This window comes from Flavobacterium sp. 25HG05S-40, from assembly GCF_052654735.1.
Genome location: NZ_CP199750.1, coordinates 1,441,789 through 2,364,534 on the forward strand (window position 1 = coordinate 1,441,789; position 922,746 = coordinate 2,364,534).

The 922,746-nt window shown below is 36.0% G+C and carries 813 protein-coding genes, 8 tRNA genes, 3 rRNA genes, 1 other RNA gene and 5 pseudogenes (2 of these 830 cut by a window edge); 421 read left to right on the top strand and 409 right to left on the bottom strand.

Annotated elements, in window-relative coordinates; genetic code table 11:
* On the top strand, window positions 1-288 hold the 3' portion of the coding sequence (locus tag ACULEU_RS06115) for a hypothetical protein (RefSeq protein ID WP_445454561.1). Its footprint begins 120 nt before the window's first position; the window shows 288 of its 408 coding nt (coding positions 121-408); its start codon lies beyond the left edge, outside the window; the stop codon is at window positions 286-288.
* The gene (locus tag ACULEU_RS06120; RefSeq protein ID WP_445454562.1) at window positions 260-676 is read left to right on the top strand and encodes a hypothetical protein; all 417 of its coding nucleotides are present in this window, start codon (window positions 260-262) and stop codon (window positions 674-676) included. The genes ACULEU_RS06115 and ACULEU_RS06120 overlap by 29 nt, the downstream gene beginning before the upstream one ends.
* A gap of 31 nt (window positions 677-707) precedes the next feature.
* Here the strand turns inward: ACULEU_RS06120 and ACULEU_RS06125 are convergent, their stop codons facing one another.
* From ACULEU_RS06125 to ACULEU_RS06145, 5 genes are all read right to left on the bottom strand, one after another.
* Window positions 708-2,948, bottom strand: a complete 2,241-nt coding sequence (locus tag ACULEU_RS06125) for a DUF349 domain-containing protein (RefSeq protein WP_445454563.1) — start codon at window positions 2,946-2,948, stop codon at window positions 708-710.
* 181 nt (window positions 2,949-3,129) lie between these two features.
* Window positions 3,130-4,245, bottom strand: coding sequence for an endonuclease (locus tag ACULEU_RS06130; protein WP_445454564.1), 1,116 nt, complete (start codon window positions 4,243-4,245; stop codon window positions 3,130-3,132).
* Window positions 4,246-4,253: 8 nt separating this feature from the next.
* Window positions 4,254-5,474 (bottom strand): RsmB/NOP family class I SAM-dependent RNA methyltransferase, encoded by a 1,221-nt coding sequence (locus ACULEU_RS06135; protein WP_445454565.1) that lies wholly within the window; start codon window positions 5,472-5,474, stop codon window positions 4,254-4,256.
* 69 nt (window positions 5,475-5,543) lie between these two features.
* Entirely contained in the window at window positions 5,544-7,511 is a 1,968-nt protein-coding gene (locus ACULEU_RS06140; RefSeq protein WP_445454566.1) for a KUP/HAK/KT family potassium transporter, read from the bottom strand.
* A gap of 145 nt (window positions 7,512-7,656) precedes the next feature.
* A complete protein-coding gene (locus tag ACULEU_RS06145) occupies window positions 7,657-8,886 on the bottom strand; it encodes a hypothetical protein (protein WP_445454567.1) in 1,230 nt (409 codons plus the stop codon).
* Window positions 8,887-9,023: 137 nt separating this feature from the next.
* Here ACULEU_RS06145 and ACULEU_RS06150 point away from each other — a divergent pair, with 137 nt between their 5' ends.
* The gene (locus tag ACULEU_RS06150; RefSeq protein WP_445454568.1) at window positions 9,024-10,079 is read left to right on the top strand and encodes an oxidoreductase; all 1,056 of its coding nucleotides are present in this window, start codon (window positions 9,024-9,026) and stop codon (window positions 10,077-10,079) included.
* A 23-nt stretch (window positions 10,080-10,102) separates the two neighbouring features.
* Here ACULEU_RS06150 and ACULEU_RS06155 read toward each other — a convergent pair whose 3' ends face one another.
* The 4 genes from ACULEU_RS06155 to ACULEU_RS06170 are packed head-to-tail and all read right to left on the bottom strand — an operon-like array spanning window position 10,103 to window position 12,718.
* The gene (locus ACULEU_RS06155; RefSeq protein ID WP_445454569.1) at window positions 10,103-10,561 is read right to left on the bottom strand and encodes a sensor of ECF-type sigma factor; all 459 of its coding nucleotides are present in this window, start codon (window positions 10,559-10,561) and stop codon (window positions 10,103-10,105) included.
* Between the two features lie 4 nt (window positions 10,562-10,565).
* Window positions 10,566-10,979: a hypothetical protein gene (locus tag ACULEU_RS06160; RefSeq protein WP_445454570.1), complete on the bottom strand. Its 414-nt coding sequence runs from the start codon at window positions 10,977-10,979 to the stop codon at window positions 10,566-10,568.
* A gap of 31 nt (window positions 10,980-11,010) precedes the next feature.
* Entirely contained in the window at window positions 11,011-11,553 is a 543-nt protein-coding gene (locus tag ACULEU_RS06165) for an RNA polymerase sigma factor (RefSeq protein WP_445454571.1), read from the bottom strand.
* Window positions 11,554-11,611: 58 nt separating this feature from the next.
* Entirely contained in the window at window positions 11,612-12,718 is a 1,107-nt protein-coding gene (locus ACULEU_RS06170) for an SRPBCC family protein (protein WP_445454572.1), read from the bottom strand.
* Window positions 12,719-12,801: 83 nt separating this feature from the next.
* Here ACULEU_RS06170 and ACULEU_RS06175 point away from each other — a divergent pair, with 83 nt between their 5' ends.
* On the top strand, window positions 12,802-14,409 hold the full coding sequence (locus ACULEU_RS06175) for a class I SAM-dependent methyltransferase (RefSeq protein WP_445454573.1): 1,608 nt from the start codon (window positions 12,802-12,804) through the stop codon (window positions 14,407-14,409).
* Between the two features lie 3 nt (window positions 14,410-14,412).
* Here the strand turns inward: ACULEU_RS06175 and ACULEU_RS06180 are convergent, their stop codons facing one another.
* Window positions 14,413-14,598: a hypothetical protein gene (locus tag ACULEU_RS06180; RefSeq protein WP_445454574.1), complete on the bottom strand. Its 186-nt coding sequence runs from the start codon at window positions 14,596-14,598 to the stop codon at window positions 14,413-14,415.
* Between the two features lie 77 nt (window positions 14,599-14,675).
* On the opposite strand from ACULEU_RS06180, the gene ACULEU_RS06185 reads away from it, so the two are divergent.
* Complete coding sequence (locus tag ACULEU_RS06185) at window positions 14,676-15,059, top strand: hypothetical protein (RefSeq protein WP_445454575.1); 384 nt, start codon at window positions 14,676-14,678, stop codon at window positions 15,057-15,059.
* Between the two features lie 89 nt (window positions 15,060-15,148).
* Here the strand turns inward: ACULEU_RS06185 and ACULEU_RS06190 are convergent, their stop codons facing one another.
* Entirely contained in the window at window positions 15,149-16,213 is a 1,065-nt protein-coding gene (locus ACULEU_RS06190) for a branched-chain amino acid aminotransferase (protein ID WP_445454576.1), read from the bottom strand.
* A 284-nt stretch (window positions 16,214-16,497) separates the two neighbouring features.
* Here ACULEU_RS06190 and ACULEU_RS06195 point away from each other — a divergent pair, with 284 nt between their 5' ends.
* The 6 genes from ACULEU_RS06195 (at window position 16,498) to ACULEU_RS06220 (ending at window position 19,144) form a co-directional block, all read left to right on the top strand.
* Entirely contained in the window at window positions 16,498-16,989 is a 492-nt protein-coding gene (locus ACULEU_RS06195) for a DUF4920 domain-containing protein (protein ID WP_445454577.1), read from the top strand.
* 31 nt (window positions 16,990-17,020) lie between these two features.
* Window positions 17,021-17,491 (top strand): hypothetical protein, encoded by a 471-nt coding sequence (locus tag ACULEU_RS06200; protein ID WP_445454578.1) that lies wholly within the window; start codon window positions 17,021-17,023, stop codon window positions 17,489-17,491.
* Window position 17,492: 1 nt separating this feature from the next.
* The gene (mnmD, locus tag ACULEU_RS06205; protein WP_445454834.1) at window positions 17,493-18,155 is read left to right on the top strand and encodes a tRNA (5-methylaminomethyl-2-thiouridine)(34)-methyltransferase MnmD; all 663 of its coding nucleotides are present in this window, start codon (window positions 17,493-17,495) and stop codon (window positions 18,153-18,155) included.
* Between the two features lie 123 nt (window positions 18,156-18,278).
* On the top strand, window positions 18,279-18,476 hold the full coding sequence (locus tag ACULEU_RS06210; protein ID WP_445454579.1) for a hypothetical protein: 198 nt from the start codon (window positions 18,279-18,281) through the stop codon (window positions 18,474-18,476).
* Window positions 18,477-18,585: 109 nt separating this feature from the next.
* The gene (locus ACULEU_RS06215) at window positions 18,586-18,801 is read left to right on the top strand and encodes a hypothetical protein (protein ID WP_445454580.1); all 216 of its coding nucleotides are present in this window, start codon (window positions 18,586-18,588) and stop codon (window positions 18,799-18,801) included.
* 148 nt (window positions 18,802-18,949) lie between these two features.
* The gene (locus tag ACULEU_RS06220; RefSeq protein WP_445454581.1) at window positions 18,950-19,144 is read left to right on the top strand and encodes a hypothetical protein; all 195 of its coding nucleotides are present in this window, start codon (window positions 18,950-18,952) and stop codon (window positions 19,142-19,144) included.
* Window positions 19,145-19,177: 33 nt separating this feature from the next.
* On the opposite strand, the gene ACULEU_RS06225 is transcribed toward ACULEU_RS06220, so the two are convergent.
* Window positions 19,178-20,122, bottom strand: a complete 945-nt coding sequence (locus ACULEU_RS06225) for a LysR substrate-binding domain-containing protein (RefSeq protein ID WP_445454582.1) — start codon at window positions 20,120-20,122, stop codon at window positions 19,178-19,180.
* Between the two features lie 115 nt (window positions 20,123-20,237).
* On the opposite strand from ACULEU_RS06225, the gene ACULEU_RS06230 reads away from it, so the two are divergent.
* The 4 genes from ACULEU_RS06230 (at window position 20,238) to can (ending at window position 23,651) form a co-directional block, all read left to right on the top strand.
* Complete coding sequence (locus ACULEU_RS06230) at window positions 20,238-20,522, top strand: hypothetical protein (protein ID WP_445454583.1); 285 nt, start codon at window positions 20,238-20,240, stop codon at window positions 20,520-20,522.
* A 73-nt stretch (window positions 20,523-20,595) separates the two neighbouring features.
* Window positions 20,596-22,239, top strand: a complete 1,644-nt coding sequence (locus ACULEU_RS06235) for a SulP family inorganic anion transporter (protein ID WP_445454584.1) — start codon at window positions 20,596-20,598, stop codon at window positions 22,237-22,239.
* Between the two features lie 2 nt (window positions 22,240-22,241).
* Window positions 22,242-22,925 (top strand): carbonic anhydrase family protein, encoded by a 684-nt coding sequence (locus ACULEU_RS06240; RefSeq protein ID WP_445454585.1) that lies wholly within the window; start codon window positions 22,242-22,244, stop codon window positions 22,923-22,925.
* 84 nt (window positions 22,926-23,009) lie between these two features.
* The gene (gene can / locus ACULEU_RS06245) at window positions 23,010-23,651 is read left to right on the top strand and encodes a carbonate dehydratase (protein ID WP_445454586.1); all 642 of its coding nucleotides are present in this window, start codon (window positions 23,010-23,012) and stop codon (window positions 23,649-23,651) included.
* A 41-nt stretch (window positions 23,652-23,692) separates the two neighbouring features.
* On the opposite strand, the gene ACULEU_RS06250 is transcribed toward can, so the two are convergent.
* The 8 genes from ACULEU_RS06250 to ACULEU_RS06285 form a co-directional block, all read right to left on the bottom strand.
* Window positions 23,693-24,901, bottom strand: coding sequence for an LETM1-related biofilm-associated protein (locus ACULEU_RS06250; protein ID WP_445454587.1), 1,209 nt, complete (start codon window positions 24,899-24,901; stop codon window positions 23,693-23,695).
* A 56-nt stretch (window positions 24,902-24,957) separates the two neighbouring features.
* Entirely contained in the window at window positions 24,958-25,533 is a 576-nt protein-coding gene (locus ACULEU_RS06255; RefSeq protein WP_445454588.1) for a YdeI/OmpD-associated family protein, read from the bottom strand.
* Between the two features lie 6 nt (window positions 25,534-25,539).
* Entirely contained in the window at window positions 25,540-26,121 is a 582-nt protein-coding gene (locus ACULEU_RS06260) for a superoxide dismutase family protein (RefSeq protein WP_445454589.1), read from the bottom strand.
* A gap of 68 nt (window positions 26,122-26,189) precedes the next feature.
* The gene (locus tag ACULEU_RS06265; protein WP_445454590.1) at window positions 26,190-26,714 is read right to left on the bottom strand and encodes a hypothetical protein; all 525 of its coding nucleotides are present in this window, start codon (window positions 26,712-26,714) and stop codon (window positions 26,190-26,192) included.
* A gap of 97 nt (window positions 26,715-26,811) precedes the next feature.
* Complete coding sequence (locus ACULEU_RS06270) at window positions 26,812-27,342, bottom strand: DUF4199 domain-containing protein (protein ID WP_445454591.1); 531 nt, start codon at window positions 27,340-27,342, stop codon at window positions 26,812-26,814.
* Between the two features lie 81 nt (window positions 27,343-27,423).
* A complete protein-coding gene (locus ACULEU_RS06275) occupies window positions 27,424-27,906 on the bottom strand; it encodes a response regulator transcription factor (protein ID WP_445454592.1) in 483 nt (160 codons plus the stop codon).
* A 208-nt stretch (window positions 27,907-28,114) separates the two neighbouring features.
* A complete protein-coding gene (gene clpB / locus ACULEU_RS06280; RefSeq protein ID WP_445454593.1) occupies window positions 28,115-30,718 on the bottom strand; it encodes an ATP-dependent chaperone ClpB in 2,604 nt (867 codons plus the stop codon).
* Between the two features lie 231 nt (window positions 30,719-30,949).
* Window positions 30,950-31,657, bottom strand: coding sequence for a hypothetical protein (locus ACULEU_RS06285; protein WP_445454594.1), 708 nt, complete (start codon window positions 31,655-31,657; stop codon window positions 30,950-30,952).
* Window positions 31,658-31,757: 100 nt separating this feature from the next.
* Here ACULEU_RS06285 and ACULEU_RS06290 point away from each other — a divergent pair, with 100 nt between their 5' ends.
* Window positions 31,758-33,011, top strand: a complete 1,254-nt coding sequence (locus tag ACULEU_RS06290) for a TPR end-of-group domain-containing protein (RefSeq protein WP_445454595.1) — start codon at window positions 31,758-31,760, stop codon at window positions 33,009-33,011.
* Here the strand turns inward: ACULEU_RS06290 and ACULEU_RS06295 are convergent.
* The 5 genes from ACULEU_RS06295 to ACULEU_RS06315 form a co-directional block, all read right to left on the bottom strand.
* Window positions 33,008-33,478, bottom strand: a complete 471-nt coding sequence (locus ACULEU_RS06295) for a nuclear transport factor 2 family protein (protein WP_445454596.1) — start codon at window positions 33,476-33,478, stop codon at window positions 33,008-33,010. The genes ACULEU_RS06290 and ACULEU_RS06295 overlap by 4 nt on opposite strands.
* Window positions 33,479-33,492: 14 nt before the next feature.
* Entirely contained in the window at window positions 33,493-33,954 is a 462-nt protein-coding gene (locus ACULEU_RS06300; RefSeq protein WP_445454597.1) for a hypothetical protein, read from the bottom strand.
* Window positions 33,955-33,966: 12 nt separating this feature from the next.
* The gene (locus ACULEU_RS06305) at window positions 33,967-34,419 is read right to left on the bottom strand and encodes an META domain-containing protein (protein WP_445454598.1); all 453 of its coding nucleotides are present in this window, start codon (window positions 34,417-34,419) and stop codon (window positions 33,967-33,969) included.
* Window positions 34,420-34,421: 2 nt separating this feature from the next.
* Entirely contained in the window at window positions 34,422-35,378 is a 957-nt protein-coding gene (locus ACULEU_RS06310; protein WP_445454599.1) for a YitT family protein, read from the bottom strand.
* Window positions 35,379-35,599: 221 nt separating this feature from the next.
* Window positions 35,600-36,076, bottom strand: coding sequence for a hypothetical protein (locus ACULEU_RS06315; RefSeq protein ID WP_445454600.1), 477 nt, complete (start codon window positions 36,074-36,076; stop codon window positions 35,600-35,602).
* 175 nt (window positions 36,077-36,251) lie between these two features.
* Between ACULEU_RS06315 and yaaA the strand changes: the two genes are divergently transcribed.
* Window positions 36,252-37,010: a peroxide stress protein YaaA gene (gene yaaA / locus ACULEU_RS06320; RefSeq protein ID WP_445454601.1), complete on the top strand. Its 759-nt coding sequence runs from the start codon at window positions 36,252-36,254 to the stop codon at window positions 37,008-37,010.
* Window positions 37,011-37,119: 109 nt separating this feature from the next.
* Here the strand turns inward: yaaA and ACULEU_RS06325 are convergent, their stop codons facing one another.
* The 5 genes from ACULEU_RS06325 to ACULEU_RS06345 all read right to left on the bottom strand — a co-directional run bounded on the left by ACULEU_RS06325 (window position 37,120) and on the right by ACULEU_RS06345 (window position 40,257).
* On the bottom strand, window positions 37,120-37,470 hold the full coding sequence (locus ACULEU_RS06325; RefSeq protein WP_445454602.1) for a hypothetical protein: 351 nt from the start codon (window positions 37,468-37,470) through the stop codon (window positions 37,120-37,122).
* A 421-nt stretch (window positions 37,471-37,891) separates the two neighbouring features.
* Window positions 37,892-38,461, bottom strand: a complete 570-nt coding sequence (locus ACULEU_RS06330) for an anthranilate synthase component II (protein WP_445454603.1) — start codon at window positions 38,459-38,461, stop codon at window positions 37,892-37,894.
* 107 nt (window positions 38,462-38,568) lie between these two features.
* Window positions 38,569-39,135: a YceI family protein gene (locus ACULEU_RS06335; protein ID WP_445454604.1), complete on the bottom strand. Its 567-nt coding sequence runs from the start codon at window positions 39,133-39,135 to the stop codon at window positions 38,569-38,571.
* A gap of 22 nt (window positions 39,136-39,157) precedes the next feature.
* Window positions 39,158-39,790, bottom strand: coding sequence for an NAD(P)H-dependent oxidoreductase (locus tag ACULEU_RS06340; RefSeq protein ID WP_445454605.1), 633 nt, complete (start codon window positions 39,788-39,790; stop codon window positions 39,158-39,160).
* A gap of 8 nt (window positions 39,791-39,798) precedes the next feature.
* Window positions 39,799-40,257 carry a MarR family winged helix-turn-helix transcriptional regulator gene (locus ACULEU_RS06345; protein ID WP_445454606.1) on the bottom strand — a complete coding sequence of 153 codons (459 nt, stop codon included), beginning with the start codon at window positions 40,255-40,257 and terminating at the stop codon, window positions 39,799-39,801.
* Between the two features lie 167 nt (window positions 40,258-40,424).
* Between ACULEU_RS06345 and ACULEU_RS06350 the strand changes: the two genes are divergently transcribed.
* Genes ACULEU_RS06350 through ACULEU_RS06360 form a run of 3 tightly spaced genes read left to right on the top strand, consistent with a single transcriptional unit; the run spans window position 40,425 to window position 42,723 of the window.
* Window positions 40,425-40,745, top strand: a complete 321-nt coding sequence (locus ACULEU_RS06350; RefSeq protein WP_445454607.1) for a rhodanese-like domain-containing protein — start codon at window positions 40,425-40,427, stop codon at window positions 40,743-40,745.
* A 10-nt stretch (window positions 40,746-40,755) separates the two neighbouring features.
* Complete coding sequence (locus ACULEU_RS06355; RefSeq protein ID WP_445454608.1) at window positions 40,756-42,060, top strand: NAD(P)/FAD-dependent oxidoreductase; 1,305 nt, start codon at window positions 40,756-40,758, stop codon at window positions 42,058-42,060.
* Between the two features lie 3 nt (window positions 42,061-42,063).
* On the top strand, window positions 42,064-42,723 hold the full coding sequence (locus ACULEU_RS06360) for a M15 family metallopeptidase (protein ID WP_445454609.1): 660 nt from the start codon (window positions 42,064-42,066) through the stop codon (window positions 42,721-42,723).
* Here the strand turns inward: ACULEU_RS06360 and ACULEU_RS06365 are convergent.
* The 6 genes from ACULEU_RS06365 to tsaD are packed head-to-tail and all read right to left on the bottom strand — an operon-like array spanning window position 42,716 to window position 48,041.
* Window positions 42,716-43,288 carry a hypothetical protein gene (locus ACULEU_RS06365; protein WP_445454610.1) on the bottom strand — a complete coding sequence of 191 codons (573 nt, stop codon included), beginning with the start codon at window positions 43,286-43,288 and terminating at the stop codon, window positions 42,716-42,718. The genes ACULEU_RS06360 and ACULEU_RS06365 overlap by 8 nt on opposite strands.
* A 2-nt stretch (window positions 43,289-43,290) precedes the next feature.
* Complete coding sequence (locus tag ACULEU_RS06370) at window positions 43,291-44,469, bottom strand: THUMP-like domain-containing protein (protein ID WP_445454611.1); 1,179 nt, start codon at window positions 44,467-44,469, stop codon at window positions 43,291-43,293.
* Window positions 44,470-44,479: 10 nt separating this feature from the next.
* Complete coding sequence (locus tag ACULEU_RS06375; protein WP_445454612.1) at window positions 44,480-45,118, bottom strand: DUF4159 domain-containing protein; 639 nt, start codon at window positions 45,116-45,118, stop codon at window positions 44,480-44,482.
* The gene (locus ACULEU_RS06380; protein ID WP_445454613.1) at window positions 45,115-46,308 is read right to left on the bottom strand and encodes a thioredoxin family protein; all 1,194 of its coding nucleotides are present in this window, start codon (window positions 46,306-46,308) and stop codon (window positions 45,115-45,117) included. Before ACULEU_RS06380 ends, ACULEU_RS06375 begins: the two co-directional genes overlap by 4 nt.
* Window positions 46,305-47,012, bottom strand: coding sequence for a 16S rRNA (uracil(1498)-N(3))-methyltransferase (locus ACULEU_RS06385; protein ID WP_445454614.1), 708 nt, complete (start codon window positions 47,010-47,012; stop codon window positions 46,305-46,307). The genes ACULEU_RS06380 and ACULEU_RS06385 overlap by 4 nt, the downstream gene beginning before the upstream one ends.
* A 6-nt stretch (window positions 47,013-47,018) precedes the next feature.
* Window positions 47,019-48,041, bottom strand: a complete 1,023-nt coding sequence (gene tsaD, locus ACULEU_RS06390) for a tRNA (adenosine(37)-N6)-threonylcarbamoyltransferase complex transferase subunit TsaD (protein WP_445454615.1) — start codon at window positions 48,039-48,041, stop codon at window positions 47,019-47,021.
* A gap of 184 nt (window positions 48,042-48,225) precedes the next feature.
* Between tsaD and ACULEU_RS06395 the strand changes: the two genes are divergently transcribed.
* The 5 genes from ACULEU_RS06395 (at window position 48,226) to ACULEU_RS06415 (ending at window position 56,553) form a co-directional block, all read left to right on the top strand.
* Window positions 48,226-52,665 carry a translocation/assembly module TamB domain-containing protein gene (locus tag ACULEU_RS06395; protein ID WP_445454616.1) on the top strand — a complete coding sequence of 1,480 codons (4,440 nt, stop codon included), beginning with the start codon at window positions 48,226-48,228 and terminating at the stop codon, window positions 52,663-52,665.
* 144 nt (window positions 52,666-52,809) lie between these two features.
* Window positions 52,810-53,796 carry a 6-phosphofructokinase gene (gene pfkA, locus ACULEU_RS06400; protein ID WP_445454617.1) on the top strand — a complete coding sequence of 329 codons (987 nt, stop codon included), beginning with the start codon at window positions 52,810-52,812 and terminating at the stop codon, window positions 53,794-53,796.
* A 65-nt stretch (window positions 53,797-53,861) separates the two neighbouring features.
* Window positions 53,862-54,869 (top strand): type I glyceraldehyde-3-phosphate dehydrogenase, encoded by a 1,008-nt coding sequence (gene gap / locus ACULEU_RS06405; protein WP_445454618.1) that lies wholly within the window; start codon window positions 53,862-53,864, stop codon window positions 54,867-54,869.
* A gap of 203 nt (window positions 54,870-55,072) precedes the next feature.
* Entirely contained in the window at window positions 55,073-55,924 is an 852-nt protein-coding gene (locus tag ACULEU_RS06410) for a BadF/BadG/BcrA/BcrD ATPase family protein (RefSeq protein ID WP_445454619.1), read from the top strand.
* Between the two features lie 254 nt (window positions 55,925-56,178).
* Complete coding sequence (locus tag ACULEU_RS06415) at window positions 56,179-56,553, top strand: methylglyoxal synthase (protein ID WP_445454620.1); 375 nt, start codon at window positions 56,179-56,181, stop codon at window positions 56,551-56,553.
* Window positions 56,554-56,563: 10 nt separating this feature from the next.
* On the opposite strand, the gene ACULEU_RS06420 is transcribed toward ACULEU_RS06415, so the two are convergent.
* The 10 genes from ACULEU_RS06420 to ACULEU_RS06465 all read right to left on the bottom strand — a co-directional run bounded on the left by ACULEU_RS06420 (window position 56,564) and on the right by ACULEU_RS06465 (window position 71,585).
* Entirely contained in the window at window positions 56,564-57,697 is a 1,134-nt protein-coding gene (locus ACULEU_RS06420; RefSeq protein ID WP_445454621.1) for a tetratricopeptide repeat protein, read from the bottom strand.
* Between the two features lie 184 nt (window positions 57,698-57,881).
* Complete coding sequence (locus tag ACULEU_RS06425; protein WP_445454622.1) at window positions 57,882-58,547, bottom strand: ankyrin repeat domain-containing protein; 666 nt, start codon at window positions 58,545-58,547, stop codon at window positions 57,882-57,884.
* Window positions 58,548-58,586: 39 nt separating this feature from the next.
* Window positions 58,587-59,213, bottom strand: coding sequence for an RDD family protein (locus ACULEU_RS06430; protein ID WP_445454623.1), 627 nt, complete (start codon window positions 59,211-59,213; stop codon window positions 58,587-58,589).
* Between the two features lie 92 nt (window positions 59,214-59,305).
* A complete protein-coding gene (locus ACULEU_RS06435; RefSeq protein ID WP_445454624.1) occupies window positions 59,306-60,523 on the bottom strand; it encodes an MFS transporter in 1,218 nt (405 codons plus the stop codon).
* Between the two features lie 48 nt (window positions 60,524-60,571).
* Window positions 60,572-60,994, bottom strand: coding sequence for a hypothetical protein (locus ACULEU_RS06440; protein ID WP_445454625.1), 423 nt, complete (start codon window positions 60,992-60,994; stop codon window positions 60,572-60,574).
* A 126-nt stretch (window positions 60,995-61,120) separates the two neighbouring features.
* Window positions 61,121-64,120: a type I restriction endonuclease subunit R gene (locus tag ACULEU_RS06445; RefSeq protein ID WP_445454626.1), complete on the bottom strand. Its 3,000-nt coding sequence runs from the start codon at window positions 64,118-64,120 to the stop codon at window positions 61,121-61,123.
* A gap of 936 nt (window positions 64,121-65,056) precedes the next feature.
* On the bottom strand, window positions 65,057-65,416 hold the full coding sequence (locus ACULEU_RS06450) for a GIY-YIG nuclease family protein (protein WP_445454627.1): 360 nt from the start codon (window positions 65,414-65,416) through the stop codon (window positions 65,057-65,059).
* A gap of 241 nt (window positions 65,417-65,657) precedes the next feature.
* Entirely contained in the window at window positions 65,658-66,884 is a 1,227-nt protein-coding gene (locus tag ACULEU_RS06455; protein ID WP_445454628.1) for a restriction endonuclease subunit S, read from the bottom strand.
* Window positions 66,885-69,986 carry a metallophosphoesterase gene (locus tag ACULEU_RS06460; RefSeq protein ID WP_445454629.1) on the bottom strand — a complete coding sequence of 1,034 codons (3,102 nt, stop codon included), beginning with the start codon at window positions 69,984-69,986 and terminating at the stop codon, window positions 66,885-66,887.
* 6 nt (window positions 69,987-69,992) lie between these two features.
* Complete coding sequence (locus ACULEU_RS06465; RefSeq protein ID WP_445454630.1) at window positions 69,993-71,585, bottom strand: N-6 DNA methylase; 1,593 nt, start codon at window positions 71,583-71,585, stop codon at window positions 69,993-69,995.
* 414 nt (window positions 71,586-71,999) lie between these two features.
* Between ACULEU_RS06465 and ACULEU_RS06470 the strand changes: the two genes are divergently transcribed.
* Both ACULEU_RS06470 and ACULEU_RS06475 read left to right on the top strand, forming a co-directional pair.
* Entirely contained in the window at window positions 72,000-72,284 is a 285-nt protein-coding gene (locus ACULEU_RS06470; RefSeq protein WP_445454631.1) for a helix-turn-helix domain-containing protein, read from the top strand.
* Window positions 72,285-72,735: 451 nt separating this feature from the next.
* Window positions 72,736-73,290 carry a DUF6266 family protein gene (locus ACULEU_RS06475; protein WP_445454835.1) on the top strand — a complete coding sequence of 185 codons (555 nt, stop codon included), beginning with the start codon at window positions 72,736-72,738 and terminating at the stop codon, window positions 73,288-73,290.
* Window positions 73,291-73,375: 85 nt separating this feature from the next.
* Here the strand turns inward: ACULEU_RS06475 and ACULEU_RS06480 are convergent, their stop codons facing one another.
* The 3 genes from ACULEU_RS06480 to ACULEU_RS06490 form a co-directional block, all read right to left on the bottom strand.
* Complete coding sequence (locus ACULEU_RS06480; protein ID WP_445454632.1) at window positions 73,376-73,516, bottom strand: hypothetical protein; 141 nt, start codon at window positions 73,514-73,516, stop codon at window positions 73,376-73,378.
* 78 nt (window positions 73,517-73,594) lie between these two features.
* Entirely contained in the window at window positions 73,595-75,316 is a 1,722-nt protein-coding gene (locus ACULEU_RS06485; RefSeq protein ID WP_445454633.1) for a hypothetical protein, read from the bottom strand.
* A gap of 66 nt (window positions 75,317-75,382) precedes the next feature.
* Complete coding sequence (locus tag ACULEU_RS06490) at window positions 75,383-76,498, bottom strand: hypothetical protein (protein WP_445454634.1); 1,116 nt, start codon at window positions 76,496-76,498, stop codon at window positions 75,383-75,385.
* 295 nt (window positions 76,499-76,793) lie between these two features.
* On the opposite strand from ACULEU_RS06490, the gene ACULEU_RS06495 reads away from it, so the two are divergent.
* The 5 genes from ACULEU_RS06495 (at window position 76,794) to ACULEU_RS06515 (ending at window position 80,343) form a co-directional block, all read left to right on the top strand.
* Complete coding sequence (locus ACULEU_RS06495; RefSeq protein WP_445454635.1) at window positions 76,794-77,675, top strand: hypothetical protein; 882 nt, start codon at window positions 76,794-76,796, stop codon at window positions 77,673-77,675.
* Window positions 77,676-77,708: 33 nt separating this feature from the next.
* Entirely contained in the window at window positions 77,709-78,266 is a 558-nt protein-coding gene (locus tag ACULEU_RS06500) for a hypothetical protein (RefSeq protein ID WP_445454636.1), read from the top strand.
* Window positions 78,267-78,271: 5 nt separating this feature from the next.
* Window positions 78,272-78,925, top strand: a complete 654-nt coding sequence (locus tag ACULEU_RS06505; RefSeq protein WP_445454637.1) for a hypothetical protein — start codon at window positions 78,272-78,274, stop codon at window positions 78,923-78,925.
* A gap of 148 nt (window positions 78,926-79,073) precedes the next feature.
* Window positions 79,074-79,682 carry a sensor histidine kinase gene (locus ACULEU_RS06510; RefSeq protein WP_445454638.1) on the top strand — a complete coding sequence of 203 codons (609 nt, stop codon included), beginning with the start codon at window positions 79,074-79,076 and terminating at the stop codon, window positions 79,680-79,682.
* Window positions 79,683-79,686: 4 nt separating this feature from the next.
* Window positions 79,687-80,343 (top strand): response regulator, encoded by a 657-nt coding sequence (locus ACULEU_RS06515; RefSeq protein WP_445454639.1) that lies wholly within the window; start codon window positions 79,687-79,689, stop codon window positions 80,341-80,343.
* Between the two features lie 91 nt (window positions 80,344-80,434).
* Here ACULEU_RS06515 and ACULEU_RS06520 read toward each other — a convergent pair whose 3' ends face one another.
* The 10 genes from ACULEU_RS06520 to ACULEU_RS06565 all read right to left on the bottom strand — a co-directional run bounded on the left by ACULEU_RS06520 (window position 80,435) and on the right by ACULEU_RS06565 (window position 91,468).
* Window positions 80,435-81,514 (bottom strand): NAD(P)H-dependent flavin oxidoreductase, encoded by a 1,080-nt coding sequence (locus tag ACULEU_RS06520; RefSeq protein WP_445454640.1) that lies wholly within the window; start codon window positions 81,512-81,514, stop codon window positions 80,435-80,437.
* Window positions 81,515-81,626: 112 nt separating this feature from the next.
* Entirely contained in the window at window positions 81,627-82,157 is a 531-nt protein-coding gene (locus tag ACULEU_RS06525) for a YceI family protein (protein WP_445454641.1), read from the bottom strand.
* A 98-nt stretch (window positions 82,158-82,255) separates the two neighbouring features.
* Window positions 82,256-82,828, bottom strand: coding sequence for a Crp/Fnr family transcriptional regulator (locus ACULEU_RS06530; protein ID WP_445454642.1), 573 nt, complete (start codon window positions 82,826-82,828; stop codon window positions 82,256-82,258).
* Window positions 82,829-83,028: 200 nt separating this feature from the next.
* Entirely contained in the window at window positions 83,029-83,526 is a 498-nt protein-coding gene (locus ACULEU_RS06535; protein WP_445454643.1) for a hypothetical protein, read from the bottom strand.
* Between the two features lie 104 nt (window positions 83,527-83,630).
* Complete coding sequence (locus ACULEU_RS06540; protein ID WP_445454644.1) at window positions 83,631-86,009, bottom strand: TonB-dependent receptor; 2,379 nt, start codon at window positions 86,007-86,009, stop codon at window positions 83,631-83,633.
* Between the two features lie 66 nt (window positions 86,010-86,075).
* The gene (locus tag ACULEU_RS06545) at window positions 86,076-86,840 is read right to left on the bottom strand and encodes a hypothetical protein (RefSeq protein ID WP_445454645.1); all 765 of its coding nucleotides are present in this window, start codon (window positions 86,838-86,840) and stop codon (window positions 86,076-86,078) included.
* Between the two features lie 60 nt (window positions 86,841-86,900).
* Window positions 86,901-87,464, bottom strand: a complete 564-nt coding sequence (locus ACULEU_RS06550) for a Crp/Fnr family transcriptional regulator (protein ID WP_445454646.1) — start codon at window positions 87,462-87,464, stop codon at window positions 86,901-86,903.
* A gap of 71 nt (window positions 87,465-87,535) precedes the next feature.
* Window positions 87,536-88,312, bottom strand: coding sequence for a T9SS type A sorting domain-containing protein (locus ACULEU_RS06555; RefSeq protein WP_445454647.1), 777 nt, complete (start codon window positions 88,310-88,312; stop codon window positions 87,536-87,538).
* A 2-nt stretch (window positions 88,313-88,314) separates the two neighbouring features.
* The gene (locus ACULEU_RS06560; protein WP_445454648.1) at window positions 88,315-88,698 is read right to left on the bottom strand and encodes a RidA family protein; all 384 of its coding nucleotides are present in this window, start codon (window positions 88,696-88,698) and stop codon (window positions 88,315-88,317) included.
* A gap of 103 nt (window positions 88,699-88,801) precedes the next feature.
* Entirely contained in the window at window positions 88,802-91,468 is a 2,667-nt protein-coding gene (locus ACULEU_RS06565) for a putative LPS assembly protein LptD (protein WP_445454649.1), read from the bottom strand.
* A gap of 133 nt (window positions 91,469-91,601) precedes the next feature.
* On the opposite strand from ACULEU_RS06565, the gene ACULEU_RS06570 reads away from it, so the two are divergent.
* The 18 genes from ACULEU_RS06570 to ACULEU_RS06655 all read left to right on the top strand — a co-directional run bounded on the left by ACULEU_RS06570 (window position 91,602) and on the right by ACULEU_RS06655 (window position 106,547).
* The gene (locus tag ACULEU_RS06570) at window positions 91,602-92,750 is read left to right on the top strand and encodes an N-acetylmuramoyl-L-alanine amidase family protein (protein WP_445454650.1); all 1,149 of its coding nucleotides are present in this window, start codon (window positions 91,602-91,604) and stop codon (window positions 92,748-92,750) included.
* 28 nt (window positions 92,751-92,778) lie between these two features.
* On the top strand, window positions 92,779-93,936 hold the full coding sequence (locus ACULEU_RS06575) for an N-acetylmuramoyl-L-alanine amidase family protein (RefSeq protein ID WP_445454651.1): 1,158 nt from the start codon (window positions 92,779-92,781) through the stop codon (window positions 93,934-93,936).
* Window positions 93,937-93,987: 51 nt separating this feature from the next.
* Window positions 93,988-94,950 carry an MlaD family protein gene (locus ACULEU_RS06580; protein WP_445454652.1) on the top strand — a complete coding sequence of 321 codons (963 nt, stop codon included), beginning with the start codon at window positions 93,988-93,990 and terminating at the stop codon, window positions 94,948-94,950.
* A gap of 12 nt (window positions 94,951-94,962) precedes the next feature.
* Entirely contained in the window at window positions 94,963-96,267 is a 1,305-nt protein-coding gene (locus tag ACULEU_RS06585) for a 4Fe-4S dicluster domain-containing protein (protein WP_445454653.1), read from the top strand.
* Between the two features lie 77 nt (window positions 96,268-96,344).
* Window positions 96,345-96,791 (top strand): LNS2 domain-containing protein, encoded by a 447-nt coding sequence (locus ACULEU_RS06590; protein WP_445454654.1) that lies wholly within the window; start codon window positions 96,345-96,347, stop codon window positions 96,789-96,791.
* A gap of 70 nt (window positions 96,792-96,861) precedes the next feature.
* A complete protein-coding gene (locus ACULEU_RS06595) occupies window positions 96,862-97,653 on the top strand; it encodes a (Fe-S)-binding protein (protein WP_445454655.1) in 792 nt (263 codons plus the stop codon).
* 13 nt (window positions 97,654-97,666) lie between these two features.
* Window positions 97,667-98,425 (top strand): phosphatase PAP2 family protein, encoded by a 759-nt coding sequence (locus ACULEU_RS06600; RefSeq protein ID WP_445454656.1) that lies wholly within the window; start codon window positions 97,667-97,669, stop codon window positions 98,423-98,425.
* A 7-nt stretch (window positions 98,426-98,432) separates the two neighbouring features.
* Window positions 98,433-98,915 (top strand): ABC transporter ATPase, encoded by a 483-nt coding sequence (locus ACULEU_RS06605; RefSeq protein WP_445454657.1) that lies wholly within the window; start codon window positions 98,433-98,435, stop codon window positions 98,913-98,915.
* A gap of 12 nt (window positions 98,916-98,927) precedes the next feature.
* On the top strand, window positions 98,928-101,930 hold the full coding sequence (locus tag ACULEU_RS06610) for a glycoside hydrolase family 3 N-terminal domain-containing protein (RefSeq protein ID WP_445454658.1): 3,003 nt from the start codon (window positions 98,928-98,930) through the stop codon (window positions 101,928-101,930).
* A 373-nt stretch (window positions 101,931-102,303) separates the two neighbouring features.
* Window positions 102,304-102,552 (top strand): hypothetical protein, encoded by a 249-nt coding sequence (locus ACULEU_RS06615; protein ID WP_445454659.1) that lies wholly within the window; start codon window positions 102,304-102,306, stop codon window positions 102,550-102,552.
* Window positions 102,545-102,700 (top strand): lmo0937 family membrane protein, encoded by a 156-nt coding sequence (locus tag ACULEU_RS06620; protein ID WP_445454660.1) that lies wholly within the window; start codon window positions 102,545-102,547, stop codon window positions 102,698-102,700. Before ACULEU_RS06615 ends, ACULEU_RS06620 begins: the two co-directional genes overlap by 8 nt.
* Before the next feature lie 53 nt (window positions 102,701-102,753).
* Entirely contained in the window at window positions 102,754-103,392 is a 639-nt protein-coding gene (locus tag ACULEU_RS06625) for a porin family protein (RefSeq protein WP_445454661.1), read from the top strand.
* Window positions 103,393-103,425: 33 nt separating this feature from the next.
* Window positions 103,426-103,752, top strand: coding sequence for a YtxH domain-containing protein (locus ACULEU_RS06630; RefSeq protein WP_445454662.1), 327 nt, complete (start codon window positions 103,426-103,428; stop codon window positions 103,750-103,752).
* Between the two features lie 47 nt (window positions 103,753-103,799).
* Window positions 103,800-104,162, top strand: coding sequence for a phage holin family protein (locus tag ACULEU_RS06635; protein WP_445454663.1), 363 nt, complete (start codon window positions 103,800-103,802; stop codon window positions 104,160-104,162).
* 2 nt (window positions 104,163-104,164) lie between these two features.
* Window positions 104,165-104,500 carry a hypothetical protein gene (locus ACULEU_RS06640; protein ID WP_445454664.1) on the top strand — a complete coding sequence of 112 codons (336 nt, stop codon included), beginning with the start codon at window positions 104,165-104,167 and terminating at the stop codon, window positions 104,498-104,500.
* 182 nt (window positions 104,501-104,682) lie between these two features.
* Window positions 104,683-104,919 carry a hypothetical protein gene (locus tag ACULEU_RS06645; protein ID WP_445454665.1) on the top strand — a complete coding sequence of 79 codons (237 nt, stop codon included), beginning with the start codon at window positions 104,683-104,685 and terminating at the stop codon, window positions 104,917-104,919.
* 72 nt (window positions 104,920-104,991) lie between these two features.
* Window positions 104,992-106,125, top strand: coding sequence for an N-acetyl-alpha-D-glucosaminyl L-malate synthase BshA (bshA, locus tag ACULEU_RS06650; RefSeq protein ID WP_445454666.1), 1,134 nt, complete (start codon window positions 104,992-104,994; stop codon window positions 106,123-106,125).
* Complete coding sequence (locus ACULEU_RS06655; RefSeq protein ID WP_445454667.1) at window positions 106,122-106,547, top strand: protease complex subunit PrcB family protein; 426 nt, start codon at window positions 106,122-106,124, stop codon at window positions 106,545-106,547. The genes bshA and ACULEU_RS06655 overlap by 4 nt, the downstream gene beginning before the upstream one ends.
* Before the next feature lie 50 nt (window positions 106,548-106,597).
* Here the strand turns inward: ACULEU_RS06655 and ACULEU_RS06660 are convergent, their stop codons facing one another.
* Both ACULEU_RS06660 and ACULEU_RS06665 read right to left on the bottom strand, forming a co-directional pair.
* Window positions 106,598-107,104 carry a hypothetical protein gene (locus ACULEU_RS06660; protein WP_445454668.1) on the bottom strand — a complete coding sequence of 169 codons (507 nt, stop codon included), beginning with the start codon at window positions 107,102-107,104 and terminating at the stop codon, window positions 106,598-106,600.
* A 109-nt stretch (window positions 107,105-107,213) separates the two neighbouring features.
* Window positions 107,214-108,044, bottom strand: coding sequence for a UDP-2,3-diacylglucosamine diphosphatase (locus ACULEU_RS06665; RefSeq protein WP_445454669.1), 831 nt, complete (start codon window positions 108,042-108,044; stop codon window positions 107,214-107,216).
* Window positions 108,045-108,240: 196 nt separating this feature from the next.
* Between ACULEU_RS06665 and aroC the strand changes: the two genes are divergently transcribed.
* Both aroC and ACULEU_RS06675 read left to right on the top strand, forming a co-directional pair.
* Window positions 108,241-109,311, top strand: coding sequence for a chorismate synthase (gene aroC / locus ACULEU_RS06670; protein ID WP_445454670.1), 1,071 nt, complete (start codon window positions 108,241-108,243; stop codon window positions 109,309-109,311).
* 135 nt (window positions 109,312-109,446) lie between these two features.
* Window positions 109,447-110,700 (top strand): dicarboxylate/amino acid:cation symporter, encoded by a 1,254-nt coding sequence (locus tag ACULEU_RS06675; protein WP_445454671.1) that lies wholly within the window; start codon window positions 109,447-109,449, stop codon window positions 110,698-110,700.
* 27 nt (window positions 110,701-110,727) lie between these two features.
* On the opposite strand, the gene ACULEU_RS06680 is transcribed toward ACULEU_RS06675, so the two are convergent.
* The 3 genes from ACULEU_RS06680 to ACULEU_RS06690 form a co-directional block, all read right to left on the bottom strand.
* Window positions 110,728-110,862 (bottom strand): hypothetical protein, encoded by a 135-nt coding sequence (locus tag ACULEU_RS06680; protein ID WP_445454672.1) that lies wholly within the window; start codon window positions 110,860-110,862, stop codon window positions 110,728-110,730.
* Window positions 110,863-110,927: 65 nt separating this feature from the next.
* Complete coding sequence (locus ACULEU_RS06685; protein ID WP_445454673.1) at window positions 110,928-111,347, bottom strand: thiol-disulfide oxidoreductase DCC family protein; 420 nt, start codon at window positions 111,345-111,347, stop codon at window positions 110,928-110,930.
* Window positions 111,348-111,366: 19 nt separating this feature from the next.
* Window positions 111,367-113,535 carry an endonuclease MutS2 gene (locus tag ACULEU_RS06690; protein ID WP_445454674.1) on the bottom strand — a complete coding sequence of 723 codons (2,169 nt, stop codon included), beginning with the start codon at window positions 113,533-113,535 and terminating at the stop codon, window positions 111,367-111,369.
* Between the two features lie 84 nt (window positions 113,536-113,619).
* Between ACULEU_RS06690 and ACULEU_RS06695 the strand changes: the two genes are divergently transcribed.
* A complete protein-coding gene (locus ACULEU_RS06695; protein WP_445454675.1) occupies window positions 113,620-114,285 on the top strand; it encodes a uracil-DNA glycosylase in 666 nt (221 codons plus the stop codon).
* Window positions 114,286-114,288: 3 nt separating this feature from the next.
* Here ACULEU_RS06695 and ACULEU_RS06700 read toward each other — a convergent pair whose 3' ends face one another.
* From ACULEU_RS06700 to ACULEU_RS06815, 24 genes are all read right to left on the bottom strand, one after another.
* Window positions 114,289-114,867: a hypothetical protein gene (locus tag ACULEU_RS06700; protein WP_445454676.1), complete on the bottom strand. Its 579-nt coding sequence runs from the start codon at window positions 114,865-114,867 to the stop codon at window positions 114,289-114,291.
* 11 nt (window positions 114,868-114,878) lie between these two features.
* Complete coding sequence (locus ACULEU_RS06705) at window positions 114,879-115,457, bottom strand: DUF3575 domain-containing protein (protein ID WP_445454677.1); 579 nt, start codon at window positions 115,455-115,457, stop codon at window positions 114,879-114,881.
* A gap of 65 nt (window positions 115,458-115,522) precedes the next feature.
* Window positions 115,523-116,455, bottom strand: coding sequence for a transglutaminase (locus ACULEU_RS06710; protein ID WP_445454678.1), 933 nt, complete (start codon window positions 116,453-116,455; stop codon window positions 115,523-115,525).
* 17 nt (window positions 116,456-116,472) lie between these two features.
* A complete protein-coding gene (locus ACULEU_RS06715; protein ID WP_445454679.1) occupies window positions 116,473-117,324 on the bottom strand; it encodes a substrate-binding domain-containing protein in 852 nt (283 codons plus the stop codon).
* A gap of 108 nt (window positions 117,325-117,432) precedes the next feature.
* Window positions 117,433-117,966, bottom strand: a complete 534-nt coding sequence (locus tag ACULEU_RS06720; protein WP_445454680.1) for a GNAT family N-acetyltransferase — start codon at window positions 117,964-117,966, stop codon at window positions 117,433-117,435.
* A complete protein-coding gene (locus ACULEU_RS06725) occupies window positions 117,963-118,403 on the bottom strand; it encodes a DinB family protein (RefSeq protein WP_445454681.1) in 441 nt (146 codons plus the stop codon). Before ACULEU_RS06725 ends, ACULEU_RS06720 begins: the two co-directional genes overlap by 4 nt.
* An 87-nt stretch (window positions 118,404-118,490) precedes the next feature.
* A complete protein-coding gene (locus ACULEU_RS06730; RefSeq protein WP_445454682.1) occupies window positions 118,491-119,357 on the bottom strand; it encodes a nucleoside phosphorylase in 867 nt (288 codons plus the stop codon).
* A 69-nt stretch (window positions 119,358-119,426) separates the two neighbouring features.
* On the bottom strand, window positions 119,427-119,759 hold the full coding sequence (locus ACULEU_RS06735) for a translation initiation factor (protein WP_445454683.1): 333 nt from the start codon (window positions 119,757-119,759) through the stop codon (window positions 119,427-119,429).
* An 82-nt stretch (window positions 119,760-119,841) separates the two neighbouring features.
* Entirely contained in the window at window positions 119,842-120,795 is a 954-nt protein-coding gene (locus tag ACULEU_RS06740; RefSeq protein ID WP_445454684.1) for an isopenicillin N synthase family dioxygenase, read from the bottom strand.
* Window positions 120,796-120,848: 53 nt separating this feature from the next.
* Entirely contained in the window at window positions 120,849-121,295 is a 447-nt protein-coding gene (locus tag ACULEU_RS06745; RefSeq protein ID WP_445454685.1) for a response regulator, read from the bottom strand.
* 88 nt (window positions 121,296-121,383) lie between these two features.
* The gene (locus ACULEU_RS06750; protein ID WP_445454686.1) at window positions 121,384-121,956 is read right to left on the bottom strand and encodes a helix-turn-helix domain-containing protein; all 573 of its coding nucleotides are present in this window, start codon (window positions 121,954-121,956) and stop codon (window positions 121,384-121,386) included.
* Window positions 121,957-122,101: 145 nt separating this feature from the next.
* Window positions 122,102-122,725 (bottom strand): peptidylprolyl isomerase, encoded by a 624-nt coding sequence (locus ACULEU_RS06755; RefSeq protein ID WP_445454687.1) that lies wholly within the window; start codon window positions 122,723-122,725, stop codon window positions 122,102-122,104.
* A 117-nt stretch (window positions 122,726-122,842) separates the two neighbouring features.
* A complete protein-coding gene (locus tag ACULEU_RS06760) occupies window positions 122,843-123,862 on the bottom strand; it encodes a ligand-binding sensor domain-containing protein (RefSeq protein ID WP_445454688.1) in 1,020 nt (339 codons plus the stop codon).
* Window positions 123,863-123,980: 118 nt separating this feature from the next.
* Window positions 123,981-124,679 (bottom strand): hypothetical protein, encoded by a 699-nt coding sequence (locus ACULEU_RS06765; RefSeq protein ID WP_445454689.1) that lies wholly within the window; start codon window positions 124,677-124,679, stop codon window positions 123,981-123,983.
* Window positions 124,680-124,996: 317 nt separating this feature from the next.
* Window positions 124,997-126,301 carry a hypothetical protein gene (locus tag ACULEU_RS06770; protein WP_445454690.1) on the bottom strand — a complete coding sequence of 435 codons (1,305 nt, stop codon included), beginning with the start codon at window positions 126,299-126,301 and terminating at the stop codon, window positions 124,997-124,999.
* Between the two features lie 298 nt (window positions 126,302-126,599).
* Complete coding sequence (locus ACULEU_RS06775; protein WP_445454691.1) at window positions 126,600-127,001, bottom strand: hypothetical protein; 402 nt, start codon at window positions 126,999-127,001, stop codon at window positions 126,600-126,602.
* Window positions 127,002-127,066: 65 nt separating this feature from the next.
* The gene (locus ACULEU_RS06780; protein WP_445454692.1) at window positions 127,067-127,558 is read right to left on the bottom strand and encodes a hypothetical protein; all 492 of its coding nucleotides are present in this window, start codon (window positions 127,556-127,558) and stop codon (window positions 127,067-127,069) included.
* A gap of 379 nt (window positions 127,559-127,937) precedes the next feature.
* The gene (locus tag ACULEU_RS06785; protein ID WP_445454693.1) at window positions 127,938-128,303 is read right to left on the bottom strand and encodes a hypothetical protein; all 366 of its coding nucleotides are present in this window, start codon (window positions 128,301-128,303) and stop codon (window positions 127,938-127,940) included.
* Window positions 128,304-128,433: 130 nt separating this feature from the next.
* Entirely contained in the window at window positions 128,434-128,886 is a 453-nt protein-coding gene (locus tag ACULEU_RS06790) for a hypothetical protein (RefSeq protein WP_445454694.1), read from the bottom strand.
* A 177-nt stretch (window positions 128,887-129,063) separates the two neighbouring features.
* Window positions 129,064-129,891 carry a hypothetical protein gene (locus tag ACULEU_RS06795; protein ID WP_445454695.1) on the bottom strand — a complete coding sequence of 276 codons (828 nt, stop codon included), beginning with the start codon at window positions 129,889-129,891 and terminating at the stop codon, window positions 129,064-129,066.
* A 174-nt stretch (window positions 129,892-130,065) separates the two neighbouring features.
* Window positions 130,066-130,809 carry a hypothetical protein gene (locus ACULEU_RS06800; protein ID WP_445454696.1) on the bottom strand — a complete coding sequence of 248 codons (744 nt, stop codon included), beginning with the start codon at window positions 130,807-130,809 and terminating at the stop codon, window positions 130,066-130,068.
* A gap of 14 nt (window positions 130,810-130,823) precedes the next feature.
* The gene (locus ACULEU_RS06805; protein WP_445454697.1) at window positions 130,824-131,444 is read right to left on the bottom strand and encodes a hypothetical protein; all 621 of its coding nucleotides are present in this window, start codon (window positions 131,442-131,444) and stop codon (window positions 130,824-130,826) included.
* Between the two features lie 2 nt (window positions 131,445-131,446).
* On the bottom strand, window positions 131,447-132,184 hold the full coding sequence (locus ACULEU_RS06810; protein WP_445454698.1) for an adenylate/guanylate cyclase domain-containing protein: 738 nt from the start codon (window positions 132,182-132,184) through the stop codon (window positions 131,447-131,449).
* Between the two features lie 181 nt (window positions 132,185-132,365).
* The gene (locus ACULEU_RS06815) at window positions 132,366-133,100 is read right to left on the bottom strand and encodes a hypothetical protein (protein WP_445454699.1); all 735 of its coding nucleotides are present in this window, start codon (window positions 133,098-133,100) and stop codon (window positions 132,366-132,368) included.
* Between the two features lie 815 nt (window positions 133,101-133,915).
* Between ACULEU_RS06815 and ACULEU_RS06820 the strand changes: the two genes are divergently transcribed.
* Window positions 133,916-135,892 carry an alpha-ketoacid dehydrogenase subunit alpha/beta gene (locus tag ACULEU_RS06820; RefSeq protein WP_445454700.1) on the top strand — a complete coding sequence of 659 codons (1,977 nt, stop codon included), beginning with the start codon at window positions 133,916-133,918 and terminating at the stop codon, window positions 135,890-135,892.
* Window positions 135,893-135,997: 105 nt separating this feature from the next.
* Here the strand turns inward: ACULEU_RS06820 and ACULEU_RS06825 are convergent, their stop codons facing one another.
* A complete protein-coding gene (locus ACULEU_RS06825) occupies window positions 135,998-137,026 on the bottom strand; it encodes a hypothetical protein (RefSeq protein WP_445454701.1) in 1,029 nt (342 codons plus the stop codon).
* Window positions 137,027-137,343: 317 nt separating this feature from the next.
* A complete protein-coding gene (locus tag ACULEU_RS06830; RefSeq protein ID WP_445454702.1) occupies window positions 137,344-137,721 on the bottom strand; it encodes a ribosomal maturation YjgA family protein in 378 nt (125 codons plus the stop codon).
* Between the two features lie 145 nt (window positions 137,722-137,866).
* Here ACULEU_RS06830 and ccsA point away from each other — a divergent pair, with 145 nt between their 5' ends.
* Window positions 137,867-141,013, top strand: coding sequence for a cytochrome c biogenesis protein CcsA (ccsA, locus tag ACULEU_RS06835; RefSeq protein ID WP_445454703.1), 3,147 nt, complete (start codon window positions 137,867-137,869; stop codon window positions 141,011-141,013).
* A 227-nt stretch (window positions 141,014-141,240) separates the two neighbouring features.
* Here ccsA and ACULEU_RS06840 read toward each other — a convergent pair whose 3' ends face one another.
* Together ACULEU_RS06840 and ACULEU_RS06845 are read right to left on the bottom strand one after the other, a co-directional pair.
* The gene (locus ACULEU_RS06840) at window positions 141,241-142,029 is read right to left on the bottom strand and encodes an anti-sigma factor (protein ID WP_445454704.1); all 789 of its coding nucleotides are present in this window, start codon (window positions 142,027-142,029) and stop codon (window positions 141,241-141,243) included.
* Complete coding sequence (locus ACULEU_RS06845) at window positions 142,029-142,559, bottom strand: RNA polymerase sigma factor (protein ID WP_445454705.1); 531 nt, start codon at window positions 142,557-142,559, stop codon at window positions 142,029-142,031. Before ACULEU_RS06845 ends, ACULEU_RS06840 begins: the two co-directional genes overlap by 1 nt.
* Before the next feature lie 394 nt (window positions 142,560-142,953).
* Here ACULEU_RS06845 and ACULEU_RS06850 point away from each other — a divergent pair, with 394 nt between their 5' ends.
* On the top strand, window positions 142,954-143,550 hold the full coding sequence (locus ACULEU_RS06850) for a glutathione peroxidase (protein ID WP_445454706.1): 597 nt from the start codon (window positions 142,954-142,956) through the stop codon (window positions 143,548-143,550).
* Between the two features lie 22 nt (window positions 143,551-143,572).
* Window positions 143,573-143,806, top strand: coding sequence for a hypothetical protein (locus tag ACULEU_RS06855; protein ID WP_445454707.1), 234 nt, complete (start codon window positions 143,573-143,575; stop codon window positions 143,804-143,806).
* Window positions 143,807-143,858: 52 nt separating this feature from the next.
* On the opposite strand, the gene ACULEU_RS06860 is transcribed toward ACULEU_RS06855, so the two are convergent.
* The 3 genes from ACULEU_RS06860 to rlmD all read right to left on the bottom strand — a co-directional run bounded on the left by ACULEU_RS06860 (window position 143,859) and on the right by rlmD (window position 146,617).
* Entirely contained in the window at window positions 143,859-144,608 is a 750-nt protein-coding gene (locus ACULEU_RS06860) for a DUF6048 family protein (RefSeq protein ID WP_445454708.1), read from the bottom strand.
* A complete protein-coding gene (locus ACULEU_RS06865) occupies window positions 144,580-145,110 on the bottom strand; it encodes a DUF6452 family protein (RefSeq protein WP_445454709.1) in 531 nt (176 codons plus the stop codon). The genes ACULEU_RS06860 and ACULEU_RS06865 overlap by 29 nt, the downstream gene beginning before the upstream one ends.
* Window positions 145,111-145,201: 91 nt before the next feature.
* Complete coding sequence (rlmD, locus tag ACULEU_RS06870) at window positions 145,202-146,617, bottom strand: 23S rRNA (uracil(1939)-C(5))-methyltransferase RlmD (protein WP_445454710.1); 1,416 nt, start codon at window positions 146,615-146,617, stop codon at window positions 145,202-145,204.
* 242 nt (window positions 146,618-146,859) lie between these two features.
* Between rlmD and ACULEU_RS06875 the strand changes: the two genes are divergently transcribed.
* The 8 genes from ACULEU_RS06875 to ACULEU_RS06910 all read left to right on the top strand — a co-directional run bounded on the left by ACULEU_RS06875 (window position 146,860) and on the right by ACULEU_RS06910 (window position 151,907).
* Window positions 146,860-147,411 (top strand): DUF1697 domain-containing protein, encoded by a 552-nt coding sequence (locus ACULEU_RS06875; RefSeq protein ID WP_445454711.1) that lies wholly within the window; start codon window positions 146,860-146,862, stop codon window positions 147,409-147,411.
* 91 nt (window positions 147,412-147,502) lie between these two features.
* On the top strand, window positions 147,503-147,805 hold the full coding sequence (locus tag ACULEU_RS06880) for a GIY-YIG nuclease family protein (RefSeq protein ID WP_445454712.1): 303 nt from the start codon (window positions 147,503-147,505) through the stop codon (window positions 147,803-147,805).
* 187 nt (window positions 147,806-147,992) lie between these two features.
* Window positions 147,993-148,403, top strand: a complete 411-nt coding sequence (locus ACULEU_RS06885) for an OsmC family protein (protein WP_445454713.1) — start codon at window positions 147,993-147,995, stop codon at window positions 148,401-148,403.
* Window positions 148,404-148,497: 94 nt separating this feature from the next.
* Window positions 148,498-149,205: a DUF1003 domain-containing protein gene (locus tag ACULEU_RS06890; RefSeq protein ID WP_445454714.1), complete on the top strand. Its 708-nt coding sequence runs from the start codon at window positions 148,498-148,500 to the stop codon at window positions 149,203-149,205.
* A gap of 121 nt (window positions 149,206-149,326) precedes the next feature.
* Complete coding sequence (rocD, locus tag ACULEU_RS06895) at window positions 149,327-150,607, top strand: ornithine--oxo-acid transaminase (protein WP_445454715.1); 1,281 nt, start codon at window positions 149,327-149,329, stop codon at window positions 150,605-150,607.
* A gap of 38 nt (window positions 150,608-150,645) precedes the next feature.
* Window positions 150,646-151,110 carry a hypothetical protein gene (locus ACULEU_RS06900; protein ID WP_445454716.1) on the top strand — a complete coding sequence of 155 codons (465 nt, stop codon included), beginning with the start codon at window positions 150,646-150,648 and terminating at the stop codon, window positions 151,108-151,110.
* A gap of 76 nt (window positions 151,111-151,186) precedes the next feature.
* Complete coding sequence (locus ACULEU_RS06905; protein ID WP_445454717.1) at window positions 151,187-151,378, top strand: hypothetical protein; 192 nt, start codon at window positions 151,187-151,189, stop codon at window positions 151,376-151,378.
* A complete protein-coding gene (locus tag ACULEU_RS06910) occupies window positions 151,368-151,907 on the top strand; it encodes a Smr/MutS family protein (protein ID WP_445454718.1) in 540 nt (179 codons plus the stop codon). The genes ACULEU_RS06905 and ACULEU_RS06910 overlap by 11 nt, the downstream gene beginning before the upstream one ends.
* A 79-nt stretch (window positions 151,908-151,986) precedes the next feature.
* Here the strand turns inward: ACULEU_RS06910 and ACULEU_RS06915 are convergent, their stop codons facing one another.
* Window positions 151,987-153,051: a DUF3810 domain-containing protein gene (locus ACULEU_RS06915; RefSeq protein WP_445454719.1), complete on the bottom strand. Its 1,065-nt coding sequence runs from the start codon at window positions 153,049-153,051 to the stop codon at window positions 151,987-151,989.
* Between the two features lie 189 nt (window positions 153,052-153,240).
* Here ACULEU_RS06915 and ACULEU_RS06920 point away from each other — a divergent pair, with 189 nt between their 5' ends.
* The 3 genes from ACULEU_RS06920 (at window position 153,241) to ACULEU_RS06930 (ending at window position 158,210) form a co-directional block, all read left to right on the top strand.
* The gene (locus tag ACULEU_RS06920) at window positions 153,241-154,704 is read left to right on the top strand and encodes an aminoacyl-histidine dipeptidase (protein ID WP_445454720.1); all 1,464 of its coding nucleotides are present in this window, start codon (window positions 153,241-153,243) and stop codon (window positions 154,702-154,704) included.
* Window positions 154,705-154,984: 280 nt separating this feature from the next.
* Window positions 154,985-155,902 carry a hypothetical protein gene (locus ACULEU_RS06925; RefSeq protein ID WP_445454721.1) on the top strand — a complete coding sequence of 306 codons (918 nt, stop codon included), beginning with the start codon at window positions 154,985-154,987 and terminating at the stop codon, window positions 155,900-155,902.
* Window positions 155,862-158,210 carry a hypothetical protein gene (locus tag ACULEU_RS06930; RefSeq protein ID WP_445454722.1) on the top strand — a complete coding sequence of 783 codons (2,349 nt, stop codon included), beginning with the start codon at window positions 155,862-155,864 and terminating at the stop codon, window positions 158,208-158,210. Before ACULEU_RS06925 ends, ACULEU_RS06930 begins: the two co-directional genes overlap by 41 nt.
* Before the next feature lie 34 nt (window positions 158,211-158,244).
* Here ACULEU_RS06930 and ACULEU_RS06935 read toward each other — a convergent pair whose 3' ends face one another.
* From ACULEU_RS06935 to ACULEU_RS06960, 6 genes are all read right to left on the bottom strand, one after another.
* On the bottom strand, window positions 158,245-158,793 hold the full coding sequence (locus ACULEU_RS06935; protein ID WP_445454723.1) for a PepSY-associated TM helix domain-containing protein: 549 nt from the start codon (window positions 158,791-158,793) through the stop codon (window positions 158,245-158,247).
* Window positions 158,794-158,804: 11 nt separating this feature from the next.
* The gene (locus tag ACULEU_RS06940; protein ID WP_445454724.1) at window positions 158,805-161,039 is read right to left on the bottom strand and encodes a TonB-dependent siderophore receptor; all 2,235 of its coding nucleotides are present in this window, start codon (window positions 161,037-161,039) and stop codon (window positions 158,805-158,807) included.
* A 147-nt stretch (window positions 161,040-161,186) separates the two neighbouring features.
* Entirely contained in the window at window positions 161,187-162,317 is a 1,131-nt protein-coding gene (locus ACULEU_RS06945) for a PepSY-associated TM helix domain-containing protein (RefSeq protein ID WP_445454725.1), read from the bottom strand.
* Between the two features lie 75 nt (window positions 162,318-162,392).
* Window positions 162,393-164,510: a TonB-dependent siderophore receptor gene (locus ACULEU_RS06950; protein ID WP_445454726.1), complete on the bottom strand. Its 2,118-nt coding sequence runs from the start codon at window positions 164,508-164,510 to the stop codon at window positions 162,393-162,395.
* Between the two features lie 175 nt (window positions 164,511-164,685).
* Window positions 164,686-165,162 carry a DUF6265 family protein gene (locus tag ACULEU_RS06955; RefSeq protein ID WP_445454727.1) on the bottom strand — a complete coding sequence of 159 codons (477 nt, stop codon included), beginning with the start codon at window positions 165,160-165,162 and terminating at the stop codon, window positions 164,686-164,688.
* A gap of 3 nt (window positions 165,163-165,165) precedes the next feature.
* On the bottom strand, window positions 165,166-165,633 hold the full coding sequence (locus ACULEU_RS06960) for a DUF6265 family protein (RefSeq protein WP_445454728.1): 468 nt from the start codon (window positions 165,631-165,633) through the stop codon (window positions 165,166-165,168).
* 105 nt (window positions 165,634-165,738) lie between these two features.
* Here ACULEU_RS06960 and prfA point away from each other — a divergent pair, with 105 nt between their 5' ends.
* Window positions 165,739-166,812 (top strand): peptide chain release factor 1, encoded by a 1,074-nt coding sequence (prfA, locus tag ACULEU_RS06965; RefSeq protein ID WP_445454729.1) that lies wholly within the window; start codon window positions 165,739-165,741, stop codon window positions 166,810-166,812.
* Window positions 166,813-166,869: 57 nt separating this feature from the next.
* Here prfA and ACULEU_RS06970 read toward each other — a convergent pair whose 3' ends face one another.
* From ACULEU_RS06970 to ACULEU_RS06990, 5 genes are all read right to left on the bottom strand, one after another.
* Window positions 166,870-167,439 carry a hypothetical protein gene (locus ACULEU_RS06970; RefSeq protein ID WP_445454730.1) on the bottom strand — a complete coding sequence of 190 codons (570 nt, stop codon included), beginning with the start codon at window positions 167,437-167,439 and terminating at the stop codon, window positions 166,870-166,872.
* A 40-nt stretch (window positions 167,440-167,479) separates the two neighbouring features.
* A complete protein-coding gene (locus tag ACULEU_RS06975; protein WP_445454731.1) occupies window positions 167,480-167,632 on the bottom strand; it encodes a lmo0937 family membrane protein in 153 nt (50 codons plus the stop codon).
* Window positions 167,633-167,787: 155 nt separating this feature from the next.
* Window positions 167,788-169,482, bottom strand: coding sequence for a sensor histidine kinase (locus ACULEU_RS06980; protein ID WP_445454732.1), 1,695 nt, complete (start codon window positions 169,480-169,482; stop codon window positions 167,788-167,790).
* A gap of 116 nt (window positions 169,483-169,598) precedes the next feature.
* Window positions 169,599-170,045, bottom strand: a complete 447-nt coding sequence (locus ACULEU_RS06985; RefSeq protein WP_445454733.1) for a response regulator — start codon at window positions 170,043-170,045, stop codon at window positions 169,599-169,601.
* 5 nt (window positions 170,046-170,050) lie between these two features.
* Window positions 170,051-170,608: a helix-turn-helix domain-containing protein gene (locus tag ACULEU_RS06990; RefSeq protein WP_445454734.1), complete on the bottom strand. Its 558-nt coding sequence runs from the start codon at window positions 170,606-170,608 to the stop codon at window positions 170,051-170,053.
* A 247-nt stretch (window positions 170,609-170,855) separates the two neighbouring features.
* Here ACULEU_RS06990 and pyrF point away from each other — a divergent pair, with 247 nt between their 5' ends.
* Window positions 170,856-171,677 carry an orotidine-5'-phosphate decarboxylase gene (gene pyrF, locus ACULEU_RS06995; RefSeq protein ID WP_445454735.1) on the top strand — a complete coding sequence of 274 codons (822 nt, stop codon included), beginning with the start codon at window positions 170,856-170,858 and terminating at the stop codon, window positions 171,675-171,677.
* Complete coding sequence (locus ACULEU_RS07000) at window positions 171,674-172,456, top strand: alpha/beta fold hydrolase (protein ID WP_445454736.1); 783 nt, start codon at window positions 171,674-171,676, stop codon at window positions 172,454-172,456. Before pyrF ends, ACULEU_RS07000 begins: the two co-directional genes overlap by 4 nt.
* 12 nt (window positions 172,457-172,468) lie before the next feature.
* On the opposite strand, the gene ACULEU_RS07005 is transcribed toward ACULEU_RS07000, so the two are convergent.
* Window positions 172,469-174,472: a T9SS type A sorting domain-containing protein gene (locus ACULEU_RS07005; RefSeq protein WP_445454737.1), complete on the bottom strand. Its 2,004-nt coding sequence runs from the start codon at window positions 174,470-174,472 to the stop codon at window positions 172,469-172,471.
* Between the two features lie 69 nt (window positions 174,473-174,541).
* Here ACULEU_RS07005 and ACULEU_RS07010 point away from each other — a divergent pair, with 69 nt between their 5' ends.
* Complete coding sequence (locus ACULEU_RS07010) at window positions 174,542-175,342, top strand: ABC transporter substrate-binding protein (protein ID WP_445454738.1); 801 nt, start codon at window positions 174,542-174,544, stop codon at window positions 175,340-175,342.
* Window positions 175,343-175,494: 152 nt separating this feature from the next.
* Here the strand turns inward: ACULEU_RS07010 and ACULEU_RS07015 are convergent, their stop codons facing one another.
* Genes ACULEU_RS07015 through ACULEU_RS07040 form a run of 6 tightly spaced genes read right to left on the bottom strand, consistent with a single transcriptional unit; the run spans window position 175,495 to window position 184,456 of the window.
* Window positions 175,495-177,393: a beta-L-arabinofuranosidase domain-containing protein gene (locus ACULEU_RS07015; protein WP_445454739.1), complete on the bottom strand. Its 1,899-nt coding sequence runs from the start codon at window positions 177,391-177,393 to the stop codon at window positions 175,495-175,497.
* A 6-nt stretch (window positions 177,394-177,399) separates the two neighbouring features.
* Window positions 177,400-179,238 (bottom strand): glycoside hydrolase family 13 protein, encoded by a 1,839-nt coding sequence (locus tag ACULEU_RS07020; RefSeq protein WP_445454740.1) that lies wholly within the window; start codon window positions 179,236-179,238, stop codon window positions 177,400-177,402.
* Window positions 179,239-179,264: 26 nt separating this feature from the next.
* Complete coding sequence (locus ACULEU_RS07025) at window positions 179,265-181,400, bottom strand: GH92 family glycosyl hydrolase (protein ID WP_445454741.1); 2,136 nt, start codon at window positions 181,398-181,400, stop codon at window positions 179,265-179,267.
* A gap of 25 nt (window positions 181,401-181,425) precedes the next feature.
* Window positions 181,426-182,790 carry a sugar porter family MFS transporter gene (locus ACULEU_RS07030; RefSeq protein WP_445454742.1) on the bottom strand — a complete coding sequence of 455 codons (1,365 nt, stop codon included), beginning with the start codon at window positions 182,788-182,790 and terminating at the stop codon, window positions 181,426-181,428.
* The gene (locus ACULEU_RS07035) at window positions 182,783-183,625 is read right to left on the bottom strand and encodes a sugar phosphate isomerase/epimerase (protein ID WP_445454743.1); all 843 of its coding nucleotides are present in this window, start codon (window positions 183,623-183,625) and stop codon (window positions 182,783-182,785) included. Before ACULEU_RS07035 ends, ACULEU_RS07030 begins: the two co-directional genes overlap by 8 nt.
* 3 nt (window positions 183,626-183,628) lie before the next feature.
* Window positions 183,629-184,456: a phytanoyl-CoA dioxygenase family protein gene (locus ACULEU_RS07040; RefSeq protein ID WP_445454744.1), complete on the bottom strand. Its 828-nt coding sequence runs from the start codon at window positions 184,454-184,456 to the stop codon at window positions 183,629-183,631.
* Between the two features lie 172 nt (window positions 184,457-184,628).
* On the opposite strand from ACULEU_RS07040, the gene ACULEU_RS07045 reads away from it, so the two are divergent.
* Window positions 184,629-185,465: an AraC family transcriptional regulator gene (locus ACULEU_RS07045; protein ID WP_445454745.1), complete on the top strand. Its 837-nt coding sequence runs from the start codon at window positions 184,629-184,631 to the stop codon at window positions 185,463-185,465.
* An 11-nt stretch (window positions 185,466-185,476) separates the two neighbouring features.
* Here the strand turns inward: ACULEU_RS07045 and ACULEU_RS07050 are convergent, their stop codons facing one another.
* Complete coding sequence (locus ACULEU_RS07050) at window positions 185,477-186,199, bottom strand: DUF4197 domain-containing protein (RefSeq protein ID WP_445454746.1); 723 nt, start codon at window positions 186,197-186,199, stop codon at window positions 185,477-185,479.
* Window positions 186,200-186,384: 185 nt separating this feature from the next.
* Between ACULEU_RS07050 and ACULEU_RS07055 the strand changes: the two genes are divergently transcribed.
* A complete protein-coding gene (locus ACULEU_RS07055; protein ID WP_445454836.1) occupies window positions 186,385-189,810 on the top strand; it encodes a methylmalonyl-CoA mutase family protein in 3,426 nt (1,141 codons plus the stop codon).
* A gap of 1,117 nt (window positions 189,811-190,927) precedes the next feature.
* Window positions 190,928-192,502 carry a PKD domain-containing protein gene (locus tag ACULEU_RS07060; RefSeq protein WP_445454747.1) on the top strand — a complete coding sequence of 525 codons (1,575 nt, stop codon included), beginning with the start codon at window positions 190,928-190,930 and terminating at the stop codon, window positions 192,500-192,502.
* Between the two features lie 144 nt (window positions 192,503-192,646).
* Here ACULEU_RS07060 and ACULEU_RS07065 read toward each other — a convergent pair whose 3' ends face one another.
* Together ACULEU_RS07065 and ACULEU_RS07070 are read right to left on the bottom strand one after the other, a co-directional pair.
* Window positions 192,647-194,509, bottom strand: coding sequence for a mucoidy inhibitor MuiA family protein (locus ACULEU_RS07065; RefSeq protein WP_445454748.1), 1,863 nt, complete (start codon window positions 194,507-194,509; stop codon window positions 192,647-192,649).
* A 700-nt stretch (window positions 194,510-195,209) separates the two neighbouring features.
* A complete protein-coding gene (locus tag ACULEU_RS07070; RefSeq protein ID WP_445454749.1) occupies window positions 195,210-195,356 on the bottom strand; it encodes a hypothetical protein in 147 nt (48 codons plus the stop codon).
* 152 nt (window positions 195,357-195,508) lie between these two features.
* On the opposite strand from ACULEU_RS07070, the gene ACULEU_RS07075 reads away from it, so the two are divergent.
* The gene (locus tag ACULEU_RS07075) at window positions 195,509-196,024 is read left to right on the top strand and encodes a hypothetical protein (protein ID WP_445454750.1); all 516 of its coding nucleotides are present in this window, start codon (window positions 195,509-195,511) and stop codon (window positions 196,022-196,024) included.
* Window positions 196,025-196,093: 69 nt separating this feature from the next.
* Here the strand turns inward: ACULEU_RS07075 and ACULEU_RS07080 are convergent, their stop codons facing one another.
* The 3 genes from ACULEU_RS07080 to ACULEU_RS07090 all read right to left on the bottom strand — a co-directional run bounded on the left by ACULEU_RS07080 (window position 196,094) and on the right by ACULEU_RS07090 (window position 200,372).
* The gene (locus tag ACULEU_RS07080) at window positions 196,094-197,353 is read right to left on the bottom strand and encodes an aminotransferase class I/II-fold pyridoxal phosphate-dependent enzyme (RefSeq protein ID WP_445454751.1); all 1,260 of its coding nucleotides are present in this window, start codon (window positions 197,351-197,353) and stop codon (window positions 196,094-196,096) included.
* Between the two features lie 92 nt (window positions 197,354-197,445).
* Window positions 197,446-197,925, bottom strand: coding sequence for a hypothetical protein (locus ACULEU_RS07085; RefSeq protein WP_445454752.1), 480 nt, complete (start codon window positions 197,923-197,925; stop codon window positions 197,446-197,448).
* 65 nt (window positions 197,926-197,990) lie between these two features.
* The gene (locus ACULEU_RS07090; protein ID WP_445454753.1) at window positions 197,991-200,372 is read right to left on the bottom strand and encodes a 7TM diverse intracellular signaling domain-containing protein; all 2,382 of its coding nucleotides are present in this window, start codon (window positions 200,370-200,372) and stop codon (window positions 197,991-197,993) included.
* Between the two features lie 143 nt (window positions 200,373-200,515).
* On the opposite strand from ACULEU_RS07090, the gene ACULEU_RS07095 reads away from it, so the two are divergent.
* The 5 genes from ACULEU_RS07095 (at window position 200,516) to ACULEU_RS07115 (ending at window position 205,694) form a co-directional block, all read left to right on the top strand.
* On the top strand, window positions 200,516-201,085 hold the full coding sequence (locus ACULEU_RS07095; RefSeq protein WP_445454754.1) for a non-canonical purine NTP diphosphatase: 570 nt from the start codon (window positions 200,516-200,518) through the stop codon (window positions 201,083-201,085).
* Between the two features lie 173 nt (window positions 201,086-201,258).
* Window positions 201,259-203,205: a DEAD/DEAH box helicase gene (locus ACULEU_RS07100; protein WP_445454755.1), complete on the top strand. Its 1,947-nt coding sequence runs from the start codon at window positions 201,259-201,261 to the stop codon at window positions 203,203-203,205.
* Between the two features lie 221 nt (window positions 203,206-203,426).
* Window positions 203,427-204,215 carry a carboxypeptidase-like regulatory domain-containing protein gene (locus ACULEU_RS07105; protein ID WP_445454756.1) on the top strand — a complete coding sequence of 263 codons (789 nt, stop codon included), beginning with the start codon at window positions 203,427-203,429 and terminating at the stop codon, window positions 204,213-204,215.
* Window positions 204,193-204,816: a DUF2306 domain-containing protein gene (locus ACULEU_RS07110; protein WP_445454757.1), complete on the top strand. Its 624-nt coding sequence runs from the start codon at window positions 204,193-204,195 to the stop codon at window positions 204,814-204,816. Before ACULEU_RS07105 ends, ACULEU_RS07110 begins: the two co-directional genes overlap by 23 nt.
* Window positions 204,813-205,694 carry a YARHG domain-containing protein gene (locus ACULEU_RS07115; protein ID WP_445454758.1) on the top strand — a complete coding sequence of 294 codons (882 nt, stop codon included), beginning with the start codon at window positions 204,813-204,815 and terminating at the stop codon, window positions 205,692-205,694. The genes ACULEU_RS07110 and ACULEU_RS07115 overlap by 4 nt, the downstream gene beginning before the upstream one ends.
* Window positions 205,695-205,725: 31 nt before the next feature.
* Here ACULEU_RS07115 and ACULEU_RS07120 read toward each other — a convergent pair whose 3' ends face one another.
* From ACULEU_RS07120 to ACULEU_RS07130, 3 genes are read right to left on the bottom strand one after another with little or no spacing between them, the layout of a single operon-like run.
* Entirely contained in the window at window positions 205,726-206,388 is a 663-nt protein-coding gene (locus ACULEU_RS07120) for a TrmH family RNA methyltransferase (protein WP_445454759.1), read from the bottom strand.
* Between the two features lie 16 nt (window positions 206,389-206,404).
* Window positions 206,405-207,817 (bottom strand): T9SS type A sorting domain-containing protein, encoded by a 1,413-nt coding sequence (locus ACULEU_RS07125; RefSeq protein ID WP_445454760.1) that lies wholly within the window; start codon window positions 207,815-207,817, stop codon window positions 206,405-206,407.
* Between the two features lie 41 nt (window positions 207,818-207,858).
* The gene (locus tag ACULEU_RS07130; protein ID WP_445454761.1) at window positions 207,859-209,136 is read right to left on the bottom strand and encodes a hypothetical protein; all 1,278 of its coding nucleotides are present in this window, start codon (window positions 209,134-209,136) and stop codon (window positions 207,859-207,861) included.
* A gap of 125 nt (window positions 209,137-209,261) precedes the next feature.
* Here ACULEU_RS07130 and ACULEU_RS07135 point away from each other — a divergent pair, with 125 nt between their 5' ends.
* From ACULEU_RS07135 to ACULEU_RS07155, 5 genes are all read left to right on the top strand, one after another.
* Window positions 209,262-209,972: an SIR2 family NAD-dependent protein deacylase gene (locus ACULEU_RS07135; protein ID WP_445454762.1), complete on the top strand. Its 711-nt coding sequence runs from the start codon at window positions 209,262-209,264 to the stop codon at window positions 209,970-209,972.
* A gap of 108 nt (window positions 209,973-210,080) precedes the next feature.
* Window positions 210,081-211,424 (top strand): adenylosuccinate lyase, encoded by a 1,344-nt coding sequence (gene purB, locus ACULEU_RS07140; RefSeq protein ID WP_445454763.1) that lies wholly within the window; start codon window positions 210,081-210,083, stop codon window positions 211,422-211,424.
* Between the two features lie 10 nt (window positions 211,425-211,434).
* On the top strand, window positions 211,435-213,042 hold the full coding sequence (locus tag ACULEU_RS07145) for a tetratricopeptide repeat protein (RefSeq protein WP_445454764.1): 1,608 nt from the start codon (window positions 211,435-211,437) through the stop codon (window positions 213,040-213,042).
* A 118-nt stretch (window positions 213,043-213,160) separates the two neighbouring features.
* Complete coding sequence (locus ACULEU_RS07150) at window positions 213,161-214,624, top strand: T9SS type A sorting domain-containing protein (protein ID WP_445454765.1); 1,464 nt, start codon at window positions 213,161-213,163, stop codon at window positions 214,622-214,624.
* A gap of 24 nt (window positions 214,625-214,648) precedes the next feature.
* On the top strand, window positions 214,649-215,401 hold the full coding sequence (locus tag ACULEU_RS07155; RefSeq protein ID WP_445454766.1) for a T9SS type A sorting domain-containing protein: 753 nt from the start codon (window positions 214,649-214,651) through the stop codon (window positions 215,399-215,401).
* Window positions 215,402-215,482: 81 nt separating this feature from the next.
* Here the strand turns inward: ACULEU_RS07155 and ACULEU_RS07160 are convergent, their stop codons facing one another.
* From ACULEU_RS07160 to ACULEU_RS07205, 10 genes are all read right to left on the bottom strand, one after another.
* Entirely contained in the window at window positions 215,483-216,802 is a 1,320-nt protein-coding gene (locus ACULEU_RS07160) for an ammonium transporter (protein WP_445454767.1), read from the bottom strand.
* Window positions 216,803-217,132: 330 nt separating this feature from the next.
* Window positions 217,133-217,930 carry a DUF3667 domain-containing protein gene (locus ACULEU_RS07165; RefSeq protein ID WP_445454768.1) on the bottom strand — a complete coding sequence of 266 codons (798 nt, stop codon included), beginning with the start codon at window positions 217,928-217,930 and terminating at the stop codon, window positions 217,133-217,135.
* Window positions 217,931-218,142: 212 nt separating this feature from the next.
* Window positions 218,143-218,895, bottom strand: coding sequence for a class I SAM-dependent methyltransferase (locus ACULEU_RS07170; protein WP_445454769.1), 753 nt, complete (start codon window positions 218,893-218,895; stop codon window positions 218,143-218,145).
* A gap of 453 nt (window positions 218,896-219,348) precedes the next feature.
* Window positions 219,349-220,479, bottom strand: a complete 1,131-nt coding sequence (locus ACULEU_RS07175; RefSeq protein WP_445454770.1) for a ligand-binding sensor domain-containing protein — start codon at window positions 220,477-220,479, stop codon at window positions 219,349-219,351.
* Between the two features lie 180 nt (window positions 220,480-220,659).
* Window positions 220,660-222,231, bottom strand: coding sequence for a T9SS type A sorting domain-containing protein (locus ACULEU_RS07180; RefSeq protein WP_445454771.1), 1,572 nt, complete (start codon window positions 222,229-222,231; stop codon window positions 220,660-220,662).
* Between the two features lie 168 nt (window positions 222,232-222,399).
* Entirely contained in the window at window positions 222,400-222,810 is a 411-nt protein-coding gene (locus ACULEU_RS07185) for a hypothetical protein (protein ID WP_445454772.1), read from the bottom strand.
* Between the two features lie 692 nt (window positions 222,811-223,502).
* A complete protein-coding gene (locus ACULEU_RS07190) occupies window positions 223,503-224,102 on the bottom strand; it encodes a hypothetical protein (RefSeq protein ID WP_445454773.1) in 600 nt (199 codons plus the stop codon).
* 181 nt (window positions 224,103-224,283) lie between these two features.
* A complete protein-coding gene (locus tag ACULEU_RS07195) occupies window positions 224,284-224,679 on the bottom strand; it encodes a VOC family protein (protein ID WP_445454774.1) in 396 nt (131 codons plus the stop codon).
* Between the two features lie 40 nt (window positions 224,680-224,719).
* Window positions 224,720-225,463 carry a DUF6597 domain-containing transcriptional factor gene (locus ACULEU_RS07200; RefSeq protein ID WP_445454775.1) on the bottom strand — a complete coding sequence of 248 codons (744 nt, stop codon included), beginning with the start codon at window positions 225,461-225,463 and terminating at the stop codon, window positions 224,720-224,722.
* A 170-nt stretch (window positions 225,464-225,633) separates the two neighbouring features.
* Window positions 225,634-226,041, bottom strand: a complete 408-nt coding sequence (locus tag ACULEU_RS07205) for a hypothetical protein (RefSeq protein ID WP_445454776.1) — start codon at window positions 226,039-226,041, stop codon at window positions 225,634-225,636.
* A gap of 240 nt (window positions 226,042-226,281) precedes the next feature.
* Between ACULEU_RS07205 and menD the strand changes: the two genes are divergently transcribed.
* The 12 genes from menD (at window position 226,282) to ACULEU_RS07265 (ending at window position 240,986) form a co-directional block, all read left to right on the top strand.
* On the top strand, window positions 226,282-227,943 hold the full coding sequence (menD, locus tag ACULEU_RS07210) for a 2-succinyl-5-enolpyruvyl-6-hydroxy-3-cyclohexene-1-carboxylic-acid synthase (RefSeq protein ID WP_445454777.1): 1,662 nt from the start codon (window positions 226,282-226,284) through the stop codon (window positions 227,941-227,943).
* Between the two features lie 29 nt (window positions 227,944-227,972).
* Complete coding sequence (locus ACULEU_RS07215) at window positions 227,973-229,205, top strand: HD domain-containing protein (protein ID WP_445454778.1); 1,233 nt, start codon at window positions 227,973-227,975, stop codon at window positions 229,203-229,205.
* Between the two features lie 121 nt (window positions 229,206-229,326).
* Entirely contained in the window at window positions 229,327-230,340 is a 1,014-nt protein-coding gene (gene lpxD / locus ACULEU_RS07220; protein ID WP_445454779.1) for a UDP-3-O-(3-hydroxymyristoyl)glucosamine N-acyltransferase, read from the top strand.
* Window positions 230,341-230,408: 68 nt separating this feature from the next.
* On the top strand, window positions 230,409-231,797 hold the full coding sequence (locus tag ACULEU_RS07225; RefSeq protein ID WP_445454780.1) for a bifunctional UDP-3-O-[3-hydroxymyristoyl] N-acetylglucosamine deacetylase/3-hydroxyacyl-ACP dehydratase: 1,389 nt from the start codon (window positions 230,409-230,411) through the stop codon (window positions 231,795-231,797).
* A 99-nt stretch (window positions 231,798-231,896) separates the two neighbouring features.
* Window positions 231,897-232,682 carry an acyl-ACP--UDP-N-acetylglucosamine O-acyltransferase gene (lpxA, locus tag ACULEU_RS07230; protein WP_445454781.1) on the top strand — a complete coding sequence of 262 codons (786 nt, stop codon included), beginning with the start codon at window positions 231,897-231,899 and terminating at the stop codon, window positions 232,680-232,682.
* 61 nt (window positions 232,683-232,743) lie between these two features.
* Window positions 232,744-233,310: an elongation factor P gene (gene efp / locus ACULEU_RS07235; RefSeq protein ID WP_445454782.1), complete on the top strand. Its 567-nt coding sequence runs from the start codon at window positions 232,744-232,746 to the stop codon at window positions 233,308-233,310.
* Window positions 233,311-233,397: 87 nt separating this feature from the next.
* Complete coding sequence (locus tag ACULEU_RS07240) at window positions 233,398-234,327, top strand: UDP-3-O-(3-hydroxymyristoyl)glucosamine N-acyltransferase (RefSeq protein ID WP_445454783.1); 930 nt, start codon at window positions 233,398-233,400, stop codon at window positions 234,325-234,327.
* A 2-nt stretch (window positions 234,328-234,329) separates the two neighbouring features.
* Complete coding sequence (locus tag ACULEU_RS07245; protein ID WP_445454784.1) at window positions 234,330-234,689, top strand: nuclear transport factor 2 family protein; 360 nt, start codon at window positions 234,330-234,332, stop codon at window positions 234,687-234,689.
* Between the two features lie 56 nt (window positions 234,690-234,745).
* Window positions 234,746-236,839 carry a YCF48-related protein gene (locus ACULEU_RS07250; protein WP_445454785.1) on the top strand — a complete coding sequence of 698 codons (2,094 nt, stop codon included), beginning with the start codon at window positions 234,746-234,748 and terminating at the stop codon, window positions 236,837-236,839.
* 138 nt (window positions 236,840-236,977) lie between these two features.
* The gene (gene sucD, locus ACULEU_RS07255) at window positions 236,978-237,850 is read left to right on the top strand and encodes a succinate--CoA ligase subunit alpha (RefSeq protein ID WP_445454786.1); all 873 of its coding nucleotides are present in this window, start codon (window positions 236,978-236,980) and stop codon (window positions 237,848-237,850) included.
* A gap of 92 nt (window positions 237,851-237,942) precedes the next feature.
* Window positions 237,943-240,330, top strand: coding sequence for a DUF7619 domain-containing protein (locus ACULEU_RS07260; RefSeq protein WP_445454787.1), 2,388 nt, complete (start codon window positions 237,943-237,945; stop codon window positions 240,328-240,330).
* Window positions 240,331-240,446: 116 nt separating this feature from the next.
* The gene (locus ACULEU_RS07265; protein WP_445454788.1) at window positions 240,447-240,986 is read left to right on the top strand and encodes a helix-turn-helix domain-containing protein; all 540 of its coding nucleotides are present in this window, start codon (window positions 240,447-240,449) and stop codon (window positions 240,984-240,986) included.
* A 55-nt stretch (window positions 240,987-241,041) separates the two neighbouring features.
* On the opposite strand, the gene ACULEU_RS07270 is transcribed toward ACULEU_RS07265, so the two are convergent.
* Window positions 241,042-241,407: a T9SS type A sorting domain-containing protein gene (locus ACULEU_RS07270; RefSeq protein WP_445454789.1), complete on the bottom strand. Its 366-nt coding sequence runs from the start codon at window positions 241,405-241,407 to the stop codon at window positions 241,042-241,044.
* Between the two features lie 127 nt (window positions 241,408-241,534).
* On the opposite strand from ACULEU_RS07270, the gene fabG reads away from it, so the two are divergent.
* From fabG to ACULEU_RS07335, 13 genes are all read left to right on the top strand, one after another.
* Complete coding sequence (gene fabG / locus ACULEU_RS07275) at window positions 241,535-242,281, top strand: 3-oxoacyl-[acyl-carrier-protein] reductase (RefSeq protein WP_333600891.1); 747 nt, start codon at window positions 241,535-241,537, stop codon at window positions 242,279-242,281.
* Between the two features lie 20 nt (window positions 242,282-242,301).
* Window positions 242,302-242,757 carry a hypothetical protein gene (locus tag ACULEU_RS07280; RefSeq protein WP_445454790.1) on the top strand — a complete coding sequence of 152 codons (456 nt, stop codon included), beginning with the start codon at window positions 242,302-242,304 and terminating at the stop codon, window positions 242,755-242,757.
* A gap of 31 nt (window positions 242,758-242,788) precedes the next feature.
* Window positions 242,789-244,816: a hypothetical protein gene (locus ACULEU_RS07285; protein ID WP_445454791.1), complete on the top strand. Its 2,028-nt coding sequence runs from the start codon at window positions 242,789-242,791 to the stop codon at window positions 244,814-244,816.
* Window positions 244,817-244,898: 82 nt separating this feature from the next.
* Entirely contained in the window at window positions 244,899-246,083 is a 1,185-nt protein-coding gene (locus tag ACULEU_RS07290) for a hypothetical protein (protein WP_445454792.1), read from the top strand.
* 4 nt (window positions 246,084-246,087) lie between these two features.
* Window positions 246,088-247,581: a hypothetical protein gene (locus ACULEU_RS07295; protein WP_445454793.1), complete on the top strand. Its 1,494-nt coding sequence runs from the start codon at window positions 246,088-246,090 to the stop codon at window positions 247,579-247,581.
* A gap of 407 nt (window positions 247,582-247,988) precedes the next feature.
* Complete coding sequence (locus ACULEU_RS07300) at window positions 247,989-252,716, top strand: T9SS type A sorting domain-containing protein (RefSeq protein WP_445454794.1); 4,728 nt, start codon at window positions 247,989-247,991, stop codon at window positions 252,714-252,716.
* A 151-nt stretch (window positions 252,717-252,867) separates the two neighbouring features.
* The gene (locus ACULEU_RS07305; RefSeq protein WP_445454795.1) at window positions 252,868-253,533 is read left to right on the top strand and encodes a response regulator transcription factor; all 666 of its coding nucleotides are present in this window, start codon (window positions 252,868-252,870) and stop codon (window positions 253,531-253,533) included.
* A 6-nt stretch (window positions 253,534-253,539) separates the two neighbouring features.
* Window positions 253,540-254,922: a sensor histidine kinase gene (locus ACULEU_RS07310; RefSeq protein WP_445454796.1), complete on the top strand. Its 1,383-nt coding sequence runs from the start codon at window positions 253,540-253,542 to the stop codon at window positions 254,920-254,922.
* Between the two features lie 76 nt (window positions 254,923-254,998).
* Window positions 254,999-255,487, top strand: coding sequence for a hypothetical protein (locus tag ACULEU_RS07315; protein ID WP_445454797.1), 489 nt, complete (start codon window positions 254,999-255,001; stop codon window positions 255,485-255,487).
* Between the two features lie 206 nt (window positions 255,488-255,693).
* Window positions 255,694-256,836: an alpha/beta hydrolase gene (locus tag ACULEU_RS07320; RefSeq protein WP_445454798.1), complete on the top strand. Its 1,143-nt coding sequence runs from the start codon at window positions 255,694-255,696 to the stop codon at window positions 256,834-256,836.
* Between the two features lie 2 nt (window positions 256,837-256,838).
* On the top strand, window positions 256,839-258,260 hold the full coding sequence (locus ACULEU_RS07325; protein ID WP_445454799.1) for a leucyl aminopeptidase family protein: 1,422 nt from the start codon (window positions 256,839-256,841) through the stop codon (window positions 258,258-258,260).
* Between the two features lies 1 nt (window position 258,261).
* The gene (locus tag ACULEU_RS07330) at window positions 258,262-259,482 is read left to right on the top strand and encodes an ATP-grasp domain-containing protein (protein WP_445454800.1); all 1,221 of its coding nucleotides are present in this window, start codon (window positions 258,262-258,264) and stop codon (window positions 259,480-259,482) included.
* 4 nt (window positions 259,483-259,486) lie between these two features.
* Window positions 259,487-260,032: a hypothetical protein gene (locus ACULEU_RS07335; RefSeq protein ID WP_445454801.1), complete on the top strand. Its 546-nt coding sequence runs from the start codon at window positions 259,487-259,489 to the stop codon at window positions 260,030-260,032.
* A gap of 1 nt (window position 260,033) precedes the next feature.
* Here the strand turns inward: ACULEU_RS07335 and ACULEU_RS07340 are convergent, their stop codons facing one another.
* The 9 genes from ACULEU_RS07340 to ACULEU_RS07380 form a co-directional block, all read right to left on the bottom strand.
* Complete coding sequence (locus tag ACULEU_RS07340) at window positions 260,034-261,224, bottom strand: hypothetical protein (RefSeq protein WP_445454802.1); 1,191 nt, start codon at window positions 261,222-261,224, stop codon at window positions 260,034-260,036.
* A gap of 54 nt (window positions 261,225-261,278) precedes the next feature.
* Window positions 261,279-262,106 (bottom strand): type 1 glutamine amidotransferase, encoded by an 828-nt coding sequence (locus ACULEU_RS07345; RefSeq protein WP_445454803.1) that lies wholly within the window; start codon window positions 262,104-262,106, stop codon window positions 261,279-261,281.
* A 90-nt stretch (window positions 262,107-262,196) separates the two neighbouring features.
* Window positions 262,197-263,309 carry a carboxylate-amine ligase gene (locus tag ACULEU_RS07350; protein WP_445454804.1) on the bottom strand — a complete coding sequence of 371 codons (1,113 nt, stop codon included), beginning with the start codon at window positions 263,307-263,309 and terminating at the stop codon, window positions 262,197-262,199.
* Window positions 263,310-263,353: 44 nt separating this feature from the next.
* Window positions 263,354-264,298, bottom strand: coding sequence for an ATP-grasp domain-containing protein (locus tag ACULEU_RS07355; RefSeq protein WP_445454805.1), 945 nt, complete (start codon window positions 264,296-264,298; stop codon window positions 263,354-263,356).
* 31 nt (window positions 264,299-264,329) lie between these two features.
* Window positions 264,330-265,043: an esterase family protein gene (locus ACULEU_RS07360; protein ID WP_445454806.1), complete on the bottom strand. Its 714-nt coding sequence runs from the start codon at window positions 265,041-265,043 to the stop codon at window positions 264,330-264,332.
* Between the two features lie 169 nt (window positions 265,044-265,212).
* Window positions 265,213-265,605, bottom strand: a complete 393-nt coding sequence (locus ACULEU_RS07365; protein ID WP_445454807.1) for a glyoxalase — start codon at window positions 265,603-265,605, stop codon at window positions 265,213-265,215.
* Window positions 265,606-265,683: 78 nt separating this feature from the next.
* Window positions 265,684-267,033: an OmpA family protein gene (locus ACULEU_RS07370; RefSeq protein ID WP_445454808.1), complete on the bottom strand. Its 1,350-nt coding sequence runs from the start codon at window positions 267,031-267,033 to the stop codon at window positions 265,684-265,686.
* Window positions 267,034-267,138: 105 nt separating this feature from the next.
* Window positions 267,139-268,398: a mechanosensitive ion channel family protein gene (locus tag ACULEU_RS07375; protein ID WP_445454809.1), complete on the bottom strand. Its 1,260-nt coding sequence runs from the start codon at window positions 268,396-268,398 to the stop codon at window positions 267,139-267,141.
* A complete protein-coding gene (locus ACULEU_RS07380; protein WP_445454810.1) occupies window positions 268,391-268,675 on the bottom strand; it encodes a DUF3817 domain-containing protein in 285 nt (94 codons plus the stop codon). Before ACULEU_RS07380 ends, ACULEU_RS07375 begins: the two co-directional genes overlap by 8 nt.
* A gap of 83 nt (window positions 268,676-268,758) precedes the next feature.
* Here ACULEU_RS07380 and ACULEU_RS07385 point away from each other — a divergent pair, with 83 nt between their 5' ends.
* From ACULEU_RS07385 to ACULEU_RS07400, 4 genes are all read left to right on the top strand, one after another.
* The gene (locus ACULEU_RS07385) at window positions 268,759-269,283 is read left to right on the top strand and encodes a DUF6155 family protein (protein WP_445454811.1); all 525 of its coding nucleotides are present in this window, start codon (window positions 268,759-268,761) and stop codon (window positions 269,281-269,283) included.
* A gap of 66 nt (window positions 269,284-269,349) precedes the next feature.
* The gene (locus ACULEU_RS07390; protein ID WP_445454812.1) at window positions 269,350-270,876 is read left to right on the top strand and encodes a DEAD/DEAH box helicase; all 1,527 of its coding nucleotides are present in this window, start codon (window positions 269,350-269,352) and stop codon (window positions 270,874-270,876) included.
* Between the two features lie 232 nt (window positions 270,877-271,108).
* On the top strand, window positions 271,109-273,025 hold the full coding sequence (locus ACULEU_RS07395; protein ID WP_445454813.1) for a DUF294 nucleotidyltransferase-like domain-containing protein: 1,917 nt from the start codon (window positions 271,109-271,111) through the stop codon (window positions 273,023-273,025).
* A gap of 1 nt (window position 273,026) precedes the next feature.
* On the top strand, window positions 273,027-273,620 hold the full coding sequence (locus tag ACULEU_RS07400; protein WP_445454814.1) for a 3'-5' exonuclease: 594 nt from the start codon (window positions 273,027-273,029) through the stop codon (window positions 273,618-273,620).
* 94 nt (window positions 273,621-273,714) lie between these two features.
* Here ACULEU_RS07400 and ACULEU_RS07405 read toward each other — a convergent pair whose 3' ends face one another.
* The gene (locus ACULEU_RS07405) at window positions 273,715-274,215 is read right to left on the bottom strand and encodes a CAP domain-containing protein (RefSeq protein WP_445452160.1); all 501 of its coding nucleotides are present in this window, start codon (window positions 274,213-274,215) and stop codon (window positions 273,715-273,717) included.
* 263 nt (window positions 274,216-274,478) lie between these two features.
* On the opposite strand from ACULEU_RS07405, the gene ACULEU_RS07410 reads away from it, so the two are divergent.
* A complete protein-coding gene (locus tag ACULEU_RS07410) occupies window positions 274,479-275,333 on the top strand; it encodes an aldose 1-epimerase family protein (RefSeq protein WP_445454815.1) in 855 nt (284 codons plus the stop codon).
* 15 nt (window positions 275,334-275,348) lie between these two features.
* Complete coding sequence (locus tag ACULEU_RS07415; RefSeq protein WP_445454816.1) at window positions 275,349-275,909, top strand: GNAT family N-acetyltransferase; 561 nt, start codon at window positions 275,349-275,351, stop codon at window positions 275,907-275,909.
* Here ACULEU_RS07415 and ACULEU_RS07420 read toward each other — a convergent pair whose 3' ends face one another.
* The 3 genes from ACULEU_RS07420 to ACULEU_RS07430 form a co-directional block, all read right to left on the bottom strand.
* Complete coding sequence (locus ACULEU_RS07420; protein WP_445454817.1) at window positions 275,910-276,137, bottom strand: VF530 family protein; 228 nt, start codon at window positions 276,135-276,137, stop codon at window positions 275,910-275,912.
* Window positions 276,138-276,213: 76 nt separating this feature from the next.
* The gene (locus ACULEU_RS07425) at window positions 276,214-277,719 is read right to left on the bottom strand and encodes a S8 family peptidase (RefSeq protein ID WP_445454818.1); all 1,506 of its coding nucleotides are present in this window, start codon (window positions 277,717-277,719) and stop codon (window positions 276,214-276,216) included.
* Window positions 277,720-277,851: 132 nt separating this feature from the next.
* Window positions 277,852-278,493 (bottom strand): outer membrane beta-barrel protein, encoded by a 642-nt coding sequence (locus ACULEU_RS07430; RefSeq protein WP_445454819.1) that lies wholly within the window; start codon window positions 278,491-278,493, stop codon window positions 277,852-277,854.
* 140 nt (window positions 278,494-278,633) lie between these two features.
* Here ACULEU_RS07430 and smpB point away from each other — a divergent pair, with 140 nt between their 5' ends.
* Window positions 278,634-279,089, top strand: coding sequence for an SsrA-binding protein SmpB (smpB, locus tag ACULEU_RS07435; protein WP_445454820.1), 456 nt, complete (start codon window positions 278,634-278,636; stop codon window positions 279,087-279,089).
* Between the two features lie 28 nt (window positions 279,090-279,117).
* Here the strand turns inward: smpB and ACULEU_RS07440 are convergent, their stop codons facing one another.
* Window positions 279,118-282,864 (bottom strand): transglutaminase domain-containing protein, encoded by a 3,747-nt coding sequence (locus ACULEU_RS07440; RefSeq protein ID WP_445454821.1) that lies wholly within the window; start codon window positions 282,862-282,864, stop codon window positions 279,118-279,120.
* An 18-nt stretch (window positions 282,865-282,882) separates the two neighbouring features.
* On the bottom strand, window positions 282,883-283,524 hold the full coding sequence (locus ACULEU_RS07445) for a protein-L-isoaspartate(D-aspartate) O-methyltransferase (RefSeq protein ID WP_445454822.1): 642 nt from the start codon (window positions 283,522-283,524) through the stop codon (window positions 282,883-282,885).
* A 129-nt stretch (window positions 283,525-283,653) separates the two neighbouring features.
* Between ACULEU_RS07445 and ACULEU_RS07450 the strand changes: the two genes are divergently transcribed.
* The 7 genes from ACULEU_RS07450 to ACULEU_RS07480 all read left to right on the top strand — a co-directional run bounded on the left by ACULEU_RS07450 (window position 283,654) and on the right by ACULEU_RS07480 (window position 290,679).
* On the top strand, window positions 283,654-284,628 hold the full coding sequence (locus ACULEU_RS07450) for a Gfo/Idh/MocA family protein (RefSeq protein ID WP_445454823.1): 975 nt from the start codon (window positions 283,654-283,656) through the stop codon (window positions 284,626-284,628).
* A gap of 9 nt (window positions 284,629-284,637) precedes the next feature.
* Window positions 284,638-285,525, top strand: a complete 888-nt coding sequence (locus ACULEU_RS07455) for a 3-hydroxyacyl-CoA dehydrogenase family protein (protein ID WP_445454824.1) — start codon at window positions 284,638-284,640, stop codon at window positions 285,523-285,525.
* A gap of 70 nt (window positions 285,526-285,595) precedes the next feature.
* Window positions 285,596-286,813 carry a DUF1015 domain-containing protein gene (locus ACULEU_RS07460; RefSeq protein ID WP_445454825.1) on the top strand — a complete coding sequence of 406 codons (1,218 nt, stop codon included), beginning with the start codon at window positions 285,596-285,598 and terminating at the stop codon, window positions 286,811-286,813.
* A 15-nt stretch (window positions 286,814-286,828) separates the two neighbouring features.
* Window positions 286,829-287,479, top strand: a complete 651-nt coding sequence (locus tag ACULEU_RS07465) for a YggS family pyridoxal phosphate-dependent enzyme (RefSeq protein ID WP_445451975.1) — start codon at window positions 286,829-286,831, stop codon at window positions 287,477-287,479.
* A gap of 77 nt (window positions 287,480-287,556) precedes the next feature.
* Window positions 287,557-288,918 (top strand): exonuclease domain-containing protein, encoded by a 1,362-nt coding sequence (locus ACULEU_RS07470; RefSeq protein WP_445451976.1) that lies wholly within the window; start codon window positions 287,557-287,559, stop codon window positions 288,916-288,918.
* A gap of 72 nt (window positions 288,919-288,990) precedes the next feature.
* Window positions 288,991-289,923, top strand: coding sequence for a tRNA (adenosine(37)-N6)-dimethylallyltransferase MiaA (miaA, locus tag ACULEU_RS07475; protein WP_445451977.1), 933 nt, complete (start codon window positions 288,991-288,993; stop codon window positions 289,921-289,923).
* A gap of 15 nt (window positions 289,924-289,938) precedes the next feature.
* Window positions 289,939-290,679 (top strand): acyl-[acyl-carrier-protein] thioesterase, encoded by a 741-nt coding sequence (locus tag ACULEU_RS07480; protein WP_445451978.1) that lies wholly within the window; start codon window positions 289,939-289,941, stop codon window positions 290,677-290,679.
* A gap of 106 nt (window positions 290,680-290,785) precedes the next feature.
* On the opposite strand, the gene ACULEU_RS07485 is transcribed toward ACULEU_RS07480, so the two are convergent.
* The 13 genes from ACULEU_RS07485 to ACULEU_RS07545 all read right to left on the bottom strand — a co-directional run bounded on the left by ACULEU_RS07485 (window position 290,786) and on the right by ACULEU_RS07545 (window position 305,110).
* Window positions 290,786-291,487: a response regulator transcription factor gene (locus tag ACULEU_RS07485; RefSeq protein WP_445451979.1), complete on the bottom strand. Its 702-nt coding sequence runs from the start codon at window positions 291,485-291,487 to the stop codon at window positions 290,786-290,788.
* 19 nt (window positions 291,488-291,506) lie between these two features.
* The gene (locus ACULEU_RS07490; protein ID WP_445451980.1) at window positions 291,507-293,087 is read right to left on the bottom strand and encodes a sensor histidine kinase; all 1,581 of its coding nucleotides are present in this window, start codon (window positions 293,085-293,087) and stop codon (window positions 291,507-291,509) included.
* Window positions 293,088-293,157: 70 nt separating this feature from the next.
* Window positions 293,158-293,742: a dephospho-CoA kinase gene (coaE, locus tag ACULEU_RS07495; RefSeq protein WP_445451981.1), complete on the bottom strand. Its 585-nt coding sequence runs from the start codon at window positions 293,740-293,742 to the stop codon at window positions 293,158-293,160.
* Window positions 293,739-294,743 (bottom strand): glycosyltransferase, encoded by a 1,005-nt coding sequence (locus tag ACULEU_RS07500; protein WP_445451982.1) that lies wholly within the window; start codon window positions 294,741-294,743, stop codon window positions 293,739-293,741. The genes coaE and ACULEU_RS07500 overlap by 4 nt, the downstream gene beginning before the upstream one ends.
* 86 nt (window positions 294,744-294,829) lie before the next feature.
* Window positions 294,830-297,238: a GEVED domain-containing protein gene (locus tag ACULEU_RS07505; protein WP_445451983.1), complete on the bottom strand. Its 2,409-nt coding sequence runs from the start codon at window positions 297,236-297,238 to the stop codon at window positions 294,830-294,832.
* A gap of 107 nt (window positions 297,239-297,345) precedes the next feature.
* Window positions 297,346-298,539, bottom strand: a complete 1,194-nt coding sequence (fabV, locus tag ACULEU_RS07510; RefSeq protein ID WP_445451984.1) for an enoyl-ACP reductase FabV — start codon at window positions 298,537-298,539, stop codon at window positions 297,346-297,348.
* Window positions 298,540-298,593: 54 nt separating this feature from the next.
* On the bottom strand, window positions 298,594-300,246 hold the full coding sequence (gene recN / locus ACULEU_RS07515; protein ID WP_445451985.1) for a DNA repair protein RecN: 1,653 nt from the start codon (window positions 300,244-300,246) through the stop codon (window positions 298,594-298,596).
* Between the two features lie 41 nt (window positions 300,247-300,287).
* A complete protein-coding gene (porD, locus tag ACULEU_RS07520) occupies window positions 300,288-301,175 on the bottom strand; it encodes a type IX secretion system protein PorD (protein WP_445451986.1) in 888 nt (295 codons plus the stop codon).
* Between the two features lie 65 nt (window positions 301,176-301,240).
* Window positions 301,241-302,467 carry a bifunctional phosphopantothenoylcysteine decarboxylase/phosphopantothenate--cysteine ligase CoaBC gene (gene coaBC, locus ACULEU_RS07525; RefSeq protein WP_445451987.1) on the bottom strand — a complete coding sequence of 409 codons (1,227 nt, stop codon included), beginning with the start codon at window positions 302,465-302,467 and terminating at the stop codon, window positions 301,241-301,243.
* A gap of 6 nt (window positions 302,468-302,473) precedes the next feature.
* On the bottom strand, window positions 302,474-302,794 hold the full coding sequence (locus ACULEU_RS07530; protein WP_121313610.1) for a DNA-directed RNA polymerase subunit omega: 321 nt from the start codon (window positions 302,792-302,794) through the stop codon (window positions 302,474-302,476).
* Between the two features lie 7 nt (window positions 302,795-302,801).
* Window positions 302,802-303,596 (bottom strand): outer membrane protein assembly factor BamD, encoded by a 795-nt coding sequence (locus ACULEU_RS07535; RefSeq protein ID WP_445451988.1) that lies wholly within the window; start codon window positions 303,594-303,596, stop codon window positions 302,802-302,804.
* A gap of 109 nt (window positions 303,597-303,705) precedes the next feature.
* Window positions 303,706-304,590: a 4-hydroxy-tetrahydrodipicolinate synthase gene (gene dapA / locus ACULEU_RS07540; RefSeq protein ID WP_445451989.1), complete on the bottom strand. Its 885-nt coding sequence runs from the start codon at window positions 304,588-304,590 to the stop codon at window positions 303,706-303,708.
* 1 nt (window position 304,591) lies between these two features.
* Window positions 304,592-305,110 carry a DUF6913 domain-containing protein gene (locus ACULEU_RS07545; protein ID WP_445451990.1) on the bottom strand — a complete coding sequence of 173 codons (519 nt, stop codon included), beginning with the start codon at window positions 305,108-305,110 and terminating at the stop codon, window positions 304,592-304,594.
* Between the two features lie 48 nt (window positions 305,111-305,158).
* Between ACULEU_RS07545 and ACULEU_RS07550 the strand changes: the two genes are divergently transcribed.
* Entirely contained in the window at window positions 305,159-305,935 is a 777-nt protein-coding gene (locus ACULEU_RS07550; protein ID WP_445451991.1) for a 5'-nucleotidase C-terminal domain-containing protein, read from the top strand.
* 16 nt (window positions 305,936-305,951) lie between these two features.
* A complete protein-coding gene (locus tag ACULEU_RS07555) occupies window positions 305,952-306,866 on the top strand; it encodes a bifunctional metallophosphatase/5'-nucleotidase (protein ID WP_445451992.1) in 915 nt (304 codons plus the stop codon).
* Here ACULEU_RS07555 and ACULEU_RS07560 read toward each other — a convergent pair.
* The 7 genes from ACULEU_RS07560 to rpsF all read right to left on the bottom strand — a co-directional run bounded on the left by ACULEU_RS07560 (window position 306,843) and on the right by rpsF (window position 312,218).
* The gene (locus ACULEU_RS07560) at window positions 306,843-307,439 is read right to left on the bottom strand and encodes a lysoplasmalogenase family protein (RefSeq protein WP_445451993.1); all 597 of its coding nucleotides are present in this window, start codon (window positions 307,437-307,439) and stop codon (window positions 306,843-306,845) included. The genes ACULEU_RS07555 and ACULEU_RS07560 overlap by 24 nt on opposite strands.
* Before the next feature lie 96 nt (window positions 307,440-307,535).
* Window positions 307,536-308,264: a lysoplasmalogenase family protein gene (locus ACULEU_RS07565; RefSeq protein WP_445451994.1), complete on the bottom strand. Its 729-nt coding sequence runs from the start codon at window positions 308,262-308,264 to the stop codon at window positions 307,536-307,538.
* Between the two features lie 100 nt (window positions 308,265-308,364).
* Window positions 308,365-310,362, bottom strand: a complete 1,998-nt coding sequence (ligA, locus tag ACULEU_RS07570; protein WP_445451995.1) for an NAD-dependent DNA ligase LigA — start codon at window positions 310,360-310,362, stop codon at window positions 308,365-308,367.
* A gap of 72 nt (window positions 310,363-310,434) precedes the next feature.
* The gene (locus ACULEU_RS07575; protein ID WP_445451996.1) at window positions 310,435-310,908 is read right to left on the bottom strand and encodes a DUF6495 family protein; all 474 of its coding nucleotides are present in this window, start codon (window positions 310,906-310,908) and stop codon (window positions 310,435-310,437) included.
* Between the two features lie 160 nt (window positions 310,909-311,068).
* A complete protein-coding gene (rplI, locus tag ACULEU_RS07580; protein ID WP_445451997.1) occupies window positions 311,069-311,509 on the bottom strand; it encodes a 50S ribosomal protein L9 in 441 nt (146 codons plus the stop codon).
* A gap of 65 nt (window positions 311,510-311,574) precedes the next feature.
* The gene (gene rpsR, locus ACULEU_RS07585; protein WP_136152299.1) at window positions 311,575-311,871 is read right to left on the bottom strand and encodes a 30S ribosomal protein S18; all 297 of its coding nucleotides are present in this window, start codon (window positions 311,869-311,871) and stop codon (window positions 311,575-311,577) included.
* 2 nt (window positions 311,872-311,873) lie between these two features.
* Entirely contained in the window at window positions 311,874-312,218 is a 345-nt protein-coding gene (gene rpsF / locus ACULEU_RS07590) for a 30S ribosomal protein S6 (RefSeq protein WP_136152298.1), read from the bottom strand.
* 187 nt (window positions 312,219-312,405) lie between these two features.
* Between rpsF and ACULEU_RS07595 the strand changes: the two genes are divergently transcribed.
* Window positions 312,406-313,101, top strand: a complete 696-nt coding sequence (locus ACULEU_RS07595) for a LytR/AlgR family response regulator transcription factor (RefSeq protein WP_445454837.1) — start codon at window positions 312,406-312,408, stop codon at window positions 313,099-313,101.
* Between the two features lie 9 nt (window positions 313,102-313,110).
* Here ACULEU_RS07595 and priA read toward each other — a convergent pair whose 3' ends face one another.
* The 4 genes from priA to nadC are packed head-to-tail and all read right to left on the bottom strand — an operon-like array spanning window position 313,111 to window position 317,794.
* On the bottom strand, window positions 313,111-315,558 hold the full coding sequence (priA, locus tag ACULEU_RS07600; protein ID WP_445451998.1) for a replication restart helicase PriA: 2,448 nt from the start codon (window positions 315,556-315,558) through the stop codon (window positions 313,111-313,113).
* A gap of 11 nt (window positions 315,559-315,569) precedes the next feature.
* Window positions 315,570-315,992, bottom strand: a complete 423-nt coding sequence (locus ACULEU_RS07605; protein ID WP_445451999.1) for a DUF2147 domain-containing protein — start codon at window positions 315,990-315,992, stop codon at window positions 315,570-315,572.
* Complete coding sequence (locus ACULEU_RS07610) at window positions 315,989-316,936, bottom strand: YihY/virulence factor BrkB family protein (protein WP_445452000.1); 948 nt, start codon at window positions 316,934-316,936, stop codon at window positions 315,989-315,991. The genes ACULEU_RS07605 and ACULEU_RS07610 overlap by 4 nt, the downstream gene beginning before the upstream one ends.
* Window positions 316,937-317,794 (bottom strand): carboxylating nicotinate-nucleotide diphosphorylase, encoded by an 858-nt coding sequence (gene nadC, locus ACULEU_RS07615; RefSeq protein ID WP_445452001.1) that lies wholly within the window; start codon window positions 317,792-317,794, stop codon window positions 316,937-316,939.
* Between the two features lie 187 nt (window positions 317,795-317,981).
* Here nadC and ACULEU_RS07620 point away from each other — a divergent pair, with 187 nt between their 5' ends.
* A complete protein-coding gene (locus ACULEU_RS07620; protein ID WP_445452002.1) occupies window positions 317,982-319,019 on the top strand; it encodes a quinone-dependent dihydroorotate dehydrogenase in 1,038 nt (345 codons plus the stop codon).
* Window positions 319,020-319,219: 200 nt separating this feature from the next.
* The gene (locus ACULEU_RS07625; RefSeq protein WP_445452003.1) at window positions 319,220-320,086 is read left to right on the top strand and encodes a hydroxymethylglutaryl-CoA lyase; all 867 of its coding nucleotides are present in this window, start codon (window positions 319,220-319,222) and stop codon (window positions 320,084-320,086) included.
* A gap of 140 nt (window positions 320,087-320,226) precedes the next feature.
* Here the strand turns inward: ACULEU_RS07625 and ACULEU_RS07630 are convergent, their stop codons facing one another.
* Window positions 320,227-322,719, bottom strand: coding sequence for a cation-translocating P-type ATPase (locus ACULEU_RS07630; protein WP_445452004.1), 2,493 nt, complete (start codon window positions 322,717-322,719; stop codon window positions 320,227-320,229).
* 113 nt (window positions 322,720-322,832) lie between these two features.
* Here ACULEU_RS07630 and guaB point away from each other — a divergent pair, with 113 nt between their 5' ends.
* The 6 genes from guaB (at window position 322,833) to ACULEU_RS07660 (ending at window position 329,189) form a co-directional block, all read left to right on the top strand.
* Window positions 322,833-324,305: an IMP dehydrogenase gene (guaB, locus tag ACULEU_RS07635; RefSeq protein ID WP_445452005.1), complete on the top strand. Its 1,473-nt coding sequence runs from the start codon at window positions 322,833-322,835 to the stop codon at window positions 324,303-324,305.
* A gap of 44 nt (window positions 324,306-324,349) precedes the next feature.
* Complete coding sequence (locus ACULEU_RS07640; RefSeq protein ID WP_445452006.1) at window positions 324,350-325,750, top strand: RCC1 domain-containing protein; 1,401 nt, start codon at window positions 324,350-324,352, stop codon at window positions 325,748-325,750.
* Between the two features lie 473 nt (window positions 325,751-326,223).
* On the top strand, window positions 326,224-327,324 hold the full coding sequence (gene hisC / locus ACULEU_RS07645; protein ID WP_445452007.1) for a histidinol-phosphate transaminase: 1,101 nt from the start codon (window positions 326,224-326,226) through the stop codon (window positions 327,322-327,324).
* 82 nt (window positions 327,325-327,406) lie between these two features.
* On the top strand, window positions 327,407-328,327 hold the full coding sequence (locus tag ACULEU_RS07650) for a VOC family protein (RefSeq protein ID WP_445452008.1): 921 nt from the start codon (window positions 327,407-327,409) through the stop codon (window positions 328,325-328,327).
* Between the two features lie 147 nt (window positions 328,328-328,474).
* On the top strand, window positions 328,475-328,666 hold the full coding sequence (locus ACULEU_RS07655; protein WP_445452009.1) for a hypothetical protein: 192 nt from the start codon (window positions 328,475-328,477) through the stop codon (window positions 328,664-328,666).
* A 25-nt stretch (window positions 328,667-328,691) separates the two neighbouring features.
* Complete coding sequence (locus ACULEU_RS07660; protein WP_445452010.1) at window positions 328,692-329,189, top strand: GNAT family N-acetyltransferase; 498 nt, start codon at window positions 328,692-328,694, stop codon at window positions 329,187-329,189.
* Window position 329,190: 1 nt separating this feature from the next.
* Here the strand turns inward: ACULEU_RS07660 and ACULEU_RS07665 are convergent, their stop codons facing one another.
* Entirely contained in the window at window positions 329,191-329,565 is a 375-nt protein-coding gene (locus tag ACULEU_RS07665; RefSeq protein WP_445452011.1) for a hypothetical protein, read from the bottom strand.
* Window positions 329,566-329,799: 234 nt separating this feature from the next.
* Between ACULEU_RS07665 and ACULEU_RS07670 the strand changes: the two genes are divergently transcribed.
* Window positions 329,800-331,311, top strand: coding sequence for a redoxin domain-containing protein (locus ACULEU_RS07670; protein WP_445452012.1), 1,512 nt, complete (start codon window positions 329,800-329,802; stop codon window positions 331,309-331,311).
* Window positions 331,312-331,326: 15 nt separating this feature from the next.
* On the opposite strand, the gene ACULEU_RS07675 is transcribed toward ACULEU_RS07670, so the two are convergent.
* The gene (locus ACULEU_RS07675) at window positions 331,327-332,499 is read right to left on the bottom strand and encodes a THUMP domain-containing class I SAM-dependent RNA methyltransferase (RefSeq protein WP_445452013.1); all 1,173 of its coding nucleotides are present in this window, start codon (window positions 332,497-332,499) and stop codon (window positions 331,327-331,329) included.
* 161 nt (window positions 332,500-332,660) lie between these two features.
* Here ACULEU_RS07675 and ACULEU_RS07680 point away from each other — a divergent pair, with 161 nt between their 5' ends.
* The 9 genes from ACULEU_RS07680 (at window position 332,661) to ACULEU_RS07720 (ending at window position 337,980) form a co-directional block, all read left to right on the top strand.
* Window positions 332,661-333,437: a class I SAM-dependent methyltransferase gene (locus ACULEU_RS07680; RefSeq protein WP_445452014.1), complete on the top strand. Its 777-nt coding sequence runs from the start codon at window positions 332,661-332,663 to the stop codon at window positions 333,435-333,437.
* Between the two features lie 31 nt (window positions 333,438-333,468).
* Window positions 333,469-334,137, top strand: coding sequence for a ZIP family metal transporter (locus ACULEU_RS07685; RefSeq protein WP_445452015.1), 669 nt, complete (start codon window positions 333,469-333,471; stop codon window positions 334,135-334,137).
* Between the two features lie 49 nt (window positions 334,138-334,186).
* Window positions 334,187-334,567 (top strand): PH domain-containing protein, encoded by a 381-nt coding sequence (locus ACULEU_RS07690; RefSeq protein ID WP_445452016.1) that lies wholly within the window; start codon window positions 334,187-334,189, stop codon window positions 334,565-334,567.
* 4 nt (window positions 334,568-334,571) lie between these two features.
* A complete protein-coding gene (murQ, locus tag ACULEU_RS07695) occupies window positions 334,572-335,408 on the top strand; it encodes an N-acetylmuramic acid 6-phosphate etherase (protein WP_445452017.1) in 837 nt (278 codons plus the stop codon).
* A 10-nt stretch (window positions 335,409-335,418) separates the two neighbouring features.
* Window positions 335,419-335,904 carry a hypothetical protein gene (locus tag ACULEU_RS07700; RefSeq protein ID WP_445452018.1) on the top strand — a complete coding sequence of 162 codons (486 nt, stop codon included), beginning with the start codon at window positions 335,419-335,421 and terminating at the stop codon, window positions 335,902-335,904.
* A gap of 1 nt (window position 335,905) precedes the next feature.
* On the top strand, window positions 335,906-336,136 hold the full coding sequence (locus tag ACULEU_RS07705; protein ID WP_445452019.1) for a DUF6095 family protein: 231 nt from the start codon (window positions 335,906-335,908) through the stop codon (window positions 336,134-336,136).
* Entirely contained in the window at window positions 336,123-336,695 is a 573-nt protein-coding gene (locus tag ACULEU_RS07710) for a DUF1572 family protein (RefSeq protein WP_445452020.1), read from the top strand. The genes ACULEU_RS07705 and ACULEU_RS07710 overlap by 14 nt, the downstream gene beginning before the upstream one ends.
* Window positions 336,696-336,800: 105 nt before the next feature.
* A complete protein-coding gene (locus tag ACULEU_RS07715; protein WP_445452021.1) occupies window positions 336,801-337,172 on the top strand; it encodes a DNA topoisomerase IV in 372 nt (123 codons plus the stop codon).
* 34 nt (window positions 337,173-337,206) lie between these two features.
* Entirely contained in the window at window positions 337,207-337,980 is a 774-nt protein-coding gene (locus ACULEU_RS07720; protein ID WP_445452022.1) for a TerC family protein, read from the top strand.
* Window positions 337,981-338,131: 151 nt separating this feature from the next.
* Here the strand turns inward: ACULEU_RS07720 and ACULEU_RS07725 are convergent, their stop codons facing one another.
* The 7 genes from ACULEU_RS07725 to ACULEU_RS07755 all read right to left on the bottom strand — a co-directional run bounded on the left by ACULEU_RS07725 (window position 338,132) and on the right by ACULEU_RS07755 (window position 348,947).
* On the bottom strand, window positions 338,132-340,852 hold the full coding sequence (locus ACULEU_RS07725; RefSeq protein WP_445452023.1) for a DNA gyrase/topoisomerase IV subunit A: 2,721 nt from the start codon (window positions 340,850-340,852) through the stop codon (window positions 338,132-338,134).
* An 80-nt stretch (window positions 340,853-340,932) separates the two neighbouring features.
* Window positions 340,933-342,789, bottom strand: a complete 1,857-nt coding sequence (locus ACULEU_RS07730; RefSeq protein WP_445452024.1) for a DNA topoisomerase IV subunit B — start codon at window positions 342,787-342,789, stop codon at window positions 340,933-340,935.
* A 196-nt stretch (window positions 342,790-342,985) separates the two neighbouring features.
* Window positions 342,986-343,669, bottom strand: a complete 684-nt coding sequence (locus ACULEU_RS07735; protein ID WP_445452025.1) for a TIGR02117 family protein — start codon at window positions 343,667-343,669, stop codon at window positions 342,986-342,988.
* A gap of 170 nt (window positions 343,670-343,839) precedes the next feature.
* Window positions 343,840-345,354, bottom strand: a complete 1,515-nt coding sequence (locus ACULEU_RS07740) for an ATP-binding protein (protein WP_445452026.1) — start codon at window positions 345,352-345,354, stop codon at window positions 343,840-343,842.
* A gap of 2 nt (window positions 345,355-345,356) precedes the next feature.
* Window positions 345,357-346,499, bottom strand: coding sequence for an FIST signal transduction protein (locus ACULEU_RS07745; RefSeq protein ID WP_445452027.1), 1,143 nt, complete (start codon window positions 346,497-346,499; stop codon window positions 345,357-345,359).
* Between the two features lie 114 nt (window positions 346,500-346,613).
* Entirely contained in the window at window positions 346,614-347,708 is a 1,095-nt protein-coding gene (gene ychF / locus ACULEU_RS07750; RefSeq protein WP_445452028.1) for a redox-regulated ATPase YchF, read from the bottom strand.
* Window positions 347,709-347,783: 75 nt separating this feature from the next.
* Window positions 347,784-348,947: a hypothetical protein gene (locus ACULEU_RS07755; RefSeq protein ID WP_445452029.1), complete on the bottom strand. Its 1,164-nt coding sequence runs from the start codon at window positions 348,945-348,947 to the stop codon at window positions 347,784-347,786.
* Between the two features lie 156 nt (window positions 348,948-349,103).
* On the opposite strand from ACULEU_RS07755, the gene ACULEU_RS07760 reads away from it, so the two are divergent.
* A complete protein-coding gene (locus ACULEU_RS07760; protein ID WP_445452030.1) occupies window positions 349,104-351,548 on the top strand; it encodes a TonB-dependent receptor plug domain-containing protein in 2,445 nt (814 codons plus the stop codon).
* 145 nt (window positions 351,549-351,693) lie between these two features.
* Window positions 351,694-352,221, top strand: a complete 528-nt coding sequence (locus ACULEU_RS07765; protein ID WP_445452031.1) for a hypothetical protein — start codon at window positions 351,694-351,696, stop codon at window positions 352,219-352,221.
* A 47-nt stretch (window positions 352,222-352,268) separates the two neighbouring features.
* Here ACULEU_RS07765 and ACULEU_RS07770 read toward each other — a convergent pair whose 3' ends face one another.
* The gene (locus ACULEU_RS07770) at window positions 352,269-352,619 is read right to left on the bottom strand and encodes a 4Fe-4S dicluster domain-containing protein (RefSeq protein WP_445452032.1); all 351 of its coding nucleotides are present in this window, start codon (window positions 352,617-352,619) and stop codon (window positions 352,269-352,271) included.
* A 160-nt stretch (window positions 352,620-352,779) separates the two neighbouring features.
* Here ACULEU_RS07770 and ACULEU_RS07775 point away from each other — a divergent pair, with 160 nt between their 5' ends.
* The 6 genes from ACULEU_RS07775 to ACULEU_RS07800 all read left to right on the top strand — a co-directional run bounded on the left by ACULEU_RS07775 (window position 352,780) and on the right by ACULEU_RS07800 (window position 357,653).
* Window positions 352,780-353,838, top strand: coding sequence for an acyl-CoA reductase (locus ACULEU_RS07775; RefSeq protein ID WP_445452033.1), 1,059 nt, complete (start codon window positions 352,780-352,782; stop codon window positions 353,836-353,838).
* 126 nt (window positions 353,839-353,964) lie between these two features.
* The gene (gene serC, locus ACULEU_RS07780; protein WP_445452034.1) at window positions 353,965-355,056 is read left to right on the top strand and encodes a 3-phosphoserine/phosphohydroxythreonine transaminase; all 1,092 of its coding nucleotides are present in this window, start codon (window positions 353,965-353,967) and stop codon (window positions 355,054-355,056) included.
* A 118-nt stretch (window positions 355,057-355,174) separates the two neighbouring features.
* On the top strand, window positions 355,175-356,137 hold the full coding sequence (locus ACULEU_RS07785; protein ID WP_445452035.1) for a D-2-hydroxyacid dehydrogenase: 963 nt from the start codon (window positions 355,175-355,177) through the stop codon (window positions 356,135-356,137).
* 60 nt (window positions 356,138-356,197) lie between these two features.
* The gene (locus ACULEU_RS07790; RefSeq protein ID WP_445452036.1) at window positions 356,198-356,764 is read left to right on the top strand and encodes a hypothetical protein; all 567 of its coding nucleotides are present in this window, start codon (window positions 356,198-356,200) and stop codon (window positions 356,762-356,764) included.
* Window positions 356,765-356,870: 106 nt separating this feature from the next.
* On the top strand, window positions 356,871-357,305 hold the full coding sequence (locus ACULEU_RS07795) for a DUF6146 family protein (protein WP_445452037.1): 435 nt from the start codon (window positions 356,871-356,873) through the stop codon (window positions 357,303-357,305).
* Between the two features lie 27 nt (window positions 357,306-357,332).
* A complete protein-coding gene (locus ACULEU_RS07800) occupies window positions 357,333-357,653 on the top strand; it encodes a DUF6787 family protein (protein ID WP_445452038.1) in 321 nt (106 codons plus the stop codon).
* A gap of 48 nt (window positions 357,654-357,701) precedes the next feature.
* Here ACULEU_RS07800 and folE read toward each other — a convergent pair whose 3' ends face one another.
* Window positions 357,702-358,373: a GTP cyclohydrolase I FolE gene (gene folE, locus ACULEU_RS07805; RefSeq protein WP_445452039.1), complete on the bottom strand. Its 672-nt coding sequence runs from the start codon at window positions 358,371-358,373 to the stop codon at window positions 357,702-357,704.
* A 145-nt stretch (window positions 358,374-358,518) separates the two neighbouring features.
* On the opposite strand from folE, the gene ACULEU_RS07810 reads away from it, so the two are divergent.
* From ACULEU_RS07810 to ACULEU_RS07820, 3 genes are read left to right on the top strand one after another with little or no spacing between them, the layout of a single operon-like run.
* The gene (locus ACULEU_RS07810) at window positions 358,519-359,178 is read left to right on the top strand and encodes an ABC transporter ATP-binding protein (protein WP_445452040.1); all 660 of its coding nucleotides are present in this window, start codon (window positions 358,519-358,521) and stop codon (window positions 359,176-359,178) included.
* A 4-nt stretch (window positions 359,179-359,182) separates the two neighbouring features.
* Entirely contained in the window at window positions 359,183-360,877 is a 1,695-nt protein-coding gene (locus tag ACULEU_RS07815; protein WP_445452041.1) for an LIC_10190 family membrane protein, read from the top strand.
* Window positions 360,870-361,634 (top strand): TIGR02757 family protein, encoded by a 765-nt coding sequence (locus tag ACULEU_RS07820; protein ID WP_445452042.1) that lies wholly within the window; start codon window positions 360,870-360,872, stop codon window positions 361,632-361,634. The genes ACULEU_RS07815 and ACULEU_RS07820 overlap by 8 nt, the downstream gene beginning before the upstream one ends.
* A gap of 56 nt (window positions 361,635-361,690) precedes the next feature.
* On the opposite strand, the gene ACULEU_RS07825 is transcribed toward ACULEU_RS07820, so the two are convergent.
* From ACULEU_RS07825 to ACULEU_RS07840, 4 genes are all read right to left on the bottom strand, one after another.
* Window positions 361,691-362,644: a transporter gene (locus ACULEU_RS07825; protein ID WP_445452043.1), complete on the bottom strand. Its 954-nt coding sequence runs from the start codon at window positions 362,642-362,644 to the stop codon at window positions 361,691-361,693.
* Between the two features lie 5 nt (window positions 362,645-362,649).
* Window positions 362,650-363,687 (bottom strand): cytochrome-c peroxidase, encoded by a 1,038-nt coding sequence (locus ACULEU_RS07830; RefSeq protein ID WP_445452044.1) that lies wholly within the window; start codon window positions 363,685-363,687, stop codon window positions 362,650-362,652.
* Between the two features lie 55 nt (window positions 363,688-363,742).
* Complete coding sequence (locus tag ACULEU_RS07835) at window positions 363,743-364,543, bottom strand: MbnP family protein (protein ID WP_445452045.1); 801 nt, start codon at window positions 364,541-364,543, stop codon at window positions 363,743-363,745.
* A 128-nt stretch (window positions 364,544-364,671) separates the two neighbouring features.
* The gene (locus ACULEU_RS07840; RefSeq protein WP_445452046.1) at window positions 364,672-364,995 is read right to left on the bottom strand and encodes a hypothetical protein; all 324 of its coding nucleotides are present in this window, start codon (window positions 364,993-364,995) and stop codon (window positions 364,672-364,674) included.
* A gap of 182 nt (window positions 364,996-365,177) precedes the next feature.
* Here ACULEU_RS07840 and ACULEU_RS07845 point away from each other — a divergent pair, with 182 nt between their 5' ends.
* Both ACULEU_RS07845 and ACULEU_RS07850 read left to right on the top strand, forming a co-directional pair.
* Entirely contained in the window at window positions 365,178-365,558 is a 381-nt protein-coding gene (locus ACULEU_RS07845) for an iron chaperone (RefSeq protein ID WP_445452047.1), read from the top strand.
* A gap of 25 nt (window positions 365,559-365,583) precedes the next feature.
* Window positions 365,584-367,638: a M3 family metallopeptidase gene (locus ACULEU_RS07850; protein WP_445452048.1), complete on the top strand. Its 2,055-nt coding sequence runs from the start codon at window positions 365,584-365,586 to the stop codon at window positions 367,636-367,638.
* A gap of 103 nt (window positions 367,639-367,741) precedes the next feature.
* Here the strand turns inward: ACULEU_RS07850 and ACULEU_RS07855 are convergent, their stop codons facing one another.
* The gene (locus ACULEU_RS07855; RefSeq protein WP_445452049.1) at window positions 367,742-368,200 is read right to left on the bottom strand and encodes a response regulator; all 459 of its coding nucleotides are present in this window, start codon (window positions 368,198-368,200) and stop codon (window positions 367,742-367,744) included.
* Between the two features lie 383 nt (window positions 368,201-368,583).
* Between ACULEU_RS07855 and ACULEU_RS07860 the strand changes: the two genes are divergently transcribed.
* From ACULEU_RS07860 to ACULEU_RS07880, 5 genes are all read left to right on the top strand, one after another.
* Window positions 368,584-369,927: a DEAD/DEAH box helicase gene (locus ACULEU_RS07860; protein WP_445452050.1), complete on the top strand. Its 1,344-nt coding sequence runs from the start codon at window positions 368,584-368,586 to the stop codon at window positions 369,925-369,927.
* Between the two features lie 90 nt (window positions 369,928-370,017).
* Window positions 370,018-371,946, top strand: coding sequence for a vWA domain-containing protein (locus ACULEU_RS07865; protein WP_445452051.1), 1,929 nt, complete (start codon window positions 370,018-370,020; stop codon window positions 371,944-371,946).
* Window positions 371,943-373,199, top strand: coding sequence for a dihydroorotase (locus ACULEU_RS07870; protein WP_445452052.1), 1,257 nt, complete (start codon window positions 371,943-371,945; stop codon window positions 373,197-373,199). Before ACULEU_RS07865 ends, ACULEU_RS07870 begins: the two co-directional genes overlap by 4 nt.
* Window positions 373,192-373,518, top strand: coding sequence for a hypothetical protein (locus tag ACULEU_RS07875; protein WP_445452053.1), 327 nt, complete (start codon window positions 373,192-373,194; stop codon window positions 373,516-373,518). The genes ACULEU_RS07870 and ACULEU_RS07875 overlap by 8 nt, the downstream gene beginning before the upstream one ends.
* A 2-nt stretch (window positions 373,519-373,520) precedes the next feature.
* Window positions 373,521-374,159 (top strand): alpha/beta hydrolase, encoded by a 639-nt coding sequence (locus tag ACULEU_RS07880; RefSeq protein ID WP_445452054.1) that lies wholly within the window; start codon window positions 373,521-373,523, stop codon window positions 374,157-374,159.
* Window positions 374,160-374,191: 32 nt separating this feature from the next.
* Here the strand turns inward: ACULEU_RS07880 and ACULEU_RS07885 are convergent, their stop codons facing one another.
* From ACULEU_RS07885 to ACULEU_RS07895, 3 genes are read right to left on the bottom strand one after another with little or no spacing between them, the layout of a single operon-like run.
* Window positions 374,192-374,680 (bottom strand): hypothetical protein, encoded by a 489-nt coding sequence (locus tag ACULEU_RS07885; RefSeq protein ID WP_445452055.1) that lies wholly within the window; start codon window positions 374,678-374,680, stop codon window positions 374,192-374,194.
* Window positions 374,681-374,694: 14 nt separating this feature from the next.
* On the bottom strand, window positions 374,695-375,198 hold the full coding sequence (locus ACULEU_RS07890) for a hypothetical protein (protein WP_445452056.1): 504 nt from the start codon (window positions 375,196-375,198) through the stop codon (window positions 374,695-374,697).
* 3 nt (window positions 375,199-375,201) lie between these two features.
* Window positions 375,202-375,969 carry an MBL fold metallo-hydrolase gene (locus ACULEU_RS07895; RefSeq protein ID WP_445452057.1) on the bottom strand — a complete coding sequence of 256 codons (768 nt, stop codon included), beginning with the start codon at window positions 375,967-375,969 and terminating at the stop codon, window positions 375,202-375,204.
* Between the two features lie 127 nt (window positions 375,970-376,096).
* Between ACULEU_RS07895 and ACULEU_RS07900 the strand changes: the two genes are divergently transcribed.
* The 3 genes from ACULEU_RS07900 to ACULEU_RS07910 all read left to right on the top strand — a co-directional run bounded on the left by ACULEU_RS07900 (window position 376,097) and on the right by ACULEU_RS07910 (window position 378,601).
* Window positions 376,097-377,563: a TonB-dependent receptor gene (locus ACULEU_RS07900; protein ID WP_445452058.1), complete on the top strand. Its 1,467-nt coding sequence runs from the start codon at window positions 376,097-376,099 to the stop codon at window positions 377,561-377,563.
* Between the two features lie 206 nt (window positions 377,564-377,769).
* Complete coding sequence (locus ACULEU_RS07905; RefSeq protein WP_445452059.1) at window positions 377,770-378,228, top strand: ferritin-like domain-containing protein; 459 nt, start codon at window positions 377,770-377,772, stop codon at window positions 378,226-378,228.
* Between the two features lie 34 nt (window positions 378,229-378,262).
* Window positions 378,263-378,601, top strand: coding sequence for a SpoIIAA family protein (locus tag ACULEU_RS07910; RefSeq protein ID WP_445452060.1), 339 nt, complete (start codon window positions 378,263-378,265; stop codon window positions 378,599-378,601).
* A 75-nt stretch (window positions 378,602-378,676) separates the two neighbouring features.
* On the opposite strand, the gene bcp is transcribed toward ACULEU_RS07910, so the two are convergent.
* Window positions 378,677-379,129, bottom strand: a complete 453-nt coding sequence (gene bcp / locus ACULEU_RS07915) for a thioredoxin-dependent thiol peroxidase (protein WP_445452061.1) — start codon at window positions 379,127-379,129, stop codon at window positions 378,677-378,679.
* Between the two features lie 35 nt (window positions 379,130-379,164).
* On the opposite strand from bcp, the gene ACULEU_RS07920 reads away from it, so the two are divergent.
* Window positions 379,165-379,830 carry an endonuclease III domain-containing protein gene (locus ACULEU_RS07920; protein ID WP_445452062.1) on the top strand — a complete coding sequence of 222 codons (666 nt, stop codon included), beginning with the start codon at window positions 379,165-379,167 and terminating at the stop codon, window positions 379,828-379,830.
* Window positions 379,831-379,846: 16 nt separating this feature from the next.
* Here the strand turns inward: ACULEU_RS07920 and ACULEU_RS07925 are convergent, their stop codons facing one another.
* The 14 genes from ACULEU_RS07925 to ACULEU_RS07990 form a co-directional block, all read right to left on the bottom strand.
* Window positions 379,847-379,990, bottom strand: coding sequence for a hypothetical protein (locus ACULEU_RS07925; RefSeq protein WP_445452063.1), 144 nt, complete (start codon window positions 379,988-379,990; stop codon window positions 379,847-379,849).
* A 59-nt stretch (window positions 379,991-380,049) separates the two neighbouring features.
* Entirely contained in the window at window positions 380,050-380,637 is a 588-nt protein-coding gene (locus tag ACULEU_RS07930; RefSeq protein ID WP_445452064.1) for an RNA polymerase sigma factor, read from the bottom strand.
* Window positions 380,638-380,835: 198 nt separating this feature from the next.
* On the bottom strand, window positions 380,836-382,536 hold the full coding sequence (locus ACULEU_RS07935; protein ID WP_445452065.1) for a family 16 glycosylhydrolase: 1,701 nt from the start codon (window positions 382,534-382,536) through the stop codon (window positions 380,836-380,838).
* A gap of 81 nt (window positions 382,537-382,617) precedes the next feature.
* Window positions 382,618-383,529 carry a glycoside hydrolase family 17 protein gene (locus ACULEU_RS07940; protein ID WP_445452066.1) on the bottom strand — a complete coding sequence of 304 codons (912 nt, stop codon included), beginning with the start codon at window positions 383,527-383,529 and terminating at the stop codon, window positions 382,618-382,620.
* The gene (locus ACULEU_RS07945) at window positions 383,519-385,888 is read right to left on the bottom strand and encodes an MFS transporter (protein ID WP_445452067.1); all 2,370 of its coding nucleotides are present in this window, start codon (window positions 385,886-385,888) and stop codon (window positions 383,519-383,521) included. The genes ACULEU_RS07940 and ACULEU_RS07945 overlap by 11 nt, the downstream gene beginning before the upstream one ends.
* 23 nt (window positions 385,889-385,911) lie before the next feature.
* Window positions 385,912-387,369 (bottom strand): glycoside hydrolase family 30 protein, encoded by a 1,458-nt coding sequence (locus ACULEU_RS07950; protein WP_445452068.1) that lies wholly within the window; start codon window positions 387,367-387,369, stop codon window positions 385,912-385,914.
* Window positions 387,370-387,431: 62 nt separating this feature from the next.
* A complete protein-coding gene (locus ACULEU_RS07955) occupies window positions 387,432-388,631 on the bottom strand; it encodes a glycosyl hydrolase family 17 (protein WP_445452069.1) in 1,200 nt (399 codons plus the stop codon).
* A 50-nt stretch (window positions 388,632-388,681) separates the two neighbouring features.
* On the bottom strand, window positions 388,682-392,140 hold the full coding sequence (locus ACULEU_RS07960; RefSeq protein ID WP_445452070.1) for a hypothetical protein: 3,459 nt from the start codon (window positions 392,138-392,140) through the stop codon (window positions 388,682-388,684).
* A 46-nt stretch (window positions 392,141-392,186) separates the two neighbouring features.
* Window positions 392,187-392,957, bottom strand: a complete 771-nt coding sequence (locus tag ACULEU_RS07965; protein ID WP_445452071.1) for a PKD domain-containing protein — start codon at window positions 392,955-392,957, stop codon at window positions 392,187-392,189.
* 18 nt (window positions 392,958-392,975) lie between these two features.
* The gene (locus ACULEU_RS07970) at window positions 392,976-393,782 is read right to left on the bottom strand and encodes a glycoside hydrolase family 16 protein (protein ID WP_445452072.1); all 807 of its coding nucleotides are present in this window, start codon (window positions 393,780-393,782) and stop codon (window positions 392,976-392,978) included.
* A gap of 26 nt (window positions 393,783-393,808) precedes the next feature.
* Window positions 393,809-395,239 (bottom strand): Ig-like domain-containing protein, encoded by a 1,431-nt coding sequence (locus ACULEU_RS07975; RefSeq protein WP_445452073.1) that lies wholly within the window; start codon window positions 395,237-395,239, stop codon window positions 393,809-393,811.
* A gap of 55 nt (window positions 395,240-395,294) precedes the next feature.
* Complete coding sequence (locus ACULEU_RS07980) at window positions 395,295-398,459, bottom strand: glycosidase (RefSeq protein WP_445452074.1); 3,165 nt, start codon at window positions 398,457-398,459, stop codon at window positions 395,295-395,297.
* A gap of 348 nt (window positions 398,460-398,807) precedes the next feature.
* Entirely contained in the window at window positions 398,808-401,639 is a 2,832-nt protein-coding gene (locus tag ACULEU_RS07985; RefSeq protein WP_445452075.1) for a triple tyrosine motif-containing protein, read from the bottom strand.
* Between the two features lie 130 nt (window positions 401,640-401,769).
* A complete protein-coding gene (locus ACULEU_RS07990; protein WP_445452076.1) occupies window positions 401,770-403,167 on the bottom strand; it encodes a T9SS type A sorting domain-containing protein in 1,398 nt (465 codons plus the stop codon).
* Window positions 403,168-403,594: 427 nt separating this feature from the next.
* Here ACULEU_RS07990 and uvrA point away from each other — a divergent pair, with 427 nt between their 5' ends.
* A complete protein-coding gene (gene uvrA, locus ACULEU_RS07995; RefSeq protein ID WP_445452077.1) occupies window positions 403,595-406,384 on the top strand; it encodes an excinuclease ABC subunit UvrA in 2,790 nt (929 codons plus the stop codon).
* Between the two features lie 47 nt (window positions 406,385-406,431).
* On the opposite strand, the gene ACULEU_RS08000 is transcribed toward uvrA, so the two are convergent.
* The gene (locus ACULEU_RS08000) at window positions 406,432-407,619 is read right to left on the bottom strand and encodes a M28 family peptidase (RefSeq protein WP_445452078.1); all 1,188 of its coding nucleotides are present in this window, start codon (window positions 407,617-407,619) and stop codon (window positions 406,432-406,434) included.
* Between the two features lie 283 nt (window positions 407,620-407,902).
* Between ACULEU_RS08000 and ACULEU_RS08005 the strand changes: the two genes are divergently transcribed.
* The gene (locus ACULEU_RS08005; RefSeq protein WP_445452079.1) at window positions 407,903-408,508 is read left to right on the top strand and encodes a hypothetical protein; all 606 of its coding nucleotides are present in this window, start codon (window positions 407,903-407,905) and stop codon (window positions 408,506-408,508) included.
* A gap of 101 nt (window positions 408,509-408,609) precedes the next feature.
* Here the strand turns inward: ACULEU_RS08005 and ACULEU_RS08010 are convergent, their stop codons facing one another.
* The 3 genes from ACULEU_RS08010 to ACULEU_RS08020 form a co-directional block, all read right to left on the bottom strand.
* A complete protein-coding gene (locus ACULEU_RS08010) occupies window positions 408,610-410,262 on the bottom strand; it encodes an MFS transporter (RefSeq protein WP_445452080.1) in 1,653 nt (550 codons plus the stop codon).
* Window positions 410,263-410,282: 20 nt separating this feature from the next.
* Complete coding sequence (locus ACULEU_RS08015) at window positions 410,283-412,385, bottom strand: glycoside hydrolase family 97 protein (protein ID WP_445452081.1); 2,103 nt, start codon at window positions 412,383-412,385, stop codon at window positions 410,283-410,285.
* Window positions 412,386-412,524: 139 nt separating this feature from the next.
* Complete coding sequence (locus ACULEU_RS08020) at window positions 412,525-413,742, bottom strand: NAD(P)-dependent oxidoreductase (protein ID WP_445452082.1); 1,218 nt, start codon at window positions 413,740-413,742, stop codon at window positions 412,525-412,527.
* A gap of 217 nt (window positions 413,743-413,959) precedes the next feature.
* Between ACULEU_RS08020 and ACULEU_RS08025 the strand changes: the two genes are divergently transcribed.
* From ACULEU_RS08025 to ACULEU_RS08095, 15 genes are all read left to right on the top strand, one after another.
* A complete protein-coding gene (locus ACULEU_RS08025; RefSeq protein WP_445452083.1) occupies window positions 413,960-415,162 on the top strand; it encodes a serine hydrolase domain-containing protein in 1,203 nt (400 codons plus the stop codon).
* 67 nt (window positions 415,163-415,229) lie between these two features.
* Window positions 415,230-415,526 (top strand): hypothetical protein, encoded by a 297-nt coding sequence (locus ACULEU_RS08030; RefSeq protein WP_445452084.1) that lies wholly within the window; start codon window positions 415,230-415,232, stop codon window positions 415,524-415,526.
* A 68-nt stretch (window positions 415,527-415,594) separates the two neighbouring features.
* Entirely contained in the window at window positions 415,595-416,356 is a 762-nt protein-coding gene (locus tag ACULEU_RS08035) for a Rossmann-like and DUF2520 domain-containing protein (protein ID WP_445452085.1), read from the top strand.
* Window positions 416,340-416,867 carry a KdsC family phosphatase gene (locus ACULEU_RS08040; protein ID WP_445452086.1) on the top strand — a complete coding sequence of 176 codons (528 nt, stop codon included), beginning with the start codon at window positions 416,340-416,342 and terminating at the stop codon, window positions 416,865-416,867. Before ACULEU_RS08035 ends, ACULEU_RS08040 begins: the two co-directional genes overlap by 17 nt.
* A gap of 24 nt (window positions 416,868-416,891) precedes the next feature.
* Window positions 416,892-417,824: a geranylgeranylglycerol-phosphate geranylgeranyltransferase gene (locus tag ACULEU_RS08045; RefSeq protein ID WP_445452087.1), complete on the top strand. Its 933-nt coding sequence runs from the start codon at window positions 416,892-416,894 to the stop codon at window positions 417,822-417,824.
* Window positions 417,811-418,395: a Maf-like protein gene (locus tag ACULEU_RS08050; protein ID WP_445452088.1), complete on the top strand. Its 585-nt coding sequence runs from the start codon at window positions 417,811-417,813 to the stop codon at window positions 418,393-418,395. The genes ACULEU_RS08045 and ACULEU_RS08050 overlap by 14 nt, the downstream gene beginning before the upstream one ends.
* A gap of 30 nt (window positions 418,396-418,425) precedes the next feature.
* Complete coding sequence (locus ACULEU_RS08055) at window positions 418,426-419,685, top strand: AI-2E family transporter (RefSeq protein ID WP_445452089.1); 1,260 nt, start codon at window positions 418,426-418,428, stop codon at window positions 419,683-419,685.
* A gap of 32 nt (window positions 419,686-419,717) precedes the next feature.
* A complete protein-coding gene (locus ACULEU_RS08060; RefSeq protein WP_445452090.1) occupies window positions 419,718-420,248 on the top strand; it encodes a mechanosensitive ion channel domain-containing protein in 531 nt (176 codons plus the stop codon).
* A gap of 102 nt (window positions 420,249-420,350) precedes the next feature.
* On the top strand, window positions 420,351-421,184 hold the full coding sequence (locus ACULEU_RS08065) for an MlaE family ABC transporter permease (RefSeq protein ID WP_445452091.1): 834 nt from the start codon (window positions 420,351-420,353) through the stop codon (window positions 421,182-421,184).
* A complete protein-coding gene (locus ACULEU_RS08070; protein ID WP_445452092.1) occupies window positions 421,181-421,927 on the top strand; it encodes an ABC transporter ATP-binding protein in 747 nt (248 codons plus the stop codon). The genes ACULEU_RS08065 and ACULEU_RS08070 overlap by 4 nt, the downstream gene beginning before the upstream one ends.
* A 10-nt stretch (window positions 421,928-421,937) precedes the next feature.
* A complete protein-coding gene (locus tag ACULEU_RS08075) occupies window positions 421,938-422,681 on the top strand; it encodes an MlaD family protein (RefSeq protein ID WP_445452093.1) in 744 nt (247 codons plus the stop codon).
* A 135-nt stretch (window positions 422,682-422,816) separates the two neighbouring features.
* Complete coding sequence (locus ACULEU_RS08080) at window positions 422,817-423,236, top strand: hypothetical protein (protein WP_445452094.1); 420 nt, start codon at window positions 422,817-422,819, stop codon at window positions 423,234-423,236.
* Window positions 423,237-423,490: 254 nt separating this feature from the next.
* Window positions 423,491-423,865 (top strand): hypothetical protein, encoded by a 375-nt coding sequence (locus tag ACULEU_RS08085; protein ID WP_445452095.1) that lies wholly within the window; start codon window positions 423,491-423,493, stop codon window positions 423,863-423,865.
* A 174-nt stretch (window positions 423,866-424,039) separates the two neighbouring features.
* Entirely contained in the window at window positions 424,040-426,529 is a 2,490-nt protein-coding gene (locus ACULEU_RS08090; RefSeq protein ID WP_445452096.1) for a PIG-L family deacetylase, read from the top strand.
* Between the two features lie 112 nt (window positions 426,530-426,641).
* Complete coding sequence (locus ACULEU_RS08095; protein ID WP_445452097.1) at window positions 426,642-428,363, top strand: sodium:solute symporter; 1,722 nt, start codon at window positions 426,642-426,644, stop codon at window positions 428,361-428,363.
* Window positions 428,364-428,420: 57 nt separating this feature from the next.
* Here ACULEU_RS08095 and ACULEU_RS08100 read toward each other — a convergent pair whose 3' ends face one another.
* Window positions 428,421-429,269 (bottom strand): DUF2911 domain-containing protein, encoded by an 849-nt coding sequence (locus ACULEU_RS08100; protein WP_445452098.1) that lies wholly within the window; start codon window positions 429,267-429,269, stop codon window positions 428,421-428,423.
* 141 nt (window positions 429,270-429,410) lie between these two features.
* Here ACULEU_RS08100 and ACULEU_RS08105 point away from each other — a divergent pair, with 141 nt between their 5' ends.
* From ACULEU_RS08105 to ACULEU_RS08115, 3 genes are read left to right on the top strand one after another with little or no spacing between them, the layout of a single operon-like run.
* The gene (locus ACULEU_RS08105) at window positions 429,411-429,881 is read left to right on the top strand and encodes an SRPBCC family protein (RefSeq protein WP_445452099.1); all 471 of its coding nucleotides are present in this window, start codon (window positions 429,411-429,413) and stop codon (window positions 429,879-429,881) included.
* Between the two features lie 3 nt (window positions 429,882-429,884).
* A complete protein-coding gene (locus tag ACULEU_RS08110) occupies window positions 429,885-430,583 on the top strand; it encodes an SDR family NAD(P)-dependent oxidoreductase (protein WP_445452100.1) in 699 nt (232 codons plus the stop codon).
* Window positions 430,584-430,613: 30 nt separating this feature from the next.
* On the top strand, window positions 430,614-431,900 hold the full coding sequence (locus ACULEU_RS08115; protein WP_445452101.1) for a cryptochrome/photolyase family protein: 1,287 nt from the start codon (window positions 430,614-430,616) through the stop codon (window positions 431,898-431,900).
* 216 nt (window positions 431,901-432,116) lie between these two features.
* Here ACULEU_RS08115 and ACULEU_RS08120 read toward each other — a convergent pair whose 3' ends face one another.
* Entirely contained in the window at window positions 432,117-432,773 is a 657-nt protein-coding gene (locus ACULEU_RS08120) for an HAD family hydrolase (protein ID WP_445452102.1), read from the bottom strand.
* 135 nt (window positions 432,774-432,908) lie between these two features.
* On the bottom strand, window positions 432,909-433,628 hold the full coding sequence (locus ACULEU_RS08125; RefSeq protein WP_445452103.1) for a tRNA threonylcarbamoyladenosine dehydratase: 720 nt from the start codon (window positions 433,626-433,628) through the stop codon (window positions 432,909-432,911).
* Window positions 433,629-433,811: 183 nt separating this feature from the next.
* Here ACULEU_RS08125 and ACULEU_RS08130 point away from each other — a divergent pair, with 183 nt between their 5' ends.
* Together ACULEU_RS08130 and ACULEU_RS08135 are read left to right on the top strand one after the other, a co-directional pair.
* Window positions 433,812-434,354: a hypothetical protein gene (locus ACULEU_RS08130; protein ID WP_445452104.1), complete on the top strand. Its 543-nt coding sequence runs from the start codon at window positions 433,812-433,814 to the stop codon at window positions 434,352-434,354.
* A gap of 328 nt (window positions 434,355-434,682) precedes the next feature.
* Entirely contained in the window at window positions 434,683-434,991 is a 309-nt protein-coding gene (locus tag ACULEU_RS08135) for a hypothetical protein (protein ID WP_445452105.1), read from the top strand.
* 349 nt (window positions 434,992-435,340) lie between these two features.
* Here the strand turns inward: ACULEU_RS08135 and ACULEU_RS08140 are convergent, their stop codons facing one another.
* From ACULEU_RS08140 to ACULEU_RS08185, 10 genes are all read right to left on the bottom strand, one after another.
* Window positions 435,341-437,845 carry a T9SS type A sorting domain-containing protein gene (locus tag ACULEU_RS08140; RefSeq protein ID WP_445452106.1) on the bottom strand — a complete coding sequence of 835 codons (2,505 nt, stop codon included), beginning with the start codon at window positions 437,843-437,845 and terminating at the stop codon, window positions 435,341-435,343.
* 686 nt (window positions 437,846-438,531) lie between these two features.
* Window positions 438,532-439,032, bottom strand: a complete 501-nt coding sequence (locus ACULEU_RS08145; RefSeq protein WP_445452107.1) for a hypothetical protein — start codon at window positions 439,030-439,032, stop codon at window positions 438,532-438,534.
* Between the two features lie 154 nt (window positions 439,033-439,186).
* On the bottom strand, window positions 439,187-439,975 hold the full coding sequence (locus ACULEU_RS08150) for a PhzF family phenazine biosynthesis protein (protein WP_445452108.1): 789 nt from the start codon (window positions 439,973-439,975) through the stop codon (window positions 439,187-439,189).
* Between the two features lie 77 nt (window positions 439,976-440,052).
* Complete coding sequence (locus tag ACULEU_RS08155) at window positions 440,053-440,661, bottom strand: short chain dehydrogenase (protein ID WP_445452109.1); 609 nt, start codon at window positions 440,659-440,661, stop codon at window positions 440,053-440,055.
* Window positions 440,662-440,736: 75 nt separating this feature from the next.
* Window positions 440,737-441,312, bottom strand: coding sequence for a Crp/Fnr family transcriptional regulator (locus ACULEU_RS08160; protein WP_445452110.1), 576 nt, complete (start codon window positions 441,310-441,312; stop codon window positions 440,737-440,739).
* 172 nt (window positions 441,313-441,484) lie between these two features.
* Complete coding sequence (locus ACULEU_RS08165; protein WP_445452111.1) at window positions 441,485-442,252, bottom strand: MBL fold metallo-hydrolase; 768 nt, start codon at window positions 442,250-442,252, stop codon at window positions 441,485-441,487.
* Between the two features lie 73 nt (window positions 442,253-442,325).
* Window positions 442,326-442,898, bottom strand: coding sequence for a Crp/Fnr family transcriptional regulator (locus ACULEU_RS08170; RefSeq protein WP_445452112.1), 573 nt, complete (start codon window positions 442,896-442,898; stop codon window positions 442,326-442,328).
* Window positions 442,899-443,075: 177 nt separating this feature from the next.
* Window positions 443,076-443,507, bottom strand: coding sequence for a hypothetical protein (locus tag ACULEU_RS08175; protein WP_445452113.1), 432 nt, complete (start codon window positions 443,505-443,507; stop codon window positions 443,076-443,078).
* A gap of 278 nt (window positions 443,508-443,785) precedes the next feature.
* Window positions 443,786-444,433 (bottom strand): TatD family hydrolase, encoded by a 648-nt coding sequence (locus ACULEU_RS08180; protein WP_445452114.1) that lies wholly within the window; start codon window positions 444,431-444,433, stop codon window positions 443,786-443,788.
* Window positions 444,433-445,032 (bottom strand): DUF1684 domain-containing protein, encoded by a 600-nt coding sequence (locus tag ACULEU_RS08185; RefSeq protein ID WP_445452115.1) that lies wholly within the window; start codon window positions 445,030-445,032, stop codon window positions 444,433-444,435. The genes ACULEU_RS08180 and ACULEU_RS08185 overlap by 1 nt, the downstream gene beginning before the upstream one ends.
* Window positions 445,033-445,333: 301 nt before the next feature.
* On the opposite strand from ACULEU_RS08185, the gene ACULEU_RS08190 reads away from it, so the two are divergent.
* The 7 genes from ACULEU_RS08190 (at window position 445,334) to ACULEU_RS08220 (ending at window position 452,511) form a co-directional block, all read left to right on the top strand.
* Window positions 445,334-446,581 (top strand): MDR family MFS transporter, encoded by a 1,248-nt coding sequence (locus tag ACULEU_RS08190; RefSeq protein ID WP_445452116.1) that lies wholly within the window; start codon window positions 445,334-445,336, stop codon window positions 446,579-446,581.
* Between the two features lie 114 nt (window positions 446,582-446,695).
* A complete protein-coding gene (locus tag ACULEU_RS08195; protein ID WP_445452117.1) occupies window positions 446,696-447,055 on the top strand; it encodes a BlaI/MecI/CopY family transcriptional regulator in 360 nt (119 codons plus the stop codon).
* A 6-nt stretch (window positions 447,056-447,061) separates the two neighbouring features.
* Window positions 447,062-448,834 (top strand): M56 family metallopeptidase, encoded by a 1,773-nt coding sequence (locus ACULEU_RS08200; RefSeq protein ID WP_445452118.1) that lies wholly within the window; start codon window positions 447,062-447,064, stop codon window positions 448,832-448,834.
* A gap of 12 nt (window positions 448,835-448,846) precedes the next feature.
* Complete coding sequence (locus tag ACULEU_RS08205) at window positions 448,847-450,739, top strand: M56 family metallopeptidase (RefSeq protein WP_445452119.1); 1,893 nt, start codon at window positions 448,847-448,849, stop codon at window positions 450,737-450,739.
* 95 nt (window positions 450,740-450,834) lie between these two features.
* Window positions 450,835-451,719 (top strand): coiled-coil domain-containing protein, encoded by an 885-nt coding sequence (locus ACULEU_RS08210; RefSeq protein ID WP_445452120.1) that lies wholly within the window; start codon window positions 450,835-450,837, stop codon window positions 451,717-451,719.
* 60 nt (window positions 451,720-451,779) lie between these two features.
* Window positions 451,780-451,935 (top strand): SsrA-binding protein, encoded by a 156-nt coding sequence (locus ACULEU_RS08215; RefSeq protein WP_445452121.1) that lies wholly within the window; start codon window positions 451,780-451,782, stop codon window positions 451,933-451,935.
* 81 nt (window positions 451,936-452,016) lie between these two features.
* Window positions 452,017-452,511, top strand: coding sequence for a hypothetical protein (locus ACULEU_RS08220; protein WP_445452122.1), 495 nt, complete (start codon window positions 452,017-452,019; stop codon window positions 452,509-452,511).
* A 489-nt stretch (window positions 452,512-453,000) separates the two neighbouring features.
* Here ACULEU_RS08220 and ACULEU_RS08225 read toward each other — a convergent pair.
* The 3 genes from ACULEU_RS08225 to ACULEU_RS08235 all read right to left on the bottom strand — a co-directional run bounded on the left by ACULEU_RS08225 (window position 453,001) and on the right by ACULEU_RS08235 (window position 456,333).
* Window positions 453,001-453,074: transfer RNA gene (locus ACULEU_RS08225), tRNA-Arg, on the bottom strand.
* 87 nt (window positions 453,075-453,161) lie between these two features.
* Window positions 453,162-454,577 (bottom strand): MATE family efflux transporter, encoded by a 1,416-nt coding sequence (locus ACULEU_RS08230; RefSeq protein ID WP_445452123.1) that lies wholly within the window; start codon window positions 454,575-454,577, stop codon window positions 453,162-453,164.
* Between the two features lie 463 nt (window positions 454,578-455,040).
* Entirely contained in the window at window positions 455,041-456,333 is a 1,293-nt protein-coding gene (locus ACULEU_RS08235) for an MFS transporter (protein WP_445452124.1), read from the bottom strand.
* Between the two features lie 137 nt (window positions 456,334-456,470).
* On the opposite strand from ACULEU_RS08235, the gene ACULEU_RS08240 reads away from it, so the two are divergent.
* Window positions 456,471-457,043 (top strand): pentapeptide repeat-containing protein, encoded by a 573-nt coding sequence (locus ACULEU_RS08240; RefSeq protein ID WP_445452125.1) that lies wholly within the window; start codon window positions 456,471-456,473, stop codon window positions 457,041-457,043.
* A 23-nt stretch (window positions 457,044-457,066) separates the two neighbouring features.
* Here the strand turns inward: ACULEU_RS08240 and ACULEU_RS08245 are convergent, their stop codons facing one another.
* The 9 genes from ACULEU_RS08245 to glyA form a co-directional block, all read right to left on the bottom strand.
* Entirely contained in the window at window positions 457,067-458,527 is a 1,461-nt protein-coding gene (locus ACULEU_RS08245; protein WP_445452126.1) for a magnesium chelatase, read from the bottom strand.
* A gap of 178 nt (window positions 458,528-458,705) precedes the next feature.
* On the bottom strand, window positions 458,706-459,824 hold the full coding sequence (locus tag ACULEU_RS08250) for a vWA domain-containing protein (protein WP_445452127.1): 1,119 nt from the start codon (window positions 459,822-459,824) through the stop codon (window positions 458,706-458,708).
* 152 nt (window positions 459,825-459,976) lie between these two features.
* Window positions 459,977-461,017, bottom strand: a complete 1,041-nt coding sequence (locus ACULEU_RS08255; RefSeq protein ID WP_445452128.1) for a GMP reductase — start codon at window positions 461,015-461,017, stop codon at window positions 459,977-459,979.
* 258 nt (window positions 461,018-461,275) lie between these two features.
* On the bottom strand, window positions 461,276-461,869 hold the full coding sequence (locus ACULEU_RS08260; protein ID WP_445452129.1) for a tRNA-(ms[2]io[6]A)-hydroxylase: 594 nt from the start codon (window positions 461,867-461,869) through the stop codon (window positions 461,276-461,278).
* A 46-nt stretch (window positions 461,870-461,915) separates the two neighbouring features.
* Entirely contained in the window at window positions 461,916-464,366 is a 2,451-nt protein-coding gene (locus tag ACULEU_RS08265; RefSeq protein ID WP_445452130.1) for an outer membrane beta-barrel protein, read from the bottom strand.
* A gap of 115 nt (window positions 464,367-464,481) precedes the next feature.
* Window positions 464,482-465,159, bottom strand: a complete 678-nt coding sequence (locus tag ACULEU_RS08270; RefSeq protein WP_445452131.1) for an ABC transporter ATP-binding protein — start codon at window positions 465,157-465,159, stop codon at window positions 464,482-464,484.
* A gap of 1 nt (window position 465,160) precedes the next feature.
* Complete coding sequence (locus tag ACULEU_RS08275) at window positions 465,161-466,417, bottom strand: ABC transporter permease (RefSeq protein ID WP_445452132.1); 1,257 nt, start codon at window positions 466,415-466,417, stop codon at window positions 465,161-465,163.
* Window positions 466,417-467,505 (bottom strand): efflux RND transporter periplasmic adaptor subunit, encoded by a 1,089-nt coding sequence (locus ACULEU_RS08280; protein WP_445452133.1) that lies wholly within the window; start codon window positions 467,503-467,505, stop codon window positions 466,417-466,419. The genes ACULEU_RS08275 and ACULEU_RS08280 overlap by 1 nt, the downstream gene beginning before the upstream one ends.
* A 132-nt stretch (window positions 467,506-467,637) precedes the next feature.
* Window positions 467,638-468,912, bottom strand: coding sequence for a serine hydroxymethyltransferase (gene glyA, locus ACULEU_RS08285; RefSeq protein ID WP_445452134.1), 1,275 nt, complete (start codon window positions 468,910-468,912; stop codon window positions 467,638-467,640).
* A gap of 110 nt (window positions 468,913-469,022) precedes the next feature.
* Between glyA and fahA the strand changes: the two genes are divergently transcribed.
* From fahA to ACULEU_RS08310, 5 genes are all read left to right on the top strand, one after another.
* Entirely contained in the window at window positions 469,023-470,306 is a 1,284-nt protein-coding gene (gene fahA / locus ACULEU_RS08290; protein WP_445452135.1) for a fumarylacetoacetase, read from the top strand.
* 57 nt (window positions 470,307-470,363) lie between these two features.
* A complete protein-coding gene (gene gcvT, locus ACULEU_RS08295; RefSeq protein WP_445452136.1) occupies window positions 470,364-471,446 on the top strand; it encodes a glycine cleavage system aminomethyltransferase GcvT in 1,083 nt (360 codons plus the stop codon).
* A gap of 2 nt (window positions 471,447-471,448) precedes the next feature.
* Window positions 471,449-473,470: a S41 family peptidase gene (locus tag ACULEU_RS08300; RefSeq protein ID WP_445452137.1), complete on the top strand. Its 2,022-nt coding sequence runs from the start codon at window positions 471,449-471,451 to the stop codon at window positions 473,468-473,470.
* Window positions 473,471-473,473: 3 nt separating this feature from the next.
* Window positions 473,474-474,505, top strand: a complete 1,032-nt coding sequence (locus tag ACULEU_RS08305) for an LIC11966 family surface protein (protein ID WP_445452138.1) — start codon at window positions 473,474-473,476, stop codon at window positions 474,503-474,505.
* A gap of 69 nt (window positions 474,506-474,574) precedes the next feature.
* On the top strand, window positions 474,575-475,288 hold the full coding sequence (locus ACULEU_RS08310) for a YebC/PmpR family DNA-binding transcriptional regulator (protein ID WP_445452139.1): 714 nt from the start codon (window positions 474,575-474,577) through the stop codon (window positions 475,286-475,288).
* A gap of 9 nt (window positions 475,289-475,297) precedes the next feature.
* Here the strand turns inward: ACULEU_RS08310 and ACULEU_RS08315 are convergent, their stop codons facing one another.
* The gene (locus tag ACULEU_RS08315; protein WP_445454884.1) at window positions 475,298-475,522 is read right to left on the bottom strand and encodes a hypothetical protein; all 225 of its coding nucleotides are present in this window, start codon (window positions 475,520-475,522) and stop codon (window positions 475,298-475,300) included.
* On the opposite strand from ACULEU_RS08315, the pseudogene ACULEU_RS08320 reads away from it, so the two are divergent.
* Both ACULEU_RS08320 and ACULEU_RS08325 read left to right on the top strand, forming a co-directional pair.
* Window positions 475,523-475,606, top strand: a pseudogene (locus tag ACULEU_RS08320) (DUF3667 domain-containing protein); the annotation flags it as partial.
* A gap of 18 nt (window positions 475,607-475,624) precedes the next feature.
* Window positions 475,625-476,134 carry a hypothetical protein gene (locus ACULEU_RS08325; protein ID WP_445454885.1) on the top strand — a complete coding sequence of 170 codons (510 nt, stop codon included), beginning with the start codon at window positions 475,625-475,627 and terminating at the stop codon, window positions 476,132-476,134.
* A gap of 93 nt (window positions 476,135-476,227) precedes the next feature.
* On the opposite strand, the gene ACULEU_RS08330 is transcribed toward ACULEU_RS08325, so the two are convergent.
* Complete coding sequence (locus ACULEU_RS08330) at window positions 476,228-477,268, bottom strand: PLP-dependent cysteine synthase family protein (RefSeq protein WP_445452140.1); 1,041 nt, start codon at window positions 477,266-477,268, stop codon at window positions 476,228-476,230.
* Window positions 477,269-477,349: 81 nt separating this feature from the next.
* Window positions 477,350-479,410, bottom strand: coding sequence for a S9 family peptidase (locus tag ACULEU_RS08335; RefSeq protein WP_445452141.1), 2,061 nt, complete (start codon window positions 479,408-479,410; stop codon window positions 477,350-477,352).
* Window positions 479,411-479,541: 131 nt separating this feature from the next.
* Here ACULEU_RS08335 and ACULEU_RS08340 point away from each other — a divergent pair, with 131 nt between their 5' ends.
* Together ACULEU_RS08340 and ACULEU_RS08345 are read left to right on the top strand one after the other, a co-directional pair.
* Window positions 479,542-479,865 carry a YbaB/EbfC family nucleoid-associated protein gene (locus ACULEU_RS08340; protein WP_445452142.1) on the top strand — a complete coding sequence of 108 codons (324 nt, stop codon included), beginning with the start codon at window positions 479,542-479,544 and terminating at the stop codon, window positions 479,863-479,865.
* Between the two features lie 12 nt (window positions 479,866-479,877).
* Window positions 479,878-480,831, top strand: a complete 954-nt coding sequence (locus ACULEU_RS08345) for a hypothetical protein (RefSeq protein ID WP_445452143.1) — start codon at window positions 479,878-479,880, stop codon at window positions 480,829-480,831.
* A gap of 6 nt (window positions 480,832-480,837) precedes the next feature.
* Here the strand turns inward: ACULEU_RS08345 and ACULEU_RS08350 are convergent, their stop codons facing one another.
* On the bottom strand, window positions 480,838-481,863 hold the full coding sequence (locus ACULEU_RS08350) for a threonine aldolase family protein (RefSeq protein WP_445452144.1): 1,026 nt from the start codon (window positions 481,861-481,863) through the stop codon (window positions 480,838-480,840).
* A gap of 122 nt (window positions 481,864-481,985) precedes the next feature.
* Here ACULEU_RS08350 and prfB point away from each other — a divergent pair.
* A protein-coding gene (gene prfB / locus ACULEU_RS08355) for a peptide chain release factor 2 (protein ID WP_445452145.1) occupies window positions 481,986-483,081 on the top strand; the annotation gives its coding sequence in 2 pieces (ribosomal slippage) (window positions 481,986-482,048 and window positions 482,050-483,081; 1,095 coding nt in all).
* A gap of 212 nt (window positions 483,082-483,293) precedes the next feature.
* Entirely contained in the window at window positions 483,294-484,289 is a 996-nt protein-coding gene (gene lpxD / locus ACULEU_RS08360; protein WP_445452146.1) for a UDP-3-O-(3-hydroxymyristoyl)glucosamine N-acyltransferase, read from the top strand.
* Window positions 484,290-484,524: 235 nt separating this feature from the next.
* On the opposite strand, the gene ACULEU_RS08365 is transcribed toward lpxD (ACULEU_RS08360), so the two are convergent.
* From ACULEU_RS08365 to ACULEU_RS08385, 5 genes are all read right to left on the bottom strand, one after another.
* Window positions 484,525-485,307, bottom strand: a complete 783-nt coding sequence (locus tag ACULEU_RS08365) for a dienelactone hydrolase family protein (protein WP_445452147.1) — start codon at window positions 485,305-485,307, stop codon at window positions 484,525-484,527.
* A 66-nt stretch (window positions 485,308-485,373) separates the two neighbouring features.
* On the bottom strand, window positions 485,374-486,597 hold the full coding sequence (locus ACULEU_RS08370) for a porin (protein WP_445452148.1): 1,224 nt from the start codon (window positions 486,595-486,597) through the stop codon (window positions 485,374-485,376).
* Window positions 486,598-486,699: 102 nt separating this feature from the next.
* Window positions 486,700-487,245: a hypothetical protein gene (locus ACULEU_RS08375; RefSeq protein ID WP_445452149.1), complete on the bottom strand. Its 546-nt coding sequence runs from the start codon at window positions 487,243-487,245 to the stop codon at window positions 486,700-486,702.
* Window positions 487,246-487,499: 254 nt separating this feature from the next.
* The gene (locus ACULEU_RS08380) at window positions 487,500-488,825 is read right to left on the bottom strand and encodes an anion permease (protein WP_445452150.1); all 1,326 of its coding nucleotides are present in this window, start codon (window positions 488,823-488,825) and stop codon (window positions 487,500-487,502) included.
* Window positions 488,826-488,901: 76 nt separating this feature from the next.
* Window positions 488,902-489,543, bottom strand: a complete 642-nt coding sequence (locus ACULEU_RS08385) for a DUF47 domain-containing protein (RefSeq protein WP_445452151.1) — start codon at window positions 489,541-489,543, stop codon at window positions 488,902-488,904.
* Window positions 489,544-490,243: 700 nt separating this feature from the next.
* On the opposite strand from ACULEU_RS08385, the gene ACULEU_RS08390 reads away from it, so the two are divergent.
* On the top strand, window positions 490,244-491,872 hold the full coding sequence (locus ACULEU_RS08390; protein WP_445452152.1) for an acyl-CoA carboxylase subunit beta: 1,629 nt from the start codon (window positions 490,244-490,246) through the stop codon (window positions 491,870-491,872).
* Window positions 491,873-492,052: 180 nt separating this feature from the next.
* Complete coding sequence (locus tag ACULEU_RS08395) at window positions 492,053-493,672, top strand: M1 family metallopeptidase (protein ID WP_445452153.1); 1,620 nt, start codon at window positions 492,053-492,055, stop codon at window positions 493,670-493,672.
* Between the two features lie 213 nt (window positions 493,673-493,885).
* Here the strand turns inward: ACULEU_RS08395 and ACULEU_RS08400 are convergent, their stop codons facing one another.
* Together ACULEU_RS08400 and ACULEU_RS08405 are read right to left on the bottom strand one after the other, a co-directional pair.
* Window positions 493,886-494,926, bottom strand: coding sequence for an AMP-binding protein (locus ACULEU_RS08400; RefSeq protein ID WP_445452154.1), 1,041 nt, complete (start codon window positions 494,924-494,926; stop codon window positions 493,886-493,888).
* A complete protein-coding gene (locus ACULEU_RS08405; RefSeq protein WP_445452155.1) occupies window positions 494,919-495,875 on the bottom strand; it encodes a lysostaphin resistance A-like protein in 957 nt (318 codons plus the stop codon). The genes ACULEU_RS08400 and ACULEU_RS08405 overlap by 8 nt, the downstream gene beginning before the upstream one ends.
* Before the next feature lie 67 nt (window positions 495,876-495,942).
* Here ACULEU_RS08405 and ACULEU_RS08410 point away from each other — a divergent pair, with 67 nt between their 5' ends.
* Window positions 495,943-496,287 (top strand): ArsC/Spx/MgsR family protein, encoded by a 345-nt coding sequence (locus ACULEU_RS08410; RefSeq protein WP_445452156.1) that lies wholly within the window; start codon window positions 495,943-495,945, stop codon window positions 496,285-496,287.
* A 78-nt stretch (window positions 496,288-496,365) separates the two neighbouring features.
* Window positions 496,366-498,816 (top strand): TonB-dependent receptor domain-containing protein, encoded by a 2,451-nt coding sequence (locus tag ACULEU_RS08415; protein ID WP_445452157.1) that lies wholly within the window; start codon window positions 496,366-496,368, stop codon window positions 498,814-498,816.
* A 56-nt stretch (window positions 498,817-498,872) separates the two neighbouring features.
* On the opposite strand, the gene ACULEU_RS08420 is transcribed toward ACULEU_RS08415, so the two are convergent.
* Window positions 498,873-499,046 (bottom strand): hypothetical protein, encoded by a 174-nt coding sequence (locus ACULEU_RS08420; protein ID WP_445452158.1) that lies wholly within the window; start codon window positions 499,044-499,046, stop codon window positions 498,873-498,875.
* A gap of 221 nt (window positions 499,047-499,267) precedes the next feature.
* On the opposite strand from ACULEU_RS08420, the gene fumC reads away from it, so the two are divergent.
* Window positions 499,268-500,665 carry a class II fumarate hydratase gene (gene fumC / locus ACULEU_RS08425; RefSeq protein ID WP_445452159.1) on the top strand — a complete coding sequence of 466 codons (1,398 nt, stop codon included), beginning with the start codon at window positions 499,268-499,270 and terminating at the stop codon, window positions 500,663-500,665.
* A gap of 120 nt (window positions 500,666-500,785) precedes the next feature.
* Here the strand turns inward: fumC and ACULEU_RS08430 are convergent, their stop codons facing one another.
* The 4 genes from ACULEU_RS08430 to ACULEU_RS08445 form a co-directional block, all read right to left on the bottom strand.
* Window positions 500,786-501,286, bottom strand: a complete 501-nt coding sequence (locus ACULEU_RS08430) for a CAP domain-containing protein (RefSeq protein ID WP_445452160.1) — start codon at window positions 501,284-501,286, stop codon at window positions 500,786-500,788.
* A 271-nt stretch (window positions 501,287-501,557) separates the two neighbouring features.
* Window positions 501,558-502,202, bottom strand: coding sequence for a pyridoxamine 5'-phosphate oxidase (gene pdxH / locus ACULEU_RS08435; RefSeq protein WP_445452161.1), 645 nt, complete (start codon window positions 502,200-502,202; stop codon window positions 501,558-501,560).
* 38 nt (window positions 502,203-502,240) lie between these two features.
* On the bottom strand, window positions 502,241-503,149 hold the full coding sequence (locus ACULEU_RS08440; RefSeq protein ID WP_445452162.1) for a ribonuclease Z: 909 nt from the start codon (window positions 503,147-503,149) through the stop codon (window positions 502,241-502,243).
* Between the two features lie 14 nt (window positions 503,150-503,163).
* Complete coding sequence (locus ACULEU_RS08445) at window positions 503,164-503,496, bottom strand: ribonuclease Z (protein ID WP_445452163.1); 333 nt, start codon at window positions 503,494-503,496, stop codon at window positions 503,164-503,166.
* Between the two features lie 295 nt (window positions 503,497-503,791).
* Between ACULEU_RS08445 and ACULEU_RS08450 the strand changes: the two genes are divergently transcribed.
* Window positions 503,792-504,148, top strand: coding sequence for a hypothetical protein (locus tag ACULEU_RS08450; protein ID WP_445452164.1), 357 nt, complete (start codon window positions 503,792-503,794; stop codon window positions 504,146-504,148).
* 89 nt (window positions 504,149-504,237) lie between these two features.
* Here ACULEU_RS08450 and ACULEU_RS08455 read toward each other — a convergent pair whose 3' ends face one another.
* Both ACULEU_RS08455 and gyrA read right to left on the bottom strand, forming a co-directional pair.
* The gene (locus ACULEU_RS08455) at window positions 504,238-505,548 is read right to left on the bottom strand and encodes a tetratricopeptide repeat protein (protein ID WP_445452165.1); all 1,311 of its coding nucleotides are present in this window, start codon (window positions 505,546-505,548) and stop codon (window positions 504,238-504,240) included.
* A gap of 71 nt (window positions 505,549-505,619) precedes the next feature.
* Complete coding sequence (gyrA, locus tag ACULEU_RS08460; protein WP_445452166.1) at window positions 505,620-508,238, bottom strand: DNA gyrase subunit A; 2,619 nt, start codon at window positions 508,236-508,238, stop codon at window positions 505,620-505,622.
* Between the two features lie 262 nt (window positions 508,239-508,500).
* On the opposite strand from gyrA, the gene ACULEU_RS08465 reads away from it, so the two are divergent.
* The 7 genes from ACULEU_RS08465 (at window position 508,501) to ACULEU_RS08495 (ending at window position 516,022) form a co-directional block, all read left to right on the top strand.
* The gene (locus ACULEU_RS08465) at window positions 508,501-511,044 is read left to right on the top strand and encodes an ATP-dependent Clp protease ATP-binding subunit (protein WP_445452167.1); all 2,544 of its coding nucleotides are present in this window, start codon (window positions 508,501-508,503) and stop codon (window positions 511,042-511,044) included.
* Between the two features lie 85 nt (window positions 511,045-511,129).
* A complete protein-coding gene (gene rimK, locus ACULEU_RS08470) occupies window positions 511,130-512,500 on the top strand; it encodes a 30S ribosomal protein S6--L-glutamate ligase (protein ID WP_445452168.1) in 1,371 nt (456 codons plus the stop codon).
* Between the two features lie 55 nt (window positions 512,501-512,555).
* On the top strand, window positions 512,556-513,470 hold the full coding sequence (locus tag ACULEU_RS08475) for an ABC transporter permease (RefSeq protein ID WP_445452169.1): 915 nt from the start codon (window positions 512,556-512,558) through the stop codon (window positions 513,468-513,470).
* Window positions 513,470-514,150: an ABC transporter ATP-binding protein gene (locus ACULEU_RS08480; RefSeq protein ID WP_445452170.1), complete on the top strand. Its 681-nt coding sequence runs from the start codon at window positions 513,470-513,472 to the stop codon at window positions 514,148-514,150. The genes ACULEU_RS08475 and ACULEU_RS08480 overlap by 1 nt, the downstream gene beginning before the upstream one ends.
* Window positions 514,151-514,470: 320 nt before the next feature.
* Window positions 514,471-515,055, top strand: a complete 585-nt coding sequence (locus ACULEU_RS08485) for a TMEM175 family protein (RefSeq protein ID WP_445452171.1) — start codon at window positions 514,471-514,473, stop codon at window positions 515,053-515,055.
* A 24-nt stretch (window positions 515,056-515,079) separates the two neighbouring features.
* Complete coding sequence (locus ACULEU_RS08490) at window positions 515,080-515,448, top strand: DUF1304 domain-containing protein (RefSeq protein WP_445452172.1); 369 nt, start codon at window positions 515,080-515,082, stop codon at window positions 515,446-515,448.
* A gap of 211 nt (window positions 515,449-515,659) precedes the next feature.
* Complete coding sequence (locus ACULEU_RS08495; protein WP_445452173.1) at window positions 515,660-516,022, top strand: cupin domain-containing protein; 363 nt, start codon at window positions 515,660-515,662, stop codon at window positions 516,020-516,022.
* 21 nt (window positions 516,023-516,043) lie between these two features.
* On the opposite strand, the gene hutH is transcribed toward ACULEU_RS08495, so the two are convergent.
* Window positions 516,044-517,546, bottom strand: a complete 1,503-nt coding sequence (gene hutH / locus ACULEU_RS08500; RefSeq protein ID WP_445452174.1) for a histidine ammonia-lyase — start codon at window positions 517,544-517,546, stop codon at window positions 516,044-516,046.
* 396 nt (window positions 517,547-517,942) lie between these two features.
* Here hutH and thrA point away from each other — a divergent pair, with 396 nt between their 5' ends.
* The 4 genes from thrA to ACULEU_RS08520 all read left to right on the top strand — a co-directional run bounded on the left by thrA (window position 517,943) and on the right by ACULEU_RS08520 (window position 523,980).
* Entirely contained in the window at window positions 517,943-520,390 is a 2,448-nt protein-coding gene (thrA, locus tag ACULEU_RS08505; protein WP_445452175.1) for a bifunctional aspartate kinase/homoserine dehydrogenase I, read from the top strand.
* 108 nt (window positions 520,391-520,498) lie between these two features.
* Window positions 520,499-521,419: a homoserine kinase gene (locus ACULEU_RS08510; protein WP_445452176.1), complete on the top strand. Its 921-nt coding sequence runs from the start codon at window positions 520,499-520,501 to the stop codon at window positions 521,417-521,419.
* A gap of 14 nt (window positions 521,420-521,433) precedes the next feature.
* Window positions 521,434-522,720, top strand: coding sequence for a threonine synthase (thrC, locus tag ACULEU_RS08515; protein ID WP_445452177.1), 1,287 nt, complete (start codon window positions 521,434-521,436; stop codon window positions 522,718-522,720).
* 72 nt (window positions 522,721-522,792) lie between these two features.
* Window positions 522,793-523,980, top strand: a complete 1,188-nt coding sequence (locus ACULEU_RS08520; protein WP_445452178.1) for a hypothetical protein — start codon at window positions 522,793-522,795, stop codon at window positions 523,978-523,980.
* A 32-nt stretch (window positions 523,981-524,012) separates the two neighbouring features.
* Here the strand turns inward: ACULEU_RS08520 and ytxJ are convergent, their stop codons facing one another.
* On the bottom strand, window positions 524,013-524,396 hold the full coding sequence (ytxJ, locus tag ACULEU_RS08525; protein WP_445452179.1) for a bacillithiol system redox-active protein YtxJ: 384 nt from the start codon (window positions 524,394-524,396) through the stop codon (window positions 524,013-524,015).
* A gap of 96 nt (window positions 524,397-524,492) precedes the next feature.
* On the bottom strand, window positions 524,493-525,260 hold the full coding sequence (locus ACULEU_RS08530; protein WP_445452180.1) for a hypothetical protein: 768 nt from the start codon (window positions 525,258-525,260) through the stop codon (window positions 524,493-524,495).
* 149 nt (window positions 525,261-525,409) lie between these two features.
* Here ACULEU_RS08530 and ACULEU_RS08535 point away from each other — a divergent pair, with 149 nt between their 5' ends.
* From ACULEU_RS08535 to tamL, 3 genes are all read left to right on the top strand, one after another.
* Entirely contained in the window at window positions 525,410-526,837 is a 1,428-nt protein-coding gene (locus tag ACULEU_RS08535) for an L-serine ammonia-lyase (RefSeq protein WP_445452181.1), read from the top strand.
* A gap of 95 nt (window positions 526,838-526,932) precedes the next feature.
* Window positions 526,933-531,909: a translocation/assembly module TamB domain-containing protein gene (locus tag ACULEU_RS08540; RefSeq protein WP_445452182.1), complete on the top strand. Its 4,977-nt coding sequence runs from the start codon at window positions 526,933-526,935 to the stop codon at window positions 531,907-531,909.
* Window positions 531,902-534,178: a translocation and assembly module lipoprotein TamL gene (tamL, locus tag ACULEU_RS08545; protein WP_445452183.1), complete on the top strand. Its 2,277-nt coding sequence runs from the start codon at window positions 531,902-531,904 to the stop codon at window positions 534,176-534,178. Before ACULEU_RS08540 ends, tamL begins: the two co-directional genes overlap by 8 nt.
* A gap of 38 nt (window positions 534,179-534,216) precedes the next feature.
* Here tamL and ACULEU_RS08550 read toward each other — a convergent pair whose 3' ends face one another.
* From ACULEU_RS08550 to ACULEU_RS08585, 8 genes are all read right to left on the bottom strand, one after another.
* A complete protein-coding gene (locus ACULEU_RS08550; protein ID WP_445452184.1) occupies window positions 534,217-535,269 on the bottom strand; it encodes an outer membrane beta-barrel protein in 1,053 nt (350 codons plus the stop codon).
* A 290-nt stretch (window positions 535,270-535,559) separates the two neighbouring features.
* Window positions 535,560-536,852 (bottom strand): ABC transporter permease, encoded by a 1,293-nt coding sequence (locus tag ACULEU_RS08555; protein WP_445452185.1) that lies wholly within the window; start codon window positions 536,850-536,852, stop codon window positions 535,560-535,562.
* 77 nt (window positions 536,853-536,929) lie between these two features.
* Window positions 536,930-537,850 carry an ABC transporter ATP-binding protein gene (locus ACULEU_RS08560; RefSeq protein WP_445452186.1) on the bottom strand — a complete coding sequence of 307 codons (921 nt, stop codon included), beginning with the start codon at window positions 537,848-537,850 and terminating at the stop codon, window positions 536,930-536,932.
* A gap of 119 nt (window positions 537,851-537,969) precedes the next feature.
* Window positions 537,970-540,693, bottom strand: a complete 2,724-nt coding sequence (locus ACULEU_RS08565; protein ID WP_445452187.1) for a T9SS type A sorting domain-containing protein — start codon at window positions 540,691-540,693, stop codon at window positions 537,970-537,972.
* A gap of 194 nt (window positions 540,694-540,887) precedes the next feature.
* The gene (gene dnaJ / locus ACULEU_RS08570; RefSeq protein ID WP_445452188.1) at window positions 540,888-542,012 is read right to left on the bottom strand and encodes a molecular chaperone DnaJ; all 1,125 of its coding nucleotides are present in this window, start codon (window positions 542,010-542,012) and stop codon (window positions 540,888-540,890) included.
* Between the two features lie 61 nt (window positions 542,013-542,073).
* Window positions 542,074-542,637, bottom strand: a complete 564-nt coding sequence (locus tag ACULEU_RS08575) for a nucleotide exchange factor GrpE (protein ID WP_445452189.1) — start codon at window positions 542,635-542,637, stop codon at window positions 542,074-542,076.
* 305 nt (window positions 542,638-542,942) lie between these two features.
* Window positions 542,943-543,848, bottom strand: a complete 906-nt coding sequence (locus tag ACULEU_RS08580; RefSeq protein WP_445452190.1) for a TIGR01777 family oxidoreductase — start codon at window positions 543,846-543,848, stop codon at window positions 542,943-542,945.
* A 75-nt stretch (window positions 543,849-543,923) separates the two neighbouring features.
* Window positions 543,924-544,379, bottom strand: a complete 456-nt coding sequence (locus ACULEU_RS08585; RefSeq protein ID WP_445452191.1) for a DUF4442 domain-containing protein — start codon at window positions 544,377-544,379, stop codon at window positions 543,924-543,926.
* A gap of 193 nt (window positions 544,380-544,572) precedes the next feature.
* Between ACULEU_RS08585 and ACULEU_RS08590 the strand changes: the two genes are divergently transcribed.
* The 6 genes from ACULEU_RS08590 to ACULEU_RS08615 all read left to right on the top strand — a co-directional run bounded on the left by ACULEU_RS08590 (window position 544,573) and on the right by ACULEU_RS08615 (window position 549,309).
* On the top strand, window positions 544,573-545,025 hold the full coding sequence (locus ACULEU_RS08590; protein ID WP_445452192.1) for a DUF4870 domain-containing protein: 453 nt from the start codon (window positions 544,573-544,575) through the stop codon (window positions 545,023-545,025).
* Window positions 545,026-545,075: 50 nt separating this feature from the next.
* Window positions 545,076-545,441, top strand: a complete 366-nt coding sequence (locus ACULEU_RS08595; RefSeq protein ID WP_445452193.1) for a hypothetical protein — start codon at window positions 545,076-545,078, stop codon at window positions 545,439-545,441.
* A 109-nt stretch (window positions 545,442-545,550) separates the two neighbouring features.
* Window positions 545,551-545,892, top strand: coding sequence for a PadR family transcriptional regulator (locus ACULEU_RS08600; RefSeq protein ID WP_445452194.1), 342 nt, complete (start codon window positions 545,551-545,553; stop codon window positions 545,890-545,892).
* Window positions 545,889-547,658, top strand: coding sequence for a PspC domain-containing protein (locus ACULEU_RS08605; RefSeq protein WP_445452195.1), 1,770 nt, complete (start codon window positions 545,889-545,891; stop codon window positions 547,656-547,658). Before ACULEU_RS08600 ends, ACULEU_RS08605 begins: the two co-directional genes overlap by 4 nt.
* A gap of 2 nt (window positions 547,659-547,660) precedes the next feature.
* Entirely contained in the window at window positions 547,661-548,401 is a 741-nt protein-coding gene (locus ACULEU_RS08610) for a head GIN domain-containing protein (protein ID WP_445452196.1), read from the top strand.
* A gap of 71 nt (window positions 548,402-548,472) precedes the next feature.
* Window positions 548,473-549,309, top strand: a complete 837-nt coding sequence (locus tag ACULEU_RS08615) for a GIN domain-containing protein (protein ID WP_445452197.1) — start codon at window positions 548,473-548,475, stop codon at window positions 549,307-549,309.
* A 56-nt stretch (window positions 549,310-549,365) separates the two neighbouring features.
* On the opposite strand, the gene trxB is transcribed toward ACULEU_RS08615, so the two are convergent.
* Window positions 549,366-550,313 carry a thioredoxin-disulfide reductase gene (gene trxB, locus ACULEU_RS08620; RefSeq protein ID WP_445452198.1) on the bottom strand — a complete coding sequence of 316 codons (948 nt, stop codon included), beginning with the start codon at window positions 550,311-550,313 and terminating at the stop codon, window positions 549,366-549,368.
* Window positions 550,314-550,465: 152 nt separating this feature from the next.
* Here trxB and ACULEU_RS08625 point away from each other — a divergent pair.
* The 11 genes from ACULEU_RS08625 (at window position 550,466) to ACULEU_RS08675 (ending at window position 560,654) form a co-directional block, all read left to right on the top strand.
* Window positions 550,466-550,540, top strand: a tRNA-Pro gene (locus ACULEU_RS08625).
* A gap of 322 nt (window positions 550,541-550,862) precedes the next feature.
* Window positions 550,863-551,471, top strand: a complete 609-nt coding sequence (udk, locus tag ACULEU_RS08630; RefSeq protein ID WP_445452199.1) for a uridine kinase — start codon at window positions 550,863-550,865, stop codon at window positions 551,469-551,471.
* 9 nt (window positions 551,472-551,480) lie between these two features.
* Window positions 551,481-551,834: an FtsB family cell division protein gene (locus ACULEU_RS08635; protein WP_445452200.1), complete on the top strand. Its 354-nt coding sequence runs from the start codon at window positions 551,481-551,483 to the stop codon at window positions 551,832-551,834.
* A gap of 9 nt (window positions 551,835-551,843) precedes the next feature.
* The gene (locus tag ACULEU_RS08640; protein WP_445452201.1) at window positions 551,844-553,205 is read left to right on the top strand and encodes a methylmalonyl-CoA mutase subunit beta; all 1,362 of its coding nucleotides are present in this window, start codon (window positions 551,844-551,846) and stop codon (window positions 553,203-553,205) included.
* Window positions 553,206-553,208: 3 nt separating this feature from the next.
* The gene (scpA, locus tag ACULEU_RS08645; RefSeq protein ID WP_445452202.1) at window positions 553,209-555,443 is read left to right on the top strand and encodes a methylmalonyl-CoA mutase; all 2,235 of its coding nucleotides are present in this window, start codon (window positions 553,209-553,211) and stop codon (window positions 555,441-555,443) included.
* 263 nt (window positions 555,444-555,706) lie between these two features.
* Window positions 555,707-556,039, top strand: coding sequence for a type II toxin-antitoxin system HigB family toxin (locus tag ACULEU_RS08650; RefSeq protein ID WP_445452203.1), 333 nt, complete (start codon window positions 555,707-555,709; stop codon window positions 556,037-556,039).
* A complete protein-coding gene (locus ACULEU_RS08655; RefSeq protein WP_445452204.1) occupies window positions 556,039-556,395 on the top strand; it encodes a helix-turn-helix domain-containing protein in 357 nt (118 codons plus the stop codon). The genes ACULEU_RS08650 and ACULEU_RS08655 overlap by 1 nt, the downstream gene beginning before the upstream one ends.
* 243 nt (window positions 556,396-556,638) lie before the next feature.
* Entirely contained in the window at window positions 556,639-556,860 is a 222-nt protein-coding gene (locus tag ACULEU_RS08660; RefSeq protein ID WP_445452205.1) for a helix-turn-helix domain-containing protein, read from the top strand.
* Window positions 556,857-558,089 (top strand): DNA (cytosine-5-)-methyltransferase, encoded by a 1,233-nt coding sequence (gene dcm, locus ACULEU_RS08665; RefSeq protein WP_445452206.1) that lies wholly within the window; start codon window positions 556,857-556,859, stop codon window positions 558,087-558,089. The genes ACULEU_RS08660 and dcm overlap by 4 nt, the downstream gene beginning before the upstream one ends.
* A complete protein-coding gene (locus tag ACULEU_RS08670; RefSeq protein WP_445452207.1) occupies window positions 558,082-559,506 on the top strand; it encodes a MutH/Sau3AI family endonuclease in 1,425 nt (474 codons plus the stop codon). The genes dcm and ACULEU_RS08670 overlap by 8 nt, the downstream gene beginning before the upstream one ends.
* 533 nt (window positions 559,507-560,039) lie before the next feature.
* A complete protein-coding gene (locus ACULEU_RS08675) occupies window positions 560,040-560,654 on the top strand; it encodes a hypothetical protein (RefSeq protein WP_445452208.1) in 615 nt (204 codons plus the stop codon).
* Window positions 560,655-560,892: 238 nt separating this feature from the next.
* Here the strand turns inward: ACULEU_RS08675 and ACULEU_RS08680 are convergent, their stop codons facing one another.
* Window positions 560,893-561,483: a 2OG-Fe(II) oxygenase gene (locus ACULEU_RS08680; RefSeq protein ID WP_445452209.1), complete on the bottom strand. Its 591-nt coding sequence runs from the start codon at window positions 561,481-561,483 to the stop codon at window positions 560,893-560,895.
* A gap of 180 nt (window positions 561,484-561,663) precedes the next feature.
* Between ACULEU_RS08680 and ACULEU_RS08685 the strand changes: the two are divergent.
* The 14 genes and pseudogenes from ACULEU_RS08685 to ACULEU_RS08750 all read left to right on the top strand — a co-directional run bounded on the left by ACULEU_RS08685 (window position 561,664) and on the right by ACULEU_RS08750 (window position 578,546).
* A pseudogene (locus ACULEU_RS08685) lies at window positions 561,664-563,247 on the top strand (ATP-binding protein).
* Complete coding sequence (locus tag ACULEU_RS08690; RefSeq protein WP_445452210.1) at window positions 563,241-563,645, top strand: response regulator; 405 nt, start codon at window positions 563,241-563,243, stop codon at window positions 563,643-563,645. The pseudogene ACULEU_RS08685 and the gene ACULEU_RS08690 overlap by 7 nt, the downstream one beginning before the upstream one ends.
* Window positions 563,646-563,965: 320 nt before the next feature.
* Complete coding sequence (locus ACULEU_RS08695) at window positions 563,966-564,460, top strand: YybH family protein (RefSeq protein WP_445452211.1); 495 nt, start codon at window positions 563,966-563,968, stop codon at window positions 564,458-564,460.
* Window positions 564,461-564,796: 336 nt separating this feature from the next.
* Window positions 564,797-568,111 (top strand): T9SS type B sorting domain-containing protein, encoded by a 3,315-nt coding sequence (locus tag ACULEU_RS08700; protein WP_445452212.1) that lies wholly within the window; start codon window positions 564,797-564,799, stop codon window positions 568,109-568,111.
* Between the two features lie 73 nt (window positions 568,112-568,184).
* Window positions 568,185-569,309 (top strand): methionine aminotransferase, encoded by a 1,125-nt coding sequence (locus tag ACULEU_RS08705; RefSeq protein WP_445452213.1) that lies wholly within the window; start codon window positions 568,185-568,187, stop codon window positions 569,307-569,309.
* A 71-nt stretch (window positions 569,310-569,380) separates the two neighbouring features.
* Window positions 569,381-570,991: a tetratricopeptide repeat protein gene (locus ACULEU_RS08710; RefSeq protein ID WP_445452214.1), complete on the top strand. Its 1,611-nt coding sequence runs from the start codon at window positions 569,381-569,383 to the stop codon at window positions 570,989-570,991.
* 141 nt (window positions 570,992-571,132) lie between these two features.
* A complete protein-coding gene (locus ACULEU_RS08715) occupies window positions 571,133-572,062 on the top strand; it encodes a T9SS type A sorting domain-containing protein (RefSeq protein WP_445452215.1) in 930 nt (309 codons plus the stop codon).
* Window positions 572,063-572,239: 177 nt separating this feature from the next.
* Window positions 572,240-573,121 carry an SDR family oxidoreductase gene (locus ACULEU_RS08720; protein ID WP_445452216.1) on the top strand — a complete coding sequence of 294 codons (882 nt, stop codon included), beginning with the start codon at window positions 572,240-572,242 and terminating at the stop codon, window positions 573,119-573,121.
* Window positions 573,122-573,280: 159 nt separating this feature from the next.
* Window positions 573,281-574,048 carry a ParA family protein gene (locus ACULEU_RS08725; protein WP_445452217.1) on the top strand — a complete coding sequence of 256 codons (768 nt, stop codon included), beginning with the start codon at window positions 573,281-573,283 and terminating at the stop codon, window positions 574,046-574,048.
* A gap of 3 nt (window positions 574,049-574,051) precedes the next feature.
* Window positions 574,052-574,954 carry a ParB/RepB/Spo0J family partition protein gene (locus ACULEU_RS08730; protein ID WP_445452218.1) on the top strand — a complete coding sequence of 301 codons (903 nt, stop codon included), beginning with the start codon at window positions 574,052-574,054 and terminating at the stop codon, window positions 574,952-574,954.
* Window positions 574,954-575,511 (top strand): DUF5683 domain-containing protein, encoded by a 558-nt coding sequence (locus tag ACULEU_RS08735; protein ID WP_445452219.1) that lies wholly within the window; start codon window positions 574,954-574,956, stop codon window positions 575,509-575,511. The genes ACULEU_RS08730 and ACULEU_RS08735 overlap by 1 nt, the downstream gene beginning before the upstream one ends.
* Before the next feature lies 1 nt (window position 575,512).
* Window positions 575,513-576,217: a 4-hydroxy-tetrahydrodipicolinate reductase gene (dapB, locus tag ACULEU_RS08740; protein ID WP_445452220.1), complete on the top strand. Its 705-nt coding sequence runs from the start codon at window positions 575,513-575,515 to the stop codon at window positions 576,215-576,217.
* A 66-nt stretch (window positions 576,218-576,283) separates the two neighbouring features.
* Entirely contained in the window at window positions 576,284-577,837 is a 1,554-nt protein-coding gene (lepB, locus tag ACULEU_RS08745; RefSeq protein WP_445452221.1) for a signal peptidase I, read from the top strand.
* Window positions 577,838-577,931: 94 nt separating this feature from the next.
* Window positions 577,932-578,546, top strand: a complete 615-nt coding sequence (locus ACULEU_RS08750; RefSeq protein WP_445452222.1) for a WbqC family protein — start codon at window positions 577,932-577,934, stop codon at window positions 578,544-578,546.
* Here ACULEU_RS08750 and ACULEU_RS08755 read toward each other — a convergent pair whose 3' ends face one another.
* The 6 genes from ACULEU_RS08755 to ACULEU_RS08780 form a co-directional block, all read right to left on the bottom strand.
* Window positions 578,547-579,596, bottom strand: coding sequence for an endonuclease/exonuclease/phosphatase family protein (locus ACULEU_RS08755; protein ID WP_445452223.1), 1,050 nt, complete (start codon window positions 579,594-579,596; stop codon window positions 578,547-578,549).
* Window positions 579,597-579,648: 52 nt separating this feature from the next.
* Window positions 579,649-580,500, bottom strand: coding sequence for a rhomboid family intramembrane serine protease (locus tag ACULEU_RS08760; RefSeq protein WP_445452224.1), 852 nt, complete (start codon window positions 580,498-580,500; stop codon window positions 579,649-579,651).
* A 2-nt stretch (window positions 580,501-580,502) separates the two neighbouring features.
* On the bottom strand, window positions 580,503-581,315 hold the full coding sequence (locus tag ACULEU_RS08765; RefSeq protein ID WP_445452225.1) for a rhomboid family intramembrane serine protease: 813 nt from the start codon (window positions 581,313-581,315) through the stop codon (window positions 580,503-580,505).
* Window positions 581,312-583,162, bottom strand: coding sequence for a DNA mismatch repair endonuclease MutL (gene mutL, locus ACULEU_RS08770; RefSeq protein WP_445452226.1), 1,851 nt, complete (start codon window positions 583,160-583,162; stop codon window positions 581,312-581,314). The genes ACULEU_RS08765 and mutL overlap by 4 nt, the downstream gene beginning before the upstream one ends.
* Window positions 583,163-583,320: 158 nt before the next feature.
* Window positions 583,321-583,815, bottom strand: coding sequence for a 6,7-dimethyl-8-ribityllumazine synthase (ribH, locus tag ACULEU_RS08775; protein ID WP_445452227.1), 495 nt, complete (start codon window positions 583,813-583,815; stop codon window positions 583,321-583,323).
* Window positions 583,816-583,889: 74 nt separating this feature from the next.
* Window positions 583,890-584,690, bottom strand: a complete 801-nt coding sequence (locus ACULEU_RS08780; RefSeq protein WP_445452228.1) for a tetratricopeptide repeat protein — start codon at window positions 584,688-584,690, stop codon at window positions 583,890-583,892.
* Window positions 584,691-584,869: 179 nt separating this feature from the next.
* Here ACULEU_RS08780 and recF point away from each other — a divergent pair, with 179 nt between their 5' ends.
* The 12 genes from recF to ACULEU_RS08840 all read left to right on the top strand — a co-directional run bounded on the left by recF (window position 584,870) and on the right by ACULEU_RS08840 (window position 596,592).
* On the top strand, window positions 584,870-585,949 hold the full coding sequence (gene recF, locus ACULEU_RS08785; RefSeq protein ID WP_445452229.1) for a DNA replication/repair protein RecF: 1,080 nt from the start codon (window positions 584,870-584,872) through the stop codon (window positions 585,947-585,949).
* A 39-nt stretch (window positions 585,950-585,988) separates the two neighbouring features.
* On the top strand, window positions 585,989-586,684 hold the full coding sequence (locus ACULEU_RS08790) for a thioredoxin domain-containing protein (RefSeq protein WP_445452230.1): 696 nt from the start codon (window positions 585,989-585,991) through the stop codon (window positions 586,682-586,684).
* 1 nt (window position 586,685) lies between these two features.
* Window positions 586,686-587,360, top strand: a complete 675-nt coding sequence (locus ACULEU_RS08795) for a DUF2461 domain-containing protein (RefSeq protein ID WP_445452231.1) — start codon at window positions 586,686-586,688, stop codon at window positions 587,358-587,360.
* Window positions 587,361-587,366: 6 nt separating this feature from the next.
* Window positions 587,367-588,434: a glycosyltransferase gene (locus ACULEU_RS08800; RefSeq protein ID WP_445452232.1), complete on the top strand. Its 1,068-nt coding sequence runs from the start codon at window positions 587,367-587,369 to the stop codon at window positions 588,432-588,434.
* 6 nt (window positions 588,435-588,440) lie between these two features.
* Window positions 588,441-590,288 carry an asparagine synthase (glutamine-hydrolyzing) gene (gene asnB, locus ACULEU_RS08805; protein WP_445452233.1) on the top strand — a complete coding sequence of 616 codons (1,848 nt, stop codon included), beginning with the start codon at window positions 588,441-588,443 and terminating at the stop codon, window positions 590,286-590,288.
* A gap of 44 nt (window positions 590,289-590,332) precedes the next feature.
* Window positions 590,333-591,346, top strand: coding sequence for a UDP-N-acetylmuramate dehydrogenase (gene murB / locus ACULEU_RS08810; RefSeq protein WP_445452234.1), 1,014 nt, complete (start codon window positions 590,333-590,335; stop codon window positions 591,344-591,346).
* Complete coding sequence (locus ACULEU_RS08815) at window positions 591,347-591,856, top strand: GNAT family N-acetyltransferase (RefSeq protein WP_445452235.1); 510 nt, start codon at window positions 591,347-591,349, stop codon at window positions 591,854-591,856.
* A 28-nt stretch (window positions 591,857-591,884) separates the two neighbouring features.
* On the top strand, window positions 591,885-592,502 hold the full coding sequence (locus ACULEU_RS08820) for an FMN-binding negative transcriptional regulator (RefSeq protein ID WP_445452236.1): 618 nt from the start codon (window positions 591,885-591,887) through the stop codon (window positions 592,500-592,502).
* A 68-nt stretch (window positions 592,503-592,570) separates the two neighbouring features.
* The gene (locus tag ACULEU_RS08825; RefSeq protein WP_445452237.1) at window positions 592,571-593,677 is read left to right on the top strand and encodes a glycosyltransferase; all 1,107 of its coding nucleotides are present in this window, start codon (window positions 592,571-592,573) and stop codon (window positions 593,675-593,677) included.
* The gene (locus tag ACULEU_RS08830) at window positions 593,668-594,219 is read left to right on the top strand and encodes an RNA polymerase sigma factor (protein WP_445452238.1); all 552 of its coding nucleotides are present in this window, start codon (window positions 593,668-593,670) and stop codon (window positions 594,217-594,219) included. The genes ACULEU_RS08825 and ACULEU_RS08830 overlap by 10 nt, the downstream gene beginning before the upstream one ends.
* Window positions 594,220-594,389: 170 nt before the next feature.
* Entirely contained in the window at window positions 594,390-595,214 is an 825-nt protein-coding gene (locus tag ACULEU_RS08835) for an energy transducer TonB (protein ID WP_445452239.1), read from the top strand.
* Window positions 595,215-595,371: 157 nt separating this feature from the next.
* Window positions 595,372-596,592 carry a serine hydrolase domain-containing protein gene (locus ACULEU_RS08840; protein WP_445452240.1) on the top strand — a complete coding sequence of 407 codons (1,221 nt, stop codon included), beginning with the start codon at window positions 595,372-595,374 and terminating at the stop codon, window positions 596,590-596,592.
* 1 nt (window position 596,593) lies between these two features.
* Here the strand turns inward: ACULEU_RS08840 and ACULEU_RS08845 are convergent, their stop codons facing one another.
* The gene (locus ACULEU_RS08845; protein WP_445452241.1) at window positions 596,594-597,424 is read right to left on the bottom strand and encodes a CvfB family protein; all 831 of its coding nucleotides are present in this window, start codon (window positions 597,422-597,424) and stop codon (window positions 596,594-596,596) included.
* 263 nt (window positions 597,425-597,687) lie between these two features.
* On the opposite strand from ACULEU_RS08845, the gene ACULEU_RS08850 reads away from it, so the two are divergent.
* Both ACULEU_RS08850 and ACULEU_RS08855 read left to right on the top strand, forming a co-directional pair.
* Window positions 597,688-598,182 carry an RNA polymerase sigma factor gene (locus tag ACULEU_RS08850; protein WP_445452242.1) on the top strand — a complete coding sequence of 165 codons (495 nt, stop codon included), beginning with the start codon at window positions 597,688-597,690 and terminating at the stop codon, window positions 598,180-598,182.
* Window positions 598,183-598,187: 5 nt separating this feature from the next.
* Entirely contained in the window at window positions 598,188-598,838 is a 651-nt protein-coding gene (locus ACULEU_RS08855; RefSeq protein WP_445452243.1) for a hypothetical protein, read from the top strand.
* 37 nt (window positions 598,839-598,875) lie between these two features.
* Here the strand turns inward: ACULEU_RS08855 and ACULEU_RS08860 are convergent, their stop codons facing one another.
* Both ACULEU_RS08860 and ACULEU_RS08865 read right to left on the bottom strand, forming a co-directional pair.
* A complete protein-coding gene (locus ACULEU_RS08860; RefSeq protein ID WP_445452244.1) occupies window positions 598,876-599,706 on the bottom strand; it encodes a lysophospholipid acyltransferase family protein in 831 nt (276 codons plus the stop codon).
* A gap of 57 nt (window positions 599,707-599,763) precedes the next feature.
* Entirely contained in the window at window positions 599,764-600,402 is a 639-nt protein-coding gene (locus tag ACULEU_RS08865) for an NUDIX hydrolase (RefSeq protein ID WP_445452245.1), read from the bottom strand.
* A gap of 65 nt (window positions 600,403-600,467) precedes the next feature.
* On the opposite strand from ACULEU_RS08865, the gene ACULEU_RS08870 reads away from it, so the two are divergent.
* Window positions 600,468-600,911: a DUF4268 domain-containing protein gene (locus ACULEU_RS08870; protein WP_445452246.1), complete on the top strand. Its 444-nt coding sequence runs from the start codon at window positions 600,468-600,470 to the stop codon at window positions 600,909-600,911.
* Here the strand turns inward: ACULEU_RS08870 and ACULEU_RS08875 are convergent.
* Window positions 600,908-601,204 (bottom strand): DUF721 domain-containing protein, encoded by a 297-nt coding sequence (locus tag ACULEU_RS08875; protein ID WP_445452247.1) that lies wholly within the window; start codon window positions 601,202-601,204, stop codon window positions 600,908-600,910. The genes ACULEU_RS08870 and ACULEU_RS08875 overlap by 4 nt on opposite strands.
* Window positions 601,205-601,222: 18 nt before the next feature.
* A complete protein-coding gene (locus tag ACULEU_RS08880; protein ID WP_445452248.1) occupies window positions 601,223-601,639 on the bottom strand; it encodes a hypothetical protein in 417 nt (138 codons plus the stop codon).
* A 124-nt stretch (window positions 601,640-601,763) separates the two neighbouring features.
* Between ACULEU_RS08880 and ACULEU_RS08885 the strand changes: the two genes are divergently transcribed.
* Window positions 601,764-602,843, top strand: a complete 1,080-nt coding sequence (locus ACULEU_RS08885) for a serine hydrolase domain-containing protein (RefSeq protein ID WP_445452249.1) — start codon at window positions 601,764-601,766, stop codon at window positions 602,841-602,843.
* Between the two features lie 3 nt (window positions 602,844-602,846).
* On the opposite strand, the gene ACULEU_RS08890 is transcribed toward ACULEU_RS08885, so the two are convergent.
* The 12 genes from ACULEU_RS08890 to ACULEU_RS08945 form a co-directional block, all read right to left on the bottom strand.
* Window positions 602,847-603,029: a hypothetical protein gene (locus tag ACULEU_RS08890; protein ID WP_445452250.1), complete on the bottom strand. Its 183-nt coding sequence runs from the start codon at window positions 603,027-603,029 to the stop codon at window positions 602,847-602,849.
* 8 nt (window positions 603,030-603,037) lie between these two features.
* Window positions 603,038-603,991, bottom strand: coding sequence for a signal recognition particle-docking protein FtsY (ftsY, locus tag ACULEU_RS08895; protein ID WP_445452251.1), 954 nt, complete (start codon window positions 603,989-603,991; stop codon window positions 603,038-603,040).
* Window positions 603,992-604,131: 140 nt separating this feature from the next.
* Window positions 604,132-604,284 (bottom strand): DUF4295 domain-containing protein, encoded by a 153-nt coding sequence (locus ACULEU_RS08900; RefSeq protein ID WP_236464348.1) that lies wholly within the window; start codon window positions 604,282-604,284, stop codon window positions 604,132-604,134.
* A gap of 67 nt (window positions 604,285-604,351) precedes the next feature.
* A complete protein-coding gene (gene rpmG, locus ACULEU_RS08905) occupies window positions 604,352-604,534 on the bottom strand; it encodes a 50S ribosomal protein L33 (protein ID WP_035126304.1) in 183 nt (60 codons plus the stop codon).
* A 29-nt stretch (window positions 604,535-604,563) separates the two neighbouring features.
* Window positions 604,564-604,800, bottom strand: coding sequence for a 50S ribosomal protein L28 (gene rpmB, locus ACULEU_RS08910; RefSeq protein ID WP_169524749.1), 237 nt, complete (start codon window positions 604,798-604,800; stop codon window positions 604,564-604,566).
* Between the two features lie 73 nt (window positions 604,801-604,873).
* Window positions 604,874-606,127, bottom strand: a complete 1,254-nt coding sequence (locus tag ACULEU_RS08915; protein ID WP_445452252.1) for a CinA family nicotinamide mononucleotide deamidase-related protein — start codon at window positions 606,125-606,127, stop codon at window positions 604,874-604,876.
* Window positions 606,124-606,834, bottom strand: a complete 711-nt coding sequence (locus ACULEU_RS08920; protein WP_445452253.1) for a hypothetical protein — start codon at window positions 606,832-606,834, stop codon at window positions 606,124-606,126. The genes ACULEU_RS08915 and ACULEU_RS08920 overlap by 4 nt, the downstream gene beginning before the upstream one ends.
* Before the next feature lie 48 nt (window positions 606,835-606,882).
* A complete protein-coding gene (locus ACULEU_RS08925) occupies window positions 606,883-607,227 on the bottom strand; it encodes an Hpt domain-containing protein (protein ID WP_445452254.1) in 345 nt (114 codons plus the stop codon).
* A complete protein-coding gene (locus ACULEU_RS08930) occupies window positions 607,227-607,838 on the bottom strand; it encodes a fumarylacetoacetate hydrolase family protein (RefSeq protein WP_445452255.1) in 612 nt (203 codons plus the stop codon). The genes ACULEU_RS08925 and ACULEU_RS08930 overlap by 1 nt, the downstream gene beginning before the upstream one ends.
* Before the next feature lie 68 nt (window positions 607,839-607,906).
* Window positions 607,907-608,677, bottom strand: coding sequence for an exonuclease domain-containing protein (locus ACULEU_RS08935; protein WP_445452256.1), 771 nt, complete (start codon window positions 608,675-608,677; stop codon window positions 607,907-607,909).
* A 119-nt stretch (window positions 608,678-608,796) separates the two neighbouring features.
* Window positions 608,797-610,092, bottom strand: coding sequence for a dihydrolipoamide acetyltransferase family protein (locus ACULEU_RS08940; protein ID WP_445452257.1), 1,296 nt, complete (start codon window positions 610,090-610,092; stop codon window positions 608,797-608,799).
* Between the two features lie 116 nt (window positions 610,093-610,208).
* Window positions 610,209-611,369: a glycosyltransferase family 2 protein gene (locus ACULEU_RS08945; RefSeq protein ID WP_445452258.1), complete on the bottom strand. Its 1,161-nt coding sequence runs from the start codon at window positions 611,367-611,369 to the stop codon at window positions 610,209-610,211.
* Between the two features lie 126 nt (window positions 611,370-611,495).
* Between ACULEU_RS08945 and ACULEU_RS08950 the strand changes: the two genes are divergently transcribed.
* Together ACULEU_RS08950 and ACULEU_RS08955 are read left to right on the top strand one after the other, a co-directional pair.
* On the top strand, window positions 611,496-613,358 hold the full coding sequence (locus ACULEU_RS08950) for an ABC-F family ATP-binding cassette domain-containing protein (protein ID WP_445452259.1): 1,863 nt from the start codon (window positions 611,496-611,498) through the stop codon (window positions 613,356-613,358).
* A gap of 85 nt (window positions 613,359-613,443) precedes the next feature.
* Window positions 613,444-614,223 (top strand): O-methyltransferase, encoded by a 780-nt coding sequence (locus tag ACULEU_RS08955; RefSeq protein WP_445452260.1) that lies wholly within the window; start codon window positions 613,444-613,446, stop codon window positions 614,221-614,223.
* Between the two features lie 66 nt (window positions 614,224-614,289).
* On the opposite strand, the gene ACULEU_RS08960 is transcribed toward ACULEU_RS08955, so the two are convergent.
* Window positions 614,290-614,958 (bottom strand): hypothetical protein, encoded by a 669-nt coding sequence (locus ACULEU_RS08960; RefSeq protein ID WP_445452261.1) that lies wholly within the window; start codon window positions 614,956-614,958, stop codon window positions 614,290-614,292.
* Window positions 614,959-615,359: 401 nt separating this feature from the next.
* Here ACULEU_RS08960 and ACULEU_RS08965 point away from each other — a divergent pair, with 401 nt between their 5' ends.
* The 5 genes from ACULEU_RS08965 to ACULEU_RS08985 all read left to right on the top strand — a co-directional run bounded on the left by ACULEU_RS08965 (window position 615,360) and on the right by ACULEU_RS08985 (window position 621,388).
* Entirely contained in the window at window positions 615,360-616,058 is a 699-nt protein-coding gene (locus tag ACULEU_RS08965; RefSeq protein WP_445452262.1) for an ABC transporter ATP-binding protein, read from the top strand.
* A gap of 231 nt (window positions 616,059-616,289) precedes the next feature.
* Entirely contained in the window at window positions 616,290-616,859 is a 570-nt protein-coding gene (locus ACULEU_RS08970; protein ID WP_445452263.1) for a cob(I)yrinic acid a,c-diamide adenosyltransferase, read from the top strand.
* Between the two features lie 188 nt (window positions 616,860-617,047).
* Window positions 617,048-617,269: a DUF2795 domain-containing protein gene (locus ACULEU_RS08975; protein WP_002986941.1), complete on the top strand. Its 222-nt coding sequence runs from the start codon at window positions 617,048-617,050 to the stop codon at window positions 617,267-617,269.
* A 114-nt stretch (window positions 617,270-617,383) separates the two neighbouring features.
* The gene (secA, locus tag ACULEU_RS08980; RefSeq protein ID WP_445452264.1) at window positions 617,384-620,731 is read left to right on the top strand and encodes a preprotein translocase subunit SecA; all 3,348 of its coding nucleotides are present in this window, start codon (window positions 617,384-617,386) and stop codon (window positions 620,729-620,731) included.
* Window positions 620,732-620,812: 81 nt separating this feature from the next.
* Window positions 620,813-621,388 (top strand): hypothetical protein, encoded by a 576-nt coding sequence (locus ACULEU_RS08985; RefSeq protein WP_445452265.1) that lies wholly within the window; start codon window positions 620,813-620,815, stop codon window positions 621,386-621,388.
* Window positions 621,389-621,617: 229 nt separating this feature from the next.
* Here the strand turns inward: ACULEU_RS08985 and ACULEU_RS08990 are convergent, their stop codons facing one another.
* The 3 genes from ACULEU_RS08990 to ACULEU_RS09000 form a co-directional block, all read right to left on the bottom strand.
* Window positions 621,618-622,091, bottom strand: a complete 474-nt coding sequence (locus ACULEU_RS08990; RefSeq protein ID WP_445452266.1) for a porin family protein — start codon at window positions 622,089-622,091, stop codon at window positions 621,618-621,620.
* 77 nt (window positions 622,092-622,168) lie between these two features.
* A complete protein-coding gene (locus ACULEU_RS08995; protein ID WP_445452267.1) occupies window positions 622,169-623,572 on the bottom strand; it encodes an FAD-binding oxidoreductase in 1,404 nt (467 codons plus the stop codon).
* A 157-nt stretch (window positions 623,573-623,729) separates the two neighbouring features.
* Window positions 623,730-624,935, bottom strand: a complete 1,206-nt coding sequence (locus ACULEU_RS09000; RefSeq protein ID WP_445452268.1) for an MFS transporter — start codon at window positions 624,933-624,935, stop codon at window positions 623,730-623,732.
* 128 nt (window positions 624,936-625,063) lie between these two features.
* Between ACULEU_RS09000 and meaB the strand changes: the two genes are divergently transcribed.
* A complete protein-coding gene (gene meaB, locus ACULEU_RS09005) occupies window positions 625,064-626,149 on the top strand; it encodes a methylmalonyl Co-A mutase-associated GTPase MeaB (RefSeq protein ID WP_445452269.1) in 1,086 nt (361 codons plus the stop codon).
* Here meaB and ACULEU_RS09010 read toward each other — a convergent pair.
* The 6 genes from ACULEU_RS09010 to ACULEU_RS09035 form a co-directional block, all read right to left on the bottom strand.
* Window positions 626,142-626,369, bottom strand: a complete 228-nt coding sequence (locus ACULEU_RS09010; protein ID WP_445452270.1) for a hypothetical protein — start codon at window positions 626,367-626,369, stop codon at window positions 626,142-626,144. The genes meaB and ACULEU_RS09010 overlap by 8 nt on opposite strands.
* Window positions 626,370-626,409: 40 nt before the next feature.
* Complete coding sequence (locus tag ACULEU_RS09015) at window positions 626,410-629,043, bottom strand: hypothetical protein (RefSeq protein WP_445452271.1); 2,634 nt, start codon at window positions 629,041-629,043, stop codon at window positions 626,410-626,412.
* Complete coding sequence (locus ACULEU_RS09020) at window positions 629,043-629,837, bottom strand: GLPGLI family protein (RefSeq protein ID WP_445452272.1); 795 nt, start codon at window positions 629,835-629,837, stop codon at window positions 629,043-629,045. The genes ACULEU_RS09015 and ACULEU_RS09020 overlap by 1 nt, the downstream gene beginning before the upstream one ends.
* Before the next feature lie 51 nt (window positions 629,838-629,888).
* On the bottom strand, window positions 629,889-630,176 hold the full coding sequence (locus tag ACULEU_RS09025; protein ID WP_445452273.1) for a hypothetical protein: 288 nt from the start codon (window positions 630,174-630,176) through the stop codon (window positions 629,889-629,891).
* Between the two features lie 69 nt (window positions 630,177-630,245).
* Window positions 630,246-630,503, bottom strand: coding sequence for a hypothetical protein (locus tag ACULEU_RS09030; RefSeq protein ID WP_445452274.1), 258 nt, complete (start codon window positions 630,501-630,503; stop codon window positions 630,246-630,248).
* A gap of 447 nt (window positions 630,504-630,950) precedes the next feature.
* Window positions 630,951-631,178 carry a hypothetical protein gene (locus ACULEU_RS09035; protein ID WP_445452275.1) on the bottom strand — a complete coding sequence of 76 codons (228 nt, stop codon included), beginning with the start codon at window positions 631,176-631,178 and terminating at the stop codon, window positions 630,951-630,953.
* Between the two features lie 702 nt (window positions 631,179-631,880).
* Here ACULEU_RS09035 and ACULEU_RS09040 point away from each other — a divergent pair.
* The 4 genes from ACULEU_RS09040 (at window position 631,881) to ACULEU_RS09055 (ending at window position 634,545) form a co-directional block, all read left to right on the top strand.
* Entirely contained in the window at window positions 631,881-632,363 is a 483-nt protein-coding gene (locus ACULEU_RS09040; RefSeq protein ID WP_445452276.1) for a hypothetical protein, read from the top strand.
* Window positions 632,364-632,829: 466 nt separating this feature from the next.
* Window positions 632,830-633,084, top strand: coding sequence for a hypothetical protein (locus ACULEU_RS09045; RefSeq protein WP_445452277.1), 255 nt, complete (start codon window positions 632,830-632,832; stop codon window positions 633,082-633,084).
* Window positions 633,060-633,839, top strand: coding sequence for a sensor histidine kinase (locus ACULEU_RS09050; RefSeq protein ID WP_445452278.1), 780 nt, complete (start codon window positions 633,060-633,062; stop codon window positions 633,837-633,839). The genes ACULEU_RS09045 and ACULEU_RS09050 overlap by 25 nt, the downstream gene beginning before the upstream one ends.
* Window positions 633,840-633,897: 58 nt before the next feature.
* Entirely contained in the window at window positions 633,898-634,545 is a 648-nt protein-coding gene (locus ACULEU_RS09055; RefSeq protein WP_445452279.1) for a response regulator, read from the top strand.
* A 3-nt stretch (window positions 634,546-634,548) separates the two neighbouring features.
* Here the strand turns inward: ACULEU_RS09055 and ACULEU_RS09060 are convergent, their stop codons facing one another.
* Together ACULEU_RS09060 and ACULEU_RS09065 are read right to left on the bottom strand one after the other, a co-directional pair.
* Window positions 634,549-634,776, bottom strand: a complete 228-nt coding sequence (locus ACULEU_RS09060; protein WP_445452280.1) for a hypothetical protein — start codon at window positions 634,774-634,776, stop codon at window positions 634,549-634,551.
* Window positions 634,777-634,795: 19 nt separating this feature from the next.
* Window positions 634,796-636,169 (bottom strand): MATE family efflux transporter, encoded by a 1,374-nt coding sequence (locus ACULEU_RS09065; protein WP_445452281.1) that lies wholly within the window; start codon window positions 636,167-636,169, stop codon window positions 634,796-634,798.
* Between the two features lie 105 nt (window positions 636,170-636,274).
* On the opposite strand from ACULEU_RS09065, the gene ACULEU_RS09070 reads away from it, so the two are divergent.
* The gene (locus tag ACULEU_RS09070) at window positions 636,275-637,309 is read left to right on the top strand and encodes a T9SS type A sorting domain-containing protein (RefSeq protein WP_445452282.1); all 1,035 of its coding nucleotides are present in this window, start codon (window positions 636,275-636,277) and stop codon (window positions 637,307-637,309) included.
* 136 nt (window positions 637,310-637,445) lie between these two features.
* On the opposite strand, the gene ACULEU_RS09075 is transcribed toward ACULEU_RS09070, so the two are convergent.
* Window positions 637,446-638,321 (bottom strand): PPK2 family polyphosphate kinase, encoded by an 876-nt coding sequence (locus tag ACULEU_RS09075; protein WP_445452283.1) that lies wholly within the window; start codon window positions 638,319-638,321, stop codon window positions 637,446-637,448.
* 127 nt (window positions 638,322-638,448) lie between these two features.
* Between ACULEU_RS09075 and ACULEU_RS09080 the strand changes: the two genes are divergently transcribed.
* The 4 genes from ACULEU_RS09080 to ACULEU_RS09095 all read left to right on the top strand — a co-directional run bounded on the left by ACULEU_RS09080 (window position 638,449) and on the right by ACULEU_RS09095 (window position 642,778).
* Window positions 638,449-639,279 (top strand): DUF6929 family protein, encoded by an 831-nt coding sequence (locus ACULEU_RS09080; protein WP_445452284.1) that lies wholly within the window; start codon window positions 638,449-638,451, stop codon window positions 639,277-639,279.
* Between the two features lie 129 nt (window positions 639,280-639,408).
* Window positions 639,409-639,909, top strand: coding sequence for an RNA polymerase sigma factor (locus tag ACULEU_RS09085; RefSeq protein ID WP_445454838.1), 501 nt, complete (start codon window positions 639,409-639,411; stop codon window positions 639,907-639,909).
* Between the two features lie 2 nt (window positions 639,910-639,911).
* Complete coding sequence (locus ACULEU_RS09090) at window positions 639,912-640,823, top strand: hypothetical protein (RefSeq protein WP_445452285.1); 912 nt, start codon at window positions 639,912-639,914, stop codon at window positions 640,821-640,823.
* A 29-nt stretch (window positions 640,824-640,852) separates the two neighbouring features.
* Window positions 640,853-642,778, top strand: a complete 1,926-nt coding sequence (locus tag ACULEU_RS09095; RefSeq protein ID WP_445452286.1) for a YfbK domain-containing protein — start codon at window positions 640,853-640,855, stop codon at window positions 642,776-642,778.
* Window positions 642,779-642,870: 92 nt separating this feature from the next.
* Here the strand turns inward: ACULEU_RS09095 and ACULEU_RS09100 are convergent, their stop codons facing one another.
* Window positions 642,871-644,505, bottom strand: a complete 1,635-nt coding sequence (locus tag ACULEU_RS09100; protein WP_445452287.1) for an ABC-F family ATP-binding cassette domain-containing protein — start codon at window positions 644,503-644,505, stop codon at window positions 642,871-642,873.
* Window positions 644,506-644,728: 223 nt separating this feature from the next.
* Here ACULEU_RS09100 and ACULEU_RS09105 point away from each other — a divergent pair, with 223 nt between their 5' ends.
* Entirely contained in the window at window positions 644,729-645,952 is a 1,224-nt protein-coding gene (locus tag ACULEU_RS09105; RefSeq protein WP_445452288.1) for an MFS transporter, read from the top strand.
* Here the strand turns inward: ACULEU_RS09105 and ACULEU_RS09110 are convergent.
* The 4 genes from ACULEU_RS09110 to ACULEU_RS09125 form a co-directional block, all read right to left on the bottom strand.
* Window positions 645,949-646,254: a hypothetical protein gene (locus ACULEU_RS09110; protein ID WP_445452289.1), complete on the bottom strand. Its 306-nt coding sequence runs from the start codon at window positions 646,252-646,254 to the stop codon at window positions 645,949-645,951. The genes ACULEU_RS09105 and ACULEU_RS09110 overlap by 4 nt on opposite strands.
* Window positions 646,251-646,469 carry a putative signal transducing protein gene (locus ACULEU_RS09115; RefSeq protein WP_445452290.1) on the bottom strand — a complete coding sequence of 73 codons (219 nt, stop codon included), beginning with the start codon at window positions 646,467-646,469 and terminating at the stop codon, window positions 646,251-646,253. Before ACULEU_RS09115 ends, ACULEU_RS09110 begins: the two co-directional genes overlap by 4 nt.
* A gap of 105 nt (window positions 646,470-646,574) precedes the next feature.
* Window positions 646,575-647,192: a DEAD/DEAH box helicase gene (locus ACULEU_RS09120; protein WP_445452291.1), complete on the bottom strand. Its 618-nt coding sequence runs from the start codon at window positions 647,190-647,192 to the stop codon at window positions 646,575-646,577.
* A gap of 82 nt (window positions 647,193-647,274) precedes the next feature.
* Window positions 647,275-648,438, bottom strand: a complete 1,164-nt coding sequence (locus tag ACULEU_RS09125) for a sigma-54-dependent transcriptional regulator (RefSeq protein WP_445452292.1) — start codon at window positions 648,436-648,438, stop codon at window positions 647,275-647,277.
* A 280-nt stretch (window positions 648,439-648,718) separates the two neighbouring features.
* Here ACULEU_RS09125 and panB point away from each other — a divergent pair, with 280 nt between their 5' ends.
* From panB to ACULEU_RS09165, 8 genes are all read left to right on the top strand, one after another.
* Window positions 648,719-649,537 carry a 3-methyl-2-oxobutanoate hydroxymethyltransferase gene (gene panB / locus ACULEU_RS09130; protein ID WP_445452293.1) on the top strand — a complete coding sequence of 273 codons (819 nt, stop codon included), beginning with the start codon at window positions 648,719-648,721 and terminating at the stop codon, window positions 649,535-649,537.
* 49 nt (window positions 649,538-649,586) lie between these two features.
* Window positions 649,587-649,940, top strand: coding sequence for a four helix bundle protein (locus ACULEU_RS09135; RefSeq protein WP_445452294.1), 354 nt, complete (start codon window positions 649,587-649,589; stop codon window positions 649,938-649,940).
* Between the two features lie 9 nt (window positions 649,941-649,949).
* A complete protein-coding gene (locus tag ACULEU_RS09140; protein ID WP_445452295.1) occupies window positions 649,950-650,642 on the top strand; it encodes an RluA family pseudouridine synthase in 693 nt (230 codons plus the stop codon).
* 55 nt (window positions 650,643-650,697) lie between these two features.
* On the top strand, window positions 650,698-652,029 hold the full coding sequence (locus tag ACULEU_RS09145) for a hypothetical protein (RefSeq protein ID WP_445452296.1): 1,332 nt from the start codon (window positions 650,698-650,700) through the stop codon (window positions 652,027-652,029).
* A 61-nt stretch (window positions 652,030-652,090) separates the two neighbouring features.
* Entirely contained in the window at window positions 652,091-653,422 is a 1,332-nt protein-coding gene (locus ACULEU_RS09150) for an aldehyde dehydrogenase (protein WP_445452297.1), read from the top strand.
* A 43-nt stretch (window positions 653,423-653,465) separates the two neighbouring features.
* Entirely contained in the window at window positions 653,466-657,422 is a 3,957-nt protein-coding gene (locus ACULEU_RS09155) for a PAS domain S-box protein (protein WP_445452298.1), read from the top strand.
* Between the two features lie 12 nt (window positions 657,423-657,434).
* Window positions 657,435-658,292: a KPN_02809 family neutral zinc metallopeptidase gene (ypfJ, locus tag ACULEU_RS09160; protein ID WP_445452299.1), complete on the top strand. Its 858-nt coding sequence runs from the start codon at window positions 657,435-657,437 to the stop codon at window positions 658,290-658,292.
* 156 nt (window positions 658,293-658,448) lie between these two features.
* Complete coding sequence (locus ACULEU_RS09165) at window positions 658,449-659,804, top strand: hydroxymethylglutaryl-CoA synthase family protein (protein WP_445452300.1); 1,356 nt, start codon at window positions 658,449-658,451, stop codon at window positions 659,802-659,804.
* A gap of 22 nt (window positions 659,805-659,826) precedes the next feature.
* Here ACULEU_RS09165 and ACULEU_RS09170 read toward each other — a convergent pair whose 3' ends face one another.
* Window positions 659,827-661,362 (bottom strand): YifB family Mg chelatase-like AAA ATPase, encoded by a 1,536-nt coding sequence (locus ACULEU_RS09170; protein WP_445452301.1) that lies wholly within the window; start codon window positions 661,360-661,362, stop codon window positions 659,827-659,829.
* Window positions 661,363-661,526: 164 nt separating this feature from the next.
* Between ACULEU_RS09170 and ACULEU_RS09175 the strand changes: the two genes are divergently transcribed.
* Both ACULEU_RS09175 and ACULEU_RS09180 read left to right on the top strand, forming a co-directional pair.
* A complete protein-coding gene (locus ACULEU_RS09175) occupies window positions 661,527-662,006 on the top strand; it encodes a hypothetical protein (RefSeq protein ID WP_445452302.1) in 480 nt (159 codons plus the stop codon).
* A 19-nt stretch (window positions 662,007-662,025) separates the two neighbouring features.
* Window positions 662,026-662,196: a helix-turn-helix transcriptional regulator gene (locus ACULEU_RS09180; protein WP_445452303.1), complete on the top strand. Its 171-nt coding sequence runs from the start codon at window positions 662,026-662,028 to the stop codon at window positions 662,194-662,196.
* Window positions 662,197-662,200: 4 nt separating this feature from the next.
* Here ACULEU_RS09180 and ACULEU_RS09185 read toward each other — a convergent pair whose 3' ends face one another.
* Window positions 662,201-663,103 carry a patatin-like phospholipase family protein gene (locus tag ACULEU_RS09185; protein WP_445452304.1) on the bottom strand — a complete coding sequence of 301 codons (903 nt, stop codon included), beginning with the start codon at window positions 663,101-663,103 and terminating at the stop codon, window positions 662,201-662,203.
* A complete protein-coding gene (locus ACULEU_RS09190) occupies window positions 663,100-665,208 on the bottom strand; it encodes a M1 family metallopeptidase (protein WP_445452305.1) in 2,109 nt (702 codons plus the stop codon). Before ACULEU_RS09190 ends, ACULEU_RS09185 begins: the two co-directional genes overlap by 4 nt.
* Before the next feature lie 204 nt (window positions 665,209-665,412).
* On the opposite strand from ACULEU_RS09190, the gene recG reads away from it, so the two are divergent.
* From recG to ACULEU_RS09240, 10 genes are all read left to right on the top strand, one after another.
* Window positions 665,413-667,551, top strand: a complete 2,139-nt coding sequence (gene recG, locus ACULEU_RS09195) for an ATP-dependent DNA helicase RecG (protein ID WP_445452306.1) — start codon at window positions 665,413-665,415, stop codon at window positions 667,549-667,551.
* Window positions 667,552-667,762: 211 nt separating this feature from the next.
* A complete protein-coding gene (locus tag ACULEU_RS09200; protein ID WP_445452307.1) occupies window positions 667,763-668,821 on the top strand; it encodes an efflux RND transporter periplasmic adaptor subunit in 1,059 nt (352 codons plus the stop codon).
* Window positions 668,822-668,910: 89 nt separating this feature from the next.
* Window positions 668,911-671,997, top strand: a complete 3,087-nt coding sequence (locus tag ACULEU_RS09205; RefSeq protein ID WP_445452308.1) for an efflux RND transporter permease subunit — start codon at window positions 668,911-668,913, stop codon at window positions 671,995-671,997.
* A gap of 1 nt (window position 671,998) precedes the next feature.
* A complete protein-coding gene (locus ACULEU_RS09210) occupies window positions 671,999-673,303 on the top strand; it encodes a TolC family protein (RefSeq protein ID WP_445452309.1) in 1,305 nt (434 codons plus the stop codon).
* A 723-nt stretch (window positions 673,304-674,026) separates the two neighbouring features.
* On the top strand, window positions 674,027-674,467 hold the full coding sequence (locus ACULEU_RS09215) for a hypothetical protein (RefSeq protein ID WP_445452310.1): 441 nt from the start codon (window positions 674,027-674,029) through the stop codon (window positions 674,465-674,467).
* Window positions 674,468-674,522: 55 nt separating this feature from the next.
* The gene (locus tag ACULEU_RS09220; RefSeq protein WP_445452311.1) at window positions 674,523-675,146 is read left to right on the top strand and encodes a T9SS type A sorting domain-containing protein; all 624 of its coding nucleotides are present in this window, start codon (window positions 674,523-674,525) and stop codon (window positions 675,144-675,146) included.
* Window positions 675,147-675,373: 227 nt separating this feature from the next.
* Window positions 675,374-675,838 carry a hypothetical protein gene (locus ACULEU_RS09225; RefSeq protein WP_445452312.1) on the top strand — a complete coding sequence of 155 codons (465 nt, stop codon included), beginning with the start codon at window positions 675,374-675,376 and terminating at the stop codon, window positions 675,836-675,838.
* A 142-nt stretch (window positions 675,839-675,980) separates the two neighbouring features.
* Entirely contained in the window at window positions 675,981-676,844 is an 864-nt protein-coding gene (locus ACULEU_RS09230) for a bestrophin family protein (RefSeq protein ID WP_445452313.1), read from the top strand.
* 244 nt (window positions 676,845-677,088) lie between these two features.
* The gene (gene pheT, locus ACULEU_RS09235) at window positions 677,089-679,512 is read left to right on the top strand and encodes a phenylalanine--tRNA ligase subunit beta (RefSeq protein WP_445452314.1); all 2,424 of its coding nucleotides are present in this window, start codon (window positions 677,089-677,091) and stop codon (window positions 679,510-679,512) included.
* 102 nt (window positions 679,513-679,614) lie between these two features.
* Window positions 679,615-682,938, top strand: a complete 3,324-nt coding sequence (locus tag ACULEU_RS09240) for an Ig-like domain-containing protein (RefSeq protein ID WP_445452315.1) — start codon at window positions 679,615-679,617, stop codon at window positions 682,936-682,938.
* A gap of 305 nt (window positions 682,939-683,243) precedes the next feature.
* Here ACULEU_RS09240 and ACULEU_RS09245 read toward each other — a convergent pair whose 3' ends face one another.
* Complete coding sequence (locus ACULEU_RS09245) at window positions 683,244-683,810, bottom strand: fasciclin domain-containing protein (RefSeq protein WP_445452316.1); 567 nt, start codon at window positions 683,808-683,810, stop codon at window positions 683,244-683,246.
* A gap of 199 nt (window positions 683,811-684,009) precedes the next feature.
* Here ACULEU_RS09245 and ACULEU_RS09250 point away from each other — a divergent pair, with 199 nt between their 5' ends.
* On the top strand, window positions 684,010-684,726 hold the full coding sequence (locus tag ACULEU_RS09250) for a hypothetical protein (RefSeq protein WP_445452317.1): 717 nt from the start codon (window positions 684,010-684,012) through the stop codon (window positions 684,724-684,726).
* Between the two features lie 34 nt (window positions 684,727-684,760).
* Here the strand turns inward: ACULEU_RS09250 and ACULEU_RS09255 are convergent, their stop codons facing one another.
* Both ACULEU_RS09255 and rpsA read right to left on the bottom strand, forming a co-directional pair.
* Window positions 684,761-686,845 (bottom strand): DUF7619 domain-containing protein, encoded by a 2,085-nt coding sequence (locus tag ACULEU_RS09255; RefSeq protein ID WP_445452318.1) that lies wholly within the window; start codon window positions 686,843-686,845, stop codon window positions 684,761-684,763.
* A 124-nt stretch (window positions 686,846-686,969) separates the two neighbouring features.
* Window positions 686,970-688,745, bottom strand: a complete 1,776-nt coding sequence (gene rpsA / locus ACULEU_RS09260) for a 30S ribosomal protein S1 (protein WP_445452319.1) — start codon at window positions 688,743-688,745, stop codon at window positions 686,970-686,972.
* Between the two features lie 318 nt (window positions 688,746-689,063).
* On the opposite strand from rpsA, the gene ACULEU_RS09265 reads away from it, so the two are divergent.
* Window positions 689,064-690,278: a cation:dicarboxylate symporter family transporter gene (locus ACULEU_RS09265; protein WP_445452320.1), complete on the top strand. Its 1,215-nt coding sequence runs from the start codon at window positions 689,064-689,066 to the stop codon at window positions 690,276-690,278.
* 16 nt (window positions 690,279-690,294) lie between these two features.
* On the opposite strand, the gene ACULEU_RS09270 is transcribed toward ACULEU_RS09265, so the two are convergent.
* From ACULEU_RS09270 to ACULEU_RS09325, 12 genes are all read right to left on the bottom strand, one after another.
* On the bottom strand, window positions 690,295-692,991 hold the full coding sequence (locus ACULEU_RS09270; RefSeq protein WP_445452321.1) for a T9SS type A sorting domain-containing protein: 2,697 nt from the start codon (window positions 692,989-692,991) through the stop codon (window positions 690,295-690,297).
* 81 nt (window positions 692,992-693,072) lie between these two features.
* Window positions 693,073-694,326 carry a nucleoside permease gene (locus tag ACULEU_RS09275; RefSeq protein WP_445452322.1) on the bottom strand — a complete coding sequence of 418 codons (1,254 nt, stop codon included), beginning with the start codon at window positions 694,324-694,326 and terminating at the stop codon, window positions 693,073-693,075.
* A gap of 65 nt (window positions 694,327-694,391) precedes the next feature.
* The gene (gene cmk / locus ACULEU_RS09280; RefSeq protein WP_445452323.1) at window positions 694,392-695,084 is read right to left on the bottom strand and encodes a (d)CMP kinase; all 693 of its coding nucleotides are present in this window, start codon (window positions 695,082-695,084) and stop codon (window positions 694,392-694,394) included.
* A 13-nt stretch (window positions 695,085-695,097) separates the two neighbouring features.
* The gene (gene porQ, locus ACULEU_RS09285; protein ID WP_445452324.1) at window positions 695,098-696,129 is read right to left on the bottom strand and encodes a type IX secretion system protein PorQ; all 1,032 of its coding nucleotides are present in this window, start codon (window positions 696,127-696,129) and stop codon (window positions 695,098-695,100) included.
* A gap of 132 nt (window positions 696,130-696,261) precedes the next feature.
* Entirely contained in the window at window positions 696,262-698,712 is a 2,451-nt protein-coding gene (lon, locus tag ACULEU_RS09290; RefSeq protein ID WP_445452325.1) for an endopeptidase La, read from the bottom strand.
* Between the two features lie 227 nt (window positions 698,713-698,939).
* On the bottom strand, window positions 698,940-700,115 hold the full coding sequence (locus ACULEU_RS09295) for a fibronectin type III domain-containing protein (RefSeq protein WP_445452326.1): 1,176 nt from the start codon (window positions 700,113-700,115) through the stop codon (window positions 698,940-698,942).
* Window positions 700,116-700,159: 44 nt separating this feature from the next.
* Window positions 700,160-701,458, bottom strand: coding sequence for an MFS transporter (locus tag ACULEU_RS09300; protein ID WP_445452327.1), 1,299 nt, complete (start codon window positions 701,456-701,458; stop codon window positions 700,160-700,162).
* A 70-nt stretch (window positions 701,459-701,528) separates the two neighbouring features.
* Window positions 701,529-702,350 carry a M48 family metallopeptidase gene (locus ACULEU_RS09305; protein ID WP_445454839.1) on the bottom strand — a complete coding sequence of 274 codons (822 nt, stop codon included), beginning with the start codon at window positions 702,348-702,350 and terminating at the stop codon, window positions 701,529-701,531.
* A gap of 82 nt (window positions 702,351-702,432) precedes the next feature.
* Window positions 702,433-704,832 (bottom strand): glycoside hydrolase family 31 protein, encoded by a 2,400-nt coding sequence (locus tag ACULEU_RS09310; protein WP_445452328.1) that lies wholly within the window; start codon window positions 704,830-704,832, stop codon window positions 702,433-702,435.
* 163 nt (window positions 704,833-704,995) lie between these two features.
* Window positions 704,996-706,900, bottom strand: a complete 1,905-nt coding sequence (gene glgB / locus ACULEU_RS09315; protein ID WP_445452329.1) for a 1,4-alpha-glucan branching protein GlgB — start codon at window positions 706,898-706,900, stop codon at window positions 704,996-704,998.
* Between the two features lie 217 nt (window positions 706,901-707,117).
* Window positions 707,118-708,740: a maltokinase N-terminal cap-like domain-containing protein gene (locus tag ACULEU_RS09320; RefSeq protein WP_445452330.1), complete on the bottom strand. Its 1,623-nt coding sequence runs from the start codon at window positions 708,738-708,740 to the stop codon at window positions 707,118-707,120.
* Window positions 708,741-708,788: 48 nt separating this feature from the next.
* Window positions 708,789-710,729, bottom strand: a complete 1,941-nt coding sequence (locus ACULEU_RS09325; RefSeq protein WP_445452331.1) for an alpha-1,4-glucan--maltose-1-phosphate maltosyltransferase — start codon at window positions 710,727-710,729, stop codon at window positions 708,789-708,791.
* Window positions 710,730-710,805: 76 nt separating this feature from the next.
* Here ACULEU_RS09325 and ACULEU_RS09330 point away from each other — a divergent pair, with 76 nt between their 5' ends.
* Window positions 710,806-711,669, top strand: a complete 864-nt coding sequence (locus ACULEU_RS09330) for an alpha/beta hydrolase (protein ID WP_445452332.1) — start codon at window positions 710,806-710,808, stop codon at window positions 711,667-711,669.
* A gap of 6 nt (window positions 711,670-711,675) precedes the next feature.
* Window positions 711,676-712,320 carry an endonuclease III domain-containing protein gene (locus tag ACULEU_RS09335; protein ID WP_445452333.1) on the top strand — a complete coding sequence of 215 codons (645 nt, stop codon included), beginning with the start codon at window positions 711,676-711,678 and terminating at the stop codon, window positions 712,318-712,320.
* Window positions 712,321-712,645: 325 nt separating this feature from the next.
* Here ACULEU_RS09335 and rrf read toward each other — a convergent pair.
* The 5 genes from rrf to ACULEU_RS09360 form a co-directional block, all read right to left on the bottom strand.
* Window positions 712,646-712,755 (bottom strand): 5S ribosomal RNA (rrf, locus tag ACULEU_RS09340).
* Window positions 712,756-712,928: 173 nt separating this feature from the next.
* Window positions 712,929-715,811: ribosomal RNA gene (locus ACULEU_RS09345) — 23S ribosomal RNA — on the bottom strand.
* Between the two features lie 163 nt (window positions 715,812-715,974).
* Window positions 715,975-716,048: transfer RNA gene (locus tag ACULEU_RS09350), tRNA-Ala, on the bottom strand.
* Window positions 716,049-716,138: 90 nt separating this feature from the next.
* Window positions 716,139-716,212: transfer RNA gene (locus ACULEU_RS09355), tRNA-Ile, on the bottom strand.
* An 89-nt stretch (window positions 716,213-716,301) separates the two neighbouring features.
* Window positions 716,302-717,813: ribosomal RNA gene (locus ACULEU_RS09360) — 16S ribosomal RNA — on the bottom strand.
* The 16S, 23S and 5S rRNA genes sit together here with 2 tRNA genes alongside, the layout of an rRNA operon.
* Before the next feature lie 733 nt (window positions 717,814-718,546).
* On the opposite strand from ACULEU_RS09360, the gene thrS reads away from it, so the two are divergent.
* From thrS to rplT, 4 genes are all read left to right on the top strand, one after another.
* On the top strand, window positions 718,547-720,493 hold the full coding sequence (gene thrS / locus ACULEU_RS09365) for a threonine--tRNA ligase (RefSeq protein WP_445452334.1): 1,947 nt from the start codon (window positions 718,547-718,549) through the stop codon (window positions 720,491-720,493).
* Window positions 720,494-720,661: 168 nt separating this feature from the next.
* Entirely contained in the window at window positions 720,662-721,162 is a 501-nt protein-coding gene (infC, locus tag ACULEU_RS09370; protein WP_445454840.1) for a translation initiation factor IF-3, read from the top strand.
* Window positions 721,163-721,279: 117 nt separating this feature from the next.
* Window positions 721,280-721,477, top strand: a complete 198-nt coding sequence (gene rpmI, locus ACULEU_RS09375) for a 50S ribosomal protein L35 (RefSeq protein ID WP_136151968.1) — start codon at window positions 721,280-721,282, stop codon at window positions 721,475-721,477.
* Between the two features lie 181 nt (window positions 721,478-721,658).
* Complete coding sequence (gene rplT, locus ACULEU_RS09380; RefSeq protein ID WP_035633036.1) at window positions 721,659-722,003, top strand: 50S ribosomal protein L20; 345 nt, start codon at window positions 721,659-721,661, stop codon at window positions 722,001-722,003.
* Window positions 722,004-723,571: 1,568 nt separating this feature from the next.
* Here the strand turns inward: rplT and ACULEU_RS09385 are convergent.
* The 3 genes from ACULEU_RS09385 to ACULEU_RS09395 all read right to left on the bottom strand — a co-directional run bounded on the left by ACULEU_RS09385 (window position 723,572) and on the right by ACULEU_RS09395 (window position 723,980).
* Window positions 723,572-723,645: transfer RNA gene (locus ACULEU_RS09385), tRNA-Arg, on the bottom strand.
* A gap of 160 nt (window positions 723,646-723,805) precedes the next feature.
* Window positions 723,806-723,880, bottom strand: a tRNA-Pro gene (locus tag ACULEU_RS09390).
* Window positions 723,881-723,893: 13 nt separating this feature from the next.
* Window positions 723,894-723,980, bottom strand: a tRNA-Ser gene (locus ACULEU_RS09395).
* A 290-nt stretch (window positions 723,981-724,270) separates the two neighbouring features.
* On the opposite strand from ACULEU_RS09395, the gene ACULEU_RS09400 reads away from it, so the two are divergent.
* The 3 genes from ACULEU_RS09400 to ACULEU_RS09410 all read left to right on the top strand — a co-directional run bounded on the left by ACULEU_RS09400 (window position 724,271) and on the right by ACULEU_RS09410 (window position 727,747).
* A complete protein-coding gene (locus ACULEU_RS09400; RefSeq protein ID WP_445452335.1) occupies window positions 724,271-725,449 on the top strand; it encodes an acetyl-CoA C-acyltransferase in 1,179 nt (392 codons plus the stop codon).
* Between the two features lie 84 nt (window positions 725,450-725,533).
* Window positions 725,534-726,295: a C40 family peptidase gene (locus ACULEU_RS09405; RefSeq protein ID WP_445452336.1), complete on the top strand. Its 762-nt coding sequence runs from the start codon at window positions 725,534-725,536 to the stop codon at window positions 726,293-726,295.
* A gap of 63 nt (window positions 726,296-726,358) precedes the next feature.
* The gene (locus tag ACULEU_RS09410) at window positions 726,359-727,747 is read left to right on the top strand and encodes an alpha-amylase family glycosyl hydrolase (protein ID WP_445452337.1); all 1,389 of its coding nucleotides are present in this window, start codon (window positions 726,359-726,361) and stop codon (window positions 727,745-727,747) included.
* A 23-nt stretch (window positions 727,748-727,770) separates the two neighbouring features.
* Here the strand turns inward: ACULEU_RS09410 and ACULEU_RS09415 are convergent, their stop codons facing one another.
* Window positions 727,771-728,892 (bottom strand): cysteine desulfurase family protein, encoded by a 1,122-nt coding sequence (locus ACULEU_RS09415; protein WP_445452338.1) that lies wholly within the window; start codon window positions 728,890-728,892, stop codon window positions 727,771-727,773.
* A gap of 96 nt (window positions 728,893-728,988) precedes the next feature.
* On the opposite strand from ACULEU_RS09415, the gene ACULEU_RS09420 reads away from it, so the two are divergent.
* The 5 genes from ACULEU_RS09420 to ACULEU_RS09440 all read left to right on the top strand — a co-directional run bounded on the left by ACULEU_RS09420 (window position 728,989) and on the right by ACULEU_RS09440 (window position 734,074).
* Entirely contained in the window at window positions 728,989-729,951 is a 963-nt protein-coding gene (locus tag ACULEU_RS09420; protein WP_445452339.1) for a hypothetical protein, read from the top strand.
* A gap of 11 nt (window positions 729,952-729,962) precedes the next feature.
* Complete coding sequence (gene bshC, locus ACULEU_RS09425) at window positions 729,963-731,555, top strand: bacillithiol biosynthesis cysteine-adding enzyme BshC (RefSeq protein WP_445452340.1); 1,593 nt, start codon at window positions 729,963-729,965, stop codon at window positions 731,553-731,555.
* A 100-nt stretch (window positions 731,556-731,655) separates the two neighbouring features.
* Window positions 731,656-732,828: a T9SS type A sorting domain-containing protein gene (locus ACULEU_RS09430; protein ID WP_445452341.1), complete on the top strand. Its 1,173-nt coding sequence runs from the start codon at window positions 731,656-731,658 to the stop codon at window positions 732,826-732,828.
* 68 nt (window positions 732,829-732,896) lie between these two features.
* Window positions 732,897-733,316 (top strand): nucleoside-diphosphate kinase, encoded by a 420-nt coding sequence (locus ACULEU_RS09435; protein WP_445452342.1) that lies wholly within the window; start codon window positions 732,897-732,899, stop codon window positions 733,314-733,316.
* A gap of 128 nt (window positions 733,317-733,444) precedes the next feature.
* Entirely contained in the window at window positions 733,445-734,074 is a 630-nt protein-coding gene (locus tag ACULEU_RS09440) for a hypothetical protein (protein ID WP_445452343.1), read from the top strand.
* Window positions 734,075-734,132: 58 nt separating this feature from the next.
* Here the strand turns inward: ACULEU_RS09440 and ACULEU_RS09445 are convergent, their stop codons facing one another.
* Window positions 734,133-734,783: a hypothetical protein gene (locus ACULEU_RS09445; protein ID WP_445452344.1), complete on the bottom strand. Its 651-nt coding sequence runs from the start codon at window positions 734,781-734,783 to the stop codon at window positions 734,133-734,135.
* 263 nt (window positions 734,784-735,046) lie between these two features.
* Between ACULEU_RS09445 and ACULEU_RS09450 the strand changes: the two genes are divergently transcribed.
* The gene (locus ACULEU_RS09450) at window positions 735,047-735,220 is read left to right on the top strand and encodes a hypothetical protein (protein ID WP_445452345.1); all 174 of its coding nucleotides are present in this window, start codon (window positions 735,047-735,049) and stop codon (window positions 735,218-735,220) included.
* A gap of 57 nt (window positions 735,221-735,277) precedes the next feature.
* Here ACULEU_RS09450 and ACULEU_RS09455 read toward each other — a convergent pair whose 3' ends face one another.
* The gene (locus ACULEU_RS09455; RefSeq protein WP_445452346.1) at window positions 735,278-737,905 is read right to left on the bottom strand and encodes a valine--tRNA ligase; all 2,628 of its coding nucleotides are present in this window, start codon (window positions 737,903-737,905) and stop codon (window positions 735,278-735,280) included.
* A 330-nt stretch (window positions 737,906-738,235) separates the two neighbouring features.
* Between ACULEU_RS09455 and ACULEU_RS09460 the strand changes: the two genes are divergently transcribed.
* Window positions 738,236-738,670: a DUF1573 domain-containing protein gene (locus tag ACULEU_RS09460; RefSeq protein ID WP_445452347.1), complete on the top strand. Its 435-nt coding sequence runs from the start codon at window positions 738,236-738,238 to the stop codon at window positions 738,668-738,670.
* A gap of 58 nt (window positions 738,671-738,728) precedes the next feature.
* On the opposite strand, the gene ACULEU_RS09465 is transcribed toward ACULEU_RS09460, so the two are convergent.
* The gene (locus ACULEU_RS09465; RefSeq protein ID WP_445452348.1) at window positions 738,729-740,057 is read right to left on the bottom strand and encodes an aspartyl protease family protein; all 1,329 of its coding nucleotides are present in this window, start codon (window positions 740,055-740,057) and stop codon (window positions 738,729-738,731) included.
* 154 nt (window positions 740,058-740,211) lie between these two features.
* Here ACULEU_RS09465 and ACULEU_RS09470 point away from each other — a divergent pair, with 154 nt between their 5' ends.
* Complete coding sequence (locus tag ACULEU_RS09470) at window positions 740,212-741,408, top strand: pyridoxal phosphate-dependent aminotransferase (RefSeq protein ID WP_445452349.1); 1,197 nt, start codon at window positions 740,212-740,214, stop codon at window positions 741,406-741,408.
* Window positions 741,409-741,485: 77 nt separating this feature from the next.
* On the opposite strand, the gene ACULEU_RS09475 is transcribed toward ACULEU_RS09470, so the two are convergent.
* The 12 genes from ACULEU_RS09475 to ACULEU_RS09530 all read right to left on the bottom strand — a co-directional run bounded on the left by ACULEU_RS09475 (window position 741,486) and on the right by ACULEU_RS09530 (window position 758,976).
* Entirely contained in the window at window positions 741,486-741,629 is a 144-nt protein-coding gene (locus ACULEU_RS09475; RefSeq protein WP_445452350.1) for a hypothetical protein, read from the bottom strand.
* Window positions 741,630-741,676: 47 nt separating this feature from the next.
* Window positions 741,677-749,578, bottom strand: a complete 7,902-nt coding sequence (locus tag ACULEU_RS09480; RefSeq protein WP_445452351.1) for a T9SS type B sorting domain-containing protein — start codon at window positions 749,576-749,578, stop codon at window positions 741,677-741,679.
* Window positions 749,579-749,715: 137 nt separating this feature from the next.
* The gene (locus ACULEU_RS09485; RefSeq protein ID WP_445452352.1) at window positions 749,716-750,888 is read right to left on the bottom strand and encodes a proline dehydrogenase family protein; all 1,173 of its coding nucleotides are present in this window, start codon (window positions 750,886-750,888) and stop codon (window positions 749,716-749,718) included.
* 60 nt (window positions 750,889-750,948) lie between these two features.
* Window positions 750,949-752,376, bottom strand: coding sequence for an SDR family oxidoreductase (locus tag ACULEU_RS09490; protein WP_445454841.1), 1,428 nt, complete (start codon window positions 752,374-752,376; stop codon window positions 750,949-750,951).
* Window positions 752,377-752,395: 19 nt separating this feature from the next.
* Complete coding sequence (locus ACULEU_RS09495) at window positions 752,396-753,688, bottom strand: DASH family cryptochrome (RefSeq protein WP_445452353.1); 1,293 nt, start codon at window positions 753,686-753,688, stop codon at window positions 752,396-752,398.
* Between the two features lie 16 nt (window positions 753,689-753,704).
* Window positions 753,705-755,246, bottom strand: coding sequence for a cryptochrome/photolyase family protein (locus ACULEU_RS09500; protein WP_445452354.1), 1,542 nt, complete (start codon window positions 755,244-755,246; stop codon window positions 753,705-753,707).
* Window positions 755,236-755,382 (bottom strand): DUF2256 domain-containing protein, encoded by a 147-nt coding sequence (locus ACULEU_RS09505; protein WP_445452355.1) that lies wholly within the window; start codon window positions 755,380-755,382, stop codon window positions 755,236-755,238. The genes ACULEU_RS09500 and ACULEU_RS09505 overlap by 11 nt, the downstream gene beginning before the upstream one ends.
* The gene (locus ACULEU_RS09510; RefSeq protein ID WP_445452356.1) at window positions 755,369-756,103 is read right to left on the bottom strand and encodes a YqjF family protein; all 735 of its coding nucleotides are present in this window, start codon (window positions 756,101-756,103) and stop codon (window positions 755,369-755,371) included. Before ACULEU_RS09510 ends, ACULEU_RS09505 begins: the two co-directional genes overlap by 14 nt.
* Window positions 756,103-757,593, bottom strand: coding sequence for a deoxyribodipyrimidine photo-lyase/cryptochrome family protein (locus ACULEU_RS09515; RefSeq protein WP_445452357.1), 1,491 nt, complete (start codon window positions 757,591-757,593; stop codon window positions 756,103-756,105). Before ACULEU_RS09515 ends, ACULEU_RS09510 begins: the two co-directional genes overlap by 1 nt.
* The gene (locus ACULEU_RS09520) at window positions 757,586-758,239 is read right to left on the bottom strand and encodes a flavin reductase family protein (RefSeq protein WP_445452358.1); all 654 of its coding nucleotides are present in this window, start codon (window positions 758,237-758,239) and stop codon (window positions 757,586-757,588) included. Before ACULEU_RS09520 ends, ACULEU_RS09515 begins: the two co-directional genes overlap by 8 nt.
* Before the next feature lie 12 nt (window positions 758,240-758,251).
* Window positions 758,252-758,677, bottom strand: coding sequence for a DUF2452 domain-containing protein (locus ACULEU_RS09525; RefSeq protein ID WP_445452359.1), 426 nt, complete (start codon window positions 758,675-758,677; stop codon window positions 758,252-758,254).
* Entirely contained in the window at window positions 758,674-758,976 is a 303-nt protein-coding gene (locus ACULEU_RS09530) for a TIGR03643 family protein (protein ID WP_445452360.1), read from the bottom strand. The genes ACULEU_RS09525 and ACULEU_RS09530 overlap by 4 nt, the downstream gene beginning before the upstream one ends.
* Before the next feature lie 136 nt (window positions 758,977-759,112).
* Here ACULEU_RS09530 and aroB point away from each other — a divergent pair, with 136 nt between their 5' ends.
* From aroB to ACULEU_RS09555, 5 genes are all read left to right on the top strand, one after another.
* Window positions 759,113-760,180, top strand: coding sequence for a 3-dehydroquinate synthase (aroB, locus tag ACULEU_RS09535; protein WP_445454842.1), 1,068 nt, complete (start codon window positions 759,113-759,115; stop codon window positions 760,178-760,180).
* A 57-nt stretch (window positions 760,181-760,237) separates the two neighbouring features.
* Window positions 760,238-760,417 carry a hypothetical protein gene (locus ACULEU_RS09540; protein WP_445452361.1) on the top strand — a complete coding sequence of 60 codons (180 nt, stop codon included), beginning with the start codon at window positions 760,238-760,240 and terminating at the stop codon, window positions 760,415-760,417.
* Between the two features lie 56 nt (window positions 760,418-760,473).
* Window positions 760,474-761,877, top strand: coding sequence for an arginine decarboxylase (locus tag ACULEU_RS09545; protein WP_445452362.1), 1,404 nt, complete (start codon window positions 760,474-760,476; stop codon window positions 761,875-761,877).
* Window positions 761,878-761,994: 117 nt separating this feature from the next.
* A complete protein-coding gene (locus tag ACULEU_RS09550; protein WP_445452363.1) occupies window positions 761,995-762,969 on the top strand; it encodes a deoxyhypusine synthase family protein in 975 nt (324 codons plus the stop codon).
* A gap of 10 nt (window positions 762,970-762,979) precedes the next feature.
* Entirely contained in the window at window positions 762,980-763,402 is a 423-nt protein-coding gene (locus ACULEU_RS09555) for a DNA primase (protein ID WP_445452364.1), read from the top strand.
* Between the two features lie 209 nt (window positions 763,403-763,611).
* On the opposite strand, the gene ACULEU_RS09560 is transcribed toward ACULEU_RS09555, so the two are convergent.
* The 5 genes from ACULEU_RS09560 to ACULEU_RS09580 form a co-directional block, all read right to left on the bottom strand.
* Window positions 763,612-764,130 (bottom strand): DinB family protein, encoded by a 519-nt coding sequence (locus ACULEU_RS09560; RefSeq protein ID WP_445452365.1) that lies wholly within the window; start codon window positions 764,128-764,130, stop codon window positions 763,612-763,614.
* A gap of 49 nt (window positions 764,131-764,179) precedes the next feature.
* The gene (locus tag ACULEU_RS09565; protein WP_445452366.1) at window positions 764,180-766,765 is read right to left on the bottom strand and encodes a phosphoenolpyruvate carboxylase; all 2,586 of its coding nucleotides are present in this window, start codon (window positions 766,763-766,765) and stop codon (window positions 764,180-764,182) included.
* 79 nt (window positions 766,766-766,844) lie between these two features.
* Window positions 766,845-767,327 (bottom strand): Lrp/AsnC family transcriptional regulator, encoded by a 483-nt coding sequence (locus tag ACULEU_RS09570; RefSeq protein WP_236465510.1) that lies wholly within the window; start codon window positions 767,325-767,327, stop codon window positions 766,845-766,847.
* Window positions 767,328-767,379: 52 nt separating this feature from the next.
* On the bottom strand, window positions 767,380-768,516 hold the full coding sequence (locus tag ACULEU_RS09575) for a M14 family metallopeptidase (RefSeq protein ID WP_445452367.1): 1,137 nt from the start codon (window positions 768,514-768,516) through the stop codon (window positions 767,380-767,382).
* Window positions 768,517-768,526: 10 nt separating this feature from the next.
* Window positions 768,527-769,078 carry a 1-acyl-sn-glycerol-3-phosphate acyltransferase gene (locus ACULEU_RS09580; RefSeq protein WP_445452368.1) on the bottom strand — a complete coding sequence of 184 codons (552 nt, stop codon included), beginning with the start codon at window positions 769,076-769,078 and terminating at the stop codon, window positions 768,527-768,529.
* A 60-nt stretch (window positions 769,079-769,138) separates the two neighbouring features.
* Between ACULEU_RS09580 and ACULEU_RS09585 the strand changes: the two genes are divergently transcribed.
* On the top strand, window positions 769,139-769,801 hold the full coding sequence (locus ACULEU_RS09585; RefSeq protein WP_445452369.1) for a spermidine synthase: 663 nt from the start codon (window positions 769,139-769,141) through the stop codon (window positions 769,799-769,801).
* Window positions 769,801-770,502, top strand: a complete 702-nt coding sequence (locus ACULEU_RS09590) for a potassium channel family protein (RefSeq protein WP_445452370.1) — start codon at window positions 769,801-769,803, stop codon at window positions 770,500-770,502. Before ACULEU_RS09585 ends, ACULEU_RS09590 begins: the two co-directional genes overlap by 1 nt.
* Window position 770,503: 1 nt before the next feature.
* On the opposite strand, the gene kdsB is transcribed toward ACULEU_RS09590, so the two are convergent.
* The 3 genes from kdsB to ACULEU_RS09605 all read right to left on the bottom strand — a co-directional run bounded on the left by kdsB (window position 770,504) and on the right by ACULEU_RS09605 (window position 773,312).
* Window positions 770,504-771,235 (bottom strand): 3-deoxy-manno-octulosonate cytidylyltransferase, encoded by a 732-nt coding sequence (gene kdsB / locus ACULEU_RS09595; RefSeq protein ID WP_445452371.1) that lies wholly within the window; start codon window positions 771,233-771,235, stop codon window positions 770,504-770,506.
* Window positions 771,236-771,352: 117 nt separating this feature from the next.
* Entirely contained in the window at window positions 771,353-771,841 is a 489-nt protein-coding gene (locus ACULEU_RS09600; protein WP_445452372.1) for a hypothetical protein, read from the bottom strand.
* Window positions 771,842-771,887: 46 nt separating this feature from the next.
* Window positions 771,888-773,312: an ATP-dependent DNA helicase gene (locus tag ACULEU_RS09605; protein WP_445452373.1), complete on the bottom strand. Its 1,425-nt coding sequence runs from the start codon at window positions 773,310-773,312 to the stop codon at window positions 771,888-771,890.
* A 143-nt stretch (window positions 773,313-773,455) separates the two neighbouring features.
* On the opposite strand from ACULEU_RS09605, the gene ACULEU_RS09610 reads away from it, so the two are divergent.
* On the top strand, window positions 773,456-774,268 hold the full coding sequence (locus ACULEU_RS09610) for a DUF3822 family protein (RefSeq protein WP_445452374.1): 813 nt from the start codon (window positions 773,456-773,458) through the stop codon (window positions 774,266-774,268).
* Window positions 774,265-774,822, top strand: a complete 558-nt coding sequence (locus ACULEU_RS09615) for an RsmD family RNA methyltransferase (RefSeq protein WP_445452375.1) — start codon at window positions 774,265-774,267, stop codon at window positions 774,820-774,822. Before ACULEU_RS09610 ends, ACULEU_RS09615 begins: the two co-directional genes overlap by 4 nt.
* On the opposite strand, the gene ACULEU_RS09620 is transcribed toward ACULEU_RS09615, so the two are convergent.
* Window positions 774,823-776,937 carry an outer membrane beta-barrel protein gene (locus tag ACULEU_RS09620; RefSeq protein ID WP_445452376.1) on the bottom strand — a complete coding sequence of 705 codons (2,115 nt, stop codon included), beginning with the start codon at window positions 776,935-776,937 and terminating at the stop codon, window positions 774,823-774,825.
* A 123-nt stretch (window positions 776,938-777,060) separates the two neighbouring features.
* On the opposite strand from ACULEU_RS09620, the gene ACULEU_RS09625 reads away from it, so the two are divergent.
* Entirely contained in the window at window positions 777,061-778,419 is a 1,359-nt protein-coding gene (locus ACULEU_RS09625; RefSeq protein ID WP_445452377.1) for a sensor histidine kinase, read from the top strand.
* A 5-nt stretch (window positions 778,420-778,424) separates the two neighbouring features.
* Window positions 778,425-779,120, top strand: a complete 696-nt coding sequence (locus ACULEU_RS09630) for a response regulator transcription factor (RefSeq protein ID WP_445452378.1) — start codon at window positions 778,425-778,427, stop codon at window positions 779,118-779,120.
* 47 nt (window positions 779,121-779,167) lie between these two features.
* On the opposite strand, the gene ACULEU_RS09635 is transcribed toward ACULEU_RS09630, so the two are convergent.
* Window positions 779,168-780,100 (bottom strand): T9SS type A sorting domain-containing protein, encoded by a 933-nt coding sequence (locus ACULEU_RS09635; protein ID WP_445452379.1) that lies wholly within the window; start codon window positions 780,098-780,100, stop codon window positions 779,168-779,170.
* A 47-nt stretch (window positions 780,101-780,147) separates the two neighbouring features.
* Window positions 780,148-780,467, bottom strand: an RNA gene (rnpB, locus tag ACULEU_RS09640) — RNase P RNA component class A.
* A gap of 90 nt (window positions 780,468-780,557) precedes the next feature.
* On the opposite strand from rnpB, the gene ACULEU_RS09645 reads away from it, so the two are divergent.
* The 3 genes from ACULEU_RS09645 to ACULEU_RS09655 all read left to right on the top strand — a co-directional run bounded on the left by ACULEU_RS09645 (window position 780,558) and on the right by ACULEU_RS09655 (window position 783,100).
* The gene (locus tag ACULEU_RS09645; protein ID WP_445452380.1) at window positions 780,558-780,992 is read left to right on the top strand and encodes a hypothetical protein; all 435 of its coding nucleotides are present in this window, start codon (window positions 780,558-780,560) and stop codon (window positions 780,990-780,992) included.
* Window positions 780,993-781,301: 309 nt separating this feature from the next.
* Complete coding sequence (dnaX, locus tag ACULEU_RS09650) at window positions 781,302-782,384, top strand: DNA polymerase III subunit gamma/tau (RefSeq protein WP_445452381.1); 1,083 nt, start codon at window positions 781,302-781,304, stop codon at window positions 782,382-782,384.
* 299 nt (window positions 782,385-782,683) lie between these two features.
* Window positions 782,684-783,100 carry a DNA polymerase III subunit gamma/tau gene (locus ACULEU_RS09655; RefSeq protein WP_445452382.1) on the top strand — a complete coding sequence of 139 codons (417 nt, stop codon included), beginning with the start codon at window positions 782,684-782,686 and terminating at the stop codon, window positions 783,098-783,100.
* Here the strand turns inward: ACULEU_RS09655 and ACULEU_RS09660 are convergent, their stop codons facing one another.
* Genes ACULEU_RS09660 through ACULEU_RS09675 form a run of 4 tightly spaced genes read right to left on the bottom strand, consistent with a single transcriptional unit; the run spans window position 783,101 to window position 786,822 of the window.
* On the bottom strand, window positions 783,101-783,289 hold the full coding sequence (locus ACULEU_RS09660) for a hypothetical protein (RefSeq protein WP_445452383.1): 189 nt from the start codon (window positions 783,287-783,289) through the stop codon (window positions 783,101-783,103).
* Between the two features lie 2 nt (window positions 783,290-783,291).
* Complete coding sequence (locus ACULEU_RS09665; protein ID WP_445452384.1) at window positions 783,292-784,182, bottom strand: Ppx/GppA phosphatase family protein; 891 nt, start codon at window positions 784,180-784,182, stop codon at window positions 783,292-783,294.
* 32 nt (window positions 784,183-784,214) lie between these two features.
* Window positions 784,215-786,335, bottom strand: a complete 2,121-nt coding sequence (gene ppk1, locus ACULEU_RS09670) for a polyphosphate kinase 1 (RefSeq protein ID WP_445452385.1) — start codon at window positions 786,333-786,335, stop codon at window positions 784,215-784,217.
* A 1-nt stretch (window position 786,336) separates the two neighbouring features.
* Window positions 786,337-786,822, bottom strand: a complete 486-nt coding sequence (locus ACULEU_RS09675) for a SixA phosphatase family protein (RefSeq protein WP_445452386.1) — start codon at window positions 786,820-786,822, stop codon at window positions 786,337-786,339.
* Between the two features lie 632 nt (window positions 786,823-787,454).
* Between ACULEU_RS09675 and ACULEU_RS09680 the strand changes: the two genes are divergently transcribed.
* The 5 genes from ACULEU_RS09680 to nhaA all read left to right on the top strand — a co-directional run bounded on the left by ACULEU_RS09680 (window position 787,455) and on the right by nhaA (window position 805,313).
* A complete protein-coding gene (locus ACULEU_RS09680; RefSeq protein ID WP_445452387.1) occupies window positions 787,455-788,057 on the top strand; it encodes a hypothetical protein in 603 nt (200 codons plus the stop codon).
* Between the two features lie 21 nt (window positions 788,058-788,078).
* Window positions 788,079-801,173 carry an HYR-like domain-containing protein gene (locus tag ACULEU_RS09685; protein WP_445452388.1) on the top strand — a complete coding sequence of 4,365 codons (13,095 nt, stop codon included), beginning with the start codon at window positions 788,079-788,081 and terminating at the stop codon, window positions 801,171-801,173.
* Between the two features lie 54 nt (window positions 801,174-801,227).
* Window positions 801,228-802,139, top strand: coding sequence for a PorP/SprF family type IX secretion system membrane protein (locus ACULEU_RS09690; protein ID WP_445452389.1), 912 nt, complete (start codon window positions 801,228-801,230; stop codon window positions 802,137-802,139).
* A gap of 13 nt (window positions 802,140-802,152) precedes the next feature.
* A complete protein-coding gene (locus ACULEU_RS09695; RefSeq protein WP_445452390.1) occupies window positions 802,153-804,099 on the top strand; it encodes an OmpA family protein in 1,947 nt (648 codons plus the stop codon).
* Between the two features lie 71 nt (window positions 804,100-804,170).
* Entirely contained in the window at window positions 804,171-805,313 is a 1,143-nt protein-coding gene (nhaA, locus tag ACULEU_RS09700; RefSeq protein WP_445452391.1) for a Na+/H+ antiporter NhaA, read from the top strand.
* 8 nt (window positions 805,314-805,321) lie between these two features.
* Here the strand turns inward: nhaA and corA are convergent, their stop codons facing one another.
* Complete coding sequence (gene corA, locus ACULEU_RS09705; protein ID WP_445452392.1) at window positions 805,322-806,392, bottom strand: magnesium/cobalt transporter CorA; 1,071 nt, start codon at window positions 806,390-806,392, stop codon at window positions 805,322-805,324.
* Window positions 806,393-806,461: 69 nt separating this feature from the next.
* Here corA and hutI point away from each other — a divergent pair, with 69 nt between their 5' ends.
* Entirely contained in the window at window positions 806,462-807,700 is a 1,239-nt protein-coding gene (gene hutI, locus ACULEU_RS09710) for an imidazolonepropionase (RefSeq protein WP_445452393.1), read from the top strand.
* A gap of 66 nt (window positions 807,701-807,766) precedes the next feature.
* On the opposite strand, the gene ACULEU_RS09715 is transcribed toward hutI, so the two are convergent.
* A complete protein-coding gene (locus ACULEU_RS09715) occupies window positions 807,767-808,651 on the bottom strand; it encodes a hypothetical protein (protein WP_445452394.1) in 885 nt (294 codons plus the stop codon).
* A 93-nt stretch (window positions 808,652-808,744) separates the two neighbouring features.
* Between ACULEU_RS09715 and ACULEU_RS09720 the strand changes: the two genes are divergently transcribed.
* Together ACULEU_RS09720 and ACULEU_RS09725 are read left to right on the top strand one after the other, a co-directional pair.
* A complete protein-coding gene (locus tag ACULEU_RS09720) occupies window positions 808,745-809,782 on the top strand; it encodes a formimidoylglutamase (RefSeq protein WP_445452395.1) in 1,038 nt (345 codons plus the stop codon).
* A 142-nt stretch (window positions 809,783-809,924) separates the two neighbouring features.
* Window positions 809,925-811,175, top strand: a complete 1,251-nt coding sequence (locus ACULEU_RS09725; RefSeq protein ID WP_445452396.1) for a DEAD/DEAH box helicase — start codon at window positions 809,925-809,927, stop codon at window positions 811,173-811,175.
* Here the strand turns inward: ACULEU_RS09725 and ACULEU_RS09730 are convergent.
* The 4 genes from ACULEU_RS09730 to ACULEU_RS09745 all read right to left on the bottom strand — a co-directional run bounded on the left by ACULEU_RS09730 (window position 811,172) and on the right by ACULEU_RS09745 (window position 816,816).
* Complete coding sequence (locus ACULEU_RS09730) at window positions 811,172-813,376, bottom strand: response regulator (protein ID WP_445452397.1); 2,205 nt, start codon at window positions 813,374-813,376, stop codon at window positions 811,172-811,174. The two genes, ACULEU_RS09725 and ACULEU_RS09730, sit on opposite strands and share 4 nt — an antisense overlap.
* A gap of 78 nt (window positions 813,377-813,454) precedes the next feature.
* Entirely contained in the window at window positions 813,455-815,149 is a 1,695-nt protein-coding gene (gene ettA, locus ACULEU_RS09735) for an energy-dependent translational throttle protein EttA (RefSeq protein ID WP_445452398.1), read from the bottom strand.
* Window positions 815,150-815,249: 100 nt separating this feature from the next.
* Window positions 815,250-815,432: a CAL67264 family membrane protein gene (locus tag ACULEU_RS09740; protein ID WP_445452399.1), complete on the bottom strand. Its 183-nt coding sequence runs from the start codon at window positions 815,430-815,432 to the stop codon at window positions 815,250-815,252.
* Between the two features lie 103 nt (window positions 815,433-815,535).
* Complete coding sequence (locus ACULEU_RS09745) at window positions 815,536-816,816, bottom strand: amidohydrolase family protein (protein ID WP_445452400.1); 1,281 nt, start codon at window positions 816,814-816,816, stop codon at window positions 815,536-815,538.
* A gap of 77 nt (window positions 816,817-816,893) precedes the next feature.
* On the opposite strand from ACULEU_RS09745, the gene ACULEU_RS09750 reads away from it, so the two are divergent.
* A complete protein-coding gene (locus tag ACULEU_RS09750; protein ID WP_445452401.1) occupies window positions 816,894-817,256 on the top strand; it encodes a bleomycin resistance protein in 363 nt (120 codons plus the stop codon).
* A 22-nt stretch (window positions 817,257-817,278) separates the two neighbouring features.
* Here ACULEU_RS09750 and ACULEU_RS09755 read toward each other — a convergent pair whose 3' ends face one another.
* From ACULEU_RS09755 to holA, 8 genes are all read right to left on the bottom strand, one after another.
* Window positions 817,279-817,809 carry a 4'-phosphopantetheinyl transferase family protein gene (locus tag ACULEU_RS09755; RefSeq protein ID WP_445452402.1) on the bottom strand — a complete coding sequence of 177 codons (531 nt, stop codon included), beginning with the start codon at window positions 817,807-817,809 and terminating at the stop codon, window positions 817,279-817,281.
* Window positions 817,806-818,060 carry an acyl carrier protein gene (locus ACULEU_RS09760; RefSeq protein ID WP_445452403.1) on the bottom strand — a complete coding sequence of 85 codons (255 nt, stop codon included), beginning with the start codon at window positions 818,058-818,060 and terminating at the stop codon, window positions 817,806-817,808. The genes ACULEU_RS09755 and ACULEU_RS09760 overlap by 4 nt, the downstream gene beginning before the upstream one ends.
* Before the next feature lie 2 nt (window positions 818,061-818,062).
* Window positions 818,063-819,334: a beta-ketoacyl-[acyl-carrier-protein] synthase family protein gene (locus tag ACULEU_RS09765; RefSeq protein ID WP_445452404.1), complete on the bottom strand. Its 1,272-nt coding sequence runs from the start codon at window positions 819,332-819,334 to the stop codon at window positions 818,063-818,065.
* 1 nt (window position 819,335) lies between these two features.
* Window positions 819,336-819,761: a 3-hydroxyacyl-ACP dehydratase FabZ family protein gene (locus tag ACULEU_RS09770; protein ID WP_445452405.1), complete on the bottom strand. Its 426-nt coding sequence runs from the start codon at window positions 819,759-819,761 to the stop codon at window positions 819,336-819,338.
* A gap of 1 nt (window position 819,762) precedes the next feature.
* Window positions 819,763-820,815 carry a type III polyketide synthase gene (locus ACULEU_RS09775; RefSeq protein ID WP_445452406.1) on the bottom strand — a complete coding sequence of 351 codons (1,053 nt, stop codon included), beginning with the start codon at window positions 820,813-820,815 and terminating at the stop codon, window positions 819,763-819,765.
* Between the two features lie 7 nt (window positions 820,816-820,822).
* Window positions 820,823-821,548 carry a methyltransferase domain-containing protein gene (locus ACULEU_RS09780; protein WP_445452407.1) on the bottom strand — a complete coding sequence of 242 codons (726 nt, stop codon included), beginning with the start codon at window positions 821,546-821,548 and terminating at the stop codon, window positions 820,823-820,825.
* Window positions 821,549-822,679 (bottom strand): NAD(P)/FAD-dependent oxidoreductase, encoded by a 1,131-nt coding sequence (locus tag ACULEU_RS09785; RefSeq protein ID WP_445452408.1) that lies wholly within the window; start codon window positions 822,677-822,679, stop codon window positions 821,549-821,551.
* Between the two features lie 75 nt (window positions 822,680-822,754).
* Complete coding sequence (holA, locus tag ACULEU_RS09790; RefSeq protein ID WP_445452409.1) at window positions 822,755-823,759, bottom strand: DNA polymerase III subunit delta; 1,005 nt, start codon at window positions 823,757-823,759, stop codon at window positions 822,755-822,757.
* A 50-nt stretch (window positions 823,760-823,809) separates the two neighbouring features.
* Between holA and ACULEU_RS09795 the strand changes: the two genes are divergently transcribed.
* From ACULEU_RS09795 to ACULEU_RS09805, 3 genes are all read left to right on the top strand, one after another.
* Window positions 823,810-824,256, top strand: a complete 447-nt coding sequence (locus ACULEU_RS09795) for a type I restriction enzyme HsdR N-terminal domain-containing protein (RefSeq protein ID WP_445452410.1) — start codon at window positions 823,810-823,812, stop codon at window positions 824,254-824,256.
* A gap of 8 nt (window positions 824,257-824,264) precedes the next feature.
* Entirely contained in the window at window positions 824,265-825,260 is a 996-nt protein-coding gene (locus ACULEU_RS09800; RefSeq protein WP_445452411.1) for a glycosyltransferase family 2 protein, read from the top strand.
* An 83-nt stretch (window positions 825,261-825,343) separates the two neighbouring features.
* A complete protein-coding gene (locus tag ACULEU_RS09805; protein ID WP_445452412.1) occupies window positions 825,344-826,180 on the top strand; it encodes an OmpA/MotB family protein in 837 nt (278 codons plus the stop codon).
* 126 nt (window positions 826,181-826,306) lie between these two features.
* On the opposite strand, the gene ACULEU_RS09810 is transcribed toward ACULEU_RS09805, so the two are convergent.
* Together ACULEU_RS09810 and ACULEU_RS09815 are read right to left on the bottom strand one after the other, a co-directional pair.
* On the bottom strand, window positions 826,307-826,927 hold the full coding sequence (locus ACULEU_RS09810) for an L-threonylcarbamoyladenylate synthase (RefSeq protein ID WP_445452413.1): 621 nt from the start codon (window positions 826,925-826,927) through the stop codon (window positions 826,307-826,309).
* A gap of 75 nt (window positions 826,928-827,002) precedes the next feature.
* On the bottom strand, window positions 827,003-829,330 hold the full coding sequence (locus ACULEU_RS09815; RefSeq protein WP_445454843.1) for an ATP-dependent helicase: 2,328 nt from the start codon (window positions 829,328-829,330) through the stop codon (window positions 827,003-827,005).
* 104 nt (window positions 829,331-829,434) lie between these two features.
* Here ACULEU_RS09815 and ACULEU_RS09820 point away from each other — a divergent pair, with 104 nt between their 5' ends.
* A complete protein-coding gene (locus ACULEU_RS09820; protein ID WP_445452414.1) occupies window positions 829,435-829,959 on the top strand; it encodes a DUF7935 family protein in 525 nt (174 codons plus the stop codon).
* Between the two features lie 45 nt (window positions 829,960-830,004).
* Here the strand turns inward: ACULEU_RS09820 and ACULEU_RS09825 are convergent, their stop codons facing one another.
* The 4 genes from ACULEU_RS09825 to ACULEU_RS09840 all read right to left on the bottom strand — a co-directional run bounded on the left by ACULEU_RS09825 (window position 830,005) and on the right by ACULEU_RS09840 (window position 836,508).
* Complete coding sequence (locus tag ACULEU_RS09825; protein ID WP_445452415.1) at window positions 830,005-831,774, bottom strand: hypothetical protein; 1,770 nt, start codon at window positions 831,772-831,774, stop codon at window positions 830,005-830,007.
* 132 nt (window positions 831,775-831,906) lie between these two features.
* Entirely contained in the window at window positions 831,907-833,895 is a 1,989-nt protein-coding gene (locus ACULEU_RS09830) for a cytochrome c biogenesis protein CcdA (protein WP_445452416.1), read from the bottom strand.
* On the bottom strand, window positions 833,892-835,202 hold the full coding sequence (tilS, locus tag ACULEU_RS09835; RefSeq protein WP_445452417.1) for a tRNA lysidine(34) synthetase TilS: 1,311 nt from the start codon (window positions 835,200-835,202) through the stop codon (window positions 833,892-833,894). Before tilS ends, ACULEU_RS09830 begins: the two co-directional genes overlap by 4 nt.
* A gap of 22 nt (window positions 835,203-835,224) precedes the next feature.
* Window positions 835,225-836,508: an anthranilate synthase component I family protein gene (locus ACULEU_RS09840; RefSeq protein WP_445452418.1), complete on the bottom strand. Its 1,284-nt coding sequence runs from the start codon at window positions 836,506-836,508 to the stop codon at window positions 835,225-835,227.
* A 205-nt stretch (window positions 836,509-836,713) separates the two neighbouring features.
* Between ACULEU_RS09840 and ACULEU_RS09845 the strand changes: the two genes are divergently transcribed.
* Both ACULEU_RS09845 and ACULEU_RS09850 read left to right on the top strand, forming a co-directional pair.
* The gene (locus tag ACULEU_RS09845) at window positions 836,714-837,613 is read left to right on the top strand and encodes a DUF4349 domain-containing protein (protein ID WP_445452419.1); all 900 of its coding nucleotides are present in this window, start codon (window positions 836,714-836,716) and stop codon (window positions 837,611-837,613) included.
* Window positions 837,614-837,711: 98 nt separating this feature from the next.
* Window positions 837,712-838,086 carry a DoxX family protein gene (locus ACULEU_RS09850; protein ID WP_445452420.1) on the top strand — a complete coding sequence of 125 codons (375 nt, stop codon included), beginning with the start codon at window positions 837,712-837,714 and terminating at the stop codon, window positions 838,084-838,086.
* Window positions 838,087-838,131: 45 nt separating this feature from the next.
* On the opposite strand, the gene katG is transcribed toward ACULEU_RS09850, so the two are convergent.
* On the bottom strand, window positions 838,132-840,336 hold the full coding sequence (gene katG / locus ACULEU_RS09855) for a catalase/peroxidase HPI (RefSeq protein ID WP_445452421.1): 2,205 nt from the start codon (window positions 840,334-840,336) through the stop codon (window positions 838,132-838,134).
* A gap of 193 nt (window positions 840,337-840,529) precedes the next feature.
* Here katG and ACULEU_RS09860 point away from each other — a divergent pair, with 193 nt between their 5' ends.
* Window positions 840,530-842,206 carry an amino acid permease gene (locus tag ACULEU_RS09860; protein WP_445454844.1) on the top strand — a complete coding sequence of 559 codons (1,677 nt, stop codon included), beginning with the start codon at window positions 840,530-840,532 and terminating at the stop codon, window positions 842,204-842,206.
* 34 nt (window positions 842,207-842,240) lie between these two features.
* On the opposite strand, the gene ACULEU_RS09865 is transcribed toward ACULEU_RS09860, so the two are convergent.
* Window positions 842,241-843,584, bottom strand: a complete 1,344-nt coding sequence (locus ACULEU_RS09865) for a T9SS type A sorting domain-containing protein (RefSeq protein ID WP_445452422.1) — start codon at window positions 843,582-843,584, stop codon at window positions 842,241-842,243.
* A gap of 115 nt (window positions 843,585-843,699) precedes the next feature.
* Window positions 843,700-844,920 (bottom strand): aminotransferase class I/II-fold pyridoxal phosphate-dependent enzyme, encoded by a 1,221-nt coding sequence (locus ACULEU_RS09870; protein WP_445452423.1) that lies wholly within the window; start codon window positions 844,918-844,920, stop codon window positions 843,700-843,702.
* 151 nt (window positions 844,921-845,071) lie between these two features.
* Here ACULEU_RS09870 and ACULEU_RS09875 point away from each other — a divergent pair, with 151 nt between their 5' ends.
* Both ACULEU_RS09875 and lpdA read left to right on the top strand, forming a co-directional pair.
* On the top strand, window positions 845,072-845,524 hold the full coding sequence (locus tag ACULEU_RS09875; protein ID WP_445452424.1) for an Lrp/AsnC family transcriptional regulator: 453 nt from the start codon (window positions 845,072-845,074) through the stop codon (window positions 845,522-845,524).
* 102 nt (window positions 845,525-845,626) lie between these two features.
* Complete coding sequence (gene lpdA / locus ACULEU_RS09880) at window positions 845,627-847,030, top strand: dihydrolipoyl dehydrogenase (RefSeq protein ID WP_445452425.1); 1,404 nt, start codon at window positions 845,627-845,629, stop codon at window positions 847,028-847,030.
* 45 nt (window positions 847,031-847,075) lie between these two features.
* Here the strand turns inward: lpdA and ACULEU_RS09885 are convergent, their stop codons facing one another.
* The 3 genes from ACULEU_RS09885 to ACULEU_RS09895 form a co-directional block, all read right to left on the bottom strand.
* Complete coding sequence (locus ACULEU_RS09885; RefSeq protein ID WP_445452426.1) at window positions 847,076-847,495, bottom strand: arsenate reductase ArsC; 420 nt, start codon at window positions 847,493-847,495, stop codon at window positions 847,076-847,078.
* Window positions 847,496-847,618: 123 nt separating this feature from the next.
* Window positions 847,619-848,095 carry a DUF6428 family protein gene (locus tag ACULEU_RS09890; RefSeq protein ID WP_445452427.1) on the bottom strand — a complete coding sequence of 159 codons (477 nt, stop codon included), beginning with the start codon at window positions 848,093-848,095 and terminating at the stop codon, window positions 847,619-847,621.
* Between the two features lie 161 nt (window positions 848,096-848,256).
* Entirely contained in the window at window positions 848,257-848,580 is a 324-nt protein-coding gene (locus tag ACULEU_RS09895) for an ArsR/SmtB family transcription factor (RefSeq protein WP_445452428.1), read from the bottom strand.
* 146 nt (window positions 848,581-848,726) lie between these two features.
* Between ACULEU_RS09895 and tpx the strand changes: the two genes are divergently transcribed.
* The 40 genes and pseudogenes from tpx (at window position 848,727) to ACULEU_RS10095 (ending at window position 886,571) form a co-directional block, all read left to right on the top strand.
* Window positions 848,727-849,224: a thiol peroxidase gene (tpx, locus tag ACULEU_RS09900; RefSeq protein ID WP_445452429.1), complete on the top strand. Its 498-nt coding sequence runs from the start codon at window positions 848,727-848,729 to the stop codon at window positions 849,222-849,224.
* 10 nt (window positions 849,225-849,234) lie between these two features.
* The gene (locus ACULEU_RS09905) at window positions 849,235-849,609 is read left to right on the top strand and encodes a diacylglycerol kinase (RefSeq protein WP_445452430.1); all 375 of its coding nucleotides are present in this window, start codon (window positions 849,235-849,237) and stop codon (window positions 849,607-849,609) included.
* A 127-nt stretch (window positions 849,610-849,736) separates the two neighbouring features.
* Complete coding sequence (locus ACULEU_RS09910; RefSeq protein WP_445454845.1) at window positions 849,737-852,109, top strand: DNA translocase FtsK; 2,373 nt, start codon at window positions 849,737-849,739, stop codon at window positions 852,107-852,109.
* Between the two features lies 1 nt (window position 852,110).
* Entirely contained in the window at window positions 852,111-852,752 is a 642-nt protein-coding gene (locus tag ACULEU_RS09915) for a LolA family protein (RefSeq protein WP_445452431.1), read from the top strand.
* 6 nt (window positions 852,753-852,758) lie between these two features.
* Window positions 852,759-854,168 (top strand): annotated as a pseudogene (locus ACULEU_RS09920) (LptF/LptG family permease); the annotation flags it as partial.
* A gap of 477 nt (window positions 854,169-854,645) precedes the next feature.
* Window positions 854,646-855,770 (top strand): 3,4-dihydroxy-2-butanone-4-phosphate synthase, encoded by a 1,125-nt coding sequence (gene ribB / locus ACULEU_RS09925; protein WP_445452432.1) that lies wholly within the window; start codon window positions 854,646-854,648, stop codon window positions 855,768-855,770.
* 172 nt (window positions 855,771-855,942) lie between these two features.
* Window positions 855,943-856,027 (top strand) — tRNA-Ser (locus ACULEU_RS09930).
* A gap of 273 nt (window positions 856,028-856,300) precedes the next feature.
* Window positions 856,301-857,548, top strand: coding sequence for a site-specific integrase (locus ACULEU_RS09935; protein WP_445452433.1), 1,248 nt, complete (start codon window positions 856,301-856,303; stop codon window positions 857,546-857,548).
* Between the two features lie 141 nt (window positions 857,549-857,689).
* Window positions 857,690-858,796, top strand: coding sequence for a helix-turn-helix domain-containing protein (locus ACULEU_RS09940; protein WP_445452434.1), 1,107 nt, complete (start codon window positions 857,690-857,692; stop codon window positions 858,794-858,796).
* Between the two features lie 107 nt (window positions 858,797-858,903).
* Window positions 858,904-861,096, top strand: coding sequence for a DUF5916 domain-containing protein (locus ACULEU_RS09945; protein ID WP_445452435.1), 2,193 nt, complete (start codon window positions 858,904-858,906; stop codon window positions 861,094-861,096).
* A 78-nt stretch (window positions 861,097-861,174) separates the two neighbouring features.
* Complete coding sequence (locus ACULEU_RS09950; RefSeq protein ID WP_445452436.1) at window positions 861,175-861,555, top strand: GlcG/HbpS family heme-binding protein; 381 nt, start codon at window positions 861,175-861,177, stop codon at window positions 861,553-861,555.
* Window positions 861,556-861,783: 228 nt separating this feature from the next.
* Entirely contained in the window at window positions 861,784-862,746 is a 963-nt protein-coding gene (locus ACULEU_RS09955) for an aminotransferase class I/II-fold pyridoxal phosphate-dependent enzyme (protein WP_445452437.1), read from the top strand.
* 19 nt (window positions 862,747-862,765) lie between these two features.
* The gene (locus ACULEU_RS09960; protein WP_445452438.1) at window positions 862,766-863,347 is read left to right on the top strand and encodes a Crp/Fnr family transcriptional regulator; all 582 of its coding nucleotides are present in this window, start codon (window positions 862,766-862,768) and stop codon (window positions 863,345-863,347) included.
* A 69-nt stretch (window positions 863,348-863,416) separates the two neighbouring features.
* Window positions 863,417-863,968, top strand: a complete 552-nt coding sequence (locus ACULEU_RS09965) for a flavodoxin family protein (RefSeq protein WP_445452439.1) — start codon at window positions 863,417-863,419, stop codon at window positions 863,966-863,968.
* Between the two features lie 12 nt (window positions 863,969-863,980).
* On the top strand, window positions 863,981-864,436 hold the full coding sequence (locus tag ACULEU_RS09970; protein ID WP_445452440.1) for a DoxX family protein: 456 nt from the start codon (window positions 863,981-863,983) through the stop codon (window positions 864,434-864,436).
* A 214-nt stretch (window positions 864,437-864,650) separates the two neighbouring features.
* Complete coding sequence (locus ACULEU_RS09975; RefSeq protein WP_445452441.1) at window positions 864,651-865,133, top strand: acyl-CoA thioesterase; 483 nt, start codon at window positions 864,651-864,653, stop codon at window positions 865,131-865,133.
* Window positions 865,134-865,183: 50 nt separating this feature from the next.
* Window positions 865,184-865,864, top strand: coding sequence for an aspartate/glutamate racemase family protein (locus ACULEU_RS09980; protein ID WP_445452442.1), 681 nt, complete (start codon window positions 865,184-865,186; stop codon window positions 865,862-865,864).
* A gap of 66 nt (window positions 865,865-865,930) precedes the next feature.
* Window positions 865,931-866,332 (top strand): hypothetical protein, encoded by a 402-nt coding sequence (locus ACULEU_RS09985; protein ID WP_445452443.1) that lies wholly within the window; start codon window positions 865,931-865,933, stop codon window positions 866,330-866,332.
* A 213-nt stretch (window positions 866,333-866,545) separates the two neighbouring features.
* Window positions 866,546-867,730: a S41 family peptidase gene (locus ACULEU_RS09990; protein WP_445452444.1), complete on the top strand. Its 1,185-nt coding sequence runs from the start codon at window positions 866,546-866,548 to the stop codon at window positions 867,728-867,730.
* Between the two features lie 63 nt (window positions 867,731-867,793).
* The gene (locus ACULEU_RS09995; RefSeq protein ID WP_445452445.1) at window positions 867,794-868,681 is read left to right on the top strand and encodes an alpha/beta fold hydrolase; all 888 of its coding nucleotides are present in this window, start codon (window positions 867,794-867,796) and stop codon (window positions 868,679-868,681) included.
* Window positions 868,681-869,040 (top strand): SnoaL-like domain-containing protein, encoded by a 360-nt coding sequence (locus ACULEU_RS10000; protein WP_445452446.1) that lies wholly within the window; start codon window positions 868,681-868,683, stop codon window positions 869,038-869,040. Before ACULEU_RS09995 ends, ACULEU_RS10000 begins: the two co-directional genes overlap by 1 nt.
* 20 nt (window positions 869,041-869,060) lie before the next feature.
* A complete protein-coding gene (locus ACULEU_RS10005) occupies window positions 869,061-869,432 on the top strand; it encodes a nuclear transport factor 2 family protein (RefSeq protein WP_445452447.1) in 372 nt (123 codons plus the stop codon).
* 55 nt (window positions 869,433-869,487) lie between these two features.
* Window positions 869,488-870,945 (top strand): T9SS type A sorting domain-containing protein, encoded by a 1,458-nt coding sequence (locus ACULEU_RS10010; RefSeq protein ID WP_445452448.1) that lies wholly within the window; start codon window positions 869,488-869,490, stop codon window positions 870,943-870,945.
* The gene (locus ACULEU_RS10015; protein ID WP_445452449.1) at window positions 870,938-871,717 is read left to right on the top strand and encodes an MBL fold metallo-hydrolase; all 780 of its coding nucleotides are present in this window, start codon (window positions 870,938-870,940) and stop codon (window positions 871,715-871,717) included. Before ACULEU_RS10010 ends, ACULEU_RS10015 begins: the two co-directional genes overlap by 8 nt.
* A gap of 299 nt (window positions 871,718-872,016) precedes the next feature.
* Window positions 872,017-872,427 (top strand): DUF6157 family protein, encoded by a 411-nt coding sequence (locus ACULEU_RS10020; protein ID WP_445452450.1) that lies wholly within the window; start codon window positions 872,017-872,019, stop codon window positions 872,425-872,427.
* 462 nt (window positions 872,428-872,889) lie between these two features.
* On the top strand, window positions 872,890-872,967 hold the full coding sequence (locus tag ACULEU_RS10025) for a hypothetical protein (RefSeq protein ID WP_445454846.1): 78 nt from the start codon (window positions 872,890-872,892) through the stop codon (window positions 872,965-872,967).
* 314 nt (window positions 872,968-873,281) lie between these two features.
* A complete protein-coding gene (locus ACULEU_RS10030) occupies window positions 873,282-873,851 on the top strand; it encodes a Crp/Fnr family transcriptional regulator (RefSeq protein ID WP_445452451.1) in 570 nt (189 codons plus the stop codon).
* Window positions 873,852-873,968: 117 nt separating this feature from the next.
* Window positions 873,969-874,487 (top strand): hypothetical protein, encoded by a 519-nt coding sequence (locus ACULEU_RS10035; protein ID WP_445452452.1) that lies wholly within the window; start codon window positions 873,969-873,971, stop codon window positions 874,485-874,487.
* Between the two features lie 406 nt (window positions 874,488-874,893).
* A pseudogene (locus ACULEU_RS10040) lies at window positions 874,894-875,275 on the top strand (transposase); the annotation flags it as partial.
* A 92-nt stretch (window positions 875,276-875,367) separates the two neighbouring features.
* A complete protein-coding gene (locus ACULEU_RS10045; protein ID WP_445452453.1) occupies window positions 875,368-876,216 on the top strand; it encodes an RteC domain-containing protein in 849 nt (282 codons plus the stop codon).
* Window positions 876,217-876,329: 113 nt separating this feature from the next.
* Complete coding sequence (locus ACULEU_RS10050; protein ID WP_445452454.1) at window positions 876,330-876,617, top strand: helix-turn-helix domain-containing protein; 288 nt, start codon at window positions 876,330-876,332, stop codon at window positions 876,615-876,617.
* 78 nt (window positions 876,618-876,695) lie between these two features.
* The gene (locus tag ACULEU_RS10055) at window positions 876,696-877,520 is read left to right on the top strand and encodes a transcriptional regulator (protein WP_445452455.1); all 825 of its coding nucleotides are present in this window, start codon (window positions 876,696-876,698) and stop codon (window positions 877,518-877,520) included.
* A gap of 98 nt (window positions 877,521-877,618) precedes the next feature.
* Window positions 877,619-878,230 (top strand): AAA family ATPase, encoded by a 612-nt coding sequence (locus ACULEU_RS10060; protein WP_445452456.1) that lies wholly within the window; start codon window positions 877,619-877,621, stop codon window positions 878,228-878,230.
* Between the two features lie 54 nt (window positions 878,231-878,284).
* On the top strand, window positions 878,285-878,914 hold the full coding sequence (locus tag ACULEU_RS10065; protein ID WP_445452457.1) for a hypothetical protein: 630 nt from the start codon (window positions 878,285-878,287) through the stop codon (window positions 878,912-878,914).
* 171 nt (window positions 878,915-879,085) lie between these two features.
* Window positions 879,086-879,817: a DUF6577 family protein gene (locus ACULEU_RS10070; protein ID WP_445452458.1), complete on the top strand. Its 732-nt coding sequence runs from the start codon at window positions 879,086-879,088 to the stop codon at window positions 879,815-879,817.
* Complete coding sequence (locus tag ACULEU_RS10075; protein WP_445452459.1) at window positions 879,810-880,856, top strand: nucleotidyl transferase AbiEii/AbiGii toxin family protein; 1,047 nt, start codon at window positions 879,810-879,812, stop codon at window positions 880,854-880,856. Before ACULEU_RS10070 ends, ACULEU_RS10075 begins: the two co-directional genes overlap by 8 nt.
* 3 nt (window positions 880,857-880,859) lie before the next feature.
* Complete coding sequence (locus tag ACULEU_RS10080; RefSeq protein WP_445452460.1) at window positions 880,860-882,395, top strand: HsdM family class I SAM-dependent methyltransferase; 1,536 nt, start codon at window positions 880,860-880,862, stop codon at window positions 882,393-882,395.
* Window positions 882,395-883,846, top strand: coding sequence for a restriction endonuclease subunit S (locus tag ACULEU_RS10085; RefSeq protein WP_445452461.1), 1,452 nt, complete (start codon window positions 882,395-882,397; stop codon window positions 883,844-883,846). Before ACULEU_RS10080 ends, ACULEU_RS10085 begins: the two co-directional genes overlap by 1 nt.
* Window positions 883,843-885,561: a restriction system-associated AAA family ATPase gene (locus tag ACULEU_RS10090; RefSeq protein ID WP_445452462.1), complete on the top strand. Its 1,719-nt coding sequence runs from the start codon at window positions 883,843-883,845 to the stop codon at window positions 885,559-885,561. Before ACULEU_RS10085 ends, ACULEU_RS10090 begins: the two co-directional genes overlap by 4 nt.
* A complete protein-coding gene (locus tag ACULEU_RS10095; RefSeq protein ID WP_445452463.1) occupies window positions 885,561-886,571 on the top strand; it encodes a hypothetical protein in 1,011 nt (336 codons plus the stop codon). The genes ACULEU_RS10090 and ACULEU_RS10095 overlap by 1 nt, the downstream gene beginning before the upstream one ends.
* Before the next feature lie 409 nt (window positions 886,572-886,980).
* Here the strand turns inward: ACULEU_RS10095 and ACULEU_RS10100 are convergent, their stop codons facing one another.
* Complete coding sequence (locus tag ACULEU_RS10100) at window positions 886,981-887,157, bottom strand: hypothetical protein (RefSeq protein WP_445452464.1); 177 nt, start codon at window positions 887,155-887,157, stop codon at window positions 886,981-886,983.
* A gap of 738 nt (window positions 887,158-887,895) precedes the next feature.
* Here ACULEU_RS10100 and ACULEU_RS10105 point away from each other — a divergent pair.
* Window positions 887,896-888,351, top strand: coding sequence for a DUF6943 family protein (locus tag ACULEU_RS10105; RefSeq protein WP_445452465.1), 456 nt, complete (start codon window positions 887,896-887,898; stop codon window positions 888,349-888,351).
* Window positions 888,352-888,420: 69 nt separating this feature from the next.
* On the opposite strand, the gene ACULEU_RS10110 is transcribed toward ACULEU_RS10105, so the two are convergent.
* From ACULEU_RS10110 to ACULEU_RS10130, 5 genes are read right to left on the bottom strand one after another with little or no spacing between them, the layout of a single operon-like run.
* Window positions 888,421-888,597 (bottom strand): hypothetical protein, encoded by a 177-nt coding sequence (locus tag ACULEU_RS10110; protein WP_445452466.1) that lies wholly within the window; start codon window positions 888,595-888,597, stop codon window positions 888,421-888,423.
* The gene (locus tag ACULEU_RS10115; protein ID WP_445452467.1) at window positions 888,584-888,796 is read right to left on the bottom strand and encodes a hypothetical protein; all 213 of its coding nucleotides are present in this window, start codon (window positions 888,794-888,796) and stop codon (window positions 888,584-888,586) included. The genes ACULEU_RS10110 and ACULEU_RS10115 overlap by 14 nt, the downstream gene beginning before the upstream one ends.
* 27 nt (window positions 888,797-888,823) lie before the next feature.
* Window positions 888,824-889,468, bottom strand: coding sequence for a hypothetical protein (locus ACULEU_RS10120; RefSeq protein ID WP_445452468.1), 645 nt, complete (start codon window positions 889,466-889,468; stop codon window positions 888,824-888,826).
* A 4-nt stretch (window positions 889,469-889,472) separates the two neighbouring features.
* The gene (locus ACULEU_RS10125; RefSeq protein WP_445452469.1) at window positions 889,473-889,868 is read right to left on the bottom strand and encodes a DUF5675 family protein; all 396 of its coding nucleotides are present in this window, start codon (window positions 889,866-889,868) and stop codon (window positions 889,473-889,475) included.
* Window positions 889,868-890,626 (bottom strand): hypothetical protein, encoded by a 759-nt coding sequence (locus tag ACULEU_RS10130; protein ID WP_445452470.1) that lies wholly within the window; start codon window positions 890,624-890,626, stop codon window positions 889,868-889,870. The genes ACULEU_RS10125 and ACULEU_RS10130 overlap by 1 nt, the downstream gene beginning before the upstream one ends.
* Before the next feature lie 1,028 nt (window positions 890,627-891,654).
* Here ACULEU_RS10130 and ACULEU_RS10135 point away from each other — a divergent pair.
* The 12 genes and pseudogenes from ACULEU_RS10135 (at window position 891,655) to ACULEU_RS10190 (ending at window position 904,400) form a co-directional block, all read left to right on the top strand.
* Window positions 891,655-892,509 (top strand): hypothetical protein, encoded by an 855-nt coding sequence (locus ACULEU_RS10135; protein WP_445452471.1) that lies wholly within the window; start codon window positions 891,655-891,657, stop codon window positions 892,507-892,509.
* 59 nt (window positions 892,510-892,568) lie between these two features.
* On the top strand, window positions 892,569-892,865 hold the full coding sequence (locus ACULEU_RS10140; protein ID WP_445452472.1) for a helix-turn-helix domain-containing protein: 297 nt from the start codon (window positions 892,569-892,571) through the stop codon (window positions 892,863-892,865).
* A gap of 11 nt (window positions 892,866-892,876) precedes the next feature.
* A complete protein-coding gene (locus tag ACULEU_RS10145) occupies window positions 892,877-893,200 on the top strand; it encodes a hypothetical protein (protein WP_445452473.1) in 324 nt (107 codons plus the stop codon).
* A complete protein-coding gene (locus ACULEU_RS10150) occupies window positions 893,197-894,387 on the top strand; it encodes a primase-helicase family protein (protein ID WP_445452474.1) in 1,191 nt (396 codons plus the stop codon). The genes ACULEU_RS10145 and ACULEU_RS10150 overlap by 4 nt, the downstream gene beginning before the upstream one ends.
* A gap of 636 nt (window positions 894,388-895,023) precedes the next feature.
* The gene (locus ACULEU_RS10155) at window positions 895,024-895,350 is read left to right on the top strand and encodes a DUF6660 family protein (RefSeq protein WP_445452475.1); all 327 of its coding nucleotides are present in this window, start codon (window positions 895,024-895,026) and stop codon (window positions 895,348-895,350) included.
* Window positions 895,351-895,447: 97 nt separating this feature from the next.
* Entirely contained in the window at window positions 895,448-899,767 is a 4,320-nt protein-coding gene (locus ACULEU_RS10160; protein WP_445452476.1) for a CusA/CzcA family heavy metal efflux RND transporter, read from the top strand.
* Between the two features lie 11 nt (window positions 899,768-899,778).
* Window positions 899,779-901,029 carry an efflux RND transporter periplasmic adaptor subunit gene (locus ACULEU_RS10165; protein ID WP_445452477.1) on the top strand — a complete coding sequence of 417 codons (1,251 nt, stop codon included), beginning with the start codon at window positions 899,779-899,781 and terminating at the stop codon, window positions 901,027-901,029.
* Between the two features lie 49 nt (window positions 901,030-901,078).
* Window positions 901,079-901,324: pseudogene (locus ACULEU_RS10170) on the top strand (MerC family mercury resistance protein); the annotation flags it as partial.
* 96 nt (window positions 901,325-901,420) lie between these two features.
* Complete coding sequence (locus ACULEU_RS10175) at window positions 901,421-901,642, top strand: GDCCVxC domain-containing (seleno)protein (RefSeq protein WP_445454847.1); 222 nt, start codon at window positions 901,421-901,423, stop codon at window positions 901,640-901,642.
* Window positions 901,643-901,671: 29 nt separating this feature from the next.
* Window positions 901,672-902,028: a hypothetical protein gene (locus tag ACULEU_RS10180; RefSeq protein WP_445452478.1), complete on the top strand. Its 357-nt coding sequence runs from the start codon at window positions 901,672-901,674 to the stop codon at window positions 902,026-902,028.
* A gap of 2 nt (window positions 902,029-902,030) precedes the next feature.
* Complete coding sequence (locus ACULEU_RS10185) at window positions 902,031-902,396, top strand: DUF3703 domain-containing protein (protein WP_445452479.1); 366 nt, start codon at window positions 902,031-902,033, stop codon at window positions 902,394-902,396.
* A gap of 12 nt (window positions 902,397-902,408) precedes the next feature.
* Complete coding sequence (locus ACULEU_RS10190) at window positions 902,409-904,400, top strand: heavy metal translocating P-type ATPase (RefSeq protein ID WP_445452480.1); 1,992 nt, start codon at window positions 902,409-902,411, stop codon at window positions 904,398-904,400.
* A gap of 162 nt (window positions 904,401-904,562) precedes the next feature.
* Here the strand turns inward: ACULEU_RS10190 and ACULEU_RS10195 are convergent, their stop codons facing one another.
* From ACULEU_RS10195 to ACULEU_RS10230, 8 genes are all read right to left on the bottom strand, one after another.
* Window positions 904,563-905,483 carry a hypothetical protein gene (locus ACULEU_RS10195; RefSeq protein WP_445452481.1) on the bottom strand — a complete coding sequence of 307 codons (921 nt, stop codon included), beginning with the start codon at window positions 905,481-905,483 and terminating at the stop codon, window positions 904,563-904,565.
* A gap of 310 nt (window positions 905,484-905,793) precedes the next feature.
* Window positions 905,794-908,322, bottom strand: coding sequence for a multicopper oxidase domain-containing protein (locus ACULEU_RS10200; protein WP_445452482.1), 2,529 nt, complete (start codon window positions 908,320-908,322; stop codon window positions 905,794-905,796).
* Window positions 908,323-908,327: 5 nt separating this feature from the next.
* Entirely contained in the window at window positions 908,328-910,865 is a 2,538-nt protein-coding gene (locus ACULEU_RS10205; RefSeq protein WP_445452483.1) for a heavy metal translocating P-type ATPase, read from the bottom strand.
* A gap of 77 nt (window positions 910,866-910,942) precedes the next feature.
* Entirely contained in the window at window positions 910,943-911,503 is a 561-nt protein-coding gene (locus ACULEU_RS10210; protein ID WP_445452484.1) for a helix-turn-helix domain-containing protein, read from the bottom strand.
* A gap of 88 nt (window positions 911,504-911,591) precedes the next feature.
* Window positions 911,592-911,882, bottom strand: coding sequence for a heavy metal-binding domain-containing protein (locus ACULEU_RS10215; RefSeq protein ID WP_445452485.1), 291 nt, complete (start codon window positions 911,880-911,882; stop codon window positions 911,592-911,594).
* Between the two features lie 109 nt (window positions 911,883-911,991).
* A complete protein-coding gene (locus tag ACULEU_RS10220) occupies window positions 911,992-912,837 on the bottom strand; it encodes a DUF3347 domain-containing protein (protein ID WP_445452486.1) in 846 nt (281 codons plus the stop codon).
* A gap of 153 nt (window positions 912,838-912,990) precedes the next feature.
* Entirely contained in the window at window positions 912,991-913,359 is a 369-nt protein-coding gene (locus ACULEU_RS10225; protein WP_445452487.1) for a hypothetical protein, read from the bottom strand.
* 261 nt (window positions 913,360-913,620) lie between these two features.
* Window positions 913,621-914,937, bottom strand: coding sequence for a phage integrase SAM-like domain-containing protein (locus ACULEU_RS10230; RefSeq protein WP_445452488.1), 1,317 nt, complete (start codon window positions 914,935-914,937; stop codon window positions 913,621-913,623).
* A gap of 858 nt (window positions 914,938-915,795) precedes the next feature.
* Between ACULEU_RS10230 and ACULEU_RS10235 the strand changes: the two genes are divergently transcribed.
* From ACULEU_RS10235 to ACULEU_RS10245, 3 genes are read left to right on the top strand one after another with little or no spacing between them, the layout of a single operon-like run.
* Window positions 915,796-915,939, top strand: a complete 144-nt coding sequence (locus ACULEU_RS10235; protein WP_445452489.1) for a hypothetical protein — start codon at window positions 915,796-915,798, stop codon at window positions 915,937-915,939.
* A gap of 6 nt (window positions 915,940-915,945) precedes the next feature.
* Window positions 915,946-917,169: a glycoside hydrolase family 26 protein gene (locus ACULEU_RS10240; protein ID WP_445452490.1), complete on the top strand. Its 1,224-nt coding sequence runs from the start codon at window positions 915,946-915,948 to the stop codon at window positions 917,167-917,169.
* A gap of 7 nt (window positions 917,170-917,176) precedes the next feature.
* Window positions 917,177-918,454 carry a glycoside hydrolase 5 family protein gene (locus tag ACULEU_RS10245; protein WP_445452491.1) on the top strand — a complete coding sequence of 426 codons (1,278 nt, stop codon included), beginning with the start codon at window positions 917,177-917,179 and terminating at the stop codon, window positions 918,452-918,454.
* A gap of 9 nt (window positions 918,455-918,463) precedes the next feature.
* Here ACULEU_RS10245 and ACULEU_RS10250 read toward each other — a convergent pair whose 3' ends face one another.
* The 3 genes from ACULEU_RS10250 to ACULEU_RS10260 form a co-directional block, all read right to left on the bottom strand.
* Window positions 918,464-919,420: an aldo/keto reductase gene (locus ACULEU_RS10250; protein WP_445452492.1), complete on the bottom strand. Its 957-nt coding sequence runs from the start codon at window positions 919,418-919,420 to the stop codon at window positions 918,464-918,466.
* Window positions 919,421-919,490: 70 nt separating this feature from the next.
* Window positions 919,491-921,773 carry a beta-glucosidase BglX gene (gene bglX / locus ACULEU_RS10255; RefSeq protein WP_445452493.1) on the bottom strand — a complete coding sequence of 761 codons (2,283 nt, stop codon included), beginning with the start codon at window positions 921,771-921,773 and terminating at the stop codon, window positions 919,491-919,493.
* A gap of 3 nt (window positions 921,774-921,776) precedes the next feature.
* Window positions 921,777-922,746, bottom strand: the 3' portion of a protein-coding gene (locus ACULEU_RS10260) for a sialate O-acetylesterase (RefSeq protein WP_445452494.1). The gene runs 404 nt beyond the window's last position; the window shows 970 of its 1,374 coding nt (coding positions 405-1,374); the start codon falls outside the window, past its right edge; its stop codon occupies window positions 921,777-921,779.

Sequence of the window (922,746 nt, forward strand, 5' to 3'; positions counted from 1 at the left end):
GCCGGTTGTTATACTGTTAATGTTAGGGTTTATAGTAGTGATGGATTTGCAACTTATTTAGTTTCAAGTACAAATGTAAAAGTTGGAGAATGTGGAAGAATGGTAGCAACAAATTTAAATTCTGAATGTAAAGATGAGGAATACAAAGGAGACTTTTTCTTATACACTAAAGATAAATATCCACAATGTGCGTTAGATTTATTTAAGAAAGACGAAGTCTTGTATGCAAAATATATAATAGAGAAAAATAGAGTTATAGATGATTATAAAGAGAAAAACACTAAATAGTTCCTTTTTGTTGCTACTGTTTTTCATAACTACTTCTAATGCTCAGTCTGATATTGACAAACTTTTAAAAGGAGGTGAGTTACTACTTAGTGGTTTAACCGTTTTTAAAGTTGCAAAATCTGATTCAAAACCTGAAAGTAAAACTATTGAAAGTGTTTGTGTAAAAAACAAACTAGTTGATAAAATAACTTTTAAAATTTCAGGGACGGACGAAAATGGTGATCAGGTAAAGAAAGAACTTGTAATACAAAAAGACGGTAAAGAATGTCTTTTCCTTATACCAAAAGGCATATACACCTATGAAATTCTTCTTATCAATAAAGATATTTATAAGAAAGGTGAATATAAATTTGAAGATGAAATTATTATCACAATAAAAGATGAGTAATAAAAAACCCCGAATTATCGGGGTTTTTCTTTTAATCTTCTGTTTTGATATTTCTAAGTTGTTTTAGCTTTTCTTTCCAAGTGGCTAATTCTTCTTTCGCTTTCTCAATGTTTTTCATTACTTCTTTTACCATTGGATTATCAGCTTTTGCTCGACCAAAAAACTGAATGTTATTTTCCAATTGGAAAATACTGCTTTGCACTTCATCAATCTTACGCATGATGAATACTTTTTCATTGTCTAGTTTTCGAGTATCCGTATTGGCAAGATGATCCAAACGATTGGCATAACGTGCAATTTCGTTGTCTTTTTTACTGGCACTTAACTTTTCAAATAAAGAATCTAAAATTTTATTAAATTTTCCTTCAACATGACGACGGGCAAAAGGCACTTTACCAAATCCTTTCCAAGTTTCAATATGTGCTTTTATAGCATCTAAGTCGGTTTTATGATCGCCAACCAATTCAAAGCTTTTGATGGTTTCTAAATACGCTTTTTTGTTGTCGAATGCCAGTACTTCCTCTTCGTTAACTTCTGATTTTTGTTCTTTCAGTTTTTCGAAATATTCATTACAAGCCGCTCTAAATTCGGCCCAAAGTTTATCTGAAAATTTTCTTGGTACATGCCCAATAGTTTTCCATTCTTCCTGAATTTGTTTGAAAATAGGCGTTGTTGCTGCAAAATCGGTACTTTCCTTTAATTCGTTGGCTTTAGCAACCAAAGCTTGTTTTTTGGAAAGGTTGTCGTTTTGGTCTTTCTTAATGTCTTTATAAAAAGAGTTTTTAAGTACATTAAAACTTCTTACCGCATTTTTGAAATCTCCCCAAGTTTGGTCCGTTACTTCTGAGGGTACTTTTCCGGCCGCGAAGAATTGGTTGCGTAACGCTTCCACTTTTTCAATCTGTGCTAACCAAGACGCGTGAGAATTGACCTTTTCTTGAGCCAATACTTCAATCTGAGCAATAATTTCTTTCTTTTTCTCTAAGTTAGCCACTTCCACTTCGCGAAGTTTCTCAAATTGAGCTTCCCGTTTATCGTGCATTTGTTTGGTCAGCTCACTAAACTTATTCCAAATTTCTTCCCTGCTTTCTCTGGAAACCGGACCAATATCTTCTTTCCAGATTCGATGTAAATCTTGTAGTTCACGGAATGCTTTGTTGATGTCCTCTTCTTTTACCAATTCTTCAACACGCTCAATGATCTTAAGTTTTTGAACTAAATTGTGTTTGAAGTCTAAGTCGCGAATTTCTCTATCCAAATGGAGTATATCATAGAAATTCTCTAAATGAAAATGATAGTTATTCCAAACGTGATTGTATTTGTCTTTCGGAATTGGGCCAGCCACTTTCCAACGATCGCGGATATCATTAAATTTCTTTAAAGTAACCGGAATGCTTTCCTGACTGTGTATTAAATTTTTCAATTCTTCTACAATAGCCAATCTGTTTTCGAGATTTGATTTTAAGCTGTTTTGTAGACTTTGAAAGTGATTATTTTTTTTGTCTCTATAGTGAGAGTATAATTGGTCAAATTTTGTTTTTAAAGGGAAGTGATAGTGAAAATCTTCTGTAGTATCCGGATTTTCAGCATGGAATTCCTCTTTCTTTTCATCAATAAAATGATAATATTTAGATAAGAATGCTTTCTTAAGCTCTTCCACATGGTCTTTAACCGACATCATTTTTTCTACCGCAACCAATACAGCTAATTCATCTATCAATTGTTCCATGGATAGCGCATCATAATCCAGCATTGGAATGTCATGACGGTCTTTTAGGGTTTCGTCTTCACTCTCTTCAGCATTTACTTCTTCGATAGCGTTGATTACCGATTGATTATCTGTTTGAAAAACCGGAGTGTCATTGGCAACTTCTTCGTCAGTAAGTTCAATTACATTTTCAGTTGCTTCTGCAACTACTTCTTCTGCAGGAGTTTCTTCAACGATAACTTCTTCCTCTGCATGAGCTTCTTCTACAAGAGTTTCATCAGCAATAACTGCTTCCTCGGCAACAGTTTCTTCGACTAGTTCTTCTTTTTCAGCGGCTAATTCGATTTCGTCTTCCGTAAGTTCTTCGGTTAAAACGCCCGCTTTTGCTGCTGTTGGCTCTTCAGAAGTTTCTTCTACTGATGGCGATTCTATTTCTTCAACAGCTACATTTTCCTCTTGATTTACAACAGGAATCTCTTGATTTTCAGTGATGGTCACTTCTTGTGATGCATCCGCTACGTTTCCATCTGCATCTTGCAGGTTATCATTCTTTTCTTCTAACATTTGTAAAATGTTTTAAGGGTTACACAATTTGAGGGCGAAAGATAGTAAAGAAGCTCTAAAATTCAAAGTAAATCAATGCATTCATTGCTATTTCTGAACTATTTAGAATACTTATTCGATTAAAAACAAAAAAACGCTGTTGAATCTCAACAGCGTTTAGTAGTGTATAAGAGTATCTTTCTTAGTTTATTAAAACTTTTTTGGTAACTGAATTCCCTGAAGTTGTTAATTTTAAGAAATAAAATCCTTTCGGTAAATTAGTTATTGAAAAGGTATTGTTTTCGAAAGTTGGTTTTTTGATTTGTTGTAAAACCTGACCATTGATGGTGATAATGTCAATTTCATCAAGAACAACATCAGTAGTAATGTTGACTACATCATTGGACGGATTTGGATATACGGCAACCGCATTTAATTGATTGTAAACCGAAGTACTTAATAAACTTCCCCAGATTCTCATTGCAAATTCAGGACGGTCAATAAACGGATTTCTGTTATTCTGACGTGCATAAACAGCATCATTTCGGTTGATTTCTCTTGTGCTAACGGGATCATTGTTATGCCATGTCAACAGAACATTTATCGCTTGATTGGTAAAAACCTGATTGCTTGTATTGTTGAACATTGCATAATTCCATCCGGCAACCAGATCTTCATAACGGGTGGCAAAATAGAGTAACATTCGGGCAATATCACCTTTGAATTCATCAATAGGTTCAAATACAGTCCCTGTGTAACCAGCAGAGTAACCTACATTAAGATTAGAACCTTTTTTAGAACCATTAGAATAAATTCCAGATGGTGTATTCACTCTACTGAAAGGAAAATCACCACGTTCTCCATTTACATGTTTATCTGATGGTACAACGAAGTGCGCATCGGAATACATTGGTGTTCCTGATGCACCCCCAAAAACTGATTGTGGCACTAAATGTTCTCTATTGTATCGTTCACATTCGTTATTACCGAGTGTTCCGTCGTCCTGATTAACTCCGTAGGTAAACTCACATTCATCACCAGTTGGATTTTCAGTGTACATATCGAGCATCGTTCCATTATTTTCATAATAAAAATCTTTGTCAGATGTTAAGTATGTTGTGTACAAACCTCCGTATCCTCTGTCATTATGACCATTGATGATATTGAAAAGTTGCGTTTTTAATGTATATCCTGTTCCAGTTGCGGTGTTGTAATAACCGGGAGGAATTGACATGGTAGCATTAGTATCACCCGATTTTGTCTGGGCTATACTTAGTAGAGAAAAACTTAGTAGTAATGAGGTTAAGATTCTTTTCATTTGTATTTTTATATATCTTTTTTTCTTTCTAACAGCGCCATATAAAATCCGTCAAAACCAGTTTCTTGGGCCAGGATTTTGGTTTCCTTAACAAAGGTAAAAGTTTTTCCGGTCTCCGTTGTTAAAAAACGCTTAATTTGTTCCTGATTCTCAGAGGGTAAGATAGAGCAGGTTGCATACACTAATTTTCCTCCCGGTTTTACAATCTTCGAATAATTTTCTAAAACTTCAGCCTGAACTTTTTTGATATTATCGATGAATTCGGGTTGCAGTTTCCATTTGGCATCCGGATTTCTCTTTAGAACTCCTAGTCCACTACAGGGAGCGTCAATCAAGACTCTGTCTGCTTTTTCGTGTAATTTTTTGATAACTTTGGTACTATCAATTATTCGGTATTCTATATTGAAAGCCCCATTTCTTTTGGCTCTTAATTTTAATTGCTTTAGTTTACTCTCATATAAGTCCATCGCAATAAGCTGTCCCTTATTTTCCATTAACGATGCCATATGTAAGGTTTTACCTCCGGCACCGGCACAAGTATCCACTACGCGCATTCCAGGTTGTACATCTAAGAAAGCGGCTACCAATTGAGATGAGGCATCTTGTACCTCAAACATACCTTCTTTGAAAGCATCTGTTAAAAATACATTGGCTCTTTCTTTCAAAACTAAGGCATCGGGTTGGTCCTTTAAAAATTCCGTTTCGATGTTTAGATCCATTAAAAGGGCGTGAAGCTGTTCTTTAGTAGTTTTTAGCGTATTGACCCGAAGGATTACTTTGGCAGGTTGGTTTTGGGCAGCTATTTCTTTATTCCAAAGATCTTCTCCCAATTCACGAACACCTAGTTCATCCATCCAATCCGGAATAGATTCGCGCATTTTCCTGATTTTAGAAAGTTCGTCAAATCTTCCTTTAATTTTTCGAGCCGGAGTTCCTTCCAGTTGTCTCCAATCCGGAATAGTGTAACCGCGTAATACAGCCCAAACGGAAAACATACGCCATAAATCGTCTCTGTCAAAAGGTTCTTTTACTTCGGCAATTTCGGCATAGAGGCGTTTCCAACGAACAATCTCATAGATAGTTTCGGCCACAAATTTCCTGTCGGAACTTCCCCAACGTTTGTCTTTTTTCAAGGCACGAGCCACGACTTTGTCGGCATATTCGCCTTCGTTAAAGATGGCATTTAGGGAGTCAATGGTGGTGTAAACTAAATTTCGATGTAATCGCATGGTGTAAAAAAATCAGCGGGCAAAGATATTGCTTTTTTATTAACCGTACTGTTAAAAGGTCAGAAACATTTAGCGTATACGAACCATTTCGAATTTTTCCGGAGCATGAAGTACCATTGGAAATTGTTCAACTTTCACCGAGCTACTATCCAAACCAAATCCTTTTTCTTCAGATAAACTCAGTTTTTTGAGTAAAAAGTATCCGTTCATTACAATTTTTTCGAAGAATGTTAAATCGCTGTCATTGGATAAGAATTTCTCAGAAAGTACGAACTTGAAGTCACCAATAATATTGTTTTTATTCAGCGACTCATAGCGACTGGTCACATCAACTTCGCCATTTTGTACCATATCCCGAATTACTTCTTTGAACATCAGATTGATTTTGGTTGGCTCTCTAAAGCCTAAATTGAAATCAACACGATACAAATCATCTTTTATAATTTCGGAAACACGGTATTCTCTTCGGTAAGGTTCGTTTAAGATGTTCACATGAACAAACCAATACATATCTGCGCGTTTCGGTCTTTTCTGAAGAATGGAATACATAACTTTTTCTTCAATTTCATCAGTGCGAGTTGAGTTGGTCATGTAAATTAAATGGGTAGCATATTTCGGAATAGATAAATCGACACTTAATTCGGCAAGTACTTTTTTATAATTATCAATCTTAACAATTTTGGTGTAAGCTTTGCTGATTTTTTTCGCCAAATACCAAACTGTCATTATACCAATCAAGAAACAAGCAATGAATAAAGTTACATAACCTCCATCAAAGAATTTTAAAATATTGGCACCTAAAAAGCAAAATTCTATGGTTAAATAGAGAATAATTAAAGGGGCAATAAAGTACCATTTTACTCTTTTCATTATCAAATAATAATTCAATAGAATAGTGGTCATAATCATGCACAATACAATTGCTAAACCGTAGGCATGTTCCATTTCACCGGAGTCTTCAAATTTTAAAACGATACCAACACATCCTAAAAACAACAACCAGTTTAAGGAAGGGATATATAATTGACCTTTGACATCGGTAGGATAATTAATTTTAACTTTAGGCCAAAAATTCAAACGCATGGCTTCATTAATTAATGTAAATGAACCACTGATTAAGGCTTGAGAAGCAATTACAGCAGCTAAGGTTGCAATTACAATTCCAATAGGTTGAAACCAACTGGCCATAATGAGATAGAATGGATTTGGGTTTGAGCTACCTAATTCCGTTAAAGTTTTTCCTTGATGCGCTAACAGATATGCACCTTGTCCAAAATAATTTAAGATTAATGTTGATTTTACAAAAATCCAACTAATTCGAATATTTCTTCTGCCGCAATGTCCCATGTCGGAGTATAAAGCCTCTGCACCAGTGGTACATAAAAAGACAGCACCCAAAATAAAAAATCCTTGTTCGCTTACATCTGAGGTTAATAAATGGTAGGCATAGTATGGATTTATCGCATTAAAAACCTCAAGGTTGGTCATCATTTGTATAACCCCTAATACTCCTAACATTGAAAACCAAATTAACATCATTGGAGCAAAAAATTTGCCTACCAATTTTGTTCCGAATTGTTGAATTGTAAAAAGAATAAACAAGATACCGATTACAATTGGTTTAATAGGAATGTCCGGTTTGAAAATTTTTAAACCTTCTACAGCGGACGAGACGGAAATTGGCGGAGTGATTATTCCGTCAGCTAATAATGCACTTCCTCCGATGATAGCAGGTACAATAAGCCATTGGATTTTAGTACGTTTTACCAGTGCATATAAAGCAAAAATACCACCTTCGCCATGATTATCAGCGCTTAAGGTTATGATAACATATTTTAAGGTTGTTTGTAACGTCAGTGTCCAAAAGATACAAGACAGTCCTCCTAAAATTAAATCTTTACTGATAACGCTATCTCCAATGATAGCTTTCATTACATACAAAGGAGAAGTTCCTATATCTCCATAAATAATTCCTAATGTAATAAGCAGTCCTGCAGTACTAAGTGTACTATGAAGTTTATGATTATGGGTACTCATAATAATATGTTAAAAAACGGTTACAAATGTACTATATTTTTAACTCAATTACTTTTTTAAGGATTTTATTTTGGGTTGGCTCATAAAAAAAGCACCACATTTCTGCAGTGCCTTTTCTCAACAATTTAAACTATAACTATTCAACTCAACTTCTTCTGTTTCCGTTTCCTCTCGAACTTCCTTCACTTCTTTGGGAATTCCCTCTTTGCTGAGAATAATCTCTATGCGAGGAGTTTCTTTGAGATTCATTTCTTTGTACATTTCGTGGAGCTTCTGCTCTAGGACTTTGATTTGTTCTTGTATTACCCTGAGTGGCTACACTTTGTGGTGATTCTGAACTACGAGTATTTCTGACGCTTTTCGGTGACTCGTTGTTTGTTGTGCTTGGGGTGTTTCGGGGAGCATCATAGTTTCTCGTATTAGCATTGCCTCTAGGAGATGAACCCTCGTGAACGCTTACACTTCTTGGAGATTCAGATCCTCTTATTCCCTGACTTCTCGGAGTGGCACCGTTTTTAATTTCATTAGAACCATTTACTACTCTCGTAGGTCTTGGTGAGTTTGCTTCAACCGAATTGTTTCTGGTATTGTTAGCCGCAACAGCATTTCTTGTATTTGAAATTTCTGGCTTTCTGGTGTTAACCAATTCGCGACGGTTCGAGTAGCCATTATTTCTTTGTGAGAAAGAACGACTTGGATATTGTCTCTCATAGGCATTTCCTCTTCTTCCGTTGTAATAGTTGTTATAAGCCACACCACATCTTCTGTAATTTACATAATTATAATGGTGATTGTGATTAATATAAATTCCTATACGATTGTGATAGGTATAAATTGGGAATGGAGACCAAGCTACATAAAAACTTGGATAATAACCCCAATACCAAGAAGAATAATAGGGACGATAATTTCTAACCCAAAACGAGTTGTAAATTACTGGAGTATAGGAATAAACTGGCTCATAGATGTAATTGTTACCATACATATAAACATCACCAACGACCTGAACCTGAATATTATTGTTTCTGTCTCTTTCTACTTCAACAGTCGCTATATCCTGAAAGTTATCACGACCTAAAACCGATTGAATAATGATTAGGTGCGCATTACCTTCAACACTTTCTATGACACGTAAATAATCTACTTGGTTATCACCATTCAAATCCAAATTTGAAATCTGGGCTCTTGGATCATTCAGTCTTATTTCAAAATCTTCCAAATTATCAGAATCTCCAAAAATGGAGGCCACGGCACGTAAATCTAAATTATCACTGATATCGGAGTTATTTGCAGTAACTGTAGTTCTGTCTTGTGCAAAAGCTGTTGAAATACTCAACAAAGACAGTAGGGTCAGGGTTACAATTTTAGTTTTCATAATATATATGTTTTAGTAATTGGATATTCTTTTTATCACCTAACCAATTACTGTGCCACAACTTTTTTTTCAACTTTTTTAATACAATCTTAACTTATTTAAAATGTGTACATTTGTTTATAAATCAAGTACTCCGAATGAAAAAATCACTTTTAGGTTTCATAATATTCGTCCTTTGTGTTGGGTGTAAGTCGCGATCTTCTTCTTCTGATAATACTAGCTTTAAATCAGTTGCTATTGATACGATCTTGAATGATAAAATCAGTATCAGGGCATTGCTTATTGATAACGATAAAATTTGGTATGCTGCTGATAAAAGTAGGTTTGGATATTATGATACAAAGACACTCACGCATCTGCAAAAAACGATACCAAACACAGAAGAAAAATTGGAATTCAGAGCGATTGCCCAAAATTCAAAGTCGGTTTTTATAGCCAATATTGGCAATCCTGCACATATTTTTAAAATAAATAAATCAGATGTTAAGCTCCAGAAAGTTTATTCTGAAAACAACGAGAAAGCTTTTTACGATAGTATGAATGTCTGGAATGATAAAGATGGTATTGCAATTGGTGACCCAACCGAAAATTGTCTCTCCCTTCTAATTACAAAAGACTCCGGTAAAAGTTGGAAGAAAATCCCCTGTGATATGCTACCAAAAGTAGTTGATGGAGAAGCGGCTTTTGCGGCAAGTAATACCAATATTTGTATTAAGGGTAATCACACTTGGATAGTATCTGGAGGTAAAAAAGCAAGGGTTTTTTATGCTCCGGATAAAGGGCAAACATGGGAAGTTTTTGAAACACCGATAGTTCAGGGAAAATCAATGACTGGAATATTCACGGCTGATTTTTACAATGATAAAATTGGAGTAATTGCAGGCGGTAATTATGAAATCCCCAACCAAAACCACAAAAATAAGGCAATGACTTTTGACGGAGGAAAAACATGGAAGCTCATTGCAGATAACTCGGGGTTTGGCTACGCATCCTGCATACAGTTTGTTCCAAAATCAAAAGGTAAACAATTAGTCGCTGTAGGTCTATCAGGATTATTTTATTCGGCGGATCGTGGAAATTCTTGGAAACAACTTCTTACTGATACAACCCTTTACACTATTAGATTTCTAGATGAAAACACTGCATTTGCAGCTGGAAAGGACAAGATTATCCGAATTGAGTTTAAAAAATAAAGAGAGCAAAGGCTCTCTTTATTTTATTTATTTTTTTTGTTTCGATATTGTTGCAGTAATTTTCGATTGAAATTTTCTTCGGCTTTTTTGAGCTTCAGAATTTTTAGTGGCGAAATTACTCCTTTTAAACTTGCGACAAATTTCTTTTTTGCCTGATGCAATTCGTCTTCACTGTTTTCTATGTTAGTCAAAATAGTAGCCGCTTCTTTATCGGATAAATTATCAAAGGATTCTTGATCCATTCGGTCCAAATAGCCTTTTAATTTTTCTTTACGTATGTCCTGTTGCTTTTGTTCATAGGCATTATACAATGGCCAAAATTTGGCAGCTTCTTCTGATGTCAATGACAATTCACTTGTAATAAAAGCAACTTTGAGCGATTTGAGCTGTTCTTTCTTTTTGCGGATAAAGGGTCCGTCTTGCGCAATAGCATTTACAGAAATAAGAACTATGAGTAGCTTAAATATATTTTTGATGTTCATAATATTAATCGATTAAATAGTCTTCTAAATTGGTGTTTGATTGTAATGCGTCTTCAATAGCAGCATCATCTATGTTGAGTTCCAGTTTTATTTTATCCAAATCTTCCTGTTCTAATAAATCAATGATTTGTTCTTGTGATATCGTTGAATTATAGGCAATGTAATTTTCTAAAGTAGCAGCGTCAATTTCCTGCGACTGTAATCGGTAAAAATTATACACTGGAATGGAAAGCGTTAGGGTAACAACCGCCGCAGCCGCAAAATACCAATTTCTTCGGGAACGAAAAATGGAGATGACTTTGGGTTCTTCTTGTGATATTTGTGCTAAAACTTTTTCGGGAAAAGAATCAAAATAGTCACTCGGAGTCGTAAATCCTGAGCTTATTTTGGCTTCATTATCTAGTTTAAAATCTTTCATGTTTCTTTTGACAAAAATAAGGTTAAATGGTTTAATTCGTTTTCATATAATCTTCAATTTTCTTGACGGCATGATGGTAAGAAGCTTTCAAAGCACCCACTGAAGTCCCTAAAATCTCCGACATATCTTCGTATTTAATTTCTTCGTAATACTTCATTTTAAAAACCAATTGCTGTTTTTCAGGCAATAGTGCAATGGCTTTTTGTAGTTTTAGCTGAATTTCATTACCGTCAAAATAGGTGTCAGCTTTCAGATTGTCTACAATTTTGCTTTGCAACGCTTCACTGGTAGTACTATTTCTTTTCGCTTTTTGGTTGATAAAAGTTATAGCTTCATTTGTTGCAATGCGATACATCCATGAAAATAATTTACTGTCTCCTTTAAAATCTTTTAGATGCCTGAAAACCTTGATAAAGGTATTTTGTAATACATCATCCGTATCATCATGATTTAAAACAATATGTCGGATATGATTGTACAACGGACGCTGATAGTCACGCAAGAGTTTTTGAAACGCAATATTTTGCGTTTTCGGATGTAATAATTCCTGAATGAAATCCTTTTCTTCCTGCAAAGTAAAAATTTAACTGTTAGAATAAAGATAACGGAAAAGGTTTAATCAACAGGATAAATTAGGGTGTTTCTATCGGTGTTGCGCTTGTTGGTGTAACTTCAGCTGCAGTGCTAGTAGGTGCTACCGCGGTTTTTGGTAATGAAATTGCTTTCGGAAAAACGGGAATGTAAATTTCGGTTACCCATTTTGAAGGTTGCTTAACATCGTCTATAGTTTTGACGTATACTTCGGTATAACTTCCTGCTAAGTTTTGTTTTAAACCGTTGTCTGTAATATATTTTTGTGCTTTTGCCCACGCTTCCTTACTATGAGAATAATCTCCCGTTAACGTAGTTTTCAAACAGGTAAATGGCATAATTTCTCCCGAAGCAACATCGCTTCCGGAGGTAATTGCAATTAATTGACCTACCGGAATGCAGACAGAAATAGTAGCAAAATTATTAGCGACATCATATTTGTCATAACTAACAAACGGTTTGCCGACCATGGCAATTTTATTCTTTTTAAAAAAATGAAGCATCCGCCCCATAATTATTTTAGTGTTTTTAGGCACACTTTTGATAGGGCAGGAGACAGTTTGTTTTAAGCAAAAACCTGATGGTCGCTGTACAATTCCATTTATCTTGATGGCGTAGGTTTTCATTTCATAATGTAAGGTTTTGTCAAGGTTGCGCAGACTTTTTTCATAAACGTCACCCAAAATAGAACTAATTCCACCTTTGAAAAAAGTAGTTACCTTGGTCATAAGAGTCATTTTTCCTTTGCTATGTACTGTGACTTTCGTGCCTCCAAGGGTATCTTTAAAGCTCCAGGAAAGAGTTGCGGTGGTTCCATTAAAGCTGCCTTTTTGGGCTATGCTGTCATTCTCTTTAACAAAAACTGTTTTTATTTCGCCTTCCTCGGAACCATTATTCCATATTGATTTCGCTCCGTAACCGATTGTTTTTGCGGCGTAACTAAATTTTAAATCGGTATCTTTTTGCATCCAGGAACCAAAGGTTTCCCAGTTTTTATAATCATTAACATAATCGAAAACCGTACTTCGAGGTGTTTTTATGATACTACTTTTACTTACTTCAAAAGTTCCTTTTTGTGTTGCCACATATACCGTGATTCCAACAAATGCCAATAAAATGAGTAAGAAGATGTATTTTAAAATTCTCATGCGCGCCATTTTTAAGTGAAACAAAGTTATGAATTTAATGGTAGCAATTTTGATTATATTTGTTAGTATTCAAATTTAAATCGATGAGAACAAAAAGTGAACTTCGCGGCATTTTATTCAGACATTTGGACGGAATTGTTACAGTTCCGGTTGCCTACTCCTTGTATAAAAAAGGCATATTAGAATATATTATGCAACAGCAAAAGGCAAGTTTGGTAGCGCTTACCACAAAGTTCAATGCCAACGAAGGTTATCTAAATGTAGCGCTACGCGTTTTGGCATCACAAGGTTGGCTAACTCAAACCAGTAACAATCTAAGTGATGAGATTTATTTTTCGGTAACAGATCAAAGTGAAGTGGCTTTTTCGCTAGTGCCGCTATACAAAGAGGCTTTCGAATTGCTTCAATTTACAGCGCATTTTCATCCCAGAAAGTTTGAAGTGGAACCCTTCGAAATGTTGAATATTTTATTTTCAAAATACAAATCCAATTTCGGCATCCAGTTTTCTGATGATAAAACAGTGCGTGCTGTTCAGCAACAGGTTTTATTTCATATCGAAGGCGTTTTGGCCGGACCAACTATTGTTATGCTGGGCATGACCGGAATGTTTCACAAATATTTTATGGAAACCTCTTTCCGACCGGAGGAGTTTCACAAGAAACCGGAATGTTTTAAAGAAATCCTCGATTTTTTAACGCATCTGGATTGGTTTACTAAAAAGAATGATCACTATCAATTTACAGAAACCGGTTTGTTTTATGCCAAAAGAGCAGCGGCATACGGAGTTACAGTGTCGTATATTCCGACGCTGCGAAAAATGGATGAACTTCTTTTTGGCAACGCTTCAGTACTTCGGAATGTAGGCGAACACGAAGAGGAACAACACGTAGACCGCGAAATGAACGTATGGGGAAGTGGTGGCGCTCATGCGGAATATTTTAAAATTGTCGACCAAATTATCATCGAATTGTTCAGCCGACCTATTGCAGAACAACCTATTGGTATTTTGGATATGGGTTGTGGGAACGGAGCCTTTTTGGAACATATTTTTGACGTAATTGAACGTCAGACATCGCGAGGTAAAATGCTCGATGAACATCCTTTATTTTTAGTTGGTGTCGATTATAACGAAGCTGCACTAAAAGTTACCCGAGCTAATTTGATTAAAGCCGATATTTGGGCCAAGGTAATATGGGGCGATATTGGAAGACCAAAATTACTGGCAGAAACCCTTCAGGAAGATTATAGTATCGATTTAAAAGAACTGCTTAACGTTCGAACTTTTCTAGACCATAACCGTATTTGGGAAACACCGACCATAAAGACGCCAAATCGCATAAGTGCTTCTACTGGCGCTTTTGCTCACAGAGGAAAAAGAATATCAAACAACGAAGTAGAAGATAATTTATTGGAGCATCTTAAAAAATGGTCGCCCTTTGTTGAGAAATTTGGCTTGCTGCTCATAGAACTTCACACCATAGCACCCGAATTGACAGCGGCAAACATTGGAAGAACAGCAGCAACAGCTTATGATGCCACTCATGGTTTTTCAGATCAATATATTGTGGAGATTGAGGTGTTGCACAAAATTGCAGCTGAAGTAGGTTTGTTCTCAGACGATAGGGTATTTACAAAGTTTCCAAATGCTGATACCGCCACCGTAAGTGTGAATCTTTTTAAAGGCAAGTAATTACTACTTCCTTACAATCTTAATGACAAATAACAGCACTACAAAAATCAAAAAACCTATCAGAATTTTATAGCTTCCTTTATATACTCTTTGGTGAAGCACTTTATCTTTAGCATAAGCAAAATAGGCAGCAATAACAAAAGCAATAAAAAAAAGTGCTGCAAAGACCCATTGACCAGTTGTGAACATTTATTTCAAATTTTCAACAAATTTACTCAAATGTATCCTAAAGTTGTAATTTGCAGTAACAATAAATTTTACTAAAAATGCAAAAACAACTCAACGCTGTAAAAGAATTTCACACGGCTTTTGGACTTGGTGTGAGTCATGAAATGAAGGCCTGTTTGGGCGAACAAAAAAATACGTTGCGCTTTAATCTGATGAAAGAGGAAAACGAAGAATATCTTGAAGCGGTTCAAAATAATGACTTAGTGGAAATTGCTGATGCGCTGGGTGATATGCTTTATATTTTATGCGGTACGATTCTGGAACATGGATTACAGCACAAAATTGAAGCCGTATTTGATGAAATTCAGCGAAGCAATATGAGCAAACTTGACGAAAATGGGCTCCCTATTTACCGAGAAGACGGCAAAGTCATGAAAGGACCCAATTATTTCAAGCCAAGTTTTGAAGAGATATTAAGGTAATAAGGATGCTGTCATCAAAAATACTTAAACAAAAAAACTCCAGTTTTCGCTGGAGTTTTTAAATACTATTCTGATACTAATTTAGTCGATTAAATCTTTACGGTCCAGCCGAAAGTATCTTCTGCCAGTTTATATTGGATTTTGGTAAGTGTATCTTTTAACTGCAATGCAAATGAGTTCTCTATTTTAGGCAATTCGAAATAATGCTCTTGGTATTGAAACCCTACAATCGGGCTGACAACAGCTGCTGTTCCTGCACCAAAAATTTCCTTTAAACTGCCATCTTTAGCACCTTGTACCAACTCTTCAACCAAAACAGTGCGTTCTTCCACATGGATGCCTTCGCGTTTGGCCAATTCGATTAAACTTTTTCTGGTAACACCATCCAATATTCTTTCACTTGTAGGCGCGGTACACAAAGTATCATTGATTCTGAAAAATACATTCATCGTTCCGGCTTCTTCCAGTTTGGTGTGCGTTGCGTCATCAGTCCAAATTATTTGTTGAAACCCTTTTTCCTGAGCTAATTTCTGTGGATAAAATTGTGATGAATAATTTCCGGCAGCTTTAGCAGCACCAATACCGCCATTGGCAGCTCTGCTGTAATGTTCCGCAATAATCACTTTTACTTCACCTGAATAATAAGATCGGGCAGGAGAAAGGATAATCATAAAACGGTATTGTGTTGACGGTTGTGCAATAACACCCGAACCAATGGCAATCATGAATGGTCTAATGTATAACGTGTTACCAAGTCCTTTTTTAACCCAGTCACGATCCAAATCGACTATAGTTTTGAGACCACCAATAAAAATATCTTCAGTGATTTCAGGCATAGCCATTCTTACAGCTGATTTGTTAAATCGATCGAGATTCTGATCTGGTCGGAACAACCAAATTGCATCATTTTCATCGCGATAGGCTTTCATGCCTTCAAAAATAGCCTGCCCGTAGTGAAACACTTTTGCAGAAGGATCTATCATGAAGGGTTCGTAAGGTTTTACAATTGGTTTTTGCCAAGCACCTTCTTTGAAATCACAAACCAACATGTGGTCTGTAAAAACATTTCCAAAGGCTAAATTTTCAAAATCGACTTCACTAATTTTAGAAGTTTTAGCTCTAACTATATCGATTTCGGAAGTGGTTTTTAACATAATGTGTGTATTAGGTGTGATACAGAAAATAATTTAAGTGATTGACAATTAACTATTTATGTTTTGTTTTCTGATATTTTGAGTTGTGATGTTAGTTTTTTGTAAAACTAAATAAAAAAATAGTAGTATTTCGCTTCGGTTTAAGAAATTGAAAACTTTTTTAGAATCAGTATTTTTTACTTGGATTTATTGCCAGTATTCTTAATAATTACTTAATTTAATCATTTATTTATTTCTAAGTTTTGCCAAACTAACTATATTCGCAACTCATTAAAATCACACTTATGAAAAAAATTACTACTATTCTGGTACTGTTGTTATTTATTGGAACATCACTAATGGCGCAGACAAAAGCAAAGGCTTTTAACGCAAATGACTACGCATCTTTTGGAGAGAAATTCAAGGTAAGCCGAGTATATAATAAAGCTGAAATGATGAAGAAGTATAAAAAACTTAAAAAAGGCGATACTTTGGTGGTTCAGTTTGAATCTACTATCAAGACAGTTTGCAAAAAGAAAGGCTGTTGGATGAAAATGGAGCTGAAAGGAGACGACAATTCTTTTGTCAAATTTAAAGATTATGGATTCTTTGTGCCATTAAATGCTGATAATACTGATGCTATCGTGTACGGAAAAGCTTTTGTTGATGTTGAGTCTGTTGAAGATTTAAGACATTATGCTAAAGATGCCGGAAAATCTGCTGAAGAAATAGCAAAAATTACAAAGCCTGAAACAACGTATGCGTTCTTGGCTGATGGTGTCTACATCAAAAAATAAGAAATCTATTCTCTGAAATAACTTCAGCTTAATGAAAAAAAATAACACATCGGTTATTGTATTGGCTTTACTTTTTATTACCAGTTCGCTTCTGTTCGTTTCCTGTCAAAAAAAGGAAGAGAAAAAAAAAGAGGAAAATTGCACTACTGAAAAAGGAAAGAAATTGGAGATGTATCAAATGTCAGAAATGGCGGCTTTGATGGAACAGATGTATGTTGACAACCAACGTTTGAAAGAACGTATCAAAAAAGGGGAAGCCATTGGAGAATTTCCAGAGCATTTTTTGAAAATACATTCTGCCCAATTCACCGATGAAAGCGACAATGATTCTTTTTTTAAGGAAATGGCTAGTGAGTATATTGCAGCACAAAAATTGATTTATAGTGATCCCAAAAATGCGGTCAAACACTTTAATGACGGCGTAGATGCCTGTTTGAGTTGTCACCAACAAAAATGTGGTGGACCCATTCCAAGAATTAAGAAATTATACATTAAAGAATAATTTGAAACGCGAAATTATTCAAACCAATGATGGTTCTACAACCATTCATTTACCGGAATGGAATGAAAGTTATCATTCAAAACACGGTGCTATTCAGGAAGCATATCACGTATTTATAAAGAATGGGTTTTCACTTTTCGAAGGAAAGCCCATTAGTATTTTGGAGATTGGTTTTGGAACTGGATTAAACTGTTTCATCACTTTTTTAGAATCACTAAAAGTAAATAAGCGCATTGATTATGTTGGAGTAGAAGCGTACCCTGTTTCTATTGATGAAGCTATGCAAATGAATTATCCAAAGGAAATTGACGAGATGCGAAGTGAATTTTATAGAACAATGCACGAGTCACCTTGGGAAGTAAAACAACAGGTTTCAGAACACTTTACCTTAACCAAACGTATCCAGTTTTTTCAGGATATTAATGATGATAACGCTTTTGATTTAATTTATTTTGATGCCTTTGGTTTTAGAGTGCAACCCGAACTTTGGTCTGAGGAAATTTTCATAAAAATGTATAAAGCTTTGAAGCCAAATGGTGTTTTGGTCACTTATGCGTGTAGAACTTCGATAAAAAATGCCATGCTATCCGCAGGGTTTTCTGTAAAAAAAATGCCTGGTGCACCTGGTAAAAGAGAAATGTTGCGCGCCATGAAAGCTGTTTAAAAAAATTAACTTTTTGTGTAGTTATTTTTAACTAATCAATTACGAATCGGAGTTCAAATATTTTTAACTTTGATAAAACAAAAATGTTCTTATTTATTCTTAACCAACCTTAAATTACGCATTATGTCTAAATCGATGTTAGACTACACCAAGTCAGTATTGAAAAGAGTGAGTTTTGATGTGAGTTTATTTTGCAAAGAGCTTGAAAAAGCTTGCAAAGTTTTATTGCCATACGAAATAGAAGAATTAGCATCATGGCTTTCTAAATTTATTGAAGAAAAGCCGGAACTGCAGCACAGTTTACTACTTATTAAAAATTAATAAAACTAAAAGGAACTTAAATGGTTCCTTTTTTTTTGTCTTACAAATTAGGGAAACTTTAAAGTTAGTTGTTACGTATATATTAACGTACAATCTAAAACTTTATTTTATGGGACAAATGCTTTATGATTACACAAAATCGTCTATTGTTAAGGTATGTAAGACTAAAGAGCTTTTTGTAAAAGAAGTGGTCAAAGCATCCAAAGTATTAACACCTTACGAAAGAGATAATCTTATTAATTGGTTGTTTTTTTACACAGCTGATAAACCAGAAATGCAAAAATGGTTGTATGAAGTGTTGGACAAGAAAATATTAGTAAGTTAAATCTTTAAAAAAACAGTAAAAGATGTATTTTATCGATTAAAAAAGTGTTTTAACGATTATTTTTATTAAAAAAGTTTGGTGGCTATAGTTTTTTAGTATACTTTTACTAAACGTTCTTACAATAAGATAACCCCAAATCTTAATTACTATGCCTAGAATGATTTACGATTACACTAAGTCTGTACTCGAAAGAGTGAGCTTCGATCCAATTCTTTTTGCAAAAGAATTAAAAAAGGCCGTTAGAAACCTTTTGCCTTATGAAGTCGAACAATTAAAAAAATGGTTGCAATTCTTTACGAGTGAGCATCCCGAATTAAAACAATGTTTATCTGTAGTTAGTTAGCAGAAAGGAATAAGGAGTTTTGTGCAAGACTCCTTATTTTTTTGGTTGCAATGGACTAATAATCTGAACATTTTGAAAAACTATAGCGCCTTTAACAACTCCAGCAATTGTAGCACGTAAAGCATCAATAATATGGATTTTTAATTCATTTTTAGGAAATATAAGACTTACTTCACGAGCTGGCTTTGGCTCCTTAAAATGACGAAGTTTTAATTGGTCCTTTTCTTTTAAATCTAATGTATGTAAAAAAGGGAGTAAAGTTGTTCCCAAACCCTCATCAGCTAATTTAATCAGCGTTTCAAAGCTACCACTCTCAATTTGAAAATGACTTTTTTCATTAGCTGCAACATTTTTGCATAAATTTAAAATACCGTCTCTGAAACAATGCCCGTCTTGAAGCAACAAAATTTCATCTAAATTCAAATCACTTACTTCTATTTCCTTTTTTTGAAAATTCCCATGCCCTTCTGGAATGTAAGCCACAAATGGCTCAAAATATAAAACAACTTCTTTAATTTTTTCCTCTTGTAAAGGTGTTGCAGCAATGGCCGCATCTAAATGTCCATTATTAAGTCGGGTTATAATTTCATCAGTATTCAACTCTTCAATAATCAGTTTAACCTTTGGGTATTTTTTAATGAAATTATTTAGAAACATCGGCAGCAATGTCGGCATAATCGTTGGAATAATCCCTAATCGAAATTCGCCGCCAATAAAGCCTTTTTGTTGATCCACAATATCCTGAATCCTATCGGCTTCGTTGACAATATTTTTGGATTGATTCACAATTTTCTGTCCAATTTCAGTGAGTTGAATAGGTTTTTTGGTTCTGTCAAATATTTGAATTCCCAATTCTTCTTCAATCTTTTGAATTTGCATGCTTAATGTTGGTTGGGTTACAAAACATTTTTCGGCTGCAAGAGTGAAATTCTTATGTTCAGCAACTGCGAGTACGTATTTTAGCTGAGTAATAGTCATTTATAATAAATTTTGATGCAAAAATACGAAAACTATAAATTTAACTTATAGAAATTATGTGTTAAAAAAAGTATAATGCCTTTTTTAACATCTTGTGATTGGCTACATTTGTTAAATGAAATTTTGTACAAGTCTATTATTAATTCTATTCGTAGCTTTTCTCTCAACGCCTACCGTAGTTACGTTGATTCAGAAAAATGTAGACACGTCTTTTTTTTACAGTTTTGCTGAAGAAGAAATTCATAAAGAACTGAAAGAGGTGAAAGCTGAAGTTAAACAAAACTTTGACTACCCTTTTTTAGAACTTAAAATCATAAAAGCTACTATTATTTCAGAGAATTTATCTCGTCACGATAACGTTTCCTCAGAAATATTTTCACCTCCACCGGAACTAATTTAATACATTTTCGTCTCTTTTAGAATGTTTGCAATACTTGCGGACATTAAACTTTTGTATTAAATTTTTTCAGAATATGACAAAAAAAATCAATCTTTTTGCTAACCTAAAGTCCGATTTTGCTTCAGGTTTAGTGGTTTTCTTAGTAGCACTTCCTTTATGTTTAGGGATTGCTTTGGCTTCCGGAGCGCCATTATTTGCCGGAATTATCTCTGGAGTTGTGGGAGGACTCGTAGTCGGTTATTTAAGTCAATCACATATTAGTGTTTCCGGTCCGGCTGCTGGTTTGACCGCGATCGTTTTGACCGCTATTACCGATGTAGGAAGTTTTAATGCGTTCTTATTAGCTGGATTGATTGCTGGAGCTATTCAATTGATTTTGGGCTTCGTAAAAGCAGGAAGTATATCTAATTATTTTCCAACTAATGTAATTGAAGGAATGTTAGCTGGAATAGGAGTAATTATTTTCTTGAAACAGATTCCACACGCTTTTGGATATGACCCAGATCATGAGGGAGATTTTAGTTTTTTTCAGCCTGATGGTGAAAACACATTTTCTGAAATTTTTGAAATGCTAAATCATGTACAGCCCGGTGCTGTTATCGTTACCCTTGTATCCCTTGCCATTCTGATTGCTTGGACTAAAGTTAAATTTCTAAAAGAATTAAAATTGGTTCCAGCGGCACTTATAGCTGTTATAGTGGGAATTCTTTTAAACGAATTATTTATTCAATCCGGAAGTTTTCTCGCTATCGGAAGTGAGCATTTGGTAGGATTGCCAGTGCCTAAATCGTTCGCAGAATTAACTAACATTTTTGTGGCTCCTGATTTTACTGCTGTTACTAATTCTAAAGTTTGGATTGCAGGCGCTACAATTGCTATAGTAGCCTCTATTGAAACACTTCTTTGTATTGAAGCAGCAGACAGAATGGATATACAAAAAAGATACACCAATACAAATGTTGAGCTTAAAGCACAAGGGGTGGGAAACATCATCAGTTCATTATTAGGTGGTTTGCCAATGACCTCTGTTGTAGTAAGGACCTCGGCTAATAATAATGCCGGAGCTAAATCGAAGATGTCAGCTATTATCCATGGAGTATTGTTATTAGTCAGTGTTTTGGCAATACCAACAATCTTGAATAAAATCCCATTAGCCACTTTAGCAGCCATATTGTTGTTAATTGGTTATAAATTGGCTAATCCTAAGATTTTGTTCCATTTTTGGGAAAAAGGAAAATATCAATTTATTCCCTTTGTTGCTACCCTAGTAGGTGTGGTATTCACAGATTTGCTCAAAGGTGTAGCTCTAGGAATCATCATCAGTATCATTTTTGTTTTAAAAGGTAATTTGAAACGTGCCTACAATTTCAGAAAAGAAGAATATGAGGATGGTGATGTAATCCATATCGATTTGGCTCAGGAAGTTTCCTTTTTGAATAAAGCTGCCATTAAGTCGACTTTAAGTGAAATTCCAGAAAATTCAAAAGTTGTTATCAACGCACAAGATACAGTATATATTGCCCATGATATCCTCGATTTAATTCGAGAATTTAAATCCACTAGAGCTATCGACGAAAATATTAAAGTAAAATTAAAAGGCTTCAAAAAAGCTTATGAGCTTGAAAATAGCGACGGATTTAAAAATACAGTTACTGTAGAACAAAAATACGACGCTATGAAACGTAAAATGGTAGAGGTAAATAATAATAAAGAATAAAAATGAAAACATTAAATAAAGAATTACAGGCTTCTATAACACCAAGAAAGGCCTTAGAAATATTAAAAGCAGGTAACAATCGTTTTGTGAGTAACCTGCAGGCTCATAGAGATTTATTAGAGCAAGTAAATGATACTCGTGATGGGCAATGGCCTTTTGCCACTGTTTTGAGTTGCATCGATAGCCGTACTTCGGCTGAGCTTATTTTTGATCAGGGTTTAGGCGATATCTTTTCGGTGCGTATAGCCGGGAACATTGTCAATACTGACATATTGGGGAGTATGGAGTTTGCTTGCAAGGTGGCCGGTTCCAAACTGATTGTAGTATTAGGCCACTCCAAATGTGGTGCCGTTAAAGGGGCTTGTGATCATGTTGAAATGGGTAATCTTACGGAACTATTATCTAAAATACAACCTGCAGTTTATCAAGAGAAAGAAACAAAGGATAACCGTACGGCTTCCAATTCGGTATTCGTAGAAAACGTTGCAGAAATCAATGTAAAACGTAATGTTAAAAACATCATCGAACGCAGTTTTATTCTGGAACAAATGATAGAAAATGGTGAAATCGGTATTGTTGGAGCTATGCATAATATAGAAACAGGTGAAGTAATATTTTATGAAGATAGTCAATACATTAAAGATGACATAAATCCAGGTTTCTCAGTAGAAGAACTGAGACATTAATTATCTTGACCAACCCCAACAAACATCAGTAGCAATCCTTGTTGCTGGTGTTTTTTATTTGCTATATTTGATTAAATTTTACACATGGAAGATTTTTATAAAAAAATACTGGATAACAACAAAAAATGGGTCGAGACGCAGCTTGCCCTTGATGCCGATTATTTTAAAGACCTTTCTAAAGGACAAAATCCACCGCTTTTGTGGATAGGATGTTCCGATAGTCGTGTACCAGCAAATGAAATTATCGGCGCCAAACCAGGGGAAGTCTTTGTACATAGAAATATCGCCAACATGGTTATTCACAGCGACATGAATATGTTGAGCGTTTTGGATTATGCTGTAAATGTTTTAAAAGTAAAACACATTATTGTTTGTGGACATTATGGATGTGGTGGCGTTAAAGCAGCCATGAATAATCAGTCTATTGGATTGATTGACAATTGGATTAGGCACATAAAAGATATTTACCGATTGCACGATGCTTACTTAAACAGTATTACTAACGAAGATGAACGATTCAATAAGTTTGTAGAAATTAACGTGCAGGAACAAGTTTTTGACTTAGCTAAAACATCTATCGTGCAAAATGCATGGAAAATAGGGCAGGAATTGACGCTACATGGTTGGGCTTATGGATTGAATTCGGGCTATGTGACCGATTTGGGCGTAAACATGACTTCTAATGACAATTTGGATGATGTGTATCGACTAAAATTCACTAATTAATTCAGAGTACAATCTTTTATTAATTTTTCTTATTCTTTCCTCTACTTATTTGGATTCTGATCTCGTTCTTCATTCTCGTTAAAAGATGAGGGTAACATTTGTGGAATAAATTTTATCAATAATGGCAGTAACAAACTTCCTCCTGGCAATAAAAAGATAGTCAGTGATGGTATTGTTTTACAGATGTCGAGCAGTTGTGACTTGATTTTTTTCTTTTCATCCTTATCCAATTCCTTGTGAGTAGATTTTGCCAAAAGCTGCATCAATTCTTTGCTTTGTGATACTTCTTTTACCAATCTTTTTTTGTTTCGGGTTATCAACACCTGAACGCTCTCAGTAGTATGGTCGTAAAAATTCTTTACCGGATTGGAATTGTTGAAATAGGGAATTTCATTTTTATGGGTTACAATGAAGTTGTTTATAAAATGAATGCTATTGATGATAAATGTCTCTGATACTGCTAATTTTTCTCCTAATTTAAAAAGAAAGTAGCGTTCTTCATTTTCTACTTTGGCATCACTCCACAAACTGATTCCAGCCAAATCAATTACATAAAATTTTTCTAAATCATTACTCAAATAACTCAAATCCAAATCCTCAATTGTTTTAATTCCTTTATCTGAGATTTTAGTGTAGCGAACAGACGATTCAAAAAGCTTTTGAAGTAAATCATCATGAATGGAAACACCGGTTTTGGACTTCAGTGAAAGCGAAACAATACTGATGACAAGATCTTCTATTCTGTTAAAATATTTCTCAGGAAGTGACCCATTTTCCAAGTACTTTTTAAACGCTAAGACATCTACAAAGAGTAGGGCATTTGTGATTACATGAGAAAAACTTTTGCTAAATAAATCTTCATTAGTTTGTACTCTGTCATGAATTATTTTCTCCAGTTTACTCGATTCCGAACTGCTTGGAAGCATCTTCTGTAAAGGATTAAATCCTTTTGGAGTTAATAAATTGTAGAACGCAACGGCTTCTGTAATGAAATGGTTTTCTTCCTTTTGCGTAAGACAATACATTTGATACAGTGTATGCAGCATTCCTATTTTAGAAATTTCTTCCGGAAGTTGTCCTGTTATCGAAATGGGTTTGTGAGTATCAAAGCCGATGATATGTCCGAAGATGAATCCTGTTGCCCGGGTTCTCAGATAGAATTCTTCTTCAGAAAGCACTGTTAACTTTTCAGAAGTTTTCTGTTCATCAAAAAACTTGTCTATCCAACCTGGAGCTGAAGGGTTTATCATTTGGGATTCATTTGCGCTACAAAACTAAATCTTTTTTGCGTGTGAAAAAATCAATTTTAAAATGTCCCTCTCGATTTGATGTTTTGTTCACAAAGAGATACGATTTCGGTAATGCGGGATTTTCGGGTTTCTTCTCTTTTGGCCTGATTGAGCCAATACAGATAGTTTTTTCGGTAAGACGGACTAAAGCCATTATAATTGTCTAAAGCGATTTTGTTTTGGGAGAAAGCAATTTCTAAATCTTGGGGCATTTGCAAACTTTCAACAGCATCCAATGATTCCCAAGAACCATTTTGCTTGGCAATTTCAATTTTCCTCAATCCACTTTCGTGCATCAGATTATCGGCAATCAATTGTTCAATATAGGTTTTGTTGAGTTTGCTCCACACACTTTTATCTTTTCGTGGTGTAAACATTTGGCGTCTGCGTTCGTCGTCAAGTTTTTTTACGGTCGAATCAATCCAGCCATAACATATCGCAACCTGAACAGCGTGTTCCCAACGCATACTTTCTTTATCACTACTTACTTTGTAAAAAACCAAATGAACTCCTTTTGACGAGTGATGATTGTCGTGTAACCATTCCCGCCATTCCTGAGCATTTTTGAAGTATAAAAGTTCTTTTTCTTCCAAAAGATTTTATTGAATTATCGCTGAGCAGGCAACTCTTGCTCCAGCATTACCCGTTGGTTGCGTAACAAAATCGTCTGGTTTATCATGAACGATTAATCCTTTTCCTAAGATATCTTTAGTAGCATCACCACAGCCAATACACCATTCGTCAGTGTTGAAAAGGATGTTGGCATTTCCGTCAATATCGGTTGTGAAATTACCAATATCCCCTTTATGATGTTCAGCATCGCCCCATTTTCCGTGTTTTTTGAAGGTTGGATTCCAATGTCCGCCAGCTGAAGCAGCATCTGCAGCAGAACAATCCGCTTTTTCGTGTATGTGAATAGCGTGAACTCCGGGTGTTAAACCCGTTAGCTTGGCTTCTAAGTATACAATTCCTTTTTTTTCTGTAAAATCCGCAGTACCTTCTACTTTGCTGCCGCTTTTGGCTTCGAGATTTATTTTAACCTTTTTGGCATCTGAAGTTGCATTGGAATTGGAACTTTTACAACTGAATATCAGTACTCCAAGAATAAAAATCCCCAGATAAATTCTATTATTGCCGCTAAAAAAAGTTAGAAGTCGAGATTGAAGCGTAGGTGTTTTCATGACGTATTTTTTTATTTTTATAAAATTAGTCAATTTAAAAGCCGAAATGTCTTAAATAAAGTTAAAGTTTATTTCGTTTTTTCGCCTACAAAGTAATCGGTTTGCGATTTGAACAGCACATTGAACGTGGTTAAACTACCGTAAATACGTGTAATGTATTGTTGTAATTCTACTTTTTCGATTTCTTCCAGATTGCTGGCGTTGATTTTTTGTTCCATTACTCTTAAACGATCGCGAAGCATTACAACCTTGTGAAAGAACACATCAATAGGTACATCTTTGTGCGCCAAACCTGCTTGTCCTGGTTCCAATTTCATGTTACCACCTTTCCATTTGTCGCCAATGGCAACAGGTTCGCCCAAACCGTTCCATTTTTTGAGGATGGATAACAAACTTTTTTCTACATCAAAAAAACTCACAGTATCCACTTCGTTTTCTGCGGCTTCGATTACTTCAAATTCACTGTCAATAGCGATGGTTTCTAATCCGCCATCAATAAAAGTTACCCAATAATCTTTAGAAGATACATTTGTTACAACCCCTTTGCCGTACTCAGCGTGGTTGATTCTCGAGCCAATTCCCAATAATTTCATAGTTGCATATATTTAAGCTACTAAAATAGGAATTTGTCTGAATAAAAAAAAGCCCAAACCTTTATATGAATTGAGCTTTTAATAAGTATTCTTTTTCTTAGTTGGTGGCGATTGCTTTTCTTTTTAAAATCGCCGCACTGATAAACGGCACTAGTACTCCGATAGGAATTAGTATTTCAGCATAAGTAAAGACAATTACCCAAACCGGGTTTTTATACATTTCTCTCATCATAATAATTTCGTCTGTTTTGGCTTTAATTTCTGCCGCAGTCAGGGTAGCGTTGTTGAGTTTTTTGATAGCAGAGGCACTGTATTTTTCCATGAAATCAGGATACAAGAAGTAATATTCCAGAAGCCATACTCCAACATAAATGGTGGAGGCAATCAGTGAAATCAGAGCGCCAATTTTTAAGGCTTTTCCAAAGGTTATAATGCCTTGATTTTGCTTGTCGCGGTAATTTTTGACTCCTAAGAACACGAAGGAAAAGGCAACCAACATTCCGGTATACCCTAAAATCATGCTGCCCTCGTAGTCTGGGTTTTTGTTTAAGGAGTAAATGCCATAGGCCATAAATGCGGTAACTATGACTCCGGCGATTAGACCGTAGGTAATTACAATTTTTTTCATATTGATTTGTTTTAGATTAGACAGCAAATATTGGTATAGCTTAGTAAAAACAAGTCATCCTTTTGGGTGATTTTTGATAAATCATCCTAAAGTAGGAGGAAGCAGGCGTAACTTTTTGGCAGTTTCTATGGCCTGTGTCCGTCGCTTGACTTCGAGTTTTTCAAATAATTTGGCGCTGTGGGTTTTGACGGTATTTAGGGAAACAAATAATCTTTCGGCTATTTCATTATTGCTGAGTCCTTCGGCCATTAAGGTCAACACTTCCAGTTCGCGTTTGCTTATTTTACGAAAATCCAATTCGGCTTCGTTGAGCACAAAATCATCATTGGCAACAATTCGGATTTCTTTTTCGACAATGATGGTTTTTTCTTTGGGCTTGGTAATTTTATTGGCCAGCCAGATGCCAAAGAGCAGAAATAACACTGCTATCAGTCCGACATAGATTTCAAACTGATGCTCCAGAATCAAAAAACGAAATTCCAACCATCGCAATAACAGCATTAGTACGGCCATCATTAGGGCGTATCCGAGAAGTTCTTTATGACGTTTTAGTTTTTGAAGCATGTATCAAAAATAGAAAATTGAAACAAGAAACAAGAGGCAAGAAGCAAGAAAAAACACGCCATTTCTAGCCCCGATAGTAGCGAGCTACCGTGTAGCGCGGATAGCGGGAGGATTTGTCCTGATTTCATCGGATGCTGTGCTCCTAAAAAATAAAACCCCGACAGTTTGGAACCATCGGGGAATTACCAATCTAAATACCAAAAACTATTTATGAAACTAACTCACTTTGGTTTCTGAAAACCAATTGGCCGTCGAAACTATCCAAGAGAATGATGCTGTCGGTGGTAATTTTTCCAGCTAAAATTTCTTTTGAAAGCTGGTTTAACACTTCTCTTTGAATGACTCTTTTCACCGGTCGGGCGCCGAATTGTGGATCGTAACCTTTCTGCGCTAAATAATCAATGGCTTCGGGAGTTGCATCTAGCGTGATGTTTTGTTTGGCCAGCATTTTGACAACGCTTTTTAGTTGGAGATCAACAATTTCTTTTATGTTTTCGCTGGTTAAAGGTGTAAACATTACGATTTCGTCAATACGGTTGATGAACTCCGGTCGGACCGTTTGCTTCAGCAAGCCTAAGACTTCTATTTTGGCGGCTTCTGTTGCTGCTTCGATGCCATCTTTCAGATTTTCGAATTTCTCTTGTATGATGGCACTTCCCATATTGGACGTCATAATGATTATCGTGTTTTTGAAATCGGCTAAACGACCTTTGTTATCAGTCAATCGGCCTTCATCGAGAACCTGCAATAGGATATTGAAGGTGTCGGGATGTGCTTTTTCAATTTCGTCTAACAAAATCACAGAATACGGTTTTCTGCGCACGGCTTCGGTCAATTGTCCACCTTCATCGTAACCGACGTATCCCGGAGGTGCTCCAACCAAACGGCTTACGCTATGACGTTCCTGATATTCACTCATATCAATTCGGGTCATGGCGTTTTCATCGTCGAATAAATATTCGGCTAAAGCTTTGGCCAATTCGGTTTTACCGACTCCGGTAGTTCCTAAGAATAGGAAGGTTCCAATTGGTTTTTTCATATCCTGTAAACCGGCGCGACTTCTGCGGACAGCATCGCTGATAGCTTCTATGGCTTCTTCCTGACCTACTACACGGTGGTGTAATTCATCTTCAAGTTTCAGTAGTTTTTCGCGTTCACCCTGAAGCATTTTCATTACTGGAACTCCGGTCCATTTAGCAACTACTTCGGCAATGTCTTCTCGGGTTACTTCTTCTTTGATTAAGGAAGTTCCGTCTTGTTTGTCCAATAAATCCTTTTGGAATTGATCTAATCGTTCCTGAGCTTCTTTGATTTTACCGTAACGGATTTCGGCTACTTTTCCGTAATCGCCATCGCGTTCTGCGCGTTCTGCTTCGTATTTGAAATCTTCTATTTCTTGTTTTACGGTTTGAATGTTATCGACAACGTCTTTCTCCGATTTCCATTTGGTAAAGATTTCGTTGCGTTCTTCTTTCAGATTGGCCAAATCCATGCGCAATACTTTCATCTTGCTTTCATCATTCTCGCGTTTGATGGCTTCCAATTCGATTTCGAGCTGCATGATTCTTCGGTCCAAAACGTCTAGTTCTTCGGGTTTGGAATTGATTTCCATTCGGAGTTTAGAAGCCGCTTCGTCAATTAAGTCGATGGCTTTGTCCGGAAGAAATCGATTCGTAATATAGCGTTGAGAAAGTTCAACGGCCGCAATAATAGCGTCGTCTTTGATTTGCACTTTATGATGCGTTTCGTATTTTTCTTTGATACCTCGAAGGATAGAAATCGCGCTTTCGGTATCCGGTTCATCGATGATAATCTTTTGAAAACGACGCTCTAAGGCTTTGTCTTTTTCGAAGTATTTTTGATATTCGTCTAATGTAGTTGCCCCAATGGCGCGCAGTTCCCCTCGAGCTAAAGCAGGTTTTAAAATATTCGCTGCATCCATGGCACCTTCGCCACCACCGGCACCGACAAGGGTGTGGATTTCATCAATGAACAATACAATATCTCCTTCGGAAGATGTTACTTCTTTGACAACGGCTTTCAAACGTTCTTCAAATTCCCCTTTGTATTTGGCTCCGGCAATCAGCGAACCCATATCCAACGAATAAATCACTTTATCTTTTAGGTTTTCGGGAACATCTCCGTCTACGATTCGGTGTGCTAGACCTTCTGCAATGGCAGTTTTACCTACGCCGGGTTCCCCAACTAGCATCGGATTGTTTTTGGTACGACGCGTTAAAATTTGGAGTACACGTCGAATCTCTTCATCGCGCCCGATTACTGGATCCAGTTTTCCCTGACGGGCTAATTCGTTGAGATTTTTGGCGTATTTATTTAGAGAGTTATAGGTTTCTTCGGCTGAGGCAGAAGTTACCCGTTCGCCTTTTCGGATTTCCTCCATAGCTGCTAATAACCCTTTTTCGGTTACGCCTTGATCTTTTAGGATTTGTGCAACTTTACTTTTGGATTTGAAAATGGCCAACAATAAATGTTCAATAGAAACATATTCATCGTTCATTTTCTTAGCGATGATGCTGGCTTCGTTGAGCATGGTATTCGCATCTCGAGAAAACATCACATCACTTCCCGAAACTTTTGGAAAGCTTTGAATAGTGCTGTCAAGTATCTTTTTAAATAAGTCGACATTCACATTGAGTTTTTTCAAAATGAAAGGCGTCACGTTTTCGTCAACTTCGAGTATTCCTTTTAAAATATGCTCGTTTTCTATTTGTTGCTGACCAAAACTTTGTGCAATGAGCTGCGCTTGTTGGAGAGCCTCTTGCGATTTAATGGTTAATTGATTTATATTCATGTTTGTTGTTTGTTTTATTTGTTAGTTATCCTTTTGAAGATATTTACTAATCGTCAATATGTATTCCAATCTAGCATTGCAGACAAAATGTCTTTTATTATCACATTTTTATCTAAAATAAACGACAAAATGACTTGAAATAAGACATTTAGAAAGTATTAGACATAAAAAAAGCAGCCAATGCTGCTTTAGGAGTTCCTTATCGTTCATATCCCATTTATTTTAAAATTTTCAAGGTTGTTCCTGAAACACCTTTAGCAATACTAAAGCAAGATTGGGTTCTATTTGGTTTATTTTTCCGGTATTAAAACTAACACCAACACCATTATATCCAGGAGCGTAACTAGCATTATTCAGTCCTAAACCTGAAAAACTTAGATACGAACTGAAGCCATATTCTTTTCGTTTAAGCCAAACCGTCATCCCTGTAAAACCACCTTTGGTGATTTTAATTTCATCATTTTCACCGATGGAAATAACTTTAAATTTTCCGCTACTGATTTCGAGTTTTTGGCCGTTTACTTTATAGCCTTGTATTTTATTTTCAGTCAAGTCATCGTTACCAAATATGAAGATTTTATCTTTGGGCATATTTTCAAAATTGGCATCAAGAAGACTGTCTTCACAGAAAAAAGTGGATAAAATTAATTCTCCGTTTTCAGCATCTGTTTTAGTAAAACTTTCAAATTTAAAGCCATTAGCGCCCCAACTCTGCGCTTTGTTTTTGATGTAGTAATACAAATTTGAGGTGTTCTTGAGGCTTCCGCGCAATTTTATCTTAGCTACAAGTGTAGCCGAAGTACTATTGGTACTGTCAGCCAAATAGATGAATTGTTGGTATTTGGCTTTTTGAAGCGTATCTCCCTTTTCTAGAATCTCGATAGTTTGTGCATAAAAACTCTGAGATATAAAAAGAAGCAGTAGTACGATTTGTTTCATTGAATTTGAGTAATTTTAGTAAAAATAATAAATATTTTTCCAGATGTGTAATTATCTAGTGAATAAGTAGTCCTATTTACATTTATCAAAAATTAACTTTATGAAAGTTTGCCAACTGCTACTCCTATTTTTTTTAGGAATTAGTACATCGTATGCTCAAACGCAACGAGAACTATATGATATGAGCATTAAAGCCTATGAAAGCAAGGATTTTAAAAGTTTTCTAAAGCTTACGACAACGCTAGACAGTCTTCGGCCTTTTCATCCAACGTATACTTATAATCTGGCTTCTGCCAATGCCTTAAATCAAAATTGGGAGGAAGCTTTAGTGGCCTTAAGAACTTTGGTTCTAATGAATAATGCTACCGATTTTGAAAACGACGCTGATTTTGCTACCCTCAAGCAGGATGAAGGATTTCGATCTTTATTGACTTTAAAATCGGCTCAAAGCAAGGTTGTAGCCACTTCGAAACCCTTGGTTACACTATCTGAAAAAGATCTGCATCCTGAAGGTTTGGTCTATTTACCTATTTCAAAAATCTGGCTAGCCTCTAGTGTTAGAAAACGAAAAATAGTTGCTTTTGATAACAAAACCGGTCAATGTACCGATTGGCTGAAAGATAATAACATGTTATCCATAATGACACTAAAAACGGATGTTAAAGAACAATTTCTCTGGGTAGCTACAGCTGCCTTTCCGGAGATGGAAGGATATGATAAAGCCTTAAATGGAAAATCTGAAATACTCAAAATAGATACTAAAACCAAACGAATTGTAAAGCGGTTTACCGTTGCGGGTACACATGTTTTTGGTGATTTACTTGTCGCTAAGAACGGAACGGTTTACATTTCAGATAGCGCTAAACCCATTATTTATAGAATAGAAAAGGATGTTATTACAGAATTTGTTTCGTTTGAAAAGGACGGTTATAATCTTCAGGGTTTAGCCTTCAATGATACGCAAAGCAAACTCTTTGTTGCCGATTATTTGAAAGGAATAACAGTTATTGATCTTCTAACAAAATCCAAAACGACACTTGCTTTTCCTGAAGAAACTTCTCCAAAAGGGATTGATGGACTAGTATTTTATAACAACACTTTGATAATGATTCAGAATGGCGTTAAACCGATACGCATTCTTCAGTTTCAGTTGAATGAATGGCAAACCGAAATAGTTGGCTTTAAAGTTTTGGACAATAACCGACTGGAATTTAATGAACCTGCATTGGCTACAGTAGTAGGAGAGCAGCTTTACTTTTTCGCCAATTCGCCATGGAATGCTTATGATGAAAAAGGGAACTTAGATTTGAATAAGGTAAGTAATCCTATGCTCTTTACTTGTAAGTTGCATTAATGGTCATAGCTGATAACCCTCGAGATTTTCCACTGACCTTCTTTCTTTTTCCAAATCATTAAGAATTTAAAAGTTCCGATTTCTTCCAATCCGTTTTCAATATGATGAAACTGATGAACACCTATTTCAATGGCGCCATAATCTTTTACAGGATGTACTTCAAGACTTCCTTTAACTAAACTACGAGTAAGTGTATACTCTTTTTGAAACATGATTTCAAAGTTTTTGAACACGGTTTCATACGATAATAGTCCGCCATTATCCTGAAACCATTCTAAGTCTTCTGTAAATAATGCTTTAAAAACCGGCATATTTCTGTTGTTAAATGCATCAAAAACTAGCTTGTCCATTTGCTCAATTTCAGTAAATAATTCGGCTGTGGTTGGTGCTGCTTTTTTTTCCTGAGCCAGACTTGCCATTGTGAAAAATAAGAGTAGGTAATTGAGTATTGATTTGTTTTTGATCATAATTAGTCTTTTAATTATTTAGGACAATCCGTACTTTTTAAAGGCATTGTTTCCTCAAACTTTAACTTGGTTACATCTTTAAATCGGGTTCCGTCTTCATTCATTTCTCCATAACCTTCAATGAGTTGGTTGTCTTTGAATTGAAAAGCTATTTGACGTTTGCTTTCTGTTCCTTCAGATTGAAAAGTATACTCCGCAATCAGAATATTGTTTTTAATTTGACCCACAAAGCGGCCGTTGTTAGTGTCTTTTTCAGCCAATGCATAATATAATGTTCCGCTCACTGTAGTTGGATTATCATATAACATTTGTAATTTGATAGTGGTTCCATCGGAATTAAATATGTAGCATTCTCTTTTAGGAGCGGGCGGTGGTACTGCATTTTTAGTATCTGGCACCATGGTTTTTGGGGTTTCTTTTTTGCAACCGGTCAATAGAATTATAAAAGCTAGCGAAAGTAAGATTTGAGATTTCATGATTATGAGAAGTTATTGAACCTTATTACTTTTTTTAAAACGCATCATCGGAATAGCGTCGGTTAGCAACAGTAGTTTTCCCTCGTTATCAAAGGAAAATTTAGTCACTTTGCCCAGTATTTTCATAAACGTTTCCTCTCCACCACCTTCACAAAAGCGCATGGTTTTCATAGCGTCGCCAAATGTAATAGAAGCATCTTTTATAGTATATTTTCCACTGTAAACATTACAACTGTTATTACCACCAAACTGATTATCAGCAGCGGTAAATGTGATGGTAGGCTTTTGCTCTGGATATAGTCCGTTGAAACCTATTCGTGGGCCAGAAATGTATTCTAGTTCCCATGTGATGTCGTATAGTGAAGGATTGGCGGTATTGGTTTTTGCTTCATTCATTTTGTTACTGCAACATCCTGATGTGAGAATGGAGACTAGAATTATCGATAAAAAAATACATTTTTTCATAATTAGTGTTTTAAGGGTCTTTTTTTAATCATGCCGCCTTTGGTGTCTTTGACACTGTTCATAACTACAAAAGCTGTGGGTTCAATTTTTTCTATTTCAGTGTTCAGTTTATTAAGTTCTAATCGGGTAATTACCGTGTAAATAATGTCAGTTTCTTTGGTTTCTCCGCGTTTGCCATAACCGCTTTTACCGCTGTAAACAGTTACGCCTCTTCCCATTTTTTCTATAATCATTTCACGCATTTTTTCGCTACGCGATGAAATTATGGTGACACCAATATACTCATCAATCCCTTCTACTATAAAATCTAAGGTCTTAGAAGCAGCTAAATAGGTTATCATCGAATACAGCGCTACTTCAATTCCGAGGAAATAAGCTGCAGCCGAAAAAATCATGACATTGATCATAATAATAATATCACCAATAGTAGTTCCAAATTTTCGACTTAGATAAATCGCCAAAACTTCTGTCCCGTCAATGACGGCGCCACCACGAACCGAGAGTCCAATTCCGGCACCCAAAAAGAAACCGCCAAAAACTGCAACCAAAAGATTATCACTGGTAATATCAGGCACCGTTACCGTCGCCAAACAGATTGCCAAACCTGTTATAGCTAAACTGGTTTTAATAGCAAATGCTCTTCCCATAATGTGATATCCTAAAATTACAAAGGGTGCATTGACACTAACAATTAAAACCGAGAGTGGAATTTTGGTTAAAGCAGAAACTAATAACGAAATTCCAGTAGCACCACCATCAATAAAATGGTTGGTTAGCAGAAAGCCTTTAAACCCAAAAGTTGCGGATAAAATACCCAGAGTTATCAGAATAAAATCTTTGATATGCCGTCGGGTCATTATCATAAATTCGACGTAACCTTTGGCCAAAGCGTAGTCGGTGTAATGCTTTCTTTCAGGTAATGTAGTTCTTATGATGAGTCGTTTCCAAATTGAGTTCATAGTTTTTGCTTCATTTTGTTTTGTATGCTTTCCTTATTTAAATCAATCTACTTAAAGCGTGATAGGATTCTATTAAGTCTTTAAATTTAACTTAAAGCGGTTGGTCATAAATATAGCACAATCGGCATCGCTTACCAAATTTTAAGCCAATAAAGTATTTTCTAAAAAGAGTTTTAAAACACGGAAGATTTAGTGATAGTTATCAACTCAACTATAAAATATTATAGGGGTTTAGGGGTAATTTCTTTCGTGGCAATGGCAGATACTTTATTATCTGTATTCACGGTCACACTTAGTTCTCTTTTGAATAATTTTTTCTCGTAATCGATTGCATAACGAAAAATGAGTTCGTCGGTTTTTTTGTTCTGAGTGATGTCGATAAGTCGGATGCCTAAGAATCTTCCGTTGCGTTGGTTTATTTTTTTACAAATGGTTGAAATCTTCTCATTTGTAGCATTTTGTCTCACTTTATCTGTAGCTTCACTAGTGCTAAACGCTTTGAATCGAGAAGTGTTGCAAGACTCCAATAACCGTTTGCCAAGATCATAGGCTCTGTCTTTTTTTATAGCTTCAACATCTTCGGGCTTTACCAAATTACTTGATTTTTCCGCCGTTTTTTCTTTTGAAGAAGTATTGTTTTTTTTGCTTTTACACGAAAGTAACATGCTTAAGCATAAAAGGAAGATTATTTTTCGCATAGTAGTTGTGTTTAATTAGAAAATAGGTATTGCAATTTACGGTTTTAGACATTTTTATACTATAACATTAACATTTCAGAAAGTATTTCATCCTTAAATAACCATCAAAACTATTCGATGGAGCGTATTTAATTTCCCACTTGAATTCGTATTTTTGAAAATCAAATATACCATCATGAAAATCGTTATATCTCCAGCTAAATCATTGAATTTTGAAAGGGAATTGCCAACAGCTATCTTTTCAGAACCGCTATTTTTAAAACAAGCCGCTACAATTCAGCGAACTTTAAAAAAGAAAAAGCCCAAAACATTAGCAGAACTTATGGATATTTCCGAAAAGTTGGCCGAATTAAACTGGCAACGCAATCAGGATTGGCAAACGCCATTTACCCAAGAAAATGCAAGGCAGGCAATTTTCACCTTCGATGGTGATGTTTATATAGGCCTAGATGCTTTTACGTTACCTGGTGATAAATTAGGCGACTTACAAGATAAACTTCGAATTTTATCCGGATTGTATGGTTTATTGAAACCTTTAGATTTAATGCAAGCGTACCGTTTAGAAATGGGAACATCCTTGCCCGTTGGAAAAAATAAAAATTTGTATGAGTTTTGGAAAAGTACTATTACCAAAGCTTTGAACAGCGAATTAGAAAAAGGCGAATTGTTTATTAATCTGGCGAGCAATGAATATTTCAGCGCTGTGGATGCAAAAGCTTTAAAAGTTCCTGTTATAACTCCAGAGTTCAAGGATTATAAAGACGGAAAATTGAAAATGATTAGTTTTTTTGCCAAAAAGGCTAGAGGCATGATGGTGCGTTATATTTTGGATACCAATGCTGAAACCATTGAGGATTTAAAAGGATTTAATTACGAAGGCTATGGTTTTGATGCTAATTTAAGTAAAGGTACTACTTTGGTTTTTACCCGTTAGGAATTTGAATTTCTTTGAATTCAATCATGTATTCTAGAATAATATAAAACCTAAATAGCTATAATATCAAATATATTAATAATAAAAAGCTCCCATTGGGAGCTTTTTATTATTTCAAGTATATGTATTCTTCGTATTCCATTCGGGTTTCACTAGTTAGCTTTCGTTGGTCTCTTGCTAATTCGCGCATGGCTTCAACACCTTTTTTTGCACAGCGCTTTACTCTGTTTAGTCTTGACGAAAAATCAATTAGTTTTTTGGCGTCTTCCGGACTTAACTTTGCCTTTAAGTCATCCACCAATGAGGAAAATTCATTAACAACTTCTTGATTCTCATCATAATCCGTTTTTAAATCATCAAGTAAATCCTCAATTTCTTTTGTGATTTCTTTGCAGTGGTCTTCGCTTTTTTTGTGCAAGTCAGCAATGATTTTATTTCGTTTATTACCAAAAAGTCCCATAGCTTTTGATTTTAGTTTGATGATTGAACAGCTCTTAATCAAATTTAGTAAAATGTTTCTTTAAAAAAGCTAATTGTTAATAACTTGTAAATTAGTTCGTTAAATATTTTTGAAGTCACTATATTTTTCTTGATAAAGTAATAGAAGTTATTGGCAGGATAGGGTATTCAATAGTAAAAGAAACTATTTACATATTTTTAGGAAGATCAAGCCTTAAAAACAGTTCATTAAAATTTAAGATATTTAAAATGTACTCGAACTATTCTTTATGTTGAGTAACATAAAAATTTATGGTTTAAGTACGTTCTAAAATTGGCAAATAATCATTAAAATTTTATAAAAAGACGTAATAGATAAATTCTATGACTAAAGTCTAAAGTATTTTATTTCAATAATTTAAATTAATCAGTTTAAAGTAGAATTAGTTATAAATCCAATTTTTTAGAATGATCTTTCCATGAGGTGTGAGAATGCTTTCTGGATGAAACTGAATCCCTTTTACATCGTAAATTTGGTGCTTAATGGACATGATATAGCCGTTTTCATTTTTAGAAGTGACTAGTACTTCTGCGGAAAGCGATTTTTGATCAATAATCCAAGAATGATACAAACCTACTTCAAAAGTAGTGGGAATATCTTTGAATAAAGCATCGGTATTTTTTGTCAAATAAACTTTAGATGATATTCCGTGTAGTGGTGATTTTAAATTAGTGATATTAGAACTGAATACTTCTGCTATTGCTTGATGACCTAAGCAGATTCCTAAAATGCTTTTTGTGGAAGCATACGTAGAAATTACTTTTTTTAATAGTCCGGCTTCATCGGGAATTCCGGGACCAGGAGAAAGTAGTATTTTGTCAAAAGATTGTAAATCCTCTAGTTCAAATTCGTCATTACGATACACCGTTACATCGCAATCTAATGCTTCCAGATAATGCACCAAATTGAATGTAAAACTGTCGTAGTTATCAATGACTACTATTTTTTTCATGGTAAGTTGATTTGTATAAAGCAAAGATGAGCTTATTTTTTGACACAAAAAAGCCTCGGAAACTGCTTTCCGAGGCTTCTATTTTTTATAGCAATGATTCCCTTATATTAGAATACCAAGTTTACTGATAATTCAAAATCGTCGTAAATAGCTTTGTCTCCGATACTGTCAAAGAAACTTTTCGAGTTGTATTTGATTCCGTATTTAGTTCTGTCGATATTGAATTTAGTTGAAGCCGTATCTCCTTTTACAGCTAAATCAAAAGTAACAGGATTAGTGATTCCTTTGATAGTCAAATCGGCAGTAACTGTATATACTCCGTTTGGTTTGGTAGCGATTTTTTTGAATACTAAAGTTGCAGTAGGGTTTTTTTCAGTTCCGAAAAAATCTTCAGATTTTAAGTGACCATCTAATTTCGTTTTCCAATCACCTGATATATCTGTTGCTGTTAATGAGGTCATGTCTACTGTGAAATTTCCACCGGCAACTTTGTCACCTTTAAAAATAAGGTTGCCTTCTTTAAAATTAACCGTTCCGCTGTGTTCTCCTGTCACTTTTTTTCCAACCCAATTAATAGTGCTTTTTTTAGCATCAATTTTTTTAGTTTGGGCAGTAGCTACTGTTGTTCCGAATGCTACTAATAATGCAATGGCGATAGTTTTTAAATTTTTCATTGTTTTAATTTTTAGTTATGGATTATAAATTTATAAAAAGTTCTTCTTTTGATTTACGTACTTTAGCATAGTTTTGAGTAGCATCTTCATCGTGACGATATCCTATTGTTGCTAATAGAGAAGCATTAAGTCCCATTTTTTCAAGCCCAAGAATTTCATTTACTAAAGCGGGATCAAAACCTTCCATCGGAGTTACGTCAATCTTTAATTCGGCAGCGGCATTAAGCAAATTAGTAAGTGCAATATACGTTTGCTTTGAGGTCCATGTGTTTCTGTTTTCTTCAGATAAGGTTGTGATTTTAGACTTCATAAAATCGGCATAGCCTTTTAAATCTTCAGCAGACAAACCTCTTGTTGTAACTACATTATTGATGTAAGCGTCAATCTGTTCTTCGCCAAAATTGGTAATATTGGCAAAAACCACAAGTTGTGAAGCATCAACAATTTGAGATTGTCCCCAAGCTGCAGGCTGAATTTTAGCTCTTAATTCGGGATTGTCTACAAAAATTACTTTGTAAGGCTGTAACCCATAGGATGAAACACTTAATTGGATAGCTTCTTTTAGTGTCTCTAAATCTTCGTTAGATACCTTCTTATTGGTATCAAACTTTTTTGTGGCATAACGCCAATTGGCATTTTTAATAAAATTACTCATAGCTTTTTTTAATTGATTGTTCTGTATTTTTCTAGTAAAGTATTCAATTGTTCTAATTCATCCGAAGTCAAATTGTTGGCAAAAAAGTGTTCTTGCTGTGTAATGATGGGATCTAATTCGGTTAAAATATCCAAACCTTTTTGTGTAATCAGGACTTCTATTTTTCTACGGTTATCCGGACAAACTTCTCGAGTTACATACTCCTTAAGCAACAATTTATCAATGAGTCGGGTAGTGTTACTGTTTTTCGAAAGCATTCTTTCCTGAATCACACATAGGTTAGCCGGATTGCCTTTTTGACCTCGTAGAATCCTTAAAACATTATATTGTTCTCTCGAGATATCATAGGGTTTTAAAATCTCATGAAATTTATCCCCAATCACATTTTGTGTATACATGAAATTTAGAATAACTCTCTTCGCGGTATCTAATGCAACGGTTGATTTTATTATTTCTTCTATTTTCATAATTACAAGTACAATATTTGTAGATACAAATGTATTGCTATTTTTTATTTGTATATACAACTGTCTGTTATTTTTTTGTTAAAATTTTAAATAGAGGAAAGTTTAGGTTTTTGGTAACGACATTTCCATTTCCAATAAAGTATCTTTGTTACACAAAAATTATCAAAATGGATTTATCACAAAACGACTGGAAATCAAAATTAGAGAATGACCCTAATGCCATAATCTTAGATGTGCGAACTGAAGAAGAGTGGAATGATGGTATAATACCTAATGCTGTTTTAAATGACATTTATAAAGGTCAGGGTTTTATTTACAGATTAGAAGAATTAGACAAAACTAAAAACTATTATGTGTATTGCAAGGCTGGTGGTAGAAGTGCTCAAGCCTGCGCTATTATGAATCAAATGGGCTTTGAAACAACCTATAATCTGGAAGGCGGTTTTTCTAATTGGAAAGGCGATGTGGCCTTTCGAGATGAAAATTAAATAACGGCAAATGAATATTCCAGCTACAACTAACCCGAGGATTGTAATTATTGGTGGCGGTTTCGCGGGAATCGCCTTAGCTAAAAAACTAAGAAATCAGAAATTACAAGTAGTTTTATTAGACAAGCACAATTATCATACGTTTCAGCCTTTATTGTATCAGGTGGCAACAGGTGGTTTGGAAGCTGGTTCGATAGCATACCCAATCCGAAAGGTAATTCAGCACTATAAAGATTTTTATTTCAGATTGACTTCTGTAAAAGAAATTGATACTGAAAACCAAAAGATCATATCGGAAATAGGCGATTTACATTATGATTATTTGGTGATTGCAACAGGTTCTAAAACCAATTATTTTGGCAACAAGGAAATCGAACGCAATGCTATGTCGATGAAAACCATTCCACAGTCCCTAAACATCAGAAGTTTAATCTTAGAAAACTTTGAACAGGCCGTAATCCTAAAAGATGAAGCTGAAAAAAATGCTTTGATGAATTTTGTTTTAGTCGGTGCCGGACCAACAGGAGTAGAGCTTGCAGGAGCATTAGCCGAAATGAAAAAAGCCATTTTGCAAAAAGATTATCCCGATTTGAATATCGATAAAATGCAAATCAATCTTATTCAAGGCGATGACAGGGTTTTGAGTGCCATGAGTGAAAAGTCCTCTAAAGCTGCAGAAGAGTTTTTACTGAAATTAGGGGTCAAAATTTGGAAAAACTTGCGCGTAACCAACTATGACGGAAGAACCATCACCACTAATACGGAGGTGACTTTTGAATCGGCAACCGTAATTTGGACAGCCGGAGTTCAAGGCGCTAAAGTAGCCGGATTGAAAGCAGAATCTTTAGTCGCTAGAGTAGAGCGTATTCGGGTAAACGAATTCAATCTGGTTAAAGGATATGACACTATTTTTGCTATCGGAGACATTGCCTCCATGGAAAGTGAAAAATATCCTCAAGGACATCCCATGATGGCGCAACCAGCCATGCAACAAGGAGAACTTTTAGGAGAAAATATCGTCAGATTGCTCCATAAAAAAGAGATGAAACCATTCGAATACAACGATAAAGGCTCTATGGCAACCATAGGAAGAAACCTTGCTGTAGTTGATTTACCGCATTATCATTTTAACGGCGTTTTTGCTTGGTTTGTGTGGATGTTTGTGCATTTGTTTTCATTGATTGGTTTCAAAAATAAAGCTGTGGTTTTCCTAAACTGGCTGTATAATTATATTTGGTTTGACCGTGAAGGCCGTTTAATCATTCGTCCCTACAAAAAGAAAAGTTTCACTACTTTTACCAGTGATGAGATTTAATTTATGAAAAAAATAGTTCTCCTATTCGGTGTTCTTTTGCTCATTTCTTGCAAATCAAACTATCTAAGTGCTGCGAAATCTATCGAGATACTTGACATTACAAAGGAAGCTGACAGCAATGCTTTTGTCAATATCAGCAACTACAGCAACGATTTTGTGTTTGATATGAAATATGCCACGGCTGATAATTTCTTAAAAGAGAAAGTATATCCTTGTGATGAATGTTTCCTAAGAGTAAAGACTGTTAAAGCATTATTGGAAGCCAATAAAACATTTCTAGAAAAAGGATTCCGTATAAAATTATACGATTGCTACAGACCACGAAGCATTCAGAAAAAAATGTGGAAAATTGTTCCCGATGCCAATTACGTTGCTAATCCTAAAAAAGGCTCTATTCACAATCGAGGTGGTGCCGTTGATATTTCATTGGTCGATGCCAATGGGAAAGAGTTGGATATGGGCACTGCATTTGATTTCTTTGGCAAAGAGGCGAGTCACAATTACACGAATCTTTCCGAAGAAATTATTGCGAATCGTAAGTTTTTAAAGGAAATCATGCTACAGCATCATTTTAAATCATTCGACTCCGAATGGTGGCATTACAATCTGAACGGAAGCAATAAAGACGCGGTGTCTGATCAAAAATGGCGTTGTCCTAATTAGTATCTACGCACTTCAGGTAATACATAAAATAGTTTTCAGGTTCGTAAATCTTTTTATCCAATTCAGATACAAACCCGGATTTAAAAGGATAGTCAATAGTTTCTCCGCTGTATTTTATTCTCATAAACGTGACTGGAGACTTTTTGAGTTCTTCAAAATTTTCTCTCGAAAACACAAAGCCACCACTAATAATCCTTGAGTATTGGTCTCTTTCATTGCGCAGCAGGTTCCCACAGGTATCACCGCCCAAATAAAGTAACGTTACTATTTTTCCGTTATTCAATTGCAAATAAATTCTAGAGCTTGCGTCAAAACAATTGGCTTTTATAAAATCAGGACTTGATTGAAGGATTTGAGCTTCTAAACCTACCACATTATTAGTGTTTGTAAGAGAAAAAAAGACGTGAGTCGCGTTATCAGCAAAACTTCTTTCAAAAATCATGTACTGTTTGGTCGACTTATACGTTCCAATAGTATCAGTAACATCGGCATCAATTTCGCAGGGTTTTTGAGCAAAAATGCTAAGCGAGGTACATAATATCAATAAAGAAAGAATCTTTTTCATGCTTATTTTAATTTGGCGCAAAGTAAAACTATTTTATGATTATTAGCATCAGTTGTGAAAAAACTATACCTATTTCCACCATCTTTTATGTTCCATTTTTTTCGAATATGCTCAACAGTTTCAGGGAAATTGCGTGTAGTAACATTTGCTTGTTGTTTTTCCAAATAAGATTTCATGTTGGGTTTGTTGTATTCTAAACAATGCACAATCTCAAAAACGCGTCCAGGAAAATCAATCAAAGCATCTGAAGTATACAGATGGGAATGTTGGTGTAACTTTTTTACTGCGAAAGATTTTGGGATAGCTTCAAAACCACCCGATTTCATTATGGCTGCATTAGGTTCGTATAGATACTTCTTAGGTAAACTATAATCAGTCATCAAATCAGCACCATGTTCAAATGTAAATACTTCAGTAGTCTCTTTAATAAGATTCGCGCAAACGATTTGAATTTTTTCCGAATAGTCTTTTTCGATAATCCAAAGTAACTCCTTTACTTCATTTTCTAAAGCTACAATATGAATGGCTTTAACATTTTTTAGTTCTGATAAACCAGCAGTAATGTCAAGTATTGGCGCCGTTTTTAGTAGGATGTTTGAAGAAAAAGTAAAATAAAAATCGAGCAAATGCGGTACGTTGGGCAAACAATCCTTAAGCATAAAAACTTTGCCTTTAGCTTCATTTCGCCGAGAAGGATCGATGTAAATCCAATCGGGTTTTGAATTGATTTTTTGCACTATTTCCGTGCTGTCGCCAGCAATACATTCTATGTTTTTAACTTGTAATTGTACTACATTATGCGCTACAATTTTCGATAAGTCGGTATCGATTTCACAATGAATAACTTGGTTTGTTTTTTGGGCAAAATAATAATCGTCTACACCAAATCCTCCCGTTACATCAATGAGGGTTTCACCTGAAATCAAATTGGATTTGTACTGCGCAGTTTTTTCAGAGGAAGTTTGTTCTACAGAAACTTTACTGGGATAAATAATGTTTTCAGTGGTGAACCACGTTGGGAGTTTGGTTTTCGCTTTTTGTTTGGCGGCAATTTGATTGAGAATACTAGGCCAATTCGTATTGGGAAACCTGTTTTTCTGTAAGGCCAATTGGGTAATATCCGTAGTAATATTAGCAGTTATAAATTCCTGAATTTCCGCAGACAACAGCGAGGTATCCATATCAATAATTTTAATTATTGAAGATGTAATTCAAGATATTGGCACCCATTTTCAATGCTTTTTCACGTACTTCCTTTGGATCGTTGTGTACTTCAGCATCTTCCCAGCCATCGCCTAAATCACATTCAAAGGTATAAAGCAACACCAATCGATTGTCTATAAAAATTCCGAAAGCTTGTGGACGTTTATTATCATGCTCATGAATCTTAGGCAAACCACTTGCAAATACATTCGGTTTTTGAAAAATTGGGTGATTAGCCGGAACTTCAATCAAATCATTATTTGGAAAAATACGTTTGATTTCTCGCCGAATGTATTGATCCATTCCGTAATTGTCATCTGCATGCAAAAATCCACCAGACAGTAAATAATTTCTCAAATTGACAATATCAGCATCACTAAAAACCACATTACCATGTCCGGTCATGTGCACAAAAGGGTAAGCGAAAATATCAGGACTTCCCGGCTCTACAGTGGCAGGTTTGCTTTTGATGTTGGTATTGATTGTTTGGTTGGAATACTTAATCAAATTGGGCAAAGACGTTGGGTTGGCATACCAATCACCGCCACCATTGTATTTTAACAGTGCAATTTCCTGGGAATAGGAATAGCAGGAAAGTATCAGGAACAGGACAATATATTTTTTCATGGATTGTATTTCTTAATTTCAACCAAAACGGTATTCAATTCAGCGGGATTAAAACCTAAATTATCAGCAAAAGTTTTCCCCTTTTGCGCAAAGGTTAGCGCTTGTTTGTAGTCTTTCAATTTCAACAATAACTTAGAAGTCAGTACATATCTATCTATTGATTCGCCTAACGAAAGTAAATGAGTACTCCATTCAAAGGCTTTCAGCAATCCTTTTTTATCGGTCACACTTTCATAATAAGTATTGCAGATATCATAGAGCACCACAGGGTCTTTCCAAGAGAACTTTTCTACATTTTCAGAAGTTGATTTTTGGTACTGTTTCCAATTGGATGTCTGAGGGATGATTTGAAGGTCAAAACGATAGAGTAGTGAATCTACTTTTCTCATCCGGAAGGTTTCAGCCACAAGGCGTTTTTTAGCATAATTGATAGTATCGACCTTATCTAGTAATGGTTTCAAAGTTTCCGTTATGGTGTAAACAATTTTCTTGTCTACTCTTGATGGCGAAGCTACTTTGGCAAAAGCGTCTTTGTTTTGAACGAGGAATCGGAATTCGTCGGTATCAAAATTGTTAATTCCGTTAGAAAAAATCTTCCAATTGATTTCCGTAATTTTATCTTCAGGTTTTACGGTACTCAAGAACTTTTGTGCAATCGCAGTCGCATCAAACCCCGCTTTTCTTACATTTACAATGTATTTCAAACATTTATCTGCATTCGATACGTCGCTTAAAAAAGCTGCTCTGATATTGGGCAACTGATTTTCGGGCTGCAATACATCTTTTCCTTCCGATAAAAACTTCTCTTTTTTAAATTCGCCTGCTGTACAATATAACAGACTTTCATTGACATCAAAAAAAGCAAAAGTAGGAAAACTGTTGATTCTGAATTTTTGCTGAAATTTGGCTCTAAGTTCTTTACCATAAGTCGATTCAGCATCTACCGCCATACAAACAAAGTTGTTATTGTAAAATTCGGCAACAGTGGTATCTGTAAAAATGTCTTTTTTCATCACATTGCAATGCGGACACCAAGAGGCATAAAACATAATAACCAACGGTTTATTTAAAGTTCTGGACATAGCCAAAGCATCGTCATACTTCCTGTCTACAAAAAGTGTTTGTTGCTGACTATAAACGGAAGCAGCATTAAGTAGTACTATTATAATTACAATAACTTTTTTAATCATAATTCATTACTATAAACCACACTGTGACACGCTACAAGCGCAGCGGTTTCAGTGCGTAAACGTGTAGAACCCAAAGATACAGGAATAAAGTTATTGTCGATAGCCAGTTGGATTTCTTTAACAGAAAAATCGCCTTCCGGACCAATTAAAATGGTGACATCTTCCGTAGTTTTCAATTCGTTTTTTAATGATTTTTTGGACGTTTCTTCACAATGAGCGATAAATAGTTGTCCAGATTTTTGTGTTTTAATAAAATCTTTAAAGGCAATCGATTCGTTTAATTTAGGTAAATAATAATGCAATGACTGCTTCATCGCACTTTCCAAAATTTTTTGAAAACGGTCTGTTTTGATTATTTTTCTTTCGGAATGTTCGCAGATGATTGGCGTGATTTCTTGTATGCCAATTTCGGTGGCTTTTTCTAAAAACCATTCGTAACGTTCATTCATTTTGGTAGGCGCAACCGCTAAATGTAAATGAAATTTTGATACCTCCTGTTGTTCATAAGACACAATTTTTACCGTGCATTTATTGTCAGAAGCAATTGTAATTTCGGTTACAAATAAAAAGCCTAAACCATTTGTAACGTGAAGTATGTCGCCTTCTTTTTTACGTAATACTTTAACAATGTGTTTGCTTTCTTCTTTGTCAAAAGCAAAAGAAGTTTGGTCTTTATTTAGGGTGGGATTATAAAATAGTTGCATCGTTTTTTAGAATTCTATTCGGGCTTTAGAAACCACTTTCGCGTCCGAAAATTTATCGTGTAAATACTTTTGATAACCCACAATTCCAATCATGGCAGCATTGTCTGTAGTGTACTCAAATTTTGGAATAAACGTTTTCCAGCCGTACTTGCTTTCAGCTTCTTTTAGGGTTTGCCTGATTCCGGAGTTTGCCGAAACTCCGCCACCAATCGCAATTTGAGTTATTCCTGTTTGGGCTACAGCCAGCTTCAACTTATCCATTAAAATTTCAATAATGGTATCTTGCACTGACGCACAAATATCTTCTTTGTTTTCGGTTATAAAGTTTGGATTCTCCAAAACATTTTTCTGAATAAAATACAGAATTTGGGTTTTCAATCCGGAGAAACTAAAGTCCAAACCATCAACTTTAGGCTTGGTAAACGGAAACCTTTTCGGATTACCGTCTTTTGCAAATTGGTCTATCAAAGGACCCCCAGGATAGGGGAAACCTAATATTTTGGCCGTTTTATCAAACGCTTCACCAACGGCATCATCGGTCGTTTCACCAATGATTTCCATGTGGAAAAAGTCATGTACTTTGACAATTTGGGTATGTCCACCAGAAATGGTCAATGCCAAGAAAGGAAATTCAGGTTTGTCAAAGCCTTCTTCATCGATGTAATGCGCCAAAATATGAGCGTGCATGTGGTTTACAGCTACTAACGGAATATGCAACGCCATGGCTAACGATTTGGCAAAAGAGGCTCCCACTAAAAGAGAACCCATTAATCCCGGACCTTGAGTAAAAGCAATGGCTGAGAGCTGGTTTTTGGTGACATTTGCTTTTTTTAAAGCGACATCAATTACCGGAACAATATTCTGCTGGTGTGCTCTTGAAGCCAATTCGGGTACAACACCGCCATATTCCTCGTGAATACTTTGTCGGGCTACAACATTGGAAAGTACTTTGTCATTTCTTAAAACCGCAGCAGCAGTATCATCACATGAACTTTCAATAGCCAATATAAAAACTTCTTCTGTATGCATAAAAGGCGCAATTTTTGAATTATATTTGACAGTCGATCTGAGAAAATCAAATGTAAAGATTTTTACAAAGGTAATTTTCTTTCCCAAGTCAGAATAATAATTGGAGCAAATTAAAACAAATAAGGGTTTTAAAAAATTTAGAAAAATACTTTTTCGCACTATTATTGCGCTGATTCTCCTATTGTTGTTGATCAGTATTGCACTGTCTTTACCAGTGGTGCAAACCAAAATTGCGCATTATGCTACCGACAAACTCAACAAGGAATACGGCACCAACATCAATATTGACGAAGTTGCCGTAACTTTTTTTGGTGGCGTTAAACTCAAAAAAGTCCTGATTTTAGACCATCATAACGACACGCTGATTTTTTCTGAAAGGATTAAAACTAGTGTGCTTGATTTTAAAAAGTTGGTGGACGGACAATTATTTTTTGGCGATTTGCGTCTAGATAGTTTTTATCTTCAAATTATCCATTATAAAGGCGAAAAAGAAACCAATCTGGATAAGTTTGTGGCAGCATTTGATGATGGAAAAAAAGCCAGTGGAAAGTTTTTAATGACTTCCAAAAATATTTACCTCACCAAAAGTCGTTTTGCAATGTTGGATTATAACAGAGCGAATCCAAAAGATGTTGATTTTACTAAACTAGAGGCGCATCTGAAAGATTTTAAAATCCATGGTCCGGATGTTACCACTCAGATTGACAGAATGGCTTTCCATGACCATCGTGGTGTGCAAGTAGAGAATTTGAAGGCTGGATTTGCCTACACCAAAAAGAGCATCACGCTTGATAAATTACACGTTTCTACAAAAGAATCGTATTTAAATGGTCGTGTAGTATTAAGTTATAACAGAGATAACAAAGACTTTAGCGATTTTAATAACCGTGTCAAGTTTGACGTAGCCATCGATAGCTCCACTTTGGCAACCAATGATATCCGTTATTTTTATAGTGAATTGGATAAAAATCAGCGCTTTTCCCTAAAATCAAAAGTCAAAGGAACACTGAATAATTTCTATGCTACGAATCTTGATTTAAGAGATTATAAGTTCTCAACCATCAAAGGCGATGTTAATTTCAAAAACCTTTTTCCGAGAAGTCCGGGTAAATTTTATATGAAAGGAAACTTTAGGCGGATTTCCTCTAATTATGCCGATTTAACCAAGCTATTACCCAATATTTTAGGAAAAAAACTTCCGACATCTTTACAAAAACTGGGGCAATTTAATTTTGTTGGAGATGTAGAATTGACGCAGCAATATATCAACGCCGATTTTATGATGAATACGGCACTGGGAATCATCGAGTCGGATTTACACATGTCTCATATTGATAATATCGACAATGCCAAATACCATGGAAATATCATTTTGGATGCTTTTGATATTGGTGCTATGCTCAATGATAAAAGTATCGGAAAAGTGAGTATGAATTTGGATGTAGACGGAAAAGGATTTACACAAAAGTACCTCAATACTTCTTTTGTTGGGGATGTTTTTCAGTTGAAATACAACGGTTATAATTATACCAAAATTATCGTAGACGGAAGTTTCAAACAGCCCATTTTTAAAGGAAAATTTTATATAAATGATCCTAATCTTTTTATGGATTTTAACGGTATTTTGGATTTGTCTAAAAAAGAAAATGTGTATGACTTTCATTCCAAAATTGATTACGCGAATTTGGTGAAGCTGAATTTTATAAAAGATTCTATTTCTGTGTTCAAAGGTGATATTAGGGTACTAGCTACTGGAAATTCTTTTGATAATCTGAAAGGAGATTTGGTACTAAGCAATGCGTCGTATCAAAATAAAAAAGACCTGTATTTCTTGGACTATCTCACGGCTTCCTCGGTTTTTGACGCCAATGGTGAAAGAGCCATTACGATAAGCTCTCCAGACGCGATTGAAGGTTCTGTTATTGGTAAATACAAGTTCAATCAATTGCAAAAAATGGTAGAAAACTCATTGGGAACTTTTTATGCCAATTATAAGCCTAATAAAGTTTTACCGAATCAATATCTGAAATTTGATTTTGATTTGAACAGTAAGATTATTGAGATTTTTAACCCCGATATTTCATTAGCCAAAAGCACGAAACTGAAAGGAAACATCAGCTCTGACAGTAAGAATTTCAAACTTGATTTCATATCGCCTCAAGTCATTGCATATGAAAATACGTTTGATAATATTTTGATTCAGGTGGACAATAGAAATCCACTATACAACGCCTATGTTCAATTAGATTCGATAAAAACGAAGCATTATAAAGTGCGTGATTTTAGTATGATTAATACGTTTTCAAACGATACGCTACAGTTCAGAACCGAATTCAAAGGCGGTAAAAACGGCAATGATTTTTACAATCTGAATTTTTATCACACCATTAATAATGACAACAAAAATGTAGTTGGTTTTAACAAATCGGAATTGCAGTTCAAGGATTATTTGTGGTTTTTGAATGAAAATGAAAGTACAGACAACAATAAGATTGTGTTTGATAAAAAGTTGAGCAATTTCTCTTTTCAGGATTTAATCGTTTCGCATGGTAACGAGCGTATCAATTTTGTGGGTTTATGGAATGGCCAGAAAAATAAGGATTTACAGTTGACTTTTGAGAATGTCAATCTGAATAAGGTCACACCCGATGTGGAGAAATTTAAATTTGATGGAAATCTGAACGGGAAAATCAATTTCAAACAAAACAACACTATTTTTCAGCCTACGTCAACGCTTCGGATTGATAGTCTTAAAGTCAATGATATTGCCTTGGGCAAGTTGAATTTAGATATAGAAGGCGATGAAAGTCTGACCAAATTTTATTTGAATTCCAATCTGGAAAACGAAAATGTAGAAGCCTTTAGTGCCAAAGGAGATATCCAAATTGTAGATAATCAAACGTTATTGGACATCGATTTGAATTTTGATAAATTTAATCTTGGCGTTTTAGGCAAAATTGGTGGCGATGTTATAACAAACATCAGAGGATTTGCCTCTGGTAATGCAAGAATTGATGGCAATTTTAATGAACTCGATTATAACGGAAGACTTTTTATCAATAATGCTGGATTGACAATTCCGTATTTGGGTTGTGATTATGTTTTTGATGCGAATTCGATTGTAGATGTTACCGAAAGTAAATTTATCATCCGAGAGACTGATATTACCGATACTAAGTTCAAAACCAAAGGAAGTCTGAGTGGTTTCATCAAGCACAAACAATTTGGCGATTGGCAATTGGATTTAGCCATCAATTCGAACAGATTGTTGGCCTTAAATACAGTTGATCAGGAAGATGCAGCCTATTATGGAACGGCGTTTATGGATGGTTCAGCCACAATAAAAGGACCTACAGAAAATCTAATGATTAAAGTGGATGCCGAATCCGCCAAAGGAACCGACATCAAAATTCCGATTAATGATGCTGAAGCTGTTGAGGACAGCAAATACATTCATTTTGTTACTCCAGAAGAAAAAGCCAAACGCTTAAAAGATAATATCATCCAACCCAAAAACACGAACGGATTAGAGTTAGCGTTTAACTTTGAAATTACTGAAATAGCCAACATAGAAGTGATTTTAAATAGGGAAAGCGGTCACGGAATGAAAGGTAAAGGAAACGGTACACTTTTATTCCGAATCAATACTTTAGGGAAGTTTGAAATGTTTGGCGATTTTTCGGTGGTTTCCGGGTCGTATAATTTCAAATATGGCGGTCTAATCGGTAAAGATTTTAAAGTTAAAAAAGGAGGCTTTATCAACTGGTCCGGTGATCCAATGGCGGCTACACTTAATTTAGAAGCCATATATACCACTACTGCAAATCCGGCAGTGCTGATTGATAATCCATCGTTTAACAAAAAAGTAGATGTCGAGGTAGTCATTGGAGTCAAAGGTAGTCTGACCAATCCAGAACCCGATTTCAACATCAATTTCCCAACCATTGGAAGTTCTTTAAAATCGGAATTACAATACAAATTAGATGATAAAGATACCCGTCAAACGCAAGCTTTATACTTGCTTTCTACAGGGAGTTTCTTGAGTCAGGAAGGGGTAAATCAAAGTCAGTTATCCAATAATTTGTTCGAAAAGGCCAGTAGTTTATTTAGTGACATCTTTTCGGGAGATAATGATAAAATTTCTATTGCACCCGAATATGTGGTGGCAGATAGAACGCCCGGACAACAAACCGATGGGCGTTTTGGAGTAACCGTATCCTCTAAAATAAACGATAGAATTACCGTGAATGGTAAAGTAGGTGTTCCAATTGGAGGCATTACCGAAACAGCTATCGTTGGCGATTTAGAAGTACAGTATCGCGTAAATCCTGATGGAACGCTGAATTTGAGAGTGTTTAACAAAGAAAACGATATTACCTTTATCGGTCAAGGAATTGGCTATACACAAGGAATCGGAATGTCATATGAAGTTGATTTTGATACATTAAAGGAATTGGTCAATAAGATTTTTAAAAATGCCAAAATAGAAAAAGTACCTACAAACAGTCAACTACACGATGATTCTCTTCCTGAAAACCTCCGTTTCAAAGGAAATAAAGACAAAAAGGAAGATAAAAAAGAGGTGCCATCGCAAAATAAAGAAGCGGTTCCAACCGATGAATAGATAGGATTTCATCTCTTAAAATTTAATAACCCAAAAACTTATCAACGAAAACGATTGAATTTGACCTGTTATTATTAATATAGTAATAAAGTGGGTTAAACAATGGTTGTTGTTTGCTAATTTTACATTTTAATACTTAAAAAAATGTCAAAAACGATAAAAAAAATAGGTGTTTTAACTTCTGGAGGTGATTCTCCCGGAATGAATGCAGCCATTCGTTCTGTAGTGAGAACTTGTGCCTATCACAATATTGAATGTATTGGTATTTATAGAGGCTATCAAGGAATGATTGAAGGCGATTTTAAAGAAATGGGACCTCGTAGCGTTAATAATATCGTTAATAAAGGTGGAACAATATTAAAATCGGCTCGTTCTAAAGATTTTATGACTACTGAAGGTCGAAAAAAAGCCCATCAAAATTTAGTGAACGCTAGCATTGACGCCTTAGTGGTGATTGGTGGAGACGGAACGTTCACCGGAGCTGAAGTTTTTAATAACGAGTTTGGCTACCCAGTAATGGGAATTCCGGGTACGATTGATAACGATATTTTTGGTACCAGCCACACCTTAGGGTTTGACACGGCATTGAACACTGTTGTTGATTGTATTGATAAAATCAGAGACACAGCCAGTTCGCACAACCGACTTTTCTTAGTCGAAGTAATGGGAAGAGATGCCGGACATATCGCTTTAAATGCTGGAATCGGTGCTGGTGCCGAAGAGATTCTTATTCCGGAACAAGATTTAGGATTAGAACGATTACTAGAATCACTTCGCAAAAGTAAAGCTTCCGGAAAATCATCCAGTATCGTAGTCATTGCCGAAGGTGATAAAATAGGGAAGAGCGTATTTGAACTTAAGGATTATATCGAAGAGCATTTACCCGAATATGATATCCGCGTTTCTGTATTAGGTCACATGCAACGAGGAGGAGCACCATCATGCTACGACAGAGTTTTGGCTTCGCGTCTTGGTGTTAAAGCTGTAGAATCAATATTAGAAGGCAAATCCAATTATATGGTGGGAATTTTAAATGATACTGTCGCCTTGACTCCCTTAGAAAATGCCATCAAAGGACATTCAGAAATAGATCAGGAATTATTGAGAGTTTCTGATATCATGTCAACGTAATCAATTACAAATTACAAATCACGAATTAAAAATTAATCGGCATCAAGCCTAAAGCAAATAAAAAAATGTCAAAAGTAAAATTAGGAATAAACGGTTTCGGAAGAATTGGAAGAATAGTATTTAGAGAAACTTTTAACAGAGATAATGTAGAAGTAGTCGCTATCAATGATTTATTAGATGTAGATCATTTGGCTTACTTACTAAAATATGATTCAGTACACGGTCGTTTTAACGGAAAAGTAGAAGTAAAAGACGGAAAACTTTATGTAAACGATAAATTTATCCGTGTTACTGCAGAAAGAGATCCAAAATTAATCAAATGGGATGACAAAGATGTGGATGTAGATGTAGTAGCAGAATGTACCGGAATCTTCACTACAATTGATACCGCTAAAGCCCATATTGATGGTGGAGCAAAAAAAGTAATTATTTCTGCGCCTTCAGCTGATGCACCAATGTTTGTTATGGGAGTAAATCACCTAGAAGCAAAAGCTACTGATACCGTAGTTTCTAATGCTTCTTGTACCACGAATGCCTTGGCTCCATTAGCTAAAGTAATCCATGATAATTTCGGAATCGTAGAAGGATTGATGACAACCGTGCACGCTTCAACATCAACTCAAATGGTTGCTGACGGTCCGTCTAAAAAAGACTGGAGAGGTGGTCGTGCTGCAAGCGTAAACATCATTCCATCTTCTACAGGGGCTGCAAAAGCCGTTGGAAAAGTGATTCCAGCATTAAACGGAAAATTAACCGGAATGTCTTTCCGTGTGCCAACAATAGACGTTTCTGTAGTGGATTTAACTGTAAAAGTAGCCAAAGAAACTTCGTATGAAGAAATCATGGCCGTATTGAAAAAAGCTTCGGAAAATGAATTGAAAGGAATTCTAGGATACACAGAAGACGATGTGGTTTCTCAGGATTTTATTTCTGATTCCAGAACTTCAATTGTAGATGCTAAAGCCGGAATTGGCCTGAACTCAACCTTCTTCAAATTAGTGTCATGGTATGATAATGAATATGGTTATTCTAGCAAACTAATTGATTTATCAGTGCATATCGCTGGATTATAATTTAGAAATAGATGATAGATAATAGACGGATAGATAATAGAATAATATTCTATATCTTCGTTTTTATTTATCATCTTTTTTTATATAAAAACAAATAACTAACTAAACCAATACAGGGAAGGATCAGGAAGTATTAGTTGTAGGCAATTAGCAGTCTATCATCTATCAGTCTATCATCTATTCTCTGAAATTAATTCTAAACTATGAAATTACTAGTTGATAGTGGATCTACTAAAGCCGATTGGATTGCCATTGATGATAACGGAAAAGTACTTTTCACTACACAAACGTTGGGTTTAAATCCCGAAGTTTTAGAAAAGGATGAAATTATCAATCGCTTAGAAGATAAATTTGATATTTCACACAACAAAGACAAAGCAAGCCATCTTTTCTTTTATGGTGCCGGTTGTGGCACGGACCGAATGAAAAATTTCCTAGCCGAGGTGTTTCAAAAATATTTTGTTAATGCTGTAATCTCGGTTCATGAAGATACGTATGCTGCGGTATACGCTACAACCCCAAAAAATGAAGAAGCTATAGTTTGTATCCTCGGAACAGGTTCCAACTGCAGCTATTTTGACGGAAAGGTGTTGCATCAAAAAGTACAGTCATTAGGCTATATAGCTATGGATGATTGTTCGGGTAACCGTTTTGGCAGACATTTGCTTAGAGGGTATTCCTTTAACAAAATGCCTAAAGAATTAGCACAAGAATTTGAAGAAGAGTACAATATTGACCCTGATTATATCAAACACAATTTATACAAAGAACCCAATCCGAATGCTTATTTGGCCACTTTTGCCAAGTTTTTGATTAAGCATAAGGATACCGAATTCTGCAAAAAATACATTTATGCCGAAATGGAAGAATTTGTAGATAATTATATCAAGCAATTTGATAACTACAAAGATATTCCAGTGCATTTTGTGGGCTCCATCGCGTTTTATCTTAAAGACGAATTAACAGAAGTGTTGAGCAAACACGGAATAACAATAGGCAATGTATTGCGAAGACCCATTGATGGTTTAATTGCATACCATGTTTTGAATAAATAGTTGCGTCACTTCGAGTGTCCGCTTTGGCGGGTGTTCGAGAAACTTTATAAAGGTCTACTCACAGTAGGCCTTTTTTCTTTGTGTACTTTGCGAAAAACTTTGCGACCTTTGCGGTTAAATAATCACGCATTATCGAAATAGCCATTATCGCACATGTTTGAGATTAAGAAGAGGACTACTTATAACAGTAGGCTTTTTTCTTTGTGTACTTTGCGAAAAACTTTGAGACCTTTGCGGTTAAATAATCACACATTATGGAAATAGCTATTATTGCTCATGACGGTAAAAAAGCCGATATGGTTCAGTTTATCAATAAAAACAAATCCTTGCTGGCCAAAGAAAACATCAAATTGATTGCTACAGGAACCACCGGCAGTAAAGTAGAAGCCGTCGGTATTAAAGTTAGAAAAATGCTGTCTGGCCCTATGGGGGGCGATGCCCAAATTGCAGCTCGTGTTGCAGAAGGAAAAACCAAAATGGTATTGTTTTTTAAAGACCCTAATTCCAGTCACGCCCACGAACCCGACATCAGTATGTTAATCCGAATCTGTGATGTGCATAATGTTCCACTGGCCACCAACGAGGCTACAGCGCAATTGTTATTGTTGGGTTTGGATGAAATGAAGTAATTTTGTGAAGCTACTTCCCATTAGGACTCGACGTAGCATTATGCTGTAGTTTTCCATCGAGTATGAGGGCAACCGCCTTTTTTAAGTCTTCTAGTGGGATAACATCCGTTTTCCAGCCATATGGATACGTAAAATGCAAATCTGTTTGTTGCTCGCAAAGTACATGTTTATTGCCGCCAGAGGTTTGTATGGTCTTTTCCACCGTGAATACACGTTCTATTTTATCTCCGGCTTTGTCTAAAAGATGTACCTTATACGTCAGATCCAAAACCTTCTTGGGGTTTTCTAAAGATTTAAATACATTCAGTTTTTGTTTGTTCCATTCATATTCATCGATGGAGATCAGTTTCGATTTCCATTCTGCTTCTACGAGTTCCTTGTTGGCATAGGCTGTTTGCAGCTGCTTAAAAACCTCATCGGCTTTGGCGTAGTCCTTGGCTGCATTATACGCTTTAATCAGTTTCGGATACCATTTGTAATCTTTTGGCTTTAGGGCTATCGCCGCTGCATACGCTAGTGCCGATTTTTTATAATTTTGGGTAAACGTATATTCCAGTTGACCAATACTGTGCAAGGTTGTGATATAATAACTATTGTGTTGTGGAACTTTTTCTACGGCTATATAATAGCTTTTTAAGGCTTTTTCTAAATCCTGTTTTCCGTGGTAAATATAAGCCACCCAAAAAAACGGTTCTCCATAGGTATTAGGATATCGAGTCGCTTCTTCAAAATAGTCAAGCGCTTTATCTTCCAGACCCTTTGATCGGTAGATTAAGCCCTTTTGGTTCATGTATTCTTGATTGTTGGGTTCCTTTTTTAAGGCAAGATCAATTTCTTTTATGGCCTCATCATATTTTTGAAGATAGGTAAGTGATACCCCTTTAAAAAAATGAGTCGGCCCATTATCATGTCCTTTGGCAATGGCTTTATCATAAAACTCGACGGCCTTTTCGTCTTTTTCCAGTTGAAAGAACGCATAGCCAACCCTGTACAACTCTTCGCCATTCAGTGTGCTGTCGTTTTCTCCCAGTTTGCTAAGTGCTTCATAATCTTTGTTATTGTATAACTCAGCAAAAGTGGTTTGCGCAGTACTGACCACGGTATAGAGCAAGGCATTGAAAATCAATAGCGTTACTTTTCTCATAATAGCTTTTTAAGATAGGCTATAGTATTGTTGAGGTTAAGCAATTACCGGGGCAGATGAATTGTTGTGTAAATATATATTTTTTTTGGATAAATGGGTACCTGTTCTTCAAAGTTTGGTCCCGATAGTTGTCCCGATAGCAGAGGGAGCGGGGTTACTTGAAATTGCGTTACCAGCTTTAGCTTTACTCTTGTAGCAGTTCTCTTATCTCGGCTTTATGTAGGTCACTTACTTTTCGGATGTCGCAATATTTATTGAAGTACTCTAAAGCTGTAAATCCTCTGGCATCTCTCGGGTTTTTATCCGCGCCATACTGCATCAGCAACTTTATTTTTTCGACTTTAGAGCCATAGCCAGCCATTATTAATGGGGTCATTCCGTTACTGTTGGCCTGATTTATAGCGGCGCCGTTATGGAGTAAACTTTCCACTATTTCGATCGAACCTGAACTTACTGCATACGAAAGAACGGTCTGTCCTGCCCATCTTAAAGCATTGGGATTGGCACCGTAGCGCAGTAATAGTAAAACTATTGAAGCATTTTCACCAGCGGCAGCCGTAAACAAACTTTCATTTAAACTTTTGATTTTCTTGGTTTCCAGCAAAGCTAGTATTGCTTTTTCGTTGTTAACGAGAATGGCAACATCCAATGCAGTTAAGCCAAGTGTGTTCGGAGCAACATAGTTGACATCGGCATTTTGTTCTAGTAACTTCAGGAACTTTTTGGTTTTCCCCTTATAAATAGAAAGCATTAGAGGTGACCAATGCTCCCGATGTTCGTCCCATCTGTCTTTATGGGCAAAAGCTAATAAGGAACTGATAAGGAATGTGCATAACAATAACTTTCGCATATTGTGTTCTGATTAGATACTGGTTTCCATTATAAGTAGTTATTCCTGAGGTGCTTCCTCCTTAGTCTTATATTCTTCAATCTTCGCCAAACATTTGGTGTAAACTACCACTGTACCGGCAACCCAATCGCTTATACTTCTGCTTCGACTGTTTTTCCATACAAGAAGCAGATTGGACAGCGAGTAGCTGTAGATGACTGTTAGCTGTATCCATGAAGGAAAGGTACCAACGGATTGTAAATATTTAGATTGCTCTATCCATGACAAACTGTTAAACGTTGTTGCATCTGCCGATGCCATAGCAAAACATTGCACTACAAAGGCAAACAATCCCATGAAGAGCATGGGTAGGTGTTTTAAAAAAGCATCGCGATAGGATAGTGCTGACCCATCCAATTTTAAAATTGTTAGTCCCATAACCCGTTTTCCCGGAGTAGCACCATAACGCATGGGTAGATAGAGGTAGTAGCCCAAGATAATCAGTTGTGTGATCACAAACGTATAATAGAAGTTATACAAATCCATACTATTAAAATACATCATTACAATTGTTGCCGGAGCCAGAAATACACCATCTAAAAGTCCGGCAGCGATGCGTTCGCCCAGATTTCCGTAGAGGCTGTAATTGGGATTGTCGATGTAAAGAGGGATTTTGTTGGTGGTCATGGTTTATGGTTTATGCTTCCCGCGTAGGCGGGAATCTGTTCTTAATTAACTGTGTTTTGTCAAGCAAGCTCTCTAGACCTGCGCAATCGGGCTCAAGTTACTATTTTTTGGTTACTATTTTTTTTCACCATCCAAATTACTAAGGCAATGCTACCCATCAAAGCAATCAATGCAGCACCTACTTTTACAGAAGTCATTTCTGAAGTGAGGGTATCTGAAAAAAAATAAGGCATAACCGTTTTGAATAGGGTCATGGGGATAAAGGTCAAACTCATGACCAAAGCCAGGAACTGGGGTGCTGTTCTTTGCGTGATTAAACCGTAAATAACAGGGGCCATTACTAACTCGGCCATACTTAAAAGAAGTAGCACTATCGCCATGATTCCGATACTCCCTTGCGATACCGGAAGTGCAATGAACAAGGCAGTAACCAAACCAAGTGCGGCTAGGAACAGTCCAATAGCTAATTTCAGACTTCGGTTCACGTAATAAAAAGAATAGACTACCGCCACCATAATCCCTAAAATGATACTCAAACCAGACGAAAGCGTTTGCCAAAACACTGGAGTGTAGTTCGAATTAACATCGGCTATTTTCATCTGAAGGTAATAGAGGTTATCATAGGATTGGTCATATAAATACCAAAAAAATCCCACTCCGAGTATGGTTGTTACAATGACAAGGGCACTGTAGGCGTTATTATATTTCGAGGCAGGTTGTACCGTATTGGAAGTGCTATCGTTAGCAAAAAAAGCCAGTAACGTAGCGCCCAGCATGAGTACACCACTGATTACAAATCCTGTAGTAAAGTTTTGAAAACCAAACAGCGAAATGACCAAAATACCTAATGCGGCTCCGGCATTAATAAGTACATAAAGTAGGGAAAAGCCTCCATCGGTAAGCTCGGGTTTGTCATAAAATTGTTTGCCGAAACGCGCCAGTAGGTTAGGAGTGTAGAGTCCGCTGCCAAGTAGGATAAGACCAATACCACTAAAAAAAAGCGCTTTACTCGGAATACACAACACAAAAAAGCCCAAGGTCATCAGAATCGCTCCTGCTAAAAGTGCTTTTCTGTTGCCGAGTACAAAATCGCCAAAAATAGCACCAATGACACCGGCAGCTATGAAGCTTGGAATAAACCAACCATACATTTGCAGGGTATCCGATTCTGAAATGGCAAAAGCACCATTAATCATATACAGTACGATGATACTCCTCATGCCATAATAAGCCCCTCGTTCCAACGCTCTGGAGGCGGCATACATAAAAATGGTTTTGTTGTATTTGGGCGGGCTTGTTGTTTTGCTCATATTGTGGTTTGTCTTTATTCTAAGATTCTGAAGACTTTGTGGAGTGGGTTAGTTATTTGGATAGCATGGATTTATTTTACGATATTTACAGCATACATTTTCCAGCCAGTATTCTTTTTTATCCTTGTTTTTTTCAAAAAGGTGCGCGTTTAATATCGTAATTTCCCATTTCCACATCTGACGATCACGAATTTCGATATCGTATTCTTTATCGTCGAACCAACTATCACTTGGTACTTGAGGACAAATTTCGGCAACATAAAGTTTCTCGCCAAATCTCTTAATATCTTCGGAGTTTGTTAGCGTAATTTCTATAACAACAGCAATTTTAGTTGGATATTGATCACCGCAATCTCTTTTAAAAGTGTCGTTTTTTTCTAGTTTCCCTTTAATTATATAACAATTCAGATTGTCTTGAGCCTCTGATTGGAGACAAAACAAGATACTAAATAGTAAAAGAGTGTTTCTCATAGTTGCTGTTAAATAGCATATAGTTTTTACTTTCCTATTTATGCTATAGCTAATATACAAATTAGATTACAAAAAATTTGGTAAATAGTATTAATCCCAAAGTATGAGGACTTTGCGGAGCGGGGGTTAAGCCCTCCACTCACTAAACTGTCCTTCTGCCTGCTCCATAATCTCAGCCAAAATATCATTTAGCTCTTCTATTTTTACTTTACCTCGGAGTTCTTTTTTGACCGCTAGGCGAATTGCTGCTTTGGCATCTTCCTTATTCATCCAATCTATTTGCAGATTGCTTTTTACCGCTTTTACTACGTTATGAACTACCTCTTGAATCAATCCGGTTTGGTTGATGATTTCTTTTTTAGAAGCTAGAATGTCATAAAAGGCTAACTCTTCATCACTCAATCCCAATTCCTTAGTTCTGTGGTCTTCTTCTTGTAATTGTTTGGCCCGTTCTATCAGTTCAGCTATGGTAGTATAGGAATCAATGGCGTTCTTGTGATAGTTCTCTAATACTTTTTCTAATTCCTCTTTAAGTGAAGTATACTTTTTAATGTTTTTGTGCAGTCGTAACTTTACCTCATCAAGTAAGATGGCTTTTAATAACGCTATTTTAATGTCAATGCTATCTTTTTCTTGTTTGGCTCCCAAAAGAAATTCTTCATTCAGTATAGATATGTCAGCACGCTCTAATCCTGCCATGGCAAAAACATCTACTATGTCGTCTGACTCTATGCTACGGCTGATTAAATCTTTTATTTGCTCTTTCTGATTGCCTTTGGTTCCTTTTACCGTTTTTGCATTTCTAATAGCTTTTGACAGATGTTGCATAAACAAAACATCTACTGCAAACTCTTGTATTTCAGGTTGCGATTTTACGATTGACAGTAAACCTGTAAGTTTCTTTTCCTCTAGCATAAACAGATTGGATTCCTCATCATATTTTATAATACTGTTCAAGGCTTTCCTAACCAACAGTACTTTATCCCCATCACGTAAACCTTTCCAATTAGCATAGTCTATTGCTTCGGGTAGTAATGATTTACAAATTGCTATTTGATTGTAAAACATTTCTAAAGCCTGTCGGATATCAATGGTAGGTTTGCCTTTACCACCACCTCCTGTATATTTATTGGTTGCCGATTTTAATAAGTCGCCTATACCGATATAATCTACAATAACGCCCGATGGTTTGTCTTTAAATACTCTGTTGGTTCTGGTAATAGCCTGCATTAAACTATGTCCTTTCATGATCTTGTCGATGTACATCGTATGTACACATGGAGCGTCAAAACCAGTCAACCACATATCGCGGACAATTACTATTTCTAAAGGGTCTTTCGGATTTTTAAAACGTTTTTTTAATGCTTCTGCAGCATCCTGCGTTCTGAAGTGTTCGTTCCATGCTACTGGGTCTTTTGAGATGTTTCCGGTCATTACTACGGCTACTTCAGGGCAGCCTTCAATAGCTTTGAGGGCATCATACATTTTTACGCAATTGCGTCGGCTCATACAAACTACCATAGCTTTACCGGGTAGGGTAGCCGTTCGGTTTTTAAAATGGTTTAGGATATCCTTAGCAATCTTGGTTACCCGTTCTTCTGAACCAGCGGCATCTTCTATAGCGGCCCACTTAAGGTTGCTGTCGTCTTCTACATCAGCGGTAATGGCATCTACTTCGGCATCGAGGTTTTCATTCCACAAATGCAGCTTGGCTAACCTGGGTTCGTAGTATATAGGCACCGTAGCTTTATCGTCTACCGCTTGTTTGATATCGTAAATGTGTATGGTTTCTCCAAATACTTCTTGTGTGTCGGCATCTTTGCTGTCAACAGGCGTTCCTGTAAATCCTATAAACGAAGCATTAGGCAAGGCCATACGTAAATTAGATGCAAAACCACTTAATAATCCATATTGGGTTCTGTGGGCTTCATCAGCCATCACAATAATGTTATCTCGTTCGGATAGAATAGGATGTTCGGTTTCGCCCAGTTGGTTGTCATTGCCCATTTTTAATCGGAACTTTTCGATGGTAGTGAAGATTACACCACCGCTTCCGGCAGATAATAAGCGTCGTAAATCATCTGTTGAGTCTGCATGTTGTACATCACCAACTAAGTCTTTGGCCAACACAAAGTTTTCATACAACTGAAAATCCAAATCACTTCTATCCACTTGCACCACTATTGTTGGATTTTTCAACTCGGGTAAGCTTCTTAGTATTCCGGCATAGATGGCCATCGAGATACTTTTACCGCTTCCCTGAGTGTGCCAAATCACCCCAATACGTCCGTCTCCAAAAGGCTTGATGGCTCTCTTGGCAGCTTCTACAGCAAAGTTCACTCCAAAGAACTGATGGTATTTGGCGCCTTTTTTTGTCAAGGTGCCGTTGTGGTCTTCAAAGAAGACAAAGTTTTTGATATAATTGAGTAGTCGATCTTTTGGAAACAAACCGTGAATCAGCGTGTGCATTTGAAAATCATCCTCAATGATGGTTGTACCGTCTATGCTTTTCCATGCCGCATACCATTCGGTGTTGGCGTTGAACATCCCATGTTGGGCTTCGTTGCCATCGCTTATGATAGATAGGGCATTGAATTCAAACAAGAGTGGAATGTCTTTGGTGTAATGCTGTATTTGATTGAAGGCTTCGGCAATAGTAGTGTTTTCATCAAACCAATTCTTGAGTTCAAACAAGACTAACGGAATCCCATTGATGTATATGATAATATCAGGGCGGCGTTTGTTTTTGCCTACAATACTAAACTGATTCACCACCCAAAACGTATTGTTCAAAGGATTTTGAAAGTCAATCGGGTAGAGGTGTACCGCTTTTTCATTACCCTCAGCATCTTTATATTCATAGTCTAACCCTTTGGTCAGTTTTAAATGAAAAGCACGGTTGCGATACGCTAAGTCGGCACCGGCATTATTACAGAAGTCTGCCACGGCCAAGTGTTGAATTTCTTCAGGCAAATGAGGGTATTGTTTTTGAATAAACGACAACAGTTGCCCTTTTAGAATAACGGCACTGGCATTCTCGGGCAAGTCAGGACCTTTGATATGGGTATATCCCAAGTCAGTGAGCCAGTCGATCGTAGCTTGTTCTATGAGTGCTTCTGTGGTCATCTTTTTGCTTTTATGTTTATCATTCCGTCTTGTTGTAAAACTATAGAGGAATCTTATCTTCTTTGTGTTTGCGTTATGTGATTTCTCCTTCGTCGAAATGACAAATTACACGATTCGTTTTGTCATGCTAACGAAGGACGCATCTCATTATTTTAGTTATTTTTTCCTATTGGCGTTATGTGATTTCTCCTTCGTCGAAATGACAAATTACACGATTCGTTTTGTCATGCTGACGCAGGAAGCATCCCATTATTTTAGTTATTTTCTCCTATTGACATTATGTGATTTCTCCTTCGTCGAAATGACAAATTACACGATTCGTTTTGTCATGCTGACGCAGGAAGCATCTCATTATTTTAGTTATTTTTTTCTATTGGCGTTATGTGATTTCTCCTTCGTCGAAATGACAAATTACACGATTCGTTTTGTCATGCTGACGCAGGAAGCATCTCATTATTTTAGTTATTTTTTTCTATTGGCGTTATGTGATTTCTCCTTCGTCGAAATGACAAATTACACGATTCGTTTTGTCATGCTGACGCAGGAAGCATCTCATTATTTTAGTTATTTTCTCCTATTGACATTATGTGATTTCTCCTTCGTCGAAATGACAAATTACACGATTCGTTTTGTCATGCTGACGCAGGAAGCATCTCATTATTTTAGTTATTTTCTCCTATTGACATTATGTGATTTCTCCTTCGTCGAAATGACAAATTACACGATTCGTTTTGTCATGCTGACGCAGGAAGCATCTCATTATTTTAGTTATTTTTTCCTATTGGCGTTATGTGATTTCTCCTTCGTCGAAATGACAAATTACACGATTCGTTTTGTCATGCTGACGCAGGAAGCATCCCATTATTTTAGTTATTTTTTTCTATTGGCGTTATGTGATTTCTCCTTCGTCGAAATGACAAAACTGGTCTCTAATTGTCATTCCGACGAAGGAGGAATCGCATCATCCTTAACAAAATGCCTATTCAAAAATTCAAAATTTTCATTAAATGCTCTAATCAAATCTAGCTTTTTTTCTCTACGCCAACCTTTGATTTCTTTTTCTCTGGCAATTGCTTGTTGTACCCAAGAGAATTTTTCATAAAAAACTAAAAACTCAAGATTATATTTAGAGGCAAAAGTCTTTATTCCGTTTTTGATATTATTGCGATGTTCAATTAATCTTCTATTTAGATCATTTGTCATACCCACATAATAAGTCGAACGGTATCTATTGGTAATGATATAGACATAGTAGGTATGATAACCTTCGGTATGTTCTATCATTGTATTGTTCATAGTATTATTTTTTATTCGCTTTTGTCATGCTGACGAAGGAAGCATCTCATTACTTTTGTCATTATTTACAGTAGCCCCTTTTGTCATGCTGACGTAGGAAGCATCTCATTACCTTTGTCATCGTTTACAGTAGCCCCTTTTGTCATGCTGACGAAGAAAGCATCTCATTGCCTTTGCCATCGTTGGAAGTATCAACGTTATGTGATTCCTCCTGCGTCGGAATGACAATATACACTCAGTGTTACTCCCTAAACTCCTTTAACCTCACCTCACCGCTAATTAACTTGGGTAATAACGAATTGCGGAGTTGCGTTAAGGATTTAATTTCTCTCAGATTATTGGTTTGCTGTTCTTCCCAATTTCCTACAATAGATTGAAATTCATTTTGCTTTTCAATCGTAGGTAATGCAAATTGAATATGCCCAACTGCATCAAATGTTATTTGCGGAAAAGTACCTGACCGTGATTCCGCAATATTTTGAAATTCAGCTATTGTCTCATCTCTGGTTAATATGCGATACAATAATTTATTGTTTATAAAGTTATTATTTCTAATGACCATAAACTTTGTAGAAACTACATATTCTTGAGAATCAAAATCAACATAAGCAAATCTTTTATTAGCTGGTCTTATCTCACTGAACAAAATATCTTCCGGATAAATAGCTTTTTTTGCCTGACCAGGCAATTCATCGACATCCATATAATTGTTATGCATAAAGGAACCTTTTAAAACATCACCTGTATTCACAAATACGACTTTTTCTTTTCCTTTAAACTTATAACTCTCAGCACGCTTGTAAGCAACTTCATCCAATCGTTTAACCTCCCAATCTTTAGGAATCAACCCTAATTCACTTTCTACAAACTCACCATCTTTAAACGGACCAAAATCTACAAACCAGTGTTTGTATAGTGTCATAGCCATTTCCTCTAAGGTTTTGTTGATAGCTAGGTTGTTTTCGATTTTGTCGTCTATGGCTGATAGGATGGAGGCTATGGATTGTTGTTCGGGAAGTGGTGGTAAAAAATAATCTAAATGAGAGATAGCATCGAATGTTATTTGTGGAAATGTGCCAGATCTGCCTTCTGCAATACTTTGTAATTCTTCTAATCTTTCATTAGATGTAAGTAATTGTAAAAAAAAAATATTGTCAACAAGTTCATCGTTTGATTTAATCACCATGAATTTTGTTGATACAACATAATTTGAGGCATCAAAATCTACCAAAGCAAATCTTTTATTTTGCGGTCTAATTTCACTAAAAAGGATGTCACCATTTAATATTGCCTTTTTTGCTTGTCCAGGAAGTTCATTCGAATTACGAATTTCACTATGCAAAAACTTACCTGTTGATACATCACTAGTATTAATAAATATTACTTTTTTGTGCTTTCCAAAATCAAATCTTCTTGAAATGTTTTTAGAAATATCTCCAAGTTTATATGGTTTCCAGTTGTTTGGCATTTATTTTCTAGGATTGTTTATCTTACTTGCATTTGATATTTTTTGTTCAATATGCCCAATCTTTTTCTTGTCACTATCTATTTTTAGCTCTTGGCTTCTTATACTTTTTTTAATTTTATCTTCTAATGCTTCATTGCCATTAACTTTTAAAGCTAAGTAGATATATAATTTTATCAAAGAAGTCTGTTTTAAAACTCCCATATTCAAGATTTCAATTACTTCATCAATATATTTATGATTTTGTTTTAAGTTTAAATCTATCAATGAAAAATATAGGATTAAAAGTTTAAATTGATTTTCTTTTGAATTTTCTTTGAGTTCTTTGATTTTGTCTATTAAAATAGTTTCCAAGTTATTTTGAACTAATGAATCATAGAAGAAAGTCTGAACAACAATTGGAACAAATTGAGTCAGTAGTTTCATTAAATCTTCTTCAGTGGTTTTGTCATTAATATAATCAAGCTTATTTTCCTCAATTTCCTCCATCAATTTAAAACCTAATGTACAAGATGAATTTAAAATAAATTCAAATATCTCATCCTCTAGCTTAATGTCTTTAAATTTTGAGTTTCTAAATACACGAGAAAGTATAAAAAGAGCTTTTTCAAGGTTTTCAGAATTAGACTCAATTTTTTCATAATACTTTTTTTGTTGGACCTCAGCTAATTTTTTGTTATCTAAACCAGTAATTTCCTCAAAAATGACATCTTGATTTTCTAAAGATATAGGCTTTATACTATCTTTTAAAAGTTCTGGTAACCTTAAATCTATTTTTAATTTGTCTTGAATAATTAGTTTTAGGTGAAAATCAATCTTTTCAAAATCATAGAGACAATTTATTGGACTAAATATTTCTTTTGTTTTTTTGTAAATCTTATTAGCAAACTCGATGTCTCTACTGTTGAAGCCTGCACAAATCTCAAATTCATTACCAAAGGATAGATAGAAATGGCCATCTTCAATTATTTCATCTCTAAATTCAATATTATCCTTCATATAAAAAGCAAGGAAATACTCAAAAACGCCATTGAGTCTGAACGTATAACTATCATCATCAATTTTTCTCAACACACCTTTTTCAATGATAATTTCAACTATACTTTGCACTTCAATTACAAATTTTCTATTCCTTTTTTTGTAATCAGAAGTGAAGTTGATTAAGTCAACATATGTTATTATGTAATTACTTGAATTGTATTCAACTACTAAATGGTGAGCTAACTCTCCAAGGTAGTTTTTAAAGTCTTCAAAATCAATTTTATATATTGACTCTTTGGATACGAAACTTTCTTTATCTAATAAATTATCTATGTATAGCTCAATGAGTTGAAAGTTATTTCTAAAGGTAGCATCAGCATTTTTTTCAAAAATCCAAATAAAAAGTGAAACTGTCCAATAATTATTTGGAATATTAAGTTGTGTGAATACTTTCTGTATTTTTTCAAGTAAAATTTCTCGGCTTTCTTCCGATAAACTTGGCCATTTATTAGTAAGTGTTCTGATTTGAGTACGACCAATATCCCAAATAAATTTATTGTTAAAGAATGTTCCATTAATTGTTTTATTTGAAAATCCATTTAATAATGTTTCTTCAGCGGTGGCAATAATTGAAGCGTTTTTGAACTTGGTTATGTAATCATTAAGAGGAGATAAAATAAGTTTTTCATTCTCATTAAAATTGTCAAGTAGAATTTTAATATGGTAACTTTGACTGAGTTTCTCAGCATCAGTAGTACTTAATTCATAAAAGCTCCTAATAGTTTTAATTATATCGATTTGGTTTTCAGATTTTATTAATTCTTTGCAGTTTATGTAAATAGGTAATATATTGTTTATACTAAATTCATTTAGTGTATCTAAAAGTATTTTATATAAAATGGCTGTTTTACCACTTTTGTCTTTTCCAAAAAGAATTTGATTATCTCTTGAGTTAATTAGCTCGTTTAAAAGTATTTTTTTTGACTGTGATTTTTTACTACCTATATGTGTCATTGAATTATTGTCAATAACCGGGTCTGTAAATAAATCTAAAAAATTACTTTTTTCTTTTTTATCAGAATATGAAAGAAATAAATCATTTGCTTTTTCTAATTCAATATTAAATCTTTTTCGAATAGTTTCTCTAAATCTATTTTCAATTTGTTTTTTTTCACTAATTGGGATTTGTCCATATAGTGGTGTCGAAGAATAAAACACTTCTTCATCTTGTTGATATAGTTTGTTTTCAATTTTTACATTGTAACTTTCTAAATCAATTTCTATTATGGAATATCCTATTTTAGATTTGCCATCTAGGGATAAAGTGGCAGGCGATGTACAACTATACATTCCAATCTCGGGTACAACGTGAATAGTATCTCTTTTTTTATGAGTATGTCCCGAGAACATAAGATGATAATCCTTAAAAATAATATCTTCTAATGTTTGTTGATTCCAATATTTAAAATCAGATAAAGGATGATGTAATAGTAAAATATTTAATGCATTGTCCTTCTTTATTATTTCAAATGCCGTTTTCAAGTAATGAACGGGATATAACAAATTTCCAGAATCGGTATTTGAATCAATAGCTCTCCACGCTGAATTAATTGTGGTTATGTTGATTGGTAAATCTTTCTTCTTTCTTTTATGAACAGTAAATAAAGGATCTAAAATATCTTGATCATTTTTATAAAATGCTTTTTGAAATTTCAAATAATTGTTAAAATTTGCTAAACTCGCTTTTAAAGAACGTCCATCTTGCTTAAGAACATAACCATCTAATTCTTTATCGCTCTTTATTTTATTAATAGAATCCTTGATATCATCTAGTTCTTGTCCTCTATTGACATCATGATTGCCCGGGCAAATAAATACATCATCTTTTTTAATATTCAAAGAGGCTAAAACTTCTTGTATTAAAACTTTATCAGCATCTTCAAAGTCTTTAAAATCTTTTCCACTATTTACCAAATCTCCAGTAAAAAAAAGAAAATCTATATTATTCTTTTCTTGTTCAAGTGACTTAAGCATTGCGTCAATTAATCTATTCTGATTTGGAATAGCTTTTTTTTCATTTGAAAAATGAAAATCAGTTAAGTGTAATATTCTAATTTTTTTCATAGGGGTCTATATTTTCTCAAAATTCTCCAATATCTTTTGTTGCAACTCATTCCCTTTAGCAAACTGAGACTGCAATTGGTTTTTTAAGGCTTCCATTTTATCTTCAAAGGCAATACCGTCATCGGCTACTTCCTCAGTGCCTACATAAATACCGGGAGTTAGTTTGTAATCTTGTTTTTGTACTTCGGCTAAAGACGCATTATAGCTATAGCCGTCAGTGTTTTCATAGTTGCCTTCAATGTTGCGCCAGGCGTGGTAGGTTGCCGCTACTTTGTCAATATCAGCATCGGTAAATACGCGGAGCTTTCTGCTTTCCATAGTCCCCATTTTACTGGTGTCAATAAACAGGATTTCGTCGGTGCGTTTGCGGTGCTGTCCGTCCTTACCATCACGGTTACGGCTTAATATAAAGATACAAGCAGGTATGCCGGTAGTTAGAAACAATTTATCGGGTAGACGTACAATACAATCAATCATATTGTTGTTTACCATAAACTCACGTACATTCTTTTCGCCTTTGTTATTAGAGGTCATCGCTCCGTTAGCCATTACCACAGAGGCGGTTCCTTTGTCGCTCAAATGACTCCAAAAGGTCTGCATCCACATATAATTGGCACTACCATCGGTAGTAAATTCTTCTTTAGGGCCAAAGAGTCTTGGGTCATTTTCAGGCAAGTCTTCGGGGTGCCATTGGCTTACGTTAAAGGGCGGGTTAACTATGATAAAGTCGGCTTTCAAATCGGGGAACTTATCTTGTAACAAGGAATCGCCCAATCGTACATCAAAAGATAAGTCCCGTAGGGCTAAGTTCATTTTGCACAAACGCAAGGTACCATCATAACGCTCTTGTCCGTATATAGCAATGTTCTTTTTATCGCCGCCATGACTTTCTAAAAACTTCAGTGATTGTACAAACATACCGCCAGATCCACAAGCCGCATCAAAGATTTTGCCTTCATAGGGTTCAATCATTTCTACCATCAAACGTACAATACTACCGGGTGTAAAGAACTGTCCGGCACCGCTACCTTCCGCAAGGGCAAACTTACCGATGTAGTATTCATAAACACGCCCAAGGATGTCGCTTTCAGGGTTTTCTTTTTGGGAGAGTTTTGGGTTGGAAAGTAAGTTTATCAATCCGCCAACCTGTCGCGCTGTGAGCTGACTTTTTACAAAAATACGCGGCAATATTCCTTTTAAATCCGGTCGGTATTTGGCTAGTGTAGCATCTAAAGTATCAAAGGCATCATCTACAATAACCTTAATATTATCCTGTTCGGCATTGGCTTTTAAATAGTCCCAAGTCGCTTCCTTCGGAATGATGTAGACATTTTTAGATAAATACTCATCAGTGTCTTCAATAACATACTTAATCTCATCTTGGTCGTCTGTGTAATAAGAAGACGTTTTATCTTTAACTAGTTTTAGTAATTCTTCTTTGCGCATTTCGTAACGCTCTGACATGTGCTTGAGGAAAATCATTGGCAATACAAAGTCTTTGTATTGATTCTCAGCTACAGCACCCCGCAATTCGTTAGCCGCTTTCCAGAGTTCTTGTTCAAAATTAATGTCGGCTTTGACAGTATTAGTTTTAGCCATAAGGGTAAGATAAAATTATAGGTTAGTGTAATCCTCCAAACTTACCAAAATTCCCCCAATCCACCACCGTAAAAACACGGTATTTTCTGGTGAAAAACACGGTATCTTGAGGTGGTTTTTCCCATTTTGGGTTTTTGTGGAGTACTTTTTAGGAAGTGTTTGTAGTAGCTTGGTAAGATTCCTAAAAAGATGTAGTTCATCGAATAAGATAGGTAGTTCATCGATTTGCGATACTTTTTACCTACAAATTACGTTTTTAAATAAGCCTTAGTGTTTAAAGGGTGTGTTAGTTGTAACTGCTTGTTATTTAAGTTTTTATTAAGAATTTGGTAAGGCAGTTGGTATAATTTACGGCATGGCTTTTGGGCTCCTAAGGATGAGTAATTCAAAAGAAGTTTAACCAATTTGACACGTATGAGTAGTAAAGAATTTGTTATTTTACTAGAAATCATGAATGAATTGAAGCTCCTTATAGAATCGAAAGACGGAACCCCAACATCGGACGAAATATTCTTAAACAGTGACCAAATGGAGCGCTTGCTTAAATGCAGCCCTTCTACCTTGTACCGCTTGCGGAAAAAAGGTGTCGTGCCCTTTACGGTTATTGGAGGACGGTATTATTATCCGAAAAACTATTTTAACCGAGAAGTCATCAACAGTATTACTAAAAATGATCCTTCTCAAGAATTTGACGATTAACGCTAATGCACCCAAATTAATAAAGGCAGTACCAAACGGTGCTGCTTTTTTTTGTGCTTATTTTTTGGCATCATCGAGGTACGTTCACTTGTTTTCTCAAAGGGGTTTTCTCCCACCTTTGTTCGGGTGTTGTTCGCAAAAAGGGGTGTTTTTGCGAACAACACCCGAACAACACCCGAACAAAGGTGCAACAACACGTCAAAATCCGTCACCCTAAGTCATCGGCAGTCAAAAGCCATCAAAGGGCATCAAAACCCATCAATAGCGGTCAACTATTTGTCTGACTAACAAGCTGTTTATAGCTTTGTCTCGGTTAGTTAACGAAAAAGGCTGACCGTAGTATTAATCAAAAAAAATAGAAAAAATGGGAACGTACAACAAGGGCATTTTAGGCCCGTTTTCAGGAAAAGTAGGCACCGTAGTAGGTGCGAATTGGAGAGGTAAAGACGTTATGCGCTCTTTACCGAAAAAGACAGACAGGACTCCAACCGAGATCCAACTGCTGCAACGTGAGAAGTTTACTTTTGTAACTAATTTTTTAACGCCCTTAGCGCCGGTCATCGGAAAGCTGTTTGGGCAGAGTAGTGGGGAGCTCACGCGACGCAACCAAGCCATGTCGTATCACATGAAGGAAGCGGTGGCGTACAATGCACCCAACTTTGAAATGCTCTACAACAAAGTGCAAATTAGTAAAGGTGATTTGATTGGGTTGCAAAATCCTACGGTCGAATCGACTGCTGCCAATACCATTGCGTTTAGTTGGGAGGACAACTCGGGGGAAGGCGAAGCCCTGGCTGCCGATATCTTGGTGGTAGTATTGTATGCGCCATCAACGGAGCAGTATTTCTACTCGTTGAACGCCGCCGATCGTTCTGAAAGCACTGTTACCATCACAATTCCGACTTCATTTTCGGGTGTTGAGGTGCAAAGCTGGATTACGGTGACCCGCGCCGATGCTAAAAAGTATGCGACTAGTGTGTATTTGGGCGCTACGGTGGTGAGTTAAAAGGGGGTAAGATTAAAAAGTAATGTTGCTCAAAAAGGAAGCCGAGTCGTGAGACTCGGCTTTTGTGGTTATTTGTGTTATAGGACTAGTCATTTAGGCACATCAACACCCATTGACCATCCACTAACACATACTTGCACACTACTTTACGGACAACACCGTTAGTATTTGATGTAAGATGCAATTCATCCATTTTAAGGTCGTGTCCATCTTCTGCTAGAAGCATATTGCTAATATTTACAATTTTTGATAATGTTTTGGTTACTTTTTTGGGAACATATTTATTTGCCATGATATATAAATTTTATTGGTTACTTGTTGTTGTAGCTGTCTGAGTTGCTATAGGTGCTGATGGTTTTGTTTTTCCGATACCTGATAGGATGTCGGCAAAGCCATTTAAATACTGTTTAACATTCAAATCGAATGATAGGCCTATAAATGGCGTTCCATATAATTTCCTTGACTCCACATTATTACTGTCTTTTCTCAGGTCGAATAGCCATTGGGTACCTCCTGTAATCCTGATTACATTACTAAGGCGGAGTCCCACACCCGTTAGGAGCGAACTTTTTTCAAAGAAATTGGCACGTTCATTTTCTTTCTGCATATTAACAAGCGACCAACCTACCATGATAGAACAATATTGCTTCCAGTTCTTTTTATAGCTTTTGAATGGTAGGTCTTTATCTACTGCCATTAAATTGATATGAAATCCTAGGTAAGGAACAATTCCATACTCTAGATCTTTCCCTTTATTGCTGAACGCAGAGGTAACGACGCCAAAATCAGGTGTCAGTAATACTTTATTTCGAGTTTCAAAATTCAGATATGAGTTGCCCGAAGCCATAGAAGCTAAGTTGAAGTTAAATCCCGCATAAATATCGTTAGTAATTCGGGCCTCGATAGCTTTACGTAATCTGAGTAAATTTTTTAATTCTGTTTTTGCTGCTTGAAGGTGTCCAATCCAGCCCATCAGATTCGTTATTGATGCAGCAGTAGCTGCACTTACTGTTGACACTCCTTGCATCATATTTAATACTCTTTTTATGTTGTTCAGGAGATTTATTGAGGACTCTATATTTGCAATACGTTTATTAAGATCTGTTTGTACTGTACTGTTTATATTAACCGGATTACAATAAATACAGTCTAAAGAGATGGCACCATTTAAAACACTTTGTACATTGGGTTGAAGCACTGTACTGTTTATGTCACTCGCAATAGAATTGTTTATACCATCCTTACCTATGAGATACGTCACCGCATCCTTATTTATTGTTGCATCAACCGAGATTTGTTTAAGTGCTAAGTTGTCAAAAATAGGTGGAGCCGCAACCATTAAAGCAGAGTTTGCTAAAATAGTAGCATCATAAGTAGTTTTTGCTCCGTTATAGGCATTATATTCAGCTAAAATGTTGGTATTAAAACTTGCATCAAAAGCTGCTGGACTGAGGACATAAGCTGCACGGGTAAAATATCCAAAAACTAAATTTCCAAATATTTTTCTCATACTTGCTTCAAATTCATCTAGTGATTGAAGCGCTGTTGTTAGTAGTGCAGGATTTGGCGCACCTGGTCCATGCTGACTTAAATAATAATTATCGAAAAAGCCTAAAACTGCTGTCCCTAATTTTTTCTGCACGATGATTACATAATATGAAGCAGAAGGTTCAAGCTTAAAATCATCATCAAAATTTAGGAATAAGTAATTTTTCTTGGCAACTTTTTTTACATAGTAATAATTTTGAGGTATTACAGGAGGTGTATAAACACCTCCACCACTATTAATATAATGCTCAATTGACCGTGATAAATTGTAATGATTGTGTTTTTTTACAAAGTAAATGCTATTAACATCTTCAGCATCTATGGCTAATTTGATGGTGAATGCCTTGTTGTAAGGCATCACTTTTGAAGCAGACATAGATATTGAATCTATTTCGATAACATCAGTTTGAGAATACGATTTTATCCCTAGTAAAAGGAACATTATAAATATGCCTTTTTTAATGTTCTTTAATTCCATAATCAATATTTTGAAGTTTTGCCTACTCTTAACAGTTTTCGGCGTCCCTGTTATTGGTTTTAATTTTTATTTACCACTCATTATTTTTAGTTGGTTTTTAATTTCTGTAGAGAGTTTCCAACTATATCGTTCAAGTAATGTAGATGCTACAGAGGCCCACTTTGGAGATGTTTTATCTTTTAAAGATTCTTTATTACTTTTTAGTAATTGATTAATTTCAAATACAGAGTGGTATTGAGGATATACTCTTTCACATTGATTAAATTTATCAATGGTTTGCTCTACATCTTTGCTAAAAAGAAATTCAAAAGCTTCGGTAACTAATTTGTTAGCAGCATCAACTTTACTCAGAGAAGTAGCCGGATTATTTTCAAACTGTAGCTTAACTTTATTATCGATTTCTTTGCTATCAGTAAAAATTGCAATAGCAGAATCAGTCTTAATGGAAGGGTTGGTTTCTAAAGTTAAGCCTGCATTTTTATCTATTGTATTTTCTTTTTCTTCTTTTACCGCCATCACCTGAGGATATAAAACGGTTTCCGGGTCGTATATTTTTGATTTTATGGTAGCCAAAGCTTGCATGGCACTTTGTATAGTACTCTGATTTATTTCTGAAGGAAGAGGAAGTAAAGTCGTAACCTCTTTTGATTTTATACCAATTACCTCTATCATCAATGTCCCGTTTAATTTTCCTGCTTTAGCAGCAATCCCGATAGAAGAGATATCACCTATATTAATACCGGACTCAAAAGTGGTTATTTGTGATATCAATCGTAAACCAACACCAACGCGTTTGTATCCTAAAAATTTACCATCCTTATCCACTTGACCTAATGTTGCGAATTTCATATAATCCATAGTTATCTTATAACTAGAACCTTTTGCCGATAAAGTAACTGGGATATAACTGATTTTTCCATCAAAGTCGATTTGTCCAATGGAAACTAATACGGTTTCATTATTCAGAAAACTAAGTACTTCTTGAGGACTTAAAAGTTTAATTTCTTTTTCAACAAATTCGTCCTTAACTACGATATTAACTTTTGCATTATACTCTGTTGCATCAGTGGGTTCAAACCCTCTGAAGTTTTCATAAGTTTGCCCATTTTTGATTATAGATTTCTGTGAATCACAACTCATGACTATAGTGCTTACTAAAATTAAGAAGTGGATTTTTTTCATAATGTTTGTTTTATAATACTACCTACTCTTAACAGTTTTCGGCTTCCCTGTATTGCTATTTCAAAACTAATTAAGCTTTCATTTGTACTACTTCCGTAAACACCCCAAAAGGGGAGGGTATTTTACCTAATGCGTTGATTTATTAACAATTGCAAGGGTGTAAGAAAAAAAGTGTTATTTTAGTCATGCTGAAAGTAAATAGGGGTAAACCCCTAATGATATAGGTATTTACCCCAATCTGCATGCTTAGGTTATAATGATCTTTGGACATTACTAACCCTTAAAATTTAAGATCATGAACAAAAAAAAGTGGATAATTGCAATTTTGTTACTTTCCGTTATTATTGGTGGCGTTTACTACAATAAATATTTAAAGGATAAAATATTAATTGAAAAACAAGAACAGTATTTTGCCTCTTTAAATAATAAAAGCAACAAAGATGGATTTAGGAGAGATGATTGTGAAAAGGTTCTAATCATCAATAAAACTAACATCCCTGATTATACAACTTGGGGCACTACAGATTTTAATAATTATAGTATTGTAAACTATAACTGCAACTTTGATGCAAGTAGCTGTACAGCAGATGTAGTTCAATTTGACACCGAGAAGTACTTTGATAATCACAAAAGTGATATTACAAAAGAAAATTTTTCAAAATGGTTGCAAGATAATGGTACAAAAGGGTACATCTGCTTTAAACCCTCTTATCAAAATATTGAGAAGGCACATAGGGCAGATTTATTACTAAGTGGTATTCTTAGCAGTGTAGATGCTGATAAAACAAAAACATTTCAAGAAATACTTGATATTATTAATGAAGATGATTCTACTGCCTATGATAATGACCAATATGATAATTATATACACTTTTACTTCAATTTTTGGGGAACTTTAAAAATGGAGTTAAGCCCTACTTTTAGTTCAGACGGAGGCTACTTTTCGATTCAACTGCTTAAGAGTATAATTTATAGAAGAAATAATAATACCAATTCCAATGATGATATAACTCCGGCTACCGAATTTGAATTTAGAAATGTTCCTTTGGGGTACAGCCAAAAAAGAGTTGTTTTTTCTATAAAAACAGGAAACGGTGACGAAGCTGATTTTTATGATTACTCTCAGATACCACCCGGTACTTCAGATGTTAATATGTATGCATTTTCACCACTATAGCTGATCTTTTACCACTTTTAACTTATATAAATTATGAAAGAACTGAACGAAAAACACGTATGTGAGAAATGTTTAGCATTTTTTAAAGAGTATCCTTATAACGCTTCTATTGCCGCACAAATAAATTGGTTGCGCTCTGCAGTGCCGGATGATATCGACCCAAGTCTTTATGAATGTATCTTAGGCTTACGTAAAATAGAAAACGAAGTGACATATAATCAAATCGTTAGAGATTATTGGCAGGATAATGAGCCTGTTTATACTGAAATAAAGCTGCAAAAAATTAGAGATGAATATTTTGACCTTGCAAAAAACTATGTATATTATATATCGTTTCCTTTTACAGAAGAAGTTATTGAGTACAAATTGGTGAGCACATTTACGACTTCACCTCCTTGCTATTCTATTCCTTTTTTTGAGGCACTCGCCGAGAAATATAAAAAGACGGCTCTTTTGAAATTAAGTCTTGGAAAGGTTGAGGGTAAGGTAACGGTTGTTTTTGCGATTGTTGGAAGTGATGACAGTTTTTATGATTACTCGCAAATACCGCCTCATGGTATAATCGATACTCCAAAACAACTACCCTTTTAAATAGTATGATTGATTTTATTGTAACTAATATAAACTTAACTCAGGTGCTAGTGCTAGTTACTTTAGTTTATTTTTTGTTTTATATAGATACTAAAATTACGAATCATATCCGACTTTTAATAGTGCTTTTAGTGTGCTTAAGTACCGAAATCACAGCCTTATTTTTAATTCATAATGATAGTTATGAGGCTGTTGGTTTTTTATATTCAATAAGCATACTATTTCATCATGCTATTTGGCTTATTATTTTAACGAATTCCGAAATGGGAAAGAACTTTATAAAGTTTGTAGTACCTGCTTATATTTTATTTGGACTACTAAACTTATGCTTATTTGAGGGAATTCATAGTTTTAATTATTACACTTTTGTAATGGGAGCGTTGCTCTATGTGGCCATTTTTATTGGCTTAAGTTTTAAAAATCTTAAGGAAGAAAATTTACATTTTTTTCAATTGAATGACTACATTCTTTTGTTTGCTCCAGTGATGTTTTTTTTAGGTTTAAGTTTTAACTTCTGCTTCAGATCGCATGAACTGAGTGCTACTATTATCTTTAAAGATGTTAAACTTTATACGTTTTTAAATTACTTTGTCAATATTATTTATTACGGGGCAGTCGTTACATATATTCAAAAAAGTAAAAGAATTAGAAATGAGTAAAGAAATTGCTTTTGGTATAATCATAGGATTATTATTTGTCACCCTTATTGTTTTGTTTTGCATATTGATAGTCAAACTCTACATAAAAAAAATCAAGGAGCATAACGCTAAGCAACTTGCTTTTCAAAAAACACTGAACCAGACCGTCATGGAAACCTATGAACAAGCGGCTTCCAATATTTCTGGCGATTTGCACGATGATGTTGGGCAGCAGCTTACTGTTATCAACCTACAGTTGGAACACCTAAAATATGATTCTCCTGATTTGGAGATAGCCTTGAATCCGGTATCGGAATCGCTCAGTACCTTATCGCAGTCTATTCGCAGTATCAGTCACTCGCTTAACAATCAGTTGGTGGTGCAACAAGATTTGCTCAAAGGCATTGCCGCCGAAGTGGAGCGCCTTAAACAAAGAACCGGCATCTCAGTAAGCTTTGCTTTCGAGCCCAAAGCACGAAAGGAATTTACCACTAACGAGAAAATCATTATCTATCGCATCTTTCAGGAGTGTATTAATAACAGTTTCAAACACGCTAAGGCCAGCAGTATAAAGGTCGCTATAACCGTTACGCCCCGATTTGAAATGACCATCACGGATAACGGAGTGGGTTTTGATACCTTAAAAAATACTAAAAAAGCGTCACTCGGACTGCTCAGCATGAACAGTAGGGCCGCGGCGATAGGGTATACGTTAACGATAGCTTCAACACCCAATAAAGGAACCACCATAACCCTCTCTGAGGATATAACCAACTGATTTTATGGAAAACACTACACTCTGCATTATTGACGACCACGCTATTGTGCGTCACGGCTTAAAAGAATTATTGCACAAAATGGGTAACTATAAAGTCCTGCACGAGTTTGATAATGGTGATGATTTTTTGGCTGCATTGCCGCTAAATCCGGAGCCGCAACTCTACATTCTCGATTATTCGATGCCCAATAAAAATGGTATTGAAGTGTTGCAGGCCTTGGAAGAGCACCATGAAGAACTTCGGGTATTGCTGCTTACCCAACATTTTGATGAAGAGATCATCAATGCGGCCTACCATCACGGTGCAAGAGGTTTTCTGCATAAAAACTGTACGGCTCACGATCTTAAGTTTGCCATCGATAACATCATCAAAATTGGATACAATAACGTTTCCGAAATCTTAAAGCGCATCCGAAACTATGATAACAATGGGGAGAAAAAAGCAAACGATATTGTTTTGTCCCGACGCGAATTGGATTTCCTGACCTTGGTGTGTGATGAACGGGAATTAACCTATGAGCAGATGGCTGATAGTATGAATCTCTCCATAAAATCCATTGAGACCTACAGAGCCACTTTGTTTGAACGGTATAACATTAAATCGAAGGTAGGACTAGTTTTGTTTTCGTATAAATACCAACTGACAGCGCCTTTTATATAGCGGAAGTAGCTTCCAATTTTCAATGCTTTTATATTGATTCCTTTCTTGAATTCTCAGTTTAGGCATAAAAGAATGGCTAACGTTTGCTCTATCATAAAGCTTGCTTTCGATTCATTTCGTATACCAATGTTTCTATTAATATTTTAGCGTCTTTATGTTTTAATAATGTAGCTGATTGTCCTGCCCAATAGGATTTAAATTCAGGATTTGAGTTTTCGGTCGCTGGATATGCTTTTAGTAAGCCCATAAAATTACTTTGCAAAGGATAGGGCGCCAGCAAGGCTTCGTGATTCTTTAATTCTTCGGTAAGTCTGTTTCTGATGCCTCTTGATAGCCTTCCAGTAAATATTTTTGTAAGTGTTGTGTATTTTGCATCCGATGTAAACAATTTGTCTTTATGATCTTGTGAGGCGTTTGATTGAGTTGTTGCTAGAAAAGCGGTTCCCATTTGTACTGCGTCAGCACCCAAAGCCAATGCTGCTTTTATTCCTCTTGCATCTGCAATTCCTCCAGCCGCTATTATCGGAATTTTCACATTGTCTGCAACTTGCGGAATAAGTGAAAATGTCCCCGTCAAAGAATCTTCCGCCGACTTCAAAAAGGACACCCTATGGCCACCTGCTTCAAAACCTGTTGCCACTATGGCATCAACTCCTGCATTCTCCAAATCGATTGCTTCATCTATTGTAGTTGCCGTACCTACTGTTTTTATGCCAAGTCTTCTACAATTTTCTAAAATGTCTGACGACGGTATGCCATAAACAAAACTAAATACCGCTGGTTTAGATTCATAAATAGCTTCAATTTGTTCTTCAAATTTAGCACCCAGATTAGTTGGTCTTTCTGGTATTGGCAACCCTAATTCATTAAAGTACGGTTTAAATAATTCTGTGAGTTTTTTATAATTTTCTTCGCCAAAAGCTGCTAAATGAGCATCTCTGTCGTTAATCCATAAGTTAATATTAAAATGCTTGTTGGTAAATTTTCTTATTTCGTTACAGGTTTCAATAATTTCTTTTGAAGAAAAGGGTTGACCTCCAAACGAACCTAATCCACCAGCGTTTGACACAGTGCTTGTAAGTTTTACGGAGGATAGGCCACCACCAAATGGACCTTGAACTATTGGGTACTCTATTCCTAACAGTTTGGTAAATTTTGTTTTATTCCACATGTTTTTGTACTATTAAATCTTGATTGTTGGATAAAAGATAAAAGCGAAGTGCTTGAAACAACTTCTAAAATACTTGCTTTTTTAGGCACTTCGCCTTCTCTATACTATTAGTTTAGGGTTGTGCCTGTCCTACAAGTTTGAATTGTAACACAAAATCATCGTAAATTAACCTGTCTCCCAGGTTGTCAATAAATTTTCCAGAACCGTAACGAATATTGTATAATGTTCTATCAATTACTACTTCACCAAGGGAATGCAAAGTATCTGTAAATATTTCTACTCCGGCTATAAAACTGATAGGGTGTGAAATGTCTTTGATAGCGAGATTTCCATCTATTTTGAATTTATTGTTTTCAATTTTACTTGAACCAGTGATCGTTAGTGTAGCGGTTTTAAATTTATCAACCGAGAAAAAATCATCGTTTTTTAAATGTGCTAAAAAATCATCGTGAGTCTTTTTGTCTTCAATGTCGGTAATCACAATTGAAGTCATATCTATTTGGACTTCTCCACCTACAATTGTGTTGTCTGTAATTTCAATAAAGCCATTAGCGATATTGATGCTTCCCGTATGTAACCCTAAAACTTTTTTACCAGTCCAGTTTACAGTACTACTTGCTTGTTGAATTTGAAATTTTGCCATTTTATTTTATTTGTTTTAAAATTTATGGCACAAATGTCTATCACATTTAAAGAAAGCGAAAGGACCTACATCACAACTTTTTGGTGATGTACATCACATTATTTTGAAGACGAGTTAAGTCTGCTAAGTGTTTCCCTTGTAACCCCTAAATAAGAAGCAATAAGTTGTTTGGGAACTTTTTGGAAAAGCTGAGGATATAATTGTAATAATTGGTCGTATTTTTCTTTGGCGTTATTACTCAATAAAGAAAGTATTCGTTGTTGAAGAGCAACATTACGTTTATTGGTTTTCTTTCTAAAGAAGTGTTCTATTTTATGAATTTCTGCGCAAAGTTTTTCCCTATGCTGAAATGATAAGCAAAGTAATTCGCTGTCTTCAATGCAGTCAATATTTATGGTTGCTTTTGATTGATTGTAGTAGGCCTCATAGTCAGTAATCCACCAGTCTTGCATTCCAAACTGCAAAATGTGTTCTTTACCATTTTTGTCTGTGAAGTATGATTTTAAACAGCCATTCAAGAGGAAAAAGTCGTTGGGCACATTTTCGCCTTCTTGTAAAACAAATTGATGTTTTTTGAATTTTTTACTTATGAAGTGTGACAAAACATATTCAAATTCTGCGTCAGTAAGTGGTGTTATTCTCTCTATTTGTTGTCGTAAAATATCGCTCATTACTCTGATATTTGTTTATTGATGTCTTGCTATTTAGGGTAGTCTTTTACAATGATCGCCAACGTTTTGCGCATAGGTATCATTGCAACGAAAGCGGAAACTAGTATCCTCCGCTAAGATAGAGTTTATTCGTGAAAATGGAATGGATGCTACAGATAACTAGCAGCATTCGCTTATACGTTGTTAGCAATTGTTCCTCTTTAAAATTTAAAGTTTTGTTTTGGAGTATAAATAACTTTAAGATTAGCATTTAATTCCGGGATGTCTTCTTGCATGCTCTCTACGGAATCATACGCATTAAAAAACACCCAATTTTTCCCTTTATCATAGGACATTGCAATGACAGTGTACGAGTTCGTGTTCTCTGTTTTCTCGACATCAGTACTAGTAATTTCCGTAAAAGTAAATTGGTACGCTTGGTTGTCAAGATATATTTTTCCTATTGTACTGATACTTCCTTTTGTGATTCTTGGGGTTGAAGCATTGTTCTGGAACACCTTTTCTTTTCCGGCTTGTTTTAAAATTACAGGATGCACATATTTTAGATACTCATTTACATTTTTTTCTTTGTGTGCTTGTATACAGGCACTGTAATTTTTAAACGCTTTTACCTTCAAACTAATGGTGTCAGCGCTTTGACCAAAGCTAAAATTGGTAAAGAAAAACAAAATCAATAGGAGCTGAGTAGTTTGTTTCATAATCGTTTTTTTTCAATGACTGCTAACATAATGCGAGTGATAGCGTGCCGACTATTTTTAAGTATAGTGGTAAAGATACAGCATTATGCTTTTAGTATTTTCTATTAAAATTGAAATTTATAGCCAAAATCTGGAAACAAACCAATTTGGTCAATTCGATTCACTTGATTTGTTAAACGATTATAACGGCTTACGAAAATATTTTTATTGTTAGTTACATTCTGAATTTCGCAATAAAAAATGTGAGATTGTTTACGCTTTTTACTGTTAAATTTAATTCCGGTTCTCAAGTCTAATCTAAAATACGCATCATATTGTTGGCTATAAGCATTTGCTTCATCATTAATTTGATAACCTGCGTTTTGTGATGCCATTAAATCAATTGGCGAATAAAATCGTCCACCGGAAGTTGTTATTTTTCCATCTAATGATAAAACAGTACGTTTTGATTTCCCAATTGTAAATTCTTTTCCGCCTAAGGCATTGATAACATATTTGTTGTTGAAAGGCGAGTTCCTCTCAATTCCGTCGCTTCCTTTGTATTTACTTTCAAAGAACGATGTGGTCAAAAGCGCATGGTATCCTTTGCTAAAGAATTTTTCTATGGTTAATTCTAGTCCAATATTATTTCCTTTTCCGTTGCTTACCAAGGATGTTTTATCCGTTGAATATCCAAAATCGGAACCTTCTGTTAAAGTTGAATAGCTACTAGCAAAATCTTCAACACCGGCATTCCTAATACTTTGATAATATATTTCGGCTTTTCCTCGCCATTTGTCTGCCAATTTCACATCATAGCCCAAAACATAATGTTGACTTTGAACCAATTTTAAGTTTTTATTGGTTTGAACTAAGTTTCCTCCAATAATTTCGTTTTGAAATAAAATAGGGGCAGGAACATTTTGATGATGCAAACCATATCCTAAGTTAACGGAATTATTGTTGTTCACCTTATACGTTACAGATGTTCTTTGTTCTATAACAAATTGATTGTTTACAGAAAACGACTGTCCGTGAAGTCCGCCATTAAAAGTAAATTTTTCAGACAATCTGATTTGGACTTGTGCATAAGGTTGTAATATAGTATAATCGCCTTTGGTTTTATAGATGGTATTCAAGTCTTCAAATCCATCGCCGTTAGCGTCAGTTTGTTTAAACCGATCTAACAAATTAAAATTGATATCAAAAAACTCAAACAACACACCTCCTCTAAAAGTAACGTTTTTATTTATTTTGGAGTTAAATAAGGAACTTATTGTAATTCGATTTTCAGTATTATCACTTTCTGTATAACGAATCTTGTTTTCGGTTGGAGTTCCAATATCAAACAATCGATCTTCTTCGTAACTATTTAAAGAATTAGAAGTGCCAATCGTTGTTTTTAAAAATGAATTGTTTCCTGTCGAAATCTTATGTGTAAGTCCAATAGCATAAAAATCAGAGTTTAATTTTTGATTGGCATCTTTTGCCGAAAATAAGTCATCATCGGAAGCATCTTTTCCAAGAAATTCAATATTAGAAAATCCGGCAATCCCGAAAAGGGTACAATTGCCTAATTTACTTTTTCCAAAATCAAGATTAAACGAAACGTCGTTATAATTTGGTATTGCTGCTCCAGTTCCAGATCCGCCAAGATAACCTGCAATGCCGTAACGACCCGCAACTAAAAACGAACCTTGATTTTTCCCCATAGGTCCTTCTGCCATAAACTCGACTCCCGGATAAGCGCCAACTCCAGCTGTAAATTCATAATCATCTTTATTTCCTTTTCTAAAACTCAAATCAAACACACCGCTAATGGCATTTCCATATTCGGCAGGAAAAGCAGAAGTTAAAAAATCGGAATTGGCTAACATATTAGGGTTTAAAGCGGAAACGGGACTTCCTGTTGTTCCTAACGTTGAAAAATGATTGGGACTTGGTACCGGAATTCCTTCAATGCGCCACAACATTCCTGATGGTGAATTTCCTCGAACTACAATATCGTTTCTACTATCGTTTGCAGCAGAGACTCCAGCAAAATTTGCAACTAATCGTGCCACATCGCTTCTGCCTCCAGCATATCTATTGACTTCTTCTACACTAAATTGTCGAGTAGAAACTGCTGCCATTTTATTGATAGCTTTTATTTTGCCATTATCAGATGTAATCACTACTTCTTGGAGTGTAGTGAAAGTTTCGGTTAATGCTATGGATAGAAAAACATCCTTACCTGTTGTAACATCAATATTTGGAACCGAACTGTTTTCATAACCCGCAAAATTAATGTCGATTATTTGTCTTCCGATTGGCACATTTTGTAATGTGAAATTTCCGTTTACATCTGTTATCGCTGCGTTGTTTTCAACATTTACAAGTACAACAGAAACGCCTTGCAATGGTTTTTCAGATAATTTGTCGGTTATTTTGCCTTTTATAATTCCGTTTTGGGAGAAAACGTTTAATCCGATTAATAAACAGAAGGCTAACAATACATTTTTCATAGTAATTAGTTTTAAAGTATAAAACAAAATTACAATGCGCATACATCATAAAACGATAACATTTGTTTACATTTTCAGCAATGGCTTTGCTTGCAATGCTTGGATCAACGTAAAAGCTGCAAGTCCAAAATATAATACTCCTAGGAGTAAAGTAAGTTTTGTGTTTTTTAGCAAATAATACGAAACAAGAGGAATGACTTGTAGGGCGTGCATTCCTATAAAATGGGCGATTCGCAAATCGCCATAAGTAAAACTCCAGTTTAATAGTGCCCAACCTTTGCTTCCGTCGTCGCTTCCGATAGTATGCGCCATTTTAGAACCCATTATAAAACCTTCAAATGAAAAAATCACGAAAATTATCAACCCTAATCGAATGCTCCACAAGTAATAATTGGGCAATTCAGAAACAGTTGTGCCAAAAAACAAAACAGCAATATACACTGTTGCCAAAGTTGCAATTGTTGCCATTATTGCCATCATTGAAAACAAAAAAGATTTTGTTGGGGTGGAAACATTGTAATGTGAAAGTTCACCTTTTGAAGCTTGTACTGCAATGTAGAAAATTTCAAAACCCAATGTAATGATGATAATCCAATTAAAAATGGTTGGGTTAAAAGTTGGTAAATAGCCCAAAAACCAAGCCATTGTCCACGAATATAAAAAGGTAGATAATGCAAATTTGAATGGTTTTATGTAAGCATTAATTCCAAGAACTTCGGTTGAGGTTGTTCTTGAAAGCAAAAAAAATAGCACGGTAACGGCGAGACAAATCAATCCGAAATAGAATAAAGTTTCGTTTCTGTCTTTTAAGGTTTGAATAAAGTACATCATTTGAATTAAGAATTGAAATCAAATTTAGAAAAGATAGTTTTTCAAAACGATAACAAATGTTTATGTTTTTTTTAATCGACTTAAATGTATTGATGTAATTCCTAAATAGGAAGCAATCATATGTTGTGGAACACGATTGTGAATGTTTGGAAACACCTCTGAAATATTATCGTAACGTTGTTTTGGTGTTCTAAAATAGTTGTTTTTTATGCGATTATCTTGGTAAATAAAATAATATTCAGCAATTAATCTACCCATTTTTTGACCTTCTTTCAAATTGGCGTAACCCCAATCAATAGTAGATTTTGGCATAATTACGACTTCGGTTTCTTCTAGTGCTTCTAATGTATAAATGGACTTTGTTTCTTGAATAAAACTGGAGTAATCGGCAATAAATTGATTTTCTAATGCAAAATGAATAGAATGTTCAGTGCCACTATTGTCAAGAATTTTAACTCTTATTATTCCTTTGTTAATAAAAAATATTTCAGTTGCAATTTCGTTTGGTTTACTTAAAACCTCTTTTTTCTTAAAAGTTTTCGTTTTACAGTCACGCAAGAAATTTTCCATTTCATTTTCGGAAATGGTTATGAGTTGTTTTATGGCTTCTTGTAATTGTTCCATTAGTCCGAATTAGAGTGCAACAACGCGCTGAATAGTGTTAAGTATCGTTACCCTTAAAAACTAAAGATAGCTTAACGCGAAATTACAATTTTTCGAATAGTACTGTTATTTTCAGAATGGAATTGTAGAAAATAGATACCGTTCGCCATCGCATCTAGTGCGATGGTATTGGCAAAGAATGGAAGCGCTCCCAAGTCTTTTCCGGAGATATCAAAGAGGGTAATTTTGGTGATTTCAACATCGGATGCAAACGTTAAGCTGCCTTGAGTAACCGGATTGGGATATATTGAAAGAGTAAGCGTATTGACCTCGGCTACTGCCAATAAATTTTGCGTGTCTTTAAGATTAATGATACCGTCCTGATCATCGTCATCATCCATTAAATTGGTATTCCGATTGGTATCTTCATCCACATTTAGAATGCCGTCTCCATCCATATCCAAATTATAAGAAACAGGAACTAGTTTCAAAACAGAACTCTCATAAACTGGCCAATAACAAGGTGGTTGCGGGTCAAAAGTTGGTCCTGATCCCGAATAAACATGAGCAATTACGTAATAGGCTTCTAAATCGCTGGTATTGGTGTACTGTAAAGGTAAAACGGTTCCAGTTGTATCCTGAAAAATAAAATCATATCCGGACGAACTCACTCCGTAGATAATTTCCTGCTTAGGCCTGTCTACATTAGCGATATAATAGGCTATATCAAAGGTTGCATAGCCATCATTATCAATATCTAAGGCATATACATCGTTTAATCCGGGAGGAGGAGGAACACCACCACCACATTGAGCCGTAGCAAAGTTTATATATAGTAAGGAGCACGCAAGGAGTAGTTTTGTTTTCATAATTACGACTTTATGGCTACCATCGATATTTCGACATTCACGCCTTTTGGCAATCCGGCTACTTGAACCGTTTCTCTTGCCGGAGCAGTCTTTTCATCAAAATACTTCGAATAAACCGCATTGATTCGGGCAAAATCGCCCATATTCATGATAAAGATAGTTGTTTTTACCACATCATCAAAACTCATGTCGGCTGCTTCCAAAACCGCTTTCATATTTTCCATTACTTGTTGGGTCTCGGTTTCAATATCGTCCAAAACCAATTCCATCGTCGAAGGATGCAATGCAATTTGCCCCGAAGTATATAAAGTATTTCCCATTAAAACCGCTTGACTGTATGGTCCAATCGGCGCCGGAGCGTTATCGGTATAAATTATTTTTTTCATAAAACTAATTTTTAAATCTAAAATCCCAACTCACAACTCACAATTCACAATTTACAATTCACAATTTACAATTCACAATTCACAATTTACAATTCACAAATCCCTATCGTATCGCTCTATCCGGCTGATTTCGTCTGTCGTATTTGATATCACTCAATACGCCCGCTTTTATTCCGATAAAGAAACCCCAATAGGCATTGTCTCCGAAGGGCACCCAGTTAAAGTCCATACGCCAACTCAACAAATCTCTTTCGAATCGGAATTGGGTAAAGGTAACGCCTTTACTGACAAAATCATAGCCGGTTGAAACTCCGATTTTCCATTTGGGCGTCAAGTCGGTATTCATCGAAACCATCAACGAATTTCCGGTAACTTTTTGTTCTCTATTGTTATTAGAATAGGTGAGGGAATAGGCGAGGTTCATGTCCCAAGGGAGTTTGTATTTGAAAAACTCCGAGATAATATTTTCAGTGCCATCGTCGGCATCAAACTGACTGTCCCTTCTATCACTCAAGTCGGTATTGGTCCCAAATAAATCATCTTCACGACCACCATTGCGTTCTCCCTGCTTGTTTTTCTTTTCTTTGCCTTCACCATCTTTACTGGAAAACGAATAGTTCAAGGTCATGTTGGCGCTTGTCATTCGGAATAAACTACCGCCATTGTCTATATTCCAAGTATTGATTCTTTGTCCCGAATTGTTGATGGCATAAGGATCTAACGTTGCTGCAAAATTGACATTCATTTTTTGCTTGAACAATTGCGTTCCGCCACTGAAACGAACAGGCGACCATTTTAAGGAATCCGCAGTAATGTCGTAGTTGGTAGAAAAATTCAAATTGTTCAACAGCATGATTTTTTTGGGTTCTGTTTTAGTCGAATCCTTATCGGTTACTTTGGCTTCGAAAGTGTTGCTCAGGTTAAAACCGATGCTATTCGACATGTTTTTTCCGGGAGCGCCAAAAATTCCACCATCAAAACGCGTATACTCTTTAATCATGGTACCACTACCATCAGAATCATACGTATCATAATACTTATCGAAGCTTGGTGTATAGCTATAAGAAATATTCGGACGCATCACATGGCGGATGGCTTGTATTCGTTTCTTTTCACCAAAGTTAAAGGTTCCGTAAATCGTAGTTCCTAATCCGGCAGAAAACGAATAGGTTCTAAAGGCATCAAAACCCGAAATAGCTCTGTCAATCACTTTATTCTGTGTAGCATCAAATTCCTTACGGATGGTTTTTAAATACCATACTTCGTTATAATTCAATGAGGTAGTAGCACTAAAGTACTTGAAAACTTTAAAGTTAGTACTTAACGGAATGCTATGTTGCACACCGACCTTAGCATCGCTAAACATTTGCGGTTTGAAGAAAAGAGAATCTTTAGTGGTTATTCTGTTTTCACCTTTGACATTGTACTGAAGGTTGATGTTTTTGAAAAATCCTTTTTTTATACCATCTTTCGGAGCAAAAGGGAATATTCGGTCCACACTTAATTGCAGTGTAGGCAAAGTCATATTGATTTCTTCGGTATTGGTATTTTGTGAATGGGTTGCTGCCAAGGTTAAATTGACTTGAGGCACCGAATTAAACGTTTTAGAGTACGAAATAGAAGAACTTAACGAATTGTTTAATCGGGACCCGACATTCACTTGATTGATGGAATTCACATAGTACTTGCTACTTCCCAGATTGACCGAGGCTGAAAAACGGGAGTTCGGATTGGACTTAGCGTCTTTAGTATGCGTCCACTGAATATTATAGATATTGGTTCGAGAATAATCAGGATACCCACGTTCGCTGTTGATTAGGTTTTCAAAACGGACATTAAAATTCCCTTGAAACTTGTATTTTTTGGCATACGAAGACTCAAATCGAATACCATAACTTCCATTCGTATAGTAATCGCCCAGTACGGCCAGATCATAATTATCACTTAGCGCGAAATAATAACCACCATTTTGCAATGAAAAACCTCGATTATTACTATCGTTGTAGGACGGAATAATCAAACCCGAACGACTTTTTTCGCTCATTGGGAAAAAGGCAAAAGGAAGGGCGATAGGCGTAGGGACATCAGCAATGACCATGTTTGTAATCCCCACAACCACTTTTTTACCGGGAACAAACTTTACTTTGTTGGTTTGAAAATAATATTCGGGATTGTCGATGTCTTTTGCGGTGGTAAATCGGGCACCTTTCATAAAGTACACCGAATCGTTTTCTCTTTTAGTCTTTGCAGCTATTACATTAAATTCACCTTGATTAGTCCTTGAATTCCAGACCAATGCCTTTTTTGTTTTAAAGTTAAACCGAATCGAATCAGGTTCTACCACATTGCTCCCCTGTTTAAAAACAGGTCTTTGGGTCAGTACTCCGGCCGAATCTTTTATTCTTCCAGCATAAACCTCACTTTTTTCATAATCAATAACAATGATACCCGATTTTAGTTCAATATCCTGATAATAAACTTCGGCTTTATTGTAAAGTGTAATTAGTTTTTTCTTTTGGTCGAATTTTTCATAATCGACAGCCTTTCTTTTAATTTTACTTTCTATTATTCCTTTTTTTGGTTTTAGACTGTCTTTTCGGGTCGAGTCGATAACCTTAGTGAGGTCAGTTACCACTGTTTTAGAGCTATCTACCTGATTTTTAGGCGCGAAATTTTTATCTTTTGGTGGGATCTCTTGCGAGTACGTTTTGGTGTTTCCTAATGTTAGGAAAATTGTTAAAAAAACGATATAAAATAAGTTTCTTTGCAAAGGTTTAGTACTATTTTTGTAGAAGTGTGGCTTGGTTTTTGACGTGGCAAACTTAAACAATATTTTCGGTCAAAAATAACGAAATATTGGTTTTATAACCTTTCGCATTTAATTAAAATTAACTTTTGAGTCGATGAGATTTACAAAAAATATAAAATCCTGTTTTTTAATACTTTCTCTTTGCACTGTTTTGAATGTTTTCGGACAATCAGACACGAATAAGTTTATCTTAGTATTGGATGCTGGTCATGGAGGAAAAGATCCTGGGAATTCCTATCACGGTTTTGTGGAAAAAGAAATTGCATTAAAAACTACCTTAAAGGTTGGGAAGTTCCTAGAATCGGAAAAGGACTTTGAAATATCCTATACCCGAAAAACAGATGAATTCATAGAATTGGTCAATCGCCCTAAAGTAGCCAACAAAATTAATGCGCATTTGTTTGTATCCATTCATTGTAATTCGGTTGCCAATCAAGTGCCATCAGGCACAGAGACTTTTGTCATGGGACTTTCAAGAACCAACATGAACATGGAAGTGGCTAAAAACGAGAACTCGGTAATCTTATTAGAAGACAATTACAAGAAAACCTATAAAGGATTTGACCCTAGTAAACCAGAGATTCTAATTGGGCGTAAAATCATTCAAGAAGACAATTTATACAGTAGTATTAACTTGGCTACAACTATCCAGGATAACTTTACCAATAAATTAAACCGAAAAACACGTGGGGTAAAGCAACAACCACTTTGGGTGTTAGATGCTGCTACGATGCCTGGCGTCTTAATTGAGTTGGGATTCTTATCTAATAAAGAAGAAGGAGAATATTTAAATTCTGATGAAGGTCAGACTGAGATGGCACGACAGATAGCGAATTCGATTATCCATTACAAAAAAATGTATTTTAATGAGCCGCTAAATCAGGAGGATGTCAAAATTGTAGAAAAAAAGTACAAACCAGAACCTCAAGAGCACATCGACTCTACGATTACCAAAACCAACGAAGCTTTAAATTCGAGCAGTTCGATGGCTGACGAATCGGGTCAAGAGTTTTATAAAATTCAACTCTTTGCCAGTTCTAAAAAGAAAGACTTACATTCGGCTGACTTTAAAGGTTTGAATACGATATCGTTTACCTTTGAAAATAATTTATACCGTTACTATTACGGAAAATCATACGATGTAACTATAGCTAAACGATTGTATAATGAAGCCAAAAGCCACGGTTTTAAAGATGCCTTTATAGTGCAGTTTGCCAACGGGAAAGCATCAGCTTTAAAATAATTAAGAAATTTTGAAAATAACAAAACCTATGAAACGAGTAACTTTAATAGTTGCAGCTATTTTAGTATTTATTTCAAATACAGCCTATTCACAAAAGTTTAAAGTAACCCTAGATGCCGGTCATGGAGGTCATGATTATGGCGCAGTTTATAATGGACATATCGAAAAAAACATTGCGCTTGCCGTTACTTTAAAAGTCGGTAGAATTCTGGAGAGAAGTTCTGGAATCGAAGTGATTTACACTCGAAAGAATGATGTTTTCATTGATTTGATTGAGCGTGCTAACATTGCCAATAGGGCAGACGCCAGTATCTTTGTTTCCATTCACTGTAATGCTAATAAAAATACGGTAGCCGATGGAAGTGAAACCTATGTAATGGGTATGTCTAAAAATGCCTCGAATTTAGAAGCTGCCAAACGAGAGAATGAAGTCATTGCTTTAGAAAAAGATTATAAGCAAAAATACGAAGGCTATGACCCAAAATCGCCGGAAACCATGATTGGTATTACGATGATGGGCGAAGAATATCTCAATAACAGTATTGCTTTAGCTGGAAAAGTACAAGAGCAGTTTTTAGACGCCGGTAGAAAAAGTCGCGGCGTAAAACAAGCACCCTACATGGTCTTGCATAAAGCCTACATGCCTAGAATTTTAATAGAAATGGGCTTTATCTCGAATCCGACAGAAGGCGCACGTTTGGATTCGGAAGCAGGACAAAATCAAATGGCGGAAGCTATTGCCAATGCCATTATAGCTTACAAAAAAGAATATTTTGGGACCAATGATAACGATAGCGCTGTGAAGCCTTCACAAAAAGTTGCGCCTATCAAAACTGCTGATTCTTCTGCGAAAAAGCCTGTTATCAAAACACTGGAAATTAAAAAGCCAGAGGTTAAACCAGAAGTTAAGCCTGAAGTGGTTGGTACTGGAGTAGCTACTTTTAAAGTACAACTTTCGGCTAGCGGAACCAAATTAGACCCAATTCCAAGTAATTTCAAAGGATTAGCCAATATTTCTGTTTCGAGTGAAGGTTCTCTATATAAATACATGTATGGCGAAACATCAAGTTATGACGAAGCCAAAAGATTATTAGCGGAGGCCAAAGCCAAAGGATATACATCAGCATTTGTAATCGCCTTTAAAAATGGCAAAAAAGTTTCGGTGCAGGAAGCATTAAAACAATAATAATAAGGAGTTCTAAGAATTTATTTTAACTTTGCCAAAAACGATCTACCATTGAAAATCACTAGAGAAATCAAGACCGCAATATTAGTTATAGCCTCTATTTTATTATTTATTTGGGGCTATAGTTTCCTTAAGGGAAGAGACTTACTATCTAATTACAAAACATTTTATGTTCAGTACGATAATGTAGAAGGATTAATGAGCTCTGCACCGGTAACGATTAACGGACTAACGGTTGGTAAAGTGAGTGGTATCAAATTCTTAAACAATACCGGGAAAATTCAAGTGGAACTTCAAATAAAATCCGACTTTCCTTTTTCAAAATCAAGTGTAGCATCAATCTACGAACCTGGGTTAATTGGTGGTAAACAGATTATGATTGTGCCCAATTTTCAAGATACAACTGTTGCCGAATCAGGGATTACATTGTTAGGCGATGTAAAGCCGGGATTGACTTCTCTTGTGGCTGACCGATTAACACCATTGCAGGAAAAAGTCGAAAAAATGGTAGTTTCTGCCGATGATTTATTAAAAAATGTTAATTCTATTTTAGATGCTAAAACAAAAGCAGACTTAAAAAGTAGCCTCGCCAATCTTGATGCTACGTTGGCCGAATTTAAAGTGGCTTCAAAAAGCGTCAACGAAATGTTAGCGGATAATAAAGGTAAATTCAGTTCCACCATGACGAATGTCGATAAAGCGTCAGCCAACTTTGCTAAAATATCGGATTCCTTGTCGAAAGCGAATATCGGTAAGACGGTTAAAAGTCTAGAAAAAACATTGGCTAGCGTGGATAAAATCATGGCAGACGTTCAAGCCGGGAAAGGAACTTTGGGTAAATTGGCCAAAGACGAAGCCATGTATACTAATTTCTCTAAATCATCCAAGGAATTGGAATTACTACTGCAGGATTTTCGTCTAAATCCGACGCGATATGTGAACGTTTCCCTCTTCGGGAAAAAGAACAAACCCTATAAAGCGCCGGTAGCAACAGATACTATTACTAAAAAGTAAAGCCTACATGTTATGATGTATATTGACAACCTACTTTTTGCCATTATTCTTATTGCGGGAATTGGTTTTTTTGCTAAAAATGTAATCAAACTAAAACGCAACATCAATTTAGGCCAAGATGTGAATCGAACGGATAATCCTTCGGCGCGATGGAGAAATATGGCCATGATTGCCTTAGGACAATCCAAAATGGTTAAACGCCCTGTTGCCGGATTTTTGCACATTATTGTTTATGCCGGTTTTATCATTATCAATTTAGAAGTGCTGGAGATTATTATTGACGGACTTTTCGGAACGCACAGAATATTTTCCTTTCTAGGCGGATTCTATGGTTTTCTCATAGGTTCGTTTGAAGTATTGGCAGTATTGGTTTTGATTTCGGTTATCATTTTTTGGATCAGAAGAAACGTAATCAAACTGAAACGCTTTGCTAGCTCTGATTTAAAAGGTGCTCCAAAGAAAGATGCGGATATCATTTTGTATTTCGAAGTTGTTTTAATGTCCTTGTTTTTGATAATGAATGCTACTGATTTGCAATTTCAGGCTATGAATTCCGGTAACATCATTTCTCAATATTTAAACCCTTTGTTCGCTTCTTTAGATATTGTTCAGGTGGAAATGATCGAAAGAGCCGCTTGGTGGTTCCACATTATAGGTATTCTGATTTTCCTGAACTACTTATACTATTCTAAACATTTACATATTCTTTTAGCGTTCCCAAACACCTATTTTGCCGACTTGAATCCGAAAGGACAATTTGACAATTTGGAAAGTGTAACCAAAGAAGTAAAATTAATGATGGATCCTAATGCTGATCCGTTTGCTGCGCCACCTGCAGATGCCAATGCGGTTCCGCAAAAATTTGGAGCTTCGGATGTACAAGATTTAAATTGGGTGCAATTGCTAAACGCCTATACCTGTACCGAATGTGGTCGATGTACTTCGGCTTGCCCGGCAAATCAAACTGGAAAAAAACTTTCGCCACGTAAAATCATGATGGACACGCGTGACCGAATGGAAGAAGTAGGAAGAAATATCGATACTAATAAAGGAATTTTTATCCCAGATAATAAATCGTTATTGAACGATTATATCACAACCGAAGAGCTTTGGGCTTGTACTTCTTGTAACGCTTGTGTAGAAGAATGTCCGGTGAATATTAGTCCGCTATCCATCATCATGGATATGAGAAGGTATTTGGTTATGGAACAAAGTGCAGCACCGCAATCTTTAAACGCGATGATGACCAATATAGAGAACAACGGGGCACCATGGCAGTACAACCAACAAGATCGATTAAACTGGAAAAACGAATAATATAAATAAATACAAATTACCATAAATGTGAGGCTTGGGAATTTGTCTAATGAATGTGAAATAATAAAAATTAAAACATGAAAGCGGAAGACATTGAAAAAAACCTGCAAACGATTACCGAAAACGGACAACATTTAAGTCCGATTTTACCGGAAGGCATTAAAAATTATTTAATAGACATCGACGGAACTATTTGTGATGATATTCCAAATGAAGAACCAGAGCGTATGTTGACAGCCGAATTGTATCCGGATGCTTTGGTAACCTTAAACAAATGGTACGATGAAGGTCACATTATATTTTTCTTTACGTCAAGAACAGAAGCGCATAGAGAATATACGGAGATTTGGTTGAAAAAACACGGATTTAAGTATCACGGAATCGTATTCGGGAAACCTCGTGGCGGTAATTACCATTGGATAGACAATCACTTAGTGAAAGCGACTCGCTACCGAGGAAAATTCACGGATTTAGTAGATAAAGAAGTAACCATTCAGGTGTTCGATGACGAACATCATGAGTAATATACAACATTAGATTTTAGATATTAAATTTTAAATATTTAATATCTGATATCATAAATTTAAAATTTATATGTCAGAAGTGTTAAACGTGCCAACAATGGCAGAAATGATGGCTCAAGGCAAGCAACCGGAAGTTTTATTTTGGGTGGGTTGTGCCGGTAGTTTTGATGATAGGGCAAAGAAAATCACCAAAGCCTTTGTACGTATTCTTAACAAAGCAAATGTTGAATTTGCAGTCTTAGGTACGGAAGAGAGTTGTACCGGTGATCCTGCAAAACGTGCCGGAAACGAGTTTTTGTTTCAGATGCAAGCCATGATGAACATCGAGGTTTTAAATGCTTATGAAGCTAAAAAGATTGTCACTGCTTGTCCACATTGCTTTAACACGCTTAAAAACGAATATCCGGAATTAGGCGGAAAATATGAAGTCGTACATCATACAGAATTCCTTAAATCCTTATTGGATGCGGGTCGATTAACCATTGAAGGCGGACAGTTTAAGGGAAAACGTATTACATTTCACGACCCATGCTACTTGGGAAGAGCCAACAATATCTATGAAGCACCAAGAGATTTGATTCAGAAATTGGATGCCGAATTGGTTGAAATGAAGCGTTCCCGAGCCAATGGCTTGTGCTGTGGTGCTGGTGGAGCTCAAATGTTTAAAGATGCAGAACCAGGTACTAAAGAAGTCAACATTGAAAGAACAGAAGATGCTTTAGAAACTCAGCCGGAAATCATTGCAGCGGGTTGTCCATTCTGTAACACGATGATGACTGATGGAGTCAAAGCCAAAGAAAAAGAAAGCGACGTCAAAGTAATGGATATTGCCGAATTGATTGCGAATGCTCAAGATTTATAGACCTTCAAAGAATATGAATAAACTAGTTTTATGCTTATTTTTTTTGTCAGTTTCCTTACATGCTCAACAATCTGAAGATAAGAACATAGATACGCTATTTGTCAATAAGAAGCTGCAGTTTAATCATAAACAACTAATTATTCCAACAGTTTTTATTGGCTATGGATTAATTAGTTTGGAAAGTGGTCAGCTTAAAAGTTTTAATTCAGATTTAAGTCAGGAAGTTTCTGAGCATATTGATGAAAAGCTCTCTATTGATGATTTTTCCCAATACGTACCAATGGCATCCCTTTACGGATTGTCTGCTTTAGGTGTTAAGGGGAAAAACAATATGAAAGATAAAACCATTATTTTAGCTACTTCCTATTTGTTGATGGGTTTAACGGTTAATGCTTTTAAACAAACAGCATCTGTAAAAAGACCGGACGAAACGAGTTTAAATTCGTTTCCTTCAGGTCACACAGCAACCGCTTTTATGGGTGCTGAAATACTGTATCAGGAATATAAGGAAGCATCAGTATGGTATGGAATTGCGGGCTATATCATAGCAGCTGGAACTGGTACTTTCCGAATGTATAATAACCGCCATTGGCTTTCTGATGTTGTAGCTGGTGCTGGAATAGGTATTATAAGTGCAAAAGCAGGATATTGGTTGTATCCTATAACCAGTAAATGGTTTACCAAAAAGAAGTCAACAACAAATACTAAAACCGCTTTCGTTCCGTTTTATGATGGTAAGAACACAGGTTTTGGCTTGATAAAAATATTTTAAATAGATTATGTATATACCATTTGAAAATTTACCCGAAGAGTCTAAAGTTTGGATTTACCAATCCAATCGAAAATTCTCGGATGAAGAAATGACCGAGATTGAAACCGACCTTAAACAGTTTATAGAAAATTGGTCTGCTCATGGAACGGGTTTAGAAGCTTCGTATCTATTAAAATACAATCGCTTTATTGTTCTGGCTGTCAATCAGCAAGTACAACAGGCTACAGGTTGTTCCATCGATTCTTCAGTAGCTTTTATTCAAAATTTAGAACATAAATACGCTGTAGATTTATTGGATAAAATGAATGTAACCTTTAAAAACGGTGAACACGTTGCCCACAAATCACTCATCGATTTCAAGCGTATGGCTAAAGAAAAAGCCGTTACCGAAAACACTATCGTTTTTAATAATCTGGTAAATACAATCGAAGAATTTAACGAAAATTGGGAAGTTCCCGCTGGTGAAAGTTGGCATAGTCGTTTCTTTTAAGGTCTAAATTTTATGAAAAGATTTTGTTGCAACATAGGGTTGTTTACTGCCATGCTGCTTTTGTTTTCGAATTGTTCGTCTACAAAAGTTAGTAAAAGTATTCCTGTTGAAGCACCAAAAGTGGAAGCAATACCAGTCGATGAAATAGCTTATATTCCACATACCAAAAAGAATTTTTTCCCAGAAACAGAGGCTGAAACTCGTTGGGTGGATAGTATCTATAATCAAATGTCTTTTGACGAAAAAGTAGGGCAGCTGTTTATGGTTGCTGCTTATTCGAATAAAGATGCTGCTCATACAACTGACATTGAAAAATTAATTACCGAAAACAAAATTGGCGGATTAATTTTCTTTCAGGGCGGACCAATGCGTCAAGCTCGATTGACTAATAAATACCAATCACTTGCCAAAGTGCCTTTGTTTATCGGAATTGATGCCGAATGGGGCTTGAGTATGCGCATCGATTCGACATTTCGCTATCCTTTTAATATGACATTGGGAGCGATCAAGGATTTAAAATTGGTAGAAAAAGTTGGGACAGCCATGGCTAAGGAAAGCAAAAGAATGGGAATTCATTTTAATTTTGCTCCCGTTTTAGACATCAATACCAATCCCAAAAATCCAATCATTGGGTATCGTTCTTTTGGTGAAAATAAAGTCAATGTCACGGAACACGCCGCTGCGTTGATGAATGGTGTGCAAAGCCATGGTGTTTTCTCAACTGGCAAGCACTTTCCCGGTCACGGAGATACAGCAACCGATTCCCACAGTACACTTCCGGTGGTCAATGCCTCGTTGGAACATTTGGAAAAAGTCGAATTGTACCCTTATAAGAGAATGTTTGATGATGGTTTGGTATCAGTCATGGTAGCCCATTTGAATGTTCCAAGTCTTGAGCCTAGACCAGGTTATCCTACTTCGGTTTCTCCAGCAGTTGTTACGGATTTATTGAAAAAGGAATTGGGTTTTGACGGATTGATTTTTACCGATGCCTTGAATATGAAAGGGGCAAGCAATTTCAGAAAACCGGGCGATATCGATTTGGAAGCTTTTATGGCAGGAAATGATATTTTACTTTTTGCCGAAAATGTACCGCTGGCTTTTGAGAAGATCTGTGTTGCCTATCAAGACAGTATATTTTCTGAAACACGGTTGGCCGAATCTGTCAAGAAGATTCTACGCTATAAATTCAAAGCCGGATTACATTCTTATAAGCCTATCGAGCCTATTAATTTGTATAAAGACCTCAATCCCGATAGCAATACTGACTTACAATATCAGTTGTATGAGAATGCCGTAACTGTCGTTAAAAATGATGGTAGCATCTTGCCTATAAAAAATCTAGACCAAAAAATAGCGTATGTAAAATTAGGAGAGGACACCAACAGCACTTTCGTAAACACACTCAAAAAATACACTGAAATTACCGAGGTTTCGGAAACAAACATCGATACGTTGATGACCAAGTTGACCGACTTTGAAACGGTAATTATTGGCTACCACAAATCGGATAAATCGTGGTGGAAGTCGCCCGAACTTACGGTTCCTGAAATACAATTAATAGATTCGATAGCCAAAAGCAAAAAAGTCATTCTCGATTGTTTTGCCAAACCTTATTCTTTGTCTAGAATATTGAATTTTGACGAACTGGAAGGCGTAATAGTCTCGTATCAAAACGGCGATATCGCTCAGGAAGTTTCGGCAGAGTTGATTTTTGGTGCTGTTGATGCCAAGGGTTTGCTTCCGGTTTCTATCAACAGTACCTATAAAGCTGGAGACGGAATTACCACGCAAAAGCTCAATCGTTTAGGTTTTTCTACTCCGGAAAACGTAGGCATGAGTTCCGAAAAATTGAAGCAAATTGAAACGTATGCTCAAAAAACCATTGATGGTAAAATGGCGCCCGGAATGCAAGTGCTTGTGGCTCGAAAAGGAAAAGTCATTTATCAAAAATCTTTCGGAAAGCAAACCTATGAAGGCAATGTAAAAGTCAAGAATTCGGACCTATACGATGTAGCTTCATTAACTAAAATAGTAGCTACTTTGCCAAATGTGATGCAGGTTTATGACCAAAAGAAAGTTGGTTTAGAAACTGCTTTAGACGAAATGCTACCTATTTTTAAAGGTTCCAATAAACAGCATATTACCTTCAAAGAATTGTTATCGCATTATGGTAGAATGCAGGCCTGGATCCCTTTTTATAAGGCCACATTAGATTCGGCAAAAATTCCTTTAGATACCTACTACAAGAAAGTTTACACCGAAGGTTTTACAAAGCGTGTTTCTGATAGTTTGTACTTACGCGATGATTATCACGATACCATCATGAAACAGATTATCAAAAGTCCGCTTATTGATAAAAAAGAATACCGTTACAGCGATTTCACCTTTATCATCCTAAAACAGTATCTGGAGAAAGTTATGGGAAGACCTTTAGACGAGTTGGCTACCGATAATTTCTATAAAACCTTAGGAATGAATTCGACTACTTATAATCCCTTGACAAAGTTTGATAAGAGTAGAATAGTACCCACAGAAATCGATACCTATTTCCGACATGAAACGATCCAGGGTTACGTTCATGATATGGAAGCGGCCATGGAAGGCGGCGTTGGCGGACATGCCGGAATCTTCTCTAATGCCATTGATATTGCCAAAATGATGCAGATGTACCTTCAAAAAGGCAATTATGGTGACATCCAATATTTTTCTGAGGCGACTTTCAACGATTTCAATACAAGCTGGTTTTCAAGCGAAGGAAATCGACGCGGACTCGGATTTGATAAGCCACAATTAACAGCATCTGGACCAACCTGTGGTTGTGTTTCTATGTCGAGTTTTGGTCATACAGGTTTTACAGGCACCATTGCCTGGGCCGATCCTGAAGCCGAAATTGTATATGTTTTACTTTCCAATAGAACGTATCCCGATTCTAATTTACCCAACAAACTGTCGCAACAGAACATACGTGAAGACATTCAACGTGTGATTCAAGAAGCAATTATTGTAAAATAATATTGTGTTGTATCCCTAGCTTTTTTCTGTCAGGTTACATTCCTCATCCTTTTTTGTAGCCGATTTTATTTTTTCATTATCCTATTTACTTCAACCATCTCTTGCGTAGTTTGTCATTTTGATGGACTCCAATAGCTCTTTTATTATTATCTAGTGCGTCACAGTCTTTGTTGATGGCGAAGTGCTGAACGTCATTAATTTTCACGGATTAGCAGTAAATGATGTTTAGCAGACTTATCCTAAATCCTAAAATCTACTCCTTATTTATTTAAAAAATAAAAACATGGGATATCTGTAAACAATCGAATTAATCATGTAATACACTTTTCACCAGATTGAGCCAATTTTGTAGTACAATCAAAACAACATAATTATGAAACCAGTCAACGAAAAAGACGCTTTTAAAATTCCGAGTGATTGGGAGGTTAAAGCCAAGTTATTGCGAAGGAGATTTCCGCAGCTTACTTCATCAGACGTAACTATTGACCAAGACGATGGCCACAGTATGCTTAGAAGACTAGAAAAAAAACTAGATAAAACAAGATCAGAAGTAATCGAAATTATCAAAAACACATTACCAAATAAATTCATTAACAACTTAAAAATACAGTATCATGAGTAATCTACTTTACACAATTGCAGTAATCTTAGTCATTTTATGGGCTCTAGGATTTTTTGCTTACGGAATGGGAAATTTAATCCACATCTTATTGGTTATTGCCATCATTGCTATCCTTTTCAGAATTATTAAAGGAAGAGGGCCGATCTAAAATCGAAAACCAAGTACCCTAATTCGAAAAAATAAACACTTAACAAAACAAAAATGAAAAAGACACTTTTTACAGTTTTTGCCGCTCTTGCTATAGTTGGCGCAAACGCACAGGAAACCACAACAACAGACTCTAGAAGCAAACTTGCCATTGGTGGTAAACTTGGATTTAACTATTCTAATGTTTATGATAGTGAAGGTGAAGATTTTGTTGCCGATGCTAAATTAGGTATTGTAGCCGGAGGATTTGTAACGATTCCGTTAGGTAAACTATTTGCCATTCAGCCCGAAATTTTATATTCTCAAAAAGGATTTAAAGGTTCAGGAACTTTATTGGGCAATTCGTATGAATACAAACGTACCACCGACTATTTAGATGTACCAATTTTTCTTGCGATTAGACCTATTGAGAATTTATCCATCATGGCTGGACCTCAGTTTTCTTATTTACTAAGCGAAAAAAACGAGTTTTCAGGGATTATCAATCAATCACAGGAAGAAGCGTTTGAAAACGACAATATCAGAAAAAACACTTTGTGTTTAATTGGTGGAGTAGATTTCAGTATTGACAAATTGGTAATAGGAGCAAGAGCTGGTTGGGATTTGAAAACCAACAATGGCGACGGTACATCCGATACACCGCGTTACAAAAACTATTGGTATCAATTAACTGTAGGTTACAAATTTTTATAAAAAAAACAAACGTATAATTTAAAATTAAATACAATGAGAAGTTCAAACGACGCATTAAAAGTAGTAGGTGCTCTAGTAATTGGAGCAGCTGCGGGAGCAGCATTAGGAATATTATTTGCACCCAAAAAAGGTTCAGAAACAAGACAAGATATTGCCGACAATGCCAAGAAAATGACCAAAAATCTTAAGAATAAGTTTCAAGGGCAGGTTGATGATTTAAAAGATCAGGTGGCCAAAGCTGAAAAATTTCTTGAAGAAAATATGTCAGATATGAAGGACACAGCGGAAGACAAATGGGCTAATGCGAAAAATAACATTGACCATAAATTGGACAACGTTAAAGACGCTGTAAAATCATAAAAAGCCAAAAATTAAAAACAATAGTATAACCCTTTATCGTTCTAACTATGCAACTCAATGAAAAATTAGAAGCACTCGCAGATAGCCTAAAAGAGTATGCAGATACTAACTATGAGCTTATCAAATTAGAAGTTATTGATCATTCCTCAACGATTATTTCAGGAATCATCACCACATTTATAATTACAGTCATATTAGTGCTGTTTGCTTTTTTCGGAGGCATGTATCTGGCTTATTATTTATCGGATGTATTAGATATAAACTTTATAGGGTTTGCTATTGTTGCTGGTTTTTACCTGATTTTAGCCATCGTTATTTATGCCAACAAGAAGCGTTTTATCGAAAAACCTGTTTGTGACAGTTTCGTCGGAAAAAGAATGTCTGCCAAACCACAACAAACCGCTAAATAGTCATGGAAACTTCAAACAAAACCTGTCATTCTAATTTACTTTGTAGAATCGAAGAATTAAAGATTTTAAAATTGGAACAAGAGCAAAAAATCAAGTACCAATATTCAGATTTGAAAGATTCTCTAAGTTTCGGAAGCCTTATAAAAGAATCCATTTCTCATATAACCGAAAGTAAAGAGACGCAAAGAGATTTATTGAAAATAGCCACTACTACAGGAACCAATTATCTTATTGAAAAAGTTTTAGGAAGCAATAGCAGTATCAAAAGATACTTAGGCTCATTATTGGCTGAAAAAGTTTCCAGTTCTTTTATTGGAAAATTAATAGCAAAGATTTAGTTCTTCTAAGCACTTTTTAGAATGATTTTTAAAAGGCACTCTCTTTAGAGTGCTTTTTTTGTTCAGTTTTTTATTGATTTTTAAATTCAAAGTATAAATAATATTTGTAAACTTTTGCTAAAATTCTATAAGTATCCTCATTTCAAGTAGGTGTAACTTTATAAAAAAGAAATTAGAGCACTATGATTCTCCAACTCAAACCTTCAATATTAGTCGAAACACCATTAGGAACCGGCCAAGCCATTTTTATAATCGATTACGGAATGCATCAAAATACGTGCTGGGTTGTGGCGTTGCAAAGTGATGGCGTTATTAAGCATTTTGATTGTAATGATGTGATTCTTTCCACCAATTATACTTACGGAATGAATCTCAGAAAAAACAACTTTAATCAGCAGGAGCCATCATCCGATAAATAGCTTGAGATTTAACGTATTTTTTAAAAGAGCGCAAGCCAATTTTTTATAAATTCGTAGCACTAAAATCAACAAATGAAAATAGCCATTGTTTGCTATCCAACTTTTGGAGGCAGTGGAGTAGTAGCTACAGAGTTAGGATTGGAATTGGCACGACGTGGTCACGAAATTCATTTTATAACCTATCGTCAACCAGTGCGATTGGCGCTTTTGAATGCGAACGTACATTACCACGAAGTAAATGTTCCTGAATATCCATTGTTTCATTATCAACCCTATGAATTGGCTTTGTCCAGTAAGTTGGTGGATATGGTTAAATTACACAAAATAGAATTGCTTCACGTACATTACGCTATTCCGCATGCTTATGCCGGATACATGGCCAAACAAATGCTAAAAGGGGAAGGCATTGATATTCCCATGGTGACAACGCTTCATGGTACAGATATTACTTTAGTTGGAAATCATCCAGTTTACAAACCTGCGGTTACCTTTAGCATCAATAAATCGGACGTTGTAACATCCGTTTCTCAAAATCTGAAAGACGAAACCAACAAATTATTCAAGATTAAAAAGACTATCCATGTCATTCCAAACTTTATTGAGCTGGATAAAATACGTAACGAAAAATTAATTTCCTGCCAACGCTCTATCATGGCTAAAAAGGAAGAACGTATTATAACGCATATTAGTAATTTCAGAAAGGTAAAACGTATTCCGGATATTATTAAGATATTTTATAAAATTCAGCAACAAATTCCGGCCAAACTGATGATGGTTGGTGACGGACCAGAAAAAGCAAAGGCAGAAGAATTGTGCGAACAACTTGGCATTCAGGATAAAGTAATCTTCTTTGGGAATAGTAACGAGATAGATCAAATCTTGTCGTATTCTGATTTGTTTTTACTACCCTCTGAAACAGAAAGTTTTGGTTTGGCTGCTCTTGAAGCGATGGCCTGGAGTGTTCCGGTAATTTCTAGTAATTCAGGTGGTTTGCCAGAAGTTAATTTTGACGGAGTTTCAGGTTATTTGAGTAACGTAGGCGATATCGATAGTATGGCTGAAAATGCCCTAAAAATTCTTTCTGATGATGCTACTTTAGGGCAGTTTAAAGAAAAAGCGCTAAGTGTTGCGCAGCAATTTGATATCAAAAACATACTTCCGTTGTATGAAGCCTTATATGAACAAGCTTTACAAGATTCCAAATGAGAAAATATCTTTCAATATTCGTAATTTTAGCATTGTATTCGTGTTCGTCTACCAAGAATGCTGTGGACAAACCTTTATTTGAAGTACTTGTAGTAAACCATGATGGTGGTGCCAATATCAAATTTTATGAAATTTTGAGTGAACCCAAAGAAATCCAAATGCTTTTAGGAGATGAAACTTTGGGAAAGTTGATTAAGTCTAAAGACATCGCGGAAAGTAGCTTTCTTGTTCTTAATACCGGACCAACAAAGGAAAGTTATAACCGAATGAAAGTTGAAAAAGTAGTTGAAACAGCCACTCAAATTGAAGTATATCTCAAAGACACGCAAAAGAATGTAGAACCTACGATGATTGATGATAACACCAAATACCCCTATACTGTTGTAAAAGTTAATTCTAAGAAAACGATTGTGATCAAATAAAAAAATCCCGTCTGTTAAGACGGGATTTTTTTATTATACTTGGAGTATGATTACCACTTGTAACGAATACCTAACGCGATGTCCGGACCAAAGTTGTCTTCTCTAAATCGGTTATCACCAGAGTTATTCAAATAAAACTCAGGTCTGAAATCTAAAGACAGTTGAATTGGAGCTTCAGAAAAGTTGTACTCAATCCCGATATCTCCGGCAGCCAATAAGAAAAAGCCTCCGTCATTATCCGGATTACCTGGACCATTATAACTCCAGCTTCCTAAACCAGCTCCAACTCCAGCATACCAGTTGAAACCGCCTTCAATGTTCCAAACCCATTGGTATAAACCTACCAATTTAACAGCATCTATATCTTTGCTATTTCTCCATCCTAAATCAAGCTCTAAACGGTTGTTTTTAGACAAACCTCTTTGATAAGAAACCTCTCCTCCAAAACCATCGTTGTCTCCTAAACGTAGACCTAATGCGTTTTTTGATATATCCTGAGCTTGTGCGCTAAATGCTAATCCGATTAGCATAAAAGCTGATAAAATGATTTTTTTCATTGTTTGTGTTTTAATTAGTTTTGACAAAGGTCTCAAAAACGATGCCAAGAGCCTTTATATAATTTTACAAACTTATTACACAATTTCTGGTTAAACTAACCAGTTGCTATCATTTTTCTTCAGAAAATATTATAGAAGCTATAAGTTGCTGACTGAAATAATCTTCCATTTCAAATAAATCTTCTTCTTCGCGCTCCGTGTGATCTTCATACTTATATAACTTCCATCTTCTATTATTGTACTCTAAAGCAGTCAGATTTTCAACCCAATCACCCGAGTTTAAATAGAGTGTACTTCCGTTTTTGTTTTCTTTGCGAAGAATCTTAGGTTCGTGTATGTGCCCACAAATCACATAATCATATTCTTTCTCAATAGCTAAATCGGTTGCAGTCGTTTCAAAATCAGATATAAATTTCACTGCTGATTTGACACTCGCTTTGATTCTCTTAGAAAAGGAATAGGGTTCTTTCCCCATTTTTTTCAGACACCAATTCACAAATCGATTAATAAGTATCAAATAATCATATCCTAATCCGCCTAATTTGGCTATCCATTTCGAATGCTGTACTGAAGCATCAAAAACATCTCCATGAAATATCCAGGCTTTTTTATAGTCGAGGTCTAAAACAAGTTTGTCTACAACAGAAAAATTTCCAATGCTAGTATCGCTGAACTTTCGCAGCATTTCATCATGATTGCCTGTTACATAATACACTTTTGTCCCTTTAGTAGCCATGTCAATAATGCGCTTGATGACTTTTAAATGAGCTTTGGGGAAATAGGATTTTCGAAATTGCCAAATATCGATGATGTCACCGTTTAACACTAAAATTTTAGGCTTGATTGAGGACAAATAGTAACAAAGTTCGTGAGCGTGTGAGCCAAAAGTACCCAGATGGACATCTGAAATAACAACTACATCTAATTTTCTTTTTTTCAAAATGAATGAATTTAGAGTTTAACAAATTAAATAATCACACGTTAATTGAAGTAAAAGCGAATGTTATCAAATTCCTATTATAAAATTGGTTGTTGGAATTTTTCGACTTTTGACTTTTGACTTTGCGACTTAAAACTCTATATTTGTTTACGCGAGGCTAATAAGGCCGAAGGTTACCAAATAAAAACACTACTAAATGGCCGGAAATAGCTACGGAACTCTTTTTAAACTCACCACATTTGGTGAATCGCATGGCGAAGCTTTAGGAGGCATTATTGATGGTTGTCCTGCCGGAATCACACTTAATTTTCAGGCCATTCAAAGCGAAATGCAACGCAGAAAGCCAGGCCAGTCTTCCATAGTTACCCAACGAAAAGAAGAAGATGAAGTACAGTTCTTATCGGGTATTTTCGAAGGAAAAACCACTGGAACACCGATAGGCTTTATCATCCCAAATACCAATCAAAAGTCAGATGATTATTCGCATATCAAAGACAGTTATCGTCCAAGTCACGCTGATTATGTCTATGAAAAAAAGTACGGCATCCGAGATTATCGCGGTGGCGGAAGAAGCTCCGCTCGAGAAACCGCTTGCCGAGTTGTAGCCGGTGCTGTTGCAAAACAAGTGCTGTCCAACATCAAAATCAATGCGTTTGTTTCTTCTGTCGGTGAAATTTTTATAGACAAGCCTTATCAGGATTTGGATTTTTCGTTAACAGAATCAAATGCTGTGCGTTGTCCGGATAAAGCTACAGCCGAAAAAATGGAGCACTACATCAAGGAAATTAGGAAAGAAGGCGATACTGTGGGCGGAACCATAACTTGTGTTTTGCAAAATGTTCCCCTAGGTTTAGGTGAACCTGTTTTTGACAAACTGCACGCTGAATTAGGCAAGGCCATGCTGTCTATTAATGCCGTGAAAGGCTTTGAATTCGGTAGCGGATTTTGTGGCGCCAAAATGAAAGGTAGCGAGCACAACGATTTATACAACGAAGACGGAACTACCAAAACCAATCTTTCGGGCGGTATTCAAGGCGGTATTTCAAACGGAATGGATATTTACTTTCGAGTGGCTTTCAAACCTGTGGCGACGTTAATTCAACAACAAGAAGTGCTTACAACTGACCATACTTTGGTAGAACAACAAGGAAAAGGCAGGCATGATCCCTGTGTGGTACCAAGAGCCGTTCCTATTGTCGAAGCCATGGCCGCGCTGGTGTTAGCCGATTTTTATCTATTAAACAAAACATATAATTCGAATAATTAGGAGCTATTTCCCGCTATCCGCTACAATCTGTCATTGCCAGAAACGAAGTAATCTCATCACGATTGTCTATAGCAATGTCAGGATTTACACTACTATCGGGGCTAGAAATTTCCATGAATCAAGAAACACTATTTTATGACTACTACAACAACTCCAAAAAAATCCTTTTTATCCAATCTCACAGTACAGATTCTGATTGCTATGCTGCTAGGAGCAATGCTCGGCATCTTTGTACATAACAATTATGACGGTACAGCGGCTAAAGAGTTTAGCGGTTACATCAAAATGTTAGCGACAATTTTTATCCGTTTGGTGCAAATGATTATCTCGCCATTAGTATTTACAACTTTAGTGGTTGGTATTGCTAAGTTGGGCGATATTAAAGCGGTTGGAAGAATAGGAGGTAAGGCTTTGGGATGGTTTTTTACCGCTTCCTTTATTTCTCTTTTAATCGGAATGTTTTGGGTGAATACTTTGCAACCTGGCGTTGGATTAAATTTAGGCAATGTCGATGTTTCAACTGCCAGCGAAGTTGTGGATAAAACTACTGGTTTTTCGGCACAAAATTTTGTAGAGCATATCATCCCTAAAAGTATCGTTGAAGCCATGGCAACCAATGAAATTTTGCAGATTGTCATTTTCTCCATCTTCTTCGGATTAGCCGCAGCTTCTATAGGAAATCATGCCAAACCTGTGGTGAATGCTTTAGACAAAACATCGCATATCGTTTTAAAGATGGTTAACTATGTAATGAAATTTGCTCCAATAGGTGTTTTCGGAGCTATAGCCGGAGTTTTTGCTATTCGAGATTTGAACGAATTACTGTTCACCTATGCGAAATTTTTCGGCTCCTTTTTAGTCGGAATTTCATCGCTTTGGGTGGTTTTGCTGCTAGTAGGCTATATTTTCCTAAAAAGCAGAATGATGACGCTTTTAAAACATATTGTAAGTCCACTGATTATTGCCTTTGGAACCACAAGTTCTGAAGCAGTATTCCCGAAGCTTACCGAAGAATTAGAACGTTTTGGCGTAAAAGATAGAATCGTTTCTTTTATGTTGCCCTTAGGATATTCCTTCAATCTTGATGGTAGTATGATGTACATGACTTTTGCCAGTATTTTTATAGCACAAGCTTACGGTATTCCGCTTGATTTTGGTACACAAATGACCATGCTTTTAGTTTTGATGCTTACCAGTAAAGGAATTGCCGGTGTTCCAAGAGCTAGTTTAGTGGTTGTAGCGGCAACTTGTGGTATGTTTGATATTCCGGTGGAAGGCATCGCTTTAATTCTGCCCATAGACCACTTCTGTGATATGTTTAGAAGTGCTACCAATGTGTTAGGTAATGCTTTAGCCACATCAGTAGTTGGTAAATGGGAAAAAGAGTAAATGCAAAAAACAAAAAAGACTAGTTTACTAGTCTTTTTTGTTTTTACTGTTGATCATAATTAAGATAAAGCCCACCAATCCGGCAATGACTAAAGAAAATACACCAATCATAATAAAGGCACCGTTGTCCCAAGAATACAGTGGAAGCGCTAGTTGTGTCATAATATAAAGAATTTGTTACTCAAAGGTAGCTCTAGTAACAACGGAAAGATATGATATTTATCAGTTTATAAAAATTTGGATTGTAGTTCCCGTGTCGGAATCATACAACTCTCTTTTTTGCCATACCATTGATAACGGTTTCGCGCTACGAAATCATACATCCAATTCAATAAGCCATCCGGAAATATAGAAAACAGCCTCAAACCAGGGTACAATCCTCCTAAATGGTTAACAATTTTAAGGACTGCCTGTGCTTTATGATAATAGGCTATTTTAGGTTCGTACAAGATAATACTATCGATTTTTGAGGCATCGATTCCAAGATAATTCACAATACTAACGCCAAGTTCTGACTGTAGCGATACAAATCGGAACACATCTTTTTTGTCGTGCTTGATGATAAACTGAATAGAGCGCTCACAAAGATTGCAAACGCCGTCAAATAGAATTATCTTTTTGTCATTCGGTAAATCGGATAGTTCCATGTGTTCTATAGTTCAGATTTTATTTGGATTGTACGTATTCTAATTGGTCTAAACTTACCTTTGAAGTGAATACGCCATAGTTCACAACCGCTTTATTCTTTTCAATTTTATCAATGGTTCCAATCGCTTTTCCGTCGGTCATACGAACACGATCTCCAACTTTTAAGATTACTTTGGGTTTTGCTGCTTCCGTTTTTTGAGCCTTAATTTTTTTCTCCTTTTTGGCTACTCGAATTTCGTCTACTTTGACTTTTACTTCCTCAATGACGATTTTTTGGATGATTTCTTTTTCCTTTTTCTCTTTGACCGTAGCCTTTTTACGTTTGGAATTTTCAATTTCAACCATTTTTAAAAACTCACCAATCAAAACCTTTTTGTCTTTATTATTAAAGTATTTTTCTGCGATGTCATCTACCTTTTGCCCAACATAAATAAGACGCTGATTGGCATCGTACAACTCTTGATAACGCTCTAGTTTTTCCTGAATTTTTGAATTTATGGTTTCCATCTTTTTGCCTTCTTCGCGAGCTTTGATTTCTTCTTCTTTCAGATTTAAAGAAGTTTTCTCAAGTTTAGAACGTTCTTTCTGCAGCGTAGCAATGGTTTTGTCAAATCTAACTTTTCCGCCTTCTATTTTCTTTTTAGCGCGATTGATGAGTCCAAACGGAATCCCATTTTTCTGTGCGACTTCAAATGTAAACGAACTTCCGGCTTGACCTAAAATCAATTTATACATCGGCTCTAATGATTTTTCATCAAAAAGCATGTTCGCATTTGACGCAAACGGCAATTCATTGGCCAACATTTTCAAATTAGAATAATGTGTCGTGATAATTCCGAAAGCTTCCCGATGATAAAACTCTTCTAAAAAAACTTCTGCCAAAGCACCACCCAACTCAGGGTCAGAACCCGTTCCGAATTCATCTATTAAAAACAGCGTTTTAGCATTGCACTTTTTCAAAAAGTAGTTCATGTTTTTTAATCGGTAACTGTAGGTACTTAGGTGATTTTCAATAGATTGATTGTCACCAATGTCTGTCAGGATTCGATCAAACAAAAAGGTTGTACTGCGTTCGTGAACCGGAATTAGAATAGCACATTGCAACATCAATTGAAGCAATCCAACAGTTTTTAACGAGATGGTTTTTCCTCCGGCATTCGGTCCCGAAATCACTATAATCCGGTTGTCATTTTTAAGCTCGATGGTTTGAGGATAGGTTTTCTCTTTCTTTTCCAGATTACTCAAAAACAAAATAGGATGGAAGGCGTCTCTGAAATACAAAGTTTTATCTTCTGTAATATTTGGCAGAATGGCATTGATTCTGTGAGCATATTTGGCTTTAGCCGCCACAACATCTATATCGCTGAGAAAGTCTTGGTATTGTTTTAATAAGTCCAAGTAGGGTCGAACATCATTTGATAATTTCTTAAGGATTCGCGTAATTTCCTCTCGCTCTTCATATTCCAAATTACTCAATTCTCTGGAATACCGCAGCGTTGCTTCGGGCTCAACATAGGCTATGCTTCCTGTTTTGGAACTACCCAAAATAGAGCCTTTCACTTTCCTGCGATACATCGCCAAAACGGCTAAAACGCGACGGTTTTCTACAAAGCTTTCTTTGATTTCATCTAAATAGCCCAGCGAATGGTACTGACTCATAGCCTGTCCAAAACTTTGATTGACTTTACCACGAACAACGCTCATATCTCTGCGAATGTTAATCAAATCGGGTGAAGCGTTATCTTTGATTTCTCCGTATTTATCTACGATTTCGTCAATTTTCTGAATGATGTATTTCGTGTATTCTACCTGAGATGCTTTCTCGTTCAGTTTGGGATAATAATCATGAAATTTTTTAAAAAACAGTAATAATACATTCACCGTTTCCGAAAGTGTTGCTATTTTTCTAAAACTGCCCACTTCCAAAAAGCTATCTTCTATGGCAAGGAACTTCAAATCATGGGTCAGATTATCAAATCCGTGATTAGGAATAGCATTGTTGTTCGTAAAGGACGATAGATATTCAGAGGTTTGCACTAAAGCATTCATCAGTGTTTCTTTATCTGAAAAGGGCACAATTTCGAGTGCTTTCTGTTTCCCGATTTCAGTATTGCATCGGTCTGAAATGGTTTGTAAAACGGTGGTAAATTCTAAATCCTGTAATGTTTTTTGGGTAATCGATATCATTAAATCAGTGTCTAAGCCTCAAAGTTACAAAGGATGCGCTCCATATTGCAATAGAAAATGGTATTTTTGGTAAAATTTTAAGAGATGTTTATTAATATACATTCTTCCTGGCAAAATGTACTTTCGGACGAGTTTGATAAGCCTTATTTTGAGCAATTAGTTTCTTTCGTTAAAGGCGAATTTGTCACTAAAAAGTGCTATCCCAAAGAAAGTGAAATCTTTGCTGCTTTTGACCATTGTCCCTACGATAAAGTAAAAGTGGTTATTATCGGTCAGGATCCGTATCACGGATTTGGGCAAGCCAATGGTTTGTGTTTTTCAGTCAATGATGACATGCCTTTTCCTCCTTCATTATCCAATATATTTAAGGAAATTCAAACCGATGTAGCACAACCATTTCCGTTAACGGGAAATCTGGCACGCTGGGCAGATCAAGGTGTTTTATTGCTCAACGCTACTTTAACCGTTAGAGAAAGCGAAGCCGGAAGCCATCAAAATAAAGGATGGGAAACGTTTACCGATGCTGTAATTCAGAAAATATCAGACGAAAAAGAAAATGTAGTGTTCTTACTTTGGGGTGGTTTTGCCAAAAAGAAAGGCGCCAAAATTGACCGCAACAAGCACTATGTTCTAGAGACGGGACATCCTTCACCGCTGAGCGCTAATCGCGGATTATGGTTTGGAAACCAACATTTCACTAAAACGAACAATTACTTAAAGAGTCTCGGAAAAGAACCTATTGTATGGTAATTTTTAGTTAACCGTAAAATTGTAATAACCATCGGCGTTGAGTCCGGTTACAAGTGAATTGATGTTCATAATCAATCGTTTTTTCGGACTTAAGGAACGCAATTCAACACTGTTTTTCGAATCACTGTTATAACCATAACTCAAACGATACGTTCCGGGTAATAGTAACGGAAAGCCAACCTCATATTCATAGGTTTCGTCCGTCGGATTGTATTCGCAGATGCCATAGACATAAGAGCCGTTTTGAGCGTTTCCTTTTACGACATCCAATTGACTGTCACTAACACTCACTACTTCCCATTCTGTCGCGTTTACTTGTCTTTCAATAACATAAGAGAACGCAAATTCGGTGGCACCTGTAGTTTGAAAAATATCGATGAGTGCACCATCATTTAAAATTTTCCAGAAGTCGGCCTTAAGAACTAACTTTTCCCCAACAGTGTATGTTGAAGAGTGAGGTTCCATGGTCACTAAATTGGGAACATCAATATAAACATTGTTGTAGAATCCATCGTCATCAGTGTCGCAATTCGTCATTAAAAAGCCAACAGCCATCAGAACTATATAGTGTATTTTTTTCATCTTTATGTATATTAAAATCGATATCCTAAATTTAAGCCCACTCTTGATATCACATCCGGACTTTTTTCAGTGTTGGTAAGATTTTTACCAAATCCGACGATAAATTCTAAAGCAATACTTTCTTTGAAATACATTTTGTAGCCCAAGCTTCCGCCCAAGCCAAAATCAGTATATTTTGATTTTTTGGTGGTGTAATAATCAGGCAAAGCCATACCAGATACTCGAATAATCTCTTTATAATCACCGCCATTGTAGGAGCCAAAAACTTCTGCAAAATAGTATCGCGACTTACTTTTAGACAAAGCATAGCGTACATAAGGATTGAATTCAAATTTCGGAACGTTATTACGGTATCCGTTGTCAAAATCGTCGTTTAATTTTTGACTGTTCGAAAAGTTTACATTAAATCCGGTTGACCAGTCTTTTCCAAAAAAGCGTTCGTAACTTAAACTCGCTTTAGTATAGACAATCGCAGACAAGACGTCTACACGAAATTCATTCTTTTTATCGTCTAGCGCACTTTTTGTTTCAGTCTCTTGCGCTTGTGATGCCATTGAAATCAGGAGAAACAGGCAAACTATTTTTTTCATTGCAGGTCATTTTAGTAGAAACGAAGATAGTAAATAATTATAAACAAGTGCACAGTAATTCGCGGTTAATCCAAAGTTAAAGCGCCCAGAATTTCCTCATTCATAAATGGTCCACCCGGATATTTGGCAGTGTAATCTAAGTTAAGCCAAATATTCCCGCGCTCATCGATGTGATAATTGATGGGTTTGTGCTTACTCTCTAAAGGAAATAAGTCTTTTTTGATGGCGTAATTGATGTGCTCTAAATCTTTTTTGGTTCCGATTAATAACTCGGGATAAATATGTCCTTTCGTATGTATTAACCGAACAGTTCCGCCAACCGATTTGATACAAGCCGCCATGAATACCGAATGATCGTCACAATCACCGGAAAGATATTCCAAAGATTCGGTTGCTTTAGCAATATAATCGTGTCCTTTGGGATCCCGAACGTATTTCCAGCGTGTATTGATTTCTTTAAAAACGGCAAATGAGTGTACGATGGTAAAATAGTCATAATAGCCTTTCACGTCTTTAAAGTGTTTGTTAATGGCCATCAACGAAAAGTTTCTAATTTTCGGATTTTGATATTCTACGGCATCAAGAATTTTTGATTTATTCGGAAAAGGCAACAGTTTTCCAATGACAATGTCCTGTGGATACGGATTTTCATCCATCGTGTACATCATCGAACGGTAATCTTCAAAGACACTTTGAAAGGTATATTTCCCAGATAAGGTTCCGATAAGAAGTAAAATTAAATAGAGGATAACCGAAATCAACGTTATTCTTCTCATCGCACGGAGAATAAGCTGTATTAAGATTAAAATAAGAAGAAACAATAAAATTCTATCAACAGAATGCGCCCAATCTAGTGTAATCAGGTTATGATGGGCAATGATAAATATCGGAATAGTAATCAAAATATTCAGAATAAAGATGATAATCATGTCCCACGGACTCTTTATCCTGAATTTTTCTCTAAGTTGTTGATAAGTAAGATTTCCGAATTTTATCATGTTGCCACTGGCAAAAGCTAAACGGCTTTCACTATTGCAGCAAAAGTACCCTTTTTATCGATTATTTTGAGGTCAAACAATTGATTTTGGATATTGTTTAACACTTTTTCTTCTAAAGGTTTTTGAGACCATTTGGTTAGTTGGAGCCATTGTTGAATATCTTCCAATTTTTGATGGTATTTGGAAGCCAAAGTTCTGTCAATGCTGGGAATGCTCTTGAATTCAGCGGTGGTCGCGTTGATAGTTTCTAAAATAAGCGCAACAGATTGTTGGTTGTTTTTCAGAAATTCATTGCGCACTGCAATTACAAAACAAGGCCAAGGAGATGGACAATCAGCAACACGACGAAAAATACCTTTGTCGACCAAAGGTTGCGTCATAAAACGCTCCCACATAAAGTAATCGGCTGTTCCATTGGTTAAAGCTTCAACAGCGCCATCAAGTGTGTTGACAATTTCAAATTGTAGTTCTTCGGTAGCCCAATTTTGATTTTGAGCATTCACATACGCCATCAAATGCGAACCCGAACCATAACGGGAAATAGCGGCTTTGGTATTTTCTAAATCGGATAAGGCTTGGTAGTCGGATTTCGCGGCTACGTGAATTCCCCATATAAGCGGACTTTCCACATATACCTGTACAATAGCACAATCATTTCCCGCTACGATATCTTTCACAATACCTTCGCTTAAAATTACTGCCATATCCGTTTCACCATCGCGAAGCATTTGACACATTTTCCCAGTGCCTTCTGGAATGTCCGTCCATTGTAAATCAATACCCATTTTTTCAAACTCGCCATTGTCAATACACAGTTGCCACGGTAAGTTGAAATGCTCGGGAACACCAGCTATTTTGATTGTTTTCATTTAGATTGTTTGATTGTATGATACTTTATTGTCTTTCCCGCGAAGGCGGGAATCTATTTATTTTAGCTGTGGATTCCCGCCTTCGCGGGAAAGACAAAGAGCGTTTATTTAATCATTAGGGTTTTCCATCAGCCACCATTTCCATAGTACGCCGTCTTTATCTAGATACTCTTCCATAAAGTTCATGCCGACTTTCTGCAGGATATGATTGGAAGCTCCGTTTTCGGAATGGGTGTACGCGTTCATTTTGTCGATGTTCATTTGGTTAAAACCATAGTCCAACCAAACAACAGAAGCTTCGGTGGCATAACCTTTTCCCCAGAATTTTTCGTTCAAACGATAGCCGTAATCATAGAAATTGATATTCCCATTTTCTACATGGTCATCGATGTATTTGATTCCGGTCCAACCGATGAATTCACCGGTTTCTTTTAGAATGGTTGCAAATCGGCCAATAGAATTTCTTTCGTATTGACTTCGGACGTTTTCAATGGTTTTGATGGTTTCTTCGACCTTTTGCGTTGGTTGTTGCCAAAGGTACTTATGTACTTCTGGATTGCTGTCCATGGCAAACATGGCTTCGGCATCAGAAAGTTCTAACGGACGAAGTAGAAGTCGGTCGGTTTCAAGAATTAAATTCATTTCTCGGTTATTTTATTGAGATGATGGTAAAAATGCTCAAAATAATCTTCTATTACAAATTTCAAATCGGTTACGGTTTTGTTAGGCAGAACGATTTGATAATGCAGTATTCCTTCGGTTTGATTGCTGACAACATAGAGGATATGTTTGTTCAGCGCTGTTAGTAAATTTAGTAAATCAGAAACTTCCTTATCTTGATAATTGTTTGCTTTTACCAATTTATTTTGATCATAAGGTCTTATTATATAAGGCTTTTCAACATACTGTATTTCAGTAAACCGTTGTAAATTATTAACGGCAGAATCAATTAAGTGGCCTAAAATTTCCTTTTTGGACCACGAAGTTTCGGATGGTTTTGTTTCGAGATCAGTTATAGCCAACAATGAATTTTCAAGTCCGGCTAATACTATTTCAAACGCATTGATTTTTTGTTTCATAGTAGATAGTGGTTTTAAAAGCATCTTTTTTAGCCCCGATGGGAGCGAGCTACCCTGTAGCGCGGACAGCGGGAAATAGCTCCTAAATTATTCAGCAAATTTTCCTAAAGTATACTGTATCAGTGCATCAACGGCTTTGTAAGGGTCGTCACTAAAAGTTCCAGTAGCGCGGTTGGCAATGATGGCGTTTAGCGACAAGCAATTGTGTCCTAATAGTTTTCCTAAGCCATAAATAGCAGACGTTTCCATTTCAAGATTGGCCATTCGGACATCATTGAATTTGAAGTTGTCCATTTTGCTGTTCAATTCGGGATCCTGAATTTCTAGACGCAAAACTCTTCCTTGTGGACCATAAAAACCACCGGCAGTTCCGGTAATTCCTTTGTGAATTTGGTTGCTGTCGAATTTGATTTTCATCGTTTCAGAGCACGCAATAATGTAGGGAGTTCCTTTTTTTAAGTCCCAATTGGTGTGCTTGATAAAAGCTTCTTCCATGTCTTTTTCAGAGATGGCATCAATCAAATAGGAGCGGAGCATGTTGTCTAATCCTAGTCCGAATTCGCCCATTACAAAGCTGTCCACCGGAATATCTTCCTGTAAGGAGCCTGAAGTTCCGATACGAACAATGTTTAAGGAAGTCAACGTTTCCTTAGGTTTACGGGTTTCTAAATCGATATTGACCAAAGCATCCAACTCGTTCATGGTGATGTCGATGTTATCCGGACCAATTCCGGTAGACATTACCGTGATTCGTTTCCCTTTATAAATTCCGGTCTGTGTTTTGAATTCGCGTTTTTGAGTCGAAAATTCGATGCTATCAAAGAACTGCGTGATTTTCTCCACGCGGTTTTGGTCGCCTACAAAAATGATGTCGTGTGCAATATGTTCCGGTTTCAGGTTTAAGTGATACACACTTCCGTCTGGGTTTAGTATTAATTCTGATGATTTTATCATGGTTGGTTATTTGTGTATTTGGTTATTCGGTTATTTGTTTTTATCTGAAGACTGCGACTGCGACTAGAATCATCCTCCAACACGCTTCACTTTAAACCCTTTGTCTTTTAGCAGGTTCATAATTTTATCGCGGTAATCGCCTTGAATGATAATGGCGCTGTCTTTAAAAGTGCCGCCAACACTGAGTTTGGTTTTGAGTTCTTTGGCTAGTATTTTAAAATCCTCATCGCTGCCTTCGTAGCCTTCGATGATGGTGGTCGCTTTGCCTTTGCGCTTTTCGTATTTGCAAATCATCGGCTCTTTTTGGATGAAAAGCGTATGCTCTTGTGCTTCAACGGCTTCAGGTTCTTTAGAAGGTTGATGGTCTGGGAAAAGTTTCTTTAATTGTTCGTGTAAATCCATAGTGTTCTAAAAATACAAAAAGTAAAAATCCAAACCTCAATGTATATTGAGATTTGGAAATTACTATTTCAAAGATAGAGCTTTATTTTTTGATTAAGCCTAATTCGACCAATCTTTCATGCAGGAATTCGCCAGCGGTCGTATCTTCATACAGTTTTGGATGTTCCGCATCGATGCATTCTGGTAAACAATTTAAAGACATGTCACTAACAGGATGCATAAAAAACGGAATAGAATAACGGGAAGAACCCCATAATTCTCTGGCCGGATTCACCACTTGATGAATGGTCGATTTCAATTTGTTGTTGGTATGTCTCGATAACATATCGCCCACATTAATCATCAATTCGTCAGGTTCAGCCATAGCATCTACCCATTCTCCGTTGTGATTCATCACCTGAAGACCTTTGCCCTGAGCGCCCATCAAAAGCGTAATCAAATTGATATCACCATGAGCAGCGGCACGTACCGCGCCGTCTTTAGGTTCATCAGTAATAGGAGGATAGTGGATAGGGCGTAAAATACTGTTGCCGTCTTTTACAAATTTATCGAAGTAGAACTCATCTAACCCGATATGAATTGCCAAAGCTCGCAACACATAGACTCCTGTTTTTTCAATCATTTGAAAGGCTTCTTTACCAATGGTGTTAAACTGAGGTACTTCTGTCACTTCCACATTGTCTGGATATTTTCCGGCATACGCAGAGCCTTCACTAACGTATTGTCCAAAATGCCAAAACTCTTTCAAATCTCCAGCAGATCGGCCTTTGGCTGATTCTTTTCCGAAAGAAACATAGCCTCTTTGTCCGCCAATTCCTGGGATTTCATACTTTTCTTTGGATTCGAGTGGCAAGTTAAAGAAGTTACGTACTTCTTTATACAGACTTTCGACCAAATTGTCATCTAAAAAATGACCTTTCAATGCTACGAAGCCAATATCCTCGTAGGCTTTTCCGATTTCATTTACAAACTTTTGTTTACGTGCCGGATCGTCCGACAGGAAATCACGTAAGTCAACACTTGGGATTTGTTGCATACTGTTACGGTTTTTGGGAAGTTTCCCTTAATTAAGGCTACAAAGATAATAGTTTAATGGCTTTTGTACAGAAAATTATTCCTGTTAACTTGAGTATTTTCCCAGTTCATTTGGATAAAGGTGGAAATCATCTTCATTAAATCATGGAATTCGTAGGGTTTGATCACATAAAAATTAGCGCCCAATTCTTTGCTTTTATCAATGTTATCCTGATTAGAACTGGTAGAATACATGATGACCGGAACCGACGTAAGGGCAGGTTCTTTTCTGATTTCTTCCAAAATTTCGAAACCGGATTTAAGCGGCATGTTGATATCTAGAAAAACGACTCCTGGAGTTTCTTTGTTGTTTTTGATATTTTCTATCAGGCTTTCTCCATTTTTGTGGATATGAAGATGAATCTCATTTTCGGAGACATTAGAAATATTTTCAACTGCTTCATTAAAAAACATCAAATCGTCTTCATCATCATCAGCATAGAATATGTCAAATTTTTTCATTCAAACTTTTATTAAGAATTGTTTGATGCAAAAATAGAAGGAATGCTACTGTGACGACTTGTAATTTTATAAGCGAAATTTATAAATTTTACTGATTTTGTCGCGTCAACTTTTGAATAGCAAGTCTTCTTTTCTCCTTCAAACTTTTAAAATGAGTCGGATTAAAGCCTGTAATCTTCTTAAACTGTGTAGAAAATGCTGAAAGACTGTTAAAATGGAGTTTCATGGCGATCTCGCTAAAATTGAAATCTTCAAACAAAATCATTTCCTTGGCTTTCTCCACTTTTAAAAGATTAATGTAATGCACAATCGTGCACATTTCTATTTCTGAAAAGATGTTGGAGAGATAATTATAGTCTTTATTTAATTTTTTAGCCAAGTAATCCGAGATGTTGACTTTGATATTTTTTTCAGAAAGCACGTATTCCTGACAATACATTTTAATCCTTTCAATCAAAACGCCACCTTTATTCTCTACTATTTCAAGTCCAACCTGATTGATGATGGCATCCAGTTTTTCTTTTTTGGACTCACTTAATTCTTCCTGAATTTCAGCCACGCCAAGTTCCACTTTTACCGGATGAAGATGCAATTTTTCCAATGCTTCTTTAACAACAACCTTACAACTTTCACAAGCCATGTTTCGAATGAATATTTTCATAGTACTAAAAATTAAGGTTTGTTTTCATGCAACAATATTAAATATTTTATACTGAATACATACTGCTATAGTCGTAATTGTTTATTGCCTTTCCAAAGTATTTTATCAGATGCGATGTCATTGCTATTAGGAATCTTTATTGTTGTTACTCTTTCAATATATAGGCTTTCTTAATCGAGTCTAGTTTTGGGAAAAGTTTGATGTATTGTGCTCTGTTGGCGCTTAACGAATCATACACGTCCAACGTCTTATTCCCATAACCTGAATACAACTTTTCTACAACATCCATGCCTTGAGTCACATAACCTAATACGGGATACCCTTTGATGCCTTGTGCCGTTACGGTATCCAACCTCGCATTGTCTTTCAGATTAATAAACAGGTCATTGCCTCGGGTTTCCTTGCCGGCTCGGGCAAAACTTACATACCCTTTGAGATTACTTTTCAGCACCGGTTCATCGGCTACTTTAAATTGGTCCCATTTCTTGGTGACGGTAGTGTCTATGTTTCCGAACTGTACCACAAAATTAGGCACCACTCTATAAAAATACTGGTTATCATAAAGGTGATGGGTTAGTAGTTGGTGCAGACGGTCTGCTGCTTGTGGCGACCAGGCCCGGGTGACTTCCATATCAAAATTTCCTTGCGAGGTTTCAAAACGGGCTTTAAAGGTTGGCGGTGCCGTTTGCTTTGTCCATTCGGGATTGAAAGTGGCTTTGCTACAGCAAATAACAGAAAGGGCTAGAATACAAAGGAGTACGTATTTCATGGGTTTGTTAGGTTAAAATTGATTTATGGATTGGATTAATAAAAACTAAGCTGGCTATGCCGACTGTTAAAAGTACTACTTATTGCGGTCCGACGATTTATTGGCTGTCCTAGTTTACTACTCCGAAAAATTGGTAAACGTTTTTCCATCGTATTTGTATAACCCTATGTTTCTGGTGCTAATCCAAATGTTCTTGTTACTATCTTCAAAAATAAAACTAACAGCGGTGTTATTGATACCGTCTTTCTTTGTGAATTCTGTAAATGATTTAGTATCAAACCTCCAAAAACCACCGGTTGTTATATCACTAATGTTTAGATAGTCAGAAGCATACCAGATTGTACCTTTACTGTCCTCTAAACAATACGTCAGTAAAACATTTTTTAACTCCGGCGGTGCCACAAAAGGAGTGAAGTCTTTTCCATCAAAGGTAAAAATCCCAAAACGTCTTGTAGTAAATAACAATTTTCCGTTTCTGCTTTCTGCTATGTTGCGAATCCAGTCTTCATTGTTAAGGTTCACTTTAGTTAGCGTTTTACCATCGTATAAACTGAGTCCTTCAAACGCCATCGGACCAGAGCCAAACCATATATTTCCCTTTTTATCTTCAAATATACATTGTGTGTTTTTAAGAGTAATGCCAGTATCATTTATAATGGTACCATAGCCTAAAAAGGGAGCAATATTCATTCTGTCGTAACAAAAAACACCATCAGCTGTTCCAAACCAGAGCATTTCATTTTTGTCCTGCATAATACAGTAAACCTGACTAGTGGGAGCATTGCTAATTGGAATTTCCTTCATGGTTTTTCCATCAAAGCAGCACAATCCATTTTTTGTGCCCACCCAAATGTTATTATACCGATCTTCAAGTAGTGCACTAACCAAATTGCTGCATAACCCATTCTGAACAGAGAATTGCGTAAATACTTTTCCATCGTAACGATATATACCTTCACCGCTGGTACCAAACCAAAGCGTTCCTTCATGATCTTCTAAAGCACAGGAAACGACTTCATATTCATTCGAACCTTGTGTCTTCAACAGTTTGGGGTTACTGACCTGAGCCTTACCAGAAAGAAACGTCAGCAATCCCAGTACTATAATTATTGTTTTGGTTTGGATGATAGTTTTCATATAGTGCAGGTTTGCTATGAGTTACGGCTGAAGCTTCCAGCAGTTTGATCTTTAAATTGCGTTCTAAAGATAATCAAAATGGCAACTAGCCCCAAGCTAAACCGCTGTTGACAAATCGTTATTGATTTGATGTTACCCAAAGGTTATATTCAGTAATCAATTCTACGATTTGTTTTTCTTTTGCCTTTGGTCTTGAAGTATATAAATGATCTAGTTTACTACGTATCTCTTGGTTTCCGTGTAGGTATTGTTTTAATAGTTCGTATACTTCTGTATTTAATGTTAAACCATAACTAAAATCAAATAATTTAAAATTAGATTCCTTAATCACGGGTTCTAATTTGGAATCGTATAGTGCGATATAATACGTACGGTTTTCACTAGGTGCAATATAACCTTCCCGACCCGCTTTCCCGCTAGCACCTATGTGTTCAACTTCACAAAATAGTTTTACTTTACCTTGGGTTAATCTTTGAATAAATTTAAACTTTTTATCATTTTCATATTGCTCTAAATAGAAGCTTTCATTTCTTTTATAATCATACCGTTCTGGTGCTTTACGTTCTTTTTTTTCGATAGGTACGCGTTCATAATACTCGTCTTTTTGGGCTATATAGTAGCTAATGATGTCGTCAACTTTGTATTTTTTCTTATTATCGCCAATCTTAGTTTTTACTTCGAGGTCGGTTACAGTTATTTTGTCCACAGCAATCGTATCGTGCGCTGTTGTGACTATATAATCAGTGGTTTGCGCATTACAATAGGAGCAAAGCCATAATACTGATAACGTTAATTTGTATATTATATTTTGTTTCATACTGTTTGATGATGTGTCGTGACTGAACTTCTGTAGCGTAGTTTTAAAATGAAGCCCTAAAGATATACAAAAACTACATCAACTACCTTTCAGCCCCAAATCCCTGTAAGTCATCATCTATCATCTATCATCTATCATCTATCATCTATCATCTATCATCTATCATCTATCATCTATCATCTATCATCTATCATCTATCATCTATCATCTATCATCTATCATCTATCATCTATCATCTATCATCTATCATCTATCATCTATCATCTATCATCTATCATCTATCATCTATACTCTATCATCTAGCAGTTATCCCTTAATTATAAAACACTATAAAACCCCCAATACACAAAAAGGCCGATGAGTATAAGGTACACCATAGTATTCAGGGTAACAAGAGCTTTAGCCCAAAAACTCCAGCTCATTTCTTTGAAAAGTCGGTAGTTAATGGTACACAAGGGAATAATCAGAAGTGCCATTAAGAAGGGAATGTAAGACGATAAGCTTACCAACACATTGGTCGAATCTTTGTAAGGTGCCGAAAAATAATAGACATTGATACTGAATAGTAACACATACATATAATAGCACATAATTAAGCTAAGGGGAATCATCAACACTTGCATATAACCATAGCTTGGGTGTTCTTTTCTTCGGAGAAATTGGAATAGGAAAAATAGGAACGTCAGCAAAAATAAACCGGCAGCACCTAGTATGATAAGCCCCATGGCGGGACAGTTTTTGGGAATTTTATACGCGCGTAATTTTTCAAATTCAGGGTTAGTCGGAAATAACGTGTTTATCGCGATACTGTGGTCGCCTTTTTGTAATTCCTCTTTGATGTCAAATTGAACGGTGGTCTTATAGTTGTGATAAAAATACAAGTTTACTTTACCGTCTTGTAAGTCCCAAATGGAAGTCAGCAAAGTGCCGTCTCCAATTTTTTCTCTACAAACGTGCATCGTGTCTGATAAAGCGGTACAGAAGTCCAGCGAAGTGTCTAATTTGTTCTTCAGATAGGCCACCCCGTTTCGGTATCGGTCCAGTTTGTTGGCATTTTCTGAGGGCGTGATAGAGGGACAAAAGTTCGAAATGACATAGGTTGGCTCGTTACCTAGGGTTAAGGTGTACGGTTCCACAATCAAGTAGTTTCCGAATTTATCAACGTAAATAAAAACGTCTTCTATAAAATAGCTGTGATCGAACTGACTGATATAGGCTTTCACTTCGGCTACGGTGGCACAGCGATGCAAGATGTCTTTCAAATACTGTGTTGGGTTGGTAATGGTTTTCCTGTTGGCAAAACCCTGCTGTTTGGGGTGATAAGAAGCCAGTCTTTCAAAGGCAAGCCCTTTAGTGTTCATTCCCGACTGCGGAGCATAGCCGTTGGCACCATCATATCTTGAGCCGGTAAAGGCAGCTCCATACTTGCCAATACCGGATGTATTTTCAAACCAAATATGAGGCGTTACGCGCCAAGCATCTTCATTGCTCCCTAAAATAGTCTTATGACCTTTGGTGATCTTATACCCACTGCAAGCCAATCCGTTTGGAGGAACGGCAAGAAACATCAAATTCAAGAGAAGAAGTCGAACCCATTTTATTTTTGTAAGGCAGTTGGTCATAAGTGGTTGGTTAACGATGTGGTGGTGCTTTCTTACAAGGATGTACAACCCCTTTTTACAATACACCTTAAACCGAGACGAGCAACCCCAAAGCTTGTTACAGAGGTGCAGCAATAGGGCAGAAGGCAACATTGGAGTAGGCGAGCTTGGTTTTTAAAACTAAGTTCTAAATATAGGCTTTGTATTCCCTTTGGTACATTTCATTTAGTATCTTCATGTATTTTTCGTTTCTTTTTTTTTAATTGAAAATAGGCTATAAGAAAAAAATACAGTCTTGGAAAGCCAAGACTGTATAAGTTTATTCGTCTTTAACCGTAATGGTTATTTCTTCATTGAATTTGTACTCGCCTTTTTTGTAGATTTCTTTATTGGCTAAAACAATTTCATAGGTGTAAATGCCTTTTGGGATTTCAAAAACGCATTCTTTTCCATCATTTTGGATTACGAGTTCTTTTTTGACATCGTTATCTTCATCATCTTTCCCAACAATTCTAAAAGTTATTTTATCTGAAAGTTTGTTTTTTACACAAATGCTTTCAATGGTTTTAGAAGTAGCAGATTTGCTTTCAGATTTTCCGCTTTTAAAAATCGATAACCCATTAATCACTAATTCTCCCCCTTTTATTAAATTTTGTACATCACTTTGTGAATAGGAAGTAAACCAAAAAAAGATAAGGAAGAACGTGGCATAAATTTTCATAATTATGCTTAGTTGGAGTTTAATTTACAGTTACAAACAGAGATTTAAGGATTCCGTTTCAGGAACTAATCTAAACTTGTAGATGTTACCGATTTAGAACAACCACTACCTTTTCTGCAAGCATCGCAGTACCAATCAATTTCATTGCCTGGACCTACTTCACGTCTTGGATTACAGCCTCTGGTACATCCACCACTACAGGTACACGTGCCTCTTGCCAAAACATCATTTTTAAAAGATGCCACAAACACATTAGAATTCAATTCTAATTCAAAAGCAATTTTGGTGCTTCCTTCTTTATTTTGCGCTACCAAAATATAGTACTCTTTTGATGGTTCATTCACATAAGTATCTTTTACTATTTCAAATTCTGTTAAAATGGCCTCATTTTTATCTTTTCTTAATTGTTCCTCTAGAATTTTTTTTAAAAAAACCTTGTCCATGGTTATTTTGTAACTATCGTTTTCAACAACCCCGATTTCTTTTTGGGTGGTTTGTCCATTGGAATTGCATCCTATTAAAACTACCGCAATGATGCTGTAAAATAATTTTTTCATATTATTGTATTTAATTATTAATTGCAGTCCTCTCTTTTTCTTCCAAGGTATATAAGTTAGGGCTGCATTTTTTTTGGTTGGTTTGGTCCTAGTTTCATGTAATAACAAACCTTTAAAATAAATGAAACTTTACTAGATGTCACTTGAGAGGGTGAGTCTCTTTTTACCATTTACCTTGTGTAAATTTATATAATGTAAATATATATACACTTTTAATTCAATAAGTATACTAAAACTGTACATTTTGGGCTTAATGAATTTACGTCCTATTGAAAAAGCGCTTGGGCAACGTGCCGGGGCTAGCCGTTATTAATAATAAGAGCTAAAGATAAACAGAAAACGAAACTAGCAATTGCGTTAAACTGCTGTTAGCAGTAGGCTAGGGAAGTTTCTCTTGTTTTCCGTATGTACTTATTCTAATCAATCCATATTTTGCTGCGGCTCCAAATGTCTTAACAGCTTTTTCAGCAGCAACAATTTCAAGTTTTTTTATGAACTTTTTACTTGTGCCAGGTATTGAATTTTCTTTTCTATAATGATAAAATGTCGGTTCACCATTTACAATTAACATTGGCATTTCACCCAAAACTTTTTCTTTCTGTTTTTGTCGGATTAGCTCAATCAAATAATATTTGTCTTTTCCCGTATCCGATAACAAATAGTTTTTCTCAACGTCAGAGACTGAAATCGTTTTACATCCTAAGATGATTAAAAAGATGCATATGGTTTTGATTCGTATTTTCATTCTTTACGCGATGTTCTCTCTAGCTTACTACCAACTCTCAATCAGCAACAACCTCCCGCGGCTAGCCGCGTTTAATAATTAGTTATAAAGATAAATAAAAAACTAAACCAGCAACTGCTTGAAACCGCTATTAGCAGTAGCCTTTTCTTCCTGCATACCTTTTAATTTTTTTAAATTCATTATCTTCAAATTTGCTTGTTCGAGAACAAATATTTGTAGATAAAAATGTAGGGACTTTTTTATCAAATAGCTCGTTTTCATAATTGGAATAAATTATATAATTTTTTCCAATTTCAAATGCTACTCCACAATCTCCATTTCCTAAACCGGTGTAAATTTTTATGGTATCTGTTTTTATTTCTCCTTTTAGTCTCTCTGTCACTAAAACGTTATAAACTGCTTTTCTAAGGATCATATAGGGAAAAATTGAATCGGTGTAAATTTCACGAGAAATGATTTTACCTGTAAATAATACCTCTACATGATTAATTGCCTTTTTCATTTTAGTCTTGCCAATACAGGTACAAGCAATGGAGCTACTTGTAAAAAGTAAAAAGGGAATTATAAAAAGAGATTTTTTCATTTTCTGTCAGTCTTGGTTGTACGACAAGCACTTTGAGGGTTACCACTAACTATCAAATAGCAACAACGTCCCGCGGCTAGCCGCTTTTAATAATTAGTTTTAAAGATAAACAAAAAAATAAATCAACTAACTGCTAGTCCGAAGGCTGGTTGCACTAAAACGCTGATAGCGGCAGTTTTATTCAATTTTATAAATTGAAATTTTTTCGGTCTCCGTATGGTTATTATTTTTTAGGAGTATTTTGTCAAGAAAATATAATTCCTCTTTACATTTGAAAAACATTGGCATCTTATTATCATTTACTTTCGTTAGTCCAACTTTGTTTTTATATTTCACTTTGTAATACGTTAAGTACACTGGTCGATATTCCCACGATAATGCTGATAATGCACTGTGAGCTTTAGCATTACCAACTGTTTTGGAATCAATAATTACTTTGTCAAAACCAATTGGGCTATAGAAATTTTTATCCTTAGTAAAGGTCTCATAACCAAAATCTTTATAGAAAATAGTATCAACTCTCGTCGAATCAGCATATGCTGGCAAAGCATCATAGTTGGAATAATTAGAGCTTGCCAAATACTTACGCTTTCCAATTGTCAAATCATTGTTGTCTAAATCAATTTCAAAGTTAATTTTGAAATCATCATCCTGCCACTGATAGTGTTCGATTTGATCATTTTTAAAAGTATATAAATGTATCAAATAGCGATCTCCTGGCATCGGCATATCTGGTTGATAAGTGTTAGACAAAAAAGTGATCAAATAAAAAGTGGAATCTTTAGATAAATATCGGATACGCGTGTAATAATCTACTTTATTTCTTACGTTTGAATCAATTATGGTCAGTAGTTCCTTTTTTGTAATGAGTTTTAGATCTCCATTTTTAAAATTAGGAAATTCAGGAATATCAGGATAGGCATCTTTTTCAGTGGTAATATCGTTGCAAGACGATAACAGTATAAAACCAAGTATGATCATTAAATTTATAAATCGTAAGCTCATGTACTTTTTTTAAAGGTTTTACTCTTTCTCAATTTGCAGTTTTCTTGTCAAAATTGCCGGTAACTCTCAAAACAAAACAACGTCCCGCGACTCGCCGGTTTTACTAATTAGTCATAAATATAAACAAAAAACGAAACTAGCCATTGCGTGAAATGGCTGTTATCAGCCGTTTAATTAGCCAATCTTATAGCCTTTGAAATTTAGACTTCCTATATGAACTTCATTAAACTTTAATTTTCCATCGTCACTCTTTGGCCAAAAATATTTTAATCTGTCGTCAACTCTAATTTCATTTAGTCCTTTTGATAATTTGGAAGCTCTGTATATGCATTCCCCAATTGCTTTCGCATGGAGATCATCTTCATTACCAATTAGAGTTACGATAGCTTTACTATATGCTAGGCCAATACCTAATTTTAAATCTGGCAAATTATATCGCTCATTTAGAATAGGATTTACAATACTCGTTAGATATTTTATACAGTCTTTAGCTGCATTGTGTGCATCATAAACTTGTTTATTCTCTTTAGCAGTAAACAAAGCTAAATATCCGTCACCCAAAAATTCTGTTATTCTTCCTTTATATTTATTAATGACTTCAATTCCACATATATTTATTGCTGTAGTTTCATAGTAGACCCGCTCTAATTGTGAAACTTTTGCCGTGCTTGAACTAATACTCTGCGTTAAGTGATTTGTTGAATTTCTAATATCTAATATGAGCGCAATAAAATCGCCAACTTCTCCTTTACCTTTTTTTACAACTTTAAATCCTGGTATTCTTGAATCTTCAATACTTTCATTAGAAAATGTAACAGATTTTCTAATTAAATCTTCTCGAACATCATTGAAAATTGCTTCTGCAATCTCAAGTTCACTAATAATTTTATTTTTTAAGTCTGTTTCGAATTGTGTCATATTTTTTAACTTAATCAAAAGCACTTTGGATAGCATGAGCTTTCAATAACTTTGAGATTCAACAAGATATTATGGTTTTCAATGCTAAAAAGAAAGTAACTAATAAAAAAAGCTATTGTAGTTAAGAACAAGAACCACATCAAAGTATTGAAACGATCACTTTTTACATTCCTAATATAACTTACTTTTAATAATTCAAAAGTAAGAGAATCTAAAATTTCTGTATCCTTTAATTGTGAATTATAATCTTTTAGAGTTTTCGATAACTTAAATTTTTTAGAATTATAAAAGGGAAAAAAAATTCCTTTGTATTTGTTTGGTGCTATATAAAAGTTTAATGAAGGTGACGTAATACCATCTAAATCTATATTTTCCACTGGATTATTCGTTGGTCTAATTATACGCACAGTAATTAATATTGATAGTATCAGAAATGCTACAAAAATGTAAAAACTAACGATAAAAGTATTAGTGTATAAATTATAATTGGCTACTATTTTGTCTATGACTGCAAAATAAGCTACGATGTAAGACCCTAATATAGTGATTACTACTGTTGTTTTGGTATCAACAAATCGGATTAGTTCTTGTGCATCTGCAATAGCAGTTGAAAGAAAGTTTATTTTATTGTCCATGTTTAATTAATTATAGGATAACCAAGATTATTTTGAATATTTTGTAAATTACCGAAACGAAGAGTACCACTTGGACCAGTTGGCCATATCCTTTTGGAGTTTTCTGAAACAACTATAGTATTTACTAATTTTGACAGTTTTGAAGCATGATAAGCACATGGACCAAAAGCTTTCAAGTCGGTGTCTGTTTTATATCCAAAATGGGTAACTATAGTTATTCCGTGATCAATTCCAATTCCCATATTAATTGCTGGTAAATCATTCTGTAAAAAAAATGGATTAAGAATTGTTTCACGTGCTTCCATAATTTCGCGTGAAGCTCCCATACTGTTTTGTAATGCGATGTCTAAACCTAATTCTTTAACGCCAAATAAATTAACAACTCCGTCACCTAAAAATTCGGTCGAGGTACCTTTATATTTATCAACAATTTTAGCAACTATTCCTGCATAAACGTAGAAAATTAAGAACATATTGACATGACCGTTAATACCGTTGATAATTGATGTCGAATCTCGTATATCTGTCATCATGACAACAAACTCTCTATTCTCAAATTTACCAAATTTTAATTTACTTTCTTCATATCCGGGCAATTCTGCTTCCTCATTTATTGTAAGTGTCGATAAAGACTGCCGTTGCTTTTCTGTCAATGTTGTATTCGCGTCAACATGTGATAAAGCAATTTTATAATATTGTCTAGTTAATCTTTCGAGTTCTGTTTTTTGTGTTATTTCCATATTTCTAAGTTTTTGGCTAGTTGTTTTAAATTATCCGAATCATCTATAAATTTCTGCTAACTACTCCACAAGCATAAATCTCCATCAGTCCCATACCAATCCGAAACCCTATCCATTTACGTTAGCATTAACAAAGCTAACAAAAATTCCTACACAAACCCTTCTTTTTATTACTATTTTACTACAAAACCGCCTCCGCTAGCAGTACCATCGCCGGGCTAAAGTCCTTAGAGTTTAAGGTAGTACTTTCTGTAAGCAGGTTGGGGGTGTAGTAAAGCAACTTGGCGGCAGCTAGTACCAAATAACTTTCCGGTATCGGCGGGGTTTGTAACACCATTTGGGCGGGCAGGGTAGTGTTTTTGGCTATCGGTAGCAGGGTGTGAAACATAAGGGGTGTAGTGGTGTCGCTAAAGTTAGTCGCATAAACCACTACCACCAGTTTGGCTGTAGTGCAACCGTCTGGGAATACCACGTCGGTAGCAGGGTCAATGTCAGGGACAGTTAGTACCACTTCGTTGTTGGCGGTAAGTTGAGCATTGATTGTGGGTTTAAAATAGGTCGCAAAAGGCGAGTGGGTATTGAACTCAAATCCCTGCAAAAGTGCCATATCCGAATTCAGTGGAGAACGAACTCCCTGAGGCAGGGCTGTGTTGCTTTTTACCGCGTTGTAAATAGCTGTAGTAAACCGCTGGTACATGGCACTGTCCGCTTGTCCCACCAAAAAAGGAGTCAGTTCCAACCGTAGTTGTTTCGCCCAACGGCTACAACTTCCGAATTCGGTAGCGCTTTTTTGGGTCGCTTTTGTCTGTTTTACTTGGGCGGGTCGGCTTTGTACAATGCGTTTGCCGCGGTAGTTTCGAAACACTACGTTACCTACCATACCACTAAACGCTCGTTTGTTTTCTAAAGTTGCCATGATCTATAGTTTTGAATTTCAGCAAGATATTCTCAAAAAGCATGCCGATGCCGTTCTAGTTGTTTCCAAAGTGGTAGTATAATGACAGTATAATGAGTCCATAATAATTAGTGTTTTTTATGGAGTCATTATGGACTCATCATGGACTCATCATGGACTCATTATGGACTCATGCTAACAATAACGGCTTCTCGATACAATCTCGTCATAAATGACGAGATCACTCGAAGAGACGCAATGACGATTACGATTTTCCTAAATATAAAAACGATACTTCCCTTTACCGTCAGTTCGAGTGTTCCGATGTAATCGGAATGTATCGAGAACCTTTGTAGATAAAACAGCTTCTCGATAAAATCTCATCATAAATGACGAGATCACTCGAAGAGACGAAGTGACGATTACTATTTTCCTAAATATGAAAACGATACTTCCCTTTACCGTCAGTTCGAGTGTTCCGATGTAATCGGAATGTATCGAGAACCTTTGTAGATAAAACAGCTTCTCGATACAATCTCATCATAAATGACGAGATCACTCGAAGAGACGAAGTGACGATTACTATTTTCCTAAATATGAAAACGATACTTCCCTTTACCGTCAGTTCGAGTGTTCCGATGTAATCGGAATGTATCGAGAACCTTTTTAGATAAAACAGCTTCTCGATACAATCTCGTCATAAATGACGAGATCACTCGAAGTGACGACATAGTGGATAGAAAAAATATCGGAAGTAAGGATTACCATATTCCTTAAAATAAAATCCAAACTTGCCAACCTATTTTTATATTTTTGCGGAGCATAAAAACAAACTCATGAATTTCGATAGAAAAGACTTGTCCAACATCCAGTTATTGGATTTATATAAAAGGTTACTCAAACCCCGACTTATAGAAGAAAAAATGCTTATCCTGCTCCGTCAGGGGAAAGTGTCCAAATGGTTTTCGGGCATAGGTCAGGAAGCGATTTCGGTAGGGATTACTGCCGCTTTAGACCAAGACGAATACATCTTACCGATGCACAGAAATCTCGGCGTTTTTACCGGTCGTGACATTCCGCTGCACCGCTTGTTTTCGCAATGGCAGGGCAAGAAAACCGGATTTACCAAAGGAAGAGACCGTAGTTTTCACTTCGGTACTCAAGAGTTTCACATCATCGGAATGATCTCGCATTTGGGGCCGCAATTAGGTGTAGCTGACGGCATCGCTTTAGCGAACAAATTAAAAAAGAACGGCAAAGTAACGGCAGTATTTACTGGAGAAGGGGCGACCTCGGAAGGGGACTTTCACGAAGCCCTTAATATTGCTTCGGTTTGGGATTTACCTGTACTTTTTGTCATCGAAAATAACGGATACGGTTTATCCACGCCAACCAACGAACAATACCGTTGCGAAAACTTAGCCGATAAGGGCATAGGGTACGGCATGGAAAGCCACATCATTGATGGGAACAATATCTTAGAAGTGTTCCTCAAAATAGCAGAATTAAAAGCCTCGTTAGCCGAAAACCCGAGACCGGTGTTGTTGGAGTTTAAAACCTTCAGAATGCGTGGACACGAAGAGGCGAGTGGTACCAAATACGTACCGCAGGAACTCATGGATATGTGGGCGATTAAAGATCCGATAGCGAATTATAAAGCATGGCTTACGGAAATCAGTGTGCTTTCGGAAGAGGAAGATGCCAAGATTACGAAAGCCATAAAGAAAGAAATAGATGAACATTGGGCAATTACCCAAGCCGAACCGGAAGTAGTGGCTAGTTTAGAAGAAGAATTAGGTGACGTATACAAACCGTATGATTTTGAAGAAGTTACTCCTTCTGATACAGTAGAGAATATTCGAGTAGTCGATGCTATTTCGAACGCCTTACGCCAGTCGATGGAACGCCATGACAACCTCGTGATTATGGGTCAGGACATTGCCGAATATGGTGGTGCTTTTAAAATTACCGATGGTTTTGTAGCGCAGTTTGGCAAAGACCGAGTGCGCAATACGCCTATCTGCGAAAGCGCTGTAGTGTCGGCCGGAATGGGATTGTCCATCAACGGGCACAAAGCGGTGGTAGAAATGCAGTTCGCCGATTTCGTGTCGACTGGTTTTAATCCGATTGTGAATTTATTAGCCAAACAACACTACCGTTGGAATGAAAAAGCCGATGTCGTAGTGCGTATGCCTTGCGGTGGTGGTACCCAAGCCGGACCGTTTCACTCGCAAACCAACGAAGCTTGGTTTACGAAGACTCCAGGACTCAAAGTAGTCTATCCTGCCTTTCCGTATGATGTGAAAGGATTGCTGAATACAGCGATAAACGATCCGAATCCGGTGATGTTCTTTGAGCACAAACAACTGTACCGTTCGGTATATCAGGATGTACCTTCTGATTATTACACTATTCCGTTCGGAAAAGCAGCCTTACTAAAAGAAGGCACTCAGGTGACTATTATTTCCTTTGGCGCCGGCGTACATTGGGCCTTAGATACCTTAAGCAAACATACCGATATCAGTGCCGATTTGATTGATTTGAGAACGTTACAACCTTTAGATATCGAGACGATTTTGGCCTCGGTGAAGAAAACCAATAAAGTAATCATTCTACAAGAAGATACCCTGTTTGGTGGCGTAGCCAGCGATATTTCAGCGATGATTATGGAACAGTGTTTTGAACATTTAGATGCACCAGTCAGAAGAGTAGGGAGTTTAGAAAGCGCTATTCCTTTCGTAAAAGCTTTAGAAGATCAGTATTTGCCTAAAGAGCGATTTGAAAAGACGTTGTTGGAGTTATTGGCTTATTAAAGACGTTATCTTTTTATACTTGTCATTCCGACGAAGGAGGAATCTCATAATTATTAAAGGGATGCGATTCCTCCTTCGTCGGAATGACAAAATACTATTTTCATGTTAGCCTTTCAAGTGCTGTTCCAATCGTTCCTGAATCACTTGCAGCGGTGTGGCGATGGCGTTCACATACTGAAAATTCCCATCACGTTGGTTGTTGATAGATAATTGTATCGGGCAGGCTTCGCTTTGCACCGCATTTACTTTAAAAGAATTCGTTTTTTCATCATATACTACATAAGGCGCACCGGAGGAACCAAATCGGAAATAGCCCTTAATTAAATACCGCAAGCCTTCCAGATTGTAATTCCCGCCAAAGCGTTCTTGAAAAATAGCAAAGTGTTCTGTAAAGCCGTCAATCTGTGCTTTGTTGAGTAGTTTCCCGATTTCACTCGTAGGCGAACTCTGCAAACAATAATAATTTTCCTGATGGTCGTCTAAAAGCGTATAATCGACTTCAAGGCTTGGCATCGCATCAATCACTTCTTGAGGCGTATTGATGATTTTATATAAAGCAATATCTTCATGATAAAAGGCTTCTACCAATTGCACTTCAATCAAAAAAGTATGCCGTTGTATGCCGGGCTCAGCAAAATAGGTATTCGGGTTAAAATGTTGCGTCAGTTCCGGATTATTATAAAACTTATTGTCTTTAAACTGAACGACCAAATGCGGTCGGCAGAGGTTACGCTCCATCATCGTAATCCAGCGGGTATCGTAATTAATTTGGCGCAATAGATTGATGATGTTCTGAAAATCATTCGGATTCGTAATGTTGGCATAGCGTCTTTGATTTCCAAGTTCCAAAGGATAACAGCTTTCAAAAAGTTGGGCCTGCTCGCTGTTCATAAATGGAAAAATATCGGTCAAGTACCTGCCATTGTCAATCGATTTAAAAATAGTCGCTTCCGTCTTAAGGTTATGCGCCACCGAAAGGATGTAGCCGTTGCCAATATGAAACGCACAGATATTGTTTTCAAAATGCCTGCGGTGCGGCTCATCTCGGTTCTGAATACACATAATCCGAAAAAGAGGGGATGTTTGTTCGTTGGTTAATTCGAGTTGCTTATGGAGTTTTTGGTTGGATGACATGATTTATGAATTATGAATTATGAGTTATGATTTATGAGTTTTGATTTATGATTTATGAGTTATGAATTATGTCTATTATCTGTTATCTATTATCTGTTATCTATTATCTATTATCTATTATCTATTATCTATTATCTATCATCTATTATCTATTATCTATTATCTATTATCTATTATCTATTATCTATTATCTATTATCTATTATCTATTATCTATTATCTATTATCTATTATCTATTATCTATTATCTATTATCTATTATCTATTATCTATTATCTATTATCTATTATCTATTGCCTAAAGCCTAAAGCCTAAAGCCTAAAGCCTACTGCCTTTTGCGCTTTTTTCTACTACGAGCACCATCAGGATTCCAACGACATAGCAAAGAATATCCATCCATTCAAACGAAGCGCCAATGACGGTTCGTGCTAGTCGGTTGTCTTGAAGTCCTAATTTTTCAACAATATTGAAATACTGTAGGGTTTCAATGCCGATAGCAAATAGCAGTACACCAATCGCAGTAGGGAAGACTTTCGTATTCAAAAAAGTCTTTACAAAGCAATAGATTAGCATAACCACCAACACATCGCCGATATAAGGTCGGATAATGCGATCGTTCACAAAAAGGGCAATCAGCACTTCGATTACAAAGAGTAGCATCGTTAGTCCGAAATAGGTTTTATGGAATTTTAGCATCGTGGATTTCTTACAGGTCAATATTATGAAAAATTCTACTATAAACACATCACAAAAAACTATTAAATCCGAAAAGAAATGCCGTTGAAATCTATTTATTTACGTTATTTTTGTACCACTTTTTAAAAAATATTATTCCAATTGTATGGAAAAGAAATTATACTCGATTTTATTCTCAACGCGTTTAATGGCTCTTTTGTTTTTAGGTTTTGCAGTAGCCATGGCAGCAGGAACCTTCATAGAAAGTAAATACAATACCGACACCGCACGTATCTGGGTTTACAACGCTTGGTGGTTTGAAGCTATTATGGGCTTTTTTATGATTAATTTCCTCGGAAACATCAAAAGATATCGGTTGTATAAAAAAGAAAAATGGTTAACACTGCTACTGCATTTGTCCTGGATCTTTATCATCGGCGGTGCCTTTGTTACGCGTTACATCAGTTATGAAGGCATGATGCCGATTCGGGAAGGGGAAGCGTCCAGTCAATTTTATTCGGATAAAATTTACCTGACTGTTTTTGTGGATGGTATTTACGAAGGAAAAATGATGCGTAGGACTTTTGAAAAGCCTTTGTTGTTATCGCCGGTGGCCAACAATTATTTTAATATCGATGAAAAGTTTGATACCATACCTTTCGAAATTGAATACAAAGACTTTGCGCTCGATGCCAAAGAAAGCATCAAAGAAGACCCCAAAGGTTCCATATATCTGAAGTTAGTAGAATCGGGTGGCGGCGAACGTCACGAGCACATGCTGAAAGAAGGCGAGATTCAAAATATTCATAACATCTTATTTGCCGTCAATAAACCGACGCAAGGCGCTATTAATATTGATACTAAAAACAACACCATAACGTCTCCTTTTGATGGACAGTTCATGCGAATGGCGGATAAGATGCAAGGAACAGTGACTCAAAATGTAGCACAGCCGTTGATGTATCGTTCGCTTTACAACTTAGGAAGTGCGCAATTCGTTATTCCGGACCAACCTATTAAAGGCTTTAAAGCCTATAAATCGAGTGGTGATTTCAAAGCCAAAAAAGGCGAAGATGCCATTACGTTGCTAATTAAAACGCAAGGCAAACAGGAAGAGATTACCCTTGTGGGTTCTAAAGGCCGACAAGGCGAACCTAAGATTATAAAAATTGGGAAACTCGAATTTACGCTAAGCTTCGGAAGTAAAGTCTACACCCTGCCGTTTAGCTTAAAACTGAATGATTTTATTGCCAATAAATATCCCGGAACAGAAAAAAGCTACTCCTCTTACGAGAGTAAAGTAACCGTTCAGGATGGTGGCAAAAACAGCAACGAACGTATTTATATGAATCATATTCTGGACTACAAAGGGTTCCGTTTCTTCCAAGCGTCTTTTGACCCGGATGAAAAAGGAACGGTGCTTTCGGTGAATCACGATTATTGGGGCACCACAATAACCTATATCGGTTACTTTATACTGTTCTTCTGTATGATGGCCATATTGTTCGTAAAAGGTTCCCGTTTCACCGATTTAAAACGAAGATTGGATATTGTCAAAAAGAAAAAAGAAAAACTAATAACAATCGTTATCCTACTGTTTTCGTTGAACGGTTTTGCACAAGATCACGGTCATGCGACTACTGCGGCTCCTGCAAGTGCCTTGCCTAATCAAAAGCAAATTGATTCTATTTTAAACAAATACAAAGTTTCGGAACGACACGCTTCCCAGTTTGGCCGTTTGGTGATTCAGGATGAAGGTGGACGGATGAAGCCTATCAATACGTTTTCCTCCGAATTGTTACGAAAAGTAAGTCATAGCAATACGTATAAGGGAATGAATTCGGATCAGGTATTTATTTCGATGACGCAATTCCCGACCGTATGGTTTGAAACGCCTCTGATCTACATCAAGAGCGGCAACGATAGTATCCGTAAGATATTAGGCATTGCTTCCGATGCTAAATACGCTACGTTCCGTTCGTGTTTTGATGCTAAAGGCAATTACAAATTATCACCTTACTTGGACGAAGCCTACAAAGCCGCTAATCCGAATAACTTCGAAAAAGATTTTGTCGAAACAGATAAGAAAGTCAACTTATTGAACTCGGCTTTAAGCGGTAAAATATTGCGTATTTTCCCGATTCCGAACGACAAGAACAACAAATGGCTTTCTTTCTTGGAAATGAATCACAACACCGGAACGGCGTTAGACACCATCAAACTGGCATTACCAGCTTATTTGAATTCGGTGATGAAAGCCACTCAGGATAAGGATTACACGATGGCCAATACGTATTTGGTGGGCATGGAAAATTACCAGAAGAAATTTGGAGCTGCTGTTCGTCCTACCGATAAAAAGATTGATTATGAGATATTGTATAACAAATACGATGTGTTCCAAAAGCTGCCGTATTGCTATATAACCCTTGCAGCGCTAATGTTCTTCTTTATTATTCTACAGATTTTTAAAGAAAGAAAATGGCTTACGATTACCGTTAATGTCTTTCATATTGGTATCGGATTGTTGTTTGCAACCCATACACTCGGCCTAATAGCACGTTGGTATATTTCGGGTCATGCACCTTGGAGTAATGCCTATGAAGCTATTGTTTATGTGGCATGGGCGACTATGTTCTTTGGATTGGCCTTTGACAGAAAATCAAAGCTAACCGTAGCGTCTTCTGCCTTTGTTACCGCTATGATTTTAGCAGCAGCGTATGCCAATTGGATAGATCCTGAAATTGCTAATTTACAGCCGGTATTGAATTCCTATTGGTTAATGATTCACGTTGCCGTAATTGTGGCCAGTTATGGTCCTTTTGCCTTGGGAATGATTTTAGGGGGTGTCTCCTTGATTTTAATGCTATTTACGACCGAAAAGAACAAAGCTAAAATGGAGTTAAACATTAAAGAAATAACCATCATCAACGAAATGGCCTTAACTATTGGTTTGGTCATGCTGACTATCGGAAACTTTTTAGGAGGTCAGTGGGCTAATGAAAGTTGGGGACGTTATTGGGGTTGGGATCCTAAAGAGACTTGGGCACTGATTAGTATTATGGTCTATGCCTTTGTGATTCACGCTCGTTTTGTGCCGGCCCTGCGCAATAAATGGCTTTTTAACCTAATGGCGATGTATGCTTTTGTATCGATTTTGTTCACGTATTACGGCGTAAACTTCCATTTAGTAGGCTTACATTCGTATGCGAGTGGTGAAGCCAAATCACTAAGTTGGATTTGGATGACGTTAACCGGAATGTCGATAATAGGCGCTTTAGCGTATCCAAAATATCGTAAATATTATAAGAAGTAAAGTTCTCGATACCATCGCCAAGGCGATAATTCGAAGTGACGGGCGCAATAGTTTATATTTTATGTTCACAAGACATTCGAAACAGACAAGTGGTATTTTCGTCACTTCGAGTTTTTCAAAATTTACAATTTTGAAAAGTATCGAGAAGCAACCGGCCACTTTACTACCATAAAAAAAGTCCCGAGAAATCGGGACTTTTTTGACTATTGTTTATTTGACATAGGTTTTTAAACTTTCCCCAAAGTATATAATTGTTCCATAGTTGGTGTTGGACTACCGCCAGCTGGTTCCAAGGTGATTCCAAAGGCTTCGGCATCACCCGTTTTTTCAACGGCAAATATCTTGCTGTTGTTGTCTTTGAAGTTAGCCAGTGTACCAATGCTGGTTGGTGTTAATTGTGGCAACAACTTTAAAGACCATATTTGGTATTCTTTTCCTTCCGGTGGTTCTGGTAATCCGCTGGCATCTACATACACCACTTGCGTTTGTTTGTTCCAATAGATTTTAGCTTTTGCTGTTGGAGCAACCGCTTGTCCACCAAGGTTTACCACCGTGTTAGTTTCGTCACGTACTACATTTAAAACCAATTCGGTTTCCTTGTTTTTAGCTTCTAAATCGATTACAGATTCCTGTAATTTAGATTTCTCTTTCTCAATAGTCACCACCTGATTGGTAGTTTCATTCAGTTTTGAATACTGATATCCTATTCCGATTAAGAGTGCTAGTGACGCCGCCCATCCCATATACGAAGTCCATGAGCTTTCGGATTTCATGCTGATTACTTTTCCGTGTTTTAACTCGAGTTTCGCTTTGATTTTCTCGAACTGACTATGGGAGATAAAAGGAGAAAAACTGCTGGAAAGGTTAATAACTGCCTTTTCGATGGAGATGATTTCCGCTTTGATTTCCGGATTTTTATTGGACATAGCCGTTACCTGATCGTTTTCGGATTCACTTAACAAACCGTAAACATAGAGTTCCAATATTCCTGATTCTATATATTCTTTAGTTTCCATTACACTTTTAAATAATTTCGTAGGTCGTTCATACACATGCGATTTTGGGTCTTAACAGTTCCTAACGGAATTTCTAATTCCTCCGATGCTTCCTGTTGCGTGAATCCCTTGAAGAACAATAAGTCGATTAACTGAATACATTTTGGCTTGAGTTTATTGATAAACTCCTTTAATCCGATACTATCGATTTTGTTCGTTAACTTGTTACTGTCATCCAACAGATGTACGAAATTATCAGAGGATAGGTTTTTTTGACTGTTGTTAAATCCTTTAGAACGCAACTTGTCAATGGTGGTATTCCGTGCGATGTTAAGCATCCAGGTATACAGTCTTCCTTTGCTCTGATTGTACGAGTCGATGTTTTTCCATATTTTCACAAACACTTCCTGAAGCACATCTTCGGCTTCTTCGCGATCGCTAATCAAATTGGTAATAATGCTGAACAAACTCTTTGAATACATATCATAGAGTAGGGTAAATGCCCTTTCTTCCTTCCTCAGAAGCAAGGGTAATAATTCTTCTTGTGTCATACCTAAATGTTTATTTATCGTAAAAATAAAGAAACTTCTTCGAAAGAATCTAATTATTTTAAGGTAAAACACCATGTTTTAAAACCAAGAAGCTCTTTTTTTCGTACTTGACTTTGGAAAAGTCAAAGTGCTAAAAATTTAGTTTATTTTAAGTAAAAAAAATATTGTTTTGATACTAAGAAATGGTAGGGAAAACCAATTTTGACTTGTTAGCGTATATAGAGTAGGGAAGATTGCTATGAAAAATTTCTTTCTGGGTTTTGATAGAAACGGAGTTTCTATTTGGTTTTGTTAGGAGTCCAACATTTAGTTGGACTCTTTTTTTAGTCTAAACTTTACGAATTGTCTAACACTTTCTTCTGAAATAATGAGTATTTTTATAAAAAATTATAACATGAAAAAGATAGCCTCTTTAGCAGTAGCCTTACTATTATTTAGTTGCCAAAACCAAGCACAAAATCACGCACAAAACAATACACCCACTATGGAAACACAAACGCCTGTAACAGCGCAGACTATTTATCAATTTAAAGTAACTGATTTATACGGAAAGGTATTCGACTTTGCCACACTCAAAGGAAAGAAGATACTCATCGTAAACACGGCTTCTGAATGTGGATTGACGCCACAATACAAAGATTTAGAAGCGATTTATAAAAAATACAAAGACCTTAATTTTGTGATAGTAGGTTTTCCTGCTAATAACTTTGGTTCACAGGAACCAGGAAGCAATGCTGAAATTGCTAAGTTTTGTGAAATGAATTACGGTGTTACCTTCCCTATGATGGAAAAAATATCTGTAAAAGGAAAGGACATGCACCCATTGTATCAGTTTTTAACTCAAAAAAGTAAAAACGGTTTGCAGGATAGTGACGTAGAATGGAATTTCCAAAAATATTTAATCAACGAACAAGGACATTTGGAAAAAGTACTATCTCCAAGAGTTTTACCAACAGATGCCGCTATCGTAAGTTGGATTAATCAGAAGTAATACTAATTTTAAGCCTTATTTTATGTCGAAACAAACCAAAGCCTTTGTCTATAATTTTATCAGCTTTGCAGCTTTCTTTCTTCCTTTTTATTATTTAATTCAAAAGTATACTGGACTGACAGGCTATTTTATTCCGATAACGGCTTTTGTCGTGGCTACTTTATTGGCGCCTAAATATCAAGCAGTCAAAACCCAAGAAGGCGAAAAGCTGTTTGTAAAATGGATTTTCAGCAAAGGCGTCAAAGAGGTAAAGTAGGAGTTGGGATTTGAGAATTAGGAATTTAAAATATTTAAAAGGCTGCCCTTCGTTATTTTTTCTTCTTCTTATCCGCTTTTTCTTTGGCTTTTACCGTAGCCTTATACAACGGAATGAAATAAGAAACGGTGTAGTTGAATCCGATGCCAAAATCTCCGTTATACGTTCTGTTAAATCCGGGAATGTATAAGTTTTCGAAGTTGTTGGGTTGTTTTTGCGAAATTAATCGGTTCAATCTTACGCTAAAACCAACGAAGATATTGTTGAATACTTCGGCTTTCATTCCGGCCACTACTTCAACCCATTGTGCTGATAATCCTTTGAATTCTTCTCCTGATATAATGGTAGGTTCTTCTCCAAAATACGGATTTGGATTATAGATTTGGTAACTGTTCAACGTTTGGCTAAAACTACTCACGCCGTAGCGCAAACCGACAGAGATGATGTTTTCCATATCGAGCCAGTTCTGATAGCTGTTATAATCAAAACCTACTTTCAGATACGTACCTTTGGTAGTAAAGTTGAGTTGGTCATCGTCTACTGTTTTGTCTTCATTTCCAATTTCAGCCGCTAGATAATGTCTTCGCGTTACGCGATAATCACCGACTAATTCTAGTCCGCGGTAATCCTTTTCATAAAAGGAACGCGTCAGTTTGAACAAATCCACACCCACACGTAATCCATAACGTTCTTTTTTTACAGGAACGGAATCTTTTTTGGTTTCAGTTTGCTGTTGGGCACTGCTCGTTAATGAAAGCACTACCAGGCAAATACTAAAAGTAAACTTTGATATGTGTTTCATTTTCGGTGTTAATGGTTGTAGTTAAAATATTGAAGTCTTGTATCCAAAAATTCACAGGTGTGGTGACATCAGATTTGATAACGCCGTTGGGAGCCGGATTTAGTTCAAAGATAGTCTTGTAGCCACAAGCTCTGGAAACGTAGACATTTTCGGGTGTATACACAAACTCCAATACATCTTCATTGGGCGTTATTCCGGTGCTATTGAGAATCAAACTGTATTTTGTGCTAGTGGCTGCTAACTTCAAAGGTAGTTCCAGCTTACTGCCATTAAAGAGATACCTATCCTCATCATCTTCTTCTAGTGTCGGGTCAAAAACCATAAAGTCATTGGTTCCAAATTCTTTTACTTTTAAGTTTAGCACATTTTTGATCGTAGCATTATTCGAAATATCGTAGAATTCCACGATCAATCTTGGCGTAGTCTCATCAGTACAGATGTCGTCTTTCTCACAGGCGGAGAAGGATATGATTAGTACAAACAGCAATAGTATCTTTTTCATATTTATTTTAGTTGAGTTTTCAGTCTCGGTTCTCAGTCTCAGTTTTCAGATATTTTCTACTGTGCCTGCGACTTAAAACTGCGACTGTTTACTATCTTTTCTCCAAAAGTACGACATTTTCGACATGATGCGTTTGCGGAAACATATCTACAGGTCGTACTCGGGTAACTTTATACTGTTCGTCCATTAAAGCTAAATCTCTAGCTTGTGTGGCCGAGTTGCAGCTTACGTACACAATCTTTGCAGCACCAATTTTAAGCAACTGTTCTACTACATCTTTATGCATTCCGTCACGAGGAGGATCGGTGATTACGACATCCGGCTGACCGTGTTGGGCGATGAAGTCGTCGTTGAACACGTTTTTCATATCGCCTACATAAAATTCACAGTTGGTAATGCTGTTACGTTTCGCGTTTTCTTTAGCATCCGCAATGGCTTCGGGAACGGCTTCCACACCAATAACCTTTTTCGCTTGTTTGGAAACGAATTGCGCGATGGTTCCTGTTCCGGTATACAAATCGTACACCACTTCATTTCCGGTTAAGCCAGCAAACTCACGGGTGATTTTATACAATTCGTAGGCTTGGTCGGAGTTGGTCTGATAAAACGATTTGGCATTGATGCTGAACTGTAATCCTTCCATGGCTTCCAAAATGTAATCACGTCCTTTATAAAGCCTAATGTCCTGATCGTATAAAGTATCGTTGGCTTTGCTATTGATGACGTATTGTAGAGACGTTATTTGAGGAAACGTTGCGTGGATATGGTCTAATAGTAATTCTCGTTGTTTTTTATCTTCCTGATAGAACTGAATCAGTACCATAAGTTCTCCCGTCGATGCTGTTCTAATCATCAGGGTTCGCAACAAACCTTCATGGTTTCGGGCATTGAAGAACGTCATACCGTTTTCGGTGGCGAAGCGTTTGATTTCGTTACGAATAGCATTAGACGGATCTTCCTGCAGATGGCATTTTTCAATATCTAAAATCTTATCCCACATTCTCGGAATATGAAATCCGAGTGCCGGTTTTTTACTGAGCGATTGGTCTTCCGATTTGATTTCGGTTTCGTTTAACCAACGCGTATCCGAAAATCCGAATTCCATTTTATTTCTGTAAAAGAATTGCTTTTCCGAACCTAGAATGGGTTCAAAGTCGGGCAATTCAATCTTACCGATGCGTTTGAGGTTATTATAGACTTCCTGATTTTTATAAAACAGCTGTTGTTCGTACTTCATATTCTGCCATTTGCAACCGCCACAGGCACCAAAATGTTGGCACACGGGTTCGATTCTGTTTTCAGAATAGGAGTGGAACTTGATGGCTTTGCCTTCAAAATAAGACTTGCGTTTTTTTAAGGTTTGCACATCTACCACATCGCCGGGAACGACGTTGGGTATAAAGATGACCTGACCTTCCGGAGCCTTAGCTACCGATACGCCTTTGGCACCGGCATCGAGCACGGTTACGTTTTCAAAGATGACTTTGTTGGTTTGTTTTCTTCCCATGGCGCAAAAATAGAAAATAGAGAATAGAAAATAGATAAAAGATGATAGAAAATAGACTTGGGTTTGTTGTGAATAACATCATGCTAAACCTTTGTTCGGTGTTGTTCGCGTTTAGTTCGTAAAAACACGTAAATAAGCGGCACAATACCGAACAAAACCCGAAAAAAACACCTTTGTCTTTTGAGCTTATTTTTTAATAGTAGCTTTAGGAAATTCTTATATTTGGAAAAAATGATTCACCTATGCCAACCCACTTAGCCCTTCTCCGCGGCATCAATGTCTCGGGACACAAAATGATTAATATGGTGGCTTTGAAAAAAGCCCTGGAAGGCATTGGTTTTACCAATGTAGTTACGTATATCCAATCCGGAAATGTGTTTGTGGATACGGTAGAGGAAAGTCCGAGTAAAGTTGGTTTTCTGATCAAACAGGAAATCTTTAAGGAATTTGGGCATGATGTTCCGGTTATTGTGATTGGCAAAGAAGATTTGCAAGCGTGTTTGGATCGTAATGAGTTTCTGAATGATGAAGGCGTGGATTTGAAGAAATTGTACGTCTCTTTTATATCATCGGAATTGCCAGAAAATATGATTACGCAGCTCAACTTAAATTTTATCAAACCCGATGAAATTCAGCTCGACGGTAAACGAATTTACCTCAAATACGATGTTTCTCCAGCCAAAACCAGGCTTGACAATAAATGGATCGAGAAAAGTATGAATGTAGTTTCAACCACACGCAATTGGAATACTGTGAATAAGTTGTTGGAGATGTTCCTGCCTTCGCGGGAATGACAAAAGCATGCGACTTGAATGCCTGCCAGGTATAAACATTATTAAGTAAACCTGTCTTTCCCGCGCAGGCGGGAATCCATAATCCAATACGATGTATAAAACTATCCATCAATATTATGTTTACATTTTGGCCAGTAAAAAGAACGGCACACTTTATATTGGTGTAACAAATGATTTGGAAGCCAGAGTACTACAACATAAACAAAAAATCAATGAAGGTTTTACTTCTAAATATGATGTTGGGCTTTTAGTTTATTTTGAAACTTTCCAATACGTAAATGATGCCATAAAACGGGAAAAACAATTGAAAAAATGGAACCGACAGTGGAAAATAAACCTGATTGAAGAGGAAAACAAAGATTGGAATGATCTTTCTTCTGATTGGTATGATTAATAACTGTCTTTTCCTTAGAGGTAAAAAAGTAATTATGTTTATTATGGATTCCCGCCTTCGCGGGAAAGACAAAAAAAGGGCTGTAAGCCAAAACTAATTTCTGCATTAGAAATAATGATAATTATATAACATATACCTTGTATTTGATGCTTAAATTTGGATTTCAATTTTAAAACAACATACAATCATGAAAAGAAATGCTACAGCCGTTTGGAAAGGTTCTGTCAAAGAAGGCAAAGGAACGCTTACTACCCAAAGTACCGTATTAAATAACACACAATATTCTTTTGGTTCCCGTTTTGAAGATGGTATTGGAACCAATCCGGAAGAATTAGTTGCCGCAGCACATTCTGGTTGCTTTACCATGCAGCTTTCGGCTTTTATTGGGGAAGCCGGATTTGAAGCGGAAAACATTCAGACTAAATGTGTAATCGATTTCCAAAACGGCGCTATCGTAGGTTCTCATTTAACGGTAGAGGCTAGTATTCCGGGAATTACAGAGGAAACTTTTCAGGAATTGGTAACCAAAGCCGAGAAAAACTGTCCGATATCTAAATTGCTGAATACTGAAATTACATCGTCGGCTACTTTGGTGTAAACGACCGTATGCAATACATTCAAGCCTCATTTTCTTTCCGAGAGTGAGGCTTTTTGTAGTTTATGGCGTACATTAGCACTAAAATAAAAATGGAATGAGTGATAAGAAAACCTTTCGAAGCAGTATTTCCGGTCTTGAATATCCTGAACGTAATAGGGTTTGGAGTAAATCAATACGCAGTGGTATCTTTGACCTAATCAAAAAGGATCATCCTGATTTTGATACCAATGGATGTATAGCCGACAGTGAATTGAGCTTGTACCGCGAAAAATATATTTCGGGTTTTCTGCAGTCAGAAGTAGGAGAGCTTTCTAAGTTGCATAAAAGCGTAATTAGCTCCCTTAATAGCGATAAATCCTTCGTTTCTAAGGTTGAAGAAGATGCCGACAACCGAACTTTTGGCCAAGTTATAGCAGATAAAGTGGCTGCTTTTGGTGGGAGTTGGACCTTTATCATCTCATTCTTTGTCTTTATATTGATTTGGATATTTACGAATGTCTATTGGTTGCTGAACAAGGGTTTTGATCCGTATCCTTTTATCCTTTTGAATTTACTTTTATCTTGTTTGGCGGCTTTACAAGCACCGGTAATTATGATGAGCCAAAACCGTCAGGAAGAAAAGGACAGAGAGCGAGCCAAGAAGGATTATATGATTAACCTTAAATCAGAGCTCGAAATCAGAATGCTTGACGAAAAATTAGACCATCTTATCATGCATCAACAGCAGGAACTGATTGAAATTCAGAAAGTGCAGATTGAAATGATGAATGATATTTTGAGCAGGATTGATAAAAAGAAATAATTCAAAATTCATAATTAAATTTTACATTTGTTTTAACGTATGGATGATTTCTCTCCAATAAGAAGGAATGGCGATATATTAAATAACCTATAACGAGATTAGGTTACAAAATTCAATTACAATGTCAGTTTTAGAAAAAATGAGTTCTGCCGAAGCGATAGCTTTAGAAAACAAGTATGGTGCCCACAACTATCATCCGTTACCCGTCGTTTTGAGTAGAGGAGAAGGTGTATACGTTTGGGATGTGGAAGGCAAAAAATACTATGATTTTCTTTCGGCGTATTCGGCTGTAAATCAAGGACACTGCCATCCAAAGATTGTTGGTGCCATGATGGAACAGGCACAAACTTTAACACTTACGTCTAGAGCTTTTTACAATGATAAATTAGGCGTTTACGAGGAATACATTACTAAATACTTTGGTTTTGATAAAGTTCTTCCAATGAATACTGGAGCAGAAGCTGTGGAAACGGCTTTGAAACTTTGCAGAAAATGGGCGTATGAAAAGAAAGGTATTCCCGAAAACGAAGCACAGATTATAGTTTGTGACGGTAACTTTCACGGAAGAACTACCACCATCATTTCGTTTTCTAATGATGACAATGCCCGTAAAAACTTTGGCCCGTATACTGCTGGATTTATAAAAATTGCCTACGATGATATTGATGCTTTGGAAAAAGCCATTACATCTTCTAATAACATTGCCGGTTTCTTAGTGGAGCCTATTCAGGGTGAGGCCGGAGTTTATGTGCCTAGTGAAGATTATTTAGCGAAAGCTAAGGATCTTTGCGAAAATCACAACGTACTTTTTATCGCCGATGAAGTGCAAACAGGAATTGCAAGAACGGGATCTTTGCTGGCGGTTTGTGGTAACTGTAGCTGTGAAAATAAATGTGAAAAGCAATCGTCTTATGTGGCACCGGATATCTTAATTTTAGGAAAAGCCTTGTCAGGTGGTGCCTATCCAGTTTCTGCTGTTTTGGCGAATGATGGCATTATGAATGTTATTAAACCGGGACAACACGGTTCTACTTTTGGTGGAAATCCTATTGCGGGCGCTGTTGCTATTGCTGCAATGGATGTTGTAACCGAAGAACACTTGGCACAAAACGCCCGTAAACTAGGGAAGATTTTCAGAACAGAATTAGCTAACTATATTGCAACCTCAAACATTGCTACATTAGTACGCGGAAAAGGACTCTTAAATGCTGTAGTAATTAATGATACGGAAGATAGTGATACGGCATGGAATATCTGTATGGCCTTGCGTGATAATGGACTATTGGCGAAACCAACACACGGAAATATCATCCGTTTTGCGCCACCGTTGGTGATGACTGAAGCACAATTATTAGATTGTGTTGCCATCATTATCAAGACCTTAAAGCAATTTGAAAAGTAATAACCAATTTTTTATAACCAACCAAAACCTTTTTAATTATGGAAGAACAAAACAATTTTAAATTGAATGAATTAGCAGTTTCCGCTGTAAGAGAAAGTGCCAAATGGTGTATGTTTCTCGCTATTGTCGGATTTATTTTCATCGGATTGATGGTAGTGGCCGGATTATTTATGGCAGTAGCTATGTCGGCAATACCAGATGATCCATACGGAGGAGGCATGGGTATGGACCCTTTCTCTGCCATTAAGAGTTATTTAGGAGCTGTGTACATTGTAATGGCTTTGATCTATTTCTTTCCGGTGTATTATTTATTCAATTATGCCAAAAAAATGAAAGAAGCTTTACAATCGTTTAACGAAAATATTCTAGCGGATGCTTTAGTGAATTTAAAATCACACCACAAGTTTTTGGGTATATTTACTATCGTTATGATTGCAGTCTACATCATCGCAATTATTGCTTTTGTTGGAGTTTTTGCCTCAATGGCTGGTGGCGGAATGTAATCTGTAAATTATATTATCATTAAAACCAGCTATTTCAGCTGGTTTTTTTTATTTTTGGAATTAGAAATCCCTTATCATGAAAAAACTACTTATTCCTATAATGTTTGTAGCCATACTAGTTGGTTTGTTTGAGCAATCCAAAGACAAACCCAACATCTATATTTTATGTGCAGCAGTAGCCGTATTCATGTTTGGCATGATGCAGCTCACGTCGAAAGTTCCGAGTAAAAACCAAAGAGAGAAAGAGGAGGAAGACGATGTTGAATAAAGGAGATAAAGTTTCGGTATTAGATGATGCTATTGATGGGGTTATAGTTGACATTAAAGGTTCAGATGTTATCATCGAAACTACTGATGGTTTTACACTTACCTTCAAAAGCAACGAGTTGATTAAAATAGGCAGCAGCCCTATGAATTTCAGCTTTAATAAAAATCACATAATCAGTGAAAAGGAAGTTGCTAAGCCCAACTACATCAATAAAGAAAAGAAATCCAAAAGAGAAATTCCGGCTCCGGAGTTTGATTTGCATATCGAAAAGTTGGTTAAAAATCATAAATCGATGAGCAATTATGACATCCTGACCACTCAGATGGAAACGGCCAAACGACATATCGAATTCGCCATCAGAAATAGAATTCCGAAGATTGTATTTATTCACGGCGTAGGTGAAGGGGTTTTAAAATCAGACCTTGATTTTTTATTAGGCCGTTATGATAATGTTGTTTTTCAAGACGCGAATTATCAAAAATACGGACAAGGCGCGACGGAGGTTTATTTTAAGCAGAATTTAAAATAAGACGAATAGATAATAGACGGATAGAGAATAGACAAAGCTTCAGACTAAAAATGTCTATCATCTATTATCTTTTTGTCTATCATCTTAGTTCTTTTCCCTTGTAATAATTGATAAGCAAATCTACGAACTTGCTGTAGCTTTCTAAACCATCTTTTTGCTGGTTAGCTTTAAGGAATTGATCGTAAAAAGCATGAAAACCCTTGTCAATAATAGTGTCGTACTGCTTCCAGAACAGTTCACTTTCTTTGTAGTTTTTTAAAATTCCGGGATGAACGGTTGCTTTAAACATTTTAAATTTCGCTTCATCTTTGAGAAAGACATTTTCCAGACAATAACGCAAAGCACTGGAATAAGCAGCATACTGAAAATACAAATCGTCATTTTTAATGCCTGCCATAAATCCAATAAAGTTACATTCACTTTCACTGGCATAGCCAATCTGATGCGCCATTTCATGACATACCACATTCGGAAATCCATACATAGGCAATTTGTAATTGACCTGAGACTCATTGGTAAACGGATTCAAATAACCACCAAATCCCATATAAGTTAAGGGTAAACTAAACAACGATTGCTTTATGCTGGGTATTTTGTATTTGAAAAAGGGATGCTCTTTTGCCAGATTATCGTAGCCGTTTTGGGTCATGCTAAAGATACTGTCCTGCGAATACGGATTAGATACTTTACTGTTTTTGTTCTGCGTAATTTTAAAGTGGATTTCGTTGGTTTTGGAAATGAGCTTTTCGGTGAATGCAAACAAATCTGCATCAGAATATTTCCTTTGAATCTGCATCTTTTCAAACAAAGGCATTCTGTAATAATTGAATCCCCATAACAAATGGAACAAGAAATAGAATAAGGACAAACCACCCATCACTTTCAACAAATGATGTTTCCATTGACTACGCCATGTTTTTCGAGTTTTCCAGATAGAAATCACTAAATAAAAAATCAGCAATCCATACAAAACATCTCCTACCGAAAAAGGAAATAGCCCAAAAAATCTTCGTTCTATACTTGAGGTAAAAACATAGAGACCATTACTGTAGAACCTTTCCACTATTTCGGGAAAGAACGCCAAAACCTTAACAAAAAGAATTTGGAGTAACAGAAAAATCGGAAGTAGGTATTGGCGTTTCACAATGCTGTTTTAAAGTGTAAATATAATCAAATCGTCACTTCGAGTTTTTCAAAATTGCAAATTTTGAAAAGTATCGAGAAGCATTTTTGCTAGGTAAAGTTCTCGATATAATTTTCTATCGAAAATCACTCGAACAGACGAGCGAACTTTGTAACTTTGTGCTTCGACATTAAAAAAATAACAACATAAATGAGCCAAGAAATCAGAAACCTAGAACCCAAAGTACTTTGGAATAAATTTGCCGATTTAAATGCGGTGCCTCGTCCGTCTAAAAAAGAAGAACGTGTCATCGAATTCATGAAAAAATTTGGTGAGAGTCTCGGACTAGAAACATTTGAAGACGACATCCGCAATGTGATCATCCGAAAGCCCGCTACTGCGGGAATGGAAAACCGTAAGACGATAGTGTTACAAGGACATTTGGACATGGTACATCAAAAAAACAACGACACCCAATTTGATTTCGATACTCAAGGAATTGATATGTTTGTCGATGGTGACTGGGTACGTGCTCGAGGGACCACGCTTGGCGCTGATAACGGATTGGGAGTGGCAGCTATCATGGCCGTATTGGAAAGTAAAGATATTCCGCATCCTGCTATTGAGGCGCTGTTTACCATTGATGAAGAAACCGGAATGACAGGTGCTTTAGGCTTAAAAGGCGGTATTTTGAAAGGAGAAATTCTTTTAAATCTAGATACAGAAGAAGACGATGAAATTGATATTGGCTGTGCCGGTGGTATAGATGTAACGGCTACCCGAACGTATGCCGAAGAAGAAACGCCGGAAGATTCAGTAGGATATACCATTACTGTAAAAGGATTAAATGGCGGACACTCCGGAATGGACATTCACAAAGGTTTAGGCAATGCCAACAAAATTATGAACCGACTTTTATTTGATGGTTTTGAGAATTTTGGTCTGCAAATTGCCGAAATCCATGGAGGAAGTTTGCGCAATGCTATTCCGCGTGAAAGTGTTGCTAAAGTGATTGTGGCCGGAATGTACGATGAAGCCTTTGTGTTTGATATGCAGGAAATCATCAATGATATTAAATTTGAATTCAAGACAACGGAACCGAACTTGACTATTGAAATTGTAAAAGGAGATGTGCCAAATAAAGTAATGGATTTAGGGGTTCAAGAAGGTTTGATACGATCGCTATATGCAGCACACAATGGCGTTTACCGAATGAGTCCGGACATGGCGGATTTGGTAGAAACCTCGAATAACATTTCGAAAGTGGTGGTTAAAGACGGTACCATCACCATTCAAAACCTAACCCGTTCTTCGGTAGAAAGCTCGAAGTTTGATTTAGCCAATGCCTTACGTTCGGCCTACGAACTGTTTGGTTGCGAAGTAGAATTTGGAGGAAGCTATCCAGGTTGGACTCCAAATGTTAAGTCGGAAATACTGGATGTTTTAGTCGACATCTATCAGAAACAAAATGGAAGCAAACCCAATGTCGTGGCTTGTCACGCCGGATTAGAATGTGGTATTTTAGGAACGAATTATCCTGGAATGGACATGATATCCTTTGGACCAACAATCCATGGAGCACACAGTCCGGATGAAAGAGCTTCGATTACATCATCGCAAAAATTCTGGAAGTTTTATTTGGAGATATTGGCGAATATTCCGGAGAAGAAATAGAAGCAAGAGACAAGAAGCAAGAAGCAAGAAGCAAGAAGCAAGAGAAAAGATAATAGAAAATACAAACCTCGTTTAGCAATAGACGAGGTTTTTTATTTATAGTTATTCCCTAAAATAATATACTTTTAATACGAATTTTACGTTATCCCAAAAAAGCCTATTTATGAAAAAAGTCTTGCTCATCGCTTTAATATCAAGTTTGTTTTTTTCTTGTCAAAAGGAGCACAGGGTCAAGAACGTTGAACGGGCTTTTTATTATTGGAAATCAGATCAATATCAGATGTCAACTCAATTAGATTCTGTGCGGAGAAGGTGTAAGACTGACAAATTATATATTAAGTATTTTGAAGTAGATTATAGTGATGCGCTTGGTTTTTTTCCTATTTCAAAAACAGAACTGTATTTCTACAGTATGCAGGATAGCTTGAATATTGTGCCAACAGTTTATCTGAAAAATGACATTTTTAGGAAGGCTTCAAAAGGCGCCATTGATACTCTCGCAGATAATGTCAATTTTCTTATCAATAAATACAGCAAAGAAAAATTTGACAGGGCTAAACCACCCAAAGAGTTTCAAATGGATTGTGATTGGACCCTGAAAACCAAGGACAATTATTTTTATTTTCTGAAAAAATTAAAGGAAATCTCCCAAAAAGAGATTAGCTGCACGCTTCGCTTGTATCCTTATAAATATCCGGATAAAATGGGAAATCCCCCTGTTGATAAAGTGATGCTGATGTGTTACAACTTAATTAATCCACTAGAGAATCCGAATAAAAATTCTATTTTGGATTTAGCGGAATTAGAAAGTTACCTCGTCTCTGCCAAAAAATATCCCAAGCATATTGATGTGGCACTTCCTATTTATTCTTGGATGCAGGTATATCAAAATGAACGTTTTTCTAATGTCATCTATACCAATATTAAAAAGATGAAAACGGTTTTAAAACAAGACAAACCATTATGGTATTCGGTTACTAAAGATACTATCGTTAATGATGTTTATTTGAGAATTGGTGATAAAATAAAATCGGAGGAAGTCACTGCTCAAAAGATAAAAGACGCTATAGTGCTCCTAAAGAAAAACATCGACTTTGATGACAACACTACTGTTTCGTTATTTCATTTGGACGAAGAACAATTAAAGAAATATACCGATGAAGAAATCGCTGCTTTTTATACTGATTTTACTAAGTAGTAAGCTGTTGGCCTGCGGATTCTATCCTAGTGGAGAAGATTTGCGATTTACCTTTTTTAACAACAGATTATTTGGCTATTATGCCTTTGATGAGTTTAATTACTCGGCAAATTATTTTTATCCCGGAATTCAATATCCGGCGGATTATGTTTTTCCTAATGAACAGCTTTGGTTTGACTACTGTAAAGGAAAAGTACCGTTGAACTCCATTTCAAAGGTGCTTAATACGCTTCCTGCAAGTCAAATTACATCACAATCTCAGAACTCCATGATTCAGTATTTGTTTAAGATGAAAGATGGTGAAGCCATTAATTACCTAAAGTTTGCTAAAATTTCGGAGTTTGGCAACTCTTGGGAAGAAGATCCTTGGGAGCGCAATAGCTCCTTTGTGACTGTTGCCCGCAGTAATCAAATAAAGAAAGCTATCCGTTTGGCAGCTATTACTAAGACGCAGTCGCTCAAACTTCGCTACTTATTTTTAGCAATGCGACTTTCTTACTACAACAGCGATATTAAAACCATAAATACTTTATTTGAAAAGAATATAAAAAACAGTAAGCAGAAAGATATTATTTATTATTGGAGCTTGTATTTTCAATCTTTGGCAGAAAAAGATTCGGCACTTTGCAATTTTTATGCGGCACAGGTTTTCGCCAATGCTCCTGATAAGCGTTTTATGATTGCACAACAATTCAATTCAGAAATTCCGATTGAAAGAGTGCTTGCTTTTGCCCAAAATGATAAAGAGCGCGCTAATGTGTATCTTTTAAAAGGAATCCTGAGCGTAGACCAATCCTCAGAGTATCTTAAGAAACTGTACCAGTTAGCGCCGAATTCAGAAGGCTTTAGTTTCCTTTTACTACGCGAAGTTAATAAAATTGAAGATTGGGTTTTTACCCCTTATTATTCTCTTTTTGAACCGGCTACAAGAAGACAATCTTGGCAGGAAGATGGCAATAACTCGGTTACTGAAATTTTGAAAAGAGTAGCAGGCGATAGGCAATATGCTGCTAATGTTTTAGCTTTTATCAATACAGTTCCTGTAAGCAAAACCGATAATCCTATGCTTTTTACTTTGAGTAAAATGTATCTGCAATTTATCAGTCAGAATTATGAGGGTTGTTTGTCCTCCATCTCCAATATCGAAAAAAATAAATGCTCCGTAGAGGTGCAAAAGCAAATTGAAATCATAAAAGCGCTTGCATTAACTGCAAATCAGGAATACGGAAAAGCGATTATTCTGGATGAAGTCAAGCCAATCGTACTAAAAAACAATGCGTATCAGAAATTTATTTTTGCTTTGGGCAGAGAATTAGAATATAAAGGCAATACCACCGATGCTGCGTTATTGTATTCTTTGATGAATGAAGTGCAGTGGAGTGAAGAAACCGATTCGTATACCAATAATGCCTTTTGGAAATCTAAAAAAAGTCAGGGTGATACTTATGCTGATTTTTATGATAATTATTTTGATTATATGAATGTCATGTATACACCAGAACAAGTACAGTCGTTGATTAATAACATTATCATTAATAGGTCGAGCAAAGACGAGTTTGCCATCTATAAATATAAAATATTGAAAAGTGAGATTTCCAGACTACATGATTTATTGGGAACCAAATACATTCGCCAAAACAGATTGCAAAAAGCGGTACACGCATTCAGAAAGGTCAACAATAAGTTATGGAATGATAAATACACTTCATGGGAAAGGAATAAAGATAACAGTTGGGATTACGGCAATAATGTATTTGACCAAAATCCATTTTATGTATTGAAGTATACTCCGGAATTTATTCCGGTAAAGGATACGATAAGGTTGAACAAATATACCGTCACAAAGCAATTGATTAAATACATTAACCGAGCCAATAATCCTTTAACCAAAGATCGGGATTATTACTATTTTCTGGTCGCCAATTGTTATTACAATATGACACAAAATGGAAATTCATGGATGATGCGACGGTATTATTGGTCAAGTATTGGAGGTGCGACTTTCATTGAAGATGAAAAGGAATTCCACGAATGTAATTTGGCACAGCACTATTATAAATTAGCTTTAAGCAAAGCAAAAACAGATAAGTTTAAAGCCCTTTGTCTGCGCATGATTGGAAAATGTGAATCGTTCCGATTACGATATTCTCAGCCCTATGATTATAATGGCGATTATGAAGCCTATGCGCATGGGATTAGTAGCAAAAACAAATACTACCAGGATTTGAAGTTAAAGTACCCTGAGTATTATAAAGATGTGATTTCAGATTGTTCTTTATTTTCAGAATATTTTATGGCCAGAAGATAAAAAAAGCTCCCGATTCGGGAGCTTTCATTTTCTATTAACCAAATAAAAATAGAAATAACAAAGGGAATAGCAATCCGGCTAAGGCCAGTTTCCATCCTCTTCGTTTAAAAGTAAACTTTCCGGCTGGAATCATTATGGCTCCTGTAATAGCTATCGTTATTAAGGAAAAACCAAAGATATCCGAGTAGTAAATCCACCAGTTGGAAGTGTTTTTATGGAGTTTCATCATGTGACTGATGAGTGGCGTTTTCTGAAACGATACTATTTCTCCTTTTCCTGTTGCCATATCTATTTCGACATCATGTCTTTCAAAGGAAATTTTAAAAGTTCCTTTCTTTACACTGTGACGTCGAATCTTATCGTCAATGCCCAAGGCCTTTCCTAAGGAGTCAGCAAAAGGTTCACTTATTTTATCTTCAGTAGGCAATTGTACTTGAATCGCTTTGGTTTCAACCGTGTATTTTTCAGGATGCCAATTTTCTCGGTGGTTCATCATAATCCCTGAAAACGCAAAGGATATAATCAACCCAATGTAAAAATACCCTAAATCACGGTGGAGGTTTCTGATAGTAGCTTGTTTCATTGAAAGATAGTTTAGAATTTATAAGAAACCGTACTCGTTAACATTCTCGGAGCAATGGGTGTAACGGTATTGTCATCATAAACATAATAACTCAAAGCATTTCCTAAATTAGCCAGTTTCGCTCTGAAAGTGAAATTTTTAATCGAATATCCAATAGAGGCATCGAATTGTAAAAATCCGTCCACAGGAATAGGTGTTCTTGCAAGTTCTGCTGGAGTTGACGCATTGTTAGGACGAAGTCGGCCACCCAAACGTTCTCCAATGTAAGTCGATTGCAAGCCCAATTCTAATCCTTTTAATGGAGTAGTTTCGAAAGTGTAAAAAGCACTAGCGTTGGCAGTATGTTTTGGAGAAAAACGCAAATATGTTCCGGCATCATAGATGTTGCTTTTGGTGTATTTGGTTTCATTGAAGCTATAACCCGCAATTACTCGCAAACCTTTATGGTGTGCTGTGATATCAATTTCAACACCCTTACTTTGATACGCTCCCGCCAATTCTTTGATGTTTGGATCTGGAACAGTGAGACTAAAATCAGTTTGCGCCAAATTGCCATAATCAATTAGATACGTCGTAAGATTAGCCACCAAGTGGCCTTTGAAAAATTCGTTTTTAATTCCGATTTCGTATTGATCGATTGTAGAATGTGGCAAGGCATTCAAATTTTTGTCTGTTCCTGTATTCAGTACAAACGAATCAGAATAACTGGCAAATACGGAGTTGGTTTTGGTTGGTTGGAATACCAAACCTACTTTTGGCGAAATGATATTATCGTTAGTAGTATTTTCTGAATTTTTATTGTTTGAAAAGGTTAGGGTATTGGTGGTGTTTTCTAAATAGCTGTAACGCAAACCGGCAAAAACTTTAAACTTAGTATTCAACTCGATTAAGTCCTGAAAATAAATTCCGGCTCTTTTTACGTTAGCCAGTGTATTCGTGTTTTTATCCATGGTTGGTAATTCAGTATCAGCATAATCTGGATTTCTTTCAAAAGTTGCTTTCGGATTGTAAATGTTGATTTTGTCAAACCAAAGTATATTTTTATAAGCCAAAGTAGCCGTATTGCTTTGGTCGGCGTCGGCTCCGATCAGTAACGTATGTTTTATTTTTCCAGTGTGAAAGGTTCCGTTCAAATCGATTTCGGCCAAACTGTAGTCTTGTTCTGTGTCGGTTTTTTGAACACCTCTTTTCCAGTCTCCATTATCTCTAATAAGATTATTGTCGAGGTTTAGAGGGTCATTAATACCTGCATTAGGTCTGAGACTGGAAAATAAATTAGTACTGTAACCTTGGTAAGAGAAAATTCCTTTCAGTTGCCAGTTTTTATTTAAGTCGTGATTGATAGTAGAAGTGAAGCCCACTAGTTCAGAGGCAAATCTTCCCCAGTTGAAGCCTAGGAAGGCGTTTCGTGGTAAGTCGACTACTTTGTAATCGATGGTGGCCAAACCAAAATCAGGTGTTCTGTTGTCTTTGGTGTAATCAGCTTCAATTAATATGTTCGTTTTCGCCGAAATATCAAAAAGGAATGAAGGATTAAAATAGATTCTATCGGTGGTTACTTCATCTCTAAAACTGTTCCCTTGTTCGTAACTGCTAATAAAACGATATGCTATCGTATTGCTGTTGTTTACACTTCCATATACATCTAGCGTTGGTTTGAAAAAATTATATTCGGTGGTTCTGATGCTTATTTCACCGCCATGATCAAATCGAGGTTTTTTAGTAATAAGATTCAAAATGCCTCCTGGAGCAACATTGCCATACAATAGCGCCGAACTTCCTTTTAAAATCTCGATGCTTTCCAAAGAACTGGTTTCCGGAATCAACGAACCATTAAAACGAACTCCGTTTCTGAACGTATTAGCACCGCTAAAAGTAAATCCACGTGAACCTAATTCCTCTTGGTTGTTTCCGGAAGCATTACTGGCACCCGAAACATAAACTCCGTTAGCATTTCGAACCACATCGGAAAGTCTTAAAACCTGCTGCTGCTTTAGGGTTTCTTTTCCGATTACCATGGAAGCTTGAGGCAAGTCAAGTGGTTTTATATTTGATTTTCCACTTTTGACGATAGTTTTTTGCTGTTGCGAAATGATGATGATTTCTTTAAGGACTTCTCCTTTTTTATTTTTGATGGTATCACTTAAAGTGCTAGTTTCTTCAGCAACTTCAGTATAATTTTCTTGTGCAAATACTGTTGTATTTATACTAAATACTAGGACTATGGCGGCTATATATTTATACATTTATTTAGAATAAGTTAAAATAACGAGGCAAAGATAGATACGAGAAAGCAATAAAAAAAGTTTATTTAGATTAAATATAAATAAAAAATTAAGCTTTTTTATAACAAATTGATTTACTGAAAACTATAGCGAAAAAAAAACTCCCAATCAATTAGGAGTTTTTTTATTTCTTCTACCATACCAAATCAGAAAGCCTGTAATGGGCAAACTAGCAATTAATAAACTTATTAAAAAAGCGAATATTTTTCCAGGTAAACCCAATATAGCTCCAGTGTGAATATCGTAGTTCATGCGCATTAAAGTATCTGAAGTAGTAGCATTTTTTAATTTTCCGAAGATGTGATTTACTTCTTTTTCTTTTAAAGTGTATTGATCAAAATACCGATAATCTGTCTTCCAGTAAGTTCCTTTATCTAAATTCGCATTGGCAGCAATAGACGCAGTATCGGTTTCCGGTGGATGGACTTCTATCGATTCGGCATTGGGATATTCCTTTTGCATCAGCATCCAAACTTTATCTAAAGGTTTATGAACAGCAATGATAGCAGCTTCTTTTTTAGAAACAGGATCAACATATATAAGTGATTTTTCGCCACCAATAGCAGTGTAATAACTATAACCAAACCATTGGAAACCCCAAACCAATCCGGTAACCGCAAAGATTAGCGCAATTAACATTACATAGAATCCGGTGATATTGTGCAAATCGTAATTTTTGCGTTTCCATTGTATGCCCTCTTTCCAACGAAACCAAAAACGTTGTTTAGCTGCTTTTTTATTTTTGGGATACCACAGAATCAATCCGGTAATTAACATCAATACGAAAATCAATGTAGCCGATGCGCACACCGTTTGACCTATGGCATCGGGTAACCAAAGATAGAAATGGCCATCAAGAATAAACCGGAAAAAGCCTTCTTCCATATTGGATTTCTCGAGCACTTTGCCTGAGTACGGATTCAAATAAACAATGTAATAATATGTTGGTTCGTAATGGTAAAAGATGGCTTCAGCTGATTTCTCGGAACCATTATATTTAATGGCATGTAGTTGTTTATCTGGGAATTCTTTTCGAGCAATTTGTTCCAATTGTGAGGGAGCCATAAAAGGACTATTTTGCTTTTCAACAAATCGGTACTCTTGTGTAAGATTTTGAATTTCTTCCTGAAACGCATACAAACAGCCTGTGATAGCTATGATGAAAACTACCAATCCCGATGCCAAGCCAAGCCAAAGATGGATGTTTCTAATGGTTTTTTTAAAGCGATTTTTTTGCATGTGTAAAGTGTAAAAACTCCCCAAAAAAATGAGGAGTTTAATGAAACAAACAAGAAACAAATTTTAATACAGCTATTAAAATTTATAGGTTAATCCGGCAGTTAGGCTTCTCAATCGTTGTGGCGTAACCGTAGACCAACCGGAATAGTATTTTTCGTTTAAAAGATTATTCACTTTTAATGTAATGTTGAATTTATCGTTATTATACGATAGTGCCGAATTTAGAATGGTATAATCAGGTAATTTGAAACTTCCTGTATTTTTTCGGTGTAATACATAGTATTCGCTGGCATGGTTTCCACCAAATCCGATTCCAAAACCTTTTAAGCTTCCGGTAGTAAAAGCATAATTTGCCCAAAGGTTAACCAATGCTCTTGGTCCGGCTTCTTCTGGTCGGAAACCAATATAAGTATCATCTAAAACGTCTTTGGTGACCTCGCTGTCATTGTAGCTATATCCGGCAATCACGTTAAATCCTTTTACAGGATTGGCAGTAAAACTGATTTCAACACCATTACTGTTCACTGCACCACCTTGACGGAAATTTGTGAAACCAGCATCAGAATTAACTCGGTCTTTAACATCAATATTATAATAACTAATGGTTGCTGAGATAATCTCTTTGTAAAGATTGGTTTTTAGACCAAATTCATATTGATTCGCATGTTCCGGTTTGAAAGCTTTATACGTATTGTCAAGCTGCAGTATTGGAGCATTGTTTTTAAATCCGTTCATATAATTACCAAATACCGATACTTTGTTTTGGATAATTTGATACACCGCTCCAAATTTTGGCGAAACCGCTATTTGATTATAACTTTGGTCTACTGATTTACTAATAAAATTATCAACTCTAACACTCGCCATAACCGATAATTTGTCGGTAATATTTAAAACATCAGAAACATAGGCGCTGATAACTTCGTTTTCGGATTCGGTATTTCCAGGATATGAACCAGCTAATAAATTATCCACACCAGCGCTAGATAAAACTCCAGTGTCTATTCCTGTTGACAAAGTAACCGTTCCGTTAGCTAACCAACCAGCATTTCCATTTCTTTGATTTAGGTTTAAGTAATCAATACCAATAACCATTCGATTTCTTAGCTTTCCAATGTTGAAATCTCCGATAAAGTTTTGTTGAATATCAGTTCCTTGTGTTTGCGAATTGGCTTTAGAAATAAAACGAGTAAATTGATCTCCATTTCCAACATCATATAAATAGTGATAATATCCATTTGTTTTGGCATTACTTCTTGATAAAACGGTTTGAGAAGTCCATTGCTTGGATAATTTATAGAACATTTGCGCTTGCATATTAAATGTTGGATTACTCATGGTTAACTCATTTGTTGTAAATGAATTGTAATAGTTTTTTTCAAATAAATCCATTGAAAAGAAGGAAAGCGGAACATTTCTATTCAAGAAAATCATTGGCGCATTCGCAGAAGTTCTATTTGTAAATTCCGTATTAATCAAAAATGAGAGTTTGTCATTGACTTTGTAACTTAATGATGGTGCGACAAAAAGCGATTTTGAAAAGCCGGCATCTTGAAAAGAATCTTCGTTTTGATTAGCAGCAGTTACTCGAAGGGCAACATCTTTATTCAAAGGAATATTGACATCAGCGGTAATTCGGTCCAAACCATAAGTTCCGGCATTATAGCTTATTTCACCTCCAAAACTTTGATAAGGCTTTTTGGTAATAACATTAATTAAACCACCATAAGAAATTAAGCTACTTCCAAATAAAGTTCCCGATGGGCCTTTAATCACTTCAATATTGTCCACATTGATGGGATCTATACTACCATTATTGATTCCGGGTAAACCATTAATCATAGTGGGTTGAACAGAAAAACCACGCATGGTATAATATTCAGCGCCATCACCACCACGCCCAGTAGATTCCCAAAGTCGGGTAATTCCGGTTGCGTTTTTTAGGGCATCGTTAAAATTGGTTACGACTTGTTCCTTCAATAATTCGCTAGTAACGGTATTGTAAACCTGTGGGTTTTCGATATTGTTTAACGGCATTTTTGATACAGTAGTGCTTTTTTCTCTTTTGTATTTGTATTTGTTTGTATTAACTTCTACTTCTTTCAATGCGTTGATGGTATCTTTCTTGGTTTCCTGACCCAAAGCCGTGATTGAAATGAGTAAGCCTGCAGTAATAATGACTAGATTTTTCATTCTTATTTAGATTAAATTAAAATAATAATGCAAATATACTAGTTCGAATTAATCTACAAAATTTATTTAGACTAAATATAAATAATAATTTTTAACGTATTGACTTTGAAGAATTAGGGAATGCAAAACCCAACTGTTTAGTGAGGTTTGGTAATGCTAAATAGGGAAGTAGTTCTTATTTTTTGGTCATAGGATAACTTTCCTGACTCAGTTTTCCTTGTTGAGTACCCGAAATAGTAGCAATTAAACTAGTTGGGCTAACTTTTTTATAGGTGATTTTTTTAGGATAATCATGCGCCAGATTTTCGAAGCTAAATGTATTCTCAGCATCAGATGTCATAGTAAAAGTTACTGGTTCATCGTTGTTTTGTCCGCTTACGGTTGGAATGTATAGCAACGTCTCATTCTTTTGAGTCAAAATGATTCGTTCTAAGTGAACCGTATCTTTTTCTTTAATAAAATAACTTTTGCCCGAATAGGTACTGTCATTTTCCTTAATCCAGATTTCTGATACGACTCCATCTGGTAGCTTTTGTTCCCAATTACCAACAAGCCATTCCATTTTGTGGAGTTTATCAAATTTTTTTTCAGATTTGTTTTGACAACCTATTAGAGTTGCAATGAACAAAGCCAGTACTACTATATTTTTCATATTCTATCTCTTTTTTTTCATTGGAAAAAATTCAGGTTTATGATTTTTACCATAAATCGTTGCTATCATACTGTCATTTTCAATTTTCCGATAAACAATTTTATTAGGAAAATCATGTTTTGGATTTTCAAAAGTAATAGAGTCCTTGGCCATTAATGTAGCATAAAAGGCAACTGGTTTTTCATTATTTTGATTTCTGACCGAAACAATATAAAATAAATTATCGTTTCTTTCCATTAAGTCAATCTTTTCATAAAAAACCGTGTCCTTGTTAACCAACACAAAGCTTTCAGCCACATAAGAACTATCAGTGGCTTTCTTCCAGATTTCTGTAAATTCAGAGTCTTTACTTTTATTATTCCATTCGCCAAGAAACCAATTGGCTTGATTTATTTTTTCAAATTTGTTTACAGATTTTTGTTGGCATGAAGTTACTAATACTATCGAAAGTAGCACAACTAGTTTTTTCATTTTTTGATTTTTTATAAAACTATACAATACTATAAAAAATCTGTGAACTCTACACGGTAAACTGAACACTTTTTACTATTTTTGCACTCCAAAATAAGATACATTATGTTAGACAGATTGCAATATGTAAAGCAGCGTTTCGACGAAATCTCGGATTTGATTATTCAACCTGATGTGATTGCCGACCAAAAGCGTTATGTGCAGTTAAATCAGGAATATAAAGGATTGAAAGCTTTAATGGAAAAGCGTGATGAGTATGTCATGCTTGATGCTAATATAAAAGAGTCTAATGAGATTCTTGCCGATGGTTCTGATGCCGAAATGGTAGAAATGGCCAAAATGCAATTGGATGAAGCCAAAAACCGTTTGCCCGAATTGGAAGATGAAATCAAGTTCATGTTAATTCCAAAAGATCCTGAAGACGCGAAGAATGTCATGGTCGAAATCCGCGCCGGAACTGGTGGTGATGAAGCTTCTATTTTTGCAGGAGATTTATATAGAATGTACACAAAATACTGTGAAAGCCGTGGTTGGAGAACATCTGTCGTAGATATGAACGAGGGAACTTCTGGTGGATTTAAGGAGGTGATTTTTGAAGTAACGGGAGAGGATGTTTACGGAACATTGAAATTTGAAGCAGGAGTGCACCGTGTGCAAAGGGTTCCACAAACCGAAACTCAGGGAAGAGTACATACTTCTGCTGCTACCGTTATGGTGTTGCCAGAAGCGGAAGAGTTTGATGTACAAATCGACATGAACGATGTTCGTGTAGATTTCTTCTGTTCATCTGGACCTGGAGGACAATCGGTAAATACTACAAAATCGGCTGTGCGTTTGACGCACATTCCGTCTGGTTTAGTGGCTCAATGTCAGGATCAGAAATCACAACACAAGAATAAAGACAAAGCACTTGATGTATTGCGTTCACGTTTGTACGAACAGGAATTGGCCAAAAAGCAAGCTGAAGATGCGACAAAACGTACATCACAGGTAAGTTCAGGTGACCGTTCTGCCAAAATCCGTACCTATAACTACGCGCAAGGTCGTGTAACAGATCACCGAATTGGGTTAGATGTTTTTGATATGGATGGTGTAATGAATGGAAAAATTCAAAAATTTGTTGATGAGCTTCAGTTGGTGAACAATATGGAAAAACTAAAAGAAAGCGAAGTTTTCTAATAACAAAAAAGGCTGACATAATTGTCAGCCTTTTTTTTTGCCTAATGATTTCTAAATTTAAATTTTGAATCCGTAAGCAAGTCTCAAAGCAATCATTCCCAATCCTTTTCCAGTTGTTCCATCATTATTCAATTTTGGAAAATTGGTGTAGTGTTCGTATCGTAAACTAGCATCAAAATACTTGTTTGCATATCCAATTCCGGGACTAAATAAAAAGGAGCTATCATCATAATCATTCGTTACCGCAAAAGCTGCACCCACTTCTCCAAGTAAGTATAACTGATCTTTTAAAACAAAAGCTTTAAATCCACCTTTTACCGGAATATACCCTAAATCATTATCGTCACCGTTGATGAAAAAGTTGTTAAATCCTGTAGTGAATGTCAACGAATATTTAGTAGATAAATCATATTGTAATCGAACATCTCCTCCTATATTGAACTCATAAGGTTCTGCATTTACGGGAACTCCACCACTTAAACCGAATCCTAATCGGAATCCTTGGTCGTAATTTTTGGTTTCAGAGCTGGTTGTACTCGTGGTTTCTTGTGCAAATGTCATCGTTGAACTTAGTAGACATAAAGCAATTGCGGCTGTTTTTAATGAATTTTTCAAAATAGTTTTCATGGTATTTAATTTTAATTAATGTTGATGTAGCTTAGTTTATCTACACTTTTTCTCCTTTTATAATTTTATGCAGTGTAACAATTGCTGCAACGACTAACAGCAAATGAATAATCGGTCCAATGTTGTAAATAAAAAAGCCTAATGCCCAAAATACGAGTACTATTAGAACTACGGAATAGTGTAAATTTTGCATGATTGAATTTTATAATGTCTTCGTTTAATTGTACAGGACAAAATTGCAAGGAATCTAAAAGGTATGTGTTATAGCATTTCTTTGAAATGTTATAGCATTTCCATTAAAAGAGAAGTGATCGTATTGATGATAGCAGCAGAAAAGAAGTTGATTTGCTATTTGACATCATTTTCAGGAAGATATATCGTAAAAGTTGCACCTATATTTGGTTTTGCGGTTGCAAAAATAAATCCTTTATGATTTTCAACAATTTTTTTACAGATAGCCAAACCAATGCCTGTACCTTCATACTCATTCTTGTTATGTAGTCTGTTAAAAAGCACGAAGATTTTTTCGGCATATTCTTGTTCAAAGCCGATACCATTATCTTTAAAGGTGATTTTATAAAATTTATCTTTGGTACTTTTTGGAATTTTTTCTTCTTCAGAAGCTGTTACTCTTTTACAGGAAATTTTGATGTCAGGTGTTGTGTCTGACTTACTGTATTTCAAAGAGTTATTGATGAGATTGATGAATAACTGCTGAATTTGAAACGGAATGACTTTTAATTGTGGCAAATCCTGACTTTGAATTTTAGCCTTTTTATCTTCAATAAATTGAGCCATTTCAACTTTAGCATTCTCTAATAAGTCATTCAAATCAATTTCTTCAAAGACTTTCTCTGTTTTAGTCGTTCTGGAATATTGTAATAAGTCTTCAATAAGAATTCGCATTCGTTCCACCGAACTGTTAATCCGAACCATAAATTCTTTGCCAGTATCCGAAAGATTGGCGCTTTCTTTTTCAGATAAGCGGGAAACAAAGGTTTGAATTTTTCGCAGCGGTTCTTGTAAATCATGACTTGCAGCATAGTTAAAAGCTATTAGTTCTTTGTTACTGGCTTCCAATTCAATATTTTGTTGCTCTAAAGAAAGTGATGCTAATACTTCGTCAGTAACGTCTCCATAGGTACCTATTAGTATCTTATCACTTAACTTGTTAGTTACAATCCTTCCCGTTGTTCTGAAATATCGTATTTTTTTATCTTTTCTAATAATTCTGTAGGTAAAAGGCGGTAAGTTGGCATTATTTATCATTTTAGCGACCGCTTCTTTATAAACAGATTGATCTTCCGGATGTACATACTTTAAAAAGTTTTCTTGACTGGCATAAAAACCCTGAGGCTTAAAACCTAGTAAACGAAAAACATTGTCTGACATACAATATTCATGGGTGTGAAGATTTAATTCCCAACTACCAAAACTACCAACATTTTCAGCTAAATTATTAGATTCATTTAATAAGGCTAATCGACTGTTTGACAATTTTAATTTCTCAACATCTTTACTAATTCTAAGATAAGAAATGGCTATTAAAAGTAGTGTAACTAACAATGTCAAATAGACAAAAACTGGTGTAACCTTTACGGTATCAGAATAATTTAGTTCTCTTTCCTGCAACAATCTCTTCTCGGTAAGTATCATCTCATCTATTTGCTTCCGGATGCTGTCCATCGTCTGTTTGCCCGTAAAAAGTTTAGTTTTTAAATAGACATCATTCAACGGTCGGCCTTGAGCCAAATGCATAGTAAGGGATAGGTAATTTTGTCTTTTGTTGATGAAGAACTCTAGTTTTCGTAGATTTTGTTCCTGTAATGGATTGTTTTTGGTATATTTCTTTACTTTAGAAAAAGAATTTTCAATCTTGGGTTTGGCCAATAAATACGGTTGTAAAAAAGTGGAATCCTTAGTTATCAAATAACCACGCTGACCGGTTTCTGAATCTTTTAAATACGAATTTAATCGCTCTAATTCCAAACTAACTTCATACGAGTGATTAACCCATTTAGAAGAATCGCCAACAAGGCTCATATGTTTAAAAGTAACAGCTGAAATAAAAAATATCACAAAAATAGAAATCACAAAAATACTTTTGAGAAAAATGGTTGATGTGTATATTTTCGGTAGGTTCATAGCTGTTCTAAAATTTATAACCTTAAAAGAAAATTATCTTTATTAAGTCCAGACGTATGATATTGCCAATTTATAGTTACTACTTCAGATAAGACTTTTTTTAGCGTAGCAAAATCGCTTGGTTTTTTGATATAAATATTGGCACCTTGTACAAAGGTTTCTTCAATATGTTCTTCCGATGAAGATGTTGAAAAAATGGCTATAGCAATATCGTTGAACTTGTCATCTCTTTTTATTTCATACAAACATTCAATACCATTTTTCTTGGGCATATTTAAATCGAGAAACAATACATTAGGTAAAACAGCATCATCAGCATTGAGGTAGTCCATAAGTTCTACACCATCATTAAAAGTATTAACCTTAGTATTTATTTTTAATTCATCAAAAGCATCGGTAAAAAGCAATCGATCATCTTCATCATCATCTGCCAAAATAATATGTATGTAGTTTTTATCCATTGGATTTATTTTTTATTAGCTATTTCTCTTCGTTTGTTTATGATGCGCTGAAACGCAGAAGGCGTTATTCCAGTAGCATTTTTAAATTGAGTACTCAAATGCGCAACACTAGAGTAGTTCAGTTGAAAGGCTATTTCCGTCAAACTTAAATCAGTGCTTACAATTAATTGTTTAGCATATTCAATTTTTTGCATGATGATGTAATTCTCGATAGAAGTATACGTTACATCAGAAAACAAATTGGAAAGATAGCCATAACTGTGACTCAGTTTTTCTGCCAAATACACCGAACTTTTCACATTAACTAACTCCGGACTGTGAATCATTTCAATGATGGTATCTTTTATTTTCTGAACCAAAACGCTTTTTTGATTCTCAATAATATCAATTCCGTATCCTTTAATGTCTTCTGTAAAAGCCGCAAAAGCTGTCGAATCTGTTTTTTCTAAAACATCAATTTCACCAAAACCCAACACCTTATGTTTGATATTGTGCTCTATTAATTTGTTTTCCAGGACTTTCCTGCAAACCATATTGAAATCAAATTTTATATATATCTTCATAAGTCTTTGGATTTGGATGGTAGGTAAATATAGTGAAATATTCAACAAAAGAGCCGTGTTTTCACACAGCCCTTTTTACTAACCCCAACTTTTTATTATTGGACAAACAATAGAGTAGGTGCTTATTGTTTGTTATACAAAGTTATTTCAGTAACCGTTTTAATGGGTTATATAATTTTTTAGTATTGTTATAAAATTTTCACTTTTGGATTTCAAATGCCTAACTTTGCATCACACAACTACGCTAATGAATACACAACAACTCGTTCAGGAAATCCATAAAAAAAAATCATTCCTCTGTATTGGTCTGGATGTCGATTTGACTAAGATACCTCAGTTTTTATTAGAACTTGATGATCCAATATTTGAATTTAATAAAGCCATTATTGATGCTACACACGACGTATGCATCGCTTATAAACCTAATACTGCTTTTTATGAAGCATACGGAATTAAAGGATGGAAGTCATTACAGAAAACGATTGATTACATCAACGAAAAGTATCCGGAAATGTTCACCATTGCCGATGCTAAACGTGGCGATATCGGAAACACTTCAACGATGTATGCCAAAGCCTTTCTGGAAGATTTAAATTTTGATTCGGTTACTGTTGCTCCGTATATGGGAAAAGATTCGGTGGAGCCCTTTTTAGAATTTGAAAACAAACACGCCATTTTATTGGCACTCACTTCTAACGATGGTGCTTTCGATTTTCAGACTCAAAACGTTGATGGTAAAGAACTCTATAAAGTCGTACTAGAAACTTCTAAGACATGGAAAAATGCCCAAAAACTAATGTATGTTGTTGGAGCCACCAAAGCCGAATATTTTACCGAAATCAGAAAAATTATTCCCGATAGCTTTATTCTCGTTCCAGGTGTTGGTGCTCAAGGCGGCAACTTACAGGAAGTTTGTAAATACGGAATGAACGACACTATTGGCCTGTTAATCAATTCTTCGAGAGGCATTATTTATGCATCCAATGAAAGAGATTTTGCTGAAAAGGCTAGGGAAGAAGCGCTGAAAATACAAGTTGAAATGTGCGAAATTTTAAGTAACAATAATTGATTTCGTACTCGATATACAAAACCGAAAACTCGAATCAATGGGTGACTTTTGTACATGGAGCAGGAGGAAGTTCTTCCATTTGGTTTAAACAAATACGTGATTTTCAAAAGCATTTCAATGTTTTGTTGTTGGATTTAAGAGGTCATGGCAATTCTAATCTACAGCAAAAAAATACATTTAAACAAAACTATACTTTCCAATCTATTGCCAATGATGTACTAGAGGTTTTGGATTATTTACAGATTAAAACTTCCCATTTTATTGGAATTTCTTTAGGAACTATTGTTATTCGTCAATTAGCAGAAATGCATCCAAAACGCGTGCAAAGTATGATTTTGGGTGGCGCTATTCTAAAAATGAATTTTCGTTCGCAAATATTGATGCATTTAGGAAATGTCTTTAAATATGTCTTACCTTATTTGGTTTTATATCGGTTTTTTGCTTTTGTCATTATGCCTAACAAAAACCACAAACAATCCAGATTATTATTTATTAACGAAGCCAAAAAGTTGTATCAAAAAGAATTCATCAGATGGTTTAAACTTACTGCCGAAATTAACCCTATTCTGAAATGGTTTCGCCAACAAGAACTCAATATTCCCACATTTTATGTCATGGGTGAAGAAGATTATATGTTTTTGCCATCGGTCAAAAAAGTAGTTGAGAAGCATTATAAATCCTCTCAATTATTTGTAATTGAAAAATGTGGACATGTTGTTAATGTAGAACAATCCACTATTTTTAATCAACAAGTGATCGCTTTTATTCAAAATAAATAAAAAGAAAAACTACTAAATCTTAACTATTTTTTTTGTGGTAGAGTTATTCTCCGAATTAATTTTTATAAAATAAACGCCATTCTCTAGTTCGCTTATATTTATAATGTTTTGTTCAAAATGATTACTTTTTACAACTTTTCCTTGTACATCAATAATTTCATACGAGTATATAGTAGCAGTGGTTATGATGGTTATATCATTTGAGGTAGGGTTTGGAAATATCCTAACGTCCAAACTTTCGCTAGTATCAATATTTAATGCGTTTGACGCTAGAATTCCAATACTTGGATTTAAATACGTTCCACTTCCAGTAGTTTCTAATCGTATCGCTTTTACAATATAATGTCGAATAACTGCAGTAAGATCTCCGTCAATGAACGAAAGTTCATTAATTGGAGATGATGTCAATCGTTCAAACGGTCCGTTTTCTGTGTAACTTCTGTATACGTGATACCCAAGAATATTGTTATCTGGTGATGGAGACCAATTAATTGTGTGACCATTAAATGGTGTAACTTGAACATTACTTACCGGTTTTACTTGATTTAATCGCAAAGTAGGATCTCCATGGTATTGAAAATGCGTTCGATTCCAAAACTCCGATGTATCATATTCCTGTTCAGGTTTTTGATATAAATTATTAGTTGCATTGTGATCCATAATACGTTTGCAACTCCAACCCATAGTTTCTCCCATTCCTGGTTGATGAAAAATGTTGATTCCAGTTGTGGTGTAAATCATACCCAAGCATTTGGTATTTAGCGAAAGTAACTGTCTAATTTTGCCATAATTGTATTGTAGATAAGGTTCGTCCCAATAGCCCCAATAACTTTGATCGCTTGAAAAAATGGTACTGTTCATACCACTTGATAACCATTCAGATGAATTTGGGATTTGAACATTCTGCATGAAAATTTGGTAAGGACCGTTTTGCTGAATCCATTCGGGAAACGATGAATTGCCTTCGTAAAAATCAACATTATCTACACCAGAAATTGGAACCAAACTCCGATACGAACCATCATTGGAATTATCATATCCAAAATGAAAAGCTGTTTTATTTCCCATGTCAAATCCATCAGCAACTATTCTGTAATTGTGTAAACGATTCAAATAATTTCTGAGCAAATCTTCTTCATCTTGTAGTGAACCAGCAATATCAGCAAAATCAACTCGTCCGAACGCAAATTCTAACTCAGAAGGTATAAAATCTTGGTCCCATTTTAAATCGCCAGGTAAATTAATTGCTTTGGAGTCAATATTTCCGGGGTTAAATGTCGCAACATCAGTAAAAAGTCCATCAATATCTGCATAAAAACAATCGGCACCACGTGCACCTTTATTTTCAATATGATCATCAGGGGCAATAGCGTTTTGACCAGAACGGGCTATTGGTAAATGCCCAAATAAAAACAAATGCCTTGGTTTATCGCCTGCAGAAGCATTGTTATAAATTGAAACAATATTGCTTTTTAAATTCAAAATACTTGATTCCGTTTCCCAAGTTGTGGCTCTCTGAAAATAAAGTTCATTTACAAACCAACCTTCATAAATTAAATCTTGTTTCAATTGTTGTAATTCTACTGACAAACTATTTTGAAACGAAGCATCAATCACTAGTATTATTTGACCTTTATAATCACTTTGATCATAGCGAACGCAAGCGGTGACATATCCTGTTGCAATACCACTTACAGTGTTTCGTGAAACTTGATATTCATAAGCTTGACCTACTGTGACATTGGTGTCGGTGTATGTTGGATTGATCAATCCTGAAGCAAGAATTGTCCAATCTGATTGAGAACCATTAATTGGTCGACGTTTAATTGTATAATTTTCTGAGGTATTAAAATTACTTTCAAGTAAATGCAACGTAACACTTGCCGGACTTTCAATTACCGTAGCATTGACCAAACAAACTCTTCTTCCGGTAGTGTTAAAGTTGTACGCAAAGTTAAATTGTGCATATATTTGAAAAGAGAAAAGGGATAATAGGAGTAGTACTGTTTTATTCATGCTATTAAATTTTATTAAATTTACTGATTTCTTTTTTTTATTATCAATAATTAACATTTGTTGTACCTTATGATTCAATTAGTTGACCAAATCGGAGTCCCGCAAACATTTGAAACTTCTCCGAGAATAATTGTTTCGTTAGTGCCTTCACAAACCGAATTGCTCTATGATTTAGGACTTGAGGAAAATATTGTTGGCATCACTAAATTCTGCGTACATCCATTTCATTTTAAATCAACCAAAAAAATTATTGGAGGTACTAAAAACGTGCATATTGAAAAAATACGTTTGCTACAACCGGATATTATCATCGCCAATAAAGAAGAAAACACCCAAGAGATTGTTGAACAATTAGCTGAAATCTGTCCCGTTTGGGTAACTGATATCATTACTTTAGAAGATAATTTGAAGATGATAGCCGATTTCGGATTGCTATTCAACAAAAGAACGGAAGCGCAGAAATGGATTGACAAAATCAATTTTGCTCAAAAGGATTTTCTTGAGTTCATCAAAAATAAAGAAGTGCAGAAAGTAGCTTACTTCATTTGGGCAAATCCCTACATGGTTGCTGGAAATACTACTTTTATTAACGAAATGCTGAAAATCAATAACTTTCAGAATGTTTATGAAAGTAGAGCAGAGCGTTATCCTGAAATCATCATACAAAAAATGCGTATTCAAGGTGATCCTGATTTGGTGTTGCTTTCTTCAGAACCTTTCCCGTTTACAGACGAACACGCTTTTGAATTAGGTAGATTTACACATCATGCCAAAACTATCTTTGTAGATGGTGAAATGTTCTCGTGGTACGGAAGCAGGGTAGTGAAGGCCTTTGACTATTTCAAAAAATTACATCAGCGTATAGCATAAAAAAACCGGTACACTTGGAGGAGCACCGGAAATTTTAACTAACCTAAACCAATATAATAAAAAACCAAATTTATTACACTACAAAGATACCTTGTGTTTTAATGTAGAAGTGTTAATCAAATGTTATTCTTATGTTATTGATTTCTAAAAATTTAAAAAGAAACTTGTCTTAAAATAGTTTGACCAAAAGGCGTTAAGGTTACAAATTCTATTTTGTTTGTATTTATATTTTTTAATGCTACTTTCAAAATGTTATTTTCAAAGATGGCTTGATGATTTTCAATAAATTGAAATCGAGTTTTATCTAAAGGCTCATAATTTAAATCAGCAAATCCTTTGGCATATTCTTTTCCTTTAATTTGTAGCGCTGAAATGGATTTAGCAAAAAATAAACTTCCATACGAAAAGTAGTGTTCCCCATTGGAGTCAGTTATTACTTTTACGTCAGTTTTAAATTCAAGGGCAATGCTATCTTTTTTATCAAAGGTTCTCTCAATGAAGATATAATCGTTTTCCAGATGATACTTTTCATTAGTAACGACAGAACGCACCCAATTTGGTTTTCGTATTTTTAAAGTAAGCTTAGTTGGTTTATCCAATTGAATTTTAAAATTAAAAGCATTCTCATTAGGATAATTAGTTTGATTTTCGATACTGAGTTTTGAACCGTTAATTTCAGATTTTAAAACATTGGGTAGAAGTAAAGTAGCCACTAAAGTAGTTTCGTTTTTTTTCATCCAAGAGTTTTGAATAAAGTAAGGTGAAATTCTACCAGCATTCGGATTACAACACACCGCTACATCTTGGTGAGCAGGAGAATACTTGTAACGTGTTTGTTTTCTATCAGACTCTACTTCGCCATTTTTGGTTCCTAACATTTCATAACTATTGTCCGTTTTAAGATAGGCAATACAGGAGTAGTTCGGATCACGTGAACCTTGTGCCGCATTGTAGAAAATGGTTTCAATTTCATCCCCAAAGGTTGCTTTACCAGTTTTTTGAAGTAATGAAGCATAACTATCTAACAATTCTTGGATGGAGCAATATTCGTAACCGGTTTGTGTTGCATTGGCTGTTCGTTCTGCAATCCATTCATCACCAATGGGACCACCGGTTGGCGTAGTGGCATTTTTGATGCGTTCCAAATAAATAGATAATGCCTTTTGTAATTCATTATTCTGATAGGTGGCAACAATCAGAGAACGTAAATGCTCATAGGTATGCACGCCATGCGATTTTAATCGGTACTTTGGATTTAAAATATTAGGCAATTGCACATCACATTCGGATTGATAGGTTTTTGAAAAATCAGTATACAAAAACAGAGCATAATTTGTATATCTTTCATCTCCAGTTATTTGATACATTTTATCTAAAACATCCGTAAAGGTCAATCCGTGCGAAACACCACCATTAAATTTTTCTCCGGAACGAAACGGACTTGAGGTATTTATAGGATAATTGACCATCACATTGTCAACAGCTCTTACTATTGCGTTCCAAACTTTTCTGTCGTTGGTCGCTTCATAATAGGCCAATAAACCTCTGTACAAGGTAGCCTTTGACCACAACTCGCCGTTCTCTGAATTAAAATTGTAGCGCAGTTCTTTATCGTAAATTCCGAGATATCCATCCTGATCTTGTGTTGCTAAAATCCTTTTTATGTATTGATTCACTTTCTCAATTCCTGCTTTATCATCAAGTAAAAAGACATTTCTAATGTAGCCATCCCACCAATTGGACTGCGTTTCCGAATTCCACCATTTGTATTGATCACTGCCTTCGGCATCGCCTTCTTTCAGATTTCCCAAGTCTTTCACCTGACTGTTTTTATGCAATCGGCCCGAGCCATAAATAGGATCGTTAATCAAATCGGGAACCAACTGATCCAAGTTGCCCACAAATCCTTTGACATCCTTTTCCATCTGTGTTTTTAGCCAACCTTTTGGTTTGATGCTGCCAAAAGGTAAGGACTGTAATTTTTGTGAATTATTTTGAGCATGCATGTTTATTGAAACTATTATAATGAAGCTGTAAATTGTATTTCTCATTTTTATCTAATTTTTTATTTGCAAAATCATAGCAGTTTTTGCTTCTATTGCCAGTGTAGTATTAATGTTGAATTCAGCATCTGAAATAATGTCTTTCACTTGCGATCGTGCTGGAATAAGATCGTTATATTTCGTCATGTCTAGAGTTACTTGTTCTTTGTTTTTATTCAAAATGACCATAACTTTATCATTATCTTTTATTCTAAAATAAATATATACATCATTTTTTTCGGGTGCAAAATGAATAAATTTACCAGTACCAATAGCTTTTGAAGTTTTTCTCCAATTGAGAATTTTAGAAAAATATTTTTTCGCTTCGAGTTCATCCTTATGTAATCCTACATTAGAAATTGCATTTTTGGAATCATTTTTCCAACCACCATAAAAATCAGCTCTACGTTGCCCGTCATTCCCGGCAACTTCATTTGTAAATAGGAGTTCAGTACCATAATAAAACTGTGGTATTCCTCTCATTGTTGCATATAATGCAATGCCTATTTTCCATTGATTTAAATCTTTATTGATCCTTGAATAATACCGATCTAAATCATGATTGTCCGGAAAGATTAATAAATTATTTGGATTTGCATAAATGTGGTCTTGTCCAATGCTTTGATATACTTCTTTCCAAGTGGACCACCAATTACTTGAACTAGTGAGCGATTTTACCAGATTATCTGTTAAAGAAAAATCCATTAAAGTGGGTAAATAGCATTTATAACCATCTGGATTCATTTTATCTTTTTGCCAATAAGCTGCTACATCTGTAAGTGTTGTCATTTCTTCACCTACAATATTAAAATTCGGATATTCTTCTAAAATTGTTTTAGTCCATTTTGCTAAAAAATCTTTATCTGAATAGGAAAAAGTATCTTCTCTTATTCCCGATAAATGGGCATATTCTATCCACCAAATCGTATTTTGAATTAAAAAACTCGCCATAAAAGGATTTCTTTGATTGAGGTCTGGCATGGAGTCATCAAACCAACCATCAGTATATAATTCTTTGTCTTTTTGAGTAGCATACGTATCAAACAGTGTACATTTCAAATGATTTGTCCGAGTCTTTGTTTGCTGGAAATTAAGCCAATCTTTAGTGGGTAAATCTTTCACAAAAAAATATTCTAAACCACAGTGGTTTAATACTACATCCCAAATGATGCCAATATTTCTTTTTTTAGCTTCTGCTACTAAATTTTTAAATTCTTGGTTGGATCCAAATCGTTCGTCAATTTTGTAAAAATCAGTTGCGGCATAACCGTGATACGAGTATTTAGGCATATTGTTTTCGACAAGTGGTGTATTCCAAATTTGGGTATAACCTAATGATTGAATATAATCAAGATTATTTACTATTCCTTGAATATCACCACCATGCCTGCCACTTTCATCATCTCGATTTACTTTTTCAATAGTGTTTGGAGTGTTATCATTTTTTTCATTGCCATTCGCAAAACGATCTGGGACAATTAATAGAATAGCATCTTTAGAAGAAAAACTAGAACGATCAGCACTATTTTGTTCTCTCTTTAATAATGGAAAATCATTATGAAATACAATTTTGCTATTTTTCTTAAAATTTAATCGTGCCACTCCAACTGGTGCCTCCGAAGTAATTAAAATTGTGACAAAGAGATAGTTTGGGTTATCCACTTTTTCAGTTCTAATAATTTTTAAGCCTTGATAATCGGTGTCAGGTTGTAAATCTTGAATATTTGTTCCATAAACCAATAGCGTTATTTGATTTAGTTTCATTCCGACCCACCAATTAGAGGGTTCAATGCGACTTATTTGTGCCGTTACAATATTGGTTAATGTAAAAAATAGCAGTATTGCTTTTTTCATAATGTTTTTATTTAGTTTTTGATAATTTACTTTATCATTTCAAATAATAGTGTTCCACCTTTCATAATGTCTTGGTAGGATACATAAGGTTTTTTGATTTTTAAACCATTTAGATACCGAACTTCATTATAAATATTGTCTTCGGATAAATTTTTCCCTTCTATGGTGAAATCTTTTTTCTTGGCTAAATGAAGGATTGCTTTTTTCACTTGCGGACTTCCTAAAACAAACTCCCCGTTACTAGAATTCACCGGATAAAATCCTAAGGTGGATAAAATGTACCAAGCACTCATTTGACCGCAATCGTCATTGCCAATCATCCCCTCTGGAGTGTTATCATGAAAATCATTGATGACTTTGTGAAGGTATTTTTGACCAATCTTAGGCTCGTCGGAATACGCATACAAATACAAAATATGATGACTGGGTTCGTTGCCATGCGCATATTGTCCAATCATGGCTTCTTGCCCTAAAAACTTGTTAGGATTGGGTGATTCAGTAGTAAAGAAGGTATTCAAATGTTGAGTGAAATTGGTTTTTCCACCTAAAAGTGAAATCATTCCGTTGATATCGTATTGTGCAGGTGTCCAAAAATATTGCCAAGCATTAGCTTCGGTATAATCACCCGGATTATTCATAGGTGAAGTGGCTGCTAAAGGATCGAAAGGTGTTCTGAAAGTACCTTTGGTATCTTTTCCTCGGAATAGTTTTGTTTCAGGGTCGAAGAGGTTTTTATAATAATGGGCTCTTATGTCAAAAAGAACTTCATTACTTGTATCTTTTAGTTTACTTGCCATTTGTCCCACGCAATAATCATCAAAACCACTTTCTAATGTTCGGGATACGGCCTCATTATCCAATTGGTCAAAAGGATAATAGCCATATCGATTATACAAGTCCCAATCAGAATTTATATGATTTTTTGTGGATGTTTCCACCATAGCTTTTAGTGCTTCATGAGCATCAAATCCTTTGAAACCATTTGAATAAGCTGATAATAGCATCGGAATGGCATGGTTGCCAATCATGCAATAATTATCTTGTCCCCATGCGGTCCAAATCGGTAAAAATCCGGCAGCTTTATGATGTGTTAGCATCGAATTGACGATACCGTTAACTTTTTCAGGAGCTATGATTTGCAAGAGCGGAAAAGCACCTCGATAAATATCCCAAATCGAAAGGGTAGAGTAGTATTCCTTATTAGCAGCTATGGCAATAGTATCATCGGCTCCACGGTATTTTCCGTCTACATCAGCAATATTAGAGGGTTGTAAAAACAAATGATATAATGCGGTGTAAAAGATTTCTTTTTGTTTTTGTGGCGCTTCAATGTCGATTCGATCGAGATAAGTATCCCAAGCCTTACCATTTTCCGATTTTAAGCTTTCAAAATCCCAATGCTGTATTTCGTTTTGCAGATTGTTTTTAGCACCTTCAACCGAAACCGTCGATAAGGCAATTTTAACTTTCAATACTTTAGTTTCATTTAGAGCAAAAGATAGATTGTATTTTGGAGCCTTATCTTTTTTACCCATCGGTAGTTTTTCTATGTCAAAGAAAGAAGTCTCAAACATTATTGTAAAAAAATACTTTCGGGTAACCCAATTTTTGGTTTTGCAATAGCCCGAAATAGTGCGGTTATTTTCAACTTTCACATCGCTTTCAAGCACTAAACTATCGGTTAAAAATCGTAATCCGTGTTGTAAATCAACCAAGAGACTAGCATTTTTAGTGGGATAGGTGTATTGATGAAATGCCACTCGGTCGGAGCAAGTAAGTTCAACTTTAACATCATCTTTTTTAGTTACAGTATAATAACCTATACTAGCTTTTTCGGTTTCTTTGTAATAGGAGTTTCGCAGTTTTTGTTTTGTCATCGAATACGGTAACAACAAAATATCGCCCATTTCTCCAATTCCGGTACCGCTAAAGCGTGTTTGTGAAAAACCCATTAACAGTGTGTCTTTGTATTGATATCCGCTGGTATGGTTCCAGCCTTCATCATGGTTATCGGGTCCGGGTTGCACCATGCCGAAAGGTTTTGAGGGTCCCGGAAAAGTATGCCCGGTTCCATCTGTACCTATGAAAACATTCACAAACTTGGTGTTTTGTGAAAAAGCTGAGACATTAATTAGAAAAATGAGGAAGATTACGTTACGCATGGAAGTTTACTTTTAAGGGATTCGATTAATGCCATAACGCATCCATTTCTTCTAAGGTTTTGTTTTTTGTTTCGGGTACTTTTTTCCAAACAAAAACTAAAGATAACAAACAGATGATTGAGAATAAATAAAACGGGAAGGCTCCATTAAAATGCTCCTGCAACCATTTATTTTCAACTAAACTTGGAAAGAATTGTGTCACCACAAAATTGGCAATCCACTGAATAAAAACACTAATAGCTAGGGCCAAACTTCTAATCTTATTCGGGAAAATCTCAGATAATAAAACCCAAACAATAGGTCCCCAAGAAATGCTGAACGAAGCCATAAAAAGCAACAAGAAAGGTAATACCCAATTGCCAAGAGCATTATAAAAAATGAATGTTCCCACTGCAAGCAATGCAATAAACATGCCCACGGAACCAATATACAACAGTGGTTTTCTTCCCATTTTGTCTACAAAATAAATCGAAACCAAAGTAAAAATTAAGTTCACTACACCCAACATACTTGTCTCTAGTAGCGATGCATCGGTGGAACTCCCCAAGCTTTTAAAAATCTCAGGAGCATAATATAAAATAGCATTGATACCAGTGAGTTGTTGTAAAATAGAAAGGCCAATACCCACAAAAAGCACTACCCGGAACTCTCGCTTAAACAAACTTTGCCAAGGCGTTTTTGTGGCTTGTTTGATGGAGTTTTGTATTTCATTTTGGATGCCAGAAACTTCTTCTTCCGGATTTATTTTGGCTAAAACCATAGTAGCTTCTGCTGTGTTTCCTTTTTGGATTAACCATCTTGGACTTTCCGGAATTAAAAAGATAAACACCAAAAATAGGATAGAAGGTAGTATTTCCGAACCAAACATCCAGCGCCAACCCGTGGTTAAATTCCAATCCGCATCTCCTTGTAAAGCAATGACATAATTCACAAAATAGACCAATACAATCCCAATAACAATAGCCAATTGGTAGTTACCCACTAAGGCACCTCTACGTTTGGGTGGCGCTATTTCGGCAATATACATGGGAACCACCATCGAGGCAATACCAACACCAATGCCACCGATGATTCTGAAAATCACGAACATCGTAAACGAATTGGGTATAGCCGTTCCAACCGAATTCAGAATAAATAAAATCGCGGCAAAAATCATAGTATATTTCCGGCCATATTTTGAACTGCTATAATCAGATACCATAGCGCCGAGAAGACATCCTACCAACGCACTGGATATCGCCCAGCCAGTTTCTACCGAACTTAAATGAAAATACTGCGTCAAGTTGCCAATGGCTCCCGAAATCACTGCGGTGTCATAACCAAAAAGTAATCCTCCTAAAGCGGCACTAAGCGCTATGAATGTACTGTATCTTTTTTTGTTGTTATCCATGGATGGTAAGATGGTGTTGCAAATAGTTTTTCATTTTTACATTAGTTTCCCATTGATTAGCTAATGGTTTTTGAGTAAACGGTTCTTGAGGCATATAGGGAAACGGACCAAACTCGGGTGTTATAGTTAGTTCGGCTATTTTTCGTTTTTCTAATACTGCCACAATTTCGTTCCACCAAGTCAAATAATGTTCCAGTTGATCTTGCCATTCGGGAGCAAAAGGGTCATTCACTTGTGGACTCTGACTAAACCCAACACGAGCGTGAAGGTGTCTGATATGTGGATAAATCCTACCTAAAATAGCTGCCTGATCCTCTAAATTACTTTCGGAAACCACTGCGAAATGCGAGAAGTCGGCCACTAATTTTAAATTCGGAAAAAGTTCTAAATAGTTGAGAAGCGTTTTAGCATGAAACGAAAACCGTCCCCGATGAATTTCATGCCAAATGGGAATGCTGGAAGATTTCGAAAGTTGTTCTGCGTGTTCAATAATGGAACAATTGTCACTAAAATCATAGTAATCTTTGCCAGTATGTGAATTAATATAATTGGGCTTTAAATCCATTAGAAATCGCAATCGATCTCCCATTCTTTGGGTATACTCGACAACGGTTTCGGTTTTATTACTAAGTACTTGTTGTGCAATAAAAATAAAGTTGGGATTAATGGTTTTTCGGATGTTATCTAATTCATTCATAAACTCGGTTATGAACAGTTGATTATCGGGAAAATTGATTTCAACCCCATCATAACCCTGAGCTATAACGGCATCTAAAAATGATTTAGCTGATTGATTTTCGCACCCCCAATAGGTGCAAGTGTAGTGTGTTGTCATCGTTTAATTGGAATATAATACAGGGTTAATAGGTGAATTGATAGTCTCACCAACCACGGCATTGGGGCACCACGTATTCCAATCGTTAATTTGATTATCGTTTTCCGGATTTTTCAAAATCATGTCTTTGTCCATATAAATCACCGTCATTACTTTTCGCATATCTGGAGTAACATTAGCACCGGCTCTATGAAAAACCCATCCCGAATGAAAGCTGATTTCCCCTAAATCAAAGGGTTCGATAACGTGTTGGAAATCCGTTACCCTAAGTTTTTTCTGAATGAGTTCCTCGCTCTCATCGCCAATACTCAATTCTCTTCCTTCCACAATAACATGACTTCCGGTACTAAACTCTAAAGGTCCCATTTCAAGTGGTGTAGCTTGTAGCGGCATCCAAGCCGTAATGGTTTTATCAGAAGCTAAAGGCCAATAATATTGATCGGCATGCCAAGGTGTAATACCACCGCCACCTTCTTTAAACAAAGCTTGATCATGGTACATTCGAACGCCATCTACTTGCATCAAATCGGCCGCAATTTTGGCAATTCGTTTGCTAAAAACCAATTCTTTAACAATACTATTTTCGCACCATAAATTAAATAACTGTAAAAAAGCTTTGCCGTAAGTGGTGCGTTCTTCTAACGGAGTAGCTTCCTGATTCATAGCATTCACTTGTTGCGTGATGGCTTTGTTATAGTAGGCTATGGTTTCAGCATTCAAAACATGTTTCAATTTGATGAATTTGTTTTTGTCGTAAAACGCTAGTTGCTCCTCGGTAAGCTGATACGGTTGTTCTAAAAATTCAAGAATGGAAGTTGGTGTTGTTGGCATACTTTTATTTTTTTATGTCTGACTAATTATAATTGTAACGGGGTAATCTTTTTGTACGATGATTCAAAATTAGATTTTCTCGATACTGCCCAATAGTACAAAAAATGAAAATTATAATACTATATTGTTTATTTTTGAACTTATTATTTAATTTTTGTGTTAATTAGGTGTTATGAAACCCGTTTTAGAAACTATAGTCACCGCAAATGCTATTCATGCTTTCGAATTTGAAATGCCTTTTTTTGAATTCAAATGGCATTATCATCCAGAGTATGAATTGACTTTGATTATCAAAGGAAGTGGGATGCGATTAGTAGGTGATAGCTATTTACCCTTTGAAGCTGGTGATTTAGTTTTATTAGGTCCTGATATTCCACACACATGGGAAAGCGACGCTAATGCATTCGATAAAGTTGCTGCAGTGGTGATTCAGTTTTCAGCCGAATTTATGGCCAACACAATGAAAATTGAGGCTTTTTATAAAATCAAGCTGCTATTGCATGCTAGTGTACGTGGATTGTCTTTTTCAAATTTGTTAACAACTGAAATGCAATCGCAAATGAGAGCTATTACTACAGAAAAAGGAGTCAGACAAATTACAGCCTTGTTCAACGTCCTTGATAATCTTAGTTTTGGCAATCATGAAATATTAGCCTCTCCATTTTATGCACCCAACAACTCTAAAGAAAACGAAACCAGAATCAATACCGTGTTCAATTACATTAAACAGAACCTAACGAACACAATTCAGTTAGAACACGCTGCAGCATCAATTCATTTGACTGCTAGCGCTTTTTGCAAGTTTTTTAAAAAAATGACAGGAAAGACTTTCTCTGATTATGTGAACGAAATCCGTATTGGTTACGCTTGTACACTTATAACACAAACGGATAAAACAATAGCTCAAGTTGCCATTGAGTCAGGTTTTGAAAACCAAACGTATTTCAACCGAGTATTTCTTAAAAAGAAAAATTGCACCCCGAAACAATTCAGAATGCAATTAAAATAGGGTGTATGGTATTATTTTTTATCCTGTTTGGCAAAAACCTTTTTCAAAAGATTAGTAGTTCTTGAATTTAAGTTACCTCTAATGTCCTTTTCCTCAACCGCTATCATTTTAAATACACCTTCAAGTGCTTTACTGGTGGTGTAGTCGGTTAAATCCGGATTTACTTTACTCACTAACGGAAGACTGTTGTACTTTTTAATGATGGTAGCCCAAACTTTATCAGCGCCAACCTTAGCAAACGAGCTTTGAATTACCGGATTAAACTTGGCATACAATGGTGTAGAGGTAGAAGTCTGTAGATAATTAGTGGCAGCATTGTCGCTTCCCATCAAAATATTTTTGGCATCGGTAAAAGTCATTTTTTTTACGGCATCCACAAAAATCGGAGTTGATTCTTTTACAGCATCTTCTGCCGCACGGTTCAGCATCAGAATGCCTTTGTCTGCAAGGGAACTCAAACCAATTTTTCTGAGCGCTTTATCTACTTTTTGTAATTCGGCCGGCAAAAGGATTTTTACCATTTCGTTTTTATAGAAACCGTCAACAGCAGTGAGCTTGGTTACTTGTTTTTCAATTCCTTTATTCAAGGCTTCTTTCAAACCGTTAGAAATATCCAAGGATGATAATGATTTCGAAGTAGATGGAATATTTTTTTTAATCTGGTCTAAAATCTTGACTTGGGAAAATCCCATGACAGGAAGTAATAAGAGAAGAGCGAGTTGAGATTTGCGCATATTTTTTTGTTTTTAGAATCGTAAGCCTTTACTTTTTTAGTGGTTATCGACTTTTCAAAGATATAAATTGAAGGATACGAATGGGTTAATTTTTTAGTAAACTTTCCAAAAATTATGCCAAGGGTTTCGGCAATAATTTTTATTAATTCCGTAAATTGCGGCTCTAAAATTATCATATTCTCATGATGGAACCACAAATACCATACATTCCAAAAAACAAAGTTCGTATTGTAACGGCAGCTTCCCTTTTTGACGGTCACGACGCCGCTATCAACATCATGCGCCGAATTATTCAGGCTACCGGAGTGGAAGTCATTCATCTGGGTCACGACAGAAGCGTAGAAGAAGTTGTAAACACTGCCATTCAAGAAGATGCCAACGCTATTGCCATGACATCGTATCAAGGTGGTCATAACGAGTACTTTAAATACATGTACGATTTGCTTCAAGAAAAAGGCGCGGGTCATATCAAGATTTTTGGAGGTGGAGGTGGTGTGATTCTGCCAAGCGAAATAGCCGAATTACAAGCCTACGGAATTACCCGGATTTATGCTCCTGATGACGGTCGTGCCATGGGATTACAAGGTATGATTAACGATTTAGTGCAGCAGTCGGATTATCCTGTTGGTGACCAACTTAACGGCGAATTAAAACATATAGAAGATAAAAATCCAACAGCTATTGCCCGATTGATTTCTGCGGCTGAAAACTTCCCCGAAATTGCAAAACCTGTTTTTGACAGTATTCATACGATAAATGAAACTTCTAAAATTCCGGTTTTAGGAATTACAGGAACAGGCGGTGCTGGAAAATCGTCTTTGGTAGACGAATTAGTGCGTCGTTTCTTAATCGATTTCCCCGAAAAAACGATTGGATTAATTTCGGTAGATCCATCCAAACGTAAAACTGGCGGTGCTTTACTAGGAGACAGAATCCGAATGAACGCCATCAACAATCCAAGAGTTTACATGCGTTCCTTAGCTACACGTCAATCCAATTTGGCGCTATCAAAATATGTAGCCGAGGCGATTCAGGTTTTAAAAGCTGCAAAATACGACATCATTATTCTCGAAACTTCCGGAATCGGGCAAAGTGATACCGAAATCATGGATCACTCTGACGTTTCTTTATATGTAATGACACCGGAATTCGGTGCTGCTACGCAATTGGAAAAAATCGACATGCTTGATTTTGCTGATTTGGTAGCTATCAACAAATTTGACAAACGTGGCGCTTTAGATGCCATTCGTGATGTCAAAAAGCAATACCAACGCAATCACAATTTGTGGGATACCAATCCGGATGAAATGCCTGTTATAGGTACCATCGCTTCACAATTTAACGATCCCGGAATGAATGCACTTTACAAAAAAGTGATGGATAAAATTGTAGAGAGAACCGGAGCGGATTTGCAATCTACTTTCGAGATTACCCGCGAAATGAGCGAGAAGATTTTCGTCATTCCACCACACAGAACCCGATATTTATCTGAAATAGCCGAGAACAATCGCAAATACGACGAAACTGTTTTGACTCAAGTCGAAGTGGCGCAAAAGCTATACGGCATCTATAAAACGGTCGAATCGGTAAACAAGAAAGCACCTAAATTTGATAAAGCAGGTATCGATGCTAACTCTTTGAATAACAATGAAGATAACAAAGAGTTTCTAAACTTATTGATTAAGGAATTTGACCGTGTTAAAATGAACCTTGATCCTTTCAATTGGGAAATTATAGTAACCTGGAACGACAAGGTAAATCAATATAAAAATCCGGTGTACAGCTTTAAGGTACGTGATAAAGAAATCAAAATTCAAACCCATACCGAAAGCTTATCACATACGCAAATTCCAAAAGTGGCCTTACCTAAATACCAAGCTTGGGGCGATATTTTGAGATGGAATTTACAAGAAAATGTACCGGGTCAGTTTCCTTTTGCATCGGGTTTATATCCGTTTAAACGGGAAGGTGAAGATCCATCGCGAATGTTTGCCGGCGAAGGCGGACCGGAACGTACCAACAAACGGTTCCATTATGTAAGCGCAGGTTTACCTGCGAAACGACTTTCTACCGCTTTTGACAGCGTAACCTTATACGGAAATGACCCTGATTTGCGCCCAGATATTTATGGAAAAATCGGAAATGCCGGCGTTTCTATCTGCTGTTTAGATGATGCTAAGAAATTATACTCTGGCTTCGATTTAAGTCATCCGCTAACTTCGGTAAGTATGACGATTAATGGTCCGGCACCAATGCTATTGGGCTTTTTTATGAATGCTGCCATCGATCAGAACTGTGAAAAATACATTGTCGAAAATAATCTTCAGGTTGAAATTGAAGAACGCATCAACGAAATCTATAAGAAAAAAGGACTAACTCGACCTAAATACAACGGAGTGTTACCGGAAGGCAATAATGGTTTAGGCTTGATGTTACTCGGAGTTACCGGAGATCAGGTCTTGCCAAACGATGTCTATCAGGACATTAAAGTTAAGACGTTATCTCAGGTAAGAGGTACGGTTCAAGCCGATATTTTAAAAGAAGATCAGGCACAGAATACGTGTATTTTCTCTACCGAATTCGCTTTACGATTAATGGGTGACGTGCAGGAATATTTTATTCAGAAAAATGTGCGCAACTTTTATTCGGTTTCTATTTCGGGCTATCATATTGCCGAAGCCGGTGCCAATCCTATCACGCAGTTAGCCTTTACTTTGTCTAATGGATTCACTTATGTAGAATATTATTTAAGTCGAGGCATGGACATCAATGATTTTGGTCCAAATCTGTCCTTCTTTTTCTCTAACGGAATCGATCCCGAATATGCCGTAATTGGTCGAGTAGCGCGTAAGATTTGGGCGAAAGCCATGAAAAATAAATATGGTGCCAATGAAAGAGCTCAAATGTTGAAATACCATATTCAAACGTCAGGTCGTTCGTTACATGCGCAGGAAATTGATTTCAATGATATTCGTACGACTTTACAGGCTTTATATGCCATTTATGACAACTGTAATTCGCTGCATACCAATGCTTACGATGAAGCCATCACCACACCAACAGAAGAATCCGTTCGTAGAGCAATGGCCATCCAATTGATTATCAATAAGGAATTAGGACTAGCCAAAAATGAAAATCCAATTCAAGGCTCCTTTATCATCGAAGAACTGACCGATTTAGTAGAAGATGCTGTATTACAAGAATTCGACCGAATTACAGAACGTGGCGGCGTTTTAGGTGCTATGGAAACCATGTATCAACGAAGCAAAATACAGGAAGAAAGCTTGTATTACGAAACGTTGAAACATACTGGTGAATTCCCAATAATTGGAGTAAATACATTTTTGAGTTCCAAAGGTTCTCCAACGGTTTTACCGGCTGAAGTGATTCGTGCTACCGAAGAAGAAAAACAAGAGCAAATCAAAACACTTGATAATTTACATAAAACCTATCACGACAAAGAAGACGAACAAATTGAAGCGTTACAAAATGCTGCCATCAATAACGAAAACATCTTTGAAGTCCTGATGAATGCTACCAAATATTGCTCACTCGGACAAATCACCGCTGGTTTGTTTGAAGTAGGAGGGCAGTATAGGAGGAATATGTAGGTTCTTTTTCATACCGTGAACGATATAATCATATAAATAAAGACCTCACAGTGATGTGAGGTTTTTTGTTTTTTCCCGCTACCGCTCGAAATCGAAGATTCGACGGAGTCAATCCTTTCGTGTTGTTTAGATCCAAGTTGCAACAGAAGCCTGATGACACGTATTTGCAATCCTTGCTATCAAGTTATCCTTTAAAATTATTGTCACAAAAAAAACACATTTAAAAATTTTGTGACAAAAAGTGTCACAAAAAAAATAAAACGAAAAAAATTGTGACAACTTTTCGCCGCCGGATAAAATCGAAGATTCGACAAAAGCTATCCTATAATGTCGCAAAGGTGACGCGTCCTATTAACGTCCAATAAGCGTGCAGTAAGCGTGCAGTAAGCCCCATCAATACTTCTCGCAACCCTATCAGCCTCTAATGCTTACTTACAATCGGTAAAAATATACTTTAAACCATAAGCTCTAAGAAAGTAAATCTTTTAGAGAGAATAGTCCGAGCAAAGCTTCGAAATCCAGCGGCGAAGCAGCGCGAAGTTTGCCGGACGGTTTTAAACGTAGTTTAAAAATTCCTTCTAAAAGGGTCCTTTTTTTTTGGTTCGTTTTTTTTTGGACAAGCAAAAAAAAATGAACAGAACCCCTAACGATAATACATTGTACAATCGCATCTAAATAATAGGTATTCACAATATAATTCCTGACAAACAATAAACCTCATCACTAAACCATAAGCTCTAAGAACGCCAATCTTTTAGAGAGAATAGTCCTAGCAAAGCTTCGAAATCCAGCGGCGAAGCAGCGCGAAGTTTGCCGGACGGTTTTAAACGTAGTTTAAAAATTCCTTCTAAAAGGGTCCTTTTTTTTTGGTTCGTTTTTTTTGGACAAGCAAAAAAAAAGGAACAGAACCCCCAACCATACTGCAATGCACTATCGCATCAACTACAGAGAAATCCGAGCAAAGCTCAATGAACAACAAAGTCACGCTACTCTATAATCAAGAACAGAAAAGGTATAGCATTTTCAACTTATATTATTTTTCAAAGTCTATTGCATTGGTTAGTATAATGCTTTCAAAAATTATAATTACTTTTAACACACTATAAATAAATTGAATATGAAAAACATTACTTCTTTATTCCTTTGCTTTCTATCCACGTTGAGCTTCTCTCAAATAAGTTATCTCTCCACAGATTATGCACTTCAAAACGAGTCCTATATAGTTAGTACCGCTACAGCTCAGGCTTTAACGTTAGATTATGTTCAAACAGGAGCCAATTTCAACTGGAATTACAATACACTAGTTCCAGCAACTCAAGAAACCCTATTGATTCAAAATCCTAATAATGTGGGCTATAAAAATGTTTGGTGTCTTTTAAATGGCTATTTTTTTAATTGTAATACACAGTTTAATAATAACTTCAATTTAGCGCTCAAATTATCCAACGGAATACAAATTCAAGGTTACGGTATAAGTAATGTAATGGATCATTTAAAGGTATCATCTACTACTGTAGAAGACAGAATGATTGGTGCATCTATCACTGTTGGTGGAACCACATTACCTTTTGTAGCATCGTATCAAACAGCCGATATTCTTTATCAATTTCCAATAAATTATAATGACAACTATACTAATAATTTTGCTTTAAGCGTCGATTTAACCACTTTAGGCGTGCCTGTGCAATATGCTTCAACAGGACAGCGTACCAATTTAGTAGAAGGTTGGGGTTCCTTGACAACCCCTTTTGGTACTTTTCCTAATGTTTTGAAAATGAAAACTACTGTGGTTAATGCAGTAACGGTGACCGCAAATGGTACTCCAACACAAAATACGGTAACCACAGTTTCCTATAAATGGTTTGATAAAGATTATGGAATTCCAATACTTCAAGTGGATGGAAATCTGGTTGGCACTACTTGGGTGCCTAATCAAGTTACTTATTTTGATACGCAGCGTTGTCTAACTCCTAATGCAACATTTGGATATTTCCCCATAGCTAGCGATTTTAACCCAACTACTAACAATGCTTCGGTTTCTTTTATAAATACAAGTAACAACTATGATAGTGTTAGTTGGAATTTTGGAGATGGAACAGCGGTAAGCACCGATATTAATCCAACTCATAATTATAGCTGTCCTGGACTTAAACAAGTAACACTAACGATTACTAATGCATTTTGCAATCCGGATCAAACCGATACCTTTACTATTCCGGTAAATATCACCGACACTCAAAATGCTTTTACAACCGGAGTTACAGTAGGAGATGCATCATTATTGGCTGACAGAGATTTAGCCGGAACGACTTATCAATGGCTAGATTGTGATAATAATAATCAACCCATTCCCAATGCTACGGGTCAAGTATATACTCCGGGAGATAGCGGAAATTACGCTGTTCAATTAACAACCAATGGCTGTGTAAGTGTTTCCGGTTGTTATTCCCTTACGACATTGTCAACAATAGATTTAAACGGAAATACAAAAGTCCACCTTTTTCCTAATCCTACCAAAGGCAAGTTAATAGCATCAAACAATTCGATTGAGATTACTAAAGTTACTGTATTTAATATGTTAGGTATGCAGGTAGGAGATTCTTTAGATCTTTCTGCTCATGCAGCTGGTATCTATATTGTCAAATTAGAAACCAGTAATGGAATTTATTCTCAAAAAATAAGTAAAGAATAAAACAAAGAAGAATAAAGGACAAACCCGATGGCGCGGATTTGCAATCCATGCTCAAAACAATCCTATCAGCGGGCAGTATAGAAAGAATATGTAACTAACAGCATTTAAAAACAAAGCCTCACATCATTGTGAGGCTTTGTTTTTTTATAAATTGATTTTCTTATTTTTTGGATATTTTACCTGATAACCCAGTTGTTTTTTGACTACTTGTTTCGGTGTAATCGTTACCGGCCAATACAATATCCCAGTTTTTTCATCGTATTCAGCACCATCTACGGTAGTTTTTTCAACTTTAATCTCTTTGTTTTGACTTAGTGGAATGCGATCATAGATTCTGACTGTAGCATCAGTGGATTTGTTATTCCGTAAAGTAATTTCATAGTTGCGGTCAACAATTCGGGTACTACCTAAAAAAGATTTGTCTTTAAGGTTATTGACTTGCTTGCGTTCGATAATCAGATTGCTATCAATTCCCATAGAAACAATTAATTCTTCCTCAGTTTGATACGGATTGATAAAGGTTGTTCCTGCATAACTTCCTTCGGTATAAATACTGGCATCACCAGGTAATAGATCATATTTATTCCATTCTTTTAACTTGGCAGTCAGGAATACATTTTCACTCAGAATTGGTGCAGTGTAGTATTCAAATGCTGCCGGAATAACAAAATTATCAATCTCAATGATGGACGGCGTATCAAGGGACGGAATAGAGTAGTTCTTTTTTATCTTAAAAGATACGGTATTCATTACAATTTCTTTTTCATCACCAGAACCGGTAATGGTAGCCTCATCAACTTCAATGTCATCCTGAGCAATATCTTTGGAAGCAGTTTTGGAGTATCCCAGTACCACAACTTCTTGAAGTTGTACGCCACTATCTTTCATGGTTACGTTCATAGTAGTACTGTAAACAGGAAGTATAATGTTTTCCATCCCCGTAAACGAATACACCAATTCTTTTCCGTTTTCGATCTTTAAAGTATATCTACCATCAAAATCAGTTTGAGTTCCAATAGTAGTCCCCTTGATTATTACATTCACGCCGGGAAGAGGGCCGCTTTTATCGGTAACTACGCCAGATACTACTTTAACCATGGGATTGTAAATAAAATTCTGATTCGCTTGGAAAACAGGTGCATAGTAATTGTTTGGATTAATGAAATTCAGATAATGGGTTTCAATTTTTGGTTTCTCATTATTAACGGTTGGATTTCCGGTAGACAAAATCAGCTTTACATCATTCCAGTCTTCACCGGTATTTTGGTACACTTGTGCTTTGTAAGCAAATTGTAAGGCATCTTTAGTGTTCTTAGTTTTTATTTCGTAGGATGGAACCCAGCCAGCTTCGGAAACAATATATTTTAATGTTAGATGGAGTGCGATAGCTTCTGTTGGGTTGTCTAATTTTACGACAATCTCTCCTCTGGTTTCGTTAGAATCTCCCATTATTTTTTGCAATTCCTGCTGCATAAGTCTAACATCAGTATCCATGGAAGCAATTTTTTTATTGATGTCATAGATTTCCATTTTAATAACAGGAACACGTTCTCTGTAATGTTTGGAATGCAACAGTAATTTATCGAGTGCTACTGCTTGTTGAGTGCTGCTTAAATTCTTATTTAGTGTGAGGATGGATTCTTCCTCTTCAAGACCTTTGACACTACTTTGTAAACGCGCAATTTCTCTGAGCTTGTCATTGATTTCAGTTTGTAATGTTTTAATTTTTTCAGATACTATTTTTTTTGGATACGATAGCACTTCATACCCAATGGAGAGTATGGACACCTCTTTTAATCCACTAATTTGTATGGTGTTTTGATTAATAAATTGCGACAAATCAGTTATTCTTAAAACACTTGATCCTTTTGGAATAGTAGTGATTACATCGGAAGTAATTTGTGCTCCATTAGTATAAACAGTAACTTCTTTTGGAGTTGATTTTACTTTAATTTCAGTAGCAAAAGTAGCAGTCGAAAATAAAAGAAATAGTATTATTTTTTTCATAGATAGTAAGTATTTTAATGGGAGATTTCAACACAATCAAAGATATAAAAACAATCCTCCGCCACCGCACGAAATCGAAGATTCGTCAAAGTCAATCCCTATAGCGCGTATTTATAATCCGTGCTAAAAACAATAATACAATATCGTTAAACCATAAGCTCTAAGAACGCCAATCTTTTAGAGAGAATAGTCCGAGCAAAGCTTCGAAATCCAGCGGCGAAGCAGCGCGAAGTTTGCCGGACGGTTTTAAACGTAGTTTAAAAATTCCTTCTAAAAGGGTCCTTTCTTTTGGTTCGTTTTCTTTGGACAAGCAAAGAAAATGAACAGAGCCACAACGATAATGCAATACACTATCGCATCAACTAGAGAGAAAACCACTATAGCACGGATTTGCAATCCGTGCTATCACATTATTTTTTAAAAATCTTGTCACAAAAAAAAACACATTTAAAAATTTTGTGACAAAAAGTGTCACAAAAAAAATAAAACGAAAAAAATTGTGACAACTTTTCGCAACCACACGAAATCGAAGATTCGACAAAGGCTATCCATAATTTCGTAAAGGTGACGATTTCTATTAAGCCCTATCAAAGCCCAATCAAAGCCCAATCAAAGCCCAATCAAAGTGCAATCAAAGTGCAGTAAGCGTGCAACACAAGAGAATCGTATTTTTATAAGGTCATAGTAGTAAATCTAGACCTTACTGCTTAGCGCTGTCCTCATTAAACTTCTTGGCAATGGCTTTGAGCTTTTCTTCTCGTGCCATTTTCTTGGCTTTGTCCTTATCCTGCGCTTTGTGAAGTTTATCGTTATGTGTCTTGATGTTTTTAGCGTTGTTTCTTCCCATAGTTGATTGTAAGAGGATCTTTTCGTTGGAGATTTTGAAGTGCACTCATATTTGGTAATAATCAAATTTAGCGTATTTTTTTTCTAAACAGAATAGTTTGGCACAATTAATGAATAGCGTAATTATATCATTAATCATTAAAAAAGAAAACCATGAAAAAAATTACTTTTATTTTAGCTGTTATCGGGATGATAACACTAGGAAGCTGCACCGTAAACGAAGACAATGACACCGTTGATAATGATACTATTAGCGAAGTATTTGAACTAAGAAATGTAAACTTCGCTTTTGACGCAGTTAACGGATACAACATTTATCGTACACTAAACCCTCAAATTTTTCCATCTGACGCAATCCTCATATACCGATTGAGCGGAACTATTGATTCTAGCACTCCAATTTGGCAGCCAATTCCAAGAACGTTGTTCTTAAATCAAGGGGAACTCGATTATGATTTCGATTTTAGTAAAGAAGATTTTACCATTTATGCCGGTGGAAACTATGACTTGAGTTTAACTCCAAATTTCCTAAACAATCAAACATTTAGAATCGTAATTATTCCAGGGTTCTTCTCAAATAAATCTTCTGCAAAGGTTGATTTTAATGACTATGACGCTGTAGTTAAAGCCTTCAAAATAGACGAGACTAAGATTATCTCCATGCAATAATAAAGATTGCACTTCATAAAAAAAAGCCATCTCTTAAAGATGGCTTTTTTATTTTATATAAAGTAAAAACTACGACACATCAATTGTTGTAGCTTCAGCAATCTTTTTATACGTTCCGTTTAAAAGTTTTTCACGAATAGCATCAAAAGCCGTAAGCGTTTCATCAATATCAGCTAAAGTATGAGAAGCGGTCGGAATCATTCGCAATAAGATAATGCCCTTTGGAATTACAGGATAAACTACAATGGACAAGAAGATGCCATAGTTTTCACGCAAGTCATTAACCATCACCATCGCTTCTGGAATAGAACCTTCAAGATACACCGGAGTCACACAGGTATTAGTATCTCCAATATTGAAACCGTTCTTTTTTAATCCGTTTTGTAATGCATTTACGTTTTCCCAAAGTTTATCTTTTAACCCCGGATTATCGCGTAATAATTGTAATCTTTTTAAAGCACCCACCGTTTGAATCATCGGTAAGGCTTTGGCAAACATCTGTGAGCGTAAGTTGTATTTCAAATAATCAATAATGTCTTTATCTCCAGCTAAAAAAGCACCAATACTAGCCATTGACTTCGCAAATGTGGAGAAATACACATCGATCCCATCTTGGCATCCTTGCTCTTCTCCAGCTCCGGCTCCGGTTTTTCCTAAAGTACCAAATCCGTGCGCATCATCCACTAAAAGACGGAAATTGTATTTTTCTTTCATCGCCACAATCTCTTTCAACTTTCCTTGTTGGCCACGCATTCCGAAAACACCTTCAGTAATAAATAAGATACCACCACCGGTTTCAGTAGCCATTTTGGTAGCACGTTGAAGGTTTTTCTCCATGCTTTCCAAATCGTTATGTTTGTAGGTAAATCGTTTTCCCATGTGCAAACGTACACCATCAATGATACAGGCATGTGCATCTACATCGTAAACGATAATATCATTTTTAGTCACTAAAGCATCAATACACGACATGATTCCTTGGTACCCAAAGTTGAGCAAATAAGCCGATTCTTTCATGACGAAAGCAGCCAATTCTTTTTCTAATTGTTCGTGAGCATCGGTGTGTCCCGACATCATTCGAGCTCCCATAGGATAAGCAGCACCATATTGAATGGCCGCATCCGTATCGGCTTGACGCACTTCAGGATGATTTGCTAATCCTAAATAATCATTCAAACTCCAGTTCAAAATGTCTTTGCCGTGGAACTTCATTCTTGGACCTAATTCGCCCTCTAATTTTGGAAATACATAATAACCTTCGGCCTGAGAAGCCCATTTTCCTAGCGGACCTTTATTGTTTTGTATTCTTTCGAATAAATCTTTTACCATTGTAAAGTGTATTTAAAAACGAGGCAAAAGTAATCATAAATTTAGTTTACTCCTAATCATTGCAATTAGAAATAGGTAGCGTTCTTATCTTTTTAGTGTTTAGAATCAAAAGGATCTTCATAAACATAATTAATCTTTAAATCTGTGATGGTTACCGTTTTGTCACCTATCGTCAATGAACCCGATGCTGTTGCTTTAAATCTACTGTTTTTATTTACACTAACCGTATTTTCAAAAGTACCATCTACAAAATCACCATCGAAGCTATTACCAATTATTCCTTGATGGTAAATAAATTTTTCAATGACATTATTTCCTTTCTTTTTGTACCGCATTTCCAGATAAAAACCGTATTCTTCAAAAGGAGAGGCAACAGATCTACCAAAATTCAAACCTAATTTATAACCATTATTAGTCAGGTCAATTCCGTATCCATATGCCTGAAAGGTCATCGGTACACCATTAATAGTGGCAGTTACTGAAGTAATCTTGTCTTCTGGATTAGCATTGTCTGAGGAACAGGATAAAAAACTTACCAAAATAAAAACCCCAAAAGCAATATTTTTGATCATAATAGTAGCTATTAAAAGTTATCAGATTTATTCTAAACGTATAAATGTAATTAAAAGAGTTACTATTACGATACCAACAATTTAATAATCTCAAATAACGTATCCTTATCCACCGGTTTTGATAAGTATTTGTTCATACCAATCTCAATAACCCTTGTCTTGGTGGTTTCCATAACATCTGCTGTTAAGGCAATAATCGGAATCGATTTCTTGTCTTCTCCAGCTTCACCATTGCGAATCGCAATGGTAGCTTCATAGCCATCCATAATCGGCATTTGTAAATCCATTAAAATGATGTCATAATCTTTTTCCATTAACTTTTGCACCCCTTCTTGTCCGTTATTGGCAAAATCGACCGTCGTATTAAGCCATTTTTTGGTAATCATTTTAATCACCATTTGGTTCATAGCATTATCCTCAACCACTAAAATAGCTTTACCGTTCAAATCATAGTCTGATGGCGCTGCAGCGGTTTCTATTTCTTTTTTAATTGCTACCGTTTCATAATCTAAACTGATGGTACATACGGTTCCCAATCCAATAGTGCTATCAACTTTTATCTTCCCGTCATGCAGATTAACCAAATGCTTAACGATGTAAAGTCCCAATCCCAAACCGCCAAACTTTCGCTTGTTATTGATACCTTCTTGTGAAAACGAATCGAAAATACTGTTGATTTTTTCTTTCGAAATTCCGACTCCGGTATCACTTACAATGAATGTAATTTTAGTTTTATGGTCTTTTCCTTTCTTAGCTTCTAATTTGAATTTGACAAAACCTTCGTTAGTAAACTTAAGTCCGTTACTCAAGATGTTTTGCAGAATCTGACTCAAACGGGCAATATCGCCTTTCACTAATTGCGGTAAATCATCTCCTTTTATAAAGGTAAATTCTAAGCCTTTGTCTTTGGCTTCACGCGAAAAGTTAGTGGCAATATGCTCAACTGTTTTGACCAAGTCAAATTCAGAAAGCTCCAGTTTAATCTCATTCTTTTCAATCTTGGAGAAATCAAGAATATCGTTGACCGAATTCAATAAGCTGTAGGTAGAATATTTTATAATTTGACTACCGTTTTGAATCTGCTCGTCTTGCGAGTCATTGGCCATCGATTTGGCTGTGTTCAAAATAGCATTTAAAGGTGTGCGTAATTCGTGACTGATATTCGACAGAAAATACGACTTCAGTTCGTTCATTTCCTCAGCTTTCTGAAGTGCTAAGGTTTGCAGTTCTTCCCGCTCATTTTTGAGGTTTCGTATTAAGTTCGCCATCGATAGCGAGAGGAAGATAACTTCCATTCCGGTGCCTAACTTAGAACCATTTTCTGTTAGGAAGTTGATCGGTAATACCCCAAAGTTTTTCAGAATAAAAACAACAAATCCGGCAATCAGGAAGAAGATACCAGTAGCAAAAAAACGGTCAATCTTCTTAGTACGAAGAAGAATGATAAATTGGGAAGCGATAATTAATAGTAGTAAAATCAACCCCAAACCATTGGCAATAGGATAGGCGTAGGCATGGTCCGGAATAATAAACAAAGATATAATCAACAATAAGTCAATCCCATAAACTACATAAAATGCTTTATTAATGGTCGTATTAAATTGTTTAATCTTTAAATAAACTTGCGCATAACATCCAAGAAAAAAACTAGCCAGACTCGCAAAAATAATGACCGCATGCAGTGAAAACCAACCCGATTGTGGTGTAACAAATTTGTAGAAATACCCATCAATCGAAAATTGAAGCAATCCAATAAAAACCACATACATGCTGTAAAAGAAAAAGGTTTTGTCACGCATGGCAAAATAAAAGAACAGATATAAAATAGCAGCTATCAATAAAATACCATAGAAAAACCCAAAAATAAACTGCTCAAAAGAACTCTCTTCCAAAATATTCTCTGAGGAGTGTAGTACCATAGGCATGGAAAGTTGTTCGCCATCGCTCTTTACATGCAAATAGAATTGCTGCAATTCTTGTGGTGCCAAACTTATTTTAAAAATAGTTTTCCGAACCTTATAACTTCGCTGATCAAAAGGAATCGCATCACCGCTGATGAATTTAGAAACGCTATTATCCTGTTTTATAACAAACAATTCCGCCACATCGGTAATAGGACGAGCGGTTTCAAAATAATAATTGAGCGGTTCGTTAGTGGTATTTTTTAATTGAAAACGAACCCAGATATTGTGATTCGTAAAACCAAAGTCTCGATTCTCTTTCTCCATAGGCAAAAACTGAAATGCTCTAATGGTTCGGATTTGTTCAAAACTGACATCCACTTTGCCCACATCAACATATTCGGCTTTACTATGAATAGAAATAGCTTCTTCTGGGTTGCTTTTTTGTAAAAGAAATTGAGCGTTAAGTGGCTCAAAGGCTGCAAGTAAGAACGTGATAAGGCAACATAAATGGCCCCAATTTATTAAAGTAATTGGTTTTCTCATATAAAGCGGTTTGTGGTATTTACTAGTAAATACGAATATAAAAAGATTTTGGTTTAAACATTTCCTAAAAAAGAGAAAGAGTAACTTTTACACCTAAAATACTTCGATTCTTCTCATCTTTGTACTAACTAATACTTTTTCTGATGCAACTCGTTTTCGCCTCTAATAATCCAAATAAGATAAAGGAAATCCAACTTTTGTTACCTGATACTATTCAGATTCTAAGTCTGGAAGATATTGGTTGTTTCGAAGATATTCCTGAAACGGCGACTACTATTGAAGGAAACGCCATTTTAAAAGCAGACTACGTTACTCAAAAATATGGCTATAATTGTTTTGCCGATGATACTGGCCTGGAAGTAATGGTTTTGAATGGGGAACCTGGAGTTTACTCGGCTCGCTATGCAGGCGAACAAAAAAATGCCGATGATAATATGGATAAATTACTATCAAATTTAAAAGACCAATCCAATCGGGCAGCACAATTTAAAACGGTAATAGCACTGAATCTGAACGGAAAACAAACCTTGTTTACTGGTATTATCAAAGGTGCAATCATCAAAGAAAAAATCGGGACTAATGGTTTTGGTTATGACCCGATATTTATGGCTAATGGCTATGATAAGACCTTTGCTGAACTGACTTTAGAAGAAAAATCGGTGATTAGTCATCGCGGATTGGCTGTTAAAAAATTAGTAGAATTCTTAAGATAGTTAACAGTCTCAGTCTCGGTTTACATTAAAATATGCGACTGAAAACTGTGACTGCGACTAACTCTTAGTATCAAATTTAATTTGTAAAAGTTAACATTCTGATTATCAAATAAAAACAAATTAGCGTATATGGTATTTAAAACTTACCTTTGCACCAAATTTTAAAACTTTATATGAATAAATTTGAACAATTAGGTCTGAATGAATCGTTACTGCTGGCGATCAAAGATCTAGGATTTGAGAATCCGTCAGAAGTACAAGAAAAAGCGATTCCAGTACTATTGGAACAAAACACAGACTTGGTTGCCTTAGCGCAAACAGGAACAGGGAAAACAGCCGCTTTTGGTTTTCCGCTTATTCAAAAAATTGATGCCGAAAACAGAAATACACAGGCGTTAATTTTATCACCAACGCGTGAGCTATGCTTACAAATCACCAACGAGATTAAACAATACTCAAAATATGTAAAAGGTTTACATACAGTGGCAGTTTATGGTGGTGCAAGCATTACGGAACAAGCCAGAGATGTTAAACGTGGAGCACAAATTATTGTAGCTACGCCGGGAAGAATGCAAGACATGATCAATCGTGGTCTTGTAAACATTAAAAACATTAACTTCTGTATTCTTGACGAAGCAGATGAAATGTTGAATATGGGATTTTATGAAGACATCGTATCGATTTTATCCGATACACCGGATGACAAAAACACATGGTTATTTTCAGCGACTATGCCTGCAGAGGTTGCTAGAATTGCTAAAAAATTCATGCACGATCCAGCAGAAGTGACAGTAGGGACAAAAAACTCTGGGTCGGCTACCGTTTCACATGAGTTTTATTGTGTGAATGCACGCGACCGTTACGAGGCTTTGAAACGATTGGCTGATGCTAATCCAGACATTTTCTCAGTAGTTTTTTGTAGAACCAAACGCGATACGCAAGCTGTTGCCGAAAAATTAATCGAAGACGGATACAACGCTGCTGCTTTGCATGGAGATTTATCTCAGGCACAACGTGATGGGGTTATGAAATCGTTCCGTGGTCGTCAAATTCAAATGTTAGTAGCTACTGATGTTGCGGCACGTGGAATTGACGTTGATAACATTACGCATGTAGTGAACTATCAATTGCCAGACGAAATCGAAACCTACAATCACCGTTCGGGAAGAACAGGAAGAGCTGGGAAATTAGGAACTTCTATCGTAATCATCACCAAAAGTGAATTGCGTAAAATTTCATCTATCGAAAGAATCATCCAACAAAAATTTGTGGAGAAAACAATTCCTAGTGGAATTGAAATCTGCGAAATCCAATTGTTGCACTTAGCCAATAAAATCAAAGATACCGAAGTAGATCACGAAATTGACAACTATCTTCCGGCCATTAACGAAGTTTTAGACGGTTTGTCTAAAGAAGAATTAATCAAGAAGATGGTTTCTGTCGAATTCAATCGATTTATCAATTACTACAAAAAGAAACGTGATTTATCAGGTGAAAAAGGTGGTGAAAGAAGCGAGAGAAGTTCGGAACCAAGAGAAATCAGAGCTGGAGATCCAGTTCGTTATTTTGTAAACATTGGTTCAAGAGATGACTTCGACTGGATGCAGTTGAAAGATTTCTTAAAAGAAACCTTAGACTTAGGTCGCGATGATGTATTCAAAGTGGATGTAAAAGAAGGATTCTCTTTCTTTAATACTGATGGAGAACACACTGATAAAGTAATGTCAATTCTGAACGGATTTGATATGAACGGACGTCGTATTAACGTTGAAATCTCTAAAAACGATGGCGGAAGCCGTGAACGTCGTGACCATAACGGAAGAAGTGGTGGCGGTGAACGCAGAAGCTCTAGCGGTTTTGGTGGAAGAAGTTCCGGTGGTGGAAGTTTCGGACCAAGAAAAGAAGGTGGATTCCGAAGCGATAGAAATAGTGCATCAGGAACAGAACGTTCAGACAGACCAAGAAGAGAAGGCGGATTCCGAAGCGATAGCGCTCCCAAAAGAGAACCAGGTTCTTTTCAAAGAGAAGAAAGAGCGCCTAGACGTTCTGCAGGAACATCAGACAGACCAGCTGGTCGCTCGTTTGACGATGCTAAAGCAAGAAGACCTAGAAAAAGCTAGATTTTTTAAAAGATAGTTATCCTGAAAAGGAATAATACTCTAAAACTCCGTTTTCCATAGTAAAAATGTGAAAACGGAGTTTCTATTTAATCCCAAGTCCTAATTCCTAATTCCTAATTCCTAAATCTCAAATCTCCTTTTGTTAATTTTGTTCTAATTCTAATGGCAAACTGTACAATATCTTAAAAGAGTTTCATACTTTTAAACCATCAAAAGCTGCTATGAGATATTTATTACTTTCCTTTCTAATTCTTTTTTCCGTGAGTGCTATGGCACAAGAAAATCCGTTGGCTCAGAAAGTTACCGGAACCATTATCAATGACAATACGCTGTTGCCTATTGCCAATGCCAATGTTATTAATATCAATAAAGTAAAAGGTGTTGTTACCGATAAAAAAGGATTTTTCGAGTTGGAAGTAAGTGTGAATGATACGATACATATTTCCTTATTAGGCTATCAATCACTTCGCGTAAGAGTTACTAATGACTGGTTGAAAAATGGTACAGCAAAATTGCAGCTGACCGAAAAAGCCATAGCGTTGGAAGAAGTAATTGTAAAAAAGTACGACCTAACCGGATATCTTGAAATTGATTCCAAATTGATTCCCGAAAAAGACAATTACCGTTACAGTATTTCGGGATTACCTCAAGGTTATGAAACCGGAAGCTCTTCACCAGGCGCTTTTTCCCGTGTATTGGGTTCTATCTTCAATCCGGCAGACATGCTCTATAATTTCTTCGGAAACAAGTCTAATGAGCTTAAGAAGCTCAAAAAGATGAAAAAAGACGATACCGTTAGGCATTTACTCGAATCTAAATTTGATAGAGAAACCTTAGGCGTATTATTGGGTATCGACAAAAAGGAAATTGCCGAAATTCTTACCCGTTGCAGTTATTCGGAAGAATTTATCAAAACGGCCAACGATCTTCAAATTATGGATGCCATTAGTGAATGCTACGAGCAGTACAAAGTGTTATCCAAAAAGCATGAGAAGTACATTCACGAATAGTGGGCAAATCCTCCTAATTGTCTTTTTTCTATTGATGCTCAACATCACGTTGAAGTATGTTTCTTTTGATTCTGATGTAGCATTTTTACAAATAAAACAAACCGAAGTCACATCCATTCCAGGATATCTTGTTATTTTTTATATCCACGTTTTTTCCTCCATTTTTACCTTGTTAGCTGGCTTTACGCAGTTCAATGAGTCCTTGCTAAAAAAACGACCGCAATTACATCGATTCATAGGAAAAGTGTATGTTCTTGTTGTGTTATTTTTGGCCGCACCTTCCGGATTTTTTATCGGATTGTATGCGAATGGTGGCTTCTATTCTAAAATAGCGTTCGTCCTTTTATCGTTACTTTGGTTTTACTTTACGCTGAAAGGTTTTCTAGCCATAAAAAAGCATCAAATTGCCAGTCATAAAGCTTTTATGCTTAGGAGTTTCGCACTAGCATTTTCTGCCGTTACTTTGCGGTTGTGGAAAGTGATTCTCGTATATTTGTTTCATCCGGCACCGATGGATTTGTATCAAATCATTGCTTGGCTGGGCTGGATTCCGAATTTATTGCTTATTGAATATTATATCTATAAACAGAAAAACAAATGAAGAAAATTATTCTAATTATAGTATTGGCAGTTGCTGTTGCTTCCTGTAAAAAAGAAAAAAAAGCCACAATGATTACTGATGATGTGGTTGTTGAAGATCCTTATGCTGATTTTTATGGAAACTGGGTGGGTGATTTTGTGGTGTCTGAGGCGGATAGTACTGTTTTAGAAACGGACTATATGATTAGTAACAAAATCAACATCATTATCAAGAAAATTGAAAAAGGGAAAGTCTACGGACAAAGTATTGTAGCGGGAAATGTTAGGCCTTTATTGGGAACCATTACAGATAATGCCGACGAATTTGTCATCAATCTAAAAGAACCCGGCGATAGAGATGATGATGGAGAATTCGAATTTAGAATAGCAAATGATACATTGGAAGGTATATGGTTTGTTGCACCCAAAACAGTTCCGGTATGGGAACGCACGTATAAGCTGACCAAACAACCGTTCAAATACAATCCAAAGCTGATGCTTTCGGAAGAAGGGAATTACATCGATTATTTCAGTATGAAGACAGACAGTACCAAATATACCAATGATGACGGTACGGAAGAAACGTTTTATGAAGATACTTATCGAATGGCATCGGATATCATTACCAAATTAAACGCTTCAACAACATTACTCAAAGAAAGTGATCTGAAAAATCTAAAGAAACTCGAATTGGAAATCATCCGGAACACTATTTTCGCGCGTCATGGTTACACTTTTAAAAAGAAGTCTTTCCGTCAATTCTTTGATCCTGTGGACTGGTATATTCCGGTTACGGATGATATGTCGGGGAAACTGACGCTAATTGAGCAAAAGAATATTGTGCTTTTAAACCGTTTTCAGAAATACGCCGAAGACAACTATGATTCCTTTGGAAGGTAATTTCAAACTTCCAACTTCTAGCTTCCAACTTCTAACTCCGTTTTTCAGCATAATACCGTTCCTCAATCCGTTTAATATCCTTAATGGTATTCTTGGCCCAAAGCAAACGCTTTTCAAGTACTTCTTCTTCGGTTAATTGCCAATTTACATCAGATTGGCGTAGGCGAGTGGTAAGGTCCTGAATGATAATAGCTGCCGAAACCGATATGTTTAGACTTTCTGTAAATCCTACCATAGGAATCTTCAGATAGCCATCAGCTTTGTTCATTACTTCTTCCGAAAGTCCTTCTTTTTCAGTACCAAAGAACAGCGCACTTTTCTTGGTTACGTCAAAATCCTGCAACAAACACGAATCATTATGTGGCGTCGTGGCGATGATTTGATAGCCTTTACTTTTTAGAGTTTCGATGCAGTTGGTAATGTTTTCAAACTTATTGATGTCCACCCATTTTTGAGCGCCCATAGCAATTTCCTTATCAATGTTTTTACCAAAGCGCTGCTCTACGATATTGATTTCCTGAATCCCAAAAACCTCACAACTACGCATTACTGCACTGGTATTGTGAAACTGGAATACATCTTCTACAGCAACCGTAAAGTGATTGGTTCTGGTGGATAATACGCTGGCAAAACGCTCTTTGCGGTTATCGGTTAAGAATTCTTCGAGGTATTCCAAATAAGCCAGGTCAGTCATGCTTTATATACGAAGGTTAGTCTTTGATTATATTAAAATTCTGTATTCCTTCATCTGTAAATATCCTAACAAGGTAGCTACCTTTATTAAGTGTTAAGAGATTAACCTGTACCTTATCTGAGTTATAGGAATTAGTAAATACCTGTCTTCCTAATACATCATAACATTCAATTTTATATATAGCTGCTTCAGCTTCAATATGCAGAATACCGTTTGTTGGATTTGGATAAGCCTTTATTGAGATCAAATCATTCTCGATTCGTTCAACCGATAAAAGGGCACACAGATCCACTGGAGTCGGAACTAGATAATTTTGTTGTGGTGGAGTAGGATTTAAACCAAGCATGCTTACATAATTGAATCCCCATACCCAAATATTCCCATTATTTTTGATAGCATAGGAACTATGCGAACCTACTGCAACTGAATTCCAGTCGTTATCTGTTGTGATTTGTATTGGAGAAAGATTTGACATCGAAGGAGCGTCTGTCCCTAAAGTATTGTTACCAATCTGTCCCGAATTATTAAGTCCAAAAGTCCATAATGTTCCATCCGCTTTAACAGCAACATTATGCCCTAGTCCGGATTTTATTTTCATCCAGCTATTTTCAGTCCCGATTTGTGTGGGTGCTGTTTTAGCTAATCCAGTTCCATCACCTACCTGGCCAAAATCGTTTATTCCCCAACCCCAAAGCGTACCGTTACTTTTTATAATCATAGTATGTAGGTTTCCTGCCGACATATCACGAGGATTTAGCCAATCCGTTCCAGTTCCCACTTGGGTAGGAGCGAGTAGTTGATTTGTTGTATAACTTCCTCCAGTCCCAATTCCGGTAACATTCCATCCCCAGTACCAAAGCGTACCGTTACTCTTTATAGCTACAGTATGGTAGTATCCCTGTATAACTTTTACCCAATCATTATCAGTTCCTAATTGAGTTGGTATAAGTCTGTTGATATTTGTTCCATCACCAATTCCTCCTTCGTCATTCCAGCCCCAGTTCCATAATGTGCCATCACTTTTCAATGCTATTGAAACATGCCTTCCTGTTCCGACCTGTATCCAGTTGTTATCGGTCCCTATTTGTGTTGGCTCCAAAATAGCTGTCATTGATCCGTTACCTAAATAGCCTAGTTGGTTTTTACCAAATGCCCAAAGGGTTCCATTGGCCTTTAAGGCAATGCAGTGATTATCTCCAACAGCTATTGTTTCCCAATCAGCATCACTACTTATTCTTGTTGGTACACGTGTAGAACCAGCTGTTCCATTACCAAGTTGATTCTCCGCATCGCCACCCCAACTCCAAAGTGTATGGTCGGATTTAATGACTACGCAATGACCTCTGCCAGCGCCTATCATATCAACACATTGTGCATTGGAAAATAATGAAGCAGCAATGCAAGCTATAGAAAGTATTTGTTTTTTCAATTGATTATCATTTAGATGTCAAATATAGTATTTTAATCGAATTATCTATTCGCCTCTGATATCCAATGAAACTGTTTTTCGGCTAATGGAAACGGCTTTTCATTTCTGACAAGCTCATAAAACAACGTGTCTTTTTTAAAAATTCCTTCTAACTGTAGAGTTCTTTTATCGATGAGTTTGTATTTCATGGTAAATAGACCGACGCTATCGTTGCTACCTTCCTTAAAATTGATCGTTTGTTTAGACTTGTCGACGTCATAAATAAAATAGGCTCTTCCGTATCTGTTTAGGAACATAGTATCTTTTGTTTTCATACTTCCTTTTTTTTGTTTGTCAAATACAAAATCCTTCCACGATAAGGTATCCATGGCATCGATGGCTGTGATTCGATGGTTCTTTTTAAAGGTTTTGATATTGTAAACACCATGCGGAATACAAATATTCTCCAAAGTATGGGTTTCTTGATGCCATCTGATACAATCCACAATATTCCATCCGATAAAAAACAAGAGAAAGACCGCTTTGAAAGCAATTGTAATAATTCTTTGCCATCTTTTAGTAAAACGATGTTCGTAATTATTTGTTGGTGTCGCAGGCTTCCCTAATATAAAGAAGTTAAGGTATTTTTTATAGTCGATAAGCAGCAAGTACAGACAGCAAAGTACGATTTGCATGGAGTACAACTTCACCGGAATATCGTAACTCAGATTTAACGCAAACACATTGACAAAGACTCCCAAACCAATAATCAAACCAAGCGGAATGGTTCTTTTGTATAGTAACAATAGTGCCACCATCAATTCCATTACACCCGAAAACATCTGATAGGGTTGCGAATACCCCATAAACATCCAGCTGAGGCGCATCGGCAGAAAATCGCCCAAAGGAGTGGCTAACTGACTCAAAGTAGGAAAAGGCATTTGCTGTGCAAATATTTTAATGATTCCGTAGCTAAGACCAACAAAAATGATATTGTATCGAATTAAATTGGGTAACCAATACGTAAACATACTGTTAGGCTTATCTTTCTTATCCAATAATGACCAAAGAATTGCAATAAAGAAGGAAAGCATAATGATGGTATAAAACTCAGCCCAAGCATAGGAAGTATCGCCACTACCATTGCCATTGATGTTCAAAACCTCTTTAACATGCAATAGATGATCATTAAAAAACGTTACAATCCCTTTCATAACGAATCTATAGCCCATAGCTATATAATTGAAACCCGGAATAAATTCAAACCACAGCCAGGGCGCAATGGTCAGTAAAAAATAGAGAAAGAAAAATCTAATGGATATTTTTTTAAGGAGTCTCATACGCGATTGATTTTAGAAAAATAATATGAATTTAAAAATTAGTCGCGAAAACACGAAAATTTCTGCCCATATTTTTTAATTAAAAATAGTTTTATATTTACCAACCAACCAAAAATCGTGTATCTATGCCCACTCTAAAAAAGAAACTTGTCGTCCTCACTGGAGCCGGAATATCGGCCGAAAGCGGGATCAAAACCTTTCGCGATGCCGACGGATTGTGGGAAGGGCATGATGTGATGGAAGTCGCGTCTTATGAGGGTTGGCTTCGGAATAAGGAATTGGTGCTCGACTTCTACAACCAACGTCGTCGACAATTACATCAAGTCAAACCCAATAATGGGCATCTTGTTTTGGCTGAACTTGAGTATGATTTTGAAGTACATATCATTACCCAAAACGTTGACAATCTCCATGAGCAAGCAGGGAGTTCACAAGTCCTGCACTTGCACGGCGAACTCCTCAAAGTGAGAAGTGACAGTAATCCTCCTTTGCAGATTGTAGATTGGAGTGTTGATTTGAATCTAGGCGATGTAGATGCGGCTGGAAATCAATTGCGACCACATATCGTTTGGTTTGGTGAAATGGTTCCGGCGCTAGAAGAAGCTATAACTATTACGGAACAAGCAGATTATGTGGCTGTACTTGGAACATCACTTCAGGTGTATCCTGCAGCCAGCTTGATGCATTATGCCAAGCCGAATGTTCCTGTTTTTTATATTGATCCCAAACCGGCAAGCATTACTAACCTGCAAAATCCATTAGAAGTTATTCCGATGAATGCAACGGATGGCGTTCCTTTTTTAAGAGAAAAACTGCTTAAAGAACATGGAGCATAGAGAATAGAATAAAGATTTTTATGAATAGGTTTTTGTCTATTTTCTATTTTCTATTCTCTTTATTCTAATTTGGATTACCTAAATTTGCACCTTACAAAACAACACAACATGTCACTAACGCCTTTAAATGCTGTTTCTCCTATAGACGGAAGATACAGAATCAAAACCAAATCACTTTCCGCTTATTTTTCTGAAGAAGCCTTAATCAAATATCGTGTCCTGATTGAAGTAGAATATTTCATTGCGCTGTGCGAAGCTGATTTACCGCAATTAAAAGGAGTCGATAAAGCCAGCTTTGAACCTTTGCGCAATCTGTATAAAAACTTCTCTACCGAAGATGCGCTGTGGATTAAAGAAACCGAAAAAACTACCAATCACGATGTGAAAGCGGTCGAATATTTCATCAAAGAACAATTCGAAGGATTGGGATTATCGGCGTATAAGGAGTTTATTCATTTTGGACTAACATCACAGGATATCAACAATACCGCGATTCCGTTATCAACCAAAGAAGCATTTCAGGAAGTCTATTTAAAATCTTTAATTGGATTAGTAGCCAAGTTAAAAGAACTCGCAATGGAATGGCATGATATTCCGATGCTTGCAAGAACGCACGGTCAACCAGCTTCGCCAACGCGTTTAGGAAAAGAGATTTTGGTTTTTGTGGAGCGTCTCGAAGAGCAAATGCGCTTGTTGTTCAACATTCCTTTTGCCGCTAAGTTTGGTGGTGCTACCGGAAATTTTAATGCGCATCATGTGGCGTATCCGAAGGTAGATTGGAAGCAATTCGGAACCGCTTTTGTAGAAGATACGCTCGGTTTACAACATTCTTTCCCAACAACACAAATAGAGCACTACGATCATTTTGCTGCCTTTTTTGATGCTTTAAAAAGAATCAACAACATTGTAATTGATTTGGACCGCGATATTTGGACGTATGTATCGATGGACTATTTCAAACAAAAGATTAAAGCGGGTGAAATTGGTTCTTCAGCGATGCCCCATAAAGTAAATCCGATCGATTTCGAAAACTCGGAAGGGAATTTAGGAATTGCCAATGCCCTTTTTGAGCATCTTTCGGCCAAGCTTCCCATCTCAAGACTGCAAAGAGATTTGACAGATAGTACCGTTTTAAGAAATATTGGAGTTCCAATGGGACATACATTAATCGCTTTTGATGCTACGCTGAAAGGCTTAAACAAACTATTGCTAAACGAATCCAAGTTTGCCGAAGACTTAGAGAAAAACTGGGCCGTTGTTGCCGAAGCCATTCAGACTATTCTAAGACGAGAAGGCTATCCTAATCCGTATGAAGCGTTGAAAGGGTTGACCCGAACCAATTCGGTCATCAACAAAGCAGCCATTCATAATTTTATAGCAACCTTAGAAGTTTCGCAAACCATTAAAGACGAGCTACTGCAAATTACGCCTAGTAATTATGTTGGGATTTAAAAAGTAGGTTATGAATCTAAATAGTATCTTAAAAATAGTATTACTTTATATTTTTTCAACAACCCATTTTGTTGCTCAAAACAAGCTTGTTGATTTAAAAATGGTTTGGGAAAACTCAAAAAATCCGGATTCTATTAGATTCAATGCTTTAGCCGAATATTATAAGATTAATAATCAGGCACAACCTGACGCGACCCTCAAAGTATTGGATTACTACTACCAACTGGCGAAAGAAAAAAACAATACCAAAGAGCTTTATAATGTTGCGAATGACAGAGGTGGTATTTACAGATTAAAAGGCGAATTAGACTTATCAATGCGCTACTACAAAGAAGCAGAAAAAGTAGCTGTAAAACTAAATGACGCTACCTTAAAAGCTATTATTGCAGGTAATATAGGGAATGTTTATGCCAACAGAAAAGACTATAAAAAAGCATTGCAATATTTTACGCATTCGTTTACAATTTCTAAGAAAATAAAAGATAAAAATGGGGAATCGCGGATGCTAAGTAGCATTGGCAATGTCTACTTATACATACAAAATTATGATTTAGCTTTAGAGTATTATCAAAAGGCATTAACCACCATAAAAAATATTGATGTCCCTAAAAGAAGCATAGCGGTTATCTATTTGAATATTGGTTGGACGAACTATGAACTAAAAAACTACAAGGAGTCTAAAATTTATAATGAAAAGGCAATAAAAATATTAGAAAAAACGAATGATAAGTTTTTTTTGATATCAGGCTATTCCACATTAGCTCGAATTCATCTTGAGTTAAATCAATTTCAGCTAGCTACTGATTATGCCGAAAAGAGTTTGACTTTAAGTAAAGAACTGAAGGTCTCCGAGTTTATAACTTTAAGTCAAATCATCTTTGCGCAAATAGACTTAAAAAAAGGGAATACTGAAGCTGCAAAAAAGAAAGGGGCAGCTATTTTGGCAAGCTTAGATAAAAGCGCGAGCATAGAGTTAAAAGAAGATCTCTATGATGTGCTTTACAAGTGTTATCAAGCAGAAAACAATCCCGAAAAGTCTTTAGAAATGTTTCAGAAGTATACCATCTATAAAGACAGTATACAATTAGAAAAAAATAAAATTACACTCGTAAGAGAAGTGATCAAAAATGAATTTGATGATCTGCTTCAACAAAATGAGCTGAAGAACGAAAGGGAAAAAGCCAAATTAGAATCGGCGCAACTTCAAAAAACGTATGGTATTATTATGGGCTCAATTATTTTGTTATCACTAATTATTTTTTATTTTACTAGAAACTTAAAAAGAGATAGAAAAAAAAGAGACGAATTACTGGAAGAAATAACAAAACTTAAAAGTAATGATACTACTAATCTTGTTGTCAATTCAAATGAATTTCAACTGAGTAGAGAAAAAATAGAGGTATTCATTAATAAAAAATTAAACGATACCGATTGGAATGTGCTCAACATTTTACTCAAAGAACCCGATATCTCCAACAAAGAAATTGCAGAAAAAGCATTTATGAGTGTGGATGGAATTGGCTCCTCACTTCGAAGAATGTATCTGTATTTTGATATCAAAGAAACCAAATACAAAAAAATAGCGCTAATAATGGAAGCTATTAAAGCTTCAAGCTAATCATTTCCGGCTTTTTTTCATAATATGCAAGTGTAAACTCATTTTCACAACTACACGTGAACTGATTTTAATACGATATCTTGATATTTGACCTATAATTAATCAAATTATTTAAGTTATGAAAAAAGCAATCTCAATTTTAATTTTATTCCCAGTTTTTTGTTTTGGGCAATGGACTCAAATAGGGAATACTATCAACGGCCAAAATGCAGGTGATTCATTTGGATATGCTACTGCAATTTCTGCCGACGGTACAATTGTAGCAATAGGCGCCAATTCCAATGACAATGGAGGCAGTTCTTCAGGACAAGTCAGAGTTTTTGAAATTAAAGAGGGTAATTGGTCACAAATTGGTACCGATATTAACGGAGAATCTTCAGGAGATCAAACCGGACAATCGGTAAGTTTATCTGATGATGGTACTGTATTGGCAATTGGCGAACCACTCAATAATGATTTAGGCTTCACTTCTGGTCAAGTTAGGGTTTTTAGAAACGTAAATAATTCATGGATTCAAGTAGGTCAAGATTTATTTGGACAAAATTCTTCGGCTGAAGGAGGCAAATCAGTTGATTTATCTGCTGATGGTTCTGTTGTAGCTTTTGGAGCACCCAACACTACTGTTAATGGAATGTTCTTTGCAGGAAGGGTAAAAGTTTTTGTAAATCAGAATAACAATTGGGAACAAAAGGGTGGCGATATTAATGGTGATGGATCGATAATTAAGTTTGGAAGTAGTGTAAGCTTATCGGATGATGGAAATATAATTGCCATTGGCCAAAGCGGCGACCCAATTAATACAAATCCAGAAGATGTAGGACGAGTAAAGATATACCAATTTACAGGCAATCAATGGGTGCAACTTGGAAATACGATTTTTGAACCAGGAAGTAGAGGTGAGTTTGGACTTCGAGTGAGTTTATCTTCTTCTGGAACTATTGTAGCCATTGGTTCCTTCTCGAGAAGTGAAGTTCAGGTTTTTGAATTGACTAATGGCGTTTGGTCTCAAATTGGCAGTACACTTGTTGGAAATGGAGCAGGAGATTCGTTTGGTTTTTCTCTAAGTTTATCTAGCAGCGGATCCCATTTAGCAGTTGGAGCACGATTTATTAACTTGGCTAATAACCAACCCGGTAGTGCATATATATTTAAAAGACAGGGTAGCAATTGGGTACTTATTGGTAATCCAATTGTTGGCGTTGCGTTAACAGATCAAGCAGGATTTTCAGTAGCCATTAATCAAGATGGCTCTAAAGTTGCTGTTGCTTCAATAAATAATGATACGGCAGGAAATAACGCTGGTCATGTACGCATATTTGAAAATACGTCACTTTCAACAACTGATTTTGAATCGAGTACCATTTCATTCTTTCCAAATCCTGCAAAAGATGTGCTCTATTTTTCTTCTAAAAACTCTATAGAAAATATCACTATCTACAATGTATTGGGTCAAGAGGTTTTATTTAAAAAAGTCAATTCTTCTGAATTCGTTCTAGATATTAATAATCTGTCTAGCGGAACTTATGTTGCTCAACTAAACACCAATAGAAAATCACAATCGATTAAATTAATCAAAATGTAATTTAATAACTTTAAAAAAATTGCTATGAAAAAAACAATCCTACTTATAAAAATTTTAAAAAATAATTTTATTGTAGTATTTTTTAGTTTACCTTTTGTTTCCTCAAAAATGTATGGACAAACGCCAGCTGATAACCTATTAAATTGCCAAACAGGTATAACTATTCAAGTCTTTAGTTCTTCAGCTACAAATGTAGTTTTAGGCAATGCAGCTCCTTTTCTTTTTCTACCACAGACTGGTCAAGTTACAAACTATACACTTACAAAAATAGGAGAGTCAACCCCTTTTGCACAACAAACAGTTCTTGTAAGCCAAGGTGGTTCAAATAACACCTTCAATTTCCAGTTACCGTCATCTGTAACTACGGCTGATTTTATTCTCGTTCAGATGACCGTTACCGCTACAAATGGGGACGTTTGCTATGTGGAAGATATTTTGCGGTGGACTCCTACTGGCACTCCACCATTTCAATTCTTTTTTTGGAATAACGTTAATCCCCCAGGAAATTTTGGCACATATAGTAATGTACTTTCCTCATCCGATTTTGAAAGTAATTCATTTTCATTTTATCCAAATCCAGTAAAAGATATAGTAAATTTTTCTTCAGAAAATGTCATCGAAAACATAATTATATACAATATACTAGGTCAAGAAGTTTTGTACAAACAAGTAAATTCTAAGGACTTCACTATAGATATTAGTAATTTATCAAATGGTACTTATTTTACTATATTGAATAATATCAAATCGCAGTCAATTAAGTTAATTAAGATCTAAATAAAATTTAAATCAACAACCATTAAAGGAAATTAAGCAATCAAATATTTACTATTGGACTTAGAGTACTAATTTTTATATTTATAAATATTCCCCATGCTGCGTAATATCTAACCCTAAAACCTCTTTTTCTTCGCTTACCCTTAACCTTGAAATTTTATTGGTTATATAGAAAAGCGCATAAGAAGCCGTAAAGGCAAATACCGAAACTACAATCAAAGCCGTGATTTGGTTTATAAACAGCTTGGTTTCTCCAAATAACAATCCCTGATCCACCACAGCCGGATTGATAGCTTTAGAGGCAAACACCCCTGTTAAAACCATTCCAGTCATGCCGCCAACGCCGTGACAAGCAAAGACATCGAGTGCATCATCAATTTTTCCTTTGGGAAATCGGCTTACGGCATAATTACTTACGATGCTCGAAATAATTCCGATGGTAATTGCATGGGGAATGCTTACATAGCCTGCTGCGGGAGTAATGGCAACTAAACCAACAACAGCTCCTATGCAAGCGCCCATAGCCGATAATTTGTGTCCTAAAATTTTATCTAAAAATACCCAAGCCATAGAAGCTGCCGCTGCAGCAACGGTTGTCGTTCCTAAAGCTTGAACGGCTAAGCCATTGGCACCCATAGCCGAACCGGCGTTGAATCCGAACCAGCCAAACCAGAGTAAACCTGTGCCTAGCAATACATAGGTTATCCGTGCCGGATTGGCTTTCTGTACTTTTCGTTTTCCTAAAAACATAGCGCCCGCCAATGCAGCCCAACCCGCACTCATGTGGACAACCGTTCCTCCGGCAAAATCCAATACACCCATCTTAAAGAAGATGCCTTCGGGATGCCAAGTGCAGTGGGCGAGGGGCGTATACACAAACAAAATAAACAACACCATAAACAGCAGATACGACCAAAAGCGAATGCGTTCGGCAAAGGCCCCGGTAATGAGGGCTGGTGTAATAATCGCAAACTTTACCTGAAAAAGGGCAAATAGTAATAGCGGAATCGTAGGAGCTAACGACCACGAAGAGGTTATGCCGACATTATTAAAAAACAAATTCGGAATAGGATTGCCAATAAAACCTCCGATAGAAGGGCCAAAGCATAATCCGTAAGCGATTACTATCCAAAGTACACTAACTATGACCATAGCCATAAAGCTTTGTAGCATCGTGCTGATGACATTTTTCTTTCCGACCATGCCTCCGTAAAAGAATCCCAATCCGGGTGTCATTAGCAAAACCAAGGCTGTTGCCATGAGCATCCAAGCGGTATCGCCGTAATCAAACTTTACAACTTCTGTTTGTGTGGCTTTGTTGGTAAAGAGCCAATGAGAACAAAAAGTCAGCAGTAGTATTGTACTTAGGAGAATGCTTAAAACAATTTTTCGGGTCGACATAAGTAAAGTGTAAATTTTTTATAAAAATATTGTTTTTATAAATATACCCTGTTAAAAATTATATTTCGTTGACTATTTTTATTAAATTATTAGTTATAACCCTATTTTATTTTGGGGTGTTTAGTAATTATTAGATATATTGTCGATTTTTTAAACTGTAGTAACTGAATACACCTGCTCATTCAATAAGGATTGCAATTAAACTTATGCTTTTGTTAAAAATTAGGTTAAACTGTTGTCTACTGATAGTATTTAGAGTTGCTTCTCAATTAATAGTTTTTCCGTTTTAGGACAAAGAATCCTTCTAATGATAACAGTAACTCATTTTGCTTATAAAGTATATAACGCCAATAAGCTGATAACTATTTTATAAACATTAAATAAAATGAAAATTAGAAAGAGGCCTATAAGACCCTTAATAAAAGCCATTTTCTTAGAATTGTTGTAGAAATTCTTTAAAGCAATTGCGTAATACAGGAATAGGATTAGTACAATTGGAAGTAACAACCATCTTCTATTAGGGCTATCAGGAATTAATGTAAAAAACAGACTGCTCACTACAAAAAATGACAAAACAAAAGTTAAAAAATGGGTTGAAAATATGAGGTGTTTCCCAAATTCGATTTTTTGTCTATAATGCAGAAATTTTCCAATTAATGCCATTAATGGTATCAAAAAAACTAAAAGACTTTTTGCCAGATTATTGGATGCAGTATCATACAGCTTTGCAATGTCGCTTTGACTTAATCCGGTTTTATTGGAGATAGCTGTTACTTTTTCCAGTATTTTCAGTCCTTCAAAATTTTCTTGAAAAAAGAGTACAGATGGAATTCTAAAAAGGTCATCATTGGAATAGATAATAAAGAAAATAATATTGGAGATAATAAAAATTTGAAATGGCTTCATATAAGGAACTCTAATTCCTTCAATAAACTGTATCGAAAGTTTGCCTGGGTAAAAAAACAGCAACTTTAAAGTTTTAAATAATTTTGAGTCGAGATGTGTTATCGAATCTAATGCTTGACTAAATATCTTTGTCAATGCAAAATCTCCCTCTTTAATTACCTTTTCACCGCAACTAGTACAATAATTGCCTTCAAAATTGGTGTTGCAATTTTTACAATTCATATATGTAGTTCTTTTACCGTTTACTAGTACAAATCGACAATCCACTAAAAATAATAATTTATAATAAGATTACAGTTTGTTTTGTACCCTAATTACACCAAATATAGTAATAACCCATTGCAATATAATCAATTATCAACACTTTAGTGCTACCATTATGCATAGGCAATCTAGGAATTAATTTTGCAATTGATATGAAGCAACAGCATTAACTACCTACAAACAAATAGCTGCTTTTCGGAACAATCCGTAAAAGCTTCTTCATCAAAACTGCCAAACTTATGCACAATAGTAAAACCACTATGCTCTAAATAAGCATTGAGTTCTTGGGGGAAATACAGGCGCATATCCAAATTTTGAACCGAATGAAAAGTGCCATTGATATAGTAATGCCATTCGATGCGATTTATTTGGGAAGCATTCTCATAGCGCATGGACTGCTTTATAACAACATTTCTGCCATCCTTAGTAGTAAAGGCTGCAATTTGTTGCGGTTCTTTTTCACTTTCGACAATGTATTGGATGTTCGGATTAAAGCAATCCAATAAAAACAATCCACCTTCTTTAAGATGCTTTTTCACAGCAACTAAGGCCTTGTATAAATCGTTGTTGGTATACAAATGATGGATGGAATTGAAGGGAATAAAGATAAAATCGTATTGTTCCGGAAGATGCAATGTTCTAATATCGGCTTCGATAAAATCAATAGTCAAGCCACGTTCAGCAGCTTTTGCTTGTGCTTGTTCGAGCATCGATTTAGTATAATCAACGCCACTAATAGCATAACCTTCTGCGGCAATGGGAATGGTCAATCGGCCTGTACCACAACAAAGTTCGAGTATTCTGGTATTTTTATTTTGAGGTAGCCAACGTTTGTAAAACTCCAAATCAGCCAAATCAGTATTCATGCCGTCATAAATATTGGCATCGTAAATGAAATCGCCTACTTGATATTGGTTACTCATGTTTTAATAAATTGGTGTTGTTTTCTGTAATTTCTCTTTACGCACCCAGTAAAGCTTTAAAATCTCTACGTTGCATGGTCTCTATTATGAAGCAATTACCTTTTAAAGATAAACAAATTTTCAATTGCTCATACCACTTTCTGCATCCTGAAATCTTTCACTATTTTTTGTGTCAAACTTATTTTAGAATTCTTCTTGCCACACTTTCTGATGCAAATTTTTCAAAAAAATATTTTTGCCACACTTTCTGTTGCATTATTTTTAAAAAAATATTTTTGCCACATCCTTTCAACCGCAAGAATTTCTCTCGCAAACAGTTACTTATTTATTTTCTAGGAAAAAAGGGTAGTAGAAGTGCTGCCTTTTTGGCGACTTTTCAGTAAATGCTTTAGGGAGTGTTTTGGATAAAACGTAGGGTGTTATTGCAAATTTTATTCGTTAGTCCGTTGCTAGCTATTGTTTATATTCCGAATAAGGAATAAATGTTTTTCCATCAAAAAGATAGAGACCTGTTCCTCTCGTTCCCACCCAAAGATTTCCATTTTTATCTTCCAAAATTTCCCAAATCCATGGATTGATTAGCCCTTCTTTGTAATGCGTGAACGTTGTACCATCATAACGTCTAAGTCCATCACTACAACCAAACCAAAGAAGTCCTTTTTTGTCTTCTATAATTCGGGTGACTTCGCTAGGCAAACCCTCTTTTGTTGTAAAACTGGTCACTGTTTTTCCATCATAACGGTAAGCACCGCCCCAATTGCTGAACCAAATATTGCCATTTTTGTCTTGCCATTGAGGCCATCCCCAATTATGAGCTTTTGGTTTTGGTCCGTCTTGAAATAAATCCATTAGTTTGAGGTTGGATATCGATTGTCCATCGTACCGAAAAACTCCTTCGTTGGTTCGTCCACCAAACCAAATAGTACCTTCTTTATCTTCGAAAATACGTTCCACTTTATCATTACTAGACAAAAAGCCATTTGCGGCCTCATTAATAGGAAAATGTGTAAAACCTACCTGTTCGGTAGGCAGGGATTTGCCATCGAATACATAAACACCATCTATTGTTGCAAACCATAGTTTTCCGCTGTTCGCTTGCATCATAGTGTATACCCAATGGTTTTGGAAGTAGGGATTCTTGTTTGGAGGCAGGTTTTTTGGTACAGGAATCTTGATTTCAGTAAATGTTGTACCACCTGTCCTGAGCGAAGTCGAAGGGTCGTAAAGACAAAGACCTGCTTTAGTACCGATCCAAATGCGACCATCTCTATCCTGCAAAAGGCAAGAGACTTCGTTATTATTCAGTCCATTATTCACAGTAAATTGGCGAAATGATTTTCCATCATATTTATAAAGACCATTTTCGGTGGTTCCAAACCAAAGATTACCTTCTTTATCTTGTAAACCACAATTGACATTGCCAGATCGAGGATCACCAATGTTTTTTACAAGTTTTGGATGGTCCTTTTCTTTTGGCAACTCTTTTCTAACGGGTCCGTTGCAAGCAATCCCCAAAAGTAGGATGGTCAGTAAAGTAAAAACGGGCATTTGTGAGAACTGTTTTTTCATTGTTCCAAGTGACATTGATGTTTTTTATTTATCGGTTTGCGCACAGTGATGACAATTTACCACTCTGTTGTAAAGAGATGTAAATTTCGAGATGAGTAATTTTCGGCTAAGAAAAAAAGAACCAGCTACCTACAAGCCGGCAGACTGATTACGCGAAACTGCTTTTATCCATTCGGTTTCAAATTTACAGCCGTTTTAATTCCTTTTAATGATTTTAAAACTACTATTTATATATCCACTTTTTATTTTTACAAAATATAAACCATCTTTTAAATTTTCTACATTTATATGGTCTTGTATGTTGTTACCAGAATAAACAATTTTACCTAAAACATCAAAAATTGTAATAGTATCAATACTGATTCCATCTTGGCTTTTTATATTTAAAATATTTTGTACAGGATTCGGTGATAAAGTAAAATGGTTATTACTAACTTCAGTTGTTGATAAAGTTTCATCTTTAATTCTATGCATTGCAAAACCATTATATTGCGCTGATGTATTCAATGGAGAAGAAGTATATCCAGCTATAAAAATCCTATTATCTGAATGTTTAAATAATACCTTGGGTTCATCATTATTAGGAGTTGAAACAAATGGACCTGGAAAAGTATAACTGTAAAATCCAGTTTGGTTAAAAGTTGTATCCAATGTTCCGTCTAAATTTCTTCGGGTGATATTAAAATCAGGCTGACAATTTGTTGTTAGACAGTTGAGAATATAAATTTTATTATTATCAATTATAAATTTACCTAATGAATAACTATTAAAAGGAGCAATTTCGGTAACATTCAATGAGGCAAATGTGTTTATATTTTGCAAAGTTGAAATGTCTATTTTTTGAATTCTAGAATAACCTCCATTAAAATATCCCGTAGTTAAAGTATAATAAAAGTAGTTGCCAACGAGTTTACACTCTTTTAAGATTTTTGCACAAGCACATCCTTCTGTATATACAATTTTTTTTAATCCATTATTTCCAAAAGCTGCATTTAAACTACCATTTTCATTAATTTCTAAAAACGTTGCTGATATCTCGGTCGATGTATTATTGTTTGTTACATTTCCGACAATAAGTAAATTACCATTATAATCAAATATATTTTCTGCCATATTCCCATCTACTGAAGTGAACTTTTTTAGCCCAGAAGCATCAAATGCAAGGTCAATTATTCCATTGTTATTGAGTTTAACAGCAAAGATATTTCTTCTAATTATTGCGCTACTATCAAAATATAAGATATTACCAATAGCAAAATAATTTCCGTTTTTATAAACAATGTCGGTAATACCATCAGAATACGAATCATTATAATCTAAAACACCTATATTCATTGTAACTACCCCATTTGTTCCAAAAGTTTCGTCAGGAATCCCACCAAGGCTCATTTTTGCTACAAACCCTTTGAGTTGATTAGAATTATAATCTAGAGTTTTACCAAAAATAAAAATTGCATTGTTGATAATTTTAGTGTTCTTTATAACAACCGGGCATGCGCAATTGGGTATAATTATTCTTGAAAAACCAGATGTCCCAAAAGAATAATCAACACTACCATCATAATTAAAACTACTTAATAGATTATTTTGGCCAAAAATATATTTGTTGTTTTCAAAATGAACACTTCTTGGAGCTCCATTACCATAAATCGCATTATAATTAGTGATCAGTGAGCCAGTAGTTGAAAATGTTGGGTCAGGCACATAATTTTGTGCATTTAAAAAAGTACTAAAAGAAATTACAAGTGAAAGAAGTATATTTTTCATAAATTTATTTATTTCATTCTGCAAACTGACGGCTAATGTAACACGGCTTCAAACAGTGGCGCCTTTTCACTGACTAGTTGTAAAGATAAGCAAAATTGCAACTTAGTAATTAAACGCAAAGAAAAACAAAATTAGCTATGGTGCGAAACGGCTGTTGTAAACAGTTTTTTAAAATGGTTCTCTAATTGTTTTTATGCCATCTGGACTTTCAATAACTAAATTTTCTCCTTCCTTATATAAAGTTATTATAGTACCTTGTTCTTCCAAATATCGTATTCTGTATTGATTATTTCCAAGATTTTTCCAGTTCCAACCGAGTTCTGAAGTCACAATACCACATTCTTCTGGAAATTCATTAGATAAAATTCTATCACTTATAATTGATTTATCGGATTTATACTCAGTGTAGAAATGTGGTTCACAAGTCTCTAATTCGACTTGTATATTTGATTCATATTTTGCAATCGTTCTCCATTTTCCAATAATGATGTCACTATTAAATTCAGAATCATCTTTGGATGAGCAAGAAAACAGTAAAAATCCAATTAAGATTGCAAATAACAAATTCAGTTTTTTCATTTTGTATAGTTTGGTTTAAATTGTTTACAACGTGCCGCGGCTTCAAACGCTGGCGACTTTTTAATAATTTGTTCTAAAGATAAGCAAAATTGCAACTTAGTAATTTCCGTTTAAGGAAAATAAAACCAGCTACCTGCCAGCCGGCAGGATGGTTGCGCAAAACCGCGACTATGCGCAGGCGTTTAAGCTAAACTTTCCGCAAACTTTTTGAGTTTCTATTTTTTCGCAAACTTCGTCACGTCTATAAAAAACGAAATCGTCTCCACGCAAAAATGGTAAACGGTTTTTTTCAAATTTTTCGAATCATTGTTTTTTGTACAAAATTTTCTGTACAAAATATTTTGTACATTTTTTTTTGTACAAATTTTCAATAAAAGGTTGTTAAGTAAACTTTCCACAAACTTTTTTCTAAATTATGATTAGAAGTTAGAAAACATCAGATTTATAAAATAGGGAATCGTTCCGGTTTAACCCGCAAATTATGTCAAATTTCCATTCTGAATTTAGACATCTTTTTTGCACTTGAGCTCTTGAGTTACGAAATCGTGAACGCTTGCGCATAACGTGCCGCGGATTGCGACAGTGGCGACATTTCACTGCTTAGTTGTAAAGATAAACAAAATATCAATTTAGTAATTTCCGTCTAAGAAAAACAAAACGAGCCATTGTAACAAACCGATGTTAGCGGTAGTTTAGAAATCTTTATAACTAATAAATTGTGCAATTATTTTCACGTCTTTCATTTCAAATTGATCTCCTGCCGAGCAATTAGTTGAATTAATTTTATCAATTTTAAACCAAACTTTTAAACTTGGCAAATTCGTCTCTGGACTTATAAACTCTTGGGTTTTTATTATTTCAAGCTTATTACTAAGACTTGATGCACAGACGTAATATAATTTATCACCATCTTTAACAGTAATAAAAAAATTTTCAATGTAACTTCCGAGATTTTTTTTACTAATACCAAATACTTGTTGAAATTCTGTCAATGAAGATGCGTCATATTTAGGAGTTCTCACAAAAAAATACCTGTTTCCGCTTTGTTCGTTTAAAACAAAATCTAAATAACGATTGGAATTTGCCGGATCATCTGTCATTGGATTTACTCCACTTCCCATTTGAAAAGGGATTCCAAATTTCCAGCTTTTTTGAATTCCATTGATTTTGGCGTTAAACTGAGGTGTCGTTTCACTCAAAAACGAAGAATAATCTGCCTCCGCCGAATCTTCACCGGACGAACAGGTTATAAAAAAACTACTAAAAATAACTAATAATAAACAATTTTTCATGATGTGAGTTTTTTTTAAGGGTGGGTAAATTACCGCCAACGTTTTGCAGCTACACGCAGGTGGGGATTTTTAGCACTGAACTTCATTAAAAGTACAGAATTTGGATTTAGTACTTCACTTTCATAAATGCACTGAACCCCCACTTGCGTGTAGGTGCTGTTAGTGGCTGGTGTTCTTGTGTCTACTGGTTTATTGGTGTACATATTTCAAGTAAAAATCCGTCAATATCTCTTATGTAGCCAACTGTCTGTCCCCAAGGTTTTTCAATTGGATTTTCTTCAATAATTGCTCCACATTTTATGGCTTTGTCAATTATTTCTTGAACATTTTCTGTTACCAAAGCTAATTCAATACCAAAAGGTTTGTCTGCTTGTTTACTCATTAAAAACCCGTTTTTTAAGTTTGAGTTTGCCAACTCTTTTGAAACAAAGGAAATAGTTGTTTCTCCTGTGAGTAGTTCAGCATAATCATTTTCTGGTGTAATAAATTTTCTTGAAAATCCAAAAGCAGATTCATAGAACTCTACTGATTTTGTTACGTCCGAAACGTATAAAATTGTGTAACCTAACTTTACCATCTTGTCTTGTTTAAATTGTTAATACTTTGAAGCCACAAAGTTAAATTTCATTGATGGTTAATAATTGTAAAAATCGGTCGTTTTCATTTCTGCTCAATTCTTTTGGCGTTACGCCTGTATATCTTTTGATTTCTTTGATGAAATGAGATTGGTCAAAATATTTATTTTGTGGTGCAAGTTTTTTGTTTGCAATGTCTTTAAAGGTTTGATTACTCCGAATAATATTTAAGTATTCTTTTAGTGATAGGCCAAAAGTCAAATTGAAATATCTGTTTATTTGTCGGCTTGTCCATAATACTTTTTCTGATATTTCTCGAACATTAAAAACTTCTTTTTTATAAATTTCATTGAATAAGCGAATTTTCAAATCATTTATAGTCTTGCTTTGTTCTATTCGGTTTTGTAAGTAGTTTTCGATATGCTTACAAAAGTCTTTAAAGTTATCAAAAGCCAAATTGTCAATTCCAATAAAGTCAGTCCCTAAATATATTGAAGAGTTTAATAGTGATTTTAGATTTATGTTCTCCAATAGTTCAATTGCGAGAGGTTTAAATCTTACAGCAAAAAAATCCGTATGAATTTCTGTTTTTATGTCAATTGGAACTGTCCAAATGCCTGTCAGTTTAACACTTGAAATTTTCTTGTTTTTAATTTCAATAATTAGGTCAAAAAAACCGTCTGGTAAAATTGTGTAATCAAAACTCTTTGTCAATGTTTTGGAAGTCCAAAAGCATTTAACAAAATTCGATAGATAACCGTCTGTTTTTATTTCTTCGTATTTCATTGATTGTACGGTCTGTTACACTTGCCACTAACGTGCCGCGGCTTCAAACAGTGGCGACTTTGTTAAATTATAGATGGAAAGATAAGCAAAATTTCAATTGAGTAGTTTCGGTCTAAGAAAGAAAAACTAGCCATTGTTTGAAACCGCTGTTAGTGGCTGGCCGTTTAATTCTATAAACTTTTCAATTCCACAAACCCTTCAGAATTATTTTTGGCTATTAAACTTTGATTTAACTTCTTTAAAGTTTCTGTTTCGGGTTCCGTTTTGGCTTTAATTCCAATTTTATCAAAATCCACAAGACACTCTATATTGAGCAAATAATTTCCGTCTTCCAAAAATTTTCCACGCAAAAAATATGCAGTTGCACCTTGTCTAAAATTATCGTCATCTAAATAGATTTCCGATTCATAAATTACAAGCTCATTTCCAGTAATTACTTTAAAGTCATATTGTAAAGATTGGGAAACTTTCTCAATATTCTCGTGTAGAATTTTCAAAGCCTTTTCATCGTCGAAATCCAGCAAATAATGTTTTTGGTATTCTTTCTTTATTTCTTCAAGTGCAATGTAAGATTTCATTTTGTTGTTTAAGGTTTGGTGAAAGGCTTGCCACTAACTGTCAAATATGTATGTAAATAAAACAAATATAAATCATATATATATACCGCAATAGCATCGACTAAGATAAACTTTTTTTCTTGCAAGTACCATTGCCCAAACCCATCAATGAATGTCAAACAAGGTACCACCGACTAAAAAAACATAACGCATTGAAAAAGCAGTACAACTTTGTATCTTTGTTTTCCTTAAAAAGCAACCATGATGTATCCTAAAATACCCTTAGCGCAAAGCATTATCGAAATATGCCATGCCAAAGGAGTTCACGATATTATTATTTCACCCGGTTCGAGAAATGCACCGTTGACCATTGGTTTTACTAACAATCCGAAGTTCAACTGTTACAGCATTGCCGACGAACGTTGTGCTGCTTTTTTTGCCTTGGGAATCGCCCAACAAACCCACAGACCGGTTGCCGTGGTTTGTACTTCAGGTTCTGCTTTATTGAACTATTATCCGGCTTTTGCGGAAGCTTTTTACAGTCAAATTCCGTTAGTAGTGATTTCAGCAGATCGACCATTTGATAAAATCGATATCGGTGACGGACAAACCATTCGACAGGAAAATGTCTTCAGCAACCATTCGCTATACAATGCCAACCTGACCGAAACGGCTACGGTAGCCAACGATGTATTCATCAACGAAGCCATCAATGTCGCCATTGCCCGAAAAGGTCCGGTACACATCAATGTGCCGTTTGAAGAACCTTTATACGAAACCACGAATAAACTCTCTGTAGACGTTAACGTTACGGGCTTAGTCTTATCCCACCGATTGGTTGATGTCGATGATATTATCGCGTTTTCGACGTTGTGGAATCACAGTAAAAAGATATTGGTCTTAGTAGGAGAATGTTCTCCTAATGCCATAGAACAGCGTTGGATAGAACAGTTGGCTTTGATTCCGAGTGTAGTTATCATGTCAGAAGCAACATCCAATTTGCATCATCCGAGCATTATCAACAACATCGATACACTAATTACGCCTTTTTCAGCAGCCGAATTTTTAAAACTGCAGCCCAGAATACTCATCACTTTTGGAGGTATGATTGTTTCTAAACGAATCAAAGCCTTCCTCAGAAAATACAAACCAAGACACCATTGGCATATCGACGAATGGCGCGCTTACGACACGTTTGGTATTCTAACCAAGCATTTTGAAGTCCATCCCAATCAGTTTTTCAAACAATTTCTGCCTTTTGTAAAAGGCCTTGACAGCGATTATAAAACCACTTTCGCAAAGATTCACGCGAAAAGAAAAAGCAAACATTCTGAATACCTAGCCAAAATTCCGTTCACCGATTTAAAAGCTTTCGAAGCTATTGTATCGGCTTTGCCCAAAGACAGCATGTTACAAATAAGCAACAGTTCACCTATACGCTATGCACAATTGTTTGACATTGATGCTTCCATACAAGTCTTCTGCAACCGAGGCACAAGCGGCATCGATGGAAGCACCTCTACAGCCATTGGCGCAGCCGTAGGAAGCACAAAACCAACTGTTTTGATTACGGGCGATGTCGGATTTTTATACGACAGCAATGCGCTTTGGAACAATTATATTCCGAAGAATTTCAAAATAATTCTCATCAATAATGGCGGCGGCGGCATTTTCAGAATTCTGCCCGGACATAAAGAAACGACTACCTTCAATACCTTTTTTGAAACCTCGCATTGTCTCACGGCGGAGCATTTGTCCAAAATGTACAACCTAGAATACAGCATCGCCAGCGATGAAGCTTCACTTGAAAGCGGTTTGTCGCATTTGTTCGAGCAAAACAACGGTCCGATGTTACTTGAAGTGTTTACGCCAACGCGGGAGAATGACAAACAATTATTGAACTATTTCAAAGCATTGGCATAAATTTATATCTTTACGAAAACGCAATATTTGTGAGTAATACCAACAAACTTAAAATTATCAACGATCCTATTTATGGTTTTATCACCATTCCCAATACGTTGATATACGATTTAATTCAGCATCCTTATTTCCAGCGATTACGACGGATTAGCCAAATGGGATTGTCCTATTTGGTCTATCCCGGAGCGCATCATACTCGTTTTCATCATGCAATAGGAGCGATGCACATGATGCAGCAAGCGGTAGAAGTCCTGCGATCAAAAGAAGTCGTAATATCCAAAGAGGAGGAAAATGCTTTATATACTGCGATTTTATTGCACGATATCGGTCATGGACCGTTCTCACACGCCATGGAACATAGCATTGTAGAGGTTCATCATGAGAATATCTCGTTGCTGTTCATGGATAAGTTAAACGAGGAATTCAAAGGACAGTTGTCATTAGCCATTCAAATTTTCAAAGGAGAATACCACCGAAAGTTCATGTTGCAACTGATTTCAAGTCAATTAGACATGGACCGAATGGATTATCTCAAACGCGATAGTTTTTATTCGGGCGTAGCCGAAGGCAATATCAATTCCGATCGATTAATTCAGATGTTTAATGTGGTGGATGATGTTTTGGTGATGGAGGAAAAAGGTATTTATTCGATTGAAAAATTCCTGATGGCAAGACGATTGATGTACTGGCAGGCCTATTTACACAAGACCAGTTTGGTAGCCGAATTAACCTTGACCAAAACACTACAAAGAGCCAAAGAATTACTTCATAAAGGAATTGAGGTAGAAGGAAGTAAACCGTTACTATACTTTATGGAGCATAAAATCACGGCAGATAATTTCTCAAACGATGATTTAGATACCTTTGCGCAATTAGATGATTTTGATATTATTAGCGCTCTGAAAAACTGGCAACACCACAGCGATTTTATTTTGAGTAGCTTAAGCAAAATGATTATCAACAGGGATTTATCCAAAATCAAGTTGAATAGTGAAAAGTTCCCCACAGAAGTGCTGGAGAAGATTACGGTAAGCTTTGCTAAAGATCATAACATCACGCAACAGGAAGCCAAGTATTTTATCTTTAAAGGTAAAATAAAAAATCAGGCCTACAGCAAAGACGCCGAACCGATACGCATTTTAAAGAAGGATAAAACGATTGAAGATGTAGTCGAGGCATCGGATCAATTGAATTTGAAAGCCTTGTCAAAACCGGTTACCAAGTATTTTATTTGTTATCCAAAACAACTTGAAGTATTTTAACATTAAAAATGATTTTTTTATACTTTTGTCACGATGAAACGAACGACACTTATTTTCAACAAATCAAACGGAGCTGTTGGTGCGTGCCATCTTATTCAAATAAAAAAATAATTAGTATAAGATGAAGTTTACAGCAGCGCAAATAGCAGGAATTCTCGAAGGCGAAGTGGTAGGTAACCCTGATGCCGAAGTGTTCAAATTAGCTAAAATAGAAGAAGGTACTGAAGGTTCGCTAACGTTTTTGGCTAATCCTAAGTATTCCAATTTTATTTATACGACTGCGGCCACCATCACCATTGTTAATGCCGATTTCATTCCGGAAAGCCCTATCGCTACCACTTTAATCAAAGTAGAAGACGCTTATCAATCCTTTTCAAAACTACTAGAGTATTATAATCAGGTCAAATTGATGAAATCAGGTATCGAACAACCTTCGGTGATTTCTGAAAATGTAACCTATGGCGAGCATTTGTATTTAGGTAGTTTCAGTTACATCGGTAAAAATGTTAGTATTGGTACCAATGTCAAAATATATCCGAATTCATTTATTGGCGATAACGTAACAATTGGCGATAATTGTATTTTCTTTGCTGGAGCTAGAGTCTATTCAGAATCCGTAATCGGAAGTAATTGTGTCATCCATTCAGGTACCATAATTGGTTCTGATGGTTTTGGGTTCGCACCGCAAGAAGATGGTTCTTATACTAAAGTGCCGCAAATTGGTAACGTCATATTAGAAGATGATGTTGAAGTGGGTTCGTGTACAACCATAGATAGAGCCACTTTAGGTTCGACAATAATTCGAAAAGGTGTAAAGCTCGACAATCAAATTCAGATAGCGCACAATGTCGAAATTGGAGAAAATACCGTAATTGCAGCACAAACCGGAATCGCGGGTTCGACTAAAATTGGTAAAAACTGTATGATTGGCGGTCAGGTTGGCTTTGCCGGACATATTGTTGTTGGCGATAATGTTAGAATTCAGGCACAATCCGGAGTGGGAAAAAATGTAAAAGACGGAGAAGTAATTCAAGGGTCGCCTGCCTTCAATTACACCGATTGGAATAAATCCTACGTACACTTCAGAAACCTGCCCAAAATAGTTGCAGATATAGAAGAATTAAAAAAGAAATAGAAAAGAATACGGCTTCACTAAATTAGCAGGAGCACAGCAAATAAACTAAACTTAAAATGAGCATACCCATGGTTAAACAAAAGACCATCCAAAACGAGATTTCACTGACCGGCGTTGGATTGCATACTGGAAAAGAAGTTAAAATGACCTTTAAACCAGCACCTGTCAACAACGGATATACTTTTGTCAGAGTTGATTTAGAAGGAAGCCCTATTATTGAGGCCGATGCCAATTATGTAGTCAATACTCAACGAGGGACCAATCTTGAAAAATTAGGCGTAAAAATCCAAACCTCAGAGCACGTTCTTGCTGCTTTTGTGGGTTGTGATGTAGACAATGTTATTATCGAATTAAACGAATCAGAGCCACCAATTATGGATGGTTCTTCTAAGTATTTTGTTGAAGCTATTGAAAAAGCCGGAATTGTAGAACAAGAAGCCGAACGCCAATATTATGTAGTGAAAGAAGTCATTTCTTTTACCGATGAAAGTACGGGAAGTGAAATTCTTTTGATGCCTGCCGATGAATATCAAGTGACGACTATGGTCGATTTTGGAACCAAAGTATTGGGTACTCAAAATGCTACAATGAAGAATATCTCCGAGTTTAAAACTGAAATTGCTGATGCCAGAACCTTTAGTTTTCTGCACGAATTGGAAGCCTTGTTGGACAACGGTCTGATTAAAGGAGGCGATTTGAACAACGCCATCGTGTATGTAGATAAAGAAATATCGCCAAAAACTATCGAAAACCTAAAAGTGGCCTTCGGAAAAGATTCTATTTCGGTAAAACCAAACGGAATCTTAGATAACTTGACTTTACACTATCCAAACGAAGCGGCACGTCATAAACTACTTGATGTTGTAGGTGATTTGGCACTTATCGGAACTAGAATAAAAGGTAAAGTCATTGCCAACAAACCGGGGCATTTCGTCAATACACAGTTTGCTAAAAAAATGTCGAAAATCATCAAGATAGAACAAAAAAATCAGGTTCCGGTTTATAATTTAAACTTAGAACCGTTGATGGATATTCATAAAATCATGAGTATTCTGCCGCACAGACCTCCATTCTTATTCGTAGACAGAATTATTGAAATGTCGGAAAGCCACGTAGTTGGTTTGAAAAATGTTACGATGAACGAAACCTTTTTCGTGGGTCATTTTCCGGGAGCGCCAGTAATGCCTGGAGTTATCATTGTTGAAGCGATGGCGCAAACCGGAGGAATCTTAATTTTGAGCTCGGTTCCCGATCCTGAAAATTATCTGACCTACTTCATGAAAATTGATAATGTAAAATTCAAACATAAAGTATTACCCGGCGATACACTGGTATTCAAATGCGATTTGATTTCTCCGATACGAAGAGGCATCTGTCATATGCAGGCTAGTGCCTATGCCAACGGAAAGTTAGTAGCGGAAGCCGAGTTAATGGCGCAAATTGCCAGAGTAAATTAGCTTTAAGTAATAAGCTTTTAACAAAATGGCTATTAAAAAAACAGAAAAATAAAAAGCTAACAGCTAAATGCTGACGGCTAAAAGCAAAAAATAAGACAAATGAATCAACCTTTAGCATACGTACATCCGGGAGCAAAAATTGCCAAAAATGTCGTTATAGAACCTTTTACAACCATCCATAATAATGTTATTATTGGAGAAGGAACTTGGATTGGTTCCAACGTTACCATTATGGAAGGTGCCCGCATCGGGAAGAATTGCAATATTTTTCCGGGAGCTGTTATTGCTGCCGTTCCGCAGGATTTGAAATTTGGAGGCGAAGATTCTTTGGCCATCATTGGTGATAATTCTACCATAAGAGAATGTGTAACAATCAACCGTGGGACCATTGCTTCTGGGCAAACGGTAATCGGTAAAAATTGTTTGGTAATGGCAACAGCACACATCGCGCACGACTGTCATATAGGCGATAATGCTATCATTGTAAATGGCGTAGCTTTGGCCGGACACGTGACCGTAGGAAACTTTGCTATCATCGGCGGTTTAGCGGCCATTCATCAATTTATCCATATTGGAGATCACGCGATGATTTCAGGTGGTTCTTTAGTTCGTAAAGACGTTCCTCCGTATACCAAAGCTGCCAAAGAACCACTTTCGTATGTGGGCATCAATTCGGTAGGTTTGAGAAGACGCGGATTCACCTCAGACAAAATCAGAGAAGTACAGGATATTTACCGAATTCTGTATCAAAAAAATTATAATACATCACAAGCCATGGCCATCATTGAAGGGGAAATGGAAGCCACGCCGGAACGCGACGAGATACTGGATTTCATCAGAAACTCTTCCAGAGGAATTATGAAAGGTTACTCAGGATCTTATTAAGAAGCAAGAAACAAGAAGCAAGAATATAGAGAATAGACAATTAAATTAAATAAATACAACAATGGCATCTACATCAGATATTAGAAACGGATTATGCATTAAATTCAATCATGATATTTATAAAATCATCGAATTCCTTCACGTAAAACCAGGAAAAGGTCCTGCTTTCGTAAGAACCAAATTGAAATCATTAACGAACGGAAAAGTATTGGACAATACCTTCTCAGCGGGTCACAAGATTGATACCGTTCGAGTGGAAACTCAAAACTTCCAATATTTATATGCAGAAGGGAATCAATTCCATTTTATGAATGTGGAGTCTTATGAGCAAATTACTTTAGATAAAAATATTCTGGATGCACCAGATTTATTGAAGGAAGGCACTAATGTAATGGTTCAGATTAACACGGAAACTGAATTGCCGCTTTCTGTAGATATGCCAGCGTCTGTAGTGTTAGAAGTAACGTATGCAGAGCCAGGTGTTAAAGGAAATACCGCCACAAATGCAACCAAACCTGCCAAAGTAGAAACCGGAGCATCAGTAAATGTCCCATTGTTTATCAATGAAGGAGATAAAATCAAAATCGATACTGCTTCTGGTTCTTATATGGAAAGAGTTAAGGAATAGTAATTTGAAAATGAGCCAATTTGAAAATTTGAAAGTTATTTTTCATACATTTTCAAATTTTCAAATCTTCAAATCTTCAAATTAAATATGAAATTTTCAAGGAAACACACTCTCAAAGAAATCGCTGCAATCATTAGTTGCCACTATGTTGGTGCTGATGATTTTCCTGTTGAAGGCATGAACGAAATTCACGTGGTTACTCCAGGTGATATTGTGTTTGTGGATCATCCCAAATACTACGATAAAGCGCTAGAATCGGCAGCAACGATTGTGTTGATTAATAAAGAGGTAGATTGCCCAGAAGGAAAGGCATTATTGATTTCTGACGATCCTTTTAGAGATTTTAATACGTTGACCAAGCATTTCCGACCGTTTCAAGCTGCTAATGTCAGTATATCGAATTCGGCTACTATCGGAGAAGGCACTGTAATTCAGCCTAATTGCTTTATTGGACATCATGTAACTATAGGTAAAAACTGTTTGCTGCATGCGAATGTTATTGTTTATGACAATACAGTTATCGGGGACAATGTTATTATACATTCGGGAACTATCTTGGGTGCAGATGCATTTTACTATAAAAAACGCCCTGAAGGATTTGATCAATTGCTTTCTGGTGGAAGAGTGGTTATTGAGGATAATGTGGGAATAGGAGCCTTATGTACCATCGATAAAGGCGTTACCGGTGATACTACTATTGGAGCCGGAACCAAAATCGATAACCAAGTCCATGTAGGACACGATACAGTCATTGGTAAAAAATGCTTGATTGCATCCCAAACCGGAATCGCAGGCTGTGTAATTATTGAAGATGAAGTAACCATGTGGGGACAAGTAGGTACGACCAGTGGCATCACAATTGGAACCAAAGCAGTAATCATGGGACAAACCGGCGTGACCAAATCGGTCGAAGGAGGAAAAAGTTATTTTGGAACACCTATTGAAGAATCAAGAGAAAAACTGAAGCAGTTAGCCAACGTGAAAAGAATACCAGAAATTTTAAACAAACTAAAATAATAATGAGCGCTAAAGAAATCGTTCAAGAATTTTACAAATCGGATGCTTTATTAGAAGCCGAAACTATTGCTAAGCTACTACACACCGATGTCGTTTTAGAATGGCATAGCAGTAAAGGCTACTTAAAACTTAAACGTCAGGAAATCATCGATTTATCAGCAGAACTTGGAAAAGCCTATGTTCGATCCAAAGCGAGAATTACGCATATTTTAGAAGATGGTAACACCGTTTCGGTTCGCTATTCACATTATGTTAAAACCATTGAAAACCCAAGGGAAGAAATGCTTTTGGCGCACTTTATGGTGATTTGGGAGTTAAAAAACAACAAACTTTTCAGGGGTTATCAAATGAGTCAACTCTAATTTTCTTCTAGTAATGCTAAAGTTTTTGTAAATAATTAAGATATAGAGTTTTACTTATGAAAAAAATCACATTAATTCTTTGCTTAGTATTTAGTATTTGTAACGCTCAGACTTGGAAAGCCATTACTCCGTTTAACTCGGTGAATATTATCAGGGATATGGAAACTACTCCAAATGGAGTAACTTACGTTGTGGCAGAGGGTCCTAAAAGAATGTATAAAACTTCTGATGGCGTCACATGGTCACTGTTCCACACTTCTTTAAACGTTCCTTCCGATTTATTAATGCTTGATAATAATAATGGATTCCTTATCTCGAATAGTGGTATTTTAGAAAAAACAACTGACGCTTGGCGTACATTTTCAGAAATAAATTATGGAACTCAGCTTAGTTATAACAAACTTTTTTTCGTAAATCAAAGTGTTGGTTTTATTGCAGGTTATAGACGTTTTATTCAAAAAACACTTGATGGAGGGCAAACCTGGTCTCTTATAAGCATTCCTGCTGCATTAATGCCATCGGGAATTGATATCACAGATATCCATTTTGTAAACGAACAAATAGGATTTGTAATTACCAGTAACGGAAGAGTATTAAAAACCACAGACCAAGGCATAACCTGGACTTCAATTCAATTGCAGGCAACTGGCTACTTGCTGAATTCTTTACTTTTTGTAAATGAAAATATAGGCATGGCTGTTGGTCCTCTAGGTCAGGTATATAGAACCATAAATCAAGGCGAAACATGGTCGCTTATAGATACTAATGTCGGGGTAGCGTATGATATCCGTATGAACAATGATGTTTTATATATGGTAGGGAGTAATAGAGCTTTTACCCGCTCGACAGACTTAGGGGCTACCTGGTCTTCAGTACAAACGGTTACAGCACCAGGTGAAGGTATAGGTATTTCACGTTTGTACGCAGTAACTTTTAGAGGAAACGATATTATAGTAGCAGGAGAAAAAGGTACTATATTCAAGGCAAACAATCCTTCGGGAACACAATGGTCATTATTTTATAATCCAATTTTGGGGGATATTGCTACAACAGATTTACAATTTATGAATAATAATCAAGGTGTAATGGTTGGATCGGGCAATACTTCTAGTGCCATATATTACACAGCCGATAGAGGAAATACATGGCAACGTGAAACTATAGGATCTACCGGTTTATATAAATCAGTAAGTATGAAGTCGAATGGGCAGGGACTTGTCGTGGGAAATACCAGCTTTGCCAAAACAACTGATTTTGGGCAAACCTGGAGCAGTTTTACTCCTATGCAACCTGAATCGTTAGCCAATACTAAATGCTGGTTAAAGGATAACGGCGATTTTTTCGTTGGGAAAAACCCAGGTGCACCTATAAATGATGGTTTAGTTAAGCGCAGTGGAACAACGTGGACTCAATTTACAGATGTTAATCAGGTAGGTGAAATCAAATTTGCTAATGAACAAATTGGGTATGCTGCAGTTGGCCCTTCATCACTTCCTGGAAAGATGTGGAAAACTGTTGATGGTGGAACAAGCTGGAGTGTTTTAAATTCGTTTGTACCCCGAAATTTATCTGAAATGCAAATTGTTAATCCTGACAAATTATATGTTAGGGATAATACAGAAACTAATACCAATTGGCAATATACCGAAGATGGAGGGCAAACTTGGAATTTTGTTAATGGTTTTCCAAAAAGATTTCATTTCTTTGATGAGTTGAACGCTTATGGTATCAATACCGAAACAAAAGATATTTATAAAACAACAGATGGTGGTTTAACCTGGCAAATTATAATACAGAATGATAATTCACTTTGTGGTTATGGCAACCTTGTTTGGTTTCAGGACAAAATTATACAGGCAAATGATCAATTTCTGGTTTGTATTTTAAACATTGACCAATCCTTACAGGTCCACCCGATAAAAAATAGGGATAACAAAAAGGTAATAGCCTATCCAAATCCTACCAATGTTATTTTGAATATCAGTGAATTTGTCCAAGAGATTAGTATTGCTGATAGCACTGGAAAAAACCTTGGGTCTTATCAAGATACAAATCAAATCAATATTGTTAACCTCAAAAAAGGAATTTATTTTGTAAGCATAATTACAAAAAATGGCGTAAAGCATATTCAAAAAGTCATTAAGGATTAACAAGTAGTAATTTTAAAATAAGATAAAAATGCAGCTATAGTATTTTTGCAAAAAAACTAATTGCGAATCACGAATTACTAAGTACAATTTTCTACTTTTGCTACACGAAAAAATTAACCAAATATAAAGAACATCAACATGAGCGTTTTAGTCAATAAAAATTCAAAAATAATAGTTCAAGGATTTACAGGTAGCGAAGGAACGTTCCACGCCACTCAAATGATTGAATATGGTACCAATGTAGTTGGTGGTGTTACTCCGGGAAAAGGAGGAACAACCCATTTAGACAAACCTGTTTTTAATACGGTTAAAGATGCTGTAGAACAAGCAGGAGCAGATACCTCTATTATTTTTGTACCGCCAGCCTTTGCAGCAGATGCGATTATGGAAGCGGCTGATGCAGGAATTAAAGTTATTATTGCTATCACCGAAGGTATACCAGTGGCGGATATGATTAAAGCGTATGCTTATATTAAAGATAGAGACTGCAGATTAATCGGGCCAAACTGTCCAGGAGTGATTACTCCAGAAGAAGCTAAAGTAGGTATCATGCCCGGTTTTGTTTTCAAAAAAGGTGGTGTTGGTATCGTATCTAAATCGGGTACATTAACCTATGAAGCAGCTGATCAGGTGGTAAAACAAGGTTTGGGTATCACAACCGCTATCGGAATTGGTGGTGATCCTATCATCGGAACTACTACTAAAGAAGCAGTGGAATTATTGATGAATGACCCTGAAACCAAGTGTATCGTAATGATTGGTGAAATTGGAGGTCAATTAGAAGCGGATGCCGCTAAATGGATTAAAGCTGACGGTAATCGTAAACCTGTTGTTGGTTTTATTGCTGGTGAAACCGCTCCAAAAGGAAGAACCATGGGTCACGCCGGAGCTATTGTTGGTGGTGCTGATGATACTGCTGAAGCCAAAAAACGAATCATGAGAGAATGCGGCATTCACGTAGTAGATTCTCCTGCTGAGATTGGTAAAAAAGTAAAAGAAGTATTGGGATAGTATTCCATTTAAATATAAAATTGGAGCCTCACTTTTGTGGGGCTTTTTTATTTAATAAAATTCCTATCTTTGAGTAACTATCCTAAATTTCCATGAAAAAACTCTCTACTATATTACTTTTTGCAATCATTGTTTTTACTTCTAATGCGCAGATTATATCTATTCCGGATGAGAATTTTAAAGCAAAATTAGTAGAATCAACCAGCGAAAATGGTATTGCATATGGGATAAATGGTCCAATGGGTGTTGATGCTAATGGTGATGGAGAAATAGTGGTAAGTGAAGCCTCTCAGGTTTGGTATTTATATCTGAATCAATATTCTATTGCTTCTTTAGAAGGAATTCAATACTTTACTAATCTTAAAGCTCTTTATTGTCATAATAATCTTTTGACTACACTTGATGTAAGTTTGCTTACTAACCTATTGGAATTGGAATGCGATAACAACAATCTAACTTCTTTAAATGTAAGCGGGTTAAACAATTTGACAAGACTAGTTTGTTATAACAATCAGATTTCGTCATTAAACATAAGCGGTTTGCAGAGTTTAACCATTTTGCAATGCTTTAATAACAACATGGTTACTTTGAACGCAAGTAATGCAACTAGTTTAGCAAATCTGGCCTGTAATGACAATCAATTGACTTCATTAGATGTTTCAGGTGACCTTAATTTAAATTATTTTAATTGTGCAAATAATCAATTGAATTCACTAGATATTAGCAATAAGCCAGATTTACTGGTTGCATACTGTAATAATAATAATTTGACTTCATTGAACATAAGTGCGTCGACATTTTTAAGTAATCTTTTTTGTGATGGCAATCAATTAACCTCTCTTGATATAGAACCTTTAACAAATCTTAGTTACTTTAGTTGCAGCAATAATCAACTCACTTCATTAGTGGCTCCAGTTACAAATACACAACTTTTCTTTCGATGTGCCAATAATCAATTGAATAATCTTGACATTAAAAATGGGAATGTTGAAACTAATTTAGATTTCTCAGGTAATCCAAATTTGCTTTACATATGTGCGGATGACGATCAAATTATTGAAGTTCAAGATAAAATTTTGCAGTATGGCTATACTAACTGTGTTTTAAATTCCTATTGTTCCTTTTCACCAGGCGGTATCTATTATATCATTCAAGGAAATTGCCGGTTTGACGGAAATGCTGATGGTTGTGATACCGCTGATAATTTTGCTGCAAATATTACATATTCAATTTCGGGCTCACCAACAACTGGTTCATTAGTTTCTGATAGTACAGGAAATTATATAATACCTGTTGAAGCAGGTTCACATAATTTTGCACCAGTTTTCGAGAATCCAAACTATTTTACCGTTTCTCCTACGATAGCTACAGTTACATTTCCGGTTACAGCCAGTCCTTTTACAAGAGATTTTTGTGTTGCACCTAACGGAAGCCACAATGATCTTGAAGTAGTGCTTTTACCTTTAGAAAATGCTGTTCCAGGATTTGATGTGCGTTATGGTTTGCTATTTAAAAATAAAGGAACTACAGTTCAAAACGGAGTTGTTAATTTATCTTATGATGATGCTATTTTAGATGTTGTGTCCACATCTCCAATGTATATCAGTCAATCAAGTAATATGCTGACATGGAATTTCAGTAATCTTCAGCCTTTTGAAAGTAGATATATTACTTTAACTTTCAATATTAATGGCCCTATGGAAACGCCGCCTGTCGTTGGTAATCAAAACCTAGATTATATCGCTACGGTTGTCTCAGTTACTGATGAAACACCAAATGATAACAATTTTTCATTGGCACATACTACGGTTATTTCATATGACCCTAATGATAAAACTTGCTTAGAAGGAAATACCATCACACCAAGCATGGTCGGTGAGTATGTGCATTATGTTATCCGTTTTGAAAATACTGGAACATTTGCTGCTCAGAATGTTGTAATAAAAGATTTGATTGATACGACTAAGTTTGATATAAATACTTTAGTTCCACAAACCAGTAGCCATAGTTTTATTACTAAAATAAGTAACACCAATAAAGTCGAATTCATTTTCGAAAACATCAACCTGCCTTTTGACGATGCCAATAATGATGGCTATGTAGCCTTTAAAATCAAAACCAAACCAACGTTAGTGGTTGGAAGTACTTTTAGTAACAATGCCAGTATTTATTTTGATTACAATTTTCCGATAGTTACCAATACCGCTACAACAACGGTTGCAGCATTAGGAACGCAAGATTTTGACTTTAATAACGTATTTAGTTTATCTCCGGTACCTGCTAAAAGTGTTTTAAATATTACGCTAAAACAATCCGTTACAATCTCTTCTGTTAGTATCTACAATACATTAGGGCAATTAGTACAAGTAAGTGCAAATGCCAATGAAACCATTGATGTATCCGGATTACGTGCAGGAAGCTACTTTATTAAGATTATAAGTGATAAAGGAACAGCAAGTAGTACGTTTGTTAAGGAATAAATAGAAGCTTCGTTAGGGGCTTTTTTATGATTTAAAACTTTGGCACTTTCTTTGTTTCGTTTTTGTAACAAAATAAATGTAGCAATTCAGATTGCTACAAAAAAAATGTTACAAAAATGGAAGAGGAAGAAAACATCAGGAAAAAACTGAACCTTACGCAAGACGATATGGCTATGATTTTAAACATTAGCCGCAGCCAATGGTCGCTTTACGAATTAGGTTTTAGGCATTTGTCTACGGATGCCGAGATACGATTGAGTCAAATAGAACGCTTTTTTTTGTCGGATGAAGTATCCATTTCGAGATATTCCAATAAAATGGAGGCACAAGAACAGATAAAAAGTCAATTTTTTACGGACCAGTTAAAGGAAAATGAATTCCGACTAGAGGGTTGTCAACGTAAGTTAGACCGCTTAAAAAAAGAGTATGAAGCTATCTCGAAGCAGTTTCAACTGATTGACTTTCTATCCAAACCAACAGATGAAAAGTATGCACTACATTTGGGTGCCTTACAAACCTTAATAGATAAGGCAGAAGAGGGACTTACTAAAAACGGACCGCCACAAATTTTAAACCTAGAATGGCAAGAGCAAAAGTTGCAACAAGAAGCATTGTTGTTGACGCTATTGTTAAAAGAGAGCGTTGCTAAATTATAAAAAAAGAAAACTCCCGAGAATATCGGGAGTTTTTTGTTTTAAGGTAGTTACAGCACTATTTGTTAACTAGTATCTTAAAGGTTTTATCTTCTTTACCATTGCTAATCGTTACAAAGTACATTCCGTTATAGACCGTATTTAAATCGACAACACACAATGTACTTCCCTGAAGAATGGTATCGGTTTGAATTACTTTACCCGAGGCATCTGTCAGTCTCACCTGCAAATCGGTATCCATCAAATCCGATTGTATCGCGATGAAATCCTGAGCTGGGTTGGGATAGATTTTAAAATTAACTTGTGACAGATTAAAATCGGTAGCACTCAAATACGTTGTTGTTCCTGAGGGCAATGCCATGGTATACACAAGTGTTTTGTACTCATGATATAATTTTTCAAAATGGCTTTGATTATCGGTCATTTAAGTTGGATTCGTCTTTTTCGACTAGCAATGATAGTAAAGGTTTAAAGATAAAATGGTTTTTTCTGAGTATAAATTATTCTATATTTGAACTTTCATAAAAAATATCAAACTAACTTTTATAAACATGAAATTATTAGAAGGAAAAGTAGCCATCATCACGGGCGCCAGCAGAGGAATTGGTAGCGGAATTGCAAAAGTATTTGCACAACACGGAGCCAACGTAGCCTTTACTTACAGTTCATCAGCTGAATCAGCATTGGTTTTAGAAAATGAATTGTCAGCTATGGGAATCAAAGCTAAAGGGTACAAATCAAATGCTGCTGATTTTAACGAAGCGCAAAAATTGGTAGATGATGTTATGGCAGAATTTGGAAACGTTGATGTATTAATTAACAATGCCGGAATCACCAAAGACAACCTTTTAATGCGTATGAGTGAAGAAGATTTTGATAAAGTAATTGAAATCAATTTGAAATCGGTTTTCAACATGACGAAAGCGGTTCAGAAAATCATGCTGAAAAACCGTAAAGGTTCTATTGTAAATATGAGTAGTGTAGTAGGCGTGAAGGGTAATGCCGGACAAGCCAATTATGCGGCTTCTAAAGCGGGTATGATTGGTTTTACTAAATCGGTTGCTTTGGAATTAGGGTCGAGAAACATTCGTTGTAATGCTATTGCTCCAGGATTCATAGAAACTGAAATGACCGCAAAATTGAATGAAGATGTGGTTCAAGGTTGGAGAGATTCTATTCCGTTAAAACGTGGCGGAACTCCAGAAGATGTGGCTAATGCCTGTTTATTCTTTGCTTCTGATATGAGTGCTTATGTTTCGGGACAAGTCTTAAATGTTTGTGGTGGAATGCTAACGTAATTTTTTTTTATACATTTCATATGAATAATAAAATATTTTTATTGATTGCATTTCTCTTTTCTGCAACGAATATACTAGTCGCGCAGAAAGTTGAAATCAAAGACGATAAAGTATTGTTAGATGGAAAAGAAATCTTGAAATACGAGAAAGTAAATTTTGATCAACACTCCTTTTATTCTTTAACTGATGACGAAGAAATACTGATGTATAAGTATAATGATAATGAAAGCAGGGATTACAAACAAGATGATTATATTGTACTTAACTTTCTTACTGCAAAGAAGAAAATTGAGTCTGGTGACATTACTAGAGCTGCCACTGGTTTAGGAATGAGTTCCAAAAAAAATATGGAGAAGCTTGTCACTTGGCTTTTAAAAGAAAAAGTTTTCGATGCTAATGGGGTTTTGAATACCAATAAAGTAGATACTTTTTACGAAAAATACAACGAAAACATAACCGAAAGAACTATTAGATAATACCTCTGTAGTTTTTTCAACCTTAAAATATATGACTACCACAACAATCCTGTTATTACTTGTATCCTTACTAGTTGCTGCTGGTCTATCATTTTACCAATACTTATATAAAGCCAAGAGTAAGACGAAAACCACTTTACTTTTGGCTTTTTTACGTTTCTTCAGCATCTTTGGATTGTTGTTGTTACTGATTAATCCAATTATCACTAGAAAATCGGTTGAAACCGTAAAGACTCCGTTGCCCATTGTCATTGATAATTCGGCTTCAATATTTGACTTAAAAGCTTCATCATCCGCTAAAGAAGTTTTTCAAAAACTTTCAGAAGACAAAGACTTGAATGATAAGTTTGATGTGCAAACCTATCAGTTTGACACAGATTTTTTACCATCGGATACTATTGATTTTAAAGGTTCTCAAACCAATATCGACCTTGCTGCCAAAAGCTTAAAAAACATTTATAAGAATCAATACTTTCCCACCGTTTTAATCTCGGACGGAAATCAGACTTCAGGCGAAGATTATGTTTTCGGATTTAAGCCTGAAAATAAGGTGTATCCAATAGTTGTTGGCGATACAGCGACTTATTTAGATTTAAGAATTTCACAATTGAACGTCAATAAATACGCCTTCTATAAGAATAAATTTCCCGTAGAAGTATTTCTGAATTACGCCGGAACGAAAAGTATCAACACCACTTTTAAAATTGCTCAGGGAACTACTGTTTTGAGCGAACAAACGGTTGCTTTTTCACCCTCAAGAAAATCAGCTACTTTAAATTTGCTTTTACCAGCAGATCGCGTTGGTTTACAACTTTTGAAAGCTACGATTTCCTCTAAGGAACAAGAAAAGAATACCTATAACAACATCAAAAATTTTGCTGTAGAAGTCATCGATCAAAAAACAGAAGTGGCTTTGATATCGGCTATTGCGCATCCAGATTTAGGCGCTATTAAGCGTAGTATTGAATCTAATGCACAGCGAAAAGTAACGATTCTTAAACCAAATCAAGTCAGTTCGTTAAGTAGTTTCAATATATTGATATTATATCAACCAAGCGGCGAATTTAAAGCCGTATTTGAACAAAATGACACTGCTAAAATAAACACGTGGATTATCACCGGAAACGATACCGATTATGGTTTTCTGAATCAAAATCAAAGTAACTATTCCTTTAAAATGAGTAGTCAGAAAGAAGATTATCTGGCATCCTTTGACAGTCAGTTTAATTTGTTTGCTTTGGACAATATTGGTTTTGAAAAGTTTCCACCCTTAGAGAATCCGTTTGGAGCGATTACTGCATCCGGGAATTCAAATGTATTATTGTATTCTACCATTCGAAATATTCCTACCGACCAACCTTTATTGGCTTTTGCAGAAAATCAGGGTAGAAGAACTGCTTTTCTTTTTGGTGAAAATATTTGGAAATGGAGAGCCGATAGCTATTTAGCCCAAAAAAGCTTTGCTGATTTTGATATATTCTTAGACAAGACCATTCAATATTTAGCCTCCAATAATAGCCGAAAGTCTTTAGTGGTAAATCACGAGCGTTTTTATAACTCGGGTGAAGGCATTGAAATCACAGCGCAGTTTTTCAATAAAAATTATGAGTTTGATGAAAAGGCACGTTTGACCATTTCGGTTACCAACAGCAAAACCAAACAGGCAAAACAGTACGATTTGCTTCGCACTTCCAATGCTTTTAAGGTAAATTTAGATGGATTAGCAGCAGGAAACTATACGTTTACTGTAAAGGAACTCAATTCAAATTCGGTTTACAGCAGTAGTTTTGAAGTGTTGGATTTTGATATTGAAAAGCAATTTGTTAATCCGGATTGGAATAAACTCAACCAATTGGCCAATCAAACCAAGGGGAAAGCCTATTTGGCCAACCAAACCGACCTTCTGATTAAGCAACTTTTGGCAGACGACAGCTATAAAGCAGTTCAAAAAACATTGGTCATAAAATCCCCACTTATCGATTGGATTTGGCTTTTGGTATTGATTGCAATTTCTCTTGCAGCAGAATGGTTTATCCGCAAGTACAACGGTATGTTGTAATTAACTCCCAAATATTTTATAATTCAATTTACTGGCACGATAATTACTAGTACTTTTGGCAAATCATAAATAAAATAAAACTATGAAATTTAGAGCATTACTATTATTCTTAATCGGATTTAGTCTTTTAGGAACAGCACAAAGCATAACCTCTGAAAAAGTAGATTATCGTCTTCCTGTAATTGCAAAATTTCCCATAGAGCCAAGTAACAGAACCTTTAAAGTGAAAGTAACTTCGCCTTATACCTTAAAAACAGACGATATCATTGCACAATCAAAATTGGATTTTCAGGCGGAATTAAAAGATTACGATAAATTAGTAGCGTCAAGCGAAGTTGAATATCAAAAGCGAACTGCCAATCACGACCAAGATGTTGCCAAAGCAAAGGAGAAATACAAATTGGAATCCGAAGAATATAAAAAGATGAGTCTGTTGGAACGTTTGGCTATCTCCGATCAAGGAAAAGAACCCAAGTTAGTGATACCCACAAAGCCTCAATATTACAAACCAGCGCCACCAGTTTACAGTCAGCCTGACCTCAACAACTACATAATCGTTGATAACGATGTTTTAGCTTCCCAAATTGGAATAACGGGTTTTACAAGAGAAGGGAATTATATTGATATTGCTGTGGATGTTAAAAGAATGAATTTTCAGGATAATGCCGGACAAACCTTTGCCAACCAGCCTACAAAACTGATTGCAAAAGTAAACGGAGTTGAAAAGATAAATGCTTCTTACTTTCAGGAATTTAAACTGTTGTCTACTTCACCTTCCAATAACATCAACAAACCGTTGTCTGAAAAAAATTATCTGAACAATGTTATAGCGCATATAAATGCTGTTTTAGATGATAACTTCGGAATTCGTTGGACTAATCCATCTATAAAAATAAGCACTGTCAAGAATAAAGGGAAATATGATGATTTGGAAAAAGCATCCATTTATGTATCGACTAATTTAAGAAAGTTGAATCCGGAGAATGCCGAAATGACTGCTGCAGCAATGACCGGAATGCAAAAAGGAATCGACATTTGGAAAGATACATTGACCAAAATTGATTACAAAGACAAAAAAGCCGATTTGAATGCCAAAATTGCGACTTATATTTATATGAATCTTATTCGGTTACAAATCGCTTTAAGTAATAAAAAAGAAGCTGAAAAGTATTTGAATGAATTTCAGGAAAATATGATTTATATGGATTTATCCAGTGATGAAAAAGCAGAATTAAAACAATTTGAAAACAGTATTTATAAAGGGTAATCCAATGAAAAAGCAACTAACAATTTCAGCATTGATGATGGTTCTGACAACAGTAACGCTGTTTGCGCAACCAAAACTTGAATGGGGTACAAAATTTGATTATGACGTAAAGCTAGAAGAAGAGCCTAAAGTGGTTTTGGCCGATAATTACAATCATTATCTGATGAGTATTGTAAATAAACACGGAATGATGGCGCAACATGGCATCATTATTCGAAAGTTTGATCAGAAGAATAAATTGGTCAATACCTTTAAACAAGATTTTCCCAATAAAGACACGTATACGCTTTACAATTATTTAGGAAGTTATGAAATAGGTAAGGACAAGGTGGTCGTTTTTACGGATAGCTATTCGAACAAAACTAAGAAGAAAGAGATTCACAGAATCATTTTTGATAAAACCACTGATACATTCACCACCACTTTAATTGTGGGCTATACATTTGAAAGTCTGTCAAAATCAGGTACAGCGTATGTGGTTGCTTCTGAAAACAAATCGTATTTTGGAATTGTATATTCTAAATTTTCTAATAGAAAAATTGCTGAAGTGGATGAATGTACTGTGATTGACGGAGCTACTTTTGATGTCGTATGGCAAAAAACAGTGACTTTTCCTTTAGAATTTTATTCAGGTGATATGACCATGACCAACTCTGGGAAGCTTGTTTTTGTTAAAAGAGTGGTGTCAAAGAGTGAGAAACACGGATTATTGGTTGTAGACGCTACTAGTGAAACTGATAAAGATTTAGGTGCAGAAATTAAAATCAGCAAACCTATTGCAATCTCGATTGGAACTCAGGATTATCTGATTGCTTTTAATTTTAAAGCCAGTTTCAGAGAATGGGCCTACAGTAATATTATGCTTTATGATTTAGAGTTAGGTAAAATGATTAATAATGATCCAATCAATATTTTTCCCGGAATTAAGGATATACAAGAGATTCGGTATAATTATGTAAGCGTACATGATAATCAAATTGATTTGTTTGCTGAGTGTAAATATCAAACCGGAACTAAGCCATCCAATTCATTTCCAAACGACCCTCGATTTAATGAACCAGTTTATGCTTTTGGTTCAGGAACATTAGTCGTTCTGGATAAAGCCGGAAAAGTTTTGAATAACAATAAAATAGTAGAAGGCGGTGCGATTCCGTTCAGTAATGCTTTAGTGAATAATTTTGGGGTATTATATTATAAAGGAGATTATTACATTAATACGTATGCTTTTACCGAAAGAAAGGTTGAGTTTGCTGTATTCAATCAAATAGCAGCACCAACATTTAAAACTACTACACGAAAATTGCAATTTCCTTACTACAATACCAATGGAGGTGGAGAGGATGACGATGAGATAGATGATACTAGAGGAAATGCTTATAGTGGCGGAAGTATCATCCATCAGTTTGTAAATTATTTTCCAGATAGTAAGCGATTGCTCTTTGCCAAATATTTTGGCGATGGAAAAGTAGCTTTTGTAAGCTATACAGGAGTATTCTAAAAATAACACTATAATATAAAAAAAAGCCTAAACTTATGTTTAGGCTTTTTTTATTGTTCCATCTTAACCAATATAAATAATTTTATTTAACCCATTTTGAGGGGTAAATCAACATTTGAATTTCCCCAACATTATTTTATCAAAATCTTCAAATTAATAGAGAAAAAAAAAGTAAAATTACCTCAGTGGTTTTGACTTTAATCTGTTTTTTTTGCACTTCGTCGTACTTTTTTATTTTGTAATTACCTCATAGTCAGTGATTTGTTCTGCTTATTTTTTTAAAATTAGCCTTTTAAAATTATAAAATGTTGAATTTAATCGGAAATATTGAACGCTTAACGGTTTTATTTGTTGGTACATAATTACCTACAATAACTTTAAGATAATTAATATTAACCTTACTGAATATGAAAAAAACTATCACTCTTTCGAAAATGTTTGATGCAAAGCAACATGATAAAGCTTTCCTTAAACTGATTATGTTTGTTGTTTTTCTTTTTGGAATTCAAAACTTTTATGCACAGACCAATACTTGGGATGGCTCTTCTAGTAATAGTTGGAACACAAGTGCTAACTGGTCCTTAAATCATGTGCCTACATCTTCAGAAGATGTAGTGATTCCAAATGTATCTACTGACCCGAGGTACAGTTCTTCTTCATCCACTGTTAAATCAATAACAGTACAGAATGGAGGAAATCTTTTATTTGAAAGAAGTTCAGCCTATACACTTACGGTTACAGGAAATGTAACGGTAAACTTAGGAGGCTCTTTTGGAGTAAGAACGGGTGGAAGCGCTGCAACAAGCACACTTACTGTAGGTGGAAGCTTTGTAAATGATGGTAGTGTGGATTTTGTCGATGAAAGTGTTATCAATCTTAATTTCAACGGATCGTCTGCACAAACTATTAGCGGCTCAGGTTCAGCTATGAATTTAAATGCTATTACATTAACAAATGCATCCACATTTGCAGTTAACAGAGCTATTAATTTGGATTCAAATTGGACCAACAACGGTAAGTCTGTATCGGGTTCAGGAACTGTAACATTGAATGGTACGGCAACTATTGGTGGTTCAACCTCAACATCTTTTCCAAATTTAACGATAACAGGTACAGTTACTCAGGGAATCAGTACAAGTGTTTCTGGGAACTTTAGTCAAACCGGCGGAACGTATAATCAAAATGCAGGAGCAACAGCCTACAGTTTAACTGTAACCGGTAACTTTTCATTATCGGGAAGTAGTGTTTTTAATATGCAAACTACTAGTAATGGTCTTGGAGCAACAACTACTGTTAATGGAGCAACAGGAACAACAATTTCTGGGACTGCAAGACTTAATATGGATGATGGTGGGGCAACGGCATCGAATGTTTCTATATTCCAAACCACTAACTTTAGTGCATCTTCAACCGGAATAATTATTGATTTCGGAGATGAAGGTAACACCAAAAATAATCAGTTTAGAATTTCAGGAAACTGCTCCAAAACAGGAACTTCCGGACGATTTTATACTTCGGCTACTCCAGTAAACGGAGGATTGGTATTTAACGGAACGGGTGCAACGCAAACGGTAAGCATAGTAGCTTCATCAAACACAGAATATTATAATGTGACTGTTAACGCAAATGCTTTGGTACAATTGACATCAGCATTAACATTGGGAACTGCAAGTAACCCTGCTAGTTCATTGATAGTGAATGGAACTTTGGATACTCAGGCATTTTCTCCAGCAATATTGGGAGGCAATTCGGGTACATTTTCCCTTGCGTCAGGAGCAACATTAATCACAGGAAATGTTAATGGAATTGTTTCGGGTACAACAGGTACCGTTTCTACTTCGGTTGGAACCAGAACTTTTAATGCCACTGCCAATTATATTTTTGATGGTGCGGCAAATCAGACGGCAAACCTAGTAAATACTACACTAAATGATTTAACTATTGCCAATACTAGTGGTACAGTAACTTTGAATACTGCTCTCACAGTGAACAATGTTACTATTAACAGTGGAGGAGGTTCATTAACCGCTGGTTCAGTAACTCATTTGGTTTCCGGCAATTGGACTAATAACGGAGGAACTTTTGTGCCTGGAACCGGAACAATAGCAATGAATGGAACTTTGCAAACTATTGGTGGTACATCATCTTCGATAAACTTTAATAATCTCTCTTTGTCAGGTGGAACCAAAACATTTAACAAGTCTACAGCAATAGGTGGAAATCTATCAATAGCTTCTGGTGCCTTGGCTAACTTTGGTTCGTTGACAACCAATACATCAAGTACTTTAACACTTGGAAGCGCTGGTACTGCAGCCGCTAAATTTGGTAGCACAAGTACTTCAGCTACTGCTCCTGTTTTTAAAAATAATACTTACTTTACATCAGGAACAACTGGTTATATTACAGTTGCTACATCAAGTTGTACCGCTCCAACAATGACATTAGGAGCCATAGTATCAATTTGTCAAAATGCGTTAGCATACAGTATACCTTACTCAGCATTAACAGGATCAGCAGATTTGTATTCAATATCGGGTACAGGAATCACCGCTGTGACTTACGGTAATCTTGGTGCTGCACCATCAACAATAACTGTAAATTTAAGTTCTCCTGCTGTTGCCGGAACAATTACTCCATCAGTTTTTACAGTAACAAATAGTCTTACCGGATGTACTTCTTCAAATTTGAATGGTTCAGTTAATGTAATACCAACTGTAGGAACTCCGAGTTTTACTGTCGGAGCCTTAACTATTTGTCAAGATGCTGCAAATGAAACTTACACCGCAACTGCAACAAATTCAACAGGAATAACCTATAGTGTTTCACCAGTAGGAGCTGGAACCATTGGTTCATCAACCGGAATAATGAATTGGGATGCTAACTTTAGCGGAACTGCTACTATCACAGCGAGTGCGGCAGGTTGTAATGGACCAAAAACACTTGATAGAGTTGTTACAATTACGCCTAGCGTTGGAACGCCATCTTTTATTTTAGGTGCAACAACAATTTGCCAGGATGCTCCTGATACAACATATACCGCTACAGCAGCAAATTCTTCGGGAATTACCTATAGTGTTTCACCGGTAGGAGCTGGAACCATTGGTTCATCCACCGGAATAATGAATTGGGATGCTAACTTTAGCGGAACTGCTACTATCACAGCGAGCTCGGCGGGTTGTAATGGACCATTAACTCAAAATAGAGTTGTGCTTGTTAATCCATTTCCTGTAGTTACGGCATCAGATGTTAGCGGCTGTTCTGGAAGTTCTATTGCATTATTAGGTTCTGGCACTCCACTAGGAGGTACTGGTAATTACAGTGTAGCAAACCCTTTCATCGGAAGTAGCAGTACCACATATACGTATTCTTATACTGATCCAAATGGTTGTTCCGCTACAAGTTTACCAGCCAATATCACAATTACTGCACAACCTTTGTGGTATTTAGATGCGGATAATGATCAATATTACTCAGGAGTTGCCATTCCATCTTGTACGTCTCCTGGAGAAGGTTACACTACTGACATTTTATTTGGAGGTGGAGATTGCACAGATAATGACCCAGCAATTAATCCAAGTGTTACCGATATTTGTTATAATGGTATCGATGAAAATTGTGATACTGTTTTGTCTGATGGATGTGCACCAGTAGTGGTGAATATGACGTCATCTTATGATAACTCTACTTTGGCTTCATTGTCTTTGGCTATCCCAGCTGTAGGGTATTCGTACCCTGGAACAACAAATATTAAATATCGTTTTTCTGTTTCGAATCTAACAACTGGAATTACTGCTCCCGATGTCATTCAAACTTCAAGATATATTACTATTCCCGGAGTTATACATTCTTATAATGCTGCCTATAGTATTAAAGTTGCTGCGGTTATCAACGATGAAATAGTTCCTTTTGCAGGAAATACTATTACTGTAAATTCACCAACTGTTCAACTTATTTCTCTCAATAGTGTTAGCTGTGGCAGTACATTAGCTACATTAACTTCGACTATCATGGCTAATCCAGGATTAAATGCCACCGGATATACGTTCCGAATTCGTTTGAATGATTCAAATCCGTCACCGACTTATGGTTATTCGCCATCTGCATCACGATTTGTTGGCGCTAATTCATTTACTGGATTTCCATTACAATTTCAAACGAGTTATAAAATAGCCGTGCAGTATTCTTTTATTGATCCTATTACGAGTTTGACTGTTGAATCGGGTTATGGTGCTGAGTGTGTCGTAAATACACCATCTATTCCTATAATAGGTTTAGCATCGCCAGGAAATAATGCTCAGGTCGCTACAATGAATGCCAATATTTCAGCAACATCTGCTTCGTATGCTACATCATATCAATTCAGAATCAGATTGTTTACGGATAATGGTCCTACGCCAACCTACTATTATTCCATTCCAAATGCGAGTCGCTTCTCATCATTAACCGCATTTCAAGGAATTAGCTTTGCGTACAACACCAATTATTCTATTTCGGTTCAATATAGTGTTTTTGATGGAGTGTCAACATTATGGTCGGGTTACGGACCAGAAACTAAAATTAAAACACCATTTTTCCCAGTTACTAGCTTAATTCCGACTCAATGTGGTTCTATGTCACCTACATCCTTGACGCAACAATTAAATATTTCACCTTATCCGGGTTTCCCTAACTACAGAGTCTTATTAGAGGAAATAAGTGGAGAAGATGTGGTCAATTCTGAAGAAAGAGAAATAAGCTATTCCTATTTTAAATTGAGTGATTTCTCTATTGCACAATTAGGCAAGAACTATAATATTTCTGTTGCTATCAAATTAAATGGTGTCTTCGGAGATTATGATTCCGCTTGCGACGTATTTACAGAAGCTCCAAGTAAGACAGCGATGCCTTTAGCGTTCAATGCAAACGCTTATCCTAATCCATTTGCAAACAACTTTATGCTCGATGTTAAAACATCGAGTCAATCCGACGTAAATCTTAAAGTTTACGATATGATTGGTAGATTGATAGAGCAGAAAGATGTTAGCATTTCGGATATGGAAAACACGATGCTTGGTAATGGTTATCCAAGTGGCGTTTACAATATTATCGTATCACAAGAAGACAATGTTCAAACGTTGAGAGTGATTAAAAGATAAGGTATCAATAGCAATACTATTTTAAAAGACCTTCAAGAAATTGAGGGTCTTTTTACATTTAAAAATGAATTAAATTTTGATTAAAATAAATCTGCTTTGTTTCTAAATTTTAAAATTAAAGTACCTTTATCAAAATTCTATTTTAAATACTATGAAGCACATTCTAATAGTGGAAGACGAAGAAGGAATCCTTCAGTTCCTAAAACAAGGATTGGAAGAAGAAAACTATCAAATTACTGCCGCAAATAATGGATTGGATGGATTTACCCTTTTTCAAAAAGAAAAATTTGATTTGGTACTATTAGATTGGATGCTACCTAAAATGACAGGTTTAGAGGTTTGCCAAAAAATCAGGGAAACGAATACTAAAACTCCAATACTCTTTTTAACAGCTAAAGATACCGTTCAAGAAACGGTAGAAGGTTTGAAAGCAGGAGCCAACGATTACATTAAAAAGCCCTTTAGTTTTGACGAACTTGTAGAACGCATACGTGTGCAGCTTCGGGATAAAACCGAACAAGATATTTTGACATTAGGACCTATCGAAATCAATTTGCAAAAACATTCGGTTACAGTCAATAAACTTGAAGTTTCTTTAACTCAAAAAGAGTTTGATTTATTGTCTTATTTGGTTAAAAATAAAGGTAAAGTCTGTTCTAGAACCGAAATAATTCAAGATGTTTGGGACATTCACTTTGAATATGATACTGGAGTTATCGATGTGTTTATGAATGCCATCAGAAAAAAATTAAACTTAAAAGTAGACGAAGATTATATTAAAACTATTCGCGGTGTAGGTTACATCGCCAATGATTAATTCAAAATGCAACAACTTTCTTTTAAAAACAGAATCGCGTCCAACTACTTAATCACCACAGCATTGCTCATTTTTGTAGTGTTTTGTGTGATTTATGCTATTGTGCGATTTAGTATCAATATCAAGGTCAATAACGACATCAAACTGGAAGTTACTAAGCACTTACGGGAAATTGAAGTCAAAGAAAACTGTGTATTGCTAATACGCGAAAAGCAATGGAAAAAGATTCAATTCAATAAAGTTGATATTAGTCCGGCCTTCATTCAGTTTGTAGATGAGTTAGGCGCTTTAGTTGATAAATCTCCCAATCTGAAACAAAAACAATTAAGCTATTATCCCGAAGCCATCAACAATGTATTGTTTGACGGCAAGTTAGAAAAGACTTCCGTTAGACAGATTCAAGTTCCTTTATATCAAGATACTAAAATCATAGGTTTTATGATTATTGCGATGTCTGTAGAAGATTCGGTGATGGTATTAAACAACCTTTTCATCATCTTGGTTATTGCTTATCCTCTGATACTTTTAGTATTGTTTCTTATTGCCCGATTTATCGCCGGAAGAAGCATTAAACCCATCAGTTCGATTATTCATACTTCCAATATTATCACTAAGGATAATTTGAAATCGAGAATTCCATTACCCATAAATAAAGATGAATTGCATTTGCTTTCGATGACTATCAATAATCTTCTGGATAGAGTAGAGAACGCCATTGAACGTGAAAAACAGTTTACTTCTGATGCTTCCCACGAACTGAGAACTCCATTGGCCGTAATCAAAGGAACCTTAGAAGTGCTCATCAGAAAACCAAGAAATCAGGAGGAATACAAAGAGAAAATCGATTTTTGTATCAGTGAAGTCAACCGATTGAATCTTCTAGTAGACGAATTGTTGCTTTTGGCTCGTTTTGAAAATCAAAGACAATCTTTGAAAATGGAAAATATTTCTTTGAATGCCTTATTTCTAGACATAATTTCCAGAAACGCAAGCATCATCAATCAAAAGAAAATAAAGTGCGAAGTTCTATCGGCAAAGGATTTTTATGTTGAAACGGATGCCTATCTTTTTTCTATTGTGATCAATAATATTTTGACAAATGCCGTAAAGTATTCTAAGGTAAACGGACTAATAACTTTTGGAATTATTGAAGAAAATGATAACATAATATGCACAATAGCCGATAACGGTATTGGAATTGCAAGTGAAGATTTACAAAAAATATTCAATCAGTTCTATCGTTCTAAAGCTAATGAACATCCTGAAATTAAAGGAACCGGACTTGGGTTGTCTATCGTAAAGCGTCTCAGCTCTTTACTTCAGATCGATCTACGTATTGAAAGTCAAGAAGAAGTTGGTACCAAAGTAATTTTGAGTTTTTCTAAATAGAGCACTTTATGATAAGTATCATATCGAATGCACAGAATATAAATTACCTTGGATTAAATTATTAAATTAAATCATTATGACAGATGCGCATTATCACTTAGTTGTCAACCATTTTCCCATCATAGGAACCATCTTAGGTTTGGGAATTTTAGTTGCCGGAATATTGTTAAAGAACAATACCGTTAAGAATGTTTCTTATGTATTGTTCGTTGTAGGTGCCATTTTTGCCGCTTTCAGTATGGGAACGGGCGAAGGTGCAGAAGAAATGGTCGAAGACATGCCAAACATTGGTAAAAAAATTATCCACGAACATGAAGAAATAGCCGAAAAACTAGCGCTAGTTTTATACGTCTTAGGAATTATTTCCTTACTCGGACTCTACACCAATATCAAAAAACACAGCAAAGCTACATTAATATCTTTTTTGACGTTAGTTATTGCCATTGTGGGCGTTGTATTAGCGCAACAAGTTGGAACTACAGGTGGCGAAATCCGACATACTGAAATTCGAAATGATGCTGGTGTTGCTGCTCCTGATTCGGGAAACACAGATGACGAAGATTAACATTTAAATTAAATTCTTAAAGCCTAATTGCACAAACAATTGGGCTTTTTTTATACCATTTTCTCAAAAAAAAGGTTTGAAAGATACTTTTCTGCAATAACAAATCTATTCTGTTTAAATATCCATATATTTTGTGAAAAGGCTTTGTTTTAAAATTCCAAAAAAGTATTTTTACTACACTATAAAATAGTGAAACGTTAAGCACAATGACCAAAGAACAAAGTAGTGTGGCAGAAGATTTAGAAATTAAAAATATCATTGAACCCCAACTCAATATTATTTTAACGACTGACGAAGATGATGAACGTCCGGTGTATATCTCGGGAAACTTCAACAATTGGGTGACACAAGATAAAAAGTTTGAAATGGAAAAAGTCGGACAAGGCTTGTACCACTTCAAATTTGAACACGATTTTAATTATCCGGATGAGCTCCTGTATAAGTTTACACGTGGTGATTGGAGTGAGGTAGAGATTGATAAGTTTGGCAATAGAACCGAAAATCGTTCTTGTAAACAGCATAATGGAGTTCGTAAAGAACATGTAGCGAAGTGGCGTCGCAATTGGTTACCTTTTAAATCAAATTTTTTACCCAAAGTGCATCTGATTTCCGAAGAATTTGAAATTCCGCAACTGAATAAAACCCGCCGAGTTTGGGCATTGCTACCGCACGATTACGAAGTGTCTACTGAGAGTTATCCGGTTTTATATTTGCAGGATGCACAGAATTTATTTAACGAAAAAGCCAAATATGGCAATTGGGAAATTGATAAGAAACTAGCGGTGATGGCGGAATATAACATCGGTAAAATCATAATCATCGCCATTGAACACGCCGAAAAAGAGCGTATTAAAGAATATAATGTTGGAAATACAGTTCTCGGAAACGGTCAAGGAAAAAAATACATACGGTTTTTGACCGAAACACTAAAACCCTTTGTGGACAGTAATTTCAGAACCAAACCAGATCGACAACATACAGGAATAGGAGGTAGCTCGATGGGTGGATTGGTTAGCATTTTTTCGGGGATAATGTACCCTGAAATCTTCGGAAAACTCATGATATTTTCACCGTCACTTTGGGTCGTTCCTAAAATCAAACTGTCCTTTTTAGATATGGATGAACCACAAGATACCCGAATTTATCTGTATGCCGGTGGCGATGAAAGTGCCACTATGATTGATCACGTAAAAAATTTCAAGAAACGATTACTCAAAAAAGAAGGATTTGCCGATATGATGAAAGTCAGATTAAGCCTCAATATGGAAGGCAAACACAATGAACGCTATTGGAGTGATGAATTTCCGAAAGCAATTGAATGGCTTTATTTTAGTAACAAAGAAGATTAATTATGCAAATTAAAAAAATACCAAACCTCGATAATTTTACTGGAACGATACTGATTCCCGTATTCGAAACCACAGCCAAAAGCATTGTTCCGATTGAATATCACGGAGTTTCCGTATATTCACAAGTATTCTACGGAAAAAAAGATACGCATTATTTGGTTGAAAAATACGATTGTACTCACGTCTTCATAGGTCTTGGAAAAGAAGTTGACTATAAGTCGCTTAAAACCATTTTCAGACGAATTGCTGCCAAGCAAAAAGACGTTTTTGGTAAGAATGTCGCTGTGGTTATTCCCGATTCTTTCAACAGTAATCAAGTGGAGGCTATGTTTTGCGGACTTTTATTAGGAACTTATAATTTAGGGCATTACAAAAAAGCCGAAGCGCATCCATTCCTAAATGCTGGTTTTGAAATGAAATACATTGCCAAAACTGAATTTGAGGAAACGATAACGAAATCCCTTAAAATTGCTAAGGCTCAACTTGAAACTTTTGCTTTAGTTGATTTACCTCCTAACAAAGTCACCCCAAAATATTTGGCCAATTGGGCTTCGGAATCTGGAAAAAAATACGGTTTTGATGTCACGGTTTTTGGTAAAGATAAATCGACAGAAATAGGTCTGCATTCTTTTCTATCGGTAGGCAAAGGAAGTGCTCAAGAACCGCAGTTTATCATCATGGAATACAAGCCTGCAAATGCCAAAAAACACATTGGTTTGGTTGGAAAAGGAATCACATTTGACACAGGAGGACTGAATATAAAGACGGCCGGAATGGTACAGATGAAATGCGATATGGCTGGTGGCGCTGCTGTTTTAGGAGCAATGCAATTAATCGCTGATTTACAATTTCCAGTTCAGGTTACAGCTATTGTGCCGGCTTGCGAGAATTCGGTTGATGCCTTATCCTTTTTGCCAAGCGATGTGATTCAGAGTTACGCTGGTCATTCAATTGAGATTATTGATACCGATGCGGAAGGACGATTGATTTTGGCTGACGGATTAGCCTATTTGATTAAAAATTATAAACCTGACACTGTTCTTGATTTAGCTACTTTAACGGGAAGCGTTGTGGGAACTTTAGGGTATGAGTGTGCCGGACTTTTTACTAACAATGAGGCGTTATCCCAAAAACTGCAAGAATCGGGGAATGCTATTGGAGAACGCTTATGGCAATTACCACTTTGGGATGTTTATACTCCTGATATTGAAAGTGAAATTGCTGATGTCAAAAATTATTCTGGAAAACCGGTAGCCGGAGCCATTTCTGCAGCCAAATTTTTAGAGTTTTTTACAGATAAACATACTTCATGGGCACATCTGGATATTGCTGGAGTGGCTTTTGGAGATTCTGAGTTTGCCAAAACCAAGCATGCAACTGCTTATGGCGTACATTTAGTTACTAATTATATCGAAAACCTGTAATATGGAAAATCCAATCAAAAACTTCATTTGTGTTTCGAACTATTTTAAAGGGAACGACTTTCTAATCAATCTTAAAAAGCAAGGAAACCGAGTCTATTTAATTACTTCCGAAAAACTACGCGATAAGCCGTGGGCAGTTGATTATATTGATGAAATCTATTTTATGCCGGGTCAGGACACCGATTGGAATTTAGACGAATTATTGTCTGGAGTTGGAAGCTTGATGCGCCATAAAAAAATTGACGGAATTGTAGCTTTGGATGATTTTGATGTAGAAAAAGCGGCCTTTTTGAGAGAAAATCTTAGAATTGATGGTATGGGACAATCTACCGGAAGGTATTTCCGTGATAAACTCGCCATGCGTATGAAAGCCAAAGATGCCGGAATTCCAATTCCTGCTTTCAGTTCGTTATTCAATGATGAAGAAATCAATCAGTTTGCCGATACTGTTGCACCTCCATGGGTTTTAAAACCGCGTTCTGAAGCTTCGGCATCTGGTATTATGAAAGTTCATTCTAAGGAAGAATTATGGCAAAAGATCCATGAATTAGGCGATAACCATCGATTGAAATATTTGGTAGAACAATTCAAGCCTGGAGCTGTTTATCATTGTGATGGACTCAATTGGAAAGGCAAAACGGTATTTTCTATTACATCTCAATATTTGGCCACGCCAATGGAAATCTCGCAAGGTGGTGGTATTTTCAGAAGTGCTAATATTCCGTATAATTCGAAGGACGATAAGGAAATCAAAAAATTAAACGAACAGGTTTTAAAGGCATTTGGCATGATGCATGGTGCTAATCATACCGAGTTTATCAAATGCAATGACGACGGAAAAATTTATTTCTTGGAAACTGCTTCTCGTGTTGGTGGCGCACATCTCGCCGAGATGGTTGATGCCGCTTCTGGAGTAAATCTCTGGAAAGAATGGGCAAAAATTGAAGACTGTTTGATTAAAGGAAAAGAATATAAATTGCCAGTCATAAAGAAAGAGTTTGCCGGAATTGTATTAACACTTTCCAAATTTGAGCATCCCGATTTATCCGGATTTGATGATGGCGAAGTTTGTTTTAGAGTACCTTTGGAATATCACGCCGGACTTATAGTCAAAAGTGATGCTAACAAACGAGTGCTGGAATTATTAGATGATTATGCTGAACGTTTGATAAGAGACTTTGCCACTGTGGCACAACAGGAAGCTGTGAAAAAATTACATTAATATTGTGGCAAATAAAATCTATAGTAGGCTCAACTTTCATAAACATACTTTCTGCATTTGGAAAGAGGTTTTATTTGCTGAAATCAGTGATTTAAAAATCAGTTATACGAGTCAATCCGGAAGTCGGTATATTTTTACGGTCGAAGGTTTGTACCGCATTTCGAACCATTGGGGAAGAGTTGCTAACTGTCATTGGAGATTGATTCCCTTAGCAGATTTTAAGAGTCAGCATACCATTGTTGGTTACGCCAATTGGGCCGATTTTTATTCGAATGATGATACGTCCAAATTGTTTTTTATCAAAATGGATTTTGAAACGCAAGAAGTGAATTTTTATCACAAACACAGTTTGGGAAACAACGAAAAGGTAATTCTGAGAAATGCCAAAGAAACGGCTAAAACCATCAGAACTGTCAAGCAAGTATTAAACGAAACAGATTGGGCCAAACATCTTCATTATGAAGATTTAGAAGTTTTACGAAAGCAAATCATCGAAGCCTTAATTACTTCTGATAAAAGCTTTTTAGAGATAAAGAAAGCCTATTTGTAGTTTACTTTTCAAACATCCCAACAGTTCCGCCAACCCAATCTTTGTCTTTGTTGAATTTTACGCCAATCATTTCCCCACGACTTAATCGAACCAAATTGGTTACTAGAGTAGGTGATGGAGCCTCTTTTTTCCACACGGCAAGGATACGCACTTCAGCTTTTACTTTACCGTTGGGCGATTGAATGATAGGTTTGTAATTGACTTTTTTCTGAAGAATGTACAAGTCTTTTTCCTTTACCGCTTCGATATCTTCTTTTTTGACATGAAAAATAACACCGCTTCCTGAAAAGGAGAACAAGGGTTTGAGCACATAATTTTCCAAATCGGTTGGAATTTCTTTTAAATCGGAAAGCAAAGTGGTTTCTATAAAATATTTTCCTTTTAGATAAGGCAATATAAATTTACTGATTCGGAAAAACCAATTCGGATGACCTGCCCATTCTACATCTACATCCGAAGAAAAATCGAAGTTTAGTTTTAAGTCGGTTCGCAAATCCAGTTCATCAAAAATAACACGATTATAGATTCTTTTCACCTGAATTTCATCGCCTTGTTTATTTTTATAAAACAATATTTTACCCTTTTGATATAATTCGGTTACACAAACAATAGGAATACCGATATCTTGTCTACAGTAATAAAAATCAATTTTGGTATTTTGTTTTTCGGGCTCAATTTCCAATAAAATCACATTATCCTTAGGGAAATTATTACAGATAACTTCGTCAAGCAGTTTCAAATAACTTTCAGGATTCAATCCACTTAAAAAAGGAGTGAGTTCTGATAGGAAAGGGTAGTGGTTGACGAACTTTTGGGACAAATGATTTTGAAAATTGAATAGCGATGGAAATCCTTGTACTTCAATAAGCTTTGGGGTAATTTTTCCGTCTTCTTCGCAAATTCCGAAATCAATAGCTAAAAAAGTAGTATGATTATCTTCATTGGGAACTTTTCTATTGAGTTCTAAGGCTTTATTGGTTAGGCTTTTGAACTCTTTAGTCTTAATAAAATCAATTACCTGTTGACAACCTTCGAGCAATTGCTCTTTTAATTCGTTTCGGATAAAAAAAGGTGTTTCACCAATACGGAATGTGACGTCATAATCAAAATCGGAGTTGATATCCTGAATAAGATTTTGATATTTTTCAACCGAGAAATTTTCGTTAAAAAGATGTCTGTATTTGGTATTCATTTTGAAGTATTAAGATAGTAGCAGTAAGACAATGATTAAAGAAATCCTAATTTACTAATTCGTCAATGCCTTTTTATGCTTAATCAAATCATTGATAGCAATTCGGAGAAAATTTGGAATGATGGTTTCATTGGTTTTGTAGATTTTGTCTTCGTCCAACAAGTCTTCCAGCATATCTCTGAATTTTTGCTTCCCTTTCATAGCGATAATCTTTTCACGTCTTTCTTTACTTTTAAGATTCGCAATAAAGCTTAACGCATCAGCTTCGGGATGGAATTGCAAACCGACAAATTCATCCGAAAAGCGAACACCCATAATTGCACGCTCGTATTCTCTGTGCGTTCTGATTTTTTCAAGGGCAATAATCATGGCACCCTTTTTACTGAAAATGCTCAGTTTTGGCTGCACAACTTGATAATCTCTACTATCAATAGCATAAAATGGATTCTCTAATCCTTCCAGAATTGGGTCATTTAAACCTGCTTCCGTCTTATGAATGGTCATGACGCCAAAGGAAGTTGATTTTCTTTTGTTAATCTCAGCCAAACCAAAATGATAACAAGCCATTTGAAAGGAGTGACAGATAAACAAAACGTGTTTTTTAACTTTTTGCTCTTTGTTCCAAAGCCATAATTCATCGATGAAATTGTACCATTTTAAATCCCAATTGCCGTTGCCTTCCAGAGGATTTCCGGGTCCTCCTGTTGAAATGAATATATCAAACTTTTGAATGTTTGGAAATTCACTTTTCCCTCGAACATCAAAAATCTGGAACGTTGCAATTTGGTTAAATCGATTTATGATATCAATAATACAACGCATTCCCTGATTTGGTTCTCCGTCATACATATCTAAGACTGCTATTCTAATTTGGTGACTCATTGTACATCTTTAATGCTGCAAATTTAAACAATTAGTATTCAGTGATGGGCATTTAGAAATCAGTTTATAACAATTAAATTAACAGTTTGGTTACAATCCGCGAGTAAATTCGCTCGTAATCATATCTACAACTTTGGTCAAATCATGTGTTTCTTCAAAAACCTTAAGCTGTTTATCGGCACCAGTTCCTTCGTTAAGAATGGTGTGAATGTAATTGATATGTTCACGGCTTCCGAGTTCATCAACTACATCGTCAATAAACTCGAGTAATTCGTGAATCAAGCTTTTAGTTTCTACCTCTTTTTGCAAACCAAAATCAATCATGTTACCATCAATTCCGTAACGAGCAGCCCTGAATTTATTCTCCTTAATCAAAGCAATTCGATAGATATTGAAACTAGTATTGGCCATGGTTAGTTTATACAATTTGGCCACAATGGCCTGGATTACGGATACGATACACATAGCTTCATCAACCGTCAAACTCATATCCGTTATCCTAAATTCAATAGTGTCGTAAAAAGGATGCAAACGTAAATCCCACCAAATTTTCTTCGGATTATCAATACATTTTGTTTTAACCAATGTTTCCAGATAATTGTCATATGCCTGAACGCTGTCAAAATATTCGGGTAAACCGGTACGTGGAAATTTATCAAATACTTTAGTTCTGAAGGACTTGTAACCTGTGTTTCTTCCTTCCCAAAAAGGCGAATTGGTTGATAAGGCAAAAATATGAGGTAAAAAATAGCAGGCCTGATTCATCAATTGTAGGCCAATTTCACGATTTTCAATACCAACATGGCAATGCATTCCGAAAATTAGATTGGAACGGGCTGCATCTTGTAATTCGTTTACAATATGATGGTATCGTGGATCGTCAGTAATAGGTTGATCTTGCCAACGTGAAAAAGGGTGCGTTCCTGCACCACCAACAACTAAGCCTTGTTTATGCGCTAGTTCTACTATTTTGCTACGGAGAAAACGGATTTCTTCTTTGGCTTCGCATACATTTTTGCAGATATTGGTCCCGACTTCTACAACAGACTGGTGCATTTCGGCTTTAACCTGTTCGTTGAGAATAATTTTGGCACCATCAACAATCTTGGATAAATGCGAACGCAAATCACGTGTTTCCGGATCAATAATTTGATATTCCTCTTCTACACCTAGAGTGAATATAGGTAATTTTTTCGTCATCATTCTTTCGTTTATAATTTCAAAGTAGCAAAGTCAATTAAAATTGGCTACTTACTTGCAGAATCCTTAATAAAGGTTCCCCAAGTTAAATTAGTTTGTCCTGGTTTTTGCTTTTTGGCTGCTGCGATGGCCATTTTTGCAGAAGTTTCTACAACCCATTCAAAATTTTCTGCCCCAACCGATGTGAGTTCAGCATCAGGTGCTGGGTTTCCAAAATCGATAGCGTAAGGGATTCCGTCACGAACAGCAAATTCGACAGTATTAAAATCATAACCTAAACCTTTACAAAGTCTTAGTGTGTAATCCTTTATGGTTGCCAAAAGTTTTTTGTCTGTATTGGGATTTTCAACAACATATCTTAAATGATGTGGATTTCTGGGCTCGTAAGGCATGATACGTACGTCTTTGCATCCCAAACAATAAACACGATAGTAATCTTCAAATACAATCTCTTCCTGTAAAAGCATTACTAATTGTCCCGTTTCCTGATGCTTTTGCCAAAATTCTTCCTTGTTTTCTAATCGATACACATTTTTCCAACCGCCACCAGCGTAAGGTTTCATGTAAGCCGGAAAACCAATATACTCAAAGATTCCGTCCCAATCCATTGGATATTTTAAATTTCGGAATGATTTTGAAGTAGTGTCTGTCGGATGTTCAGCCGAGGGAAGAATCACGGTATTGGGTAGCGGAACTCCTAAAGTATCCGCCAGACAGTTGTTGAAGAACTTATCATCGGCACTCCACCAAAAGGGATTGTTAATTACATTGGTTCCGGTTAGTGCCGCATTTTTTAAAAAAGCTCTATAAAAAGGGACATCTTGCGAAATTCGATCAATAATAACGGCATATTCGCCACCTTTATTTTGAACAACTTTATCTATAGAAACAGCTTCAGCCATTATGCCTTTTTCAGCTTTTGAATTTACCCTATCTATAAATGCTTGTGGAAAAGTGTCTTCCATTCCGAATAGTATTCCAATCTTTTTCATCTTTATTGATTTTGTTTTTTAGTACTTTTTTTTAGAAAAATTTGATTCTTGATAAATAATGCGGAAACATTTCTCGCCAAACCGGCCAATCGTGTTCCCGGTCTTGTCGGATATCCAACCAATGTGGTAAATCTTTTTGGGCTAATATTTTACTTAGTTTCAAATTAGCATCAAAGCAAATATCCCAATTGGAAGTTCCTAAAATGATATCCATATTCCATAATTCGCCATCGTTAAGACCATGAAGATAATCTTCTGGAGAATTGTAAAAGACATCATCATCCCAATGTCCGTCCATAAAACTTTTTATCGAAAATGCACCACTCATAGAAAACATGTGGCTAACATAACCGGGATGTTTGAAGGCAAAATTTAAAGCATGATAACCTCCAAAACTGCAACCAGCAACAGCTACTTTTCCGACTCCGGTGTTATTGCGAACACGTTCTACAATTTCGTGGCAAATCATTTTATCATACCAAGCATGATTCTGAATTCGGTGTACAGGATGAATGAATTTGTTGTAAAAGCTGTCTTTATCAATACTGTCAGGACAAAATATTTGTACTAATCCTTGATCAATAAACCAACGAGCACTTTCAATCAAACCTTGGTCTCTATTTTCGTGAAAACTTCCCATAGAAGTAGGGAAGAGGATGATTGGATATCCGGCATGACCAAATACGAGCATCTCAATTTCACGATTTAAGTTAGGTGAATGCCACTTAAAATATTCTTCTCTCATAAATTGTCATTAGTTTAACAATTATAATGAAAAAAACGTTGTGAAATCAATAATAATATAGAAACAAATAAGTATTATGATATAGTTTTTAAAGATAATTAGTTTTTAAATTATCCTTAAAAAACCGACCAAAATCAACAGTGGATTTTAATTTTTTTCAATAGATAAACTATTGTTCTATTAGTTGTAGTTGACTTTTCAGCCGTTCTATGAGCATATTCATCATCCTTTTATTCAAATTGGAAGATATCTGAATATATTCGGCATATTCCTCTAAAGTAAAAAAAGCAATTACCATTCCTTTTAAAGCGTTACGAAACTTGATGTCTCGGTGGATTACGTTTTCAATGTAGGCCATTTTTTTGTCTGGAGTTAATCCAAAGAAGACACTTTTTTGTTTGACGGCATAATTTATAAAAACCTGAATAAATAAATCATTTTGTAATTTTAAGATAGGGCGGAGGGTTTTGTTCTGAAAAACTTCTTCGAGTGAAGATTGATTAGTAATGTTTCCTAAAGCTTCACCTCTCAATTCTAAAACATTGTTATCTCTTGCTTCCATGGTTTTTCTTTAAAGTTATAAAAAAACCTCTGTTGAAAAACAGAGGTTAATTTATAGTTATCAATAATCAATTGTTAATTATTTCACTTTGAAAACAGCTTTACGAACTAGACGTCTTGCCCATTCCGATTTCTTATCAACTGAATCATCTTCACCTCTTGAGAGGATGCTTATTCTCGATTCAGCTATTCCCGCTTTTACTAGGATAGATTTTACTGCTTGAGCTCTATCGTTAGCTAGCTTGTCGTTGTATTGCGTTCCGCCAATTTCATCTGCATATCCTGAGATATCAACAGATTTGTCAGGGTTGTTTTTAAGATAGTTCAAGATAAATCCGATATTGCTAGCAGAAGCAGCATTTGGAGTTGCTTTTGCAGTATCAAAATAAGCTGCAATATAACCATCATTTATAAGTTGTAATACTGCACTTTCTGTTGCTGCTGCCGTTGCTGCAGTCGTGCTATTGGTGATGGTATTATTAACATATTTCTCTAAATCATCAGGCACACCATTATTATTTTTGTCTACCATTCTACCTTTAGTATCCACAGCTACACCAGCAATAGAATTCTGTTCAGCATCTAAGTAATCTGGAACACCATCTTTATCGCTGTCGTTCATCAATTCTTCAATCTCACCAATTCTATTATTAAGAGAATCTAACTTAGCATCATTTTTATCTTGAATGATAGCCCAGTCACCGTGAATTTTACCTTTACCTAAAGCTATTGAAAGTCCTAAAGATGTTCTAAACAAACTACCCGTTAAATTGTTTTTAGACTCAGAGAATGTTGTTCCATCCCAATTGTAGTGTTGTCTAACATTTGAATTTACTGTAACATCAGCAAAAACACTCACGTTTTTGAATATTCTGAACTGAGGAGATAATCCACCTATTATTCCACCATTCCATTCTGTTTTATCTTGAGGTCCCATTTGAGGTGTCATTCTAGATATTTGAAAACCGAAATGAAATAACAAACCAAATCGTCCTGCTTGCTTCTGTATGTCAAAAAGTCGAATCAAGTTAGCTACACCTTCACCAGAAAATTGGTGATGCTGCATTTGAAATGGTAAACTTCCAGAATTATTCTGTTCCTGAAGGTTGTCAACATTGATGTTAGCTTTAACTCCGAATTTTGGACTGAACATGTATCTCGCTCCGAAACCAAAAGAATTGAATGCTAATCCACCAAAAAATTTACCTGGATTATTAGCATAGTATCCATCAGTGTAAGGTTTAGAACCTTTTGCTTGACCAAAACTACCTTCAATAGACCATCTGTTAAAGGTTTCACCAACAAGCTCCTTGTCCGGTTCAGCAGCGATAAGATCTAAAGCTACTTTATTTTTTTTGTCTTTCTTTTGGGCATTTGTGGATAACGAAAAACATAATAAAGTTATCAATAATAGTAAGCTATTCTTCATAGGGTTTGATTTATAATTATTAATGAAATGTTAAATCGATACAAATATAAATGTTTCAGATTAAAAATCAACTTTTTTATATTTTATTGACTGTAATATGAGGGTTTATTCTATAAAATCACTTTTTCCAGAAGGCATCTCATATATTTCAAGATCGAAATAGCTGATGGAGGCGAAAATGTGATCAAAAATATCTGCCATTATGTATTCATAGTTTTCGAAACGTTTGTCATTTGAAAAAGTATAAATTTCTAAGGGAATTCCATGCGGAGTAGGCTGTAATTGCCTACATAACAAAATCATATCTTTATTCAATCCAGGATATTGGTGCAAATATTGTGTGATATATTTTCGAAATAACCCAAAATTGGTCATATTTCTGCCATTAATCAAAACTGTCTTATCAATGTGGTGGGTTTTGTTAAATTTCTCAATCTCATTTTGTCGGTTCTCAATGTAGCTTGAAACCAATTGAATTTTCTTCAAACCTTGTAACTCCTCATCGTTTAAAAAACGTATCGAGTTGGCTCTGATTAAGATATGCCTTTTAATTCTTCGCCCATCAGAATTTAACATACCACGCCAATTTCTGAAGGAATCTGATATCAAACTGTAGGTTGGAATTGTAGTGGTTGTATTGTCAAAATTTCTAACTTTTACAGTAGCCAAATTGATTTCGATTACGTCTCCATCAGCACCAAACTTATCAAAAGTTATCCAGTCACCAATGCGAACCATGTCATTTAAAGATACCTGCACACTAGCTACAAAACCTAAAATGGTATCCCTAAATATTAAAATGATAATAGCAGAAATGGCTCCAAATGTTCCTAACATGGTGTTAGTACTAATGCCAAAAAGTTTGGAAATCACAAAAATGAAAGCAAAAAGCCAAAGCACTATCATAATAATTTGAATGTAACTATCAATAGGCTTGTCGCTGTATTTTGGATCTTGTTTTAAATAATCTCGTAAGGCATTAAAAATGGTTTTGATTATCCACAAACTTAGTAAGACAATGTAAATTCCAACGAGTTTACCAAAAATGGCTTCCCAGTACACAAAATTTTCTAAAATAATGGGGACACATTTATAGATAAACAAGAGCGGAATTAAATGAGCAATATATTTGGCTGTTTTATTGGATACCAATAAATCGTCAAATCTAGTTTTCGTTTTTCTAGCAATGACAATCATCATCGTAACTAGTATAAATCTGAAAATCAAATAAATAAAATAGGAAAAAAGGCAAAGTATAAAAATATTCACGGCTAAACTAAGGTACGCTGTAGTGGTTTCCCCTAAATCAAATTTTTGGAGAAACGGATAACACCAACCAAATACTTTTTCTACAATTTTATGCATTTTTCAAATATTTTTTTTCAATGTAAAAAGTGCCAAAAGGCAATAAAGAAGCCACTTGCACAATACAAAACTCTTTGAAGTTCCATTGTTGATTTTTCCAAATGATAAATGCCAAAGCTACATAAGAGATGAAAAGTAAGCCATGTGCCATACCAATGGGAAATAACAAAGATTTGTATAATTCGAGATCAAAACGCTTAATAACTAACATGTTAAAAAACAACACTAAATAAGAAATACCCTCTGAAATGGCAATAAATTTGAAAAGCTTGTTCATGATTTGTAATTTATCCTGCAAAAATAACGAATAACATTAATTATGTAGGTAAACAAGTCATAAACTAATTTACATTTGTAATTATGAGCAAAAGAGATTTAAAGAAATACCTAAATGAACTTAACAAAGAGCAATTGGAAGAGCAATTGGTCGAATTGTATGAAAAGTTCAAAGATGTCAAAGTCTATTATGATTTTGCTTTTCATCCCAATGAAGAAAAACTGGTTAACGAAGCTAAGGTCAAAATTGCCAATGAATATTTTCCGGTAAAAGGGAAAAGACCAAAAATGCGCCGTTCTGTAGCTCAAAAATATATTAAGCATTTCATCACTCTAAGTGTTGATGTTACAAGGGTTGCAGACCTTATGCTATTCACTATTGAAACAGCACAGCGTTTTTCGTCTAAAAAAATAATAAAATATGATTCTTTTTTTAAAAGCATCTTTACAGCTTATCAACTGTCAGTAACTTTTTTAATTGAAAACGGAATTATCAATGAATTTTTGGATAGAGTAGTAGCTGTTAGAGAAGAAGCTATTAGTCAACATTGGATGAACAAAGAGGAATTTATTGCCTTTCTTGATCGTTTTGATGATAATTTTTTGTAAATAAGCTGTTTAATTTTGGTGACAAGTCTTTTTTAGGTGTACTTTTGCAAAATTGTAAAAATCACCATGTCTCAGAAAGATTTAATTAGCGAGATTGAAGAGAAAAAGGAGCTTTATGGCTACCAAAAGGGCGATATTGACAAAATTTTTGACCGACTTGATAATGCTCCAAATAACTATCATTTATTGTATCAACTGCCAACTGGCGGTGGAAAAACAGTAATATTCTCCGAAATTGTTCGACGCTATTTATCACAACATGATAAAAAAGTTGTGGTACTCACACATCGAATCGAGCTTTGTAAACAAACCTCGAAAATGCTTAAGGGATTTGATGTCAAAAATAAAATAATCAACAGTAATATTAAAGAATTGCCTGATCAAGAAGAGTATTCTTGTTTTGTTGCCATGGTAGAAACTTTAAAAAATCGACTAAACGATGAGAAGTTGATGATTGATAATGTAGGTTTAGTAATTATCGATGAAGCGCATTACAATTCCTTCCGAAAATTATTCAGTCAATTCAAGAATTCATTTATTCTAGGAGTTACAGCAACGCCATTGAGTTCTAATATTAAGTTGCCAATGCACAATAATTACGACGAACTTATTGTTGGTGACACCATTCAGTCTTTAATTGACAACGGATTTTTAGCCAAGGCAACCACTTATAGTTATGATGTAGGGCTAACTTCCTTAAAAGTTGGGATTAATGGAGATTATACAGTTAAATCTTCTGACGATTTGTACATGAATATGGTCATGCAAGAAAAATTATTACATGCATATTCTGAAAAATCACTTGGCAAAAAGACTTTAATCTTCAATAACGGAATCAACACCTCATTGTATGTTTATGAAACCTTTAAAGAAGCTGGATTTGATATTCGACATTTGGATAATACCACATCTGTTGAGGATAGAAAAGACATTTTGCTATGGTTTAAGAAAACGCCGGATGCTATTTTGACTTCTGTTGGAATTTTGACCACAGGTTTTGATGAACCTACTGTAGAAAGCATTATATTAAATCGGGCAACGAAGTCATTAACGCTTTATTTTCAAATGATTGGACGTGGTTCCCGTAAATTGCCTCACAAAAATGATTTTACGGTTATAGATTTAGGAAATAATGCTTTAAGATTTGGTTTATGGAATGATCCTGTGGATTGGCAGCATATTTTTAAATCGCCCGAATATTATTTGGAAAGTCTAAGAGATGATGCCGAAATAGAAACTAACTTTAAGTACGTAATGCCAGATGCCATTCGGAAAATGTTCTCTAAATCGAGTGATATTTCAATGGATATTGACGAAGAATTTAAAAAAAATGCCGCTTTAAATAAGCGATCTAAAGAAGTGCTTGACAAATCTATTGACCAACATGCTTTAATGTGTGTCCAAAATACAACCGAATTGAATCAAGCTAGAATGCTTTCCAAATTATTATCAGATGATATCGAAAGTCGTGTAATACGATTTGTAAGTTGTCTTGGAAAAACTAGTAAAAACTATCGGGAATGGTTGATTGAAGATTATAAAGGCAAATTAACTTTAGCTATTGGAAAAAAGTTTAGAGAATTAAATTTTTAGATCTTAGTTTAAATAGTTCAATTTATATTGAATAAAATCAGATGTTTACGATAAATTTATTTCTATCTTATTTAATTTTGAAATAGAACTATAATTTATATTATGTAAAATAGGAAAAATAGAAGCAACAACTTAATCAACACTGTAACTTTTATAAATGTTTTTAACAATAGGCTTCTTCTTCTCTTAAGCTTTACTATTTTTGTATATCACAATAATCAACACTATTATAATGAGTAATTCGATTGCTGAAAATATTGCAAATTTTTTAAAAGAATATGCGCCGTTTAGTTATTTAACTCATAACGAATTAATCCAAGTTTCGACAAGCATTGGTGTTGTAAATTTAGATAAACATAAAATTCTCTTCAATGTTAATGACAAACTCCACGATAGTTTCTACGTTGTGGCACATGGAGTTATAAACCTTTCTGTAATTGCTGATGCAGAAGAAACACTGTTAAACAAGTGTTATCCCGGAGATGTCTTTGGTTTGCGCCCGTTTTTTGCTAAAAACAATTATATGATGACCGCTAAATCGCGTGAGGATAGTATTGTTTATGCGATTCCAATTAGTATATTCAAGCCGTTTGTAGCACAAAATCAGCAGGTTTTAGACTTTTTATTAGAAAGTTTCGCAACCAATACCCGCAACCCTTTTGATAAAGAAAATCGCGGAAAGCTCATTACGGATAATGTTTTTACTGAAAACCAACAAAATGAAATTCAATATTTTCAATCATTAGCCTATAACAAAACCCCGCTCAAGATTGCCAATACTGCTATTTCTAAAGATACAGCGCAACTCATGACGGAGAACATGACAGATAGTGCAATTGTTATTGAACAAAATTATCCCGTTGGAATTGTAACTGACAGCGATTTTAGGTCAAAAATAGCCAACGGTAGATTTCCACTGATATCCTCTATTGATAAAATAATGTCCTCTCCGGTAATCACTGTACCTGAAAATGTTTCAGTGGCCGAAGCACAACTTTTAATGTTAAAGCATAATGTAAGTCATCTATGTGTAACTACTGATGGATCAGATAAATCAGATGTTAAAGGAATTATTTCGGAGCATGATTTAATTGTGGCACAAGCAAATAATCCAGGAGTTCTCATCAAAGAAATTAAGCGTTCTCTCTCCCCTAAAGAGCTAAAATTGGTGCGAGAAAAACTAACTGATTTAATTCAGAATTCCATTGCCAAAAACATTCCGTTACCTCATATTTATAATATTTCCGGTGAAATTATTACGGCAATCATTAAACGTTCTATTGAACTGTCTATTTTGGATTTAGGCTCGCCTCCGGCCCGATTTGCTTGGTTTAGCATAGGAAGTCAAGGCAGAAAAGAGCAATTTCTACTTACAGATCAAGACAGCTTTTTGATTTTTGAAGATGTCGCTACCGAAAATTATAGGGATGTTAAAGATTACTTTTTGAAACTAGCCAAAAGAGCTACTACAATTTTAGAAAAAGTGGGGTATGAATTTTGCCCGAACGGTCACATGGCCAGTAATATGCTTTGGTGTAAATCGATGTCAGATTGGATCAAACAATTCAACAATTGGATGAAAACCCCGGGTGATAAATCAAATGATATCAGTAGCATCTTTTTTGACTATGAATTTGTTTTTGGAGAAAGTAAAATAGAAGATGCAATAAATGATATTGTTTTCAAAAACACCAAAAATAACGCGTTGTTCTTTGATTATCTTGGAAATGATGCTTTACGAAAAAATCCACCCTTAAACTTCTTTAAGAAATTTAATCTTGAAGAAGAAGGTGAACATAAAGGTAAATTTGACATCAAAAACAAAGCTATCATGCCTTTAGTTGATGGTGCTCGTCTATTTGCCATTAGCTTTAATTTACGCGGCATTAACAATACTTATTTGAGGTTTAAACAATTAGCGATATCGGACCCAAAATTCTCTGAAATTTACCTTAATTGTGCTGATGCTTTTCTGATTCTTTCAAAATTCAGAACTTTAGAAGGGTTAAAAAATGATGGTAATGGCAGTTTCATAAATGTGGAAGAGCTATCCAAACCAGATAAAGAGAAATTAAGAAATGCCTTAGGACCCATGCGTGAATTAGAAGAATTAATTAAAGATAAGTTTCAATTAACACAATTCTCATAGTATGTTAGATTGGATTAAAAATATAAATAAAGAACATCCGGAGTTTTGGAAATTGTACTTGGCTAAATTTGAAACAAAGTCCAACAGGTATGTTATTCTTAATACTGAAACTACAGGTTTAAACCCCAAAAAAGACGTTATATTATCATTTGGTGCCATTGGTGTTGTTAACGATGTTATTCGGATTGGCGACACTTTTGAAGTAGTAATTTTGCAGTATAAATACCTTCACGATAATGGTTTATCTAATGAGTTTTTAATTGAAAGTAAACTTTCAAAACTAGCAGAACCACTGGCCATCCAAGCCTTAGTTGATTATATTGGAAATGCTGTTTTGGTGGGGCACCGAATCCATTTTGATATCGAAATGATTAATGATGCTCTTGAAAAAATAGATTGTGGCAAATTAAAAAATGAAGCTTTAGACGTTGAAATCATGCATCAAAAATTAGTAGATGTTGCAAAATCATTTTCATTAGATGATTTGATAAAAACCTATAAAATTCCACAAGCTGATCGAAATACAGCCTCAGATGATGCTTATTCTATAGCCTTATTGTTTCTGAAATTAAAAACAAGATTAGGTTTTAAATAAAAAAAAATCCCGCTAATAGCGGGATTTTTCGATCTGTCAAAATCAAACAAAACAATAATCAAACTATTATTTTTTTTTGACCTACATTTATGAATTAAGGTTTTTTCTTCATAAACATATTGGTGTAATATTTTTTTCCTGTATTGACATCCACTGTAACCGAAATACCCAAGTGCGTATAATCGCCTTCAATATTATCTTTGTGTCCCGGACTGTTCAACCAGGCTCTTAAAACGCTTTCTGCAGATTGGTAGTTGTAAGCTACATTCTCGCCTACGCGCTCTGCTCCTAGAACTTGTACTAAATTGTTTGATCGTTGTTGGAAATAATCGTGGTTGACTACATTGTTATCAATCATGTAAATATTGTGCTCTTCTGATTTGAAAGAGATGTGGTTGATGACTTCAAGAGAATTCAATCCAACACTAGCACGATAATCATTGATAAGGGAAACTAATTTCAACTCCACTTCGTTGTAATTGTAGGTAGTTACAACTTTTGCGGCTGAAGAACCTTCTGAAGAGTCAGAAGAACAGGATACCATAGTGAACACGATTGCTAACGGCAACAATGCTCTAAACATTTTTGCTTTCATAGTAGTAGGTTAAGTTTTTGAATAAAGTAGATGTGGGGCAAACACTTTATTGAATTATTATTGACAGAACGTATGCTTGATTTGGTTAGACAATTTTACATCTTTTATCGTTTAAAAGCCAAATAAAATCGATGAAATACTTAATTATATATTTTATATAAGAATATTTCCTACTTATTTGCAGTTCGTCGATGGTTTACTAAATTCTATTTTTGTGAAAATACTTATTCTGATAAAACATACTTTTGTAAAAAAAAATTAAATTGAAAACGACCTTATCAAATTCAAAATTATCAGCAGTTATTGAACGTCAAGGCGCTGAATTAATTTCACTTAAAGCTAATGACACCAATAGAGAATATATTTGGGAAGGAAATCCAGATTTTTGGGGCAAGCACGCTCCTATTCTGTTTCCAATAGTGGGAACCTTAAAAAACAATTCCATTACACATTTAGGAAATGAATACAAGTTATTAAGACATGGTTTTGCTAGAGAAATGACTTTTGATTTATTAAAGGTCAATGAGAATGAAGCCGTTTTTTCATTAAAGTCGAATGAAAGTACCAAAGCGATGTACCCATTTGATTTTGAACTGCAAATAACGTACACGCTATTAGATTCCGAATTAAACATAAGTTATAAAGTAGTAAACCAAGGTTCTGAAATAATGTATTATTCCATTGGCGGTCATCCTGCCTTGGCTCTACCTAATCTATTTGAAACGTATAGCTTACAGTTTGAATCCGATGAAAGTCTTGTAAGTTATCAACTGGAAAACGATTTGTTATCGGATCAAATCGTACTGCTTCCTCTAGAAAAAAGCCAACTACCTCTTTCCTACGCTCTTTTTGAAAAAGATGCGTTGATTTTTAAAGAATTGTCATCCAATGAAATTCATCTCCTTGAAAATGAAGCTCCAATTATTAAGTTTAAGTTTACAGATTTTCCAAATTTTGGCATTTGGACGAAACAAAATGCTCCTTTCATTTGTCTGGAACCATGGCTAGGCTATTCGGATGTACTGAACGCGAACGGAGAAATTTCAGAAAAAGAAGGTATTCAACGATTGGCCGCAAATAGCTTTCAAGAATATCAGTATACTATTGAAATTTTATAATTTTATAAAAAAAACATGCTTACAATCAACTTCCATCCTTTTCAAAACCTTGAAACCGAAAGATTACTATTGCGACGCATTGATACTAATGATGTAGATGAAATTTTGGCGCTTCGCGGCAATCCAGAAACCATGAAATACATCCCAAGACCTCTAGCCAAATCAAAAGAGGAAGCTTTAGAGCACATTGCTATGATTGAGGATAAGATTGTTGCGAATAGCGGTATCAATTGGGGTATTACTATAAAAGGCAATCCTAAAATCATTGGAATCATTGGGCATTATAAAATTTCCACGGAAAATCATCGTGCTGAAATTGGGTATATGTCTCTTCCTGAAACAAATGGCAAAGGGTATATGACTGAAGCTTTAAAAGCAGTGCTGACTTACGGATTTGAACAATTGGCCTTACACTCTGTAGAAGCTATTATTGATCCGGAAAATATAGCCTCTGAAAAGGTTTTACAGAAAAATGGCTTTGTAAAAGAAGCTCACATATTGGAAAATGAACTATGGGAAGGAAAATTTTTGAACACCGTTATTTATTCTTTATTAAGACGCAATTTTAAAAAGTAGCTACTTATTTAGTTTGGGCAATGTTTTGATATACAAATCCTCCACTTGCTTTCTGGCCCAATCGGTTTTTCTTAAAAATGTCAGACTGGATTTGACACTTGGGTCATTAGAAAAACATTTAATCCTGATAAGTTCAGCCAGGGTATCAAAACCATAAAAGTCAACCAGTGTTTCCACTATTTTTTGAAGAGTAATTCCGTGAAGTGGATCTTTAGAAGTGTTTTGCATAATGTAAATTTACACAAATTATAATCATAAAAAAAACCATCCGATTAGGATGGTTTTTTATTTTTGAAAAGCTTAATTATTGCACTGCTAAAAAAGCATTTACATTTCCGTAACCGTAAGTTGCATTTCTATTAGGATAAAAACTTGCAGATTGTCTCATTTTGGTCAAAACCTGAGCTCTGGTCCATGTTGGATTTTTAGACCAAACCAATGCTGCTATTCCTGCTGTTGTAGCTGTTGCTACTGAGGAACCACCCACATAATCCGCCTGATTTTCATAATAACTGTCTACCGGAACCGTATTTCCTGAAGCTGCTCTTTGCATGGCCACTGTAAACTCAACTTTATTTCCAGTATGACAATCGTCACAAGCCTGATAGGTTGACCCTTCTCTTACTCCGGTAACCGCTACAGTTTCTGGCATCCAAGCCGGGAAAATTACGCCAACAAACGTTGTAAAACTGGTAGAAGTTCCGGCAGCACAAAAGATTAGTTTCCCTTTTCCATACGCAAACCGAATGGCATCTTCTATTTTACCTACCGAGAAAATATGTCCCATTGACATCGAAATAATTTTTACGTTGGCATTATTTCCAAGAGCAGTAAAGGCTTTTTTAACAGCTTCTTGCTCTTGATACCCATCAATAACCACATTTGAAGCTGCACGATAAGTTACTAAATTGGCATTATAAGCTACTCCAACTGGTAATCCTCTATCGTTTCTTGGTGCTGCTGCTACCGAAGCCATACTGGTTCCATGACCGCATAAATCGTTAACTCCATCAGTAGTTGTGCTCCAAGGCCAAATAGAATCTACATAAACTCCGTTTTTCTGAATAGTTCTTCCTGATGAAAGTCCGTTATTGAAATTAGAACCTAACAGTGATTGATTTGGCGAAACTCCAGTATCAATAATTCCGATGGTAATTCCCTTCCCTGATGTTATCGTCCAGGCATTTGGAATATTGTGCTGCGTGAAAGTCCATGGCACTTTAGCGTTTGGTGTTGTTGTTGTATAATCGGCTGCTGCTAATGTAGAGGATTCATAACCACAACCAGAAGAACTACTGGAACGATTTTCTGCACTTTGAGCAGTAAGATAACGGTAATCTGCAGGTTCAATATATCGAATGTATTTTGATTGTCGTAAGGCAATTACCGTTTCTTGTTTACTAATAATGACATCCATTACATTCAGATCAGCATCAGCAGCAATTAGAATCTTATCTAAAGTAGTTGCTTCATATTTCGTAATTATGGCCAATAATTCGTTTTGAATTTTTGTACTATTACTCGTTTTTGATCTTTCAAAATTACCTTTTGAGTTTCCAAAACCAATTGTCATTATATTATTACCATTGACAGTAGCACTCCAAAGCAAATGAGAAGAAGCCTCACTCCAATTGAATGAACCTTTGGTGTTTAGTGATTCATCGATTTTAGCATTAATTTCCGCAGGAGTTAAAGGTGTTTTTTGAGATTCATCAATAACAATGGTTTTCTCAGTTTGATTTTCATCTTTAGAACAAGAGGTAAAAGTCAATAACACTAAAAATGAAATTTTAAGGATTTTTTTTAACATACTTATTATTTGTTTGGTTAGACCTTAGCAATTTAACACTTTTTTTATTAAAAAAGAAAAACCGTCATTCAATTAAGAATGACGGTTATCCAATAATCCAAAATTTCGGATTATTAATTATTAACTCATAAATTAAAACACGAATTTAAATCCGAATGACAAAGGTGTTGTCAGGTTTGGCATACTTCCACCTAATGCATCCACATAAATTGGATCAGCTGTCGCTACGTGAGCTACCGAAAAATTGGTAACTGTCGTTTTATCTCCACCATCTGGTGCAATGGTTGTTGAAGTAAAGTTGGCCAAATCATAAGAAAACTCAACAGAGAAGTTTTTAGTAACAAAAAAGTCAAAACCGCCAGACATGGCAAGTCCAAATTGCGTCACTTTTGTATCCGCTTCTTTTTCTTTACCTGTGATAAATGGAGATGCTAATTGTCCGAAGAAATAAAAGTTTCCAGCAATATTCCAATATTTTCTAACCAATGGCTCTATAACCATCAAATTAGTGTTGGCATTCGTCACTGAACCTGTCTCCGACTTGATGTTCATAATTCCCACTCCAGCTCCAATAGCTACTGATGGCGTTACAAATGTTCCAACAATTGGAATAACGGATAAATTGGTTGCTTTGTCGTCGCCTGTTTTCGTTTGTTGGTAACCAAATTGAGAGGTTACAAACCAAGCTCCATTAAGGCCTTCTTTTTTTTCTTCTTGCGCTTGAGCAGTTAAACTTACTAATACAATTCCTGCTGCTAATAATAATTTTTTCATTTTGATTTTTGGTTTAAAATTATAGGTCAAAATTAGCCTGAAGTTTTTCCCGAAAAACTGATATAAATCATTGTATGCGTACTTTTTTTATTGATAATTTCATCCCTAATTGCAGCAATATTTTATACATTTGCCTTCCCATGCTGAAAACAATAAACATACTAAACAAGCGAGCCAAATTTGATTATGAAATAATTGAAACATATACCGCTGGACTCGTTTTAACCGGAACTGAAATCAAATCGATACGATTAGGCAAAGCCAATATAACAGAAGGTTTTTGTGAGTTTAACAACGGTGAATTGTTTGCAATAAATACTCAGATTGATGAGTACCTATACGGAAATCAATTTAATCATAAGGCAAAAAGCGAGCGCAAATTGCTTTTAAACCGAAGAGAGTTGAAAAAGTTGGAAAGAAACGCAGAAACGAAAGGTCTGACTATCATTCCGTTAAAACTTTTTACTAATGAAAAAGGCTTAGCCAAATTGGACATCGGGCTTTGTAGAGGAAAGAAAACCTACGACAAACGGGAATCTTTAAAAGAACAAGACACGAAAAGAGATTTGGATAGAATTAAAAAAGACTATAAATAAAAAATCCACCATAAGGTGGATTTTTTATTTACTTGAAACCAACAATTTGTTCTTCGGCAGCGATGACATCATCAACATACTTCTTATAGTCAGCATAATCTGTTGTAGTGATTTTTTCCCAATCAAGATCGACGTTTCGAATCACTTTTAAAGCGTTAGGATTTACCAATTCATAGATGATTTGGTATTTATGACCTTTATAAGTAAATGTCTTTGTTTCTGGAACTTCTGTAAACTTTTTGTCTTGCGGAATATTTAATACTACTGTTGATTTATAATTAGTACTTGTTTCATAATTGAAGTAATCTATATCATACTTTCTGTTCTCTAAAGCAACGATATCTCTTGTGTACACTTTATCTAAAAATGGAATATCCATAATTTTTAGACTTCCAACTGTTTGAGCTCTTTCGGCTATGGAGAATTGTGTTTCAAAAGTTAAATCTTTATCGTAAGTCTTATTTTCTATTATTTTTGCCGACTGAAGTGAGACAACTTTTTTCAACTTTTCGTTATAATCCTCCTCGATTCTTTTTTTGCGTAGGTCTTCTGTAGTCTGATTGGAAAACAATTCGTTGTAATACGACTTATTGGCTCCTTCAACGGTAACGGTATTCACAAAGCTTTTGGCTTTATCATCAATAGTTATAGTAGATTTTGTATTGATGGAAGTTTGAAGTGCATTATCAAAAGGAATTGAAATGATTTGAGACTTTTCATTTTCATTTTTATCAAACGATATTACCAAGGCATTTGCTTTGTATAAATTGTTTGGAAGTGCCATGAATGGTAAAAAGTTATCTGTAAGTTCTAGAAAATAATCCTTCTGATCAAGAATAACTTTTACAATGCAATGATTGAATTCATTTGATGGCAACAACATCGTTTTAAAACCATTATCATTGGTAGAAACTAAAACCAAGTTTGCCTTCAAGCCCGCCAATTCTGCTAAAGTTACGAATAACGTTGAAACATCCTTACAATCTCCGAGTTTTGTCGTGATGGTTTTTGAAGGTTTTTGAGGAACATAGCCACTTTGTCTAAAATCAAGAGAGCTATATTTTATATTATCTTCTATGTAGGCATATATTTTCTTTGCAATCTCTTTTTCAGATATTCCGTTAACACCATTAGGAAAGATTTCAGCAAATGTTGCTTTCGTAATTTTATCTCGTTTCATGTTTTTCTTTACCAAATCAGAATACCAATTAGAGATTACTTTCCATGACTTGATGGTACTAATTCTGATGGTATTGGTTAAGTCACTATATTTTGGAGCATAAGCTTCCCCTAAAGCCATCGCAGGAACATTGGTTCGCTTCCACATCATGCATGTTTTATTATTGATTTTTTTGGAGGTTGAGGGAACGGTTCCATTACTAAACTCATAAATATAATCCAAATCTGAAGGATAAATAAAACCAAAATTAACTTCAACAGCAGGATAATAACTATCAAAAAAACAGGTCAAATCAAAATCTTTATAGAATCGACCGTATGAGTTTTCGTAGCGTTCGTACTGAATAAAAATAACATCTCCAACGCTCAGATTGGTGAAAACTAAGGTACTGTCTCCTTTTTCTGCTGGGACAATGCTTCCGTCTTTTTTAACAATTTCAGATTTCAAGACGGTATTGGTATAGCTATCTAGGTTATATTCTTTAAGTTCTTCTAGACCTTTCTCTGAAGTGATTTCATATAAATAGGTTACTTTTGATTTTCTTCCGCCTTCCGGAAAAACATTAACAATATACTCGTCTAATAAAACAGTAACACCAAAATCACCTTTAAGCGTTGTATTTCTTTTGGTCTTAATTAGCTTGTAAATATCTTTAGCTGCAATTTCTTCTATTTCATCAGGTGTTTTGGTGATATCATACAATCGTTTTCTCAAATCGCTATTACCTGAATCATGTGATAAGGACATACGATAATACTTTTCCGCATCTTTGATGTTATTTAAATTATTATAAATATTTCCTTTGATTTGTAGCAATGAATACGAATAGGGAAAATTCTCCAAGGCTTTATTTACTTCTACCAATGCTTCTTCATAGCGTTTATCGTTGATTAATATATCGATATACTGTTTTCGGAGCGGATTTGAAAAAGGATAATTATCGCTTAACCTTTTAACGATTTTCTCTACATCAGCTTTTCTGTTGGCGTCTTTATAGTAATTAACTAACTGGTTTATAGCGTTAAAATTATCTTTCTTCGCCATCATTTCTTCTAAGAGTTCAATTGCCTTTGTCTTGTCATTTTTTAATTTTTCATATATAGGCAAAAACATGGTCAGATAAAGTTCGTTGTTATTCGATTTCGCGAATAATTCTTCTACTTTTTGGAGCATTAAATTAACATCAGATTTTCTGGAAGCTAAAATAAAATCGAACATAATGTTGACTACATTCGATTGTATTCTATTAGTCTTATCACTGTATTTTTCGAGTTCTAAAATATTAGCCGATTTTAACCAATCCTGATCCTGAAACTTATTCAAAACAATATAATAATAGTTTTCGTCATTGACTTCCATATTCTTGGAAATCTCTTCAATCTTTTGAGCTTCATTTTTACTAGAATAATTGATCATCTGCATTACTTGAATTAAAGACGATTTTGGATAATTCTTTGTCAATTCCTCTAAAATATCACTAGCTAATTCCTCTTTACTGTTGTTAGTGTAAGCTTCAAAAAGCAGTATTTTATAAAGGATATTATCCGGATTTTTAGCGATTAAATCTTTAAAAAAAGATTCAAATTTTGGTTCCATTTCGCTTATGTTCAGCTCTTCCAAAGTACTTTTGTTGTAGGGCTTATATGAATTATAATAGTTGAAATCTGTAATTTTAGAGTTCAATTCATCGGTAAGAGAAACAAAGAAATTATCATTATCTGCTTTAGAGGAAAGCTTCACTAAAAGCCTATTCATTCCTTTAGGAAGTTTAAGTTTGAGTCTGTAAGCATTTAAGTCGGTGCGTTTAGAATCGGTATTGTAGTATACTTCAACATCATTAACAAATAGTTTAATCGATGAGCTTGTACCAAAGTTCAACACTATATCTTTTTCAGATGGCGATTCAATAAAAACTTGAGAGTAGATAATTCCGGCACCATACTCCGATTCATTATTATACAAATGGTATCCTTCGTTTTGCTTGTCTTTTGGAGTATACCATCCTATTTTTCCATTACTATTAGCATCAAAAAGTTTATCGTTGTTGGCATATGTTTCTGGTTCGTATTCCGTATCCAAACCGCTTTCATTAAGGTTTTCAAAAACGCCACAATATTGCCAATCCTCAATAGCGTTTAACTTTTTGATATTAGCAATAAAACCTTCGTTATTTTTTCGCTTTCTATCACAGACAGCCTTGAAGTAATTGACAACCATATCCTCTGCAAATAATGGTGAGGAAGATAAAATATCTATTTTTTTATATGTGTTATCATCATAACCATTTGAAGCCGTATTATCGATAACATAAGGCTTGTACCAAATAGGATACAGATATTCCTCTTGTTTACAAATCGCTACAAACTTCTTCACAAAAGTGTCATCAAAAGAAAGCACACCTAATTCATAATCAATCATGGCATCCAATATTAGATAGTCAACATTAGAATCAATCTTTGATTTAAGTTCTTTATTAAATAAATTTCTGGCTTCAGTACGCTTGTTAGCCAATAAAAGATCCCAAACTTTTTTCTCAGTAGTTTGAGAGAAGGTAATGCCCGAAATCAATACAAAAAGTATATAAAGTTTTTTCATAAAGTTATTTTCTGAAATTTAGTTTTTATTCTCCAATAATGGTACAAATTTAAAATCACCAAACTCGTGTTTTTCAAACTGAGTCTCATTTTTTCGGATGAGCATGGTCATTATCTGTTCTTTTTCGCCTACCGGAATAATGAGCTTCCCTCCTATTTTTAACTGAGCCATCAATGGTTTTGGAATTATTGGTGCACCCGCAGTCACAATGATGCTGTCAAATGGAGCAAAATTGGGCAATCCTTTATAACCATCTCCAAATGATAGATGCTTCGGACGAATTCCCAATTTTGGCAATAAAGCGGAAGTAGTTTTGAAAAGCTCATTTTGGCGTTCCACCGAATAAACCTTAGCTCCCATGGTCACCAGAACAGCAGTTTGATATCCCGAACCGGTTCCAATTTCCAATATCTTATCCTCTTTTTTAACGTCCAATAATTGACTTTGAAAAGCAACAGTATAGGGCTGAGAAATAGTTTGTCCGGCGCCAATAGGAAACGCTTTGTCTTGATAAGCAAAATCTTCAAAACTCGAGTTTAAAAATAAATGTCGCGGTATTTTCCGAATGGCCTCTAAAACTTTTTGGTCAGTGATTCCTTTTTCTTCTAATAGTTTGGCTAATTGATTTCGAAGTCCTTGATGTTTGGCTGTATCTTTCAATTGGGTAGATTTATTCGGTAAAAATAGAAGTAAAAATCCCAAAATACAAATAACAAATTCCAAAAAAAACTTTGAATAAGCAACCTAAAACTCGGAACAATTATATTATTTTTGATAAAATTTACATTTATGCTTAAAGTTGGCGTTTTAGGTGCTGGTCACCTCGGAAAAATACACTTAAGGTTATTACAACAATCTGAAAAATACGAACTTGTTGGCTTCTATGATGAAAATCAGGAAAATGGTGCTAAAATTGAAGCCGAATTTGGATACAAACAATTTGATACTATTGCTAAACTAATTCATGCTGTTGATATTATTGATATAGTTACACCAACGCTTTCTCATTACAAGTGCGCTAAAGTGGCCATTAAATCCGGAAAACACGTATTTATTGAAAAACCCATTTCGACTACGGTTGAAGAGGCCGAAGAAATTATTGCGTTATCAAAAGAATACCATGTTAAAGGTCAGGTAGGTCATGTTGAACGTTTTAATCCGGCTTTCACCGCTGTAAAAGATCAAATCGATAAGCCTATGTTTATTGAAACGCACCGTTTGGCCGAATTCAATCCTCGTGGTACGGATGTTCCTGTGGTTTTGGATTTAATGATCCATGATATCGATGCTATTTTGAGTGTAGTAAAATCGAAAGTAAAATTGGTACATGCCAGCGGCGTTTCGGTTTTAAGTCAGAGTCCTGATATTGCCAATGCTCGAATTGAATTTGAAAATGGCTGTGTGGCTAACATCACTTCGAGCCGAATCTCGATGAAGAATATGCGAAAGTCACGTTTCTTTCAAAAGGATGCCTACATTTCCGTAGATTATTTAGACAAAACCTGCGAAGTAGTAAAAATGAAAGATGCTCCTGAAAATCCCGGTGATTTTGATATGATTTTACAAAATGCTGAAGGCGACAAAAAGCAGATTTATTTTGCTAATCCAGAAGTAAGTCCGAACAATGCTATTTTGGATGAATTGGAAACCTTTGCCGATGCCATAAACAACAACACAACGCCAATAGTAACTTTAGAAGACGGAACAGAAGCATTGCGCGTGGCGTACATGATTATTGATTCGATGAAAAGTAAAACAAACTAAACTAATATAATGAAAACAATTGCTGTAATTGGTGCAGGAACGATGGGTAACGGAATTGCCCATACTTTCGCCCAAAGCGGTTTTACCGTAAAACTTATTGACATCTCTGAAAAATCACTTGAAAAAGGAATGGCAACTATTGCTGCTAACCTTGACCGAATGGTGACCAAAGGAACTATTACTGAAGAGGACAAACACAAAACAATATCCAATATAATTACATACACAGATATCAAAGACGGTGTTGTTGGAACCGATTTGATTGTAGAAGCTGCTACCGAAAATGTAGGTCTCAAACTTCAAATTTTCAAGCAATTAAGTGATGTTTGTGATCACAATGTAATTCTAGCCACAAATACGTCATCCATCTCCATTACTCAAATCGCTGCGCAAGTTGTGCATCCTGAGCGCGTAATCGGAATGCACTTTATGAATCCAGTGCCTATAATGAAATTGGTGGAAATCATTCGAGGCTATTCTACATCTGATGAAGTAACCAAAATGATTATGGATTTATCTGTAAAACTTGGAAAAATACCAACCGAAGTTAATGATTACCCTGGTTTTGTAGCCAACCGAATTCTGATGCCAATGATTAACGAAGCCATAGAAACCTTATATAATGGAGTGGCTGGAGTTTATGAAATAGATACGGTAATGAAATTGGGTATGGCGCATCCAATGGGACCTTTGCAATTGGCAGATTTTATTGGTTTAGATGTTTGTCTTTCCATTCTAAACGTAATGTACGACGGATTCAAAAACCCAAAATACGCTCCTTGCCCACTTTTAGTGAATATGGTTATGGCCAAAAAACTCGGTGTAAAATCAGGTGAAGGTTTTTATGATTATTCCGAAAGTAAAAAAGCAGAGAAAGTTTCTAAACAATTTAATTAGTCTGAAAGTTGAAATTCGAAAGTCATAAAGTAGCTTTCTTTCGACATTTGACTTTAGACTTTAGACTTATATGAGTAAAATTATCCCTTTCAAAGCAGTTCGTCCAACTCCAGATAAAGTAGCTTTGGTTACTTGCCGAAATTACGATGATTATTCTCCGGCAGAATTAGCTTCGTGGCTGAATTTTAATCCGTATTCTTTTCTGCATGTGATTCATCCTGCTTATGTTTATTCTCAAAAAATAACACTAGACAAACGTTTTAAAGGTGTTACCCACAAATATCAGGATTTCAAGAATGATGGTATCTTTTTAGAAGAAGAAAAGCCTGCCTTTTTTTTATATGAAATAAAAACTAAAACACAGACATTCATAGGATTTGTGGCCGGTACTTCAATTAATGATTACAAAAACAATGTCATCAAAAAGCACGAGGATACTTTACAATATCGGGTAGAATATTTTAAAGATTATTTGCATCAGACGGGTTTTAATACAGAGCCGGTTTTAATTACGTATCCTGATAATGAAACCTTGAACGTTTGGATTGCTGAAAAGAAAGAAAGCCAACCTATTTATAACTATTCCACGACCAATAAAGAGAAACACCAACTTTGGAAAATTGAAACGGAGAAAGAAATCAAGTGGCTTCAAAATCAATTTGAACAGATTCCGGAGTTATATATCGCTGATGGACACCATCGCTCGGCTTCAGCAGAATTGTTATATGACGAAGACAAGCATTTGGGCAACCAGAATCTGAACTATTTTATGAGTTTCCTAATAGCTGAAAGCAATGTCAAAATCTATGAATACAACCGAATTATTCGCGATTTGAATGGATTTACCAAAGAAGATTTTCTTGAAAAATTGGCTGAATGCTTTATCATTAAAGACAAGGAATTAGAACTGTGGAAACCTCAAAGTAAGTTTGAATTCGGAATGTATTTAGATGGTCATTTTTATGCGTTGTTTTACAAACAGGAGAATAAACAGTCTTCCATTTTAGAAAATTTAGACGCCCAAATTTTATACGACAAAGTATTACAACCACTGCTTGGAATAGAAGATTTACGAAACGACGAGCGCATCGAATATATTCCCGGAAAACAATCGGTGGCAACCATAAAGGAGTTAGTAGATGAAGGCGAATTTGAAGTGGGTTTTATGCTGTTTCCTTCCGATATTTCAGAGATTAAGGCATTGGCAGATAACAACCTGATTATGCCACCAAAAAGCACGTATATAGAACCCAAATTCAGAAGTGGATTGCTGGTTTATGAATTGTAATCCGAAAAAATTGAAATGTCAATAAAAGAAAATCTACTTCAAATACAATCCTCTTTACCCGAAAATGTAACGCTTGTTGCCGTTTCCAAAACCAAACCTGTATCCGATTTAATGGAAGCTTATGACGCCGGACAACGCATTTTTGGCGAAAATAAAATCCAGGAAATGACCGATAAATGGGAACAAATGCCCAAAGACATTCAGTGGCATATGATTGGACACGTTCAAACGAATAAAGTCAAGTATATGGCTGAATACGTGCATTTGATTCACGGTGTCGATAGTCTTAAATTACTGGAAGAAATCAACAAGCAAGCTGCTAAACACCATAGAGTCATTGATTGTTTACTGCAAATTTATATTGCCGAGGAAGAATCTAAATTCGGTTTGGATGAAAAAGAATTACAGGAGCTGCTGAACTCGGAGGAATTCAAATCCTTGCAAAATATTAACGTTATTGGGCTAATGGGAATGGCGACATTTACTGACAATAAAACCCAAATCAAGAAAGAATTCGAATACTTAAAATCCGTATTTGATACCTTCAAAATTCAAAATTCAAAATTTAAAATACTCTCCATGGGAATGTCTGGCGACTATAAGCTCGCAATCGAATGTGGCAGTACGATGGTTCGGATTGGAAGTAGTATCTTTGGCGGGAGATAATTTGAAATTGTGTCAATTTGAAAATTTGAAAATGAGTTTAATTATCTGCAAACAATAACTACCAACCGAGAACTGATTTGTACGCAATACTAGACATAGAAACAACTGGAGGTCAATTTAATGAAGAAGGCATTACGGAAATTGCTATCTATAAATTTGACGGTCATGAAATTGTAGATCAGTTTATCAGCTTAGTAAATCCCGAAAAGCCAATTCAGCCTTTTGTTGTAAAACTAACCGGAATCAACAATGCCATGTTGCGCTCCGCTCCTAAATTTTACGAGATTGCCAAACGTATAATTGAGATTACGCAAGATTGTATTGTCGTGGCACACAACGCCTCTTTTGATTACAGAATATTAAGAACCGAATTTAGTCGATTGGGTTATGACTTTATCAAGCCAACCTTATGTACGGTCGAATTGTCTCAAAAATTAATTCCGGGACAAGTTTCTTATAGTTTGGGTAAACTCGTTCGCGCACTCGGAATTCCGGTAACCGACAGACATCGGGCAAGTGGCGATGCCTTGGCGACAGTAAAACTGTTTAAAATGCTTTTGGAAAAAGATGTCAAAAAAGAAATCTTAATCAGTCTCATCAAAGCCGAAATCAAAAAAGGATTATCGCCAAAACTATTGGATATCGTTGAAAGCTTGCCTTCTAAAACCGGAATTTACTACATTCATAATGAAAAGGGCGATTTAATCTACATTGGTAAAAGCCGAAATATCAAAAAACGCATCAATCAACATTTTACGGGAAGTTCGAGTAAATGTAAAAAGATTCAACGCGAAGTTTTTGCCGTGACTTATGAGGAAACAGGCAGTGAATTGATTGCTTTATTGAAAGAAAGCGAAGAAATCAAAATCAACAAGCCTATTTATAACCGAGCACAGCGTAAAACCATTTTCCAATGGGCATTGTATCAAGAAAAGGATGCCAATGGCTATATCAATCTAAAACTTCAGAAAGCCGACGGACGCAAAAAGGAAATCACCTCCTTTACCTCTATTCAAGAAGGTAAAAATGCCCTGTTTAAAATCACCGAAAAATACAATCTTTGTCAAAAACTGAACGAGTTATACGAAACCCAAAACGGTTGTTTTCAATACAAAATAAAAGAATGTAACGGTGCTTGCTTAGGTAAAGAATCTGCTGAAATATATAACCAACGTGTAGAAGAATTTATTCAGGAAATGAAGTTTGAAAACGATAATATGGTGGTTATTGATCGAGGACGAAGCATAGACGAACGCAGTGCTGTATTGATTGAAAACGGCATTTATAAAGGCTACTGTTTTTATGATTTGAACTATCAAGTGAACAACATCGAAATCCTGAAAAACATCATCATTCCGATGCAAAACAACCGCGATACACGAACTATTATTCAGGGGTATTTGAGAAAAAATAAAGTAATCAAGATCATAAAATTTTAATTTTTTGAAGCTGTATCCCGCTATCCGCGCTACACGGTAGCTTGCTCTTATCGGGGCTAAAAAAAGGTCATATTGAACTATTTAATCACAATTATTGGTCCAACAGCTATAGGAAAAACTTCCTTGAGTATTGCTTTGGCGCAACATTTTGGTTGTGATATTCTATCGTGCGACAGTCGACAGTTTTTTAAGGAAATGCGCATCGGAACTGCGGTTCCCAATGCATCCGAATTAGCTTCTGCTAAACACCACTTCATCCAAAACAAATCGATTTTTGAACATTATACGGTAGGCGATTTCGAAAAGGAAGCTATTATGCAATTGGACAAATTATTTTTGAAAAACAACATTCAAATTATGGTGGGCGGTTCTGGATTGTATGTTGATGCTGTTTTGAAAGGCTTTGACCATTTTCCTGATATTGACAATGCTATTAGAAAAAAATTAAATGCTGACTTTGAAGAACTTGGAATTACTTACTTACAGCAACAGTTACAGAAATTAGACTCGGAATATTACCTCAATATTGCACTCAAAAATCCACAGACATTGCAAAATCAACAGCGAATGAAACGCTTTGTCGAGGTTTGTCTTGCCACAGGAAAACCGTATTCGTCCTTTTTGAATCAGAAAAAAAACCAACGAAACTTCACTCCTATTATCATTGGTTTAGAAGCTGAACGAGCCATTATGTACGAAAGAATCAACCAAAGAGTTGATAGTATGATTGAGGAAGGTTTGGTCAAAGAAGCTGAAAGTTTATTTGAGCATCAGCAATTGAATGCATTGCAAACTGTGGGTTATCGTGAGTTGTTTGATTATTTTGAAGGAAAGATTTCGTTAGATTTTGCCATTGAAGAGATTAAAAAAAACACTCGAAGATTCTCAAAACGCCAGTTAACGTGGTTCAAAAGAACAGAGCATTCTATTTGGTTTGATTATGTAACAGAAAGAAAGACTATTATTGACTACATCAATTCCAAAATCACAAATCTTAAATCCTAAATCATAGTTCTCCCAATGCCTATTTCAACTGACTTCACCTCTATTCTACTTAAAGACTGGGAAATCAATTTTCTACAATGCTATCCCAATGGTTATTTAAAATACACCGATTTGTGTAATGTTTTGCAATTGACAGCTGGAGTGCATGCAGAAATGGGTGGTATTAGTTTTTCGGATATGCAGTGGCATCATCAGGCTTGGGTTTTGAGCAGAATGCGTGTTGAAATTAAGCGTTTACCGAAATGGCGCGATGTGGTTACGGTAAAAACCTGGATCAATTCGCTCGAAAATTCGAGATCAGTTCGCTGTTTGGAACTTTATGTTGGCAATGAAAAGATAGTAGGTTGTGAAACCTTTTGGGCTGTTTTCAATACCAACACGCGTCGTCCTGAAAGTTTAGCTTTGCCACACGAACATTTCGAAAAATTCCCCAATGATCGAGCTACGGTAAGCTCGTTTTCCAAAATTGATACGAGTTCCGATTTGGATTTGGTTTTTCAAAAGCAGATTCTGCTTTCCGACTTGGATGTTGTTAACCACGCCAATAGTGTCAAATACTTAGAATGGTGCTTGGATTATGTCGAAACACAACTAGTGCTTTCGCAAAGATTGGAAAGTTTTGAGATGAATTATTTAAAAGAAGTTTCTTTGAATGAAACCGTTTCCATAAACAAGAGTAGTGCTGACAGTCCAATGCTATTTACGATAACTACTGCTACAAAGACTTGTTTCGCTTTACAACTGAATTGGAGTTAAACGCCATTGCCCTAGCCCGGATTGCAGTGAAAATCCTCGTAGAGATTGTAACGTAAAGCCGGATTAGCTTCAAAAAAAAAGCTCCAGTTTCCTGAAGCTTTACTTATTATTTTTTGATTACCAATCGGAAACCTTCACCGTGAATGTTTAGAATTTCTACGTTAGGATCATCTTTTAGATACTTACGTAATTTGGCAATATACACATCCATACTTCTGGAAGTGAAATAGTTATCCTCTCTCCAAATTTTGGTTAAAGCTAATTCTCTTGGCATCAAATCGTTTTCATAAGTCGCCATCATTTTCAGTAATTCGGATTCTTTTGGAGACAATTTGATCGGCTCATTGTCATCTAATTTTAGATAACGAAGTTTAGAATTCAGCAGGAATCTACCAATTTGAAACTCAAATTTAGCAGGTTCGTTTTTGTTTTCTGCGGCTTTTCTTTGGATGATGGCTTTTACTTTCATCAATAGCACATCGGAATCAAAAGGTTTGTTCAAATAATCATCAGCGCCCACTTTGTAACCTTTTAAGACATCTTCCTTCATGGATTTGGCCGTCAGGAAAATCAAGGGTACGTCTTTGTTTTTCTCTCTGATTTCTTTTGCCAACGTGTAGCCATCTTTGTAAGGCATCATCACGTCTAGGATACATAAATCGAAGTTGTCCTTTTTGAACTTTTCGAAACCTTCCATACCATTTTTGGCCAAGGTGACTTCGAAGTCGTTTAGAGTCAGGAATTCTCTCAAAACTATTCCGAAGTTTTGATCGTCTTCAACGAGTAATATTTTTTTGTTGTTTTCCATAGTAATTGTTGTTTTTTTTTTAATTTATGAGTGGGACTTTAATAATAAATGTGCTGCCTTTTCCTTTTTCACTTTCTACAAATATTTGGCTATTGTGGTCATCTATGATTCGTTTTACGTAGGCTAAACCCAAACCATGACCTTTAACATTGTGTAAATCTCCAGTATGTTCCCGATAAAACTTTTCAAAAATTCTTTTTTGAGCCGTTTTGGACATTCCAGAACCTTGATCTTTAATTTTTATGATGATAAAATCTTTAACATTTTCTGTCTCGACATCAATGATTGGCTCTTCCGGTGAATACTTGATAGCATTATCTAAAATATTTACGATTACATTGGTGAAATGAACATCATTCAGCAAGACAGAACTTCGTGTTGCATTAAAATGCTTTGTAATCGTTCCGTTTCTATCCTCTACAATCAAATTCACATGTTCAATGGCGTCTTCAATGATGTCGTGAATGTTGTTAGATTCTTTTGTAATATCTAATTCTTTCTTTTCTAGCTTTGAAATGCGCAATACATTTTCGACCTGAGCATGCATTCGTTTGTTTTCATCTTTTATCATTTGCAAATATCGAAGCACTTTTTCTTTATCTTCAATGACTTTTGGATTTCTGATGGCGTCTAACGCAAGATTAATGGTTGCAATAGGCGTTTTGAATTCGTGCGTCATATTGTTGATGAAATCCGTTTTTATTTCAGAAATCTGACGTTGTTTTATTAATTGATTCAGCGCACTAGAATAAGCTATAATAATGATAAGCGTGAATATGATGGACAATATGCAAATCCCAATTAATTCAGAGAATAAGAACTTTTTCTTTTGCGGAAAAGTCAGTAACAATTGATACTTATTATTTCCATCGTTATCAATAAATATGGGAATGGAATAAGTAGATTGTTTGTCATACTTGAATCGTTCCGACTTTATTTTTGTTGCCAAACCATTACTGTAAATATTAAACTCGAAAGGAGTTTTAACACCATAATTTTTGAGTTCGTCAGAAAGAAGCTTTTGCATTTTTTCATTGGAAACTCGCTCTTGTATTGGCTTTACAGCGGCAATATCTTTATACACTATTTCAAATTGTGCGTTATCTAATAAATCTAAACGCCCAGATTTTTCAATTTTAAGATCCGGTGTAACCGATTGTCTTATGTTCGAGTTGTCAATGTTATCGTTATAAATCTCTGTTTTTCTTTTGGCTGAGAAATTTTTTAGTTTTACGCTGTCTAATTTTTTATCAAAGAACGAACCCGAAATTCCGTAATCTTCAGAAATGATACTATTAGAATATATTATCGTTTCATTGGTTCTGGAATCACGTTGATAGTAACCAAATTCTAAGAAATCACTTTTTTGAGGAGCTTTTCCAATACTATCTTTTAGATGGTTGTACATCTCATAATAAGTGTATTGCTCTTGCTTTTGTAATTTGTCAGCGACACTTCCGAGAACTTGTTTTACATGATACTTAAATTGCTCTTCGTTATTTTCGAAAGATTTATCAAACCAATATACCTGAACAAGAATTATGCCTATCAAGGATAAACTCATTAAGATGACTAGTAAGCGGAAAAACAATTTATTCATTATACAAATTTAACATTTTAACATTTATACAATAAATACATTAACCAAACATTAACATCTCGAATATAAATTATTGATTTGTTAATAAATTAAGGATTTGATTGATTTTTTTGTGGGTTTCTTTAAGAGAAATATTGTGAATTACGTAAGTACTTTTTGCAATCCTCTGTTCGTCAGTCCATTGACTCTGTATTCGTTTTAATACTGATTCTCTGTCTGTTTTATCGCGTTCCATTACCCTTTGAATTCGGGTTTCTAATGGTGCCGTAACTGTGATTATGGCATCGCAGCCTTTATAGCTCCCGGATTCGAATAAAATGGCAGCCTCTTTAACTACCCAAGGATACTTTTTGTGTGTATCAAGCCAAGTATCAAAGTGTTGTTTTACTTTAGGATGTATGATGCTGTTTAACTTTTCTAGTCTATCGGAATTATTAAAAACTAATTTTGCTAATGCTGTTCTATTAATTTTACCATGCTCTAAAATTTGACTTCCAAAAGCTTCTGAAACCGAATCAATTATTTCCTTTGTATCCATGAGCTTTCTGGCTTCGTCATCTGCAATATAAACAGGAATTCCCAAGGATTCTATATACTTGGCAACAATAGTCTTTCCGCTTCCGATTCCGCCTGTTAGTCCAATTACTTTAGTCATGATTTTGTCTTAAAGAAAAGTTCGGGAAATGCTTGTTCAGGTCTTTGTTTTAAAACAATGATTTTTAGGTATGATTCCAAAAAACCTATTCCATAACCAAAGAACTGTTTTGTAACTGCTATTATGGACAGGAAACCAATCTTGATGCTTTTATTCTCTAATGATGAGAAGATAAAAACGGTACAGAAATAAAGCGCATAGCATAAAATTGGAAACCAAAGAGAAAATAATAAAAAGAGGATAGAAATTATAAAACCGACAACAAAAACTGATGGAAAGAAGAAAGTCAGTTTACTATATTCAGGATACCAACTGTTTAATATTGGTCGAGCTTTACCAAATTTATTTACTTGAATCGAAAATTTATCCCAATCGATTCTACGTTTGTGATACACGAAAGCTTTTGCAAATAATCGGGTCTTATACCCCATTTTCCAGAGCCTAATTGATAAATCCGGATCTTCGCCTGGATGAATGTTTCCGAATCCATGCGATTCTTCAAATGCTATTTTAGAAATTCCCATATTAAAACTTCTTGGTTGAAATTTAGTCAGCTTTTCAGAACCGCCACGAATTCCACCCGTTGTTAAAAAAGAAGTCATTGCAAAGTTTATGGCTTTCTGAATATCGGAAAAAGTATCTAATGCTGCATCAGAGCCACCAAAGCAGTCTACATAATTTGCTGTTAGTTCATTCTCAACATCGGAAAGATAGTGTCTTGGAATAATGCAATCTGAATCAAAAATGATAAAGTAATCACCTTTTGCCACTTTCATTCCATAATTTCTTGAATCTCCTGGACCAGAGTTTTGTTTGAAATGATAGGATATGTTTAGTTTATTGCTAAATTCAGTCACTTCATTTTCACAAACTTTTGTGGAGCCATCTTCTATAATTACAATTTCATATTCTTTTTTATAATCCGAAACCGTAAGGCTTTCTAGAAGCTCTCGAATTTCATCTGGCCTATTGTAAACAGGAATAATGATTGAAAAATACATAACATAAATTTCAACAAAGATAAGTTTTATAAAAAAGAAAACCACCTATAAAATAGGTGGTTTTACTTTTTGAGTTACAGTAAAAATTACTGTTTGATAACTCTTATTGTTTTTACAACATTTTCAGATGTTACTTTTACCATGTAAGCACCGTTTGAAAGGTTTGTCATGTCAATCTGAGCATCTGTAGCATTAAATACATTTGAACTTACTTTTTGACCTAACAAATTGAATACTTCAACATTAGAAATTTCTTTGTTATAAGATAAGTTTAAAACAGAAGTAACTGGATTTGGATAGAATGCAAAGTTAGCATTATCAATAGTACCATTTCCTAAAGAAGCATCGTATGCTGATATTTTGAATGTACCATCAACACCAGTCCCTAGACTAAATCTCCAAACTGAAATCAACAATGTATCTCCTGGTGTTTGACCAGTTAAATTAAGTGTAGAAAAGAAATTATTTCCTCCTACGGTATCGTCGTTACAATCAACTTCAGTTAATGAAGCACATGTTCCAGAAAATACACTAATAACGCTGTCAGTATATCCAGAACCTGCATTAGCTTGAGTTTCAATTGTAATTGATCCTGAAGCAGGAACTACAACACTATACCAAACATTGTTTGCAAAGTTAGTTTGACAAGACGGTGTTGATGCATCAGTATTTGTAGCTGCTAGATTTGTAGTTGTAATAGCGTTGTCAGCAAAAACTCCTCCAGGAGTTAATGCAGTAGCACCAGCACACTCATCATTTGCAGGAGGTAATGGAGCGGTAACTGTTAAAACACCGTTCCCAAATGTAGCTCCATCCCAAAAATTTCCATTATTAGGTGCACTTGCATTTATTCCTCCATAAACGAATACTCCACCATTTAATTGAAAACGAGTAGCATAGTAGTATGTACCTGGAGCCAAAGCAGTACCAATACTTAATTGATATTCGTCATTATTACTAACGTTTCCTGAATTCCATGTTGCAGGTGTCCAAGTTGTCCAAGTATTTGGATTAGTATTTGTTGTACTAACTCCAATCCAAGCTTGAATACCAGGAGCTTGTCCAACAATATTTGGTGCAACATCAGTTAAACCACCTTCATAAACTTGACCATAAACAGTTACACTACCACCTTGAGCAAAAGTAGCGGTTGCTGGAAACTGTAAATTAGCATAATCAGGTAAATCAGAAGGAGCAGCAGCAACAGCAATTGTATAATCTTCAACTTGACCATAACCTGTACCAAGACATGGGTCTGCGTAGTTAGTTGTACCGAATATTTTCTTAACACGTAAACGAGTATTTCCAACTAAAGCTGTTGGAGGAACTTGTAGTGATTGAGTAGCCTGAATAGCATCAATCCCTGTTGAACCGGTTATTGTTTGTGCTATTGTATAAGCCTCATCAGTATCAGCGAAATCTCCGTCTTGATTCCAGTCAGCATATACCATAAAACGATTTGTAAAAGTTGCTCCGTCAGTATTTCCTTTTAAAGTGATTGTATAAGCACTACCAGCTGTTACATTTCCTGTTGGCGTTGTGAATAATTCATGATCAGGAGTTCCGTTCAAAACTTCTGATGTTACATTATTAATTCCAGCAAAATTTACTAAAGTAATTGGTTCAACATTTAAAGTAAAATCAACAGGCCCGCAATAAGGAGCAAAAAGATTAGCAGAAGTAGTAAAACTAAAAATAGCACAGCTAGCAGCAGAACCGGCTGCGTTCTTAGGGACTGCTCGCCAATAGTATGTAGTTGAAGGTAATAATCCTGTAACTGATCTAGTTACGGCGGTTTGATTTCCTAATAAAGTTGTTGGAGTTGCATTAGTATCTAAAAATACATCATAAGAATCAACTGGACCACCTGTTGTAGGGGCATCCCAAGTTAAAACAACAGGTGCAGAATAAACAACGCCAGTAGCTGCATTAGCAGGCGCAGTTAAGGTAGCACAATCTGGAGCAACTGCAGGAGGTACATCAATAGCAACTTGATCTAAATATAAATCTGCACCGTCATTTCCAACGTATTGAAATTTGATTTTAGCATTTGTTTGTCCCGCATAAGTTGACAATGGTATATCGATGTCATAGACTGTAAAACTTGTAAAAACACCTAATGCAGTTTCATTCCAAAGTTCTGTCCATGTGGTTCCACCATCTGTTGAAATTGAAGCACTAGCATCATAATTATTATTTGGTGTAACTGCCCAAAAATAACTTAATGACACTTTAAATTTCAAACTTGGAGACCCTGAAGGTACAGTAAAAACAGGTGATATTAACGATTCATCTTGTGCCTCTGCTATCCAATTTACTTGTGCTCCTTGTCCTACCAAGCCAATAGTTTGTGCATTCCAAGTATTCGTTGGATTTGTTGATTCAATAGTCCAACCAGTTGGTGGAAAAGCTCCCTCAAAGTTTTGAGATAACTGCCCATATGTAGCAGAAATCGTTCCTAGAAAAAATAGGAATAATAAAGTAATTTTTTTCATAAAGATTAATGTTTAAAAAGTTAATTGCTATAAAAGTAAGTATAAATAAAAAAACTCACAAATAAATTGTGAGTTTTAACCTGTTTCAGTTTTAAAATTGAGGTTGTTTAGTTTTCAATACTGTTAATCATAGTTAATTCATTGGAATCAGCTTTATAATTTACATGGTCAAAGCCAAAACCAAATAAATTTAAAAAGTCTTGTTTATATCCTTCTAAATCTCCAATCTCGGTTAAATTTTCAGTTGTGGCCTTACTCCATAATTCTTTAACTTTATCTTGGATATCAGTTCTCATTTCCCAATCATCAATTCTGATTCTTCCTTTTTCATCGGTTGGCACTTCATTTCCAGTATACAATCGTTGTTCAAAAAGTCTTTGAATTTGTTCTATACAACCTTCGTGAACGCCATCCTTTTTCATAATTTTATATAATAGAGAAATATATAATGGAATAACTGGAATTGCAGAACTGGCTTGAGTTACAAGAGCCTTGTTAACAGAAACATACGCTTTGCCATTTAAAGATTTTAAACTATCAGTTATCTTAAATGCCGTTGCTTCTAGATCATCTTTAGCACGACCAATTGTTCCTTTTCTGTATACTGCTTCAGTTACTTCTGGTCCTATATAGGAATAAGCAATTGTTGTAGCGCCATTTGCCAATACATTTGCTTCTTTCAAAGCATCCAACCACATAGCCCAATCTTCGCCACCCATTACCACCACAGTGTTGTCAATATCTTCCTGATTAGCTGGTTCGATACTAACTTGCGAAACAATTCCGGTATGAAAATCAACTGTTTTATTAGAAAATGTTTGTCCAATTGGCTTTAAGACAGAACGGTGTAAAACTCCAGTAATTGGATGCATTCTTACTGGCGAAGCTAAACTGTAAATAACCATATCCACTTGTCCTAAATCAGCTTTAATTAAATCAATAGCTTGTTGTTTAACTTCATTTGAAAAGGCATCACCGTTAATACTTTTTGCATATAAACCCGCTTTTTGTGCCTCTGTTTCAAAAGCTGCTGAATTATACCAACCTGGTGTAGCGGTTTTCCCTTCTGAAGGTGGTTTTTCAAAGAAAACACCAATAGTTCCGGCATCTGAACCAAATGCACTTGTAATTCTAGACGCTAAACCAAAACCAGTGGAAGCACCGATAACCAATACTTTTTTGGCACCATCAATATGACCTTTAGATTTTACATAGTCAATTTGATTTTTAACATTTTGAGCGCAGCCTTCAGGATGTGCAGTTAAGCATATAAATCCCCGCATTCTTGGTTCAATAATCATATCATTAGTGTTTTTATTAGTTTTTATTTGTTACAAAAATAGTAAAATAGGAATTTAATTTAGTAATGCTTTCGCATGATTCATTGCTGAATCTGAAATATCTTTTCCTGAAAGCATTTCTGCGATTTCAGCAATTCGTTCTTCTACATTTAATAATTTCAATTCTGAAACTGTATTTTCGCCAGTAACAGTTTTATATACCTTGAAATGTGTAGCTCCTTTTGCGGCAATTTGTGGAAGATGCGTAATCGCAAAAACCTGCATCGTTTTACTCATGTCTTTCATTATTTCTCCCATCTTATTTGCAATCTCTCCTGAAACTCCAGTATCAATTTCATCAAAAATGATTGTAGGTAATTTAGAATATTGTGATAAAATTGACTTTACAGCCAACATGATTCGCGACATTTCTCCACCTGAAGCTACTTTTTTTAGCAGTCCAAAATCAGTTCCTTTATTGGCGGAAAATAAGAATTGAATGGTGTCTTTTCCATTGTCTTTGTAAGTGTTTGAGCTTTCAATTTCAATTTTAAATCTAACATTAGGCATTCCCAGTTGATTCAAAATAGCGATCAATTTGTCTGATAATCCTGCTACAGCCTCTCTCCTACTTTGGCTTATTTTTGATGCAATATGGCCAAGCGCTACATCTAATTCCTGAAGATTTATTTCTAATTTCTGAATGTCATCTTCCAAAGCAGCGACCGAAACCACTTTCCCTTCTAATTGTAATTGAATAGCTAAAAGTTCTTCAATGGTCAGTACATTATGTTTTTTTTGAAGATTGTAAATCAATTGTAATTTTTGATTGACAGCTTCAAGTTTTTCCGGATCGTTATTTATCAATTCAGATTCCCGATTTAATTCTTTAACGATGTCATCAAATTCAATCAAAATACTAGTGGCGCGCTCTGAAAGTGATTGGTATTCAGTAGAGAAACTAACGTTTTTTTGAAGGATACTCTTAAACTCTTTTAAGCTTTTCACTATTCCGAACTCTTCTTCATTAGCAATCGACAAAAGCTTATCGAGATTTTCTGTAATTAATTCGACATTACTGAGCGCTTGATATTGCTGCTCTAATTCTTCCAATTCGCCCTCTTTAAGTTGGGCAGCATACAATTCTTGGAATAAAAATTCATTATATTCTTTCTCCTTTAAAACCTCTGAAAGGCTTAATTTCTTTGCCTCTAAAGACGATTTTGAGTAGCGATATCTTTTCAGAATTGCAACATATTCTAACAATAAATTTTGATTAGCAGCAATAGCATCTAGAATTTTAAATTGAAAATCTTCTTCGGATAATTCTAAAGTTTGATGTTGCGAATGTACATCGATCAGATAAAAACTTAATTCCTGCAATTGTTGAAGATTTACCGGACTATCATTTATAAAGGCTCGCGATTTTCCGGAAGGTAGAATTTCTCTTCTTATTATTGTATCATCTTCATAATCCAAATCATTACTCTCGAAAAAGGTATGTAGATTGTATTTGGCAATAGAAAAATTAGCCTCAACTATGCATTTTTCTTCTTTGTTTTTTAGCGAAGTTAAATCGGCTCGTTTTCCTAAAACTAAACCTAAAGCTCCTAGAAGTATTGATTTTCCTGCACCTGTTTCTCCTGTTATTATGGAAAAACCGTTAGAAAAATCGATATTTAATTTTTCTATTAAAGCAAAATTTTCAATGGATAATGAAGTAATCATGTATAGGAAATGAAGCTAAGTTTAAAAAGTAAAGATACTAATTATAACCTAATCGTTGACCATTTACTTACATTCAGTGGAGACAATTTATTAAGTGCGTCAATAGTTTCAGTCATTGAAACTCTTGGTCCTCCAGATAAAATAGATACTAACTCGTCAACTTTAGCATCAAAAAATACTCTGGTTAAAAAAGCATTAGGGCGAACTTTATATATTTTAGTAAGTGTATTAACAGAAACCATCACTTTCTCTTTAGCTCCTTTTTGATCGGAACTCATCAAATCTAAACCTTCTCTGTGGTACTGATACAAAGCTTCTCGGTAAGCATCAAATGTTCCAGATAACACATCACTTACTAAGAAATATCTATTCTGATTATTGTCTGACTGACTCCAGCCTTTGTAACCACTTTGTTGTGACACATTCATTATCTGTTGTGCTGTTTCATAATTTTTGGTACCTCCCATTAACGAATAGGTATCAGCGTCAAATCCTAGAATCATATAACTATAATACGCCAAAACTGAAACCAAATTAGAGTCAAAACTATTGGGATTAAATTGTAGATTTTCAAATTCTATATAACGAAAACTGAAATCATTGTCGTTGAAGTTGAAAACTGGAGAAGCATAAGTAGAATTAAAAATCGGACGAGTTGACTGCACTTGTAAGGTGGCTGAAAACTGATTAGAATCATAAGTATTAACAATTATAACCATGGAACAGTCTATTTTTTCATGCTGTTTGTATTCTTCTCCTGTCCAATCTGTTTTGTTTACAAAATCAGTTATAGATGTTTGTAAATTCTTAAAAATCTGATTATTAGTGGTTGCAATTTTATCTGAATTAATTTGAACAGAACAATTCAATTGCTGTGCCTGTACTACTCCAACAAAAAGCAATAAAAGAAAACTAACTATTTTTTTCATGTATATTTTTATATTGTTTTTTTATTTGTCACATGGAATTCGCATTAGAACTAATTAGTAAAGTACTACTCACTCTTTGTGCTCATTTCATAAAATGAAATTACCTTTTTCATTATATCGGTCGCTACCAATTCTTTTGATTTTAAATCCATTGGTTCTACAACAAAATCTTTATTGATGAACGTTATTTTGTTGGTTGACTTCCCAAATCCTGCACCTTCGTCCTGAAGGGAATTTAGAACAATCAAATCTAAGTTTTTTTTCTGAATTTTCAACTTGGCATTTTCAATTTCATTTTCGGTTTCTAATGCAAAGCCAATCAAAAATTGTTGCTTCTTCATTTTTCCCAAGGAAGCTAAAATATCGTTTGTTTTTTCAAGCTCAATAAATAAGGAAGCGTCTGCTTTTTTGATCTTCTGTTCAGCAACAAATTTTGGTTTGTAATCGGCAACCGCGGCTGCACATATGGCTACATCAACATTCCTGTAATGAAGGTGGCACGCGTCATACATTTCTTGTGCTGATGTAACTCTCACTAAATCTATAACGGAATTTTTTACATTCAAGTGTGTAGGCCCCGAAATTAACATTACTGACGCCCCTAATTCGGCTGCTCTTTCTGCAATATCAAAACCCATTTTCCCAGAAGAATGATTGCCTATAAAGCGAACGGGATCTATAGCTTCGTATGTTGGTCCGGCTGTTATTAATATTTTTTTTCCTCTTAAGGGTAATTTACTTTCCAAATCCTTTTCTAAAAAAGTAATAATATTTTCAGGTTCTGCCATTCTTCCTTCCCCAGATAGTCCACTGGCTAGTTCGCCTGATTCGGCTGGAATCATAATGTTTCCAAATCGTTGCAAAAGCGTAAAACTGGAAATAGAAGACGGATGTTTATACATGTCCAGATCCATTGCCGGAGCAAAATAAACAGGGCATTTTGCTGATAAATACGTCGCTATCAAAAGATTGTCACAATTGCCATTGGCCATTTTGGACAACGTATTCGCTGTTGCGGGAGCAATAAGCATTATATCAGCCCAAAGCCCTAATTCGACATGGTTGTTCCATTCGGCATTATCGTCTTCTTCATTATAAAAAGTAGAATGGACCGGATTTTTGGAAAGTGTGGATAAAGTTAACGGCGTTACAAAATCCTTAGAAGCAGGTGTCATAATCACTTGGACCTGTGCACCTGCTTTTATAAATAATCGAACTAATGAAGCTGTCTTGTATGCGGCAATTCCACCTGAAACGCCTAGTAGTACTTTTTTACCGCTTAAAACAGACATCTTAAATTAGTCTTTTGTAGTATCTCTGTAGTAAATTTTGTCATCAAGCCATTCTTGAACAGCCAATGCGTGTGGTTTTGGTAATTTTTCGTAGTATTTAGAAACTTCGATTTGCTCTTTGTTTTCAAAAATTTCTTCCAAACTATCGTTATAAGTAGCAAATTCTTCTAACTTTTCAGTCAATTCCTTTTTAATTTCTGAATTAATTTGGTTTGCTCTTTTAGCCATTATTGTAATTGCCTCATAAACATTGCCAGTACGTTCTTCAATAACAGTTTTGTTATAAGTAATCGTGTTTACTGGTGCATTCGTCTTTTTTAAATCCATGACTTTTTTATTTAGAATATTGTTTTAAATCGTTTTCAATTCGAGCCAACATTTCGTCAGCTTTACCTTTGTATTGTGTATCAGCTTTAAACTTCATCAAACCTGCATGAGCAGTTTTCGCGTTTTCAAGTCGCTCCTTCATTTTTGACGGAACACTATTAATGGCTAATAAATAAGCTGCATTAAATTTGAAATATAGTGCTTTCTCTCTGTATGATGTTCCAGGATAATTGATTAAAAAATTATCAAACGCCACTATTGCAGCTTTGTAATCTGAAATGTTATGATAAATCTTGGCGTTCTCGTATGCTTTCTTTTCTAATTTTTCTCTTAAAACTTTTGCCAAACTATTGGCTTCCGTTAAATTTTGACCTTCAGGATAGGCATCTATATAATTTTGTAGTTTGTCAATAGCTTTATAAGTATCTACTTGATCTAAACTGTAAACTGGAGACAAAAATGTAAAGGATTTGGCGCCTAAAAAGGAAGCTTCTTCAATCTTTTCGCTTTTGGGATAGCTGGCAACAAAACTTTCGAATTGATATCCTGACAAGTAGAATTGATCTGTTTTATACAATGACTGAGCGTACATGTAAAACATTTTTTCAGCAGATGGTTTTCCTTTAGATGTTGGTGCAATTTGTTCAAATAATCTTATTGCTTTTCCGTATTTTTTGGTCTCATACATTTTTTCTGCAGACGCATATTTAACGGCAACATCTTCAGATTTTAATGCTTTTTGGTATTCGCTGCATGACGATAACAATAACAATGCGGTGAACAGTACTAAAAATTTCTTCATTTTATTATTTAATTCAGCTGAATTCAAGGACATTTTGTCTTTTAAAAAGCAACTGCAAATTTAGTTATTAATTGTAGAATACAAAATATTTTTTTTGCTGTCAGAAAAACTACATTTTTGATATTTTATTGGTGAAGTTTTTCAAACGATTTGCTAAATTTTCATCGACATTTACTAAAGGTAAACGAACAACATTATCAGACAAACCGAGCGTTTTAAAGACTTCTTTGATTCCGGCCGGGTTTCCTTGCTCAAATATCAAGTCAATACAGTCTGCTAAAAGGTAGTGTAATTTATAGGCTTCCTCTACTCTTTTATTCAAACCAAGATGCACCATTTCTGAAAATTGCTTCGGAAAACCTTCGGCAATAACCGAAATAACACCAGAACCACCAGCTAAAATCATTGGCAACGTTATCATATCATCGCCTGAAATTACCAGAAAATCTTTTGGTTTATCCTGAATCAATTTCATCGCTTGAACAATATCGCCTGCGGCTTCTTTTACGGCGACTATATTTTTAAAATCGTTGGCTAATCGGATGATTGTACTTGGCAACATATTGCTGGCCGTTCTTCCAGGAACATTGTATAAAATTATCGGAATTGGAGAAGCTTCTGCAATGGCTTTAAAATGTTGATAAATGCCTTCTTGAGTTGGTTTATTGTAATAAGGCGAAACTGAAAGTATGGCTACGAAGTCTTTTAAATCTCTAGATTTTACTTCTTCAACAACTTCAGCAGTATTATAACTTCCGACACCTAGTACTAGTGGCAATCTACTTTTGTTAGCTTCAATTACAGTAGTGATAACGATGTCCTTTTCAGCTTTTGACAGCGTAGCGCTTTCAGCAGTAGTTCCCAATACCACTAAATAATCTATTCCGTTATCTATTTGAAAGTTTACGATGGCTTTTAGAGCATCAACATCTATTGAAAAATCTTTTTTGAACGGTGTAACAAGCGCAACTCCAGTTCCTATTAATGATTGCATGTTATATTTTGTTTAGTATTTTTAAATATTTGAATAATTCGTCCATGAAGACTTTGTAGTTCTCGGCATTAGTATCAATCATAAAATGATTCAGTCTTTTGTCAATAGAAGCGAAACCAACCTTAAAACTTGCTTTTGACAAATGCGAAACCAAAAGTAAAGCTACTTTTTCGGTGTCATAGTAATTAATGAGCAAGTCAAAGGGTTCGGCTATGAAATTTTTAACTTCCTTTTTTTCGACTGTTCCGCGCCAACTTAAATCTTTATGACTAAAAACATCATAATCAAAGGTTTCGTTTTTCTTTATTTTATCTTTGAAAACAAGAACTTTAATATTTTGTGCTGCAATTCCGTTGTTAATCAATTCAACGACTAAGGCTTCTCTTTCATTGAAATAGGTTTCATCAAAAATGATCCCAACGGTTGTAATTATTTTATCTGATGCGGTATGTTTAACATTTGATAAACTATTCTTAACTATTTTTTTTGTTGAAAAATCCTTTAAATAATTTAAAAACATACTACTTTTACTTGAATTACAAATTTACTAAAATTAGCGCCAAAAGCGATGGTAAAACTAAAAAACTATAACGGTGTAGTAAAGCATTTTGTTTTATTATTAACATTTATTTTTGTTATATCCTGTGCCGAAAAAAAATACACAATTACTAAAATTGAAGGTAAAGAAATAGGTATAACCGATAAGAACTCTGAAGTTACTGAAATAGAAAACTTTATCAAGCCTTACCGAAATAAAATTGATGAAGATTTGAGTAAGATTTTGTCGAATGCACCTGAAACTTTAGACAAATCGGGTGAATGGCAAACTTCTATGGGCAATTTTCTTGCCGATATTACTTTTGAAGCTTCCAATAAGGTCTTTCAACTACGAGAAAAAAAATCAATTGATATTTGTCTGCTCAATCACGGTGGTATTCGAAGCATTATCCCCAAAGGAAATATTACTGCCAGAACTGCTTATGAAGTAATGCCTTTTGAAAATAGCGCTATCGTAATTGGCCTCAAAGGGGAACAAATTTTAGAAATAGTAACGTATATCATTGCCGAGAAAAAACCACATCCACTGAAAGGTTTAACCTTTGCAATAGACAAAAGCAATCAGCCAAAAGACATCTTAATAAACGGAAAATCAGTCGACACCAATAAAGTGTATTATGTTGTGACCTCTGACTACTTATCCAACGGTGGTGATAATATGTTATTCTTTAAAAAAGGTGTTGAAGATTATGATTTAGAATACAAACTTCGTAACATCATCATTGATTATTTTAAGGAAAACAAAACAATTGTTGCCAATAAAGACATTAGGATTACAAAAGAATAAAATACATTCCGCATAAATGAAAAGAAGAGATTTTATACAAAACACTGCCTTTACTTCCGCATTCTTAGGTTTAGGAGGTCTGTCTTTGAGCAGCTTTACATCGGCTGCAACGAAACACCTGACTATTCTTCACACCAATGATGTTCATAGTTATATTGATCCTTTTCCACCAACACATCCTAAAAATCCTAATATGGGTGGTGTTGCTCGAAGGGCCGCTTTGATTGAAACCATCAGAAAAGAGAATCCCAATGTATTGTTGCTTGATGCCGGCGATATTTTTCAAGGTACACCCTATTTTAATTATTATGGTGGTGAACTGGAATTCAAACTGATGAGTATGATGCAATACGATTTGGCCACAATTGGGAATCACGATTTTGATAACGGAATCGAAGGTTTATACAATCAGTTACCTAATGCTACATTCGAATTTGTTTCTGCTAATTATGATTTCAAAAACACTATCATGAATGGTCATGTGAAGCCTTATAAAATCTTTAACAAAAACGGAATTAAAGTTGGTGTTTTCGGTCTTGGAGTAGGTTTAGATGGTTTAGTAGATAAAAAAAATTACAAAGAAACAGTTTACAATGATCCTATCGGAATTTCGCAGGACATGGCCAGGATTCTAAAGCATGAAAAGAAATGTGATTTAGTAATTTGTCTTTCCCACTTAGGCTACAAATACAAAGACGAACCCAATAAAATTTGCGATACCATTTTAGCTACAGTAACTAAAGATATCGATTTGATTATTGGTGGACATACGCACACTTTTTTAGACAAACCAACAGTTATAAAAAATGCTGAAGGAAACGACGTATTAGTAAATCAGGTTGGATGTTATGGCATCAATCTTGGTCGGATTGATTTTTACTTTGATACTGATGCCTCTAAAATTACTTCAGGAAAAGCTATTATTATTTGATTTCTCTGCAGTGACAATAAATTTGTAGAATGAGAAAAAGGCCAAAGCATTAAGCGCCATAGCTAATGGCCTGAATAATTGTTCAAATTCGTCAATTAAAAAATACCTCTCGATAAAAATTACAAACTGCAGCATCACAAAAAGCAAAGCACTAATCAACAATATGGAGTTTTGCTTATTATCATGCATCACATAACTCGACAAGGCAATACCGGCAAATAGTGAAATCAAAAGATTTTGAAAGATAAGTAAGTAGATACTATTCGCTGGAATTTCAATTGTTTCCGAGAATAAATAGAAGAATATTAATAAAAAAGGCGCGGTTGCAATTAGAATCGGAATATAATCTTTCAATTTCTGATACTTAAAAATCAGGTAAATACTGATGATTCTATGTAATGTAAAGACTAAAACACCATAAAATAAATAGGTAGGCGAATTGGGAATAAACAAAACATTGGTTATCGATGACAAAAGCAATGCCATGATGAAAAGCACTTCTTTCTTGTCAGATTCGATATAATACAGAAGAATTAAAATCAGTGGTAATATTGGTTTTAAAATACATATCAATTGCCTACTAGCAAAATACTCTGCAAGGATTTCAACAAATGCGACTGTAAAATAGCCTATAGTTAAAGGGGTTACTATGTTACTCTTATTATGCAATTATAGTTCTTCTCTTAAATTATTAATGATTTCTAATCGCTGCTTATTCTTCTCCGTATAAAACATGTATTTTGTTAATAAAAATTGGCCAAAAACAAACAGCAACATTGCCGTGGCTTGCAATACATTGACCTCTGTCCAATATAATTTCAATAAAAATATAAACTGATTAAAGGTCATCAACATTGTGCTGATAAGCAATATTGTATTAGGTTTACTCGAAACCATAATGTAATTTCCTAAACTAAATCCACCTAAAAAAATTGTAAACACTCCCTGAAATAAAAACAGATAAACATTGTCTCCTAATATGTCGTATGTGTATAAGGTAACTATAGTGTATAAAAAAATAAAAGGCGTAGCGCCTAAAATAAGCGGAATCGAATTGGGCATTTTAACCTTATTTACTATGATGTAAATGATTAAAATTCGATAAATTATAAAGAAAAGGACTCCGTAAAATATAAAGTCAATTGTGTTTTGTATGAATAGCATATTGGCAATCCAACTAGCAATTAATGCAATAACAAAAAACGGACTCACCTTTTTGGAGCGTTTCAAATAGTAAAATAGCAACAAAGGAAGAATCAACGGTTTGGTCATCCAAACTAGAAGTTTGTTTTCGAAATATTCAGCTATAATTTCAGCAAATGAAACCACAAAAAAGAACAGCAATACAACAGTTGCAACTTTATTATTCTTCAAATCTTCCAAATAATCATTTTGCATCATTAGAGATTTTAACTGACATTAACCATTATAGCGCTATAAACCCCAATAAAATTAACATTTTATTTTGAATAATGTTAATTTACTACGACTTTTTTAATTAGTTAATCATTTGGAGAAAATCATCTTCCGATATAATGGGCACTTTTAACTGTTGGGCTTTTTCGAGTTTTGCTGGTCCCATATTATCTCCAGCGACAACAAAATCCGTTTTGGCAGAAATAGTACTTCCGACTTTTCCTCCGTTATCTTCAATAGCTTTCTTCAATTCATCTCGCGAGAATTTTTCAAAAACGCCGGAAACGACAAAGGTTTTGCTTTCTAGTTTGTTAGTTGCATTTGGATTGAATTTTTCAACCAATTCCAATTGAACACCAAATTGTTTCAACCTTGCTATAACTTTAACATTTTCTGGATTATCAAAAAACTCCATCACGCTTTGTGCTATCTTCTCTCCTATTTCATCTACCAAAATCAAATCCATTAACGAGGCATTTTGAAGTGCTTCAATGGTTTTATAATGTTTAGCCAACTTTTTAGCAACAGTTTCACCGACATACCGAATTCCCAATGCATATAAAACACGGTCAAACGGAACTTCTTTCGACTTTTGCACTCCGTTAACTAAGTTTTCTGCCGATTTTTGAGCCATTCGTTCCAATGGTAAAATTTGCTTCACGGTAAGTTCGTATAAATCGGAATAATCTTTTACCAGATGATTGTGGAACAGTAAAGCAACCGTTTCTCCACCAAGACCTTCAATATCCATGGCTTTTCGTGAGATGAAATGCTGAATCCTTCCAATAATTTGTGGTGGACAACCATAAAAATTGGGGCAATAATGATTCGCTTCACCTTCTATTCGAATCAACTCGGAGTTGCATTCCGGACAATGTGTGATGTAGGTTGTAGGCTGAGAATGCTGATTTCGTTTAGTAAAATCAACTCCGATTATCTTCGGAATAATCTCGCCTCCTTTTTCAACAAAAACGGTGTCACCAATTCGAATATCCAGTTTTTCAATTTGATCAGCATTGTGCAAAGAAGCCCGTTTTACTATAGTTCCGGCTAATTGAACCGGTTTCAGATTGGCAACCGGCGTTATCGAGCCAGTTCTTCCAACCTGATACGAAATCGAATCCAAAACGGTACTGACTTGTTCCGCTTTAAATTTATAAGCAATGGCCCAACGCGGGGATTTAGCCGTGTAACCCAATTCATCTTGTTGGTGAAAATCGTTGACTTTTATAACAACACCATCCGTTTCATACGGCAGATTATGACGATGTGTATCCCAATAATTGATAAAGTCAAAAACCTCTTCCATAGAAGCCATCAATTTTGCTTCTTTCGGAACTTTAAATCCCCACTTTCTGGCAGCTTCCAAGCCTTCAAATTGTGTTTTGATATTGAGATTAGCACCAACTATAAAATATAATAAACATTCCAAAGGACGTTTGGCCACTAGAGCGCTGTCTTGCAATTTTAAACTTCCTGACGCTGTGTTTCTCGGATTAGAATAAGGTGTTTCTCCAATTTCAATAAGTTCCTGGTTCATTTTTTCAAAACCTTCAAACGGAAGTATAATTTCCCCTCGAATGTCAAATCTTTCTGGGTAATTGCCTTTTAGTTGAAGTGGAATTGATTTTATTGTTTTGATATTGGTAGTCACATCATCGCCCTGAAAACCATCTCCACGCGTAACGGCACGTTGCAACCTTCCGTTTTCGTATGTTATTGAGATCGATGCGCCGTCGTATTTTAATTCACAAGTATATTGTAAAGGAACATTACCGAGCATTTTTTGAATACGATTTTCCCAATCGATTAAGTCTTCTTTTGAATACGAATTGTCTAACGAATACATGCGATAATCGTGAACAACAGTGTTGAAGTTTTTGGTAATACTGCCACCCACTCTTTGTGTAGGCGAATTGTCGTCGAAGAATTCAGGATGCAGTGCTTCTAATTCCTGAAGCTCTTTGAGTTTTTGATCAAATTCAAAATCACTTATCGTTGGCGTATCTAACACATAATAGTTGTGATTGTGCTGATTGAGTTCCTCACGTAAATCCTGAATCGTTTTTTGAATATCCATAAAAGAAATTGGCTATGATAGTTGCAAATTGTGTGCACTAAAATAGCCAATATTTTTTGAACTAGAATATCTTTAGGATTGAATTATTCCGTTAATTTGAAGGTATAATTGTCCGTCACTCAAGATAGCGCCTTGCTTGATTAATTCAAATATGGCGGCGTATCGCTCTTCCTCATAGTCTTTTTTACCCAAATGTATTTCAACAGTGTCGGTAAATAAATTATCGCTTAGCCATTGTAAACCTTCTTGCTTCATAAAGTCGACTTCAGGATCAAGAGCTTTTAAAACAATTGACTGTATTAATTTTTCTTGACAGTGAAAAAGAAAGATGTGATTTTTAGAAAAATGTTCCAGATAATTGGCATTGGTCAAAACACCTTCCCAAATCAAATCGGAAAAAACATCCAATTCCTGTTCGGCCACCTCAGGTTTGTCTGTTTTGATTTTATCCCATTCTGCTTTATCGATGGATTGTGTTGCCAAAAAGGTTGTGAACTCCTGATGCAACGCTTCGAATTGTTCTTTGGTTAATCTTTTGTATTTCATTAGTTCTGTTATTAATCTGTAAATCTAGCCCCGATTCCTTTGGCAGTCGCTTCGCTCGTGTGAAGTGGAGATCCTCGAAGAGATTGTAACGAATAGCGGGAAAAAGCTTCAAAAAAAAATCCCGACTTACATCGGGACTTTAAATGTATTTAGAAAAGTACTAAACTTCAGCTACGATTTCATAAGGTAATTCAACCACTACATCTCTGTGAAGTCTCACAGAAGCAGTATATTTACCAGTACGTTTTACCACACCACTTGTGATGAATTTTCTATCGATAGTTTGTCCTCCTTTTTCTAAAGCCGCAGCGATATCAATGTTAGAAATAGAACCGAATAATTTTTCTCCACCAGCTTTTGCTGTGATTTTAATTTCGATAGCTTTTAAAGCTTCTGCCAATGTTTTGGCATCGTTTACTATTTTAGCTTCTTTATGTGCTCTTTGTTTTAAGTTTTCAGCTAATACTTTTTTGGCAGAAGGTGTTGCCAATGAAGCAAATCCTTGTGGGATTAAGTAATTACGACCGTAACCATTTTTTACCGTTACTACATCGTCTTTAAAACCTAAATTTTGAACGTCTTGTTTTAAGATCAATTCCATGTTGATGTCCTTTATTTGTGAAGTTAGTCTCGTTGGATTGCACCGAGACAACAACTGTGTTTATATTATTTTAATAAATCGGCCACGTATGGCATTAAAGCTAAATGTCTTGCTCTTTTCACAGCTACTGACACTTTTCTTTGGTATTTTAATGAAGTTCCTGTTAAACGTCTTGGTAAAATTTTACCTTGCTCGTTTACGAATTTCAATAAGAAGTCTGCATCCTTGTAATCAATATATTTGATTCCGGATTTTTTGAAACGACAGTACTTTTTAGTTTTGTTAGTTTCAATATTTAAAGGAGTAAGATATCTGATATCTCCATCTTTTTTTCCTGAGGCTGATTGTTGTAAATTTGCCATGATTAGTTTGCTTTTGCTTCTTTTAATTTAGTTCTTCTTCTTTCTGCCCAAGAAATAGCGTGTTTGTCTAAACTTACTGTTAGGAAACGCATAACTCTCTCGTCGCGTCTAAATTCAGTTTCAAAAGCAATTAAAGCTTCTCCTGATACTTGGAATTCGAATAAATGGTAAAAGCCACTTTTCTTGTTTTGGATTTCGTAAGCTAATTTTTTCAAGCCCCAATCCTCTTTAGATACCATCTTTGCTCCTTTTGCAGTAAGAAAATCTTCAAATTTGCTTACTGTTTCCTTTACCTGAACTTCAGATAAAACGGGATTTAAGATGAAAACAGTTTCGTAGTGATTCATAATAAAATGATTAATTTTTAAATTGGGCGCGAAGATATAAAAGTTATTTCAATTAACAATCACAAGTTGCCTTAAATCGTCTAAAAGTAAAAAATATCGATTAAAAGCAAAAAAAATCGATGAAATGCTTGGTGAATTAAAAAAAAGTATCTATTTTTACCAAACCAAATCTATAATACAAAAAAATATGAAACTAAATTGTGTTGTTGTTGATGATAGTTCCATCCAAAGGATGATCATCGCAAAGTTAGTAAATAATCATCCTAACCTACACTTAGTGGGTGATTTTTCTAATGCAATTGAAGCAAAAAATTGCATGTCAGTCCATACTGTTGATCTTATCTTCCTAGATATTGAGATGCCAGTTATTAGTGGATTTGATTTTCTTGATGGTTTAAAAGTAAAACCGCAAATCATTTTCATTACATCGAAAGCAGAATATGCCATGAAGGCATTCGATTATGACGCTACGGATTACCTACAAAAACCGATAGCGCTGGATCGTTTTAATGCTTCTGTGAGAAGAGCTATGGATTTCCATATGCTTAAAAAAGAAAATCAGGAAGAAGAAGGTGAACATATCTTCATTAAAAGTAATTTAAAGAAACTTAAAATTTATACTAATAAGATTAAGTGGATTGAAGCTTACGGAGATTATGTAAAAGTGGTCACAGAAGACGATAGTAATCTTGTATTGTCTACCATGAAATCATTCGAAAATGATTTATCAAAAGAGAAGTTTATCCGTGTTCACAAGTCTTACATTATTAATATAGACAAAGTAGAACGTTTCAACAGTAAGTTTGCTGAAATTGGAGTTACCAAAATTCCATTAAGCCGAAACAAAAAAGAAGATTTAATTAAAGCTTTAGCTATTGCATAACTTTACGTATTAAAAATCAACGTTTACAGTAACTTTTATAGCTCTGTACTGCGAAACCAAATCAAAACTATTCAGTATTTTCTGGATAGTTTTTTTTGTGCCTTGTAAAGAGGTTTCCGATGGTATTTTTATCATAATGGTTCGGATGTACTCATTTCGGATTCTTCCAATGGCAGGTTCTTCCGGACCAAGAACCGGAATGGTCAAATTTTGCTGCATAACTTGATACAACCACATCGAGCCTTCTTTAAGTTTATCAAAATCACGGTGTTTTAAGGTTAAGCGAATAACACGATAAAAAGGCGGATAGTAATAAATCTTTCTTTCATAAAGCTGCTCCTTGAACATTCCTTCATAATCATTATTAGTAACCTGCTGAATAATATTATGCAACGGATTGTAGGTCTGAATAATAACCTTTCCGCGCTTTTCTGCTCTACCCGATCTTCCGGCTACTTGTGTCATCATCTGAAAACTGCGCTCGAAAGCTCTAAAATCAGGATGATAGAGCATATTGTCAGCATTCATGATTCCGACCAACGAAACATTATCAAAATCCAAACCTTTGGCCAGCATTTGAGTTCCCACCAAAACATCAATTTCCCGATTTTTAAATCCGTCTATAATCTTTTCAAAACTATATTTACCACGAGTAGTATCCTGATCCATACGCTTGATGTTTTTCTGCGGAAATAATTCGGCTAATTCTAATTCTATTTGTTCTGTACCGAAACCTTTCGTCTCCAAATCAATACTTGAACACACGTGACAATTCGTTGGTTTGGCCATCGAATACCCACAATAATGACAACGTAGCTGATTTTTATACTTATGATACGTCAAACTAACATCACATTGCGGACATTGCGGTACATGACCACAACTCATACATTCTAATACTGGAGAAAATCCACGACGGTTTTGAAATAAAATTACCTGTTCATCATTAGCGAATGCCTCCGTTATATTTTCTATCAAGGTAATACTGAAATGCCCTTTCATTTTTTTTCTGAAATAACTGTCTTTCAAATCAACAAGTTCCATTTCAGGCATTGCTACTTTTCCGAATCGTTCTGTTAACGTAACCAATCCGTACTTTCCAATCGATGCATTATAATAGGTTTCAATGCTTGGCGTGGCCGAACCCAATACTACTTTTGCCTGATGTGCATTGGCCAGTACTATAGCAGCGTCACGCGCATGATATCTTGGTGCCGGATCTTGTTGTTTAAAAGTTTGTTCATGCTCTTCATCCACAATGATCAAACCTAAATTGGAGAATGGCAAAAACAAAGCCGATCGCGCTCCAATGACAATTTGAGAGGTATCGGAATGCTGATTGACGTTATTCCAAACTTCCACGCGCTCATTATTGCTGTATTTCGAATGAAAAACCGATACCTTATTTCCGAAATGGGCTGTCAGTCGGGAAACCAATTGCGTCGTCAAAGCAATTTCTGGCAATAAATACAAAACCTGTTGGCCTTTAGCAATATATTCTTCTATGAGTTTGGTGTAGATTTCTGTTTTTCCGCTTGAGGTTACTCCATGTAAAAGCGTTACTTCCTTATCTTTAAGGCTATTTTTAATTTCTTCGAAAGCTTTTTGTTGAGCTTCACTCAAGATCAGTGCAGTATCTACTTTATTCTTTTCAAAATTGACTCGGTCTTCCTGAATATAATATTCTTCAAAAATACCTTTTTCAACCAAAGCTTTCACAATAGCAACAGAACTCTGAGCTTTTTCAGTCAATTGTTTTACTGATATTGGTTTTTTTTCTTGCGCTTGTAACTGAAAATACTGGAGTACTACATTTTTTCTTTTCTCCGATTTTAGACTGTCTAAAAGTGCTATCAGATTTTCTTCCTGATGATACTCTTCGTGTAAACGAATATAACGAATCAATTTAGGTTTGTATTCTTCCTGAATTTCTTCTTGAAGGGTAATAATATTGCTTTGGATAAGCTTTTGTATAACCGGCAAAACCGTCTTCTTATTCAAAATAGCGATGATGCTCTCAATCTTCAAAGATGATTGATGTTGCAAGGCTTCATAGATTAGAAATTCATCATCAGTTAGCAATGTTTCGTCAACAAAAGTTGCTGTATTTTGTGAAATAATGGTCTCACTTTCCAATAACAAAGCCGAAGGCAAAGCGCCGCGATAAACATCTCCAATATTGCACATATAATAGGAGGCAATCCAAAACCAATGGTTGATCTGATACTCGTTTACAATAGGCTTTTCATCCAGAATTTGGTGTATCTCTTTTGCCTCGTATAGTGCGGGTGGCGTTTGATGTAAATCGATTATAAGGGCGGTATAGATTTTGCTTTTGCCAAACGGAACGGCAATACGCATTCCTTTTTTAATAAAATTAAATTCGGATTCTGAAACCCTGTAAGTAAAGGTTTTAGGTAATGAAAGCGGAATAATAACTTCAATGAAGTACTGCATCGTTAACGGAATTATCTATGTCTAATCCAAGTTTGTGACCTTCCAAAAAGTGAAATTCCGATATAACCCCTTACAACAAGTTTGTCTTTGCCATCAAGTGTTATTTTGCAGTTATAGCTTTTGCCGTTTTTAGGGTCAATAATTTTCCCTCCATCATAAACATCATCGTTTTTGATTAAGCCTTTAATGATGTTTAATCCTAAAATCGGCTTGTTTTTATCGTCGCCCTGACACTTTTCACATTTTAGATGTTTCTTGTCGTGTTCAAATATTTCTACTATTCTACCGTATATTTTACCTTTATGCTCATAAATTTCAACAACACCCTTTTCTTTTCCGGTCAAATCATCAATAGTTTTCCACTTCCCTAAAATGCTTTGAGCAAAGCTAACTTGGAAAAATATAATTAGGAAAAGTGTTGTTGTTACTTTCATTGTGCGTCTAATTCTTTTTGTTTTTCGCGCTTGATATGATGTATCGATGCATTTAGATCAAAACCAATCAATAATATCATCGAATTGATCCAAATATAAAACATTACAATCAACAACGTACCAATAGAACCGTAAAGCTCGTTGTATTTGGAAAATTTAACAACCCAGATTCCAAAAAAATAAGATGATATAATAATCAGAATTGTCGTTACCACGGAGCCAATCGATATGAGGCGCCTTTTTTTATCATGCTTCACACCGTATTTAAAAAGTATCGAAGTAGCCATTAAAATCATCAGAATAACAAAAACATATCTTCCCATTTCTATGAGCGGAATATTATCTGACAAGACATCCTGGATTTTTGTCTTCTGAATAAAAACCTCAAAGATTACGATGGCTGCGACGGTAATAATCAATAAAAAAGAGAGCACAATCGCTAAAGCCAGTGCTACTACATACTGCCTTAAAAACTTTCGTTTCAACGAAACATTGATATGATGTGAGCTTTCAAATCCACCCAAAATCGCATTGACTCCATTGGTCATCAAAAAAATAGCCATCAGAAATCCGGTAGAAAGCAACCCGCTATGACTGTTATGCAGAATATCATTGATGATTTTATAAATGGCATCATAAGTTGTAGGTGGCACACTTTGTTGTACAAATCCCAAGAAATCTTCTTGGAACCGATCAATAGGAATATAGGGAATAAGGTTCAGTATAAACAACGCAAACGGAAACAAAGCCATAAAGAAGCTAAACGCAATAGCCGTGGCTCGATAGGAAATCTCGCCCTGAATAATGCCTCCCAAATAAAAATCAAGCAAATCATATAAGGACATTCCGTGTAACCAAGGCAATTGTATTTTCTTCAAAAAGAAAACAAATTGCTTAATAATCGGAAAACTTAAATATTTTGGCTCTTGGGCTGTTTCAGACATTTATAACGCTTTTAAACTTAAATCCATATTGTAAACCGAATGGGTTAACGCTCCCGAAGAAATATAATCAACTCCGCATTCTGCGTATTCCCGAATGGTCTTCTCGTTAATGTTTCCCGAGGATTCTGTCAAACATTTATCGCCAATTAAAGCCACCGCTTTTCGGGTATCTTCAAAATTGAAGTTGTCAATCAATATTCTAAAAACACCTTCATTTTCTAAAATCTCTTTGATTTCATCCAGATTCCGCGCTTCAACGATAATCTTTAAATCCAAATTATTGAACTTCAGAAACTCTTTGGTTTTGGTAATCGCTTTGGTTATTCCACCAGCGAAATCGTTGTGATTGTCTTTTAGCATGACCATATCATACAATGCAAAACGATGGTTCTCGCCTCCTCCTATTTTTACGGCCCATTTTTCACAAGCTCTAAATCCGGGTGTGGTTTTTCTCGTGTCCAGAACCTTTGTTTTGGTACCTTTCAAAAGTTGTACATACTGATTTGTTTTGGTAGCAATGGCCGACATTCGTTGCATCGAATTCAACACCAAGCGTTCCGCTTTTAATATCGATTGTGAACTACCCGAAACATGAAAAACGATATCGCCATGTTTTACTGTTGCGCTATCTTGAATAAATGTCTCTACTTCTAGTGTAGGATCTACATTTTCAAAAACCATTTTGGCAAAGTCCACTCCGGCAATGATTCCGGTATCTTTTACCAAAAGTTTAGCTTTTCCCTTTGCCGTATTGGGAATACAAGCTAACGAACTGTAATCGCCTGGACCTATATCCTCACGGATTCCGTTTTGTATAATGATGTCGAGTTCTTTTTGAAATTGTTCTTTTGAAATCATCTGAAAAATATTGTTTGGCTAAAGTAATATTTTTTTTAGATACGCTTCGCTCTTAGATTATTAGATTTTCAGAATTGCTTCGCTCTTAGCTATTAAATAATTTAGAAAAAGTCTAACAATCTAAAGCCCAAAGGGTGTATCTAACAATCTAAAAATCTATTATCTTTGCAAAACAACAATACAACCCATGTACAAACTACTCATTCGCCCAATTCTTTTTTGGTTTGATCCCGAAGAAGTGCATTATTTTTCCTTTAGTTTTATCAAGTTTATTTCTAAAATTCCATTCGTTTCCAATATTTTAAAATCGATTTATGAAGTGAAGGACAGCCGATTGGAACGCGAAGTTTTTGGTCTGAAATTCAAAAATCCTGTGGGCTTGGCGGCTGGTTTTGATAAAGATGCTAAATGTTATCAAGAGTTATCGAACTTTGGTTTTGGATTCATCGAAATAGGCACGTTAACCCCAAAACCTCAAGATGGAAACCCAAAGAAACGCTTATTCCGACTAAAAGCTAATAGTGCTATTATTAACCGAATGGGCTTTAACAATGGTGGCGTTGATGCTGCTGTTCTTCGATTAATGAAAAACAAAGGTGTATTGATTGGTGGCAATATCGGTAAAAATAAAAATACTCCTAACGAAGACGCTACTTCGGATTATCTGATTTGTTTTGACGCACTGTTTGATTCAGTAGATTATTTTGTGGTTAATGTAAGTTCGCCTAACACACCTAATCTTAGGGAACTACAAGACAAAAAGCCATTAACGGAACTTTTGACGCAACTCGAAACCCGAAACTCAGAATACAAAACTAAAAAACCAATTCTGTTAAAAATCGCTCCCGATTTGACGAACGAACAATTAATAGATATTATTGATATTGTCAACGAAACTAAAATTGCCGGCGTGATTGCTACCAATACCACCATTTCCAGAGAAGGATTAGCATCAGAAAACAATCCGGAAGTTATGGCAGAAACTGGTGGACTATCTGGGAAACCTTTGACTAAAAGGTCTACAGAAGTGATTCGGTTTCTTTCAGAAAAAAGCAATAAGGCATTTCCCATTATAGGCGTTGGTGGCATTCATTCGGCTGAAGATGCTTTAGAAAAATTAGAAGCCGGAGCCAGTTTGGTGCAACTTTACACAGGATTTATATACGAAGGACCTCAATTAGTTAAGGATATTAATCATAGATTATTAGAAACGCTTAGCTCTTAGATTGTTAGAATCGCTTTGCTCTTAGATATTTAGATTATTAGAAACGCTTCGCTCTTAGATTCTTTGTTAAAACTAACAATCCAACAATCTAACAATCCAACAGTCTAAGTAGTCTAACAATCTAAGTAGTCTAACAATCTAAAGATAGAGCCATATCTTAAAAAATCTTAGTACCTTAGCCCCTTTACAAGACCAAAGCTTTGAATCCGAAAATAAAAATCATAGAATGTCCACGCGATGCCATGCAAGGTATCAAAACGTTTATTCCTACTGCTGAGAAAGTAGACTACATCCAGTCGTTACTTCGAGTGGGTTTCGATACAATCGATTTCGGAAGTTTTGTTTCTCCAAAAGCCATCCCTCAAATGCAGGACACTGCCGAAGTTCTAGCGCAATTGGATTTATCCCAAACACAAAGCAAATTATTAGCTATAATCGCCAATACACAAGGGGCGCAAATTGCTTCCACTCATAAAGAAATTCAGTATTTAGGCTTTCCGTTTTCAATTTCAGAAAACTTCCAGATGCGGAATACCCACAAAACCATTGCAGAAAGTTTGATTACGCTTCAAGAGATTTTAGACATCGCTGCAGCTTCTAACAAGGAAGTGGTAACGTATATTTCGATGGGCTTCGGAAATCCGTATGGTGATCCGTGGAATGTGGAGATTGTTGGAGAATGGACTGAAAAACTGGCCAATATGGGCGTTAAGATTCTCTCCTTATCCGATACTGTAGGAAGTTCTACGCCTCAGGTAATCTCCTATTTATTTTCGAACCTGATTCCGAAGTATCCTCATGTTGAGTTTGGAGCGCACTTGCATACCACGCCCGAAAAATGGCATGAAAAAGTAGATGCGGCTTACAAAGCTGGTTGTGTTCGTTTTGACGGTGCCATTCAAGGATTTGGTGGTTGTCCGATGGCAAAAGATGACCTGACAGGCAATATGCCTACCGAAAAACTACTGTCCTATTTTACCCAACAAAAAGCCGATACCAACGCTAGCCCTATGAGTTTTGAAAGCGCTTACAATGAAGCTAGCAAAATCTTTTTGAAATATCATTAAGGATTTAGGATTTAGGATTTTAGATTTCAGATTTTATTTCTGAATCAAATTGATTTAGATTTTATAATTTACACTACCATGTCATAAATAATTGATTCCTAAATCCTAAATCTCAAATCCTAAATCTCAAATCCTAACTTTCACCTTCTTTTAAAAAACTTGTAGACTTCTATCCATAATACCGATATACCTCCTACTAATATACTCCATCCAATATGTACCATCGCTACTTTTTCGAATAGGAAGAAATTAGAGAATACAGGAACAAATAGTAGTAAAGCTGTAATTGCTACTGTAATTCCAATAATCATTGGGACTAAATTATTTTTATAGCGTATCGTTGTGAAAATGGAATAATAAAAAGAACGGTTTTCCAGCGTCAGAAAGATGTTTGAAGCTATTAAAGTCAGGAATATTGTGGTTCTGGTATACTTCTCAGAAAAACCTTCGTGTATGCCATATTGATAGACAAAAAGCAATCCCAGCGCAATGACCAATCCCTGAATGATACTGATGGTTATTTCTTTTAAATTGAAAAAAGTAGTTGTCAAAGGTTTGGGTTTTTGCAACATTAAATTCTGTTCCATAGGTTCATTTTCATAGATTATCGAGCAAGTTGGCCCCATTATGATTTCCAAAAAGATAATATGCACCGGTGTAAAAATATTGGGATACATCCATCCTAAGGCTAGCGGAATAAACACAATCAGGATAATCGGAATATGAATGGAGATAATATACTGAATGGCTTTCTTTAAATTGACATAAATCTTTCTTCCCATTGCAATAGCATCGGTCATTTTACTGAAGTCATCATCAATTAAAATCAGATTGGCTGCCTGCTTTGCGATTTCTGTTCCTTTTTTACCCATGGCAATGCCAATGTGCGCCGATTTTAGTGCCGGTCCATCGTTAACGCCATCTCCCGTCATCGCTACAATTTGATCGTTATCTTTGAGCGCCTTGATGATTCTAAGCTTGGCTTCGGGAAACATTCTAGTAAACACGGCCGTTTCCATAACCTTTACTTTTAAGGTGGCATCATCCATAGCCATCAGTTCATCGCCATTGAGGACTTTGTCGGCATCTTTAAATCCGATTTGCTTGGCAATAGTAGTGGTTGTGGCTGCATTATCGCCGGTAACGATTTTAAGCTGAATTCCGGCTTTATAAAAGGTTTCAAATACTTCCTGTATGTTGGCCTTGGGAGGATCATAAAAAGCAACCAATCCTTTAAAGCTAAATACAAATTCCTGCTGGGTTTTTGGAAATTGATTTCCCGAAAATGTCGCTACACCTACTCCCAAAACCCGATAGCCTTTCTCAGCCATAGCGTGCATAGCCTTTACTATTTCCTGTTTTTCGTTATCGGTTAGGTTACTGACTTCCATCAAAGCTTCAGGAGCTCCTTTGGCAGCAATAATTCTTTTGCCCTTTGCATCTTCAAAAATATGCGTCATCATGGGTGGTTTTCCTCCTAAGGGATATTCGTGCACCATTTTAAAATCAGGTCGTTCATCAACCGATTCTAAATTCGTATACCCTTCATGAATGGCAATTTCCATAGGGTCAAACGGAATCGGCTCGCTAGACCACATGGCATAACTCAAGACTTCTTCCGCTTCGATATTTAGTTTTTCTTTCGTATCGAAAAGGGTATTGGATTGAAAAACATACAGTTGTGCCAAGCTCATTTTATTCTCGGTAATCGTTCCCGTTTTATCGGTGCAGATTACGGTGGCGCTACCTAAGGTTTCAACTGTTTTGGTTTGCTTGGTAATAATTCCCATTTTCATTAAACGCCAAGCGCCCAATGCCATAAAAGTAGTAAAGGCTACGGGAATCTCTTCGGGAATAACACTCATGGCTATAGTCAGTGCTTTTAACAGACTGTCCAAAACGTTGCCTGACAGATAGTAATTGAGTAACCATACAATTCCGAAAATGACCAATCCAATGATGGACATATTTTTAACAAAATTAGTTATCTGAATTTGAAGAGGCGTTTTTTCTTCCTCAATCGATGCTAGGCTTTTGCCAATTTTACCCAAACTGGTTTGGTTACCGATAGCCGTTACTTGGCAAAGCGCCAATCCGGTAGCGACAATCGTCCCTTGAAAAACATTTTTTTCTTCAGAACCCTCGCTTTTAAATACTGATAGTGATTCACCGGTAAGAATGGCTTCGTTTACTGAAAAATCATTCGATTGCAGAATTACGGCATCGGCGGGAATAAAAGTCCCTTCGGTTACCTGAATCACATCGCCTAAAACAATTTCCTCACTCGGAATTTCAATAGTTTGTCCGTTTCGAATGACTTGACTTTTGGGTTGGGACAACTTTTTTAAGGCTTCAATAGCATTGCGACTTCGGGCTTCCTGAAACAGCGATATCGCAGCTACTAAGATAATGGCAGCGCTCATAAAAATACCATCGCCATAATCTCCCGTAATATAATAGATAGAGGCAGCCGCAGCTAATAGCAGGAACATCGGTTCTTTTACCAGATCCCATATCGAAATCAAAAGCGTATTTTTTTGTTGATGCTCTAAAGAATTCGAGCCATGCTGACTTCTTGAGGCGGTTACTTCATCATCGGTAAGTCCACTAATAATTCTGGTTTGCTCTGCCATAATGAGTTTTTGAGTTGTGTTTACCAAGTTAGTTATTAAAGTCGAATTTAACGGCTATTTTTCCCTAAAGATTATTATATTTGCACGCAATTTAACTACAACTACAAATTGCAATGAAAGCACACACTACTAAAATCGTTGGAGAAGGTTTAACCTATGACGATGTACTGCTCATCCCTAATTATTCTGAAGTTTTACCGCGCGAAGTCAGTATTCAATCGAAGTTCTCGAGAAATATTACGCTGAACGTTCCTATTGTTTCTGCTGCTATGGATACCGTAACCGAAAGCTCGATGGCGATTGCTATGGCTCAGGAAGGTGGTATTGGTGTATTGCACAAGAACATGACCATAGAACAACAAGCTGCCAAAGTGCGAAAAGTAAAACGTGCTGAGGCCGGAATGATTATCGATCCTGTGACCCTACCCTTAACTGCTACAGTAGGCGATGCTAAAATGGCTATGAAAGAATATGGTATTGGAGGCATTCCTGTAGTTGATGCCAACGGTATCCTTAAAGGTATTGCGACCAACCGTGATTTGCGTTTCGAGAAAATTAACTCGCGTTCCATATTGGAAGTGATGACTTCTGAAAACCTAGTAACCGCTGCCGAAGGAACCACTTTACAGGAAGCCGAAGGTATTTTGCAGAAAAATAAAATAGAAAAGCTTCCGGTAGTCGATGATCATTTCAAACTTATCGGATTAATTACTTTTAGAGATATTACCAAACTTACCCAAAAGCCTATTGCCAACAAAGACCGCTTTGGTCGTTTGAGAGTGGCTGCTGCCTTGGGTGTTACCGCCGATGCTTTAGAAAGAGCTACAGCTTTGGTTCAGGCCGGAGTTGATGCCGTAATTATAGATACCGCTCACGGACATACACAAGGTGTCGTATCAGTTTTGAAGCAAGTAAAGGCCAAATTTCCTGAATTAGATGTAGTTGTTGGAAACATTGCTACGCCAGAAGCTGCTTTGTATTTGGTGGAACATGGTGCCGATGCCGTGAAAGTTGGAATTGGTCCAGGTTCTATCTGTACTACTCGCGTGGTGGCCGGTGTTGGATTTCCACAATTCTCTGCTGTTCTCGAAGTCGCTGCTGCTCTACGAGGAACGGGAGTTCCTGTAATTGCTGATGGTGGTATTCGCTACACTGGCGATATTCCGAAAGCTATTGCCGCAGGTGCCGATTCGGTTATGCTAGGCTCGTTGTTAGCGGGAACTAAAGAATCTCCGGGAGAAACCATCATATTTGAAGGACGTAAGTTTAAATCCTATCGTGGTATGGGCTCTATAGAAGCTATGGAAGACGGATCTAAAGACCGTTATTTTCAGGATGTAGAAGACGATATTAAAAAATTAGTACCCGAAGGAATTGTTGGGCGCGTACCCTATAAAGGCGAACTTAACGAGAGTATGCAACAATTTGTGGGCGGACTCCGAGCCGGAATGGGATACTGTGGAGCGAAGGACATTCCGACGCTACAGGAAACGGGACGCTTTGTCCGAATCACTGCTAGTGGCATTGGCGAAAGTCATCCGCATAATGTGACGATTACTAAAGAAGCTCCGAATTATTCGAGGTAGTTATGTGCAAGTTTAATGAACCATTTCTAAAAAAATAAATATAAATGAATAAAAATTTACTGAAACTTTTTTTAAGTACCATATTATTCTTTTTAATTGGAATCAATAATTACATAAACGCTCAAAAAATAGCTGCGGGATCTAATCATGCGCTTTTTAGTTGTGAAAACGGGACACCTCAAAGCGTAGGTTCAAATACCAGTGGACAACTTGGCTTAGGAACTTATGTTGACCATAATCTTCCAGTTCAAGTGGCTGGTCTTAATGGAATAATAGCAGTAGATGCATCCTATTCACATTCTCTTTTCCTCAAAAATGATGGGACAGTTTGGGCTGTTGGCAGTAATGGCAACGGGCAGCTTGGTGATGGAACCACAACTAGTAAAAGAACTCCTGTTCAAGTATTGGGGCTTACCGGAATTACAGCCATATCAGCCAGTACCGACTTTTCAGTATTCCTAAAAAATGACGGAACGACTTGGGCAGTTGGAAATAATAGTGGAGGGCAGCTGGGTGATGGAACTACCGTTAATAAAAGTACTCCGGTGCAGGTACTTGGGCTTACAGGAATTACAGCAATAAGTTCCGGATTGTATCATTCCCTTTTTCTTAAAAATGATGGGACGGTATGGGCCACAGGCGGTAACTACTATGGACAGATAGGAAATCAGCCTTTATTTGGCGTATCGACTCCGGTACAAATCATAGGACTAGTCGATGTTATTGCGGTTGCAGCTGGTGGAACACATTCGCTCTTTCTAAAAAATAACAACACAGTTTGGGGCATTGGATCAAATTACTACGGTCAACTTGGCAATTTAAATGTAGGCAGTTATAATTATAATCCATTTCAAATACCTGGGCTTAGCGGCATCACAAATCTATCTGCCGGATACCTTTATTCACTTTTCCTTAAGAATAATGGTACGGTTTGGGCGTCCGGAGCGAATACGTACGGTCAGCTAGGAGATAACACTACGATTGATAAGAGCATACCATTTGCAATACCCGGCCTCAATGGCGTTATCGCAATCGATGCTGGCGTACACTTCTCGCTTTTCCTTAAAAACGATGCTACGATTAGATCAGTTGGCAACAATAACTCCGGTCAACTTGGCGATGGCACTAGAATGGACAAACGTACTCCAGTGCTTGTCAATGGTGTATGTTCAGTAACTTTAGGAACACAAGAAAATGATATTGAAAATGCTATTTCTGTTTATCCAAATCCTTGCCATGAACTGTTGTTTATAGATTTTGCTGACATGAATACAGACTACACGAACACCATCGCTGAAATATTCAATTTACAGGGTCAATTATTACAAACTATAGAAATAACAGAAAATACAATGATCCAAGTTAACCAGCTAACAAATGGGATTTATGTAGTGCATGTAAAAAGTCCTAAAGGAATGATAGTCACAAAAATAATTAAGAATTAACATTCAGATTGAAAAGTTTATAAAAAGAAAACCTGCCCACAGTAGCCTTCTATTGCAATTTCGAATTTTGTAGTAAGTTCATGTTAACGTTTTCCAAGGCAACAATTTTAGCTTTTAACGTCACTCCTATTTCTAAATTTTGCTTGAAACCCAATAGAAATTTTGAACAGAATTTGTTGCATTTGATGTTAGAATCTAGAAAAATAGCACCGGAAAAGTTAGCCTAAAAAAGTTGTAACAAAAAAAATGTAGCAATTCAGAATGCTACAAAAATATTGCTACAAAAAAGGCAAAACACAGAAATTAGCGATGTTTTAGTAGAATTAAAACTGGAATAGTTACCTAAAAGAGCCAGTAAAGCCTTATGATTATATGGTGTGCTATTTTCGAACAATTGAAATCCAAATGAAATAGTGTAACAAATTTGAAAATATCAAACCTATTGAATACTATTAAAATTTTAAGAATGCACAATGAGTAATAGAAGAAATTGGTTAAAGCAAACAAGTTTAGGTCTTGTAGGTTTGGGTATTATTCCGTTGGAGAGTTTTGCAATGCCAACAAAACAAGACATCCTTGAACCAAAAGAGGACAGCCTCATTCGGTTAAAGTCAAACGAAAATCCTTATGGACCTTCTGCATTGGCCAAAAATGCCATGAGTACTAGTATAAAGGTCAGCAATCGCTATAATTGGGAATTGTTAGAAGAACTCATTCGAGAAATAGCCCAAAAACATGCTGTAACGGATCAAAATATACTATTGGGTGCAGGTTCTTCGGAAATTTTAAATGTAGTGGCTTTGTATGCCTCCAAAAAAACAGGAAATTTAATTATAGCGGACACTACTTTTGATTATTGGACAATAACCGCTGAAAATGCCGGTCTTAAAAAAATTACAATCCCGTTAACAGCGGATAAAAAGCATGATTTATCAGCAATGCTAAATGCCATTGACTCGGATACGAGATTGATTTATATCTGCAATCCTAATAATCCAACGGGAACCATTTGTGCCAATGAAGCACTTCTACATTTCATAAAGGAAGCCACAAAAAGAACAAAAGTTTTAGTCGATGAGGCTTACCTAGATTATACCGACCAGCCATCATTGGCAAATCTTGTAACAGAGAATAAAAATCTAATTATTGCCAAAACCTTTTCCAAAATATATGGTTTAGCAGGTTCCCGAATCGGATATGCACTAGCACATTCAGAAACAATAGAGGAAATGAACCAATTACAATTTGCTACCAATGGAAGTGTCAGCGTAGTATCTGCTTCAGGAGCTTTAGCCTCGTTAAAGGATCATAAATTTGTAGCAGAAACCATTTCGCTTAATACAGCAGCCAGAAAATACACGATCGAACAATTGGAGCAATTACAAATACGTTGCATTCCGTCGCATACCAACTTTGTCTATTTTTCATTAGAAAATTACAACAAAGACTTTTTTGAACAGTTAAAAAAGAACCGTATTATTGGGACTAAGATTTACGAAGAAAAGGGAAAATGGTCCAGAATTACCATTGGCACCATGAAAGAAATGCAACAATTTATTAAAGCATTGGAGTAACTATCAAAACAGGACACTACTCTATAAAGCCCTCTTTTTTATAGTTAGACCGGAAGCTGTGATAAAAATAAGCCTTTAAAATATGACATTCAGATACGCGCGACACACTACTGACTTAAAAAAAATAGAGCAGTTTTATACTGAAGTCATTGGACTTGAAAACATAGGAGGTTTTGAAAATCACAGTACGTATAATGGCCTTTTTTTAGGACATCCGAATGCTGATTGGCACTTAGAATTTACCACATCCTTAGAAAAACCAAAAAGTAGTTTTGACGAAGACGATTTGCTTGTTTTCTATGTACACTCGGAAATCGAATTGGAGAAGAGTAAGAAAATCATGCAACAGAAGCACATCGCACTTGAAATCCCTAAAAATCCGTATTGGTCTGAAAACGGCATTATGATTGCTGACCCTGACCATTTTAAGGTTGTGATTGCCCTCAAGCACCTTAACTTTACTTCTAAGGATGACTTGACTATCTTACTAAAAGATAAAGACATCCACAACTGGAGCGACCTAATCGAGTTCACAAGAAATTTACCTTATGGAAGAAATTCAAACCGTTATGATTTTTCATTGGTTATCAAAGAAAATAAAGGAACGTGTAGTTCCAAACATGCGTTTTTAAAGAAAGTAGCCGACTTAAATGACTTTAAGCATGTCAAACTAATCGTAGGACTGTATCGAATGACGCATACGAATACCCCAAAGATTGGAAAAACCATCATCAATGAGGGATTAGAATACATTCCTGAAGCACATTGTTATTTAAAGCTAGGCCATCAAAGAATAGATATAACAAGCACTCATTCAGACATAAATACCCTATCAGATGCTATTTTACTAGAAATTGAAATCGAACCCGAACAAGTCGCTGATTTTAAAGTTGATTTTCATAAAAATTATTTGAGAAATTGGATTCGCGAAAACCAAATTCCCATGTCTTTTGAGACCGTTTGGGAAATCAGAGAACAATGCATTAAGGAACTTGAAGGCTAATTTGAAATAAACTAAAATCGTATCATGTTGAAAAAACATCAACTTTAGTTTTACAAAAGAATGTCGGGATTTATTATATTTACCGAAGCCATGAAAAAGAAGATAACAATCCTTCAAATTTAGTATCTCACTACAAAATATTATACTATGAATACCAAAAGAAGCCTATCCATTCCTTTTATAATTATAGCTGTAATCTTGGGCTCGGCATTATACAAGCAATTCGACTTCCAAACCCAAAGCTTTAAGCAACCAGCGTTATCCCTTATTTATGGCATCTCTTTTATATTTGCTGTTTTTATAGTCGTAAAAGACTTTGTGAAACCACCTCAAAAATAATAAACTAGAGTTCGAACTGTCCGCTATGGAAATCAAAATCAGACCTTATCAAAGCAGTGATGTTAGCACTATTGTGGCCATTCTGAATCATTATATTGCAACGTCTACTGCTTTATATGATTACCAATTGCGTTCCATCGAACAGCAACAAGTCATTTTTGAGGAAAAAATACAGAAGGGATTTCCAGTAATTGTAGCAACACTTGACGATGTTGTCGTTGGATTTGGGTATTACAGTGAATTTCGTTTTCGGGAAGCGTATAAGTTTACAGTCGAACATTCGGTTTATGTAGCAGCAAATGAACACGGAAAAGGTATTGGAAAAGTTGTCCTGCAACACTTAATCGCTTTAGCAAAAGAGCAAAAACTGCACACGATGATTGCGGTCATTGATTCTGAAAACCAGAACAGCATCGCATTTCACGAGCAATTTGGATTTGCGACAGTCGGTTTTATAAAGGAAAGCGGTTTTAAGTTTGATCGATGGCTACACTCGGTAATCATGCAGTTGCTATTGGAATAGCTTATATAATCTCAATGCCGTTATCTTCCAAAATTCCTAAAAGATAGCTACTTTGACTTGGATTGTATTTCTCGATGCCACTTTGATACCATTTTGAAATTACATCTATCTGAAATGCCGTATAATCATCATCATTAATACTGATACCTAACATTCCGGCCAAAAGAAAATCTTCCAAAACCTTGTTGGTTACTATGAGTTTCGGAATACCGTGGATCACTTTGCCGTTCATTCGCTCATAATCCAATCTTCCCTGATTGAAACCGTAGATGTACGCTTCGCTTTGATCTTTAGCTATTTTTAGATAAGGGTTTTGTCCATTAGAATACCCTTCGAGGTAGTCTTGTCGGTATATAGGGTTGAATATATTATTCATAATGAAATCGTGTGGCATTTGATATTACAGTCAAACTTATTAACAATAATTTAAACTTAAATCAAAAATCGTTTAACGGAAAAAAAACTCTTTCAACCGCAAAGCAGGTGATGTTCGTCGATGGAATTCGCTTTTTTTTATAGGATATAAATTTTAAGTAAACTTTAAAAGTTGCATTTGATGAAATAGTTTATTTTTGGACGTTACTATACTTTAAAAGGTTTATTTTATATTATGAAGAAATTTTTACTTGTTGTTGTTTTTAGTTTTTCTTGCTTTTTGGCTTCGGCACAATCAGGTTATGAAATTACCATTACTTTAAAAAATTGTCCAGATTCTCTAGCCTACCTTACCTATTATCAACTCGACAAAACCTTTATCAAAGACACCTGCACCTCTATTAAAAATGGTAAAATAGTTTTTACTGGAAAAACAAAATTGGAAAAAGGGATTTATTCGTTAGTGAGTCAAAAAAAAGCGATTTATTTTGATTTCTTTATCGATGATAACACACAGAAACTCGAACTTAAAAGTGAAGCTAGTGCCAATATCGGAAAAGAGCTGACCGCTTTAAATTCGCCTTTGCAGAATGAGTTTTTCAAATACGTTCAATTTATCAATACTCAAAATAAAGATTTTCAAAGCTTCAGAGAAACCACAAAATTGCTGACCAAAAAAGATTCTTTGGCTTTATCCAAAAAACAGACTGAAATTGAAGGTAGCATCAAGAACTACGAAGAAAAATTCATAACTGAGCATAAAGGAACCTATATCGCAGATGTCATCAATCTAAAATTTGAAAAACTGCTTAAAGACGTTCCAAAGGCTTCCAACGGCAGACCCGATAGCATTCAGGCTTACCAATATTATAAAAAACACTATTGGGATAATGTTGACTTTAAAGAAGATGGAACGGTACGAAATCCTTTTTTTAATGGTAAACTAAAAAGGTACTTTGAATCGGTGGTTTACAGACACCCGGATAGCACTAGTGTTGAAATTGATAAGATTATGGCAAAAGCCCAACAAGGAACTCTTATTTATAAGCTTTTATTAGCGCATTTCACCTATACCTATGAAACTTCTAAAATAATGGGATACGACAAAGTGTTTGTACATATCTCCGACCGTTATTTTAAAACAGGTAAAGCAGATGGTATTTATGATGATAGCGAAATTGTAAAAAAAATCATCAAACGAGCGGATAAATTAAAGCCATTGCTAGTCGGAAGTCCGGCTATCGATTTGTTTATGATAAAGGCCGAAGATTTTGACAAAATGAAAGCGATGGGATTTGAAGATGCTAAAAATAGTGAGGAAATGACCAATGTTTTTTATAAAAATACCGATCAGGTCAACAAGATGTTTGTAAAGCTCAGCGATGTCAAAGCCGATTATACCATATTAGTATTTTGGGATGTGGACTGTGGCCATTGTCAGAAGGAAATTCCGGTTTTAGTCGATGCCTACAACAATTTGATTAAAGAAAAGAAAAACATCAAAGTGTACAGTGTGTATATGCAACACGAAGGCGATAAGTATCTGAAATACATTGCAGATAATAAATTACCTTTTATGAACCTTTACGATGGTGCGCATTACAACAATGCCATCGAGAAATACGACGTCTACTCCACGCCTGTTATTTATATTTTAGATAAAAATAAAGTCATAAAAGCCAAACGCATTGATGCCAATCAAGTCAAAACCTTAATTGATGTCTTTGAAACGGAAGCTAAGAAGTAAGTAGTCTTTTTATCTTTACTCTTCCTCTTCTTCTCTATTTTGGAATTTAGTTCGCTTACTACCTTCATACATTTCGTATTTAACTAAACGAGCTTCTAAGCTTCCGTTAAATAATTTAATCTTACGAGATGGACGCAATCCAACAAATTTTAGCGCTTCGAGATTCCCTGTGATGAACCAGGCATTGGTATTTGGGTAATTGTTTTTTAAGGTATCGCCTAATTCTCTATAAAAACGCTCCAGTTCAATGTCCAAACGCTCTCCATAAGGTGGATTAAAAACCATATGCAAAGGTCCGGTATTCTCTTTTTTACTGTCGAAAAAGTTAGCTTGAATAATGCTCACATACTCCTCGAGATTCGCATTGGCGATATTGTCTTTGGCTTTGGTGACAGCACTTGGAGCTTTGTCATAACCAATAATCGTATGGTGAAACTCTTTAGTTCGTTTCATTAATGCATCAATAATTTGATCGAATAAATCGTTGTCCCAGTCGTTCCATTTCTCAAACGCAAATTCTTTTCGGTTGATGTTGGCCGGAATATTACACGCAATCATAGCGGCTTCCGCTAAAATTGTTCCCGAGCCACACATTGGATCTAAAAAATCACTGCTTCCATCCCAGCCCGAAAGCAAGAGCATTCCTGCGGCCAAAACTTCATTTATAGGAGCAATATTAGTGGCAGTTCGATACCCTCTATGATGCAGCGAAGCACCCGAAGTATCTAGCGCAACCGAGCATTGATCTCTGTCAATGTGAATGTTGATTCGTAAATCGGGGAAATCCTTATCAATACTGGGACGTTGTCCTGTCTTATCGCGAAACTGATCTACAATAGCATCTTTTGCCTTTTGGGAAACAAACTGAGAATGCTTGAAATAATCCGAATGAATCGTAGTATCAATAACAAAAGTCTGACCTTCGTTGAGGTATTTTGACCAGTCAATGCCCTGAATACCTTTGTATAAATTTTGGTCGTTTGTCGCTTTGAAATAATAAATCGGCTTCAATATTTTTAGTGCGGTCCGCAGCGACAAATTGGCTTTGTACATAAATCCTTTATCGCCTTTAAAACTCACAGCTCGAGTACCTATTTCGACTTCTTGTGCGCCTAACTGTTGTAATTCTTTGCCTAGTATTTCTTCAAAACCAAAAAAGGTCTTGGCAATCATTTTAAAATTCTCCATTTTTTATAAATTTTGTCACCCTGACTACTTCGCCTATGCGCAGCATAAACTAGAGTCTAAGGGCCAATAGCAATTTCAGTGGCAATATCAATATTCAATTGCGCTAACTTCGGCAAAAATACACTAAATTTGCACGTTCAGAATTCATTTGAAAAGAATAAATGTCAAAGTCTACAAATACAAATTCCCATTCCGAAGTTTCGGAACCCACTTCTACATCAGAAAAATGGTATTCCTCTTGGTTTGATACGCCTTATTACCACATACTTTATAAAGACCGGAATTATCGTGAAGCACAGGTTTTCATGGATAACCTTACGCATTATTTAAATTTACCCGAAAAAGCAAAAGTGCTTGATTTAGCTTGTGGCAAAGGACGACACGCCATTTACCTAAACCAATTGGGTTTTGATGTCGTAGGTGCCGATTTATCGGAAAATAGTATTGCCGAAGCCAATAAGAATGCTAATGATACGTTGCAGTTTGTAGTTCATGACAAACGCGAACCTTTTGACCAAAAGTTTGATGCTATTTTTAATCTATTTACCAGTTTTGGTTATTTTGAACATCGTGAAGATGATATCAAAACACTGAAGGCCATTAAAGAAAGTCTATCGGAATATGGCTTTGCTGTCATTGACTTTATGAATTCACAACAAGTAATAGAGAATTTAATTCCGGAAGAAACCAAAGAAGTTGATGGCATTACTTTCTACATCAAGCGCTATGTTCAAGATGGATTTATTACTAAGGAAATTGATTTTGAAGATCAAGGAACAAAATTTCATTTTACAGAAAAAGTGCGCGCCTATATGTTGTCCGATTTTCAGCAGATGATGGACGAAACTGGCATTTATCTTTTGGATACTTTTGGAGATTATAAACTGAAGAAATTCCATAAAAATACCAGCGAACGTTTGATAATGATATTTAAGTAGCCACATTAGGTATTAGGCAAATTAAAAAGAAATGAATTATTTATTACCCTTACTTTCTGTACTATTAGGTTATGCTATTGCTATTGGATTTAAACCCAAAGTAAAACAAAATCTCAAGTTGCTTTTGGCCTTTAGTGGTTCGTTTCTGTTGTCGTTAACGGTATTGCATTTGTTGCCCGAAGTATATGAAAATCAAGATAAAACCGTTGGGCTTTTTATCATGATGGGGATTTTATTCCAGATTATATTAGAGTTTTTCTCAAAAGGTGCGGAACACGGTCATGTTCACGGTCACGGAAAAATAAATAAAATGCCTTGGTTGTTATTTATCAGCTTGTGTATTCATGCTTTACTCGAAGGCTTTCCTGTGGGACATCACCACAATTTGGCTTATGGGATTGCCATTCACCACTTGCCTATTGCTATCATCTTAACGACCTTTTTTATCAATGCCGAATTGAATAAAACAGCATTATTTTTCTTTATGCTGACCTTCGCTGTGATGACTCCAGTTGGAACATTAGCATCAGATAGCTTTCCTATTTTAAATCAATATTACACCCAAATAACCGCTGTGGTTATCGGAATACTGTTTCATATTTCTTCAACCATCATCTTTGAAAGCAGTGAAGGACACAAGTTCAATATTGCCAAAGTAAGCATGATTATTTTTGGAATTGTATTGGCTAGCCTATTGTAAACTCTTGGCTTTATTGCTATATTTGATTTTCTAATTTTAAAAACGATTTATGGGTTTATTTTCAGCATTACTAGGCAATGCCGGCGCCGTATCCAAAGAAAACTTAATTACTGATTACGGAAAATTATTAATTGAAGGCGAAGAAATCGAATTGGGTTTCAAACTGATACGGGACACCTTCATTTTCACCACCAAACGCTTGATTCTTATAGAAAAACAAGGTATTACCGGAAGTAAAGTGGAATACAAATCAATTGTTTATAAAAGCATTTCACGTTTCAGCATAGAAACCGCCGGAACTTTTGATTTGGAAGCTGAACTTAAAATCTGGGTTTCTAGCGAGAGCAATCCGAGTATTATGAAGCAATTCAATAAATCTGTCAATGTGTATGATGTTCAAAATGTTTTAGCACATCATGTTTTAAAATAGTATCATGAATTTTACCAAAACCACCGAACAGTCCTCGCATTACGAGCATTTGGAAAAAATGTCGGTTGCCGATTTGCTTTCCAACATCAACAAAGAAGACCAAACGGTGCCATTTGCTGTTGAAAAAGCATTACCCCAAATCGAAGTTTTGGTAACCAAAGTTGTTGAGAAAATGAAACTCGGAGGTCGCCTTTTTTATATTGGTGCCGGAACTTCGGGAAGATTGGGAATTGTCGATGCTTCGGAATGTCCGCCTACTTTTGGTGTCCCGTTTGATTGGGTTAACGGAATTATTGCCGGCGGCGACAACGCTATTCGTCGTGCCGTAGAGAATGCAGAAGACAATACAACGCAAGCTTGGATTGATTTACAAGAACACCATATCGGAACAAATGATGTGGTTATCGGAATTGCTGCTTCTGGAACTACGCCTTATGTGATTGGTGGTTTAGAACAATGTCATCAAAGAAATATCGTTACCGGATGCATTACCTGTAACGAAGGTAGTCCGTTAGCTTTAACCGCAAAATTTCCTGTCGTTGTGGTGGTTGGACCTGAATTTGTTACCGGAAGTTCCCGAATGAAAGCTGGAACCGCACAGAAATTGGTATTGAATATGATTTCGACTGCGACCATGATTCAACTCGGAAAAGTGAAAGGCAACAAAATGGTCGATATGCAACTGAGTAATGACAAATTAGTAGACCGTGGCGTTAAGATGATTATGAGTGAAATTCCCGTTGATTATGAAAAAGCCGCTGCATTACTGAAAGAATTCGGAAGTGTCAGAAAAGCGGTGGATCATTGGTCACAAATCCATCTGTCTAATGAAACCAACTAAACTACAAATGATGAAAAATATACTACTTGCATTTACACTGGTTATAGGATTTTCGGCCTTTTCACAAGGACTAACCCTTGGAGATACTTCGCCCAAACCCTTAAAATTGGAAAAAGGTAAAATCTATCAAGATGGTGTGCAAATTCCGAGTTATCAAGTGAAAAAGATATTGGCTACTAATTTTCCTTCGCTTAAAGTATACAAACAAGCACAAACCAAACAGACTTTGGGCGGAGCACTTCTCGGATTGGGAACAGCTTTAATTGTTGTTGATGGTGCCATTGGTTTGTTTTCGGATGCTAAATATCCCACAGCAATGACTTATGGTGGTTTAGGAATGGTAGCGGTTTCGATTCCGATATTATCGGGAAGAGCCAAAAAAGTAGAAGATGCGGTGCAATCCTATAACGAAAGTTTAAAAAACACCAGTTCGACCGACTTTACTATCAACGCTGTAGCAAATCAAAACGGCTTTGGCATACAAATCCATTTTTAAGATGTCAGACAATAAAAAACTTATGGACAAGGGAATCAAGTATATGCTGTATGCATTACCTCTTATGTTTATTGGACCAAGTGTAATCTACAATGCCTTTATCAACAAGCAAAATGTATGGCATTATTTGGTTTTGGCGGTTGGAATCGCCCTTTCCTTATTGGCTGTATTCTTTATGTTCAAAGGAATCAAAAGTTTAACCGATGCTCTTTTCAATCATGACAGACAATAAATACCTAGAAAGCGTAAAAAAACAGTTTCTCTATTATAAAACTATTGGAGAAAAAGCCATGGAACAAGTAGAACCCGAGCAATTGTTTGTTTCGGTAAATGAAGACACGAATTCAATTGCTGTTATTGTCAAACATCTATCAGGGAATATGCTCTCGCGATGGACAGATTTTCTGACATCAGACGGTGAAAAAGAATGGCGCAATCGCGATAGTGAGTTTGAAGAAGACGTCACCTCTAAAGAGGAATTATTGCGAATTTGGAATCAAGGCTGGGATTGTTTGTTCGAAGCACTAAACTCTTTATCTTCAGAAGATTTAGAAACTATTATTTACATCAGAAATGAAGGTCATACTGTGATCGAAGCCATCAACCGTCAGTTGGCGCATTATCCGTATCATATCGGTCAAATTGTATTTTATGCCAAAATGCTAAAGTCTACCGAATGGACTTCACTTTCTATTCCGAGAAACAAATCCAATACCTACAATGCCGATAAATTTTCTAAAGAAAAAACGATTAAGAACTTTACGGACGACGAGTTACATAAATTAAAATAAACTAGCACCGATTCCTGCGGCAGTCACTTCGTTCGTGTGAAGCAAGCTACCTCGTAGCGCGGAAAGCGGGAAAAAGCTCCTAGTAGAAACACTGAACAGTAAAACATGAAACAAGTAGCCATACTCCTCTTTACCATTATATTGATTTCTTGCAGCAACCACGAGCGAAATTGCCAAGATTTTAGAACCGGAACTTTTGAGTTTCAGCAAACGATAAATGGAAAAAAACATACGTCGACTTTTACGCGTACTGAAAAACTTCAAATTGAAACTTACAAAGGCAAAACCGATACAGCCTCAGTACGTTGGGTGAATGACTGCGAGTTTATTTTGCAGAAACTAAACCCCAAATCGATGCAAGAAGAAAAAGCGATCAGTATGAAAATTTTGTTTACCGAAGAAAATAGCTATACTTTTGAATATTCCTTTGTGGGAAGCAACAAAAAAGAACGCGGTGTTGTTACAAAATTGAAATAAATAGCTTAATATCCTACCAACTTAAACACAAAACATGGAAGTATTTTTAAATCCCGATGCCTGGATTGCCCTTTTGACATTAACTTTTTTAGAAATTGTTTTAGGAATTGATAATATCATCTTTATCTCTATTGTCACCGGAAAACTACCTCAAGAAAAGCGCAAAAGAGCCACACGGATAGGATTGTTTTTAGCGATGTTTATGCGTATTGGTTTGTTGTTTGGCATCACGCTTTTGATAGCCATGAAAAAACCATTGTTTAGTTTTGACTGGGGTTGGTTTAGTGCTGATTTCACAGGCCAAGCCTTAATTTTATTACTAGGAGGTATTTTCCTTATTTATAAAAGCACCAAAGAAATTCACGAAAAAGTAGACCACAAAGGGGAAGAAGAAAAAACCCTAAAAACATCAGCTGCGAAATCATTTAGCAACGTCATTATTCAAATTCTTTTAATCGATTTGATCTTTTCTGTAGACAGTATATTAACGGCTGTGGGAATGACCAATGGTGTTGAAGGCGCGCTTTACATTATGATTACTGCTGTAGTCATTTCTGTTGGTGTAATGATGCTTTTTGCTGTTCCTGTAGGCAATTTTGTCAATGCCAATCCTTCGATTCAAGTATTAGGTTTGGCATTTTTAATTCTAATTGGATTTATGTTGATTACCGAAAGCATGCATTTATCAAACGCTTCTCTTGTCGGACAGCACGTTGGTGTGGTTCCGAAAGGGTATTTGTATTTTGCCATAGCCTTCTCGCTAGCTGTAGAATTTGTCAACATGAAAATGCGTAAAAGCAAACATTAATATAAAAATTAGGAGCGAATGGCTTGGGATGTATTAGTGATGGCAATTCCCGCTGTACGTTACAATAAAAAAAGTCCCTATTTGGGACTTTTTTTATTTTCACTGCCATCAGGGCTAGATAGGATTGGCATTTAAGCCTTGTCAAATTGAATTAATCCAACGACAAAGTAATCTGTCCGTCATCGCCGGTTTCGGTTTGAATGTTATCAGACATATCGGTTTCGTCTGTAACTTCCATTGTTTCGGGTTCTTCCGGTTCCGGTTCTTCATAAGGCAACGATTCCAACAAATTGACTTGCTTCAGTTTATCCGCGGTCAATTGATTTCCTAAGGCTTTGATTCCTTTAACCGCTATGAACTCTTCCAAATTAATGATTTGGTTGTCTTTCTGAACGCCTTTCACTTTTGCAAAAACAATCTCTGCCACCGGACGCCAATCAGTAGAAACAATTTCTAACTGTGACTTCTCGTGCTCACTGATAAAGACTTCTTCTTTGTTTTCATTCTCCACCAAGAAACGTTTGATGAAATACCGTTCTTTTTCACCGTCATAATAAATGGCGGAAATAGGTTTGTTCGGATTCCATTTTTCCATCTTGATCATGTCTTCTTCAAAATGGGTCGTCAATTCGGGAATAATGGTCTTCAGTTTACCCGATTGATTGATAATCAGCAGTCGGTCATTAGGCCTAAATTCCCCTAACAACTCGCCTCTTCCGTCTACGTTCAAGCGCTGAACCGAATCGTCGAACCAGACTTTTCTCGGACGCAACGTCGATATTCCTTTTTCTTTTAATTCGATTTTCTTGATTGGATATTTGGTGACCGTGTTACCACGTGAAGCTCTTCCTTTGATGGCGATATCAGAGAAATCGACATCCCATTTTAATTTTTTGATGCTTCCTACCTGACGCAACAAAATTGTAATTACTTCCGCTTCCCCATTCGGATTGGCCGAGAAATACAATACTTGAGAACCGGGTTTTTCCTGAGTTAGGTCATAGAATTTATCCCGCGTCACTCCGGAAACATTAAAACGTTTGATAAAGGTAGCACCGTTTTTACCATCGCGGTAAATCATATTGTAAATGGTACGCTTATCGTTTTTATCAAAAACAGCAATATGAATAATATCTTTGCCGACAAACTTCTTGTCATCTACCTTGGCAATCATCATTTTCCCATCGCGAAGGAACACAATGACGTCATCAATATCAGAACAATCGGCTACATATTCGTCCTTCTTTAAACCCGTTCCGAAGAAACCTTCTTCCCGGTTTACGTATAATTTTGTATTTCTCAAAGCCACTTTAGTAGCTTCAATATTATCAAAACTTCTAAGTTCTGTCTGACGTTCACGTCCTTTTCCAAATTTGTCTTTTAAGTGTTGGAAAAAGTTGATGGCAAAATCGATGATGTGATCCAAATCGTGCTTCACTTGTTCCATTTCGGCTTCCAGTTTGGCAATACCATCATCGGCTTTATCCGAATCAAATCGCGTGATACGAATCATCGGAATCTGAGTCAGTTTTTGTAAATCATCGTCATTGATGTCACGCACAAAGGACTTTTGAAAAGGCTTGAATCTCTTGTACATGTACTCATAAAGCGTTTCTCTGTCCGAATACAACTTGAAATCGATGTACATTTCTTCACGAATGAAAATCTTTTCCAAGGTCGAGAAATGCCATTTGTTTTCGAGTTCGTCCAACTGAATTTCTAGCTCGCGCTTCAATAAATCGACTGTTCGGTGCGTCGAAATTTTTAACATATCGGTCACACCGATAAAGAGCGGTTTATGATTTTCAATCACGCAACCTAAAGGCGCTACAGACGTTTCACAAGCAGTGAACGCATATAAGGCATCAATAGTTTTATCGGGAGAAACACCTGGCGGAAGATGGATAAGAATCTCCACTTCAGCAGCGGTATTGTCTTCTATTTTTTTGACTTTAATTTTTCCTTTTTCATTGGCTTTCAAAATACTATCAATGAGAGTTGAAGTATTGGTTGAAAATGGAATTTGAGTAATCACCAACGTTTGTTTGTCTAACTGCCCTATTCTGGCACGGACTCTAACACGTCCGCCACGGAGACCATCGTTGTAATTCGAAACATCGGCAATTCCGGCTGTCGGGAAATCGGGAAACAGTGTAAACGGTTTGTTTTTTAGAACTTTTATCGAGCAATCGATCAATTCGTTGAAATTGTGAGGCAACACTTTCGTGGATAAACCTACAGCAATTCCTTCGGCTCCTTGCGCTAACAATAACGGAAACTTAACCGGAAGATTAATAGGTTCAGCCCGACGCCCATCGTATGACATTCCCCATTGCGTGATTTTGGGAGAATATAAGATTTCGTGTCCTAACTTAGAAATACGTGCTTCAATGTAACGAGAAGCCGCAGCACCATCACCCGTGAGGATATTTCCCCAGTTTCCCTGCATGTCGATTAGCAAGTCTTTTTGACCAATCTGTACCATCGCGTCACCAATACTGGCGTCACCGTGAGGGTGATACTGCATGGTGTGTCCGACAATGTTCGCCACTTTGTTGTAACGACCATCATCCAACTCCTTCATGGAGTGCATGATACGACGTTGTACTGGTTTGAAACCATCTTCAATAGCGGGAACGGCACGCTCTAAGATTACGTAGGAAGCGTAATCGAGGAACCAATCCTTGTACATTCCGGTTACTTTCGTAATAGTGTCTTCTGGATTTTCGTCGTTTTCGTAGAAATTGTTACCACCAGAGGATTTGATGTCTTCAAAGCCTTCTTCTGGGGCATTATCGCCTGAAGATTCATTCAACTGTTCGTTGTTTTCGTCTTCGTTAGGGATGTTATCGTCTTCTTCTTCGTTGTTCATATAAAAGCTTCTAAGGTTCTGAGGCTCTTAGTTTGAGTAAAAAACACTCCATTACTAAGTCACTCAGCTACTTCTTTAATTTAATTTTTCTCCACCACATCCAATTCGACTTTCAGATTATTGATAATGAATATCTGTCGATCCGGTGTATTTTTTCCCATGTAGAATTCGAGTAAAGTCTCTATAGACGTCGCTTTATCTAACATGACCGGATCTAGTCGGATATCCTGACCGATAAAGTGCTTGAACTCGTCAGGTGAAATTTCTCCTAATCCTTTGAATCGTGTGATTTCGGGTTTTGGTTTTAGTTTTTCGATAGCATCCACACGTTCCTGTTCGCTGTAGCAGTATATGGTTTCTTTTTTGTTTCGGACACGAAATAAAGGTGTCTGTAAAATATACAAATGACCATCTTTGATCAATTCCGGAAAAAACTGGAGGAAGAACGTTATCAATAACAACCGAATATGCATTCCGTCGACATCGGCATCGGTAGCGATTACGATATTGTTGTAGCGCAAATCACCCATGTCTTCTTCAATATCTAAAGCAGCCTGCAATAAGTTGAATTCTTCATTTTCATAGACAATCTTCTTCGACATGCCATAAGAGTTCAAAGGCTTTCCACGCAAACTGAATACGGCTTGTGTATTCACATCGCGACTTTTGGTAATGGAACCTGAAGCCGAATCTCCCTCGGTTATAAATAACGTACTCTCTAAACTTCGTGGGTTTTTGGCATCGGTTAAATGCACGCGGCAATCGCGTAGTTTTTTGTTGTGTAAGCTTGACTTCTTGGCTCTGTCTTTGGCTAACTTACGGATTCCGGATAGTTCTTTTCGCTCGCGTTCAGCTTGTAAAATTTTACGCAACAGCAAATCGGCCACTTCGGGATTTTTGTGTAGAAAGTTATCTAATTTGGTTTTAATAAAATCGTTCACAAACGTACGTACGGATGGACCTTTCGGACCAATTTCTGTAGAACCTAATTTGGTTTTGGTTTGTGATTCGAAAACAGGTTCCTCGACTTTGACGGCTATTGCAGATACAATTGATTTACGAATATCTGAAGCTTCAAAAGGTTTATTATAGAATTCCTTAATCGTTTTTACAATTGCTTCGCGGAAGGCACCTAAATGCGTTCCACCCTGCGTTGTATTTTGTCCGTTGACAAACGAATGGTATTCTTCAGAATATTGCGATTTACTGTGGGTCATGGCAATTTCAATATCATCACCCAAAAGATGGATGATAGGATACTGCATGTCTTCCTCGGTAATGGTTTCTTCTAGTAAATCCTTTAAACCGTTATCCGAATAGTATTTTTCGCCATTGTAATAAATGGTCAGTCCTGTATTCAAATAACAGTAATTTTTGAGCATCTTTATCACATACTCATTACGGTATTTGTAATTCTTAAAGATCGCTTCATCGGCAACGAAAGCCACTTTGGTTCCTTTGCGTTTAGTTGATTCTACTACATCTTCTTCAAGAGTCAGATTTCCGGCAGAGAATTCGGCTGCTTTCTGTTGGTTATCCCGAACCGATTCGACGCGAAAGTAGTTGGATAAGGCATTTACGGCTTTGGTTCCGACTCCATTCAAACCAACCGATTTCTTGAAGGCTTTGGAATCGTATTTTCCACCCGTATTCATTTTGGAAACAACATCGACTACTTTACCTAATGGAATACCTCGACCGTAATCACGAACCGAAACCATTTTGTCTTTGATGTTGACTTCGATGACTTTTCCGGCTCCCATGACAAACTCGTCAATACAGTTGTCTATAACCTCTTTCAGAAGAATATAAATACCATCATCGGGCGATGAACCGTCACCTAGTTTTCCGATATACATTCCGGGACGCATTCTGATGTGTTCCTTCCAGTCTAACGAACGGATATTGTCTTCAGTATATTGATTTTGCTCTTGCATTGGGAATAGTCGATTTTGCGCTAATATAGTGGAATTAGAGCGATTTTAGCACTAACAATTCCCAAAGTTATTAAGAATGATATTGACAAAAAGAAGAAAGAAAAAAAACATAGAAAATAGACTGTTCCGCATAAAAAAACCGCTAAATCCCTTCAATGGTTTATCTATTTTCTTTTCTCTATTTTCTATTTTCTTGTTACTGATAATGACCAAATATTCCGGTATCTGTAACAGTCCAGAAGGCTGCTTTTTGGTTGGCTGCCTTTAATCCGCCGTTTGCCCAGGAATTGCAGGTTTGAAATAGATTGTACTTCCCATTGGCTTCATAAAAACTGTCGTAGCTACCATAGGTAGTAGCTTCTATAAAAATGGGGTTCTGATTAGCATCATACTGAAAAGTAGCCTCGATATACTGTACTAATTTTTCGTAATTATCTTTGGAAACAGCTATCTTAACACAGGATTTACTTTCGGTAAGCGATTTGAAAAAAGTTGCATGCATGGCCGAATTCCCTAATCCGAAAGCGGCATTAAAAGCTGTGCTCGCCTTTAAATCGGACCATTGTGGTGTATTGAGATAAAAGCCTTTATCGCCCCAGCCAAACGCTATAAATTGTGCGGTCGAATCTTTTGCTTTAGTATTTTCAACTTTGATTTCCTGACTCCAATCTTTAATGTCGTTTTTAATAGGAACCACCAAATCTGTGTGCACACCGTTGGTCAGAATGTAAATCGAAACTTCTTTGGGTTGGGCCGCTGCATCACTGTTTACAGTGATTTTAGATAAGGAAAAAGCGGCTAGTGTATAGAAAACTAAGAATAAGAGTATTCCAAAAAATACTTTTTTGAAAATGCGGAGTGATTTTTTTAAGGTGGTCATGATGAAAGGGTTAGTTTTCTTGACAAGTCAAATCTTGTGCCAAAAATAACACGCTCTATAACTTCCCTTTTGTCGAATGCTCTGGTGTTATTTCAATGGAATTAGAGCGATTTTGGAATTTTTCATTGTCAACGTTATTCCAAATAATATTGACAAAAAAAGAGGTTTCTTTATTTCAGAAAATACTTTTTTAACTTCATGTTTAGCTCTTTCGGGTTGAAAGGCTTTATAATATATTCATTGATCCCAATTTGCATGGCTCTGTCGAGATAACCAAAAGAAGCTGATGCAGTGAGCGCAATTATGGGAATCCTTTTATTTTGTTCTCTGATGATTGTGGTAGCTTCGTATCCATCCATTACGGGCATTGACAAATCCATTAGTACAACATCATAGGTGTTTTTTTCGAATTTTTGCACGCCTATAAGACCATTTTCAGCCAAATCCACAATCACATTCCACTGCCCCATTATTTTTTGAGCTATTTTGATGTTTATCAGGTTATCTTCAACCAATAAAACGCGCATTCCTTCTAAATTTTGTTCCGTATAATCTTCTTGTAAATCTTGGGTAAATACCGCATCATACCTTTTATTTACGGGAAGGCTAAGTGTAAAATAAAAAGTTGTTCCTACTCCGATTTGGCTATCAAAATAAATTTCTGAGTGTAATAAATTTAATAGTTTTTTGGTTATTACTAAGCCAAGACCTGTTCCTCCAAATTGTCTGGAAGTTTTGGTTTCTGCTTGAGAAAACTTCTGAAATATATTCTGAAAATTATCTTTGTCAATTCCGATGCCCGTATCTTTTACAGCTACTTTGAAGGTAGAAACATCATCAATAAGAGCCATTTGATTAATCTGAATAGTAATGATACCGTTCTTGGTAAACTTAATGGCATTGGAAACTAAATTGGTAATAATTTGATTTAAGCGTAATGGATCACTAATTAAATTAGGTTCAAAATCAGCGTCAATATCCAATTGTATTCGGTTTAAATTCTCTGTTGCTTTAACTTGTAATGATTTCGCGATTTGCTTCACCAGTTCCTTAAAATCAAATGGGATTTTTTCGATATCTATTTTTCCTGCTTCAATTTTATTGAAGTCTAATATATCGTTAATCAGTAGAAATAAATTTTGTGCAGAATGTTTTAAAACTTCAATATTTTCATGAAAGCTTTCGAGTGTATTTTCTTTTTCCATGATATACACCAACCCAATAATAGCGTTGAGAGGTGTTCGTATTTCATGGCTCATTATCGATAAAAATTCGGACTTAGCATCGTTTGCTTTTTCTGCCATTTCTTTGGCCAGATTTAATTTGCTTTGGAAATCCTTTTTAATATCAATTTCCCGATTCAATATCTTGATTAAATCTAATAATCCTGCTTGGCCATCCAATTCATTTCCGTCTTCGTTTAATTGCTTGATGGCTTCAATTATTTTTTCTTGAAATAATTCCTTTTTTTGGAGTTCCTCTTTCAATTTTTTATTGATTTCAGAATATTCTTTATCATTTAAACGAGCCGAGTGTTCAAACAACTCTGCATCTTTATCATAATTAAGATAGGTTTGATTGATAACCTCTACAAAGGCTGAAAGATCGGGAGAGTTTTGAATATCCTGTTGAGACAAATACTTTTCAATTTGTCTATTGAGATGCCGATGTAGTGGTGATTCCATAATTATTCTTCAAACATAGTGGTAATGGTCATCGTTTGATTATGTAGTTCGCAAGCGACATTGTCAAGTAACGGTGAAATTTCTCCATAAGAATAAAATCCGCAAAGTAATGTATTGGAGCCAAATGTTTCTCGAATCACCTCTAATTCTTCTTCTACTCGATCGCCTAAAACAATTCTTCTTCCAACACAACTAATTAAAAGCGCTATTTGCTTTTGTGAGTCTGATTTGTTTTTAATTTTATGTGCTGCGGTGGAAGAAGCATCAATAAGTTTATCTAGATTTCCCTTCATTAATCGCACTAACGAACCTTCCGGAATATTTCCTGCGAATGTCATCGATTTGTTTTCTTCATTGATGGATAAAATAGTTCTCACAACAGGTGTTGAGTTTTCAGTTTCTTTCATCGATAAAGGAAAATAAAGAGATGATCCTGGTAGTTCCTCGGCATATTTTCCGAGATATTCTTTATATAAATCAAGTGCGTATCGATCGCCTATTTTGTACAGAATATTTTTATCAGAGAGCGTTACTTCTCTTTCCGGTCCAAAATCACTCCAACCGCCTTCTGAGCTATAGCCAAAATGAATATTCTCGCCATAAAAACCAACAGCGACAATCATTCCGGCAGATGCGTCAGCATTGAGCCCCACAATTGTCTTTTCAAAACTAAATTCATCTCCAGCCAACCCACCAAAAATTGAAATCTTAGAATCGGTTTGTTTTATTAGCTCATTAATTAGTTCTGTTCCGTTGATATGACTTCCTTCCGATAGGATTAAAATTGATTTAATATCTTCTTGCAGTAAGTCATTTTTAATTTTAGTTCCCAAATCGACTATACTGTCATTTGACACAATATCAATACAAGTTGTCTTTATAATTGTCTTTTCTAAATTTATGGCGGTAACCACAATGTCATCAGGAATAGTACAATGATTTGAAATTTGCCCTGATGAAGAACATAAAATTATTTCGGCATTTGGATAAAGTTTACGCATTTTTGAAAATGGTGTCGTTTTTTCCAACAAGGTTCTTTGCCCAAATCCCAAAACAAGATTTGCTTTATCCGGCGCGAAATGTTTTGAAGCAATCAATTCTTGAATCTTGTCTCTGCCGTCAAAAAGTAGTTGTTGGAATTCCATAATGCCTTCAATCAATTAATGATTATAATTGGATAAACTAATGAAAAAAAATTGGAAGAAACAAAAAAACCCACAAATAACTTTGCGGGTTTTTATTGTTAATTTAAAAGAATGTTAGACGTTAAATCGGAAATGCATCACATCGCCATCTTTTACGATATATTCTTTACCTTCCACTCTCAATTTGCCAGCTTCCTTTACTTTGGCTTCAGACCCAAATGAAGAGAAATCCTCAAAAGCTATAACCTCGGCACGAATAAATCCTTTTTCGAAATCGGTGTGAATTACACCAGCTGCTTTTGGAGCAGTATCACCAATATTAATAGTCCATGCACGCACTTCTTTAACGCCAGCCGTGAAATAGGTTTGTAATTTTAAAAGTTTGTAAGCAGCACGAATCAATACAGCTGAGCCAGGCTCGCTTAAACCCATATCTTCTAAGAATACTTGACGCTCTTCGTAGCTTTCTAATTCGGTAATGTCTGCTTCTGCCCCAACAGATAATATGATTACTTCCGCATCTTCATCTTTAACCAGTTCGCGAACTTGATCAACATATTTATTTCCATTCACAGCAGCACTTTCGTCTACATTACATACATACAAAACCGGTTTGTTGGTAATCAATTGAAAATCCTCCATCAATGCTTCTTCATCGGCATTTTGTGGCTCAACTGTACGGGCTGATTTGGCCTGCAGTAAGTTTTCACGGATTCGGTCTAAAAGAGCCTTTTCTGTTTGTGCTTCTTTATTTCCGGTTTTAGCAGCACGATTGACTTTTTCCAAACGTTTTTCAACAGTTTCTAAGTCTTTTAACTGCAGTTCGATATCGATGGTTTCTTTGTCACGGATTGGGTTCACATTACCATCAACGTGAACGATATTGTCATTATCAAAACAACGCAATACATGGATAATAGCATTGCACTCTCTGATGTTAGCTAGGAACTGATTCCCTAAACCTTCACCTTTACTAGCTCCTTTTACAAGACCTGCGATATCAACAATATCAACAGTTGCCATTTGAACACGTTCTGGTTTTACCAATTCTTCTAAGCGGTTTATTCTTGGGTCAGGAACATTTACTACGCCAATATTAGGTTCGATAGTACAAAATGGAAAGTTGGCACTTTGCGCTTTGGCATTTGACAAACAATTAAATAACGTTGATTTTCCGACATTGGGTAATCCTACAATTCCTGCTTTCATTATGAATTTATTTTAAAAGTGTGCAAATATAGCGTAATAAAGTCAAGAAGCAAAAGCGAATATATTGCCGTTGAATTATCTTCTAAACTCCAGGCTTGAGATAATTGCCTCTTCCTCCTCAGTTGCTGTGAGTCCGGACACATCCCAGTAGTTAGTTAGGATGCTGTTGGTTTTGTTGTAGAGTGTTTTACCTTTAAAAACATCGCTGTTGTTGTAGGTGAAATTATGGGTACTGAAATTGGTAGTTACAAAGTAATTTCTAACCTCAATATCCATTTTTTTCTTTTTGCCAATTTGTTCAAATCCAATCTCTTCTTTAGAACTTACTAAATAATAGTTTGAACCATCAAGTCTGTAGATTGTTTTAAATAATGACTTATAAATATTCCTGGAACCGACTGCTGTTTTATCTTTTGTGTTGGCTATAGTTGTAGGAGATACTAATGAACTTACTTCAACAATCAACTTCTTTTTTCGATCGTAAATTATGGTGAAATCATCTTTTAGTTGTTTTGTATTATCGAGTGGAGTTATAGTCATCAGATAGTAATCCTCATTTTTAGAATAGGATTTGATCAGAAAATCATATTCCTTTTTTGCTTTTACTTCTAAAACAGGGTCTAAATACTTGAAGTTATAATAGTTTTCCATAATATCATTTAGATTATAACCTAGAACGTCTGGCGTGAAATCTTCTTGAGCCAGACCGTATGATCGATTCTGTTCGACAAGAATATCCGTTTTAAAATTTTTCTTATTACCTACTAATTGAAAATTTATCAGTCCGTCATTATAGTACGAATTTGTTCCGTTGAGTTTGAAGAATTCTCTGGAATACACCTTAAGTCGGGCGGGAACCGTAAGTTTTTTAGTAGAGTTTTCTACGATACTTTTAAGTATTTTTTGCGGATGCTGTTTGGTGATTATGATTTCGTCAAGTCCTGTGATGCTGCTTTTTAAGTAAATTATATTCGTTTTATCTTTCAACGTATTTGATCTTAATTTAACAGATACGTAAGAAGAATGCGTTACCTGAATATTTGAAATTCCGCTTACAATAAAACTCACCGTCCCTTCTGCGTTGCTTAATAGCGTTTGTTTTGTTTTGGTCACAAAAACAGTTGCGTCTTCAACAGGAAGATCGGTTTCAGCATCTTTTAGAACCAGCACCTTTTCCTCATTTTGGGAAAAAAGATGGAGACTAAAAGTCAAAAAAAGTAGGACTACAATTCTCTTCATTTAAAAATGGATTCGCTCAAATTTAGCAAAAAACCTGAATCTTAAATACCGTTAATTTAAATTGTTTGTTAAATTTTTTAAATTATTTCTTAAGTTTATGTTAAAACGATATATAAAAAACAGTAAATTGCCCTTCTAATTTCTAACCAAACACATATGAAAAAAATTACTTTATTAATGCTAGCAGCCCCATTTTCAGTGGTATTGGCTCAAACTGAACCCAATCCAACGAAATCAGACACTACAAAAGTTCAGGAACTACAGGAAGTACAACTTGTAGGTTCGAGAAACACCAAACGAACCGTTGTAAACTCCGCCGTACCTATCGACATTATCAATGTTAAAGACGTTACCACCCAAAGTGGTAAGATTGAAATCAACGAATTGCTTCAATATTTAGCGCCTTCCTTTAATGCTAACAAGCAATCAGGTTCTGACGGTGCTGACCATGTTGACCCAGCTACCTTAAGAGGAATGGGACCTGATCAGACATTGGTTTTAATCAACGGTAAGCGTCGTCACCAATCCTCTTTGATTAATTTATTCGGAACACGCGGTCGAGGTAATACTGGAACTGATCTGAATGCTATACCGGCCACTGCTATCAAAAGAATTGAGATTCTTAGGGATGGTGCTGCTGCACAATATGGCTCTGATGCTATTGCAGGGGTAATTAATATTGTCCTAAACGACAATGTGGGCGAATTTAACGGTGCTGTTACAACAGGTATTTACAGAAATGATCCTGAAGGTGATTTTCTTCCCGGAACACCCAATACACCGGGATTTCAATTAGACCAAAACGGCAATGGGAATTCTTATGGTAAAGATAAAAAGTATGATGGTTTCTCGGTAAAAGCCGGAGCAAATTACGGTGTTAAACTCGGTAAAAATGGTGGTTTTGTAAATCTTACCGGAGAATATTTATCAAAAGACAAAACGCTGCGTCCTGGGTTTGATTTCAGAAAAGGTTTTGGTGAAGCCGAAATTAAAAGCTATAACCTGATGGCAAATTTGCAGTTACCGCTTTCTAAAAATATTGATTTTTATGCTTTTGGCGGAAGAAACAACAGAGATACTGATGCCTATGCATTTACCAGAAATGGCGGAGAAAGGGTTGTCGAATCTATCTATCCTGGAGGCTATACTCCCAGAATTACTTCTAACATCATTGATAATTCCGTTGCCTTTGGGTTTAAGGCTAAAGCAGGTGATTGGAATATCGATTTGAGTAATGCTTATGGTCAGAATCTTTTTGATTACACCATCAAAGGAACCTTGAATGCGAGTTTGGAAGCAGCATCACCTACCGAATTTCATGCTGGTGGCTTCCGATTGATTCAAAATACTACAAATCTAGATATTACGAGAAACTTTAAAACGGTTTTAAACGGACTCAACTTTGCCTTTGGAGGAGAACATCGAATAGAAAAATATGAAATTACAGCCGGAGAAATTGGTTCTTATGCCACGTTTGACACCAACGGAAATCCAATAACCGACCCAACAACTCAATTCGCACCTATCGACCCTATTTCAGGTAATCCAAGACCCGGTGGTTCACAAGGATTTCCGGGATTCAGTCCACAAAACGAGGTTAACAAACAAAGAACCAGTACCGCAGTATATGCTGATGCCGAGTTAGATGTTTCGGAAGACTTTTTATTAGGAACTGCCTTGAGATATGAGCATTACAGTGATTTTGGAAATACCTTAAACCTAAAAACTGCCTATAAAGTTAAATTAACTGACCAAGTAAGTTTAAGAGGTTCATTCAGTACAGGTTTTAGGGCTCCATCATTAGCGCAAATCTATTTCAATACCAGTTTTACCAACTTCAATGCCAGGGGAGCCACCGAAGTTTTACTAGCAGCCAACGGAAGTGCCGTAACACAGGGATTTGGAATTGACAAATTAAAAGAAGAAAAATCAAGAAATGGATCTGTAGGTCTTACAGGTCGTTTCGGAAAATTCACAGCCACTATTGATGGTTATCTCATTAATGTTAGTGACAGGATTGTCCTTACCGGATATTTTGATGCAACTGCTTTAAATCTAAATGTAGATTCAGCGCAGTTTTTTGTGAACGGTGTCAGCACTGTTACCAAAGGAGTTGACGTGGTTATGGCCTGGAAAAACACTTTTGGTTCTTCTAAATTTGGTGCTACTATTGTTGGAAATATCAATAATATGGAAGTCACTCGTGTTAACAATGGAACTTTAGATGAGGAAACGTTTTTTGGAGCTCGCGAAATTGCTTTCCTCAAAGCTTCAGCTCCTAACAGTAAGTTTGGCTTAAACCTAAATTTTGAAAGAAAATGGTTTGATGCCGGTGCAGCTTTTACCCGATTCAGTAAAGTAGTTTTGGTAGATTATGCCGGATTGGATAATGTTTATGACCCTAAAATTGTAACCGATTTAACACTTGGTTTTCAGATAGTAAAACAAGTAAAATTAACTGTGGGAAGCAATAATCTTTTCAATGTTTATCCGACCAAACAAGATGAATCGGGTAATACTGAAGCCGGCGGTTATTGGGATTCTGTACAAATGGGCTTTAACGGAGCTTATTATTATACAAGACTTAGTTTTAGATTTTAATAAGAAAATAGAAATAACTAAAAATCCTGAGTCACAACTCAGGATTTTTTTATGTAAAAACTATAACTTATATCCATAATCATGTAACTTTTTTCGATGTCTTGAAATGTAGATTTGTATCTTACTAATCATTAAAAGAAATATCATGAAAACGACAGCATTAGGTATGTTTGCCCTTTTACTTTCTTTGAGCACTCAAGCTCAGAATCAGAATAAGAAAGTAGAAACGATTACGACAACCACAACGGTTAAAGACAACAAAGGTGAGCGTAAAGTAGTTAAAAATGAAGAAGTTAAAGAGGTTCAGGATATCCAACTTAAAGAAGTTCCAGAAGGAACTTTAAATACTGACATTCAGCCAACACCAACTCAAGTAACAGCAATAACGAAAGTTAATATTAATGGTGAAGAAAGAATCGTTGATGTCGATCGTTCTGCGTATTATTCTTATAATGGCGAGAAATATCAGGTGCTTTCAGACAAGTCGGGTTACACTGTTAGCACGCCAAACAACGTTTCTTTGCTAAGAAGAACAGCTAACAATACTTACATCTATAAAAATAAAGACAAATTTTCTATAGGTCATTTTGATGCTAATGGCAATTTGGTTTTGGAAACCTATAATGAAAAAACAGATACCGTTTCTGTAGAAGTATTCAATTTACAGAAATAATTTTTGCTTAAAACTTAAAAATCCTGAACTCTCGTTCAGGATTTTTCTTATTCGTTATGTAAAAAGGATTGTCTATTGAGCAACGTTTCTTCACTTTCTACATGATTATCATCCGGGACACAACAATCTACCGGACATACGGCAGCACATTGGGGTTCTTCGTGAAAACCTTTACATTCGGTACATTTACCTGGCACAATATAGTAAATATCATCTGAGATTGGCGTTTGTGCCGCATCAGAATCCACTTCAGTACCATCAGGCAAAATTACTTTACCTCTTAGTTTAGTTCCATCTTTATATCTCCAGTCATCGGCGCCTTCGTAAATAGCTGTGTTTGGACATTCCGGTTCACAGGCACCGCAGTTGATACATTCGTCAGTTATTATGATTGCCATATTTCAAGTCTAAAAAGGTTAAAAGTCTAACGTAATCAAGTCTAAAATACCATAAAAGTAAAACGATTTACATCTTTTGACTTTCGACTTTTGACTTTCGACTATATTAGCCTTATTTTTGCGCAAAATTACAATCAAAACACCTTATATACAAATCTAAATGAACTCTATTAACACAAAATTGTCTTTTGTTGCATTAGGAACGTTTTTACGTCAATTCACATCGAACGAACAGGTTCCACATGATGGCGTACTTTACAATGATTTGTACTTTGAGAAGTTTAAAGATTTGATAGCATTGTCGCAGTCTCACAACGGTTGGTTTACTCCGGAACAAGTGTATTTTGCCATTCAGTCTTGGGCGGAAGCCTTGCAAGAAGAAAATTTAGATCAATGGTTATCCCAATACGACTTCAACAAGGCAACGTCTAAAAATGTTGGTTTGATTATGGCTGGAAATATTCCGTTGGTGGGTTTTCACGATTTTTTATCGGTGTTAATTTCTGGACATAAAGCTTTGGTCAAATTATCCTCAAATGACCAGCATTTGATAAAGTTTTTAGCGGATTACCTTATTAGTGTTGAACCTCGCCTTTCGGAATACCTCTTTTTTGTAGACGGAAAATTAGACAATTTTGATGCCGTAATTGCAACAGGAAGTAACAACACAGCGCGTTATTTCGAATTCTACTTCAAAAACAAGCCCAGCATTATTAGAAAAAACAGGAATTCCGCTGCAGTGTTAGATGGTAGTGAAACTCATGAGGATTTGATTGGTCTTGGAGAAGATATTTTTAGGTATTTTGGATTAGGATGTCGCAACGTATCGAAACTATTTGTACCGAAAGGCTATAATTTTGATGCTTTTTTTAAAGCGATGTATGAATACAAAGACGTGATTTTCTACGAAAAATATTCCAACAATTACGATTATAATAAAGCGGTGTTTCTGATGAGCAATTTTAAATTGTTGGATAACGAATTTCTGACGTTGAAAGAAGATGCAAGTTACGCCTCTCCTATTTCATCTGTTTTTTATGAAAACTATGATAGTTTAGCGGATTTACAAAAAAGATTGGAAAATGATGCTGAGCAAATTCAGTGTATTGTATCCAAAAATCTGATTCCGAATTCGATTCCGTTTGGCAAAACACAGAAACCGGAGCTTTGGGATTATGCTGATAATGTGGATACTCTGAAGTTTTTAGCAACATTATAATATTCTCAAAATTGTTATAAACTATAACGTTTTCGTTAATAACATCGCGGTATTATTGCCATATTCTAATCTCTTTTTACATAGGGGTTTCCGAAATTTGCAACTCAATTTTAGAAATCTGCCACCATGAAAAAACATAATTACAGTGCCGGTCCGTGCATTTTACCACAAGAAGTATTTGAAAAATCGGCTCAAGCGGTTTTGAATTTTAATAATTCTGATTTATCCCTACTCGAAATTTCGCACCGAAGTAAAGACTTTGTTGCCGTAATGGAGGAAGCACGTGCTTTGGTTTTGGAACTTTTAGGTTTGGAAGGCAAAGGATATCAAGCGTTGTTTTTGCAAGGTGGTGCCAGTTTAGAGTTTTTGATGGTTCCGTATAACTTGATGAAAACAGAGGGAAAAGCCGCTTATTTAGACACGGGAACTTGGGCTAATAATGCCATAAAAGAAGCCAAACTTTTTGGAGAAACTGTTGTGGTTGCTTCCTCAAAAGAACAGAATTACAATCATATTCCAACGAATTATAGTATTCCGACGGATGCCAATTACTTTCACTGTACGAGTAACAATACCATTTTTGGAACACAAATGAAATCGTTTCCAAAAACCGACATTCCAGTGGTTTGCGATATGAGTTCTGATATTTTTTCCAGAAGTTTAGACTTTACACAATTTGATTTGATCTATGCCGGTGCACAGAAAAACATGGGAGCAGCTGGAACGACTTTAGTTGTGGTGAAGGAAGAAATCCTTGGAAAATCAGGCAGAGCGATTCCGAGTATTTTGGACTATGAGAAGCACATTAAGGCTGAAAGTATGTACAATACGCCAGCGGTTTTTGCAGTCTACACTTGTTTATTGACCTTGCAATGGTTAAAAAGTCAAGGAGGTATTGTTGCCATTGAAAAAGTTAACGAAGCAAAAGCGACATTGTTGTATAACGAAATTGACAGAAATCCGTTATTCATTGGAACAGCGGACAAAAAAGACCGAAGCAGTATGAACGCAACGTTCTTATTGGTAGATGAGAAAAATCAGGAGGTTTTTGACAAAATGTGGAAAGAAGCAGGAATTTCGGGTATTGCCGGACACCGTTCTGTTGGTGGTTACAGAGCTTCTATGTACAATGCGTTGCCTTTAGAAAGTGTGCAGGTTTTGGTAGATGTGATGAAAAAGTTAGAGGAAGTTGTAAAACAAAACGAAGTTACTGTTTAAGCAAAAACCCTAGCCCCGATTGCAACGGCATCCTTTTGCGCAAGCAAAAGATATAGTGGAAAGCGGGAAACAGCTTCTAAAAATTCAAAATTTATAATTCAAAATTTAAAATAACAAAATGAAAGTATTAGCCAACGATGGAATTTCTCAAAGCGGTATCGACGCTTTACACAAAGGTGGTTTTGAAGTAATTACCACAAAAGTAGCTCAGGAACAGGTTGCCAATTATATCAATACACATGATGTAGCTGTAGTTTTAGTACGCAGCGCTACTAAGGTTAGAAAAGATATTATTGATGCTTGTCCGGGACTAAAAATCATTGGTCGTGGCGGCGTTGGTATGGATAATATTGATGTGGATTATGCTCGTAGTAAAGGGATACACGTAATTAATACTCCGGCTTCCTCGTCAGAAAGTGTGGCCGAATTGGTATTTGCGCATTTGTTTACCGGTGTTCGTTTTCTTCAGGATGCTAACAGAAACATGCCCTTGGAAGGTGATACCAACTTTGATGGTTTGAAAAAAGCGTATGCTAACGGAATTGAGTTAAGAGGTAAAACGCTGGGGATTATAGGTTTTGGCAGAATTGGACAAGCTGTTGCTAAGATGGCACTTGGATTGGGAATGAAAGTGATTGCAGCCGATAAATTTGTGACTAAAGCTGAAGTTAAAGTAGATTTTTATAACGGTCAATTCATAAATGTTGCTTTTGAGACAGAGCCTTTAGAAGATGTCTTCAAGCATTCCGATTTTATTACGCTTCACGTTCCAGCTCAGGAAGGATACGTAATTGGTGAAGCTGAGTTTCAAATGATGAAAGACAATGTAGGTATTGTGAATTGTGCCCGTGGCGGTGTTATTGACGAAGTTGCATTGATTGCTGCTTTGGATGCTGGTAAAGTTTTGTTTGCTGGTTTGGATGTTTTTGAAAACGAACCTACTCCCGAAATTCAGATATTAATGCACCCGAAAATTTCGTTGACACCACATATCGGAGCCGCAACATTGGAAGCCCAAGACCGAATTGGAACCGAATTAGCGGAGCAGATTATCAGTCTGTTAAAAACTGAAAACGTATAATCCTTTTTTTAGTTATAGAATATTTAGCTACATTTAATCTAAATTTTAAAAACTAAAAATATGTTTGAACAATTATCCGACTTAGTAAAAAAATTTGGTAACGATGCGGTTGTAAATAATGCTGCTGTACCTAACGAACATAATGACGCTGTAATGGATGAAGCCGGAACTTCTATCCTTGATGGTTTAAAAGAAATGGTTGCCAACGGAAATACAGCTGATTTAGCAGGTTTGTTTCAAGGTAATAATGCTTTTGATGCCTCTAATCCAGTGGTACAACAATTGACTGAAAAATTATCAGGCAACCTTGGAGAAAAATTCGGACTAAATTCTGAAGACGCTTCGGGTGTTGCCGGAAGTTTAATTCCGAAAGTATTAGGTTCTTTAGTAGGTAAAGCAAAGGATCCCAATGACAGTAGTTTTCAAGTTTCAGATATTATCAGCGCCATCACAGGTGGTGATTCTGAAAAAGGTGGTGGAATTATGGATGCGATTTCAAAATACGGTGGACAATTTGGTTTAGACCAAGATGGAGACGGACAAGTTGGTATTAGTGATGCTGTGGCTGCTGTATCCAAAAAATCAGGAGGTTTAGGAGGTTTGTTAGGCAAACTTTTTGGAAAATAGTATGTGTATAAATAATGAAAAGCCACGCCATAGCGTGGCTTTTTTATTTGTTAAAGTTGGAACAATAAAGTTTGGTTTTTTGTAAATTTACAGAAAATAAAAAGCTATGAAAAAGATAGCGCTTACCCTAATTCTACTTGTCGCAATGGCTTCCTGTCACTTCGATAAAAACATTACTACTAAAGCAAAGACGCCTGATACTCCAAAAGCTTCAGATGTGGTTAGAATTGCCAATGACTCGCTAGAATATGAAGTCTTAATTATTGATGCTGGATTTAATTCTTGGTTACTCGGAAATGCAAGACCAAGAGGTTTTTACTCGGAAACCTATCTTGAAAATAAAAATCAGATTTATGTAAACGAATGGAACAATAGAGCCCTACAGCCACAACGTTTTAATTCCGATTTGTACGAAATGCAAATAAATTATGATCCCAACATACATTACGGCTATGAAGTAAACTATTTGATTTATAATTATATGGTTTATTTTCAGATCAAAAACAGACAACAATTAGCTGGATTTGTACCAAGCCCATAATCTCTTATATTTGTAGAAAATTCGCGTATGGCAAGTTTTAAAGAACGGTGGAACATAAAATCAAACTGGCAAGTATTTGTAATTCTTGTAGTTTTTGCTGTAACAGGTTCATCTGCCGCATTGCTTTCGAAGCCTGTTTTAGCGTTTTTTGGGATAAGTAAAGGTGAAGTTTCGAATTGGATTTATTATCCTTTATACATAATTTTAATCTTTCCTATTTATCAGGTTTTATTAGTCAGTTTCGGATTTCTCTTTGGTCAGTTTACCTTCTTTTGGGCCTTTGAAAAGAAAATGCTAAAAAGTTGTGGCTTAGGATTTTTACTTCCTAAAAAAGAAAATCCCGAATAATTTCGGGACTTTCAATTCAAAAAACTTATAAATATGTAACCCTAAACTTTATTTTTCTTGGTGCATTAGGTTAAAGAAATCATTTCTGTTTTCTTTATCATTAAAAATGCCACCGTATTGTATGGTTGATGTAAAACTGCTTTCATCCTTGATACCTCTGCTAGAAACACACAAATGTTTAGCTTCCATAACCACAATAACACTGTCAGTTTCTAAAACCGATTTTAGTTCGTTAAAAATCTGCATGATCAAACGTTCCTGCACTTGAGGACGACGTGAATAGTAATCTACAATTCTATTTAACTTTGATAGACCAATTACTTTGCCACTAGAAACATATCCAATGTGTGCTTTACCAATAATGGGTAAAAAATGATGCTCACAAGTCGAATTAAAACTGATATTAGCTTCCACTAACATTTTGTCATAGTGGTAGGAATTTTCAAAAACGGATATCTTGGGTTTATTGTCTGGATGCAATCCGGAAAATATTTCTTGTATAAACATTTTGGCCACTCTATGAGGTGTCCCTTTCAAACTGTCATCGGTCATGTCTAGACCAATTTCTTCCATAATGGCATGAAAATGATTTTCGATTACAGTCATCTTCTCTTTATCAGATTTTAAAAACGCATCTGGTCTAAGTGGCGTATCGGCGGATGTCATTTGATGGTTATCTCCAATCAACTCAAATATTTCTTTTTCTATAGCTGTATCCATGTGTCTATTTTTGTTTAACAAATTTAATGAATAATTAAACAAATAAATTTAGTTAACAAAACTTTATAAATTATTCATGCATAAATAAAAACTATACTTCACAAAAAAAGGAAAATACTTTGTTACTTTGTGAAAAATAAAATTGATGATAACCGCGAAAAACTTATACAAATACTACGATAAATTACATGTTTTAAAGGGTGTTGATTTACATATCAAACAAGGTGAAATCGTATCTATTGTTGGTGCTTCCGGAGCGGGTAAAACTACATTGCTGCAACTATTGGGGACATTAGATATTCCCGAAAAATCAAGTGACACCTCACTTGAAATAAACGGTGAAAACCTATTGATAATGAAAGACAAAGCTTTGTCAAAATTTAGAAATACGCACTTGGGTTTCATCTTCCAATTTCATCAATTATTACCCGAATTTACGGCTTTGGAAAACGTTTGTATTCCGGCTTACATTGCGGGAAAAGAAAAAAAGGAAACAGAAATAGAAGCTATAAAATTATTGAACTATCTTGGTTTGTCCGAACGTATCCATCATAAACCAAATGAGCTTTCAGGCGGAGAACAACAACGTGTCGCTGTAGCTCGAGCTTTAATAAACAAACCCGCCGTTATTTTTGCCGATGAACCCTCCGGAAATTTAGATACCGCTTCGGCTGAAAATCTGCATCAATTATTTTTTAAATTACGGGATGAATTTGGACAAACCTTTGTTATTGTCACTCATAATGAAGAATTTGCCAATATGGCCGACCGAAAGTTGGTCATGAAAGACGGACTAATCGTTTGACCTTATGATACTCATTCTACTTAGTTGGATTTATGTGTTTTTTACAGCGACCGCATTTGGAATTGCTTTTTCAAAAGTTGTGCGAATCCAACGCTTTGATGTTGTAATGACGAGTATTTTAGGTTTGTTCTCGATAACAATTTTGGCAACAGTTTGGGCTTTTATTGATTCAATTGCCCTTGCTTTTCATAGTATCTTGCTAGTGCTTTCCCTCCTATTTTGGTTCAATAACAAAACTACATTTGCGTCCATTCTCACTACTGGCTGGAATCAAATTAGGTCTTTCTCCTTACCTATCAAGCTCTTGTTAGCGGTGAGTAGTGTTTTGATTTTGGCCCAAAGTGCCACGTTTCCCTTTATTATTGACAATGAAAGCTATTACGTCCAAACGATAAAATGGCTAAATGAATACGGATTTGTAAAAGGATTAGCGAATCTACATTTGTTTTTAGGACAAACCAGCGGTTGGCATATTACGCAAAGTGTCTATAGTTTTTCTTTTTTGTATGACCGGTTTAATGATTTAAACGGATTTTGCTTTTTACTAGTGAATTTATTTGCGTTTCAAAAATTGCAACACTATTTCAAGACTAGTGACCGAATGGATTTAGTTTTTGGATTATTACCAGTAACCTATTTGTTACTATTTCAATTTGTAAGCGCTCCATCGCCCGATTTACCTATTTATCTTTTAGCATTTTTGTTATTTTCTGAATACCTGCAAAATGACAACAAAAAAGAATGTTTTACTATCATAAGTATACTAGCTCTGTATATGGTTTTCATCAAGGTAACTTCTGTTGTTATATTGATATTCCCCTTAATTTTATGGATTCGTAATTTCAAAGTTGTAAAAAATGAGGCTTCAAAAATTATGCTTATCGGATTTGTAGTACTTGTGTTATTTGTTTCCAAAAATACAATACTGACCGGTTATCCACTATTTCCTTTATTAAATTTCAGATTGGATGCTTTCGAATATACTGTTCCCAGTATTATCATGGATTTTTTCTTTAGCAAAAGCATGCTTCACTCCTTTTACATTCCGAACAATGAATTTGAAACCATGTCTGTATGGGAAATTATAAAACACTATTTCTTAGCTAACAGACTACTTGGTTTTGTAGCGGTTGCTTCATTAGTATTGCTTTTTGTTACTCCATTTGTTGTAATCAAAAAGCGTTTGACTTCAAAAATTTGGACCATTTATGTTGCATTCATACTAACAGTGGTTCTGTTGAGTTTCAGCTCTCCTCAATATCGTTTTTATATTTATTTCAGTTTATTTTTCTTGTTACTAGTAGTGTCTTTGGTAGTTTTCAAACCAAAGTGGATTCTCGGTTTATTATCGGCAAGCCTCATTTTTACAGCAATGACACTACTTACTCCTCTAAATTTTAATCGGATAACGTCCAACAATTTTATGGCGCAGAACAACACTTTTCGTTTTAAAAACATCCTTATTCCTGAGCCAGTATCGAGATGGAAACCCGAATACCGTGGCGGAAGTGTTGGCAATATGCATTATCATTCACCATTGGATACTTCCTTTTTTTGGGTAACCGGAAATGGAAAATTACCCTGTATCAATGCGCTACAATTAGAATATTTTCACAAAGGTTTTTTTTACATTCCGCAACAACGAAGCATAGAATTAAAAAATGGTTTTTATTCCCAAAAAGTAAGTGGCAATGAATAAATCGGAACTCCAAGAATTTTTGGATGAAAAAGTGGTGCTGTATAACAATCCGACCTTTATCGATAGTGATCCTATTCAGATTCCACATCAGTTTTCGATAAAAGAAGACATCGAAATTGCGGCATTCCTGACAGCAACCATTGCCTGGGGAAACCGCAAAATGATCATCAAAAATAGTAAACGCATGATGGACTTGATGGGAAATTCTCCCTATGATTTTGTGATGACACATACCGATTCGCAACTGGAAAAACTGGACGGATTTGTGCATCGGACCTTCAACAGCATCGATTTACAAACATTTATAAAAGCATTACAGCATATTTATCGAAATCATGAAGGTTTGGAGATGGCATTTGCCAAAAACCAACAGCCATTGTCGATGCAGTTGAGTATAGCAGCATTTAAAAAGTCGTTTTTCGAAATCAATCATCAATATCGTAGCACCAAGCACGTTTCTGACCCGATGCAGGGTTCAGCAGCTAAAAGAATCAATATGTTTTTGCGTTGGATGTGCCGCAAGGATAATGCCGGAGTGGATTTTGGTTTATGGAACAGTATTGCTCCGGAATCGCTTTCGTGTCCTTTAGATGTGCATTCAGGGAATGTGGCGCGAAAATTAGGATTGCTAACGCGAAAGCAAAATGACGGAAAAGCACTTGCCGAACTTGATACAGCTTTGCGTCAACTTGACCCTAAAGATCCTGTAAAATATGACTTTGCGTTATTTGGACTAGGCGTTTTCGAAAATTTCTAAAAAGAAAAAAGGAACAAGTAAAACTTATTCCTCATTTCCAAGATGTGATAACTTATTTAAAGACTGTAATTCAAGTTCAAACTCCATCGATACTTCGCTTCTACTCTATCGTTTGCTAAGTTTTGAGTAATTGGAAGCATGACATTAGCTCCTAATGAGAATTTATCTTTTCCCATTTCAAAACCCAATTTTCCAAACAATATACTTCCCGAAGATTCCCTAACTATTTCAGAATATTGATAGTTACTAACGTATACTTCGCCAGCAAAGCCTAGTTGTGGCGCCATAGAAAACCGATCTTTTTCATGTAAATAGAAAAAAGTGCTTGAATAGTTAAGCTGATTCCCAAAACGATATTGTTTATTATTTTCAGTTTTGATGGTATAATTGAGCATAGTATTCAAACCAAACTGCTTTCTCTTGACAATATATTCGGTTGCTAAAATATAATCCCAACTTCCTGTTCCAACCTGAAAACTCGGATTTACATTACCCGCATTGGCCTGATCAAATTTACCTGTAGGTGCTTTAAATCCACCACCAACTTGAAGCGTGTGAACCAAGTAGGTACTGTCTTTGAGAGTCTGATACAAACGATACATAGCTAAAACAGTCACATCACCAATTCCGTTTATCGTTTCATTACCGGATACCGTTTCTCTTTGATGAAAATGGTACGGAAGCAAAGCAGAAATTTGAATATTCTTATAAACTGGGATTCGAGCCCAAATTTGAACCGTGTTAAAATTCTCGTTGTACCAAGGGGAATTGCTGTACAAACCATCAGAACTTTTATACTGTTGATTGAAATAACGAACGCCTACAAAATTGGTATTTAACATCGAGGCAAAACCCATACTTCCGCCACTGGCTGAACAACCACAAGCATCACACAAGATACTTTCAGGAATAGCAAATTGTCGAAAAGGGTTTGTTTTTGGAGTATCTGTCTTGGCAATTGCAACCATAAATTGAAACGCCATCAAAATCATTAGAATATTTTTTTTCATTTCAATTAAAATTCTGAAAATCGACTGTCAGTCAGATATTCATTGTCGGTTAATGTTTTGAGGAAAGCGATGATTTTTGTCTTTTCTGAAGTTGACATAGGAATTCCAAGTGTTCCCGAAGCATTTAGACTTGGGTCAAGTGTGGCAGAATTTACAATTCCGGAACTATAATGATCTAATACCGCTTCTAAACTCAAGAACCTTCCATCGTGCATATAAGGTTTTGTTTTTTCGACATTTCGCAAACTCGGCACTTTAAATTTATATTTATCCGCATCATCCAGTGTTACTCTGTAGCGTCCAATATCGTTTACAATAGGATTTACAGGTAATCCATTATTTCTAAAGGAATTATCAGTAAACAAATCGGTTGCATGGCAACTTGCACATTTTTGATTAAAAAGGGCATAACCTTCACGTTCCTCTTGAGTTAAAGTACCGCCACTTTCATTTCTTCGAAACTTATCGAACCTCGAGTTTGAGGAAGTAACCATTACTAAAAACTGCGCCATTGCTTTGAGCATGTTTTCAGTATTTATAGGTTTTCCCGGAAAAGCTAAGCCAAATAATTTTCGGTATTCTTTATCGCCATTCATCATAGCGACAATTTGAGAAAAATTGCCATGCATCTCAATGTCACTAGTAATTGGAATTATAGGTTGTAAATTCAAATGATCAGTTGCGCCATCATACATAAAAGTGGTTTGAAAACCCAAGTTTTGTATTGATGGTGAATTTCGGGTTCCGGTTTGTCCGTTGACACCTTGACTTACCGTATGACCATGGTGTGTAAAAGCATGCTGTTGTTCGTGACAAAAGCCACATGAAATAGTTCCATCTGAAGATAATCTTCCATCATAGAATAATTTTCGGCCAAGTTCAAATCCCTTTTGGGTAATTGGATTGCCATTTATATCATAAGCTAAAGGTGGAAAATTACTTGGAACCTGATAATTGATAGGAACATCAACATACTTGTCATCATCATCGGAACAACTCCATAACAACGACAATATGAAAAACAATAGATATTTTGTTTTCATTTTAGTATTTAATTAAAAAAAGCAGTCGGTTAAACCGACTGCTTTTTAATTAATATTAGTCGTTGTGTACGTGATCTACAGAGAACATCGCAGAAAGGTTTGCCGTAATAAGAGGTAAAGTAGCACCACTCATAATCATAGCGCCCATACCACTCATATTATTATCTGTCAAACTAACTTTGTTGGTTCCATCAATAATTTTCGAAACATCAGAAAAAATATGAACGTCCGGAGTTATTGTAGTTCTAACCATAGCTTTTTCTGGAAAGTTTAAAGTAACGCTATTGTAATTATAATTAGCCCCTGATTTTCCTGTATGCACCATAAAAGTCGTTGGTGTAGTCACAGTTGATGACGTAAAGTTTCCTTCAAAAAGTAGGTGTTTATATCCGGCGCTCCATGTCCATGCCATGTCTTCGTTTTGCGCAGCAGCAAAGAAATCACCTTGCACCGTTTCACCAGCATTATATCGCTCTTCATCTACTCCGATTCCGAATTTAATTTTAGTATAATTTCCTGCTGGGATGTTTAATAATTCTAAAACATGAGAGGCTTCATTAGCTTCACTGACAATAAAATAGCTTTGTGTTTTTGGATAGACATATACCGTACCATCCTCTTTGGTTAATTCAACATTACTGATGATGTATTTTACGTCTGAAATGTTTAAAGTTTCTCCTTGTGAAGTAACATTTGCCTGAGAGTTCAAGATTAAATTAGCACTTCCAAAAACGTTGTCAAATTCTACTTTTAGACTACCTACTCCGGTAATATCATTATTATCGTCACTAGAACAAGAAGCCAAAGTAAGTGTGATTGCCATTGCGGCAACTATATTTTTTAATTGAAATTTCATTTTTTTATTTATTTAAAGTTTATAATAATATCGTCGGAAGACTCATTTCTTCTAACAATTTTGAACATAAGTACATTCAATTCGCCATAATTGGGAACTGAAAATAAGACATGATAGTGCTCTAGACTTTAAATAAAATAACTTGGTGGATGAAAAGTAGCCGTAATAACCAAATGAGAATACAAGTTGGAATAGTTACTGTTTAATTGATGCTTTTGTGAAAATGTCGCTACAGAAAATGCAATAATCTTTACTTCTTGATAAAATAAAATTTCAAATTCCTTGACGGTTATTTTTTTATCGGAGATTGGTTTTTCATCATCTGCAGCTTTGGCAAGCTCTTGCATCAAATGACATTTACCGTTACATTGCATTTGTGGTTTTTCCTTATTAACACAAAGCACTTTTGAAATATAATCATAGTTGACAACATATTCAACAATTGGTGACAACGGTTTGAATAAGATAAAAAATGTGACTATGAGAACAATATTTTTCACGCCACAAAAGTAAATCATAAATAAGATTATTTCAAAACTTATTTATAAAAATTATTGGCATTACATAACAGTTTTTGTCAACTACAAAAAATCGATTATCTTTAGCGTAAATTATATTATCGATAACAAAAAGCATGAAAATTGATTTTAAATCGGTTGACGAGTATATTACAACGTTTCCACTAGAGATTCAATCTATATTGAAAACCATTAGAACACTAGTCTTGAAAAAAGCACCAGAGGCAACAGAAAGTATAGCTTATGGAATGCCGGCTTACAAACTCAATGGCAAACCTTTGATTTATTTTGCCGCCTATAAAAATCATATCGGATTTTATGCCACGCCAACTGGTCACGAGGCTTTTGCCAAAGAACTTTCCGTTTACAAACAAGGAAAAGGATCGGTACAGTTGCCATTAGATCAAGACATTCCATTCGACTTGATTGAGAAGATTTTGATCTTTCGAGTAAACGAAAATCTCCAATACACAAAAACAAAATATCAACTTCAATAAATCTTATCTATTAAATACCAACAAAATGACATTAAAAAAGAATTTCAATTATTTAACGATTACGCTTTGTTTGTTTTCAATTTCGAGCAGTTATGGTCAATTTACTGTGAATAAAAAAAATCCGTTTTTGGTAGATAAAAATGTTCCTGTAGAGTATGCAAAAGTTACTTCGAGTGATATCGAACTGTATGCTCAAAAAACACTAAACGATGTTACCTCTATGGTAAATGCTATAAAAAGAGCAGATGAGGCTTCCTTTTCCAATGTATTCGGAATGATGGATGAGATCAAGAATAAGATTTCAGCAACAAGCAATAATTGTTTCATGTTGTATTGGGTATCGCCTGATGCAGAAATCAGAGCAAAAGGTTTGGCTGGATATCAAGTATTAGACTCGTTAACTACAAGTATTTATTCGGATAAAGAAATTTATTCTAAAATGATAAACTTTAAAGCATCACCTTCCTATGCAGAATTCAAAGGCCATAAAAAGAACTTAGTTGATGATATGATTCTTGGCTTTGAGCTTTCTGGCGTTAATCTAAGTGAAGAGAAATTAGCGAAATACAAAGCACTATCTAAAGAAATTAGTGAACTTTCTACGGATTATTCCAATAATATGAATTCCTCAAAAGACGTATTGATTTTGGATAAAAAGGGAGCCGAAGGTTTGCCGGAAAGTTTCATGAATAATTATAAAAATGCAGACGGAAAGTATGAAATTCCGGTCATAAATGCAACCAATGAAACAGTCATGAGCAATGCCGAACTTGAAGAAACAAGAAGAGCTTATTACTTCAAATTTTTTAACAGAGCTGCCGATAAAAATATTGCCATTCTAGATCAAATGGTAAAAAAGCGTGATGAGCTGGCAAAGCTATTAGGCTATTCAACCTTTGCAGCATACAGTTTGGTCCCTAAAATGGCAAAAAATCCTGAAACTGCCTGGACGTTTATTAACGATTTGATTAGTCGAGTAAAAAATAAAGCCAAAGCCGATGTTGCCTTGTTGGAAAACGAAAAAAATAGTTCTGGCAAAACTAAGAACTCTAAATTGGAGCCTTGGGATATTGCTTATTACAAAAATAAAATTCAGAAAAAACAGTACAATGTTAATAATGAAGAATTGAAAGATTACTTTCCGATGGAACAGTGTCTAAAAGGAATGTTGGATATCTATCAAAAACTACTTGGATTTGAATTTAAAAAAGTACCAAATCCATCCGTATGGCATGAAGAAGTTGAAATGTATGAAGTATATGAAAACAATAAGCTGAAAGGTAGATTTTATATGGATCTTTTCCCAAGACCAAACAAAGAAACTTGGTTTTATGGCGTCAATATTGTTTCTGGTAAAGGCGATGAAATCCCGGTTTCCATGTTGTTGGGCAATTTTACAAGACCTACTAAAACACAACCTTCCTTACTTAGTCAAAAAGAATTGAAAACGCTTTTTCACGAATTTGGGCACATTGTAAACATGATGTCTTATCATGGAGAATTTTCGTCGCAATCAGATTCGAAAGCGGATTTCACCGAATCGATGTCGCAGTTGTTTGAAAATTGGATTGCCGATTACAGTATCGTAAGCACCTTTGCCAAAAACTATAAAACCGGAAAAGTATTGCCTAAAGCAACTTTCGATAACATGCAGAATTCTAAAAAAGTGGCTTCTGGTTTGGGCACGATTCAATCGTTACAACGTTGTTTGTACGATATGAATTTATACGACAAATACAATGCAAATAATCCAATTTCTACAGATGAATTGTGGAGAACTATAGATAAGGAATTAGATGTAATGACTTTTTATGTTGAAGGAACGCATTATCAGGCGAATTGGATTCACATCAATACGCATCCAGTTTACTACTATGGCTACCTTTGGTCTGAAGTATACGCTATGGATATGTTTACAGCCTTTGAAAAAAATGGACTCACTGATACCAAAACCGGAATCCGTTACCGTGAGTTAATCCTTGCCAACGGAACACAAAAAGATATTGTAAAAGCTGTTGAAGAATTTTTAGGAAGACTTTCAAATAATAAGGCGTACATCAAAAGTCTCGGACTTGAATAAAATAGTCGTATTTAAATAAACCCAATGAACCCTTTTATACAAATACAAAAGGGTTCATTTTTTATTGGAAAGGAAGTGATTTAGAAATTGAATTCGTCAAAAATTACGCAGAATAATGCACTAAGAAATTACTTTTGGTGAGCAAATGGGACTTGTTAATATTCTCCAATGCACCTGAAATAATTTCCTTTAAATTATCAAAAAGGGTTGGTTTTACGTAGTAACGACTAACTCCTTGTTCAAAGGCTTCTTCGATATCTTCAGGATTGCAATAGGTACTTAAAATAACAATTTCCAAGTCCTTAAACCGAATATCTGAAGATTTTATCTTTTCCACACAATCGATTCCGCTTAGTTTAGGCATATTAATATCCAAAAAAATAATATCGGGAACAAGTGAATTGGGGTCACTTAATCGTTCAATCAATTCAAAACCACTACTGATTTCCACCAATATAGTATCTTCATCAATTTTCGAAAGTGCTTCTGAGAATAACTCTCTATCTTCTTGATCATCATCAACCAAAAAAATATGTTTGTACGCGTTTTGTGGCTCTGTCATTTTTTTAATTATGATGGTTTAAAAAAGAACTTCAAACATTTAAAAATTTATAAAGTACCATCTTCAAAAATCAGTAAAGGCTTTACATATCTCCTTGTTTGTAAAAATATCAAATCTCGATTAACAATAATCAGTCCAAAATCATAAATTAGATAACTTTAACATATGTCATTTAATCGAAATGTCTTTAAAACACCTTATATCAATGGTTTTAATAAAATTATAATTACAAGAGATATTTAAAATACTAAAAGATAATTCGTTTTAACTTTTACCTTTTGAAGCCAAAAATAGGAGGTTTCGAGCGCTAAATCAGAATTCCCTATCTTTGCGCCATCTGAGACTAATAATTGGTCTAACTGATACCATAAATTACGACTAAAATGAGCACTTTCGAGCAATTCAATCTTCCAAAATCACTTCAAAAAGCCATAGATGAATTAGGGCTGACTACGCCTACTCCAATTCAGGAAAAATCATTTTCGGTGATTATGTCGGGTCGCGATATGATGGGGATTGCGCAAACCGGAACAGGAAAGACATTTGCCTATTTACTTCCTATTCTAAAACAATGGAAGTTTGTGGCCACAGACACCCCAAGGGTTATGATCATTGTTCCAACAAGAGAACTTGTAGTTCAGGTTGCCGCCGAAGTGGAAAAACTTACACAATTTATGTCCGTTCGAACCTTAGGCGTTTATGGAGGTGTTAATATCAATACTCAAAAAAAGGCCGTTTATCAAGGCATTGATGTTTTGGTAGGAACTCCGGGTCGAATTATGGATTTGGCTTTAGATAATGTAATCCGTTTTGACAGCTTACAGAAATTGGTTATTGATGAATTTGATGAAATATTAAATTTAGGATTTAGATTTCAGATTACTTCCATTTTAACCATGCTCAAAAACAAACGTCAGAACATTTTATTCTCAGCCACAATGACCGATGATGTCGATGAAATGCTAGATGAATATTTTGAGTTTCCCGAAGAAGTTTCTTTGGCACAAAGTGGTACGCCATTAGAAAAGATTGAGCAATTAGGATATAAAGTTCCCAACTTTTTAACCAAAGTCAATCTGATTATTGAACTACTCCGAGATGAAGCTTGCGAAAGGGTTTTACTTTTTGTGAACAATAAAAAAACAGCCGATTTATTGGCCGATAAATTAGAAGAAGTTTATCCGGAGCAATTTGGAGTCATACACTCCAATAAATCACAGAATTATCGTTTGCAAACGATGGCTACTTTTCAAGACGGCGCTATTAGAGGTATTGTAACCACAGATGTAATGGCTAGAGGTTTGGATATTTCAGATATTACACACGTTATCAATGTAGAATTTTCGGAAATTCCGGAACAATACATTCACCGAATTGGTCGAACCGGTCGTGCCGATAAATCGGGAATCGCTATTAGTTTAATCAGTCCACGTGAAGAAGAAATCAAGATTGAAGCTGAAATGTTGATGGAAAAAGAAATCACTTTTATCCCTTTACCCTCTAATGTTGAAGTTGCGGTCCGTTTATTGGAATTTGAAAAGGACAAGAAAAAAATGAAAGTCATTTTAAAAACCAATAAACTTGAAGGTGGCGCATCATTTCATGAAAAAGCCAAGAAAAACACTAAAGTAAATCTTGGCGGTCCATCAAAAACAAAGAAAAAAACCGGAACATCGGTAAATAGAAACATCTTGAAAACCCGCGCTGCAAAAAGAAAAAAGAAGTAACAAAGCACAAGCGTTTTTCATTCATAAAAATTTTGCGAACGGAGTCGAAAAACTGAAAACTATAATTATCTTTGACAAACAATAATTGAAATGCAGTTTAAACACCCAGAAGTACTTTATTTTCTCTTCTTATTGGTTATCCCAATTCTGGTTCATTTATTTCAGCTCCGTCGTTTCAAAAAGGAATACTTTACCAACGTACAATTCTTAAAAGAACTTTCAATACAAACCCGTAAAAGTTCCACCATCAAAAAATGGTTATTACTTTTAACTCGTTTGCTTCTTTTAACGTTTCTGATTTTCGCTTTTGCCCAACCCTTTTTTGCCGCAAAAGACAGCACTAAGAATACCAATGAAATGTATATTATTTTGGACAATTCCTATAGCATGCAAGCCAAAGGAAAGAAAGGAGAGCTATTAAAACGTGCTATTCAGGATTTATTAGAGCACAGTCCGGAAACACAAAGTTTTTCATTGATTACCAACTCCGATAATTATTGGAATACGGATATTAAATCGATTCAAAAAGAGTTGCAAAACCTTAAATACAGTGCTTCGCCATTCCGATTAGAAAATCTCATTGCCAAAGTTAATGCCCGAAAATCAGCTTTTAATAAAGACATTATTGTAATCACTGATGCTATTGGTTTGGAGGAAAATCAAGCCAAAAGTTTCAAAAAGGAAGACAATGTGTATTTCTTTATTCCCGAAGCCGAGCAGAAGAACAATATTGCTATTGATAGTGTTTTCGTTCAGCAAACTCTTGATAATTTCTATGAACTAGGCATAAAATTATCTGCAAACGGAGATGATTCAAAAGATGTTTCGATTGCGCTGTACAACAACAATAAATTATCAGCAAAAACAGTAATCAACTTCGAAACCAAAGAGAAAACCATCAATTTTACAATTCCAAAAGAAGATTTTCACGGCTATGTTTCGATTGCAGATAAAGGCCTGGCTTATGACAATACTTATTATTTTAGTATTTCAAAACCTAGTAAAACAAATGTAATCAGCATCGGCGACAACGATAAAAGTAATTTTCTTGGAAGAATTTACACAAATGACGAGTTCAACTACACCAATTTTCCTATTGCTTCTTTAGATTATAACTTATTGGAAAAGCAAGATGCCATTGTTTTAAATGAACTTACCGATATTCCGCAAGCCTTGCAAACTACATTGAAATCCTTTGTCAATAAAGGGGGAAATCTTGTTGTAATTCCTGCTCAAGAGAGTAATGCTAGTACACTGAATTCGTTTCTATCCAATTTTGGTGCACTACAATTTAAAACAATAACTTCGAGTGAAAAGAAAGTGACTAAAATCAATTTTAATCATCCTTTGTTTAGTGCGGTTTTTGAAAAGAAGATTGACAATTTTCAATATCCATCCACCAAAACTTCCTTCGAGTTAAGCACTACAACTCCAGCCGTTTTAACGTATGAAGATCAAAGTGCTTTCCTGACCTCGTTGCCTAATGACTTATCCGCTATTTATGTTTTCGCAGCACCAATAAACAAGCAAAACAGTAATTTTCAGAATTCGCCTTTAATTGTTCCCACTTTTTTTAATATGGCTCAAAACATTCAGAAAACGGGCGTTAGTGCGATTGTTATCGGTGAAAATCAACCATTTGTTGTAGATGCTTTAGTAACAAAAGATGAAATATTGTCGGTAAAAAATGCCACTGAAAGTTTTATTCCGGTACAGCAATTACTAAATACCAAAGTTAAAATGACCTTTGGTGACAATCCTATAGAAGCTGGAAATTTTGGTGTTGTAAATGGAGAAAAATTAGTGCAAAACATCAGTTTCAATTATAATAGAACGGAAAGCAATTTGGCATTAGCAAATCCGGATATTGCCAATGAATTCAAGGAAGTTGAAGATATTGAAAGTATTTTTAATACGATTCAAATCGATAGAACCGACACACAAATCTGGAAATGGTTTGTTATTTTAGCCTTACTCTTTTTAGCATTAGAATTACTCATTCAAAAATTTGTAAAATGAACCTAATCATCCGAAAAGCCACAATTGTAGATTCCGAAAGTCCGTATCATAATCAGACTGTCGACATAAAAATAACCCAAGGCATTATCGAGGAAATAGGCATTTCGCTTTTGAATAGTGATACTCACGAAGAGTTTCATCAGGATAATTTGTATGTTTCCCAAGGTTGGTTTGACACAAGTGTTTCATTAGGTGAGCCAGGATTTGAAGATCGGGAAACCATCATAAACGGTTTGGAAGTTGCCGCTAAAAGCGGTTTTGCCGGAATTGCATTGCAGCCCAACTCTTATCCTATCATCGATAATCAATCACAAGTACATTTTGTAAAACAGAAAGCGGTTAATGCTGCGACCGAACTATATCCAATTGGTGCTTTAACCAAAGGAAGTGAAGGGAACGATTTAGCGGAACTTTTTGACATGAAAAACGCCGGAGCTGTTGCTTTTGGTGATTATAATAAAAGTTTGTCAAATGCCAACCTAATGAAAATCAGCCTACAATATGTACAGGATTTTGATGGATTAGTCATTGCTTTTTGTCAGGATGCCACTATCAAGGGCAATGGTGTGGCTAATGAAGGTATCGTTTCAACGAGATTGGGATTAAAAGGGATTCCTAATTTATCGGAAGAACTTATCGTGGCACGGAATTTATTCTTGTTAGAATATACCGGCGGAAAATTGCACATTCCGACTATATCTACAACTAAATCAGTAGCCTTAATCAGAGAAGCTAAAAAGAAAGGTTTACAGGTGACATGCAGCGTTACCGTGCATCATTTGGTTTTGACGGATGAAAAACTGGAAGGCTTTGATACTCGATACAAAGTGTCGCCACCATTGAGAAATGAAGACGATCGAAAAGCGTTACTAGAAGCAGTTTTAGACAATACCATCGATTGCATTACAAGTGACCACAATCCGATTGATATCGAAAATAAAAAAATGGAATTTGATTTGGCTAAAAACGGAACCATCGGTTTGGAAAGCGCTTTCGGAGCTTTGTTAACACAACTTCCATTAGAAATTATTATAAATAAAATGACTTTCGGTAAGAATTTGTTAAATATTGAAAGACAGAAAATTGCAGAAAATAAAAAAGCATCAATTACTTTGTTTACTATTGATAATTCTTGGACTTTTGGAAAAGAACATATTTTATCCAAATCTAAAAACTCAGCCTTTTTAGGACACGCTATGAAAGGAAAAGCAATCGGAATATACAATCAAGGAAAATTAGTTATCAATGGATAAGCAAATCATAGACGAGGGAAAAGCAGCAGCGATAACCAGTTATATTCTGATAGTTGGAGTTTTGATTGCGTTATCAATGAATTCAGAAAACAAAAACAAATTCGCTTCTTTTCATATTCGACAAGGACTCGGATTAACGGTAACATTTATTGTTTTGGGAGTTTCCATCAGTAGTTTTAAAAGTATTTTTGTAGCCGCTCCGATGTGGATATTTATATCTGTTTTAACTATTTATGGAATTTTTACTGCCGCCAAAGGAGAAACAACACCACTTCCGCTATTAGGAGGTATATTTCAAAAAGTTTTTAAAAGCATTTAATCATGACCTTAGAATATCTAGTTAGAGAACCTAAAATAAAGCAAGATAAAAACCCTTTGCTCCTATTGCTTCACGGTTATGGCAGTAACGCCGAAGATTTATTTTCATTTGCTTCTGAACTTCCTGATGAATATTATGTAATATCGGCTCAGGCTCCTTTTGATATGATGTATGGCAGTTATGCTTGGTACGCTATTAATTTTGATGCTGATGAAAATAAGTTTTCTGACATAGGACAAGCTAGAGCTTCACGCGATATAATTGCTAATTTTATTGACGAATTATCGGCTGCTTTACCAATTGATGCTGCTAATGTAACCTTAATCGGATTTAGTCAGGGTTGTATTTTAAGTTATGCCGTTGCCTTGTCTTATCCGGAAAAAGTACAGCGTGTAGTCGCCATGAGTGGTTATCTGAATACTGAAATGGCTGTGGATGACTACATTGATAACGATTTAAGTACGTTGAAAATATTTGCTTCACACGGAACTGTTGATCAAGTTATTCCTGTCGAATGGGCTCGAAAATCGATACCCGTTTTAGAAGATTTAGGCGTTTCAATAATCTATAAAGAGTATCCTGTTGGACATGGTGTAGCTCCGCAAAACTTCTTCGATTTTAAAAATTGGTTGCAGTCATAAAAACAAAAATCCCGAATCTTCGGGATTTTTTATTACTCTTGTTCTGTATCACTATCTAGAATTTTTTTTCCAATTTCGCCATCACCAGAAAATTTATTCTCTGTACCTTTTTTAAGTACATATCCCTTCCACGGAACCAATTGCCAATCATTTAAAACCCAGGGTTTACCTTCAGCTTTTCTAGTCAAAACAACCGAAGTTGTATCTTTAGGGAGAAAAATTTCGGCTTGGCTTGCATCTTCATTAAATAACACATAAGCACTAAGTGTTTCATCTTCATTATCTGGCTTATCTATAGGGTTTAATTGTATTCCAGAAAATCCTTTTACACATTCTTTATTGACTTTAGACCAAACATAACCCGCAGAAGCGAGACATCCATTCTCATCCTTATCGTTCACCACAGAGGAATCTCTTGATGCTGTAGCATTTTGTGTTTCATCAATTTCTTCCTTTTGATCTACATATTTGCAGGAACAAGCAAAGAGTAAGACCAGTAGCAGGGTACTTATTTTTTTCATTTTGAGAGTTGTTATTAATTTAATGATGCTGGATATAAATAGGAATTCATGATTTCAAAAGAAACAGCACCTTTTTCGTCAATGAAATATTTTAATAGCACTTCTCCCCAAAGTTTGCCGTCGCTATAGTTAGCAACAACCCAACGATGATTGATAAGTTTAACACTGTTGATGATAAACTTTTGTTCTCCCATTTTAACTTGATCGGTATACTTATTTCCTTCAGGACTGTCGTTATAGGATAAAAGAGCTTGTTTTACTTTTTCTGAAAATTCAGCGATATCTTTTACATTGCTGCTTTCAAACAAATAATTTTGTGCTCTGTCATTGTTTTCTAATGAGAAGATGTCAGCATCGTAAGTGATGGTTCCAGCCTGAGATAAGGAATCCGCTTTGATCTCCGTTGCCTCTTTGCTTGCTTTTTGTTCGCTACTCTCCTTTGATGTAAAATATTTGTACGTAAAAATATTCATCAAAACAGCAATAATGAATAGATATAAAAATAGAGATTTTCGCATATTCTAAATAGTTATTATTAAATTGTCATAAGCCAAAAAGACGTTTTCGGGCAATCGTTGTTGTACTTCTTCATGAAATCCTAACATATGACTGATGTGCGTCAGATAGGCTCTTTCGGGTTGAATCAAATGTATGAAATCTAACGCATCCTGCAAACTAAAATGTGAATGATGTGGCTCTTCTCGCAATGCGTTCACAACCAACACTTTTACATCTTTTAGCTTTTCAATTTCGGATGCAACTATGCTTTTCATATCCGTTATATAAACAAAATCTTGAATTCGGTAACCAAAAACTTGTAGTCCGGCATGATCAACTTCAATAGGAAATATACTGGTTTCTCCAAAAAGAAAACTCTCATTATTTTTGACTTCAAAGGTTTGAACACTTGGAGCGCCGGGATATCTATTTTCGACTTCAAAAATATAGTCAAACCTTTTTTTAAGATTCTCCAAAACACGTTGATGGGCATAAATGGGCAAATCCTTTTTTTGTTTAAATACAAAAGGACGAATATCATCTAAACCAGCTGTATGATCGGAATGTTCGTGTGAAAAAAGAATCGCATCAAGTTTTGAACATTCAGAAGTCAGCATTTGCTGTCTAAAATCGGGACCACAATCTATAACAACCGAGTTATCATTCCAAGTAATCCAAACAGAAACTCGTAACCGTTTGTCTTTAGAATCGGTACTTTTACAAACGGGATGATTACTTCCAATAATGGGAATTCCTTGCGATGTTCCAGTTCCTAGAAAATATACTTGCATAATAGCACGATTTTTGATGGTAAATTTAAAAATACTTGATTTGGCTAATATAATTACAAAAATAGAAGTTAATTCTCTTTTATAAAAATAGGTATTTTAGTATTTTTGCGAAGTATACAAACAAACTATGGGAACAACTGAAACGGATATTAAATTAAAAGGAGATAAAGTTATCGAACAGATTCCTTCTTTGAAGGATAAAGCCTTGAGAATCAATCTTAACGAAAATATCTACGGAACTTTTGCCGAAATTGGAGCGGGTCAGGAAACGGTTAGACATTTTTTTAGATCTGGAGGTTCATCTGGAACTATTGCAAAAGCAATGTCCGCTTATGATAAAGATTTTAGTGATGCCATTTATGGTATTGAAGATGACGGAAGATATGTAACGGAAAGCCGTTTAAAAAATATGCTTTCACACGAAGTAGAATTGATTGAAAAGCGTTTAAACAGAGACAAACATCCAAACAAACTGTTTTTTAGTTATGCTAATACCGTTTCAACAATTGATTTTGCTAAGCAATTTAAAGGTCATGGTTGGGTTGGAATTAAATTTCAAGTTGAAGCTGAAGAAGAATATAATGAGATAACACTACATATTCGTTTTAAAGAAAATGATGCGAGATTACAACAAGAAACCCTTGGTGTCTTGGGTGTAAATTTAATTTATGGTGCTTTCTACAAACATAATGACCCTAAAAAATTATTACGCTATTTATACGATCACTTAGATAAAGATCAATTGGAGATTGATACAATCAATTTCTCTGGACCACGTTTTGCTAATGTAGACAATCGTTTGATGAGTTTGCAATTAGTGAAAAATGGCATGACAGATGCCGTAATGTTTGGTCCAGACGGACAAAATATCCTTCCGGCTGCTATTCTTTATAAAAAGAATATTTTGGCTCTTAGAGGAAGTTTCCGTCCAGTTACACAAGTAAATATGGACATGTATGAGAAATCATTAAAAATGTTCTTAGAAGAAAGTAAAGTTGACAAGGATAATACATTAGTAGTTTTTGAAATTACGTTATCAAACTTACGTTCAGAAGGTGAAATTGATGAACGAGATTTTATGGATAGAGCACAACTACTCTGTTCGTTGGGGCAAACTGTAATGATTTCGAATTTTCAGGAGTACTATAAAGTGGTGGAATATTTTGCTAGCTATACCAAAGCGCGTATGGGATTGGCCATGGGCGTCAACAATTTGGTGGACATATTTGACGAAAAATATTACCGTCATCTAAGTGGTGGCATTTTGGAAGCTTTTGGTAAATTATTTTACAGAGATTTAAAGGTATTCTTGTATCCGATGGAGGATGAAAATGGAGAAATTATAAACTCTCAAAACTTAAAAGTGCATCCTAGAATGAAAGAATTGTACAAATTCTTTGCTTACAACGGGAAAGTAGTTGACATAACAGAATTTGATCAAGATCACCTGAAAATTTTCTCTAGAGAAGTTCTAAAAATGATTAATGACGGAGTTCCTGGTTGGGAAAAATTGCTTCCTGAAGGTATTGCCGAAATTATTAAAAAATATCAATTGTTTGGCTATGACCCCAATAAAGTGCTACAAAAAATGTAATTAAAATACTCAATATTGATAAATCCGGATTGTGAAAACAGTCCGGTTTTTTTTTATCTGTTAATGCTGTAAACCATGGTCGAGATTCTGTAACATACTCAAGGGTAAAGAACCGCAAATTTGTACTATAATAATTTAATCGATTAGGCCTTTTTGCTCCAAATTAAAACTACGCATTAATTAACAAATTAAAAAAATTAAATACTATGAAAACTGAAAAAACAATTGCAGTATTAAACAAACTTATTACTATCAACAACGATAGAATCGAAGGTTATCAAACCGCATCAGACGAAACTGAAGAACAAGATTTAAAATTGTTGTTTTCTCAATTTATTGCAAACAGTCAAAAATGCAAGCAAGAATTAGCTAACGAAGTTCGCTTACTTGGAGGTGAAGTTGCCGAAGGAACAATGGTTTCAGGGAAATTCTTTCGCGTTTGGATGGATGTAAAAGCTGCTATAGCTGGAAAAAATCGCAAAGTGATATTGGACTCTTGCGAATATGGAGAAGATGTTGCAAAAGGAACTTATGAAAAAGTTTTAAGCGATGATTTAGCAGATATAACTGGAGAACAACAAACGCTAATTAGAACCCAACATGTAATACTAAAAGCGGATCACGATACAGTAAAAGCGTTGAGTGACGCATCGGTTACCTCATAATATATGATACGCTATTTAGAAGATTTACCGTGGAATGTTGCTGGTTTTAAAGCTGGTTGGAGAAATAACAGAAGTTGATTTTACTGAAATAGTAATGCCTAAAATACAGGCCTTGATTGACAAAACGGATAAACTTAATTATCTTTTGGTATTAGAAACTTCTTTAAAAAATTTCTCATTTGGAGCTTGGTTGAAAGATGCCTTAATGGGAATTAAACATCTAACGAAGTGGAATCGAGCAGCTATTGTGACTGATGTTGATGCAATAAGAAAGTTTACCGACATCTTTAGTATTTTCATACCTGGAGAATTTCGAGGATTTGAACACAAAGAGTTACAAGAAGCCATTGATTGGGTTTCTGAAAAAAAATAAACAAGGAATAATTGCTATGAAAACAAAAACCCAGATAGTAAACTATCTGGGTTTTTTATTAGGTAGGTTTTACTATTACTTCAATATCTGATCAGCATGAATTTTTGACTTCACATCAGTAATGACCTCTTCAATAATGCCGTTTTCGTCAATGACAAAAGTCGTACGATGAATACCATCAAATTCTTTACCCATAAACTTTTTTGGTCCCCAAACGCCGAAAGACTGAATTACTGACTTATCTTCATCGGCTAATAAAGGGAATGGCAAATCAAATTTTTTCTTAAAATTAGTCTGAGCTTTTGTACCATCAGCACTAACTCCCAATAATTCATAATTCTTGCTCTGAAATCTTTGATAATTGTCTCTCATGTTACAAGCTTCAACAGTACAGGTTGGCGTATTGGCTTTAGGATAAAAAAATACAACTAACTTTTTTCCTTTATAATCGGCTAATGAGTGTAATTTTCCGTCTTGGTCTTTAGCAGAAAACTGTGGTGCTTTATCTCCTTTTTGTATTGTGGTCATAAGTTTCATAAATTTACGGTTCAAATGTAGATAAAATGACAAAAAAAGAACGTGCAACATTCGTTATAAATACGTTAAAAGAATTATATCCTGAAATCCCAATTCCGTTAGACCATAAAGACCCGTATACTTTATTAATTGCTGTCTTACTTTCGGCTCAATGCACCGATGTTCGCGTCAATCAAATTACCCCTATCCTCTTTGCCAAAGCGGATAATCCTTATGACATGGTAAAGTTATCCGTGGATGAAATAAAGGAAATTATTAGGCCATGTGGACTTTCTCCCATGAAATCAAAAGGGATTCATGGTTTATCAGAAATACTAATTGCCCAACATGATGGAAATGTACCTCAAAGTTTTGAAGCTTTAGAAGCCTTACCTGCTGTTGGTCATAAAACCGCAAGCGTGGTGATGTCGCAAGCTTTTGGCGTTCCGGCATTCCCAGTTGACACTCATATTCACAGATTAATGTACCGATGGAATTTGTCTAATGGAAAAAATGTGATTCAAACTGAAAGGGATGCAAAGGCTATTTTTCCTGAAGCATTATGGAACGATTTACATCTTCAGATTATATGGTATGGAAGAGAATACTCGCCGGCTCGAGGATGGAATATTGAAAAAGATATTATTACCAAAACGATTGGCAACAAAAAAGTTCTGGAAGAATATTATAAAAAAACATCCCGTCTCATTTAGAACGAGACGGGATGTCTTAATTAGCAATAGTGTCGAAGCTCATATTACCCACTTTTACGATATTCAATGCACAAGAATATTGAAGTATTAAACGTATAGTTTCTTTTTTAGGTAACATTTTTTTTGGTGCTAATTTTCTTTTAGAGTAAAGTTTTGCCATATAAAAAACGGGTTAGTTTAAGTGTTTTATATATAACGCAAAAGATTACTTTTTATTGTTTATGAAGGTAAATAAATTTGATTTTTTTCTATTACCTTTCTCAAATTAGTTATCGCATAACGCATTCTACCTAGTGTTGTATTCACGCTAACACCCGTAATATCGGCAATCTCTTTAAAACTCATATCGGAGTAATAACGCATCATCAATACTTCTTTTTGATCGTGAGGTAGTTTCTGAATTATTTTTTTTAAATCAATATCAACTTGATTTTTGATTAATTCTTTTTCAATGTTTGGAGCATTATCTGTTAAAGAAGAAAAAACTGAAAATTCATCAGTATCTCTTTTCATCAACATCTTTTTATCATTTCTGAATTTATCAACAATCAAATTATTGGCAATACGTAATACCCAAGATAAAAATTTACCCTCTTCGTTATAGTATTTTTTGCTTTTCAAAGTGTGGATTACTTTAAAGAATGTTTCTTGAAAAATATCTTCTGTAAGATCTCTGTCTGAAACCTTTGAATAAATATATCCGTAAATTTTGGATTGGTGGCGTTCCACAAGAATTGCTAATGAATTTTCATCACCATCAATATATCTATTAACTAGAATCGCATCAGGGAGTTGCGTTTTTGCCATAATAATACCTTTTAGTATACGTTAAATAAAGCGATTTTTAATCTAAAAAGTATTTGTTTTCTATAGGCAAAAGCTGTTTTTGTGGATTAATTATAAACCAAATTTAACATAATAATTTGTTAATAGACAAATTATTATTGAAATTTAACATATTTCTGGTGATTATTTAAAATAAATTATGTGTTAGTACTGATAAATTTAGTTTAAAATGACCTTTTTTACTCGCTTTCCGGTTCCTGAATAGACTGCTATTAGGTAGATACCTTTAGGCAATTCTGATACATCAATTTTATTAGTGGTTGTTTCTGAAAATAAAACTTTATTGCCAAGAACATTGTATAGCTCTATCTTGTCAATAGGAAAATTAGAAGTTATTTCAATTGTTTCATTAGTTGGATTAGGAAAATGGAATTCCATTAAGTCTGGACTAGTTTCCAATCCCAAAGAACAACTACTGCCAACAACATAAGAAAAATATTTTGTCACCGAAAATCCTCCGGCATAGGCAAATTTAACTGCATAATTAATTGTTGCACCTGTTGTTTGCCCAGTAATCGTTCTAGTGAAAATATTTCCAGAAACATTGGTCATTTGTACTTCTGAAAATGGACTTTGTCTCCATAGAAAAGCAACAACGCCTACTCTGTTTGTATCTAGCAATTCAAAAGTTATCTTTACATCGGTTCCTAGTGTTTCAAAAGCATAATTATATCCTGATGAAAATGTTGTTGCTGCTTGTGCCTGATTATCTGTTCCCGAACAGCCAAGTACGCTTGTAGTAGTAGCATTAACCACTATTGGATTAGAAACAAAAGCGTTACCAGCTAAATCACTTGCAGAAACTGAAAAAGTGTAGTTGGTATTAGGCAATAAATTGGGCACAACAACCGATCTTTGAACACCTGAAGGACTTGCAACTGGAATAGTTCCACCGCTATATACAATTGTATAGGCAACATTTCCAGAAGCATCGTTTCCGTTTAACAATAATTCGATAGTAGAACTAGTCACCGTTCCGATTGTAGCCGTGAAATTTGTTGGCGCTTGAGTATCAACTGCTGTATTTTGGTATACCCTTACATAATCTATTTCCATAGAAGTTTGCGTAAAATTAGAGGGTATTGTTCCTGCTATTCCACCCATAGCAATGTTAAGCAAAAGATATTGCTCTGCAGTAAAAGGCCAATTACTAGGTGTTTTTACTGCCGGATTATAGGTGTAAAAAATAACATTATCTAAAAGAAACGATATTTGAAAAGGAGACCAATTCATGGAATAAACATGAAAATCATTACCTAGATTATTTGCAATTGTTCCGCCAATATTAGTAGTATTCCCGAATGATGAAGGCGTATGAAGGGCACTTTGAATATAATTTGTAGGTTGTGATGGCGTAATCCCATGTTCCATAATGTCAATTTCGCCGCAAGCTGGCCAATCTGTTGTTCCAAAAGACGCGTCAAAGTAGGCACCGTCTTCATTTACATTTTTGCCTAACATCCAAATAGCTGGCCAAGTTCCTTGGTTTACTGGAATTTTAGCTCTCACATCTACACGTCCATATAAAAAAGCGAATTTTGAATTTAAACGAGCCGAAGTAAATTGTTTGGTAATTCCTTGATTCGTGTAAGATTCTCTTTTTGCTACTATATTCAGTAAACCAGCATTAACAAAGGCATTCGTTAATTGATCGGTGTAATGTTGTACTTCACCATTAAACCAGCTTCCGCCTGCTGGTAATTGAGTTTGATGAAACCATTTGCTGGAGTTAATAGCTCCGTTGGTCTCAAATTCATCAGACCAAACTAAATTACTATAGACTACATCAACTTGAGAAAAAGCATATTGCGTGCTCAGTAAAAGAATTAAAAAGAATCTGAATAACCTATCTGTTTTCATAGCTAGAATTTTTAATGGTTGATTCAAAAAAAATACTCATTATCAACCTTTTTGAGCAATCAATTTTGTGTAAATAAGGTGTCAGAATTTCAGATGCTCCTCTTTATCCCACAATCCCCAATAAGCGCCAACATCTCCCTCTGCTCCTACTTTCCATGATTCATCAAATGATGAAAAATAAAAAACTTCAATATCATTTTGCTTTGCCCAGGATTGCGTTTCAATAAAATACCTCATAGCATTTTCTTCCGATGCGATAGCTCCTTTAAGTGAACCGCCTTCACTTGGCCAACCCGTTTCCGTTATTATGACTCTTTTACCTTGACCAGCATATTTTGCCGAGCCAAACATACTTTGCATATGATATAAAGAATACTCAATCGGACAACCTTCCCAATAGGGATAACAATTGGTTAATATGACATCACAAGCCTCTGTAATTCTTGGACGATGTGAAAACTCATAATAAGCATCAACATAACCAACAGGAATATTGGGCAAAGCTTCTTTTACTCGATGGATATATGCTATTAACTGTTCTTCTGTTAAATCACCACGATACATCACTTCGTTGCCAACTGCTGCAATATCTACACAACCTTCTTTAGCTAATGCTATTAGACTTCCTATCTCCTTCTCATTGAGTTCCAAATCATCTCCGAGCCAAGCACCAACAAGAGTTTGCATTCCGTTTTGGTGAGCAATTCTTGGAATGTGTTCATTACCTTCGATACATGAAAAAGAACGAATCCATTTTGTATAAGGCTTTAGAATCTGAATACGACGTTCTACTTGCTCAGGAGTGATAATATCACCTGGTTTTTGCCCGTCTTGATATAAACTAAAGCAAATTCCATGCATTCCATTTTCTAAAGTTTCTCGCCAAATCTCAGATAATTTCTTTACCGGTATTTGAGAGAAATCAATGCTTTTATATTCGTTTGTAAAAGTATTTTCTTCTATTGAAAAATAGTGTCCTTCTCTAAATGACATAGCTTTTTTGTTTAATTTTTAATTTTTCATTTTTGTCCCAAATGCCCCAAGAAGTTCCAACGGTTCCTTCTTGAATAACCTTCCACGATTCATCAAAAGATGAGAAATAAAATAAATCGACATCGTTGTTTTTGGCCCATTTTTGGGAGGAAACAAAATATTTTATAGCGTTTATTTCAGATGGAATAGCTGCATCAACCGCTTCTCCTTTGCTTGGCCAACCTGTTTCAGAAATTATAATTTTCTTTCCTTGAGCTACATTTTTAGTGAGTTCCATCATGTTTTTCAAATAAGATGCTGCGTAATCAATATTGGCACCTTCCCAGAATGGATAGCAGTTTACTAAAAGTAAATCGCAACTCGAAATTAAGTTCGGTTTATCTAAAAATTGATAATACGCATCAACATATCCTACAGGAATATTCGGCAATGCCTCTTTCACTCTTTTTATATATGCAATAAGTTCTTGTTCGGAAATTTCGTTTCGGTGCAAAACTTCGTTTCCAACTACAGCAATGTCCACTAAACCTAATTTTGCTAATTTTATAAGTGCATCGATTTCTTTTTCGTTTCTAGTTTTATCATTACTTATCCATGCTCCAACAACTGTTTTTAATCCCTTTTGGTGGGCAATTTCTGGAATTAATTCATTTCCTTCTGTACAAGAAAATGAACGAATCCAACTCGTGAAAGGGGAAATTATATCCAGTCTTCTCTTTATTTGTTCTGCGGATAAAATATCGCCCGCTTTTTGATTTTCGTTGTAAGGGCTAAAACAAAGTCCATGCAATCTATCATCCAAAATTTCAGAATACATGGATTCTATTTCAGCATTACTTTTTTGATTCAATTCCTTGTCAATTGAAGTGTCTATTGAGCCATTTTTTAAAAGTGAAACTAATTTTCCAGAGAGATAGGCAGAAGATTGCACTTTAGTTTTTCCTTTTCTTACCGCCAATTCTATTTGAATTTCTTTTAATTTTTCCTCTGTTAAGCCGTAATTCCACATATAATAAATTGCCGTTAGTGTACCCGCAATTGGAATAGCAGAAAAACAAAAACGCAGCCAGAATAGTGTTTCTGGAGTTTGAGTGGTTAGATTTCCATCAAAATTAATAACATCGAGAATTAAGTAACTTAATAGACCGGCAACTGCAAATCCAAATTTTACAACCCACCAATAAATAGCTCCAAAAATACCTTCTCTTCGTTGACCATAGTTAAGTTCATCAACATCGCAAACGTCTGCAGTCATTGACATCATAGTAGTAAATAAACCTCCAATTCCGAAAGAAAAGAAAGGAATAGCAATTAAAAACAAGTAGGGTTTTCCTGGAATAAAAAGAAAATAAAGCAAAATGTAGCCAAAAATCGAAATCGATTGAGAAACCAAAAATGCTTTCTTTTTGCCAATTTTTTTTGCCATTTGTACTACCAATGGAATTACAAGGAAAGTTGTCACTAATGCGCCACCACTTCCAAAAATGGCGGGCCAAATTCCGGCTGCTTGTTGATTTCCATTAAATAGATAATAAACGATAATAAAAAAAGTGAATTGAGCAACCGTATTGAACGCATTAAACGTGTAAAATGTAGCAAAACATAGTTTTCTAAAATCGGCTATTTTAAATGCTTCTTTAAATTCGTGAATTAGATTTTTAAAAATTTCACCTATGTTTCTGATGTTAATAGATTTATACGACGTTTCGTTAACCGTTGATTTTGAAGTTATAAAAAATGCTGGAACCATGGCAAAAATCATACACGGAATTCCTACCCAAATGGCTAAAGTTCTTGTAGCAACTTCTGGATTTGAGAACAATTCTTTATCGTACATTATTATCCAAAACCAAGGAACAATAACCCAAGCCCATTGGCCTATCCATTGAGCAATGGCCATAATTTGAGTTCTTTCATGAAAATCTTCACTCATTTCATAACCCATGGCTACAAAAGGAACACTAAAAATGGTCAATCCTAAATACAAGCATAATTTAAAAGTAAGGAAATAGAAAAAGTTAAAATTTACACCGTTCTCTTTGAAAATTTGCCACATTAGTAAAAACGAAATTCCCATTATCAAAGCACCTATAAATACATAATGCCTTCTTCGTCCCCAACGAGAACGTGTATTATCGGTTATAAAGCCCATAATTGGATCTATGATAAAATCAAATAATCGAGGAGCAAAAGTTAAAAATCCTACCATCCATGGATCAAAACCAAAACCTGCCAAAAGAACAACCATAAAAACCCCAAGTGCAGCGGGAAACATTTGATTAGCAAGCATTCCTACACCAAAAGCTATTTTTTTGTACATAGGAACCATTACTTTGGTATTTGTATTGTTATTTGACATGATTGAAATTTTAAATTATGTACTTAGTTTGGTTTGATCATTATAGTTTGTAATGCTTTTGCATCAATAGCAATAATTGTATTTTGTTTATTGAATTTTATTTCAATGGAATGTTTCGTTGTTGTTGGATTAAAAACTACTACCGCAATAGAACCATCTGGATTTTTTACAGCGGTTGTCATTAAATCTTTATTATCAATTACACATCCAATCTTTACAGCACCAGGTCGCATGAATTTGCTAAAATGTGCCATGGTGTAATATAAAGGCGTAAAATAAACTTCGTCTTTTTCGGGATCAACAATGACTGGAGCGATACACCAATTTTTAAACCAATTTGGTCCACCTTGTTTGTCTAAAACCATATTCCAATCGACCCAACCATCTACCCAATTGTTTAAACAACCTATGATATCATTGGCGTAGCGATTCACTGGCGCATATTTTGGATGCAAATGTTTGTCTTTTTCACTAGCCCAATCCCAACCCCAATCAGTAGCTTCTTTTTTCCAATACCAGGCATTATCATTCCAATGAGGGATTTCCGAATCGACACAACCTTCTGTTTCAATCAAATATTTATTGGGAGCCTTTTTATGTGCATATTGTAATGCTTCCGGAAAATAATCATAGGTACTTTCATACCAATGAATTGCAGTTCCAGCAAAGTATTTTGAGGTAGCGTCATTTTTATACATTGCATCAACCCATTCTGGCAAACCCGCTCTGTTTTGATCGTAGCCAAAAATCTTAATGTCTTTCCAACCCTCTTTTTCTAATTTGGGTCCAAGATGATGTTGCACAAACAAAGTCATATCTTCTGGAGAAAAATGAGTGCTTTCCCAATTGTTACCGTTGCCGTGTGGTTCGTTTATCACGGTTATTCCCCAAATGTTAATTCCTTCACTTTGATACGCTTGCAAGTATTTTGAAAAATACAAAGCAAAAGCATCATTATATTCGGGTAATAGTTTTCCGCCTACATACTTTTTATTGTCTTTCATCCAAGGCGGACAAGACCAAGGTGACGCTATTATTTTAAAACCATCTTTAGAAATAGCTTTTGCCTCTAAAATCATCGGAATCAAATCTGATCTATCATCTTCAATAGTAAAATGTTCCATTGTGAGATCATTTTCGACTTTGGCGTATGTATAATTACTCAAGGAAAAATCACAAGAGGCAATGTGCGTTCGGGTAAGCGAATAATTGGCGCCGGCTTCACTAAAATAAGCATCTAATACTTTCTTTCTATTGGCTTTGCTTAATCGGTTTAACAAATAGGCTGATGCTTCTGTAAACGAACCTCCAAAACCTGTGATGGTTTGAAATTTTTCATCAGGATTGATTGTTACAACAACTGGAGTTCCTTCCTTTGAAAATTGAGTCACTTTTGTCAAAGAATTGCCTCGTTCGGAAGTTTCATAAACTTGAACATTTAACTGTGCTTCCACTTTATAAGTATGCAATGAGAATGCCATAAGACAAGCTATTATCAAAAATTTACTATTAACTATTTTACTCTTATTACTTACCATTTCATTTAATTCTTTAAAATCGAATTCGGCACTTTAACCTCCAACCAAAGTGCTTTTTCAGAACCTTGGTAGGTTTTTGTAATAGGCTTTCCATTTCGAGTCAACCCTTTGAAAACTTGTGCGTCAACTTGATTCCAAAACACATATTTTGCCTGTGACTGTAAATTAATTAAACCGAAATGATTCTCTGAACCTAACGGATTTTTGCTGTCTTTCCAGTTTTCATCAAACGCTTCAAAATAGAAACACGAAATATTATTTTCATTAGACCATGCTCTAATTAGATTATAAAACTGAGCCGATTTATACTCATCAGTTGCTTTTGATCCTTCACTTCCGTAATGTTCGTTGGACATTGATGCCCATCCTGTTTCGCCAATATGAACCGGTTTGCTTACGCCAATTGATTTCATATAATTAACAACACTATTGTACTGCGCAACGGAATACTCTTTAGCTCTAACCATAGCAGCATCTATTTTTTCTTTATCTGATAAAGGCAACTCGTTTTCTTTTATTCCCCAAAATACAGGATTATAATGCGTATCGTGCATTGGATACGTGTGCATCGAAATATAATCTACTGCTCTAATCAATTGGTTTAAATCTTCTACATGGTATTCTTTATCACCTCCACCCCAAGAAGCAAAATTGTCCGAGCTGGTTATCCAAACCTCTTTAGGCAATCGGTGCTCTTTTTTTAAATTTTGCAAATGCAATACCCATTTTAAAATAGTATTAGGTGTAACATAATAACTAGTTGCCCATTTCACCATCGCTTCATTGCCTACTGCTATAATTTTGATTATCTCCGGATATTGATTTGTTAATCTTACTGCTTCTTCTATTTCAATAGCATTGCGTGGACTTTCTTCGTGATGCACTGGTGCAAACCCTGTCCAAGCATTTTTACAGTCTATCCATGCTCCTAACATCACATACATTTCAAAATTGGAGTCCAATTTCTTTAATTCGGTTATCGCTTTTAACAAATTGGAAACTTCTTCATAATGCACATTGTAAGTGCGCAATACTTTAATATTTAATGCAGAAAGTATTTTTAAATCTTCTTTAATTTCTGCGACTGTTGGTTGTTTTTCTCTTGTATTAGTTCTATATCCACCATAACAAATGGCTTGATAATTAACATTTCCTAATAACTTTTCTGCCGTCATTTCTTTTGCAACTAAATTTCTTGTATTCATTTGATTACATGATATCCCAACTAGTAATATGATGTAAAGTAAACTTTTCATTATCGTAGGTTTTCATCAGATAAATAAACTTCAACCATTGAAATCTCATCTGTTCTGTTGCAGATTTTGGTACTCTCTTCTTCGTTCAATTCTAGTTTTTCAAAAGTGACATTAGTACCATTACTATAATGCACTATTAATTTATTTGCAGAAGCTATTTTATAAAGTATCGGAACTTGACAAAAAGTAAATGCTAAGGTGTTTTTCTCAAGTTTTAGAGTATTTTTTGTTCCGTTTACCATTACAAAAGTCACTTCAGTATCCTGAGAAAGGAATTCTTCTCTTTTAAGAAATCTTGGGTAAAACTGTAACTTACCGTTATGCATTTCAACACCCAATTCACCTATTCTAGTTAGAATATCTTCTTTTACTTGTCCTGTCATACCAGGTTGCTGCGCTCCTTTATTAAAAGGCGTATGCGAATAAGGGTCTGTTGGAAAAGCGCCGTAAACATCAGGTGATTTGTGAACACCGATTCCGTCTCCAATTTCGTCAAAATGCACCAATAACGATTTGATTATCATTGGATCTTCCTTATCTTTATAGGCCGCATTAATAACTTCGAGAACCGCTAAATGCAGTTTTGAAACCATGTGCCAATATATAGAGCCTAATCCTTCATAGCCATAAAAAGTTCCGGAACGTCCTGTAAAAGCTTTGTGATTGAAAACATCCTCAAAAATTTGGAGCACCAAATTGGATTCTGATGCCACTAAGTCTTTAAATTCAGCTACATTGCCAAGCTGATTAAGTGCTTCTTTTACATCATTGGCATTATGAAAATTGCCATTGAAATGATAATTGCCTTTAATGTCTTGGTTTATAAGTGAAAGATTAGTGTTTTTCAATAATTGATTCAGTAAAACCGATTGTGCTACTTTGTCTTTTGGGATTGTGTTTTTCTCTAAAAACTTAGGAAGTGCTTTGTTTGGATATAAAATGTAACTGTTTTGATCACTTCTATACAAAGCACTATTTAGCAAAGAATCCAATGTGTTTAGCGCTTCTTTTGCTGAAAGAAATCCTGAACTTAGCACAGCAACTTGACCTTCAAGCATTTCCGGCAGGTGTGAAATCGAAATACCATCGTTTTCAACAGACATTAAGTTATAGGCATGGAAAAGCTGGTCTTCCCTTTCGTTGGCTTTGATAGCATGTTCAATAAAATCGATGCTGACCTGAGTAAATTTTCGCAAACCATCCATAGAATGCGTTCGTTTTTTACCCCAAAAACCACTGTTGTACACTTGAAAACGGTATTCAGCCGCAGCTTGACCTAATGCATCTAAAATTTTCTTTCGATCTTGATTGGAAATGGAACCCGATAATAGCGGTTGAAAAGCGATCAGGTTTTCTCTAATGGCATGATAAAACTCGACCATTTCATTAGATATCTTAATTGTTTCCTGATTTGTATTTTCTAATAATTGTTGGAAAAACTTAAGAAATCTTCTTAAGTAATAAAGCGTAACCATAGAAACTCCATTACCAACAAGAGCATTGTTAGCATCGTTCCATTCTGGTCGTTGCGTGTTCATCCAGATACCTGCTTCAGGAATAAAGTTGGACATTTTTGCCAAAACAGTTGCCAATATTTTTTCGATTAAATTGACGTGATAAATTTCATCGTTATTATCTCTGAGCAACGCACCATCGGCACCATTTTGAAGACGACGTTTATTTATTTTGGCATCCCATTCATGATTGAATACTATTGTATCCTTTGGATTTTTTAAAATGTCCTGATATGATTTTATAGTGTAAGGCACTGCTGCATATACAAAACATTCCTTATCAAAATAAGAATTCAATTTTCCGGGTTGATACTTCTCAATAAACTCTAAGAATTTTAATAAATAGATAATTTGATGATCACCCCAATAGCCAATATAGGACCAAGGATTATCAGGTTCAATTGTTTCCCAATCAAAACCATCTTTGGTAACGCGATACGGATTGTAACCATCAAAGGTAGAGGCGTTCAGAAATTTATGAATCATTCCCTCTATAAACTCAGGATAGGCATAGGATAATGCTTCCCAGTTTTGAAAAATATCGCGCCAGTTTCCTTCGTAATCTAATATTTTAGAACCGTCTATTTCGCTTCTGGTATTGATAGAAAACTTATTCCATGGTCGACTAGGATCACCGTGTCTTCTGCTAAATTTCAAAGGTAAATATTCGATACACAATCGAATTAAGTCAGCGTTATCACTATTTGAAAGCAACTCTTGAAAATCAGAATAATTAAAAACTTCCGGTAAATTATTTAAAAATGATTTTTCGCTTTCAAAAACTGCTTTATTTGCTTTAGCCAAGTAAATGACAAAGTCTGCTTTTTCGATTTGATAATTATGATCAAAAATACCTCCGCGCATTATATTGAATAATACATTAGAAAAGTGTCGGGTATCTTTACGATGATCTGCGGTAAATTGCAATCCGTCTGCTGTAGCATTTAGCGCTATCAGATTTTGTTTTCCTAACTCGACATCCGCAACTAATTGATTATTTAATGACTTGTCGTTACAAATAGCATCCGTTAATTGGATAACCTGTGATTGATTTTGATTGACATTAGCAATAATCTTCCAAGACTTTGATGATCCTTTTTCTAACAATAGTGTTGTTGAGACAAAATAGGCTCCTTTCTCCCCTTTAACATCCGTTTCTTGAACCATTTTTTGAATGTTTCTGAATGCAGGAAGTTGTTTCGATGAAAGTAAATAAATAGGATTATCCAATCCTAGTGACCAAGCTATATTGGCCTTTAGGGCTTCACTTGGTTCCGCTTTATCAACAATTATGGCACTTAAAGCAAATATTCCGAGACCGCTATCTTCATGAAGTTCATTTCTTTTATAAGCATCAACTAAATTACTCGTTGTAGCTTGTAAATCACTGTTTACGCCTTGTGGTAGCACATTTTGAATACCGTCTACAAGTGTTATTGCTAAATCGGAATCCGAATGGTTAATTATTGTTGAAGTCTTCACAAAACCAAAGACATTACTAGTACTCCATTCATATCGAAATGTCAACTGAAAATCATGGTGTACCTCTTCAAAAATTATTTTATTTCCGTATACACTTTTGTATAAATTTCGGGTCAAATTATAATTTTCATTAAAACGTTCTGAGAAAGGTTCCCATATAAAAGTTTCCTCGTTTACATGAATTTGAAAAATGGATTTACTACCTGTGATGTCAGCAAACTCCGTTATTTTATCATCAGTATAATACGGAAAAAGAGCAAACTCAGCATTTTTCCTTCCTGCGGTTAAACCACCGTTACTTGAAATGAAAAGCCAATGATTAGAATCGCTGACCAAGCTCATAAAAAACGGTCTCATCAGGTCATGGTTCGCGATTTTGAAAAACTTATCGTCGTTAATCATTACATCTTGAAACTCAATTTTAGTCTTATCTTTAGATGTAAGAGTTTGTGAATCGGTCATAAAATTCAAATGAAGGCATTAATTATTTATATTTTTTTGGTAAAATCTAAGGCAAAGGATTTAGTGTAACGTTGTCTATGTTTACTCTGCCTAATGCCGCGCCCATGTCAAAAATGACTCTTGAATTGGTACTAGTAAAATTGGCCACCAAATCAATACTAAAATTTTGAACCGTTGTAGTTAAATTTCTTGTTACAGATTGATTCGTAAATGGGTTGCCACTTAAACCAATACCTACAATCATAGTTCTATTCACATCAGACCATGCATCAAACGTAAGTCGATAAGTGGTTCCTTGCGTTAAGTTTAATCCAATATGTGATAAATTAACATCAAAAGGGTTACCTACTGCGTTAACTGGAATAGAAAAATAAGTATTATCATTTTGAGTTACCAAAAGCCCTGAGGGTAAAGCGGTTGCAACACCTAAAGTCCATGGCGACGTTCCTGTTTCAAAATCGCCATTAATAACTAATCCACCTTGAAAAACAAATACATATATTGTACTACTGAATGTACTTGTAGCACCTGTTTTGGTATTTTCAACTGTAAGTGTAACTTCGTAATTTCCTGTGAGAGCAAAACTTTTTACAGGATTTTTAGCAATACTACTAGTACCATCTCCGAAGTCCCATGCAAAACTATCTGCATTATCTGATGTATTAATAAATTCAATTTTACCAGGTGCTTCTTCTCTAACATAAGTATACTTGGCAACGGTTTCGCCTATAGCAACATTATCTTCATCTGAAATATCACAAGCGATAAAACTTAGAAAAACAAATAAGACGCTAAATATTTTTATTGATTTGTTCATGATTTTGTTGATTATATATTATTGATAAACTCGAACGTAGTCAACAATCATTCTTTGTGGAAAAATTGTGTTAGCATCTGGGTTTCCAGGTAAATTACCACCTACGGCTATATTCAATATCATGAAAAAGTCGTTATCAAATACCCATTCGCCACCTTCTTCTTCTACTTTAGCTCTTGTGATTTGGCTGTATAAAACATCATCAACATACCAATTGATATGTTTTTCAGTCCATTCAACACCAAAAACATGGAAATCAGTATCAAATCTGCTATTTGTTAAACTATATCTTTTAGATAAACTATTTCCACCAAAAACAACCGGAGCATGAAGAGTTCCCAAAACTTCAGTTGGATTATTTCCCAAATATTCCATGATGTCAATTTCACCACATTGTGGCCAACTAACCTGATCAATATTGCTACCCAGCATCCAAAAAGCCGGCCATAAACCTTTGCCAAGAGGCAATTTGATTCTAGCTTCAAAACGACCATATTTTTGGCTGAATAAATTTTGCGTTTTGAGTCTGGCAGAAGTGAAATTGGCTCCTAAATAACTTTCCTGCTTGGCAGTGATGATTAAGTAGCCATTTTGAACCACAACGTTTTCTGGTCTATCGGTATAGTATTGTAATTCATTATTTCCCCATCCATTGCCTCCGATGTCAAAAGCCCAAACAGCAGGATCTGGAGCACCATCAACATTAAACTCTTCACTCATTACTAATTTATTTTTTGTCGTAACCTTTTGTTTTTCATCAGGGGAACAACCTATAAATAGAGCAAATGTGCTGGATAACAGAACTATTTTTAATGTAGTATTCATTTTTTATGATTTAATTTTAATATTTATTAATTGTAGAAGTACATATTATCTACATAAAGTACAGAGTTATCTCCACCTTCTAAAATAATTTGTGCCAGATGAGATTTACTTAATAAACCTGGCATTGCAGAAAATGGAATATCAATTTGTACCCAATTTTGGGAAACTAACGTTGGTGCTGTAAATGTTGTGGAATGACGTGTATCATCGCCTCCTCCGAAGGCACCATTGGCACCAAAATCTACTACAATAACTCGTAATTGTCTTCCAGGAGCAACAGGTCCAGGAATAAAAGCATCTAAGTGGAAATGCGTCATTGCTGTAGCATTCACTGTAGGACTACTAAATTCAATACCCACAAAATTGAAAATGGAATACCCTAGTACATTATCAGTACCAACAGTAAAATCGCTCGACAAAGTGGTTTGCCAAGGAGCCCAATATCCGTTGTAATAATTTACAGGAACATTAGCGTAGGCATCCGAAAAGATTGAAATTACGTTAGCTGGATTTCTTGTTGGAGGAGTTGGAGCGTTAGTAAAAGCCCCAACACAATTAATGGTTAAACTGCCCGTAGCAGGTACTCCATTAATTGTAGCAGTTATTACAGTAGTTCCTTGGCTTAAAGAGGTTACTCTTCCATTTTCATCAACAGTTGCAACGTTTGGATTAGAAGAGGTAAAGTTGCAATAAGAGGTGCTTAAATTTACTATTTGATTTCTACCATTTGGCAAATTAAAAGTGGATATAATGCCTTCAACATTAGAGTTAACTCCAACAAAAGTAGTTTCTGAAACATTATTACCACTCATTATTGAAGCCTGACTTGCCACTATGGTACCTAACTTTTCAAATTTTAATTCGTCAATCCAAAAAGTAAAACCGAAACCATTGCTACTCTGTGTTCCTGCAGAGAAGATAAACATTCCACGTTCTTGGGTTAATTTAGAAGGGTCTGGTATAGGAATTATGTATTTTCTCCAATCAGTAGATAACTGAATGTTATCAGCAGTTACTTGATGTTTATTCTCATCAAAATCTACTCCAAAACCAACAGTACCAATAGAAGCAGTCGTAGAACCTTTCGCCCAAAACGTTAGGGCGTCATAACCCGTTAAATCTCTACCTTCACCTCTATCTCTAAAGATACCTCCAATGTAGCCTCCATCCGGATCGTTAGGAGCCGGAACATCTATTCTAATAGAAGTATTTCCGATATAAGCCACATCATCATCGGTTCCAAAACCTGTTGGATTTGCGCCACCAGCAGGGTCAAAAGATTCAAAAAAAGCATCAGTTAACCCTACAGGAACATCTGTAAAAATGTTAGCTGTTTTTGGATAAGTTGCTAAGACGGCATCATCAGAAATGTCTCTTTCACAATTTGTAAAGCCAAGCAATATAGCTATCGCTAATAAACTTGTAAAACTTAATTTTTTATTAAACTTGTATTTCATGATTGTATATTTTAATGTTATTTAATGCTTTATAAAAATTTAAAATAAACCGTTATTATTTGCCAATATTGATTTGAATATAGGTTCTAAATTCCCATTCACTACCATCAGGAAAACCAACAGGACTAATAATAGGCTCTGTTTCAAATTCCGCAGTCGTATTTGGAGAATATCTAGGAGAATATTGATCTAAACCTCTCCACGTACCTCTCACACCAATTCTTGTATTTGGTAAAATAAACCAATCTGGTTTTCCTAAACTCAAAGAAACATCGAGCATGGTTTGTACAGGGAACGTTAAGTTGAAATCTCTATGATAGTCAAATGGTCCCCAATCGTTAAGCTTAAGCGCATACATCAGTTTCCATTTTTTATAGATCGTTCTTACATCAAATCCAAATCGGTTGATGGTTCTTTCAGAATCTCCATTGGCTTGTCCGTTACCAATATAAAAATTAGCAATTATACCAAGGTCAGGGCTGATTTTTGATACCATTCTAGAATTTACTTCCCATAAATCCTCTGCTGGCGTAGAAGTGGCAAAGGCAAAGAACGAACGATCCGCTAAGAAACCGATATGAGCATCCGTAGTAGTAGGTAGTCTTCTGTAAACAAATCCTAAATTCATTGCAAACTTGGCATCTTCTGATCTATCATTATCCCATTCATACATCCATGTGCCAGGAGTTTGATCAAAAGTAATTAACATCTCATAACCATACATTTCTCTGTTACCGTTTCTTACTGCAAATGGATCATCAATAAAGTTTCTTAATCTGGCAGGACCTCCATAATTATTAGGAATTGCTGCAACCAAAGGTGATTGGTACATGAAATTTGGAGCTATTTGAAATTTTCCAAAAGAGTATGTTAGACCAGACAATAAATTGACCATATTACCACTACCAGAATCTTTCAATTTCCAGCCTGTATACGTTTGTGTTTGGTCTGCACCACCGCCAGCTACCAAACCTAAGTAAGATCCTTGTCCATACCAATTGAATTTACCTCCTTGATACGTCAATTTAAACTTACCACCCCAATTATCACTGGTTTTAATTTTATCTTCTACAACAACTCCATTATCATTGATGTCTTGATAAGAACTTCCATTTAGTGGATTTCCTCCCCAAATACCTCCTACAGCAATACCGAATTTTCCAAATTTTCTTTCAACAGCTAGAGTAGCGCGCTGAGTTACCCATGGTGGAATAACCCCTGAACGCAGTTGATTTTGGTTTAATACACGTCGACCTGTTTCATCAAATCTAACATCTGTATTAAAATCTCTGTGATAGATACCCGTTACATCCCATTTGCCAAACTTGCGTTGGTATTTTAATAAAGCCGTTGGATTGGCACCCCACCATAATTGAGGACCAGCTGCAAATTTCAAACCTTTAAAAGCTCCTTTTGCTTCAAATTCTATCCCAGAAATTTCACCGTTATATATATCTAAATTAGGGCCATAATTGGCTTCTGGATACAATCCAAAAAAGTCTCCTTCGTAGCCCCAGTGATAGTGACCGGTTCTATAAAAGCCTTTTAAATCAAACTCTTTTTCGTTCCATTCAAATTCTGCTTGATACACTCTAACCCTTTGAATATCATTTAATACAACATTAGTTTCATCCTCACCATTTACACCTACAAAAGTGGAACGTCTTCCAACATTTTCGTAAAAAATTTCATCGATAGGGTTTTCAGCTACATTTCCAAGTACGTTAAAAGTAACTTCAGCTCTCATGTTTGCTGATGGTTTTCCTTCAACACCTATAAAATAAGATTGCATATGATCAAAACCTAGTTTATTGGGGTAAGAAGTACCATCAGGATCCGCTGATTCAGGGGTTGTAATTAAACTACCTCCTGTATTAAAGGTAGTAAACTCAGCTCTTAAACTACTAATTTTTATCATATCACCATCATTACCTTGTAATGCTGCTTTATCACCTCTTGCACGCAAAGCAGCATCCATAAGTTGTGCTTTCTCAAAATGACTATTAATTGCAGTTTTGGAAACAGCCTCTGCATAAGGATTGAATTGGTGTAATTCTTTTAAAACGTAATAAGCTGCACGAGGATACAATTGATATAAACCTTTATCGTTTGTTGGTCCTTTTGCACAGATTCCGAACCATTCTTCGTTCATGTTGTTTTGACCTTCTATAAAATCTTTTTGATAACCTCCGTTTGACCATGAAGCATTAGCATCATGTATATCTAAATTTTTTGTTTGTCCAAATTTCCACCAACCATCACTAAATTGAAAAGTAAAACCACCTAAGCTATTTCCTGCTTTCCCCATTCCGGCAGCATTCTCATATATCTCTTTCCAATTTCCTTTAAGATAAAAAGCTTGTGCATTTTGATCCTCTTGATTAGTTTGCACATTAAAAGCGTCAGAACCAAACTCTGTAAGCAAAACAGGTTTTCCATACTCTTTTTTAACGCGCTCGAATAAATCCCCAAATGAAACACCTCTATATACATTGGTTCCAAAAATGTCCACATCTTTACATTCTTTTGCAATAATGTCCAAGAACAATAAATCTCCATTACAAATAGCAATAGGATGTGAAGAATCTTCAGCTTTCATAGCAACTACAGCTTCGTTAAAAAGCTTATACATTGATTGCGCTCTAACCGTTGACTTTCTGTCTTTTATAGGAATATTTTCAGTCTCAGCGCCATCCCAAAATAAACCATAGTTATTTTCATTTCCGAGTAGAAACAAGAGAAGTCCTTTTGTATCTTTATATTCTGAAGCCATTTGCTTAGTTTCAGATAACAATAATGCTTTAGTTTTAGGGTTGGAATACTCAGTATTTGGCGTCCATACACCATCTAATGTCAATCCGTATCTTCCGAAGGAATGGTTAAGCATCGTGTAAATGCCATAATTTGTGTAGATATATTCAATCCATTTCTTTGGCATACCGGAATACACTCTAATTGTATTAACCCCCATATTTTTGAGCAGTCCCATTTCCTCATCTAGCGCTTGCTGTATAGTTTGATCCGATTGTTTCCATAAACTATAGTTGTAGTTTGTACCTATTGGAAAATAATCCCAGTTCATACCATTGACAATAAAATCTTTGCCGTCAACGGTAAGCTTCATTCCATCGTTATTTGATGAAACCACTACTTTGTTGCCTTGTGAAAAAATAGAACTTGAAAAAGTAATAAGGGTTAATAATAAAATAATTTTTTTCATGTTTTGAGAATGTTGGTTTTAGGAAATAATTTTAATCTTGAGAATGATGTAATGCAATGAGTTTAACTAATTCGGTAAATAATTATACATAACGATTTATTATCTTGTTTTTTTTAAACTATTACTAAAAATTTGATATAAATTTTATGATTTTGTAAATTTACATTTTTATGTTTTTCCAATAGAAAGAAATAAATTATACAAACTATACAAGCAGGTATTTGACAAAAAAAAGTCTACAATGACTAATTTTAGTTATGTTTCAATAGTTAGTATTCGTTAATTACTGCACTGTAATCATCGCTATGTATAGTTGATGTATAGTTAAATTCTAGATTTCAAAGAAATTTAAATAGAAAGAATATACTCAACTAAACCTTTTTCGTGCGGTAAATCCATTTTTTTACGCAAACGATATCGTTTGATTTCAACGCTTCGTACAGAAATATTCAATAATGGGGCAATTTCTTTTGAAGATAAATTCAATCTTAAGTAGGCACAAAGTCGTAAATCGTTTGGTGTTAATGAAGGATGTGCTTGTTTAACCTTCTTTAAGAAATCTTTATCAGCTATATCAAACGCCTCTTTAAAAGCATTCCATGCATTATCAACAGATATGTTTTTGTTAATTGTTGTTGTGATTACAGACTTAATACTTCTTGAACTAGTTTCATCCGAAGAGTGTTTTAAATCCTCTTTAATTAATGCTAACAGCTCGTCTTTTTTTATTAAACTCATAGTAGAAATGGCAAGCTCTCTGCTCTTTTCGTTAACATCTAAAGACAACTGTTCGTTTCGCAATTTCATTAATTGTTGCTCATTTTCCAGTTCTTTGATTTCCAATAAAAGATTATTTTCATCAATTAATTTTTTCTTTTGCTTAAAGTAGTATTTCTCATAAGCCCTATTGATGTAATAGGCTATAATGCAAAACAATAAAAAGTAAACAATTAAAGCTAAATTGGTTAAATACCACGGCTTGTTAATTGTGAATTTATAAACTGCAAGATTTTCAGTTTGAGAATTAACTACCTTGGAACGCACTTTAAAAGTATACTCTCCAGGTGATAAATTTTTAAAACTAACAGATGAATTTGAGCTCCATCCACTCCACTTTTCCTGAAAGCCTTCAAGCAGATATTCATACTCGGCAATAATATATTTATTATATTCAGGAACAGTATAACTTATGGTTATGTTATTTTCATCATGCGAAAAGTTACCTGGCTCAGCAATTGAATAACTTGTCTGTTTTTCATTGAGCTTATTGATACTTATATCTGAAATAGCCACATTGTGGTTCTTAAAACTTAAATCATTAATGTTAAAGGTATAATACCCATCAGTAGTTCCAATAAGGTATTGAGAATTAGAAAGCTGTGTAATATTTTCATAACCTAACATCGAGTTGGTAATCGAGGCCGGAATTGAAATTACATTCTTTTTTAAATCAGAGCTTAATTTATTTACGCTGAAATAGTTGATATGATTTTTTGTGAATACCCATAATTTGTTGGTGATATCGAGGATCAACTTTCCCGACGTATATTCTCCATTTTCAAAAACAGTACTTGATAAAGCATCTTTTTCAAACTGTTTTGTTTTTTGGTTTAACTTAAATATTCCGTCTTTATTAGCGTAATAAATTGAATTGTTAAACTTTGACAATCCGGCATTCTTTCCTTTGATTGGGTATTTATAAGCAAATAGTTTTGTGCCTTTTCTGAAGCCAGAATCTAACTGAAATCTAAAAATACTTTTATATTCATGACTTACATAGACCTCATTTGAATTAGTAATTTCAAAATATTTAGAGGAATAATTAAATCCAGAGATTTTGTTTCTAAAAACCCATTGATTATTAACTTTTTCTAAAACAGAAATACCATAGTAGTTTCCTTGAAGGATGTAATTGCTTTTACTGGGGACAACTTCAAATTTCCAAGTTCCCGATTGAGAATAAATTAATTTGGATAAACCGCCGTCAATTATATAAGTTCCTGAATCATGACCGCAAAAGAGAGTTCCTTCATGAATAAAAAGTGACCAAACCTGTCCTTTGGTTCCATTGATAAATTTGAATTGGCTATCATTTGCATAATCTTTATAAAATAAGCCTTGATTGGTTCCAACATACAATTTTCCTTGGTGCAGAATAGAAGCATAAACGGTACCAAGCATGCCTGTATCATCAAGAAAACTTCTGATTGGGGATTGTAAATTAATACAATCAATTCCATTATCTAAACCAATCCATAAATTTCTATCAGCATCCTCAAGTATTGATAAAGCGGTATTGTTGGATAGCCCTTTGTTCTGCGTTATGTGGTACTTAACTTTACCATTTGGGGTCAGTATGAATACGCCATTTGATATGGTTCCTATAGCAAAACTATTATCCTTTAACATTTGACTGCTATAGATGCTACTTGCTGCTATTTCTGCATCAGCCTCCGTGTTGAATTTGAATAAGTTACCGCTTATTAATTTATAAAATCCATTGAATTGAGTGTGTATTAACAACCCTTCATCAACGGCAAAAATATTAACGATTTTATTGTTTTTTAAAATGGAATTATTGGCAACTAACTTACTCGTGCCATTTTCAATTTCGAACAAATCCAAATTAACAGTCTGATAAAATATGGAATTAGCTGCTTTGAAAGACTTTAAAATATTGCTTTGGGGTATTACAATTTTAAAATTATTGGATTTTGTATCATAAATATATATTCTATTTAGAGATTGTATTATTACCCATTGTTCATAATTTAAGATGTTCCAAAACTGTTCATCGACTAAAATTTTCGATTTGATTTTGCGACTTAAAGAAGTATACTTCAATCTTCCATTACTTTGTCTTTCCCAAAAGCCGAACTCCATATAGCAGCCCGTATAAATTTTGTCTCCAATTACTTTTACCGACCTCATAATGGTTTCATTAGGAGACCGGTGAAGTATCCAATTTGAACCGTTAAATTCTAATAAACCATCATTGTTTGCAATATAGATATATTGATTTTTATCCTGAGAAATCATCCAATTTTGATTTCCTGCCTTATAAACTGACGTATTGTATTTTACAATTGGCGGAAAATCCTGTGCATGAGCAATACTAGATAGCACCAGTAAAAGTGCTATGCTTAACGATTTTAAGAATGGATAGTTTTTAGTCGCCATAGGATAACTTTAGTGCAGATTTTACAATGAAACAAATTGAATTACTTCCACAAATTAAGCATTAAATGAAGAATATAAATAGAAAAGCACGAAATAAATCTCGTGCTTTTCAAATCTAATTAACTTAAAATTATTCTTTAATAAATCTCGACGAAGAAACAGTTCCACCAATAGTAGTTTTTACAACGTAAACTCCAACTTGAAGATTAGTAACATCGATAGAAACAAGCTCTTTGTTAGGAACTTCAGAAATTACTTGTTGTCCTAAAACATTATAGATAGCAACTTTTTCAATGCTTGAAACTGATTCAATGTTTAAAACATTAGTTGCTGGATTTGGATACATTTTAACTATTGGAGCTACATTCTCATCAATACCTAGAACTGTATTTTTGTGTAAATATAAGTTATCATAATATACCGTTCCTAAATTTGAAGTAATTACGAACTGTGCTAAATCACCAACTCCAGGACATCCATTTCCAGGAGGCGTATTAATACAGTTAAATGTTGGTGCTGAGAATGGCAAATCAATTGAAATCCATGTTCCTTCTGATCCACTTGTCAAGACATTTGCATTAGTAGCGGTATATTCATAGGCATTGGTTTCACCATTGGTACCACCCCAGTTAGAAAACTTAAAACTAAAAACTTTGTCTTGTGTGGTTGTTGGTGTCCAAATATCAATATGGAAACGTGTAAAGTCGTTTGCGTCAATTCTACCTGCTAAAAAGGCGATTCCTTCGCAACCTAAACCTGTAATTTTATTGGTATCATTACCTGCTACTTGAATTAATGTAGTTGAAGCTGAACACCAAGATGTGTTAAAAGTATTATCATTAGATGGCTGACCATCTGCACCAGCGTAATTTAAAGTGGCGACAGAGGCATAAGCATCGCTAAATATTGACTTTACATCAGCAACGGGTCTGTTCGGAGGAGTTGGTGCTGCTGTAGTTGGTACTAGTTCTGCTACAATTGGTGTAGCTTCGCTTGTAATGTTGTCCACATACAAGGTAAAATTACCTGGAGGACTTAAAAACCCAGCATTATTTGGATTCCAATTCGGGAACAATACTAGATTGCCATAACTTCCATTTGCTGTAGCGGTATTGTCCAAACCTTGTGTAAAGGTAAACGTTAAAGTCTGCCATGCATTAGGAGTGGTGTAGTTCTGTGAAGCTCCTGAATTCGGCGCTCCTGTTCCTCCTTCAACTTTAGCAAGCATCGTGAATGCCTGAGTAGAAAAGACATCAATTGACATTGTTTTGTCAGTAGTTAATTTAAATTTGTTAACCAACTGAATAATTTCGCATCCCTGATATACTTCTCCTGTAGAAGCACTAGTAAGGCTCAAACTATTTAACCTTGTGCCTCCTGGAGCTGGATCAGTGACGATAGAACCAGTAAGACCCGCAAAAATATTGAGGTTGTAAGATGTTGGTGTCTCAAAATTTTGAACAACTACTTGTTGCGCAATACTCAAGAAGGTTGAAAAAAGAAAAAACAAAAGAGTAATTTTTTTCATAATAGTATTTTTTTAGATTTAATAAGAACAAATATAACGGAGATGTTGTATAAATATTTTTTAAGCTACTATATAAAAACTATACAACATCAATTATGACTAAAACGTTTGAAATAAGGGCTTAAACCAAAAAATGATTAGACAATTTATGATTTAATTTTTATAGAAAACTAATAAATGTTATGGTAATGTTGTGGTAAAATGAATACTTGAGAGACTTAATAAAAATTCTAAATCTTAAATTCGGCAATAAATTAACCTAAAAAAAGCATTTTATATAAATATGGTTCACTATTTCAGGCATTTTAATAAATATCAAACATACATATTGCTACTATTTTAACATCAAATAGCTCCAATCTATGATAGCCTTAGATAGTTTCTCTGTGTAGAAATGAGTATCTTTGCCGACATTAACTTTTTTGCTATGAAGAGTTCCGAGATTGCTACTTTAGAACCTAAGAAAAACATCCTCATTAAGGGTGCTCAAATCCATAATTTAAAAAATTTGGATGTTGTGATTCCGAGAAATGAATTGGTTGTAATCACCGGATTATCTGGTTCCGGGAAATCCAGTTTGGCATTTGATACGCTCTATGCGGAAGGGCAAAGACGCTATGTGGAAAGCTTGTCGTCTTATGCACGACAGTTTTTAGGAAGACTCGACAAGCCTAAAGTTGAGTACATCAAAGGAATTGCGCCGGCAATCGCTATCGAACAAAAAGTAAATACTACCAATGCTCGTTCGACGGTGGGTACTTCTACCGAAATTTATGATTATTTGAAGCTGCTTTTTGCTCGAATTGGTAAAACGTTTTCTCCAATTTCAGGGAATGAAGTCAAAAAGGATAATGTTACCGATGTCATAGCGAAAGTAAAAACGTTTCCTATTGACAGCAAGTGGCTCCTACTTTCCCCTATTTATTTGGAAGAAGGCAGAGCTCTAGAAGATAAGCTAAAAGTCCTTTTACAGCAAGGTTTTGCGCGTATTTTAGTCGATAACGAAATGGTGCGCTTAGACGAAATCAAACAGCATTCCCTGCATAATAAGGATATTTTACTGATTATTGACCGAATTGTAGTTAAAGAAGAAGAAGAGTTTTATAACCGATTGGCCGATGCTACCCAAACCGCTTTCTTTGAAGGCAAAGGTGTTTGCTATTTGCAGGAGTTGGAACATAATACACGTTTAACGTTTAGCGCTAATTTCGAATTAGATGGTATGATATTTTTGGAGCCGAATATTCACTTGTTTAGTTTTAACAATCCTTACGGAGCTTGCCCAGTCTGCGAGGGTTATGGAAACATTATCGGCATCGATGAAGAATTGGTTATTCCCAATACAGCCCTTTCTGTGTTTGAAAATGCTGTTTTCCCATGGCGTGGCGAAAGTATGAGCTGGTATCGTGATCAATTGGTAAACAATGCTTATAAATTTGATTTCCCTATTCACAAGCCTTATTTTGAACTAACCGAAGAGCAACAGGAGTTGGTTTGGAAAGGAAATGCCTATTTCACTGGTTTAGATGACTTTTTCAAGGAGTTAGAAGAAAAAAATTATAAAATTCAAAACCGTGTAATGTTATCGCGGTATCGCGGTAAAACCAAATGTACGGCTTGTAAAGGCAAGCGTTTACGCAAGGAAACTAATTATATTACCGTTGGTGGAAAAACCATATCTGAATTGGTCGACCTTTCAATCAAAAGATTGATTCCTTTTTTTACCGAACTTACACTTTCTGAATACGACCTAAAAGTTGCCAAACGCCTTCTGATTGAAATCAACAACCGATTGGCATTCCTTAGTGATGTTGGTTTGGATTATCTGACCTTAAATCGAAATTCGGCTACGCTTTCTGGCGGTGAATCCCAACGTATTAACCTAGCTACTTCTCTAGGAAGCAGTTTGGTAGGTTCTATGTACATCCTAGATGAACCTAGTATTGGTTTGCATCCAAAAGATACGGAACGCTTGATTAAGGTCTTGAAGAATCTACGCGATTTGGGCAATACTGTCATTGTGGTAGAACATGATGAAGACATTATGAAAGCAGCCGACCGTATTATTGATATTGGCCCGGAAGCCGGAACTTTTGGAGGAGAATTAGTCGCCGAAGGTACTTTTGATGAGATCCTTCAAGCCGATTCCTTAACGGCAAAATACCTAAACGGTCAATTAGAAATTGCGGTACCCAACAAACGCAGAAAGTCGAATAATTTCATCGAAATCAAAGGAGCTCGAGAAAACAATCTGCAGAATGTAGACGTTACTTTTCCACTTGAAAGTTTGACTGTTATTACCGGAGTTTCGGGTAGTGGAAAAAGTACGTTGGTAAAGAAAATCCTTTTTCCAGCCATGCAAAAGAAGCTGGAAGGTATTGGCGACAAAGCGGGGCAATTCAGTGAACTTACCGGAAGTTTTGCTCATATCAAACATATTGAATACGTAGATCAAAATCCTATCGGAAGAAGCTCGCGCTCTAATCCGGTTACATATATTAAAGCTTACGACGATATTAGAGATTTATATTCCAAAGAAAAACTATCTAAAATTAGAGGCTATCAGGCCAAACATTTTTCTTTTAATGTAGACGGAGGACGTTGCGAAACCTGTAAAGGCGAAGGTTCTATCAATGTGGAAATGGTATTTATGGCTGATGTTTCTCTGCCTTGCGATACCTGTGGCGGAAAACGTTTTAAGAAAGAAGTACTCGAAGTAGCTTTTGAAGGCAAAAACATCGATGATATCCTGACGATGACTATTGATGATGCTATAGCCTTTTTTACCGAATTTAAACAGACCAAAATCACTCAAAAACTACAACCCCTTCAAGATGTAGGTCTGGGATATGTTCAATTAGGACAGTCCTCTTCTACCCTTTCCGGTGGTGAGGCGCAACGTATTAAATTAGCCTCGTTTCTGGTCAAAGGCGTTACCAAAGAAAAAGCCCTTTTTGTATTTGATGAACCCACTACCGGTTTGCATTTTCATGATATTAAAAAGCTATTGGCTTCTTTTGATGCTTTGATAGATAAAGGTCATTCTATCATTGTTATTGAACATAATCTCGACTTAATCAAATGTGCCGATTGGATTGTGGATTTGGGTCCCGAAGGAGGCGAAAACGGTGGACAAATACTTGCAATCGGAACTCCTGAAGATATTGTAAAAAATAAGAAATCCGTAACCGGATATTATCTGAAAGATAAATTATAATAAAAAAGCCTCTCTATGGAGAGGCTTTTTTATTGGTGGAAATTTCATTATTCTACTATAATCTTCTTCGTTATTTTCTTTGTTCCGGTTTGGAGTACTGCTAAATATATACCTTTTGCCAATCCTTGTAATGAAATTGTTTCTACTAAAGAAGCGTTCTCTATTTCCTTTGTCAAAACCGCTTTTCCTTGCAAATCCAGCATCGAAAAAGTATATTTTGTCTCTTTTAATGACCCTAAACTTATATGCAATGCATCTGTGGCCGGACTAGGAAAAAAAGAAACCTGATTCTCATTTTGAAATTCTTCACTTCCTAAAGCTGTGGTAGTTGCTTTAGCAAAATGTAATATCGCTCCCGTTGCTGCTTTTGCAATGTTATAAACATACACCGGATCCATGTTGATTAATAAATCGCTAGACGTATGTCGGTGTGGCGTTTCATTTTTTTCAAAAAAACCAGTGATTACTTCATTATTTTCCTCAAAAGGCAAATAATCAGAAGCATACGCATAACTTAAATAGGTGTTTAAGGGAGAATACAATTCCACGCAGGTCATTAATTCGTTGGTAATAATATTAGAGGCCGCATTGTTAGAAGTCGGACTTCCGGTATCACGCTCGCAAGTAATAGTATCATTGGTCATATCGGCTCTTCCTCCTACTTCATCAATATTAAAAACCAAACGAATATCCATTTTTGGCGAAGTAGCATTGACTACATTAGAAACAAAGTTTTGACTACCAATCAATCCGTCTTCCTCACCACTAAAATTGATGAATTTTATAGAATATTCTGTTGGAATCGTGCGCAATAAACGGGCTACTTCAAAAATAGTGACGATACCGCTACCGTTGTCATTGGTCCCTTTTCCGTTAATCGTATCGTAATGACCACATAAAATGATAAACTTGTTCGGATATAGCGTTCCAACCTTGGTTACAACCAAATTTTTGCAGGTAGTATTCCCATTACTAAAGCTGTATTCCTGCATTTGAGCTGCAGTATATCCATAACTTAAATATTCAGCCTTTAGCCAATTGAGCGTGTTTTGCAACGGTGTTGTACCTCTTCTTTTTACACCTAGATTTTCAAATTCAGTTAGATTGTTAAGGACATTGCTTTCGGAAACTTGCTCTACAATGTTGCCATAATAAGGAACATATTGTTGACTATATCCTTTTGTAACAAACAATAATAGTAGACTAAATGAAAATTGTAGTAGGTTTTTTTTCATTGATGGGTTAGGATTATATTATTCTTTTTAATCATAAATAGAAACAAATGTACTAAAAAAAACATCTAAAAAATAGATGTCCATCAATTTAAATGGATAACCACTACTGTAATTACATTCTTAATTTGCTGATTATCTTTAAGTTAATCTATATTAATCAAACCTTAAGAATTGAATTTGACACAATGGCACACCGTTTGGAATACGCTAAACAACAAAGCGAATTTGTTCGAAGCAGCTGAAAATCGGAAGAGTAAGCAAAAAACTCAAAATAAGCATGATTATGAAAAAAATTACCCTTTTAGTAGCTAGCATTTTACTGGTTGGAAGTGTAGCGAATGCATCAGAAATAATCACAACTTCTGATGAAGCCATGAGAACGAGATATAGCTTTGATGAGCCAATCTCTTTTACAGAACGAGGCATTGAGTTTTTCGTTTTTCCAAATGGAGAATTTGATTTTAATACGAGACCACAAGATAGTGAAGATGACTATTTTTATAAAGCAGCCGGAAAAAGAGGTGGTATTGCTCAAGGTAGGAGAACGTCAAACTATGGCACTCGAATAGAACATGATAGTTTTGGTAGAGTTAGAAGAGTTGGTAATACGTTTATCAACTACGACAGTAGAGACAGAGTAAGCCGTATTGGAACCGTCTATATGAAATACAACAGAACAGCATTGACCCAGATTGGTGGTATGCGAATTGTATACAATCGAAGAGGTGAAATAGTTGATACCATCGGACGAATCAAAGGGTACAACAACTCAGGGTATGCTTACAATTATGACGATTATAATAACTATACAGCGTCAACCCACAACGACAACGATTACTACTATTATAAAGCTGATGGTACTAAAGCAAAAGTAGAAAACGATAAATAAAGAAAATAAGGCTAAATTAAGATTGATTGGTTAGGTTTTGATGAAAAAATCCCGCAAAGTTGCAAGACGATGCGGGATTTTTGATTTTTATGATTATAAAATTAATGGCTTTCTTCCATTTCGATGCTATCAACATCAATGTTTTGTTTCTTAAGAATTCCCTTTACAAGAAAAGCAAAAAGTGTTAAATAAGCAAAGCAAACTACTGCAATAATATACGATTGGTGAATCCCTATGATATCGGATAATTTTCCTTGAATTGGCGGAATAATACCTCCTCCTAAAATCATCATAATCAAAAATGCTGATCCCTGAGAGGTATATTTTCCTAATCCAATTATAGACAAACTAAAAATGGCAGGCCACATAATACTGCAGGCCAAACCTCCGGCAAGGAAAGCATAAATAGCTATAGTTCCTGAAGAAAGCAAGCCGACAATCATAGCTATTATTCCGAAACTGCCAAAAATCATCAAGGTACGTGCAGGTTTATCTTTACTTAAAAAGAAGGCAGCAATTTGTATAAGAACACAAAAAACATAATAATACAATGGTTTCATATCTTTTCCTGAAAGTATATTAACTGCCAAGATAATTCCAAAGGCAATCAACGGAATAACAACCAATGCAATGGTTTTGCTATTTCCTTTCAGATTAAATACACTAATGGCTCCAGCCCATCGGCCGATCATCAAACTTCCCCAATACATCGAAACATAAGGAGCAATGTCTGACGATTGTAAGCTTCCAAATTCTTTTAAATTTAGTAAACTTCCCAAGTTACTTCCGATGGCTACTTCAACTCCGACGTATGTAAAAATGGCCAACATGCCCAAAACTAATTGCGGATATTGCATAGCACCCCAGCCTTCCGCTTTTTTCTGAGCTGCGGCATACGAAAATAATAAACCACATACAACAACAGCTAAGGCACCTAAAAGCCAATTCATTCTGTAGTGTTCCAAATTACTCATATCAGAATCACTAAAATCGGTTGCATCAATTTGATATGTTTTAAAAATCGGAATAAAACAAGCAGCCAATAAAATAGTCATTATTACTAATACCCACAGTGCTTTGTTAGCCTTTTCCATCTTCTCTTCAGAAATTCCTGAAGGTACCTTTTTTGAAAAATAAAATAATCCTGCAGCGGCGATAAATAGTAATCCAACACCAATATATAAAATAACGACTTTACTTAACTCTAGGCTTTTTATTTGATCTTCAGAAACAGAAGCAGCAGTTCCAAATAAGGCTAAAGCAACTACGATAGGTCCAATAGTAGTACCAAACGAATTGATTCCTCCACCAAGATTTACCCTACTTGCGCCTGTTTTAGGGTCACCAAGTAAAATTGCAAACGGATTAGCCGCTGTCTGTTGTAAAGAGAATCCAAGTGCCACAATAAATAATCCCACCAGCATTCCGGCATATAAATTGGCTTCAACAGCAACAATCATTGCTCCTGCTCCCAAAGCAGAGAACAAAAGCCCGTAAACAATGCTCTTTTTGTAACCCCATTTTCCAACAATATCGTTTCCACTCATATTTCCAAGCGCAAATAGCAATAAAGCACCAATATAATAAGCGGTATAGAATGCAAAGTCAACCAACTGCGATTGAAACTGATCTAAAGAAAAATAACTTTTACAAAAAGGGATAAAAATGCTGTTTCCAGCCGCTATAAATCCCCAAAAGAAAAAAACGGTAATTAAGGTATACAGTGCAGGATAATTGGTTTTAGTCGTACTCATAAATTATATTTTTTTGGTAGTTAGTTGATTGGTTGAAATGAAATAGCTGCTCCACCTCCTTGAGCCAAATGTAAATTAATTTTTGACTTTGAGGTAACTTGTATAGTTTTTATCATGTAGGATTTTGGATTTATCTTCCAATCTGCATCCTTACCATCCTGATAAATAGTAGCTTTATACTTTTTGTTTGGGGTTAAAAAATCTAAATTTATTTGCGTATCTCTTGCATTTTCATCTGTAATGGCGCCTAAAAACCAGTTCTCAGATTTTTTATCCTTACGAGCAACCGTAAGATAATCTCCGGGTTCTGCCTCAATATATTTAGAATCTTGCCAATCCACAGCTACATCTTTGATAAACTGGAAAGCATCAGGGTACTTTTCATAATTTTCAGGTAAGTCAGCCGCCATTTGTAAGGGAGAATACATCGTTACATACAAGGCCAGTTGTTTGGCTAAAGTAGTATGAACCTGAGCCGTTTTGGTTTTGTCGTAAATATTCATTTTAACTTCAAAAATGCCGGGCGTATAGTCCATTGGTCCTCCTAATAAGCGGGTAAAAGGGAGAATGGTTTCATGACTTGGTGGATTCCCATTACTCCATGCATTGAATTCATTTCCACGAGCTGCTTCAGCCGCAATATAATTTGGATACGTTCTGCTATAACCTGTTGGGCGGGAACTTTCATGAGAATTGACCATCATTTTATAATCTGCAAATCTTCTAGCTACCGCGTTGAAATGATTGACCATCGTTTGCCCATCGTGAAATTCACCACGCGGTATAATTCTGCCCACATAACCCGATTTAGCAGCAGGATAGCCGTATTTTTTCATCAACTCTAAAGCTCTGTCCAAATGTCTTTCATAGTTCGCCACAGATCCCGAAGTTTCATGGTGCATTATCATTTTAATTCCTTTCGACTTAGCGTACGTATTCACTTCTTCTAAATCAAAATCAGGATAAGGAGTTGTGAAATCAAATACTTCCTCTTTCCAATTACCAAACCAGTCTTCCCAGCCTACGTTCCAACCTTCGACCAAAACACCATCAAATCCATGCTTCGCAGCAAAATCGATATATCTTTTGGTATTAGCAGTAGTGGCACCATGCTTTCCGCTGGCAATTAATTCTTTAGACTCTGTATTCTGAGCATTTTGAGAACCTGCATAATCCCAAGTAGATTTTCCGACGTGCATTTCCCACCAAACTCCAACATATTTCATGGGTTTAATCCACGAAGTATCCTCAATCTTAGAAGGTTCGTTTAGGTTTAAAATCATTTTCGATCCCACAATATCTCGGGCATCACTACTTATCATAATGGTTCTCCAAGGCGAAACACAAGGTGTTTGCAAATACGCTTTATTACCAAGGGCATTCGGAACTAAATGTGATGTAAATTTGAACTCATTGGGCACCAAATCTAAATGCATGATGGGATAATTCACTACAGCAGCTTCAAAAATATTTAAATATACATTATCGGCAGATTTCATCATTATAGGCGATTGCACTATATATTTTCCAGCGATACTTTTGAGACCAATACCGTTATTTAAATCGATTTTATCCGTATTGATTTCAGAAAGTTTACTTTCTGTATAAGCATATTCCTGACTGTCAAAATCTCCGGGTAACCAAAAGGCTTTATGATTACCGGTTAAATGAAACTCCGATACTTCATCTGAAATTATAAAATAATTCAGCTTAGACTGTTTTGGAAAATCATAACGAAACGCTATTCCTTCGTTAAAAATCCTAAAAATGATATTCAAATTTCGATCAGAACTTTTTTGTTTTAAAGCGATTGTAAGTTCATTGTAATTATTTCTAATGGTAGATTGCTCCCCTAAAACGGGCGTCCAATAGGTATCAACAGTAGCTCCTCTACCTACACTGTCAATGGTAAAACCTGCAGTCAAATCGCCGCCTTCCTTGAGCTTGATTCCCAAAGAACTGGTTTTTACAATGGGCTTGTTTTTATAGGAAACTTGATAGGTTGGCTTTCCATCGGCTGATAAAGAAAAATCGAACTTAATAAATCCAGAAGGAGATGAAACACTTTGCGAATGCATTGATAATGTAGAAAGGAATATACCAAGAAATAGTAGTTTTTTCATATTTAATAGTAAAAAGAGAACACTTAATGATAGCGGTTATAATGGTAACGTAAAATTGGCTAAATATAGGAACTTTTTAAAAACAAATAATCCCGAATACTTCGGGATTATTATTTAATTATTAACCTAAGATATAGTATTAGCTCTGAACAACTTGCCCACTGGCATAATCTTGAAGATAGGCAAAGCGCTGTGTCAACTTTCCGTTTTCTGTCATTTTAGCCCGAGCCAAAATGCCGTCTTTATCTCCATTGAAAAAGGCTGGAATAACATGTTTCATAAACATTTCTCCAAAACCTTCGCTGGCGTCTTTGGGCAATTCACATGGTAAATTATCTACTGACATTACCATTATCGAACCCGGATGTGTATAAGGAACTTCTTGACCTGAACTTGGTAAATAGCCAAAAAACGGGTCGGCAATTGTCGAAGCTTTTGTGGTACAGGCAATGGGACCATCCACATCACATGAAATGTCAGCGACTACTTGTATTTTATTGTCTGGTGCATTCAGCATTTCACGGGTTAGAATATCAGGCGAACCGTTAGCGTGAAAATGTCCCGCCATGAAGATATCGGCTACTTTTGAAAAACGTTCAAAATTTGAAGTATAAGCTTCGGGATGTTTGTAGAAATCGCTTTTGCTTTCTGCTTTGGTTCCGTCTATTCTTTTGTTGTAATCTAAAACATCAATTTGTGTATAAACCGGTTCTGAATAGATTTTATTTAAGAAATCTTCCGGAGTAACCTCTTTCATCTTCATACCGTCCAAAATCTCCTTCGCTCCCATTCCGACCTTACCATGCCCAGTCAACACAATTTTGATATTAGGCAGCATTTGTCGCTTCAAACGAACAATTAAATCTTCTTTTGTTTGTAATGTTTCGGCTTTCGCTATATGGAACAAATCATATTTAATCCCGAAACCACGCAAACCATTGTAAGCTCCAACAATCCCGGCATAACGTCCAAAACCTATAAGTCGTTTGTTATTGGCGTCAACAATAGTTTCGTGGTCGTAAAGCTCAATATTCTTCTGCAAAATAGCCTGCAACAATTTTTGATTGTGTGCTTGTTTTTTGATGGTATGCGAAAAGAAAAAATACTTCTTATTTGGAATCAGATAATCCACAGGAATTTCTTTAACGCCAAAAAAGACATCGCAGTCCGAAATATCATCGGCAACTTCAAGACCTACATTTCTGTAAGCATCATCGTTAAAAACTCGGATATCGGAGCTTTCGACTTTTACAACGGCTTCAGGATGTTCATTCTGTAACCGAACCAGTTCTTCAGGCGTGAAAACTACTCTTCTGTCTGGTGGACTTTTCCTTTCTTTTATAATTCCGAATCGCATAGGGCATATTTAATTTGGTGCCAAAAGTAATTGTAACGAAATCGATTTCAAAGCTTTTTCTGAAAATAATACCAACTATGTATTTTAATGACATTAGTCTGCCTTAAGTCCCAATCTATTGTTAAAAAGCCATTGTGGAAAACGTGTTAATAGGTTTCTTGAAAAGTAATTTGATACCTTTATTGAATACTTATATTTGTTTTCCTAAAAAAATAAAATGACATTCAAATTCACTCGATATATCTTCCCATTAGTAGCCATTGTTCTTTTTACAGCTTCCTGTTCCAAACAGGAAAAAACAGAAGAAGGCATAGTCAAAATCAATAAAAATGGTATTCCTGTGATGATGCCATTACAAGAAGAACTACCTAGACTTTCCAAAGCATACCTTAATGATAAAAGATATGGCGTAAGTCGGTTTTTTGAAAAAACATGGTCGGAAAAGAATGACAATGTCGCTTTTCTGGTAGCCAAAGACGGACAGATTATCTATGAAAACTATATGGGTTTTGCCAACAAAAGAACCGGCGAAATGATTACAAAAGATATGCCGTTGCACATCGCTTCTGTGAGTAAAGTGCTTACTTCAACAGCCGTTTTAATGCTCATTGATGCCAAAAAAATAAGTCTTGACCAAAAACTGAATACCATCATTACCAATTTCCCCTATCCAGAGGTAACGATTCAAACCTTGCTCAACCATAGAAGTGGCATGAAAAATTATGCGTATTTTACTTTTGAAAACGGTAATTGGGACAAGCACAAAACCTTAACGAATGAAGATATTGTTACCGTAATGGTTGAGAAGGAAATTCCGCTGGAAACTAAGACCGATACGCGGTTCAGTTATTGCAATACCAATTATGCGATGTTAGCATTAGTGATTGAAAAAGTAACAGGTTTGACGTATGCCGAAGCCATGAAGGAAATGATTTTTAATCCGTTAGGAATGACCAATACTTTTGTGTTTGACATCAACAAAGACCGCGATATTATTGCCCCATCGTATAAAGGCAACAACATGGAAATTGGAATCGATTACTTGGACGGCATCTATGGCGATAAGAACATCTATTCGACTCCGAGAGATATTTTAAAATTTGATAAAGCGCGTTATGCACCATTCTTCTTGAATGCCGATTTGCTCAAAAAAGTTTACAAAGGCTACAGTTATGAAAGCAAAGGAACCCGAAATTATGGCTTAGGAATCCGACTGATTGAATGGGAAAAAGGCGAACCTTTTTATTATCACAACGGTTGGTGGCATGGCAACACTTCGTGTTTCATCAATTTGCGAAAAGAAAAAGTAACTATGATTGTTTTGTCAAACAAATACACTAAAAAAACCTATCAAACGAAACGTTTAGCTGCACTTTTCGGAGATTATCCGTTCAAGCTGAACGATGACGGAGAGGAATAATTTTTAGTAGTGATAACCCTGAAAGAAGTTGGCACAATTCCTGCTCTAGAATTTCAAAATGAAAACCATGGTTTTAGCAATTTTCTTTCTTATCGTTTTTCTACAGGTTTTTTGTTATATCATGATTGACTCTAAGAAGGTAAATATCCATAAACTTTGGATTTTAACCCTATTCTTTCTATTCTATTTCTTAATACTTCCCTATATATTATATCAAATTCAGTTTAACAACATCGAAGAAAAACCAAGATGTGCGCTTCCGGTAGTGGGAATGATTGGAGCTTGTTGGGTTTTTGGTGGCGGAATCACTCTGATTGCACATCTTTTGTATTATGCAGTAAAAAAGCTTTTAGCAAAAGGATAAGAATGTATAAGCATTCATAATACTCCGAATGTGTTGTCTATTGCTTAAATTTTAGATAAATTAGCCCCATGATTCGACTCTCCATAATTGGTTCGGGAAATGTGGCCCAGCATCTGATTCAGGCTTTTAGTAAAAGTACTGAAACTGAATTGGTTCAGGTGTTTTCCAGACAACCAGAAGTGGTATCGCATTTGATTACTTCTGACAAAATTATTTCTGATTTAAACCATCTTATTGCTGTTGATGTTACTATAATCGCTGTTTCTGATGATGCTATTGTTGCTGTTGCAAATCAAATTCCGTTTGAAAACCAATTGGTAGTTCATACTTCAGGAAGTGTCCCAATGAATGCCCTACATACTAAAAACCGCAAAGGCGTTTTTTATCCATTACAGACCTTTTCTAAAACAAAAGAAGTCGATTTTAAGTTGATTCCAATTTGTATTGAAGCCGAAAACGAATCAGATTTAGAACAATTGATAACGTTGGCAAAATCGATTTCCAATTCGGTTAACAATGTCAATTCGGAACAAAGAAAAGCATTGCATATTGCTGCTGTATTTGTTTCTAATTTCACCAATCATTTGTATCAGATTGGAAGCGACATCTGTAAAGAAAACAATTTATCATTCGATATCTTAAAGCCTTTGATACAGGAAACTGCGAATAAAATCCTAACGCTTTCGCCACAGGAAGCGCAAACCGGACCAGCAAAACGTCAGGATACACAAACCATAAATGCACATCTCCACTTTTTGACCGATGGGCATCAAAAGGAAATTTATAAAATGCTAACAAAATCTATTATCGATAATGGGAAAAAGCTATAAAGAACTATTACACAACATCAACACTTTTATATTTGATGTCGACGGCGTCCTTACTGATAGTTCCGTTCACGTGACTCCAACCGGAGAAATGTTACGAATTATGAACATACGTGATGGTTTCGCCATGAAAGCTGCTATCGAAAGTGGTTATAATGTTTGTATCATTTCGGGAGGCAACAACGAAGGTGTTCGTATTAGACTGCGAAATCTGGGCATTACCGATATCCATTTGGCTTCACCAAATAAAGTAGAAACATTTAACGAATATACAGAGCTTTACAACATCAATCCCGAACAAGTATTGTATATGGGTGATGACATTCCCGATTTTCATGTAATGCAATTGGTAGGTTTGCCAACCTGTCCGCAAGATGCCAGTGCTGAAATTAAAGCCATCAGCAAATATATATCTCATAAAAAAGGAGGAAAAGGTGCTGTGCGTGAAGTCATTGAACAAGTCATGAAAGTACAAGGAAAATGGCATATGTACTATAACGGGAAACACGATTAATTACAAATTACTTTTACTACTAAAATGAACTTTCTAAAACTCATACGTTACCAAAACCTACTGTTGCTTGCTTTTATGCAATTGATTTTTCGTTATGGATTTTTAAAACTGCAGAACATTCCTTTAGCGCTTGATCACTTCCAATTTGGATTATTGGTTTTGTCTACCGTTTTGATTGCAGCGGCTGGATATGTAATCAATGATATTCTGGATCAGGAAACTGATTATGACAACCGAGCTGATACTTTAATTGTGGGTAGAAGCATTTCAGAGAAAACAGCCTATAACCTTTATTTTGTACTCAATATTGCCGGCGTTGGATTGGGCTTTTATTTGGCTAATATTATCCAAAGACCAAGCTTTACCGGAGCATTTATTATCGTTTCAGCAACATTATATATGTACGCTACAAGTCTGAAACAAATGCTTTTAGTGGGCAATATCATTGTAGCTTTACTCCTTTCGTTTAGTGTTTTGATTATTGGTCTTTTTGATTTATTACCAGCAACATATGACGGAAACAGAGCTGAAATGGGTATCATGTTTTCGATGCTAATTGACTATGCGATCTTTGCTTTTATCATCAACCTAATTCGGGAAATCGTGAAAGATATGGAAGATGTAGAAGGCGATTATAATCAGGGAATGAGTACACTCCCTATTGCTTTAGGAATCAATAAAACTGCTAAAGCTGTATTTGGTTTAGGGATGGTTGCAACAATATTGTTGCTCTGGTACATCAACACGTATTTAATGGAAAACGCGCTGTATTTTGCAGTGATTTACGGACTGATTTTTGTTGTGTCACCGATGATTTTCTTTTTAGTAAAGATTTGGAAAGCGCAAAAGAAAGAAGAGTTTCATTTGTTAAGCACCGTTTTAAAATGGATTATTTTCTTCGGAATACTGTCGGTTTTGGTGATTAATCTAAACATCCAATACAATGCTAAAGGATAAATTCAAAAATCATAAAATCATTTTGGCTTCAGGTTCGCCAAGAAGACAGCAGTTTTTTACCGACCTCGATTTGGACTTTGAAATACGACTCAAAGATATTGAAGAGGTGTATCCTGAACAGCTGCAAGGTGTTGAAATTACTAACTATTTGGCACAACTTAAAGCCAATGCCTTTGAAGGAGAGTTAAACGATAACGAACTCTTGATTACGAGTGATACTATTGTTTGGCACAATAATAAAGCCTTAGGTAAACCAAAGGATTATCAGGATGCCTTTGGGATTTTAAGAACACTTTCGAACGCGACTCATGAAGTAATTACTTCGGTTTGTTTTAAATCCAAGACCAAAACAGAAACGCTATTTGAAGTGACCAAAGTAACTTTTACGGCGCTTTCAGATGAAGCTATCACCTATTATCTGGACCATTACAAACCGTTTGATAAAGCCGGTGCTTATGGCATTCAAGAATGGATCGGTTTGGTTGGCATCACCAAAATAGAGGGTTCGTATACCAATGTAGTTGGACTTCCTACAGAAAAAGTCTACCACTACTTGAATACTTATAGTTGAATTCTGTAACTTTACTAAAAACAAATTACTATGTCTGACACGCTGAAACTTCCTTTCTACATTAAACTTACAGTCGTTTTAGTTTGTTTGATAGCCCTTTTTGTGATTTTTTATTTTGGCCAGGAAATAATTTCTCCGGTGCTATTGTCACTCCTTTTTGCCATAATGCTTCGTCCTGTAGTTACCTTTTTTATTAAGAAACTACGCTTCCCACACATCATAGCAGTAGTATTTGCCATAGTACTGTTTTTAACGCTTTTCTTAGGGATATTTTATTTTATTTCATTGCAAATAAGCGACATGGCTAATGATTGGGATAAAATTAAAAGCAACTTCTTGTACCATGTTGAACATATTCAGCAATTAATCCGAGACAATTTTCACGTAAGTAAAAAAGAGCAAAATGAAATTCTGACCAAAGCCACAAAAGACAGCTTAAATACCGGAAAACAGCTAGTTGGAAACACATTAACCTCTTTTGCCGATATTCTTTTAAATGCTACGCTGGTTCCAATTTACACCTTTCTTTTTCTCTATTATCAAAATCTGTTTATTACGTTTTTGAGTAAAATTGTAACGCCGGAAAACCATAAGAAGCTCCGCGAAGTGCTGTTTCAGATAAAAATAGCGGTACAAAGTTATATTACCGGATTAGTTTTTGAAATGATGGCTGTAGCCACTTTAACCACCATAGGCTTTTATTTTATTGGTGTTCAATATTTCATATTACTCGGAATCATTACCGGCATTTTAAATTTAGTGCCTTATATCGGAATTCTTTTTGCCGGTATTTTAAGTATAGTTGTCTCATTATCAGGTTCAACGGATTTATCTATAGTTGTTGGAGTCATTGTCGTAAATCTTATCGTTCAGTTTATTGACAATAACATTTTAGTACCCATGTTTGTGAATTCAAAAGTGCAAATCAATGCGTTGGTGTCCATTATCGGAATTATCATCGGAAATGTATTAGGCGGTATTACCGGAATGTTTCTTGCTATACCGATGATTGCCATTCTAAAAGTGATTTTTGACCGAATCGATTCGCTGGAACCTTGGGGTTATTTATTTGGAGATGACTTGCCCAAAACCTACGAATGGCACAAGATAAAAATTCCGAGATATAGTTATCAAAGCACCACGACAGTATTGGATACAAAGACTGAGGTTGTCGAACCAACTGTTGCTGGAAATACTCCCAACATCTTTACCGAAGTTGTTCCGCCCATAACACCCGAGAACAATCCTGATGAAGATAAAAATAGCACTAATGATTCTTCAGAGAAATAGCCATTTGTTCCTCAATTTAAACTAATAGCAGCATGTCTTTTTTTTCCGGTTTGACCAAAGAAGTTCTAGCAACGATGATTCTTTTAGGAATCGTAATTTTTTTAAGAATAATTACAGCCAAATTAATCCGTCGTTATGCCAAACTGTCTTCTATCATGGAGCACAGAACCAATTTAGTTATTAAGTACATTCATATTTTAATCAACCTATTGGCCTTAGTCGGAATCATTGTCATTTGGGGCGTCCAAAAAAATGATATTCTGTTTACCTTATCATCGGTTACTACAGTTGTTGGCGTGGCTATGTTTGCACAATGGTCCATCTTAAGTAACATTACTTCTGGGGTTATTTTGTTTTTCTTTTTCCCGTTCCGAATTGGTGATGTTATTTTAGTACACGATAAAGACTTCCCCATTAAAGCCGAAATTGAAGATATCAAGGCTTTTCATATCTATCTCAAAACCGAAGAAGGCGAACGTATCACGTACCCGAATAATTTGTTATTACAAAAAGGAATCTCCATCATTACGCCTAAATTTGAGGATAAGGAATTCACTGATTGATTGATGAGTATGTGAATTATAGAACTTTTAATACAATTTCTGTAATATTTTTAGGGCTTAAAAATTTCATCTTTGTTCCCTTAGTAGGAAAACAAATAAATGATGAAAACACTACCCCTTTCCAACATTAAAAAATACGCCCTCAAAAAAACAATCGATATTAGTGATGAAACGTTATCGAACAAAAACAAGTTTGCAGCATTTCTAACCGCGGCAGGTGATGTCGTATTGTTTATTACCAATGTGGTAAAAAATACTTTTTCAAGAGGATTTGAGTTTCATGAGTTCATGAAGCAATGCTTTCAGGTTGGAAATAAATCACTCGGACTGATATCCATCACCGGACTTGTAATCGGTGTCGTTTTAACCATTCAATCTCGACCTGTCTTAGTTGATTTTGGTGCCGTAACGATGTTACCAGGAATGGTAACCATTTCCATCATAAGAGAAATGGGACCTGTTATTACAGCACTTATCTGTGCTGGAAAAGTGGGTTCTGGAATTGGTGCCGAATTAGGTTCGATGAGAGTCACAGAACAAATTGATGCAATGGAGGTTTCTTCAACCAATCCTGTTCGATTTTTAATTGTTCCCCGAGTTTTAGCTACCACATTGATGTTACCACTATTGACGTTTTATGCAGATATTTTGGGTATACTAGGAAGTTGGGCTGCTTCTAATATTAAAGGAGACGTGAGCTTTGTTTTGTTTATCACGCAGGCATTTGGCGATGTAGATTTCATGGATTTTGTTCCGGCTGTCATCAAGTCGTTCTTCTTTGGAGCTGTAATTGGTTTGGTAGGGTGTTACAAAGGATTCAATGCAGGACGCGGAACAGAAAGTGTTGGTATTGCTGCGAATTCGGCAGTAGTTATCGGTTCCTTGTTAGTTATTTTAGTCGACTTAATTGCAGTTCAAATTACCGATATTTTATGAAAAAGTCAGTCATCAAAATAGAAAATTTAAGAAAACACTTTGGCGCACTTGAAGTTCTAACGGATGTAACATTAGATTTATTTGAAGGGGAAAATCTTGTGGTTCTTGGAAAATCAGGTACCGGAAAATCGGTTTTAATCAAATGCATTGTTCGTTTATTAAATGCTGATGAAGGTAAAATTACAGTATTAGACCAAGAAGTAAACAGCCTTAAAGAAAAGGAATTGGACGGTGTTAGAGGAAAAATTGGATTTCTGTTTCAAAGCGGAGCCTTATACGATTCGATGACAGTGCGCGAAAACTTAGCTTTTCCGTTAAAACGAATTAAAAAAGATTTGACAAACGAAGAGGTAAATGCCAAGATCGTGGAAGCTTTAGAAAATGTAAGTCTTCCTGATGTAATCGACAAGATGCCGTCGGAACTTTCAGGTGGAATGCGAAAAAGGGTAAGTTTGGCCCGAACTATAATCGTAGATCCAAGTATAATGCTATATGATGAACCTACAACAGGTTTGGATCCGGTAACGTCTGATGAAATCAGTATGCTGATTAATGACATCCAAAAAAAATACAAAACCTCATCCATAATTATTACACACGATATCGAATGTGTGCGAGCTGTTGCCGATAGAATAATAATGCTTAATGAAGGTAAAGTATACATGGAAGGTACATTAGCAGCATTTGAAAATTCGGAAGACAAATTGATTCAGTCATTCTTTAAAAATAAAAACCAACACTAAAATATACATCATGGAAGCACATACACCAGCATTTAGATTTCGTCTAGGATTGTTTATTATCATTGGAATTGCATTATTCGTGCTAGGGATTTTTATCATCGGTAAGCAAAAAAATCTATTCAATCCCGTTTTTACACTACGCGCCAATTTTCATAACGTGAGTGGATTGCAAGTTGGAAACACCGTCCGTTTTTCCGGAATTAACATCGGAACTGTAGATAATATAGCCATCGTAAACGATTCGACCGTAAAAGTGGATATGCTGATCAAAAAGGAAGTTCAAAAATTTATTAAGTCGGACAGTAGAGCCAGCATTGGATCAGAGGGAATCATCGGAGACAAAGTGGTTGTTATTTCGCAAGGTAACAGTTCAAATGCTATAGTAAAAGAAGGCCAACGCATTACTTCGGATGAACCTATTGAAACCGATGCCATCATGCGTAGTCTTCAAATCACAGCAGACAATGCGGCATTAGCCTCCACTGATATTGTGGGTATTGTGGATAAAATTAATAATGGCGAAGGAACTTTAGGACGTCTAATTAAAGACGAAACGATGGCTGACAACATAGACCAAACAGTTATCAATCTGAAAAAGAGCAGTAAAAGTTTAGACGAAAATATGGAAGCTGCTAAACACAACTTTTTACTGAAGGGCTATTTTAAAAAGAAAGAAAGAGCGGCTGCTAAAGCTAAAGAAGAGGCCGAAAAGAAAGCCAAAAAAGCTGCCGAAAAAGCGAAAGAGAAAAAATAGCATTTCAACTTATACACTATTTTTAGTACTACTTTCAGTTTAATTAAATAGAGCCGACGGAAGGTCATATTGATGTTAAGCCATTCTAATAGGAGTCGGTCAAGAAGTAATTATAATAACATAAAAACAACAATCATGAAAAAACTGAAGTATCTATTTGGACTATTTTTTTTAACACTACTGAATAGCAGTGCACAAGTATCTGTTGGCGTTCATTATGGACCACCTGTTTGGGCTCCGGCTGCACCAGTAACAGTACAATACTATTATCTCCCTGACATCGGTGTATATTATGATGCTGGCGCTAAAAACTACATTTATCCCAGAAGAGGAGCTTGGGTTAGGGCTAACGCACTTCCATCCTACTACAGAGGGTACAATTTACACCATTCACGCCCCGTTTATTTAACTTCCTACAGAGGAAACAGACCTTATGTTTTATACAAAGAACATAAAGTAAAATACAAAGGCAACGGAAAATGGAAAGGAAAAGTTTATAATAATGCTAGAGGTCAAAAAAAAGGACATCATAAGGAACATCACAAAAAAAGATAAGCAATCAAATACCACTGAAAAGTGTAGAGAGTCCTCTTTGCAATTTTTTTTCATTATAAATCTTTACAAATCAACCACATAAGTAGTTATATTCTTAAAAATATACAAAAAAATGCATTTCGTCGATATTTTTTGCACTTAATCTATGATTTTATTAAAATTTTATTTTATATTTGTCCTGTAATTTTTTACTGTTTTGTTAAATGATGTGTATCATTTTGTGCCCCAGAACTTTAAAACAAAAATTAGAGATTATGAAATCAATAGAAAAAGTACTCCTACTGATGCTTCTTTTTACGTGTCATTTATCTAGTGCACAGGCATCTACTACTAATGAACCTATTTCGTTAACAGCGAAAGCAACTGAAATCAGGTATTATTATTTCCCAAACATTGAAGCGTATTTTGACCTTCAAGAAAAAGTATATCTATACAAAGACCAAGGTGAATGGATGGAAGCCGAAGAATTACCAAAAAATTACGGTGGTTATTCATTATACAATAAAGTGAAGGTTACTATTACGGATTATGATGGTGATGAACCATATTTATTATTAGACAGTCACAAAAAAATGTATCCTTACAATTCCAAAGGAAGATTCCCGAATCAAACAGCTTCCACCGAGTAAAATTCATTCATGTTTTGTTTTATAAAGTTAATTAACTTAAAAAAGCCTCTTAACCCCAATAAAGAGGCTTTTTTTATGTAAATACTTCGGCAAATTAAAATTGTTAAAGAAATTGAAAAAAGAAAATCCACTGTTCAAATAATAGTATATTTGAAAAATGGCATAAACATCTTTATGAAGCAATTTTTACTCTTATCATTACTATTTCTAAGTATCAAGACTTGGGCGCAACAGCCTGTCAAACCTAATGCGGTGGAACTATTCCATCAAATTCAGAAACTAAACTTTTTGGGTTCTGTGCTCTATGTAGCGGCCCATCCTGATGATGAAAATACCCGATTAATTGCTTATTTTGCTAATGATGTCAAAGCACGAACTGGCTATTTATCGTTAACTCGTGGTGATGGTGGACAAAACTTAATTGGTACAGAATTACGAGAGCTTTTAGGGGTTATCCGAACTCAGGAACTCATTGAAGCTCGAAAAATAGATAACGGAGAGCAATTTTTTTCACGTGCCAATGATTTTGGATTTTCTAAAAATCCAGAGGAAACTCTTCAAATATGGGATAAAGAACAAGTTCTTAGTGATGTAATTTGGGCAATACGTAAATTCCAACCCGATGTCATCATCAACCGATTTGATCATCGTTCGCCCGGAACAACACACGGACACCACACGGCTTCAGCGATGTTGAGTTTTGAAGCCTTTGACAAAGTCAATGATGCTACGGTTTTTCCAAATCAACTACAATACACAACCACTTGGCAACCCAAACGCTTGTTTTTCAATACTTCGTGGTGGTTTTATGGCAGTAAGGAAAAATTTGAAGCTGCTGACAAGTCAAATTTAAGTGGTCTGCAAATCGGAACCTATTATCAATCTTTGGGAAAATCCAATCAGGAAATTGCGGCTTTGAGTAGAAGTCGACATCAGTCTCAAGGGTTTGGCTCAACGGGAACACGAGGTGAAGAAGAGGAATATTTGGAATTTCTAAAAGGAGAAACACCAAAAAATAAAAGCAACGTTTTTGACGGAATTGATACTACATGGAATCGTGTTAAAGACGGAAAAGCAATTGGTGATCTTCTATTCAACGTGGAGAAAAATTTCGATTTTAAAAACCCTTCATCATCTGTAAATGAATTAATTAAAGCCTATAATCTCATTCAAAATTTAGAAGATAATCATTGGAAAAATATCAAGTCAGAAGAACTTAAAAAAGTAATCGCCGGTTGCCTTGGTTTATATCTGGAAGCATCGTCAGACCTACAGGAAGCAACTCCGGGAAGCACCATCAAGGTAAAACTCGAAGCAATCAACAGAAGCAATGCTACAATAAACTGGAATGCCATTGCCACAGTTCCTAATAGCATGAACATACAATCGATTACACCTTTAGACAATAACAAATCGGTTGTAAAAAATATAGAATTACAGCTGCCAAATACCGAAGAATTTACCAATGCTTATTGGCTTAACCAAAAAGGAACTGTTGGAATGTATACCGTTTCAGACCAACAAAACATAGGTAAACCCGATGTGATTCGGAATGTAAAAGTTACATTTTTGATTGAAATTAATGGGACTACTATTCCATTTGAAAGAAAGGTTATCTACAAATACAATGATGATGTAAAAGGGGAAGTGTACCAACCTTTAGATATTGTTCCGGCAGTTACCTCTTCTTTTACAGAAAAAGTGTATATTTTCAATAACGACCGCGATAAAGTGATTACAGTAACCGTTAAAGCAGGAAAAGACAATTGCACCGGAAACGTAAAGCTCGATCTACCCGAAGGTTGGAAAGTTGCACCAACAGAGATTCCGTTTTCCATCGATAAAAAAGGGCAAGAAGTACTAGCTGTTTTCAATGTATCACCATCAAAAGAAGTGAGTGAAATCAATATCAAGAGCATCGTAACTGTTGACGGACAAACTTTTGACCAAAATAAAATCGACATCAATTATCCGCATATTTATAAGCAAATGGTTCTAAAACCGGCAGAGGCCAAAGCTATCCGACTTAAAATCAAAACCAAAAACGAAAAGATTGCCTACATCATGGGTGCTGGGGATGAAGTTCCCAAAAGCCTTACACAAATGGGCTACGAAGTGGAAATTATGAAACCCGAAGAAATCTCCTCGGAAAGACTGCAAAACGTTGATGTCGTTATGACTGGAATTCGCGCCTACAATACCGTGAACGCTTTAGCATTCAAACAAAAAATACTTTTGAATTTTGTTAAAAATGGTAAAACGATGATAGTACAATACAATACCACAGACGATTTGGTAACCAAAGATATTGCCCCTTATCCGTTAAAAATTTCACGAGATCGAGTAACCGAAGAAAATGCAGAAGTTCGTTTTTTAGTTCCGAATCACAGGATTTTAAATTACCCTAACAAAATTACAGAAGAAGATTTCAAAGGCTGGAAACAAGAACAAGGTTTATATTTTCCGAATGAATGGGATGCAGCCTTCACTCCCATCCTTTCCTCAAACGACAAAGGAGAAAAACCAAAAAACGGTGCTTTATTAGTAGCGCAATATGGCAAAGGAACTTATGTCTATACAGGATTAAGCTTCTTTAGGGAATTACCTGAAGGCGTTTCGGGAGCCTTTAGACTATTGGCTAACATCATCGCAATCGGAAAATAATATGGAAAACAAAAAAACGAGTGCCTGGAAAAATAGTTATACTTGGGTATTGGTAATCAATGCCATCTACATCATTATTTTCTTTGTTCTAATGCAATTATTCTTTTAAATCATGCAACAACTCGATTGGATTGTCTTATCGGTCACGCTTTTATTCATTGTTTTCTATGGTGTATACAAAACCAAAGGAAGTAAAAATGTAGAAGATTATATTTTAGGAAACAAAGAAACACCATGGTGGACGGTTGGCTTATCGGTTATGGCAACACAAGCTAGCGCTATTACGTTTCTATCCACTCCGGGACAAGCGTATCATGACGGAATGGGATTTGTGCAGTTTTACTTTGGTTTACCAATAGCCATGGTAGTCATCTCGATGACATTTATCCCCATTTATCACAAACTAAAAGTATTCACTGCTTATGAATATCTCGAACAGCGATTTGATTTAAAAACGCGCTCGTTTACGGCTATTTTATTTCTTATTCAACGCGGACTTGGAACTGGATTAACCATATACGCTCCGGCGATTATCCTCTCCTCTATTTTGGGATGGAATTTAACCCTGCTCAATATCATTATCGGAATTCTGGTAATCATATACACTTTTGCAGGCGGAACCAAAGCGGTAAACGTAACCCAAAAACAACAGATGTTCATCATCATGCTCGGAATGTTCATTACCTTTTTTCTGATTTTGCATTTGTTACCTAATGATATGACATTTTCTAATGCGATGCATATTGCCGGTGCCAACGATAAAATGAACATTTTGGACTTCTCCTTTGACCCTGAAAACCGTTATACGTTTTGGAGCGGTATTACCGGGGGTTTTTTCCTGATGCTCTCCTATTTTGGAACCGACCAATCTCAAGTAGGAAGATATTTATCCGGAAAGTCAGATAAGGAAAGTCAAATGGGATTGATTATGAATGGTTTTCTTAAAGTACCGATGCAGTTTTTCATTCTACTTACTGGCGTTATGGTATTTGTGTTTTTCCAATTTAATCCAGTGCCACTGCACTTTAATCCGGTAAATAAGGACGCTATCGAAAAATCTAAATATGCAAAAGACTATCAATCACTGGAAAAACAGTTAGCACAATTATCAGAAGAAAAGAAGGAGTTCAACCTTATCTATATCGATCATTTAAACCAAGGATACGACAATAAGATTTTGAGACATAAACTCATTTCATTATCCGGAAAAGAAAAAGATTTACACGATGAAGCTAAAGTCATTATTAGTAAAGTTGACGCCAAAGCGGAAACCAACGACAAAGATTACGTGTTCATCTATTTTATTCTTAATTATCTGCCTTCGGGATTAATCGGACTTTTATTAGCCGTAATTTTATCGGCAGCCATGTCGTCGTCAGCTTCTGGACTGACAGCATTAGCCTCCACTACAGCCATCGATATCTATAAACGAAATGTTACTGCAGATAAATCAGAAAAACATTTTGTAAACGCTACCAAGTTTTTCACGCTGGTTTGGGGCGTAATTGCTATTGGTTTTGCCTGTGTTGGAACGCTTTTCGAAAACCTGATTCAGTTAGTCAATATTGTAGGTTCTGTTTTTTACGGAACCGTTTTAGGTGTGTTCCTTGTTGGTTTCTACATCAAATACGTAAAAGCCAATGCCATTTTTTACAGCGCTGTCATCAGCCAGATGACCATCTTTTTCATTTATTATTACACCATTCACATCTATCCAACAGGACAAGAAAAGTTAGGATACTTATGGCTGAATTTTATCGGAGCGTCATTAACAGTAGTATTGTCAATACTCTTCCAGTTTACGCTATCAAATAAAGAAAAAACTATCGCATAAAAAAACCACAAAATCTACTAGAGAAATCGTGGTTTAATCAATTGTGGGAAATTGAAATTATTTTTTACTCCAGTCTTTTATGCTGTCGTTGTTCATTTTTACATAATCAGCATTCTTAGCCTTTTCTGCTCCAGCCAAAGATAATTTTGCAGTAGCAATAGCTCCGGCTTTATCTCCAAGTTTTGCTTGTATCAAAGACTTTTGACGTAAATGCCAAAATGGAACTTCATCTTTTGCTAAGGTAGTCGCTTTATTGATATACTCCAAAGCTTTATTCATATCGCCGTTAGACTGATAAAAATATTGAGCAGCCGAAAAATAATCTCCGGCTGTTGGACCAGCCAATACTTTTTCAATACTAGCTAAAGCAGCTTTGTGAGTAGGAACGGTAAACTTAACCGAAACCAATGTTTTCTCCCAAGAAATATCAAGTGTCGCACTATCGTTGGTAATATTATTGATTCCAATTGTCAACGATTCTACATTGTTCCCTAAAGCAATTGGATCTACATTGGTTACCAAAGCAGCTTTATTCACATCCCAATTATCTGGCGTTCCCCAATTATCAGTGTCAGTGTAGAAAATTACTTCCCACATATCTGCTTTTGGCGTTGTGAATATAGCATATTTTCCTTTTTTCAATGTAGTACCATTAATGACTACATCTTCGCTAAATGTAACCGTGGAATTCAAATTGGCACCCGTTCTCCATAATTTTCCAAACGGAACTAAATCGCCGAAAATAGCTCTTCCTTTAGAACTTGGTCTCGAATAATCTATGGTGACATCAGTCAAGCCAACAACCTGTGTTAAAGTGGCGTGTGGACTTGGAGCTGGAGTTTTCACCTGGGCATTAAGTACATAAGAGGCAATAATAGATGTTAAAACAAAAATAATTTTTTTCATAAAGAGTTTTTTTTAGAAGTTGCCCAAATTTACAAATTGTAACTAGTACTGAATGTTAAGAATAACTTAAATAATTGTTTATGTTTAATCATAATGTGAAATTGTTAAACAAAATATATACCTTTACAAAAAAAATAGTCCATGAAAATTTATACACTTCATACGAAACAAAATATTCCAATTAGCATAGAAGAAGCTTGGGAGTTTTTATCGAATCCGAAAAATTTAGCCGTAATAACGCCCGAAAGTATGTCGTTCAAAACACTTTCCGGTGCTGACAGAGAAATTTATGCCGGACAAATCATTCAATACATTGTAACGCCTCTATTGGGAATTCCAATGAAATGGGTAACTGAAATTACACACGTGGTAGACCAAAAATATTTTGTGGATGAGCAACGTTTTGGTCCTTATGCGTTATGGCATCACAAACATTTCCTAAAAGAGATTCCAGGTGGCGTTGAAATGGAGGATATTGTTGATTACAAAGTCCCAATGGGAATTTTAGGCCAAATGGTGCATCCCTTTTTAGTGAAACCAAAACTTGAGGAAATCTTTGAATACCGTAGAAAAAAATTAATAGCTCTTTTTGGAGAATACAAACAATCGTAAAACATGAAAAACATACTTATCATTGGAGGTTCGTACGGAATTGGATTCGAACTCGCCAAGACATTGCAAAATGAAAATAACGTTTTTGTAGCTTCTAGAACTCATGAAAATCTCAATGGTTTAAACATAACTCATATTCCTTTTGATGCCCTTACAGATACTATCGATGGAGCACAACTTCCAAGTGTTATTGATGGTTTGATTTATTGTCCAGGAACCATTAACCTACGTCCGTTTAAAGGATTGAAGTTGGAAACCTTTGAAAGTGATATGCAACTCAATTTCTTTTCGATGATAAAAGTGCTGCAAGGCGTTTTACCTCAACTAACAGCTTCGAAGCAATCCAGTATCGTTTTATTTAGTTCGGTTGCTGCCACTACAGGGATGCCGTTTCATACAAGCGTTGCCGCATCTAAAGGTGCTATCGAAGGTTTTGCTAAAGCACTGGCTGCCGAATATGCACCAAAAATTAGAGTCAACATAATTGCACCCTCATTAACCGACACGCCTTTGGCCGACAAATTTTTGAATAATGAGGATAAAAGAGAAAAATCGGCACAACGACATCCGCTAAAAAGAGTCGGAACACCTAACGATATGGCGCAAATGGCCAGCTTCTTGCTCGATGACAAAAGTTCGTGGATTAGTGGTCAGGTATTTCATGTTGACGGAGGCATGTCCACTTTGCTGGTAAATGCTTAGAATTGTTTACTTTGCCCAAAATTATATAAGATGACTATTTTCTGGTTCCGACGTGATTTGCGCTTGTATGACAATACAGGCTTATTCCATGCGCTAAACAGTGGCGATGAAGTGCTTCCTATTTTTATTTTTGATGAATCTATTTTGGCGCAATTGCCGAAAGACGATGCTCGCGTTACCTTTATTCATCAGCAATTAGAAAACATTCAACTGCAATTGCAAGCCATCGGAAAGTCACTAGCCGTCTTTCACGGGAATCCGTTAGACGTTTTTAAACAATTAATAAAAGAAAATCAGGTTCAGAGCGTCTATACCAATCACGATTACGAACCTTACGCACGAAAACGTGATTTAGAAATCTATCATCTATTTAAAGAGCATAACGTCGAATTCAAGACGAGTAAAGATCAGGTTATTTTCGAAAAAAATGAAGTTGTCAAAGATGATGGTACTCCGTATGTAGTCTACACACCTTATTCTAATAAGTGGAAAGATAACTTTAGAAAAACTAGTTTAATTCATTATAATTCAGAAGACTATTTATATAAATTAAAAAAACACTGTTATCCATTTTTAAGCCTAAAGGATATTGGTTTTATCCCATCAGCAATAAAGGTTACACCCTACAATATTTCCGATGCCTTAATTGACAATTACGAAGCCACCCGAAACTTTCCGGCCATGAATAAGACCTCTTTTCTGGGAATCTATTTGCGCTTTGGTGCGGTTTCTATTCGAAAAATGGTGGCCAAAGCCTTAGAAAGCAAAAATGAAACATTTCTGAAAGAATTGATTTGGCGCGAGTTTTTTATGCAGATACTATGGCATTTCCCACATACGGTAAATAGCGGTTTCCGACCTAAGTATGATGCTATCCTTTGGGACAATAATGAGCTTTTGTTTAAAAAATGGTGTGAAGGCAAAACGGGCTATCCATTTGTAGATGCCGGAATGCGGGAGTTAAATTCCACCGGACACATGCATAATCGCGTCCGGATGATTGTTGCGAGCTTTTTATGCAAACATTTACTGATCGATTGGCGTTGGGGCGAAACGTATTTTGCCACCAAACTGCTCGATTACGAACAAGCAAGCAATGTCGGAAACTGGCAATGGGCCGCAGGAAGTGGTGTCGATGCTGCTCCTTATTTTAGAATATTCAATCCTACAGAACAAAATAAGAAGTTTGACAAAGATTTAGTGTACATCAAAAAATGGATTCCGGAGTTCGGAACCGACGCCTATCCTAAGCCAATAGTTGACCATAAAGAAGCTCGGGAACGTTGTCTGAAAGTATACAAGCAAGCAGTTGGCTAAAATTAATACTTTCGTAACTACTAGTATTACCGATGCTTTTAACCTAACTTTATCATTCACACAAAATTTTTTTAAATAAAAAAAATGTTGTAGGTATGGGAGTGATGCCAATTAGATTAACCTCTTGATCTATAACTTATCTTCTAGAAAAATAGTTTTCTAAGACGCACCTTTCTGCAAAATCTTATCCCAAATAGTAACAAAAGTTGCCTCCAATTACCTCAAATTCAAAATGGTATCAAAAGACAATTCCTGAAAATCTGTGATGACTTTATCCGCAAGGGAATAATCCTGCATCTTTGAATGAAAACTGTCATAACCCACACAATAAATTCCGGCAGCTTTCGCAGCTTTGATTCCGTTCGTACTGTCTTCGATAACAATGCAGTTTTGGATGGGTGTTCCCGAAATAAAAGCGGCGTGTTCAAATATCGCCGGATGCGGTTTCGATTTAGGAAAGTCTTCACCCGAAACAATATGAGAAAAGTACTGATGCAGCCCAAACCTATTGAAAACACGATTAATAGTAACTTTAGCAGATGAAGAAGCCAATACTAATTGCATCCCATTTGAGTGCAAATCTTTGATCAAATCTTCCACACCCTCTAACAAAAACAAATCTTCCTTGCGGTCAAAAGCATCATTAAACAGATTGCGTTTGGTTGCCACCAAATCCTGTACCTCATCAGTCAAATTAAATTCGGCTTTCAATCGTTCAAAGATATTCTTGGTCGAGTTCCCAGTAAACGAAGCGTATATTTCGGGTGTAATCGTTATCCCTAATTGTTGAAAGTGCTGATTATAGGCAAAATGGTGTACCGGTTCAGTATCAACTATGACACCATCCATATCAAATAGTACTGTTTGTATCACGTTATGCGTTTTTAGAAGATTGGATTAAAAAATAAAATATCGGCGTAAACAAGACTGTAAAAACTAAGCAAAATAGCATGCCAATCCTAACAGTTAAGGGTATTCGTATTTTTGGATTAGAAGGGTTACCCATTACTAGTTTTCTTTTTTCAACAAGTATTTAATTACGGTCTCCGCCGCATATAAACCAAACAGACCAGGCATATAACTGTTAGTGCCGTAAAATGAGCGTTTAAAATTAGTGCCATCAGTCATTTTGAGACTGCTGGCATCTTGAATTTCTGTAGAGTACACGACTTTCAGTTTGTCAATTTTGACTTTCTTCAGGCGCTTTCTGATGGTTTTGGCCAAATGACAATTCGTGGTGTTTTTGATACAAGCCACTTTAACTTTAGAAGCTTCCATTTTTCCTCCTGCTCCCATACTCGAAATTACTTTTACGCGTTTTCGTTTGCAGGCAATAATTAAGTTTAGTTTCGGAGTAACACTGTCAATGCAATCGAGCACATAGTCAAACTCCGGTGTCACGATTTCCAATGATCGTTCGGGTGAAAGGAACTCTTCAATTCGGGTTAACTTCAATTCCGGATTAATATCCATCAATCGGTCGCCAACCACTTGTACTTTAGGCATGCCCACGGTCGAATGTAATGCAGGTAATTGTCGATTAATATTCGTAATATCGACCACATCACCATCTACAATAGTCATATTCCCCACTCCGGCACGCGCCAAAAACTCGGCCGCAAACGATCCTACGCCTCCAAGACCAACGACCAAAACATTGGCATTGGTTAAATTATGTAACCCTTTTTCTTTAAATAAAAGTGCTGCTCTTTCCTGCCACTTTGCCATTTGAAATAGTATTTAGAAGCCGCAAAAATAAAGAAAATTAAGGAATAATTAGGGTATAAAGTAGCTGTATTGATATGCTGATAAAAGCGCTACCCGCGACAGTTACATTTTTTTTTAATCACAAATCAAAAAGAAGTTTTACATTTGAAACTACTGGTGCAAGCAATCCCTAAATACTATAAAATGACGGAAAAAGATTTTATCAAATATTGTTGGTACTTTACAGCTACTGTAACAATAGCAGTTTGGTCGCTGTTGGTTTGGGATTATTTTCATGGCGGTGTTCCGAGTCATCATTTGTTGCAAAGGGAAGACTTACCCGAATTTTCTAATTGGCTTGGAGGTATCTTGATTCCATTACTTACTTGGTTTTTATTGTATAGAATCCAAAAGAGAATCACTAAAGAGCGTACCGTTTTCAAGTTTCCGAGACCAATACTGTATGCGTTCCTAGGCGCTTTGGCTTTTGGCATAGCACTTTCGACCTCATTCACACTGGGCTATACCGGTATACCTTTCTATCTGCTGATAACACTGCTGATAAGTGCTTTGTTTTACCCCATTTACAGAGCGGAATGTTTTCTCGGATTTGTATTAGGCATGACCTATACTTTTGGCGGTGTACTACCTATACTTATCATAAGCATTTTAAGTTTGATAGGTGCACTACTCTATTTATTGTTGAGACCTGCAGTACTTTTTATCTATAAAAAACTTACTAAGTAGCTAACTTTAAAAAAAGAGTAAAAGTAGCGTTGTTTTTTCTGCTTATAAAACAAAAACCTACTGCCTGCAGGATGGCTGTTTGCTCCGTACCGATGTAATGCGTTCGGTTTTCTTGTTAATACTGTCACTTTTCTTTATCTACCTTTCAGTTTTTCATTCGGCAACCACTACTATTCCGTTACTAGAACCCCATACTCTTTTGACTGGAACCACTTTCTTTTAAATGGTATTCCATTTCAATACGATGGATATCAATTTCAGGTTGATGGGAGTTGATTTCAAACTGATGGTAACCAATTTCAGACTGATGGAAGTAAATTTCTGAGTGATGGGAATCAATATCAGAATGATGGTCGGCGATTTCAGAGTGATGGTAACCAATTTCAGACAGATGGAAGTCGATTTCAGACTGATGGTAACCAATTTCAGACTGATGGAAGTCGATTTCAGAGTGATGGTAATTGATTTCAGAGCAATGGGAATCAATTTCAGAGTGATGGGAGTTGATTTCAGCGTGACTGGAAACAATTTCAATGCGATGGAAACTAATATTCTCTATTCCTTAACGGATATTGCCTTTTTAAATTGGAGTTTTCTTACTGGTTTTGTCTTGCAGACTATAAGGGTTATCGTTTAGGAGAAGACTGAGGTATAGCGTGTGTTAGCAGTAGTTGCATTTCTCATATTAGTCTAGTTTCTTATTTTTAGTTTATATGGCCAATGGTTTGCTACAAAATTGTTGAAAGAAAATTGTCGTATTGTATTTAAGATTGGATCAATTACTTCCTTTTCATTCCCAACAATTTCATGTATCAGTTTTTCCTTCTCATCATCATCATCAATATCTTCCATTTCAAAAATATTCAGTGAGACATTTTCATTTTATTGGAACATTCAAGGCATCTGATGCGTCAAAGTCTAAATGGAAGTTTTTATGATGAAACGGATTATAAATATTTGTTTTAGAGATTCGAGTGAGAGCTGTGTTATTGTTTTATTATTTTTTTAGTTTCAATAAGATCATTTTCATCTTGAGTAGTCAGAAAGTACAAACCATTAGGGTAAATAGAGAAATCTAGCTGGTTGGTGTTTGCATAAATTGCCACTGTTTTACCACTGATGTCTGTGACTTTCATAGTTTTCACAGATTTGTTTAAGAGTAAAACGTCTTTTACTGGATTAGGATAAAAGTGTATTCGGTTATTTAAATGATGATTTTCCGTTGATAATGTATTTTCACCCGCCAAACGAATGGCAGAAAAAGAGGTTACTCCTTTGTAATGAAAGAAACTTCCGCCAACCCAAATTTTACCATTGGGCTGGATAACAATGTCGTTACATTCACCATTGGAAAAGCCACCTGTATAAGAATCATATTGTCCGTTTATATCAAAAGAAGTATCGAGTACACCATTTGTATTGAGACGCACGATTCTATTTTGATATGTGTTTCCCATAGTATAAAATGATCCGCCTGCAATAATTTCACCATTTTGTTGTAGTGCAATTGTATTAACAAATCCGGTTCCAAAAAAGCCTGGTGTTACTGAAAAATTTCCATCATGAGTTCCATCAGTATTTATACGCGTTAATATGCCTACATAGTTATTGTTATATCTACCTGTTGAAGTTGCTACATATATTTTGCCATCGGCCTGTATTGCAATATCATGTACAACATCAGCCGGTGAGCTGTCAAAACCTTCTCCTATTTGAAATGTTGTGTCTTTTGTACCATCTGCATTAAGACGAACAATAGCCTTTTGAGACAGCCCGTTGAAGGTAATATAATTTCCGCCTATAATAATTTTACCATCTGATTGTAATGCGATGTCAGTTATCCTACCATCAAATGCATTTTCAATTATAAAGCTAGTATCCTTAGTGCCATCAGCATTTAGACGAATACAATAATTTTGCTGCTGGCCGTTGAACTGCGTAAAGTTGCCGCCGATTAGAATTTTCCCATCAGTTTGTAACGCGATTGTCTTGACATACTCATTAAAACCACTGCTTATGTTGAATGATGTATCTTTAGTTCCGTTACTGTTTAAGCGAATAAGATAATTTGCAGGCTGGCTGTTGTATTGGGTAAACTTACCGCCTACCAGTAATTTTCCGTCGGGCTGAGTCGTAATTATTTTAACGGAATTGTTAAATCCTGTTCCTATAGTAAATGAGTTGTCTTTGCTGCCATCATCATTAACACGGATTATTTTATTTTGTGTTATTCCATCAAAAGTAGAAAAATCGCCACCCATCAGTGTCTTTCCGTCTGATTGCAATGCTATGGAAGACACCTTTTCATTAAGTCCTGCATTTAAATTAAATGTGGTGTCGAGCTGGCCGTCTGTGGTTAGCCTGGCGATACCGTTTTTTGATACACCACCAAATGCAATCATAAATCCACCTATCAGTATTTTTCCATCAGACTGCAACTTGAGGCAACTTAAACTTTCAGTGGGCTGTCTTCCTTCAAAAGTATCATTTGCACTACCGTCATTATTGATACTTAGGATGGCACGCCTCTGTCCATCTACCGTAAAATTCCCTAGCACTACCATGCTTCCGTCTGGTCGCAGGGCAATTTTTGAAACAACGAGACTAGTTAAACCCAAATTAAAGGAGTTATCTACACTACCGTCTGAATTAAGTCTAAGCAACCTACCACTATATCCATTCCATTGGGCAAAGGCACCACCAATAAGTATTTTTCCGTTTGGTTGCACCACAATATCTAACAAGGAATTGCTGCCTGTAGCACCTGTGCCTATGTCAAATGAGGTATCTTTCGTTCCGTCGGTATTAAAGCGTATCAGCATACCTTGTGGGATTGAATTAAAAGCAGCAAAATAGCCTCCTGCTAATATTTTCCCATCTGGTTGTATAACTACTTTGTAAACTGCTGATGCGGCACTTGGAAAGCCAATTGGTCCTGTGTCAAAGGTATTGTCTACTGAACCATCTGTTTTTAAACGAAGAACATATCTTTGTGCATGTCCGTTGATTGAATATCCCAGATTTCCACAAACAACAATTTTGCCATCCGACTGCAACGCAATTGATCTTACCGAACCTATGTTTGAATTACTAAATGTGTCGTCTTTACTTCCATCTGAATTTAATCTAATAAAGCTACCAGTATAGACATTATTCATTGTACTAAAATTTCCACCCACCAAAATTTTACCATCCGATTGTATGGCGATATCATATATTACGCCTTCACTATTCAATGGAATTACTGAAAAAGTTGTATCAATACTTCCATCTGGGTTAAAACGGCACATACGCCCTTCCCAGTCTGAACCATTTGAGCCCAAAATAAAATTACCTGCGGCTATAATTTTACCATCTGATTGTACAGCAACAGCTTGTACTTGGGAAAACCCAACAAAACCAGTACCTATAACTAAGTCTATATCAGCTGAATTTTGTGCGTTAAGAATAACGCTAAACAATAATAAAAAGTAAAGTAGTCTTTTTTTCATAATTAATAACTCGCTTAAGTGGATAAGAAAAACAAATAATTATAAGTAAATATATACATTATTTTAATAAATTTACCAGAGACCTTTCGGCTAAGATGAACTTTTGTGCATTATTTTCTACAGCATATTTTATTCCGTATTAGAAATTTCTCTTTCTTTTGATAGATTTAATTCACTTTTGCTAATACTATTTTCTATTACATAAAAACGAATTTGGTCGTAAATTAAACATAAATTAAGAGAACAAAATAGTGCTGAAGCTAATCGTATAATTATAAGTTGTGAGTTTTTGTGCGATTACTGCTAACGTATCGCCGCTTAGCGAAGTGGCGTCTTTTTAAGAATTTGTTCTAGAGATACACAAAATATCAACTTAATAATTTACTGCTATAAAAACAATGCCAGCCCACATGCTGGTTGTATCAAACCGATGTTATCCAATGGTATTAAAGTCAACTTGAGTGCACAAACTTTGCCAGTTGCTACTTCAGATTTCGGCTTCGCTTGTGACCAAACAAACTTTTTCAAATACTATAACATTATAAAATTAAAGCGGAGTTTTCAAAACGACGCATCTATTTACGGAGTATAAGACCTTAAAGTCTGATCCCGATAGCTATAGGTATTGTGGAGCGGGGCGCATCAAAGAAAAACCTGCTATTTCTTCAGTCGGCTACTAAGCGTAATTACTTATTCAATTTAAAGAGATTTTCTAAAAAAATTATCTTTTCATCTTCGCTCCAATTATTTGTATAAACCAGAAGATTTAAAAAATTACTTTTAGACGAACCAAATAGAAATACATTATCGAGTTTCTTGTCATTATACTTCCAAATTATATACTCTAATTCAGTATTTTCTTTGAGGAGTGCTGTTTTGAATTTATTTTCCTTGTAGTAGTCAGAATCCCAAGTGTAAAATAATTTTACGTTTTCAAAATCTGAAACATTGCTTTTAAAAAAAGAATATGCTTTTTTAGGATTTTGAGCGATGGCGATAATTACTCCATCTTTATTTTTTAGATACGTTTGACCAGAGTCATCCATTTTATTTAATTGCTCCCAATTCCCTGGAATTTTTACTACTCCGGTATTTGTATTTACTTTAGAGTAATTCGAACTATCTTGACAAAAAATAAAATTTGGCAAGAAAACAATCATAACAAACATCAATTTTAATCTTTTCATATTTTGATTTTTATAATTACACTCAATCTACAACGCTTTTGGTAAAGGTGATAATTTAACGTTTTGCTGTAAAGATATGTGAAATTCGACTAAGTAGTTTCCCGCTAAGAAAGATAAAAACAGCTATTGTAACAAACTGCTTTTGGAGCTAGTTTTATTCTATCCAAAAATTCCCAACAGAATAGGTTTTTGCTGTTCCGCTAATAATAACTCGGTCTCCTTGGTCTTCACAATATAGTTTTCCCATTCGTTCCGAAACTTGTTGCCCATGAAGTACTTTTTTGTCAAGTCTTTTCGACCAAAATGGCACCAAAGAACAATGAGCAGAACCTGTTACAGGATCTTCTAAAATGGAAGCTTGTGGTGTAAAAAAACGAGAAACAAAATCACATTCATCTCCAATTGCTGTTACAATTACTCCGCCTGGATCAAGGTTGATTTGGTCAAATAACTGTCGGTCAATTTTTATGTTTCTGATTTCTGTTTCGTTTTCATATACCAAAACATAATCTCTAGATTTCAAAATTTCCTTAGGTTGGATATTTAAAGATTTTGAAATTGTCTCGGGTAAAGTATCTGCAATAGGCATTCTTGCTGGGAAGTCCATTTTGTATAGTCCATCTTCAACTTTAACAATTAAGTCGCCACTTACTGTTTCGAAAACAATTTCATCTTTTTTGTAATCTAAAATTGTCTTTAAGCAATGTGCTGTTGCAAGTGTGGCGTGACCGCACAAATCCATTTCAATTTCTGGCGTAAACCATCGCAAATGGATTTTTTCTCCTTTATCCACAAAAAAAGCGGTTTCTGCAACGGCATTTTCTTTAGTTATTTTCAACAAAATGTCGTCTGATAACCAATTGTCAAGAGGCACCACACAAGCAGGATTTCCACCAAAAACGGTATCTGTAAATGCGTCAATTTGGTAAAGTTTTAATTCCATTTTTCTTTTTATTTTATAATAAACAGCATATAGTCAATTTCTTTTTTGAAAAGACTATATGCTGTAATTTTTGTTAATTATGCATCAACAAGTATCACTTGACCAGTAATAAATCCATCAACCGAGCGCTCAAACGCTTTACCAACCAATGCACTTGGTACAGGTTGAAATCCTGGCATCATATCGCCGTAAACATCCCAAGCCTCCGCTAAAACTGTTGGATTTACTGAATTTACACGAATACCTCTTGGCATTTCGAAGGCTACACATTTTACAAAGGTATCAATGGCACCACTTGTAGTTGCATCTGCAATAGCAAAAGGAATAGGCTTTAAATTTAGTATACCTGTAATAAGCGTAAAGGAACCTTTATCAGCAATGTATTCCTGACCTATTCTAACAATATTGATTTGCCCCATCATTTTACTCATTACTGTATTCATCCATTGCGCTTCAGTCATTTCCACGAAGGTTGCATATTCACATACGCCAACTGTATTCACAACTGCATCAAAGTGGCCAACCTCCTTGAATAATTTTCTCAAAGATTCTTCACTGGTAATGTCAACTTGGTAGTCGCAACCGTCTTTTGAACGACCAGCTGTAATCACTTTGTGTTTTCCTAAACCTGTAAGTGCTGCTTTTCCCATTTTCCCATTAGCACCTATTAAAATTACTGTTTTCATATATTTAATTATTTTTAATTGAAGTGCAAAATTACACTCCTGCCCTACTAAGAACGTAGGACATTTGTCTAAAAATTAAATCGATGCTCTTATTCTACTTAAATGTCTTTGAGTAATTCCAAGATAGGAAGCTATGTAGTGAAGTGGAATTTGTTGCACAAATTGTGGATAGTTGTTTATCAAATCTACATATCGTTTTTGGGCGTTGGATTTTTGATGATTAAATATCCATTTTTCGAGTTCAACATATTCTTTTTCAGCAATTATTTTTAAAAAATTCAACCATTTATTGTTTGATTCCGCAAGGTTTTCTAATTCTTTTTTTGAAATTGAAATTATTTCAGAATCGGTTAAAGCTTGTAAATTTTCTTCTGATTTATTCTGTGTAATAAATGAAGAATAAGCCACTAATAATGTATTAGGAAAGGTAAAACAATAGGTTATTTCTTCGTCATTATTAGAATAATAAAATGATCTAAAAATACCAAAATTCACGAAGGAAAGCGTGGTACAGATTTCATCTTGTTTAATGAAAAAATCTCCTTTTTTTATCGTAGAAATAGTCGCTAAACTTATAAATTCATTTATTTCACTATCTGTAAATAAATTGAATTGTTTTAAGTATTCCAACAGTTGATTTTTCTCTAACATAGTACTTGTTTTAAGCTTTAATTCTATAATTCGTATTTATATTTTGCTGCTTTGCAAAATTAGCAATTACAAGTGTAGAATTTTAAATCCCTTTCAAATCATTGATGATATAAAAAAAATATGACATTGATTTACTGGCTATTTTTCTATAAAATCATTTGTACTTAGTTTATCAATACACTTTACTTTCTCCATCATTTGGAATAAAAACCTTGTCAGAAAGTCCAATTTTTGAAACTTCTGCTTCTAATTGTTTTCTTGTTGTCGGGCAATGATTTACAGCTTCTAAATGATTGGCGATTACTTTGTTTGGTGCGTTTTTAACGAATTTTAAAATGTCGTCTATTCGCATTAGTAAAGGCTGAAAAAGATCTAATTGCGCTGTTCCGCAAGCTGCAACGGCAATATCGGGTTTCAATTGTATCAAGACTTTGTGAACGTCATAGGTATAAATGGTGTCCGCACTTAAGTAAATTGTTTTTTCATTGGGTAATTCGATGTAAAAGCCCATTACATTTCCCATTGGTTTTGCAATAAATCCGTACCCATGAACTGCAGGAATACCTTGAATTTTTCCGCCTAAAAAAGAACTTTCTTTCCAATATTCAACTGTTTGGGAAACATTTAATCCTTTCTTCCTTAAAGTAGCTTCGTCTTTTATGCTACAAATAACAGGAATTTGTTTAGAGCGAAGAAAATGCTCCGCTTCCTTGTCTAAATGATCCGGATGGAGATGCGTTACTAAGCAATGTGTAGCTTTTTCAACGATATCCATTGCATTGCTTGGTAAATCTATAATAGGATTTCGTTGTGGCTTGAATCGGAAAAGTGTAAAAGTTGGTCCAGCGGTTCCTTTTTTTCCAAGAATTGGGTCAACTAAAATGACTTTATCTGCTGTTTCGATGATCATAGTTGCGTTGCGCAAATGATGTACTTTCATTATTCTGTATTTTAAATTGAAAGTACAAAGTTGCTCAATGCTACAATTGATTCCAATGATTGAAATCAATAAATTAAATTCTTTTTCTAATTCTACTCAATGTTTCGGGCGTAATTCCCAAATAGGAAGCAATATGGTATTGCGGAATTTGAAGTAACCAATCCGGTTTGGTCTTGATAACATCGAGATATAACTCTTCCGCTGTGTTTACAAATTGGTTAAATTCTGAGGCTTCTTTAGTAACAACGATTCGTTGGAAAATAGTTTCAATAAATTGTTTTCCGCATTGGTATTGGTTGGTAAAAGTCAGAAATGTTTCTTTGGATAAAACCCTCAAATCTACATCCGTCAAACATTCTTGATTTTTTTTTGTTTGTGTGCTATTAGTAAACGAAGAAAAGTCGGTTGTAAAACCTGCATCTGTATAAAAATTGATGTTTTTTTCTCTATCGTTGGTGGCATAATATTCCCGAATGATACCTTGGTCTAAAAATCGAAGTTCGTTTTCGGTATCGCCGCTTTTTAGAATAGTTTGCCCCTTTTTGTATGATTTAATTACAAAAGTATTTACAAATTCTTCTAAACCTTCTTTATTAAAAGGAAACTCATTACTAAAAAATAAAGATAATTTGTCGGTTTCTGTCATTGTTATTATTAGAGTTGATTTTCTGGTTTTTGATATGTATTTCTGCCAACGTTCCGCTGCATCACGCAGAAGCGGCAACTTTATAGTTATTTGTAAATATAAACAATTTTGCTTTTGAGTAGTTTCCGGCTAAGAACAACTAAACCAGCCATTGCGCCACACGGCTGTTAGTGGCTGTTATGATTCTTCTCTTTTGAATAGCATTGTATCTTCACTTGTTTTTCCAGTGAATTTTTTTGGACGCTTTGAGTTTTCATCTTTGTTATTTCTGATTTCTATTGTATTTTCATCTATAAATCTAATAATTGATTTAACCCGATGTGTTTCTACTCCAGTATCTTTTTCAGATAGGACAAAATCTATTTGTAGAGGATTTTTTGAATAATCTATTTCATACTTATACATGTAGTTTTTCCCTTTTAATGTAAAGTTTTCACCGCCATAAGTTTCTTTTTGTTCTATAAAAACTACAAAATTGTTTTTGTCAAGAATAATACTTGCTGTATTTCCATGATTGTTTATTCCAGACCATTTTCCGAAATGTTTATTTTCTTGAGCGAAACTAATAGAAGCAGTGAGAAAAACTATTAGATAAATTATATGTTTCATTTTCAATTTTTGTTTCCGGTTTTGGGGAATAATAGCCACTAACGAGCAGATATGTATAATAACTTACCTACCTCTGCTAATATACAAATTGGATTACATAACAACTCCAACGATGATTAAATCTCGGAGTCATATACCCTAAAAACTCATTGACAAGAGATTTAAAAGTAAACCAAAACAACAAGCTACAAAAACTTGAAAAGCGAGTTTACATTCATTTGCCTTAAACATTCTAGAAGAAAACGATAGCAAATTTATTTTATCTATACGAACGAAGCCTATATTCCAAAAACGTGGTTCCAATTGGCTGCAACGGTTGACTTCATTTCAGTCATGGACATCATTTTATAATCTGCTGCAAGAGCATAGACTTCGTTGAGCGATTCCTCGATAGTATCTGTTTCGAGAAAGAAACGGTCGTTGGGAATCGATTGAAAAACTTCTTTCAATTCGGGATTTCGCAATAAATATTTTCCAAAGGAAAGATAAAAACCAGCATCCAGTAATTGCTGTGCAACCTGCTCGTTTTTAGAAAAGCCGTGGATGATCATGGGCACTGAAATATTCTTTTGCTTCTTAAGAGCCAAAAGCTCGTCAAAAGCCGCGACCAAATGCAGTACCAAAGGCTTTTGATATTTTTCGGACAAATCGATTTGTTTCTCATAAACTTCTATCTGTAACGCCATAGGTACTTCAATGCGCTTGTCTAATCCACATTCACCCAAGGCAAGACATTCTTTGAGTGCGAGTTTCTCCTCTATCAGTTTTAAATCACTTTCCAAGCGTTCTTTGCTGATATACCAGGGATGAATTCCTATAGAATAAAGCGGAATCGAGGCATCAAACTCCCACGGATACTGATTCACCAAGGCTACGGTATCAGCATCTTGCGTTACTTTGTGGGTATGTAAATTATAGCATGGCATCAGTCGTGGAATTTCATTACACCAGCTCTTATTTCGATATCCAAGTCATTTTCTAAAGGCACAAGCGGACAAGAATATTTCGAGTTATAAGCACAATACGGGTTATAAGCCTTGTTAAAATCGATAATAATAGTATCGCCTTTTGGAATCTTCAAGTCAATGTATCGACCACCAATATAGCTTTGCTTCCCACAGGTCAAATCAGAGAACGGCAAAAAAAGATAATCCGCATAGCCTTCTTTCTTAATCAAATCGATGTTTTGAAAGACATTCAGTCGCAACGCTTTTCCATCGATACTAAAATGGAGTTCGCCATATTTGACATATTCCGGTAACCGTGTACCCGTAGTTTTCATCTTAAATACTTTGGCATCTGGTGTTCGGATAAATTGAGCATTCACGATGTACTTTTCGTTGATAGGATAAAAATCGAGTCCCTTAAAGGTTTTGAAATCAGCATCCGTAAGCGGACTTTCAGCACGATCGGCATATTCCCTATCCAAATTTTCCTGAAAAGCTTTAGAAGTTTCAAAAGGCACTTCCTGAGCCAATAGCAAAAAGCTGTGAAACACTAAAACAAAAGAAAGTAGTTTTTTCATAAAACTGTTTTCAACAAAAATAGGGTAAAAAATAGAAAGGAAGTTGGTATTTGATGATTTGAAAATTGAAAGATAGAAGTTGGAAGTTGGAAGATACTTATATGTCTATTGTCTATTATCTATTATCTATTATCTATTAGTCTATTATCTATTATCTATTATCTATTATCTATTATCTATTATCTATTATCTATTATCTATTATCTATTAGTCTATTATCTATTAGTCTATTATCTATTAGTCTATTCCCCATCCTCTAGTCCTAAAAACTTTGTAACTTTGTTTCATCAATCAAAAATCAATGCTAAAAGCCGCTTCACAACGCTACATCAATAATTTCAGAGGGTTTTCGAGAGAAATATGGATACTCACACTCATTACTTTTATCAACCGCGCTGGGACGATGGTCTTGCCTTTCTTATCAAAGTATTTAAAGGAAGATTTGCATTTTTCGTATAGCGAAGTGGGTTGGATTATGGTGTGCTTCGGATTCGGTTCTATACTTGGTTCTTGGCTTGGCGGGAAACTTTCGGATAAGATTGGTTTTTACAAAATCATGATTTTTAGTTTATTGGTCAGTGGACTGATGCTTTTTGCCATACAGTTTGTTACTAGTTTTGTCGGTCTTTGTATTGGTATGTTTTTGATTATGGTGGTTGCTGACATGTATCGCCCTGCCATGTTTGTATCGCTTGGCGCGTATGCTACTCCCGAAAATAGAACCCGTGCCCTGACCTTAGTGCGTTTAGCTATTAATCTTGGTTTTGCAGCCGGACCTGCATTTGGAGGCTTAATCATCATGAGTGTCGGATATGCCGGATTGTTTTGGATTGACGGTGCCACTTGTATCATCGCCATTCTGATCTTTTGGCTCAAAGTAAAAGAAAAGAAAAAAACAGCCTTTAGAGACAAGGAGCATCCTGGAGAAATATTGACTGACTCTGTTTTTAAAGACAGACCATTCTGGGTTTTCTTATTCAGCTGTCTGGTTTCAGGAATACTGTTCTTTCAAGTATTTACCACGATTCCACTCTATCACAAAGAGCAATTTAACTTGACCGAATTTCAAACTGGTATTTTACTTACGATGAATGGACTCATTATCTTTTTTATGGAAATGCCTTTGGTGAGTTATATCGAACGTCATAAAATCAGTAAAGTCAAAGTGGTTGCCGTGGGCTGCTTGCTGATGGCGATAAGTTTATTCCTGATGCTCATCAACACTTGGGCAGGCATATTAGTCATCATGATGCTGTTTATGACTTTTGGCGAAATGTTTGCGTTTCCGTTCTCTAATTCCGTTGCACTGAGTCGAGCACCAAAAGGACATGAAGGACGCTATATGGCCATTTATACCATGAGCTTCAGTTTAGCGCACATCCTCAGCGCCAAAGTGGGCATGGGAATTATTGATTATTATAGCAAACCTTACGGCAGTGCATATGCTTACCAAATGAACTGGCTGTTTATGGGAATTTTGGGCCTACTCGGAACGCTTTCGGGAATTTGGGTTTTCAAACTTATTCAGAAAGAAAATAAAACACTGTAATTCAATATTTTACAATCATATTCCTCTTGGTTACGAAAAAAATAGTTAAATAACTATAAAAATAGTTGTGTAACTAAAAATATAGTTGTACGTTTGATTTCAAATTAAACTACTATGCAAAAGTTAACGAACAAGGAAGAGGAAATCATGCAAATTTTATGGAAGCTAAAAAAAGCTTTCGTAAAAGAGGTCATGGCTGAAATTACAGAAGAACAGCCGCACTACAACACACTATCCACTATCATAAGAAATTTGGAAGAAAAAGGTTTTGTTTCACACAATGCCTTTGGAAACACGCATCAGTACTTCCCTATTATCAAAATGGAAGAGTACAGAAAGCGCTTTATGAAAACAGCAATTGATACGTATTTTAATAGCTCTTATAAAAATATGGTGTCATTCTTTGCAGAAGATGAAAAAATTTCTGCAGATGAATTAAGAGAGATTTTGGCGATTATTGAGAACAAAAAATAATAAAGTATGGAAACAGTATTCCTTTATCTATTAAAATCAAGTGGATTGATCGCTGTGTTTTATTTGGCGTATCATTTCTTGGTACGAAAAGAAACCTTTTTCAATAGCAATCGCTGGTTTTTATTAAGTGGATTACTGACCTCGCTCCTATTGCCTTTGTATTTTTTAGAGAAAACTATTTGGATAACCCGACCTAAAATTGCCGTTCAAAACGTTCCGGTTCTGACTCAACAACCGATTACCATAATAAAAAATATTCCTGCTGTTGAAGCATTTGATTGGATGCAATTTATTTGGATTAGTTATCTCATCATTGCGTGTACTCTAGTGGTTAAAATTGTGCTTAATTTGATTTCACTGTATCGAATGCTTCACAAACAGCAAATTGTTAAAGACAAGCAATTTAAAGTAGTTAATCTAAATGATAACATAGCGCCATTTTCGTTCTTTAACTATATTGTATGCAACGCCGATTTGTATTCGAGTGAAGAGCTTAAAAGCATCTTTTTACACGAGAAGATACACAGTCGCGAAAAGCATTCGATAGACGTTTTGGTTGCCGAATCACTTTGTGCTGTCTTTTGGTTTAATCCGTTTATGTGGCTCTACAAAAAAGCCATTACCCAAAACCTAGAATATATTGCCGATCAAAAAGCCATTCAGCAACTAGCGGATAAAAAATCGTACCAACATGCCTTACTCAAAGTAGTTTCTAATCAAAACTGCCTCCCTATTACCAATCATTTTTATCAATCATTAATCAAAAAACGAATCGTTATGCTCAACAAAAATCAATCCCGCAGCACTAGTTATGTAAAGTTTGCCGTTGTTATTCCGGTACTTATTGCCTTTGTATTATTGTTTCAGGTGAAAGTAATCGCCCGAGACAAATTTGCCTCCGAAGTCATCCGAACGGCTTCAAAATCCAATCTTACCGTAGAGGTTATTCCGCTTTGCGAAACCACACCCTCAGTAAATGAATCCGATGTAGCGTATATCTTCGATAAAATTTCGTCAGACAACGAAATTAAAAGTAATGTAAAAGACCTAAAAGACAGTCATAACATCGACTTAACGGTATCGAAATTAAAAAGAAATAGTAATGGTGAAATCATTGCTGTCAAAATGACCTTTAACGATAATAAAGGGAATGTTGGGAAGGTAGAACAAGACCGAACCATTCCTATACGTCCTATTTTCTTTAAAGTCAGTAAAACTCCAGACGGTAAAAACAGCATCGGCTTCTATGACAACCCGGAAATGATAGTAAAGCCTGCAGACCCTATTCTTGAAAATAAAATCGTAACCATTGAATCTATTAAAGACGACGCGCTGATTTATGTAGATGGCGACCGATACGACAAAGAATTCTTAAATGAGTTGGACCCAAAAGGATTAGAAAAAATTGAAATCTTAAAAGATCCTGTTTCCTTACAACAATATGGAGCACAAGACAAAGGAGAAGTAGTTGTAATAACGACCAACTGGACAACTAAACCAGCAGTGCCAAAACAAAATGCGCCTAGTATTTTTACCCTTGAAAACGGTGATGAAGTGGTAGTATTTGACCGATTCAACATGAAAATTCCCGGCTATCCTGCGGTTCAATTTACCGATAGTTTTCCTATTTTAATCTTCAATGGCGCACAGCAAAAAAATCCCAGACTTGCCTTAGAAAGTATGAATCTTTCCAAAATCAAAAATATCAAAGTAGTTACTGAAAATGACATGGATGTTAAAGGAAAGCCTATTTATAAAATGATTGTTTCAACAAAGTAAAACAAACCAGCTATGGATGCGATAGTAATTTACCTGCTAAAATCGAGTGCCTTGATTATGGTTTTCTATCTTGCGTATCATTTTTTGGTACGAAAGGAAACCTTTTTCAATAGTAATCGTTGGTTTCTCTTAAGTGGTTTATTCACGTCGCTTCTCTTGCCATTTTTTGTCATTACAAAAATTGTAATGGTAGAAAAGCCGAAATACACTCAAGAGGATTTGGTTGCCTATTCTCAAACAACGACAACAATAGTAAAGGAAGTTCCTATGCCGGAGCCTTTTGATTGGATGCAGTTTATCTGCATGAGTTACACTATTATAGCTTGCATATTAGTAGTTAAAATATTGTTGAATTTCACTTCCTTATTCCGACTCATCTATAAACATCAAGTAATTCAAAATGAAAAATTTAAACTAATTAACCTAAATGATAACATAGCCCCTTTTTCATTCTTTAATTATATTGTTTTTAATGCTGATTTGTATTCGAAGGAAGAATTGGAAAGCATTCTATTACACGAAAAAATTCACAGTCAGGAGCGCCATTCGATAGATGTTTTGGTAGCCAAGTCTTTCTGTGTCCTTTTTTGGTTCAATCCCTTTGTATGGCTTTATAAAAAAGCAATCACTCAAAATTTGGAATACATAGCCGACCAAAAAGCGATGGCACAACTCGAAGACAAAAAATCCTACCAACGTACTTTAGTAAAAGTAGTTTCTAATCAAAGCTGCTTATCATTAACCAATAATTTTTATCAATCATTAATCAAAAAACGAATCATCATGTTAAACAAAAATCAATCGCATAAAAGAAACTCTTGGAAGTACGCCATCATTCTTCCTGCCTTACTGGCCTTTGTCATTTTATTTCAGATTAAAATCATTGCGCAGGAAAAAGAAACCGGAAACTATACTAAGAGCTTACAGAACAACAACTCAGTACGAGTAGTAGTCGATAAGAACTCGACTGATGCCGAATTGAAAGCGTATGCTTCCCAAATGAAAGATAAAGGAATTACCTTAAAATACTCGAAAGTTAAAAGAAACAGTAGCGGAGAAATCACTGGAATTAAGTTAGAATTCAAGGATAAAGAGGGTAATAAAGGCGTTTCTCATGTAGAAGGCAATGAGCCTATAAAACCAATCCAATTCTATAAAAATGGTAGCGGTATAGGTTTTAGACAACCAAAACAGTTGCGTGTTTACGCCGCCAATAGTAACAATCAAGACCCTGATGCACCTGTAGCTATAACCGTTGACGACAGTATTGATGTTGCCGGTAACTTTAATTTCAATTTTGATATGGATTTTGATGTTCCAGAAGTTCCAGAAATTCCAGAATTACCGGAAGTTGCAGAAGCTCCAGAGGCTCCGGAGGCACCAGAAGTTCCAGAAGTTCCAGAAGTTCCAGAAGTTCCAGAAGTACGTTCGCGGAAAAACTCTCAAAAATCGCATGTAGTTATCAAAACTGACGGGAATAAAAAACCGGTAGTAATCATCAACGGTAAAGTACTTTCTGATGATAAAGAAATCGAAGAAGCGATAAAAAAATATGGCGCCGGTAAAGGACGAAATTTTAGCTTCTCCTCTTCTTCTGATGGCGAGGAACAACAAATTTTTATCAACGGACAGGACATCATGAAGATTAAGTCGGAAGCCATGGCCAATGCCAACATCCAAATGAAGAAAATGCGTCCCATGATGCAAAAACAAATGGAAGTTGCAAGAGCAGGTATGGCAAAAGCCCGAGCAGCGCTAGACGAGTCAAGACCCGAAATGGAAGCTGCCAAAGCTGAGATGAGAAGAGCTAAAGACGAAATGATCAAAGCAAAAGTCGAAATGCAGGCCGCAAAAGCCGAGTATGAAAAAGCCAAAGCTGACCTCAATAAAGACGGCAAAAAATAGTTAAAAAATTGCAAAACCTTTTTTTCAAAAAAAACGAATTATTTTAAGTTTGCGACAGTAAATCAATAGTATAATTTTTAAAAAATTTGAAGGTTATGAAAAATAGATTCTTGTATTCACTGCTATTCATCACATTAGGGCACTGTGCCCTTTTTGCACAAGACCAAAAATCATCTGTTGCCTCGAATGACAACATTTATATGACGTGGAATAAAAACACGCCTGAGAGTGAAATGAATGACGATATTGCAGCGCTAAAAGAACACGGCGTAACTATTTCCTACTCGGATGTAAAACGAAACGGCAAAGGAGAAATTACAGCAATTAAAGTAGCGTATGCCGATAAAGGCGGCAGTAAAGGAAGTCTGTCTTTGGACAATACTAAACCAATCAACACCATCAAATTCTACAAACAGAATGATGAAGTAGGATTTGGAGAACCAAGTGATGCAGGTTTTACCAACGGAAATGCCTTTGCCTATGGCTTTACTCCTAACGATATGATGAAAGGATTTCCCTTTGACGGTAGCGGAGACAGCTTGCCAGGACAGCAATTTCAATTCGACTTCCCTAACGGCAATGCCTTCGGACAATCTAGCTCTAAAATAATCATTAAAAAAGAGGGTAAAAAACCACTTATACTTCAAGATGGTAATGTTGTAGAAGGTGGTGATGATTATACTAAAGAAGAATTAGAAGACATCAAAAACAATAATAAAGTGGAATCTTTCTCCGGCTTTGGAGAAAACGGCTTCGGAAATTTTGACGAGCAAATGAAAAAAATGCAGCAGCAAATTGACGAAATGATGTCGCAGCAGTCGTTTAGCAAACCTAACAAAAAATCAAAATCAGAGATGGAGAGCGCTAAAGAAGAGTTGCTGAAAGCCAAAGAGGAAATGCAAAAGGCTAAAGAGGAATTCGAAAACGCCAAGAAAGAAATTGAAAAAGCCAAATCAAGTCTGAAAACACAGAAAGCCTAATATAAAAAAGCAAGTCCAATGGACTTGCTTTTTTTTTATACTTTTACCTAAAATAAAGTCATGTACCAACTTCTTGCTAAACTCAACAAACTCCTTTTACCTAGCTTTTCCAAACATCAACTCGATTTGGCAAAAGCAAATAAATGGCAAATGGCAATTATCGGTTGGCGGTATTTTATAACAACCAGAGCTTTAAGAGCTTCCGAAAAAGTATAAAAGAGCTTATAGTAATGCCTTCTCGTTTAAGATGATAGTGCATTAGAATAATTACATTTTTTTCAGTACAACACTATTTATATGCTAAACTTCATCATAACTTATCTGCCTTTCATTCAAAATAGCTTGTCCAATTTTCAACTGGTTAGGTTACAAACTCAAATTGCTGAAGACGAAGAATTTAATATTTTTTTATTCGGCATTCTACTTTTAGGGCTTATTTTCATTGGTATCTGTATCCTAATCGTAATACTATCGTTGCTTATTGTTTTTGGATTTATTGCCGTTGGTGCCTTGTCCACCTCAGTCCTTATCAGCATTCATAAAAAATCGATTACAGCGGGATTTAGAAGTTTTGTTCTCATTTTTTCGACAATTGCAACGACGGTGTTTGGTACTATTACTTTTTGGTTTCTCAATAAAATTGTTCATTGGTGGTCGCAATCCACAGCGTTACTTGCTGGAGCTCTAATCGGTTTTGTCAGCGGGTTGATTATCGGTCTCTTGGCAGCCTATTTAATTAAAATTGGCGCCGCTTTTTTAAAAAGTAAATTCAACAGAAAAGCCGAGAACTAAGCAAAATTCGCTTTAAAAATTCCTTAAAACAAAAAAATGATCAAGTAAACTTGTCATTTCTCCTTCAAAGATAACCTTTGGATTCACTAGGTTCTTCCAGCAAAGCTCCGCTTTGATAATTCCATAAAACAAAAAAAATGATCATGTAAACTTGTCATTTTTCATCCAAAGATAACCTCTGGATTCACTATGTGCTTCCAGCAAAGCTCCGCTTTGAAAATTCCCTAAAACAAAAAAAATGATCAAGTAAACTTGTCATTTCTCATCCAAAGATAACCTCTGGATTCACTACGTGCTTCCAGCAAAGCTCCGCTTTGAGAATTTCCTAAATCAAAAAAAATGATCAAGTAAACTTGTCATTTCTCATCCAAAGATAACCTCTGGATTCACTACGTGCTTCCAGCAAAGCTCCGCTTTGAAAATTCCCTAAAACAAAAAAAATGATCAAGTAAACTTGTCATTTTTTTTTTGTTTCATGGAATTCATTCGTGACCTCGACTGGATTCAAACCAGTAACCTTCTGAGCCGTAATCAGATGCGCTATTCAGTTGCGCCACGAGGCCTTTTTTGTGGGTGCAAATATAGCCAATACTATTAAATCCGCAAATGAATAACGTAAATTTTATTTAATTTTTTGAAAGCCTTAAAAACTATACCTGAATGGTCTTCCATTTTCCTTTCTTAAAGAAATAGAACGCCAACAGAGCCAAAACGGTTTCCGCTGCAGGAATGGCAATAAAAGAACCTACAGGTCCCATAGCTAGATGAACAGCCAATAACCAAGCTAAAGGTATCTGAATTACCCAAAAGGTAAAGATGTTAATCCATGTTGGGGTTTTGGTATCGCCCGCACCGTTTAGCGATTGTATCATGACCATACCGATACCATAAAACACATACCCAAAACCAATGATGCGGAGTGCCTGACTTCCATAAGCCAAAATCTCGGCATCAGAAGTATACAAACTAATGATAAATTCTGAAAAGCATACAAACAGCAGGGTTACGATACTCATAAAAATGATATTGTATTTGGTCGTCAGCAGCACGCTTTGCTCGGCTCTTTTGGGTTGTTTGGCACCTAGGTTCTGACCCACCAAGGTTGCTGCCGCATTACTTAATCCCCAAGCGGGTAAAATAAAAAAGACCACATTTCGAATCGCAATCTGATAGCCGGCACTGGCATCGGTGCTACCGGTCACCGAAACAATATACGTCAGTACTATCCAACTGCCACTCTGTATGAAAAACTGAAACATCGCCGGAGTAGCAATACCTAACAACGATTTAATGATTTCAAAATTGGGCTTGAAATAACTGCGGTATATCTTGATCACTCTGTTTTTCGCAAACAAATGATAGCATTGATACACTACGCCTGTTGTTCTTCCAATAGCTGTAGCAATAGCAGCACCCACCAATCCTAATTCAGGAAAAGGGCCTACGCCATAAATCAGTACCGGGCATAAAATGATGTTGATGATACTGGCTAACCAAAGACTGCGCATCGCCATAGCGGCATCTCCAGCACCTCGAAAAATCCCGTTAATCAGAAATAGTAAAATAATGGCGGGACTACTGGAAAAAATAATTTGGGCAAACGACGTCCCTTCAGCTATAACTTCGGGCTTTGCTCCCATTAGCGACAAAATATCCGAAGCAAAATAAACTCCCAAACAAGCAACTACTATCGCAATAAGCAAGGAAATGGTAATCGCCTGCGCTCCCGATTTGGAAGCTTCATCAACCTCTTTTTCACCCACACGCCGTGCGACAATGGCCGTGGCTCCTGTACTCAGACCGATTCCCAAAGTATAAACTAAAGAGATGACAGCTTCGGTAAGACCAACCGTGGCAACAGCGACATCGGCATTGGGCAAATGACCCACAAAATAAATATCAACCACCGCAAAAACAGATTCCAAACTCAACTCTAATATCATCGGAATAGACAATAAAAGGATCGCCACTTTTACATTTCCCTGTGTATAATCGTGCTCTTCCCCTTTCAGAGATTGCTTAATCAATCGCCATAAAGTTTTTATTTTACTAGTATTTAAAGACATAGTATCGTATTGTTATAAAATTCAAAAATAGCGCATTTCGTTGTAAAAAAAAGAGCGGCAAGCTCTTTTATGATTACAAGTGGCTTTCCTTAAAATTTTACAAATCACTTCGAAAATTGTATAACATGAACTAACTATGTATGGTGTAGCTTTGTATAAATCAAGACCACGAAAGGATATTTAAGAGGTATTCCATTTAGATGATTACGACTTGGTCTGATGAATTGTTAGGATTGTTGTAAATGTTTCACTTGTCGCTCACTGGTATTTTAAATTGAATATAGGGAGATTCAGTGGCTGACCAAAGCGACCAGAAAGAACAACCAGAAATGATACTCTTTTACAAGAGATTTTGATGGTTTTCTGAAACAATTATTAAAAAAAGAAGTGACGGTTGAGAAATTAGTTTAACCAATGCTATCCTAACGTAAAGAGCTTTGCTCAGAAAACAGTGTAATTCACATTACACTGTTTTTTTATGCTGTTCCACTTCTTTCTCTTCAAAACTAAAATCTCGTAATTGAGGTGCTTTGAAAAATGTAAAGACGACTACGCCCAATGTAAGACAACCGCCAACGACTACAGCTTTTACCGTTCCCAGCCAATTGGCCATGACGCCACTTTCGAAATCACCGAGTTCATTCGACGAGCTTACAAACATAGTGTTAACTGCTGAAACTCGGCCTCGCATAGCATCGGGAGTTACTAATTGCAAAATGGTACTTCGGATAACGACACTAACCGCATCAAACATTCCCGACAGCAATAACATTGCAAACGAAAGATAAAAATTAGTCGATATTCCAAAAACAATAATAGACAACGCAAAGCCCGTTACACTGATAAATAATTTTCTTCCAGGATACGTTTTTAAGGGCAGGAATGCCAACAATCCTAAGGTTAGTAAAGCGCCCATTCCCGGTGCTGCTCGCAACATTCCAAACCCCATTTCGTTGACGTGTAAAATCTCTTTCTGATATACCGGAAGTAAGGCTACCGCACCTCCAAATAAGACCGAAAAAATATCCAAAGACAAGGCCGCCAAGAGTATAGGCGTTTTAACCACAAACCGCAATCCATCGGAAACACTTTGTAAAATGGGCTCTTTGACTTTCTTTAAAATGGGCTTCACGGTAATAGATAATATCGGAATAAACAAGAACAATTGAATGCCTAAAACAATAAAAAGTCCGTTAGCAATTCCAAACCAAGCAATTCCGAAACCGGCAACTAAAGGTCCCAACACAGCGCCCATTTGCCAGGACATACTGCTCCAACTCGTGGCGTTGGCATAATGCTCTCTCGGAACGACCAATCCAAACAAAGAAAACATCGATGGGCTAAAAAAGGAACGCAGGATACCACCTAAAAAAACAAAGAAATAAATGAAGTAGACAATAGTGGAAACGGAAAGATTTTTATGCGAACTCGGCAACGCCAGTACCGCCAAACACAAAGCAATAACGATGTAACCCGACAAACATTGCAGAATCATTTTTCGTTTTTCACTCTGATCTACAAAATGACCCGCAATCAACGAGCAACCAAGAGCCGGAATGACTTCGGCTAGACCTACCAAACCTAAAGCAAGCTTGTCGTTGGTGATATGATATACCCAATAATACAAAATGGTTGATTGCATATTAAGAGTAAATATCACTCCGAAACGCGAAGTCAGGAATGCTTGAAACTCTTTTATTTTGAGTGATGGGTTTTTATAAAAAAAGCCGGAAATGGAAGTCTTTTCCTGATGCATAGTCCATGAATTGTGGGGTAAATTTAGTCTTTTGCTCGAAAAAAAGCAGCAACTAAAACGATGTTTATGTCAATTGTAACATCAGGCAAAATGATACCTTCAAAAAAACGCTTAGCTTTACGCCTTAAAAAAATACTATGTCATCAGATTATATATTGGATTCTAAATTTGAAGCTGTTTTCTTTCTCGAGGCAGATATCAAGTACAAAGAATATGAAAATTGCGCGTTCCATAACTGTGATTTTACCGAATGCACGTTTCAAAGTGTAGCCTTTATCGACTGTACCTTCTTTGATTGTAATTTTAACGATACCAAAGTCAATTATGTCTCGCTTCGTGGCGTGCAGTTTACCGGATGCAATTTTACCAATGTCAACTTTGCGATGACCGATCAGGTGATTTATGAATTTCACTTTAAGGATTGCCAATTGGACTATGCTAAATTCTATGCTTTGAAACTCAAGAAAATGCAATTCATCAATTGCAGTATGGTTTCGGTGGATTTTATGAAAAGTGATTTGACCGAAGCCGTATTTGATAATTGTAACCTGCGAAGAGCAGTTTTTATCGATACCATTGCCAACAAAGCCGATTTTTATACCAGTTATGACTACACCATCGACCCAGAGAAAAACAAACTTAAAAAAGCGATTTTCTCTGCGGATGGTTTAAAAGGGCTTTTGGAAAAGTACAATTTAGTTGTAAAGTAACATACTAAGTAGTTACACTAAACCTATTGTAATTTACTAATATAACTTCCATATAAATCTTTAAATTGATAACCGGAGTCTGCTCTATCTTTGCTTAACTTATCGTATTCTACCAATCCCCAAAGTACGAATTCTTTGAGAAAATAGCGGTCTTCTAATGGAATTTCAGGTTGGTATTTCTGAAGTAAATCGTCTAACGGTTTTATGGCGTCTAATTGTTTTCTGTACTCTTCCTCGGTAGCTTCGTCTAATAATTCGAATCCGGTTTCGGTAAAAAACCATTCCAGAATTTTGGCATACGGACTACTCTCGGCATCGCGTTCCAATTTCTCAATTTTAGGAAAATAGGCAGGGAAAAATGTATGAATAGCATCTCCAATCAAGTGTTGCGCTACAATAGCTGCACCTTCCTGCTCGCCTTCATAAACCAATTCTACCTTACCTGTTATGGCCGGAATGATTCCCATAAAATCGGATAATCGAACCGAAGTGGTCTCTGCGCCCGATTTCAAGGCTCTACGCTCGGCGGTGCTGAGTAAATTTTCATAAGCGGTAATACTCAAACGCGCACTGACGCCACTCTTATTGTCAATGTATTCACTTTCTCGAGCTTCAAATGAAATTTGCTCTAATAAATCTTTGGCTAAATTAGGCACATGAATAGTTTCTGTTTGAGAAGCGTCCAACTTGGCTTCCTGATGGGTAATTGTTCTTGCGATAGCTACATTTTCGGGATAATGTGTCAAAATTTGCGACCCTATTCTGTCTTTTAAAGGCGTTACGATACTACCTCTATTGGTGTAATCTTCCGGATTGGCAGTAAAGACAAATTGAATATCTAACGGCATTCGCAATTTGAAACCCCGAATTTGAATATCACCTTCTTGTAGAATATTGAACAAGGCAACCTGAATTCGGGCCTGCAAATCGGGTAATTCATTAATCACAAAAATACAACGGTTAGCTCGTGGAATCATTCCGAAATGGATCACGCGGTCGTCGGCATAGGATAATTTTAAATTAGCCGCTTTTATCGGATCAACATCGCCAATTAAATCGGCTACTGTTACATCAGGCGTTGCCAATTTTTCTGAAAAACGCTCACTTCTGTGTATCCATTGTATCGGCGTTGCATCGCCTTTTTCTAAAATCAAATCTTTAGCAAAACGAGAAATGGGTTGCAACGGATCATCATTGATTTCAGAACCAGCCACAATTGGCATATATTCATCTAACAACGTAATCATCTTTCGTGCTAAACGGGTTTTGGCCTGACCGCGAAGTCCGAGTAAATTAATATTATGGCGGGATAGTATAGCGCGTTCCAACTCCGGAATCACTGTACTTTCAAAACCATGAACCCCTTCAAAAACAGGCTCGCCAGCTTTTAATTTCGCTCGTAAGTTATCCCGTAATTCCTCTTTAATACTTCTGGATTGGTATCCTGATTTCTTTAATTCGCCTAATGTTTTTATATCTTTCATTGTTTTCTCTATAGTGTTTTTTTGTAATTGTTACTTAAGTTTTACTTCGGTTTGCGTTAGGGATAGCAGTGGAAATCCTTTTTATTGTTTTAGAAAAAGCATCGCGACTGCGCTCGATGTGACAAAACAATAAAAAGATTGAAACGAATAGCCCGACCCGCAGGGAAACGCCCAAAAATTATTTAATTTTCTTTTTCCTATTGGTCTCATAATCCTCAAAAATCATTTCGCCTAAACCTTTTAATCCGGTGTAGAACGCCTTTCCTTGATTGGCTTCTGTAAAGTGATTTACAAATTGCTGCAAATAAGGATCATTGGCAATCATGAATGTAGTAATAGGAATGTGCAGTTTTCGGGCTTGTTGTGCCTGATTGTAGCATTGTTCTACAATGTATTCGTCTAGTCCGTTGGAATTCATATAGTAGGTGCCGTCTTTTTCACGCACACAACTAGGCTTTCCATCAGTAATCATGAATATCTGCTTGTTGGTATTGCGTTTTCTGCGCAGCATGTCCATCGCTAACTGTAAACCTGCCACTGTATTCGTATGATAAGGCCCAACTTTTAAATACGGTAAATCCTTAATCGCGATAGGCCAAGCATCATTACCGAACACTAAAATATCAAGCGTATCTTTGGGATAACGGGTCGTGATTAATTCTGCCAACGCCATAGCCACTTTCTTGGCCGGTGTGATGCGGTCCTCTCCGTAAAGAATCATGCTGTGACTGATGTCAATCATCAGAACGGTACTCATTTGCGCTTTGAATTTGGACTCTTCGACGACCAAATCGTTTTCGGTCAACAAGAATTCGCCTACCCCATTATTTATTTGAGCATTTCGTAGGCTTTCTGTTAGCGAAATACGTTCGAGACCATCACCAAAATGATAGTCGCGGAATTCTCCCGTCTGTTCATCACCGTTACCCGAATATTTTGTTTTGTGATTTCCGGTGCCGGATCTTTTTAAATTCCCGAAAATTTGGTCTAAGGCCTGCTGGCGAATGGCTCTTTCTGTTTTTGCGGTAATAGCAGTACCTGAGGTTCCGTCATCTTGAAGTTCTACACGGATGTATCCCTTTTTCTTTAAATCTTCTATAAAATCATCAATAGTATAGCTGTTGTCTGTTAGTTTGTATTCTACATCCAACTGTCGTAACCAATCGATTGCCTCCTCAAAATCGCCCGAAGTATGTGTGATTAATTCCTTAAAAATCTCAAACAATTTATCGAAAAGCGATTGAAACGGAGCTTCGTATTTTCTGAAGATGAATCCTTTTTTTACGTGCTTTTCCATAAGTCATAAAATTACTGTTTAAATTAGATGTAGTCCTAAAACGAATCCTAATTTTTAGTTAAAGTAACAACAACAATCATCACCACACTATCGAGAATCCATGAGCAGCCTTCTCGATACTATCTCGTCATTCATGACGAACCTTATAAAATTTATTTGGTAAACACTCGGTTTTCTTGTTCTATTACTCGGATAAACGTCGTTCTTTTGGTAAGTTCTTTGAGTTTGGAAGCGCCTACATAAGTGCAGGTGCTGCGGATGCCTCCTAAAATATCGTGAAGCGTATCGATAACCGCGCCTTTAAACGGAACCTGGACTGTTTTTCCTTCGCTGGCACGGTATTCGGCAACGCCACCAACGTGCTTTTTCATAGCGGTTTCCGAACTCATGCCGTAAAACTGTTTGAACTTTTCGCCTTTGATTTCGATCATATCGCCTCCGCTTTCGGTGTGTCCGGCTAACATGCCTCCCAGCATGACAAAATCGGCTCCCGCTCCAAAGGCTTTGGCCACATCGCCCGGAATAGCACAACCGCCATCACTTATGATGTGTCCACCCAATCCGTGAGCCGCATCGGCACATTCAATAATCGCAGAAAGTTGCGGATAGCCTACGCCCGTTTTCACTCGAGTCGTACAAACAGAACCCGGTCCGATACCTACTTTTACAATATCGGCACCTTCTAGAAGCAATTCTTCTACCATTTCTCCGGTAACGACATTGCCGGCAATAATGACTTTATCGGGGAATTGTTTTCGGGCTTGACGCAGAAAATTGACAAAGTGTTCCGAATAGCCATTGGCGACATCTATGCAAATAAATTTTAGATTTGGATGGTTCTCAAATATGGCAGCGATTTTCTTGAAGTCGTCTTTCCCGGTTCCGGTGCTTACGGCGATATAATCGGCGATACTTTTTGGCGCTTTTTGGAGAAAGTCATTCCATTGCTCCAGCGTATAATGCTTGTGAATGGCGGTAAAGAGTTTTTCTTTGGCCAATGCCAATGCCATTTCAAACGTACCGACAGTATCCATATTGGCGGCCATAATGGGGATTCCTGTCCATATTGCCGTGCTGTGCATGAATTTGAATTCGCGTTCCAGACTGACTTGAGCCCGACTGTTTAAGGTGGAACGTTTGGGACGTATCATGACGTCTTTAAAACCCAGTTTGATATCCGTTTCTATTCTCATTTTGTGCGTTATTGAATGTACTCAAATATAAGATTTCATGGATGAAACCAAGTCATTATAGCAACGAAATATTGAGTAATTTATTAACAGATGGCTGTCTTTCCCGCGAAGGCGGGAATCCAAACCAGGCACACAATAGCTTCCCGCCTACGCGGGAATGAGAAATGTTGTCGCTAGCCCCGATGGTAGCGGCACCTTCTATAGCGGACAGCGGGAACATGCGTCCTTAAAAAAGGGAAACGTTGTGCTCCTAAAAAATTACCCGTGAATGGTTTCTTTATTCCCATAATTAGCGATGACGGCTGCTTCAAAAGCAATCCATTCACGCCAGCGTTTTTCAACGTCGATGCCTTTGCCGTATTTTCGGGCATAGGTGATGAAAGTAGTGTAGTGACCTGCTTCGCTTTCCATCAGTTCGCGGTAGAATTTGGATAGTTCTTCGTCTTGGATGTTTTCCGACAGCACTTTAAAACGCTCGCAGCTACGGGCTTCAATCATGGCTGAAAAAAGTAAGCGTTCTACCAAACCGGAAACCCGACTGCCCGTATTGCTTCGCTTCATGTATTGGGCTAATTCGTTGACGTAATCATCTTTTCGCTCCCTGCCAAGCTTGAGTCCGCGCTTTTTGATGATGTCATGCACTTGTTCAAAATGATCTAATTCTTCTTTGGCAAGCGCCAGTAAATCGGTTACCAAATCCTCGTGTTCCGAATTGTTGGTGATGATGGTTATGGCATTAGTGGCGGCTTTTTGTTCGCACCAAGCGTGGTCCGTTAGGATTTCTTCAATATTCTTTTCGACGATGTTTACCCATCTTGGATCGGTTGGCAATTCTAAACGTAAGACTCCCATACTACTGCGGTTTCAAAATTAAAGTTCAAAAATACACAAATTCCCGTTACTCTTTTACCCTATTTTTTTCGCTGTCAGCACCGCTCGCATTATGCTGCTCTTTTGATTTGAAGGCATTTCCAAAACTATAGGTAAATGTGAGTGCCGCGAATCGACTATCGGGTTTGTTTACCCAATTGGCGTCTGTAAGTCTTAAATTATTGATGATTCCGTTATTGATATTACCGTAAAAAGCATCGTTTACCGAAAATTGAAGGCTTCCTTTATCCTGCATGATTTTCTTTTTAATGCCAATATTTACGGCACCTCGCGCTCCAAGGGTAAACTGAGACGATACAATATCGGTTTGATAATACCCTCCTATTTCACCGGACCAGTCTTTGGAAAAAATAAAAGAACTATTTCCAGAAAAATGCCAAAACGTTCCCGAAGTATCTAGATTTTCTGTGTAGAGTTTGCTTTTGAATTTGGAATGGGTAATTTCGGAATACAGATTAACGTTCCACCATTTGTAAAAGGGAATGTCAGCGGTAACATTGATACTGTAGTACTCGCTTTTACCAATATTTCCTGGTCTGCTGTAGTAGATGCCTTCATCAATTTCTATGGTTTCATTAATATCGTCTCTGGTGTTGCCGTAGCTTACTGTGGTCGAAAAGTAGCCTTTATAGCGGTAGGACAAATCAACATTATGAGCAAAGGAAGGATTCAAGAACGGATTACCGCCATAGTAGGTAAATCGATCCAGTGGACTAATAAACGGATTTAAGTCTTGAAAATACGGGCGATTGATGCGCTTTCCGTAGGAAGACACCAATTGATTGTTCCCGATAGAATCCAATTTGTACTGCACATACACGGTAGGAAACAGATTGGTATAGCTTCTTTTAAACTGTGAAGCCGGTTTTTCTAGATTGCCCAATTGATTTCCTTTGGAATAGGTATGTTCCAATCGCAATCCGGTTTGCAAGGTGAACCTTTTGTAACTGGTATTGAAATTCACATACGCTGCATTGATGATTTCGTTATACCTAAAATGGTTGCTGGTATCGTAATTTGGAATCGGAATGTTGTTAATCACATCGCGGTAATCGGCAATATTGTCGGTTTTGGAATAGCTGACTTTGTATCCGGTTTCCAGCGAACCGTTATTCTTTAGTGGCTTTGCGTAGTCGGTTTTAAAGGAGTAAATGTCAATCTTGGAAGGCAAATTACCGCGTAATTCGTTTTGATTACTAATCGAATTGTCGGGCTGAAACACTGTATTATTGAATTGCTGTTGGGCATCAGTACCGTATCGTAAATAATCAAAGTCGGCCGTAAATTTGGTTCCCACACTATCGATATCATAGCGGTAATTCAGATTCAGTCCGCCATTTTTAAAGGTATTTTTTTCGCGGTTTTTGGCAATGATGGTCGAATCGAGAACCGAGTTAGCGTCAGACAAACGGCTATTGACATCGCTTTGGCTACTTCCGGATCGGAAAGTCCCAGTAACACCTACTCCCAAAGTCGTTTTTTCATTGATATAATAATCGGCTCCCACTTTCCCATTGACATTATTGCCGGTTCTTGTCATGATGCTGGTTTGATCAAACAAGCTTTTAATAGTCAAATCCTCATTTTTGAAGCGTCGGAAAATGTACAAATCATTGAGCCCATTTTGATAGTTATAGCTAAGATTTCCAAATACCTTGACGTTATTGTTTAGGTAATTCAGGTTCAGTCCCTGTCGAGTTTGAGCTCTTTTACCGAGAGAAGCTCTTGAGGTAACGCTTCCGTTAAAACCTTTGACTTTTGATTTTTTGGTAATGATGTTGATGATTCCCGCGCCACCTGCAGCATCGTATTTTGCCGGAGGATTGGTCATTAATTCGATTTGGTTGAGCGTACTAGCCGGTAACGATTTTAGATAGGCTTCTAAATCGGCACCCGATAAATACGTGGGTTTATCATCTATAAAAACAGCGACACCACTTTTTCCTTTAAACGTAATTGTCCCGTTTTGGTCGACGATGATTCCGGGAGCTTTCTCGAGAACATCCATCGCATCGCCACCGGAAGCCGAAATCAGAGCATCAACATTCAACACTGTTTTGTCTATCTTGTTTTCCACAAACATTTTCTTCTTTTGAACCACGACTTCTTTGAGCGAATTGGCTTCTGTGGGTTGCAGCGTAATTGTGGGCACTATAAAAAGTGGTTGGTCTTTAGATAGGCTAATGGATTGGCTTTGAAAAAGTGTATATCTATCGTCTTCAATGACAAGGGTATAAGTATCATCAAGAAGGTTAGGAAATTCAAAACTGCCGTCGTTTTCAGAAATCTGAGTTTTGATAAGTGTAGCGTCTTTGGCTAGCAGCAGTGATATTAAAATACCGTTTGCCGAAGTTTTTTCGGGATGGATTACTTTCCCTTTAATGCTTCCCGTTTGGGCTTTTAACGAAATACTAATGAGGCATAGCAAGCCCGCTAAGAAATGGATTTTGATTTTCATGATGGATGATTTTTGATTTGATGATGTGCATAGTTAGCCCTTTTGTGGCGAAAATCTATTAAAAAAATCATAAAAAATGGTGTTAACCATTAGACTGTCAAAATCATAATGACGGTTAAGACACAATAGAACCGTCTTCCATGGTGATGGTTCGGTTGGTTCTTTTGGCAAAATCATTATCGTGCGTTACTATTAACAATGTTTGTTTTTCTTCTAAAGTAAGTTTGTTAAAAATATCAAACACCATATCGCTGTTTTTTTTATCCAGATTTCCGGTAGGCTCATCACCCATGATGATTAAAGGATTGTTGATTAAGGCTCGGGCAATGGCCACCCTTTGCTTTTGACCGCCACTCAATTGATTGGGCATTTTTAGCGCTTGATCAGCCATATCTAATGTTTTTAGATGTGCGATGGCATTGTGTTCAACTTCGGCTTCAGAAAGATGCTTTAGTTTAAGTCCGGGCAACATGACATTCCGTAAAACATTGTATTCCGAAAGCAAATAATGGAACTGAAATACGAAACCAATTTTTTCATTCCGAATTTGAGCGAGTTCTTTGTCTAATTTTCCGGTAATCAATTCATTTTGAAGCATTATTTCTCCTTCATAATCCGTATCCATAGTGGAAAGCAGATACAATAAAGTCGATTTCCCACAGCCCGATTTCCCGACGATAGAGACAAACTCGCCGTGATTGATGCTCATATCAATCGACTTTAAGACCTGAAATTTAATCGGGTCGTAAAAGTACTTAGTCAGGCCTTTGGTTTCTAAAACAGTAGTGTTCATATTATTTTCCTCTGATAATTTCTACAGGATCTATTTTACTGGCTTTTAAGGCCGGAAATAAACCGGCAATAAAAGTGGTGATGAGTGCAAAGACAATTCCGATTACATAAAATATTGGATTATAGTTTATCGGATAGGTTTTAACGGTGGGCAACGACGCGGTATTGAACGGAATAACATCAATAATATTGGAAAAAATATAACCAAAGAGCAATCCGAATACACCACCAGTAATTCCGATAACCATCGATAATGAAATAAAAATCCATTGGACATCGTTACCCGAAAAACCGGTGGCCTTTAGAATAGCAATGCTGTCCATTTTTTCAAAAATCATCATGTTCAGGATGTTGTAAATTCCGAATCCAGCCACAATCAACAATACGATTCCAACTGCATACGAAATGATACTTCTGATGGAACTGCCCGTTTCAAATTGAGAATTGGTGGTCTGATAGTCGATGGTATCTAAGTTGAACCGTTCTTTAAATTCTTTTGCCAAAGCGGGTGCAGTGGTGATGTCATGGGTTTTTACTTGAATATCCGTAATATAGTTGGTTGGTTCTCCCAAAACTTTTTGGGCAGTTACCAAAGACGTATAGCTCATCGTATCATCAATATCGGCAATACCAATTTGAGAAATTCCGACTATTTTAAGTGAAGCCAAATTGCCTTTGGAAGTTGTCACTTTGATGATATCGCCTTTTTCCAAAAGCATTTTTTTGGCCAGACCTTTACCGATGATAATGCTGTTATTCTGAAGCAAATCGGGCACTTGACCCTCGATCATGTAGTCGCTTATTTTGAATAGCTTTTCTTCGGCCAAGACATCAATTCCGTTAATAACTCCCGAAATTTCGATGGTACCCGAATTAAAGAAAACGGGTGTTGTCACTTTGGGAGCCACATCAATAATACGTTTGTCCTGCTTTAAAGTGTGGATAATCGATTTACAATTGTAGATGGCTTTTCCTCTGTCTTTCGGCTTTACTGAAGATATAATATGAATATCATTTTTATATTTTTCTGAATACGAAATGGGTTGATTTTCAGAAGGTTTTATTTCGTTATATAAACGAACATGTGGCGTTCTATTGAGCATCAATCCATCCAGCAAATCATTCATTCCATTCATAAAACCAATAAGCGTAATAAACATCGCAATGCCAAAAGTAACCCCAACAGCAGCTACGATAGTTTGCTTTAATCGCGCCTGAAGCAAGTGCAGGGCTATGTTTAAAATCAATTTAAAGTTCATTATTTAGGTTTGTAAATGGTTTCTTCAGCAGTTAAACCTTCCAAGATTTCAACATGATTGTAATCGTTTAAACCTATTTTGACTTTGCGTTTTTCATCTTCATTGACCAAGACATATTCTTTGTCAACTAGATAGCTTTTGGGGATGGACAGTACATTTTTTTTAGTTTGAATAATTATATTAGCTTCCGCCGTAAGGTTTGGATATAATTGTTGGGGCGGATTGATAAAATGAGCTTCAATTTTAAAAGTTCGGGAGCGCACGTCCATAATGGGGTAAATCTTGTCGACTGTAGCTTCAAAAACTTTTCCTTGATAACTGTCCATACTCACTTGCATTGTTTGACCGATTTTGACAAGAACCATATCGTTTTCATCCACATTCAATTCGAGGACATAAGAGTTCTTTTCACCAATTATAGCCAAAGGCGTTTGGGTGGTAATTAGAGTTCCTTCCTTGACTAAGACATCAAACAACTCGCCTGAGAAAGCACTTTTGATGGTAAAATCGCTTTGATTTTTTTGATTGATTTTTAAATTGATATTGCTTCGGCTTTGTTCGTTTTGCAACTGCGCTTTTAATTGAGACAATTGTTTTACAGCGGCTTCGTAATTGGACTTCGAATTTTTATAAGCCAACTCGACGCGTTCGTAATCTACTTCGGAAATCACGTTGTATTGCTTGATGTTTTTATTACGGCTGTAAATAGATTGATCTAAAGCTAACTTATCTTTGGCTGCCTGAACTTTAGTTTCCATTTCCGAGATTTTGTCCTGAATGTAGCGACTGCTTTCTTGACTTAACTGATAGGCCAAACGTGCATTTTCGGTGTTTAAGGCTGCCTTATCACTTTCAATTTGAAACAATGATTGTCCTTTGCTGATGGTAGCTCCCGCTGTAACATTGATGCTTTGCAGAATACCATTTACAGTAGAAAAAACGGTATATTGGTTTTCCGATTTAATGACACCAGAAGCGTAGACACTTTCTGTAATGGTTCCTTTTGTTGGTTTTATCTCATCGGAATCTTTTTTGCTGCAAGAAAAAACAATAAGTGAAGAAAAAAATAGTATGTGATGTAATTTCATGGAGTTTTCGTTAACCATTTAAGGTACTCAAATTTACGACAAATTCCATCTGCAAATCCTAACAATTATCATAAAATAAAAAGTCTTCCAAAGGGAAGACTTTTTAACAATAGGTATGTGTTATAAAACTGCTTAATAAACAAAAATGGCTCTTTCGCTCATCATGTCGTTTACTTCGTCGGCAATTCCTTCCAACATTTCATCATTTGTATGATTAGAAAGTACGCGATCTATTAGGTCAACAATGATTTCCATATCGCTTTCCATCATACCACGTGTAGTAATTGCTGGTGTCCCTACTCGAATTCCGGAAGTTACAAAAGGCGATTTATCATCAAATGGTACCATGTTTTTATTTACGGTTATTTCAGCTTTGCCAAGGGCTATTTCAGCATCTTTACCCGAAATATTTTTATTTCTTAAATCGATGAGCATCATGTGATTATCAGTTCCACCAGAGATCAAATGGTAGCCTCTTTTTACGAAAGATTCTGCCATAGCTTTGGCGTTTTTCTGCACCTGCATCGCATACGTGAAAAACTCATCGGATAACGCTTCTCCAAAAGCAACAGCTTTAGCAGCAATGATGTGTTCTAAAGGACCGCCTTGATTTCCGGGAAAAACAGCCATATCCAAAACATGGGACATCATTCTGATTTCTCCTTTTGGCGTAGTTAAACCCCATGGATTTTCAAAATCTTTACCCATCATAATGATACCACCTCTTGGTCCGCGTAAGGTTTTGTGCGTAGTTGTTGTAACTATATGGCAATGCGGAATGGGGTCATTCATCAATCCTTTGGCAATTAATCCGGCAGGATGGGAAATATCAGCTAATAGAAGAGCGCCTACACTATCAGCAATTTCACGGAATCGTTTAAAATCCATATCACGGGAATACGCCGAAGCTCCCGCAATAATCATTTTGGGCATTTCTCTTGTTGCGATTTCCTGAATTTTATCATAATTAAGCACTCCGGTTTCTTTTTCTACGCCGTAAAAAGAAGGTGCGTATAATTTCCCTGAAAAATTAACAGGAGAACCATGTGTTAAATGACCACCGTGTGATAAATCAAAACCCAATATCTTGTCTCCGGGTTTCAAGCAAGCTGCAAAAACAGCAGTATTAGCCTGTGAACCAGAGTGAGGTTGCACGTTGACATATTCGGCACCAAAAAGTTCTTTGGCTCTGTCTATAGCGATTTGTTCAATAACATCTACCACTTCACAACCGCCATAATATCGTTTTCCGGGATACCCTTCGGCGTATTTGTTGGTCAGTACTGAACCAGCAGCTTCCATCACTTGGTCGCTCACAAAGTTCTCTGATGCAATTAGTTCAATTCCGTGAATCTGTCTGTCTTGTTCCTCAAGGATAAGGTCAAAAATTAGTTTGTCGCGTTGCATTTGAAATTATTTCGATTAATTGTGCTCAAAATTACAAAAATGGTTTGGTAAATTAATAGTAAATGATATATTTGATTACTGAATTTTTCAACAAAATTAAACCACTCATCATGCCTTTAACTACCAACAATCCTAAACGTAAATCTTGGCTTACTGTCCCTACAGACAGCGACTTCCCTATTCAAAATATTCCATTTGGCGTTTTCTTAACCAAGGAAGATGTGATCACTATTGGAACTCGAATCGGAGATTTCGCGATCGATTTGGGTGCTTTACAGCAGCTCAATTATTTTGAGGGAATTGAGTTGACCGACGATATGTTCATGCAGGATACTTTAAACGATTTTATTTCGGATGGGAAAAAGACATGGCGCTTGGTTCGAAACCGAATTGGTGATATTTTCGACAGTAACAATCCCTTACTCCGAGACAATCAGGAACACCGAGATATCGTAATTTTCAAAATGGAAGATATTGAAATGCAACTTCCTGTACTTATAGGCGATTATACTGATTTTTATTCGAGCAAAGAGCATGCTACTAATGTTGGTAAAATGTTCCGTGATCCTGAAAATGCTTTATTGCCGAACTGGCTTCACATTCCAGTAGGCTATCACGGAAGAAGTTCTACTATCGTTCCGTCCGGAATTCCGGTACACCGACCTATGGGACAAACCTTGCCTAATGGCGAAACCACTCCGGTTTTTGGACCATCACGATCGATTGATTTTGAACTGGAAACTGCTTTCATCACAACCGATGCCAATATTATGGGCGAAAATATTCCGATAAACGAAGCGGAAGATTATATCTTCGGAATGGTTTTATTGAACGACTGGAGTGCTCGTGATATCCAGAAATGGGAATATGTGCCGCTAGGACCGTTTTTAGCGAAAAACTTTGCGTCTTCTATTTCACCGTGGATTGTCACTATGGATGCTTTGGAGCCGTTCCGATGCAAAGGAACCATACAAGAACCGACACCTTTACCCTATCTGCAACAAAAAGGTAAAAATGCGTTTGATATCAATTTAGAAGTGTATATAGAACCTGAAAACACAGCACCAACTTTGGTTTCGAAGTCGAACTTCAAATATATGTATTGGTCGATGGCGCAACAATTAGCCCATCATACTTCCAATGGATGTCGTATTAATTCGGGTGACATGATGGGGTCAGGAACGATTTCGGGTCCAACACCAGATAGTTTTGGCTCGATGTTAGAATTAACCTGGGGTGGAAAAAATCCCATTAAAATGAATGATGGTTCGGAACGCAAGTTCATCAACGACAATGACACCGTAATTATGAAAGGATTTTGTCAAAACAGTTCGGTGAGAATCGGATTTGGAGAAGTGAGTAGCAAATTGCTACCACCTTTTGTTAGAAAATAAATCTTTAAAATACCCAATTATAAATTCCACGTTTTGGAAATACTTTAAAATAATATAATGAAAAATACAGCGTTAACACACATACATGAAAGTTTAGGAGCAAAAATGGTTCCGTTTGCAGGTTATAACATGCCCGTTCAATACGAAGGCGTCAATGCAGAACACGAAACCGTTAGAAATGACGTTGGTGTATTTGATGTTTCCCATATGGGCGAATTTTTGCTAACTGGTGAAAATGCCTTGGCGTTAATCCAAAAAGTAACTTCCAACGATGCTTCAGTGTTGGAGATCGGACGCGCACAATATTCTTGCTTACCCAATAATGAAGGTGGAATTGTAGACGATCTCATCGTGTACCGAATGAAAGAAAATCAATACTTGTTAGTTGTCAATGCCTCCAATATTGAAAAAGACTGGAATTGGATTGCGTCTCACAATGATTTAGGCGTGGAAATGAAAGACCTTTCTGCAGAATATTCTCTGTTGGCTATTCAAGGCCCAAAAGCTGTTGAAGCAATGCAGTCACTGACTTCCATAGATTTATCTGAAATAAAATACTATCATTTTGAAGTAGCTGATTTTGCCGGAATTGAACATGTAATCATTTCAGCTACCGGTTACACAGGTTCGGGTGGATTTGAGATTTACTGTAAAAACTCGGAAGTGGAACAGATTTGGACTAAAGTTTTTGAAGCCGGAAAAGCATTCGGAATCAAACCGGTTGGATTGGCAGCACGCGATACCTTGCGTTTGGAAATGGGATTCTGTTTGTATGGAAATGATATCAACGACACTACTTCGCCTTTAGAAGCTGGTCTGGGTTGGATTACCAAATTCACCAAAGATTTTACCAACTCAGAAAATCTGAAAAAACAAAAAGAAATAGGTGTTTCCAAAAAACTTGTTGGTTTTGAATTAACCGAACGCGGGATTCCACGTCACGATTATGAAATTGTTGATGCTAATGGCAACAACATTGGAATAGTAACTTCGGGAACGATGGCGCCATCTTTGGGCAAAGGAATAGGAATGGGTTATGTAAAAACAGCATTTGCTGCGGTTGACAGTACCATTTTTATCCAAATTCGAAACAATAAAGTGGCGGCCAAAGTGGTGAAAATGCCCTTCTATAAAAAATAATCTTGAAAAAAATTGTTTTCTTAGTACTAGCACTTCCTCTATTTGTATTCGGGCAATCCGATAAAAATCCATGTGAGACGCTAACAAGAATCAATTTGCTTATCCAGGAACAACATTATAAATCAAAAGCGGTTGACGATAGCTTATCTGTTTCAGTATATGATGCTTTTTTAAAGGAATTGGATGATGATAACCGACTCTTAACGGAACTCGAAATCAATCAACTTAAGAAACATCGTTTTAAAATTGATGATTATGTCAAGAGTGAAAACTGTGATTTTTTAAATGAATTTTACAAAGCCTATACGACATCGGTAGAGCGATATAGTAGCACTATAGAAGCTATCAAAAAAGAACCTTTTGCTTTTCAAAGTTCCGAATCGATTCAATTTTCAAAAAAAGCGTTCCCTTATGTAAAAGACGGAACAGAGCTCAAAAAGCTTTACAAAAAGAGAATCTTGTTTCATATTCTAAAAGACATTTCGGAAATAAGTAAAAATAAAGATTCACTTGTAGCTAATTTTGACAAACTCACCAAAACTTCCAAAGACAAGATATTTGAAACTTTTGCTTGTAAAAGTGCCAGTTTTCAGTTAACGCAACAAGAATTCAATTCAAAGTTTTTCGCAGCCTTTTGCCATTATTTTGATCCGCACACCGAATATTTTTCAGAAAGTGATAAATCGAGCTTTTTATCGGCGGTAAGTGCTGACAATCTCACTTTTGGAATGTTGATTTCGATTAATGACAAAGATGAAATCATTGTCGATCAGGTTATTCCCGGAAGTTCGGCCTACTTTACCGAAAAAATTGACGAAGGTGATCAAATTATCAAAATCAAATACTTGAACGAAGAATACAATATTGCCTGTGCTTCTATGCAAAAAGTAGAAACCATCTTTAGTTCTGGCGAATATAAAAATGCCGAATTCACCATGCGCAAGAAAAGTGGAGCACTATACAACGTCCAACTTACCAAAAAGGTCATGAAAGACTATGACAATAACGTGTACAGCTATATTTTAAAACAAGAAAACAGCAAAATCGGCTACATTAGAATTCCGAGTTTTTATGCCAAATTTGAAAACGGGAAAACCAATGTAAGCGATGATGTTATCCGAGAAATCTACAAGCTTCAGGAAGATAAAATAAGTGGGCTCATTATAGATGTTCAGAATAATGGTGGTGGTTCAATGGATGAAGCCGTAAAATTAACTGGAGCATTTATTGATGCTGGTCCGGTTGCCATAATGAATAATAGAAAAAAGCAAAGACAAACCTTAAAAGATCCCAACAGGGGAAGTGTATATTCGGGTCCACTTGTTGTGTTAATCAATGGTTTTTCGGCATCGGCAAGCGAGTTTTATACTAATGCCATGCAAGACTATGGTAGAGCTGTGGTTATTGGAACACCTTCTTTTGGAAAAGCGTCGATGCAGCGAATTTATCCGCTTAGTTTTGAAGACAATCCTACCGAGTTTGTTAAGTTAACCATTGAAGAGTTTTACCGAATTACCGGAAAAAGCAATCAAACCATTGGTATTACTCCAGATGTAAAAATTCCGCTGCTCTTTGAAGGTCAAATGCCAAGAGAAACCGATTACAAAACAGCTTTGAAAAATGATGTCATTGAAGGCGTTTCTCGTTTTACAGCTTTTTCAAATCCGTTAAAAAATACCGCTATAGAAAACAGTAAAAAACGAGTTGAAGCTAATGCTGATGCTAAGGTTATTTCGGATTTAAATGAAGTTATCGACAAGCTTTATGACGGTTCGTTAGCTCCTATCCTATTGGAATTTAACAACGTTTTTACCGATGTAAATAAAATGAATTCGCTTTGGGTAACGATAAAAGAATTGTCTGAAAAACAATATCCGATTACTGTAGAACGCAATTCGGTTGACATAGAATACCAAGAATTTGACGACTACTTAAAAAGCAGCAATACTGAAAAAATTAAGGCGCTTAAAAGTAATTTTCCTGTTCTTGAAGCCATCAATATAATAAATGATCTAAATCAATAATTTATGAAATTAAGAGTACTACTATTTCTTTTTACGGTAAACATGACGTTGTCTGCCCAAGAATTTAAATCGGCAGTGGATTATCTGACCTTTATTGAAAAAGAACAGTCATTGATTTCAAAAAGCACCTGGAAATATACAACTGCGGTTGCTCATTCAAAAAGTGCACGACGCATTGACAATACCCGAAAACAATTGGTCAAAAGCATTGATGTCGCACAAAAGAAAATCAGTGCCCTAAAAGAAGGTTTTAAAGGCGATGTTGCTTATAAAGATCAAGTGCTACAGTACTTGGATATCTGTAAAAAGAATATCAATGAAGAATATGACAAGCTCATCGATATGCAGGAAGTAGCTGAACAATCCTATGATGCTATGGAAGCGTATTTAGTAATGCGAGATTTGATTAATGAAAAATTAGATGTTGAAAATGAAAAGGTAAACAATGCCTTCAATTCCTTTGCTCTGAAAAACAACATTACGGTTACTGAAGGTAATTCTGAACTAGCACAAAAAATTAAGGTATCCAACGTAGTTTTTGATTATCATACGGCTTTATATCTGATTTTCTTTAAAGTAAGTTTTACCGATGCCAATTTAGACAATGCTATTAAGAATAAAGACCTAAGTGCTATCCAGCAAAATGCAAATACGCTAACACAATATGTTAATGAAGGTTTGGAAAAACTTAAGGCCATCAAACCATACCAAGGCGATTCTTCCATGATTACCATTACTAAAAAAGCCTTGGAGTTTTATAAAAAGGAAGCACAACAGTACGTTCCGAAAATGGTAGACTTTATCCTATTTAACGACAAATTTGAAAATGCTAAAAAAACATTGGAAGCCAAAAAAGCCAGCGACCGCAGCAAAGAGGAAATCGATAACTATAATGCCATGGTAAAACAGGTAAATAAAGAAATTGATAATTACAACAAATTAAATACTGTCAATTTTCAGGAGAAAAACACTATGCTGAATGATTGGAATAACGGCGGAGAGAAATTTATCTCAAGTCACGTTCCTGTTGACTAAATTAGTATTTGTTATTTTGATTGAAAAAAGTATTTTTGCACCGCACGAAATGAATAAATAAAATAAGAAATGGGAAGAGCTTTCGAATTTAGAAAAGGAAGAAAAATGAAACGTTGGGCTGCTATGGCTAAAGCGTTTACTCGTATTGGAAAAGATATTGTAATGGCTGTAAAAGAAGGTGGTCCAAGCCCTGAAGCCAACTCACGTTTACGTGCGGTTATGCAAAATGCCAAGGCTGCTAACATGCCGAAGGAAAACGTTGAGCGTGCCATTAAAAAAGCTACCGACAAAGACACAGCAAACTATAAAGAAGTTCTATTTGAAGGGTACGCACCACACGGCATAGCCATTCTAATCGAAACCGCTACCGATAATAACAACAGAACTGTTGCCAACATCAGAAGTTATTTTAACAAGTGTAACGGAACTATGGGAACACAAGGTTCTGTAGAATTTATGTTTGACCATACGTGCAATTTCCGTATTCCGGCTGCAGGTCAAGATGTAGAAGAATTAGAATTGGAGATGATTGATTTTGGTGTGGAAGAAATTTTTGCCGATGAAGAAGACGGTATCCTAATGTATGCGCCTTTCGAAAGTTTTGGTGCTATCCAAAAAGAACTGGAAAATAGAGGTTTAGAGATTCTATCTTCAGGTTTTGAAAGAATCCCGCAAATCACCAAAGAACTTACTGAAGCACAAGTTGCCGATGTAGAGAAACTTTTAGAAAAAATTGAAGAAGACGATGACGTAATGAACGTCTATCACACGATGCAGGAGTAATTACATTTATTAGATTATAAGATTTCTGACGCTGAGCTTTGCTTGGCGTTTTTTATTATATTTGAATTTAAGTTTATAAAAAGCAAACCTTAATCCCATAAAAGCCAATAATTTAAAATGACACATTGCCAAAACTGCGACCATCAGATAAGTGAAAACTATTGCTCCCATTGCGGAAATCCAGCCAAAATCAAAAGGATTAACAGTCATTACATATCCCATGAACTCTTTCATTTGTTTCATATTGAGAAAGGGTTTTTATATAACGTAAGAGAGCTGTTTTTAAGACCAGCTGATAGCATCAGGGAATTTATTTTGGTGAATCGTAGTAAACACATGAAGCCATTTGCTTTTTTGGTCCTTTGTGGACTTATCTACGGACTCATTCAGAACTACTTTAAGCCTGTAGTGCCACTTAACACTGAAGAAAGTTACTTTGCAGGGTCGACAGTAGACGTTTTACAAAATTGGCAGGCAAAACATTTTGCATACACCTATCTTATCAGAAGTTTTTTCATTGCGTTTTGGGTGCAATTATTTTTTAAAAAATACAGCTATAATTTTTTCGAAATAATGACATTAATGTGCTTTGCCTTTGGTCAGGGAATGCTCATCGTGGGAATGTTATTACCCTTTCATAGCTTACTCCATCAGACGGCCAACAATATTCTACTGATTTCGACCACCGTTTTATATCCTGTAATTGTGGTGGCGCAATTTTTTGATAAAAAGAAAATTATAAATTATCTAAAAGCAATCCTTGCCTATTTTTTAGGGGGAATCGTTTTATTCTTTGTAACGGTTCTTATCGGGTTGGCTGTTGATTTTATCGTTAAACTAATTTAATAACCTTATCATATATTGTATCAAAAACAAAACCTCCGAATTACTTCGGAGGTTTTTTATAGCTATATGTCTAACTTTCTGAAATCTAAAAGTCTATTTAATAAATTCCACTTTCTGTGCTTCTTCTGCATTGATACTGTCAAAGAAACCTTGTTCGTTCATCCAGTCATCACTGAATACTTTACTCATGTAACGCGAACCATGATCAGGGAAAATAGCGATAACATTACTGTTAGCATCAAATTCTCCTTCCGCAGCATACTGCTTAATAGCTTGTATTACTGCACCTGAAGTATATCCTACAAATAATCCTTCTCTTTTTACAATTTCGCGAGTAGTATGGGCACTTTCCTCGTCGGTTACTTTCATAAAATGATCTATTAAATCAAAGTCGGTAGCTGTTGGAATAAGATTTTTACCCAAACCTTCTATTCGATACGGATAAATTTCTTCAGCATCAAACTCTTTGGTTTCATGGTATTTTTTCAAGACCGAACCAAAAGCATCTACCCCTAAGATTCTGATATTTGGATTTTTTTCTTTTAAAAATTTCGCGGCTCCAGATATAGTTCCTCCAGTTCCGCTGCAAGCTACAAGGTGTGTAATCTTTCCACTGGTTTGCTCCCAGATTTCCGGACCTGTAGTTTTATAATGAGCATCAATATTTAATTGATTGAAATACTGATTGATGTAAACTGAACCTTTAGTCTCTTCGTGTAAACGCTTTGCAACATTGTAGTAAGAGCGCTCATCATCAGCTGAAACGTGTGCTGGGCAAACATATACCTTGGCACCCAAACTGCGTAACATATCTATTTTATCTTTAGACGATTTTGAACTAACCGCCAAAATACAGTTGTAACCTTTGATAATACTTACCATAGCCAAACTAAATCCGGTATTTCCCGAAGTAGTCTCAATAATGGTATCACCAGGAGATAGAATTCCCTGCCTTTCCGCTTCTTCAATAATATATAATGCGATTCTGTCCTTGGTGGAGTGACCTGGATTGAAAGCTTCAACCTTAGCATAAAAATTTCCTGGTAAAGATTCGGTGATTTTGTTAAGTCTAATTAGTGGAGTATTCCCTATTAGACCTAGTACATTATCGTGAGCTTTTATATCTTCTTTCATAAAATAAATTAGTCAAGCAATATTTTGGAGCGTGGTATTAGATACCCCAAAACTCTGCAAATTTAAGTAAAATTTTTTAAACTATTTTTTTATTCCTTCTAAATCTAATAAAAAACTGAATTCTTTGGCGATTTCCTTTAGGGCTTCAAACCTACCTGACGCACCGCCGTGACCCGCATCCATATTAGTATCCAAATATAATTTATTATTATTTGTTTTCAAAACGCGTAATTTAGCGACCCATTTTGCTGGTTCCCAATACTGTACCTGAGAATCGTGCAAACCTGTAGAAATATACAAGTTAGGATAGTCTTGTGCCACTACATTATCATAAGGTGAATACGAAAGCATATAGTTATAATATTTTTTCACATTAGGATTTCCCCATTCATCATATTCTCCTGTTGTCAACGGAATAGTATCATCTAACATCGTTGTCACTACATCCACAAAAGGCACTTGTGCTATGACTCCGTTGTACAAATTTGGTGCCATATTGATGATAGCACCCATCAATAATCCGCCGGCAGAACCGCCTTCGGCATATAAATGCTCGGTTGAAGTATATTCTTGAGATACTAAAAATTGGGAGCAATCAATAAAGTCAGTAAATGTATTTTTCTTTTTCAACAGTTTGCCGTTATCATACCATGCTCTTCCCAAGTCTTCTCCACCCCGAATATGAGCAATGGCAAAAATAAACCCACGGTCTAAAAGCGACAACCGTACACTTGAAAAATGACAATCCATCGTTACTCCATAAGAACCATAGGCATACAAAAGCAAAGGATTTTTACCATTCTTCTGGATTCCCTTTTTGTAAACCATAGAAACTGGTAGTTGCGTTCCGTCTTTGGCGGTGGCCCAAATGCGTTCTTCTGCGTAGTTATTTTTATCAAATTTTCCTCCCAAAACTTCCTGCTCTTTCAATATGGTTTTCTCTTTCGATTTCATATTGAAATCGATTACCGAAGCCGGAGTGGCTAATGACTGATAGCTATAGCGCAGGATCTCTGTATTAAAATCAATATTCGTAGTAGTATAGGCCATATAGGTTTCGCTTCCAAAAGGCAGATAATATTCCCCTTTCCCACTCCACGGCATAATCCGAATGGTATTCAATCCGTTACACCGTTCCGAAACCACCAAATACTCTTTAAAAATATCAATATCTTCCAACAAAACATCATCGCGATGCGCAATCACATCCACCCAATGTTCTTTTGATGTAAAGGCTTCTTGCGTTTTCATCAATTTGAAATTGGTCGCTTTATCTTTATTGGTTACCATATAAAAATGGTCTCCGTAATGAGAAATCATGTATTCTAATCCGCGAGTTCTTTTTTGAAATACTTTGAACTTAGCATCTGGCGTAGCCGACAATACTGTTTGATATTCAGTCGTCATCGTGCTGCTCGAATTGATAATCAGGTATTTATTGGATTTCGATTTGTAAACCGAGACATCAAACGTTTCATCTTTTTCAAAATAAACCAAACTATCCTGATCCGCTGTTGTACCTATTTTATGTTTGTAAATCGTATCCGAACGAAGCGTCACTTCATCTTTTCTTGAATAAAATAAAGTTTTATTATCACTCGCCCAAGTGGAGCCACCTGTGGTATTTTCTAATTTAACCGGAAGCAGTTCACCCGAAATCAAATTCTTAACCTGAATCGTATATTGTCTTCTCGAAACGGTATCTACAGCAAAAGCAGCCATCGTATTATCTTCACTGATACTTAATCCAGTTAAATTGAAATAGGTAAAGCCTTGAGCCATTTTGTTGCAGTCAAACATAATTTCCTCTTTAGCCTCAAGACTCCCTTTTTTACGGGAATGAATGGGATAATCTTTTCCTTTTTCAAAGCGCGTAATATAGTAATACCCATTGTAGAAATACGGAACCGACTCGTCATCTTCTTTAATCCTCGCCTTCATTTCTTCGAACAACTCTTTCTGAAATTCTTTGGAATCAGCTGTAGCTTGTTGGTAATAATCGTTTTCCTGATTAAGATAAGCTATGACTTCCGGATTTTCTCTTTCGTTTAACCAATAATAATTATCGGTTCGAATATGTCCGTGTTTTTCGAGTTGTTTCGGTAGTATTTTCGCTTTGGGCGGTGGAATGGCTTTTGACATTAGTATTTTTATGATTATATGCTACAAAAATACTCATTATACAGATGGTGTTTTTTGTTTTTACAGGAAGTTTTGCACTTAGAAATTAACAGTATTTCATACCTTAGCAACCTAACTTTAAAACTTTATTTATGTTTGGCGATATGATGAACATGATGGGAAAACTCAAAGAAACCCAACAAAAAATTGAAGCAACAAAACTGCGTTTGGACACCGTTTTAATTGATGAACAAAGCAATGATGGCTTGTTGAAAGTTACGCTGACTGCCAATCGAAAAATCAAAACTATTGCCATTGATGAAAGCCTTTTACAAGATAAAGAGCAACTAGAAGATTATCTGATTTTGGTCATCAATAAAGCCATCGAAAAAGCCACTAATGTAAATGAAACAGAGCTGGCAGCAGTTGCTAAAGATGGCATGCCGAATATTCCCGGAATGGATTTATTTAAATAATCTATCGCAATAATGAAAAGCTTTTTTATTTTTTTAGGCCTACTGCTTTGCAGTTCAAATGTAGTATTCAGCCAAAACACACTTACAAAAAAGGGTACCATTGTCTTAACTGACGATAGATATATTGCCTGTAATGATGTAAAACTCATTGACGGAAAATTTAATTATATCGATGTTGCAACCGGAATCGAAACGCAAAGCAATATTAGTGAGGTAGTGTATGTTTACGACGATAAAAACTCCGTTTTGTTTACCAACCGAACTTTGGTTGAAAAGCTAAAAGAACAACAGAAAATTACCGCCGAAGAAGAAAAAAGATTGTTTATTCAAAACAAAATAAAACAAGACGAGGAAAAGGAAAAATTAGAATTTCCAAAACGCCTAAAATTAGTTCCGGACGGTATCTATGCCACTCTAAAAGACTTCCAAGCGCAAACACCGAGCTCCAAAGAAAACATTGTTGCCAAAGGATTAATCGGATTTGAAAAACCTATTTTAAATACCATCGAAGACAATTGTTTCTTTTATTATGCCAGTTCGGATGAAAAGGTTAAAAATATTTTTGCCATTTCCTACAAAGGTCATTTGTACTTCCAAATTCAGGCTATTCTGAATAACCGAAACAAAACAGACCGAGCGCAAACGAATGATTTCCCTAATAGTTTCACCAGAGTGCAGTCGGCCGGACAAAACTACTACTATCTGGAGGCGGAATTGGCCAATGTATGGGCTCAAGGATTGGCTTATGGCGCTGTAGGTGGTGCCGCTGGTGGTGCCATTGCCTCAGGTAATATTAAACGTAAAGGAGTCGTTTGGGATATAAAAAATCAGGAATTCAACATCTTTAAAAACTGTACCGATTTTAACGATTTCATCAGAGAAAAATATGCTGAAGGCGTTCAAGAATGTCCAAAACAACAAGCCGACCTACTAAAAGTAAGAGAAGCAATCGAAAAAATTAAATAGTGTCTCTTACAGTATAATCTTCTCCAAAGTCTCTAAAACATACTCGTGCAACACTTGTTTGTAATCAAGATGCGTCACCATTCGAAGTTTTCCTTGTCCCATCGAACTGATAAGAATGCCTTTGTCCTTGAATTTTTCGATAACTGTTTTTTCATCCAACGGTTTCCGTACTTCAAAGATCAGAATATTGGTTTCGGGAGCTTCTACCCTTTCTATCCAAGGAAGTTTCGCTAAAATCTGTGCCAATTCCTTTGCTCTTCTATGATCATCCACCAAACGGTTGACGTTGTGCTTTAGCGCGTAAATTCCGGCTGCAGCCAAATAACCAGATTGTCTCATATTACCGCCAAATATCTTACGGACACGCAAAGCCCTGTGCAAGGTTTCTTTGTCTCCAAGTAAAACCGAGCCAATAGGCGCTCCCAATCCTTTCGAAAAACAAACCGAAATCGTATCAAATAATTCCCCAAACTGTTTCGGATGCTGTTTTTTGGCGACAATTGCATTCCACAATCGCGCACCATCTAAATGATATCTCAAATTATGGTCGCTACAAACCTGTTTGATTTTCTTTAATTCTTCTATGTTATAACACGCGCCACCGCCTTTATTGGTCGTATTTTCAATCCCAACCATTTTAGATAAAGGCGCATGATAAAACTCGGGGTCATTGATGCCAGCCTTTACTTGCTCCGCAGTGATCATGCCGCGATGTCCGTCCAATAAATTAAAATTCACACCACTATTTGCCGAAGCGCCTCCAGCTTCATACAAATGAATATGCGACCATTTATCGCAAATAATCTGGTCTCCCGGATTGGTATTTAGCTTAATCGCCGTCTGATTGGCCATCGTTCCGGTTGGAAAAAACAACGCAGCTTCCATCCCAAATAAATCAGCTACAATACGCTCAAACTCGTTTACCGTCGGATCTTGCTTAAATACATCGTCGCCCACTTTGGCATGAAACATCGCCTGAAGCATTTCTGTTGAAGGTTTGGTAACGGTATCGCTGATTAAATTTATTTCCATATTCTGTTTGTAAAGCTTACTTTTGTTTTTATAATTCGAAGCTATTTCCCGCTTTCCGCGCTACATGGTAGCTCGCTGCAATCGGGGCTAGGGTTATAGTAAACCACAAAACTACATTATTTATGACAAATACCGAACAAATTAAAGGTATTGTAGAACGCCTTGGTGCGTTGAGGAGGTATCTTTGACATTGATGCCAAGCTTATAGAAATTACCAACGAAGAGGAAAAAACCTTTGCGCCTGACTTCTGGAATAACGCCAAAGAAGCCGAAATCCTTGTCCGAAACTTACGCTCCAAGAAAAAATGGGTGGAAGATTTTGTCAAAGCAGAAAACCTTGCCGAAGAATTACAAATCACCTATGAATTCTTCAAAGAAGGCGACGCTTCCGAAGAAGAATTGGACACGCAATTCGACTTGACCAACACCCATATCGAAAATCTGGAGTTCCGGAACATGCTCTCCGATGAAGGCGATAGTTTGAGTGCTGTACTCCAAATTACTGCCGGCGCAGGCGGAACAGAAAGTTGCGACTGGGCGTCCATGCTGATGCGCATGTACATGATGTGGGGCGAAAAAGAAGGATACAAAATCAAAGAACTGAACTTTCAGGAAGGCGAGGTGGCCGGAATCAAAACCGTTACTTTAGAATTTGAAGGCGACTATTCTTTTGGGTATTTAAAAGGTGAAAACGGTGTGCATCGTTTGGTGCGTATTTCTCCCTTTGACAGCAATGCCAAACGCCATACGTCTTTTGCGTCAGTCTATGTATATCCTTTGGTAGATGACAGTATCGAAATCGACATCAATCCGGCCGATATTGAAATTACAACCTCGCGCTCCAGTGGTGCCGGTGGCCAGAACGTCAATAAAGTGGAAACCAAAGTACAATTGGTGCACAAACCAACTGGAATTCAAATTCAATGCTCAGAAACCCGTTCGCAACAAGACAACAGACAACGTGCGATGCAGATGCTTCGTTCGCAGTTATACGAAATCGAATTAAAAAAACAACAAGCACAACGCGCTGATATTGAAGCTGGCAAAATGAAAATTGAATGGGGTTCCCAAATACGAAACTATGTAATGCAACCCTATAAACTGGTAAAAGATGTGCGCACCGGTTTCGAAACCAGCGACGTTGATGGCGTAATGAATGGCAACATCGACAAATTCCTAAAAGCATATCTCATGATGATGGGACAACGGGAAGAATAGTTTTTAATAAAACTCTTTTAGTAAAAATAAACCATAAATGTTTCAAAAGGCACAAAGCTATTTCTTTGTGCCTTTTGCGTTTAAAAAATTAAGGAAATAACGCAATTGCGAAATCAATACCCAAATTATACTAACTGCATATTTAACTATCTTTTTTTAGGAAATTCAAATTCAAATCTCTTTATTTGGATACTATTCCTAACCAGAAACCTATGAATTCATATTCCATTCAGGAAATCAACACCATTTTGCAAGGCGAAATCGTTGGTTCTACCTCCTGTAAAATTACCGCTCCCGAACAATTAGAAACCGCCATTGAAACTGAAATTTCATTTATTGGCAATAAAAAGTATGAAAAATCTTGGGCAACTTCCAAAGCTTGTGTGGCAGTTGTCAATGAAGATATTGCTATTGATCCTGGCAAAAATCGCGCTTTTATTAAAGTAAAGAATGCCGATATTGCCATGTCTCGCGTACTCGAACTCTTTGCTCCTGCTCCACCTGTTTTTGAAGTGGACATTCACCCTACTGCGGTGATTGACAAATCGGCTAGTATTGGAAACGGAACCCGTATCGGTGCTGGATGCTATGTCGGCCCGAATGTGCAGCTTGGAGAAAATGTAACTATTTATCCAAACGTTACTATTCTTGACGAATGCAGTGTTGGAAAAAATACAACCATTTGGTCGGGATCGGTAATTCGGGAACGTTGCCATATTGGTGCTTATTGTATTTTACATCCTAATTGTACCATTGGCGCTGACGGTTTTGGATTTAGACCTTGTCCAGAAAAAGGATTGGTTAAAATTCCGCAAATCGGAAATGTAATCATTGGCAATGGTGTTGAAATCGGTGCCAACTCTTGTGTGGACCGAGGAAAATTCAGTTCCACCATTCTTGGTGATGGCTGCAAAATTGATAATTTGGTTCAAATTGGTCATAATTCCAAACTTGGAAAATGCTGTATTATGGCTGGAAATTCAGGTTTGGCTGGATCAGTTACCTTAGGAAATGGTGTTGTCATTGGCGGAAGTGCCTCAATTAGAGACCACGTAACTATTGGCGACAGAGCTATGGTTGGTGCTGGTTCTGGAGTTGCAAGCGATGTAGAAGCTGGAAAAACGGTTTTGGGTTATCCCGCTGTTGAAGCGCGTGACGCCATGAAACAATGGGCCATTTTAAAACGATTGGTAAAAGACTCTAAATAATGGTGAATTGTAAATGATGAATTGTAAATGATGAATTGTAAATTAAAGATAAAATAATTCACCATTTACAATTCACCATTCACAATTTAAACATATATTTGCATCGAGGATTCCGAAAGGAAGTTACACCTCACCACAATAGTCGATCGCTCCAGATCGACTTTTGTATTTTATAGAAAATCAAAAGCCCAAAACAGTAAACTGTTTTGGGCTTTTGATTTGTTTATTCCGAATTTTACAAAACCTCATTTAAAAAATCTAACATCGCCTGCCACGACCGTTTGTCGGCTTTTTCGTTGTAGGCTGCTCCTTTGGAATTGTCATTTCCAGCCCCTTTTTCGGTGAATGCATGAACTGCATTGGCATAATACACCATTTGCCAGTCGGCTTTCGCTGTACGCATTTCGGTTTGGAATTGTTCTATTTCTTCTTTTGGAACAAAAAAATCATCCGCACCATGAAGCACGAGTACTTTTGGCGTAATCGTATCAATAGTTCTGGTTTCATCGCGACCCAAGCCACCGTGAAACGATACGATGCCTTTTACTTTCATATTGATTCGAGCAGCTTCAATCGCTCCCGTTCCTCCAAAACAATAGCCTATGACCACAATTTCGTCCGGGTTGGCACCTTGTTGTACCAATTGGTCTAAAGCGAGTTGAATTCTGTTTTGATATTCCTTAATGTTTTTCTTGAAATACCCAGCTTTGGCTCCCGCTTCTTTTGTATTGGCCGGACGTTGATCGATTCCATAAATATCAGCAATAAAAGTCATATAACCCATTCCGGCTAACATCGTTGCGACATCCTTTTCGTGATTCTGAATGCCCATCCATGCCGGAAGAATTAAAATTCCAGGTTTATTCTTTAAGAATTTGGTTGGTTGAATACTAATACCGCTCAATATCTGAGCACCATCTTTATAGGTTATTTCTTTTGATGCGATAGCTTTCGATTGCGAATTTCCTGTAAATGATAACAGTATTAGAGCTAAAGATAATCCTAATTTACTTTTCATAAGATGATTTAATTTTTTATAAAAGTAAAGAATAAAGAAGCGAACAGTTGTTAAGCAAACAATAAATTAAATTCCGATTTCAACCTGAAAGCGCAGATACCAATTGTTCTTAGTCGTTCCATCGTTAAAATCTAAAGTGTCGTACGTAAGTTCAGTTTGGACTTTAAAAGAGTGTTCCCAAATATATTTAGTAACTCCGATACTGTATTCTTTCGTATTGGGAGCTAAGGACTGAATGTCTTTTCCCACTTTCTGAAGAGAATACCTTCCGATGAATTCGTAATTGGTTTTGGTGTTATAACTTACTTGATAATCAAATCCGTTACCCACAAAAGCATAATTGCTTTCGGTTACATCATCAGGATTAATCGTTACGGCGTTTTCATTGGTTGTTCTCGACATGTAACTCATCATCGCCGCCCAGCCATTGTATTTCAACATTCCGTCCAGCAAAACTGATTTCATCGTTCTTCGCTCAAATAAGTCGTTTCCAAGCTGCCCTTGCGTTCGTTGCGCATGATTATTTTGTTGAAATGCTCCAGATAATAATAACTTTGGTTTTTTCTCCCGAATAATATCTCCTTCAAAATAGGTTCCGTCTTTAGCAAAAGCTCCAAAAGGCATCAACTCCACTTTACCAGTAACTGCAATTCCGTCATCGGCTTTACCGGTTTGATTTCTTCCTTCACCTCCGGAAACGGCCGCTTTTATGTTATAAGAAAATTTGTCTTTGAATTCGTTCATGTTGTGAACTTGAAACCCAAAATCCCTATCAATAGTAAATTTAGCGTTGTTGATGGTTCTGTCTGTTAATTGTAAACCTCCAGATGAATTCACCCTTTGACGGTTTCCGGGTAATTTGGTTTGCCCAAAACTGATGTTCCAGTTTTTATTGGGACGATAAAATACTACGGCGTCGCGAATAATATTAATGTTTTCGCCATCCTTAACTTCTCCAACATCACCGGGAGCAAAGGATAATTGTATGGCGTAAAGAAATTTTGGGCTTCCTACATAACCATCAAAACGCAATCGCAAACGTCTAATTTGACCATCGTAAGCTCCGTTTTCTCCATCTTCTTCGATATAAGTTACTCTATTCTGCATTCTGAATCTTATATTCATTTGAAATAAACTATCCGGTGATGTAATTCCGATTCCTTTCCCGAAACTGTAATAGGGCAAAGCTGATAATTTAATATCGTTGTCTTGTTTGGTCTGCTGAATGGTTACTTGAGAATAAAGAGATACAGTGAATAGCAATACGAATAATTGCAATGATTTTTTCATGTAGTAAGTGGGTGTTGTTTCGGGCACAAACTTATGAAATATGTTCGAGTTAAAAAAAGAAAACCGACAGCTTGGCTGTCGGTTGCTGTACTCCTGGAAGTACTATTTTTTCTTTTTGGATTTAGATTTTTTCTTTGCTTTCTCAGCCTTTTTAGCTTTTGCTTTAGCTTTTTGTTTTTTGGCTTTCTCCGCTTTTTTCTTTTTAGCTTTTTTCTTTTTCTCTTTATCCTTCTCTTTTTGCTTTTCTTTTTTGGCTTTCTCTTTTTTCTTGGCTTTATCCTTTTTCTCTTTTTCTTTTGCCTTAGCTTTTTGCTCTTTTTCTTTGTCCGAATCTTTCATAGTGGCTACGTTTTCTTGATTGGAAGGTATTGCTTTATCCACAACTACTTCCGGTTTAACTTCATTTTTTACCGCTGGTGTTGCGGTTCTTGTTCGTGTGGTTGCAGCAGTTTTTACTCTTGCAGTAGTTGTTGTTGCCGCTCTGTTTCGTGAACGTGCAGGAGTTGAAGGTGCTGGCTTCACCTCAGATTCATTAACATCACTTGCAGGAACTTCAGACGCTACATCAGTATTGGTACTAACTATAGCTTGCTCTTTATTTGCATCAGCAACAACCTCTTTGTTTGCGGGTACGCCTCTTTTTATCATGATAATATCTGTTATTATAGATTTAACGTTAATTCAATGTAAATTTTATGTTAACAAAAATACTGTTAAATTCAATCCGCCAATGTTAAGTTTTCATTTCAACTAAAAACTTAACATTGAAAACCTCTCAAGCCTTACTTACAAAGGATTAATGAAATAGCTTGAAAAAAAGTGTTTAATTCCAAATACTAATTAGCAAAAAAAACTCCTAATGAAAGCTTCATTAGGAGTGATATTAAATTGGGAATACTATACTATAAAAACATTTTAAGTAAGTAATAAATGAGCATGGCAATTAAAGCGGAGATAGGAATAGTAAGCACCCAAGCCCACAAAAGCTTAACGGTTACACCCCAACGTACTGCTGAAACTCTTTTGGTTACTCCAACACCAATGATAGAACCTGTAATAGTATGTGTTGTAGAAACCGGAATTTTAAAATGTTCTGTAGAAAATAAGGTTAATGCACCTGCAGATTCCGCTACTACGCCTTCAAATGCGGTTACTTTAGTGATTTTAGAACCCATGGTTTTTACAATCTTCCAACCGCCACTCAAGGTTCCTAAAGCAATTACCGTATAACACGTCAGTGGAATCCAACTTGGCATAACACCATCAACATGAACGCCATCTTTATCGGAAGGTAACACTACATTCAAATCCAACCAACCCGCTGACAAATCAATATTGGGATTGGTTTTTATATAAACCGCTACTGCAGCGGCAATAATACCCATTACTTTTTGAGAATCGTTTCCTCCGTGACCCAAACTGAAAGCTGCAGAAGATAACAACTGCATCTTTTTCAAAACGCGCTCTGCCTTGGCAGTAGACAGACTGCTGAAGAACAAATTAAATATGGCTAAACTGTAAAAAATAATAGCTACTAAAAACCATTTAATATTATGAGGCTCCGTGACAACACTCCAAAAAGGACTATCAAACCTTGGCTTTTTTATATCTTCATAAGGTACCAATACCGAATATAAAAACAACCCTACTAACACCATCAAAACTCCCGTCAAAACTTTAGGCCAAACATTTTTTCTTGAGGAATACATTAACCATAAAGAAATGAAATAAGAAATGATCATCCCAAGTAGCGGTGCAAAAACGATAAATAAGATTACAATCAATACTCCAGAAGGAAGTAATTCTCCCTCCTTAGCATCTTTTAGCCAGTTTACAATTTTAAATCCGGCGTGTTCCGGGTCGGTAACGTCTCTAAAACCATGTGCAATCGCAGCACCAGCAAATCCACCAATCAAAGTATGGGAAGAGGAAGATGGAATCCCTTTCCACCACGTTAATAAGTTCCAAATAATAGCCGCTATTACTCCGGCCAATATTACAACTAAATCGATACTACTAGTATGCGCCGTTTTCGCTACAGTATCGGCAACTCCGAAACCGAAAACCCAATACGCCATAAAATTAAAAAGTGCTGCCCAAAGTACCGCCTGAAATGGTGTCAGTACTTTCGTAGCAACAATAGTAGCAATAGAATTGGCCGCATCATGAAAACCATTAATATAATCAAATATTAACGCCAGAATTATAATGATAATTAGTAAAGTCATACTATTTATGAGTGTTCAGCGTTCAGATTGTAGTGTTCAGATTGATGCCTAACCACTGTCAACTGAGTGCTTTTATTTATGAGTGTTTAACTGAAATTTGCTCCATTACGTTGGAAACACTTTTACATTTATCAGAAGCCATTTCAAGGGCAGAAAGTACTTCTTTGTACTTGATAACGTTTTTAGCATCCGTTTCATTTTCAAAAATATCCGCCACCGCTTTGTCAAAAACCGAATCTGCTTTGCTCTCCAACTTGTTGATTTTTTTACAAGTATCTTTAATGGCCTTGTGATTCATCGCTTTTAATTCTTTGATACCCAAACCAATTAGCTGACAAGCTTCCAAATTAATCTCTGTTAATTTACGAATCGATTTTGTGATTTTTTCTACCTGATACAAACGCATTCTACTAGCAGCACCGTGCATATTGTCGGCAACGTTATCCATCGCTTTGATCAATGAGTGGATATCTTCGCGGTCAAATGGAGTGATAAAATTTCTACTTAACTCTAAGTGTGTTTTGTGTGTGATTTCTTCAATTTCAGCCTCAAGTTCTTCAATTTTTCTAAAAAACTCTTCTCGCTCTAGCTTCGGTGCATTCACCGCCTCATGCAGGGTTTCTGCCAATAAAATTAAACCTGCTGCTGCCTGCTCAAATAAAGGAAAGAACTTTTTGTCCTTCGGAACTAAAAATTGGAAAATACTGTTTAAAGACATTTTGTGTAGTTTTAATGGTGCAAATGTATTCATCTAATGTTAAGTGAATATTAACATATACGCCATTTGATAAAAATAGACTTTACAATTTGTTAACATTGCTTTGAGCTACCATTAATGCCTTTTCAGAAGCACCACATCCCGTTTTTCAGGACGTGCTGTCCCGCTTTCCATTCTATCTTTTTCCTTTTTCAAAGGAAAAAGGATGCCATTGCAATCGGGGCTATTGATGCCGTTTTACGGATCAAATCAATTCTGAAATGCTACTCTTAAATTCGAGTATTATCTTTGAAAACGTTTTCGTATTTTAGCCCCAACTAAATCCAGCACAAATATACAACCATGGACATCAACTTCAATAAAAACATTTGAGATTAAGAGGAGACTCGAGACTTCAGGTCGAACAGTATGGAGCACAGCGGAATAAAAGCCCTGTGGGCTTCAGGTACACGAACTTTAGTTCGTTTGCTCAACAATAGTTACTAATAGAATAATTAATCAGGGAAATTTAGATATAAACCATGGACATCAACTTCAATAAAAACATTTGAGATTAAGAGGAGACTCGAGACTTCAGGTCGAACAGTATGGAGCACAGCGGAATAAAAGCCCTGTGGGCTTCAGGTACACAAACTTTAGTTCGTTTGTTCAACAATAGTTACTAATAGAATAATTAATCAGGGAAATTTAGACATAAACCATGGACATCAACTTCAATAAAAACGAAGATCACAACAAACTTTTACTGACCGACTTAAAGCAACGCTTTGCCAAAGTAAAACTCGGAGGTGGAGAAAAACGCATCGAAAAATTACATTCAGAAGGGAAAATGACAGCACGTGAACGTATCGATTATTTGCTCGATCCCAAAGCAAACAGCATTGAAATTGGTGCTTTTGTAGGCGACGGTATGTATGCCGAACATGGTGGCTGTCCTTCTGGTGGAGTGATTGTTAAAATGGGCTATATCAAAGGAAAACAATGCATCGTAGTGGCTAATGATGCTACTGTAAAAGCTGGAGCTTGGTTCCCAATTACCGGAAAAAAGAACCTTCGCGCACAGGAGATTGCCATGGAAAACCGACTTCCCATCATTTATTTAGTAGATTCTGCCGGAGTGTATTTACCAATGCAGGATGAAATTTTTCCGGATAAAGAACATTTTGGACGTATCTTCCGAAACAATGCCATTATGAGCAGTATGGGCATTACCCAAATTGCAGCCGTAATGGGTAGCTGTGTTGCCGGTGGCGCATATCTTCCTATTATGAGCGATGAAGCGATGATTGTGGATAAAACCGGAAGTATTTTTCTCGCGGGAAGCTATTTAGTCAAAGCAGCCATTGGGGAAAATATTGATAACGAAACTTTAGGTGGTGCCACCACACACTGCGAAATTTCGGGTGTAACCGATTATAAAGCCAAAGACGATAAAGATGCCTTAGACCGTATCAAAAGCATTGTCGGGAAAATTGGCGATTACGAAAAAGCGGGATTCAATAGAGAAACCTCTCAAAAACCTGCTTTAGAAGAAAAAGACATCTACGGCATTCTTCCAAAATCAAGAAGCGACCAATACGACATGATGGAAATCATCAAACGTTTGGTAGACAACTCCGAAATGGATATGTACAAACCCGATTATGGCAAATCCATCATTACCTGTTATGCCAGAATAGATGGTTGGGCTGTGGGAATAATAGCCAATCAGCGTACGGTTTCGAAAACTAAGAAAGGTGAAATACAGTTTGGTGGTGTTATATATTCTGATTCTGCTGACAAGGCTACGCGCTTTATTGCCAATTGCAATCAAAAGAAAATTCCGTTAGTATTTTTACAAGACGTGACCGGATTCATGGTCGGAAGCAAATCCGAACATGGTGGCATTATTAAAGATGGTGCTAAAATGGTGAATGCTGTTGCGAATTCTGTGGTGCCTAAATTTACGGTAGTCATCGGAAACTCTTATGGTGCCGGAAATTATGCCATGTGTGGAAAAGCGTATGACCCAAGATTAATTTTTGCTTGGCCTAGCGCAGAACTCGCCGTTATGGGCGGAACTCAGGCTGCCAAAGTACTAGCGCAGATTGAAGCGTCTTCCTTAAAAGCTAAAGGAGCCACTGTTGACGAAAAGGTAGAACAAGAGTTGTTTGATAAGATTAAGGCCCGTTATGATGCGCAAGTCTCTCCGTATTATGCCGCAGCCCGACTATGGACGGATGGCATTATTGACCCTTTAGAAACTAGAACTTGGATTTCTATGGGAATTGAAGCGGCCAACCACTCGCCTATTGAAAAGAAATTTAATTTGGGCGTAATTCAGGTATAAAGGATAACCCTAATACGAACTGTGGCAAAAAAATCAAAATGAAAAAACATGCCACAAAAAGTGTGGCAAAGAAATCAAAATGAAAAAACATGCCACAAAGTCGCCAAAAAGGGTATGAATTGAGGCTGTAACAAATCCAAATCTTATCCTACTAATTGCTGTCATTTATTGCATCCCATTATGAAAAAAATAGTCGCTAGTTTTCTTCTCATCAGCAGTTTTCAGTTTATTGCCGCTCAGGAAACCGCAACCCGGAAAGATACCCTTCAAGGCGGATTACGTCCGGAACGAACCTGTTTTGACGTGCTGCATTATGACTTGAATATCAAAATAAACCCCGAAGAAAAATCGATTGTGGGTTATAATAAGATTACGTTCAGAGTAGTCGACAACACGTCGAAAATCCAATTGGATTTGTTTGATAATATGCGAATTGATTCTATTATTTTCAATTCCAAAAAACTCAATTACAAACGCGAGTTCAATGCGGTTTTCATCGATTTTCCAACCACTTTATCTTCGAAAACAGAACAAAGTCTGCTCTTTTATTATTCGGGAAAACCGGTAATTGCCAAAAAAGCGCCTTGGGATGGTGGTTTTGTATTTACAACAGACGGGCAAGGTAAACCATGGATTGGAGTTGCTTGTCAAGGTTTTGGCGCCAGTTGTTGGTATCCTGTCAAAGATTCTCAGAGCGATGAACCTGATAATGGAGCTACTATTAAAGTTGCCGTTCCCAATGGCCTGATGAATGTTTCCAACGGAAGATTTACAGGAAGCGAAGACCTAAAAAATGGCTACACGCGCTGGGATTGGGAAGTTAAAAGTCCGATTAACACCTACTCGATAAATGTCAATATCGCCGATTATGCACATATCCACGACACCTACAAAGGTTTGGATTTGGATTATTACGTGCTTCGTCAGAATGAAGCGAAGGCTCGAATTCATTTTGAAGAAGTAAAGCCGATGATGGAGTGTTTTCAGAGTAAATTTGGCCTCTACCCTTTTACCAACGATGGCTATAAATTGATAGAAACACCTTACTTAGGAATGGAACATCAAAGCGCCGTAGCCTATGGCAATAAGTATTTAAAAGGCTATTTAGGTAGCGATAGATCACGAACGGGACTCGGATTATTATTTGACTATATCACGATTCACGAGAGCGGACACGAATGGTTTGGCAACAACATTACCGCAAGAGACAGTGCAGATATGTGGATTCATGAAGGATTTACTACATACTCAGAATCCGTTTTTGTAGAATGTCAATATGGATATGAAAAAGGACAACGCTACATCAATGGACTTAAAAGTAATGTAGATAACGACCGTCCTATTATCGGTCCGTATGGCGTCAATCAAGAAGGTTCGACCGATATGTATGATAAAGGAGCCTTGTTCATCAATACCTTAAGACACATTGTCAATAATGATGCACTATGGTGGAAAACGCTATTGCAATTCTCCGAAACCTTTCATCATAAAATAACCGATACTGAAAGCGTCATTGCCTTTTTCAATGCGCAAACAGGAATGAACCTGACGCCTATTTTCAATCAGTATCTAAGACATGCCAATATCCCAAACCTTGAATTAAAAATCGTCAAAGGAAAACTACAAACGCGTTGGAAAGTCGATGAAACTAAATTTGAAATGCCTGTTGCTCTAAAAGTAAAAGGAAAAACAATCCGAATAAAACCAAGCACTTCGTGGACAAAAACTAAAATTAAAGTCAACTCGCTAGAAGAGTTGGAAGTAATGACCAATGACTTTTTTATCAATGTTAACAAATAAGTTCTAATTCTTTTACATTTACAATACATATTTTACTAAAAATCAGTAACTTAGACTAACTTTTAAAGTTTGTTATTATAGATGCTTCAGTAAAAAATTGGAACAAAGGAGCCAATGCTCATTCTAATTTTTAGTTTGATGGCTTTATAATTCTAAATGATTGTTTGCTTTAAATCAAAAAACGTCCTGATAGCTTATCAGGACGTTTTTTTTTTATTTCAAGGACTCTTTTCTCAGGATTTTTCCGGTGGGCGTTTCTTTAAACTTTGGAAGAAATAGTAGTTCCTTAGGTCTTTCATATTTGTCTAAAGCTTCATAGAGTGAATCACCAAAATCCTGTGATTCGCCTTCCACTATCAAAATCACTTTTTCACCTAACTCTTGGTCTGGTCTCGACGCAATGAAGAAGCGTTGCTGAATTTTACCGGCCAACTTCTCCTCTATTTGTTCCGGAATCAATTTAATTCCGCCACTGTTAATGACGTTATCCATTCTGCCTAAAAAGATAAATTGATTTTCATTGAGTAATTCCACAATATCATTGGTCACAATGACTTCCGGGGAAATTCTGGGAGCATGAATGACCAAACAATTTCTGTCATCATAAGATATCGTAACATTCGGCAAAACCGTAAACGCTTTTTCACCCAACTTTCGGGCGGCTATATGCGTAATGGTTTCCGTCATACCATAGGTTTCATAAACTTCTGTAGGCAACTTTAACAGCTGTTTTTCCAGGGCTTTATTGATAGCTGCGCCACCAACAATCATCTTCTTAACTCTTTTCAATTCGGATATCGAATTCTGCGCCTGAAGCGGTACCATAGCTACAAAATCAAAATCGAATTCACTGTTATCCAAGGGATGCGAACTTGGAGCCACGAACTCTAAATCGAAGCCTAAAATCATCGCCCGAACCAACATCATTTTTCCGGCAACGTACTTTACTGGTAAACATTGCAGTGCTTTGTTTCCCGGAGTCAATTCGAAAAAATCTCCTGTTGCCAAGGCGGAATCCACCATTGCCTGTTTACTTACACTAATGGTTTTAGGCTCGCCAGTAGAACCCGAAGTCTGCATTTCGATAAAACTTTTGCTGTCAAACCAATCCAAAAGGAAATCGCCAACAGGTTTCTCAAAATCTTCACCTTCTTTGATAAAGCTATAGGCTACACGACACAAGTCCTCTCTGTCCAAATGAAAGCCATTTAGTTTAAACTGATTGTGCACATTCTCGTAAGTCGGATTAATCATAATTTTCAATATTTTGAGTGGGTTCAACGGTATTTAATACAATCTTTCCGGTTAGTTTTTCTTTCCAATCGGTCCAATGATATTTTCTACTAAAGATAAAAATTAAGGTTGGAAAAATAATGATAATTGGAATTAAAATTTCAAATCCTACAGAAGGAGCAGAAGTATCTTTCAGTATGGATTCTGATTGCAATGCCGACCAATCCGAAGTAACCAACAAAGCCGTAATAATGTTATTCGCCGCGTGAAATCCGAGAGCCAATTCCATGCCGTCATCCATGAGTGTAATGATTCCCAAGAAAAGTCCGGTTCCAATATAATACACCATAATAATAGGGCCCATTTTTTCGACTTCCGGATTCATAATGTGCATCAAGCCGAACATCGCAGAGGTCACAAGTAAAGGAAACCATCTGTTACGGGCCAGAAAACCAAATCCCTGCATCAGATAACCTCTAAAAATAAATTCTTCGCTACTGGTTTGTATAGGTAATAAAGTAAAAGCAATAACGACCAAAATCAAAAAAGGAATCGGTTTAAAATTGACCACAAAATTTTCAGGGCTCGCAAAATAATAGCTCACCGTAGTCGCCAAACTGATGAGTGCCCAAATACTAAAACTGAAAAAAATCCGCTTCCAATCTATCTTTTCACGGGAAGTGATGATATCTTTCAACTTCATTTTATGCAGCAATCTAACTACAATAATAATTCCTGCCATAGTAAACACAAAAATCATCAGCATAAGAGCCAAAGTCACATTGGGACTGAAATATTTCATTATTGCCGCTTCAGTCGTGGGCATCGGTTTACCGGAAGAGAAGGATTTTGAAATCAAAGCAATGGCTAAAGGAATTTGACCTAATAAATAAAAGAAAGCGATGATAACAAATCCCAAGAAATACTTGAGCGCAATATTCGCTGGTTTATTGACTTTTTCTAGAAACATAAAGACCTATTTTATTCCGCCTAAGATACCTTTTTTCTATTAAAATCAATTACTTTGCAAAAAAAATATGTTACAAATACTCCACAATCCAAGATGCGGAAAATCCAGAACCTGTTTGGCTTTTATAACAGAATCTAAAGTCCCGTTTGAGGTCATTCACTATCTGAAAAACCCTTTGTCTGTTGATGATTTGAAAGTCTTACTCAAAAAACTGAAAATCAAGCCCATTGAACTAGTGCGTCAAAAAGAATCGGTTTGGATTGAAAATTTCAAGGGCAAAAAACTAAGTGATCTTCAAATCATAAAAGCTATTGCTCAATATCCTATTTTGATGGAAAGACCCATCGTAATTAATGGTGAAAACGCTATCATTGGTAGAGAAATGGAGCTTCTCCAAAGCTTTGTCGGCTAACATTTAACAAAGATTTAGCAAAAGCGCCTCAAACCTCGCTGTATTTTTGCGCTTTTAAAAGCGATTAATTCAATTTACATGAGAAAGTTTCACTATCTACTGTCGGCACTTATACTGCTGACCTCCTTTACACTATTTGGTCAAGCAAGAGCTAAAATTGCCATCACTGGAAAAATCATCGAAAAAACAAGCAAACTTCCTCTAGAATATGCTACAGTAACTTTCAAAAATAGCAAAAACCCTAAATTGATTTTTGGTGGCATATCTGATAATAAAGGGGATTATGCTATTGACATTGTTCCAGGAACGTATCAAGTAACTTTCGAATTTATCTCTTTTAAGCCGACCGTCATCAGTCAAAAACAATTTACTGAAGCTACCAATATGGGAACCACAGCCTTGGAAGAGGATGCTACGCAATTAAATGAAGTAGTGGTTCGCGCTGAAAAGACTACTGTCGAAATAAAACTTGACAAAAAAGTCTACAACGTGGGTAAAGATCTTATGGTTAAAGGCGGAACCGTTAGCGACGTTTTAGACAATATTCCGTCTGTAACGGTTGATGTAGAAGGAAACATTGCCTTACGTGGTAACGAAAATGTCAAAGTTTTAATTGACGGAAGACCCTCTAATGCTATTAATATCACTGAGGCGTTACGCTTAATTCCAGCTGATGCTATCGAAAAAGTGGAAGTAATTACCAATCCTTCTGCCCGATATGACGCTGAAGGCGGTGGCGGATTGCTGAATATTATTCTGAAAAAAGGAAAAAACCTAGGCTTAAACGGAACCACTATTATCAATGCAGCGGATCCCGAAAGTTATGGTGCCAGTGGTACTTTAAATTACAAAGCCAAAGAATTTAATTTGTTCACAACGCAAGGCTATAATTACCGTAACAATCCGGGAAATGCTTTTACCGATTCCAGATACCTTAACGATGACAATTCGACTAGGGATTTTATGTACGAAAAGCGAAATAACGAGCGTTTGAACAAGTCGTATAACGCGAATCTTGGAATGGATTGGTTTTTAGACAAATCGACGACATGGACCAATGTCTTCAACTACAGAAGAAGTAGCGGCGATAACCGAGATAACGTATTTCAAGATTATTTCGATATTAACAAAGACTATATTTATACTCGAAACCGAATTAACGAAGAAGCAAGTCAAAGCAGAAACGTAGAGTTTACGACCAATCTAACCAAAAACTTCAAAAAAGAAGGTCATAAATTAACCATTGACGGTTCATTCTCTTCTAACACGGATAAAAATACAGCCCTAATTGTAGATACCTCTACAGCTAATCCTAATGTCCGAATTGACGAAACAGCCAACAACCAAACACAAAGCAGAAATTTATTCCAAACCGATTACGTTTTACCTTTCGGAAAAGGAAGTCAATTTGAAGCAGGATATCGCGGTGACTTTCTAGTAAACACCACCAACTACAGTGTTGACACTGATGGAAATCCGGTAAGCGAGTTTACGAACATCCTACAATACAAAGAAAAAGTAAATGCTTTGTACACGCAGTATGGCTTCAAAGTAAAAAAGTTCTCTACGCTTTTAGGACTTCGTTGGGAAGACTCCAATATTGATGTAAATCAATTGGGCTCTGGAGAATTCAATAACAAAAAATACAACAATTTCTTCCCTAGCGCGTTTTTTACCTACGAAATCAGCGATAAAAGCAGTGCCTCTATAAGCTATAGCCGAAGAATACAACGACCAAGAGGAAGACAGTTGAATCCGTTCAACAATTTCTCCAGTAACGTCAATATTTTTGTGGGGAATCCCGATTTAAATCCGGCCTTCACCGACGCCATTGATTTAGGGTACATCAAACGTTGGGAAAAAGTAACGTTCAACACATCGCTTTACGTAAACAAAACAACCGATGTCTTTCAGTTTGTCCGAAGAGAAACAGGAACCCTTGAAAATAACGTTCCCGTAATCATATCAACACCTATCAATTTATCGACTGAATACAGAAGCGGCTTCGAATTTACACTGAATTATTCACCGTATAAATGGTGGAAGTTAAACGGAAATTTCAACTTCTTCTATATCAAAACTGATGGTGATTACACGTATACCGATTTTAACGGAAATCCCGTTCCCCAAGATTTCGATTTCGAAACAACCTCTTGGTTTGCCCGTTTGACCTCAAAAATTACTTTGCCTTATAAAATTGACTGGCAAACCAATATGAACTATAACGGCGAACAAAAAAACAGACAAGGAAGTTCCCTCGGGAATTTTGCCATGAACTTGGCGTTTAGCAAAGATGTCCTAAAAGATAAAGGAACCATTGCCTTCAATATTAGCGATGTCTTCAACTCCAGAAAAAGAATCATGGATACGTATTTGCCTGGTGTAGTCAGTTCTCACGGCGAAATGCAGTGGCGCGTGCGACAAGTGAACTTATCGTTTACGTACCGCTTCAACGTTCAGAAAAATGAAAGAGAAAAACGTACACGTTCAAATCAACAACAAGAGGACGGCGGAGATTTCCAAGGTTAATACATAAAAAAAGCCCTTGCAATGCAAGGGCTTTTTTATTTAAACAAAAAACATTGTTATGCTTTTTGCTCGGCTTCTTTTTGTGCCTTTCTTTCTTGGACTAATTCTTTAACGCCACCATAAACCCAATAAGGGACAATGAAGGTAATTAAAAAAATCATCAACCAAAAACCGATCGTTAGAACGGTTAAGAAAGTTAAGAAACCTAAATACTGTTGAAATTCAAACATGTTTTCCGGAATTTTTTGAATTATACGCAAATGTAAGCCTTATATTTATGCTATCCAAAAACAAAAACGATTTTTATTCAATAGTTTTTATCACTAATTTTGTGCTGCTTTTTTAGGAGCTTTTCCCGCTATCCGCTGCAATCTTTTTATCAGGATAAAAAGGATTTCCACTCCTATCGGGGCTAATTCAAAAAACATACTAACAACATAATTATTTTACAATGGAATACAGAATAGAGAAAGACACTATGGGCGAAGTAAAAGTTCCCGCTGATAAATATTGGGGAGCGCAAACAGAACGCTCTCGAAATAACTTTAAAATTGGCCCATCAGCTTCAATGCCCAAAGAAATTATAGAAGGTTTTGCTTATCTTAAAAAAGCAGCGGCTTATGCCAATTGTGATTTAGGCGTACTTTCTACAGAAAAACGCGATGCCATAGCCGCTGTTTGCGACGAAATCCTTGCCGGAAAATTAGAAGGGGAATTTCCCTTAGTAATCTGGCAAACCGGTTCAGGAACGCAAAGTAACATGAACGTTAACGAAGTCATCGCCAATCGCGCACAGGTTTTGGCCGGATTCAAAATTGGTGAAGGCGAACAATTGGTAAAAGCCAATGATGATGTAAACAAATCACAATCGTCCAACGATACCTTTCCAACAGGAATGCACATTGCTTGCTACAAAGCAGCTGTCGAAGTTACCATTCCCGGAGTTGAAAAACTTCGCGATACGTTAGAAGCAAAATCCAAAGAGTTTATGAATGTCGTTAAAATTGGAAGAACGCATTTAATGGATGCCACGCCACTAACTTTAGGTCAGGAAATTTCAGGTTATGTTGCCCAATTAAATTACGGAATCAAAGCACTAAAAAACACCTTAGCCCATTTGTCTGAAGTAGCCCTTGGCGGAACAGCAGTAGGAACCGGATTAAATACACCCGCAGGTTATGATGTAAAAGTAGCAGCCTATATTGCTCAATTTACGGGTCATCCTTTTGTTACCGCTCCGAATAAGTTTGAAGCTTTGGCTTCACATGATGCTATTGTGGAAGCTCACGGTGCTTTAAAGCAATTAGCGGTTTCTTTAAACAAAATTGCCAATGATATCCGAATGTTGGCTTCAGGACCGCGTTCTGGTATTGGTGAAATCCTAATTCCGGAAAATGAGCCAGGCTCTTCTATCATGCCCGGAAAAGTAAATCCAACGCAATGTGAAGCTTTAACAATGGTTTGCGCTCAAGTAATGGGTAACGATGTAGCTATAGCTGTTGGTGGCATGCAGGGACATTATGAGTTAAATGTTTTCAAACCCGTAATGGCCGCTAACTTTTTACAATCGGCACGCTTATTAGGAGATGCTTGTATTTCATTTGACGAACATTGCGCTAGCGGCATCGAGCCCAACTATACACGTATTAAAGAATTAGTAGATAACTCCTTGATGTTAGTTACCGCTTTGAATACTAAAATTGGTTACTATAAATCGGCCGAAATTGCACAAACGGCTCATAAAAACGGAACTACACTAAAAGACGAAGCCGTTCGCTTGGGTTATGTTACTGCCGAAGATTTTGATGCTTGGGTAAAACCCGAAGATATGGTGGGCAGCTTAAAATAGATATACCATCTTTATCGTTTTAAATAAAAAAAATCCCGCTAATAGCGGGATTTTTCGATCTGTCAAAATCAAACAAAACAATAATCAAACTATTATTTTTTTTTGACCTACGTTTATGAATTAAGGTTTTTTCTTCATAAACATATTGGTGTAATATTTTTTTCCTGTATTGACATCAACAGTAACCGAAATACCCAAGTGCGTATAATCGCCTTCGATATTATCTTTGTGTCCTGGACTGTTTAACCAGGCTCTTAAAACGCTTTCTGCAGATTGGTAGTTGTAAGCTACATTCTCGCCTACGCGCTCTGCTCCTAGCACTTGTACTAAATTGTTTGATCGTTGTTGGAAATAATCGTGGTTGACTACATTGTTATCAATCATGTAAATATTGTGCTCTTCTGATTTGAAAGAGATGTGGTTGATTACTTCAAGAGAATTTAATCCAACACTAGCACGATAATCATTGATAAGGGAAACTAATTTCAACTCCACTTCGTTGTAATTGTAGGTAGTTACAACTTTTGCGGCTGAAGAACCTTCTGAAGAGTCAGAAGAACAGGATACCATAGTGAACACGATTGCTAACGGCAACAATGCTCTAAACATTTTTGCTTTCATAGTAGTAGGTTAAGTTTTTGAATAAAGTAGATGTGGGGCAAACACTTTATTGAATTATTATTGACAGAACGTATGCTTGATTTGGTTAGACAATTTTACATCTTTTATCGTTTAAAAGCCAAATAAAATCGATGAAATACTTAATTATGTATTTTATATAAGAATATTTCCTACTTATTTGCAGTTCGTCGATGGTGTTTATAACATAATGTGAGTGCAAAAAAAAACCACTCGTGGAGTGATTTTACTATTTCGTGAAGTTTTCAAGGTATTACGGAGAAAGACGTTCTATCTTCCAATTAAAATCGGTAAGCAATTGAAATCGTATTCTGTCATGCAAACGATTAGGCCTTCCTTGCCAAAACTCAACTTCGGTAGGACGTACTAAAAAACCACCCCAAAAGTCGGGACGCGGAATAGCTTTTCCTTCAAACTGGTTTTCGAGCGCTTTTAATTTTTCATCTAAATACGCTCTTGAGGGAATGACTTCGCTTTGAGAGGACACTATGGCGCCTAATTTACTGCCGTCTGGTCTGGAATCAAAATAGTTATCTGAAACCGATTCGATGGTTTTTTCAGCCACGCCTTTAATGATGACTTGCCGTTCCATACTTGGCCAAAAGAATGATAGGCAAATATTAGGGTTGTTTAGTATCGCTTTTCCTTTTTCGGAATTATAGTTGGTGTAAAAGATAAATCCTTCTTCATCATATTTTTTGAGCAATACGATTCTCGATTTTGGAAATCCATCCAAGCCAATAGTTGCTACTGTCATGGCATTAACCTCATCTACACCACCAAAATCCTTTATCTCATAAAACCATTGATGAAATAAGTTAATAGGATCTTCCGGAAGTACCTCCTCCAATAGCTGACTTTTCTCGTAGGACTTTCTGTAATCGCTTAAGTCTTCCATATTTAATGTGTTGTGTGGTACAAAAATAGTACTATAATTTATTCAAAATCAAAAATGCGTCCATCATCTGCTAAAACTACATTGCGAAAAATCGTTTCGGCTTCTTCTTTAAAAAGTTCAATATTGGCGTAGCGTGTACTGTAATGCCCTAAAATCAGATTACTGACATTCGCTTTGCTTGCAATGATTGCAGCTTGTTTAGCCGTGCTATGCATTGTAGATTCGGCTTTATCCGCTTCAGATTCCAAGAAAGTGGTTTCGTGATACAATACATCACAATCTTTTATGATGGGAATAATGGACTCATCATACATGGTATCGCTGCAAAAAGCATAACTCTTGGGAGCAATAGGATCAAAAGTCAGTAAAGCATTAGAAACTACGCTACCATCATCAAGTGTTATATCGCTACCATTTTTGATTTTTTGAAAATAACAAGTGTCAATTTTGTATTGATGAACAGCATCTATATTCAATTTTCTGTCGCCTATTTTTTCTTCAAAAAGAAAACCATTGGTATAAATCCGATGTTTTAGTGGAATAGTTTTCACAATCACTTTTTCATCCTCATAAACTACTTCACTTTCTTTAGAAGTCAATTCATGAAAATACAAATTATAACCCGTAAAAGAATTAGAATAACGCAATTGAAGCAAAATAATCTCTTTAATCCCTTTTGGGCCATACACATGTAAATCGGTCTGACGATTGAGCAGCATGAAGGTTGAAATCAATCCCACCAATCCGTACAGATGGTCTCCGTGCAAGTGCGAGATAAAAATATGATTGATTTTGGAAAATTTGAGTTTGTTTTTACGCAACTGTACTTGGGTTCCTTCACCACAATCAATCAGAAACATACGGTTTCTAATTTCCAAAACCTGAGAAGTGGGATTAGTAATGGTACGCGGCGTTGCGGCATAACAGCCTAGAATAGTTAATTTCATTATTGATTATAAAATTAAAATCCTAAATCGCGTTCAATTTCTTCCATTTCAATAATATCATGCGCTTCTAAAACGGTCGGTACTACTATCAGTTTGGTTGGAACATCATTAAGATTCACAACATCTGTAACCAGCACTAAAGATTTCTTTCCCTTAGCCTGTGTTTTAGCCATTTCGGAAAACAACTTTAAATCAACTAAAGTTAGGGCTTTGTCATGTGATAAATCCAGAATTAAGTTTTGTGTTTTATAACTATTGTATTCGTGATGAAACTTCTGAAAAAACTCGGCAGTGTTATACTGAGTATTTCTAACAGTTGTAGTGTGTCCTTTGCGTTCTACTTTCATTGGGAAATCGAAATTATATTATGAGGCTAATTTACTAAGATTTTGCCACTATTCATTCATTTATTAGTTGCAAATGATTTTAAGGATGTAGTTCATAGAAAATTCTGGTTTTTCATCGATGAAATACCTCTTTTTTTAACATTTCATAGACGAACTGCATAAAAAAAACGCTCAAAACCCCCGAATTCATTGATTTTGTCGATTAAACGACTTTTACGGTTAGTTATCGAAAATATTTCCACTCCTTATAGTCTTGGAGTAGTTTTGGTCAAGAAATAACAAAGAAACCAAAATTATGACAACAGCTAATAACACTTCAACTCAAACAACTTTAAGATTATTTGTTTTATTCGTATTATTAGTTTTATCATCAACTGGAGCTTTTGCTCAAACGAACACAACTAGTGTTGTTGCAACTACTTCAACTGAGGTTTCTGTTTCTGAAAACGCTACAATCGTTATCTCTACAGAAAACAGTGTAGCCGGAATGGATTTCGCAGTTTGGTTTATGGGTTCTAAAAAAACTACTAACAATTCTTCAAACGGTTCATTCAGCAAAAAACAATTAATTAACTCTGGTATCAAAACTAACAGTGTTTTAATTAGATCTTTCTTGAAAAAAATGAATACTCAAGAAAATGGTGTAGCATAATAATGTTTCTATATAAATTTGGTTAGTTTAGGAAACTAAAAAAGTCCCGATTCATACCGGGACTTTTTGTTTATTATAAATGCTATTATTTATTGCTTCGCTTTTAAAGCTTTGTATTTGTCAGTCATTTCAAGGGCATTGTAAACGCTGAGTAATGTTTTTCGGGCAGCTTCATTGGTTGGTTCTAATTCCATTACCTTTTCTAGATAAGGCAAAATAGATTTGAAGTTTCTATCTCTTTCAATTTTAATAGCTTCGTATCGTTTGTTGTCTTTTTCAGAGGTACCTAATTTATTCATTTCGGCAACAAATTTTTCATCAGCTCTTAATTTCAATTCAGCCAAATTCAAATTTGCATTAATGTAATTAGGATTAAGTTCCAGCGCTTTTTTATAATATTTCTCAGCTTCATCAAGCTTATTGGCATTTCCGCTGATAACTCCAAGATTATACACCAAATCAACGTTTTTAGGATCTTTTTCTAATGCTTCATTAACCAATCGTTTATAGGTATCAAAATCGTTAACTTTCAAATATAAATCGGCTTCGGTCAAAATAAGAGAAACATCATCCGGACTAGTTTTACGTGCTTCAGCCACAGCAGCTTTCGCTTCATCAACTTTGCCGGCATCTACTAAAATCAACGCAATATTTTTATAGATTTCACCCTTCTTGGACTCCCCTTTTTCATCTCTAGGTTTTTCATGTGTTCCTCCTTTAATAAAAATCTCTCTTTCCTGCTTTGTACTAAAGGTCTCTTCTTTTTTAGTAGTCTTGTTGGTTGCCCAATATACAATGCTTTCACCAGTGTAGTTTAGCGTTTTTAATTCGTTATAATACGCTAAAGCTTTGGTAAAATCTTGACCGTTTACAGCATAACTAGCAGCATAAAATAATTTATCCTGATCTTTCTTATCCAATAAATAAACGGCATATAAAACATCGGAAGCATCTATGAATTTTTTTGCTTCACCAAGATTCACCGCAGCATTAACTAACATTGGTTTAATAACATTTATTTCTTCGTTTATATCATCAGTAAAGACTTTTTTACCGGATTTTTTTTCATAATCTAATGTTGCATTGTATGCAGCAGCCAATTCTGTAACAGCCTTAGGTTCAAAAAGTTTATTCAGTTGAGCTGGAGTTGGGTTTGGACCTAATATTGCTATTTCGATACTGGCAGTGTTCGCTTTGTAAAAGTTATAATAAACTTTATCGCCTTCTTCTGTAGCCAATGTTGCAAGCTTGGTCAAATTAGCCTTATATTCTGTCAAGTCATTTGCAGAAGGTTCTTCTTTTTCGTATATTTTTTTTAATTTTTTAAGCTCCTCTTTTTGGGCAAAAGACGAGACAGAAACTAATACTGCCGAAGCAAGTAGCATGTGTTTTATTCTCATTTTATTGTATTTTTAAGTTTATAAATAAAATCACCAATTAAAAATGATATAATTGGTGATTTGTTGTATTATTATTCATCATCTTCAGAATCGTCTTCAGCATCATCGTCTTCAACGATGTCATCGTCATCTTCCTCATCGTCATCAACTGCTGAACCATCATCTTCGAGAACTTCTAAAACAGGTTTTACTCGCTCAATGGCTTCTACTTCAATAACGTTTCCATCTTCATCTAGTTCTGGTTCGGAAACATCATCTTTCATTACTTTGGTCACCGCAGCAATAGAGTCATTTCCTTTGATATTGATTAGTTTCACACCTTGAGTAGCTCTTCCCATTACTCTCAAATCTTCTACAGCCATTCTAATCGTTAAACCTGACTTATTGATAATCATCAAATCATCAGCATCCGTAACCGAATTGATAGAAATCAGTTTCCCCGTTTTTTCAGTAATGTTTAGGGTTTTAACCCCTTTACCACCACGGTTTGTAATTCTATACTCTTCTAATGAAGAACGTTTTCCATAACCATTTTCTGCAACTACAAGGATTTCACTTTCCATATCATTTACAGTAACCATGCCAATTACTTCATCCGTTTCATCTTTTAAAGTAATTCCACGTACTCCGGAAGCTGTTCTTCCCATTGGACGCGTCTTGGTTTCTTCAAAACGAACCAATTTACCCGATTTAACGGCTAATATAATTTGGCTTTGCCCGTTGGTTAATTGTGCTCCTAATAATTCGTCATCTTCCTTAATCGTAATCGCAGCGACACCATTAACTCTTGGTTTAGAATACTTGTCTAAAGAAGTTTTCTTTACTTGACCTTTCTTAGTAACCATAATTAAATTATGACTCAAAGTGTATTCTTTGTCTTTTAAATCTTGTGTACAGATGAATGCTTTTACCTTGTCATCGGATTCAATGTTAATAAGATTTTGTAACGCTCTTCCTTTGGCAGTCTTGCTTCCTTCGGGAATCTCATACACACGCATCCAGAAACATTTTCCTTTTTGCGTAAAGAACATCATGTATTGATGGTTGGTAGCAACGTACATGTGCTCTAAGAAATCCTGATCTCTAGTTCCGGCACTTTTTTGTCCAACACCACCTCTGTTTTGGGTTTTGTATTCGGATAAATTGGTACGTTTAATATAACCCGCATGTGAAATGGTAATAACCACATTCTCATCAGCAATCAAATCTTCAATACTCACATCGCCACCAGAATATTCAATAAGGGAACGACGCCCATCACCATATTTGTCTCTGATTTCGATCAACTCTTCTTTTATCAATTCCATTCTCAATTCTTTGCTTGCCAATAAGTCTTTCAAGCGTTGAATTAATTTCATGATTTCTTCGTATTCTGCGCGTAACTTATCTTGCTCAAGACCTGTCAACTGACGCAAACGCATTTCAACAATGGCACGCGCTTGAATATCTGACAAACTGAATCTTTCAATCAATTTAGCTCTAGCTTCATCTCCATCTTTTGAAGAACGAATCAAAGCAATTACTTCATCAATATTATCCGAGGCAATGATTAAACCTTCTAAAATGTGTGCTCTTTCTTCCGCCTTACGCAATTCGAATTGTGTTCTTCTAATTACAACATCATGACGATGTTCTACGAAATAATGAATTAAATCTTTTACGTTGAGCATTTGTGGTCTTCCTTTTACCAATGCAATATTGTTGACACTGAAAGAAGACTGTAATTGTGTGTATTTATAAAGTGTATTCAGTACTACGTTAGGAACAGCATCACGTTTTAATTCATAAACAATACGCATTCCTGTTCTATCCGATTCATCACGAATATTGGAAATTCCTTCAATTTTCTTCTCGTTGATAAGGTCAGCCGTTTTCTTAATCATTTCGGCTTTGTTCACCTGATAAGGAATCTCGGTAACTATAATAGCTTCTTTCCCGTTAGATTCTTCGAAACTTATCTTGGCGCGAATAACGATTCTACCTCTTCCTGTTTTGAAGGCTTCACGAACACCTTCCATTCCGTAGATAGTTCCTCCTGTAGGGAAATCAGGAGCTTTGATGTGCGTGATTAACTCGTCAATCTCAATATCATTGTTATCAATGTAAGCCAAGGTACCATCAATAACCTCAGTTAGGTTGTGTGGTGCCATATTGGTTGCCATTCCCACCGCAATTCCCGATGCTCCGTTTACCAATAAAGTTGGAACTCTTGTTGGCATCACTGTTGGCTCATACAAGGTATCGTCAAAGTTTAACTGAAAATCTACCGTTTCTTTGTCGATATCTGCCATAATGTCTTCCGATATTTTTTTCATTCTGGCCTCCGTATAACGCATTGCTGCCGGACTATCGCCATCAACAGAACCAAAGTTACCTTGCCCGTCAACTAGTAAATAACGTAAACTCCATTCCTGAGCCATACGGACCATGGCATCATAAACTGAAGTATCTCCGTGTGGGTGATACTTTCCTAAAACTTCTCCAACAATTCTTGCGGATTTTTTGTGAGCTCTATTCGAAAAAACTCCTAAATCATACATTCCGTATAACACTCTTCGATGCACTGGTTTCAAGCCGTCACGCACATCTGGCAATGCTCTGGATACAATAACTGACATCGAATAATCGATGTAAGCTGATTTCATTTCATCTTCAATGTTAATAGGAATTAACCTTTCTCCGTCAGACATATTTTATAAATTATTTAATAAAAATTACTTTAAATTCGAAACGTGCTAATATAAGGTAATTGAAAAAAACAGCGGCGTTTTTCAGTTACAAATTTCAATGATTTATTAACAAAATAGGGGCGTTTTTTAGTTAATAAGTTAGTTACAAAACCACTTTTATTATTGGCTTTTTTTTTGTCAATTAGCTGACAGTACTTTTAGCGGGAATGATTTTTGTTAGAATGATTCTGAATAACTAAATTTACAATAGCAATTACATTATATGGATGATAATTTTTCACCAAGAGTAAAAGATGTGATTACCTACAGTAAGGAAGAAGCCTTGCGCTTGGGTCACGATTTTATTGGAACTGAGCATTTGATGCTCGGGATATTAAGAGATGGAAACGGCAAAGCCATTACTATTCTCAACAATCTTTCTATTGATTTAGAACATTTGCGCAAAAAGGTGGAAATATTGAGTCCGGCCAATCCAAATGTTGAAATCAGTAACGAAAAGAAAAACCTACACTTGACCCGTCAAGCGGAACGCGCCTTGAAAACTACATTTCTAGAAGCTAAAGTTTTTCAAAGCACGTCTATTAGCACGGCACATCTTTTATTGTGCATCTTAAGAAATGAGAATGATCCAACAACCAAACTACTGCATCGTCTGAAAATTGACTATAACGTAGTTAAAGAACAGTACTTGAATATGACACCAAACGAAGAAGATTTTAACGATAATTTGCCAACAAACGAATCTTATAATGAAGACTCAGGACAAGATGACAGTTTGAAAGAAGGCAGTTTCAATAATCCGGGAAACAAAACCAATAAAAAATCAAAAACTCCGGTCTTGGATAATTTTGGTCGCGACTTAACCGAATTGGCTGAAGAAGGAAAATTAGACCCCGTTGTGGGTCGTGAAAAAGAAATCGAAAGGGTTTCCCAAATTTTAAGCCGTAGAAAGAAAAATAATCCGTTGTTGATTGGAGAACCTGGTGTTGGTAAATCTGCCATTGCCGAAGGTTTGGCATTGCGTATCATCCAAAAGAAAGTATCTAGGATTTTATTCAACAAAAGAGTAGTAACGCTTGATTTAGCCTCTTTAGTTGCCGGAACAAAATACCGCGGACAGTTCGAAGAACGAATGAAAGCCGTGATGAATGAATTAGAAAAAAATGACGACATCATTCTTTTCATTGATGAAATCCACACTATTGTTGGTGCTGGTGGCGCTACAGGTTCGTTGGATGCTTCCAACATGTTTAAACCTGCCTTAGCCAGAGGCGAGATACAATGTATTGGTGCTACAACATTAGATGAGTACCGACAATACATCGAAAAAGACGGCGCGTTAGAAAGACGTTTCCAGAAAGTAATCGTAGAACCTACTTCTGTAGAAGAAACTATTACTATCTTAAACAACATTAAAAACAAATACGAAGATCACCATAACGTTATTTACACCGACGAAGCTATTGAAGCTTGTGTGAAATTGACCAACCGATACATGTCGGAGCGTTTCCTTCCAGACAAAGCTATCGATGCTTTAGATGAAGCTGGCTCAAGAGTTCACATTACCAATATTGATGTTCCAAAACAAATCTTAGATTTAGAACGTCAGTTGGATGAAGTGCGCGAACTTAAAAATTCTGTCGTTAAGAAGCAGAAATACGAAGAAGCAGCCAAACTCCGAGATGATGAAAAACGTCTCGAAAAAGACCTTGCAATTGCTCAAGAGCAATGGGAAGAAGATTCTAAAAGCAATCGCATTCGCGTAACAGAAGATAATGTTGCTGATGTGGTATCCATGATGACTGGAATTCCGGTAAATCGTATCGCTCAAACCGAAAGCAACAAACTAGCTCATTTACCAGAATTGATTCGCGGAAAAGTAATTGGCCAAGATGAAGCTGTGGGCAAAATTGCAAAATCAATCCAAAGAAATCGTGCCGGACTTAAAGATCCTAACCGACCAATCGGTTCGTTCATTTTCTTAGGTCAAACCGGAGTTGGGAAAACACAATTGGCTAAAGTTTTGGCAAAAGAGTTATTTGATTCTGAAGATGCTTTGGTTCGTATTGACATGAGTGAGTACATGGAGAAATTTGCCATCTCAAGATTAATCGGAGCTCCTCCGGGTTATGTAGGTTATGAAGAAGGCGGACAATTGACTGAAAAAGTACGAAGAAAACCTTACTGTGTGGTGCTTTTAGATGAAATTGAAAAAGCGCATCCTGATGTATTCAACATGATGCTTCAGGTTTTAGATGATGGTTATCTAACGGATAGTTTAGGTCGCAAAATCGATTTTAAAAACACTATTATCATCATGACTTCTAATGTTGGAGCTCGACAGTTAAAGGATTTCGGACAAGGTGTCGGTTTTGGAACTGCCGCTAAAATTGCGCAAGCTGACGACAATTCGAAAAGCGTTATCGAAAATGCTTTAAAGAAAACGTTTGCTCCTGAATTCCTGAACCGAATTGATGATGTAATTGTATTCAATCCTTTGGAGAAAGAGCATATCGATTTGATTATCGAAATCGAATTGAAAAAATTATATGGTCGCGTTTCAGAATTAGGATATACCCTAAATCTTTCTGACAAAGCCAAAGCTTTTATTGCCGAAAAAGGTTTTGATAAGCAATTTGGTGCACGTCCTCTAAAAAGAGCCATTCAAAAATATGTTGAAGATGCCTTAGCAGAAGAAATTATTACTTCTAAAATAGCGTCTGGAGATACCATTTTTATGGACTTAGACGAAACGGCTCAAGAGTTGACCGTGACCATAAAGAAAGCTAAAAAGCCAACGAGCTAAGAATATATAAATTAATTGCAAACCACGAATTCACGAATAAATACTATCATATAGTTCGGGAATTCGTGGTTTTTTATTGAAATCCATGCCACAAAATAAAATCATATTAGGTTCGGAGGAATGGTGTACCTTTCCTGAACTCGGAATTCCCGCTATCAAAGCCCGTGTTGATTCGGGTGCTAAAACATCAGCGCTACACGCTATCAATATTGCGCCATTTATTAAAGACGCCGAAAATTGGGTCAAATTTGATATCAATCCCATTCAGAATAATATTAAAACCGTTATTCATTGCGAAGCGAAACTTATTGACAAACGAATCGTTAAAAGTTCAAGTGGATACAGAGAACAGCGTTTTGTTATTCAGACCATACTAAAAATCGGAAATGACAGTTGGGAAATCGAAATGACGTTAACCAATCGCGACTCCATGGGTTTCCGAATGCTTTTAGGCCGAGAAGCTATGAGTGGACGCATATTAGTGGATCCCGAACAAAAATACCTTTTGGGACAAACTTCCGTCGAAAGTTTGAAGGAATTGTACATCGATTCGGTTCCCAATAAAACCGGTTTGCGAATCGGACTTCTAGCTAGTAATCCCGACTTATACAGCAACAAGCGCATTATGGAAGCAGGAGAAATGCGTGGCCACCAAATGCACTTTCTGAATATTAAAGAATGCTATATGAAATTGGATGCTGACAAGCCTGAGATTCACTATCGAGGCGGAAAAATATTAGATAATTTTGATGCTATCATTCCCAGAATACGTCCAAGCATTACCTTCTACGGTTGCGCACTGACACGACAGTTTCAAGCGATGAAAGTCTATTGCTTAAATTCGGCTGCAGCCATTACACAATCAAGAGACAAATTGTTTTCACTGCAATTATTATTGCGTAACGGAATTGATATCCCAACCACGGGTTTTGCCAACTCGCCTTTAGACACCGATGATTTGATTAAAATGGTGGGCGGACCGCCATTGATTGTAAAATTATTGGAAGGTACGCAGGGCAAAGGAGTCGTTTTAGCCGAAACCAAAAAAGCAGCTGAATCGGTAATCAATGCCTTTAAAAGTTTGAATGCCAATATTTTGGTTCAGGAATTCATCAAAGAAGCCGATGGTAAAGACTTACGTTTGTTTGTAGTAGACGGAAAAGTAGTTGCAGCCATTCAGCGTGAAGCAGCACCGGGAGAATTTAGAGCCAACATTCATATGGGCGGCACTGCTTCCATAATTAGACCAACAACTGATGAAAAACGAATTGCCATAAAAGCTGCAAAAGCCATGGACTTAAAAGTAGCCGGTGTCGATATCATTCGTTCTTCCAAAGGACCTTTATTGTTGGAAGTAAATTCATCTCCAGGTTTAGAAGGTATTGAAGGCGCCACACATAAAGACATTGCCGGAGAAATGATCCGAGCTATTGAAAAGAATTTTAAGTGGAAATAATCAGACTTACTGTATTTATAAGTTAGTTACCAGCCCATTTTAGCGCACCGAAATAATGAAAGAATATTTTGTTTTACAATTCAAAATGCTAAACAGACAATTAACCGAATGGGGAATTGAACCTATAATTGGTTATCTTATTGGTATTTTTGCATTTGTTGGTATTTCGATAAAACTATTTGAAAAAACGCAATTTGCTGAATATATCCACATTACATTAGCTTTAAGTTTAGTACTAAAATTGAATGAAATAAACAGAAACGAATTTTTAAAGCTTTGTTATTCTAAAACGGAATATATTAAAATAAGAATAGTTGAAAACCTAATTGTTTCCATAGTATTTATACTCTTTTTGTTATTTGAAGAAAAGTATTTGAGTTCGATTTTACTTTTTATTTTGGCTACTCTTTTTTCTCTAATAGATTTAAAAACCAAATCAAGTTTTACATTACCAACTCCTTTTTATAAGCATCCGTTTGAGTTTACAGTAGGTTTTAGGTCAAATTATTTCATCTATTTCTTTGCTTATTTTTTGACATTTGTGTCGATTAGTGTTGATAATTTTAATTTAGGTATTTTTTCATTAATTCTGACCTTACTTTGTTGTCTTAATTATTATACAAATTCGGAAAATGAATTTTATGTTTGGGTATTTTCTTTGACTCCAAAAGAATTTTTAAAATATAAATTAAGATACATCATCCAATATTCAACTATTTTGAGTTTACCAATACTTATAAGTTTATCTCTGTTTTTCTACACAAAAATTGATTTAATAATAGGATTTCAATTTTTAGGATATTTATTTATTTTTACAACTATGCTAGCAAAATATTCAGTATTTCCTGAAAAATTAAATATTAAATTCGGAATTATACTTGCTTTAACATTTTGGTTTCCACCATTACTAGTCCTAATTATTCCCTATTTGTACATTCAATCAACGAAAAAATTAAAAGAAATATTATAATGATTAGCATTGAAAACCTGTCAAAATCATACGGTTCTAAAGTAGTATTAGAAAATATTAACTTGAATTTTGAAAAAGGAAAAGTTTATGGAATTGTTGGCGAAAATGGATCAGGGAAAACTACGTTGTTTAAGTGTATTGCAGGATTAGAAAAACATCAAGGAACAATAAATTGTGAATACGGAAAACCTAAAGATTCTCTTGGCTATTTACAAACAGAGCCTTACTTTTTTTCAAAAATAACCGGTAATGAATACATTAAATTGTTATGCAATGCAAGAAACATCAACTATACTGATTTAAAAGAAAAAAATATTTTTGATTTACCATTGAATGAATATGCAGTAAAATACTCAACCGGAATGAGAAAAAAACTTGCATTTACTGCAATATTATTACAAGAAAACAAAGTATTCATTTTAGATGAGCCCTTTAATGGAGTGGATATTCATAGTAACATTATAATTACCGAAATAATTCATAAATTGAAAGGAATGGGAAAGTCAATACTAATTTCATCTCACATTTTTTCGACATTAAATGACACTTGTGATGAAATATTTTTATTAAAAAACGGAAAAATAATTAAGAGCGTTTTGAAAGAGGAATTTAACCATTTAGAAAGCGAAATGAAAGCATTTACAATCGGAAATAAAATAGAAAAATTGAACTTGAAATAAAAACGGCTGTTACCAGCCGTTTTTATTTTGCACTTGCGAATTATGCGGTAAGTTCACGTTCACGTTTCTCAATTTTCTTGCTCGGAAGCTTCGTAAAATTTTCTTTGAAAAAGTTGACTTGGAAATAGTGTGACCAAAGGTAGTGTGACCAAAAAAAATGGTCACACTACCTTTGGTCACAAGAAAAGTCGAAATGGACAAGAAACTTGAAAATTCACTCCAATAATTTTGTCTATCTTTATATTTGAACAGTGAAAAAACCTCCACTATAGTAATCCGTGGCACGATAATACTTTTTGGTCAATTAAACGATGAACACTATGAATAAAAACAGACTGGAAGCCTTTAGCGACGGGGTTTTAGCCATTATCATTACAATCATGGTTTTGGAATTCAAAGTTCCCAATAGCACTAATTACGAAGCCATTATGCCTTTGTTGCACAAATTCCTTAGTTACATCTTGAGCTTTATTTATGTTGGGATTTATTGGAACAACCACCATCACATGATGCATACGGTAAAACAGGTTAATGGTAAAATCCTATGGGCCAATTTGCATTTGCTATTTTGGCTCTCGATGATTCCGTTTGCTACGGCTTGGATTGGTGAACATCACTTTGCTCCTTTTCCCATGATGTTTTACGGCATTATTCTGTTTATGAACGGGTTTGCGTATTTCTTGTTACAATCGCAGATTATCAAAACCCACGGAAAAGAATCTCAGTTATCAAAAGCTATTGGTAATGGTTTAAAGGAAAAAGCATCGGTAATTTTATACGCAATAGCTATTGCATTTGCCAACTTCTACCCTATTGTTTCAGGAGTCATCTATATTTTTGTGGCATTCCTATGGCTCATCCCTGATACCCGAATAGAACGCATTCTGAATGAAGACAAAAAATAAACCTTATAAACAAAACATCAAAATATGAACTTACTCTCACAACTCATCGTCGGATTTATCGCAACATTACACCTCTACATTCTTTGGCTCGAAATGTTTGCCTGGACCACCAGAGGACGAAAAGTATTCAAAACCATACCCGAAGATTTATTTGAAAAGACTAAAGTGATGGCAGCTAATCAAGGATTGTATAACGGATTCCTGGCAGCCGGATTGATTTGGTCATTGTTAATTTTGGATGCCGATTGGTCGAAAAACATCGCTATCTTTTTTCTTTCTTGCGTATTAGTGGCGGGGATTTACGGTGCTATGACGGCTTCTAAAAGAATCTTCTTTGTACAAGCTGTGCCGGCTATTTTGGGATTGCTGAGTTTTATGCTGACGTTGAATTGATAAAACTGTAGTTGAATAAACACTTGAAACAAACGGATACTCATTAAACTATCAACTTAAATTTAAATCTTTTAGCTGATACGCCAACTTTATCATGTAGCCTAATAAGATTGGTTTTTTCTGATTTTACTATCAATGAATTATACAACTCTTTTACACGGTTCTACAACCACAAACAGACAAAATAGAGCATCTTTGATAAAAAGAAGCCATGAGGTCAACCACTCCAAAAGCCATTAAAGAAGATGCTGATATTGGCTTACCAAAATCAAAAAAACATGTCATCCTTGAAATAGTAGAATATGTTCCTCATAGCATAGTCTGCAAAACCATTATAAAAAATGTTGGAGGCAAATTATCTGCCGTTGCTTTTGATGAAGGAGAACAGTTTTGCGAAACGACAGCCAAGTATGATACTTATGTGCAAATTATCGACGGAAAAGCCGAAGTTACCATTGGCTCCAAAGATTGGGAACTGAAATTAGGAGAAGGCATGATAATTCCGGTAAATACTGTACACTGCTTCAAAGCGGATTCCGAGTTCAAAATGATTACCACTGTAATCAGAAGCTAGTTGCGACAGAGATTACTACTATTAATCGTCCAACTCTACCATAAAACTATTCAAAAAAGCCACTGAATTCAGAATGTCGTAGTGCAAAATTCGGTCTTCTTTTACCAAAGGAACTTCTTCACGATAGGATTTCAAGAACATTTCAATAAAAGCACTCGATTGCAATGGCTGACGATACGCTATTGCCTGAGAAGCATTCATCAACTCAATAGCTAATATTCGCTCCAGATTTTCCATCACCCTTAAACATTTGGTAGCAGCATTGGCGCCCATACTCACATGATCTTCCTGTCCGTTTGAGGATACGATACTATCTACACTAGCTGGAGTAGCTAATTGCTTGTTTTGGCTGGCAATACTGGCTGCTGTGTATTGTGGAATCATAAATCCTGAATTCAATCCCGGATTGTCTACTAAGAATGCCGGCAATCCGCGCAAACCTGATATTAATTGGTAGGTTCTTCGTTCGGAAATACTGCCTAATTCGGCTAGAGCAATCGCTAAGAAATCTAAAGCCATGGCTAAGGGTTGTCCGTGGAAATTTCCACCGGAAATAATGACATCTTCTCCAACAAAAATATTAGGATTATCGGTAACCGAATTGATTTCGGTTTTAAACACTTTTTTCACATAATCGATGGTATCTTTCGAAGCACCATGTACTTGCGGAATACAACGGAAAGAATAAGGGTCTTGCACATGGGCTTTGGGTTGTGCTATGATCTGACTTCCATCCAACAATTCCTTCATGCGTTTTGCAGTCATAATTTGACCTCGGTGTGGACGAACCAAGTGGATTAATTCATCAAAAGGCTCTATTCTTCCATCAAATCCTTCTAAAGAAATAGCAGCAATCACATCGGCAAAATAGGAATATTTCATGGCTTTCATCAAAATATAACTGCCATACGAACTCATAAATTGTGTGCCGTTTAACAGCGCCAAACCTTCTTTGGATTGCAATACAATAGGTTGCCAACCCATTTTTTCTAACACCTTTTTAGCCGGTTGACGAAATCCTTCATAATAGACTTCCCCTTCACCCAATAAAGGCAATGATAAATGTGCCAATGGCGCTAAATCACCACTTGCTCCCAACGAACCTTGGGTATAAATGACAGGAAGGATATCGTTATTATAAAAATCTACTAAACGCTCCACTGTAGCCAACTGAACACCTGAATGTCCATAACTCAACGACTGAATTTTTAGCAACAGCATAATCTTTACAATTTCAGCAGGAACTTCATCTCCGGTACCACAAGCATGAGATTTCACAAGGTTTTCCTGCAGTTGGGATAGATTTTCATTAGAAATTTTCACATTACACAACGATCCAAAACCGGTATTGATTCCGTAAATAGGTTGGTCGTGCGAAGCCATTTTTTTATCCAAATAACTACGGCATTTTTGAATATTAACTTTGGCTTCTTCCGAAAGTGACAATGATTGCTGTTGCGAGAGAATAGTCTCTAACTGTTCTAAACTCAACACTTCCGAACTGATATAATGTGTATTTTCCATTTTTTGATTGCAAATTGTGCTCAAAATTCCATAAACAATACTTAAAAAACAAGTTTTGCCAGTACTATTTTATTGTCATATTACTAAGGAAACGGTACATCTGATAGAAAAAATGGCATTAAAATTTTAACATTCCCTTAAAAATACGATTTTGATAAAAATCATGCTAAATCTTTTTTCGTTAACAAAAAATAGTATTTTTGGGAAACTATGTGGAAAACAAACAACAAATTCTCTGTAACGACTACTGCTAATTCATTAGCGGTAACAACGGTTACTACCACAACAACAACTACAACCCCTTTTGGGGTATAATCATTTCATATAATCCTTTTTTATGGACTTTCGACAGAAAGCAAATTCACAATTTACCATTCATAATTCACAATTAAAATCATGATCGTATTAAAATTTGGCGGAACATCGGTTGCCAATGCCGAAAATATTTCAAAAACAATAGCTATTGTTGCCAACAAAAGCAAAGAAAATAAACTAGCCGTAGTCGTTTCAGCGTTTAGTGGCGTAACCGATTTATTAATCTTAGCCGGAAAAACCGCTTCTTCCAAAGACAAGGCTTACAAAGAAATCATCAGTGATATCGATAAAAAACACAAGGACGCTATAGACGAACTTATTCCGCTAAGCGAACAAAGTGATATTATCGAAAAGATAAACAGCGATATCAATTTGTTGAAAACCTTGTTAGATGGATGTTATTTATTAGGGGAATTATCAAATAGAACTGCCGATATCGTAGCTGGTTTTGGGGAATTATTATCGTCTCAAATCATTGCCGTTGCCCTAAAACAGAAGGTAACTAATTCCGCTTTTAAAGACAGTCGAGAAGTCATCAAAACCAATTCTAATTTTGGAAAAGCTAGTGTCGATTTTGAAATAACCAATACCCTTATTGCTGATTATTTTAAGAATACAGATTTTCAAGTGACATTATTTCCCGGATTTATCGCTTCTTCTTTAGATGGAAACACCACAACATTAGGGCGCGGTGGTTCTGATTATACAGCAGCCATCATTGCTGCTGCAGTAAAAGCGGATGTTTTGGAAATATGGACCGATGTCAACGGAATGTTTACAGCGAATCCTCGTGTAGTAAAACAAGCGCAACCTATCGAAACGATTTCGTATCAAGAAGCCATGGAATTATCCCATTTTGGTGCCAAAGTATTGTATCCACCAACCATTCAACCGGTTTTAAAAGATAATATTCCCATTTTTATCAAAAACACTTTTGAGCCTGAAGTATATGGAACGCTGATTTCAAATAGCCCAAATGCTTCCAATAATCCGATTAAAGGAATCTCACATATCGATAATATCGCGTTGTTGACTTTGGAAGGATCCGGAATGATTGGTGTGGCAGGTTCTTCTAAACGCTTGTTCGAAGTATTATCAACAGAAGGTATTAACGTCATTTTTATTACTCAGGCATCATCAGAACATTCCATTTGTATTGGTATTTTGAGTGCCGATGCTGATCGGGCCAAAACGGCCATCGACAAAGCCTTTGAACTCGAAATTGCGCAAGGTAAAATTGATCCATGTAGCATCGAAAGAGAACTTTGCATTGTAGCTTTAGTGGGTGAAAGCATGAAAAATCATCAGGGAATCAGCGGGAAAATGTTTAGTACTTTAGGCAAAAACAACGTTAACATCCGCGCCATTGCTCAAGGCGCTTCCGAAAGAAATATTTCGGTAGTTATTAATGAAAAAGATGTCAAAAAAGCATTAAATACATTACATGAACGTTTCTTTGAAGACAATACCAAACAGTTGAATTTGTTTGTAATGGGTGTTGGAAACGTAGGTGAAAAATTCATAGACCAAATCAGTCAACAGAAAAAATTCCTAAAAGAAAACCTCAAAATCAATCTTCGTGTTATTGCTATGGCTAACTCAAGAACGATGCTATTTGATGAAGACGGAATCAATTTAAAAGACTGGAAAACAGCTCTTGCAGCGGGTGAAAAAGCCAATGTTCAAAGCTTTATAGCAAAAGTAAAAGACCTCAACTTACGAAACAGTATTTTTGTAGATATTACAGCCAATTATGACATCGCTACCATTTATGATAAATTTTTAAGCGAAAATATTGCCGTAGTTACCTGCAACAAAATTGCCTGTTCGTCCGAATACAACAACTACAAAAACCTGAAAAACCTTTCCCGAAAATACAATGCTCCATTCTTGTTTGAAACGAATGTTGGAGCCGGATTACCAATTATTGACACACTAAAACATCTGATTGCTTCTGGTGACAAAGTGAACAAAATACAAGCCGTTTTATCGGGAAGTTTGAACTTTATTTTTAATAATTTCAGCGACACTTATAATTTTCATGATGTAGTTAAAGAAGCAGGTGTTCAAGGATTTACGGAACCTGACCCAAAAATTGATTTAAGTGGTGTTGATGTCGCTAGAAAGATACTGATTCTTATCCGCGAAAGCGGTTATCAAATGGACATTGAAGAAATTGAAAACAATTGTTTCCTGCCAAAAGAATGTATGGACACTACTAATAACGATGACTTCTTTAAATCTCTAACCAAGCACGACGCGCATTTCAACAAACTATTGGCCGAAGCCAAAGAGAAAGACAGTCGCATTAAATTCGTAGCCAAATTCGATAACGGAAAAGCCTCTGTCGGACTACAGTTCATTCCAAAAGAAAGTCCGTTCTACAATCTCGAAGGAAAAGACAATATCGTCGAATTCTATACCGACCGTTACGTTGACCAGCCTTTAATCATTAAAGGAGCTGGAGCCGGAGCCGCTGTTACAGCTTCCGGAATTTTTGCCGATGTAATCCGAATTGGAAACGTGTAATTAGTCGAAAGTTGGAAAGTTGGAAAGTCAAAAGAAATCTTTTTAAATAACATTTTATGACTTTAGACTTGATGACTTTAGACTTTATGACTTTAGACTTTAGACTTTATGACTGAAATAAAAATATTCTGCCCCGCCACTATTGCGAATCTCAATTGCGGATTTGACGTAATGGGTTTGTGTTTGGACGGTATTGGTGATGAAATGATTATTAGAAAAGTTTCTGAAAAAGGCATCAAAATCACCAAAATAACTGGTGCCGATTTGCCTCTGGAAACCGAAAAAAACGTAGCTGGTGTTGCAGGTTTAGCATTACTAAACGCTACACAAACCGACTTCGGATTTGAAATCGAAATCCATAAAAAAATAAAAGCAGGAAGTGGCATTGGGAGTTCTTCTGCCAGTGCAGCCGGAGCAGTATTTGGTATTAATGAACTCTTGGGCAGACCGTTTACAAAACACGAACTTGTTTATTTTGCCATGAAAGGTGAAGTGGTAGCCAGCGGCAGTGAACATGCTGATAATGTTGCGCCTTGTGTTCTAGGGGGATTTACCTTAGTTCGCGGTTATAATCCGTTAGATGTTATTAAAATTGAGAGTCCAGAAGAACTCTTCGCAGTAGTACTTCATCCACATATAGAAGTTAAAACATCCGATTCACGTGCCGTTTTAAAACCCGATGTTTCGCTGAAAAATGCTATTACGCAATGGGGGAATTTAGGTGGATTGATAGCCGGGTTATACACAAAGGATTACGGACTTATTGGTCGCTCATTGCAGGATGTTATTGTAGAACCTGCACGAAAGCATTTGATTCCGAATTTTGATTACGTTAAAAATGCTGCATTAGAGAGTGGTGCTTTAGGTTCCGGGATTTCAGGAGCTGGTCCATCCATTTTTGCTTTATGTAAAGGCGAAACCATTGCCAATACTGTTGCTAAAAGTATGAACGATGCATACGCGGCTAACGGAATCGCTTTTGATATCCATATTTCGAAAGTGAATGATGAAGGAACAAAAATCATATAAGAAGTAGTTACAAAATGAAATATTTTAGTTTAAATAACAAATCGCATAAAGTTAGTTTTGAAGAAGCTGTTGTGGCTGGTTTAGCGCCCGACAGAGGTTTATATTTTCCAGATAACATCGCTCCTCTACCCGATTCTTTCTTTACTAACATTGAAAATCTTTCTCATACTGAAATTGCTTTTGAAGCCATCAAACAATTTGTGGGTGATGAGATTCCGGAAACGGAACTCAAACGAATCATAGCCGAAACCTTATGCTTTGATTTTCCTTGTGTTCCGGTAGAAGAAAATGTCTTTTCATTAGAATTATTTCACGGACCAACCATGGCATTTAAAGATGTCGGCGGCCGATTTATGTCGAGATGTTTGGGTTATTTCAATAGAGATAAAGATATTCAAAACACGGTTTTGGTTGCTACTTCCGGAGATACCGGCGGTGCTGTTGCCAGCGGTTTTTTGGGTGTAAAAGGTGTAGAAGTCATTATTTTATATCCTTCTGGAAAAGTCAGTGACATTCAGGAACGACAACTCACAACTTTAGGTCAAAACATCAAAGCTTTAGAAGTCGACGGTGTATTTGACGATTGTCAGGATATGGTCAAAAAGGCCTTTATGGATGAAAGTCTGAAACACAAAAACCTGACTTCTGCCAACTCGATAAACATTGCCCGTTGGTTACCACAGATGTTCTATATTTTCTTTGCCTACCAACAATTAAAAAAACACAATAAACCGATTATCCTGTCTTGTCCGAGCGGGAATTTCGGAAATATTTGTGCCGGAATCATGGCTAAAAGATTGGGCTTACCCATAGCTCACTTTGTTGCAGCAACCAATGCCAATGATACTGTTCCGAGATTTTTAGAAAAAGGAAATTACGATCCTAAGCCATCTGTTGCCACAATTTCCAATGCCATGGATGTCGGGAATCCGAGTAATTTTATCCGAATTCAAGAATTATACAACAACGATTTAAGCGAATTTGAAAAAGATTTTTCCTCATACAGTTACACCGATGCTGAAACTGAAGAAGCGATCAAGGACATCTTCAACAGAACGAATTATATTGCCGAACCTCATGGCGCCGTGGGGTATTTGGGATTGAAAAAAGAAATGGTAAAACAACCAAATAGTGTTGGAGTATTTCTGGAAACAGCCCATCCTATTAAATTTTTAGATGTTGTAGAGCCTTTGTTAAATTTAAAATTACCAATTCCGAAACAGATTGAAGGAGTGTTGGGTAAAGAAAAAGTACGTACTAAAATCAGCACTTACGAAGATTTGAAGCAGTTTCTTAATTGATTTTTTTACATTTGTTGCAACAAAATCAAACCGATGAAATCGAAGATTCATTAATACCAAAAAACAACTTGCATGAGTAAAAAAATTACTGCTCTCCTGGCCTTATTTCTAATCATTTCCTCCTGTGGCGTTAAGCAAACCCGAGAATTATTAACCTCTGGTGATTATGATGCCGCTATAAACAATGCCGTTGACGGCTTGCGTGGTAACAAAAATGCGAAAGGGAAACAAGACTATGTCTATATGCTCGAAGAAGCATTTGCTAAAGCTAAAGAACGTGATTTAAGAAATATCAACGGTTGGTTTAAAGATGCGAATCCACAAAACTTAGAGAAAATTTACAACACTTATTTGCAGTTAAATAACCGTCAAGAACAGATTCGTCCGTTGCTTCCTCTAAAATTATTAAAAGAAGGCAGAGACGCTATTTTTCCTTTTGACGATTACACCGATCAGATTGTAAGCAGTAAAAACGCTTTGTCTAAATATCTGTACGACAATTCCAAAGCTTTGTTGGCCAATAAAGATAAAATGGTGCTTCGTCGTGCCTATGATGATTTGGTGTATTTGGAAAGTATCAATCCTGGTTTCAAAGATGTCGCCAAATTAACCGATGAAGCCAAATTTAAAGGAACTGATTTCGTGAGCGTTTATACAAAAAACGAAACCAATATGGTTATTCCTACCCGACTTCAGGATGATTTATTGGATTTCAGCACCTATGGTTTGAACGACAAATGGACGCTATATCACAGCAACCGCCAAAAAGGAATTGACTACGATTATGGTCTGATTGTCAATTTCAGACAAATCAATATTTCTCCTGAACAAGTCAAAGAAAAACAATTCGACAAAGAAAAACTTATCAAAGATGGTGTTAAAAACCTTTTGGATGCTAACGGAAATGTTGTAAAGGATAGTTTAGGTAATCCTATAAAAGTGGATAATATGAAAACCGTTCGCATCAGCATATATGAGTTTTCTCAAGTAAAAGCTTGTCAGGTAACCGCCAAAGTAGATTATATCAATTTTAAAAACAATCAGTTGATTGAAACCTTTCCGTTAGCAAGTGAATTTGTGTTTAGTCATATGTATTCCAAGTACAAAGGTGACAAACGTGCTTGTGAAGAAAGTTACTACAGTAATTTCAATAAAAAACCAATGCCTTTCCCTAGTAATGAACAAATGGTTTTTGACACCGGAAACGATTTAAAAGCCAAATTGAAAGATATTATTGTCCGAAATAAATTCAGACGCTAAAAAAGAAATCCCTCCTTGAGAGGGATTTTTATTTAAATAAAACGCTCCAGCATAATGGCGTCTATATTTTCATGCGAAGCGGTATAGATAGCCTTTCCGTTTTTAATAACTATAATTTGTGGTGATTGATGCTGTACTTCAAATCGAGATGCTATTTCATTAGAAATCGGTCTGTAACGCAACAAATCCAGGTAATACGGGACAATGTCATTGTGTAAAACAAATTCTCTTTCAAATTGCTTTAAAGCAGTTTTACTGATGTAACAGCTGGTACTATGCTTAAAAATGACTACTGTTTTATCCGTTGAAACCGTCAAAATCTCGTTTAGTTGGCCTAAATCTGTTATAAAAATCCATGGGAATTGTACAGTCTCATTTTCATCAGAAGCTCCGAAAACATTTTTGAAAAAACTCATACTATTGGTTTAATGTGAATAATCAGTATCTGTTTCCAAAGATAAAAAAACCACCTTTAAATAAAGGTGGTTTTCAGTTATAATTAAGGAAATGAATTAGTCGTTATCGTCATCCATGTCGGTGCAATCTTCAATACGGTCATTGATTGAATTGGCTAATGAATTGTTACCATCGGTATCGTTTGGTCCTATCTCAATAACGCCATCTCCGTCACCATCTACTGCCGAACTTAAATCTACTTGACTCATCAATAAATTCAAATCAATATTCAAAATCAAATCAAAAGAATTATTGCTAACCACTAAATTCTGAGCATTGTCTTCGTAATCAATTTCAAAGTCCTCTTCAAAACTATGCCAGAAAACAAAAGGAGTACCATCAATAGTTCCTCTAATTTCAACCGTTCTGTTAAACATAGGAGAAGTGCTTACGTTGCTTCTATTTAATTTAAACTCAACTTCTTCATACGTTCCGTTTGGAATAGTAACTGTAGTCACAAGAGCCGTTTGGTTTAGTAAATCAAGTTCCCAAGGTCCTCTCAATTCTACTTCGTCATCACCATCATAAAATCCGTCATTGTCATCATCACCATCATTTCCTCCGTTGTCATCATCGTTGTCATCATTGTCATCAGATTCAGCAAATTTGAATTCAATTTCTCTGATGTTGATTTTAAAACTAGTCAATACCACAGTACTGTTGATAACTTCTCCTGTTGGTGACACTTTACCAGCGCCCGTGTTGTCATAAGTAGCTCTGGCTACAATTTTCATCGTGGTATCACTAGATGCACTGTCCCTAGAACATGCCGTTACCACTAATAATAAAAGAATAATTCCGAGTACTGTTTTTACGTTTTTCATTTTTATAGATTTATTGTTTGTGATGCTAAAACAAGAGGAACTTGATATACCCTACTCACAAGCGGAAAAAAAATAATAATAATTCAAAATGATGTTGAGCGGACTTATTTGTTTGGATTATATTTGCCTTAACTAAATCGATATAGTTCATGGAAGAATGCATCTCCGTCTTTGATATGCTCAAAATAGGTGTCGGACCATCAAGTTCACACACTCTTGGGCCTTGGCGTGCTGCCGAGCGCTTTTTATCCGAATTACAAACCGAAAATCTATTCGATAAAATCAAACGTGTTAAAGTAGATTTATACGGTTCGCTTTCGTTAACCGGAAAAGGTCACGCCACTGATTTAGCCGTAATGCTTGGGCTAAGCGGACAAGATCCTGAATATATTCCGGTACAGGATATTGCGGGAATCATAAAAAGAATTGAAGATACTAACGAAATCCACCTCGGAAATAAAGTGGTGATCCCTTTTTATTTTTTGCAGGATATTATGTTTAATAAAAACTTTCTGCCGTTTCATGCCAATGGCTTAACCTTTACAGCGTATCTTGATGACAATAGCGAATATACCTCGACTTTTTACTCGATTGGTGGTGGCTTTGTTGTCAAAGAAGAGCGTGTCAATGCCAAAAAGAAAATGGAAATCAAATGTGCGTTCCCTTATCCTATCCAGAATGCGGAAGAATTGTTGCAATACACCATAACCCTCAATAAATCGATTTCTGAAATTGTGTATGAGAATGAAAAATCGATGCGCAGTGAAGCAGCAATTCATCAGGAACTAATGCGCATTTGGGAAACGATGTTAGAGTGTATGTTTATCGGATGTCATTCGGAAGGTATTTTACCTGGTGGCTTAAACGTAAGAAGGCGCGCTTTTGACATGCATCAGGGTTTAATTGGCTTATCAAATTATAACAATCCGCAAGAATGGCTGGAAACTATCCGAAAAACCGAAGTAAAGTTTCGTCAGATATTAAAATGGGTTTCTTGTTTTGCTTTGGCGGTCAATGAGGTGAATGCTGCTTTAGGAAGAGTTGTAACAGCACCTACCAATGGAAGTTCCGGTGTGATTCCGTCTGTATTGATGTATTATCTCGTAATTGAAAATCATCAGGCAGGCGAAAAAGAAATCAAGCAGTTCCTGATGGTTGCAGGTGAAATTGGTAGTATTTTCAAAAAAGGCTCCACTATCTCAGCGGCAATGGGCGGTTGTCAGGCTGAAATTGGCGTTTCTTCTGCGATGGCTGCTGCTGCTTTATGTGAAGTAATGGGTGGCACTCCAGATCAGGTGTTAATGGCTGCCGAAATTGCCATGGAACATCATCTCGGAATGACCTGTGACCCTATTGGTGGTTTGGTTCAGATTCCGTGCATAGAACGCAATACTATGGGTGCTATAAAAGCGATTAATGCTGCCGAACTAGCGATGGAAACGGATGCTAAAAATGCCAAAGTTCCGTTGGACAAAGTAATTGAAACGATGTGGAAAACCGCTAAAGACATGAATTCCAAATACAAAGAAACCTCTGAAGGAGGTTTAGCTGTTGCAGTAAATATGGCCGACTGCTAAAAATCTTGTAATGTTTTAAGATAATTATATAAAGGATTTACTTAATAAAACGACCATCTTTGGAGTAAATTTTGGTAAATCAATATAATTACGGTTTGAAAAAATACTTTAAAAAAGGGATTAGAATTCTTCTTTGGATGCTGTTATCCATAATAGGATTAGTCCTGTTGCTCGTTGTTGCGCTTCAAATTCCAGCCGTACAACGCTATTCTAAAGACAAAGCCGTTGCCTATTTAGAAAGTAAAATCAAAACAAAAGTTACTCTTGAGAAGGTTCGGATTGGTTTTCCAAAAGATGTTGTTTTGGAAGGTATCTATATTGAAGACCAAAAAAAAGACACGCTTTTAGCCGGAAGAAGAATCGCGGCAAACCTAAATCTGTACGGAATACTATTCAACAACAAGATCGAAATTAATTCAGTGGAATTAGAAGGCGTCGTTGCTCGCATTGACCGTAATAGTCAATCTCAGTTCAATTTTGATTATATAATTGAAGCATTCCAATCACCCGAAAAGCAAGATGATGATTCGCCTCCAATGGAATTTTCTATGGATAAAATCAAGCTTGACAAAGTTAAAATCCGTTATACCGATGCTGTTTCTAAAAATGATGTCTATCTAAATATAAATCATTTAGATACCCGAATCAAAACCTTTGACTTAAATCAAATGATTTTTGAAGTGCCCAAATTTAAAATAGACGGTATGCAGTTTTCTTATAAACAAGGAATCGGTAACACCATCAAAAACATAAAAGCAGTACAAACAAAAAGTCCTACTTTAAAACTCAAACTTGGTACAATCGATTTAAGTAAAATTAAGGTAAAGTATCAGGATGATGCCTCAAAACTAAGCACCAATATTGCTTTAGATAAACTTCTGGTAAAAGTCAAAACGTTTGATTTGGAAAAGAGTGTTATCGATCTAGACCAAATCAAATTATCTAATGCCAATGGCGCGTTGCGTATGGGCGAAATTATACAAAACAGTAGCGAAACGACATCAGCAACACCCAACAACTGGAACATAAAAGTAAACAAAGTAGTTTTTGAAAAAGTCAATTTTCGGTATGACAATGCCAATGGAAAAGCGGTTCAGAAAGGAATTGACTACCGACATCTGAACGTGAAAAACCTAAATTTTCAAGCAGAAAAACTAGCTTACAATCCGCAAACCATTTCAGGAAACATCACTGCATTGCGAGTGAATGAAAAAAGTGGCCTTAGTGTTGAATCGTTGAAAACCAATTTCTATTATGGAAAACAAGTGGCCTATTTAAAGAATTTATATTTAAAAACACCACAAACGACTTTACGCAACGAAATCATCGTTGGGTATCCCTCAATAGCATCGCTTTCGAAAAACCCAGCGGCTCTTAAAATCAAGGCCAATCTTACTCAAAGTCGGGTTAGTTTTAAGGATATTCTTCTTTTTACACCTGAATTATCTAGTACCAATCCGTTTAAGGATAGCCCAAATGCTGTGGTTTTATTGAATACAAAAATGTCGGGCAGTCTAGGGAATTTGGCCATTCCAACGCTTCAGCTTAGCGGCATCGGAAGTACTAAAATCAATGCCAGCGGATGGATTGTAGGGTTGCCCAATATCGAAAAAGCGTATTATAATTTAAATATCAATGACCTGCACTCCACTTCGAAAGATGTTTATGGGTTTGTACCCAAAGGAACGATTCCGAATACAATTCAGATTCCGGCTCAATTCAGCGCCAAAGGTACCTTTAAAGGAACTATCAAGAATTTCAGTACCAATATGAATCTTATCACCAGTTCTGGAAATGCTACAATAAAAGGAACCTTGGATCGGAGAACAAAAAACAGAGAATACTATAATGTACTGGCTACACTGGATAATTTTGACTTAGGAAGATTATTGAAGAACGATTCCATCGGAACACTATCATTGAAAACCGAGATTAAAGGCACTGGATTCCAACTGAAAACAGCTAATGCTGTAGCTAAAGCGACGATTATCAAAGCAGATTTCAATCGCTATACGTATCAGAATTTGGTAGTTGACGGTAAAATAAACAATGGCTATTTCAAGGCTAGTGCCTTCTTAAAAGATCCCAATCTAAAATTTGACTTGGTTTCCAGCGGCAGTTTTAAAGATAAATATCCTGCCGGAAAAATTCATCTGAATGTAGACATCGCCGATTTAAACAAATTGAACTTACACGCCGGACCTTTAAAACTGCGTGGTCAATTCGATGCTGATATCCAGTCGGGAGATTTGGACAATCTGAACGGAACGGTCAGCGTGCATCATTTAATTATCGCTAATGAAAAAGATCAATTTTCTATAGATTCCATCAATGTTATGGCGGTTTCAACTGTAGAGAAAAATTCGATAGTTTTGAATTCGCCCTTTCTCGATGCTGAAGTTATCGGAAAATATAAATTGTCCACAATAGCCAATTCGGTAAAAAACAGTATTTCAAACTATTATACTTTAAAAACTACTTCCAAAAATGTGCCCCTTAGTAAGCAGCAATTAGCGTTTAAACTCAATGTAAAGAGTACACCACTTTTAATGAAAATAGTTCCTGAGTTGAAAAATATCGAGCCTATTTCCATTATCGGAAGATATAATTCGGTAAACGACTCTATCGTCTTGAAGGGTTCTATTCCGAAGCTGGTGTATGGTGCCAATACTATTTCAAACGGTGTGATTACGATGAATACCAAAGACAATGCGCTGTTATATAGCCTAAGTGTAGACGAAATCAAAAATGCTACGATGTTGCTAAACCGCACTAGTATTTCCGGAATTGTAGCAGATGATGTACTAGACTATACTTTACTAATCCAAGACAATAAACGAAAAGACCGTTATTTGATTGCCGGAAATCTCAAATCGAAAAATGGCGGCGAAGAGCTTTGGCTTGACCCTACAAAACTGCTGTTGAATTATGACTCTTGGGTGCTTTCCGAAGACAATAAAATCAGAATAGCGCGTAACGGAATATATGTAGACAATTTTGAACTCAGCAAAGACAACAACAGCCTCAAACTACAATCGGAATCACAAGCAAACAATGCGCCTCTCGCAGTTACTTTTAAGGATTTTGAAATCATGACGCTTACGGATATCGTCGAGATGAAAAACATCGATATGGACGGAACGATTAACGGTACGGCTTTGTTTAAAAACCTGACTTCCAAAGTGCTTTTTACGGCCGATGTGACTATTGACAAGTTTGCTTTTAAGAAAGAAGAAGTTGGAACCATTTACATTAACATACACAATTACACTCCCAATACGTACACCACAAAGGTTGCAATCACCGGTCAGGAAAATCAGGTGAATCTTGATGGAACCTATCATGCGAAAGATGATCATTTGAATATGAATTTAGATATTCAAAAGCTGAATCTTAAAAGTATTCAGGGGTTTTCTATGGATAATATCACCGATGGAACTGGCTATTTTACAGGAAAGTTCAAGGTTACAGGAAATACTGCTGGTCCAAAACTCAACGGCGATTTACAATTCAACGAAATCGGATTTAAGGCTACCAAACTGAACGCCAAATTCAAATCGATGAACGATAAAATTGTCTTTACAGAGGATGCCATTGTACTGAATAACTTCACCATCAAAGATGAAAAGAACAACGATTTAACGATAACCGGAAAAATCAACAATCAGGATTATACCAATCTCGGATTTGATTTAGTCGTGGATGCCAATAATTTCAAAGCAGTGAATTCCAAAGCTAAAGATAACGATACCTTTTATGGCGAATTGTTTTTAGACAACCATCTTTTGGTTAAAGGCACGATGAATAATCCGTATGTTGAAGGCAATGTAAAAATCAATAAAGACACTAAATTTACGATTGTATTACCACAAGATGACCCGTCCATTGCAGATCGGGAAGGTATTGTCGAGTTTATCGATCAGGATCAGCCCAAATTGATTACACTGACTACAGACGAAACGATATCCGAAACAGAAGTCAAAGGAATTAACGCATCGGTTACGATAGAAGTGGATAAAGAAGCCGAACTGTCGATGGTAATTGATAAAGCCAATGGCGATTTTCTAAAACTGAAAGGCGAAGCGCAACTAACAGGAGGCATTGATCCATCTGGAAAAACCACGCTTACCGGTCGTTATGAATTGTCTGAAGGAAGTTATGAAATGAGCTTTAATTTGGTGAAAAGAAAATTTGACATCAAAAAAGGAAGCTACATTCTTTGGACAGGAGAACCGACCAGTGCCGATATTAATATTACTGCTATCTACAAAGTAGCAACAGCACCAATTGACTTGTTAGACAACCAGTTGTCTTTGCTTACGCCCGAAGAACGAAATACCTACAAACAAAAAATTCCGTTTGAAACCGAACTAAAAATGACAGGTGAATTGCTGAAACCTAACATTACTTTTGACATTACACTTCCGGATGGAAATAACTCCGTCTCAAACGACATCATCACCAAAACCGAAGCTAAACTAGCACAGCTGCGCCAAGATCCTGATAATTTGAACAAACAGGTTTTTGCCTTACTATTACTGAATCGGTTTGTCGGTGAAGACCCTTTTTCCAGCGAAAGTGGTGGAACTACAGCTTCTTCTTTGGCAAGAGAAAGTGCCAGTAAAATTTTATCTCAGCAATTAAATAATCTTGCTGGCGATTTGATAAAAGGTTTTGAAGTTGATTTTGATTTGGATTCCTATGAAGATTATACTACCGGACAACGCGAAAACAAAACAGATCTGAATGTTGGGCTTTCTAAAAAATTGCTGAATGACCGATTAAAAGTTACCGTGGGAAGCACCTTTGGCATTGAAGGTCCGGAACAGAAAAACAAAGAAACCAATACTATTGCCGGAGACATTTCCGGAGAATATATATTAACTTCTGATGGTCGCTACAAACTCAGAGCCTATCGCAAAAACTTATATCAGGTGGCCTTACAAGGACAGGTTATTGAAACCGGAGTTGGGTTTGTGATCACTTTAGACTATAACAAATTCAGAGAATTATTTCATTCCAAAAAAGAGACCGAAAAACCTCAGAAAGCTGCAACTAAATCCAATGATTAAAAAGTTAGCCTACATACTATTCATAGCACTATTTGCATGTTCGTGCAGCAATACCAAGCATTTGCCTGATGGCGAACTGCTTTACGTTGGTGGCAATGTGACCGTAAAAGACAGCACTATTCCCCGAAAAGAAAGACGCGCACTGCAACTGAAGCTGAAAGAAATTATTCGTCCGGTTCCGAACAAAAAGTTCTTGGGTTTACGTCCAAAATTATTCTTTTACAATCTTGCCGGAAACGTAAAAAAAGAAAAAGGCTTTCGTCATTGGTTAAAATATAAAATGGGAGAAGCCCCTGTTTTGTTCAGTCAGGTCGATTTAGAATACAACCGAAGTCTGTTACAAAATTTCTCGGAAAACAACGGTTACTTTACTACTCGAACTAGCGCAGACTCGACCAGAAAAGGAAAACGTGCGATAGCGAATTATGTGGTAACTCCAGGGAAACAATACAAAATAAAATCGGTACAATTTCCAACAGATTCTTCAGCCATTGGTGCAGCCGTAGGTCGAACACAGCGTCGAAGTTTGTTAAAAGTGGGTAAACCTTATAATCTAGAGGTTATCAAAGCGGAACGAACCCGAATCGATACCCGTTTGAAAGAAAGAGGCTTTTTTTATATGAATGCCGATTATCTGAAAGTTCAGGTAGACAGCACCGTCGGGAAGTATGAGGTTGATTTGATTGTAAAAGTAAAAGATGAAGCTCCAGCCTTAGCCAAAAAAGTTTACAAAATCAATAAGATAGTGATCTACCCCAATTATTCGCTCAATGTAGACACGCTAAAAACAGCGGAAAAGTATAACGATTTTACCATTATTGGGAATGAAGATTTATTCAAACCCCGAATTTGGGACCGAACCTTATACTTTAAAAAAGAAGATTTATACAACAGAACTGATCATAATCTGTCCCTAAACCGTTTGGTAAATCTGGGGAATTTCAAGTTTGTGAAAAATCAGTTCCAAGTGGCGGACACGATTGGTAATTATCTGGATGCTTATTATTATCTGACGCCAGTACCTCAAAAATCGATTCGGGTGGAACTTTTAGCCAAAACCAATTCGGCCAATTACACCGGAAGCGAATTGAAAATCAATTGGAGTCATCGCAATACCTTTCACGGTGCAGAATTCTTAAACATTTCAGCCTTTGGTGGTATCGAAGTACAATTAGGTGGCAAAAATAATGGCTTTAATGTATATCGTTTTGGTGGCGAAGGAAGCTTAACTTGGCCTCGATTCATTGCGCCATTCCAAATCAAATCGGCAAGCGGATTTGTTCCAAGAACGAATGCTACTATTGGTTACGAATTTCAAAACCGACAAAAATTGTATTCGCTACAAACTTTTAAAGGTTCTTTTGGCTATGCGTGGAAAGAAAATGAGCGTAAGGAACACATGCTGAATATTACCGAGATAACCTATGCAAGACCTTCGAAAGTAACCGATTTGTATCAGGAACAAGTAGATTTGAATCCGTCTCTAAAAAATGTCATTGCCAAGCAGTTGATTTTTGGACCAACTTACAATTACACCTACAACACCGAAATGAATAAACGAAAAAAGAATACCTTCTATTACAAAGGCGGTATCGATTTTTCGGGAAACATTGCTGGATTACTGACGGGTGGCGATATTAAAAAAGGAGACACCATCAAGGTTTTTGATATTCCGTTCAGTCAATTTATCAAAATTCAGAATGAGTTCAAACATACTTTTAAATTCAGTAAAACTTCCGAGCTTAAAAGTCGCATCATCGCCGGTGTTGCTTTTGCTTATGGCAATTCTGATGAAATTCCGTTTAGCAAACAATTCTTTATTGGTGGTACCAATAGTTTACGGGCTTTCCGCTCCAGAGCTTTAGGTCCGGGAACGTATGATGGTTCAAATGAAATCAGTCAGTTTATTCCCGATCAATCCGGAGATGTAAAACTCGAATTCAATACCGAATACCGCACTAAGATTTACCGTTTTATAAATGGCGCACTCTTTATGGATGCCGGGAATATATGGCTTTTAAACAAAGACTTAAACAAACCTGGCTCTCAATTTTCTAAAGATTTCATGAAAGAAATTGCTGTAGGTGTTGGTGCCGGTTTGCGCTTCGACTTTAACTTTTTAGTACTTCGAACCGACTTGGCATTCCCCATTCGAAAACCTTTTCTACCTAATGGTCAGCGATGGGTTATTGATGAAATCAACCTTGGAAGTGGTCCGTGGCGCACTAATAACCTGATATTTAATTTGGCTATTGGATATCCTTTTTAAAATTATGTTCGAAACAAATCAGCAAACCTCTGACAATTTTAAAATTCAAAAGACAAACTGGTTGTTAAAAAGAAATTGTCATTCACTAAAGAAGACTCATTTACAAATACTTTTTTCTGACTGTTGAGGTATCTTGCTTCGGTTCTAAATTTTACTTTATCATTAAGGAGATAATCAATATTCATTGACAAAGAAAGGGTTTTGAACTCATCATTAACAGCAATTATAACATTGTCTTGATCCTGATAATATTCCGCTCGTAAAGCGGTTTGCCATTTTGGTACTAAAGTGTATTGAGCCACCAAAACGGGACTCATCCAAAACAATTGTTTTTCGTTGGTATTTTGCATACCTGAATCAAAACCAAATACAGTATGCCATTTAGGATTCCATTGCTTATCCCAATAAAGATTACTGAAATAACGCATACCCCATTCATTATTATATAACTCTTTCCCTATAAAAGTACTCCAATTAAATACTGATTTATCCGAAGGTTTATAAATTATTTGCGAACCCAAAGCCGGTAAAACTTTTTTATCCAGTTTGTTGATGCGTTGCCAACCATTGGTAACTAATCCTGAAAATGATAGTTTCGAATTGGGTTTATATGTATACTTGAGACCGGTCATAAAGTAAGGTGAATTTTCAGCAAATATAGAACGGGTTAAAGTCAAATTGGAAGCCGTTACTGCCGATTCAAAACCAATATAGCTTGGCAAAATTCCAACTTCTAATGATTGTTTTTTGGATTGATCTAAATACAACCCAATATAAGCCTCGTTTAAATATTGTATCTTTTCGTAAGCATAGTTATCGTCTACATAAGTTCCTGAGTGCAATGATACTGTTGCATAGGCATTCTCATATTCCACTTTAGCCCGAAGCAATCCAATATTGATATTAAATTCGTTATGCCTATTATAATTATACATAAACGGCAATTTTGCATCAGTTATTGGTTGATTAAAATCATAAGCATAATAGGTTTCTAAAAAGCCTGAAAAAGTTAACTTTAACTCTTTTTTGTCTTGACCGAATGACGTCGAGGAAATTAAAAATGCGATTAATCCTCTAATTGTTTTTTCCATTTGTCAAAAGTAATTTATTTTCTATTTAATTCTAAGTTGGAACAGCAACAGATATGCAATGATTTTATACTAGATAAAATCGCAATCAGCAAAACTAAGGACGAAAATGGTGGTTACCGAAAAAATGCTATTCATATAATGGCTATTTTACGCTAACATTTTAATGCTGTAATTTTTAAAAAAGTCACGGCATTCGGTATAAGTAGAATATAAGATAAGCTGCAGAAAATATAAAGATTTTATAAGGATTTAGACCTAACAGGTTTTAGAAACCTGTTAGGTCGGGTATTTTAATATCTAAGCCACTTTATAAGCTCTTTCCATGTTGGTTTTTTACCGTACATTAGAATTCCGACACGATAAATTTTGGCGGCAAACCAAACAACTAAAAGAAATGTTCCAAAAAGAATCAACATCGAAACTATAATCTGCCAAAGCGGAACGCCAAACGGAATACGCATCATCATCACTATCGGAGATGTCAACGGAATCATAGAAAATACGGTTGCAATAGTTCCGTGAGGGTCATTGATTACCGTAAAAAATCCAATATAAACGCCTAAAATAAGAGGCATGATAATAGGTAATAAGAATTGTTGTGAATCGGTTTCGTTATCAACAGCAGCACCAATGGAGGCATAAAACGAACTGTATAAAAAGTAACCGCCAATAAAATAAACCACAAACGATATCAAGATGGTAGCGATTGGTAGGTTCCAAATTTCACGGATGTACATTTGTATATCGCTTCCGGAAGTCGATACAGACTGCGCTTGCACTCCTGCTGAAGCTCCCATTTGTACTCCGAACATGCTTGATAAAATAAACATCGCTGTTAAACCTAAAACTGCCCAAATTAGAAATTGCAAAATTCCGGCTAAAGAGGTTCCGATAATTTTCCCCATCATCAATTGAAATGGTTTTACCGAGGAAATAATGACTTCTATGATTCGAGATGTTTTTTCTTCGATGACGCTACGCATGACCATATTACCATACAAAATAATAAACATCATAATTAAATATCCAAAAGCACCACCGATGATAATTTTGATTTCGTTCAGGCCTTTCAGCGTTTCTTCTCCAGTAGCTTTTTCGAGATTAATAGTCACGTCAGCTTTAGCATTTTTGATGGCTAAGGTGTCTAAACCCGCTTTCTGAAAATTTTCAGCAGTAATTTTTTTGGCAATGATATCTTCTAAATCTTCAATAAAGGACACACTTGGGCTGTCGTTGGATATATACTCGATGCCTTTTTGAAGCTTGGTGTTATCGTCCACTTTCGGGATGACTAAAAATCCCTCATAGCTTTCACTGACGATACTGTCTTTAAGTATTTTTAAATCAACTTGAGACAGATTGAGATATTTATATTCTTTGTCGCTTTTGAATTCGGATACAAATCTTCCGGTTTCATCGTGAATGGCGATTGTTTTTTGTTCGGCTTTCATCGTACTTAGATAACCAACGAAAACGCCGATAGCAACGAACAATAACGGACTTAAGAACGTCATTACGATAAACGATTTATTACGCACTTTGGCAATAAATTCTCTTTTTATGATGAGTAGTGTTTTGTTCATTTTTTTAGATTATTGGATTTTTAGATTGTTGGATTTTTAGACATTCTAGTTATCTAAAAATCTAATTATCTAACAATCTATTTAGTTACTGTTTGAATAAAAATATCATTCATACTTGGAATTTTTTCGACAAAATGGGTCACTTGTCCTCTTTGAACTAGCGTGTTCAATAATTCATTTGGCGTGGCATTTCCTAAGTTGATTTCCAGTTTTAATTCGTCGTTTAGCGATTTAAAATCGGTTTGAGATAAGGTGAACTTCTGCGATAAATCATACATCAGACCTTCAATGTTATTACTCAAAATACCGACTTCGTAACTATTCGTTCTGAATTGTTTTTTGACGTCAATTAGTTTTCCTTCAATCAATTTATTGGATTTGTGGATTAGCGCGATATAATCACACATTTCTTCTACGCTTTCCATTCGGTGTGTAGAAAAAATAACAGAAGTTCCCTGTTTGTTTAATTCGATGATTTCATCCTTAATCAAATTGGCATTTACAGGATCGAAGCCAGAGAAAGGTTCGTCAAGTATTAATAATTTTGGTTTATGTAAAACGGTCACTACAAATTGGATTTTCTGCGCCATTCCTTTGGAAAGTTCCTGAATCTTCTTGTTCCACCAACCTTGAATTTCCAATCGGTCAAACCAATAGTCCAATTGCTGCTTGGCATCAGCTTTAGATAATCCTTTAAGTTGAGCGAGATAGAGACATTGTTCCCCAACTTTCATGGTTTTGTACAAACCTCGTTCTTCGGGCATATACCCTATTACGCTTACGTGTTCGGGTTTCAGTTTTTCACCATCTAAAATAACCTCGCCACCATCGGGCATTGTGATTTGATTGATTATTCGGATTAGGGAAGTTTTTCCGGCGCCATTAGGACCTAAAAGTCCGTATATGCTACCCTTTGGAACGGTTAAAGAAACTTCGTTAAGCGCGGTGTAGTCTCCGTATTGCTTCACTACTTTGTTTACTTCAAGTATAGTGCTCATCCTTCTATTTAGTTTTCTGTAAAAGTACTTAATAAGTCCTTAAACAGTTGTGAATGTTACAAAAAAAACCACCCTAATTTTTACAAAAGGATGGGATTTCATTTAGTTTAAAAAAGGTTTTATTCCTTAATAAACTTCTTAGTAATAGTGCCTTTGTCAGTCTTGATCCGTAGATTATAAATTCCAGAGTTAAAATGACTAACATCTACAGCTAAATTATTTTCAAAACTTCTAAAAACAATTTCTCCTAACATATTGTAAATAAGGTATTCTTGGATTTCAATTTCAGTTGAAGTCATAATTTTTAAAATATCTTTAGCTGGATTAGGGTAGATAATTAGGTTCAATTCGTTTTCATGAAAATCATCTACATCTAAAACAATATTATTTAAACGAGTCAATGCAAAATTATTGTTTATAGCATTATTTGTTGTACCTGCAATTATTATTTTATTATCAGATTGTAAGCCAATAGAAAATGCTTCATTATAGCCATTATAAAACGAGGTATTTATACCATTATCCCCACCAAAATCAGTATCAATAGTACCGTCATCAGTAATGCGTTTAATTTTAAAGTCATTTGGATTTTGCTGAGGATTATATTGACTTAATGCCACAAGAAGTTTATTGTCTGGCTGTAAATAGATTGCATTAATTTGATTGTAATTATCTAAACTAGAAAAAGCAATTCCATTTGTACCGTAAGTGGTGTCCATAGTCCCATTCGAGTTATAACTTATGGAAGCTACGCCTGCGCCTCCCAAGCCTACTAAAACAATTTTCCCATCTGATTGAACAAAATTTGAATGTACGTAACCTTGCATTGGTGTTGTTATTTGCCCATTTGTTCCAAAAGTAGTATCTAAACTTCCGTTATCATTATATCTGACAGTAAAAAATTGAGAGTTAAAATTCGAGGAATATGAAGTGCCCGACACTAAGATTTTTCCATCTTGTTGAAGTGCAAATTTTAAATCGTACGGACTATTGCCATTATTATAAGTTACAGCACCATTAGTTCCAAAAGTAGTATCAATACTTCCATCATTATTATACCGTTTAATTATGTGGTCATAATCTCCCGATGGCAAATAATTTACACTATAAAACAACAATTTACCATCAGAAGGATTCAAAACAGTAAAACCTCCTTGACTTGTAATTATTTTTCCATTGTTCCCAAAAGTTGTATCTAAACTACCATTGGAATTGTATCGAATTAATTCATAAATGGGATCATATGAAGGAAAAACATAATAATAGGCATTTACTAAAAGCTTACCGTCTGTTTGAACAAAGGCATTCATAATTGTATATACATTTTCTCCAAATACAGAATATACTTTTCCCAAATCCCCATATGATGTATCCAAACTACCATTACTATTATATCTTGACAAAACTATGTTTGAAAAAGAGGCATTGTTGGGTTGTCTGTATCTTGAAGTTCCTATAGCGATAATTTTATCGTCTGGCAATACAACTACTTTTTTCAAGTCGTCTGTACTGTATTCAAATTCAGTAATTACCATTCCATCTGTATCAAAAGTAGTGTCTAAAGTTCCATTGGCGTTATATTTAGTTAAACCAAAAGCGTAACTTCTAAGCATAATAATTTTTGAATCTGATGTTACTGTTATATTTTCAGCCATGCCATAACCTGAGTTGAGGGTATTAAATTGACCATTACTTCCAAAGGATTCATCGAATGAAATATCAGCATTGTATTTTCGTATGACCGAATAATTGGATGGATTCCCATCAGAAAAATTCACTAAATAGTTACCATTTGCATCTTTACTAATTGACTTAACTTGATAAAAACCATCGTCAATCAGCGAAAGGGCTTTACCATCACCATCAAAAGTAGTGTCTAAACTACCGTTGAGATTGTATTGCACCAGTCCAAAATTAACTATAGTTTGACTTGCAGTAAAAACCGTTCCCGCAACGGTTATCTTTCCATCTGAATTTGCAGATACAAACACGCCATAAGAATTAGTGCCCGTTCCAAAAGTGGTTGTTACTTTGCCATCAGTATCAAAAGTAGTGTCTAAGCTTCCGTCAGCATTATATTTTGCTGCTATGATTGTGACTGTGTTTTGGCTGGGTGGCGAAAATGATCCTGCAGCTACAAATTTTCCATCGGGCAAAATTGCCATTGATGTAAGTCCGGTATAGCCATTGCCAAATGATGTTACAACTTTTCCATCAGTTCCGAAAGTAGTATCTAAAACACCATCTTGAGTATAGCGTTCAAATGCTGCACTTGGCATATTATTTCCACCATAATTTACAGTATCACCCGTAATAATAATAAATTTTCCGTCAGGGAGCATTTTTAAACCTTCTTTGACAGATCCGCTTTCTTTCATAACTAGTCCAGCTGTTCCAAAAGTTGTATCTATGGTTCCGTCAGTATTAAATCTGGCAATCACAAGACCAGAAGGTGCATTACCTATACCATAAGTACCTAACGTTAAAAACTTACCGCTATCCAGTAAAACTAATGAAAGGATATTATTTTCAACATGATCTTGATTAGGCATTTCAAAAACTCTTGGCACCGTTTTTCCATTGGCACCAAAAGTGGCATCTAAAGTACCATTTGGGTTGTATCTGGCTAAAGCAAAATGGGTGCTTCCATCAAAAATCTGGCACGATCCGCCAACAATCATTTTTCCATCAGGTTGTGTAACAATTGACACTGCTTTATTATAACTAGAACCAAAGCCGGTAACCACCTTTCCGTTTACTCCAAAAGAAGTATCCAAATCACCCGATTGAGAAAAACTCACTAAAGTGTAAAACACTATTACAAGGGTTAGTTTACATTTCATGAAAATGATTTTATATTTAATATAAAGATAGTTTAATGTTAAGTAATCATTTTATGCGATTTATTATTTATTACATATGAATTATTATTCCAAAAAAAACCCACCCTAATTTTTACAAAAGGATGGGAAAAATTGCTATGAAAAAGAAGTTACCTGTTTCCAAGTAACATTCAAATGTAAATATATTTTTTAAACTATGAAAACATATCCTTGACTTTTTCAAAAAAAGATTTATCCCCTTTTTCGGGTTTCGGAATAAAGTTTTCATCGGTCAATGATTTTTCAAAAAACTGTCGTTGTTCTTTGCTCATTTTTTTAGGTGTCCAAACATTTACATGTACCAATAAATCGCCACTTCCGTAACTATTTAGGCTTGGAATTCCTTTGCCTTTAAGTCTTAATATTTTACCGGATTGAATGCCTTCCTCAAGTTTGATTCGGACTTTACCATTTACAGCATCGATGTCTTTTGAGGCACCTAGAGCAGCTTCTGCAAAACTGATGTATAAATCGTAATGAAGATTTTCGCCTTCTCGTTTTAGAAATTCGTGTTCCAATTCCTCTACTGCCACAATTAAATCGCCAGGGATTCCATTTCCTGGAGCATCATTTCCTTTTCCGGATACTTTTAATTGCATTCCGTCTACAACTCCGGCGGGAATTTTAATGGAAACGGTTTCATCTTCCATAATCATTCCGTGAGCATCAGCATTCGTAGGCTTGCTTTCAATTGTTTGTCCAGCTCCACCACAAACATGGCAGGTTGCAGCCGATTGCATTCGGCCTAAAATAGTATTAGTTACCTTTAAGACTTGACCTTGTCCATTACAAGTAGTACACGTTTTGTACTTTACTCCCGGAGCTTGGATTTTGCGTTTCACTTTTACTTTTTTCTCAACGCCATTGGCAATTTCCTCTAAAGTAAGTTTTACTTTAATACGAAGATTACTTCCTTTTACTCTGCGCTGACCTCCAGCACTTCCTCCAAAACCACCAAAATTTCCACCACCGAAAGCGCTTCCAAAGATATCACCAAACTGACTGAAGATATCATCCATATTCATGTGATGACCACCACCATAACCACTAGCTCCATCAAAAGCAGCATGACCATATTGATCATATTTTGCTTTCTTATCTGCATCGCCTAAAACCTCGTAAGCCTCGGCAGCAGTTTTAAAATTTTCTTCAGCTTGTTTATCGCCAGGATTTTTATCGGGATGAAACTCTATGGCCTTTTTTCGGTATGCTTTTTTAATTTCCTCTGGTGAAGCACTTTTTGAAACGCCTAATACTTCGTAAAAATCTTTTTTGCTCATATCTCTTTTAATATATAATGAAGCCAAAATATAGTTGGCTCAGGTCAGTCGTGAAAGCTTGTTAATTACCTATGACAACCTTTGGGAAACGGATTATTTTATCACCTAGCTTGTATCCTTTTTCAATTACATCAACAATTTTACCTTTCAAATCATTTGATGGCGCTGGAATTTGTGTGATAGCTTCGGCAAAATCAGCATTAAACGCATCTCCTGCTTTTACATCAACCTGTTCCAAGCCTTTTGAAACTAGCGTGTTTTTAAGTTTTTCATGGATTAATTCCACTCCTTTTAACAAAACTTGGTCTTCCGATTTAGAAATCTCTACCATTGCTCTGTCGAAGTCGTCCAATATTGGCAGAATTGCTTGAAGCACTTCCTCGTTGGCAGTTTTAAACAACTCCATACGCTCTTTAGCTGTTCTTCTTTTGAAGTTTTCAAATTCAGCAAAAAGACGTAAAAATTTATCTTTTTCGTTCGCTAAATCCTCCTGTAACTGCTCTTCTAAAGTCAGCTCAGCAGCCGATTCAATCTCGTTTACTGTGTTTTCGTTTACTTCACATTCTTTTTCGCTATTGTCAGTATTCATTGTGCTTTTATTTTTAAAAATATTCTTGATCTTCATTTTTTTTCCGCTTTGCTCAAAACAATTTGGCTTGGCCTCGAGCGTTGATTTTGGTTAGCAAAAGTACTGCCATTTCATTAAAAATGTCAAATTGTCATCAATTTTTGTTGGATACTATAAACTTGCTGCTAAAAAATTTAATAAAAAATTAATATAATTTTAAGACTATTACGATTTCGTTTTGACTATGTTTGTAATGGATAGTGAACAAATATTACTACCAAGGTTGGCTTACCGCTGTAAAAAATTATTAATTCAGAATTATTATAGTAAAAAAAAGTGCTGTTCATTAACAGCACTTTTTTTTAGCTATATATAGCAGCTATAGCTTGTTCTATCTCGGGAAACTGAAACTCAAATCCCAAATCCTGAATCTTTTGAGAACTTAACTTTTTACTGGTGAAGAGGAGATAACTCATTTCTCCTAAAATTAGTTTCATGAGAAACTGAGGAATATTCGGCAAGAAAAGTGGTTTTTTTAATTTTTTTGCAATCACTTTAGTCAGTTTTGCATTGCTAACCGGATTAGAGGTTACGGCGTTATACACTCCTTCTAATTGTTTTTCTATTACAAAAGAATACAACGCTACCAAATCATCGATATGTATCCAAGATTGCATTTGTTTTCCGTTGCCCATATAGGCTCCCAAACCTAATTTTATTGGCTTAGCCATTTCTGGTAAGGCTCCACCGTCTTTAGAAAGTACGATTCCGGTTCTTAGTATCCCTACTTTTAAACCCAACACTTGAAATCTATTGGCACTTTCCTCCCATTTTTTGACAACATTTGACAGAAAGCTATCTTCAGTCACTTTAGTAGTTTCGTCATAAACCTTAGTAAAACTTTCGGGATAACTAGCCGTTCCAGATGCTGAAACAAATTGTTTTACTTGATTAGGCGTTTTCCGAACCAGATTATAAAGCAGTTCGCTTGACAAAATTCTGCTTTCGATGATTTCTTGTTTGTAGGCGTTAGTCCAGCGTTTGGCAATAGTTGCTCCAGCAAGATGTACAATAACATCAACCTCATACAAGCAATTCTCATCAATTTTCCCTTGCTGTGGATTCCAATAAAAACCTTTATAATTCGGTTTGCTTTCAATTTTTGAGAGCGAAGTAGTGAGGTAGTTTACAGAATGATTTTTAGACAATAAAAGTTGCACCAATTCTTTTCCAACCAAACCTGTTGCACCTGTAATTAAAATTTTCATTTGTGGTCTATTTTTATCAAAAATACAACCAACGCTTCATAATTAAAACTCAATTGTAGTAGGTTTAACTTTTGTTTATGGCTTTAATTTAATGCTCCATTCAAAATTCATTTCAGACACTTGTTCTCCTTTTTCATTTACTCCAATGGATTTCATCCAAATCGTTTGCCCTTCTCCTGTTGCAATGGTTCTCTGAATGGCTTCATTAATTATGGAACCGTCATTACACGTAAATGTGATTCTTCCCGTAGCTTTTTTAGTAAAGTTCCCATTATTATTGGCAACCAACATTGAGATTTTCTTACCACTTTCTTTAATTTGCATCATGACCAAAGCACCTGTCGTCAACTCCGCAGCCATTGCCTGAACCGCAAAATACATAGAGTTAAAGGGATTTTGATTGAACCAACGATGCTTTACAGTAACCACACACTGTTCCTTAGAAATAACCTTTACCCTTACACCGCTCCAAAAAGCAGACGGTAATTTGAAAAATAAAAAGGTATTCAATTTTGAAGGAGAAAATTCCATAAACACTTGATTTTACTGTAAACTTACAAAAAAAGTTACGGATTGCAAGAATTTATTATTTGTTAATATTTTGTTAAATTTAAGTACTTTGTATTGCATAATACCTTTTTTTGATTGTATCTTTGTATAAGAAATTAATGGTCTATCTATAGTATTGGATAAAATTACAATCATCAACCTAAAAAAATAAATCATGACAACAACTAATGACAAAAACATTGCTACTGTTTTACATCTTAGCACCTTAACACAATATATTATTCCGTTTGGGAATTATATTTTTCCAATTGTTATTTGGAGTTCCAAAAAAGAATCGGATTTTGTTGATACTAATGGCAAGCAAGTACTGAACTTTCAATTGAGTATGTTTTTATATAGCGCATTATTATGTTTAATCGCAATACCGATATTGCTATATACTTTTTTTTACAACATGCCTTGGGAAGCGATAATTAATGACAACGATGTTATTCTTGAAAACTTCAATTTTGCGAATATTGGTGGCATTGCCGTACTCGGTATAACAGCTGGCTTCTTGTTTGGGGTTTTGAAAGTAATTGAATTTGTGTTGATAATACTAGCTGCAGTAAAAGCATCTAACGGAGAGCAATACAAATATCCACTAAGCATTCCATTTTTCAAATAAATACTCAATAAAAATCAATCAATCATCAATCATTAATCATCAATCAAAAAATGAAAAAATTAATCTTAATCGCAGGAATGTTATTGGCTATGACCTCAAAATTACTAGCTCAAGACAATACCGGTATCGAAGTGAATCACTTCCAAATGAAACAAGCGGAGTTACAAAACGAAAATCATCAATTCGAAATTGTAGCACTTGAAAACGTAGACGTTGATCTTAAATTCAGTCTTAAAACAGAAGATACCATCAACGTTACGGTAACTGACAAAAAAAGTAAAATTATCCTATCTGAAAAATTTAAAAAAGCAGGAACAAACAAACTAACCTTCACCATGGATGAAAATGAAAAATATCTTGTGAAGCTTACCGGAGAAAAACAATCTAATTTAATTGTACAGGTTTCCGAAAAATAATCAATCAGCAGTTTCAATCATCATCAAAGCTTTATCTAATTTTGAGAAAGCGGCAAAAAAAATCAAAAAAACGAATCAGTAGTAATCCAAAAAAATTAAATCATGTATTATGAATATTGAAAACACAAAAGCCCAGATGCGTAAAGGTGTTTTAGAATTTTGTATCTTGTCTGTTCTGAAAGATAAGGAAGCATATACTTCTGAAATATTGGACACACTAAAAAACGCAAAATTACTTGTCGTAGAGGGAACTGTTTATCCACTCTTAACAAGGCTCAAAAATGACGGTTTACTCAACTACCGTTGGGAAGAATCAACTTCTGGCCCGCCTAGAAAATACTACGGCCTGACAGAAATAGGAAAAACATTTTTAACAGAATTAAATGGTACTTGGACCGAACTGTCTGACGCCGTAAACATCATCACAACAATCAAATCAAAGAAGTCATGAACAAAACAGTAAATATTAATATAGGAGGTTTAGTTTTTCACATTGATGAAGACGCATACCAAAAATTAACTCGATATTTTGAAGCTATAAAACGTTCTCTTTCCAATTCTTCCGGTAAAGATGAAATCATGAAAGACATTGAAATGCGTGTGGCGGAATTACTTTCTGAAAAACAAAAAAGCGACAAACACGTCATCAATAATAAAGATGTGGACGAAGTTATTGGAGTAATGGGGCAGCCTGAAGATTATCGTCTTGATGATGATGCGGAAGAAAAAGCACCGGAACCATTTTATCCTTACACAAAATCAAAAAAATTGTACCGTGATAAAGACCGTGGCACTATTGCCGGAGTCTGTACAGGTTTGGGCCACTATTTCGGAATTGAAGCGGTTTGGGTAAAAATAATATTCATTCTTTTAATTTGGGCTGGTGGTGCTGGTATAATTGCCTATCTAGTACTTTGGATTGCAACGCCAAAAGCGTTAACCACGTCTGAAAAATTAGAAATGACCGGAGAACCGGTTACGATATCCAATATTGAACGTAAAGTAAGAGAAGAGTTTGAAAGCGTTTCTAACAAGTTTAAAAATGCGGATTATGATAAAATGGGAAACGAAGTAAAAAACGGAGCCTCTAGAGCAGCAGATGGAATTGGTGAGATTTTTGTCAATATTTTTAAAGCATTTGCAAAAATATTAGGGGCAATTATCGTAGTGTTCTCCTCGCTATTATTACTAGTGGTTTGCTTTGCTTCTATCTTCATGATTTTCTCCTCATCGATGCCGGAGAATTACATTATGAACCATATTAGTACGCCAATCGGACTGGAAACGCCAATATGGATTCAGGGAATCTTATTTCTTTTAGGTGCGGGAATTCCATTGTTCTTCTTCTTAATTCTAGGATTAAAATTATTGGTGCCGAATTTAAAATCGATTGGAAGCATTATCAAATACAGTTTATTAGCAATTTGGATAATCGCTGTAGGTATATTGATTTCACTCGGAATAAAAGAGGCGACTCAAATCGCTTACGATGGTAAAGATGTTAAAAAAGAAGTCATCAATATGGCTCCAACAGATACGTTGTTAATCAAATTTAAAAACAATGATTTTTATTCGAAAAGCAGATACCACAATACCGATTTCAAACTAACACAAGACGAAAACAATAAAGAGATCATTTATTCTAATAATGTTTCTTTGGAAATTCTAGAAACGGATGAAGCCTTACCATATCTACAAGTAGAACGTTTAGCGGTCGGAAAATCAGCGGTTGATGCTCGCGGACGTGCAGAAAAAATCAGATATTCTTATAAAATTGAAGGAAATCAATTAATTTTAGATAATTATTTGCTGACCGATATCACCAACAAGTTCCGAGGTCAAAAAGTAGAATTGTTTTTATACTTGCCAAAAGGAACGCTATTCAAAGCAGACGAAAATGTTCAGGATCATGATGTTTCTTCTAATGATTTCTTTAATTTACATTTTAGTTCGAAAGACTATGTATATAAAGTAGAAGAATCTCAGGTAAGATGCCTTAACTGTCCTCCGGATGAAAACGATTACAATGATGTTGATAATGAGATAAAAACAGAAGAAATCAATAGTATCGATGAAAACGACACCGTGAAAACGGTTACGGTAAAAGTGAATGGTAAAACAGTAATTGAAACAAAATCGGCTAAAACAGACGGTGAAAAAGCCAAAAAAGGCTCTCTAACAGTTGGAGAAAACGGAGTAATAATCAAAACAAATTAATCATGGTAAAGTTTGCAGTAGTGTGTACCAAAGTAATCGCAGTATCAGTAACAGCATTGTTGTTTAGTTCCTGTAATGCTAAAATAGATTTAGGAAATGGCATCGATGGTAACGGAAATGTAACCCGACAAACACGTAGTGTTGGTAAAGATTTTTCAAAAATAGACGTAAACCGAGGTTTAAATGTAATTGTAGAACAATCAGATTCCTTCTTTGTAGAAGTGGAAGCCGATGATAACCTACAATCGCACATTACAACCAAAGTAGAAAACGGAACGCTAATCATCACTACCGATGAAAACATCGATGAAGCTACTGCAAGAAATATCCATGTAAAAATGCCTGTATTGTCCGATATTGAAACCTCAAGCGGTTCGTCTGTAACAACCAGAGGTGTTTTTACAGGAACTCAAATTGACGTAACCTCAAGTAGCGGAAGTGAAGCCGATCTTGACTTAGAGTATGAGAGCATCAGTTGCGAATCCTCCAGCGGAAGTGCCATCACTGTAAAAGGAAAAGCGCTGTCTCTTTCAACCGATTCCTCAAGTGGAAGTACTATTGAAGCTCAAAATTTATTGGTTAACGATGTCGTTTCAGAATCCACAAGTGGCAGTTCAACCAATGTGCATCCTATCGTAAGTTTGAACGGAAAAGCATCAAGCGGAAGCTCTATCAGTTATGATACTTCACCTAAAACAGTCACTAAAGAAGAAAGTTCCGGCGGAAGTGTTTCTAAAGAATAAGTTAATATAACATCCTGATTTTCGTCGGGATGTTTTTTTTTCTATTTTTGACAAAACTAGAGCTCCATTAAATGAAAAAAACAATTACGCTATTTATCCTTTTTATCTCTGTTCTGACCTATGCGCAGAAGAAAGAAAAAGTAAAAGGTTCCAAGATTGTCAAGCTTGAACAAAAACAAGTCGACAATTTTGAAAGTGTGGAAGTAGAAGACAATCTAGAAATCTTTTTAGTAAAAGGTGATGAATGTGCTCTAGAAATAGAAGCAGACGACAATTTAATCGAGTTTGTAGAATATAAACTGACCGGCAAAAACCTCCGAATTTCAACATCACGCGATATCTCTAGTTACAAGAAGCTAAGTGTTCGTGTAACCTACAATGACAAAATGAATATGGTTATTGCTAAAGATGAAACCAACGTTACAGCGCTTTCGGATGTGGTTTTGGATGATATAACCTTTAAAAGCTACGATTACGCCAAATTATTCCTGAATGCCAAAACCAAAAATTTCACGTTGATGGCCAACGATAAGTCGAAAATAGAGTTAAACCTAAAATCGGATAAAACAGCAATCGACTTAAGTAAAAGTGCTTATGTAAAAGCCCTAATTTCTAGCCCCGATATGCGCTTTGACGTGTACCAGAAAGCTTCCGCCGATGTTGAAGGCGATGTCATCAATCTAAAACTTCGCTTAGACAACAGTTCCGATTTTAACGGAAAAAAATTAACGGCTAAAAATGCCACGGTAGAACTCGCTGCCTATTCCAAACTAAGTATCAACATCAGTAACTTGGCGACCATCGATGCTTCGGGTAACAGCGAAATGGATTTGTACGGCGAACCTAAAATAGAAATCAAACGCTTTACTGAAAGTGCCATGATCAAGAAAAGACCTATCAAGAATTAAATAAAAAAATCCCGTCCAAAAGACGGGATTTTTATTATAATCAATAGCCAATACACTTATTCTCTAGTAGCCAAATAACGCTCTGCATCCAAAGCAGCCATACAACCTGTTCCTGCCGCCGTAATGGCCTGACGATATACATGATCCGCAGCATCTCCACCAACAAAAACACCTTCTACATTAGTTTTAGACGTTCCAGGAACATTAACAATATACCCCGTTTCATCAAGGGTTAAGTACTCAGCGAAAATATCGGTATTGGGTTTGTGACCAATAGCTACAAAGAAACCCGTTGCTGGAATCTCAATAATTGCTCCCGTTGTACGGTTTTTTGCTTTTACTGCAGTAACCACTTGTCCATCACCTACAACCTCTTCGGTATCGTGGTGCATCAATATTTCGATATTCGCTGTTTTACGAACGCGCTCTTCCATAATTTTTGAGGCTCTGAATTTATCACTTCGAACCAACATCGTCACTTTGGTACACAACTTAGAAAGATAATGCGCTTCCTCACAAGCCGAATCGCCAGCTCCTACAATCACTACTTCCTGATTTCTATAAAAGAAACCATCGCAAACCGCACAAGCCGAAACACCACCACCCATTTGCAAATAGTGCTGCTCCGAAGGTAATCCTAAATACTTAGCCGAAGCTCCTGTAGAAATGATAACCGTATCAGCATGAATTTCCTTGGTATCGTTAATCCAAACTTTGTGAACAGTGCCCGAAAAATCAACTTTAGTAGCCCAACCATCGCGAACATCAGTACCGAATCGCTTAGCTTGCTCCATAATATTAATCATCATTTCAGGACCCGTAATCCCTTCCGGATTGCCAGGCCAGTTTTCTACTTCATTCGTGGTCGTTAATTGCCCACCAGGTTGCGTTCCCTGATACAAAACAGGAAACATATTCGCTCTGGCAGCATAAATAGCAGCAGTATAACCCGCAGGACCAGAACCTATAATAAGACATTTTACTTTTTCTATACTATCAGACATGATTTGATATTTATTTAGGGTGCAAATGTAAATCTTTTAAAGCTAAAATTAGTGAGTACATGTATCGCTAAATACAATTTGTGAATAAGATTCGATTATTGTTAAAAAACATTTTGAGAACTAATTTTTAATTCTATATTTGCACACGCTTTCGGGGTGTAGCGTAGCCCGGTTATCGCGCCTGCTTTGGGAGCAGGAGGCCGCAGGTTCGAATCCTGCCACCCCGACTAAAGAATCCTTTCTGTAATTAAGAAAGGATTCTTTTGTTATAAAACGATGCAACTTGTTGGAGACATTTTATAAAAAAATACATTTCAATAGAATATTCAGCAGGATTTATAGGTAACAGATACCAAATCGAGATATCCGCTGCTCTGAATGCAAAATAGGCCGAATACTACTTCAAAAAAGTTTTTGTTAGTTCTGGCTCTTTCCCTGATTATCTTTTTCTTGCCTCTTGTTTCTTTTCTCTATTTTCTATTTGCTTTTCTCTTCAAACTTCCGATATAATTTCTATTTTTGTTCCAACTAAAAACAACACTACATTATATGCTAATTATCGGAATTGCTGGGGGTACCGGAAGTGGAAAAACAACTGTTGTCCAACAGATTATTAATGAGTTACCCGAAGCGGAAGTCGGCGTTATTTCACAAGATTCGTATTACCGAGAGAATAACAATCTGAGTTTTGAAGAAAGAGGTTTGATTAATTTTGATCATCCAAGAGCCATCGACTTCGAATTATTGGTAAAGCATTTAACCGAATTAAAAAAAGGGAATACCATTGAACAACCTGTTTATTCTTTTGTAACACACAACCGTACCGAAGACAGCATCATTACCCATCCAAGAAAAGTGATGATTGTGGAAGGGATTTTAATCCTTGCCAATGCCGAGTTACGCGAAATGTTTGATGTTAAGATATTTGTTCACGCCGATTCTGACGAACGTTTAATCCGACGTTTAAAGCGCGATATTGCCGAACGTGGTCGAGATATGGAAGAAGTATTGAATCGTTATCAAACTACTTTAAAACCAATGCATCAACAGTTTATTGAACCTACTAAGGCTTTTGCCGATATCATCATTCCAAATGATAAGTACAACACCGTGGCTATTGATGTGGTAAGAGCAGTAATTAATCAAAGAATTACTTAAATTTACACCATGAGTTACTTTAAAAACTTAACCAATGCCTACCCTATCCTGAAAGTTCTCGGGAACAGATATGTTATTGTGTTGGTTTTTTTTAGTGTGTGGATGCTGTTCCTTGACAATACTTCCTATATGGATCATAGGGTTTTGGACAAGCAATTGGACGAACTCGAAGACAACAAGAAATACTATCAGGACGAAATCAGAAAAGATAGCGAAAACATCAAACTACTCAAAAACCCAGATCAAATTGAGAAATACGCCCGCGAAAAATACTATATGAAACGCGATAGCGAAGACATTTACATCATCGAATTTGAAGGTGATTCTATTATAGACGAGCAGTCTAAATCAAAATCTTTATAAGTTACCATCATGGCTGAACAATTATTTGAGGAGTTCGAATCGGTTTCTTCCAAACAATGGAAACAACAAATTCAGTACGAATTAAAAGGCGCCGACTACAACGAAACCCTTGTTTGGGAAAGCTTGGAAGGCATCAAAGTAAAACCGTTTTATCACAACGATGAATCGGAAGTGACCTTTTCTGTAAAGGAAAACACCAAAGCTTTCGAGATCCTCCAAAACATCTTTGTACACGACGTTGCCTTGTCCAATAAAAGAGCCTTAGACACGCTGAATCGAGGTGCTGAAAGCATACGGTTTTCCATAGAGAACGAAGCAGTTTCAGTAGAAGAATTGATGCAAAATCTTCCATTGGAAAAGACAAACTATTTTTTTTATTTGCCCTTTCTTTCAATCGATTTCGTAACTAAAATCAATGCATTTGCAACACAAAACAAGGCACAATGTTACGTACAAGTTGACCCTGTCGGACAATTAGCCAAAGATGGCAATTGGTTTGAAAACTTGGAAAAAGATTTTGATAAACTAAACACTATTGCTTCTAAAGCAACGATTCCGTGCCTAACTATTAATGCCGGACTTTATCAAAATGCAGGTGCCAATATGGTACAGCAATTGGCGTATACTTTAGCGCACGTCAACGAATATTTCAATCGAATTCAAAGCATCTCACAACCCATAATTATCGAAGTTTCGGTAGGAACCAATTATTTTTTTGAGATTGCCAAACTAAGAGCTTTACGACTACTATTCAACACATTGGCCAAGGAATATAACCACGATTTCGATTGTCATATCATCGTTACACCATCCAAACGCAACAAAACACTTTACGACTACAACGTCAACATGTTGCGTACGACAACCGAATGTATGAGCGCTATTTTAGGCGGAGCAGACAGTATTGCCAATTTACCCTATGATGCTTTATACCATAAGGATAATGAGTTCGGAGACCGAATTGCACGCAATCAATTGTTAATATTGAAGCATGAAAGTTACTTTGATAAAGTCAGTAATCCTGCTGATGGTGCTTACTACATCGAAAGTGTTACCGAGCAGTTAGCCGAAAAAGCCTTGCTGTTGTTTAAAGAGATTGAAGCCAAAGGTGGTTTTATTTCCCAACTCATCGAAGGCAACCTCCAAAAGAAAATCAGTGAAAGTGCTGCGAAGGAACAGGAATTGTTTGATAGCGGAAAAGAAATCTTATTGGGAACCAACAAATACCCCAACAAGAATGACAAGATGAAGCACGATTTAGAACTGTATCCCTTTGTCAAACAAAATCCACGTAAAACCTTAATCACTCCGATTATTGAAAAGCGACTGGCGGAGAAATTAGAGCAGGAACGTTTGGGGCAAGAAGCATAAGTTATGAGAAAAGACATCCAACATATAAAGATTGAGTCGAAAGTCGAAAGTCAAAAGTCGAAAGAATCCAGCAACTTCTTAACCGCTGAAGATTTGAAATTAAAAGGAGGAAGCCCAGTGGGCTTCAGGTATGCGGACTTTAGTTCGCCAAACTTCTTGACTGCTGAAGGCATAGAATTAAAGTCAGTTTATACCAAAAAAGACATAGCCGACTTAGAACATATCGGTTTTGGGGCGGGCTTTGCTCCTAACCTACGTGGTCCTTATGCAACGATGTATGTGCGTCGTCCTTGGACAATTCGTCAGTATGCCGGATTTTCAACTGCCGAAGAAAGTAATGCTTTTTACAGAAGAAACTTAGCTGCAGGACAAAAAGGCTTGTCTGTAGCTTTTGATTTGGCTACGCATCGTGGATACGATTCGGATCACGAACGTGTGGTTGGTGATGTGGGTAAAGCTGGAGTTGCGATAGATTCTGTAGAAGATATGAAAGTCTTGTTTGACCAGATTCCACTAGATGAAATGTCGGTTTCGATGACCATGAACGGCGCCGTGCTACCCATTATGGCTTTCTACATCGTGGCTGCCGAAGAACAAGGTGTTGCAGCCGAGTTGCTATCTGGAACCATTCAAAATGATATTCTGAAAGAGTTTATGGTGCGCAATACCTATATCTATCCGCCAACGCCTTCCATGAAAATCATTGCCGATATCTTTGAATATACCAGCAAAAACATGCCGAAGTTCAACTCGATTTCCATCTCAGGCTACCACATGCAGGAAGCCGGAGCTACGGCAGATATTGAGTTGGCGTATACCCTAGCCGATGGTTTAGAGTACATCCGTACCGGATTGGCAGCCGGAATGGACATTGATACTTTCGCACCACGTCTATCGTTCTTTTGGGCCATCGGAATGAACCACTTTATGGAAATTGCCAAACTCCGTGCAGGTCGAATGTTGTGGGCGAAACTCCTAAAACAGTTTAACCCAAAAGATGAAAAGTCATTAGCCTTACGAACCCACTGCCAAACTTCGGGGTGGAGTTTAACCGAACAAGATCCTTTTAATAACGTAGCCCGAACTGCCATCGAAGCGGCGGCGGCTGCCTTTGGCGGAACACAATCCTTACATACCAACGCCTTAGACGAAGCCATTGCGTTACCGACCGATTTCTCTGCACGAATAGCAAGGAATACTCAAATATTTTTACAAGAAGAAACCAAAATCTGTAAGACCGTTGACCCTTGGGCCGGCAGTTATTATGTAGAAAGTCTAACGGCCGAAATCAATGAAAAAGCCTGGGCCTTAATTCAGGAAGTGGAAGAACTGGGCGGCATGACGAAAGCCATTGAAGCCGGTATTCCAAAGCTTCGTATAGAAGAAGCCGCCGCTCGTAAACAAGCGCGTATTGACAGTTCTCAAGATATCATTGTTGGCGTGAACAAATACCGTTTGGATAAAGAAGACCCGTTGCATATTTTGGATGTGGATAACCAAATGGTCCGCAAACAACAAATTGAACAATTAGAACGCATCAAAGCGACCCGCGATACCGAGAAAGTCAAAGCGAGTTTGGAGAGATTGACGGAGTGTGCGAGAACGTCTGTGGAAAATGGAAGAGATTCTGATAGTCATCAGAATGAAAATTTATTATCTTTAGCCGTAGAAGCAGCCCGAAACCGAGCAACTTTAGGAGAAATCAGTGATGCCTTAGAAGTAGTTTTCGGACGCTATAAAGCACAAATCAGAAGTTTTAGCGGCGTGTATAGTAAAGAAATCAAGAACGACGAGAGCTTTGAAAAAGCCAAACAATTAGCCGACGCTTTCGCCAAGAAAGAAGGACGTCGCCCGCGTATTATGATTGCCAAAATGGGTCAAGACGGTCACGACCGCGGTGCCAAAGTAGTCGCTACTGGTTACGCCGATGTTGGTTTTGACGTTGACATTGGTCCGTTATTTCAAACGCCACAAGAAGCTGCCAAACAAGCGGTAGAAAACGACGTGCACATCTTAGGTGTTTCCTCATTAGCAGCCGGACATAAAACACTCGTTCCTCAAGTAATAGAGGAACTCAAAAACTACGGTCGCGAAGACATTATGGTCATCGTAGGCGGAGTCATTCCGGCACAGGACTATCAATTCTTATTTGACGCCGGAGCCGTTGCCGTCTTTGGTCCCGGGACTAAGATTAGCGAGGCAGCGATTAGTATTTTGGAGGTGTTGTTACAAGACTAACATTTTCAACATCATTGTCGCTTTCAAAACAATTGTCGCATCCAAGATAATTGTCCCCTTGAGGGGAATTTAGGGGTGTAATTACCACTTATGATAGAAGACAGTATTCGATTGTTTATCCATCTATTGGCAAAGCAAACCAACCTACAAGGCACTCACTTTTTAGTGGGTGTTTTTTTGTTGAAAAGTATACAAAAAGTGTAACAAAAAATAAATACAAGGTATTAAGTTTGCAAAATGAAAACTTTTATTACATTTGACCAATGAAAATTCTCGTACGAAAAACGATTTTATTCTACATCAAAAAATATCCAATTGCTGAAACTCAACTATTGATATGGTATAATGAATTTTCTAAACACGAGTTTCAAAATTTTAATGAGCTTAAAAAAGTTTATGGGAATGCAAGCATCGTAAATAACAATAGAGTCATTTTTAATATAAAAGGAAATGATTTTCGATTGATTGTTTCCATAAATTTTCTACAAGCCGCTTGTTATGTGATTTGGTTTGGAACTCACAAAGAATATGACAACATTACTGTGGAGACAATTGCCTTTGATACTACAATCTTGACCGATAAAAAAGTAAAATAATGAACTGGAAAGTATTAAAAACTAACGAAGACTATAACAAAGCTTCCTTACGAATGATGGAATTATTTCACTCACAGCCAAACACTCCTGAGCATGATGAGTTAGATTTACTTATAGTGCTAATTAAGGATTACGATGAAAAACACTACCAACTCCCAGAACTAGATGCTCTAGAAGTTATAAAGTATAAAATGAAAGAAAGAGGCATGAAGGCAAAAGACCTCGAACCAATTATTGGAAGTAAAGGCCACATTTCTGCCATCCTTTCCGGAAAAAGAGAAATCACCTTAAAAATGGCACAAAAACTAAAAAATTACTTCAATATACCCGCTGAAGTATTTCTGCATAGTGCTTGATTTACTTTTAAAACAACAGTAGCTAAGTAGCGATAGTATTCTTGAAGTATTATTGCAAGACTAACATACTTCATTTTCTTTTGTCTTTCCCGCGCAGGCGGGAATCCATAAATAACAACAAGCACTCACTTTTTAGTGGGTGTTTTTTTGTTTATACCTATCTGAAAACTTTGTTGACAAATAAGACGTTATGCTTACAATCGTAGGCGGGCCAATTGTAGGCATCATTTTAATTTTAAACACATGAACATTAAAGAAAAATTCGGACAAAAAGTAAAAGAGCTCCGAGAAGAAAAAGGCTTCTCCATAGAGCAATTAGCCAATGTTTCTAATGTAGACCGAAACTATATCTCAGATATAGAAAAGGGAAAAAGAAATGCATCGATTGAAATAATCGAAAAAGTAATTAATGGATTAGAAACTGATTTTGCAACATTCTTCAGTGATAAAAGTTTTAAGAAATGAAATCTAAAAAATTGAAAGTAGCAGAGTTGTTTGCTGGCGTAGGAGGATTTCGACTTGGTTTAGAAAAAACTAAAATGTATGACGTTGTTTGGAGCAATCAATGGGAACCATCAACAAAAGTTCAACATGCATCTATGGTGTATGAAGCTAGATTTGGTTCAGAAAACCATTCAAATCAAGACATTACACAAGTACCTATTTCAGAGATTCCCGATCATGATATTCTTGTTGGTGGTTTTCCATGTCAGGATTATTCAGTCGCTACAACTCTTCATAACTCAAAAGGTTTAATCGGCAAAAAAGGTGTCCTTTGGTGGTCTATACAAAAGATATTAAATGACAAAAAAAACAAACCAAAATATCTATTTCTTGAAAACGTAGATAGACTTTTGAAATCTCCTTCTAATCAGAGAGGCAGAGATTTTGCTGTCATGTTGAAGAGTCTTGATGAACTTGGGTATGCTGTTGAATGGAGAATAATTAATGCCGCAGAATATGGAATGCCTCAAAGAAGAAGAAGAGTTTTCTTTTTAGGTTACCATAAATCTACCAATTTATACAAAAAAATGAATCAATCCGAAAAATTGGATTGGCTCACATGTGACGGTACAATTGCAAAAGCTTTTCCAGTTTCAATTGAAAATAGCAAAACTAATTTAATAGAGTTATCAGGAGATTTAGTTGACATCTCAGAAAACTTTAATAAAGGTGGCAAATTATCCCCTTTCTTAAACACTGGTTTATTGATTGACGGAATAATACACACTATAAAAACACATCCAAATTACGATGGAAAACGAACTGTATTAAAAGATGTTTTACAAAACGGTGAGGTTACTGATGATTTCTTTATAAATGAAAACGATTTGATGAAATGGGAATATTTAAAAGGCTCTAAAAAAGAAATAAGAAAAACTGCTGATAATTTCGAATACAACTATAGTGAAGGCGCAATGATATTTCCTGATGCCTTAGATAACGCTTCAAGAACTATCATTACAGGAGAAGGAGGAAATTCTCCTTCTAGATTTAAACATGTTGTTAAATCCGATAGAGGATTAAGAAGGCTTACTCCTATCGAGCTTGAAAGATTAAACATGTTTCCTGACAATCATACCAAATTAAATGGAATCACAGATACAAAAAGAGCTTTTTTTATGGGTAATGCTTTAGTTGTTGGAGTTATTGAAAAAATTGGTGATGAATTATTTAAAAATATAAATGAGTAATTCTTCCTTACCATACGATGATTCAAACATCAATTCAATTCTGAATTATGCTTTGTTATTATTAAACAAATCATTATCTGATGTAATTGAGAAGGATTTAGAAACATCATTCAAAGGTAAAGGACAGTTTGGACAAAAGGTTGAAAAATTATATTTCAAGTATGAACCAAACTCAAAATCGGAACCTGACTTTGTTAAAGTAGGAATGGAACTAAAGACAACACCCTTAAAGGAAATTAAAAAGGGTTTTGTATCAAAGGAAAGACTAGTTTTTAATAGCATTGATTATAATAACATTTGTCAAGAGGTTTTCAAAACGAGTAGTTTCTGGAAAAAAAATCAATTGATATTATTAATGTTCTACCTGCATGAACAAGGTAAATTAGATTTTAATTATATCTTTAAAATAATAAGAATTTGGCAATTCCCCTCAACTGATTTAAAGATAATTAAAGATGACTGGGAGTTAATTGTAAAAAAAATTAAAGATGGTAAAGCTCATGAGCTATCAGAGGGAGATACAATTTATTTGGGCGCCTGCACAAAAGGAGCTAACAAAAACTCAGTAGTAAGCCAGCCATATTCTAAAGAAAAAGCTATGAAAAGAGCTTTTTCATTGAAATCAAAATATTTAAACTTTATAATAGAAAAAAGTTTAAAAAAAGAAGAAATTTTGATTGATTACAATGAATATGATGAGATTCTAAACGAGAATAATATTTCAGAAGAACCAAAAGCAGAATACAGAAAAATATACTTAAAAGATTTAGAGCCAATTGTTAAATCTTTAGATGAATATAAACCGGGGGAAACATTTGAAGATTTGGTTATCAAAAAATTTAGCCCTTATTTCGGATTGACCGAAAATCAAATTTCTCAACAGCTAAATTTTAACGCTACAAAAGCTAAAAATAAAATAAATCTGCTTTCAAAAGCTATTCTTGGTATTTCAAAAAATAAAATTGAAGAGTTTGAAAAAGCAGACATTCAAATGAAGACAATAAAATTAGAAAATAGTGGTTCATTAAAAGAAAGTATGTCTTTCTCACAAATACAGTATAAAGAAATTATTGATGAAGAATGGGAAGATTCATATTGGTTTAATTCATTAACGAAAAGATTTTTCTTTGTTGTATATCAGAAAAATGAAATGGATGAATTAGTATTTAAAAAGGTGATGTTCTGGACTATGCCTAATAAAGATTTAGAAAAAGCTAAACTATTCTGGGAGGATACAAAAGAGAAAATATTAAATAACGATTTTAATCATTTTATAAAAATCTCAGATAACAAAATGTGTCATATAAGACCAAAAGGAAGAAACAGCTTAGACTTAATGGAAACTATTACTGGCTCACAAGAAAAGAAAAAATGTTATTGGTTGAATGCCTCCTATATAAAAAAAATAATAAGTTGAGTTTGCTATATCAAACAAATACCCCCAAATAAGTCTCTAACTACACCTCCTCCATTTACCAGACCCCTCCCCAACCCAAAGCGGTACCGCGCCAACTTGCGTCGGTGCTCCCCCAACTTGTGACGGTGCCGTCGTAAGTTGAAACAATGCTTCCCCAATTCTTGTCGGCGTCGCGGTAGTTTAGGAAGGTGCCGCGCTAAATTGCGTCGGTGCGTTACGGCATAAGAAAGTGCCGCGTTAGTTCTCGTCGGTGTCGTCGCAACTTGAAGCGCGACTATTTTAACCATAAATCATAATTATTTTTAATGTGTAAGGCCTTATTTTATAAGGAATAGTTTATTTTTTTACTAGGCACGCATACTATTTTTAGACTTTCTGCGTTATCTATACTACAAACCGTTCGGTATAAAAGTTTAAGTGAATGAAACACTAGTACTTGACATCCCATTTTGAGGACGAAAAAACCCTCCCTTTTAAAAGGATTGGGTGTCAGTAGAGTAGTGAATAGTATTACTAAGTAAACTTTTAAAATCATGAAAAATTCATTTTTCCCGAGAGCCGAATCCTTTTTAGTGGTTTGGGCTACAAATTACCAAGAAAAAATTGCAGTACACGCCACCGCTTTAGGGCTAACTCCTGCCGATGTAACTGCTGAAGTGGCATTTTGCCAAGCCATCATTGACAGTATCAATGCGGTAACCAATCAGAAAAATTTATACCTATCGGCTAAAGAAACCCGAGACAACACTATCAGTCTTCAAGGAGGTGAACTACGATTAGGCATTGCCCGTCACAAAATGGCTGCGGGCTATACCGAAGCCATCGGGCAAGATTTAGGCATCATAGGGGTTGCTGACGAGTTTGATGCAAGCACCTATAAACCCGAAATCATTGCCGAATTGTTTGGTGGTAATGTGCGCATCCGATACAAGAAATTGGGCGTGCAGGGTATCAACATTTACAGCCGTCAAAAAGGAACGGCAACATTCACCTTTTTGTCCCGAGCTACGAAGAGTCCATTTGAATACCATCCGGTTTTAAAGGAATCCAATCAACCCGAACATTGGGAATACCGTGCCTTCGGGGTTATCAGTGATGTCGAAATTGGAATTGCTAGTGACATCGTTGAAATTGTATTTGGGGAATAATTTATAATTGTTTCGTTTATTCATTAGGTAAAGGCTGTCCGTTTGGGCAGCTTTTCGTTTTTTATCTGAAACTAAAACCCATCAGGTTTCTACATGGATTGCTTGGCGATTGTAGCTTTCCTTAAAATATTTGATTGGATTCCCGCCTGCGCGGGACTAGAGAGCTTGCTCGACTGAACGAAGTTAAAGACAAAGGGAGTAACAATGCTGTTGTAGATTCCCGCGTGCGCGGGAATAACTACCGCTTTAACCAACCCGCAATGCTCATTCTCCGTTCTTGGGTTACGAGTACTTCATGTTCTAGTGCACTGCTTTTAAAGAACACGGTTTTGCCTTGTGTGGGTGCTATCGTTTGGTTGCCTTCTTTTTGGTAAACTAGTAGCTCTCCGCCATCGGCTGCTTTCCAATCGGGGTTGAGATAGCTAATCATCGAGAACTGACGGCTGGCGTTGTCCTTAAACTGGTCGAGGTGTTTGATATAAAAATCGCCGGCTTCATACAACGAATAATGAAATTCATAACTCTTGATGTTGGCATAACACGTGGTGTTGAGATAGTGCACAAAAGCATCCATCTTCTCAAAGAACAAGTTTTCATAAGGATCGTTGTGCTTTTTGTCCAACCAGTAAATCTTATCTTTCCGTATCAACTGACTGTGTTGCAATAGGCTGTCATTCCCTACTCCCGCTGCCTTGAGTTCGTTGTCTTCGTGCAGCAACAATAAATTAGAAGCCAGATGTTCGCACAAGCCATCACTAAGAAAGTGATCCGAAATTCCAATAGTATGTTCGATATATCCGGCAATCAGGTCTTCAAAATCTGTTTTCATACGCACTAACCTGAAAGGACAAGTTGTGGCAAGGTAGGCCGAATATCATCAATACCATACACTTTATGCTTTTAAATAAAAATGTAAGAATTATATAACTTTTATAGGATGTTATACAACAGCTTTGATCAAAATAAGCAGACCTTTACTTTGATTCAACACATTCGTAACTTCGATGATATGAAAAAACAAAACGCTTCATTATTTGACACATTACAGGAAGGAATTCAGGTTATTGATTACAAATGGAATATTGTTTACGTCAACAAGACTTTTTGCAAACAGGTAAACCTTTCCAGAAAAAAATTGGTTGGACATGACCTTCGGAAGCACTTTCCCGACTTTAAGAAAACCGCGGTATTTGAGGCGATAGAGGAATGCATGTCTAGTCAAAAAATCATTCGCTTACAAAATAATTATCAGTTTGAAACAACCACCAAAAAATACTTTGAAATAACGCTAAAACCTGTAAAGGAAGGAATTTGTATTCTTTGGTTGGACATCAGCCGATTTCGAAAAGAGGAGGAAAAGGCTCAAAAGTACAGTAAACTTTATGCCTTTATCAGCCAAGTCAATCAAAATATTGTTCACATAAAAGAGGAAAGTGCCCTGTTCAAAAACTCGTGCCAAATGGCCATAACATTCGGTAATTTTAAAGTAGCTTGGATTGGACTTTTTGATGACGAAAAACAAAATATTGCAGTAGTAGCACAATGTGGTAGTAGTAAAATTGAACTAAAAAAACACTGCATCTCCAAAAATGATTACTCCCAAAACAAAGTATTGCAGACATCGAAGCATTTTATTTGCAATGACATTGTAAACGACATTCAGCTCGAAAAGTGGAAGCCTTTTATCAAAAAACATTTTATTGGTTCATGCATCATTTTACCTATTAGAAAATCAAATACCATTGTCGGCACGCTTAATCTTTACTCGAACGAACTCGACTTTGACGCAAATGAAATAGTATTACTCAAAGAAATTGCCAAAGACATTTCGTATGCGTTAGATCGATTTGAAAAAGAAAAAAAACACCAACGGGATGAAGAAATTGCGCTTCAAAAAAATGAAGAATTGGAAAAAACCAATTATGAACTTGATCGCTTTGTCTATAGTGTTTCCCATGATTTACGTTCGCCACTGACCTCCATTTTGGGGTTGCTTGCTTTTATTCAGGAGGATTCTAAAGAACCCGAAACGCTGAAGCATACCGAAATGATAAGCAAAAGCATCAACCGACTGGATGAATTTATAAAAAATATCCTGAGTTACTCGAGAAACAATCGCATGGAATTAGCCATAGAAAAAGTACCTCTTGAGCAAACCACGCAGGACATTGTAACCTCACTACTGCATATTAAGGAAGCTCAAAATATTGCCTTTGAGATTAACGTGGATGAAGTCTGCTCTTTTTATTCGGACAAACAGAGCTACAGTACTATTATTGAAAACATAGTGTTGAATGCGATTAAATTTCAGGATAAGAACAAGGCGGTGCAGTTTATTAAGATTAATGCCTACAGCGAAGGTGATTATTTAAACTTGACCATCACCGATAATGGGATTGGTATTGCCGCTGAAAATTACAGCAAGATATTTGACATGTTCATGCGCTTGTAAGGAGATGTCGCGGGTTCGAGCATCGGTTTATATATCGTCAAAGAAATAGTGACCAAAATAGAAGGGACGATTACTGTTCAATCAAAAATAGGCGAAGAAACCACTTTCACCATCCAATTAAAAAACTTAAAACCATGCTAGAGCATTGTCAGAAAAAATTTGAAACCATTATGATTATTGATGATAATTCGATCGATCTTTATATCAGTTCGCGCATTATTACCAAAAACGATTTTGCGAACACTGTATTACCGTACATCTCAGCAAAATTGCCATTAACCTATTTAAAAAAACATAAAAACACGCCCAAACTTTTACCCAATCTGATCTTTGTAGATATCTATATGCCTGAAATGTCGGGATTTGAATTTATAGCCTCTTACAATGAATTATCGCTAGAACTAAAAAACAAATGCAGTTTGTATGTAATATCTTCAACCAATAATGAAAAAGATATCGACCAAATATATGCCGATAATAACATAGTAGCCTTTCACGAAAAACCAATCACCAAAGCTTTCCTAGAAGGCTTAGCCTAAACCTGCTTGCCGGCAGGCAGATCCTAATTGCTATTCTTTCATTAAAGACGGCGATTTTCTTACTGAAATAGAGACTAGTATTTCAGAAAAAATGTATCCTTCGCTCTTTAAACGAGGTAAAGGCTCGACCATTATGAGCTCATTTTTTAGATCGGGTCACGCTGAACCGACCGTACTGCAGAAATTGGTAGTCGACTAAAAAGTGTAATACTACTTTAAATCTTTTTAGATCAGACCTTGATTATCAACAAATTATTACTATATTTATAATCCCCTTTCTTGAAATCTTACGGAAAATTAATCCATTTAAACCAAGATATATGAAAACCAAGATTGTAAACAGTATCGTTTTTATTGCGATAGTTGCTTTTGTAATGGGCTGTAAACCTAAGACAGATGAAGTCGTTGTCGACAAAGAACAAATCAAAAACGAAATTCAGGCTATTGAAAACAAAATGGCCGAGATGTTCAACGACCGAAATGTAGCAGCTGAAGAATATTATGCTACTGACGCTACGAGTTTTTCTCAAAACAAACCGCCATTGGTAGGTAAGGCTGCTATTGAAAAATCTATTAAAGATGATTTGGCTAAGTTTCCAAAAGGCTATCAAATTGCTTTTGTAGTGAATGACATTTTCCCTTCCAATGATGGTATTCAGGTAGTTGAAATTGGTAACTACCGTGTTTCCGATTCGACAAGTGCACCACTGTATACCGGAAACTATATTGCCGTTTTTGAAAAAAGAGAAGGCAAGTATGTTTGTATTAGAGATATGTCGGCTTCTGATAAAAATGAAGACCCTAAAAAGGAATAAAATACTGGCAACGTTTATTAAGAAGCACCTGATTCGAGGTGCTTTTTTTGTAGATATAGATTGTAGTAGTCAAGGTTTATGCCAACCGAACTATACCAAGCAACAACTTCAAACCATAAAGCACAAGTTGTAAGTGTTAAAAAATGACAGTGTTCTTCTGATATTCAACACTTTATCTGTATCTTTAACACATTAGTACAAAAGATTGCTTGTTTATTACACTAACAATACAGGAGTTTTAATAACGTAAACGTATAGTTAACCCATTTTTTTAAAGCGTTCTGGTAGGGTTTTTCATTACTTAACCATTTAATAGTAAAGGTATAGCGCATTACAATGAAGGTACAATTTCAAATTCGGGGAGTGTTCCTCCTACTCCTCTTTCCCTTGATGAGTTTTGGGTTCAACTTGGCGGTTACCCGAACCAATGAAAGCTGTCCTGGAAATGGTTCGCTGAGTTTTACCGTAACCAATACTGACCCCAATGGGACTATAGCCTATTTTGTATACAAACTCCCCGACCTGACCACACCCTACGCTTCAGGACCTGCCACCATTCTTAACGGATTGATTGCTGGTAATTACCGCGTCATTGCCAGAGAAACCGTTGGTAGTGTCACAACAACACAAGAGGTAGATGTTGCCATCACGAGTTCGTTTACACCCCTTGCGTATACGGTTGAAGCAGTCAATCAAGCTTGCTCTAACACTAGTACTATAGCAGTAACTACCGTTACAGGAACTGCGGCAACTTATGCTATTATATCAGGTCCGGCTACTTTTCCGGTGCAGACCTCCAATACCTTTTCGGGTTTGGCCGCTGGGGTTTATCGAATCAGAGTGGTTGACACTTGCGGGAATGCCGTGGTTCAGGCTTTTACAGTAACCGTCAATCCTCCGCTTCTGAGTACCGTTGCTCCCGACTTTACCAATACCGATCCACCATCTTGTAATTTTGTAGTGGCCAATAACACCATCATTGCGGCACCCGGAACCGTAATAGCCTACCCGCTTCAGGTGCGCTATATTTTACATTTGCCTACTGGCGATACTTTTATTAACAACGTATTAAATTCGGGTGACCCTTTTTCGCAAGACATCTCCCAAACCATCCCTTATTTCAGCACGCAGAATTACATCTATGATGTTATTTTAACTGATGCTTGCGGCATTACGTATCCGTTGAATAATTTTATCGTAAATGATGCTATACAATTGTCGGATACGATACATACGCTACCGTGCAACAAGTATTATTTTTCGCTCAACGCAGACAATTATATCGGTAACTATACGCTACAGTTTACCAGTTTCCCAACCGGATTTAACCCTACAGCCTTTAACAGTAGTTTTCCGGGACCGTATAATCAGCCGACTGTTGATTTTGGTGATACTACCAATTTTGTTCCCTTTGGTGATTATGAAGTCACCATTACGGATAGCTGTGGTAAGACCGATGTGGCTCAGTTTTCTATTGTTGATACACCACCTGTTCCTAATGTGATTGAAATAAGTGATAGTTGTTTGAGTACCACCGGACAAATAAATGCCAGCATTGCCAATTATGAGATTGTATCCATTATTATGACGGCGGCGCCGGCAAGTTATGGATTTTCGATTCCTCATGATGTATCATTTTTGATTGATAGTGCCGGAGCGGTGACTATAGCGCCCGTGCCTCTAGGTGATTATACTTTCAGAATTGTGGATGATTGCGGCAATGTCTATGACCCTGTGAATGTGACTGCTCCCCCGATTGTAGATTTAGGTATCAAAACAGAAGTACTTCCCGGATGTGATTTAGGAACAGCATCCGTTAAGATACAAAGTAACAACAGTAGACTCACATCGGTTACAATTACGGCTGCACCTGTGGGTTATACATTCCCAATTCCGCATGATGTTTCCGATAATATTATTGCAAATGGTGATACCTACTTAGCCGATTTACCCAACGGAAATTATATTTTCAAAACCAAAGACGAATGTAATTTTGAAGCGGATATTCCGCTTGTAATTGATGGTTACAAAATAACCAGTAGTTCCTTTTCTTTAGTCCCAGATTGTGGCGTATTTAGTATTCCTCTTGCGGTTACCAACAATGCTGTGGGGAATCAATTTTTCGGTCTTCAAAAGTTATTAGATGCTGCAACTAATACGTGGGGAAATCCCATTTCGGAGGAAGTCTATCCTGATGGTACCGTGCCGAATGCCAACAATTCGTATGTATTAGATAATAATACCACCAATATCAATATTACCTTCAATGGTATATTTAGGATAGTGCAGCACTTTACAACCTACAACAGCGGTAGTGCCATCAGAAGTGGTTTGACCATTACTAAAGACTGTGTCGAAATACTAGCGCCTACCCTTTCATTTACGAATGCCTTAGCGATTAATGATGTGTTGCGCATTCCTTGTTCTACTACAGGCAATTTTGATGTGATTGTGCTTACCAACGGTACACCACCACTACAATACCGCATTACGGAAAAAGACGGTAATCCCTTCATAGTAAACAATGGTACCTCGAATATTTTTCAAAACTTAACTCCGGGTGTCTATAAGTTTGATGTAGAAGATGCTTGTGGTAATAGTGTCAACAGAACCTTTGACGTTTCCGATTTGTCTTCCTTGGTCACCATTTATCCTGTTTGCAATATTTTAAACTGTACTTCTTCCATTACTGGTAATGAAACCTTTGATTTATCGGCACAAAATGCTACTCTTTTAGGGACGCAATCAACTGCTGAATATACCTTAAGCTATCATACGTCTCAAGCTGATGCGGATAACAACGCAAACCCCATCACGAACATAACAGCTTTTAATCCGATTAACAATCCACAAACCATTTACGTTCGGCTTCTTTTTAACCAATTACCTAATTGTTATCAAACAAGTTCTTTTGAAGTAATCACAGGACAAATTCCAAGAATGCCGCTTCTGCCGGATTATGTTGCCTGCGACGGTGAACCTGTTGTTCTAGATGCCGGAATTGGTAATTTGGCAAGTACCACCTATACTTGGTCAAACGGACTGACGTCGCCTAGTGTAACCGTAACCGAGGTTGGCACGACAACACTTGATATTACAGCTACAAACAACTATGGCGGCTGTGCTACAGTTCCACAAAACTGCACTACATCGAGCACCGTTAGTGTAACTCTTGCTGCTATTCCTGAAATTGATCGTATAGATACACAAGATTGGACCGATAATGAAAATAGCATCACTGTAGTAACCACACAACAAGGTGATTTTGAATATTCGCTAGATGGTATTGCATTTCAGAGCAGTCCTGTTTTTTCTAACCTAAGACCCGGACTTTACACGGTTCATGTTCGAGATGTAGGAGGCTGCCGCATTGTTACGGAAGAAGTTTGGTTGCTCAATTATCCTAAGTTTTTTACGCCGAATGGTGATGGTTATAATGAAACTTGGTATGTCAAAAACTCAGATAAAGAACCCGACTTTAAAGTATATATTTACGACCGCTATGGCAAATTATTAACTGGTATCTATTCGAACGGACCGGGATGGGATGGCCGATTGCATGGAAAATTGTTGTTTGCCGATGACTACTGGTTTGTGGCTTACCGACAAGACGGCAGGATGTTACGAGGACATTTTACGCTGAAACGCTAAAGAGATGCACTTTATTTTTGCAGAAGCTGTTTAAAAATAAAGTGCTTTTTTTATCTTTATCAAAAACAAATCGATGTCCAAACTACCGCATATTGGCACCAGTATTTTTACAGTAATGTCGCAAATGGCCACGGAAAATAACGCCATTAACCTCTCGCAGGGCTTTCCGAATTTCCCCGTTGATGAAAGACTTACCGCTATCTTATCAAGATTGGCTACAGCCAATGTGCATCAATATACTCCGATGAGCGGTTATCCGCCACTAATAGAAAAGATTGTTAGGTTAACACACGATTCGTATCAACGAAAAGTTACCAAAGATGAAATACTGATTACCGCTGGCGCTACCGAAGGCATTTTTGCCACTATACAAGCCTTAGTTCATGCTAATGATGAAGTGATTATTCTGGATCCAAGCTATGACTGCTATGAAGCTCCGATTCTATTGAGCAATGCCAAACCAGTTCGGGTACCGCTTAACGATGATTTTACGCCAAACTGGGAACACATCGAAGCTTCGGTAAATCACAAAACCAAACTGATTATTATCAATAATCCGCATAATCCAACAGGAAAAACTTGGACACCTTATGACTTTCTGCAACTGGAACAGTTGCTTGAAAAGTTCCATAATTTACTAGTGCTTTCGGACGAAGTGTATGAGTACATTACGTTTGAGACAACACATATTTCTGTCCATCATCGCCCAAAATTGTGGCATCGCAGCATTAGCGTTTCCTCTTTTGGGAAATCGTTTCATATTACGGGTTGGAAGATTGGTTATGTCATCGCTCCGGAGCATTTGATGCATGAGATTAAGAAAGTGCATCAGTTTTTGGTATTTAGCGTGAACAGCATTTCTCAAGTAGCCATTTCAGAATATCTGGATGTTGTGGACCTCAAAAGTTTAAGCGCATTTTATCAGAAAAAAAGAGACTTCTTCAGAACGCTTTTGAAAGAAACCAAACTCGAACTTTTACCTTGTGAAGGAACGTACTTTCAGGTGGCCTCGTTTGCCAACATTGCTGATGAAGATGACTTGACCTTTACCAAACGATTGGTAACCGATTTAGGAGTAGCTACGATTCCGATTTCAACCTTTTATGCTTCCGGAAAAGACACCCAATGTATACGGTTTTGCTTTGCCAAAGATGATGCTACGTTAATACAGGCCGCAGAACGACTCCTGAAATTATGAAAAAAAGTACTGTTTACATTTTGTACACCTCCAAACCTAGGATTGCCGTTAAAAAATTCTAATTTTGGCCTATGAATTGGATGCAACGACTTTTTATTCTTCTTGTTTTATGGACACCTCTGAGCGGTTTTGCGTCGCCTTCTGATCATCCGTTGCTGCAAAAAGGCTGGGCAGCATTGGTAAAAGATAACGAGAACGAAGCTTTTCGATACTTCTGGCAAGCTTACGAAATAGCCAAAAAAGAGAACAATACAGCAATCAAAGCAGAATCATTACTTTACTTAGGCATCTGCTCCTATGGTTCCAGTTTGGAAAAAGGATTGCAGTTTGTGACCCAATCTTTGAGCGAATACAAAAACTTAGAGAATACTAATCCTGAAAAAGCACTTATTGGTCGTTATAAATGTTTACAACTCATTAGCACGATTTATGTCCGACAAAAAAAATACACCGAAGCCAAAGAACTCAGCGAAGAAGTCGTAGCGGAATTAAAAGATAAAAACGACACCTCAGGTACTTTAGGTCTGGCTCATAATACTTTGGGCAGACTTAACGAATTGGATAATGATGACTACGAAGCGGAACGCCATTACAGTTTGGCTTTGCAGGAATTTGAAAAAGGAAAAAATACAGCTTACCTTCCTACGTCCTATTGCAAAATGGGCGAAATTGCTCAGAAGAAGAATGACAAAAAAACCAGTTTAGATTATTTCTATAAAGCGTTATCTATTGCCGAAAAATCTGAAAATAAACATGCACAAATTAATGCAATGATTGCTTTGGGAAAATGGCATATCGCATTTGAAAATGATTTTCTACAAGCTGAAATCTATTATAACAAAGCACGCATTCTTGCAGTACCACTTTCTGACAAAACATTCGAAATCATAACTATAGAAGCTTTGATTGAACTTAAAAAGCAAGAGGGTGATTTTGAAGAAGTCAGCAAACTACAACATCAAGTTATCGTTATTAAAGATAGCTTTTACTCTTTTGAAAGAGAACAAATTGTAAAGAGTTTAGAAGTCCAGTTTGAAGTATCGGAAAAGAATCGGAAACTCGATTTATTATCAGCAGAAAAAGAAGTGACCAAACTTACTAATTATCTTTTAGTAGGTCTCTTATTAGTAATTATTGTGGTATTTACAATTTTTTATTCCTTTTTAAAACGTATCAATAAAAGAGATAAGCAATTGCTCAAAGCCAAGGAAGAATTGGTAGCACTAATGGAAGCGCAAAAGCAGCTCAAAGAACAGCAGTTTCAAAACGACATCGAATTTAAGGAAAGTCAGTTAAGCGCCATCACCATTCAGATGTTAGAAAAGAATGAATTGCTTGACGAGATAAAAACCGTATTGAACAAAAAAGAACCCACTTCTGAAAAAGACATCAAGAAACTGGTTTCCAAGTATACCATTCAGGATAATAACTGGAAGGATTTTGACAACTATTTTGAAAGTATCAATAAGAATTTTTATACCCGTTTAAAACAAAAGTATCCGGATATTAGCTCTAATGATTTGAAGATATGCGCTTTAATCAAATTGAATTTATCGATAAAAGAAATGGCTTCTATCTTGAATATTTCTCCTGACAGTGTCAAAACAGCGCGTCATCGACTTAGAAAGAAATTACAACTCAACACCGAGGAAAATCTCACCGATTTTATTCTAACCGTATAATCAAAAACCCTTTATTTTAAAGGGTTTTTAGTTTTGTTTACCTATTGTCAACCTGCTATTTAGAAGTCCATTTAAAATAAAAAATACCTTTGGATTGAAATTGCTATGAAGAAGAATTTCTATTCACTAAAAAACTATGTTATGAAAAAAAATTATTTTATGGTTCCGCTTCTTTTATTAATTGCTCCGTTTTGTAGTAATGCACAAGTGGTTAACGGAAGCTTTGAAAATGTAAAAACAAACTTTTTACCCAGCAATTGGGGAATGAATTTTGTGCAGCAAGCTGTTATTGACAATGGTACTGGGCAAATGACCGGTGATCAAATTCAGTTTACATGGTGCGTACCCTCTATGGTTTATGCCTCTATGGAAGCTAAAACCGGACAATATGCTATGGAAGTTTCTAATGCTTACAATTGGACCACGGAAAAAGTTATTCCTGGAATGGCTACAATTTTCAACGACCCAGAACAGGACAGTCCGGGTTGGAACCCAGGCGTGCCGGTAAATCCAAGCACATCAATACTCCTTCTCGGCTTTGACTATAAGTTTTTCCCAGCAGGAAATGATGTTGCCGAAGCTACTTTAGAAGTCATGGATGCGGAAGGAAACGAATTGGGAAAAGCATCCCTTGACATCAGCGGATTACACAATACGTATGCCTATGTATACGCCCCGATTTCAGTTACAAGAGCAGGTACTCCCGCGTATATGTACATTTCATTCAATATGGCTAAAGAAGGTTCAGTACCTACTTTTGGTACCCGTTTGATTGTAGATAATGTTATCGTGAATTTTAGCACTTTACTAACCAATGAAAACGCTGAAAACAGCGCCAAAGTTTTCCCGACATTGGCTGATAGGGAATTACATATTATTCCAAATGGTTTTTCAGATACTATATCGTATAGAATAATCAATACGGAAGGAAAAGTGGTTAAACAAAATGTAGTCCGTCAGGAGGCGAGCTATCAGTATACGATGGATGTTAGTGAATTGAGTGCCGGAATTTATTTCTTAAACATTCAAGATCAGACGCATAACAGTACTAAAAAGTTTATCAAAAAATAATATTATTACGCTTATGGGACTAAAGTTCGCCCTGCGTTACTGCCACTGGTAGTCTTACTTTTAATTTCAAATATTTAAATTTAGGTAACTAATGTGCCGAATTGTAGATCAAGCTGCAATTCGGCATATTTTTTTTTCGAAGGTTTAGTTTATATATTTACTAAAAAAATACATCTTATGAATTTCTCTGCAAAAATGCTTCGTGATAATGCGTTATCCGATAAAGTAATCGTTGTGACTGGTGGCGGAAGTGGCTTGGGCAAAGCCATGACCCACTATTTCTTAGAATTAGGCGCCAAAGTAGCCATCACATCACGTGATTTAGAAAAGTTAAAAGCTACAGCATCCGAATTGGAGTTGGCCACCGGTGGCACTTGTCTGCCTTTGCAATGTGATGTACGTCACTACGATCAGGTGGAAGCCATGTTAGCGGAGGTTTTAAAAACTTTTGGAAAAGTAGATGTTCTGCTTAACAATGCTGCAGGAAACTTCATCTCTCCTACCGAAAGATTGTCTGCTAATGCATTTGACACCATAATTGACATCGTTTTAAAAGGCTCTAAAAACTGTACGCTGGCTTTTGGAAAACATTGGATAGCTCAAAAACAAACCAATTGCAATGTTCTGAATATTGTAACCACATATGCTTGGACCGGTTCAGGTTATGTAGTGCCAAGTGCTACAGCCAAAGCGGGAGTTTTAGCGATGACCCGAAGTTTAGCCGTAGAATGGGCAAAATACGGTATCCGAATGAATGCTATTGCTCCAGGACCTTTCCCAACAAAGGGCGCTTGGGACAGATTGTTACCCGGCGATTTAGCGGAGAAGTTTGATATGGCCAAAAAAGTACCGTTGAAGCGAGTTGGAGATCATCAGGAATTAGCCAATTTGGCGGCCTACTTGGTTTCTGATTTTTCTGCTTATATCAATGGTGAAGTCGTTACCATTGATGGTGGTGAATGGCTTCAGGGCGCAGGTCAATTCAACATCCTTGAGAAAATTCCACAAGAAATGTGGGATATGTTGGAAGCGATGATTAAAAATAAAGGAAGTAAATAAAAGTGAACAGTCTCAGTCTCAGCTCACAGATTTTTTACTGGAAACTGCGACTGTGACTGGAAACTAAAGCATTCAAAACTTTACAAGAATGTTAACAAAATTCGGTTGTCAAAGCCATAATTAATTGTATTTTTACGGCTCTAAATTTTTAAAGAATACATGGGTAAAATCATTGCTATTGCCAATCAAAAAGGTGGTGTTGGAAAAACAACAACGTCTGTAAACCTTGCAGCATCACTGGGAGTTTTAGAAAAAAGAGTGTTATTGATAGATGCCGATCCGCAGGCTAATGCCAGTTCGGGTTTAGGAATTGATGTGGAGAATGTTACTATTGGTACCTATCAGATTCTGGAACACAGCAACACTCCGGCAGAAGCTACCATCACCTGCAGCGCTCCAAATGTTTGGGTTATTCCATCTCATATTGATTTGGTGGCTATTGAGATTGAATTGGTTGACAAGGAAAATCGCGAGTACATGCTAAAACAGGCCTTAGAAAGCGTCAAAGATGAGTATGATTATATCTTAATCGATTGTGCACCATCTCTAGGTTTGCTAACATTAAATGCCTTAACTGCAGCAGATAGTGTCGTGATTCCAATTCAGTGTGAGTATTTTGCTCTCGAAGGTTTAGGGAAATTATTGAATACCATTAAGAGTGTACAGAAAATCCACAACGCCGAATTAGATATTGAAGGTCTTTTGCTAACCATGTTTGACTCGCGTTTGCGTTTATCGAATCAGGTTGTCGAAGAAGTGCAAAAGCATTTCAACGATATGGTTTTCAAGACTATTATCCAGCGTAATGTAAAACTGAGTGAGGCTCCAAGTTTTGGAGAGAGCATAATCAACTTTGATGCAACTAGTAAAGGCGCCAGCAATTATTTAAGTTTGGCACAAGAAATTATCAAAAAAAACAGCATTTAAGCTATGGCAAAAGCTATAAAAAAACAAGCATTAGGAAGAGGATTATCGGCTTTGCTGAAAGACCCTGAAAACGATATCCAATCGGTAAACGATAAAAATGCCGACAAGGTTGTAGGCAATATTATCGAGTTAGACATTGAGTCTATCGAGATAAATCCGTTTCAACCGAGATCCAACTTCAATGAAGAGTCCTTACAGGAATTAGCCTCTTCTATTAAGGAATTAGGATTAATTCAACCGATTACGGTTCGTAAATTAGACTTCAATAAATACCAATTGATTTCGGGAGAACGTCGTTTGCGTGCTTCTAGATTAGTCGGATTAACTACGGTTCCGGCTTATATCCGAATTGCTAACGACAACGAGTCGTTACTCATGGCTTTGGTAGAAAATATTCAGCGTCACGATTTAGATCCTATTGAGATTGCGCTTTCGTACCAACGCTTAATTGATGAAATTCAACTGACTCAGGAACAAATGAGCGAGCGTGTTGGAAAAAAGCGTTCGACAATTACTAACTATTTAAGATTGTTAAAGTTAGACCCGATTATCCAAACCGGAATAAGAGATGGGTTTATCAGTATGGGACACGGTAGAGCCATCATTAATATTGAGGATCAAGATGTTCAGACAGATATTTATCAAAAGATTGTAAGCCAAAATTTATCGGTAAGAGAGACGGAAGCTTTGGTAAAAAATTATCAAGACAGTATCAAACCTGCAGCATCGAAAGTAGCCAAAAAAGCGGCCACATTTGCTGTAGGAGACGAACAAAAAAAGGCCTTTGTGAATTTCTTTGGTTCTAAAATAGAGGTTAAAGTTGCCGGAAATGGCAAAGGAAAAATTACGATTCCTTTTCATTCTGAAGAAGACTTTAATCGTATCATCAAACTAATCAAAGGATAGTGAATAAAGCTGCTTACATAGTTCTTTTCTTTATGTTGTTAGGAAGTCATTCGATCTTTTCTCAGCAACTTGGAGATGCTTTAAAAGCAAAAGATACTTTAAAAGCTAGAGAAATTGACCCGCTTCGTCCTTCAAAAGCGGCTTTTTATTCGGCTATTGTTCCTGGTTTAGGTCAGGCCTACAATAAGAAATACTGGAAAATCCCCCTCGTTTATGGCGCTATTGGAACCAGTATGTATTTTTATATCGATAACGGAAAAAAATACCACAGCTATCGCGATGCCTACAAACGAAGACTTGCAGGTTTTCAGGATGATCAATATCAATATTTAGACTATTCCCGTTTAATTGCCGCACAACGATTTTACCAACGAAACCGAGATTTATCGCTTTTAGTATCTATAGGATTTTATGTCTTGAATATTGTTGACGCCAATATTGACGCACATTTGATACAGTTCAATGTCAATGATAATTTATCGTTTCAACCGGAAGTCTATACCAACGAGATTAACTACAAACCCAATGTTGGCCTAACCTTTAATTACAAATTCTAAAATGAAAATAGCATTATTAGGATATGGTAAAATGGGTCAAATCATCGAAAGGATGGCGTTGGAAAGAGGTCATGAAATTGTACTGAAAAAATCGAGCACCAACACTTTTGAAGGTTTAGAACAAGCAGATGTCGCTATTGACTTCAGTATTCCGAGTGTTGCTATTGAAAATATCTCAACCGCTATTCATAAAGGTGTTCCAGTAATTTCGGGAACTACCGGATGGTTAGAGCATTACCACGAAATGGTACAGCTTTGTAAGGAGAAAAATGCCGCATTTTTATACGGATCCAATTTTAGTTTGGGTGTTAATTTATTCTTCGAACTGAATGATTATTTGGCTAAAATGATGTCGAAGTTCCAAGAATATCATGTTTCAATGGAGGAAATTCACCATACACACAAACTGGACAAACCGAGCGGAACCGCTATTTCACTGGCCAACGCTATCATCAATCATTCGGACAAAAACAATTGGGCTATTGAAAACCCTCAAGCGGATGATTTATTTATTGATGTGAAACGTATTGATGAAGTGCCCGGAACTCATAGTGTAACGTATACTTCTGAAGTAGATTTTATCGAAATCAAACATGTCGCCCATAATCGCGAAGGCTTTGCGCTGGGAGCTGTGATTGCGGCCGAATGGATTATTGGTAAAAAAGGGGTGTTCTCGATGAAAGATGTATTGGATTTACACAAATAAATCTTAAAATTGTAACAAATAACCGAAACCTAAAACTTATACCCGTAATCTTTTAAAATCAGTATCATGTCACTATCTCAATGGTTTATATTTTTCCTAATTATCCAAGTCTTACATGGTTTGGGTACGTGGAAACTCTACGAAAAAGCAGGAAGAAAATCATGGGAAGCCTTTGTTCCAATATACAATTCGATTGTTTTGATGAAAATCATCAACCGACCTACTTGGTGGACCATCCTACTATTTATTCCGGTTATCAACTTGATAATGTTTCCTGTAGTTTGGGTAGAAACACTTAGAAGTTTTGGGAAGAACTCTTCGACAGATACTTGGTTAGGGATTTTTACATTCGGACTTTATATTTATTACATCAATTACACTCAAAATGTAACCCATATTAAAGATAGAAGTTTAGTAGCGCGAACCAAAACAGGAGATACGGTAAGCTCGTTACTTTTTGCTATTGTTGTGGCTACTTTGGTACATACGTATGTGATGCAGCCTTATACTATTCCCACATCATCATTAGAGAAATCCTTATTGATAGGAGATTTCCTTTTTGTGAGTAAATTTCATTATGGAGCTCGAACGCCAATGACTACCGTTGCCGCACCGATGGTTCATGACACCTTGCCTCTTATCAAGACTAAATCGTATTTAAGTTGGCCACAACTTCCCTATTTTAGGTTTCCCGGATTTGAGAAAATTCAGAAAAATGAGATCGTTGTTTTCAACTGGCCGGCTGATACCGTATATAAATTTTTCGATACGTCAGGCAGAAGTATTGTAAAACCTGTAGATAAAAAATCAAACTATGTAAAACGTTGTCAAGGTACTCCGGGAGACTCCTTACAAATTAAAAATGGTACGGTTTTCATTAACGGAAAAGAGCTTATGCTACCGGAAAGAGCCAAACCGCAATACTCGTATTTTGTTACTTACGATATGACCAATCCTGATTTGGATTTTGAGTATTTATTAAATCAAGTTGGGTCAACCGATGGTGCAGGTTTTAAATCCGAAGCCAGAGACACCTTATACCTGCGAGCTTTAACGGCAGAAGGAGCAAAAACACTAAGAAGTGTTCCCGGAATCAAATCGGTTACACAAATGATAACCAAACGTGGAGAACCCAATATTTTTACGCATAATCCTAGTTGGAATGGAGATAATATGGGACCAATCTATATTCCTGAAGCTGGTAAAAAGGTTGCTTTAAACTTACAATCATTACCATTTTATAAGAGAATTATTAGCGTATATGAGCATAATAGTCTGAAAGTAGTAGGCAATGACATTTATGTGAATGACCAAAAAGTGACTACTTATACCTTCAAACAGAATTACTATTGGATGATGGGAGACAACCGTCATAACTCAGAAGACAGTCGCTATTGGGGATTTGTTCCAGAAAACCACATCGTTGGAAAACCCGTTTTCATATGGATGAGTTGGGACAGTAATGGCAAAGGTTTAGGAAAAATACGCTGGGAGAGATTATTCACCACAGTTAATGGAGAAGGACAACCGCAATCGTATTTCAAATACTTTCTGATTTTACTGGCGTTATATTTTGTCGGAGATTATTTTTGGAAAAAGCGAAAAGCAAATAATAGTTAATTTGAAAATTTGAAGATTAGATAATTTGAAAATGTAAAAGTCATAAGGTCGAATAAGGCTTTATGACTTTTGACTTTAAAACCTAGGACTAAAAATGAACAACATCCTTATTCATCCGAGCTATTTTCCCTCCATCAGTCATTTTGTGGCGATTGCCCAAGCAGATTTGGTAACGTTTGAGATGGAAGACAATTTTCAGAAACAAACCAACCGCAACCGGATGTTTATCTACAGTCCGAATGGCATGCAGCTACTGAATGTTCCCGTAAAACATACCAAAGAGCGTCATCAACGCATTAAAGAAGTCCGAATCGAAAATGATTTTGATTGGCAGAAACAGCATTTCAAATCCTTGGAAGCGGCTTACAGAACTTCCCCTTTCTTTGAATATTTTGAAGATGCTATAGTTCCAATTTTTCAAAAGAAACACACCTTTTTGATGGATTTAAACCTCGAAACGATGTCGATGGTGTCTCAGTGTCTGAAATTAGAATTCGATTATGACGAAACGGCTGAGTATTTTCACGAGGTAACCGATAAAAAAGATTTCAGAAATCTGATAAATGGAAAAAAAGATACTACACAAGTGGAACCTTACACTCAGGTTTTTGGTGACAAACACGGTTATCTGAACAACCTCTCTGTTTTGGATTTGCTTTTCAATGAAGGAAGATATGCTTTAGATTATTTGAAGAAGCAATCCTTATAATTATTCAACAAAACTCAATCGTGTCATGATGGGAAAATGATCAGAGTTTTCAAACTTGGTAAAAGTGGTAAAGCTTTTGACTTTCATTTTCTTGCTTGCAAAAATATAATCAATTCGGGCCGGATAATGCTTGAATTTATAGGTTTGTCCAAAACCGTTTCCAGCTTCCACAAAACAATCATTTAAATCGGATTTGATACTTCTGTACACAAAGGAAAACGGACTGTTATTCATATCGCCACAGATAATCACCGGGTACGGACAGTTGTTCTTGTGCTTTACCAAAATCTCCGCTTGTTGCTCCTGTTTTTTAAAAGCATCACGAATGCGACCAAAAAGCTGCTGGGATTTATTTTTATTGATGGCATCCACGTGCTCTGAAATTTCGTTGACATCGGGAGAAATTTTGATGGACTGTAGGTGAATGTTGTAGACGCGGATAGTATCCATTCCTTTCTTAATATCAGCATAAATCACATTGTTTCCAGCAGCCGGAATTTTAAAATCACCCTGATTGAAAATAGGATATTTGGAAAAAATGGCTTGACCGGTTTTGATTTGGTCACCTTCCATAAAGATGGCTTTGTACTTGTAAATTCTTAAATCTACTTTAGCATTTTCGGAATATTCCTGAATGCAAAGAATGTCGGGGTTCTGCTCATTGATAAAACTCAAAATAGTGTTGCCTACATCATCAGCCGCAATCCAATCAAACAAATTGAACAAGCGAACATTATAGCTCATTACCGTAAAATCCTTTTCTTCTTTTGCGATATCCTGAGAAGAGAATTTGTAAAATTTATTGATAAAGGTAATACCGAGTAACAAAACTAATCCGGAAAGAATGACTTGGCGTTTTAACTGAAGTAGCCAATAAATAAAAAACAATGCGTTTAAAATCAGAAATAGTGGTAAAATCAATGTAAGCACCGATAGCAATGGAAACATTTTAGGTGCCAAAAATGGTAAAGCATACGCAATGAAAGTCAATACAGTAATGAGTATATTGAATCCGAACACCATTTTATTAAACCACGAAAGTTTCTTCATTTAATTTTTATAGATAATTACGTTGATGATGGTTAGAAGGTTTAATTTATTATTATTTTCCAGCTTTGAAAAGAAACTCTTTTTCTTCGCTCGTTAAGCTGTCGTAACCGGATTTACTGATTTTGTCCAAAATTTCATCAATCTGTTGCTGCGTTTTGTCTTTGACTACAATTTTACTATCTCTTTTAAGGGCAGGTTTTTTGGGGTTAACATGCACTTTTTTGAAAGGTGTTTTCTGTTTTTTACTAAATACATTCAAAACCGAATCTACTATTTTACTCAAATCCGTTCCACTTTGTAACAACTTAATGTAAATATAACCAAAAAATGCGCCGCTCAAATGGGCAATGTGTCCTCCGGTATTATTCATTTGAATTTGCAATAAATCTAGTAGTAGTATCACAGCGGTAATGTGCCAAAGTTTTACATTACCAATTAATAACAATCGAATTTCCATCAAAGGCTGATAGGCTGTAGTGGCAACCAGTAAAGCCATTATAGCGGCTGAAGCACCTACCATCATGGAACTTTGATGAAGAAAATAAAAACTCAACACAAAGCAAATTGCCGCAAAAACAGCACTCAGAAGATACAATCCGAGATACTGTTTTTGGGTAAAAAAAGTTAAAAACAAACGGCTTGTAAAATTCAAAACCATCATATTAAAAAACAAATGCAAAAATCCGTAATGAAAAAAAGCATACGTCAGTAAAGTCCATGGTCGAGTCAAAACGATTGTAGGTTCGGAAGCAACTGCAAGCCAATTAGGATATTCAAAAACACCCGACTTAAACTTGTAGAACAGCACAATAGACAACAGAAAAAGTCCGACATTCCAATAAATCATCTTATTGGCAATGCCACCCATTCTGTACTGTAATTTTATGTCATCAAATATATTCACCTTTAATTCCAGCGGTTTTTATTAAATTGATTTTTCTTCCAGTACCACATCATGATAAAACCAGTTAATGCTCCGCCAACATGTGCAAAATGAGCAATTCCTGTGCCTCCAGAACCGAAAAGTGAATTTCCTTTGATGCCTAAGAACAAATCGATTCCTATGATTACGGGAACAAAATATTTTGCTTTTACCGGAACCGGAATAAACATCAAAGCCAACTCGGCGTTAGGAAACATAAAGGCAAAGGCGGTTAATAAACCGTAAACCGCACCAGAAGCTCCAACTACCGTTCCTTGTGAAATGGAAGCTGCTTGTTGTATCGTATTGAATTGTTCCTGAGTACAACGAGCATTCTCTAACATAGTCTTGATAGGACCTTCAACCATTTGTTTATCGGAACCAAAAAGTGCCGAATAATCGGCGTTTAAGAGTGTATGTATTTGAGTACTGGATAAATTGAGACTGGCTACTTCATCTAATAAAAAATGTATTTGAAGGTAGTTCACACCTGTATATAGTAAAGCTGCTCCAAGTCCGCATGAAATATAAAAGAAAATAAACTTTTTTGCTCCCCAAAAATGTTCTAAAGCGCTTCCAAAAGAAACCAATGCAAACATATTAAAAACGATATGCATTAGATTCGGCATCGGTGCATGCATGAACATGTGCGTAATTGGTTGCCAAAATCGGAAATTGTTACTTTCGGGATAAAACATTGAAAGTAAAGGATAGGCACTAGCCACAAACTGTGAACCTACATAAAATATAATATTGATAATCAGTAACTGCTTAACAGTTTCGGTCATTCGCATCATACGTTGAATTTTTTATCTAAATCTTCCACACTCATGGTGATGAAAGTTGGTTTTTGAAATGGGGAAACGTTTGGTTCTTTACACGCAAAGAGATTATGAACCAAATTCTCTTGTTCTTTTTCAGTTAAATAGGTTCCTGTTTTTACGGCTAAACTTTTCGCCATTGATTTGGCAATGGTATCGTTTTGACTAAAACTGTTATCCGGAATACCATCCTGTAAATCACTCAACAACTCTTCTAAAACAATGGATATCTCACTTTCTGACACATTTACAGGCAGACCGGAAATCAAAATATGATCTTCATTTATGGCTTCAAAAAGAAACCCAGTACTTTCAAGGGAACATCTCAAATCCGTCAACAACTCGATTTCTGCCGAAGAATAATACAACTGCAACGGAAAGAGCATATGCTGACTGGAAGCCTGTTGCACTGTCATACTGGTAAGAAACTCCTCGTATAAAACGCGTTCGTGTGCTCGTTTTTGGTTGATGATTACCATTCCTGATTTTATAGGACTTACAATATATTTTTTATGTATTTGGTACGTGCGCTTGACTTCCTGCTCCAAATCATTTACTTCAAATAACGAAGAGGTCACAGCATCATTTTCGAAAGTCATTTCGCTGATGTCACTCGTGGCTTGTTTTAATCCGACATAAAGGCTTTCCCAACTGGGTTGGTTTTCGGGCTTTTTATAACTTGAAGGTGATGCAAAAGATTTAGCAGGTTTATCTTCGGAAAATGGATTGTAGGTTCGGTCTACTTGAATCGTTGGATATTCGGCTTCTTTATTCTGATATTGATAGGGTGTATCCAAATTCGGATCGCGTTCAAAATCGAGTACCGGAGCCACATTAAACTGCCCTAAACTATGCTTGATGGACGAACGCAGAATAGCATATAAGGCATGTTCATCATCAAACTTAATTTCGGTCTTCGTTGGATGGATATTGATATCAATAGTATGAGGCGGTACCTCTAAATACAAAAAATAACTAGGTTGTGCACCATCTTTCAGCAAACCTTCATACGCTGCCATAACCGCGTGATGCAGATAACCACTTTTGATAAAACGGTTGTTGACAAAAAAGAATTGTTCGCCTCTGTTTTTCTTTGAGAATTCAGGTTTTCCGATAAATCCGTGCAGATTCACGATTTCGGTTTCCTCTTTTACCGGAACCAATTTCTCATTGGTTTTTCCAGAAAACAGATTGACAATACGCTGTCTGAAATTGGATATCGGTAAATTGAACATTTCACTTCCATTGTGATACATTGTAAAATGAATCGAAGGATGCGCCATCGCAACACGCTGAAATTCATCCACAATATGACGTTGCTCCACCGTTTCTGATTTTAAGAAATTACGTCGGGCCGGAATATTAAAAAACAGATTTTTTACAGAAAAGGAGGTGCCTTTTGGTAATACGGAAGGTTCTTGTGACACAAACTTACTTCCTTCAATAATGATGTGTGTTCCTAATTCTTCTTGTTCTTGTTTGGTCTTCATTTCTACATGCGCAATCGCAGCTATAGAAGCTAAAGCTTCTCCACGAAAACCCTTGGTGTGCAGTGAAAATAAATCTTCCGCGTGACGGATTTTAGAAGTAGCGTGACGCTCAAAACACAGACGCGAATCGGTAATGCTCATTCCGACGCCATTATCAATTACCTGAACCAGCGATTTTCCGGCATCTTTTATAATGAGTTTTATATCCGTAGCCTTTGCGTCCACTGCATTTTCCAGTAACTCCTTAACTACAGAAGCAGGTCGTTGGACAACTTCTCCGGCAGCAATCTGGTTGGCAACATGATCAGGAAGTAATTGAATTATGCTAGACATTCTTTAGTGTTCAGTGTTCAGAAATAAGTGTTCAGTATGTGTCAACCGAAGTAAGCAAATTTAAGGAAAAAGTATTGGGATTTATAGTTAATAATTGCCTAAAAATAAAAAACCTATTCACAACGGAATAGGCTCTATTTTATGCTAAAAAAGAACGATTACGAACTTGTTTTTTTTCTTAAATCAGCCATCTTTATTGCCGCAATTGCCGCTTCGGTGCCTTTATTTCCATGAGCACCTCCACTCCTATCGATAGATTGTTGTTCGTTATTGTCTGTTAGCAAACAAAAAATTACGGGAACATCAGTTTGCACGTTTAAATCTTTGATCCCTTGAGTAACGCCTTCACAAACAAATTCAAAATGCATCGTTTCCCCTTTGATAACACAACCAATCGTGATAACCACATCTACCTCTTGCGTAACAATCATCCGTTGTGCCCCATAAACCAATTCAAAGCTTCCGGGCACATTCCACCGAATAATATTTTCCGGTAGCGCGCCACAGTCTAATAAAGCTGCTTCGGCTCCAGAATACAAGCCATTCGTAATGTGATTGTTCCATTCTGAAACAACAATGCCAAACCGAAAATCTTTCGCGTTTGGAAGGCTGTTTTTATCGTAATTGGATAAATTTTTATTTGCAGTTGCCATAAAACTTATTTTTGGAAATAAAAAAGGATTAAAGATACCATCCTTAATCCTTTTAAAATTAGTATTTTTTTGAATTATTGCGCTAAACCAATCAAAGCATCAATACTTTGTGCTTCTGGTGAAGCCTCAAAGTTGTCTTTAATATCTGTGAAATATTTCAAAGCATCCGCTTTGTTACCTAATTCAAAAGCCGTTTTACCTGCTTTTAATAAAAAACGTGGTCTGGTGAAGTCGTTTTTACTAGCATCAGCTGCTTTTACGTAAAAGTCCAAAGCCTCTTTTTGCTTATTTTGTTGTGCATAAGCATCACCAATAGCTCCAATAGCTAAAGTGTTCAACATAATATCATCCGACTTGAATTTCTCTAAACTTGAAATCGCTTCCGCATATTTTTTGGTATTTAAGTAAGCAATACCTGCATAGTAGTTTGCTAAATTTCCAGCATCAGTTCCTGAATATTCGTCAGCAATTTTCACTACTCCAAATTTTCCTTCAGAACCTTTTAAAACTAGGTTGTATAATGAATCTGATTTTGTTCCGGTAACGTCATCCACCGCTTTTTGGAAGTTTTGTTGTGCTACAAACAATTCGTTTGCTGCTTCTTCCTGCTTAGGCTCGGCGATAAATTTTTGATACATTAAATATCCAACAGTAACCAAGGCAACTGCAGCAAGAACTCCGAAAATGGCTTTTTGGTTTCTTTCTACAAAATCCTCTGCTTTGGAAGCTGTCTCATCTAAAGTATCAAATGCTTTAGCTGTTGTGCTGTCTTTGGCATCAACATTAATTTGCTCAATATCTTCAACGTTAGTATTAACTTCTTTTTCGGTTTTTTCTTTCGGTGCTTTATATCCTCTTTTGTTAAAAGTTGCCATCTATTTTTAATTTAGTGTGCGCAAAAATAAAAATTAATTCATATTTTAAAGCTATTTTTGTCGATATTTTTGAATAATTTGCACCTCTTTACTTTGATGTTGTTCATAAAATAAATCAAAATTTCATTTACCTCCTATGAATAAGGAGTTTAAGCATTAATTTTAAACAAAAAACCAAATTGTTTTTAAAGCGCATTTCATTACTCAATTATAAAAATTTCTCGGAAGTTACCTTCGAATTGGATTCGAAAATCAATTGTTTCGTGGGTAAAAATGGTATTGGGAAAACCAATATTCTTGATGCCATTTATCATTTGGCAAATGGTAAGAGTTATTTTAATCCGTTAGCCGTTCAGAATATTAAGCATAATGAAGATTTTTTTGTAGTAGATGGCGAATTTGAAAAAAATGGAAGACAAGAACAGATTTTGTGCAGTCTAAAAAAAGGGCAAAAAAAAATCATGAAACGCAATGGTAAGATTTATGAGAAATTCTCCGATCATATTGGTTTTATTCCGCTAGTCATTATCTCTCCGGCTGACCGTGATTTGATTGTTGAAGGTAGCGAAACACGAAGAAAGTTTATTGACAGTGTCATTTCACAGTTAGACAGCGGTTATTTACAGCAATTGATTCAGTATCAAAAAACCATCAACCAACGCAACGCTTTACTCAAGTATTTTGCTCTTAATCATGTTTTTGAAAACGATACTTTGACTCTATATAATGAACAACTGAATACGTTAGGACAGTCTATTTTTGAAAAAAGAAAGCAGTTTTTAAACGATTTTATTCCGATTTTCAACACCTATCATCAGGAAATTACCAACTCGGCCGAAACAGTGCAATTGGTCTATCAAAGTGATTTGTTTGAAAACGACACCTTGACATTATTGGAACAAAATCTATCCAAAGACAGAGCGCTACAATATACTTCGGTCGGCGTTCATAAAGACGATTTATCGTTTGAAATTGACCATCATCCTATCAAAAAGTTTGGTTCACAAGGACAGCAAAAATCCTTTTTGATTGCGTTGAAACTGGCTCAGTTTGATTTTGTCAAAAAACAAAGTGGTGAAAAACCCATATTACTGTTTGATGATATTTTTGATAAGCTGGATGAATTTCGCGTGAGCAAGATTATTGAAATGGTCAATAACGACGAATTTGGACAATTATTCATTTCAGACACGCATCCGGAACGAACCGAAAACATCGTAAAAACAACCCATCAGAGCTACAAAATTTTTAATTTGTAGTGTTGTACTATTTTGTAATTTAGCTGAAAATTTCAGTACATGAAACCAAAATTTCTATCCTTAGTATTTATTGCCTTTTTATTTGTAAGCTGTCAGGGACAATCTTCTAAAACCATACAAACTATTGATGCCAAAGCTTTTTCAGAAAAACTTAATGCTACTCAAAATCCACAACTCTTGGATGTAAGAACTCCAGCAGAATACAGTAGCGAACATATTGACAATGCCAAGAATGTGAATTGGAACGGAAGCGATTTTGTAACTCAAGCCAATCAATTGGACAAAACAAAACCTGTTTTTGTGTATTGTAAAGTGGGCGGAAGAAGTTCACAAGCAGCCGATAAATTAGCCGAACTCGGATTTAAAGAAATCTACAATCTTGATGGTGGTATCATGAAATGGAATGCGGCCGGCAATAGCAATCCAAGTGAAAAAATTATCGGAATTTGTGATCAGGAATACGGCGAATTAATTCAGTCAAATGACAGAGTTCTGATTGATTTTAATGCCAAATGGTGTGCGCCTTGCAAAAAAATGAACCCGTATATTTTGAAATTTCAAGCCGAAATGAAAGACAAAATTAAAATTGTCCAATTGGATGCAGACGAAAACAAAACCATAGTAAACCAGATGAAATTGGATGGTTTGCCAACGATTATCATCTATGAAAAAGGGAAAGAAGTGTGGCGCAATGTGGGTTATATTTCGGAAGAAGACTTAAAAAAACAGTTGTAATATGTTAACCAAAGAAGCCGTTCAATTTTTCGAAGACTTAGTCGCCAACAACAATACAGATTGGATGCATGCCAACAAAAAAAGGTATGATAATTTCAAAAAGGATTATCATGCTTATATAGCTGCAATTTTGGCAACTATGAAACCATTAGATAAAACTTTGGAGTCTTTAGAGATAAAAAACTGTACATTCCGTATCAATCGCGACATCCGTTTTTCTAAAGACAAATCGCCTTACAAAACCAATATCGGCGTATGGATGTCTCAAAACCAAAACAGCAAAAATGCTCCCGGATATTATATTCATTTTGAAAAAGGAAATTCGTTTATCGCTGGTGGCTGTTGGTGTCCGGAGCCTCATGAATTAAAACAAATCCGAAAGGAAATCGCTTTTTTTTATGACGATTTAGAAGCCATTGTAAACGATACAAAGTTTAAATCTGAATTTGGAGCGCTGACTCGTGATGAAAACAATACGCTTAAAAAAGCACCTAAGGATTTTGAACCCGATCATCCGGCTATCGAGTTTTTGAAACTCAAAAGTTTTACAGCCTCAGCTAAAATCGACGACAAATTATTCTTAGATAAGAATTTTAACCAAATAGTAGCCGAAAAATTAATCGCGCTAAAACCGATGAATGACTTTTTACGAAGAGCATTAGAGACGGAAGCATAAACTATAATGTCGAAAAAACGAATTCTATTTCTTGGCGAAACCTATCGTGCTGACGCCATTACCTGGATGAATGGTCTTAGGGAATTTGGCGACTTTGAAATCGTAACTTGGGAACTACAGACAAGTAGTAGTGGCATTAGTAGAGTAAAACGGTTATTAGAATTAACCAAAGCTATCCTAACCATTAAAAGTATTGCAAAAAAATTCAATGCCGATATGGTTATTGCCGAACGAACAACTAGTTACGGCTTTTTAGCCGCTATTTCAGGCGTAAAACCTATCGCTATCGCGCAGCAAGGCATCTCTGATTTATGGCCGCATCATTCTCCCCTCTATCTTTTTAAGAAAATGCTTCAGGATTATGCTTTCAAAAAAGCAGATTTGATTCATGCATGGGGCGATGTTATGGCGCAACATATGAGAGAAAGTAAAGTAGACATGTCCAAAGTAATGGTTTTGCCTAAAGGAATTCATTTGGATTTCTTTGCTTTCAATGAAACCCACGACGATTCGATGATACACGCTATTGTGACTCGTTCTTTGGAACCCGAATACAAGCATGAGGTAATCTTAAAAGCATTTTCGGTGTTGAAGCAAAAAAACATTCCTTTTCAATTAATCATTATTGGAGATGGAACGGAGCTACAAAACTTAAAACATTTAGTGCAAGAACACAACATCGAAAGCGAAGTGCAGTTTGTTGGAAGAATTAATAATACCGAAATCCCGAAATACTTACAACGTTCCAATTTTTACATTAGTATGCCCATAACAGAAGGCGTTTCGGCTTCACTTTTTGAAGCTATGGCTTGCGGTTGTTTTCCTATTGTGACCGATTTACCTGGAAATAGAAATTGGATTACCGAAAAAGTAAACGGAATACTTGTACCATCGGAAAATCATCTTAAATTAGCCGAAGAATTGCAGTGGGCATTTACCAACAGTAACGTTTCTAAAAAAGCGATAGTTGAAAATAGAAAATTTGTTGAAGCAAATGCCAACTACAAGACGAATATGAAAAAAATTGCAGATACTTATAATGATTTAATCAAAATTAAATCGACTACTCCTTAGAGGTTTATGTGTGGGATTAATGGAATTTTCCATTTGGATTACAAACCAGTTGATCAAAATCAGCTGATTAAAATGCGTGACATTCTGGAACACAGAGGTCCGGACGACTCAGGTATTTACCTCGATAACAATATTGGTTTAGGACACCGAAGATTATCGATAATTGATACTTCTTCAGCAGGACATCAACCTTTTGTTTCCATAGACGGAAGATATATTCTTGTTTTCAATGGAGAAATTTACAATTACCAATCGTTTTTTTCCGAACTTAAAAGTAAAGGCATTGCTTTAAAATCGGGTTCTGATACCGAAGTTTTACTGAAACTTTACGAATTATACGGAATGGACATGCTGCATCGGTTGAACGGAATGTTTGCCTTTGCGATTTGGGATACTGTAACAAAAAAACTGACGCTTTGCCGCGACCGAATGGGTGTAAAACCGCTGTATTACTGTATCCATAAAAACACTTTGTATTTTGCCTCAGAACAAAAAGCGCTTTTTGCAGCCGGAATTCAGATTCAGATTTCTGAAAACGGCATGGAAGAATATGTTTACAATCGTTTTGTAGCTGGTGAAGAAACATTATTTGAAGGGGTCAAAAAAGTACTTCCCGGACATTATATGGTAATTGATGAAGACGGTAAAAGCAAAACCGTAAGATGGTGGAATTTAAAAGAGCAAATTCAGAATCATAGTCCGATAGTAAATCCTAAAAAATGGTTTGAAGAAACCTTCTTTGAGTCGGTCAAACTTCGAATGGTAAGCGATGTGCCGGTTGGTGTTTTATTGAGTGGTGGACTCGACTCCTGCTCCATTTTATCTTCATTACACGAACAGCAATTTGAAAAAATCGAAACTTTCAACATCAGTTTTACAGAAGCAGAGCATAACGAATATCATTTGGCCAAAAAAATAACCGACCAATACGGCTATACTTTTAATCATACCAAATTAGAAAATGAAAGTTTGTATCAAAATCTGATAGAGACCTCCTATTTTCAAGATGAACCCATAATGCATCTCAACGAACCTCATCTTTTAGCCATAGCAAAATTAGCAAAATCCAAAGTTAAAGTATTGCTCTCCGGAGAAGGCGCGGATGAATTAATGGGTGGCTATGTTCGTTACAAAGCCTTGAAAAATCCTTCTTTGTTAAAGGTGATTTCGCAAATCAGTAAGTTTGAAACTTTTAATAAAAAACCGCGTTACGACAAATTATTCCGCTATTCTAAAATCAAAAGTGATGCTGATTTGGTGATTTTCAATGGATGTAGTGTCTATCCTGAAGACATTGCTACTTTTTACGGTAACAAAAATAAACCTATAAATGAATACCGTCATCAAATATTGAAAGAGGCACAAGAATTATATCCCAAAAACCTTCAAAGACAAGCGTTGTATTTTGACCAACACACCTACATGTGTTCGCTGTTGGACCGAAATGACCGCTGTACCATGGGAACTTCTATTGAATGTCGTGAACCCTTTTTGGATCAACGATTGATTGCAGGTTTGGGAACTTTGGAAGACCAATGGATGTTTACCGGAAAAAAAGGAAAATTCATTCTGAAAACCACCATGGAAAACAAACTTCCAAAAGAGATTATCGATTTCAGAAAAATTGGACTCAGTGCTCCATGGGGAAGTTATTTGTTGCGTTTCCCTAGATTTATTGATGAATTGGATCATTTTGCCACAAGTGATATTTTCAATATGCCGATGTTTGAAAACCTAAGCGGTCCAAAGTTGGTTGCCGAGGTCAGAAAAGGAAACACCAAGATTTTGCCCTATTTCATGCCGATATTTATGCTTCACAAATGGCAAAAAAACTATTATAATAAATTCGTTTAAAAAATCTCTTTACCTTACTTTTGTCTAAAGAAGATTTTACAAACATGACTATCCATTCTAATTTTTCTCTCAAGAAATACAATACTTTTGGTATCGAAGCCAAGGCCAAACAATTTGTAGCTGCTCATTCCACCGAAGATTTAAAAACCATTTTACAGCAACATGCCTCTGAACCAAAATTTATTTTGGGCGGCGGAAGCAATATGCTGTTAACTCAGGATATTAAAGCCTTGGTGATTCACGTTGATTTAAAAGGTAAAAAAATCCTAAAAGAAGATGAAGATTTTGTTTGGGTAGAAAGCATGGCTGGAGAAAACTGGCACGAATTTGTACTATGGACGATTGACCAAAACTTTGGCGGTTTAGAAAACATGTCTCTAATTCCGGGGAATGTAGGCACCACGCCTGTTCAAAATATCGGAGCTTATGGCACTGAAATCAAAGATACATTTGTTAGTTGTGAAGCTATAAATAGTGTCACTCAGGAAATGAAAACCTTCACTAAAGAAGAATGTCGTTTTGGTTATAGAGAAAGTATTTTCAAACACGAAGTGAAAGACCAATTCATCATCACTTCAGTGGTTTTCAAACTCACAAAACGCAATCACCACATCAATATTTCTTACGGAGATATTACTAAAGAACTGGAAAAAGAAGGTGTCATCACTCCTACTCTAAAAGATGTTTCCAATGCCGTAATCGCCATTCGACAAAGTAAATTGCCCGATCCTAAAGAACTCGGAAACAGCGGCAGCTTTTTTAAAAACCCGATTATTCCGAAAGAAGCCTACGAAAAAATTAAAGCGTTGCACCCTGAAATGCCACATTATGTTGTTTCAGAAACTGACGTAAAAGTGCCGGCAGGTTGGCTAATAGAAAAGGCTGGTTTTAAAGGAAAACGTTTTGGCGATGCGGGAATCCATAAAAATCAAGCACTGGTTTTAGTGAATTATGGCAATGCAACTGGTCAGGAAATTTTGAATGTGTCCAAAAATATTCAAGCTACCATTTTAAAGGAATTTGGTATTGCCATTGAAGCAGAAGTGAATGTGATTTAAATGAAAACAATACTAGAAACCGAACGTTGTTATCTTCGAGAATTATCTGTTGATGATGCTCCGTCTTTTTTTGCTTTAAATGCTGATGCTGACGTGGTGAAATATACAGGTGACAAAGCTTTTGAAAGTATTCACGAAGCCATAAGTTTTCTGCAAAATTATAATCAATACGAATTATATGGCTTTGGTCGTTGGGCAGTTATCGACAAAAAGACTATGGATTTTATGGGTTGGTGCGGTTTAAAATGCACACCCGAACTAAACGAAGTCGATGTGGGTTTCCGCTTCTTTAAAAAATACTGGGATCAGGGTTATGCCACCGAAACTGCAAAAGCTTGTATTGCATATGGTTTCAACGTTTTACACCTTAAGAAAATTGTCGGAAGATCCATGGAAGCCAATGTTGGTTCTATCAAAGTCTTAAAAAAATCCGGAATGACTTTCATTGGAAAGTTTGATTTTAATTTACACGACGGCTTTTTATACGAAATCGAAAATCCTAAATCATAATTCATAATTCATAATTCATAATTAAATTATGTACATTCCCGAACTTTATAAAAACGAAAACCAAGAAGACATCCAGAACTTCATTCATCAGCATGGGTTTGGAATTCTAGTCAATCAAACGAACGGAAAACTTTGGGCAACCCATATTCCGCTACTTCTGGAAGAAAAAAATGGGAAGCAGTTTTTGGTTGGTCATGTTTCTAAAGAAAATCCGCAAGCAGATAGTTTCAAAAACAATGATGAAATTTTGGCTGTATTTTCGGGTGCACACTCTTATATCTCCTCTTCTTGGTATGATCATGAAAATGTTCCTACATGGAATTATCTTGCTGTTCATGTCTACGGTAAAGTCGCTATCCATTCGCTCGATGAAACTATTGAAGCATTGAAAAGATTGGTTAATAAATATGAAGCTACCTCAGAAAAACCAATTCGTATTGAGGATTTATCTAAGAAAACCATGCTTCAGGCAAGAGGAATAGTTTCGTTTGAAATTGAAATCACTTCCATAGAAGCTAAGAAAAAATTATCGCAAAACAGAGACGACAAAAACTATCAAACTATCATTTCAAAACTCGAAAACTCGAACGATTTTCAAGCCATTGCAATAGCTAACGAAATGAAAAAGAATAGAAAAAATTCATAACGCATAACTCTTAATTCATAATTCATTTTCGTACATTTGCAATCCTTTTTAAAAGTCGAAAAAGCACTATGTTATTACTCGTTTTCTGTTTATTTATTGCCATTGTAGTTATTCAATTTCTGTATTACATTGTTGTTTTTGGTAAATTATCGTTTGCCAAACCACAAACTGCTACCCCAAAAAGAATTCCAATATCGGTAATTGTTTGTGCCAAAAATGAAGAGGAAAATGTAAAGCGACTGATACCGTTACTTACAGAGCAAGATTATCCGCAATTTGAAATTGTTTTGATTGATGATGCCTCGAGCGATAATACACTTGATGTCTTTGAAGAATTTGAAAAGCTACATTCCAACATCCGTTTAGTGAAAGTAGAAAACAACGAAGCCTTTTGGGGCAACAAAAAATACGCTTTAACGCTCGGAATAAAAGCTGCCAAATACGAGTATTTGCTTTTTACCGATGCCGATTGTGTGCCATCATCAAAAGATTGGATAACGACAATGAGTTCGCAGTTTACTGTTGAAAAAACGATTGTGTTGGGATATGGTGCTTATGAAAAAATAGCAGGTTCTTTTTTAAATAAAATCATCCGTTTTGAAACTTTGCTATCGGCAACACAATACCTTTCTTGGGCAAAATTAGGAAAACCCTACATGGGCGTTGGACGAAATATGGCCTACAAAAGAGAAGAGTTTTTCAAGGTTCGCGGTTTTATGGATCACATGAAAATACGTTCAGGAGATGATGATTTGTTTATAAATCAGGCCGCAGATGCCAAAAATACAACAGTTTGTTATTTGCCGGATAGCTTTACCTACTCTAAGCCAAAAACCTCCTTCAAAGACTGGTTTACTCAGAAACGTCGTCATGTTTCTACTGCCAAACATTACAAAATATTTGACCAAAACCAACTCGGTATATTTTATATTTCACAATTGCTTTTCTTAGTATTGCCAATCATTTTGTTAGCATTCCAGTATCAGTGGATTGCTGTTTTGAGCATCATTGGTTTCCGTTATATTTTCGCATGGATTACTATGGGATTTGCAGCCGGAAAGCTAAAGGAAAAAGATGTCATGTATTGGTTTCCGATAATTGAAATCGGTTTAATTCTAGTCCAACTGAACCTATTTATTACCAATACGTTCTCAAAACCGGTACATTGGAAGTAAATCCATATATAGAAAAAGCCAAAAAAGGCGATCAGGTTGCCTTCACCTATTTACTAGACCATTATTGGAATGAAGTCTATGGCTTTATGTTGAAACGTACTGAAAACGAAACCGATGCGGAAGATATAACCATTGAAACTTTTTCGAAAGCCTTTGACAAAATTGCCACATATAATCCCGAATTTCAATTCAATACGTGGCTTATTGCGATTGCCAAGAATGTTCATATTGATATGCTTCGCAAGAAAAAAACAGCACTGTTTGTAGAAATTACTGATGAGGAAGATCAATTAGCTTACAATGTTGCCGATACGACACCCTCTGTGGAAGACGCATTGATAACCGAGCAAAATCTATCACGCTTATTGCAATTCATTAAGGAATTAAAACCACATTATCAGGAAGTAATCCAGCTTCGCTACTTTCAGGAAATGAGTTATCAGGAAATTGCCGAACAATTGGGAGAACCTCTTAGCAACGTCAAAATTAAATTGCTTCGTGCCAAAAAACTACTGGCTGAAATCATTGAAAGCAAAAAATAATACTTTTTATTTTACCATAAAACACTTTAAATCTTCAATGTTTTAAGGGTTTTGATAATTTTATCTGAAAAAATAGTTGAAACCCATATACTATTTTTAAAATTACTGCGTTATCTATTTAAAATCAACGCTTATGTAACATAGATACTTAACTTATAAACCATTTAATCATGTCAAACGTTAGTATTTATGAAAAAAACTGGACAGAACTAGTTTTTGAAGACAGAAACAAGGCCTATGGCGCTTACCAATTGCGTCAGGAAAACTCCCGAACTACACTACTTGCTTTTTTTAGCGGCATTCTTTTACTTCTTGCCTTGATGGGCTCTTGGATGTTACTTTCCTCTTTTGGGACGAAGACTGCGATAAATCCATTACTAGAAGATGATTTTGTTGTAAAGCTTACAGACTATAACAGACCTCGAAAAAACCCTGAAGAAAATAAGGCTATTGTTCCTTTAAAAAAAACGGAAGAAAGCAAGAAAATTGAAAAGAAAGATTTAATAGATCCAACTATAGTAAAACCTGAAGATACTCCTGATGATTTAAGAACCAACAAAGAGGTAAAGGAAAACCCCACTAATGCTAGTAATCAAACGGATGGTGGCGCAACTACAGGAATCGCAACTACAGGTTCAGCAACCGGAAAACCTTCAACAGATGACGGTAAACCATCAGCACCCGTAGGTCCGGTAACTACCAATATGCTTGACAAGCTTCCGGAATACCCTGGTGGCATTAAGAAATTCTATGAATATGTAGGCAACAACATCGAAAAATCAGAATTTGAAAATTCAGTTAATGTGATCATGTCCTTTGTAATCGAAAAAGATGGCGGCATGACCGATATTAAAGCCTTAAGAAGTAATGATAAAATATTGGAAAAAGAAGCTATTCGCGTTTTAAAAGGCTTAAAAATAAAATGGGCACCTGGCTATTTGAATGGTGAAAAAGTGAGAACGCAGTATACACTTCCAATTAGAGTTACTATATAAAAAAACACATTGACCGCTAATGTTTTTGCCCCTAAACCTGGCTTGTCCTTCTTGGCTTGTCAGGTTTAATTGTTTTTAATAACTACGCTGATAACTTTAGAAAATCCTTGTTTACATTCTAGTCAAATTATGGTATTATTGTAAACTTTAAATTATTATGAAGCTTACCCTAATTACCCTTTTCTTTTCTGTTTTATGTTATTTTTCGGGACCAAAATCCGGAACAGCATCTCTTGATGCTGAGCAAACTATTGACGATAGTTTATTGGTGAAATCAGCTTTTCCGATAAAAATGGGAAAAATATCGGAGACTTACATTGCTGAAAAAAGACACTTTATCGATTCCTTTTACAACAAGAATATCAATTCCCCTTTTTACAGTGGCGCCTTTATTGTGGTAAAAAACGGACGCATTCTCTATGAAGATTACAAAGGTTTTGCTAATGCTAAAACTGGTCAAAAAATAGACAAAAACACGCCGATTCATTTAGCTTCGGTAAGTAAAGTGTTGACCGCAACAGCTATTTTAAGGTTGGTACAGCAGGACAACATTATGTTGGATCAAAAAGTCACCGACTGGCTTCCAAACTTTCCGTATAAAAACACCACCATCAGAACACTACTGAATCACAGAAGTGGTTTGCAACATTATGCCAACTTTCCCGGACTGATGAAGAAAAGATGGAATAGGTCTAAAATACTAACGAATCAGGATGTATTTAATTTATTGGTTCAGAATAAATTCCGATTAGTTACTCCAAATGATACCCATTTTGACTATTGTAATACGAACTATATTATCTTGGCGCTAATAATAGAAAAAGCCACTGGTTTAAACTACCGAAGAGCCATGCAAGAATTGGTTTTCAAGCCTTTAGAAATGAACAATACCTTTGTTTTTGATTATGATAAAGATCGGGAAACAGTAACCAAATCGTATCGAGGAAACAACATTTTCCCGTGGGATCAGTTTGATAATTTATATGGAGATAAAAATATTTATTCTACACCGAGAGATTTGGCAAAATTTGATTTGGGAACTTACTCTCCAGAATTCATAAAACCAGAACTTTTGCAGGAAGCATATGTTGGCTATAGTGCCGGAAAAGTTGCCAAGCCTATCAAAGACTACGGATTGGGAATGCGAATGCGCTTTTTACCTCCAAACGGAGAGAAGATGGTGTATCATAACGGTTGGTGGCACGGAAATAATACTTCTTTTGTTCCGGTTAGAAAAGATACTGTAACTGTGGTGTGCCTTGGAAATAAATATTCTAACCGACCTTATTCCACTTTAAGTATGGTCAGTAGTTTATTTTACAAAAAGAAAACAGAAATTGAAACTCCGGTACCAACAGAACTCGAACTTGGGGAATAAATTAAGCTTTAACTAAATAAATTCCGTCGTCTTTAATTTCGATAAGTTTGTCTTTATAAAGTGATCCGATGGCTTTTTTAAAGGTCTTTTTGCTCATCTTCAAAACCGTTTTGATATCTTCTGGATGACTGTTGTCATTTAATCGTAAAAAACCTCGGCTCGCTCGTAACTCATCCAGGATTTTCTCGGCATTAGGCTCAATGTTTTCATAGCCTTGCTTTTGCAAGGAAACATCGATTTTATTATCGGGGCGAATGGTTTTGATATAACCGGTCATTCGGTCTCCCGTTCGAATATCATCATATACTTGATCTTTGTATAACAATCCTTTATGAATGTCGTTGATGATGACATTTATACCTAAATCGGTTATGTGTGATATGATTAAATCAACTTCATCTCCTTCAGCAACCGTGAGATTTTCGTTATTTAGAAACTGATTGGTTTTACTCGAAGCTACTATTCTGTTGGTTTTTTCATCTATGTGAGCAAACACTAAATATCGCTTTCCTTTTTCCATCGGACGAGCTTGTTCTTTGAACGGTACAAAAAGATCTTTTTCCAAACCCCAATCCAAAAAAGCACCAAATTGGTTGACATAATTGACGCGCAATAACCCGAATTCATCCATCAAAATATAAGGTTCTAATGTGGTAGCTACAGGTCTTTCTTCATGATCAAGATACACAAAAACAATAATCTCATCGCCAATACTGTACTCTTTCGGAACATACTTAAGTGGTAATAAAACATCCTCCTTACCATCGGTTAAAAAAAGTCCCACTTTGGTTTCTCTATCAATTTTGAGTGTGTTGTAATGTCCGATTTCCATCTTAAATGCTTGTAAATTATGAATGGCAAAGATAAGGTTTCTTTTTTGTTCCTAATTAGCAGCCATAATTATCTTTTTGCTAATCAGAGATGAATCATTATAGTCTTTTAACTGTTGATTTTTAACTGTTGTAACATAAAAGTGCTTAACATTAAAATACCAGTACAATTTTCGTGCATCAGTGTCTGATGCATTGATTAGCGCAACAAAATTTGTACTTTTGGTTTTGTAACAAAACCTATCCTTTCTATACTAACTCGACTATGAGTGACAACTTGGAACAACAATTCGTTAAACAATTAAAGGAAAATCAGAACATTATCCACAAGATATGTCGACTGTATACCAATGATGACGATGCGCATAAAGATTTGTTTCAAGAAATTACTATTCAGTTATGGAAAGCCTACCCAAAGTTTAGAGGAGAATCTAAATTTTCAACTTGGGCCTATCGTGTAGCACTAAACACCGCTATTACCCTCTACAGAAAAAGTACCCGAAGTGTTGCTACTACAAGTTATGAAGGTCAGAAACATTTTATTTTGCAAGAAGATTACAATTTTGAAGAAGAAGAACAAATCAAGTTGATGTATCAAGCGGTGCAACAATTAAATGATATCGAAAAAGCTTTGGTATTCCTTTACCTGGAAGACAAAGATTACACAGACATATCAGAAACACTGGGTATTAGTGAAGTCAATGCCCGTGTAAAAATGAACCGAATTAAAGGAAAATTAAAAAAGATATTAAATCCCTAAGGATTATGGAAGAGTTGGATTTATTAAAAAAGGCGTGGCAGAAAGACACCCATAAGTATGAGCAGGTTTCGGAAAACGAAATCTACAAAATGCTACACACTAAATCATCATCGATAGTAAAATGGATATTGATTATTAGCATACTAGAATTTATTCTTTGGAATATCATCAGTATTCTGTTTTTGGGAGATAGTTATATCCGAAATAAATATGGTAACGAAATGTATGACTATGTGGTAGAAATCAATTTTGTCTACAATGTCATCAATTACACTGTTGTAGCCATATTTATCTATTTATTTTATGTAAACTACAAAAGAATATCCACCACTACATCGACCAAACAACTGATGCAGGACATCTTAAAAACCCGAAAAACGGTACATTACTATGTTTGGTTTAACATCCTCTTTTTTGTGGTAGGCGTTTTGGTTATTTTGTATTTTCAACTGAATTACGACAAAAAATTTGCCATAGTCATGGAACGTATCCACAATGACAGCGGTTATATGGTAATGTGTAAAACGTTTGGAATTGTACTTGGTCTGATATTGATAATTGTCTTTTTTATATGGCTTTTCTACAGAATCATTTATGGTATTTTACTAGGCAAACTCAATAAAAATTATAAGGAATTAAAAAAGATAGATTTGTAATTTATGCAAACCTAATTCTAAAGCACAAAAAATCCCTCTATTGAGGGATTTCGTTTTTATCTACATTCCATTTTCTTAGTTTGTTTAATCGCTCTTGTTCTTCGATTTCCTCGGCTGGAATTACTTTTAAGAAGGACGGATGCTGCTCTATGGCATATTCTACCTTTTCGACTATCTGTTCGATGGTTTCATTTTCGTAATCAATTACTAATGGTTCTTTGATGATAAACGACTGTAATATGTTTTTCTTTTTCATTCGCAATCCTTTTTTATCAAACGAGCGACGAAAACCATCAATAACAATGGGAACAACAATGGGTTTATATTGTTTGATAATATGCGCTGTACCTTTGCGTACAGGCTTAAATGATTTGGTGGTTCCTTGTGGAAACGTAATAACCCAACCGTCTTCCAGAGCAATACGGATGTTCTCGGTATCATTTGGGTTTACTTCACGTTTTTCAGTTACGTCCTGACCTCCGGAACGCCAAGTACGTTCTACAGAAATAGCGCCAACATACGCTAAAATCCTCGGTAAAATTCCGGATCTCATTGTTTCACTTGCCGCAACATAATAGATATTCATTTTAGGTTGCCATAAATAACCCACATTTTTGATATTATCCTGTCTACCGGAAAGACTGGCATTAAAAACGTGAAACATGGCTACAACATCAGCAAAATAGGTTTGGTGATTCGAGATAAACAACACATTTTTATCGGGTAAAGAGGCTATAATTTCGGAGCCATCAATATACAATTCGTTAAAACCCCTATATCTTCGATGCGTTATGACACCAAAAATACGGATTAACCATTTTTTAATAAAGAGTATATGACCAAAAGGATTTCTTTTAAATAAACCCATAATTGTAATTTTGTTAGTCCTAATGTTAAGGGAGGCAAATCTACAAAAAACTACACTTTATAAAACCATTTTTAAGGTTTCTTTCAACTCACTTAAAATCATGGCAGTGGCTCCCCAAATAAAATGCTCTTTCACTTGAAAACCAGGTACATCAATGCTTCCGGCATACGACGTGTTCATGGTAGTAGTCGTCAAAATTTTATCATCTAAAAAATCTAATAACGGAAACTCGACAATTCCAGCTACTTCATCTTCTTGTAAAACAAATTCCAATTCATCCTGACTGTACCCTAAAAAAGGATACACCATAAAATTACTTGGCGGAATATAAACTTCGGTAAAAGCCCGAATTACATTGATGGAATTAGGATGTATTCCTATTTCTTCGTGAGTTTCCCTAAGCGCTGTATGCTTCAAATCAAAATCCTCAAGTTCCACTTTTCCGCCAGGAAAAGCGATTTGTGACGAATGCACACCATTATAGCTTGTACGCAGAATTAATGCCAAATGCGTTTGGAAATTCTTTGGATAAAAAAGCATCATTACCGCTGCTCTTTTAGGGATTATTTTACTGAAATCGGTATTTCTGATAAGTTCTTCTCTATTGGGCGGAACCATTTTTGCATGAGCAAGGGTTGCTGGTAGCTCAACATTTAGTATTTTTGGTGCCTGTTTTAAAAACTCATCGAAATGCATAGCGTAGGTTTTGAAATATAAAGTTACCTTAAAAATTTAACGCTTTCAAATTTTACCAAACTAAAATGTACAGCAAGCAAGAAGCCGCACTTATTAAAAAAGAATTCTGGACAGCATTTGCAACAGTCTATCCCAGAAAATGGTTGTTGTATGATACTAAGATTAAAGATGTGACTTTTAAGTTTTACATAGATAACAAAAAGGCACAGGTTTTATTAGACATTGAACCCAAAGAAGAAGAAAAGCGCAAAATTTATTTTGAAAAAATAGAATCGTTAAAAAGTATTTTGCTCGAAGAATATCTTCCGGAAGCCATATTCGAAAGAAATTTTTATCTGGAAAATGGCAAGGTTATCAGTAGAATTTGGATTGAAAAACTGGAAGTTAGTTTGAATAATAAAAACAATTGGGGAGAAATTTTTGCTTTCTTTAATGCCACTATGGCGCAATTTGAACTTTTCTTCTATGAGTACGAAGAATATATTAAAGATTTGGAAACCAATACCTAACGAAGAATTACATCTTGTATTACTTCTTTTCCAATTTCTTCGTTAATCATCTTGATAATCTTCTGTTTTCCATAACTCAACTCTTCTCGCAACACTGCTGAAGTAAGTGAGACATAAAGTGTTGTCCCTTTTAGAATTACTTCTTTTGTATAACTGTTGACACCATTTCCCATTAATGATTTCCAGGCTTCCTGAACATCAATTTTGTCCATGCCTGCTTGGAGTTTGTTTTTCTCAATAAACTCCTTTAAAACATCTGCTATAGAGCCTTCATTACTTGTTCTTCTTGCCATTCTGTAAATTGTTTACGCTTATTTAAAAGAAAAAGGGCGGAATCTTTTGTAGGTATACTCTAAGTTTTCTTTGCTTTTCAATACCAAAAGTGAGTCTTCAAGAGTTATAATCTCTTCTTTCCATTTTCCGTATTGGGTATTGTATTCAATATAAAAAACATTCTTGTTTTCTACAATTTTTATTGTTTCCTTGATATCATTGGTTTTGAATTTTCCATCAAACTGTGGCATTACTTTTTGGCGAAATCCAATAGTATTCTTGATACTGAAATAATCAATAGTTTCATTAACTTTATAGTCTTTGGTTTTACCATCGGCTAACGTTACCTCCTTAATTTCCCAATAACCGTTGAGTTTTTTTAAGTCTTCGCTTTTTACATCTGAATGACATGAAATCAATGTAAAAAAGAATAGTATCAAGCCAATTTTCTTCATTTCAAATTTGAATTATAGTTGTACAAATTTAATTCTAAAATCAACACAGTAATTGAAAATAAAAATTAATATCTGAACATTAAACTATTTTCTATATTTAAAGTCAAAAGAGAAAATTACTGCTATGAAAAAGATATACTTTCTTCCCATTTTACTTTTGCTGTTTTCAAACTGTAGCTCTGATGCTTCATCAGATCCTGATCCTGTAGAAGAACAAATGTACTTTCCTCCTAATGATGGTAGTTCCTCATGGGAAACAAAGTCGATAGCTGCTTTGAACTGGAATCAAACTGCCGTACAACCATTATTAGATTATCTGCAGGAAAAAAATACCAAATCCTTTATTGTTTTAGTTAATGGTCGGATTGTAATAGAAAATTACTTTAACGGACATACTGTAACAACACCTTGGTATTGGGCTAGCGCCGGTAAAACATTGACCGCAACTGTAACCGGAATTGCTCAGGACGAGGGTTTACTCAATATTAATAATAAAGTTTCTGATTATTTGGGAACGGGATGGACAAGTGCGCCTTTGGCAAAAGAGAATCTAATTACTTGTAAAAACCTATTATCCATGAACTCCGGATTAAACGATGCTCTAGGAGATGATGTATCGCCTAACAACTTACAATATGTAGCCGATGCAGGAAATCGATGGGCCTATCACAATGTATATGTGAAATTGCAAGATGTTGTAGCAGAAGCTAGCGGACAAAGCTGGGCAAATTATTTCAATACCAAACTCCGTGATCGCATTGGAATGACGGGTGGAAGTTGGATAAACTTAGACAACTTAAGTGTGTATTGGAGCACGACGCGGAATATGGCTCGATTTGGATTATTAGCCTTAAATCAGGGAAAATGGAATGGAACGACTATCGTGAACCAAAACTATTGGAATCAAGCCACAACGACTTCTCAAAATATCAATCAGGCTTATGGTTATTTGTGGTGGTTAAACGGAAAATCGTCTTATCATTTACCTCAAAGTCAATTTCAGTTTAGCGGTAACTTAATTCCGAATGCGCCGAGTGATATGTATGCTGCTTTAGGAAAAAATGATCAAAAAATATATGTTATTCCCAGCAAGAAAATGGTCATTATTAGAATGGGGGAAGTGGCAAATCCAGAGAATCCGACTTTTGCATTATCCGGATTTGATAATGAATTGTGGGCAAAAATCTCTGCTTTATACCAATAACTATTACTTTCTATTGAGCAAACGAATCGTTGCGTAAACGAATAATACAAACGCAATCAGACGCAATCCCATAAAAATATTAGGTAATGGTTTTTGAATGAAATAACTCAATCCAGCGATTAGTAAACTGATTACGATGAGTGTTATTGGAGACGAATCTTTGAAGAAAGAAGTAATTTTATTCATGCGCTATTTTATTTAAAAAACGAATCTACAAATTCAAATTTATTAAAAACCTGCAAATCTTCGATGCTTTCGCCTACTCCGATATATTTAACAGGGATTTGGAATTGATCTGAAATTCCAATGACTACACCGCCTTTTGCAGTTCCATCTAATTTGGTTACAGCCAAAGATGTAACTTCTGTCGCCGCAGTAAATTGTTTTGCTTGTTCAAAAGCATTCTGTCCTGTAGAACCGTCTAAAACGAGCATCACATCGTGAGGAGCATCTTCCACTACTTTTTGCATGACTCTTTTTACTTTGGTCAATTCGTTCATCAGATTCACTTTGTTGTGCAAACGACCTGCGGTATCGATAATGACCACATCGGCATCTTGAGTAACAGCGCTTTGTAAAGTATCAAAGGCAACCGAAGCCGGATCACTTCCCATTTGCTGTTTTACAATTGGCACACCCACTCTATCTGCCCAAATCTGTAATTGGTCAATTGCAGCGGCCCGAAAAGTATCGGCAGCTCCAAGCACTACTTTATAACCTGCTTTTTTGAATTGATAGGCTAATTTACCAATGGTTGTTGTTTTACCTACTCCATTAACGCCAACAACCATAATTACGTATAGTTTTTTGTTAGACGGAATGGAAAATTCGGTTTCTTCACCCGATTTGGTTTCAGAAAGTAAACCGGCAATTTCCTCGCGGAGGATTTTATTAAGCTCGTCTGTTCCCATATATTTGTCGTTGGAAACACGCTCTTCGATTCTTTGAATAATTTTTAGGGTAGTATTGACACCAACATCCGAAGAAACCAAAATTTCTTCTAGATTGTCTAAAACTTCATCATCCACTTTTGATTTACCGGCAACAGCCTTAGTAAGTTTGGATAAGAAGGAAGTACTTGATTTTTCAAGTCCTTTATCTAAGTTCTCTTTCTTGTCTGAAGAGAATAATCTTTTGAAAAAACTCATTTTAATTTAGGATTAAGTCCCGAAGTTTCGGGATTATGAACTAGGATTTAGCCTAATGTTTTCTAAATAACTCGGGCAAATATAAAAATAAAAAAGCTACTTTCGAATGAAAGTAGCTTAGATATATAGCGTTTGTTGAATTATTTCTTTTTCAAGAAAGTATCTACTTCTTCTGGAGTCATAATGCTTTCAACGAAAGTATAAGCACCTGTTTTTGGAGATTTAACCATTTTAATTGCTTTGGTTAATCTTTTTGAAGCTGTTTGTAAGGTTGCAACGGTTTTCTTTGCCATGATTGATATGTATTTTAATTTTAAAAAATCTAAATATAACTATTTGAGATTTTCTTAAAAAGTCTAATTATTTAATTTCTTTATGAACAGTCATTCTCTTTAAGATTGGATTAAATTTTTTAATCTCTAATCTGTCTGGAGTATTTTTTTTGTTTTTGTTTGTGATGTAACGAGAAGTCCCTGGAAGTCCAGTTCCTTTGTGCTCAGTACACTCTAAAATAACTTGTATTCTATTACCTTTCTTTGCCATCTTACTTTATTTTTTTTTATGGTTTGGGATTATCCGATAAATCCGTTAGCTTTTGCATCTTTTAATACTGCAGCCAAACCTTTTTTATTGATTGTTTTAATTGTAGACGCAGCTACTCTTAGAGTAATCCATCTGTCTTCTTCAGCAAGATAGAAACGTTTTTTTACTAAGTTAACAGAAAATTTTCTCTTAGTTTTGTTCATAGCGTGAGAAACATTATTTCCCACCATCGCTCTTTTACCTGTAAGGTCACAAACTCTTGACATTATACTTATCTTTATATCGTTATTCAAAATCAGGGTGCAAACTTACGCAAAATAAATCATTGTTACAAAATAATTATTGCAGATTTTTTAAAATTTCTTTTCGCAGTATTTCTAATGCTTTATTTGAAGCTCTATCTATCACTTTATCACGTGGTTGTCCAAAGTTAAATTCTTCTACTATAACTTGGTTTGGTGTTGCCAATGCAATAAAAACAGTACCAACTTCGGCATCAGAGTCACCTTTATTGGGTCCAGCATTACCTGTTGTTGCCAGTGCATAATCCGATTGCATGACTTTTTGAATTCCCAATGCCATTTCTTTAGCCACAGCTTCACTTACAACGGAAAATTTCGCAATAGTTTCAGCATCAACGTTAAGAATAGCAATTTTCGTTTCGGTAGCATAACTGACAACACTTCCTCTGAAATAAGCTGAAGCTCCTGACACTGAAGTTAGCATTTGAGCAATTTTTCCGCCAGTGCAACTTTCTGCAATAGATATTGTTTTTCCTTGTAGCTGCAATAATTTTCCAATGGCCACCTCAATCGTTTCGCCTTCATCAAAACCAACAATAATATCTCCTATGATTTTGGTCAATGTTTTTACATTTTCCTCAATGGCATTTTGAAGAACTTTTTCGTCACTTCCTCTTGCTGTCAGACGCAAACGCACTCTTCCGGGCGCAGGCAAATAGGCTAATTTTATAAACTCGGGTAAATTATTTTCCCAATTCTCTATTCGTTCTGCAACCATACTTTCGCCTTGTCCGTAGGTCAATATAGTTTTGTGAACGATATAAGGTCGTTGGTATTCTTTTACAACTTTCGGGATAATCTCATGATCAATAATATACTTCATTTCGTAAGGAACGCCAGGTAACGAAATATAGACTGTATTTTCTTTTTTCATCCACATTCCCGGTGCAGTTCCCATTTTGTTAAAAAGCACTTCACATTTGGATGGCACCAATGCCTGATCCCTATTTAATTGCGTTATTGGACGCTTGTAAAACCCTTCAATGATTTCGGTAACGTGAGCCAAAACTTCGGGATTTTCAATCAAAACATCATCAAAATAGTCACAAAAAGTTTTCTTGGTAATATCATCTTTGGTTGGCCCTAAACCTCCTGTTATAATGACTAAATCAACTTTGTTTTGAACTGTCGAAAAAGTGTTTAAAATATGCTGCTTGTCATCTGAAATGGAGAGCATTTCAGTGGTTTGAACTCCAATTTTATCTAAGGCTTTGGCAATGTATCCCGAATTAGTATCGACAATTTGACCGATAAGAATTTCGTCACCAATGGTAACTATGGTTGCTTTCATTTATGTAAAGTTTTAATAATTCCCGAATCAATAGCTGAGTAGTTGCATTCCTGCGGAATCACAAGAATTTTATTTATCTTGATAAACTCTACCAAATCATAAATTAAAATTTTATCTTTTGAAAGATATTTAGTCATATAAGATTGCTTGTAGATTCCATTCGGAATGTTTCGCTCTTTTTTCCACTCTTCATAAGCCGTTGAAAACGTTAGTATAGGTAAATGGAATTCAGTATTCTCTTCAATTATAAAGTGCAAAGTAGCAAATTTTTTCCTTTTCTCTTTTTTAGGTTTATTTGACTTTAGTATGTACATCGAATGATAAACAGTATTAATCAATGTATCGTTCTGATTGATGAAGTCGTAGTTTTCAGTCTGATACTTGAACGGATTACCAATAGGAGACACAAATTCACATTTTAGAGTAATTGTTTCGGCAGAAGCAAACTCTTTTTTACTTAAATATGTGGTTGAAGTAATTCCGTTTTGATCATGAAAGTATAAGGTAAAATTCAGACTGTCTTTTTCAGAAACTTTTAGTAAATAACTATTGTCCTTAGAGTTAGTGAGGAAAAGCTGGGTTTGAACTTTTGAAGAATCATTCACCCGAAAATTATACTGTATAGCATAATCAAAAGTGTACTTCTTCTGACCATGAGTGGAACAGAAAAACAGGAACAATAAAAAAAGTAAAAACTGATTTTTCATGTATCTAAAATAATCAATTTTTACTTTTAAAAGCTTAAATACAGAACACTATAAATCAAAGTCTTTCTTAATCTCTTTAATCGCTTTATCAACCTGACTTTGAATACTTTCAAAAGTAGCGTCGATTTCTTTACGCTTGCCTTCTACTTTGGTCCAAGCTTCTACCTCAAGAATCTCTTGATGCGCCACAGTCATGCCCAACAAATCCAAAGTTGGTTTTATTTTGTGTGCATAAGCGTAAGCTCTTTTATGATCTTTTTCCTTAATTCCGGCCTCAATTTCTTTCATGTCTTCCGGAACTTCTGTAACAAACAGATTGATGATTTGCATTACAAATTCAGTGTCGTTATCTGAAAGTGCATATACTTTTGCTAAGTTGTAGTTTATTGCCATTATCTAATGTGTAATCTTAATACTTTTTTGTTTTCTATAAATCCTTCAAGGATATCGTTTGGACTAACTTTTGCAACACCTTCAGGCGTTCCTGTAAAGAGTATATCTCCTTTTTTAAGCGTGAAATATTGTGAAATATGGGAAATGATTTCGTCTATTTTCCACAACATATGGCTTGTATTTCCCTTTTGTGCAGTTTCTCCGTTTTTTGTTAGTTCAAATGTAATATTTTCCACCGAAATAAAATCGTTTTTCGGAAGAAAGTCACCAATAATCGCTGAACCGTCAAATGCTTTAGCTTTTTCCCAAGGCAAGCCCTTTTCTTTAAGTTTATTTTGTATATCTCTAGCTGTAAAATCAATTCCAAGACCAATTTCGTCATAATATTTGTGAGCGAATTTGGTATCGATGTATTTTCCAACTTTACAGATTTTAACCAAAATTTCTACTTCATGATGAACTTCGCTACTGAATTCGGGAATGGTAAATGGCGTTTTCTTTGGCAGAATTGCGGTGTCAGGTTTCATAAAAATTACAGGCTCGTCGGGACGCTCGTTATTGAGTTCGGCGATGTGATTGACGTAATTTCTTCCGATGCAGATTATCTTCATATTCGTTGAGTTATCAGTAGCAGTAGCAGTTTACAGATAGTAATGAAAACTGTGACCGAAAACTGAGACTATTTTGTATTTAGTTTTCTTAACTTAATGGCCGTCAAAACTTTCTTGGTATATAATGGAAAATCCGCGTTTTGAATCCAGCCAAAATAACCAGGCTCTTTATCCAATACTTCATCAACCAAGGCACCTTTGTGTTTCCCGAAAGTAAATATTTCCTTTCCATCCGGATTCAACGCAATAAACCCTGCAAAATCAACTGACTTTTTTCTGGTGGTGAATTCAGACAACGTTTTCATATCATTTTCTAAATCGGTGTATCGATCCAATTGCGCTTTTAGTATTTCATAAGTTGCCATCGTATCGGCTTCGGCGCTGTGCGCATTTTCTAAAGTTTCATTACAGTAGAATTTATAGGCAGCACTTAATGTTCTTTCTTCTTTTTTATGAAAAATAGTCTGTACATCAACAGAAACGCGATTCTTCATATCAAAATCGACTTCGGCACGCAACAACTCTTCAGCCAATAATGGAATATCAAATCTATCCGAATTAAATCCGGCCAAATCGGAATCCTTAATCATGGCATAAATTTGAGAAGCTAGTTCCTTAAAAGTTGGTTCATTGGCTACTTTTTCATTAGTAATGCCGTGTACTGCCGTGGCGAAAGCCGGAATGGGAATTGTTGGGTTCACCAACCATGTTTTACTTTCTTTATTGCCATTAGGAAATACTTTGAAAATAGCTATTTCAACGATTCTGTCTTTGGCTACTTCGATACCTGTAGTTTCCAAATCAAAAAAGCAAATAGGTCGAGTGAGTTTTAGTTCCATTATAAAATGTTAAGGCGACAAATATAAAATATTGCCCTTACCGTTCATCGATTCGTTAGTTTTTTTTAACTAAAAAATCCCGATTCTAAGAATCGGGATTGATATATAATTAGTTGCGATTAATATTCTCTATTCACATCAAACGCCTCCAAATAATCGGCAACGCGTTTTACAAAACTTCCTCCTAAAGCGCCGTCAACCACTCTGTGGTCATACGAGTGCGACAAGAACATTTTCTGACGGATTCCGATAAAATCCCCTTCTGGAGTTTCAATCACTGCTGGTACTTTTCTGATAGCTCCAAGCGCTAGGATTCCAACTTGTGGTTGATTGATAATTGGCGTTCCGAAAACAGAACCAAAAGTTCCAACATTCGTTACAGTATAGGTTCCGCCTTGTGTATCGTCTGGTTTTAGTTTTCCTGCTTTGGCTCGGTTGCCTAAATCGTTTACAGCTTTTGCCATTCCAACTAAATTCAATTGGTCTGCATTTTTGATTACGGGAACAATCAAGTTTCCGTTGGGCAAGGCTGCTGCCATTCCGAGGTTGATATTTTTGCGTTTGATGATATAATCACCATCCACAGAAATATTCATTCCAGGAAAATCTTTTAATGCTTTTGCAACCGCTTCCATCATGATTGGTGTGAACGTTAGTTTTTCGCCTTCGCGTTTTTCAAAGGCATCTTTAACTTTATTTCTCCATTTTACAATATTGGTCACATCTACTTCAATAAACGATTGTACGTGTGCCGAAGTTTGTACCGAAGCCACCATATAACCGGAGATGAGCTTACGCATTCTATCCATTTCCACAATCTCATCACCACCATTTACCGACACTGGTACAGCTATGGAAGCAACTGGAGTTGATTGTTGTTGTACTGTTACTTTTGGACTTTCGACTTTCGACTTTCGACTTTCAACAAATTTCAATACATCTTCTTTAGTAACTCTTCCGTCTTTACCGGAACCTGTTATAGTGTCCAGTTCGGTTACGGCAATTCCTTCCGCAGTAGCGATATTTTTTACTAAAGGCGAATAGAATTTATCGGAAGCTTTAAAATCAGCCGGAGCAACTGTAGCTTGAGCAACCTCTACTGTTTTGGCAACTTCAGCAATAGCAGCCGGAGTTGATGTAACTTCTGAAACCGGTGCCGCTGCAACGCTTCCTCCTTCTGTTTCAATTATGGCTATGGTTTGACCCACTTTTACCACATCATTTACCTGAAATAAAATCTCGGTTAACGTTCCGGAAACTTCGCTTGGTACTTCACTGTCTACTTTATCAGTAGCGATTTCCAAAACAGCTTCATCAGCACTAATGCTGTCACCCACATTTTTTAACCAATTTGTAATCGTTGCTTCCGCAACACTTTCACCCATTTTAGGTAATTTCAATTCAAACTTTGCCATATCTGTATACTAAAGTTGTGTTTGTCAATTTTGATGCAAAAGTACTAAATCTTTAAGTTAGCCACGAATACACGAATGATTTTTATTCTAAAATCTTAAATGTGCGTGCTGTATTCTTACATCAGAATTACTTCTCCTCTGTCGTTACTACTATTACTTCCAATGATAAAATTGCTTTGCATTGGTAACAGTTTAAAAGTAATCGATTTGTGTTTATGGGTTTCCAAAAAAGCAATAGCCTCTTTAAAATTTAGATTGTTGGTATCCAAAATTACTTCCGCATTTTGTTGTTCCGAAAACGATTGCGAAAATACTATTTTTCCGTTTTCAGAAGGTAATCTTTGGATAGTTTTTTGAAGTTTTTGTTGCAAACATTCTCTTGTTGATTCATTATCAGACATTAAGACATAGGCACTCGGAAGCTTTTGTGGTCTTGGTTTTCCTTGAAACATTTTGACCACGGAAAAGAAGACAATACCTATTTTCATAAATAACGAAAAGAAAACCGAAACTTTAAAGTGCTTTTTATAAAAGAAATTCATCGCTTCTTGAAACCGTTTCATGTACGTTCCGTCTTTTATAGTGCTTTCGCCTTTAAAGTGAATTATAGTCGTTTCATGGAAATAATAATTGACCTTTCCTTTTTGCAAAACACTATAACTCAAATCAATATCATCTGAATACATAAAGCAATTTTCATCAAAACCGCCTAATTCCGTATACAATTCGCGTTTCATTACCATAAAAGCACCCACAAGAATATCAACTTTTCCGGTTTGGTTTTCGGCTAAATGCTGTGCATAATATTTAGTAAATAAAGCCCATTTCGGAAACACTTTATGCAATCCAAAAATCTTAGTAAAAGCGACCCATGGCGTTGGAATTCCTCGTTTACTTTCGGGAAGAAAAGTACCCGTTCCGTCGATTAGTTTGCAACCCACAATTCCCAAATCCTTTTGCTTTTCGGCGAAAGCCAAAACCTTTTCAAAAGTATCTTCGGCAACAACCGTGTCGGGATTTAAAATACAGATGTATTCGCCTTTGGCTTCTTTTACACCAATATTATTCCCTTTTGGAAAGCCTGAATTCTCTTTGTTTTCTATGAGTCTAATATTCGGAAAACGTGCTTTAATCATGGCACAGCTATCATCCAAAGAATTATTATCGATGACAATAATTTCACCATCCAAATTCTGAATGGCCTTCTGCACACTCAACACACACAACTCCAAAAAGTAGCGCACATTATAATTGAGGATGATGACCGATAGTTGCATGGGGCAAATATAATAGATTGTTAGATTATTAGATACGGCTACGCCTTTAGATTCTTAGAAATTTGAGTTACTTTTGCCAAAAAGTTAAACTCATAACTTATAATTGAAAACTCATAACTTAAAAAAGTGAATTACCTTTCAGTAGAAAACATATCAAAATCCTTTGGCGAAAGAACCTTGTTTAAGGACATTTCGTTTGGCATCAACAAAGACCAAAAAATAGCCTTCATCGCCAAAAATGGTTCGGGAAAAACCCAAATTATGAAAATGATAAATGGCGAAGACGAACCCGATACAGGACAGATCGTGATTCGAAAAGGTTTGAAAATGGCGTTTCTTTCCCAAAACAATCAACTGCAGGAAGAATTGACTATTGAAGAAAGTATTTTCGCTTCGGATAATGAGACGCTTAAAGTGATTGAGCGTTATGAAAAAGCATTGGAAAATCCTGAAGACGAAGAAAAATACCAATTGGCTTTTGACGAAATGGACCGCCATAATGCCTGGGATTTTGAAACACAATTCAAACAAATTTTATCCAAATTAAAACTAGAAGATTTAAAACTGAAAGTAAAAGGCCTTTCCGGTGGACAAAAGAAACGCTTGTCCTTGGCGATAATTTTGATTAACCGTCCCGATTTATTGATTTTGGATGAGCCTACGAATCACTTGGATTTAGAGATGATTGAATGGTTGGAAAGTTATTTTGCCAAAGAAAATATTACCTTGTTTATGGTGACACACGACCGTTTCTTTTTGGAACGCGTTTGCAACGAAATCATCGAATTAGACAACGGTAAATTATACCAATACAAAGGCAATTATTCCTATTATCTTCAAAAGAAAGAAGAGCGCATTGCAATGGAAAACTCTACTATCGATAAGGCTCAAAATCTTTTCACCAAAGAATTAGCCTGGATGCGCCGTCAACCAAAAGCGAGAACCACAAAATCGAAATCGAGACAAGATGATTTTTACAAAATCAAAGAAGTGGCTGAAAGTCGACGCAAAGAAAATGTAGTCGAGCTCGAAATCAATATGGAGCGCATGGGCAGCAAGATTATTGAACTGCACAAACTCTATAAAAAATTCAAAGACAAAACCATATTAGACAATTTTACTTATGATTTCCAACGTGGTGAACGTATTGGTATCATTGGCAAAAACGGAACCGGAAAATCAACGTTCCTCAACATCTTAACCAAAACCATGGTTCCTGATGCCGGAAAAGTAGTCATTGGTGATACGATTAAAGTGGGCTACTATACCCAAAGCGGCATCAACCCAAAACCGGGACAGAAAGTCATCGATATTATTAAAGAATACGGCGAATATATTCCGCTTACAAAAGGCAAAATCATTTCGGCTTCCCAATTATTGGAACGCTTTTTATTTGATGCCAAAAAACAATACGATTTTGTTGAAAAATTGAGCGGTGGCGAGTTAAAACGATTGTATTTATGTACGGTTCTCATCCAAAACCCCAACTTTTTGATTTTGGATGAACCCACGAATGACTTGGATATTGTGACGTTGAATGTTTTGGAAAGCTTTCTTTTGGATTATCCGGGATGCTTATTGGTGGTTTCACACGATAGATATTTTATGGATAAAATTGTAGATCACTTGTTCATCTTTAGAGGTGAAGGACAAATTGAAGATTTTCCGGGGAATTATTCCGATTTCAGAGCTTATGAAGATTCGGCTGAACCCAAAAACTTATCCAATGTCAGCACTGAAAAAGTTAATTGGAAACAAAACAGTAATACATCGGCTGGCCTGAATTTCAATGAACAGAAAGAGTTTGCCAAAATAGAACGCGAAATCAAGGACTTGGAATACGAGAAAAAACAAATCGAAAACCAATTCGCCGACGGTAAAGTTGACGACGCTGATATCACAACCAAAGCGAATGAATTGCAGGCTATCATCAACAAATTAGAAGCAAAAGAAGAGCGTTGGTTTGAGTTAAGTTCGAAAATGGAATAATTAAAAAGTAAGTAGTAACGAGTAATTAGTGACAAGCATCTCAATGTTTTGACTAATTACCAATTACTAATCACTAATTACTAAAATGTTATACATCATTAAGTCATATTTATCATTCCTTTGGCACTCCAAAAACGAACACGGAGTGCATTCGCCTTTTGTGTTTAATTTGGTTACCAAATGCTTTTATGACAAAAAACAATACCCTGAGTATTCGGTTTTAAAAAATTATAGAAAAGCGCTTTTACAAAATAAGAATACCATTGAAGTTACCGATTTTGGAGCAGGTTCCAAAGTTTTCAAAAGTAACATCCGAGCAATGAATCAGATTGCAAAAAATGCCGGAATCTCATCTAAACGAGCTGAATTGCTTTTCAGGATAACTTATTACTTTCAACCCGAAAACATCTTGGAAATAGGAACTTCGCTTGGATTGGCGACTTCCGCACTTTCATTAGGAAATCCGAAAGCAAAAATTACAACATTAGAAGGTTGTGCCAATACCTCGGCATTAGCTAAGGATCAATTTGAAAAATTTAATTTGGATAACATCAAAACTGAAGTCTCCGAGTTCTCAGCTTATTTAAAAACTTCAGACCTTCGACTTTCGACTTTCGACTTAATCTACTTCGACGGCAATCATTCCAAAGAAGCCACTTTAGCCTATTTCGACTTATTATTACCAACCATAACTAACGAATCCATTTGGATTTTTGATGATATCCATTGGTCAGTCGGAATGGAAGAAGCTTGGGGAATCATAAAAAAACATCCGAAAGTTTCGGTGACGATAGATACTTTTCAATGGGGAATTGTTTTCTTCAGACAAGAACAGCCCAAAGAACATTTTGTCATACGCCTATAAATAAAGAAACGGCAACCATCCCTGATTGCCGTTCCCTATTAAAAACCAACTTATTCTTTTTCTATTTTATTCTTTAGCTTCGGTATTTTCTCTAGCTTTCGCCCCCATTCTGTTTACTTTAAACATTGGGGCAAACTTAAATTTAATAGAAGCAATTTTATTATTGTCTTCTGTAGTCAATCCTTCTTTTTCAACGGTGTTTTTTCTGCTGTCTAATGCTTCATATAACAGTTTCACTTCGTCATAATCCTCTCTCGAGAAGTTATCTTTGTTTTCTTTATAGGAATCGTAAAAATCTTGATAAACCTGTAAAATATTATCTTTATTTACCCAAGCAAAGCTCATGTCTTCACCAACTTTACCTTCACCAAAGAAACGGTCTCTCACTAATTGATTAGGCGTTTTAACCTTTACTTTATCAGCTTCTAATTCGGCTTGATATTTAGCTTTTAAGGCTTCGTATTTAGCTTTACTAACAGCTAATTTTTCTCTCATAGCTTCATCGTTAGTTTCTGCAACAGAAGCTTCTGCTTCCGAAATTTTTGCTTGATAACTGGCATCAATAGCTTCCCAATTGGCTTTAGCTTCACCGGCCTCAACACTTTCCAGTGAATCTACGTATACTACATAATTGTTAACTGTTTTTTCGGCTTGTGCCTGCTTCTCGTCTTTGCAAGAAGTAAAGCCTAGAGCAACTAGTGCCATAATTCCGATGGTAAATACATTTCTTTTCATGATGTTGTAATTAGTTATTATTTGGTTATTTGTATGATGTAAAATTAGTTACCTACTAACCTGAAGTTGTTATAGTATTTTACAAACGTTTTATAGAATTGCTACATTAACCCATTTCTACAACTGATTTCATCCCTATTTGCTGTAACATTTCAGGCATTGCGCCTACTTATTGCTAAACTTTAATTTTAGAATGATGGAAACTCAAAACTTCTTAAAATCAAAACAGTTTAAATTCATAGTAGGGCTTACAATAGTTTTCGGAATTATTATGATTGCGAAAGCCGGTTATGAGTTTGGTCAGTGGTTACGATAGGTAGAACAAATTAATTTTCTTTTCATACTTTTACCATCAAAGACTTATAGATTAGTCAACACAACATAAAAATAGTATTCAAAAAATGGCAAATCCGTTAATCAACATCAAAAAACTTACAAGAGATTTCCAACTCGGAAATGAAACTATTAATGTTTTAAAAGGCATCGATTTACAAATCAATAAAGGAGAGTATGTCGCTTTAATGGGACCATCGGGTTCCGGAAAATCTACATTGATGAACCTTTTGGGTTGCCTGGATACGCCTACATCAGGAACATATATCCTAAACGGAAAAGATGTCAGCATGATGCACGATGATGATTTAGCCGAAATTCGAAATAAAGAGATTGGTTTCGTTTTTCAAACCTTCAACCTTTTGCCACGAACCACAGCACTTGACAACGTAGCATTGCCGATGATTTATGCCGGATTCTCGAAATCCGAAAGAAACGAGCGCGCTACCGAAGTATTGACTCAGGTAAATCTTTCCGACAGAATGGATCACCAACCCAATCAACTTTCTGGTGGTCAACGCCAGCGGGTAGCCATTGCAAGAGCTTTGGTTAATAAACCATCCATCATTTTAGCCGACGAACCTACAGGAAATTTGGACAGTAAAACCTCTGTCGAAATCATGAACCTTTTCAACGACATTCACAAAAATGGCAATACTGTAATCCTCGTAACCCACGAAGAAGACATCGCCAAATACGCACACCGCATCATTCGATTACGTGACGGAATCATTGAAAGTGACAGCCCTAATGTGGATCATTTGTAATTGTCATTGCAAGGAATATGGCAATCAGGAGCGAATCGTTAGTGTCTTATCCTTTAACCATTTTCCCGCTGTCCGTTTTACTACGCCTGCCTGCCGGCAGGCAGGTGCCACTTCCATCGGGGCTAGTGAGTGATGGTTTTTGATTTTTTGTTACCTTTGAAAATCAATTTTTGTTTATAGAAATTAGGCGCAAATCTAACTATCTAAAAATCTAATAATCTAACAATCTAAATGAAAGTCTACACCAAAACCGGAGATTCCGGAACTACGGCCCTTTTTGGCGGAACACGTGTTCCAAAACACCATATAAGAATAGAAAGCTACGGAACCGTTGACGAACTCAATTCGCATATTGGTTTAATTCGAGATCAAGACATCAATCCACTATATAAGAATGTTTTAATAGAAGTGCAGGACCGCTTGTTTACCGTTGGCGCTATTCTAGCAACACCTCCTGAAAAAGAATTACTTAAAAACGGACAACCAAGATTGCAAAATCTCGGAATTATAGATAGCGACATTGAATTTCTCGAAAAAGAAATTGACTTAATGGAAGAAGCGCTGCCGCCCATGACCCATTTTGTGCTACCTGGTGGACATACTACGGTGTCATATTGTCATATCGCGCGCTGTGTGTGCCGAAGAGCGGAACGTTTATCAGTACATCTACACGAAATAGAACCTACAGACGAACATGTAATTAAATACCTAAACCGACTTTCTGACTATCTTTTTGTCTTGGCACGGAAGTTGTCCTTTGACCTGAAAGCGGATGAAGTGCAATGGATTCCGAGGAAGTAAGATTTTAGAATGAAGATTACCAATTTATGATTTCAGATTTAATATGAAAACCACTTCTAAAATCTAAAATCTCAAGTCTAAAATCGACAATCAAACCACGTTCTTAAACATATTTAAAAATAAATCAAAAAAAACTTGACTTTTTCAGTATAAAATTTATTTTTGCATAATATTAAAAATCATAGAAGATGTATTGGACATTAGAATTAGCTTCGTATTTAAGCGATGCGCCTTGGCCAGCAACCAAAGATGAACTTATTGATTATGCTATAAGAACTGGTGCTCCACTAGAAGTAGTAGAGAATTTACAATCTATAGAAGACGAAGGAGAAATCTACGAATCTATGGAAGAAATATGGCCAGATTATCCAACGGACGAAGATTATCTTTGGAACGAGGATGAATATTAAAAAATATTACAATTACACCATGAGAAAAGTCCGATAAGGGCTTTTTTTTTGTTTAAATTTGCACTCCGTTCTGAAATTTCAGAATCAGGAACTTAAAAAAATAACAAACCAATTATGAGCTTCATAAATACTATCCTTAAAGCTTTTGTAGGCGACAAATCACAAAAAGATGTCAAAGCCACACAACCTTTTATTACCAAAATAAAATCCATAGAACCAGTGTTAGCAGCACTTTCTCATGACGAATTGCGTGCCAAAACAGCCGAGTTCAAAGAAAAAATAAAACAAGCTCGAGCGAAACAAGACGCTGACATTGAAGCCAAAAAACTTGAAGCAGAAAACACCGCGGACATCGATTTAAGAGAAGATATTTACAACGCAATTGACGCTTTAGAAAAAGAAGCCTATGATGCTTCTGAAAAAGTATTGATGGAAATCCTTCCGGAAGCTTTTGCGGTAATCAAAGAAACGGCCAAACGTTTCAAAGAAAATACAACTATTACCGTTACATCAACAGAGAAAGACCGAGAATTATCGGCAACAAAACCTTATATCACTCTTGTTGGAGACCAAACTAATTGGGCTAATCAGTGGAATGCAGCCGGAAAACAAATTACTTGGGACATGATCCACTACGACGTTCAGTTGATTGGTGGAATCGTGTTGCACCAAGGTAAAATTGCAGAGATGCAAACTGGTGAGGGAAAAACATTGGTAGCCACACTTCCACTCTATTTGAATGCCTTGACCGGAAACGGAGTGCATTTAGTTACCGTAAATGACTATTTGGCTAAACGTGACAGCACTTGGAAAGCGCCTTTATTTGAGTTTCACGGATTGACAGTAGATTGTATCGACAATCACTCACCTAACTCAGATGCGCGTAGAAAAGCCTACGAAGCCGACATTACTTATGGAACCAATAACGAATTTGGTTTCGATTACCTGCGTGATAATATGGCGCATTCTCCGGAAGATTTAGTGCAAAGAAAACACAACTATGCGATTGTAGATGAGGTCGATTCGGTATTGATTGATGATGCCCGTACGCCATTGATTATTTCTGGTCCTGTTCCTGATGGCGATCGTCATGAATTCAACGAACTAAAACCAAAAATTGAAAATCTTTACAATTTACAACGTCAATTGGCCAACGGATTTTTAACGGAAGCCAAGCGTTTGTTCAAAGAAGGAAACAATAAAGAAGCTGGTTTCCAGTTATTGAGAGCCTACAGAGCTTTGCCAAAAAATAAAGCCCTGATTAAATTCTTAAGTGAAGAAGGTGTAAAAGCACTTTTGCAAAAAACCGAAAATGAATACATGGAAAACAACAACCGTAAAATGCCGGAAGTTGACGAAGCCTTGTATTTTGTAATCGAAGAAAAAAACAATCAGGTGGAACTGTCGGATAACGGAATAAAATTCCTGTCCAAAGACACTGACGAACATTTCTTCGTTTTACCGGACATCGGAACCGAAATTGCTACTATCGAGAAACAAAATCTGGATAAAGACAAAGAAGCGGAAGCTAAAGAAAGATTGTTTCAAGACTTTGGCGTTAAGTCGGAACGAATTCACACGCTTACACAGTTATTAAAAGCCTACACTTTATTTGAAAAAGATGTAGAGTATGTAATCATGGACAATAAAATTCTTATTGTAGATGAGCAAACGGGACGTATCATGGATGGTCGTCGTTATTCCGATGGATTGCATCAGGCCATTGAAGCCAAAGAACAAGTTACCATCGAAGCAGCCACACAAACTTTTGCTACCATTACACTACAGAATTATTTCCGTATGTACAGTAAACTTGCCGGTATGACTGGAACCGCTGTTACGGAAGCAGGAGAACTTTGGGAAATCTATAAATTAGACGTAGTTGAAATTCCGACGAACCGCGGAATGTCGAGAAAAGATAAAGAAGATTTGATTTATCGTTCCGTTCGTGAGAAATTCAACGCTGTTATCGAAGATGTAACACAACTATCACAAGCCGGAAGGCCAGTGCTTATCGGAACAACATCTGTAGAAATATCAGAATTGTTAAGCCGAATGTTGAAAATACGCGGCGTAAATCATAACGTATTGAATGCAAAAATGCACAAACAGGAAGCTCAAATTGTTGAAGAAGCTGGTAAACCTGGAGTAGTAACTATTGCAACAAACATGGCAGGTCGTGGAACGGATATCAAACTTACACCTGAAGTAAAAGCCGCTGGTGGGTTGGCAATCATTGGAACAGAACGTCACGATTCGCGTCGTGTAGACCGTCAGTTGCGTGGTCGTGCCGGTCGTCAAGGTGATCCGGGAAGCTCACAATTTTACGTCTCTTTGGAAGATAACTTGATGCGTTTATTTGGTTCTGACCGTGTAGCAAAAATCATGGACCGAATGGGATTGAAAGAAGGTGAAGTGATTCAACATTCTATGATGACCAAATCTATTGAACGTGCTCAGAAAAAAGTAGAAGAGAACAACTTTGGAACACGTAAACGATTATTAGAATATGATGACGTGATGAATGCGCAGCGTGAAGTAGTTTACAAACGTCGTCGTCATGCTTTGCATGGTGAGCGTCTGAAATTGGATATTGCCAACATGATGTATGATACTTGCGAATTAATCGTAAGTGAAAACAAAGGTAAAAATGACTTCAAAAACTTTGAATTCGAATTAATCCGATACTTCTCGATAACAGCACCGATTTCGGCTACGGAATTTGAGAAGCAATCCGAAATGGAAATTACGGGAAAAATATATAAAGCTGCTATGGCTTATTATACAGAAAAAACGGAAAGAAGTGCCCGTGAAGCTTTGCCAATCATTACCGATGTATACAAAAAAGAAGGAAACACCTTTGAACGCATCATCGTTCCTTTTTCGGACGGAATCAAAACACTGAATGTGGTAACCGATTTGAAGAAAGCATATGATACTAATGGTACTCAGTTAGTAGCCGACTTTGAAAAAAATATAACTCTAGCCATTGTAGACGAAGCTTGGAAAAAACATTTACGCAAAATGGACGAATTGAAACAATCGGTTCAGTTGGCAGTTCATGAGCAAAAAGATCCATTGCTTATCTATAAATTAGAAGCGTTTAACTTATTTAGAGCGATGCTTGATGGCGTAAATAAAGAAGTGATATCTTTCTTATTTAAAGGCGATTTACCACAGCAAAATCAAAACATTCAGGAAGCGCGACAAGTACGTGAAAAACAAAATTACACCGAAAGTAAAGACGAAATTGAAAGTAGCGAAAGCGCCAATCGTGAAGCGAGTCAAGCTGCTTCTCAGCGACCACAAGTTACCGAAACTATTGTCAGAGATGCCCCAAAAATCAACCGTAATGACAATGTTACCATAAAACACGTTATGAGTGGTAAGACCGAAACGATGAAATACAAAAAAGCCGAAAATATGCTAGCTTCTGGCGAATGGGTTATCGTCCACGACTAGTTTTATAGCCTAAGCTTTTGAAATACAGTCCCTAATAGTTTAAACTATTGGGGATTTTTTATATTTGATAAATTCAAAATCATGAAACAACTTCTTTTACTACTATTAATCTCCGGATATTCAACGTATTCACAATCTGTAGCCGCATTAAAAACGGATACCCAAAAAATGTATGAAGCGAATTTTTTAATGGACTTTGAAACCATTGTTTCGCTTTCTTACCCTAAAATGGTTGAAAATTATGGTCGTGAAGCATGGTTAGAGCAAATCGAAAAGCATTACGAAAATGATGAATTCCGCTTGCGATTACAACTAGAAACCGTTCCCTTTCAATATAGTGAAGTAAAAAAAATAGAAGGTAAATCATTTTGTGTAATTACGTGTCGCAATCCTATACGCTACTTTTTTGAAACGAAATTAACCTCGGAAACGGCAACAATAAAAACTATCTGGTTGCAAGAAGTAAACAAAACCAAAGAAGTAACTTTTGAACCTAAGAGAAATAGTTTTAATGTTAGAAAAACAACCACCATGCTTGCCGTTTGTGATGAAACAACCAATAACAAGTGGACCTTTTTTAATTTTGATGATGAAAAGCAGTATCAGGCATTTAGAACGCTATTCGAGGAAAGCACTCAAAAAGAATTGGGTTTGTAGAAAATAGTATTTACCTTTACTTGACGTTATTGTACTAACCCAACTAATATTGATATCATGGCAAAAGGAAAAGATGTTCAAAAAGCCGCTAAAAAAGAACCGCTAAAGACGGCTAAAGAAAAAAAAGCGGAGAAGCGCGATAAAAAGAATACTCCGAAAAGAGATTAAAAACAGAAAACCATCTTGTTTATAAAACAAGATGGTTTTTCATCACAAAAACTAACAAAAATTAAAACTTGTAGCCGGCTCCTATAAAAATACCGTTAACAGCTACATCTCCAAAACCTAATGAATATTTTACATTCACATCAATTTCTTCAGTGATATCATAGGTTGCACCCAAATCCAAATTCATTTTAAGTTTGTCTTCTTCAGCATCAGAAAAGTAGTTAAAACTTGGACCCGCTAAAGCGCTGAATTTTTCTGCAAAAGTATATCTTGCCAAAACAGGAACGCTAAAAAAGTTGGAATCTGAAATAGCCACGTACAAAAGTTCAGGCTGTACAGCAAATTTTTCTGAAATTCCTAAGGTGGCAAAACCTCCAACAAAGAACCCTGTTTCTGAAGCTGTTCCTGAAACTCCGGCAACTTCAAATTTTATAGAAGCAAAGTCTACTCCGGCTTTAACTCCGAATTTTGTTTTTTGTGCTTGTGCAGTAAAAGCACCTACGAATACAACTGCAATAAATAGTAATTTTTTCATCATGTTATTTATTTAGATTAATAATGATGTAAAAATACCGGCAGTGAGGTTGCTCCGCAATACGGCAAATTGCGTATTTACATTTCGTCCGGAAAAATTTTACCGGGATTGAGGATATTATTCGGGTCGAAAATATGCTTGATGCGTTCCATGAGTTCCAAATGGCTTTTGGAGAAGGCAATATCCATAAAGTTTTTTTGGACATAACCAATGCCATGTTCGCCAGATAAAGTCCCTTTTAACGATACGGTTAATTCAAATAGTTCTCTGATTCCGAGCGGAACCTGAGTTTCCCAATTATCATCTGTCATACTGCCTTTGATAATATTTACGTGCAGATTTCCATCGCCAGCATGACCATAACAAACCGATTGAAAGCCATACTTTGCTCCTATTTTCTTGATTCCCGATAACAATTCGGGTAACATATATCTCGGTACTACGGTGTCTTCCTCTTTGTAAACCGAATTGGATTTTACTGCTTCAGCCACCGAGCGCCGCATTTTCCACAACGCGTTTTTCTGTTCTTCAGTGTCGGCAAACAAGACCTCATCAATTTCAAACTGCTCCACCACATTCATGATTTTTTCAGCTTCGAGCATTAAGATTTCAGGATAGTTGCCATCAACTTCAATTAGCAAATGCGCCTGATGCTCGGGTTGTATTGTCACACTAATACCCTCGACAAATTGCAACGTCCAATCGATAGCATCACGCTCCATAAACTCTAAAGCACTCGGAATAATTCCCGCTCTGAAGATTGCCGAAACCGCTTCGCAAGCCTGAGCGGCATTGTAAAAAGGTACCAACATCAAAACGTTATGGGTATGTTGTGGTAAAAGTTTTAATACGGCTTTGGTTATTACTCCTAATGTTCCTTCACTTCCGACCATCAATTGAGTCAGGTTGTATCCTGTGGAATTTTTCAAAGTATTTGCTCCGGTCCAAATGATTTCTCCATTCGGCAAAACGACTTCCAAATTGAGAACATAATCTTTAGTTACTCCGTATTTTACAGCTCTTGCTCCACCCGCATTTTCAGCAATGTTGCCACCAATCCAACAACTTCCCATACTGCTTGGGTCGACAGGATAGAACAAACCTTTTTCGGCAACCGCTTCGCGCAGAATTTGATTGATGACGGCTGGTTCCACAGTAACTTGTAGATTTTGCTCGTCTATTTCGATGATTTTATCCAAACGTTCCATCGACAGACCGATGCCTTCGTAGATGGATAAAGCACCTCCGCTCAAGCCTGTTCTGGCACCAATAGGTGTCGTTGGAATTTTATAATCGTTCGCTACTTTTAGAATTTCAGAAATTTCAAAAGCATTGGCTGGTTTTAGAACGACATTGGGTGGAAAAACATAATCTTCGGTTTCGTCGTGGCCGTAATGATTTCGGGTGGCGATGTCGGTGAAGATGTATGGGTCACCCACTATTTTTGTTAATTTTTGAAGAATTTCGGAACTTAGTGCCATGGTATTAAAAATTGGAAGGTAAATGTAAGGATAACAAAAAGAAAAGACAAATCCTTTTTAGCCCTGATAGCAGCAGTTACCGTGTAACGCGGATAGCAGGAATACGGACTCCAAGAAAGCCCGAACCATTCGCTTCTGAAACCCATCAGAACCAATCCTAGCGTTTTTTGAGATTGGGCAGAAAGAAGCAAATGACTCCGATTAAAGGCAAAAACGAGCACACAAAATAGACGTATTGAATGGAAGTGTAATCTGCTAATTTACCGAGCATGGCCGAACCTAAAGCGCCCATTCCAAAGGCAAAACCATAAAATAATCCGGAGATCATTCCGAGTTTTTTGGGTACCAATTCCTGCGCATACACTAATATTGCCGGGAATGCTGACGACATAATAATCCCGATGATAATCATCAAAATATCAGTCCAAAAAAGGTTGGCATAAGGAAGCAGTAACGCAAAAGGTGTTGCTCCAAAAACCGACAACCAAATCACATGTTTCCTTCCTATTTTGTCGCCTAAAGGTCCACCAAGAATGGTTCCCAAAGCATAAGCAATCAGATAAATGAACATATGGAACTGGGCTTGTTTTATGGAAAGATCAAACTTGTCCATAATGTAAAAAGTATAGTAAGTAGACAAACAAGCGGTGTAAAAGAATTTTGAGAAAATTACGATTAACAGTATGGCAATCGCCCATTTTACCTTGCTTTTGGAGAGATTGTGAAAATCAATAAATACGGTTGGTTTGTTCTTTTTGAACACCAAATGGTCGCGATACCAAAATGCAATTTTGCTGATAATCCCTAATGCTATTACGGCAGCAATTAAGAACCATAATAAGTGTTTTTGAGAATTGGGAACCACAATTAAGGCGACTAACAATGGTGCCAAAGCTGTTCCAAAGTTTCCTCCAACCTGAAAGATAGATTGAGCCAGACCTCGTTTTCCGCCAGAAGCCATATTAGAAATTCGAGCTGATTCGGGATGAAAAATCGAAGAACCTATTCCGATTAAAACTACAGAAAGTAATATCCAATAAAAGTTATTGGCAAAAGAGATGGAAACAATTCCGGCTGTGGAAAATAGCATTCCGTATACCTGAGAAAAAGGTTTCGGATACTTATCAGTGTAATACCCCACAAACGGTTGCAGCAAAGAGGCTGATAACTGAAAAGCGAACGTTATTAGTCCGATTTGAGAAAAGGAAAGTTGATAATTTTCTTTCAGAATGGGATAAACAGACGGAATGATGGCCTGAATCAAATCGTTTAACAAATGCGCAAAACTTATCGAAAATAAAATGGAATAGATGGTTTTGTGAAGCAGCGGATTTTTTTCAGTACTATCGATAGCAGTTTGCATTCGGAGACATTTTTTTTGCAAAGGAAGTTCAAAAAAATGAAAATGTACTGGATTAGCTTGATAAAAAATGACGCCATTGAAATAATTAAGAAACAATATTTTACTAAATTTACCCAAATGATTTTCTTTTGAACCCAAAACCACATCACCCATCGGCACTTCATGAAAAAGACGGGATTCCGCAACCGGAAAGCTTAAGTGTTTCGGCGTTGGAAAAAATTGTCAAAAGTAGAAAAGTCCAACCTTCAGCATCAGAACTTATTAACGGTATTTTGTCACATGATAAAGTAGCGTTAAGTCGGGCCATTACATTGGTCGAAAGCACGAATACAGCTCATTTGGCAAAAGCTAATGACATTATTAACGGTTGTCTGCCTTATGCCAATCAATCGGTTCGCATTGGGATTACCGGAGTTCCCGGTGTTGGAAAATCGACTTTTATTGAAGCTTTTGGAAAACACCTGACTTCATTAGGCAAAAAAGTAGCGGTTTTGGCTGTAGATCCTAGCAGTACGATATCTCACGGAAGCATTTTGGGAGATAAAACCCGTATGGAAGAATTGGTTAAAGATGAGAATGCGTACATCAGACCATCAGCTTCTGGTGAGACGTTGGGTGGCGTTGCCCGAAAAACTCGTGAAACTATTATTCTTTGCGAAGCAGCGGGATTTGATACCATTATTATAGAAACTGTTGGTGTTGGTCAGAGTGAAACTGCCGTCCACAGCATGGTGGATTTCTTTCTACTACTAAAAATATCAGGTGCTGGCGACGAATTACAAGGCATTAAACGCGGTATAATGGAAATGGCGGATGCTATTGTTATCAACAAAGCCGATGGCGATAATATTAATAAGGCAAAATTAGCCAAAACCGAATTTAACCGTGCCTTGCATTTATTTCCAGCCAAGAATTCGGGTTGGATTCCGACGGTTTCGACTTGTAGCGCTTATGAAAAAACAGGGATTGATACGGTTTGGAAAACGATAAGCGATTATCTGCATTTGGTAAAAACCAATCAGTATTTTGAAAAAAAACGACAAGAACAAAACCAATTCTGGATGATGGAAACGATTGATGAGCAGTTAAAATCCAACTTTTATAATCATCCTGAAATAGCAGTCCTTTTAGAAGAAAATAAGAAAGCTGTGGCTTTTAATGAAATCTCTCCTTTTGCTGCAGCGATGGCGTTGTTGGGGAAGTATTTCAGATAAATATTGTACTAAGTGCATTTTTTAAAGAAACGAAAGTGTCGGCAACGGCTAGTGTTTCAGAAAGTATTGAAGCTATTTTGACTTGCGGAATGGGCATCATGTAATTCCATTGTGTCATTGAAGAATTGCCTTTTGATTTTTTAACTCCTTGTAAATTGCGGATAATGGTCATAAAATCTCCGAGTGGCACATTTGTGACTGTTTTTGATTTTAAAACCATAGTTTTAAATTTTTTATAAAGTTATAAAGGTAAAATATATTTAAAGAATATAGGTAAAATTAATAAAAACATATCTTGAAATAAGGTTGTTTTGAAGTGTATTTCTTGAAAAATCTGAGGTTTGTATTTGAGAAAAAACGCTATTGTTTAATAGATTTTTACCAATTAAATTGAATTCGTATTTTTTGTCTTTTGGTTTATAAATGATACTAAAGTCAAGGAATAAATAATCATTGCTTGTGTTATTAGTATTGGGCATGAAGTAATCTCCACTAATTACAGAAAAGATAGATGCTGAGTGTTTGTACTTTATTTTTAGCGCATTTGTAAACATTGTATTCTTGATTGTGCCTATGTTTTCTGATTTGTTAGATGAATAAATATAGTTTGATAGATTTTCAAAATTGATTTTTGTGTCAAAAGCTGTTTTTATTTCTACTGTATTAGAAATGTTATTACTAGTGTTATTTCTTAAATCAGTTGTGTTAACGATATTTTTGTAGCTAGATTTTGATATGGTTGAAGTCAATTTTACGTTAGTAGATAGCTTACTAATAAATTTTTCTGAAGATACATTTAGGTTTAAATTATCGTTTTTTTCTTTTAGATAAAAGTTGTTTAGTATGGTTACATTTTCGTTAATCAAGAAATTTGAAAAATAGTTTCCGTTATTTTTTTGATAGCTGATGCCAACACTAACAAAAAATTGTTTATACATATTGTTGTTATAATAGTTTAAAGAATAGACTTCGGATTTTTGTATTTCTAATGTTGGTGTATTGGTTAATTTTATTCTATTGTTTGTTGTTATTGGATTTGTGAAAATGTATTCTTCTGAAAAAGGAGTTAGATTTAAACTCGCTTTTGATGTAATAAATGATTTATTGTTAATTCGGTATCTAATACCAAAAGACGGTTCAAACAATAGATCCGATTTTGATTTGTTATTTAAATTTTGATTTTCGTTTAACACTTGATTTAAATATTTGATAGAAAATAATGGCATTATTGACCAATTATTCAAGGTATAATTTATTGAACCAAGCGCATATATAGATTTTTTGAAATAATTTGGATTATTAAAATTTGTGGTTGTTAAATTTGAATTGTTTAATGAGTTATAATCGGTGTTTTCATAGGTTGCTCCCGTTGAAAATGAATATTTGTATTTTGATTTATTACCTAATAAGATAACAATTGCATCTAAATAATTCTTTTTGAAGTTACTACTTTGGTTTTCACTTATTGATGCATTTAGGTTGTTCAGTGTAAGATTTTGTGGAAGGTTGTTGTAGGCATGGCTTAATTGTAATTGTAATGCTTGCTTACTGTTAAGTTTATTGGTAAATAGTATTCTTTGATTAAAGAATATACTTTCGGATTTTAGATTTGATTGAAAAGAATTGAGATTGTTTGCGGTTATGGAGGATTTAGATTTTATGTTTTCATAACTAAATTTTGTTTTGTATTCTAGTAATGAATTTTTTGAAGTATTGTATTTTAGTTCAATATCGCCTCTGTAAAATTGTGGTTTTTTATTTGTATTGAAATTATCGGTTGTGATAAAAGTTTGGTTTTGAATGTTGTTTTCGCTTGTATTAAGTTGATTTAATTTTATGTTATCATTAATATAATACAAATTAGTTTTGACAGAAAAACGTTTGTTTACTTTAAAAATACTATTATAATTTGAAAAAAGCATATTATTGAAGTTGGCTCTTTCATCATCAATAGCATTATTGAATAGTACTTCGGAAATTACCTTGTGTGTTGATAAGTCTTTTTCTTTTTGTTGTTCTATACTTCTGTTGGATGAAAAGTAATCGAATGGTGAATGATTTACACCAATATTATTATAGTTTAATGTTCCAAATGATTTATAGTTTTTAGAAATACCCAATATGTTGGCATTTGAATTGTTTAATAAATTTAAATCGTTATTTATTCCAAGACCCAAATCGATATTACCTGAATAGTCCGTTTTGCCTTTCTTAAGTTTTAGATTTAAAGATACTTTTTCGCCACCTTCAATTCCTTTAAGTAATGGGTTTTCTGAATAATTATCGATAGCTTGAACTTGTTCAAGCATATCAATATTTATATTTTTTGTACCCAGACTATAGTTGTAGCCAAATAAATTGTCGCCATCTAGTGTAACTGTTTCTACGGATTTCCCCTTATATTTTATCTCTCCTGATTTTTCGTTAACTTCAATTCCGGGTAATCTTTTTAAAACGTCTTGAACTTTTTTATCAGTTGGATCTTTATATTTATCAATAGTATAGGTCAAAGTGTCTTGTTTAATGGAATATGATTTTTTTTCAGAAACTACGACAACTTCTTTTAATTCAGTAACTTTTTGCTTTTGTAATACAAAATCTATTGAGTACGTTTCTTCAACTTTTGGATTTTGAATTATGAATGTTTGGTTATAATAGTCTTGTGAGGTAACTTCAACTAATAAAATTTGATATTTTTTTTTAAGAGATGTATTGAATTTTCCGTTTCGAGCGTAAGTAAACTCAACAATGCTTGATGGATTATCACTTTCTTTTAGTAAGATATTTGCAAATGGAATTATTTTACCGTTATCATCTTTTACACTCCCATTAATTGTTTGTGCAGTTATAAATAATGGAAAAAAAATAAATATATAAGCAAGACTTTCTTTCATTAAAATTTCATTTCAGGAAGTTCTAAATCTTCAATTTTATCAGTTATTTTAATATTTCCAACTTCGCCATCTTCTGAAATAGATTTAAGTTTTTTTAATTGTTCTCTTAATCTTTCCTCAAATGTATTTTTATACATATTCCATGAAATAACTTTTTTGTTTTCATATATGTTTGTAATTAAATTTAGGGTCTTACCATCTTTTTTTATTTTCCTTGGTTCAATTACAAAATAATTATCTAAACTTTTTACACTTACAATTAACCCAGGTAAACCATCAAACTTCCATGGACCTCCATAAGGTGCTATTTCATTCGAGAATGTAGCTTCATATGTTCTACCTCTAAATTTTGCAGTTGCTTTTTGGCATTTAAATCCTAATACTAGGGTATCTGATTTTGGTTTTATTTCCCAATTAAAAAGATTTATTTTTTCGCCAACAAATACTTTTTTATTTAAAATGATCTCATTGAATATAAGTGTGTCTTTTGTATAGTTTTTATAAAAGTAGTCTTGCTTTATGTAAGCATAATGATTGTCGGATAATTTTACTTGTTTTAGTTCTCCAATTTTCTCTACATCAAAAATTAAGTTTTGATATTTGAATTGTTGTATACTATCATTAACATTATTAAAATAAGCAGATTGATTTTCACTAATTATTAAATTGTAAATAGTTGATGTAGCTAGTATTGCATCATTTGTATTTTCAGAAACAGAATATTCAACTTCTAAATTTTGAGAAAAAGTGCTCAGGCTGAAAAGTAAGAGTAGTATAATTGATACTTTTTTCATTTAAATATTTATTTAAGAATTGCCTCTTTAAGAGGCAATTCGATTTCTTAATTAAGGTTCTAAATTTGCTGTTAACTCTCCTAACTTTCTAAGGCATTGGTTTCCAGCTGTATTACAACTTGTAAGCCAACCTCCAGCAGATGTTGTATAAGTAACACCGCCTACAGTTTTTGAGCAAGTTATTGTGCAAATATCTCTATCTTCATTATTTTCATTTTTGATAGTGATAGTTTGATTTTCCTTTTGTAAATCAGTTTTATTTTCTGTAGTAGGCGTATTTGCAAAACTACTTAATGAAAACATAGTTGTGGCAATAAAGCCAAAAATTAATTTTTTCATATTCTAGATTTTAATTGCTTACTTTCATTTTTAGAGTTGTTGTTTCAGCATTAATTCCAACTAAAAAAATTATTGTAAGGTACTTAATTTATCAAGTTTTGCTTCACATCTTCTTGCTGCTCCTTCGCAAGTTGATAAAAAATTTCCAGCTTCAGTTGTGTAAGTAACACCACCGATAACTCTAGAACATGTAACTGAACAAACAGTTTCAACTTTTTTGCTGTTTTCTTTTGTTACGTCGATTTCGTTTTCTAAAGTTGGCGTGTTCGCAAAACTTACTGTTGAAAACATTGCTGTGGCAATAAAGCCAAAAATTGCTTTTCTCATCTTTAATTAGATTAAAATTTTTATTTTCCTTCTTCTTTTTTTAGGCGTTAAAGGTTTTCCTACTCCGTTTTTATTTTGGGTAACAGAGAAATCCCTCAATTATTGGCCAAATAATATCTTATAAAGTTTTTATCTGAATTTATTGTTTTAGCAAATTTTAAAAAAATTTAATTTGACATTTGTACACGTAAAAACACCAGTTTTTATTTAATTATTTGATTTTTTTCACCTTCTGTGCAGCTAACGGGTATCCTATAACTATTGAAATAATTACTAATCGAAGGTTGCAACCAACTCTCATTCCCCAACCAATGGTTACCAAAAATTAAAGCCAGTGGCAAAAAGATTCCCATTATTCCTATGAGTTGCCTCAAGAGTAAATAAGATACAATATAATCGTCATTGGATTGTTTGAGTGCTTTCATACCATTTAGTGATGGGCAGTGGTTACAGAATATACCCTTTAATAAAGGTGAGGAAAGTAATAGGAGTCATGGGTTCAGTGATAGTGCTTAGACATCTGTCTACCGCATAAGCAATTCTTATTCTGGGATAATCGGGGAATTCATTAGCGATCAGATTGATCAATATTTTTCTTTCTGCGGGATTATTACCGTTGATGAATTGATATTGATATAAGGCTTTACAATTGTGTTCTACAGTACTCCAATTCATTTTATTTGAGTTTAAAACTAACCTTAACACCTCCCACCAATAAACGTCTCGGTAAAAAAATGAGAGGGTTGAAAAGGTCTAGTTTATTTTACTTCATCATAACAATATGTCTTACTATTTTTTGCACTTAGTCTATTTATGAATTGCATCCTACATACCTTTCGGCACTACAATTTGTGCAGAATATAACATTCACAGACTACGACAAAAAAACTGCATAATAACACCGTTTTAACGAGAACATCAGTGACTTTATCCGACTTATTTAACATCATGGTTGCTATCTTTTTAATTGCTTTACTTGTTTTTGTTTTGATTGAAGCATGGACTTCAAAAAAAAACCTGCCCAATATTATATCAAATACCACAATGATTATCTGGGCAGGCTTAAACTAACTGTCAAACTTTCCTTTTCAAATTTGTACTATGAAATCATCCTGGAAAGCAAGTTTTGTATTAGGGATAATGATTAATTATCTAACATTTCAAAGTTGCAAAACAAAATTTAAAAAGAGTATAGGGTTTTTACGGTATTTACTACCGTGTTTTTACGGTATTTTTTATGAAAAAAAATAGTAGAAAAACGTATTGTTCTTTTAAATATTATTAGTTGATTTGTTAAAGAGTAAAGCATTTCAATGCTGAATCACGCACCCAGAAAAACAAAACTTTATAAAATCTAATTATTAAAAAACAAATGAAATGGCTTTAAAAACAATGAACTTAGACTTGATTGAAGAAATGGTTACTAATTACAAAACCAAACAGTATTTATCAATCGTTACCAACACCATCAATCCTATGAAGTTTGATGCGCAATCAGTTTGGTTTGATTTAAATGCATTAAAAGAATTTATAGAAGCAATTGAAATTGAAACAGCAAAACATCCAGAGTATGGCATGCATGATTTTGGTGTACGCTTCTATTATTCAGCTTATCCCGATAGTGAAACCTGTGATTTACCGGGTTATGAAAGCGTTGCCGATTTACCAACTAATTATGAAAAATTACATACGCTAATTGCCGTTCCAACAGCGAAAATAAATGGTTGTGATTCTGATTTTGACCCTTACAATGTAGCTACTTACACTGGTACAAAACCCTCTGGCCCCGGCTGTGCTATTATGGCAGAGAATCATGGTGGTTTAAATCCACCATCTGGCACTTCCGGATTATGGTTTTAAAAATAAACTACATTAACTAAATCTACATTGTAAATAATTCTCATGATTTAAATCAAAGGCTAATAAAAGTATGAATGAATACCATCTCCTATTAAAAAAAATCTTGCTGTGCACTGAAATTATGGCAGCTATTATAGCTATTCTTAAATTTAAAAAGTTTAAGAATAGCTATTGGAAATGGTTCATTTATTACCTTGTTTTCATAGCTATCTCTGAGTTTTTATATAATTTATTTTTAATACACTACCAAATTTTCGAAAACTATTATTATGCTTTTTTTGTTATACCGTTAGAGTTCATTTTTATATTTTGGTTGTACAGTTATAAATCACTTAACAACAAAAAACTATTTTGGATTAGTATTGGAATATTTTTAACCTCACTTATACCCTATTTTCTATTTGATGAAAAAACAACAACCGTCAAATCATTAAATTATATCGTCGGCGCTTTTTTAATTAGTATTATGATCATTTTAGAATATAAAAAACAAATGATCTCTGATGACATACTGAAATTTAGAGAAAATATGATGTTTTATATCAATACGGCTGTTGGCATATTTTATGTTGGTACTTTGCCTTTTTTCGCCTTTAACAGTCTTTTGTGGAATGATAAAGAGATTTTTTATAATTATTTTACGCTTTTTTTACTGACCAATATTTCTATGTACATCCTTTTTTCAATTGCACTACTATGGGGAAAACCGAATACTTACTGATTACTATCGTTTTTAACTTTTTGTTTCTTTTGTTTATTGTAGCTATCATATCCTATGTATTGCAATATAAACGAAAAAAAAGAGAGCACTTGCAAGCCATCGAAAGCCAGAATGACCTTCACCAAAAGGAACTTTTAGCCATTCAGCTAGAAATGCAGCAAAAAACCATGCAGGAAATTGGAAGGGAAATACACGATAATATTGGTCAAAAACTCACGCTCGCCAGTTTGTATATTCAGAATCTTATTTATGAAAATAAGAAACAAGAAGGTTCAGAAAGTATCGAAAATATCAACACTATCATCAACGATTCTTTGTCCGATTTAAGACAACTTTCAAAAACACTTACAGACGATTCTATTGCTACAAAATCATTAATAGCCTTACTGCAAACGGAGTGTCAAAAGGTGAACAAACTCAAAAAATGTGGCATCACTTATGATACTGAAATACAATCCAACAATGTTAATTACGCCACCAAAACGATGTTGTTACGCATTGCCCAAGAGTTTATTCAGAATAGTTTGAAACATGCCGATTGTAAAGCTATTCAAGTAAATTTAAGCCAAAATAATTCCTTCATCATCATGGAACTTTCGGATGACGGTCATGGATTTGATACAAACACCATCAATTCGAATGGAAGTGGACTACAAAACATGAAAAAAAGAACCGAAACCATTGGAGGTCAGTTTCTTTTGGAAAGCAACACTGGCGGAACTTCCTTAACTATAAAATTACCCTCAACATTATAAAATTGAAATGTTAAAATGTTAAAATAATGAGTATCTTAGCTTCACCATAATTAATAAAATGAAGCATTCCATAGTCATTGTTGATGACCATATTTTAATTGCCAAAGCATTAGGCAGTATAATGGCTAATTTTGAAGATTTTGAAGTCCTTTACGAATGTCAAAACGGAAAAGAACTTCAAGATAAATTAATTTCAGAAGCCAACATTCCTGCAATCATTCTTTTAGACATCAGCATGCCTATTATGGATGGTTTTGAAACTTCTAAATGGCTACGCGAACATCATCCTAATGTATTGGTATTGGCTTTAAGTATGCAAGACGACGAAACTAGTGTCATCAAAATGATTAAAAATGGCGCTAGAGGTTATCTCCTAAAAAATGTAGCGCCAAGCGAATTAGAGTTGGCTTTAAAAACCATTATGAACAACGGATTTTATTATCCTGAATGGGCCTCACATATTGTATTTTCTAATATGATGGGGAATGCACCACAGCAAGATTCTGTCTTACCTACAGATTTAACAGATCGAGAAAAAGAATTTCTGAAACTCTGCATCACAGACATGAGCTACAAAGAAATCTCCGAAAAGATGTATTGCAGTCCGCGAACTATTGAAAGTTATCGCAATAGCTTGTGTGAGAAATTAAATATCAAAACTCGAGTAGGATTGGCAGTTTTTGCCATTAAAAGTGGATTAGACTAGCGTCTATTCTTCGTAACGCTCCATTTCCCTGTCATAGAATTCTCCGGCCAAGGTAATCAAATGTTCCATTTCGCTTTCCAATTCGGTTTCATCTTCGCCTTCCAAATCTTCCAGAAACTCTACCTCATCGTCTTTTAAATTGATTAAAAACCGTGGAAAATCAAGGTGTATAACAAATATATCTTCTGGTAAATCGGAGTTGTCTGCTAGTAAAAATTTTGGTAATTCCATTTTAAAAAATAATTAGTGATTAGCCTTTAGCTAAGAGCTTTTTGGTTAAATAATGAAAGCGAATATACAAAAATAAAGCTGCGGCTGTTAAGCCGGCTAACAATCCAATCCAAACGCCAATTGCTTTTAAATCGGTGTGAATCCCTAAATAATACGATATCGGAAAACCCACAATCCAATAGGCTACAAAAGTAATGTACATCGGAATCTTAACATCTTGCAAACCGCGAAGTGCACCCAAAACCACAACTTGTATGCCGTCCGAAATCTGAAATACTGCAGCAACCAATAGCAATTTAGCCGCAATAGTAATTACTTCCTGATTGTCTAAAAGTTGGGATTGGTTTTCCATATTCAGAAACAAATACGGTAAGATTTGGTGCAACGCCACAAACATTATCGCAAAGACAATTTCGATTAAAATAGCTAACAAAAAGATGGAACGCGCCACAATAACTAACTGCTTGTAATCTTTCAATCCTCTTTGGGTACCGATTCTAATCATCGAAACCACACTCAAACCCATCGCAAACATAAAGGTCATCGAGGCCAAACTCAGCGCAATCTGATTCGCAGCCTGACTTGTTTTTCCGATGTTGCCACAAAGCCATATTCCAGCAGTGAACAATACCACTTCAAACAACATTTGCATCGCTGAAGGAAAACCTAGATTAACGATTTTCTTAATCATCTCCTTTTTAATTTCGTCAAAACTGAAATTTTGGAAGTATTGTTTTAAACGTTCTTTTCTGGATAAAATCATGTGCATGAAAACGACCATCGCAATCCTTGAAATCACCGTTCCCAAGGCAGCGCCAATGATACCCATTTTTGGAAAAATCCAAACGCCATAAATCAGACAATAGTTAATAAAAACGTGTAAAACATTGGCCATAACAATCGCATACATTGACACTTTTGTCATAGATAAACCATCGGCAAATTGTTTGTAACCTTGATATATAATAAGCGGAACCAAGGAAAAGGCAACCCAATCCACAAAAGGCTTTGCAAGGGTAATTACTTCTTTAGGCTGGTGTAATAATTCCATTATCGGCTTGGCCAAAACCACTAAACCAAAAAGAGAAATCCCTAAAATAGTACACAAAAACAAACCGTGATGAAAGGCAGAACGGATTTTGGAGTTGTTTTGTTCAGCATCCGCTTCGGCCACAATGGGAGTAATCGCTGTAGAAAATCCGATTCCAAGCGACATGGCCACAAAAATCATACTATTGCCCAAAGAAACTGCAGCCAATTCAGTACTGCCTAATTTTCCCACCATAATATTATCAACAATACCAATCATCGTATGTCCCAACATTCCGATTATTACGGGATATGCGAGCTTTAAATTCGCTTTAAATTCTTTTGTATAAACAGAAAGGTTCATTTCTATGATTTTGAGTCGCAAAAGTAGACTATTAGTCAAATATAATTCTAGCTAAACAATTCTTAAAGTGATTTTTTTTTACTTTTACAAAAAAACTATTACCTTATGAAAACAAAATTACTTTTAACTTGTTTACTTTCAAGTTATTTTTTGACAGCTCAAAACATCTTTCAAGAATCCTTTTCGAGTTACAATTCAGATGCTCAATTAAGCGGTCAAGGAAGTTGGACCAATAACTCTTCTTTACCAGGAGGTTTAGGAACGTGTGTTGGAGCATTATGTGCTAATGCTAGAGTTGTAGACCAAGTTATAGGCGCAGTCGCTTATGGCTCTTCTCCTAAAGCGTTTAGTTTAACTCCGAATACCGATGGCTGTGGTAGAGCTTTTGCGCCTTTTACTGAAAATGGCAATTTGTATATTGGTATGGTCATCAATATCACTAATGCCCAGTCTTCTCCTATAGATTTTTTCAGAGTACTGAGTGGTGGTAATTTTACAACCACCTTTCGAATGTTAGTTCAGCCTACAGGTGGTTCAACTTTTAGCATCGGGATTAGAAAAGGTGATACCAGTAATCCAACCGTATTTACTGCAAATTCCTATAACTATGGTACCGATTATTTGTTAATCTTCAAATACACGCAAGCCTCTGGCGTGAATGACGATACAGTAACACTTTATGCCAATGCGGATTATTTAGCAGGAGAAGCCGGTAATACCGTTTCAGCAACCAACTTTGCAGGAAATGATCAATCGGGCAATATTGATAGAATGTCATTCAGACAAAACGCCGGTCCGGCTGGAATGCCCACTGGATTTGTAAGCTTAGTTAGTGTAGCTAAAAGTTGGGAAACCCTGACTTTCAATTTAGCCAACAATGAGTTTAACAAAAACACTTTTTCCATTGTTAGCAACGAAGCTACTATTGGAATTTTAAATATTAAATCCGGAATTGCTTTAGATAACGCAACGCTGTCAATTTATGACATTCAAGGACGAAAAGTAGTCCATAAAACTACTGACTTAGCGGAATCAGTAAACGAAATTTCTATAAACCCTATCCGAAATGCAGGGGTCTATATTCTAGAAATTATCTCAGAAAACAACCAACGTTTTACACAGAAAATAATAGTAAAATAATCAGTACTAATACAATAAAAAACGCGCTGACAATCAGCGCGTTTTTTATTGTATTCAATGACTTCTTAAATGATTGAAATTTTATATGATCACGAATACTTCATTCCAATAAACCTCATAAACCTAATATATAAAACTACCCTTTCAATTGCTCTTTATAGAGCTCAATATTTTCTTTAACCTTCGGGTCTAGTTCAGGCTCTTTGATATCCGTGAGTTTTTGCATTTCTTCCCAAATAATTTTTGCCACAATATAACGTGCCATCTCTTTATCGTCGGCCGGAATCACAAACCAGGGCGCCTTTTTTTTGGAAGTAGCATTAATAGCCTCTTCATAATAGTGCATATACTCATCCCATCTATCGCGCTCTTTTAAATCACCAACCGAAAATTTCCAATTATCCTCTCCATTCTCCAATCGCTTTAACAACCGTTTGCGCTGTTCCTCTTTGCTCATGTGAAGATAAAACTTCAGCACCACCGTTCCGTTTCTAGCAATATGCTTTTCAAAATTATTGATTTGCTTCATGCGCTTTTGCCAAAATTCTGGCGTAATATCTTCCACTGTTTCAATGCCCGGCAAATTCTCAGACAAAATATATTCGGGATGCACACGCGTGACCAAAACATTTTCATAATGCGTTCGGTTAAAAACGGCAAACTTCCCTTTTTCAGGCAATGCCAAATAATGACGCCATAAATAATCGTGCTCTAATTCATTGGAATTAGGCGTTTTAAAACTATGTACCACAACGCCACGCGAATTAAATTCTTTAAACACTTCTCGAATTAAACTGTCTTTCCCGCTAGTGTCCATGCCCTGTAAACAAATCAAAACCGCATACCGATTGTGCGCATACATCACATCTTGAAGTGCGCTTAGCTTCTGCTGCACCTTATCCAGTTTTTCTTCTTTTTCATCATCATCAGCATTATTTTTTAACTCTGTTGGAATGTTTGACAATTTTATAGCATCTACCACTCTAAAATCATCCGGATGTATAGTTTTCATATCGTAAGTGTTTATATTTGTAAAGATACTAATTTTTAGGAGCTATTTCCCGCTTTCCGCGCTACATGCCTGCCTGCCGCCAGGCAGGGTAGCTCGCTGCAATCGGGGCTAATACTATTGCTAACTTATGGAAAAATTTCAACTCAGCGTACTTTTTAAAATCATCGGCATTGGTTCGGCTTCCGGATTGCTATATCACAACCATTTGCTCTATATCATTTCAGATAGTAGTACGTATTTATATGAATACAATACGACCAATGAAAAACTGAACAAAATCGCCTTGGCAGAAAATCCACAGGAAAATATCGCCAAAAAAGACAAACCCGATTTTGAAGCTATTACAAAAAATAAGGAAAAAATAGTGATTCTTGGTTCGGGTTCAACCCAAAACCGTAACCTCACCTATCTTTATAATCCTGAAAACCAAAAGACTAAAGAAAAGGATTTAACGCCACTTTATCAGAGAATTAAAGACCAGCTGCATTTTACCAATGAGGAACTCAATATCGAGGGCCTGATTATCAACGACAAAAATCTTTATTTCTTTCAAAGAGGCAATGGCGCTGAAGGCAAAAACGGAATCATTTATGCTTTTGATGACAGAGAAGATTCCAAACTAACCTTTACTGCGTTTGATTTGCCCAAAATCAATCATGTTCCCGCCACATTTACGGATGCTATTTTAGTAGATGATATCATTTACTTTCTAGCTTCGGCCGAAGACACTACATCAACATATTTAGACGGTGAAGTACTTGGAAGTATGATCGGAACCATCAATTTGAAAACCATGACACTCGAAAGTACGCTCCAAATTAGTGACCATCATAAATTTGAAGGCCTTACTTTGTATCAAAAAACAGCGACCGGAATCGAATTTTTGCTTTGCGAAGACAAGGACTCCGAAGTTTTGGAATCCAACATTTATAAATTAGTACTCGAAAGAAACCAATAAAAATGCGACTTAAGACTGGGACTGAAAACTTTTTTGCCTCTCGTCCCAACCTTTTTACTGCAATAGTCCTCTTTAGTTATAAAGACCTTCATAGTGATCAACGAAATACTCATAACAGCTTGTAAAAAAATGCAACGTGATGCTCAGCGTCAAGTGTATGAGTTTATGGGGCCAAAATTGTACCGCACTTGCAAACGCTATTTGAAAAAAGAAGAGGAAATTGAAGAAGTATTGGCCGATGCCTTTTATACCATCTTTACCAAAATAGAGCAGTTAAAAGAACATGGTGCTTTTGAAGCTTGGGCTCGAAAAATCACAGTAAATCATTGTTTGAATCATTTGAAACGCAACGTCAATTTCAATCTGTATTTAGAAGACAATGTACTGCGAATACAACCCGAAAGTGTTGAGGAAACACCACTAGAAGAAGAAGATTTATTGAATTTATTAGAACGGATTCCGGAAGGTTGCAAAACGATTTTCAATCTCTTTGTCATCGAAGGCTACGGTCACAAAGAAATTGCAGTGATGCTCAATATTTCGGAAGGAACGTCCAAATCACAATTGAATGTTGCTAAAACCAAACTGAAGGACTTAGTCAATCAGTTGTATTATCAAAAAGCAAAATAATCATGGAAGAGAATAGATTGTTTAACCAAATCAAATCGGCTGCCGAAAACGCAGAGACTAAAGATTATCCAGGAATGGAAAACGTCTGGCAACGCGTTGAAAACAAGCTCGATACCAAAGAAGATAAAAAAGCCATAGGACGTTGGAAAAAATTGGCTGTAGCCGCTTCAATTCTATTGTTCGGCACTTTAGGATATCAGTTTTTCACCAATAATTCCGAGTCCATTACACCAAAAAAAGCAGTAACCATAGTAACCGATTCCATTCAAAAACCGATAATCGAAACGAGCGCCGTTGTAACAGCCGAACCAACATCTGAAACATTAAAAAAACCATTAATTAAGAAAGAAGCCGAACAAATTCTGAAACATCAAATAACACGCGACAATCAGGTAGCCATGGAAGAAAGTGTAAAGTTTGATGAAGATGATGCTTTAGTAAGTAAAATCACAACAGAACAAAGAGGCTATTTTTCAGCTCCAGCAACTGCCACAAATGAAAGTGTTTTGAATACTAGTTTCGTTTCCAAATTAAAAAAAGAAAAAGATGTGGAACTGTTTTTTAACAAAAGTGCCAAAGTCTCCAATTCTCAAAAAGAAGAGCCGCTTCTAATCATTGGTGATAAGGTCTCTAAACAAGAAATAAGAAAAGTGGAATTCACAGAAACAGATTCACTGATCGTTTTGAATGAACCACTTTACATCATCAACGGTGAAGAATTTACAGAACAACAAGTATTCGGACCCAACCCTACAAGTCCGTACACGCCACTCAATAAACAAGAAATCGAAACGCTCTCTATACTGCAGCATGAAAAAGCTTTCGAAATCTATGGTAATAAAGGCAAAAAAGGGGTTGTCATTATTACCACCAAAAACGGAAAACCCGTAAGCGCTTCTAAAAAAGCAAAATAACCATTGTCCAACTTTTAAATTTTTAAGCCATGAAAAGTTTCAAACTTATTTCATTAGCCCTTGCTATGCTCTTTTGTATCGCAGCTAATGCACAGGAGAAAACCATTACCGGAATTGTTTCCGATGAAGCCGGACCATTACCTGGAGCCAATGTCCTTGTAAAAGGAACTACTCGAAACACACAAACCAATTTTGATGGAAAATACAGTATTCAAGCCAAAATTGGGGAAACCTTAGTATTCAGTTTTACCGGTTATACTTCAATGTCAATTAGAGTCGGTAAATCTAATATCATCAATGCTAAAATGAATGGAGAAACCCTGAAACTGGAAGAGGTGGTTGTTTTGGGATATGATAAAATTGAAAGTAAAAAATCTTATTTAGCATCAACTACCGTTTCGTCAAATCTTGTAGCTAATAAGCCTAACAGTACTGTTTTACAAAAACTTTCAGGCAATGCAGCAGGAATAAGTGTTATTCGCAGTTCGGGACAACCAATTTCGGATAAAAGTGATAACGACACTCTAAGTAATTCCGGGTTTTTTAATGAAAACGATGAAGATTATGGAATGCTAGTAGAAAATGCATTTGAAAGTCCAAAAACAGCGCCACTCTCTACTTTTTCGATTGATGTGGATAATGCGTCGTATACCAATATCCGCCGATTCATCAATGCGGGACAGAAAGTTCCAAAAGATGCTGTGCGTGTCGAAGAAATGGTGAATTTCTTCAAATATCAATATCCACAACCTAAAGACGAGCATCCGTTTTCGATTACTACCGAATACAGTGATTGTCCGTGGAATAAAGACACCAAACTTGTTCGCATTGGTTTACAAGGAAAAATACTTCCTACGGATACTTTACCGGCTTCCAATTTGGTTTTCTTGATAGATGTTTCGGGTTCGATGAGTTCAATGAACAAACTGCCATTGGTTAAAGAATCATTGAAAGTTTTGGTAAACCAATTGCGTGATGATGATAAAATATCGATTGTAGTGTATGCCGGAGCAGCTGGATTGGTATTGCCCGCTACAGCCGGAAGCCAGAAACAAACCATTATTGAAGCGTTGGAACGACTACAATCTGGCGGAAGCACTGCAGGTGGAGCCGGAATACAGTTGGCCTATAAAACCGCCACGGAAAACTTTATAAAGGGAGGCAACAATCGTGTAATCTTAGCTACAGACGGCGATTTTAATGTAGGCGCTTCTTCAGACAGCGATATGCAAACCCTCATTGAAGAAAAGAGAAAGTCAGGTGTTTTTTTAACGTGCTTGGGTTATGGAATGGGCAATTACAAAGACAAAAAAATGGAAATTCTAGCCGACAAAGGCAACGGAAATTATGCTTATATCGATAACATACAGGAAGCTAACAGATTTTTAGGGAAAGAATTCAAAGGTTCCATGTTTGCCATTGCTAAAGATGTGAAAATCCAAATAGAATTCAATCCGTCTCACGTAGCGTCATACCGATTAATTGGTTACGAAAACCGAAAACTAAATCCGGAAGACTTTCAGAATGATACCATAGATGCGGGAGAATTGGGAAGTGGTCATACGGTTACAGCCTTATACGAAATCATACCCGTTGGTGTAAAAAGCAACTTTTATAGCGAGCCAAAAAACTTGAAATACACTGAAACCAAAGTAACATCAAACCAATTTAATGAAGAATTGGCCACCGTAAAATTCCGTTACAAAAAACCTGACGGTAATAAAAGCATAGAGATGGTTCGTGTGATTGAAGACAAATCGACACCAATGACGAACAGTTCTAACGATTTAAAATTCAGTTCTGCAGTAGCATGGTTTGGTTTGAAACTGAGAGATTCCAAATTGGTCAGCAATACTTCGCTGTCCGACATCAAGAAATTAGCCAAAGAAGGTTTGGCCTATGACGACCAAGGCTACAGAGCGGAGTTTATCCGATTGATGGAAGCTACCAATTAATGAAAAAGAAAAATAGTTAAGTTGATGACGTTGGGTGTTTGATGAAAGAAACCCTGTTCGGATGCACACGGACAGGGTTTCTGATTTTATTGCTATTTTTCTATCTCTTTAAGACTATCCATCTTCTTATGAGCTAGGAATCCTTTTAAATCTTCGAAATGCTCTTTAACACGTTTGTCTCCGAATTCGAACACTTTTTCGGCCAATCCGTCCAAGAAATCCCTATCGTGCGATACTAAAATTAGCGTTCCGTCAAAGTCTTTCAGAGCTTCCTTGATGATGTCTTTCGTTTTCATATCCAAGTGGTTGGATGGCTCATCGAGAATTAACAAATTAACGGGTTCCAATAATAATTTGATCATAGCGAGACGTGTCTTTTCACCACCCGAAAGTACTTTTACTTTCTTCTGAATATCATCGCCATGAAACATGAAAGCACCCAAAATATTCTTGATCTGTGTTCTTACATCGCCTACAGCAATATTATCAATCGTTTCAAAAATAGTAGCGTTTTCGTCTAACAGTGAGGCCTGATTTTGAGCAAAATAGCCTATCTGACAGTTGTGACCAATTTCTACGTTTCCACCATTGATTTCGATTTCTTTCATAATGGCTTTAATCATGGTCGACTTTCCTTCACCGTTTTTACCAACAAAGGCCACTTTTTGTCCACGTTCAATCACCAAATTAGCATCTTTAAAAATCAAATGATCGCCATAGGATTTGTGTAAATCACGTACTATAACAGGATATTGTCCGGAGCGAACCGAAGGTGGAAATTTCAATTTTAATGCCGAAGTATCGATTTCGTCTACTTCAATAGGAACAATCTTTTCTAACATTCGAACACGCGATTGAACAGCATCTGTTTTAGAAAAAGTACCTCGAAAACGATCAATGAACGCTTGATTATCGGCTATAAATCGCTGTTGCTCGTCGTAGGCTTTTTGCTGATGCACTCTCCTATCCTTTCTCAGTTCAAGATAATGCGAATATTTAGCTTTGTAATCGTAGATTCTTCCCATAGTAACTTCAATCGTACGATTGGTGATATTGTCTACAAACGCACGGTCGTGAGAAATTACCATCACCGCTTTGGCTTGATTGATTAAAAAATCTTCCAACCACTGAATACTATCCATATCCAAGTGATTGGTGGGCTCATCTAGTAAAATTAAATCGGGTTGCTTTAATAAAATCTTAGCCAATTCAATTCGCATACGCCATCCACCAGAAAACTCTGAGGTTGGTCTATCAAAATCTTCCCGCTCAAATCCTAGTCCTTTCAAAACCTTTTCTACTTCGGCTTCATAGTTTACTTCTTCGATAGAATAATACTTCTCACTTAGTTCTGAAACGCGTTCAATCAACTTCATATAAGCATCGCTTTCATAGTCGGTACGAATGGTCAACTGCTCGTTGATTTCGTCAATTTCGGCTTTCATTTGGAACACTTCAGCAAACGCTTTAGAAGTTTCTTCCATAACCGTGCAATTATCCGACGCCAATAAGTGCTGCGGCAAATAAGCCACTACTGCTTCTTTGGGAGCAGAAATGTTTCCGCGTGTTGGTTTATTTTCACCAGCTACAATTTTTAGCAAAGTGGATTTTCCAGCACCATTTTTACCCATGAGGGCAATTTTATCGGTTTCGTTGATGGCGAAAGTGACTTCGCTAAAAAGAGTGGTTCCGCCAAATTCAACGGCTATGTCGTTTACAGTAATCATTGCGATTGCTAGAGTATTAGATTATTAGACTTCTTAGATTTTTGAAGCGGCAAAGATAGCTTAATAATCAATTTGAAAATGCGTTGATTTGAAAATTTGAGAATGAAATAATTTAATAACAATAACGTTGTAATTACTTCATTTCAGAGCATCATCAATTAAAAACTTTAGTTTCAGAAAAGATTTGGTTAATTTTAAGCTCCAATTCAGAAGCCATAAACTCATGCCTTTATTAGACTATAGTTTTTTATCGAAAATTTTACCTAAAGCCAAGATCAAAAAGAGCTTTCGAAAGGCTAAAAGTTCCTATTTGATTCGGGTTCGTTTCGCTACTTCCTTATTTTTCTTCGGAATGGGATTTTGTTTTTCCACTTGGGCCAGCCGTATTCCGGATATTAAATCGATGCTGCACCTCAGCGAAGCTGCGCTGGGAACAATGCTTTTTGCTTTACCTGTTGGACAATTATTTGCGATGCCCATTTCCGGAAAAATCGTTACCAAATATGGCAGTAGAATGATTTCTATAGTCGGATTATTGAGCTATGCCTTGTGTCTTCTTTTGCTAGGAGTGGCAAAATCGGAATGGCAATTGGCTGCCGGATTGTTCTTGTTTGGGTTCTTTGGGAATTTTTGTAACATCGCAGTAAATACGCAAGGGGTTTATACGCAGCAATTGTTTGAAAAGCCCATCATTGGTTCTTTTCATGGTTCGTGGAGTTTAGCCGGGTTTTTTGGAGCTTTAGTGGGACTGGTAATGCTATCTTTTGAGTTGAATCCGTTACAGCATTTTGCTATTGCCTTAGGTTTTGTAATTATTCTTGTTATCACTAATTATAAGTTTATGATAAAAGCCAAATCGAAACAAGAAGAAACAAAATCAAATTATTCTTTGTTTAAAAATCCTGATAAAACGTTGCTATGGTTGGGCGTCATTTGCTTTTGTGGTATGGCGAGTGAAGGCATCATGTTTGATTGGAGCGGTGTGTATTTTAAAGAAATCATCAAAGCTCCCGGTGCACTTGTCGTTTTGGGCTATACTACTTTTATGATCAGTATGGCTTCGGGAAGGTTTTTAAGTGATTTTTTAGTGCATCGTTTTGGTGCCAAAAAAGTACTCATCATAAGTGGATTGGTAATTTCTAGTGGATTATATATGGCGGTTTTATTGCCTTATTTGATTCCGTGTATGATTGCCTTCATGCTGGTTGGGTTTGGCGTATCGAATGTGGTACCGATCATTTTTAACGTAGCCGGAAACAATGAAAATGTGCCAACCGGAATTGCCCTAACGGTTGTAACGAGTATCAGTTTTTTAGGGTTTTTACTCGGACCTCCCGTAATTGGATTTATAGCCGAATTAACGAGTTTGAAATACTCCTTTGCCATCATTGGCATCTTTGGCATTTTAATTTCAGTATTGGTCAGTCGATTGAAGATTTTTAATTAATTCCCCAGGAATCCGCTTTCATCCAACTCAGAGTAGCTTGTGTATTTTAAAGAGTTTTTTTCCAATAAATAAAGTCTTCCGAAATAGCATCCAAGAAGGTAATAGGAATCAAATTTATAGGCTTTGCTGATTTTGACTTCAAAGTTATTCACGATTTCAATATTGTCATACGAAATCATATCGGCTACATAAACGCCACTTTCAAATTGCCAAATGCCGTCCATTCTGCTAGGCAGCAACATGAATCGGTCTATCAAAAACACAAACAGGAAAAAAGGGAATATCCTGATTATTTTTTTCATCCTAAACTCATACGAAAGGCTTCAAGCACCGGATGCGCTTTACCGTAATCAAATTCCTGAATAAAAACTTCTACCGCTTTGGCAGTAGTAATACTCGGCAACACATTGGCCTGATTGTTATCTCTAACAACCACATTGATGTCCGCTTCTTCCATTCTTTCTTTTAAGGAAACTGCGAGGATTTCTTCTCCCGAAAATATTTTTATTAAGCCCATTTTTTTGAATTGTGAATTATGAATTGTGAATTATTGCTTGTGAGTTATGAAATACTGTTTGTGAGTTGTAAAATAAAAAAAACATTCACCATTTACAATTCACCATTACTCCTCTTCCATCTCGAAAAAAAGCGGCTCAATCATGATTTTATCGGCCAACGATTCCACTCTTTCTGTTATTTGAGAACAAAAGAATAAGCGTTGGGTTTTCTCGATACTTTGTGACAAACGCAAAACAATCGCATCTACCCTATTTCTGAACAATACATCGGCATCATCTACAATCATCATCCGAATGGTATTGCTGTTAAAACCTGCCGAAGAAAACATCGCATTGATTTTATTAGGTGTACCAATCAGAATATCCAAGCCCATCGATACCACATTTTTATCGTAATCAATATCGCCTTTGTCGTGGACTCCCAGAATACTTAAATCGGTGTACGTTCCATATTTCAGGAACAATTCTTCCATTTCCAACACTTTTTCTTTGGTTTCCACAATGATGAGACAACGGGTACTTTCGCCAACCGTTTTTTCCAATTTCTGAATAACGTTTAAAACAATGGTTGTTGATTTTCCGGTACCTCCAGCAGATTGGATTACGGCATCAGCACCACTTTTGATGGTAGCAAACGTTTCCTGTTGCATTTCAATTGCCTCGGTCAGTCCGTTTTCAATTAATGCCTTTTGAAGGTTGGGGTTTATTTTTTTTAAATTCATTATTTAGTGATTAGGCAACAGCCATTGGCCATTAGCTCGTTACTATGAAAATTCTATTACCTATTGGCTCTTAACTAATGCCTTATTTACTCGCAAACAGCTTTACATCCAATTCTGATATTTCGCTACCACCAAGGATAATCAAACGTTCAACAACATTACGAAGTTCGCGTATGTTTCCAGTCCAATCGTATTCCTGCAGTAATTTGACCGCTTCTTTGGAGAATGATTTTGTAGCGTTTCCTTGTTCTTCAGCAATCTTGGCAGCAAAATGTTCTATCAAGAGTGGAATATCATCACGTCTGTCATTTAACGACGGTACTTTTATCAGGATTACGGCCAAACGGTGGTACAAATCCTCACGAAAACGACCTTCGGCGATTTCTTTTTTTAAGTCCTTATTGGTTGCTGCAACGACTCTAACATTAATTTTGATGTCTTTATCGGCGCCAACCCTTTGAATTAGGCTTTCCTGTAAGGCACGCAATACTTTGGCTTGCGCTGATAAACTCATGTCGCCAATTTCATCCAAGAAGATTGTCCCGCCGTCGGCAGCTTCAAATTTTCCGGCTCTGTCTTTTACGGCTGATGTAAACGCACCTTTTACGTGACCGAACAATTCGCTTTCAATCAACTCCGACGGAATAGCAGCACAGTTTACTTCAATCATCGGTGCTTCTGCTCTTTCACTTTTTTCGTGTAATTGATGCGCTACTAATTCTTTTCCAGTTCCGTTGGGTCCAGTTATCAAAACTCGGGCATCGGTTTGAGCTACTTTTTCAATCATTAGTTTGATTTGATTTATAGGCTCACTTCCACCAATGATTTCATAGTTTTTGGAAACTTTTTTCTTTAGAATTTTATTTTCTACGACCAATTGCTTTTTGTCTAAAGCATTTCGAACCGTGTTTAATAGTCGATTCAAATCGGGTGGTTTTGAAATATAATCAAAGGCTCCAAGACGCATTGTATTGACAGCCGTTTCCAAATCACCGTGACCGGAAATCATGACCATCGGAATTTCGGGCTTTATTTTCTTAACAGCTTCGAGTAATTCTTCGCCATTCATTTTGGGCATTTTAATGTCGCATAATACCAAATCGAAATCTTCGTTCTTAATTTTTTCAAAACCAAGTTTTCCGTCTTCGGCTTCGTCAACTATATAATTGGCACCTTCCTCTAAAAGTATTTTGGTTAAAACCCTTCGGATGGATTGTTCGTCTTCAATGATTAATATTTTCGGCATACTTTATTTTTTAACCGCAAAGTCCGCAAAGCTATTTCGCAAAGTTCGCTGAGATTCAAATGGCTTACTCTTTAGCCCTGATTGGAGTGGAAATCCTTTTATGCTGAACTTGTTTCAGCATAAAAGATTGTAACGGAAAGCAGGAAAACGGTTTTATTCATTGCCCAAATCATTCGCTCCTCATCAGATTTGACAAAAGTAGTACAATTTCACTTTAAGAGCTTAACTTTTGTTGCATCAAAAATAGATTTAATACTTTTGCAGTTCAAAACGAACCACTATGTCTACAGCAAAAAAAGATTACAAAAGAATTACGACAAAGTCACTATTTGACATGAAAGCCAACGGCGAAAAAATATCAATGCTCACGGCATACGATTTTACGATGGCAAAAATTGTGGATTCTGCCGGAGTTGATGTGATTTTGGTGGGCGATTCTGCCAGTAATGTGATGGCGGGACATGAGACTACACTACCGATAACGTTGGATCAAATGATTTATCATGCTTCTGGCGTTGTTCGTGCCATCGAACGTGCTCTGGTGGTTGTGGATTTACCTTTCGGAAGTTATCAATCGGATCCGAAAGAAGCGTTGCGTTCTGCCATTAGAATCATGAAAGAAAGTGGCGGTCATGCTGTGAAACTAGAAGGTGGAAGTGAAATTAAAGAAAGTATCAAGCGGATTTTGAATGCTGGAATTCCGGTAATGGGACATTTGGGATTAACGCCACAATCGATATACAAATTCGGAACCTATACGGTTCGTGCCAAAGAAGATGCCGAAGCGGAACAATTGCTCGAAGATGCAAAACTGTTGGAAAAACTGGGCTGTTTTGCCTTGGTATTGGAAAAAATTCCGGCAGCATTGGCCGAAAAAGTCGCTAAAACTATATCAATTCCGGTTATTGGCATTGGTGCCGGTGGTGGCGTAGACGGACAGGTTTTAGTTATTCATGATATGTTGGGTATGAACAATGAATTTAGTCCCCGATTTTTAAGACGCTATTTAGATTTATACGAACAAATGACTAAAGCCATTGGGAATTATGTGGCTGATGTGAAATCGAAAGACTTTCCTAATGCTAATGAACAGTATTAAATTAGACTACATAGATTTTTAGACTATTTAGACATCATAGATTTAACATATGCATCAATTTAAAGAATTGGAAATTTGGAAAAGAAGCAGATTATTTTGCTCCCAGATTTATGCCATAACTTCAAAGTTTCCCAATGATGAAAAATTCGGTTTAACAAATCAATTGCGAAGAGCATCAGTCTCAATCCCTTCAAATATAGCGGAAGGATCATCAAGAAATTCAAATAATGATTTTGCAAGGTTTTTAGAAATTGCAATCGGTTCTGCATACGAAATAGAAACACAACTTTTAATTGCATTAGATTTAGGTTTCATTAAAACTGATGAATTAGAGAAATCAATTATCGAATTGAATGAAATTATTAAAATGATTTCCCGATTCCGTTCTAATCTAAAAATCTAACAATCTAAAATGTCTAAGACAGTCTCGAATAAAGACAACCTCCAAATACTTCACGAAGACAATCACATCATTGTGGTTAACAAACGCGTTGGCGATATCGTTCAGGGCGATAAAACGGGCGATAAACCTTTGTCCGAGGTTGTGAAAGAATACATCAAAGAAAAGTATAATAAACCTGGTAAAGTCTTTTTGGGCGTGGTGCATCGGTTGGACCGACCAACAACGGGAATCGTGGTTTTTGCCCGAACATCTAAAGCTTTAGCCCGACTGAATGAATTATTTGCCAATCGGGAAACGCAAAAAACCTATTGGGCTGTCGTAAAAAACCAACCTCCAAAAGTGCAGGATACTTTGGTACATTATCTGAAAAGAAATGAGAAAAACAATACCTCGAAAGCGCATGTAAAAGAAGTACCTGAAAGCAAAAAAGCGAGTCTGGAATACACCATCATCAAGACTTTGGATAATTATTTTTGTTTAAAAATCAACCTGCATACCGGAAGGCATCATCAAATTAGAGCCCAATTGTCGGCCCTAGGCTGTCCGATTAAAGGTGATTTGAAATATGGTTTTGACCGAAGTAATCTGGATGGCGGTATTCACTTGCATGCCCGAAAACTAGTTTTCATTCATCCTGTTTCAAAAGAATCTTTGGAAATCATAGCTGATCCACCAAATGATGCTATTTGGAATTCTATTTAATACTAAAATGCGTATGTTTACGTTTTACTTAAAACCCTAAATAATAACAACTGCTATGAAAAAAACACTTGTAATCTTTGGTTTACTGATTGGTTTTGGTGCTTTTGCACAGGATCACTTTTCCGGAATCAGCACTTCCAATCGTGTGGGAATTTTAAATGGAGCTTTGAATCCGGCTGAGTTTTCGAATTTGTCCAAGAAATTTGAAATCAACTTTTTCGGTCTAAGTTTAGATGTGGCAAACAATAAAGTTGGTATTAGCGATTTGAGTTCAGACAATCTTGAAGAGCTAATTTTTGCCGGAAATGAACCCGTAAACGTGCGTTTTGATGGACAAATAATGGGTCCTGGGTTTGCAATGAAATGGATGAAATGGGGTTTTGGAATCACAACTAAAGCTAACGTTAAATTTGATCTAGTAGATATTGATCCGACTATTGGTAACGCCATTACCAACAACAACCTCATCCTGAATACCACGTTGTTAAATAATCCAAACAATCAACGAATAAACGGAACTTCCTACGGAGAAATCGGCTTATCAGTAGCCAGAACCTTGGTAGATAATAAAAACCACACCTTCAGCGCTGGAGCTACTCTTAAGATTTTGTTTCCAGGCTCGTATTCGAATTTTGGTTTGAAAGATTTAAACGGAACGGTTACCCAAAACGGAAGCGGTGCTTTTCTAACTACCAATCAACCGGCAACGTTGAACATTGCTTATTCTGGAAATCTGGCAGATAGTTTTACCAATTTTGATGATTACAGCAAGTCTATTTTTGGTGGATTAAATGGTTTTGCCGGAGATTTAGGCGTAAGTTATCAATGGAAAGACGAAAAATCGAAATACAAGATTAAGGCCGGAGCCTCTATCCGAAATATTGGTAGCATGACTTTTAAGGATGATAATAATTACAATACCAATTACACCTTAAACATTCCTGTTACTAATCCTTTAGATTTAAGTCAGTTTAGTAATATCGATAATTTAAATGATGTAGAACAGATTTTAACCGACAATGGCTATTTGACAGAAACTAGAAACAAAACAGATTTCAAAGTAAATCTGCCCACAACATTGGCTTTGTATGCTGATTTTAAAATTGTTCCAAAATTCTATGTAACCGGTTATTTGCAACAGAAACTCAAAAAAGACGAAAGTGATAATCAAGTAACAGCAAGAAATATAGTTTCGGTTACGCCAAGATTTAACATCGGAATCTTTGAAGCTTATGTTCCGGTTTCCAATGATGATGTTTCAGGAACAAATGTTGGTGCCGGTTTCCGATGGTTTGGATTTTATCTAGGTTCCAATTCTATTGTCACCTCTTTGGCAGACGGAAAACAGGCCGATGCATACATTGGATATCGATTAGGATTTTTATAAGTATAAAGTTGATTGTTACTAGTTAAAAATATGTAACTTGCTGAACCTATTCAGCCAAGCTATGCTTTTTAAGACCGATATCAACTACCGAAAACAATCCCTAGTAAAATTATTGAATTGTGTTCAAAAACACGAGGAAGAAATTATCAAAGCACTCTATGATGATTTCAAAAAACCTGCTTTTGAAGCCGTTGTTTCTGAAACTGGTTATATTCTTTCTGAACTGAATCACACCATAAAAAACATTCACAAATGGGCAAAACCAACTATGGTTTTGCCTTCTCTTTTAAATTTTCCTTCCACCGATTATATCTACAAAGAACCTTACGGAAAAGTATTGATTATGGCACCATGGAATTATCCATATCAATTGGCTTTGTGTCCCTTGATAGCAGCTGTTGCAGCGGGAAATCAAGTTATGGTAAAACCCTCAGAGCTGACTCCGAATACCTCCAAAATCGTAGCCAAAATAATCGAAGAAACCTTTGATAAAAATCATGTAGAATGCATCCAAGGTAATGCTGATGTTGCTCAAGAATTATTGGCAAAACGATGGGACTATATCTTTTTCACGGGAAGTGTTGCTGTTGGAAAAATAGTAGCCAAAGCGGCAGCCGAAAATTTGACTCCGGTTACCCTCGAATTAGGCGGAAAAAACCCTTGCATTATTGAGGAATCTGCGAATTTAAAACTAGCCGCTAAAAGAATTGTATGGGGAAAATTCCTCAATGCGGGCCAAACCTGCATTGCACCCGATTACTTATTGGTTTCAGAAAAAATCAAACCCGCATTGATTACTCATTTAAAAACTGAAATCATAAATGCTTATGGTGAAAATCCAGAAAAATCAGCTGATTTCCCTCGAATCATCAATGAAAAAAATTGGAAGCGATTAACGGCAATGTTAGCGAATGAAAATATTATTTTTGGAGGTCAAACCAATATAAACGATTGCTATTTAGCGCCAACACTTATTGAAGAACCCAATCTAAATAGTTTGGTCATGAAAGAAGAGATTTTTGGTCCGATACTTCCCATACTTTCCTATAAAAATGAAAGCGAAATGGAGCGCATTATTAGTAGTTATGAAAAACCGCTTTCGCTATTTGTTTTTACTGATAACAACGCTTTTGCTCAAAAAATAATCCAAAATTTATCCTTTGGAGGTGGTTGCATCAATGATACTGTGATTCATTTTTCTAATAACCGATTACCGTTTGGCGGTGTAGGTCATAGTGGAATCGGGGCGTATCATGGCCAACGCAGTTTTACCACTTTTTCGCATCAAAAAGCCATTATAAAAAAAGGAAACTGGTTAGACATTCCTATTAGATACGCGCCTTACGAGGGAAAATTGAAAATTTTAAGAGGATTACTAAAATGGCTCACCTAATTTATTTATTTTTGAACAATACCTAAACAAAACCAAGACCAAGTTGAACGACTTTTTTACTTTTTCAAACACTAATAATTTAATTATTATAGCGGTTTTGCTATTGCTGCTTTACGGAGCTTATTTTGCAACTAGCAATGCTTTGAAAACAAAATTGAACTTTCGCAACCAATCCGAATTAGAGCCTAAAGAGCAGCAATATTCGCTATACCTTTTGTTTTTTGGAATCACCATTCCGCTTGTTGAAGCTATACTCGAAATTTTTCACGTGCGTTCCAATAGCTTCTTAATTCCCAATGTCTTAATTGGTATTGCACTCATAACACTGTATTTACTTTCAACCAAAACACGCTTTTTTTCAAAACACATAAGTAGCGTTTTTTTACTTTCCTATTTTTCCTATTTTGGTTTAATTGTATATAATCTTTTTTTCAACGATTTTGAACTGATTTGCTATGTTAGTATAATAGTAACCTTCTTCCTTTCCTATTTTGTTATTAAGAATATTATACATTATTGGCTTTTTGTCATAACATGCCTGTTATTGCTGATAAGCTCTTATGGATTTGAGTTGATTCCGAATAATTACACTATTATTCTCATCTGCTCTTTTATATTGACAACGACGATTCATACGGCTAGACATTTGGCACTTATTGAAACTCGCAATAAATTCCTTTTCACCAATTTGATTGTAAATAAAGGAAACTCCATTATTATCACTACGGACAGAAAAGGTGAAGTGTCTTTTTGTAGTGAATCTGTTAAGGAAATCCTAGGCTATAACGTTGATGAAGTTCTTGGAATGGGCTTTTGGAAACGCACTGAAGATCCTGAATTTGTAGGTGAAGCCTATCACAATGATTATGTTGATGATCGCTTGTATACCCGAAAATTAAAATGTAAAAACGGTGATTACAAGTACATTCAGTGGAAAGATAAAAAATATACAGACGACATCGTTATTGGTATTGGTCAGGACGTAACCGAAAAAGTCAACATCGAAAACCAATACCGAAGTTTAATAGAATCGGCAGCCGATTTAATTTATGAGATTGATTTAAAGTCGGTTATTACCTATGTAAACCAATTTACAGAAAAAACGTTAGGATATTCAAAAGATGAAATTCTCGATAAGTATTTCTTCAAATTTATAGGAAAAGACTATGTAGATTATGTAGTCGATTTTTATAAAGATATTCCAACTGAAGCCAATGAATACAATGATTTAGTTTTTCCAATTATTAAGAAAGACAACGATACGGTTTGGGTTTCACAAAAGGTAACGCTAAAGAAAAATGAAAATGGTGACGTAGTAGGGTTTTCAGCCATTGCAAGAGATATTACTCTGGTAAAAAGTCTCGAAATCGAACACTATAACAGAAGTAAAAAAGTTAGAATCCACAACGAGACGCTCAAAGTACTTACTTCTCAAAGCTACTCGAATAAAGATACTTTCAAAGGAATTCTCCGAAATATTCTCAAAATTGCCAGCACCAATTGTTCCATAGACCGAGTAAGTTATTGGGCGTTCTTAAAAGAAGGAATTCGTTGCGAAAGCATGTATTATCTGAACAGCGATCGCTTTGAAAAAAACTTTGTTATCGATAAAGAAAAACATCCTATTTACTTTAAAAATATCGAAACTGGTGCCCAAATTGTAGCTTCCAATGTCTATGACAATACTATAACTCAAGAGCTTTGTTTTGACTATTTCCCAAAAAATGATATCAAATCTTTATTAGATACTCCAATTTTTATCAACGGAGAAATTATAGGGATTTTATGCTTTGAAAAAATTGAAACCCCAACCGAATGGGATAATGAGGATATCAACTTTTCACGTTCTATTGCCGATTTGATAGCCATTGCCATCGAATCACAATTATTATTAGAATCGGACAAAAAGCTTTCCTATAAGAGTGAAATATTGACCGTTATCAATAAAAACACTCAGAAATTTTTAATGTCAACCAATACAGATGAAATTTTCCAAGGCATACTTGGAACTGTTGGAAATGTAACTCAGGTAGATCGTTTATCCTTTTTTGAACACAATGCTAAAGACAAAACATTAATTCAAAAATACCGTTGGTCTGGCGAAACAAAAGCACTGGCCGAATTGAATCCCTTAATTTTAGAGGTTCCGTATACAAAAATTTCGGATGTTATGGAGAACATGCTCGAAAACAAACCGTACTTCTCCTCTACCCGAAAAATTAAAAATGAAGTTACTAAAGAGTTTTTCCAATCGTTAGATACTAAATCGATATTGTTTCTTCCGATATTCGTCAAAAAAGAACTATACGGATTGATTGTGTTTATTGTGACTCAAAACGAAAGAGAGTGGACCAGCGACGAAGTGGGCACGCTTCAAACTCTGGCAACCAACATCTCTTATGCCATCGAACGCAATCTGAATGAAGCCATTATTAAGGAAAGTGAAGAACGGTTTAGGCTTTTGGCCAGTAATATTCCGGGAACTGTGCACCTTTCAAAATACGATGAAAAATGGTCTAAGATTTATCTCAATGACGAAATCGAAAAACTCACTGGATATCCAAAAAGTGATTTTCTTCAAAATAAAATTTTCTACATTGATTTAGTCCATCCAGACGATCTGAAAATCGTAAAAGTCAAAGCAGATGAACTCTTTAAGAACAAACAAAAAATTCATTTAATCTACAGAATTATCAACAAAGAGGGTCATTATGTCTGGGTAGAAGAGTTTGGAGAACCAATTTTTAAAGAGGGTTCTATTGAATATATCGTTGGGATTTTTATTGACATTACCAAACGAATGGAAGCCGAAGAAGCTATAAAAGCGAAGAATTATGCTGAAGCTGCTAATAGAGCAAAATCAGAATTTTTAGCCAATATGAGTCACGAAATTAGAACGCCGCTAAACGGTATCATTGGATTTACGGAACTTTTAATGAACTCTAAACTAGAAGACATTCAGAAAAAATACATGGATACCATCAATCAATCGGCCAATTCGTTGATGGAAGTTATCAATAACATTCTCGATTTCTCCAAAATAGAATCCGGTAAATTAGAACTTAACATCGAAAAAATTAATATTGCAGAAATAGCCAATCAGGTTGTTGATTTAATAAAATACGAAGCCGATTTCAAAAATATCACCATAAATCTTGATATTGCACCGGATGTACCAACATTTATTGAAGTGGATTATATCCGCCTAAAACAAGTTTTGGTCAACCTTCTCAGCAATGCCGTTAAATTTACAGAGAAAGGAAAAGTTGACTTACATGTAACAGTCTTTAAGTTGATAGACGACAAAAACATCCAACTCCAATTTACAGTAAAAGATACCGGAATCGGAATCAAAATGAAAAACCAAATGCGGATTTTTGAGGCCTTTTCGCAAGCAGATAACTCTACTACCAAAAAATTTGGAGGAACCGGTTTAGGACTTTCCATCTCCAATCAGTTGCTCAACCTGATGAATAGCCAATTACATCTTGAAAGTGAATTTGGAAAAGGCAGTGAATTTAGTTTTGTCATTGAAGTTCCCTACACGAACGAACAACCAATGCTAGGCAAACCAAAAGAAGGCATTCTAAAAAAAGTAGACTCTGACAATATCATCACTAAAGATGCTAAAACAATTTTCATCGTAGAAGACAATAAAATAAACATGCTTTTGGCCAAAACGCTGGTCAAACAAATAGTTCCCAATGCTACTATTTTTGAATTAGAAAACGGAAAAGATGCCTTAGAGAAAACTATGGAATTGTTACCCGATTTGATTCTGATGGATATCCAAATGCCTGTCATGAATGGTTACGACTCAACTATAGAGATACGAAAAATTCCAAAAGCGGACAAAATTCCGATTATTGCGCTTACAGCTGGAACGATTGTTGGTGAGAAAGAAAAATGTATTGAATATGGAATGAATGATTACATTCCGAAACCAATAGACAAAGAACATTTGATTAAAATTATAAGTCAATGGATAACCAAAAACTAAAAACGAACAAGTATGAAATGGGATAAACAAAACAGCGATTCCTTTGAAGATCGCAGAGGCATGTCAGGCGGAAAAAAAGCACTTCTTGGTGGTGGCGCCATCGGAATTATAGTCTTACTATTAAATATGTTTGGAGGTGAAACAGGACAAAGTATTGGAACTATTTTACAGCAGACGCAAGGAACACAAACCCAGACAGAAGGTACACAAACCAGAGAATTATCAGCCGAAGAAAAAGAACTAGGAGATTTCTCGGAATCGGTATTTGTATACAACAACAAAACTTGGACCACCATTTTTGAAGATAACAACATGACCTATGAAGAACCAGGAATGGTACTTTTTGATGATGGTGTAGAAACCGCTTGTGGTAGTGCTACTTCTGCGTCTGGTCCGTTTTATTGCCCAGGCGATAAAAAAGTCTACATGGATTTACGCTTTTTTGAAGAGCTGAAAACCCGTTTTGGTGCAGAAGGTGGTGATTTTGCCATTGCGTATGTCATTGCACATGAAGTAGGACATCATTTGCAAACAGTACTTGGGACTTCTGCCAAAGTGAGACAGTTACAACAAAGTAAAAGTGAAACAGAAGCCAATAAACTATCCGTTTGCATGGAATTACAAGCCGATTTTTATGCAGGCGTTTGGGCACACTACAACAAAAATTTATTAGAAGCCGGAGATATTGAAGAAGCGATAAGTGCAGCCAATGCTGTTGGTGACGATGCCATACAAAAAAGAATGAGTGGTAGTGTCGTGCCCGATAGCTTTACACACGGAACTTCTAAACAGCGTATTGAATGGTTTATGAAAGGATATAATTCGGGTGACATTACTCAAGGTGATACTTTTAAAGCACTATTAGATTAGTTTTATCAATTTTTAAACCTATAAATACCATTTCAAAAAAATAAGTATTGTTTTATTGCTAAAATCATAAATCGTGTTCAACCTCCTTATTTTAAAGCCAATTTCAGAATATTTTGAAGTTGGCTTTTTTAATTTTGCCTAGCAAATAACAACAACATGAAAGTAGGTATTGACAGTATCGCATTTGACATTCCAAAACTATATTTACCAATAAATGTATTGGCAGATAAAAGAAATATTGAAGCTAGTAAACTAGAAAAAGGATTAGGGTTACACCATATGAGTTTACTTGATGTCCATCAAGATGTGGTCACTATGGCTTCTAATGCTGCTCTAAAATTGATGCAACAGGAAGGTCTGAATCCGACAACAATTAGCCGAATATATGTTGGCACCGAAAGCGGTGTTGACAGCTCAAAACCAGTTGCCTCGTATGTTTTATCAAATTTAGAACAACACTTTGGTTCCTCAAGTTTCCGAAATTGTGATGTTGTTGATGTAACTTTCGCTTGTATTGGTGCTATAGATGCCTTGCAAAATTGTGCTGATTATATTAGATTAAACCCAACTAAAAAGGCCATTGTTATTGCTTCGGATTATGCAAAATACGATTTAAATTCTACTGGCGAATACACGCAAGGTGCTGGTGCCATTGCAATGCTCATTACAGCTAATCCTAGAATACTTAGTCTTTCTAAAGAAGTAGGCGCTGCCACTGAAGGTCTTTTCGATTTTTTTAAACCCAGAAGAAGCTATTCCAAAGTAGAAGCACTGCACTTGGAGGGCAATCCTGAATGGAATGGTGTTCTAGAAAATGAAATTGTGCTCTACAAAGAACAGCCTGTTTTTGATGGACAATATTCGAATCAATGTTATATCAATAGAATTAAAGAGGCGTATGACCATTATAAATCAGAAAGTGAACAAACTGCCAAACTATATGAAAACTGGAGTAGTATTCTCATGCATCTTCCATATTGCTTTCAAGGACGACGCACTTTTGTAGAAATTTTCGCTTCTGAAAATCCAGAATTATTAGAGGCACAAGTTGGAGCTACTCCTACTGAAAAAATGAAAGCTTTGTCTAAATGTACGGAATACATGAACTTGGTTAACGAAAAAATATATCCTTCAGAAATTGCTTCTGGCCAAGTGGGAAATATTTACACTGGTTCTATCTTTCTTGGCTTGTTGTCAACTCTATGTTACCATTTTGAACAACAAACAGCGTTAAGTTACACCAAAATGGGATTCATCGCTTATGGCAGCGGTTCTAAATCGAAAGTCTTTGAAGCCGAAGTATCAGAGCATTGGCGAAATCAAGTTGGAAAAGTGAATTTATTTAAATTCTTGGCTGAACGCACAGCCATTGATTTTGAAACGTATGAAAAACTTCATAAAAAAGAATTAAAACAGGCTATCATTGCTCCAAAAAACGAATTCTATTTGGACAGCATCGAAAAAGAAAATTCGGTTTTGGTGGGTGCCCGATATTATAAATTCATTTCGTAATGGTCAACAACAAAGAGCCAAATCAGCCCAACCAACCATCCCTATCCAAGCTTCTGTATTGAATCGCTTCGGCTATATGATTAGAATTGACCGTATCTGAAGATTCCAAATCGGCTATGGTTCTCGACACCTTCAAAATTCGATCAAAAGCTCTTGCAGAAAGATTGAGACGTTCCATAGCGGTTTTTAAAAGTTGTAGCGACTGGTCGTCCAACGCACAAAATTCTCTGATTTGTTTCGTACTCATTTGCGCATTGTAATGAATGTGATCCAGTTCGGCAAAACGTTGTGACTGATATTCCCTTGCCTGAGTAACACGCTTTCTGATGGATACACTGCTCTCGCCTTTTCGGGTTTCTGTGAGTTTGTCAAAAGGCACAGGAGTTACTTCTATATGGATATCGATTCGGTCTAATAATGGTCCGGAAATTTTACTCAAATAACGCTGCATCTCTGCTGGCGATGAACTTACAGGAGCGTCAGGATCGTTAAAATAACCACTCGGACTCGGATTCATACTCGCCACCAACATAAAAGAAGACGGATAGGTGATGGTAAATTTGGCTCTCGAAATCGTAACTTCTCTGTCTTCCAAAGGCTGACGCATGACTTCTAGTACTTCTCTTTTAAATTCGGGCAACTCATCCAAAAACAAAACGCCATTGTGCGCCAACGAAATCTCACCAGGCTGAGGATAACTTCCACCTCCAACCAAAGAAACCGAAGATGCGGTATGATGTGGACTTCGGAAGGGTCGTTGACTCAGCAAACCACAATCTTTCACTTTTCCGGCTACACTATGAATTTTGGTTGTTTCCAATGCTTCGTCCAGTGTCATTGGAGGTAATATACTGGGCAAACGTTTGGCAAGCATTGTTTTTCCTGAACCTGGAGGACCAATTAGAATAATGTTATGACCACCTGCAGCCGCAATTTCCATGCAGCGTTTTATACTTTCCTGACCTTTGACATCGGCAAAATCAAACTCGGGGAAATCTAACGTTTTATGAAATTCCTCTTGTGTATCAATCAAAGTAGGTTCGATGGTACCCTTTCCTGAAAAAAAATCAATCACTTGAAGCACATTTTCCACACCGTAAACGTCTAAACCTGAAACAATAGCGGCTTCTTTTACATTCTGAATCGGAAGAAAGAATCCTTTAAAACCTTCTTCTTTAGCTTTGATGGCTATGGATAAGGCTCCTTTGATGGGTTGCAGACCTCCATCCAAAGACAACTCACCCATGATGACATATTGGTCAACCTCTTCAGCTCTTATCTGTCCCGAAGCAATCAGAATTCCGATAGCCAATGTCAAATCGTAAGCCGAGCCTTCTTTGCGCAAATCGGCTGGCGCCATATTGATAGTGATTTTCTTTACCGGAAGATTGTATCCGTTATTCTTTAAGGCTGCTGCAATTCGATAACTGCTTTCTTTAATCGCATTATCAGGCAAACCCACTAAATGATAGCCTACGCCTTTATCAATATTCACTTCCACCGTAATGGCAGTCGCTTCCACTCCAAAAACAGCACTTCCAAATACTTTAACTAACATCGCTATTGTTTAGCTGCTAAAAATAACCCAAAGCTGAAAATGAAAAGTAGGCAAAAAGTGTACATTTTATTAAAAAGTAAAAAAAACTAAACTTTATGTAAAGTTTGTTTGTCTATTTGTAAAATATAATATACATTTGATTTAAACTTTAAAAGTAAATCATTATGAAAACACATTTTTTATTCCCAAACAAATTCAAAACACTAGGATGGATTTTATTTTTACCTAGTCTGCTAACATTTACAATAACTTCGCTTTTTAATATTGATATTGACCAATATCTAAAGATAAAAGTCTTTGCTATTTATGAGGAAACATTGGGAGAACGACCCGGATTCTTCAAAATAATCACCGATAGTTTTAGCTATGAATTACTAACACTATTAATAATTGTTGGTGGCTTGTTTATTTGCTTCTCAAAATTAAAAAATGAAGATGAATTTATCTCAAAAATAAGATATGAAAGCTTGGTTTGGGCAACCTATTTTAACTATTTACTAATCCTATTTTTTACACTATTTTTATATGGAATGCCATTTTTAAACGTAATCGTTTATAATGTCTACACAGTGCTTATTTTCTTCATGATACGTTTTCACTTTCAGATTTATAAACTTAATAAAACTACATCCGATGACGAATAATCTAAAAGTTTTTAGGGCTATGAAGAATATTTCTCAGGAAGAACTGGCCAAGCAAATTCAAGTAAGCCGACAGACCATTAATGCTATGGAAAAAGGAAAATATGTTCCTTCAACTGTATTAGCACTTAAACTCTCGAGGTTTTTTGAAAAAGCTGTCGAAGAAATCTTTGCTTTAGAAGAAAGTGATTGAGTAATTACTGCAAATTATCACTCATAATCTCGCTCTTATTCTTAGCATAATCATAACCCTGCTGCCACCAAACTTTCATTTTTTCTTTATTAAAAATCAAAGCATTATTGGTCAGATTCGTAGGCGTATGATAAAGATTGAGCTTTACATTTTTGTTTTTGGCTGCCAATTTTCCGATGGTAATATCATGCTTTTCTACCTGATTGAGGAGTGTTTGAAACAAATCAATCATTAACGAAAACGGATTCTTCCCCACACTTTTGGGCGTCATTTGCATTTCGGTTTCCAAAATAACTACGTCCACTTCGGTGGCACCTCGGTTGATAGCTTCCCGAATCGGAACCAAACTAGAAAATCCACCATCGCCGTATTCGCTATTGTTCTTGGTAACTAGACTCATAAACGGAATATAGTTGCAGGAAATCCATATCCATTCACAAAATTCGGCATAGTCAAAATCCTTAATCGACTTGTATTCGACCTCGTTTTTGGAAAGATTGGTAACGGTCACTACTATATCGCAAAAGGAATTTTTAAGTTGATTAAACTCTTCTTCAGTAAAGGTTTCTTTGATATAGGTGAGTAGTTTATGGCTTTCACCGAAGGTTCTCTTGCCTTTGATAAATTGCAACAGTACATTGAAGTGGTTGATGGAAACAATTTCAGTATCTTCTTTGTGTTTGACTACAAACGGATTAATATCAAATATCTTGCTCATGTCCACTTTAGTGTAAGCATCATAAATTTTATTCACGTTGCCTAATGCCAAATGGGGAATCAGCAAACTTCCGGTCGAACTGCCGATAAGAATATCGTATTTGTACATTTTTTCCTGAAGCAAATATTGCGCAACACCGCCACCAAAGGCACCTTTGCTTCCTCCGCCTGAAATCACTAAAGCTCTCATGGTTTTTCGTCTAATAACTTTTGTAATTGTACTTTCTCGTTCTCGTTCAGTTGCGGAAGTAGTGATTCAAAAGATAGCCTAAAATCTTCCTGCAACAATAATTTTCGTATTTCATCCCGAGCAAATTTGCTAAACTGCCATTTGTAATGTGTCGTAGCGTTTACCAGGTTTTTTAATACATCAGGATTCTTTGGTATGATGGTTAAGGCATTCAGAAAAGCATTTTGGCGTACCGAACTTTCATAATTTGGGGAAGTATATCTAACAAGTTCTGAAAATAGTTTTAAAGGTGGTGGACCAAAATCTAAGTTGTTGGTTTCCTGTTCGTCAGTATAATTTAAAAAAGCCATAATATACAAAACCCTTAGGCTCTTGTCATTGTTTCCCATCCAATCATTCGCTTTCAATAGGTATTTTTTTCGCTCATTCGGAAAATTTTTCCATAAATTCATAAACGCCATTTCTTTAGTGTCATAGGACTTGTCGTCTAATAAAGTTTCATAGTCAGCCTTAAACTCTAACGGAATATCCGTAGTAAATTCAGCCACCGATTGACGTACTTTGACGTCGTTGGTTTGCAGTGCCAAAAGCAGTAAGTCCTTTTTATCCTGAAACGGAATCTCCTTAATTTGATACAAAATCTCAGCTTTTACCGGATAAAATAGTTTTGCCTGAAGCAATTCGCTGAACTTGGTTTTATTCTCCAGAAAAGTCTTTTTACGTAGTTGTTGGGTTTCAAAAAGCACTTGCAAAAAAGCATTCTTCCGAAGCAATTCATTAGCCACTTCTGTAGGAAAATGATAGTCTTCGAGCCAAACTTTCTTGAAACTAGCGGTATCAAATGTTGGTGCTTCTTTTTTGATTGCTGCCAAAAATTGATCGGTCTCCACATTTTGGTATTGGTATTTTTTCAGATAGGTTTTAACGGCTTTCTGAAACGCTTTTGGTCCGATTGTTTCCCTGATAAAATGTAATGCCCAAGCGCCTTTTTGGTAAAACGAAAGTGTACTGGCTTTTTCATGCATTACTGGAATGGTATCTGTCTTAGCCGCATTTCTCAGTTGCAACGAGTTTCTATACAATTGATGGTAAAAATAATCGTCTCCAAAAACCTGTCTTTCAGACAACAAGCCATAATAGGTAGCAAATCCTTCTTGCAGCCAATGATGCTTGCCTGAGGTAGCCGTAATCAAATCTCCAAACCATTGGTGTGCCAATTCGTGTGCATTGACATACACATAATTTCTGTCGTTAAAACCAATTCCATCCACTACGTAATCTTGTGCAAAAAGGGTACAAGAAGTATTTTCCATACCGCCATATAAAAAGTCTTCAATGGGAACCTGCTTATAGATTTGCCATGGGTACTTCACTCCCAGTTCCTTTTCCAAATAATCAAAGATTTCTTTCGAATAGCGATAGGTTGGTTCAAACTTGGCCGTGTCTCTGGGTTGAATAAAAAGTTGTATCGGAATGCCCGATTTAGAACCAATAGCTTTATTCGTAAAATCGCCCACAGCCATCGCCAACAAATAGGAACTCATTGGTTTTTGCATTTCGTATTTCCAGATTTTTTTATCCTTATCCGGAAGAATCGCTTTTAAAACTCCGTTAGCAATTACGATAAACCGTTTGTCAAAAGAGATGTTGATATTAAAGACCACTTTCTCATTCACATCATCAAAGCTCGGAAACCAATGACTTGTAAATTTGCCCTGACCTTGTGTCCAAACTTGTTGGTTGCTTACGATTTCATTACTAAAGTCTCCATTAAAATACATCGTCTGCTTTGGAGAAGCTTCATAACTGAAAGACAAGACATACTTCCCTTTTTTATACGTTTGCGGCAGTAGTAAATGATTTTTAGCAGTAATGAACTGGGCATTTTTAGCATTCATTTGAACCGAATGGAACTGCATATTCTGTGCGTCAATTCGAATGCTGTCTAGATCTTGTTTAACCTCTAAAACATATTTTACAGTACCAAAAACCTTTTTTTCAATGGGGTCTACAGTGATGTTCCCCTGACAGGTTTTAAAATCCACTTTTGAAGTTTGTTGAGCAAAAGTTATAGCGGTAAAAAGAAGAGAAATGAGTAGGCGCATTGTGTGTTGTATTTGATTACGAATATACTCATTTTTCTTTTTAGCGCGGTAATGTAGGTTATCAGTGCAGTATCGGTCTTAATTTGTATACAAAAAATGTACTTTATTTTTGGGTAAAAAACTATCTTCGCTTTCATAAAGAAAAAAGAATCATGACATCCATCATATAACTGTTTAAGATGTCTGTAAATCTAAAAATCTAAGATGTCTAATAACCTTCTGCAAACTCCCATCGAATACCTTAAAGGCGTTGGTCCACAGCGCGGTGAGTTGTTGCGAAAAGAGTTAGGCATTCACAAGTATGAAGATTTAATTAACTTTTTTCCGAATCGGTACATGGATCGAACTCGATACTACAAGATTAATGAACTTCAAAAAAATGATAGTGAAGTACAGATTATTGGCAAAATAATCAATATCAAAACGGTCGAATTTGGTAAAGCCAAAAAACGTCTTGTCGCTACTTTTGTAGATGAAACCGGCCAAATAGAACTCACATGGTTTCAAGGCCATAAATGGATACGAGAAAGCTTGAAAATCAATGTTCCTTATGTGATTTTTGGAAAAACATCAAATTATAACGGACAGTTCAGTATGGCGCATCCCGAAATGGAACTGTTCAGTGAACACGAGCAAAGTCTGCGTTCCGCCATGCAACCCGTGTATCCTTCAACAGAAACCTTGGTAAACCGAGGGATTTCTAATCGGGTTATCAATAAAATGATGCAGCAGTTATTTGTTGAAACTCAGGCAAAATTTTCAGAAACCTTGCCTCAGTATCTTTTGGACGCTTTAAAGCTGATTCCGAAAAACGCCGCACTTTTCAATATTCATTTTCCGAAGAGTCAGGACTTATTGTCTAAAACGCAATTTCGACTGAAGTTTGAAGAATTATTCTTTATTCAGCTACAATTGATTACTAAAAACTTGGTTCGGAAGCATAAAATCAAAGGCCATGCTTTTACAGTAGTGGGTGAAAATTTTAATAATTTCTTTCAGAATCATCTGCCCTTCGAACTGACCAATGCGCAGAAAAAAGTACTCAAAGAAATCCGTAATGATATGGGAACTCATGCCCAAATGAACCGCTTATTACAAGGCGATGTGGGTTCGGGAAAAACCATAGTTGCTTTAATGGCGATGCTGATTGCTTTGGATAACGGTTTTCAAAGTTGCCTGATGGCTCCGACTGAGATTCTGGCGAACCAACATTTCAATGGTTTAACCGAATTAGCTAAACCTCTTAATCTCAATATAAAAATCCTAACAGGTTCCACCAAAACGGCAGACAGGAAAATCATCCACGAAGAACTCGAAAATGGCAGTTTGCATATCTTGATCGGCACCCATGCTTTACTAGAAGACAAAGTGCAATTTCATAATTTAGGGCTGGCCATCATAGACGAGCAACATCGTTTTGGTGTGGAGCAACGTTCTAAGCTTTGGCAGAAAGGAAGCCTTTCCGCAGAAGATGCCGGTGGGACACCTATCCCTCCTCACATATTAGTAATGACTGCAACGCCTATTCCAAGAACTTTAGCGATGAGTTTGTATGGCGATTTGGATATTTCAGTCATTGACGAATTGCCTCCGGGACGTAAGCCTATACAAACGGTGCATCGATATGACAGCAATCGTTTGAAAGTGTGGAAATTTATCAGAGATGAAATTGCCAAAGGCCGTCAAATTTATATTGTCTATCCGTTAATCCAGGAGAGCGAAACCATGGATTATAAAGATTTGATGGATGGTTATGAAAGTATTTCCAGAGATTTTCCGCTACCTACCTACAGTATTTCTATGGTTCACGGTAAAATGAAACCCGCAGACAAGGATGCCGAAATGAAGCGCTTTGCCGATGGAAAAACCAATATTATGGTAGCCACCACGGTAATTGAAGTTGGTGTCAACATTCCCAATGCCAGTGTAATGATTATCGAAAGTGCGGAGCGTTTTGGTTTATCGCAGTTGCATCAATTGCGCGGTCGCGTGGGTCGTGGTGCCGAGCAAAGTTATTGTATTTTGATGACCTCCTTTAAATTATCCAACGATAGTAAAGTACGTTTAGAAACCATGTGCCGTACCAATGACGGTTTCGAAATCGCTGAAGTTGATTTAAAACTTCGTGGTCCCGGAGATATCATGGGCAAACAACAAAGCGGCGTACTGCACCTTCAGATTGCGGATTTGGTTCGAGATAAAGACATTCTCTTAGTTGCGCGAAATGAAGCGTTAAAGCTATTGAAAAAAGACCCTTCCATGACTTTGCCCGAACATCAGACATTACGAACCGTTTTTATCGAGCTATCCAAAAAGAAGAATATTTGGAATTACATTAGTTGATTGTATTTTAAAAATGCTATTTTCATTAAACAATCTCAATGCATCCTATTCCCATCGCTATTCCAGAAATTCATTTAAGCTTGAAAAAACTCCCAATATTCAATGTTGAAATGGAAATTTGTATCTACAAGTGTTAAATAAAAATTAACGGTGACGCCACTTCCGTTGGTAAGAGGTAGTTTTGTAAAGTACACCTACAATACTATTTTAAATGAAAGTAAAATACATCGTCCTTTCCATTCTTGCGGTTCTTCTTGGCGGAATGATTGTCTATAGAATCTCGAAAAGCAACTCTGAAAACGACAAAAACAGTGGCCAAAAGGATAAAAAACCTCCTATTACCGTTAGTGCTGTAGTAGTTCAACCTCAGGATTTTTCGAATACCATTTCTCTTTCTGGATCTATTGAGGCCAATGAACAGATAGAAATTCGCAGCGAGGTCTCCGGAATTGTAGAAAATGTTTCCTTTACCGAAGGCAGTCAGGTTAGTAAAGGACAAGTATTATTAAAAGTGAATGATGTCGAACTCAGAGCGCAGTTGGTTCAAGCCAAGACAAAGGAAGGGCTATCTTCTGAAAACGAACGTCGAGCCAAATTACTCCTTCAAAAAGAAGCCATCAGTCAGGAAGAATACGACATCGCTAGTGCCGATTTTAGAACGATGAAAGCACAAACCCAGTTGATTCAGGCGCAGATTGGAAAAACCAGTATTCGGGCTCCTTTTTCGGGAAAAATTGGATTGCGGAATATTTCTCCCGGAACTTATGTGACCCCGACTACGCTGATTGCGAATTTAGTAAGCAGTAATCAACTCAAAATTACGTTCTCTATTCCTGAGAAATATGCTTCTCAAATTACTAAAGGCTCGGAAATCAAATTCACGGTTCCGAATGTCGCCGATACTTTTACTGCCAAAATCTACGCTTTGGAACCTGCCATTGAAATGACGACTCGTACCATGAAAATAAGAGCGTTAACTGAAAACTCCAACGGTAAATTATTGCCAGGAACTTTTGCCAATATTGAACTGGCTTTAGGCAATATAAAAGAGGCCATCATCATTCCAACCGAAGCCATTATCCCAATTCAGGATGGAAAAAAAGTATTCATTGCCAACAACGGCAAAGCCAAAGAAGTTAAAGTGGAAACACTTGCACGAACCGATAAAGATGTGGTTATTACATCCGGACTTAAAGTTGGTGACACTGTGCTCACATCGGGTGTGATGTCTCTGAAGGATGATGCTGATATCAAAGTAAAACTAAAATGATTTAAGATTGAATTATTTATGAATGCTGATTTAAGATTTTTAAATCCATTCTGCCATCTAAAATCTAAAGTCAAAAATCTAAAATCATTATGAGTTTATCGACCCTGAGTATTAAACGACCGGTTTTTACAATTGTCATCAATTTAACCATTATCCTTTTTGGTATTATTGGTTACAGTTATTTGGGCGTACGTGAATTTCCCTCTATTGATCCGGCGCAGATTTCAGTGCGTACCAATTATACCGGTGCCAACTCCGATATCATTGAATCGCAAATTACAGAACCACTCGAAAAAGCCATCAACTCCATCGACGGAATCCGAAACATTACTTCATCAAGCAATCAGGGTTCGAGTAATATTACCATCGAATTTAAACTTGAAAAAAACTTAGAAGAAGCGGCCAATGATGTACGAGATAAGGTTTCGCAAGCCGTACGAAGTCTGCCTCAAGACATTGATGCACCACCTGTAGTTTCGAAAGCGGATGCCGATTCTGACCCTATCATTACGATGACGGTTCAAAGTGATAGCAAGGATGCTCTAGAACTAAGCGATTATGCCGAAAATGTTATTGCCGAGCGTTTGCAAACTATTCCAGGAGTGAGTAGTGTTCAAATTTGGGGGCAAAAACGCTATTCCATGCGTATATGGATTGACCCTGTAAAATTATCTTCTTATGGCGTTACCGTTTCTGATGTAAGGATTGCGCTTGAAAAACAAAATGTAGAATTGCCTTCGGGAAAATTAACCGGTGCGAATACCGAGCTTACCGTCAAAACGATGGGAAACCTTTCGGATGCTAAAGAATTCAATAACATCATCATCATTGCTAACGACGATAAGGTTGTTCGCCTGAGCGACATTGGCTATGCCGAATTAGGTCCGGAAAATCTCGAAACTCGTTTAGTAGCCTCAGGAAAACCCATGGTGGGATTGGCTGTGATTCCACAACCCGGAACCAATTATCTGGATATTGCCGATCAGTTTTACAAACAGTTTGACGCTTTCAAAAAAGACTTACCTGCCGACATTAAACTGAATGTTGCTTTAGACAATACGCTATTTATCAAAAAATCGGTTGTTGAAGTAGCAGAAACGCTCTTGATATCGATTATTTTAGTAATTCTGATTATCTTTTTGTTCTTCAGAAATTGGTCCATTGCTTTCCGTCCGCTGATTGATATTCCGGTATCACTTATTGCGACCTTTTTTATCATGTACTTATGTGGGTTTTCGATAAATGTCTTAACCCTTTTAGCGATTGTACTCGCAACCGGATTAGTAGTGGATGACGGAATTGTAGTAACCGAAAACATCTTCAAAAAAGTAGAAGAAGGCATGTCGCCCATTGAAGCCGCCATCAAAGGTTCTAATGAGATTTTCTTCGCGGTTATTTCGATATCCATCACGTTGGCAGCGGTATTTTTACCCATCATCTTTTTGGAAGGATTTGTCGGAAGGCTGTTTCGGGAATTTGGCGTCGTCATTGGTGCTGCTGTATTGATTTCGGCCTTTGTTTCTTTGACTTTAACACCGATGCTGAATGCCTATCTAATGAAAGGCGGCGAGCAAAAGAAAACCCGATTTTATACCTTTACCGAGCCGTATTTTCAGAGTTTAAACCAAGGTTATGCGCATTCGCTGGAAAAGTTTGTCAATCGAAAATGGATTAGTTTCCCGATTATCATCGTGTGTATCGGTTTAATCGTTTTGTTTTTCAAACTTATTCCGAAAGAAACAGCGCCTTATGATGATAGAAACCTTATTGTCGTTGGAGTAACCACTCCCGAAGGGGCTACCTATGACTATACCGATCGTTTTATGCAGGAACTATCGCAAATGATTGATGATTCGATTCCAGAGAAAAAAATTGCTTTAGTGATTACTGCTCCCGGATTTGCTTCTGCCTCTGTCAACAGCGGAAGAGTGCGTTTGGCCTTAAAAGATCCCGGAGACCGTGAACGCTCTCAAAAAGAAATTGCAGCTGATCTTACCAAATGGACCAAGAAATATTCGCAGGCCAAAGTAAACATTACCGAACAACCAACCATAGCCGTGAACAAACGAGGTGGAATGCCTATTCAGTATATCATTCAGGCTCCGAATTTTGAAAAACTGCGTGAAAAGATTCCGCAATTCATGGATTTGGCGAACCAAAATGAAACCTTCTCCAACGTAGATGTCAATCTGAAATTTAACAAACCCGAAATCAATGTGAACATCGACCGTGAAAAAGCAGAATCACTCGGAATTTCAGTGCTGGATGTTGCACAAACACTCCAATTATCCCTTAGTGGACAACGCTTTGGTTATTTTATGCGAAACGGAAAACAATATCAGGTAATAGGTCAATTTGACGAAAAAGACCGTGATGAACCGTTGGATTTGACTTCGATGTATGTCAAAAACAAAAATGGCACATTGATTCAGTTAGACAATGTCGTCAAAGTCGAAGAGCAAAGCAATCCAACGCAACTTTATCATAATAACCGTTATATGTCGGCTACCATCTCGGCCGGACTGGCTCCGGGGAAAAGTATTAGTGACGGAATAGACGCTATGGATGCCATCAAAGAAAAAGTTTTAGACAATAGTTTTACGACCGATTTGGGCGGTGAATCCCGCGATTTTGTCGAAAGTAGTTCGAATACTGCTTTTGCTTTTGGCTTGGCGTTGCTGCTGATTTATCTGATTCTAGCCGCGCAGTTTGAGAGTTTTATCGATCCGTTTATTATCATTTTAACGGTGCCAATGGCTGTTGCCGGAGCCTTATTTTCACTTTGGCTATTTGGTCAAACGTGGAATATCTTTAGTCAAATTGGAACCGTTATGCTTATTGGACTGGTCACCAAGAACGGGATTTTGATTGTCGAATTTGCCAATCAGTTACGCGAACAAGGTAAACCCAAATTGGAAGCGATATTAGAAGCTTCGGAAGCACGTCTACGTCCTATTCTGATGACCAGTTTAGCGATTGCTTTAGGAGCATTGCCTATTGCTTTATCCTTGGGTGCAGCCTCAACTAGTAGAATCGGAATGGGTGTTGTAATTGTGGGAGGCACTATGTTTTCATTGGTACTGACCTTATTTGTGATACCTTCTATTTATTTGATGTGGTCCCGAGAGAAAAAACACCGCCCTGAATTTGATAATATTGAAGCTTTAGAAAAATAAGATGAAATTGAAATTAGTATATACCGTTCTGCTGCTATTGGGATTTGTGAAAATACAAGCTCAGGAACTGCTGACGCTAGAAGATGCCGTAAAAACAGCTTTGGAAAACAATTATGAAATCCGAATTTCCAAAAACGAGCTCAACATCGATAAGACGAATAGTACGCTAGGCAATGCCGGAATGTTACCCAAACTGGCAGCCAATGTAATAGACAACAACAGCATACAAAATACCACTCAAACCCGAAATGACGGAACAACCAATACGCTTGATAATGCGAAAAACAACAGTCTGACTTATGGTGTTGGACTAGACTGGACCGTTTTTGATGGATTTAAGATGTTTGCCAAATACGATCAGTTAAAAGCGCTGGAAAAGTTAGGAGAAGCCGAGTTAAAACTGACGGTCATTACTAAAATTAGTGACGTGACCTCAACCTATTACGATTTGGTGCAACAACAACAGCAATTAGCCGCTTTAGACAGTACTTTGGTGATTTCGAATCAAAGAGTAACACTGGCCCAAAACCGCTATACTATTGGTAAAGCTTCGAAATTGGAAGTATTGAATGCGCAAGTTGATTTGAATACCGATACGACGACTTTACTTCGACAACGAGAATTGTATGCCAATACCAAAACCTTGCTGAATCAGATGCTGGCGCGTGATGTCAAAACTGATTTTACGGTTGTTAGAGCGATTACTATGGACAACCCTCTACTCTTGCCAGAACTTATTTCGTTAGCCGAAAAACAAAACCCGCAATTGGAAGCCCAAGTGCTGAATAAAAGAATAGCCGAATTACAGTTAAAACAAGTCAAAGGCGATCGTTATCCTGTGATTAGAGTGAATTCGGCCTACAATTTTAATGAGAGCGAGTCTAGTTTGGGCTTCGTGACGCAATCTTCCGGAAAAGGTCTGAATTACGGCTTTACGGCGACTTTAAATCTGTTTGACGGCTTCAACCAAAGGCGTAATGAAAAGGTAGCCAAACTTCAGGTGGAGAATGCTACTATTGCTATAGCGCAACAAAATCAGTTGCTACAAACTACGTTGACGACCTCCTACCAAACCTATTTGACCAATCTGGAATTAATGCAATTGGAGCAGAAAAATGAAACTATCGCTAAGCAGAATTTAGACATCACCCTAGAAAAATACCGAATTGGAACCATTCCCACTATAGAATTCCGAACCGCGCAACTGAACTACCTCAATGCTAAAGTGCGCAACAGCAATGCCCAGTTTCAGGCGAAACTCTCTGAAATTGCCTTAAAAGAACTGGCCGGGAATTTGACTTTCTAGTATGTTTTACGAGATATTTTTTATTTTACTGAATCGATTATTTTAAATTTTGAATTATAAATTTTAAATGATTGTATTTTCTTTAGAGGACTATCTTTTTTATAAAAACTCTATTTATTAGTATATTAGCACAACGTATGAATATCTTTTTTAAAAAAAGATGTTTGAGTTGATATGTATTCGGTAGTTACATCTGATTGTCTATCCAAGTTTATAAATTAATTCTTCGGTGTAAAAGATTTCGAAAATTGAACTTGTTTCAATTCTATTTATGTAAGAAGTAAATCCGGAAAAACTTCCAATAAAATCCTATTTATAGATGGTGTGGAAAAATTTATTTTCTAAAAACTCACACGAAAAGTGTGTGGGAAAATTTATTTTTAGAAAGTTCACACAAAAAGTGTGTGGAAAAATTTATTTTTAAAAAGTTCACACAAAATTAAAAACTGAAAAGTGTTCGTTGAAATCTTTCTTAGAAAATATTTAGAAAATCGAAAGTTGAATACAATCTATGAGGAAAAGGAAAACGACAAAGTTTACCTGCTCAAGCTTTCTTTACATACCGTAGTGGTATGCACTGCTTCTAACTAAGACTCGTTTTGTTTCTTAGAATGAAATTACTCAAACGAATTTTTACATATCTTTAGAACAAATTACTAATAATCCCGCTACTGACTCAAAGCCACGGAGCGTTGGTAGTAACTTTAATCAAAATCTCATAGAATGACCAATCTTGTAAAAAAAATTATTCTTATCGTAGTTGTAATCAGCTTTAATTCAATTTGTGCTCAGCATAAAGAAATAGATTCTCTGATTCAGAAAATAGACAATAAAGATGCTTATATAGTGTTGACTAAAACCACTTCGCCGAGAATAAATGGAACTACGGCTAACAGAATTGTAGCAATTGGTAAAATGGCATCGCCAGCATTAATTAAAATTCTTGACAGTCAAAACAAAGGAATCATGGCACATTTTATACTTTCAAAGATTTGGCAAAATATCTGGGAAGAAGAAGTTTGCTGCAATATCAAGAGGGTTGGAGATATCGAAATTTTAAAAATCAATGGCTTGGAAATTAAAATAGAAAATAACACTTTATATGCCACCCCAGAAAATCTAAAAAAGATTAAACAAGCTTGGAAAGTGAATTGTCACGTATAAAGCTGTCACTATATGAGTTCGTAGTAGATGAATCACTTATTAAAAAACAAGAATTATGAAAAAAACTACACTTTTATTCGTTTTTTTACTGATTGCAATACCTAAATCAAATGGACAAATCAATCCAGTACAAAATGTTACGTTTTCACAAACCTACCAAACTCCACATAATTTTTTTGAATTAAACTGGGAAGAACCTGACCAACCACATGGCGTATTACTTGGCTACAATATTTACCGAGATAACGAATTGTATAGATTTCAAACGGAAAGGAATTTATATAATACCTATTCACAAGTCTTTGGATTTGTTTCCAATTGCGGGATAGATTTTTTAGAGTACAATATGCCCAATGGATTTTTGGTACACGTTACAGCCGTTTATGAAGGACAAGTAGAGTCAACTTATACGGAAACTGCTACCGTGTTTCCTCCGGCATTGAGCAATGACGAATTCAATTCACAAGAAGTGTTACTTTATCCAAATCCAACCAAAGGAATACTGAATATTGAAAACATCACTTTAGAAAAAAGTATAGTTTATGACATTTACGGTAAAGAGTTACTGGCATTTTCTTCTACCTCAAAAATAGATGTAAGTAGCTTAACTAAAGGCATTTACTTGATTAAACTTTTTTCGGAAGGCAAAACCTTAGCTAAAAAAATAGTAATCGAATAAAATATTTTGGTTGATGCCTTTAGTAGTGATTATTCTAAACTAGGAATGACTTACCAAATCGTAATGTTTTTTGTTTTTCTTTACCTTGAAATAGTGCTTTTATTTCTTATCCTTTTCGGATTGGTTTCCGATTGGAAGTTTGGGAAAGTTACTATTGCTCCCTTTTTCTAAATAGATTCTGAAAAAGTAAATAACAACTAGATATTAAAAACCAACCAAAATAAAATATGACTACATCGGAATTAAAAGAAAGACAAGATATTGCTACTGATGACAAATTGAGTAAATTATACAATCAGTTTCGAGAATTGTTAATTGAATTGCGTAAGCAAAAAATATCTCCAAAAATCACTACTATTATTAATGAAAGTGTCGAACTAGTAAATTCGTCATCACTAACTGGCGATGCATTACGAAAACTTATCAAGCAAAAGCAAACGGAAATCTTAAAACAAGTAGAAAAAGAGCATAAAATTGTTCCCAAAAACTATTATCGCAATCTATGGATGCTCTTCGGTATTTCCGCATTTGGATTACCCATTGGAGTAGCTTTTGGCTTAAGTATTGGCAATATAGGATTGTTAGGTGTCGGCTTGCCTATTGGTATGGGTATTGGAATCGTTGTTGGAACAGGAATGGACAAAAAAGCGCTTAAAGAAGAAAGACAGTTAGATATAGAAATTAAATACTAAACGGCACAGCAGTAGCACAGATAAAGGACTTAGTAAACTGTCATAATACAAATCGGTTTGTTTTTAGTAAAATTGCCAAGATAGGATGTTAGACTTGGAATCCTTTTTTATGTATTTTTGACCCCATCTTTTAACTATCCCTATGATTTCTTACAATACAAAAGACTGGTTTACGTTTATTTTTCGCTTTCACAAAGCAGATACGTTTCGAACGTTATTTCCAATAATGATAGCTATCGGCGTCTATTCGGCCTTAATTGGCTATGCCGAAGTGGAGATTTGGAAAATTGGCGAGAAAAGCTACCTGAAAAACATTACCATCATGCATGGAATGTTGGGTTTTGTGATTTCGTTATTGCTGGTTTTCAGAACCAATACAGCCTACGACCGATGGTGGGAAGGCAGAAAACTATGGGGAAGTCTGGTGAACAACAGTCGGAATCTGGCCTTGAAACTATCGGTAATTTTAGAAGATGAACATGACAAGGCTTATTTTAGAAAAATAATTCCAAGCTTTGCAGCGGTACTTCACAAGCACTTAAACAATACGGAAGTCACCAAACAGTTGTTTGAGGATGTCGATTTAGAAATTGACCATCACAAACACAAACCCAATCAGGTAGCCAAAAAACTATTTCACAGAATCAATGATTTGTATTTGGAAAAGAAAATTTCGGGCGATCAATTGATTGTACTCAATGCGGAAATACAATCGTTTACCGAGATTTGCGGTGCCTGCGAAAGAATCAAAAACACGCCTATTCCCTACTCGTACAGCGCTTTTATCAAGAAGTTTATTTTCTTTTATGTCATGACGTTGCCTTTTGGATATTCGTTTAGTTTGGGCTATTACACAGCGCCTGTTGTCGTATTTATTTTTTATGTTTTGGCGAGTTTAGAATTGATTGCTGAGGAAATTGAAGATCCGTTTGGAGGCGATGAAAACGATTTACCGACTCAGAAAATTTCGGAAAACATCAAGAGGCATGTTGAGGAGTTGCTTTAGGTTGAAACATTATGGATTCCCGCCTTCGCGGGAAAGACAAATAAGGTCCTCGCTAGCCCCGATAACAGCGGCATCCTTTTGCGAAGCAAAAGATATAGCGAATAGCGGGTGGATTTGTCCTGACAGTAGTTGTAGCTCCGCTCCTAATTATTAAAATCGAAAATGCTGATAAAAAACCCCTGAAAACTTTCTTCCTGCGGGTGGCATTGATTATATTTGCACTCTTAAAAAAGCGTAGGTATATATGAAGATTTCATACAATTGGTTAAAACAATTCATTAAAATAGATTTAAAATCAGAAGACACGGCTGCAATATTGACTGACTTAGGTTTGGAAGTAGAAGTAGTCGAAAAATACCAATCGGTTCGCGGCGGATTGGAAGGCGTTGTCGTTGGTCATGTATTGTCGTGTGAAAAGCATCCGGATGCTGATAGATTGAGCATTACTACGGTCGATTTAGGCGATGGTACTCCGGTTCAAATCGTGTGCGGTGCCAGCAATGTTGCTAAAGGACAAAAAGTACCTGTGGCGACTATCGGAACCAAATTATTTGATAAAGAAGGCGTTGAATTTGAAATCAAAAAAGGAAAAATCCGCGGACAGGAAAGTCACGGAATGATATGCGCGGAAGATGAATTGGGATTAGGAACCAGCCATGACGGTATTATGGTTTTGGATGATAAACTAAAACCGGGAACACCTTGCGCCAAAGTCTTTAACATCGAAAATGATGAAGTTTTTGAAATTGGCTTGACTCCCAATCGTGCCGACGCGATGTCGCATTATGGTGTAGCTCGTGATTTACGTGCCAGTTTATTGCAAAAAAATAGTAATATCGAGTTGATTACACCTTCGGTTTCTACGTTCCGAATTGACAAAAGAACACTGAAGATTGATGTGGATGTTAAGGACAGTAAATTGGCTCCAAGATATTGCGGCGTAACGATTTCGGGAATCACTGTTAAAGAATCTCCTGCTTGGTTACAAAACCGTTTGAAAGCTATTGGACTTACTCCAAAAAACAATATTGTTGACGTTACTAATTATATTCTCCACGATTTAGGACAACCCTTACATGCCTTCGATGCTTCCAAAATCAATGGGAAAATCTTGGTAAAAACCGTTGCTGCCGGAACAAAATTTACTACACTAGACGATGTTGAAAGAACGTTACACGAAGAAGATTTGATGATTTGCGACGAAAAAGGACCGCTTTGTCTGGCTGGCGTTTTTGGCGGAAAAAGTTCGGGTGTTACCGATAGTACGAATTCGATATTTTTGGAAAGTGCCTATTTCAATCCTATAAGCGTTAGAAAATCGGCTAAAAGACATGGCTTGAATACCGATGCTTCCTTCCGTTTTGAGCGAGGCATCGACCCAACCATTACCGAATTTGCTTTGAAACGTGCGGCGCTTTTGATTAAGGAATTGGCCGGTGGTGAAATCACGTCGGACATTGTCGATTTGTATCCAAAGAAAATTGAAGATTATCCGGTATTCTTGCATTTTGATAAAACTGCCAAATTGATTGGACAAGAATTACCCAAGGAAACTATCAAAAAAATATTGGCATCTCTAGATATTAAAGTAAATAGTGTTTCTGATGCTGGATTAGGACTTATGATTCCGTCGTACCGCGTAGATGTGCAGCGCGAAGTAGATGTTGTAGAAGAAATTCTGCGTGTGTATGGGTATAACAACATCAATTTTACTAAAAAATTAAATGCCACCGTTGCCAATTCGGCGCGAACAGAAGATTATAAAGTTCAGAATATTGTGGCTACCCAATTGAATTCGCTTGGTTTCCATGAAATGATGGCCAATTCCCTTACGACTGCTGATTACGTGAAGCTTTCGGATATGTTGAAGGAAGATTACAATGTAACGATGCTGAATCCGTTGAGCAATGATTTGGCCACAATGCGTCAGTCGATGCTATTCTCAGGATTAGAAGCCGTTTCATATAACATCAACCGAAGAAATGGTGATTTGAAATTATTTGAATTCGGAAAAACCTATCACAAGTTGCTTTCAGGGTATGACGAACCCAAACATTTGACCTTATTTGTTTCGGGAAACCGTTTGGCAGAAAGCTGGACGAATACTCCAAAACCTTCTGATTTCTTTTTGTTTAAAGGGTATGTGGATTCGGTTTTATCGCGATTGGGCATTGGTAAAATACAGAACAAGCCCGTGACTTCCGATGTATTTGCCGAAGGACTTGCTATTGTATACAACAATGATATTTTAGTAGAATTTGGAACCGTTAAGAAATCCATCTTAAAGCACTTCGACATCAAGCAGGAAGTTTTGTATGCCGATTTCAATTGGAATCTTATCTTGAAAACACTCAACAACCGAATTAAGTTTGTTGATATTCCGAAATATCCTGAAGTAAGAAGAGATTTAGCACTTTTAGTCGATACTACTGTCGCTTTTGATGCCATTTACACCATTGCCCGTCAAACGGAAAAATCATTACTCAAAAATGTGAATTTGTTTGATGTGTACGAAGGAAAGAATCTTCCGGAAGGCAAAAAATCGTATGCCGTGAGTTTTACACTTCAGGACACCACCAAAACTTTAACAGACGAGCAGATTGATAAAATCATGAATAAGCTTCAAAAGAATTTAGAAGCAGAAGTTGGAGCCAGTTTAAGACAATAATATAAAAGCCTCGAAATATCGGGGCTTTTTTTAGTAATTTAAACTAAATTTGAAATTAAATTCCAGTAAGGTTAAATTTTTAAAAAACGTCGTTATTTATTTATGAATAAAAAAAACCTACTCATCATCTTTTTATTTTTTTTGCGGTTACAGTCATTTGGACAGGATTTCCAATGGGTTAAACAATTTGAGGGAAGCTATTTCAGTGGTGATAATTCCAGCATGATAGAAGTGGACAGCAATGAAAACAGTTATACGTTTGGAATGATATATGATGAACTTTTTGATATCGACCCAACTGCAGGTGTTACACAAATTATAGATAACACTCCACAATCAACAGCCCCATGCAGTTTGTTCTTAACAAAGCTAAATTCAAATGGCGATTTTGTATGGGGAAAAACCTTCGGAACCTTTTTTGGGACTGCAGACAGGGTGATTGATATGGAAATAGGTATAGATGGCAATATATATCTTTTGGCAGATATATATGAACAGAGAATTAACTTCAGGCAAAAATACATTACGATTTTTAAGCTTGACCCTCAAGGGAACATATTACTTACCAAAAAAATAACTAATGTTGACAATCCGAGTCCGTATGATGTTTATTACTCATCATCGTTAGCATTGGACAATCAAAATAATATATATATATCAGGATCCTATAAGCATCGTATAAATTTTGACCTTTCTAACCCACAATTGAATTTCAATGTAGGTGGAGATTCCTTCATTTTAAAGATAAATAATGTTGGGAATATTGTTTTTGGAAGAAGATTTAACGTTCTATTTACCAATACTCATTATGAGCGTGTAAAAATTGACAATACTCAGAATCCTATTGTGGTCGTTTCCAACGGCGACAATCAAAGTTATACTTCCTACGGTTATAACATATTTAAAATCAATTCAACTGATGGATCAACAGTATGGCAAAAGTTTCTTGAGAACCAAAATCCTCAAACTTTTAATATAGACCTTAATGGAAATATAGTAATAGCTGGTTCCGGAAAAAATGGCAACGGACCTGATATAGATGTAGACCCTGGACCAAGTGTTCTTAATATTAATCCTAAACCGTATGTATTATGGCTCACTGGCAACGGCGATTTCTTAGACGTAAAAAAATTCCCTCCGGTAAGTGCATACCCATACTTTCTTTTTAGTTCAATTGAGTTTGATACCAGTAACAATTCCTATATCGTAGGGGAGTTTATTCACATATTTGATGCAGATCCATCAAGTAATACTTTTCTTTTGAGTTATATTTGCGGCGCACAGGCCAGGGATGCCTTTTACATCAAGCTTGATAGTAACAGGAATTTCGATAACGCTTTCAAACTTGGTGATTATAATAACAATTGTGTTAATTTCTATTTCACTGATTTTAAAATCAGGAATGACAATCAGTATTATGTAGGTAATTTTGGTTATGTCGTAGATTTTGACCCAACCACTGGCATATACTTGGCAAATTCAAGTAGCAATCCATTTGGAGCACGTTTTACATTAAAACTTGGCCCATGTGATACAACAAGACCACAAGGAAATAACACTCAACTTTTTTGTTCATCACAAAATCCAACAATAGGTAATCTATTACCTAATTCAACATCAATAAAATGGTATCCTTCTGCTACTGCTACTACTCCGTTAAATGTCATGACTGCATTAGTTAGCGGACAAACCTATTATGCATCAAGGCAGAATGGTAATTGTCCGGAAAGTACCCAAAGACTTGATGTAACGGTAACAATTAATCCGGCACCATCTATGCCAGTTAGTATAAATCAAACATTTTGTGCAAGCGACAATGCTACTATCTCAAGTTTATTGGCAATTGGGCAAAACATAAAATGGTATTCTTCATCTACTGAAGTTAACAGTTTACCGCCAACTACGACTTTGCAAAACAATACTACTTATTATCTTACCCAAACCGCAAATGGTTGTGAAAGTAATCGAGCTTCAATAAACGTGACGTTGAATACGGTTACTATGCCAACTTTAGTATCACCACAAACATTTTGCGTTCAACAAAATGCAACGTTAAGTTCAATTGCCGTAAATGGCCAGAACATAAAATGGTACAACTCCACAATTGGTGGAAACTTGCTTCCGGATATGACAATTTTGGTCAATGGAACAACTTATTATGCTTCACAGTCCATAAATAATTGCGAGAGTCTAAGGATACCTGTTCTCATTATTATTGAAAACACATCAACTCCTACTGGAGCAATTACCCAAACTTTTTGTGCAATTCAAAGTCCAACACTAAACGACATCGCAGTTGATGGCACTAATCTGATTTGGTATATTGCGAGTTCTGGCTTAAATACTATACCGGTTACAACGCCCTTAGTTGATGGAGTAACCTACTATGCCTCCCAAACTATTAATAATTGTGAAAGCGTCAATCGTTTAGCCGTTACTGCTACTATAATCAATACGCTAAATGCAAATGATTATTCCCAAACAATTTGTGATGATTTAAATGATGGTTCAGAAATTATCTCTTTACCAAACTTCAATATCAGCTTACTCCCTAATGGAAATAATTTTAGGTTTGAATATTACACAACAGCTTCAGGGGCTAACAATCAATTGAATACAGAACTTGTTAGTAATGCCACAGCTTATGACCTTACAACAGGATTGCATACAGTATATGTCAGGATTACTTCAGTTGAAGGCTGTCATCAAATTGTGAAATTGAATTTAACATTGGTAAAATCGCCCATCATAAACATTCCAGAGACCTTGACGCTTTGCGAGAAAAGTAATGTGACGATAGACGCTGGTTCTGGATTCGACAGTTATGCCTGGTCAACAACTTCAATCGCCCAAACTATCACTGTTTCACAAGCAGGGAATTATTCAGTAACCGTTACAACAAACTATGGAAGTGTGAGTTGTTCAACTACAAAAAATTTCAATGTCGTTTTATCAAACGCTGCAATGATTACAAGCATTGAAATACAGGACTGGAATGACAACAACAACATAATTATTGTAAACACTTTAGGTTATGGAGATTATGAATTTTCAATTGATGGTATTAACTATCAGTCGAATAATATTTTCAATGGATTAAGTAGTGGGATCTATACTGTATCTATACGGGATAAAAATGGGTGCGGTATTTCGACAGAAGATGTATACCTACTAAGTCATCCAAAATATTTCACTCCAAATAATGATGGATATAATGATACCTGGGCGATTAAATTCTCTTATTTTGAGAAGGGATTAAAAGTACTTATTTTTGACCGCTATGGCAAGCTTTTGAAGACGTTGAATAATACTTCAGCATGGGACGGAAAATTTAATGACGCTGAGCTTCCATCAAGCGATTATTGGTTTGTGGTTATCCGGGAAAACGGTAAAGAATACAGAGGTCATTTTGCTCTGATAAGGTAAGTTTAATAAACGCATAAACTCCCCAACTTCCGGCCATCAAATGGTACTATTGCAGTATTTGCTTTTTTATAGTACTTATTTATTTACAAATAAGCGGCCTGCGCTTACTGGAAGGACAATCTAAGTAGTAGATTCTATTTTGTGCAGATGATTGAAAAGGAAAAACTGGTTTATACCTATAAAACAATATTTTCAGATCAGCCATTTTAACAATTTCTGAGCAAATTATAATAAAAAAGTCTCCCCAACCTAAAAGGGAGACTTTTCTTTTTTACACTACATAATTTCGAAGTACCAGTATAAAATTATGATTTAGGTGTAACCACTGCATCAATAACATGAATCACACCATTCGACTGATTGACATCGGCAATGGTAACTTGAGCACTTTTACCATTTTCATCGGTAAGGTATACCTGTGAACCTTTCATCCAAGCCGTTAAAGTTCCGCCACTAACCGTTTTAAGTGTAGCTTTTCCTCCACCAGCTTTAATAGCTTTGGCAATATCCGAAGCATTCATTTTTCCGGCAACAACATGATAGGTCAAAATCGTTTGTAATAACTTTTTGTTTTCAGGTTTCAATAAGGTTTCAACAGTTCCTTTAGGCAAGTTGTTGAATGCCTCATTTGTTGGAGCAAAAACAGTAAACGGACCTTTTCCTTGCAATGTTTCGACTAAATCTGCCGCTTTAACAGCAGCTACTAATGTGGTGTGGTCTTTAGAGTTTACCGCATTTTCAATAATGTTTTTGGAAGGATACATCGGTGCGCCACCTACAGTTACGGTTTTCTCTTTTTGAGCAAATGTCGCAGTGGTTCCGAATAAGGTAAAGGCAAAAAATGCTACGGTTAAAAAATTTCTGGTTTTCATAATAATGTTATTTTTTAAAGTTATAAAGTCATTTACGCCAACATCAGTCTTCTGGTTTTTGAGCTATCGTTCTTTTCTGAAAACTTTAACAACTGTCGAGAGGGAATTTGTTGCTGCAACAGCTTGTTTTAAGAATTTAATTTTATACTTTAGGATGTATAATTCACCTACTATCAATCCTTTATAAATTTGTTGTATCATGTTAGCAAATACAGTAAACCTCGAAAAAGAAATGCTTCAACAACGCAGAAAATTCAAGTCGGAGTCGGAAATTTTAGCCGAAATACAGGCGATTTTTGTTGAAAATGAAAACGAGAGGAATAGTATCGTAACGAAACTTCGTGTAAAGAGTTCCACAAAAGTGAATCACTTACAGCTGGATTTACTGGAAACCGACAAGATTTTTCATGTCGACCAGATACGGCAAATTTGTGTTGATTACCGTTTGCGTTTTTTAGAGAGTAGTATTTTTAAAAATGAAATTCCGGAAGAGGCTGTTACTAAAATCCGAATGATGGAAAAGGAGCACAACACTTCTTTAGGAGGATTTAGAATTATTGCTCCCAGTAAGGCCTTTCATTTGCTGAATTATGACGATCCGTTATTGTTTGTTCCGATTGGTAACGATTACTATTATTTAGTACATCAATGGGGAACAGAAATGAATCCCTGGCGCAAATTGCTGGTTTTACCCATTAAAAATCTAGGAAACTTCACCATCACTAGTATTGTATTAAGTATCCTCATTGCCTTTATTGTTCCGGAAAACAACTTGAGTAAATCGGTGCCGCTGGCTTCGGTGATTGTGTTTTTGTTTGCTTTCAAATCGATTTTTGCGGTATTTGCGTATTACTTTTTCATGATGGGCAAAAACTTTAATGAGGAGATTTGGCAACGACAGTATTATAACAACTAAACAAAAAAAGCCCCGATTACTCGGGGCTTTTTTATTACTCTTTTATAAACTTGCTCGTTGAACTTCCTTTTTCACTTAAAATCTTAATAACATAATTTCCAGTCCTTAAATTAGAGACATCAATGGTTTCATTTGGATTGGCAATTACCTGCATCAACTGCCCTAAAGTATTGTAAATACTTATCGAACTAATTGTTACGGCCTGTTTTGTGGTAACTATAAGTAAGTCTTTTGTTGGTACTGGAGAAAGACTAAAAAGGGTATTGAAATCGACATCCTGATTCCCTAACATTTGAATGATAGTTGTTGTTGATGTATTGGTAATGATTGGGAAATTATAATCAAAATAGATATTGGCCGTATTACTGAAAGTATCACCTAGAACCAATGTTGGTATTGTCTTTATTTTAAATGTAACATAACCATCATTATTAGCGTCATCATAAGGGAGATTGATATTTTCGAAGATAAATTCTACTTTATTTGATGCTATTCTGGTAACAAATGGATGACTGCCTTGAAGTGGAATCAAGGAGGAAACCTCGAACTTATTGGAATCGATGATGTCCTTTACAACTATATTTTGGGCATTGGCAGTTCCAGTATTCTCAAAGCGAATCATGTAGTGCACATATTGATTAATCATATCAATACCTACAGTATTTCCCTCCAAACACACTTTGTCATTAGGATCCACTGAATTAGTCACTACTTGGTTCATGGTGATTGTATTATCAGCCGGACTTTCATCTGTTGCTCCTGTGACGGTAGCTACGTAATGTAATACATCACCACTATTTACTGGCGGTGTTTCTACAGGTGAATTCACCCTCAAAACAAAAGTAATTACCCTTTTTTCAAATGGCAATAAATTACTAAAGCTCCAGCTTAAGCTATTTAAAGTCTGATTGCTCACAGTTGGAATAGACGAAACGAAGTCTGATACAGTATCGTCAAATGCTAGGCTAACTATTCCGCTTTGGGTGGTAGTACCCTTATTTTTATAAACAGCAACATACCGAACGTCAAATCCAGGCCCCGCCGGAGATGAAAATAGCAGTATTTCCAAATCATTGTGTGTACCATTGGCTGAGACACAGAAATCCTGTGTAAAAGGGTTTGTAGTGGCTGGAAAAGCAACTGTAGTAGTTTCAGGTGAAACAGAGAAATAAAAAGGATTCTCAAGAACTGGAGTTATAGAATGCATTCCCTGTTGCACATCGTAGCTGTAATTACCAGTCTCATCGGGAATTAAATGACCAGTAGTGGTTCCATTAGAAAAAGATAATTGCAGGTGTGGATAATTGACGTCTAACGGACTACAGCCATCATTATCTGTATCGTATTTAATGTTTCCATTGATTGTATAAAAAGCTCCTCCAGGGCTAAAAGAGCAGTAACTGTTGATATGGCAATTCACATATCCGTATTGATTCAACCTATTTTGTATCTGTGTTATTTCAAATTCATCAACGCAGATATATTCAAGATTTGGATTATTGTTAAAACGGTATCCAAAAGTAAGTCTGCCATTCTTTAAATTCATCCTTCTTAAATCGTTATAATCACAATACAATTCCTGTAAACCACCTGTCATTCCACTAGCATCAATATCTGTTAATTGATTGTAGGAACAATTCAAAACTACTATAGATTGTGGATAATCAATTGATAGGACAGTGATTTGATTATGGTGACAGACTAAATTTTGGATAGGAAAATTTATTGCGATGGTTTCAATTTGGTTATAACTACAATCTAGAATATTCAGGCTGAATGTACTTGGAATATTTAATAATCCGGCATCAAAATGCTGGATTAAATTACCACTACAATCCAATCGGAATATATTAGTAAAACTGCCAATTCCAATTAATGAACTAATTGATGCGCTCGAAACATACAAGTTTCTGACCTGCAAAGCTTCTGCTAGCTGGATTTCCCCATCATTATTGGCATCAATTTTAATATACTCACTGTCAAAATTCGATGCAATGGTATTGCCTGGATTTGCAGCCAAAAGAATAGCCTTAAAATTAGGATCTGGAATATCGACAATCTGGGCATTGACAACAGCACTAAAAAGAATTATGGTTAGAAAGAAGTATAGTCTTTTCATCTGGCTAGGTTTTCTTAATGATACGAAAATTTAAGGAAGGTTGCGCATTGTTTAATGAAAATACTTATTAAAACAAAAAAAGCCCCGATTACTCGGGGCTTTCTAGTTATTAGAAAACAGTGAATTATTTCTTTTTCTCTGTTTTTTCCATTTTTGCTTTTAATCCGGCAAGGATATCATTGTTATCTCCAAGAGTTTGAGCAGGAGCATTGTTTGAAGCCGCTACTGATTCAGAAACCGCTTTAACATTTTTCTCTTCTTCTTCTCTGAAAATAGCTGTGTGTGAAGCTACAACTCTTTTAAATTCTTTGTTGAACTCAATTACTTTGAATTCTGCTTCTTCACCTTTTTTCAATTTTTTACCGTCTTCTTTTTCTAGGTGACGTGTTGGAATAAACGCAACTACATCATCTCCGAAATCTACAGTAGCTCCTTTGTCAACAATCTCAGCGATAGTTCCGTTGTGGATTGTTCCAACAGCGAAAGCATCTTCATGTTTATCCCAAGGATTAGCAGTAGTTTGTTTGTGACCTAAAGATAATTTACGTCCGTCAACATCTAATTCTAATACTACTACATCTAATTTATCACCTACGTTAACAAATTCAGATGGGTGTTTGATTTTTTTCGTCCAAGACAAGTCAGAGATATAAACTAATCCATCAATTCCTTCTTCTAATTCAACGAAAATACCAAAGTTGGTAAAGTTTCTAACGATACCTGTGTGTTTAGAACCAACAGGATATTTAGTCGTGATATCTGTCCATGGATCTTGCGTCAATTGTTTGATACCTAAAGACATTTTTCTGTCATCTCTATCAAGAGTTAAGATTACAGCCTCAACAACATCACCTACTTTTACAAAATCTTGAGCCGAACGCAAGTGCGTAGACCATGACATTTCAGAAACGTGGATTAAACCTTCAACACCTTCAGCTACTTCGATAAATGCACCGTAATCAGCGATTACCACTACTTTACCTTTTACTTTATCTCCGATTTCTAATTTAGAATCCAAAGCATCCCATGGGTGCGCGTTTAATTGTTTTAAACCTAATTGAATTCTTGTTTTCTCATCATCAAAATCAAGGATTACTACGTTTAATTTTTGGTCTAATTCAAGAACTTCGCTTGGGTGGTTGATTCTTGACCAAGAAAGGTCCGTAATGTGGATTAATCCATCAACACCACCTAAATCAATAAACACACCATAAGAAGTAATGTTTTTAACCACACCTTCTAATACTTGTCCTTTTTCTAATTGACCAATGATTTCTTTTTTCTGAACTTCGATATCTGCTTCGATAAGCGCTTTGTGCGAAACAACAACGTTTTTGAATTCGTGGTTAATTTTTACCACTTTGAATTCCATCATTTTGTTTACGTATACATCGTAGTCACGGATTGGTTTCACATCAATTTGTGAACCAGGTAAGAATGCTTCAATTCCGAAAACATCTACAATCATACCACCTTTAGTTCTACATTTAACAAAACCAGTAACAATTTCACCTGTTTCGTTAGCTGCAATAACTCTATCCCATGATTTGATAGTTCTTGCTTTTCTGTGCGATAATACTAATTGACCTGTTTTGTCCTCACGAACGTCAATCAATACTTCTACTTTGTCACCCACTTTTAAACCTGGGTTATAACGGAACTCATTCAATGAAATTACACCTTCTGATTTCGCGTTAATGTCAACAATTGCGTCTCTGTCAGTAATTCTAACTACTACACCTTCTACAACTTCCTCTTGGTCTGTTGAAATGAAAGTTTTAGTAACCATGTTTTCAAACTCTTCCAAGTTTTTTTGATCTACTGCGTCAATTCCCTCAGCATAATTATGCCAGTTAAATTCATTTAAAAACGCTTCTTGTTCTTTGTTTAATACAGCCATGCTGATAAAATAATTTGTATGTTATGTTCTCTGAGTTTCTTGATGCGATTAAAAACACAACAGTGTTAGATTTAAATAGTTGATACCTAAGGAAACTCTACTTCGCCAAAAGGTTTGCAAAATTAAACATAATTTCTTAATTACAAAACAATTGACTAAGAAAATAGATGATAGAAAAAAGAAAATAGACATTTATTTTAGGAGCGAATGGTTTGGGCATTTCTGACTTGCATTTTCCCGCTATCCGCGCTACATGGTAGCTTGCTCCTATCGGGGCTGGATTGGGATTTGTATTAAATAAAATGTTACATTCGGGCTATGAAAAAAGAATCGCTTTTATTCAAAATCACAACCAACCTAACCTTCTGGGTTTTAATAGCTCTAATTTGTGGAGTTCTTTTAGGTCATTTCAATCCGGAAAACGGACAAAAAATGAAAATCGTTGGCGATTCTTTTATACAACTCGTTAAGATTTTTATCGGGCCAATCATTTTTCTTACCATCGTTTTGGGAATTGCCGGCATGGGCGATTTGAAAAAAGTGGGACGAATCGGAATCAAATCACTTATCTATTTTGAAATCGTAACTACATTCGCCTTAATAATTGGAGTAGCTGCTGCCTGCATTATCCAACCCGGAAAAATTGACAAATCAGGACTAGCGATTGAAGATGCGGATAAATACATTTCCAGCTCAAAAGCTTTTAGTTGGATTGATTTCTTCCTAAGCAATTTTACACTTCAGGTTTTAGTAGTTGCCATATTCTTTGGCATCGCATTGAACTATGACAAAAAACGGGAAGCCATTGTAGCTGCATTTTATAATGCGTCGAAGTTTGTTTTTAAAGTTTTAAAATTCGTTATGTATTTAGCGCCGTTGGGCGCTTTTGGTGGAATGGCGTATACCGTTGGTAAGTTCGGACTTCACACGCTAATACCGTTAGGAAAACTAATGCTTACCGTTTATGTCACGATGGCTATTTTTATATTTCTTGTACTCGGAAGCATTCTCAGGTATTACAAAATAAACATGCTGGATTTTATCAAATACCTAAAAGCGGAACTGCTAATTGTTCTTGGAACTTCTTCATCAGAGCCTGCTTTGCCTAACTTAATGAACAAATTAGAACATATGGGCTGCAGCAAATCGGTAGTGGGATTGGTAGTGCCAACAGGATATTCCTTCAACCTTGACGGAACCTCTATTTATCTTTCAATGGCTGTCATTTTCCTGGCACAGTTGTATGATGTACAACTTTCTTTTTCTGAAATCTTAACAATAATCGGACTCCTAATGATTACTTCAAAAGGTGCTGCCGGAGTTACCGGAAGTGGATTTATTGTATTAGCATCAACTTTAACAGCCATCCATAAAATCCCAGTTGAAGGTTTGGCTTTTCTTTTAGGCGTTGACAAATTTATGAGCGAGGCAAGGGCAATTACAAACTTCATTGGAAACGGCGTAGCAGCAATAGTGATATCCAAAAATGAAAATGAATTTGTGGATCCTGAGCATCCAATGGATTTGGAATAATTAAGAAGCTTACTCTTTATTCCTTGATAAACTTGCTGTTTGCATTTCCTCTATTTGAATTGATTTTTATAAAGTAACTTCCTGTCCTTAAATCCGAAACGTCGATATTTTCTACTTTCGCGGCATTTGGAACAAGCAAAACTAATTGCCCTAAAGCATTATAGATACGAATTGAAGTTACTATAATATCCTCTTTAACCTGAATATTCAAAACATTATTCGCCGGATTAGGAAACAAACTAATGTAATTGGAAAATTCAAAATCAGGATTTGCCAAAGTTACAACAGCTGTAGTTGCCGTGTTGGTTACAATAGGAAAATTATAATCAAAATAAATACTTGCTGTATTGCTGAATGTATTTCCAACAACCAATGTTGGCTTCGTCTTAATTTTGAATATCACATAACCATCATTATTCGCATCATCAAAAGGTAGGTTGATATTTTCAAAAATAAATTCCACTTTATTGGTTTGAGAAATCTTTGTCACAAAAGAATGGCTGCCATCAACAGGAATCAAGCTTGAAATATCAAACTTAGTGGTGTCAATCATATCTTTCACTACAATATTTTGGGCATTGCCTGTACCAGTGTTTTCAAAACGGATCATATAATGTATATAATCGCCAACTTTTTCAGGTGCGATTGAATTGCCTTCCAAACAGGTTTTATCATTTGGGTCAAAAGAATTACTTGCAACAATAGTAAGGTCACAACTATTATCATTTGGCGCTTCATCATTATCAAGAGGATAAATCACAGCATTGTAGTGAAGCAAGTCGCCAATATTTACTGCTGGGAGATCCATAGGTGAATTTAAACGCAGGTAAACTATAATTTCCCTTGTTTCAAATGGATGAAGGTCGGTAAAATTCCACGTCAAAGTGCCGACTGCCTGATTTGAAATCAGCGGGGTTGAAGATACAAAATCAAAAATAGTATCGTTAATATTCAAAAAAACACTTCCAGATTGTGTAGTTGTTCCCTTGTTTTTATACTTAATTTTATAAGAGGCAGTAAAACCCGGAATTCCGGCAGGATTATACGGTGGAGCATACATTGAAATCTCTAGATCATTGTGATTCCCGTTGGGAACTATGCAGATGTTTTGTGTAAAAGGATTGGACGCTGTTGGAAAATTAACCGTAAAACTGGTTGGTGTAACCTGGAAATAATTGCTGTTTTGTATTACAGGTGTTACGATATGATTGCCAGCTGTTAAGGCATAACTATAGGTACCTGAATGATTGGTAATCAAATTGGTTGTCAGCGAACCCTGCCCAAAGGAGAGTCTTAAATCGGGATAATTTACATCAGAAGCACTACAGCCATCTGAATTGATATCATATTTGACAGTTCCCAAAACTGTATAATAATTTCCTCCTGGATTAAAAGAGCAATACGAATTTGTCGTGCAGATTGTATTCCCACTTTGATTTATGACGTTTTGAACCGAAGCTACCTGACTCTCGTCCGCACAGATGTAGCGTAGGTTAGGACAATTTTGAATGGTTAGCTGAAATTCATTTCTGCCATTTTTGATGAATAATTCTGAAAGCGGGTTAAAGGAACAGCCTAAATAATTAAGATTGGTTAGTGTACTTAAATCTACACTTCCTCCTATTTGATTGTAGTAGAAAAAAAGTGAATTCAAATGAATTAAATTATTTACATCTAAGCTTGTTAACAGATTATTATAACAATAAAGTTCCGAGAGATCGTTGAGGTGGTTTACATTTAAGCTGGTAAGTTGATTATAACTACAATTTAAAGACCTTAGCTCAGGATAATAGGATAAATCTAAACTTGTCAAGCCCATGTTTTGACATTCAAGGCTACTCAAATTGACAAGATTCGGAAAACTAATAGTGCTGCCTATTGGATTACCACTACAGTCAAGTACCAGCAAGTTTGAGGAATTGCTTAAATCAATTGACGCAATATCATTGTTTCCAAACATCAAACTAGTAAGTGTACTATTAAGAAAACCAACATTCAGTGTGGTTAGATTGTTAGTACCGCAATCTATTGAAGTTATACTTGTTAACCCCGTGAAATTCAAGTTTGAAAAATTATTATGGCTACAATCTAATTGTGTCAACAGATTCAGATTGGCGAAACTCAAATTTGACAAATTATTGTGGCTGCAATCTAAAGATAATAGTTGATTTATAACCGGCAGGTTTATACTGCTTAAATTGTTATCGCTACACCTTAATGATCTTAATGCTGTTAAACTGCTAATATCCAATGCACTCAAGTTATTTTGATTACATCCCAATGTTTCCAAATGAATTAGCCCAGATACATTCAAACTGGTTAGTTGGCTTCCTGATTCACAATACAATGTTCTCAGATTGACAAAAGGTCTGAAATCAATGCTTGAAATGGGATGTCCACCGCAACTAAGGCTTTCCAGATTGGTAAAATATTCCAGTCCGCCAAGATCATCGATTTCATATACATTATGGGTATTACCTGAAGTGTAATAACTAATTTGCAGAGACTTGACCTGTAAAGCTTCATACACTTCAATTTCTCCATCTCCGTTATCATCAACTCGCATATAACGTCCTTCCGTATTATAGGCAACTGAGTAGGAAGTAGTTCCGCTTACCAACAAGTTCTTTAAATAAGCATCCTGAAATTGGATAATTTGCGCATTAACGCCTAATACAAAACCTAAAGCCAAGAATAAGTATAGTTTCTTCATTTGTAATATTATGTATATCAAATATATCAAATCAAATTAATAAAAATTGCCTTTCAGGTTTTGAAAGGCGATTTTTATTTTTTAGTGTGTTACTTCCGCAACATCATCGGGATTGTGCTTGTGTTTAAACATTACCGCAAACAAAATAGCAATAACTAAAGCATATCCGGCAAAAGAAAGCCAGATGTTATGCCAGTCTCGTACACCATCATGCGTGAAATATTTATCGATTAGTATGCCACTGATTATGCCGCCAAAGAAGGCTCCAAAACCGTTAGACATCATCATAAACAATCCTTGAGCCGAAGAACGGATTTTAGAATCCGTAGTAGTTTCTACAAATAATGAACCTGAGATATTGAAGAAGTCGAATGCCATTCCGTATACAATACACGACATGATAATCATCCATAAACCATCTACCGGATTCCCGTAAGCAAACAATCCGAAACGCAATACCCAAGCCAACATCGAAATCAACATTACCTGTTTAATTCCAAATCTTTTTAAGAAAAACGGAATCGCCAAAATAAATAAAGTCTCCGAGATTTGTGAAATCGACATAATAATCGTTGAATATTTCACTACGAATGAATCCGCATATTCTGGAACTTTAGCAAATTCCGAAAGATAGACATCACCATACATATTGGTCAACTGTAAGGCTCCACCCAAAAACATCGAAAACATAAAAAATAAGGCCATTTTGTAGGTGCCAAATAATTTAAAAGCATTCAATCCTAATTTTTCAATGAAAGAAGCTTCTTCAGAAATTAGTTTTTGTGGCGGACATTTTGGCAAGGAAAAAGAATAAAATCCTAACGCAAAAGCAGCAAAGGCAGAAATATAAAACATATTAGCGGAAGCCTTATTATCTGTTAGATTGGTAATCCACATAGCAGCAATAAAACCAATAGTTCCCCAAACTCTAATAGGAGGAAATACTTTAACTACGTCATAATTGTTGCTTTTCAAAATATTGTAAGCCACCGAATTCGATAATGAAATCGTAGGCATATAGCATAACATTGCTGCAAAAATCACATAGTAAAACGTAGTCGGATTATCTACCTGCGGAATGTAAAGTAGCGCTAAACCTCCCAATATATGCAATACACCATAAAGCTTTTCGGCATTTACCCATTTGTCCGCAATAATTCCAGTAATGGCCGGCATTATAATAGAAGAAATTCCAAGGGTTGAAAAAATGGCTCCGAATTCGGCGCCACTCCATTGCTTTGTTGCAAACCAGTAATTACCAACGGTTATTAGCCAGGCACCCCAAACGAAGAATTGGAGAAAACTCATTACTGTCAATCTGAATTTTATGCTCATAAAATAGTTTTGATTTAGTTAAAAGAGAACGTAAAACTACTATTATAATTGAGATAAACAAAAATTTACATCGATTTCGTCACCTCGTCTACCATTTCTAAAACAGCGTTGAATTGTTCGTCTTTTGTTAAGTAAGAATTATCTATTTCAATAGCATCAGCTGCCTTTCGTAAGGGTGAATCTTCTCGGTGGGTATCAATATAATCTCTGCCTTCGACATTTTTCAAGACCTCTTCAAAAGACACTTCCTGACCTTTACCTTGTAATTCATCGAATCGTCTTTGCGCACGAGTTTGGGCACTTGCGGTCATGAAAATTTTAAGTTCGGCGCTCGGAAAAACAACAGTCCCAATATCACGACCATCCATCACGATTCCTTTTTCTTTGCCCATTTCCTGTTGCTGTTCAACCAATTTGGCTCTGACTTCTGAAACCTCTGCCACCAAACTCACAAAATTAGACACGTCAAGGGTTCGGATTTCTTTTTCAATATTGATATCATTCAGATACATTTCCGCAAAACCTAAATCTGGATTGAAAACAAAATGGAGTTTTATATAAGGCAAACTGTTGATAAGCGTTTGTTTATCAAAAAAGTCTTTGGTAATGTAACCGTTCTGCATCGCAAAGAAAGTCACGGCACGATACATCGCTCCGGTATCCACGTAAACGTATCCCAAATGTTGGGCTAATTGTTTGGCTAAAGTGCTTTTACCTGTTGAGGAAAATCCGTCTATGGCAATGGTAATTTTTTTCAAAATAGTGGGAGTATTAATAGCCTTCCTCCGCAAAATTAATGGTCAAACCAAACAAACTAGTATTGGCTGCCAATGTATAACGCGAGTAAGAATAATTAAATTTAAGATTGTTCATTTTTAATCCGAAACCTACTGACAAACCAGAAAAGTTTCGTTGTTCCAAGATACGTAATTCTTCGGCTCTTCTGAAATTGTATCCCAATCTCAAATTAAAAGCTTTTTCCGGAAATAATTCTAAACCAACAATCACGTGACGCAAAGCATTGCCAAAAACAGAAACTTTTTCCGGAGTGGAACTTCCGTCTAATCCTCCTTCTGCCCTATTGGGATTGGAAAACGCTATTTGCCATTGTTGCATATTTTCAAGAGTTAAATGCCAACGGATGGGTACATTTTCCATAAGTTGGGAAACACCAATCAATACTTCTAAGGGCAATTTTTCTCTTGTGTCTGCATAGGTGGTAATTTGTGTACCAATGTTTCGAATGGATATGGCCCAATTCACATCGTTTCGGGTATCAATAAACATTCCGCCAATATCGATGGCAGCACCAAACGAATTATAGCTTTCCAAAGTGGAAGAAATCAGCTTGGCATTGGCACCAATATAAAAATCAGAGAAAGGAATATTATAGGCATAACCAAAAGTCAGGGCAATTTCACTTCCGCTAAAACTGGATGTTTTTACCCCATTCTCATCATAACCATCAAATTTTCCGTAATTGACATAGTTGACACCTCCAAAAAAAGTCTGGACATGACGGTCATACGTATAGGCATAAGAACCTGTTCCGTAGGTCACTTCTCCAAATAGACTTCCGTAGTTCAACGAAAGTTTGTTATCCATATCTGCGTTGATATTGGCCGGATTGAAATGTGCCTGATTGACATCGCTGTCATAAAATGTGATTACTTTTCCGCCCAAAGCAGCTTGTCTAGGCGAAGTCACCAAGTTTAAAAATTGGTATATCGACTTTCCTCCAATTTGACCAAAACCGGCAAAATTGATGCAACAAAATCCAATACAAATTGCTTTTTTAAACATTAAAAAATGACTTAGGCTAAATACTATAACGGAAATGCGAAGATATTATTTTATATGGTATGAAAAAAAGTTAAAAATAAAAGGCATAAGTGTTGTTTGACTTATGCCCTCTAATTTATTTCTGAACGCGACTTATAATTTCTTGGCGTTTTTAACCTTGTCTTTGGTTAAAGCCACTGCAATCACTTCGCTCATTTCTTTTACATAGTGAAAAGTCAAACCTTCAATATATTCCGCTTTGATTTCCTCAATGTCGCTTTGGTTTTCGTGACACAAAATAATCTCTTTAATATTGGCTCTTTTGGCAGCCAGAATTTTTTCTTTGATACCACCAACTGGCAATACTTTTCCACGTAAGGTAATTTCACCTGTCATGGCTAAGTTTTTCTTTATTTTACGTTGCGTCAGCAACGATACTAATGAGGTCAGCATCGCAATTCCGGCACTTGGTCCGTCTTTAGGTGTTGCACCTTCCGGAACGTGTAAATGGATGTTATATTTAGTAATCATTTCAGGATCTATTCCAAAAATTTCTGCATTGGATTTGATATATTCCAAAGCAATGGTTGCCGATTCTTTCATCACGGTTCCTAAATTTCCAGTCAAGGTTAAATTCCCTTTTCCCGCCGAGATCAAAGATTCAATAAAGAGGATATCGCCTCCAACTGACGTCCATGCCAAGCCTGTTACCACTCCGGCCACATCATTACTTTCAGATTTATCACGAGCAAGTTTTGGTGCACCAAGAATTTTTACGATATCTTCATCGGTCACTTTAACATTATAGGTTTCCTCCATGGCTACTGATTTTGCAGCATTTCGGATAACCTGAGATAGTTTTTGTTCTAAACTTCTAACTCCAGATTCCCGTGTATAGCCATCCACAATTTTTTCTAATTGTTTTTTGCCAATGGATAAATCTTTTGTTTTTAGTCCGTGTTCCTTTAATTGTTTTGGAAATAAATGTTTTCGGGCAATTTCAACCTTCTCTTCGATAGTGTAACCTGACATTTTAATAACTTCCATTCTGTCTTTTAAGGCAGGTTGAATCGCTCCCATATTATTGGAAGTGGCGATAAACATTACTTTAGATAGGTCATATCCCAATTCGAGGAAATTATCATAGAAATCATTGTTTTGCTCAGGGTCAAGTACTTCCAACAAAGCAGATGAAGGATCTCCTTGATGAGAATTGGATAATTTATCAATTTCATCTAAGACAAATACCGGATTAGAAGTTCCCGCTTTTTTTAAGCTTTGAATAATTCTTCCAGGTAATGCTCCGATATACGTTTTACGATGTCCACGGATTTCAGCCTCATCGCGCAAACCACCTAAAGAGATACGAACATATTCTCTGCCCAAAGCTTCAGCAATCGATTTTCCAATAGACGTTTTACCTACACCTGGAGGTCCTGTTAAACAAAGTATGGGTGATTTCATATCATTTCGCAATTTCAAAACTGCCAAATGCTCAATAATTCTTTTCTTCACATCTTCTAGTCCGAAATGATCTCTATCTAAAATACCTTGAGCGCGTTTTAAATCGAAATTGTCTTTGGAGTAGTGATTCCATGGCAATTCTAAGAACAATTCCAAATAATTTCTTTGGATACCAAAATCAGGAGCTTGAGGATTCATACGCTGCATCTTGGAAATTTCTTTCTCAAAATGCTTGGCCGTTTTAACATCCCAAGATTTGGTTTTGGCTTTCTGACGCATTTCCTCAATTTCTTGTTCATTGGAAACACCACCTAGCTCTTCCTGAATGGTTTTCATTTGCTGGTGCAGGAAATACTCTCGTTGCTGTTGATCCAAATCAAAACGTACTTTAGACTGAATATCATTTTTGAGTTCCAGTTTCTGAATCTCAATATTCATGTATCGCAAAGTTTCCAGCGCTCTGTCTTTCAAGACATTTACAGCTAATAAATCCTGTTTTTCCTTAACCGTTAGGTTCATATTGGAAGAGACAAAATTGATTAGAAACGATTGGCTTTCAATGTTTTTGATGGCAAAAGTAGCTTCTGTCGGTATATTGGGACTTTCCTTGATAATCTCGATAGCCATTTCTCTGATAGAATCGGCAATAGCATTAAACTCGGTGTCGTTTTTTTTCGGTCTTTTTTCTTCTACTTCTTTGACATTTGCTCGCAAATAAGGTATTTCCGAGGTGACTTCATCAATTTCAAAGCGCTTTTTACCTTGAAGAATAACGGTGATGTTTCCATCAGGCATTTTAAGTACACGAAGGATTTGGGCTACAGTTCCAACAGTATAGATATCATTCTTTGTTGGATCTTCATCCTCTTCATTCTTTTGGGCAACCACACCAATGATTTTATTACCAGCATTGGCGTCGTTGATTAATTTAATTGATTTATCCCTTCCGGCTGAAATTGGAATAACGACTCCGGGAAATAACACTGTATTTCGCAAAGGCAAAATAGGCAATGAACTTGGAAGTTCTTCCTTATTCATTTCTTCCTCGTCTTCGGGAGTTAAAAGCGGAATTAAATCGGTTTCTGTATCGAATTCTTGTAGTGACAAATTGTCAAAAGAAATTATGTTACGGTTTGACATAGTATTGTATTAGGTCAAAATGACATTAGAAATTATTCAAGGCTAGACAAAGTTAGAACATCTCTGGTAAGAAATAAATCAAAATCGATGACTAGCAGTTGATTTAGCATAAAATCGATATACAAAAGAGTGATATCGTTAACTTGTGTAAAGAAGTCAAGTATTATGCCACAAAAAAACCGCATCGTTGACATGACGAGGCGGTTTTTTTTATAAGATTATATCTTTTAATTGAAAACTTCGTCTTCCATTTCAAAATCGAAAGAGCCATTGGTAACCTGAAAAGGTCCTGTCGGAGGATTAGTTCCGTCATCCAGCATATATGAAAAACTAAATGTTCCTTTGATACGTTTTGTTGTAACGTTGAACTCGGTAATCGTAATCGTTCCTGATGATTCAATTTCAATAGTTGCAATAGGATTTGTTGGTGTCGAAATTATCAAGTCCACTTCTGCAGCAACTTCTGGAGCTTCAAATGCTCCATAAAGAGTGTAAGTGCCTGGAGCCCAAAAAGCTTCATTTATTCTGATGTTAATTTCTACATTATTAGCCAAGGTTGGATCTAGTGGATTTGAGTCACCCTGAATCCATAATACTTTAGATGGGTCACTTGATGACAATTTTGCCTTTAAACCTGTAAAAGTGTATAAGAAAGGTTTCATTCCTGTGAACGCCTGCCCATTAACAGTTGCATTCATGTATGTTGGAGTTACAACTGGTACAGTTCCTACAGCTGCTACGTTAACTGGCCCAATCCAACCACTAGTGTCTGTAGCAGAGCATTTTGCCCTAACATAAAAATCATAACTACTTGCCGCAGCAATGCCTGTAACCGTTGCGGTAGTATTATTTGAAGAAACAATCGTTCCGGTGCCTAGAGCAAATCCACTGATTCCGAATTGAATATCCCATCCTGTTTCAGTTCCACCCGCTATCCAAAGAAGATTTACATTAGTATTGACACCGCTATCTCTAACAGCAGTTAAGCCTCCCGGATTAGGACAATTGGGATTAACCTGAACAGCATCAACCGTTACCGGACCAACCCAACTACTACTTAAAGTGGCACTGCAATCAGATTTTACATAAAAACTATAACTGTTATTTGAATTTAATCCTGTTATAATAACCGTTGGATTTGAAGTACTAACTGTAGTACCCGTTCCGAGTACAAAACCTTCAATACCGTATTCAACAGTCCATGAAGTTTCATCATTACCTGCTGACCAAGTTAAAGTTACTGTACTATTATTGAACTCACTGGCTACAAGTGCTGTTGGAGCATCGCATCCACCAAAATCATCTGGATTTAAGTTAGGATCAATAGGTTCAATTTCACATGAAGTGAACGTAAATGATGTCAGGATAAGAAATAGTCCAGTTAAAACTTTTATTTTATTCATGATAGATTGGATAAATTATTCTTCAAATATAATTTTTTTTAGGGTTATTGCAATGCTTTTTTTGGAACTCTTAGTAAAAGAAAAAAGCCAATCACAAAAAACACTCCTAAAAACACAATGGCATTACGCATACTTCCTGTCACCTGATCAATAATTCCATAGATAGACATTCCGATTACTATTCCGATTTTCTCGGTTACATCATAAAAACTGAAATACGAGGCTGAATCCTCTGTTTCGGGCAATAGTTTCGAATAAGTCGAACGTGCGAGCGATTGAATTCCACCCATAACTAACCCTACAAACCCCGCTGTAGTGTAAAAATGAATTGGAGTATGAATGAAATAGGCAAAACAACACAATACTGCCCAAAAGCTGCACAGGAACAAAAGCGTGTTGATATTACCAAATTTTTCTGATGCCCTTGATGTTAATATGGCTCCTATCACTGCAACCAATTGAATAAGTAATATGCTAATTATTAATCCTGTAGTTTTCTGGCTTGGTGTTTCCCATGCAACTTCTGTTGCGCCAAAATAAGTTGCAACCAGCATTACCGTTTGCACCGCCATAATGAATACAAAATAACTGTTCAAGTAACGTTTCAAAGGCAAGTTTTGTTGCATTTGCTTCCAAACTTCTTTTAACTCATGAAAGCCTTTGAAAATAAAATCTTTGGTAAACGGAACGTCTGGCTTTGTTCCATTAGGTAAATAATGATAGGAGATATGGCTGAATCCAATCCACCAAATCCCAACCATGATAAAAGAATATTTCATCATTGAAATTTTCTGTTCATCAGGCACCAGCATAACCATCGCCAAATTGATAATCAGCAAAATAGTACTTCCAATGTACCCCATTGAAAATCCCCTGGCGCTCACACGGTCTTGCTGCTCTGGGAAAGCAATATCAGGCAAGTATGAATTGTAAAACACTAAGCTCGACCAGAATCCAATTAATCCAAAAAAATAAAAAGTATATCCGACTGTCAAGCTATCGATATCAAACCAATACAAACCAATACAGGAAAGCCCGCCCAAATAGCAAAAGAAGCGTAAAAAAGACTTTTTATTCCCGAGGTAATCCGCAATTCCAGATAAAAACGGCGAACAGATGGCAACCCATAAAAAAGCAAAGGCGGTAACAAATGAAATCATAGCTGTTGCCTTGACATGTTGACCAAAGAAAACAACATAATCGCGATTATCATCCTTAAAAATCTGCTCGTAATAAATAGGAAAAATAGCCGAAGCAATGACTAAACTGTAGACTGAATTTGCCCAGTCATAAAAAGCCCAAGCGTTGAGTAATTTTGGATGACCTTTTGGAAGTTTTGGCATAATGATGTTTTAAATAAAAAATCCCGATATAAATCGGGACTAAATATACTCTTTTTTTGGAATTGGTATGTTATTTAAACATTACCCCAAATTTTGCTGCTTCTGCTTTGGCTTCGGGAATTAATTTTCTCAAATTGTTAATTCTGGTTTCATCTGACGGGTGAGTACTCATGAATTCTGCTGGCTTATTTCCACCTGATGCAGCTGCCATTCGTGACCAAAAAGTCACAGCTTGTTCCGGATTATAACCTGCAATTGCCATTAATGTCAACCCAATTTTATCAGCTTCCGTTTCGTGACTTCTGCTAAAAGGTAACATACCTCCTATTTCGGTTGTTGCTCCATAAGCTGTCATCGCTATTTGTTGGGTTTCTTGACTTTTACTTCCAGTAGCTGCTGCTACACCAACGGCGCCAAGCTGCTGTAACATCCCGGCACTCATTCTTTGTTGACCGTGATTTGCCAACGCATGTGAAACCTCGTGTCCCATTACGGTCGCCAAACCAGCATCGTCTTTTGTTATTGGGAGAATCCCCGAATAGACTACAATTTTTCCCCCAGGCATACACCAAGCATTAACTTCTTTGCTTTCGACCAATTTATATTCCCATTGATAATCTTTAAGATAATCTTTATAACCATTAGCAGTCAACCATTTCTCCGCTGCGTTTTTAATTTTTGTTCCAATGTTAGTCACTTTGGTCGCGTCAGAAGTTCCGGTAACTACTTTGTTTTCTTTCAAGAATGTATTGTATTGTGCAAAAGCCGAAGGTAAAATTTCACTATTCGGAACCAAGGCTAAAGTGCTTTTTCCTGTAAAAGGATTTTTGGAACATGAAATGGCGAATGCTATCAATAAGGCACCACAAAATAAAATTCTATTATTACTCATGCGTAAATATTTGCTTTTTAGGAATTCGTGAATCTTCGATTTCATACTGTTTGTATTTAGTAACATCAAATTTATAAAAATTTTAGGCGCCAATTATATGTAATTCTGTGAAATCTTTATATAATATCAATGTGTTACCACCATTAAACTGTAGGGAATCTAAGGATATTTTTTCGTTGTCAACCTCTATTTTCTTCACTTTAAAAGGCAAAGCTTTCAAATTGATTCTGAAATTGGAATAATTAGTTTCAAAGGTTCCTTCTTTATGTTGCTGAATGATAAGCTCTTTTTCTTTTCCGTTTAGTGAAAATGTTCTCAACGAAAATCGTCCCTTGTTGTAATCGTAACCATCTTGTGCGTCTTCGTATACGGTCGATTTCTCTTTTCCAAGTTTATAATACACATCCAAAGTCAGTTCGTCAAATTGTAATTCGCCAACGTATTGCTGTACCGGATATTTCGGAATAATAGCACCTTCTTTAATAAAAATCGGAATCTGATCAAAATCGGTTTTAATCCAAAGCTCTTTTTTTCCTTCAATCAATTCGTTTGTCCAGTAATTGTACCAATTGCCTTTTGGAATATACATTCTTCTGCCCAATGCATTCGGTTCTAATATCGGGCAAACCAAAATCTGATTTCCAAAAATAAATTCATCGGTTCGGTAATGCGTGTGCATATCGTCTTGATCATAGTAAACCAGAGGCTTTAACATAGGCGTACCTTCATTCACATATTGCCAAAACATAGTGTACAAATACGGTAATAATTGATACCGTAATTCGACAAATTTCCTTGTAATATCGATTACCTCTTCTCCAAAGGACCAAGGTTCTTGTTCACCATGATCTCCCGAAGAATGGGTTCTACAGAACGGATGAAAAACCCCTAACTGTATCCAACGCGCATACAACTCACCCGAAGGCTGCTCGGCAAAGCCTCCAATATCAGATCCTGTGAATCCCATTCCGGACATTGACATTCGCTGCATTTGAATATTCGCAATCCATAAATGTTCCCAGCTCGCTACGTTATCTCCAGTCCAAGACGAAGTGTATCGCTGCGCTCCGGAATAAGCAGAACGTGTGATGATAAAAGGTCGTTTTGGGTAAGCATAGCGCTTTACACCTTCATACGTAGCTCGAGCCATTTGAGTTCCGTAAATATTGTGCGCTTTTCTATGACTACAAGGATTACCATCGTAATCGTGACGCACATCGTAAGGGAACGTTTTTCCGGGAACATCCATAACAGCAGGTTCATTCATATCGTTCCAAACGCCTTTCACTCCTATTTCTGAAATCAATTCTTTGAATAATCCGGCCCACCATTCGCGCACTTCAGGATTGGTATAATCCGGGAAATTACATTCGCCTGGCCACACTTTTCCTTTCATAAACGGACCATCAGCTCTTTTGCAGAAATAATCATTTTTCAACGCTTCTTGGTACACCCAATAATCTTTATCGATTTTGATTCCGGGATCAATGATGACTACCGTTTTGAAACCATCTTTAGCTAATTCGGCCACCATTCGTTTAGGTTCTGGAAAATATTCTTTGCTCCAAGTGAAGCAACGAAATCCTTCCATATAATCAATATCCAAATAAATAGCATCACACGGAATGCGCAATTCTCTGAATTTACTGGTAACTTCTTTAACCTTACTTTCCGGATAATAGCTCCATTTACATTGATGGTAACCTAAAGTCCACATCGGCGGAAGCTCAGGTTTTCCTGTCAAATGCGTATACGTTGTAACCACATCTGCCATCTTGGGACCATAGACAAAATAATAATTCATTTCACCTCCTTCTGCCCAAAAACTGGTAACGTTTCTGCGCTCGTGACAAAAATCAAAAAACGTTCTGAACGTATTGTCAAAGAATACGCCGTAGGCTTTGTGATGATGTAGGCCTATGTAAAAGGGAACTACTTTGTAAAGAGGTTCTTGGTCTTTATGAAATGCATATTGATCGGTTGCCCAATTTTCTACACGTTTGCCTTTTAGGTTGAGATGTGTAGGTTTATCGCCCATTCCGTAAAAACTCTCGCCATCCTTTGAGGCCTTACTCATCTTAACAATATTACCGCCATGTTCGTAGCATTCTTCCCAATGAAATCCGATTTCATCTTCTAAAATCGTAAATCCATCGATATCATGAATGGATATTTTTAAATCTTTTTTATTGATTTTACAGAATACTTTACTGGTTTTTATCAGATAATAGGTACTCTCTTCTGTGACTTCCAATTGATTGTAGCCGTGAGATTGTGTTTTATCTATGGCATACGAAAAGTCATTACTGAAATAGCCTTTGGTAGTATATCGGAAACGAATTAAACTATCGCGTAGAATGGTTATTTTTAGGATAACATTGTTGTCGGTGTGGAAAAAAATGCTGTCTGCATCCTGTTCAAAACTGATTATTTTAGAAGGAAATTGATCTCCTTTATGTTCAAGTTCTTGATTGGTAATCATAGAGTATGTTTTGTGTCAAGGCCAAATTTACAAAGTTGAAAACTAAAACCTAGTAAGTTAACTGAGTAGTTTTTAACTATAACGTTTGCGAATGATGATAGTCTAAAGAATAAACCTGTCAGATTTTAAAAATCTGACAGGTTTATTGAATTAATATAACCTTTTAAGATATTTTATATACTGAAACTCCCAAAGGTGGCAAGACTAATTCAGCCGAATAATCTCTGTAATTCCATGGTGTTTTATCGATTTTGATTGGCTTAGTCATTACAACGCCACTTCCTCCATATTCGGTACTGTCTGAATTGAAGATTTGCGTAAGTTTCCCTTTTGATGGCAAACCGATTCTGTAATTATCGCGCACTACAGGTGTGAAGTTACATACCACAATCAAACTTTCTTTTTCATTAGTACCTTTACGGATGTAGCTCAATACAGCGTTTTCACTATCGGTATAATTAATCCATTCAAATCCGTCAACATGGAATTGCTTTTCGTATAATGCCGGATTGTTTTTGTATAACGCATTTAAGTCGGTGATGCATTTCTTGATACCATCGTGATAACCAAACTGCAATAAATGCCAGTCTAAGCTTCCTTCAAAATTCCACTCACTGCTTTGCCCGAATTCAGCTCCCATAAACAATAGATTGGTTCCAGGATGGGTAAACATATAGCCATATAACAATCGTAGATTCGCAAATTTCTGCCATTCGTCTCCGGTCATTCTACCTAAAATAGAGTGTTTTCCGTACACCACTTCATCATGAGACAAGGGTAACATGAAATTCTCTGTAAACGCATAGGTCATTGAGAATGTCAAATCATTCTGATGGTATTTTCGGTACACCGATTCTTTTTTGAAATATTGAAGCGTATCGTGCATCCAGCCCATCATCCATTTCATTCCGAAACCTAAACCGCCTATGAATGTTGGTCTTGAAACCATAGGAAAACTGGTGCTTTCTTCGGCAATGGTTTGTGTATCTGGGAAATTAGAATACACTGCTTCATTGAAATCTTTTAGGAAACTGATGGTATCTAAATTTTCTCTTCCGCCGTAAATGTTAGGTTCCCATTCACCATCTTTTCGAGAATAATCTAAGTATAACATGGAAGCTACAGCATCAACGCGTAGACCATCTGCGTGGTATTGGCTTAACCAGAAAATGGCATTACTGATTAAGAAGGAACGCACTTCATTTCTTCCATAGTTAAACACCAAACTTTTCCAATCGGGATGGTATCCTTTTCTTCTGTCGGGATGTTCGTATAAGTTGGAGCCATCAAAAAATCCGAGACCGTGGGCATCATCGGGGAAATGTGACGGAACCCAATCCAGGATTACACCAATTCCGGACTGATGCAGTTTATCCACCAAAACCATAAAATCCTGAGGTTTGCCAAATCGAGAAGTTGGCGCAAAATAACCTACCAACTGATATCCCCAAGACGGGTCGTAAGGATATTCCATAATAGGCATGAACTCGACGTGAGTGAAACCTGTTTCTTTAACGTAATCTACCAATTGATCGGCTAATTCCAAGTAAGTTAGAAACTTTCCTTCTTTGTTTCGACGCCACGAACCCAGATGTACTTCGTATACTGAAAACGGTTTGTCTAAACCATTTTTGTCTTTACGGGTGTCCATCCATTTTTTGTCCTTCCATTTATAGTCTAAGTCCCAAATGATGGAAGCTGTTTGTGGCGGATGTTCGCAAAATAAAGCAAACGGATCGGCTTTTTCTGTAATGATGCCGCCGTTATTGGACTGTATTTTATATTTATAGGTTGTACCTTTTTCAACACCGGGAATAAAGCCTTCCCAGATACCCGAAGCGTCCCAACGCACATTGAGTTGATGTTCTCCCTGAATCCAATAATTGAAATCACCGACAACGGAAACCGAGCGTGCTGACGGCGCCCAAACGGCAAAATAAACGCCTTTAACACCGTTGACTTCGATTAGGTGTGCTCCCATTTTTTCGTATAATTTGAAATGCTTTCCGGCTTTGAATAAATCGATGTCAAAATCGGTGAAAAGGGAATGTACTTGTACTTGGTTCATTTTTTTGTTTAGTTGTTTGTTATAAACCTGACAGGTTTTAAAAACCTGTCAGGTTTGATTCTATATTTCTATCAATTCAAATCCTATCTAGCCCCGATGGTAGCGGCACCTTGTATAGCGGACAGCGGGAACACGGCTTCCAAAAATGCCCGAACTATTAGCTCCTAACTTTTTACCAACCCCATTTATAATTCATAATTTAAAATTCATAATTGAATTAATACCCCATAATACTCTGAATCCCTCTCAACGGAATTACCGCCCAGCGTGGACGTGAGTTTAATTCGTAACCCAGTTCGTAAACCGCTTTTTCGATTAAGCAATATTTTAAAAGGAAGTCAATTTCATGGTTGTAGCCAATGTTTAGGTTTCCGTTTTGGGCTTTCTCGATATAGGTTTCTAAAAAGACGCCAACGAAATAGTTAAACAACAGTTCGCCGGCTGTAAAAAGCTGTTCCTGATCGTAGGGATATTTTTCTTTGTTGTTGAAAATGGTTGCGTAAATGGCATAATGGAACGAGCGGAATAATCCTGCTACATCCTTTAATGGTGGTTGCTTTACCTTTCGGTCACGAATCGTACTTTCGGGTTCGCCTTCAAAATCGAGCAGATAGAAATCATCGCCATTGACCAGAATTTGGCCTAAATGATAGTCGCCGTGAATTCGGATCCGTTCCGATTTCATCTTGGTCCAATCGAAATCCACAAAATGTTTACGAACGAGTTTTTTATTTTCCATAAACTGATGGGCTAACTCGAGCGCCAATCCGTCTAATTTATGGAGACTGTTTTCGATGATGTTGAGTCGGTTTTGAAATTGGTACAGCATTCGGTTTTTCAACCAAACGGTATAATCGCCGTTGTACGTTGTTGGTGTAAAGGCAGTGTCGTGAATATCACCTCCCAAAGCAATGTGCATTTCGGCGGTGCGTTTGGCTAGGGTTTGCAACCTCAAAAACAAACTCAGTCCAACCCAATCAATAATTTCAGGCGGAATTTCATTGATTTTTAACCTTTTGAATAAGTCTATTTTGGGCAGCTTTTCAATCTTAATTTTTTTGGCTTTCAGGTTGCTGAAGACACCGTCGATTTCTTCGAGCATAAACTTCCAAGCATCGCCTTGATTCGGAACCAATTCCTGCATAAGTCCTAAGGTAATATTACCTTCGGGTAAAGCAAGATTGATGCTTCCTGTGTACGCCGGAGAGCTTTCAAACTGCATTCTCTCGGTTAAAAAACGGCTGATTTCATAATCAGGATTGGTACTGACATAAATGCGTCTGAATATCTTAAGCACAAAAGCATCGTTGTAAATTATGGAGGTATTGCTTTGCTCCAATCCCATAAATCGGGACGATTTGTATTCTTTGTCTTCAAACTTGGTTCCTTTGTGGAAAACCAATTTTAGTTCCTTGGTATCTTTAGATTGTACAATATTGTCAAACAATAACTTTCGGAAATCCTCCTGATGTAAAGCATCTACTAAAAACCCTTTTTGATTGCCCATTTTTACAGGTGCAATGATGGTACTGGTATCCAGCTCATCTTCTGCCATAAAGGCCAACGGCATGAAGTAATGTTGGTAAAAGGCTTCCTTGAAATTCACTTCCAATAGTACACCGTAATAACTGTTCTTTTTGGAAGAAATCTTGAAATGATCAACCACTTCAATGTATTTTAAAGTACTGGCTTTTCCACCATACCAACGTTTATTGATGATATAATTTTCTAAAATATCCGAAGAGAATACTTTGACAAACTCTTCATCCTCAAACGCTGTTTTCCAATCGGTCTTGAAAACAAATGGCGTTGTAAAAGTATCTTGGTTATCATTTTCCATAATTCAATGCTTTAGGCTTTAGGCTGTACGCTATAGGCTTTTTAATTGCTATTTTAGAATTTTAAATAAATGGAAAGGCAATGCCGGATTTAATTCGACAAAATTCCATTCTTTATCCCAAATGTAACTGTTTCCGGTGATCAGTTCAATTACCTTAATAGGTTGTCCGGGATGAAGTCCTAAAGATTGCATGGGCAACTGCACCCAAGCTTGTTTTGGATAATAGGGATCGATGCTACAAATCATCAATGTTTCATCAAGTTTGTCGTCATCATATTTGTAATACGCTAAAACTTGGTCGTTATCGGTAGCACAAAACTCTATATTGTTGGTTTGTTGCAATGAAGGTTGTTCGTGTCGTATTCTGTTTAATCTTGATATAACAGTAATCAATTTATTCTGAACCGACCAATCCCAATTATAGTACTCATACTTTTCTGAATTGTGATATTCTTCTTTGCCTGGCATGGCTTCCGAAACCATGTACTCATAAACAGGGCCATAAATACCGATACTTGAGCTTAATGTTGCCGCTAAAAAATATTTGTGAAGATAGACACTTTCATTGCCGCTTTGCAACGCATAGGGTAAAATGTCTGGTGTATTCGGCCAGAAGTTCGGTCGGAAAAATTCTTTTTGATCGGTTTTGGTTAACTCCTCTAAATACTCAATAAGTTCGGCTTTAGTGTTTCGCCAGGTATAATAGGTGTAAGATTGCGTAAAGCCTTGTTTTGCTAATTCGTGCATGATTTTCGGTCGTGTAAAAGCTTCCGCTAAAAACAAGACATCGGGATGTTTTTTCTTCACTTCGGCAATCAGCCAACCCCAAAAATAGAAAGGTTTAGTATGAGGATTATCAACTCTGAACACTTTAATATCGCATTCTTCTACCCAAAACAAAGCAACATCTAATAACTCCTTCCAGAGGTTCTTCCAGTCACCGCTTTCAAAATAAATCGGTTGGATATCCTGATATTTTTTTGGCGGATTTTCGGCATATTGTACGGTTCCGTCTGGACGCCATTTGAACCACTGTGGAAAATCTTTTACATAAGGATGATCCGGTGCGGCCTGTAAAGCATAATCCATGGCGACTTCTATATTCAACTTTTTAGCGGCTTTTACCAACGATTTGAAGTCTTCAATACTCCCCAATTCAGGGTGCGTTGCTTTGTGTCCGCCATGCTTAGAACCAATGCCCCAAGGCGAACCTACGTCACCCTTTTCTGCAGTAGTAGCGTTATTTTTTCCTTTTCGATTGACTTCACCAATAGGGTGAATTGGAGGGAAATATAAGGTATCAAATCCCATCGCAGCCACTCTTGGCAATAGTTTTTCACAGTCTTTAAAAGTACCGTGCTTTCCTTTTTCTTGAGATGCCGAACGTGGAAAAAATTCATACCAAGTACTAAACAACGCTTTTTTTCTGTCGACATACACTTGCAACTCAGCCGAAGCATTAGCTAACATTCGTGTCGGATACTTTTTGAAAATATGATGCAGTTCAGGAGACAACGCTATAGCAATGGCCTTATCGTATTGTTTCGCATCTTGAAAAGCTTTTACAGCCGATGTTAAATAGGTCTTCTCTTCTTTGCTGACTTCTTTTACAATAGCTTCGCAATATTCGGCTCCTTCCAGCAATTCGGATTTAACGTGCTGATTATCCTCAATTTTTCTCTGCGTCCCATGTTGCCAATTTAAGGCGTAATCCACCCAGCCTTCCACAAAATAGGAATAGAATCCTTGCTTTTCGACTTTAAACTCAGCAATCCATTCATCATTACCGGTTTCAGTCATTCGAATTTCCTGCCACTTTTTATCCTTTTCGTGCTTAAACTTTACGCTGCAGGCAACAACATCATGCCCATCAGAAAAAACATTAGCGGTTACTGTTACTTTTTGACCTACAATTCTTTTGATAAAAAAAGCTCCACCGTCAAGCTGTGGAGAAACATTTTCAATGATAATTCGGGTTTGGTTTTGCATTTTAGTTGTACTTTTAAGAAGTTGAAATTTAGAGAAAAATATAATACCTTAAAAATTGCAGTATAATTTTATGGAAATGACAAAAAAAGCAGACATACCCAAGCAATCATTGCAAATTCCGAAGGCAATCACCCGAACTGCTAAATTATTACAAGCAATTTCACCAAAACTGGCCACAAGCTTTGCCGCAAAACTATTCACAACACCACTGAAACACCGAATTCCTAGGCGGGAATTTGATATGGAAAAAAATAGCCGGCAGGAAAAGTTATTTGTTCCTAAAATAAACAAAGAAGTTCACCTCTATCATTATGGAAAGAGCAGTCGCAAAATACTCCTTGTTCACGGCTGGTCTGGTCGCGGAACACAATTAGTTAAAATTGCCGATGCCTTATTGGAAAATGGATATGCAATTATAAGTTTTGATGCACCGGCACATGGAAAATCAGGAAGCAAAACAACCATTATGCCCGAATTTATCGCTTCCATTTTAGAGATAGACAAGCAGTTTGGACCTTTCGAATATGTTATCGGACATTCCCTAGGAGGCATGTCGATATTAAATGCTATTAAACAGGGTTTAAAAGTTGAAAAAGCAGTGATTATTGGTAGTGGAGATATCATTCAGGATATATTGGATTCGTTTGTTTTAAAATTAGAACTCAAACCCGAAATCGCTTTGATGATGAAAGCTCATTTTGAGAAAAAATTTGGTGAACCTATGGAAAACTATGCCGCGAGTTTTGCTGCACAATCCGTTGAAATTCCAGTATTGGTCATTCATGACGAAAACGATGAAGAAATAAATAGCACTGCAGCTCATCATATTCACCAAAATCTAAAAATAGCTGAAATCATGATAACTAAAGGTTTAGGACACCGAAAAATCTTAGGAGATAAAAACGTTATTGAAAAAATCCTTACTTTTATTAAAAAGTAAATCACTATGGAACTATTTGAAACTACCGACTGGCCCGCGGTTTTCAGACCTTTAATCGAAAAGTATAAAAATAAAAAACATCCTCTGGAGTATCAGAATCTTTATCAATTATTGGTAATGGTGGTCCTTTCAGCGCAAGATTCTGATGCCAATATCAACAAAATTGCACCTTCCTTATTCGAAACCTTTCCCACCTTACAATCCTTAGCCGATAGTTCCGTAGAAGAATTGATACCCTATATTACCAAAGTTCGTAATTACAATACCAAAGCCAGTTGGCTAATTGAAATTGCCACAACCCTCAAAACCGACGACAACATACCAACAACGCTAGAAGAATTAATTACCCTAAAAGGTATAGGAAGAAAATCCGCTAACGTAATCATGCGTGAAGCCGAAGTGCCTGCCCAAGGTATTATTTGCGATCTTCACGTAATAAGGGTTGCTCCTCGAATCGGAATCGTAAAAGAATCCAATGACGGAAACAAAATTGAAAAAGAACTTATGCAAATATTGCCCAAAGAAATTTGGGGAGACATTGGTATGGCACTCTCCTTTCTGGGAAGGGAAACCTGTCGCCCCACAAACCCAAAACACAGCGAATGTGTGGTTAGTGAATATTGTCACTATTGTAAATTACAAAATTCCTAATTTCTTGGGCGTGCCCCACCTATGGTGGGTCGAGCTATCCACGCTACATGGTAGCTGCTTCTATCCCTCACGCTTGATGGCAAGAATTTGATATTAAGAGGAGCAAGCCCAGTGGGCTTCAGATTTGATATTAAGAGGAGCAAGCCCAGTGGGCTTCAGATTTGATATTAAGAGGAGAATGTCCGGTGGACATTCGGTAAAACAAAAAAGTCCTTCACTTTCGTGAAGGACTTTCTAAAAAAAGGCGGCGACACGAACGCAGTGACTGCGCCGCACCGCTTAAAAACAAGAAAGCCTGTTTCTTTTGAAACAGGCTTTCCATAAAAAAAGGCGGCGACATACTCTCCCACATAACTGCAGTACCATCTGCGCAGTCGGGCTTAACTTCTCTGTTCGGAATGGGAAGAGGTGAGCCCCGACGCAATAACCACCTTAAGTTGTAAGTCTAAAGTCGAATGTCATAAAGTCTAAAGTTACCTTTCGGACTTTGGACTTTCGCCTTTAAGACTGCAGCTTCGCTGCAAATATCTTAACATACTGAGATAAAGAAATAATAATTTACAAGTAGTAACAAAGAGTGCTCCGTCCCTTGCGGGACGGAAGCGGGTGTACATAAGCTTACGGGTTATTAGTACTACTCGACTATGACATTACTGCCTTTACATCTATAGCCTATCAACGTGGTCATCTTCCACGACCCTTAAAAGAAATCTCATCTTGTGGTGGGTTTCGCGCTTATATGCTTTCAGCGCTTATCCCTTCCCAACGTAGCTACTCTGCGGTGCTCCTGGCGGAACAACAGATACACCAGAGGTTAGTCCAATTCGGTCCTCTCGTACTAGAATCAGATCCACTCAAATTTCTTGCGCCCACAGTAGATAGAGACCGAACTGTCTCACGACGTTCTGAACCCAGCTCGCGTGCCACTTTAATGGGCGAACAGCCCAACCCTTGGGACCTTCTCCAGCCCCAGGATGTGACGAGCCGACATCGAGGTGCCAAACCCCCCCGTCGATATGAGCTCTTGGGGGAGATCAGCCTGTTATCCCCGGCGTACCTTTTATCCTTTGAGCGATGGCCCTTCCATGCGGAACCACCGGATCACTATGCTCTACTTTCGTACCTGATCGACCTGTATGTCTCTCAGTCAAGCTCCCTTATGCCATTGCACTCTACGCACGGTTACCAAGCGTGCTGAGGGAACCTTTAGAAGCCTCCGTTACTCTTTTGGAGGCGACCACCCCAGTCAAACTACCCACCAAGCAATGTCCCCCACATTCGCGGGGTTAGACCTCAGATAAGCAAAGGGTGGTATTTCAACAATGACTCCACAACGCCTAGCGACGCCACTTCATAGTCTCCCACCTATCCTACACATCACTTATCCAAGACCAATACTAAGCTATAGTAAAGGTGCACAGGGTCTTTTCGTCCCACTGCGGGTAATCGGCATCTTCACCGATACTACAATTTCACCGAGCTCATGGCTGAGACAGTGTCCAGATCGTTACACCATTCGTGCAGGTCGGAACTTACCCGACAAGGAATTTCGCTACCTTAGGACCGTTATAGTTACGGCCGCCGTTTACTGGGGCTTCAATTCAATGCTTCTCCGAAGATAACATCTCCTCTTAACCTTCCAGCACCGGGCAGGTGTCAGGCCCTATACTTCATCTTACGATTTTGCAGAGCCCTGTGTTTTTGATAAACAGTCGCCTGGACCTTTTCACTGCGGCCAGCATTGCTGCTGGCGACCTTTCTCCCGAAGTTACAGGTCTATTTTGCCTAATTCCTTAGCCATGAATCTCTCGAGCACCTTAGGATTCTCTCCTCGACTACCTGTGTCGGTTTACGGTACGGGTACTGTTAATCTAAGTTTAGAGGTTTTTCTTGGAAGCCCTTAGGCGCACTATCACTTTGTCCGAAGACTCCGTGTACTATCGTATTTCCCCAAAAACCGTGGATTTGCCTGCGGTTCTTATAGGTAGGTACTTTAACGAACTATTCCGTCAGTTCGCGGCGCTTTCATCACTCCGTCACCCCATCACAATTAACAGTAGTACGGGAATATTAACCCGTTGGCCATCGACTGTTCCTTTCGGATTCGCCTTAGGACCCGACTAACCCTCAGCTGATTAGCATAGCTGAGGAAACCTTAGTCTTTCGGTGTGCGGGTTTCTCGCCCGCATTATCGTTACTTATGCCTACATTTTCTTTTCTAACCAGTCCAGCATACCTTACGATACACCTTCAACCCTGTTAGAATGCTCCCCTACCACTTATACTTACGTATAAATCCATAGCTTCGGTACTATACTTATGCCCGATTATTATCCATGCTCGTCCGCTCGACTAGTGAGCTGTTACGCACTCTTTAAATGAATGGCTGCTTCCAAGCCAACATCCTAGCTGTCTGGGCAGACAAACCTCGTTTTTTCAACTTAGTATAGATTTTGGGACCTTAGCTGATGGTCTGGGTTCTTTCCCTCTCGGACATGGACCTTAGCACCCATGCCCTCACTGCTGGTAAACATTATATAGCATTCGGAGTTTGTCAGGAATTGGTAGGCGGTGAAGCCCCCGCATCCAATCAGTAGCTCTACCTCTATATAACTTATAACCAGCGCTGCACCTAAATGCATTTCGGGGAGTACGAGCTATTTCCGAGTTTGATTGGCCTTTCACCCCTACCCACAGGTCATCCGAAGACTTTTCAACGTCAACCGGTTCGGACCTCCACTATGTGTTACCACAGCTTCATCCTGCCCATGGGTAGATCACACGGTTTCGCGTCTAACACTACTGACTAAAGCGCCCTATTCAGACTCGCTTTCGCTACGGATCCGGTACTTAATACCTTAACCTTGCCAGCAACGTTAACTCGTAGGCTCATTATGCAAAAGGCACGCCGTCACCCCACTTAAGGGCTCCGACCGCTTGTAAGCGTATGGTTTCAGGATCTATTTCACTCCGTTATTCACGGTTCTTTTCACCTTTCCCTCACGGTACTGGTTCACTATCGGTCTCTCAGGAGTATTTAGCCTTAGCGGATGGTCCCGCCAAATTCAGACAGGGTTTCACGTGCCCCGCCCTACTCAGGATACCACTATCCTTATCTTCTCTTACTTATACGGGGCTATCACCCTCTATGGCTTACCTTTCCAGGTAATTCTAATTCAATCCGCAAGAAATGTCGTGGTCCTACAACCCCAATATTGCCGTAACAACATTGGTTTGGGCTAATCCGCGTTCGCTCGCCACTACTTACGGAATCACTTTTGTTTTCTTCTCCTCCGCCTACTTAGATGTTTCAGTTCAGCGGGTTTGCTCTCCTATCGGAGTGACATGTCTTCAACATGCCGGGTTGCCCCATTCAGGTATCTACGGATCAATTCGTGTGTGCCAATCCCCGTAGCTTTTCGCAGCTTATCACGCCTTTCATCGCCTCTGAGAGCCTAGGCATCCCCCATACGCCCTTATTTTGCTTATTGTACTTTTGTCTAGTTGTTTACAACTAAACGTGTTCTTTCTACTTTGTTATTATTTTCTTATCTCAATATGTCAATGAACTTTATTTAGTCGAATGTCAAAAGTCAAATGTCGTAAAGCAACTTACTTTAGACTTTAAGACTTTAGACTTTATGACTAAAATCGTGGAGAATATCGGAGTCGAACCGATGACCTCCTGCGTGCAAGGCAGGCGCTCTAGCCAGCTGAGCTAATCCCCCATTTCTTAATTTTAAATTATGAATGTTGAATTTTGAATTATGCGTAATTCGTACTCATCTTCTAAAATTTCCTTAAATAAACAAACAAAGTAGTCCCGCCCAGACTCGAACTGGGGACCCCTACATTATCAGTGTAGTACTCTAACCAGCTGAGCTACGAGACTCTGTTTTTTTGCTTATTATAATATTTGAACTAACAGCGAGAGTAATTGAATTTTCTAATTTAAGGTCTAGTCCTCTTTATCGTCTCTAGAAAGGAGGTGTTCCAGCCGCACCTTCCGGTACGGCTACCTTGTTACGACTTAGCCCCAGTTACCAGTTTTACCCTAGGCAGCTCCTTACGGTCACCGACTTCAGGTACCCCCAGCTTCCATGGCTTGACGGGCGGTGTGTACAAGGCCCGGGAACGTATTCACCGGATCATGGCTGATATCCGATTACTAGCGATTCCAGCTTCACGGAGTCGAGTTGCAGACTCCGATCCGAACTGAGAACGGTTTTGTAGATTCGCTCCTGGTCACCCAGTGGCTGCTCTCTGTACCGTCCATTGTAGCACGTGTGTAGCCCAAGGCGTAAGGGCCGTGATGATTTGACGTCATCCCCACCTTCCTCACAGTTTACACTGGCAGTCTTGTTAGAGTTCCCGACTTGACTCGCTGGCAACTAACAACAGGGGTTGCGCTCGTTATAGGACTTAACCTGACACCTCACGGCACGAGCTGACGACAACCATGCAGCACCTTGTAAATTGTCTTGCGAAAGATCTGTTTCCAAATCGGTCAATCTACATTTAAGCCTTGGTAAGGTTCCTCGCGTATCATCGAATTAAACCACATGCTCCACCGCTTGTGCGGGCCCCCGTCAATTCCTTTGAGTTTCATTCTTGCGAACGTACTCCCCAGGTGGGATACTTATCACTTTCGCTTAGCCACTCAGATTGCTCCGAACAGCTAGTATCCATCGTTTACGGCGTGGACTACCAGGGTATCTAATCCTGTTCGCTCCCCACGCTTTCGTCCATCAGCGTCAATCCACTAGTAGTAACCTGCCTTCGCAATTGGTATTCCATGTAATATCTAAGCATTTCACCGCTACACTACATATTCTAGTTACTTCCTAGTAATTCAAGTCTGACAGTATCAATGGCCGTTCCATCGTTGAGCGATGGGCTTTCACCACTGACTTATCAAACCGCCTACGGACCCTTTAAACCCAATGATTCCGGATAACGCTTGGATCCTCCGTATTACCGCGGCTGCTGGCACGGAGTTAGCCGATCCTTATTCTTACGGTACCGTCAAGCTCCCTCACGAGGGAGTGTTTCTTCCCGTACAAAAGCAGTTTACACACCATAGATGCGTCTTCCTGCACGCGGCATGGCTGGATCAGGCTTGCGCCCATTGTCCAATATTCCTCACTGCTGCCTCCCGTAGGAGTCTGGTCCGTGTCTCAGTACCAGTGTGGGGGATCTCCCTCTCAGGACCCCTACCTATCGTAGCCATGGTAAGCCGTTACCTTACCATCTAGCTAATAGGACGCATGCCCATCTTTTACCGTTGGAACTTTAATAATTAAACCATGCGATTCAATTATACCATGGGGCATTAATCCAAATTTCTCTGGGCTATTCCCCTGTAAAAGGTAGGTTGCATACGCGTTACGCACCCGTGCGCCGGTCTCTAGTATTGCTACTATACCCCTCGACTTGCATGTGTTAAGCCTGCCGCTAGCGTTCATCCTGAGCCAGGATCAAACTCTTCATCGTATATTGTTATGCTGATATCGCTATCTGCATCGTATTGTAGACAAAGGCTAGTCTTTTTCAAATCTTCCGATTCTCTTACTCTCTTTTTGTTGTTTCGAAATCTCTTTCGAAACGGCTGTCAATTCAATATGTCTATGAACGTGTTCTTCTTTTTTTAATACCGCTTGTCTCTCAAAGCGGGTGCAAAAGTAAGCATCTTTTTTAAACCTACAAGAAATTTATAAAATATTTTTGATTTATTTTTAAATCCCCTTTTCTCAGCTTAATCAATGAACTTATTCCCTCTTGCGGGGTGCAAATATAAAAACTAAATCCCTCCCAATCCAAATAAAATTTTACCTTTTTTTGTCTTTTTTTTAAGACCTTGATAACTTGTCCTTTACAAAACCAACATCACAAAGCAACTACACACTTCGAACGTTTTACATGCTTATTCTATAGAAAGTCGTAGCAGTTAGGGCGTTTTTACTTTTGATTGTATATGGATTCCCGCATCCGCGGGAAAGACAAACAACTAATGAAATCAGCTTAATAAAACAAAAAGTGGTGGATAGCCCCGATGGAAACGGCATCCTTTTTCTTTTTTTAAAGAAAAAGATATAGTGGACAGCGGGATCAGGCGTGTTAAAAACTGCCAATGCTCTGCTCCTTGTAAATACTTTAATATATATACCCCATTATATTGTATGTGTTTTGGTAATCTTATATATTTGCAGTCCATAAAATTTTAAGAATGATAAAGATTACACTACCTGACGGTTCGGTTAAGGAGTTTGCACAAGGCACAACTCCGATGGATGTTGCGAAAAGCATCAGTGAAGGATTAGCCCGAAATGTGATTTCGGCTGCTTTTAATGGTACCACAATTGAAACAGAAACCCCATTGACCACCGACGGTTCTCTTATATTATACACCTGGAATGACAAGGAAGGTAAAAAAGCTTTTTGGCATTCGACTTCACACGTTATGGCTCAGGTTTTGGAGGAGCAGTTCCCAGGAATTAAGCTAACACTTGGACCAGCCATTGATAATGGATTTTATTACGACGTGGATTTTGGCGACAAAAGAATCACAGATGCCGACTTTAAAGCCATTGAAGATAGAGTATTAGAAGTTGCTAGAGAAAAACACGAATTTAAAATGCGTCCGGTTTCTAAGGCAGAAGCTTTAGAAGTTTATAAAAACAATGAGTACAAAACCGAATTGATTTCGAATCTGGAAGACGGCACGATAACGTTTTGTGACCATGCGAACTTCTTTGATTTATGTCGTGGAGGTCATATTCCGAATACCGGAATCATCAAGGCGATGAAGATTATGAGTGTTGCTGGTGCGTATTGGCGTGGTGATGAAAAGAACAAACAACTTACTCGTGTTTACGGAATTTCATTTCCTAAGCAAAAAGATTTGACTGAGTATTTGGAATTACTTGAAGAAGCTAAGCGTCGTGATCATAGAAAATTAGGAAAAGAATTAGAATTGTTTGCCTTTTCTCAAAAAGTAGGTCAAGGTTTGCCTTTGTGGTTGCCGAAAGGTGCCGCTTTGAGAGACAGACTGGAGCAATTTTTGAAAAAAGCGCAGAAAAAAGCAGGATACGAGCAAGTAGTAACGCCACATATCGGACAAAAAGAATTGTATGTTACTTCTGGCCACTATGCGAAATATGGCGCTGATAGCTTCCAGCCTATTCATACTCCAGCTGAAGGCGAAGAGTTTTTATTGAAACCTATGAACTGTCCGCATCACTGTGAGATATACAATAATAAACCTTGGTCGTATAAAGACTTACCAAAGCGTTATGCTGAATTTGGTACAGTTTACCGTTATGAGCAATCAGGTGAATTACACGGATTGACTCGCGTACGTGGCTTTACTCAGGATGACGCTCATATTTTCTGTACACCAGATCAGTTGGATTCGGAGTTCAAGAAAGTAATCGACTTAGTGCTCTATGTATTTGGTTCACTTGGATTTGAAAACTTTACAGCTCAGGTGTCTTTAAGAGATAAAGAAAACCGAGATAAATATATTGGAAGTGACGAAAATTGGGAAAAAGCAGAAAATGCGATTATCAATGCGGCACATGACAAAGAATTGAATTATGTAATTGAGTATGGCGAAGCGGCTTTCTATGGTCCGAAATTGGATTTCATGGTAAAAGATGCTTTAGGCAGAAGTTGGCAGTTGGGAACTATTCAGGTTGATTATAACTTACCCGAGCGATTTGAATTGACTTACAAAGGAGCTGATGATAAACTACACCGACCTGTTATGATTCACAGAGCACCATTTGGTTCCATGGAACGCTTTATAGCTATTTTACTAGAACATACCGCAGGAAATTTCCCGCTTTGGCTGATGCCTGAACAAGCTATTATATTATCTTTGAGCGAGAAATATGAAAATTATGCCAAAAAAGTTTTAGAATTGCTAGAAAATCACGAAATTCGCGCCCTAATTGACAACCGCAACGAGACAATTGGGAAGAAAATCAGAGATGCAGAAGTGCAAAAAATGCCGTTCATGCTGATTGTTGGTGAAGAAGAAGAGAAAAACGGAACCATTTCTGTACGCCGTCACGGTCAAGAAGGAAAAGGAAATATATCGGTGTCTATTGATGATTTTGCCAAAATGGTAAACGAAGAAATAGGAAAAACACTAAAAACATTTGAAGTATAAGTCATAAAGTCAAAAGTCATAAAGTCAAAAGAAAGCGCAATTAAAAGGCTTTAAACTTTGGACATTCGACTTTCGGACTCAAAAAATAAGTTTAATTAAAAAAATAGAGTCATAGCAATTAGAAACAACAGAGGTGCACCTCGAGTAGAAAAAGTAGCTGCCCACAGAATTAATGATTTAATCCGTGGTGTGCAGGAAGTCCGTTTAGTTGGAGAAAACATAGAGCCGGGAGTATTTAAATTTTCCGATGCGTTGCGTTTAGCCGAAGAACAAGAAGTAGATTTGGTAGAAATCTCTCCAAATGCTGTTCCTCCTGTTTGTAAGTTAATGGATTATGGCAAATTCATTTATCAGCAGAAAAAGCGTGATAAAGAATTAAAAGCAAAATCTACTCAAATCAGTGTTAAAGAAATCCGTTTCGGACCGCAGACTGATGAGCATGACTACGAGTTTAAAAAGAAAAACGCGGAGAAGTTTTTAAAAGAAGGCTCCAAGTTGAAAGCATTTGTATTTTTCAAAGGACGTTCTATCATTTACAAAGAACAAGGCCAAATCTTGTTATTGCGTTTGGCAACCGATTTAGAAGAATACGGAAAAGTGGAAGCCATGCCTGTTTTGGAAGGAAAGAGAATGATTATGTTCATTGCTCCGAAGAAAAAAACAAAGTAAATAAGTCAAAAGTCGAAAGTTGTAAAGTCAAAAGTAATAACAAGCTTTACGACTTTAGACATTCGACTTTCGACTCCAAATAAGTAAGTAAGTTAAATTAAAATAAACTAGGAAAAAATGCCTAAAATGAAAACAAAATCCAGTGCTAAGAAGCGATTCAAAGTAACTGGCTCTGGAAAAATCAAGAGAAAACACGCTTTTAAAAGTCACATTTTGACTAAAAAATCTAAAAAGCGTAAATTGGCTTTAACACACTCTGCTTTGGTTCACCCAACAGATGAGAAAAGCATCAAACAACAATTAAGAATTATCTAATAGTCAAAAAGTAAAAGTCGAAAGTCTGAAAGTAAACTCCTTTTTGACTTGTGACTTTGGACTTTGGACTTTGGACTCAAAATTCTTTAGGTTACAAAATTATTTAAATAACCTTGGAGTATGGCTCGTTAAGTTACCTTGATTAAATTCGGTACGCCTGCTACAAAAAAAACAAAAAATTATGCCAAGATCAGTAAATTCAGTTGCTAAAAGAGCAAGAAGAAAAAAGATAATGAAGCAAGCCAAAGGTTTCTTTGGTCGTCGTAAAAACGTTTGGACGGTTGCTAAAAACGCGGTTGAGAAAGCAATGTGCTACGCTTACCGTGACAGAAAAGTGAACAAAAGAAATTTCCGTGCTTTATGGATACAGCGTATCAACGCCGGAGCTCGTTTAGAAGGAATGTCTTATTCACAGTTTATGGGTAAAGTAAAAGCTAACGGAATCGAATTGAACCGTAAAGTTCTTGCCGATTTAGCGATGAATCACCCAGAAGCTTTCAAAGCAGTACTTAATAAAGTAAAATAAACGTTTGTACAATCTTATTTAACTTACTTACATATAGAGAACCCAATCGAAAGATTGGGTTTTTTGTTTTAAAGTTACTATGCTGTGAAGCGAACTGAAGTTCGCATACCTGAAGCCCACTGGGCTTCCTCCTCTTAATCTCAAATTTAATAAAGTAAAATAAACGTTTGTACAATCTTATTTAACTTACTTACCTATAGAGAACCCAATCGAAAGATTGGTTTTTTTGTTTCAACAAATCAGTCGAAAGATTACCTCGTCAGTTCACTACATTTGTGTGGGATTTTTTTATATCGATGGGCGTTACCTCGTTCAGAGGAACGAGGTCGGGCTATCCGCTACAATCTGTCATTGCGAGCAAACTCAAGCAATCTGTTCAAATTTAAGTAGTCGCAACGCCAGGATTTCCGCTACTATCTCTAACGCAATCAGTTTAAACATCTCGAATAAAGACTTTAATACCTGACTGCCACTGGAAGTCCTCCTTTTACTTTCAAATCTTCAAAGCTCCGCTTTGAAAACAAAAAAGGATTGACTTCGTCTTTCCTTCAAAGCTCATCTTTGAAAAAAGAAAAGGTGAAATAAAATGCTCAAGTAAACTTGGACAAAATCAGGATTGACTTCGTCTTTCCTTCAAAGCTCCGCTCTGAAAAAAGAAAAAGAGCAATAAAATGCTCAAGTAAACTTGAAAAAATTAGGATTGACTTCGTCTTTCCTTCAAAGCTCCGCTTTGAAAAAAGAAAAGATGAAATAAAATGCTCAAGTAAACTTGGACAAAATTAGGATTGACTTCGTCTTTCCTTCAAAGCTCCGCTGTGAAAAAAGAAAAAGAGCAATAAAATGCTCAAGTAAACTTGGACAAAATTAGGATTGACTTCGTCTTTCCTTCAAAGCGCCGCTGTGAAAAAAGAAAAAGAGCAATAAAATGCTCAAATAAACTTGGACAAAATCAGGATTGACTTCGTCTTTCCTTCAAAGCTCCGCTGTGAAAAAAGAAAAAGAGCAATAAAATGCTCAAATAAACTTGGACAAAATCAGGATTGACTTCGTCTTTCCTTCAAAGCTCCGCTGTGAAAAAAGAAAAAGAGCAATAAAATGCTCAAGTAAACTTGGACAAAATTAGGATTGACTTCGTCTTTCCTTCAAAGCTCAGCTCTGAAAAAAGAAAAAGAGCAATAAAATGCTCAAGTAAACTTGGACAAAATTAGGATTGACTTCGTCTTTCCTTCAAAGCGCCGCTGTGAAAAAAGAAAAAGAGCAATAAAATGCTCAAATAAACTTGGACAAAATCAGGATTGACTTCGTCTTTCCTTCAAAGCTCCGCTGTGAAAAAAGAAAAAGAACAATAAAATGCTCAAATAAACTTGGACAAAATCAGGATTGACTTCGTCTTTCCTTCAAAGCTCCGCTTTGAAAAAAGAAAAAGAGCAATAAAATGCTCAAATAAACTTGGACAAAATCAGGATTGACTTCGTCTTTCCTTCAAAGCTCCGCTTTGAAAAAAGAAAAGGAGAAATAAAATGCTCAAGTAAACTTGGACATTTTATTTCTCCTTTTCTTTTTATTCGTGATCCCAGAAGGATTCGAACCTTCGACCTACGCATTAGAAGTGCGTTGCTCTATCCAGCTGAGCTATGGAACCCTAATTAGTTTTAAACAAAAACTAATAAAAGTCGGGGTGGCAGGATTATTATATGATCCTGTAAGGATATGCAGCAAATTAAAGCTTCGCTTCAATTTAAACAAACCCTTCCGTCTTTTAAGAAAGTTAACTTTCATAAAAAACTCCACGCTTTATTTTGTCGGGGTGGCAGGATTCGAACCTGCGGCCTCCTGCTCCCAAAGCAGGCGCGATAACCGGGCTACGCTACACCCCGAAGACAAAAAAAGCGGAGAGTAAGGGATTCGAACCCTTGGTACAGTTTCCCATACGCATGTTTAGCAAACATGTCCTTTCGGCCACTCAGGCAACTCTCCAAATTCAATATATAAAATAAGAACTTTTCTCTTTAAGCGGTTGCAAATGTAACGGTTCATTCTATAATTTACAACTATTTTATTTGTTTTTTTAGGGAATCAAACAAATATCTGCTAAACAACTTCACTCTCAATACAGTAGCAATTACTGAATTTTTGAATTATTACGGAATTAAGAATAATTCGGCTTTGAATTCCATAATTTGTAATAAAAGATTAGTTTTGCACTACACTTGCGCCGACATTTGAACCGTAGGGAAAGAAGTGGAATAAAACAACAAAACATCATCATGAATAAAAAAGTAGTTATCGTTTCAGCTGTGAGAACCCCAATTGGAAGTTTTATGGGTTCGTTATCGACAGTTACAGCAACACAATTAGGCGCAGCAGCTATCAAAGGTGCTTTACATAAAATCAATTTAGACCCAAACTTAGTAGACGAAGTGTTAATGGGAAATGTAGTTCAAGCTGGTGTTGGTCAGGCTCCAGCACGTCAAGCGGCAAAATTTGCAGGTTTAGCAGATGATGTTCCGTGTACTACAATAAATAAAGTGTGTGCATCCGGAATGAAAGCAGTAATGCAAGGAGCACAAGCCATTATGACCGGAGATGCCGAAATTGTTGTGGCGGGTGGCATGGAAAACATGAGTTTGATACCGCATTATGTGCATTTGAGAAACGGAGTGAAATTTGGTCCAACCTCAATGATTGACGGGATGCAGAAAGACGGCTTGACTGATGCCTATGACGGAAATGCTATGGGTGTTTGTGCTGATTTATGTGCAACAGAATACAAAATTACGCGTGAAGAACAAGATGCTTTTGCCATTCAATCCTATGAGCGTTCTGCCAAAGCTTGGGAAGCGGGAAAATTTGACAATGAAGTTGTTCCGGTTACCATTCCGCAACGTCGTGGAGAGCCTGTTGTCTTTACTAAGGACGAAGAGTATACTAACGTTAAATTAGATAAAATTCCGGCACTTAATGCTGTTTTCACCAAAGACGGAACTGTGACGGCAGCTAATGCTTCCACTATTAATGATGGTGCAGCTGCTTTAGTACTGATGAGTGAAGAAAAAGCACTTTCACTAGGATTAAAACCTCTGGCTTATATCAAATCTTATGCTGATGCGGAACAAGAACCAAAATGGTTTACCACATCACCTTCAAAAGCATTACCTAAAGCACTAGACAAAGCAGGATTATCCCTTACTGATGTGGATTATTTTGAATTCAATGAAGCCTTTGCTGTGGTTGGTTTGGCTAATGCCAAAATACTAGGTTTAGACAATGACAAAGTAAACGTAAATGGCGGTGCTGTTTCTTTAGGTCATCCACTGGGATGTTCCGGAGCCAGAATCATCGTTACATTGATTAATGTTTTGGAACAAAACAATGCTAAAATCGGTGCAGCAGCCATCTGTAATGGTGGAGGTGGTGCATCTGCAATAGTTATCGAAAGAGCTTAAATAATTATTAGATATGAGTTGTGAGTTATAAGTTGGAAACAACATAATTCATAACTCATAATTCAAAACTCATAATTCTTCTAAATGTTTGCCATTTGTAATCTTGCTATAATTCCGTTACGAGCTGAACCCAGTGATCGAAGCGAAATCGTTTCGCAGGTATTGTTTGGTGAACATTTTGAAATTATCGAGACTCAAAATCAATGGTCAAAAATCAGATTGCATTTCGATGATTACCAAGGTTGGGTAGATTCAAAACAATATCAAATAATCTCTGATAAAAGTTTTAAAGCACTATCCAAAGACGCTATTATTCTAAATGCTGATTTGGTAGAGTATGTGACCAATCCGCAAAATGTGTTGTTGCCGATTCCGTTAGGGTCTTCCCTATCCTTCTTGAATCACAGCGAAATCAATACCGAAAGTTTTGAATTTGAAGGCATGAGAACCAGTGGCGTGAAATCCAAGTCGGAGTTATTGACCACTGCCTACTTGTATTTGAATGCCCCGTATCTTTGGGGTGGAAAAACTCCCTTTGGCATCGATTGCTCGGGATTTACCCAAATGGTTTACAAGCTGAATGGCTATGCCCTACTTCGTGATGCGTCACAACAATCTAGTCAAGGAGAAGCTTTGAGCTTTATTGAAGAAAGTGAGCCTGGAGATTTAGCCTTTTTTGATAATGAAGAAGGAAAAATTATCCACGTAGGAATTATCATGGAAAATAATTACATCATCCACGCCAGTGGAAAAGTCAGGATTGACCGACTAGACCATCTCGGAATTTACAATGCCCAACTCAACCGACATACGCACCGACTTCGGGTCATCAAGAAAATTATTTAACCATTTCTCATTTTTTTGAAGAAACGGTTTTTTTATTTACATTAGTTTTCTAAAACTTTTTAAATGACTACTTACTCTAAAACCCTAACGCTATTTTTGGCATGTATTGTCTCGAGCTGTCTTAAAAATGAAGAGGCATCAACGAATAATGATTTAAAGTATCAACCCAAAGAATTTGTCGAAGTACAACATCCAAAATGGGCTAAAAATGCAACGATTTATGAAGCCAACATCCGTCAGTTTACTCCGGAAGGAACTTTTAAAGCCTTTGAATCACATTTACCCAGAATTAAAGCTATGGGAATTGACATCATCTGGCTGATGCCTATTCATCCCATAGGTGTTGAAAAGAGAAAAGGAACTTTGGGAAGCGAATATTCGGTGAAGGATTATTACGGTATCAATCCTGAATTCGGGACAAAGGAAGATTTTGAGGCATTGGTTGATAAAATCCACAGTATGGGAATGTATGTGATTGTGGATTGGGTTGCGAATCATTCGTCGTGGGATAATCAATTGGCGAAAGACCATCCGGATTGGTATACTAAAACTGAAGAAGGTAATTTTCAGCCTACACCTTGGTACGATTGGGATGATGTTATTGATTTTGATTACGAGAAACCCGGAATTAGAAAGTATATGACAGAGGCATTGGTATATTGGGTAAAGGAATGTGATATAGATGGCTACCGTTGTGATACTGCAGGCTTTCTTCCAACTGATTTTTGGAATAATGCCAGAGCCGAATTAGATGCTGTAAAACCCGTATTTATGCTGGCTGAATGGGAATCCAGAGATTTGCACCAAAAAGCATTTGACATGACGTATTCTTGGACCTTCTTTGATAAAATGGTAGCGGTTACCCGAGATAAAAAAAATATGGGAGGCTTGGTCGAATATATGGCTCATGATGTTAGCACCTTTCCCCGTGATGGTTACCGAATGCTTTTTACGGACAATCACGATATGAATTCCTGGAACCACAATATGTTTTACAACTTTGGTGACGGATTAGAAGCCTCGATGGTTTTGTGTGGCACCGTGAACGGAATGCCATTGGTTTATGGCGGACAAGAAGCTGGATTAAATCGCTCTCTTAAATTCTTTGACAAAGACCTTATTGATTGGAGCAAATTCCCCTACGAGGGATTGTTCAAAAAACTGTTTGCACTTAAACATAAAAATCATGCTTTATGGAATGGAAAAGATGGTGGTGTTATGGTGCGCATCTACAGTGATAAAATGGAACAGGTTATTTCATTTTCACGTACAAAAGACAATGACAAAGTGATCCCGATTATCAATTACAGCGACAAGTCTGTAACGGTGAAACTTAATACGGGAAATCAAAAAGGTACGTATACCGAATTATTTTCGGGAGAAAAAATAACATTAAAAGGCGATGATGTATTTGAAATGAAGCCTTGGCAGTATTTGGTACTTGTAAAATAGCTGGCCTAGAACTTAACGATATATTACAGTTCTTTTAAAGTCTCCACAAAATAGTCGATTTCTTCTTTGGTGTTATAATGGCTGAATGAAATACGAAGACTTGGTTTTGCTAGGTCTTTTTCTTGTAACATCTCAGCTAAAACGTGAGAAGGTTTAATACTTCCACTTTGACAGGCACTTCCTCTTGAAACAGCAATCCCTTTCATATCCAAATTGAACAATATCATGGCCGTCTTTTCGGTCGAAAAAGGCAATAAAACATTTAAGATATTATAGAAAGTGTCTTTTCCATTAACGATAACATCCGGAAAAAAAGATTGCAATTGATATAAACAATATGCTTTTAGTTCAGTAATACAATTTCTTTCTTCAGTAAGATGCACATAGGAAAGCTCTAAAGCCTTTGCCATTCCGGCAATTTGATGCACCGATTCGGTTCCGGCACGCCATCCTTTTTCCTGTTCACCGCCAAAAATCATCGGTTGCAATACCAAACTTTTTCGAACAAAAGCAAATCCAACGCCTTTTGGTCCGTGAAATTTATGGGCACTTGCCACTAAGAAATCAATAGGCAATACTTGTAAATCCAATTCAGTTTTTCCAATGGATTGTACCGTATCACAATGAAACAAAGCCTTATGTTGATGGCATAGAACACCTATCCTATGAATATCATTGATGACTCCGGTTTCATTATTGACGTGCATTAGTGACACTACCGTTTTGCAATCTTCAGACAACAATTCTGTTAGTTTGTTATAATCTAAAACTCCGTCACAATCAACATTTACATAAGCTACCTGAACTCCGAATTCCTGCTGCAAAGCCAAAATGGTGTATAACGTGGCGTGATGTTCCACTTTAGAAGTGATGATTCTTGTAACCCCAAAATCTTTGACAGCACTTCTTAAAATCCAATTCGTTGCTTCTGTTGCACTTGAGGTGAAAACAATTTCCTGCGCATTGCAATGCAAATATTTGGCTATCGTTTTTCTGGAAGTTTCGATTATGGCTTTCGCGCTTCTACCAATACTGTGCGTGGAAGAAGGATTTCCGTATTCCGACTGCATAACAGTAACCATTTCATCAATAACTTCCCGACGAATGGGAGTTGTAGCAGCGTTATCGAGGTATATTTTTTTCATCGTGCAAATATAAAAAGGAGTCTTCTTAATTAAATGATAAAAGGGAAAATTAATAGTATAAAAAACTTATTTTTGCTTAAAATTTATACTATTCCAATGAAACGAATTTTAAGTATACTCTCTTTGATGCTATTAATTATTGCATGTGATGATGGAAATGTGACTGTTGATGTTATTGATTTTACTGAGGTACCTGCTGTAAAATGTAGTGACAAAGATTTGATTTATAAAATTAAAGACAGTGAAATGCTGTTTCTTGAAATTCCGAATGCCACCTTTTCTGAGAATGAAACTTTAGAAAACGCACCACTACGATTACCTATTAATGGAACCAATAAAGTAACCTACAGAAAATATGCAAGCACTGTAACCGGGGACAACATCTGCGGAAGCGCACCAGATGTAACACCTAATCTCATAGAACAGTGGAAAGCAACAGATGGTATAATCCAAATTACTGCAACCGCAATAAAAGCTACAAATAGTACCACCGGAATTGAATCTATTACTGGTTACAAATACTATATTGAACTTAAAGATGTAACATTTGACAAACCAGGGCCTGATCAGCTCTATACTACATTCCCATTTGGAAATTATATAAAAACAGTAACGCCTCTCCCTTTGGGATTTGATAATTTGGTAGATAAAAGTACATGTAGTAGTAGCGACAACCGAATTTTTAATTTTAATGCCAGTGAAGCTTTCATATTAGACATTGCTGATTTTGATGGTATGTTTGCAAATGTAGAAACTACAACACCTCGAACAGCATTGATCAGTTCTTCAAATAAATTATCGTACCGATTATATTCAAATGCGATTACAAATGCTTATTTCTGCACCGCTACTGCACCCGCAACACCAACGCTATTACAGCAATGGGATGCCGTTGACGGAATTGAGGCAACAAGTGGAATTATTGAAGTAACCACTGTCCGATTTGGATCGGATTTTCAGCATACGATTCACTTAAAGAAAGTTAGTTTAAAAAAAGGAAATAGTAGCTTCACATTAGGAGACGATTACGTTTTTGGAAGTTTTCTAACCACTCCATAATTTATTCCCATATGCCAACTGACTGTATAAGCTATCAAAAGTCCGGATATTTCGCTAAGTTAATTGTAGATTATTTAGAAGAAAAGCCCGAGTTGAATATGCTTTACAATCGCTTTCCTACGCTTGAAAACTTCAAGAGTCAGTTAGAAGAAAAAGCTCAAAATTATCCTCCGGAAAACAGAGCCATTTTGGTGGAAGCACTTAAATACCAATATAAAGACTTTGAAATATCGGAAGAAACTCAGCAAAACATTTCGATTTTATTACATTCAAAAACATTTACGGTTACAACGGGTCATCAGTTGAATCTCTTTACCGGACCTTTATATTTTTTGTACAAGATTGTTAGTACGATTACACTTTGTGATACGTTAAAGAAGGAATATCCAGAGCATGATTTTGTTCCAGTATATTGGATGGCAACTGAGGATCACGATTTTGAAGAGATAAACTATTTTAACTTTAAAAAAGTAAAAATAAAATGGAATGCTGAAAGTCATGGCCCAGTAGGTCGACTTTCTACCGCTGGATTAGCATCCGTTTTAGAAGCTTTTGCAACAGAACTTGGTGTGGGTCAAAATGCTGATTATTTAAAAAAACTTTTTGAAAATAGTTATCTGAAACACGATAATCTGGCAGACGCTACGCGTTATTTGGCTAACGAACTGTTTGGTAAAAGTGGTTTAGTAATTCTGGATGGCGATAATGCTTCTTTGAAACGATTGTTTGTTCCTTATGTCAGAGAAGAATTACTTAATAAAACTTCCTTTCAAAAGGTTTCCGAAACGAATGCTATTCTCGAAAAAAACTATCCCATTCAGGTAAATCCAAGGGAGATAAATCTGTTTTATATTGAAGACACTCTTAGAGAGCGGATCATTTTTGAAGACGGCATCTATAAAATCAATAGTACGCAACGTACATTTTCTGAAAAAGAAATTTTAGAATTGCTGGATAAAAGTCCGGAGAAATTTAGTCCGAATGTGATTTTACGTCCTTTGTATGAAGAAGTGATTTTACCCAATCTTTGCTACATCGGTGGTGGTGGTGAAATTAGCTATTGGCTTCAGTTACAATCTAATTTTGAAAGTAACAACATAACGTTTCCCATACTTTTAGTCCGAAATTCGGTGTTACTTGTATCTGAAAAACAATTTCAAAAAGCGGACAAACTACATCTTTCTTGGAAGGATTTATTTAGCAATCAGCAAGAATTGTTTAACAACAAGACTAAAGAATTCTCAGCTTTTACAATTGATTTTTCAGAGCAGAAAGAGTACTTAAAACATCAATTTGAAAAGCTGACAGTTATTGCTCTTCAAACAGACAAATCATTCATTGGTGCCGTAAACGCACAACAGACCAAACAAATCAAAGGTTTGGAAAATTTGGAAAAACGCTTACTGAAAGCCGAAAAAAGAGTACACACCGAAAAATTAGAGCAGATTTTATGGCTTCAAAATGAGTTATTCCCCAATCAGGGATTACAAGAGCGTAAAGCCAATTTTTCTGAGTTTTATCTTAATGATGGTTCGCAACTCATCGATAGATTGATAAACAACTTACATCCTTTGGAGTCCAACTTTTCGATAATTACCCTATAGAAGGGAAGTTTTCAACACGAAAACGTTTTCGCTTATGAAGCTTTGTCATGATCATTTCATTTTGATTTACATTAGTAAGTTGAATTTTAAATCTAACATTATGAAAAAAGCTTTACGTTTACTTCTTGCCTTACTATTTTACAGTCAGTTAAATTATGGACAGGTAATTTCAATTATCGGAAGTACTAGCCCATCGGGAAGCTGGGGAATAGATACCAACATGACAACTACCGATAACATAACTTACACCTTAAACAATGTTGTCTTGACAACTGCAACAGATCCTGCAACAACCGGATTAAAATTCAGGCAGGATAATGATTGGGCAATCAACTGGGGAAATGCCAATTGGCCATCGGGCACCGCTACATTGAACGGAGCCAATATCATGACTCAGGCTGGTACTTATGACATTACCTTCAACAGAAGTAATGGAACCTATACTTTTATACCTTCTGGTTTTTTTAGTATCGGAATCTGGGGACCAGCGGTCGATTCTCAAAACGGATTTGGAGGAGCAGACGTAGATATGACAACACTTGACGGGATAAACTATACGTTATCTGGCTTCAATTTTAGTAGTGGCACAGCCTATTTTAGAGCCAATGATGCTACGGTTAATGTTTGGGGAAGTACCGCATTTCCATCAGGAACAGCACAATTAACCGGTCCTAGTATCCCTGTGATTGGTGGAGAGTGGTTTGTTTCTTTTAATCGAATTACAGGAGCTTACAGTTTTACCTATCCAAGTGTGGGTATTTTGGGAACAGCGCTTAGTGGTTTTACTAGTGAGGACACTGACTTGACAACTACGGATGGATTTACTTATACTATTCTCAATTTAACGCTAACTGATGGTTTGGTAAAATTCAGAAAAGATAATACTTGGCAAACGAATTGGGGTTCGACAGATTTTCCAAACGGAACCGGAACTCAAAGTGGACCAAATATTCCTGTAACTGCAGGTACCTATAATGTTGCTTTTGATAGAAGCACCGGCGACTATTCTTTTACTTCTACCTTATCCAATGTAGAAAACTCACGTTTGAAAGTAACAATTTATCCAAATCCAACACAAGCGACTTGGAATGTTGCTCATACAACTACTATAGACCGAATTGAACTTTTTGATGTTACCGGAAAAATGATTCAGTCTTTTGCTCCTAATGCAATGCAGGTCCAATTAAATGGCGCTAATTTAACTCCGGGTATCTATTTTGTGAAAGTAAAATCAGGCTCCGACTTTACGGTTCAAAAAATTATCCGGAATTGATGGTCAATCTGTTTTTAATAATGGTATAAAAAGTATACTTTTGCACGCAAATTAAAAACAAACAAAAAATGGCAACGAATAGAACATTTACAATGATTAAACCAGATGGTGTTGAAAATGGACACATTGGTGGAATACTAAACATGATTACTGAAGGTGGTTTCAGAATTGTAGCAATGAAATTAACACAATTAACAGTAGCTGATGCCAAAGCATTTTATGCTGTTCACGCTGAAAGACCTTTCTACGGAGAATTGGTTGAATTCATGACACGTGGACCAATCGTTGCCGCTGTCTTGGAAAAAGATAACGCTGTAGAAGATTTCAGAACTTTAATTGGAGCTACCAATCCAGCTCAAGCAGCGGAAGGAACTATCCGTAAAAAATATGCCACTTCTGTTGGTGAGAATGCTGTTCACGGTTCTGATAGTGATGAAAATGCCGCTATCGAAAGTGCTTTCCATTTTGCAGGTAGAGAGCAGTTCTAATAGAAAATTAAAAGTACTTCGCTTAACATAAAAACCTCACTTGATTTTAGTGAGGTTTTTTTATGATACTATACTAAACAAATAATTCTTTCGTTATTGTAGTATCAACATCCAAAAATCAATTATTTATGAAAAAACAAATCATCCTTGGCTTGGTAATTATGCTATCCTTTTATGCCAAAGCACAAACAACGCAAGAAACTGATAAAAGCAAAATAGCGTTCATCATCAGTTCTAAATTAGGATTTGCCAAACTAAAACAAACTGACTTTGTAACTATACATGGGAATATCAATTCGGCAGAAGGACTTGTATCCTTTAGAATGGGGAAGAATTGGGACTTAGCTACCGGATTAAACTATTCGGAATTTAATGGTAATGTGACTATTTCCGGAAACACTGCTAGTATTAAGAATAGTTATCTACAAATTCCTATAACAGCACTTGGCGATTTTACTATTTTTGATAAAGAGGGTTCCGATTCGAGAATATTTTTAACCGTTGGAGGAGGAATATATGCTAACACCCTATTAAAGTCAGAATTAGAAACCATTTCTGGCGATAGCACATCTAAAAATCTTGGTTGGAACTTTGGTCTGTCTACTCAAATTGGAGCGAAATTTGTCCTTTCAGATGTAATGGATTTGGGAATTGGAATACACAGTCAAAGTGACATTAGCAAGATGAAGAAAAACGGTATTGCTCAAAAAATGGAACAAGTCAATGCTTTATATTTCAACATAGCCTACAAGATTTAAATACAGAAAATTAGATAAATAAAAAATCCCATTTCAAAGAAATGGGATTTTTTTTATGTCATAAACTCTTACTCTCGAATATTCGCATCATTTCGTTGCCTTTCTTTATTTGACCAACAGCCAATAAGGATTGTGCATATCTATAATAGTAAACTGCTTCTAATTCCGATGTCGTTGTATTAAAAAGTTCTGTATACCATTTAGCGGCTAGTACCAAATCACCATCAAAAAAGTGCCTGTCTGCAACTTTAGTAATCATGGCGACAGATTTGTACCCTTTATCCATTATTCTTTCATAGGTTCCAACAACATCAATGTCAACGTAAAGTCTTTTTCTTTGACTTGTCGTAATAATTTCAGCGTCAACAAGCTTTGAAGTGACATTGCTAAGATTAGTCAAGGATTTCGGTTCTCTATTACTCATTATTGTTGTAGCAATAGATTTCGCTCTTATTTTGGCATATTTTGGAGTGATGATTCTAACATTATTTCCAACCATTTGTTTATCACTCACCAAACTTAAATTGGGGACATTATAGGTTGTAATACTACCTCCGAAGTTCATGTTGATTCGTTCTTCTACATGATAAGACACTACAGCTAAGTCGTTCTCAGAAGCGAAATCTTTAGCTATTGGACTGCTTTGGGCAAAGCCATTAAAGAAAAAAGCACTTGCTATTGCTATAAAAAAATGGGCATTATTTTTCATATAAACGCAATTTAAAAACGGTTGTTTATGCTTTGGGGTACATCAAAGTTACTTACAGTGGTGTTTAATGATGCTTTTTTCCTATGTAAAACCGCAAAAATCGATGAAATGCAACTTTTCAACAATAGGATGTTAAAAAAATAGTCTCACAACATCAATCAAGTCCATAATTCTATAAACTATATGGAAAAACGTATAACAAATGGAACTTTCTCAAAATTTAATTTTACGGCATACATTAATAATACTAAAAACAGTAACTTATGAAAAATCAGATACAATTATCGGCCACTTTTATTTTTATAGCTTTCTTTTTCTCAAGCTGTGATGTTGTTGAAGGTATCTTTAAAGCCGGAATGGGATTTGGAATATTTATCGTCATAGCAGTAATTGCTGTGATTATATTTATCATTGCCAAACTATCCGGAAAAAAATAAAAAAATCGTTATTAAATTAAAAGCAAAAAAAAAGTCCCTGTTCAAGGGACTTTCATATTATTGGAGACTTTTCAAACTCTGCTCAATGGTAGTAATCTTTGCCAAAGCATCAGCTTCTTTTTTACGCTCAATTTCCAAAACTTTTTCTGGTGCGCCACCAACAAATTTCTCGTTAGATAATTTACCTTGAACACTGCGAAGAAATCCTTGCGTATACTTTAACTCTTCGGTCAATTTCACAATTTCGGCTGCTATATCAATAGTTCCGGAAACCGGAATAAAATATTCATTTGATTTTACACGATAGGTCAGCGCTCCATCTACTTTATCCGATATATATTCTAAAGCAACTATATTGCCAAGTTTCATGATGATACTGTCGAAATAAGTAGTGCTTTTTTCATTGTTGATTACTTTTAAATCGATAGCCTCTTTCATGGCAATGTTTTTCTCTTTTCGGATCGTTCTTAAACCAGCTATCACTTCCGAAGCAAATTCGAAATCAGCAATTAATGCTTCATTGAACGACTCCATTTTAGGATACTCAGCGATAATTAATGCTTGCTCAGGAGTTCGCTCTGCGATGTGTTGCCAAATCTCCTCTGTTAAAAAAGGCATGAATGGATGCAATAATTTTAAATTAGCTTCCAACATTGCAATAGCTTTATCAAAGGTTACTTTATCTATTGGTTGCTGATATGCCGGCTTAATCATTTCAAGGAACCACGAACAGAAATCATCCCAAACCAATTTGTAAATCGCCATTAACGCATCGGATAATCGATACTTTTCAAAGTGATCTTCTATTTCAACCAAAGTTTGCTGTAGCTTGGCTTCATACCATTCGATAGCCACTTTAGAACTCTCTGGTTGCGGAATATCTGTAACTTCCCAACCTTTGATTAATCGAAAGGCATTCCATATTTTATTGGCAAAAGCTTTACCGTTGTTGCATAATTCTTCATCAAACATGATGTCGTTTCCGGCTGAAGCACTTAGTAATAATCCCACTCGAACGCCATCGGCACCAAATTTTTCAATAAGTTCCAATGGTTCAGGTGAATTCCCTAATGATTTAGACATTTTACGGCGTTGCTTGTCGCGAACCAAACCTGTCAAATATACATTACTAAACGGTTTTTCTCCGGTATATTCATAACCCGCAATGATCATTCGTGCTACCCAGAAAAATAAAATATCCGGTCCAGTCACCAAATCATTTGTTGGATAATAATATTTAAAGTCTTCGTTCTCAGGGTTCAAAATTCCACCAAAAACAGCCATTGGCCATAACCAGGAAGAAAACCAGGTGTCCAATGCATCTGCATCCTGCTTAAGGCTGTCGGTTGTTAGTTGTTGGTTGCCACTTTTGGTTTTTGCCAATTGTAACGCGTCCTCTATGTTTTCGGCTACCACAAAATCTTCTTTACCATCTCCGTAGAAGTAAGCTGGGATTTGTTGTCCCCACCATAACTGACGAGAAATATTCCAATCTCGAATATTTTCTAACCAATGTCGGTACGTATTGTTGAAACGTGACGGATATAATTTGATTTCCTCTGTTTCCAATACCGCTTTAATAGCTGGCTTTACCAACTCTTCCATACTCAAAAACCATTGGTCGGATAAGCGTGGTTCGATTACCGCTTTGGTTCTTTCGGAAGTTCCTACTTTGTTTAAATGTGTTTCTGTTTTAGCTAAAGCTCCGATATTTTCCAACTCATTCGCGATTTCTTCACGAACTACAAATCGGTCTTTGCCTTGATAATGCATTCCATAAGAGTTCAGTGTAGCGTCATCATTGAAGATATCTACGATTTCAAGGTGGTGTTTTTCGCCTAATGTCTTATCATTCATATCGTGCGCAGGCGTAACTTTTAGACATCCTGTACCGAATTCTATGTCAACATACTCATCTTCGATAATAGGAATAACTCGGCCGCAAATAGGCACAATGGCTTTCTTTCCTTTCAGATGTGCAAAACGCTCATCATTTGGATTGATACAAATAGCGGTGTCTCCAAAAATAGTTTCCGGGCGTGTTGTCGCTACGGTCAGAAAATCGGAACTGCCCTCGATTTGGTATTTTAAAAAGTATAGTTTTCCTTGTCTTTCTTCAAAATTAACCTCTTCATCAGACAAGGTGGTTTTAGCTTCAGGATCCCAGTTGACCATTCGGTAACCGCGATAGATATAGCCTTTGTTATACAAATCTACAAATGACTTAATAACGGAAGCACTCATGTCTTCGTCCATGGTGAATTTGGTTCGGTCCCAATCGCACGAACATCCCAATTGTTTTAATTGCTCTAAAATGGTGCCACCGTATTTTTCGGTCCAATCCCAGGCGTGTTTCAGGAATTCTTCTCGAGTCAAATCATTTTTGTTGATGCCTTCACTTTTAAGTTTGGCTACCACTTTTGCTTCAGTGGCTATAGACGCGTGGTCTGTACCGGGAACCCAACAAGCATTGAATCCTTTTAATCGGGCACGACGGATTAAAACGTCCTGAATGGTGTTGTTTAACATGTGCCCCATGTGCAACACTCCAGTCACATTAGGTGGTGGAATGGTTATGGTATACGGTTTTCTGTGGTCTGGTTTGGAATGAAAATACTTGTTTTTCATCCAGTAGTCGTACCATTTTTTTTCTACTTCTTTGGCGTTAAATTGTGCAGGTATCATTGAATATGAAATTTAAATTTAGAAATGACTTCTGTGTGAGAAGCCGCATTGATTACAAAAATTCTGATAGTATTTTCCTAGCCCCGATTGAAGAAGCTACCCTGTAGCTCGTAAAGCGGGAAAAGGGTTTACAGACACAAACCGTAGACTCGCTCAAAAGAATCGGGCGATTGGCAATGCTGGAAAAATAAGGTTATTTGCGCTTGGTACACTTTTTGTAAATTTAAATGCAAAAGTAACTAATAAAGACTTTAGAAAAAATTAAGAATTAATTTTTTGTGTATTAATTTAAACGGAGTAATTTTAGCAACAGATTAACACTTTTGACTTATGAAAAAATATTTACTTATAGCTTTTATGCTTGTGAACGCGGTGGTTTTTGCTCAAAAAGGACCCAAAATTGAGTTCAAAGACAAAGACAACACGATTGATTACGGAACGACTAACAAAGACGACGACGATGGTGTCCGCTCTTTTGAATTCACCAATACCGGTGATGCCGATTTGATTATTACCAATGTGCAATCGACTTGCGGTTGTACGGTTCCATCAAAACCAACAGAACCTATTAAGCCAGGGAAAACAGGAAAGATTGATGTAAAATATAACATGAATCCGGGGCCAATCCGAAAAACAATTACGGTAGAAAGTAATGCAGTGAATGTAGATGAAGGACGCGTTGCCATTAAAATCAAAGGAGAAGTTGTAGTAAAACCAGTGGTTAATCTTTTGGAAAAAAAGTCAAGCAGTCCAATGATGCAGTAAAAAAATATTTTATTCAGTTATAGAATCCCGTCTTTTTAATAATAAAGGCGGGATTTTTTTATATTATTTTCCTTAGTTGGAATTTGAACTTGTATTTTTTACCATTTCGCTCCACTTCGATTTCTATGGTTCTTCCCTCCTCCGATTTCAGAAGTTCATTTATCGCTTGTATCGTTAATCCGTGTGCTATTCTATGGTTTATTTTTGTAATACGGTCACCTACTTTGATTCCGGCTTTCTCCGCTTCAGAATTAACCCTAACACTCGCCACACTAAAAACGGGTTTAAGTTCAAAATGAACTTTTAGATTGTTCTGAAATTTTTCTGCGTTGGCATCGGTATAGACTTTGATTCCGGAAGCTGATCTATCGTCAATGGACTGTTTTACCCATTCCAAACCAGCGTGTTCCACTTCAATTCCGCTCATATTAAAATGAAAGGGATCGTTAATTTTAGCATTCGGTTTGGTATACATGATCTGATTCTTATAATCAAAGACCACGCTAAATCTGGAAAGGACTTCACTTCCTATCGAACCAATTCTATTTTTGACAAAATTTACGCTCCGAATAGAAGCAGAGTCTGGGAACGTTACCAAAGGTTCCTCAAAAGTCTTTGTTCCAAAATCAAAACTATTAATTCTGCCTCTCTTTCCGTAAACGCTTCCGCTAAATCCTCTTCCCAGATAATCTAAAATATTCTTTGAGGGTATTTTAATTACATCGGTTCTCGATGCAAAAACCCATAGCGCATCACTGTTACCACTATCAATTAATAATTTTGCAGGAACTTGTTTTCCTTCGGCTACAAGATTTGATACATAGTAAGGCTTTCCGTCTTCAACAGTGATGGCACTTTTTTCAAAATTTTTATAAAACTTGGCTTGTATTTTTTTGTGATTTTGACTGTAAACAAAAAGTTTTTTTCTTTCATAATCAATTTCAACAATATGATCTTTGAAAAAATTGTAGCCAAGAATACCATTCACTGGAATCCCAACTTGCGAGGAAAAATTAAATTCTTGGTCAAGGATGATATAAATCTCATGATTAGTATCGATAAGTGCTTTTATCTGTAGTTTATTTTTGGAAGACTTATATGAATCAATAGGTTCCATGCTACCCAATCCTTTTAGTTTTAACTTTTCAACCTCAAATAACTTTACCTCTTCTTTTTCATCAAGGCTGAAAAGAATGGTCTGTTCTACTCCAGTATCCAGTAAAAAGGTCAATTCTTCCCCATTCACATTTACTGGAATGAAGATTAAATTATTTATAAACTTGAAGGGAATGACAACTTTCTTCTTATGATTACTTATCAGGAATTCTGACTGACCAAAGCTATAAACCGAAAATAGCAGAAAAAAGATAAGTTGTTTCAAATGCATTAGGTTGATTTTGCTTTAAAAATAAAAAATAATTTGCTGTTATGACCGCTTTTAACATATTATATCTAACGTCAAGCATTGCTTCCCAAGTAAAAAAGTCGCAAATTTGCATTCACTATTTCATGAACTGACAAACTAATTCAAATAAAAAAATATGCCAAAGATTTCCCAAAAAGGGCAACAAATGCCTGAATCACCAATCAGAAAATTAGTTCCCTACGCAGAAATTGCAAAAAAGAAAGGCAATAAAGTATACCATTTAAACATTGGGCAACCTGATATTAAAACTCCAGACGTAGCTTTGAATGCTGTAAAAAATGCTGATATTAAAGTATTAGAATATAGTCATTCTGCAGGTTTTGAAAGCTACAGAACCAAACTTTCAGCTTACTACAAATCTCACGGTTTACCCATAGATGTTGCCGATATCATTATTACAACTGGAGGCTCTGAAGCGCTATTATTTGCTATGGGAAGTACTATGGATGTTGGTGATGAAATCATCATTCCGGAACCTTTCTATGCTAATTATAACGGATTTTCAACCGCTTCCGGAGTAAAAGTGGTTCCCGTAATTTCAACTATAGATGAAGGTTTTGCTTTACCTCCAATAGCGGCTTTTGAAAAATTAATTACTCCTAAAACAAAAGCAATCCTAATCTGCAACCCGGGAAACCCAACCGGTTATTTGTATTCTCAAGAAGAAATTTTACAGTTAGCAGCCATCGTAAAAAAACATGATTTATTTTTAATTGCCGATGAAGTATACCGTGAATTTATCTACGACGAAAACGAAAAACATCACTCCGTTATGAATGTACCGGGCATTGAACAAAATGCCATTATGATAGATTCTGTTTCCAAAAGATACAGTATGTGTGGCGCACGTATCGGATGTATTGTGTCCAAAAATAAAGAGGTAATGAGTACGGCAATGAAATTTGCGCAAGCAAGATTAAGTCCACCAACTTATGCCCAAATTGCCAGTGAAGCAGCCTTAGATACTCCACAAAGTTATTTTGATGATGTTATTTCTGAATACAAGGAAAGAAGAGATACTTTGATTACCGAATTGAAAAAAATTGACGGCGTAAAAGTAGCCACTCCAAAAGGGGCATTTTATTGCATTGCCCAATTACCTGTAAAAAATGCGGATGACTTTGCACAATGGTTGCTCGAGTCCTATGACAATAACAAGGAAACCGTAATGGTAGCACCTGCGGCCGGATTTTATTCTACTCCCAATGTGGGCTTAAACGAAGTCCGAATCGCTTATGTACTGAAAAAGGATGATTTGATTCGCTCAGTAGCCATCCTAAAAGAGGCTCTAGAAGTTTATAATAAAAAGTAATTTTGGTATTAAATTCCATATAAAACCATTCCGTTGAGGGATGGTTTTCTTTTTCAGTAGCACCACTAGTTGCTACTTTACACTACTGCTCCCGCCATACGTTGCAATCTTTTGTATTGTTGGTTGCCCTGAGCGTAGTCGAACGGGTTTTTATTCAACAATAAAAAAGGATTTCCACTGCTGTCGGGGCTAGAATCAACTATTGATTTTCTTTCAACCATAAAAAAACCCCGTCTTAACAGACGGGGTTTTGTGTATCCTTTTTCGTTTATCGTTTCAAGGTAAAGTGAGCTTTAAACTGTCGCAGTGCTGACGTGCCCGGTTCAATATAATCAACCGTAAACCAGTAATCATCTGACGGTAATAGGTGTCCGTTGTACGTTCCATCCCACCCTATTCCTGCGGCACTAATCTGTTTCAAGAGTTTGCCATAACGGTCAAAGATATAGATAGTAGCGCCTGGCTGGTCTTGCAATCCTCGGATAAACCAAGTATCGTTAAAGCCGTCTCCATTCGGTGTAAAATAATGTGGATAATCAATCGTCTGTGCAAAGCGAATCTCCAACTCATCACAACTATACGCAACGCCATCAGTCATATCCCAAACATGGATAATGTGTGGCTCAAAAGAAACATTCTCAAACACATTACTAATTTGTCTTGGACCATCATCCAAACTGTACTGATAATTAGCACTATACCCTTGGATGTTCACCACAATACTCTGAGAATCACTAAAGGCATTGGTTACCACAAATCCGGTTGTTCCCGTTGGAACAACCGCTGGACCTGACTGACGTACCACAAATGGTGCTGAAGTGTAATCACAGTTTAAACTGTTACTATAGTTATTGGTTACATGCACCACATAGGTTCTGTCACCTCCGCCTGCTAATGCCGTATTTACGGTATAGCTCGATCCTGTTCCCAAAACAGTAGTCATATCGCCTACTTCAAACCATTCAAAGGTATAATCTGCAGGATTGGCAATGCCACTATTCAAGGTCAGTTCTCGAAGTACCGTGTCATCGGTAAAATCAACACAGATGCTTGTGATACCGTTGGCTGTTTGTATTTGAGGATTCGGTTTGCGCTCTACTCGAATACTGGCCTGAGTAACGGCAGAACAGAACGGAGTAATACTGTTGCTACTATTCTCTACTTTTATCCAAATCGTATCCGTATCCTGATCGGTCTGATAAGCTTGTGCCTCTGCCGAGCTAAGCGGTATTGCTGTTGGATTAAGTGTCGGATCAACCATATAATAACTCACTAAGAAAATGGCTGGGTTTTGAGTCCCCAACACCTCTGCATTCCACAGTGTCTCAAGATTAAGTACCTCCACGCCATCAAACGGATCTGGCGTATCGCTGTCACACGCATCATAAGGGGTTACAGCATTAGCCACAGCATAATCCTCCACTACAAGATTTAGTGTTCCTGTAGCGTTTACACAAGTTGTAGCCTTGTTCACTACACGGATGTAAATCGTTTGGGTAGTAGGTGATGTCGTATTGATATAACTTGCCGGTAGTGGTGTTTCTCCGGTATTGGTTGCCGGATTGGCGCCTACTGCCGTTAAGTAATAGCTTATGGTATAATCGGCTGGCAATTGTCCTGTAGTAGCACTACCCAATATCTGTGGTGCCAATAACGGATTCGATAAATCAAAGACTGTAATACCATCAGCATCGTCATCACAAGCTCTGTAAGGATTCAAAGGCTGTATTACTGTTGGTAGCGGGTTCACCGTTAAGGCTTGCTCCACGATAACATAACAGCGGTTTCCTAGATAATCCACCTGAGTATTCTCTACTCGGATAAATACATTGCTACCCACTAGTGCTGTAGTAGCCGGAATGATTTCATTGGTATTATTCTCCGCATCTAAACGAGTAGGGAAATAATGGAAGGTAAGGTTGGTCACGCCATTGGCAATGTATGCTTCGTTTACCGTTAAATCAAATACCTCCAACATATCTCCAGGACTATTGTAGTCACATTGTGGTGTCAATGCTGGTGGATTGGTACGTGGTGTTGGTATCGGAAGTACTCGGATATCCAAACTCGTAACACTGGTACAGCCATCAGGGCTAGTCACTACAACGCCTAGGGTTTGTACTGCTGGATGTGATGGGGCATTAGTATAATTCGTAAAATCTGGAATATCGCTTGCTCCTCCAGCCTGTGCTAAAGCATAGCTTGAGTAATACGTTACTGTATAGCCTGAAGTATTTAGATTTTGACTAATCTCGGCATCTTTTACAGTTAAATCAAAGGCCGTGAATTGATTGTTCGGTGTAGCATCATCATCACAAATACTCAGTGGTGTTGGTGTAGTAAGTAATAACGGGATATTGATCTCCAATTGGAACGAACCAATATTGAAGCACTGCGTAAGGGCGTCTTCTACACGAACCCAAATCGTATCACCATCATCTCCAAGATGAGCTGTAGCTGGAATGATTTCTCTTCCTGCTCCTATCTGGGCATCTGTAGGATTGGTATAATAGGTAACCGTGTAGCTTCCTGATGAGGGCTGTTGTGCCAAGACATCCGCTGTACGTTGGGTTAAATCTACTATAGTGCTGGCATTTTGAGTATTGCTGTCCGTATCACAGATTACAATATCGTCTAACAACACTGGTGCTACTGGACTTGGGTTAACATTTAGTACAAGGGGTATAACACTAACGCAGCCCGTGATAGCATCTTCGGCTCTGACATAAATAGTCTGAACATAACGAACGATATTGTCATACGACGCCGGATTTGGAATACTAGTACCATTATTATCAGCATCATCTTGTGTTTCATGGAAAGTAACAATGTACGTTCCTACTCCACCCAATAAGCCCGGAAGTAGACTATTTAAATTAAATGTTGCTATTCCATCTTGATCCTGATCACAAATCGTATACGGTGTGGTAGGCGGAACTAAGGTTGGCAATGGCTCTACTCGGATATCCATCGAAGAAACCACACGACAACCTGTTGCTTGATTGGTGATAACAACGCCTAAAGTTTGAACATACTGTACGGTATTTTGGTAAAACAAATTGAAAATCTGTCCTACGGTAGTGCCGTTTTGAGCTGCTGGAAAACTTTCATAAAAAGTAACAGTCATACCCGGTTGCCCCAATAGAATACTGTTTACTCTGCTGTTTAAATCAAAAACTTCATAACCAATAAGGCTTTGATCGTTATCACATACCGAATATTGTGGATAGTTCGGTTGTAGTGAATTTGGTAACGGATTAACCACCAAGGTTAACGGTACAATATCAAAACAGCCAGTAGCTCTAAATTCTATCCTAACATAAATCGTTTCTGAGTTGATAGTTCCGTTTGGATAAGAAGTTACATTGGTAATGTTACCCGTTCCTAATTGAGCGTCAGAAAAGTTGTTATAAAACGTTACATTTACGGTCGTTGGACTTATACCTCCCAATATCTCCGGAATTCTAGTTGTTAAATTAAAATTCTCAAATCCAATATCAGCCGGTGTTAACTGATTGTCATCGCATAACTCATAATCTGCAGGATCTACAGCTTCAGGAGTTGGGTTTGAAATTAATTGAAGGGTTACAATTTGAAAACATGAAGATCCAGATGAAGACACCCTAATATAAATGGTTTGAAGATTAGGAATAATAGTTTCATAACTAGAAGGATTTAGAATTGCAGTTCCATTAATAAAGGCATCAGGTTGGGTTTCATGGAAGCTAACTGTATAAGTTGGATTTCCACCTGTGATACTATTGATAGTTTGTGTTAAATCAAAAGTTTCAAAACCATCATTATTTGGATCGCATCTTTGTAATGGAAGTGGATTGCTTACACTGAAATTAGCATTAATACTTACTGCTACTGGCTCAATATCAGTACAAGAGCCTACTGTACTTTTTATATAATAGGTTCCTCCAACAGCTATTGCAGTTGGATTAACAAGTACTGTGGTTGCCGTTGAATCTGCCCAATAACTTAATGTGCCACCACCAATACTTCCGGCTGTAATTGCTGGTAATGTAATATTAACTGTGTTAGGTGAACATACTGGAGCTGGATTAGTAATCACTAAACTTAAATTACTGATAGTAACTGTAACTGCTTCAACATCGGTACATGTGCCTAAAGTGCTTTTGATGTAATACGTTCCTCCAACGGCAACCGTATTCGGATTCGCTAATGGTGTAGTAGCAGCTAAATTCGTCCAATAGGTTAATGTCCCGCCACCTGTGCTTCCTGCAGTTACTGCTGCTGCCATGATATCAACGGTATTGGGTGCGCAAACTGCTGCTGGATTCGTTATCGTTAATGATGGTGTTGGATTGATAGTAACTACAACCGGCTCCACATCGGTACAAGTTCCGACTGTGCTTTTAATGTAATAAGTGCCACCTAATGCAACTGCACTCGGGTTCGCTAAAGGTGTTGTCGCTGCTAAATTCGTCCAATAGGTTAATGTTCCACCACCAGTGCTTCCCGCGGTAACTGCTGGCAATGTTAAATTGACCGCACTAGGTGCGCAAACTGCCGCCGGATTGGTAATCGTTAATGATGGTGTTGTACCGATAGTAACCGTAACTGCTTCAATATCGGTACAAGTGCCTAAAGTACTTTTGATGTAATACGTTCCTCCACCAGCAACCGCATTCGGATTCGCCAAAGGAGTTGTTGCTGCTAAATTCGTCCAATACGTTAATGTTCCTCCGCCTGTACTTCCCGATGTAACTGCTGCTGCCGTGATATCAACTGTATTGGGTGCGCAAACTGCTGCCGGATTCGTTATCGTTAATGATGGTGTTGGATTTATAGTAACCACAACAGGCTCCACATCGGTACAAGTTCCGATTGTGCTTTTAATGTAATAGGTTCCGCCTACAGCAACCGCATTCGGATTTGCTAAAGGTGTTGTGGCTGCTAAATTCGTCCAATAGGTTAATGTTCCGCCTCCTGTGCTTCCTGCGGTAACTGCTGGCAATGTTAAATTGACTGTACTAGGTGCGCAAACTGCCGCCGGATTGGTAATCGTTAATGATGGTGTTGTACCAATAGTAACCGTAACTGCTTCAACATCGATACAAGTGCCTAAAGTACTTTTGATGTAATACGTTCCTCCAACAGCAACCGCATTCGGATTCGCCAAAGGAGTTGTTGCTGCTAAATTCGTCCAATACGTTAATGTTCCGCCACCTGTGCTTCCTGCAGTAACTGCTGCTGCTGTGATATCAACGGTATTGGGTGCGCAAACTGTTGCCGGGTTCGTTATCGTTAATGATGGTGTTGGATTTATAGTAACCACAACAGGCTCCACATCGGTACAAGTTCCGACTGTGCTTTTAATGTAATAGGTTCCGCCTACAGCAACCGCATTCGGATTTGCTAAAGGTGTCGTCGCTGCTAAATTCGTCCAATAGGTTAATGTTCCGCCTCCTATGCTTCCCGCGGTAACTGCTGGCAATGTTAAATTGACTGTATTAGGAGCGCAAACTGCTGCCGGATTGGTAATCGTTAATGATGGTGTTGTACCAATAGTAACCGTAACTGCTTCAACATCGATACAAGTGCCTAAAGTACTTTTGATGTAATACGTTCCTCCAACAGCAACCGCATTCGGATTCGCCAGAGGAGTTGTTGCTGCTAAATTCGTCCAATAGGTTAATGTTCCGCCACCTGTGCTTCCTGCAGTAACTGCTGCTGCCGTGATATCAACGGTATTGGGTGCGCAAACTGCTGCCGGGTTCGTTATCGTTAATGATGGTGTTGGATTGATAATAACCACAACAGGTTCCACATCGGTACAAGTTCCGAGAGTACTTTTTATATAATAGGTGCCACCCACTGCAACGGCACTCGGGTTCGCTAAAGGTGTTGTCGCTGCTAAATTCGTCCAATAGGTTAATGTTCCCCCGCCTGTGCTTCCCGCGGTAACTGCTGGCAATGTTAAATTGACTGTGCTAGGTGCGCAAACTGCCGCCGGATTGGTAATCGTTAATGATGGTGTTGTACCAATAGAAACCGTTACCGCTTCAATATCAGAACAATTTCCTACAGCACTTTTAATATAATAAGTTCCGCCAACAGCAACCGCATTCGGATTCGCCAGAGGAGTTGTTGCTGCCAAATTCGTCCAATAGGTTAATGTTCCGCCACCTGTACTTCCCGCGGTAACTGCAGCTGCAGTAATATCAACCGTATTGGGTGCGCAAACTGCTGCCGGATTCGTAATAGCTAATACCGGTGTTACAAGACAATCGGCATAGCAAGTACGTGTTAGCGTTGGAACGCCACAAATGCCATTCCACGTAATCGTAAAGGTTACTTCTGAACCCGGAGAAGGTACCGGAACATTGAAGTTAGAAGCGCCCGTATGGGTTCCTGAAACAGGAGGTCCTCCGTTAACGGTATAGATATAACTCCAGCTTGACTGATACAAAACTGGACTAGCCTGCCATTGAACGTTATTAAAATCAAAAGCTACAGTTGTAGCCGTAGTGTTTACACCATCACAAAATAAGAATGGAGCCTCACCTGCTAGCGGACTTCGACCAATATAAACCGGCAAAAGAGCTCTCGGACTTTCGCACCCAAGAATGGTTTGGCTGACATAATAATTAATTGGCGTAGTACTAGCAGCACCTGTTGTAACTGGAATTGGTGCCGTGGCAGAAGCGGTTCCACCAGTAGCATTAGTTCCATACCAATTTAAGGTGGCGCCAGTAGTAGCAATAGCTGTTAAAGGAACAGCAACAGCATTCTGACAATAAGTAATTGGTATAACCGTAGGAGCAGCAATCGTTGTTACTGGATTTACTGTAATAGATACCGGAACAGAAACACATCCAGAAATTACATCTCTAATGGTAACATTATTATATGTTGTATTGGGTGGTAAACCCGTGAATGTTGGGCTTGATTGATAAGTAGTTGAATTCAAACTATACTCATAAATAGTCATTTGATAAATGCCAATATTGGTATAATCTTGTGGGTCGAGTGCTATCCAATCTGCAGGATTCCATACCGTGCTTGGGTGTGGTGCGGTAGCTAATCTTCTGTATGTATAACCATCAAGGCCTCCGGGAGTAAAATCGATTCCATCCGTCCTTCCCCATAAATCAATCAAGACATCGGCGCTAGTGGTTAATCTGACATTATCATTAGTATTAAAACCTGGACATAAATTGACCACCATATCGGGGACAACCCCGCCTTGATTCACTAAATTACCAACAGAAATAACATAAACATCATTGTGTGCCAAAAGACCTAACAAAGGAATATCGCAGTTCAGCGATGGTCCCGGATTTCCGTTGTTGTAGATTTTTATTTTGTAATTGGTAAGATTTTTGGTAGTCCCTGTTCCGTTATAAATTTCGATATATGATAATGCACCTGAGCTTTCATCGGTTACTTCAGAGATGAATAAATCGGTTGGTATTGGGATTGGGGCTGTATTTAAAGGACTTGTAAATACAGCAGTACCCGTTGGAACAGCACAAGTTGGTTGTTGTGTAACACTTACTACCGGAGTTTGGCAAATGGAAGCAATATCCACAAGAGATAAATTATCAATAGCAAAATCATTACCTGCAACAGAAGTTTGAGAATCTGTTAACCAAATTTGAGCATTATTTGTTGTTGCTGTCCATCGGTACACCACCTTTGTCCATGGAGATGGATTTCCTAGCGGACAAATTGAAGGTCCGGACATTAGCTGCGGAATTGTGGTTGTACCGTTTGTATTAACATCAATAATGGCAGAATTACTCAAAGTATTTGTAGATGAAATAGATCGAATATAATAAGTAAATTCATAAGTTCTTCCACTGACAACGCCAATACTAGAACCATTTAACAATTCCCAAAATTTATCGCTTGAACTCGTTGAACCATCAACTACCATCATTTTACCTGTTCCACTGGGGAAATCGCCTGCATTTGAAAATACAGACGTGTTCATAGTATTAGGATTAGTAATTATGTTGTAATCTCTTGGAAAACTGGCTCCTATCGTAGCAGGTAAAAAATAATTTGTCTGGAATCCGACTCCAGCTCCTCCCAATTCAAAACCTCCATTAACCAGAAGATTTTGAGAATGCGTTGGAATAGAAAAGGATAGTAATACAACTAATACTAGCTTATGTAAAAAAGTAGTTATTTTCATCTTTAAAAAATAGGGCTTCTAATTTATTAATTTTTTGTTAAAAAACTGATGTCAAATATATGATTTTAATAGAACTGTAATATTATTTTATGGTAAAATAACATAAAAAAGCCTCATTAAAATGAGGCTTTGCAATGCTATCTTTGTGCTTTCCTTCTATCTCGTTCTGTCTTTAAGAGGTTCAATTCTCTGCTGGTTTGACCCGCTACAGAAGTATTTTCTTCAGCTCTTCTTATCAAATAAGGCATAACATCTCTTACGGGTCCGAAAGGTAAATATTTGGCCACATTGTAGCCATGTTCTGCCAAGTTGTAACTGATGTTATCGCTCATACCATACAATTGTCCGAACCAAATTCGGTTATCGTTTTTGGCTATCCCTTTTTGCTGCATTTGCTCAATCACTTTATAAGAACTCCATTCGTTATGCGTTCCGGCAAAAATGGACATTACATCCAAATTATCCATCATGTAGGCCATAGTCACATCATAATTAACATCAGTTGCCTCTTTGCTTTCACAGATTGGCGTTGGATACCCTTTTTCTTCTGCACGTTTATTTTCTTTTTCCATGTATGCGCCACGAACCAATTTCATTCCGATAAAAAAGTCTTCTTTTTTAGCTAACTCGTGTAGTTTCTTCAGATAATCTAATCGATCCCAACGGTATAATTGTAGCGTATTAAAGACAATCGATTTTTCTTTGTTGTACTTACGCATCATTTCTGTTACCAAATCATCAGCAGCATCTTGCATCCAGCTTTCCTCTCCGTCAATTAAAAGTGCTACATCTTTTTCGTATGCCGTTTTACAAATCATATCAAAACGAGAAACTACCCTATTCCACTCTTTTTGTTCTTCTAGTGTTAAGGGCTGCTTTTCGCCTATTTTTTCATACAAATAAAAACGACCCAAACCCGTTGGTTTAAAAACAGCAAAAGGAATAGCTTTCTTTTCTTTAGCAAATTCGACCGTTTTTAAAGTCATTTCCAACGCCGCATCAAACTGTGCTTCTTCCTCTTTTCCTTCTACCGAATAATCTAAAACAGAGGAAACACCTTTGGTAAACATTTTATCTACAACTGAAAGGCAATCTTCTTCCGTAGTTCCGCCACAAAAATGATCAAAAACAGTAGCTCTGATTAATCCTTCTACCGGCAAATGTGCTTTGAGCGCAAAGTTGGTAACCGCTGTACCGATGCGTACTAACGGCTCATTATCTATCATTTTAAATAAAAAATAAGCCCTGTCTAATTCGGTGTCTGTTTTGAGTGCAAAAGCAGTCTGAGTATTGTTGAAAATTTTTTCCATTTTTTTATAATAATGCCACAAATATAAAAAGAGTTTTACGATTTATTCTCTTTTAAAAAACTAGTTTGCAGCGGCTATTTTTTTTATCATTCCGTTAAAAATAAAATAATGAAAGGGTAACATACTGTACCAATACAATCGTCCAAAAATACCTCTAGGTCTGAAAGTGGCTATTTGATGTAAAACATTATCGTCATCGATACGAAATTCCAGCCAAGCTTCGCCTGGAACACGCATTTCGGCAAAAAGAAGTAATCGTTTATTTTCTTTATCAGCTAATAAAACTCTCCAAAAATCAAGAGAATCACCGTTGTGTAATTCTGAAGGGCTAGTTCGACCTCTTCGCAATCCAACGCCACCAAACAGTTTATCTATTGCGCCTCTCAACTGCCACATCCAATCGCCATAATACCATCCTTTTGCACCTCCAATAGACCAAATATTATGGAGTACTTGTTGTGTATTGTCAATTTTTATGGACTTACTATCTTTTAAACAACCAAAATTGGGCACTTGGATGTAGTGAGCTAAGCTTTTTTTAAAACGACTGCTCACTAAACTGTCTTTCCAACTGGAGATTACCAAGTTTTGTTCTATTTTTTCGAAAGCCAATTTGATGGCATCTACATAAGAAATCGGTTTTATTTCCAGCATTTTTTGAAGGCGATTGTCTTTACAAATTACTTCGACTTTCATGCTATCGACTAAATTTATAGCCAATTTATAAGACGTAGAAGTCACAAAATACAGCCAATACGAAGATAATTTCGGAGTCATTATTGGGACGGTTATAATGGCCAACTTTATGTTCCGCGTTTTGGCGTAAAGCTGCATCATTTGCTTGTAGGTAATTACGTTGGGTCCGCCAATATCAAATGATTGATCATAACAATCAACTCTGTTTTGCACGCCAATTAAGTACTGAATCACATCGCGAATAGCTATGGGTTGTGTCTTGGTCAATACCCATTTTGGCGTAATCATAACGGGCAATTTTTCGCATAAATCCCTAATAATTTCAAAAGAAGAACTGCCTGAACCTACAATGATTCCCGCTTTTAAAACCGTCAACTTGTGTGGGCCACTGAATAATATCTTCTCCACACTGTTTCTAGAAAGCATGTGTTTGGATAAATTAGGATCGTTGACAATTCCACTTAAATAAATGACTTGTTTAATGTTCATAACCTGAGAATACTTGTTGAAGTTTTCAGCAGTTCGTGCTTCCATAGTATCAAAAGCATGCGTAGAACTTGACATCGAATGGATTAAAAAATAAGCAACATCCACTTGTTGAGGGCAGTTGTTCGGATTAAAATCATCTAAAAAATCAACTTCCCAAATCGATATCAAAGACAATATTTCTGCATCAAATCCGAGACGCATCTTGTCGCGCACGCAACAAATTACTTCATGACCTTGCGATAAAAGTTCGGGCAATAATCTTCTGCCTACATAACCATTCGCTCCTGTTAAAAGAATTTTAATAAAGTACTTTTTAGTTATTTCAATCGGTTAGCCAACGTTTTCTGTATTCGCCATTCTTGTCATAATCCTGAGCTTGTTTTTCAATATTGAAATACCTGTTTCCTCTTGGATCATTACCTACTCCGGCCAAATAAGCCCAATTGCCCCAATTACTGCATACATCGTAATCGATTAATTGCTGTTCAAAATACGAAGCGCCATAACGCCAATCTAACTTCAGGTCATTACACAAATAACTCGCTACATTTTGTCGACCGCGATTGCTCATAAAACCAGTTAACTTCAGTTCTTTCATGTTAGCATCAACAAAATCTACTCCAGTTTCGCCCTCTATCCAGCTTTGTAAAACATCAATGTTGTGTTTGTTGACTGCAATCCCATTATTTTGAATTCCGGCTAACTGAAAGAATTTAGCGTGGTATTTCTTCATCATAAATCTAAAATAATCCCGCCATAGCAATTCAAAAACCAACCAATACGTTGACTCATTAGCGCCATACTGTGCTTCAAACTTTTGAAGTTCAAAGTATATTTTTCTGGGAGAAATACAGCCCATGGCCAACCAAGCGGAGAATTTTGAGGAATAATCAGCACCAATCAAACCATTTCGGGTTTCTTTGTAAGTGGCTACAGATTTCGTATCGAAAAAATAAAGCTGTAGTCTCTTCAGTGCTTCTGTTTCTCCTCCTTTAAACGGAAGAACCGCTCTGGAATCGATTGGAAGTACAGCCAGACCTAATGCTTCTAATGTTGGCAAATCAATAGCGTCAACTATGGGCGATTTAATAGATTGTGGTTTATCAAAAACACCTCGAATCGTAGCATCTTTTTCGGTTTTTTTTCTGAAACTGGTAAAAACATCTGGAATATCTTTGATAGAAAAAGGCAAGTCTTGGGCATGATATAAAGTGCTGGTGCTAAAGGTTTCGAATTCGCAACCCAATTTAAAAAGTTCAGATTGCACCAAAGCTTCGGTTTGTTTTTCTTCGTAAGCTACTTCGCGTTTCGCAAAAACTTTGAACGCTCTATATTCTTTTGCAATTTTTGGAATTTCGACTTCAGGTTTTCCTTTGACAATAATCAATCCCGAACCCAATGCTCTTAAATTTTTATCCAAATCGGCTACCGACTCTAATAAAAACTGAGCTCTGAAGCTACCCGTTTTTTGAAAACCATATTCGGTCTTTTTAAATTGAGCCTCATCAAAACAATATACCGGAATAACTTCGTCACTTTGTGCTATCGCTTTTACTAGCGTTTCATTGTCATGTAGATGCAAATCAGTTTTGAACCAGAGGATTGCTCTTTTCATAGTTAGCAAATTATTTTTATAGATTATTTATATTTTTCAAATAATAATCGGCTTGCTGAAGTAAGCTTGCTTTATCATCAGGCTGCATTTTACGCCAAACATTGTACATCATTCCGATTCGTGGATTCTTGCCTAATTTATCTTCGTTTTTATCGTAGAAATTCCAATACAAACTGTTGAACGGACAGGCTTTTTCACCGACTTTCTTATTTTTATCATAGAAACAACTGCCGCAGTAATGACTCATTTTGTCGATATAAGAAGCCGAACTCACATAAGGTTTTGTACCTACAATGCCACCATCAGCAAACTGACTCATACCTCGTGTGTTGGTGATTTCAACCCATTCAATAGCATCGATGTAAATTCCGAGATACCATGCATCTACTTCATCGGGATGCACTCCGGCTAAAAGCGCAAAATTTCCCGTTATCATCAGTCGTTGGATATGGTGTGCATAAGCATATTCTAAGGATTGTGTAATGGCATCTTTTAGACAATTCATCCTGGTTTTTCCCGTCCAAAACCAATCCGGTAATTTCTCTGTATGATGGAAGAAATTCAGGGTAGCGAATTCGGGCATTTTTAACCAATAAATGCCACGCATATATTCTCTCCAACCGATAATTTGCCTAACAAAACCTTCGAGTTGATTGTACTCTATTTTGTCTTTGTTCCCTTCCCATTTCTTTATTGCGCTATCAATAACTTCTTTGGGAGAGATCAATTTAACATTCATCGAAAAGGATATTCTCGAATGGTATAACGACCATTCATTTGGTGTCATGGCATCTTGATAGGAACCGAATAAGGGCAAACATTCGGATACGAAAAAATCAAGTAAAGCTAACGATTGCTCTCTGTTTATGGGCCAAATGAAATGCTTAGCATCGATAGTTCCGATGGTCGAAACATTGGCTTCCTTTACTTCTGAAAAAATGGCTGTAACATCATTATTAAAAAGTAAAGGCGGCGTTGGTTTGTGATTTTTGGGAAGTTTTTTTCGGTTATCTCCATCATAATTCCATTGCCCTGTTACCGGATTATTGCCATCCATCAAGACATGGTGTTTTTTACGCATAGCACGATAGAAGCTTTCCATCAGCAACATTTTCTTGCCTTCAAAAAATACGCCTAACTCTTCCCTTGTACTAAAAAAGTGCTCCGAATCAAAAACCTTATGCGGAATAGCAAGTTGCGCACAATAGTTTTTCAATATAACATCTAATCGATATTCATCGGGCCATTGGTATTCAAATTGATTGTAACTCCCACTGTTTATAATAGCGTCTAAATTCTTTTCAAAGCACTGCAGATTGTTTTTGTCGTTCAACCGAATATATAATACCTGATGCTTTTGGGATTGTAGTTCAGTGGCAAAATAGCGCATCGCACTAAAAAAGCCAACTACTTTTTGAATATGATGTTGCGCATAATCGGTCTCCGTTCTTACCTCCATCATAACATAAGTAACAGCATCATCAACGCTTGAGAACCAAGAGTGATTGCTATTTAATTGGTCGCCCAAAATCAATCGAAGTGTTTTTTTACTTTCCATTTTTATTGGCTCTACATTTATCGCTACAATATTTTACGTCGTCCCAAACCTTTTCCCATTTTTTACGCCAGGCAAAAGGTCGGTCACAAATGATGCAAACTTTGCTGGGTAAGTTTTGTTTTTTAACGTTGCGCATCTTTAAAATTTAATTTGGTTCTTTTCCATTCAATGGCTACGGCGGAACCTTTGGCTATAAAAACTGCTTCAGGCTTTTTATTCATTAAAACTGAAAATGATTCGCCATACATCACTTTAAAATCGCAATCAATTTTATAATCAAGCACCTCGTGAATTTCCCAACTAGGATGATGCAACTGATATTCCTCGGTTTTATATTCACTTACTTTGGTATAGCCATAATAATGTTCGTAGATAAATTTTTCGAGTGAATCCTCTTGAATAATGTGTGATGACAAAGTGTTTTCGACATAAATGCTATTCCACTTCGTATTCAATTGCCATTCAAAAGCGACTTTTTGTGTTACAGCATCATTTGAAATACGGTGCTTTGTTGGAACCACCGTGTAATGTTCTTTATATAATGTATTGGCCATCCAAGCGACTATCTTATAAGGAATGGTCTCATTGACAAATACTACGCCGCGTTTGGTAACGCCATTATCATTTCGAGTAACATAAAATCGCAGATTGATTTCTTCAAAAGTGCCCAATCTAGGGATAGGTATGTTGAATAATTTGGTGTCTTTAAACATAAAACCAACCAAACTGACATAAGCTTTACCATTAAACAAATCGAGTTCTACGCCTTTGGGCAAGTAAGGCATTAAAATTTGGGGATCAATTTCATAATTGACCATGATGATGTTTTCCCAATTAGCCTTTAGAAATATAGTCATTATTTGGAGGTTATTTTTGAATTTTTCCGTGGATTACTTACATGTTTATTTAGAATTCGTTTGCCTTCGTCTTTGACTTCCTTTGTTTTGCGGAAACTCCAAATAACATCGCTGGCAAATTTTCGTGTTGCTTCGATATCAACTAGTGGTGCTGGATACTCTTTGCCAATTTCGCAGTGATATAATTGTTGTTCAATTAAGCTCAATTTCCAAGGTTCATGAATCAAACTTGATGGAACATGTTCTAATTCGGGAATCCATTTTTTAATAAAAACGCCTTCGCTATCGTGTTCTTCGGAATTCTTAATCGGATTGTAAATTCGAACCGTGTTGATTCCGGTAACCCCAGATTGCATTTGCAATTGCGGATAATGAATTCCGGGCTCGTAATCTAAAAACTGTCGCGCTAAAAAATGTAATTCGCGCCAATCTTGCCATAGATTAAACACAAAAAAAGAAACCACCATAGCTCTCATTCTGAAATTGAGATATCCTGTAGCAACTACACAGCGCATGCATGCATCAACAATAGGAACTCCGGTTTTTCCCTCTTGCCAAGCTTTGATATAGGCTTCCTTTTTAGGTTTGATTACAGCATCAAAAGCGTTATTGATATTGTTGAATTCCATTCGACATTCATCTTCAAACTTCTGTATGAAATGACAATGCCAATGCAACCGAGAAATGAAATTTGACAACGCCCTTTTGTTGGATGAGGCGCTGTAATGTTGCATAGTGTATTGGTATACCATGCGCATACTAATGTTTCCATAGGTCAAATAAGGTGATAAACGACTGCATCCTTTTCGGCTCAAACTAGGCTTGGATATGTGTTTGCTGTAATTGACATATCGTTCTTTTAAAAAACTATCCAAATACCGCCAGGCCCAATATTCTCCTCCTCGTTGGAAGTTATTGTTAGCTGTTGTAATTTCTGGATCTAAAGTTTCGCCTTTGACTTTGTTATAGAAATTAGCCTCTAAATTTTCGATGGACAACCTATTTAAATCAACTATTTTGGGCGTTTGTTGCATCACTTCTTCCCAACGCTTGTCCCAATCTTTTCTTGATTTTAATTTCCGAATGACACCATGCATTTGGAATTCCCTCCACTCGATATGGTGTTCGGAAAAGAAATGTTGCATTTGAATATCTCTATCAAATGTGATTTTATTACCAATTTCCTGATGAGAAAACACTGTTTTCACCTCATAGTTTTTTAGAATTTCATTAAAAACGGTTTCCAGTTCACTTTTAAAAAAATACATTTTCGCTCCGATGGCATCAAGTTGTGTTTGCAATCCTTGTATTGACTCATATATGAAGCGCCAATGCCGCACATCAGCATCATCATAACTCATGACAGACGGCTCAAAAAAGTAAAGCAGTAAAATAGGTAATCCAGACTGTTGCGCATTATAAAGTGGCTCGTGATCCGTTAGTCGCAAATCTCTTTTGAACCAAACAATATTGATGGCTTTTTTACTCAAAGTAATCTGAAATTATACTAGTTGTTTCTTTATCGGGCTTCGCGTAGCTCAAACGGTCTAAACGTTTAGTCGTGTGGTAACTATCCAGACCGGAGCATGTAATGGTGTTGGCTTTCTCTAAATCGATAAATCCGTCTTTACATTGGCAGTTTTCAGGAAAATAGACTTGAACAATTTCACCAATGACCATAATAGTATTGTTTATATTGATGTCTATTTTTTCACGAAAGACCATCCCAATCTGAACCAAGCTCTCTTTTACAAAAGGCGCTATAAAATCATCTTTATACGTTGGTGTTAAACCTGTTACATCAAATTCAGAAACTTCTTTTTCGTAACGAGCAGACGTTTGATGTGCTTTATCGTAAATAGCTTCATTGATGTGATTGATGGTATAAAATCCGGTTTCCAAAAGATTGGACAACGTATTTCGCTCTGGTGGACTTGGCCGGAAAATAAGCCCAATCAAAGGTGGATTGGCACCAATATGAATCACCGAACTAAATATCGCCAGATTTTCGAGTGAAGTAGCATCGACGGTTCCGATTAGAGCAACGCTCTTAAAGCCACCTAAACTGTTGATAAAATGGACACGTTGCTGTTTATCCATTGCCATGATATCATTAATAGCCATCATTTTTTGCATGCCAGAAAATATTTAAAGGGTAAATGAGACATTTTTTGATTGTTCCAAAACAATCCATTTTTTATCACTGTTCAATTTGAAAGTGCCGACGTGTTCTTTGTTCCACTCGGTCGGAGCAATTAAAGACAAAAAATTAATGCCGTCATCGGCTTTGTACATATGGTAAATTTCACCAACAACAGGCTCGAATGAAAATCGTGAGTTATACACAATTTCATTCCATTCAAATTCTTGCATTAAATCTTCGTATTGCTTTTTGAGTTCGTTGAACTTAGCTTCAAACTCTTTATTGACAAGATCTATACCTCTACTTTTCCAAGAAACAACATCGTCCAATTTTATTACTGGCGCACCAACATTGGTTCCGTAAGAAACAGTCTTGGCATAATAGCCTTGCTCTTCTGAAAAAACTACACTATCTGGTTTTTTTGAATTCATTTTGAAGATCGTTTTGAAATTTTATTATTGGTTATGGCACGTTGCAGTTTGCATTTAAACCTATCAATTCCGGCAACTCGCTTAGCTAAATGCTTGGTTTTACAATTTTCAACCCGATTTCTCCAAAGTTTGTAACTGCTGAATTTGAGTTCTTTTTTCATCAGAGCTTTGACATCGGCTTCGGCTAAACCAAACTGAAATTGAATAGCATCAAAAGGAGTTCTATCTTCCCATGCCATTTCGATAATTCGGTCTATAGCTACGTCGTCTAAATCGACTTGCAATTGTTTTTTGTTCATGTATTTTACAAAAAGATTAAACAAATATACATATATTTTATTTGCCAAGAAAAAAAACATTTTTTAATTGCTTTAAAATCAAATTCGATTTTTATAAAAAAATTGCCTTATTTTGCCCAATACAACTAAAACAATGATGCCATCCATCGCTGCCAACGGCTACCCAATAGTATTTCACGAAAAAGGCTATGAATTTCTCAATGACTTTATAAAAGAACATAAGTATTCCAATATTTTTATAGTAGTAGATACGCATTCCAACGACTATTGTCTGAACCGCTTTTTGCCCTTTTTGGCTACCGATGTGACTATTGAAATCATTGAAATTGAATCGGGTGAAAGTGAAAAAAACATCCATACTTGTTTAGAGATTTGGTCTATTTTGACAGAACTAGGTGGCGACAGAAAAACACTGATGCTCAATCTTGGTGGTGGCGTCATAACTGACATTGGCGGTTTTGTGGCTTCTACATTCAAAAGAGGCATCGATTTTATTCATGTTCCAACCACACTTTTAGCCATGGTTGACGCTTCCGTTGGAGGTAAAAATGGTGTGGATTTAGGCGCGTTAAAAAATCAAATTGGTGTTATTAACGTTCCTAAAATGGTACTGATTGACACCGAATTTTTAACCACATTACCACAAAACGAATTGCGTTCCGGTTTGGCAGAAATGTTGAAACACGGATTAATATTTGATGCTGATTATTGGGCGGAATTTAGAGATTTAAGTTCGATTGATTACGCTGATTTTGATACACTGATTTATCGTTCGATAGCCATTAAAAACGAAATTGTAATGCAAGATCCAACCGAAAACGGCATCAGAAAAGCATTGAATTTTGGGCACACACTTGGACATGCTATTGAAAGTTATTTTCTTTTAAATGAGACCAAAAAAACCTTGTTACACGGCGAAGCTATTGCTGTGGGAATGATTTTGGAAAGTTATATTTCGTGGCAGAAAAAACTACTTTCAGCTGCGGAGTATCTAGAAATAAAAAACACTATAAACTCGGTTTTTGATATCATTCCTTTTGATGAAACCGATATCAATCCTATTCTTGATTTACTGATACACGACAAAAAAAATGAGTACGGTAAAATTCAATTTGCCTTGCTTGACGGAATCGGGAAAACAAAGATTAACCAAGAGATTGAAAATGAATTGATTATAAAATCTTTCAACGATTATAAAACTTAACATTTTTTTCGCATCATAACTTGCATTTCGAAAATATTATTTTTTACATTTGCCCTGATGAAAAAATGTGAAAACACTACTATTTACTGTAACTACGAACAAGAAATTAACACTAATTTCTTAGCAGTTTTAGGCGCAACCTTTGTTGGAAAAAGCTCTTTTATGGCTATGTCCTCGCAAGTTCGTTTTTTATCACAGGAAAAATTACCGATTATTTACGCCAACATCAGAGTTTGAATTATAGATTACTTTGTTTTTATAAAAATGAATTAATCCATAATTATCTATACTAAATGAATACTAAATATTTCGATTTAATTAATCAAACGTATTACTTTCCACAAGAAGAATTTACCTTAAACAAAGACAGCCAGCTTCAGTTTCATAATATCGATTTGATGAAATTAGTAGAACAATATGGCACACCTCTCAAGTTTACTTACTTGCCACAAATTTCCAACAACATTAAAAAAGCCAAAAACTGGTTTCGAAATGCAATGGAAAAAAACAAGTATGACGGTAAATATTACTATTGCTATTGCACTAAAAGCTCTCATTTTGAATATGTTATGAATGAGGCTTTTAAAAACAATATACATATTGAAACCTCTTCTGCTTTTGATATTAACATTGTCGAGAATCTCCTAGAAAACGGAAAAATCAATAAAAGCACTTATATTATATGTAATGGTTTTAAACGCGACCAGTATATCGAAAACATTGCACGTTTGATTAACCACGGCCATAAAAATACTATTCCGATTATTGATAATTATGAGGAATTGGATTTATTACAGGAGCAAATTAAGGGAAAATTTAAAATCGGAATCCGAATTGCAGCTGAGGAAGAACCAAAGTTTGAGTTCTATACCTCAAGGCTTGGAATTGGATATAAGAATATTGTAAACTTTTACAAAAAACAGATTCAGGAAAATGACAATCTGGAACTGAAAATGCTTCACTTTTTTATCAATACCGGAATCAATGATACCGCTTATTACTGGAATGAATTGGTAAAATGTATTAAGGTTTATATTGCACTTAAAAAAGAATGCCCTTCGCTTGACGGATTAAATATCGGTGGTGGTTTTCCAATCAAAAACTCATTGGCTTTTGAATATGACTATCAATATATGATTGACGAAATTATTAATCAGATTAAGATTGCCTGTGAGGAAGCAGAAGTGGATGTGCCGCACATTTTTACGGAATTTGGTTCGTTTACTGTTGGAGAATCAGGCGGAGCCATCTATCAGGTTTTATATCAGAAACAACAAAACGACAGAGAAGCCTGGAACATGATTGACAGTTCATTTATTACAACATTACCAGATACTTGGGCCATTAATAAACGATTCATCATGCTAGCAGTCAATCGTTGGAATGATACTTATGAAAGAGTTTTATTAGGCGGAATGACTTGTGATAGTGACGATTATTACAACTCTGAGCAGAATATGAATGCGATTTACCTGCCCAAATACAGTAAAGAAAAACCACTGTATATTGGATTTTTTAATACCGGTGCCTATCAGGAAACCATCGGTGGTTTTGGAGGATTGCACCACTGTTTGATTCCACAGCCCAAACACATTTTAATCGACCGGGATCCAAACGGAATCCTCGCAACCGAAGTTTTCTCTGAGCAGCAAAGTTCAGACGATGTCTTGAAAATATTGGGATACCAGAAAAAATAATAGAGTATAAGCCCGCGAATAAACTGAAATTTTAAATTTAATTTAATTAGAAAAACTGTTTGTAGTTTTAGAAAAAAAGTTTTTCTTTGAAACCACAAACACAACAACAATCTTATAATGAGTAAAGGACCTATAAGTCAATTTATAGAAAAACACTATCTTCATTTCAACGCTGCTGCATTAGTTGATGCTGCGAAAGGATATGAAGAACATTTGCTTGACAATGGTAAAATGCTGATTTCCCTAGCTGGTGCAATGAGTACCGCTGAATTAGGAAAATCATTAGCAGAAATGATACGTCAGGACAAAGTACATATTATTTCTTGTACCGGAGCCAACCTTGAAGAGGACATCATGAACTTGGTGGCGCACAATTCCTATAAAAGAGTACCCAATTACAGAGATTTAAGTCCACAAGAAGAGTGGGATTTATTGGAAAATCACTACAACAGAGTAACAGATACTTGTATTCCAGAAGAGGAAGCTTTCCGCAGATTACAATCGCATTTATATGACATTTGGAACAATGCCAATTCAAAAGGAGAACGCTATTTTCCGCATGAATTTATGTACCAAATGATTAACTCAGGCGTATTACAACAATACTACGAAATCGATCCAAAAGATTCGTGGATGGTTGCAGCCGCTGAGAAAAACTTACCAATTGTAGTTCCGGGTTGGGAAGACAGTACAATGGGAAATATTTTTGCTTCTTACTGTATCAAAGGTGAATTTAGTCCACAAACGATGAAAAGCGGTATCGAATACATGATGTGGTTAGCCGATTGGTTTCCGAAAAACTCTGGTGGCAGAGGAGTTGGATTCTTCCAGATTGGTGGTGGAATCGCAGGTGATTTTCCGATTTGCGTGGTTCCCATGTTATATCAAGATATGGAAATGCACGACATTCCGTTTTGGAGCTATTTTTGCCAAATTTCAGATTCAACGACAAGTTATGGTTCCTATTCAGGAGCTGTTCCCAATGAGAAGATTACTTGGGGAAAACTTGACATACATACACCCAAATTTATTGTAGAATCGGATGCAACCATTGTTGTTCCTTTAATATTTGCTTACTTACTAGATTTATAAAAAGTTTTTTATGAGAAGAATTATCGTAGACTATGCTAAACTAACAGGAGACATACTAAATTTATTAGTAGAAAAGTTCCCTGAAGGTTATGACGACACCGACATTATTCGTTTTAGAAATGCCCAGAATGAGTTGATTGAAGCTGTTGAAGTAAAAACAGAAGATACCATTTACTTAGTGAAAGTAAGCACAAAGCTTGCTAGTCGTATGGAAAAATTTGATGAGGAAGAGGATATTGATTCAGTAGTAGAACCTATAGAACCAATTAAGGGACTGGATGATGACGATGATGCCCCATCGGATGAGAATGAAGATGATGAAGAAGATTTGTTAAAAGACAAAGGCGGTTCAGATGATGGTGATGACGATGATGACGATGACGACTTTGAAACCTCAGACAATTTTGATGAAGAAGATGATGATGAAGAATAAACTTTTTTATTTTAAATTATAAATTTTGAATTATAAATGAAACCCCAAATTCCTTCTAGAATTTGGGGTTTTATTATGCAGTTACATCAGTTCGAGCGATTTTTGCGGAATGTAATGGAGTAAAAATTGTATCGAGAACTTTTTGACTCGAGCTTCTCGATACATTTTTTCTCGTTTGCAACGAGATAAAATACTCGAAGTGACGAATTTTAAAGATATCGTTCTTCAAATACTCTTTGATGATGATTTTGATGTCCGATGATAACAAAACCCAACGCTCTGACCGAAATAGGATTATGCGAAGCTACTCCTATACGTAGCAATTCCTCTTCAGAAAACGACTGAAACAGTGAAAGTGTCGCCTGTCGTACTACGGCCAATTCGGTTAATAATTGTTGAATGCTTCTTTTGTTAGCTTTCGCTTCATCAACATAATCATTTTCTTCAAATCCGGGTAATTCGGTTGCATCATTTCGGGCAAAACGCAAAGCGCGATAAGCAAATATTCTTTCGGAATCAATCAAATGCTGAATAATGTCTTTGATCGTCCATTTTCCTTCGGCATAACGATAATCAAACTTATCCATCGGAATGTTCTGCACAAATTTTATCAAACGATGCACAGAAATTTCTAGTTCTTCTATTAAAGTATATTCGTTAGACACTTGGTTGACATAGTTGGCAAAATAGCCCTGAAATTCTTCGGGTTTTAGGTCGGTTGGTTTCATTTAATTATTTTGAATTTTAAATTATAAATTTTGAATTGCACATTTAGTCTTAAGCCGAATTCCTGCTAGCATTTGTATTCCCAAATAAGGAACGCATTACTAATTTCTCATAAACGCTTAGCAGCTTTTCATCAACTCTATTGTTTCGTTTCATTTCATTGATTTGTGAGGAAGCATATTGCTGAATTGCTAGTAAAGGCATCACAATTTGCTCTCTGACATCAATGGATGCTTTTCCATCCGGATAATTTTCCATCAGTTCTTTGTGTCTAGCGATTTTAAGTAACAAGCGTTTGGTTTCCAAAAATTCGTCATAAATGATTTGCCAAAAAGCGCCAAACTCTTTATCATCTTTCATATAAGCCGTCAATGGGAAGAAACATTTGGCCAAGGACATCATACTATTTTCCAATAAGGTTCTGAAGAATAAGGAATTGTGATACAGTGCTTCTACCCTTTCCCATTGGTTAGCATCTTCATATTTCTTCAAAGCCGTTCCCACTCCGAAAAATCCAGGAACATTTTGTTTTAATTGGCTCCATGCACTCACAAACGGAATCGCCCGTAAATCGGAGAAGTTGAGTTTTCCATCCGTATTTCTTTTAGAAGGTCGGCTTCCAATATTGATTTTAGAATTAAATTTTAGCGTACTAATGTGTTCCAAATACGGCAAAAACTTAGGATGCGCCTTGAAGTCCAGATACTTTTGATAACTGATACCAGCCAATTCATCGATAATGGCTTTATCGGTTTCCGACAAATTATTTTCTTCTTTGTTAAACACCTGATTCGCGACTCCAGCACTTAAAAGATTCTCTAAATTGTATCGACAAGAATCTAATGTCCCAAAATTAGAACTAATCGTCTGTCCCTGAACCGTAACTTGTATTTCCTGATTTTCTATAGTGGAACCTAAAGAAGCATAAAATTTATGCGTTTTTCCGCCGCCTCGCGCTGGTGGTCCACCTCGACCATCAAAGAAAATTACTTTGATCCCATACTTTCGTGAGATTTCGGTAATAGTTTCTTTGGCTTTGAAAATACTCCAATTGGCCATCAGATAGCCGCCATCTTTAGTTCCATCAGAAAACCCAAGCATCACTGTTTGTTTGTCTTTTCTTTGTCTGATATGATTGCGATAGATTTCATTTTGGTATAATTGCTCCATAATGACATCAGCTTTTTGTAAATCGTCAACCGATTCAAACAACGGCACAATATCTACCGTGGGATTTTCCCAGTTTAACAATCTAAACATCGCAAACGTTTCAATGACATTGAGAGCACTTTCGTTATTACTGATGATGTAACGGTTACACGCTTTTTCTCCGTTTTTGTCTTGGATTTCACGCATCAACTTTATGGTGTCTAATGTAGAGCTTGTCATCTCATTTTCGAAAGTATGTTGCGTCAAATCAAAGTTAAGTTTGGCAATAACGTTCATTTTTTCAACTTCAGAAAAACGGTTAAAATCTTCTGGAAAATCAACCGATTTTTCTTTTTTCATAAAATTTAAAATCTCCTCAAAAACCTGATTGTGAATGCGACTGTTTTGTCGAATATCCAACGACGCAAAGTGAAAGCCAAACTGATTGATTTTCTGTAAAAGCAAATTGACTTCGTCTAAATATAATGAGTTGTGTTTTGTGATAATAAGATGCTTTACAATATTCAATTCGCTTAGTAATTCCTGCAACGTGATAAAAATTTCACCCTGAGAATAGAAAACGGAACGATATAATCTATTTTCCAAATTGAAGATAATAGTATCTACCTCGTTAAAAGTCAGTTTGCGACGCAATGCCCGAATGTCAAAGTAGTAGCATTTGAGAATTGATGTTCGTAATCTGCTAGCAACTTTATTTGTAATTTCGGGAGTTACAAACGGATTTCCATCTCGGTCACCGCCAGGCCAAAAACCTAAATTAACGATGGGATTTTCGATGATGCGACCCTCAAAAATATTTTTCTGCAAATACTGCATCATGTCGCCGATCGTTTTGTAAAATACATTTTCGAGATACCAAACCAAACTCACCGCTTCATCATAAGGAGTTGGCTTTTCTTTTTTAAAGAAGGGTGTTTTTCCCAATTGTGCTAATAACTGCTTGATTTTAAGCAAGTCGTCTACTCGAATCGCTTCGGTCAAATCGGTAATGATTCCCAAAACTGATCCCGGATAAAACTGTGTTGGATGTGCTGTCAATACTGTTCTTACGTTGAAATCTTCAAGAAATGCTATTAATTCGTCATGCTTTTCTTTGGCTTCGGCTTTTTCTTTGATATCACGCAAGGAACCTCTACCTTCAAGATTATTGATAATAGGAAAAGCGGCATCTTCAATCGCATCAAAAAGTACAATTTGTCGTTCCACATACTGAATAAAACGAAACATCAAATCGATTTTCTGCTCTTCGGTGGCATGGTCGAGATACTTCTCAGAAAAGAAATCGACAATCTGTTTTGGTGACCAATTCTTTTTAAATCCGGCATCACAAACTTCCGAGAACAAAGGTAGTAAAACTCCCGTATTATCAATAGCATCAAAGGGTAAGGTAATAAATACGCTATTGTAAATATGGTATTTCGATAAGACATTTTGATTAAAACGCTCAATTTTTGGTAAAGTGTACATGGCTGTATAATTGAGTTTTAAATGTACAAAAAAACCTCAAGTTGGCACTTGAGGTTCTGTATATTTTTTTGAGAAATAACTAGTCCAATTCTTGGAAAATCGTGTGCATCAAACGTTTTTTATCGTTGATACTTTCTTCCAATGAAATCATGGTTTCCGTTCTATATACACCTTCGATGTCATCAATCATAAAAATAACGTCTTTGGCGTGCTTCGTATCTTTGGCACGAATTTTACAGAAAATATTAAACTTTCCAGTAGTAACGTGTGCTACAGTAACATAAGGAATATCGTTTATTCTTTCTAATACAAATTTTGTTTGGGACGTATTGTTCAAAAATACACCCACATAAGCGATAAAAGAATATCCGAGTTTTTCATAATCTAAAGACAAGGAAGAACCCATAATAATGCCCTGATCTTCCATTTTCTTTACTCTGACATGCACTGTTCCTGCAGAAATCAGCAATTTTTTGGCGATATCTGTAAATGGGATTCTGGTGTTGTCAATCAACATGTCTAAGATTTGGTGGTCTACTTCGTCTAATTTAAACTTGCTCATACTATTCGTTTGTTAAATTGCCAATATTTAAAGTTCCTAAAAGAGTGTTTGTCTACTGTATAGTGCCATTTACAATGATGCTATCTCCTAAAGAAAAAGTAGCCTTTGCGTCGATTTCAGGAATATTATTTTTGTCGTCTCGATAAATAGCTTCTTTAGCATCTACTTCAACATGGCCAAAATAATTTTCTAAATCACCAACCTGAGCAATTGCTGCTTCAAAAGTTATTATATCATTCTTTAGAACTTCTTTGAACTGAGCTGCAAAGTTGCTGCTTTTTTCGATACCGTCATAATTTATTTTAACATTTTTATAAACAAAATCATAAAATACGACTTTATTTTGCGGAATTTTCATGTAATCATCAATTTTGTTGTGAACTATATCGTTTTCGTAATAATAACACAATCCTGAAACTAACGCTATAAAAATATATTTTCTGGAGATTTCTCTGTCATAATCGTTTTGAAAATGTCCAGCTTCAAATAAAATGGTGGATACGTTTAAATGCTGAAAGGTGTCTCCGACACAATTCAAATTAAACGAATCGTCAAAACGTCCAACCTGATTGGGAATAAACTGTTGCAAAACGTCATTCATAGCCACAATAACATTCATCGCCTTAATCCGAACCTCATTGATATCTCTGCTTTCATTGTAAGCCGGAGCCAAGAATGAAACTGTTGCCGGATTTCCTGTGGTTCCTGCTCCATACATAGTCCTTTGATCGTGGAGATTATAACAGTAGTGAGGCTTAAAATCTTCAAATGTTTTTCTGAGAATCACACTTTCCGGTTGTGAAAGATTTTGGGCATCTCGGTTCAAATCGATTTCATTGGCGTTTTCTCTGGTATACAAGTACGCTCCATCGGGGTTGAGCATTGGCAAAAGGCAAAAGGTAAACTCGCTGCGTAATTTTTGACCTAAAGCAGAATCCGAATGGGCCAAATTGATAAAATCAAATAGCGCTTTCGTTGTTGTGCTTTCGTTGCCATGCATTTGAGACCACATCAAAATTCTGGTTTTTCCGGTTCCGAATTGAAGGTGATAAATGGGTTTTCCTAGAACCGATTTCCCAACAATTGTGGTAGCATATTGAGCCAACAATGGTTCTATGTGTTCTATGGTAATGTAACGCCCAAAAAGGGAAGCTTCTTTGTAATCCTGATGCAGTTGGTTGTAGTCCATGTATGTTTTGTTAAACTTCGAAACTTCTTTCGGGGATTTTTCCTTTGACTTCTTTAAAATGCGGCAAAATTATTTTCATGTCTTCTTCATAATTTCCAGTCAAATATACCGGATTTCCTGTTCTGACTTCTTTTTTACCATAATCCAAAGCTACGGGAATAATAGGCACTTGAGCTTTTAAAGCTATATAATAAAACCCTGTTCTGAGTTCGGTTACTTTTTTTCGTGTGCCTTCGGGCGATAACGCCAACCTAAAAGTATCACGATTTCTGAAAAGTTCTACAGTGGCATCGACATTATTTTTGCCACCACTTCGGTCTAATGGCGCTCCACCGACACTTCTGAAATAATAACCAAACGGAAAAACGAATAGTTCCTTTTTACCAACAAAATTGATTTTAACATCCCAAATTCCCCTAACAAGCAATCCCATAAAAAAATCTAAATTGGATGTATGTGGAATAACAATTAGGACACATTTCTTGATTTTAGGATCAACCATACCAATTAATTTCCATCCGAGGATTCGAAAGAAGATAAATTTGTAAAGTCGTTGCTTCATGCCGTTTATTTTGCGTAAATTTAGTATTTCTGTCTTACTTTTGAGAAAAATATTTATGTAATGGTGCGAAAACTGTTTAGCTATTTTATTCCGATAAACGTTCACAAGAAAAACTCTGCCGTGAGCCAATCGCTTGAGGTTACTTGGAATAACGGCGAATTGGTTTTGGACAGTAAAAGCACAAACTATTCCTACGGAAGTTTGCAACGCATTCTAAGAAAAGGGCTGAAATATATTGGTTTTGAACGCATACGTAATTTTGAAAACGTCTTGGTTTTGGGTGTTGCCGGCGGCAGTGTGATTAAGACTTTGGTAGACGAAATCAAGTTTAAAGGAAAAATTACCGGCGTTGAAATTGACGAAACCGTCATTGTTTTAGCCAATGAGTACTTCCAACTCAATGCTATTCCGAATCTTGAGATTGTACTTGATGATGCTTTTGAATACGTTTTGAAGACCAAAGCCACGTACGATTTAATCATCATCGATATTTTTGAAGATGCCAAGATGCCCAACTTTTTGTTTCAGGATTTCTTTATTAACCGTATTAATTCATTGTTGAATCTCAATGGCTTTATTTTATTTAATACCATGGTGATTGACAAAAAACAAGAAGAGCGAAATCGGATATACCAATCCAAATTTAATGGTAATTATTCGCTTCGAATGTATCCTAAAGTGGAAACGCACAACGAATTGTTCACGATAAAAAAACTAAGCTAATGGGATTTTTTAGAAAATTATTTATTGGAAAGGTTTCCAAATTAGAAGCTCCAAAAATAAATCCCATCCAGAAAAGGATTTTGAACATCAAATCTATTTGGAACAACGATCATCAGGATGATAACGGCATCGAAAAGATATTTCGCCTTTTTCTATCGATTTCACAGTTACTTTTTCCGGGCATTTACATAAAGACGTTTGCCGGTAAGATCAATATTATTTACAAGGATTTAGCCATGGATATCTACATCTTGTTTAAAGTAGCTTTTCCTTTTTTAATTCTTTATAACCATTGGCAAAATCTTCTCGTATTGATTTATATTCTGGTGTATCTTTTGATGGAAACAGTGCTTTACATTCCGACCTTGATTTTTGCTTCCGATTTATTTTCTCGTCCTCGCTCCTACAAACGATCGATGTTGTTGTTGTTTTTCAATTATGTTGAAATTCTTATAGCGTTTGGCGTTTTGTACACTTTGGGAGAAAATATGAACAAGCCTTTTGAACATTGGTTTGACTCGATATATTTCAGTGTCGTGAGTTCGAATTCGATTGGTTTTGGCGATTATTATCCGGTAACGACCTTTGGTAAAGTATTAGTAGCCATTCAAGCGATGTTTTTCTTGTCGTTTGTGGTTTTGTTTCTGAATTTCTTTACCACAAAAGTAAAAAGCAAAGGTTACTTTGAGAACGAAGAATAAATTATTCTAAAAGCAATTTTCTCGCTTGTTCCAAATCTTCCGGAGTGTCAATTCCGATGCTGCCTTGGTTGGTTTCTACCATTCGGATTCTTTTGCCAAATTCTAAATAGCGAAGTTGTTCCAATTTTTCGGAAGCTTCAAGTGATTGCATCGGCAAACGATAAAAATCTAATAAGGCTTGTTTGCGGAACGCATAAATTCCGATGTGCTTCATATAACGAACTCCAGCATGTTCATCACGCGGATACGGAATCACCGAACGCGAGAAGTACAAGGCGAATCCATTTTGATCGGTAACCACTTTGACGTTATTCGGATTTTCAACTTCCGTTTTATCTTTTATTTCAAACATCAGCGAAGCTAAATCTATTTTATGGTCAAAATCATTTCTGAAAATATCTAGGACTTTTGCCAAAGGTTCTTTATTGATAAAAGGCTCATCGCCTTGAACATTCACCACAATATCTACTTCCAGATGTTCCACTGCTTCTGCTATTCGGTCACTGCCACTTTCGTGTTCCTTGATACTCATAATGGCTTTACCGCCGTTATTGATGATTTCGTCGTAAATCAAAATAGAATCCGTAACCACAAAAACATCGTCAAATAAGTTAGTGTTTTGGGCTGCTTCATAGGTGCGTTGTATCACGGTTTTGCCTCCCAAATCCTGCATTAGTTTGGCAGGAAAGCGTGTGGAGGCATAACGGGCAGGAATTACGGCGATAATTTTCATAGTGATCTTCTGAGTTTCTGTGGCTAAGTTACTGAGATGGCTAAAATAAAACTACATTTTTATAAAAAAAACCCCGTTTTTGAAAACGAGGTTTATAGTATTGATGGTGATGAATCGCTATTCCAAAGCTTTAATCAACTCTCCTTTTTTATTGGCATCGGATAGTTTTTGCAACGCAGGTGGCATAGTGAGATTGTTCTTCGGATTTTCGCAGTAAGCCAATAACATCTTGATTGTGCTCACCATAACAACGGCATCGTTTTTTGATTTTTCTACGTTTTCTAAGCAAAATTTAGTCATGCCAGCCATGTAATAACCCAATAAATCTTCGTTGCCTTTCACTACTTTTTCCGAAACCGTGATGTCAAATATAAAGGTGAAATCGGGTGTTGCTTCCATCCATTTGGATATAAACTGCACCGATTTTAGTCGCTTTACATCATCCTTATTATAAGGATTTGTTAGAAGATAATCAGCCGCATGTAATGCATATTTATTGGCTTCACGACACTCTTCATCCGTTTTTAAACTGATAGTATCATAATTGACTTGTGAAAATGCTGTAACTGATGTTAAAACGAAAAGTAGCAAGAGACTTTTTTTCATAATTATAAGGTTTTATAGTTTTGATAGGACAAGTTACAAATTAAATCTAAAGTTCGTCAAAACTCTCATTTTTGAAGCCTATCAGATACAATTTATCTTTGGCACGTGTGACCGCGGTGTACAGCCAACGAATATAATCTAAATCGACACCATTGGGCAAATAAGGTTGCTCAATAAAAACCGTATTCCATTGCCCGCCTTGCGATTTATGACAAGTAATAGCATACGAAAACTTCACCTGAAGTGCATTGAAATATTCGTTGTTTTTGACTTTGAGAAACTTTCGGTATTGTGCTTCGCCTTCGTAATCTTTTAGTACTTCCTGATACAAATGATTGCTTTCTTCGTAAGTCAATGACGGAGATTCACTTGTAATCGTATTGAGTAAAAGCATGGTTTCAAAAGGCTTTTGATCGGGATAATCGACCATTCTGATTTTAACTTTGGCAAATTTGAAATCGTACAATTCCTTAAAACCAAAGATTTCCATCACTTCAACGATATCGCCATTGGCAATAAATCCAGCTTCATCGGTTTCTTTTAACCAAAAATAATTGTTTTTGACCACCATCAGATAATCGCCCACCGACAAGTCGCTTTCTTTATCTAAAATCTTAGTCCGAATTTGTTGATTGTATTGATTCGCTCTTTTATTGGAACGCACAATAAAGCAAGTGTCTTCGATACTGTAATTGTTGTAAGCCGATTGAATTGCGTCCTGAATATCAAAACCATCGGTTAACCGAACAATATCACTATACCCTTTTAGACTAAATTTAAAATCATCCAAAAAAGAGCTTTTCATAAGTTCCCGCAACTCGGTTGCATTGTACAAAATCCCTGAATATTCTTCCTGTCGCATGACTTCATCCAGTTCAATAGAAAAAACTTCTTTATTGTAGTTCAAGGCAAGTTTTTCGGTATCTAAAGCCGGACTCACATCCAACTGCACAGGCGGTAATTGCGCTGTATCGCCTAAGAGAATCATTTTACAATTTTTGCCACTGTACACAAACGAAATCAAATCGTCGAGCAACGAACCGTTTTCATACAACTTAGCTTCGGTGTTAACATCTGAAATCATGGAAGATTCATCTACAATAAAAACAGTATTGGTGTGTTTGTTCTCCTTCATCGTAAACGAAACGCCACCTGCTTTTCCTTTTTTGGGATAATATATCTTTTTGTGAATGGTAAAGGCCGCTTTATTAGAATAATTGGCAATGACTTTGGCCGCTCTCCCTGTTGGTGCTAACAATACATACTTTTTATTGACGGCGCCGAGATTGTTAACAATAGTAGATATTACGGTTGTTTTTCCGGTTCCGGCATAGCCTTTCAGTACAAATATTTCTTCAGCATTTGTGTTGGTCAGAAAATCGGCAATTTTTTGAAAAAAAATATCCTGCTTTACAGTGGGTTGAAACGGAAACTGCTTTCTTAAAACGCTGTAAAATTGGCTGGAAGTCATGTTTAGATGGTACTTAAAATTGATTTCAAATATAGTGGTTCAGATTCTATTTATAGTACATTTTTGGTATATTATATTGTAGATACTGAAACAAGTTCAGCATAAATTTGTAAGTTTGTCGTCCGCTGTAAATCATTGCAATTATGTGGCAGAACTCAAGTGTTATCGATAAAATGTATAAAAAACTGGCCATTCAGGTTTCGCTGAACGGTTTGTCATTTGCTACATTCGACACCTTGATGAACAAGCCTTTAGTGTTGCAGAAAATTGATTTAGGCAAAGTAAATGTTACGACGAAAATTGAGGATTTGTTTGCAGCCGCTTTTCAAAATCATCCGGAATTGAAAGCCAGCTATGACGAAGTAACCATCATTCATAGCAACAATCTTTCGACTTTTGTGCCTACGCCACTCTTTGACGAAGAATACTTGGGAAGTTATCTGCAATTTAATACCAAAGTTTTTGAAACTGATTTTTTTGCCTTTGACGAATTAGCGAATTACGAAATGAACAATGTGTACATTCCGTATGTGCATATGAACAACTATTTCATTGATCAGTTTGGTACTTTTGATTACAAACACGCTAACACTATATTGGTAAACAAGCTGTTGGATTTGTCTAAAAACAATGAAGAACGAAAGATGTTTGTCCATGTAAGCAATACTCATTTTGAAATTGTAGTGATTCAAAACCAAAAACTACAGCTTTACAATACGTTTGAATACCAAACGCCTGAAGATTTTATCTACTATATTTTGTTTACCGCAGAACAATTATTTCTGAATCCGGAAAGCTTCAAATTAGAGCTTTTGGGCAAGATTACTGAAGGTGATGCGCTCTATGAAATGGCCTACAAATACGTTCGTAACACGCAATTTTTTGATGCAAGCTTTATGTTTGGCGCCTTGACCGAAGCTGAAAAGCGAGAACATTTTATTTTATTACAATCATGAGAATCATCTCGGGCCAATACAAAGGCCGCCGAATAGCACCACCCAAAAACCTTCCTGTGCGTCCTACAACCGACATGAGTAAGGAAGCAGTTTTTAACGTACTGAACAATCATTTTAATTTTCCGGAACTGAAAGTTTTAGAGCTTTTTGCCGGAACCGGAAGCATCAGCTATGAATTTGCGTCTCGTGGTTCGGCTCCTATTTTGTGCATTGATGGCGACATGGGTTGTGTGAATTTTATCAAGAAAACCGCAAAAGAATTTGAATTTGACATCACGGCTATCAAAAGCGATGTGTTTACATTTCTGGGGAAACATTCGGGTAACTACGATATCATTTTTGCCGATCCTCCCTATGGAATGGCTCAAAAAGAGTTCGAAAAAATCATCGAGCTTATCTTTGAAAAAGAATTGTTAGACGAAGAAGGAATGCTCGTTGTTGAGCACTCCAAATACACCAAGCTTGAAACCATGCCCAATTATTCGTTCCAAAAAAACTACGGCGGTTCGGTGTTTAGTTTTTTTGAGTTTGAATCAGACAAAGAAGAAGAATAGTTAATTAATTCTACCCGAGTTTTCGTCGATACTTCTTTCCTTAAATTCCGATTTCTTAATCTTTCCGAAAGAATATTTTACGGATAACGAAATCACACTGGAATCGGTGTAATAGATTCCTCTTGCCGCAACATTATTAATCGTAAAGTCGGCTCTGTAATTCATCATTCGGAAAATATCGCTCCAGCTTAACGCACAATCCAAGACTTTGAAAAACTTTTTGGTAACAGCGGCATCAAAAGTTATCAAGCCACTTCTTTCAAAAATCCCTAACTTTTGCTTGGTATAGCCCCAACAAGTAAGTGACACTTCAATTTCTTTGGGTAAACTAAAAAGATGATTGGTGTACATATAAACAGACGGTTTTGTTTCCATTGTTAGTGCTGCACTGTCCTCAATTTTAGTATAGCCAAAATTCACAACATTGGTTGTCGACCAAAATTTATACTTGAAAGGAAGGATAAATTCTAAGGCAATTCCGGATTCTCGTTCAAAATTAGTGGTCATAAAAGTCAACACCTCTTGCGACTCACTATAACTGGCTCCATAATAAACCGGATTTTTTGTCTTGAAAAAGGTCAGTCGCACCGTTTTGTCATCATGGGCATAATCCAAAGAAATTTCATCTGTGATGGTTGGATTCAGATTAATATTATTCGCCCAAACAAAATAAGGATTGATGTAAGCCGAAACCTGACTCGTGGATGAAAAATTGGGTCGGACAATACTTTTAGCATAATTCATACTTATGGTATTGGTGCTATCTATCGTCATTCCGACTTGCGCTTTTGGAAATAAGTTAATGTAATTTTTATCAATAGTCAAAGTACTTTCTGACGCATACTTCCCTCTAACGATTGTATTTTCTGATCGTAATCCAACCATGAAATTAAACTTTTTGAAACTTCCGCTTAGCTGTGAATAAGCAGCGATGTTTTTTTCTTTATAGTCATAATCCGATTTAGTAGTGCTGACCGGATTTATATTTTCAATAGTAAAATGCGTATCCGCATCGGCAGCCAAATACAAGGCTCCGAGTTCTAAGTTCATTTCATTTTTAAACTTTTTCTCCAAATCGGTTCTGCCTGAAAATACAGCGACCTGAAACTTTTGATCGCGTAGTTGGGATAATTCAGCACCCGTATCATTATAATCATTAAAAATCACACTTGCCATTTGTTGATTAAAATTAGAATACTGAAACCCTGAAAATAGGTTAGCATCCAAGCTTGTAATTTTATGGTTGTAGTTCAAAAACCCATTGGTGAAATTTCGATACTCATCATTTCTATTCAATGTGTTAATGTAATTTATAGTGCTCTGTTCCTGGTTGAAGGTATTGGTAGTAATGTCGAAAATATCATCTTGCGATTTTCGGCTGCAATTCAAAGTCAGATAATCGTCTTCATTGATTTTGTAGAAAAGCCCGCCACCATATAAAAACTGAGGTCTTTTGGTAACAGCCGTCACTAAATAATTGGAGCGAATATCATAATCGGGCAACGTCAAATCATTGCCATTGCTTTCCCAAACCGTAATGTTATTGTAGTTAAAGTTAGATTTGAACTCCAGTTTTCCGGTTTTGAAACTGGCGTTGATTCCGGCATAATTATTAAAATACCTCTTGAAAGATGCATTTTCTGAAAGTACGACTTTATAGCCTTCCTTTTTACTGAACTTTCGAGTTATTAGAATGACTACTCTTCCGTTTGCTTCGTATTTTGAAGACGGATTATTAATGATTTCAATGGTTTTTATATCTTCTACAGCCAACGCATTGAACTCGTTCATATCAACACTTTGATTGTCGATATACAATAGCGGTGTGCCTTTGCCAATGACTGAAATACCATCTTTTTCGGGTGTTATTTGTATTTTAGGAAGCTTAGCTAATAAATCGAGCGTACTGGGTGCAGTATTGAAAACAGAATTCGCAACATCCACCTTAATGTTTCCGTTTTTATAGGTAAACGTTTTGGTTTCTTTTTCTATCACAACTTCTTTTAGTTCTTCAGGTTTTTCCTTTTCTTTTTCCTTTTCTTTTTCTTTTTCTTGGGATAAGGTTACTTGACTAACCAATAGAATCGCTATTAAAGCCATTTTGTAAAGTTTCATGGAGTATAATTTTCCACAAAAATGTTTCTAATATTTAGTTGCGAAAGTTAATTGAAGGTTAATGCGCGGTTAAAGGTTTATTTTAGCTATAATTCTGTTACTTTTGAAAAATCAATGTAAACGATGAAACAAAAAATAAATCTACTTATCGGGTTTTCTATACTTGCGTTAGTCGTGCTCTGCGCGATTCAGGTCTATTTGGTTAAAACCACCTTCGATTATAAAGTAGCGCAGTTTCACACCGAAGTTAAGAATAAAATTGGTACCATCACCAACAGTTACACCGAACTAGATTCGAGTATCTTCTTCAAAAAAGAGCTGCTTTACAAAAGTATCGCGGAGAAATTCATTACCAACAAGAATTACCGAAATCAGGTCAAAAAAGATTTATTGGACAACGAATACCGTACAGTTTTAACCAATCGATTACGACTAAAACTTAGAGAAGAATTCAAAGACCATGAAGTGGACTTTGCCGTTGTAGTCAATAAGTTTATTGTATACGACAACACTTCAAAAAGCGATACCCTTTTTGCTGAAAAACCATCTATTCACAATTTAGTTTATGGGAATCTAGCCTCACTGGATGGTGCTTTTTTAGTCCGAAATTATGTGGGAACCTCCAGCGGACTTGACCATGGAAATTATAAATTACTGACGGAAGATTGTTTGTATGTTTCAGTAAAAAACTGGGAGCAAATTATCTTAGGGAGAATGACGGTGATTTTGATACTATCATTACTTTCTATGTTGGTTTTGGTAACACTTTTCGTAATCGCCATCAAAGCTCTAATCCAACAAAAAAAGGTAAGCGATGTCAAAACCGATTTTATCAATAACATTACTCACGAGTTAAAAACGCCCTTGACTACTTTAAGTGTTACTTCTAAAATGTTGGCACGTGATGAAATAAAAGAAAACGAACCTGTATTCAATGAGCTATTGGATACGCTGAACCGTCAAAATATTCGTTTGCAACATATCGTTGACCAAGTACTCAACAATGCTATAGGTTTTGAAGAAATTGCTTTGCGCAAAGAAAAAATTAAAGCGAATTCCCTTTTGAAAACCATCATTTCTGATTTTAATCTGGCGTATCCTAACGTCAACATCCAACAGGTATTTCAAACTATTGATACTTCGATTTCTTTGGATAAATTTCATTTAACAACTGCTATCAATAATGTTCTGGAAAATGCGGTTAAATATGGCTGTCAAAATATCAGGCTAATTACGGCTTTAGAAAACAACCAATTTCATATTAGTATTGAAGATGACGGAATTGGGATTGCCAAAACCAAACAGCCCTTGCTTTTTGAAAAATTTTATCGCGTAGAACAAGGAAATATCCACAACACCAAAGGTCTAGGACTCGGACTGTATTATGTGGACCAAATCATAAAAGCACACCAAGGCTCCATAAAAGTCGTTAGCGAATTGGGAAAAGGTAGTGCATTTACCATCAGTTTACCCTCAGTTTAATCGCCATGAAAAGAATACTTTTAGCCGAAGATGATATTGATTTTGCTAACGTACTAAAACATTATCTGGAAATCCATGCTTTTGAAGTGCATTGGGCCAAAGATGGTGAAGAAGCCTGGCAGTTATTCCAAAACCAAGATTTTGATTTTTGCATTTTTGATGTGATGATGCCCAAGCTAGACGGATTTACATTGGCCGACAAATGTATCAACCACAATCCCGAAGTCCCGTTTTTGTTCCTTACAGCGCGAAATCAGAGTGAAGACAAGATAAAAGGACTAAAACTGGGTGCAGACGATTACATCATAAAACCTTTTGAAGCCGATGAACTGGTTTTGAGGATTAACAACATTATCAAGAGAACTTCCAAAAGCAACATCACCGCAGCTAATGCTAACGAAATTCTGATTGGTAATTATCTTTTTCACACCTATCGCTTGGAATTAAAGTTGGGCCATAAAGTACAGCAACTCACCGAAAGGGAAGCCGCATTGATAACCTTTCTGTTCCACAATAAAAATCAATTACTAAAGCGCGACCAAATACTTCAAGCTGTTTGGAAGAATGACGATTATTTTTCGGGCCGAAGCATGGATGTTTTCATCAGTAGACTACGGAAATATTTCGCTGATGATGCTTCTATTTCAATAGAAAGCGTTCGGAATATTGGACTCGAGTTTAAACTAAAGCAACATTCTTAGTAGTTAGTATTCAACCAACATCATCAACGAAACATCAAAAAAACGATCTAGTTTTTAACCAATTTTTGAGTATAGACAATATTATTTTGATGATCCGAAATGGTCATCAAATATAAGCCACTTGCTACTTCAGGAAAAGATATGTTATTAAAACTTCCTTCCATTTTTTGGTTACGGATAATAGCATTTCCTAATAAATCGTATACATTTAAACTGTAGGTTCCCTGCAAATCATTACTGAAATTGATATTGAAATCCGTTGAAAAAGGATTGGGTGCAATAGTAAATTTGTTTGCCGTCTGATTGAAATCGGAATCCAAATTAGAGTTGTTTTTAATACCAAAATAAATCTCGCCATTATCACCAGTAGAAGCAAAAGCAATTTCCTTATAAGGATTTGCAATAGCCCATGTGTAAAAAACACTATCGCCTTCTACTGTTTTAATTCGAACCACATTGGGGTACGTTCCAAACGAAGTTATCAAAGTTCCGTAGCTATCATAAGTAATTGTAGTACTAATAAGTGACTCTCCCAATATTTGATAAGTATCTGAAAATGAATTGGTGTAATTAAAAGGGAAAACATAAACGGTACGCGGATTGGTATAAATCTCAGAAGTACCAATATCTGTCGTTGAACCCAAGATATCCAGTTTAGCCGAATTAATAGTGAAGATGTCATAAATGTCCTCAAATCCAACATAAGTATTTTTTACAAAAAAATTGGCATTCGCAAATTCATTTGAATAAGGTGCCGTAGCAACCGAAACTCCGGAATAATTCCCATCATTCGTTAAAACTAAACTTGAAAAATCCCATGTTTGATTAGCACCAGCTGAACCGAAGCCAATTGAACTAGAAGTAGCAAAATATAATGCTCCAACGTCAGAATACGAATTGAAACTAGTTGAAGTAATTGATGGCTGCGCGATAACACTGCAACTAATGAAAGCAAAAGCTAAGAGTAATAATTTTTTCATAATTGAACCTTTATAATATTTATTTAAACTGTAATCTAATTTCTAATAAAAAAAGCAGACCTGTAAGCCGGATTCTGTATTCGCCGAAGCGAACCCTTATCATTTATCTAGCCTCGTTGTTACCACCGAGATCAAGCTTCCTACCCTTCGGCAACGGACGAGTAATCCTTAGATGCCGATATACTTGGAATTTCACCGCATAGAGTTTACCTGGTTTCACTACAGCCTTACCTGTACATACTTTCTGTTGCACTTGTCCTTCTCGTCCCAAAAGACGAGAGACGGGCGTTACCCGCTATGCTACTCTTTGGTGTCCGGACTTTCCTCTCTCGTTTTTTAAGACGAGAACGATAAGGCGGTCTGCGGTGCAAACTTACAACAAAATAGCGGTTTGCTATAATTTTACAACAATCAGATGGAATGCTGTAACCCAAAACAGTAGTTAAAACGTAGTTTTATGGTTAACAAAAAACAAAAAATCAACTATATCATGGATCCACATATGTACCACTACGCCACCGTTTCAGTCGCACTAGAAGAGTTAAAAGAAAAAGGTTTTACCGTCGACTTTAACAATCAGGAAGGACGAATCATTAACAGTCCGGACGACTTTACGATTCAACATATTTATCGCTACGAAGGCGAAAGCGATCCTGGCGATGAAGCCATGGTATTCGGCATCGAATCAAGTACGGGTGAAAAAGGTGTCTTTGTCGCCGGTGCTTCGGCTTTTACCGAAAAAAGTGCCGCGATGGTATTAAACGAGTTAAGCATCCGAAACAAAAAAGATCCCGAAGAACATCCCGAAATGAATCCGGAACCCAGCGCAGAAGCTACACCAGCATCAGAAAATGAATCTCAAAAAGACATCAAACTGATTGATCATTTGTAATTGATTGCTTAAAACTCATTCACTTGAACAAGACGAAAGCTGTTCTAACCTATTTTTTAATCAAGGAGCAGCACTACTTCTGTTTTCGGGAACACTGCTCCCGCTGTCCGCGCTACACGGTAGCCTGCTCTCATCGGGGCTAAGGATGGCGTTTGCAATCTTATGTCTTTGATCTAAAATCTTAAATACATTTGCTTCTCGTTTTATTAACCATTCTCTTTATAATTGTTAGTAAAAAAACGCCAAATAACCGAATTGCCAAATAACCCAATCAACTATTATTCTATATTTGTAATCCAATAAAAATCTATGGAACAATTTGTCGTATCAGCCCGTAAGTATCGTCCGCAAACGTTTAAAGACGTTGTGGGGCAACAGGCTATTACCAATACGTTACTCAACGCCATAGAAAGCAATCACCTGGCTTCTGCCCTATTATTCACGGGTCCAAGAGGTGTTGGAAAAACAACATGTGCTCGAATTTTAGCCCGTAAAATCAATCAACCTGGTTATGACGATCCTTTTGAAGATTTTGCGTTCAATGTATTTGAATTGGATGCCGCTTCGAACAATTCAGTAGATGATATCCGGAACTTAATTGACCAAGTTCGGATTCCGCCACAAACCGGTCAGTATAAAGTGTATATCATTGACGAGGTGCACATGTTGTCTTCGGCCGCTTTCAATGCTTTTTTGAAAACATTGGAAGAACCGCCAAAACACGCCATATTTATTTTGGCTACGACCGAAAAACACAAAATCATTCCGACTATTTTGTCGCGTTGTCAAATATTCGACTTCAAACGTATTACCGTTAAAGATGCTAAAGAGCATTTGGCCGAAGTAGCTAAAAGTCAGGGCGTGGTATTTGAAGATGATGCTTTGCACATTATTGCCCAAAAAGCAGACGGAGCAATGCGTGATGCGTTATCTATATTTGACCGAGTAGTTTCGTATTGCGGGAATAACTTAACGCGTCAGGCCGTAACCGAGAACTTAAACGTGTTGGATTATGAGACATACATCCATGTAACCGAATTGATTTTGGAAAACAAGATTCCAGAATTGTTATTAGCCTACAACGATATTTTATCGAAAGGTTTTGACGGACATCATTTTATTGCCGGATTAGCATCGCACTTCAGAGATTTATTGGTTGCTAAAAACCCAGCTACATTACCTTTATTAGAAATGGGTGAAGCCGCGCAACACTTATACGGACAACAATCGCAAAAAGCAGCGCAAGACTTTTTATTAAAAGGAATTGACCTTGCCAACGACTGCGATTTGAAATATAAGGTTTCCCAAAACCAACGTCTTTTGGTAGAACTTACCTTAATGCAGCTTGCCTCTATCACTTTTGATGGAGAAAAAAAAAAGCTGACTTCATAATTCCACCTACATATTACCGTAGAAATGACTTTTCAATTACTGAAGTCAAGCAGCCACAAACAATTGATCAAGAGGCAAAAGTCATTAGCCAAAAGCCATTAGCAGAAGAAATTCAGAAAACGGAAAACACAACCGACAACCGACAACCAACAACCGACAACCGACAACCGACAATCGACAACCAACTACCGGCAACCAACAACCAACAACCGGCAACCGACAACCGACAACCGACAACCAACAACCAACAACCAAAGGTCTCCGCTTTATCACTTGCCAGTATTAGAGCCAAGAAGGAAATGGCTGAAAACATTAAGTCGACGGTAAAAGAAGTAGTGCATTTGCCGAGTGAATCTTTCACGGAAACCGAAATGCTGGAACAGTGGCTTAAGTATGCGCAGCGAATGGAAGACAAAGGCTACCGCATCATTGCATCGCTTTTGACCATCAACGACCCGACGCTTGACGGCACAACAATCATCCACGAATTACCGAATGAAAGTTCGAAAATTGATTTTGAAAAAGAACGTCCCGAGCTTTTGGGATATCTCCGTGGGAAATTGCACAACCATGACATTCAGATTATAGTGAAAGTGAATGAAACATTAGTAGTTAAAAAAGCCTACACCAATCAGGATAAATATAACCGCTTGGTTGAACTGAATCCGAATTTGGAGCTGATGCGTTCTCTTTTTGGATTGGATGTGAATGAGTAATTACTCTTTATTCTTGCGATCTTTATTGATTCCTAATAAGAAGGTCATCGCAATCAATGACATCGCAACAATTTGCATATAATGGAATTTGTTCGTTTTGAAACGCAAATCCTGATAGTCTAAGCTGAAAATATGATATCCCAATAGTAAGATACAAGCAATAAGGCCAACGATTTTAAATGTTTTCATAATTATAATTTTCCCTGATACATAGCTTTGACGATACCGTCTGCCAAACCAATTTTTGGCACAAATAATTGACGCGCTCCACTCCATTTCATAGCGTTTAGATACACTTTTGTGGCCGGAATAATTACGTCGGCACGGTCGGTGTTCAGTGCTAATTCGGCGATACGTTGTTCGTATGTCAGTGAGCTTAAATATTGATATTGTGAATTTAAATACAAGTAAGACAACGGCTTGTCTTGCAACTTGCCGGAAAGTTTGAACAGCTTATTAATATTTCCACCGGAACCGATAAGTATAACTTCGTCAAATGCTTCGGTGTGGGTTTTAATCCATTTCTCAATTTCTTCCCAAACGATATCGCTAACCATATTATTCAGCATGCGAACCGTTCCTATTTTGAACGATTTGGATGTTATCATTTTACCATCGGTAAACAACGAAAACTCGGTACTTCCACCACCAACGTCCACATAAAGATAGGTTTTATCGGTTTTAAGAAAATCATGCAAATCAGAAGAAGCAATAATGGTGGCTTCAATTTTACCGTCAATGATATCAATATCGATATCGCATTTTTCTCTGATGATATTGGTTACTTCTTTTCCGTTATAAGCTTCCCGCATAGCAGATGTGGCGCAGGCTTTGTATCGCTCTACTTTATAAACCTTCATTAATAATTTGAAGGCTTTCATAGCATCTACCATTCTGTCAATATTCTCCTCAGAGATTTCTCCCACTGTGAACGCATCCTGACCCAAACGAATGGGCACCCTAATTAAGGCACTTTTATTGAATTGGGTTTCTTTATCTTGTTGTTCTACAATATTGGTAATGAGCAATCGCATGGCATTGGAACCAATATCGATAGCAGCATATTTTTTAATTGAAATCATTTCTTGAGGCAATAGTAATTAGGCATTAGCCATTAGTTGATGTTTTGTCCCTTTTCCAATCGATCGCGATAGTAATTATACGTTTCATGTTGGGCACGGAAAATAGCTTCATCAGATTCACGAACACGATAGTTATTTTCGAATTTTTCGGAATGATACCTTGCTTTTACATTTCCTTTCCAACCTACCTCAAAAGTATCAATGATTTGTTTTTTGATGTCTTCATCATAAATCGGACAAGTAACTTCTACTCTTCCGTCAAGATTTCGCGTCATAAAATCGGCTGAAGAAATGTAAACTTCGGGTTCTTCATTATTGCAAAAGATATAAGAACGAGTGTGTTCTAAAAAGTAATCAACGATGCTTACAGCTTCGATATTTTCACTCATTCCTTTTACGCCGGGAATTAGTGAACAAATTCCTCTTACCTGCAATTTTATTTTAACACCGGCATTGCTTGCTTCATACAATTTATCGATAATAGGATAATCTGAAAGACTGTTCATTTTCAGATTGATGTAAGCAGGACGACCCATAATGGCATTGTTAATTTCTCGGTCAATGAGTTTATAAAACTTGGAACGTGTATAGTGTGGCGATACAATCAAATGTTTGTAGCGATGAATTCTGTAATTGACATCAAAGAAATCAAAGATTTTAGAGACATCTTTCAATATCTGTTGATGGCTTGTAAAAAGAGTTAAATCGGTATAAATTTTGGCCGTGGTTTCGTTGAAATTTCCCGTAGAAATAAAGCCATAGCGCTTTAATTTGTCATTTTCCATTCGGTCTATCACACATATTTTGCTGTGTACTTTCAAACCTTTTATCCCAAAAATAAGTTCGATTCCTTCCTGTTGCATTTGTTCGGCATAGGAAATATTACTAGCTTCATCAAAGCGTGCTTGTAGCTCAATTTGCACCGTTACTTTTTTACCATTTTTAGCAGCATTGATAAGAGAACTCACGATTTGGGAATTTTTCGCAAGTCGGTATAAGGTTATTTTTATGGTCGTAACTTTAGGGTCAAGAGCCGCTTCTCTTAGAAATTTTATCAAATATGAAAAAGACTGAAATGGTGCGTTTATTAAATAATCTTTTTTTGCAATTTTATTTAAAAGACTACCATCGAGCGACAATCCTTCGACCGGAAGAGGCACTCTTGGTGGATATAACAAATCGTGTCTTCCTAGATTTGGGAAACTCATATAATCGCGTCTGTTGTGATATCTTCCTCCCGGAATGATACTATCTGAAGCGTCAATCCCCATTTTAGAGAGGAAAAATTTGAGGGTATCTTTCTCGATGTTTTTGTCAAAAACAAAACGTACGGGTTCACCTATTCGTCTTTCTTTTACAGATGTGGCTATTTTTTCGAGCATACTTTTACTCATATCACTATCGATGTCGAGTTGGGCATCACGTGTAATTTTGATCATGTGTGCCGAGATACTTTGATAGTCAAAAATATTGAAGATACTACTTAAATTATAGCGAATAATGTCATCCAAAAGTATCAAGTATTGCTTACCGTCTTTTTCCGGGAGTTCAACGATTCGATTCGTGTTTTTCGGAATTTCAATTACAGCGTAACGGACCTCAGGTTTTGTTTTCTTTACCAATCCCAATAAGCTAGATTTTGGTTCTGATTTCATAACTAATTTGATAGCTAAATAACCAGAAGTGTCTTTAAGTAAAGGAAATTCGGCCAAATCATTTAAAATGATTGTAACCAATTCAGGACTTATTTTTTGGATAAAAAAATCTTTGACAAAATTTTCATGTTCACCAGTAACTTCATTTTCATTGATGATGATGATGTTTTTCTTGACCAGCTCTTTTTCGATATTATGTAGTACTTTTAGACTTTCGGACTGTTGTTTGATCACTATTTCTGTGATGTCTTTCACAAGTTGTTGCGCCGAAATTCCGCCTAATATCTTTTCTCCTGTTGCGCCAGACAAGCTTAGACGTCTAATCGCCGCGAATCTAACTCGGAAAAATTCATCTAAATTATTAGAAAAAATTCCGATGAAACGCAATCGTTCCAATAATGGGACTGATTCATCTGCAGCTTCTTGCAATACTCTTGCATTAAATGCTAACCAACTTTTTTCTCTATCTATATAACGAAAAGTATTCTCTGTGCTCATATTAATTTAAATCTCTGGGGAAAACAACCTTTTTCGTGACACCATTTTGAATTAACTTCCAACTGTGTTGGTCAAATATAATATTTACAAATCCAGCAGTAGCTACATTGTCGACAAAAATATTACCAAAACTATTGACAAAATTAGTAATCGCCTCATTATGACCGAAAACGATTAAATGATCAAATTCATCGGGACACGATTTTATTATTTGCTCGAGTTGTTGTTCATCAAAAGTATAAAGTTCCTGTTTAAAAATGATACTGTCAAGTGGGAATCCAATATTTTGGGCAAAAATCATAGCGGTTTCAGAGGCACGTTTGGCGGCACTAGACCAAAGCAGATATGATTTTGGAATTTGATTGATGATATTAGATGAAACCAAATGAGCATCTTGTATTCCTCTGCTAGTCAAAGGCCTATCAAAATCACGCAATGGCGCTTCCCAGCTTGATTTGGCATGCCTGATTAATAGTAACTGTTTCATAAATGGACTCTCTTTAAAATTGTCTGCATAAAATTAAGCTATTAATGTGTATTATGAAACTGTAATTATGATATTACTAGATTAACCTACTGTTAAAAAGCAGAGTTGAGCTTTCTTTTAAATTTAAGGTGGATTTATGCCGAACAAATAAATACTCTTTTAAATTAGAAACAAATGTTAAAAATAAAAATGTTATAAACATCATTATGTTAATTACTTTTTGTAGTCTTTTTCTATTTAAAATTGTTAATTAATGCACTTTATCTATAAAATATTACACTTTATCGATATTTTTTTTGGTAGTTCGATTTAAACTTTTTACTTTCGATGTGTTAAATAGCGAGAAAATAGAAAAAACAACCTTAAAAACCCCAATCGAAATGTCAAAAAACAAACAAAAAAGTAAAAAAACAATTAGTAAACTTCAAATAATGGCGCAAAATCGTCACTTGAACGAGTTTTTGGGTTGTTTGTAGAAAAATTTGGGTACGGTAGTATTTAAGTATATAATTTAGCCGGCAGATAGTAAGACCCAAAAAAACTATTAACCTATATGCCTACATCCCAAAACACTTCACGCCCGAATTTATTTCGTAAAACTTTTTGTAAAATTATTTTCAATCACTAATTGTATGAAAACAAATAGCCCAAATGTATTATTTAACCACCAAGCAATGCTATTGCTTGAAAACACAAGTCAAGTCATGAAACAAAAACTATTATTAATTCTAATGCTAGTTTCTTTTTGCTCCGTCAGCTTTGCCCAAGGCACACGAGCTATTCAAGGAAGAGCTATCATTGTAACCGATGTGAATTCCATTCTATTTACAGATGGTACAACAGGTAGAATTGCAACTAATGCTGCAATTAATACTGAACGACTGCGAAATTTGATAACAGAGGTTCAATCTTCTACGTATTTTTTCGAAGGAGCGGTGCACACTTATGGTGATGCGCCTACAAATCTTTTTACTGATTTAGGTTCACTAAACCAGTTGAACACTTCAATTACTTTGAAAGAGAATATCGAAATTGCTACAGTTCGTATCAATTCTTCAAGTGAATTAAACTCGACTATTGATTTAGCTTCATTTTCAAATTTCCCTAATTTGAAATACATCTATTTTATTACCAAGTTGGATACTACTAGCGAAAATATTGCTAGCCATATTGCCAATTATGATACTAGATTTAACATATTATACAAAATAGATAAAGGAGATCGTAATCAATAAAAATTGATAAAAAGAGACTATATGAAAAATTTATACTTTAACTCAATCGCAAAAAAACGTAAGCATGTTGTTGCAATGCTGATTATCCTTTTAGGATTTTCAACTACAATAAATGCTCAGGTTAGAAAAGCTTTTACCCAAAGAACCTCAAGTTACAGTCCGACAAGAACGGTTTATAATTTGAAAGGTGATTTTACTATGATGGGTAATACGAACCTTACACCACAGTTTTACACCGCTTCAACAAATAATAATGACGCGACAATGGTGTTTGTTGATACTGATGGTGATTCCAGCACATTCAACTCCTCTTCTTCTACATTGGTAATTCCAGTAGAAAACGGATCAACTCCATCTTGTTCAAACATTGTGTATGCAGGTTTGTATTGGACAGGAAGATCTAATTCTGCAAATGTATTCAATGTGACTAAAAATGGTGTTACAAAATCATTCAATAAAAGAGTTGTAAAACTTAAAGGTCCTGCAGCATCTGGTTATACAGAAATAACTGCGGGAACAAATGATATTTATTATCCTACGACCAGTGATGATTTCATCTTTTCGGCTTACGCTGAAGTTACAGATTACGTAAGAACTAATGGTATCGGACAGTATACTGTTGCAGATTTAGCGCTACGCGAAGGTAATCCTGGTGGAACAGGATACTCTGGTGGATGGGGTATGATTATTGTTTATGAAAACTCTAAAATGAAATGGAGAGATGTAACCATTTTTGATGGTTATGCTTATGTAGAAGCAGGAAATTCAGCTGCTGGAATTCAATTGCCTATTTCTGGTTTTAACGCTACTCAATCGGGTAATGTTGGAATGAAAATTGGTTTTATGGCCAGTGAAGGTGATGTTGGTTACACTGGTGACTATTTCAGAATTAGAAATCTACAATCGAATACCTATACAACACTAAGTAGAAATTCAAATGGTGTTGTTCCTAATCCGGATAACTTTTTTAATTCCTCTATCAATGCTCCCGGAACAAGAACGCCAAACTTAGCGAATAATACGGGTATCGACATTGGAATAATTAACATTCCAAATACTAACAACAGTATTATTGGAAATAATCAAACGTCTACACGATTCTTGTACGGTACTAATGGAGACACGTACTCTATTTTTAATATTGCCATGTCTGTTGATGCCTACGTTCCAGAAGCGGAAGGTATAATTACAGCTACTACGATCAATAACCAACCAGCAGTTCAGCCTTATTCAATTCAACCGAATCAGGAAGCTGGATTTAGCATTGATGTTAGAAACCTAGGTACAGAAGCTATTTCAAATTATAAAGTAGTAATTCCTGTTCCTTACAATACTACATATGTTCCTGGAAGTGCCAGTGGCACCATATTTTATACAACGCCAAACACAACAATAACCGGAACCTTTGATCCTTCATTAGGAGCTACTGGTTCTGTGGTGTGGAACTTTGGAACTTTGCCTTTACCAGCAAGTCCAAGCACATTATTAGCCAGACTATCATTTAAATTAAAGGCTACTACTGATTGTGAAATTTTAGCTAATGCAACTTGCTCTAGCGTAATTGCTGTGAACGGAAACTCAACCGGAATTGGTAGTACAACGAATGTTGCGCTTAATAATTCTGCATTAATACAAGGATATACACAAAATGGAAGTTGTATTGGTGAACCAATACCTACTCCTATCAATGTTCCAATCAATGCTACAAGTTTTGTGCAACAAAGCTGCCCTGGTACTGATATTATCAGAAATTTTTCATATTGTAGTGCTAACACCACAGTGTTGCCCTCACAAATTGCCTCTAATTTCCCTCTTGGATCGCTATTTTATAATTCGTTCCCAGTTACAATAAATTCTGTTCAGTATACAGAAACAACTCCTCTTCCGCTAGTAGCAGGTTCAACTGTTACTTACTATGCTGTTCCTCCAGGAGGCGGCAGCGGATGTAATTTTCCTTTTACTATTACTAAATGCCCGGTCATTGTTGCGCAAAATGACGCTTTAACTGGTGGTAATGGTACAACTGGAAATCCTAATGCAGGAAATGTTTTAAACAATAACGGTAGTGGTTCGGATACTTTAAATGGTGTACAAGCTTCTATTAGTCAAGTAAACATAACTGTTACTACTCCTGCAACATCTATTGGTGGAAATCCAGTACCAGTATTAGACCCTATAACTGGTCAAGTAGCTGTTCCTGCTGGAACGCCTGCTGGAACATATACTATTGTTTACAACTTGTGCGAAAAATTAAATCCAACTACAAACTGTGATCCTGCAACGGTAACTATTACGGTTACTGCTCCTGCTATTGTTGCTCAAAATGACACTATTGCTGGAGGAAATGGAACTGCTGGGAATCCTAATGCAGGTAATGTTTTAAACAATAATGGAAATGGACCGGATACTTTAAATGGTAATCCTGCAACTATTTCTTTAGTAACTATTGCAATTACAACTCCTGCAACTTCTATTGGCGGTGCACCAGTTCCAACGATAGACATTGCATCTGGACAAATTTCTGTTCCTGCTGGAACTCCAGCTGGTACTTATACAATTGTTTACAATCTTTGTGAAAGATTAAATCCAGCAAATTGTGATCCTGCAACCGTAACAATTACGGTTACTGCTGGAACTATTATTGCTCAAGATGATACTATGTCTGGTGGCAACGGAATGAATGGAAATCCAAATGCTGGTAATGTTTTAAACGATAATAGCAACGGTCCTGACACTTTAAACGGTACTCCAGTTTCTATTGCTCAAGTTATTATATCTGTAACTACTCCAGCAACTCCTATTGGTGGAGCTTCAGTTCCAACATTAGTTCCTGCTACTGGACAAGTTTATGTTCCTGCCGGAACTCCTGCCGGGACCTATACAATTGTCTATAATTTATGTGAACGATTAAATCCAACAAATTGTGATCCTGCTACAGTTACTATTACAGTTACTGCTCCTGCAATTATTGCTCAAGATGATACTATGTCGGGTGGAAATGGAGCCAACGGAAATCCTAACGCTGGAAACGTATTATTTGATAATGGAAATGGTCCTGATACTTTAAATGGTGGTATAGCACCTCTTGCATTGGTTAACATTACTGTTACCACTCCTGCAACATCTATTGGTGGAAATCCTGTCCCTGTTTTGAATCCTTTAACAGGTTTAGTTTCTGTTCCTGCTAATACTCCAGCCGGAAATTATACAATTGTTTACAATTTATGCGAAAGATTAAATCCAACAAATTGTGATCCTGCCACGGTAACAATTACAGTTACAGCTCCTGCTATCGTTGCTCAAGATGATACAATTAGTGGTGGTAATGGAACCACAGGAAATCCTAATGCTGGTAATGTTTTGAATAATAACGGAAATGGTCCAGATACCTTAAATGGTAATCCTGCTACTACTTCTCTAGTTACTATCGCAATTACTACTCCTGCAACCTCTATTGGTGGTGCTCCAGTACCTACAATAGATACTGCTTCGGGACAAATTTCTGTTCCTGGCGGAACTCCTGCCGGAACGTATACAATCGTTTATAACTTATGCGAAAGATTAAATCCAACAAACTGTGATCCTGCTACAGTAACTATTACAGTAACAGCTCCTGCAATTATTGCTCAAGATGATACTATTAGTGGTGGGAATGGAACTACAGGAAATTCTAACGTTGGAAATGTCTTGAATAATAACGGAAATGGTTTAGATACTTTAAATGGAAACCCTGCCACTATATCAGCGGTTACTATCGCCATTACTACTCCTGCAACTTCTATTGGTGGTGCTCCAATGCCTACAATAGATGCGGCTTCGGGACAAATTTCTGTTCCTGCCGGAACTCCTGCTGGAACATATACTATCGTTTACAATTTATGCGAAAGATTAAATCCAACAAACTGTGATCCTGCAACGGTAATCATTACTGTTACTGCTCCTATTATTGTTGCCGAAGATGACAACTATTTGAACACTTCTTGCTCAAATGTTGGTTTAATTGGAAATATATTAAGTAATGACTCTTTAAATAATGTTTTAGGTCTTACGACTGCGTCTGTAAATCTAACTTTATTAAGTGGTACTTACGATAATATAAATATTGATACTCTTGGAAATGTAAATTTAACTGCAATTGCTAGTTGTGGTACTTATACTTTTACCTATAAAATTTGTGAAAAATTAAACCCAACTAATTGCGATGAAGCAACAGTAACTGTAGTTATTCAAGATTTAATTGCACCAACATTCACAGCTCCTGCGAATACTGAGATATTCACTGCTGCGGATTGTTCATACGATGCTGCTGCTGCAATTACTGGTGATGTAACTAACGAAGCAGACAACTGCTCTACTGGCTTACAAGCTACCTTTACAGATAGCGTTGCCGATGGTCAGTGTGCTGGTTCAAAAGTAATTACTCGTACTTGGACTCTTGTGGATGCGTGTGGTAATGCTGCGGCTCCTCAGACACAAACTATTACGGTTACTGATAACATTGCTCCAACATTCACAGCGCCTGCGGATACTGAGACATTCACTGCTGCGGATTGTTCATACGATGCTGCTGCTGCAATTACAGGTGATGTAACTAACGAAGCAGACAACTGCTCTACTGGCTTACAAGCTACCTTTACAGATAGCGTTGCCGATGGTCAGTGTGCTGGTTCAAAAGTAATTACTCGTACTTGGACTCTTGTGGATGCGTGTGGTAATGCTGCGGCTCCTCAGACTCAAACTATTACGGTTACTGATAACATCGCTCCTACATTCACAGCTCCTGCGAATACTGAGATATTCACTGCTGCGGATTGTTCTTACGATGCTGCTGCTGCAATTACTGGTGATGTAACTAACGAAGCAGACAACTGCTCTACTGGCTTACAAGCTACCTTTACAGATAGCGTTGCCGATGGTCAGTGTGCTGGTTCAAAAGTAATTACTCGTACTTGGACTCTTGTGGATGCGTGCGGTAATGCTGCGGCTCCTCAGACTCAAACTATTACGGTTACTGATAACATCGCTCCTACATTCACAGCTCCTGCGAATACTGAGATATTCACTGCTGCGGATTGTTCATACGATGCTGCTGCTGCAATTACTGGTGATGTAACTAACGAAGCTGACAACTGCTCTACTGGCTTACAAGCTACCTTTACAGATAGCGTTGCCGATGGTCAGTGTGCTGGTTCAAAAGTAATTACTCGTACTTGGACTCTTGTGGATGCGTGTGGTAATGCTGCGGCTCCTCAGACACAAACTATTACGGTTACTGATAACATTGCTCCTACGTTCACAGCGCCTGCGAATACTGAGATATTCACTGCTGCGGATTGTTCTTACGATGCTGCTGCTGCAATTACTGGTGATGTAACTAACGAAGCAGACAACTGCTCTACTGGCTTACAAGCTACCTTTACAGATAGCGTTGCCGATGGTCAGTGTGCTGGTTCAAAAGTAATTACTCGTACTTGGACTCTTGTGGATGCGTGCGGTAATGCTGCGGCTCCTCAGACTCAAACTATTACGGTTACTGATAACATTGCTCCTACATTCACAGCTCCTGCGAATACTGAGATATTCACTGCTGCGGATTGTTCATACGATGCTGCTGCTGCAATTACTGGTGATGTAACTAACGAAGCAGACAACTGCTCTACTGGCTTACAAGCTACCTTTACAGATAGCGTTGCCGATGGTCAGTGTGCTGGTTCAAAAGTAATTACTCGTACTTGGACTCTTGTGGATGCGTGTGGTAATGCTGCGGCTCCTCAGACACAAACTATTACGGTTACTGATAACATTGCTCCTACGTTCACAGCTCCTGCGAATACTGAGATATTCACTGCTGCGGATTGTTCATACGATGCTGCTGCTGCAATTACTGGTGATGTAACTAACGAAGCAGACAACTGCTCTACTGGCTTACAAGCTACCTTTACAGATAGCGTTGCTGATGGTCAGTGTGCTGGTTCAAAAGTAATTACTCGTACTTGGACTCTTGTGGATGCGTGTGGTAATGCTGCGGCTCCTCAGACTCAAACTATTACGGTTACTGATAACATCGCTCCTACATTCACAGCTCCTGCGAATACTGAGATATTCACTGCTGCGGATTGTTCATACGATGCTGCTGCTGCAATTACTGGTGATGTAACTAACGAAGCTGACAACTGCTCTACTGGCTTACAAGCTACCTTTACAGATAGCGTTGCCGATGGTCAGTGTGCTGGTTCGAAAGTAATTACACGTACTTGGACTCTTGTGGATGCGTGTGGTAATGCTGCGGCTCCTCAAACTCAAACTATTACGGTTACTGATAACATTGCTCCTACGTTCACAGCTCCTGCGAATACTGAGATATTCACTGCTGCGGATTGTTCATACGATGCTGCTGCTGCAATTACTGGTGATGTAACTAACGAAGCAGACAACTGCTCTACTGGCTTACAAGCTACCTTTACAGATAGCGTTGCCGATGGTCAGTGTGCTGGTTCAAAAGTAATTACTCGTACTTGGACTCTTGTGGATGCGTGTGGTAATGCTGCGGCTCCTCAGACTCAAACTATTACGGTTACTGATAACATCGCTCCTACATTCACAGCTCCTGCGAATACTGAGATATTCACTGCTGCGGATTGTTCTTACGATGCTGCTGCTGCAATTACTGGTGATGTAACTAACGAAGCAGACAACTGCTCTACTGGCTTACAAGCTACCTTTACAGATAGCGTAGCCGATGGTCAGTGTGCTGGTTCGAAAGTAATTACACGTACTTGGACTCTTGTGGATGCTTGTGGTAATGCTGCGGCTCCTCAGACACAAACTATTACGGTTACTGATAACATTGCTCCAACATTCACAGCTCCTGCGAATACTGAGATATTCACTGCTGCGGATTGTTCATACGATGCTGCTGCTGCAATTACTGGTGATGTAACTAACGAAGCAGACAACTGCTCTACTGGCTTACAAGCTACCTTTACAGATAGCGTTGCCGATGGTCAGTGTGCTGGTTCAAAAGTAATTACTCGTACTTGGACTCTTGTGGATGCTTGTGGTAATGCTGCGGCTCCTCAGACTCAAACTATTACGATTACTGATAACATCGCTCCTACATTCACAGCTCCTGCGAATACTGAGATATTCACTGCTGCGGATTGTTCTTACGATGCTGCTGCTGCAATTACTGGTGATGTAACTAACGAAGCAGACAACTGCTCTACTGGCTTACAAGCTACCTTTACAGATAGCGTAGCCGATGGTCAGTGTGCTGGTTCAAAAGTAATTACTCGTACTTGGACTCTTGTGGATGCTTGTGGTAATGCTGCGGCTCCTCAGACTCAAACTATTACGGTTACTGATAACATTGCTCCTACGTTCACAGCGCCTGCGAATACTGAGATATTCACTGCTGCGGATTGTTCTTACGATGCTGCTGCTGCAATTACTGGTGATGTAACTAACGAAGCAGACAACTGCTCTACTGGCTTACAAGCTACCTTTACAGATAGCGTTGCCGATGGTCAGTGTGCTGGTTCAAAAGTAATTACTCGTACTTGGACTCTTGTGGATGCGTGCGGTAATGCTGCGGCTCCTCAGACTCAAACTATTACGGTTACTGATAACATTGCTCCTACATTCACAGCTCCTGCGAATACTGAGATATTCACTGCTGCGGATTGTTCATACGATGCTGCTGCTGCAATTACTGGTGATGTAACTAACGAAGCAGACAACTGCTCTACTGGCTTACAAGCTACCTTTACAGATAGCGTTGCCGATGGTCAGTGTGCTGGTTCAAAAGTAATTACTCGTACTTGGACTCTTGTGGATGCGTGTGGTAATGCTGCGGCTCCTCAGACACAAACTATTACGGTTACTGATAACATTGCTCCTACGTTCACAGCTCCTGCGAATACTGAGATATTCACTGCTGCGGATTGTTCATACGATGCTGCTGCTGCAATTACTGGTGATGTAACTAACGAAGCAGACAACTGCTCTACTGGCTTACAAGCTACCTTTACAGATAGCGTTGCTGATGGTCAGTGTGCTGGTTCAAAAGTAATTACACGTACTTGGACTCTTGTGGATGCGTGTGGTAATGCTGCGGCTCCTCAGACTCAAACTATTACGGTTACTGATAACATCGCTCCTACATTCACAGCTCCTGCGAATACTGAGATATTCACTGCTGCGGATTGTTCATACGATGCTGCTGCTGCAATTACTGGTGATGTAACTAACGAAGCTGACAACTGCTCTACTGGCTTACAAGCTACCTTTACAGATAGCGTTGCCGATGGTCAGTGTGCTGGTTCGAAAGTAATTACACGTACTTGGACTCTTGTGGATGCTTGTGGTAATGCTGCGGCTCCTCAGACTCAAACTATTACGGTTACTGATAACATTGCTCCAACATTCACAGCTCAAGCTTCAAATATTGTAGTTGAATGTGATGGAACTGGAAATGAAAATGCATTAAATAATTGGTTAAACAACAATGGTGGTGCTATTACAACAGACAATTGTTCAAATGTAACATGGACAAATAATTTTAATCAAATATCAGGTGATTGTTCAGCCGCTGTTACAGTAACATTTACAGTGACAGATGCTTGTAACAATTCATCTTCAACTACTGCGACATTTACAGTGAGTGATACTGTACCTCCAACATTTACAGCTCCGGCAAACATTGAGCTATTCAGTACAGTTAATTGTTCATACGATGCTACTATCACTATCACAGGTGATGTAACTAACGAAGCAGACAACTGTTCTCCTGGCTTACAAGCTACCTTTACAGATAGCGTAGCCGATGGTCAGTGTGCTGGTTCAAAAGTAATTACTCGTACTTGGACTCTTGTGGATGCTTGTGGTAATGCTGCGGCTCCTCAGACTCAAACTATTACGGTTACTGATAACATCGCTCCTACATTCACAGCTCCTGCGAATACTGAGATATTCACTGCTGCGGATTGTTCTTACGATGCTGCTGCTGCAATTACTGGTGATGTAACTAACGAAGCAGACAACTGCTCTACTGGCTTACAAGCTACCTTTACAGATAGCGTTGCCGATGGTCAGTGTGCTGGTTCAAAAGTAATTACTCGTACTTGGACTCTTGTGGATGCGTGCGGTAATGCTGCGGCTCCTCAGACTCAAACTATTACGGTTACTGATAACATCGCTCCTACATTCACAGCTCCTGCGAATACTGAGATATTCACTGCTGCGGATTGTTCATACGATGCTGCTGCTGCAATTACTGGTGATGTAACTAACGAAGCTGACAACTGCTCTACTGGCTTACAAGCTACCTTTACGGATAGCGTAGCCGATGGTCAGTGTGCTGGTTCGAAAGTAATTACACGTACTTGGACTCTTGTGGATGCTTGTGGTAATGCTGCGGCTCCTCAAACTCAAACCATTACGGTTACTGATAACATTGCTCCTACGTTCACAGCTCCTGCGAATACTGAGATATTCACTGCTGCGGATTGTTCATACGATGCTGCTGCTGCAATTACTGGTGATGTAACTAACGAAGCAGACAACTGCTCTACTGGCTTACAAGCTACCTTTACAGATAGCGTTGCCGATGGTCAGTGTGCTGGTTCAAAAGTAATTACTCGTACTTGGACTCTTGTGGATGCGTGTGGTAATGCTGCGGCTCCTCAGACACAAACTATTACGGTTACTGATAACATTGCTCCAACATTCACAGCGCCTGCGGATACTGAGATATTCACTGCTGCGGATTGTTCATACGATGCTGCTGCTGCAATTACAGGTGATGTAACTAACGAAGCAGACAACTGCTCTACTGGCTTACAAGCTACCTTTACAGATAGCGTTGCCGATGGTCAGTGTGCTGGTTCAAAAGTAATTACTCGTACTTGGACTCTTGTGGATGCGTGTGGTAATGCTGCGGCTCCTCAGACTCAAACTATTACGGTTACTGATAACATCTCTCCTACATTCACAGCTCCTGCGAATACTGAGATATTCACTGCTGCGGATTGTTCATACGATGCTGCTGCTGCAATTACTGGTGATGTAACTAACGAAGCAGACAACTGCTCTACTGGTTTACAAGCTACCTTTACAGATAGCGTTGCCGATGGTCAGTGTGCTGGTTCAAAAGTAATTACTCGTACTTGGACTCTTGTGGATGCGTGTGGTAATGCTGCGGCTCCTCAGACTCAAACCATTACGGTTACTGATAACATTGCTCCTACGTTCACAGCTCCTGCGAATACTGAGATATTCACTGCTGCGGATTGTTCTTACGATGCTGCTGCTGCAATTACTGGTGATGTAACTAACGAAGCAGACAACTGCTCTACTGGCTTACAAGCTACCTTTACAGATAGCGTTGCCGATGGTCAGTGTGCTGGTTCGAAAGTAATTACTCGTACTTGGACTCTTGTGGATGCGTGTGGTAATGCTGCGGCTCCTCAGACTCAAACTATTACGGTTACTGATAACATCGCTCCTACGTTCACAGCTCCTGCGAATACTGAGATATTCACTGCTGCGGATTGTTCATACGATGCTGCTGCTGCAATTACTGGTGATGTAACTAACGAAGCAGACAACTGCTCTACTGGCTTACAAGCTACCTTTACAGATAGCGTTGCCGATGGTCAGTGTGCTGGTTCGAAAGTAATTACACGTACTTGGACTCTTGTGGATGCTTGTGGTAATGCTGCTGCTCCTCAGACTCAAACTATTACGGTTACTGATAACATTGCTCCAACATTCACAGCTCCTGCGGATACTGAGATATTCACTGCTGCGGATTGTTCTTACGATGCTGCTGCTGCAATTACTGGTGATGTAACTAACGAAGCAGACAACTGCTCTACTGGTTTACAAGCTACCTTTACAGATAGCGTTGCCGATGGTCAGTGTGCTGGTTCGAAAGTAATTACTCGTACTTGGACTCTTGTGGATGCGTGTGGTAATGCTGCGGCTCCTCAGACTCAAACTATTACGGTTACTGATAACATTGCTCCTACGTTCACAGCTCCTGCGAATACTGAGATATTCACTGCTGCGGATTGTTCATACGATGCTGCTGCTGCAATTACTGGTGATGTAACTAACGAAGCAGACAACTGCTCTACTGGCTTACAAGCTACCTTTACAGATAGCGTTGCCGATGGTCAGTGTGCTGGTTCAAAAGTAATTACTCGTACTTGGACTCTTGTGGATGCTTGTGGTAATGCTGCGGCTCCTCAGACACAAACTATTACGGTTACTGATAACATTGCTCCTACGTTCACAGCGCCTGCGGATACTGAGATATTCACTGCTGCGGATTGTTCATACGATGCTGCTGCTGCAATTACTGGTGATGTAACTAACGAAGCAGACAACTGCTCTACTGGCTTACAAGCTACCTTTACAGATAGCGTTGCCGATGGTCAGTGTGCTGGTTCAAAAGTAATTACTCGTACTTGGACTCTTGTGGATGCGTGTGGTAATGCTGCGGCTCCTCAGACTCAAACTATTACGGTTACTGATAACATTGCTCCTACGTTCACAGCTCCTGCGAATACTGAGATATTCACTGCTGCGGATTGTTCATACGATGCTGCTGCTGCAATTACTGGTGATGTAACTAACGAAGCAGACAACTGCTCTACTGGCTTACAAGCTACCTTTACAGATAGCGTTGCCGATGGTCAGTGTGCTGGTTCAAAAGTAATTACTCGTACTTGGACTCTTGTGGATGCTTGTGGTAATGCTGCGGCTCCTCAGACTCAAACTATTACGGTTACTGATAACATTGCACCAGTTGCTCCTCAAGCTCCGGCTCCGATATCAGCTACTTGTAGTGGTGAAGTTCCTGCCATGATTTCGCTTACAGCAATTGACAATTGTAATGGTGCTATTACTGTATCAGGAGTTGATACTATTACTGCAGGAAGTTGTGCAAACTCTTTCACTGTAACCAGAACATGGACGTTTATTGATGCATGTGGAAATAGATCTTCAGCAACGCAAATAATAAGTGTTAATGATAACGTTGCTCCTACTTTTGACCAGGCAGCACCAACAAATACTATTGCATCATGTGATAATATTCCGGCTCCAGCTCAATTAACAGCAACTGATAACTGTGGAACTGCTACCGTTAATATGACTGAAACAATATTAGCTGGAAACTGTCCTTCTAACTATCAAATAGTAAGAACATGGATTGCAAATGATACTTGTGGAAATAACAGTGCACCTATAACACAAACTATAGACGTTTCAGACACCGTTGGACCACAAATTATAAATACACCTGCTAGTCCGATTGCAGTAAATTGTGATGCCATTCCAGTTGCTCCAGTATTGACTGCAGCTGATTTCACCGATAATTGTTCTACAGTTGGTACACCAGTATACACATTTGTACAAACAGAACCTGATACAGATGGTACATATACAATCACAAGAACTTGGACCGTTGCTGACTCATGTGGTAAGACAACCACTGTAACTCAAATTATCAATGTAACACAAACAACAACGATATCTGAAGTTCCTGCAACAAGTTGTACTGGTGAAGATTTTGCTTACAACTTACGTAACTTAACACCTACTCCAAGTGATATTCCTGTAGATGCTGTTTGGACAAATGAGGATAACGTTGGTGGTTTTAATGGTACAACATTCAATGCAGATGGAATTGCTTTAGGAGTATATACATTCTCATATACTATTACAACAGGTGATTGTCCTAGAAAAATTGAAATCAAGATGACTGTTAATGATGATTGTGTTATTGAGCCTTGTGAATTAATTGTTGTTCACAATGCCTTCACTCCAAATGGAGATTCATTCAACCAATTCTTTAACATTGAACATATTGAAGATACTGCTTGTTACCCAACTAATAAAGTTGAAATTTACAACCGTTGGGGAGTTTTAGTTTATGAAACTAAAAATTATGACAACAATACCCGAAGATTTGAAGGTATTTCTGAAGGAAGATCTACAGTTAGCAAATCAGAAGAATTGCCAACCGGTACTTATTTCTACATCATTGAGTGGACAACACCTACAGGAGAGACTTTCAACAAAGACGGATACTTATACCTTACTAGATAAAAACCCTACTAATTCCTGAGGGTTGAAAAACCCTCAGGATAAAAAATAGAAAATATGAGAACAAAAATTTTAATTTTCGCATTGATGTTAACGTGTTATAGTGGTTTTGCACAACAAGACGCACAGTATACCCAATACATGTACAACACCATAAACATCAATCCCGCTTATGCAGGATCAAGAGGAGTAATGAGTATCTTTGGTTTGCATCGTACCCAATGGGTAGGATTAGATGGCGCTCCAACTACGAATGCTTTTTCATTGAATACACCAATCAACAATAGTAATTTAGGACTTGGTCTTTCGTTAGTAAATGATAAAATCGGACCTACTAGTGATAACACTTTATCGGCTGATATATCGTATACGATTCCAATGTCAGAAGAGGTGAAATTATCTTTTGGTATTAAAGCATCTGGAAATATTTTCAATCTAGATGTAACTAAATTGAACCCTGCCAATGCTGGTGACCCTAACCTTACTGGTTTTAACAATGAATTTTCTCCAAACTTTGGAGCTGGAGTTTACCTTCACTCTGACAAATACTATTTAGGTCTTTCTGTTCCTAACTTTTTACAGGATTCTAAATACAGTGACAATGATGTTGCCGTTTTTGAAGAGCGAATGAATTTTTACGCCATTGGAGGTTATGTATTTGATTTGTCTCCATCGATTAAATTCAAACCAGCTTTCTTAACTAAGGTAGTTGCTGGTGCTCCATTACAGGTTGATGGTTCTGCTAACTTTTTATTCTTTGATAAATTGATGTTAGGTGGTGCTTACCGTTGGGACGCTGCTGTGAGTGCATTAGCTGGTTTTCAGATAACAGATGGTTTGTTCGTTGGTTACAGCTATGATATGGAAACCACACGTTTGAGAAAATATAACTCTGGGTCACACGAAATCTTTTTGAGATTTGAGTTGTTCAATAAAGTAAGTAAAATGGTATCACCTAGATTCTTCTAATAACAAGACGATTATGAAAAATAAAATTATATACTTAGTACTTATAACCCTAACTTGTGTTAGCAGTTATTCACAAGCTAGTAAAAAGGAAGTTAAAGGAAATAAGGAGTACGATAAACTTGCTTATATTGATGCCATTAAAACCTATGAAAGAATCTATGCAAAAGGATATAAATCTCCTGATATGCTTCTGAAAATAGGTAATGCTTACTATTTCAATGCTGAATTAGAAAAAGCCAATAAATGGTTTGACGAACTTTATGCTACAAATCCAGATCAAGATGCTGAATTTTACTATCGTTTTGCCCAAACTTTAAGAGCTACAAAAGATTATACCAAATCGGATACTATGATGGCTAAATTTGGAGAAAAAAGCGGTAATGATGCTAGAGCACAGCTTTTCTCTAAAAACAGAAATTATTTAGACGAAATCAAAAACAACTCTGGAAGGTATAAAATTGAAAATGCCGGAATCAACTCTAAGTATTCTGATTACGGAACGGCTTTTATGGGAACTAAGGTTATCTTCTCTTCTGCTCGTGATACTGGGAATTTCTCTAAAAGAATTCACACATGGACTGGACAGTATTTTACCAACCTTTATGGTTCTCCTATCGCTGAAGACGGTTCTTTAGGTGCTGTGGATAAATTCGGAAAAAAAATCAATACTAAATTTCACGAAGATACTCCAGCGTTCACCAAAGACGGAAAAACGGTTTACTTTACTAGAAACAATTACCTTGACAAAAGAGGTTTTGATGCTGGAAAAGTAACCTTATTGAAAATCTATACTGCCAAAGTTGATAAAGACGGAAATTGGAAAGACATTACGCCACTTCCATTTAACAGTGATAGCTATCAGACAGCTCACCCTGCGCTATCTGCAGATGAGAAAACCTTGTACTTTGCTTCTGATATGGAAGGAAGCCGCGGTCAATCTGATTTGTACCGAGTGAAAATTAGTGATGATGGTAGCTTCGGAACTCCGGAAAATCTTGGTGACAAAATCAACACTCCCGGAAGAGAAACATATCCATTTGTAAATGATGATAACGAGCTATACTTTGCTTCTGATGGTCAACCAGGACTTGGAGGATTGGATATCTTTATCACTAAAATTCCAAAAGACGGAAGCTTAGAATTCAAAAAAGTTTTAAATGTTGGTGAAGAAGCGAATAGCTCTAAAGACGATTTTGCGTTAATTATCAATTCTAAAACCAAAAGAGGTTTTTTAAGTTCTAACAGAGATGGCGGACAAGGTAATGATGACATCTACAAATTTGTAGAAACCAGACCTATTTGGTGTGAACAATTGTTACATGGAGTAGTTACTGATGCTCAGACTAAAGCTATTCTGCCTGGTGCTAAAGTGATTCTTTTTGATGAAAAATTCAAACAGCTACAGGAAACAATTGCTGATGCAGAAGGAAAATACGAGTTTAAAGAAGTAGAATGTAATACTAAATATTATGTTAGAACTTCTCTTGAAACGTATACTACTAAAGAATCTCCAGTAATTATTGGTAAAACTGATGGTAAAACAGAGTTGAACATCGAACTTGAAAAATCAGAAAAACAAGTGAAACCTGGTGATGATATTGCTGACGTATTCGGAATCAACTTAATTTATTTCGATTTAGACAAATGGAACATCCGTCCTGATGCTGCTGTGGATTTAGCCAAAGTTTTAGACGTATTAGAACAATATCCAACGATGACCATTGACATCCGTTCTCATACTGACAGTCGTGCTTCACATGCTTATAATGAAAAATTATCAGACAGAAGAGCGAAATCTACCAGAGAATGGTTAATCAAAAATGGTATTGCTGCAAAACGATTAACAGCAAAAGGTTATGGTGAAAACCAACTAGTTAATAAATGTGCTGATGACGTACAATGTACCGAAGAAGAACACCAACTTAACAGAAGAAGTCAATTCATTATTACTAGCTTATAAAATACCTAACCCTTATAATCTAACCCTGAAAAAGTCCCGAATTATCGGGACTTTTTTTTATCTTTGAAATAATGAGAATAAGCAAACTTTTTGGGGATTTTTTTGAAAGTGAAAAAGCAGGTGGTTTTATACTGATAGCGTGTACGTTACTTTCTCTTTTTTTAGCAAACTCCTTTTTAAGTGAAAACTATTTACATCTTTGGCATTATCAAATAGGCGGACATCCCACAGAATATTGGATCAATGATGGCCTAATGACCATCTTCTTTTTACTAATTGGTTTAGAATTAGAACGAGAAGTATACATTGGGGAATTGTCTAATTTAAAAAATGCCTTATTGCCTATTTCAGCAGCCATTGGCGGAATGTTGATTCCCGCTGGATTGTATTTATCGCTTAATTATGGAACAGATACACAATCGGGAGCTGGAATTCCAATGGCAACAGACATCGCTTTTGCGTTAGGAATATTGTCTTTATTAGGAAATCGAGTTCCCATTTCCCTCAAAATATTTTTAACCGCTTTGGCAGTAATTGATGATTTAGGAGCGATTCTGATTATCGCTATCTTTTACACGAAAACATTGGTTTTGACCAATCTCTTTATCTCTTTGGGGATTTTTGCACTACTCCTAGCCTTCAACAGATTGAAAGTGCGAAATCTAATTCCGTATTTAATCGGTGGTGCTTTTATGTGGTATTTTATGCTTAATTCAGGGGTTCATGCCACAATAACCGGAGTTTTATTAGCCTTTGCAATTCCGTTTGGTAATGGTGATGAAAAATCAACTTCTTATCTTTTGCAGCACTTTTTACACAAACCCGTTGCGTTTATCATCTTGCCTCTATTTGCATTAGCGAATACGGCCATCATTATAGATTCTGATTGGACAGCGATAGTGGAACATCCTTACACTATAGGAATTGCACTAGGGTTATTATTAGGAAAACCCATTGGAATTTGGTTGTTTAGTCTACTTTCTGTCAAACTAAAAATTAGTGAACTTCCCGAAGATTTGAACTGGAAATCCATTTTTGGCGTAAGCTTTTTAGGTGGTATTGGTTTTACCATGTCCATTTTCATTACGCTTCTAGCCTTTTCTGACGAAGAACATATTACCAACTCTAAAATCATGATTCTGATTTCGTCGCTTGTAGCAGGAGTACTTGGTTTATTGTATTTAAAGACTACGTTAAAAAAAACTAATCCTTAATTACACTTCTAATACCATTTCCGCTTTTTGAAGTAATAAATCATACCAACAAGCAATAAGAACATAGCGCCTAAAATAATAAAGTAGCCATATTTCCAATGAAGTTCCGGCATATTATCAAAGTTCATTCCGTATACACCAACTATAAACGTAAGGGGCATAAAGAAAACAGAAACTACGGTTAAAGTTTTCATCACTTCATTCATCTTATGATTCTGCGTAGAAAAATAAAAATTAGATGCACTGTCTAAGGTAATCAAATCATATTCTATCTGTTCCAAAAGCTCTAAACATTTTTGATGCAACCGCTCAAAAAAACTATAGGTATCCTGTTCAATCGCATTAAAAACATTATCATCTTTCATACTTTTTATGGAATACAACGAATCTCGTAACGGAATAATAGAACGCTTTAAAAAGTTATAATTATCCCTATGTTTTTCGATTTGCTCTAAAATTTCGGGATTTGTACTTGTTTTAGATACATTAATCAAATCTTCTACTTTGTCTTCTTCATTTTCAATGGTGATGTAGAAATTTTCCATTATGGCATCCAACAACAAATACAATAAGTAATCTGCTTTTTTATCTCTTACAATTCCGGAATGTGTTCGGATTCGTTCCCTTAGATGCGAGAAAAAGTCACTTCGCTTTTCCTGAAACGAAACCAAAAGATTGTTTTTAAGCAAGAAGCTAATTTGCTCCACATTGATCGCGTCACTGTTTTCAATAGGTAAAAGCGATTTTATGTTAAAAAAAAGCACATCATGATATTCATCTAGTTTGGTGCGTTTGGTAGTGTTTAAAATGTCCCCCAGCATGAAATTATCCACATTCAGATGACTTCCAATAGATTTGATAATTTCAATATCATTTAATCCATGTATGTTCAGCCAATTGGTTTTAGAGGTATCAAAGCATTTATCCAATTGCGAAACCTTAAATTCATTATACTCGGTCAAATCATCAGCATCATAAACAAACAGCTGAAGTTCGGTTGCTATTTCCTTGTGGTGCCCTGTATATTCCAACAATGAGGGTTGTACTTTTCTACCTTTTTTGTATTTAATTTTTCTCACGGATTCTAAATTTGTTTAAAAATAATACTATTTCTTTTTTTAAAGTTATTTTTACCGAAAATCATTCGCATGCTAACGTTACTAATCAACATCAAAGAGCTTTTACAAATTAGAGAAACTTCTATTGAAAAGGTTTCAGGTGAAGCAATGGCTGTTTTGCCTTCTATCAAAAATGCTTTCCTTTTAATAGAAAACGATACTATTATCGATTTTGGTCCAATGGAAAACTGTCCCAAAATAAATGCCGATAAAACTATTGATGCTTCAGGAAAAATGGTACTTCCTGCTTGGTGTGACAGTCATACGCATATTGTTTACGCCGGAAATCGCGAACAGGAATTTGTGGATCGCATAAACGGTTTGACTTATGAAGAAATTGCCAATCGTGGCGGTGGCATTCTAAATTCGGCTAAGAAACTAAATGAAACTTCAGAAGAAGAAATCTACCATCAATCCAAAAAAAGACTCGAAGAAGTTATCCGACAAGGTACCGGAGCCGTCGAAATCAAATCAGGTTACGGTTTAACGGTTGATGGGGAACTCAAAATGCTTCGGGTGATAAAAAGACTAGCTGCTGATTATCCTATTACAATTAAAGCAACTTTTTTAGGTGCTCATGCCTATCCATTGGCTTACAAAGAAAATCATGCCGCTTACATTGATGTTATCATAAACGAAATGCTTCCCAAAATAGCGGAAGAACACTTGGCTGATTATATTGATGCCTTTTGTGAAACAGGTTATTTTTCTGTTGAAGAAACCGAAAGAATTATGAAAGCCGGACAACAATATGGTTTACATGCTAAAATACATGTCAATCAATTTACTGCCATTAACGGAATAGCCGCCTGCGTGAAGCACAACGCCCTTTCTGTAGACCATCTTGAAATTGTTACCGACGAAGATATAGAAGTGCTTAAAAACTCCGAAACTATTGCTGTTGCGTTACCAAGCTGTTCGTACTTTATCAGTATTCCGTATACACCAGCAAGAAAAATGATAGCAGCAGGTTTACCTTTGGCCTTGGCCTCCGATTTTAATCCAGGAACCTCTCCTTCAGGAAATATGAATTTTGTGGTAGCAACTGCGTGTATCAAGATGAAAATGACTCCCGAAGAAGCTATCAATGCTGCTACTATAAATGGAGCTTATGCTATGGGAATTTCCAAAACTCACGGAAGTATCACCATCGGAAAAAAAGCGAATCTAATCATCACAAAACCGTTAAACTCCTTTTATGAATTGCCGTATTCCTTTGCGAGTAATCTGATTGAACAGGTTATTATCAATGGTAAAGTAATAGTTTAAAAAAAAGTCCTTTTGCATTACACAAAAGGACTTTTCAACTTACTATTAACTTAAATAATTATGGTCTTACCTCAAAGAGAAACTACTTTTAGACACCAATTCTCCTTTATCAAATACATTGACAAAATAGGTTCCTTTTGCAAAATCCTTTCCTTTCAATTGTTCTTTTACATCAACTGTTTTATTTTCATATTGCACAGTTGTTGTAAAACTATAAGTTAAAGAGGTCTCACCAAAAGATATTGTTTCTTTATTTCCTAAAACATTGTTTTTAGCATCAATAACCTGAACATAATACGTTTTATCTCCAGATTTAGCTATTTTGTTTTCCGCGATAGTAAAACTTACTTGCAACATATCCGTTCTACTAGCTTTGTCGGTAGCGATTTGTTTTCCTGAACTTCTTAGTTTGTAAGAACCTGTTTTCAGATTAGTAACCGTCAATTTTTGTCCTTTTTCAACAGTTTTAGCTAACTCTTCATTTTGTCCAACCAAGACTTGATTGTACTTTTGCGAATCCTCAAGAACCACCTTAGTACTGTCTAAATTAGTGGTTAGTTGCTGATTTTGAGCTTTAAGAACAGCTACTTCTTGCATTAGGTTTTGCATTTTTTGCTCTAAATTTTTGTACTGATCCTTGTATTTTCGCAAAGAAGACACATCGCCTTTGGCCGACTTTAATTCTTCCATCAATTTCACAACTTTGTCACGTTCTGCTATCAGTTCGTCGGACATCGAAGTGTTTTCGGCAATAGCAGCATCGTATGTTGCTTTTAAATCTCCTAAATCTTTAAGAACAGAATCCTTTTCAGACTTTACAGTTACTACTGTATTTTCCAATGTTTTAGCATCAGAAGTCAATTTAAAAATGTAGATTAAGCTACCAATTAATAAAACCGCTAGTATACCAATAATAGCTTTTAATTTTGAATGGTTGTTCTGATTTTCCATGGGCATTTTTTTTAATTATGTACTATAAATGTATTTTTAAAGTAACGAAAATTAAGCATTTTTATTATATTTTTGGTCAAATATTTAAAAAAAATGGAGAAACTAATTCCCTTCTCAATAGCTGATTTAGCCAAAGTAACGAATCACAGAAGTGGCGAGGTCAAATTTGGAGAAAAAATGTTAACAGTTCCTAAGGGAGAAAACTGCCACGATTACCTAAAAAACTGTGAAGCCAAATATGCGCTGTTCGGAATTCCCGAAGATGTAGGTGTTCGTGCCAACTATGGTCGACCTGGAGCTGCCTCTGCGTGGGAAAGTGCCATTAGTAGTATTGCCAATATACAACACAATCGTTTTTGCAAAGGAAGCCAGATATTAGTTTTGGGCAAACTCGATGTTTCTCAAGAAATGGAAGAAGCTAAAGATTTGGATTTCCACAATACAGCCGACCGAAAAACGTTAAGTTCATTAGTAGAAAAAATTGATAAAGATGTTGTTCACATTGTCAGTACCATAATTAAAAGCGGTAAAATTCCTATTATTATTGGTGGCGGACACAATAATGCTTACGGAAATATTAAAGGAGCAGCATTGGGAATAGGAAAGCCCATCAACGCTGTGAACTTTGATGCACATTCCGATTTTAGAATATTGGAGGGAAGACATAGTGGAAATGGCTTCTCCTATGCTTATGAAGAAGGCTTTTTGAAGAAGTATTTTATTTTTGGTTTACACGAAAATTATACTTCCAAAAACGTTTTGGATAACTTAAAAAAATTAGAAGATCGCGTCTGTTACAACACATATGACGAAATCAAAGTGCGCAATCAAAAAAACTTTTTACAAGAACTCAATACGGCGTTCGATTTTATCAAAGCTGATGCTTTCGGTATTGAAATCGATTTGGATGCGTTGCCCAATATTGCCAGTAGTGCCATGACGATGAGTGGTTTTTCAGTAGAAGAACTACGTCAGTTTGTGTACTTTTTCGGAAACCATAGAAACGCTGCCTATCTTCACATTTGCGAAGGCGCACCCGAATTAGGCGAAGAAAAGAACAACCATCTCATTGGGAAATTAATGGGATATTTGGTCACCGATTTCATTAAGTCGAGAAAAGAACTCCTTTAATTTTATTTTAAATTTTGAATTATAAATTGTAAATGATTTTTTTGAGAGTCAACTCCACGGGACAATTAATTTAAAATTTATAATTTAAAATTCATAATAGTCTATCTTTGCGCCGGCTTACACTTAATCGTAAGCAAAATTTATGTTATTCGAAGATTTATCATTATCCAATAGTATTCAGAGAGCAGTCTTTGAAGAAGGATACACCCAACCAACGCCCATTCAAGAAAAATCTATTCCACATATTTTAGCCGGAAAAGATTTAGTGGGTTGTGCCCAAACCGGAACCGGAAAAACAGCAGCCTTTGCTATACCTATTATTCATAATCTACACCGCATTGTAGGCTCATCCAAAAAAACAAAACAAATCCGTTGTCTTGTTGTAACACCAACGCGCGAATTAGCAGTTCAAATTGGAGAAAGTTTTGACACTTACGGAAAATATACTAACCTTAGACAGCTAACCATTTTTGGTGGTGTTTCCCAAGTGCCACAAGTAGACCAATTGAAAAAAGGTATTGACATTCTGATTGCTACACCCGGACGTTTATTGGATTTGCACAAACAAGGTTTTATCGATTTTGACCACTTACACTTTTTGGTTTTGGATGAATCCGATTTGATGCTCGATATGGGTTTTATCAATGACGTTCGCAAAATTGTAAAACTAGTTCCAACCAACCGACAAACGCTATTATTCTCGGCCACAATGCCTATGGCTATTCGTGAGTTAGCAGATACTTTTTTAAACAAACCAGAATATGTTTCGGTTACACCCGTTTCATCGACTGCCGAAATCATTGAGCAACAAATTTATTTTGTAGATAAAACAGATAAAAGAGCTTTGTTGTATCACTTAATACGCAATGAAAACCTCAGCAATGTTTTGGTTTTTGTCAGAACCAAGCATGGTGCTGATAACGTGGTAAAAGCTTTAAAAAAGCACGGAGTCAATGCTGAAGCCATTCACGGGGACAAATCGCAAACCGCCAGACAGAGAGTTTTAGACAATTTTAAAGCTAAAGAAATTTCGGTTTTAGTGGCTACAGATATTGCAGCGCGTGGTATTGATATCGAAAGTTTGCCTTATGTCATCAATTTTGATTTGCCTAATATTCCTGAAACCTATGTACACCGTATCGGAAGAACAGGACGTGCCGGAAATGGTGGGATTTCAATTTCTTTCTGCAGTAAAGATGAAGAACCTTATTGGAAAGATATTCAGAAGCTGATTAAGGTCAGTGTAAAAACCATAAACGATCACCCCTATCCTTGGAAAGATGAAGTTCCCAATCCGGATGCAAAACCTGATTTAAGAAACAAAAAGAAACCAGAAGGTACCAATTCAAGAAAATCGGAAGCTTCAAAAAAGAATAAAAAACGCTGGTATTAACCAGCGTTTTCGTTTTGTTTTATTTGGTTGGAAATGACCTGAAATAGTTTGGAAGGTTCAAAAGGTTTGACCATGATATCATTCATTCCCGATGATATGGCTTCTTCAGCGACTTCATCTTTATCAAAAGCAGTGAGGGCAATTATCGGAATAAGTATCCCTTTTTCTCTTATTCTGCGTGTCGTTTCAAATCCGTTAATAAGAGGCATATTAATATCCATCAAAATCAAATCAAAGGCTTCTCGTTCTAAAGCAACCATCGCCGCATAACCATCATCAACAATAGTGCAACTCATATTACTGCTTTGTATGATTTTCTTGGTTACGACTTGATTTATTTTATTGTCTTCAACAACCAAAATGTTATACAAATTACTAGTCGACAAATCGACTTCTATATTATTGATAATGTCTTTCGATTTTTCTTCATCATATTCAAAACCAATAGTAAAAGTGAAGGTCGTACCAACATTTTCCTCGCTCTCCAGATGAATTTCACTGTCAAACAATTCGATTAATCTACTTACAATAGACAAGCCTAAACCAGTGCCTTGATAATCTTCTTCTTTACGCTCAATCTGCACAAATTTATCAAAGACTTTAGATTGGTGCTCCTCGGCAATTCCGATTCCGGTATCTTTAATCTTAAACTCGATAAAATAGGTTGTTCCTTCCACCTTTTTCAAATCAGCCGTAACATTTACTTCACCATTCTTGGTAAACTTTAACGCATTACTCACCAAGTTCATTATTATTTGGGACAAACGGAGTTTATCACCAATCAAAAATTCTGGTATGGCTGTATCAATTTCGACGGTAAACTTATCGTTGTTTTTATCTGCAATATAGTCTACAGAGTTTTTGACGACTGTAATTTCATCGGTCAGATTGAATATCAGGTTTTCTAAAACAATTCGTTTTTCTTCTATTTTGTTAATTTGAAGAATATCATTGACCAAGGCTAATAAATATTTAGCCGAAAACTTTAAGGACTTTAAATGAGGGCTGTTTCCTAATTCCTTGTGCTCGTCCAAGATGATGTTTGTAATGCCGATGACACCGTACAAGGGTGTTCGTAATTCGTGCGTTATGGTAGATACAAACTGCGATTTCAATTGTGAGGCTTCTTCTGCTTTTTCTTTTGCCAAAACCAATTCCTCGTTAGCCTTTTTTAATTCAAAATTGGCTTGTTCTCTGAGTTTGATGCTTTTGTACAACGTCAGTAAAAACAATAACAAAATAATCAGAATGACAATAAATAGAATTACAATTAGTTTGGATTCTTTGAGTCGTTTTTGATGACTATCGTTCGCATGCTCTACACGTTCTAATTGCATCTTGTATTCATCAAGCTCAATTTGAACAGCTGCTTTTTGCAAATTATCCAGCTTATCATCAGAATAAATTACTTTGGATAAAGAATCTAATTTTGCTTTGTATTCCCGAGCTTTTTCAAGCTCATTAAAATGTTTATAATGTCGTACTTCATTTTCATAGATGTTGATTAGGAAAGAATCAAATTCATTCTCCTTGGCAATTTTCTCGGCTATGGCATAATATCGTTCTGCTTCAACTTTTTTGTTTTGATTAGTAGTATAAATTCCGAGTAGCAAATTCATAGACATTTTGGTATCTTCACTACCGTCTTTCAGAACTTTATCTTTGATATCCTTCACATAAGCATTCCCCTCTTCAAATCTACCAATGGAAAAGTAAGCACTGGCTATATTGATTTTGGTGTAGGTGATTTCGGTGCTGTCTTTCAGTTTAACAGCATAATACAATGCTTTTTTGTAATAGTTTATTCCTTTTGGAACATCTAATTCATTAAAATAGTAGGCGCTTCCAAGGTTACCATAAATCCAATTGTAGAGCTTATCTTTATTGGTTTTTTTAGCATATGAAAGTGCTTTTTCATAAAAGCTGATGGCTTTTTTAGCATCTGAACATTCATTGTAGATGACACCAATAGTGTTATAGGACTGCGCAATATAGGAATCATCGTTGATAGCAAAAGAATTAATCAAAGCCTGTTTAGATGATTCAAGAGCTTTATCATATTTAGCATCATTAAAATCAACTACCGTTTGGTTAAGCAATCTTTCGATTTCGGCTTTTTCAGCTTTAAACTCTTGAGCTAAAGCAGTCGTGCAGCAAAAGAGAAAAACTAGTAAGAAACTAAATAATTTAGTTCTGATCATTGCATCGGGGTTAGTGGCTCAAATATAAAATATTTATTGAAAAAAAATCCCGAAGACTCGGGATTTTCATTGGAATTACTAATTTCTAATCAATTTTCTATACTTGATTCGTTTTGGTGTCACATCCACTCCCAAACGTTTCTTTTTATTCTCTTCATATTCTGAGAAACCACCTTCAAAACAATACACATCCGAGTTTCCTTCGAAAGCAAGAATATGCGTGCAGATTCGGTCTAAAAACCAACGGTCGTGACTAATGACTACGGCACATCCAGCAAAATTTTCCAAACCTTCTTCAAGTGCTCTAAGGGTATTAATGTCCAAGTCATTTGTAGGCTCATCCAGTAAAAGGACGTTTCCTTCTTCTTTTAAAGTCATGGCCAAATGCAATCTGTTTCGTTCTCCACCAGACAATGCTGAAACTTTCTTGTTTTGTTCACTTCCACCGAAGTTAAATCGGGAGAGATACGCTCTTGAGTTTACTTGTCTTCCGCCCATCATGATTAATTCTTGTCCATCGCAGAAGTTTTCCCAAATCGATTTATTAGGGTCGATATTGGAATGAGATTGGTCAACATAAGCAATCTTCACGGTATCACCAATAGTAAATTCACCGGAATCGGGTTTTTCTTCGCCCATAATCATTCGGAAGATAGTCGATTTACCGGCACCATTCGGCCCAATAACTCCAACAATTCCAGCTTGTGGTAATGTGAAATTTAAGTTGTCGTATAATAATTTATCTCCAAAAGCTTTGGCCACATTTTTAGCTTCAATAACATTCGTACCCAAACGTGGACCATTCGGAATGTAGATTTCTAATTTTTCATCCAGTTCTTTTTGATCTTCGTTCAAGAGTTTGTCATAGTTCTGCAAACGTGCTTTTTGCTTGGTTTGACGCCCTTTGGCTCCTTGACGTACCCAATCCAACTCGCGCTCTAACGTTTTTCTACGTTTGGATGCCGTTTTTTCTTCCTGCTCCATACGTTTTGATTTTTGGTCTAACCAAGACGAGTAGTTTCCTTTCCAAGGAATTCCTTCTCCTCTATCCAATTCCAAAATCCAGCCTGCAACGTTATCCAAGAAATACCTGTCGTGTGTTACAGCGATTACGGTTCCTGAGTATTGTGCCAAATGTTGCTCTAACCAAAGTACGCTTTCGGCATCCAAGTGGTTGGTAGGCTCATCCAATAACAATACATCCGGATTTTGCAAAAGTAAACGGCATAAGGCTACACGACGTTTTTCTCCTCCCGATAATACGCTGATAGGCATATCTCCCTCCGGAGTGCGTAGTGCATCCATCGCCACTTCAAGTTTATTGTCAATTTCCCAGGCACCGCAAGCATCAATTCTGTCCTGCAATTGCGCCTGGCGATCCATTAATTTGTCCATTTTATCGGCATCTTCATACACTTCAGGCAAACCAAACATATCGTTGATTTGGTTGAATTCGTCCAAAAGTGCCATAGTATCGGCAACGCCTTCTTTTACAATTTCGAGAACTGTTTTGGTTTCATCTAATTGTGGCTCTTGCTCTAAGTAACCGACCGTGTAACCTGGTTGAAAAACCACATCACCCTGATAGTTCTTATCTACACCGGCTATAATTTTCAGTAACGAAGATTTACCCGAACCGTTGAGCCCGAGAATACCAATTTTGGCTCCGTAAAAGAAACTTAGGTAGATGTTTTTAAGTACTTGTTTATCGCTTCCCTGATACGATTTGCTCAATCGTTGCATCGAGAAAATTACTTTCTTATCGTCTGACATTTTTAAAAATAGTTTAAATTATAAATTTTGAATGGGAAAATTATATTTTATACAGAAGATGAAATCATTTAAAATGTAGAATTCATCTTTTAGAAAAAACTTATAATCTTCCTTTTAGTGAACTGAATACCCAGGCATTAGCCAAAAACCCAACACCTACAGCACCGAAACCCCATCCGGCAGTATCATCATACCGAAATGCTCCTAGTGCAATAAGTAATAATCCCATGATAATCATGATAAATGTTGCCCATCCTAAGACGGTGTTTTTATTCATTCCCATAGTTGTGGTATTTTATTTTGGAGAGCAAATTTAGGGAAAAGTTATAAATTATGAGTTATGTATTATGAGTTTCGTTGGATTGTTTACTTGCTATTGTTTTGATTTATTCGTTTTTATAAATTACGCCATCCTTCATGACAAAAACTACGTTTGTAACCGTGGTAATATCTTGTGTTGGATCGTCGTTCGTAGCAATAATGTCGGCAAGAAAACCTGTTTCAATGGCGCCTATTTTTTTATCCATATCCAAAAGCATTGCATTGGTAGTAGTTGCAGCTTGTAAAGCTTTCATACTAGGCATACCGGCTTCCGTCATATAGATAAACTCCTTAGCATTTTGACCGTGCTGAAACACTCCGGCATCCGTTCCGAAAGCTATTGGTACTCCTTTTTTATAGGCTTTAGCAAAAGTTCCCTGAATTCTTGGGCCTATAGCCAAGGCTTTAGGAACGACAATAGCCGGATAATAATTAGCTTTTTTTGCATTTTCTTCAACTGTTTTTCCGGCTGTAATTGTGGGTACCAAATAAGCATTGTTTTTAATCATTAAATCCATAGTTGCCTCGCTCATTTCCGTTCCATGTTCAATAGTTTTTACACCCGCTTTTACTGCCCGTTGCATTCCTTCATCGCCATGGGCATGGGCAGCCACTTTCATTCCGTAATCCTTGGCAGTGGATACGATAGCTTCGATTTCTTCTTGTGTAAATTGGGGATTACCAGCGCTTTTGGCAACACTCAGTACACCACCAGTAGCCGTTATCTTTATCCAATCAGCGCCATTTTTATACCGTTGACGCACCGCCTTACGGGCATCTTCTATGCTATTCACAACACCTTCTTTGGGTCCTGGATTTCCCATTAAGTCTTTTCGATAACCATTAGTAGGATCAGCGTGACCTCCTGTAGATGCTAAAGCTTTTTCGGCAGTAAAAATACGGGGGCCAATCACTTTACCCGCACTAATGGCATTTCGTAATGATACGTTTACCCCGCTTCCCCCTAAGTCTCTGACGGTAGTAAAACCGGCCATTAAAGTTGTCTTAGCAAAAACCTCTGCATTGTAGGCAACATCGGCATCGTTCAGGGAAAACTCATCTAAGTATTCTGTTGGACTGGTTTCGCTTTCAACATGCACGTGCATATCAATCCAACCCGGCATCACTGTTTTTGATTTTAAGTCGATTATTCTATCAATAGCATTCGCTGAATTAACAAAGCCATCCTGAATACTTTTGATGGTTTTACCTGATACGACAATGGTTTTGTTGGTGAGAACTTTACCGTTTTTTGTATCAATGAGTTTACCGCATTGCAGATAACTATCTTGTGCTTGAAGTGCAATTGCCATCAATAACAAACTGTATAGGAATAGTTTTTTCATGATTTTGCTTTAGGATTTTAAAGATAAGTTTTTTTTATACATTTATCTGATATAAATATTTAGCAAAATAAAAAAATATGCTGACAGCCATCCATCCGAAATTACCGATGCGGAACAAAACAACGACACTGAATTTCTACTTACATTTAGGTTTTACCATTTTCGGAAGTGCTGATTATGAGGATTACCTGATGCTGGAACGAGATAGCATTCAAATTCATTTCTTTTTGTTTAGCGAGCTCAATCCAAGTGAAAACTACGGACAGGTTTATATCAGAACGCATGACATTGATGGCTTGCATCAATCTTTTTTCGAGCGAAATGTAGCGATTCATCCTAATGGAAATTTACAAACAAAACCTTGGGGACAACGAGAATTTTCAATACTTGATCCAGATAATAATTTGTTGACCTTTGGACAAAGTCTTTACAATTCATAACAGGACTTAAAAGGAACTTTTTTTAATGATAAAGTTGATTTCTGAAACTATACTTATCAGCAATAACAATCCTTTTAAAACGCCCATGATGGCTTATTGAGGCTGGTTGCATAACATTATTTTCAGAATCTTGATAACTGGGAATTCCATCGATTTTGATAATATTTTCGGTAGACTTTAGGTATTTAACCTTATCAAAATCGGCACTGTTTATAACTGCTACAGTTTCAACATATTCAGAAGTAATTCTTGTTTGTGTGAAATAGGTCTTGTCATAACAGATAACCTTTCCAAAGACAATTCCATCTTGAACATTCAGATCAAAACACTCTAATTGAATCGGAATAAAAGCCCTGATTTTAGTCTGACGATTATAGATTTTATACGCTGCTTCTTTTCGGCTCCAAAGATTCCAAACTGTTATTTCAGGATTCTCGGACTTAAGGATAAGGTCTTGTTCTTTAGCTGTAAAAATTTTATTCAAAAATCCTTTCCGTTTCCAGTTGCTTTCTTTTTGTGCTAGAGCCAAATCTATGACATCATTGCCTATCACTTTTCGGCGAGTTTGGTTTCAATAATTGTTAATGCCGCTTTAATGTTCAACATCTTTTCCATAGATTGGTTATCAATTTCAATGCTGAAAGCTTCTTCAACATCCAAAACAATATCGACTAAATTAGCCGAATTGATTTTTAGATCTGCAATAAAATCGGTATCTTCATTCATATTCTCAAAAGCTTCCTTATCGGCCACAAAAGGCTTTACGATAGTTTTTAATTTTTCTATAATCGTTACTTTATCCATAGTTAGTTGTATTTTTTTATAATTACGCATCCGTTTACATCGCCGAAACCAAAACTGGCTTTGGCTAAGATAGTGATGTCTTTTTCAATAAGTTGTTGCGGAATCCTTGAAGCATCAATACACTCTGATATTTCCGGATGCAAATCGTCACAATTGATGTTGGGGAAGATAAATCCGTGATACACTTGCAGCACCGAAGCCACAGTTTCAACACTTCCAGAAGCCGATAAACAATGACCTACCATCGATTTCAGCGAGTTGATATAAGGAAAATCCTTTCCTTTGCGATGCAATGCTTCGCTCCAATTCTGAATCTCCAAGGCATCTTTACTGGTTGCAGTCAAATGACCGTTGATGACAACAATAGCTTCTGGTTGTATATGAGCATTAGCCATAGCATCGGTGATACATTTTTGCACGGCGATGGGATTTGGCGCTGTCATCGTTCCCAGTCCACGTTGTCCGCCAGAGTTGACATTTCCGCCCAAAACTTCGGCATAAATTCGGACACCTCTTGCCAAAGCGGATTCTAAATCTTCTAAGACAAACGCTCCGGCGCCACTTCCTGGAACAAAACCCGAAGCACTTTCCGACATTGGTCTTGAGCCCTGTTCAGGAGTTTCGTTATGTTTAAAGGTACAGACTTTCATGGCATCGAATCCGCCCCAGATGTAAGGACCGCTATCGCTGGTACTTCCGGCTAGCATTCGTTTTGCTTGTCCTGACTTTATTCTTTCATAAGCCACTAGAATGCTTTCGACACCTGTGGCACAAGCAGCCGAATTGGTAGTTACCTGATTTCCCAAGCCCAGTTTGCCGCTAAGATATGCGCTTATGCCACTGTTCATAGTTTGTGCTACTGCAGTACTTCCGAGTTTTCGGGTCTGAAAATCATCAATCTTATAAATACTTTCTCTGAATTTTTCTATTCCCGAAGTTCCAGTGCCAAAGATGGTACCCGAATCCCAATCGGGGTTTTCATCATGAAGTATAGGCAAATCGGCATCTTTCCAAGCATCCATTCCGGCAATGACACCGTATAAAATTCCGGTTGCATTAAAATTGCGTAGTTCCAGTTCAGTAAAATAAGTACTTTTCAATTCTTCTGAAATTTCAGGCGTTCCTGAAATCTGGCAAGAAAACTGCAGACGTGCTAATTCGGCATCGTGTTTTATTCCGGAAACCCCTTTTTTAATGGCATTAGTAAATGCCTCCAGCCCTACTCCATTTGGAGCGACAATTCCCATTCCTGTTATGACGACTCTTTTCTCCATATTATACAATCATTCCGGCTATAGTTCCTTGACAAACGGTTTCACAATGGTCATTCATCATTTTTACTTTACATTTCAATTTACCAAACCTAAAATAGATTTTTTCAGAAATGACGGTTACTTTCTCATTGGAATACACTGGTTTTAAATATTCTATCTCAGAAGAGGTCATAGCAACTTTGGTATTACTATCAAAATCATTCCCTAAAAGATAAATTCCCAAACAAACTACGCCAATTTGTGCCATAGTCTCGGTTAAAATTACGCCAGGTGTAACCGGATTGTTTTTGAAATGGCCTTTATAAAAATCGGAATCCGCATTAAAAGTATACGTTCCTTCTGCTCCATTTTCATCAACATGTAAAAGTTCCTCTACAAAAAGAAATGGTTTCGTATACGGCAGTTTGTCTGTAATATCTTTATGCATATTAAAATTCAATTAGTATTCTTTGTGCAGAAAATCCGGGACCAAAACTGAGCAATAATCCTTTTTCTCCCTTTTTAGGTTTGGTATCCATTACGCGTTCTAAAACATACAAAACGGTGGCGCTTGACATATTTCCGTATAAACGCAGGACTTCTTTGGTATCATCGATATTTTTACCTAAACCCGAAAAAAGTTCTTCTACTGTTTGCACTATTTTTTTTCCTCCAGGATGAAAGATAAGATGGTCAATGTCTTCTATTTTCAATTGATTCTTCTCCAAAAAAGGATGAATAATATCGGGGAAATGGTTGGAGATAGTTTCCGGAACTTCAATATCCAAGACCATTTGTAAGCCGCTGTTGGTTAGCTTAAAACCCATCATGTGAATGGCATCATAAAAATGATACATTTCCTCTGCTAGTATTTTGTGCCCATCATCATCTTCGTTTGAAGAGAGTAAAACGCAGGCAGCACCATCCCCAAATATAGCAGCACTTACAATATTAGGCATCGAAAAATCGTCTAATTGAAAAGTAGCTGTTGGACTCTCGACAGCAATAACTGCGGCACGTTTTCCCGGATTGGCTTGCAGGAAGTTTTTGGCATATAGTATTCCCGATATTCCGGCAGCACAACCCATTTCGGTAACAGGTAATCTGACAATATCCTGACGTAGTTTCAAGGAATTAATCAGATAGGCATCGAGCGACGGAATCATGATTCCGGTGCAACTGACGGTGATGATGTAGTCTAAGGTTTCTGGTTTCCAGTTGGCTTTATGTAACGTTTTTTGCAGTACATTTTCGCCGAGCGTTATCACTTCTCTGACATAAATAGCGTTGCGTTCCTCAAAAGAAGTATTGGTAAAGACCTCGAGGGGATCCATAATGGAATAGCGTTTGTCAACCATGGCGCCTTCAAATATCTTTTTGACCTTTCTTATAAAACGCTCGTCCTGACCAATAAGCCATCCTTCTAAAAGAGGAAGAATTTCTTCGGTTGTTCTGGAATATTTAGGTAATTCTTTTGCTACTGCTATGATGCTGACACTCATTTTGACTTTATTGTATTTCTTTATTAGTATAAATGATCCATTGATAACGGAACGCCCATTTCCATTCGATACTATAGTTTTTGAAATTTAGTATCTTAGAAAAATATTCCAATTCCGGTTTTTTAAATCCACGTAATATCGAAACCAAACCGTCTTCTCTTGACATGGCATTCAGTCGGAAAATAAAACACAGCCCTTGAAATAATCGGTACGATATGCTACTTCGCTGTAAATCATTAATGATAATACCCATTGTAGCATTGGTTGCAAAAATCTTTAGGAGCTTGATGATTTCTTCATCCTTGAAATGATGGAGTGTTAAGGTACACAAAACAATATCATACTGTACACTTTCGAAGGATTTCTCAAAAATATCTTCGCAGCGATACGAAATATTTTTATAGTTCGCAGACAACGTTTCGGCATAAGTAGCCGTAAATTGGTTGGCATCAATTCCGACTAATTCCAAAGAAATATTGTTTTCTTTGCCATAATCTGCAAGCTTTCGGAGCATATCGCCATTGCCACAGCCTACATCTACGATGGTTATTTTTTCTTGTGACGGATTTTGCTTTAGGATTTCCTTCACGCCTTGCAACGTGAGTGTATTGCCTCCTAAAAGCTGGTTGATTTTAGCAATCTTATCCAAAGCATCCAAGAGGACTTCGCCTTTCATATCAAAGTCGTCCATGATTTCGGGCTCATTAGTTCTATGTGTGGTATCGAGAAACATTTATGCTCTTAGGATTATTGGTTTACCGTGCGTTTTTTTGATGATTATGGGTAGTAAAAAGGGAAATAGTGCCACGATACGAAAGACGATTTCAGTGCATCTTGAACTTTGCAATACTGAAGCCAACCATCTTCCGGTGCGCAGTCGTTGTTTAAAATTATGATTCCAATTGATACTGTATTGCTTTTCTAAATTTTTTCTTGAAGGTACTTTATCTTTACAATAATTGACTACTAATTCCGAGGCTATTTGAGCGCTGTGAATTGCCATTGCCATTCCGTTTCCGCATAACGGATGAATCAATCCGGCGGTATCTCCAATCATCAGAATGTGATTTTCTACAGGCTTTTTTGAGGCAAATGATATTTGGCTTATGGTCAGTGGTTTTTCAAAAATCATCGTCATCGATTCCAAAAGTGCTTTGAGGTTTGGATTCTGAGCCACAACTTTTTCCTGATACTCTTCTATATTTTTATACTTCTTGAACGTATCATAATCGGCTAGATAACAAATGTTAACGAGATTATTTTCTACTTTAGATACACCGCAATAGCCCCCTTTAAAATTATGCAAACCCACAAGATCATCCGGAAAACTGCCGTTGTAATGTGCTTTAACCGCTAGCCAAGGTGATTTGCGTTGTATGAAACTTCGTTGTAACTTTTGATCTATTGAAGCGCGTTTGCCATAAGCTCCCAGAACAATTTTAGAGTTCATTGTGCTCCCATTTTCTGTTGTAATCGTAAAAGTATCATTGGCAAATTGAACATCAGTAACCGCTTCTTTGATAACATAACACCCATTGGCAAGAGCCTTTTTAAAAAGAAAATCATCTAAAGTAAAGCGACTAATTCCAAATCCACCCAAAGGCAAATTGGCTTTTAGGGTTTTACCATTAGTTGAGGAGAAATGTAGTTTTGTGATTTTGGTTGGATGAAGATCATCGATATTGACATTAAGCCATTTCAGATAAGGCAAGACTTCGTTAGAAATGTATTCGCCGCAAACTTTGTGCTTGGGATAGTCATTTTTTTCAAAAACGATTACCTTCAATCCTTGAGAAGACAAATGTATTGCAGCGGTTAATCCTGCCAAACCGCCTCCAATAATTATTACATCACTGCTTACCATAGTGAGTAAATTTAAGGAATAGAAAGTGAAACAGTTTATATAGTTCTGTTAAAAAATTGCAGAATTCCTTGAAATTTAGTTGAAGATACTAATCAGCATTTCTTTTAGTAAATCGCAATGCGATAACGAATTAGCGCCGACACCTTTGCTTTTGACATCGATATCACGTAGTGTTCCTACGATAGCACTCACTTTTCGCATAGGATAATTGTGTGCTGCTGCGATGTAATCGTTTACAAAATAGGGACTGACTTTTAAAACTCTAGCAGCATTTCCTGGCGATTTATCTTTCAAACCATGATATTGCAGTAAGGCCGAAAAGAAACTAAACACCAATCCGTTGGTCAATACAATCGGGTTATCTTTTTGATTTTGGGCAAAATACTGCGCTATTTGGTAGGCCTTAAGCTGGTTTTTCTCGCCAATAGCTTTTCGGAATTCGAATACATTAAAATCTTTACTAAAACCAATATTCTCTTCAATATGGTGAGGCGTTATGCTACTTCCTTTAGGTAGGATAATCTCCAGTTTGTTTAGTTCGTTGGCAATCCGACTCAAATCATTGCCCAAAAATTCAACCAACATGGCCATAGCTTTGGGCTCAATATCATAGCCTTTTGTTTTTAAAATTCGCTTGATCCATTGACCAACCTGATTTTCATACATTTTTTTACTCTCGTATACCAAGCCGTTTTTTTCTAACGTTTTGGTTACTTTTTTACGTTTATCGAGTGTTTTGTATTTATAAGCTAACACTAAAACTGTTGTTGGCTGCGGGTTTTCGGCATATTTTTCCAATTGGTCGATAGTTCGCGATAATTCCTGTGCCTCTTTGACAATGACCACTTGCCGTTCGGCCATCATTGGGTACCTTTTGGCATTGGCAACAATATCATCAATAGTAGTATCGCGACCGTAGAGTACCATTTGGTTAAAACCTTTTTCGTCTTCGGTCAGTAGATTGTCTTCCAAATATTCCGTAATTCTATCAATATAATAGGGCTCTTCACCCATCAAAAAATAGATGGGCCTGATGTTTCCAGCTTTGATATCATTGATAATCTTTACTACTTCATCCATTTTATGGAATTATGAATTATGAATTTTAAATTTTAAATTACATTTGCCTTATGCAAAACCTCAACTTTCCTTCCTTTGACTTTCGCTTCAAAAATAGTGAAAATAAAGTGTCTATTTTTGATGAAATTCGGAAAAAGTTTATCATTTTGACTCCAGAAGAATGGGTCCGGCAACACACAGTTCAGTTCTTGCTTCATGAAAAAAAATATCCCAAATCCTATCTTAATGTAGAGAAGATTATTAAGCTGAACGAGATCACCAAACGTTACGACATTGTTGTTTTTCGGCCTGATGGTTCTTTGTTTTTATTGATTGAGTGCAAAGCACCGGAAGTGAAAATTACGCAAGAAACTTTTGACCAAATCGCTCGCTATAATATGAAATTGAATGCACGGTATCTGATGGTAACCAACGGACTAAATCATTACTTTTGCCAAATGGATTTTGATAAAGAGCAGTATATTTTTCTTGAAGAATTACCCGATTTTAGCAAATAAATCAATAAATGACAGACAAAAAAATAGCGGTCGTAATATTAAATTGGAATGGAGTTGCTTTACTTGAGCAGTTTCTGCCATCAGTTTTGGCGCATTCTGATGAGGCGAAAGTGTATGTTGCAGACAATGCTTCTAGTGATACATCGATTGATGTTATTAAAGAAAAGTTCCCTTCGATTACGATTATTCAAAATGATGCTAATTATGGTTTTGCTAAAGGGTATAATGTCGCCTTACAGCAAGTCGAAGAAGAATACTATGCCTTGGTAAATTCCGATATCGAAGTTACCAAAGATTGGTTGAAACCCATACTATCGCTATTCGATGCCGAGCCGAAAACAGGTATTATCCAACCCAAAATTTTAGATTATAAAAACAAACAGTATTTTGAATATGCAGGAGCAGCCGGAGGTTTTATAGACCAATTTGGTTATCCATATTGCCGAGGTCGTATTTTTGAAAGCATCGAGAAAGATAACGGACAATACGATGACGAGAAAATAATATTTTGGGCTAGTGGCGCTTGCTTCTTCATCAGAAAGGATATTTACCGAAAATTACATGGCTTTGACGATGATTTCTTTGCGCATCAGGAAGAAATTGATTTATGTTGGCGTGCTTTTAATTTGGGTTACACAGCGAAATACACCTCAAAATCTGTGGTTTATCATGTAGGTGGGGCAACCTTAAACGAGGGTAATCCGAAGAAAACATTCCTCAATTTCCGGAATTCCTTATTGATGTTGACCAAAAATGTTCCTGATGCTAAACTATTCCCGATTCTATTGGCCCGCTTGATTCTTGACGGTTTGGCGGGAGTACAATTTATTTTTAAAGGAAAGCTTCGTCATTTTTGGGCAATCATTAGAGCTCATTTTGCTTTTTATGCTCTGATAAACAAAACATTAAAAAAAAGAAGAGCACCTCATTTGGAAAAATATTATCATTCAAAGAGTATTGTATACAAGCATTTTCTGAAGAGCGGCATCGTTTTTGAAACGTAATTTTAACAAGAGTTTATCATTAATCTCGCCCATAAAAATTAAAATAATCTGTAATTTTGTTAAAATTAAAATCACCCTATCCTATGAGAAAAGTAATTATTGCACTTTCGGTAGTGGCGTTAACGCTAACGTCGTGCGGCACTAAGAAAAAAATAGCTGCTTTAGAAGCACAGAACAAAGAATGTCAGGATTTATTAAATTCGACCACCGTAAAACTGAATTTGTGTCTTTCAGAAAAAGATGCCCTTTCTAAACAGAACGACTACCTTAAACAAAATAATACAGATTTAATAAACAGTTCCAAAGAAATGACTGTTTTAACTACAAAAGGTGCTCAAAACTTAGAAAAATCATTAGAGAGTTTAAAAGAAAAAGATCTCAAAATCTCGCGTCTTCAGGATGCTTTGACCAAAAAAGACAGTGTTACTTTAGCCTTAGTAACCAGTTTGAAAAGTTCAGTTGGAATTTCGGATCCGGACATTGAAGTTAATGTGGAAAAAGGTGTTGTTTTCATTTCCATTGCTGATAAATTATTGTTTAAAAGCGGTAGTTATGTCGTAAGTGACCGAGCGAAAGAAGTTTTGGCAAAAGTGGCGAAAGTGGTGAATAGCCGTCCCACATTTGAATGTATGGTAGAAGGTCATACGGATAATATTCCTTTTACGGGAAATGCTGTATTGCTTGACAACTGGGATTTGAGTGTAAAACGTTCTACAGCCATCATCAGAGTATTGACCAAAGAATTGGGCGTTAAACCTTCACAGTTAATTGCGGCAGGTCGAAGTGAATTTATTCCGTTAGTTGACAATACCTCTGCAGATAATAGAGCCAAAAACAGAAGAACTAGAATTGTAGTATTGCCAAAAATTGATGAGTTCTACGAGATGATTGAAAAAGAAATGAAGAATCAGCAGAAATAGTTTTTGAAAGAAAAAAGATAATAGAACATTGATAATAGACAAAACGCCTCGAAAATTTCGAGGCGTTTTTTTTGTGCGACTAAGTGTGTTTAAAAAAAATGTGAGGAGTTGCGTGTCCTTATGAATTTAAAATATATCGGGATCCCCTTTTCCTTCACGCACTACAATCGGTTCGTATCCGGATAAATCTATTATAGTGGAGCCAACATTATCGCCATAACCACCATCGATAACCAAATCAACTAAGTGTTGCCATTTTTCAAAAATCAACTCAGGGTCGGTGGAATATTCCAACACCTCATCATCATCGTGGATGGATGTGGAAACTATGGGATTTCCCAGCATTTTTACAATTTCTAAGGCAATAGCGTTATCAGGCACACGAATACCCACCGTTTTCTTTTTTCGGAATTCTTTGGGCAAATCATTGTTGCCAGGTAAAATGAAGGTATATGGTCCCGGAAGTGTTCTTTTGAGAATTTTAAATGTAGCGGTATCAATCTGTTTCACATAATCGGAAAGATTGCTCAAGTCACTGCAGACAAAAGAAAAATTGGCTTTTTCTAACTTGATGCCTTTGATTTTGGCAATGCGTTCGAGTGCTCTAGAATTGGTAATATCGCAACCCAATCCGTAAACAGTATCCGTTGGATAAATTACCAAACCTCCATTCCGCAATACCTCAACTACTTTTTTGATAGCAGCTTCACTTGGTTTGTCCTCGTATATTTTTATGAATTCGGCCATGAAAATGTATTTTAAATTAAGAATTTTGAATTATAAATTATTATCAACCCATTTAAAATTTAAAATTTATAATAATTACCCAATCACGTCCAATTTAGCAAACCGAAGCAGCAACTTTTTAATGCCTCCTACTTCAAATTTGATTTCTGCTTTTTTATCGGCACCCACTCCTTCAAGGTTGACGACCTGACCTTTGCCAAAACGCTCATGAATCACAACATTTCCCACTGTTAATTTACTGTCAAATAAATTGGGAGCACTGGGAGCATTGCCTGATACAGGTTTCAATTTACGAATATTAAGCGAAGAAACCGGTTCTTCTCCGTACTTTTTTGGTGGTGTTCCTGCTTCCGGTTTGGACAAACGCAATTTCGACTTGTCGACATCGCCAAAAATATCCAAATCCATGCTGGGTTTGTACCGATAGCCTGTATCCTGCGGATTAATGTATTCCAGATATTCGTCTTTAATCTCTTCAATAAATCGCGAAGGTTCGCTGTCGACTAATTTACCCCAACGATAACGAGACTGTGCATAGGTCAAATAAGCTTGATGCTCAGCTCTAGTTAAAGCCACATAAAACAATCTGCGTTCTTCTTCCAATTCACTTCTCGTGTTCATACTCATAGCACTCGGAAACAAATCTTCTTCCATTCCAACCACAAAAACATACGGAAACTCCAGCCCTTTTGCCAGGTGAATCGTCATTAAAGCTACTCGGTCATCATCTCCAGTATCGTTCTCTAAATCGGTTGCCAAAGCAACATCTTCCATAAATTCGGATAAAGCGCCACGCGCACCGTCAATTTCTTTTTGCCCTTCGATAAAGTCTTTAATACCGCCCATTAAGGTTTCAATATTCTCAATACGGGCAATACCTTCGGGCGTTCCGTCTTTCTTTAGTTCCTGAATTAATCCTGTTTTTTTGGCCACATGTTCCGTCAGAACAAAGGCATCCTGCTGTTCATTGATGACCTGAAAACTCTTAATCATCGTCACAAAATCTTCTAATTTTTGCTTGGTACCCGAATTTAGTTTTAAGTCGATTTTATCAATATGCTCCATCACTTCAAAGATGGAACGCTTGTAATGATTGGCAGCGACCGTTAATTTTTCCACCGTAGTATCTCCGATGCCTCGTGCAGGATAATTGATGACGCGCACTAAAGCCTCCTCATCTTTCGGATTAATAACCAATCGCAAATAACACAGTACGTCTTTGATTTCCTTGCGCTGATAGAATGACAATCCACCATAAATTCGGTACGGAATATCCCTTTTGCGCAAAGCATCTTCCATGGCTCTGGATTGCGCATTGGTTCGGTATAAAATAGCGAATTGTCCGTTGCGCATTTGGTTGCGCATCTTATTTTCAAAGATTTCTCCGGCTACAAAACGACCTTCTTCACCATCAGTTACGCTTCGGTGTACTTTTATTTTCGGACCAAAATCGTTCGCTGTCCAGACTATTTTTTCGAGTTTGGTTTTGTTCTTATCGATAATCGAATTGGCGGCTTCCACAATATTCTTGGTAGAACGGTAATTTTGCTCCAAACGATAGGTTTTTACATTCTCGTAATCCTTCTGAAAATTCAGAATGTTATTTATATTGGCGCCACGAAATGCATAAATACTCTGCGCATCATCGCCCACCACACAAATATTCTGGAATCGGTCTGACAAGGCTCGGACAATTAAATACTGCGAATGATTGGTATCCTGATACTCATCTACCAAAATATAGCGGAAACGGTTCTGGTATTTAGCCAACACATCGGGAAAACGGTTTAATAATTCGTTGGTTTTCAGTAGCAAATCGTCAAAATCCATGGCGCCACTTTTGAAACAGCGGTCTACATAATTCGCGTAGATTTCGCCCAAACGCGGTTTTTTGCTCATCGCATCCTGTTCCTGTAATTCCGGATTATTAAAATACGCTTTTACAGTTATCAACGAATTTTTATAGGATGATATTCTGCCTAAAATCTGCTTAGGTTTATATACATCTTTATCGAGTTGCATTTCTTTGATGATGGCCGAAATTAACCGAACGCTATCCTGAGTATCATAGATGGTAAAATTGGAGGGATACCCTAACTTATCGGCTTCACTACGGAGAATACGAGCGAAAACCGAGTGAAAAGTTCCCATCCAAAGGTTTTTAGCTTCGGCAGGTCCCACGATATCACCAATACGCTTTTTCATTTCACGCGCCGCTTTGTTGGTAAAGGTCAGTGCCAGAATATTAAAAGAATCTACACCCAAACTCATCAAATAAGAAATACGTACCGTGAGAACCCTTGTTTTCCCAGATCCGGCACCAGCAATGATAATCATTGGGCCATCTTTTTGAAAAACAGGTGCTTGTTGAGCGTCGTTGAGTTGGGAAATATATTTATCTATCATCATTTTTCAGAAAGCTCAAATTTATAATTACTGAGACGGAATTACAATAAATTCTATGGGTATTTCTATTATATTTGTCAACAATTTTAGCGAAAATTATTATGAGCATAGATAAATTTATAGAAGTATTGTTATATGCAGTCCCGTCACTAATTACAGGTGGTGTAGCGTATTATTTATTTGACAGCTATTTCAAAGATCAGCAACATACCCGACGTTGGTTGCTTCAAAAAGAAAACCAAAAACACGCCATGCCTTTGCGTTTGCAGGCCTATGAACGACTCGCTTTATTTTTAGAGCGTATTAGTCCAGCAAAACTATTGATTCGCGTAGCCCCATTAAATGATGACAAAGCTGATTATCAAAATCTTTTGATCCATCATATTGAGCAGGAATATGAGCACAATATGACGCAGCAGATTTATATTACCGATGAATGCTGGACAATGATTTTGACCGCCAAAAACACCATCATTCAAAACATTCGTAAAACTACTGCTGATACATCGATTACTACTGCAGACCAATTGCGGGAAAAGATTTTGAGCAATATGCTTGATGGGAATTCGGCGACGCAATTAGCGTTGAGCTATTTAAAAACGGAAGTTACCGACGTTTTAGGATAAAAAAAGCCCCGAAGATTTCGGGGCTTTTTTATGATTATAAATTATTTAATTATCCCTTATTACATGGGCAACTCCAGTAATGGTATGACTTGCTCCGTTACTGTCGGAATAAGTTCCTCCGAAAGACATATCGATATATTCGCCAACAGCGCCTACCGAATGTAGGTTGAATTGGATTGTATTTATGGTTGTCGAATCTATATAGCCTATCCCGCTTCCTTCTAGAGAAAATTGTGCGGTAGTATAAATTCCCGGCACAATTGCATTTCCGTAAATATTGAGCCCACCCACCTGACTTTGATTGTACCCATATAGATAAAGAATACCTGTGTTTCCGATTGCATTTTCTGTACCTCCTATTACTTGTTGTGTAAGGAATACAGTAGTAGTATTATCAACTTGATAGGATATGAATTCGCTAATGGCAGTACAAGCCTGCAAATTACCAACATTGACCAAAGGTTCGGCAAAGTTGTAACTTATTGAATCTGTTTCTTGTAAGTTATCGAAATCGACTCCTTTGAGTCTGAAACCGGTATTCGAAGGGCAATAGGTTTCATTAAAATTGAAAGCCCCATTAGTAACGGGCGATATCGAATATCCACCCGGTCTATTCAGCATTACATATCCATTTGTTACATTGGTATTATCACATTTTACCAAATTACCCACAATATTCGAACTCAGGATAGTTGAAGTTTGATTGACCACTATATTAGGCAATGCAGTATCCGTTGAAAATGGCCCGATGGAAGAGGTATAAAGCACATCGCTTGAACCACAGGAAAAATAATTCATCTGGACATCTAAAATAAGCGGCTGGTTAGCTGGGATAAGCCCCGAAACACGCCCTTCATTATCAGTAACACCCATCCGAGGGTAAAGACTGTTGCCGGCGGTTAACATAACTCCGGCGTTTGACAAAGGATGTCCTGCAGCATCAACGACCGTAACCGTCAATGTAACTGTAGGGAATGGCGCATCACAATTCCACCACGAAAAATGGCTTACCTCACCCACGTATTTGTTACCAACTTTAGTCGCAACACCATCTTCTTTCCAGTACCCTTTTTCTTCGTCAAAATGCCATAATGGAATTGAGTTTGGTGCTGTTGCCAATTGTTCATCGTCAATGCGCATTGTGATTTCGGCGGTGTGGCCTTGAGCGATGTTTAGTTTCTGTCCTGCACTTCCACGTAGCTCCACATTTAGCATACCGAAAGTTTCCAGCATTGCTTCTTGGTTTGTTGCTGTTTGTGCGTATAACATTCCTGGCATTAGCTTGTCTATATTTTCGTCAGAAGGCGTTAAGTGAAACATCGACACACTTACCGATCCAGTATAGGCATTTCCATTTTCATCCTGGAAAGCGCCATCAAAATTTACTTTGGTTCCTGAATAAATGGAAACTTCACTCTCTACTCCGGATTGAATGGTTTCCAATGGAGTGTTAGGTATCAGCATAATCCTGACATTGTTTTTACCTGATGTTGGAACCATGGCGCGTGAACCGTCAATGTAGCCAGATTTGGTAGCTTTGATATAAGCGAATTGTTCGTGGACAGTTGCTCCGTTTATAATGAAAACACCGTTAACATCGGTCTGGACTGTAGAAGTCCCTATTTTGATAGTGGCGTTTTGTATTGGATTATTATCTGTATCTACAACCTGACCGATAAAATCTTTTGAGACTTCGCTTCCGAAATTTTCGGTAAAAGTATCATCATTTTGACTCGAAGAATCGCTATCACTAGGATCACAACCCAAAAATGTGGTTACAATCAACATGCAAAAAATAAAATGAATTTTTTTCATAAGGCTTTAGGTTTATTTATTAAAGGTATAAAAAAACCAAAATGGTTGCGTCCGAAAAAAATAAAAAAATATTCCAATTAGAATTCGTCAGGCTTTATCTAGAATTCGCAGCTTATGAAGTAGAACCTGCTACTAAAACTTCGAAATTCCATCTTTCAGCCAAGCTAGATACTCATTTACATTTGGTGTATAACTAATAGGAGTATTGAGTTTTTGCTCTTTCAAATCAATCAGCACATAAAAAGGCTGTGTATTGGTTTGGTATTTTGTAATGATGAATTCGGTCCATTTGTCGCCAACGGACGTAATTTCATTCCCAGTAATCTTAGAAACTGTTTGTTCTGCTTTGGGCAATTCTCGTTTATCATCTACATAAAGAGAAATTAAAACCACCTCATTTTTAAGGACATCCAACACTTTCTCATCCGACCAAACATTGTTTTCCATTTTACGGCAATTGACACAAGCAAATCCTGTAAAATCGAGCATAACCGTTTTGTTAACTGTTTTAGCATAAGCCATTCCTTTATCATAATCGGTGAAAACGGTTAAGCCGTGTGGCCCGATTTCTGCTCCTTCGGGTAAAGCATTTTCTGCAGAAGAAGCCGCATTTCCGAAAAATCCTGTGGGACTTTCACTATAGGTTTGTGGTGGTGGAAAGGCACTGATTAACTTTAAAGGAGCTCCAAATAATCCTGGAATCATGTAAATCGTAAAGGCCAAAACCAACATTCCTAAGGACAATCTTCCGACAGAAATATGGGTTAACGGACTGTCGTGTGGCGTGGTAATTTTTCCGAGTAAATACAAAGCCCAACATCCAAAAATAGCTATCCAAATCGCCAAAAAGACTTCTCTTTCCAATAAATGCAATTGCAATACCAAATCGGCATTGGATAAAAATTTAAAAGCTAAGGCCAACTCTAAAAACCCTAGTGAAACTTTAACCGAATTCAACCATCCACCCGATTTTGGCAACGAATGTAACCAACTCGGAAACATCGCAAACAACATAAAAGGAAGCGCTAATGCTGAAGAAAAACCTAGCATTCCGATGATTGGAGCAATACCACCTTTAGAAGCCGATTCGACCAAAAGTGTTCCTACAATTGGTCCGGTACACGAAAAAGAAACAATAGCCAAAGCCAAAGCCATGAAAAGGATACCAATTATTCCACCTCTATCAGCTTGTCTATCGACCTTGTTTGCCCACGAATTAGGCAACATAATTTCGAAAGCTCCGAGAAAAGAAGCCGCAAAAACAATTAAAAGCAGGAAGAAAATCACGTTAAACCAAGGATTTGTAGATAAGGCATTCAAAGCATCAGCTCCAAAAATTCCAGTTATAGCCAATCCTAAAACCACATAAATGGCAATGATAGAAATTCCGTAAAGAATGGCATTTCGTTTTCCCTGTCCGGGATTTTTACTTTGTTTGGTAAAGAAGCTTACCGTCATTGGGATCATAGGGAATACGCACGGTGTCAGCAAAGCTGCTAAACCTCCTAAAAAGGCTAAAAAGAAAATCGTCAACAAGCCTTTGTCGTCTTCTTTTTCAGATTCTTCTACAACAACCTCTGGCTTTTTGGCTTCTTTTACGTCCTGATTATTGGCTAAAAGGGTATCAGTAGCTTTAACGGTATCCATTGTCGGAGTTGCAGCCGTTTCTTTAATCGCCGGAATGGCAAAGGTGAATGGCATATTATCATTGATACAAGCCTGTTTGCAAACCTGATAATCAACTTTAACTTTGATGGATGTCAGTTTTGAGTTTACAATTTTGACTTTTTGGGTAAAGGTTACTTTGTGTTCAAAATAATATTCATCTACTTCAAAAACCTCGTTGTATTGTTTTTTATAAGGACTTTCCTTAGTCTTTCCGACCAATTCATAATTTCCTTTAGCATTTTCAAAGGTAAATTCGGCTGGCAATGGACCGTTTTCCGGAGTGAATTGCGAATAGACGTGCCATTCATCATCGATTTTGCCTTCCATAACCAAATTGAATTCGGTTTCAGAGAGTTTTTCTACTTTGGAAGTCCATTTTACGGGTTTTACAATTTGAGCATTTACATTGGCGAAAGCCAAAAAAAGTAACAGTGTAATTACTATTCTATTCATTCTTGAAGTTGTATTTGTAAACTATTTTTTGTTTGTTGTGTGACTTTAAACCGTTCGTCTTGTCGTATTCCGATAACCCAAACAATTTGATTGTCTGAACATAAAAGCCATGTATTCGCTTTATCGATAAGAGAAAATTTTTCGTCTTTGAAAAACTTACTCAGCTTCTTTTTACCAGTCATTCCGAGAGGATAAAACCAATCGCCTTGCTGCCATTTTCGGATGACTAACGGAAACTGTAGGGTATCTTCGTCGACAAATATAGTATTAGTTGTTTGAACCGAAATGTAACCTAAGTTACAAAACGTAAGTTTTAAGGGAAAATTAACTTCGGATTGGTGTTTTTCAATCAGAAAATATTCGGTTTCTTCAGTTATTTCTTTCGGATAAACAATCAGTTCATTTCTGTCTTTGAGAACCGTATGTTTTGAAGAATGGATTTGCTTTCCGGATTGCGCCTGAACCAAATCCGTAATCGATTGCCAATCGGTAAAACCAAATGGTTCTAGCCATTGGTACAAATAGGCCTGATAATTGGGCAACTGCATCAATTCCTCTAAATTGATTTTTTTCTGCAAATCGGAATCTGTAACCACTTTACGGTAGACAATTCTTGAGGCGTCATCTACCATCGATTGCGCTTGTTGTAGATTAGCAATGGTTTTCTCGAAAGAGTCTAGCAAACTCGGATTGAGTTCTTTTAAAACCGGAATTACATCGTGTCGCAATTTGTTGCGCAGGTATTTATCCGAAGCATTGCTACTGTCTTCACGCCATGGAATAGCATTTTCTGTTGAAAACGTTTCGATTTCTTTTCTGGAAAATGCCAGTAAAGGCCTGATTAAATAGCCGTTTTGTTTCGGAATTCCGGTCAAACCGTCTAATCCCGAAGCCCGAGTAAAATTGATCAAAAAAGTTTCCAAACTGTCGTCCAGATGATGTGCGGTCAGAATATAATCGTAATCGTTATTAATCAAAAGGGATTTGAACCAGTCATAGCGAAGGGTTCGGGCGGCAACCTGAACCGAAAGCTTGCATTCTTCCGCAAAGGCTTTGGTATCGAAACTAGAGACAAACAACAATACATCGAGCTTTTCACATTCCGATTTTACAAACTGTTCGTCAGCATCGCTTTCAGTTCCGCGTAGTTGAAAATTGCAATGCGCGGCTCTTATATCGAATTGTAATTGATGACATAAATGCAATAAAACCATACTATCCATCCCACCACTAGTCGCTAAAAGCAACTTCTTTCCTATTAAGAAGGGGAAGTTTTGCTGGATATGATTTTGAAATTTCTGAAGCATCTTCAAAAGTACTTATTTTAATTTAACACAACACTTCAAACATCGCTTTTGCCTTCAACATACATTCTTCATATTCCTGTTCGGCATTAGCTTGTGCTGTTATAGCGCTTCCCACAGAAAACGAAACATATTGCTCTTCGGCATTGTACAAAATGCTTCGGATGACGACATTGAAATCAAAATCATTTTCTGGAGTAAAATAGCCGACAGCGCCACTGTACAAACCGCGTTTGGTTTCCTCTAATGTCTCAATGATGTTCATGGCCGAAATTTTGGGTGCGCCTGTCATACTTCCCATTGGAAATGTGGTTTTGATAATTTCAACGGGCGAAAGGGTGTTTTCTACAGTCGATACTACCGTTGAAATCATTTGGTGTACTTGCTCAAAAGTGTAAATGCCACACAATTCTTCTACGTTGACGGAACCTTTGGAAGCGGTTTTTGATAAGTCATTGCGAACCAAATCCACAATCATGATGTTTTCCGAACGTTCTTTTGGATTTTGAGCTAATTCGGTTTTCGATTGTTCGTCTGAATTTACCTCTGAAAAGCGTTTGGCTGTCCCTTTTATGGGTTGAGAAATCACTTTGTTTCCCTCTTTTTTCAGATACCGTTCGGGTGAAGCGCAGAGTAAGTACTGTTGCTGATTTTTAAAAAAAGTAGCAAAAGGAGGTTTGGAAATCTGATTCAGTTTCTGATAAATAGCTAATGGATCGATTGTGGCCTTTTCGGCGTAAAACTCCATGCAAAAATTAGCCTCATAAATATTGCCAAGGTGAATATGCTCCAACATTTTATTCACTTTGACCACATAGTTTTCTTTTGAAATTCGGGGAAGAATATTGAATTGAGCATTGCGAATTGCGTTTGATGAATAGCTATTTATTTGATTGAAATCGAAGTCAATTTCGTCATCACATAGATTCAGGTATTGAATTTCCAAATGCTTGTCTTTTAACAAAAAGAGCTTCTTAGGCTGAAAGAAAAACAAATCGGGAAACAGCAAACCATCGAAATTATCCGAATGCAACTTTTCGATATCATTCTTTAAATCATACGCTAAATAACCGAACAACCAATCCTTCGTTTGCTGCTGGTATTGCTGTAATTCGTCAAAAGCATTGTAAAAATCAGTTTTTATAGTGGTAAAAGCATCCACGGCCAAGACACAATCATAACTGGAATATTTTTGGTGATAGGCATTAGAATCTAAAAAAACTACTTCGCGAAACTGTTGTGACCATTGCAACAGCTGTTGCTTAAAAAGCATCGGATTAGCAATTGTTTTGGATGTTATTGTTCTCAAATGTGCCTGAATTTATAGGTTTTCAAAATTACGATAAAAATATATTTTTCATTTGATAATCAGTCGCAATTTATGGCACGCTTTTTAGTAGGACTAGCAATAACGTTTCACAAGTAATTCATTTAAAGTATTGATAGAAAACTACGCAACATCTCTTCCCTAAAAATTGTATAACTCTATTAATAACCTTTAAAATGAATGTAAAATGAAACACTTATCAAAACTTGGTTTGGCGTTGCTCCTACTCGGACTTGCCTTTGCTTGTAAACAAGCTGAATCGCTTGAAAATGCTACAGCTGATACCGCAGACAGTTCTGCAGTGGAATCAGCCTCCACTATTTCCTCCAACGCTGCGGTCGAAAAAAAAGAAAGTACTCGGAAATTTGTGCGAACAGCAGATTTAAAATTTAAAGTCAGAAATGTAGCCCAATCGACTTATACCATTGAAAACATTGTCAGTAAAAATGGTGGTTTTGTAACCTTTACCGATTTGAAAAGCACCATCCACGAGAAATCGGAAACTAAAATCAGTCAAGACAGCACACTCGAAACCACAAGATACACCGTAGATAACACCATAACGCTTCGAGTTCCGAATACGCAATTGGATACTGTTTTAAAATCGATGGCAAAAGAAGTGGCTTTTTTGGATAGCCGTTTAATTAAAGCTGATGATGTAGCGTTGCAGTTATTGTCGAATACAATGGCTCATAAACGATTGGTATCACATCAAAAACGATTAGAAAAAGGGATTGATACTAAAGGCAAAAAACTAAACGACATCACTAATGCTGAAGATAAAGTTTTAGATAGGGAAACCCAAACGGACGAAACCGTTTTAAAAAATCTGAGTTTGGAAGATCAGGTTACTTTTAGCACCGTTACTTTGTATTTGTATCAAAGAGAAAGTGTGCTACAGGAAATTGTAGCCAATGAAAAAAATAACAATGCCTATAGACCACATATTGGTTTGCAGATTTGGGATAGTCTGAAAAAGGGTTGGTTTATGTTGGAAACCATTGTTGCTTTTATAGTGCAACTTTGGGCCTTATTTTTAATCATTGGTTTGGGAATACTAGGATACAAAAAATTTACAAAGAAATAAGCGTTAATGGTTTGATAATGAAATAAATACCATTGTTTTAAGGCGATGGTATTTTTTTGTTTAACTTTGGTTTATCATTAATCTCAAAACTCTTATTTATGAAAATCGCAACCATTGTTATCCGTGTATTGATAGGACTTTTGCTCCTATTTGCTTCTGTTAGTTTCTTTTTAAAACTTGTTCCGGAACCTGTTACGACAGGAGATTTTAAAGCTTTTCAAGTAGGTTTGATAGCATCTACATATTTAATGCCTTTAGCCAAAGCTATAGAGTTGCTTTGCGGTGTATCTTATGTAACCGGTAAATATGTGACTTTGGCTAATATCCTAATTTTACCGATAACCATCAACATTCTATTGATTAATTATTTTCTGGCTCCAGAAGGTTTACCTATTGCGATAGCCATGTTTCTTGGAAATTTATTTTTAATTTATCGTTATTGGAACAATTATAAAAGCGTATTTACTCCATAAAAAAAGTCCTCAATTGAGGACTTTTTTATTAATTATAAATTGGCATTACACTAAATCGAATCGGTCAAGATTCATTACTTTATTCCAAGCTTTAACAAAATCGTTTACAAATTTTTCTTTAGCGTCATTTTCAGCATAAACCTCAGCCAAAGCTCTAAGTTCAGAATTAGACCCAAAAATTAAATCTGCTCTGGTTGCTGTCCATTTCAAAGTCCCCGATTTTCTATCTTTTCCTTCAAACGTTTCACCTTTATCATCTGTAGCGTTCCATTTGGTCCCTAAATCCAGAATGTTTAAGAAGAAATCATTGGTCAACACTCCAGGTCTTGCAGTAAACACACCAGTAGTAGAACCATTATAATTGGCGTTTAATACTCGAAGTCCGCCTAACAATACTGTCATTTCGGGAGCTGTAAGATTTAATAGCTGCGCTTTATCTATCAGTAAAGCTTCTGTTGGTGAAGTACAAGAAGCAGCTCTATAATTTCTAAAACCGTCTGCTTTTGGCTCTAGCACTTTAAACGATTCTACATCGGTTTGTTCCAATGTTGCGTCTGCTCTTCCTGCCGTGAAAGGTACTTTTACGTCATAGCCAGCTTCTTGTGCAGATTTTTCTATCGCAGCACAACCAGCAAGAACAATAATGTCGGCTAAAGATATTTTCTTAGTGCCACTTTGTTTTGCATTGAACGCTTGTTGAATATTTTCTAAAACGGTTAAAACTTTATGTAACTGTGTTGGATTGTTTACTTCCCAGTTTCTTTGTGGTTCAAAACGAATTCGGGCTCCATTAGCACCACCACGTTTATCAGAACCTCTAAAAGACGCCGCCGAAGCCCAAGCTGTACTGACCAACTCCGAAACCGATAACCCAGAAGTTACAATTGTATTTTTAAGTTCGGTTATATCTTGTTCGTTCACCAATTCGTGGTTTACGGCCGGAACCGGATCTTGCCAGATTAAATCTTCTTGTGGTATTTCACTACCTACGTATCTGGTTTTTGGTCCCATATCTCTGTGGGTTAATTTGAACCATGCTCTTGCGAAAGCATCTTCAAATTCGGAGAAGTTTTCAAAAAAGCGTTTTGAAATTGGAGCGTAAATTGGATCTAATTTTAAAGCCAAATCTGCAGTAGTCATTACCGGAGCATGACGTTTATTAGGGTCATGTGCATCTTCAACTAAAGTTGCAGCTGATTCATCAGTAGGAATCCATTGAAAAGCACCAGCTGGACTTTTGGTTAGTTTCCAGTCAAATTTCAATAGGGTATCAAAATAGCCATTGTCCCAAGTTGTTGGATTTGGTTTCCAGGCTCCTTCTATTCCACTGGTAATGGTATCGCCTCCTTTTCCTGTTCCGTGAGCATTTTTCCAACCCATTCCCATTTCTTCGATACTGGCACCTTCTGGTTCTCTACCTACAAGAGCTGCATCTCCTGCTCCGTGAGCTTTTCCAAAAGTATGCCCACCAGCAACTAATGCTACGGTTTCTTCGTCATTCATGGCCATTCTGGCAAAAGTTTCACGAATATCTTTTGCCGAAGCCAAAGGATCCGGAACACCGTTTGGTCCTTCGGGGTTTACATAAATCAATCCCATTTGAACAGCTGCTAAAGGATCTTCTAGTTCTCTGTCTCCACTATAACGTTTATCCCCAAGCCATTCCGTTTCTGTTCCCCAGTAAATATCTTGTTCCGGTTCCCATATGTCTTCACGTCCTCCGGCAAATCCAAACGTTTTGAATCCCATAGATTCTAATGCACAATTTCCGGCTAAGATCATTAAATCTCCCCAAGATAAACTTTTACCATATTTTTGTTTCACTGGCCAAAGAAGCATTCGAGCTTTATCTAAGTTACCATTATCTGGCCAGCTATTAGTTGGAGCAAAACGCTGACTACCCGTTCCACCGCCGCCTCTACCATCAGAGATTCTGTACGTTCCAGCACTATGCCAAGCCATACGAATAAATAACGGGCCATAATGACCATAATCTGCCGGCCACCAATCTTGCGAGTCTCTCATGAGTTCGTAAATATCGTTTTTAACAGCAGCTAAGTCCAAGCTTTTAAAAGCTTCAGCATAGTTGAAATTTTCATCTAACGGATTAGATAAGCTAGAATGTTGTCTTAAAATGTTTAGATTTAATCGGTTAGGCCACCAGTCGCTATTGTTGGTACCGCCACCAGCACTTGGATTTGAGGCACCGTGTCCGAAAGGGCATTTACCCTCAGTTGTTTCATTTCCCATTGTAATGTGATTTATGTTGTTAGGATGTAAATTTAAATTTTTGATGGACCAAAGCTAATGATAACTGTCATGTTCTGTCATAATTTTTTATTATTAATAATTATTAGTTGATTGTCAAAAGCTATTTGTAAAAAATACAGATTTAATATCATTTCCTTTATTATATTTGTTTTAAACTAAACTAAGTATGTCCATGTTATTGTCAAAATTATTTCGAAAAAAATCAACAACCGTTGCTGTACAACAAGGCGGTGATGGAGAGCAGCACAGTGGATTACATAAAGTTTTAAATGTTAGGGATTTAACATTTTTCGGGATTGCAGCCATCATTGGCGGAGGTACTTTTAGCGCGATTGGAAACGCTTGTTTTTCTGGTGGTCCAGGAGTTGTTTTTTTATATATCATTTGTGCTATTGCCTGTGGGTTTACTGCCATGTGTTATGCTGAGTTTGCCTCTAGAGTTCCAGTTTCAGGAAGTGCTTATACGTATGCATATGTTTCGTTTGGGGAACTTTTTGCTTGGATTATCGGTTGGGCACTAATTATGGAATACTCTATCGGAAATATTTATATTGCTTTTTCGTGGAGTGGCTATTTCACCAATTTGCTTGAAAGTTTTCATTTGCATTTACCCGAATGGTTGACCATTAATTACAAGTCTGCACAGGATGCTATATTGGCCAATAAATCTGGCGAAGGAATGACGGCGTGGCAGACAGCTCCAACTGTTGGAGGTTTGCGAATTATTTTTGATTTGCCTGCAGTAGTAATTAATTTGCTCATAACCTATTTGGTTTATCGTGGTACTAAAGAGTCTAAAAACTTCAGTAATATAATGGTATACATCAAGTTGGCTATTATAGCCTTGGTTATTGTTGTTGGAGCTTTTTATATTGATATAGATAATTGGACTCCGTTTATGCCCAATGGTTTTGGTGGCGTGATGGGTGGAGTTTCAGCTGTTTTCTTTGCCTATATAGGATTTGATGCCGTGTCTACCTTAGCCGAAGAAAGCAAAAATCCGCAACGTGATTTGCCAAGAGGAATGATTTATTCTTTAGTTATTTGTACGGTCGTTTACATCATTTTAGCTTTGGTTATTACCGGAATGGTCTCTTACACGCTACTTGGTGTTAGTGATCCATTAGCCGAAATTTTCGCTTTGAAAGGTGTCAAATGGATGCTTTTCATTGTCTCTATAGCTGCGGTTGTAGCGATGACAAGTGTTCTTTTGGTATTCCAAATGGGACAGCCGAGAATTTGGATGACGATGAGTCGGGATGGCTTGATGCCTAAAAAGTTTGCCGAAATTCACCCAAAATACAAAACTCCGAGCTTTGCAACCATAGTGACAGGTTTAGTAGTTGGTATTCCGATATTTTTTACTGATGAAAACTTTGTATTAGACTTTACCAGTATTGGAACTTTATTTGCTTTTGTATTGGTGTGTGGTGGAGTACTGTTACTTTCTCCACAAAGCGAAGCAGAATTAGCTGAACGAGCCACCAAAGGAAAATTTAGGATTCCATATATCAATTCGAAGTTTGTATTCCCGCTACTTTTTGCTGGAAGCATTGCTGTAATTCAGTATTATATTCCAAATTACTTTAGTGACGTTTTTGATTTTTCTGGAGACAAAATTGGCACTAACCTTCCGTTAATCGCGTTCTATATTCTTTGCTTGGTGATGACCGTTTTAGCTTTCAGAAAAAATCTGTCGTTGATTCCTTTACTGGGATTAATTTCGTGCTGCTATTTACTAACCGGAATGGCGGTATCCAACTGGAAATGGTTTGGTGTTTGGTTGGTTATTGGCTTGGTGGTTTACTTTATGTATGGCTTTAAAAACAGTAAGTTGAACAAAAAATAACATTAAAAAATCCCGACGCTCGGGATTTTTTAATTTATAACTTAATTAGTTTCTGTGTTGCCTTTCCTGTATCAGTTTCCACGTTTACAAAGTAGGTTCCTTTAGTTAATGAACTTACATCTATCGTTTTCGGTCCTTCTAAAGTCATTACCGTTTGTCCCAAAAGAGTCGAAATTACTATCCTATTTAATACAGCAGTTTCTGGAATCTCAATATTCAAAATTGAAGCCGTTGGGTTTGGAAAAAGTTTTACAGCTATTGTATCAGCATCAGTTACACTCATGTTTACCTGAACAGGAATATCACAATTACTGCCATTGTAAACAACCACATTTCCGCTCGTATTGTAATCTCTGTAAACCAATTGATTTTGCTCGCCATCATCGGTACAAATACTTATTAGATTAGGGTTATCGTAAATATTAAATGCAAAATACAATAAATCGGGATCACTATACGAATAGACTCCATTTCGGACATTGATGGTTTGTAAGTTAGCACATCCTGAAGCAAATAATTGTTGTACTCCAGACTGACTCGCATCTAAAGAAGTTAATAGTGTATTATCTACATTTAGCAAACCCAAACTTGAAAGCCCATTGATGTTTATGCCATTAATAGGATTAAAACCACACCTAAGCATGTTCAGTGTTGGTAATGAACTTACATTGAGGCTGCTGATTTGATTTCCACCGCAACCGAGAATTCTTAGTGTTGTTAGTCCGTCAAGGTTTAGTGAAGTCAATAAATTATTCCCACATTCAACTTCATCAATCAGTGTTAATCCCGAAAGATTGATTGACGTTAATTGATTGTTATCACACGAAACCCATTTAAGAGCAGGAAAAACAGACAAGTCAAAACTCGTCAATACATTATTACTTAACCAAATATTTTCCAGTGAACTATTGTTATTTTGAGTGATCGTATTTATTTGATTGGTATGAGCCAATAGTTTCTTAAAATGAGTTAAATTAGAGATATCAAGAGAGGTAATCGCATTGTAACTGGCACCCAATTCTTCTAAAAATGTCAACGGAAGCAGATTTATCTGTGTTAGGTTGTTTTTAGAACAATTTAAAACCCTGAGATTCTGAAAGGCTGCTAATCCTGTCAAATCTGAAATATAGGAAGTCTGTGAGAAGTTGTAAGAATTCAAGTTGAGTTTGTAAACTAATAGCGCCTCGCTTACTTCTATTTCGCCATTGTTATTACTATCAATTTTGAATGGATTATTACTGCTGTTGATGGCTATACCACTTGAACTGCTGGCCATCAAAAGACGGGCTTTAAAATTAGCGTCGGGAATGTTGACAATCTGTGCTTGAAGCGATACCGTAAAAAAAACTAAACTGCTAAAAAGGAAATTGCTTTTCATGACAAGGATGAATTAGAGAATTTAAAGGTAAGAAATAATTACTAGCACGCTAACCAAAAGCAAAAAAACCATCTGCAAATAAACGCAGACGATTTTTAAAATCAAGTAAAAACTATTAACTAACTACTTGTGGCTCAAGTATACAAAGTTCAATCATACAGGCTTTCATTAAGGAATAGGTTCGCTCAATATCGTTATCTAATCCAATTGAAAAACGAATTAAGCCATCGCTCAAGCCCATTTCTTTTTGTTCCTCTAACGGAATCTCTGAGGAAGTAGAAGTTCCTGGTGCGCTGAATAAGGTTTTGTAAAACCCTAAGCTTACAGCCAAATACCCCAAATTTCTGTTCTGCAGCAGTTCCATCAACTCGTTCGCTTTTTCTAAAGTTCCAACATCCAAGGTCATCATGCCTCCAAAACCGTATTCTTTATTAATCATTCCAGCATACAAAACATGACTTGGATGACTTGCTAATCCCGGATACACTACTTTTAAACCATCATTTTCGAACTTTTGCGCCAAATACATCGCATTACAACTATGCTGTTTCATTCGGATATGCAATGTTCTGAGGTTTTTAAGAATACTTGAACTTCTTAAACTATCCATCGTTGGTCCCAATAACATGCTGGCACCATTGTTTACATTTTTTAAATCGTTTATAAATTCTTGTGAAGCGCATACTACACCTCCAACGGTATCACTGCTTCCGTTGATGAATTTGGTAAGACTGTGAATGACCACATCGGCTCCCAATTTTGCTGGTGCTACCGATAATGGTGAAAACGTATTGTCTACCACTAGTTTAATGTTATGTTTTTTAGCAATAGCAGCCAAACTTGCAATATCTGCCACTTCCAGAAGTGGATTACTCACCGTTTCACAATACAAGACTTTGGTATTTTTGTTGATCGCTTGCTCTACAGCTTCAAGCTTTGTAATGTCTACAAAATGTGTTTTTATATTCCATTTCGGCAACATGTTTTTCATAAAAGCATAGGTTCCGCCATAAATGGTTCTGCTCGATACAATCTCATCTCCCGAAGCACACAACTGTAATAAAACCGGAGTAATCGCACCCATTCCCGATGCTGCTACATTAGCACTTTCGGTTCCTTCCATCGCGGCTAAAGCTTCTCCTAAATACAAGTTCATAGGTGATGAATGACGCGAGTATAAATAGCATCCTTCAGCATTGCCCTCAAAAGTATCAAACATCTTTTTGGCCGAAAGAAAGGTGTAGGTGGAACTATCCGATATGGAAGGATTCACACCTCCAAATTCACCAAAGTATTGCAAGTCCTGAATTTTATCTGCGGGATTGAAATGTTCCATGTTGTTTTTTTATTCAAAATTGATATTATTCCATTAAATAATCAATACTTTTGACTTAATTTAGATTTATAATCTATATAACTATATTTTAATAGTTTATTTACAATTATTTGTAATAGATTTTGCTCTTTTAACCAACAATTATCACTTCATGGATGTTATCGATAAAAAACTGTTAAGTCTGCTTCAGGAAGACACTAAGAAAACTACAAAAGCGCTATCACTTCAGCTGAATCTCTCGGTAACGGCTGTCTATGAACGCATCAAAAAACTAGAGCGCGAAGGCATCATATCTAAATATGTAGTGCTATTGGATCGCAACAAAATCAATAAAGGTTTTGTAGTGTTCTGTCACATTAAATTGGTACAACATTCTAAAGATTACCTTACCCGATTTGAAAATGAAGTCATCCAACTGACTGAAGTGTTAGAGTGTTTTCACGTTAGTGGCGATTATGATTATATTCTGAAAGTACACGTCAAAGACATGGACGAATACCGCGAATTTATGGTGACCAAACTCACAACATTGCAGCATATTGGTAGTACACACAGCACTTTCATGATTGGTGAAGTCAAAAGTACCACCGCATTTACGCTGTAGTAAGTAAGGATATCTTTTAACCAACTATTTGGTTTTTTACTGAAATAAAAACAGTAATTTTGTGACGCAAAAATTAAAATACCAAACAATAAATACATCATTATGAGTTCATTTGACGTAGTCATCATAGGTTCTGGTCCCGGCGGATATGTATCAGCTATTCGTTGTGCCCAATTAGGTTTTAAAACTGCCATCATCGAAAAATACAGTACTTTAGGAGGAACTTGCCTTAACGTAGGTTGCATTCCATCGAAAGCATTATTAGCCTCTTCCCATCATTATGAGGAATTACAGCATTTTGCCGATCACGGTATTGAAGTTTCCGGAAAAGTAAAAGTAAATCTGGAAAAAATGATTGCCCGCAAGCAAGCGGTAGTTGATCAAACTTCAGGCGGCGTTAAATTTTTAATGGATAAAAACAAAATCACCGTTTTTGAAGGATTAGGTTCATTTGAAAGCGCTACCAAAGTTAAAGTTACCAAAGCCGATGGTTCATCAGAAACTATCGAAGCTAAAAATATCATTATTGCTACCGGTTCAAAACCGTCTAATCTGCCTTTTATTACATTGGATAAAGAAAGAATCATTACATCTACAGAAGCTCTAAAATTACCGGAAGTACCAAAACACTTAGTCATTATTGGTGGTGGTGTTATCGGAATTGAATTGGGACAAGTATATCTTCGCCTTGGCGCTGAAGTTTCGGTTGTAGAGTTTATGGATAGAATCATTCCCGGAATGGATGCTGGTTTGTCTAAAGAATTGACCAAAGTCTTGAAAAAACAAGGTATGAAATTCTATACCTCACACAAAGTACAATCGGTAGATAGAAAAGGAAAAACAGTTACTGTAAAAGCTGAAAATGCCAAAGGCGAAATTATTACCCTTGAAGGAGATTATGCTTTGGTTTCTGTAGGTCGTCGTCCCTATACAGATGGTTTAAATGCAGACAAAGCCGGAGTAAAAGTGACCGAACGCGGTATGATTGAAGTGAATGACCATTTACAAACCAATGTTCCAAATATTTATGCGATTGGAGATGTAGTTCGTGGAGCGATGCTAGCCCACAAAGCTGAAGAAGAAGGTGCTATGGTTGCCGAGATTTTAGCCGGACAAAAACCACACATCGATTATAATTTGATTCCGGGTGTAGTTTATACCTGGCCTGAAGTTGCTGCTGTTGGAAAAACGGAAGAGCAATTAAAAGCCGATGGTATTGCGTATAAAGCCGGAAGTTTTCCTTTCAAAGCTTTAGGAAGAGCTCGTGCTGGTGGCGATTTAGATGGATTCGTTAAGATACTAGCCGATGCCAAAACAGACGAAGTATTAGGTGTTCACATGATTGGTGCTCGTTGTGCCGATTTAATTGCCGAAGCGGTAACTGCGATGGAATTCAGAGCATCAGCCGAAGATATCTCCAGAATGAGTCATGCGCATCCTACTTTTGCCGAAGCTATCAAAGAAGCAGCATTAGCGGCAACGGATAACAGAGCATTGCATGTTTAGATTTTTAGATAAAAAAAAGCCGTTTCAAAAGAAACGGCTTTTTTTTTATAGATTGACGGACTTCAAAAAATCTTTGCAGTACACTTTAATCTGCTCTCTGACGTTTCGAAATTCATTTAAAATTTCTTCATCTGTTCCAACTGCTTTCGCAGGATCGGGGAAATTATAATGGAATTTTTGAGCTTGTGTTGGGAAAAACGGACAGCGTTCTTTAGCGTTGTCGCAAACCGTAATTACATAGTCAAATGGAACATCAAAATACTCTTCTATGTTGTTAGAAGTATTATTGGAAATATCTATTCCATCTTCTTTCATAGTGACAATGGCTTTAGGATTTACGCCGTGTGTTTCAACTCCAGCTGAGTAAACTTTTACTTGATTAGCATCTGTGAAAAATTCTAAGTAGCCATGAGCTATTTGGCTACGACAACTATTTCCTGTACAAAGAACTAAAATATTTTTCATAGAAAAATCCATATAAAATTAATAATGGTAAACTTGGCATCAAAACCGAAAATAAGATTAAGAAGAATCACTGAAACAGTAATAACAAGCTTCTTTTTATGAGTTATAACAAACCTTTTCATGCTAGCAGCAACCCGAATCCGGAATACAACAAGAGGCTTCTTTTGGCTTCCATTCTCCAATCTTGGTTTTCAATTTTTCTGGTGGAATACCACAATTATCTTTGGCTAAACAATCGGTTAATTTTGATTTTAATTGAAAATTGGTTCCGTCAAAATCCAAACCAAATTTTCCGATGGTCGCTTCCATTTGATATTCAACTTCAATTTCTAAATCGGGGATTTGCAGTTTCTCTTCAGATAATTCGATAATGTGAATCAATTTTTCAGGATGCAATCTGTGATCGTAATCGTTGGCTTCCCAAAGCTGAAAATTAGCAACTTCTTCCGTGCGAACTATGCCACCACAATCAATGAAGTGTTTAGTGACTTTTCCCACTTCTGTAACATGAAAATGAGTTGGCACCAATGTGCCATTAGGTAGTTGGAAGGCAATTTGAGAAAGATTTTTTAACTGATTTTTTATTTCTGATAGTTTCATATTTAGATTGTTAGAATTTTAGATTGTTAGAATTTTAGATTGTTAGATTGTTAGAAGTAGTAGAAGTAGTAGAAGTATTAGACTTGTAAGAATAGTAGATTATTGTTCGTCTAGAATCTAAGAAGTCTAAGCCAGTCTAAGAAGTCTAACTTGTCTTTAATTTAACAGCATTTATTCTTTAACTTATGGCGAATCGTGCCAAAATGATTTTCGATAGTATCGATAGTATCTGGATTGATGCAGTAGCAAATGGCTGTTCCTTCGATGGTTCCTTTGATAATATTGGCATTTTTAAGTTCTTTCAAATGCTGTGAAATAGTAGGTTGTGCCAAAGGCAATTCGTTGACAATATCACCGCAAATGCAACTATCTACCGATAATAAATAATCGACAATGGCTATTCGTGCCGGATGCGATAATGCTTTGAAAAGGCTGGCCATTTCATTTTGTGCTGCCGAAAATGCTTCTGATTTTGAGGCTCCCATAAAATACTTGTATTTATATATTGCAATATTACGATAAAACAATAGTACAAACCAAGTCTTTTTTAGCTTATTTCTTAAAAAGCGAATTCCCAAGTTCAAAATCCTAAATATTTTCACTACTTTTGACGCTTAAATTTTAACTCATTATGGCATCAATAACATTAGGCGGAAACCCAATAAATACTAGTGGTGAATTACCGAAAGCTGGTTCAAAAGCACCCGATTTTCAATTAGTAAAAACCGATTTATCTAAAGCAAGTTTAACCGATTTTGCCGGTTCAAAAGTGATTCTGAATATCTATCCAAGTGTGGACACTGGAACGTGTGCTACTTCTACACGTACATTCAATGCCAAAGCTAGTGCCCTAGAAAATACGAAAGTATTATGCATTGCACGTGATTTGCCTTTTGCTTTCAAACGTTTTTGTGGCGCCGAAGGATTAGACAATGTTATTTGTTTATCTGATTTCAATACCGGAAATTTCGGAAAAGACTATGGTTTAGAGATGACGGATGGTCCATTAGCTGGATTACACTCGAGAGTTGTGATTGTTTTGGATGAAAATGGTATCGTAAAATATGCCGAACAAGTTCCGGAAATTGCTGACGAGCCTAATTACGACGCTGCCTTAGCTGCGCTATAACTTCAAGAACATGGAATTTCAAAAAGACAACTCCTTTATTACTGGCCGTTTAAAAAGCGTTGGGTTTGCTGTAAAAGGCGCTTTCAAGCTGATTACTACCGAACACAGTGTGATGGTACAATCGTCTTTGGCGGTGATTTTGATTATTGCCGGATTTGTTTTCGATATTTCGAGAGAAGAATGGATGATGCAGATTTTGACTTTCGGATTGGTTTTGAGCATTGAAAGCTTGAACACTGCCGTTGAAAAAATAGCCGACTTTATTCACCCTGAATTTCACGACCGTATTGGCTTTATCAAAGACATTGCTGCCGGTGCTGTTATGTTTGCTGCTTTGGCGGCTATTGCAGTAGGATTGTTAATTTATGTTCCGAAATTTCTATAACCGTTCGATTAAATTTCTATTTTTATAGCGTTATACATCACCAATGGCAAAAACAGTAAAAAAAGAAAGTAAAGAAAAAGACCCGCAACTCGAACTCAAAATTTTAAAGACTAAAAAGCAATACCGAATGCTGTTTGGTTTTCTTTTGGTGCTGCTGTCTATCGCCTTTTTGGTGTCCTTCATTTCGTTTTTTGTGTCGGGAAATGGCGTCGGTTATGGTCAGGCAGATCAAAGTGCCGTGGATTCATTAACCGACCGAAGCGAGCCTGTACACAATTGGTTGGGTAAATTTGGTGCCTACATTGCCGACTTATTCATCTATCGCGGTTTTGGGGTTGCTTCTTTTTTATTCGTAAAACTTTTCTTTTTGAGCGGTGCCTTTTTACTGTTGGATTTACCGGTTAAAAAACTCAAAAACACATGGTTTTGGGATTTATTTGCTATCATCATTTTGTCGATTACTTTTGGCTTCTTTGCCACTAGAATTCCAGAATTAGGGGGTATTGTCGGATATGAAATGAATTCCTTCATTCAGGATTATATTGGTAAAATCGGTACACTACTTCTAATTGTTTTTGCGATTGTCATCTATTTGATTTTTAAAATAAAAATTTCTCCGGATGCCTTAAAAACCTTCTTTGAAAAAAAGCAGAAAGACATCAAAGACGACTTGTCTACTTTAACTTCAACTGAAAAAGGAACCGATTATAATCTAGAAGAATTTGCCGTTAAAGAGGATGAAGAAATACTGGAAGAGCCAACTTTAAAGTCTTCACAATTTGAAATCAATAAAGAAGCGTTAAAACCAACCATCGCCAATGCTTCCGAAATCAATTTAGAGCCTACCATCAAACCCGTTGCTCCTACTCCAATTCAGGAACCGATTATCATCGAAACGAATGACGAAGCTTTTGTAATAGAACAAGCGCCTGAGGAAGATATTCTTGAAGAAAATCTAGCCGCAAAACTGGTAGAAGACTTTGGTTTATTTGACCCGACCTTAGAATTATCAAATTATAAGTTCCCAACCATTGATTTATTAAAAGAATATACCTCAGTTGGTATCACCATCAATCAGGAAGAACTCGAAGAAAATAAAAATCGAATTGTAGAAACCCTAAAGAACTACAAAATCGATATTGCCCAAATCAAAGCTACTGTTGGACCATCAGTAACCCTTTATGAAATTGTTCCCGAAGCTGGTATTCGTATCTCTAAAATCAAAAGCTTGGAAGACGATATCGCTTTGTCATTAGCGGCCTTGGGTATTCGTATCATCGCTCCTATTCCGGGGAAAGGAACTATTGGTATTGAGGTACCGAATAAAAACCCTACGATGGTGCCTATGCGTGGCGTGATTGGTTCGGCTAAATTTCAGGAAGCGGAAATGGAATTGCCTATTGCCCTTGGAAAAACCATATCGAATGAAACCTTCGTAGTCGATTTGGCTAAAATGCCCCACCTTTTAATGGCTGGAGCCACCGGACAAGGAAAATCGGTCGGACTCAATGCGGTGCTAACTTCGTTATTATACAAAAAACATCCTGCGGAAGTAAAATTTGTTTTGGTCGATCCAAAGAAAGTAGAGCTTACCCTTTTCAACAAAATAGAGCGCCATTATTTGGCCAAACTACCCGATGATGGCGATGCTATCATTACCGATAATACCAAAGTAGTACATACGCTGAATTCTTTGTGTATCGAGATGGACAACCGTTATTCGTTGTTGAAAGACGCTATGGTGCGAAATATCAAGGAATACAATGAGAAGTTTAAATCGAGAAAACTGAATCCGGAAAACGGACATCGTTTCCTGCCTTATATTGTTTTGGTGGTCGATGAGTTTGCCGATTTGATTATGACGGCCGGAAAAGAAGTAGAAACACCGATTGCGCGTTTGGCGCAGTTGGCTCGTGCCATTGGAATCCATTTGATCATAGCAACGCAAAGACCTTCGGTAAATGTTATTACCGGACTTATAAAAGCGAATTTCCCCGCGCGTATTGCCTTTAGAGTAACCTCTAAAATAGATAGTAGAACGATTTTGGATACGCAAGGTGCCGATCAATTAATTGGTCGTGGTGACTTGTTGTATTCCAACGGAAATGATTTAGTGCGGGTACAATGCGCTTTTGTAGATACGCCAGAAGTAGAACGAATCGTAGATTACATTGGAGCTCAGAAAGCTTATGCCAGTGCCTATCTGTTGCCAGAATATGTTGGCGAAGAAGGAAGCAGCGTGAATTTGGAGTTTGATATTTCGGAGAGAGACAGCATGTTTAGAGAAGCTGCAGAGATAATCGTTACGGCACAGCAAGGTTCGGCATCATTATTGCAAAGAAAGTTGAAACTGGGATACAACCGTGCCGGTCGATTGATAGATCAATTAGAAGCCGCGGGAATTGTAGGTCAGTTTGAAGGAAGCAAAGCACGAAGTGTCAACATTCCGGACTTAGCTTCGTTAGACCAATTTTTTACTAATGAACAAAACAATGCCTAAAATGAATAAAATACTTTCCGTTGCCCTTTTGCTTTTGGTAAGCTTTACTGCTAATGCCCAAGATAAAAAGGCAAAAGAATTATTAGATCAAGTAACGACCAAAATTAAATCGTATAACAATATTACGATCGATTTTAAATACTCGCTTACCAATCTGAAAGAAAACATCAACAAAGAAAGTAAAGGCAATGTCATCATTCAAGGCAATAAATACGTGTTGAATTTTATGGGAGTTACCAAAATATTCGACGGTAAAAAAAGCTACACCATTGTACCTGAAGATGAAGAAGTAACCATTTCAAGTTCTAATGATGCCGATGAAAAAGCCATCACGCCTTCTAAGATGTTGACCTTTTTTAACAGCGGATATAAGTATGCTTGGGACATTCTACAAGACGTAAAAGGCAGAAAGATTCAGTATATAAAACTTACGCCAACCAACCCAAAAGACCAAAGAAAAGAGGTGTTATTAGGCATTGATTCGCAAACCAAAAACATCTATAACGTCATAGAAATAGGAAAAAATGGTTCCCGAACCACACTTACTGTTAATTCTTTTAAAACCAATCAGCCATTATCAAAAAATCAGTTTACCTTTGCCGCTAGTAAATATCCAAATTACTACATCAATAAACTAGATTAATCCCGGGTGAAAATACTTGATAAGTACTTATTAAAAACCTTCTTGATTACTTTTACTACGGTATTTGTTATCTTATTTTTCATATTCGTACTCCAGGTCGTTTGGCTCTTCATCTCTGAATTAGCGGGCAAGGACTTAGACTTAATTATGATTCTAAAGTTCCTTCTTTTTAAGATGCCGAGTATCATTCCGCTAGTGCTTCCGCTTTCCGTTTTATTGGCTTCTATTATGACTTTTGGAAGTTTGGCCGAAAACTATGAGTTTGCGGCAATGAAATCTTCCGGAATCTCTTTGCAAAGAGCGATGCGCAGTTTGATTTACTTTATTATCGGATTGAGTATCGTGGCTTTCATTTTTGCCAACAATGTTATTCCGTATGCCGAATACAAGTTTGTCAATTTCCGAAGAAATATTGCTCAAGTAAAACCGGCTATGGCTATTGCCGAAGGTCAGTTTAGTCAAGTAGGAAGTTATAATATTAAAGTCGAAAAGAAGTCGGGTGAAAATGGTAAATATTTACGAGGTGTTACTATTCACAAGCTCGCCTCAATGGGCTCTGGAAGCAATACCGTCATCAAAGCTAAAAAAGGAGAATTGGTGAGTAGCGAAAGTTCCAACATCCTAAAGTTGGTGCTCTTTGATGGTAATTATTACGAGGACATCATCCCAAAAAAATTCGAAGAACGCAATAAAGTTCCGTTTGCCAAAAGCGAATTCAAAAGATACGTCATCAATATCGATTTGTCTAAATTAAATAAAGCAGACTTAGATGAGGCGCAGATTACCAATACCAACACCATGCTTACGGTGGGTGAACTTACTTTTACCCTCGATTCCCTCCAAAAGAACTACAATAAAGATCTAGTATCGATAGCCGATAATATCGCGCAACGCTCTGCTTTAACACCAACGTATGCTATAGTTAACAATAGTCCAAACACTTTAGGCACAAAGGATTTGTTGCAGAATTTTTCAGATAATCATAAATTACAATCCTTAAAAGTAGCGGGCAGCAATATCGATGCGACTAACTTTTCGTTAGAAAGTTCCCGTTATGATTTAGAGGATAAACAAAAGAACATCAGTCAACACTGGATTGCTTTACACGATAAATTCGTTATTGCCTTCTCGTGTCTATTGATGTTTTTTATTGGCGCACCTTTGGGTTCTATTATCCGAAAAGGAGGTTTGGGACTTCCAATTGTTTTTGCTATTCTAATTTTTATTGTATTTCACTTTATCAATACCTTCGGGAAAAAAGTGGCACAGCAAGATGAGATTGCTCCTTTCTTAGGTTGTTGGTTGTCGACATTTATACTAGCACCTTTTGCCATATTATTGACCAAAAAAGCGACAGACGACAAAGGATTTAATATGGATTTTAGTTGGTTTAGCAGCGTCTTTGCCCGTTTGTTTCCCACTAAAGACACCACCGAATTGGTTGCAGAAGCCATCACTACAGACGCTGATTTCCGTTTAAACGAAGCTATTCAAATCGAGCCACAAGATATTACCAAGAGCAACACCATTTCCCAACCAAAAATAGAACGTCAGGCCTTACCATTTGAAGCTACCAAAGACCTTCGTAAAGCATATTCTCAGTTTAGTTTGTTGGCGCTGCTAGCGTATTTAGGACTGATTATAGTAGTACTGGGCGGATTTTTAGAAGGAACGCTACTCATAATTGCCGTTGCTATATTAGAAGTAGGCTTCTATTTTATGCTTTACAAAGCTCAAAAAAGTCTACATACCATCGGAAACCAAATGAACACGGCACCTGATTTAAAAACAGTGATTGTGTTACTAGGCGCTTTTCCTTTTTATCCACTATTTTATTTCTATAACAGCTTTTATTTAAAAGAACTTAAAGCTTTATCAAACTAAGTCTCAAAGATGAAAACACAACTTAACACTATAGAAGAAGCCATCGAAGACATTCGACAAGGCAAAATTATCATTGTCGTAGATGATGAAGACCGTGAAAATGAAGGTGATTTTTTGGCTGCAGCCGAAAAGGTTACTCCGGAGATGATTAACTTTATGGCTACGCACGGTAAAGGTCTAATTTGCGCTCCATTAACTGAAAAGCGTTGTGCCGAATTGGAGTTGCACGCTATGGTTAAAAACAATACTGATCACATGGAAACTGCTTTTACAGTTTCTGTGGATTTAAAAGGTCATGGGGTCACCACAGGAATATCCGCTTCCGATAGAGCAAAAACTATCTTAGCGTTAATTGATGAAGATACTAAACCTTATGAATTAGCGCGTCCTGGACATATCTTTCCGTTGATAGCCAAACAAGGCGGTGTCTTGCGTAGAACGGGTCATACCGAAGCGGCGATAGATTTTGCGCGATTGGCCGGATTTAAGCCTGCGGGAGTGATTGTAGAAATCATGAACGAGGATGGTTCTATGGCTCGTTTGCCAGAACTAATTGAAGTCGCCAAAAAGTTTGATTTAAAAATCGTTTCTATCGAAGATTTAGTGGCTTACCGTATGCAGCACGACAGTCTGATTGTCAAAAAAGATGATTTTGAAATGGAAACCCGTTTTGGGAAATTTCGTTTACGAGCGTACCAACAAACCACCAACAAGCAAGTGCATTTAGCCTTAACTAAAGGAAGTTGGAATTTAGGCGATACGATACTTACCCGAATTAATTCGACGCAAGCCAACAACGATATCCTAAATACCCTAGCGATGGCTATGGATAAGAAACTGGAAGATGTTTTCAATCGCATTATACAGGAAGAAAAAGGTGCTATCTTGTTTATCAATCAGGAAGTAGATTCTTCCGATTTGTTGAACAGACTTACCGAGCTAAAGCAACTACAGGCTGAAGGGATTACTAAAGTACCTCAAATCAAGATGGATACCAAAGACTTCGGGATTGGTGCTCAAATATTACACGACATCGATATTTCTAGATTACGCCTTATTTCAAATACTACACAAACCAAACGTGTGGGAATGATTGGGTATGGTTTGGAGATTATGGAGTATGTACCATATTAGGATTTTAGATTTACGAATTAGGATTTAGGATTTGGGAATAGTAATTATCAGGTATTGAAAGATATAGCCTCTTGGCGAAAAAAAAGGTAGATATTTTAGGTAAAATCTTTTTGCAAAACCAAAAAGGTTGTTATATTTGCAACCGCATTAAGAAATTGGTGCCCGACTTATTGGAGAAATGGCAGAGTGGTCGATTGCGGCAGTCTTGAAAACTGTTGACTGTAACAGGTCCGGGGGTTCGAATCCCTCTTTCTCCGCTGAAAAAATCCTAAATGGTATCAAAACCCTGTAAATCTTATGATTTACGGGGTTTTTGCTTTTCCAGACATACCAAATTATTCATTCAATCTTATTACAATCGAGATAAAATCGAGACCCTAAAAAAATGACAAATTAGGGTCTCGCTAATTTACCTCAACCATTACAAACATTAGGTTCAACGACTTGTTCAACAACAAGTTCAATCAATAAACATCTTGTTTGTTTTGATATTGAAATTTAACTTGAGTAATAATTAATCGGTCACCACAATGAAAACAAAAATCACACTTCACTTTTATGCAAAGAGCACAAAAGCCAACGCAAACGGATTACTTCCAATTTATGTTAGATTAACAGTTGATGGAAAAAGACTTGAATTCAGTACAAAAAAATTTGTAGAAAAAACCAGATGGTCAAATGAACTCTCTAAAATGAAAGGTGCAACAGAAGAAGCTCGTTCAATCAACAGCTATCTTGATTTAATGAAATCGAAGGTTTTAGATGCTCAAATGGAACTACTCCACCGAAACGAAGTTTTATCAATTGAAAACTTTAAAAATAAGCTGCTTGGTAACGAAGAGCGTAAAAGAATGATTGTTCCCATTTTCGAAGACCACAATAATAAAATCAAAGAACTGGTTGGCAAAGAATACGCTCCAGGAACACTAGAACGCTACACTACTTCGCTCAAACATACAATTGAATTCATGCAATGGAAATACAATATTTCCGATATTGATATTACCAAGATAGATCATGCCTTTATAACCGATTACGAGTTTTGGTTAAGAAGCGTTAGAAACTGCGCAAATAATACCGCAGTAAAATACATCAAGAACTTCAACAAAATAATAAAACTTTGTTTAGCCAATGACTGGCTAGATAAAAACCCATTTGCTAATTATAAATCAAAAGTCAAAGAAGTTGAGAGAGTTTATCTCACCGAAGCAGAAATCCAATCGATAATTGAAAAAGATTTCAAAACAGAACGATTATCATTAGTTCGCGATATCTTCCTTTTTAGCTGCTTTACTGGCTTGGCTTACATTGATGTTAAAAACTTAACAAAGTCGCACATAAGCTACGGAATCGATGGCGAGAAATGGATATTTACTCACAGACAAAAAACTGAAAGTGCTTCTAAAATTCCAATCCTTCCAGTTACTCAAATGATAATCGATAAATACGAAAATCATCCACAATGTAATAACGTGGATAAACTACTACCTATCTTATCGAACCAAAAGATGAATGCGTATTTAAAAGAAATAGCAGGAGTTTGTGAAATCGAAAAAGAACTTACCTTTCATATTGCCCGACATACTTTTGCAACAACAGTAACACTTACCAATGGAGTACCAATAGAAAGTGTTAGCAAAATGCTTGGACATAAAAATTTAAGAACTACACAACATTACGCTAAAGTTTTGGATAGAAAAGTAAGTGAGGATATGATGGTTTTGAGAAGCAAGTTTAAAATAGCTGATACAATTATTCAAGTAGAAGTAAGATCATGAGTAACTAATTTAGTTCATTTATTCTGTAAATTTTATGTTTTAAGTTCCGAAATAATTAACCTCTGTTAAATTTGACTGAAAGCAACTCTTAGATTAATATGAAATAAATTAAATTTGTCTTGTCATTAATACTTCTTACTTATGATTACATTGAAACTTTGCTTGCTGTTTACTATTGTATTTTTTTGTTCTCTGTATTCATTTTATTCAATTTTTACAGTAACCCAAAAGTCTAAAAAGAAATTTTTGACCTTTGTTTTTATTTCTTTTTTGATAATAAATTGCATCGAAGCTATCTTTTATTTCCCAGAATTGAAAAGTAAAATAGCATCAACTTTAGGGTTTCTATTCTACCAGAAAGAAACTTTTGAACTTCTTATCCTTCCCTGCGTGGCACTTTACGTCGAAAAGAAATTAATCAAACATTTATGGTTACACTTTTTGCCTGCTATATCTTCTCTTTTATTTGCAATAATTTATTTTGGCGTAAACGGAAGCGATTCGATTATTGCAGCTAAATGCCATTGGTATATTTGGAGTAATCCTATTGGCTACCTATTTATATCAATACAGTTAGCACAGGTATTATTTTATCCCTATTACTTTTATAGAAAGTTTTTTAATAAAATTAATTTAGTTGAAATGGCTGGAAAGAATTTCAAATTTTTACTTTTTAAAACCATAACACTCTGTAAAGTTTTATTTTTATTAGATTTTTTTCTTGCTGTTTATTTCCATGACCATCTTGCTATACAGGTTCCTATATATTTTAGTTATAAATTGATTTTTTTAATTTCGGTATCAGCACTTTTTCTTGCTGAAATCAAAAACAGTTTTGTTGATACTGCCATTAAACAGTTGACTATTAAATATTCGGGTAATAGACTGAGCGAAGAACGCAAACAAGTTATTTTTACCAAGATAAAAAATTTCATGGATGAAGACAAACCTTATTTAGACCAAAACTTTTCTTTAGAAATATTGTCTGAAAACTTAAATATTCTCCGGACTAATATTTCTATGGTCATTAATGAGAAATGCAAAATGAATTTTAGAGAATTTGTCAACTCATATCGGATTAATGAGAGCCTCCGATTAATGAGTGATACCGATTATTATTCCATAAATCAAATTTATTTTGAAGCAGGTTTTAATTCAAAATCTGTATTTAATACAACCTTTAAAAAACAAATAGGAGTTACGCCAACAGAATACAGGAAAACCCTTTATTTGAATGATGCAGGGTAAGCATTTAAAAAAACTATGTTAAAAGATGGTTCTGAATGATATTTCAAAACCATCTTTTTTTTATTCTGGCTTACTATTGCTGCATTAAAAATTTAATGCACAAAATAATGCACAAATTAGCCTATACTATTTGCCTTTTATTTTCAATTGGATTGACAGCTCAAGAAAAGCCAATAGAGATTACAAAGATTTCTGAGCCTATTATTTTTGATGGTATAATTAATGAACCCATTTGGTTAAATGCAAGTTCTTTTACCTTAACCCGTCAAAGCCCGGATTATGGTACAAAACCTTCAGAGATAACTGAAGTTAGAATGGTTTATGACAGCAAGTTTATTTATGTAGCAACTAAACTATTTCATAAAAACACTTCCGAGATTCAAGATTTTTCCAAACAACGTGATGCAGGTGGTCCAAATGATTATATGGCGTTCGCGTTTGATGGTTATAGTGATAAAACTAATGGACAGGCATTTGCTACAACCCCTGCTGGTTTGAGATGGGATGCAGCATTGACATTTGATTCAAAAGGTATTTCTGTAAATGATAATTGGAATACCTATTGGGAAGTAAAAGTATCTAATGATGATAAAGGATGGTATGCAGAATTTAAAATCCCTTTGTCTAGTTTAAGGTTCAAAACAAATCAAGATGAAGTTTTAATGAACTTTATTGTTTGGAGAAAAATTGCATCAAAAAACGAGTTTTCAGTTTTTCCAGACTCAAAACCTGACTTTGGGGTCTATAGTTTTGCCAACATTTCTGTAGGCTATCCAATTAAATTTAAAAGAATAAAAAACAGTAATCCTATGTATGTAACACCATATTCTTTAGGAGGTTTGAGTGGAGATAAAGTTTTGAATAATACAAATACAGGGTTTGATACTGCTTCAAAATCAATTGTTGAAGCTGGTGTTGACTTCAAATATAGTTTATCGTCAGAGTTGACACTTGATGCTACAATAAATACTGATTTTGCTCAAGTAGAATCCGATAATTTTCAAGTAAATTTATCTAGGTCTTCACTTTTCTTTCCAGAAAAAAGAGAATTTTTTTTAGAACGAACGAACAATTTTTCTTTCACTTTTGACAATAACAACGACGTTTTTTATAGCCGAAGAATCGGTTTAGATAATGGTGAATTGACACGAATTTATGGAGGTGCAAGATTGGTTGGTCGAATTGGAAAATGGGATATTGGATTCTTGAATATGCAAACAGAAGACAAAATTAATAATGCTTCAAAAAATATTGGGCTGCTACGTTTCAAGAAACAAATTGGTAAATCAAATAGTTATTTTGGAGGAATTTTCACTTCTTCAATTGGCGATCAATCCAATCAATTTTATACCTATGGCCTTGATGCTCAATTTGTACTGCCTTTAAAAAGTTTTTTTAAAATTGCTACAGCAAAATCTATAGAAAACACAGTATCCAATACGTTAAGCAGTTCAGAAAATTTACGTTTTAACGCAAAAATAGAACTTCCTAGTCAAGCTGGATTATTTTATTCATTTGGTCATTCGATTATTGGGAACAAATACAATCCTGTTTTAGGTTTTGAAGAAAGAGGAAATATTAAATCATACAATTCCAATATAGGATATGCGCTTTTTGAAAAAAAATCAAAATCTATATTTAAGCATACTTTACAATGGACTTCTTATAAAATTGATGGTTTTCTGACAAATCAAAAAGAGTCTTTGGGGTCTGAATTGTTATACTATTTTGAATTGAAAATAGGTGCAGGTGTAGACATAAAACCTTATTATCGTGAAGAGAATCTATCAGCTCCATTGGTTCTTTCAGATAGAGTTTCAATTCCTATTGGGAACTATAGTTTCAAAGCCATTAATATTTTCTTATATTCTCCAACTGCCAAATCTATTCATGTTAATTCTTATATAGATTTAGGAACTTTCTATAATGGTTATAAAACTTCTTTTGGTTTTTTTGGTCGTTTTGATAAATCTAAATTTATTCAATTTCAAATGAACTATAAATATGACAGGGTAAATTTTGACCAAAGTTTGCCATCATTCGAAAATCATTTAGCTTCATTTACAACATTATTAAACTTTGACACAAAGTTAAGTATTAGTGGATTGGCTCAATATGACGACTTAAGCAAAAAAATTGGTACGAACATTCGTTTAAGATACAATACAAAAGAAGGAAATGATCTATATTTAGTAATGACCAACATTAATAATACAGATGTTTATAGACAAGTTCCAACATTACCAGCTCTACAAAGTTGGCTTTTTATAGCAAAATACAAACACACTTTTGCTTTTTAACTTCAATTAATTTTTATGAAAAAAATTATTTTTTTTATCGCTTTACATTTTATAACTAATAATTTAAACGCTCAAAAATTGAAGCCAGTACTCAATTTTTCAACAGCTCAAGAAATTATGAATGGTTGTCTAGAATACGCCAAAAGCAATAGTATGAACATGTGCATTGCTATTTATGATACAAACGCACAATTAGTTTGTTTTGCAAAAATGGACGGAGCAACAATAGGTTCAGCTAAAGTGGCGCAATGGAAAGGAATTTCAGCATCTACTTATCAATTTACGACGGAAGAAACATCAAAATGGAATGTACCGAATGCACCTGATATAGCTACAGTACCAGGAGGCATTTTAATAAAAGATAAAGATGGTAATGTAATTGGAAGTATTGGAGTATCAGGCTCAGCCTCAACCGATGATGTTAAATGTGCTGAAGCAGGACTGCTAACTATAAAATAAACTTATTTGGATTAACTTAAAGCAGTTAATAAGATTTATTAAACTAGTTTAAGTTTTTGTAGAACTGCTATTGTTTGATTTGCATAATATTAATAAAGTAAAATGATTGATTTAAAAAATAATTATCCAACCGTAGCGACTGAAGTAGTCGCATTTGATGATTTTTTGGCCAAAAAAAGTAATACTTTCAAGGAGCTTATTTCGCTTCCGGGATATTACTCCAAAAATGTGAATATTAAAATTGCTGCTAAATATCTTGATTTAGAAAGCCTAGTCGATGAAGAAAAAATAAAAATCATTGAAAGTAATAGTGGAAATCACTCCATTACTTGTATTCTTCAAACTTTAAAACAAAACCATAAAAGTATTATTACCGAACCCTTTACTTATTCGGCTTTTAAAACAATTGCTTTAAAGGAAGGTTATACTTTGCATGCGAGCGAATTTGATGATTGCGGACTTACCTTGAATGGTTTAGAAAAAACATTTGCTAAAACAAAATCAAAAGTAATTTATTTACAGCCCACCATACACAACCCAACATGTGTAGTGATGCCCTATGAAAGAAGAAAAAGCATAGCCGATTTTGCTCAAAAAAATGATATTTTAATTATTGAAGATGATGCTTACAGGTTTTTACATCCCAATCCACCGAAACGATTTTTAGATATTTTACCTGAGAATACCATACATATTTTCAGCTTGTCTAAACCCTTTAATTCATTTCTAAAAATGTCTTATATTATAGCGCCTAGTGATTATGAACTTGATATTAAAGAATGTATCCGATTGACCTCAAGCGGTAATTCTTCTATTTTGAAAGATGCTGCTGCTCATGTAATGGAAAACTCTTTTTTGAGTGAAATTATATTGGAAAAGCAAATGACTTGTATTGCATTAAAAAAAGAAGTTTTGCCTTTTTTTGAAGAGTTAAATTTTCAAACTTTTTCTACCAGCTTTCACTTTTGGGTTAAACTTCCTGAAGGAATAATTAGCGACAAATTGATTGCCGAACTTGAAAAAGAAAATATTGTAGTTGCCAATGGAAAAGATTTTTATGTCGGGGATACAAACGAAGGAGAAAAATATATCAGAGTAGCTTTAGGTACTGAAAAAAAAATAGAAAATATTAAGATCGCACTTTTGAAATTGTCTGAAATAATATTATGTAATAAAAATTTCAGAAATTAATACACATTAACTTAAAAAAATGAATACTGATTTAATCCTTAATAGCATTAATCAACATATAAAACTCGACAGCACTGAAACTGATTTTTTCATTTCACTTTTTGTTCCAAAACAATTGAAACGAAAGGAATTCTTACTGCAACCTGGCGAAATATGTGATACAGAAAATTTTATTATCAAAGGATGTCTACGTGTTTATTCAATAGACACCGATGGTGTTGAGCATATCATTATGTTTGGCACAGAGGGTTGGTGGATATGTGATTTTTACAGTTTTCTTACTAAAACACCCGCAACCTATTATATCGATGCATTAGAGGATACTGAGATAATACAAATCAGCAAAGAAAATCTTGATAAACTATACGAGAGAGTGCCAAAATTTGAGCGTTTTTTCAGAATCATTATACAAAACGCATTCATAAGTCTACAAAATAGAATTACCCAAAATTTATCCTGTACTGCTGAAGAGCGATATTTAGACTTTATAAAAAAACATCCAAAGTTAGAACAGAGACTTACACAAAAACAAGTTTCTGCCTATCTGGGTATTACTCCTGTGTTTTTAAGTATGCTCAGAAGAAGATTGTCTAATAACTAATTTGTTAAAGTAGTTGAATTTTTATTAATATACTTTTTATTTGCTTTGCTATAACAAAAATATTTAAAAATGAAAATTGCAATTATTTATCATAGTGGTTATGGTCACACAAAAATTGTAGCGGAACATATTTATCAGGGAGTTTTAATGATTACCAAAGATGTAAAATTGATTTCAATTCTTGAGGCACAGGTAGATTTTAATATTTTACATCAGGCAGATACTTTGGTTTTTGGTTGCCCTACTTATTTTGGTACAATATCCGCTGATTTTAAAAAATTTATGGAAGCTACAGGAGATTTTTGGTACTCACAAAAATGGAAAGACAAATTAGCAGCAGGATTTACCAACTCTTCCACGTTAAACGGAGATAAGTTAAATACCTTGCAACAACTCTCGATTTTTGCGGCGCAGCATAGCATGATATGGATATCCACAGGGATTTTGCCTAACCTAAAAAACAATATTGATTTTGAGCATCCTAACCCTTTGGCAAGTTATATGGGATTAATGACTTTATCTGACAATTCTATAAATGAATTAAATCCTCCAAAAGGTTTAGAAACAGCATTGCTATTTGGAAAGCGTATTGCCGAATTAACCATTCAATTTAAAAATTAAAAAAAAATCTTTATGAAAAAACAAATCTTTTATACCAATAACGATTGGACTGGACTATTTACTCGTTTAACTTTGGGAATAGTAGTACTCCCTCACGGTGCTCAAAAAATGTTAGGCTCCTTTGGAGGTTATGGCTTTTCCGGAAGCATGAACTTTTTTACCGAAACGGTAGGACTTCCTTGGATTATTGCCTTTATGGTATTAGTTATTGAATTTTTAGGTGCTATTTCGCTAATCCTTGGCTTTGCAAGTCGAATTTGGTCAATGCTTATGATAATACTGTTCATAGGTATTATCTTCACATATCATTCTGATAACGGTTTTTTTATGAATTGGTTCGGAAATCAAAAAGGTGAAGGTTATGAATATCACTTGTTAATCATTGGGTTGTCGATTGCAATATTACTAAACGGAAGTGGCAAATACTCAATTGATTCAATACTGAGTAACAAAGAAGAGGAATATTAAATTTAAAATTACATGGGTTTTCCGTGTGCGTAAAAATGTTATTCAGCGATAAGAAAAACAACTGCAAATAAATTTTCTTTAGGAAGAGTTAAATTATGTTGGTTTATAATTTAAAATGTTTCAGTAGTTCAAATACCACATTGCGTCTTAACTATCAATAAATTACAATACCACGGGAAATTCCTGTCATTACACAAATCTAATCTAACAATACATGAATAAAAATCCTGATTCTACTTATAAAATTCGCTTTACTGATTGTGATTTGTTAGGTCATTTGAATAATGCCCGATATATTGATTACTTTTTAAATGCTCGTGAAGATCATTTAAAAAATGAGTATGATTTAGATTTGCAATCTTACTATACAAAAAATTTAGGTTGGGTAGTTAGCCATCATGAAATAGCTTATTTGAAACCAGCTCGGTACAATGAAATTGTATTGATTCAATCTTCGCTATTTAATCTTGGTGAAGATTTTATCGAAGTTGAAATGGTAATGATGGATGAAAAAAAGCATTCTCTAAAAGCGATAATGAGAACTAAATTTACTTCGATAAATATTAAAACCGGTAAAAAGGAGATGCAACATCCAGAATTTATGCAGTGGGCTAATTTAGTTAAGAATTTAGGTATTGATAAACAATCAAACTTGAAATCGAGAATTGCCATACTAACTTCTAAATCAAACATATAAGTAGTAGCAATCATTGTAAAACGATACTCAAAACAATAAAAAAAAGACAAATGAAAAAAATAGGATTAGTAGGTGGAATTAGTTGGACTTCCACATTAGATTATTACAAATTTATAAACGAAGGTGTGAATATCAAATTGGGCGGACTAAATTTCGCCGAATGTATTATTTACTCTTTAAACTTTGGTGATATATATACTCAAAGTTGGGACAATTCTTATGAATTATTGCATAATGCCTGTAACAGTTTGAAGAAAAGTGGAGCAGAAGGAATTGCATTGTGTGCTAATACTGCACACCTTTATGCCGACAGACTGCAAGAAGAATTAAATATGCCAATCATTCATATTGTAGCCGAAACAGCAAAGAAAATAAATCAAAAAGGATTTAAAAAAATTGGGCTTCTTGGCACAAAGTTTACAATGGAAATGGATTTTTACAGAAATAAATTAGAAACTTTTGGACTTGAAGTTTTAGTTCCTGATGAACAAGAAACGAGAGATTATATTCAATTCACATTGAGAGAAGAATTAGGAATTGGTTTTATAAACCCTGAAACAAAAGAGAAGTATAAGGAAATTATAAAAAATTTAGTGCAAAAAGGAGCAGAATGTATTGTACTAGGCTGTACAGAAATTCCAATGTTAGTTAGCCAAGACGATTTTGAAATTCCTGTATTTGACACAACAAAAATACATTCAGAAGCAATAATTGATTTTATGCTGTCTTAATATAAGATAAACTACGAAACGATTACACCTGGCAAAAACAATCGATTATATAAGTCCCAAATTATTATGAAAAAAATTATTTTATCGATGAGTACAATTTGTGTCATTATGCTTTCTTGTAACAACGAAAATGATTTAACTGAAACGAATAATATAGAAAGAAAAATTCAATTTCATTTGTACACGACTAATGATTATAGTAATAATAATGACAGCATATTTTTTTCTGTATTTATTAAAAAAGTCAATAATCAAATTCTTTGGGATTCTACCTTGCAAGCGATCAAAATAAAGGATATACCTTACCAAGTAAATAAATTAATTATAAATAAAGTTGTGCCAAATAACGACACTTCTCTTTTAAAAGTTGGATTTAATTATGCCATTAAAAATGTTGGTTATAGTCAGTTTTTAGATACTTTAAGCAGTGGTAATAATTTCAAAATTGTAGATTTCAACTTCAATTAAAATTTCTAGTTAACCCACTTGAAAATGACAATTATCTATATAAACTTAATCTTATACAAACATTCTAGAATCTGACTTAAGATCGAGAACCTTATACTAAGTACTCAGTCTTAATATAATCGAAGATTATAGAAACTTATTAAGAAGATCCTATTGACAGTTAACAGCAATTTACCATAAAACTAATAATAACAAAAATGAAATATGAATTCTATGAAACTACTGTTAAGCATACAGTTAATTTTTTTAGCTAGTTTTTCGTATGGACAAACCAAGTATGAAAAGGACTTTAACGAATTTTGGACTGATGTAAATAACAATTATGCCTACTTTGATCAACAAAAAATTGATTGGAACAAAGTCAGAGAAATATATACTCCCCTTGTAAAACAAGTTACAAACAACAATGATTTCATTCGATTTATGGAAACAATGCTAAATGAATTTCATAATGGACACATTTCACTAAATACAAACTTAAACTCTTCAAACAAAATAATCCCTAGTGGACAAGATATGTTTGTGCAAAAACAAAATGACAGGTTCTTTGTTAAAGATTTACGCAAAGGATTTGGAGCAGATTTATCAGGCATAAAAATTGGCGATGAAGTTACTTTTTTTAATAATGAACCCATTCCTGAACAAATCAAAAAATTTTTACCAAAATATACAGAAAGTCATACAAAAGAAATGTATGAATATGCTTTGAATATGTTATTTGCAGGAACTCATAATGTCAAGAGAAAAATTACAATTAACCGAAATGGAAAACAGTTTTATTTTTTTCCAGACGAACTACAACCCCAAGAAGAAAGGTCGCTTATCGAAACCAAAATTCTTAATAAGACCACAGCATACATTAAATTCAACAATTCTATTGGTGATTTGAAAGTAATTGCAGAATTTGATAATGCAGTAGATGAATTTATTAATTATAAGAATATCATAATTGACTTAACGGAAACACCAAGTGGCGGAAATACAACAATTGCAAGATGTATTATGGGGAGATTTATTAGCAAAACTATGCCTTATCAGCTACATGAAGCTGATGAGAAAGAATTTCAAACACAAAGAAAATGGGTTGAATATGTTATTCCAAGAAAAGCGGAATTTAAGGGTAATTTATTTGTCATAGTTGGACATTGGACAGGAAGTATGGGAGAAGGCATTGCGATAGGTTTTGATGGACTTGAAAGGGCAAAAGTTATTGGAACAGAAATGGCAAAGCTGTTGGGAGCCATTGAAGGATTTACTATGACCGAAACGAAAATTGGTTTTCAAATTCCCACAGAAAGACTTTACCACATTAACGGGATGCCTAGAGAGAATTTTAAGCCTAAAATACCAACTCAAAATATCGATGAAACAATAAAAGAAATGAATAAAATAGATTGACGATAATAGTAAATAAATCAAGTATTAATCTTTGACATCTTATTGTGTTCTAAAAAAAATTATATGGGCTTATTAAAATACATAAACGCAGGAGACCTTTGCATTGCTTACGAGGAAAGCGGTAATACTGATGGTACACCGATTATATTGATGCACGGATTTCCATACGACATTAGAGCTTATGATGAAGTACTAAATTACTTATTAGCTAAAAACTGTAGAATAATTGTTCCCTACTTACGAGGTTATGGTCCGACAAAATTTTTATCTGACAACACTATTCGTAGTGGTCAGCAAGCTGCACTAGCTTACGATTTGATAGCACTAATGAATGCACTATCTATACAAAAAGCAATTGTAGGCGGTTATGACTGGGGCGGTCGAGCCTGTTGCATTGTTTCCGCACTTTTTCCTGAGCGCATTATTGGACTTGTGTCAATGGCTGGTTACAATATTCAAAACATCCCAAAATATACTGAACCCGATTACCCCGAAATTGAAATGCTCAATTGGTATCAATTTTACTTTCATAGTGAAAGAGGTCGCTTAGGTTTAACAAAGTATCGAAAAGAACTTTGCAGATTATTATGGTATAACTGGTCGCCTACATGGAAATTTGATGATGAAACATTTCATGCCTCAGCATTATCATTTGATAATCCTGACTTTGTTAACATAGTAATACATTCTTACAGACATCGTTATGGATTAGCGATTGGCGACCCAAAATTTGACGCAATCGAAAAAACTTTAGAACTGCAACCGACAATAAAAGTACCTTCTGTTATATTAGATGCTGAAGCAGATGGTGTTGAGCCAATTTCAGGAACGGGCAAGGATGAAGCTTTTTTTGTAAACGGTTACCAAAGAAGAATTATCAAAGGGGTTGGGCATAATTTGCCTCAAGAAGCGCCTATGTATTTTGCAGAAGCAATTTTAACATTTCTATAATGAATACCAATATTAAAAATATAGCTAATCGTTTGGTAGAACTAACGAGAAACAAGTTGTTTTTACAAGCGCAGTCAGAGTTATTTAGTGATAATGCTCAAAGCATAGAGCCTGAAAATTCGGGTAGAAATTCTGTTTTTGGACTTCAGGCAATGCAAGAGAAAGAGACAGCATTCCTCAATAATATTTTTAAATGGAATAGTATTAAAGTTTCTGAACCGACTTGCACCGAACGTTATTTTAGTATCAAAATGTATGTAGATGTTATACTAACCACTGGAAGACAAGTGATTGTAGATGAAATTATTATTTATGAAGTTGAAAACAACAAAATAATAAAAGAGCAATTTTTTTACTAACCATAAAATTCTGATGTGAAATGAAAATAAACAAAGAATTAGTTTCTGAAATGGAACATAAATTATTAGAGGCTATCAAAACCTCTAATGTGAGGATTCTTGAGGTAATGCTACATAATGATTTAGTATTCAATATCCCAAATGGTCAAATGGTAAATAAAGAGATGGATTTATCTGCCTATAAAAACGGACTAATGCAATTTGAAAATTTAGAATCAAGAATTGAAAAGATTCAGCTTTTTGATGATACAGCTATTGTAATATCTATGGCTAAAATTACAGGAAATCTGTTGGGAAATGAAGTTGACGATGAATTTCGCTATATGAGAGTTTGGAAATTTCATAATGAGTCTCTCAAAGTTATCGGAGGGAGTTGTCATCAATTATATTAATCAGCATTTAGGCAACGAAATAATAACTATTTAAAATTTGTAATTTAAAAAAATAATGAAAAAGATTTATTTATTAGCAATCTTGTTAACTAACATTATTAACGCACAAATCCAATTAGGAAATGACTTAAATGGTGATGCTCCCGGCATTTATTTCGGCACTGCAACAGCTATTTCTGGGGATGGTACAATTTTGGCGATTAGTGCCCCTGAGTACAACGGAAATGGAAATAAAAAGGGTGTTGTAAAAGTATATCAATACAGTAATGGATTATGGAATCTTTATGGAAATCCCATTGAAGGATTATCTGATTTGGAATATTCAGGGTCTAGTATTGCTCTCTCAAATAACGGAACTGTTTTGGCAATTTCTAGTCCTCAATATTATCAAAATATTCCGGGTGAAAATAAAGGTCAAGTAAAAGTTTACCAATTTAATAATGGGATTTGGGAGCAATATGGGAATCCTATTATTGGTTTAAATGACCAATATTTAGGAACTGCTGTTGCATTATCTGCGGATGCAAGTAGATTAGCTATCGGAATTAATGGTGGTGGTTTAGTTAAAGTTTTTACCCTTCAAAGTGGTTTATGGACTTCACTTGGAAATGACATTATTGGTGCTACTGATGATACTTTTTTTGGTTATAACTTAGATTTGTCTTCTGATGGAAGTACAATAGCCATTACAGATTTTAATATTACTCAAATGCCTGATAGGATTGGTAAAGTAAAAATATATTCTTTTAATAGTGGAAACTGGTCTCAAAAAGGAGCTTCAATAGATGGCGTGCTTTCTGAAGACGACGTACGTAAAAGTGTATCATTAAACAGCGATGGGTCAACTTTAGCCATAGGAATTGCAGGAAGTGATTTAAATAATTTGAATTCCGGAAAGGTACAAGTTTACAAATTTGTTGCTAATAACTGGTCTCAACAAGGTAATGATATTATTGGTTCAGGCGCTGAGGATGAATTTACCGGTTATACAGTTAAACTCTCTGCTGATGGTTTGACTTTATGCGTTGGTTCTCCGGGTTTCAACCAGCAAACGGGAAAAGCAACAATTTATAGGTATCAGAATTCAAGTTGGTCTCAAGTTGGTAATGAATTTACAGGTTCTGAAATTATTTCATTCTTAGGCTCTTCTTTTGCTCTTTCAAACAATAATATTCTCGCCATTTCGGCAATTTACAAAACCGTAAACAATGATGTTTACTCTGGTCAAGTGAAAGTTTTTAATGTGAATTCAGTATTAGGAACTAATGATTTGAATGAAGAACGAATAAAACTATACCCAAATCCCGCTAAGAACATTTTTTATATAGACGGCAACAATGATTTAAAATTTAAAGTAGTAACCATATATTCAATTACAGGTCAACTAATAGAAACGTATGAAATAAATGAAACTAACACTAACAATATAAACAGTTTGTCTAAAGGAATCTATTTTGTTGAATTAAAAGGTATCAATAATAATAAGCTAATAAAAAAACTAATTGTTGAGTAAGAAAACAAATATGTTAAAAATTCATCATTTAAATTGCGTTAAAATTGTTTCACCAATCAATGAAAATGTTTGCGGGCACTGTTTATTACTAGAGGAAAATCAAAAACTTATCTTAATAGACACAGGTATTGGGCTTCTTGATACATTAAATCCTTTTGAAAGAATTGGGAAAGACCTCATTGAAATAGTTGGTTATCGTTTTGACGAAAGCCAAACTGCTATTAGACAAATTGAAAGTTTAGGTTTAAATCCTAACAATGTTACAGACTGCATTATTTCTCATTTAGACAATGACCATATTGGAGGTTTAGCCGATTTTCCTAGCGCAACTGTCCATACAAGCATAGAAGAACTCAATAATTTTAATTCTAATAATCCAAGATATTTAAAACTTTCTTTAGCACATAATCCTGAAATTAGAACTTATTCAAAATCTGACTTTCGCTGGTTCGGATTTGAAGCTAGGAAAATAATTGCTGATATACAAACAGAGGTTTTTCTAATACCGCTATTTGGTCACACATTAGGGCATTGTGGCGTTGCAATAAAAACCAAAAACAGATGGTTGTTTTACGTTGCTGACGCTTACTACATGAGAATAGAGTTTACAGATCAACTACATCCTGTAAACGAATTAGCAAAAATACGTGCAGATGACAACGCTTTAAGAATAGCTACAGTTGATAAAATTCGTCAACTAGCGAAAGACCATCCAGAAATTGAAATTTTTGGATACCATGACATTGAGGAATTTGAACTTTATAAAGCCTAGATTATGACATATAAGTCAATAATTACAATTAGAACAAACAAATTAGTTAGAAGACATTAAAAATTATCAATCTTGAATTATTAAAGTTTCCGAAATATTGGCAACTGACCAAATTATTAGTCTATTGAAGGCATATCAATTGTCTCAGTAACGCTTCATCTAAAGGCAAAATATACAGGTCAAATTGTTGATGGGAAATTTAGATTTTTAGAGTGTGGAAATTATTTGGCGATTCTATGAAAGTAATTGCATGAAGTGGATTTCAAATACAATAATCACAACAAAAAATGACTGTAAATATGAAAGAACATTCAACAAACTACTTTGATACCTTTATTGAAGTAGCAGAAGATACAAAAGTTAATTGTGCGACAATACCGCCAATAAAAGAAAAAGAGACAGTTGCACAAATGCAGTATAAACTCGTAGCAAACAATCCTTACAGATTTACTTCAGACGATATTTTTTTTCAAATTTTTGCTGAAAGGAACGATTTGATTGAATCAGAGTATGAACAAGCAAGAAAACATTTTTTTTCTAAAGGGCAGCCTTGTTTTCGGGCTTCACCACTAACAAAAATGTATGGTTTTGGTATTCACAGCGACCAGAATGGGAAAGTAGCTCTTTTTGGAATGGAAACAAATGAGTATCAGGCATTTTTAATTAATGATACTATAAAGAAAGTAAAAGCAATGAAATCGAGTAGATAACATTGTCTATTATAATTAAAATACATTACTTAATTGCGTCCAAATCGAATCACCACTTGGTTTAGTCTTTGGATACAGTACTTTGATTGAATTGCCAAAGTAACTTAATTGATTTTTGTGCTAATTCTATTAATCGAAAAAAATCAAACAGATATAGACAATAAATATGAAAGCTGAAAATACATTTACAACATTAAACTCAATTTATAACGATCTGAAAGTTGTGAAAGGATTAGTTTATGACAAATGTGGTTTTGACTTGCAAACTTGAAAAAGAACATAGAAACCAGAGGATATCGAGCTTGCTCTTTTAAACTTAACGGAAAGATTATTCAAAATCTTGTTACAAAAACTACACCTACAAAAAACAGGACAATTTGTAACAATCTGGAAAAGAATAAAATCATATGAGCATGAAATAGATTTTTAAATATAATAAAACCAAAATTTACTTCTAAATTAATTTATTACTATGTAATATTTAAAATAGAAACTAAGAAACCTCATGGAGTGGAAATAATTAAATGGACGACAAGTTAAAATTTCTAAACTAACAGGAGAATTTGTCTACACGATCATAAAAACTAAAACGAACTTTTTTATCAAAGGTGATTTGCGGATGTAATTAGAGACAAAGTTGTTGAAGTCAACATAGGTTAAATAATCGTTGTCCCTTTGTGTATTGAACATAGACCTGTTACTGAAGATGAAGTTTAGATGACGCTTTTAAACCTGCAAATATTGACGATATTGACGATTTTAAATCGCATTTAACGGTTGATTCATTTGAAAAAAATATAAAGTTCTTTTGAACTTTTGTTAACTCTAAACATTCAAGTTAAAGTATTAAAATTATGAACTCTAAATTAAAAGATATTTTAGAAATAATGATTCCTGAATTAATAGAATCTGAATTAACAGAATTTGCTTCCTTATGGACCATTAATAAAACAATTAAAAGAAATGATTATTTATACCCAAAGCGAAATATAGATGATACTATTTATATCGTTGAGTCTGGTGCTTTAAAAATTGGGCACGAAGATAAAGATCAGGAAATAATAGTTGCTTTTAGCTATGAAGGCACTTTTGTTTTTGACTTAACTTCATTTTTTACGTCCAAGCCTTCTAATTTTTATATTCAAGCAATAAAGACCAGTAAGCTCTGGGGTATAAGTAAAACAGATTTTTATCACGCAATAGAGAATAACTTGACTTTATCAAGATTTTGGAGGTCTAGAATTGAATTAATTATATTGAATTTAGTAGAAAGAGAAGTTGATATTTTGAACAATTCACCAAAAAAAAGATACGAAATGTTGTTAAACAGAAATAAAACTGTTTTTCAAAAAATTCCTCATAAATATATAGCAGCATATCTGCGAATGACACCAGAAACTTTAAGCAGATTGAAAAAATATTGATTTCAATCAATTTTTAAAATCAAAAAACGTTATATTATTGCATGGCAATATAAATAATAAATTTAACGTTTCAAGTATCAAACAAAAACAAATCAAAAAAAAATCAAAAAAAAAATTATGAAAAAATTAAAATTAATTTTATTTCTAGCAATTTCAATTCAATATCAAATGAATGCCCAAAACGAGGCTGTTAATAATAAAATTGACGCCTTGTATGAAACTTTACGAACATCTTTAAAAGAAATGAATATCGAAAAAATGGCATCGATTTATACAGATGATTCGAAATTTTTAGCATTTAACGGAAAAATCGGAAATGGAAAGGCCGAATGGACACCAGGTATTATAGATTGGTTTAAAGAAGTAGCCGAAAAAGGAGACAAAATAGACACAAGATTTCAAGTTGAAAAACGATATATTTCTGAAGGACTTGTGGTAGACGTAGGTTATTTTTATGCAACGCGAAAAGGATCAAAAATTGAAAAAAATTGCGGAAAAATGGTAAACGTATTTATAAAATCTAAAAATAATAACGGTCAAGATGAGTGGAAATTCGCAGTAGATATGTCATCCGATGCACCTTTAACCGAATTTATAGATATTGACGGTGATACTTCAATTACAATAAAAAAGTAAATCATCTTTACCTTCGTACTATAATACATTTTGAATATCATTTAAAATAATTAAAAGTAAAAAAGGTAGAATATAATAGTGATGACAAAAAAAGAAAGACAAATATTTTCAATTAGTTGTCTTCAGTTAGTAAACAAAAAAACACATAAGGATTGCATGTAAAACTTAAACAATGCAGTAAAACAAGTCTATATCAGTGGAATAATGTTAATTTTAAAATTATGACTATTGCTTTTGATAGGTTTATTATGCGAACTATCTTGTTTTTTTTTACATACAAATGTTGCTGGGAAAGGTGCTCAAGGAAACGCTAAAATTACTAAATGGAATCAGTATTTCTAGTGATGAGGTAATGCTAATTAGCAAAATCATTTCCAAGGCAACCTATAATTAATGTCTTGAAAACTTAAATTTTATGCTTACTCAGGTTAATGTTCACGATACAAATCCATTAAAAATGAGAGGGTTTATCAATAAGCTAAATGGAAAACTATTTGGCGATAAAGGCTATTTATCTAAAGAACTTTCCCAGCCACTTTTTTACACGAAATTCATCTAGTAACTAAGTTATGATAAAATATGAAAACGAAATTAGTTACTCCCATTCAAGATACTTTTTATTTGAGAAAAGAGGCAATTGTTGTAGCAATATATGACCTATTAAAAATATTTTTCAATTAGAATGCTCCAGAAGTCGATCTCAATTAAATTACTTTAACAACATATTTTCAGCTTTAATTGCCTGTGATTTAGTAGAGAAAAAGATCTGTCAAAAAAACAATTTTTAGATACTAAAACAGCTTATCCTTTTTTAGTAGTTTTATATCTTACTCGCATATATTAATAATTCATAAGGAGAATTTAATTCAAAGATTAAGGCTTGAACCCAAAAATAAACCTACTACTTTCAGAACTCAACGAGCAACTAAATTTTACTGATTTAGAAATTGATGACCCAATAAAACGTTGCGAAAGCGCTATTGATATAATTTTAAAATCACTTCAAAAATTAAAAGTATTATTCGAAAAAGAAAAAAACAAATCACACGAGCAAGAAATTGATTTCTTCAAAATTGTAAAACCCAAATTTACTTCTAAACTAATTTATTATAATGCAATATTCAAGATTGAAACGAAAAAGCCGCATGGAGGAGAACGAATTCTTAAAAAATACCTTAATAACGAACTAGATAAACTTAAACGATACTTTGATAGCAATTTAGACTTCTACAGATATTACAGAACTGGAAGCAGCTATTTAGATCATAAATATTTTGTACGAGGCAAGTTCGATGTAAAATTAGCTTTAGATAGTTTTTACTTTGAAGCAGATCATACTTTTTCTACCTCGCATGATTTTAAAGTGGCGAAGATTTTGGCGCACGATTTAATCCAAGTTTATCTAGAAGATAAATTATTAATTATGGATAATAAAGACCCAAAAGAAAAATCACAAGTCCAACCCAAGGTGAAGCAAATTTGGACAGGCTCTAAAGTCGCATTAATAGAGCTTTTATATGCACTTCATACCGAAGGTGTGTTCAACAATGGAGCATCCGATTTAAAGGATATCGCAGAGTATTTAGAAGCAGTGTTTGATATCGACTTAGGGCAGTACCACAGGGCTTTCCTTGAGATTAGAATGCGAAAGTCAGACAAAACTAAATTTCTCAATACACTAAAAGATAAATTAGTAAAACGAATGGAAAATACAGACGACATGCTGTAACACCATTAAGTACAATACTTTACATAAAAATCTATCACAACTTGTGATTGACTTGTGATTTAAAACCAATCAAAACCGACAATTTTGTACCATAACAATCTAAAACATACGTTATGGCTATCGAAGTTATTACACGCGAAGACTTAAACGAATTCAGAAGTCTTCTTTTGAACGATTTAAAAGAAATCATTCAATCCAAACCACAACAAACAAAACAGTGGCTTAAATCTCACGAAGTCAGAAAACTGTTAAACATCTCTCCAGGTACTTTACAAAATCTGCGCATCAACGGCACACTCACCTACACCAAAGTTGGCGGAATAATGTATTACGAAAACACAGACATCGAAAAGCTCCTAAACGGAAACAAAGTAAACACTTTACCCACTCTCTTCAAGTAAAATGCCGTTTTTGTCATACCGAGCGCAGTCGAGGTATCTCATTATTCATAATTCCCAATTTTTAATTTGTAATTCCCAATGAACTACATAAAGCACCTAACAGGCTTCTTCATCAGAATAGCCAATGAAGAAATCATTTACCCAACTCATATAAGCTTGTACTTGGCATTATTCCAAAGTTGGAATGTAAATCGATTCAAAAACCCAATTACTATTTCTCGTGATGAAATGATGAAAGCCAGCAGAATTGCATCCAAGGCAACCTATCACAAGTGTATCAAAGAATTGGAATTAATGGGTTTCATTCAGTATTTACCTTCCTATAATCCATATTCCGGCACCGAAGTAATAATACACAACCTAGCGGAAGGAAGTTATTTCAAAAAAGTTCCAACCAGTTCAATTATTGAGCCAACAACACCAATTAATGAACAAGTCATTAGTAAGGATGCTGAACAAGTTGATGAACCCAATATATATAATACTATAAAAACATTTAAAAACAATAAAAACATAGCTATAGACACCAATTTTAAAATTTTTAATCAAGAAGATTTTTTAGATGATGCTCAAAAAGAGAAAAAAAGTTCCGCGAAAAAAAGAGAAAAGTTTGTCACTTCGAGTTCAATAGTGAAACCTAGTTTGGAACAAGTCAAAGATTATTTCAAACAACAAGAATATTCAGAATTCGAAGCAGAGCGATATTATAATTACTACACCAGCAATGGTTGGTTAATTGGCGGTAAAACCAAAATGATAGATTGGCAAGCTTCAGCTAGAAATTGGATGTTAAACACAACAAAGTTTACAGTCAATCTTCCTCAAACTAATTCGGTCAGAGAGCAACCAAGAGCCAATAATCTACACACCATTGAAGACAAAGATTACGCAGAGCCGTTATAAACAGAACTGTCATCCTGAGCTTGTCGAAGGACTTTGTGTACTTTGTGGTTAAATCCAATCACTTTTTACTAATCACTAATTACTAATCACTAGTAAAAATGAATGAACAATATAACTATCCTGAAATTCTGCTATGGCTTGAAAATAAAGGCAAAATAGACTACGGAGATAAATTCCATTTTATGGAAAAAGACATTCAAAATATTACAAAGCTTGTAGCATATTTTCTCAACGATCAACACATGACTAATCAATTCAATATTGATTTAACCAAAGGCATTTTACTTTCAGGTCCAGTAGGATGTGGTAAAACAACATTGATGAATTTAATGAAATATGTAGTTCCAAAAGAAAACAAGTTTTATGTAAAAACGTGCCGAGACATCAGCTTTGAATTTATAAAGGAAGGCTACGAAATCATTCACCGATACAGTCGTGGCAGCTACTCACAAACTGAATATAAAAACTATTGCTTTGACGATTTAGGTGTAGAAAGTAATCTAAAATATTATGGTAACGAATGCAATGTAATGGCAGAAATCTTATTATCAAGATACGATTTGTTTGTTGCTAGAAAAATAAAAACACACATAACCACCAACCTATCAGCATCTGAAATAGAAACCATTTATGGCAATCGTGTACGCTCAAGATTCAGAGCCATGCTAAACCTCATAGCATTCGACAAATCAACTCCAGACAAACGCTAACCTGTCATTCCCGCGAAGGCGGGAACCCATAATTCATAACTCAAAAATAATCCTATGAGAAAAATAAACACCTTCTGGAACTGGTTCCAAGATAACAACCAAACAATCAAAAACCTAATCAACGAAACTCCAAAAACGCAAAACCACCTATACTTCTGGTTAAACAGACATTTGGGCTATTACTGCAAAGAATTAGATTTTTTAATAATATTTCCCAAGAAAGAAAAGGAAAAAGCCGAACTAATAATCACGGCCAATGGCAATCCAATGTACTTTACACAAGTGACCGAATTAATCAAGAAAGCACCAGCCTTAAGACATTGGAAATTCACGGCTTTCATCCAGCCAACAGAAAACATTGATAAAATTATTGAAGGTTTAGACGAACCTTATATATTCCACGAAATAACAATCAAAACCAGTGAAATCAAATTCCTACCGCTCAATTACGACGAGCAAACTAAAAAACTAGACATAACGGTGTATCTAAAAAACTTCAAACTCTATTGCAATACCAAAACGTGGGAACAAGCCATCTACATAATAATACAGGATTTACTAGGTGAGAAATCAACATACCAAAACATCAATTTCGTACAACTAGCTCAAATGCCAAATAACCACGAAGAACTTATTCACTTGTACGAATTACAATTCTTTATTGACACTATGAGCGGTAGTTAAGTTTCGGCAACAATCCCATTTTACTGCCAATAATTAATAACAATTTTTAAGTAAATTTATAAGAAGAAAGCAACTAAAACAAACAGTTAACTTTCGGCAATAAAACTATTTTACTGCCAAAACTTAATTTTTAAAATAAAAGTAGTACCTTTCACAAAATTTAAAACGAAAGTGACAAAAACGATAGAAAATACAATTCCGAGTTACTTCAAATCTATAAACAAAATTTCTAGAGAAAAACTAGGTAACTTAATCAAAGAGGACTTTCCGGAACTTTCGGAAGGAACCATTACCGTTTACCTATCTAAACTGAAAAAAGCCGGAATAATAAATAATCCGGAAAGAGGAGTGTATTCCATTACTGATAAACAAATCTTCAATCCGGAAATAAACCAAAATTTAAAAAAGCTTTACAATAAAATCCACAAAGACTTTCCATTTATTGATGTGTGCGTTTGGAATACCAAATGGTTAAACGACTTAATGCGACACCAACCATTTAAAAATTACACCATCATTGAAGTAGAAAAAGACGTAGAAGAACAAATCTTTAATGCAATAAGCGAAGTAAATAAAAACGTCTATTTAAACCCAAATGGAGAAATATTAGAACGCTATATAAGTTCAAATGTAGAAGAAGTCACAATAATTAAAAATTTAGTCACCGAAGCGCCAACTAGTAAAAACAATAAAATAGAAATTCCGACGCTCGAAAAAGTATTGGTGGACATAATCATCGACAAAGAACTTTTTGCAGCCCAACAAGGAGAACTTGATTTCATATACCAATCCGCTTTCAAAAAATACGCAATAAACACTGCAAAAATGAAACGGTATGCCATCCGAAGAAACAAAGAAAGCGAATTAGAAAAAATAATAAGTATAATCTTGGCCAATGATTAACAGCGAAGCCCATACAATCGAATGGATTCTTAACTTAAAAAATAAGTTAGGAAGACGCATCGATCCCAAATTAATCGAAAAAGTAATTTGGGCGTTAACGCTATTGGAACAATTAAAAATAAACGGATTAAACTTTACATTCAAAGGTGGTACGGCTTTATTATTGGCAACCGAAAAACCAAAACGATTTTCAATTGACATCGACATAATAACAGAACATTCCGAGAAAGAAATAATAGCCGCACTGCAGAAAACAGTAGACGAAAAAATATTTTTAAGTTGGGAAGACGACAACAACCGTAAACACACACCAGATGCCCCAATTGGACATTTCAAAACCTATTACAAAAGTGTTGTAGATGGAAATATAGAACCAATACTGTTAGACTTACTTTACACACCAAATCCATATCCCGAAGTCCGTGAACTTCCAATTAGGCATCCATGGTTATCAACATCAAAAGAAGAAGTTATAATTACAATGCCAACTTTTGATGCAATTCTCGGCGACAAACTAACAGCATTTGCACCAAAAACTACCGGAATACTATACAACAAAAACCGTCCTGTAGAAATCATCAAACAGCTATACGATATAGCATTCCTATTCGATAATATAACCAATTTAGAGATAGTAAGAAATAGTTACAACAAAGTAGTTCAAGAAGAAATAGGTTTCCGAAAATTAGATATATCAGCAAAAGAAGTGTTAGACGATACTTGGCAAGCGTGCTATACCTTAGCCGAAAGAGATACTAAATTCGAAGATTTCAATCATTTACAACTAGGCATTCGAAATTTTACCAATTTCACTATTGACAGATTTAGCATTGATGAAGCAATAACCGCAGCGGCAAAAGTAGCTTACCTAACCAAGCTTATACAATCTGAAAAAGAAATAAAAATCGAAAGATTTAAAAACCCATTAGAAATAAAAGAGTGGCTAATTGAAGACCCAGAATACAACAAACTAAACAAGTTAAAGAAGAACAACCCGGAAGCTTTTTACTATTGGTATAAAGCTATAAACAAAAAATAAATTATGTTATCACCTGATATAAAATCAAAAATCAATAAACTCTGGGACTTATTTTGGTCTGGAGGAATGGCAAATCCAATCACTGCCTTAGAACAAATTTCATATTTACTTTTCATGCGAAGAGCAGAAGATATTGGTTTAGTGGAAGAAGACATTCATAAATGGAGTTTTTACACAAATCTTAAAGATGTTGATATGCCTTTACATATGAAAGGAGTATTTGATTTTTTAAAGACACAGAAAAATTCAAATGATTCATTTTTAAAAGCTATGGACGGTGCTAATTTCGATATTACAAAACCTTCATTGCTAGAAGTGGCTATTGACTTAATAAATGATATTTATGAAGAGGCAAATAATGAAAGAGAACAAGGGCAACATTTTCAAGATACATTAGGGGATTTTTATGAACTTATACTGAATCAAACAGGCGAAGCTGGTAAAAACGGTCAGTTTAGAACACCTAGACACATTATTCAATTTATGTGTGAAATTTTGAAACCAACTATTGAGGATACAATATGTGATGTTACTTCTGGGACATCAGGTTTTTTGGTCGGAGCATATCAATATATTATAAGTCATAATTCAAGTGAAGAAGCACAGATTGATGAAAATGGTTTTGAAAAAAGGGTTTCAGGTAATTTAATAGAAGTTGGTTCCGCTAAAGAGGAAAAGCTCACAAAAAAAACTTTCTATGGTTATGATATTGATGCAACGATGATTCGATTAGGTATGATGAACTTATTGATGCATAATATAAAAGAACCTAATATTACACATCTTGACACTCTATCACAAGATTTTGATGAACTTGAAAAAAATATTAAATATTCAAAAATTTTAGCAAATCCACCTTTCACGGGTAGAATTGATAGCTTACAAACTAGTTTAGCTTTAAATAGAGTTTATGAACCTAAATTAGATAAAGAAGGAAAAAGGGTAAAGCAAAATATACAATCGGAGCTTTTATTTCTAGAGAGAATAGTACAGTTATTAAAAACTAATGGTAAAGCTGCTGTCATTGTTCCTGAAGGAGTGTTATTTGGCGGAAATAAAGCATATATAAACACACGAGAAATTTTATTAAAAGATTGTGATGTAGAAGCCGTAATTTCATTACCAAGTGGAGTTTTTAAACCATATACTGGAGTAAAAACATCTATTTTAGTTTTTACTAAAAAGGCAAATCTTAGTAAAACGAAATGGCATACTGATAAAGTTTGGTTTTATGAATTGAAGAGTGATGGATATAGTTTAGATGATAACAGAAGAAAACTTTCCGAAAATCCTTTACCAAATGCAGTAAAAGCTTTTGATGAAAAAAAGGAGAATGTTCAAAACGACAGAAAGAATTATTTTTTTATTGAATTAGATGAAATCAAAAAAAATGAATTTGATTTAAGTTACAATAGATATAAAGAATTTGAATATAAAGAACAAAATTTTGAACCACCTCAAGAAATTTTAAAAAAAATATTCTTGTTGGAAGAAGAAATTAAAATTGATATGGATGAACTTAAAAACTTAATTGGATAATGAAGGTTAAATTAAGTGATATATGTTTAATGCAAAGCGGTGGTACTCCAAAGAGAAGTAACTTAACGTTTTATAATGGAAATATTCCATGGATTACCATTTCAGATTTCAAAAATGCTTCTAATGATATAATATCAAAAACAGAAGAATCCCTTACAGAAAATGGATTGAAAGCCATTAATAACAGAATATTTAAAAAAGGTACACTTCTTTTAGCAATGTATGGTTCAGTTGGTAAAACAGTAATAACAGGTATTGAAGCATCAACTAATCAAGCCATATTAGCAATTAACCCTAAAGATGAGAATGTACTAAATATAAAATTTCTTAAATATTGGTTTGAGCATAACAAGGATTTTATTTATTCGCAAGGAAAAGGAGCAACTTTACAGAATATTTCTCTTTCAATAATAGAAAGACAAGAAATTGATCTTCCAGAAAAAGATGTTCAAGATAAAATTGTCGCTCTTTTAGATAAAGCAAAAAATATCATTGAGAAACGTGAACAAATGATTACGCTCTATGATGAGTTGTTAAGTTCATTTTTTTTAAAAACTTTTGGAGATCCTTACTTTAATCCTAAAAAATATAAACTAAATACTTTAGAAAACTTATGTGAGTTTATTACAAAAGGAACAACACCAAAGAGTGAAAAAATTTTTGAAGAATATAAAAAAGATAGAGTACCTTTTTTAAAAGTACATCATATAAAAGACGATATAATATCATTTTCTAATAAACCTAGTTATATCTCTAAAGTTATTCATAAGAAAGAATTAAGTAGATCAATTGTCAAACCTAATGATATATTGATGAATATTGTCGGACCACCATTAGGCAAAATTGCTTTAGTTCCAACAACTTTTAGTGAATGGAATATTAATCAAGCTTTAGTTATATTTAGAGTAAAAGAAGAAATACTTCCATCATATTTATTATACACAATAAAAAGTAATACAATTTCACAAAGTATTATTCAATCAGCTGTTGGAGTAAGGCAACAAAATATTAGTTTAAAACAGTGTAGAGAAATCAGTATTCCAATTCCTCCTATTAAATTACAAAAAAAATTTGATAAGGTATTTTTGATTAATAATAAGTGTAAAATAAATATTATTAAAGCAAAAAATGAATTGTCAAATCTTCTAAATAGCTTATATCAAAAAACATTTAACAATGATTTCGTCTATGATATTGATATTGAATTAGAAGCGTTACTTAATAATATAGATTTAAGAAAGAGTAATATAGAAAATGATATTAATACTATTAAAACTGATGCAACATTTTTACAACGTTTATTAGATAAATTGAATGAACAAGAATTTGATGATATTAAAACATACGATAAAGCAAAATATGTTTCATTTAGAATTTTAAATGAAGAAAATGGTTTAGTAATTCAAAAACTAAATAAGGATAGTAACAATATTAAATTAGTTCTAAAATGAAACTTTTAAATCTAAAAATTGAGGATCCAAATGGATTTCGAAGTCTCCAAAAAGGCTTTGAAATCAATTTTCATTCATTAAGTGATGTGGATGCAATGGGAAAGTTTCGACCTTTTTGTTTTGCTGGTTTAAATGGAAGTGGTAAATCTAATGTTCTAGAAGCTGTATCAACGATATTTTATCATCTAGAAATATGTGTAGCTAGATACTTACCTGAGAGCATTAAAAATCCTGAGAATTTTAAGAGAGAAATTTGTACACCTGACGCTTTTACCTTAGAATATCTTATAGGGCAAAGTAGTTTAGAAATATATACTTTAGAATATTTACATAAAGTAACTATCACAAAAAAAATCGGAGAAGAACCTGTAATGGAAATTCAAGAATTTCCTTTTGATTCATCAGTAAAAAAAATCCCCATTGAATTAAAATCAAAATTAGGAAGTGAACAAAGTGCTCCAGGTAAAAGTTATTTACCAGACCATGTAATTGGTTATTCTTCTGGAGAAAATGAAATATTAAGTTTGCCTTTTATTAAAAGTCGTTTGATACATCTTGATGAATTCAAACAACAAACTGAAAAGGGAGAAAAAGAATTTACAGGTTCTGAAAATAGTTTGATTTATATTAACAATAGTATGAGTCAAGCAGTATTATTATCTTGCTTGTTGATGGAAAATGAAAAAACTTTAGCACCAATCAGAGATGTAAATAATACAGGCATCATAGGTCTAAAAAGTTTTAGAATGAATATTAATTTACTCCATTTTAAGTTCCAAAAAGATTCAAATGATAATATTTTAAAAATAGTCGAACAAAAAGAAATTGAAAAATTAAAAAAGTGTGCTACTTCATGGTATTCAAATGATAAAACTTTATGGCTTGATTTTTATATAACTGATGAAACGAAAGAAGCTTTTAAGTTTCATTTTAATCATGATTCTTTTGAGTTATTTCAATTCTTCAGATTACTTTACGAATTAAATTCACATTTTATATCTGAAAATATCAAAGAAGATGCTTATCAATCAAAAGGTTTTTATACAGATGGAAAATTACCTAGCGGAAGTCCAAATCAAAATGTTTTTTATTTCTTAGATTTTTATATCACAAAAGAAATTAAAGAAACTGGAGAGATTAAAGATTTATTATTGCGTAATTTTTCAGATGGTGAGCATCAATTTTTGCATACAGTAGGAATTTGCTTGTTACTCAAAGGTAGTAGATCATTATTATTACTTGATGAACCCGAAACTCATTTTAATCCTAGTTGGAGAGCGAAATTTATAAAAGTGTTAAATGAAAGTATTACATCTGGGAATAACAGAATACATTCAGATGGGAGTTTTAATGTACATTATTTAAAAGACATACTACTTACATCACACTCTCCATTTATTATATCAGATTGCTTACCTAATAATGTTGTGTTTTTTGATAGGAATAAAGAAACTAAACTTGTTCAAGCTAGAAAAGCTAGTGAACTAGGCATTAACACTTATGGAACTTCAGTTGAAATAATATTAGATGAATTATTTAATTATAACCAATCTATAGGTGATTTATCAAATACCGAATTAGAAGAAATTGATTTTGAAAGTATAAAAACTAAAATAAAGATTGAAGAGGTCAAAAATAAATTAAAAAAATTAGGAAGCTCAATTGAAAAAGATATTGTGTTGGCAAGATTAAACAGAATAAAACCAGAAGATTAATGTTAAGAGTATATAAATCTTTAGAGACAGATCCAATATTTTCTTTACAACTTTATGTGCAGCATTTAGTTTGTGAGGTTTGGTGTAATGCCAGTGCAACACCTTGTCAGGATTTAATGTTAGCTGACTTTAAAATAATTTATGATGCTTATGAATGGTTAAAAACATCAATAGATGATATATATGAAAAATGTCTATTATTAACTCCTGAAGAAAAAGAAGCAATAAGAGAAGCTTTTATAATAAATAACCAAATTGAAAATTTATGTAATGGCGATTTAGAACCATTATATTTAAACAGTTTACCAATTATTGTAGAAACTGACATAAAACCTTTATTAGTCGATTTCTACGAAGTATTACTAGAACGAGCTAGGGTTCCAGGTACAAAGAAAAATTATTATGAAAATTTAATAGCTGCTAATGAATTCAGATTTTGTCCTTGCTGTGGTATGACTGATTTTGAGTTGGAGGATAGTAAATACAGAGAGGCTTTTGATCATTATTTGCCAAAATCTATATTTCCATTTTCAAGTATAAATTTTGAAAACTTAGTGCCTTTATGCTATAAATGTAATTCAGATAGGAAAGGAGCAAAAAACCCAATTGAAAATAATAGAAAAACTTATTATCCTTTTAGTAAGCATGAACATGAAATACAAATTAAATTCACTATTGATAATTCTGTTGATTTAGATAAATTAGAACGTAAAGATTTAAAAATTGATATAATTGGCGATGCTGAAAAAATTGAGACTTGGAATGATTTGTTTGATATAAATGACAGATATAATGATGTTAGCAGAAGTTTTACAAAAACTCACTTGCAAAAAATAAAGAGAAGGTATAACATATCTGCGAAAAACAATCCAGATTGGACATATGAAAATTCATTAGATGAATTAATTGCTGATTATGAATATGATAAATATGAGGATAAGAAATTTTTAAAAATACCATTAATGTTGGAACTTAAAAATAACCCTAGTTTAATTGAAGTCTATTCTTAATTGTATTTTGTAAAAAATACCATTTTAATTGCCACTCCTTCCCAACGCTCCAAAAAAAATTACTGTCATGGTTATTGGTGCAATAACACGTACGCTTCGCAACTCATGCCAGTAATTTTTTTCCCAAAGCTTAGTTACATAATGTGGCATTATAGTGCATAAAGAACTATCCTGCTACTAATCAAAATCACGGATGCACTATAATAACATTATGTAAAAAAGCCGCTCACCCAACGCGCTTGCCAGTGGCTCCAGGACAACTTTTTTCTATGCTTCCTCGCACCAGCCTGCATAGAAAAAAACCATCCTTCGCCACTGTCTTTAACAACGTTCACCATTTCATCGGAAACTATACGGTTATCATTACTTTTAAGAACGTACACGTTAACTGTTTTTATCAGCTTTGTGGTTAAATAGGAAGTGTTTTCATTGCTTTTGTAAGTAATAAAACGGCTTTAATCTCAGTTAATTTGCCTATGGTAAAAGCCATTTTATTACCCACAAAACCAAAATTCCCAGTAAGAGTATCATTTTTTATTTGCCAGATAATCAGCAGTAATTGCTCCAGCGGAAAAGCTGATGCCATACCGTTTTTTAAGATAATTTGCTGTCAACTGAGCACTGCGACTGCCAACTGAATTTCAGGCATCAGCTTATCCACTAACGCAATCTGAAACATCCCAATAAGCAAATAAAAAATGATACCCTTACTTGCGCTACTGCCACATCGCACTAGGTATTATAATGCATTTTTTTTTGAAGATGCTTCCCATTTCCATAAGATTATTAACTGCTAACTGAACACTGCTACTGCCAACTGACTTTCAGGCATCCTCAAAAATCAAAACCGTAAGAAAGAGTATCAAATTCTTTGGCCGGATGAATAGCTTTTTTATTTTCTGATTTGGTTTATTCATCCATCCAAAGAATTTGATACCCTTTCCGAAGACGAACATCTTCCAATTCAACTCTCATTACTTCAGAATCAACTTCGATTTTATAAGAACAACTGATTGAAATTTCAAAAAAATAAATAAAAAAAAGGAAGCAAAGATAAGTTCCAGGTATTCAAAAAAGCAAGTTCAAGCCCTGCGGGTTTCAGAAAAAATCTCCACCTAAACAGTTTCAAAACACATTTCACTTTGGATTAGACGCTGCCGATTTCAATCACGTATCGGGTAGTATTTTTTCTGAAAAACTTGCTTTTTTGAAACCTTCCACTTGGTCGAACGGCTTTCTTTTTTTTCTTTTTTTCTTTTGAAAAAATTTAATGGGCGGAGCGTAGCGAGGCACAACTGCATTTCATAAGAAACACCGCAAAAAATTGAAAATTAATCTAATTTTTAAAGCCGATGTTATGCTGAAATTTATCATTAAAACCCACAAAAAAGGCACTATCTACACAAAACCGCATCTTTTCCTACTTAACAAGGGGATGAACAGCGGAAAGCCACAAAAAGAGCCATTTACAAACAGTTTCGTTATCATTTTTGAAAACGAATCTGATTTTGATACCATAAATTTAACAGCTTATGCACTTTGGAAAACTAGATTTTGGCATCAATTCCTTAGAGGTTCAGTAATCCCATTTTTGAGTTTATATGACATTAGAAAAGAATTTTCAATAAAAGTCAACCAAGAGATAAAAGACCACAAGGAACACGTTAAGAATATCGAAACTTTAAAGCTTTTGGAACAAAGCGAAAAACGTTTCCATGAAAATCTAAATCTTATCAATGATATGCGAAGAGTTATTTTATACAGATATATAAGTAAATGAAAAAAGCCAGGTCTCACGACTTGGCTTTCATTTTGTTTAACCCAAAGGTCACCACAACTAGAGCTAAACTTATTTTTTGTGCTTCTTATTTAGGCTTTTAAGCAGTAACGAAATCGTAAAACTGACAACAGCTCCAACAGTAGCTAAAATAACTGTTCTTGCAATGTCTTCAGAATGAATATTCGGTACTATACTTAAAAATGTGCCTCCAGCAGTTCCCATCAATGTGGGATTATTGGCTGTCATCAGTTGTAGTAAGCTGACTTGCAGCTGACAAAACTCCACCAGCTACCGCAACATAACCACCAATGGTAGTTACAATTACAGGCAAAGCAATTGGAGCAGCTAAAATAGTTCCACCAACAGCAGCCAATGCCAAACCAATATTTCGAAGCACTTTGAAAAATTTTGGTGTCGGAGCTTTTGCTCTTTTAATTAAGTTCATAATTTTAGTTTTTAAATTCAACGAAAATTACTGACCAATTGTGGTAATTTTTCCACCAATTTCTGATGTAAATGGCACTGGAATTCTTCTAATAATTACATGGTCTCTTGAACCGCCAATATCATTCAAAGCTAAATTTCCGGTAGTAACATCTTTTCTACCTCCAATATCACTAATATGATATTGATTTGTTAAATTTCCAAAATAATGACCAGTACCTAGTTCATTTCCTCTTCCTCCAATGTCAGAAAAGGAAAATAGATCAGTTGTATTTGTGGTTCTACCACCAATATCCGCAATTTGAAAATCACCACCTGACGAAGTACCTGTTCCATTTCTTCCTCCGATATCGTCAACAGAAAAGTTTCCAGTAGTATTAGTATTTCTTCCACCAATATCAGAAATCTCATATTGATTGTCGATAACTTCACCTTTTATACCTTTGCTACCTCCAATATCTGCTTTCAAAGTGGTTGAGGTTCCTTTTCCACCACCACCAATAACCGCGATTGGAGTATCAGTTGTATGCTTAATAATATCTTTGTTTTTACCTCCAATATCATTAGATTGATCTAAAGGGTTAAAACTTGTAGTAACTGCAAAAGCTACTAACAAAACCATTGCGAATAATGCAACCGATTTAAAAACGATTGTATTCAATAAATTTTTCATCTTTTTACGATTTAATAATTAATAAAACTTTTTCTGTGCTATCTAAAGCACGATATACCAAGTTTTTTAACTTGATAAATGCCTTTCTCGACATCAGACCTAAACCTGGTCCAGAAAGTTTTGTAACTGGAGCAATACAACCATTTAGTTCTTGGAGCGCATTATTGGCAGGATGAAATAGAATAAAACTTCTATTTTTTACATCAATCACTTCCAAATGCCATTGAAACTTCCGACTATATCGCTTTTTAATAAAATACTTCCCTTCAGGAATGCAGGAAACCTTCGTTTCGTTCATCTTCCAAGGCAACTCAATTGTGTTACAAATCAATTTGCCTTCGCATTCGAGTTTACCATTAGTTCCATCAGGGAAATAAGTTCTAGTGAGCAATAAAACCATTACACACCACTGTCAACCTTAGCAACAGATAATGGGTTAAATGCACCATTTTTCAACGGATACATAGTTCCATTAATTTGCTGATAAAATTCAACTCCCAAAGCCAAAAACAAAGGTTTCGTACTAGCAGCAGTAACAGCATTCACTTGGTTAATAAGAGCAGTTGGTGTTGCATCCCATGGCAAAATTGCAGTTTCAGAAGTAGCAACAACAAACGTTTCAGCTTCAAAATCTACCTCAGCACCGCCAGAAATAATTTTGAAGTGAGTAGTTCCACTTGGTGCAGCAATCATATTCGCAGGAATAAACGAAGCAATATCAACTGAAATTTCTCCAGCAACACGATCAATTGTTGCTACAAATGGTGCAAACAAGCTTGTACCTAGTTTTCCACGAATATTGAATTCAAAACCAAATAACAATTCAGCTTCTCCATCAATAACGTTACGCAAACCTCTATCGCTCACTAAGTCAGCTTGAATAACTTTCACCATAGCTTGGGTTAATCGACTTACCATTCTACCATCAGCCGAATTAATAAGTAATGGTCTTAAAGCAGTGCGTAAAAGCTTCCCGGCTTTACCGGCTCTGCCAAACTCGGAACCATTCTCACGAGTTCTTTGAAACGCTGGATCGCTTGCAATTCTACTAGCGTCAATTCCGCCTTTTTCTCTTGCCAAGTGTCCATCTTGCGTTTTGTAAAAAGTAATATCTCCGATAGTACCTTTTAATTTAATTATGCCTTTCTGTCTAGCCATAACTTTTAAAAATTTGTTTATAAATCAGTGAACAATTCCCTCAATCATCATCTTTGTTGCAACATCCTTCGATTGATTTGAGAACAAATTTTAGTTTTAATTCTTTTGCTTAATATTCAAGTGTCACTAATAGACATAAATGTCCAAAACAGTCATAATTGTCATTGAACCAGTTCAATTATTGCTTCTAAACCAAAACAATTATGACTTATTTTTATCCGATTTTTAGTTAAACAGGACTAGGTTTCAAGCATATCAAAGCCTAGTCAAAGGCATAGATAAAGTATGAAAATGGAAAAAAAGAGAATATGTATCTACCCAAAGGATATACAACTCATTACAGGAAAGAGTTACAGACAAAGTGCTAGATTATTACAAAAGATAAGAAAGGACCTGAATAAGCTTGAAAATGAGTTTGTATCAGTCGAAGAGTTCTGTCTATACACGAGCCTAAAGATTGAACAAGTAGAACCTTTGATTATTGGATGAGGTTCTAAAAGAAAGTAGTAATAATTAAACTTCTGAAATTGTCTTAATAAGTTCAATAACAAGTTCATTTATTGAACAATGAATTGAGGTTTTGTTATGATTAATCCTTTAGTTTTCATACATTTGTAATGTAAGATTTCGAAAAATTTGCACGTCATTTAGAGGAGCAAAAGCGAGACCCTAGGATTATAAAAGATATTAAAATCAACAATATCAATCGGTTAGAAATGATGGACAAATCCCTCTTTCTCCGCAACACAAAACCGTAAATAACTTATAATTAAGTGCTTACGGTTTTTTTGTTTCTTACTTGTCCGACATTTGTCCCAATTTCAAAAAAAACTATTCAGTTTTTTAAATTCATTTCTTATTTATTGTCCGATAATCAATAATTCAGTCAAATATTAAACTGGATTAACTTTTTGTTATGTGAAAATTACAAAGCAAAAAATTACTTTTGAAAAAATTTAGGCAATAAACCATAATTTTTTTTGTTTCCAGTATAAAACTCACAATCATTTAATCATAAGAACTCCTTTATGAACTACGAGAAAGAATATCAATATTTCTATAATAGATACTATTCTAAATCTGAAAAACTGATTAAGCAGCTTTTGATAACCGAAAAAATTAAAGGTAGAAATGTTGATATTGTATATAATAAACTTGGGCATTATTTAACAACCGAATTTCCAACTAAAATTTTAGCAACCACAAATCCTAAACTTAAAGATTTATTGCAATTATTTGAGAAAAGATTTAAGTATTATGAAGTAAATGAAATAAGTTCAATTTTTACATATGAAATCAAAACCAGTTTTAATAAGATTGAGGTTTCTGAATTGCCAGTTGGTTATACGATAAGAAAATTACTTATAGAGATTGCAATTCTAAATATACTCGATGAAATTAGCCGACTACTTCTAGTAAACAGGAGCTTGTTTAATCGATTTTATCAGTTAGACGATTTTACTGATTTTGAAATCAAAGATTATAAAGGCTTATCTGTTGAAGATACTTCAATATATAGAGTATTAAATGAAAAATTGTATCCTGATTCTTATACCAATACAGATTATGAAGATTTTGATTTTGAAGAACCTGAAAAGGCAAACGAGAAAGGATATTCTTTACCTGTTGTAATTGCCTTACTTAATGAAATTGGTTTTTTTGAATTGGAAAAGATAAAAAACCTTTCTCCAACCAGTTTGGCAAAAATCATTGCAATTATTCAATTAAAAGACCCCAATAATAAAACTACAAATAGAGCCATAAGCGGAAATATTAGGGTTTTAAATCCCGACAATAAAGAAGACGGCTTTAAATACACTTCCCATAAACACGCTGAAAAAGTAAAAGCAGTATTAAATGAGATTAAGCAGGGGAATCAATAGGCGTACCCCTAGGCATTAAGTGAAATTAAGTTTGTCCTGTAATTTAAAATTTATAGGATATGAAAAACGTAGTGCAACTTGAAAACATCGATGCCACAGAATTCAAAAATGAAATCATTAATGGCGTTCTTTTAGCGTTAAAAAATAACGCTGGTTCATTGCAATTAAATGAGCAAACAGACCAACTTCTCACAAGGGAAGAAACCGCAAAACTCCTTTCGGTTAGTTTAGTTACTCTATGGGACTGGACAAAAAAAGACATTATTCCTGCGTATCGCATTGGAAATAAAGTTCGCTATAAAAAAAGCGAGGTTTTAAAATCATTGAATCAAAAAAACCAGTTTGGTCAACTTTAAAACACTTTCTTATGCAAACTAATAATCAAAAAAATATTTCAGATGCTTTAAGTCATTTGAATGTCTTAAAAAACGATTTTGCAAGGTTACGGCTAGATTATAATAGAGATAATACTCTAGTTTATACAACTGGAAAATATATTGAATCCTGCGAATTAATCGGACAACTTATAAAAAGCTATGATAATCATAATTTCAAATTGTTATCAAACAATATCAATAGCGTTTTATTAAAAGATTCTGAATTGCACGGTGTTTTAATCACAGTAAGAAAAAGCAAGCACATCAATAACTTTGACCATTCAAAAATGGCATCTATAATTTTTGAAATATGAAAGAGTACATCCGTGTCGGAACAGAATATTTCAAAGAAGTATTATGTCCTCTAATGAGTGGCGATAATATGAAATCATTGATAAAATGGAATAAAGCCACCATTATTGATGATTTTGGAAAAGACAGTTTGAAAACCATAAAAAAATATGAAACGTTCTGTACATTCCCGTCACACATTAATTATCAAAGAGAGATTAATAATTTTTACAATAAGTACGAGCCTCTTTCTTACTATGCGAGTGAAAAAGGAGATTGGGAAAATATAAAACTCTTTCTCCAACATCTTTTTGGCAAGCAATATGAATTAGGATTGGATTATTTAACGATTCTTTGGAAGTACCCCAGTCAAATCTTGCCTATATTATGTTTGGTAAGTGTGGAGAGAAACACAGGCAAAAGTACCTTTCTAAAACTCTTAAAACTGATTTTTGAGGGTAATATGACAATCAATAAGAATGAAGACTTTAGAAGCCGATTTAATTCCGATTGGGCTGGAAAATTAATTGTAGCTGTTGATGAAGTTTTATTGGACAAAAAAGAAGACAGTGAGCGTATAAAAAATCTTTCAACCTCTAATCATTACAAACTGGAAGGTAAAGGAGTTGATAAAGCAGAAATTGAGTTTTTTGGCAAATTTATCCTATGTTCAAATAATGAAGAAAATTTTATTAAGATTGACGATTTAGAAATTCGATACTGGGTAATTAAGGTCAATTCTTTTGCAAAAGAAAATCCGGACTTATTAGAGCAAATGAGAAAGGAAATAACCTCATTCGCTTATTATTTGACTCATAGGGAAATCCAAACCCAAAGAACAACTCGAATGTGGTTTGCCAAAGAGCAGATTTATACAAAGGCATTAGATGTTTTAGTTCGTGGAAACAGAACATCTATAGAAAAAGAAATCGAAGAGTTTTTAATTGACCAGTTCTGCACTCTTGAATTAGACGAATTGTATTATACCACCAAAGATTTACACGACCAATTAAATCTTGCTAATATTAGAGTTGGTAAAAATTATGTATCTAAAATAATTACAGAAAATTTTAAACTTGAACCTAAAAATAGTAGCTACAATTTTTACAGTTTGGATTTATCTACAATGAATCAAGGAAAATGGAGCGTATATACTGAAAATCGAAAAGGAAGATTCTATACTTTCAAGAGAGAAGAATTTATTAAATAATTGTTGATTTGTTGACAAACAATAAAAAAGTCAATAAAAACAATGTTTCACAAGTCAACAGAACATCAACACGCTGTCAACAAAATATATATTGCAATATTCAGTTATTTTTTTGTTGACAGCGTGTTGACAAGTTGTTGAAGTCATAACCCAATAAATAAAGGCTTTGCAGAGTAATTTCAACAAATCAACAAAAACAACTCTCTTTCGTATTTAATTTCAATCAGAGAGTTTTGTGAAACTTATTTCTCTTTTAAACTGATAATATAGAGTAGGAAAAATTGCAATGAAATTGAAAAACCATTGCAATTTTTTTCATTACATTGCAATGGTCATTTAGATATACTAACGTAGTAATCCCGTAAAACTGATGTTGGCAGTAGTTGTTATCTCAATCGTTCATAATTTCTTCTTGTAATCAAATAAGAATCTTCATTGTAAAAAAGTGCAAAAAATCAAACAAAATCAAAAACCAAAAGTCAAAAAACCGATAACAGTATACACTGTTATTCGAGCCATACTGATAACTCTCGCTTGCTTAATTTTGCTATTGGGAATAGTTGGAAGAATTCAACATTATTTTAATAATCATCATTAATAATCAATAATATATAAAAAAATATTATTTTTACAATCTTGAAAATTACTAATATCATATTGTCAATTATTATTCTATTGATTTCCTGCATGCCTTGCGCTGATATGGAAGTGAATAGTCCTACCCATTCGTCATTAGAATTTGCTTCAAATCATGAGAGTCATTCACACGATAAGCAAAACGATTTGTGCCCGCCATTTTGCGTATGCAATTGTTGTGGTGCTCAAGTATTGACCAACTTTCAAGGAATTGTATATGATTTCCCTGTTATTTCTATAGCTATAGAAACCAAAGAACCATTTTATAAGCCAGTTTTTGCTTCCTATTTCTTTGGAAGTATTTGGCAACCACCTCAAATAGTATAATGATACCCGAGTAATTTCGGGTTAGAAAATTGTGTTTAAATCACATATAATGGCAAGTACTTTATTTGCTAATTTCTAATTCATTATAATATTTTCAATGTTAGACAAAATAATACAATTTAGTATAAAGAATAAATTCATTATACTATTGCTAACCTTAGTTCTTATAGCTTGGGGTAGCTACTCAATCAAGCATTTACCGCTTGATGCATTACCTGATGTAACCAATAATCAGGTACAAATCATTACAACTGCGCCTACACTTGCCAGTCAAGAGGTAGAGCAATTGATAACTTATCCGTTAGAGCAATCCGTTAAAACCATTCCGAAAGTAATTGAGTTACGAAGTATTTCTCGTTTCGGGCTTTCTGTTGTTACGGTTGTTTTCAAGGATGATGTTGATATTTTTTGGGCAAGAGAACAAATTTTTCAACGACTTCAAGAAGCAAAAGAAAACATCCCTGACTATGCGGGTACACCAGGTTTAGCACCTATTTCAACAGGTCTTGGCGAAATTTATCAATATGATGTCTATGCTAAAAAAGGGTATGAAGATAAATATGATGCTGTCAAATTAAGAACCATCCAAGATTGGATTATTATTCCTCAATTGCAAGGGATTGAAGGTGTTGCTGAAGTGAGTACTTGGGGTGGAAAATTGAAGCAATATGAAGTTGCAGTCAATCCAAATACACTCAATAGTTTAGATGTAACTATTACTGAAATTTTTGATGCTTTAGAAAAAAACAATCAAAATACTGGCGGTGCTTATATTGAAAAAGACCAATATGCTTATTTCATTCGTGGTGTGGGTATGGCAACAGGCATCAAGGATTTAGAAAACGTAGTAGTCAAAAACCGAAATGGCGCACCTGTTTTAGTGCGGGACGTTGCAACAGTTCGTGAAGGTATTGCATTGCGATATGGTGCTTCTACAAAAGACGGTAAAGGAGAAATTGTTTGCGGATTAGCATTAATGTTAAAAGGCGAGAATTCCAGTGCTGTTGTGGAAAGAGTGAAAGAAAAAATGGAACAAATCAATAAAACACTTCCTGAAGGAGTGGTTGCAGAAGCATTTATTGACAGAGGGAAATTAGTGGATAATGCCATAGGAACAGTTACAAAAAACCTATTAGAAGGAGCATTAATAGTGATTTTTGTACTGATATTGTTTTTAGGAAATCTTCGTGCCGGATTAATTGTAGCATCAGTGATTCCGTTGTCAATGCTTTTTGCAGTAATCTTAATGAATCATTTTGGAGTAAGTGGAAACTTAATGAGTTTAGGTGCAATCGATTTTGGTATCATTGTCGATGGTGCTGTTATAATTGTAGAAGCCACAATGCACCATTTACAAAAACTCAAAAGGCAAAAGGATTTAACCCAGTCCGAAATGGATAGCGAAGTATATAAATCTGCTTCAAAAATCAGAAATAGTGCAGCATTTGGAGAAATAATAATTCTTATCGTTTATCTGCCAATATTAGCTTTAGTAGGGACAGAGGGTAAAATGTTCAAACCAATGGCAATGACAGTAGGTTTTGCGGTTATTGGTGCATTTATTTTATCATTGACTTATGTACCTATGATGAGTGCTATGTTCTTATCGAAAAACACTGAGCATAAATCGAATTTTAGCGACAGAATGATGGCTTGGTTCGAGAAAATTTATACTCCTTTTTTAGAAAAAGCATTGCAAATTAAAAAATCGGTTTTACTAATCGCATTAGGATTATTTGCTTTGGCTTTAATAACTTTTCAAAATATGGGTGGCGAATTTATTCCAACCATTGAAGAAGGAGATTTAGCCATTAATGCTACCATTATGACAGGTAGTTCATTAACTCAAATGGTTGAAACAACGACCAAGTACGAGAAAATCCTGAAAGCAAAATTCCCTGAAATTAAAACTATTGTTACCAAAATTGGAAGTGGCGAAATCCCAACGGACCCAATGCCAATTGAAAGCGGGGATTTGATTATTGTTTTGAAAGATAAAAGCGAATGGACTTCTGCCGATAATTGGGAAGATTTAGCCAATTTGATGAAAGAAGAAATGGAAGCCATTCCGGGAGCGAATATCGAAATTTCACAGCCTATCCAAATGCGTTTTAACGAATTAATGACGGGTAGCCGAAGCGATATAGCCATTAAGATTTTTGGCGACGATTTAGAAGTTTTAGATACAAAAGCCAAAGAATTAATTTCTAAAATAAATAAAATAGAGGGTATTGGCGATTTAAAGGCTGATAAAGTAACTGGACTTCCACAAATCACAGTAAAATACGATTATAATAAAATTGCATTATACGGTTTAAATATCTCAGATGTCAATAAAATTATTCGTTCCTCGTTTGCAGGAGAAAGCGCAGGGAAAATCTATGAAGAAAGCAAACGATTTGATGTTGTGGTTAGAATGGAGGCTGCCAACAGAAGCGATATTACAGATGTAAGTAATTTGTTTATTCCATTGCCAAATGGTCAGCAAGTACCACTTTCCCAAGTAGCGACCATTACCTATGAGCAAGGTCCAGTACAAGTTTCTCGTGAAAATGGAAAACGTAGAATAACCGTTGGGTTAAATGTTCGTGGTCGTGATATAAAAAGTGTAGTAGAAGAAATTCAACAAAAATTAGACAAAGATTTCAAACTTCCAGCAGGTTATTTTGTGACTTATGGCGGACAATTTGAAAATTTGGTTGAAGCAAATAAACGCCTTTCGGTAGCTTTACCAATTGCTTTAGGGCTTATTATCGTTTTATTATTTTTTACATTCAATAGTATAAAACAGTCCTTATTAATTTTTACAGCCATTCCATTATCAGCAATTGGTGGTGTTTTCGCCCTTTGGATGCGAGGAATGCCATTTAGTATTTCGGCAGGAATTGGGTTTATTGCTTTGTTTGGTATTGCAGTTTTAAACGGAATTGTATTGATTTCCTATTTCAATCAATTAAAATCAGAAGGGATAGCCGACCCATTACAACGTGTATTAATCGGAACAAAAACAAGACTTAGACCTGTGTTAATGACCGCGGCAGTAGCTTCTTTAGGATTTATGCCTATGGCGTTATCAACCAGTGGCGGTGCCGAAGTACAAAAACCATTGGCAACTGTTGTTATAGGTGGTTTGTTCTCGGCAACATTACTAACGTTAATAGTTTTACCAATACTTTATTTATTATTTGAAAACGGTATGAAAATGAGAAAATTTAAAAAAAGACAACCATTTGTAACCCTTTGGTTTCTATTGATTAGCTGTGTGGCATTCTCACAAAACAAGCAAACGGTAACTTTAGACCAAGCAGTTGCTATGGCTAAGAAAAGTAATATCGATTTAAAGATTGCCGATAAAGAAATTGAAAAACAAACGGTACTCAAAAAAATTGCCTTTCAGGTAGATCCTTTGCAAGTGCAATACCAAGGCGGTCAGTTCAATAGTGCTGATTATGACCATAACGTTTCTGTTCAGCAATATTTTCCTATTGGTAAAATCACGAAGGCTAACAGACAATTACAAGAAGAATTGGCAAAATTAGCCGAAAAAAGAAAAGCATTAACAGAATACGAAATTGAAAAAGCAGTAACATTAGCATACTATCAATATTTGTATGGTGTTTCCATTCAAAAGTTAAATAACGAATTGAGTGACATTTATACTAAGTTTTTGAAAAATGCTGAGCTTCGTTTTCAAACTGGAGAAAGTGGCAATATAGAAGTCATAAGTGCCAAAGCCAAAGTAAAGGAAATTGAAACCCACAAATTACAGTTGGAATATGATTTGGCTGTGTATCAAAAGCAGTTACAGTATTTTATCCAAACCGATGAAAATATCGTCCCTGATGCTGCAACTCCGTTAAAGTATGAAAAGAATACTACAATTAACGAAGATAAAATGCAAGGACTGGTAAGCGATTATTACGCCCAACAAATTGCAGTTTATCAAAAAGAAGCCATTACCTTTAAAGCAATGCGAACTCCAAAGTTAGGATTGGGTTATTTTGGGCAAACCATTGATACAAAATCATATTTTCAAGGATTTACTGCTGGCTTACAAATTCCGCTTTTTGGCGGCGCAAATTCTGCTCGTGCCAAAGCTTCAGAAATAAGTATAGCTCAATCTCAACTTGAATTAGACAAAAGTAAATTAGCTTTAAAACTCCAAAAAGAAGAGTTGCAAAACGAGTTTGAGAAACAGAACAAAGCAATGCTGTATTATCAAAATGAAGGATTGCAATATGCTGACCAAATCATAACAACAGCTCAAAAAAGTTATGCAAATGGAGATATGAGTTACTGGTCGTATATCAGTTTTTTAAACCAGGCAATCGATATAAAAAAGCAAAATCACGAAGCAGTAAACGCTTACAATCAAAGTGCTATTCAATTGCAATTTCCATCTTTTAACAATAATTAATACTATCCAAAATGAAAAATATAAAATCAAAATTCAAGATTTTCTTAATACTCAATACTCTAATCTTGATATTTTTTACTTCTTGTGGCGAGAAGAAAGCCGAAGAAGCCCACGAGGAAGAAAAATCAGAAACCGAAGTAGCGTTGACCGAAGCGCAGTTTAAAACTATTGGTATCGAAACGGGTAGCATTGAAATGAAAAATCTTAATACAGTAATTAAAGCTAATGGATATACAGCGGTTCCGCCACAAAATATGGCTAATATATCTACCTTAATTGGTGGTGTTGTTAAAGATATTTATGTGTTAGAAGGTACATTTGTTGCAAAAGGTAAAACATTGGCAACCATTCAAAACCTTGAAGTTACAGAAATGCAGGAAGATTACAATTCCGCTATTGCTAATATTGAATACTTACAATTAGAATACAATCGTCAAAAAACATTGAGCGATGAAAATGTAAATCCTCGCAAAACATTTCAGGAAGTAAAATCAAAATTGGCAGTAGAAAGAGCAAGAGCACAAGCTGCAAAAAACAAGCTGCAAGCATTACACGTTAGTTTAAACGGAAGTACTTCTCTAATTCCTATTGTTTCGCCAATTAGTGGTTACGTGGGGAAAATAAGTATAACCAAAGGCGCTTTTGCAGAAACAGGAGTGACACTTTTTGAAGTGGTCGATAATAGCCAAATGCACTTGGATTTGAATGTATTTGAAAAAGATTTAGGTAAAATTTCAGTAGGTCAGGAAGTCGATTTTGTTTTAACGAATCAATCTAATAAATCCATCAAAGGAAAAATATTTGGTATTAATAAATCCTTCTCTAATGAAAGTAAAACGGTTGCCGTTCACGCAAAAATTAATCCAAGTGATGCTAAAGATTTAATTTCGGGTATGTATGTAGCCGCTAATATCAATATTACAAATCAAACGGTTCAAGCGTTGCCAAAAGATGCAATTGTAAGAAACGGAGACAAATATTACATTTACATTCAGGAAGAACATCAAGAAGAAGCACCAAAAGTAAAAGCGGCTGAACATAAACACGAAGAAGGTGAAGCGCATACCGAACACGCTGAAGGCGAAGAAGAAGGACACAATGAAGTTCACTTTAAAGCTGTTGAAGTCGTTCCAGGCACCACAGATTTAGGATATACCGAAATAAAATTGGTTGAGGAGATTCCAAGTGATGCAAAAATTGTTATTAAAGGTGCATTCTATTTATTGGCAACATCAAAAGGTGGTGGCGAACATGAACATTAAATATTAAATTTTTATGAAAATCAAATCAAATTTTGATAAATTAGGAACTATGGGGCTTTTTATAACAGCCCTGTTTTCCCCTTGTTGCTTCCCATTATTTGCATTTGGTGCTTCAGCTATCGGATTAGGTAGTATAGAACTTTTTGGAGGATGGACAATGTATGTTTTTCAGGCTATGGTGCTTGTTTCGATGGTAGGTTTTTATAGCTCATATCAAAAACATAAGTGCTTATATCCTTTGCTTATTGCTTTGCCAAGTGCATTGTTGATATTCTATAGCTTTTACATCAACAATCTAACATATTTTGTATATGCTGGTATGTTTGGTATTTTAATTGCAACAGGAGTAAATTATTATCGTAACAAATTACATGGAACTTGCAATACTTGTGTGCTATACAATGATAAATTAGTAGAATTGAAATCAACTTTAACCTGTCCCAATTGTGGTTATGAAAAAGAAGAGATAATGCCAACGAATGCTTGCCAATTCTTCTACGAATGTGAAAAATGTAAAACAATGCTAAAGCCTTTAGAAGGAGATTGTTGTGTTTATTGTAGTTACGGTTCAGTAAAGTGTCCGCCAATACAGGCAAATCAAAGCTGTTGTTAGTTAATTGTATAATTTAATTTAAAATAAAAATGAAATCATTAGTAAAAACAATCGTGCTATTCATTGCTATCTTTTTTGCATCTAATACGGTCGCGGCACAACAAAAAACCAACCAGAAAGCAGTGATTAAGACAGTTTTGCATTGCGACCATTGTGCAGCATGTGAAACCTGTGGTTTAAAGTTCAAAACCGAAATGCTTAAAATAAAAGGACTAAAAATGTATGAACTTGATGACAAAGCCATGACGTTTACCGTTTATTATAATGGTAAAAAAACCAATTTGCAAAACATTAAAGTTGCCATCAGTAAATTAGGTTATGATGCAGATGATGTCAAAGCCGACTCACAGGCATACGAAAGTTTAGACGGTTGTTGTAAAATATAATTATGCAGTTCAATACAGTAATGCCAAAAGGACTCAAACCATATTTTGAAGCTGAGTTGACATCTGCACAGTCCAATCTGGAAAACAACGATTTGCAACAAAGTTGGAATCATTTGGAGCGAGCACACATTATAGGGCAAAAATATCCTTATGAGCATTCCTATGTCCATTGGAAAATGTTACAATTTGGTATTAAGATAAAAAGTAAAAAAGAAGTAATCGGACAAATACCTCGATTGCTTCTTGGTGGTGTAAAATCATTTGTGGGGCATATTCCTGTCGGTAATACTGGTGGTGCAAATGTTCCACCATTAAAACCAATGGAAATACCGAAAGATATTCAGGAAATTATTAAGACTAACTCTTAAAAGAAACCAAATATGGAACATCAGCATAAATATGATGCAAGTGGAAAACAAATCTGTTGCACATTAGAAGAAAAAATAAATAAAAAAACAGAACATCATTCAGACGATGATGGACACGACCACGACCATTCAGGCGAAGAAAAATCTATGTTTCAAATGTTCTTGCCAGCAATCATAAGTTTTGTATTATTGATGATTGCTATTGGTTTTGATAATTATTTTACCCAATCTTGGTTTACTGATTATATTAGAATTGGTTGGTACATTGTTGCTTACATTCCTGTTGGTTTTCCTGTGGTTAAAGAAGCATTTGAAAGCATTCGCAAAGGCGAAGTATTTTCGGAGTTTCTATTAATGGGTATTGCAACCATTGGAGCATTTGCCATTGGTGAATACCCCGAAGGTGTTGCGGTAATGCTATTTTATGCTATTGGAGAAATATTTCAAACATTAGCTGTACAACGAGCAAAGGCAAATATAAAATCTTTATTAGACCAAAGACCTGACGAAGTGACCATATTAGAAAACAATGTGGCTAAAACAATAAAAGCTTCAACGGCTAAAATAGGTGATATTATCCAGCTAAAAGCAGGAGAAAAATTAGGTTTAGATGGCGAATTACTTTCAGATACAGCTTCATTCAATACAGCAGCATTAACGGGCGAAAGCAAACCCGATACAAAAGCAAAAGGAGAAACGGTTTTAGCAGGTATGATTAATCTGAATTCCGTTTGTCAAGTAAAAGTTACAGTTGCATATACAGATAGTAAACTATCAAAAATATTAGAAATGGTGCAAGATGCCACAGCCAAAAAAGCACCAACCGAATTGTTTATAAGAAAGTTTGCCAAGATTTATACACCAATTGTAGTGCTTTTAGCTATCTTAATTTGTGTTATACCAATGCTTTTTGTAGATGATTATATATTTAGAGATTGGTTGTACAGAGCGTTAATTTTCTTGGTTATTTCCTGTCCATGTGCATTAGTTATTAGTATTCCATTAGGATATTTTGGTGGAATTGGTGCTGCTTCAAAAAACGGAATTCTTTTCAAAGGAAGTAACTTCCTTGATGTTATGGCTACGGTTCAAAACGTAGTAATGGACAAAACAGGAACGATGACAGAAGGTGTTTTCAAAGTACAGGAAGTTGTTTTCAATGCTGATTTTAATAAAGATGAAATCTTACAAATGGTTAATGCTTTAGAAAGTCAAAGTACTCATCCAGTAGCAACTGCAATTCATCAGTTTGTTGGGAAAATTGATAGTACAATTGAACTTAAAAATGTAGAAGAAATTTCAGGACACGGTTTAAAAGCAGAAGTTAAAGGAAAACAACTTTTAGTGGGTAATTTCAAACTAATGGATAAATTTTCGATTACTTACGATATTGATCCAACAAGTATAGTTTATACGCTGATTGCAGTTGCTTACGATAAAAAATTCGTTGGGTATTTAACTATTGCTGACAGTATCAAAGAAGATGCACAAATCACAATCGATAAGCTAAAAACATTAGGAATAAAAACCACAATGTTAAGTGGCGATAAAAATACAGTGGTTCAATTTGTTGCCCAAAAACTCGGAATTACAAATGCTTTTGGCGATTTACTTCCCGAAGACAAAGTAAACAAAGTCAAGGAAATCATTGCTAAAAATGAAACAGTAGCCTTTGTTGGCGATGGTGTGAACGATGCGCCAGTAGTTGCATTAAGTAATGTAGGTATTGCAATGGGAGGTTTAGGAAGCGATGCCACCATAGAAACAGCTGATGTAGTTATACAAGATGATAAACCAAGTAAAATTGCAATTGCAATCAATATTGGAAAACAAACTAAGAAAATTGTTTGGCAAAATATTGGATTAGCATTTACAGTGAAAGCGATTGTGTTAGTTCTTGGTGCAGGAGGTTTAGCCACAATGTGGGAAGCAGTTTTTGCTGATGTGGGTGTGGCTTTGTTAGCAATCCTAAATGCAGTGAGAATACAGAAAATGAAATTTTAGTGTTAGTTTATAAAATTCAAGAAAAGGTGTTTGGTAAAAAAAACAAACACCTTTTAATTTTAAATAGAAAACTTTAATTTGTTGTACTAAATGAATGTAATTAAATATCAATAAAGTAAAGGCTTAACAAATTTTATTAATCTAAACCACAGTTGTGTACAGTTATTTTTCAAGATGTGTTATAACTTGATTTTTATCAGTTAAAATTGATTTATCGTGTTCTTTCCAATCAATGTCTTTATTTATATCGATGTCTTTACAATAGTTTTTCCCGTTGGCAATTAGACTTTTTAATCCTTTTTTATAAACAATTTGAGTACTACAAATTATCGGTTTTAAATATTTATCAACTGTTTCAGGTGTTAGCACAATATTTACACCAAAATATTCTGTTTGTACACTTGGATAGCATATACCGTTTACATCAGGATGCAATAATGCAATATTCGTATATGCCGCACTGATTTTATAATCATCATTGCTTGAAACTTTTTTAGAAAATTCTTCGCTTATAAACTTCAAAAAATCTAAGTGAAAATCCATTTCTTTTTTATCTAAATTATGCTCTTGAAGAAGTTTTTTTTGGTTTTCAAATGATTGTGCAATTTCAGGGTTATTATTTAATGCATATTCTGAAAAAACGATTTCTACTACTAAAAATTCATCTTGTATTTCCCAACGGCTTATGGTATAGAGTTCGCCATCGATACAATCTATTCCTGGCTTTCTGAATATATGAGATGTTTCGGCAATTGCTGTAAGTCTTTGTTTATCGATCAACGAAGTTTCTAAAGCTCCATAAAACATTACCTGATGCGGACAATTTGCCCTGCCAAATGAAGTAAGGTGATTTTCAATTATATTTTTGTCTTTTATATATCCGAGTTCATCTATGTGTTTAAACAAAGTTTCGCCTTTATTTGGTCTTACTCTGTCGATGTAAGCTTTTTTCTTAACTTTCGCTAACGGAATAGGAATGTATTTAATTCCATTTTTCAATAGGTCATATACTTCTTCATAAGAAACCGCAGAAAGATTCTTAGAATATTCTTTTAATTTTTCAAATGCTTCAAATTTATCCATTAGTTTGTCAGTTTTTTTTAGAAAAGAATATCTTCTACATCGAATTTATTTAAAAGTGCAATGGTATTGCAATTATAGGCATAAATCATTGCAATACCATTGCAATGATTCGCAATCCCTATAAAAAAGGACAAATTTATAAAAAGTAACCATTGCAATGGTTTTGATACTAAAATCAAGTCATAATTTATTCAGCAATTCTCAAAACTGATTCCTTTTCTTGTTTTTGGCTTTGTATGTTCCAATAAACCGCCATTTGTTGAGTGAATTTGCTAACTTAGTATATAAAGTTAGCATATCTATTCTATACTTAGTAATTCAAATTAACACCAACTCCAAATCCCATATCACTATCAAAATGTGTTCTAATGCTAAAATTTCTTTTAATAATATATCGCAAACCAGCCATATATTCTTTATCTGTATTCCACATTAAATCCATTCTCACTCTTTTGGAGACTGGAATGTCCATTCTTTCGAATTGCAATCTGAAATTCCCATCTGTAAAAACTTCAGCTTGAGCCTTTACAAGCATTGGTAAAGTATATTCTAATCCTGCACTAAAAACGGAACGATTATCTTTAGTATCAGTCTGACCAAAAAGATTTTGTTCCTGTTCATCAATTCCCATTCTTCTATAACGCCAATCGAAACCAACAAAAGGCATAATCCACTGCATTTTTCCAATATATCTCCCAATGTGTGTTTCAGTTTCGTAACCGTGCATATTATTGTAACCCAATCGCCATTCTGTTCCGATATTCCAACGTGTATTACCAAGCATTACCATACCATCATTACCATTAGTAGCAAAATCATTTTCTGCCATAAAATGAAATTTTCTATCATCTGCAAATAATTTGCGCTGTGCTAATTTAGGATTTGGAATTAATGGGTTAGGTGCTTGGTTTTCATAGGTAAAAACTCTGCCCATCCCTGCCATCATGTGGTAAAGAATATGACAGTGAAAAAACCAATCGCCATCAACATTGGCGTTGAATTCGATAGTATCGGTTTCCATCGGCATAATATCAATGATGTTTTTTAGCGGTGCGTAATCGCCTTGACCATTTAGTACCCTAAAATCATGTCCGTGCAAGTGCATGGGGTGTCGCATCATTGACCCATTGTAAAGTGTAATTCTAACATTTTCACCTTTTTTGATTAGGATTTTATCGGTTTCAGAAACTACTTTGTTGTCTAAACTCCAAACGTAACGGTTCATGTTGCCTGATAATTCAAATTTTAATTCCTTTACTGGAGCATCTTTTGGAAGATTGGTTTTAGTCGGTGATTTTAACATGGCATAATTCAAAGTAACTATGTCTGAAAGTTCGTTACTGTTATAATCGCTTTCAGTCATTTTCATCTCATCCTTTTTATTGGAAACTTTCTTTTCCTCGCCCGTAATTTCAGGGTACATGACCACATTCATATCCATTTGATTGTATGACATCTGCATTCCCATATCATCTAAATCGCCATTCATTTTCATCATATCATTCATCATTTTCATACCCTCAAAATATTTGAGTTTTGGGAGTGGTGATATTAATTGTTTGATGCCGTCGCCAATATATATCGAGGTGGATTTTGTTCTGTCTTCTGGTGCTACTAATAATTCATAGGAAGTTTTATCAGCAGGAATGGTTACAATGATATCGTAGGTTTCGGAAACCGCTATAATTAGTCTATCCACTTCAACAGGTTCAACATCGTTACCATCATTAGCAACTACAGTGATTTTACCTCCTGCATAGGTTAACCAAAAATAAGAGGAAGCTCCACCATTTGAAATTCGTAAACGGACTTTATCACCTCCTTTAAATTGCGAAAGTTGACTTTCGTATTTACCATTGATTAGAAACTTTTCATAATACACGTCGCTTACATCCATTGCGTTCATCCTTTTCCATTCGTTAGTAACTTTGGTTTTGAAATGTCCGCTTCTTATGGCTTCTGTATAACTTTGTGTTGTCCCTTTTTTAATAGCAAACCAATCGGTAGCATTGTGTAACATACGATGTACATTTTCAGGTTTTAAATCTGTCCATTCACTTAAAATGATAGGAACCGTTGGTAAGTCGTCAATGCCTTTTCTAAAAGTTGGGTCTTCATTTCTTTTATTCATAACAAATGAACCGTACATTCCTATTTGTTCCTGTAACCCTGAATGGCTATGATACCAATGTGTACCGCTTTGAATAATTGGAAAGGTGTATTTGTGCGTTGTGTGTGGTTTGATGGGCATTTGCGTCAAATTAGGCACACCATCTTCTTTATTAGGTAAAAACAAACCGTGCCAGTGCATGGAGGTTTCTTCTTCTAATTCGTTATGTACATAAATCTCAGCTGTGTCTCCTTCTGTAAATGTGAGTGTTGGCATTGGGATTTGTCCATTTACAGCAATAGCCCTTTTTTGTTTACCTGAAAAATTGACAATTGTGTCACGAACATATAAGTCGTAACGAACTGTTTTTGGAGGTTCATTTTTTACTATAACAGTGTTTACTTTCGGCACTTGAGTTTCTTCCTTTTTTGGATAGGAAATACTGTCTTTGGTGCTCGCTGTTTTATTACCAATCGGAGTCGATTTCTTTGGTGATTCTGCTTTTTGGTTTTGAATTTTATCTTGTTTTGGAACTGTTTTCTTCTTAGTTGCTTTCGGCTTTTCTTTTATGAGTGTCATGCCACATTTAGGACATTTTCCCGGTTTTGTGGCATGAATTTCAGGATGCATTACACAGGTGTACGTTATAGGTTGTGATTGCTGTAACACTTTGGCTTCAGCAAAAGAAAATATAGATAGAGTAAATATTAGTAAGACTAATTTTTTCATTTTATTTAAAGTTTTAAATTTCGTAATCGTAAGGCATTTACAATTACTGATACTGAACTAAATGACATTGCCAAAGCTGCAATCATTGGCGATAATAAAATTCCAAAAACTGGATATAAAACGCCTGCTGCTATTGGAACCCCTAACACATTGTAGAAGAAAGCAAAGAATAAATTTTGTTTGATGTTTCGCATAACAGCGTGGCTCAAATTCTTGGCTTTTACAATGCCTTGTAAATCGCCTTTTACTAAAGTGATTTTGGCACTTTCAATAGCTACATCTGTTCCTGTTCCCATTGCTATTCCAATATCGGCTTGTGCTAATGCAGGAGCATCATTTATACCATCGCCCGCCATTGCTACAATTTTTCCTTCGGATTGTAAACGTTTTATTTCATTTAATTTATCTTCGGGTAAACAACCTGCTTTGTAAGATGATAAGTTTAATTCATCGGCAACAGCTTTGGCAGTATTTACATTGTCGCCAGTTAACATAATTACTTCAACTCCTTGTCGCATTAATTCTTTTATGGCTGCTGCACTCGATATTTTAATTGCATCGGTAATTGATACAAAACCAACTGCAATGCCATCAACGGCTATGTATGATACTGTTTTTCCCAGTTTTTGTTCGTCAATGATTTTGTTTTCTAAATCGTCTGAAACTGTTGCTTTGACTTGCACCATTAACTTTTTATTCCCTAATGCCACTTTTTTATTCGTCACTGTCCCTATAACCCCTTTTCCTGAAACTGCCTCAAAGTCTTTTACGTCTATTAAAGAAATGGATTTTATTTTAGCATAATTTACAACGGCTTGTGCCAATGGATGCTCACTATATTGATTTAATGAAGCAATATTTTGAAGCAAATTATCCTCATCATTATTGGCTGAAAATATTTTTTCTACTGACGGTTTACCTTCAGTTATTGTTCCCGTTTTATCTGTAATAAGCACATTAACCTTATTCATGTTTTCCAAAGCTTCAGCATTCTTTATCAAAACGCCAGATTGTGCACCTTTACCCACGCCTACCATTACAGACATTGGAGTTGCCAAACCTAACGCACAGGGACACGCTATGATCAATACAGCGATGGCATTTATAAAACCATAAACCATAGCAGGTTCGGGACCAAATTTTGCCCAAACGAAAAAGGTAATGACTGAAATAATTACTACAATTGGTACAAAATATTTGGCGATGCTATCTGCTAATTTCTGAATAGGTGCTCTTGAACGACTGGCATCATTTACCATTTGTACAATTTGAGAAAGTAAGGTTTCCGAACCTACTTTTTCAGCTACCATTACAAATGATTTGTTACCGTTTATTGTTCCAGCAATTACATTATCATCTTTTTTCTTGTCAACAGGTATTGGTTCACCTGTAATCATTGCTTCGTCGATACTGCTTTCTCCATCAGTTATTTTTCCATCCACAGGAATTTTATCACCAGGTTTTACCCTTAATAAATCACCTTTTTTGATGTCGTGGATTGAAATTACTTTATCGCTTCCGTCAATAACCAAAGTAGCTTCTGTTGGAGCTAATTTTAATAATTCTTTGATTGCACCACTTGTTTGACTATGCGCTCTGGCTTCTAATAGTTGACCCAATAAGACCAAAGTTAGAATAACTGTTGTCGCTTCGAAGTATAATAGTACTGTACCGTGTTCTGTCTTGAATTCACTCGGAAAAATATCAGGGAAAAACATTCCAACTAAACTAAATAGAAATGCTACACCTGTTCCAATTCCGATAAGAGTAAACATATTCAAATTCCAAGTAATTATCGATTTCCAAGCACGAACAAAGAATATCCAACAAGCATAGAAAACTACAGGAAGTGATAATATTAATTGTACCCAATTCCATTTTGAAGCATCCATTAGTTGTAATAAAGGATTGTTGTGTGCCATTTCTATCATTGCAATAGCGAAAATAGGAACAGTAAATACGACCGCTATTTTCATTTTTTTTGCCAAATCTTTATAGGTTTTTTGGTCTTCGGTATCATTGGGATTCATAGGTACTAAATCCATTCCGCAAATAGGGCATGAACCCGGAGTTTCACTAATTACTTCGGGGTGCATTGGACAAGTATATAATGTTTTGCTAACCGTCAAATCAGGTGCTTTGACTAAATCCATTCCACACACGGGACAGTCTCCTGCTTTATCATAGACTTTTTCACCCTCACAATGCATAGGGCAATAGTATTTACCATTAGCATTAACAGGTACTTTGATTTCTTTTTTATCGCTATGGGAATGAGTTGAACAACAAGATTTTGAAGTAGTATCATTAGTTGCTACCTGTTGGGGTATTTTACTATTTGTCATTTCTATAGTGTATTTTCCAACTACTGTTAATGCTTCTTGCAACTGTGTTGTTGGAATGTGTTTTTCCATTGTTATAGTGGCTATGGATGGATTTAATGAAACTTTAGCTTCAACGCCATCAATATTATTCAATGTTTTTTCGACTTTGGTGCGACAACCATCACAAGTCATTCCGGTAATGTTATAAGTATGTATCATCTTTCTATTATTTTAATACAAATTTCCAGTATAACTGTTTATTGGAGTTGCACAATTTTGGGTTTGATTTGCAAGATTTACAAATCCTCAATTTGTCTCCGTTTTATAGATTTTAAGTTTTTGAAATAGGTTGGCGAAAAGCCAGTTATCTTCTTGAACTGGTTGCTTAAATGAGAAACGCTACTGTAATTTAAAGAATAAGCAATTTCACTCAGTGAAAGTTCATCATAGATAATTAACTCTTTTACTTTTTCAATTTTCTGATTTATGAAATACTTCTCAATAGTAGTATTTTCGACTTCTGAAAACAGATTACTCAACGTGTTATAATCTTGATGCAATTCTTGTGAAATATAATCGGATAAGTTACTTTTCAAATCGTTGTTTTTATTCTGAACCAAATCAATAATCAGTGTTTTAATCTTATCGATAGTTTTACTTTTTTTATCATCAATTAAATCAAAACCAATAGCACGAAGCTTTTTCAGTAGTTCCTGTTTTTGGTTTTCTTGAATGTCATTTTTCAATTCGACTTCGCCTAATTCGACTGCAATGGGGTTAATTTCCAAATTTTCAAATACAGACTTCACAGCCATTTTACAGCGACTACAAACCATATTTTTGATGTAGAGTTTCATAGTAAAAAGTTTTTTGCTTAAACAATATAAACTAACCTTGCTAAATGAATAACAAAGTTAGTTTAAGTTCCTGACCCAAGATTATGTGTTATTTGCTTTCTTCTGTTTTTTCAGGAACAGGCTCAGTTAATTTCATACCACATTTAGAGCATTTGTCATTCATTTTCCCCTGTACTTCGGGATGCATTGGGCAAGCATACATTTTTTCGTGATTTTCCATCGTTTTAGTTTTGTCGTTCATCATTGTGCTATCATTATCCATCATTGTACTGTCATTGTCCATCATATGGGAATGTTCTGTTGTAGCTTCTTTGTTTTTTTGGTTACAAGAAACCAATACGAATGCCATTACTATGGCTGAAAAGATTATTTTTTTCATTTTTATTAGATTTTAATTCACAGATTATTTTCTGCTATATAATTATACATTTCTTTATTATAGAAATAGTTATATCATTATTTCTATAATTTGTATTATTCATACAAAATTATTTTATGGTTTCTACTGTTTTACCACAAGTCAACATTTGAGAACCGTAGTAAGGATTTTTGATTGCACTTTCTTTGCTTAACCAATCAGCTCCTTTTCCATCATTTGCCATTGGGCAATGTTGGTAGTAGGTTGGTGTTTCTTGTTTTGAAACTTTGATTAGGTCATAAATGTTTTTTGATAAATCCATAAAATGGTCACGTTGATGTTTGATGTCTTTTGTATCAGCAATATGTTCCGAATGCTCTTTTAAATCATTTAAGACTTTCATCCATACCATGTGAACCTCCATTTCTAATTTATCCATTTTTACGTTATTTATAGCTGTTAATAGTGTTTTAGCTTTTACAGAAGCACTATTGCCATCGGTCTTTACTAAAGCATCTTTTAGTTCAAAATAACTATCAAATACTGGTTGCAGTTGGTTTGTCTTTTGCGTTTCTGTTACAGTTACGGTGTTTGACATTTCCATTTTAGGTTCTTCGCTTTTAATTGCCGTTTTTGCTTCACGCTCATACTGACAACAGCCGGGAAGATTTGAATAGGCTTTATCAGGTGCAAGGAATTTTTCACTGTCATAACCTGCTAATGCAATACGTTTTAGTATTTCGTCTTGATTGGTTTGTTTTGTATCATAAGTTAAGGTAGCCATGCTGGTATCTTTATTCCAATCTACTTTAGCTACTTTATTGATAGTGCCTACCTTTTCTATGGTTGTTTCACACATTCCACAATTTCCGAATATTTTTACTGTGTCGGTAGTGGCATTTTTGATTTGTGCATTTGATACTGCGATTGATAACAATAGTACTATTGCCATCATTGTTTTTTTTAATGTGTTCATTATTTGTAAATTTTTAAAATTAAAGTTATTAATCTATTACAAAGTATAGCATTGAAAAGCTACTCTTTTAAAATTAAGATTAATCGAGAAAGGAGGGTTTTAAGCAGATTTTGCTTATTGATTTGACACACTTATGGCTGTCAAAAACTGGTTCTAGCTTATTTTTGGTATTAACCAAAGGGAATAGAAACCCGAAGAAATAAAGGTTTCTGCATTAGAAAATTTTTGTTTCTCGAAAGAAAAATCAAAATGATTGCTTGTAAATATAAGTTCAGATGAAATGGTAAAACCAATACTTGCTGAAGGACAAGCACATTTTGAATGACCACATTTTCCGCCACATCCGTCATGGTCTTTTGATTTAGAATGACTGTCACTATCGCAACAATTATCTTTTTCTGTTTTTGATGAAATTTCTTTTTTTAGAGGATGTTTATCAGAGCAACTGCCACAAGCATAACTGTTATTAGGCATAAAGAATATGCCTAATAACAGAAGTAATATGAAGTGGTTTTTTTTCATTTTTAAAACTAAACATAACAAAAATAATTAAATTCAATCATTATTTAACTAAACATTTGTTAAACGTTGTTTTTGTTAAGAATTGTTTAAAAACCATTGCAATGTTTTCTAATAATAATTGTAATGGTATTGCAATTATAGTTTAATGTCAATATGCCTTATTTTAAAGGGATTACGAGATGTTGCAATAGTATTGTAATGATTTATAATGATAATTGCAATGCCATTGCAATTGTTTGATACTAAAATCAAATTCTTGATTTATTCAGCAATTCTCAAAACTGTTTCCTTTTGCTGTTTTTGGCTTTGGATGTTCCAATAAACCGCCATTTGTTGCGCATAATCAATTGGAGTTTTACCTATGTAATTCAAAAACTCCTTTTCGGTGCTATGCCCTGTAACGTTTAAAAGTAAACCAGTTGGAATATCTCCGTAATAATTTGTAGCAAATGAACGTCTGCAAATATGTGAAGTAACTAACTCCCATTTTGGAAAATCTCCATTTTCTTTTCGAGAAGTCTTAGGGTTCATTCTTGCGCCTGAAATTATTTCATTCAATTTAGCTTCTTTGCAAACATCTTTGATGTGTAAATTAAATTTAGCTTTTGAACTCTCTATGTTTTTGCTGTAAAGAGGAGGGAAGTTACCATTTCGCTTATCTAAAATTCCTCTTACTTTATCGTGCACAAGTATGGAAACTCGTTTTTTAGTTTTTTGTTGGATAAGTTCTATAAAATCTAAATTACCTATTTGCTTAATATCCTGCTTGGTTAATTGCAATAAATCACCAACACGTTGACCAATGTAACAACCTATCAAGAGCCAATCTCTTGCATCTTGTAAATGCGCCTCTTCCAAATCAACGTTTTCGATTTCCGTTAATTCACTCCAATTAAGATAAATTTTATCAATTTGAACACTAAAACCTTTAATTTGTTGAAGTTGTGGACTTATCGTATAACCCGATTTTTGAGCATCCAAACAAATGGTCTTTAAAAACTTGATATAACGTCCCGCTGTATTTCTGCTTAGTTTTTCTTCTTCAAGTAAATATTTAAGGAAATCATTTCTATATTTCAAATCAATTTCAGACAGTTTATATTTATGGCGTTTATACTCTTGAAATCCCTGTATTTTTAATTTTATTGTTTTGTATTTTGTGATTGTGGCTTTTGATGTTCCGAGTTCTCCGGTTCGGTCATTTGTTTTTAACTCCAATTTTTCTACATAGAGGTCACAATAATTAAGAATGAAATTGTTATCTGTCTTGTCTGCTTTATTAAAATGGGAATTTAGACAATCATTTAGCCAATCTTTATTTACTATATCTGCTCCAGTACCACTTTTATTATATCTACTGATTATATAAGATTCCAAAGTGTCTAATTCATTTTGCAGGTTGTCTCTTTCTAAAAATTGAGCAACTTTTCGGATTTTACCACTTGCGTTATTAAAATAAGCCGGATTGATAACTAATGGTGTTGCTAGTTTAATATCAGTTTCTCTATTTGCAACAAATCGAATATATATTTTCGTTGGATTATTATTTCCTCTAATTGAAAATTTGATAGTAGCCATATTTCATATTTTAGTTACAGCAAATATAAATAGTAGAATTATTATAAAAAAATATTTGTCCGACTTTTGTCCGACGAAAAGCGAATTAATTTTAATTTCATCTAATCCAAATTAATTATATTTTTTACAAAAATTCCTTTAAATACTTAACTTAACAGAGTTTTTTAGCTTAATTCAGTTATTTTGAATTAATTGATAATTAAGCTGTTTTGTTCCCTCTTTCTCCGCAAAGCAAACCCGAAACGAAAGTTTCGGGTTTTTGTTTTTGTGGCGGTGTCAAAAGCTCGCTTTTGTAAGACGTTATAAAAACAAAAACTAAGGCTGTGCAACAGTCTTATAGGTTTGCTTTGCTCAGGATACCCTACATGGGCTCACCGAAGGTAATCCCTAGTTACTTACGAAAATAAAAAAACTAATGGCTGTGAAACAGCCATTGCAGTTTTCTTTTGCAAGGTTCTCCCCTATGAGCTCACCGAAGGTAATCCCTAGTTACTTACGAACATAGAAAAACGAACTAAAGTTCGTGTACCTGCCTGCCGGCAGGCACGCCTGACTTCCAGTGGCAGTCCTCCTCTTACTATCAAATTCTTACTATCAATTGCAAAGGAAACCTGTTTAGGAACAACGAAGTTAATTCCTACCTCTCCTTCTATTCAAGTGTTTTTTTCGGTGAGAGCTAAACCTGACTGGTTTTAAAAACCTGTCAGGTCTAGCTTAGTATTGCCTATAGATACATCTGCAACAATTTTGAAGCGTGAGGAATAGTACAGTTCCCCAACTCAAAACGAGATACGGAATTGTGGTGAAGCTTTAAAAGTTGGCATTTCATCCTGAAAAACCCAGCAAACACCTTATTCCTTGAACCTTTCTTCTCATAGTGTATTGTTTTATACCAAAACGTTTACGCTACCCAAAGGCACCAAAAAATACCTCCTCATGGTAGGCTTAGGATTTGCTACCGGAACCTTATATGCCGATGAAATCTCGGTTATATTTAACTAAAAAGCTATGAAAAAAATTGTCTTCCTTTTTGCTGTAATGACGATAAGTCTAGCCTGTTCCAAAGATGCATCAGGAACTCCAGACGTCATTGATCCAATCGATCCAACGCCTTCCGATGCTTTAACACCTCAAAATGCGAGAACCTACATGACCGACCCGAATGCAACCAACGAAACGGTAGCGTTGTTTTATAATTTAAAAAAACTCTCTAAAACCAAAACGGCTATTGGTCAGCATGATGCCTTCAATGCGTTTTTCGGAAATATTTCGGGGGATTCTGATATTAAAAAATCGACCGGAAAAGACCCTGCTATGCTAGGTTCTGACTTTATGTTTATTACCGACAAAAATAACAACGAACAATCGGACAATTGGTATTACCAACAAGAACAAAAAATTATTGCTGATACGAAAACCGCTTACAGTCGAGGTATGATTAATACCTTCTGTTGGCATTTGCGCGAGCCTAACAATGAAGATGATTTTTACGCCAGCGACATGACATCGGAACAAACGGCTACTGCTTTTAGAGGTCTGATGCCAGGTGGTATTCATCACAATTGGTATAAAGCCAAATTGGATAAAGTAGCATCAGTATTGAATAATCTCACCGATACTAATGGAGTTAAAATTCCGGTAATCTTTCGCCCTTTTCATGAGTTTGACGGCAGTTGGTTCTGGTGGGGACAAAACTTTTGTTCAGCCGAAGAATATAAAACGATTTTTCGTTTTACGGTCGAGTATTTAAGAGATGTCAAAAACGTTCATAACGTATTGTATGCCTTTTCTCCTGATAATTCATATGCCAACTCCGGAAGCTACTTATCCCGCTATCCCGGAGATACCTATGTAGATATTTTGGGGATGGATAACTATGGAGATTTTTCATCCGGCCAAGGCATCAATGGGGCTACAAGAGCCAATCAGAAATTAACCATGATTTCGGATTTGGCCATAAACAAAGTCAAAATAGCAGCATTAACTGAAACCGGATTTCAGGTAAACACTTCCAACAGTCCCATAACCGATTGGTTTTCGAGCTACTTATACAGTGCTTTGTCCACTAACAATCCGCAAATTGGGTATGTCATGTTTTGGAACAATAACCAAAACGCCTATTATGTACCTACACCAAGCCGACCAAACGTAGCCGACTTTATCACGTTTTCTCAAAAAGCGAAATCGGTGTTGCAACCTAACTTAGGGAACCTTTATATCTTACCCAACTAACCCACGTATGAAAAAAAATATTGTATACATCCTATGCTTGCTGACCTGCCTTTCCTGTAGCAGCCAACAATCCTTTATTACGGTTAAAAAAACTAAGTTTATAAAGAATAACCAACCGTATCACTTTGTAGGGACTAATTATTGGTATGGCGCCATGATTGGGGCTAAAAATGGCGATAGAACTCGACTTTTACAAGAATTAAACGAGTTAAAAGCGAATGGAATTACCAATCTCAGAATACTAGTTGGTGCCGAAGGAGGCGACCAGGACTTTACGGTAACTCCGGCCTTACAACCACAAAAAGGCAACTATAACGAAGAATTATTGGAAGGTTTAGACTTTGTCTTAGCTGAAATGGGAAAACGCGATTTAACTGCTATTTTATATTTAAATAACAACTGGGAATGGTCCGGCGGTATGGCTAAATATTTAGAGTGGAATGGTTACGGAGCAGTTCCAAATCCGAATATTGCGCCGAATACTTGGCCGCAGTTCATGACCTATACTGCACAATTTCATCGTTGCGAACCTTGTAAAGCTGATTTTAAAAAGCACATGCAGTTCATCATAGGAAGAACTAATTCTGTTACTCAAAAGAAATATACAGAAGATACAGCAATTATGGCTTGGGAAGTGGCTAATGAACCGCGCGTGTGGACCAAAGAAAATGAACCGGCCTTTACCCAATGGCTGAATGAAACGGTAGATGAAATCAATCTACTGGACAAAAATCATTTAATAACTACTGGTTCTGAAGGAAAAGCAGGTTCCAATGACGATATTGCTACTTTTGAACGGACGCATACCAATAAAAACATCGATTATCTAACGATGCACATCTGGCCTAAAAACTGGGGGTGGTATCGTGCAGAAGATGAAGCCGGCTCTACACCCATTGCCATTCAAAAAACCATTGCCTATATCGATGAGCATATTGTCGTTGCCAACAAGCTGCAAAGACCATTGGTTTTGGAAGAATTCGGATACCCAAGAAGCAAAGAAAGTTTAGATAAAAAGGCATCGGTAGCGTATAGAAATCAGTATTACGCAGCTATATTCGAACGCTTAGCCAAAGCCATTACCAACAACGAACCCTTTGTTGCGTTGAACTTTTGGGGCTACGCCGGTATAGGTAGAAATAATCCTGAAAATGGAAAATGGCACAAAGGCGAAGACTTCACCACCGACCCACCGCAAGAACCACAGGGATTGAATTCGGTTTTTTCAACCGATACTAGTACTTTAGATTTAATGAAGGCTTATAATCTTAAATGGAATAAATAAGTAGGTTGCTTATTGTAAAAAAGCTTCAATTGCTATCAGCTCCTCATTTGAAAACGCTACATTTTTCAAACAGGCTAAACTATTATCCAATTGATTGACCGAACTGGCTCCCAATAAAACAGAAGTTACCCTTTCGTCTTTTAATAACCAAGCCAAAGCCATTTGGGCCAAAGATTGACTACGTTGTTGGGCAATGTCATTAAGTGCTGTAATCTTTCGAATGATTTCTTCCGTAATAGCATCCGTTTGCAAAAAACCATTCGGATTCATCGCACGAGAATTATCGGGAATACCGCTTAAATATTTATCAGATAATAAACCCTGCGCTAAGGGTGAAAAAGCAATAAATCCAAGACCTTTCTCTTCTAAAACATCAAGTAAGCCTTGTTCAGGTTCACGACCAAACATAGAATATCTGGCTTGATGAATAACGCAAGGCGTACCCAAATCCCGTAAAATTTTGGAAGCTTGAGCAGTTTGTTCCGGACTGTAATTAGAAATCCCGGCGTAGAGTGCTTTACCACTTTTCACGGCAAAATCTAAAGCCATCATTGTTTCTTCCAGCGCCGTTTCAGGATCAAATCGGTGCGAATAAAAAATGTCGACATAGTCTAGATTCATTCGTTTTAGACTTTGATTCAAACTGGAAATCAGGTATTTTCGGGAACCCCAATCGCCATAAGGTCCGTCCCACATTTTATACCCAGCTTTGGTAGCAATCACCATTTCATCACGAAGATTTCCCTGAAAGTTATTCTTCAGAATGGTTCCAAAGTTAGTTTCCGCCGATCCCGGAATCGGGCCATAATTGTTGGCCAAATCAAAATGAGTAATCCCTTGATCAAAGGCTCTTTTTATAATTGCTTCCCCATTTTTAAAATCATCCTCTGACCCAAAGTTATGCCATAAACCTAACGCAATTTGAGGCAATAACAAGCCACTTTTACCACATCTATTGTACTTCATACATTTCTTTTAGCAAAAAAAGGATTGAAAATAGTCCAACCCTTTTTTCAAATTAACTTAAAACATGAAATTATTTTAATTCAAACGTTGCTGCTTTAACATCATCCGAATTCGTTCCTACAAACACTTTAAATTGTCCGGGTTCTACCAAATAGTTCCCGTTATTATCATAAAAACCAAGTTCTTTTTCGGACAAGTTAAAGGTTACTGTTTTGGACTCCCCTTTTTTGAGAGCTACCAGTTCAAACCCTTTTAATTCCTTAACAGGTCTTGCCAAACTCGCAACAATATCCTGGATGTATAATTGAACTACTTCTTTCCCATCGTAATCGCCTACATTTGCAATCTCTAGAGTAACCGTTACTTTTTCACCTTTTTTATATTCCGATTGATTTAATTTTAAATTCTTGTATTCAAACTTGGTATAGCTCAAACCAAAACCAAAAGGCCATTGTGGCGTTTTATCCACATCGGTATAATGCGACCAAAATACATTATTCTCACTATTGGTAGGTCTTCCTGTATTGAAATGATTATAGTAAATAGGACACTGACCCACGTTTCTTGGAAAACTCATAGGCAATTTACCACTCGGATTATAATCACCATAAAGTACTTGCGCTACGGCATTACCGGTTTCTGTTCCGAGTTGCCAGGCTTCTACAATAGCTGGAATATGTTCGGCTGCCCATGGTAGTGCCAGAGGTCGACCGTTATTCAATACTAAAACAATATTGGAATTTACCTTGTAAATTTCCTCTAATAATTCTTGCTGAACTCCCGGTAAATCGAGAGTGGTACGGCTGCGAGCTTCACCACTTTGAAACCCATGTTCGCCCAATACCATAACCACTACATCAGCGTTTTTGGCGGTGTTTTTGGCGGCTTCAAACCCACTCTTATCAGTGGTATTGAATACCACTTCATCAACAAAAGTAGTTTTGCCTATAGTCAAGTCGGCTCCTTTTTCGAAGGTTAAAGCATTATCTTTGTATCGCTGCATTCCTTCTAAAACCGAAACCGCCGAATTGTCTTCTGCTGCAATGCGCCAACTTCCCAACGGACTGTTTTTATCATTAGCTAACGGACCAATAAGAGCGATTTTTTGACCCGATTTTTTTAAGGGCAACAGATTATTATCATTCTTTAACAAGACAATAGATTTTTTGGCCATATCCAACACCGCTTCGTGATTGTAGGCACTTCCAACCACTTGTTTTTCTCGGGCAGCATCGCAATATTTATAGGGATTATCAAATAAGCCCAATTCATATTTCACGCGAAGGATTCTGCGAACGGCATCGTCAATAAACTTGATATCGACTTTTCCCTCGTTCACTAAATTCACCAATTCAGCTACATACAGATGCGATTCCATATCCATATCGGCTCCGGCCTCGACCGCTTTTTTGGTGGCTTCTTTACCATCTTTTGCAAATCCGTGGTTGATCATCTCGCGCACAGACGCCCAGTCGGTAATGACAAATCCGTCGAATTTCCATTTTCCTTTTAAGATATCTCTTTGTAGAAAACTATTCCCCGTTGCCGGAATCCCATTCAGAATATTGAACGAATTCATAAAGGTTCGCACTCCGGCATCATTGGCTGCTTTAAAAGGTGGTAGTACGGTATTGTATAAGGTGGCATTACTGATATCCACGGTATTGTATTCTTTTCCGGATTCAGCAAAACCATACCCAGCAAAATGTTTGGCGCAAGCCGCAATCGTATTCACTTTGGCTAAATCATCTTCAGTATCGCCTTGAAATCCTTGAACTCTGGCGATTGCGATCTTACTGCCCAGATATGGATCTTCTCCGGCTCCTTCCATTACTCTACCCCATCGGGCTTCGCGGGAAACATCCACATTAGGGCCAAACGTCCAGTTAATTCCGGATGCTGAAGCTTCATCTGCTGCTACTTGAGTCGATTTTTTGATGGCTTCCAAATCCCAACTGGCTGCTTCGGCTAGTGGAATCGGGCTCAAAGTTTTATACCCATGGATGACATCAAAACCTATAATTAACGGAATACCGAGACGGGTTTGCTCGACCGCAATTTTCTGCACGGCACGAACTTGCCCGGTACCCCGAACCGTTAGCATTGAACCTACCCAACCTTTGCGTAAATGCTCGTATTTCTTTTCGGCATCGCCTCCTTTGGGAGCGGGACCGGTCACTTCCCAAAATCCGTTGTATTGATTCATTTGACCTACTTTTTCTTCTAAGGTCATTTTATTTAAAAGTACTTCTACCTTCTTGTTGATGGCTTCTTTTGTATTCATAGCGTTCGACTTTTGAGCATTGGCTGAGGCCAACGATAAAAGAGTAAGTATCAAGAGTGATTTTTTCATAGTTTATTCGCTTATAAATGAGGATGCAGGCAATCTCGCTTGGTTAAACAAATCAGATTGCGCTTCGTTTTTCCAAGCAAACCTAACATTTTTGGGATGTGCAACTTTATCCGATTGAACTTCAACAGTATTGTTTACGATTTTGGCCTTGGCCGGATAAAAAACGGCATCATCGCCTGCAATTTCGAATTGAGTTGATTTTTTAGATGCAAAGTACAGCCCTTCCGCATAGTCAAAGAAAACAATAATTTTTGACTTTTTGATAGTGAATGCTTTAAATAGAGGTCCATTCACCGCATTTGTATTCGTTTTATAAATATTGGCTAAGGCTAAACTCGCTAATCGAACGCCTACTGATTTTTTGTCTTTGGGATGGATATCATCCGTTGTAGAAATATCGCTAGTTACTACCATAGCCGTATTCGGAAGTTGTAAAGTGCGTCTTTGCAAATCCCGGATGATGACGCTACTAAAATCAGTACCTCCGTTTTGATAAGGAGCTAATTGAACAAAGTAAAAAGGAAACTCAGTTGCCCATAAGGAACGCCAAGAACGAATTAAAGCGCTAAAAGTTTTATCATAAATGGTGGAACCTACATTAGATTCACCTTGATACCAAAGTACTCCAGCGATGGTGTACCCCACTAACGGATGTATCATGGTGTTGAATGTTTTTGAATGACCAACAGGACAATATTCATTGGGATTTATTTTGTTGGCGGCTTGCACTAATTCGGCATTGTTTTGAAACACTTCTTTGGGCATCCATACCTCTGCGGAAGTCGCTCCCCAAGCCGAAATAATCAATCCGACAGGGACATTCTTTAGCTCCTCTGTGATTCGGTTGGCAAAAAAATAAGCCACGGCACTATTTCTTTTCATGGTTTCGGGAGAACATACCTCCCAATTTCCAGCGAGATTATTTTGAGGATTGTCTGAGGACGCTTTGGCTACAGCAAAAAAATGAATGTTG

Excerpts from the sequence above, each read along its gene's own strand:
- ACULEU_RS06120 (WP_445454562.1), top strand. The coding sequence starts at position 260 with ATGATTATAAAGAGAAAAACACTAAATAGTTCCTTTTTGTTGCTACTG.
- ACULEU_RS06125 (WP_445454563.1), bottom strand. The coding sequence starts at position 2,948 with ATGTTAGAAGAAAAGAATGATAACCTGCAAGATGCAGATGGAAACGTA.
- ACULEU_RS06130 (WP_445454564.1), bottom strand. The coding sequence starts at position 4,245 with ATGAAAAGAATCTTAACCTCATTACTACTAAGTTTTTCTCTACTAAGT.
- ACULEU_RS06135 (WP_445454565.1), bottom strand. The coding sequence starts at position 5,474 with ATGCGATTACATCGAAATTTAGTTTACACCACCATTGACTCCCTAAAT.
- ACULEU_RS06140 (WP_445454566.1), bottom strand. The coding sequence starts at position 7,511 with ATGAGTACCCATAATCATAAACTTCATAGTACACTTAGTACTGCAGGA.
- ACULEU_RS06145 (WP_445454567.1), bottom strand. The coding sequence starts at position 8,886 with ATGAAAACTAAAATTGTAACCCTGACCCTACTGTCTTTGTTGAGTATT.
- ACULEU_RS06150 (WP_445454568.1), top strand. The coding sequence starts at position 9,024 with ATGAAAAAATCACTTTTAGGTTTCATAATATTCGTCCTTTGTGTTGGG.
- ACULEU_RS06155 (WP_445454569.1), bottom strand. The coding sequence starts at position 10,561 with ATGAACATCAAAAATATATTTAAGCTACTCATAGTTCTTATTTCTGTA.
- ACULEU_RS06160 (WP_445454570.1), bottom strand. The coding sequence starts at position 10,979 with ATGAAAGATTTTAAACTAGATAATGAAGCCAAAATAAGCTCAGGATTT.
- ACULEU_RS06170 (WP_445454572.1), bottom strand. The coding sequence starts at position 12,718 with ATGAGAATTTTAAAATACATCTTCTTACTCATTTTATTGGCATTTGTT.
- ACULEU_RS06175 (WP_445454573.1), top strand. The coding sequence starts at position 12,802 with ATGAGAACAAAAAGTGAACTTCGCGGCATTTTATTCAGACATTTGGAC.
- ACULEU_RS06180 (WP_445454574.1), bottom strand. The coding sequence starts at position 14,598 with ATGTTCACAACTGGTCAATGGGTCTTTGCAGCACTTTTTTTTATTGCT.
- ACULEU_RS06185 (WP_445454575.1), top strand. The coding sequence starts at position 14,676 with ATGCAAAAACAACTCAACGCTGTAAAAGAATTTCACACGGCTTTTGGA.
- ACULEU_RS06190 (WP_445454576.1), bottom strand. The coding sequence starts at position 16,213 with ATGTTAAAAACCACTTCCGAAATCGATATAGTTAGAGCTAAAACTTCT.
- ACULEU_RS06195 (WP_445454577.1), top strand. The coding sequence starts at position 16,498 with ATGAAAAAAATTACTACTATTCTGGTACTGTTGTTATTTATTGGAACA.
- ACULEU_RS06200 (WP_445454578.1), top strand. The coding sequence starts at position 17,021 with ATGAAAAAAAATAACACATCGGTTATTGTATTGGCTTTACTTTTTATT.
- ACULEU_RS06210 (WP_445454579.1), top strand. The coding sequence starts at position 18,279 with ATGTCTAAATCGATGTTAGACTACACCAAGTCAGTATTGAAAAGAGTG.
- ACULEU_RS06215 (WP_445454580.1), top strand. The coding sequence starts at position 18,586 with ATGGGACAAATGCTTTATGATTACACAAAATCGTCTATTGTTAAGGTA.
- ACULEU_RS06220 (WP_445454581.1), top strand. The coding sequence starts at position 18,950 with ATGCCTAGAATGATTTACGATTACACTAAGTCTGTACTCGAAAGAGTG.
- ACULEU_RS06225 (WP_445454582.1), bottom strand. The coding sequence starts at position 20,122 with ATGACTATTACTCAGCTAAAATACGTACTCGCAGTTGCTGAACATAAG.
- ACULEU_RS06230 (WP_445454583.1), top strand. The coding sequence starts at position 20,238 with ATGAAATTTTGTACAAGTCTATTATTAATTCTATTCGTAGCTTTTCTC.
- ACULEU_RS06235 (WP_445454584.1), top strand. The coding sequence starts at position 20,596 with ATGACAAAAAAAATCAATCTTTTTGCTAACCTAAAGTCCGATTTTGCT.
- ACULEU_RS06240 (WP_445454585.1), top strand. The coding sequence starts at position 22,242 with ATGAAAACATTAAATAAAGAATTACAGGCTTCTATAACACCAAGAAAG.
- can (WP_445454586.1), top strand. The coding sequence starts at position 23,010 with ATGGAAGATTTTTATAAAAAAATACTGGATAACAACAAAAAATGGGTC.
- ACULEU_RS06250 (WP_445454587.1), bottom strand. The coding sequence starts at position 24,901 with ATGATAAACCCTTCAGCTCCAGGTTGGATAGACAAGTTTTTTGATGAA.
- ACULEU_RS06260 (WP_445454589.1), bottom strand. The coding sequence starts at position 26,121 with ATGAAAACACCTACGCTTCAATCTCGACTTCTAACTTTTTTTAGCGGC.
- ACULEU_RS06265 (WP_445454590.1), bottom strand. The coding sequence starts at position 26,714 with ATGAAATTATTGGGAATTGGCTCGAGAATCAACCACGCTGAGTACGGC.
- ACULEU_RS06270 (WP_445454591.1), bottom strand. The coding sequence starts at position 27,342 with ATGAAAAAAATTGTAATTACCTACGGTCTAATCGCCGGAGTCATAGTT.
- ACULEU_RS06275 (WP_445454592.1), bottom strand. The coding sequence starts at position 27,906 with ATGCTTCAAAAACTAAAACGTCATAAAGAACTTCTCGGATACGCCCTA.
- clpB (WP_445454593.1), bottom strand. The coding sequence starts at position 30,718 with ATGAATATAAATCAATTAACCATTAAATCGCAAGAGGCTCTCCAACAA.
- ACULEU_RS06285 (WP_445454594.1), bottom strand. The coding sequence starts at position 31,657 with ATGAAACAAATCGTACTACTGCTTCTTTTTATATCTCAGAGTTTTTAT.
- ACULEU_RS06290 (WP_445454595.1), top strand. The coding sequence starts at position 31,758 with ATGAAAGTTTGCCAACTGCTACTCCTATTTTTTTTAGGAATTAGTACA.
- ACULEU_RS06295 (WP_445454596.1), bottom strand. The coding sequence starts at position 33,478 with ATGATCAAAAACAAATCAATACTCAATTACCTACTCTTATTTTTCACA.
- ACULEU_RS06300 (WP_445454597.1), bottom strand. The coding sequence starts at position 33,954 with ATGAAATCTCAAATCTTACTTTCGCTAGCTTTTATAATTCTATTGACC.
- ACULEU_RS06305 (WP_445454598.1), bottom strand. The coding sequence starts at position 34,419 with ATGAAAAAATGTATTTTTTTATCGATAATTCTAGTCTCCATTCTCACA.
- ACULEU_RS06310 (WP_445454599.1), bottom strand. The coding sequence starts at position 35,378 with ATGAACTCAATTTGGAAACGACTCATCATAAGAACTACATTACCTGAA.
- ACULEU_RS06315 (WP_445454600.1), bottom strand. The coding sequence starts at position 36,076 with ATGCGAAAAATAATCTTCCTTTTATGCTTAAGCATGTTACTTTCGTGT.
- yaaA (WP_445454601.1), top strand. The coding sequence starts at position 36,252 with ATGAAAATCGTTATATCTCCAGCTAAATCATTGAATTTTGAAAGGGAA.
- ACULEU_RS06325 (WP_445454602.1), bottom strand. The coding sequence starts at position 37,470 with ATGGGACTTTTTGGTAATAAACGAAATAAAATCATTGCTGACTTGCAC.
- ACULEU_RS06330 (WP_445454603.1), bottom strand. The coding sequence starts at position 38,461 with ATGAAAAAAATAGTAGTCATTGATAACTACGACAGTTTTACATTCAAT.
- ACULEU_RS06335 (WP_445454604.1), bottom strand. The coding sequence starts at position 39,135 with ATGAAAAATTTAAAAACTATCGCCATTGCATTATTAGTAGCATTCGGA.
- ACULEU_RS06340 (WP_445454605.1), bottom strand. The coding sequence starts at position 39,790 with ATGAGTAATTTTATTAAAAATGCCAATTGGCGTTATGCCACAAAAAAG.
- ACULEU_RS06345 (WP_445454606.1), bottom strand. The coding sequence starts at position 40,257 with ATGAAAATAGAAGAAATAATAAAATCAACCGTTGCATTAGATACCGCG.
- ACULEU_RS06350 (WP_445454607.1), top strand. The coding sequence starts at position 40,425 with ATGGATTTATCACAAAACGACTGGAAATCAAAATTAGAGAATGACCCT.
- ACULEU_RS06355 (WP_445454608.1), top strand. The coding sequence starts at position 40,756 with ATGAATATTCCAGCTACAACTAACCCGAGGATTGTAATTATTGGTGGC.
- ACULEU_RS06360 (WP_445454609.1), top strand. The coding sequence starts at position 42,064 with ATGAAAAAAATAGTTCTCCTATTCGGTGTTCTTTTGCTCATTTCTTGC.
- ACULEU_RS06365 (WP_445454610.1), bottom strand. The coding sequence starts at position 43,288 with ATGAAAAAGATTCTTTCTTTATTGATATTATGTACCTCGCTTAGCATT.
- ACULEU_RS06370 (WP_445454611.1), bottom strand. The coding sequence starts at position 44,469 with ATGGATACCTCGCTGTTGTCTGCGGAAATTCAGGAATTTATAACTGCT.
- ACULEU_RS06375 (WP_445454612.1), bottom strand. The coding sequence starts at position 45,118 with ATGAAAAAATATATTGTCCTGTTCCTGATACTTTCCTGCTATTCCTAT.
- ACULEU_RS06380 (WP_445454613.1), bottom strand. The coding sequence starts at position 46,308 with ATGATTAAAAAAGTTATTGTAATTATAATAGTACTACTTAATGCTGCT.
- ACULEU_RS06385 (WP_445454614.1), bottom strand. The coding sequence starts at position 47,012 with ATGCAACTATTTTATAATCCCACCCTAAATAAAGACCAAACTTCTTTT.
- tsaD (WP_445454615.1), bottom strand. The coding sequence starts at position 48,041 with ATGCATACAGAAGAAGTTTTTATATTGGCTATTGAAAGTTCATGTGAT.
- pfkA (WP_445454617.1), top strand. The coding sequence starts at position 52,810 with ATGTCAAAAACGATAAAAAAAATAGGTGTTTTAACTTCTGGAGGTGAT.
- gap (WP_445454618.1), top strand. The coding sequence starts at position 53,862 with ATGTCAAAAGTAAAATTAGGAATAAACGGTTTCGGAAGAATTGGAAGA.
- ACULEU_RS06410 (WP_445454619.1), top strand. The coding sequence starts at position 55,073 with ATGAAATTACTAGTTGATAGTGGATCTACTAAAGCCGATTGGATTGCC.
- ACULEU_RS06415 (WP_445454620.1), top strand. The coding sequence starts at position 56,179 with ATGGAAATAGCTATTATTGCTCATGACGGTAAAAAAGCCGATATGGTT.
- ACULEU_RS06420 (WP_445454621.1), bottom strand. The coding sequence starts at position 57,697 with ATGAGAAAAGTAACGCTATTGATTTTCAATGCCTTGCTCTATACCGTG.
- ACULEU_RS06425 (WP_445454622.1), bottom strand. The coding sequence starts at position 58,547 with ATGCGAAAGTTATTGTTATGCACATTCCTTATCAGTTCCTTATTAGCT.
- ACULEU_RS06430 (WP_445454623.1), bottom strand. The coding sequence starts at position 59,213 with ATGACCACCAACAAAATCCCTCTTTACATCGACAATCCCAATTACAGC.
- ACULEU_RS06435 (WP_445454624.1), bottom strand. The coding sequence starts at position 60,523 with ATGAGCAAAACAACAAGCCCGCCCAAATACAACAAAACCATTTTTATG.
- ACULEU_RS06440 (WP_445454625.1), bottom strand. The coding sequence starts at position 60,994 with ATGAGAAACACTCTTTTACTATTTAGTATCTTGTTTTGTCTCCAATCA.
- ACULEU_RS06445 (WP_445454626.1), bottom strand. The coding sequence starts at position 64,120 with ATGACCACAGAAGCACTCATAGAACAAGCTACGATCGACTGGCTCACT.
- ACULEU_RS06450 (WP_445454627.1), bottom strand. The coding sequence starts at position 65,416 with ATGAACAATACAATGATAGAACATACCGAAGGTTATCATACCTACTAT.
- ACULEU_RS06455 (WP_445454628.1), bottom strand. The coding sequence starts at position 66,884 with ATGCCAAACAACTGGAAACCATATAAACTTGGAGATATTTCTAAAAAC.
- ACULEU_RS06460 (WP_445454629.1), bottom strand. The coding sequence starts at position 69,986 with ATGAAAAAAATTAGAATATTACACTTAACTGATTTTCATTTTTCAAAT.
- ACULEU_RS06465 (WP_445454630.1), bottom strand. The coding sequence starts at position 71,585 with ATGGCTAAAACTAATACTGTCAAAGCCGACATTAATTTTGAACAAGAA.
- ACULEU_RS06470 (WP_445454631.1), top strand. The coding sequence starts at position 72,000 with ATGAGTAGTAAAGAATTTGTTATTTTACTAGAAATCATGAATGAATTG.
- ACULEU_RS06475 (WP_445454835.1), top strand. The coding sequence starts at position 72,736 with ATGCGCTCTTTACCGAAAAAGACAGACAGGACTCCAACCGAGATCCAA.
- ACULEU_RS06480 (WP_445454632.1), bottom strand. The coding sequence starts at position 73,516 with ATGCTTCTAGCAGAAGATGGACACGACCTTAAAATGGATGAATTGCAT.
- ACULEU_RS06485 (WP_445454633.1), bottom strand. The coding sequence starts at position 75,316 with ATGGAATTAAAGAACATTAAAAAAGGCATATTTATAATGTTCCTTTTA.
- ACULEU_RS06490 (WP_445454634.1), bottom strand. The coding sequence starts at position 76,498 with ATGAAAAAAATCCACTTCTTAATTTTAGTAAGCACTATAGTCATGAGT.
- ACULEU_RS06495 (WP_445454635.1), top strand. The coding sequence starts at position 76,794 with ATGAACAAAAAAAAGTGGATAATTGCAATTTTGTTACTTTCCGTTATT.
- ACULEU_RS06500 (WP_445454636.1), top strand. The coding sequence starts at position 77,709 with ATGAAAGAACTGAACGAAAAACACGTATGTGAGAAATGTTTAGCATTT.
- ACULEU_RS06505 (WP_445454637.1), top strand. The coding sequence starts at position 78,272 with ATGATTGATTTTATTGTAACTAATATAAACTTAACTCAGGTGCTAGTG.
- ACULEU_RS06510 (WP_445454638.1), top strand. The coding sequence starts at position 79,074 with ATGGAAACCTATGAACAAGCGGCTTCCAATATTTCTGGCGATTTGCAC.
- ACULEU_RS06515 (WP_445454639.1), top strand. The coding sequence starts at position 79,687 with ATGGAAAACACTACACTCTGCATTATTGACGACCACGCTATTGTGCGT.
- ACULEU_RS06520 (WP_445454640.1), bottom strand. The coding sequence starts at position 81,514 with ATGTGGAATAAAACAAAATTTACCAAACTGTTAGGAATAGAGTACCCA.
- ACULEU_RS06525 (WP_445454641.1), bottom strand. The coding sequence starts at position 82,157 with ATGGCAAAATTTCAAATTCAACAAGCAAGTAGTACTGTAAACTGGACT.
- ACULEU_RS06530 (WP_445454642.1), bottom strand. The coding sequence starts at position 82,828 with ATGAGCGATATTTTACGACAACAAATAGAGAGAATAACACCACTTACT.
- ACULEU_RS06535 (WP_445454643.1), bottom strand. The coding sequence starts at position 83,526 with ATGAAACAAACTACTCAGCTCCTATTGATTTTGTTTTTCTTTACCAAT.
- ACULEU_RS06540 (WP_445454644.1), bottom strand. The coding sequence starts at position 86,009 with ATGAAAAATGTATTGTTAGCCTTCTGTTTATTAATCGGATTAAACGTT.
- ACULEU_RS06545 (WP_445454645.1), bottom strand. The coding sequence starts at position 86,840 with ATGATGTACTTTATTCAAACCTTAAAAGACAGAAACGAAACTTTATTC.
- ACULEU_RS06550 (WP_445454646.1), bottom strand. The coding sequence starts at position 87,464 with ATGGAACAATTACAAGAAGCCATAAAACAACTCATAACCATTTCCGAA.
- ACULEU_RS06555 (WP_445454647.1), bottom strand. The coding sequence starts at position 88,312 with ATGAAAACAAAACTACTCCTTGCGTGCTCCTTACTATATATAAACTTT.
- ACULEU_RS06560 (WP_445454648.1), bottom strand. The coding sequence starts at position 88,698 with ATGAAAAAAATAATTTATACCGATAACGCTCCGGCGCCGATTGGACCA.
- ACULEU_RS06570 (WP_445454650.1), top strand. The coding sequence starts at position 91,602 with ATGAGATTTACAAAAAATATAAAATCCTGTTTTTTAATACTTTCTCTT.
- ACULEU_RS06575 (WP_445454651.1), top strand. The coding sequence starts at position 92,779 with ATGAAACGAGTAACTTTAATAGTTGCAGCTATTTTAGTATTTATTTCA.
- ACULEU_RS06585 (WP_445454653.1), top strand. The coding sequence starts at position 94,963 with ATGATGTATATTGACAACCTACTTTTTGCCATTATTCTTATTGCGGGA.
- ACULEU_RS06590 (WP_445454654.1), top strand. The coding sequence starts at position 96,345 with ATGAAAGCGGAAGACATTGAAAAAAACCTGCAAACGATTACCGAAAAC.
- ACULEU_RS06595 (WP_445454655.1), top strand. The coding sequence starts at position 96,862 with ATGTCAGAAGTGTTAAACGTGCCAACAATGGCAGAAATGATGGCTCAA.
- ACULEU_RS06600 (WP_445454656.1), top strand. The coding sequence starts at position 97,667 with ATGAATAAACTAGTTTTATGCTTATTTTTTTTGTCAGTTTCCTTACAT.
- ACULEU_RS06605 (WP_445454657.1), top strand. The coding sequence starts at position 98,433 with ATGTATATACCATTTGAAAATTTACCCGAAGAGTCTAAAGTTTGGATT.
- ACULEU_RS06610 (WP_445454658.1), top strand. The coding sequence starts at position 98,928 with ATGAAAAGATTTTGTTGCAACATAGGGTTGTTTACTGCCATGCTGCTT.
- ACULEU_RS06615 (WP_445454659.1), top strand. The coding sequence starts at position 102,304 with ATGAAACCAGTCAACGAAAAAGACGCTTTTAAAATTCCGAGTGATTGG.
- ACULEU_RS06620 (WP_445454660.1), top strand. The coding sequence starts at position 102,545 with ATGAGTAATCTACTTTACACAATTGCAGTAATCTTAGTCATTTTATGG.
- ACULEU_RS06625 (WP_445454661.1), top strand. The coding sequence starts at position 102,754 with ATGAAAAAGACACTTTTTACAGTTTTTGCCGCTCTTGCTATAGTTGGC.
- ACULEU_RS06630 (WP_445454662.1), top strand. The coding sequence starts at position 103,426 with ATGAGAAGTTCAAACGACGCATTAAAAGTAGTAGGTGCTCTAGTAATT.
- ACULEU_RS06635 (WP_445454663.1), top strand. The coding sequence starts at position 103,800 with ATGCAACTCAATGAAAAATTAGAAGCACTCGCAGATAGCCTAAAAGAG.
- ACULEU_RS06640 (WP_445454664.1), top strand. The coding sequence starts at position 104,165 with ATGGAAACTTCAAACAAAACCTGTCATTCTAATTTACTTTGTAGAATC.
- ACULEU_RS06645 (WP_445454665.1), top strand. The coding sequence starts at position 104,683 with ATGATTCTCCAACTCAAACCTTCAATATTAGTCGAAACACCATTAGGA.
- bshA (WP_445454666.1), top strand. The coding sequence starts at position 104,992 with ATGAAAATAGCCATTGTTTGCTATCCAACTTTTGGAGGCAGTGGAGTA.
- ACULEU_RS06655 (WP_445454667.1), top strand. The coding sequence starts at position 106,122 with ATGAGAAAATATCTTTCAATATTCGTAATTTTAGCATTGTATTCGTGT.
- ACULEU_RS06660 (WP_445454668.1), bottom strand. The coding sequence starts at position 107,104 with ATGAAAAAAATCATTTTATCAGCTTTTATGCTAATCGGATTAGCATTT.
- aroC (WP_445454670.1), top strand. The coding sequence starts at position 108,241 with ATGGCCGGAAATAGCTACGGAACTCTTTTTAAACTCACCACATTTGGT.
- ACULEU_RS06675 (WP_445454671.1), top strand. The coding sequence starts at position 109,447 with ATGACTACTACAACAACTCCAAAAAAATCCTTTTTATCCAATCTCACA.
- ACULEU_RS06680 (WP_445454672.1), bottom strand. The coding sequence starts at position 110,862 with ATGACACAACTAGCGCTTCCACTGTATTCTTGGGACAACGGTGCCTTT.
- ACULEU_RS06685 (WP_445454673.1), bottom strand. The coding sequence starts at position 111,347 with ATGGAACTATCCGATTTACCGAATGACAAAAAGATAATTCTATTTGAC.
- ACULEU_RS06690 (WP_445454674.1), bottom strand. The coding sequence starts at position 113,535 with ATGATATCGATTACCCAAAAAACATTACAGGATTTAGAATTTACCACC.
- ACULEU_RS06695 (WP_445454675.1), top strand. The coding sequence starts at position 113,620 with ATGTTTATTAATATACATTCTTCCTGGCAAAATGTACTTTCGGACGAG.
- ACULEU_RS06700 (WP_445454676.1), bottom strand. The coding sequence starts at position 114,867 with ATGAAAAAAATACACTATATAGTTCTGATGGCTGTTGGCTTTTTAATG.
- ACULEU_RS06705 (WP_445454677.1), bottom strand. The coding sequence starts at position 115,457 with ATGAAAAAAATAGTTTGCCTGTTTCTCCTGATTTCAATGGCATCACAA.
- ACULEU_RS06710 (WP_445454678.1), bottom strand. The coding sequence starts at position 116,455 with ATGATAAAATTCGGAAATCTTACTTATCAACAACTTAGAGAAAAATTC.
- ACULEU_RS06715 (WP_445454679.1), bottom strand. The coding sequence starts at position 117,324 with ATGAAAACAATCAAAATAGCTGGTGTTCCCGAGCATTTCAACTTACCG.
- ACULEU_RS06720 (WP_445454680.1), bottom strand. The coding sequence starts at position 117,966 with ATGAATTTAATTCTTGAAACCGACCGACTTCTACTTCGTCCGTTAGAA.
- ACULEU_RS06725 (WP_445454681.1), bottom strand. The coding sequence starts at position 118,403 with ATGAAACAAAAAATCAATGCGTTTGAAATAGTATTAGCCGGACTTGAA.
- ACULEU_RS06730 (WP_445454682.1), bottom strand. The coding sequence starts at position 119,357 with ATGATAAAATCATCAGAATTAATACTAAACCCAGACGGAAGTGTGTAT.
- ACULEU_RS06735 (WP_445454683.1), bottom strand. The coding sequence starts at position 119,759 with ATGGATTTACACGAACAATTAAAGAAACTTTTCCCAGACCATCAACCT.
- ACULEU_RS06740 (WP_445454684.1), bottom strand. The coding sequence starts at position 120,795 with ATGCAACAAATCCCAAGTGTTGACTTACGTGATTTCCTGTCGGACGAT.
- ACULEU_RS06745 (WP_445454685.1), bottom strand. The coding sequence starts at position 121,295 with ATGAAAAAATTTGACATATTCTATGCTGATGATGATGAAGACGATTTG.
- ACULEU_RS06750 (WP_445454686.1), bottom strand. The coding sequence starts at position 121,956 with ATGAAAATATTCATTCGAAACATGGCTTGTGAAAGTTGTAAGGTTGTT.
- ACULEU_RS06755 (WP_445454687.1), bottom strand. The coding sequence starts at position 122,725 with ATGAAATACGTACTCCTTTGTATTCTAGCCCTTTCTGTTATTTGCTGT.
- ACULEU_RS06760 (WP_445454688.1), bottom strand. The coding sequence starts at position 123,862 with ATGAAAACTATCATCCAAACCAAAACAATAATTATAGTACTGGGATTG.
- ACULEU_RS06765 (WP_445454689.1), bottom strand. The coding sequence starts at position 124,679 with ATGAAACAAAATATAATATACAAATTAACGTTATCAGTATTATGGCTT.
- ACULEU_RS06770 (WP_445454690.1), bottom strand. The coding sequence starts at position 126,301 with ATGACCAACTGCCTTACAAAAATAAAATGGGTTCGACTTCTTCTCTTG.
- ACULEU_RS06775 (WP_445454691.1), bottom strand. The coding sequence starts at position 127,001 with ATGAAAATTTATGCCACGTTCTTCCTTATCTTTTTTTGGTTTACTTCC.
- ACULEU_RS06780 (WP_445454692.1), bottom strand. The coding sequence starts at position 127,558 with ATGAAAAAATTATTTTACAGCATCATTGCGGTAGTTTTAATAGGATGC.
- ACULEU_RS06785 (WP_445454693.1), bottom strand. The coding sequence starts at position 128,303 with ATGAAAATACGAATCAAAACCATATGCATCTTTTTAATCATCTTAGGA.
- ACULEU_RS06790 (WP_445454694.1), bottom strand. The coding sequence starts at position 128,886 with ATGAAAAAATCTCTTTTTATAATTCCCTTTTTACTTTTTACAAGTAGC.
- ACULEU_RS06795 (WP_445454695.1), bottom strand. The coding sequence starts at position 129,891 with ATGAGCTTACGATTTATAAATTTAATGATCATACTTGGTTTTATACTG.
- ACULEU_RS06800 (WP_445454696.1), bottom strand. The coding sequence starts at position 130,809 with ATGACACAATTCGAAACAGACTTAAAAAATAAAATTATTAGTGAACTT.
- ACULEU_RS06805 (WP_445454697.1), bottom strand. The coding sequence starts at position 131,444 with ATGGACAATAAAATAAACTTTCTTTCAACTGCTATTGCAGATGCACAA.
- ACULEU_RS06810 (WP_445454698.1), bottom strand. The coding sequence starts at position 132,184 with ATGGAAATAACACAAAAAACAGAACTCGAAAGATTAACTAGACAATAT.
- ACULEU_RS06815 (WP_445454699.1), bottom strand. The coding sequence starts at position 133,100 with ATGGCAACTTTAGAAAACAAACGAGCGTTTAGTGGTATGGTAGGTAAC.
- ACULEU_RS06820 (WP_445454700.1), top strand. The coding sequence starts at position 133,916 with ATGAATTTCGATAGAAAAGACTTGTCCAACATCCAGTTATTGGATTTA.
- ACULEU_RS06825 (WP_445454701.1), bottom strand. The coding sequence starts at position 137,026 with ATGTCATCCAACCAAAAACTCCATAAGCAACTCGAATTAACCAACGAA.
- ACULEU_RS06830 (WP_445454702.1), bottom strand. The coding sequence starts at position 137,721 with ATGCTAAAATTCCATAAAACCTATTTCGGACTAACGATGCTACTCTTT.
- ccsA (WP_445454703.1), top strand. The coding sequence starts at position 137,867 with ATGGAAAAGAAATTATACTCGATTTTATTCTCAACGCGTTTAATGGCT.
- ACULEU_RS06840 (WP_445454704.1), bottom strand. The coding sequence starts at position 142,029 with ATGGAAACTAAAGAATATATAGAATCAGGAATATTGGAACTCTATGTT.
- ACULEU_RS06845 (WP_445454705.1), bottom strand. The coding sequence starts at position 142,559 with ATGACACAAGAAGAATTATTACCCTTGCTTCTGAGGAAGGAAGAAAGG.
- ACULEU_RS06850 (WP_445454706.1), top strand. The coding sequence starts at position 142,954 with ATGAAAAAGATAGCCTCTTTAGCAGTAGCCTTACTATTATTTAGTTGC.
- ACULEU_RS06855 (WP_445454707.1), top strand. The coding sequence starts at position 143,573 with ATGTCGAAACAAACCAAAGCCTTTGTCTATAATTTTATCAGCTTTGCA.
- ACULEU_RS06860 (WP_445454708.1), bottom strand. The coding sequence starts at position 144,608 with ATGAAACACATATCAAAGTTTACTTTTAGTATTTGCCTGGTAGTGCTT.
- ACULEU_RS06865 (WP_445454709.1), bottom strand. The coding sequence starts at position 145,110 with ATGAAAAAGATACTATTGCTGTTTGTACTAATCATATCCTTCTCCGCC.
- rlmD (WP_445454710.1), bottom strand. The coding sequence starts at position 146,617 with ATGGGAAGAAAACAAACCAACAAAGTCATCTTTGAAAACGTAACCGTG.
- ACULEU_RS06875 (WP_445454711.1), top strand. The coding sequence starts at position 146,860 with ATGCCAACCCACTTAGCCCTTCTCCGCGGCATCAATGTCTCGGGACAC.
- ACULEU_RS06880 (WP_445454712.1), top strand. The coding sequence starts at position 147,503 with ATGTATAAAACTATCCATCAATATTATGTTTACATTTTGGCCAGTAAA.
- ACULEU_RS06885 (WP_445454713.1), top strand. The coding sequence starts at position 147,993 with ATGAAAAGAAATGCTACAGCCGTTTGGAAAGGTTCTGTCAAAGAAGGC.
- ACULEU_RS06890 (WP_445454714.1), top strand. The coding sequence starts at position 148,498 with ATGAGTGATAAGAAAACCTTTCGAAGCAGTATTTCCGGTCTTGAATAT.
- rocD (WP_445454715.1), top strand. The coding sequence starts at position 149,327 with ATGTCAGTTTTAGAAAAAATGAGTTCTGCCGAAGCGATAGCTTTAGAA.
- ACULEU_RS06900 (WP_445454716.1), top strand. The coding sequence starts at position 150,646 with ATGGAAGAACAAAACAATTTTAAATTGAATGAATTAGCAGTTTCCGCT.
- ACULEU_RS06905 (WP_445454717.1), top strand. The coding sequence starts at position 151,187 with ATGAAAAAACTACTTATTCCTATAATGTTTGTAGCCATACTAGTTGGT.
- ACULEU_RS06910 (WP_445454718.1), top strand. The coding sequence starts at position 151,368 with ATGTTGAATAAAGGAGATAAAGTTTCGGTATTAGATGATGCTATTGAT.
- ACULEU_RS06920 (WP_445454720.1), top strand. The coding sequence starts at position 153,241 with ATGAGCCAAGAAATCAGAAACCTAGAACCCAAAGTACTTTGGAATAAA.
- ACULEU_RS06925 (WP_445454721.1), top strand. The coding sequence starts at position 154,985 with ATGTCAACTCAATTAGATTCTGTGCGGAGAAGGTGTAAGACTGACAAA.
- ACULEU_RS06930 (WP_445454722.1), top strand. The coding sequence starts at position 155,862 with ATGAAGAAATCGCTGCTTTTTATACTGATTTTACTAAGTAGTAAGCTG.
- ACULEU_RS06935 (WP_445454723.1), bottom strand. The coding sequence starts at position 158,793 with ATGAAACAAGCTACTATCAGAAACCTCCACCGTGATTTAGGGTATTTT.
- ACULEU_RS06940 (WP_445454724.1), bottom strand. The coding sequence starts at position 161,039 with ATGTATAAATATATAGCCGCCATAGTCCTAGTATTTAGTATAAATACA.
- ACULEU_RS06945 (WP_445454725.1), bottom strand. The coding sequence starts at position 162,317 with ATGCAAAAAAATCGCTTTAAAAAAACCATTAGAAACATCCATCTTTGG.
- ACULEU_RS06950 (WP_445454726.1), bottom strand. The coding sequence starts at position 164,510 with ATGAAAAATCTAGTCATTATTACTGCAGGCTTACTCATTTCAATCACG.
- ACULEU_RS06955 (WP_445454727.1), bottom strand. The coding sequence starts at position 165,162 with ATGAAAAATATAGTAGTACTGGCTTTGTTCATTGCAACTCTAATAGGT.
- ACULEU_RS06960 (WP_445454728.1), bottom strand. The coding sequence starts at position 165,633 with ATGAAAAAACTAGTTGTGCTACTTTCGATAGTATTAGTAACTTCATGC.
- prfA (WP_445454729.1), top strand. The coding sequence starts at position 165,739 with ATGTTAGACAGATTGCAATATGTAAAGCAGCGTTTCGACGAAATCTCG.
- ACULEU_RS06970 (WP_445454730.1), bottom strand. The coding sequence starts at position 167,439 with ATGAAAACTATTTTGAAAAATTCATTAAAAACAGCCGCAATTGCTTTA.
- ACULEU_RS06975 (WP_445454731.1), bottom strand. The coding sequence starts at position 167,632 with ATGCAAAATTTACACTATTCCGTAGTTCTAATAGTACTCGTATTTTGG.
- ACULEU_RS06980 (WP_445454732.1), bottom strand. The coding sequence starts at position 169,482 with ATGAGCCTTGTTGGCGATTCTTCTAAATGGGTTAATCACTCGTATGAA.
- ACULEU_RS06985 (WP_445454733.1), bottom strand. The coding sequence starts at position 170,045 with ATGGATAAAAACTACATACATATTATTTTGGCAGATGATGATGAAGAT.
- ACULEU_RS06990 (WP_445454734.1), bottom strand. The coding sequence starts at position 170,608 with ATGAAGATATATATAAAATTTGATTTCAATATGGTTTGCAGGAAAGTC.
- pyrF (WP_445454735.1), top strand. The coding sequence starts at position 170,856 with ATGAATACACAACAACTCGTTCAGGAAATCCATAAAAAAAAATCATTC.
- ACULEU_RS07005 (WP_445454737.1), bottom strand. The coding sequence starts at position 174,472 with ATGAATAAAACAGTACTACTCCTATTATCCCTTTTCTCTTTTCAAATA.
- ACULEU_RS07010 (WP_445454738.1), top strand. The coding sequence starts at position 174,542 with ATGATTCAATTAGTTGACCAAATCGGAGTCCCGCAAACATTTGAAACT.
- ACULEU_RS07015 (WP_445454739.1), bottom strand. The coding sequence starts at position 177,393 with ATGAGAAATACAATTTACAGCTTCATTATAATAGTTTCAATAAACATG.
- ACULEU_RS07020 (WP_445454740.1), bottom strand. The coding sequence starts at position 179,238 with ATGAAAAAAGCAATACTGCTATTTTTTACATTAACCAATATTGTAACG.
- ACULEU_RS07025 (WP_445454741.1), bottom strand. The coding sequence starts at position 181,400 with ATGCGTAACGTAATCTTCCTCATTTTTCTAATTAATGTCTCAGCTTTT.
- ACULEU_RS07030 (WP_445454742.1), bottom strand. The coding sequence starts at position 182,790 with ATGGATAACAACAAAAAAAGATACAGTACATTCATAGCGCTTAGTGCC.
- ACULEU_RS07035 (WP_445454743.1), bottom strand. The coding sequence starts at position 183,625 with ATGACAACACACTACACTTGCACCTATTGGGGGTGCGAAAATCAATCA.
- ACULEU_RS07040 (WP_445454744.1), bottom strand. The coding sequence starts at position 184,456 with ATGCCAACAACACCAACTTCCATTCTTGAATTTTTAGAACAACCGTAT.
- ACULEU_RS07045 (WP_445454745.1), top strand. The coding sequence starts at position 184,629 with ATGAAACCCGTTTTAGAAACTATAGTCACCGCAAATGCTATTCATGCT.
- ACULEU_RS07050 (WP_445454746.1), bottom strand. The coding sequence starts at position 186,199 with ATGCGCAAATCTCAACTCGCTCTTCTCTTATTACTTCCTGTCATGGGA.
- ACULEU_RS07055 (WP_445454836.1), top strand. The coding sequence starts at position 186,385 with ATGGAACCACAAATACCATACATTCCAAAAAACAAAGTTCGTATTGTA.
- ACULEU_RS07060 (WP_445454747.1), top strand. The coding sequence starts at position 190,928 with ATGAAAAACATTACTTCTTTATTCCTTTGCTTTCTATCCACGTTGAGC.
- ACULEU_RS07065 (WP_445454748.1), bottom strand. The coding sequence starts at position 194,509 with ATGAAAAAAATAATACTATTTCTTTTATTTTCGACTGCTACTTTTGCT.
- ACULEU_RS07070 (WP_445454749.1), bottom strand. The coding sequence starts at position 195,356 with ATGGGAAGAAACAACGCTAAAAACATCAAGACACATAACGATAAACTT.
- ACULEU_RS07075 (WP_445454750.1), top strand. The coding sequence starts at position 195,509 with ATGAAAAAAATTACTTTTATTTTAGCTGTTATCGGGATGATAACACTA.
- ACULEU_RS07080 (WP_445454751.1), bottom strand. The coding sequence starts at position 197,353 with ATGGTAAAAGATTTATTCGAAAGAATACAAAACAATAAAGGTCCGCTA.
- ACULEU_RS07085 (WP_445454752.1), bottom strand. The coding sequence starts at position 197,925 with ATGATCAAAAATATTGCTTTTGGGGTTTTTATTTTGGTAAGTTTTTTA.
- ACULEU_RS07090 (WP_445454753.1), bottom strand. The coding sequence starts at position 200,372 with ATGAGAAAACCAATTACTTTAATAAATTGGGGCCATTTATGTTGCCTT.
- ACULEU_RS07095 (WP_445454754.1), top strand. The coding sequence starts at position 200,516 with ATGCAACTCGTTTTCGCCTCTAATAATCCAAATAAGATAAAGGAAATC.
- ACULEU_RS07100 (WP_445454755.1), top strand. The coding sequence starts at position 201,259 with ATGAATAAATTTGAACAATTAGGTCTGAATGAATCGTTACTGCTGGCG.
- ACULEU_RS07105 (WP_445454756.1), top strand. The coding sequence starts at position 203,427 with ATGAGATATTTATTACTTTCCTTTCTAATTCTTTTTTCCGTGAGTGCT.
- ACULEU_RS07110 (WP_445454757.1), top strand. The coding sequence starts at position 204,193 with ATGAGAAGTACATTCACGAATAGTGGGCAAATCCTCCTAATTGTCTTT.
- ACULEU_RS07115 (WP_445454758.1), top strand. The coding sequence starts at position 204,813 with ATGAAGAAAATTATTCTAATTATAGTATTGGCAGTTGCTGTTGCTTCC.
- ACULEU_RS07120 (WP_445454759.1), bottom strand. The coding sequence starts at position 206,388 with ATGACTGACCTGGCTTATTTGGAATACCTCGAAGAATTCTTAACCGAT.
- ACULEU_RS07130 (WP_445454761.1), bottom strand. The coding sequence starts at position 209,136 with ATGAGACTCCTTAAAAAAATATCCATTAGATTTTTCTTTCTCTATTTT.
- ACULEU_RS07135 (WP_445454762.1), top strand. The coding sequence starts at position 209,262 with ATGCCCACTCTAAAAAAGAAACTTGTCGTCCTCACTGGAGCCGGAATA.
- purB (WP_445454763.1), top strand. The coding sequence starts at position 210,081 with ATGTCACTAACGCCTTTAAATGCTGTTTCTCCTATAGACGGAAGATAC.
- ACULEU_RS07145 (WP_445454764.1), top strand. The coding sequence starts at position 211,435 with ATGAATCTAAATAGTATCTTAAAAATAGTATTACTTTATATTTTTTCA.
- ACULEU_RS07150 (WP_445454765.1), top strand. The coding sequence starts at position 213,161 with ATGAAAAAAGCAATCTCAATTTTAATTTTATTCCCAGTTTTTTGTTTT.
- ACULEU_RS07155 (WP_445454766.1), top strand. The coding sequence starts at position 214,649 with ATGAAAAAAACAATCCTACTTATAAAAATTTTAAAAAATAATTTTATT.
- ACULEU_RS07160 (WP_445454767.1), bottom strand. The coding sequence starts at position 216,802 with ATGTCGACCCGAAAAATTGTTTTAAGCATTCTCCTAAGTACAATACTA.
- ACULEU_RS07165 (WP_445454768.1), bottom strand. The coding sequence starts at position 217,930 with ATGAATTGTAAAAATTGCAACACCAATTTTGAAGGCAATTATTGTACT.
- ACULEU_RS07170 (WP_445454769.1), bottom strand. The coding sequence starts at position 218,895 with ATGAGTAACCAATATCAAGTAGGCGATTTCATTTACGATGCCAATATT.
- ACULEU_RS07175 (WP_445454770.1), bottom strand. The coding sequence starts at position 220,479 with ATGTCACTTGGAACAATGAAAAAACAGTTCTCACAAATGCCCGTTTTT.
- ACULEU_RS07180 (WP_445454771.1), bottom strand. The coding sequence starts at position 222,231 with ATGAAAAATATACTTCTTTCACTTGTAATTTCTTTTAGTACTTTTTTA.
- ACULEU_RS07185 (WP_445454772.1), bottom strand. The coding sequence starts at position 222,810 with ATGAAAAAACTGAATTTGTTATTTGCAATCTTAATTGGATTTTTACTG.
- ACULEU_RS07190 (WP_445454773.1), bottom strand. The coding sequence starts at position 224,102 with ATGAAAAATTGTTTATTATTAGTTATTTTTAGTAGTTTTTTTATAACC.
- ACULEU_RS07195 (WP_445454774.1), bottom strand. The coding sequence starts at position 224,679 with ATGGTAAAGTTAGGTTACACAATTTTATACGTTTCGGACGTAACAAAA.
- ACULEU_RS07200 (WP_445454775.1), bottom strand. The coding sequence starts at position 225,463 with ATGAAATACGAAGAAATAAAAACAGACGGTTATCTATCGAATTTTGTT.
- ACULEU_RS07205 (WP_445454776.1), bottom strand. The coding sequence starts at position 226,041 with ATGAAATCTTACATTGCACTTGAAGAAATAAAGAAAGAATACCAAAAA.
- menD (WP_445454777.1), top strand. The coding sequence starts at position 226,282 with ATGATGTATCCTAAAATACCCTTAGCGCAAAGCATTATCGAAATATGC.
- lpxD (WP_445454779.1), top strand. The coding sequence starts at position 229,327 with ATGAAGTTTACAGCAGCGCAAATAGCAGGAATTCTCGAAGGCGAAGTG.
- ACULEU_RS07225 (WP_445454780.1), top strand. The coding sequence starts at position 230,409 with ATGGTTAAACAAAAGACCATCCAAAACGAGATTTCACTGACCGGCGTT.
- lpxA (WP_445454781.1), top strand. The coding sequence starts at position 231,897 with ATGAATCAACCTTTAGCATACGTACATCCGGGAGCAAAAATTGCCAAA.
- efp (WP_445454782.1), top strand. The coding sequence starts at position 232,744 with ATGGCATCTACATCAGATATTAGAAACGGATTATGCATTAAATTCAAT.
- ACULEU_RS07240 (WP_445454783.1), top strand. The coding sequence starts at position 233,398 with ATGAAATTTTCAAGGAAACACACTCTCAAAGAAATCGCTGCAATCATT.
- ACULEU_RS07245 (WP_445454784.1), top strand. The coding sequence starts at position 234,330 with ATGAGCGCTAAAGAAATCGTTCAAGAATTTTACAAATCGGATGCTTTA.
- ACULEU_RS07250 (WP_445454785.1), top strand. The coding sequence starts at position 234,746 with ATGAAAAAAATCACATTAATTCTTTGCTTAGTATTTAGTATTTGTAAC.
- sucD (WP_445454786.1), top strand. The coding sequence starts at position 236,978 with ATGAGCGTTTTAGTCAATAAAAATTCAAAAATAATAGTTCAAGGATTT.
- ACULEU_RS07260 (WP_445454787.1), top strand. The coding sequence starts at position 237,943 with ATGAAAAAACTCTCTACTATATTACTTTTTGCAATCATTGTTTTTACT.
- ACULEU_RS07265 (WP_445454788.1), top strand. The coding sequence starts at position 240,447 with ATGGAAGAGGAAGAAAACATCAGGAAAAAACTGAACCTTACGCAAGAC.
- ACULEU_RS07270 (WP_445454789.1), bottom strand. The coding sequence starts at position 241,407 with ATGACCGATAATCAAAGCCATTTTGAAAAATTATATCATGAGTACAAA.
- fabG (WP_333600891.1), top strand. The coding sequence starts at position 241,535 with ATGAAATTATTAGAAGGAAAAGTAGCCATCATCACGGGCGCCAGCAGA.
- ACULEU_RS07280 (WP_445454790.1), top strand. The coding sequence starts at position 242,302 with ATGAATAATAAAATATTTTTATTGATTGCATTTCTCTTTTCTGCAACG.
- ACULEU_RS07285 (WP_445454791.1), top strand. The coding sequence starts at position 242,789 with ATGACTACCACAACAATCCTGTTATTACTTGTATCCTTACTAGTTGCT.
- ACULEU_RS07290 (WP_445454792.1), top strand. The coding sequence starts at position 244,899 with ATGAAATTTAGAGCATTACTATTATTCTTAATCGGATTTAGTCTTTTA.
- ACULEU_RS07295 (WP_445454793.1), top strand. The coding sequence starts at position 246,088 with ATGAAAAAGCAACTAACAATTTCAGCATTGATGATGGTTCTGACAACA.
- ACULEU_RS07300 (WP_445454794.1), top strand. The coding sequence starts at position 247,989 with ATGAAAAAAACTATCACTCTTTCGAAAATGTTTGATGCAAAGCAACAT.
- ACULEU_RS07305 (WP_445454795.1), top strand. The coding sequence starts at position 252,868 with ATGAAGCACATTCTAATAGTGGAAGACGAAGAAGGAATCCTTCAGTTC.
- ACULEU_RS07310 (WP_445454796.1), top strand. The coding sequence starts at position 253,540 with ATGCAACAACTTTCTTTTAAAAACAGAATCGCGTCCAACTACTTAATC.
- ACULEU_RS07315 (WP_445454797.1), top strand. The coding sequence starts at position 254,999 with ATGACAGATGCGCATTATCACTTAGTTGTCAACCATTTTCCCATCATA.
- ACULEU_RS07320 (WP_445454798.1), top strand. The coding sequence starts at position 255,694 with ATGACCAAAGAACAAAGTAGTGTGGCAGAAGATTTAGAAATTAAAAAT.
- ACULEU_RS07325 (WP_445454799.1), top strand. The coding sequence starts at position 256,839 with ATGCAAATTAAAAAAATACCAAACCTCGATAATTTTACTGGAACGATA.
- ACULEU_RS07330 (WP_445454800.1), top strand. The coding sequence starts at position 258,262 with ATGGAAAATCCAATCAAAAACTTCATTTGTGTTTCGAACTATTTTAAA.
- ACULEU_RS07340 (WP_445454802.1), bottom strand. The coding sequence starts at position 261,224 with ATGAATACCAAATACAGACATCTTTTTAACGAAAATTTCTCGGTTGAA.
- ACULEU_RS07345 (WP_445454803.1), bottom strand. The coding sequence starts at position 262,106 with ATGAGTCACCAAATTAGAATAGCAGTCTTAGATATGTATGACGGAGAA.
- ACULEU_RS07350 (WP_445454804.1), bottom strand. The coding sequence starts at position 263,309 with ATGATGACGAAAAAATTACCTATATTCACTCTAGGTGTAGAAGAGGAA.
- ACULEU_RS07355 (WP_445454805.1), bottom strand. The coding sequence starts at position 264,298 with ATGAAAAAGATTGGAATACTATTCGGAATGGAAGACACTTTTCCACAA.
- ACULEU_RS07360 (WP_445454806.1), bottom strand. The coding sequence starts at position 265,043 with ATGAGAGAAGAATATTTTAAGTGGCATTCACCTAACTTAAATCGTGAA.
- ACULEU_RS07365 (WP_445454807.1), bottom strand. The coding sequence starts at position 265,605 with ATGGAAGCAAGAGATAACAATGTTTTAGAATTGAGAGGTGAAGCTTTA.
- ACULEU_RS07370 (WP_445454808.1), bottom strand. The coding sequence starts at position 267,033 with ATGAAGAATAGCTTACTATTATTGATAACTTTATTATGTTTTTCGTTA.
- ACULEU_RS07375 (WP_445454809.1), bottom strand. The coding sequence starts at position 268,398 with ATGCATAAAATTGTAGAAAAAGTATTTGGTTGGTGTTATCCGTTTCTC.
- ACULEU_RS07380 (WP_445454810.1), bottom strand. The coding sequence starts at position 268,675 with ATGAACAAGCTTTTCAAATTTATTGCCATTTCAGAGGGTATTTCTTAT.
- ACULEU_RS07385 (WP_445454811.1), top strand. The coding sequence starts at position 268,759 with ATGAGCAAAAGAGATTTAAAGAAATACCTAAATGAACTTAACAAAGAG.
- ACULEU_RS07390 (WP_445454812.1), top strand. The coding sequence starts at position 269,350 with ATGTCTCAGAAAGATTTAATTAGCGAGATTGAAGAGAAAAAGGAGCTT.
- ACULEU_RS07395 (WP_445454813.1), top strand. The coding sequence starts at position 271,109 with ATGAGTAATTCGATTGCTGAAAATATTGCAAATTTTTTAAAAGAATAT.
- ACULEU_RS07400 (WP_445454814.1), top strand. The coding sequence starts at position 273,027 with ATGTTAGATTGGATTAAAAATATAAATAAAGAACATCCGGAGTTTTGG.
- ACULEU_RS07405 (WP_445452160.1), bottom strand. The coding sequence starts at position 274,215 with ATGAAAGCAAAAATGTTTAGAGCATTGTTGCCGTTAGCAATCGTGTTC.
- ACULEU_RS07415 (WP_445454816.1), top strand. The coding sequence starts at position 275,349 with ATGCTTACAATCAACTTCCATCCTTTTCAAAACCTTGAAACCGAAAGA.
- ACULEU_RS07420 (WP_445454817.1), bottom strand. The coding sequence starts at position 276,137 with ATGCAAAACACTTCTAAAGATCCACTTCACGGAATTACTCTTCAAAAA.
- ACULEU_RS07425 (WP_445454818.1), bottom strand. The coding sequence starts at position 277,719 with ATGTTAAAAAAAATCCTTAAAATTTCATTTTTAGTGTTATTGACTTTT.
- ACULEU_RS07430 (WP_445454819.1), bottom strand. The coding sequence starts at position 278,493 with ATGAAAAAATTATTATTAGCAGCAGGAATTGTATTAGTAAGTTTAACT.
- smpB (WP_445454820.1), top strand. The coding sequence starts at position 278,634 with ATGCTGAAAACAATAAACATACTAAACAAGCGAGCCAAATTTGATTAT.
- ACULEU_RS07440 (WP_445454821.1), bottom strand. The coding sequence starts at position 282,864 with ATGAAAAAACTTTATATACTTTTTGTATTGATTTCGGGCATTACCTTC.
- ACULEU_RS07450 (WP_445454823.1), top strand. The coding sequence starts at position 283,654 with ATGCTTAAAGTTGGCGTTTTAGGTGCTGGTCACCTCGGAAAAATACAC.
- ACULEU_RS07455 (WP_445454824.1), top strand. The coding sequence starts at position 284,638 with ATGAAAACAATTGCTGTAATTGGTGCAGGAACGATGGGTAACGGAATT.
- ACULEU_RS07460 (WP_445454825.1), top strand. The coding sequence starts at position 285,596 with ATGAGTAAAATTATCCCTTTCAAAGCAGTTCGTCCAACTCCAGATAAA.
- ACULEU_RS07465 (WP_445451975.1), top strand. The coding sequence starts at position 286,829 with ATGTCAATAAAAGAAAATCTACTTCAAATACAATCCTCTTTACCCGAA.
- ACULEU_RS07480 (WP_445451978.1), top strand. The coding sequence starts at position 289,939 with ATGCCTATTTCAACTGACTTCACCTCTATTCTACTTAAAGACTGGGAA.
- ACULEU_RS07485 (WP_445451979.1), bottom strand. The coding sequence starts at position 291,487 with ATGGAAAACAACAAAAAAATATTACTCGTTGAAGACGATCAAAACTTC.
- ACULEU_RS07490 (WP_445451980.1), bottom strand. The coding sequence starts at position 293,087 with ATGAATAAATTGTTTTTCCGCTTACTAGTCATCTTAATGAGTTTATCC.
- coaE (WP_445451981.1), bottom strand. The coding sequence starts at position 293,742 with ATGACTAAAGTAATTGGACTAACAGGCGGAATCGGAAGCGGAAAGACT.
- ACULEU_RS07500 (WP_445451982.1), bottom strand. The coding sequence starts at position 294,743 with ATGTATTTTTCAATCATTATTCCTGTTTACAATAGGCCAGATGAAATT.
- ACULEU_RS07505 (WP_445451983.1), bottom strand. The coding sequence starts at position 297,238 with ATGAAAAAAATTACTTTATTATTCCTATTTTTTCTAGGAACGATTTCT.
- fabV (WP_445451984.1), bottom strand. The coding sequence starts at position 298,539 with ATGATTATTGAACCAAGAATGCGGGGATTTATATGCTTAACTGCACAT.
- recN (WP_445451985.1), bottom strand. The coding sequence starts at position 300,246 with ATGATTACTTCATTATCCATTGAAAATTTTGCTTTAATAGAAAAATTA.
- porD (WP_445451986.1), bottom strand. The coding sequence starts at position 301,175 with ATGAAAAAAATAGTTAGTTTTCTTTTATTGCTTTTTGTTGGAGTAGTA.
- coaBC (WP_445451987.1), bottom strand. The coding sequence starts at position 302,467 with ATGTCTGTTTTAAGCGGTAAAAAAGTACTACTAGGCGTTTCAGGTGGA.
- ACULEU_RS07530 (WP_121313610.1), bottom strand. The coding sequence starts at position 302,794 with ATGGATTTAAAAAAGACGAATGCACCAGTAAACACGATTACTTATAAC.
- ACULEU_RS07535 (WP_445451988.1), bottom strand. The coding sequence starts at position 303,596 with ATGAAGAAATTTTTAGTACTGTTCACCGCATTGTTATTGTTATCGTCA.
- dapA (WP_445451989.1), bottom strand. The coding sequence starts at position 304,590 with ATGCAATCATTAATAGGAACTGGAGTTGCGCTTGTTACACCGTTCAAA.
- ACULEU_RS07545 (WP_445451990.1), bottom strand. The coding sequence starts at position 305,110 with ATGTTTTTAAATTATTTAAAGGATTTTTCAACAAAAAAAATAGTTAAG.
- ACULEU_RS07550 (WP_445451991.1), top strand. The coding sequence starts at position 305,159 with ATGGTAAAACTAAAAAACTATAACGGTGTAGTAAAGCATTTTGTTTTA.
- ACULEU_RS07555 (WP_445451992.1), top strand. The coding sequence starts at position 305,952 with ATGAAAAGAAGAGATTTTATACAAAACACTGCCTTTACTTCCGCATTC.
- ACULEU_RS07565 (WP_445451994.1), bottom strand. The coding sequence starts at position 308,264 with ATGCAAAATGATTATTTGGAAGATTTGAAGAATAATAAAGTTGCAACT.
- ligA (WP_445451995.1), bottom strand. The coding sequence starts at position 310,362 with ATGGATATTCAAAAAACGATTCAGGATTTACGTGAGGAACTCAATCAG.
- ACULEU_RS07575 (WP_445451996.1), bottom strand. The coding sequence starts at position 310,908 with ATGAAATACAAAAGATTAACCAAAGAACAATTCGAAGCGTTGCATCAG.
- rplI (WP_445451997.1), bottom strand. The coding sequence starts at position 311,509 with ATGGAATTGATCTTAAAACAAGACGTTCAAAATTTAGGTTTTAAAGAC.
- rpsR (WP_136152299.1), bottom strand. The coding sequence starts at position 311,871 with ATGGCAAATTTACAACAATCAGCCTCAGGAAAAAAAGATGGAGATATC.
- rpsF (WP_136152298.1), bottom strand. The coding sequence starts at position 312,218 with ATGAATCACTACGAAACTGTTTTCATCTTAAATCCCGTTTTATCTGAA.
- ACULEU_RS07595 (WP_445454837.1), top strand. The coding sequence starts at position 312,406 with ATGAAACTAAATTGTGTTGTTGTTGATGATAGTTCCATCCAAAGGATG.
- priA (WP_445451998.1), bottom strand. The coding sequence starts at position 315,558 with ATGCAGTACTTCATTGAAGTTATTATTCCGCTTTCATTACCTAAAACC.
- ACULEU_RS07605 (WP_445451999.1), bottom strand. The coding sequence starts at position 315,992 with ATGAAAGTAACAACAACACTTTTCCTAATTATATTTTTCCAAGTTAGC.
- ACULEU_RS07610 (WP_445452000.1), bottom strand. The coding sequence starts at position 316,936 with ATGTCTGAAACAGCCCAAGAGCCAAAATATTTAAGTTTTCCGATTATT.
- nadC (WP_445452001.1), bottom strand. The coding sequence starts at position 317,794 with ATGATTTCAAAAGAACAATTTCAAAAAGAACTCGACATCATTATACAA.
- ACULEU_RS07620 (WP_445452002.1), top strand. The coding sequence starts at position 317,982 with ATGTACAAACTACTCATTCGCCCAATTCTTTTTTGGTTTGATCCCGAA.
- ACULEU_RS07630 (WP_445452004.1), bottom strand. The coding sequence starts at position 322,719 with ATGGCAGAGCAAACCAGAATTATTAGTGGACTTACCGATGATGAAGTA.
- guaB (WP_445452005.1), top strand. The coding sequence starts at position 322,833 with ATGAAAGCACACACTACTAAAATCGTTGGAGAAGGTTTAACCTATGAC.
- ACULEU_RS07640 (WP_445452006.1), top strand. The coding sequence starts at position 324,350 with ATGAATAAAAATTTACTGAAACTTTTTTTAAGTACCATATTATTCTTT.
- hisC (WP_445452007.1), top strand. The coding sequence starts at position 326,224 with ATGAGTAATAGAAGAAATTGGTTAAAGCAAACAAGTTTAGGTCTTGTA.
- ACULEU_RS07650 (WP_445452008.1), top strand. The coding sequence starts at position 327,407 with ATGACATTCAGATACGCGCGACACACTACTGACTTAAAAAAAATAGAG.
- ACULEU_RS07655 (WP_445452009.1), top strand. The coding sequence starts at position 328,475 with ATGAATACCAAAAGAAGCCTATCCATTCCTTTTATAATTATAGCTGTA.
- ACULEU_RS07660 (WP_445452010.1), top strand. The coding sequence starts at position 328,692 with ATGGAAATCAAAATCAGACCTTATCAAAGCAGTGATGTTAGCACTATT.
- ACULEU_RS07665 (WP_445452011.1), bottom strand. The coding sequence starts at position 329,565 with ATGAATAATATATTCAACCCTATATACCGACAAGACTACCTCGAAGGG.
- ACULEU_RS07670 (WP_445452012.1), top strand. The coding sequence starts at position 329,800 with ATGAAGAAATTTTTACTTGTTGTTGTTTTTAGTTTTTCTTGCTTTTTG.
- ACULEU_RS07675 (WP_445452013.1), bottom strand. The coding sequence starts at position 332,499 with ATGGAGAATTTTAAAATGATTGCCAAGACCTTTTTTGGTTTTGAAGAA.
- ACULEU_RS07680 (WP_445452014.1), top strand. The coding sequence starts at position 332,661 with ATGTCAAAGTCTACAAATACAAATTCCCATTCCGAAGTTTCGGAACCC.
- ACULEU_RS07685 (WP_445452015.1), top strand. The coding sequence starts at position 333,469 with ATGAATTATTTATTACCCTTACTTTCTGTACTATTAGGTTATGCTATT.
- ACULEU_RS07690 (WP_445452016.1), top strand. The coding sequence starts at position 334,187 with ATGGGTTTATTTTCAGCATTACTAGGCAATGCCGGCGCCGTATCCAAA.
- murQ (WP_445452017.1), top strand. The coding sequence starts at position 334,572 with ATGAATTTTACCAAAACCACCGAACAGTCCTCGCATTACGAGCATTTG.
- ACULEU_RS07700 (WP_445452018.1), top strand. The coding sequence starts at position 335,419 with ATGAAAAATATACTACTTGCATTTACACTGGTTATAGGATTTTCGGCC.
- ACULEU_RS07705 (WP_445452019.1), top strand. The coding sequence starts at position 335,906 with ATGTCAGACAATAAAAAACTTATGGACAAGGGAATCAAGTATATGCTG.
- ACULEU_RS07710 (WP_445452020.1), top strand. The coding sequence starts at position 336,123 with ATGACAGACAATAAATACCTAGAAAGCGTAAAAAAACAGTTTCTCTAT.
- ACULEU_RS07715 (WP_445452021.1), top strand. The coding sequence starts at position 336,801 with ATGAAACAAGTAGCCATACTCCTCTTTACCATTATATTGATTTCTTGC.
- ACULEU_RS07720 (WP_445452022.1), top strand. The coding sequence starts at position 337,207 with ATGGAAGTATTTTTAAATCCCGATGCCTGGATTGCCCTTTTGACATTA.
- ACULEU_RS07725 (WP_445452023.1), bottom strand. The coding sequence starts at position 340,852 with ATGAACAACGAAGAAGAAGACGATAACATCCCTAACGAAGACGAAAAC.
- ACULEU_RS07730 (WP_445452024.1), bottom strand. The coding sequence starts at position 342,789 with ATGCAAGAGCAAAATCAATATACTGAAGACAATATCCGTTCGTTAGAC.
- ACULEU_RS07735 (WP_445452025.1), bottom strand. The coding sequence starts at position 343,669 with ATGACCACCTTAAAAAAATCACTCCGCATTTTCAAAAAAGTATTTTTT.
- ACULEU_RS07740 (WP_445452026.1), bottom strand. The coding sequence starts at position 345,354 with ATGGAATCACCACTACATCGGCATCTCAATAGACAAATTGAAAAGTAT.
- ACULEU_RS07745 (WP_445452027.1), bottom strand. The coding sequence starts at position 346,499 with ATGGAATTCCAACAACTACTTTTTGACGGCAGAGACAAGATTCAAGAA.
- ychF (WP_445452028.1), bottom strand. The coding sequence starts at position 347,708 with ATGAAAGCAGGAATTGTAGGATTACCCAATGTCGGAAAATCAACGTTA.
- ACULEU_RS07755 (WP_445452029.1), bottom strand. The coding sequence starts at position 348,947 with ATGAAGAGAATTGTAGTCCTACTTTTTTTGACTTTTAGTCTCCATCTT.
- ACULEU_RS07760 (WP_445452030.1), top strand. The coding sequence starts at position 349,104 with ATGAAAAAAATTACTTTATTAATGCTAGCAGCCCCATTTTCAGTGGTA.
- ACULEU_RS07765 (WP_445452031.1), top strand. The coding sequence starts at position 351,694 with ATGAAAACGACAGCATTAGGTATGTTTGCCCTTTTACTTTCTTTGAGC.
- ACULEU_RS07770 (WP_445452032.1), bottom strand. The coding sequence starts at position 352,619 with ATGGCAATCATAATAACTGACGAATGTATCAACTGCGGTGCCTGTGAA.
- ACULEU_RS07775 (WP_445452033.1), top strand. The coding sequence starts at position 352,780 with ATGAACTCTATTAACACAAAATTGTCTTTTGTTGCATTAGGAACGTTT.
- serC (WP_445452034.1), top strand. The coding sequence starts at position 353,965 with ATGAAAAAACATAATTACAGTGCCGGTCCGTGCATTTTACCACAAGAA.
- ACULEU_RS07785 (WP_445452035.1), top strand. The coding sequence starts at position 355,175 with ATGAAAGTATTAGCCAACGATGGAATTTCTCAAAGCGGTATCGACGCT.
- ACULEU_RS07790 (WP_445452036.1), top strand. The coding sequence starts at position 356,198 with ATGTTTGAACAATTATCCGACTTAGTAAAAAAATTTGGTAACGATGCG.
- ACULEU_RS07795 (WP_445452037.1), top strand. The coding sequence starts at position 356,871 with ATGAAAAAGATAGCGCTTACCCTAATTCTACTTGTCGCAATGGCTTCC.
- ACULEU_RS07800 (WP_445452038.1), top strand. The coding sequence starts at position 357,333 with ATGGCAAGTTTTAAAGAACGGTGGAACATAAAATCAAACTGGCAAGTA.
- folE (WP_445452039.1), bottom strand. The coding sequence starts at position 358,373 with ATGGATACAGCTATAGAAAAAGAAATATTTGAGTTGATTGGAGATAAC.
- ACULEU_RS07810 (WP_445452040.1), top strand. The coding sequence starts at position 358,519 with ATGATAACCGCGAAAAACTTATACAAATACTACGATAAATTACATGTT.
- ACULEU_RS07815 (WP_445452041.1), top strand. The coding sequence starts at position 359,183 with ATGATACTCATTCTACTTAGTTGGATTTATGTGTTTTTTACAGCGACC.
- ACULEU_RS07820 (WP_445452042.1), top strand. The coding sequence starts at position 360,870 with ATGAATAAATCGGAACTCCAAGAATTTTTGGATGAAAAAGTGGTGCTG.
- ACULEU_RS07825 (WP_445452043.1), bottom strand. The coding sequence starts at position 362,644 with ATGAAAAAAAATATTCTAATGATTTTGATGGCGTTTCAATTTATGGTT.
- ACULEU_RS07830 (WP_445452044.1), bottom strand. The coding sequence starts at position 363,687 with ATGAAAACAAAATATCTATTGTTTTTCATATTGTCGTTGTTATGGAGT.
- ACULEU_RS07835 (WP_445452045.1), bottom strand. The coding sequence starts at position 364,543 with ATGAAATTTCAATTAAAAAATATAGTTGCCGCAATGGCAATCACACTT.
- ACULEU_RS07845 (WP_445452047.1), top strand. The coding sequence starts at position 365,178 with ATGAAAATTGATTTTAAATCGGTTGACGAGTATATTACAACGTTTCCA.
- ACULEU_RS07850 (WP_445452048.1), top strand. The coding sequence starts at position 365,584 with ATGACATTAAAAAAGAATTTCAATTATTTAACGATTACGCTTTGTTTG.
- ACULEU_RS07855 (WP_445452049.1), bottom strand. The coding sequence starts at position 368,200 with ATGACAGAGCCACAAAACGCGTACAAACATATTTTTTTGGTTGATGAT.
- ACULEU_RS07860 (WP_445452050.1), top strand. The coding sequence starts at position 368,584 with ATGAGCACTTTCGAGCAATTCAATCTTCCAAAATCACTTCAAAAAGCC.
- ACULEU_RS07865 (WP_445452051.1), top strand. The coding sequence starts at position 370,018 with ATGCAGTTTAAACACCCAGAAGTACTTTATTTTCTCTTCTTATTGGTT.
- ACULEU_RS07870 (WP_445452052.1), top strand. The coding sequence starts at position 371,943 with ATGAACCTAATCATCCGAAAAGCCACAATTGTAGATTCCGAAAGTCCG.
- ACULEU_RS07875 (WP_445452053.1), top strand. The coding sequence starts at position 373,192 with ATGGATAAGCAAATCATAGACGAGGGAAAAGCAGCAGCGATAACCAGT.
- ACULEU_RS07880 (WP_445452054.1), top strand. The coding sequence starts at position 373,521 with ATGACCTTAGAATATCTAGTTAGAGAACCTAAAATAAAGCAAGATAAA.
- ACULEU_RS07885 (WP_445452055.1), bottom strand. The coding sequence starts at position 374,680 with ATGAAAAAAATAAGTACCCTGCTACTGGTCTTACTCTTTGCTTGTTCC.
- ACULEU_RS07890 (WP_445452056.1), bottom strand. The coding sequence starts at position 375,198 with ATGCGAAAATCTCTATTTTTATATCTATTCATTATTGCTGTTTTGATG.
- ACULEU_RS07895 (WP_445452057.1), bottom strand. The coding sequence starts at position 375,969 with ATGCAAGTATATTTTCTAGGAACTGGAACATCGCAAGGAATTCCCATT.
- ACULEU_RS07900 (WP_445452058.1), top strand. The coding sequence starts at position 376,097 with ATGGGAACAACTGAAACGGATATTAAATTAAAAGGAGATAAAGTTATC.
- ACULEU_RS07905 (WP_445452059.1), top strand. The coding sequence starts at position 377,770 with ATGAAAACTGAAAAAACAATTGCAGTATTAAACAAACTTATTACTATC.
- ACULEU_RS07910 (WP_445452060.1), top strand. The coding sequence starts at position 378,263 with ATGTTGCTGGTTTTAAAGCTGGTTGGAGAAATAACAGAAGTTGATTTT.
- bcp (WP_445452061.1), bottom strand. The coding sequence starts at position 379,129 with ATGACCACAATACAAAAAGGAGATAAAGCACCACAGTTTTCTGCTAAA.
- ACULEU_RS07920 (WP_445452062.1), top strand. The coding sequence starts at position 379,165 with ATGACAAAAAAAGAACGTGCAACATTCGTTATAAATACGTTAAAAGAA.
- ACULEU_RS07925 (WP_445452063.1), bottom strand. The coding sequence starts at position 379,990 with ATGGCAAAACTTTACTCTAAAAGAAAATTAGCACCAAAAAAAATGTTA.
- ACULEU_RS07930 (WP_445452064.1), bottom strand. The coding sequence starts at position 380,637 with ATGGCAAAAACGCAACTCCCTGATGCGATTCTAGTTAATAGATATATT.
- ACULEU_RS07935 (WP_445452065.1), bottom strand. The coding sequence starts at position 382,536 with ATGAAAACAGATAGGTTATTCAGATTCTTTTTAATTCTTTTACTGAGC.
- ACULEU_RS07940 (WP_445452066.1), bottom strand. The coding sequence starts at position 383,529 with ATGTCATTTAGAGAAGGACACTATTTTTCAATAGAAGAAAATACTTTT.
- ACULEU_RS07945 (WP_445452067.1), bottom strand. The coding sequence starts at position 385,888 with ATGTCAAATAACAATACAAATACCAAAGTAATGGTTCCTATGTACAAA.
- ACULEU_RS07950 (WP_445452068.1), bottom strand. The coding sequence starts at position 387,369 with ATGGCATTCTCATTGCATACTTATAAAGTGGAAGCACAGTTAAATGTT.
- ACULEU_RS07955 (WP_445452069.1), bottom strand. The coding sequence starts at position 388,631 with ATGAATACAAGAAATTTAGTTGCAAAAGAAATGACGGCAGAAAAGTTA.
- ACULEU_RS07960 (WP_445452070.1), bottom strand. The coding sequence starts at position 392,140 with ATGACCGATTCACAAACTCTTACATCTAAAGATAAGACTAAAATTGAG.
- ACULEU_RS07965 (WP_445452071.1), bottom strand. The coding sequence starts at position 392,957 with ATGAACAAATCAATAAAAATATTTAGCGTCTTATTTGTTTTTCTAAGT.
- ACULEU_RS07970 (WP_445452072.1), bottom strand. The coding sequence starts at position 393,782 with ATGAATACTACATTAAAAATAGTTCTGTTATCCAGCACATTTGCTCTA.
- ACULEU_RS07975 (WP_445452073.1), bottom strand. The coding sequence starts at position 395,239 with ATGAAATACAAGTTTAATAAAAAATTAAGTTTTACAAGTTTATTAGCG.
- ACULEU_RS07980 (WP_445452074.1), bottom strand. The coding sequence starts at position 398,459 with ATGAAAAAAATTATTTTATTATTAACCCTTATTACTTTTTCAAGTTCT.
- ACULEU_RS07985 (WP_445452075.1), bottom strand. The coding sequence starts at position 401,639 with ATGGCGACTAAAAACTATCCATTCTTAAAATCGTTAAGCATAGCACTT.
- ACULEU_RS07990 (WP_445452076.1), bottom strand. The coding sequence starts at position 403,167 with ATGAAAAAAATTACTCTTTTGTTTTTTCTTTTTTCAACCTTCTTGAGT.
- uvrA (WP_445452077.1), top strand. The coding sequence starts at position 403,595 with ATGAAGAGTTCCGAGATTGCTACTTTAGAACCTAAGAAAAACATCCTC.
- ACULEU_RS08000 (WP_445452078.1), bottom strand. The coding sequence starts at position 407,619 with ATGAAAAAAAACCTACTACAATTTTCATTTAGTCTACTATTATTGTTT.
- ACULEU_RS08005 (WP_445452079.1), top strand. The coding sequence starts at position 407,903 with ATGAAAAAAATTACCCTTTTAGTAGCTAGCATTTTACTGGTTGGAAGT.
- ACULEU_RS08010 (WP_445452080.1), bottom strand. The coding sequence starts at position 410,262 with ATGAGTACGACTAAAACCAATTATCCTGCACTGTATACCTTAATTACC.
- ACULEU_RS08015 (WP_445452081.1), bottom strand. The coding sequence starts at position 412,385 with ATGAAAAAACTACTATTTCTTGGTATATTCCTTTCTACATTATCAATG.
- ACULEU_RS08020 (WP_445452082.1), bottom strand. The coding sequence starts at position 413,742 with ATGCGATTCGGAATTATAAAAGAAAGGAAAAGTCCACCAGACAGAAGA.
- ACULEU_RS08025 (WP_445452083.1), top strand. The coding sequence starts at position 413,960 with ATGACATTCAAATTCACTCGATATATCTTCCCATTAGTAGCCATTGTT.
- ACULEU_RS08030 (WP_445452084.1), top strand. The coding sequence starts at position 415,230 with ATGGTTTTAGCAATTTTCTTTCTTATCGTTTTTCTACAGGTTTTTTGT.
- ACULEU_RS08035 (WP_445452085.1), top strand. The coding sequence starts at position 415,595 with ATGATTCGACTCTCCATAATTGGTTCGGGAAATGTGGCCCAGCATCTG.
- ACULEU_RS08040 (WP_445452086.1), top strand. The coding sequence starts at position 416,340 with ATGGGAAAAAGCTATAAAGAACTATTACACAACATCAACACTTTTATA.
- ACULEU_RS08045 (WP_445452087.1), top strand. The coding sequence starts at position 416,892 with ATGAACTTTCTAAAACTCATACGTTACCAAAACCTACTGTTGCTTGCT.
- ACULEU_RS08050 (WP_445452088.1), top strand. The coding sequence starts at position 417,811 with ATGCTAAAGGATAAATTCAAAAATCATAAAATCATTTTGGCTTCAGGT.
- ACULEU_RS08055 (WP_445452089.1), top strand. The coding sequence starts at position 418,426 with ATGTCTGACACGCTGAAACTTCCTTTCTACATTAAACTTACAGTCGTT.
- ACULEU_RS08060 (WP_445452090.1), top strand. The coding sequence starts at position 419,718 with ATGTCTTTTTTTTCCGGTTTGACCAAAGAAGTTCTAGCAACGATGATT.
- ACULEU_RS08065 (WP_445452091.1), top strand. The coding sequence starts at position 420,351 with ATGAAAACACTACCCCTTTCCAACATTAAAAAATACGCCCTCAAAAAA.
- ACULEU_RS08070 (WP_445452092.1), top strand. The coding sequence starts at position 421,181 with ATGAAAAAGTCAGTCATCAAAATAGAAAATTTAAGAAAACACTTTGGC.
- ACULEU_RS08075 (WP_445452093.1), top strand. The coding sequence starts at position 421,938 with ATGGAAGCACATACACCAGCATTTAGATTTCGTCTAGGATTGTTTATT.
- ACULEU_RS08080 (WP_445452094.1), top strand. The coding sequence starts at position 422,817 with ATGAAAAAACTGAAGTATCTATTTGGACTATTTTTTTTAACACTACTG.
- ACULEU_RS08085 (WP_445452095.1), top strand. The coding sequence starts at position 423,491 with ATGAAATCAATAGAAAAAGTACTCCTACTGATGCTTCTTTTTACGTGT.
- ACULEU_RS08090 (WP_445452096.1), top strand. The coding sequence starts at position 424,040 with ATGAAGCAATTTTTACTCTTATCATTACTATTTCTAAGTATCAAGACT.
- ACULEU_RS08095 (WP_445452097.1), top strand. The coding sequence starts at position 426,642 with ATGCAACAACTCGATTGGATTGTCTTATCGGTCACGCTTTTATTCATT.
- ACULEU_RS08100 (WP_445452098.1), bottom strand. The coding sequence starts at position 429,269 with ATGAAAAAAATTATTTTTGTTTTAACATCTATTATTGCCTCTTATGTA.
- ACULEU_RS08105 (WP_445452099.1), top strand. The coding sequence starts at position 429,411 with ATGAAAATTTATACACTTCATACGAAACAAAATATTCCAATTAGCATA.
- ACULEU_RS08110 (WP_445452100.1), top strand. The coding sequence starts at position 429,885 with ATGAAAAACATACTTATCATTGGAGGTTCGTACGGAATTGGATTCGAA.
- ACULEU_RS08115 (WP_445452101.1), top strand. The coding sequence starts at position 430,614 with ATGACTATTTTCTGGTTCCGACGTGATTTGCGCTTGTATGACAATACA.
- ACULEU_RS08125 (WP_445452103.1), bottom strand. The coding sequence starts at position 433,628 with ATGGCAAAGTGGCAGGAAAGAGCAGCACTTTTATTTAAAGAAAAAGGG.
- ACULEU_RS08130 (WP_445452104.1), top strand. The coding sequence starts at position 433,812 with ATGACGGAAAAAGATTTTATCAAATATTGTTGGTACTTTACAGCTACT.
- ACULEU_RS08135 (WP_445452105.1), top strand. The coding sequence starts at position 434,683 with ATGGGAATCAATATCAGAATGATGGTCGGCGATTTCAGAGTGATGGTA.
- ACULEU_RS08140 (WP_445452106.1), bottom strand. The coding sequence starts at position 437,845 with ATGAAAAAAAGACTACTTTACTTTTTATTATTGTTTAGCGTTATTCTT.
- ACULEU_RS08145 (WP_445452107.1), bottom strand. The coding sequence starts at position 439,032 with ATGAAAAGATTAAAATTGATGTTTGTTATGATTGTTTTCTTGCCAAAT.
- ACULEU_RS08150 (WP_445452108.1), bottom strand. The coding sequence starts at position 439,975 with ATGGAATTAAAACTTTACCAAATTGACGCATTTACAGATACCGTTTTT.
- ACULEU_RS08155 (WP_445452109.1), bottom strand. The coding sequence starts at position 440,661 with ATGAAAACAGTAATTTTAATAGGTGCTAATGGGAAAATGGGAAAAGCA.
- ACULEU_RS08160 (WP_445452110.1), bottom strand. The coding sequence starts at position 441,312 with ATGTTAGAGAAAAATCAACTGTTGGAATACTTAAAACAATTCAATTTA.
- ACULEU_RS08165 (WP_445452111.1), bottom strand. The coding sequence starts at position 442,252 with ATGAAAGTACATCATTTGCGCAACGCAACTATGATCATCGAAACAGCA.
- ACULEU_RS08170 (WP_445452112.1), bottom strand. The coding sequence starts at position 442,898 with ATGACAGAAACCGACAAATTATCTTTATTTTTTAGTAATGAGTTTCCT.
- ACULEU_RS08175 (WP_445452113.1), bottom strand. The coding sequence starts at position 443,507 with ATGAAACATATAATTTATCTAATAGTTTTTCTCACTGCTTCTATTAGT.
- ACULEU_RS08180 (WP_445452114.1), bottom strand. The coding sequence starts at position 444,433 with ATGCCATGCTATAATTTACATACCCACAAAGTAACGCAAGATGCTGAT.
- ACULEU_RS08185 (WP_445452115.1), bottom strand. The coding sequence starts at position 445,032 with ATGAAAAAACTACTTTCTTTTGTTTTAGTGTTTCACAGCTTTTTGCTA.
- ACULEU_RS08190 (WP_445452116.1), top strand. The coding sequence starts at position 445,334 with ATGCTAAAAGCCGCTTCACAACGCTACATCAATAATTTCAGAGGGTTT.
- ACULEU_RS08195 (WP_445452117.1), top strand. The coding sequence starts at position 446,696 with ATGCAAAAGTTAACGAACAAGGAAGAGGAAATCATGCAAATTTTATGG.
- ACULEU_RS08200 (WP_445452118.1), top strand. The coding sequence starts at position 447,062 with ATGGAAACAGTATTCCTTTATCTATTAAAATCAAGTGGATTGATCGCT.
- ACULEU_RS08205 (WP_445452119.1), top strand. The coding sequence starts at position 448,847 with ATGGATGCGATAGTAATTTACCTGCTAAAATCGAGTGCCTTGATTATG.
- ACULEU_RS08210 (WP_445452120.1), top strand. The coding sequence starts at position 450,835 with ATGAAAAATAGATTCTTGTATTCACTGCTATTCATCACATTAGGGCAC.
- ACULEU_RS08215 (WP_445452121.1), top strand. The coding sequence starts at position 451,780 with ATGTACCAACTTCTTGCTAAACTCAACAAACTCCTTTTACCTAGCTTT.
- ACULEU_RS08220 (WP_445452122.1), top strand. The coding sequence starts at position 452,017 with ATGCTAAACTTCATCATAACTTATCTGCCTTTCATTCAAAATAGCTTG.
- ACULEU_RS08230 (WP_445452123.1), bottom strand. The coding sequence starts at position 454,577 with ATGTCTTTAAATACTAGTAAAATAAAAACTTTATGGCGATTGATTAAG.
- ACULEU_RS08235 (WP_445452124.1), bottom strand. The coding sequence starts at position 456,333 with ATGCATCAGGAAAAGACTTCCATTTCCGGCTTTTTTTATAAAAACCCA.
- ACULEU_RS08240 (WP_445452125.1), top strand. The coding sequence starts at position 456,471 with ATGTCATCAGATTATATATTGGATTCTAAATTTGAAGCTGTTTTCTTT.
- ACULEU_RS08245 (WP_445452126.1), bottom strand. The coding sequence starts at position 458,527 with ATGAAAGATATAAAAACATTAGGCGAATTAAAGAAATCAGGATACCAA.
- ACULEU_RS08250 (WP_445452127.1), bottom strand. The coding sequence starts at position 459,824 with ATGGAAAAGCACGTAAAAAAAGGATTCATCTTCAGAAAATACGAAGCT.
- ACULEU_RS08255 (WP_445452128.1), bottom strand. The coding sequence starts at position 461,017 with ATGAGAATAGAAACGGATATCAAACTGGGTTTTAAAGACGTCATGATA.
- ACULEU_RS08260 (WP_445452129.1), bottom strand. The coding sequence starts at position 461,869 with ATGGGAGTCTTACGTTTAGAATTGCCAACCGATCCAAGATGGGTAAAC.
- ACULEU_RS08265 (WP_445452130.1), bottom strand. The coding sequence starts at position 464,366 with ATGAAAATCAAAATCCATTTCTTAGCGGGCTTGCTATGCCTCATTAGT.
- ACULEU_RS08270 (WP_445452131.1), bottom strand. The coding sequence starts at position 465,159 with ATGAACACTACTGTTTTAGAAACCAAAGGCCTGACTAAGTACTTTTAC.
- ACULEU_RS08275 (WP_445452132.1), bottom strand. The coding sequence starts at position 466,417 with ATGAACTTTAAATTGATTTTAAACATAGCCCTGCACTTGCTTCAGGCG.
- ACULEU_RS08280 (WP_445452133.1), bottom strand. The coding sequence starts at position 467,505 with ATGAAATTACATCACATACTATTTTTTTCTTCACTTATTGTTTTTTCT.
- glyA (WP_445452134.1), bottom strand. The coding sequence starts at position 468,912 with ATGCAACGCGACAAACTAATTTTTGACCTTATCCTTGAGGAACAAGAC.
- fahA (WP_445452135.1), top strand. The coding sequence starts at position 469,023 with ATGCCTTTAACTACCAACAATCCTAAACGTAAATCTTGGCTTACTGTC.
- gcvT (WP_445452136.1), top strand. The coding sequence starts at position 470,364 with ATGAAAAATACAGCGTTAACACACATACATGAAAGTTTAGGAGCAAAA.
- ACULEU_RS08305 (WP_445452138.1), top strand. The coding sequence starts at position 473,474 with ATGAAATTAAGAGTACTACTATTTCTTTTTACGGTAAACATGACGTTG.
- ACULEU_RS08310 (WP_445452139.1), top strand. The coding sequence starts at position 474,575 with ATGGGAAGAGCTTTCGAATTTAGAAAAGGAAGAAAAATGAAACGTTGG.
- ACULEU_RS08315 (WP_445454884.1), bottom strand. The coding sequence starts at position 475,522 with ATGAAAGAGTTCATGGGATATGTAATGACTGTTAATCCTTTTGATTTT.
- ACULEU_RS08325 (WP_445454885.1), top strand. The coding sequence starts at position 475,625 with ATGAAGCCATTTGCTTTTTTGGTCCTTTGTGGACTTATCTACGGACTC.
- ACULEU_RS08330 (WP_445452140.1), bottom strand. The coding sequence starts at position 477,268 with ATGAAAGAAGATATAAAAGCTCACGATAATGTACTAGGTCTAATAGGG.
- ACULEU_RS08335 (WP_445452141.1), bottom strand. The coding sequence starts at position 479,410 with ATGTCAAAAGCCATTCCACCGCCCAAAGCGAAAATACTACCGAAACAA.
- ACULEU_RS08340 (WP_445452142.1), top strand. The coding sequence starts at position 479,542 with ATGTTTGGCGATATGATGAACATGATGGGAAAACTCAAAGAAACCCAA.
- ACULEU_RS08345 (WP_445452143.1), top strand. The coding sequence starts at position 479,878 with ATGAAAAGCTTTTTTATTTTTTTAGGCCTACTGCTTTGCAGTTCAAAT.
- ACULEU_RS08350 (WP_445452144.1), bottom strand. The coding sequence starts at position 481,863 with ATGGAAATAAATTTAATCAGCGATACCGTTACCAAACCTTCAACAGAA.
- lpxD (WP_445452146.1), top strand. The coding sequence starts at position 483,294 with ATGAATTCATATTCCATTCAGGAAATCAACACCATTTTGCAAGGCGAA.
- ACULEU_RS08365 (WP_445452147.1), bottom strand. The coding sequence starts at position 485,307 with ATGAAAAGTAAATTAGGATTATCTTTAGCTCTAATACTGTTATCATTT.
- ACULEU_RS08370 (WP_445452148.1), bottom strand. The coding sequence starts at position 486,597 with ATGAAAAAATCATTGCAATTATTCGTATTGCTATTCACTGTATCTCTT.
- ACULEU_RS08375 (WP_445452149.1), bottom strand. The coding sequence starts at position 487,245 with ATGATAAAAAGAGGCGTACCCGCAAACAAAGAGGTTGTTGCTGATGCA.
- ACULEU_RS08380 (WP_445452150.1), bottom strand. The coding sequence starts at position 488,825 with ATGACTTTACTAATTATCATTATAATTCTGGCGTTAATATTTGATTAT.
- ACULEU_RS08385 (WP_445452151.1), bottom strand. The coding sequence starts at position 489,543 with ATGTCTTTAAACAGTATTTTCCAATTTTTAGTTCCGAAGGACAAAAAG.
- ACULEU_RS08390 (WP_445452152.1), top strand. The coding sequence starts at position 490,244 with ATGGACATCAACTTCAATAAAAACGAAGATCACAACAAACTTTTACTG.
- ACULEU_RS08395 (WP_445452153.1), top strand. The coding sequence starts at position 492,053 with ATGAAAAAAATAGTCGCTAGTTTTCTTCTCATCAGCAGTTTTCAGTTT.
- ACULEU_RS08400 (WP_445452154.1), bottom strand. The coding sequence starts at position 494,926 with ATGATTAATCCGACTTACGAGAATGTGCACAATCAGTTTAAACTAAAT.
- ACULEU_RS08405 (WP_445452155.1), bottom strand. The coding sequence starts at position 495,875 with ATGTTTCTAGAAAAAGTCAATAAACCAGCGAATATTGCGCTCAAGTAT.
- ACULEU_RS08410 (WP_445452156.1), top strand. The coding sequence starts at position 495,943 with ATGTTACAAATACTCCACAATCCAAGATGCGGAAAATCCAGAACCTGT.
- ACULEU_RS08415 (WP_445452157.1), top strand. The coding sequence starts at position 496,366 with ATGAGAAAGTTTCACTATCTACTGTCGGCACTTATACTGCTGACCTCC.
- ACULEU_RS08420 (WP_445452158.1), bottom strand. The coding sequence starts at position 499,046 with ATGTTTGAATTTCAACAGTATTTAGGTTTCTTAACTTTCTTAACCGTT.
- fumC (WP_445452159.1), top strand. The coding sequence starts at position 499,268 with ATGGAATACAGAATAGAGAAAGACACTATGGGCGAAGTAAAAGTTCCC.
- ACULEU_RS08430 (WP_445452160.1), bottom strand. The coding sequence starts at position 501,286 with ATGAAAGCAAAAATGTTTAGAGCATTGTTGCCGTTAGCAATCGTGTTC.
- pdxH (WP_445452161.1), bottom strand. The coding sequence starts at position 502,202 with ATGGAAGACTTAAGCGATTACAGAAAGTCCTACGAGAAAAGTCAGCTA.
- ACULEU_RS08440 (WP_445452162.1), bottom strand. The coding sequence starts at position 503,149 with ATGAAATTAACTATTCTAGGCTGTTATGCCGCAACGCCGCGTACCATT.
- ACULEU_RS08445 (WP_445452163.1), bottom strand. The coding sequence starts at position 503,496 with ATGAAAGTAGAACGCAAAGGACACACTACAACTGTTAGAAATACTCAG.
- ACULEU_RS08450 (WP_445452164.1), top strand. The coding sequence starts at position 503,792 with ATGACAACAGCTAATAACACTTCAACTCAAACAACTTTAAGATTATTT.
- ACULEU_RS08455 (WP_445452165.1), bottom strand. The coding sequence starts at position 505,548 with ATGAGAATAAAACACATGCTACTTGCTTCGGCAGTATTAGTTTCTGTC.
- gyrA (WP_445452166.1), bottom strand. The coding sequence starts at position 508,238 with ATGTCTGACGGAGAAAGGTTAATTCCTATTAACATTGAAGATGAAATG.
- ACULEU_RS08465 (WP_445452167.1), top strand. The coding sequence starts at position 508,501 with ATGGATGATAATTTTTCACCAAGAGTAAAAGATGTGATTACCTACAGT.
- rimK (WP_445452168.1), top strand. The coding sequence starts at position 511,130 with ATGCCACAAAATAAAATCATATTAGGTTCGGAGGAATGGTGTACCTTT.
- ACULEU_RS08475 (WP_445452169.1), top strand. The coding sequence starts at position 512,556 with ATGAAAGAATATTTTGTTTTACAATTCAAAATGCTAAACAGACAATTA.
- ACULEU_RS08480 (WP_445452170.1), top strand. The coding sequence starts at position 513,470 with ATGATTAGCATTGAAAACCTGTCAAAATCATACGGTTCTAAAGTAGTA.
- ACULEU_RS08485 (WP_445452171.1), top strand. The coding sequence starts at position 514,471 with ATGAATAAAAACAGACTGGAAGCCTTTAGCGACGGGGTTTTAGCCATT.
- ACULEU_RS08490 (WP_445452172.1), top strand. The coding sequence starts at position 515,080 with ATGAACTTACTCTCACAACTCATCGTCGGATTTATCGCAACATTACAC.
- ACULEU_RS08495 (WP_445452173.1), top strand. The coding sequence starts at position 515,660 with ATGAGGTCAACCACTCCAAAAGCCATTAAAGAAGATGCTGATATTGGC.
- hutH (WP_445452174.1), bottom strand. The coding sequence starts at position 517,546 with ATGGAAAATACACATTATATCAGTTCGGAAGTGTTGAGTTTAGAACAG.
- thrA (WP_445452175.1), top strand. The coding sequence starts at position 517,943 with ATGATCGTATTAAAATTTGGCGGAACATCGGTTGCCAATGCCGAAAAT.
- ACULEU_RS08510 (WP_445452176.1), top strand. The coding sequence starts at position 520,499 with ATGACTGAAATAAAAATATTCTGCCCCGCCACTATTGCGAATCTCAAT.
- thrC (WP_445452177.1), top strand. The coding sequence starts at position 521,434 with ATGAAATATTTTAGTTTAAATAACAAATCGCATAAAGTTAGTTTTGAA.
- ACULEU_RS08520 (WP_445452178.1), top strand. The coding sequence starts at position 522,793 with ATGAGTAAAAAAATTACTGCTCTCCTGGCCTTATTTCTAATCATTTCC.
- ytxJ (WP_445452179.1), bottom strand. The coding sequence starts at position 524,396 with ATGAGTTTTTTCAAAAATGTTTTCGGAGCTTCTGATGAAAATGAGACT.
- ACULEU_RS08530 (WP_445452180.1), bottom strand. The coding sequence starts at position 525,260 with ATGAAAAACGTAAAAACAGTACTCGGAATTATTCTTTTATTATTAGTG.
- ACULEU_RS08535 (WP_445452181.1), top strand. The coding sequence starts at position 525,410 with ATGGAAGAATGCATCTCCGTCTTTGATATGCTCAAAATAGGTGTCGGA.
- tamL (WP_445452183.1), top strand. The coding sequence starts at position 531,902 with ATGATTAAAAAGTTAGCCTACATACTATTCATAGCACTATTTGCATGT.
- ACULEU_RS08550 (WP_445452184.1), bottom strand. The coding sequence starts at position 535,269 with ATGGAAAAAACAATTAGAGGATTAATCGCATTTTTAATTTCCTCGACG.
- ACULEU_RS08555 (WP_445452185.1), bottom strand. The coding sequence starts at position 536,852 with ATGAACAAAACACTACTCATCATAAAAAGAGAATTTATTGCCAAAGTG.
- ACULEU_RS08560 (WP_445452186.1), bottom strand. The coding sequence starts at position 537,850 with ATGAGCACTATACTTGAAGTAAACAAAGTAGTGAAGCAATACGGAGAC.
- ACULEU_RS08565 (WP_445452187.1), bottom strand. The coding sequence starts at position 540,693 with ATGAAATGTAAACTAACCCTTGTAATAGTGTTTTACACTTTAGTGAGT.
- dnaJ (WP_445452188.1), bottom strand. The coding sequence starts at position 542,012 with ATGAGCAAAAAAGATTTTTACGAAGTATTAGGCGTTTCAAAAAGTGCT.
- ACULEU_RS08575 (WP_445452189.1), bottom strand. The coding sequence starts at position 542,637 with ATGAAGATCAAGAATATTTTTAAAAATAAAAGCACAATGAATACTGAC.
- ACULEU_RS08580 (WP_445452190.1), bottom strand. The coding sequence starts at position 543,848 with ATGAAAATTTTAATTACAGGTGCAACAGGTTTGGTTGGAAAAGAATTG.
- ACULEU_RS08585 (WP_445452191.1), bottom strand. The coding sequence starts at position 544,379 with ATGGAATTTTCTCCTTCAAAATTGAATACCTTTTTATTTTTCAAATTA.
- ACULEU_RS08590 (WP_445452192.1), top strand. The coding sequence starts at position 544,573 with ATGACAACAACTAATGACAAAAACATTGCTACTGTTTTACATCTTAGC.
- ACULEU_RS08595 (WP_445452193.1), top strand. The coding sequence starts at position 545,076 with ATGAAAAAATTAATCTTAATCGCAGGAATGTTATTGGCTATGACCTCA.
- ACULEU_RS08600 (WP_445452194.1), top strand. The coding sequence starts at position 545,551 with ATGAATATTGAAAACACAAAAGCCCAGATGCGTAAAGGTGTTTTAGAA.
- ACULEU_RS08605 (WP_445452195.1), top strand. The coding sequence starts at position 545,889 with ATGAACAAAACAGTAAATATTAATATAGGAGGTTTAGTTTTTCACATT.
- ACULEU_RS08610 (WP_445452196.1), top strand. The coding sequence starts at position 547,661 with ATGGTAAAGTTTGCAGTAGTGTGTACCAAAGTAATCGCAGTATCAGTA.
- ACULEU_RS08615 (WP_445452197.1), top strand. The coding sequence starts at position 548,473 with ATGAAAAAAACAATTACGCTATTTATCCTTTTTATCTCTGTTCTGACC.
- trxB (WP_445452198.1), bottom strand. The coding sequence starts at position 550,313 with ATGTCTGATAGTATAGAAAAAGTAAAATGTCTTATTATAGGTTCTGGT.
- udk (WP_445452199.1), top strand. The coding sequence starts at position 550,863 with ATGCTAATTATCGGAATTGCTGGGGGTACCGGAAGTGGAAAAACAACT.
- ACULEU_RS08635 (WP_445452200.1), top strand. The coding sequence starts at position 551,481 with ATGAGTTACTTTAAAAACTTAACCAATGCCTACCCTATCCTGAAAGTT.
- ACULEU_RS08640 (WP_445452201.1), top strand. The coding sequence starts at position 551,844 with ATGGCTGAACAATTATTTGAGGAGTTCGAATCGGTTTCTTCCAAACAA.
- scpA (WP_445452202.1), top strand. The coding sequence starts at position 553,209 with ATGAGAAAAGACATCCAACATATAAAGATTGAGTCGAAAGTCGAAAGT.
- ACULEU_RS08650 (WP_445452203.1), top strand. The coding sequence starts at position 555,707 with ATGAAAATTCTCGTACGAAAAACGATTTTATTCTACATCAAAAAATAT.
- ACULEU_RS08655 (WP_445452204.1), top strand. The coding sequence starts at position 556,039 with ATGAACTGGAAAGTATTAAAAACTAACGAAGACTATAACAAAGCTTCC.
- ACULEU_RS08660 (WP_445452205.1), top strand. The coding sequence starts at position 556,639 with ATGAACATTAAAGAAAAATTCGGACAAAAAGTAAAAGAGCTCCGAGAA.
- dcm (WP_445452206.1), top strand. The coding sequence starts at position 556,857 with ATGAAATCTAAAAAATTGAAAGTAGCAGAGTTGTTTGCTGGCGTAGGA.
- ACULEU_RS08670 (WP_445452207.1), top strand. The coding sequence starts at position 558,082 with ATGAGTAATTCTTCCTTACCATACGATGATTCAAACATCAATTCAATT.
- ACULEU_RS08675 (WP_445452208.1), top strand. The coding sequence starts at position 560,040 with ATGAAAAATTCATTTTTCCCGAGAGCCGAATCCTTTTTAGTGGTTTGG.
- ACULEU_RS08680 (WP_445452209.1), bottom strand. The coding sequence starts at position 561,483 with ATGAAAACAGATTTTGAAGACCTGATTGCCGGATATATCGAACATACT.
- ACULEU_RS08690 (WP_445452210.1), top strand. The coding sequence starts at position 563,241 with ATGCTAGAGCATTGTCAGAAAAAATTTGAAACCATTATGATTATTGAT.
- ACULEU_RS08695 (WP_445452211.1), top strand. The coding sequence starts at position 563,966 with ATGAAAACCAAGATTGTAAACAGTATCGTTTTTATTGCGATAGTTGCT.
- ACULEU_RS08700 (WP_445452212.1), top strand. The coding sequence starts at position 564,797 with ATGAAGGTACAATTTCAAATTCGGGGAGTGTTCCTCCTACTCCTCTTT.
- ACULEU_RS08705 (WP_445452213.1), top strand. The coding sequence starts at position 568,185 with ATGTCCAAACTACCGCATATTGGCACCAGTATTTTTACAGTAATGTCG.
- ACULEU_RS08710 (WP_445452214.1), top strand. The coding sequence starts at position 569,381 with ATGAATTGGATGCAACGACTTTTTATTCTTCTTGTTTTATGGACACCT.
- ACULEU_RS08715 (WP_445452215.1), top strand. The coding sequence starts at position 571,133 with ATGAAAAAAAATTATTTTATGGTTCCGCTTCTTTTATTAATTGCTCCG.
- ACULEU_RS08720 (WP_445452216.1), top strand. The coding sequence starts at position 572,240 with ATGAATTTCTCTGCAAAAATGCTTCGTGATAATGCGTTATCCGATAAA.
- ACULEU_RS08725 (WP_445452217.1), top strand. The coding sequence starts at position 573,281 with ATGGGTAAAATCATTGCTATTGCCAATCAAAAAGGTGGTGTTGGAAAA.
- ACULEU_RS08730 (WP_445452218.1), top strand. The coding sequence starts at position 574,052 with ATGGCAAAAGCTATAAAAAAACAAGCATTAGGAAGAGGATTATCGGCT.
- dapB (WP_445452220.1), top strand. The coding sequence starts at position 575,513 with ATGAAAATAGCATTATTAGGATATGGTAAAATGGGTCAAATCATCGAA.
- lepB (WP_445452221.1), top strand. The coding sequence starts at position 576,284 with ATGTCACTATCTCAATGGTTTATATTTTTCCTAATTATCCAAGTCTTA.
- ACULEU_RS08750 (WP_445452222.1), top strand. The coding sequence starts at position 577,932 with ATGAACAACATCCTTATTCATCCGAGCTATTTTCCCTCCATCAGTCAT.
- ACULEU_RS08755 (WP_445452223.1), bottom strand. The coding sequence starts at position 579,596 with ATGAAGAAACTTTCGTGGTTTAATAAAATGGTGTTCGGATTCAATATA.
- ACULEU_RS08765 (WP_445452225.1), bottom strand. The coding sequence starts at position 581,315 with ATGATGCGAATGACCGAAACTGTTAAGCAGTTACTGATTATCAATATT.
- mutL (WP_445452226.1), bottom strand. The coding sequence starts at position 583,162 with ATGTCTAGCATAATTCAATTACTTCCTGATCATGTTGCCAACCAGATT.
- ribH (WP_445452227.1), bottom strand. The coding sequence starts at position 583,815 with ATGGCAACTGCAAATAAAAATTTATCCAATTACGATAAAAACAGCCTT.
- ACULEU_RS08780 (WP_445452228.1), bottom strand. The coding sequence starts at position 584,690 with ATGGCAACTTTTAACAAAAGAGGATATAAAGCACCGAAAGAAAAAACC.
- ACULEU_RS08790 (WP_445452230.1), top strand. The coding sequence starts at position 585,989 with ATGAAACCAAAATTTCTATCCTTAGTATTTATTGCCTTTTTATTTGTA.
- ACULEU_RS08795 (WP_445452231.1), top strand. The coding sequence starts at position 586,686 with ATGTTAACCAAAGAAGCCGTTCAATTTTTCGAAGACTTAGTCGCCAAC.
- ACULEU_RS08800 (WP_445452232.1), top strand. The coding sequence starts at position 587,367 with ATGTCGAAAAAACGAATTCTATTTCTTGGCGAAACCTATCGTGCTGAC.
- asnB (WP_445452233.1), top strand. The coding sequence starts at position 588,441 with ATGTGTGGGATTAATGGAATTTTCCATTTGGATTACAAACCAGTTGAT.
- murB (WP_445452234.1), top strand. The coding sequence starts at position 590,333 with ATGACTATCCATTCTAATTTTTCTCTCAAGAAATACAATACTTTTGGT.
- ACULEU_RS08815 (WP_445452235.1), top strand. The coding sequence starts at position 591,347 with ATGAAAACAATACTAGAAACCGAACGTTGTTATCTTCGAGAATTATCT.
- ACULEU_RS08820 (WP_445452236.1), top strand. The coding sequence starts at position 591,885 with ATGTACATTCCCGAACTTTATAAAAACGAAAACCAAGAAGACATCCAG.
- ACULEU_RS08825 (WP_445452237.1), top strand. The coding sequence starts at position 592,571 with ATGTTATTACTCGTTTTCTGTTTATTTATTGCCATTGTAGTTATTCAA.
- ACULEU_RS08835 (WP_445452239.1), top strand. The coding sequence starts at position 594,390 with ATGTCAAACGTTAGTATTTATGAAAAAAACTGGACAGAACTAGTTTTT.
- ACULEU_RS08840 (WP_445452240.1), top strand. The coding sequence starts at position 595,372 with ATGAAGCTTACCCTAATTACCCTTTTCTTTTCTGTTTTATGTTATTTT.
- ACULEU_RS08845 (WP_445452241.1), bottom strand. The coding sequence starts at position 597,424 with ATGGAAATCGGACATTACAACACACTCAAAATTGATAGAGAAACCAAA.
- ACULEU_RS08850 (WP_445452242.1), top strand. The coding sequence starts at position 597,688 with ATGAGTGACAACTTGGAACAACAATTCGTTAAACAATTAAAGGAAAAT.
- ACULEU_RS08855 (WP_445452243.1), top strand. The coding sequence starts at position 598,188 with ATGGAAGAGTTGGATTTATTAAAAAAGGCGTGGCAGAAAGACACCCAT.
- ACULEU_RS08860 (WP_445452244.1), bottom strand. The coding sequence starts at position 599,706 with ATGGGTTTATTTAAAAGAAATCCTTTTGGTCATATACTCTTTATTAAA.
- ACULEU_RS08865 (WP_445452245.1), bottom strand. The coding sequence starts at position 600,402 with ATGCATTTCGATGAGTTTTTAAAACAGGCACCAAAAATACTAAATGTT.
- ACULEU_RS08870 (WP_445452246.1), top strand. The coding sequence starts at position 600,468 with ATGTACAGCAAGCAAGAAGCCGCACTTATTAAAAAAGAATTCTGGACA.
- ACULEU_RS08875 (WP_445452247.1), bottom strand. The coding sequence starts at position 601,204 with ATGGCAAGAAGAACAAGTAATGAAGGCTCTATAGCAGATGTTTTAAAG.
- ACULEU_RS08880 (WP_445452248.1), bottom strand. The coding sequence starts at position 601,639 with ATGAAGAAAATTGGCTTGATACTATTCTTTTTTACATTGATTTCATGT.
- ACULEU_RS08885 (WP_445452249.1), top strand. The coding sequence starts at position 601,764 with ATGAAAAAGATATACTTTCTTCCCATTTTACTTTTGCTGTTTTCAAAC.
- ACULEU_RS08890 (WP_445452250.1), bottom strand. The coding sequence starts at position 603,029 with ATGAATAAAATTACTTCTTTCTTCAAAGATTCGTCTCCAATAACACTC.
- ftsY (WP_445452251.1), bottom strand. The coding sequence starts at position 603,991 with ATGAGTTTTTTCAAAAGATTATTCTCTTCAGACAAGAAAGAGAACTTA.
- ACULEU_RS08900 (WP_236464348.1), bottom strand. The coding sequence starts at position 604,284 with ATGGCAAAGAAAACCGTTGCAACCTTACAAACAGCTTCAAAAAGATTA.
- rpmG (WP_035126304.1), bottom strand. The coding sequence starts at position 604,534 with ATGGCAAAGAAAGGTAATAGAATACAAGTTATTTTAGAGTGTACTGAG.
- rpmB (WP_169524749.1), bottom strand. The coding sequence starts at position 604,800 with ATGTCAAGAGTTTGTGACCTTACAGGTAAAAGAGCGATGGTGGGAAAT.
- ACULEU_RS08915 (WP_445452252.1), bottom strand. The coding sequence starts at position 606,127 with ATGAAAGCAACCATAGTTACCATTGGTGACGAAATTCTTATCGGTCAA.
- ACULEU_RS08920 (WP_445452253.1), bottom strand. The coding sequence starts at position 606,834 with ATGAAAAATCAGTTTTTACTTTTTTTATTGTTCCTGTTTTTCTGTTCC.
- ACULEU_RS08925 (WP_445452254.1), bottom strand. The coding sequence starts at position 607,227 with ATGGCAATAAACTACAACTTAGCAAAAGTATATGCACTTTCAGATAAC.
- ACULEU_RS08930 (WP_445452255.1), bottom strand. The coding sequence starts at position 607,838 with ATGAAGATAATCTGCATCGGAAGAAATTACGTCAATCACATCGCCGAA.
- ACULEU_RS08935 (WP_445452256.1), bottom strand. The coding sequence starts at position 608,677 with ATGGAACTAAAACTCACTCGACCTATTTGCTTTTTTGATTTGGAAACT.
- ACULEU_RS08940 (WP_445452257.1), bottom strand. The coding sequence starts at position 610,092 with ATGGCAAAGTTTGAATTGAAATTACCTAAAATGGGTGAAAGTGTTGCG.
- ACULEU_RS08945 (WP_445452258.1), bottom strand. The coding sequence starts at position 611,369 with ATGCAACTATCGGTCATCATCCTCAATTATAATGTGCGCTACTTTTTG.
- ACULEU_RS08955 (WP_445452260.1), top strand. The coding sequence starts at position 613,444 with ATGTTATACATCATTAAGTCATATTTATCATTCCTTTGGCACTCCAAA.
- ACULEU_RS08960 (WP_445452261.1), bottom strand. The coding sequence starts at position 614,958 with ATGAAAAGAAATGTATTTACCATCGGAATTATGGCACTAGTTGCTCTA.
- ACULEU_RS08965 (WP_445452262.1), top strand. The coding sequence starts at position 615,360 with ATGGCAAATCCGTTAATCAACATCAAAAAACTTACAAGAGATTTCCAA.
- ACULEU_RS08970 (WP_445452263.1), top strand. The coding sequence starts at position 616,290 with ATGAAAGTCTACACCAAAACCGGAGATTCCGGAACTACGGCCCTTTTT.
- ACULEU_RS08975 (WP_002986941.1), top strand. The coding sequence starts at position 617,048 with ATGTATTGGACATTAGAATTAGCTTCGTATTTAAGCGATGCGCCTTGG.
- secA (WP_445452264.1), top strand. The coding sequence starts at position 617,384 with ATGAGCTTCATAAATACTATCCTTAAAGCTTTTGTAGGCGACAAATCA.
- ACULEU_RS08985 (WP_445452265.1), top strand. The coding sequence starts at position 620,813 with ATGAAACAACTTCTTTTACTACTATTAATCTCCGGATATTCAACGTAT.
- ACULEU_RS08990 (WP_445452266.1), bottom strand. The coding sequence starts at position 622,091 with ATGAAAAAATTACTATTTATTGCAGTTGTATTCGTAGGTGCTTTTACT.
- ACULEU_RS08995 (WP_445452267.1), bottom strand. The coding sequence starts at position 623,572 with ATGGCACTAAGTTCCGAAATTCTTCAAAAATTAACAAAAATAGTGGGT.
- ACULEU_RS09000 (WP_445452268.1), bottom strand. The coding sequence starts at position 624,935 with ATGCAAACTGCTATCGATAGTACTGAAAAAAATCCGCTGCTTCACAAA.
- ACULEU_RS09010 (WP_445452270.1), bottom strand. The coding sequence starts at position 626,369 with ATGGTTTTAAAATCAAAAACAGTCACAAATGTGCCACTCGGAGATTTT.
- ACULEU_RS09015 (WP_445452271.1), bottom strand. The coding sequence starts at position 629,043 with ATGAAAGAAAGTCTTGCTTATATATTTATTTTTTTTCCATTATTTATA.
- ACULEU_RS09020 (WP_445452272.1), bottom strand. The coding sequence starts at position 629,837 with ATGAAAAAAGTATCAATTATACTACTCTTACTTTTCAGCCTGAGCACT.
- ACULEU_RS09025 (WP_445452273.1), bottom strand. The coding sequence starts at position 630,176 with ATGAAAAAATTAATTTTTGGCTTTATTGCCACAACTATGTTTTCATTA.
- ACULEU_RS09030 (WP_445452274.1), bottom strand. The coding sequence starts at position 630,503 with ATGAGAAAAGCAATTTTTGGCTTTATTGCCACAGCAATGTTTTCAACA.
- ACULEU_RS09035 (WP_445452275.1), bottom strand. The coding sequence starts at position 631,178 with ATGAATTGGAGTACTGTAGAACACAATTGTAAAGCCTTATATCAATAT.
- ACULEU_RS09040 (WP_445452276.1), top strand. The coding sequence starts at position 631,881 with ATGGCTTTAAAAACAATGAACTTAGACTTGATTGAAGAAATGGTTACT.
- ACULEU_RS09045 (WP_445452277.1), top strand. The coding sequence starts at position 632,830 with ATGATCATTTTAGAATATAAAAAACAAATGATCTCTGATGACATACTG.
- ACULEU_RS09050 (WP_445452278.1), top strand. The coding sequence starts at position 633,060 with ATGGGGAAAACCGAATACTTACTGATTACTATCGTTTTTAACTTTTTG.
- ACULEU_RS09055 (WP_445452279.1), top strand. The coding sequence starts at position 633,898 with ATGAAGCATTCCATAGTCATTGTTGATGACCATATTTTAATTGCCAAA.
- ACULEU_RS09060 (WP_445452280.1), bottom strand. The coding sequence starts at position 634,776 with ATGGAATTACCAAAATTTTTACTAGCAGACAACTCCGATTTACCAGAA.
- ACULEU_RS09065 (WP_445452281.1), bottom strand. The coding sequence starts at position 636,169 with ATGAACCTTTCTGTTTATACAAAAGAATTTAAAGCGAATTTAAAGCTC.
- ACULEU_RS09070 (WP_445452282.1), top strand. The coding sequence starts at position 636,275 with ATGAAAACAAAATTACTTTTAACTTGTTTACTTTCAAGTTATTTTTTG.
- ACULEU_RS09075 (WP_445452283.1), bottom strand. The coding sequence starts at position 638,321 with ATGAAAACTATACATCCGGATGATTTTAGAGTGGTAGATGCTATAAAA.
- ACULEU_RS09080 (WP_445452284.1), top strand. The coding sequence starts at position 638,449 with ATGGAAAAATTTCAACTCAGCGTACTTTTTAAAATCATCGGCATTGGT.
- ACULEU_RS09085 (WP_445454838.1), top strand. The coding sequence starts at position 639,409 with ATGCAACGTGATGCTCAGCGTCAAGTGTATGAGTTTATGGGGCCAAAA.
- ACULEU_RS09090 (WP_445452285.1), top strand. The coding sequence starts at position 639,912 with ATGGAAGAGAATAGATTGTTTAACCAAATCAAATCGGCTGCCGAAAAC.
- ACULEU_RS09095 (WP_445452286.1), top strand. The coding sequence starts at position 640,853 with ATGAAAAGTTTCAAACTTATTTCATTAGCCCTTGCTATGCTCTTTTGT.
- ACULEU_RS09100 (WP_445452287.1), bottom strand. The coding sequence starts at position 644,505 with ATGATTACTGTAAACGACATAGCCGTTGAATTTGGCGGAACCACTCTT.
- ACULEU_RS09105 (WP_445452288.1), top strand. The coding sequence starts at position 644,729 with ATGCCTTTATTAGACTATAGTTTTTTATCGAAAATTTTACCTAAAGCC.
- ACULEU_RS09110 (WP_445452289.1), bottom strand. The coding sequence starts at position 646,254 with ATGAAAAAAATAATCAGGATATTCCCTTTTTTCCTGTTTGTGTTTTTG.
- ACULEU_RS09115 (WP_445452290.1), bottom strand. The coding sequence starts at position 646,469 with ATGGGCTTAATAAAAATATTTTCGGGAGAAGAAATCCTCGCAGTTTCC.
- ACULEU_RS09120 (WP_445452291.1), bottom strand. The coding sequence starts at position 647,192 with ATGAATTTAAAAAAAATAAACCCCAACCTTCAAAAGGCATTAATTGAA.
- ACULEU_RS09125 (WP_445452292.1), bottom strand. The coding sequence starts at position 648,438 with ATGCCGAAAATATTAATCATTGAAGACGAACAATCCATCCGAAGGGTT.
- panB (WP_445452293.1), top strand. The coding sequence starts at position 648,719 with ATGTCTACAGCAAAAAAAGATTACAAAAGAATTACGACAAAGTCACTA.
- ACULEU_RS09135 (WP_445452294.1), top strand. The coding sequence starts at position 649,587 with ATGCATCAATTTAAAGAATTGGAAATTTGGAAAAGAAGCAGATTATTT.
- ACULEU_RS09140 (WP_445452295.1), top strand. The coding sequence starts at position 649,950 with ATGTCTAAGACAGTCTCGAATAAAGACAACCTCCAAATACTTCACGAA.
- ACULEU_RS09145 (WP_445452296.1), top strand. The coding sequence starts at position 650,698 with ATGAAAAAAACACTTGTAATCTTTGGTTTACTGATTGGTTTTGGTGCT.
- ACULEU_RS09150 (WP_445452297.1), top strand. The coding sequence starts at position 652,091 with ATGCTTTTTAAGACCGATATCAACTACCGAAAACAATCCCTAGTAAAA.
- ypfJ (WP_445452299.1), top strand. The coding sequence starts at position 657,435 with ATGAAATGGGATAAACAAAACAGCGATTCCTTTGAAGATCGCAGAGGC.
- ACULEU_RS09165 (WP_445452300.1), top strand. The coding sequence starts at position 658,449 with ATGAAAGTAGGTATTGACAGTATCGCATTTGACATTCCAAAACTATAT.
- ACULEU_RS09170 (WP_445452301.1), bottom strand. The coding sequence starts at position 661,362 with ATGTTAGTTAAAGTATTTGGAAGTGCTGTTTTTGGAGTGGAAGCGACT.
- ACULEU_RS09175 (WP_445452302.1), top strand. The coding sequence starts at position 661,527 with ATGAAAACACATTTTTTATTCCCAAACAAATTCAAAACACTAGGATGG.
- ACULEU_RS09180 (WP_445452303.1), top strand. The coding sequence starts at position 662,026 with ATGAAGAATATTTCTCAGGAAGAACTGGCCAAGCAAATTCAAGTAAGC.
- ACULEU_RS09185 (WP_445452304.1), bottom strand. The coding sequence starts at position 663,103 with ATGAGAGCTTTAGTGATTTCAGGCGGAGGAAGCAAAGGTGCCTTTGGT.
- ACULEU_RS09190 (WP_445452305.1), bottom strand. The coding sequence starts at position 665,208 with ATGCGCCTACTCATTTCTCTTCTTTTTACCGCTATAACTTTTGCTCAA.
- recG (WP_445452306.1), top strand. The coding sequence starts at position 665,413 with ATGTCTAATAACCTTCTGCAAACTCCCATCGAATACCTTAAAGGCGTT.
- ACULEU_RS09200 (WP_445452307.1), top strand. The coding sequence starts at position 667,763 with ATGAAAGTAAAATACATCGTCCTTTCCATTCTTGCGGTTCTTCTTGGC.
- ACULEU_RS09205 (WP_445452308.1), top strand. The coding sequence starts at position 668,911 with ATGAGTTTATCGACCCTGAGTATTAAACGACCGGTTTTTACAATTGTC.
- ACULEU_RS09210 (WP_445452309.1), top strand. The coding sequence starts at position 671,999 with ATGAAATTGAAATTAGTATATACCGTTCTGCTGCTATTGGGATTTGTG.
- ACULEU_RS09215 (WP_445452310.1), top strand. The coding sequence starts at position 674,027 with ATGACCAATCTTGTAAAAAAAATTATTCTTATCGTAGTTGTAATCAGC.
- ACULEU_RS09220 (WP_445452311.1), top strand. The coding sequence starts at position 674,523 with ATGAAAAAAACTACACTTTTATTCGTTTTTTTACTGATTGCAATACCT.
- ACULEU_RS09225 (WP_445452312.1), top strand. The coding sequence starts at position 675,374 with ATGACTACATCGGAATTAAAAGAAAGACAAGATATTGCTACTGATGAC.
- ACULEU_RS09230 (WP_445452313.1), top strand. The coding sequence starts at position 675,981 with ATGATTTCTTACAATACAAAAGACTGGTTTACGTTTATTTTTCGCTTT.
- pheT (WP_445452314.1), top strand. The coding sequence starts at position 677,089 with ATGAAGATTTCATACAATTGGTTAAAACAATTCATTAAAATAGATTTA.
- ACULEU_RS09240 (WP_445452315.1), top strand. The coding sequence starts at position 679,615 with ATGAATAAAAAAAACCTACTCATCATCTTTTTATTTTTTTTGCGGTTA.
- ACULEU_RS09245 (WP_445452316.1), bottom strand. The coding sequence starts at position 683,810 with ATGAAAACCAGAAATTTTTTAACCGTAGCATTTTTTGCCTTTACCTTA.
- ACULEU_RS09250 (WP_445452317.1), top strand. The coding sequence starts at position 684,010 with ATGTTAGCAAATACAGTAAACCTCGAAAAAGAAATGCTTCAACAACGC.
- ACULEU_RS09255 (WP_445452318.1), bottom strand. The coding sequence starts at position 686,845 with ATGAAAAGACTATACTTCTTTCTAACCATAATTCTTTTTAGTGCTGTT.
- rpsA (WP_445452319.1), bottom strand. The coding sequence starts at position 688,745 with ATGGCTGTATTAAACAAAGAACAAGAAGCGTTTTTAAATGAATTTAAC.
- ACULEU_RS09265 (WP_445452320.1), top strand. The coding sequence starts at position 689,064 with ATGAAAAAAGAATCGCTTTTATTCAAAATCACAACCAACCTAACCTTC.
- ACULEU_RS09270 (WP_445452321.1), bottom strand. The coding sequence starts at position 692,991 with ATGAAGAAACTATACTTATTCTTGGCTTTAGGTTTTGTATTAGGCGTT.
- ACULEU_RS09275 (WP_445452322.1), bottom strand. The coding sequence starts at position 694,326 with ATGAGCATAAAATTCAGATTGACAGTAATGAGTTTTCTCCAATTCTTC.
- porQ (WP_445452324.1), bottom strand. The coding sequence starts at position 696,129 with ATGTTTAAAAAAGCAATTTGTATTGGATTTTGTTGCATCAATTTTGCC.
- lon (WP_445452325.1), bottom strand. The coding sequence starts at position 698,712 with ATGTCAAACCGTAACATAATTTCTTTTGACAATTTGTCACTACAAGAA.
- ACULEU_RS09295 (WP_445452326.1), bottom strand. The coding sequence starts at position 700,115 with ATGAATAAAATAAAAGTTTTAACTGGACTATTTCTTATCCTGACATCA.
- ACULEU_RS09300 (WP_445452327.1), bottom strand. The coding sequence starts at position 701,458 with ATGCCAAAACTTCCAAAAGGTCATCCAAAATTACTCAACGCTTGGGCT.
- ACULEU_RS09305 (WP_445454839.1), bottom strand. The coding sequence starts at position 702,350 with ATGAGTAATAATAGAATTTTATTTTGTGGTGCCTTATTGATAGCATTC.
- ACULEU_RS09310 (WP_445452328.1), bottom strand. The coding sequence starts at position 704,832 with ATGATTACCAATCAAGAACTTGAACATAAAGGAGATCAATTTCCTTCT.
- glgB (WP_445452329.1), bottom strand. The coding sequence starts at position 706,900 with ATGAACCAAGTACAAGTACATTCCCTTTTCACCGATTTTGACATCGAT.
- ACULEU_RS09320 (WP_445452330.1), bottom strand. The coding sequence starts at position 708,740 with ATGGAAAATGATAACCAAGATACTTTTACAACGCCATTTGTTTTCAAG.
- ACULEU_RS09325 (WP_445452331.1), bottom strand. The coding sequence starts at position 710,729 with ATGCAAAACCAAACCCGAATTATCATTGAAAATGTTTCTCCACAGCTT.
- ACULEU_RS09330 (WP_445452332.1), top strand. The coding sequence starts at position 710,806 with ATGACAAAAAAAGCAGACATACCCAAGCAATCATTGCAAATTCCGAAG.
- ACULEU_RS09335 (WP_445452333.1), top strand. The coding sequence starts at position 711,676 with ATGGAACTATTTGAAACTACCGACTGGCCCGCGGTTTTCAGACCTTTA.
- thrS (WP_445452334.1), top strand. The coding sequence starts at position 718,547 with ATGATAAAGATTACACTACCTGACGGTTCGGTTAAGGAGTTTGCACAA.
- rpmI (WP_136151968.1), top strand. The coding sequence starts at position 721,280 with ATGCCTAAAATGAAAACAAAATCCAGTGCTAAGAAGCGATTCAAAGTA.
- rplT (WP_035633036.1), top strand. The coding sequence starts at position 721,659 with ATGCCAAGATCAGTAAATTCAGTTGCTAAAAGAGCAAGAAGAAAAAAG.
- ACULEU_RS09400 (WP_445452335.1), top strand. The coding sequence starts at position 724,271 with ATGAATAAAAAAGTAGTTATCGTTTCAGCTGTGAGAACCCCAATTGGA.
- ACULEU_RS09405 (WP_445452336.1), top strand. The coding sequence starts at position 725,534 with ATGTTTGCCATTTGTAATCTTGCTATAATTCCGTTACGAGCTGAACCC.
- ACULEU_RS09410 (WP_445452337.1), top strand. The coding sequence starts at position 726,359 with ATGACTACTTACTCTAAAACCCTAACGCTATTTTTGGCATGTATTGTC.
- ACULEU_RS09415 (WP_445452338.1), bottom strand. The coding sequence starts at position 728,892 with ATGAAAAAAATATACCTCGATAACGCTGCTACAACTCCCATTCGTCGG.
- ACULEU_RS09420 (WP_445452339.1), top strand. The coding sequence starts at position 728,989 with ATGAAACGAATTTTAAGTATACTCTCTTTGATGCTATTAATTATTGCA.
- bshC (WP_445452340.1), top strand. The coding sequence starts at position 729,963 with ATGCCAACTGACTGTATAAGCTATCAAAAGTCCGGATATTTCGCTAAG.
- ACULEU_RS09430 (WP_445452341.1), top strand. The coding sequence starts at position 731,656 with ATGAAAAAAGCTTTACGTTTACTTCTTGCCTTACTATTTTACAGTCAG.
- ACULEU_RS09435 (WP_445452342.1), top strand. The coding sequence starts at position 732,897 with ATGGCAACGAATAGAACATTTACAATGATTAAACCAGATGGTGTTGAA.
- ACULEU_RS09440 (WP_445452343.1), top strand. The coding sequence starts at position 733,445 with ATGAAAAAACAAATCATCCTTGGCTTGGTAATTATGCTATCCTTTTAT.
- ACULEU_RS09445 (WP_445452344.1), bottom strand. The coding sequence starts at position 734,783 with ATGAAAAATAATGCCCATTTTTTTATAGCAATAGCAAGTGCTTTTTTC.
- ACULEU_RS09450 (WP_445452345.1), top strand. The coding sequence starts at position 735,047 with ATGAAAAATCAGATACAATTATCGGCCACTTTTATTTTTATAGCTTTC.
- ACULEU_RS09455 (WP_445452346.1), bottom strand. The coding sequence starts at position 737,905 with ATGATACCTGCACAATTTAACGCCAAAGAAGTAGAAAAAAAATGGTAC.
- ACULEU_RS09460 (WP_445452347.1), top strand. The coding sequence starts at position 738,236 with ATGAAAAAATATTTACTTATAGCTTTTATGCTTGTGAACGCGGTGGTT.
- ACULEU_RS09465 (WP_445452348.1), bottom strand. The coding sequence starts at position 740,057 with ATGCATTTGAAACAACTTATCTTTTTTCTGCTATTTTCGGTTTATAGC.
- ACULEU_RS09470 (WP_445452349.1), top strand. The coding sequence starts at position 740,212 with ATGCCAAAGATTTCCCAAAAAGGGCAACAAATGCCTGAATCACCAATC.
- ACULEU_RS09475 (WP_445452350.1), bottom strand. The coding sequence starts at position 741,629 with ATGGTTGAAAGAAAATCAATAGTTGATTCTAGCCCCGACAGCAGTGGA.
- ACULEU_RS09480 (WP_445452351.1), bottom strand. The coding sequence starts at position 749,578 with ATGAAAATAACTACTTTTTTACATAAGCTAGTATTAGTTGTATTACTA.
- ACULEU_RS09485 (WP_445452352.1), bottom strand. The coding sequence starts at position 750,888 with ATGGAAAAAATTTTCAACAATACTCAGACTGCTTTTGCACTCAAAACA.
- ACULEU_RS09495 (WP_445452353.1), bottom strand. The coding sequence starts at position 753,688 with ATGAAAAGAGCAATCCTCTGGTTCAAAACTGATTTGCATCTACATGAC.
- ACULEU_RS09500 (WP_445452354.1), bottom strand. The coding sequence starts at position 755,246 with ATGGAAAGTAAAAAAACACTTCGATTGATTTTGGGCGACCAATTAAAT.
- ACULEU_RS09505 (WP_445452355.1), bottom strand. The coding sequence starts at position 755,382 with ATGCGCAACGTTAAAAAACAAAACTTACCCAGCAAAGTTTGCATCATT.
- ACULEU_RS09510 (WP_445452356.1), bottom strand. The coding sequence starts at position 756,103 with ATGACTATATTTCTAAAGGCTAATTGGGAAAACATCATCATGGTCAAT.
- ACULEU_RS09520 (WP_445452358.1), bottom strand. The coding sequence starts at position 758,239 with ATGCAAAAAATGATGGCTATTAATGATATCATGGCAATGGATAAACAG.
- ACULEU_RS09525 (WP_445452359.1), bottom strand. The coding sequence starts at position 758,677 with ATGAATTCAAAAAAACCAGATAGTGTAGTTTTTTCAGAAGAGCAAGGC.
- ACULEU_RS09530 (WP_445452360.1), bottom strand. The coding sequence starts at position 758,976 with ATGAACAAAAAACAATTGCAAGTCGATTTAGACGACGTAGCTATAGAC.
- aroB (WP_445454842.1), top strand. The coding sequence starts at position 759,113 with ATGCCATCCATCGCTGCCAACGGCTACCCAATAGTATTTCACGAAAAA.
- ACULEU_RS09540 (WP_445452361.1), top strand. The coding sequence starts at position 760,238 with ATGAAAAAATGTGAAAACACTACTATTTACTGTAACTACGAACAAGAA.
- ACULEU_RS09545 (WP_445452362.1), top strand. The coding sequence starts at position 760,474 with ATGAATACTAAATATTTCGATTTAATTAATCAAACGTATTACTTTCCA.
- ACULEU_RS09550 (WP_445452363.1), top strand. The coding sequence starts at position 761,995 with ATGAGTAAAGGACCTATAAGTCAATTTATAGAAAAACACTATCTTCAT.
- ACULEU_RS09555 (WP_445452364.1), top strand. The coding sequence starts at position 762,980 with ATGAGAAGAATTATCGTAGACTATGCTAAACTAACAGGAGACATACTA.
- ACULEU_RS09560 (WP_445452365.1), bottom strand. The coding sequence starts at position 764,130 with ATGAAACCAACCGACCTAAAACCCGAAGAATTTCAGGGCTATTTTGCC.
- ACULEU_RS09565 (WP_445452366.1), bottom strand. The coding sequence starts at position 766,765 with ATGTACACTTTACCAAAAATTGAGCGTTTTAATCAAAATGTCTTATCG.
- ACULEU_RS09570 (WP_236465510.1), bottom strand. The coding sequence starts at position 767,327 with ATGAGCAAGTTTAAATTAGACGAAGTAGACCACCAAATCTTAGACATG.
- ACULEU_RS09575 (WP_445452367.1), bottom strand. The coding sequence starts at position 768,516 with ATGGACTACAACCAACTGCATCAGGATTACAAAGAAGCTTCCCTTTTT.
- ACULEU_RS09580 (WP_445452368.1), bottom strand. The coding sequence starts at position 769,078 with ATGAAGCAACGACTTTACAAATTTATCTTCTTTCGAATCCTCGGATGG.
- ACULEU_RS09585 (WP_445452369.1), top strand. The coding sequence starts at position 769,139 with ATGGTGCGAAAACTGTTTAGCTATTTTATTCCGATAAACGTTCACAAG.
- ACULEU_RS09590 (WP_445452370.1), top strand. The coding sequence starts at position 769,801 with ATGGGATTTTTTAGAAAATTATTTATTGGAAAGGTTTCCAAATTAGAA.
- kdsB (WP_445452371.1), bottom strand. The coding sequence starts at position 771,235 with ATGAAAATTATCGCCGTAATTCCTGCCCGTTATGCCTCCACACGCTTT.
- ACULEU_RS09600 (WP_445452372.1), bottom strand. The coding sequence starts at position 771,841 with ATGAAAAAAAGTCTCTTGCTACTTTTCGTTTTAACATCAGTTACAGCA.
- ACULEU_RS09605 (WP_445452373.1), bottom strand. The coding sequence starts at position 773,312 with ATGACTTCCAGCCAATTTTACAGCGTTTTAAGAAAGCAGTTTCCGTTT.
- ACULEU_RS09610 (WP_445452374.1), top strand. The coding sequence starts at position 773,456 with ATGTGGCAGAACTCAAGTGTTATCGATAAAATGTATAAAAAACTGGCC.
- ACULEU_RS09615 (WP_445452375.1), top strand. The coding sequence starts at position 774,265 with ATGAGAATCATCTCGGGCCAATACAAAGGCCGCCGAATAGCACCACCC.
- ACULEU_RS09620 (WP_445452376.1), bottom strand. The coding sequence starts at position 776,937 with ATGAAACTTTACAAAATGGCTTTAATAGCGATTCTATTGGTTAGTCAA.
- ACULEU_RS09625 (WP_445452377.1), top strand. The coding sequence starts at position 777,061 with ATGAAACAAAAAATAAATCTACTTATCGGGTTTTCTATACTTGCGTTA.
- ACULEU_RS09630 (WP_445452378.1), top strand. The coding sequence starts at position 778,425 with ATGAAAAGAATACTTTTAGCCGAAGATGATATTGATTTTGCTAACGTA.
- ACULEU_RS09635 (WP_445452379.1), bottom strand. The coding sequence starts at position 780,100 with ATGAAAAAATTATTACTCTTAGCTTTTGCTTTCATTAGTTGCAGTGTT.
- ACULEU_RS09645 (WP_445452380.1), top strand. The coding sequence starts at position 780,558 with ATGGTTAACAAAAAACAAAAAATCAACTATATCATGGATCCACATATG.
- dnaX (WP_445452381.1), top strand. The coding sequence starts at position 781,302 with ATGGAACAATTTGTCGTATCAGCCCGTAAGTATCGTCCGCAAACGTTT.
- ACULEU_RS09655 (WP_445452382.1), top strand. The coding sequence starts at position 782,684 with ATGGCTGAAAACATTAAGTCGACGGTAAAAGAAGTAGTGCATTTGCCG.
- ACULEU_RS09660 (WP_445452383.1), bottom strand. The coding sequence starts at position 783,289 with ATGAAAACATTTAAAATCGTTGGCCTTATTGCTTGTATCTTACTATTG.
- ACULEU_RS09665 (WP_445452384.1), bottom strand. The coding sequence starts at position 784,182 with ATGATTTCAATTAAAAAATATGCTGCTATCGATATTGGTTCCAATGCC.
- ppk1 (WP_445452385.1), bottom strand. The coding sequence starts at position 786,335 with ATGAGCACAGAGAATACTTTTCGTTATATAGATAGAGAAAAAAGTTGG.
- ACULEU_RS09675 (WP_445452386.1), bottom strand. The coding sequence starts at position 786,822 with ATGAAACAGTTACTATTAATCAGGCATGCCAAATCAAGCTGGGAAGCG.
- ACULEU_RS09680 (WP_445452387.1), top strand. The coding sequence starts at position 787,455 with ATGAAAACAAATAGCCCAAATGTATTATTTAACCACCAAGCAATGCTA.
- ACULEU_RS09685 (WP_445452388.1), top strand. The coding sequence starts at position 788,079 with ATGAAAAATTTATACTTTAACTCAATCGCAAAAAAACGTAAGCATGTT.
- ACULEU_RS09690 (WP_445452389.1), top strand. The coding sequence starts at position 801,228 with ATGAGAACAAAAATTTTAATTTTCGCATTGATGTTAACGTGTTATAGT.
- ACULEU_RS09695 (WP_445452390.1), top strand. The coding sequence starts at position 802,153 with ATGAAAAATAAAATTATATACTTAGTACTTATAACCCTAACTTGTGTT.
- nhaA (WP_445452391.1), top strand. The coding sequence starts at position 804,171 with ATGAGAATAAGCAAACTTTTTGGGGATTTTTTTGAAAGTGAAAAAGCA.
- hutI (WP_445452393.1), top strand. The coding sequence starts at position 806,462 with ATGCTAACGTTACTAATCAACATCAAAGAGCTTTTACAAATTAGAGAA.
- ACULEU_RS09715 (WP_445452394.1), bottom strand. The coding sequence starts at position 808,651 with ATGGAAAATCAGAACAACCATTCAAAATTAAAAGCTATTATTGGTATA.
- ACULEU_RS09720 (WP_445452395.1), top strand. The coding sequence starts at position 808,745 with ATGGAGAAACTAATTCCCTTCTCAATAGCTGATTTAGCCAAAGTAACG.
- ACULEU_RS09725 (WP_445452396.1), top strand. The coding sequence starts at position 809,925 with ATGTTATTCGAAGATTTATCATTATCCAATAGTATTCAGAGAGCAGTC.
- ACULEU_RS09730 (WP_445452397.1), bottom strand. The coding sequence starts at position 813,376 with ATGATCAGAACTAAATTATTTAGTTTCTTACTAGTTTTTCTCTTTTGC.
- ettA (WP_445452398.1), bottom strand. The coding sequence starts at position 815,149 with ATGTCAGACGATAAGAAAGTAATTTTCTCGATGCAACGATTGAGCAAA.
- ACULEU_RS09740 (WP_445452399.1), bottom strand. The coding sequence starts at position 815,432 with ATGGGAATGAATAAAAACACCGTCTTAGGATGGGCAACATTTATCATG.
- ACULEU_RS09745 (WP_445452400.1), bottom strand. The coding sequence starts at position 816,816 with ATGAAAAAACTATTCCTATACAGTTTGTTATTGATGGCAATTGCACTT.
- ACULEU_RS09750 (WP_445452401.1), top strand. The coding sequence starts at position 816,894 with ATGCTGACAGCCATCCATCCGAAATTACCGATGCGGAACAAAACAACG.
- ACULEU_RS09760 (WP_445452403.1), bottom strand. The coding sequence starts at position 818,060 with ATGGATAAAGTAACGATTATAGAAAAATTAAAAACTATCGTAAAGCCT.
- ACULEU_RS09765 (WP_445452404.1), bottom strand. The coding sequence starts at position 819,334 with ATGGAGAAAAGAGTCGTCATAACAGGAATGGGAATTGTCGCTCCAAAT.
- ACULEU_RS09770 (WP_445452405.1), bottom strand. The coding sequence starts at position 819,761 with ATGCATAAAGATATTACAGACAAACTGCCGTATACGAAACCATTTCTT.
- ACULEU_RS09775 (WP_445452406.1), bottom strand. The coding sequence starts at position 820,815 with ATGAGTGTCAGCATCATAGCAGTAGCAAAAGAATTACCTAAATATTCC.
- ACULEU_RS09780 (WP_445452407.1), bottom strand. The coding sequence starts at position 821,548 with ATGTTTCTCGATACCACACATAGAACTAATGAGCCCGAAATCATGGAC.
- ACULEU_RS09785 (WP_445452408.1), bottom strand. The coding sequence starts at position 822,679 with ATGGTAAGCAGTGATGTAATAATTATTGGAGGCGGTTTGGCAGGATTA.
- holA (WP_445452409.1), bottom strand. The coding sequence starts at position 823,759 with ATGGATGAAGTAGTAAAGATTATCAATGATATCAAAGCTGGAAACATC.
- ACULEU_RS09795 (WP_445452410.1), top strand. The coding sequence starts at position 823,810 with ATGCAAAACCTCAACTTTCCTTCCTTTGACTTTCGCTTCAAAAATAGT.
- ACULEU_RS09800 (WP_445452411.1), top strand. The coding sequence starts at position 824,265 with ATGACAGACAAAAAAATAGCGGTCGTAATATTAAATTGGAATGGAGTT.
- ACULEU_RS09805 (WP_445452412.1), top strand. The coding sequence starts at position 825,344 with ATGAGAAAAGTAATTATTGCACTTTCGGTAGTGGCGTTAACGCTAACG.
- ACULEU_RS09810 (WP_445452413.1), bottom strand. The coding sequence starts at position 826,927 with ATGGCCGAATTCATAAAAATATACGAGGACAAACCAAGTGAAGCTGCT.
- ACULEU_RS09820 (WP_445452414.1), top strand. The coding sequence starts at position 829,435 with ATGAGCATAGATAAATTTATAGAAGTATTGTTATATGCAGTCCCGTCA.
- ACULEU_RS09825 (WP_445452415.1), bottom strand. The coding sequence starts at position 831,774 with ATGAAAAAAATTCATTTTATTTTTTGCATGTTGATTGTAACCACATTT.
- ACULEU_RS09830 (WP_445452416.1), bottom strand. The coding sequence starts at position 833,895 with ATGAATAGAATAGTAATTACACTGTTACTTTTTTTGGCTTTCGCCAAT.
- tilS (WP_445452417.1), bottom strand. The coding sequence starts at position 835,202 with ATGCTTCAGAAATTTCAAAATCATATCCAGCAAAACTTCCCCTTCTTA.
- ACULEU_RS09845 (WP_445452419.1), top strand. The coding sequence starts at position 836,714 with ATGAAACACTTATCAAAACTTGGTTTGGCGTTGCTCCTACTCGGACTT.
- ACULEU_RS09850 (WP_445452420.1), top strand. The coding sequence starts at position 837,712 with ATGAAAATCGCAACCATTGTTATCCGTGTATTGATAGGACTTTTGCTC.
- katG (WP_445452421.1), bottom strand. The coding sequence starts at position 840,336 with ATGGGAAATGAAACAACTGAGGGTAAATGCCCTTTCGGACACGGTGCC.
- ACULEU_RS09860 (WP_445454844.1), top strand. The coding sequence starts at position 840,530 with ATGTTATTGTCAAAATTATTTCGAAAAAAATCAACAACCGTTGCTGTA.
- ACULEU_RS09865 (WP_445452422.1), bottom strand. The coding sequence starts at position 843,584 with ATGAAAAGCAATTTCCTTTTTAGCAGTTTAGTTTTTTTTACGGTATCG.
- ACULEU_RS09870 (WP_445452423.1), bottom strand. The coding sequence starts at position 844,920 with ATGGAACATTTCAATCCCGCAGATAAAATTCAGGACTTGCAATACTTT.
- ACULEU_RS09875 (WP_445452424.1), top strand. The coding sequence starts at position 845,072 with ATGGATGTTATCGATAAAAAACTGTTAAGTCTGCTTCAGGAAGACACT.
- lpdA (WP_445452425.1), top strand. The coding sequence starts at position 845,627 with ATGAGTTCATTTGACGTAGTCATCATAGGTTCTGGTCCCGGCGGATAT.
- ACULEU_RS09885 (WP_445452426.1), bottom strand. The coding sequence starts at position 847,495 with ATGAAAAATATTTTAGTTCTTTGTACAGGAAATAGTTGTCGTAGCCAA.
- ACULEU_RS09890 (WP_445452427.1), bottom strand. The coding sequence starts at position 848,095 with ATGAAACTATCAGAAATAAAAAATCAGTTAAAAAATCTTTCTCAAATT.
- ACULEU_RS09895 (WP_445452428.1), bottom strand. The coding sequence starts at position 848,580 with ATGGGAGCCTCAAAATCAGAAGCATTTTCGGCAGCACAAAATGAAATG.
- tpx (WP_445452429.1), top strand. The coding sequence starts at position 848,727 with ATGGCATCAATAACATTAGGCGGAAACCCAATAAATACTAGTGGTGAA.
- ACULEU_RS09905 (WP_445452430.1), top strand. The coding sequence starts at position 849,235 with ATGGAATTTCAAAAAGACAACTCCTTTATTACTGGCCGTTTAAAAAGC.
- ACULEU_RS09910 (WP_445454845.1), top strand. The coding sequence starts at position 849,737 with ATGCTGTTTGGTTTTCTTTTGGTGCTGCTGTCTATCGCCTTTTTGGTG.
- ACULEU_RS09915 (WP_445452431.1), top strand. The coding sequence starts at position 852,111 with ATGAATAAAATACTTTCCGTTGCCCTTTTGCTTTTGGTAAGCTTTACT.
- ribB (WP_445452432.1), top strand. The coding sequence starts at position 854,646 with ATGAAAACACAACTTAACACTATAGAAGAAGCCATCGAAGACATTCGA.
- ACULEU_RS09935 (WP_445452433.1), top strand. The coding sequence starts at position 856,301 with ATGAAAACAAAAATCACACTTCACTTTTATGCAAAGAGCACAAAAGCC.
- ACULEU_RS09940 (WP_445452434.1), top strand. The coding sequence starts at position 857,690 with ATGATTACATTGAAACTTTGCTTGCTGTTTACTATTGTATTTTTTTGT.
- ACULEU_RS09945 (WP_445452435.1), top strand. The coding sequence starts at position 858,904 with ATGCACAAATTAGCCTATACTATTTGCCTTTTATTTTCAATTGGATTG.
- ACULEU_RS09960 (WP_445452438.1), top strand. The coding sequence starts at position 862,766 with ATGAATACTGATTTAATCCTTAATAGCATTAATCAACATATAAAACTC.
- ACULEU_RS09965 (WP_445452439.1), top strand. The coding sequence starts at position 863,417 with ATGAAAATTGCAATTATTTATCATAGTGGTTATGGTCACACAAAAATT.
- ACULEU_RS09970 (WP_445452440.1), top strand. The coding sequence starts at position 863,981 with ATGAAAAAACAAATCTTTTATACCAATAACGATTGGACTGGACTATTT.
- ACULEU_RS09975 (WP_445452441.1), top strand. The coding sequence starts at position 864,651 with ATGAATAAAAATCCTGATTCTACTTATAAAATTCGCTTTACTGATTGT.
- ACULEU_RS09980 (WP_445452442.1), top strand. The coding sequence starts at position 865,184 with ATGAAAAAAATAGGATTAGTAGGTGGAATTAGTTGGACTTCCACATTA.
- ACULEU_RS09985 (WP_445452443.1), top strand. The coding sequence starts at position 865,931 with ATGAAAAAAATTATTTTATCGATGAGTACAATTTGTGTCATTATGCTT.
- ACULEU_RS09990 (WP_445452444.1), top strand. The coding sequence starts at position 866,546 with ATGAAACTACTGTTAAGCATACAGTTAATTTTTTTAGCTAGTTTTTCG.
- ACULEU_RS09995 (WP_445452445.1), top strand. The coding sequence starts at position 867,794 with ATGGGCTTATTAAAATACATAAACGCAGGAGACCTTTGCATTGCTTAC.
- ACULEU_RS10000 (WP_445452446.1), top strand. The coding sequence starts at position 868,681 with ATGAATACCAATATTAAAAATATAGCTAATCGTTTGGTAGAACTAACG.
- ACULEU_RS10005 (WP_445452447.1), top strand. The coding sequence starts at position 869,061 with ATGAAAATAAACAAAGAATTAGTTTCTGAAATGGAACATAAATTATTA.
- ACULEU_RS10010 (WP_445452448.1), top strand. The coding sequence starts at position 869,488 with ATGAAAAAGATTTATTTATTAGCAATCTTGTTAACTAACATTATTAAC.
- ACULEU_RS10020 (WP_445452450.1), top strand. The coding sequence starts at position 872,017 with ATGAAAGAACATTCAACAAACTACTTTGATACCTTTATTGAAGTAGCA.
- ACULEU_RS10030 (WP_445452451.1), top strand. The coding sequence starts at position 873,282 with ATGAACTCTAAATTAAAAGATATTTTAGAAATAATGATTCCTGAATTA.
- ACULEU_RS10035 (WP_445452452.1), top strand. The coding sequence starts at position 873,969 with ATGAAAAAATTAAAATTAATTTTATTTCTAGCAATTTCAATTCAATAT.
- ACULEU_RS10050 (WP_445452454.1), top strand. The coding sequence starts at position 876,330 with ATGGCTATCGAAGTTATTACACGCGAAGACTTAAACGAATTCAGAAGT.
- ACULEU_RS10055 (WP_445452455.1), top strand. The coding sequence starts at position 876,696 with ATGAACTACATAAAGCACCTAACAGGCTTCTTCATCAGAATAGCCAAT.
- ACULEU_RS10060 (WP_445452456.1), top strand. The coding sequence starts at position 877,619 with ATGAATGAACAATATAACTATCCTGAAATTCTGCTATGGCTTGAAAAT.
- ACULEU_RS10065 (WP_445452457.1), top strand. The coding sequence starts at position 878,285 with ATGAGAAAAATAAACACCTTCTGGAACTGGTTCCAAGATAACAACCAA.
- ACULEU_RS10075 (WP_445452459.1), top strand. The coding sequence starts at position 879,810 with ATGATTAACAGCGAAGCCCATACAATCGAATGGATTCTTAACTTAAAA.
- ACULEU_RS10080 (WP_445452460.1), top strand. The coding sequence starts at position 880,860 with ATGTTATCACCTGATATAAAATCAAAAATCAATAAACTCTGGGACTTA.
- ACULEU_RS10085 (WP_445452461.1), top strand. The coding sequence starts at position 882,395 with ATGAAGGTTAAATTAAGTGATATATGTTTAATGCAAAGCGGTGGTACT.
- ACULEU_RS10090 (WP_445452462.1), top strand. The coding sequence starts at position 883,843 with ATGAAACTTTTAAATCTAAAAATTGAGGATCCAAATGGATTTCGAAGT.
- ACULEU_RS10095 (WP_445452463.1), top strand. The coding sequence starts at position 885,561 with ATGTTAAGAGTATATAAATCTTTAGAGACAGATCCAATATTTTCTTTA.
- ACULEU_RS10100 (WP_445452464.1), bottom strand. The coding sequence starts at position 887,157 with ATGGCATCAGCTTTTCCGCTGGAGCAATTACTGCTGATTATCTGGCAA.
- ACULEU_RS10110 (WP_445452466.1), bottom strand. The coding sequence starts at position 888,597 with ATGACAGCCAATAATCCCACATTGATGGGAACTGCTGGAGGCACATTT.
- ACULEU_RS10115 (WP_445452467.1), bottom strand. The coding sequence starts at position 888,796 with ATGAACTTAATTAAAAGAGCAAAAGCTCCGACACCAAAATTTTTCAAA.
- ACULEU_RS10120 (WP_445452468.1), bottom strand. The coding sequence starts at position 889,468 with ATGAAAAATTTATTGAATACAATCGTTTTTAAATCGGTTGCATTATTC.
- ACULEU_RS10125 (WP_445452469.1), bottom strand. The coding sequence starts at position 889,868 with ATGGTTTTATTGCTCACTAGAACTTATTTCCCTGATGGAACTAATGGT.
- ACULEU_RS10130 (WP_445452470.1), bottom strand. The coding sequence starts at position 890,626 with ATGGCTAGACAGAAAGGCATAATTAAATTAAAAGGTACTATCGGAGAT.
- ACULEU_RS10135 (WP_445452471.1), top strand. The coding sequence starts at position 891,655 with ATGAACTACGAGAAAGAATATCAATATTTCTATAATAGATACTATTCT.
- ACULEU_RS10140 (WP_445452472.1), top strand. The coding sequence starts at position 892,569 with ATGAAAAACGTAGTGCAACTTGAAAACATCGATGCCACAGAATTCAAA.
- ACULEU_RS10145 (WP_445452473.1), top strand. The coding sequence starts at position 892,877 with ATGCAAACTAATAATCAAAAAAATATTTCAGATGCTTTAAGTCATTTG.
- ACULEU_RS10150 (WP_445452474.1), top strand. The coding sequence starts at position 893,197 with ATGAAAGAGTACATCCGTGTCGGAACAGAATATTTCAAAGAAGTATTA.
- ACULEU_RS10160 (WP_445452476.1), top strand. The coding sequence starts at position 895,448 with ATGTTAGACAAAATAATACAATTTAGTATAAAGAATAAATTCATTATA.
- ACULEU_RS10165 (WP_445452477.1), top strand. The coding sequence starts at position 899,779 with ATGAAAAATATAAAATCAAAATTCAAGATTTTCTTAATACTCAATACT.
- ACULEU_RS10180 (WP_445452478.1), top strand. The coding sequence starts at position 901,672 with ATGAAATCATTAGTAAAAACAATCGTGCTATTCATTGCTATCTTTTTT.
- ACULEU_RS10185 (WP_445452479.1), top strand. The coding sequence starts at position 902,031 with ATGCAGTTCAATACAGTAATGCCAAAAGGACTCAAACCATATTTTGAA.
- ACULEU_RS10190 (WP_445452480.1), top strand. The coding sequence starts at position 902,409 with ATGGAACATCAGCATAAATATGATGCAAGTGGAAAACAAATCTGTTGC.
- ACULEU_RS10195 (WP_445452481.1), bottom strand. The coding sequence starts at position 905,483 with ATGGATAAATTTGAAGCATTTGAAAAATTAAAAGAATATTCTAAGAAT.
- ACULEU_RS10200 (WP_445452482.1), bottom strand. The coding sequence starts at position 908,322 with ATGAAAAAATTAGTCTTACTAATATTTACTCTATCTATATTTTCTTTT.
- ACULEU_RS10205 (WP_445452483.1), bottom strand. The coding sequence starts at position 910,865 with ATGATACATACTTATAACATTACCGGAATGACTTGTGATGGTTGTCGC.
- ACULEU_RS10210 (WP_445452484.1), bottom strand. The coding sequence starts at position 911,503 with ATGAAACTCTACATCAAAAATATGGTTTGTAGTCGCTGTAAAATGGCT.
- ACULEU_RS10215 (WP_445452485.1), bottom strand. The coding sequence starts at position 911,882 with ATGAAAAAAATAATCTTTTCAGCCATAGTAATGGCATTCGTATTGGTT.
- ACULEU_RS10220 (WP_445452486.1), bottom strand. The coding sequence starts at position 912,837 with ATGAACACATTAAAAAAAACAATGATGGCAATAGTACTATTGTTATCA.
- ACULEU_RS10225 (WP_445452487.1), bottom strand. The coding sequence starts at position 913,359 with ATGAAAAAAAACCACTTCATATTACTTCTGTTATTAGGCATATTCTTT.
- ACULEU_RS10230 (WP_445452488.1), bottom strand. The coding sequence starts at position 914,937 with ATGGCTACTATCAAATTTTCAATTAGAGGAAATAATAATCCAACGAAA.
- ACULEU_RS10240 (WP_445452490.1), top strand. The coding sequence starts at position 915,946 with ATGAAAAAAATTGTCTTCCTTTTTGCTGTAATGACGATAAGTCTAGCC.
- ACULEU_RS10245 (WP_445452491.1), top strand. The coding sequence starts at position 917,177 with ATGAAAAAAAATATTGTATACATCCTATGCTTGCTGACCTGCCTTTCC.
- ACULEU_RS10250 (WP_445452492.1), bottom strand. The coding sequence starts at position 919,420 with ATGAAGTACAATAGATGTGGTAAAAGTGGCTTGTTATTGCCTCAAATT.
- bglX (WP_445452493.1), bottom strand. The coding sequence starts at position 921,773 with ATGAAAAAATCACTCTTGATACTTACTCTTTTATCGTTGGCCTCAGCC.